Origin of the sequence: Nocardia colli, from assembly GCF_008704205.1 — a bacterium.
GTDB lineage: Bacteria > Actinomycetota > Actinomycetes > Mycobacteriales > Mycobacteriaceae > Nocardia > Nocardia colli.
In genome coordinates this window covers 337,752-1,260,497 of the sequence record NZ_VXLC01000001.1, presented here as the reverse complement: position 1 = coordinate 1,260,497, position 922,746 = coordinate 337,752, and the positions used below count along the sequence as shown (strand labels likewise).

842 protein-coding genes, 9 tRNA genes, 3 pseudogenes and 2 riboswitches (2 of these 856 running past the window's edge) are annotated in these 922,746 nt (G+C 67.6%); of the genes and pseudogenes, 433 read left to right on the top strand and 421 right to left on the bottom strand.

Annotated features, from left to right (window positions below):
- From F3087_RS05960 to F3087_RS05945, 3 genes are all read right to left on the bottom strand, one after another.
- Nucleotides 1-1,018 carry the 5' portion of a cytochrome P450 gene (locus F3087_RS05960; RefSeq protein ID WP_223884844.1) on the bottom strand. The gene continues 251 nt to the left of window position 1, outside the view, so the window shows 1,018 of its 1,269 coding nt (coding positions 1-1,018); it begins with the start codon at nt 1,016-1,018; the stop codon falls past the left edge of the window.
- A gap of 373 nt (nt 1,019-1,391) precedes the next feature.
- Nucleotides 1,392-3,839 carry a protein kinase domain-containing protein gene (locus F3087_RS46445; RefSeq protein ID WP_223884843.1) on the bottom strand — a complete coding sequence of 816 codons (2,448 nt, stop codon included), beginning with the start codon at nt 3,837-3,839 and terminating at the stop codon, nt 1,392-1,394.
- A 93-nt stretch (nt 3,840-3,932) separates the two neighbouring features.
- A complete protein-coding gene (locus F3087_RS05945) occupies nt 3,933-4,355 on the bottom strand; it encodes a hypothetical protein (protein ID WP_150400682.1) in 423 nt (140 codons plus the stop codon).
- Between the two features lie 208 nt (nt 4,356-4,563).
- On the opposite strand from F3087_RS05945, the gene F3087_RS05940 reads away from it, so the two are divergent.
- Complete coding sequence (locus F3087_RS05940; protein ID WP_150400681.1) at nt 4,564-5,049, top strand: GNAT family N-acetyltransferase; 486 nt, start codon at nt 4,564-4,566, stop codon at nt 5,047-5,049.
- Nucleotides 5,050-5,112: 63 nt separating this feature from the next.
- Nucleotides 5,113-5,754, top strand: a complete 642-nt coding sequence (locus tag F3087_RS05935) for a class I SAM-dependent methyltransferase (RefSeq protein WP_150400680.1) — start codon at nt 5,113-5,115, stop codon at nt 5,752-5,754.
- Between the two features lie 31 nt (nt 5,755-5,785).
- Here F3087_RS05935 and F3087_RS05930 read toward each other — a convergent pair whose 3' ends face one another.
- Nucleotides 5,786-7,153, bottom strand: coding sequence for a WS/DGAT domain-containing protein (locus F3087_RS05930; protein WP_223884879.1), 1,368 nt, complete (start codon nt 7,151-7,153; stop codon nt 5,786-5,788).
- Between the two features lie 328 nt (nt 7,154-7,481).
- Between F3087_RS05930 and qcrB the strand changes: the two genes are divergently transcribed.
- Nucleotides 7,482-9,137: a cytochrome bc1 complex cytochrome b subunit gene (gene qcrB, locus F3087_RS05925; protein WP_150400678.1), complete on the top strand. Its 1,656-nt coding sequence runs from the start codon at nt 7,482-7,484 to the stop codon at nt 9,135-9,137.
- A gap of 142 nt (nt 9,138-9,279) precedes the next feature.
- Here qcrB and F3087_RS05920 read toward each other — a convergent pair whose 3' ends face one another.
- Nucleotides 9,280-9,465 (bottom strand): DUF397 domain-containing protein, encoded by a 186-nt coding sequence (locus F3087_RS05920; protein ID WP_375908449.1) that lies wholly within the window; start codon nt 9,463-9,465, stop codon nt 9,280-9,282.
- Between the two features lie 444 nt (nt 9,466-9,909).
- On the opposite strand from F3087_RS05920, the gene F3087_RS05915 reads away from it, so the two are divergent.
- From F3087_RS05915 to F3087_RS05905, 3 genes are read left to right on the top strand one after another with little or no spacing between them, the layout of a single operon-like run.
- Complete coding sequence (locus tag F3087_RS05915; RefSeq protein ID WP_150400676.1) at nt 9,910-10,395, top strand: DUF309 domain-containing protein; 486 nt, start codon at nt 9,910-9,912, stop codon at nt 10,393-10,395.
- A gap of 48 nt (nt 10,396-10,443) precedes the next feature.
- On the top strand, nt 10,444-11,361 hold the full coding sequence (gene gluQRS, locus F3087_RS05910) for a tRNA glutamyl-Q(34) synthetase GluQRS (RefSeq protein WP_150400675.1): 918 nt from the start codon (nt 10,444-10,446) through the stop codon (nt 11,359-11,361).
- A gap of 44 nt (nt 11,362-11,405) precedes the next feature.
- The gene (locus tag F3087_RS05905; RefSeq protein ID WP_150400674.1) at nt 11,406-12,116 is read left to right on the top strand and encodes an RDD family protein; all 711 of its coding nucleotides are present in this window, start codon (nt 11,406-11,408) and stop codon (nt 12,114-12,116) included.
- Between the two features lie 75 nt (nt 12,117-12,191).
- Here F3087_RS05905 and F3087_RS05900 read toward each other — a convergent pair whose 3' ends face one another.
- The gene (locus F3087_RS05900) at nt 12,192-12,728 is read right to left on the bottom strand and encodes a DUF4190 domain-containing protein (RefSeq protein ID WP_150400673.1); all 537 of its coding nucleotides are present in this window, start codon (nt 12,726-12,728) and stop codon (nt 12,192-12,194) included.
- A 32-nt stretch (nt 12,729-12,760) separates the two neighbouring features.
- On the opposite strand from F3087_RS05900, the gene F3087_RS05895 reads away from it, so the two are divergent.
- Nucleotides 12,761-13,537, top strand: coding sequence for a queuosine precursor transporter (locus F3087_RS05895; RefSeq protein ID WP_396897533.1), 777 nt, complete (start codon nt 12,761-12,763; stop codon nt 13,535-13,537).
- A gap of 52 nt (nt 13,538-13,589) precedes the next feature.
- On the opposite strand, the gene tgt is transcribed toward F3087_RS05895, so the two are convergent.
- The 5 genes from tgt to F3087_RS05870 form a co-directional block, all read right to left on the bottom strand.
- Nucleotides 13,590-14,834, bottom strand: a complete 1,245-nt coding sequence (tgt, locus tag F3087_RS05890) for a tRNA guanosine(34) transglycosylase Tgt (RefSeq protein WP_150400671.1) — start codon at nt 14,832-14,834, stop codon at nt 13,590-13,592.
- A gap of 107 nt (nt 14,835-14,941) precedes the next feature.
- Entirely contained in the window at nt 14,942-16,861 is a 1,920-nt protein-coding gene (locus tag F3087_RS05885) for an ABC transporter ATP-binding protein (RefSeq protein WP_150400670.1), read from the bottom strand.
- Nucleotides 16,858-18,591: an ABC transporter ATP-binding protein gene (locus F3087_RS05880; protein WP_150400669.1), complete on the bottom strand. Its 1,734-nt coding sequence runs from the start codon at nt 18,589-18,591 to the stop codon at nt 16,858-16,860. The genes F3087_RS05885 and F3087_RS05880 overlap by 4 nt, the downstream gene beginning before the upstream one ends.
- A 154-nt stretch (nt 18,592-18,745) precedes the next feature.
- The gene (locus F3087_RS05875; RefSeq protein WP_150400668.1) at nt 18,746-19,255 is read right to left on the bottom strand and encodes an RrF2 family transcriptional regulator; all 510 of its coding nucleotides are present in this window, start codon (nt 19,253-19,255) and stop codon (nt 18,746-18,748) included.
- Between the two features lie 46 nt (nt 19,256-19,301).
- Nucleotides 19,302-19,895, bottom strand: a complete 594-nt coding sequence (locus tag F3087_RS05870; RefSeq protein ID WP_150400667.1) for a TetR/AcrR family transcriptional regulator — start codon at nt 19,893-19,895, stop codon at nt 19,302-19,304.
- Between the two features lie 202 nt (nt 19,896-20,097).
- Here F3087_RS05870 and F3087_RS05865 point away from each other — a divergent pair, with 202 nt between their 5' ends.
- Nucleotides 20,098-22,392, top strand: a complete 2,295-nt coding sequence (locus F3087_RS05865) for an MMPL family transporter (RefSeq protein ID WP_150400666.1) — start codon at nt 20,098-20,100, stop codon at nt 22,390-22,392.
- 202 nt (nt 22,393-22,594) lie between these two features.
- Complete coding sequence (locus F3087_RS05860) at nt 22,595-24,895, top strand: MMPL family transporter (RefSeq protein ID WP_150400665.1); 2,301 nt, start codon at nt 22,595-22,597, stop codon at nt 24,893-24,895.
- Nucleotides 24,896-24,939: 44 nt separating this feature from the next.
- Here F3087_RS05860 and F3087_RS05855 read toward each other — a convergent pair whose 3' ends face one another.
- The 3 genes from F3087_RS05855 to F3087_RS05845 all read right to left on the bottom strand — a co-directional run bounded on the left by F3087_RS05855 (nt 24,940) and on the right by F3087_RS05845 (nt 25,841).
- Nucleotides 24,940-25,134 carry a hypothetical protein gene (locus F3087_RS05855; RefSeq protein WP_150400664.1) on the bottom strand — a complete coding sequence of 65 codons (195 nt, stop codon included), beginning with the start codon at nt 25,132-25,134 and terminating at the stop codon, nt 24,940-24,942.
- A 127-nt stretch (nt 25,135-25,261) separates the two neighbouring features.
- Nucleotides 25,262-25,462 carry a hypothetical protein gene (locus F3087_RS05850; protein ID WP_150400663.1) on the bottom strand — a complete coding sequence of 67 codons (201 nt, stop codon included), beginning with the start codon at nt 25,460-25,462 and terminating at the stop codon, nt 25,262-25,264.
- A 178-nt stretch (nt 25,463-25,640) separates the two neighbouring features.
- Nucleotides 25,641-25,841 carry a hypothetical protein gene (locus tag F3087_RS05845; RefSeq protein WP_150400662.1) on the bottom strand — a complete coding sequence of 67 codons (201 nt, stop codon included), beginning with the start codon at nt 25,839-25,841 and terminating at the stop codon, nt 25,641-25,643.
- A gap of 198 nt (nt 25,842-26,039) precedes the next feature.
- Here F3087_RS05845 and F3087_RS05840 point away from each other — a divergent pair, with 198 nt between their 5' ends.
- The 3 genes from F3087_RS05840 (at nt 26,040) to F3087_RS05830 (ending at nt 28,304) form a co-directional block, all read left to right on the top strand.
- Entirely contained in the window at nt 26,040-27,302 is a 1,263-nt protein-coding gene (locus tag F3087_RS05840) for an acyltransferase family protein (RefSeq protein WP_150400661.1), read from the top strand.
- A 62-nt stretch (nt 27,303-27,364) separates the two neighbouring features.
- Nucleotides 27,365-27,685 carry a hypothetical protein gene (locus F3087_RS05835; protein ID WP_150400660.1) on the top strand — a complete coding sequence of 107 codons (321 nt, stop codon included), beginning with the start codon at nt 27,365-27,367 and terminating at the stop codon, nt 27,683-27,685.
- A 1-nt stretch (nt 27,686) separates the two neighbouring features.
- Complete coding sequence (locus F3087_RS05830) at nt 27,687-28,304, top strand: carboxymuconolactone decarboxylase family protein (RefSeq protein WP_150400659.1); 618 nt, start codon at nt 27,687-27,689, stop codon at nt 28,302-28,304.
- A 1-nt stretch (nt 28,305) separates the two neighbouring features.
- Here F3087_RS05830 and F3087_RS05825 read toward each other — a convergent pair whose 3' ends face one another.
- On the bottom strand, nt 28,306-29,160 hold the full coding sequence (locus F3087_RS05825) for an SDR family oxidoreductase (protein WP_150400658.1): 855 nt from the start codon (nt 29,158-29,160) through the stop codon (nt 28,306-28,308).
- 62 nt (nt 29,161-29,222) lie between these two features.
- On the opposite strand from F3087_RS05825, the gene F3087_RS05820 reads away from it, so the two are divergent.
- The gene (locus tag F3087_RS05820; protein ID WP_150400657.1) at nt 29,223-29,615 is read left to right on the top strand and encodes a winged helix-turn-helix transcriptional regulator; all 393 of its coding nucleotides are present in this window, start codon (nt 29,223-29,225) and stop codon (nt 29,613-29,615) included.
- Nucleotides 29,612-30,049 (top strand): hypothetical protein, encoded by a 438-nt coding sequence (locus F3087_RS05815; protein ID WP_150400656.1) that lies wholly within the window; start codon nt 29,612-29,614, stop codon nt 30,047-30,049. The genes F3087_RS05820 and F3087_RS05815 overlap by 4 nt, the downstream gene beginning before the upstream one ends.
- 792 nt (nt 30,050-30,841) lie before the next feature.
- Here F3087_RS05815 and F3087_RS05805 read toward each other — a convergent pair.
- Together F3087_RS05805 and F3087_RS05800 are read right to left on the bottom strand one after the other, a co-directional pair.
- Nucleotides 30,842-31,093, bottom strand: a complete 252-nt coding sequence (locus tag F3087_RS05805) for a hypothetical protein (RefSeq protein WP_223884842.1) — start codon at nt 31,091-31,093, stop codon at nt 30,842-30,844.
- Entirely contained in the window at nt 31,090-31,833 is a 744-nt protein-coding gene (locus F3087_RS05800; protein ID WP_150400654.1) for a TauD/TfdA family dioxygenase, read from the bottom strand. Before F3087_RS05800 ends, F3087_RS05805 begins: the two co-directional genes overlap by 4 nt.
- 96 nt (nt 31,834-31,929) lie before the next feature.
- Between F3087_RS05800 and F3087_RS05795 the strand changes: the two genes are divergently transcribed.
- The 4 genes from F3087_RS05795 to F3087_RS46435 all read left to right on the top strand — a co-directional run bounded on the left by F3087_RS05795 (nt 31,930) and on the right by F3087_RS46435 (nt 34,974).
- A complete protein-coding gene (locus tag F3087_RS05795) occupies nt 31,930-32,358 on the top strand; it encodes an NUDIX hydrolase (protein ID WP_150400653.1) in 429 nt (142 codons plus the stop codon).
- 8 nt (nt 32,359-32,366) lie between these two features.
- A complete protein-coding gene (locus tag F3087_RS05790; RefSeq protein WP_317983908.1) occupies nt 32,367-33,629 on the top strand; it encodes a helix-turn-helix domain-containing protein in 1,263 nt (420 codons plus the stop codon).
- A gap of 1 nt (nt 33,630) precedes the next feature.
- A complete protein-coding gene (locus F3087_RS05785; RefSeq protein WP_191093778.1) occupies nt 33,631-34,050 on the top strand; it encodes a helix-turn-helix domain-containing protein in 420 nt (139 codons plus the stop codon).
- 609 nt (nt 34,051-34,659) lie between these two features.
- On the top strand, nt 34,660-34,974 hold the full coding sequence (locus tag F3087_RS46435) for a hypothetical protein (protein ID WP_396897530.1): 315 nt from the start codon (nt 34,660-34,662) through the stop codon (nt 34,972-34,974).
- 96 nt (nt 34,975-35,070) lie between these two features.
- Here F3087_RS46435 and F3087_RS05775 read toward each other — a convergent pair.
- The 3 genes from F3087_RS05775 to F3087_RS05765 form a co-directional block, all read right to left on the bottom strand.
- A tRNA-Ser gene (locus tag F3087_RS05775) sits at nt 35,071-35,161 on the bottom strand.
- A gap of 106 nt (nt 35,162-35,267) precedes the next feature.
- The gene (locus F3087_RS05770) at nt 35,268-35,702 is read right to left on the bottom strand and encodes a nucleoside deaminase (RefSeq protein WP_150400651.1); all 435 of its coding nucleotides are present in this window, start codon (nt 35,700-35,702) and stop codon (nt 35,268-35,270) included.
- Nucleotides 35,703-35,736: 34 nt separating this feature from the next.
- Nucleotides 35,737-36,276, bottom strand: coding sequence for a tRNA adenosine deaminase-associated protein (locus tag F3087_RS05765; RefSeq protein ID WP_150400650.1), 540 nt, complete (start codon nt 36,274-36,276; stop codon nt 35,737-35,739).
- Between F3087_RS05765 and F3087_RS05760 the strand changes: the two genes are divergently transcribed.
- Nucleotides 36,275-37,285, top strand: a complete 1,011-nt coding sequence (locus F3087_RS05760; protein ID WP_150400649.1) for a prephenate dehydrogenase — start codon at nt 36,275-36,277, stop codon at nt 37,283-37,285. The two genes, F3087_RS05765 and F3087_RS05760, sit on opposite strands and share 2 nt — an antisense overlap.
- A gap of 12 nt (nt 37,286-37,297) precedes the next feature.
- On the opposite strand, the gene F3087_RS05755 is transcribed toward F3087_RS05760, so the two are convergent.
- The 5 genes from F3087_RS05755 to F3087_RS05735 form a co-directional block, all read right to left on the bottom strand.
- A complete protein-coding gene (locus F3087_RS05755; RefSeq protein WP_150400648.1) occupies nt 37,298-37,915 on the bottom strand; it encodes a putative glycolipid-binding domain-containing protein in 618 nt (205 codons plus the stop codon).
- A gap of 51 nt (nt 37,916-37,966) precedes the next feature.
- The gene (locus tag F3087_RS05750; RefSeq protein ID WP_150400647.1) at nt 37,967-39,841 is read right to left on the bottom strand and encodes an ABC transporter ATP-binding protein; all 1,875 of its coding nucleotides are present in this window, start codon (nt 39,839-39,841) and stop codon (nt 37,967-37,969) included.
- The gene (locus F3087_RS05745) at nt 39,838-41,661 is read right to left on the bottom strand and encodes an ABC transporter ATP-binding protein (RefSeq protein WP_150400646.1); all 1,824 of its coding nucleotides are present in this window, start codon (nt 41,659-41,661) and stop codon (nt 39,838-39,840) included. Before F3087_RS05745 ends, F3087_RS05750 begins: the two co-directional genes overlap by 4 nt.
- A 316-nt stretch (nt 41,662-41,977) precedes the next feature.
- The gene (gene fadD32 / locus F3087_RS05740) at nt 41,978-43,900 is read right to left on the bottom strand and encodes a long-chain-fatty-acid--AMP ligase FadD32 (protein WP_396897529.1); all 1,923 of its coding nucleotides are present in this window, start codon (nt 43,898-43,900) and stop codon (nt 41,978-41,980) included.
- A 106-nt stretch (nt 43,901-44,006) separates the two neighbouring features.
- On the bottom strand, nt 44,007-45,254 hold the full coding sequence (locus F3087_RS05735) for a KasA/KasB family beta-ketoacyl-ACP synthase (RefSeq protein WP_150400645.1): 1,248 nt from the start codon (nt 45,252-45,254) through the stop codon (nt 44,007-44,009).
- Between the two features lie 392 nt (nt 45,255-45,646).
- Between F3087_RS05735 and F3087_RS05730 the strand changes: the two genes are divergently transcribed.
- The 3 genes from F3087_RS05730 (at nt 45,647) to F3087_RS05720 (ending at nt 48,249) form a co-directional block, all read left to right on the top strand.
- Nucleotides 45,647-46,780: a DNA cytosine methyltransferase gene (locus tag F3087_RS05730; RefSeq protein WP_191093815.1), complete on the top strand. Its 1,134-nt coding sequence runs from the start codon at nt 45,647-45,649 to the stop codon at nt 46,778-46,780.
- A complete protein-coding gene (locus F3087_RS05725) occupies nt 46,777-47,271 on the top strand; it encodes a very short patch repair endonuclease (protein ID WP_223884841.1) in 495 nt (164 codons plus the stop codon). The genes F3087_RS05730 and F3087_RS05725 overlap by 4 nt, the downstream gene beginning before the upstream one ends.
- A gap of 276 nt (nt 47,272-47,547) precedes the next feature.
- On the top strand, nt 47,548-48,249 hold the full coding sequence (locus tag F3087_RS05720) for a DUF998 domain-containing protein (RefSeq protein WP_150400643.1): 702 nt from the start codon (nt 47,548-47,550) through the stop codon (nt 48,247-48,249).
- On the opposite strand, the gene F3087_RS05715 is transcribed toward F3087_RS05720, so the two are convergent.
- Nucleotides 48,250-49,821 carry an esterase-like activity of phytase family protein gene (locus F3087_RS05715; protein ID WP_223884840.1) on the bottom strand — a complete coding sequence of 524 codons (1,572 nt, stop codon included), beginning with the start codon at nt 49,819-49,821 and terminating at the stop codon, nt 48,250-48,252.
- An 87-nt stretch (nt 49,822-49,908) separates the two neighbouring features.
- Here F3087_RS05715 and F3087_RS05710 point away from each other — a divergent pair, with 87 nt between their 5' ends.
- Complete coding sequence (locus tag F3087_RS05710; protein WP_150400642.1) at nt 49,909-50,301, top strand: RidA family protein; 393 nt, start codon at nt 49,909-49,911, stop codon at nt 50,299-50,301.
- 50 nt (nt 50,302-50,351) lie between these two features.
- Entirely contained in the window at nt 50,352-51,083 is a 732-nt protein-coding gene (locus tag F3087_RS05705) for a maleylpyruvate isomerase family mycothiol-dependent enzyme (protein WP_223884839.1), read from the top strand.
- Nucleotides 51,084-51,149: 66 nt separating this feature from the next.
- Here the strand turns inward: F3087_RS05705 and F3087_RS05700 are convergent, their stop codons facing one another.
- The 3 genes from F3087_RS05700 to F3087_RS05690 form a co-directional block, all read right to left on the bottom strand.
- Nucleotides 51,150-51,623 (bottom strand): hypothetical protein, encoded by a 474-nt coding sequence (locus F3087_RS05700; RefSeq protein ID WP_150400641.1) that lies wholly within the window; start codon nt 51,621-51,623, stop codon nt 51,150-51,152.
- 26 nt (nt 51,624-51,649) lie between these two features.
- A complete protein-coding gene (locus tag F3087_RS05695; RefSeq protein ID WP_150400640.1) occupies nt 51,650-52,027 on the bottom strand; it encodes a hypothetical protein in 378 nt (125 codons plus the stop codon).
- A 95-nt stretch (nt 52,028-52,122) separates the two neighbouring features.
- Complete coding sequence (locus F3087_RS05690; RefSeq protein ID WP_375907901.1) at nt 52,123-52,455, bottom strand: cupin domain-containing protein; 333 nt, start codon at nt 52,453-52,455, stop codon at nt 52,123-52,125.
- A 70-nt stretch (nt 52,456-52,525) separates the two neighbouring features.
- Here F3087_RS05690 and F3087_RS05685 point away from each other — a divergent pair, with 70 nt between their 5' ends.
- From F3087_RS05685 to F3087_RS46430, 3 genes are all read left to right on the top strand, one after another.
- The gene (locus tag F3087_RS05685) at nt 52,526-53,476 is read left to right on the top strand and encodes a helix-turn-helix domain-containing protein (RefSeq protein ID WP_150400638.1); all 951 of its coding nucleotides are present in this window, start codon (nt 52,526-52,528) and stop codon (nt 53,474-53,476) included.
- 82 nt (nt 53,477-53,558) lie between these two features.
- Nucleotides 53,559-53,699 carry a hypothetical protein gene (locus F3087_RS45835; RefSeq protein ID WP_191093777.1) on the top strand — a complete coding sequence of 47 codons (141 nt, stop codon included), beginning with the start codon at nt 53,559-53,561 and terminating at the stop codon, nt 53,697-53,699.
- 3 nt (nt 53,700-53,702) lie between these two features.
- A complete protein-coding gene (locus F3087_RS46430) occupies nt 53,703-54,716 on the top strand; it encodes a hypothetical protein (RefSeq protein WP_223884838.1) in 1,014 nt (337 codons plus the stop codon).
- A gap of 50 nt (nt 54,717-54,766) precedes the next feature.
- On the opposite strand, the gene F3087_RS05675 is transcribed toward F3087_RS46430, so the two are convergent.
- The 3 genes from F3087_RS05675 to F3087_RS05665 all read right to left on the bottom strand — a co-directional run bounded on the left by F3087_RS05675 (nt 54,767) and on the right by F3087_RS05665 (nt 55,782).
- Nucleotides 54,767-54,839: transfer RNA gene (locus F3087_RS05675), tRNA-Arg, on the bottom strand.
- Nucleotides 54,840-54,875: 36 nt separating this feature from the next.
- Nucleotides 54,876-54,965 (bottom strand) — tRNA-Ser (locus F3087_RS05670).
- A 91-nt stretch (nt 54,966-55,056) separates the two neighbouring features.
- Nucleotides 55,057-55,782: a dienelactone hydrolase family protein gene (locus tag F3087_RS05665; RefSeq protein ID WP_150400637.1), complete on the bottom strand. Its 726-nt coding sequence runs from the start codon at nt 55,780-55,782 to the stop codon at nt 55,057-55,059.
- A 117-nt stretch (nt 55,783-55,899) separates the two neighbouring features.
- Here F3087_RS05665 and hisC point away from each other — a divergent pair, with 117 nt between their 5' ends.
- On the top strand, nt 55,900-56,979 hold the full coding sequence (gene hisC / locus F3087_RS05660; protein ID WP_150400636.1) for a histidinol-phosphate transaminase: 1,080 nt from the start codon (nt 55,900-55,902) through the stop codon (nt 56,977-56,979).
- Nucleotides 56,980-56,985: 6 nt separating this feature from the next.
- Here hisC and F3087_RS05655 read toward each other — a convergent pair whose 3' ends face one another.
- On the bottom strand, nt 56,986-58,056 hold the full coding sequence (locus F3087_RS05655; protein ID WP_150400635.1) for an alpha/beta hydrolase: 1,071 nt from the start codon (nt 58,054-58,056) through the stop codon (nt 56,986-56,988).
- A gap of 727 nt (nt 58,057-58,783) precedes the next feature.
- Here F3087_RS05655 and F3087_RS05650 point away from each other — a divergent pair.
- The gene (locus F3087_RS05650; RefSeq protein ID WP_150400946.1) at nt 58,784-59,869 is read left to right on the top strand and encodes a nitric oxide synthase oxygenase; all 1,086 of its coding nucleotides are present in this window, start codon (nt 58,784-58,786) and stop codon (nt 59,867-59,869) included.
- A 36-nt stretch (nt 59,870-59,905) separates the two neighbouring features.
- Here the strand turns inward: F3087_RS05650 and F3087_RS05645 are convergent, their stop codons facing one another.
- The 6 genes from F3087_RS05645 to F3087_RS05620 form a co-directional block, all read right to left on the bottom strand.
- Nucleotides 59,906-60,841, bottom strand: a complete 936-nt coding sequence (locus F3087_RS05645) for a hypothetical protein (protein ID WP_150400634.1) — start codon at nt 60,839-60,841, stop codon at nt 59,906-59,908.
- A 165-nt stretch (nt 60,842-61,006) separates the two neighbouring features.
- Nucleotides 61,007-61,228, bottom strand: coding sequence for a hypothetical protein (locus tag F3087_RS05640; protein ID WP_150400633.1), 222 nt, complete (start codon nt 61,226-61,228; stop codon nt 61,007-61,009).
- A gap of 40 nt (nt 61,229-61,268) precedes the next feature.
- The gene (locus tag F3087_RS05635; RefSeq protein ID WP_150400632.1) at nt 61,269-61,484 is read right to left on the bottom strand and encodes a hypothetical protein; all 216 of its coding nucleotides are present in this window, start codon (nt 61,482-61,484) and stop codon (nt 61,269-61,271) included.
- A gap of 176 nt (nt 61,485-61,660) precedes the next feature.
- Entirely contained in the window at nt 61,661-62,089 is a 429-nt protein-coding gene (locus F3087_RS05630; protein WP_150400631.1) for a hypothetical protein, read from the bottom strand.
- A 118-nt stretch (nt 62,090-62,207) separates the two neighbouring features.
- A tRNA-Ser gene (locus F3087_RS05625) sits at nt 62,208-62,292 on the bottom strand.
- Nucleotides 62,293-62,316: 24 nt separating this feature from the next.
- Nucleotides 62,317-62,817, bottom strand: a complete 501-nt coding sequence (locus tag F3087_RS05620; RefSeq protein ID WP_150400630.1) for a MarR family winged helix-turn-helix transcriptional regulator — start codon at nt 62,815-62,817, stop codon at nt 62,317-62,319.
- 139 nt (nt 62,818-62,956) lie between these two features.
- Between F3087_RS05620 and F3087_RS05615 the strand changes: the two genes are divergently transcribed.
- A complete protein-coding gene (locus tag F3087_RS05615) occupies nt 62,957-63,946 on the top strand; it encodes an NAD(P)H-quinone oxidoreductase (protein ID WP_150400945.1) in 990 nt (329 codons plus the stop codon).
- Between the two features lie 316 nt (nt 63,947-64,262).
- Here F3087_RS05615 and F3087_RS05610 read toward each other — a convergent pair whose 3' ends face one another.
- Complete coding sequence (locus tag F3087_RS05610; protein ID WP_150400629.1) at nt 64,263-65,465, bottom strand: cysteine desulfurase-like protein; 1,203 nt, start codon at nt 65,463-65,465, stop codon at nt 64,263-64,265.
- Between the two features lie 250 nt (nt 65,466-65,715).
- Here F3087_RS05610 and F3087_RS05605 point away from each other — a divergent pair, with 250 nt between their 5' ends.
- The 6 genes from F3087_RS05605 to F3087_RS05580 all read left to right on the top strand — a co-directional run bounded on the left by F3087_RS05605 (nt 65,716) and on the right by F3087_RS05580 (nt 71,639).
- Entirely contained in the window at nt 65,716-66,321 is a 606-nt protein-coding gene (locus tag F3087_RS05605; protein ID WP_150400628.1) for a bacterial proteasome activator family protein, read from the top strand.
- Between the two features lie 152 nt (nt 66,322-66,473).
- Complete coding sequence (wzm, locus tag F3087_RS05600) at nt 66,474-67,433, top strand: galactan export ABC transporter permease subunit Wzm/RfbD (RefSeq protein WP_223884837.1); 960 nt, start codon at nt 66,474-66,476, stop codon at nt 67,431-67,433.
- A 10-nt stretch (nt 67,434-67,443) separates the two neighbouring features.
- Nucleotides 67,444-68,301 carry a galactan export ABC transporter ATP-binding subunit Wzt/RfbE gene (gene wzt / locus F3087_RS05595; protein ID WP_150400627.1) on the top strand — a complete coding sequence of 286 codons (858 nt, stop codon included), beginning with the start codon at nt 67,444-67,446 and terminating at the stop codon, nt 68,299-68,301.
- Complete coding sequence (glfT1, locus tag F3087_RS05590; protein WP_223884836.1) at nt 68,298-69,311, top strand: galactofuranosyltransferase GlfT1; 1,014 nt, start codon at nt 68,298-68,300, stop codon at nt 69,309-69,311. The genes wzt and glfT1 overlap by 4 nt, the downstream gene beginning before the upstream one ends.
- A gap of 231 nt (nt 69,312-69,542) precedes the next feature.
- On the top strand, nt 69,543-70,589 hold the full coding sequence (gene rsgA / locus F3087_RS05585) for a ribosome small subunit-dependent GTPase A (protein ID WP_150400626.1): 1,047 nt from the start codon (nt 69,543-69,545) through the stop codon (nt 70,587-70,589).
- Nucleotides 70,590-70,766: 177 nt separating this feature from the next.
- Nucleotides 70,767-71,639, top strand: a complete 873-nt coding sequence (locus tag F3087_RS05580) for an SDR family oxidoreductase (protein WP_150400625.1) — start codon at nt 70,767-70,769, stop codon at nt 71,637-71,639.
- A gap of 57 nt (nt 71,640-71,696) precedes the next feature.
- Here the strand turns inward: F3087_RS05580 and F3087_RS05575 are convergent, their stop codons facing one another.
- Both F3087_RS05575 and F3087_RS05570 read right to left on the bottom strand, forming a co-directional pair.
- Entirely contained in the window at nt 71,697-73,610 is a 1,914-nt protein-coding gene (locus tag F3087_RS05575) for a glycosyltransferase (protein ID WP_150400624.1), read from the bottom strand.
- Nucleotides 73,611-73,734: 124 nt separating this feature from the next.
- A complete protein-coding gene (locus tag F3087_RS05570) occupies nt 73,735-74,280 on the bottom strand; it encodes a GtrA family protein (RefSeq protein WP_223884835.1) in 546 nt (181 codons plus the stop codon).
- Between the two features lie 147 nt (nt 74,281-74,427).
- On the opposite strand from F3087_RS05570, the gene F3087_RS05565 reads away from it, so the two are divergent.
- Together F3087_RS05565 and F3087_RS05560 are read left to right on the top strand one after the other, a co-directional pair.
- On the top strand, nt 74,428-75,420 hold the full coding sequence (locus tag F3087_RS05565; RefSeq protein WP_150400623.1) for a glycosyltransferase: 993 nt from the start codon (nt 74,428-74,430) through the stop codon (nt 75,418-75,420).
- Complete coding sequence (locus F3087_RS05560) at nt 75,417-76,997, top strand: DUF2142 domain-containing protein (protein WP_150400622.1); 1,581 nt, start codon at nt 75,417-75,419, stop codon at nt 76,995-76,997. The genes F3087_RS05565 and F3087_RS05560 overlap by 4 nt, the downstream gene beginning before the upstream one ends.
- Nucleotide 76,998: 1 nt before the next feature.
- Here the strand turns inward: F3087_RS05560 and rfbB are convergent, their stop codons facing one another.
- Nucleotides 76,999-78,000 carry a dTDP-glucose 4,6-dehydratase gene (gene rfbB, locus F3087_RS05555; RefSeq protein WP_150400621.1) on the bottom strand — a complete coding sequence of 334 codons (1,002 nt, stop codon included), beginning with the start codon at nt 77,998-78,000 and terminating at the stop codon, nt 76,999-77,001.
- A 309-nt stretch (nt 78,001-78,309) separates the two neighbouring features.
- Here rfbB and F3087_RS05550 point away from each other — a divergent pair, with 309 nt between their 5' ends.
- A complete protein-coding gene (locus F3087_RS05550; RefSeq protein WP_150400620.1) occupies nt 78,310-79,014 on the top strand; it encodes a hypothetical protein in 705 nt (234 codons plus the stop codon).
- A gap of 145 nt (nt 79,015-79,159) precedes the next feature.
- A complete protein-coding gene (locus tag F3087_RS05545; protein WP_150400619.1) occupies nt 79,160-79,981 on the top strand; it encodes a hypothetical protein in 822 nt (273 codons plus the stop codon).
- Nucleotides 79,982-80,123: 142 nt separating this feature from the next.
- Here the strand turns inward: F3087_RS05545 and F3087_RS05540 are convergent, their stop codons facing one another.
- On the bottom strand, nt 80,124-81,116 hold the full coding sequence (locus tag F3087_RS05540) for an alpha/beta hydrolase (RefSeq protein ID WP_150400618.1): 993 nt from the start codon (nt 81,114-81,116) through the stop codon (nt 80,124-80,126).
- A gap of 236 nt (nt 81,117-81,352) precedes the next feature.
- Between F3087_RS05540 and rfbA the strand changes: the two genes are divergently transcribed.
- On the top strand, nt 81,353-82,225 hold the full coding sequence (rfbA, locus tag F3087_RS05535; protein WP_150400617.1) for a glucose-1-phosphate thymidylyltransferase RfbA: 873 nt from the start codon (nt 81,353-81,355) through the stop codon (nt 82,223-82,225).
- Nucleotides 82,226-82,227: 2 nt separating this feature from the next.
- A complete protein-coding gene (locus F3087_RS05530) occupies nt 82,228-82,776 on the top strand; it encodes a dTDP-4-dehydrorhamnose 3,5-epimerase family protein (RefSeq protein ID WP_150400616.1) in 549 nt (182 codons plus the stop codon).
- 70 nt (nt 82,777-82,846) lie between these two features.
- On the opposite strand, the gene F3087_RS05525 is transcribed toward F3087_RS05530, so the two are convergent.
- Complete coding sequence (locus F3087_RS05525; protein ID WP_223884834.1) at nt 82,847-84,316, bottom strand: MFS transporter; 1,470 nt, start codon at nt 84,314-84,316, stop codon at nt 82,847-82,849.
- 85 nt (nt 84,317-84,401) lie between these two features.
- On the opposite strand from F3087_RS05525, the gene F3087_RS05520 reads away from it, so the two are divergent.
- Nucleotides 84,402-84,827, top strand: coding sequence for a MarR family winged helix-turn-helix transcriptional regulator (locus tag F3087_RS05520; RefSeq protein ID WP_150400615.1), 426 nt, complete (start codon nt 84,402-84,404; stop codon nt 84,825-84,827).
- A 25-nt stretch (nt 84,828-84,852) separates the two neighbouring features.
- Here the strand turns inward: F3087_RS05520 and F3087_RS05515 are convergent, their stop codons facing one another.
- Nucleotides 84,853-85,701, bottom strand: a complete 849-nt coding sequence (locus tag F3087_RS05515) for a helix-turn-helix domain-containing protein (protein ID WP_223884833.1) — start codon at nt 85,699-85,701, stop codon at nt 84,853-84,855.
- A gap of 244 nt (nt 85,702-85,945) precedes the next feature.
- A complete protein-coding gene (locus tag F3087_RS05510; RefSeq protein ID WP_150400613.1) occupies nt 85,946-86,521 on the bottom strand; it encodes a DUF4282 domain-containing protein in 576 nt (191 codons plus the stop codon).
- 315 nt (nt 86,522-86,836) lie between these two features.
- Here F3087_RS05510 and F3087_RS05505 point away from each other — a divergent pair, with 315 nt between their 5' ends.
- The 3 genes from F3087_RS05505 (at nt 86,837) to F3087_RS05495 (ending at nt 90,517) form a co-directional block, all read left to right on the top strand.
- On the top strand, nt 86,837-87,319 hold the full coding sequence (locus F3087_RS05505) for a hypothetical protein (RefSeq protein WP_150400612.1): 483 nt from the start codon (nt 86,837-86,839) through the stop codon (nt 87,317-87,319).
- 145 nt (nt 87,320-87,464) lie between these two features.
- Complete coding sequence (locus F3087_RS05500) at nt 87,465-89,651, top strand: molybdopterin-dependent oxidoreductase (RefSeq protein WP_150400611.1); 2,187 nt, start codon at nt 87,465-87,467, stop codon at nt 89,649-89,651.
- A 236-nt stretch (nt 89,652-89,887) separates the two neighbouring features.
- Nucleotides 89,888-90,517 carry a pyridoxamine 5'-phosphate oxidase family protein gene (locus F3087_RS05495; protein WP_150400610.1) on the top strand — a complete coding sequence of 210 codons (630 nt, stop codon included), beginning with the start codon at nt 89,888-89,890 and terminating at the stop codon, nt 90,515-90,517.
- 15 nt (nt 90,518-90,532) lie between these two features.
- Here F3087_RS05495 and F3087_RS05490 read toward each other — a convergent pair whose 3' ends face one another.
- Nucleotides 90,533-90,988, bottom strand: a complete 456-nt coding sequence (locus F3087_RS05490) for a GtrA family protein (RefSeq protein ID WP_150400609.1) — start codon at nt 90,986-90,988, stop codon at nt 90,533-90,535.
- A gap of 92 nt (nt 90,989-91,080) precedes the next feature.
- Between F3087_RS05490 and F3087_RS05485 the strand changes: the two genes are divergently transcribed.
- The 6 genes from F3087_RS05485 to F3087_RS45830 all read left to right on the top strand — a co-directional run bounded on the left by F3087_RS05485 (nt 91,081) and on the right by F3087_RS45830 (nt 101,272).
- Nucleotides 91,081-92,568 (top strand): FAD-binding oxidoreductase, encoded by a 1,488-nt coding sequence (locus F3087_RS05485; RefSeq protein ID WP_223884832.1) that lies wholly within the window; start codon nt 91,081-91,083, stop codon nt 92,566-92,568.
- Nucleotides 92,565-93,326, top strand: coding sequence for a decaprenylphospho-beta-D-erythro-pentofuranosid-2-ulose 2-reductase (locus tag F3087_RS05480; RefSeq protein ID WP_150400608.1), 762 nt, complete (start codon nt 92,565-92,567; stop codon nt 93,324-93,326). The genes F3087_RS05485 and F3087_RS05480 overlap by 4 nt, the downstream gene beginning before the upstream one ends.
- Nucleotides 93,327-93,562: 236 nt before the next feature.
- On the top strand, nt 93,563-95,578 hold the full coding sequence (locus F3087_RS05475; protein WP_150400607.1) for a galactan 5-O-arabinofuranosyltransferase: 2,016 nt from the start codon (nt 93,563-93,565) through the stop codon (nt 95,576-95,578).
- 151 nt (nt 95,579-95,729) lie between these two features.
- A complete protein-coding gene (locus F3087_RS05470) occupies nt 95,730-97,598 on the top strand; it encodes a glycosyl transferase (protein ID WP_150400606.1) in 1,869 nt (622 codons plus the stop codon).
- Between the two features lie 15 nt (nt 97,599-97,613).
- On the top strand, nt 97,614-100,970 hold the full coding sequence (locus tag F3087_RS05465; protein ID WP_150400605.1) for an arabinosyltransferase domain-containing protein: 3,357 nt from the start codon (nt 97,614-97,616) through the stop codon (nt 100,968-100,970).
- 140 nt (nt 100,971-101,110) lie between these two features.
- Entirely contained in the window at nt 101,111-101,272 is a 162-nt protein-coding gene (locus tag F3087_RS45830; RefSeq protein ID WP_191093775.1) for a hypothetical protein, read from the top strand.
- Between the two features lie 98 nt (nt 101,273-101,370).
- Here the strand turns inward: F3087_RS45830 and F3087_RS05460 are convergent, their stop codons facing one another.
- Nucleotides 101,371-102,294: an NADP-dependent oxidoreductase gene (locus tag F3087_RS05460; protein ID WP_150400604.1), complete on the bottom strand. Its 924-nt coding sequence runs from the start codon at nt 102,292-102,294 to the stop codon at nt 101,371-101,373.
- 98 nt (nt 102,295-102,392) lie between these two features.
- Between F3087_RS05460 and F3087_RS05455 the strand changes: the two genes are divergently transcribed.
- Genes F3087_RS05455 through F3087_RS05445 form a run of 3 tightly spaced genes read left to right on the top strand, consistent with a single transcriptional unit; the run spans nt 102,393 to nt 103,498 of the window.
- Nucleotides 102,393-102,794 (top strand): winged helix-turn-helix transcriptional regulator, encoded by a 402-nt coding sequence (locus F3087_RS05455; RefSeq protein WP_150400603.1) that lies wholly within the window; start codon nt 102,393-102,395, stop codon nt 102,792-102,794.
- Between the two features lie 27 nt (nt 102,795-102,821).
- Entirely contained in the window at nt 102,822-103,061 is a 240-nt protein-coding gene (locus tag F3087_RS05450) for a hypothetical protein (RefSeq protein ID WP_150400602.1), read from the top strand.
- Nucleotides 103,058-103,498: a type II toxin-antitoxin system VapC family toxin gene (locus F3087_RS05445; RefSeq protein ID WP_150400601.1), complete on the top strand. Its 441-nt coding sequence runs from the start codon at nt 103,058-103,060 to the stop codon at nt 103,496-103,498. The genes F3087_RS05450 and F3087_RS05445 overlap by 4 nt, the downstream gene beginning before the upstream one ends.
- Nucleotides 103,499-103,594: 96 nt before the next feature.
- Here the strand turns inward: F3087_RS05445 and F3087_RS05440 are convergent, their stop codons facing one another.
- A complete protein-coding gene (locus tag F3087_RS05440) occupies nt 103,595-106,960 on the bottom strand; it encodes an arabinosyltransferase domain-containing protein (RefSeq protein ID WP_150400600.1) in 3,366 nt (1,121 codons plus the stop codon).
- A gap of 331 nt (nt 106,961-107,291) precedes the next feature.
- Here F3087_RS05440 and F3087_RS05435 point away from each other — a divergent pair, with 331 nt between their 5' ends.
- On the top strand, nt 107,292-107,789 hold the full coding sequence (locus tag F3087_RS05435; protein ID WP_150400599.1) for a peptidylprolyl isomerase: 498 nt from the start codon (nt 107,292-107,294) through the stop codon (nt 107,787-107,789).
- 59 nt (nt 107,790-107,848) lie between these two features.
- Here the strand turns inward: F3087_RS05435 and F3087_RS05430 are convergent, their stop codons facing one another.
- The 17 genes from F3087_RS05430 to F3087_RS05350 form a co-directional block, all read right to left on the bottom strand.
- The gene (locus tag F3087_RS05430; RefSeq protein ID WP_150400598.1) at nt 107,849-109,393 is read right to left on the bottom strand and encodes an acyl-CoA carboxylase subunit beta; all 1,545 of its coding nucleotides are present in this window, start codon (nt 109,391-109,393) and stop codon (nt 107,849-107,851) included.
- 17 nt (nt 109,394-109,410) lie between these two features.
- Nucleotides 109,411-114,921 carry a polyketide synthase Pks13 gene (gene pks13 / locus F3087_RS05425; RefSeq protein WP_150400597.1) on the bottom strand — a complete coding sequence of 1,837 codons (5,511 nt, stop codon included), beginning with the start codon at nt 114,919-114,921 and terminating at the stop codon, nt 109,411-109,413.
- Between the two features lie 61 nt (nt 114,922-114,982).
- Complete coding sequence (gene fadD32 / locus F3087_RS05420; RefSeq protein WP_150400596.1) at nt 114,983-116,896, bottom strand: long-chain-fatty-acid--AMP ligase FadD32; 1,914 nt, start codon at nt 116,894-116,896, stop codon at nt 114,983-114,985.
- 191 nt (nt 116,897-117,087) lie between these two features.
- Nucleotides 117,088-118,107: an LLM class F420-dependent oxidoreductase gene (locus F3087_RS05415; protein WP_150400595.1), complete on the bottom strand. Its 1,020-nt coding sequence runs from the start codon at nt 118,105-118,107 to the stop codon at nt 117,088-117,090.
- Nucleotides 118,108-118,298: 191 nt separating this feature from the next.
- Nucleotides 118,299-119,291 carry a cutinase family protein gene (locus F3087_RS05410; RefSeq protein ID WP_375908430.1) on the bottom strand — a complete coding sequence of 331 codons (993 nt, stop codon included), beginning with the start codon at nt 119,289-119,291 and terminating at the stop codon, nt 118,299-118,301.
- Nucleotides 119,282-119,818: a DUF732 domain-containing protein gene (locus tag F3087_RS05405; RefSeq protein WP_191093774.1), complete on the bottom strand. Its 537-nt coding sequence runs from the start codon at nt 119,816-119,818 to the stop codon at nt 119,282-119,284. Before F3087_RS05405 ends, F3087_RS05410 begins: the two co-directional genes overlap by 10 nt.
- 265 nt (nt 119,819-120,083) lie before the next feature.
- Nucleotides 120,084-121,889 carry an alpha/beta hydrolase-fold protein gene (locus tag F3087_RS05400; protein WP_150400593.1) on the bottom strand — a complete coding sequence of 602 codons (1,806 nt, stop codon included), beginning with the start codon at nt 121,887-121,889 and terminating at the stop codon, nt 120,084-120,086.
- Between the two features lie 249 nt (nt 121,890-122,138).
- Complete coding sequence (locus tag F3087_RS05395; protein ID WP_375907805.1) at nt 122,139-123,173, bottom strand: alpha/beta hydrolase; 1,035 nt, start codon at nt 123,171-123,173, stop codon at nt 122,139-122,141.
- Nucleotides 123,174-123,501: 328 nt separating this feature from the next.
- Nucleotides 123,502-124,509, bottom strand: a complete 1,008-nt coding sequence (locus F3087_RS05390; RefSeq protein ID WP_396897528.1) for an alpha/beta hydrolase — start codon at nt 124,507-124,509, stop codon at nt 123,502-123,504.
- A gap of 350 nt (nt 124,510-124,859) precedes the next feature.
- Nucleotides 124,860-125,921: an alpha/beta hydrolase gene (locus F3087_RS05385; protein ID WP_150400591.1), complete on the bottom strand. Its 1,062-nt coding sequence runs from the start codon at nt 125,919-125,921 to the stop codon at nt 124,860-124,862.
- Nucleotides 125,922-126,221: 300 nt separating this feature from the next.
- Complete coding sequence (locus F3087_RS05380; RefSeq protein ID WP_150400590.1) at nt 126,222-127,304, bottom strand: alpha/beta hydrolase; 1,083 nt, start codon at nt 127,302-127,304, stop codon at nt 126,222-126,224.
- 214 nt (nt 127,305-127,518) lie between these two features.
- Nucleotides 127,519-129,483: a flagellar motor control protein ZomB gene (gene zomB, locus F3087_RS05375; protein WP_223884830.1), complete on the bottom strand. Its 1,965-nt coding sequence runs from the start codon at nt 129,481-129,483 to the stop codon at nt 127,519-127,521.
- A gap of 4 nt (nt 129,484-129,487) precedes the next feature.
- Nucleotides 129,488-130,414, bottom strand: a complete 927-nt coding sequence (locus F3087_RS05370) for a decaprenyl-phosphate phosphoribosyltransferase (protein WP_150400589.1) — start codon at nt 130,412-130,414, stop codon at nt 129,488-129,490.
- A gap of 1 nt (nt 130,415) precedes the next feature.
- On the bottom strand, nt 130,416-130,967 hold the full coding sequence (locus F3087_RS05365) for a phosphatase PAP2 family protein (protein ID WP_191093812.1): 552 nt from the start codon (nt 130,965-130,967) through the stop codon (nt 130,416-130,418).
- A gap of 62 nt (nt 130,968-131,029) precedes the next feature.
- Complete coding sequence (locus tag F3087_RS05360; protein WP_150400588.1) at nt 131,030-132,970, bottom strand: glycosyltransferase; 1,941 nt, start codon at nt 132,968-132,970, stop codon at nt 131,030-131,032.
- Nucleotides 132,967-134,196 carry a UDP-galactopyranose mutase gene (gene glf / locus F3087_RS05355; protein WP_150400587.1) on the bottom strand — a complete coding sequence of 410 codons (1,230 nt, stop codon included), beginning with the start codon at nt 134,194-134,196 and terminating at the stop codon, nt 132,967-132,969. The genes F3087_RS05360 and glf overlap by 4 nt, the downstream gene beginning before the upstream one ends.
- A 269-nt stretch (nt 134,197-134,465) precedes the next feature.
- Nucleotides 134,466-135,170 (bottom strand): TetR/AcrR family transcriptional regulator, encoded by a 705-nt coding sequence (locus F3087_RS05350; protein ID WP_223884829.1) that lies wholly within the window; start codon nt 135,168-135,170, stop codon nt 134,466-134,468.
- A gap of 102 nt (nt 135,171-135,272) precedes the next feature.
- On the opposite strand from F3087_RS05350, the gene F3087_RS05345 reads away from it, so the two are divergent.
- The gene (locus F3087_RS05345; protein WP_150400585.1) at nt 135,273-135,569 is read left to right on the top strand and encodes a DUF1330 domain-containing protein; all 297 of its coding nucleotides are present in this window, start codon (nt 135,273-135,275) and stop codon (nt 135,567-135,569) included.
- A gap of 44 nt (nt 135,570-135,613) precedes the next feature.
- On the opposite strand, the gene F3087_RS05340 is transcribed toward F3087_RS05345, so the two are convergent.
- Nucleotides 135,614-136,336, bottom strand: coding sequence for an SDR family NAD(P)-dependent oxidoreductase (locus tag F3087_RS05340; protein ID WP_150400584.1), 723 nt, complete (start codon nt 136,334-136,336; stop codon nt 135,614-135,616).
- A 107-nt stretch (nt 136,337-136,443) separates the two neighbouring features.
- Here F3087_RS05340 and F3087_RS05335 point away from each other — a divergent pair, with 107 nt between their 5' ends.
- A complete protein-coding gene (locus tag F3087_RS05335) occupies nt 136,444-137,088 on the top strand; it encodes a TetR/AcrR family transcriptional regulator (RefSeq protein WP_150400583.1) in 645 nt (214 codons plus the stop codon).
- A gap of 43 nt (nt 137,089-137,131) precedes the next feature.
- Here the strand turns inward: F3087_RS05335 and F3087_RS05330 are convergent, their stop codons facing one another.
- From F3087_RS05330 to F3087_RS05315, 4 genes are all read right to left on the bottom strand, one after another.
- Nucleotides 137,132-137,686 (bottom strand): hypothetical protein, encoded by a 555-nt coding sequence (locus F3087_RS05330; RefSeq protein WP_150400582.1) that lies wholly within the window; start codon nt 137,684-137,686, stop codon nt 137,132-137,134.
- Nucleotides 137,687-137,778: 92 nt separating this feature from the next.
- Nucleotides 137,779-138,360, bottom strand: coding sequence for a hypothetical protein (locus F3087_RS05325; RefSeq protein ID WP_150400581.1), 582 nt, complete (start codon nt 138,358-138,360; stop codon nt 137,779-137,781).
- Between the two features lie 73 nt (nt 138,361-138,433).
- The gene (locus F3087_RS05320) at nt 138,434-139,189 is read right to left on the bottom strand and encodes a MerR family transcriptional regulator (RefSeq protein WP_150400580.1); all 756 of its coding nucleotides are present in this window, start codon (nt 139,187-139,189) and stop codon (nt 138,434-138,436) included.
- An 83-nt stretch (nt 139,190-139,272) separates the two neighbouring features.
- Complete coding sequence (locus tag F3087_RS05315) at nt 139,273-140,211, bottom strand: DMT family transporter (protein WP_150400579.1); 939 nt, start codon at nt 140,209-140,211, stop codon at nt 139,273-139,275.
- Between the two features lie 107 nt (nt 140,212-140,318).
- On the opposite strand from F3087_RS05315, the gene F3087_RS05310 reads away from it, so the two are divergent.
- Entirely contained in the window at nt 140,319-140,819 is a 501-nt protein-coding gene (locus tag F3087_RS05310) for a MarR family winged helix-turn-helix transcriptional regulator (RefSeq protein WP_150400578.1), read from the top strand.
- Between the two features lie 74 nt (nt 140,820-140,893).
- Here F3087_RS05310 and F3087_RS05305 read toward each other — a convergent pair whose 3' ends face one another.
- Complete coding sequence (locus tag F3087_RS05305; protein WP_223884828.1) at nt 140,894-142,684, bottom strand: SpoIID/LytB domain-containing protein; 1,791 nt, start codon at nt 142,682-142,684, stop codon at nt 140,894-140,896.
- A gap of 376 nt (nt 142,685-143,060) precedes the next feature.
- Here F3087_RS05305 and F3087_RS05300 point away from each other — a divergent pair, with 376 nt between their 5' ends.
- On the top strand, nt 143,061-145,763 hold the full coding sequence (locus F3087_RS05300) for an N-acetylmuramoyl-L-alanine amidase (RefSeq protein WP_317983907.1): 2,703 nt from the start codon (nt 143,061-143,063) through the stop codon (nt 145,761-145,763).
- Between the two features lie 298 nt (nt 145,764-146,061).
- On the opposite strand, the gene F3087_RS05295 is transcribed toward F3087_RS05300, so the two are convergent.
- Nucleotides 146,062-146,862, bottom strand: coding sequence for an HAD family hydrolase (locus F3087_RS05295; protein ID WP_150400935.1), 801 nt, complete (start codon nt 146,860-146,862; stop codon nt 146,062-146,064).
- A 112-nt stretch (nt 146,863-146,974) separates the two neighbouring features.
- The gene (locus tag F3087_RS05290; RefSeq protein ID WP_150400576.1) at nt 146,975-148,105 is read right to left on the bottom strand and encodes a hypothetical protein; all 1,131 of its coding nucleotides are present in this window, start codon (nt 148,103-148,105) and stop codon (nt 146,975-146,977) included.
- A 160-nt stretch (nt 148,106-148,265) separates the two neighbouring features.
- Here F3087_RS05290 and F3087_RS05285 point away from each other — a divergent pair, with 160 nt between their 5' ends.
- The 9 genes from F3087_RS05285 to F3087_RS05245 are packed head-to-tail and all read left to right on the top strand — an operon-like array spanning nt 148,266 to nt 160,797.
- On the top strand, nt 148,266-149,243 hold the full coding sequence (locus F3087_RS05285; RefSeq protein WP_150400575.1) for an ABC transporter permease: 978 nt from the start codon (nt 148,266-148,268) through the stop codon (nt 149,241-149,243).
- Nucleotides 149,240-150,160 (top strand): ABC transporter permease, encoded by a 921-nt coding sequence (locus tag F3087_RS05280; protein WP_150400574.1) that lies wholly within the window; start codon nt 149,240-149,242, stop codon nt 150,158-150,160. Before F3087_RS05285 ends, F3087_RS05280 begins: the two co-directional genes overlap by 4 nt.
- Nucleotides 150,157-152,037 (top strand): ABC transporter ATP-binding protein, encoded by a 1,881-nt coding sequence (locus F3087_RS05275; RefSeq protein WP_150400573.1) that lies wholly within the window; start codon nt 150,157-150,159, stop codon nt 152,035-152,037. Before F3087_RS05280 ends, F3087_RS05275 begins: the two co-directional genes overlap by 4 nt.
- Nucleotides 152,038-152,050: 13 nt before the next feature.
- Nucleotides 152,051-153,739, top strand: a complete 1,689-nt coding sequence (locus F3087_RS05270) for an ABC transporter family substrate-binding protein (protein ID WP_150400572.1) — start codon at nt 152,051-152,053, stop codon at nt 153,737-153,739.
- Between the two features lie 23 nt (nt 153,740-153,762).
- Nucleotides 153,763-155,457, top strand: a complete 1,695-nt coding sequence (locus F3087_RS05265) for an ABC transporter family substrate-binding protein (protein ID WP_150400934.1) — start codon at nt 153,763-153,765, stop codon at nt 155,455-155,457.
- A 32-nt stretch (nt 155,458-155,489) separates the two neighbouring features.
- Nucleotides 155,490-157,172, top strand: coding sequence for an ABC transporter family substrate-binding protein (locus F3087_RS05260; protein WP_150400571.1), 1,683 nt, complete (start codon nt 155,490-155,492; stop codon nt 157,170-157,172).
- A 37-nt stretch (nt 157,173-157,209) separates the two neighbouring features.
- Entirely contained in the window at nt 157,210-158,880 is a 1,671-nt protein-coding gene (locus tag F3087_RS05255) for an ABC transporter family substrate-binding protein (RefSeq protein WP_150400570.1), read from the top strand.
- Complete coding sequence (locus F3087_RS05250; protein ID WP_191093772.1) at nt 158,877-159,539, top strand: hypothetical protein; 663 nt, start codon at nt 158,877-158,879, stop codon at nt 159,537-159,539. Before F3087_RS05255 ends, F3087_RS05250 begins: the two co-directional genes overlap by 4 nt.
- Before the next feature lie 4 nt (nt 159,540-159,543).
- Complete coding sequence (locus tag F3087_RS05245; protein WP_150400569.1) at nt 159,544-160,797, top strand: MFS transporter; 1,254 nt, start codon at nt 159,544-159,546, stop codon at nt 160,795-160,797.
- Here the strand turns inward: F3087_RS05245 and F3087_RS05240 are convergent.
- Nucleotides 160,786-161,496: a VOC family protein gene (locus F3087_RS05240; RefSeq protein ID WP_150400568.1), complete on the bottom strand. Its 711-nt coding sequence runs from the start codon at nt 161,494-161,496 to the stop codon at nt 160,786-160,788. The genes F3087_RS05245 and F3087_RS05240 overlap by 12 nt on opposite strands.
- Before the next feature lie 177 nt (nt 161,497-161,673).
- Between F3087_RS05240 and F3087_RS05235 the strand changes: the two genes are divergently transcribed.
- The 4 genes from F3087_RS05235 (at nt 161,674) to F3087_RS05220 (ending at nt 166,763) form a co-directional block, all read left to right on the top strand.
- The gene (locus F3087_RS05235; protein WP_150400567.1) at nt 161,674-162,396 is read left to right on the top strand and encodes a FadR/GntR family transcriptional regulator; all 723 of its coding nucleotides are present in this window, start codon (nt 161,674-161,676) and stop codon (nt 162,394-162,396) included.
- 23 nt (nt 162,397-162,419) lie between these two features.
- On the top strand, nt 162,420-163,136 hold the full coding sequence (locus F3087_RS05230; RefSeq protein ID WP_223884826.1) for a sterol desaturase family protein: 717 nt from the start codon (nt 162,420-162,422) through the stop codon (nt 163,134-163,136).
- A 352-nt stretch (nt 163,137-163,488) separates the two neighbouring features.
- On the top strand, nt 163,489-164,451 hold the full coding sequence (locus tag F3087_RS05225) for a hypothetical protein (RefSeq protein ID WP_150400566.1): 963 nt from the start codon (nt 163,489-163,491) through the stop codon (nt 164,449-164,451).
- A gap of 65 nt (nt 164,452-164,516) precedes the next feature.
- A complete protein-coding gene (locus tag F3087_RS05220; RefSeq protein WP_150400565.1) occupies nt 164,517-166,763 on the top strand; it encodes a heavy metal translocating P-type ATPase in 2,247 nt (748 codons plus the stop codon).
- 291 nt (nt 166,764-167,054) lie between these two features.
- On the opposite strand, the gene F3087_RS05215 is transcribed toward F3087_RS05220, so the two are convergent.
- Nucleotides 167,055-167,936 carry an NAD(P)H-binding protein gene (locus F3087_RS05215; RefSeq protein ID WP_150400564.1) on the bottom strand — a complete coding sequence of 294 codons (882 nt, stop codon included), beginning with the start codon at nt 167,934-167,936 and terminating at the stop codon, nt 167,055-167,057.
- Between the two features lie 103 nt (nt 167,937-168,039).
- On the opposite strand from F3087_RS05215, the gene F3087_RS05210 reads away from it, so the two are divergent.
- Entirely contained in the window at nt 168,040-168,900 is an 861-nt protein-coding gene (locus tag F3087_RS05210) for an AraC family transcriptional regulator (RefSeq protein ID WP_150400931.1), read from the top strand.
- Between the two features lie 10 nt (nt 168,901-168,910).
- Here the strand turns inward: F3087_RS05210 and F3087_RS05205 are convergent, their stop codons facing one another.
- Together F3087_RS05205 and F3087_RS05200 are read right to left on the bottom strand one after the other, a co-directional pair.
- Nucleotides 168,911-169,663: a lysophospholipid acyltransferase family protein gene (locus F3087_RS05205; RefSeq protein ID WP_150400563.1), complete on the bottom strand. Its 753-nt coding sequence runs from the start codon at nt 169,661-169,663 to the stop codon at nt 168,911-168,913.
- 14 nt (nt 169,664-169,677) lie between these two features.
- The gene (locus F3087_RS05200) at nt 169,678-170,424 is read right to left on the bottom strand and encodes a lysophospholipid acyltransferase family protein (protein ID WP_150400562.1); all 747 of its coding nucleotides are present in this window, start codon (nt 170,422-170,424) and stop codon (nt 169,678-169,680) included.
- 172 nt (nt 170,425-170,596) lie between these two features.
- Here F3087_RS05200 and F3087_RS05195 point away from each other — a divergent pair, with 172 nt between their 5' ends.
- Together F3087_RS05195 and F3087_RS05190 are read left to right on the top strand one after the other, a co-directional pair.
- Entirely contained in the window at nt 170,597-171,418 is an 822-nt protein-coding gene (locus F3087_RS05195; RefSeq protein ID WP_223884825.1) for a hypothetical protein, read from the top strand.
- 71 nt (nt 171,419-171,489) lie between these two features.
- Nucleotides 171,490-173,025, top strand: coding sequence for a Rieske 2Fe-2S domain-containing protein (locus F3087_RS05190; protein WP_150400560.1), 1,536 nt, complete (start codon nt 171,490-171,492; stop codon nt 173,023-173,025).
- A 59-nt stretch (nt 173,026-173,084) separates the two neighbouring features.
- Here the strand turns inward: F3087_RS05190 and F3087_RS05185 are convergent, their stop codons facing one another.
- The 4 genes from F3087_RS05185 to F3087_RS05170 form a co-directional block, all read right to left on the bottom strand.
- Nucleotides 173,085-173,423 (bottom strand): BP74-related protein, encoded by a 339-nt coding sequence (locus tag F3087_RS05185; RefSeq protein WP_150400559.1) that lies wholly within the window; start codon nt 173,421-173,423, stop codon nt 173,085-173,087.
- Between the two features lie 191 nt (nt 173,424-173,614).
- The gene (locus tag F3087_RS45825) at nt 173,615-174,604 is read right to left on the bottom strand and encodes a peroxiredoxin family protein (protein ID WP_191093770.1); all 990 of its coding nucleotides are present in this window, start codon (nt 174,602-174,604) and stop codon (nt 173,615-173,617) included.
- Between the two features lie 433 nt (nt 174,605-175,037).
- Nucleotides 175,038-175,994: a DMT family transporter gene (locus F3087_RS05175; RefSeq protein WP_150400558.1), complete on the bottom strand. Its 957-nt coding sequence runs from the start codon at nt 175,992-175,994 to the stop codon at nt 175,038-175,040.
- Between the two features lie 409 nt (nt 175,995-176,403).
- The gene (locus F3087_RS05170) at nt 176,404-177,654 is read right to left on the bottom strand and encodes an oxygenase MpaB family protein (protein ID WP_150400557.1); all 1,251 of its coding nucleotides are present in this window, start codon (nt 177,652-177,654) and stop codon (nt 176,404-176,406) included.
- Between the two features lie 100 nt (nt 177,655-177,754).
- On the opposite strand from F3087_RS05170, the gene F3087_RS05165 reads away from it, so the two are divergent.
- Nucleotides 177,755-178,399 carry a TetR/AcrR family transcriptional regulator gene (locus F3087_RS05165; RefSeq protein WP_150400556.1) on the top strand — a complete coding sequence of 215 codons (645 nt, stop codon included), beginning with the start codon at nt 177,755-177,757 and terminating at the stop codon, nt 178,397-178,399.
- 273 nt (nt 178,400-178,672) lie between these two features.
- Here F3087_RS05165 and F3087_RS05160 read toward each other — a convergent pair whose 3' ends face one another.
- The 3 genes from F3087_RS05160 to serS form a co-directional block, all read right to left on the bottom strand.
- Nucleotides 178,673-179,998 (bottom strand): MFS transporter, encoded by a 1,326-nt coding sequence (locus F3087_RS05160; protein WP_449583511.1) that lies wholly within the window; start codon nt 179,996-179,998, stop codon nt 178,673-178,675.
- 139 nt (nt 179,999-180,137) lie between these two features.
- Nucleotides 180,138-182,003 carry a putative bifunctional diguanylate cyclase/phosphodiesterase gene (locus F3087_RS05155; protein WP_223884824.1) on the bottom strand — a complete coding sequence of 622 codons (1,866 nt, stop codon included), beginning with the start codon at nt 182,001-182,003 and terminating at the stop codon, nt 180,138-180,140.
- A gap of 235 nt (nt 182,004-182,238) precedes the next feature.
- Nucleotides 182,239-183,501: a serine--tRNA ligase gene (gene serS, locus F3087_RS05150; RefSeq protein ID WP_150400555.1), complete on the bottom strand. Its 1,263-nt coding sequence runs from the start codon at nt 183,499-183,501 to the stop codon at nt 182,239-182,241.
- A 92-nt stretch (nt 183,502-183,593) separates the two neighbouring features.
- Here serS and F3087_RS05145 point away from each other — a divergent pair, with 92 nt between their 5' ends.
- The 7 genes from F3087_RS05145 to F3087_RS05115 all read left to right on the top strand — a co-directional run bounded on the left by F3087_RS05145 (nt 183,594) and on the right by F3087_RS05115 (nt 189,844).
- On the top strand, nt 183,594-185,294 hold the full coding sequence (locus F3087_RS05145) for an aldehyde dehydrogenase family protein (protein WP_150400554.1): 1,701 nt from the start codon (nt 183,594-183,596) through the stop codon (nt 185,292-185,294).
- 68 nt (nt 185,295-185,362) lie between these two features.
- On the top strand, nt 185,363-186,493 hold the full coding sequence (locus F3087_RS05140) for a septum formation family protein (protein WP_223884823.1): 1,131 nt from the start codon (nt 185,363-185,365) through the stop codon (nt 186,491-186,493).
- A 9-nt stretch (nt 186,494-186,502) separates the two neighbouring features.
- On the top strand, nt 186,503-186,853 hold the full coding sequence (locus F3087_RS05135) for a metallopeptidase family protein (protein WP_150400553.1): 351 nt from the start codon (nt 186,503-186,505) through the stop codon (nt 186,851-186,853).
- Between the two features lie 159 nt (nt 186,854-187,012).
- Nucleotides 187,013-187,333 (top strand): PE domain-containing protein, encoded by a 321-nt coding sequence (locus F3087_RS05130; RefSeq protein ID WP_150400552.1) that lies wholly within the window; start codon nt 187,013-187,015, stop codon nt 187,331-187,333.
- Between the two features lie 43 nt (nt 187,334-187,376).
- Complete coding sequence (locus F3087_RS05125) at nt 187,377-188,546, top strand: PPE domain-containing protein (RefSeq protein WP_150400551.1); 1,170 nt, start codon at nt 187,377-187,379, stop codon at nt 188,544-188,546.
- On the top strand, nt 188,543-189,373 hold the full coding sequence (locus F3087_RS05120; RefSeq protein ID WP_150400550.1) for an ESX secretion-associated protein EspG: 831 nt from the start codon (nt 188,543-188,545) through the stop codon (nt 189,371-189,373). The genes F3087_RS05125 and F3087_RS05120 overlap by 4 nt, the downstream gene beginning before the upstream one ends.
- 69 nt (nt 189,374-189,442) lie before the next feature.
- On the top strand, nt 189,443-189,844 hold the full coding sequence (locus F3087_RS05115; protein ID WP_223884822.1) for a YunG family protein: 402 nt from the start codon (nt 189,443-189,445) through the stop codon (nt 189,842-189,844).
- A 4-nt stretch (nt 189,845-189,848) separates the two neighbouring features.
- Here F3087_RS05115 and F3087_RS05110 read toward each other — a convergent pair whose 3' ends face one another.
- The 3 genes from F3087_RS05110 to F3087_RS05100 form a co-directional block, all read right to left on the bottom strand.
- Entirely contained in the window at nt 189,849-190,529 is a 681-nt protein-coding gene (locus F3087_RS05110; RefSeq protein ID WP_150400548.1) for a histidine phosphatase family protein, read from the bottom strand.
- The gene (gene pheA, locus F3087_RS05105) at nt 190,526-191,440 is read right to left on the bottom strand and encodes a prephenate dehydratase (RefSeq protein ID WP_150400547.1); all 915 of its coding nucleotides are present in this window, start codon (nt 191,438-191,440) and stop codon (nt 190,526-190,528) included. The genes F3087_RS05110 and pheA overlap by 4 nt, the downstream gene beginning before the upstream one ends.
- Before the next feature lie 297 nt (nt 191,441-191,737).
- The gene (locus tag F3087_RS05100; RefSeq protein WP_150400546.1) at nt 191,738-192,154 is read right to left on the bottom strand and encodes a hypothetical protein; all 417 of its coding nucleotides are present in this window, start codon (nt 192,152-192,154) and stop codon (nt 191,738-191,740) included.
- 171 nt (nt 192,155-192,325) lie between these two features.
- On the opposite strand from F3087_RS05100, the gene F3087_RS05095 reads away from it, so the two are divergent.
- Nucleotides 192,326-193,093, top strand: coding sequence for a DUF2470 domain-containing protein (locus F3087_RS05095; protein ID WP_150400545.1), 768 nt, complete (start codon nt 192,326-192,328; stop codon nt 193,091-193,093).
- Between the two features lie 213 nt (nt 193,094-193,306).
- Here the strand turns inward: F3087_RS05095 and F3087_RS05090 are convergent, their stop codons facing one another.
- Nucleotides 193,307-194,095 carry a CPBP family intramembrane glutamic endopeptidase gene (locus F3087_RS05090; RefSeq protein ID WP_150400544.1) on the bottom strand — a complete coding sequence of 263 codons (789 nt, stop codon included), beginning with the start codon at nt 194,093-194,095 and terminating at the stop codon, nt 193,307-193,309.
- Nucleotides 194,096-194,753: 658 nt separating this feature from the next.
- Here F3087_RS05090 and F3087_RS05085 point away from each other — a divergent pair.
- From F3087_RS05085 to F3087_RS05075, 3 genes are all read left to right on the top strand, one after another.
- Nucleotides 194,754-196,079 carry an LCP family protein gene (locus F3087_RS05085; protein WP_223884821.1) on the top strand — a complete coding sequence of 442 codons (1,326 nt, stop codon included), beginning with the start codon at nt 194,754-194,756 and terminating at the stop codon, nt 196,077-196,079.
- 10 nt (nt 196,080-196,089) lie between these two features.
- Nucleotides 196,090-196,638 (top strand): ferritin, encoded by a 549-nt coding sequence (locus tag F3087_RS05080; RefSeq protein WP_150400543.1) that lies wholly within the window; start codon nt 196,090-196,092, stop codon nt 196,636-196,638.
- A 72-nt stretch (nt 196,639-196,710) separates the two neighbouring features.
- A complete protein-coding gene (locus F3087_RS05075) occupies nt 196,711-197,259 on the top strand; it encodes a ferritin (RefSeq protein WP_150400542.1) in 549 nt (182 codons plus the stop codon).
- A 229-nt stretch (nt 197,260-197,488) separates the two neighbouring features.
- Here the strand turns inward: F3087_RS05075 and F3087_RS05070 are convergent, their stop codons facing one another.
- The 4 genes from F3087_RS05070 to F3087_RS05055 all read right to left on the bottom strand — a co-directional run bounded on the left by F3087_RS05070 (nt 197,489) and on the right by F3087_RS05055 (nt 200,825).
- Nucleotides 197,489-198,409 (bottom strand): DUF5926 family protein, encoded by a 921-nt coding sequence (locus F3087_RS05070; protein ID WP_150400541.1) that lies wholly within the window; start codon nt 198,407-198,409, stop codon nt 197,489-197,491.
- Nucleotides 198,410-198,600: 191 nt separating this feature from the next.
- Complete coding sequence (locus F3087_RS05065) at nt 198,601-199,368, bottom strand: glycerophosphodiester phosphodiesterase (RefSeq protein ID WP_150400540.1); 768 nt, start codon at nt 199,366-199,368, stop codon at nt 198,601-198,603.
- The gene (locus tag F3087_RS05060; protein WP_191093769.1) at nt 199,365-200,426 is read right to left on the bottom strand and encodes a DUF4328 domain-containing protein; all 1,062 of its coding nucleotides are present in this window, start codon (nt 200,424-200,426) and stop codon (nt 199,365-199,367) included. Before F3087_RS05060 ends, F3087_RS05065 begins: the two co-directional genes overlap by 4 nt.
- 27 nt (nt 200,427-200,453) lie before the next feature.
- On the bottom strand, nt 200,454-200,825 hold the full coding sequence (locus F3087_RS05055) for a rhodanese-like domain-containing protein (RefSeq protein ID WP_191093768.1): 372 nt from the start codon (nt 200,823-200,825) through the stop codon (nt 200,454-200,456).
- 530 nt (nt 200,826-201,355) lie between these two features.
- Between F3087_RS05055 and F3087_RS05050 the strand changes: the two genes are divergently transcribed.
- The 4 genes from F3087_RS05050 (at nt 201,356) to F3087_RS05035 (ending at nt 204,813) form a co-directional block, all read left to right on the top strand.
- On the top strand, nt 201,356-201,967 hold the full coding sequence (locus F3087_RS05050; protein ID WP_223884820.1) for a hypothetical protein: 612 nt from the start codon (nt 201,356-201,358) through the stop codon (nt 201,965-201,967).
- A 384-nt stretch (nt 201,968-202,351) separates the two neighbouring features.
- Nucleotides 202,352-202,975, top strand: coding sequence for a superoxide dismutase (locus F3087_RS05045; protein ID WP_150400539.1), 624 nt, complete (start codon nt 202,352-202,354; stop codon nt 202,973-202,975).
- Nucleotides 202,976-203,262: 287 nt separating this feature from the next.
- Nucleotides 203,263-203,790 (top strand): peptidase, encoded by a 528-nt coding sequence (locus tag F3087_RS05040; protein WP_150400538.1) that lies wholly within the window; start codon nt 203,263-203,265, stop codon nt 203,788-203,790.
- A gap of 294 nt (nt 203,791-204,084) precedes the next feature.
- Complete coding sequence (locus F3087_RS05035) at nt 204,085-204,813, top strand: TMEM165/GDT1 family protein (protein WP_150400537.1); 729 nt, start codon at nt 204,085-204,087, stop codon at nt 204,811-204,813.
- A gap of 47 nt (nt 204,814-204,860) precedes the next feature.
- Here the strand turns inward: F3087_RS05035 and F3087_RS05030 are convergent, their stop codons facing one another.
- Together F3087_RS05030 and F3087_RS05025 are read right to left on the bottom strand one after the other, a co-directional pair.
- Nucleotides 204,861-205,535, bottom strand: a complete 675-nt coding sequence (locus tag F3087_RS05030) for a TetR/AcrR family transcriptional regulator (protein WP_150400536.1) — start codon at nt 205,533-205,535, stop codon at nt 204,861-204,863.
- A 24-nt stretch (nt 205,536-205,559) separates the two neighbouring features.
- Nucleotides 205,560-206,438: an SDR family NAD(P)-dependent oxidoreductase gene (locus F3087_RS05025; RefSeq protein WP_150400535.1), complete on the bottom strand. Its 879-nt coding sequence runs from the start codon at nt 206,436-206,438 to the stop codon at nt 205,560-205,562.
- 360 nt (nt 206,439-206,798) lie between these two features.
- On the opposite strand from F3087_RS05025, the gene F3087_RS05020 reads away from it, so the two are divergent.
- Together F3087_RS05020 and F3087_RS05015 are read left to right on the top strand one after the other, a co-directional pair.
- The gene (locus F3087_RS05020; RefSeq protein WP_223884819.1) at nt 206,799-207,389 is read left to right on the top strand and encodes a DUF4352 domain-containing protein; all 591 of its coding nucleotides are present in this window, start codon (nt 206,799-206,801) and stop codon (nt 207,387-207,389) included.
- A 127-nt stretch (nt 207,390-207,516) separates the two neighbouring features.
- Nucleotides 207,517-208,284: an SDR family NAD(P)-dependent oxidoreductase gene (locus tag F3087_RS05015; RefSeq protein ID WP_150400533.1), complete on the top strand. Its 768-nt coding sequence runs from the start codon at nt 207,517-207,519 to the stop codon at nt 208,282-208,284.
- A 51-nt stretch (nt 208,285-208,335) separates the two neighbouring features.
- Here the strand turns inward: F3087_RS05015 and F3087_RS05010 are convergent, their stop codons facing one another.
- The 4 genes from F3087_RS05010 to F3087_RS04995 form a co-directional block, all read right to left on the bottom strand.
- Nucleotides 208,336-209,145 (bottom strand): class I SAM-dependent methyltransferase, encoded by an 810-nt coding sequence (locus F3087_RS05010; RefSeq protein ID WP_150400532.1) that lies wholly within the window; start codon nt 209,143-209,145, stop codon nt 208,336-208,338.
- Nucleotides 209,146-209,308: 163 nt separating this feature from the next.
- Nucleotides 209,309-209,767 (bottom strand): GNAT family N-acetyltransferase, encoded by a 459-nt coding sequence (locus tag F3087_RS05005; protein WP_223884818.1) that lies wholly within the window; start codon nt 209,765-209,767, stop codon nt 209,309-209,311.
- A 63-nt stretch (nt 209,768-209,830) separates the two neighbouring features.
- Entirely contained in the window at nt 209,831-211,801 is a 1,971-nt protein-coding gene (gene htpG / locus F3087_RS05000; protein ID WP_150400530.1) for a molecular chaperone HtpG, read from the bottom strand.
- Nucleotides 211,798-213,396: a TM0106 family RecB-like putative nuclease gene (locus tag F3087_RS04995; RefSeq protein WP_150400923.1), complete on the bottom strand. Its 1,599-nt coding sequence runs from the start codon at nt 213,394-213,396 to the stop codon at nt 211,798-211,800. Before F3087_RS04995 ends, htpG begins: the two co-directional genes overlap by 4 nt.
- A gap of 324 nt (nt 213,397-213,720) precedes the next feature.
- Between F3087_RS04995 and F3087_RS04990 the strand changes: the two genes are divergently transcribed.
- From F3087_RS04990 to rraA, 9 genes are all read left to right on the top strand, one after another.
- A complete protein-coding gene (locus F3087_RS04990) occupies nt 213,721-214,365 on the top strand; it encodes a DUF6474 family protein (RefSeq protein ID WP_150400529.1) in 645 nt (214 codons plus the stop codon).
- 11 nt (nt 214,366-214,376) lie between these two features.
- The gene (locus F3087_RS04985) at nt 214,377-214,895 is read left to right on the top strand and encodes a hypothetical protein (RefSeq protein WP_150400528.1); all 519 of its coding nucleotides are present in this window, start codon (nt 214,377-214,379) and stop codon (nt 214,893-214,895) included.
- A gap of 41 nt (nt 214,896-214,936) precedes the next feature.
- On the top strand, nt 214,937-215,590 hold the full coding sequence (locus F3087_RS04980) for a YcnI family copper-binding membrane protein (RefSeq protein WP_150400527.1): 654 nt from the start codon (nt 214,937-214,939) through the stop codon (nt 215,588-215,590).
- Nucleotides 215,587-216,132 carry a copper resistance CopC family protein gene (locus F3087_RS04975; protein WP_150400526.1) on the top strand — a complete coding sequence of 182 codons (546 nt, stop codon included), beginning with the start codon at nt 215,587-215,589 and terminating at the stop codon, nt 216,130-216,132. The genes F3087_RS04980 and F3087_RS04975 overlap by 4 nt, the downstream gene beginning before the upstream one ends.
- A complete protein-coding gene (locus F3087_RS04970) occupies nt 216,129-217,088 on the top strand; it encodes a copper resistance D family protein (RefSeq protein ID WP_150400525.1) in 960 nt (319 codons plus the stop codon). Before F3087_RS04975 ends, F3087_RS04970 begins: the two co-directional genes overlap by 4 nt.
- A gap of 51 nt (nt 217,089-217,139) precedes the next feature.
- Nucleotides 217,140-217,619 (top strand): SRPBCC family protein, encoded by a 480-nt coding sequence (locus F3087_RS04965; RefSeq protein ID WP_150400524.1) that lies wholly within the window; start codon nt 217,140-217,142, stop codon nt 217,617-217,619.
- Between the two features lie 80 nt (nt 217,620-217,699).
- A complete protein-coding gene (locus F3087_RS04960; protein ID WP_150400523.1) occupies nt 217,700-218,074 on the top strand; it encodes a DUF5313 family protein in 375 nt (124 codons plus the stop codon).
- 50 nt (nt 218,075-218,124) lie between these two features.
- Nucleotides 218,125-218,490 (top strand): DUF5313 family protein, encoded by a 366-nt coding sequence (locus F3087_RS04955; protein WP_150400522.1) that lies wholly within the window; start codon nt 218,125-218,127, stop codon nt 218,488-218,490.
- An 86-nt stretch (nt 218,491-218,576) separates the two neighbouring features.
- Nucleotides 218,577-219,068, top strand: a complete 492-nt coding sequence (gene rraA, locus F3087_RS04950; RefSeq protein ID WP_150400521.1) for a ribonuclease E activity regulator RraA — start codon at nt 218,577-218,579, stop codon at nt 219,066-219,068.
- A gap of 10 nt (nt 219,069-219,078) precedes the next feature.
- Here the strand turns inward: rraA and F3087_RS04945 are convergent, their stop codons facing one another.
- Complete coding sequence (locus F3087_RS04945; protein ID WP_040729260.1) at nt 219,079-219,297, bottom strand: RNA-binding S4 domain-containing protein; 219 nt, start codon at nt 219,295-219,297, stop codon at nt 219,079-219,081.
- A 143-nt stretch (nt 219,298-219,440) separates the two neighbouring features.
- Here F3087_RS04945 and lysX point away from each other — a divergent pair, with 143 nt between their 5' ends.
- The 4 genes from lysX to F3087_RS04925 all read left to right on the top strand — a co-directional run bounded on the left by lysX (nt 219,441) and on the right by F3087_RS04925 (nt 224,176).
- A complete protein-coding gene (gene lysX, locus F3087_RS04940) occupies nt 219,441-222,761 on the top strand; it encodes a bifunctional lysylphosphatidylglycerol synthetase/lysine--tRNA ligase LysX (RefSeq protein WP_150400520.1) in 3,321 nt (1,106 codons plus the stop codon).
- A gap of 124 nt (nt 222,762-222,885) precedes the next feature.
- The gene (locus F3087_RS04935; protein ID WP_150400519.1) at nt 222,886-223,095 is read left to right on the top strand and encodes a hypothetical protein; all 210 of its coding nucleotides are present in this window, start codon (nt 222,886-222,888) and stop codon (nt 223,093-223,095) included.
- A 48-nt stretch (nt 223,096-223,143) separates the two neighbouring features.
- Nucleotides 223,144-223,755, top strand: a complete 612-nt coding sequence (locus F3087_RS04930; protein ID WP_150400518.1) for a histidine phosphatase family protein — start codon at nt 223,144-223,146, stop codon at nt 223,753-223,755.
- 145 nt (nt 223,756-223,900) lie between these two features.
- Entirely contained in the window at nt 223,901-224,176 is a 276-nt protein-coding gene (locus F3087_RS04925; RefSeq protein WP_150400517.1) for a hypothetical protein, read from the top strand.
- Between the two features lie 72 nt (nt 224,177-224,248).
- Here F3087_RS04925 and F3087_RS04920 read toward each other — a convergent pair whose 3' ends face one another.
- From F3087_RS04920 to F3087_RS04905, 4 genes are all read right to left on the bottom strand, one after another.
- On the bottom strand, nt 224,249-225,148 hold the full coding sequence (locus F3087_RS04920; protein ID WP_150400516.1) for a cutinase family protein: 900 nt from the start codon (nt 225,146-225,148) through the stop codon (nt 224,249-224,251).
- 619 nt (nt 225,149-225,767) lie between these two features.
- Complete coding sequence (locus tag F3087_RS04915; RefSeq protein WP_150400515.1) at nt 225,768-227,237, bottom strand: glutamate synthase subunit beta; 1,470 nt, start codon at nt 227,235-227,237, stop codon at nt 225,768-225,770.
- A gap of 59 nt (nt 227,238-227,296) precedes the next feature.
- Nucleotides 227,297-231,946: a glutamate synthase large subunit gene (gene gltB / locus F3087_RS04910; RefSeq protein WP_150400514.1), complete on the bottom strand. Its 4,650-nt coding sequence runs from the start codon at nt 231,944-231,946 to the stop codon at nt 227,297-227,299.
- An 874-nt stretch (nt 231,947-232,820) separates the two neighbouring features.
- Nucleotides 232,821-233,405, bottom strand: coding sequence for a chorismate mutase (locus tag F3087_RS04905; protein ID WP_150400513.1), 585 nt, complete (start codon nt 233,403-233,405; stop codon nt 232,821-232,823).
- Nucleotides 233,406-233,598: 193 nt separating this feature from the next.
- Between F3087_RS04905 and F3087_RS04900 the strand changes: the two genes are divergently transcribed.
- Nucleotides 233,599-235,314 (top strand): DUF4407 domain-containing protein, encoded by a 1,716-nt coding sequence (locus F3087_RS04900; protein ID WP_150400512.1) that lies wholly within the window; start codon nt 233,599-233,601, stop codon nt 235,312-235,314.
- Between the two features lie 273 nt (nt 235,315-235,587).
- Nucleotides 235,588-237,198 (top strand): adenylate/guanylate cyclase domain-containing protein, encoded by a 1,611-nt coding sequence (locus tag F3087_RS04895; RefSeq protein ID WP_150400922.1) that lies wholly within the window; start codon nt 235,588-235,590, stop codon nt 237,196-237,198.
- Nucleotides 237,199-237,250: 52 nt separating this feature from the next.
- Here the strand turns inward: F3087_RS04895 and F3087_RS04890 are convergent, their stop codons facing one another.
- Nucleotides 237,251-238,798, bottom strand: coding sequence for an MFS transporter (locus F3087_RS04890; protein ID WP_150400511.1), 1,548 nt, complete (start codon nt 238,796-238,798; stop codon nt 237,251-237,253).
- Between the two features lie 89 nt (nt 238,799-238,887).
- Between F3087_RS04890 and F3087_RS04885 the strand changes: the two genes are divergently transcribed.
- The 6 genes from F3087_RS04885 (at nt 238,888) to add (ending at nt 244,742) form a co-directional block, all read left to right on the top strand.
- On the top strand, nt 238,888-239,430 hold the full coding sequence (locus tag F3087_RS04885) for a TetR/AcrR family transcriptional regulator (protein ID WP_150400510.1): 543 nt from the start codon (nt 238,888-238,890) through the stop codon (nt 239,428-239,430).
- An 84-nt stretch (nt 239,431-239,514) separates the two neighbouring features.
- Nucleotides 239,515-240,312, top strand: coding sequence for a hypothetical protein (locus F3087_RS04880; protein WP_223884817.1), 798 nt, complete (start codon nt 239,515-239,517; stop codon nt 240,310-240,312).
- A complete protein-coding gene (locus F3087_RS04875; protein WP_150400509.1) occupies nt 240,309-241,358 on the top strand; it encodes a DUF4129 domain-containing protein in 1,050 nt (349 codons plus the stop codon). Before F3087_RS04880 ends, F3087_RS04875 begins: the two co-directional genes overlap by 4 nt.
- A 58-nt stretch (nt 241,359-241,416) precedes the next feature.
- A complete protein-coding gene (locus F3087_RS04870) occupies nt 241,417-242,406 on the top strand; it encodes an AAA family ATPase (RefSeq protein ID WP_150400508.1) in 990 nt (329 codons plus the stop codon).
- Nucleotides 242,407-242,409: 3 nt separating this feature from the next.
- A complete protein-coding gene (locus tag F3087_RS04865) occupies nt 242,410-243,705 on the top strand; it encodes a DUF58 domain-containing protein (protein WP_150400507.1) in 1,296 nt (431 codons plus the stop codon).
- A gap of 20 nt (nt 243,706-243,725) precedes the next feature.
- On the top strand, nt 243,726-244,742 hold the full coding sequence (gene add / locus F3087_RS04860) for an adenosine deaminase (RefSeq protein WP_150400506.1): 1,017 nt from the start codon (nt 243,726-243,728) through the stop codon (nt 244,740-244,742).
- On the opposite strand, the gene F3087_RS04855 is transcribed toward add, so the two are convergent.
- Complete coding sequence (locus tag F3087_RS04855) at nt 244,743-245,537, bottom strand: RDD family protein (RefSeq protein ID WP_150400505.1); 795 nt, start codon at nt 245,535-245,537, stop codon at nt 244,743-244,745. It abuts the gene before it with no gap.
- A gap of 43 nt (nt 245,538-245,580) precedes the next feature.
- Between F3087_RS04855 and F3087_RS04850 the strand changes: the two genes are divergently transcribed.
- Nucleotides 245,581-246,564, top strand: a complete 984-nt coding sequence (locus tag F3087_RS04850; protein ID WP_150400504.1) for a stage II sporulation protein M — start codon at nt 245,581-245,583, stop codon at nt 246,562-246,564.
- Nucleotides 246,565-247,857: 1,293 nt separating this feature from the next.
- On the opposite strand, the gene F3087_RS04845 is transcribed toward F3087_RS04850, so the two are convergent.
- A complete protein-coding gene (locus F3087_RS04845; protein ID WP_150400920.1) occupies nt 247,858-249,270 on the bottom strand; it encodes a hypothetical protein in 1,413 nt (470 codons plus the stop codon).
- A 179-nt stretch (nt 249,271-249,449) separates the two neighbouring features.
- The gene (locus F3087_RS04840; protein WP_150400503.1) at nt 249,450-250,217 is read right to left on the bottom strand and encodes an SDR family NAD(P)-dependent oxidoreductase; all 768 of its coding nucleotides are present in this window, start codon (nt 250,215-250,217) and stop codon (nt 249,450-249,452) included.
- A 94-nt stretch (nt 250,218-250,311) separates the two neighbouring features.
- Here F3087_RS04840 and F3087_RS04835 point away from each other — a divergent pair, with 94 nt between their 5' ends.
- Nucleotides 250,312-251,481, top strand: a complete 1,170-nt coding sequence (locus tag F3087_RS04835) for an NADH:flavin oxidoreductase (protein ID WP_150400502.1) — start codon at nt 250,312-250,314, stop codon at nt 251,479-251,481.
- 63 nt (nt 251,482-251,544) lie between these two features.
- On the opposite strand, the gene F3087_RS04830 is transcribed toward F3087_RS04835, so the two are convergent.
- A complete protein-coding gene (locus F3087_RS04830) occupies nt 251,545-252,954 on the bottom strand; it encodes a lipase family protein (RefSeq protein ID WP_223884816.1) in 1,410 nt (469 codons plus the stop codon).
- A 355-nt stretch (nt 252,955-253,309) separates the two neighbouring features.
- Nucleotides 253,310-255,376, bottom strand: coding sequence for an MMPL family transporter (locus F3087_RS04825; protein WP_191093767.1), 2,067 nt, complete (start codon nt 255,374-255,376; stop codon nt 253,310-253,312).
- A gap of 775 nt (nt 255,377-256,151) precedes the next feature.
- On the opposite strand from F3087_RS04825, the gene F3087_RS04820 reads away from it, so the two are divergent.
- Nucleotides 256,152-256,439, top strand: a complete 288-nt coding sequence (locus tag F3087_RS04820) for an ArsR family transcriptional regulator (protein WP_150400500.1) — start codon at nt 256,152-256,154, stop codon at nt 256,437-256,439.
- Nucleotides 256,436-257,071, top strand: coding sequence for a hypothetical protein (locus tag F3087_RS04815; protein WP_150400499.1), 636 nt, complete (start codon nt 256,436-256,438; stop codon nt 257,069-257,071). The genes F3087_RS04820 and F3087_RS04815 overlap by 4 nt, the downstream gene beginning before the upstream one ends.
- On the opposite strand, the gene F3087_RS04810 is transcribed toward F3087_RS04815, so the two are convergent.
- Both F3087_RS04810 and F3087_RS04805 read right to left on the bottom strand, forming a co-directional pair.
- Nucleotides 257,046-258,263 (bottom strand): hypothetical protein, encoded by a 1,218-nt coding sequence (locus F3087_RS04810; protein ID WP_150400498.1) that lies wholly within the window; start codon nt 258,261-258,263, stop codon nt 257,046-257,048. The genes F3087_RS04815 and F3087_RS04810 overlap by 26 nt on opposite strands.
- Nucleotides 258,260-259,432, bottom strand: coding sequence for an ImmA/IrrE family metallo-endopeptidase (locus F3087_RS04805; protein WP_150400497.1), 1,173 nt, complete (start codon nt 259,430-259,432; stop codon nt 258,260-258,262). Before F3087_RS04805 ends, F3087_RS04810 begins: the two co-directional genes overlap by 4 nt.
- A 260-nt stretch (nt 259,433-259,692) precedes the next feature.
- On the opposite strand from F3087_RS04805, the gene F3087_RS04800 reads away from it, so the two are divergent.
- Together F3087_RS04800 and F3087_RS04795 are read left to right on the top strand one after the other, a co-directional pair.
- The gene (locus F3087_RS04800) at nt 259,693-260,220 is read left to right on the top strand and encodes a helix-turn-helix domain-containing protein (protein WP_150400496.1); all 528 of its coding nucleotides are present in this window, start codon (nt 259,693-259,695) and stop codon (nt 260,218-260,220) included.
- 12 nt (nt 260,221-260,232) lie between these two features.
- The gene (locus F3087_RS04795) at nt 260,233-260,805 is read left to right on the top strand and encodes a PIN domain-containing protein (RefSeq protein WP_150400495.1); all 573 of its coding nucleotides are present in this window, start codon (nt 260,233-260,235) and stop codon (nt 260,803-260,805) included.
- Between the two features lie 174 nt (nt 260,806-260,979).
- Here the strand turns inward: F3087_RS04795 and F3087_RS04790 are convergent, their stop codons facing one another.
- Nucleotides 260,980-261,732, bottom strand: coding sequence for a site-specific integrase (locus F3087_RS04790; RefSeq protein WP_150400494.1), 753 nt, complete (start codon nt 261,730-261,732; stop codon nt 260,980-260,982).
- 371 nt (nt 261,733-262,103) lie between these two features.
- Here F3087_RS04790 and F3087_RS04785 point away from each other — a divergent pair, with 371 nt between their 5' ends.
- Nucleotides 262,104-262,499, top strand: coding sequence for a hypothetical protein (locus F3087_RS04785; RefSeq protein WP_150400493.1), 396 nt, complete (start codon nt 262,104-262,106; stop codon nt 262,497-262,499).
- 24 nt (nt 262,500-262,523) lie between these two features.
- On the opposite strand, the gene F3087_RS04780 is transcribed toward F3087_RS04785, so the two are convergent.
- Together F3087_RS04780 and F3087_RS04775 are read right to left on the bottom strand one after the other, a co-directional pair.
- On the bottom strand, nt 262,524-263,633 hold the full coding sequence (locus F3087_RS04780; protein ID WP_150400492.1) for a restriction endonuclease: 1,110 nt from the start codon (nt 263,631-263,633) through the stop codon (nt 262,524-262,526).
- Between the two features lie 118 nt (nt 263,634-263,751).
- The gene (locus F3087_RS04775; RefSeq protein WP_150400491.1) at nt 263,752-264,885 is read right to left on the bottom strand and encodes a hypothetical protein; all 1,134 of its coding nucleotides are present in this window, start codon (nt 264,883-264,885) and stop codon (nt 263,752-263,754) included.
- 177 nt (nt 264,886-265,062) lie between these two features.
- Between F3087_RS04775 and F3087_RS04765 the strand changes: the two genes are divergently transcribed.
- A complete protein-coding gene (locus F3087_RS04765; protein ID WP_150400490.1) occupies nt 265,063-265,845 on the top strand; it encodes a hypothetical protein in 783 nt (260 codons plus the stop codon).
- Nucleotides 265,846-265,883: 38 nt separating this feature from the next.
- Here the strand turns inward: F3087_RS04765 and F3087_RS45820 are convergent, their stop codons facing one another.
- The 3 genes from F3087_RS45820 to F3087_RS04755 all read right to left on the bottom strand — a co-directional run bounded on the left by F3087_RS45820 (nt 265,884) and on the right by F3087_RS04755 (nt 266,470).
- Nucleotides 265,884-266,048, bottom strand: a complete 165-nt coding sequence (locus tag F3087_RS45820) for a hypothetical protein (RefSeq protein WP_191093766.1) — start codon at nt 266,046-266,048, stop codon at nt 265,884-265,886.
- Between the two features lie 21 nt (nt 266,049-266,069).
- On the bottom strand, nt 266,070-266,273 hold the full coding sequence (locus F3087_RS04760) for a hypothetical protein (protein WP_150400489.1): 204 nt from the start codon (nt 266,271-266,273) through the stop codon (nt 266,070-266,072).
- A gap of 111 nt (nt 266,274-266,384) precedes the next feature.
- A tRNA-Leu gene (locus tag F3087_RS04755) sits at nt 266,385-266,470 on the bottom strand.
- Between the two features lie 227 nt (nt 266,471-266,697).
- Between F3087_RS04755 and F3087_RS04750 the strand changes: the two genes are divergently transcribed.
- The 8 genes from F3087_RS04750 (at nt 266,698) to F3087_RS04715 (ending at nt 277,298) form a co-directional block, all read left to right on the top strand.
- The gene (locus tag F3087_RS04750; RefSeq protein WP_150400488.1) at nt 266,698-268,110 is read left to right on the top strand and encodes a DUF3662 and FHA domain-containing protein; all 1,413 of its coding nucleotides are present in this window, start codon (nt 266,698-266,700) and stop codon (nt 268,108-268,110) included.
- Nucleotides 268,111-268,314: 204 nt separating this feature from the next.
- Nucleotides 268,315-268,782, top strand: a complete 468-nt coding sequence (locus tag F3087_RS04745; RefSeq protein WP_014980860.1) for an FHA domain-containing protein FhaB/FipA — start codon at nt 268,315-268,317, stop codon at nt 268,780-268,782.
- Nucleotides 268,779-270,290: a PP2C family protein-serine/threonine phosphatase gene (locus F3087_RS04740; protein ID WP_150400487.1), complete on the top strand. Its 1,512-nt coding sequence runs from the start codon at nt 268,779-268,781 to the stop codon at nt 270,288-270,290. The genes F3087_RS04745 and F3087_RS04740 overlap by 4 nt, the downstream gene beginning before the upstream one ends.
- Complete coding sequence (locus F3087_RS04735; RefSeq protein WP_150400486.1) at nt 270,290-271,780, top strand: FtsW/RodA/SpoVE family cell cycle protein; 1,491 nt, start codon at nt 270,290-270,292, stop codon at nt 271,778-271,780. Before F3087_RS04740 ends, F3087_RS04735 begins: the two co-directional genes overlap by 1 nt.
- On the top strand, nt 271,777-273,246 hold the full coding sequence (locus tag F3087_RS04730) for a peptidoglycan D,D-transpeptidase FtsI family protein (protein ID WP_150400485.1): 1,470 nt from the start codon (nt 271,777-271,779) through the stop codon (nt 273,244-273,246). Before F3087_RS04735 ends, F3087_RS04730 begins: the two co-directional genes overlap by 4 nt.
- Before the next feature lie 31 nt (nt 273,247-273,277).
- Complete coding sequence (locus F3087_RS04725) at nt 273,278-274,804, top strand: serine/threonine-protein kinase (RefSeq protein ID WP_150400484.1); 1,527 nt, start codon at nt 273,278-273,280, stop codon at nt 274,802-274,804.
- The gene (gene pknB / locus F3087_RS04720; protein ID WP_150400483.1) at nt 274,801-276,705 is read left to right on the top strand and encodes a Stk1 family PASTA domain-containing Ser/Thr kinase; all 1,905 of its coding nucleotides are present in this window, start codon (nt 274,801-274,803) and stop codon (nt 276,703-276,705) included. The genes F3087_RS04725 and pknB overlap by 4 nt, the downstream gene beginning before the upstream one ends.
- Before the next feature lie 173 nt (nt 276,706-276,878).
- The gene (locus F3087_RS04715) at nt 276,879-277,298 is read left to right on the top strand and encodes a CBS domain-containing protein (RefSeq protein WP_150400482.1); all 420 of its coding nucleotides are present in this window, start codon (nt 276,879-276,881) and stop codon (nt 277,296-277,298) included.
- A gap of 2 nt (nt 277,299-277,300) precedes the next feature.
- Here F3087_RS04715 and F3087_RS04710 read toward each other — a convergent pair whose 3' ends face one another.
- Complete coding sequence (locus F3087_RS04710) at nt 277,301-278,434, bottom strand: dihydrofolate reductase family protein (RefSeq protein ID WP_223884815.1); 1,134 nt, start codon at nt 278,432-278,434, stop codon at nt 277,301-277,303.
- 70 nt (nt 278,435-278,504) lie between these two features.
- A complete protein-coding gene (locus F3087_RS04705; protein ID WP_150400481.1) occupies nt 278,505-279,149 on the bottom strand; it encodes an aminodeoxychorismate/anthranilate synthase component II in 645 nt (214 codons plus the stop codon).
- A gap of 173 nt (nt 279,150-279,322) precedes the next feature.
- Between F3087_RS04705 and crgA the strand changes: the two genes are divergently transcribed.
- Both crgA and F3087_RS04695 read left to right on the top strand, forming a co-directional pair.
- Nucleotides 279,323-279,586 (top strand): cell division protein CrgA, encoded by a 264-nt coding sequence (crgA, locus tag F3087_RS04700; RefSeq protein WP_150400480.1) that lies wholly within the window; start codon nt 279,323-279,325, stop codon nt 279,584-279,586.
- Nucleotides 279,587-279,706: 120 nt separating this feature from the next.
- Entirely contained in the window at nt 279,707-280,204 is a 498-nt protein-coding gene (locus tag F3087_RS04695) for a PH domain-containing protein (protein ID WP_150400479.1), read from the top strand.
- An 86-nt stretch (nt 280,205-280,290) separates the two neighbouring features.
- Here the strand turns inward: F3087_RS04695 and F3087_RS04690 are convergent, their stop codons facing one another.
- Both F3087_RS04690 and F3087_RS04685 read right to left on the bottom strand, forming a co-directional pair.
- Nucleotides 280,291-281,157: a rhomboid family intramembrane serine protease gene (locus F3087_RS04690; RefSeq protein ID WP_150400478.1), complete on the bottom strand. Its 867-nt coding sequence runs from the start codon at nt 281,155-281,157 to the stop codon at nt 280,291-280,293.
- A 4-nt stretch (nt 281,158-281,161) separates the two neighbouring features.
- Nucleotides 281,162-281,689, bottom strand: a complete 528-nt coding sequence (locus tag F3087_RS04685; protein WP_150400477.1) for a peptidylprolyl isomerase — start codon at nt 281,687-281,689, stop codon at nt 281,162-281,164.
- A gap of 153 nt (nt 281,690-281,842) precedes the next feature.
- Here F3087_RS04685 and F3087_RS04680 point away from each other — a divergent pair, with 153 nt between their 5' ends.
- On the top strand, nt 281,843-282,055 hold the full coding sequence (locus tag F3087_RS04680; RefSeq protein ID WP_150400476.1) for a hypothetical protein: 213 nt from the start codon (nt 281,843-281,845) through the stop codon (nt 282,053-282,055).
- Nucleotides 282,056-282,058: 3 nt separating this feature from the next.
- Here the strand turns inward: F3087_RS04680 and F3087_RS04675 are convergent, their stop codons facing one another.
- The 4 genes from F3087_RS04675 to F3087_RS04660 all read right to left on the bottom strand — a co-directional run bounded on the left by F3087_RS04675 (nt 282,059) and on the right by F3087_RS04660 (nt 286,335).
- A complete protein-coding gene (locus F3087_RS04675; protein WP_150400475.1) occupies nt 282,059-282,907 on the bottom strand; it encodes an ABC transporter permease in 849 nt (282 codons plus the stop codon).
- Nucleotides 282,904-283,911, bottom strand: a complete 1,008-nt coding sequence (locus F3087_RS04670) for an ATP-binding cassette domain-containing protein (RefSeq protein WP_150400474.1) — start codon at nt 283,909-283,911, stop codon at nt 282,904-282,906. The genes F3087_RS04675 and F3087_RS04670 overlap by 4 nt, the downstream gene beginning before the upstream one ends.
- 953 nt (nt 283,912-284,864) lie before the next feature.
- A complete protein-coding gene (locus F3087_RS04665; protein WP_150400473.1) occupies nt 284,865-285,794 on the bottom strand; it encodes an acyl-CoA dehydrogenase family protein in 930 nt (309 codons plus the stop codon).
- 40 nt (nt 285,795-285,834) lie between these two features.
- Nucleotides 285,835-286,335 (bottom strand): pyridoxamine 5'-phosphate oxidase family protein, encoded by a 501-nt coding sequence (locus tag F3087_RS04660; protein WP_150400472.1) that lies wholly within the window; start codon nt 286,333-286,335, stop codon nt 285,835-285,837.
- A gap of 327 nt (nt 286,336-286,662) precedes the next feature.
- Between F3087_RS04660 and F3087_RS04655 the strand changes: the two genes are divergently transcribed.
- Entirely contained in the window at nt 286,663-287,373 is a 711-nt protein-coding gene (locus F3087_RS04655; protein WP_150400471.1) for a YoaK family protein, read from the top strand.
- Nucleotides 287,374-287,413: 40 nt separating this feature from the next.
- The gene (locus F3087_RS04650) at nt 287,414-288,604 is read left to right on the top strand and encodes a hypothetical protein (protein WP_150400470.1); all 1,191 of its coding nucleotides are present in this window, start codon (nt 287,414-287,416) and stop codon (nt 288,602-288,604) included.
- A 383-nt stretch (nt 288,605-288,987) separates the two neighbouring features.
- Here the strand turns inward: F3087_RS04650 and F3087_RS04645 are convergent.
- The 10 genes from F3087_RS04645 to dnaA all read right to left on the bottom strand — a co-directional run bounded on the left by F3087_RS04645 (nt 288,988) and on the right by dnaA (nt 301,931).
- Nucleotides 288,988-289,060, bottom strand: a tRNA-Ala gene (locus F3087_RS04645).
- Nucleotides 289,061-289,063: 3 nt separating this feature from the next.
- Nucleotides 289,064-289,171 carry a DLW-39 family protein gene (locus F3087_RS46425; protein WP_223884814.1) on the bottom strand — a complete coding sequence of 36 codons (108 nt, stop codon included), beginning with the start codon at nt 289,169-289,171 and terminating at the stop codon, nt 289,064-289,066.
- A gap of 29 nt (nt 289,172-289,200) precedes the next feature.
- Nucleotides 289,201-289,274 (bottom strand) — tRNA-Ile (locus tag F3087_RS04640).
- A gap of 159 nt (nt 289,275-289,433) precedes the next feature.
- Nucleotides 289,434-290,612 carry a DUF3566 domain-containing protein gene (locus F3087_RS04635; protein WP_191093765.1) on the bottom strand — a complete coding sequence of 393 codons (1,179 nt, stop codon included), beginning with the start codon at nt 290,610-290,612 and terminating at the stop codon, nt 289,434-289,436.
- A gap of 40 nt (nt 290,613-290,652) precedes the next feature.
- Nucleotides 290,653-293,175, bottom strand: a complete 2,523-nt coding sequence (gene gyrA, locus F3087_RS04630; protein ID WP_150400469.1) for a DNA gyrase subunit A — start codon at nt 293,173-293,175, stop codon at nt 290,653-290,655.
- A gap of 55 nt (nt 293,176-293,230) precedes the next feature.
- Nucleotides 293,231-295,285, bottom strand: a complete 2,055-nt coding sequence (gyrB, locus tag F3087_RS04625) for a DNA topoisomerase (ATP-hydrolyzing) subunit B (RefSeq protein WP_150400468.1) — start codon at nt 295,283-295,285, stop codon at nt 293,231-293,233.
- Between the two features lie 412 nt (nt 295,286-295,697).
- Complete coding sequence (locus tag F3087_RS04620; RefSeq protein WP_375908412.1) at nt 295,698-296,258, bottom strand: DUF721 family protein; 561 nt, start codon at nt 296,256-296,258, stop codon at nt 295,698-295,700.
- A 146-nt stretch (nt 296,259-296,404) separates the two neighbouring features.
- On the bottom strand, nt 296,405-297,586 hold the full coding sequence (gene recF, locus F3087_RS04615) for a DNA replication/repair protein RecF (protein ID WP_150400466.1): 1,182 nt from the start codon (nt 297,584-297,586) through the stop codon (nt 296,405-296,407).
- 222 nt (nt 297,587-297,808) lie between these two features.
- Nucleotides 297,809-298,984 carry a DNA polymerase III subunit beta gene (dnaN, locus tag F3087_RS04610; protein WP_150400465.1) on the bottom strand — a complete coding sequence of 392 codons (1,176 nt, stop codon included), beginning with the start codon at nt 298,982-298,984 and terminating at the stop codon, nt 297,809-297,811.
- Nucleotides 298,985-299,864: 880 nt separating this feature from the next.
- The gene (gene dnaA, locus F3087_RS04605; protein WP_150400464.1) at nt 299,865-301,931 is read right to left on the bottom strand and encodes a chromosomal replication initiator protein DnaA; all 2,067 of its coding nucleotides are present in this window, start codon (nt 301,929-301,931) and stop codon (nt 299,865-299,867) included.
- Nucleotides 301,932-302,596: 665 nt separating this feature from the next.
- Here dnaA and rpmH point away from each other — a divergent pair.
- From rpmH to F3087_RS04560, 9 genes are all read left to right on the top strand, one after another.
- Nucleotides 302,597-302,740, top strand: a complete 144-nt coding sequence (gene rpmH, locus F3087_RS04600; RefSeq protein WP_005516618.1) for a 50S ribosomal protein L34 — start codon at nt 302,597-302,599, stop codon at nt 302,738-302,740.
- 18 nt (nt 302,741-302,758) lie between these two features.
- Entirely contained in the window at nt 302,759-303,193 is a 435-nt protein-coding gene (gene rnpA, locus F3087_RS04595) for a ribonuclease P protein component (RefSeq protein ID WP_150400463.1), read from the top strand.
- A complete protein-coding gene (yidD, locus tag F3087_RS04590) occupies nt 303,190-303,588 on the top strand; it encodes a membrane protein insertion efficiency factor YidD (RefSeq protein WP_150400462.1) in 399 nt (132 codons plus the stop codon). Before rnpA ends, yidD begins: the two co-directional genes overlap by 4 nt.
- 4 nt (nt 303,589-303,592) lie before the next feature.
- Nucleotides 303,593-304,687 carry a membrane protein insertase YidC gene (yidC, locus tag F3087_RS04585; RefSeq protein ID WP_150400461.1) on the top strand — a complete coding sequence of 365 codons (1,095 nt, stop codon included), beginning with the start codon at nt 303,593-303,595 and terminating at the stop codon, nt 304,685-304,687.
- A 105-nt stretch (nt 304,688-304,792) separates the two neighbouring features.
- Nucleotides 304,793-305,344, top strand: coding sequence for a Jag family protein (locus F3087_RS04580; RefSeq protein WP_150400460.1), 552 nt, complete (start codon nt 304,793-304,795; stop codon nt 305,342-305,344).
- A 155-nt stretch (nt 305,345-305,499) separates the two neighbouring features.
- Nucleotides 305,500-306,288, top strand: coding sequence for a 16S rRNA (guanine(527)-N(7))-methyltransferase RsmG (gene rsmG / locus F3087_RS04575; RefSeq protein WP_150400459.1), 789 nt, complete (start codon nt 305,500-305,502; stop codon nt 306,286-306,288).
- Between the two features lie 4,638 nt (nt 306,289-310,926).
- Nucleotides 310,927-311,883, top strand: a complete 957-nt coding sequence (locus F3087_RS04570) for a ParA family protein (protein ID WP_223884870.1) — start codon at nt 310,927-310,929, stop codon at nt 311,881-311,883.
- Between the two features lie 70 nt (nt 311,884-311,953).
- Nucleotides 311,954-312,976 (top strand): ParB/RepB/Spo0J family partition protein, encoded by a 1,023-nt coding sequence (locus tag F3087_RS04565; RefSeq protein ID WP_150400457.1) that lies wholly within the window; start codon nt 311,954-311,956, stop codon nt 312,974-312,976.
- A 324-nt stretch (nt 312,977-313,300) separates the two neighbouring features.
- Nucleotides 313,301-314,035, top strand: a complete 735-nt coding sequence (locus tag F3087_RS04560; protein WP_150400915.1) for a GNAT family N-acetyltransferase — start codon at nt 313,301-313,303, stop codon at nt 314,033-314,035.
- Nucleotides 314,036-314,089: 54 nt separating this feature from the next.
- Here the strand turns inward: F3087_RS04560 and F3087_RS04555 are convergent, their stop codons facing one another.
- The 8 genes from F3087_RS04555 to F3087_RS04520 all read right to left on the bottom strand — a co-directional run bounded on the left by F3087_RS04555 (nt 314,090) and on the right by F3087_RS04520 (nt 327,005).
- A complete protein-coding gene (locus F3087_RS04555) occupies nt 314,090-315,283 on the bottom strand; it encodes an N-acetylmuramoyl-L-alanine amidase (RefSeq protein WP_150400456.1) in 1,194 nt (397 codons plus the stop codon).
- 189 nt (nt 315,284-315,472) lie between these two features.
- Nucleotides 315,473-315,811, bottom strand: coding sequence for a thioredoxin (trxA, locus tag F3087_RS04550; RefSeq protein ID WP_150400455.1), 339 nt, complete (start codon nt 315,809-315,811; stop codon nt 315,473-315,475).
- 74 nt (nt 315,812-315,885) lie between these two features.
- Nucleotides 315,886-316,872, bottom strand: coding sequence for a thioredoxin-disulfide reductase (trxB, locus tag F3087_RS04545; RefSeq protein WP_150400454.1), 987 nt, complete (start codon nt 316,870-316,872; stop codon nt 315,886-315,888).
- 153 nt (nt 316,873-317,025) lie between these two features.
- Complete coding sequence (locus tag F3087_RS04540; RefSeq protein ID WP_150400453.1) at nt 317,026-318,132, bottom strand: hypothetical protein; 1,107 nt, start codon at nt 318,130-318,132, stop codon at nt 317,026-317,028.
- 102 nt (nt 318,133-318,234) lie between these two features.
- The gene (gene sigM, locus F3087_RS04535; protein WP_223884813.1) at nt 318,235-318,795 is read right to left on the bottom strand and encodes an RNA polymerase sigma factor SigM; all 561 of its coding nucleotides are present in this window, start codon (nt 318,793-318,795) and stop codon (nt 318,235-318,237) included.
- A gap of 333 nt (nt 318,796-319,128) precedes the next feature.
- Nucleotides 319,129-322,980 (bottom strand): lipid II flippase MurJ, encoded by a 3,852-nt coding sequence (locus tag F3087_RS04530; RefSeq protein WP_150400913.1) that lies wholly within the window; start codon nt 322,978-322,980, stop codon nt 319,129-319,131.
- Between the two features lie 852 nt (nt 322,981-323,832).
- Nucleotides 323,833-326,472 carry a DUF6049 family protein gene (locus F3087_RS04525; protein WP_317983906.1) on the bottom strand — a complete coding sequence of 880 codons (2,640 nt, stop codon included), beginning with the start codon at nt 326,470-326,472 and terminating at the stop codon, nt 323,833-323,835.
- Entirely contained in the window at nt 326,469-327,005 is a 537-nt protein-coding gene (locus F3087_RS04520) for an NUDIX hydrolase (protein ID WP_150400452.1), read from the bottom strand. The genes F3087_RS04525 and F3087_RS04520 overlap by 4 nt, the downstream gene beginning before the upstream one ends.
- Nucleotides 327,006-327,104: 99 nt before the next feature.
- Between F3087_RS04520 and F3087_RS04515 the strand changes: the two genes are divergently transcribed.
- Nucleotides 327,105-328,565, top strand: a complete 1,461-nt coding sequence (locus F3087_RS04515) for a CCA tRNA nucleotidyltransferase (RefSeq protein ID WP_150400451.1) — start codon at nt 327,105-327,107, stop codon at nt 328,563-328,565.
- Here the strand turns inward: F3087_RS04515 and F3087_RS04510 are convergent.
- A complete protein-coding gene (locus F3087_RS04510) occupies nt 328,562-329,377 on the bottom strand; it encodes a hypothetical protein (protein ID WP_150400450.1) in 816 nt (271 codons plus the stop codon). The two genes, F3087_RS04515 and F3087_RS04510, sit on opposite strands and share 4 nt — an antisense overlap.
- A 166-nt stretch (nt 329,378-329,543) precedes the next feature.
- On the opposite strand from F3087_RS04510, the gene F3087_RS04505 reads away from it, so the two are divergent.
- Nucleotides 329,544-330,299, top strand: coding sequence for a LamB/YcsF family protein (locus F3087_RS04505; protein ID WP_150400449.1), 756 nt, complete (start codon nt 329,544-329,546; stop codon nt 330,297-330,299).
- 2 nt (nt 330,300-330,301) lie between these two features.
- Nucleotides 330,302-330,991: a 5-oxoprolinase subunit B family protein gene (locus tag F3087_RS04500; protein WP_150400448.1), complete on the top strand. Its 690-nt coding sequence runs from the start codon at nt 330,302-330,304 to the stop codon at nt 330,989-330,991.
- Nucleotide 330,992: 1 nt separating this feature from the next.
- On the opposite strand, the gene F3087_RS04495 is transcribed toward F3087_RS04500, so the two are convergent.
- Nucleotides 330,993-332,567, bottom strand: a complete 1,575-nt coding sequence (locus F3087_RS04495; RefSeq protein WP_150400447.1) for a DUF4185 domain-containing protein — start codon at nt 332,565-332,567, stop codon at nt 330,993-330,995.
- Between the two features lie 136 nt (nt 332,568-332,703).
- Here F3087_RS04495 and F3087_RS04490 point away from each other — a divergent pair, with 136 nt between their 5' ends.
- Nucleotides 332,704-333,240 carry a hypothetical protein gene (locus tag F3087_RS04490; protein ID WP_150400446.1) on the top strand — a complete coding sequence of 179 codons (537 nt, stop codon included), beginning with the start codon at nt 332,704-332,706 and terminating at the stop codon, nt 333,238-333,240.
- A gap of 22 nt (nt 333,241-333,262) precedes the next feature.
- Here F3087_RS04490 and F3087_RS04485 read toward each other — a convergent pair whose 3' ends face one another.
- Nucleotides 333,263-334,612, bottom strand: a complete 1,350-nt coding sequence (locus F3087_RS04485) for an MFS transporter (RefSeq protein ID WP_375907490.1) — start codon at nt 334,610-334,612, stop codon at nt 333,263-333,265.
- A 37-nt stretch (nt 334,613-334,649) separates the two neighbouring features.
- Complete coding sequence (locus tag F3087_RS04480) at nt 334,650-335,114, bottom strand: NUDIX domain-containing protein (RefSeq protein WP_150400445.1); 465 nt, start codon at nt 335,112-335,114, stop codon at nt 334,650-334,652.
- A gap of 236 nt (nt 335,115-335,350) precedes the next feature.
- Between F3087_RS04480 and F3087_RS04475 the strand changes: the two genes are divergently transcribed.
- Both F3087_RS04475 and F3087_RS04470 read left to right on the top strand, forming a co-directional pair.
- A complete protein-coding gene (locus F3087_RS04475; RefSeq protein WP_150400444.1) occupies nt 335,351-336,124 on the top strand; it encodes a pirin family protein in 774 nt (257 codons plus the stop codon).
- 186 nt (nt 336,125-336,310) lie between these two features.
- Nucleotides 336,311-336,808, top strand: a complete 498-nt coding sequence (locus tag F3087_RS04470; RefSeq protein WP_150400443.1) for a DUF4190 domain-containing protein — start codon at nt 336,311-336,313, stop codon at nt 336,806-336,808.
- Here the strand turns inward: F3087_RS04470 and F3087_RS04465 are convergent.
- A complete protein-coding gene (locus F3087_RS04465) occupies nt 336,777-337,304 on the bottom strand; it encodes a hypothetical protein (protein ID WP_150400442.1) in 528 nt (175 codons plus the stop codon). The genes F3087_RS04470 and F3087_RS04465 overlap by 32 nt on opposite strands.
- Nucleotides 337,305-337,441: 137 nt before the next feature.
- Here F3087_RS04465 and F3087_RS04460 point away from each other — a divergent pair, with 137 nt between their 5' ends.
- The 3 genes from F3087_RS04460 (at nt 337,442) to F3087_RS04450 (ending at nt 340,790) form a co-directional block, all read left to right on the top strand.
- Nucleotides 337,442-338,293 carry a Scr1 family TA system antitoxin-like transcriptional regulator gene (locus F3087_RS04460; protein WP_150400441.1) on the top strand — a complete coding sequence of 284 codons (852 nt, stop codon included), beginning with the start codon at nt 337,442-337,444 and terminating at the stop codon, nt 338,291-338,293.
- 10 nt (nt 338,294-338,303) lie between these two features.
- Nucleotides 338,304-338,684: a DUF397 domain-containing protein gene (locus F3087_RS04455; protein WP_150400440.1), complete on the top strand. Its 381-nt coding sequence runs from the start codon at nt 338,304-338,306 to the stop codon at nt 338,682-338,684.
- 87 nt (nt 338,685-338,771) lie between these two features.
- Nucleotides 338,772-340,790 carry a M13 family metallopeptidase gene (locus F3087_RS04450; RefSeq protein WP_150400439.1) on the top strand — a complete coding sequence of 673 codons (2,019 nt, stop codon included), beginning with the start codon at nt 338,772-338,774 and terminating at the stop codon, nt 340,788-340,790.
- Between the two features lie 21 nt (nt 340,791-340,811).
- On the opposite strand, the gene F3087_RS04445 is transcribed toward F3087_RS04450, so the two are convergent.
- From F3087_RS04445 to F3087_RS04410, 8 genes are all read right to left on the bottom strand, one after another.
- Nucleotides 340,812-341,966, bottom strand: coding sequence for an ABC transporter ATP-binding protein (locus F3087_RS04445; RefSeq protein WP_150400438.1), 1,155 nt, complete (start codon nt 341,964-341,966; stop codon nt 340,812-340,814).
- A 69-nt stretch (nt 341,967-342,035) separates the two neighbouring features.
- Complete coding sequence (locus F3087_RS04440; protein WP_150400437.1) at nt 342,036-343,364, bottom strand: ABC transporter substrate-binding protein; 1,329 nt, start codon at nt 343,362-343,364, stop codon at nt 342,036-342,038.
- A gap of 16 nt (nt 343,365-343,380) precedes the next feature.
- Nucleotides 343,381-344,172 carry a carbohydrate ABC transporter permease gene (locus F3087_RS04435; RefSeq protein WP_223884868.1) on the bottom strand — a complete coding sequence of 264 codons (792 nt, stop codon included), beginning with the start codon at nt 344,170-344,172 and terminating at the stop codon, nt 343,381-343,383.
- Between the two features lie 71 nt (nt 344,173-344,243).
- A complete protein-coding gene (locus F3087_RS04430; RefSeq protein ID WP_150400435.1) occupies nt 344,244-345,173 on the bottom strand; it encodes a carbohydrate ABC transporter permease in 930 nt (309 codons plus the stop codon).
- Nucleotides 345,174-345,343: 170 nt separating this feature from the next.
- The gene (locus F3087_RS04425) at nt 345,344-346,249 is read right to left on the bottom strand and encodes a L,D-transpeptidase (RefSeq protein ID WP_150400434.1); all 906 of its coding nucleotides are present in this window, start codon (nt 346,247-346,249) and stop codon (nt 345,344-345,346) included.
- Between the two features lie 303 nt (nt 346,250-346,552).
- Nucleotides 346,553-347,944: a cytochrome P450 gene (locus F3087_RS04420; RefSeq protein ID WP_150400433.1), complete on the bottom strand. Its 1,392-nt coding sequence runs from the start codon at nt 347,942-347,944 to the stop codon at nt 346,553-346,555.
- A gap of 42 nt (nt 347,945-347,986) precedes the next feature.
- Complete coding sequence (locus F3087_RS04415) at nt 347,987-349,261, bottom strand: serine hydrolase domain-containing protein (RefSeq protein ID WP_150400910.1); 1,275 nt, start codon at nt 349,259-349,261, stop codon at nt 347,987-347,989.
- Nucleotides 349,262-349,310: 49 nt separating this feature from the next.
- Nucleotides 349,311-349,850, bottom strand: coding sequence for a DUF6764 family protein (locus F3087_RS04410; RefSeq protein WP_150400432.1), 540 nt, complete (start codon nt 349,848-349,850; stop codon nt 349,311-349,313).
- A 232-nt stretch (nt 349,851-350,082) separates the two neighbouring features.
- Between F3087_RS04410 and lppU the strand changes: the two genes are divergently transcribed.
- Nucleotides 350,083-350,703, top strand: a complete 621-nt coding sequence (gene lppU / locus F3087_RS04405) for an LppU family putative lipoprotein (RefSeq protein ID WP_150400431.1) — start codon at nt 350,083-350,085, stop codon at nt 350,701-350,703.
- Between the two features lie 83 nt (nt 350,704-350,786).
- Complete coding sequence (locus F3087_RS04400; protein WP_150400430.1) at nt 350,787-352,247, top strand: MFS transporter; 1,461 nt, start codon at nt 350,787-350,789, stop codon at nt 352,245-352,247.
- Between the two features lie 71 nt (nt 352,248-352,318).
- On the opposite strand, the gene F3087_RS04395 is transcribed toward F3087_RS04400, so the two are convergent.
- The gene (locus F3087_RS04395; RefSeq protein ID WP_150400429.1) at nt 352,319-352,993 is read right to left on the bottom strand and encodes a S1 family peptidase; all 675 of its coding nucleotides are present in this window, start codon (nt 352,991-352,993) and stop codon (nt 352,319-352,321) included.
- Nucleotides 352,994-353,554: 561 nt separating this feature from the next.
- Here F3087_RS04395 and F3087_RS04390 point away from each other — a divergent pair.
- The 9 genes from F3087_RS04390 (at nt 353,555) to F3087_RS45815 (ending at nt 363,104) form a co-directional block, all read left to right on the top strand.
- A complete protein-coding gene (locus F3087_RS04390) occupies nt 353,555-354,373 on the top strand; it encodes an MlaE family ABC transporter permease (RefSeq protein WP_191093763.1) in 819 nt (272 codons plus the stop codon).
- Nucleotides 354,374-355,237, top strand: coding sequence for an ABC transporter permease (locus F3087_RS04385; RefSeq protein WP_150400427.1), 864 nt, complete (start codon nt 354,374-354,376; stop codon nt 355,235-355,237). It begins immediately after the preceding gene.
- Nucleotides 355,238-355,243: 6 nt separating this feature from the next.
- Entirely contained in the window at nt 355,244-356,734 is a 1,491-nt protein-coding gene (locus F3087_RS04380) for an MlaD family protein (RefSeq protein WP_191093762.1), read from the top strand.
- Nucleotides 356,731-357,774: an MCE family protein gene (locus F3087_RS04375; RefSeq protein ID WP_150400426.1), complete on the top strand. Its 1,044-nt coding sequence runs from the start codon at nt 356,731-356,733 to the stop codon at nt 357,772-357,774. The genes F3087_RS04380 and F3087_RS04375 overlap by 4 nt, the downstream gene beginning before the upstream one ends.
- Nucleotides 357,774-358,772 carry an MCE family protein gene (locus F3087_RS04370; RefSeq protein ID WP_150400908.1) on the top strand — a complete coding sequence of 333 codons (999 nt, stop codon included), beginning with the start codon at nt 357,774-357,776 and terminating at the stop codon, nt 358,770-358,772. Before F3087_RS04375 ends, F3087_RS04370 begins: the two co-directional genes overlap by 1 nt.
- Nucleotides 358,769-359,878, top strand: a complete 1,110-nt coding sequence (locus tag F3087_RS04365) for an MCE family protein (RefSeq protein WP_150400425.1) — start codon at nt 358,769-358,771, stop codon at nt 359,876-359,878. The genes F3087_RS04370 and F3087_RS04365 overlap by 4 nt, the downstream gene beginning before the upstream one ends.
- 8 nt (nt 359,879-359,886) lie before the next feature.
- Nucleotides 359,887-360,978 (top strand): MCE family protein, encoded by a 1,092-nt coding sequence (locus F3087_RS04360; protein ID WP_150400424.1) that lies wholly within the window; start codon nt 359,887-359,889, stop codon nt 360,976-360,978.
- Nucleotides 360,975-362,147 carry an MlaD family protein gene (locus tag F3087_RS04355; RefSeq protein ID WP_150400423.1) on the top strand — a complete coding sequence of 391 codons (1,173 nt, stop codon included), beginning with the start codon at nt 360,975-360,977 and terminating at the stop codon, nt 362,145-362,147. The genes F3087_RS04360 and F3087_RS04355 overlap by 4 nt, the downstream gene beginning before the upstream one ends.
- Nucleotides 362,148-362,279: 132 nt before the next feature.
- On the top strand, nt 362,280-363,104 hold the full coding sequence (locus F3087_RS45815; protein WP_191093761.1) for a hypothetical protein: 825 nt from the start codon (nt 362,280-362,282) through the stop codon (nt 363,102-363,104).
- A 78-nt stretch (nt 363,105-363,182) separates the two neighbouring features.
- Here the strand turns inward: F3087_RS45815 and F3087_RS04345 are convergent, their stop codons facing one another.
- From F3087_RS04345 to F3087_RS04310, 8 genes are all read right to left on the bottom strand, one after another.
- Nucleotides 363,183-363,755: a ribonuclease H family protein gene (locus F3087_RS04345; protein ID WP_150400422.1), complete on the bottom strand. Its 573-nt coding sequence runs from the start codon at nt 363,753-363,755 to the stop codon at nt 363,183-363,185.
- Nucleotides 363,756-363,765: 10 nt separating this feature from the next.
- Complete coding sequence (locus F3087_RS04340) at nt 363,766-364,236, bottom strand: SRPBCC family protein (protein ID WP_150400421.1); 471 nt, start codon at nt 364,234-364,236, stop codon at nt 363,766-363,768.
- A gap of 170 nt (nt 364,237-364,406) precedes the next feature.
- The gene (gene lhgO / locus F3087_RS04335) at nt 364,407-365,597 is read right to left on the bottom strand and encodes an L-2-hydroxyglutarate oxidase (RefSeq protein ID WP_150400420.1); all 1,191 of its coding nucleotides are present in this window, start codon (nt 365,595-365,597) and stop codon (nt 364,407-364,409) included.
- 21 nt (nt 365,598-365,618) lie between these two features.
- Nucleotides 365,619-366,317: a hypothetical protein gene (locus F3087_RS04330; protein ID WP_150400419.1), complete on the bottom strand. Its 699-nt coding sequence runs from the start codon at nt 366,315-366,317 to the stop codon at nt 365,619-365,621.
- Nucleotides 366,318-366,691: 374 nt separating this feature from the next.
- Nucleotides 366,692-367,483, bottom strand: coding sequence for a TIGR03084 family metal-binding protein (locus F3087_RS04325; protein ID WP_150400418.1), 792 nt, complete (start codon nt 367,481-367,483; stop codon nt 366,692-366,694).
- 124 nt (nt 367,484-367,607) lie between these two features.
- Nucleotides 367,608-368,963: a hypothetical protein gene (locus tag F3087_RS04320; protein WP_150400417.1), complete on the bottom strand. Its 1,356-nt coding sequence runs from the start codon at nt 368,961-368,963 to the stop codon at nt 367,608-367,610.
- 64 nt (nt 368,964-369,027) lie between these two features.
- A complete protein-coding gene (locus F3087_RS04315; protein WP_150400416.1) occupies nt 369,028-370,071 on the bottom strand; it encodes a PrsW family intramembrane metalloprotease in 1,044 nt (347 codons plus the stop codon).
- Nucleotides 370,068-370,607, bottom strand: coding sequence for a hypothetical protein (locus F3087_RS04310; protein WP_150400415.1), 540 nt, complete (start codon nt 370,605-370,607; stop codon nt 370,068-370,070). The genes F3087_RS04315 and F3087_RS04310 overlap by 4 nt, the downstream gene beginning before the upstream one ends.
- A 238-nt stretch (nt 370,608-370,845) precedes the next feature.
- Here F3087_RS04310 and F3087_RS04305 point away from each other — a divergent pair, with 238 nt between their 5' ends.
- Nucleotides 370,846-371,409 (top strand): dihydrofolate reductase family protein, encoded by a 564-nt coding sequence (locus tag F3087_RS04305; RefSeq protein WP_150400414.1) that lies wholly within the window; start codon nt 370,846-370,848, stop codon nt 371,407-371,409.
- Between the two features lie 41 nt (nt 371,410-371,450).
- Here F3087_RS04305 and F3087_RS04300 read toward each other — a convergent pair whose 3' ends face one another.
- Nucleotides 371,451-371,726: a hypothetical protein gene (locus tag F3087_RS04300; protein ID WP_150400413.1), complete on the bottom strand. Its 276-nt coding sequence runs from the start codon at nt 371,724-371,726 to the stop codon at nt 371,451-371,453.
- The gene (locus F3087_RS45810; RefSeq protein WP_191093760.1) at nt 371,723-371,863 is read right to left on the bottom strand and encodes a hypothetical protein; all 141 of its coding nucleotides are present in this window, start codon (nt 371,861-371,863) and stop codon (nt 371,723-371,725) included. Before F3087_RS45810 ends, F3087_RS04300 begins: the two co-directional genes overlap by 4 nt.
- Nucleotides 371,864-372,069: 206 nt before the next feature.
- Between F3087_RS45810 and lon the strand changes: the two genes are divergently transcribed.
- Nucleotides 372,070-374,430: an endopeptidase La gene (gene lon, locus F3087_RS04295; RefSeq protein ID WP_263407197.1), complete on the top strand. Its 2,361-nt coding sequence runs from the start codon at nt 372,070-372,072 to the stop codon at nt 374,428-374,430.
- 96 nt (nt 374,431-374,526) lie between these two features.
- Nucleotides 374,527-376,158, top strand: coding sequence for an FAD-dependent monooxygenase (locus F3087_RS04290; RefSeq protein WP_150400412.1), 1,632 nt, complete (start codon nt 374,527-374,529; stop codon nt 376,156-376,158).
- Nucleotides 376,159-376,218: 60 nt separating this feature from the next.
- Here F3087_RS04290 and F3087_RS04285 read toward each other — a convergent pair whose 3' ends face one another.
- A complete protein-coding gene (locus F3087_RS04285) occupies nt 376,219-376,650 on the bottom strand; it encodes a PaaI family thioesterase (RefSeq protein WP_150400411.1) in 432 nt (143 codons plus the stop codon).
- A complete protein-coding gene (locus F3087_RS04280; RefSeq protein WP_150400410.1) occupies nt 376,650-377,204 on the bottom strand; it encodes a TetR/AcrR family transcriptional regulator in 555 nt (184 codons plus the stop codon). The genes F3087_RS04285 and F3087_RS04280 overlap by 1 nt, the downstream gene beginning before the upstream one ends.
- A 111-nt stretch (nt 377,205-377,315) precedes the next feature.
- On the opposite strand from F3087_RS04280, the gene F3087_RS04275 reads away from it, so the two are divergent.
- Entirely contained in the window at nt 377,316-378,386 is a 1,071-nt protein-coding gene (locus F3087_RS04275; protein ID WP_150400409.1) for a DNA polymerase IV, read from the top strand.
- Nucleotides 378,387-378,437: 51 nt separating this feature from the next.
- On the top strand, nt 378,438-379,433 hold the full coding sequence (locus F3087_RS04270) for an oxidoreductase (RefSeq protein WP_150400408.1): 996 nt from the start codon (nt 378,438-378,440) through the stop codon (nt 379,431-379,433).
- A 76-nt stretch (nt 379,434-379,509) separates the two neighbouring features.
- Here the strand turns inward: F3087_RS04270 and F3087_RS04265 are convergent, their stop codons facing one another.
- Nucleotides 379,510-381,015, bottom strand: a complete 1,506-nt coding sequence (locus F3087_RS04265) for an MFS transporter (RefSeq protein ID WP_150400407.1) — start codon at nt 381,013-381,015, stop codon at nt 379,510-379,512.
- 127 nt (nt 381,016-381,142) lie between these two features.
- Here F3087_RS04265 and F3087_RS04260 point away from each other — a divergent pair, with 127 nt between their 5' ends.
- The gene (locus tag F3087_RS04260; protein ID WP_223884810.1) at nt 381,143-381,859 is read left to right on the top strand and encodes a TetR/AcrR family transcriptional regulator; all 717 of its coding nucleotides are present in this window, start codon (nt 381,143-381,145) and stop codon (nt 381,857-381,859) included.
- A 4-nt stretch (nt 381,860-381,863) separates the two neighbouring features.
- On the opposite strand, the gene F3087_RS04255 is transcribed toward F3087_RS04260, so the two are convergent.
- On the bottom strand, nt 381,864-382,811 hold the full coding sequence (locus F3087_RS04255; protein WP_150400405.1) for a DNA-3-methyladenine glycosylase family protein: 948 nt from the start codon (nt 382,809-382,811) through the stop codon (nt 381,864-381,866).
- 361 nt (nt 382,812-383,172) lie between these two features.
- Nucleotides 383,173-386,007, bottom strand: coding sequence for an FAD-binding and (Fe-S)-binding domain-containing protein (locus F3087_RS04250; RefSeq protein ID WP_150400404.1), 2,835 nt, complete (start codon nt 386,005-386,007; stop codon nt 383,173-383,175).
- Between the two features lie 220 nt (nt 386,008-386,227).
- Here F3087_RS04250 and F3087_RS04245 point away from each other — a divergent pair, with 220 nt between their 5' ends.
- Nucleotides 386,228-388,108: an ABC transporter ATP-binding protein gene (locus F3087_RS04245; RefSeq protein ID WP_191093759.1), complete on the top strand. Its 1,881-nt coding sequence runs from the start codon at nt 386,228-386,230 to the stop codon at nt 388,106-388,108.
- A gap of 106 nt (nt 388,109-388,214) precedes the next feature.
- Here the strand turns inward: F3087_RS04245 and F3087_RS46420 are convergent, their stop codons facing one another.
- Nucleotides 388,215-388,502: a hypothetical protein gene (locus F3087_RS46420; RefSeq protein ID WP_223884881.1), complete on the bottom strand. Its 288-nt coding sequence runs from the start codon at nt 388,500-388,502 to the stop codon at nt 388,215-388,217.
- Here F3087_RS46420 and F3087_RS04240 point away from each other — a divergent pair.
- The gene (locus F3087_RS04240; protein ID WP_223884867.1) at nt 388,383-389,537 is read left to right on the top strand and encodes an NAD(P)/FAD-dependent oxidoreductase; all 1,155 of its coding nucleotides are present in this window, start codon (nt 388,383-388,385) and stop codon (nt 389,535-389,537) included. The genes F3087_RS46420 and F3087_RS04240 overlap by 120 nt on opposite strands.
- A gap of 25 nt (nt 389,538-389,562) precedes the next feature.
- Here the strand turns inward: F3087_RS04240 and F3087_RS04235 are convergent, their stop codons facing one another.
- The 3 genes from F3087_RS04235 to F3087_RS04225 form a co-directional block, all read right to left on the bottom strand.
- On the bottom strand, nt 389,563-391,080 hold the full coding sequence (locus tag F3087_RS04235; RefSeq protein ID WP_223884866.1) for an alpha/beta fold hydrolase: 1,518 nt from the start codon (nt 391,078-391,080) through the stop codon (nt 389,563-389,565).
- 102 nt (nt 391,081-391,182) lie between these two features.
- The gene (locus F3087_RS04230; protein ID WP_150400402.1) at nt 391,183-391,389 is read right to left on the bottom strand and encodes a hypothetical protein; all 207 of its coding nucleotides are present in this window, start codon (nt 391,387-391,389) and stop codon (nt 391,183-391,185) included.
- Nucleotides 391,389-391,706, bottom strand: a complete 318-nt coding sequence (locus F3087_RS04225) for a hypothetical protein (RefSeq protein WP_150400401.1) — start codon at nt 391,704-391,706, stop codon at nt 391,389-391,391. The genes F3087_RS04230 and F3087_RS04225 overlap by 1 nt, the downstream gene beginning before the upstream one ends.
- A 305-nt stretch (nt 391,707-392,011) precedes the next feature.
- On the opposite strand from F3087_RS04225, the gene F3087_RS04220 reads away from it, so the two are divergent.
- The 3 genes from F3087_RS04220 (at nt 392,012) to F3087_RS04210 (ending at nt 393,514) form a co-directional block, all read left to right on the top strand.
- Nucleotides 392,012-392,965: a helix-turn-helix domain-containing protein gene (locus F3087_RS04220; protein ID WP_396897527.1), complete on the top strand. Its 954-nt coding sequence runs from the start codon at nt 392,012-392,014 to the stop codon at nt 392,963-392,965.
- A gap of 91 nt (nt 392,966-393,056) precedes the next feature.
- Complete coding sequence (locus F3087_RS04215; RefSeq protein WP_223884809.1) at nt 393,057-393,281, top strand: DUF397 domain-containing protein; 225 nt, start codon at nt 393,057-393,059, stop codon at nt 393,279-393,281.
- Nucleotides 393,282-393,358: 77 nt separating this feature from the next.
- A complete protein-coding gene (locus F3087_RS04210) occupies nt 393,359-393,514 on the top strand; it encodes a hypothetical protein (protein WP_223884808.1) in 156 nt (51 codons plus the stop codon).
- Nucleotides 393,515-393,570: 56 nt separating this feature from the next.
- Here F3087_RS04210 and F3087_RS04205 read toward each other — a convergent pair whose 3' ends face one another.
- The 3 genes from F3087_RS04205 to F3087_RS04195 are packed head-to-tail and all read right to left on the bottom strand — an operon-like array spanning nt 393,571 to nt 397,121.
- On the bottom strand, nt 393,571-394,317 hold the full coding sequence (locus F3087_RS04205; RefSeq protein WP_150400398.1) for a succinate dehydrogenase/fumarate reductase iron-sulfur subunit: 747 nt from the start codon (nt 394,315-394,317) through the stop codon (nt 393,571-393,573).
- A gap of 2 nt (nt 394,318-394,319) precedes the next feature.
- Entirely contained in the window at nt 394,320-396,260 is a 1,941-nt protein-coding gene (locus F3087_RS04200) for a fumarate reductase/succinate dehydrogenase flavoprotein subunit (RefSeq protein WP_150400397.1), read from the bottom strand.
- Nucleotides 396,261-396,290: 30 nt separating this feature from the next.
- Nucleotides 396,291-397,121 (bottom strand): hypothetical protein, encoded by an 831-nt coding sequence (locus F3087_RS04195; RefSeq protein ID WP_150400396.1) that lies wholly within the window; start codon nt 397,119-397,121, stop codon nt 396,291-396,293.
- A 391-nt stretch (nt 397,122-397,512) separates the two neighbouring features.
- On the opposite strand from F3087_RS04195, the gene F3087_RS04190 reads away from it, so the two are divergent.
- Nucleotides 397,513-398,736 (top strand): acetyl-CoA C-acyltransferase, encoded by a 1,224-nt coding sequence (locus F3087_RS04190; RefSeq protein ID WP_150400395.1) that lies wholly within the window; start codon nt 397,513-397,515, stop codon nt 398,734-398,736.
- 62 nt (nt 398,737-398,798) lie between these two features.
- Here F3087_RS04190 and F3087_RS04185 read toward each other — a convergent pair whose 3' ends face one another.
- From F3087_RS04185 to F3087_RS04170, 4 genes are all read right to left on the bottom strand, one after another.
- Nucleotides 398,799-399,086, bottom strand: coding sequence for a hypothetical protein (locus F3087_RS04185; RefSeq protein ID WP_150400394.1), 288 nt, complete (start codon nt 399,084-399,086; stop codon nt 398,799-398,801).
- 257 nt (nt 399,087-399,343) lie between these two features.
- Nucleotides 399,344-400,309, bottom strand: a complete 966-nt coding sequence (locus F3087_RS04180; protein ID WP_150400393.1) for an alpha/beta fold hydrolase — start codon at nt 400,307-400,309, stop codon at nt 399,344-399,346.
- A 428-nt stretch (nt 400,310-400,737) separates the two neighbouring features.
- A complete protein-coding gene (locus F3087_RS04175) occupies nt 400,738-402,693 on the bottom strand; it encodes an acyl-CoA dehydrogenase family protein (RefSeq protein ID WP_150400392.1) in 1,956 nt (651 codons plus the stop codon).
- A gap of 163 nt (nt 402,694-402,856) precedes the next feature.
- Nucleotides 402,857-404,038, bottom strand: a complete 1,182-nt coding sequence (locus F3087_RS04170; RefSeq protein ID WP_150400391.1) for an ATP-binding protein — start codon at nt 404,036-404,038, stop codon at nt 402,857-402,859.
- 159 nt (nt 404,039-404,197) lie between these two features.
- Here F3087_RS04170 and F3087_RS04165 point away from each other — a divergent pair, with 159 nt between their 5' ends.
- The 3 genes from F3087_RS04165 (at nt 404,198) to F3087_RS04155 (ending at nt 405,938) form a co-directional block, all read left to right on the top strand.
- Nucleotides 404,198-404,476: a hypothetical protein gene (locus F3087_RS04165; protein ID WP_150400390.1), complete on the top strand. Its 279-nt coding sequence runs from the start codon at nt 404,198-404,200 to the stop codon at nt 404,474-404,476.
- Between the two features lie 406 nt (nt 404,477-404,882).
- Nucleotides 404,883-405,518 carry a C40 family peptidase gene (locus F3087_RS04160; protein ID WP_317983905.1) on the top strand — a complete coding sequence of 212 codons (636 nt, stop codon included), beginning with the start codon at nt 404,883-404,885 and terminating at the stop codon, nt 405,516-405,518.
- 3 nt (nt 405,519-405,521) lie between these two features.
- The gene (locus F3087_RS04155) at nt 405,522-405,938 is read left to right on the top strand and encodes an RNA-binding S4 domain-containing protein (protein ID WP_223884807.1); all 417 of its coding nucleotides are present in this window, start codon (nt 405,522-405,524) and stop codon (nt 405,936-405,938) included.
- Here F3087_RS04155 and F3087_RS04150 read toward each other — a convergent pair whose 3' ends face one another.
- The 5 genes from F3087_RS04150 to F3087_RS04130 all read right to left on the bottom strand — a co-directional run bounded on the left by F3087_RS04150 (nt 405,939) and on the right by F3087_RS04130 (nt 414,238).
- On the bottom strand, nt 405,939-407,084 hold the full coding sequence (locus F3087_RS04150; RefSeq protein WP_150400389.1) for a cation:proton antiporter: 1,146 nt from the start codon (nt 407,082-407,084) through the stop codon (nt 405,939-405,941).
- Nucleotides 407,081-407,470 (bottom strand): hypothetical protein, encoded by a 390-nt coding sequence (locus tag F3087_RS04145; RefSeq protein WP_150400388.1) that lies wholly within the window; start codon nt 407,468-407,470, stop codon nt 407,081-407,083. Before F3087_RS04145 ends, F3087_RS04150 begins: the two co-directional genes overlap by 4 nt.
- Before the next feature lie 62 nt (nt 407,471-407,532).
- On the bottom strand, nt 407,533-409,239 hold the full coding sequence (locus F3087_RS04140; RefSeq protein ID WP_191093819.1) for a fatty acyl-AMP ligase: 1,707 nt from the start codon (nt 409,237-409,239) through the stop codon (nt 407,533-407,535).
- Nucleotides 409,236-414,002, bottom strand: coding sequence for a type I polyketide synthase (locus tag F3087_RS04135; RefSeq protein WP_150400386.1), 4,767 nt, complete (start codon nt 414,000-414,002; stop codon nt 409,236-409,238). The genes F3087_RS04140 and F3087_RS04135 overlap by 4 nt, the downstream gene beginning before the upstream one ends.
- A complete protein-coding gene (locus F3087_RS04130) occupies nt 413,999-414,238 on the bottom strand; it encodes an acyl carrier protein (protein ID WP_150400385.1) in 240 nt (79 codons plus the stop codon). The genes F3087_RS04135 and F3087_RS04130 overlap by 4 nt, the downstream gene beginning before the upstream one ends.
- Before the next feature lie 155 nt (nt 414,239-414,393).
- Here F3087_RS04130 and F3087_RS04125 point away from each other — a divergent pair, with 155 nt between their 5' ends.
- Nucleotides 414,394-415,365: an MBL fold metallo-hydrolase gene (locus F3087_RS04125; RefSeq protein ID WP_223884806.1), complete on the top strand. Its 972-nt coding sequence runs from the start codon at nt 414,394-414,396 to the stop codon at nt 415,363-415,365.
- Between the two features lie 2 nt (nt 415,366-415,367).
- Here the strand turns inward: F3087_RS04125 and F3087_RS04120 are convergent, their stop codons facing one another.
- The 3 genes from F3087_RS04120 to fadD5 form a co-directional block, all read right to left on the bottom strand.
- Entirely contained in the window at nt 415,368-415,823 is a 456-nt protein-coding gene (locus tag F3087_RS04120) for a hypothetical protein (protein ID WP_150400384.1), read from the bottom strand.
- A gap of 120 nt (nt 415,824-415,943) precedes the next feature.
- Nucleotides 415,944-416,549 carry a cysteine hydrolase gene (locus F3087_RS04115; RefSeq protein ID WP_150400383.1) on the bottom strand — a complete coding sequence of 202 codons (606 nt, stop codon included), beginning with the start codon at nt 416,547-416,549 and terminating at the stop codon, nt 415,944-415,946.
- A gap of 28 nt (nt 416,550-416,577) precedes the next feature.
- The gene (fadD5, locus tag F3087_RS04110) at nt 416,578-418,149 is read right to left on the bottom strand and encodes a fatty-acid--CoA ligase FadD5 (protein ID WP_150400382.1); all 1,572 of its coding nucleotides are present in this window, start codon (nt 418,147-418,149) and stop codon (nt 416,578-416,580) included.
- A gap of 340 nt (nt 418,150-418,489) precedes the next feature.
- Between fadD5 and F3087_RS04105 the strand changes: the two genes are divergently transcribed.
- Nucleotides 418,490-419,464: an NAD(P)H-dependent flavin oxidoreductase gene (locus F3087_RS04105; protein WP_150400381.1), complete on the top strand. Its 975-nt coding sequence runs from the start codon at nt 418,490-418,492 to the stop codon at nt 419,462-419,464.
- A 6-nt stretch (nt 419,465-419,470) separates the two neighbouring features.
- On the opposite strand, the gene F3087_RS04100 is transcribed toward F3087_RS04105, so the two are convergent.
- On the bottom strand, nt 419,471-420,895 hold the full coding sequence (locus F3087_RS04100) for an aminotransferase-like domain-containing protein (protein WP_150400380.1): 1,425 nt from the start codon (nt 420,893-420,895) through the stop codon (nt 419,471-419,473).
- Nucleotides 420,896-420,959: 64 nt separating this feature from the next.
- Between F3087_RS04100 and F3087_RS04095 the strand changes: the two genes are divergently transcribed.
- On the top strand, nt 420,960-421,298 hold the full coding sequence (locus F3087_RS04095; RefSeq protein ID WP_150400379.1) for a cupin domain-containing protein: 339 nt from the start codon (nt 420,960-420,962) through the stop codon (nt 421,296-421,298).
- A gap of 1 nt (nt 421,299) precedes the next feature.
- Here the strand turns inward: F3087_RS04095 and F3087_RS04090 are convergent, their stop codons facing one another.
- Nucleotides 421,300-421,881 (bottom strand): TetR/AcrR family transcriptional regulator, encoded by a 582-nt coding sequence (locus F3087_RS04090; protein ID WP_223884805.1) that lies wholly within the window; start codon nt 421,879-421,881, stop codon nt 421,300-421,302.
- On the opposite strand from F3087_RS04090, the gene F3087_RS04085 reads away from it, so the two are divergent.
- On the top strand, nt 421,822-422,709 hold the full coding sequence (locus tag F3087_RS04085; RefSeq protein WP_317983904.1) for a class I SAM-dependent methyltransferase: 888 nt from the start codon (nt 421,822-421,824) through the stop codon (nt 422,707-422,709). The two genes, F3087_RS04090 and F3087_RS04085, sit on opposite strands and share 60 nt — an antisense overlap.
- On the opposite strand, the gene F3087_RS04080 is transcribed toward F3087_RS04085, so the two are convergent.
- A complete protein-coding gene (locus F3087_RS04080; RefSeq protein ID WP_150400377.1) occupies nt 422,706-425,078 on the bottom strand; it encodes a lysylphosphatidylglycerol synthase transmembrane domain-containing protein in 2,373 nt (790 codons plus the stop codon). The genes F3087_RS04085 and F3087_RS04080 overlap by 4 nt on opposite strands.
- A 205-nt stretch (nt 425,079-425,283) precedes the next feature.
- Here F3087_RS04080 and F3087_RS04075 point away from each other — a divergent pair, with 205 nt between their 5' ends.
- Nucleotides 425,284-426,144: a polysaccharide deacetylase family protein gene (locus tag F3087_RS04075; protein ID WP_150400899.1), complete on the top strand. Its 861-nt coding sequence runs from the start codon at nt 425,284-425,286 to the stop codon at nt 426,142-426,144.
- A gap of 83 nt (nt 426,145-426,227) precedes the next feature.
- Nucleotides 426,228-427,064, top strand: coding sequence for an SDR family NAD(P)-dependent oxidoreductase (locus tag F3087_RS04070; RefSeq protein ID WP_223884804.1), 837 nt, complete (start codon nt 426,228-426,230; stop codon nt 427,062-427,064).
- Here F3087_RS04070 and F3087_RS04065 read toward each other — a convergent pair whose 3' ends face one another.
- The 5 genes from F3087_RS04065 to F3087_RS04045 all read right to left on the bottom strand — a co-directional run bounded on the left by F3087_RS04065 (nt 427,065) and on the right by F3087_RS04045 (nt 432,423).
- Nucleotides 427,065-427,838, bottom strand: a complete 774-nt coding sequence (locus F3087_RS04065; protein WP_223884803.1) for an SDR family NAD(P)-dependent oxidoreductase — start codon at nt 427,836-427,838, stop codon at nt 427,065-427,067.
- Nucleotides 427,825-428,616, bottom strand: a complete 792-nt coding sequence (locus F3087_RS04060) for a 2OG-Fe(II) oxygenase family protein (RefSeq protein WP_150400376.1) — start codon at nt 428,614-428,616, stop codon at nt 427,825-427,827. Before F3087_RS04060 ends, F3087_RS04065 begins: the two co-directional genes overlap by 14 nt.
- Before the next feature lie 132 nt (nt 428,617-428,748).
- Nucleotides 428,749-429,138 (bottom strand): hypothetical protein, encoded by a 390-nt coding sequence (locus F3087_RS04055; protein ID WP_150400375.1) that lies wholly within the window; start codon nt 429,136-429,138, stop codon nt 428,749-428,751.
- Nucleotides 429,139-429,157: 19 nt separating this feature from the next.
- Nucleotides 429,158-430,807 (bottom strand): flavin-containing monooxygenase, encoded by a 1,650-nt coding sequence (locus F3087_RS04050; RefSeq protein WP_375907312.1) that lies wholly within the window; start codon nt 430,805-430,807, stop codon nt 429,158-429,160.
- A 125-nt stretch (nt 430,808-430,932) separates the two neighbouring features.
- A complete protein-coding gene (locus F3087_RS04045) occupies nt 430,933-432,423 on the bottom strand; it encodes an ABC1 kinase family protein (protein ID WP_223884802.1) in 1,491 nt (496 codons plus the stop codon).
- 106 nt (nt 432,424-432,529) lie between these two features.
- Between F3087_RS04045 and F3087_RS04040 the strand changes: the two genes are divergently transcribed.
- On the top strand, nt 432,530-433,306 hold the full coding sequence (locus F3087_RS04040) for a winged helix-turn-helix domain-containing protein (protein ID WP_150400374.1): 777 nt from the start codon (nt 432,530-432,532) through the stop codon (nt 433,304-433,306).
- Between the two features lie 137 nt (nt 433,307-433,443).
- A complete protein-coding gene (locus F3087_RS04035) occupies nt 433,444-434,781 on the top strand; it encodes an ABC1 kinase family protein (protein ID WP_150400373.1) in 1,338 nt (445 codons plus the stop codon).
- Nucleotides 434,782-435,033: 252 nt separating this feature from the next.
- On the opposite strand, the gene F3087_RS04030 is transcribed toward F3087_RS04035, so the two are convergent.
- Genes F3087_RS04030 through F3087_RS04020 form a run of 3 tightly spaced genes read right to left on the bottom strand, consistent with a single transcriptional unit; the run spans nt 435,034 to nt 439,208 of the window.
- A complete protein-coding gene (locus F3087_RS04030) occupies nt 435,034-435,630 on the bottom strand; it encodes an SRPBCC family protein (protein WP_150400372.1) in 597 nt (198 codons plus the stop codon).
- Nucleotides 435,627-438,221: an SDR family NAD(P)-dependent oxidoreductase gene (locus F3087_RS04025; RefSeq protein WP_150400371.1), complete on the bottom strand. Its 2,595-nt coding sequence runs from the start codon at nt 438,219-438,221 to the stop codon at nt 435,627-435,629. The genes F3087_RS04030 and F3087_RS04025 overlap by 4 nt, the downstream gene beginning before the upstream one ends.
- A 3-nt stretch (nt 438,222-438,224) precedes the next feature.
- Nucleotides 438,225-439,208 (bottom strand): SDR family NAD(P)-dependent oxidoreductase, encoded by a 984-nt coding sequence (locus F3087_RS04020; RefSeq protein WP_150400370.1) that lies wholly within the window; start codon nt 439,206-439,208, stop codon nt 438,225-438,227.
- Nucleotides 439,209-439,327: 119 nt separating this feature from the next.
- On the opposite strand from F3087_RS04020, the gene F3087_RS04015 reads away from it, so the two are divergent.
- Complete coding sequence (locus F3087_RS04015; protein ID WP_150400369.1) at nt 439,328-440,239, top strand: SDR family NAD(P)-dependent oxidoreductase; 912 nt, start codon at nt 439,328-439,330, stop codon at nt 440,237-440,239.
- Nucleotides 440,240-440,270: 31 nt separating this feature from the next.
- Nucleotides 440,271-441,239 (top strand): DUF5996 family protein, encoded by a 969-nt coding sequence (locus tag F3087_RS04010; RefSeq protein WP_150400368.1) that lies wholly within the window; start codon nt 440,271-440,273, stop codon nt 441,237-441,239.
- Here F3087_RS04010 and F3087_RS04005 read toward each other — a convergent pair whose 3' ends face one another.
- The 6 genes from F3087_RS04005 to F3087_RS03980 form a co-directional block, all read right to left on the bottom strand.
- Nucleotides 441,240-442,364, bottom strand: coding sequence for an NAD(P)H-dependent flavin oxidoreductase (locus tag F3087_RS04005; RefSeq protein WP_150400367.1), 1,125 nt, complete (start codon nt 442,362-442,364; stop codon nt 441,240-441,242).
- Between the two features lie 229 nt (nt 442,365-442,593).
- The gene (locus tag F3087_RS04000) at nt 442,594-443,949 is read right to left on the bottom strand and encodes a WS/DGAT/MGAT family O-acyltransferase (protein ID WP_150400366.1); all 1,356 of its coding nucleotides are present in this window, start codon (nt 443,947-443,949) and stop codon (nt 442,594-442,596) included.
- Between the two features lie 133 nt (nt 443,950-444,082).
- Entirely contained in the window at nt 444,083-444,736 is a 654-nt protein-coding gene (locus tag F3087_RS03995; RefSeq protein WP_223884801.1) for a class I SAM-dependent DNA methyltransferase, read from the bottom strand.
- Nucleotides 444,737-444,813: 77 nt separating this feature from the next.
- The gene (locus F3087_RS03990; RefSeq protein WP_223884800.1) at nt 444,814-445,806 is read right to left on the bottom strand and encodes a DMT family transporter; all 993 of its coding nucleotides are present in this window, start codon (nt 445,804-445,806) and stop codon (nt 444,814-444,816) included.
- 179 nt (nt 445,807-445,985) lie between these two features.
- Entirely contained in the window at nt 445,986-446,720 is a 735-nt protein-coding gene (locus F3087_RS03985; protein ID WP_150400365.1) for an arginase family protein, read from the bottom strand.
- A 169-nt stretch (nt 446,721-446,889) separates the two neighbouring features.
- Nucleotides 446,890-448,536, bottom strand: a complete 1,647-nt coding sequence (locus F3087_RS03980) for a cutinase family protein (protein ID WP_150400364.1) — start codon at nt 448,534-448,536, stop codon at nt 446,890-446,892.
- Between the two features lie 310 nt (nt 448,537-448,846).
- On the opposite strand from F3087_RS03980, the gene F3087_RS03975 reads away from it, so the two are divergent.
- From F3087_RS03975 to F3087_RS03955, 5 genes are all read left to right on the top strand, one after another.
- Entirely contained in the window at nt 448,847-449,053 is a 207-nt protein-coding gene (locus F3087_RS03975; RefSeq protein ID WP_150400363.1) for a hypothetical protein, read from the top strand.
- 192 nt (nt 449,054-449,245) lie between these two features.
- Nucleotides 449,246-451,123, top strand: coding sequence for an SCO2524 family protein (locus F3087_RS03970; protein WP_150400362.1), 1,878 nt, complete (start codon nt 449,246-449,248; stop codon nt 451,121-451,123).
- A 1-nt stretch (nt 451,124) separates the two neighbouring features.
- Nucleotides 451,125-452,054, top strand: coding sequence for an SCO2523 family variant P-loop protein (locus F3087_RS03965; protein WP_150400361.1), 930 nt, complete (start codon nt 451,125-451,127; stop codon nt 452,052-452,054).
- A 2-nt stretch (nt 452,055-452,056) separates the two neighbouring features.
- Entirely contained in the window at nt 452,057-453,088 is a 1,032-nt protein-coding gene (locus tag F3087_RS03960) for an SCO2522 family protein (protein WP_150400360.1), read from the top strand.
- Between the two features lies 1 nt (nt 453,089).
- The gene (locus tag F3087_RS03955; protein ID WP_150400359.1) at nt 453,090-454,076 is read left to right on the top strand and encodes an SCO2521 family protein; all 987 of its coding nucleotides are present in this window, start codon (nt 453,090-453,092) and stop codon (nt 454,074-454,076) included.
- A gap of 4 nt (nt 454,077-454,080) precedes the next feature.
- Here F3087_RS03955 and F3087_RS03950 read toward each other — a convergent pair whose 3' ends face one another.
- Nucleotides 454,081-454,929 (bottom strand): hypothetical protein, encoded by an 849-nt coding sequence (locus F3087_RS03950; RefSeq protein WP_150400358.1) that lies wholly within the window; start codon nt 454,927-454,929, stop codon nt 454,081-454,083.
- 181 nt (nt 454,930-455,110) lie between these two features.
- Between F3087_RS03950 and F3087_RS03945 the strand changes: the two genes are divergently transcribed.
- Nucleotides 455,111-455,479: a hypothetical protein gene (locus F3087_RS03945; protein ID WP_150400357.1), complete on the top strand. Its 369-nt coding sequence runs from the start codon at nt 455,111-455,113 to the stop codon at nt 455,477-455,479.
- Nucleotides 455,472-459,821 (top strand): type VII secretion protein EccCb, encoded by a 4,350-nt coding sequence (gene eccCb / locus F3087_RS03940; protein WP_191093756.1) that lies wholly within the window; start codon nt 455,472-455,474, stop codon nt 459,819-459,821. Before F3087_RS03945 ends, eccCb begins: the two co-directional genes overlap by 8 nt.
- Nucleotides 459,822-459,875: 54 nt before the next feature.
- Here eccCb and F3087_RS03935 read toward each other — a convergent pair whose 3' ends face one another.
- The 4 genes from F3087_RS03935 to F3087_RS03920 form a co-directional block, all read right to left on the bottom strand.
- A complete protein-coding gene (locus F3087_RS03935) occupies nt 459,876-460,475 on the bottom strand; it encodes a class I SAM-dependent methyltransferase (protein WP_150400355.1) in 600 nt (199 codons plus the stop codon).
- A 6-nt stretch (nt 460,476-460,481) separates the two neighbouring features.
- Nucleotides 460,482-461,666 carry an NAD(P)/FAD-dependent oxidoreductase gene (locus tag F3087_RS03930; protein WP_150400354.1) on the bottom strand — a complete coding sequence of 395 codons (1,185 nt, stop codon included), beginning with the start codon at nt 461,664-461,666 and terminating at the stop codon, nt 460,482-460,484.
- A gap of 80 nt (nt 461,667-461,746) precedes the next feature.
- Nucleotides 461,747-462,691, bottom strand: coding sequence for an RNA polymerase sigma factor SigJ (gene sigJ, locus F3087_RS03925; RefSeq protein WP_223884799.1), 945 nt, complete (start codon nt 462,689-462,691; stop codon nt 461,747-461,749).
- A 55-nt stretch (nt 462,692-462,746) separates the two neighbouring features.
- Nucleotides 462,747-464,093 (bottom strand): family 1 glycosylhydrolase, encoded by a 1,347-nt coding sequence (locus F3087_RS03920; RefSeq protein WP_150400352.1) that lies wholly within the window; start codon nt 464,091-464,093, stop codon nt 462,747-462,749.
- A 191-nt stretch (nt 464,094-464,284) separates the two neighbouring features.
- Between F3087_RS03920 and F3087_RS03915 the strand changes: the two genes are divergently transcribed.
- The 3 genes from F3087_RS03915 to F3087_RS03905 all read left to right on the top strand — a co-directional run bounded on the left by F3087_RS03915 (nt 464,285) and on the right by F3087_RS03905 (nt 466,416).
- A complete protein-coding gene (locus tag F3087_RS03915) occupies nt 464,285-464,620 on the top strand; it encodes a YciI family protein (RefSeq protein ID WP_150400351.1) in 336 nt (111 codons plus the stop codon).
- Nucleotides 464,617-465,834 carry an RNA polymerase sigma factor gene (locus tag F3087_RS03910; protein WP_150400350.1) on the top strand — a complete coding sequence of 406 codons (1,218 nt, stop codon included), beginning with the start codon at nt 464,617-464,619 and terminating at the stop codon, nt 465,832-465,834. Before F3087_RS03915 ends, F3087_RS03910 begins: the two co-directional genes overlap by 4 nt.
- A 90-nt stretch (nt 465,835-465,924) precedes the next feature.
- Nucleotides 465,925-466,416, top strand: a complete 492-nt coding sequence (locus tag F3087_RS03905; RefSeq protein ID WP_150400349.1) for an SRPBCC family protein — start codon at nt 465,925-465,927, stop codon at nt 466,414-466,416.
- A 26-nt stretch (nt 466,417-466,442) separates the two neighbouring features.
- On the opposite strand, the gene F3087_RS03900 is transcribed toward F3087_RS03905, so the two are convergent.
- The 3 genes and pseudogenes from F3087_RS03900 to F3087_RS47080 form a co-directional block, all read right to left on the bottom strand.
- On the bottom strand, nt 466,443-466,943 hold the full coding sequence (locus tag F3087_RS03900) for a hypothetical protein (RefSeq protein ID WP_223884798.1): 501 nt from the start codon (nt 466,941-466,943) through the stop codon (nt 466,443-466,445).
- Nucleotides 466,944-467,059: 116 nt separating this feature from the next.
- Nucleotides 467,060-467,491, bottom strand: coding sequence for a TetR family transcriptional regulator C-terminal domain-containing protein (locus tag F3087_RS03895; protein ID WP_263407196.1), 432 nt, complete (start codon nt 467,489-467,491; stop codon nt 467,060-467,062).
- Nucleotides 467,492-467,524: 33 nt separating this feature from the next.
- Nucleotides 467,525-467,632, bottom strand: a pseudogene (locus tag F3087_RS47080) (TetR/AcrR family transcriptional regulator); the annotation flags it as partial.
- 75 nt (nt 467,633-467,707) lie between these two features.
- Between F3087_RS47080 and F3087_RS03890 the strand changes: the two are divergent.
- Both F3087_RS03890 and F3087_RS03885 read left to right on the top strand, forming a co-directional pair.
- Entirely contained in the window at nt 467,708-468,691 is a 984-nt protein-coding gene (locus F3087_RS03890; RefSeq protein ID WP_150400346.1) for a substrate-binding domain-containing protein, read from the top strand.
- A 90-nt stretch (nt 468,692-468,781) separates the two neighbouring features.
- A complete protein-coding gene (locus F3087_RS03885; protein WP_191093755.1) occupies nt 468,782-468,991 on the top strand; it encodes a hypothetical protein in 210 nt (69 codons plus the stop codon).
- Nucleotides 468,992-469,371: 380 nt separating this feature from the next.
- On the opposite strand, the gene F3087_RS03880 is transcribed toward F3087_RS03885, so the two are convergent.
- The 3 genes from F3087_RS03880 to F3087_RS03870 all read right to left on the bottom strand — a co-directional run bounded on the left by F3087_RS03880 (nt 469,372) and on the right by F3087_RS03870 (nt 472,391).
- Nucleotides 469,372-470,625 carry an SGNH/GDSL hydrolase family protein gene (locus tag F3087_RS03880; RefSeq protein WP_150400345.1) on the bottom strand — a complete coding sequence of 418 codons (1,254 nt, stop codon included), beginning with the start codon at nt 470,623-470,625 and terminating at the stop codon, nt 469,372-469,374.
- A 114-nt stretch (nt 470,626-470,739) separates the two neighbouring features.
- Nucleotides 470,740-471,162 (bottom strand): PPOX class F420-dependent oxidoreductase, encoded by a 423-nt coding sequence (locus F3087_RS03875; protein WP_223884797.1) that lies wholly within the window; start codon nt 471,160-471,162, stop codon nt 470,740-470,742.
- Nucleotides 471,159-472,391 carry an MFS transporter gene (locus F3087_RS03870; protein ID WP_150400344.1) on the bottom strand — a complete coding sequence of 411 codons (1,233 nt, stop codon included), beginning with the start codon at nt 472,389-472,391 and terminating at the stop codon, nt 471,159-471,161. Before F3087_RS03870 ends, F3087_RS03875 begins: the two co-directional genes overlap by 4 nt.
- 82 nt (nt 472,392-472,473) lie before the next feature.
- Between F3087_RS03870 and F3087_RS03865 the strand changes: the two genes are divergently transcribed.
- Nucleotides 472,474-473,412, top strand: coding sequence for a LysR family transcriptional regulator (locus F3087_RS03865; protein ID WP_150400343.1), 939 nt, complete (start codon nt 472,474-472,476; stop codon nt 473,410-473,412).
- A 54-nt stretch (nt 473,413-473,466) separates the two neighbouring features.
- Here F3087_RS03865 and F3087_RS03860 read toward each other — a convergent pair whose 3' ends face one another.
- Both F3087_RS03860 and F3087_RS03855 read right to left on the bottom strand, forming a co-directional pair.
- On the bottom strand, nt 473,467-474,066 hold the full coding sequence (locus F3087_RS03860; protein WP_150400342.1) for a hypothetical protein: 600 nt from the start codon (nt 474,064-474,066) through the stop codon (nt 473,467-473,469).
- A 94-nt stretch (nt 474,067-474,160) separates the two neighbouring features.
- Complete coding sequence (locus F3087_RS03855) at nt 474,161-474,571, bottom strand: winged helix-turn-helix transcriptional regulator (RefSeq protein ID WP_150400341.1); 411 nt, start codon at nt 474,569-474,571, stop codon at nt 474,161-474,163.
- A gap of 78 nt (nt 474,572-474,649) precedes the next feature.
- Between F3087_RS03855 and F3087_RS03850 the strand changes: the two genes are divergently transcribed.
- On the top strand, nt 474,650-475,060 hold the full coding sequence (locus tag F3087_RS03850; RefSeq protein WP_150400340.1) for a RidA family protein: 411 nt from the start codon (nt 474,650-474,652) through the stop codon (nt 475,058-475,060).
- Between the two features lie 120 nt (nt 475,061-475,180).
- On the opposite strand, the gene F3087_RS03845 is transcribed toward F3087_RS03850, so the two are convergent.
- From F3087_RS03845 to F3087_RS03835, 3 genes are read right to left on the bottom strand one after another with little or no spacing between them, the layout of a single operon-like run.
- The gene (locus F3087_RS03845) at nt 475,181-476,239 is read right to left on the bottom strand and encodes a flavin-containing monooxygenase (RefSeq protein ID WP_150400339.1); all 1,059 of its coding nucleotides are present in this window, start codon (nt 476,237-476,239) and stop codon (nt 475,181-475,183) included.
- Nucleotides 476,240-476,257: 18 nt separating this feature from the next.
- Nucleotides 476,258-477,475, bottom strand: coding sequence for an MFS transporter (locus tag F3087_RS03840; protein ID WP_150400338.1), 1,218 nt, complete (start codon nt 477,473-477,475; stop codon nt 476,258-476,260).
- Between the two features lie 6 nt (nt 477,476-477,481).
- Nucleotides 477,482-478,813, bottom strand: coding sequence for an NAD(P)-binding domain-containing protein (locus F3087_RS03835; RefSeq protein ID WP_150400337.1), 1,332 nt, complete (start codon nt 478,811-478,813; stop codon nt 477,482-477,484).
- 102 nt (nt 478,814-478,915) lie between these two features.
- Between F3087_RS03835 and F3087_RS03830 the strand changes: the two genes are divergently transcribed.
- Nucleotides 478,916-479,773: a helix-turn-helix domain-containing GNAT family N-acetyltransferase gene (locus F3087_RS03830; protein ID WP_223884796.1), complete on the top strand. Its 858-nt coding sequence runs from the start codon at nt 478,916-478,918 to the stop codon at nt 479,771-479,773.
- A 101-nt stretch (nt 479,774-479,874) separates the two neighbouring features.
- On the opposite strand, the gene F3087_RS03825 is transcribed toward F3087_RS03830, so the two are convergent.
- The gene (locus F3087_RS03825) at nt 479,875-480,804 is read right to left on the bottom strand and encodes a hypothetical protein (RefSeq protein WP_150400335.1); all 930 of its coding nucleotides are present in this window, start codon (nt 480,802-480,804) and stop codon (nt 479,875-479,877) included.
- 449 nt (nt 480,805-481,253) lie between these two features.
- Between F3087_RS03825 and F3087_RS03820 the strand changes: the two genes are divergently transcribed.
- From F3087_RS03820 to F3087_RS03805, 4 genes are read left to right on the top strand one after another with little or no spacing between them, the layout of a single operon-like run.
- On the top strand, nt 481,254-481,625 hold the full coding sequence (locus tag F3087_RS03820) for an ArsR/SmtB family transcription factor (RefSeq protein WP_150400334.1): 372 nt from the start codon (nt 481,254-481,256) through the stop codon (nt 481,623-481,625).
- Nucleotides 481,622-482,737, top strand: coding sequence for an ACR3 family arsenite efflux transporter (arsB, locus tag F3087_RS03815; RefSeq protein ID WP_150400333.1), 1,116 nt, complete (start codon nt 481,622-481,624; stop codon nt 482,735-482,737). The genes F3087_RS03820 and arsB overlap by 4 nt, the downstream gene beginning before the upstream one ends.
- Nucleotides 482,734-483,150: an arsenate-mycothiol transferase ArsC gene (locus tag F3087_RS03810; RefSeq protein ID WP_150400332.1), complete on the top strand. Its 417-nt coding sequence runs from the start codon at nt 482,734-482,736 to the stop codon at nt 483,148-483,150. The genes arsB and F3087_RS03810 overlap by 4 nt, the downstream gene beginning before the upstream one ends.
- A gap of 33 nt (nt 483,151-483,183) precedes the next feature.
- Nucleotides 483,184-483,846, top strand: a complete 663-nt coding sequence (locus F3087_RS03805) for an arsenate reductase ArsC (RefSeq protein ID WP_150400331.1) — start codon at nt 483,184-483,186, stop codon at nt 483,844-483,846.
- Nucleotides 483,847-484,109: 263 nt separating this feature from the next.
- On the opposite strand, the gene dnaB is transcribed toward F3087_RS03805, so the two are convergent.
- From dnaB to rpsF, 5 genes are all read right to left on the bottom strand, one after another.
- Nucleotides 484,110-486,731, bottom strand: coding sequence for a replicative DNA helicase (gene dnaB / locus F3087_RS03800; RefSeq protein WP_150400330.1), 2,622 nt, complete (start codon nt 486,729-486,731; stop codon nt 484,110-484,112).
- Between the two features lie 657 nt (nt 486,732-487,388).
- Entirely contained in the window at nt 487,389-487,841 is a 453-nt protein-coding gene (gene rplI / locus F3087_RS03795; RefSeq protein WP_150400329.1) for a 50S ribosomal protein L9, read from the bottom strand.
- 17 nt (nt 487,842-487,858) lie between these two features.
- The gene (gene rpsR / locus F3087_RS03790; protein ID WP_014989074.1) at nt 487,859-488,110 is read right to left on the bottom strand and encodes a 30S ribosomal protein S18; all 252 of its coding nucleotides are present in this window, start codon (nt 488,108-488,110) and stop codon (nt 487,859-487,861) included.
- Nucleotides 488,111-488,169: 59 nt separating this feature from the next.
- On the bottom strand, nt 488,170-488,721 hold the full coding sequence (locus tag F3087_RS03785; RefSeq protein ID WP_150400328.1) for a single-stranded DNA-binding protein: 552 nt from the start codon (nt 488,719-488,721) through the stop codon (nt 488,170-488,172).
- A gap of 88 nt (nt 488,722-488,809) precedes the next feature.
- A complete protein-coding gene (gene rpsF, locus F3087_RS03780) occupies nt 488,810-489,097 on the bottom strand; it encodes a 30S ribosomal protein S6 (RefSeq protein ID WP_150400327.1) in 288 nt (95 codons plus the stop codon).
- A gap of 170 nt (nt 489,098-489,267) precedes the next feature.
- Between rpsF and F3087_RS03770 the strand changes: the two genes are divergently transcribed.
- The 5 genes from F3087_RS03770 (at nt 489,268) to F3087_RS03750 (ending at nt 496,931) form a co-directional block, all read left to right on the top strand.
- Entirely contained in the window at nt 489,268-490,650 is a 1,383-nt protein-coding gene (locus F3087_RS03770) for a glycosyltransferase family 87 protein (RefSeq protein WP_150400326.1), read from the top strand.
- 71 nt (nt 490,651-490,721) lie between these two features.
- Nucleotides 490,722-491,219: a DUF1453 family protein gene (locus tag F3087_RS03765; RefSeq protein WP_191093754.1), complete on the top strand. Its 498-nt coding sequence runs from the start codon at nt 490,722-490,724 to the stop codon at nt 491,217-491,219.
- A 4-nt stretch (nt 491,220-491,223) separates the two neighbouring features.
- A complete protein-coding gene (locus F3087_RS03760) occupies nt 491,224-492,354 on the top strand; it encodes a sensor histidine kinase (protein ID WP_150400324.1) in 1,131 nt (376 codons plus the stop codon).
- The gene (locus F3087_RS03755; protein WP_317983903.1) at nt 492,321-492,998 is read left to right on the top strand and encodes a response regulator transcription factor; all 678 of its coding nucleotides are present in this window, start codon (nt 492,321-492,323) and stop codon (nt 492,996-492,998) included. The genes F3087_RS03760 and F3087_RS03755 overlap by 34 nt, the downstream gene beginning before the upstream one ends.
- Before the next feature lie 300 nt (nt 492,999-493,298).
- Entirely contained in the window at nt 493,299-496,931 is a 3,633-nt protein-coding gene (locus tag F3087_RS03750; protein ID WP_150400323.1) for a BTAD domain-containing putative transcriptional regulator, read from the top strand.
- Between the two features lie 11 nt (nt 496,932-496,942).
- Here F3087_RS03750 and F3087_RS03745 read toward each other — a convergent pair whose 3' ends face one another.
- Both F3087_RS03745 and F3087_RS03740 read right to left on the bottom strand, forming a co-directional pair.
- A complete protein-coding gene (locus F3087_RS03745) occupies nt 496,943-497,659 on the bottom strand; it encodes an alpha/beta fold hydrolase (RefSeq protein ID WP_150400322.1) in 717 nt (238 codons plus the stop codon).
- Nucleotides 497,660-497,771: 112 nt separating this feature from the next.
- Entirely contained in the window at nt 497,772-498,302 is a 531-nt protein-coding gene (locus tag F3087_RS03740; RefSeq protein ID WP_150400321.1) for a CGNR zinc finger domain-containing protein, read from the bottom strand.
- Between the two features lie 83 nt (nt 498,303-498,385).
- Here F3087_RS03740 and F3087_RS03735 point away from each other — a divergent pair, with 83 nt between their 5' ends.
- Nucleotides 498,386-499,285 (top strand): DMT family transporter, encoded by a 900-nt coding sequence (locus F3087_RS03735; RefSeq protein WP_223884795.1) that lies wholly within the window; start codon nt 498,386-498,388, stop codon nt 499,283-499,285.
- A 1-nt stretch (nt 499,286) separates the two neighbouring features.
- Here F3087_RS03735 and F3087_RS03730 read toward each other — a convergent pair whose 3' ends face one another.
- The 3 genes from F3087_RS03730 to F3087_RS03720 form a co-directional block, all read right to left on the bottom strand.
- Nucleotides 499,287-499,910, bottom strand: coding sequence for a TerD family protein (locus tag F3087_RS03730; protein ID WP_150400320.1), 624 nt, complete (start codon nt 499,908-499,910; stop codon nt 499,287-499,289).
- 108 nt (nt 499,911-500,018) lie between these two features.
- On the bottom strand, nt 500,019-501,119 hold the full coding sequence (locus tag F3087_RS03725) for a DUF475 domain-containing protein (protein ID WP_150400319.1): 1,101 nt from the start codon (nt 501,117-501,119) through the stop codon (nt 500,019-500,021).
- Between the two features lie 219 nt (nt 501,120-501,338).
- Nucleotides 501,339-501,914: a TerD family protein gene (locus F3087_RS03720; protein WP_029900856.1), complete on the bottom strand. Its 576-nt coding sequence runs from the start codon at nt 501,912-501,914 to the stop codon at nt 501,339-501,341.
- 145 nt (nt 501,915-502,059) lie between these two features.
- Here F3087_RS03720 and F3087_RS03715 point away from each other — a divergent pair, with 145 nt between their 5' ends.
- Genes F3087_RS03715 through F3087_RS03700 form a run of 4 tightly spaced genes read left to right on the top strand, consistent with a single transcriptional unit; the run spans nt 502,060 to nt 507,836 of the window.
- A complete protein-coding gene (locus F3087_RS03715) occupies nt 502,060-503,277 on the top strand; it encodes a hypothetical protein (RefSeq protein WP_223884794.1) in 1,218 nt (405 codons plus the stop codon).
- 13 nt (nt 503,278-503,290) lie between these two features.
- Nucleotides 503,291-504,505, top strand: a complete 1,215-nt coding sequence (locus F3087_RS03710; RefSeq protein WP_191093753.1) for an HpcH/HpaI aldolase/citrate lyase family protein — start codon at nt 503,291-503,293, stop codon at nt 504,503-504,505.
- Nucleotides 504,502-506,991, top strand: coding sequence for a phosphoribosyltransferase (locus F3087_RS03705; protein ID WP_150400318.1), 2,490 nt, complete (start codon nt 504,502-504,504; stop codon nt 506,989-506,991). The genes F3087_RS03710 and F3087_RS03705 overlap by 4 nt, the downstream gene beginning before the upstream one ends.
- On the top strand, nt 506,988-507,836 hold the full coding sequence (locus F3087_RS03700) for an HAD family hydrolase (RefSeq protein ID WP_150400317.1): 849 nt from the start codon (nt 506,988-506,990) through the stop codon (nt 507,834-507,836). The genes F3087_RS03705 and F3087_RS03700 overlap by 4 nt, the downstream gene beginning before the upstream one ends.
- Before the next feature lie 8 nt (nt 507,837-507,844).
- On the opposite strand, the gene F3087_RS03695 is transcribed toward F3087_RS03700, so the two are convergent.
- A complete protein-coding gene (locus F3087_RS03695) occupies nt 507,845-508,255 on the bottom strand; it encodes a MerR family transcriptional regulator (protein ID WP_150400316.1) in 411 nt (136 codons plus the stop codon).
- 46 nt (nt 508,256-508,301) lie between these two features.
- Between F3087_RS03695 and F3087_RS03690 the strand changes: the two genes are divergently transcribed.
- Nucleotides 508,302-509,099, top strand: coding sequence for an MBL fold metallo-hydrolase (locus F3087_RS03690; protein WP_150400315.1), 798 nt, complete (start codon nt 508,302-508,304; stop codon nt 509,097-509,099).
- Nucleotides 509,096-510,025: an NAD-dependent epimerase/dehydratase family protein gene (locus F3087_RS03685; RefSeq protein WP_191093752.1), complete on the top strand. Its 930-nt coding sequence runs from the start codon at nt 509,096-509,098 to the stop codon at nt 510,023-510,025. The genes F3087_RS03690 and F3087_RS03685 overlap by 4 nt, the downstream gene beginning before the upstream one ends.
- Nucleotides 510,026-510,034: 9 nt before the next feature.
- On the opposite strand, the gene F3087_RS03680 is transcribed toward F3087_RS03685, so the two are convergent.
- The 4 genes from F3087_RS03680 to F3087_RS03665 form a co-directional block, all read right to left on the bottom strand.
- A complete protein-coding gene (locus tag F3087_RS03680) occupies nt 510,035-510,760 on the bottom strand; it encodes a DUF1453 family protein (protein ID WP_150400313.1) in 726 nt (241 codons plus the stop codon).
- A 97-nt stretch (nt 510,761-510,857) separates the two neighbouring features.
- Nucleotides 510,858-511,622: an AIM24 family protein gene (locus F3087_RS03675; protein WP_150400888.1), complete on the bottom strand. Its 765-nt coding sequence runs from the start codon at nt 511,620-511,622 to the stop codon at nt 510,858-510,860.
- A gap of 2 nt (nt 511,623-511,624) precedes the next feature.
- The gene (locus tag F3087_RS03670; protein WP_150400312.1) at nt 511,625-512,326 is read right to left on the bottom strand and encodes an AIM24 family protein; all 702 of its coding nucleotides are present in this window, start codon (nt 512,324-512,326) and stop codon (nt 511,625-511,627) included.
- A gap of 10 nt (nt 512,327-512,336) precedes the next feature.
- The gene (locus F3087_RS03665) at nt 512,337-512,960 is read right to left on the bottom strand and encodes an AIM24 family protein (protein WP_150400887.1); all 624 of its coding nucleotides are present in this window, start codon (nt 512,958-512,960) and stop codon (nt 512,337-512,339) included.
- A gap of 182 nt (nt 512,961-513,142) precedes the next feature.
- Between F3087_RS03665 and F3087_RS03660 the strand changes: the two genes are divergently transcribed.
- On the top strand, nt 513,143-514,534 hold the full coding sequence (locus tag F3087_RS03660) for a TerD family protein (RefSeq protein WP_150400311.1): 1,392 nt from the start codon (nt 513,143-513,145) through the stop codon (nt 514,532-514,534).
- A 31-nt stretch (nt 514,535-514,565) separates the two neighbouring features.
- On the top strand, nt 514,566-516,194 hold the full coding sequence (locus tag F3087_RS03655) for a TerD family protein (RefSeq protein ID WP_150400310.1): 1,629 nt from the start codon (nt 514,566-514,568) through the stop codon (nt 516,192-516,194).
- On the opposite strand, the gene F3087_RS03650 is transcribed toward F3087_RS03655, so the two are convergent.
- The 3 genes from F3087_RS03650 to F3087_RS03635 all read right to left on the bottom strand — a co-directional run bounded on the left by F3087_RS03650 (nt 516,176) and on the right by F3087_RS03635 (nt 521,247).
- The gene (locus F3087_RS03650; RefSeq protein WP_396897526.1) at nt 516,176-517,921 is read right to left on the bottom strand and encodes a glycosyltransferase family 87 protein; all 1,746 of its coding nucleotides are present in this window, start codon (nt 517,919-517,921) and stop codon (nt 516,176-516,178) included. The two genes, F3087_RS03655 and F3087_RS03650, sit on opposite strands and share 19 nt — an antisense overlap.
- A gap of 82 nt (nt 517,922-518,003) precedes the next feature.
- Nucleotides 518,004-520,154 carry a transglycosylase domain-containing protein gene (locus F3087_RS03645; protein WP_150400885.1) on the bottom strand — a complete coding sequence of 717 codons (2,151 nt, stop codon included), beginning with the start codon at nt 520,152-520,154 and terminating at the stop codon, nt 518,004-518,006.
- Nucleotides 520,155-520,836: 682 nt separating this feature from the next.
- The gene (locus F3087_RS03635; protein ID WP_191093751.1) at nt 520,837-521,247 is read right to left on the bottom strand and encodes a DUF5318 domain-containing protein; all 411 of its coding nucleotides are present in this window, start codon (nt 521,245-521,247) and stop codon (nt 520,837-520,839) included.
- Nucleotides 521,248-521,417: 170 nt separating this feature from the next.
- On the opposite strand from F3087_RS03635, the gene F3087_RS03630 reads away from it, so the two are divergent.
- Together F3087_RS03630 and F3087_RS03625 are read left to right on the top strand one after the other, a co-directional pair.
- Nucleotides 521,418-521,975, top strand: a complete 558-nt coding sequence (locus F3087_RS03630) for a PadR family transcriptional regulator (protein WP_150400309.1) — start codon at nt 521,418-521,420, stop codon at nt 521,973-521,975.
- Nucleotides 521,968-523,068, top strand: a complete 1,101-nt coding sequence (locus F3087_RS03625; RefSeq protein WP_150400308.1) for an inositol-3-phosphate synthase — start codon at nt 521,968-521,970, stop codon at nt 523,066-523,068. The genes F3087_RS03630 and F3087_RS03625 overlap by 8 nt, the downstream gene beginning before the upstream one ends.
- Nucleotides 523,069-523,157: 89 nt before the next feature.
- Here F3087_RS03625 and F3087_RS03620 read toward each other — a convergent pair whose 3' ends face one another.
- The 6 genes from F3087_RS03620 to F3087_RS03595 all read right to left on the bottom strand — a co-directional run bounded on the left by F3087_RS03620 (nt 523,158) and on the right by F3087_RS03595 (nt 529,933).
- Nucleotides 523,158-523,583 carry a GyrI-like domain-containing protein gene (locus tag F3087_RS03620; RefSeq protein WP_150400307.1) on the bottom strand — a complete coding sequence of 142 codons (426 nt, stop codon included), beginning with the start codon at nt 523,581-523,583 and terminating at the stop codon, nt 523,158-523,160.
- Between the two features lie 10 nt (nt 523,584-523,593).
- Complete coding sequence (locus tag F3087_RS03615; RefSeq protein ID WP_150400306.1) at nt 523,594-524,052, bottom strand: GyrI-like domain-containing protein; 459 nt, start codon at nt 524,050-524,052, stop codon at nt 523,594-523,596.
- 188 nt (nt 524,053-524,240) lie between these two features.
- Entirely contained in the window at nt 524,241-526,496 is a 2,256-nt protein-coding gene (locus F3087_RS03610; protein ID WP_223884793.1) for a transglycosylase domain-containing protein, read from the bottom strand.
- A gap of 188 nt (nt 526,497-526,684) precedes the next feature.
- Nucleotides 526,685-527,563, bottom strand: a complete 879-nt coding sequence (locus F3087_RS03605; protein WP_150400305.1) for a carbohydrate ABC transporter permease — start codon at nt 527,561-527,563, stop codon at nt 526,685-526,687.
- The gene (locus F3087_RS03600; protein ID WP_191093750.1) at nt 527,563-528,585 is read right to left on the bottom strand and encodes a carbohydrate ABC transporter permease; all 1,023 of its coding nucleotides are present in this window, start codon (nt 528,583-528,585) and stop codon (nt 527,563-527,565) included. Before F3087_RS03600 ends, F3087_RS03605 begins: the two co-directional genes overlap by 1 nt.
- Nucleotides 528,586-528,631: 46 nt before the next feature.
- Entirely contained in the window at nt 528,632-529,933 is a 1,302-nt protein-coding gene (locus F3087_RS03595) for an ABC transporter substrate-binding protein (protein ID WP_150400304.1), read from the bottom strand.
- 121 nt (nt 529,934-530,054) lie between these two features.
- On the opposite strand from F3087_RS03595, the gene F3087_RS03590 reads away from it, so the two are divergent.
- Nucleotides 530,055-530,921 carry a DUF2786 domain-containing protein gene (locus F3087_RS03590; protein ID WP_150400303.1) on the top strand — a complete coding sequence of 289 codons (867 nt, stop codon included), beginning with the start codon at nt 530,055-530,057 and terminating at the stop codon, nt 530,919-530,921.
- Nucleotides 530,918-531,430: a TIGR04338 family metallohydrolase gene (locus tag F3087_RS03585; RefSeq protein ID WP_396897525.1), complete on the top strand. Its 513-nt coding sequence runs from the start codon at nt 530,918-530,920 to the stop codon at nt 531,428-531,430. Before F3087_RS03590 ends, F3087_RS03585 begins: the two co-directional genes overlap by 4 nt.
- Nucleotides 531,431-531,502: 72 nt before the next feature.
- On the opposite strand, the gene F3087_RS03580 is transcribed toward F3087_RS03585, so the two are convergent.
- A complete protein-coding gene (locus F3087_RS03580) occupies nt 531,503-532,486 on the bottom strand; it encodes an o-succinylbenzoate synthase (RefSeq protein ID WP_150400301.1) in 984 nt (327 codons plus the stop codon).
- 121 nt (nt 532,487-532,607) lie between these two features.
- On the opposite strand from F3087_RS03580, the gene F3087_RS03575 reads away from it, so the two are divergent.
- Together F3087_RS03575 and F3087_RS03570 are read left to right on the top strand one after the other, a co-directional pair.
- The gene (locus F3087_RS03575) at nt 532,608-533,006 is read left to right on the top strand and encodes a hypothetical protein (RefSeq protein ID WP_150400300.1); all 399 of its coding nucleotides are present in this window, start codon (nt 532,608-532,610) and stop codon (nt 533,004-533,006) included.
- Nucleotides 533,007-533,072: 66 nt separating this feature from the next.
- On the top strand, nt 533,073-533,411 hold the full coding sequence (locus tag F3087_RS03570) for a hypothetical protein (protein ID WP_150400299.1): 339 nt from the start codon (nt 533,073-533,075) through the stop codon (nt 533,409-533,411).
- Between the two features lie 39 nt (nt 533,412-533,450).
- On the opposite strand, the gene F3087_RS03565 is transcribed toward F3087_RS03570, so the two are convergent.
- Nucleotides 533,451-534,620: a thiolase family protein gene (locus F3087_RS03565; RefSeq protein ID WP_150400298.1), complete on the bottom strand. Its 1,170-nt coding sequence runs from the start codon at nt 534,618-534,620 to the stop codon at nt 533,451-533,453.
- A gap of 99 nt (nt 534,621-534,719) precedes the next feature.
- Here F3087_RS03565 and F3087_RS03560 point away from each other — a divergent pair, with 99 nt between their 5' ends.
- The 3 genes from F3087_RS03560 to F3087_RS03550 all read left to right on the top strand — a co-directional run bounded on the left by F3087_RS03560 (nt 534,720) and on the right by F3087_RS03550 (nt 536,208).
- Nucleotides 534,720-535,247, top strand: a complete 528-nt coding sequence (locus F3087_RS03560; protein ID WP_191093749.1) for a winged helix-turn-helix transcriptional regulator — start codon at nt 534,720-534,722, stop codon at nt 535,245-535,247.
- Between the two features lie 231 nt (nt 535,248-535,478).
- Nucleotides 535,479-535,823, top strand: a complete 345-nt coding sequence (locus F3087_RS03555; RefSeq protein WP_150400296.1) for a hypothetical protein — start codon at nt 535,479-535,481, stop codon at nt 535,821-535,823.
- A 19-nt stretch (nt 535,824-535,842) separates the two neighbouring features.
- The gene (locus F3087_RS03550; protein ID WP_150400295.1) at nt 535,843-536,208 is read left to right on the top strand and encodes a hypothetical protein; all 366 of its coding nucleotides are present in this window, start codon (nt 535,843-535,845) and stop codon (nt 536,206-536,208) included.
- Between the two features lie 92 nt (nt 536,209-536,300).
- Here the strand turns inward: F3087_RS03550 and F3087_RS03545 are convergent, their stop codons facing one another.
- A complete protein-coding gene (locus F3087_RS03545) occupies nt 536,301-536,648 on the bottom strand; it encodes a winged helix-turn-helix transcriptional regulator (RefSeq protein ID WP_150400294.1) in 348 nt (115 codons plus the stop codon).
- 118 nt (nt 536,649-536,766) lie between these two features.
- Between F3087_RS03545 and F3087_RS03540 the strand changes: the two genes are divergently transcribed.
- Nucleotides 536,767-537,369, top strand: coding sequence for a hypothetical protein (locus F3087_RS03540; RefSeq protein ID WP_150400293.1), 603 nt, complete (start codon nt 536,767-536,769; stop codon nt 537,367-537,369).
- A gap of 107 nt (nt 537,370-537,476) precedes the next feature.
- A complete protein-coding gene (locus tag F3087_RS03535; protein WP_150400292.1) occupies nt 537,477-537,761 on the top strand; it encodes a hypothetical protein in 285 nt (94 codons plus the stop codon).
- A 66-nt stretch (nt 537,762-537,827) separates the two neighbouring features.
- Here F3087_RS03535 and F3087_RS03530 read toward each other — a convergent pair whose 3' ends face one another.
- The 4 genes from F3087_RS03530 to F3087_RS03515 all read right to left on the bottom strand — a co-directional run bounded on the left by F3087_RS03530 (nt 537,828) and on the right by F3087_RS03515 (nt 543,205).
- On the bottom strand, nt 537,828-538,901 hold the full coding sequence (locus tag F3087_RS03530; RefSeq protein WP_150400291.1) for an ABC transporter ATP-binding protein: 1,074 nt from the start codon (nt 538,899-538,901) through the stop codon (nt 537,828-537,830).
- A 120-nt stretch (nt 538,902-539,021) separates the two neighbouring features.
- Nucleotides 539,022-540,458: a serine/threonine-protein kinase gene (locus F3087_RS03525; protein WP_223884792.1), complete on the bottom strand. Its 1,437-nt coding sequence runs from the start codon at nt 540,456-540,458 to the stop codon at nt 539,022-539,024.
- Between the two features lie 19 nt (nt 540,459-540,477).
- A complete protein-coding gene (locus tag F3087_RS03520) occupies nt 540,478-541,731 on the bottom strand; it encodes a DUF7373 family lipoprotein (protein WP_150400290.1) in 1,254 nt (417 codons plus the stop codon).
- On the bottom strand, nt 541,718-543,205 hold the full coding sequence (locus F3087_RS03515; protein WP_150400289.1) for a serine/threonine-protein kinase: 1,488 nt from the start codon (nt 543,203-543,205) through the stop codon (nt 541,718-541,720). Before F3087_RS03515 ends, F3087_RS03520 begins: the two co-directional genes overlap by 14 nt.
- A gap of 237 nt (nt 543,206-543,442) precedes the next feature.
- On the opposite strand from F3087_RS03515, the gene F3087_RS03510 reads away from it, so the two are divergent.
- The 7 genes from F3087_RS03510 (at nt 543,443) to F3087_RS03480 (ending at nt 549,006) form a co-directional block, all read left to right on the top strand.
- Nucleotides 543,443-544,237 carry an LLM class F420-dependent oxidoreductase gene (locus F3087_RS03510; protein WP_150400288.1) on the top strand — a complete coding sequence of 265 codons (795 nt, stop codon included), beginning with the start codon at nt 543,443-543,445 and terminating at the stop codon, nt 544,235-544,237.
- A 182-nt stretch (nt 544,238-544,419) separates the two neighbouring features.
- Nucleotides 544,420-546,216 (top strand): ABC transporter substrate-binding protein/permease, encoded by a 1,797-nt coding sequence (locus F3087_RS03505; RefSeq protein ID WP_150400287.1) that lies wholly within the window; start codon nt 544,420-544,422, stop codon nt 546,214-546,216.
- Nucleotides 546,217-546,942 (top strand): amino acid ABC transporter ATP-binding protein, encoded by a 726-nt coding sequence (locus F3087_RS03500; RefSeq protein ID WP_150400286.1) that lies wholly within the window; start codon nt 546,217-546,219, stop codon nt 546,940-546,942. It abuts the gene before it with no gap.
- Nucleotides 546,943-547,032: 90 nt separating this feature from the next.
- A complete protein-coding gene (locus F3087_RS03495; protein WP_150400285.1) occupies nt 547,033-547,329 on the top strand; it encodes a hypothetical protein in 297 nt (98 codons plus the stop codon).
- Between the two features lie 29 nt (nt 547,330-547,358).
- Nucleotides 547,359-548,198, top strand: a complete 840-nt coding sequence (locus F3087_RS03490) for an alpha/beta fold hydrolase (RefSeq protein WP_191093748.1) — start codon at nt 547,359-547,361, stop codon at nt 548,196-548,198.
- 75 nt (nt 548,199-548,273) lie between these two features.
- Nucleotides 548,274-548,678, top strand: a complete 405-nt coding sequence (locus F3087_RS03485; protein ID WP_150400284.1) for a nitroreductase family deazaflavin-dependent oxidoreductase — start codon at nt 548,274-548,276, stop codon at nt 548,676-548,678.
- A 40-nt stretch (nt 548,679-548,718) separates the two neighbouring features.
- On the top strand, nt 548,719-549,006 hold the full coding sequence (locus tag F3087_RS03480) for a type II toxin-antitoxin system Phd/YefM family antitoxin (RefSeq protein WP_150400283.1): 288 nt from the start codon (nt 548,719-548,721) through the stop codon (nt 549,004-549,006).
- A 1-nt stretch (nt 549,007) separates the two neighbouring features.
- Here the strand turns inward: F3087_RS03480 and F3087_RS03475 are convergent, their stop codons facing one another.
- The 4 genes from F3087_RS03475 to F3087_RS03460 are packed head-to-tail and all read right to left on the bottom strand — an operon-like array spanning nt 549,008 to nt 554,139.
- Nucleotides 549,008-550,270, bottom strand: a complete 1,263-nt coding sequence (locus F3087_RS03475; protein ID WP_150400282.1) for a CHAT domain-containing protein — start codon at nt 550,268-550,270, stop codon at nt 549,008-549,010.
- Complete coding sequence (locus tag F3087_RS03470; RefSeq protein WP_150400281.1) at nt 550,267-551,775, bottom strand: tetratricopeptide repeat protein; 1,509 nt, start codon at nt 551,773-551,775, stop codon at nt 550,267-550,269. Before F3087_RS03470 ends, F3087_RS03475 begins: the two co-directional genes overlap by 4 nt.
- 1 nt (nt 551,776) lies before the next feature.
- A complete protein-coding gene (locus F3087_RS03465; protein ID WP_223884791.1) occupies nt 551,777-552,790 on the bottom strand; it encodes a hypothetical protein in 1,014 nt (337 codons plus the stop codon).
- A complete protein-coding gene (locus tag F3087_RS03460) occupies nt 552,790-554,139 on the bottom strand; it encodes a hypothetical protein (RefSeq protein ID WP_150400878.1) in 1,350 nt (449 codons plus the stop codon). The genes F3087_RS03465 and F3087_RS03460 overlap by 1 nt, the downstream gene beginning before the upstream one ends.
- A 144-nt stretch (nt 554,140-554,283) precedes the next feature.
- Between F3087_RS03460 and F3087_RS03455 the strand changes: the two genes are divergently transcribed.
- The 3 genes from F3087_RS03455 to F3087_RS03445 all read left to right on the top strand — a co-directional run bounded on the left by F3087_RS03455 (nt 554,284) and on the right by F3087_RS03445 (nt 557,914).
- Complete coding sequence (locus F3087_RS03455; RefSeq protein WP_150400280.1) at nt 554,284-554,817, top strand: lipoprotein LpqH; 534 nt, start codon at nt 554,284-554,286, stop codon at nt 554,815-554,817.
- Between the two features lie 74 nt (nt 554,818-554,891).
- Nucleotides 554,892-555,695, top strand: coding sequence for a hypothetical protein (locus F3087_RS03450; protein ID WP_396897532.1), 804 nt, complete (start codon nt 554,892-554,894; stop codon nt 555,693-555,695).
- A gap of 152 nt (nt 555,696-555,847) precedes the next feature.
- Entirely contained in the window at nt 555,848-557,914 is a 2,067-nt protein-coding gene (locus tag F3087_RS03445) for a PhoX family protein (RefSeq protein WP_150400278.1), read from the top strand.
- A gap of 21 nt (nt 557,915-557,935) precedes the next feature.
- On the opposite strand, the gene F3087_RS03440 is transcribed toward F3087_RS03445, so the two are convergent.
- Nucleotides 557,936-558,670, bottom strand: coding sequence for a glycoside hydrolase family 25 protein (locus tag F3087_RS03440; RefSeq protein WP_150400277.1), 735 nt, complete (start codon nt 558,668-558,670; stop codon nt 557,936-557,938).
- A gap of 92 nt (nt 558,671-558,762) precedes the next feature.
- Nucleotides 558,763-560,100 (bottom strand): glucosylglycerate hydrolase, encoded by a 1,338-nt coding sequence (gene ggh, locus F3087_RS03435; RefSeq protein WP_150400276.1) that lies wholly within the window; start codon nt 560,098-560,100, stop codon nt 558,763-558,765.
- Nucleotides 560,101-560,296: 196 nt separating this feature from the next.
- On the opposite strand from ggh, the gene F3087_RS03430 reads away from it, so the two are divergent.
- Both F3087_RS03430 and F3087_RS03425 read left to right on the top strand, forming a co-directional pair.
- Entirely contained in the window at nt 560,297-560,998 is a 702-nt protein-coding gene (locus F3087_RS03430; RefSeq protein ID WP_150400275.1) for an SDR family oxidoreductase, read from the top strand.
- 130 nt (nt 560,999-561,128) lie between these two features.
- Nucleotides 561,129-561,902 carry a polysaccharide deacetylase family protein gene (locus F3087_RS03425; protein WP_150400274.1) on the top strand — a complete coding sequence of 258 codons (774 nt, stop codon included), beginning with the start codon at nt 561,129-561,131 and terminating at the stop codon, nt 561,900-561,902.
- Between the two features lie 69 nt (nt 561,903-561,971).
- Here the strand turns inward: F3087_RS03425 and leuS are convergent, their stop codons facing one another.
- Nucleotides 561,972-564,818 carry a leucine--tRNA ligase gene (gene leuS / locus F3087_RS03420; RefSeq protein ID WP_150400273.1) on the bottom strand — a complete coding sequence of 949 codons (2,847 nt, stop codon included), beginning with the start codon at nt 564,816-564,818 and terminating at the stop codon, nt 561,972-561,974.
- A 351-nt stretch (nt 564,819-565,169) separates the two neighbouring features.
- Here leuS and F3087_RS03415 point away from each other — a divergent pair, with 351 nt between their 5' ends.
- Complete coding sequence (locus F3087_RS03415) at nt 565,170-565,577, top strand: SdpI family protein (protein ID WP_150400272.1); 408 nt, start codon at nt 565,170-565,172, stop codon at nt 565,575-565,577.
- A gap of 4 nt (nt 565,578-565,581) precedes the next feature.
- On the opposite strand, the gene F3087_RS03410 is transcribed toward F3087_RS03415, so the two are convergent.
- Nucleotides 565,582-565,959: a cupin domain-containing protein gene (locus F3087_RS03410; RefSeq protein ID WP_223884790.1), complete on the bottom strand. Its 378-nt coding sequence runs from the start codon at nt 565,957-565,959 to the stop codon at nt 565,582-565,584.
- Between the two features lie 183 nt (nt 565,960-566,142).
- Here F3087_RS03410 and F3087_RS03405 point away from each other — a divergent pair, with 183 nt between their 5' ends.
- The 4 genes from F3087_RS03405 to F3087_RS03390 all read left to right on the top strand — a co-directional run bounded on the left by F3087_RS03405 (nt 566,143) and on the right by F3087_RS03390 (nt 569,414).
- Nucleotides 566,143-567,039 (top strand): TIGR04222 domain-containing membrane protein, encoded by an 897-nt coding sequence (locus F3087_RS03405; protein ID WP_150400271.1) that lies wholly within the window; start codon nt 566,143-566,145, stop codon nt 567,037-567,039.
- Between the two features lie 13 nt (nt 567,040-567,052).
- Nucleotides 567,053-567,925: a DUF692 domain-containing protein gene (locus tag F3087_RS03400; RefSeq protein WP_191093802.1), complete on the top strand. Its 873-nt coding sequence runs from the start codon at nt 567,053-567,055 to the stop codon at nt 567,923-567,925.
- Complete coding sequence (locus F3087_RS03395; RefSeq protein WP_150400270.1) at nt 567,922-568,266, top strand: hypothetical protein; 345 nt, start codon at nt 567,922-567,924, stop codon at nt 568,264-568,266. Before F3087_RS03400 ends, F3087_RS03395 begins: the two co-directional genes overlap by 4 nt.
- Nucleotides 568,267-568,409: 143 nt before the next feature.
- Entirely contained in the window at nt 568,410-569,414 is a 1,005-nt protein-coding gene (locus tag F3087_RS03390) for a bile acid:sodium symporter family protein (protein WP_150400269.1), read from the top strand.
- A 12-nt stretch (nt 569,415-569,426) separates the two neighbouring features.
- On the opposite strand, the gene F3087_RS03385 is transcribed toward F3087_RS03390, so the two are convergent.
- From F3087_RS03385 to F3087_RS03370, 4 genes are read right to left on the bottom strand one after another with little or no spacing between them, the layout of a single operon-like run.
- Nucleotides 569,427-570,461, bottom strand: coding sequence for an aminotransferase class I/II-fold pyridoxal phosphate-dependent enzyme (locus tag F3087_RS03385; RefSeq protein WP_150400268.1), 1,035 nt, complete (start codon nt 570,459-570,461; stop codon nt 569,427-569,429).
- Nucleotides 570,458-571,501, bottom strand: coding sequence for a 3-oxoacyl-ACP synthase III family protein (locus tag F3087_RS03380; protein WP_150400267.1), 1,044 nt, complete (start codon nt 571,499-571,501; stop codon nt 570,458-570,460). The genes F3087_RS03385 and F3087_RS03380 overlap by 4 nt, the downstream gene beginning before the upstream one ends.
- 7 nt (nt 571,502-571,508) lie before the next feature.
- Nucleotides 571,509-572,171: an SRPBCC family protein gene (locus tag F3087_RS03375; protein WP_150400266.1), complete on the bottom strand. Its 663-nt coding sequence runs from the start codon at nt 572,169-572,171 to the stop codon at nt 571,509-571,511.
- On the bottom strand, nt 572,168-573,850 hold the full coding sequence (locus tag F3087_RS03370; RefSeq protein ID WP_150400265.1) for a thiamine pyrophosphate-binding protein: 1,683 nt from the start codon (nt 573,848-573,850) through the stop codon (nt 572,168-572,170). Before F3087_RS03370 ends, F3087_RS03375 begins: the two co-directional genes overlap by 4 nt.
- 210 nt (nt 573,851-574,060) lie before the next feature.
- On the opposite strand from F3087_RS03370, the gene F3087_RS03365 reads away from it, so the two are divergent.
- The 3 genes from F3087_RS03365 (at nt 574,061) to F3087_RS03355 (ending at nt 576,447) form a co-directional block, all read left to right on the top strand.
- Entirely contained in the window at nt 574,061-574,576 is a 516-nt protein-coding gene (locus tag F3087_RS03365) for an EXLDI protein (RefSeq protein WP_150400264.1), read from the top strand.
- A gap of 123 nt (nt 574,577-574,699) precedes the next feature.
- Nucleotides 574,700-575,677 carry an ATP-binding cassette domain-containing protein gene (locus F3087_RS03360; protein ID WP_150400875.1) on the top strand — a complete coding sequence of 326 codons (978 nt, stop codon included), beginning with the start codon at nt 574,700-574,702 and terminating at the stop codon, nt 575,675-575,677.
- The gene (locus F3087_RS03355; RefSeq protein WP_150400263.1) at nt 575,677-576,447 is read left to right on the top strand and encodes an ABC transporter permease; all 771 of its coding nucleotides are present in this window, start codon (nt 575,677-575,679) and stop codon (nt 576,445-576,447) included. The genes F3087_RS03360 and F3087_RS03355 overlap by 1 nt, the downstream gene beginning before the upstream one ends.
- A 67-nt stretch (nt 576,448-576,514) precedes the next feature.
- Here F3087_RS03355 and F3087_RS03350 read toward each other — a convergent pair whose 3' ends face one another.
- The 3 genes from F3087_RS03350 to F3087_RS03340 form a co-directional block, all read right to left on the bottom strand.
- Complete coding sequence (locus F3087_RS03350) at nt 576,515-577,246, bottom strand: anti-sigma factor family protein (protein ID WP_150400262.1); 732 nt, start codon at nt 577,244-577,246, stop codon at nt 576,515-576,517.
- On the bottom strand, nt 577,243-577,752 hold the full coding sequence (locus F3087_RS03345) for a sigma-70 family RNA polymerase sigma factor (protein WP_107653329.1): 510 nt from the start codon (nt 577,750-577,752) through the stop codon (nt 577,243-577,245). Before F3087_RS03345 ends, F3087_RS03350 begins: the two co-directional genes overlap by 4 nt.
- Before the next feature lie 62 nt (nt 577,753-577,814).
- On the bottom strand, nt 577,815-578,459 hold the full coding sequence (locus F3087_RS03340; RefSeq protein ID WP_150400261.1) for a YqgE/AlgH family protein: 645 nt from the start codon (nt 578,457-578,459) through the stop codon (nt 577,815-577,817).
- 114 nt (nt 578,460-578,573) lie between these two features.
- On the opposite strand from F3087_RS03340, the gene F3087_RS03335 reads away from it, so the two are divergent.
- Entirely contained in the window at nt 578,574-579,335 is a 762-nt protein-coding gene (locus F3087_RS03335) for a lysophospholipid acyltransferase family protein (RefSeq protein WP_150400260.1), read from the top strand.
- Here F3087_RS03335 and F3087_RS03330 read toward each other — a convergent pair.
- Nucleotides 579,329-579,640 carry a GNAT family N-acetyltransferase gene (locus F3087_RS03330; RefSeq protein WP_150400259.1) on the bottom strand — a complete coding sequence of 104 codons (312 nt, stop codon included), beginning with the start codon at nt 579,638-579,640 and terminating at the stop codon, nt 579,329-579,331. The two genes, F3087_RS03335 and F3087_RS03330, sit on opposite strands and share 7 nt — an antisense overlap.
- Nucleotides 579,641-579,846: 206 nt before the next feature.
- Between F3087_RS03330 and F3087_RS03325 the strand changes: the two genes are divergently transcribed.
- From F3087_RS03325 to F3087_RS03315, 3 genes are all read left to right on the top strand, one after another.
- Nucleotides 579,847-581,415, top strand: a complete 1,569-nt coding sequence (locus F3087_RS03325) for an alpha/beta hydrolase (protein ID WP_150400258.1) — start codon at nt 579,847-579,849, stop codon at nt 581,413-581,415.
- Nucleotides 581,416-581,557: 142 nt separating this feature from the next.
- A complete protein-coding gene (locus F3087_RS03320) occupies nt 581,558-582,247 on the top strand; it encodes a nitroreductase family protein (protein ID WP_150400257.1) in 690 nt (229 codons plus the stop codon).
- Between the two features lie 109 nt (nt 582,248-582,356).
- Entirely contained in the window at nt 582,357-582,719 is a 363-nt protein-coding gene (locus tag F3087_RS03315; protein WP_191093747.1) for a hypothetical protein, read from the top strand.
- A 57-nt stretch (nt 582,720-582,776) separates the two neighbouring features.
- On the opposite strand, the gene F3087_RS03310 is transcribed toward F3087_RS03315, so the two are convergent.
- From F3087_RS03310 to F3087_RS03300, 3 genes are all read right to left on the bottom strand, one after another.
- Nucleotides 582,777-583,121: an MmcQ/YjbR family DNA-binding protein gene (locus F3087_RS03310; protein WP_150400256.1), complete on the bottom strand. Its 345-nt coding sequence runs from the start codon at nt 583,119-583,121 to the stop codon at nt 582,777-582,779.
- Nucleotides 583,122-583,185: 64 nt separating this feature from the next.
- Nucleotides 583,186-583,668: a peptidylprolyl isomerase gene (locus tag F3087_RS03305; protein ID WP_150400255.1), complete on the bottom strand. Its 483-nt coding sequence runs from the start codon at nt 583,666-583,668 to the stop codon at nt 583,186-583,188.
- A gap of 100 nt (nt 583,669-583,768) precedes the next feature.
- Nucleotides 583,769-584,566, bottom strand: a complete 798-nt coding sequence (locus F3087_RS03300; RefSeq protein WP_150400254.1) for an ArsR/SmtB family transcription factor — start codon at nt 584,564-584,566, stop codon at nt 583,769-583,771.
- Nucleotides 584,567-584,725: 159 nt separating this feature from the next.
- Between F3087_RS03300 and F3087_RS47390 the strand changes: the two are divergent.
- From F3087_RS47390 to F3087_RS03280, 4 genes and pseudogenes are all read left to right on the top strand, one after another.
- Nucleotides 584,726-585,178: pseudogene (locus tag F3087_RS47390) on the top strand (ATP-binding cassette domain-containing protein); the annotation flags it as partial.
- 362 nt (nt 585,179-585,540) lie between these two features.
- Nucleotides 585,541-585,618: transfer RNA gene (locus tag F3087_RS03290), tRNA-OTHER, on the top strand.
- Nucleotides 585,619-585,651: 33 nt separating this feature from the next.
- Nucleotides 585,652-586,503, top strand: coding sequence for an ABC transporter permease (locus F3087_RS03285; protein WP_150400253.1), 852 nt, complete (start codon nt 585,652-585,654; stop codon nt 586,501-586,503).
- Nucleotides 586,493-586,735, top strand: a complete 243-nt coding sequence (locus F3087_RS03280) for a helix-turn-helix transcriptional regulator (RefSeq protein ID WP_150400252.1) — start codon at nt 586,493-586,495, stop codon at nt 586,733-586,735. Before F3087_RS03285 ends, F3087_RS03280 begins: the two co-directional genes overlap by 11 nt.
- Here F3087_RS03280 and F3087_RS03275 read toward each other — a convergent pair whose 3' ends face one another.
- Nucleotides 586,736-587,617: an NAD(P)-dependent oxidoreductase gene (locus tag F3087_RS03275; RefSeq protein ID WP_150400251.1), complete on the bottom strand. Its 882-nt coding sequence runs from the start codon at nt 587,615-587,617 to the stop codon at nt 586,736-586,738.
- 143 nt (nt 587,618-587,760) lie between these two features.
- Here F3087_RS03275 and F3087_RS03270 point away from each other — a divergent pair, with 143 nt between their 5' ends.
- Nucleotides 587,761-588,111, top strand: a complete 351-nt coding sequence (locus tag F3087_RS03270) for a winged helix-turn-helix transcriptional regulator (protein ID WP_375907002.1) — start codon at nt 587,761-587,763, stop codon at nt 588,109-588,111.
- A 28-nt stretch (nt 588,112-588,139) separates the two neighbouring features.
- Here F3087_RS03270 and F3087_RS03265 read toward each other — a convergent pair whose 3' ends face one another.
- The gene (locus tag F3087_RS03265) at nt 588,140-589,267 is read right to left on the bottom strand and encodes a glycerate kinase (RefSeq protein WP_150400249.1); all 1,128 of its coding nucleotides are present in this window, start codon (nt 589,265-589,267) and stop codon (nt 588,140-588,142) included.
- A gap of 151 nt (nt 589,268-589,418) precedes the next feature.
- Between F3087_RS03265 and F3087_RS03260 the strand changes: the two genes are divergently transcribed.
- Nucleotides 589,419-589,865, top strand: a complete 447-nt coding sequence (locus F3087_RS03260; protein ID WP_150400248.1) for a nitroreductase family deazaflavin-dependent oxidoreductase — start codon at nt 589,419-589,421, stop codon at nt 589,863-589,865.
- A gap of 18 nt (nt 589,866-589,883) precedes the next feature.
- Here the strand turns inward: F3087_RS03260 and aroQ are convergent, their stop codons facing one another.
- Both aroQ and F3087_RS03250 read right to left on the bottom strand, forming a co-directional pair.
- A complete protein-coding gene (aroQ, locus tag F3087_RS03255) occupies nt 589,884-590,324 on the bottom strand; it encodes a type II 3-dehydroquinate dehydratase (protein ID WP_150400247.1) in 441 nt (146 codons plus the stop codon).
- 16 nt (nt 590,325-590,340) lie between these two features.
- Nucleotides 590,341-590,952, bottom strand: coding sequence for a hypothetical protein (locus F3087_RS03250; protein ID WP_150400246.1), 612 nt, complete (start codon nt 590,950-590,952; stop codon nt 590,341-590,343).
- A 397-nt stretch (nt 590,953-591,349) separates the two neighbouring features.
- On the opposite strand from F3087_RS03250, the gene F3087_RS03245 reads away from it, so the two are divergent.
- Nucleotides 591,350-593,029, top strand: coding sequence for an NTF2-like N-terminal transpeptidase domain-containing protein (locus F3087_RS03245; RefSeq protein WP_223884789.1), 1,680 nt, complete (start codon nt 591,350-591,352; stop codon nt 593,027-593,029).
- A gap of 10 nt (nt 593,030-593,039) precedes the next feature.
- Here F3087_RS03245 and F3087_RS03240 read toward each other — a convergent pair whose 3' ends face one another.
- The 3 genes from F3087_RS03240 to F3087_RS03230 all read right to left on the bottom strand — a co-directional run bounded on the left by F3087_RS03240 (nt 593,040) and on the right by F3087_RS03230 (nt 596,132).
- Nucleotides 593,040-593,420 (bottom strand): DUF3054 domain-containing protein, encoded by a 381-nt coding sequence (locus F3087_RS03240; protein ID WP_150400245.1) that lies wholly within the window; start codon nt 593,418-593,420, stop codon nt 593,040-593,042.
- 107 nt (nt 593,421-593,527) lie between these two features.
- Nucleotides 593,528-594,607 carry a lysylphosphatidylglycerol synthase transmembrane domain-containing protein gene (locus F3087_RS03235; protein ID WP_150400244.1) on the bottom strand — a complete coding sequence of 360 codons (1,080 nt, stop codon included), beginning with the start codon at nt 594,605-594,607 and terminating at the stop codon, nt 593,528-593,530.
- Between the two features lie 4 nt (nt 594,608-594,611).
- Complete coding sequence (locus F3087_RS03230; RefSeq protein ID WP_191093800.1) at nt 594,612-596,132, bottom strand: adenylate/guanylate cyclase domain-containing protein; 1,521 nt, start codon at nt 596,130-596,132, stop codon at nt 594,612-594,614.
- Nucleotides 596,133-596,291: 159 nt separating this feature from the next.
- Here F3087_RS03230 and F3087_RS03225 point away from each other — a divergent pair, with 159 nt between their 5' ends.
- The 5 genes from F3087_RS03225 (at nt 596,292) to F3087_RS03205 (ending at nt 600,722) form a co-directional block, all read left to right on the top strand.
- The gene (locus F3087_RS03225) at nt 596,292-597,533 is read left to right on the top strand and encodes an AI-2E family transporter (protein WP_223884788.1); all 1,242 of its coding nucleotides are present in this window, start codon (nt 596,292-596,294) and stop codon (nt 597,531-597,533) included.
- Between the two features lie 20 nt (nt 597,534-597,553).
- Nucleotides 597,554-598,726 (top strand): MacS family sensor histidine kinase, encoded by a 1,173-nt coding sequence (gene macS / locus F3087_RS03220; RefSeq protein WP_150400243.1) that lies wholly within the window; start codon nt 597,554-597,556, stop codon nt 598,724-598,726.
- A gap of 63 nt (nt 598,727-598,789) precedes the next feature.
- Nucleotides 598,790-599,425 carry a response regulator gene (locus tag F3087_RS03215; protein WP_150400871.1) on the top strand — a complete coding sequence of 212 codons (636 nt, stop codon included), beginning with the start codon at nt 598,790-598,792 and terminating at the stop codon, nt 599,423-599,425.
- Between the two features lie 125 nt (nt 599,426-599,550).
- On the top strand, nt 599,551-600,207 hold the full coding sequence (locus F3087_RS03210) for a DUF1707 SHOCT-like domain-containing protein (protein ID WP_150400870.1): 657 nt from the start codon (nt 599,551-599,553) through the stop codon (nt 600,205-600,207).
- Nucleotides 600,208-600,347: 140 nt separating this feature from the next.
- Complete coding sequence (locus F3087_RS03205) at nt 600,348-600,722, top strand: MerR family transcriptional regulator (RefSeq protein ID WP_150400242.1); 375 nt, start codon at nt 600,348-600,350, stop codon at nt 600,720-600,722.
- 13 nt (nt 600,723-600,735) lie between these two features.
- On the opposite strand, the gene F3087_RS03200 is transcribed toward F3087_RS03205, so the two are convergent.
- Nucleotides 600,736-601,926: a helix-turn-helix domain-containing protein gene (locus F3087_RS03200; protein WP_150400241.1), complete on the bottom strand. Its 1,191-nt coding sequence runs from the start codon at nt 601,924-601,926 to the stop codon at nt 600,736-600,738.
- A 283-nt stretch (nt 601,927-602,209) separates the two neighbouring features.
- On the opposite strand from F3087_RS03200, the gene F3087_RS03195 reads away from it, so the two are divergent.
- Nucleotides 602,210-602,668, top strand: a complete 459-nt coding sequence (locus F3087_RS03195; protein ID WP_150400240.1) for a hypothetical protein — start codon at nt 602,210-602,212, stop codon at nt 602,666-602,668.
- A gap of 252 nt (nt 602,669-602,920) precedes the next feature.
- On the opposite strand, the gene F3087_RS03190 is transcribed toward F3087_RS03195, so the two are convergent.
- Complete coding sequence (locus tag F3087_RS03190; RefSeq protein WP_150400239.1) at nt 602,921-603,340, bottom strand: PIN domain nuclease; 420 nt, start codon at nt 603,338-603,340, stop codon at nt 602,921-602,923.
- A complete protein-coding gene (locus tag F3087_RS03185) occupies nt 603,330-603,524 on the bottom strand; it encodes a type II toxin-antitoxin system VapB family antitoxin (protein ID WP_150400238.1) in 195 nt (64 codons plus the stop codon). Before F3087_RS03185 ends, F3087_RS03190 begins: the two co-directional genes overlap by 11 nt.
- A gap of 257 nt (nt 603,525-603,781) precedes the next feature.
- Here F3087_RS03185 and F3087_RS03180 point away from each other — a divergent pair, with 257 nt between their 5' ends.
- Nucleotides 603,782-605,830 carry a DUF2339 domain-containing protein gene (locus F3087_RS03180; RefSeq protein ID WP_263407192.1) on the top strand — a complete coding sequence of 683 codons (2,049 nt, stop codon included), beginning with the start codon at nt 603,782-603,784 and terminating at the stop codon, nt 605,828-605,830.
- 12 nt (nt 605,831-605,842) lie between these two features.
- Here the strand turns inward: F3087_RS03180 and F3087_RS03175 are convergent, their stop codons facing one another.
- Genes F3087_RS03175 through F3087_RS03160 form a run of 4 tightly spaced genes read right to left on the bottom strand, consistent with a single transcriptional unit; the run spans nt 605,843 to nt 611,806 of the window.
- A complete protein-coding gene (locus tag F3087_RS03175) occupies nt 605,843-608,866 on the bottom strand; it encodes an MMPL family transporter (protein ID WP_150400237.1) in 3,024 nt (1,007 codons plus the stop codon).
- The gene (locus tag F3087_RS03170) at nt 608,867-609,595 is read right to left on the bottom strand and encodes an NYN domain-containing protein (protein ID WP_191093746.1); all 729 of its coding nucleotides are present in this window, start codon (nt 609,593-609,595) and stop codon (nt 608,867-608,869) included. It lies immediately after the preceding gene.
- Complete coding sequence (trmB, locus tag F3087_RS03165) at nt 609,592-610,404, bottom strand: tRNA (guanosine(46)-N7)-methyltransferase TrmB (protein WP_150400235.1); 813 nt, start codon at nt 610,402-610,404, stop codon at nt 609,592-609,594. The genes F3087_RS03170 and trmB overlap by 4 nt, the downstream gene beginning before the upstream one ends.
- Before the next feature lie 58 nt (nt 610,405-610,462).
- A complete protein-coding gene (locus F3087_RS03160) occupies nt 610,463-611,806 on the bottom strand; it encodes a lipase family protein (RefSeq protein WP_150400234.1) in 1,344 nt (447 codons plus the stop codon).
- Nucleotides 611,807-611,958: 152 nt separating this feature from the next.
- On the opposite strand from F3087_RS03160, the gene F3087_RS03155 reads away from it, so the two are divergent.
- The 6 genes from F3087_RS03155 (at nt 611,959) to F3087_RS03130 (ending at nt 618,759) form a co-directional block, all read left to right on the top strand.
- Nucleotides 611,959-612,741, top strand: a complete 783-nt coding sequence (locus F3087_RS03155) for an SDR family oxidoreductase (RefSeq protein ID WP_150400233.1) — start codon at nt 611,959-611,961, stop codon at nt 612,739-612,741.
- Nucleotides 612,742-612,803: 62 nt separating this feature from the next.
- Nucleotides 612,804-613,937 (top strand): hypothetical protein, encoded by a 1,134-nt coding sequence (locus tag F3087_RS03150; protein WP_150400232.1) that lies wholly within the window; start codon nt 612,804-612,806, stop codon nt 613,935-613,937.
- Nucleotides 613,924-615,510: a hypothetical protein gene (locus tag F3087_RS03145; protein WP_150400231.1), complete on the top strand. Its 1,587-nt coding sequence runs from the start codon at nt 613,924-613,926 to the stop codon at nt 615,508-615,510. The genes F3087_RS03150 and F3087_RS03145 overlap by 14 nt, the downstream gene beginning before the upstream one ends.
- A gap of 249 nt (nt 615,511-615,759) precedes the next feature.
- Entirely contained in the window at nt 615,760-617,592 is a 1,833-nt protein-coding gene (locus F3087_RS03140; protein ID WP_150400230.1) for a phosphoenolpyruvate carboxykinase (GTP), read from the top strand.
- A gap of 328 nt (nt 617,593-617,920) precedes the next feature.
- On the top strand, nt 617,921-618,337 hold the full coding sequence (locus F3087_RS03135; protein WP_150400229.1) for a prevent-host-death protein: 417 nt from the start codon (nt 617,921-617,923) through the stop codon (nt 618,335-618,337).
- The gene (locus F3087_RS03130; RefSeq protein WP_150400228.1) at nt 618,334-618,759 is read left to right on the top strand and encodes a cytotoxic translational repressor of toxin-antitoxin stability system; all 426 of its coding nucleotides are present in this window, start codon (nt 618,334-618,336) and stop codon (nt 618,757-618,759) included. The genes F3087_RS03135 and F3087_RS03130 overlap by 4 nt, the downstream gene beginning before the upstream one ends.
- A gap of 108 nt (nt 618,760-618,867) precedes the next feature.
- Here the strand turns inward: F3087_RS03130 and F3087_RS03125 are convergent, their stop codons facing one another.
- On the bottom strand, nt 618,868-619,620 hold the full coding sequence (locus tag F3087_RS03125; protein ID WP_191093745.1) for an HD domain-containing protein: 753 nt from the start codon (nt 619,618-619,620) through the stop codon (nt 618,868-618,870).
- Nucleotides 619,621-619,730: 110 nt separating this feature from the next.
- On the opposite strand from F3087_RS03125, the gene F3087_RS03120 reads away from it, so the two are divergent.
- Both F3087_RS03120 and F3087_RS03115 read left to right on the top strand, forming a co-directional pair.
- Nucleotides 619,731-620,681, top strand: a complete 951-nt coding sequence (locus F3087_RS03120) for a GlxA family transcriptional regulator (RefSeq protein WP_150400226.1) — start codon at nt 619,731-619,733, stop codon at nt 620,679-620,681.
- Nucleotides 620,682-621,121: 440 nt separating this feature from the next.
- Nucleotides 621,122-621,325 (top strand): hypothetical protein, encoded by a 204-nt coding sequence (locus F3087_RS03115; RefSeq protein ID WP_150400225.1) that lies wholly within the window; start codon nt 621,122-621,124, stop codon nt 621,323-621,325.
- Here F3087_RS03115 and F3087_RS03110 read toward each other — a convergent pair whose 3' ends face one another.
- Complete coding sequence (locus F3087_RS03110) at nt 621,326-622,768, bottom strand: aldehyde dehydrogenase (RefSeq protein ID WP_150400224.1); 1,443 nt, start codon at nt 622,766-622,768, stop codon at nt 621,326-621,328.
- A 209-nt stretch (nt 622,769-622,977) separates the two neighbouring features.
- Here F3087_RS03110 and F3087_RS03105 point away from each other — a divergent pair, with 209 nt between their 5' ends.
- Complete coding sequence (locus tag F3087_RS03105) at nt 622,978-623,280, top strand: hypothetical protein (protein ID WP_150400223.1); 303 nt, start codon at nt 622,978-622,980, stop codon at nt 623,278-623,280.
- A gap of 2 nt (nt 623,281-623,282) precedes the next feature.
- On the opposite strand, the gene F3087_RS03100 is transcribed toward F3087_RS03105, so the two are convergent.
- A complete protein-coding gene (locus tag F3087_RS03100) occupies nt 623,283-624,071 on the bottom strand; it encodes a class I SAM-dependent methyltransferase (protein ID WP_150400222.1) in 789 nt (262 codons plus the stop codon).
- 139 nt (nt 624,072-624,210) lie between these two features.
- On the opposite strand from F3087_RS03100, the gene F3087_RS03095 reads away from it, so the two are divergent.
- Entirely contained in the window at nt 624,211-625,383 is a 1,173-nt protein-coding gene (locus tag F3087_RS03095; protein WP_150400221.1) for a glycosyltransferase family 4 protein, read from the top strand.
- Nucleotides 625,384-625,416: 33 nt separating this feature from the next.
- On the opposite strand, the gene F3087_RS03090 is transcribed toward F3087_RS03095, so the two are convergent.
- Entirely contained in the window at nt 625,417-627,192 is a 1,776-nt protein-coding gene (locus F3087_RS03090) for a hypothetical protein (protein WP_223884863.1), read from the bottom strand.
- A gap of 191 nt (nt 627,193-627,383) precedes the next feature.
- Between F3087_RS03090 and F3087_RS03085 the strand changes: the two genes are divergently transcribed.
- The 3 genes from F3087_RS03085 to F3087_RS03075 all read left to right on the top strand — a co-directional run bounded on the left by F3087_RS03085 (nt 627,384) and on the right by F3087_RS03075 (nt 629,634).
- The gene (locus F3087_RS03085) at nt 627,384-627,695 is read left to right on the top strand and encodes a hypothetical protein (RefSeq protein WP_150400220.1); all 312 of its coding nucleotides are present in this window, start codon (nt 627,384-627,386) and stop codon (nt 627,693-627,695) included.
- Between the two features lie 110 nt (nt 627,696-627,805).
- Complete coding sequence (locus F3087_RS03080; protein WP_150400219.1) at nt 627,806-629,056, top strand: polysaccharide biosynthesis protein; 1,251 nt, start codon at nt 627,806-627,808, stop codon at nt 629,054-629,056.
- 221 nt (nt 629,057-629,277) lie between these two features.
- The gene (locus F3087_RS03075) at nt 629,278-629,634 is read left to right on the top strand and encodes a VOC family protein (protein WP_150400218.1); all 357 of its coding nucleotides are present in this window, start codon (nt 629,278-629,280) and stop codon (nt 629,632-629,634) included.
- 59 nt (nt 629,635-629,693) lie between these two features.
- Here F3087_RS03075 and F3087_RS03070 read toward each other — a convergent pair whose 3' ends face one another.
- Entirely contained in the window at nt 629,694-630,821 is a 1,128-nt protein-coding gene (locus F3087_RS03070) for a DUF3068 domain-containing protein (RefSeq protein WP_150400217.1), read from the bottom strand.
- Between the two features lie 202 nt (nt 630,822-631,023).
- Between F3087_RS03070 and F3087_RS03065 the strand changes: the two genes are divergently transcribed.
- The gene (locus F3087_RS03065) at nt 631,024-632,223 is read left to right on the top strand and encodes an acyltransferase family protein (protein WP_150400216.1); all 1,200 of its coding nucleotides are present in this window, start codon (nt 631,024-631,026) and stop codon (nt 632,221-632,223) included.
- A gap of 3 nt (nt 632,224-632,226) precedes the next feature.
- Here F3087_RS03065 and F3087_RS03060 read toward each other — a convergent pair whose 3' ends face one another.
- The 5 genes from F3087_RS03060 to F3087_RS03040 form a co-directional block, all read right to left on the bottom strand.
- Nucleotides 632,227-632,727, bottom strand: a complete 501-nt coding sequence (locus F3087_RS03060) for a DinB family protein (protein ID WP_396897524.1) — start codon at nt 632,725-632,727, stop codon at nt 632,227-632,229.
- Nucleotides 632,728-632,741: 14 nt separating this feature from the next.
- A complete protein-coding gene (locus F3087_RS03055) occupies nt 632,742-637,010 on the bottom strand; it encodes an alpha-(1->3)-arabinofuranosyltransferase (protein ID WP_150400215.1) in 4,269 nt (1,422 codons plus the stop codon).
- A 91-nt stretch (nt 637,011-637,101) separates the two neighbouring features.
- Nucleotides 637,102-637,272, bottom strand: a complete 171-nt coding sequence (locus F3087_RS03050) for a DUF2613 domain-containing protein (RefSeq protein WP_083894819.1) — start codon at nt 637,270-637,272, stop codon at nt 637,102-637,104.
- Between the two features lie 152 nt (nt 637,273-637,424).
- Nucleotides 637,425-638,519: an isochorismate synthase gene (locus F3087_RS03045; protein WP_150400214.1), complete on the bottom strand. Its 1,095-nt coding sequence runs from the start codon at nt 638,517-638,519 to the stop codon at nt 637,425-637,427.
- Nucleotides 638,520-638,591: 72 nt separating this feature from the next.
- Nucleotides 638,592-639,080, bottom strand: coding sequence for a universal stress protein (locus tag F3087_RS03040; protein ID WP_150400213.1), 489 nt, complete (start codon nt 639,078-639,080; stop codon nt 638,592-638,594).
- Nucleotides 639,081-639,249: 169 nt separating this feature from the next.
- On the opposite strand from F3087_RS03040, the gene F3087_RS03035 reads away from it, so the two are divergent.
- From F3087_RS03035 to F3087_RS03025, 3 genes are all read left to right on the top strand, one after another.
- A complete protein-coding gene (locus F3087_RS03035; protein WP_150400212.1) occupies nt 639,250-640,413 on the top strand; it encodes a glycoside hydrolase family 3 N-terminal domain-containing protein in 1,164 nt (387 codons plus the stop codon).
- An 89-nt stretch (nt 640,414-640,502) separates the two neighbouring features.
- Entirely contained in the window at nt 640,503-641,102 is a 600-nt protein-coding gene (locus F3087_RS03030; RefSeq protein ID WP_150400211.1) for a TetR/AcrR family transcriptional regulator, read from the top strand.
- 225 nt (nt 641,103-641,327) lie between these two features.
- The gene (locus F3087_RS03025) at nt 641,328-642,395 is read left to right on the top strand and encodes a DUF5685 family protein (RefSeq protein WP_396897523.1); all 1,068 of its coding nucleotides are present in this window, start codon (nt 641,328-641,330) and stop codon (nt 642,393-642,395) included.
- An 81-nt stretch (nt 642,396-642,476) separates the two neighbouring features.
- On the opposite strand, the gene F3087_RS03020 is transcribed toward F3087_RS03025, so the two are convergent.
- A complete protein-coding gene (locus F3087_RS03020) occupies nt 642,477-643,346 on the bottom strand; it encodes a MaoC family dehydratase (protein ID WP_150400209.1) in 870 nt (289 codons plus the stop codon).
- Nucleotides 643,343-644,701, bottom strand: coding sequence for a 3-oxoacyl-ACP reductase (locus tag F3087_RS03015; protein WP_150400208.1), 1,359 nt, complete (start codon nt 644,699-644,701; stop codon nt 643,343-643,345). Before F3087_RS03015 ends, F3087_RS03020 begins: the two co-directional genes overlap by 4 nt.
- Before the next feature lie 286 nt (nt 644,702-644,987).
- On the opposite strand from F3087_RS03015, the gene F3087_RS03010 reads away from it, so the two are divergent.
- On the top strand, nt 644,988-646,310 hold the full coding sequence (locus tag F3087_RS03010) for an acetyl-CoA C-acetyltransferase (protein ID WP_150400207.1): 1,323 nt from the start codon (nt 644,988-644,990) through the stop codon (nt 646,308-646,310).
- Between the two features lie 48 nt (nt 646,311-646,358).
- On the opposite strand, the gene F3087_RS03005 is transcribed toward F3087_RS03010, so the two are convergent.
- Nucleotides 646,359-648,113 carry an SDR family oxidoreductase gene (locus F3087_RS03005; RefSeq protein WP_150400206.1) on the bottom strand — a complete coding sequence of 585 codons (1,755 nt, stop codon included), beginning with the start codon at nt 648,111-648,113 and terminating at the stop codon, nt 646,359-646,361.
- 435 nt (nt 648,114-648,548) lie between these two features.
- Here F3087_RS03005 and F3087_RS03000 point away from each other — a divergent pair, with 435 nt between their 5' ends.
- On the top strand, nt 648,549-649,820 hold the full coding sequence (locus F3087_RS03000) for a hypothetical protein (protein WP_150400205.1): 1,272 nt from the start codon (nt 648,549-648,551) through the stop codon (nt 649,818-649,820).
- Nucleotides 649,821-651,143 (top strand): lipase family protein, encoded by a 1,323-nt coding sequence (locus F3087_RS02995; protein WP_150400204.1) that lies wholly within the window; start codon nt 649,821-649,823, stop codon nt 651,141-651,143.
- Nucleotides 651,144-651,298: 155 nt separating this feature from the next.
- Here the strand turns inward: F3087_RS02995 and gnd are convergent, their stop codons facing one another.
- On the bottom strand, nt 651,299-652,327 hold the full coding sequence (gene gnd, locus F3087_RS02990; RefSeq protein ID WP_150400203.1) for a phosphogluconate dehydrogenase (NAD(+)-dependent, decarboxylating): 1,029 nt from the start codon (nt 652,325-652,327) through the stop codon (nt 651,299-651,301).
- A gap of 309 nt (nt 652,328-652,636) precedes the next feature.
- Here gnd and F3087_RS02985 point away from each other — a divergent pair, with 309 nt between their 5' ends.
- Together F3087_RS02985 and F3087_RS02980 are read left to right on the top strand one after the other, a co-directional pair.
- On the top strand, nt 652,637-654,589 hold the full coding sequence (locus tag F3087_RS02985) for a VanW family protein (RefSeq protein ID WP_150400202.1): 1,953 nt from the start codon (nt 652,637-652,639) through the stop codon (nt 654,587-654,589).
- Nucleotides 654,590-654,802: 213 nt separating this feature from the next.
- Nucleotides 654,803-655,060, top strand: a complete 258-nt coding sequence (locus F3087_RS02980; RefSeq protein WP_150400201.1) for a hypothetical protein — start codon at nt 654,803-654,805, stop codon at nt 655,058-655,060.
- 207 nt (nt 655,061-655,267) lie between these two features.
- Here the strand turns inward: F3087_RS02980 and F3087_RS02975 are convergent, their stop codons facing one another.
- Nucleotides 655,268-655,525: a helix-turn-helix domain-containing protein gene (locus F3087_RS02975; protein WP_191093744.1), complete on the bottom strand. Its 258-nt coding sequence runs from the start codon at nt 655,523-655,525 to the stop codon at nt 655,268-655,270.
- 188 nt (nt 655,526-655,713) lie between these two features.
- On the opposite strand from F3087_RS02975, the gene F3087_RS02970 reads away from it, so the two are divergent.
- The 30 genes from F3087_RS02970 to F3087_RS02825 all read left to right on the top strand — a co-directional run bounded on the left by F3087_RS02970 (nt 655,714) and on the right by F3087_RS02825 (nt 683,868).
- Nucleotides 655,714-655,893: a helix-turn-helix domain-containing protein gene (locus F3087_RS02970; protein WP_150400199.1), complete on the top strand. Its 180-nt coding sequence runs from the start codon at nt 655,714-655,716 to the stop codon at nt 655,891-655,893.
- 109 nt (nt 655,894-656,002) lie between these two features.
- Entirely contained in the window at nt 656,003-656,347 is a 345-nt protein-coding gene (locus F3087_RS02965; RefSeq protein ID WP_150400198.1) for a hypothetical protein, read from the top strand.
- A gap of 92 nt (nt 656,348-656,439) precedes the next feature.
- Nucleotides 656,440-657,249, top strand: a complete 810-nt coding sequence (locus F3087_RS02960; RefSeq protein WP_150400197.1) for an alpha/beta hydrolase family protein — start codon at nt 656,440-656,442, stop codon at nt 657,247-657,249.
- A gap of 79 nt (nt 657,250-657,328) precedes the next feature.
- On the top strand, nt 657,329-658,054 hold the full coding sequence (locus F3087_RS02955) for a hypothetical protein (RefSeq protein ID WP_150400196.1): 726 nt from the start codon (nt 657,329-657,331) through the stop codon (nt 658,052-658,054).
- On the top strand, nt 658,051-658,749 hold the full coding sequence (locus tag F3087_RS02950; protein WP_150400195.1) for a hypothetical protein: 699 nt from the start codon (nt 658,051-658,053) through the stop codon (nt 658,747-658,749). Before F3087_RS02955 ends, F3087_RS02950 begins: the two co-directional genes overlap by 4 nt.
- A gap of 458 nt (nt 658,750-659,207) precedes the next feature.
- Nucleotides 659,208-659,456, top strand: a complete 249-nt coding sequence (locus F3087_RS02945; protein ID WP_150400194.1) for a hypothetical protein — start codon at nt 659,208-659,210, stop codon at nt 659,454-659,456.
- 576 nt (nt 659,457-660,032) lie between these two features.
- Nucleotides 660,033-660,230, top strand: coding sequence for a hypothetical protein (locus F3087_RS02940; protein WP_150400193.1), 198 nt, complete (start codon nt 660,033-660,035; stop codon nt 660,228-660,230).
- A 183-nt stretch (nt 660,231-660,413) separates the two neighbouring features.
- The gene (locus tag F3087_RS02935) at nt 660,414-661,178 is read left to right on the top strand and encodes an NHL repeat-containing protein (protein ID WP_150400192.1); all 765 of its coding nucleotides are present in this window, start codon (nt 660,414-660,416) and stop codon (nt 661,176-661,178) included.
- A gap of 90 nt (nt 661,179-661,268) precedes the next feature.
- Entirely contained in the window at nt 661,269-661,877 is a 609-nt protein-coding gene (locus tag F3087_RS02930) for a hypothetical protein (protein WP_150400191.1), read from the top strand.
- A 21-nt stretch (nt 661,878-661,898) separates the two neighbouring features.
- Nucleotides 661,899-662,333, top strand: coding sequence for a hypothetical protein (locus tag F3087_RS02925; RefSeq protein WP_150400190.1), 435 nt, complete (start codon nt 661,899-661,901; stop codon nt 662,331-662,333).
- A 49-nt stretch (nt 662,334-662,382) separates the two neighbouring features.
- The gene (locus tag F3087_RS02920; RefSeq protein ID WP_150400189.1) at nt 662,383-662,769 is read left to right on the top strand and encodes a hypothetical protein; all 387 of its coding nucleotides are present in this window, start codon (nt 662,383-662,385) and stop codon (nt 662,767-662,769) included.
- 122 nt (nt 662,770-662,891) lie between these two features.
- Nucleotides 662,892-663,482, top strand: coding sequence for a phage tail tube protein (locus F3087_RS02915; RefSeq protein ID WP_150400188.1), 591 nt, complete (start codon nt 662,892-662,894; stop codon nt 663,480-663,482).
- A 139-nt stretch (nt 663,483-663,621) separates the two neighbouring features.
- The gene (locus F3087_RS02910; RefSeq protein WP_150400187.1) at nt 663,622-663,912 is read left to right on the top strand and encodes a hypothetical protein; all 291 of its coding nucleotides are present in this window, start codon (nt 663,622-663,624) and stop codon (nt 663,910-663,912) included.
- 62 nt (nt 663,913-663,974) lie between these two features.
- On the top strand, nt 663,975-664,289 hold the full coding sequence (locus tag F3087_RS02905; RefSeq protein ID WP_150400186.1) for a DUF5361 domain-containing protein: 315 nt from the start codon (nt 663,975-663,977) through the stop codon (nt 664,287-664,289).
- A gap of 157 nt (nt 664,290-664,446) precedes the next feature.
- The gene (locus tag F3087_RS02900) at nt 664,447-666,867 is read left to right on the top strand and encodes a hypothetical protein (RefSeq protein WP_150400185.1); all 2,421 of its coding nucleotides are present in this window, start codon (nt 664,447-664,449) and stop codon (nt 666,865-666,867) included.
- Nucleotides 666,864-667,757, top strand: a complete 894-nt coding sequence (locus F3087_RS02895) for a phage tail protein (RefSeq protein ID WP_223884787.1) — start codon at nt 666,864-666,866, stop codon at nt 667,755-667,757. The genes F3087_RS02900 and F3087_RS02895 overlap by 4 nt, the downstream gene beginning before the upstream one ends.
- The gene (locus F3087_RS02890) at nt 667,757-669,376 is read left to right on the top strand and encodes a Gp37-like protein (protein ID WP_223884786.1); all 1,620 of its coding nucleotides are present in this window, start codon (nt 667,757-667,759) and stop codon (nt 669,374-669,376) included. Before F3087_RS02895 ends, F3087_RS02890 begins: the two co-directional genes overlap by 1 nt.
- 21 nt (nt 669,377-669,397) lie before the next feature.
- Nucleotides 669,398-670,432 (top strand): hypothetical protein, encoded by a 1,035-nt coding sequence (locus tag F3087_RS02885; protein WP_150400184.1) that lies wholly within the window; start codon nt 669,398-669,400, stop codon nt 670,430-670,432.
- 6 nt (nt 670,433-670,438) lie between these two features.
- A complete protein-coding gene (locus F3087_RS02880; RefSeq protein WP_150400183.1) occupies nt 670,439-671,515 on the top strand; it encodes a hypothetical protein in 1,077 nt (358 codons plus the stop codon).
- Nucleotides 671,516-671,529: 14 nt separating this feature from the next.
- Nucleotides 671,530-672,567 carry a hypothetical protein gene (locus F3087_RS02875; RefSeq protein WP_150400182.1) on the top strand — a complete coding sequence of 346 codons (1,038 nt, stop codon included), beginning with the start codon at nt 671,530-671,532 and terminating at the stop codon, nt 672,565-672,567.
- A gap of 99 nt (nt 672,568-672,666) precedes the next feature.
- Complete coding sequence (locus F3087_RS02870; protein WP_150400181.1) at nt 672,667-673,956, top strand: hypothetical protein; 1,290 nt, start codon at nt 672,667-672,669, stop codon at nt 673,954-673,956.
- Nucleotides 673,957-674,122: 166 nt separating this feature from the next.
- Nucleotides 674,123-674,563, top strand: coding sequence for a hypothetical protein (locus tag F3087_RS02865; RefSeq protein ID WP_150400180.1), 441 nt, complete (start codon nt 674,123-674,125; stop codon nt 674,561-674,563).
- 29 nt (nt 674,564-674,592) lie between these two features.
- Nucleotides 674,593-675,051 carry a hypothetical protein gene (locus F3087_RS02860; RefSeq protein WP_150400179.1) on the top strand — a complete coding sequence of 153 codons (459 nt, stop codon included), beginning with the start codon at nt 674,593-674,595 and terminating at the stop codon, nt 675,049-675,051.
- Nucleotides 675,052-675,101: 50 nt separating this feature from the next.
- Nucleotides 675,102-675,875, top strand: a complete 774-nt coding sequence (locus F3087_RS02855; RefSeq protein ID WP_191093743.1) for an N-acetylmuramoyl-L-alanine amidase — start codon at nt 675,102-675,104, stop codon at nt 675,873-675,875.
- Nucleotides 675,875-676,084, top strand: coding sequence for a hypothetical protein (locus F3087_RS02850; RefSeq protein WP_150400178.1), 210 nt, complete (start codon nt 675,875-675,877; stop codon nt 676,082-676,084). The genes F3087_RS02855 and F3087_RS02850 overlap by 1 nt, the downstream gene beginning before the upstream one ends.
- A gap of 15 nt (nt 676,085-676,099) precedes the next feature.
- Nucleotides 676,100-676,384, top strand: a complete 285-nt coding sequence (locus tag F3087_RS02845; protein WP_150400177.1) for a hypothetical protein — start codon at nt 676,100-676,102, stop codon at nt 676,382-676,384.
- A gap of 62 nt (nt 676,385-676,446) precedes the next feature.
- Nucleotides 676,447-676,740 (top strand): hypothetical protein, encoded by a 294-nt coding sequence (locus F3087_RS02840; RefSeq protein WP_150400176.1) that lies wholly within the window; start codon nt 676,447-676,449, stop codon nt 676,738-676,740.
- A gap of 298 nt (nt 676,741-677,038) precedes the next feature.
- Nucleotides 677,039-679,825 carry a hypothetical protein gene (locus F3087_RS02835; RefSeq protein ID WP_150400175.1) on the top strand — a complete coding sequence of 929 codons (2,787 nt, stop codon included), beginning with the start codon at nt 677,039-677,041 and terminating at the stop codon, nt 679,823-679,825.
- Entirely contained in the window at nt 679,822-680,373 is a 552-nt protein-coding gene (locus F3087_RS02830; RefSeq protein ID WP_150400174.1) for an SMI1/KNR4 family protein, read from the top strand. The genes F3087_RS02835 and F3087_RS02830 overlap by 4 nt, the downstream gene beginning before the upstream one ends.
- A gap of 246 nt (nt 680,374-680,619) precedes the next feature.
- Complete coding sequence (locus F3087_RS02825) at nt 680,620-683,868, top strand: hypothetical protein (RefSeq protein WP_150400173.1); 3,249 nt, start codon at nt 680,620-680,622, stop codon at nt 683,866-683,868.
- A 651-nt stretch (nt 683,869-684,519) separates the two neighbouring features.
- Here F3087_RS02825 and F3087_RS02820 read toward each other — a convergent pair.
- Nucleotides 684,520-684,702 (bottom strand): hypothetical protein, encoded by a 183-nt coding sequence (locus F3087_RS02820; RefSeq protein WP_150400172.1) that lies wholly within the window; start codon nt 684,700-684,702, stop codon nt 684,520-684,522.
- 67 nt (nt 684,703-684,769) lie between these two features.
- Here F3087_RS02820 and F3087_RS02815 point away from each other — a divergent pair, with 67 nt between their 5' ends.
- The 5 genes from F3087_RS02815 (at nt 684,770) to F3087_RS02795 (ending at nt 688,676) form a co-directional block, all read left to right on the top strand.
- Nucleotides 684,770-684,949 (top strand): hypothetical protein, encoded by a 180-nt coding sequence (locus tag F3087_RS02815; protein ID WP_150400171.1) that lies wholly within the window; start codon nt 684,770-684,772, stop codon nt 684,947-684,949.
- Nucleotides 684,950-685,298: 349 nt separating this feature from the next.
- On the top strand, nt 685,299-685,571 hold the full coding sequence (locus tag F3087_RS02810) for a hypothetical protein (protein ID WP_150400170.1): 273 nt from the start codon (nt 685,299-685,301) through the stop codon (nt 685,569-685,571).
- A gap of 93 nt (nt 685,572-685,664) precedes the next feature.
- Entirely contained in the window at nt 685,665-686,411 is a 747-nt protein-coding gene (locus F3087_RS02805; protein WP_150400169.1) for an NHL repeat-containing protein, read from the top strand.
- Nucleotides 686,412-686,897: 486 nt separating this feature from the next.
- Complete coding sequence (locus tag F3087_RS02800; protein ID WP_150400168.1) at nt 686,898-687,128, top strand: hypothetical protein; 231 nt, start codon at nt 686,898-686,900, stop codon at nt 687,126-687,128.
- A 453-nt stretch (nt 687,129-687,581) separates the two neighbouring features.
- A complete protein-coding gene (locus tag F3087_RS02795) occupies nt 687,582-688,676 on the top strand; it encodes a GGDEF domain-containing protein (protein ID WP_150400167.1) in 1,095 nt (364 codons plus the stop codon).
- Nucleotides 688,677-688,728: 52 nt separating this feature from the next.
- On the opposite strand, the gene F3087_RS02790 is transcribed toward F3087_RS02795, so the two are convergent.
- Nucleotides 688,729-690,564: an acyl-CoA dehydrogenase gene (locus F3087_RS02790; RefSeq protein ID WP_150400863.1), complete on the bottom strand. Its 1,836-nt coding sequence runs from the start codon at nt 690,562-690,564 to the stop codon at nt 688,729-688,731.
- A gap of 226 nt (nt 690,565-690,790) precedes the next feature.
- On the opposite strand from F3087_RS02790, the gene F3087_RS02785 reads away from it, so the two are divergent.
- Nucleotides 690,791-691,387, top strand: a complete 597-nt coding sequence (locus F3087_RS02785) for an alpha/beta hydrolase family protein (RefSeq protein WP_150400166.1) — start codon at nt 690,791-690,793, stop codon at nt 691,385-691,387.
- A gap of 4 nt (nt 691,388-691,391) precedes the next feature.
- On the opposite strand, the gene F3087_RS02780 is transcribed toward F3087_RS02785, so the two are convergent.
- Complete coding sequence (locus F3087_RS02780; protein WP_150400165.1) at nt 691,392-691,619, bottom strand: hypothetical protein; 228 nt, start codon at nt 691,617-691,619, stop codon at nt 691,392-691,394.
- Nucleotides 691,620-691,830: 211 nt separating this feature from the next.
- Between F3087_RS02780 and F3087_RS02775 the strand changes: the two genes are divergently transcribed.
- A complete protein-coding gene (locus tag F3087_RS02775) occupies nt 691,831-693,306 on the top strand; it encodes an alpha/beta hydrolase family protein (RefSeq protein WP_223884785.1) in 1,476 nt (491 codons plus the stop codon).
- Nucleotides 693,307-693,308: 2 nt separating this feature from the next.
- Here F3087_RS02775 and F3087_RS02770 read toward each other — a convergent pair whose 3' ends face one another.
- The 4 genes from F3087_RS02770 to F3087_RS02755 form a co-directional block, all read right to left on the bottom strand.
- A complete protein-coding gene (locus F3087_RS02770; protein WP_150400164.1) occupies nt 693,309-694,010 on the bottom strand; it encodes a class I SAM-dependent methyltransferase in 702 nt (233 codons plus the stop codon).
- A gap of 10 nt (nt 694,011-694,020) precedes the next feature.
- The gene (locus F3087_RS02765) at nt 694,021-695,241 is read right to left on the bottom strand and encodes an erythromycin esterase family protein (RefSeq protein ID WP_150400163.1); all 1,221 of its coding nucleotides are present in this window, start codon (nt 695,239-695,241) and stop codon (nt 694,021-694,023) included.
- A 105-nt stretch (nt 695,242-695,346) separates the two neighbouring features.
- Nucleotides 695,347-696,453 (bottom strand): DUF4185 domain-containing protein, encoded by a 1,107-nt coding sequence (locus tag F3087_RS02760; RefSeq protein WP_150400162.1) that lies wholly within the window; start codon nt 696,451-696,453, stop codon nt 695,347-695,349.
- A 177-nt stretch (nt 696,454-696,630) separates the two neighbouring features.
- A complete protein-coding gene (locus F3087_RS02755) occupies nt 696,631-697,380 on the bottom strand; it encodes a crotonase/enoyl-CoA hydratase family protein (RefSeq protein ID WP_317983912.1) in 750 nt (249 codons plus the stop codon).
- Between the two features lie 189 nt (nt 697,381-697,569).
- Between F3087_RS02755 and F3087_RS02750 the strand changes: the two genes are divergently transcribed.
- From F3087_RS02750 to F3087_RS02740, 3 genes are read left to right on the top strand one after another with little or no spacing between them, the layout of a single operon-like run.
- Nucleotides 697,570-699,084, top strand: coding sequence for a thiolase C-terminal domain-containing protein (locus F3087_RS02750; RefSeq protein ID WP_223884784.1), 1,515 nt, complete (start codon nt 697,570-697,572; stop codon nt 699,082-699,084).
- Nucleotides 699,081-699,845 (top strand): crotonase/enoyl-CoA hydratase family protein, encoded by a 765-nt coding sequence (locus F3087_RS02745; RefSeq protein ID WP_150400159.1) that lies wholly within the window; start codon nt 699,081-699,083, stop codon nt 699,843-699,845. Before F3087_RS02750 ends, F3087_RS02745 begins: the two co-directional genes overlap by 4 nt.
- A complete protein-coding gene (locus tag F3087_RS02740; protein ID WP_150400158.1) occupies nt 699,830-700,495 on the top strand; it encodes a TetR/AcrR family transcriptional regulator in 666 nt (221 codons plus the stop codon). The genes F3087_RS02745 and F3087_RS02740 overlap by 16 nt, the downstream gene beginning before the upstream one ends.
- Here F3087_RS02740 and F3087_RS02735 read toward each other — a convergent pair whose 3' ends face one another.
- The gene (locus F3087_RS02735; protein ID WP_150400157.1) at nt 700,496-701,278 is read right to left on the bottom strand and encodes an alpha/beta fold hydrolase; all 783 of its coding nucleotides are present in this window, start codon (nt 701,276-701,278) and stop codon (nt 700,496-700,498) included. It lies immediately after the preceding gene.
- Between the two features lie 124 nt (nt 701,279-701,402).
- On the opposite strand from F3087_RS02735, the gene F3087_RS02730 reads away from it, so the two are divergent.
- The 4 genes from F3087_RS02730 to F3087_RS02715 all read left to right on the top strand — a co-directional run bounded on the left by F3087_RS02730 (nt 701,403) and on the right by F3087_RS02715 (nt 703,070).
- The gene (locus F3087_RS02730) at nt 701,403-701,627 is read left to right on the top strand and encodes a hypothetical protein (protein ID WP_150400156.1); all 225 of its coding nucleotides are present in this window, start codon (nt 701,403-701,405) and stop codon (nt 701,625-701,627) included.
- On the top strand, nt 701,614-701,910 hold the full coding sequence (locus F3087_RS02725; protein ID WP_150400155.1) for a hypothetical protein: 297 nt from the start codon (nt 701,614-701,616) through the stop codon (nt 701,908-701,910). Before F3087_RS02730 ends, F3087_RS02725 begins: the two co-directional genes overlap by 14 nt.
- A gap of 105 nt (nt 701,911-702,015) precedes the next feature.
- The gene (locus tag F3087_RS02720) at nt 702,016-702,351 is read left to right on the top strand and encodes a hypothetical protein (protein WP_150400154.1); all 336 of its coding nucleotides are present in this window, start codon (nt 702,016-702,018) and stop codon (nt 702,349-702,351) included.
- A gap of 92 nt (nt 702,352-702,443) precedes the next feature.
- A complete protein-coding gene (locus F3087_RS02715; protein ID WP_150400153.1) occupies nt 702,444-703,070 on the top strand; it encodes a hypothetical protein in 627 nt (208 codons plus the stop codon).
- 5 nt (nt 703,071-703,075) lie between these two features.
- Here F3087_RS02715 and F3087_RS02710 read toward each other — a convergent pair whose 3' ends face one another.
- Nucleotides 703,076-703,378 (bottom strand): DUF1905 domain-containing protein, encoded by a 303-nt coding sequence (locus tag F3087_RS02710; protein WP_150400152.1) that lies wholly within the window; start codon nt 703,376-703,378, stop codon nt 703,076-703,078.
- A gap of 104 nt (nt 703,379-703,482) precedes the next feature.
- On the opposite strand from F3087_RS02710, the gene F3087_RS02705 reads away from it, so the two are divergent.
- Nucleotides 703,483-704,703, top strand: coding sequence for an acyl-CoA dehydrogenase family protein (locus tag F3087_RS02705; protein ID WP_150400151.1), 1,221 nt, complete (start codon nt 703,483-703,485; stop codon nt 704,701-704,703).
- A complete protein-coding gene (locus F3087_RS02700; protein WP_150400150.1) occupies nt 704,700-706,136 on the top strand; it encodes an LLM class flavin-dependent oxidoreductase in 1,437 nt (478 codons plus the stop codon). Before F3087_RS02705 ends, F3087_RS02700 begins: the two co-directional genes overlap by 4 nt.
- Nucleotides 706,137-706,172: 36 nt before the next feature.
- Here F3087_RS02700 and F3087_RS02695 read toward each other — a convergent pair whose 3' ends face one another.
- Nucleotides 706,173-706,661: a GAF domain-containing protein gene (locus F3087_RS02695; protein WP_150400149.1), complete on the bottom strand. Its 489-nt coding sequence runs from the start codon at nt 706,659-706,661 to the stop codon at nt 706,173-706,175.
- Nucleotides 706,662-706,759: 98 nt separating this feature from the next.
- Between F3087_RS02695 and F3087_RS02690 the strand changes: the two genes are divergently transcribed.
- The 6 genes from F3087_RS02690 to F3087_RS02665 all read left to right on the top strand — a co-directional run bounded on the left by F3087_RS02690 (nt 706,760) and on the right by F3087_RS02665 (nt 713,055).
- The gene (locus F3087_RS02690) at nt 706,760-708,145 is read left to right on the top strand and encodes a styrene monooxygenase/indole monooxygenase family protein (RefSeq protein ID WP_150400148.1); all 1,386 of its coding nucleotides are present in this window, start codon (nt 706,760-706,762) and stop codon (nt 708,143-708,145) included.
- 119 nt (nt 708,146-708,264) lie between these two features.
- A complete protein-coding gene (gene sfnG, locus F3087_RS02685; protein ID WP_150400147.1) occupies nt 708,265-709,380 on the top strand; it encodes a dimethylsulfone monooxygenase SfnG in 1,116 nt (371 codons plus the stop codon).
- Nucleotides 709,380-710,657 (top strand): acyl-CoA dehydrogenase family protein, encoded by a 1,278-nt coding sequence (locus F3087_RS02680; protein WP_150400146.1) that lies wholly within the window; start codon nt 709,380-709,382, stop codon nt 710,655-710,657. Before sfnG ends, F3087_RS02680 begins: the two co-directional genes overlap by 1 nt.
- Nucleotides 710,658-710,703: 46 nt before the next feature.
- Nucleotides 710,704-711,219, top strand: coding sequence for an NADPH-dependent FMN reductase (locus tag F3087_RS02675; protein WP_150400145.1), 516 nt, complete (start codon nt 710,704-710,706; stop codon nt 711,217-711,219).
- Complete coding sequence (locus tag F3087_RS02670) at nt 711,212-711,727, top strand: flavin reductase family protein (RefSeq protein WP_150400144.1); 516 nt, start codon at nt 711,212-711,214, stop codon at nt 711,725-711,727. Before F3087_RS02675 ends, F3087_RS02670 begins: the two co-directional genes overlap by 8 nt.
- A 209-nt stretch (nt 711,728-711,936) precedes the next feature.
- Nucleotides 711,937-713,055 (top strand): methyltransferase, encoded by a 1,119-nt coding sequence (locus F3087_RS02665; RefSeq protein WP_150400143.1) that lies wholly within the window; start codon nt 711,937-711,939, stop codon nt 713,053-713,055.
- 56 nt (nt 713,056-713,111) lie between these two features.
- Here F3087_RS02665 and F3087_RS02660 read toward each other — a convergent pair whose 3' ends face one another.
- The 3 genes from F3087_RS02660 to F3087_RS02650 form a co-directional block, all read right to left on the bottom strand.
- The gene (locus F3087_RS02660) at nt 713,112-714,548 is read right to left on the bottom strand and encodes an alpha/beta hydrolase (protein WP_223884783.1); all 1,437 of its coding nucleotides are present in this window, start codon (nt 714,546-714,548) and stop codon (nt 713,112-713,114) included.
- A 138-nt stretch (nt 714,549-714,686) separates the two neighbouring features.
- Nucleotides 714,687-716,051 carry a hypothetical protein gene (locus tag F3087_RS02655; protein ID WP_150400141.1) on the bottom strand — a complete coding sequence of 455 codons (1,365 nt, stop codon included), beginning with the start codon at nt 716,049-716,051 and terminating at the stop codon, nt 714,687-714,689.
- Nucleotides 716,052-716,304: 253 nt separating this feature from the next.
- Nucleotides 716,305-716,375 (bottom strand) — tRNA-Gly (locus F3087_RS02650).
- Between the two features lie 307 nt (nt 716,376-716,682).
- Here F3087_RS02650 and F3087_RS02645 point away from each other — a divergent pair.
- The 3 genes from F3087_RS02645 to F3087_RS02635 are packed head-to-tail and all read left to right on the top strand — an operon-like array spanning nt 716,683 to nt 718,925.
- Nucleotides 716,683-717,951, top strand: a complete 1,269-nt coding sequence (locus F3087_RS02645; RefSeq protein ID WP_150400140.1) for a hypothetical protein — start codon at nt 716,683-716,685, stop codon at nt 717,949-717,951.
- 3 nt (nt 717,952-717,954) lie between these two features.
- Entirely contained in the window at nt 717,955-718,383 is a 429-nt protein-coding gene (locus F3087_RS02640; RefSeq protein ID WP_150400139.1) for a hypothetical protein, read from the top strand.
- A gap of 2 nt (nt 718,384-718,385) precedes the next feature.
- Nucleotides 718,386-718,925: a hypothetical protein gene (locus F3087_RS02635; RefSeq protein ID WP_150400138.1), complete on the top strand. Its 540-nt coding sequence runs from the start codon at nt 718,386-718,388 to the stop codon at nt 718,923-718,925.
- Between the two features lie 12 nt (nt 718,926-718,937).
- Here F3087_RS02635 and F3087_RS02630 read toward each other — a convergent pair whose 3' ends face one another.
- The 3 genes from F3087_RS02630 to F3087_RS02620 form a co-directional block, all read right to left on the bottom strand.
- Nucleotides 718,938-720,122, bottom strand: a complete 1,185-nt coding sequence (locus tag F3087_RS02630) for a serine hydrolase domain-containing protein (protein ID WP_223884782.1) — start codon at nt 720,120-720,122, stop codon at nt 718,938-718,940.
- Nucleotides 720,123-720,245: 123 nt separating this feature from the next.
- Nucleotides 720,246-720,956, bottom strand: a complete 711-nt coding sequence (locus F3087_RS02625) for a phosphatase PAP2 family protein (protein ID WP_150400137.1) — start codon at nt 720,954-720,956, stop codon at nt 720,246-720,248.
- A gap of 56 nt (nt 720,957-721,012) precedes the next feature.
- A complete protein-coding gene (locus F3087_RS02620) occupies nt 721,013-721,786 on the bottom strand; it encodes an SDR family NAD(P)-dependent oxidoreductase (protein ID WP_150400136.1) in 774 nt (257 codons plus the stop codon).
- Nucleotides 721,787-721,926: 140 nt separating this feature from the next.
- Between F3087_RS02620 and dcd the strand changes: the two genes are divergently transcribed.
- Nucleotides 721,927-722,526 (top strand): dCTP deaminase, encoded by a 600-nt coding sequence (gene dcd / locus F3087_RS02615; protein ID WP_150400135.1) that lies wholly within the window; start codon nt 721,927-721,929, stop codon nt 722,524-722,526.
- Nucleotide 722,527: 1 nt separating this feature from the next.
- Here the strand turns inward: dcd and F3087_RS02610 are convergent, their stop codons facing one another.
- From F3087_RS02610 to F3087_RS02600, 3 genes are all read right to left on the bottom strand, one after another.
- Entirely contained in the window at nt 722,528-722,878 is a 351-nt protein-coding gene (locus F3087_RS02610; protein ID WP_150400134.1) for a hypothetical protein, read from the bottom strand.
- A gap of 80 nt (nt 722,879-722,958) precedes the next feature.
- Nucleotides 722,959-723,762 carry an AraC family transcriptional regulator gene (locus F3087_RS02605; protein ID WP_150400133.1) on the bottom strand — a complete coding sequence of 268 codons (804 nt, stop codon included), beginning with the start codon at nt 723,760-723,762 and terminating at the stop codon, nt 722,959-722,961.
- A gap of 169 nt (nt 723,763-723,931) precedes the next feature.
- Complete coding sequence (locus tag F3087_RS02600) at nt 723,932-724,381, bottom strand: hypothetical protein (RefSeq protein WP_150400132.1); 450 nt, start codon at nt 724,379-724,381, stop codon at nt 723,932-723,934.
- Nucleotides 724,382-724,971: 590 nt separating this feature from the next.
- Here F3087_RS02600 and F3087_RS02595 point away from each other — a divergent pair.
- The 3 genes from F3087_RS02595 to F3087_RS02585 all read left to right on the top strand — a co-directional run bounded on the left by F3087_RS02595 (nt 724,972) and on the right by F3087_RS02585 (nt 729,015).
- Nucleotides 724,972-725,982: an XRE family transcriptional regulator gene (locus F3087_RS02595; protein WP_223884781.1), complete on the top strand. Its 1,011-nt coding sequence runs from the start codon at nt 724,972-724,974 to the stop codon at nt 725,980-725,982.
- Between the two features lie 109 nt (nt 725,983-726,091).
- Nucleotides 726,092-727,348, top strand: a complete 1,257-nt coding sequence (locus tag F3087_RS02590) for a pyridoxal phosphate-dependent aminotransferase (RefSeq protein WP_150400130.1) — start codon at nt 726,092-726,094, stop codon at nt 727,346-727,348.
- A gap of 395 nt (nt 727,349-727,743) precedes the next feature.
- Nucleotides 727,744-729,015 (top strand): YibE/F family protein, encoded by a 1,272-nt coding sequence (locus F3087_RS02585; protein ID WP_150400129.1) that lies wholly within the window; start codon nt 727,744-727,746, stop codon nt 729,013-729,015.
- Between the two features lie 86 nt (nt 729,016-729,101).
- Here the strand turns inward: F3087_RS02585 and F3087_RS02580 are convergent, their stop codons facing one another.
- Together F3087_RS02580 and F3087_RS02575 are read right to left on the bottom strand one after the other, a co-directional pair.
- The gene (locus F3087_RS02580; protein WP_223884780.1) at nt 729,102-730,400 is read right to left on the bottom strand and encodes an Hsp70 family protein; all 1,299 of its coding nucleotides are present in this window, start codon (nt 730,398-730,400) and stop codon (nt 729,102-729,104) included.
- A gap of 138 nt (nt 730,401-730,538) precedes the next feature.
- Entirely contained in the window at nt 730,539-731,861 is a 1,323-nt protein-coding gene (locus F3087_RS02575) for a UDP-glucose dehydrogenase family protein (RefSeq protein WP_150400128.1), read from the bottom strand.
- Between the two features lie 134 nt (nt 731,862-731,995).
- Here F3087_RS02575 and F3087_RS02570 point away from each other — a divergent pair, with 134 nt between their 5' ends.
- The gene (locus tag F3087_RS02570; RefSeq protein ID WP_150400127.1) at nt 731,996-732,532 is read left to right on the top strand and encodes a YdcF family protein; all 537 of its coding nucleotides are present in this window, start codon (nt 731,996-731,998) and stop codon (nt 732,530-732,532) included.
- Nucleotides 732,533-732,536: 4 nt separating this feature from the next.
- Here the strand turns inward: F3087_RS02570 and F3087_RS02565 are convergent, their stop codons facing one another.
- From F3087_RS02565 to F3087_RS02545, 5 genes are all read right to left on the bottom strand, one after another.
- Nucleotides 732,537-733,469, bottom strand: a complete 933-nt coding sequence (locus F3087_RS02565; RefSeq protein ID WP_150400126.1) for a hypothetical protein — start codon at nt 733,467-733,469, stop codon at nt 732,537-732,539.
- Nucleotides 733,470-733,651: 182 nt separating this feature from the next.
- On the bottom strand, nt 733,652-734,800 hold the full coding sequence (locus F3087_RS02560; protein ID WP_150400125.1) for an acyl-CoA dehydrogenase family protein: 1,149 nt from the start codon (nt 734,798-734,800) through the stop codon (nt 733,652-733,654).
- Complete coding sequence (locus F3087_RS02555; protein WP_150400124.1) at nt 734,800-736,029, bottom strand: acyl-CoA dehydrogenase family protein; 1,230 nt, start codon at nt 736,027-736,029, stop codon at nt 734,800-734,802. Before F3087_RS02555 ends, F3087_RS02560 begins: the two co-directional genes overlap by 1 nt.
- 193 nt (nt 736,030-736,222) lie before the next feature.
- Entirely contained in the window at nt 736,223-736,981 is a 759-nt protein-coding gene (locus tag F3087_RS02550) for a lytic polysaccharide monooxygenase (protein WP_150400123.1), read from the bottom strand.
- A gap of 425 nt (nt 736,982-737,406) precedes the next feature.
- A complete protein-coding gene (locus F3087_RS02545) occupies nt 737,407-740,910 on the bottom strand; it encodes a (Fe-S)-binding protein (protein ID WP_150400122.1) in 3,504 nt (1,167 codons plus the stop codon).
- 452 nt (nt 740,911-741,362) lie between these two features.
- Between F3087_RS02545 and F3087_RS02540 the strand changes: the two genes are divergently transcribed.
- Entirely contained in the window at nt 741,363-742,067 is a 705-nt protein-coding gene (locus F3087_RS02540) for a hypothetical protein (RefSeq protein ID WP_150400121.1), read from the top strand.
- A gap of 57 nt (nt 742,068-742,124) precedes the next feature.
- Here the strand turns inward: F3087_RS02540 and F3087_RS02535 are convergent, their stop codons facing one another.
- The 6 genes from F3087_RS02535 to F3087_RS02510 all read right to left on the bottom strand — a co-directional run bounded on the left by F3087_RS02535 (nt 742,125) and on the right by F3087_RS02510 (nt 751,523).
- Nucleotides 742,125-743,012: an NRDE family protein gene (locus F3087_RS02535; protein WP_150400120.1), complete on the bottom strand. Its 888-nt coding sequence runs from the start codon at nt 743,010-743,012 to the stop codon at nt 742,125-742,127.
- Between the two features lie 137 nt (nt 743,013-743,149).
- The gene (locus tag F3087_RS02530) at nt 743,150-744,475 is read right to left on the bottom strand and encodes a S1 family peptidase (protein ID WP_150400119.1); all 1,326 of its coding nucleotides are present in this window, start codon (nt 744,473-744,475) and stop codon (nt 743,150-743,152) included.
- Between the two features lie 76 nt (nt 744,476-744,551).
- Nucleotides 744,552-745,910: a S1 family peptidase gene (locus tag F3087_RS02525; protein ID WP_150400118.1), complete on the bottom strand. Its 1,359-nt coding sequence runs from the start codon at nt 745,908-745,910 to the stop codon at nt 744,552-744,554.
- Between the two features lie 166 nt (nt 745,911-746,076).
- Nucleotides 746,077-747,174 carry a hypothetical protein gene (locus F3087_RS02520; RefSeq protein ID WP_191093741.1) on the bottom strand — a complete coding sequence of 366 codons (1,098 nt, stop codon included), beginning with the start codon at nt 747,172-747,174 and terminating at the stop codon, nt 746,077-746,079.
- A gap of 46 nt (nt 747,175-747,220) precedes the next feature.
- Nucleotides 747,221-749,821 (bottom strand): LuxR C-terminal-related transcriptional regulator, encoded by a 2,601-nt coding sequence (locus F3087_RS02515; RefSeq protein ID WP_150400117.1) that lies wholly within the window; start codon nt 749,819-749,821, stop codon nt 747,221-747,223.
- Nucleotides 749,814-751,523: an Hsp70 family protein gene (locus F3087_RS02510; protein WP_150400116.1), complete on the bottom strand. Its 1,710-nt coding sequence runs from the start codon at nt 751,521-751,523 to the stop codon at nt 749,814-749,816. Before F3087_RS02510 ends, F3087_RS02515 begins: the two co-directional genes overlap by 8 nt.
- Nucleotides 751,524-751,816: 293 nt before the next feature.
- Between F3087_RS02510 and F3087_RS02505 the strand changes: the two genes are divergently transcribed.
- The 3 genes from F3087_RS02505 to F3087_RS02495 are packed head-to-tail and all read left to right on the top strand — an operon-like array spanning nt 751,817 to nt 757,480.
- Nucleotides 751,817-754,024, top strand: coding sequence for an IniB N-terminal domain-containing protein (locus F3087_RS02505; RefSeq protein WP_150400115.1), 2,208 nt, complete (start codon nt 751,817-751,819; stop codon nt 754,022-754,024).
- Nucleotides 754,025-754,079: 55 nt separating this feature from the next.
- Nucleotides 754,080-755,945: a dynamin family protein gene (locus F3087_RS02500; protein WP_150400858.1), complete on the top strand. Its 1,866-nt coding sequence runs from the start codon at nt 754,080-754,082 to the stop codon at nt 755,943-755,945.
- The gene (locus tag F3087_RS02495; RefSeq protein WP_150400114.1) at nt 755,942-757,480 is read left to right on the top strand and encodes a dynamin family protein; all 1,539 of its coding nucleotides are present in this window, start codon (nt 755,942-755,944) and stop codon (nt 757,478-757,480) included. Before F3087_RS02500 ends, F3087_RS02495 begins: the two co-directional genes overlap by 4 nt.
- A gap of 6 nt (nt 757,481-757,486) precedes the next feature.
- Here F3087_RS02495 and F3087_RS02490 read toward each other — a convergent pair whose 3' ends face one another.
- Entirely contained in the window at nt 757,487-758,053 is a 567-nt protein-coding gene (locus F3087_RS02490) for a TetR/AcrR family transcriptional regulator (protein WP_150400113.1), read from the bottom strand.
- Nucleotides 758,054-758,126: 73 nt separating this feature from the next.
- On the opposite strand from F3087_RS02490, the gene F3087_RS02485 reads away from it, so the two are divergent.
- On the top strand, nt 758,127-759,353 hold the full coding sequence (locus F3087_RS02485) for an FAD-dependent monooxygenase (protein WP_150400112.1): 1,227 nt from the start codon (nt 758,127-758,129) through the stop codon (nt 759,351-759,353).
- Here the strand turns inward: F3087_RS02485 and F3087_RS02480 are convergent.
- Nucleotides 759,350-760,510, bottom strand: a complete 1,161-nt coding sequence (locus tag F3087_RS02480) for a zinc-binding dehydrogenase (RefSeq protein WP_150400111.1) — start codon at nt 760,508-760,510, stop codon at nt 759,350-759,352. The genes F3087_RS02485 and F3087_RS02480 overlap by 4 nt on opposite strands.
- 61 nt (nt 760,511-760,571) lie before the next feature.
- Nucleotides 760,572-761,012, bottom strand: a complete 441-nt coding sequence (locus tag F3087_RS02475; protein WP_150400110.1) for a winged helix-turn-helix transcriptional regulator — start codon at nt 761,010-761,012, stop codon at nt 760,572-760,574.
- Nucleotides 761,013-761,099: 87 nt separating this feature from the next.
- On the opposite strand from F3087_RS02475, the gene F3087_RS02470 reads away from it, so the two are divergent.
- Nucleotides 761,100-762,536: an MFS transporter gene (locus F3087_RS02470; protein WP_223884779.1), complete on the top strand. Its 1,437-nt coding sequence runs from the start codon at nt 761,100-761,102 to the stop codon at nt 762,534-762,536.
- A gap of 51 nt (nt 762,537-762,587) precedes the next feature.
- On the opposite strand, the gene F3087_RS02465 is transcribed toward F3087_RS02470, so the two are convergent.
- Nucleotides 762,588-762,887 carry a hypothetical protein gene (locus F3087_RS02465; RefSeq protein WP_150400109.1) on the bottom strand — a complete coding sequence of 100 codons (300 nt, stop codon included), beginning with the start codon at nt 762,885-762,887 and terminating at the stop codon, nt 762,588-762,590.
- A 5-nt stretch (nt 762,888-762,892) separates the two neighbouring features.
- The gene (locus F3087_RS02460) at nt 762,893-764,599 is read right to left on the bottom strand and encodes an MFS transporter (protein ID WP_223884778.1); all 1,707 of its coding nucleotides are present in this window, start codon (nt 764,597-764,599) and stop codon (nt 762,893-762,895) included.
- Between the two features lie 110 nt (nt 764,600-764,709).
- Here F3087_RS02460 and F3087_RS02455 point away from each other — a divergent pair, with 110 nt between their 5' ends.
- A complete protein-coding gene (locus F3087_RS02455; protein WP_150400108.1) occupies nt 764,710-765,204 on the top strand; it encodes a MarR family winged helix-turn-helix transcriptional regulator in 495 nt (164 codons plus the stop codon).
- 6 nt (nt 765,205-765,210) lie between these two features.
- On the opposite strand, the gene F3087_RS02450 is transcribed toward F3087_RS02455, so the two are convergent.
- Entirely contained in the window at nt 765,211-766,812 is a 1,602-nt protein-coding gene (locus F3087_RS02450) for an FAD-binding oxidoreductase (RefSeq protein ID WP_150400107.1), read from the bottom strand.
- Between the two features lie 354 nt (nt 766,813-767,166).
- Between F3087_RS02450 and dnaK the strand changes: the two genes are divergently transcribed.
- From dnaK to F3087_RS02425, 5 genes are all read left to right on the top strand, one after another.
- Complete coding sequence (gene dnaK, locus F3087_RS02445) at nt 767,167-769,014, top strand: molecular chaperone DnaK (protein ID WP_150400106.1); 1,848 nt, start codon at nt 767,167-767,169, stop codon at nt 769,012-769,014.
- Complete coding sequence (grpE, locus tag F3087_RS02440; RefSeq protein ID WP_150400105.1) at nt 769,011-769,721, top strand: nucleotide exchange factor GrpE; 711 nt, start codon at nt 769,011-769,013, stop codon at nt 769,719-769,721. Before dnaK ends, grpE begins: the two co-directional genes overlap by 4 nt.
- Nucleotides 769,722-769,747: 26 nt before the next feature.
- Nucleotides 769,748-770,905: a molecular chaperone DnaJ gene (gene dnaJ, locus F3087_RS02435; protein ID WP_150400104.1), complete on the top strand. Its 1,158-nt coding sequence runs from the start codon at nt 769,748-769,750 to the stop codon at nt 770,903-770,905.
- Nucleotides 770,905-771,309 (top strand): heat shock protein transcriptional repressor HspR, encoded by a 405-nt coding sequence (locus tag F3087_RS02430; RefSeq protein WP_150400103.1) that lies wholly within the window; start codon nt 770,905-770,907, stop codon nt 771,307-771,309. The genes dnaJ and F3087_RS02430 overlap by 1 nt, the downstream gene beginning before the upstream one ends.
- A gap of 568 nt (nt 771,310-771,877) precedes the next feature.
- Nucleotides 771,878-773,047: an FAD-binding oxidoreductase gene (locus F3087_RS02425; RefSeq protein ID WP_150400102.1), complete on the top strand. Its 1,170-nt coding sequence runs from the start codon at nt 771,878-771,880 to the stop codon at nt 773,045-773,047.
- Nucleotides 773,048-773,139: 92 nt separating this feature from the next.
- Here the strand turns inward: F3087_RS02425 and F3087_RS02420 are convergent, their stop codons facing one another.
- From F3087_RS02420 to F3087_RS02410, 3 genes are all read right to left on the bottom strand, one after another.
- Nucleotides 773,140-773,931, bottom strand: coding sequence for an FAD-binding oxidoreductase (locus F3087_RS02420; protein ID WP_150400101.1), 792 nt, complete (start codon nt 773,929-773,931; stop codon nt 773,140-773,142).
- Between the two features lie 44 nt (nt 773,932-773,975).
- Nucleotides 773,976-775,136: an FAD-binding oxidoreductase gene (locus F3087_RS02415; RefSeq protein ID WP_150400100.1), complete on the bottom strand. Its 1,161-nt coding sequence runs from the start codon at nt 775,134-775,136 to the stop codon at nt 773,976-773,978.
- Between the two features lie 281 nt (nt 775,137-775,417).
- Nucleotides 775,418-776,353 carry an NADP-dependent oxidoreductase gene (locus tag F3087_RS02410; RefSeq protein ID WP_150400099.1) on the bottom strand — a complete coding sequence of 312 codons (936 nt, stop codon included), beginning with the start codon at nt 776,351-776,353 and terminating at the stop codon, nt 775,418-775,420.
- 300 nt (nt 776,354-776,653) lie between these two features.
- Here F3087_RS02410 and clpB point away from each other — a divergent pair, with 300 nt between their 5' ends.
- The 6 genes from clpB (at nt 776,654) to F3087_RS02380 (ending at nt 783,893) form a co-directional block, all read left to right on the top strand.
- Nucleotides 776,654-779,209, top strand: a complete 2,556-nt coding sequence (clpB, locus tag F3087_RS02405) for an ATP-dependent chaperone ClpB (RefSeq protein WP_150400098.1) — start codon at nt 776,654-776,656, stop codon at nt 779,207-779,209.
- Nucleotides 779,210-779,280: 71 nt separating this feature from the next.
- On the top strand, nt 779,281-780,066 hold the full coding sequence (locus F3087_RS02400; RefSeq protein WP_150400097.1) for a DUF5666 domain-containing protein: 786 nt from the start codon (nt 779,281-779,283) through the stop codon (nt 780,064-780,066).
- A 68-nt stretch (nt 780,067-780,134) separates the two neighbouring features.
- The gene (locus F3087_RS02395; protein ID WP_223884777.1) at nt 780,135-781,271 is read left to right on the top strand and encodes a type III secretion system chaperone family protein; all 1,137 of its coding nucleotides are present in this window, start codon (nt 780,135-780,137) and stop codon (nt 781,269-781,271) included.
- Nucleotides 781,272-781,497: 226 nt separating this feature from the next.
- Nucleotides 781,498-782,079 (top strand): orotate phosphoribosyltransferase, encoded by a 582-nt coding sequence (pyrE, locus tag F3087_RS02390; protein ID WP_150400096.1) that lies wholly within the window; start codon nt 781,498-781,500, stop codon nt 782,077-782,079.
- 44 nt (nt 782,080-782,123) lie between these two features.
- Entirely contained in the window at nt 782,124-783,182 is a 1,059-nt protein-coding gene (locus F3087_RS02385; protein ID WP_150400095.1) for a beta-ketoacyl-ACP synthase 3, read from the top strand.
- A 3-nt stretch (nt 783,183-783,185) separates the two neighbouring features.
- Nucleotides 783,186-783,893 carry a lysoplasmalogenase gene (locus tag F3087_RS02380; protein ID WP_150400094.1) on the top strand — a complete coding sequence of 236 codons (708 nt, stop codon included), beginning with the start codon at nt 783,186-783,188 and terminating at the stop codon, nt 783,891-783,893.
- A gap of 67 nt (nt 783,894-783,960) precedes the next feature.
- Here the strand turns inward: F3087_RS02380 and F3087_RS02375 are convergent, their stop codons facing one another.
- A complete protein-coding gene (locus tag F3087_RS02375; RefSeq protein ID WP_150400093.1) occupies nt 783,961-784,920 on the bottom strand; it encodes an alpha/beta fold hydrolase in 960 nt (319 codons plus the stop codon).
- 82 nt (nt 784,921-785,002) lie between these two features.
- On the opposite strand from F3087_RS02375, the gene F3087_RS02370 reads away from it, so the two are divergent.
- The gene (locus F3087_RS02370) at nt 785,003-786,004 is read left to right on the top strand and encodes a helix-turn-helix transcriptional regulator (RefSeq protein ID WP_150400092.1); all 1,002 of its coding nucleotides are present in this window, start codon (nt 785,003-785,005) and stop codon (nt 786,002-786,004) included.
- On the opposite strand, the gene F3087_RS02365 is transcribed toward F3087_RS02370, so the two are convergent.
- The 3 genes from F3087_RS02365 to F3087_RS02355 form a co-directional block, all read right to left on the bottom strand.
- Nucleotides 785,988-786,434, bottom strand: coding sequence for a hypothetical protein (locus F3087_RS02365; RefSeq protein ID WP_150400091.1), 447 nt, complete (start codon nt 786,432-786,434; stop codon nt 785,988-785,990). The two genes, F3087_RS02370 and F3087_RS02365, sit on opposite strands and share 17 nt — an antisense overlap.
- 68 nt (nt 786,435-786,502) lie before the next feature.
- Nucleotides 786,503-787,189: a TrmH family RNA methyltransferase gene (locus tag F3087_RS02360; protein WP_150400090.1), complete on the bottom strand. Its 687-nt coding sequence runs from the start codon at nt 787,187-787,189 to the stop codon at nt 786,503-786,505.
- Between the two features lie 57 nt (nt 787,190-787,246).
- Nucleotides 787,247-787,573, bottom strand: a complete 327-nt coding sequence (locus F3087_RS02355) for a DUF4190 domain-containing protein (RefSeq protein WP_150400089.1) — start codon at nt 787,571-787,573, stop codon at nt 787,247-787,249.
- A 92-nt stretch (nt 787,574-787,665) separates the two neighbouring features.
- Between F3087_RS02355 and F3087_RS02350 the strand changes: the two genes are divergently transcribed.
- From F3087_RS02350 to F3087_RS02335, 3 genes are all read left to right on the top strand, one after another.
- The gene (locus F3087_RS02350) at nt 787,666-789,039 is read left to right on the top strand and encodes a sensor histidine kinase (RefSeq protein ID WP_223884776.1); all 1,374 of its coding nucleotides are present in this window, start codon (nt 787,666-787,668) and stop codon (nt 789,037-789,039) included.
- Nucleotides 789,036-789,689, top strand: coding sequence for a response regulator transcription factor (locus F3087_RS02345; protein ID WP_191093740.1), 654 nt, complete (start codon nt 789,036-789,038; stop codon nt 789,687-789,689). The genes F3087_RS02350 and F3087_RS02345 overlap by 4 nt, the downstream gene beginning before the upstream one ends.
- Nucleotides 789,690-790,458: 769 nt before the next feature.
- Nucleotides 790,459-791,544 (top strand): glycoside hydrolase family 76 protein, encoded by a 1,086-nt coding sequence (locus tag F3087_RS02335; protein ID WP_223884859.1) that lies wholly within the window; start codon nt 790,459-790,461, stop codon nt 791,542-791,544.
- Nucleotides 791,545-791,569: 25 nt separating this feature from the next.
- Here the strand turns inward: F3087_RS02335 and F3087_RS02330 are convergent, their stop codons facing one another.
- Nucleotides 791,570-792,220: a DedA family protein gene (locus F3087_RS02330; protein ID WP_150400086.1), complete on the bottom strand. Its 651-nt coding sequence runs from the start codon at nt 792,218-792,220 to the stop codon at nt 791,570-791,572.
- A 52-nt stretch (nt 792,221-792,272) separates the two neighbouring features.
- Nucleotides 792,273-792,929, bottom strand: coding sequence for a DedA family protein (locus tag F3087_RS02325; RefSeq protein WP_223884858.1), 657 nt, complete (start codon nt 792,927-792,929; stop codon nt 792,273-792,275).
- Between the two features lie 343 nt (nt 792,930-793,272).
- On the opposite strand from F3087_RS02325, the gene fbaA reads away from it, so the two are divergent.
- Both fbaA and F3087_RS02315 read left to right on the top strand, forming a co-directional pair.
- Nucleotides 793,273-794,307: a class II fructose-bisphosphate aldolase gene (fbaA, locus tag F3087_RS02320; RefSeq protein ID WP_150400084.1), complete on the top strand. Its 1,035-nt coding sequence runs from the start codon at nt 793,273-793,275 to the stop codon at nt 794,305-794,307.
- A 34-nt stretch (nt 794,308-794,341) separates the two neighbouring features.
- Nucleotides 794,342-795,460, top strand: a complete 1,119-nt coding sequence (locus F3087_RS02315) for a BTAD domain-containing putative transcriptional regulator (protein ID WP_150400083.1) — start codon at nt 794,342-794,344, stop codon at nt 795,458-795,460.
- 18 nt (nt 795,461-795,478) lie between these two features.
- Here the strand turns inward: F3087_RS02315 and F3087_RS02310 are convergent, their stop codons facing one another.
- The 3 genes from F3087_RS02310 to F3087_RS46410 all read right to left on the bottom strand — a co-directional run bounded on the left by F3087_RS02310 (nt 795,479) and on the right by F3087_RS46410 (nt 799,457).
- Entirely contained in the window at nt 795,479-795,790 is a 312-nt protein-coding gene (locus F3087_RS02310) for an excalibur calcium-binding domain-containing protein (protein ID WP_191093739.1), read from the bottom strand.
- Nucleotides 795,791-795,853: 63 nt separating this feature from the next.
- Nucleotides 795,854-796,909: a fused (3R)-hydroxyacyl-ACP dehydratase subunits HadA/HadB gene (locus tag F3087_RS02305; protein WP_223884775.1), complete on the bottom strand. Its 1,056-nt coding sequence runs from the start codon at nt 796,907-796,909 to the stop codon at nt 795,854-795,856.
- A gap of 232 nt (nt 796,910-797,141) precedes the next feature.
- Nucleotides 797,142-799,457 (bottom strand): Rv0361 family membrane protein, encoded by a 2,316-nt coding sequence (locus F3087_RS46410; protein ID WP_223884774.1) that lies wholly within the window; start codon nt 799,455-799,457, stop codon nt 797,142-797,144.
- A 152-nt stretch (nt 799,458-799,609) separates the two neighbouring features.
- Between F3087_RS46410 and F3087_RS02295 the strand changes: the two genes are divergently transcribed.
- Together F3087_RS02295 and F3087_RS02290 are read left to right on the top strand one after the other, a co-directional pair.
- Nucleotides 799,610-800,062 (top strand): DUF3151 domain-containing protein, encoded by a 453-nt coding sequence (locus F3087_RS02295; protein WP_191093738.1) that lies wholly within the window; start codon nt 799,610-799,612, stop codon nt 800,060-800,062.
- Between the two features lie 58 nt (nt 800,063-800,120).
- Nucleotides 800,121-801,224, top strand: a complete 1,104-nt coding sequence (locus F3087_RS02290) for an FUSC family protein (protein ID WP_150400079.1) — start codon at nt 800,121-800,123, stop codon at nt 801,222-801,224.
- Between the two features lie 167 nt (nt 801,225-801,391).
- Here F3087_RS02290 and F3087_RS02285 read toward each other — a convergent pair whose 3' ends face one another.
- The 4 genes from F3087_RS02285 to F3087_RS02270 all read right to left on the bottom strand — a co-directional run bounded on the left by F3087_RS02285 (nt 801,392) and on the right by F3087_RS02270 (nt 804,909).
- Nucleotides 801,392-802,258, bottom strand: coding sequence for a glycosyltransferase (locus F3087_RS02285; protein WP_150400078.1), 867 nt, complete (start codon nt 802,256-802,258; stop codon nt 801,392-801,394).
- Nucleotides 802,259-802,484: 226 nt separating this feature from the next.
- Nucleotides 802,485-803,348: a glycosyltransferase gene (locus tag F3087_RS02280; RefSeq protein WP_150400077.1), complete on the bottom strand. Its 864-nt coding sequence runs from the start codon at nt 803,346-803,348 to the stop codon at nt 802,485-802,487.
- A gap of 122 nt (nt 803,349-803,470) precedes the next feature.
- Nucleotides 803,471-804,253 carry a site-2 protease family protein gene (locus F3087_RS02275; protein WP_150400076.1) on the bottom strand — a complete coding sequence of 261 codons (783 nt, stop codon included), beginning with the start codon at nt 804,251-804,253 and terminating at the stop codon, nt 803,471-803,473.
- Nucleotides 804,250-804,909, bottom strand: a complete 660-nt coding sequence (locus F3087_RS02270; RefSeq protein ID WP_223884773.1) for a hypothetical protein — start codon at nt 804,907-804,909, stop codon at nt 804,250-804,252. The genes F3087_RS02275 and F3087_RS02270 overlap by 4 nt, the downstream gene beginning before the upstream one ends.
- Before the next feature lie 298 nt (nt 804,910-805,207).
- On the opposite strand from F3087_RS02270, the gene F3087_RS02265 reads away from it, so the two are divergent.
- Nucleotides 805,208-806,497: an adenylosuccinate synthase gene (locus F3087_RS02265; protein ID WP_150400075.1), complete on the top strand. Its 1,290-nt coding sequence runs from the start codon at nt 805,208-805,210 to the stop codon at nt 806,495-806,497.
- Nucleotides 806,498-806,587: 90 nt separating this feature from the next.
- Complete coding sequence (locus tag F3087_RS02260; RefSeq protein WP_150400074.1) at nt 806,588-809,188, top strand: helix-turn-helix transcriptional regulator; 2,601 nt, start codon at nt 806,588-806,590, stop codon at nt 809,186-809,188.
- A gap of 9 nt (nt 809,189-809,197) precedes the next feature.
- On the opposite strand, the gene F3087_RS02255 is transcribed toward F3087_RS02260, so the two are convergent.
- Entirely contained in the window at nt 809,198-810,709 is a 1,512-nt protein-coding gene (locus tag F3087_RS02255) for a glycosyltransferase family 39 protein (RefSeq protein WP_150400073.1), read from the bottom strand.
- A 474-nt stretch (nt 810,710-811,183) separates the two neighbouring features.
- Between F3087_RS02255 and F3087_RS02250 the strand changes: the two genes are divergently transcribed.
- Nucleotides 811,184-812,137, top strand: coding sequence for a hypothetical protein (locus F3087_RS02250; RefSeq protein WP_150400072.1), 954 nt, complete (start codon nt 811,184-811,186; stop codon nt 812,135-812,137).
- Nucleotides 812,138-812,259: 122 nt separating this feature from the next.
- Here F3087_RS02250 and F3087_RS02245 read toward each other — a convergent pair whose 3' ends face one another.
- From F3087_RS02245 to F3087_RS02235, 3 genes are all read right to left on the bottom strand, one after another.
- Nucleotides 812,260-813,081, bottom strand: a complete 822-nt coding sequence (locus tag F3087_RS02245; protein ID WP_150400071.1) for an alpha/beta fold hydrolase — start codon at nt 813,079-813,081, stop codon at nt 812,260-812,262.
- A 276-nt stretch (nt 813,082-813,357) separates the two neighbouring features.
- Nucleotides 813,358-813,927 (bottom strand): methylated-DNA--[protein]-cysteine S-methyltransferase, encoded by a 570-nt coding sequence (locus F3087_RS02240; protein ID WP_150400070.1) that lies wholly within the window; start codon nt 813,925-813,927, stop codon nt 813,358-813,360.
- A gap of 55 nt (nt 813,928-813,982) precedes the next feature.
- A complete protein-coding gene (locus tag F3087_RS02235) occupies nt 813,983-814,408 on the bottom strand; it encodes a hypothetical protein (RefSeq protein ID WP_150400069.1) in 426 nt (141 codons plus the stop codon).
- 62 nt (nt 814,409-814,470) lie between these two features.
- Here F3087_RS02235 and yczR point away from each other — a divergent pair, with 62 nt between their 5' ends.
- Complete coding sequence (gene yczR, locus F3087_RS02230) at nt 814,471-815,976, top strand: MocR-like transcription factor YczR (RefSeq protein ID WP_150400068.1); 1,506 nt, start codon at nt 814,471-814,473, stop codon at nt 815,974-815,976.
- 12 nt (nt 815,977-815,988) lie between these two features.
- On the opposite strand, the gene F3087_RS02225 is transcribed toward yczR, so the two are convergent.
- Entirely contained in the window at nt 815,989-816,573 is a 585-nt protein-coding gene (locus F3087_RS02225; RefSeq protein ID WP_150400067.1) for a TetR/AcrR family transcriptional regulator, read from the bottom strand.
- Between the two features lie 132 nt (nt 816,574-816,705).
- Here F3087_RS02225 and F3087_RS02220 point away from each other — a divergent pair, with 132 nt between their 5' ends.
- Nucleotides 816,706-817,524, top strand: a complete 819-nt coding sequence (locus tag F3087_RS02220) for an SDR family NAD(P)-dependent oxidoreductase (protein ID WP_150400066.1) — start codon at nt 816,706-816,708, stop codon at nt 817,522-817,524.
- A gap of 66 nt (nt 817,525-817,590) precedes the next feature.
- Here the strand turns inward: F3087_RS02220 and F3087_RS02215 are convergent, their stop codons facing one another.
- Complete coding sequence (locus tag F3087_RS02215; protein ID WP_150400065.1) at nt 817,591-818,688, bottom strand: CaiB/BaiF CoA transferase family protein; 1,098 nt, start codon at nt 818,686-818,688, stop codon at nt 817,591-817,593.
- 335 nt (nt 818,689-819,023) lie between these two features.
- Between F3087_RS02215 and F3087_RS02210 the strand changes: the two genes are divergently transcribed.
- Nucleotides 819,024-819,506 (top strand): DUF456 domain-containing protein, encoded by a 483-nt coding sequence (locus tag F3087_RS02210; protein WP_150400064.1) that lies wholly within the window; start codon nt 819,024-819,026, stop codon nt 819,504-819,506.
- Here the strand turns inward: F3087_RS02210 and F3087_RS02205 are convergent, their stop codons facing one another.
- Nucleotides 819,507-820,379 carry an amidohydrolase family protein gene (locus tag F3087_RS02205; protein WP_150400063.1) on the bottom strand — a complete coding sequence of 291 codons (873 nt, stop codon included), beginning with the start codon at nt 820,377-820,379 and terminating at the stop codon, nt 819,507-819,509. It lies immediately after the preceding gene.
- A gap of 61 nt (nt 820,380-820,440) precedes the next feature.
- A complete protein-coding gene (locus F3087_RS02200) occupies nt 820,441-821,847 on the bottom strand; it encodes an FAD-dependent oxidoreductase (protein ID WP_150400062.1) in 1,407 nt (468 codons plus the stop codon).
- A gap of 350 nt (nt 821,848-822,197) precedes the next feature.
- Here F3087_RS02200 and F3087_RS02195 point away from each other — a divergent pair, with 350 nt between their 5' ends.
- The 3 genes from F3087_RS02195 to F3087_RS02185 all read left to right on the top strand — a co-directional run bounded on the left by F3087_RS02195 (nt 822,198) and on the right by F3087_RS02185 (nt 824,522).
- Nucleotides 822,198-822,644: an Rv0361 family membrane protein gene (locus F3087_RS02195; RefSeq protein ID WP_150400061.1), complete on the top strand. Its 447-nt coding sequence runs from the start codon at nt 822,198-822,200 to the stop codon at nt 822,642-822,644.
- Between the two features lie 63 nt (nt 822,645-822,707).
- A riboswitch (SAM riboswitch) is annotated at nt 822,708-822,824 on the top strand.
- Nucleotides 822,825-822,838: 14 nt separating this feature from the next.
- Entirely contained in the window at nt 822,839-823,255 is a 417-nt protein-coding gene (locus F3087_RS02190; RefSeq protein ID WP_150400060.1) for a rhodanese-like domain-containing protein, read from the top strand.
- 52 nt (nt 823,256-823,307) lie between these two features.
- Nucleotides 823,308-824,522, top strand: a complete 1,215-nt coding sequence (locus F3087_RS02185; RefSeq protein ID WP_150400059.1) for an O-succinylhomoserine sulfhydrylase — start codon at nt 823,308-823,310, stop codon at nt 824,520-824,522.
- A 57-nt stretch (nt 824,523-824,579) separates the two neighbouring features.
- Here F3087_RS02185 and fgd read toward each other — a convergent pair whose 3' ends face one another.
- A complete protein-coding gene (gene fgd, locus F3087_RS02180; RefSeq protein ID WP_150400058.1) occupies nt 824,580-825,590 on the bottom strand; it encodes a glucose-6-phosphate dehydrogenase (coenzyme-F420) in 1,011 nt (336 codons plus the stop codon).
- 311 nt (nt 825,591-825,901) lie between these two features.
- On the opposite strand from fgd, the gene F3087_RS02175 reads away from it, so the two are divergent.
- A complete protein-coding gene (locus F3087_RS02175) occupies nt 825,902-826,660 on the top strand; it encodes an HAD-IIA family hydrolase (protein WP_150400851.1) in 759 nt (252 codons plus the stop codon).
- Nucleotides 826,661-826,667: 7 nt separating this feature from the next.
- On the opposite strand, the gene F3087_RS02170 is transcribed toward F3087_RS02175, so the two are convergent.
- Nucleotides 826,668-827,117 (bottom strand): MarR family winged helix-turn-helix transcriptional regulator, encoded by a 450-nt coding sequence (locus F3087_RS02170; RefSeq protein WP_150400057.1) that lies wholly within the window; start codon nt 827,115-827,117, stop codon nt 826,668-826,670.
- 49 nt (nt 827,118-827,166) lie between these two features.
- Nucleotides 827,167-827,811, bottom strand: coding sequence for a type 1 glutamine amidotransferase family protein (locus F3087_RS02165; RefSeq protein WP_150400056.1), 645 nt, complete (start codon nt 827,809-827,811; stop codon nt 827,167-827,169).
- A gap of 67 nt (nt 827,812-827,878) precedes the next feature.
- On the opposite strand from F3087_RS02165, the gene F3087_RS02160 reads away from it, so the two are divergent.
- Entirely contained in the window at nt 827,879-828,331 is a 453-nt protein-coding gene (locus F3087_RS02160) for an RpiB/LacA/LacB family sugar-phosphate isomerase (RefSeq protein WP_150400055.1), read from the top strand.
- 1 nt (nt 828,332) lies between these two features.
- On the opposite strand, the gene F3087_RS02155 is transcribed toward F3087_RS02160, so the two are convergent.
- A complete protein-coding gene (locus tag F3087_RS02155; protein WP_150400054.1) occupies nt 828,333-828,839 on the bottom strand; it encodes a nitroreductase family deazaflavin-dependent oxidoreductase in 507 nt (168 codons plus the stop codon).
- A 94-nt stretch (nt 828,840-828,933) separates the two neighbouring features.
- On the opposite strand from F3087_RS02155, the gene pta reads away from it, so the two are divergent.
- Together pta and F3087_RS02145 are read left to right on the top strand one after the other, a co-directional pair.
- On the top strand, nt 828,934-831,006 hold the full coding sequence (gene pta, locus F3087_RS02150) for a phosphate acetyltransferase (RefSeq protein ID WP_150400053.1): 2,073 nt from the start codon (nt 828,934-828,936) through the stop codon (nt 831,004-831,006).
- Nucleotides 831,007-831,107: 101 nt separating this feature from the next.
- Nucleotides 831,108-832,316: an acetate kinase gene (locus tag F3087_RS02145; RefSeq protein ID WP_150400052.1), complete on the top strand. Its 1,209-nt coding sequence runs from the start codon at nt 831,108-831,110 to the stop codon at nt 832,314-832,316.
- A gap of 291 nt (nt 832,317-832,607) precedes the next feature.
- Here the strand turns inward: F3087_RS02145 and F3087_RS02140 are convergent, their stop codons facing one another.
- From F3087_RS02140 to F3087_RS02130, 3 genes are read right to left on the bottom strand one after another with little or no spacing between them, the layout of a single operon-like run.
- Nucleotides 832,608-835,079: a serine/threonine-protein kinase PknG gene (locus tag F3087_RS02140; protein ID WP_150400051.1), complete on the bottom strand. Its 2,472-nt coding sequence runs from the start codon at nt 835,077-835,079 to the stop codon at nt 832,608-832,610.
- A 6-nt stretch (nt 835,080-835,085) separates the two neighbouring features.
- Nucleotides 835,086-836,054, bottom strand: a complete 969-nt coding sequence (locus tag F3087_RS02135; RefSeq protein WP_150400050.1) for a glutamate ABC transporter substrate-binding protein — start codon at nt 836,052-836,054, stop codon at nt 835,086-835,088.
- Nucleotides 836,051-837,439: a hypothetical protein gene (locus F3087_RS02130; RefSeq protein ID WP_150400049.1), complete on the bottom strand. Its 1,389-nt coding sequence runs from the start codon at nt 837,437-837,439 to the stop codon at nt 836,051-836,053. The genes F3087_RS02135 and F3087_RS02130 overlap by 4 nt, the downstream gene beginning before the upstream one ends.
- A gap of 180 nt (nt 837,440-837,619) precedes the next feature.
- Between F3087_RS02130 and F3087_RS02125 the strand changes: the two genes are divergently transcribed.
- Complete coding sequence (locus F3087_RS02125) at nt 837,620-838,306, top strand: NUDIX domain-containing protein (RefSeq protein ID WP_150400048.1); 687 nt, start codon at nt 837,620-837,622, stop codon at nt 838,304-838,306.
- Between the two features lie 36 nt (nt 838,307-838,342).
- On the opposite strand, the gene thiE is transcribed toward F3087_RS02125, so the two are convergent.
- On the bottom strand, nt 838,343-839,041 hold the full coding sequence (thiE, locus tag F3087_RS02120) for a thiamine phosphate synthase (protein WP_150400047.1): 699 nt from the start codon (nt 839,039-839,041) through the stop codon (nt 838,343-838,345).
- Nucleotides 839,042-839,130: 89 nt separating this feature from the next.
- Between thiE and thiO the strand changes: the two genes are divergently transcribed.
- The 6 genes from thiO to F3087_RS02090 all read left to right on the top strand — a co-directional run bounded on the left by thiO (nt 839,131) and on the right by F3087_RS02090 (nt 844,369).
- Nucleotides 839,131-840,228: a glycine oxidase ThiO gene (thiO, locus tag F3087_RS02115; protein WP_150400046.1), complete on the top strand. Its 1,098-nt coding sequence runs from the start codon at nt 839,131-839,133 to the stop codon at nt 840,226-840,228.
- Nucleotides 840,225-840,443 (top strand): sulfur carrier protein ThiS, encoded by a 219-nt coding sequence (thiS, locus tag F3087_RS02110; protein ID WP_150400045.1) that lies wholly within the window; start codon nt 840,225-840,227, stop codon nt 840,441-840,443. The genes thiO and thiS overlap by 4 nt, the downstream gene beginning before the upstream one ends.
- Complete coding sequence (gene thiG, locus F3087_RS02105) at nt 840,436-841,200, top strand: thiazole synthase (protein WP_150400044.1); 765 nt, start codon at nt 840,436-840,438, stop codon at nt 841,198-841,200. Before thiS ends, thiG begins: the two co-directional genes overlap by 8 nt.
- 145 nt (nt 841,201-841,345) lie before the next feature.
- Nucleotides 841,346-842,290 (top strand): ABC transporter ATP-binding protein, encoded by a 945-nt coding sequence (locus tag F3087_RS02100; protein ID WP_150400043.1) that lies wholly within the window; start codon nt 841,346-841,348, stop codon nt 842,288-842,290.
- Entirely contained in the window at nt 842,290-843,051 is a 762-nt protein-coding gene (locus F3087_RS02095; RefSeq protein ID WP_150400042.1) for an ABC transporter permease, read from the top strand. The genes F3087_RS02100 and F3087_RS02095 overlap by 1 nt, the downstream gene beginning before the upstream one ends.
- A gap of 394 nt (nt 843,052-843,445) precedes the next feature.
- Nucleotides 843,446-844,369 carry an adenylate/guanylate cyclase domain-containing protein gene (locus tag F3087_RS02090; protein WP_191093737.1) on the top strand — a complete coding sequence of 308 codons (924 nt, stop codon included), beginning with the start codon at nt 843,446-843,448 and terminating at the stop codon, nt 844,367-844,369.
- A gap of 1 nt (nt 844,370) precedes the next feature.
- Here F3087_RS02090 and F3087_RS02085 read toward each other — a convergent pair whose 3' ends face one another.
- Nucleotides 844,371-844,532 (bottom strand): hypothetical protein, encoded by a 162-nt coding sequence (locus F3087_RS02085; RefSeq protein ID WP_223884772.1) that lies wholly within the window; start codon nt 844,530-844,532, stop codon nt 844,371-844,373.
- A gap of 198 nt (nt 844,533-844,730) precedes the next feature.
- Between F3087_RS02085 and F3087_RS02080 the strand changes: the two genes are divergently transcribed.
- The 9 genes from F3087_RS02080 (at nt 844,731) to F3087_RS02040 (ending at nt 855,821) form a co-directional block, all read left to right on the top strand.
- Complete coding sequence (locus tag F3087_RS02080; protein ID WP_150400040.1) at nt 844,731-846,446, top strand: acyclic terpene utilization AtuA family protein; 1,716 nt, start codon at nt 844,731-844,733, stop codon at nt 846,444-846,446.
- Nucleotides 846,443-847,597 carry an acyl-CoA dehydrogenase family protein gene (locus F3087_RS02075; RefSeq protein ID WP_150400039.1) on the top strand — a complete coding sequence of 385 codons (1,155 nt, stop codon included), beginning with the start codon at nt 846,443-846,445 and terminating at the stop codon, nt 847,595-847,597. Before F3087_RS02080 ends, F3087_RS02075 begins: the two co-directional genes overlap by 4 nt.
- On the top strand, nt 847,594-849,192 hold the full coding sequence (locus tag F3087_RS02070) for an acyl-CoA carboxylase subunit beta (RefSeq protein ID WP_150400038.1): 1,599 nt from the start codon (nt 847,594-847,596) through the stop codon (nt 849,190-849,192). The genes F3087_RS02075 and F3087_RS02070 overlap by 4 nt, the downstream gene beginning before the upstream one ends.
- Nucleotides 849,193-849,200: 8 nt before the next feature.
- On the top strand, nt 849,201-851,207 hold the full coding sequence (locus F3087_RS02065) for an acetyl/propionyl/methylcrotonyl-CoA carboxylase subunit alpha (RefSeq protein ID WP_150400037.1): 2,007 nt from the start codon (nt 849,201-849,203) through the stop codon (nt 851,205-851,207).
- On the top strand, nt 851,204-852,364 hold the full coding sequence (locus F3087_RS02060) for an acyl-CoA dehydrogenase family protein (RefSeq protein WP_150400036.1): 1,161 nt from the start codon (nt 851,204-851,206) through the stop codon (nt 852,362-852,364). Before F3087_RS02065 ends, F3087_RS02060 begins: the two co-directional genes overlap by 4 nt.
- A gap of 10 nt (nt 852,365-852,374) precedes the next feature.
- Nucleotides 852,375-853,157 carry an enoyl-CoA hydratase family protein gene (locus F3087_RS02055; RefSeq protein ID WP_150400035.1) on the top strand — a complete coding sequence of 261 codons (783 nt, stop codon included), beginning with the start codon at nt 852,375-852,377 and terminating at the stop codon, nt 853,155-853,157.
- 4 nt (nt 853,158-853,161) lie between these two features.
- Nucleotides 853,162-853,785, top strand: a complete 624-nt coding sequence (locus F3087_RS02050; RefSeq protein WP_150400034.1) for a TetR/AcrR family transcriptional regulator — start codon at nt 853,162-853,164, stop codon at nt 853,783-853,785.
- Between the two features lie 182 nt (nt 853,786-853,967).
- On the top strand, nt 853,968-854,846 hold the full coding sequence (locus F3087_RS02045) for a phosphotransferase family protein (RefSeq protein ID WP_191093736.1): 879 nt from the start codon (nt 853,968-853,970) through the stop codon (nt 854,844-854,846).
- 192 nt (nt 854,847-855,038) lie between these two features.
- A complete protein-coding gene (locus tag F3087_RS02040; RefSeq protein WP_150400032.1) occupies nt 855,039-855,821 on the top strand; it encodes an SDR family oxidoreductase in 783 nt (260 codons plus the stop codon).
- A gap of 59 nt (nt 855,822-855,880) precedes the next feature.
- Here the strand turns inward: F3087_RS02040 and F3087_RS02035 are convergent, their stop codons facing one another.
- From F3087_RS02035 to F3087_RS02025, 3 genes are all read right to left on the bottom strand, one after another.
- Complete coding sequence (locus F3087_RS02035) at nt 855,881-857,926, bottom strand: glycosyltransferase family 39 protein (RefSeq protein ID WP_150400031.1); 2,046 nt, start codon at nt 857,924-857,926, stop codon at nt 855,881-855,883.
- Entirely contained in the window at nt 857,923-859,227 is a 1,305-nt protein-coding gene (locus F3087_RS02030) for a glycosyltransferase (RefSeq protein ID WP_150400030.1), read from the bottom strand. The genes F3087_RS02035 and F3087_RS02030 overlap by 4 nt, the downstream gene beginning before the upstream one ends.
- Nucleotides 859,228-859,431: 204 nt before the next feature.
- Entirely contained in the window at nt 859,432-860,949 is a 1,518-nt protein-coding gene (locus tag F3087_RS02025; protein WP_150400029.1) for an MFS transporter, read from the bottom strand.
- Nucleotides 860,950-861,088: 139 nt separating this feature from the next.
- On the opposite strand from F3087_RS02025, the gene F3087_RS02020 reads away from it, so the two are divergent.
- The gene (locus tag F3087_RS02020) at nt 861,089-862,093 is read left to right on the top strand and encodes an Lrp/AsnC family transcriptional regulator (RefSeq protein WP_191093735.1); all 1,005 of its coding nucleotides are present in this window, start codon (nt 861,089-861,091) and stop codon (nt 862,091-862,093) included.
- A gap of 2 nt (nt 862,094-862,095) precedes the next feature.
- Here the strand turns inward: F3087_RS02020 and F3087_RS02015 are convergent, their stop codons facing one another.
- Together F3087_RS02015 and F3087_RS02010 are read right to left on the bottom strand one after the other, a co-directional pair.
- Entirely contained in the window at nt 862,096-862,944 is an 849-nt protein-coding gene (locus tag F3087_RS02015; protein WP_150400027.1) for an SDR family NAD(P)-dependent oxidoreductase, read from the bottom strand.
- The gene (locus F3087_RS02010) at nt 862,941-864,530 is read right to left on the bottom strand and encodes a flavin-containing monooxygenase (RefSeq protein ID WP_150400026.1); all 1,590 of its coding nucleotides are present in this window, start codon (nt 864,528-864,530) and stop codon (nt 862,941-862,943) included. The genes F3087_RS02015 and F3087_RS02010 overlap by 4 nt, the downstream gene beginning before the upstream one ends.
- A gap of 141 nt (nt 864,531-864,671) precedes the next feature.
- On the opposite strand from F3087_RS02010, the gene F3087_RS02005 reads away from it, so the two are divergent.
- Nucleotides 864,672-865,394, top strand: a complete 723-nt coding sequence (locus F3087_RS02005) for a TetR/AcrR family transcriptional regulator (protein ID WP_150400849.1) — start codon at nt 864,672-864,674, stop codon at nt 865,392-865,394.
- Nucleotides 865,395-865,590: 196 nt separating this feature from the next.
- Here F3087_RS02005 and thiD read toward each other — a convergent pair whose 3' ends face one another.
- The gene (gene thiD, locus F3087_RS02000) at nt 865,591-866,436 is read right to left on the bottom strand and encodes a bifunctional hydroxymethylpyrimidine kinase/phosphomethylpyrimidine kinase (protein ID WP_150400025.1); all 846 of its coding nucleotides are present in this window, start codon (nt 866,434-866,436) and stop codon (nt 865,591-865,593) included.
- 91 nt (nt 866,437-866,527) lie between these two features.
- Here thiD and F3087_RS01995 point away from each other — a divergent pair, with 91 nt between their 5' ends.
- Entirely contained in the window at nt 866,528-867,667 is a 1,140-nt protein-coding gene (locus F3087_RS01995) for a GTP-binding protein (protein ID WP_150400024.1), read from the top strand.
- Between the two features lie 70 nt (nt 867,668-867,737).
- On the opposite strand, the gene F3087_RS01990 is transcribed toward F3087_RS01995, so the two are convergent.
- The 3 genes from F3087_RS01990 to F3087_RS01980 all read right to left on the bottom strand — a co-directional run bounded on the left by F3087_RS01990 (nt 867,738) and on the right by F3087_RS01980 (nt 870,782).
- Nucleotides 867,738-868,361, bottom strand: coding sequence for an NAD(P)-dependent oxidoreductase (locus F3087_RS01990; RefSeq protein ID WP_150400023.1), 624 nt, complete (start codon nt 868,359-868,361; stop codon nt 867,738-867,740).
- A gap of 110 nt (nt 868,362-868,471) precedes the next feature.
- On the bottom strand, nt 868,472-869,608 hold the full coding sequence (locus F3087_RS01985; protein ID WP_150400022.1) for an epoxide hydrolase family protein: 1,137 nt from the start codon (nt 869,606-869,608) through the stop codon (nt 868,472-868,474).
- An 88-nt stretch (nt 869,609-869,696) separates the two neighbouring features.
- Complete coding sequence (locus tag F3087_RS01980) at nt 869,697-870,782, bottom strand: epoxide hydrolase family protein (RefSeq protein ID WP_150400021.1); 1,086 nt, start codon at nt 870,780-870,782, stop codon at nt 869,697-869,699.
- 86 nt (nt 870,783-870,868) lie between these two features.
- Here F3087_RS01980 and F3087_RS01975 point away from each other — a divergent pair, with 86 nt between their 5' ends.
- Nucleotides 870,869-871,516 carry a TetR/AcrR family transcriptional regulator gene (locus F3087_RS01975; protein WP_150400020.1) on the top strand — a complete coding sequence of 216 codons (648 nt, stop codon included), beginning with the start codon at nt 870,869-870,871 and terminating at the stop codon, nt 871,514-871,516.
- Between the two features lie 81 nt (nt 871,517-871,597).
- On the top strand, nt 871,598-872,005 hold the full coding sequence (locus F3087_RS01970; protein ID WP_150400019.1) for a VOC family protein: 408 nt from the start codon (nt 871,598-871,600) through the stop codon (nt 872,003-872,005).
- A 3-nt stretch (nt 872,006-872,008) separates the two neighbouring features.
- Here the strand turns inward: F3087_RS01970 and F3087_RS01965 are convergent, their stop codons facing one another.
- Both F3087_RS01965 and F3087_RS01960 read right to left on the bottom strand, forming a co-directional pair.
- Nucleotides 872,009-872,806: a thioesterase family protein gene (locus F3087_RS01965; protein WP_150400018.1), complete on the bottom strand. Its 798-nt coding sequence runs from the start codon at nt 872,804-872,806 to the stop codon at nt 872,009-872,011.
- A 103-nt stretch (nt 872,807-872,909) separates the two neighbouring features.
- Complete coding sequence (locus F3087_RS01960; RefSeq protein WP_150400017.1) at nt 872,910-874,154, bottom strand: KasA/KasB family beta-ketoacyl-ACP synthase; 1,245 nt, start codon at nt 874,152-874,154, stop codon at nt 872,910-872,912.
- Nucleotides 874,155-874,193: 39 nt separating this feature from the next.
- Between F3087_RS01960 and F3087_RS01955 the strand changes: the two genes are divergently transcribed.
- Together F3087_RS01955 and F3087_RS01950 are read left to right on the top strand one after the other, a co-directional pair.
- Nucleotides 874,194-874,751, top strand: a complete 558-nt coding sequence (locus F3087_RS01955) for a TetR/AcrR family transcriptional regulator (protein WP_150400016.1) — start codon at nt 874,194-874,196, stop codon at nt 874,749-874,751.
- Between the two features lie 112 nt (nt 874,752-874,863).
- Nucleotides 874,864-876,402 carry an MFS transporter gene (locus tag F3087_RS01950; RefSeq protein ID WP_223884771.1) on the top strand — a complete coding sequence of 513 codons (1,539 nt, stop codon included), beginning with the start codon at nt 874,864-874,866 and terminating at the stop codon, nt 876,400-876,402.
- Nucleotides 876,403-876,417: 15 nt separating this feature from the next.
- On the opposite strand, the gene F3087_RS01945 is transcribed toward F3087_RS01950, so the two are convergent.
- Nucleotides 876,418-876,879, bottom strand: a complete 462-nt coding sequence (locus F3087_RS01945; protein WP_150400015.1) for a MarR family winged helix-turn-helix transcriptional regulator — start codon at nt 876,877-876,879, stop codon at nt 876,418-876,420.
- Between the two features lie 56 nt (nt 876,880-876,935).
- Here F3087_RS01945 and F3087_RS01940 point away from each other — a divergent pair, with 56 nt between their 5' ends.
- Nucleotides 876,936-877,343, top strand: a complete 408-nt coding sequence (locus F3087_RS01940) for a VOC family protein (RefSeq protein ID WP_150400014.1) — start codon at nt 876,936-876,938, stop codon at nt 877,341-877,343.
- Between the two features lie 65 nt (nt 877,344-877,408).
- Here F3087_RS01940 and F3087_RS47385 read toward each other — a convergent pair whose 3' ends face one another.
- The 3 genes from F3087_RS47385 to F3087_RS01925 form a co-directional block, all read right to left on the bottom strand.
- On the bottom strand, nt 877,409-877,555 hold the full coding sequence (locus F3087_RS47385) for a DUF2510 domain-containing protein (RefSeq protein WP_223884857.1): 147 nt from the start codon (nt 877,553-877,555) through the stop codon (nt 877,409-877,411).
- A gap of 204 nt (nt 877,556-877,759) precedes the next feature.
- Complete coding sequence (locus tag F3087_RS01930) at nt 877,760-878,158, bottom strand: hypothetical protein (RefSeq protein ID WP_150400013.1); 399 nt, start codon at nt 878,156-878,158, stop codon at nt 877,760-877,762.
- Between the two features lie 132 nt (nt 878,159-878,290).
- Nucleotides 878,291-878,953, bottom strand: a complete 663-nt coding sequence (locus tag F3087_RS01925; protein WP_150400012.1) for a dioxygenase family protein — start codon at nt 878,951-878,953, stop codon at nt 878,291-878,293.
- A 506-nt stretch (nt 878,954-879,459) separates the two neighbouring features.
- On the opposite strand from F3087_RS01925, the gene F3087_RS01920 reads away from it, so the two are divergent.
- Nucleotides 879,460-879,897 (top strand): VOC family protein, encoded by a 438-nt coding sequence (locus F3087_RS01920; protein WP_150400011.1) that lies wholly within the window; start codon nt 879,460-879,462, stop codon nt 879,895-879,897.
- Nucleotides 879,898-879,925: 28 nt separating this feature from the next.
- Here F3087_RS01920 and F3087_RS01915 read toward each other — a convergent pair whose 3' ends face one another.
- The gene (locus F3087_RS01915) at nt 879,926-880,105 is read right to left on the bottom strand and encodes a hypothetical protein (protein WP_150400010.1); all 180 of its coding nucleotides are present in this window, start codon (nt 880,103-880,105) and stop codon (nt 879,926-879,928) included.
- A gap of 120 nt (nt 880,106-880,225) precedes the next feature.
- Nucleotides 880,226-880,531, bottom strand: a complete 306-nt coding sequence (locus F3087_RS01910) for a hypothetical protein (RefSeq protein ID WP_150400009.1) — start codon at nt 880,529-880,531, stop codon at nt 880,226-880,228.
- A 411-nt stretch (nt 880,532-880,942) separates the two neighbouring features.
- Between F3087_RS01910 and F3087_RS01905 the strand changes: the two genes are divergently transcribed.
- Together F3087_RS01905 and F3087_RS01900 are read left to right on the top strand one after the other, a co-directional pair.
- Nucleotides 880,943-881,353: a hypothetical protein gene (locus F3087_RS01905; RefSeq protein WP_150400008.1), complete on the top strand. Its 411-nt coding sequence runs from the start codon at nt 880,943-880,945 to the stop codon at nt 881,351-881,353.
- A gap of 1,212 nt (nt 881,354-882,565) precedes the next feature.
- Entirely contained in the window at nt 882,566-882,880 is a 315-nt protein-coding gene (locus F3087_RS01900) for a hypothetical protein (RefSeq protein ID WP_150400007.1), read from the top strand.
- Between the two features lie 85 nt (nt 882,881-882,965).
- Here F3087_RS01900 and F3087_RS01895 read toward each other — a convergent pair whose 3' ends face one another.
- The gene (locus F3087_RS01895) at nt 882,966-883,811 is read right to left on the bottom strand and encodes a helix-turn-helix domain-containing protein (RefSeq protein ID WP_150400006.1); all 846 of its coding nucleotides are present in this window, start codon (nt 883,809-883,811) and stop codon (nt 882,966-882,968) included.
- 49 nt (nt 883,812-883,860) lie between these two features.
- Between F3087_RS01895 and F3087_RS01890 the strand changes: the two genes are divergently transcribed.
- Nucleotides 883,861-884,295, top strand: a complete 435-nt coding sequence (locus F3087_RS01890) for a hypothetical protein (RefSeq protein WP_223884770.1) — start codon at nt 883,861-883,863, stop codon at nt 884,293-884,295.
- Nucleotides 884,296-884,624: 329 nt separating this feature from the next.
- Nucleotides 884,625-885,491 carry a hypothetical protein gene (locus F3087_RS01880; RefSeq protein WP_150400005.1) on the top strand — a complete coding sequence of 289 codons (867 nt, stop codon included), beginning with the start codon at nt 884,625-884,627 and terminating at the stop codon, nt 885,489-885,491.
- A 66-nt stretch (nt 885,492-885,557) separates the two neighbouring features.
- Here F3087_RS01880 and thiC read toward each other — a convergent pair whose 3' ends face one another.
- The 3 genes from thiC to F3087_RS01865 all read right to left on the bottom strand — a co-directional run bounded on the left by thiC (nt 885,558) and on the right by F3087_RS01865 (nt 889,382).
- Nucleotides 885,558-887,207: a phosphomethylpyrimidine synthase ThiC gene (gene thiC / locus F3087_RS01875; RefSeq protein WP_150400004.1), complete on the bottom strand. Its 1,650-nt coding sequence runs from the start codon at nt 887,205-887,207 to the stop codon at nt 885,558-885,560.
- A riboswitch (TPP riboswitch) is annotated at nt 887,199-887,308 on the bottom strand. (Overlaps the previous gene by 9 nt.)
- 66 nt (nt 887,309-887,374) lie before the next feature.
- A complete protein-coding gene (locus tag F3087_RS01870) occupies nt 887,375-887,851 on the bottom strand; it encodes a VOC family protein (RefSeq protein WP_150400003.1) in 477 nt (158 codons plus the stop codon).
- A 127-nt stretch (nt 887,852-887,978) separates the two neighbouring features.
- Nucleotides 887,979-889,382, bottom strand: a complete 1,404-nt coding sequence (locus F3087_RS01865; protein ID WP_150400002.1) for a lipase family protein — start codon at nt 889,380-889,382, stop codon at nt 887,979-887,981.
- Between the two features lie 98 nt (nt 889,383-889,480).
- Between F3087_RS01865 and F3087_RS01860 the strand changes: the two genes are divergently transcribed.
- Nucleotides 889,481-890,170 (top strand): TetR/AcrR family transcriptional regulator, encoded by a 690-nt coding sequence (locus F3087_RS01860; protein WP_150400001.1) that lies wholly within the window; start codon nt 889,481-889,483, stop codon nt 890,168-890,170.
- 66 nt (nt 890,171-890,236) lie between these two features.
- Here the strand turns inward: F3087_RS01860 and fahA are convergent, their stop codons facing one another.
- The 3 genes from fahA to F3087_RS01845 form a co-directional block, all read right to left on the bottom strand.
- Complete coding sequence (gene fahA / locus F3087_RS01855; protein ID WP_223884769.1) at nt 890,237-891,418, bottom strand: fumarylacetoacetase; 1,182 nt, start codon at nt 891,416-891,418, stop codon at nt 890,237-890,239.
- Nucleotides 891,415-892,611, bottom strand: a complete 1,197-nt coding sequence (locus tag F3087_RS01850; RefSeq protein WP_150399999.1) for a homogentisate 1,2-dioxygenase — start codon at nt 892,609-892,611, stop codon at nt 891,415-891,417. Before F3087_RS01850 ends, fahA begins: the two co-directional genes overlap by 4 nt.
- 178 nt (nt 892,612-892,789) lie before the next feature.
- Nucleotides 892,790-893,416, bottom strand: a complete 627-nt coding sequence (locus F3087_RS01845) for a TetR/AcrR family transcriptional regulator (RefSeq protein WP_150399998.1) — start codon at nt 893,414-893,416, stop codon at nt 892,790-892,792.
- Nucleotides 893,417-893,599: 183 nt separating this feature from the next.
- Here F3087_RS01845 and F3087_RS01840 point away from each other — a divergent pair, with 183 nt between their 5' ends.
- Together F3087_RS01840 and F3087_RS01835 are read left to right on the top strand one after the other, a co-directional pair.
- Nucleotides 893,600-895,522, top strand: a complete 1,923-nt coding sequence (locus F3087_RS01840; RefSeq protein ID WP_150399997.1) for an acyl-CoA dehydrogenase family protein — start codon at nt 893,600-893,602, stop codon at nt 895,520-895,522.
- Nucleotides 895,523-895,688: 166 nt separating this feature from the next.
- Nucleotides 895,689-896,267, top strand: coding sequence for a Uma2 family endonuclease (locus F3087_RS01835; RefSeq protein WP_150399996.1), 579 nt, complete (start codon nt 895,689-895,691; stop codon nt 896,265-896,267).
- 13 nt (nt 896,268-896,280) lie between these two features.
- On the opposite strand, the pseudogene F3087_RS47380 reads toward F3087_RS01835, so the two are convergent.
- The 6 genes and pseudogenes from F3087_RS47380 to F3087_RS01805 form a co-directional block, all read right to left on the bottom strand.
- Nucleotides 896,281-896,470, bottom strand: a pseudogene (locus tag F3087_RS47380) (exodeoxyribonuclease III); the annotation flags it as partial.
- Nucleotides 896,469-897,740: an Abi family protein gene (locus F3087_RS01825; protein ID WP_150399995.1), complete on the bottom strand. Its 1,272-nt coding sequence runs from the start codon at nt 897,738-897,740 to the stop codon at nt 896,469-896,471. The pseudogene F3087_RS47380 and the gene F3087_RS01825, both read right to left, overlap by 2 nt.
- Nucleotides 897,741-897,899: 159 nt before the next feature.
- Complete coding sequence (locus tag F3087_RS01820; RefSeq protein ID WP_150399994.1) at nt 897,900-898,319, bottom strand: restriction system modified-DNA reader domain-containing protein; 420 nt, start codon at nt 898,317-898,319, stop codon at nt 897,900-897,902.
- Between the two features lie 128 nt (nt 898,320-898,447).
- The gene (locus F3087_RS01815; protein WP_150399993.1) at nt 898,448-899,263 is read right to left on the bottom strand and encodes an exodeoxyribonuclease III; all 816 of its coding nucleotides are present in this window, start codon (nt 899,261-899,263) and stop codon (nt 898,448-898,450) included.
- A gap of 33 nt (nt 899,264-899,296) precedes the next feature.
- Entirely contained in the window at nt 899,297-900,307 is a 1,011-nt protein-coding gene (locus tag F3087_RS01810) for an N-acetylglutamate synthase, CG3035 family (protein WP_150399992.1), read from the bottom strand.
- Nucleotides 900,297-900,887 carry a peptide deformylase gene (locus F3087_RS01805; RefSeq protein ID WP_150399991.1) on the bottom strand — a complete coding sequence of 197 codons (591 nt, stop codon included), beginning with the start codon at nt 900,885-900,887 and terminating at the stop codon, nt 900,297-900,299. Before F3087_RS01805 ends, F3087_RS01810 begins: the two co-directional genes overlap by 11 nt.
- A gap of 188 nt (nt 900,888-901,075) precedes the next feature.
- On the opposite strand from F3087_RS01805, the gene F3087_RS01800 reads away from it, so the two are divergent.
- The 5 genes from F3087_RS01800 to F3087_RS01780 all read left to right on the top strand — a co-directional run bounded on the left by F3087_RS01800 (nt 901,076) and on the right by F3087_RS01780 (nt 905,492).
- The gene (locus F3087_RS01800; protein WP_150399990.1) at nt 901,076-901,420 is read left to right on the top strand and encodes a DUF3263 domain-containing protein; all 345 of its coding nucleotides are present in this window, start codon (nt 901,076-901,078) and stop codon (nt 901,418-901,420) included.
- 19 nt (nt 901,421-901,439) lie between these two features.
- Entirely contained in the window at nt 901,440-902,009 is a 570-nt protein-coding gene (locus F3087_RS01795) for a LytR C-terminal domain-containing protein (protein WP_150399989.1), read from the top strand.
- Nucleotides 902,010-902,169: 160 nt separating this feature from the next.
- Entirely contained in the window at nt 902,170-902,856 is a 687-nt protein-coding gene (gene sodC / locus F3087_RS01790; RefSeq protein ID WP_150399988.1) for a superoxide dismutase[Cu-Zn], read from the top strand.
- A 13-nt stretch (nt 902,857-902,869) separates the two neighbouring features.
- Nucleotides 902,870-904,015, top strand: coding sequence for a glutamate--cysteine ligase (locus F3087_RS01785; RefSeq protein WP_150399987.1), 1,146 nt, complete (start codon nt 902,870-902,872; stop codon nt 904,013-904,015).
- Nucleotides 904,016-904,187: 172 nt separating this feature from the next.
- Entirely contained in the window at nt 904,188-905,492 is a 1,305-nt protein-coding gene (locus F3087_RS01780) for a phosphatase PAP2 family protein (protein WP_223884856.1), read from the top strand.
- A 3-nt stretch (nt 905,493-905,495) separates the two neighbouring features.
- On the opposite strand, the gene mnhG is transcribed toward F3087_RS01780, so the two are convergent.
- The 13 genes from mnhG to F3087_RS45805 form a co-directional block, all read right to left on the bottom strand.
- The gene (gene mnhG / locus F3087_RS01775; protein ID WP_150399985.1) at nt 905,496-905,828 is read right to left on the bottom strand and encodes a monovalent cation/H(+) antiporter subunit G; all 333 of its coding nucleotides are present in this window, start codon (nt 905,826-905,828) and stop codon (nt 905,496-905,498) included.
- A 46-nt stretch (nt 905,829-905,874) separates the two neighbouring features.
- Nucleotides 905,875-906,138: a monovalent cation/H+ antiporter complex subunit F gene (locus tag F3087_RS01770; protein ID WP_150399984.1), complete on the bottom strand. Its 264-nt coding sequence runs from the start codon at nt 906,136-906,138 to the stop codon at nt 905,875-905,877.
- Nucleotides 906,135-906,680, bottom strand: coding sequence for a Na+/H+ antiporter subunit E (locus F3087_RS01765; RefSeq protein ID WP_150400845.1), 546 nt, complete (start codon nt 906,678-906,680; stop codon nt 906,135-906,137). Before F3087_RS01765 ends, F3087_RS01770 begins: the two co-directional genes overlap by 4 nt.
- Nucleotides 906,681-906,685: 5 nt before the next feature.
- Nucleotides 906,686-908,299: a Na+/H+ antiporter subunit D gene (locus F3087_RS01760; protein WP_150399983.1), complete on the bottom strand. Its 1,614-nt coding sequence runs from the start codon at nt 908,297-908,299 to the stop codon at nt 906,686-906,688.
- The gene (locus tag F3087_RS01755; protein WP_150399982.1) at nt 908,296-908,679 is read right to left on the bottom strand and encodes a Na(+)/H(+) antiporter subunit C; all 384 of its coding nucleotides are present in this window, start codon (nt 908,677-908,679) and stop codon (nt 908,296-908,298) included. The genes F3087_RS01760 and F3087_RS01755 overlap by 4 nt, the downstream gene beginning before the upstream one ends.
- A complete protein-coding gene (locus F3087_RS01750) occupies nt 908,676-911,600 on the bottom strand; it encodes a Na+/H+ antiporter subunit A (protein WP_150399981.1) in 2,925 nt (974 codons plus the stop codon). The genes F3087_RS01755 and F3087_RS01750 overlap by 4 nt, the downstream gene beginning before the upstream one ends.
- Nucleotides 911,601-911,712: 112 nt before the next feature.
- Nucleotides 911,713-913,065: a hypothetical protein gene (locus F3087_RS01745; RefSeq protein ID WP_150399980.1), complete on the bottom strand. Its 1,353-nt coding sequence runs from the start codon at nt 913,063-913,065 to the stop codon at nt 911,713-911,715.
- Nucleotides 913,066-913,142: 77 nt separating this feature from the next.
- Nucleotides 913,143-915,443, bottom strand: a complete 2,301-nt coding sequence (locus tag F3087_RS01740; RefSeq protein WP_150399979.1) for an AAA family ATPase — start codon at nt 915,441-915,443, stop codon at nt 913,143-913,145.
- A 50-nt stretch (nt 915,444-915,493) separates the two neighbouring features.
- A complete protein-coding gene (locus F3087_RS01735; RefSeq protein ID WP_150399978.1) occupies nt 915,494-915,937 on the bottom strand; it encodes a hypothetical protein in 444 nt (147 codons plus the stop codon).
- 84 nt (nt 915,938-916,021) lie between these two features.
- The gene (locus tag F3087_RS01730) at nt 916,022-916,375 is read right to left on the bottom strand and encodes a UBP-type zinc finger domain-containing protein (RefSeq protein WP_150399977.1); all 354 of its coding nucleotides are present in this window, start codon (nt 916,373-916,375) and stop codon (nt 916,022-916,024) included.
- Nucleotides 916,372-917,883 carry an ATP-binding protein gene (locus F3087_RS01725; RefSeq protein ID WP_150399976.1) on the bottom strand — a complete coding sequence of 504 codons (1,512 nt, stop codon included), beginning with the start codon at nt 917,881-917,883 and terminating at the stop codon, nt 916,372-916,374. The genes F3087_RS01730 and F3087_RS01725 overlap by 4 nt, the downstream gene beginning before the upstream one ends.
- A gap of 15 nt (nt 917,884-917,898) precedes the next feature.
- Nucleotides 917,899-919,566: an FAD-dependent oxidoreductase gene (locus tag F3087_RS01720; protein ID WP_150399975.1), complete on the bottom strand. Its 1,668-nt coding sequence runs from the start codon at nt 919,564-919,566 to the stop codon at nt 917,899-917,901.
- Nucleotides 919,567-919,633: 67 nt separating this feature from the next.
- The gene (locus F3087_RS45805) at nt 919,634-919,798 is read right to left on the bottom strand and encodes a hypothetical protein (protein ID WP_191093734.1); all 165 of its coding nucleotides are present in this window, start codon (nt 919,796-919,798) and stop codon (nt 919,634-919,636) included.
- A gap of 202 nt (nt 919,799-920,000) precedes the next feature.
- Here F3087_RS45805 and F3087_RS01715 point away from each other — a divergent pair, with 202 nt between their 5' ends.
- Together F3087_RS01715 and F3087_RS01710 are read left to right on the top strand one after the other, a co-directional pair.
- Complete coding sequence (locus F3087_RS01715; RefSeq protein ID WP_150399974.1) at nt 920,001-920,456, top strand: SRPBCC family protein; 456 nt, start codon at nt 920,001-920,003, stop codon at nt 920,454-920,456.
- 33 nt (nt 920,457-920,489) lie between these two features.
- Entirely contained in the window at nt 920,490-921,221 is a 732-nt protein-coding gene (locus F3087_RS01710) for an SIMPL domain-containing protein (RefSeq protein ID WP_375922273.1), read from the top strand.
- Here the strand turns inward: F3087_RS01710 and F3087_RS01705 are convergent.
- Entirely contained in the window at nt 921,218-922,255 is a 1,038-nt protein-coding gene (locus tag F3087_RS01705; RefSeq protein ID WP_150399972.1) for a beta-ketoacyl-ACP synthase III, read from the bottom strand. The two genes, F3087_RS01710 and F3087_RS01705, sit on opposite strands and share 4 nt — an antisense overlap.
- A gap of 262 nt (nt 922,256-922,517) precedes the next feature.
- Here F3087_RS01705 and F3087_RS01700 point away from each other — a divergent pair, with 262 nt between their 5' ends.
- Nucleotides 922,518-922,746: the 5' portion of a GlsB/YeaQ/YmgE family stress response membrane protein gene (locus F3087_RS01700; protein WP_150399971.1), read on the top strand. Its footprint extends 44 nt past the window's final position; the window shows 229 of its 273 coding nt (coding positions 1-229); it begins with the start codon at nt 922,518-922,520; its stop codon lies off the right edge, out of view.

Here is a 922,746-nt window from a genome sequence, read left to right as displayed (position 1 = left end):
CGGGATCGTTGTTGCAGCCGGCCAGGCTGATCAGGACCGGCTGATGCGCGGGCAACCAGTTGTTGTCGATCAGGATCGGCTGCCGCGGGTAGGAGGTGCAGAAGTTCGCCATCGGCGGGTCGTTGAACAGGACCTCGTCGAGTGCGTCCCGGGTCGACATGCTGCCGCCGAGGACGTGGCCGCCGAAGCGATCGTCGGTGACCATCAGGAGCAGGGTGTTGATGATCAGGTTCTGCTGCGGTTCGATGCCCGCGCCGTAGAAACTGATGAGCTGGCACAGCATTTCGGTGTCGTCTAGTTCGGCCGGGTGATGCGCTAGTCGGGAGGTGACGTCGTCGCCGGGCTCCGCGCGGCGCAGGCTGATCAGCTCCAGCAGGGCCTCGCTGAGCATCTGCATGCCCTGCGCGGCATTCACGGTGTCGAAGAGCTGAGCCATGCCGGTCGCGACCCGCTGACCCAATTCCGCTGAGCAGCCCACCATTTGATTGAGCACGTCGAAGACCAGCGGGAACGCGTACTGGGTCACCAGATCGGCCGAGCCGGTCGTGCAGAAGGTGTTGATCAGCGGGATGGCGATCCGCTCGACGGTGGAATGCAGGGCGTGCAGGTCGATTCCGTCGATGGCGGCGGTGTAGGCCTGCCGGTAGCGCGCGTGCGCGGCGCCGCTGTTGCGCAGCGCGTTCGGGTACCACTCCATCATCGGCTTGATGGGTGAGTCGTCGGGGATGTTCTGCTGCCAGGTCCGCGGATCGGCCGGAAAGTGCTCGGGGTCGTTGAGGATTCGCAGCGCGGCGTCGTAGCCGACGACCAGGGTGGCAGGCACGTCCGGGGCCAGCTCGATCGGCACCAGCGAGCCGTATTGACGGCGCATCTCGGCGTAGGCGCGATGGGGATCGGCCGCGAACTCCGGGGTGTGCAGCCGCACGCGGGGCCCATCGGTATCGATGGGCGACCCGTGCTGAACCGGGCAGACCCCGGGTGCGGCGTTGTCGGACACGGTGAATGGTGACGTGGTCAAGGACGTGACTCCAGACGGTGGGTGCGCGGGCACGCGGCTCGGGCACGTGCCTGGTGGAAAGGTCGGAGGTATATCGAGTTTCACCCGACCATAGGTGACCACTGCTAACGAGTGCACGTCGAGGATCGGAACGCTGTGCGGTAACCGTGGTTTCACCGCGTCCCCCTCACAGTCCCTGCAGGGCACGCGGTTTCGCCGGTCGAACACCGGATTCCCACGGTCGGCCCTGGTAGCCGCCCAGAACCTGACGGCCCACCCACGGTAGCAGCATTGCGAGAAAGTCTCTCTCGATGCGGCAATCGGGCACGGCGGGCTATCGGGTCGCAAATATGTTGCGCTACCAGGGAATAGAGCGAGAACTGCGAGGTGGCGGTCAGTTGACCTTGTACAGCCAGGTTTGGGGAGTGGCGAGTTCGCCGGTGGTGGACCAGCGGTAGGTGCGGGCCAGGCCGGTGCCCTCGTAACCACGGAGGTACTCGGCGAGGTCGGCGCGCGAGGTGCGGCCGGAGGTGATGCCCTTCAGGACGATCGTGGTGAGGTCGTACGCTTCGACGGAGCTCGGGCCGGGGGCTCGGCCGTTCAGCGCCTGGTATTCGCCGGCGAATTGGTTTACGACGGGGCCGCAGGAACAGGACACGATCGCGCCCTGTGCCGAATTGCCCGCTCGGGCAACGAAGTCCGGGGTGACGGTGCTTTCCGCAGAGACGAAGGGGACCGTGATGCCCGCTCGGCGCAGTTCCTGGAGCAGGGCTGCGGCCTCTTCGGCGTAGCCGGAGTAGAAGATCGCGTCGGGCTTGGCCGTCGCGATCGTGGTGGTCAGCGTGGCGAAGTCGCGGTCACCTTTGCCGATGTCGGCGGCGCAGTTCGGATCGGCGGCCGAGCCGAGGCTGGAGACGGCGCTGCCGGCCAGGCTTCTGCCGTAACCGGTTTTGTCCTGGATGACGCAGATCTTGCGGTAGTGCGCCGTATTGACCAGGTACTTGGCCAGGGCGGTGCCTTGGACGTCGTCGGCGGCCAGGCCGCGGAAGAAGGAGTGCCACCCGTTGGTGGACAGGGCGGGATCGGTCGCCGATGGAGTCAGGAACGGCAGGCCGGCGTCGTTGAAAATCTTTCCGGTGGACTGGATTTCCGTGGAGAACACCGGGCCGATCAATGCGGCGATCGATGGATCGTTCACGATCTGCGCGGCTACATCACTTGCCTGTGCACCTGTGGTGTCGAATTCTCGTAACGCGACAGAACATCCGGGGTTCGCCTTCGTGAACTGATCGATGGCCAGCCGCACCCCGCCGTCCGCGCTGCCGCCGCCGGAAACGGCTGTCGTGGCGATCGTTACGGGCGTGCACGTTGCCTTGCCGTCGCCTGCCGGAGTGATCGCGGCAGCAGGTTTCGCGACCTCCTTGCCCTGTGCATCGATCTGCGTCAGTGGCTCGATCGCTCGCGGCGCACCGGCGGTCCCTGGAGCAACGGCGCCGGACCAGTCGATTGTGCGCAGGGCACCAGGGCCGGACGGTGTGGGCGCGGCCGGGCTATCCGAAGAAGTTCCCGAGTTGGCCCAGATGATCCCGGCGACGATCACGGCCACAACCAGAACAGCCCCGGCGACAACAGCATTGCGCGTGGCCCGTCCGCCAGCACTCCGGATTTCCGGCTGGCTATCGCCCGGCTCGGCGGTCAACGTCGGCTGACTCGGCTCCGCCCACAACGTCGCCCCGCGCGAACCAGACTCCACCGCAGGATGATTCGGCGGCGATGGCCGTGCGCCCCGCCCCGAGCCGATCTCATCCGACCCGGACCCTTGCGTCGGCCCAATCGAATCCTCTTGTCGTGCACGCTCATCCGGCGTCGGTGCGGGCGCGGACTCGCCCGGGGGCCGCCTGTGCGTGGACTCGCTCGGTGGCCGCTGCCCATAAGACCACTCGCCCTGCCCTGCCCGTTCTGCGCGTGGATCCACCCAGGACTGCGGGATGGTCGGTGGGGCGTGGGCGGGCGATTTCAGAGCTTCGCGGGCGGCCGTGGCGAATTCCGTGCAGGAGTCGTAGCGGTTGCCGGGGCGCTTGGCCAGTGCCTTGGACAGCACTGCGTCGAGGGTCGGGGGTAGATCAGATCGGCGGGTGGTGAGCGGGGGCGGAGGTTGTTGGAGATGTGCGGCGATCATCGCGGCGGGGTTGTCCGCCGTGAAGGGGGCGGTGTTGGAGAGCAGCCAGAACAGGGTGCAGGCCAGGGCGTACTGGTCGGAGCGGTGGTCGACGGTACCGGCCGAGAGTTGTTCCGGGGAAGCGTAAGCCAAGGTCGCGGCGAACATTCCGGTTCGCGTGAGTTGGTGAACGTCGTCGCGTAACCGGGCGATGCCGAAGTCGGTCAGCAGGACGCGTTCGTCCTGTCCGGCGGTCGCGCGGGCCAGCAGGATGTTGGCCGGCTTCACGTCGCGATGCAGGACGCCGACGGCGTGCGCGTAGTCGAGCGCCTTGGCGGTTTCGGTGATGATCTCGACCGCCCGGGTGGGGTCCAGCGAGCGCGGATCGAGCGCGCCGGCGTCGGTGCCGTCGACGAACTGCATGGAAATCCACCGGATGCCCTCATCGACCCCACGGTCGTACACCGCGACGATATTCGGGTGATCCAGCTGCGCGACCAGTTCCGCCTCGCGCTCGAACCGAGCACGCATCTCGTCGTTGGCATGCAGATCAGGGCTGAGCAGTTTCAGCGCGATCCGCCGCGGCAACCGCGGATGCCGCGCCAGATACACCGACCCCATGCCGCCACGACCCAGCTGCCGCTCGATCACATATCCGGCGAAAACCTCACCAGCGCGCAGCATCCGCCCTCTCAGACGTCAAGTCACCCGACCGCATCAGCGCATCCGGTCGCTCACCCGGTCATCGTAGCCTGCGCGTTTACCAGGCAGGACGGGCTAGTTCGACCCGCCGGAGCCGGACGGAGCCGGCTTGTCACCGGGCACGGTGACCTCCTGCTCGGCGGCCATCACCTGATCAGGCGAGGTCGCCGACGAGCCGCAGAAGCCACCGACGCGGTAGCGGCCGGCGGGAAGGTTGTGGCGGGTCACCCGGATGGTCTGGCCCGCGGGCGCGTAGCCGGAGCCGTCGTGTTCGGCGAACTCGTGGACCGAGGTGTCGATGCCGATGATGGCGTAGCAGATCCCGGCCGTGTTGGGGTTGCGGATCGTCGCGGTGATCTCATGGGGGCCGGTGGCGGCGAAGGTGAGATCCGGAGGCTGATAGCCGGCCGGGGCCGCTGTGGCTCCGGCGGTCGAGAGCAGACCCGCTGTCGCGATGAGGCCGAGCGCCAGAGCCGTGGGTCGGATCGAGATGTGCATGTCTAGTCCCCTCGCTTGTCGGTCCGCGCGGTGACGGCGTCCGGACCCGTGACCACTCCCCCGCGGGAGCCCGCGTCGCACAGTCTGCCAGAGCGGAACCGGCGCGTTCGGCCGAATCATTAAGTGGCACATTCAATTTGAGTCTTGCACGGGGTGTGCGGCGGAAACTCCGTTGACCCGGGCAAACCGTTGCACCAGGCTCGATGCGGTGGACAGTAATCCGGAGCCGGTACGGCTCGAGCCGTTGACGGAGGAGAACCTCGCGCTGTTGCTCGAGGCGGCGGTGGCCGATGCGGATCCGTTGGAGGTGATGCCGCCGGTGGCTGGGGAGCCGGGGTGGAATGCGGAGCGGCGGCAGGCGTTTCTCGAGTTTCATCGGGGGCGGGCGTTGGTGGTGGACGCACCGGTCGAGTACACGTATTTGATCGTGGTGGGTGGCCGGGTTGTGGGGGCCGCGCGGTTGCAGCCTGGAGACGAGGGGTTCGAGGCGGGGGTTTGGATCGGTCGTTCGGATCGGGGGCGCGGGGTGGGTAAGGCGGTGGCCGAGCTGCTGCGGGTGGTTGCCGCGGAGATCGGGGCGCGGCGGGTGGTCGCGGTGACCACGGTTGATAATTCGGCGGCGCGGAAGTTGCTCGGGGCGGCCACGTCGACGGTCAGTGGCGACACGGTGACGGCGACGCTCGCGCTCGAATAGCGCCGGCATCGTGCTGTCGGCGGCGGCGGTGATGCGCGGAAATCCTGTGGCAGAGTGGGATTGATGGCTGGCTTCAGATGGGATCACAACAGCTTCTACCACCGGTTTCTGCTGCGGCATCTGCCTGATCCGTGCGCGCGAGTACTGGACGTCGGATGTGGAGCCGGAGCGTTCGCGGTGGAGTTGGCCCGGCATGCCGAGCAGGTCGATGCGATCGATCGGTCGCCGGTGATGATCGACGCGGCGAAGCAGGCGGTGCCCGGCAATGTCGCCTGCGTTCTCGGGGACGTGCTGGAGCAGCCGTTGCCTGCGGGAAACTATGACGCGATCGTTTCGATCAGCACGCTGCACCATATGCGCCTGGACGAGGTGTTGCCGGTGCTGGCCGAAGCGCTGCGTCCGGGTGGCGTGCTGGCTGTCATCGCATTGCCGCGTGCGGACCTGGTTCGGGAACTGCCCGTCGAACTCGTGGCCGCGATCGGTCAGCGGGTTCTGGCGGGCACGTTCGCCGTTCTGCGCACGTTCGGTCGCGGGGATTGGTATGCATTGGAGCCGAGTCACGAGAACATGCCGGTCGTTCTCGATCCGCCGTTGACGACTCGTCAGGTACGGGAGCAGGCGGTCGCGCTGCTTCCTGGAGCGCGGGTTCGGCGGCGCGTTTTCTGGCGGTACTCGCTGGTGTGGCACAAACCCGCCGAAGGTTAGTCTTTTCGCTCCGAATTCGGCTGTACCGCAATCATTTCAACCCATGCGCTGCTTCTTTCAGGGCGGCCCGTAACAACTCGGCGTAGGCATCGAGATCCGGGATCGTCGCGGTATCGGCGTGCAGCGAGATCGTGACGGTGTCGCCGAGTCCGTGGACGCCGTGGGTCAGGCGCATGACGGAGCCGATCGCCGGGAAGCCGCCGGTGAAACGGACCGGGCCGCCGCCGAAGGTGAGGTTCGCCGGGCCGCGGTAGACGCTGGAGACGACGGTGTGACCTGCGACGGAGTCGGGGACCGTGTCGAGCGGATAGCGGGCGATGTCGCGGCGGAGCATCGGTGCGGGGACGACGTCGGTGACTCGATCCTGAGCCGTCAGCAGGGGATGCTGGGCGCGCAGGCGCCGGTCGGCCATGGTCGCGGCGATCTTGTCGGCGCGCAGGCGGAGATCGGGTTCGTCGATGGACAGGTCGACGCTGAGGCTTCGATAGTTGTTGTGGGCGTTACTTTTCGCGGTATCGGATAACGCCATCGGAACCTGTGCGCCGAGTTTATCCACAGGGGCACCACGCATTTCGAGGTAGCGCGCGAGTGCGAGCGACACGGCGGTCAGCACGACAACGGTCACAGTGCGTCCAGGAGCACGCAATGATTCGGCGTCACACACGATCATCCGCACCTGGTGGGCCGAATCAGCTTCTGTCACAGCGTTGTTGACCAGACTGGGCGGAAAGTCCGGCCCAGGCGGCGGCAACTCCCCTGCCGCAGTGAGTTCCGCAAGTCTCTGCTGGGCTCGAAAAGCTCGATAACCACGAATCGCGGTCCGCGCGATCCGAATCGGCATCCGCGGCAACGCCAGCACCGCGCCCACCGGCGCAGGGATCGCCCTCGCACGAAAGGTGCGGAGCGCGCCCGCTACCGAATTCGAACCGGCATCGCCCTCATCCTCGGCGAACAATGCCCGCGCGATCTCGGCCGCACGCCGGCCGTCGGCAAGTGAGTGCGACATCTGTAGCACCGCGACGAGTGCCGGTCCGGAGCCGCCCGGCGCGTCGACGATGCCGCGGAACAGGTGAAATCGCCACGGTCGCACCGCCGCGTCCACGCCGGTGTCGACCACCTCGCCGAGCGCGGTGAGCAGGTGCGACCAATCCGGCTGCGGCAGCGCATGCTCGACGAACTGATCGGAGGTGAACTCGCACGGCACCCACGACGGGTAGTCCAGATCGCCCGGCACATCGCGGGCCCGGACGCGCAGATCGGCGATCCGCGCGCTGCGTTCGGCGACGAATGCGCGCAGTTCCGCAGACGGGCGCCCGGCATCAGTGAGGCAGTACAGCAGGAACAGATCATTGCGAGTACGGGCCGACAGCCAGTACATCGTCGCGTCCTGCGGCGCCATCGAACCCACCGTCCGACAGTATCGAACCCGCCGACCCCGCCGCCCCATCGAATGGGACATGGCTGCGGCGAACATCGAGAACGGCCGCCGCCATGTCCCATTCGGCGCTCGCTTCAGGACCGGGCGGGACATGGCTGTGGGAGATGGCGGGAAAGTCCACCGTGATGTCCCGTTCGGCGGCGATTGTGAACGGCGTTTCGGTAGTACCGGATCGGCGAATGATCTTGGTTCGCAAGTGGATCCGGGCAAACCTATCGATTCCGGACGGGTTGCCTGCTACCGTCTGTAGTAGAACGCATACCACTCTCCCAGGGGCGGGGTGTCGACCATGGCAACTCAACTCGGTCGCAAGGTCAGCGCGCAGGCGGATTCCGCCGACGAGCGATATCAGGCCGCCAATTTTCTGAAGCGGTCGATCAACAAGGTGTTTCCGACGCACTGGTCGTTTCTGCTCGGTGAGATCGCCTTGTACAGCTTCATCATTCTGCTGCTCTCCGGCGTGTATCTGACCCTGTACTTCGACCCGTCCATGACCGAGGTGGTCTACGACGGCTCCTACCAGCCGTTACGCGGCGTGACCATGTCGCGGGCGTACGAGACGGCGCTGAACATCTCGTTCGAGGTGCGCGGCGGACTGTTCGTGCGGCAGGTACATCATTGGGCCGCTTTGCTTTTCGCGGCGTCCATCATCGTGCACCTGTTCCGCGTGTTCTTCACCGGCGCGTTCCGCAAACCGCGCGAGGCGAACTGGGTGATCGGTGCGCTGCTGCTGATCCTGGCGATGTTCGAGGGCTACTTCGGTTACTCGCTGCCGGACGATCTGCTCTCCGGCACCGGGCTGCGGGCGGCGTTCTCATCCATCACGCTGGGCATGCCGATCATCGGCACCTGGCTGCACTGGTTGATGTTCGGCGGCGACTATCCCGGCACCATCATCATTCCGCGCCTGTTCATCGCGCACGTGCTGCTGTTCCCCGGCATCATGCTGGCCTTGATCGCGGCGCACGTGGCGCTGGTCTGGTACCAGAAACACACGCAGTTTCCGGGGCCGGGTCGCACCGAGAACAACGTGGTCGGCGCGCGGATCGTGCCGGTGTTCTCGCTGGATCAGGGCTCGTTCTTCGCGTTCACCCTGGGCATCGTCGCCCTCATGGGCGGGCTGTTGCAGATCAACCCGATCTGGAACATGGGTCCGTACAACCCTTCGCAGATCTCCGCGGGTTCGCAGCCGGACTTCTACATGATGTGGACCGACGGCATGATGCGCCTGATCCCGCCGTGGGAGATCTATCTGGGGCGCTACACGGTGCCCGCGCCGGTGTGGGGCGCGTTGATCATGGGCCTGGTGTTCACGGTGCTGATCACCTATCCATGGATCGAGAAACGGCTGACCGGGGACAAGCACGCGAACCACAATCTGCTGCAACGCCCGCGCGACGTGCCGGTGCGCACCGCGATCGGTGCGATGTCGATCGCGTTCTATGTGGTGCTCACGCTGTCCTGCGTGAACGACATCGTCGCCTACAAGTTCAACGTCTCGCTGAACGCGACGACTTGGACCGGCCGGATCGGCATCCTGCTGATCCCGCCGCTGGCCTACTTCGTGGCCTATCGGGTCTGCCTCGGCTTACAGCGCGGCGACCGCGAGGTGCTGGAGCACGGCGTCGAGACCGGCGTGGTCCGGCGGCTGCCGAACGGCGAGTACATCGAGCTCCACCAGCCGCTTGGCCCGGTGGACGAGCACGGCCATCCGATCCCACTGGCATACCAGGGCGCGCCGGTGCCGAAGAAGATGAGCAAGCTGGGTGCGGCGGGCAAGCCGGGCACCGGCAGCTTCTTCCGCGCCGATCCGTGGCAGGAGTCCGAGCGCAATCACGAGGCCGACCACGAGGAAGAGCGGCGGCAGCTGGCGGTACTGCGGAATTACCAGGAACGCGATAGCCGGAACGGGAACGGTTCGGGCAGTAACGGTTCGGCGCGATAGCCGGCGACGAATAGCTGGCCGGCGCGCGTTATCCCGACACGCAAGTATTCGGACGCCGGAATCCCGGTGCCCGAATATTGCGAAGGCCCCGAGTCCGTGCCGACCCGGGGCCCGTAGTGCCTGTTCAGGCTGCCTGTCGTTATCAGGCGCGCCCGAACTCCCCCTGCGCTACTCCGGTTAGGAATGCGTCCCACTGCCCCGGGGCAAACGCCAGCACCGGGCCACATCCGTTGTCCTTGGTGTCACGGACCGCGATTTTGCCGTCGACTAGAAAGGCGACTTCCACACAGTTCCCATCAGGGCCGCTGTATGTGCTCTTGCGCCACACAGCATCCGTCAAATCAACCTCCACGGCACTAGCTCCTTTGCTGCGTCGAGAACGAGATTTCTTCTGACATCGTTCTAACTAGCACCGGCACCCGGCCAAGCAACGCCGAATCCCCTGTGCGCCTGACGAAAGCGCGCAACTCAACGGTGCGTCGTTATCGCACTGTACGTCGGGGTGAATACACCCCCGCGAGGTTGACCCCGCGACAGAGACTTTAGCAGGTCGATCGAAAGTTTGCCCGTCTCTTGCTTATTGAATCATCGCAACTGCCATGTTTGCGAAGATTAAATGTTGCGGAAACATTGCCAGCGGGTTGCAACCATTCCTCTGATCGTACTGCCGCAAACTTTTCCGCCGATGTGATTGCCCTGTGATCCGCCATAGTTTCTTTCTGCGGACACTGTCTCATCGACGCCACCACCGTGGGCGGGCATGATGGAAGGCATGGTTGACCGCGATCGCGACGACGCAGGTCGCGCCCTTAACTCTCGTCCGCGTGACCGATTGGGCCGTCCGCTGCCGCCCGGCAGTGCCGGAGTTGCCCGAATTCCCGATGATCTGGAACTACCGCCGCAGCAAACCCTCACCTTCGCTCAGCAACTGCTGGACGACGGTTTGGCATTCAACGCGCACGAGGTATTAGAGGCAGCGTGGAAGAACGGACCGTTCGCCGAACGGATGCTGTGGCAGGCACTTGCCCAACTTGCTGTCGGTGTCACACACATCCAACGGGGTAATCCCAAGGGTGCGCGCACCCTGCTGACCCGGGCGATCACCCGGCTGACCGAGTTCGAGCCGGCGGACGGCGCGGAGGCGCCCTACGGCATCGACCGCGCCGGGCTGATCGCGCACTCGCAGGCCCTGCTCGACGCACTCGACGCGCAGACACCGATCTCGCCCGAGGAGCTGACGCCGCACCTGCGCGGCTGATATCTACGATGGGCACCGTGTTCACGTCATCCCGAACCAGCCGGGCCCGTGCCTGAGCCGGGTGCCGGCCGGTACGCGCCGAGCCCGTCCGGGGATCTGCACATGGGGAACCTGCGCACGGCCCTGCTCGCCTGGGCGTTCGCCCGCTCGACCGGCCGGCGCTTCCTGATGCGGATCGAGGATCTCGATCGGGTGCGGCCGGGCGCCGAGCAGCGGCAGCTGGACGACCTGGCCGCGATCGGACTCGACTGGGACGGCCCGGTGGTCCGGCAGTCCGAGCGGCTGCCGCTCTACCAGGCGGCCATCGATCGGCTCACCGCCGCCGATCTCACCTACGAATGTTTCTGCACGCGAAAAGAAATACAGCAGGCGGCCACCGCGCCACACGGTCCGCTGGGCGCCTACCCAGGCACCTGCCGCACGCTGACCGACCAGGCGCGCAGCGACTTCCGCGCCCAGGGACGCCCGGCCGCACTGCGCTTACGCGCCGCGGCAACCGAATTCGAGATCGTCGACGACCTGCACGGGCGCTACCGCGCACCGGTGGACGACGTGGTGCTGCGCCGCGGCGACGGCATCCCGGCCTACAACCTCGCGGTGGTGGTCGACGACGCGGCGCAGGGCATCGATCAGGTGGTGCGCGGCGACGACCTGCTACCGTCCACCCCGCGGCAGGCCTACCTCGCGACGCTGCTGGATCTTCCGGTGCCGCACTACGCCCATGTTCCGCTGGTACTCAACGCCGAAGGACAACGTCTGGCTAAGCGCGACGGCGCGGTCACGCTGGCCGACCAACGCGCGCTCGGCAACACGCCCGACCAGGTAGTGGCCGTGCTCGCCGACTCGCTCGGCCACCCGGCGACCTCGGCGGCCGAACTGCTCGACAGCTTCGACCCGGCACATCTGCCCCGCGAACCGTGGATACTCGACGGGAATGGGTTGTTGCAACGCAGTCGATGTCCGTAACGTACGCATTCGTCCAACTACTGATCACTCGACGAGGACAAACTATGACAAGCGGTGGGTACGACCCCAACCAATATCCGCAGGGCGGGCAGCCGTATGGGCAGCAGCCGTACCCGCAAGGCGGCCAACAGCAACCGCAAGGCGGTCAGCAGTTCCCGCAGGGCGGCCAACAGTTCCCCCAGGGCGGGCAGCCCTACGGCCAGCAGCCCCAGTACGGTCAGCAGCCGCCGCAGTACGGCCAGCAGCCGCAATACGGTCAGGCGCCGCAGTACGGCCAGCAGGATCAGTACGGCCAGTACCCGCAGCAGCCGGGCGGTTTCAACCAGTACGGCGGCCAGCCGGGTGACCTCGGCACCCGCATCGGTGCGCGCGTCATCGACGCGCTCATCCTGGCGATCCCGTACGCCATCCTCTACGTCTTGTTCAGCGGCTCCACCGGAGCAACCATCGGCCTGTCCGTGGTCTGGACGCTGGTGGAACTCGCCTACTTCGTCGGCATGGAGACCACCCAGGGGACCACACTCGGCAAGAAGATCCTGGGGCTGAAGGTGCTCGCCCCCGGTGGCGCGGCCAAGATCGACCCGGCCACCTCGCTGAAGCGCAACCTGTGGCTCGCGGCGAACGTCATCCCGTGCATCGGCGGTCTGGTCTCGCTCGGCCTCGCGATCTACATCATGGTCACCATCTCGCAGGACCCGAACAAGCAGGGCTGGCACGACAAGTTCGCCGGCGGCACGCAGGTCGTCAAGTCCTGACGCCGATCGGCTGAAGACACGCGCAGGGGCGCACCCGAATTTCGGGTGCGCCCCTGACGTTTTCGCGGGGTGGGGCTAGGTGGTGCCGGCTACCAGGACGACGACGAACCAGAGGACGGCGAGGACGATGGCGCCGACGCCGATCCAGATGCCGGCCAGGGCCATGCCCTTGCCTTCCTGGCCGGACTGCTTGATCTGGTTCAACGAGATGACGCCCAGGATGATCCCGACGATCGATCCGAGGCCACAGGTGACGAATCCGGCCAGCGAGGCGATGAGGGCGCCGATGGCCAGGCCGTTGGTGCCCTGCGGCTGCGCCATCCCGTACGGCTGGTAGGCGGGCTGGTAGCCGTAGTTCGGCTGGCCGTACGGCTGCTGCTGGGGCTGGGCCGCATACGGTTGCTGCGGCTGCTGGTAGCCCGGGTACTGCTGTTGCGGCGGCGGGGTCATCGGCTGGGCGGGTTGCTGCGGGTATTGCGGCGCCGACGGGTACCCCGATGGCTGTTCAGCGTTCGGGTATTGCGGAACCGAGCTCGGTGCACCGGATTCCGGCGATACGCCTTGGCCGCCGTACTGCTTCCACCATTCGTCGGAATCGCCGGGATTCGTCATTGCTACAGGGTATTCCACAACCTGGTTGGATGATGCGGGTGAGTGAGCCGAATAAAACCGAAGTCCCCGAATCTGGACGCCCCGCGCCCGACCATGCGGCATTCGCCCAGGTGGCGCGGGGGTACTACACACCGATCGTGGCGTTGTTCACGGCAACGCTGATCATCTCCAATATCTGCGCGACCAAGGGCGTGCAGTTCTTCACCGATCACTCGGTGCACCTGGGCCCCCTGGAGGTGCTGCCGATCAGCACCGACGGCGCCTGGTTCCTGTTCCCGCTGGCCTACATCATCGGCGACGTGCTCAGCGAGATCTACGGCTTCAAATCCGCCCGCCGCGCCATCTACTTCGGCTTCGCCGTCCTGCTGCTGACGGTGGTGTGTTTCAAGATCGCGATCGAGTTGCCCGCCGCGACGTTCTACGAGAACCAGGACGCGTTCCGCACCGTCATCGGGACCACGCCGCAGCTGGTCGCCGCCGGACTGGCCGGCTATTTCGTCGGCGAGATGCTGAATTCCGCGACGCTGGTGCTGATCAAGGAACGGACCAAGGAAAAGCACCTGTGGGCCCGGCTGATCGGCTCCACCGTGGTCGGCGAGTTCGGGGACACGCTGATCTTCTGCTCGATCGCGGCCACCGCCATCGGCATCGACTCGTGGAGTCAGTTCGTGAACTACGTGATCGTCGGCTTCCTGTGGAAGACGCTCGCGGAGGTCATCGTGCTGCCGATCACCTATCGGGTGATCGCCTGGCTCAAGAAGCACGAGCCGACCTACGCACCGCGCGAAGCACCCGCACTACAGAGCTGAAAGACGTTGGCGGCCACCGGACTTCACACCGTGGAGTCCGGGGCCACCAGGACTACGGGGTCGGGATCCGGCCCTTCCAGCGACCGAGCGTCTCGGCCTTGTGCTCGTCGAAATAGCCACCCTCGATGCTCGCGCGAATACGGTCGACCAGCCGAATCGTGTAGCGCTCGTTGTGAATTGTGCACAGGGTTGCCGCGAGGATTTCCTTGGCCTTGAACAGATGATGCAGGTAGGCGCGGGTGTAATTGGCGCAGGTGTAGCAGTCGCAGGTGTCGTCGATCGGGGTGAAGTCACGCCGGAACCGGCTGGTGTTGATATTGAATCGGCCCTCGGCGACGTAGATCGCGGCATTGCGGGCGACCCGAGACGGGTTCACACAATCGAACGTGTCGGCGCCGTGCTCGACCGCGGTGAAGATGTCCTCCGGCTCGCTGATGCCGAGCATGTGCCTGGGCTTTTCCTCGGGCAGTTCGTCGCAGCACCAGCCGACGATGGTGCCGAGGTTGTGCTTCTCCAGCGCGCCGCCGATGCCGTAACCGTCGAAACCCGTTCCCGCGCTGCCGCGCAACGATTCGAGGCCGCGACAGGCCTGGCGGCGCAGGTCTTCGTACTGCGCACCCTGGATGACGCCGAACAGCGCCTGGTACGGGCGGTGCGTGCGGGCCGCGGTCAGCCGCTCGTGCTCGTCGAGACACCGCTGCGCCCACTCGTGCGTGCGCTGCAACGACTTCTCCTGGTAGCCGCGGGTATTCATCAGCGTGGTGAGCTCGTCGAAGGCGAACATGATGTCGGCGCCGAGCTGATGCTGGATGCCCATGGACACCTCGGGGGTGAACCGGTGCTTCGAGCCGTCCAGGTGCGAGCGGAAAGTGACGCCGTCGTCGTCGACGGTGGCCAGCCGCTCCTTGCCCTTCGCGATCACCTGATCGCTGCGTACACCCACGGCTTCCATCGCGAGCACCTTCTTGAAACCGACGCCCAGCGACATCACCTGGAAGCCGCCGCTGTCGGTGAAGGTCGGCCCCGGCCAGTTCATGAACTTGCCGAGCCCGCCCGCCTCGTCCACGATGTCCGAGCCCGGTTGCAGATAGAGGTGGTAGGCGTTGGCCAGCAGCGCCTGCGCGCCGATCTCTTTCATCGTCTCCGGCAGCACCGCCTTCACCGTCGCCTTGGTGCCCACCGGAATGAACGCGGGCGTGGCGATCTCACCGTGCGGCGTGCTGATCACGCCGGACCGGCCGTGCCGCCCGTCGAGGCGGGTACCGACAGTGAACGAGAAGGAACCGGGGTCTGACACCCGAACATCCTCCCAGCAAGGAATCGGCGGCACCGTCTGCCCCTGCCGCACGCACGACAAAGGCCGCCCCACCGTCGGGAAACGGCGAAGCGGCCTTCGATCGAGCGCTACACCTCCGCGGACGCCGCCGCGAACTGCGCGTTGTACAGCCGGTAATAAGCGCCGCGCTCCTCGAGCAGGCGTTCGTGCGTGCCGTGCTCGACGATCCGGCCCGCCTCCATCACGACGATCAGGTCGGCGTCGCGGATGGTGGACAGGCGGTGCGCGATGACGAAGCTGGTGCGGTCGCGGCGCAGGGCCGCGGTCGCGTGCTGCACCAGCAGTTCGGTGCGGGTGTCCACGGAGCTGGTCGCCTCGTCCAGGATCAGGATGGACGGCTTCGCCAGGAACGCCCTGGCGATGGTGATCAACTGCTTCTCGCCGGCGCTGACGCCGGAACCCTCCTCATCGATCACCGTGTCGTAGCCGTCGGGCAGCGCGTGCACGAAACGGTCCACATACGCGGCGCGCGCGGCGTCGAGGATTTCTTCCTCGCTCGCGTTCGGGTTGCCGTAGGCGATGTTCTCCCGGATGGTGCCCTTGAACAACCAGGTGTCCTGCAGCACCATGCCGATGCGAGAACGCAGGTTGTCCCTGGTGATCCGGGTGATGTCGACACCGTCGATGGTGATCGCGCCGGAGTCCAGCTCGTAGAACCGCATCAGCAGATTCACCAGCGTGGTCTTGCCCGCGCCGGTGGGACCGACGATGGCGACCACGTGACCGGGCTCGGCGATGAGCGAGAGCCGCTCGATCACCGGCTTGTCCTCCTCGTAGCGGAAGGAGATGCCCTCGAACTCGACCTCGCCGCGATCGACCGGACGGGTGTCGGCCGCGATCGGATCCGGGCTCTGCTCCTCGGCGTCGAGGATCTCGAAGATCCGCTCGGCCGAGGCGACGCCGGACTGCAGCAGGTTGGCCATCGCGCCGATCTGGGTGAGCGGCTGGCTGAACTGACGCGAGTACTGGATGAACGCCTGCACCTCGCCGAGCGAGAGCTGACCGGTCGCCACCCGCAGGCCGCCGACCAGCGCCACCAGCACGAAGTTCACGTTCCCGAGGAACATGATGGCCGGCATGATCAGCCCGGAGATGAACTGCGCCTTGAAGCTCGACTGGTAGAGCTCCTCGTTGCGCTTGTCGAACTCGGCGCCGACCTCGCGGTTGCGGCCGAACGCGGTGACGATCTCGTGGCCGGTGTAGGCCTCCTCGACCTGTGCGTTCACCATGCCGGTGTGCTTCCACTGGTCGACGAAGTGCGGCTTGGAGCGCTTCGCGATCAGCGCGGTGACGGTGATCGCGGCGGGCACCGTGAGCAGGGCGATCAGCGCCAGCAGCGGCGAGATCCAGAACATCATCACCAGGATGCCGAGCACGGTGAACACCGAGACGATCAGCTGACTCATCGTCTGCTGCAGGCTCTGCGACACGTTGTCCACGTCGTTGGTGACCCGGCTGAGCACGTCGCCGCGCGGCTGGGAATCGAAGTAGCGCAACGGAAGCCGATGGATCTTGTCCTCGATGTCGCTGCGCAGCCGCTTGACCGTCCGGTTGATCACCATGTTCAGCAGGAAGGCCTGCAACCAGCCGAACACCGATGCGCCGATGTAGAGCGCGAGCACCAGCATGAGCACCCGGCCGACCGCGGTGAAGTCGATGCCGGTGCCCGGCACCACGTTCATCGCGCTGAGCATGTCGGCAAAGGTGTTGTCGCCCTTGGACCGCAGGTATTCGATCGCCTGCTGCTTGGTGGTCCCCGGCGGGAACTTCAGCTGCCTGCCGACCACGCCGTCGAAGACCAGGTTGGTCGCCTTGCCCAGCATGTACGGGCCGAGCGTGTTCAGCACGACCGAGGTGATGGCGAGCAGCACGACCAGCCAGACGAGCTTCTTCTCCGGAGCGAGCCTGCGCAGCAGTCGCTTCAGCGACGGGCCGAACGACTTCGCCTTGGCATCCGGCGCACCGGGAGCCGGCATTCCTGGCCTCATCGCACCTCCTCCGCGCTCAGCTGGGACGAAACGATCTCTTGGTATTCCTTGCAGTCGCGCATCAACTGTTCATGACTGCCGATGCCGACCATCTCGCCGTCCTCCAGCACCACGATCTGGTCCGCGTCGCGGATCGTCATGATCCGTTGCGCCACAATGATTACCGCGCAGTCCCTGGTCACCGGTCGCAGCGCGTCCCGCAGCCGGGCATCGGTGGCCACGTCGAGCGCGGAGAACGAGTCGTCGAACAGGTAGACCCGCGGCTGCTTCACCAGTGCCCGCGCGATGGCGAGCCGCTGGCGCTGACCGCCGGAGACCGTGGTGCCGCCCTGGGCGACCGGTGTCTCCAAGCCCTGCGCCATCTCCCGGACGAAGTCGTCGGCCTGCGCGATCTCCAGCGCCCGCCACAGCTCGTCGTCGGTGGCGTCCGGATTGCCGTAGCGCAGGTTGCTGGCCACGGTGCCGGAGAACAGGTACGCCTTCTGCGGGATCAGGCCGATCTGTTCGCGCAGCAGCTCCAGGTCGATGTGCCGGACGTCGGTGCCGCCGAGGTAGACCGCGCCGTCGGTGACGTCCATCAAGCGCGGGATCAGGTTGAGCAGCGTGGTCTTGCCGGAACCGGTGGAACCGACGATCGCGGTGGTCGTGCCCGGCTTCACCTGGAAGCGAATGGCTTTGAGCACCGGCTTCTCCGCGCCGGGGTAGGCGAACTCGGCGAACTGGAAGTCGACGTCGGCCGGGTCGCCCTGGAACGGTTGCGGCAGCTTCGGCGGCACGACCGAGGACTCGGTCTCGAGCACCTCGCCGATCCGGTCGGCCGAGACCGCGGCGCGCGGCGCCATCATGGCCAGGAACGAGGCCATCATGACGGCCATCAGGATCTGCATGATGTAGGACAGCATCGCGGTGAGCGAGCCGATCTGCATGGTGCCCTGGTCGACCGCGTGCCCGCCGAACCAGATCACCGCCACCGCGGTGAGATTGCTGATCAGCATGACCAGCGGGAACATCAGCGCCATCAGCCGGCCGACGCGCAACGCGGTGTCGGTGAGTTCGGTGTTGGCGACACCGAAGCGCCAGGTCTCCTGGCGTTCCCGGACGAACGCGCGGACCACCCGGATGCCGGTGATCTGCTCGCGCAGAACGCGGTTCACCTCGTCGATCCTGGTCTGCATGTCCCGGAAGCCGGGCACCATCCGGCTGATGATCCAGCCCATCGACAGCCCGAGCACCGGCACCGCGATGAGCAGCAGCCAGGACAGGCCGAGGTCCTCGCGCAGCGCCATGATGATGCCGCCGATGCACATGATCGGGGCCATCACCAGGATGGTCGCCGACATCGCGATGAGCAGCTGTACCTGCTGAATGTCGTTGGTATTGCGGGTGATCAGCGACGGCGCGCCGAACATGCCGACCTCACGGGCGGAGAAGGTGCCGACCCGGTGCAGCAGCGCGCCGCGCAGGTCGCGGCCCGCGCTCATCGCCGCCTGCGCGCCGAGGTAGACCGAGCAGCCGGAGGCGAGGATCTGCACGCCGGTGACGGCGAGCATCCGTAGCCCGGTGCTCCAGATGTATCCGATATCGCCCTTGGTGACGCCGTTGTCGATCAGATCGGCGTTGAGACTCGGCAGATACAGCATCGCGATCACCGAGATCAACTGCAGCACAACGACCCCCGCCAGCTGGGCGCGGTAGGGGTGCAGATAGGTGCGCAGAAGTCGAATCAGCATGATGAATCGCAGAATACCGGCGAACAGTGACGTGCGTCGCAAAGATTTCTGACCAGCATAAATAGCCTCCCGTCACGGCGCTTATCCGCGCCTGGCGTTCAATTCAGTGGCCCTGGCGTCTGATTCAGCGGGTGCTTTGTCTGATTCAGCGGACCTAATTCAGCGGGCGCTCTCTACGCGCCCATGCGCCCGGATCATTGGTGAGCGCGTCGACGAACTCGGGTAGCCGATTGCCGGCGACGTCGTCGATCGACACATTCTCCAGTACCGCACGGATATTCACGCGCAAGGCGATCCAGACACGCTGCAGCGATTCGGCCGCGCCGGAATAGGTCACGTCCTCCGGTCGCTCGCCGCGTACCGAAGCGAGCGGCCCCTCGATCGCCCGGATCACGTCGGCGACGGAGATCTCGCCGGCCGGGCGGGCCAGCCAGTAGCCGCCGTCCGGGCCGCGCCTGCTGATCACCAGATCGGCGCGGCGCAGGTCGCCGAGCACCGTCTCCAGGACCTTCGGTGGAATGCGCTGCGCCGTGGCGATCGCGTCGGCCTTCACCACAGGCGCGGCCTGCACGACGGGGCCGAGCGCGGCGGGGTTCAGCTGCGGTGCGCGGGCGATTTCGAGCAACGTCCGCACCGCGTAGTCGACCTTCGCGGTGATATGCACAGCTTCTCCTGGCGTTTTCCGGTTGGTCCGTCTGAGTAGCTGCAATCTACGCGCAGTCGCGCGGGTTGAGCACGCAGGTCGCCGCATCGAGCAGCGTGGTTTCCACCAGGGCGTCGTCAGCGCCCGGCGCGAACTCGCGCGACATCAGCGCGACGCCGAGCATGGCGAGCGCCGCACTGGCCCGGAGCTTGGCCTCGTCGGTGGCGTCCGGCCCGGCCAGCCACTCGCGCAGGGTCCGATCGTCGTCGACCAGATCGGGGTGCCGGTCGGCCATCGCGTTGACGATCGTCACGGTGTCGCGCAGCACCAGCGCGCCCGCGGCGCGGTAGTGGACCATGCCGCGCAGGTAATTGCGCAGCACGTCGCGAATGCCGTCCACGTCCCGCGTCGCCTGATCCAGATCGACCACCACCGAACGCATGTGATCGATGATCGGATCGATGATCGCGTGCAGCAGATCGAGCTTCGAGGCGTAGTGATAGTAGAGCGATGCCTTTGTGATTCCTACCGCATCCGCGACCTCGCGCAGGCTCGTCTGCTCGAATCCTTTGTCGCCGAATAGCTTCACCGCGGCGTCGCGAATCGCGGATTTCGTCCCCCGACCAGCGGCAACGGTGGCAGGGGTGGAACGGGCGGCCATCGGATGATCCTCTCACCAATCGTGCGCCGAGCTAACGGTGCCAGCGAAATTGAGGTTGCCCCTCCGCTTAGAGCCCGGATAGTCTACCTACCGCACGGTAGGCAGAAAGCGTCACGTGGAGGCGGGGGACAGGCAGGGCACCCCCGCGAGTGCTGTCACCGGCTTGAATCAGCACACCCCCAGCATCGCTAGGAGATCCTTCGTGTCCGTATATCTCTATAGATGGGGAAAGTTCGCTTTCCGAAGAAAGTGGATCGTTCTCCCGGTCTGGCTGGTCCTGTTCGTCCTGCTGGGCGGGCTCGGATCGCAGCTCAGCAAGCCGATGACCAACGACTTCACCATGCCGGACCTGCCGTCCGCGCGGGCCAACGACATTCTGGACAAGCACTTCCCCGGCGCGTCCGCCGCGTTCAAGTTCGACGCGGTCACCGGCACCTATGTGATCGCCGCACCGGCCGGGCAGAAGCTCACCGACCCGGCGAACCGCACGGCGGTCGACGCGTTGATCGCCAAGCTCGGTGAACTCGACATCGTCGACCACAGCAAGCCGCTGATGAACCCGATCGAGGCCGCCGACAAGATGGGCTGCCTGGCCGATCCGGATCCCGGCAAGTGCAGTGGCGCACCGCTGAACGTGCTCAGCAAGACCGTGCCGGACTCGGTCGCGGTGCTGAACGTGCCGTTCACCATCAAGAGCTTCACCGACGTCACCGACAAGGAACGCGACGCGGCCTACGCGGTGGCCGCCGACGCGCGCAACGCCGGACTGACCGTCGAGATGAGCGGCTCGATCGCGTCCAAGCAGGAGGCGCCGAGCGGCAAGTCCGAGATGATCGGCATGGGCGTCGCGCTGATCGTGATGATCGTGGCGTTCGGCGCGATCGTGGCCGCCTTCGTGCCGATCGTCACCGCGATCGTCGGCCTCGGCGCGGCCACCTCGCTGATCATGCTGGGTACCTCGGTGATCGAGGTGCCGAGCTTCACCACGTTCCTGGCGTCGATGATCGGGATCGCGTTGTCCATCGACTACGCGCTGTTCATCGTCTCGCGCTACAAACATGAACTGGCGGTACAGGATTCGCCGGAGGAGGCGGCCGGCACCGCGCTCGGCACCGCCGGGTCCGCGGTGGTGTTCGCCGGCCTGACCGTGATCATCGCGCTCGGCGGGCTCAGCATCGTCGGCGTGCAGTTCATGACCTTCATGGGTCTGGGCGGCGCGATCGCCGCCGGGTTCGCGGTGCTCACCGCGATCACGCTGATGCCGGCCCTGCTCGGCGCGTTCGGCAAGGCCCTGTTCAAGCCGAAACTGCCGCTCGTCGCCCAGCACGATCCGGAGGACGACCAGTCGGTCACCAACGGCATGCGTTTCGGCCGGCTGATCGGCAAGGCGCCGTGGCTCGCCCTCGGGCTCAGCGTGCTGGTGCTGGGTGCGCTCGCCGCGCCCGCGGCCGGACTGAACCTCGGCCTGCCCGGCGACGACAGCCAGCCCAAGACCTCCACCATCCGCAAGGCCTACGAGCTGCGCACCGAGGGGTTCGGTGAGGGCAGCAACGGCGTGCTGAACGTGGCGGCCGACCTGTCCAAGGTGCCGGTGGAGAACCGGGACAACGCGGTGAAGGCGCTGCGCGACAAGCTCTCCGCCTACCCCGGCATGGACTACGTGACCGAGCCGAAGTGGAGCGAGGACAAGCAGGGCGTGCTGCTCGACGGCGTGCCCAAGTCCGGGCCGAACAACCAGGCCACCAAGGACCTGGTCAAGGACGCCCGCGACGCCGAAGGCCAGCTGCAGGCCGAGTTCGGCATGGAGTACGGCATCACCGGCACCACGGCCATCTTCGCCGATGTGGACAACGTGCTGCTCGGCAAGATCGTGCCGTATCTGGCGATCGTCGCCGGCGCCGCGTTCGTGCTGCTCATCCTGGTGTTCCGCTCGATCCTGGTGCCGTTGACCGCGGCGCTCGGCTTCCTCTTGTCCATGGGTGCGACGTTCGGCGCGACCGTGCTGATCTTCCAGGAGGGCAAGTTCGGGCTGATCGAGGATCCGCATCCGCTGATCAGCTTCCTGCCGATCATGCTGATCGGCCTGGTGTTCGGTCTCGCGATGGATTACCAGGTGTTCCTGGTGACCCGGATGCGCGAGGAGTTCGTCAACGGCAAGTCGCCGAAGGAAGCGGTCGTCGCCGGTTATCACCACGGTGCCCGCGTGGTGACCTCGGCCGCGATCATCATGATCTCGGTGTTCGGCTCGTTCCTGCTGGAGACCGACGTGACCGCGAAGTCGTTCGGCTTCGCGCTGGCGGCCGGCGTGCTGTTCGACGCGTTCATCGTCCGGATGGTGCTCATCCCGTCGCTGCTGGTGCTGATGGGCAAGTGGGCCTGGTGGATGCCGAAGTGGCTGGACAAGATCGTGCCCGATATCGACGTCGAAGGCGCCAAGCTGCGGGAATTGCAGCAGCGCTCGGCGGACACGGTGCAAGTGCCGGTCGGCGTCAGCTGATCGCCTAGCTCGTGCTCGGCCCCGCACCCGTTCGACGGGCGCGGGGCCGAGTCGTATCCGGGGTTCTTGATCTTGTGGGCCGACCGCAGCAGACTCAGAGAAGTTCGATCTCTCCAGCTCGGTAGTTCCCGGCGGGTGCAGTCGGCCCGCGCGCGTTATGTCGTTCGATCCGGCACGACTCGATCACCGCGAGGAGAACCCTGTGTCCGTGTATCTATACCGGTGGGGAAAGTTCGCCTTCCGCCACAAGTGGATTGTGCTACCCATCTGGATCGTCGGTTTCCTGGTCCTCGCCGGCCTGGGCGCCCAGCTGAAAGAGCCGATGAGCGATGACTTCAGCATGCCCAACCTGCCGTCGGAACGCGCCACGCAGATCCTCGACCAGCACTTCCCCGGCATGTCCGAGGGGTTCAAATTCGACGCCGTCACCGGCACCTATGTGATCGGCGCGCCCGCGGGGCAGAAGCTGACCGACCCGGTCAACCGGCAGGCGATCGACGCGCTGATCGACCAGCTGAACCAGCTCGGCATCGTCGACCACAGCAAGCCGATCGCGAATCCGATCACCGCCACCGAGGAGATGGGCTGTCTGGTCGCCGAGCCGGACGCCTCGAAGTGCAGCGGTGCGCCGCTGAACGTGCTCAACAAGACCGATCGGGACACGGTGGCGTTCTTCAGCGTGCCGTTCGGCATCAAGAACTTCACCGACGTCACCGCGGACAGTCGCAAGGCCGCCTACGACGTAGCCGATCAGGCGCGCGCCGCGGGTTTGACGGTGGAGATGAGCGGCACCATCGCGATGGAGCAGCAGGCGCCGAGCGGTAAATCCGAGATGATCGGTATGGCGGTCGCGCTGATCGTGATGATCGTGGCGTTCGGCGCGATCGTGGCCGCGTTCGTGCCGATCATTACGGCGGTGGTCGGGCTCAGTGCGGCGACCTCGTTGATCTTCCTCGGGACGTCGTTCCTGTCGATACCGAGTTTCACGACGTTCCTGGCGTCGATGATCGGGATCGCGTTGTCCATCGACTACGCGCTGTTCATCGTCTCCCGCTATAAACATGAACTGGCAGTACAGGATTCACCAGACGAGGCCGCCGGTACCGCGCTGGGGACAGCAGGCTCCGCGGTGGTGTTCGCCGGGCTGACCGTCATCATCGCGCTGGTCGGGCTCAGCATCGTCGGGGTTCGATTCCTGACCTTCATGGGTCTCGGTGGCGCGGTGGCCGCGGCGTTCGCCGTGCTGACCGCGATCACGCTGATGCCCGCGCTGCTCGGCGCGTTCGGCGGGGCGTTGTTCAAGCCGAAGCTGCCGATCATCGCCCAGCACGATCCGGAGGACGACGACTCGGTCACCAACGGCATGCGCTTCGGGCAGGCCATCGGCAAGGCGCCCGCGGTCGCGCTGGTGCTCAGCATCGTCGTGCTCGGGTTGCTCGCGCTGCCCGCGACCAATATGAACCTGGGGCTGCCCGGCGAGGACAGCATGCCCAAGACCTCCACCGTCCGGAAGGCCTACGAGCTGCGCACGGCCGGGTTCGGCGAGGGCAGCAACGGTGTCCTCCAGGTCGCGGTCGATCTGGCCGGCGTCCCGGCGGACAAACGCGCGGCGGCGCTGGCCTCGCTGCACGACGAACTCGCGAGCTCGCCGGACATGGACTACGTGACCGAGGCGCGGATGAGTCAGGACGGGCTGGGCGCGCTGATCAACGGCGTACCCAAGTCCGGCCCGAACGATCAGTCGACCAAGGACCTGGTCCGCGACGCGCGCGCCGCCGAGGGGCGGCTCGAATCGCAGTACGGGATGAAATACGGCATCACCGGCACCACCGCCATCTACGCCGACATCGACCACGTGCTGCTCGGCAAGATCGTGCCGTACATGGCCATCGTGGCGGGCGCGGCGTTCATCCTGCTGATCCTGGTGTTCCGCTCCATCCTGGTGCCGCTGACCGCCGCGCTCGGCTTCCTGCTGTCGATGGCGGCCACCTTCGGCGCGACGGTGCTGATCTTCCAGGAGGGCAAGCTCGGGCTGATCCAGGATCCGCGGGCGATCGTGAGCTTCCTGCCGATCATGTTGGTGGGCTTGGTCTTCGGTCTCGCGATGGACTACCAGGTGTTCCTGGTGACCCGGATGCGCGAGGAATACGTGCACGGCAAACCGCCGAAGGAGGCGATGATCAGCGGTTATCACCACGGGGCGCGCGTGGTCACCTCGGCAGCGGTCATCATGATCTCGGTGTTCGGCTCGTTCCTGCTGGAGACCGACGTGACCGCGAAGATGATGGGTTTCGCGCTGGCCGCCGGTGTGCTGTTCGACGCGTTCATCGTCCGGATGGTGCTGATCCCCTCGCTGCTCGCGCTGATGGGCAAGTGGGCGTGGTGGATGCCGAAGTGGCTGGACAAGATCGTGCCCGACATCGATGTGGAAGGCGCCAAGCTGTTCGCCTTGCGCGGGCAGCCGACGCCGGGCGAGGCGAAGCTGCCCGCCGACGTCGGCTGATAGATACGACTCGCCCCCACTCGGCTACCGGGTGGGGGCGTTTTTCATTGGCTCGGCTGCGGCAATGTGCAGTCGTCGACCTTCGGGTTCACACCCATGTAGTTGAGCGGACCGGCGAGCGCCGTGACGGCGATCGTGCCCCAGCCCGCGCAGTTCGTCGGGCCGCTCTCGAAATAGTGGCGCTGCCCCGCGGCGAGCAAGCCGATGGCCAGCCAGATGAGCAGCAGTGTGCTGAACATCCGGGGACCGGTACGGCGCACTGCTCGTCCGCGAACACCGCGGTCACGAATCTCTCGGTCGCGCATGTCATCGCTCCCTTTCCGTGCTCCCCACCTGAGAATACCCGCCTGAACAGCGATTATCCGTTTACTGGCTGGGTTGGGGCACGTTGCAGTCGGCGACCTTCGGGTTCACCCCGACATAGTTGAGCGGACCGGCGAGGACGGTGAGCGCGGTACTGCCGAATCCGGCGCAGTTGACCGGGCCGCTGTCGAAGTAATGGCGCTGGCCCGCGGCGATCACCCCGATCACCAGCCAGAGCACGACAATCACACTGCCAAGTCGCATGCTGCCTCGTTCGTCGGTGTCCGCTGAGCAACATCATTATGTGATGCCGGACGCGACGCGCCGAACGCGCCGAGATCACCTGCGTGCCGTACGACAGCGAACCTCGCGCCCGTTACCGGGCGCGAGGTCGCCGAATAGGTTGGGCCGGTGCGCAGTACGCGCTCACCGGTTCCGTGGATTACGGACTTGGTTGCGGCACATTGCAATCGTCGACCTTGGGATTCACGCCCATGTAGTTGAGCGGTCCCGCGATCACGGTGACGGCGATGGTGCCGAAGCCGGCACAGTTCACCGGCCCGCTGTCGAAGTAGTCCCGCTGAGCTGCGGCGACGACGCCGACCAGCAACCAGACCAAGACAATAATGCTTCCGATTCTCATGTTTCTCTCGCTCATCGGTCTCGAGCGGACTGCACGACGGCGCATGGGCCACCACGTCCTTCCCGCATTTAGCTATCCGGCGTATACCCCCGTTCGCCCGAAATATCCGTTCCGCCGAAACTATTGCTCGCCGGCTCGAAACCGCAGGCGGCCGCTGCATTTCATCCGCTGTTCAGCCGGGGGCGGTACGCCACAGGGGTGAGCAGACAGCGCAGCTGGACGATCGATCTCGTGCGGGTCTTCGCCATCGGCGTCGTCGTGGTCATCCACTGGATTTCGGTGCGGGTCACCGTGACCGACGGTGTGGTGCGCGGCGATTCCGCGCTGCACGGGCGGCCGCTCTGGGCGTTGTCCTGGCTGATTCAGGTGATGCCGCTGTTCTTCCTGGCCGGCGGGTTCGCGAACACGCTGATCGTGGATCGTTGGCGGGCAACGGGGTTGAGCTACGGAGAGTATCTCGGGCCGCGGGCACGGCGGCTGGTCACGCCGGTGCTCGCGCTGATCGCGGTGCTGGCGCCGGTGATCGGCGTGCTCGGTGGCTATTCCGAGCGGACGGCGGTGACCGCGGCGCATGTGGTGGCGAGTCCGCTGTGGTTTCTCGCGGTGTATTTGATCGCGGTGGCGGCGGCTCCCGGTGCGGTGTTCGTCCACGATCGGGTGCCGTTGCTGCTGCCCGCGGTGCTGCTGGGGTGCTCGTTCGGGGTGGATGCCTTGCGATTCGGTGGGGACGGTCGATTCGCCGAATGGAATCTGTTGTTCGTGTGGATGTCCTGTCATCAGCTCGGTGTCGTGCACGCGCGCGGGCTGCTGCGCCGGGTCGCCGAGGCCGGCGCGCTGCTGATCGCCGTGCTCGGCTGCTGCCTGCTGGTGGTGATGGTCGGGCCGGGGCCGTACTTTCCGACCACGCTCGGCATGGCCGATGCGCCGGTGTCCAATCTCGCGCCGCCTACGTCGGCGATCTCGATCCTCGCCGTCGTCCAGCTGGCGCTGCTGACGCTGGTGGATCGGCGGATGGCCGGGTGGGAACCGCGCAGCTCGGTGCGCCGGATGATCACGGCGGTCGTGCCTTTGTTGATGACCATCTATCTCTGGCACGTGCCTGTCAACGCGATGCTGACCGGAGTGGCGGTCCTCGCGCCGTCCCGATTGCTGCCTGCCGATCCACAACTCTGGTGGGAGACAAGGCCGTTGTGGATCGCGGTCAGCGCGGTGATGTTGTTCCTCGTGGTCCGGATCAGCATGCGCTGGGATGCGTTCTGTGCGCGGTACGCCGCACGCGACGCCACGCTGCCCGCACTGGCCGGCACGCTGCTCGCCGCCGGTGGCGTCTATGGGATCTGGCGATACCAACTGTTCCCGGTGGGTCCGGGCGCGGCCGTGCTCGCCGTGCTGCTCGGCGCGGTCGTGCTCACCACGACGCGGCGCAATGCCGACGCGGTCAAGAGCGCGACACCCGCCTGATTACTGCCGCCGGGAATCCGAATAAGCCCGGGCGGCAAAGCAATCGGGGGGACAATATGTCGATGGCGCGGTCGATGGAGGAGCAGTGGCAGCGGTTCGGTGAGCAGCTCGGGTCCGGGCGCGGACGACTACCGGCGGAGGTTCGCCGGGAGATCCGCAGGCGGGCCACCGATTCGGCGGGTGGTGACGGCATTCCCCCGGAGCTAGCCGCGTTCGCCGACCTGGTCGCGGAGCGTTCGTACCGGGTCACCGAAGCGACCGTCACCGGGCTGACGGCGGCGGGACACAGCGACGACGAGATCTTCGAGACGGCGGCCGTCGCCGCTTACGGGGCCGCCGATCGGCGGCTACGGGCCGCTCGCCGCGCGTGGGGAGGTCGCTGAAATGTGGCTCGAGGCAGTGGAATCCGGACATGACCGGCCGACCCGGTGGATGTTCGGCATGATGCGGCGGTTCAGCAAGATCGACCTGCCCGCGGTGTTGAAGGTGACGTTCTATCGGAATCATTTCTTCGGGACGCCGCTATCGGACCTCATCCAGCAGGCCATGCGCGGGCCCTCGTTCTGGACGGTAGCCGAACGCGAGATCTTCGCGACCGGGACGTCGCAGGCGAACGAGTGTCCGTTCTGCACCTCGGCGCATCACGCGATCGCCGGTGCCTACGTGGATATTCAGGTCGTGGACCGCGCGTTGCAGGACGGAGCGGACTCGCCGCTACGGCCCGAGGCGCGGGCCATGCTCGAATTCCTCCGGAAGCTGGCCCGCGACCCCGACGGACTCACCCCGGACGACGCGGACAAGGTCCGGCAGGCGGGGGTTTCCGCCGAGGCCTTCGACGAGGCGGTGTGGGTGGGCGCCACGTTCGGGGTCATCAATCGGATGCTGAACGCGTTCGGCGCGCAGGCGCTGGCGCCCGAAGAAGCCAGGGGCGGTGCGAAATTCATCAAGGCGGCGGGTTATCGGGTGCCGTCGCCGATCCGGATTTTCTCCCGCGGTACCTGAGCTAGGAGAAGTCGGCGGCGTGGTCGGCGGCCCACTGTGCGTAACTGCGGGCGGGTACGCCGGTGACTTCCTGGATCGTGGTGGTCGGCTGGCCTGGGGTGTCGACCATCTCGGCCAGGCCGTTGAGGATGAAGTCGGCGAATTCCTCTGGTACCCATTGCATCTGCGCTTTGGCCTGCTCCGGGGTGATCTCCTCCCAGGTGAGTGGGCGGCCGAGAGCCGCGCCGATGGTCGCCACCTGCTCGGCCCGGCTCAGTGACGTCGGACCGCTGAGTTCATAGCGTGCCCCGAGGTGCTTGTCGGTGGTCAGGGCGAGCACCGCGACCGCGGCGATGTCAGCTTCGTGCAGCAAGGTGCTCGACGCTGCGCCGTACGCGCCGCGTACCACGTTGCCGGCCCGGATCTGCGGTGCCCATTCCAAGGTGTTGGTGGCAAAACCGTAGGGCCGCAAGAAGGTCCATTCCAGTGCCGAGTCCAGGATCGGTTGTTCGATGAGCGCGTGCACCCGGCCGATCGGGTTGTCCTGCTCGGCCACGTCGTCGCGGACCGCGGCGGAGGACAGCAGGACGATGCGATTCGCGTGCTCGGCGATCACCTCGATCACCGAGTTCGCGGCCTCACCAGGCAGATTCGGCCAAGTCAGATAGACCGCATCCACTCCGTCCAGCGCGGGGACCAACGTTTCCGGCGCGGTCAGATCGCCGGGTACGACCTCGACACTCGCCGGAAACGAGGCCGCCGCGGGCGTGCGCGCCAACGCGCGTACCTCGACCTCGGTGTCCGCGAGCTTCGAAACAACTTGTCCGCCAACGTGACCGGTCGCCCCGATCACCAGAACCTGCTTTGTCTGAGCCATGAGCTCACCTTACGAAAGCGGCTTTCTTTTGGTAAGGCCATACCTCGAAGTAAGCTCTGGTCATGAAGGTAGGTTCCCTGGCCAGCAGCTCGCCCGGCACCACACGAAGTGCGATATTCGACAGCGACTGCCCGGGCCGCACCGTCCTCGACAAGCTGACCAGTCGTTGGGGCGTGCTGATCCTGGTCGCCCTGCGCGACGGACCGATGCGCTTTCATGTGCTGCGCGACAACGTCGGTGGCATCAGCGAGAAGATGCTGTCGCAGAACCTGCGCACCTTCACCGATTACGGACTCACCGATCGCGCGGTGGAACCGACCACTCCCCCGCAAGTCACCTACTCACTGACCCCGATGGGTATGGAAGTAGCGGAACGATTGCATGCTCTGCTGGACTGGGTCAGCATCAACGGCGAGGCAATCGTGAAATTCCAGTCAGGGAGGTCAGCACGATGAGCAGGTCCCATTCTCGAGCCGCAGCGAGCGCGGCGGCCTTAGCGGCCGTAACCGTCACCGCCGCACTGACCGGTCCACCGGCCAACGCCGAGATGACCAGCGTCAGCGTCACCGCCGGTTCCGAGGGAATCGTCACCGGCTGCCGCTACACCATCATCGCCACGGTCACCGACCTATCCGACGACCCCGCCTCGGTCTTCTTCTGGCTCTCCGGCGGCGTCATCCCCGGCAACGGCGAACGCCTCCCCGGCGACCCCATCCACCACCCCGCCAACAACACCGTCACCACCACCTGGACCCCCACCCGCCCCGGCCCGCAAAACATCACCGCCATCCAAAGCGACCCAGGCAAATACACCTCGACCAAATTCACCACCGTCAACGTCGCCGGCACCGGCCTGGACACCGGCAGCTCCTGCATCAAAACGGGCTAGGTACGAAGCATGAAAAGCCCCGCATCCGTTTGCACGGATGCGGGGCTTTTGGCGGTGGCGGAGGGATTTGAACCATAAGCTTGATCTTGGCCAGTGGCTCGAACCCCTCCCCACCTGCCGAAATGCATCACTGCGAGTGACCCCGAATGACCCCGCTATCGGCCTGGTTATGCCCAAATTATGCCCACCTACGCACCTTCCGAAGTGATCCGGACGGCTGCGGCCCGCCAAGCTATGCCGCCCCGGACCGGGCACATCGATATCTACAGGCCCCGCGTATCCTGCGTCGCCATGACAGCACACCGCGCAGCGCAGTCCCCCACCCGCCAAGCGCTGGCGACGCCAGAGGACCTGGCCGAATACTTGCGAACCACCACCCAGCGGCTTGCCAACGACCGCTATCACGGAACAGGGCCGAAGTTCATCAAATACGGCCGTACCATTCGCTATCGGTGGGCAGACGTGCACTCTTGGGAAGAGGCCAACTCTCACACCCGCACCTCGCGTTAGCCCAGTCCGTTAGCCGTACCCGTCGTCCGGCTCTGGCCCCTGCTGGTATGCATCGCTCCCGCCCTCTCTTCGACGTTCCGGATGGCTCGCCCAGTATCCGGGCCACCACACCATCGATTTCGTCTTGGAGACGTGGCTTACTGTCCTGATCTCGCAGCTCGGCAGCAATCCGCGTCAGCGTCTCCAGATCAGCCCGGCAGGCCTCCCGCAGGATCGCCTCAACTTCCTCATGCTGGTATGCGTTTAACCGCCCGCGCCACCGGAGTCGCCACATCGCCTCGCTCATGACCGCACCCCGGAACGTGTGGAGCGATGTAGCAGCCCTGCCGCCCCCAGCGTGCTCAGCGCCGCCTTCCGCTGCCTGCACTGGACAGACTCGTTGTGCAAGTGGATCTGCAACAGCCGGTGCGCCTGCTCGTTTGTGAGTGGGCCAGGATCGAACCCACAGTGGTCGTAGTACGGGTAGTCGTTGGGATCGTCCGAGCCGTTCTCGAATCGAATAACCACACGAACGGTGTCGAAATCAACGTTCATGGCGTCACTCCCACGGTGTTGGGTGCCTCGAAACCGGAAGGAATTGCGAACTCAGGGTGGGGGTCAAGACTCAGCCGGTACATGACTCGATCACCGGTGAATGCAGTGCGGCCGTGCATCCACCGATGGTTGTGCAGCACGTAGCCCTGTCCAGGCTCGAGTGCGAATCGGATGGTGTGCCGCTCGATGGCAGCACCAAGCACGGGTAGCCATCGCGTGATTTCAGGCGAGTACTTAACGAGACCGTCCATCCGAAAGCGGACCCGTATCCGATTCCCTTGTGAATGCTCGAACACCGAGCCGAGATAACCAGCGGCACCGCCGAATAGCGCTGTCCGCGGTTGCGACAATGCGCGCGCTGCCTCAGGGTCGTTGATCGCCAGATCGGTGTAGACACTGCGGCTGTCGATTGCGATGCATTCACCGCCTGAAGAGCTCTTGCGTCCGCACACCACGAGAAGTAGCGCGGGCGGTTCCAGCACCCCAGATCGGTCGGTGTGCGGTGAAAGTGCACCAGTACCGAATCCCTCGAATCCAATTCTCCTTGCCAGTCCACCCCGATTCTGAAGTGTCGTCACGCCGTCGTCGTCACTGTCCCTGTGCGGGACGATACGACCGAGGGACGCCCCGAGCGTGACCAGCTGAGCCCGGGTGCGAACCTTGTCGAACCTGGCGAACCCATCAGCAGCGAGCCCAACTGCCACCCCTGCTGCCCAATCCTGCTGTAAGTCAACGAACATGTACTAGACCGTGCGCTCTGCGGCTTCAGTGTCCACTGACAGACTGTCAACCTCAACCCTCTGCCGGGCCGCCTTGGCCGGTGCTAGCGTCGCGGCATGACTGCATCCGGTTACGTGCCGCACATGTACTCGATCTCGGTAAAAGGCGTTGTAGTTCGCGATGGGCAAGTTCTTCTGCTGAAGAACGAGCGCGATGAATGGGAATTGCCCGGTGGCAGAATCGAACCCACCGAGACACCCGAGGAATGCGTGGCCCGCGAAATCACCGAAGAGACGCAGTGGCCTGTTACTACTGGACCGATTCTCGACTCTTGGATCTACTACATCAATGAAGCCGAACGACACGTCTTCATCGTGACTTACGGGTGCTACCCGGATACCGATGCCGAGCCTGTTCTTTCTCACGAGCACAAAGAAGTTGGACTGTTTCGCGAAGACGAGATAGCGGGCTTGAAGATGCCGGATGGATATAAGCGGTCCATCATGACCTGGTTCGCACAACTTCGGGCAGCGGAGAACGTCTAGGAGAAGCTGTGGGCGGCAGTAGATGTCAGGCGTGCGGAGTATCGATCGGTCGCTACGCGACTGAAGCTGTGTGCCCAACCTGCGCCGCCAACACCTCCACCAGCGGTAGCGCGGTAGTTCGAGCCGCACCGATCGCTTCGGCAATCTGGTTGTGGGCCGCTCCCGAAGCAGCGACCGCAATAGCGACACGCGATCTTCCCACTATCCTTCGGACCTATCGACGACTGACCGGGCTGAGCCAAATCGGATTGGCGGAACTACTCGGCTACGACAAGTCGTATGTGTCGATGCTCGAGACGGGTCGACGCGCGATCAGCGACATAGCCACGCGCCGCCACATCGCCGCCCAACTCGCCATCCCCGCACACGTGCTTGGAGTGACTGGTACCGACGACGCTGAATTCCGAGCCATGCTCCAATTCGGTGATTCCACAGTGCGTCTCGCCGAGATTGCGCGTCAGGCCGGACATGCCGTCGAGGCAGTCAACGAACTCTGGCCGCTGGTAGCCCGATTGGAGGCCAGAGCAGCCGAGGGACACATGGAGCGAGACAGCCTCATTCTGCTGGCACAGGCACGGGTTGCTCTCGGGGTGTCGCTGGGCACTGTCCTACCTGAAGAGCGCCTGCCGTCCGCTGCTCGATGGACTGGACAGGCCGTCACCGTGGCTGCACTCCTAGATGACCCGGCATTTTATGCCCACGCACTTCGGATGCACGGCAACGAGTTACGCAAGGCTGGGCACGTCGGCGCGGCCGTTGTGCGGCTAGAGCGGTCCCTAGAGCTGTCGCGCGACCCGGCGGACCAAGGTGCAACGCTGGCATTCTTGTGTCGAGCTGCTGGCGAGCTCGGAGACGCAGAGCGGTTCGACTCTGCCCTCTGCTCCTACCGCGACTTACTCGATCAGAACCCTGGCAGCGGGCTGTTATTCCAGCCATTCACGTTGCGCGAGATACAGCTACGCGGATTGATGGGCACTGGACGAGCGGTTGAAGCTGGTCAGCTTGTGCACAACCAAGTCGGCTCACCTGCGGCCCCGCAATGGCGGATCATCGAACGCGTCACCACTGGCGAAGTCTTTACTTCGATCCATGAAACAGACGCGGCACAGGACGCGTTCGCAGACGCAATCAGAGCGGCCGAGACCCACAGGCTTCCCCACCAAATACAGCGAACCGTCAGAGCTACGGTCAAGGCCGGATTGCATGAATTAACCATCGAGGGAACGGATGTGCTCCATCGCCTTCGGTCTCTCCTTTCGAAGACGACTTAGCATGTCGGCTCAACTACTCGCCGACGAAATCCGCCGCCGGCACGCCGAAGAACTACTCATCGCCGAACACCTCAGCATCGAACAAATCGCCCACCGCCTCGGCTACAACGCCACACCCGCGTTCACCGCATCAATCACCCGCTGGACAGGCATGCCCCCGCGCGCCTACCACCGCAGCAAACTCAGACCCGCCGACACCCGACCGGCCACCGGCGGCACCAAAACCCTTGCAACATCCAACATCCGACAAGTAACCACCGACCGCTCCGTCAAGACAATGAGATCGCGTGTTCCACAACATAATCCGCCCAATGTCTACGCCGGATACTACTCGACACCTCTGATACCTCCGGCGCACCGCTGCTTCTCGCAGCATGCACGAGCGCGAGGCGGCGCATCGACAACTTCAGTTCCAGAGTGACCTCGATCGGTCAAATCGGTAGGCGGTACGAACAGCCCGGGACGGGCGCCTGGCAGCGGCGCACTCGGCCGGATGCGGAGAAATCACCAGCTCGAAGCTGCCGCGGCACGCCTGGATTTACCGCGATAGAGATCGGTCCCTCGATGGCACTCCGGATGAGGGAGGGAGCTGTACCCGGCGCGACAAGACGGCCCGGGAAGTGGTTTCGGCGCTGAAGGTCGCGTTCCTACTCGGCCGGACTTGACACCCGACGCGTTCACCGAGTGTGCCCATGTGGGGCAGTTGGACGACCACACCCACCGCATGGGATTGCTGATCGCAAGGCGAGACCCGAAGGACCAACTCGAAGGCGGATACAGCAGCAATGAAACATGAGTACGAGGCGAAATTCCTGGCCGTAGACGTCGAAGGTCTGCGCGCCAAGCTCACCGAGCTCGGCGCGATCCAGTCGTTCTCGCGAACGCTGTTGACCCGCAAGATATTCGAGAACGATTCACTGACTCGTGGTGCATGGGTCCGCCTGCGTGACGAGGGGTCTCGCTCCACGCTGACACTCAAGCAGGTCACCGACGCCACCACCATCGATGGCACCACCGAATCGAAACGACGGTGGGAGACCAGCACGCCATGGCGGAAATCCTGGTCAAACTCGGTCTGCGTCAGGTCCGATACCAGGAGAGCTACCGCGAGGAGTGGCAACTCGACGACGTCGTGTTCGACCTGGACACCTGGCCCGTTCTACCGACTTTCCTGGAAATTGAGGGTCCGAGTGAGTCTGCCGTGCGCCTCGCAGCCGCACGCTTGGATCTGGACTACACCGACGCCAGGTTCGGCAGCGTGGACGAGATCTACAAGAGCGAAACAGGCCGGAACATCCTCACTGAGCCGACTCTGTTGTTCGAGGAGCCGACGAAGGAAGTCTGAGGCGGATCGGGCCTGCCGTGACAAGCGCTGGTAGCCAAACAAGCCGTTGCCTGAACTGAAAAGCCCCTCACCTGTGTGAACAGGTGAGGGGCTTTTTGGCGGTGGCGGAGGGATTTGAACCCTCGGAGGGGGGTTACCCCTCACACGCTTTCGAGGCGTGCTCCTTAGGCCGCTCGGACACGCCACCGCCGACAACCATACCGGACTGGGGGCGGATCGTTAAATCGCCTGGGTAGCTCTTGGACTGGTGTGATGTGACGCACGGAAGGTGCGGGTGGGGCGGCGAGGCGGGGTCAGCGCTGGGTGCGGAAGAAGGTGTCGAGGAGGGCGGCGCAGTCGGGTTCGAGGATGCCGCCGCGGACCTGGGGGCGGTGGTTGAGGCGGCGGTCGCGGACTACGTCCCAGAGGGAGCCGACGGCGCCGGTTTTGGGTTCCCAGGCGCCGAAGACGAGGCGGGAGACGCGGGCGAGGACGAGGGCACCTGCGCACATGGTGCAGGGTTCGAGAGTGACGGCGAGGGTGACGCCTTCGAGGCGCCAGCCGTCGCCGTGGACCTCGGCGGCGCGCCGCAGAGCCAGGACCTCGGCGTGTGCGGTGGGGTCGCCGAGGGCTTCGCGGGCATTCGCCGCGCGGGCGAGTTCCCTTCCGGCGGAGTCGAATACGACTGCGCCGACGGGAACGTCGCGGGGGTCGGCTTCGGCGGCCGCGGCGATCGCGGCACGCACCATGTCGGTGTCCGAAGGTACGGCGAGGCCCGGCACGTCAGCGGGGCAGCTTGTCCAGCACCGCCGAGAGTTCGTCGGCGAAGCCGAGGCGTTGGGCGATCATGCCGAGCTGCTCGTCGGGGTAGAGGTCGGTGTCGGCGAGGATGACGCTCAGCACCGGCTCGGGCAGGCCCAGATCGGCGAGCACGCCGAGGTCGCCCTCTTCCCACGGCTCGATGTCGTCGAGCTCGTCGGGGTCGATGTCCGGGATTTCCACATTCAGGGCGTCGAGGACGTCCGCGGCGATGTCGTAATCAATGGCGGCGGTCGCGTCCGAAACCAGCATCCGGGTACCGCTGGGCGCGGGCCGGACCACGATGAAGAACTCGTCGTCGATGTCGAGCAGGCCGAAAACGGCACCCGAGCTGCGCAAGGCCTTCAGTTCGTTTTCCGCTGCGGACAAATCCGTAAGCGCATCGTGGCTCAGCGGGCTGCACCGCCATTTGCCTTCTTCGCGGACAACCGCCACTGCGAACCCTTCTACGTCGTCGTAATCATCCGACGCCGCCCTATTCGTGCCCGAGCGCTGTGCTGCCATGGCCGCAACGGTAGTCTGCCCGAGCCGAAATGTTGAAGTCGTATGCGAATCTGTTCAGGTGACTTCTGCTGGGAAAGCGTCCGTGTGTGTCCTCGGAACCGGCTTGATCGGCGGTTCCCTGCTGCGCGCCGCCGTCGGCGCCGGGTACGACGCCTGGGGGTTCAACCGATCGCCGGCCGGCGCGGAGGCCGCGCGCAGGGACGGCTTCGACGTGACCGAGGAGCTGTCCGCCGCGCTGACCCGGGCCGCCGATGCGGACGCGCTGATCGTCATCGCGGTGCCGATGCCCGCGGTCGGGCACCTGCTCTCCGCCATCGCCACCTACGCGCCGCGCTGCGTGCTGACCGATGTGGTCAGCGTGAAGGCGCCGGTCGCCGAGGCGGTCCGCAAGGAGGGGCTCTCGGCCCGCTATGTCGGCGGGCATCCGATGACCGGCACCGCCGAATCCGGGTGGGCCGCCACCGATTCCGGCCTGTTTCGCGACGCCGTGTGGGCGGTGGGCGTGGACGAGGGCACCCATGCCGAAGCGTGGACGAGGGTGGCGCGGCTGGCGCTGGACTGCGGCTCGGTGGTCGTGCCGGTGGTCGCGGACGAGCACGATCGCGCGGTCGCCCGGATCTCGCATCTGCCGCACGTGCTGGCCGAGGCGCTGGCCTCGGCCGGTGCGGCCGGCGGTGCGCTCGCCCTCGGCCTGGCGGCGGGTTCGTTCCGCGACGGCACCCGGGTCGCGGCCACCGCCCCGGATCTCGTGCGCGCCATTTGTGAACCGAATTCCGCGGCACTACTGGCGGTGCTGGAGGAAACGCTCACGGTGCTCGGCGCCGCCCGCGACAGCCTGCGCGCAGACAATTCCCTGGCCGATCTCGTCGAGGCCGGACACGATGCCAGGGAACGCTACGAAACCGCGCAACGATGGGAAATCACCGATATCCACCCCGGTGACCACAATTGGCTGGCGAACTTACGCGACGCCGGGCAGCGCGGCGGGGTTATCACCCGGTTGAACTGAGCCCGGGAATTGTCAGATGCGCTCGGCCAGGCCCGGGTAGTCGAGCAGGAAGCCGTCCGCGTCGACGGTGACCGTCGCGCTGGAGACCGGGGACAGCACGCTGATGCCGTCGGCGGCCGCGCTGTAGGTCAGGCTCGCTTCCTGGACCAGCAGGTCGGGCAGGCGCACATAGACGACCGGGACCTGGACGTCGTGCACCGCGTGCTGCAGGTCGAAGCGGCGGATCGGCAGCGTGTTGAAGAACGGGCTGAGCACCACGTCGACATCGAGCGCGCCGGCGAAGGTCGAGCGGACGTGGCTGCCGCCCGCGTCGACCAGCCAGTAGTTCTCCTCGTCCCTGGCGATGGACGCGTGCCGTTCGCCGGCCGCGGTCGTGGTGCGCAACGAGAGGCGCTTGGTCGCGCCGCTCTCGTCGGTGACCAGGTCGTAGGACGCGCTGAACGCCGGATGGTCGTCACACGCGCCGCCGATCATGCGACCGGCGGCGCGGATGCGATTGCCGTTCAACGTCACGCGGACCGACTCCATCCGGGACGCGTTGTGCGCGCGCCAGGTGAGAATCGCCGGCCAACGGGAGGCCGGTGGCGTATCGGGGCCAGAGGCTTGGCTCTCGGAGGCTGGGATCGTCACGTATCTACCGTAAGCGACACCGAGCCCTAGTCCGCACCACACCAGCCCGCATCACACCAGCGATTCCCGCCACGCCGCGTGCAAACTGGCGAACCGGCCGGTGCCCGCGATGAGCTCGGCCGGGGTGCCGTCCTCCACTACGCGCCCGGATTCCAGCACCAGCACCCGGTCGGCGATCGCCACGGTGGACAGCCGATGGGCGATGATCACCGCCGTCCGATCGCGCAGCACCGTCTCCAGGGCCTGCTGCACCAGCCGCTCACCCGGGATGTCCAGGCTGGACGTGGCTTCGTCCAGCACGATCACCGCGGGGTCGGCCAGGAACACCCGGGCGAACGCGACCAGCTGCCGCTGCCCGGCGGACAACCGGCCGCCGCGCTTGCGCACGTCGGTGCCGAAGCCCTCGGGCAGCGCCTGCACGAAGTCGTACAGCCCGACCGCGCGGGCCGCCGCGAACACCTCCGCATCGGTGGCGTCCGGCCGGCCGAGCCGGATGTTGTCGGCCACCGAGCCGGAGAACAGGTAGGACTCCTGGGTGACCATCACGACATTGCGGCGCAGGTCGGCGTCGGAGATCCGGCGCAGGTCGATCCCGTCCAGGGTGACCGTGCCCGCGGACGGGTCGTAGAACCGGGTCAGCAGCTTGGCCAGCGTGGACTTGCCGGCGCCGGTGGCGCCGACCAGCGCGACGACCTGTCCGGCCGGGATGTCCAGGGAGAACTCCGGCAGCACCTGACGCTCGCCGCCGTAGCCGAACGACACCCGATCCATCAGCACCGCGCCGCTCGCCTTCGCCACCGGCGTCGGGTCGGCCGGCTCAGCCACCGAGGGCTCTTCCTCGAGCACGCCGGAGATCTTCTCCAGCGCCGCGGCCGCGGACTGATACGAGTTGAACACCTGCGCGAGTTCGTCGAGCGGACCGTAGAACTCGTTGAGGTACAACAGGTATGCCGCGAGCACGCCGACCGCGATGTGGCCCTCGATCACCTGCCACGCGCCGACCACGATGATGATCACCGTGGTCAGGTTGCCGAGCAGCCTGCTCAGTCCGGCGTAGTCGCCCATGCCGCGCATGGCCTTGGTGGTCGCCTGCTGGTAGTCGCCGTCCTCGTGCGCGAGCACCGACTCGTTGCGCTGCTCGCGGCGGAAGGTCTGCACCGCGCGCATGCCACCCATCGACTCGACGAACTGCACGACCACCTTCGCGATGGCGCCGCGGGTGTGCCGGTAGCTCGCCCGCTGCCTGCGCTGCGCCCACCGGGTGACGAACACCAGCGGCACGAAGCCGATCAGCACGATCGCGGCCAGCGTCAGATCCAGGTAGATCAGCAGCACCGCGATGGTCAGCACCGACAGGATCGCGCTCAGCGCCTGATTCAGCGCACCCTCCAGCAGTTCCTGGAGGGTCTCGATGTCGCCGGTCAGGCGCGCGACGACCTTGCCCGAGGTGTACTTCTCGTGGAAGGCGACGCTGAGCCGCTGCATGTGCGCGAACGAACGCACCCGCAGGTCGAACAGCACGCTCTGGCTGAGCTTGCCGGACACCCGCAGGAACAGGAACGTGGTCAGTCCGCCGATCAGCACCGCGCCGAAGTACCCGCCGACCGCCCAGGTCAGCGGGGTCCAATTCCCTTTGCGCCCTTCGCCGATGCCGTTGTCGAGCCCGTGCGCGATGAACAGCGGCGCGGACACCATCGCGGCGTTGTCCACCACGATGAGCACCAGCGCGAGCGCCGCCAGCTTGCGATACGGGCGGACCAGGTCGAGCAGCAGTCGCCGGGATCGCCCGGCCAGCACCAGGTTTCCGGCCTGGGTGACCTCCTTGTCCTCGCTGGCGATGCCGCGCCAATCGGCGGCCTCGTCCCGCTGAATGACCGAATCCGCTTCCGTCACCGCGTCTTTCGACACGACCGTCTCCGTGCTCACTGCTCCTCACCTCCCATCAGTTCTCGATATCGGCTGCTGCTGCGCAGCAGTTGATCGTGGGTGCCCTCGGCGACGATCCGGCCGTCGGCCAGCACCGCGACCCGGTCGGCCAGCGCGGCCGTCGAGGGGCGATGCGCGACGAGCAGGGTGGTCGCGCCGGCCAGCACGGTGCGCAGCCGTTCCTGCACCCGCTCTTCGGTTTCCACATCCAGCGCGGACAGCGGATCGTCGAGCACCATGATCCGGGTGCGATTGCCCTCCCCCGCCCCGCTCAACACGGCGCGGGCCAGCGCGAGTCGCTGCCGCTGACCGCCGGACAGGCTCAGTCCCTGCTCGCCGATCCTGGTGTCCAGTCCCCACGGCAGGTGGTCCACGAACTCGGTGGCCTGCGCGACGTCCAGCGCGCGCCGCACGTCGGCGTCGGTGGCGGACGGGTCGCCGAGCGCGACGTTCTCCCGCACGCTCGCCGAGAACAGCACCGGCTCCTCGAAAGCGACCGACACCAGCGAGCGCAGATCGGCCAGCCGCATGGTCGCGATGTCGATGCCGTCGATGGTGATCACGCCGCCGGACACGTCGTAGAGCCGCGGAATCAGGTTGAGCAGCGCGGTCTTTCCGCTACCGGTCGCGCCGACCAGCGCGACCGTCTCACCGGGGCGGATCTTGAGCGAAACATCGTGCAGCACCTCCCCTTTCGCGTCCGGGAAGGCGAACTTCACGCCCTCCAGCCGCAATTCGCCGACCACCGTCTCCGGCAGTTCCACCGGATCGGCCGGGTCGGCGATGTCGACCGGGGTGTCGATGATCTCCCAGTACCGATCGCCCGCGGTGCGCGCGTCGTTCAGCTCGGCCAGCAGGAAGCCGGTCCAGATGATCGGCCACTGCAGGAAGTTGGCGAGGGTGATCGCCGCGACCAGGGTGCCGAGCGTCATCGAGCCCTGCACCACGGCGTAGCCGCCGTAGCCGAGCGCGAACGCGATGGCCAGCTGCGGCAGGCCGGTCATGGCCGACCACAGCCGCGCGTCCAGGCGCACCTTGAACATCTCGGTCTTCTGCAACTCGCGTGACTGCGCGAGGAACCGGCCGCCGAAGAACACGCCGCGGCCGAACGCCTTCAGCACGCGCACGCCCTGCGCCGATTCCTCGGCGGTGGTGGCCAGGTCGCCGGACTGGTCCTGCGACCGTCGCGACGCGATCGAGTACTCGCGCTCGAACCGAACGCAGATGTAGGTCAACGGGATCGCGATGATCACGAAGATCAGCCCGATCTGCCAGTTCAGGAACAGCAGCACCACCAGGCCGACCGGGATCAGCACGAAGTGGATGATCAGGAACGGCCCGGCGAACGCGACGAAGCGGCGCAGGGTGGCCATGTCGTCGACCGCGCGCGAGAGCAGCTGACCCGACTCCCAGGCGTCGTGGCGTCCGATCGCCAGCGACTGCAACTTGCGGAAGATCTTGGCGCGCATGGTGATCTCGACCATGGTGGCCGGCTTGGACACCAGCCAGCGGCGGCCCCACACGCCGAAGGCCTCCAGCAAGCCGAGCGCGAGCACCAGCGCGACCGGCGCGAGTACACCGGCGAAATCGCGGTGCGCGATCGGTCCGTCGATGATCTTGGCGATGATCAACGGGATGACGATGGCGGTCAGCGACGAGAGGACCGCGAGCGTGGTCGCGCCGAGCAGCGCACGCCGGTACGGGCGCACGTACGGCCAGAAACGGCGCAGCGATTGCAGGCGGCCCGGCGCGGACGCGGCGGGCCGCTCCGGTCTGTCGGCCTCCGGATCGGCGGTCGCGACATCCAGTGCAACTGACATAGTGCCCCCTAGAGGTCTGTGGATGGTGGTGGCGAGAACCGGCGCACTCGGTGATGTTCGCACCCAGGTCCGACATTTCAGGGTGGCAGCATCGCCCCGATCAGCCAACCGATTTTCCGGCCCCGCCGATTCCCCCGCGGCCGCGTTCGTGCTGGATATCACCGCTTGTCCGCAGGTCGCGCTGTCCGTCATGGAGCAAGCAAACAACCTCGAGTAATCTTCAGGTCAAGGGGTGACGCGCGTAACGAAACGACCTCGGCGCCCAGATCCTGGGCGCCGAGGTCGGTGAATTCGAATATTCGAACGAGGTCCGGCTCTAGCGGACGCCCGCGCTTTCCCGCTCGGCCGGCGCGTCCGGGAAGGCCTGCTGCTGGTAGCCACCGCGCAGCGTGCCGTCCAGATACGCGGCCCGGCAGGCCCGGCGGGCGATCTTGCCGCTGGAGGTCCGCGGAATCGAACCCGCGGGCACCAGCAGCACGTCCCGCACGGTGACGCCGTGCCGCTGGGAGACGGCCGCGCGCACGGTGTCGGCGACCGGTTCGGTCTCCAGCTTGCCCGCGCCGGTGTTGCGTTCGGCGACGATGACCAACTGCTCGGAGTTGTCGTCGGCGTCGAACTTCAGGCCGGAGTGGCTGCCCTTCTCGAAGACCAGCGCCGGAAGTTCGTTGGCGGGCACCGAGAATGCCGCGACGAAACCGGGTCGCAGCGCGGTGCTGGATTCCTGCGCCGAGAACTCCAGGTCCTGCGGGTAGTGATTGCGCCCGTCGACGATGACCAGGTCCTTCACCCGGCCGGTGATGTAGAGCTCGCCGTCGAGGTACGCGCCGTAGTCGCCGGTGCGCATCCAGTGCGCGTCCTCGGGCGTGCCCGCCGCGTGACTGCCGTCCGGCTGCCGGGCGGCCAGCTTGGCCTGGAAGGTGGCCGCGGTCTCGTCGGGCTTACCCCAGTAGCCGATGCCCATGTTCTCGCCGTGCAGCCAGATCTCGCCGACCTCGCCGTCCGCGCGCTCGACGCCGGTGTCCGGATCGACGATGGTGGCCCACTGCGACAACGCCACATATCCACAGGACACCTGGGCGATCGCATTGTCGGCGTCCGGCTCGACCTCGACCATCCGGCCCGAATTCAGTTGGGCGCGGTCGACATACACCACCCTGGCCTCGTCCTCGGCCTTGGTCGCCGACACGAACAGCGTCGCCTCGGCCATGCCGTAGCAGGGCTTGATCGTCGTCTTCGGCAGGCCGTACGGCGCGAACGCCTCGTTGAACTTCTTCATCGAGGACACCGACACCGGCTCGCTGCCGTTGATCAACCCGATCACATTCGACAGGTCGAGTTCTTCGCCCGGCTTCGGCTTACCTCGCGCCGCCGCGTGCTCGAACGCGAAATTCGGTGCCGCGGCGAAAGTTCCGGCGCCGTCGGAGGCGGCGGCCAGTTCCTTGATCCAGCGATAGGGGCGGCGGACGAACGCGCTCGGCGACATAATGGTGATGAATCCGCCGCCGACGGTCGGCAGAATCACGCACAGCAGCCCCATGTCGTGGAACAGCGGCAGCCAGGTGACGCCGCGCGAATTCTCTTTCACGCCAATGGCATCGATCATCTGCAACAGATTGGTGCCGACCGCCCGGTGCGTGATCTCCACGCCCGCAGGCGTTCTGGTGGAGCCGGAGGTGTATTGCAGGTAGGCCACACTGTCGATATTGATATCGGGCCGCACCCACATCGCGCCGACGCTGTCCGGAATCGCTTCCACCGCAATAATCCGCGGCCGTTGCGCCGCGGGCAGATGCCGGAAGAAGTTCCGCACACCGCCCGCCGCGGAGCCGACCGTGAGGATCGCCGCCGGCGTGCAGTCGCTGAGCACCGCGGTGAGCCGGTCGGTGTGCCCCTGCTCCTCCGGGTCGAACAGCGGCACCGCGATATTGCCCGCGTAGACGGCCGCGAAAATGGAGACGACATAGTCGAGTCCCTGCGGCGCCAGAATCGCCACCCGGTCACCGGGCTGGGTCACCTGTTGCAGTCGAGCCGCGACGGCTCGTAGCCGGACACCGAACTGCCGCCAGGTCAGCTCGTGGTACTCGCCGTCGCGTTCCCGCGAATAGTCGATATAGCGGTAGGCGAGGTCGTCGCCGTTCTCCGCGCTGTGCTTGTCGACGAAGTCGATCAGGGTCTTGTCACCGCGGATTTTGATATTGCCCTGGTCGTCCAAATAGTCGTCGAAGGTCTCGTCGATCATCGCCTTATCCTTTTGCCAAAGCACGCACACAGGCCGTGCAGTTACACCGAACACAGGTCGATAACGAAGCGTCGGGAAGGCTAGCAGGTGCGCAGCCTTCCGACGCTCAGTACCGCCCGAAGGCGATCGCTACGTTGTGTCCGCCGAAACCGAACGAGTTGTTCACGGCGTAATCGATCCGACCCGGCCGGCTCTGGCCCTTGACCACGTCGAGATCGATTTGCGGGTCCTGATTGTCCAGATTCAGGGTGGGCGGGACGATGCCGTCGCGAATGGACAGCACGGTGATCACGGACTCGAGCGCGCCGACCGCGCCGATCGAGTGCCCGAGTGCGGATTTCGGCGCGTAGACCGAGGCGTGGTTGCCCACCGCCGACGAAATGGCTTGCGCCTCAGCGGTATCCCCGATCGGCGTCGCGGTGGCGTGCGCGTTGACGTGCGTCACATCTTTTTTCGTCAGCCCGGCCTTCTCGATCGCCCTGGTCATCGCGCGCGCCGCACCCTTGCCCTCCAGATCGGGCGCGACCAGGTGGAAGGCGTCGGAAGTGATGCCCGCCCCCATGATTCGCGCGTGGATGGTCGCGCCGCGCGCCTTGGCGTGTTCCTCGGTCTCGATGATCATCATCGCGCCCGCCTCGCCGAACACGAAGCCGTCGCGGTCGGTGTCGAACGGGCGCGAGGCGCTCTTCGGATCGTGGTTGCGGGTGCTCATCGCGCGCATCATGGTGAACGCCGCGATCGGCACCGCCTGGATGGAACCCTCGACGCCGCCGGTGACCACCATGTCGGCGTCGCCCATCACGATCATCTGCCACGCGTTGGCGATCGCCTCCGAGCCGGACGAGCAGGCCGATACCGGCGTCACCACGCCCGCTCCCGCGCCGAGCTCGATGCCGACGCACGCGGCCGAGCCGTTGGGCATGATCCGCTGCACGGTCAGCGGCGAAATCTTGCGGTAGCCACCGTTTTTGATCCGGTCGCGGGCGTCGATGATGTACTCGCCGCCGCCGAGTCCGGTGCCGATGGCGACGCCGAGCCGGGTCTTGTCCACCTCCGGGCTGCCCGCGTTGCGCCACACCTCACGGCTCAGCACGGTGGCCATCTGCTCCACGTAGGACAGGGTGCGCGCCTCGACCCGGGTGAGACTGTCGGCCGGGGAGACCTTCAGGTGACCGCCGATGCGGACCGGCAGCTCGAACTGCTCGATGAAGCTGTCCTCCAGGACGTCGATGCCGCTCTCGCCGTTGAGCAGGCCTTTCCAGGTCGAGTCGACGTCGCCCGCGATCGAGGTCGTCGCGGCCAGGCTGGTCACGACGACGTTGGGAAAGCTCCTGTTTTTCGAAGGTATCTGCATGTTCGCTCACTTTCCCTAGCGTGACGACTAAGAAATTTGTCGAGCTCAAAACCTTGTGGAGCAGTTGCATTTCGCATGCGGACGCGCCGCCTAGCACGTGGGGCGGCATCCGCGCGTATAGCGCTGGAGCGCAGGCAGATCAGCCTGCCGAGCCTGTCATCAGGGCCGCATAGTCGATCGGCCGATAAGCATTATCGAGCAGCAGCAGACCGATCGAGTTGCTGACACGCGGACGGTACCAGGCGACCTTCGCGGTCGCTCGGTCACGCCGTCATGGCGCTGTTCGCGACCGGCACCCGGCAACTCGAGTAACCTCTCCCCGGGCACGGGGCGACGTCGGCGGCGTCTCGACCGAAGACGCGAGGAAGGGACGGTCGGTGACGGGCGCGCGGATGGTCGGGCTGTCCGCCGGGATCGGCGGGCTCGAGCTCGGCCTCGGCCATAACGGCTGGCAGACCGAGCTGCTGTGCGAGATCGACGCGGGCGCACAGGGGGTGCTGGCCGCCCGGTTCCCTGATGTGCCACTGCATTCCGACATCACCGGCCTGCGCGCGCTACCCGCAGGCACCGAGCTGGTCGCGGCCGGTTTCCCCTGCCAGGACCTGTCCCAGGCCGGACGCACCGCGGGCATCACCGGCAAGCGGTCGGGCCTGGTCGACGAGGTGTTCCGGCTGGTGCGGCGCAAGCGCGGGCCGCGCTGGCTGCTGATCGAGAACGTCCCGTTCATGTTGCAGCTCGGTCGCGGCGCGGCGATGCGGCACATCACCACGGCCCTGGAGGAGCTCGGCTACACCTGGGCTTATCGGGTGGTGGACGCGCGGGCGTTCGGCCTGCCACAGCGCCGTCAGCGGGTCTTGATGCTGGCCTCCAGGACCGAGGACCCGCGCGGGGTGCTGTTCGGCGACGACGCGGGGCCGCGGATCGTCGGCGACCCCGATCGCGACCCGTGCGGGTTCTACTGGACCGAGGGCGTGCGCGGGCTCGGCTGGGCGGTGAACGCGGTGCCGACGGTGAAGGGCGGATCCGCGCTCGGCATCGCCAGTCCGCCCGCGGTGCGGCTGCCGTCCGGCGAGATCGTCACGCCCGGTCTGGTCGATGTGGAACGGCTGCAAGGCTTCGACGCCGATTGGACCGCGCCCGCCGGTGAGGTGCTCGGCGTCCGGCAGGGGCATCGATGGAAGCTGGTCGGCAATGCGGTGAGCGTGCGGATGGCCGACTGGGTCGGCTCCCGGCTGGCGGCACCGCTGCATCCGATTCCCGGTGACCAGCCGCTACCGCCGGGAACGCCGTGGCCGGTGGCGGCCTGGGGGCACAACGGGGTGGCCTATCGGGTGCCGGTCTCGACCTGGCCGGTGCACGAACCGTACGAGGATCTGCGCAACTTCCTCACCGACTCGCGGCTGCTCTCGGCCCGGGCGACCGCCGGGTTCCTGCGCCGGACCAGCATGGGCAGCCTGCGGTTTCCGCCGGGCTTCCTCGACGACGTGGAGAGCCATCTCGATCGGATGGGTGGCTGGGCGGCATGAGCCGGCGATCGGATGCGGCGCCGGGTTCGTCCGGCGACGCGCCCGAGGACGCGCAACGATTTCCGAAACCCGCGCAGCGCCCCACCACCGACGCGGCGACCAGTGCCCGCATGTCCAAGCAGCGACGCACCGGAACCAAGCCTGAGCTGGCCTTACGTCGCGAACTGCACCGGCGCGGGCTGCGGTATTTCGTCGATCGGGCACCGATCCGGGGGCAGCGGCGGCGCGCCGATCTGGTGTTCCCGCGACTTCAGGTCGCGGTCTACGTAGACGGCTGCTTCTGGCATCGCTGTCCGCAACACGCCACCGATCCGCGCAACAACGCGGAATGGTGGGCCGCCAAGCTGGCCGGCAACGTGGCCCGGGACCGGGCGACCGACGCGGCGCTGATCGAGGCGGGCTGGCAGGTGATCCGGGTGTGGGAGCACGAGGAATCCGGCGCCGCGGCCGATCGGGTGCAGGCCGCGCTGGGCCGGACTAGCGGGACTTGACCCGGACCAATGTGCGCGGGGCATGGGCGGCGAGGTAGCTCGACGCCACCATCACCGTCATCACGATGACTCCGGCGGCAGCGGTTGCGTAGCCGATCATGGGGACCTCCTAGTGAACGCTTCACTGACAGCCTGTCCGCCGAACCTGACAGGAGCCTGTGTAGTGCGTGGCAAAGGCGTGTGTTTGATCCCATCGCGGTGGTGATCCCATGACTCGGCCGCCGCACTGACCTACGGTTTGAACATCGGTCCAGTGGCAGGTAGGAGAATGGGTCCGTGACAGATAGCCAAAAGATCGCCGAACGGCGCGTGCGGGTGGCGTCCTTGGTGATCGCGGCGGCAATCCTGATCGCGGGAGTCTGCTACTCGTCCTGGGTGCTGGAGTTCGTGCTGAAGATCGACGTCGACCCGGTCAACTCGTTCCTCAGCGAGCTGGACGCCGAGGGAAAGCCATACCGTGCGGTGTTCGCGACCGCCGACAAGATCGTCGGCGCGGTGCTGATCCCCGCCGCGATCGGCGGACTGCTGATTTTCCCGCGCCGCCGGTTCACCACGATCGGCTGGGTCGCGCTGTTCTGCTTCGGCGCGGCCACGATCGCCGATGTGTTGCTACCCCTGAAGGACTGCACCGCGAGCGACAGTGGGTGCGGCGGCGGCAGCGAGCTTTTCCCGCAATTACACCAGCCGCACGCACTGTCGAGCACCATCGCGGTCACCTCGATCGCCGTCGCCACCTTCGCGTTCAGCCTGGCCGCTTTCCGCTATCACCGCTGGCGGATCCTGCGCGAGGCCGGGCTGGTCGTGCTGGTGGTCGGGTCGGCGGCGACCGTGTGGATGCTGGTCGCCGACAACCTGCCCGGCAATTACGCGCTCGGCATCGCCCAGCGGATCCAGGTCGGGTCGATGTCGCTGTGGCTGATCACGCTGGCCGCGGCGGTCATCCTCGAAGGCCGGGAGTGGATCGACCCGAACGACTAGCTATTTCACCGTCAGCTTGACGGTGTGCTCGGCGGTCTTGGCCGGCAGCTTGGTGGTGTCGACGAAGAGGATCTCGCCGCTGTCCTGCACGCCGTTGGGCAGCGTCTTGGGCTTCAGCCCGAACGGCGGCTGGTCGCCCTTGCTACCGGCCAGACCGAAATCGCTGTCGTTGGAGATGTAGAGCGTCTTGCCGCCGTCCAAGGTGGCCACGCCCTCGATCTTGTCGTGGCCGAAGAACTTTCCGTCGGCGTCGAGATCCTTGACCAAGCCGTTCAGGTCGAGGTTCTTGGGCTTGGCCGCCGGGGTGACGCCCGCCTTGGTCAGTCCGGCGACACCGTCGGTGGTGGAGACGGTGCCGACCAGGGTCTCCAGTGGCTTGCCGTCGATCAGCAGGCCGCCGTGTTCCGGATCGTAGTGCGCGCCGGGCACTTTCGAGTCGGGGCCGACGTCGGTGGCGTTGGCGATGTCGACGGTCCACAGCTTCTTGTCCGCCTTGGGCGCCAGATTGCCGTCACGCTCGTCGACCAGGAAGGTGGTCGCGCTCAACGCGGTGACCTCCGAGTCGGCGACCTTGGTGCTCTTCGGGTTCTCCAGCGGAACCACGAATTCCTTCTGCGCCTTCGTCTTCAGATCGACGGTGACGAGCCGGGTCAGCGGCACCTCCTTCGCGGATCCGCTGAGACCGGGCGTGTTCAGCGCGCTCTGCACCAGGCCGACGAGGGTGCTGCCGTCGGGCGTGATGGTCAGGCCCTCCATGCCCTGGTTCGGGGTGCGCAGCGAAAGCTCCTTGGGCAGGCCGGATCCCGGCGCGAGGCGCTCGAGCTCGCCGCCCTTGGCATCGAAATGCACCAGGAACGGGCCGTATTCGTCGGAGACCCAGAAGGTGCCGTCGGGCAGTGCGACCAGGCCCTCCGGATCGAGGCCGTGATCGGTGGGCGGCAACACGTTTCCGGCCAGGTCCTTGATCGTCTCGCCGGTGTTCGCGGCGACATCGACCTGCCCGTTGAACGGGACGCCCGCCTTGGTGTGCAGGTCCAGGCTCGATTGCAGCACCGCGCGGGTGCCGACCAGCTTGAACCTGCCGATCTTGGGCACGAAACTCGCGGTCGGGGAAAGCTTCTCGTTCTTGCCCGGGCCGTCCACGTTCGGGCCGCGGTCGGTCAGGCCGTAGAACTCGTCCTTGCTGCCGGGCACCGGAGTCCAGGCCGAGCCGAAGCCGCTGCCCTGCACCGTCGTTCCGCCGAACTCGCCGAGCGGCGGAATGTCGGTGGTGTACAGGCGAACCGCGTCGGTGGTGGTCACCTTCAAGGTGTCGGATCCGGTGTACCCGGCCTTCGGCGTGTAGACGACCGCGCCGTCCACCCGGCGGCTCAGCGTGCCGTGCTCCGGATCGGCGATGCGGACGGCGGCGCTGCCACCCGTCTTGGCGAGCAGGTCGTCCAGGGAGATCACCAGCGGCTGATCCTTGGTGGCGGTGAAGTCGGCCGAGTCCGCGGACGAGCAGCCTGCGGCCAGCACGCCGGCACAGAGGACGGCGACGGCGGTGATGCGAGGACGAGAATGAGCTTTCACTGGGACTGCCTACCGCGTCGATCCGACTTCTGGCCGACGCGGAGGTGACAATTCGGTGCCGATCGGCGCGCATGCGATGCTGTCGCCATGACCGCACGCGTGAACATCTCCTCCGGCTCCGAATTCGAAGACATCGTCGGCTACAGCCGCGCCGTCCGGATCGGCAATCACATCGCGGTCAGCGGCAGCACCGCCTCGGTCACCGGCGGCACCGCGGTCGGCGGCGACGATATCGGCGAGCAGACCCGGGAAACCCTGCGCCGCATCGCGGCCGCCCTCACCGAGGCCGGCGCGAGCCTCGCCGACGTCGTGCGCACCCGCATCTTCGTCACCGACATCGCCCGCTGGCCCGAGGTCGCCAAGGCGCACGCCGAGGTCTTCGGCGAGATCCGCCCGGCCACCTCCATGTACGAGATCAGCGCCCTGATCACGCCCGCCCTGCTGGTGGAGATCGAGGCCGACGCCATCGTCGGCGAGTAGCTCCCGGTGAAGTGCGACGGGGTCCGATCCGGATCGCTAGGGTCGCTGTTGTGACCAGTGCCCTGCCGGAAGATCCCGTCTCACTCGACACCCTCGCCGAGGCGACCGACCGTCTCCTCGACGCCATGCGCAAGCTCGGCAACGACGACGTGGCCGAGGCCTCGCTGCTGCCCGGCTGGAGTCGCGGGCACGTGCTCGCGCACCTCGCCCGCAATGCCGACAGCCTGCTGAATCTGTTGCTGTGGGCGCATACCGGGGTGGAAATCCTGCAATACGCGAGCATGTATCTGCGCGACTTCGACATCGATGCCGGCGCTCCGCGACCCGCCGCCGAACAACTCGTCGACAACGAGGCCGCCACGAAACGGTGGCTCGCGCTGGCGAATTCACTGACCGAGGACACCTGGCACGCGGAAGTCCGCACCCGCCAAGGGCGTCCGATCCCCGCTAGCGAGGTGCGCTGGATGCGGTTGCAGGAGGTGGAGATTCACCACGTCGACCTGAATGTCGGGTACACGCCCACCGATTGGCCCGCCCCGTTCACCGCCCGCATCCTGCAGCAGGCGACCGTCGACATGAACCGAATCACCACCGCCGCAACCGAACCGGTGCCGGCCTTCGAATTGCGCGCCACCGACACCGATTTCACCGGCCTCGTCGGCACCGCCGCCCCTGCCACCACCGTCACCGGTACCGCTGCCGCGCTCGCCGCCTGGCTGCTGGGCCGATCGAACGGCGCCGACCTCACCGGCGACCTTCCCGCGCTGCCCGCCTGGAAATAGCTCCTCGACCGGAACAGCCCCGCCCCTCGATGGATTCGAGGGGCGGGGCTGTTCGTTCGGCTCAGGTCAGCGAACGGTGAATTCGAAGGCGGGCAAGGCCTGATGCGGGCGGTCCGTCGTGGTCGTGATGCTGATGCGGCCACGGCCGGTGGGCAGATCGGCGCGCCCGACCGCGCCCGGATTCATCGGCAGCGCGAATCCCCAACCGCCGCTGACCAAGACCGGCACGGAGCCGGAGTCGCCGGTGGTGAGATTGCGCCAGTTCGCGAAGACGGTCACGGTGCACGGCGGGTACACGAACAGGTAGTGCTGGATGCCGTACCAAACGCTGGCGGCGCCCGGTCCGCCGACATCGGGACGGTTCCCGGCATTGCCGGTGATCGTCGCGAAGGTGAGCGGGTCGTAGCAGAGGGTGTTGGTGTACCCCAGCTGGGTGCCGAGGGCATCGTCGGCCGTGGCGGTCGCATTGGTGGCGAGCAGCGCGCCGACGAGCAGCGCCCCGACGACCGGGATCCGAACGAGCCAGTTGCGGTGTCGCATGGTCTCTCCGTAGGTGTGGGCTGAGGTCAGCGGAAGGTTTCGTACAGCCGGGCATCGGTGGCGATGCCGAAGTGCCCGGTGATGAATTCGTTGCACTCGGCGCGCGGGTGGGTCTGGGTCGCGTCCATCTCCGGATGCGGGCCCGCGTAGGCGTTGCGCTGGCTCGATTGCCGGTAGGGACCGACGCCGATGCCGCCCCGGGTGACGAAGACGCCGATGCAGTCGGCTTCCACGGTGAAGTACCCGTCGCCGCCGGGGCAGAAGCCGGTCGCGCCGGTCACCGATCGATCGAGGACACAGTCCCGCGGTTCGGCGGCGGCCGAACCGGCGGTGGCGACGACCGCGGCCGCCGCAATTCCTAGTAGGGCCGAACTACTGATGATGCGGCGCCAGCTTGCTGTCATTCCGATCTCCGTTCGTTGGACCATCACCGCAATGTATCGGCCGATTCCACGTGGAAGTGACAGGTTCCGCCGACCCCAATTCCATTGGCAGGCGCTCAGCCCTCGGGATAGAAAACGAACAGCGTGCACCCGGTCGTCGTCTGCGGAATGTGCGAGGAACCGGCCGGTGCGTGGATGAACGAACCCGCGGGATAGTCCCGGACCCCGTCGTTGAATACACCGGACACCACGAACACCTCCTCGGGTCCCGGTTCGTGCACGTCGATTCCCGACCAGCAGGAATTCGGATCCAGCTCGAGGAAATACGCCTTCGCGCCGTTGTCCCCGGCCCACAGCGACCGCGCGCGGATGCCGGGGAAGAGCTCGCGCACCGCGGCGTCCTGCGCGTTGGACCATTCGTAGCCGGACATGTTCAGCTCTGTCGTCATGCAGCCAGCCTCGCGGCAACGAGGACCGCTGCCGAGTGTCAGAAATGACATCTCGAGGTACTTTTCTGCCATGCACAAAGTCGTCGCGCTGGTTCACGCTCCGCAGTCGACCTTCGAACTCAGTTGCGCGGCCGAGGTGTTCGGGCTCGAGCGCGGCGGACTGCCGACGCGCTACGAGTTCAGCGTGTGCGCGGAGCAGCCCGGACCGGTCCCGACCTACGCCGGGTACGCCATGCTCGTGACCGACGGCCTCGACGCGCTCGACCGGGCGGACACGGTGCTCATCCCCGGCTGGTTGCCCACCGAAGAGACACCCTCACCAGTCCTGATCGAATCATTGCAACGCGCCCACGCCCGCGGCGCGAGGCTGGTCAGCATCTGCTCCGGCGCCTTCGTCCTGGCCCACACCGGCCTGCTCGACGGACGACGCGCGACCACCCATTGGGCCCGGACAGACGAACTGGCGACCCGCTTCCCAGCCATCCACATCGACCGCGATGTCCTCTACGTCGACCACGGCGACATCGCCACCAGCGCGGGCGCCGGAGCCGGCATCGACCTATGCCTGCACCTGGTCCGCGCCGATCAAGGCGCCCGCTACGCCGCCCAACTCGCCCGCAGCATGGTCATGCCGCCTCACCGCGAGGGCGGCCAGCTGCAATACGCCGCACCCCCGCACCCCATCCAGATCGACGGCTCCCTGGCACCACTACTGGAATGGATAACCGCACGACTCGACGAACCACTCACCGTCGAGGACTTGGCCACTCAGGCCGCCGTCTCCCCGCGCACCCTCGCCCGCCGCTTCACCGACCAACTAGGCGTCGGCCCCGGTCAATGGCTACTCGCCCAACGAATCACCGTCGCCCGGGAACTCCTGGAGACCACCGACCTCCCCCTGGACGCCGTAGCCCGCCGAGTGGGACTGTCCTCCCCCACCAATCTCCGCAGACGCTTCCTCCGCGCTCTGGGCACGACCCCGGGCGCATACCGCAGAGCTTTCCGAACCGATCACCCATAGCAGCCTGGAAACCCCTAGCGCACCGACGATTTCGCCACCGACTTCGGGAACCGTGTCAGTGGGCTTCTCTACGCTGCCGGGCATGATCTGTTCTCGAACCAGACCGCGCCATATTCCGGTCGCCCCCAACGCCCTCGAGCTGGCCGGCACCGACCTTGGCGAGATGACCTCTGGGGCCTTGTTGCCGGCCGATGGTGGGCTCTCGACGGTGGGGATGGTGTGAGAAGTGTTCAGACTCGATGGCGAAGTGGGCGTCTCCTACAGCCAGATCTACGTCGTCAGTGACCCGGGCGACGCCAGCCCGCGCATGCACGAGGCGTTCGCCGGACAGAACTCCGGACTGTGCGGCGCCGCGGTGCCCGGCGCACTTTTCCTGCTCACCGGTTTGCACACCGGCACCGTCGGCTTCACCGTCGAAGTGCGTAGTCAAGCTCCCGCACTGGATCCGGCGTGGGAGGACGTCGTGGAGGTCTCCTTCTACCCGCTCTCGGAGGAGAGCTTCCTGATGGAGTGGGCCGGCGAGGATTCCTGGGAACTGGACTTGATGGAAGGGCTCGACTACCGGGTGCGGTACTGCGCGCGAGGCATGGATCAGGCGCGAGCGAAGGACGTCCGACTCGACGATGAGCCACTACAGGACCGTTACCTCCTGCAGTTCTGGCCCGCCCCGCCCGAACCGGACCGGATAGTGCGCCAGACCTCGCAGAGCGCGGCCCACTCCCATGATTGGGTCCGCCGGCAACCCGATGCCGAGTCCCGCGTGCGGGCGATCACAGCGCAGCGACGGGCACACCTCACCCCGGAAGGGGTCGAATCTTTTCGCTACGCCGAATCTCCACAAGGGACGGCGGATATCGCGGTCATCTCCCGCGACGCCGATCTCCAGTCGGTCCGCGCGCAGTTGACCTCACTGAGCTCCTATCCCACAGCGCTGCCCTGGGATTGGGCCGACCCCTTCGTCCTGCCGGCCGGCACTCGCGTCGGTCATGTCGAAGCGTTCCTCGAACAGGTCGGTGAGCACGCCTTCGCCCTCGGCACCGTCCTGGCGTCGCTGGAATCCGGCCAGAACCACTACTTGGCCTTCGTGACACCGGTCGAGTTCGAACACCTCTCGCGGCTCCTGACCGCACACCGGATGAGCGCCGAGATCGTGCGATACGGCCACTGGACGCGAGACGATGACATCGCCACTCGATGGAACCTCGCCGACCTAGCGCAAGGCCGGATGCTCGAGCCATAGCGAGAAATGATGAAAGCCTTGGCAATTGGATTGCCAAGGCTTTCATCTTGTGCGGCTGAAGGGATTCGAACCCCTAACCTTCTGATCCGTAGTCAGATGCTCTATCCGTTGAGCTACAGCCGCGTGGTTATTCAGTTGTGGTACCGGTTACCCGGGTTGTGGCGGAGGCGAGAGGATTTGAACCTCCGGTCCCCGTGAAGGGACAACTCATTAGCAGTGAGTCCCATTCGGCCGCTCTGGCACGCCTCCTGGAGCCTTCTCTTCGAGGGCACCGGTCCTTTCGAACCGCCGAGCATGAAGATTACAGTAGCTGTTGTCCAGATCGCAAAACGGCTGGTTATCAGCGTAAGTTGCTGTCGAACCAGTCGAAAATCCGGGTTTGTGAGTCGACCAGACCGTAGTCGTCTTCGGTGGCCGGATGGTCGGCGCGATGCCGGAGTCCGGGGTAGCTGACGACCAGGCTGGCGACGGCGGCGCGGCCGGTGGCGTCGCGGAGTCGCTCGACCTCGACGGGCGGGGTGGCGGGGTCGTCGGTGCCGAACAGTCCGAGCCACGGCGCTTGCAGGTGCGGGGCGACCCGGACCAAGGCGTCGGCCTGGTCGGTGAGCGGCTCGACGATGCCGGGCGCCGCGACGCTGACCGCCGCGCCGACCGGGCGGTTGGTGGCGACCAGGAACGCGGCGGTGCCGGCCGAGTCGAAGCCGAGCACCCCGATGGTGTCGGGGAACACACCGTGCCGGGTCAGCCAGTCGAAGCAGGCGTCGAAGTCGTCGAAGAGCTCGTCGCCGAACACCTCGGCGACGGACTCGCGACTGGTCCGATGGAACAGGTTGGGCGCGACCACCGTCCAGCCCTCCGAGGCCAGCGCGCTCATCAGGGCCAGCAGCGCCCCGGTGAACTCGCGGGATTCGTGCAGCATCACGATGCCGCCGCGAGCATTGCCCTCGGGTTCGACCACGATGATGGGCACCTGGATATCGGCGGCCCGGCGTATCGAGTCGGTCGCGGGTTCGGGCGACGGTTCGTCGCGGCGCAGGGGGGCTAGGTCGTTGTAGGTGCCCGACATGAAACCAGCGTAGGGCGACTTCGTGATCTTCGGTAGAAATTGCTGCTGAGGGGCCATCGGCCACAGAATTTCCGGTACGCGGGCCATGCTTTGCGCGCGGCCACCTATGGTTGGTGTGTGACAGCGTCAACCCGGCCGGACCTCGACTCGATTCCGGCGTATGTCCCCGGCCGCAACCATCCCGGCGCGGTGAAGCTCGCCAGCAACGAGACCACCTTCGGTCCGCTGCCGACCGCGGCCAAGGCGATCGCCGAGGCGGCCGAGCAGGCCAACCGGTATCCGGACAACCAGGCGCTCGAATTGCGGGCCGCGCTGGCCGATTTCCTCGGGGTCACGCAGGAGAACGTGGCGGTCGGCTGCGGCAGTGTCGCGCTGTGCCAGGAACTGGTGCAGATCACCTGTGACGCGTCGACCGACGAGGTGCTGTTCGCCTGGCGCTCGTTCGAGGCCTATCCGATCGTCACCAAGGTCGGCAACGCGACCGCCGTGCAGGTGCCGCTGACCGCGGCGCACGTGCACGACCTGGACGCGATGGCCGCGGCGGTCACCGAGCGCACCAAGCTGATCTTCGTCTGCAATCCGAACAACCCGAGCGGCACCGCGGTCGGCAAGGCCGAGCTGATCCGCTTCCTGGACGCGGTCCCCGAGCGGGTGCTGATCGTGCTGGACGAGGCGTATTTCGAATACATGCGGCTGGCCGAGGAGAACTACCCGGACGGCGTCGAATTGGGCCGCACCCGCCCCAATGTCGTTGTGCTGCGTACCTTCTCGAAGGCCTACGGGCTGGCCGGGCTGCGCGTCGGATACGCGGTGGGCGATCCGGCGGTGATCACGGCGCTGATGAAGGTGCACATCCCGTTCAGCGTCAACCGGGTCGCGCAGGCCGCGGCGATCGCGTCGCTGGAGTCGCGGCACGAATTGCTGGACCGCACACACACTCTCGTGCTCGAACGCGACCGGGTGCGGGACGCGCTGCTCGCCGCGGGCTACGCGGTGCCGCCGAGCGAGACGAACTTCATCTGGCTGCCGCTGGGCGAGCGCAGCGCCGAATTCGGCGAGGCGAGCGCCGAGGCGGGCGTGCTGGTGCGTCCGTACGGCGCCGACGGGGTGCGCGTCACCACCGGCGATCCGCACGAGAACGATCTGTTCCTGAGTTTCGCCACCGATCCCGCGGTGCGCGAGCGCTTTTCGATCTAGCGCGGGTCAGACGCCGAGGGCGCCGGCGATCACCGGCCAGGACCGGACCAGCTCGTCGGCCCAGTACGGCCACGAGTGGGTTCCGGTCGCGCGGAAGTGCGCGGTCACCGGGATCCCCAGGACGCGCAGCCGATCGGTGAGACGGCGCGTGCAGGCGTTGGTGGCCGCCTCCAGCGGCCCGCCGAAGCTGATCGCGGTGGCCACGTCGACGTCCGGCTCGCCCGGCACGTCGTGGATGCCGGGCACCCCGCTGCCGACGGACATGTAGATCGTCTTGCCGCGCAACGCTTCCGCGTGCAACGTGACGTCGTGGTCCAGCCACGCGGGATCGTCCTGCGCGCCGAACATGTTGTCCGGCTCGCCCTGGTAGGTGGCGATCACCGCTCTGGCCTGTGCCTGGCCGAGGTCGGTGCCCATGGAGAAGCAGCCGCTGTGCGCGGCGATCGCGGTGTAGAGCTGCGGATGCCGCACGGACAGCATCATCGCGGCCTCGGCGCCCATCGAGACGCCCATGACGGCGTTGCGCCCGTTGCCGTCGAACTTCGCGTCGATCAGCGGCGGCAGCTCGCGGGTCAGGAACGTCTCCCACATGTTGGTGCCGAGCACCGGATCCGGCTTCTGCCAATCGGTGTAGAAGCTGGCCGGGCCGCCGACGGTGAGCACGACGTTGACGTCTTTGTCCTCGAAGAAGCGGTCCGCGTGGCCCATATCGGTCCAGTTGTTGCTGTCCGGGTTCGCGCTGCGGCCGTCGAGCATGTAGACGGTCGGCCGCGGCTTCGAGGTGTCGCGCGGCAGCAGCACCTGCACCTCGACGGGGCGGCTCATGGCCGGCGACTCCACGAAGACCCGCAGCCACCGATCGTTGATCGGTTCGATGCGGTCGATCGCCGGTTTCGCCGGACGGTCCGTGGTCGGCTCGGCCGGGGCCGGACCATCCGAGGAACCGGAATTCGGTTTTTGCGGGTCTGAAGGGGCTGCCGACAACTGGGGAGCGCCGAACGCCACAGCACCGGAAACCAGTGCCGCGCTGACCAAGACGCCGGATACCCAGCGCCGCACCCCACGCCGAGACAGCATGCGACCCATCCTGCCAGAAATGCGCAGATCAATCGGGTGGCCATAGCGGGTCGCCATAAGATGTGACCAGGGCCACGTTTGAGGTGCAATTCGGCTCTGCCTGCGACGTTCGGCTCCGGGCGCGCGCAGATGACCGTTCATATGCGCGCTGAGCGCCGGGCGTCCATGTCGCCTAGATCACCCGATTTCGCCGATCCGTCGCCTCGATAACGGCTGCGAACCGCGCGCAGCAAACCGCCGAAACCCGAACTCCGAACGACGTCAACGGGACTCGACACCGAGCCGATTTTCGGCGCGACTTGGGCCAACCCAGCAAATCCAGCAAATCTGGGCACACCGCCAGCACACCCGCCGTACGCTACTCTCCGGGCCTCTTCCGGGCATGAACAAGGACGAGCATGATCGTGGATCCGCACCATCGGCACCGAGGTCAACTCGCTGCGCTTACGCGCAGCAAGCGGACCGGCCGCTCGGTACGTAGTCGGGACAGACCGAGCAGGATCGCGCTCCCCTTCGGGCCGAAGCTATTTCGCGGCATCCCGGGGCCGGCACACTCGCGCGGACCACCGACGCGGGACGCTGTCGGCTGCGCGCCCGCGCGAATTCTCCCGCTCGAACTCGTCTGTTTCACCGCAGTACCTATGCCCGACCGGAGAAAACCGTGAATCCTGTGTTACCCGTCCCGCCGCTCGAAAACTCCCCCGACACAAAGCCTTTCAGTACCGACCTGAAACGCCGGCTACGCGAGTGCGATGAATTCTTCCGCTTACCGGAATTGGCGCACCTGTCGTCACAGCGCCGCCGCACCGCGCTGGAGCAGCTCGAACAAACCGGTGGCTACCTGCAGACCGCCGAAGAGATCCTGATCGGAGCCAAGCTCGCGTGGCGTAACCACGCCCGCTGCGTCGGCCGAAAACATTGGCGCTCATTGAAATTGCTCGACGCGCGGCGAGTGCGGTCCGCGCGCGATCTGGCCGAGGTCTGCTGGCAGCATTTGCAGATGGCGACCAATGGCGGCGCCATTCAATCGATGATCACCGTCGGCCCGCCGCGGCAGCCCGACGGGCGGGAATTCCGCATCGTCAGCCCGCAGCTCATCCGGTACGCGGGATATCGCAACGGAGACGGTTCGGTGACCGGCGACGCCGCGAATGTAGCGCTCACCGAATTCGCCATGAAGCTCGGATGGCGCGGTGCCAGAACACCTTTCGACATTCTGCCGCTACTGATCAGCACACCGGACGAGCCGATCCGCTGGTTCGACATTCCGCCCGAGCTGGCCCGCGAGGTGGCGCTCGAGCATCCGGAATTCGAGTGGTTCGCCGCGCTCGGCCTGCGCTGGCACGCGCTGCCCGCGGTATCCAACATGAACCTCGAGGTCGGCGGCGTCACGTACCCGTTCGCGCCGTTCAACGGCTGGTACATGGGCGCGGAGATCGGCGCACGCAATCTCAGCGACACCAACCGCTACAACATGCTGCCGCTGATCGCCGAAATGATGTGCCTGGACACCAGATCCGAGCGCAACCTGTGGCGGGACCTGGCGCTGGTCGAGCTCAATCGTGCGGTGCTGCACAGCTTCCGGAAGGCGGGGGTGTACATCGTCGATCACCACACGGTGGCCAAGCAGTTCTGCGATCACGTCAAACGGGAAGAGACGGCCGGGCGGAAATGCCCGACCGACTGGAGCTGGATCAATCCGCCGATCTCCTCGGGTCTGACGCCGACGTTCCATCGGTACTACGACCCGCCGGATCTCGATATCCGGCCAAACTTCGTGCGGCGGGATTTCAGCGGGGACGCGGAGGACTGAGCCGGTCGGCGGTTTGCACGGCCGCCGACCGCGGCTTCACGATCGCTTGCGGCGCAGGACCCGCCACACGACCAGGGCCGCGAGTGCTGCGGCTCCGGCGATCACGGCAGGTGGTTTCCGGGCCAGGTCCGCGGCCTGCGTGCCGCGTTCGATGATCGGTTCCGAGGTCTCGGCATCGACCTTGTCGACCAGTTCGCGGGTCTGCGCCTTGGCCTGCTGAGTCTTTTCCTCGACGAGTTGCTCGGCCTTGGCTGCGGTCCGGGTCGCGGATTCCTTTGCCTGCGCGGCATGTTCGCGCAAGGCGGCCGCTGCCTCGTCCGCGTCGCGAGCGGTTGCGGCCTTCGCTTCGGCAGCCTTGCGGTTCGCGGATTCCTTTGCTGCCGTGGCGATTTGGCTGGCGGACTCGGTTGCCTCCGTGGCCTTCTCGCCGACGGATTCCTTGGCTTCCGTGGCCTTCTCGCCGACGGACTTCTTGGCTTCCGTGGCCTTCTCACCGACGGATTCCTTGGCTTCCGTGGCCTTCTCACCGACGGATTCCTTGACTTCCGCGGCCTTCTCACCGACGGATTCCTTGGCCTCCGCAGCCTTCTCGTTTACGGATTCCTTGGCCGACGCTGCCTTCTGGCTTGCGGCCTGCTTGGTCGCGGCGGTCTTCTTGCTCGCCGCCGCTTTCGGCTCGGCGGTCGTGCGATTGGCGGCGGCCTTTGCCTGCGCCAGTTGCTCGGCGGCGGCCTCGACTGTCTCCGTGGCCTTTTCCTGCACAGCGTCCCCCTTCTCTCGCGCAGCGTCGCTCGGCTCATCGGCGGCCGGCACGGCAGCGTCTGCCTTGCCGGACGGTTCCGAAACCGGTTGCCCGAGTTGCTCTCTGGTCTCGTCGCGCTCCCCGCGCAACGCTTCCTCGGCGATCGGACCACTTACGATCGGCTTGCCTGTCTCGGTGTCGCCGTCGGCGTGGCGTTTCTCGTCGCTCATCGGCGTCTCCCGTCCTCGCTGGCTTCGATGTCGCGTTGACACCCGCGTCGACGGGCGGTTACCCGGCGATGTGGGAGACAAACACGCCAGGACACAGCCCATAGCGGAGCGGAAGGCAGGGGCGACACATCATCGCCCCTGCCTGTCATACCGAACGAGGTGTCGTTATGTGAGCTGCCAGTGCCAGCCACGGTCGTTGTCGTAGGTGCAGACATATTGCCGGCCGGTGGTTCCGGGACCGTCCCATGCCGTCCAGTTCATGAAATCCCTGGAACAGACGATGTCGGTGGGCTCCGCAGTGGCGTTCGGCGCAGCCAGCGCCAACGATCCCGCGATCGCCGCTGCGGTGGCGATGACGAACGGCAGCTTCTTGCCGAAGGTGTTCATGTTTCTCCCCAAATGAACGAGCTGACCCGAATGCGTCGTCCTAGATGGGCTGCCAGTGCCAGCCTTGTGCTTCGCTGTAACCGCAGTAGTACTCCTGGCCCGCGTATCCGGGACCGTCCCAGGCGTGCCAGGCCTCGGTCGCCTCCGTGCACGGCTGGCTCGGGTATGCGCTGGCGTTCGGCGCCGCGAGCGCCAGCGAGCCTGCGATGGTCGCGGCGGCCGCGAAGGCGAGTGGCAGCTTTTTGCGCAAGTTCATGAATTCTCCCCAATTCGAACCAGTTGCATCGACGCACATCTGGCGTCCATCACAACGTATCCACGGGGAAATCGAAATTGCCAGCAGGACTGCCATTTTCGGCAGTCGACAGCGTGCCGGCGAGAGGCGCAGGGTTGGCAGTGAAACCGCGCGACCTGCGCCCTCGTCGTGGCGAACTAGCTACCGAAGCTGCCAGTGGCCGGCTTGTTGGCAGGCACGGCGACGGTGACCGTCTCGCTCAGCTCGTAGCCGCCCGCGGGGCTGGTGTCCGCGCAACCGCCGCGCGCGGTGATCTTGGTGCCCGGCTCGAGGCCGGTCAGCGTGGTCTTGATGGTCTGGCCGGGCTGGGCCAGCGACTCCAGCTTGCCCTCGCCGAAGAAGACGTGATTGTTCTCCGGTCCGACGCCGGCCTCCGCCCAGCACTGCCCCCGCTCGTTCGGGTTGGTCAGGGTGGCCGTCACCGTCCCCGGCCCGGTCCCTTCGAAGGTGACCACAGGGGCCTTGAACGGGGCCGCCGCAACGGCGGGAGCGGCGGTAAGCGGGGCGAACGTCACGGCCGCAGCAGACGCGGCAAGCAGGATGGCTCCAGTAATTCGTTTGTTCATCACACGACCGGATCCTGCCCGCAAACAGGTTCGAACACAACGTGTTCCGCACCCAGATCACCGCCCACAAGCCGGGACGCGATCCCCGAAACCAGCCCCGACCTGCAACCTACCGAAGCGGAGACGGAGGGATTTGAACCCCCGGTCGATCTCTCGACGCTCGCTTTCAAGGCGAGTGCATTCGGCCGCTCTGCCACGTCTCCAGGAACACGATGGTAGCGGACGGGTCAGAGGGGGCGCGCTCCGATTTCCTGATCGATGCGGGCGAAGACTTCGGCGATGACCTCTAGCTGGTGGGGGGTGAGGAGGTCGACGAAGTCGCGGCGGACTGCTTCTACGTGGCCGGGGGCGGCGGCTTCGAGGCGGCGCATGCCCTCGTCGGTGAGCTCGGCGAGGACGCCGCGGCCGTCTTCCAGGCAGGTGTTGCGGCGGACCATGCGCTCGCCTTCGAGGCGGCGGATCTGGTGGGTGAGGCGGCTGCGGGAGGAGAGCACGCCGTCGGCGAGTTCGCTCATCCGCAGGGCGTGGCCGGGGGCCTCGGACAGCAGGACCAGGATGCGGTATTCGGCGACGCTGAGGTCGTTGTCGCGTTGTAGCTGCCGGTTCAACGTGGCCATCAGCCGCTGGTGCCCGTCCATATAGGCCCGCCAGGCCCGTTGCTGAGCCGGAGTGAGCCACCTCGGCTCGGCCGCCACGGGACTGCTCGGTTCGGAATGCACGCTGCTCATTCTATGTCGGCCCCAACTGCGGAAAGTTGCTGTGGGGAAAGCGTATCGGTCGATGGGCGGCCCCGGCCCCGGATCGCGCCCAGGTGACCGGGCGGGGGCCCCGTTTCGCGGCGCGGCGGGCCGGAGCACTATGGAGCCTGTGCATGCGATCAAGCTGAACGGTTCCGGCGGGCCCGAGGTGATGGCGTGGGCGGACGCGCCGGATCCGGTGCCCGGACACGGCGAGGTACTGATCGAAGTGGCGGCCGCGGGGGTGAACCGGGCCGACCTGATGCAGCGGCAGGGGTTTTATCCGCCGCCGCCGGGCGCCAGCGAGGTGATCGGCCTCGAATGCTCCGGCATCGTCGCCGCGCTCGGTGACGGTGTGCGCGACTGGCAGGTCGGCGATCGGGTGTGCGCGCTGCTGTCCGGCGGTGGCTATGCCGAGAAGGTGGTCGCACCGGCCACACAGTTGCTGCCGGTGCCGGACGGCCTGGATCTCGGCGCGGCCGCGGCGCTGCCCGAGGTGGCGGCGACGGTGTGGTCGAACCTGGTGATGACGGCGGGACTCCAGTCGGGTCAACTGCTGCTGATCCACGGCGGCGGCAGCGGGATCGGCACGCATACCATCCAGGTGGCACGCAGCCTCGGCGCACGGGTCGCGGTGACCGCCGGCTCGGCGGAGAAGTTGCAGCGCTGCAAGGAACTCGGCGCGAGCGTGCTGATCAACTACAAAGAGGACGACTTCGTCGCCGCGGTGCGCGCCGAAAGTTCCGGCGCGGACGTCATTTTCGACAACATGGGCGCGGTCTACCTGTCCCGCAACGTCGATGCGCTGGCCGACTTCGGGCATCTGGTGATCATCGGTATGCAGGGCGGCGTCACCGGTGAGCTGAATGTCGCTGCGCTGCTGCGGAAGTGGGGCACGGTGCACGCGACCAACGTGCGCAACCGGCCGGCCACGGGACACGGCAGCAAGGCCGAGATCATCGCCGAGGTGAACCGCCACCTGTGGCCGTTGGTCGCGGACGGCACAGTCGCGCCGGTGATCCACGCCGAACTGCCGATCACCGAAGCCGGCGAAGCCCACCGCCTGCTGGAATCCGGCGAAGCCTTCGGCAAAGTCGTTCTGCGCGTACAGGACCTCTGACAACGCACGCGCCGCGCACGAATTTACCTGGCGCGCACAAGATTGCCCGCCGCTTCGTGCGCAGCACGAGAATCAGCGCGCAGCAGACAGACACAGCCGTAGCGCGGCGGCGCGGATGCCCAGCGCCGCGCACGAATTCACCTGGCGCGCACAAGATTGCCCGCCGCTTCGTGCGCAGCACGAGAATCGGTGCGCGGCACACAGACACAGCCCGGGCTCGGCAGGGGCGATCGCCGGTGCCGCGCACGAATTTGCTTGGCGCGCATAGGATTGCCCGCTGGTTTCAGCGCGGGAGGAGAATTGGTGCGCGGGAGGTCTACTCCAAGGCGGCGAGGGCGCGGCCGAGCTGGTCGATCTCGAACTTGGTGGTGTAGGGTGCGAGGCCGATCGTCACCGCACCACCCTCGTCGTTGACCCCGAGCGCGTCCAGCAGCCGACTGCCGCCGTGCACGCCACTGAGCGTGCCGATTCGATTGTCGGCGAGCTTGGCTGCGACCTTCTCCGCCTGCATGCCCGCGAGAGTGAAACTGACGGTGGGGATTCGGGTGGAGGCGCGGCCGATCACGGTGAGGTTCGGGATCTTGTCCAGCACGTCCATCAGGTGCTCGAAGAGCTGATCGTGGTAGTCCTGCAACGAGGTGATCGACATTTCCAGGCGCTGGCGGCGGCTGCCGCGCGCGCGTTCGTCGAGTCCGGCGAGGAAGTCGATGGAGGTGGTCAGCCCGGCGAGCAGGGCGTATTGATGTCCGCCGACCTCGAGCCGCTCGGCGCCCTTGGCGTAGGGGTTCAACGACATCGAGGGAATTCGATCGAGGAAGGCCGGATCGCGGAACACCAGCGCGCCGATCTGCGGACCGCCCCAGGCGGGCGCGCTGAGCGCGACCACGTCGGCATTGAGTTCGTCGATGTCGATGAGCGCGTAGGGCGCCGCGCCGAACGCGTCCGCGACGAGTAGCCCGCCCACCTCGTGCACCCGGTCCGCGGCGACCCGGACCGCGGGCGCGGAGCCGACGATCGGCGAGGCGGCGGTGAGCGCGACCAGGCGCGCGGTCGGCCCGATCAACTCCTCGAACTGCCAGGACGGCATCTCGCAGGTCTCGATCTCCACCTCGGCCCAACGCACGTGCGCGCCGTACCGATTGGCAATACGCAGCCACGGCGCGACATTCGCCTCGTCGTCCAGCCGGGACAACACGATGCCGGTGCCGAGCCCAAGCCGCGAGCTCAGCGATTCGGCCAGCCAGGCGAGCAGCACAGCCCGATCGGGGCCGAGCACAACGCCCGCCGGATCGCCGCCGACCAGATCCGCCACCGCCTCGCGGGCCGCGTCCAGGATGGCGGCGCTGCGCACCGCCGCACCATGACGACCGATATGCGAAAAAGAGGAAGTTCGGAATCCTGTTGAGACGGCGCGAGATACCGCGTCCGGCACCAGCATGCCCGCTTGCGGGTCGAGATGAATCCAGCCGTCGCCGAGGGACGGTATCAGGCCCCGAACCCTCGCGACGTCGTAAGTCATGTTGGCCACTCTAAGGGCAGCGGGCGAGCCTGTGTAACTGCGTTCCCCTCCGCTTCACAGCGGGGGCACAGCGACCTGGGACTCAGCATGGCAACCGACTTTCAGCAAATCCGAACCACACGACCCGAACAGAATAGAACGCCACCGGGTCACCACGCCGGGTACCGGGCAACCTGGTCGCAGCCGGTTATCCCCAGCCCGCTGAACACCGACTTAGCGCGTTCGGGAACGACGCGACATGATAGGGACCATGACGCAATCGGATGAGGCCCCGGACCACATCGTCGTTGTCGGACCGGACGGCCACCCGTTGGTCATCCCAGCGGAGGCCGCGGCGGACGCGCCCTTCACCGCGCAGGTGGTGACCGACGAGGACAAGAAGGACGAGTCGGACGATCGGGACGATACCGGCGAATCGCTCGCCGACATGGTCGAGCAGCCGGCGAAGGTCATGCGCATCGGCACCATGATCAAGCAGCTGCTCGAAGAGGTGCGCGCGGCACCGCTGGACGACGCGAGCCGCAGCCGGCTCAAGGAGATCCACAAGTCGTCGGTGCGCGAACTGGAACAGGGCCTGGCCCCGGAACTGCGCGCCGAGCTCGAGCGGCTCACGCTGCCGTTCACCGACGACGCCATCCCGTCCGACGCCGAGCTGCGGATCGCGCAGGCGCAGCTGGTCGGCTGGCTGGAGGGCCTGTTCCACGGCATCCAGACCGCGCTGTTCGCGCAGCAGATGGCCGCGCGAGCGCAACTCGAGCAGATGCGCCAGGGCGCGCTACCGCCCGGCATCCACGCGGGCGACCCCCGCGGCGGCCCGGCCAACCACGTGACCGGCGGGTCCGGGCAGTATTTGTGAGGTGACCGACCCGCGTCCACGCGGGTCGGCGGGAATGTCCAAGGGTAGTGTCGTGCACCGTGCCCGCCGCTGCCGCCCGCCCCGACTCGGACATGGGTTCGGGGCGTCCTGAAGAGAGCTCAGTGCGTTCAGATGACAGCTCAGATGAATCCGTGCGCTCGGAGGACGATCCCTCCGACGACAGTGCGGTGCGCTCCGACGACGGCGCAGCGGAAGAGGACCAGGTGACCCCCAGCGAAACCTCGACGGCGACCGCGGTCGCCGAGCCCGTGGACACCGACCCGTTCCCGTCGGATTCACAGACCTACCGGCGCGCATTCAAGGACTTTCGCGTCGGTTTCGGTCAGCGGGAACTGTGGCTGTCGCTCGGCTGGCAGGACATCAAGCAGCGGTACCGGCGCTCGGTGCTCGGTCCGTTCTGGATCACCATCGCGACCGGTGTGCAGGCCGCGGCGATGGGTCTGCTGTACGCCGCGCTGCTCGGCCAGCCGATCAAGGACTACCTGCCCTATGTGGCGGTCGGCATCATCATCTGGAATGTGATCAGCGCCAGCATCCTCGAGGGCTCCGATGTTTTCGTGGCCAACGAGGGACTGATCAAGCAGTTGCCGTCGGCGTTGAGCGTGCACGTCTATCGCCTGGTCTGGCGGCAGTTGCTGTTCTTCGCGCACAACATGCTGATCTATGTCGTGGTGCTCGTCGCGTTCGGTGTGTGGGAAAAGCTGCACTGGACCGCGATATTCGCCATCCCCGCGCTCGGGCTGCTGTTCCTCAACGCGATGTGGGTGTCGATCGTGTTCGGCATCTTCAGCACGCGCTATCGCGATATCGCGCCGATCCTCGGCAGCCTGACCCTGATGTTGTTCGTGCTGACCCCGGTGATGTGGAGCACGAAAAGCCTGACCTCGCAGGGCGGCGCGGTCGGTGACCGCGCGAGGCTGATCGAGATCGTCCCGACGTTCCACTATCTGGAGATCGTTCGCGCACCGTTGCTCGGCGAAGACCAGCATCTGTATCACTGGGTGATCGTCGGCTCGATCACCGTGGTCGGCTGGCTGGTCGCGATCTTCGCGATGAAGCAGTTCCGCTCGCGCGTGCCGTACTGGGTTTAGGAGGGTATCGATGACCGACCATGTGAGTATCGAAACCCGCAATGCCTGGGTCGAATTCCCGATCTTCGACGCCAAATCGCGTTCGTTGAAAAAGGCGTTCCTCGGTAAGGCCGGCGGCGCGATCGGGCGCAACCAGTCCGATGTTGTCGTCGTCGAGGCACTCAACGACATCACGCTCTCGCTGAAGGAAGGCGACCGGGTCGGCCTGGTCGGGCACAACGGCGCGGGCAAATCGACCCTGCTCCGGCTGCTGGCCGGAATTTACGAGCCCTCGCGGGGCGGTGCCCGCATCCGCGGCCGGGTCGCGCCGGTATTCGATCTCGGTGTCGGCATGGACCCGGAGATCTCCGGGTACGAGAACATCATCATCCGCGGCCTTTTCCTCGGGCAGACGCGCAAGTCCATGCTGGCCAAGGTCGACGAGATCGCCGATTTCACCGACCTCGGCGATTACCTGTACATGCCGCTGCGTACCTACTCCTCTGGCATGCGGGTCCGGCTCGCCATGGGCGTGGTGACCTCGATCGACCCCGAGATCCTGCTGCTCGACGAGGGCATCGGCGCGATCGACGCCGAATTCATGAAGAAGGCCCGGCTGCGTCTGCAGAAATTGGTGGCCCGATCGGGCATTCTGGTATTCGCCAGTCATTCCAACGAATTTCTCGCGCAACTCTGCGATTCCGCGCTGTGGATCGATCACGGCCGGATCCGGCAGCGCGGCGGCATCGAAGAAGTGGTGCGCGCGTATGAGGGGCCGGACGCGGGCAACCACGTCGCGACCGTCCTGCGTGAGCTGGAAGCCGAGCGCGAACTGGAAGCCGAAAAGACCATGGGAACCGACCGAGAACTGGAGCGGAACAAGGCATGAGTGAGCCGACCGGGCAGGACACCCCGATCGAGACCGGGGCGGATGCCCTGGTCGACTCCGCGCCGCAGAGCTCCAGTGCAGCCGAGGCGTACATTCCGACGGGGACCGGGCCGGAGGCTCGCATCGTGGCCGTCGTGGTCACCCACAAGCGCCGCGAGCTGCTCGCCGAATCGCTGAAAGTCATTGCCTCCCAGGCTCGTCCGGTGGATCACCTGATCGTGGTCGACAATGCCAACGAGCCCGAGGTGGCCGACCTGGTGCGCGATCAGCCGATCGAGGCGACCTACCTCGGTTCGGCGCACAACCTCGGCGGCGCGGGCGGTTTCGCGCTCGGCATGCTGCACGCGCTGAGCGTCGGCGCGGACTGGGTCTGGCTGGCCGATGACGACGGCCGCCCCGAGGGACCGGATGTCCTTGCCACCCTGCTGGATTGCGCGAAACGGCACGGGCTGGTCGAGGTGTCGCCGGTGGTCTGCGACATCAACGAACCCGACCGGCTGGCCTTCCCGCTGCGCCGCGGCGTGGTCTGGCGGCGGCTGCGGTCCGAACTCGGCGACGAGGACTTCCTGCCCGGCATCGCCTCGCTGTTCAACGGCGCCTTGATCTCCGCCAAGGTGGTCGACGTGATCGGCGTGCCCGACCTGCGCCTGTTCGTGCGCGGCGACGAGGTCGAGGTGCACCGCAGGCTGGTCCGCTCCGGCCTGCCCTTCGGCACCTGTTTGCAGACCGCGTACCTGCACCCCAACGGCGCCGACGAATTCAAGCCGATCCTCGGCGGCCGCATGCACACCCAGTACCCGGACGACCCGATCAAGCGGTACTTCACCTACCGCAACCGCGGCTACCTCATGTCCCAGCCCGGCATGCGAAAGCTGCTCCCCCAGGAGTGGATTCGCTTCTCCTGGTTCTTCCTGGTCACCCGCCGCGACCCGGCCGGCCTGCGCGAATGGTTCCACCTGCGCTCCCTCGGCCGGCACGAGCAGTTCGGCAAGCCGGACCAGCGCCCGTAGCCATCCCGCGGTCGCGGCCGGTCGAATAAATCGGTTGCGCGGGAAAACTGGCTCATGTCACAGTGGGGCAACTGCGAGAGAGGCGAGGAGGTGTTGACCGTGGCTAGGAACCTGCGGATTGTCGTGTCCGGACGAGCTGTGCTTGTGCACGCCGCCACACGGAACGCCACCTCATTCTTCCGTCGCTGAGTCCGGGTTGGGCTCGGTGCCCAACGAAAGACTTCTTCCATCATGGTCGAGAACGACCTTCTTGTTCCTTACGGCTGGACCGAAGCCGTAGCTGACGAGTATGCCTCGATGATCGAGGACGGCTGTGTGCCCGCCCGGGTCATCCGGATGGATCGCAGCGAATGTGATGTCGCCACCCCGACGGGGCCGGTCCGGGCCCGGTGCCCGCGGGCCGATGCCGAGGTCAGCGGGCTGTGCACCGGTGACTGGGTGACGATCGACGCCGAATCGGCGGTGCGGCAACTACTTCCGCGCCGGTCGGCGATCATGCGGTCGTCGGTGTCGGGCCGGTCGCAGGGCCAGGTGCTCGCCGCCAATGTCGACACGGTGCTGCTCTGCACGGCGGCCGACGCGGATGTCGACCTGGGCCGGATCGAGCGGATGCTCGCGCTGGCCTGGGAAAGCAATGCGCAACCGATCGTCGTGCTGACCAAAGCCGATGCGGCAGAAGATATTCCGATCGAGGACGTGCGCGCGGTCGCGCCCGGCGCGAGCGTGCTCACGGTGAGCGCGAACAGCGGCGCCGGGCTGGACGTACTCGCCGCCATGCTCGACGGAACGGTCGCGTTGATCGGCCCGTCCGGCGCCGGCAAGTCCACCCTCGCCAACGCCCTGCTCGGGCAGGACGTGTTCGCCACCAACGCCGTTCGCGCGGCGGACAAGAAGGGGCGGCACACCACGGTGCATCGCGAGCTGCGGCCGTTGCCGAACGGCGGCACGCTCATCGACACCCCGGGGTTGCGCGGGATCGGGCTCTGGGATGCCGCCGAAGGGATCGAGAAGACCTTCAGCGACATCGAATCCCTCGCCGCCCGTTGCCGATTCGGCGACTGCGCGCACAACGGCGAACCCGGCTGTGCCGTGCTGACCGCCATCGACAACGGCGAACTCCCGCAGCGGCGCTTCGACAGCTACCGCAAGCTGGCCAAGGAGAACGCCTGGATGGCCGCCCGGACCGACAAGCGCCTGGAGGCCGAGCGCAAACGCGACTGGCGCGCCATCGCCAAACAGCAGCGGCAGGGCTACCGGGAACGTGGCTCCCGTCGCTGAGTGATCACCCCGGAGCGCGGGCGGGCGGCACGCGGATCAGCGACCGCCCGCCCGGCGCGACGGCCCCACCCGACCTCCCTATGCAACCCGTTGCATATGACGAGGGTTTACGCTTATTGTGCAATCGGTGGAAGGCTGCGGGGTCTTGCCTGCGGCGCTGACGACAGGAGCAGGTCAATGACGGAACCGGGATCCAAGCCGCTCGCGGGTAGAACGCTCATCATGTCCGGCGGCAGCCGCGGCATCGGGCTGGAGATCGCCAAGCGGGCCGCGGCGGACGGCGCGAACATCACGCTGATCGCCAAGACCGACCTGCCGCATCCCAAGCTCCCCGGCACCATCCACACCGCCGCGGCCGAGCTGGAGGCGGCCGGCGCCCAGGTGCTGCCGTTCGTCGGCGATGTGCGGATCGACGACTCGGTGGCCGAGGCCGTGCGCCAGACGGTGGAACTGTTCGGCGGCATCGACATCGTGGTGAACAACGCCTCGGCGATCGATCTGTCCCCGACCGACGCGCTGGCGATGAAGAAATACGACCTGATGCAGGACATCAACACCCGCGGCAGCTTCCTGCTGTCCAAGCTGAGCATCCCGGCGCTGCGCGAATCGGCCGCGGCCGACCGCAATCCGCACATCCTCACCCTGTCCCCGCCGCTCAACCTCAACCCGAGGTGGGCAGGCATGGCGCTGGGTTACACCATCGCCAAGTACGGAATGTCGCTCACCACACTGGGTTTGGCGGAGGAACTGAAGGGCGACGGCATCGGCGTCAACTCGCTGTGGCCGCGCACCACCATCGCCACCGCCGCGGTGAAGAACCTGCTCGGCGGCGAGGAGATGATCGCCACCTCGCGCACCCCCGACATCTACGCCGACGCCGCCTACCTGGTGCTCACCTCACCGGCCAAGTCGACCTCCGGCAACTTCTTCATCGATGACGATGTCCTTGCCGCGCACGGCATCACGGATCTGGAGAAGTACCGCGTCGTGCCCGGCGACGGCAAGCTCACCACCGACCTGTTCCTGGACGACTCGCCGCTCGGCCGGTAGCGCACACAGCTGAGGGGACGGGCAAGACTTCGCCCGTCCCCTCGGCCATGCGTGAGATCAGTTGTCGCGCTTGGTCTTCTCGATGCCGTAGAGCCGCTCCCAGTTGGCCCGGCTGGTCAGCTCCGGCACCGCCGCGCGGTACTGCTGTTGCAGTGCGGGCAATTCGCGGCGCAGCTCGCGCAGCACCCGGATGGTGCGGCGGAGCAGCTGCCGGGCCCGGGCCTTGTCCCGCTGCCGGACCCGGACGCCGGACTGTGAGGCGTCGGTGACCACCACGTGGTCGAACAGCGAAACATGCCACCAGTACGCGTCTTCGCGGGTGACGCCGATGACGCCGTGCTGGGTGCGGCCGAACCACTGGTTGATCGCCCGCTTGATCAGCACCAGCACCGGACGGCTGGGTTCGCCGGTGGCGCGGCGCAATTGGATGTCGCCGGACCGCACCGGCGGCGTCGAGGCCGGATGCTTGATCGTCTCGGCGTAGTCGGCGCGGGTGCCGCGCGCGGCGGCCAGCGCGGCGATACCGCCGTCCTGCAACACCTTCGGACCCTTCAGGAAGTCCTCGATGCCCTGCAGGGTGGTGTGCACCAGGCCGTACTGCATGGCGACCAGCTGCTCGGAGAGTTCACGGAACAGCTTGCGGGTGATCGCCTTCGCATCGAGATCGGTGTGCAGCGAGCCGACGATCAACGAGTTGCGCGTGCTGAAGTAGCGCGCCCAGTCGTCGTAGTCCTTCCAGTAGAAGTCCGCGTGCCACACCGCCGCGTTCGGCAGGGTGACCGTGACGAAGCCGTTCTCCCTGGCCCGGATGCCGTATTCGACGTCGTCCCACTGGAAGAAGATCGGCACCGGCAGCCCGATCTTGGCCACCACCTCAGCCGGGATCAGACAGGTCCACCACGCGTTGTAGCCCGCGTCGACCCGGCGCTCCTGGTTCTTCTTGAGCATGCTGGTGTTGCGCAACGCCTTCGGCACCTTCTGGCCGTGCCGCAACTGCTGCAGGTGCACCTCTTCGGCGCCGACATTGAGGTAGTCGGGGTTGAGCAGGAACAGCATCTGCGCGCCGACCAGGGTCGGCTCCACCGTCATGTTGGCAAAGGCGTTGAGCCGCAACACCGTTTCCGGCTCGCACAGGATGTCGTCGTCCATCAGGATGACGTCGGCGTGCTCGTTGGCCGCGGACACCTCGTACAGGCCGCGGGTGAAGCCGCCCGCCCCACCGAGATTGGGCTGGCGGAGGTAGCGCAGCTTGTCGCCGAAGACCGGCACCACCTCTTGGTAGCGCGGCCGGTTCTGCACCAGGTCGGTGCCCTGGTCCACCACGTACACCGCGTCGATCGCGTCCAGCACGACCTCGTCGGAGGCCAGCGCCGCGACCGTGTGCGCGCAGTCCTCGGCCCGGTTGAACGTGCAGATGGCGATGGCGACCGGACGGATGTGGTCCGGCGCGGCCGTGGTCCAGCTGACCTCGGTGATGCCGAGATCGCCGCCGATGGCGTCGAATTCGAGCCAGATCGCGCCGCCGTCGACGTACTGATCCAGCGGCGCGTTGAGCGTCAGCGGGCCGCTCTCGGTGACCTGCGCGGTGTCGATGATCCGGCGATGCCCCGCGATGTCGGAGGCGACCAGGCGGATCCTGGCCTTCTTGGTCACGTCGAGCACCATGGTCACCCGTACCTCGGTGACGGTGGTCCAGCGCTGCCAGTAACTCGCGGCGAAGCGGCCGAAGTAGGTGTTGGTGTGTGCGGCGGTTCCCTTGTCCAGCCGCAGCACCTGGCGTTCCCGATGCGCGCGACCCTTGACGACGGCGTACAGCTCGTCGCTCACCTTGGCCGACGGACCGGTGAAGATGCCGCGCTGCAACACCAGCCGATCCGGGGCTCGGTGGTCGGAGCGCAGCGAGGCCGGGGCGTCAACGGCCGGGGCTCGATCGTTCGTTTCGGTCACGGCCTGGGTAGCCGACTGATCCATGAAGTCCTCGAAATCGTTATCGTGCCGGACGGGACAGACTGCCCCTGGATGCCGTTCGCGGCGGGGGTGAGGATATCAACCAGCGTAGCTAGCTGCCTGCTCAGTGGTGGTGCCGACGTGTCTATTACGGTTGCTGAACGTTCGCTGAAGTATCGTTCCCGGGCGCGTCGGCCGGTTCGCGCGCGCCGGTGAAGACGAACTTGTCGTAGGCCCAGTAGCGGAAGATCACCGCCACGATCTGGCCGATGAGGGTGCCGGAGATGTTGTCCGACAGGGGTGAGGACAGGTCGAGCACGTACCGGGAGAAGCCGAGGCAACCCAGTTGCAGGCCGATCGCGACGACATTGAACACGGCGTAGAGAAGGTATTCGCGCCCCGGGTTGTCCGTCTTCTTGTGCGCGAAGGTCCACCACTTGTTGCCGAAATAGGTGACCACCGTGGCCACCGCGATCGCGATGATCTTGGCCGGCAGCGGAGCGTGATAGAGCACCCCCTCGCCACCCCAGAACACCAGGAGGTTGTAGGTGCCCGCGTCGACCAGGAAGCCGATCGCCCCGACCACCAGGAACGCGCTGCCCTGCCGCAGCGCGGTCAGCACCTTCCGGACGATCGATCCCTCGACGGGCGGCACGGTCTCGCCCGCCTGCGCGGTCGACTCACTGGTTGGCACGGCCCGACGGTACCGCAGCCCGCGCGCGGTGTGCCCCGACCGAAAATTCCGCCCCCGACGCGGTGAGGTCGGCCACGCGTCGACGGTGGGTTCCCTGTACCCTCCCGGTGTTCCCACATTCACCACCGATCGCGAGGATTGACCCGGGTGGACTCCACCGAGCTTCGTATTGCCGCCGTGGTGCCGTGCCACAACGAAGAAGCGTCCGTCGCCAAGGTCGTCGCCGACCTGCAGGCCGCCGTGCCGGGAATCGTCGTGTACGTCTACGACAACCTGAGCACCGACCAGACCGCCGAGCGCGCCCGCGCCGCCGGGGCGATCGTGCGCCACGAGTACACCAAGGGCAAAGGCAATGTGGTCCGCCGCGCCTTCGCCGACATCGAGGCCGATGTCTATCTGATGATCGACGGCGACGACACCTATGAGGCGTCGGCCGCGCCGCTGATGATCAAGACCCTGCTCGACGGCCCGTACGATCACGTGCTCGGCGTGCGCAGGCAGGACGAGAGCGGCTCGGCGTACCGGGCCGGCCACGAGACCGGCAACAAGGTGCTCAACGGCGTGGTCGGCAAGGTGTTCGGCGAGAACGTCGAAGACATGCTGAGCGGGTTCCGGGTGTTCTCCCGCCGGTTCGTGAAGAGCTTCCCCGCGGTGTCCCGCGAATTCGAGATCGAGACCGAGCTGACCGTGCACTCGCTGCACCTGCGGGTGCCGCGGACCGCGGTGCCGGTCGATTTCCGCGACCGCCCGGCGGGCAGCGAGAGCAAGCTGCGCACCTATCACGACGGGCTCAAGATCCTGGCGCTGATCATCGGCCTGGCCAGGCACGAGCGGCCGGTCATGTTCTACGGCCTGTTCGGCACGCTGAGCTGGCTGGTCTCGATCGTGCTCAGCATCCCGATCGTGGTCGAGTTCTACAACACCGGCACGGTGCCCCGGTTCCCGACGCTGTTCCTCGCCTTCACCCTGCTGCTGCTCGGCAGCCTGGCCTGGACCGCGGGCCTGATCCTGGACGGCATCCGGCGCTCGCGGCACGAGGCCGCGCGGCTGGTGTACCTGCGCTACTCCGCGGTGAGCGCGGACGACTTCCATCCGAACGGCAACGGCGGTGACGCCAGCACCGGCGGAGACCGGCGGTGACCACCTCGGCGGAACGCGCCACAGCCGAAGACAGCGAATCCACCCCGGCCCCGGACGACACTGCTCCGGCAGCGACCAACGGCACCGCGAAAGCCGTGTCGGTCAAGACTTCCGAATCCGGATCGGCCCGTGATTTCGCGAGCCGGCTGGTGACGCGCCTCGGTGGCGCGACGATCGCCTTCACCGTGCTCGTCGCCATCTTCGGCGGACTGTTCACGGTGCTCACGCCGGCCTTCTGGGGTCATGACGAGATCACCCAGTTCGGCCGTGCCTACCAGGTCGCGCACGGCGGGCTGCTGCCGCAGAAGATCCACGACGATCGCGGTGTCGCCTACGGCGGCGACGTCCCGACCAGCATCACCGCCCTGATGGGCTACGCGCTGCGGGACTACACGACCAACCCCGAAGAGCCCGGCTCGATGGTCGAGGACCCGAGCGCGTACGACCGGCTCGGCGGCGCGGCGGTGTCCGACCGCAGCGAACCGGTCTGGTTCACCAACACCGCGGCCTACTCGCCGGTGCCGTATATCCCGGCCGCCATCGGCATCCGGCTCGCGGAGCTGTTCGGCCTGGACGTCGGCGGGATGATCGCGCTGACCAGGCTCGCCGGACTGCTCGCCTACGTTTCCGTGGTCGGCTTCGGCCTGTACGCGCTGCGCAAGCACCGGGTGCAGTGGCTGGCGTTCACCGTCGCGGTGCTGCCGATCGCGGTGTTCCAGGCGGGCACCGTCACCGCGGACACCATGACCAACGCGCTGGCCATCATGGTGTCGGCGCTGCTGGTGAAGGCGCTGTTCCTGGGCGACCGGCTCGGCCGCGTGGAAACCGGCGCGCTGCTGGCCGCGACGATCCTGCTGCCGATCAGCAAGCCGACCTACGTGCTGCTGGCGATGCTCGTCGTGCTGGTGCCCGCGGACCGGCTCGGCTTCACCGGCTGGAAGCGCGGAATCCCGTGGGGCTTCGCGGCACTCGGCGGCCTGGTCTTCGCGGTCTGGATGAAGATCGCGGCGCCGACCGGCGACGGCATGGGCCTGATGCGCCCGGAGCACCAGTGGCATTCGGTGAAGCCGGGCGAGCAGTTGCGCGGAATCCTCACCGACCCGGGGCATTTCATCAACGTGTTCGGTGAGAGCATCGCGCTGCGCGACGAGCGGTGGTTCAGCCAGTTCTTCGGCGAGCTCGGCTTCGCCTACATCGACGTGCCCGCGCTGACCATGCTGGCCTGCCTGTTCGCCTTCGCGGTGAGCATCGGCGTGGCGGATCGGATGACCGCGGCGACGTTCCGGCGGACGTTGCTCGTCGCGCTGACCGTGGCGGCCAGCGTGGCGATGATCTACGTGACGCTGTACATGTCGTTCACGCCGGTCGGCTACTACATCATCGACGGGGTGCAGGGACGCTACTTCGTGCCGCTGGCGATCGTCGCGTTCGCGGTGCTGCTGCGCTGGATGCCGTTGCGGCTCACCAACGTCGCGGGCCGGACCCCGACGCTCGGCCCCGCCGTGACGGTCATCGTGGCCACCGTGATCGCGCTGATCGGCGCGGTCTGGAAGTACTACGACATCGTCTGGGGCTGAGCTAGAGGGTCTGCTCGCCCGCGGCCACGTAGGCCCGCTCGGTGACGGCTTTGTCAGGGCGCCACCAGGATTCGTTGTCGCGGTACCACTGGACGGTGGCGGCCAGGCCGGCCCGGAAGTCGGCGTAGCGCGGAGCCCAGCCGAGTTCGGTGCGCAGCAGCGTCGCGTCGATCGCGTAACGCTGGTCGTGGCCGGGACGGTCGGTAACGTGGTCGAAGTCGTCCGGGTCGCGGTCGAACGCCTCCAGAATCATCCGCACCACGGACTTGTTGTCCAGCTCGCCGTTGGCGCCGATCAGGTAGGTCTGCCCGATCCGCCCGCGCTCCAGGATGTCCCAGACCGCGCGGTTGTGGTCCTCGACGTGGATCCAGTCGCGCACCTGATGACCCGCGCCGTAGAGCCGGGGGCGGACGCCGTCGATCAGGTTGGTGATCTGGCGCGGGATGAACTTCTCCACGTGCTGGCACGGCCCGTAGTTGTTACTGCAATTGGACAGCGTGGCGCGGACGCCGAACGAGCGGGTCCAAGCGCGCACCAGCAGATCACTCGACGCCTTGGTGGCCGAGTACGGGCTCGACGGGTTGTACGGCGTCTGTTCGGTGAAGGCGGGCGCGTCCGGGGTGAGATCGCCGTAGACCTCGTCGGTGGACACGTGGTGATAGCGCACGTCATAACGGCGCACGGCCTGCAGCAGTGAATAGGTGCCGACAATATTGGTCTGCACGAACGGCCACGGTTCGGCCAGCGAGTTATCGTTGTGTGATTCGGCGGCGAAGTGCACGACCGCGTCCACTCCGCTGACCAGTTCGTCGACCAGATCGAGATCGGCGATGTCGCCGTGGATGAAATCGATCCGATCAGCCACCGAGTCCAGGGATGCCCGATTTCCGGCATAGGTCAACGCGTCCAGAACCGTTACGGTGGTGTCGGGACGGTCGACAATGGTCTGCTTGACGAAGTTGGCTCCGATGAATCCGGCTCCGCCGGTGACAAGCAATCGCACCCCATGAACCTTACGTCCACGGGCGCGGTGCGGCAGGATCCAGTCCAGGTCAGTCGAACTCGGCGGTTCCGCCACAGTTGCGCTCTGTGACCTTGGTCTCTTACTGTGCAGTAGAACTAGGACGCCCAGTCCGATTCGGCGGTGAAACCCGCACCTAGAGTGCATATTTCCGCGACCCCACCATGCCATGGGTCTCTTTGGTGAACAAAATTTGAATAAAAGGTCACAACCGGTTCACCACTCGTTAGCTGGTCTAGATTTCGATCGTCTAGTCCCCTCCGAACGCTTCACATCGAGGTTCTCAACAAAATGCTGATGAGGAAATTCGCCGCTACGTCGGCCCTGCTGATCGCCGCGCTCGGCGTCACGGCAGGCACCGTCAACGCGGCGCCGGCCGTCGAGGACGCGCCGATCAACTTCACTTCCCAAGCCACCGACACCCAGTCCATCATCTCGATCGACTCCGGCTCGATCGTCGTCGAGGACGAGGCGCTGAAGATCAAGGCTGCCAACGGCACCACCGTCGCGGGCACCCCACTCAAGTTCCGCCTGGACGATTTCGAGTTCCCGCTGGCCGCCGACATCTCCGGCCGCACCGCGACGCTGACCCCGCAGCTCGAAATGGACAAGGCCACCTATAAGCCGGTCGCCCTGCCCTTCGAAGACAAGGCGCCGTGGAAGACCGAGTACGACCGTGAGCAGGCGGCGTTCAACCGCATGAAGGACACCATCGCCATGGGCGCCACCATCGGCACCCTCACCGGTGGCCTCGGCGGCGCGGCGGTCGGTTGCGTCCTGGGTGGCGCGCTCGGCGGCGTGATCGTCGGCGGCACCATCGTCGGCCTGTTCGGCCCGTTCGTCGGCGGCATCATCGCCGGCTGCCTCGCCGGTGCGGCCGCTGTCGGCGCGCTCGGCACCATCGCCGGCCAGATCTTCGTGACCGCGCCGGTCGCGATCGGTGCGGTTATCCAGTACTTCACCACCATCAACCAGCCGTTCGTCGCCCCGAAGTAATTCGGCGAACGACGCTGCGACACAACTGAACTCGCACAACCATCAGCGAGCCAGGAGCCCCGCCGGCGACTGCCTAGGCGGGGCTCCTTCCCGATCCAAAGCCGGTCCCCCGCCTGCTGAACGCAACTGACAGAGGACTAAATCAATGCTTATCAAGAAGTTTGCCGCCACCTCGGCGCTGCTAATCGCGGTGCTCGGCGTCACGGCGGGCACCGTCAACGCGGCGCCGGCCGAGTCTGCCGAAGCGCCGATCAACTTCACCTCCCAGGCCACCGACACCCAGTCCATCATCTCCATCGACTCCGGCTCGATCGTGGTCGAAGACGATGCGCTGAAGATCAAGGCGGCCAACGGCACCACCGTGGCCGGCACCCCGCTCAAGTTCCGCCTCGACGAGTTCGAGTTCCCGCTGGCCGCCGACATCTCCGGCCGCACCGCGACGCTGACCCCGCAGCTCGACATGAGCAAGGCCACCTACAAGCCGGTCGCCCTGCCGTTCGAGGACAAGGCGCCGTGGAAGAACGAGTACGACCGTGAGCAGGCCGCCTGGTCGCGCATGACCTCCACCATCTCCATGGGCGCCACCATCGGCACCCTGGTCGGCGGCCTCGGCGGCGCGGCCGTCGGTTGTGTTCTCGGTGGCGCGCTCGGCGGCACCATCGTCGGCGGCACCATCGTCGGCGGCACCATCGTCGGCGGCACCATCGTCGGCGGCACCATCGTCGGCGGCACCATCGTCGGCGGCACCATCGTCGGCGGCACCATCGTCGGCGGCACCATCGTCGGCCTGGGCGGCCCGTTCGTCGGCGGCATCATCGCCGGCTGCCTCGCGGGCGCCGCCGCGATGGGCGCGCTCGGCGTGATCGCCGGTCAGATCTTCGTCACCGCCCCGGTCGCGATCGGTGCGGCGATCCAGTACTTCACCACGATCAACCAGCCGTTCGTGGCGCCGCCGGCCGCCAAGTAGCCGAAAGCAGTACTGGCACAACCGAATATCACCGCGAAACCCCGCTCGGCCGTCGGCCGGGCGGGGTTCGTCGTGTCCGGGCATGCGCGAGCCCCGTCCCGGCCACAAGCGGAACGGGGCTCGCCTGGACAGGCCGGGCCGCTTACGCGGTCCGCGCCTGTTGGCCCTCCTCGATCCGTGCCCGGACGAAGCGCGACACCCGGGCCAGCGCCGCCCGGCTCTCCGGCAGGTTCGGCGCGATGCTCATGAACGCGTGTACCTGGCCGCGCCAGAGCTCCACCGCGTTCGGCACGCCCGCCGCAGTGAGCCGCTGCGCCATCAGCTCGCAGTCGTAGCGCAGCACCTCGTCCTCGGCGGCGATCAGCAGCACCGGCGGCAGGCCGGCCAGGATCCCGTTCACCGGCGACAGCAGCGGATCGAGCTTGCCGTCGATCTCCGCGCCGATGCGCACCACCGCCTCCAGCGCGAGCAGCGGGATGTACGGGTCGCGCCGGACGTTGACATGAGTTCGCTTGGCCGCGTAGTCCAGATCGAGCAGCGGGCTCAATCCGACCAGTCCGGCCGGCGCGGGCAGACCCACCTCGATCGCGCGCAACGCGGTGGCGAAAGCCAGGTAGCCACCGGCGGAGTCGCCGGCGAAGACGATCCGGCTCGGGTCCGCGCCGTGCCGCAACAGCCAGCGGTAGGCGGTGAGGCAGTCGTCCACCGAATTGGTGATCCGCTTGCTCGGCAGCTGCCGATAGTCGACGTTCACCACCGGCAGCCCGGTACGCCGCGCCAGGCTCGCCGCGACCGGCCGATGGGTACGGAGCCCACAGACCGCGAATCCGCCGCCGTGCATGTACAGCAGGGCACCGTGCCGCAGTGCCCTGGCCGCGCCTGCGGGGCGCAGGATCTCCATCCGGAAACCGTTGAGCGACACCTGCTCCCGATCGATGCCCGGCGGCTCCGGGCGCAACCTGGCCAAGGTGTCGATGGCGAGCGCGCCGATCGGGATGGTCGCGCGGGTGATCGGCGCCGCGCGCAAGGCCGGCCGGACGACGCCCAGGCAGGCCGCCAGCACCAGGCGCGCGGGAGCACTCAGATTTTCCGGGTTCATCACATTGCCGGGCTCGCCGACGCTGGTCGCTGCCATCGCGCACCTACCTCACCAACTGGCGCGCCGAGCCACGACCGAGGGTCCCAGGCGAGCTGTCGGCGCTGACATCTCACACAGTGTCGTTTCAGAACACCATGCGCTGTGTGACCTAAGCAACAGAATCACCGAATCGGCGGCTCCCGAAACCGCGAACGCCGATTCCGTAATCAATTCGACGAGCACTCGGAACCTCGCCGACGCCGAGCACCGCCCCGAATGGCAGACTCCTGGTCATGCGGGGAATCATCCTGGCGGGTGGCACCGGATCCCGGTTGCATCCGATCACACGCGGGGTCAGCAAACAGCTGGTCCCGGTCTACGACAAGCCCATGGTCTACTACCCGCTGTCCACCCTGATGCTGGCCGGCATCCGCGACATCCTGGTGATCACCACGCCCGAGGACGCGGACGCGTTCGGCAGGCTGCTCGGCGACGGCGCGCAGTTCGGCCTCGCGATCAGCTACGTGGTGCAACCCGAGCCGGACGGACTGGCCAGGGCCTTCGTGCTCGGCGCCGACCACATCGGCACCGACGACGCGGCACTGGTGCTGGGCGACAACATCTTTCACGGCCCCGGCCTCGGCACCACCCTGAACCGCTTCGCCGGGATCGACGGCGGCGCGGTGTTCGCCTACCGGGTGTCGGATCCGACCGCCTACGGCGTGGTCGAGTTCGCCGACGGCCGCGCGGTGTCGATCGAGGAGAAACCGAAGACCCCGCGCTCGAACTACGCCATCCCCGGGCTGTACTTCTACGACAACGACGTGCTCGAGATCGCCCGCACGCTGCGCCCGTCCGCGCGCGGCGAATACGAGATCACCGACATCAACCGGGCCTACCTGGAACAGGATCGGCTGCGCGTCGACGTGCTCGCCCGCGGCACCGCGTGGCTGGACACCGGCACCTTCGACTCGCTGCTGGACGCCGCCAACTACGTGCGCACCATCGAGGAACGGCAGGGCCTCAAGATCGGCGTGCCCGAGGAGGTGGCCTGGCGGATGGGCTTCATCGACGACGAACAGCTGTGCAAGCTGGCTGAACCGCTCGCCCGCTCCGGCTACGGCAGCTACCTGCTCGACATCCTCGAACGCGGCCGGGACTGGTGAGCATGGAGTTCAGGGAACTCGCGGTGCCCGGCGCCTGGGTGATCACCCCGCGGCAGCTCGGCGACGGGCGCGGCATGTTTCTGGAGGGGTTCAAGGCCTCGGAGTTCGAGAAGGCCACCGGCCGCGCGTTCGATCTGCGGCAGGTGAACTGTTCGGTCTCGGCGGCGGGCGTGCTGCGCGGCATCCACTACACCGAGGATCCGCCGGGGCAGGCGAAGTACGTAACCTGTGTGCGCGGAGCGTTTCTCGACGTGGTGGTCGATCTGCGGCCGGGCTCGCCGACCTACGGCCGCTGGGACAGTGTGCTGCTCGACGACGTGGATCGGCGCTCGATGTTCCTGTCCGAGGGTCTGGGGCACGCGATCCTCTCGCTGGAGGACGACTCCACCGTCACCTACCTGTGCTCGCTCGAGTACACGCCCGAATTCGACCGGGACATCGACGCTTTCGATCCGCGGCTGGGTATCGACTGGCCGACGGTCGGACGCGACGGCAGCCCGCTGACCTTCATCCGCTCGGCGAAAGACACTGCGGCGCCGCCCTTTTCCTGAACACGGCAAAAGGCGATGGGCACCACCGTTCGGTGGTGCCCATCGCCTTTCTTGCGTCAGCTGTGCGGGGTCAGCCGACGAGTTCCAGCTCCGGCTCCGGCTTCGCGGCCACCTCGGCCTGCTTGCCGCGCTTGCCGAAGAAGGCCGAAAGCGCAACCAGCGCACCGACGATCGAGACCGCCGCGGCGAACATCAGACCCGGCCGGTAGGTGTCGAGCATCGCGGTGGGCGAGGTGTCGCCGTGCGTGCCCGACGCGATGATCGCGGTGGTCACCGCGAGCACGATGGCCGCACCGACCTGCATGGAGGTCTGCAGCACGCCGGCCGCGAGCCCCTGCTCGTCGTCGTCGATCCCGTTGGTCGCCTGAATGTTGATGGCGGGGAAGCCGACCCAGCCGATGCCGATCAGCATGATCGCCGGCAGCAGCATGGTCCAGTACGACGGATCGGTGTCCAGCCGCAGGAACAGCAGGTAGCCGACGGCCATCACGGCCATGGTGACGCCGATGATCGGGCCGGTGCCGAACCGGTCGACCAGCTTGTCCGAGAAGACCGCCGACAGCGCGACCATCAGGCCGACCGGCAGCAGCGCCATCGACAGCTTCAACGGCGACCAGCCCAGGGTGTCCTGCATGTACAGGGTCACGATGAACTGCCAGCTGAAGTAGGAACCCGCGACCGCGACGATGGCCAGGCTGGCGCGCACCAGCGACACCTTGCGCAGGATGCCGAGCCGGACCAGCGGGTGCTTGACCCGCTTCTCCACCGCGATGAATCCGGCGAACAGCACCAGCACCGCGGCGAACGAGCCGAGCGTGCGGGCCGAGGCCCAACCGGCCTCCGGCGCGGTGACCACGGTGTAGACCAGCAGCAGCATGGCGGAGGTGGACAGCAGCGCGCCGAACAGGTCGTGACCGCCACCCTCGGCGGGCTTGTCCTTGGGCACCAGCACCCACGCGGCGGCCAGCGCGGCCAGCGCGATCGGGACCGGCAGCAGGAAGGTCCAGCGCCAGCCGACGCCGGTCATCAGGCCGCCGAAGAGCAGGCCGGACGAGTAGCCACCGGCACCGAACACGGTGTAGATGGACAGCGCCTTGTTGCGGGCCGGGCCCTCGGCGAAGTTGGTGGTGATGATCGACAGACCGGTCGGCGCGGTGAACGCGGCGGCCAGGCCCTTGATGAACCGGGTGAGGATCAGCAGCGGTCCGGAGCTCACCAGACCACCGGCGAGCGAGGCGATGGCGAAGACCGCCAGCGCGATGAGGAAGACCTTGCGGCGCCCGAACAGGTCGGCCGTGCGGCCACCGAGCAGCAGCAGGCCGCCGTAGCCGAGGATGTAGCCGCTCACCAGCCACTGCAGGGTTGAGGTCGAGAGATCGAGTTCGTTGCCGATGGACGGCAGCGCCACCCCGATCATCGACACGTCGAGGCCGTCGAGGAACAGCACGATGCACAGCGTGATCAGCATGCCCCAAAGGCGGGTAGTCCATCTGGTCGGATCGGTCGCGGAAGCGGCCGCCAGGGTTGCTGGTGAAGTCATGCGGGATACGTTACATGCGTGCGCATTAAATGCCAACACATTTAATGCAGTTGCATAGACGTCCCTCGATCACTAGGATGGGGCCATGTCGAACCCGTCGACAATCGAGACAGCCCGCCGCACCGTCGCGCAGACCGGGCTGATTGGCGAGTGGCGCGAGCTGCTCGACCGGCACGCGACGGTGAGTTGCGCACTGGAAAAAGCGCTACAGGGACAGCATCAGATCGGACTCAGCGAGTTCGAGACCCTGGACCGGCTGATCGACGCCAACTGTGGCGACTATCGAATGAGCGATCTGGCCAACGACATCTACCTGAGCCAGAGCGCGCTCTCGCGCGCGGTGGCCCGGCTCGAACGCGACGGCCTGGTGTCGCGCACCATGTGCACCGACGATCGCCGCGCCGTGTTCGTCTGCCTCACCGAGAAGGGGCGCGAGGTCTACGACCGCGCGCTGCCCACCCACCGCGCGGTACTGACCGAGACCTGGGGCTCGCCCGGCCAAAAGTGCTGACCCGCAACGCCGTCCGGCGTCGCGATCACACGCTGCAGCTGCCGCGGGCCTCTTCGATGCCCGCGCGCGCGTCCACCGCGACCGCGCCCAGGCTCGCGAAAGCCTTGCGGTACCGGTCGATTTCGTTTTCCTTGTCCAGGTAGACCGGACCGGTGAAGGCCTCGACGTAGACCACCGGCGGTTCGGGCTGCTCGCCGACCCGCAGCTCGGGGAACTCGAGCATGACGAACCGGCCCGAGTCCATGCCCTCGTGGTAGCCGGAATCCGGTGGCACCAGGCGGATTCGGACGTTCGGCAGGTCGCACATGCGGCGCAGGTGCTCCAGCTGTCCGGCGGCCACCTCGGCGCCGCCGATCCGCCGCCACAGCACCGATTCGCTGATCACCGCGTCCAGGTGCATCGGCGAATCGGGGCGGGTGACCAACGTCTGCCGCGCCATCCGCAGCTGCACCCGGCGGTCGACCTCGTTGGCCGGCATCTCCGGTCGCGCGGCGCGCAGCAGCGCGCGGGTGTAGGCCTCGGTCTGCAACAGGCCGGGCACCAGTTCGTTCTCGTAGGTGGACAGCCGCGAGGCCGCCTCCTCCAGGCCGATGTAGACCTCGTAGCCCTCGGCGATCACGTCGCCGTAGGCGGTCCACCACCCGCGCGCCTTGGTCTCCCTGGCCAAGGCCGTGAGCGGTGCGATCAGGTCGGTCGGCGCGCCGTAGACCTTGCACATCGCCTCGACGTCGAGGCTGCGCAGTGAGGTCTGGCCGGTCTCGATCCGCCAGATCTTGGCCTCCGACCATTCCAGCTGCTGCGCGGCCGTCCTGGTGGTCATCCGCGCCCGATTACGCAGATCCCGCAGGTGCCGCCCCAGCTGCCGTCTCGGCATCGTCGACCCAGTGGTCCCCGCCGGTAAAGCCATGGTTGTTCCCCCCTCGTTGCCGTGCGCCGGTCGCACCGAACCCGTCACGAGTTCGTCATGGCGACCATCCCTACCAGATGCCGCTCGTCGATACCCCGGCATCCAAACAGCATTGTTTCACAGCGAATCGGACAAAGGTCACGATCGGTGGCGCAGCTAGGCCGTTGGCCTCGCAACGTCAAAAGGGTTTGGCGGGACGCGTTTCGGTTCGCTACCTGCGCGAGCCGCCCTTGCGGAAGCGCCAGAACTGCACCGCGCGAACGTCTTCGGAGAGCTGGTTGACCGGCTCCGCGACATCGGACAACGCCTGGAACAGATCGTCGGCCAGCTCGCTGATGTGCTCCATCCGGGTCGCCAGGCGCGAGGCGTTGGCCAGGAATTCCAGGATCAGCCGCACCGCGGCCGCGATGGTCAGCCCGAGCGGCACCCCGATCAGCGCCGCGAGCACCCCCAGCACCGCCGAGACCCGCCACATGGACACGGTCAGCGCGATCGGCACCGCGAAGGCGAACACCAGCCCGAGGATGTAGACCAGCGGCAGCAGCGTGCGGGTCGCGGTGCGGCGGAACTGCACATCGAGCAGACCGCGCGCCGCCTCGACGCTCCACTGACCGAACGCGCGCGGGCTCTCGAACGGCTCCGGCGGCGGTTCCTCGGCGACGGCGGCGGTCCGGGAGAATCGGCGCGCGGCCGATTCCTTCCAAGTGATCCACCGCGATTCGGCTTCGTACTCCTCCGGGTTCGGCAGCTCACTTCCCCTGCCGGTGCCGTTGGACTCATCACTCATGGTCGAAATCCTCCCCGTAATCGCACATCCGAGCCAGCCGAGAAACTCGCCGCGACCACACGAGTCCCATCATCCACAGCCGTCTCACCGGAACGGCACAGCGAAAGAACAGGTCAGCGGCCGAAAGTAGCGGCGGGACAACAAGTCCTGGACAGTTCGAGCAACGTCATAGCAATTTGCTTTCAAGCACGGCTGAAAGAGACGTAGCCAACAGTCCTGAAGAAGTTTTGAAGATCGCGTAACACTGCGGACAGCCCGCACCGATACGCCCCATGAAGATGCAGGACCCAGATCTACCGGGGAATGGAGAGAACAGTGCGCACCACGTTTCCGACTTCCGTCTCGGCGGCCGCAATGACCGCCGCTGCGCAGGACTACACCCAGCGCGGATGGACGGTCGCAGAAACGGCCAACGGTCTCTGCCTGATCACCGATGACGACCTTTCCGCCATCGAGGTCAGCGGCGAGCTGGCCGGCGAAGTTCGCCGCTTCCTGCGGGCGAACAACCTGTCCGGGCCGGTCATCGAGCTGCCCGGCGCCGAGCGTCGCGAGATCCACTTGGTCACCGGCGTCCGCAAGGCCGCCATGGCACTCGAGGCGCTCACCGCCGCCGGTGCCGTTGTCTACACCGACGGCGCGGGCGTCCCGCTGCCGCCCACCCAGCTCTCGGCCGGTTCGGCCTGCTGGAGCGTCGCCCCCGCCGAGGCCCGCTGGGTCCCGCCGGTCGTCGCGATCAGCGCCGCCGTCCGCGCCGCGACCGCCCGCAAGGGCTCGCAGCTGACCAGCGTCGCCTGCTGAGTAGTTGACGACGGCCGGGCCCTCCGCCCGGCCACCACGACCGATATCCGGCTGACGCCGACGGTATCGGTCGTTTTATTTTGAGCGGTCCACCGCAAATCGCCCGTTCTCTTTTCAGCACAGCGCCGACGCGGGAGGATGGGGCATGGCTCCCATCACGGATTCCCGCAACCTGTTGCGCACCTGCCCGCTGTGCGAGGCCGTGTGTGGACTCGAAATCACCCTCGATGCCGACGACCACGTGACCTCGGTCCGCGGCGACAAGGCGGATCCGTTCAGCAAGGGCTTCCTCTGCCCCAAGGGGGCGAGTTTCGGCACCCTCGACGAAGATCCGGATCGGGTGACCGAGCCGATGATTCGCGATCGCGCGACCGATACCTGGCGGACCGCGTCCTGGAACGACGCCTTCGATCTCATCGCGGAACGTTTCCCGGCGGTCATCGCCGAACATGGAAAACAGGCCGCGGCAGCCTATTTGGGCAATCCGAACGCACACACCGTGGCGGGCGCGCTGTACGTGCCCGTATTACTGCGTGCACTGAGCACCAAGAACCTTTTCTCCGCCAGCACCGCCGATCAGATGCCCAAGCAGGTGGCCAGCGGGCTGATGTTCGGCGATCCGCTGACCGTGCCGGTGCCGGACCTGGACCGAACCGACTTTCTGCTGATGCTCGGCGCGAACCCGCTGGAATCGAACGGATCGCTGTGCACCGCACCGGATTTCCCCGGGCGACTGAAGGCATTGCAGCGCCGGGGCGGCCGGTTCGTGGTGGTCGACCCGCGGGTCACCCGGACCGCGAAGCTGGCCGACGAGCACCTGTTCATCCGGCCGGGCAGCGACGCGTATCTGCTGTTCGGCATCGTGCACACGCTGTTCGCCGAGCAGCTCACCGACGTCCGGGTCGAGGTCGACGGGCTCGACGAACTGCGCACGGCCGCAGCGGCATTCAGCCCGGACTCGGTGGCCCTGCGCACGGGGATACCCGCGGCGACGGTGATTCGGCTGGCCCGCGAACTCGCCGCCGCGCCGACCGCGGCGGTCTACGCCAGAATCGGCACCTGCACAGCGGAATTCGGCACCATCACCCAGTGGCTCGTCGACGCGATCAACGCGTTGACCGGCAATCTGGACCGTCCCGGCGGCGCCATGTTCGCCAGCGCGGCGGCGGGCGGGATCACCCGCAGCCGGCCGTTCCGGCTCGGGCGCTGGACCAGCCGGGTCCGTGAACTACCCGAGGCGATGGGCGAACTGCCGGTCGCCACCCTGGCCGACGAGATCCTCACCCCCGGCGAGGGGCAGATCCGCGCGCTGGTGACGGTCGCCGGGAACCCGGTGCTGTCCGCGCCGAGCGGCGCCCGCCTCGACGCCGCGTTCGCCCAGCTCGACTTCATGGTGAGCGTCGATCGCTACCTCAACGAGACCACCAGGCATGCCGACGTCATCCTGCCGCCGCCGCGGCCGGTGCAGTCGCCGCACTACGACTTCGCCCTGTTGCAGTTCGCGGTGCACAACTACGCGCGGTACTCCCGCCCGCTGGTCCCGCTCGGCGATCGGCCCTCGGAATCGGGGGTGCTGGCCCGGCTCGCCGCGGCGGTCTCCGGCATGCCGCACGAGAGCGCGGACGGGGTGGACCCGCTCACCGGCGTGGACGAGCTGATCATCGCGGGCACGTTGCAGAAGGCCGGAATGCCCGAGCGGCGCGCCGAATTGGTGGGCCTGGACACCACCGAACAGCGCCTCGACCTGATGCTGCGCCTCGGCCCCTACGGCGAGTGGAACGGCGGAACACTGAATCTGCAAGTGCTGCTGGACAACCCGCACGGCATCGACCTCGGCCCGTTGCAGCCGCGGCTACCCGAGGCGCTGCGGACCGCGTCGAAGCGGGTGGACCTCGCGCCGCAGCCGCTGCTCGACGACGTGTCCAGGATGCGGGCCCGGCTGGCCGACCTCGCGCCGGACGTGGTGCTGATCGGGCGCCGCCAGCTCCGGTCGAACAACAGCTGGATGCACAACATCGGCCAGCTGGTGAGCGGCTCGAATCGCTGTACGCTGCACATCAATCCGGCCGATGTGGCCCGGCTCGGCCTCGGCGAGCACGCGGTGGTGAAGTCCGCCGCGGGCACGCTGACCGTGCCGCTGGAGCCGACCGACACGATCATGCCCGGGGTGGTGAGCCTGCCGCACGGCTGGGGCCACGCGGACAGCACGCAGACCGTCGCCCGGCAGCACGCCGGCGTCAATGCCAATGTGCTGACCGATGATTCGGTGGTCGACGTGCCCTCCGGCAACGCCATCTTCAACGGCGTCCCGGTGACACTGAACCCGGCGTGAGGCACGCGCCGACCGCGCGCGGATCGAGCCGGCCGTCCGGGTAATCATCCCGGCCGGTCGGCTTGTTGTCGAAACCCGGAATCCCTTGCGCTAACTACGCATTCGGTGCATTCTCAACGTTGGTTTCACAGTTTTTGCCAGGCCGAACGGACTAAAATGGACAGGATTTCGGTTTAGTCGCGAGCTCAGCGTCGACCCGCGCGGATCCGGATTCCGGCGACCAGAGGGTGGCGAAGATGCCCGGTACACAGTGCGGCAGCGACGGCGAGCACGAGCTACAGGAGCGGTACGGCACGCAGGAAAGAGCTGCTCGCTTCTATAACGACCAGGTGCTGGAGCAGCTGAATCCGACGATGATCGAATTCATCGGCCGGATGGAGATGGCCTTCATCGCCACCTCGGACAAGCACGGCGAATGCGATTCCAGCTTCCGCGCGGGCGAGCCCGGATTTCTGCACGTCATCGATGAACGCACGATTGCGTACCCCGAATACCGCGGCAACGGCGTGCTGGCCAGCCTGGGCAACATCCTGGAGAACCCGCACGTCGGGATCCTGCTCATCGATTTCGTCCGCGATCTGATCGGCCTGCACATCAACGGCTCGGCCCGGATCATCCCGGACGCCACCCTGCGCAAGTCGACCCCCGGCCTCCCGGAGAACCTCAAGGGCCGCACCGCCGAACGCTGGGTGGTGGTCGACATCGAAGAGGCCTACATCCACTGCCGCAAGCACATCCCGCACCTGGTGCCCGCCGAGCGCGAGCGCCGCGACTGGGGCACCGACAACGTCCGCGCCAAGGGCGGCGACTACTTCGGCGCCAAGGCCGAGAGCGGCGACCGATCCGGAGCACTGGTCCCCCACTGACCCGGCCCGCGGCGGCTAGTGGATCTTGAAGATCACCAGGCGCTGGACCACGAAGTTGATCACCGTGGCGGTGCCCTGCGCGATCACGAAGGCCAGCAGCTGACGCCAGACGGCGTCGGGCAGCGCCTCGTAGAGCACCGCGTTGATACCCACCTGGACGGCGAAGGTGACCGCGTAGAGGATCACCACGGCGATGAACCGGGCCCGGCTCGGCGGGGCCTGGAAGGTCCAGCGCCGGTTGATCAGGTACGCCGTCGTGGTGCCGACGATGAAGCTGAGCGACTTGGCCACCTCACGGGGCAGCCCGAGCAGGTTGAACAGCAGGCTGTACAGCCCGAAGTCGACGATCGCCGACAGGCCGCCGGTCAGGGTGAACCGGACGATCTGGGTCTTCAGGTCGACGTCGGTACCGCCCGGCTCGTCGACCAGGGGGAGCTCGGCCGGGAGCGGCAGGTGGGGTTCGGCATGCACGCGACGAGCGTAGCGGGCGCTAAACCGATACGTAGATCACTACTCCGGAGTAAGCGACATCGACCGGATGTCCGGTCATACCTGTAGCCTCTATGCCGATGTCCACGAAAGCTCCGACCGCCACCACGACGACCGGTAACGAGAACGGCACCACCGTCACAAACGCTGGGGCCGACGCCGGGAACGCGTTCGCATTGCCGACGCAGACCCGCACGTTGACCGGGTGGGGTCGCACCGCACCAACCTCATCCGAAGTGCTCTCGACCGGTGATCCCGAACTGATCGCCAAGGCTGTGGCCATGGTCGCCGAGGACAATGACTCGAAGCCCCCGCAGCTGCGCCGTGGCGTGATCGCGCGCGGCCTCGGCCGCTCCTACGGCGACCACGCGCAGAACGCCGGCGGCCTGGTCATCGACATGACGGCGCTGAACAACATCCACCGGATCGACCGCGATACGCGGATCGTGGACGTGGACGGCGGCGTCAGCCTGGACCAGCTCATGAAGGCGGCGCTGCCGTTCGGGCTGTGGGTCCCGGTGCTGCCGGGCACCCGGCAGGTGACCATCGGCGGCGCCATCGCCTCCGACATCCACGGTAAGAACCATCACAGCGAGGGCAGCTTCGGCAACCACGTGCGCTCGATCGATCTGCTGACCGCCGACGGGCAGGTGCAGCACATCACCCCGAAGCGCAACGCCAAGCTGTTCTGGGCGACCGTCGGCGGCAACGGGCTCACCGGCATCATCCTGCGCGCGACCATCGAGATGACGCCGACCGAGTCGGCCTACTTCCTCAACGACGGCGTGAAGACCACCACGCTGGACGAGACGATCGCGGCGCACAGCGACGGCAGCGAGGCGAACTACACCTACTCCAGCGCGTGGTTCGACGTGATCAGCCCGCTGCCCAAGCTCGGCCGGGCCACCATCACCCGCGGCCGACTGGCCAAGGTCGACGAACTGCCCAAGCGCCTGCGCAGCAAGCCGCTGAAATTCGATGCGCCGCAACTGATGACGGTGCCGGACATCTTCCCGAACTGGACCATGAACAAGCTCACGCTGCGGTCCATCGGCGAGGCGTACTACGCCATGGGCGGCAACTACACCGGCAAGGTGCAGAACCTGACCCAGTTCTATCACCCGCTCGACATGATCGCGGAGTGGAACCGGGGCTACGGTTCCAACGGCTTCCTGCAGTACCAGTTCGTGGTGCCGACCGAGGCGGTCGAGGAGTTCAAGCGGATCATCATCGACATCCAGGGGTCGGGGCACTACTCGGCGCTCAACGTGTTCAAGCTGTTCGGCGCGAGCAACCCGGCGCCGCTGAGCTTCCCGATGCCGGGCTGGAACATCTGCGTCGACTTCCCGATCAAGCCGGGGCTCAACGAGCTGGTCAGCGAGCTGGACCGGCGGGTGCTGGAATTCGGCGGGCGGCTCTACACCGCGAAGGACTCGCGGACCACCGCGGAGACCTTCCACAAGATGTACCCGCGGATCGACGAGTGGATCAAGATCCGCCGAAGTGTCGATCCCACAGGCGTTTTCATGTCCGATATGGCGAGAAGGCTGGAGCTGCAGTGATCAATGCCGTAGGTAACCCGCAGGCCATCCTGCTGCTCGGCGGGACCTCCGAGATCGGCCTGGCGATCTGCGCGGAATACCTGAAGAAGGGGCCCGCGCGCATCGTCCTGGCCGCACTGCCGAACGACCCGCTGCGCGAAGCGGCCGTCGCCCAGATGACGGCGGCCGGCGCGAGCCAGGTCGACCTGATCGACTTCGACGCGCTCGACACCGACGGCCACCCGAAGGTGATCGACGCGGCCTGGGACGGCGGCGACATCGATATCGCCATCGTCGCGTTCGCCCTCGACGGCGATCCGGAAGAGCTGTGGCAGAACCAGCGCAAGGCCGTGCAGGTCGCCGGAATCAACTACACCGCATCGGTTTCCGTCGGCGTGCTGGTCGGCGAGAAGATGAAGGCGCAGGGCTTCGGGCGGATCATCGCCATGTCCTCGGTCGCCGGTGAGCGGGTCCGCCGCTCCAACTTCGTCTACGGCTCGACCAAGGCCGGCTTGGACGGGTTCTTCCTCGGACTCGGCGAGGCGCTGCGCCCGCACGGGCCGCGGGTGCTGGTGATCCGGCCGGGCATGGTGCGCACCAAGTTCTCCGCGCACGTCAAAGAGGCGCCGCTCACGGTCGACAAGGAAGACATTGCGGTGCTGGCGGTTTCGGCCGCGCAGAAGGGCAAGGAGCTCATCTGGGCACCGGGTACGTTCCGCTACGTGATGATGATCCTGCGCCACATTCCGCGCCCGATCTTCCGCAAGCTCCCCATCTGAGTTTCTCCCCCGGAGCCGCACCTCGAGCCGACCCCGCACCTGTCGCGTGGGTCGGGAGGTGCGGCTTTTTCGTTTCGCCACGACGACATGCGTTGCCACATCCGCCGCCGGACCTGGCAGCATGATCGCCGATCGTCCGTGCGAATGCCCAGCCCGAGTGAACCCGGAGATGCCATGCGAGTAAGCCGAGAATGCCGCAGCACGGCGTGCCCCTCGCACGTCGCCGGAGCCGGTCGATGACGGCCGTGATCGAGGAGCAAGGCGCGACGCCCGCTCCGGTGCGCGGACGCGGGTCTCGGCTGGCCGCGCACATCGGGTCCGGTGTCGGTGAGGCCGTGCTCGCTGCGCTCGTCGCCATCGTGGTGACCGCCGTGGGGCTCGTCGCGTTTTCGCTGGTGCACTGGCCGGCGTTCAACTCCTCCAACGTGACTCGGGCGCTGACCACGGTCGGGCAGGTTGTCGCCGCGGTGTTCGTGGTCGCGGCGATCGCGCTGACGCGGATGCGGCCGGGAAAGTGGTTCGCTCGGCCGTGGGTGGCGAAACTGCTGTCCTGGGTGGGCATTTCGACGTTCGTCACGTTCACCCTCGGCATGCCGTTGGCCGCGACCAAGCTGTACCTGTTCGGGGTGTCGGTGGACCAGGAGTTCCGTACCGAATACCTGACCCGGCTCACCGATTCCGCGGCGCTGCACGACATGACGTACGCGGATCTGCCGCCGTTCTATCCGGCCGGATGGTTCTGGATCGGCGGACGGGTCGCCAACGTGCTCGGGATGGACGGGTGGGAGGCGTTCAAGCCGTACGCGATCGGCTCGATCGCGGTCGCCGCGGTGGTCTCGCTTGTGCTGTGGTCCAAGCTGATTCGCGCGGACTGGGCGATCGCGGTCGCCGCGTCGACCACCGCTCTCACGGTCGCGTATGCCGCGCCGGAGGCGTACAGCTCGGTGATCGTGATCCTGCTGCCGCCGGTGCTGGTATTGGCGTGGGGTGCGCTGCATCGGCCGGAGGAATCCTCGGCCACCGCCGGCGGTTGGGGCGCGGTGATCGGCACCGGACTGTTCCTCGGCCTGGCCGCGACGTTCTACACGCTGTACGCCGCCTTCGCCGCCTTCGCCGTCGCGCTGCTCGGGCTGGTGGCGGCCGGGCTCGCGGTGCGGGAGCGGTCCGCGGCCGGTCATCCTCGGCGGGCGCGCACGGCCGACGGCCCGGCTGGTCCGGCGTGGCGGGCGGCGTTCGCGCCGTTGGCGCGGCTGGTGGTGATCGCCGCGATCGCCGCGTTGGTCGCGCTGATCGTGTGGTTGCCGATTCTGCTGAAGGCGCTCCACGGTGTTCCGTCGCGGTCCGGTTCCGCGTTCCACTATCTGCCGGAGTCCGGGTCCGAGTTGCCGCTGCCGATGGCGGAGTTCTCGCTGCGCGGGGCGTTGTGCCTGGTCGGCGTCATCTGGCTGGTGGTGCGCGCGGCCTCGTCGCGACGGGCGCAGGCGCTGGGCATCGGCGTGGTGGCCATCTATCTGTGGACGCTGCTGTCGATGCTGGCGACCGCCGCCGGGACCACGCTGCTGTCGTTCCGGCTGGAACCCGTCCTGCTGGTGCTGCTGGCCGCGGCGGGCGCGTTCGGCTTCGTCGAGGGTGCCTGGGCCGTCTATCAGGCCTTGGGCGAGCCGGCCAACTTCCGCGTCGCGGCCGTGGCGGTCGCCGTCGTCGGCGCGCTGGCGTTCACCCAGAACATCCCGCACATCCTGGCGCCGGAGATCACCACCGCCTACACCGACACCGACGGCAACGGCATCCGTGCGGACCAGCGCCCGGCCTCCGCGGTCGCGCAGTACGGCGAGGTGGACAAGGCCATCACCGCGCAGACCGGACGGCCGCGCTCGGACACCGTGGTGCTGACCGCCGACACCAGCTTCCTGTCCTTCTATCCCTACTACGGCTTCCAGGCGCTCACCTCGCACTACGCGAACCCGCTCGCCGACTTCGCCGGCCGGGCCGCGACCATCGAGGGCTGGAGCAAGCTGAAGACCTCGGGCGCGCTGCTCGACGCGCTGGCCGCCAGCCCGTGGCGCGCTCCGGACGCCTTCCTGTTCCGCAACGGCGGCGACACCTACACGCTGCGCCTGGCCAAGGACGTCTACCCGAACGATCCCAACGTGCAGCGCTACACCGTCGCCTTCCCCAAGGATCTGTTCACCGATCCGCACTTCACCACCACCGATATCGGCCCGTTCACCCTGGTGGCCGTCCGCCGATAGCAAGCTCGAATAAAACAGGGCAGAAGCGCTTCTCGACCTGCGCTTCTGCCCTGTTTTCGTGCTACCGCCAGACCTCGTTGCCAGGCATAACACAGCCTATTTGGGTAGCGTAGGCGGCTGAGTTGAAGCTAGTTACAGGAGCTGTTTGCAGGTGGTACAGGCACGACAGGTCGATCTGGGCACGCAGGACGGGTCGGCGGTAGGAATCGCGGACAGAGCCCCGGCCGCGACCGACGTGCACACCACCGAGACGCCGGCCCCCGTTCGCCGGCGCCGACTCCCCCGCCTCCGGATCAATCGGTCCGACTTCGTCGTGACCGTGGGTTATCTCGCGCTGGCGATCGTGGTCCTGTCCGGGCAGTGGCGCAACACACAGAGCGGATACCTGATCAAGAGCGGTCAGGACCAGACCATGTGGGAATGGTTCTTCGCGGTCACCGCGCATTCGGTGGCGCATCTGGAGAACCCGCTCGGCACCACGCTGCAGAACTTCCCGGCCGGGGTGAACATGATGGCCAACACGGCCATGTTCGGGGTCGGGGTGCCGCTCACGCCGATCACCCTGCTGTTCGGGCCGACCGTCACGTTCGTGCTGGTGCTGACGCTCGGCCTGGCCACCACCGCGCTGGCCTGGTACTGGCTGTTCTCCCGCGAGCTGGTCGAGTCGAGGAGCGCGGCCGCGATCGGCGGGCTGTTCTGCGGTTTCGCGCCCGCGATGATCTCCCATGCCAACGCGCATCCGAATTTCGTTGTGCTGCTTCTGCTTCCGATCATGGCCGGGCTGTTGATCCGGATGGCCAGGCGCGCCGTCGCCGGTGCGCCGCGCTGGCGCGTGCGCGATGCCGTGCTGCTGGGATTTCTGGTGGCGCTGCAGATCGCGCTCGGCGAGGAGCCGCTGCTGATCTTCGCGCTGTCCTTCGGACTGTTCACCGTTGTGTACTACTTGCACACACCCCGCCAGGGCCTGCGCGTGCTGCGCGGAATCACCCCGGCGATCGTCCTGGCCGGATCGATCGCCTTGGTGCTCACCGTGATTCCGCTGTGGTGGCAGTTCTTCGGGCCGCAGAGTTACCGCTCGATCGATCACGGCCCGATGGGCAACGACCTGAAGGCGATCACCCAGTTCCCGTCCGAATCGCTCGGCGGGATGTTCCTGCCCGGGCAGTACGTCGCGATCAACGAGACCGAGCAGAACGCCTACTTCGGCTGGCCGCTGCTGCTGGTGCTGGCCGCCACCGCCGCGCTGCTCTGGCGCGAACGGGTGGTGCGGGCCGCGGTCGTGGTGATCGCGGTGTTCGGCGTGCTCTCGCTCGGCGCGGTCGCCATGTTCGGCAAGCGCGACACCGGCATCGCCTTGCCCTGGCGCTGGGCCGAACACGTCCCGCTGCTGAGCACGGTGCTGGAGACCCGGCTCACCATGGCGGCGATCCCGGCCATCGCGGCGGTGCTGGCCCTGGCCAGCCAGCGGGCGATCGGCTGGTGGCGCGAGTCGCCGATCGACTGGCGGCCGCTGGCCTGGTTCGGCGCGCTGCTGTTCGCCCTGGTTCCGTTGGTCCCGACGGCGCTGCCGGTGGTCCAGCGCCCGCCGACGCCCGCGTTCTTCGCCGACGGCACGGTCAGCCACTACGTGAGCGGCGGGTCGGTGGTGATGGTGCCGCCGTCGCGGCCGATGGACGCGGGCGCGCTGCGCTGGCAGACCGACGCCGGCTTCGACTTCCCGCTCGCGGGCGGCTATTTCGTCGGCCCGGCCAGCACGCAGAAGAAGGGCATCTACGGCCCCGAGTTCCGGCCGACCACCGCGCTGCTCGTGCAGGCGCAGGACACCGGCGCGGTGCCGCCGATCACCGACGAGGTCCGCGTCGAGTTCCGGGACGACCTGGAGTTCTGGCACGCCGACGCGCTGGTGCTGCCGCCGACCAGGAACGCCGACACGCTGCGCGGCACCGTGACCCAGCTGCTCGGCTTCGGCCCGACACGGATCGATGGCGTGTGGGTCTGGGATGTTCGCGCGGTGGGGTAGCTAGCATCAACCCCCGTGCGACCGGACCGATCAACTCGAGCGTTCACCCGTTACCGCCTGATCGCCCTCGTCTCCGGGCTCCTCGGATTCGTGCTGGCGCTACTGACACCGCTGTTGCCGGTGCGGCAGGACCAGGCCACGCTGGACTGGCCGCAGGCCGGGCTCAGCAGTGTCGAGGCGCCGCTGGTGTCGTATCAGCCGTTGCGGCTGAGCGCGACGCTGCCGTGCTCGCTGATCCAGGCGGTGGGCTCGGGCACGGTGCTGTCCACCGTGCCGGTCTCGTCCGGACAGGCCACCGCCACCGGGCTGGTGGTCTCGGTCGCCGACGGCACGCTGTCGGTGGTGCTGCGCGATGTGCCGCTGCTGTCCGCGCCGGTCGCCGAGATCACCGCGGCCGGGTGCGCCGCACTCACCGTCGACTCGACGGCCGCCGCGACGGCCACCGAGATCACCGGCGCGAGCCGGCAGGACGGGACGCCGTTCCGCAACACCGTGACTCGGGACATCCGGCCGCAGATGGTCGGTGTGTTCACCGATCTCGAAGCGGGTCGGCTGGACGGCGCGCGGGTGCACGCCGACATCGACTCGCGCTTCTCCTCCTCGCCGTCGGTGCTGAAGCTGATCGCGATCATCGCCGCGGTGGTGTTCACCATCGTCGCGCTGCTCGCCCTGCACCTGCTCGACACCAGCGATCGGCGCCGGGCGCGCCGGTTCCTGCCCGCGCACTGGTGGCGGTTCACCGTGACCGACGCGGTCGTGCTCGGCACGCTCGGGCTGTGGCACTTCATCGGCGCCAACACCTCTGACGACGGCTACATCCTGAACATGGCGCGCGCCTCCGGGCACGCGGGGTACATGGCGAACTACTACCGCTGGTTCGGGGTGCCGGAGGCGCCGTTCGGCTGGTCCTACGAGGTGCTCGCCTGGATGACCCGGCTCTCCGACGCCAGCCCGTGGATGCGCCTGCCCGCCCTGCTCGCCGGAGTCACCTGCTGGCTGGTGATCAGCCGGGAAGTGTTGCCGCGCTTGGGTGCCCGGGTACGGCGGAACAAGGTCGCGCTGTGGACGGCCGGGCTGGTGTTCCTCGCGTTCTGGCTGCCTTACGACAACGGGCTGCGGCCCGAGCCGCTGATCGCGGCGGGCGCGCTGCTCACCTGGTGCTCGATCGAACGCGCCATCGCCACCGGGCGACTGCTGCCCGCGGCGATCGCGGTGCTGATCGCGGGGTTCTCGCTGGCCGCCGGGCCGACCGGGCTCATCTGTATCGGTGCGTTGATCGCGGGATCGCGGCCGGTGCTCCAGATCATCATCAAGCGGGCGCGCGGGGTGGTACCCGCGGTCGGTGGTGGGGTGGCCGAAAGCCCCTCGGGTGCAATGGGACTCGACGACGCGGACGAAAAGAGTGTTCCGGCGGCGAAGTCCGGCACTCGACCGTCCTGGGCGACAACGCTGTTCCGCTACCTGGCCCTGCTCGCGCCCGGCCTGTCCGCCGGAACCCTGGTGCTGGTAGTGGTTTTCGCCGATCAGACGCTGTCCACCGTGCTCGAAGCCACCCGGGTGCGCACCATCGTCGGGCCGAACGTGGCCTGGTTCGACGAACGCACCCGATGGGATTCGCTGCTGATGCTCTCGCCGGACGGCTCGCTCGCGCGCCGGTTCGGTGTGCTGGTCATGCTGCTGTGCCTGCTGGTCTGCGTGTTGCAGGTGCTGCGCAAGGGACGCATCCCGGGCACCTCGCGCGGGCCGTCGGTGCGGATCCTCGGCATCGTGTTCGCCTCGCTGGTGCTGATGATGTTCACGCCGACCAAGTGGACGCACCACTTCGGCGTGTACGCGGGACTGGCCGGATCGCTGGCCGCGCTGGCGGCGGTCGCGGTGGGCAGCGAGGGAATTCGCTCGCCGCGCAACCGGGCGCTGTTCGCGGCGGCGGTGCTGTTCCTGCTCGCGGTGACATTCACCGGGTCGAACGGCTGGTGGTACGTGTCCAGCTACGGCGTGCCGTGGTGGGACAAGGCGCCGCTGTTCGCGGGCAAGGGTTTCTCCACGCTGTTCCTCGGGCTCAGCGGGGTCGCGCTGATCGTCGCGGTGTGGCTGCACTATCGGGAGCCGTATCGCCGGCCGCGCACGACGCCGCGCCGGTTCGATCGGTTCGCGAGCGCGCCGCTGACCATCGCCGCGGCGCTGCTCGTGCTGTTCGAGGTGGCGTCGCTGGCCAAGGCGGCGGTCGCGCAGTACCCCGCGTACTCGGTGGCCAAGTCGAATCTTCAGTCGTTGACCGGAGATTCGTGCGCGCTGGCGAACGAGGTGCTGGTGGAGACGGACACCGCCGACTCGGTGCTGCTCCCCTTCACCGGCGCACCCGCCGACGGATTGGCCGCGGAGTCGAAGGGATTCACGCCCAACGGGGTCGCCGACGACCTCACCGCCGACGCGGATGAAACCGTGTCCGGCGGGGCCAACTCGGTCAACTCCGACTCGAAGAACAAGACCACCAAGACCACCGGTGCGGGCACCGGCGGCGGTACCACCACGCAGACCGGCATCAACGGCAGCACCGTCGCGCTGCCGTTCGGGCTGGACCCGGCGACCACGCCGATCATGGGCAGCTACCAGGAGGACGAGCAGACCCAGGCCTCGCTGACCTCTCAGTGGTATCACCTCGACCTGGCCGACAGCATGCGCCACGACCCCGCCTACCAGGTGCTGGCCATCACCGCGGCGGGCCGGATCCGGCACGTGGACGCCGACGGCGTGGTCACCTACGGCCAGGAGCTGCACCTGGAATACGGCGTGCGGGCGGCGGACGGCTCGGTGCGCAAGCTCGGCTCGGTCGACCCGATCGACATCGGACCCGCGCCGTCCTGGCGCAACCTGCGGGTGCCGCTCGACCGGCTGCCGGTCGAGGCGAACGCGGTGCGGCTGGTCGCGGTGGACAACGACATCACGCAGAAGCAGTGGCTCGCGGTCACGCCGCCCCGGCTGCCCAAGCTGGCCACGCTGAATTCCGTTGTCGGCTCGGACAATCCGGTGTTGCTCGACTGGCACGTCGGGCTCGCCTTCCCGTGCCAGCGCCCGTTCGATCACCACGACGGCGTCGCCCAGGTGCCGAACTGGCGGATCCTGCCCGACCGGGTCGGGTCCGATGCGTCCAATGCCTGGCAGGACGACATCGGCGGCGGGCCGCTCGGCTGGACCGGGCTGCTGCTGAAGTCCGAAACCATCCCCAGCTACCTCGATCACGACTGGTCGCGCGACTGGGGATCGCTGGAGAAGTTCACCCCTTATGACAAGGGCGCGAAACCGGCTGAGATCGGCGTCACGGTGCAAACGCGGTCCGGGCTGGCCGAGGACGATCCGATCCGGGTTCGGTAGCCGCCGTTGCCGTTCCGCGACACCGGACCAGCCGGTTCGGTGTTGCGGGGCCGCAAAGATGTTGTAAACAGACCGGTTGGACGGCAAAAACACCGCAGGATCGCAGGACGAAAACCACAGAAATCCGTAACCTGTGCACTATGACGTCGGCTTTCGACCACATGGATCTGCGTGACCTCGTCGGTCTGCTCACCGCAGATGAGCAACGCGAACTGCGCCCCGCGGTGCTGCGCGTCCTCGACCGCCTCCCCTCCCAGGAGGTCCTGCGCCGCGAACTCGGTCTGCGTATGACCAAGGTCTGAGCAACCCACCAGCGACTACCGGCCGCGCCCGCCGAGGGCCGCCCCGCCGGTAGTCCACCGCACGCACCCCATCTGACGGGCGAACCACGCCCGGCGCCTCACGGCACCAGCACCACCCGCCCCCGCAACCCGCCTTCCGCCAACCGCCGCTGCGCCGTCCCCACGGCGTCCAGCGGCAACGTCTCAGCGACCCGCAGCGTCAGCTTGCCCGCATCGACCCGGGCCACGAGTTCCTCCAGCTGACGGCGATCCGAACGCACCAGCACGGTCGTTACTGTGGTGCCGCGCAACGGAATCGGCGTCGCGGCCACACTCACCGAAACGAACCTTCCGCCGCCTCGCACCGCGGCCAACGTCGCAGGACCCAGCGCCGCAGCATCCAATGCCGCGTCCACACCGCCCGCCACCACCTCGCGAACCGCATCCGGCAAACTCCGTGTGCGCGGCACGAAATCTGTCGCACCGAGGGCCCGCACAGCCGGCTCATCCGCAGCAGCCGCTGTCGCGATCACCCGAATACCCTGCGCCGCAGCCAGTTCTACCGCGAATCCCCCGACCGCACCGGCGGCGCCGGTAACAAGCAGCGTCTCACCGTGCCGCAGTTCGAGCGCGGCCAGCGCCTGCATCGCGGTCAGCCCGTTGAGCGGAATCGTCGCGGCCGCGACCGGGTCCACCGAAGTCGGTGCGGGAGCGACATTTCCGGCATCGAGCACGACGTAGTCCGCCTGGGCCGCCAGCGACACATCGAGCCGATCACTGATCCCGATCACCGCCTGCCCCGGCTCGAACCCCGCTACGTCTTCGCCGACCGCGTCGACGGTGCCCGCGACATCCCAGCCAACACCCCACTGCTCCCGGTCGGCGGCAAACAGGGTGCCGCCCACACCATCCCGCACCATCAGATCCACCGGATTGACCGCCGCCGCTGCGACTTCGATCCGCACCGCACCGCGCCCCGGTTCCGGCGTCGGCACCTCGGCAAGCTCGACGACACCCGGCTGCCGGACGACCACTGCACGCATGTTCTTCCTTACTGCTCGACTGCGACAAACCTAAGCTCGGCTACTATCCAACAGGTAGTAGTTACCTGAGAGTGCGTAGCGGACAGCGAGGTGAGCACATGCCGACAACCACTGCGGCTCAACGCCGTGAACAGGCAAAAGACCAATACGACGCCTACCTGGCGGACTGCCCCGCTCGGCTGCTGCTCGACCGCATCAGCGACAAATGGGTCAGCCTCATCCTCGGCGCCCTGGCCGACGGCCCCCTCCGCTACGCCGAACTCAACCGCAAGATCGCCGGCGTAAGCCCCAAGATGCTCACCCAAACCCTGCGCACCCTGGAACGCGACGGCCTCCTCGACCGCCGCGTAACCGCAGCAGTCCCAGTCCGCGTCGACTACGAACTGACCGAACTAGGCCAAAGTCTCAAACCAGTCATGCAAGCCATCAAGTCCTGGGCCGACCAACACATACCCGACGTCCACCAAGCCCAAGCCCGCTATGACAATGACCGGGCGTAGCAGGTTCGCGAACGATAGTCTTGACCCATGACCGCGGCATTCGACGACATGGACCTGCCCGCGCTAGTTCGGCTACTAACCGAAGACGAGCAGCGGGACCTGCGACCCGTTGTGCTGCGTTTGGTCGCCAGCCACGGTCGGCCTACCGAACAACATCCGACCACCCCGGCACGCCGTCTGTCTTTCACCGGAACAGTCGAGGCCGCACCGGACTTTGCCACCACATCCCAGGAGGTACTCCGGCGCGAACTCGGCGGTGGTGCGTGATCATTTGCGATACCGGCCCGCTCCTGGCCATTGCGAACAGCAAGGACAGCGAGCACATAGCCTGTACAGCCGCGCTCGCCGACGCGCCTGGCCCGCTGATTGTGCCCAGCACAATCGTGACCGAGGTCTGCTACATGCTCGCCAGGCTTGGGCCACAGGCCGAGGCACAGTTCTTACGCGCCCTGGCCGCGGAGGAACTACAGGTCGAACCGCTGACCTCGTCCGACTTCGGACGCATGGCCGAATTGGTCATTCAGTATGGCGGCTTTCCGCTCGGAGCAGCTGACGCATCGGTGGTCGCGGTTGCCGAACGTCTCGGGGTAACCACCGTGGCTACGCTCGACCACCGCCATTTCCGCCAGATCGTGCCCAAGCACTGTGCCGCGTTCACTCTGCTGCCAGGCGAAGAGCAGTTGGCTCGGCACCAACGACGCTAGACCTGTTCATCACAACTCCTATTCGAAACCCAACAACCGCAGGCCCGTCGGGGAGGCTGGTGCCTTCGCGACGGGCCTGCGGTTGTTCGGTGGTGTCTAGAACACTCGGAGTTGGCCGGGGGACCAGAAGCCGGAGCGGGTGGTGGTGCCGGTTTCGAGCTTTGCGGGGGTGGCGGAGCGGTCGTATTGGTCGTAGCGCTCCAAGGAGCCCCAGTCGCGGGCCCAGTTGTCCTTGAGGTAGGTCGGGACCGTCACGGACTTTGCCAGCATTTGGGCGAAGCCGAGGAGGCCGCCGAATTCTTCGGCCTGCCAGGTGTTGGTGGAGCTGATGGCGAGCGGGCGGTCGGGCAGGATGCGGTAGCCGGGGACCTCGGCGACGCCGTTCTTGTGATAGAGCGGGCGCTGGCAGGGGAATTGCAGGCCGACGGCCCAGTCCTCCAGGACCGGCTGCTCGGAACCGATGAAGGTGTTGAGCGACTGCAACTTCGGCATCCGCGGCGGGGTGAACGCCAGCCACTGGTCGCCGATCAGGATCGGGTCGTTGGCGACGATGCGCACCGCGTCGGCGTCCGGCGCGATCTCGGCGAGCGGGACGCGCAGGTTACGCCAGGACGGGAACGGGCCGATGTCGCGCGGCAGATAGGTGCCGAGCTTCTCGACGCTGCCGTCCGGCAGGTGCTTGCCGTAGTCGACGGTGAGCGACTGGCCGTACTTGGTGTCGCCGGTGTCGTCCACGGACAGGATGCGGCCGGCCGCGGAGATCACCACGAGCGGCTTGTCCTCCGACCGCGGCGCGAGCCCGTACCAGCTGGAGGTGAGGTGCGCGGGCTGCTGCACCCCGCTCTGGTAGCTGCCGAGGATCGGCGTGGTCGCCGGGTCCAGGCCGAAGGGCAGGGCCACGGTGCTGCCGTTGACGCCGCGCGCACCCTGGCCACCGCCGGTGCCCGCGCTCTGTCCCTCGGCGAACGCGGCGCCGACCGACTGGGTGGAGGTGTTGCCGGTGCCCGGCTTCACCTCGACGCTGTCGGCGGACAGGTCGTTCGGCACGCCGTTCGGATCGAAGCCGACCGGGTCGACGCCGGCCAGCGGGTCGTTCGGGTCGGTCAGCGGGTGGGCCGGATCGGCGATCGGCTGCAACGCGCCGCCGTTCGGATTCTGTTCGACCAGAACGTCATTGGCGAGACCGCAACTGCTGCCGCCGATCGCGTCCAGATTCGACCGGGCGATCGAATAGGCCGGGTACTGCGAGACCGCGCCCTTGACCAGCGAGAGCACCTCGAGCAGCACCATCAGCGCGGCGACGACGGTCAGCGGGATGGCGGCGAACTTGCGAATCCGCTTGCCCCGCGCCGACTTCGGCGAGGCCTCCGGTTTCGCGTAGCCCTCGCGCAACGAGTGCCAGGCGACCAAAGCCAGTGCCAGACCGAACAACCCGAGCATCAGGGTGTTGGACTGGTAGCCGTGCAGCGAGATCCGCTTGTCGAACCACGGCACGCCGAAGCTGGACACGTACCAGTAGCCGTTGATGCCGGAGAACGACAGCGCGAGCACGAACAACAGCCCGGCCAGGAAGATCGCGCGATTCTTCCGCGCGCGCAGCGCCGACGCCGAGACCGCGACCGCGGTGACCGCGGTGACCGCGGCCAGCGAACCGGCGATGCCCGCGTACGCGCCGAAGTGGTGCGTCCACTTGGTCGGGTTGAACATCATGAAGAAAATGGTGCCGAAGACGACGCCCATCAACCGCCAGGTCGGCCCGCTCGCGATGCCCGGAACCTGCCTGCGCCGCAACAACACCAGCATCGTGGTGAACAGGCACAGCAGCATCACCAGGAAGGCGAACCGGCGGGCCAGCGAGCCGTCGACGGTCTCCACGAACAGGTAGTAGTAGCGCAGGTAGTCCTCGTACCAGGCCAGGTTCGGCCCGGTCACCTGACGCACCCGGTTGGCCTCCTGGATGCCGGCGAAGGTCTGGTCGGTGTACACCGCGATCAGCACCAGCAGCCCGGCCGCGGCGATCGGCGCGAGCAGCGGCAGCGTGGACCACCACTTCGCCCCGTCGGAGCCGAACTGCCGTCGTTTGCGCACCACGATCCGCACCAGCGGACGGATACCGGCGAGCAACGCCGCCACACACATCAAGCCGGTCGGCGCGGCCGCCAGGGTGAACGCCGCGACCAGGACCGCGACGCCCGCGGGCAGCAGCCGCCCGGTCGCGATGGCCCGCTCGATCGACACCCAGGTGAGCAGCGCGCCGAGCGCGACGATCGGCTCCGAGCGCAGGCCGTTGTCGAACGGCAGCCAGAACGCGAGGAACACCAGGCCGCCGGTCCACAGCGCAACCTTGCTGTTGCGCACGCCGCGGCCGAGCCGGGGCACCACCTCGCGGCTGATCACCATCCAGCAGAGGATGGCGCAGAGCAACGCGGGCACCCGCACCCACGCGCTCGCGGTGGAGAACTCCGCGAACAGCTGGATCACGTAGTAGTACCAGCCGAACGGCGCCTCCGGCACGCCGTACCAGCGGAAGTAGTTGGCCATGTAGCCCGCGTGCGGCGCGACCCGCACCATGCTCAGGATGTAGCCGTCGTCGGAGGTGTTGGCGCCGACGAAGTGCCAGACCAGCAGCGTGCCGATGATCGCGCCGTCGGCCCAGGTCGGCTTCAGCCAGTTGGACGGCAGGAAGCGGCGGTGCCCGCGCCCGTCACTGCCGTCGAGCCGGGCCAGCGCCGCGAGCGCGACCAGGGTGCACAGCACCGCCGCGATCATCGCGATCAGCTTGATCGCGGTCGGGCTGCTGGAGAAGCGGGTATCCACGGTCATCTTGAACGACAGCCCGTCCGGCACCGCGCCCTTGAGTTCGGAGAAGACGCCGACCACCTGCGGACGCAGGTCGCTGTTCATGGTGCCCTCGACCGGGACCTCGATCTGCTGCCCGCTACCGGCCGGCGCCTTCGGGTCGTCGATCATCCGGGTGAGGCCGGTGAACTCCGCGTGCGTGCTCTGGTTGTCGGAGGTCAGCACCAGCGCCGAGCAGCGGTCCATGTCCGACCGCGGCGCCGACACCACCACCGCGTTGCGGTCGACCACGTCCACCGAGGTGTCGGACACCCGGATGAACAACGCCTCCAACGCGGCTCGGTCGCCCTGCGGCGGCGCGGTGGCCAGCAGCATGCCGCCGCGCTCCGGCAGCTGCGCGACCGCGCTGCACGGAATGCTGGCGCTCAGGTCGATCGGGACCTGAGACATCAAGGGGGCCTGCACATTGCCGAGCTTGCCGTCCTGCGGCCAGTTCAGTTGCGCGGTGGTCTGGGTCACCGGCAGGAACGGGGTGGCCAAGGCGAACAGCGCGCCGAGCAATCCGGCGACCAGCGCGATTATTCGCGCGGTGCGGAAATCGGCCGAAGAGGCCGCTGGCACGGCGGGCGGTTTCGTCAGGACAGCAGTAGCGGCGTCGGGCACGATTGGCAATGCTAGCTGTAGCGCCCCGCCACGTCTCGAGGCCAGGCTAGTCCGCGTCAACGAGTCTTTAGGTCGAGCTCCCCGCCGCCGCGCGTCTTTAGGCCGACTTAGGTGCGCAGTAAGTTTCGCGGCCGCCGGCGGATAAGTTCCGAATCGCGTCGGCGGCGTACCCGCCGAGTTACCCGGCTTCTCCCGAGATCAGTTGCCGTTTCTAGATCAATTGAAATACGAAATGAACTTTGCGCGCCCCGACCTGGACAAACATCACAGGGCCCGGCCGTATCTCGAGACCGGCAAAAGGCGGGCGGTGGCGGGCTGGCAAGGTGTGGGTATGACCAAGGTGAATCTCACGACGAATTACGGACCGATCGTCCTGGAACTTGACGACCAGAAGGCGCCGAACACGGTGCAGAACTTCGTGGATTATGTGAACGCGGGTCACTACAACGGCACCATCTTCCACCGCGTCATTCCCGGCTTCATGATTCAGGGCGGCGGCTTCGAGCGCGGCCTGCGGCAGAAGGGCGTGCAGGCGCCGATCCAGAACGAGGCCAACAACGGCCTGAAGAACGACAAGTACACCGTGGCGATGGCGCGCACCAACGACCCGCACTCGGCGACCGCGCAGTTCTTCGTCAACGTCTCCGACAACGCCTTCCTGAACCACTCCGCGCCGACCCCGTCCGGCTGGGGCTACACGGTGTTCGGCAAGGTCGTCGAGGGCACCGAGGTGGTCGACAAGATCGCCGCCGTGTCCACCGGCAGCGCGGGCGGGCACCAGGACGTGCCGACCGACGACGTCGTGATCGAATCCGCCAGCCTCGGCTGAGGTAGCCCGACTCGGGTGAATCGGGCCGCGCCCCAACGGGATGCGGCCCGATTCCGGTATTACAGCGGCAGCAGGTGGTGCTTGCGCGGATTGCGCGCCAGCGACTTGTCCCGCAGCAACTGCAAGGCCTTGCGCAGCTCCAACCGGGTGTTGGCGGGCTCGATCACCGCGTCGATGTAGCCGCGCTCGGCGGCCACCCACGGCGTCGCCATGGTGGCGTTGTAGAAGTCGATCATCTGCTGGCGCATGGCCGCCCGCTGGTCCTCCGGCGCGGCCGCGATCTGCTTGCCGCCGATCAGGCTCACCGCGCTCTCCGCGCCCATCACCGCGATGCGCGCGGTCGGCCAGGCCAGGTTGACGTCGGCGCCGAGCTGCTTGGAGCCCATCACCGCGTAGCCGCCGCCGTACGACTTGCGAATCACGACAGTCACTTTCGGCACGGTCGCCTCCACGTAGGAGAACAGGAACCGGCCGCCGCGCTTGATCACGCCGATCTTCTCCTGCTCCACGCCCGGCAGGAAGCCGGGGGTGTCGACGACGAAGACCAGCGGGATCTCGAACGCGTCGCACAGCCGCACGAAATGCGCCGCCTTGTCCGAGGCCCTGGCGTCCAGCGCGCCCGCGTAGACCATCGGCTGGTTCGCCACCACGCCGACCGGACGACCGTCGACCCGGGCGAAGCCGGTGATGACGTTGCGGCCCGCGGTCGCGCCGACCTCGTGGAAACCGCCGTCGTCGAAGATCCGCAGCAGGATGTCGTGCATGTCGTAGGCGGCGTTGTCCGAGTCCGGCACCAGGGAATTCAGTTCCCGGTCGCTGTCGGTGAGCTCCGGCTCCAGGCCGGGGTTCACGATCGGCGCCAGTTCCTGACAGCTGGTCGGCAGGAAGCTCAGGTAGTCGCGCACCCACTGGAACGCCGACTTCTCGTCCGGCGCGACGTGATGGATGTTGCCGTACTCCGCCTGGCTCTGCGCGCCGCCGAGCTCCTCGAGGCTCACGTCCTCGCCGGTGACCTCGCGGATCACCTTGGGGCCGGTGACGAACATGTACGCCTCTTCGGTCGCCACCACCACGTCGGTGTTGATCGGGGCGTACACCGCGCCGCCGGCGCACTTGCCGAGGATCATCGAAATCTGCGGCACCAGACCGGACAACGGCTCCTGCCGCCGGCCCAGCTCGGCATACCAGGCCAGCGAGGTCACCGCCTCCTGCACGCGCGCGCCGCCGGAATCGTTGATGCCGACCACCGGACAGCCGACCTTGGCCGCGTACTCCATGATCCCGGCGACCTTGCGGCCGAACATCTCGCCGACCGAACCGCCGTAGACGGTCTGGTCGTGCGAGAACACCGCCACCGGCCGGCCCTCGACCAGGCCGTGCCCGGTGACCACGCCGTCGCCGTACAGCGCGGTCGGGTCACCCGGCTTACGCACCAGCGCACCGATTTCCACGAAGGTGCCCGGATCGAGCAGCATGTTGATCCGGTCACGGGCACTGGGGATGCCCTTCTTCGCCCGCTTCGCCACTCCCGCTTCGCCCGCCGGTTCCTGCGCGAGATCCAATCTTTTACGCAGGTCGGCGAGCTTCTCAGCAGTCGTGCTCACGTGGCCCCTTTCGTCAGTCACCCCTGAGGGGTTATCACCGCAAGCTTCGCGGTGAGGTCGGCTCCGATCTTTCCGATCCGCGGTTCGTCGACGATCTGCAGGTGGTCGCCCGCGATGTGGATGACCTCGAGCTTTGGAATGTATTCGTCCCAACCACCATTCGGGCGCCGATCGGCGAAACGGGGTTCCAGCTCGATCATGCCGTCCTGATAACGATCGGCGAGGTAGAGCACGACATCGCCGTCGTAACGGGTCGGCGTGGTCTTGGCCAGGTGCCGGCTCTCGATCCACGAGGTGCGCTGATGTTCGAGCACGCCGCCGGGAATCTTGGTACCGCTCATCTTGACCAGGTCGCTGATCATCTTGAACTGCTCTTCGTCGGAAGCCGCGGCCAGCGTCTCCAGCTGTTCACGGTCGAGCTCGCCCTCGACGCCGTAGGTCTTCTTCGCGAAGACCTGATAGCGCTCGATGCGGCGCACCCGCTCCTCGGGGCTGTTGTCCTCGTCCGCAACCGGCAGCGCCAGGTCGATCAGGCCGACATTGCGCACATCGGCGCCGTCGGCCCGCAGCAGCTGGGCGACCTGCAGCGCGAACACCGCGCCGAGCGACCAGCCGTAGAGGACGTACGGGCCGTCACCCTGGATCTTGCGCAGCTCGGCCACATACTGCTGCGACCGCTCCAGGATGTCGCCCTCGACGCGTTCGAAGCCGTACATCGGGGTGCCCGCCGGGAGCCGCTTCAACAGCGGTTCGTAGACCAGCGTGTTGCCGCCGGACGGGTGGAACACGAAGACCGGCACGGCATTCGAGCCCGCTTCGCGCGCCCGCAGCGGCCGGATGAACCCGTCCACGTCGGCCCCGCTGTCCTGCAGATTGCGCACCACGTCGGCGAGCTGCTCGATGGTCTCGCAGTCGAGCACGTCGTCGACTGTGACCTCGGCCTTGACCCGCTCGGTGAGCCGCTCCGCCAGCTTCTCGGCGACCTCCTCCTCGAGGATCGGCAGGGTGTTGAAGATGCCGCCCGCCGACTTGCCGGTGACGATCGCCCAGGTGGCGAAGGTCAGGCGCTCGGCGGCGTCGCGGGGTGGCACGTCGTCCTCGTCGGCCGCGGACGGCGCACCGAAGACCGGCGTTGCCGGGGCGGGGGCCGCTTGCGCCGTGAGTTCCTCGGCCGCGCCGATCACGGTGGTGTCCACCTTGTCGAGCGACTGCTCGATGGCCGACTCCTTCGCCTCCGCCGCGGCGGCCTGCTCGGCCGACACCGGAGCGGGGGGCGCCGTCGCGGGCCCGGCATCGGTGATGCCCGCGGCCGCTTCGGCCTCGGCGACGATCTCCGCGGCCTCCGCCTGCACCGACGTGGTCTCGATGTCCAGCGAAACACCTTCCGTGGCAGCCGCTTTCGCGACCGCCTCGGCGGGGTCCGCACCGGCCTCGACCGCCGCGCGCGCGGCGGCGATGAATCCGCCGTCGACCACGATCTCTTCACCCGCGGCCTGCCGCGCGGCGACCGCCTGCATCTCTTCGCGATGCTCGACGGCGTAGCGCAGCACCTTGCCGACCTCGTTGAGGTTGGCGTCGCGCACGGCCTGGATCTGCAACTGCGGGATGTCGAACTCGTACTCGACGCGGTTCTTGATCCGCATGGCCATCAGCGAATCCAGGCCCAGCTCCATCAGCGGGATCTCCATCGGGAGGTCCTCGACCGCGTAACCCATGGACTCGGCGACGATCAGCGCGAGCCGGTCGTCCAGCGACTGGCTGCCGTCGGGATCCCACCGGTCACCGAAGGTCTCCACGACCTCCAGGTCCGCGTCGCCCGCGGGCTCGAGCGCGGCGGCGGCCGGAACAGCCTCGGCCGCAACGGATTCGGGCAGCGGCGCACCGGAGGTGACCACCGCGTCGAACAGCAGCCGGAAGGTCGCGCCGTCCTTGGCGTGCACCTGCACCGACGCACCACCGGGGTGCGGGGTGAGCGTGGTGGTCAGCGTGCCCGCGGACGGAACGGCGCCGTGGGCGATCGAAGCACCCAGCGTGACATCGCTGAGCACCTGTGCCGCAGCGGCATTCACCAGCGCGACGAGGTCGCCCGCCGACGCGGCCTGCACCTCCCACGCGTGCCTGCCGTCCGGCAGCGCCACGTGCGCGCCCGGCGCCCCGGTGTTCCCGGTGGCGGCCAGCGAGACCTTCGGCCAGAACTCCTTGCGCACGAACTTGGTTCGCGGAACGTCGGCGTAGTCGCCCGGAGTCAGCAGCGAGGACAGGTCGACCTTGTGCCCGTGCACGTACAGCTGGGCCAGCGCGCCGATCACACCGGCGGCCTCGTCTTCCTTGCGCTTGAGCGTCGGGATGAGCTGTGCGTCGTGCAGGCCCGCGGCGAAGGTGGTGCCGAGAACCTGCATCAGCGCAACGGAATTCGGCGCGAGTTCGAGGAAGGTGGTGTGCCCGGCATCGACCGCCATCTTCACCGCGTTGGTGAAGTAGACGCTGCCGCGCATGTTCTTGACCCAGTAGTCCTCGTTGTGCACCGGATCGCTGCCGGGGCGGTAGAACTCGCCCTTGTGCACGGTCGAGTAGAGGCCGGTCTTCAGCTTGGTCGGCTCGATGCCGGCCAGTTCGGCGGCCAGTTCGCCGAGCAGCGGATCCATCTGTGAGGTGTGGCCCGCGCCGCGGGTCTGCAGTATCCGGGCGAACTTGCCCTCCGCCTCGACCCGCGCCACGATCGCCTCGACCTGCGCCTGCGGGCCGCCGATCACCGTGTTGGTCGGCGCCGCGTACACGCCCACCTCGACGTCCGGGTAGTCGGCGAGCAGCGCCTCGATGTCCTCGGCGCTCTTCTCGACGAGCGCCATGTTGCGCACGTCGTCGTCGGTGATCATCTGCTCGCCCTCGTACATCAGGCGCGAGCGCGCGCAGATCACCCGCACCGCGTCCTCGAGCGGCAGGCCACCGGCGATGTAGGCCTCGGCGACCTCACCCATCGAGTGGCCGACCACCGCGTCGGGCTGCGCGCCGTGCGCCCGCAGCACCGCGGCCAGGCCGATCTGGATGGTGAAGATGCCGACCTGCGAGGTGCCGACGTTGTAGTCCTGGCTGTCATCGAGGAACAGCTCGCGGATCGAGTAGCCGGCCTCGTCCTCCACCAGCACGTCGACCTCGTCGACGGCCGTTGCGAAGATCGAATTCTCCAGGTAGAGCCGCTTGGCCATCTTGCGATGCTGCGCACCGAAACCGGAGAGCACCCAGACCGGTCCCATGACCGCGGGCGCGTCGGCGGTGAACACCCCGGCGCCCGGCTTGCCCGCCGCGATGGCGCGCAGGCCGGTGACGGCCTCGTCGTGGGTCGCGGCGAGCACCACGCCGCGCGAACGCCAGTGGCTGCGCTTGGCCAGCGATCGGGCCACGTCCTCGAGCGAAACGTCGCGTCCCGCTTCGGATTCCAGCCAGTCGGCCAGTTCGGCGGCGGCCCTGCGGCGGCGCGAGGGCAGATAACCGGAGACCGGCAGGATCACCGGCAGCGGCTCGGTCCGCTCTTCGGTCCATTCCGCCACGGGCGCAACGACTTCCGCGACCGGGACCACGGCTTCCGCCTCCGCGACTGCAGGTCCCAGGTCTGCAACCCCGGCCCGCCGCACGTCTGCACCGATTTCGTCGTCTGCCTCGGCCGCTTCGACGACCGCGTCCGCTTCCGCGATCACGTCGGTGGTCTCGTCCTCGAGTTCGGCGTCGAGCGCGGCGGCGGAATCGACCGCCGCGGCCTCGACCACGGGTTCAGCGATTGCCGCGACCTGGGCCGAAGCCGGAACGTATTCCTGCACAACGACATGCGCGTTGGTGCCGCCGAAGCCGAAGCCGGAGATGCCGACGGTGGCGGTGCCGCTGTAGCGCGGGAACTCCGTGGGCTCGACGACGACCTTCAGCCGCGACTGATCCCACGGGATGTACGGGTTGGGGCCCGCGTAGTTGATGTTCGGCGGAATGACGTTGTGCTGCAAGCCCATCAGCACCTTGGCCAGGCTCGCCACACCCGCGCCGGACTCCAGGTGGCCGAAGTTGGTCTTGGCCGAACCGAGCAGCGCGGGCTTGTCCTCGTCGCGACCGCGACCGACCACCTTGGCCAGCGCGTCGGCCTCGATCGGATCGCCGAGCGGGGTGCCGGTGCCGTGCGCCTCGATGTAGTCGACGGTGGACGGCACGATGCCCGCGTCCCGGTACGCCCGGCGCAGCACGTCGGCCTGGGCGTCGGGGTTCGGCGCGAGCAGACCGTTGGAGCGGCCGTCGTTGTTGACCGCGGAACCCTTGATCACGGCCATGATTCGATCGCCGTCACGTTCGGCGTCGGCGAGGCGCTTGAGCACGAACACGCCCGCGCCCTCCGAGCGGACCATGCCGTCGGCATCGGCGGAGAAGGCCTTGATCCGGCCGTTCTTGGCGACGCCGCCGCCCATGTCGAAGCCGAGGGTGGCCATCGGCGCCAGGATCATGTTCACGCCGCCGGCCAGTGCCACATCGGCATCGCCGTCACGCAGCGCGCGCACCGCCTGGTGCACCGCGACGATGGTCGACGAGCACGCGGTGTCGACGGTGACCGACGGGCCGCGGAAGTCGAAGAAGTAGGAGATCCGGTTCGCGATGATGCCGTTCGAGCTGCCCATGATGCCGTACGCCTGCGCGGACGCGGGTACGTTCGGGCCCTGCTCGGCGCCGAGCCCCAGCGCGGAGATCAGCATGAAGTCGCTGGTGGACGAGCCGACGAACATGCCGACCGGCTGCCCCTTGAGCTCGCTCGCCGGAATTCGGGCGTGCTCCAACGCTTCCCAGGTCAGCTCCATCATCAGGCGCTGCTGCGGATCGACCCGCTCGACCTCCAGGGGCGACATCGCGAAGAACTCCGCGTCGAAGCCCTTGACCACGTCCTGGTCGAGGTAGCCGCCGAGCGTGTTGCCCTCCGCGATGGCCTTCGCCGCCGCGGGGTTGCTGGCGAACTCCTCCCAGCGGCCTTCGGGCAGCTCACGGATCGCGTCGCCGCGGCCGATGAGGAATTCCCAGGTCGATTCCGGGGTGTCGCCCGCGCCGGGCAGCCGGGTGGACAGGCCGACGATGGCGATGTCGTGCGCCTCGCCCGGCTGGTAGCCCTCGGTATAGAAGGCGTCGCCGGACGCGTCCTCGACCGGCTCCGGCTCACCGTTGATGACCATCTCGGCCAGCGAGGCGATCGTCGGATGCTGGAAGTAGGCGGTCGCGGTGAGCACGACGCCGGTCAGCTCCTCGATGTCACCGACCAGCGCGATGGCGTCGCGCGAGGCGAGCCCGAACTCCTCCATCGGCCGGTCGACGGTGATCTGCTCGACCGGTTGATTGATCGCCTCGGCGACCCAGTTGCGCAGCCAATCCCGCAGCTCGGAGACCGTCATGTCGGTCTGTGCGCCGCCGGGGGTGGAGGCGGCGACCACCTGCGCGGAAGCCTGTTCGGCGTCCGCGTCGGCGGGCAGGGATTCGGTCGTGGTGGACGTGCCCTCGTTGTCAGCCATCAATTCCTCAAGCTACCTGTCTGCGTACCGGGTGTCGGCGTCCGAGGCCACCCCTGGGCAATTACTCTTCCGGTGCATCGGGGAACGCCTGCTGGGTGTAACCACCCCGCAGCGTTCCCTCGAGGTAGGCGGCCTTGCAGGCCCGCCGGGCGATCTTGCCGCTGGAGGTACGCGGGATGGAACCCGCGGGGACCAGCAGTACATCTCGAACGGTGACACCGTGCCGCGAGGCCACCGCGGCCCGTACCTCGTCGGCGATCGGCAGCGGATCCGCCTTGCCCGCGCCGGGGCCGCGCTCGGCCACGATCACGAGCTGCTCGGAGGCGTCGTCGGCGTCGAACTTCAGGCCGGAATGGCTGCCCTGGTCGAAGACGAGCGCGGGCAGCTGGTTCGCCGGCACCGAGAACGCGGCGATGAAGCCGGGGCGCAGCGCCTTCGAGGACTCCTGCGCGGAGAACTCGAGATCCTGCGGGTAGTGGTTGCGGCCGTCGACGATCACCAGGTCCTTCACCCGCCCGGTGATGTACAGCTCGCCGTCCAGGTACACGCCGTAGTCACCGGTGCGCATCCAGTTGGCGTCGCGGTCGGTGCCCTCGGCGTGGCTGCCCTCGGTCAACCGATGCGGCACCTTGTTCTGGAAGGTGGCCGACGTTTCGTCCGGGCGACCCCAGTAACCGATGCCCATGTTGTTGCCGTGCAGCCAGATCTCGCCGACCCGGCCGTCGGGCTGCTCGTGCCCGCCGTCGTCCTCGACGGTCTCCGGATCGACGATCACGGCCCACTGCGACAGCGCGACGTAACCGCAGGAGACCTGCGCGATGGCGTTCTCCGTGCCCTGCTCGACCTTGACCATCCGGCCGGCGTTGAGCTCGTTGCGATCGACGTAGACGACCTTGGCTTCGTCCTCGGCCTTGGTCGCCGAGACGAACAGCGTCGCCTCTGCCATGCCGTAGCACGGCTTGATCGCGGTCTTGGGCAGGCCGTACGGCGCGAACGCCTCGTTGAACTTCTTCATCGAGGTGGTCGTCACCGGCTCGCTGCCGTTGATCAGGCCGATCACATTGGATAGGTCCAGCGACTCGCCATTCTTCGGCAAGCCACGCGCGGCGGCGTGCTCGAACGCGAAATTCGGTGCGGCGGCGAAGGTTCCGGCGCCGTCGGACTGCGCGGCGAGTTCCTTGATCCAGCGGTACGGGCGGCGCACGAACGCGCTCGGCGACATGATGGTGATGTACTTGCCGCCGACCGCGGGCAGGATCACCGTCAGCAGGCCCATGTCGTGGAACAGCGGCAGCCAGGTGACGCCGCGCGAGTTCCAGTCCAGGTTGATCGCGTCGACCATCTGCAGCAGGTTGGTGCCGACCGCGCGGTGGGTGATCTCCACACCGGCCGGGGTCCGGGTCGAGCCCGAGGTGTACTGCAGGTAGGCGATGTCGTCGATGGCGATATCCGGGCGCACCCAGCCCTCGCCGACGCTGTCCGGGATCGCGTCCACCGCGATGATCCGCGGACGCTGTGCCGCGGGCAGCGACCGGAAGAACTGCCGCACACCGGCCGCCGACGAACTGGCGGTCAGGATGGCGGCGGGCTCGCAGTCGGCCAGCACGGCATGCAGGCGGTCGGTGTGACCTGGCTCGTCCGGGTCGAACAGCGGCACCGAGATGGTGCCGGCGTAGATCGCGGCGAAGAAGGAGATCACATAATCCAGGCCCTGCGGCGCGAGGATCGCGACCCGGTCACCCGGGTTGGTCACCTGCTGCAGTCGAGCGGCCACCGCGCGCAGCCGAATGCCGAACTCACGCCACGTCAGTTCCTGCGCCTCGCCATCACGCTCACGCGAGTAATCGATGTAGCGGTACGCCAGGGTGTTCGCGTCGTTCCGGGTGTGCTTCTCGACGTGATCGACCAGGGTGTGATCCTCGGGAATTCGGATGTTCCCGGTCTCGTCCAGGTAGTCGTCGAAAGTCTCTTCCATTCCTTCTTCTCCTCCGAGGCACACGCAGCAAGACGGCGACAACGCCGTAGTTACCTGTGAGGCCCCGACTCGCTTTCGCCCGCGGGTGGCTCCAAGTGCCCGAGTCAGCCTGCAGTTATTGGGCGGTCTGCGCGGTGACCGCTATCGGCTAGATGTACTCAAACCAGAGTCATGTTACAGAGAAGCCCGGCTCACTCGTCTCGCAGCAGGGGAATAACGGGGGCGAATGCGTCCATCTGGGTGGGAAACACCCCGACATAGGACATCGAGGTGAGTTGGCGCACACGACGGATCTGCTCGGCGATTTCCTCGAAGCTGCCGATGGCCACGTACGGCGAGTTCAGGATGTCCTCGACCGAAAGCTTCACGTCCACTTCGAGATCCGGGTGCAGACCTCGCTCGATCGCGGAAAGCGCCATCTCCGCGGTCTTCTCGCGATCGTCGGTGATGACGATGGCGGTGATCGCCCAGTTGAGCTCGATGTCGGCGAACCGGTCGCCCGCGGCCTCGCGGATCAGGTTCACCTTCTCGATCGTCTTCTCCAGGGTGATCCCCGACAAGAGGCCTTTACCGTTCTTGGTGGTCACCGGCACGATCGAGATGATGTCGGCGTGCTTGGCGGCCAGTCGCAGCATCTTCGGGCCGCCGCCGCCGGTGCAGATCGGCGGGCGCGGACCCTGCCGCGGCCGTGGCGTGCCCTTGATCCCGTGCACCTGGTAGTACTTGCCCTCGAAGGTGCACTCCTGGCCGCGCAGCAGCACGTCCAGGATGGTCAGCGTCTCGTCCAGCTTCTCCAGCCGGATGCCGGGGGTCTCGTACGGCAGGCCGGCGGCGAGGAACTCGTCCTGCTTCCAGCCCGCGCCGACGCCCACCTCGAGCCGGCCCTTGGACAGCACGTCGATGGTGGCCAGGTCCTTGGCCAGCACCACGGGGTGCCGGAAACCGTTGGCCAGCACCGACGTTCCGAGCCGGATCTTCTCGGTGGCCTGGGTCAGCGCGCCGAGGGCCGCGATCGGGCCGATCTGATCACCGAGGTGATCCGGCACGAAGAAGGTGTCGAAGCCGTATTCCTCGGCCTGCTGCGCCGTCTGGATGAACTTACGGGCGCCACCCTCTTGCTTGTTTCCCTCGCCTGCTGCCCCGAAGCGGAAGCTGCGCGGCGGCGTACCGAGCGCGGTCAACTCACCGGCTGGTGCGGCGGCTTCTGTCATGAACTCATGCTCCTGGCTGTAAGGAAATTCGGGCGCGACGGTGCAGGGCGGTCCTACCCCGAACGCGGAGTGAGTGTTACCTGCGTCGCGATCACCAGCGGCACTTTACAGCGTCCTGCCCAATGGGAGTCGCGCTTGTCGGAGCAGTACTAGGTGTACTGCGTGCCGACCGGAACATTGTCTGTGAGATCTCACGAATGTGCCGGATGCGGCGCCGATTCGATCAGCCCGTTCGCCCAGTTGACGGTCCACTGAGTGGAGGTCGCGCCGCTGTCCTGGACGACGAAACCGTTGTAGAGCGCGTGCACCGGGTTGCCCGCCGCGCGCACCAGGGCGCCGACGCTGCCCATGATGTTGAACGGGCTCAAGGCCTGCCGTGGTGCGTCACAGATCAGATCGCCCTGGGCACAGATGGTGAAGGTGCGCGGGGCCAGCTCGCCGAAACCGCCGGGCCGCGGGCCGGTCATCGTGATGCCCGGAACGTTGAGGCCCTTGAGCGCGACCTCCGCGCCGACGCCCGCGGGCACCGCGCCGACCTGGACGGCCTCGCCCGGACCGGTGTCGCCGGTGCGCCTGCCGTCGGAAATCAGCGTCACGCCGAGCACCTTGTTCGCCGGCACCGGGCCCTTGCCCTGGCCGATGTCGGAGGCCACGTCGCCCGCGATCACCGCGCCCTGGGAGAACCCGGCGATCACATAGGTGGTCAGCGGACACTCGCGGTAGCGCGCGGCCATCGCGTCGACCATCCGCTGGGTGCCCTCGGTCCGGCTGGCGTTGTAGGACGCCTGACCGTCCGGCGGGATCGCCACCGGATTGGAGAACTGCGCGACGTACGGGACGGTGTACACGTCCAGCCGTTCCTTCGGGAACTGCTGGCCGACCGGGTTGGAGACGTTGAGCATCAACGACACCGGATTCGCCGTCGGGTTGTGCGGATCGTCGTTGCTGTTCGACTCCCAGGTGCCCGGCACCGAAATCATCTGCACGTCCGGGCAATCCGCCGACTGCGAGGTCGGCTCCTCCGGCGGCTTGGGACCCGGCTTCGGCTGCTTCAGCAGACCCGCGAGCAGGTACCACAGCAACAGCGCCACGATGATGATCAGAACCGGGATCCCGATCAGCAAGAGACAACCCGCCGGCCTGGACCGGCGAGCTCCCGAACCGCCGCGTGCGTTCACTTGCAGTACGTCTGCTTAGCGGCGCTGATGTAAACCTGCCCGGCCTTCTCCACCGGCATCTTGGCCGGATCGAAGGACGGATCGGAACCGGCCATCGCGGTCACGAAGGTCATCAGATCCTGATCGGAAGCACCGGACGCGGTGCCCTGGCACACATAGTTCGCCACGCTCAGCGCGATATCCGGGGTGGACGGGGTGACCCCCTGCTGCTTGAGCGAATCGAGGTACTTCTTGTCCTTGTCGGTGAGCTTCGAGGTATCCGCCGGCGGCGGGGTATCGATCGGCTGCGGCCGCTCGGGCGCCACCGTCTCGGCCGGCGGCTGATCGGACGCCGGGGCCGGAGCGGGCGCCGGAGCCTGCTGGCCCGGATCCACGCTGCTGCTGGACGCCGCGGGCGGCTGCGTGGCCGCGGTGGTGCGGGTCAGCGTCGGCGTGCTCGACGCGGTCGAGTCGTTACCGCCACAGGCGGCGAGCAGGCCGGTCGCGGCGATCGCCACAACAACGCCGAATACCTTGCCACGGGTCCTCTGCATGAATTCTGTCCTCGATCTGTTCGCAAACGGGGGAGGTCGCCCCCCAACATAGCTGTGTTATTGGCCGCGTGGCCGCGGCGGGTTCGTGGCCCCGGGGTGTCTCGCGTCCGAGCTGTCGAGACTCGCGCCTGCGGCGCATGCGCTTCGACAGCTCGGCCGCGAGACGGGCCACGAACGGGTCGCTCGTAAGACTCGCTCCGTTGGGGTTGAGTCGGGTGGGTAAGTCTCGGACTGGTGTTAGCCCGGGGTGGGAGTGATCAAACTATTAGAGGCCGTGGACTTCTGGTTTTCCGTCTTTGATGACGATGAAGCCGGTCTGGAAGTTTTGCTGCACGCCGCCGGGGACGGGGAACTCGTCGCTGATGGGGTAGCCGAGTTTGCCGTTTTCGTAGCCGAGGACCTGCCAGGCGTCCATGATGGGGCCGTTCTTTACCGACCAGGTGCCGGAGAGGGGGCTCCAGTAGATGTTGCCGCCTTCGAAGCGGCTGTAGCGGCCTAGGTCTTTGGCGGGTTGTTCCTCGGTGAGGGGGAAGCCGAGGAAGCTGTTCTCGTAACCCATTTGGGCGTACTTGCCGAGGACCATGCCCTGGACTCGATGTACGCCGGTCTTGGCGCTGTAGTAGAACGGGCCGTTTTCGAAGGACTGGACGGCGCCGTCGCGGTTGGGGGTCTTGACCTCGGGGGCGACGGGGTAGCCGGCGGGGCCGCCTTCGTAGCCCTGCTTGCCCCACTCGTCGAGGATGGCGCCGCGGACGACCTGGGCGCCGGTCTGCGGAGTCCAGTAGAGCGAGCCGTTCTGGAAGGTTTGCATGCGGCCCTTGCCGTCGGGCAGTCCGCGTTCGTCGCCGGTGGGCAGGCCGAGCGGTCCGGCGGCGCCCTGGGCGGCCTGGTAGCCGCCGCCGATCATGCCGCCGACGGGGTGCGCGCCGCCGGCGGGGGTGAAGTAGACCCGGCCGGAGCGGAAGTCCTGGGCGACGCCGCCGGCGACGGGGTATTCGCTGGACAGGCAGTCGCCGAGCCAGTTGTTCGCGGCGGCCACGGTGGCGATCTGGCCGCCGACGGTACAGGCGGTCTTGCCGGGGTCGACGCCGAGCGCGGCCGCGGCCTGGGTCCAGGACTGGCGCATCTCGAAGTCCCAGTAGGGCCACGAATGCGTCCCGGACGGGCGGTAATTCACCTGGGCGGGGATGGCCAGCCGGCCGAGCTTGGTGACGAAGTTCTGCGAGGTGAGCCGGGACAGGATCTCCAGGCCCATGCCGGCGTAGTTGGTACTCACGCCGGGAATGCCGGACGCCTGATCGAACGGGCCGGTGGCGCCGCTGCCGCTGGAGACGTAGAGGGTGATCCCCTTCAGCTTCTCGGCCAGCGTGTACGGGTCGTGCGCGGCCCATTCCGGGCTGGTCGGCGGGCCCCACATGGCGCCGGTGTCGAAGCCGCCCGCGTCGCGCATGGCGAACTGGATGGCCTGCGGCATGCCGATCGTGGTGGTGGTGAGGAAGCCGGAGTAGGACGCGGCGAACTTGGCGAAGCCGGGGTTGCGCGCGGCCAGGAACATGGCCGCGGTGCCGCCCATCGAAAGACCTTCCAGGGCACGGACATCCGTGGCCCGCCAGTCGCCCTCGAGCAGCGGCGGCAGTTCCTGGGTCAGGAAGGTTTCCCACTTGTAGTTCTTGCCGTTGTTCGGCTGGATCCAGTCGGAGTAGAAGCTGGACTGGCCGCCGATCGGCAGCACCACGGTGACGTTCTTGTCGGCGAAGAAGTCGACAGCGCCGGCGTCTTTGGTCCAGCCGCTCTCGTCGTCTTGGGCGCGCAGGCCGTCGAGCAGGTACAGCACCGGGAAGCGCGCGTCGGGACGGGTGGCCCAGTCCCGGGCGAGCAGCAGCTGCACCTGGACCGGGGTCGCCATGGACGGCGAATTGATCCACAGGGCGACCCGGCGGTCGGTCAGCCAGATCACCTTCTGGATGGTCGCCGGGGCAACGGCGCCCTCCGGCGCTGCGGGGGCAGGCGCCGGTGCGGGGGCAGGTTGCGCGGACGCCGGCGCGATACCGGCCGCCAACGGGATCACCATGGCGGTAGCGAGCAGCACTAACCGCCCGCGAGCCGGACGAGCGCCACGACGCTCGCGTCTCCCCCATCTGCCGCGCCGAATCCCTGCCACAAGAGCTTTCTACCCCCGTGCGGGCCGTGTTCCGGGGAGGACACGCACTATTAGAAAACCGCCGTGTTCGTTTTGCGAGCTCGCACAACGCATCCGGCGCCGAACGCAACTCAGGCCGTACCCCGCGAGGGGTACGGCCTGAGTGGGGTCAAGCAGCGATCACCAGGCGCCGGTGGCGTCCAGGATGCCGTTGCGGGACTTGAACAGCTCGCCCTCCCAGTACTTCCAGGAGTGCGTGCCCTGGGCCGGGAAGTCGAACGTGGCCGGGATGCCGAGCGAGGCCAGGCGAGCCTGGAACGCGCGGGTGTTCACCAGCGAGAGCGCCTCGAGCGCCATCGCGTTGCCGGTGTTGAACACACCGACGGCCGAGTTCGGGTTGTCATACTGACCCGGCAGGCCGCTGGCCGCCGATATGTACATCGGCAGGCCCTTGAGCTGCGGCGCGAACACGAACGGGTCCATGCGCAGCCACGCGGGGCTCCACGGGGCGGCCATCGAGTCGACGTTGTAGCGGCCGGCGTCCAGCATCGCGACGCGGATCGCCTCACGCATGCCCGGCGCGGAGATGTTCAGGTAGCCCGAGTAGGAGGCGGCGTACTTGAACTGGTCGCGGTGGTAGGCGGCCAGCGCCAGCGCGCCACTGCCACCCATCGAGAGACCGGCGACCGCGTTGTTGGTGCGGGAGACGCCGTAGCCCTCGAGGAAGGCCGGAAGTTCCTTGGTCAGGAAGGTTTCCCACTTGTAGGTGACCTTCTGGCCGTTCAGGTTGCTCGGCTGGTACCAGTCCGTGTAGAAGCTGGACTGACCACCGACCGGCATGACCAGGGTGATGTTGTCGCCGCCGAACTGCTGCAGCGCGTTCGTCTCGAACGACCAGGCGTTGCGATCGTCGCGCGCCCGGAGTCCGTCGAGCAGGTAGAGCGCCGCGTTGCCGCCGCGCGATGCCCACTGCACCTGAACCTTGATCGGTCCCATGCTGGACGGGACCATCAGATCTTCGAATCCACCTGCGGGGGTACGCAATACCGGAGCGTGCACCGGCGCCGCAGTGGCGATTGGGGCCGCCACACCGGCGGCGATCGGTAGCGCCAACGCAGCGGCACCGACAGCCAGAATTCGATTACGCCAACCACGAGGTGCGCCTCGCCGTCCCGATTTCGTTCTCATCGGCGCGGCCGCCCTGCCGAAACGCATGAATCCTGCTCTCTTTCTGCTTTTCTGCCTGTTGTGGTGCGGTCGGCGACCCGCGAGGGGCGCAACCACACCAGTGCTGCCAACGAGTCGCACACCGCCGCGCACCGGACCCCGACATTCCGGCGCAGGCGACTGCGAAACAACGATCTGGTCACACTTGCGCTCGCTGGACGATATTCGACACCCGTGGCCTTAGCAAGACCGAGGCAACCTGGTGGCCGAAATCCGCCCGTACGCAATCTGTGATGGTGCGGTGACCCTATCGCGTTCCCCTGGTGATTGTCGTGCCGGAACCCCAAATTTTCACCTGATGGCGGGAAGTGTCAGCTCAACCTAAATTCGCGCTGAGGTCGGGCAGCATCTGGAACACCTGGTCCTGCCAGTAGTTCCAGCTGTGCACGCCTACCGGTGGGTAGACGAACACCGAGTTGCTCGGTCCGAGACTGTTAATCCGAGCTTCAAAGCTGCGGGTGTTGGCGAGCGCGATCGTTTCCAGCGCCATCGCGTTGCCGAGGTGATAGACGTCGACCGGGCCGTTGATCACGTCACGCGGACCGTTGAGCCCGTTGCCGGAGGAGATCCACAGCCGAGTTCCGTTGTCGCGCAACAGTGGCGCGAACATGAACGGATCGTTACGCAGCCAGCGCGGATCCCATGGCGGTCCCCACATCGCGTCGATGTTGAACCCGCCCGCGTCCAGCATGGCCAGCCGCAGCCCCTCCTTCATGGCGGGCGCGGAAATGTTCAGGTAGCCGGAATACGAACCGGCATAACGGAACTGGTCGGGATGGTAGGCGGCCAGCGCGAGCGCGGCGCTGCCGCCCATGGACAGGCCGAACACGCCGTTGCCGCGCGGATTGAAGCCGAGCCGGTCGCGCAACGCCCAGCGCAGATTCTCGGTGAGAAAGCTCTCCCAGGCATAAGGCTGCTGTTGGCCGTTGGTATTGCTCGGCGCAATCCAATCCGAATAGAAGCTGGACTGCCCGCCGACCGGCATCACCACATTGATGTTCCAGCGCGGCAGCACCCTGGAGATGTCGGTGTCGACTTCCCAGCCGCTCAGGTCGTTGCGGGCGCGCAGGCCGTCCAGCGCGTAGACCACGCGGCGGGTGTTGCCGTCCAGGGCACGGAAGATCCTGGTCTTGATCGGGCCCATGCTGGAGTCGACCCAGAAGTCGTGGCCGCTCGGGTCGAAGCCGGCCTGAGCGGGTGCGGCGAGGCCGCCGAGCGGCAGCACGAGCGCCAGCGCCAACCCCGCGACCGAACGCCGGAACCAACGGCGATCCATCGATTCACGAACACCGGCAACCGTTCCGCTTACTCCGCCAGACCGCATCGATTCGACCCTTCGCCCGTGCGATCGCCGTTGACCGCAACTGTGGTGCATGTAGATCGACACTCGGCATCGAAGGCTTTCCTGGTGAAGCCGCCGGGCCTATCGCTCTTCTATAAGCACTTATTCGAGCAATAGCTGTCGGAAAACGCGGCGCGATGCCGGATCGTGACGAACAACCAGCGATTAGCCGATGCCGAGTTCCAGCCGAACGGCAGCGCCGCGACAAGATCGCGATTTGTTCGCCAGCGATCAACCAGACAATCATCGCGCGGATATCGGCGGACCGGGGTGAAAAACAACAGACCGCCCGGCGCTTGGCAGCGCCGGGCGGTCGAAGTACGACGAATTCGTCAGCCGATATTGGCGGACATGTCCGGAATCATCCGGTACGCCTCGTCGGTCCAGTTGTTCCACGCGTGAATGCCGTAGGCCGGGTAGGAGTAGACGGTGTTGCCGCCGCCCAGCGTCGCCATCCGCACGTTGAACGCGCGAGTGTTGGCCAACGCCAAGGCCTCCAGGCCCATTCCGTTCAGCGTGTTGAAGCTGGGGCCGTCGTTGGCCGTCGGCAGGCCACTGGCCGCGGCGATCCACAGGCGGGTGCCGTTGCGCACCAGGTTCGGCGCGAAGACGAACGGATCCATGCGCAGCCACTGCGGGCCCCACGGCGGCGCCATCGAGTCGACGTTGTAGCCGCCCGCGTCCAGCATGGCGATGCGGATCGCCTCGCGCATGCCCGGCGCGGAGATGTTCAGGTAGCCGGAGTACGAACCGGCGAAGCTGAACTGGTCCGGGTGGTACGCGGCCAGGGTGAGCGCCGCGCTGCCGCCCATGGACAGGCCGAACACGCCGTTGCGGTTCGGGTTGAAGCCCAGCCGCTCCTGCAGCGCGTTGCGCAGGTCGCGGGTCAGGAAGGTCTCCCACTGGTAGCGGTAGCTCTTGCCCGGGCCCGCGGCCAGGATGTTCAGCGCGCCGGAACCGGAGGACGAGCCGGTGCCCGCCGGGATGCCGGCCAGCTCGCTCGGCGCGTTCCAGTCGGCGTAGAAGCTGGACATGCCGCCGACCGGCATGACCACGTTGATGTTCGCGTCGGCCAGGACCGCGGGAACGTTGGTCTCGATCTCCCAGCCGTTCAGCGTCTCCGGCGCACGCATGCCGTCGAGCACGTAGGCGACCCGGTTGGTGTTGCCGTCGCGGGCGCGCAGCACGCGGGTCTTGATCGGGCCCATGCCGGAATCGACCCAGAAGTCGAACGCGCCGGGGTCCATGCCCGCCGATGCGATGGCGCCACTACCTGCTGCCGCGACACCGAAGGGCAGCAAAAGCGCAACGGCGACCCCGAGTGCGGATCGCTTCACCCACGAACCAGTCGCTCCGGACGTACCGGATCTACCTTTCCAGCGGGCAATTCGCATCTAACTCGACCTTTCGTTCGGGCGGCCGGGGGGCAAACAGCTGGCGATCTCTACCGGCCCCCTCTGCGGACACTGAGTGCCGCCGTCCACCGAAACCGGACGAATCGACCTCCGTGCATGTTCTTCGTGTATCAATCGGCATCGGAAGCTTATATGTTGCTGGAAAGTGACTCATGCCACAACTCGCCCGCCGCTACCCCTTCTCATTCGTTACCAAACGCGGTTTGGACGCCTGGCAAACGAAAAGACCGCCCGGTGCACTCGGCACCGGGCGGTCTTCCGAACAGACTTACCCGTGAATCACCCGATATTGGCGGACATGTCCGGGATCATCCGGTAGACCTCATCGGCCCAGTAGGTCCAGTTGTGCACACCGACGGCCGGGAAGTCATAGGTGGCGTTCCCGGCGCCCAGCGTGGCCATCCGGACCTGGAACGCGCGGGTGTTGGCCAGCGCGAGCGCTTCGAGTCCCATCGCGTTGACGGTGTTGAAGCTCAGGCCGTCGGCCCCGCTCGGTAGACCACTGCCCGCCGAAACCCACAGCCGGGTGTTGTTGGCCTTCAACTGCGGCGCGAAGACGAACGGATCCATCCGGAGCCACTGCGGTCCCCACGGCGGCGCCATCGCGTCGATATTGAAGCCGCCCGCGTCCAGCATGGCCACCCGCAGCGCCTCGCGCATACCCGGCGCGGAGATGTTCAGGTAGCCGGAATACGAACCGGCGTAACGGAACTGGTCCGGATGGTAGGCCGCGAGGGTGAGCGCGGCACTGCCGCCCATGGACAGGCCGAACACGGCGTTTCCGTTCGGATTGAAGCCGAGCCGGTCCCGCAGCGCGAAACGCAGGTTCTTGGTGAGGAAGGTTTCCCACTTGTAGGTATTCGTCTTACCCATGCCCGCGGAGCCCGAGAGCAGTCCGGAGCCGGAGTTGGCGGAACCGGTGGACGAGGAACCCCCGCTGCCGGCGCCGAAGAAGTTGCTCGGCCCGGTCCAGTCGGCGTAGAAGCTCGACGGACCACCCACCGGCATGACGACGTTCATGTTCCACTTGGTCAGCTCGCGCACGACCTCGGTGTCGACTTCCCAGCCGTTCAGGTCGGGCCGGGCCCGCATACCGTCCAGCGCGTAGACCACGCGACTGGTATTGCCGTCAGCGGCACGGAACACCCGGTTCTTGATCGGACCCATTTCCGAGTCGACCCAGAAATCGAAGCCGTCCGGATTGAAGGCCGCCGACGCCGGTCCGGCCGGGCCTGCCACCGACACCCCGAGCGGCAGCAGAATCGCCATCGATACCAGCGCCGAACGCTTCAGCCACGATCCGGCTCTTCGAGTATTCAGACGCCCGAACACGCCTCGCATCAGTTTCGACCTCTCGTTCATGCAACGGCACCGGCCGTTGTCTAACGATGACCCGCCGATGCCTAACTAGTTGACGTCATGACGGGCGTACTTTCGCAGCCTAGCGCGTCATCGTGACAGTGGCGTTATCGAACCGAGACAGAGGGGTGTACACGAATTTTGTGAAACCTGCCCAATGCACCACCGGGTCCCCCTGTGAAGGGGGACCCGGTGTGGCTGTTGATCTTCGACGCGTCTAGCGCGGCGCCGGTGCGGGCTTAGGGAACGGGTCGACCAGGCCGCAGCGCTCGATCTCGTACTTGGGCACCCGATCGATCCGGTACTTGGCGAAGGTCAGCGCGTGCTTCAGGTTGTGCCGGAAGCGCTCGAAGGTGAGCGGGTCGCGGTAGGAGATCTGCAGCGCCTCGGTGGCCGGGCAGGACATCGCGGTACGCGCCTGGGTCACCCACTTCTCGTCCAGGTACCAGGGCATCCACGGCTTGCGGTCCACCATGCCGGTGTCCACGATGACCCAGTCCGGGTAGAGCGCCTTGTCGTGCCCGATCCGGCCGTCGGTGAGCCGCTCGGTGTGCGCGGCGAGCGGATAGGCCAGGCCCATCTGATCGATGACGCGCACGTTCAGCGGGACGTTCATGCTGGTCATGCCGAGGTTGAGGAAGTAGACCGTGTGCCCGGCGCCGCCGGCCGGAATCGGCTGCGGCGGCGGGGCGATGTACCAGAACATGAACGACGGCGAGTTCAGCAGCAGGCCGCCGTTCGGCGTCTCGGCGATGTTGTCGACCATCGGCCGGATGCGCGGGTAGTCCAGGTAGTCCTCGGCCAGGATCGGATGATCGTGGCCGGTGTTGAGCACGTAGTAGACCCGCTCGTCGACGATGCCGGTCGAGGTGATCTTGGTGCCGGACTTGATCGCGGTCGTGTTCGCGGCGAACAGCGCCCAGCCCGCGGTGCCGAGCAACGCGAACAGCACCACCGCGAACGACCAGTCGGCCGCGGTCGCGGAACGGAACCCGCCGGCCGGCAGCCGGATCGGCACCACGGCGACCGGCAGCAGCAGCAGGAACAACTGGGCCAGCAGCATGCGGCCGTGCATGAAGTCGCCGCCGACGCGCAGCGCGTAGACGGTGAGGATGAATCCGCTCAGCAGCACCAGCGTGACCACCGCGGCGGGCGAGCGCAGCCACTCCCGGATCCGGTGCGCCTTCCAGCGGGACTGCTCCGCCGAGGCGGCGTGCCGCCCGGCCGGGTCGGCCGGTTCGGCGGTCTTACCGCGCGCCGCAACGACTCCCGCGACCAGCAGCACGAGCAGCGGCACCCACAGGTAGTACGGCCCGACCAGATCCCAGAGGTAGACGAAGCCCTGATGCCACTTGGCCCCGCCCGCGTCCTTGGCGACCGCGGTGTTCGGGTAGGGCAGGCCGTAGTAGCCCATCCGCCAGATCTGGTAGCCCATCGGCACCAGGCCGGCGGCGGCGATGATCAAGCCGCGCAACACGATCGGGCGCAGCTTCGATTCGGGCATCGGCGCGATCACGATCATCAGCAGCGCCAGGCCGCCGACCAGCGTCATCTCCGGCCGGATCAGCGGGGCCAGCCCCGCCAGGAACACCAGGCCGAACAGCCCGGGCAGCTTGACCCGCTCCGCCTGGCTCCAGCGGATCAACTGCCACCACAGCAGGCCGAGCCAGCAGATCACCAGGCAGCTCTCCAGCCCCGAGGTGACATAGTCGCGGGCCGGCGGAATGGCTATGTAGACCAGCATTCCGGCGGGCAGCAGCAGCGCCGACTTCGGGCCGCCCCACAGTCGGCTCGCGCCGAGCATGGCGAACACGACCGCGGCCAGCGACAACGTGAACGCGATGCCGAGCACCACGTACTCCAGCCGGGCCTGGGTCAGCCAGCTGAAGAACCAGACGATGTAGGTCCAGGCGGTGCTGGTGTTGGTCTCGACCCGCTCGCCCTCGTTGAACACGGGCCCGTTGCCTGCCAGCAGGTTGCGCACCGTGCGCAGCACGATCAGTCCGTCGTCGGCGATCCAGCGGCGCTGCCAGCCGCCGACGGCGAAAAGGACCACGGTGAGCGCGATCCCACCGACGAAGGTGGCGCGGGATAGCACGGCGTACCGCGACGCCGAGCGGGCCGGCTGCACAGCCGGCCCCTCGTTCGCGTACTCCGCTTGATCCACTCCCGCTACCAACATCTCGTCAGGTGAGATAGACAGCGACACCTACCGCTCCGATCCAGGCGATTGCGAGGAACTGAAGGACTCGGTCCCCCAGTGCGATCTCTTCGGGTTCACCGGCCTCGCCGCCATCGACGTCGACCGCGTAACGCAGGATTGCGATGGTAAACGGAATCATCGAGATTGCGAACCAGTTGGTGTCTTTCAGGTTGTCCTGCTGGAACGCCCACAGACCGTAGAACACCACGACGGCGGTGGCCGCGAGGGTCCAGATGAACCGCAGGTAGGTCGGCGTGTAGTACTCGAGCGACTTGCGGATCTTCGCGCCCGTGCTCACCGCGATCTGCAGTTCGGCGTAGCGCTTGCCCGCCGCCATGAACAGCGAGCCGAACGCCATGATCAACAGGAACCACTGCGACAGAACGATGTTCGCGGCCGCGCCGCCGGCCACCGCGCGCAGCAGGAAGCCCGAGGACACGATGCAGATGTCCAGCACCGCCTGGTGCTTGAGCCCGAAGCAGTAGGCCAGCTGGATGCCGATGTAGATCGCCATCACCACGGCCAGGTGCCAGGACGCGAGGAACGAGCCGGCGATCGAGGCGACCAGCAGCACGATCGACAACGTGTACGCCAGGTTGACCGGCACCACGCCGGCCGCGATCGGCCGGAACCGCTTGGTCGGGTGCGCCCGGTCCGCCTCCACGTCGAGGGCGTCGTTGACCAGGTAGATGCCGGAGGCCGCCAGGCAGAACACCACGAAGGCGATCCCGACGTGACCGAGCACGTCGAGCTCGTTGGCCGTGCCCGCGGCCAGCGGGGCCGCGAGCACCAGGACGTTCTTGACCCACTGCCGCGGGCGGACGGCCTTGATCAGCCCGCCCGCCAACGTCTTCGGCGGACCCTTGACGACCGCTTCGGCTAGGTCGGCACCAGTCGGCTCTTCGCTCATGTCAACCAAGGCTCTTTCTGTGGCGGTCATCGAGTCTCTTTTCGGTGGCAAGCACAACGGCGGCGGACGCGGCACCGAGCGCCGAACCAGCGAGCACGTCGGAGGGATAGTGCACCCCGAGCACGACCCGGGAAAGCAGCATCGGTGGGACGAGCACCGCAGGCAAGGGTAGCCCGGTCAATCTGCCGAGCAACACCGCCGCCGCGGTGGTCGAGGTCGCGTGCGAGGACGGGAAGCTCAGCTTGCTCGGCGTCGACACGTTGACCTGCACCGACGGATCGTTGGGGCGGGGCCGCCGGACAATCCGCTTGATCACGATGGAGGCCGCGTGCGCGCCGACCGCGCCGACCGCGACGCCGGCCCACTGCCTGCGCCGCGGCTTGTCCACCAGCCAGCCCGCCGCGGCGATGCCGACCCAGCCGAGCGCGTGCTCGCCGAAGTGCGACATGCCGCGCGCCGCCCGGATCACCTCCGGGGTGGCGATCCGGGTCTGCACCGCGTTGATGATCTTCACTTCGGGCGGCGCGGGCTCGGTCGACGGCACCGCGGACACCGGTCCGCCGTGGCCGTTCGTGCTTTGCAGCGGCTTGTTCACCGCGGTGTTGTCCGCGAGGCTCACGACTGATCACCCTTCGTCTCGGCGCCGATGCCGAAAGCTTTTTCCCAGGCCGCGGTGCTGGTCAGCTGCGGGTGGGCGGCGCGGTAGCGCTGCTGCATCTCGGGGAAGCGCGCGGCCAGTTCCTTGCGCAGGCGCAGGGCCTCCTTGAACAGGCCGAGCGCCTGGCGCGGGTCGCGCTTGCGGTAGACGACGCCCCGGCCGTCGGCGGTGGTGACGGTGACGCCGTCGACCTGCGAGAGCAGGAACCAGCGCGCGTCCAGCGTGGGGACGTTGAGCTGCGGGACCTCGTGGTGCTGAGTGTGCGCCGGGCGGAAGTTGTGCACGACGCCCTTGGCCAGCCGGACCACCTTGGCGATCGGGTTGGCCGGCTCGCCGACCGCGCCGACCTCGATGTGGCTGGCCAGCGGCAGCTCGGTGGACGACGGCAGGATGACCGCGTCCGGGTACTGCTTGCGCAGGGCGTGCACCGCGCCGAGCGCACTCGGCAGCAGCTGGAACAGGCGCTCCGGGCCGGCCAGGAAGTCGCGGATGGCCAGGTTCTGGATGGCGACCGTCGAATACTCCAGGCAGAGCAGGTGTTTCAGGGTCGCCTTGACCGTGTTGACCACCATGCCGCGCCCATTGCCCGGCATGTGCAGGGAGGCGACGACCAAGCGGTTGCGCAGGTGGAAGTACGCCTGCCAGTCGATGGCGTCGTCCTTGTCGCTCCACGCCATGTGCCACACCGCGGCGCCCGGCAGGGTGACCGTGGAGTAGCCGTGATCGCGGGCGCGCAAGCCGTATTCGACGTCGTCCCACTTCAGGAACAGCGGCAGCGGCTGACCGATCTCCTCGGCCACCCGGCGCGGGATCACGCAGGTCCACCAGCCGTTGAAGTCGACGTCGATGCGCCGGTGCAGCAGCTTGGAGTTGTCCCGGTCCTTGAGCGGGTACTTGGAGAAGTCGTGGTCGTACTCGACGTTCGGCGCGGACGTCCACATGAAGATGCCGCGGTCGACGACCTCGCCCATGCTGTGCAGGTGCGAGCGCTCCTGCAGGTTCAGCATCTGCCCGCCGACCAGCATCGGCGACTTGGCGAACCGGGCGAAGGCCAGCGCGCGCAGGATCGAGTCCGGCTCGATCTCGATGTCGTCGTCCATGTAGACGATGTACTGGGCGTCGGTGGTCTTCAGCGCCTCGTACATCACCCGGCTGTAGCCGCCGGAGCCGCCGAGGTTGGGCTGGTTGTGGATGGCCAGCCGGTCGCCGAGCGGCGCGGCGGCCTCGTCGAAGCCCGGCTCGTCGACCACCTTGCGGTTGCCCTGATCGGCCACGATGACCGCGGCGATCTTGTCCAGCACCAGCGGGTCCGAGCCGAGCGCGGCCAGGGTCTTCACCAGGTCGGTCGGCCGGTTGAAGGTCGGCATGCCGACCGCGATGGTGCCCTCGTCGGGGGCCTCGATCGGCGCGTACCAGCCGCCGGACAGCAGCGTGACCGCCGTGTCGGTGGTGATGTCGAACCAGATCCAGCCGCCGTCCTCGAACGGGCCGAGGTCGGTCTCGAACTCGACGTGCACCGACTCGGTACCCGGCGCGACCGCGAATTCCTTGCCCTGCACGTGGATTCGCGAACCGTCCGCCTTCGAGCGGTACACGTCCACCCGGCCGTGTCCGGCCAGCTCCAGGCGCAGCACCACCGACGGCAGGATGCTCCAGCGCCGCCAGTAGCTGGCCGGCAGCGCGTTGAAGTAGGTGCAGAACGACACCTCGGACTCCGCGCCGATGGACAGCGAGGTGCGGGTGGCGGCGTGCGCGCGCTTGGCGTTGGTCTTGGATTCCTCGACGTAGAGCGTGCGCACGTCGAGCGGCTCACCCGGCCGGGGCAGGATGATCCGTTGCAGCAGCGAGGTCGCGCGGGTCTCGGTGGTCATGTCTTCCAACAGGGATTGGGAGGTCATTCTGCACTTTCGTCAGCGAGCGGCGCACCGGACTCCAAGTGCGGGCGCAGCACATTGTCGAACATGCTGAGCGCACTGCCGATGGCCATGTGCATATCCAGGTACTGGTAGGTGCCGAGGCGGCCACCGAAAAGGACCTTGTCCGTTGCGGTTTCCTTCTTGGCGAGCGCGCGGTACGCGGCCAGCTTGGCGCGATCCTCCGGCGTGTTGATCGGGTAGTACGGCTCGTCGCCGGTCTGCGCGAAGCGGGAGAACTCGCGCATGATGACCGTCTTGTCCTTCGGGTAGTCGCGCTCCGGGTGGAAGTGGCGCGGCTCGATGATGCGGGTGAAGGGCACGTCCGCGTCGTTGTAGTTCATCACCGAGGTGCCCTGGTAGTCACCGGTGTCGAGCACCTCGGTCTCGAAATCGATGGTGCGCCAGCCGAGTTCGCCCTCTTGGTAGTCGAAGTAGCGATCCAGCGGGCCGGTGTAGACGACCGGGGCGTCCGGGTTCGCGGCGCGCAGTTCCTCGCGTACCTCGAACCAGTCGGTGTTCACCCGGACCTCGATGAGCTCGGAGGCGGCCATGTTCTCCAGCCACTTCGTGTAGCCCTCTTTGGGCAGGCCCTCGTAGGTGTCGTTGAAGTAGCGGTTGTCGAAGGTGTAGCGCACCGGCAGGCGGGTGATGTTGCCCGCGGGCAGTTCCTTCGGGTCGGTCTGCCACTGCTTGGCGGTGTAGTCACGGATGAACGCCTCGTACAGCGGGCGGCCGATCAGCGAGATCGCCTTTTCCTCGAGGTTCTGCGCGTCCTTGGTGTCGATCTCCGCGGACTGCTCGGCGATGAGCGCGCGCGCCTCGTCCGGGGTGAAGTAGCGGCCGAAGAACTGAGAGATCAGGCCGAGGCCCATCGGGAACTGGAAGGCCTGGCCCTTGTGCTTGGCGAAGACCCGGTGCTGGTATCCGGTGAACTCGGTGAACTTGGTGACGTAATCCCAGACCCGCTTGTTCGAGGTGTGGAACAGGTGCGCGCCGTACTTGTGGATCTCGATCCCGGTATCCGGATCCGGCTCCGAGTAGGCGTTGCCGCCGAGGTGGTATCGACGATCGATCACCAGCACGCGTTTACCGAGCTCGGTAGCGGCGCGTTCGGCGACGGTCAGCCCGAAGAAACCGGAGCCGACGACGATCAGATCGAACTGAGAGGAGGAGTTGGCGGAGTTACCCGGGGACGATGCGACGGTCACGGGAGCCCAGAGTATCGGAAGTCCGCGCGGGGTCTGGGTGGAGTCGTGCGGGGCACCGCACGGGACCAGGTTCGCGCACGTTTTCGTGCCCGAGCCGTCCGGATTTCGCCGGAAGTTTGCCGAATAGCGGGCTTGACGGTAATGCGGGCGCTATTGAATGGATAGTTCGCCGTCGCCGCGTTCGTTTTCGCATTCGGTGGACGGATCGGCCGGCATTTTTGTGCGCGACGGCGAATGTCTATGCGGCGATACCGCGAGTCTCGGCGATTTCATCTATGCGTGGCACCGAGGGACGCGACCAACTCCAGCAGGTCCGCGTGGAACAGCGCGGCGGGGTCTGCGTAGACGGGGCGCAGGTGGCCGTGGATTTCGAGGGAGACCTGGCCGTGGACTCGGCCCCACACGCGCAAGGCGAGTTCGGCGGTTTCCGGGGTGAGGGTGTCGGCACGGATCTTCGTGAGGTAGTCCGGGGGAAAGTTGGGCCAGGCCGAATCATCCACGGGCACACCGGGTTCGGGCGCGCGGAGGGCTGCGACCAGTTCGTTCAGTCCGCTGCATATCCGCTGCGCCGCCAGTTCTACCGGGGCGCCGTCGGGCGCGGAGTAGCCGGGGACCGGGTCGCCGTAGATGAGGCGGAAGCCCTCCGGATTGGTCAGCGCCCATTCGCGTAGTGCCGTGCACCAGGCCAGTAGCCGAGCGCCCGGATCGTCGGCGGGGACGGCGTCGCGGGCGGTCTCCAGCGCGTCGGCGAGTGCGGTGCTCAGGTCGCCGATCAGCGCGGTGATCAGGTCATCGCGGTCGGCGAAGTAGCTGTAGATGGCGCGGGCGGTCATGCCCATCTCGCGGGCGATGCCGCGCAGGGAGATCGCGCCGGGGCCGTCGGCGGCCATCTGACGCAGGGCGATCGTGGTGATCTCCGTGGTCGTCATGGTGCGCAGCCGTTCTCGTCTGGTGGGCTGCTCGGTCGTCGGCATCTTGACACGGTACATCGTTGCGATAGTCTTCGCCGTGTTGTTAGGATACACCGTTTCCTTTTGCTACGGCGGATAGGAACGGCTGCTGTGAGTGGAGGATTCATGACCGCGTATGTGATCGTCGAGGCCGAGATTCTGGATGCGGAGCGGGCCGGGGAGTACACGGCGGTGGCGGTGCCGTCGGTGCTGCGATACGGCGGCCGATACCTGGTCGCGGGGGCGACGCCGGAGGCAGCGGCGGGTTCCTGGCCCGCGGACGCGGTCACCACGGTGATCGAGTTTCCGGATATGGAACGGCTGCGCGAGTGGCATTCCTCGGCGGAGTACGCGGTCGCGAAGGAGTTGCGTGAAGGCGCGTTCACGTTGCGGCTGCTGTTCGCCGAAGGGGTTGCCGCGTAACCGATTTCCCGCACGCCGGGTTCGGCGTGCGGGCGGCTGGTACGTCAGTCCGGGAAACCCACCTCGACCTCGACCCGGTCGCGGTCGGTGTACATCCGCCAATAGTGTTCGCCCAGTTCGGCATTGCCCATGCGGGTGATCTCGAGGTCGGCCGGGAACAGCTCCGGGTGTTCGTCGACGAGCTGTTCGGCCTTGCTGTTGCCGATGAGCACGCCGATGTTCAGCAGGCCCGCGTAGACACCGGTGCCCTGCAATTCGATCGCGAGCTGGTGGATGTAGCCGCGCTGGGCGGCGAGGGCGACGCCGAAGTTGGACAGGAACGGCATCGGGTGCCGATCCGACGCACCCGAGGAGAACAGCAGGGTGCCCTCGCCGCGTTCGATCATCGCGGGCGCCAGCGCGCGGGTCATCAGGATCGGCGAGTAGAGCTTCAGCGCGAGCGGGGTGCGCAAGGCGGGCACGTCCACCTCGAGCGTGGACGGAATGCGGTCCACCGGGTCGCCGGCCGCACCGTGCATCGCCACGTCGATCCGGCCGAAGGCCGCGCCGATCTGCTCGATCACGGCGTCGATCTGGGCCGCATCGGTGACATCGGCCGGAAAGGCGGCCGCCTCGATGCCCTCGGCCACGAGTTCGTCCACATGCCGCCGCGCCTTGTCCGGGTTTCGCCCGATCACCGCCACCCGGAACCCCTCGCGCCCGAAGCGCCGCGCGGTGCCCACACCGAGCCCGGGCCCGAACCCGAATATCGCGATGGTCTTCGACATGCCTACCTCACTAAGTTGAGCAGTGGTTCAAGTTAGATGTCCGACGGTAGCACTAACTTGAACCCATGCTCAACATAATTCGCGGGCCGGATTTGTAGGATCGGCGAATGCCCGTGGACAAGCCGTTACGCAGCGATGCCCGCCGCAACCGCGACGCGCTGGTGACCGCCGCCCGCGACGTGTTCGAAGAACGCGGCCTCGACGCGCCGCTCAAGGAGATCGCCGCCCGGGCCGGCGTGGCCATCGGCACCCTCTACAACCGCTTCCCCACCCGCGACGACCTCATCGCCGCCGCCGTCGAGGACCGCATCGAGGCGGGCGGGCGCATCGCCGAGGAGGCCCTCGCCATCGACGACCCGTGGGACTCGTTCGTCTACCTCGTCGAAAAGGTCTGTGAACTCCAGGCTTCCGATCGGCTGCTCAGCGAGCTGGCCGTCCGCGCCGCCCCCAGCACCGCCATCGCGAACGCGCAGGAACACGGCCACGGCATCATGCGCCGGATCATCACCCGCGCCCAGCAGTCCGGCGCCCTGCGCCCCGACTGGGTGCTCGAGGACATCGCCTTCATCACCTGGTCGCACACCAGAATCCTCGAGGCCACCGCCGCCATCGCCCCCGAAGCCTGGCGGCGTCACCTCGCGCTGACCCTGGATGGCTTGCGCGCCACCGCGGCACATCCGCTACCGATCCCGCCGATCACGGAAGACCAACTGATGCAATCGCTTCGAGGTCAACCCGAAGGCGGGGCATAACTGTCGAAGCCGGCGACCTGCGCCGACCCGAACCGACTGCCGGTCAGGGGCGCGGAGGTTGGTAGTGCATCTGGACGGGTGGCTGCTGGATATACGCCGTCGGGGCTCGCGAAACGCTGGGACGGGTCAGTGCGACTACCAGCGAGATCAATCCCAGGGCGGCGCCGCCGATGATCAAGTAGGCGGGGAAGGACGCTCCGACGGCCAGACCATGGTCGCCACCGTAGGTCACGCTGAACAGGCCACCGAGGAAAACCCAAGCGCCGCCGATGATTTCCAGTTGGCGGCCGACCGGCTTGCCGATGATGGACAACAGACTGCCGACGGCAAGGGCGACGGCCATCAGTGCCGAGACGATCAACAGGACTTCCAGCACCGCATGGAACTCCGACGCGATCTTCCAGGCGTCGTAGGTGTCGTCGGTGACCTTCGGCTTACCGATCCGGTCCGCTACCCGGAAGTGGTTGACGGCGAAGAACGAGCCGGCGCAGGCCAGGGCGGCGCCGAGCCACGCCGACACGATCGTGATCACCTCGGCCAGTCCGCTGTGCGTAGTAGCCGGAGCTGGATTGCCTGGTCCGCCATATGGATTAGTCATCGAACCCCCCTCTAGGTATCGGGCGAACCTTACCGCGCGGACGGCGGTGGATCGAGTCGATGCGGGTGCCGGCTGATGGGCGCACGGCCGGGCTACGCGTCGACAGGGCCGAAAGTTGCTCGGTTGTCCGGGATTTCGGTGCGCGGGGGCGAGTAGGTGACCCAGCGGCTGGTGCGGCCGGACGACGCCAGCAGGAAGATGACCAATGGCAGGACCGCGGACACCAGCGAGGCAATCCACTCGCGGTGCAGCAGGGCGGTCAGGGTGCCGATCAAGCCGTCGAAGTTGGCATTGACGATTTCGAGTGACCGCCGCTGCTCGGGCAGCCAATCGATGCCGTAGTCGGGCTGGTAGTTGAAGACCGAGCAGTAGAGAGCGACAAGCGAGGCGACCGTCAGCAGGCCCGAGGTGAGGATGAGGATGTAGCGGCCGGTTTCGTCGCGACGGAGCAGTTGGACAGCGCCGTAGATGAGCGCGATCGCGGCGAGTAACGCGCCGAGGGTCGAGAAGATGGCGAAAGATTTGTCGACGTGCGGACCGTCACGCAGGGCGCTCAGCACAGTTCGCTCGCCCCACAGGTTGAACAGCCCGGCGACCAGGGCCAGCACCCCCGTCGTGGTCGCGACCACTCCGCTCGGCCCGGCGACGCGCGAACTCTCCCTGGCGTATGTCATTGCTCGGATGCCCTCTCTCCGCCGACGGCCGGCACGCATTCAGTATGCGTACCGGCCGTCGGTTGGGCGTGATCTAGAGCTGTGTCTCGGCGTAGACCTTCATCGCGTCCCGGACGAACTCCGCGGTGCCCGCGCCGTGCACGTCGTAGTTCGCGCCGAAACGCGGATCCGCGACGTACATTTCGCCGAGGCCGATGAAGGCCTCCCCGAGGACGGCCCTGCCCTGCCAGCCGTCGCCGATCCAGGCACGGTGCCGGGCCACGATGGCCTGGACCTCGTCGCTGTCCGGCGCCAGCCCGGCGGCGTGTGCCCGGCCGTAGTCGGCGGCGATGTCCAGATGGGTCTGGAAGTGCGCCTTTTGCTGGGCCGCGCTCATCGAGCGCCACCACTTGTCGCCGCTGTCGTAGGCGTCCTTGCCCCAGCGTTCGATCACCTCATCCTTGTACTGAGTGTGGTCGAAGCCGTCGAAAACCTCTGCAGCCATGAGTTGTTCACCTCTTTCCGTCTTCTGCAGCGTGGTTTGCACCGAGGAGATCTGACGCCGGATCCGATCCTGTTCCTGCCGCAGCAGTTCCAGGTGCGTGCGCAGTGCGGTACCGGTGTCCTGTTCTCCGGCAAGCACTTCGGCGATGACCGGAAGGCCGAGGCCGAGTTCCCGGAGCAGCAGGATGCGTTGCAACCGCAGCAGGGAGTCCTGGTCGTAGTAGCGATATCCGTTGGCGCCGATCCGGCTCGGCGGCAGCAGCCCGAGCTGGCCGTAGTGGCGCAGCGTGCGGCTGGTGGTACCGGCCGCCTTGGCCAGATCCTGGATGGACCATTCGGTGCTCACGACCTGTTCTCCCTTCTCATCTCGTCGGTGTAACCAGCATGCAAGTTGACGTTACGTCAAGGTCAACCCTCTTTATCCGCAGTTCAGCGGGCAGGCACCAGAACCGGCTCGACCGGCGCGGCGACCACCGGAACTGCCTTCGGCCGTCCGGCGAGCTGGCCGTACAGGGTGCCGCCGAGCGCGATGACCAGCCCGGCCATTTGCAGCGGTCCGAGTGCCTGACCCAGTGCGATCCAGCCGATCACCGCGGCGGACACCGGGCTCAGCAGCCCGAGGAACGCCACCGAGGTCGCGGGCACCTTGGAGATGCCGCGGACCCAGAGCCAGTACGCCACGGCGGTGCCGACGACCGCGAGGTAGAGGTAACCACCGATCGCGCGGCCGTCCAGCGCCGGCGGCGCACCCTCGATGAGCGCGGCGAGCGGCAGGATGAACAGTCCGCCGGCGGTGAGCTGCCAGCCGGTGAGCGCCAGCGGGCCGACGCCCTCGGGCCGGCCCCACCGCTGGGTGAGCACGGTGCCCGCGGCCATGAACGCGGCGCCGGCCAGTCCGGCGATGACGCCGAGGGTGTCCAGCTGTGCGTTGGCCTTCAAGACGACGAGCGCGACACCGAAGACGCCGATCAGGCCGGCCAGCACCTTGCGCCCGTTGGGCTTCTCGGCGAGGAACACGGTCGCGAAGCCGAGCGCGAACATCGGCGCGACCGCGCCGAGTACGCCGGCGACGCCGCCCGGCAGCCGGTACGCGGCGAGGAAGAGCAGCGGGAAGAACGCGCCGATATTGAGGATGCCGAGCGCGGCGGCGCGCCCGATCCAGATGCCGCGCGGCAGCACCCTGGTGATCGCGAGCAGCGCGAGACCGGCGGGCAGCGCGCGCATCAGCGCGGTGAACAGCGGGCGGTCCGGCGGCAGGAACTCGGTGGTGATGGCGTAGGTGGAGCCCCAGACGATGGGGGTGAGGGCGGTGAGCGCCAGAGTGCCCGCGTACGAGTTTCCGGTGCGCGGGGTGGTGCTAGTTGTCATGTCGTTCGCTCCTCATTGATAATCTCAACGTTGAAATATCTACTCCTAGAAGTGCCTTAGCGTCAAGTAGATCAATGTTAAGATTCTTAGAGTCGAGAGGAGCGGCCATGGCGGACGCGGTGGACGTGTTCACCCAGCACTGGAACCGGGAGCGACCGGAGGTCGACGTCTCGCCGATGGCCGTGGTCGGCCGCATCCAGCGGCTGTCCCGCCTGTTCGAGCACGAGCTCAAGCAGTTCTTCGGCCAGTTCGGGATGGAGTTCTGGGAGTTCGACGTGCTCGCCACCCTGCGCCGCTCCGGCGGCGACGAAGGACTCACCGCGGGCGCGCTGATCAAGGTGGCCATGGTGACTTCGGGCGCGATCACCAACCGGATCGACCGGCTGGTCGCGAAGGACTGGGTCGAGCGCATGCCGTGCGCGACGGACCGCCGGGTGATCCGGGTGCGGCTCACCCCGGCGGGTCGTCAGATGATCGACGATGTGCTGCCGAAGCACATGGAGAACGAGCAGCGGCTGCTGGCGGCACTGAATCTAGAGTCGCGGGAGCAGCTCGCCGGGTTGTTGCGGACGCTCGCAGAATCGCTCGGGGACGGTGTGCCGGATTGAGCCGGTATCCCGGAAACCCGTTCTGGACAAACAATTTCGGCCTAGGCCGCCGCTCACCGACTAGCCGCCAATCGTCACCGCCGTGCTGACGATCCTGGTGACAGCGGACTACTCGTCGCACCACCCGACGGGATCGGAATCCCTGGCGTCGGACGCGGTGTTGGGGTAGCCGCGGTCGTCGGCGCGACCGTGCTGCCGGGTGATACCGAACTCGCGGGCGGCACGAAGCCGATCGGCGGTGCGGACTCGAACACCGGCGGCACACTCACCCCGGACGGAACCGACTCCGGCACAGGCACTGTGCTGACACCCGAAGGCGCAGGCTCCGGTACCGACGGCACACCGGCATCAGACGGCGCGGACTCGAAATCCGTAGGCACATCCCCATCGATTGGCCCCGGCTCGAACACCGGTACTGCGCTGGCACCAGCCGGAACCGACTCGACCGGCGACGAGATGCTCGCGCCGGCCGGAACCCGCTCGGCGACAGGCGCTCCGGCGGCATCGGATGGCACGCTCCCGGGCTCGGGCGCAGCAGGGGTGCCCGCGGACGGTGGCTCGGGCACTGGCATCGCGTTGGCAATAGGCGGTCCTGACTCAGGTACCGGCGGCGTGGTTGCTCCGGACAGAGCTGGCGCGGGCGCGCTCGGAGCGTTGCCTACCGGTGGAACCTGTACGGGCGCAACGGGACCAGGCGCTGACGGCACGCTCGCGTTCGACGGACCACTCTTCGGTGCCGGCGGATCGGGCACCAACTGCAACAATGTCGTGAAGTCGACGACCTGTGCGCCGAGGGTGGCCGTGTAGATGATGACCCCGTTGGTGAACATGCGATACGTCCCGGCATGTTCCGGCAATGCCATCTCCGGTCCGAGCGGCTGGCCGACTTTGCTTGCCGCACCGCCGATTCGACGGTATTCGACGTCGATCGGCGATTCACCGACCGCGACCTTCGTCCGCGGATCCACCGGAGTGGTCGGTGCGTTGGGCGCGACCTCGCTCAGTGCCGGTCCGACCTCGAAGGTGTAGATGTCGGCGGGTTCGCCACCGCCGGGCGCGGAAGAGTACTCGGACCGCAGGATTCGCCCGTCGCGCAACAGCACGGTCCCCGCGGTGGACACCACGGCGGCGGCCGCGCGCGGATCCTCCTTCGCGGTACCGGGATACACCTGACAGTCGGTGGTGTCGCAGCTCTGCGCATACGGAAAACGGTGCTCGGCAAGGACATACGAGCGCGCGGCGATCGCTTGCGCGCGCAAGGCCTCGGCCCCGCCCTTGTCCGCCCAGTTCGCCTGCACCTCGGCCGGGATGACACCGAGCAGGTAGTCCTCCGCGTCGACGCGGTTGACGGTGCGCGCCGACCCGTTCTCCGTCGCCACACCGAGCGCGCCGCGATACGCCGAACCACCGCAGAGCGTCAGGTGCTCCGCCGCCGGACGATTCGGTTCACGGTTGACCGGATAGACCCACGGATCATCGGTCGCCGCCTGCCACAGCACCTCGCCGTCACACCCGACGGTCACCACCACGTTCGCGCCGCCGGTGGGCAGCGGAGTCAGATGCGCGGCCTGCCCGGCCTCGACGAACTGGCCGGCGACCCACAGACCGGTGCCCGCATAGGTGTCGAGAGTCGAGTCGTCCTGAGCGGTCAGCCGGATCCCGACGGTGTTTGCCGAAACGGTGCCGAGCGTGGCGCCTGGGTAGTAGTGCCCGAGGATATTTTCGGCGGTCCACCCCTCCTGCGCGTTCGCGAACGCGCCGAGCTGGCTCATGCCGCGCCCGTGCCCGGGTCCCGCGACGGTCCGATACGGCGTGTCCCCCGGCCACGCCCACAGCACGAGCACGGCACCTACAGTCAGCGTCACACCGCCGGTGACCAGCACCGACCGCGTGGATAGCGCAGGTTGTCCGGGCCCGCGCGTGCGCTGTCCCCGGCGTGCCGCTCGTTTTGCTCTGCGCGCAGATTTCACCCGCATTTGTGCTCCCCCCGTGCTCTTTCGTTCCGGTGCTGTGGTGCGTCGCATCCGTTCACTCCCACGGTATTCCGGGGCCGGGCGGATTGGATACCTGTCGGCATGTCGTTCCATCCGGCCGCATTCCGAGAGCTACATTCGAGCAATCACATAATCCTCAACCAGAGGTTTAGATATGTGACAGTAGTGACTATTGTGATCGTTGATACATCAGGAAGCAACCCTGGTTTTGCACACGATCACTGGTTCGACCTGAATGGAGACGCTCGTGCCCTACCGCAAACCGAAACGTTCCTACGTCCTCCCGGTTGTCACCACGCTTGCGGTAGCGGCCCCGCTCGCGGCGCTCACAATGAGCGACTCGCCCGACTATCGCGCGACCACCGGCACCGAACTCGCGGCCGTACCGGCCCAGCTGGCCGAGGTCGTGCTGAACTTGGCCCCCGACATCGTGCTTCCGCTGCGCGAACTCACCGGCTTGGATCTGCCGGATCTGCACCTGTCGGATCTGCGCATGCTGCCGCTACCGGCGTCGATTCCCATTCCCGACGGACTACCGCTGCCACCTGGTGTGCAGCTACCGAAAGAAATTCCGCTACCGAAGCTGAATGGTCCACATCCGGCCACCCCCGGCCAGCAGAGCGCGCCAGGTCTGAACACCGCACCTGGATCGAACGCCACTCCCGGGCAGGGCCTCGCACCAGGGCAGACACCATTCCCCGGGCAGGCCACCGCGCCAACTCAGAACAGTTTTCCGGGCCAGGCGGTTACGCCGAATCAAAACAACATTCCGGGCCGCACCGCGCCGAACAATTCGCCTGGCCAAGCCGCCGCCCCGACCCAGAATTCCATTCCCGGGCAGGCCATCGCACCAGGCCAGAACACCAATCCAGGCCAGGCCGCCGGGCCGGCGCAGAACTCCATCCCGGGCCAAGCCGCCGCGCCAGCGCCGAACACCAATCCGGGCCAAGCCGCCGTGCCAGGTCAGAACACCAATCCGGGCCAGGCCTCCACTCCGGTGCAGAACCCCGTCCCGGGGCAGGTCGCCGCACCCGGCCAGATGCCCAATTCCGGGCAGACCGCACCGACCCCCGCTCAATCTGCTCCAGGCGGTGCGCGTTTCATCGCCGACCCGAGCCGTCTCGAACCGGGCACCACGCCCGACACGCCCGCGCTGGCTCCCGGCGCGGTCCCGCCCGAACTGACCGATCAGGTCGGCGCGCAGGTCAAGGAACTCTCCCGGGAAACTCCGTTCAGCGTCGTCGCCCTCACCGCCGCCGACCTGACCAACACCAAGGCCATGCTGCGCGCCCGGCAATCCGACGGCAGCTGGGGCCCCTGGTTCAACGCCGAACCGGTGGACACCCGCCGCACCGATCGCGCCGCGGCCGGCGGCAAGACCGGCACCGAGCCGCTCTACGTCGGCACCACCAACGCGGTGCAGATGCTGGTCACCCGCAAGAACGCCGCGGCGACCGCGCCGGACCCGGCGGACCGGCCCGCACCGCGCTCGGACGATCCGGCCCAGATGTCCGGCGTCGACCTCACCGCCGTTCTCATCGATCCGGGCCGCGGCGCCATCGACGGCGCACTGCACAAGGTCGCCGCGCCCGCACCCGGCGGCGGACCCAAGGTCATCTCCCGCGAGGGGTGGGGCGCCGACGAGAGCATCCGCTGCGAAGAACCCACCTACGACGACGGACCCGGCAAAGACGGCCTCGGCGGCATCACCGTGCACCACACCGCGGGCCGCAACGACTACACCGAGGAAGAGTCCGCGGGCATCGTCCGCGCCATCTACACCTATCACGCGAAAACGCTGGGCTGGTGCGACATCGGCTACAACGCCCTGGTCGACAAGTACGGCCAGATCTTCGAGGGCCGCGCGGGCGGACTCGATCGCGCGGTACAGGGCGCGCACGCCGGCGGGTTCAACGAGAACACCGCGGGCGTCGCGCTGATGGGCAACTACACGCAGGACCCGCCGACCGAGGAGTCGATCGAGGCGATCGGCAACTTCATCGGCTGGCGCGCCAAGATCGCCCATCTCAACCCGCAGGGCAAGACGACCATGTACTCCGAGGGCACGGAGTACACCTCCTACGCCATGGGTCAGGCGGTCAATCTGCCGATCGTGTTCGCCCACCGCGACGTCGGCAACACCACCTGCCCCGGCGACGCCGCCTATGAGCAAATGGATCGAATTCGCGAAATCGCCGCGAGTGTCGCGGGCGGCTCGGGCGTCACCAGCAGCGGAACCGGCAACGGCACCGACAGCAACGCGAACAACGGGACCGGCACCGACGGCGCCGCCAACAGCCCGGCCCCGCAGGCCGCGCCGCGCAACAAGCCCGACCTGTCCGCGCTGGCCGCGCTCACCAAGAAGCTGCTCGGCATGGTGAACGAGAACCCGATCGCCAAGCACTGGGCGGATAACGGCGGCCCCCGCGGACCGCTCGGCGCCGCCCAGACCGAGCCGCTGCCCGCTGCCCAGGGCCAGCAGTACGCCAAGTTCGCCAACGGCTACGTCTACACCGCGCCCGACGGCAAGGTCATCGAGGTGCTCGGCAAGATCCTCGACCGCTTCCTGCAACTAGGCGGCGACGCGGGCGTGCTCGGCCTCCCGACCAGCGACGCCTACAACGTCCCGAACGGCCAGCGCGCGGACTTCCAGTACGGCTCCCTGATCCTCAACCAGGTAACCGGCATCGTCACCACGGTATGGAAGACCTACAACGACACCTACCAGCAGGATGGGGGCCGCCCCGCACCCGCCGCCGCACCCGGGCCGGCTCCGGCACCCGCCGCTGCACCGGGACCGGCTCCCGCTCCGGCTCCGGCTGAATCCTCTACTCCCGCTGAGGTTCCAGCACCCGCCGAGCCCCCGGCCCCGGCACCGCAACCCGACGCCCTCCAATTCCCCGCTCCGGAAGACTTCCTCCCAACCCCCGCCCCGGAACCAGCGGGCTGAATCTGAACCACCCCACTCGGAGCTCGCCGCCGTGATCCACTCAACGGCCGCGGGCTCCGATTGCGTTCACGGCACCCCACCTGCCGCCCCACAAGCGGTCGATAACTGTTGCACACCAGATAATTTCGACGCAGGCCCTCAACTCTGACCTGCATCGTTATGACTCTGCGCGAGGCAAGCCTCCGCCACGGGCACGCGTAAGCCCGCGCACCAGCACACCGCGCACCGTTTAACGTGCTGCGCACGAACCAGCGGGCAAATCATTGCGCAGCAAGCAAACTCGTGCGCAACGACCAATTCAGATCCACCAGCGTTCGAGGATGCGGGCGACGCCGTCGTCGGAGTTGGACTCGGCGACCTCGTCGGCGGCGGCTTTGGCCTCGGGGTGGGCGTTGGCCATGGCGACGCCGTGGCCGGCCATGGTGAGCATCGGGACGTCGTTGGGCATGTCGCCGAACGCGACGATGTTCGCGGATTCGACGCCGAGACGCTGGGCGACGATCGCCAGGCCGGAGGCCTTGGTGACGCCGGGTGCGGACAACTCGATCAAGCCGTGTTCGGTGGAGTAGGTGATGTCGGCGCGCTCACCGATCAGCGGGGCGAGCACGGTGCGCATGTCGGAGCTGCGCGCGCCGGGTAGTCGGATCAGCATCTTGATCGCCGGTGCGTCGATCACCTCGTGCCGGGCGACCGTGGTGTCGTCCGGGTTCAGCCAGGCGTGCTCGTAGAGCGGGGAGCTGACGAACTGCGGGGTGACCGCGTCGTGCGCGCTCTCGCCGACCCGTTCGGCCGCGAGCCCGCACCCGGGCAGCGCCTCCTCGGCCTGGTCGGCGATCCAGGACAGGGTGGCCACGTCCAAGGTCATGCTGGCCAGCACCCGATCGGTGGCGCTGTCGTAGATGACCGCCCCGTTGCCGCACACGCACAGCGGCGCGTAGCCGAGCCCGTCGACCACCGGGTCGATCCAGCGCGGCGGGCGTCCGGTGGCAAGCACGAACGGCACACCGTCGCCGATCAGCGCGTCCACCGCCGCCTTGGTGCGCGCGGTGACCCGCTCGTCGTGATCGATGAGGGTGCCGTCGACGTCGGTCGCCACCATCTTCGGCTTGGGCAGGTGCAGGAGGGTCACCTATTCCATCCTGCCGGACAACCGTCTGGGAGTGGCGGGGGTATCACCAGGAAGGTGGTGATCGGTCGACACTCGCCGCGGTCTACGCGGACGGTGGGCGCCACACGGTGTCGTCCGCGGGTTGCGCCGGTGGCACCGAAGTGGGTGGGCGCAGCACAGTCTCGTCGTTGCGGCCGATCGAAGCGGGCGCGTCACTCGCCGCTGCCTCGGCCGACGGCCACGCGGCTTGGTCTTTCGAGGCCGCATCATCTGACTGCGCAGGCACACCCGCACCTACCGGAGGTACGGACTGTCCCCCGCCCGGTACCGAAGAACCCGGCTGCGCGGGCGCACTCCAGGCCGCCTGCTGCCCGGCCGACACGGGCTGCCCCCACCCGGCCTGCGGCACGGACGACTGCCCGTCAGATACCGAGTGCGCGGATGCACCCCAGGCGGCCTGCGCTGCCCCGGGCGTCTGGGGCCAGGACGCTTGGCCGGACCCGGCCTGGTCCGATTGCTGCCCGTCGACGGGTGCTGGCTGCGCAGGCGTGCCCCATGCCGCCTGCGGCGGTGGCTGCTGCCAGGGCGTTTGTCCGGCCTGCGGCATGGGTTGTCCCCAGCCACCTTGCGGCTGCTGGTCGACGGGCGGTTGCGGCCACGCCTGCCCCTGCGGTCCCGGGTAGGGGTATCCATACGGCTGCGGCATCATCGCGACCGGCGTGTGCGCCAACCAGCGGCTCGTCATGGGCAGCAGGGCGAGCACCGCGGTGACGGTGGGGAAGATCAGACCGAACAGACCACTGGCGCCGCCGCTGAGCGTGCCACTCAAACTGTCGGTCCCGTCGAACGACCGGACGATCGCGAACCCCACGATCTCCGCGACGATCACCGCCGCGCAACCCACCACAACGAGCAACCGCCCGAACGACTTCCGGCTGAACATCCCGATCGCGCCGACCCCGAGCACGATCGCGACCACCAGCGAGATGGCCCCCGACGCGATGGCCCAGGTCTGGAACCAGTCCTCGGAAAACAGCCCGGTCGTGTCGTATTCGTCGAGCTGCCAGCCGATCAGCCCGAACGCCAGGCTGATTCCGCCGCCGAGCAATTGGCCGACCGCGCCGACGCACGCGAGCACGCCCGCGGTGATCGCGGTGCCCCCGCTCGGCGCCGGCATTCCGGCCGAATATCCCGGATACGGGTTGTACCCACCGGGATATTGCGGATAGTTCATGGCTCCCCCTTCGTCGCGTCGAACCGACCGCGTCCGCGTGTGCCGCAAGAATAATGGACATGCCCGGCCCCGCGTGACACGCGCGTCCGGGTCATCGTCCTTATGATCAGGGGCTAATACTCGACGCTGGTCCCGTCCAGCCGAAAGACCACGAGGACTGATGACCGGCTTCCTGCTACGACGCGCGCTTCACTATGTCGTGCTGTTGCTGCTCGCGTCGTTCCTGACCTTCAGCTTGGCGTCGCTGACGTTCCGCCCGCTGGACAGCCTGGAACAGCGCAATCCGCGCCCACCGCAGGCGGTGATCGATGCCAAGGCCGAGGAATTACACCTCAACGACCCGATCCCGCAGCGCTATATCACCTGGCTGAAGGGGATACCGCAAGGCGATTTCGGCAAAACCCTGGCCGGGCAGCCGGTGAGCCAGGAACTGCCGCGCCGGGTGGCGGTGAGTTTGCGCCTGCTGATCATCGGATCATTGGTCGGCACCGTGCTGGGCGTCCTGATCGGTGCCGCCGGAGCGATCCGGCAGTACAAATTCAGCGACTACTTCACCACCATCATCTCGCTACTCGTGCTGAGTACGCCAGTGTTCCTTCTTGCGACACTCTTGAAATACGGTGCGCTGGAAATCAATTCGCTCACCGGCTCGCAGATATTCCTCTACACCGGGGAGACTTCGGCGAACCGGATCGACGGATTCTTCCCGCAGCTGCTCGACCGGCTCCAGCACCTGGTGCTGCCGACGGCCGGTCTCGCCCTCGGCGGCATGGCGGGCTACAGCCGCTATCAGCGCAACGCCATGCTCGACGTGTTGCAGAGCGATTTCATTCGCACCGCCCGCGCCAAGGGTCTGACCCGCAGCAAGGCGTTGTACAAGCACGGCCTGCGCACCGCGCTGATCCCGATGGCGACCCTGTTCGCCTACAGCCTGCTCGGCTTGATTACCGGCGCGACGTTCACCGAGAAGATCTTCGGCTGGCACGGCGTCGGTGAGTGGCTGGTCGACTCGATCAACGCCCAGGACCTGTACGTGGTGGTCACGGTGACCGCGTTCGCCGGGCTGGTGGTGCTGGTGTCGGGGCTGCTCTCCGATGTGGTGCTGGCGATTCTCGATCCTCGGGTGCGTGTGCGATGACTGAAGCGGAAATCATCGTCCAGGGTGCGCCCGAGCCCGCCGCGGCCGGGCGCAGCAAGCTGGTCCTGCGCCGTTTCCTGCGCAACAAGCCCGCGGTGATCGGCGCGGTCATCCTGATCCTGCTGTTCGTCCTCAGCTTCGCGCTGCCGCCGCTGCTGAAATACGACTATCAGCAGCTGGATTACACGTCCTTGCTGAAGCCGCCCAGCGGCAAGCACCCGTTCGGCACCACCCAGATCGGGCAGGACGTGCTGGCGCAAACCCTGCGCGGCATGCAGAAGTCGCTGCTGATCGGCCTGTGCGTCGCGCTCATCTCGACCACCATCGCCGCGACCGCGGGCGCGACCGCCGGGCTGCTCGGCGGCTGGACCGACCGCGCGATCATGTGGCTGGTCGACCTGCTGCTGGTGGTGCCGAGCTTCATCATCGTCGCGCTGTTCGCGCCGCGGACCAAGGGCAGCGGGTCGATTCTGCTGCTGATCCTGCTGCTCAGCGTGTTCGGCTGGATGATCAGCGCGCGCATCGTGCGCGGTCTGACGCTCAGCCTGCGCGATCGCGAATTCGTCCGGGCCGCACGGTATATGGGCGCACCGACGCGCACCGTGATCGTCAGCCACATCCTGCCGAACATCGCGTCGATCCTGATCATCGACACCACGCTGGCGGTCGGCGCGGCGATCATGGCCGAAACCGGGCTCAGCTTCCTCGGTTTCGGTGTGCAGCCGCCGGACGTCTCGCTCGGCTCGCTGATCGCGTCCGGCACCAAGTCGGCGCTGACCTATCCATGGCTGTTCCTGTTCGCCGGTGGCCTGCTGATCACCATCGTGTTGTGCGCCAACCTGGTCGGTGACGGACTGCGCGACGCGTTCGACCCCGGCGCCAAGCGGGCGCGCTCGAAGAAGAAGGCAAAGGTATGACGGGCGCTGACCCCACCGAGAAGGTCGTGGTCGAGAAGAACTTCACCGCACCGCTGCTGGAGGTCACCGACCTTCGCGTGTCCTTTCCCAGCGAGGAGGGGCGCATCGAGGCGGTGCGCGGGGTCAATTACACCGTCTCCGACGGCGAAGTGCTGGCCATCGTCGGCGAATCCGGCTCCGGCAAGTCGGTGTCCTCGCTCGCGGTGATCGGCCTGCTGCCCGAGCAGGCCCGCATCGGCGGCTCGATCCGGTTGCGCGGGCGCGAGCTGCTCGGCCTCGGCGATCGCGAATTGTCCAGGCTGCGTGGCAGTTCCATCAGCATGGTGTTCCAGGACCCGCTCTCTGCGCTGACCCCGGTGTACCGGGTCGGCGAGCAGATCGCCGAAGCCCTGCTCGCGCACGGCAAGATGAGCAAGTCCGAGGCGGCGGCGCGCGCGATCGAGCTGCTCGACCTGGTCGGCATCCCGGAACCCGCGGTGCGCGCCAAGGCTTTTCCGCACGAGTTCTCCGGCGGCATGCGCCAGCGCGTGGTCATCGCCATGGCGATCGCCAACGATCCCGCGCTGATCATCTGCGACGAGCCGACCACCGCGCTCGACGTCACCGTGCAGAAGCAGATCCTGAATCTGCTGCGCAAGGCGCGCGATATCACCGGTGCGGGCGTCATCATGATCACCCACGACATGGGCATCGCGGCCACGCTGGCCGACCGGGTCGCGGTGATGTACGCCGGGAAGATCGTCGAAACCGCCACCACCGCTGAGCTTTTCGCCGCGCCGCGGATGCCGTACACGGTGGGCCTGCTCGGCTCCATCCCGCGGATGGACCGCCCCGCCCGCCAGCCGCTGATCCCGATCGTGGGCGCACCGCCGGCCATGCACGCGCTGCCGCCGGGCTGCTCGTTCGCGCCGCGCTGCCCGATCGCGATCGACGAATGCCGGGTCGCCGAGCCACCGTTGGAGAAGACCAACCCCGGCCACTCCGCCGCCTGCATCCGCACCGCGGAGGTCGGCGTCGACGACCTGTTCGAGGCCTATCGGCAGGAGATCACCGAGCCCCGGGTCGAGGCCGAGGTCAGCGACCAAGTGGTGCTTCGGGTTTCGGAGCTGGTGAAGACCTTCCCGATCACCGCGGGCATCCTGTTCAAGCGCCGCAAGGGCGAGATCCGCGCGGTCGACGGCATCAGCTTCGAGGTGCGCGCGGGCCGCACGCTGGCCCTGGTCGGCGAGTCCGGTTCCGGGAAATCGACCACGCTCAGCCAGATTCTCGACCTGGTCCGGCCGGAATCGGGCACCATCGAGATCATGGGCAGCGACGTCGCGACCCTGACCAAGGCGCAGAAGCGGGAGATCCGCCGGAAGATGCAGATCGTCTTCCAGGATCCGACCGCCTCGCTCGATCCGCGCCTGCCGATCTTCGACGCGCTGGCCGAGCCGATGCGCATCGACGGCCGCTCGCGCGAGGAGATCGGGCGCCGGGTGCCCGAACTGCTCGAACAGGTCGGCCTGCGCCGTGATCACGCCGAACGCTATCCGGCCGACTTCTCCGGCGGGCAGAAGCAGCGCATCAGCATCGCCCGCGCGCTGGCGCTGGATCCGGAGATCCTGGTGCTCGACGAGCCGGTGTCCTCGCTGGACGTCTCCATCCAGGCCGGCGTGCTGAACCTGTTGCGCGACTTGCAGATCGAGCGCGGACTGTCCTATCTGTTCGTCTCGCACGACCTGTCCGTGGTGCGCAATCTGGCGCACGACATCGCGGTGATGTTGCGCGGCAAGATCGTCGAATCCGGTCCGGCGGAACAGATTTTCGCCGATCCGCGGCACGAGTACACGCGCGATCTGATCGACGCGGTGCCGGTGCCTGCCGTCAGCCGATAGTGAGGAGAGTGCGATGCCGATCCGAGCAAGCCGAACCACGGCCCTGCGCTGGGCGATACCGGTGGTCGCGCTAGGCCTGGTCGCGACCGGCTGCGGTTCGAGCGACGACGGCTCGGCGGCCGGCGTGTCCAGCGCGATCGGCACCAGCAGCGACATCAACCCCAAGGGCGTCGACGAGCTGCGCGACGGCGGCAACCTGCGGCTGGCCACCACCGCGTACCCGGCGAACTGGAACACGCTCTCGGTCGACGGCAACGACGCCGAGATCGCCGACATCGAACGCCCGCTGATGCCGCGCGCGTTCAATACCAACGCGGCCGGCGAGCTCACGGTCAACCACGACTACTTCACCGACGTCGCGCTGACCAGCACCAGCCCGCAACAGGTCACCTACACGATCAACCCGAAAGCCGTGTGGTCCGACGGCAAGCCGATCACCTGGGCGGACATCCAATCCCAGGCCAAGGCGCTGGACGGCACCGACAAGCGTTTCCTGATCGCCATCACCGTCGGCTTCGACCGGGTGGAGAAGGTCGAGCGCGGCATCGACGACCATCAGGCCGTCATCACGTTCAAGCAGCCGTTCGCCGAATGGCGCGGGCAGTTCGCCGGCAACCTGTCGCTGTTCCCCAAGTCGGTGACCAGCGATCCGGAGGCGTTCAACAAGAGCCTGGTCGACGAGATGAGCCCGACCGCGGGCCCGTTCCTCGTCCAGTCCGCTGATCGCGGCAAGGGCCGAATCGTGCTGGGCCGCAACCCGAACTGGTGGGGCGACAAGCCGAAGCTCGACACCATCACCTGGACCGTGCTCGACCGCAACTCGTGGGTCGGCGGACTACAGAACAACGAACTCGACGCGGTGCTGCTCACCAACCTCGACGACGCGACCACCGTGCGCAAGTCCTCCGGCGTGGTCGTGCGGCGCGCGCCCGGAAATCGCTGGCGGCACATCACCTTCAACGGCGCACCCGGTTCCATCCTCGAGGATTCCAGTGTGCGCGTGGCGATCTCGAAGGCGATCGACCGCCAAGGCATCGCCACCGCGGTGCAGAACGGACTGGTGGAGAACCCGAAACCGCTGAACAGTCACGTCTTCCTGGAAGGCCAGGCCGGCTACCAGAACAACAGCCTCGGCTTCGACCCCGACGCCGCCGCAGAGGAACTCGACGCCCTCGGCTGGAAACTCAACGGCGACACCAGGGAAAAGGACGGCCGCAAACTGGTCATCCGCGACGTCATGTACAAGGACGACACCTGGGTGCAGATCGCCCAGATCATCCAGCAGAACCTCGCCCGGATCGGCGTCAGACTCATCGTCGACACCAAGCCCGGCGCGAACTTCTTCACCGACGTGATCAACCCCGGCGACTTCGACGCCGCCCAATTCGTCTACGTCGGCGACGCTTTCCCGCTCAGCAGCATCCCCCAGACCTACGGCTTCCACCCCGGCGACTGGCAGAACAACTTCGGCCACATCGGCTCCCCCGAACTCAACACCCTGATCGATCAAACCCTCTCCGAACTCGACCCGAAGAAGGCGATCGACCTGGCCAACGAGGTAGACCGAAAGGTCTTCGAGGAAGGCCACTCCCTGCCATTGACCCAGTCCGAAGGGAACTGGGGCGTCCGCTCCGACATCGCCAACTTCGGGTCACCGGGACTCGCGTCGTACGACTACACCAAGATCGGATTCGTGAAGTGAGCCAAGCCGTGCAACGCCGCGAGATGTCTCGCCGGAGGCGTTCAGCGACAACAAGATTCGCCATTCCCATGCTCACGCTCGGCTTGCTCGTGGGCGGCTGCTCGAGTTCCGACGACGACAGTCATGCCCGGGGTGAGACCGGCGCCCTGAGCACGACCAACGATGTCAATCCGAAAGAACGCGACGAGTTGCGCGACGGCGGCAACCTGCGGCTGGCCACCTCGGCGATTCCGGAGAACTGGAACACGCTGACCATCGACGGAAACGATGCCTCGATCAACAGCATCCTCCGGCCCGTGATGCCACGCGCCTATCGGACCGACGCCGCGGGCAAGCTGTCGATCGACACCGACTACTTCACCGATATCCAGCTGACCAGCACCAGTCCGCAGGTCGTCACCTACACGATCAATCCGAAGGCGGTCTGGTCCGACGGATCTCCGATCACCTGGGAAGACATGCGTTCCCAGGGCATCGCGCTGAGCGGGGCCGACAAGCAGTTCCTGATCGCGCAGTCGTTCGGCTTCGACCGCGTGGCGAAGATCGAACGCGGCGCCGACGACCGGCAGGCGGTCATCACGTTCAAACAGCCGTACGCCGAGTGGCAGGGTCAATTCGCCGGTGAAGGGTCGCTGTACCCCAAATCGGTGACCGCGAATCCGGAGGCGTTCAACAAGGGCCTGATCGACGGGGTCACCCTGACCGCCGGTCCGTTCAGCGTGCAGAACGTGGATCGCACCCAGCGCCGCGTCGTTCTCGGCCACAACCCGAAATGGTGGGGTAACACCCCGAAGCTCGACACCATCACGTTCAGCGTGCTCGATCCCGCCGCGATGCTTCCCGCGTTGCAGAACAACGAGATCGACGCGGTCGGGCTCGGCACCCTCGACGACGTGAAGACGGCGCGCAACACCCCCGGCATCGCGATCCGCCGAGCGACCAGCAACTTCTGGGGCCACCTGCGCTTCAACGGCGCGCCGGGTTCCATCCTCGCCGATCCCCAACTGCGCGTGGCCGTTTCGAAGGCGATCGACCGGCAGGGCATCGTCACCGCCATCCACAACGGCATGGTCGAGAATCCGAAACCGCTGAACAGTCACGTCTTCCTGGCGGGTCAGGTCGGCTACCAGGACAATTCGGCGCCCATCGCGTACGACCCCGCCGCGGCCGCGCGGATGCTCGACGACCTCGGCTGGAAACTCAACGGCGAGTTCCGGGAGAAGGACGGTCGCAAACTCGAGATCCGCGACGTCATGCTCAACAGCCAGGGCTGGATCCAGATGGCGCAGATCATGCAGCAGAACCTGGCCCAGGTCGGGGTCAAGCTGATCATCGACACCAAGCCCGCGCAGGGTCTGTTCACCGATGTCATCCGGCCGGGCAACTTCGACGTCGCCCAGTTCTCCCTCGTCGGCGACGCGTTCCCGATCGGCGATCTCGCCCAGGTGTTCGCCTACAACCCCGACGATCTGCAGGGCAACTACGGCCGAATCGGTTCGCCGGAATTGAACGCGCTGATCGAACGCACCGTCTCCGAACTCGATCCGCAGAAGGTGATCGAACTGGCCAACGAGGTGGATCGGAAGATCTTCGAGGAAGGGCATTCGCTGCCGCTGTACCAAACGCCGGGCAATGTCGGCGTGCGCGCCGAGCTCGCCAATTACGGGGCGGCCGGGCTGGCCTCCTATGACTACACCAAAATCGGGTTCGTCAAGTAACTACGCAGTATCTCTGCAAGAAGGAGCGCAACATGCGGGTTCGTTCATGGACAACGCGATTGGCGATTCCGCTGGTTGCCATCGGGTTGATCGCGGCCGGATGCAGCTCCGACGACACCAGTGCGCCGGCGGGTTCTACCGATGCGCTCGGGACTACGAACGACATCAATCCGAAGGATGTCGGCGAGATCCGGGACGGGGGAAACCTGCGCCTGGCGCTCGGCGCGCTCCCGCAGAACTGGAACGGGCTCACCAACGACGGAAATGACGCCGACACGGCCGCTCTCTTGCGTCCGACTATGCCGCGCGCATTCAAAACCGATGCGGCCGCCAACCTTTCGGTCAACACCGACTACTTCACCGATATCCAGCTGACCAGCACCGAACCGAAACAGGTGGTCACCTACACCATCAACCCCAAGGCGGTCTGGTCCGACGGCACGCCGATCACCTGGGAAGACATCCAGTCGCAAGCACACGCGATGAGCGGCGTGGACAAGTCGTTCCTGATCGCCGCCACCGCGGGCTTCGACCGGGTGGAGAAGGTCGAACGCGGGGTAGACGACAAACAAGCGGTTATCACCTTCGCGAAGCATTACGCCGACTGGCGTGGACAATTCGCGGGCACCACGTTCTTCTTCCCCAAATCGATCACCTCGACACCGGAGGCCTTCAACAAGGGCGCTCTCCAAGACCCCGGACCGAGTGCGGGTCCATTTATCGTGCAATCCGTCGACCGGGCACAGGGCCGAGTGGTACTCGGCCACAACCCGAAGTGGTGGGGCGACAAGCCGAAGCTCGACACGATCACCTTCAGCGTCCTCGACAACTCGGCGCAGCTGCCTGCCCTGCAGAACAACGAGATCGACGCCGTCGGCATCGCCAGCCGGGATGAGCTGAAGACCGCGCAGAGCACCGCCGGCATCGTGCTGCGCCGGGCGCCGGGTAACCAGTGGTCGCACCTGACCTTCAACGGTGCGACGGGCTCCATTCTCGCCGACGCCAAACTGCGCGTAGCGATTTCGAAGGCCATCGACCGGCAGGCCATCGCGACCGCTACGCAGAACGGCCTGGTCGAGAACCCGAAGCCGCTGAACAATCACATCTACATGCGAGGCCAGGAGGGCTACCAGGACAACAACCTGCCCTTCGATCCGACCGCGGCCGCCAAGGAATTGGACGATCTCGGGTGGAAGCTCAACGGGAACGTCCGCGAAAAGGACGGCCGCAAGCTGGAAATCCGCGATGTCATGTACAACCAGGACGTCTGGGTCCAGATCGCCCAGATCATCCAGCAGAACCTCGCGCAGGTCGGCGTCAAGCTGAACATCGAGACCAAGCCGGGCACGGGATTCTTCAGCGACGGGATCATTCCGGGCAACTTCGATGTCGGGCAGTGGAGTTGGGTGGGCGACCCGTTCCCGCTCAGCAGCCTCTCGCAGATCTGGGGCTACAACCCCGAGGACATCCAGGGCAACTACGGCCGGATCGGCTCGCCCGAGCTCAACGACCTGATCGAGCAGGCGGTGTCCGAGCTGGATCCGAAGAAGGCCATCGAGCTGGCCAATCAGGTCGACCGGAAGGTCTTCGAGGAAGGGCACTCGCTGCCGCTCACCCAGTCCCCGGGCAATATCGCGGTCCGCGACAACCTGGCGAACTTCGGTGCGGCCGGCCTGGCGACCTACGACTACACCAAAATCGGCTTCCTGAAGTAGACGTCGCCGATCGCTCCATGAACAGGAAGGTCCCCGAATGAGGATTCGCTCTCTGGGCGCACGGGTCGCGATTCCGTGCGTCGCCATCGGGCTCATCGTGTCCGGCTGTGCCGATAACGGCAGCGTGACGCCGGGCACCAGCACCATCGGCACGACGAATGACATCAACCCGAAGGATCCGAGCGAGCTGCGTGATGGCGGCAATCTGCGGCTGTCGCTGTCCGCATTTCCGGAGACGTTCAACTACCTGCACGTCGACGGCGGCACCGACGACGGATCGGCGATCGCCGCCCCGACGATGCCGTCGCCGTTCGTCAGTGACGCCGCGGGCGATCTGACCGTGGATCACAACTTCTTCACCGACGTGCAGCTGACCGGCACCAGCCCGCAGCAGGTCACCTACACGATCAATCCGAAGGCGGTGTGGTCGGACGGTTCGCCGATCACCTGGGCGGATCTGCGCTCGCAGGCGGCTGCGCTCAGTGGGCGGGACAACCGGTTCCTGGTGTCGTCCACCAGCGGTTTCGAGCGGGTCGAGAAGGTCGAACGCGGGGTCGACGATCGGCAGGCGGTCGTCACGTTCAACAAGCCCTACGCGGAATGGAAGGGGCAGTTCGGCTACCTCTATCCGAAGGAAACCACCGGCACCCCGGAGGCTTTCAACGATCGCGACCGCAACGGCCCGGTGGTCAGTGCGGGCCCGTTCGTGGTCACCGAGATCGACCGCAGCCAGAACCGGATCACCCTCGGACGCAATCCGAAGTGGTGGGGGCCGACGCCGAAGCTGGACCGGATCACCTTCAGCGTGCTCGACAGCACGGCGACGCTGCCCGCTGTGCAGAACAACGAGCTCGACTACGCGTATATGTCCGGCATCGAGAACGTCACTGCCGCACGCAATGCCAAGAACGTCGTCATCCGGCGCACACCTGAGCCGAGTTGGTCGCATCTGACCTTCAACGGTGCGCCCGGCGCGTTGCTCGAAGACCCCAAGCTGCGCATCGCCATCTCGAAGGCCATCGACCGGCAAGGGCTGGTCACCGCCGCGCAGAACGGTGTGGTCGACAACCCGAAACCGCTCAACAATCACATCTACATGGCGGGCCAGAAGGGTTATCAGGACAACGCGGCGCCGATCGCCTACGACCCGGACGCGGCCGCACGGATGCTGGACGAGCTCGGCTGGAAGCTCAACGGCGATGTGCGTGAAAAGGACGGGCGCAAGCTCGAGCTCCGGGATGTGATGTACCAGCAGGACCTTTGGGTGCAGACCGCGCAGATCGTGCAGCAGAATCTGGCGAAGGTCGGCGTGAAGCTGACCATCCAGACGGTGCCCGGCTCCGGTTTGTTCAAGAACGTCATCGATCCGGGCAACTTCGACATCGCCCAGTTCAGCTGGGTCGGTAGCGTTCTCCCGCTGGGCGCTCTTCCGCAGATCTATGCCTACGACCCGAACAACTTGCAGAGCAACAAGGCTCGGATCGGTTCCCCGGAGCTGAACGCGCTGATCGAGCAGACCGTCGCGGAACTCGATCCGGAGAAGGCCATCGAGCTCGCCAACAAATGCGACCAGATGATCTGGGCCGAGGGATACTCCGTGCCATTGCAGCAGGCGTCGGGCACCTATGCCGTCCGCGACAACCTCGCCAATTACGGCGCGTTCGGCCTCGCCTCTGCCGACTACACGAAAGTTGGCTTCCTGAAGTGAGTTTCGGATCGGGCCACCCCCTGGCCTATCCGATCAGTGTGACGATCGGCGCCCTGGCGGTATGTCTCGCCTGGGCGCCGTTCGGCGATCTGGACCAGGTGGCGGCGTTGGCCACGGTGGCGCTGGGGATCATCGGATATACGGGCTTTCGAATCGCCGTTGCGCGTGGACTTCTCGCCTTCTGGCCCTCGGGAACCACACGCACCGTGGGTGTTTCCCGCATCCGCCAACAGCATCGATTGGTCAGCCGCTCCTGGCTGGAGATCAGCGAAACCGGCCGACCCCGCTGGCTCCCGGTCTATTTCGACCCGGCCCTGATGACCCTGACCGAATCCCGAGCCGACCTGACCGACCGAACCATCCACATCGCCGGCCACCGCCTCTACCCCGCCGGCCGCATCCGCACCACCGAACCCCCCGGCCGGCTCATCGACAACCCCTCCCTCCCCGACCCGCACGCCCCCACCCTCACCACCACCGCAACCCGCCTGCGCCGCCGCCTCCTCCTCGACGCCCAACCCACCGTCGCCGCCCCCTTCGCCGCCCTCATGTGGATCTACGTCGACGGCGGCACCTTCACCACCTTCCTCGCCGCCACCTCAACAGCCGCCGCCACCGCCCTCTGGCTCTCCGCCATCCGCGGCTCCGACCCGAGCTGACCCCTTGATCGCACAGTCCGCGCTCGCCTCGGAAACGAAGCTGTCCACGGATTTTCACCGGCTGTGGGGCGCGTTGACCATCAGCCAGCTCGGAAGTTCGCTCAGCGCAGGCGCTTTGCCGTTGATCGCGATCATCGTGCTCGGGGCATCCGACTTTCGCGTGTCGCTGCTCGCGGCACTCTCGGCCGTGGTCAGCGCGGCTATTGCGCTGCCGCTCGGGCCTTTTGTCGAGTTCCGCCGCAAACGTCCGGTGATGATCGGTGCGGATCTGCTGTCCTTCGCGGCTCTTGCGACCGTTCCGGTGGCGATGGCGTTCGGGGTGCTCAGTTACGGGCAGCTGTGTGTGGTGGCGACGGCCCAGGTGCTGTGCACGATGGTGTTCAGTGCGGCCAGCGGGGCACACCTCAAAGCGCTGGTGCCCGCACCGATGCTGACCACCGCGAACAGCCGGTTCGAGACGACGTTCTGGACGGTCTCCGGGCTCGGTGCGCCGATCGGCGGAATCCTGATCGGCATCTTCGGCGCAGGCACGACGGTGCTGATCGATGCGATCAGTTTCCTGCTGTCCGCGTTGGGGATTCGTTCGCTGGAGCGGCCCGAGCCGCCGCCACCGGTCGCGCAGGCCGAGCGCCGCTGGGTCGCCGACATCCGGGCCGGCTGGGCCTACATTTTCCGGCATCCCACACTGCATGCGCTGTTCTGGAACGCGATGGTGTTCGGCGGCGCGATCCGACTCACCGGCCCGCTGCTGGCGATCCTCATGCTGCGCGATCTGCGACTCGCGCCGTGGCAGTACGGGGTGGCGCTCGGCATTCCCAGCTTCGGCGGCATCATCGGGTCGTTGCTGACGAGCCGGCTGATCACGCGCTTCGGTGAACGCACGGTGCTGCTCGGGTTCGGCGTGCTGCGCACGTGTTGGATGGGTTTCCTTGTGCTCGCCGGGCCTGGAGTCGCCGGGCTGGCGATCATCGTCGCGGCGGAGACCGCGCTGCTGTTCAGCGCGGGTGTGTTCAATCCCGTCTTCACCACGTTCCGGATGCGTGTGACCGACGATGCCTACATGTCGCGGGTAGGCATCGCCTGGTCCATCAGCTCTCGCTCCTGCCAACCGGCGTTCATTGCCCTCGGTGGCGTCTTGGCTACCGTCACCAGCGTTCGTTTCGCTATCGGCTGCGCGGCCGTCGCGTTGCTGAGCAGTGCGTTCCTACTGCCGTGGCGGGCTTGGCCGGTTCGGGACGCGTCTGGTTCAGGAATGTAGCCAGTGTTGTAGGTCGGTGACTGTTTGTAGTTCCGTGGCGATCTCGGCGCGGTCGGCTGGGGTGAGGTTCAGGGTGTTGATTTCGGTTATCAGTTCGGTTGCTCGGTTGGAATTTCCTGCGGCGGCGGCTATTTCGGCGAGGATGGCCAGGGCGCGGGCTTGGTCGGCGGGGGTTGCGGTGGGGGCGTGGCGGCGTAGGGCGGTTTCGAGGATGCGGGTGGCGGTGGGGTCGTCGTTTTTGAATTCGCGGTAGTTGCGGGCGTTGTCGAGGGCTCGGGGGAGGCCGGAAAGGTCTTGGGCGCCGCCGTATTTCAGTTTGGGGATGGTGTGCTGGAGGTAGATGACGGAGTTGCCGACCGGGTCTACGACGGTGAAACGGGTTTGGCCCGGGCGGAATCGGGTGATTCGGGGGAGGCCGCGGGCGGGTACCCGGCCGTAGCGGGCGCGTAGGGCGGTGCTGAATTCGGCGTGCCAGGCGGCTAGTTCGTCCACCTTGACCAGGCAGCTGATGTACGCCTGTTCGGCGCTGAGGTCCTTCGGGGTCGGACCGAAGTGCAGTTCGAATCCGTCACGTTGCACCTCGCCGTAGGTGTACGGGCGGGTCATTTCCCGGGTGACCGTGTAGCCGAGTGTGCGGTAGAAATCCAATGTGGCCGGTAGGTCGCCGCCCCAGAGCTGCGGTATCGAAATGTTCGCCATCTGTGCCTCCCCTTGGTGATCGAGTCCGAAATCGACCGTACGGACCTGTGCTCGCTTCGCGCCTATGCCAATTTCGGTGATCTGGGTCACGTCTCCCTGAATGACTGCTCGGCACCGCACATTTCGAATTGGTCTGACCACTTGACCTCCTGACCTATCTAGGCGCAGAGTAGGAGCATGGCGTTGCAACCAGTGATCAAGCGGTCGGTGTCGGGGGATGTTTTCGAGCAGATCGCGGCGGATGTGTTGAGCGGGGAGCTGGCGCCGGGGACGGCGTTGCCCAGTGAGCGGCAGTTGGCCGAGGCATTAGGGGTGTCGCGGCCCGCCGTGCGGGAGGCGTTGCAGCGGCTGGCAGCGGCGGGGCTGGTCGCGGTGCGGCAAGGGGACGCGACGACCGTTCTGGATTACCGGCGCGGGGCGGGGCTGGAGGTTTTGCCGCGACTGCTGGTTCAGGCCGGCGAGTTGGATCCGGCGGTGGCGCGCAGCATTTTGGAGGCGCGGCTGCACAACGCGCCGAAAGTGGCCGAACTGGCCGCCGTCCGGTTGGGCACGACGGATTCTGCGGCAGTCGGCGCGGCACTGACCGGCAGCGTGGATGCGCTTGCCGCGGAACAGGATCCGGTGGCGCAGCAGCGACATGCGATGGCGTTCTGGGATCACGTGGTCGACGCGGCCGACTCGATCGTGTTCCGGCTGATGTTCAACATGCTGCGCGCCGCGTACGAACCGGCGCTCGTGGCGCTGGCCCCGATCATGTCCGCCGAGGTGGGCAATGTCGAGGCCTACCGCGAACTGGCCGCCGCCATCGTGGCGGGCCGGCCACAAGAGGCCGCCGATATCGCCCGAGCGCTGCTCGAGCCGGCGACCACCGCACTGATCGGCGTCCTCGGCGGACACTGATCACGTTTCACCTAGGAATCACGATGACGAAACCCCATTCCCCCGAACAGGATTCGGTCGAGCAGACCGCCCGCGCCCGGGTGCGCAACGACGAACGGGCGCTGCGCCGCGGGCTCACGCTCGGTGCGGCCTTCCGCGAATTCCTCCGCCATCCGTCGCCGTGGCTGATCGGCCTCACGCTGATCGCGGCACTGGTCGGCCGCATCCTGGTGGGCGACTGGCAGTTGACCGACGCGCTGGTGCCCGCGGCGATGCTCGCGGTGTTCCCGGTCTTCGAATGGATCGTGCACGTCACCGTATTGCACTGGCGGCCAAGACAACTCGGTCCGATCGCGATCGACAGCGAGCTGGCCCGCAAACACCGTGAGCACCATGTCGATCCGCGCGACATCCCGCTGATCTTCATCCCGACCAAGACCCTGTCGGTGCTGGTGGTCGTCCTGATCGCGCTGGGCGTCTTCGCCTTCCCGCGACTCGGCCTCGGCCTGACCTTCCTGCTCACCATCACGATCCTCGGCCTCGGCTACGAGTGGACCCACTACCTCATCCACACCGACTACAAGCCGAAACGCTCGCTCTACCGCGCGGTCTGGCGCAACCACCGCCACCACCACTACAAGAACGAGCACTACTGGTTCACCGTCACCACCTCCGGCACCGCCGACCGCCTCTTCGGCACCCACCCCGATCCCGCCGCGACCGAATCCTCCCCCACCGCCCGCCACTTACACGCCAGCTGAGTTCCAGCGGGACATGGCTGCGGCGTCGACGGCGCGTCGCCGCAGCCATGTCCCGCTGGAACTGGATGAGGCGCTCGAGCGCGACTGCCAGGCCATCGCCCTATTTCTAGGGCGGTGGCCTTTTTCGTGCTGTCGGCCAACCCCTGTGACCGGGGGAACTCCGATCACTCGGGAAGAAGTTCTTGACTGAGTACCCTAGGGGGGTATGGTAACTACAGGAAGGGCGGCAGATGCCGTCACAGAAGGAGAGACACCATGAGCACCGCGATCACCGTGACGACTACCGGAATGACCTGCGGGTGCGGCGTCGACTCCGCCGCCGGCTGACGTCAGACCCGAAACGGAGCATCCGATGAACGCAACCACCAAGTTCGCCGGCTTCGCCCTCGGCCTGGCCGCCGTCTTCGGCATCGCACTTGCCACCGGCGCGGTGATCGGTCCCGATCCCGCCGCCCCCGAATCACACGCTCACGAGGACGGGCCTGCTGTCCCGCCCGACCACGCACCTGGAGGAACGATGGCCACCGAGAACGGATACACCCTGCGGCTCGATACCGCGCTCACCACCGCGGCCCCGAATGTTCCGCTGCGGTTCCGCATACTGAATCAGGACGGCGCGCCGGTCACCCGCTACCAGCGCAATCACGACAAGGACCTGCACCTGATCGTGGTCCGCCGCGATATGGCCGCCTTCCAGCACGTGCACCCGATCCTCGGCGGCGACGGAACCTGGAGCGTCCCACTGGATCTCACCCGCGCCGGGGACTACCGGGTGTTCGCCGACTTCATCCCGGAGGACGGCGAGAACCTCACCCTCGGCGCGGATCTGCGAGTCGCGGGCAACTACGACCCGCAGCCGCTGCCGCGCGCGGCGACCACCACCAAGGTCGGCGGCTACACCGTCACCCTGGACGGCACCGTCACCGCCGGGCAGGCCTCGAAGGTGACGCTGTCGGTGAGCCGCGACGGCAAGCCGGTCACCGATCTGCAGCCTTACCTGGCGGCATACGGTCACCTGGTCGCGCTGCGCACCACCGACCTCGCCTACCTGCATGTTCACCCGGACGGCCACCCAGGCGACGGCGTCACCCCGGCCGGCCCCGGCATCACCTTCTATGTCACCGCGCCGAGCACCGGCGACTACCGATTGTTCCTGGACTTCCAGCACGAAGGCGTGGTCCGCACCGCGGAGTTCACGCTGACCGTCGGCCAGGGCACGGCAGCGGCCGAGCCGGTGCGCCACGACGAACACGGCGGCACACCCGCTCCCGAGCCGAACCCGGCCGGACACGGCGCCCCGGCGCACACCCACTGAAGCGCGCCGGTCGCCCCCACGCCGGCTGAATCTCCACTACCGTGCCGCACAGAACGGAGCACACGATGACCACCGCGACACAACCACCCGGCATCGGGCAGGTCGAACTGGTGATCGGCGGCATGACCTGCGCGTCCTGCGCCAATCGCATCGAGAAGAAGCTGAACCGGCTCGACGGTGTCACGGCGACGGTGAACTACGCGACCGAGAAGGCGCGGGTCGACGTCACCGGCGATGTCTCGCCGGCGGACCTGATCGCCACGGTCGAGCAGGCCGGCTACAGCGCGACGCTGCCCGCCCCGAAGACCGCGGAAACCGTTGCGGCCGAGGTCGATCCGACCGCGGCGTTACGTACCCGGCTGCTGGTCTCGCTGGTGCTGACCGTGCCGGTGATCGCGATGGCGATGATCCCCGCGTTGCAGTTCACCAACTGGCAGTGGCTGTCGCTGACCCTGGCCGCGCCGGTCGTGGTGTGGGGTGCGCTCCCGTTCCACCGCGCCGCGCTGACCAATCTGCGCCACGGCACCGCCACCATGGACACGCTGGTGTCCATGGGCACCCTCGCCGCGCTCGGCTGGTCGCTGTACGCGCTGTTCTGGGGCACCGCGGGCATGCCGGGGATGAAGCACCCGTTCGAGTTCACCATCTCCCGGATGGACGGCACCGGCAGCATCTACCTGGAGGCCGCGGCGGGCGTCACCACCTTCATCCTCGCCGGGCGCTTCTTCGAGGCGCGGTCCAAGCGGCGGGCCGGTGCGGCCCTGCGGGCCTTGCTCGAGCTCGGCGCGAAAGAGGTCTCGGTGCTGCGTGACGGGACCGAACAGCGAATTCCGGTGGAGCAGTTGGCCGTCGGCGACCGGTTCGTGGTTCGTCCCGGGGAGAAGATCGCCACCGACGGCGTGGTGGTCGAGGGTTCGTCGGCCGTCGACGCGTCGATGCTGACCGGTGAGTCCGTGCCGGTGGAGGTCGGCACCGACGACGCGGTGGTCGGCGCCACGGTGAACGTCGGCGGCCGGATCGTGGTGCGCGCCGGTCGGATCGGCTCGGACACCCAGCTCGCGCAGATGGCGAAGCTGGTCGAGGACGCGCAGACCGGAAAGGCGCAGGCGCAGCGGCTGGCCGATCAGATCTCCGGCTATTTCGTGCCGATCGTGATCGCGCTGTCGGTGGCCACGCTCGGATTCTGGCTCGGCACCGGCGGTTCCGTCGCGGCGGCGTTCACCGCCGCGGTCGCGGTGCTGATCATCGCCTGCCCGTGCGCCCTCGGGCTGGCCACCCCGACCGCGCTGATGGTCGGCACCGGTCGCGGCGCGCAGCTCGGCATCCTGATCAAGGGGCCGGAGGTGCTGGAATCGACCAGGCGGGTGGATACCGTGGTGCTGGACAAGACCGGCACCGTCACCACCGGCCGGATGACGCTGCTGGATGTCGTTGCGGCCGAAGGCGAAGACGCCGACCAGGTGCTCGCTCTCGCTGGGGCGCTGGAGGATTCCTCGGAGCACCCGATCGCGCAGGCGATCGCCAAGGGCGCCGGGGAGAAAGCCGGTGCGCTGCCACCGGTCGAGGGCTTCGCGAATATCGAGGGCCTCGGGGTGCAGGGCGTGGTGGACGGGCACGCGGTGGTCGTCGGCCGGGCACGGCTGCTCGCCGACTGGTCACAGCAGCTGGACGCCGACCTCGAACGGGCCATGCGGGCCGCGGAGGCCGACGGCAAGACCGCGGTGGCGGTGGGCTGGGACGGCAAGGCGCGCGGTGTGCTCGTGGTCGCCGACGCGGTGAAACCGACTTCGGCGCAGGCGATTTCGCAGCTGCGGGCGCTCGGCCTGACCCCGATCATGCTGACCGGCGACAACGCGGCGGCCGCCGCGGCGATCGCCGCTCAGGTCGGCATCGACGAGGTGATCGCGGAGGTGCTGCCGCAGGACAAGGTGGACACGATCAAGCGGCTGCAAGCCGAGGGCAAGGTCGTCGCGATGGTCGGCGACGGCGTCAACGATGCGGCGGCGCTGGCCCAGGCCGATCTCGGCCTGGCCATGGGCACCGGCACCGACGTGGCCATGGAGGCCAGTGATCTCACGCTGGTCCGCGGCGATCTGCGGGCGGCGGTCGACGCGATCCGCCTGGCCCGCCGGACCCTCGGCACGATCAAGGGCAACCTGTTCTGGGCCTTCGCCTACAACGTCGCCGCGATCCCGCTGGCCATGGCCGGGCTGCTGAATCCGATGCTCGCGGGCGCCGCCATGGCGTTCTCCTCGGTCTTCGTGGTCAGCAACAGCCTGCGGCTGCGCACCTTCCGCTCCACCGCGCGGTAACCGCCGGAAACCCGACGGGACGGCACCCACCGGTGCCGTCCCGTTCGGCGTTGCGGGCTACTGCAAGACGCCGCTGTTCCCGAGTGCCATGGCGGCACTTCCCGTGCCCCACGCCGCGGCGGCGCTACCGGTCACACCCAATAGGGCAAGCAGAGCAAGCATGAATTCGACCTTCCATAGAACCGTTGATCAGCAAGCGAAAGTTACTGCCGCCCAACAGCACTCCACAATGGTCTAGGCCGGACTCTCGGCAACCTCCCGCGCAATTGCCAGCCGATTCACAGCCGGCGATTACGCGATGGTTACCCGGCCGCGGGCGGCACCGGCCGGCGCTTCGCGGAACAACGCGGCGTGATCGGCGGCCCACTCGGCGTAGGTGCGGGGTGCGCGGCCGAGGGCCTGGCGGAGATCGTCGGTGACGATGGCGTTGCCGCCGGTGCGGACGTATTCCTGCCCGGCGAGGGCACCGGCGATGAACGCCTCGGACAACCCGGCGTCTCGCATGTGTTCGCGGGCCGCCTCGTTCGGTACGTCGACGACCTCCAGCGGTCGGCCGAGCACCTCGGCGAGCACGGCCACCTGGTCCGCGCTGGTCAGCAGCTCCGGGCCGGTGAGGGTGTAGATGCGGCCCGCGTGGTCGGACGACACCAGGGCTTGCACCGCGACCGCGGAGACGTCGCGCGGATCGATGACGCCCTGCTGACCACTGCCGGTCATGCTGGGCACGGACCGGCCGTTGCGGATCGCGTCGGCCCAGCTCAGGGTGTTCGAGGCGAAGGAGCTCGGGCGCAGGATGGTCCACTCGGCGCCGCTGTCCCGGGCCGCCTGTTCGCCGGGCAGATGCCAGGTGCCGATCCGGCCGACCTTGTCCTCGCCGGTGCCGATCGCGGAGAGCTTCACGATGCGGCCGACGCCGGCCTCGCGCGCGGTGGTGATCAGGGTGTGCTCGGTGTCGACGTATTCCGGGCCGAGGATGCCGACGATGAACGCGGCGTCGACGCCGGTCGCGGCCGCCACGATGGAGGCCGGGTCGTGGTAGTCGCCGCGCACCACCTCGACGCCAGCGGGCAGTTGCGCCTGGGCCGGGTCGCGGGTGAGCGCCCGGACCTGCTCGCCGCGCGCCACCAACTGCCGGACGATTTCGCTGCCGATGGTGCCCGTGGCACCGGTGATCAGATCATGAGACCCACGCTGCCGCCCGGACCACCGGGTTCTCTAGGAGATTTCGGCACAGCCGCCGGGCCGCCGAATGCCTACAGTGGATTCGGTGACCAGCATGCTGCGCACGGCGCCCGTCGTGACCGCCGACCTCGTCGAAGCGACGGTCCCCGCACCCGAATCGCTGCGGCCGTGGTTCACCGAACTCGGGCGCATCCCGACCGTGCGGGACCTGGCCGAATCGTTCGCACACGTCCCGCAGGCCGCGACCACGATCGTGCTGCGCTCACAGCAGGGCGGGCCGCGCGAGGCACTCGTCATCGGCCCGCAGACCAAGGCGCTCTACTCCCATCCGAGCAAACCCGCGTCCTGCCTGCGGCTGCGGTTGGCGCACGGCGCGGCCCGGCCGCTGCTCGGCGTGCCCGCTGCGGTGCTCACCGATCGGGTCATCCGGCTCGCCGACCTGCCCGGCGTCGCCGCCGATCTAGCCGACGAGCTGATCGAGCTGGACGCCGACGAGATCTTTCAGTTCCTGGAAGATATTCTGCCGCAACGCATTTCCGAGAACGAGACCCGACGCGCACAACGCGAGGTACTCCGCTCGGCCGTAGCGTCGCTATCCGCGGATCCGAACGGCCGCTCCATGCGCGCGTTGGCCGCCGACGTCGCCGTCAGCGAACGCCAACTCCGCAACCTGTTCACCGCCGGAATCGGCGTCTCCCCCAAGCATTTCGCGCGCATCGATCGAGTACGCCGCATCCTGACCCAGGTGCGCAGCACACCGATCGCGCAATCACCTTTCAGCACAAGCGATTACGAGTCCAAGACGTCCCTCGCGCAGCTCGCCGCAGACAACGGATACTTCGACCAATCCCACATGACCGCAGACTTCCGCACCCTAATGGGCGTCCCTCCGCGCTCATTCCTCCGCGGCGCTGTTCCCACTCCGTCTCCCTGCCGCCCACTAGACCGCATCTGACTGCGCGGACTCAGGGTTTCGGGGGTTGGGACTTGGCTCGGCGGCGGGCCAGTTCTTCCTGTTCCAGGACGGCGGCTTCGGCGAGGGTGGGGGCGGTGCCGCCTAGGCGGGCGGGGACCCAGCGGGCGCCCGGTTCCATGGGGTAGTCCTGTTGGGCTTGGGTGAGGAGGTCGCTCATGGAGGTGCGGAGGGTGGCGGTGAGTTCTTCCGGAGGTTCGGCCGGGGGGATGGGGTCGCCGATGCGGATGTTGATCGGGAAGTTGTGGCGGCCCAGCTGTTTCGGGATGTCTTTGGTCCAGACGCGATGGGCGCCCCAGATGGCCAGGGGGATGATCGGGACGCCGGCTTCGATGGCCATGCGGGCGGCGCCGGACTTGAAGTCCTTCAGTTCGAAGCTGCGGCTGATGGTCGCCTCGGGATAGACCACCACGAGTTCGCCGTCGCGCAGCGCGTCGACCGCCCGGCTGTAGGACTCGGCGCCCGCGGTCCGGTCGACGCCGATTGCCTTGCAGTGCTTCATCAGGAAACCGACGATGCCGTGCTCGAGCTCGGCCTTCATCATGTACCGGACGTTGCGGCCTGACTTGCGCCCGACCAGTCCGACCTCCATGAAGTCCAGGTACGCGGTGTGATTCACGGCCAGCACCGCGCCGCCCGAACTCGGGATCCGGTGCTGATCGGCGATGTCGATCCGCAGCCCCTGCACCGCGAAGATGGTGCGCACCAAGCCGGTGAGGACGTCGTAAACCGGTTCCCGAGCCATCCGAATCTCCGCTGTTACGAGGCCGTCTTCTTCCGCGCGGCCTTTTCCGCGGCCTCGGCGGCATCGAGCGCGTCGGCCTCCTCCAGGGTAGGAGCGCTGCCGCCGAGGCGAGCCGGTACCCAGTACGCGCCCGCCTCGTGGGTGTAGTCCTTTTGCAGGTCGAGCAGCATCTCCTGCATGGTCGTGCGGAGTTTCGCGGTCAGCTCGGACGCGGGCTCGAACGGGGCGATCGGCGCGCCGACGGCGATGGAGATCGGAGTGTTGGTGCGGCCCAGACGCTTCGGGAAACCCTTGGTCCACACCCGCTGCGCGCCCCAGATGACGATCGGGATGATCGGCACGCCGGACTCGATGGCCATCCGCGCGGCGCCGGACTTGAAGTCCTTGATCTCGAAGCTGCGGCTGATCGTCGCCTCGGGGTACACGCCGACGAGCTCGCCGCGCTGCAGGTATTCGACGGCGGCCTTATACGAGTCCGCGCCGGCGCCCCGGTCGACCGGAATGTGCTTGAGCGCGCGCATGATCGGGCCGGAGATCTTGTCGTCGAAGACCTCTTTCTTGGCCATGAACCGGATGTAGCGCTTGGGGGTGCGCACCGGCAGCCCCGCATAGGTGAAGTCCATGTATCCGGTGTGGTTGACCGCGAGCACGGCACCACCCCGCGCGGGGATATGTTCAGCGCCCTTGACGGTGAACTTCAGGCCTTCGACGAAGAAGACGGTACGGGCAAGGCCGATGATCGTCCGGTAGACGGGTTCCACAATTCCGCTAGCGTAGTCGCTGACTGTCCCATCCGGCAGTGGGCCGCTGCTTTATGGGTCACACCGGGTCCGGGACGGCCCGTCGCACGCAGTAGAGAAGAGGATCGTCGAAGTGGAATGCGCCCGTCCGAATTCATCTGGACGCGACCGGTCCGCGTCGCACCTTCGACGAGTGGTGATCGGCGGCTTGGCCGTCACCGGGGCGTTCGTGCTGAGCGGCTGCGATTCCGTGGTCGGCATCCCGACCGATGAGCCGGCGGCGGTCGCGACCACGAGCACGACGCCGCCCGCCGCGGTCCCGTCCACTCAGCTGGTTCCGCCGACCTCCGCCACCGTGGCCGCCGCGCCCACCACCGGCACGGTCGCCGAAGTGCCCGCCGCCGTGCAGCGTTGGGCCGCGGACCTGAAGACCGGCACCGTCGCGCAGTTGCAGGCCAAGTGCTGGACCATCGCGCCGCGCAACGTGGCCGAGATGTACGCCGACGACCAGCCCATCCTGGCCGCCCTGGCCCAGCCCGGCACCGCCACCAAGGACGCCATCACCTGGAAGAACCGCAGCACCACCGTCGCCGTCGACCGGGCCGCGCTCGACACCGGTTACGCCTGCCCCCGGGTCGCCACGGCGGGCGCGGACATCGACTACAACGAGGCCGACGCTCGGCACACGGTGCGGCGCTACCTGGCCAGATTCGTCGGCACGCCGCTCGACGCCGCCGACAAAGAGGGCGCCTACCCGCTGGTCTGCAAGGCGTCCCCGGCGAGCTGGGATCCCACCGGCACCGGCAAGGCGATCGCCGCGCCGCTGGCCGACAACCCGGGGAAGCTGACCGGCGCGACCAAGTTCGCCGACCAGGAGATCAGCTCCGAGCGACTACGCGGGGACTACCTGACCGTCGAGGTTCCGGTGACCAACTCCGCGGGAGTCACCAAGACCCGCACCTTCACCCTGACCGCCGGTCCGCAGGGCTACTGCATCGGCGACGTTTCGCCGTGAGCACCGCGAGCGGCGGCAGTTGCACCCGAGCGATTACCCTGGGTGGCTGGTAACGGTAGGAGGAGCAGCTCGTGCAGATCACCAGCGTCGGACACGCCGGATTCCACATCCGCACCGCGGCGGGGTCGATCCTTTGCGACCCCTGGGTCAACCCCGCGTACTTCGCGTCGTGGTTCCCGTTTCCCGACAACACCCAGCTGGACTGGGACGAGCTGGGCAATTGCGACTTCCTCTACGTCTCGCATCTGCACCGCGACCACTTCGACGCGGAGAACCTGGCCAAGCACGTCAACAAGGACGCGACCGTGCTGCTGCCGGACTACCCGGTGCCGGATCTGAAGCGCGAGCTCGAGCAGCTCGGCTTCCACAAGTTCTTCGAGACCGAGGACTCGGTCAAGCACACGATCAGCGGTAACGGCGCCGAGCTGGACATCATGATCATCGCGTTGCGCGCGCCGGCCGACGGGCCGATCGGCGACTCCGGGCTGGTCGTCTCCGACGGCGAGACCACCTGTTTCAACATGAACGACGCGCGCCCGGTCGACATGGACGTGCTGCACGACTCGTTCGGGCACATCGACATCCACCTGCTGCAGTACTCGGGCGCGATCTGGTACCCGATGGTCTACGACATCCCGAGCCGGACCAAGTCGAACTTCGGCAAGCAGAAGCGTCAGCGCGGGATGGACCGCTGCCGCAGCTACATCGAGCAGGTCGGGGCCACCTGGGTGGTGCCGTCGGCCGGGCCGCCGGTGTTCCTGGACGACGAGCTGCGCTACCTGAACGACGATCGCGGCGACGAGGGCAACATCTTCCCGGATCAGATGGTGTTCCTGGATCAGATGAAGATCCACGGCAACGAGGGCGGGATCCTGATGATCCCCGGTTCGGTCGCCGACGTGCGCGGCGCCGAGCTGGAGTTGACCCATCCGTTCGAGCCCGGCCTGATCTACGACAACAAGGCCGAGTACATCGAGTTGATGGCGCAGCGGCTCGCGCCGGTGCTGGCGGCCGAAAAGGCTTCCTGGGCAACGGGTGACGAGCCGTTGCTGGAACCGCTGAAGGCGCTGTTCGAGCCGATCATGGCGCAGAGCGATCTGATCTGCGACGGCATCGGCTATCCCGTCGGGCTGGTGATCGGCGACGAGACCGTGGTTCTGGACTTCCCCAAGCGGGTGGTGCGCGGGGCTATCGAGGGAGAAGGCAAGTACCGCTACGGTTTCCGCATCGCCCCCGAGCTGGTGCGTACCGTGCTGCGGGATAACGAACCCGACTGGGTGAACACCATTTTCCTGTCCACCCGCTTCCAGGCGTGGCGGATCGGCGGCTACAACGAATTCCTCTACACCTTCTTCAAATGCCTCACCGATGAGCGGATCGCCTACGCCGACGGCTGGTTCTCCGAGGCGCACGACGATTCCGCCTCGACCGAATTGGCCGGGTGGGAAGTGCAGCGCCGGTGTCCGCATCTCAAGGCGGATCTGTCGAAATTCGGTGTGGTCGAGGGAAATACGCTCACGTGCAATCTGCACGGCTGGCAATGGGATCTGGAATCGGGACGGTGCAAGACGTCCAAGGGGCATGAATTGCGGTCGCGGAAACTCTGAGCGCATCGGACCGGCCGGCCCTTTCGGCGCCGACCCGGAATTCGCTCGTTCCGCAGTGATCAGGCTTTGACCTCCCTGGTGAGCCGCGAGGACCAGGGGCACCAGAAACAGCCCGGCAGGAACGCGCCACAGGCCTCGTCGAGATGGTCGTCGACGTAGGTGATGCTCGCGTCGCAGACCTCGATCGCCATGGTGAAGAAGGTGATGGTGTCCGGGTCGAGGTGGAAACTCCACCCTGGGTTGTACTCGGCCGACTGCTTACGAATGCGACCCATGACATGGATCGACATCTGTTCCTCGCCGGAGAGGATCCGTCGTGCTTCCGCGATACGCGCTTCGTTGGTCAATCTGACCACGAATTCTTTGCCGGAGTAATCCGTGAATGCGAAGTCTGCCATGATATTTCACCTCGAAGGGTCGACCGATGGAGCCTTGCCATTCGATGGTAGCCAGCGGCTATGTCTTATTTCCGGCGAAATCGATTGTGCGGCAACATAATTAAAGAACCGTTCTGTATGCGGCCGGGAAACGGCCGGTTTTGCTGTAACGGACGCGGCGTTGCGTACCAGAATCCTGGTTCAGTGGGTGATCAGCGCCGGGCCACCGTTTTCGCCTGCACGATCAGTTCTCGCGCGGCGATCGCGCCCCTGGCGACGGGTGCGGCGACCCGGCCGTCGGCGTCGACGAGGACCGCCGACGGGGTGCCGCGGACGCGGTAGCGCAGGGCCGCCTCGTTGCCCAGTTGCACCAGTACCGGGATATCGGCGAGGCCCTGCGCGCGGCCCCATTCGGCGTGTTCGGCGGCGTCGCCGTTGCCGACCACGACAATGGTCAAGGCGTGTGCGGTGCGTTCCTGCCAGCGCGGCAGTTCACGCGCGAGGCCCGCGCACAATTCGCATCCTGGATGGACGAAGACCAGCAGCACCTGGCGTCCTCGCGCCAGCAGCGACGCCAAACTCGTTCGGCCACCGGCGACATCGAGCAGCTCGAATTCCGGTGCGACCGCGCCGACCGGCAGACCCTCCGCGCCGAGCGTCGACAACGTTTGCTCATCGACCCGCTTACGCAGCGTGCGCACCTCACCCCACAGCCACGTCAGTACCGCGACCAAGACCGCTGCCACTGCGAGCCAGACCGCATCGTCGGTGGGCAGCGCGCCCGGCACCTGCGGATAAGCGACCGCACCCCACGCGACCACCAGCGCAAGGACCAGCAAGACCCCGTTGCGCACCAGCGTCCGCGCCCCGATGGGCTCCGCACTCACCGCACCGAAACACGAACAAGCCGGACGCTCCCCACGTTTCAACAGCCGCGCGACCGCCAGCGTGAACACCACCAGCAACAGCACGGCCAGCACCGCCCCCGGCAAAACCGCCCACGGCACCAGCACCGCGACCGCGACCAACCCCTCCAACACCGGTAGCCCCCACCCCACCGCCGGCACCCACCGAATCGGAACCCCGAACTCCCCCACCGCTTTCCGCGCACCAACCGGATCCGCCAGCTTCCCCACCGCCGACAACCCGAACAGCACACCAACCACCAGCCGCGAAATCCACACCCCGTATTCGATAGGCATGAGCGCAGGTTCCCACACCCGCAAACCTTCGAAATACGAATCGGCAGAACTACTTCCAGCCTAGAATCGATGGTGTGCCGAGCCCGCGAGCGGTCGCCTACTACCCCACCGCGGTGCCACTCCACGACGCCTGAAACCGCCGGCAATGCCTCGATCAATGAGCACACGGCGGACGAGTAGGACACCACGACAGCCACTCCGCCGCCACGTACCACTCGCCTTGCCCGCCGTCGGTTGGCAGGGCCGGAACTTGCCGCACCACTCCTGATTTCTCGCACCGAGAATTGCATGCGATTTTCGGTGCGGGAAATCAAGAGTGGTGCGGCTGGCGGGCGGAGTCTCGGGGCGATGCTGACGCAGGCTGCGTTGACTCGTTCGCCTTGTAGCTCGGCGTGCACTCGTTGAGTGGCGCGCCTCGTCGGGTGCTGCGGTGTCAGCTGTGGGAGCGGGTGGCGATGCCGACGGCGAGCAAGGTCAGGGCGCTGCCGATCACGGTGGTGGTGGAGAGGCCTGCGGTGGTGGGGGTGGTGATGTCGAGGGCGATCGAGGTCAGGAGTTGGCCGGCTACGGAGGTCAGGGCTAAGAGGAGGACGCCGGTCCAGCGGACGGTGATGGCGGCCAGGGCGATGAAGGCTATGCCGATCAGGCCGCCTAGGTAGAGCCAGGGCTGGGTGGGGAATTCGGTCGGGAGGCCGGAGCCGAGTAGGACGATCGCCTCGAGCGCGACCAGTCCGGCGAGGCCGACGCAGAAATTGACCAAGGTGGCGGGTAGGGGGCCGCCGATTTCGCCGACGCGGCCGTTGACGGCTTGTTGCCAGGCCAAGCCGATGCCGGCCAGTGCGGGCAGGATGATCAGGAGCGCGGTCGGTGCGCTGCGCAATGAGTCGGGTACGGAGAGAGCTCCGGCCGGTGCGCCGGATCTGCCTGCGCCGGCGATCAACACAGCTAGTACGGCGAGGGCAGCACCGCCGAATCGGAGTGCGGTGATCGGAGTGCGCCCGCTCGGAGAGACGCCGAGACGGTCGACCACCAGGCTGCTCAGGAGTTGGCCTGCGACAACGGCAACGGTGAAAGAGGTGACGCCGATCGCCGCGACGGTGAGCCCCTGGCAGGCAACGAAGAAAGCACCGCAGAGCCCACCGAGCAGGTGCCAAGGGCGCAAAGTGCCCGCCGACAACGCCTTCCGAACCTGCGCCGCACCATCCCGCAGCCGACCACTGAACACGAACGCGATCACCAGAATCAACAACCCGGACCCGAAACTGATGGTGGCCGCAGCAATCCCGTCATGCAACCGCCCACCGAGCGCACCATTGATCCGCCCCTGCACCGCCACCCCCGCCCCGATGCAGAACCCGAACCCAAGCCCCAACCTCGCCCGCGCGGTCACCCCGAAACGCTACCGCCGCCCGCCCCGACTCCAACGCTCACGCACCCCGACCGAGCGCGCCCCGCGGATCAAGCCGACTCGATACGCAAGCGACCGAACACGTCCTGCAGAACCGCCCAGACCAGCGAGACTGCGTAAATGCCGAGCGTGCCCCGCAGGTCTGCCTGCGAATAGGAGCCACGTGACCTGTATCTGCCGGAGAGCCCACACACGATGTGCAGGCGCCGCAGGTCGCCGGCGCTTCTTGTTCGCCGACCCGATGAAGAGAGCAGCAGTCGGTCGGTGCAGAGTGCGTCTTGCGGATCAGCTCGCACGAAGGGCACTGGCGACCACGGATGACGGGCGCGCTGTGCCGGTCGGCCCATATGACGCGAGTGGGCAGCCATCCGGTCGCGGCGCGCTCTGTCGGTCAGCCGGCGCGGAGGGGGCGGGTGGCGTAGGTGTCGTGGCGGGCGTAGGTGCGGTCGCCGCCGTTGCGGGCGATGGAGCCGCGGACCAGGCGGGTGCGGATGCGGGCGCCTAGGGTTTCGTGGAAGCGGGTGGCGCCGGGGAGGATTCGGCGGGGGAACTCGAGGGCGCCGTTGACTACCGCGGTGGCCATGACGGCGCTTTGGTAGAAGCGGCTGTCGGGGAGGCCGAGGAAGTCGGCGTTGCTGGGGCCGAGGATGATTCGGCTGTAGGCGACCATGTAGCTGGTGATTATGCGGCGCACGGCGCGCTGGGCCACGGTGTCGTTGCCGACGAACAGGCCGCCCGCGGCGGGGATCAGGGCCTGGGCCAGGCGCTGGGAGTCGGCGTCGGGGATGAATTCGGTGTCGGCGAGGATCCAGAACGCGCGCCAGGTGTCGGTTTCGCAGGTGGGCAGGATCTCCGCGTCGACACCGAGCAGGAAGCCGACGTAGCGCCAGAGCTGGAAGACGGCGTCCTTCTCCTTGGCCGAGAATTGCAGGCCGAGCGCTTGGGCGCCAACGAGATTCGCCATGGAGAACAGGCCGAGGGTGCCGACGGTGAGCACCTGGTTGACCGGGTGATCCCACGCTTCGTAATCCCAGTCGGGGCGTCGGTTCATGCCCGCCCGCACCAGCGCGTGCATCAACCGCACCCGCAGCACACTCTTGTAGCCGACCGCATTGCGTTGCAGCGCACCGGGAGTCGTCACATCGAGCCACCACTGGGTGGTCTCGGCGAGCCGGCGCGGCGCCATCGCGTCGAGGTCGCCGGTGCCGACGAGGGTCTTGTCGGCGCGCGAGGCCAGGTATCCGCCCATCAGGGCGAACATCCCCATCGCGATGCCACCCCAGACGCTGGTCCGGCCGACGACGCGCGCGCCGCGATCGATCTTCTCCCGGTCCAGCCAATACGGATCGGCCTCGACCTGCTCGAAGAACGCGGTCAGTTCCGGCGGCGCGTCCGGCACCGCGTCCAGTCCGCTTTCGACGGCGAGCTCGAACATCCGGCGGCCCTCGCCGACGGGCAGCCGCTTGAACATCGCGACCATGGCGTCGGCGAGCGGATCGCCGACGGAGGTGAATCGGCGGAACGAGTCGCGCTGGGCGGCGGTGCAGCTCAGATCGCCCGGCGCCATGACCGGCACGGCGTACTTGAACGGGAACTCCGTGAACAGCTGCGGAGTGGGCAGTTTCTGGTTGTCATGCGCCATTGCACTTCACCCGTCGGATCGAGGTTCGCGGTCGAGCATTCTGACAAGACCGTCCCACACAATCAGATATCTGGCAAGGATGTATGCCAGAATGACTCCGATGGCTACCACCTCGCGGTCCTACGGCGGCGTGCCGATCGAACAGCGCAAAGCGCGGCGACGTGCCGCGCTGCTCGACGCCGCCCAGGAAATCATCGGGACCTCGGGTTTCGCCAAGCTGACGGTGTCCGGGTTGTGCACCCAGGCGCGGCTGTCGGAGCGGTACTACTACGAGAGCTTCGGCGATCTCGACGCGGTGTTCAGCGAGTTGTTCGACCGGATCGTGGACGAGATCGGGCAGGCGGTGGTCACCGCGTTCGTCACCACGCCGACCGATATCCGCGCCAAGACCAGGGCCGCCATCGCCGCAGCCATCGACCTGATCGCCGACGATCCGCGCAAGGCGCGCATCGTTACCGTCGAGGCGCAGCTGAATCCGGCGCTGCTGATGCGCCGGGCCGAGGTGATGCGCTCGTTCGCGGGCATCATGATGGCGGTGTGCGCGGGCGAGGTCGGGGCCGAGGTGGTCGAAAAGGCCGGTGACCAAGCCGAATTCGCTGCCACTCACCTGCTCGGTGGACTCTGGGAGACCACCAACAGCTGGCTGGCGGGCACGCTCCCGGTCACCCGCGCCGTTCTGATCGATCGCTCCACCGACCAATTCCTGCTCACCGCAAGCCATCTCATCGGCGCCCCGCTCGACTAGTCATCGAAGGGGCCTGGTTGAGGCATTGGCCGACTCGCGGCACCTCGATGTCCCGCTCGACTAGACATCGAACGGGACCTGGTTGAGGCATTGGCCGACTCGCGGCACCTCGATGTCCCGCTCGACTAGACATCGAACGGGACCTGGTTGAGGCATTGGCCGACTCGCGGCACCTCGATGTCCCGCTCGACTAGACATCGAACGGGACCTGGTTGAGGCATTGGCCGACTCGCGGCCCGCTCGACGAAAGCACACGACCGCGGACGAGGTGGCTCATTCGGCTGTCCCTGAGCCGGGAGGCCTCGACGGTAGCCAAGACGGGGTCAGCAAGGCGATGGGGAGCATCGTCGCGCCGAGTAAGGCGAGCATGGTCGACATGGACCAGAAAGTGGTGGTGAGCGCGGCGAAGGCGAAGACGGCCAAGGCGACGACCTCACCGAGCAGGCCGGATACCGAGGTGACGGTGGCGCGAGCCGGGCCTTCGATCGCGTCTTGCAGGCGGGCGCCGGCGACGACACCGGCGTTGTACACAATGCCGTAGGACAGGCCGATCGCGGTGAAGCCAAGACCAGTAAGGACATACACGGCGCTCGGCCGGTGTTCGGCGAGTCCGGCGAACAACGCGCCGCCGAGGAACAGCACGCCGCCGAGTCCGACGGCAATCGCCATGGTGCGGCCGGACATGCCTTCGGTGCGCCCGGCGAGCACCGAGCCGCCCAGCGAACCGAGGACGGTGAGGCCGACGAGCAACGGCACCACCGCGGTCGGCACGCCGACCGACTCGGCGAGCAGGGCGAAATACTCGTCGAAGGCGGTGATACCGAAGAGCAAAGCGCCGAGCAGCACGCCGTTGCGCACCGCGCGTACTCGAATCGCTTCTCCGACACCGGTCTTCAACATGGCGAGGTAGCGGGCGAACGGTCCCGCCGCAGTCCGATGCTTCGCGTCAGCGTCGTCGGATCCGACTCGATCGCCGGTTACCGGCACCGTTTCGTCTTCCAGTTCATCGATGTCGGCGGCGGATACCGCCTTCGGCGCGCTGGGGAACGACATCGCGATTACCGTGTGCAGCGCGGCGAATCCGACACTGGACCAACCGATCAGGGCGTAACCACCCCAGAAATACAGCGGGGTGGCGGCGACGATACCGACGACGATGGCAGTCTCGGATGCCGCGCGGGTATAGCCGAGGATGCCCGCGTACGCGGACTGCTCGCCACGCGCGGCCAAGTCGTCGTACAGCAGCGCTTCGAAGGTGCCGGACACCAAAGCGCCTGCGGCGCCCCACAGTACGAATCCGAGGGCGAAGCCCGGATACGTCGGGACCAGGGTCCACAGCGCGAACCCGGCCGTCAGCAGGACACCGCTCAGGACGAGAAGAGCACGGCGCGACACCGTATCCGCCCATGCACCGGACGGCACCTCGAGCAGAAACGCCGTGGTCGACCAGATCGCGAACAACGAGGAAATCTGCCCGGTGCTCAGCCCGTGGTCGGCGAACAGCAGGGAGTACAGCGCGTACAGCGGGATCAGGTCGCCGATGCCCTTGAACAGCACGGCGCGGATCGTCAGCGAGCGCAGCGACGGAACCGCCGGCACCCGGACCGAACGTGGAGGAAGACTGTGGGTGGCGGCGCTACCCGTCAGCCGGGCGAGCACCCCTCGGACAGATCAACAGACGTAGACGAGCAAACGCATGGGGTTGAGCATGCGAGCTCGGACAGACCGCGTCAAGCAGTTATCCGAGCGGCAGCCAGCCGTTGGCGGCGTGCATCGAATCGCCGTCGTCCAGCTCCCGGCCCGCCACGCCAGGACCGACCCGGCCGTGGTTCTCGTTGAGGTCGCTGATCAGGTCCGCGACCGGGTGCGAGTCGCTGTAGTGGTAGCCCTGGGCGAGGGCGAAGCCGAGTTCGGTGAGCACCGCCGCCTGGTATTCGGTCTCCACGCCCTCGGCGATCACCTGGAGGTCGAGCGCGCTGCTCAACGCGGCGATCACGCCGAGCAGCGGCGGCGCCGGGGAGTCGGAGCGGATCGCGGCGACGAAGGACTGGTCGACCTTGAGGATGTCGCTCGGCAGCGTGGCCAGCCGGCTGAGCGAGGAGTATCCGGTGCCGAAGTCGTCGATGGCGATCCGCACGCCGCGGTCGCGCAGGGTGTGCAGATTCGCGATGGCCGTGTGCGATTCGGCCGCCAGCTCGCTCTCGGTCACCTCGAGCACCAGTTGCTCGGCGGGCCAGCCGGTGTTGGCGAGGATGCCCGCGACGCGGTCGGCGTAGCCCGCCTCGGCCAGTTCCAAGCCGCTGACGTTGACGTTCAGGGTCAGATCGAGTTGCGCGAAGGTATCTTGCAGTCGCGCCGCGTCGGCACAGGCCCGGCGCAACACCAGCTCGTCCAGATCGGAGATGAGGTCGTATTCCTCGGCGACCCGGATGAGTCCCTCGGTGGTGACGTCCGGCTGCGCGCTCGACGACCAGCGCAGCAGCGCCTCGACCCCGACCGCCTTGCCGCCGCCCTCGCTGAGGCTGACGATCGGCTGGTAATGCACGTCGAGCAGGCCGCGGTCGATGGCCTCGCGCAACTCCACCGCGAGCGGTAGCTGCCGCGACGACTCGAGCACCGTCCGGTTGCGGCCCGCCTGCTTCGCCCGATACAGGCCGACATCCGCGCGGCTCACCAGCAGCGAACCGGATTCGCCTGGCTGCCATGAGGTCACACCCGCGGAACACCCGGTGGTCACCGCCGCGCGCAACTGCTCGGTGAGCAGGATGGCCGCCTGCTCGGTGGTGTTCGGCAACAGCAGCGCGAACGCATCGCCGCCGTAGCGGGCCAGACGCTGGTCCGGCGCAAGCAGTTTCGACCAGGTGTCGGCGACGCGTTGCAGCACGGCGTCGCCGGCCCGGTGGCCGAGGTGGTCGTTGATCTTCTGGAAGCGGTCGAGGTCGACCAGGACCAGCGCGAGTCCCTGGCCGGTGCGGGTGGCCTGCTCGATCGCGGAGTTGAGCGAGCGGTCGAAGCCGCGCCGGTTCAAAAGGCCGGTCAGCACGTCGATGTCGGCTTCCGACGCCATCCGGGTCAGGATGCCGACGACCACGCCGACACCGAAGGTCACCCCGGCCGGGATCAGTCCGGACCACCACGGCAACCCGGGCACCACCGGCCGCGCGGGCAACACCCACAGGCACAGCACCATGGCGAAGGCGATGTGCGCGGCGGCCTGCGACCACGCGAAGAACAGCGCGGCGTCACAGGCGACGAAGACATAGAAGGCGGCGAGGCTGATCGCGCCGACGGTGTTCGGGAAGGCGTAGACCGCGACCGTGACCAGCACCGTCGCGATGGCGACGTAGACGTGATGCACCGAGTGCGGCAGCCGCGGACCCCAGGCGAGCAGGGTGAGTCCGAGCGTCAGCGCAATCGCCGCAGCCGCACCAACCAGCGGCCGACTACCCTCGTCGCCCGGGGCGATCGCAGTAATCAGCAGACCCAGCACACCACCCATGACGTAGAACGCCCCGGTGGTCCGAGCCATGACCATAGCTGTCGCCAGCGCCGATGCCGCCCGCACCCGGGTTCGGGTATCGCCGCGCGCCCCGATTCCTCGCACGGACAATAGCCTAGACACAACGAATCCCGGCGGTTGCCACATCCCGTGAATCCGGCATGGCGAACCGGTGGCTATTCATCTTCGCGAAACATTCGGGTAGCCAACACGACTTGGCCACGGCGGCCCACATCCGACATTCGCCGACCGGGGCACGCCAAGGCTAGAGGCGAACCGCGGGCAGTTCGGACGAGCGAGTGTCCGCGGTTCGCCGGATGACGTGCGGGCGGGAGTTCGCCTACTTCGGCGGCGTCAGCACCTCGGTGCCGACGAACGGAACCAGCGCCGCTGGCACCCGCACCGAGCCGTCGGCCTGCTGGTTGTTCTCCAGGATGGCCACGATCCAGCGGGTGGTCGCGAGCGTGCCGTTCAAAGTCGCTGCGATCTGCGGCTTTCCGTTCTCGTCGCGGTAACGCACGGACAGGCGACGGGCCTGGAAGGTGGTGCAGTTCGAGGTCGAGGTGAGTTCCCGGTAGGTCTGCTGGGTCGGCACCCAGGCCTCGCAGTCGAATTTGCGCGCGGCCGAGCTGCCGAGATCGCCCGCGGCAACGTCGATGACCCGGTAAGGGACCTCGACAGCCGCGAGCATGTCCCGCTCCCAGCCGAGCAGCCGCTGGTGTTCGGCGTCGGCCTGTTCGGGCGTGGTGAAGACGAACATCTCCACCTTGTCGAACTGGTGCACCCGGATGATGCCCCTGGTGTCCTTGCCGTAGCTACCGGCCTCGCGGCGGAAGCACGACGACCAGCCGGCGTAGCGCTTCGGGCCGTCGCTCAGGTCGAGGATCTCGTCGGAGTGGTAGCCGGCCAGCGGCACCTCCGAGGTGCCGACCAGGTAGAGGTCCTCCTCGGCGAGCCGGTAGACCTCCGAGGCGTGCTGCCCGAGGAAACCGGTGCCCGCCATGATCTCCGGGCGGACCAGCACCGGCGGGATCATCATGGTGAAGCCGTTGGCCACGGCCTTCTGCGCCGCGAGCTGCAGCAAACCGAGCTGCAGCAGGGCACCGTAGCCGGTCATGAAGTAGAAGCGGGCGCCGGAGACCTTCGCGCCGCGTTCCATGTCGATCAGGCCGAGCGACTCGCTGAGGTCCAGGTGGTCTTTCGGCTCGAAATCGAATTCCGTTGGTTTCCCTACGGTTTCGAGCACGACGAAGTCGGCCTCGCCGCCGGCCGGCGCGCCGTCCTGCACCACGTTCGAGATGGCGCGGTGCGCGGCGTCCATATCGGCGTCGGCGGCGTGTTGCGCGACCTCGGCCTCCTTGACCTTGACCGACATCTCCTGCGCCTGCGCGAGCAGCGCGGATCGCTCGTCCTTGCTCGCCTTGCCGATCAGCTTGCCCATCGCCTTGTGCTCGGCGCGCAGGTTGTCGGCGGTGGCGACGGCCGCGCGGCGGGCCACGTCCGCCTCGAGCAGGGCATCGACGAGGGCGGGGTCTTCGCCACGGGCGCGCTGCGAGGCACGGACCGCGTCGGGGTTGTCCCGCAGGAATCGGAGGTCGATCATGGGGCCTCAGCCTAGTGGTCCGGCTATTACCGTTTCACCCCGATATCCCTGGATGCGGAGCACTCGGCCGACGGCGCGCGCATAGTTGGCTTGTGGGCACAACTTTCGACGAATCAGCGATCGATGAAGCACTGGCCGAGCTGACCGCGGGCGAGAAGGTGTGGGCACAGACCCCGCTGCGCCGCCGCCGGGAGCTCCTCGACGACCTGCACGCGCGGACCGGCCGCTTCGCCGACGACTGGGTGCGGGCCGCCCGGACGATCAAGCGGCTGGACGCGGACTCGCCGCTGGTCGGCGAGGAATGGATGTCCGGGCCGCTGACCATGTTGCAGGCCACCGCCGCGCTGTCGGCGACGCTGGCCGCGCTGGAGGACGGGCGCAGTCCGCTCGACGGGGTGTCGATCAAGGATGCGCCCGGCAATCGGGTCGCGGTGCCGATCCTGCCGCTGAGCACCTACGACCGGCTGCTGCTCAACGGTTTTCACGGCGAGGTGTGGCTGCGGCCCGGCGTCGACGCCGCGACCGCGCGGCGGCGGGCCGGGCTCGCGCAGCTCGATCCGACCGCGACCGGCGGCATCGGGGTGGTGCTCGGCGCGGGCAACATCACCTCTATTCCGCCGCTGGACGCGTTGTACGAGCTGTACGCGCACAACCGGGTGGTGGTGCTGAAGCTGAACCCGATCACCGATCCGCTCTACACGGTGTTCGAGATGGTGTTCGCGCCGCTGTGCGAGCTGGGCGTGCTGCGGGTGGTGACCGGCGGCGCGGAAACCGGCAGTTACCTGGTGCATCACCCGGACGTCGCGCATGTGCACATGACCGGCAGCGCGCAGACGCACGACGCGATCGTGTGGGGACCTGGCCCGGAGGGGCTGGAACGCAAGCAGGACAAGCGGCCGGTGCTGGACAAGCCGATCACCAGCGAGCTCGGCGGGGTGTCGCCGACCATCGTGGTCCCCGGCGACTGGTCCGACGCCGATCTGCGGTATCAGGCCGAGCACGTGGCCACCCAGCGGCTGCACAACGGCGGCTACAACTGTGTCGCCGCACAGGCGATCGTGATCAGCAAGGACTGGGAACTCAAGGACAAGTTCCTGGCCGAGCTGCGCACCGCGCTCGCGCAGGCGCCGCAGCGACCCGCCTATTACCCGGGGAGCGACGCGCGGGTCGCCGACGCGGTGGCCGCCTATCCGGACGCCGATCAGCTCGGCTCGGGGCGGGTACTGGTGGAGCAGTTACCGCTCACCGATACGCCGCTGTTGCGCACCGAATATTTCTCGCCCGTGCTCGGCGTGGTCGAACTGCCTTATGCGGGCGGTGAATTCCTGCAACAGGCGGTCGATTTCGCGAACAATGAACTGACCGGGACGCTCGGCGCCAACGTGCTCGCCCATCCGGCGACCATTCGCAAGCTCGGCATCGGGTTCGATCGCGCTATCGAGCGGCTACGTTATGGCGCGATCGCGGTGAATGCGTGGACCGGGCTCGCCTTTCTCGCCCCGCGCGCATCCTGGGGCGCTTTCCCCGGGCACACACTCGACGATGTGCAAAGCGGAATCGGCGTGGTGCACAACGCTTTTCTGCTCGACGATGTGGAACGCACGGTGGTGCGCGGTCCGTTCCGCCCCGCACCGCGCTCGGTGTTGCGCGGTGAGCCGGCGTTGTCGCCGAAACCGCCGTGGTTCGTCGGCAATGCCGCGGCGGCGGTGACCGGGCGCAAGCTGACCGAGTTCTACGCCAGCGGCAACCCGGCCCGGATCCCCGGCATCTTCGTCTCCGCGTTCCGCGGTTAGCCCGGCGAAAAGAGCTGATCAGAGCAGGTCGTGGCACCGCGGCGCGGAGACTGCCATGATGGATCGCGATGTCCTCCTCCGATCATGCACCCAAGCCAGAGCCCGCGAGCCGGCTGACCAAGCGCGGCCTGCCGACGCGCACCGGCGCGGTGCGGCGGCCACTCGACACGGTTCGCGGCTGGTTCAGCGGCGATGTCCCGCTGCCCGCGCCGACCCTGCGCTGGGGTCTGCTGCTGGTGGCGGCGGGCGCCGTGATCGCCGCGCTGGTGACGTTGTTCGTGACCGGATTCGACAACAACAAGGTCGCGGCGCACACGCCGGGCTCGCCCGGTGAGCCGATCGTGGACAAGGAATTCGGCACCGCGGTCAAGGGCGACTGCCTGAGCTGGGCCAAGCCGGACCACTCCGATCTGGCCAAGGTGCGCTGCGACAGCAAGCACATGTTCGAGGTCGCGGCGGATGTCGACATGAGCAAATACCCGGGCAAGGAATTCGGGCCGGGGTCGCGGTTTCCGGACTCGCTGCGCCTGACCGAGCTGAAGGAAGAGCACTGCGTGCCCGCGGTGCAGCAGTACCTGGGCGGGAAGTTCGATCCGCGCGGCCGCTACATCGTCGGGCTGATGTATCCGAGCCCGGACGGCTGGCAGCACGGTGATCGCACGTTGCGCTGCGGGTTGCAGTACGCGGCCAGCGCGGGCACGCCGGCCTCGGTGGGCAGCGCCGCCGACCACGATCAGTCCAAGGTGTACGGGCCGGGCGTGTGCCTGGGCATCAATCAGAACCTGCCCACCGATCCGGTGGATTGCGGGCAGGCGCACTCGGTGGAGGTCGTCTCCACCATCGACCTCGGCCAGCGATTCCAGGGCGGCCCGCCGGCCAAGGAGGAGCAGGACAAGTTCGTCGAGGACGAATGCGCGCGGACCTCGTCGGACTATCTCGGCGGGCCCGACGTGATCAAGAACAAGACGCTGACCCTGTTCTTCGACTACCTGGACGCGCGCAGCTGGCTGGCGGGCAGCCGCAAGCTGGACTGCATGGTCGGCAAGGGGGCGGACCGGGAGGGGTTCGCGCCGATCACCGGTTCCGCTAAGGGCGACATCCTGATCAACGGCCAGGCCCCGCAGCCGCCGCCGAACACCGGGCGCTCCACCCCGACGCCGCTGCCCGGCGCCGCGCCGCTGCCGCCGCAGCCGAGGTAGTTCGCGACGATGTCGGTCTCCATGTCCGAGGAGCGGTTCGAGGAACTGGTCGGCGACGCGCTCGACCGCATTCCACCGGAGTTGGCCCGAGCCATCGATAACGTGGTCGTGCTGATCGAACCTCGCAATCCGGAGGATCCACATTTACTCGGGCTGTATCACGGCGTCGCGCTGACCGAGCGGGACAGCCACTACGGCGGCACATTGCCGGACACGGTGACGATCTATCGCGAATCCATCCTGGCCATCTGCGCGGACGAGGCCGAAGTGGTGGAAGAGGTGGCAATCACCGTGATCCATGAGATCGCACACTATTTCGGCATTGACGAAGACCGCCTGCATCAGCTGGGATGGGGCTAGTCTTTACCCCAGCTGTATGAGTGCGGTTGCAGTTGGGGTGAGACAGGAAGAAACTTTAGGGGATTCGATGGAACCGATCGCTTTGCTGTCGCGTCCTATCACTCGAAGGGGGAATTCTCATGGTTCCGCCCCATCGCCGCCACTAGAAGGAGTCGAGTCATGGTTGGCCACGTACTAGTACAACCCGAAGTCGTCCTCGCTGCTGCCGCCGAGCTGGATCTACTCGCCGAGCGGCTGGCTGCCGCCGCCGCGTTGACCGCGCCCGCGACGCATGTCGTCCCCTCCGGGGTCGACGAGGTGTCACTGCATGCCGCGAACCACCTCAACCGGGGCGCGATGACGCATGACCAGGCAGTCGCGCAGGGGATCCTGGAACTGCACCACGCCGCCGCGACGCTGCGCAGCCAGCTCGTCACCCACATCGGCGAGGACGTCGCGCGGGCGACCGTCGTCAACGCCATCAGCGGAACAATCGCTTAAACGCCTGCGGGCACAGCAACAAGCACGAGCAAGGGGAGAAAGCATGACCGCAGGAATCACCGGGGTGTTCTGGCTGCCCCGCATGGCAGAAGGAAACTCGATCGCGCTCAACGCGGGCGCACACGCCGTGCCGATCTCGGCCGCGGCGACCGCGTGGGGCGGACTCACCGCCGCCTGGGTGGACGCCACCGCGACCGTCGCCCGGGTGATGGCCGAGCTCGGGGTCGGCATGCAGGGCATCAACGGCATCTCGGCGCTGTCCAAGCTCACCGGCTTCATCGGCTGGGCCGAGCAGCAGGGCGTCATGGCGGCCACCATGGGCTCGAAGGCGGCGGGCAACGCGATCGCCTACACCGTGGCCTCGATCGCCATGCCCAGCCTCCCGGAGATCGCGGCCGTCGACGCGGCGCGCGTCGCCGCCCACTCGACCGGCGGCGTGCTGAACGGCACCTCCGAAGCGGCCGAGGCGGCCAAGGCCGCGCTCGACCTGCGGGCCGCGCTGACCATGGAGACCTACGAGGCGGCGACCACCGCGATGGTGCTGACGCCGGGTGAGTTCGTCAACCCGCCGGCCATCGCGCACGGCGCCGGCTCCGCGGACCAGGCCGGTCAGGCCGACCAAGCGTTCCAGGCCACCAACGCCGATCCGGTGCAGACCGCGATCTCCACGGCGGCCGCGTTCGTGAACAACCCCGCCGTGATCAGTGCGGCGACGCAGGCGGCGAACGTCGCGGGCTCGGTGGCGACGACCGGCGTGTCCGGTGTCGGCACCATCGGCTCGCACGCGATCGCGGCCGTCACCTCCGCGGCCTCGGTGCCCAGCGTCACCAGCGCGGCGCCGGCGGCCATGGTCGGTGGCGCGGGCCTGGCCTCGGCCGCGGTGTCGGCGGGCACGCGGTCCGCGTCGTTCGGCTCGGGCGCCTCGGTCTCGGTCGGCAACGGTTCGCTCAAGCTGCCCGAAGGCTGGGGGTCGAGCACGATCGGTGGCGCACCCACCGCGGCTCCGGTCGCCGAGAACGTATCGGTCAGCCAGCCCACCGCGGCGCCGGTGCAGCGCAGCAACACGCCCGGCAGCCCGCTGCTCGGCAACCAGGTTCGCGACGAGGACGACGAGTCCGAGCACAAGAACCAGATCGACCTGCGCGCAGAGCACTTCACCGACGGCCGCTACGCCGCCGACGGAGTGATCGGCGCCGAGACGGCCGCTAAGTGACGGTGCTCGGCGCGGGCCGCGGCCCGTCGATGCTCGCCTCGGTGGTGTTGTCGCTCGACGAGATGCAGTTTCTCCTGGAGAAGCTGGAGATCGACGAGGTGCCCGTTGTGCTGGACGCACGCGGGCAATACGACAACGTCACCGATCACGATGCCGCGATGGCCGTGGCCGCCCAGTCGCTCACCGATCGGGAACTGCTGATCGGTGACGTGGTCCACCAGGAACTCGAAGACCGGCTGCTGGCGCTGTACCGACCGCACTGGGTGGTCGCGCTACGGCTGTTCGTCGACGGTCAAGCGAGTCGGATGTGTCTCGCGAAGGGCGACGATGTTGTCACCGTCGCCCTGCGCGGGCCGCAGTCCTACGTGATCGACGAGGCCCAGGACGACCTGCCCGGCCCGGTGATCGCGGCGCTCGGCCCGGCCGATCCGCTCGACCTGACCGGCATGCGGGCCCCGACCGAGCAGCTGGTCCCGATCTTCGACGACACCGGTGACGCGGCCGCGACCGCCAACCGGCTCGCCAAGGTCGGCACCCCGGCCGCCGACGCACAGGCCCTCGCCTCGGCGATGGTGCAGATCCACTCGCACGCCGAGATCGTCGGCGTGGTGTACGGCGACGGCACCCGCGACGTCACCGACAACCACATCGCCGTGTTCAACACGCGCGGCGGGCGGTTCATCGCGACCGCGAGCAAGTCCGACGACGAGGTCAAGTGGACGTCGCTCAGCTCGGGCACGCCCGCTCGGTTGCGAACGGCGTTGCAGGACTTGATCAGTGGGCTGCCCGAGCGGGCAGAGTTTCCCCGCAAGCCCGAGCAGGTCTAGCTCGATCCGCTGAAATCAGCTTGCTGCAAAACGTCGAAATGCCCTGCGCTGAGATGGCACGCTGGTTACGTGGTTTCGCCGACGTTCGCCGCGATCGAGCAGGCTCTCCGGGACAGCTGGGCGGCCGACACGTGTTCGCCGGACGATGTGGCGAGGGCGGCATGGGATTTCGGCAATCCGGCCTGGGGGCACTGCGATATCACCGCGCTGGTCCTGCACGACGTGTTCGGCGGGGAACTGGTGCTCGGCGAGGTGTTCCTGGACGGCGAGCGGCGCGGATACCACTGGTGGAATCAACTCCCCGACGGGACCGAGATCGACCTGACCCGCGAGCAGTTCCGGCTCGGGGAAACCGTCACCAACCGCCGGATCGTGCATCGACCGGCGGGACCACTGCGCCGCCGCGGCGACGAGTACGCGCTGCTGCGGCGGCGGGTCGCCGAACGCATCGGCAGCGCACTGCCGGGCTGAGCGGTCAGCCCATCGGGTCGTCGGCGGTGGGGGCGACGTCGTAGCCGAACGGCGGCGTGAACCGGCCCCAGCGGATGCAGTCCCAGGTGCCGTCGGGCAGCGGGACCAACTCGATGGTCTCGGTGTTGTCCAGGTGGTTGTTCGTGGTGAACGGCGGCAGCACGTCGGCCAGATAGCGGGAGACCAAACGCATTGATGCGCCATGGTTTACCAGGATGACGTCGCCGGTATCGGAGTCCGACGTCAGGTAGGTCTCGCGGAGTTCCTCGATGACCGGCAGGAAGCGGGCCAGGACGTCACGACCGGATTCGCCGCCGGGGACGCGCTCGTCCAGATCGCCGTTGTGCCAGGCGCGGTAGATCCGCTGGAAGAACAGGTGGGCTTCCTCGCTGTGCTTGCCCTCCAGGTCGCCCGCCTGTACCTCCTGCACGTTGTCCAGGACGGTGGCGGGCACGCCGGTCGCGGCCTCGATGTAACCGGCGGTCTGGCGGGCGCGCAGCGCGGCGCTGCAGAACAGGACGCGCGGCGGGTTCACCAGGTTCTCGCCGAACAGCTTCGCCTGTGCCGCACCGCGTTCGGTGAGCGGCAGGCCGGGCACCTTCGTATCGAGGAGTTTCGCGACATTGCCCTCGGTCTCGCCATGTCGCACCAGAACCAACTTGCCCGCGGCGATCTTCTCGGTCATAGATCCGCCACCCCCTTTCTCAACTGCGTCAGCCATTCCGCGGCCGCCTCATCCGACGGCGGCGGCGTGCCGGTCGCTGACGTCGCAGGCCAGGAACCGAGGAACCGGATCCGCGCCGTGCGATGCAAAGCCTTGAGCGCCTCGGCCACCGCCGTGTCATCGATGTGGCCGACGCAATCCAGATAAAAGCGATAGGTGCCCATGCCGGTGCGGGTCGGCCGGGACTCGATCCTGGTCAAATCGATGCCGCGGGTAGCGAATTCGGCGAACGCGCGCATCAGCGAACCCGGCTCGTTGGTCAGTTCCAGCACTATCGACGTCCGATCCGCGCCGGTGGCCGGCGGAGCCACGCACGGACGGGTGACCAGCACGAACCGGGTGATCGCCTGCTCATGGTCGGCCACGCCGGCGGCCAGCACGGCCAGCCCGCGGCGAGCGCCGGCCAGCGCGGTGGACACGGCGGCGTCGGCGTGGCCCGCGACCACGTCGTCGGCCGCGGCGGCGTTCGACGCCGACACGTACGGCTGCGCCTGCGGCAGCTCCCGGGCCACCCACTCGCGCACCTGCGCGGCGGCCACCGGATACGCGGCCAGCGTGCGCACCTCGGAAAGGCTGGTGCCGGGGTGACCGAGGATCGTGAAGGTCACCTCGAGCTCGGTCTCGGCCACGATCTGCAGCCGCGGACCGATGGCCAGCGAGTCGAGCGTCGCGGAGATCGAGCCCTCGACCGAACTCTCGATCGGCACCACGGCGCCGGCCACGTCGCCGGAGCGGATCAGCTCCAGCGCGGCCCCTTGGCTGGGCGCGGCAACCCGCTCGACGGCCCCTTCGAAGGCCCCCGATGATTCGAGTTCGGCAAGGGCCATCTCGGTGAAAGTTCCGGAGGGCCCGAAGTACGCGATGCGCGGCACGGTTACGACCTTACTTGCGTCCGCGACCGGCGCTCCCGCGATTAACCCCCTACCCGGTCCCACCACGCCTTTCTCCGGTTGCCGCGCGGCCGCGCCGGCGCTCAGCGAGTCGACTGCCGACATCCCGAGCTATCTCGCCGCGTCGTGGTCCTGATCGACAACGGCGAACGAATCGAGTTCCGGCACTCGACGGCCCGCCGCGCAGATCCCGCCACGACCGCTGGCAAACGTTGTCCCCACCGAGCCGGCTCCGATCAACCGTGAGTGACGCATCGGCAATGGTGTGCCGCTGAGGGGTCAGTTGGGGGCAAGCGGTTGCAGGGCTTGGGTGATTTCGTCGACGGCGTCGGTCTCGATGGCAAGGAGAACGGTTCGGAATGCTTCTACCGCAGGGGGTTTCAGGGCGATGAGGAAGTTCGTGTCCGGGGTGGCGAGGGCCGTGCGGATGTCTTCGCCACAGAGCGCGGCGACGGTGGCGGCCACGATCGCCAGGGCGCGTTCGCCGGAGGAGGTGCGGGCGATGAAGCCGGTGTCGGTGTGCACGATGGTGGCCAGGAAGTCGGCGATGGCCGCGTCGGGGGCGTCCGCGTCGAGGGTGGGGACGGTATTGCCCGGCCGGGGTGCACGCACCAGGCCTTCGACGAGGCTGCGCCGGGCGGGAGTGGTCAGTGTTATGAGTACCGGTTCTCCGGTCGATTCCGCTCCGTGCGCCACCGATTCACCGTAACAACCCGCGGCGGTGCGGAGTTCAGGGAGGCAACCAGCGGCGAATTCTCCGGATCAGCCTGGAGCTAACGCTTGCGGATGTTTCGCTCGTCACTTAGCTTAGGGTAACCTAATTGAGCGCCCGAGCGAGGCGAACAACGCCCGACCACGGAGGTTTGCATGCCGCGTCCGACACCGACTGTCTCACCGTCCACCGCCGAGCGGGTGCGCAGCGCGTGTGCGCATGCGGAGCAGGCGGTGCTGGCCATGCCCGGCATCGACCCGACGCCGGTGTCCGTGCATCACGTGCGCGAGTGCGGCGACGCGGTGATCGCGGTGCCGACCACCTCGGTGGCGGCGATCGTGGCCGGGAACTCGCCGGACGCGGGCGCCCCCGCGGTCCTGGAACTCACCGATCACGCGCCGCTGCCGCTGCGCGAACCCGTGCGCGCCCTGGTGTGGCTGCGCGGGTGGGTGCGGGCCGTGCCCGCTCAGGCGCAGCGCGCGCTGGCCGGTGAGGTCGCCAAGGAGAACCCGGATCCGGGCCTGCTCGATGTCGGGCACACCGCGACGCTGCTCCGGCTGGTGATCAACTCCGCGGTGGTCGCCGACTCGACCGGCGCCGAATCGGTGAGCATCGACGAACTCCGCCGCGCACAGCCGGATCCGTTCTGCACCTTGGAATCCGCGTGGTTGCAGCACATGGATGCCGACCACGCGGACGTCGTCGCGCAACTCGCACGCCACCTGCCGCCCCGACTACAGCACGGCATCGTGCACCCCCTCGCCATCGACCGCTACGGCCTCACCCTGCGCATCGAAGGCCGCGACGGCGACCACGACTTCCGCCTCCCGTTCAGCACCCCCGCCGACGACATCGAATCGCTCAGCCGCGCGGTCCGCACGCTGGCCGGCTGCCCCTTCCTCAACGGACTGCGCCGCATCTGACGCGGACTGTTGCCACGCCGGTTCGCGGATCTGCGCTCGGGCCGACGTTGCGCAGGCCCCGCCCGCGCAGATCCGAGTCGGCTCGCGCGGGTCCGTTGCGTCGCCTTGCCAGCGGTTGTGGATGCGCGCGAGTTCGCCTGCTGCGCAATGATTTGCCCGCTGGTTCCTGCGCGGCACGCTGATCGGTGCGCGGCGTGCTGGTGCGGGTTCGCGCTACGGCAGCCAGGACACGTGGCCGCGGAGCACGGTGTATCCGACGTAGGCGACCGTATCGATGGTGGCGTGGGCGAGGATCAGCGGCCACAGCTTGTTCGTGCGCTGCCAGTAGCGGCCGAAGATCAAGCCCATCACCAGGTTTCCGAGGCCGCCGCCGAGGCCCTGGTACAGGTGGTAGCTGCCGCGCAGCAGGGCCGAGGCGAGCAGGGACGAGTTCTCCGACCAGCCGAGTTTGCGCAGGCGGGTGATCAGGTAGGCGACCACGATGATCTCCTCGGCCAGCGCGTTCGCGCAGGCGGACAGGATCAGCGCGGGCAGCCGCCACCAATGGTCGCCGAGCGACGCGGGCACGATCGTCACGCTCATCCCCAGCGCGTGCGCGGTCAGATACAGGCCGAGACCGGGCAATCCGATGATCGCCGCAAGCACCAGCCCCGGCAGGACGTCCGCGCGCCAGCGCATCCGCGTCGCGAGACCGATCAGCCGCGGCCCGATTCCGCTGCGCCACAACAGATACAGCCCGAGCGCCGCCCACCCGGCCAGCCGCGCCACACTCAACAACTGGAACAGCAGATCGATCGTCGACTGGGTGGACCGCGACGGATTCAGCGCGACCGTCCGCCCACCCACCCCGCCCGGCGCGAGCGCGCTCTCCACCAGCGACAGCGCCGCGTTGAGCCCGCTCAACCCGAACGTGACCACCAGCACGACCGCGAGCTCGAGCTTGATCCCGAGCCGCTCCCGCTCCGTCACCTCGGACTCGCCGGCCCCGGACTCACTACGCATGGACTCGAATCTATTGCCCGGCGATGCGCACGCTCCACGCGCCGCACCTCGAGTCGTGTCCGCCAACCCGTGAAGCCTGGCCATGGCGCAGACGATCCGCCCAGTGCAGGTTCGGTCGAGTGAGCTGCCGCGCCGAAAACCACCCGGGAGACGGCACATGCGCGGCTAGCCCTACCCACCGAACAATCACAAGCTCCGCCGACCAACACCTCTTCGTCCGACGACCACCGGACACACCGAACGTGCAGTGCCACGGCCAACACCCAGTTCGATGTTCGAGCGGCCGCCGCGATCCGTCTCGCCCAGCTGCGCTCGCCAGACGACAGCAGGCAAACACCTTTCACGATGAGCAGATATTGCCGGTCCACTCAGCGGTCCACCCGCTCCGGTGTCGACAAACACATCGATCCGCGGACATAGCCGATGACCTGCATCGATAGCCACACCGGACAGCCGGCCATATCCCGTGACCCAACTGTTCTCCGCATCTCGATAACACCGAAGGACCGCAGGCGAATTCATAGTGAGTGCGCGAACCGACGGGCACCGGGACCGGCGCGGACCACGCAGGGCACAGACGAGGTCAGCGCCGGGATCGGACGGAGATCATCCGTCGCACGACCTCCCCGAACGACTACGGATAAGTAGAGTCTCAGTGATGAATGGCGACGACCCCAGGTACCGCGCGCCGATGCGCCGGGTACCGCCGTCCGGCCCGCCGCCGCGGCAGCGTCCCGGGCCGCACCGCGCTGGCCCGCCGGGTGATCCGCAGTCGCCGTACATCGAGCCGACCCAGGTGCTGCGCCGCGGCGGCCCGCAGCCGCCGCTCGCGTATTCGCAGGTCCCGCCGGAAAACGCCGGAACCCGCCGGCCACCGCCGCCGCTGAACAAGCCGCCAAGGCCGCAGACCCACGCGCCGACGCAGCAGCCGGTGCCCTATCGCGAGGGACCGCCGCAGCGTCCGCATCGGCCGAGCCCGCCGCCGCCACCGCCGTCCGGTCCCCCGCGCGGCGAACGCCAGCCCCGCGCGCCACGGCCGCGGCGCAAGCGCCACTACTTCCGCTGGTTCCTGGTGCTGCTGGTGGTGCTGGTCATCGCCGCGGTCGGCGCCGTGGTGAAACTCGACGGCTCGCTGACCCGCATCCCGGCGCTGGCCAACTACGCCGACCGCATCGGCGATACGCCGGGCACTAACTGGCTGCTCGTCGGTTCGGACGGCCGCGCCGGCTTGACTCCCGAACAGGAACAGGAGCTGGCCACCGGCGGCGAGGTCGGCCCGGAACGCACCGACACGATCATGCTGGTGCACATCCCGAAGTCAGGCAAGACCACGCTGGTCAGCCTGCCGCGCGACTCGTACGTCAGCATCCCCGGCAACGGCAAGGACAAGCTGAACGCGGCCTTCGCGATCGGCGGACCGCAGCTGCTGGTGCAGACCGTCGAGATCGCGACCGGCGTGCACATCGACCATTACGCGCAGATCGGCTTCGGCGGTTTCGCCGACGTGGTGGACACGCTCGGCGGCATCGACGTCTGCGTGCCGAAGGCCATCGACGACCCGCTGGCCGGGATCAACCTGCCGGCGGGCTGCCAGAAACTGAACGGGCCGGAGGCGCTCGGTTTCGTGCGCAGCCGTGCGACCGCGCTGGCCGACCTGGACCGGATCAACAATCAGCGCATTTTCATGGCGGCGCTGGTGAAGAAGGCGACCAGCGGCGCGACGCTGGCGAATCCGTTCAAGCTGTGGCCGCTGGCGACCGGCATGGCGAAATCGCTGAAGGTCGACGACGGCGACCATATCTGGAATCTGGCGCAGCTCGGCTGGGCGATGCGCGGGGACACGATTCCGACCACCGTTCCGGTCGGCGGTTTCGCGGACACCGACAGCGGCAATGTGCTGCTCTGGGACAAGAACAAAGCCGGGCAGTTCTTCGATGCGATCGCTTCGGACCGACCGATTCCGGACGACCTGCTGACGAGGTAGCGTCGATTGCATGACGGACACCGAGCTCGATCAGCCGTTCCCCGCTCTGCTCAGCGCACAGATCCAGCGCGGTTTCACGGCCGCCCAGCAGTACCTCGCGGCGGCCGTGTACCTGGACTCGAATCGCTTGCCGCAGTTGGCGAGACACTGCTACGGCAAGTCCGAGGAGCAGCGCGCACACGCATTACGGATGGTCCAATATCTGCTCGACCGCGATCTGGAGGTCCGCGTCGGCGGGCTGAACGAGATCCGGTCCAGCTTCGAATCTCCCCGTGCCGCAATAGCTTTCCTGCTGGAGACGGAGCAGACCCGGAGCGGGCAGATTACCGGCCTGGCCCGCGCGGCCCGCGAATCGGGCGACTACCTGGGCGAACGCTTCATCCAGTGGTTCCTCAAAGAACAGGTCGAAGACGTCGCCAAAATGAACACGCTGCTGACCGTGATCGACCGTTCGACGGGCGATCTATTCGACGCGGAGAACTTCATCGCACGTGAACTCCGCGCCCCGCAACGGGCCGACAACGCGACCCCGAGAATGGCTGGGGCAGCGAAGAATTAATTAGGCAATACTAGCCTCAATAAGGTTGCACTTGGATGACAGACGCCTTGACCAGCGCTAATGTCCCCTACTATGTCCAGCCATCCGGAGTCCCCACGCAGCAAATTCCACGGCCTGCTCCATGATCAGATCAGGCACGAATTCAACGCCGAGCATCAATACATCGCAATCGCGGTATGGTTCGACAATGCTGACCTGCCGCAGCTGGCCAAGCGTTTCTATGCGCAGGCGGTCGAAGAGCGCAACCACGCGATGATGATCGTGCAGTACTTCCTCGATCGGGATATCAGCGTCGACCTGTCCGGTATCGATGCGGCAAAGTCCAAGTTCGAGAATGTGCACGAGCCGATCGCGCTGGCCCTGGCCCAGGAGAAGACGGTCACCGACCAGATCATCCAGCTGGCCAGCACCGCCCGCGAAGAGGGCGATTACCTGGGCGAGCAGTTCATGCAGTGGTTCCTGAAGGAGCAGGTCGAGGAGGTCGCGAACATGACCACCCTGCTCACCATCGCCGAGCGCGCCGGGTCCAACCTGTTCGATCTGGAAGAGTTCATCGCCAGGGAAATGGGTGGTCCGAGTGATGCTTCCGGCGCCCCGTCGGCCGCGGGCGGATCCATCTGATCGGTCAACGCAAACAGGCCCAGCTCTTCGCGAGCTGGGCCTGTTGCCGTTTTAGGAGGCGTCCTACTGAGCGCTCATGGTGCTGAGGATTGCCTTGAGTGCCGCGATAAGTTCAGTCATGAAACTTGTTTCCTCTTTCTTCATCAGGTCGGTGAGGCCACCCTCTACCAGCGTCCGATACTAGCCGAGAAACTGACTCCCGAGTAGCGAGGAAAATATTCGCTGTGGTTCAGCGCAGGGTGACTTGGCGCGAACGCAGACCGTCGCGCGAGCGCCGCTCACCGGCGGTCAACGGCGCATCCGTGGCGAGCGCCTCGGCCAGCCGCGCATCGAATTCCTGTGCGGGCTTTGCCCATTCATCCGGGTGCTGTTCGGGATCCAGGTCGAAGACCGGGACCAGCACGCCGTGCGTGCGGAACGAACCGGCGAACCGGGAGCCCTCGCCCAGCTGCAGACCACCCGCGGCGTGCAGGCGAGCCAGCGCCAGCATCAGGTCGTCCTCGGCCTCCGGCCGGACCCAGCGGATGTGCGCCTTGTCGCCGGCGTCCACCCACCACGCCGCACCGGTCGCGTCCGGGCCGAGCGCGATCCGCGCCGACGGCTTGATCGCCAGCTTGGCCTGCTCGATGGTCGCGGCGACCTGCGGGTCGGGCTGCACGCCCTCGGGCACCCACCAGTCGAAGTCCTGGTGCACCGTGAGGTCCAGGTCCGCACCGGCATCGATGACATCGGCCAGGCGCGGGCCACCGGCCACGCTCTCCACCGACGCCAGCGAGTCGCCGGGCTCGGCGGACTGCGTCCACAGGATCGCGGCGGCGAGATCGGCGCCGAGGTCGGCGCCCTGGAACTGCACCTGCGCACCGACGTAGCCGCTCGGCTGATCGCCGGCCCGCACCAGCGCGGCCACCGCGCCGGGCAGCACGGTGGCGAGCACGACCGAACGCTCGGCCGCGACGCCGGACGCCAGCTTCAGCTCGGCGGTCGCCGACGGCACGAACTCGCAGAGCGCGACCAGATCGCACTCCGCGGCCAGCCCCTCGAAGGGACGCGAGACGGTCTGGGCCGCCTGCTCCAGCGCCACCTTCCGCTCGGCGAGACGCAGTGCCCGGTTCCCTCCGGGCTTAGGACTATTCCGCTTGCTCTTACCCACGGGGGGTCAACCTACAGGGTGTGCGCGGCGCCACCCCGCGCGCCACGGCACCGGACGCGGCCCGAGACGGCGGGTGGCCGGACCGTCGACGGCCGATCGGCGAACGACGCAGGCGCACAACCTGGTTCGCGCACACCGCGATCCGCGGCGACCTGGTCACCGGACCGACTCTGTCAAGGCACCTTTCGGACTCAGGCGGCGTCGAGTAGCGCCTTGGTGCGGCCGGGGTGGTTGGTGGCGACCCAGCTGACGCCGAGGTCGGCGCACAGGCGGACGTCGTCGGGGTCGTCCACGGTCCAGCAGTAGGTGGCCCGGCCCGCGGCGGCGGCCTTGTCCACCAACTCGGGATGATCGCGCAGCGTCTTCACCGACGGACCGACGGCGGTCGCGCCGACCGTGGTCGCGGCGCCGCCGCCGAGGTAGCGCGACGACTCACCGAGCAGCACTGTCGGCAGCAGCGGCGCGGCGCGGCGGATCCGCCAGACCGCGGTGGCCGCGAACGACATCACCACCGCGCGTGAGTGATCCGCGGACGCGGGCGTGGCGATGCCGAACCGCTGCAACTCGGCGAGCAGCTTGTTCTCCACCAGCGCGCCGTAGCGCACCGGGTGCTTGGTCTCGATGAACAGCTTGGTCGGCCGGCTGCGCCAGTCCAGCACCAGCGTGATCAGCTCGCTGAGGGTGAGCACCTCGGCCGCTTCGCCGTCCGCGCCGAAGTCGAGTTCCTTCAGTTCGTCCAGGGTCATCTCGCTGACCAGCCCGGTGCCGGAGGAGGTCCGGTCGACGGTGCGATCGTGCACGCACACCAGATGCCCGTCCCGGGTCAGCCGGACGTCGCATTCGACCCCGTCGGCGCCTTCCTCCAGCGCCAATTCGTATGCGGCGAGCGTGTGTTCGGGGCGCGCCGCCGAGGCACCGCGGTGCGCCACGACGAACGGTGCGCGACTGACCTGGCTCACTTGGCCATAACCTCCTCGTGCTCACGGTCCACTGCACCGTTGTCGATATCTGTGTCCGGTGGCGCGTCGGCCGCGTCCTTCGGCTGCTCCGCCGCGCGCGCCCCGCCGCCGGGTTGCACCGGCTCGATCACCGGCACGGCCGGATCGACGGCGATCAGCCAGCGGCGCGCGGTCCGGCTGCGGCCCAGCGCGTCTCGATCCTCGACCGCGCGCAGCATGGCCAGGGTGAGCAGCGCGACCGCGGCGGCGACCAGGTCGGTGAACCCGGTGAACAGCACGCCGTCCGCCTTGACCTGCAACGAGTCCGCCGTCCGCCAGGCCAGCGCGGCCGCCGTGACCAGGCCGCCGAAAATCCAGGCGGCCCACCAGATCCGGATCGCCCGCAGCGCGCGCGGATCGGACCGGCGCGCGACGATCTCGGTCAGGAAGACGCCGGGCCACAGCAGGTTGACCACCGGAATGACGCAGCCCAGCACCAGCGTCCGGACCGAGCGCGGGTCGGTGCGTCCGGCCTCCTGGAAGGCGAGCCTGCGCGCGTCGACCAGCCAGCCGACCACGGCCACCGCGGACAGCAGCGCGAGCAGCAGTGCGATCAGCGCGGCCGCGACGACGAACACGTCGGAGCAGATCAGCACCGCGGGATGGATCAGCCGCGTCCGATTGCGCAGCAGCAGTAGGTAACGCAGCAGTTCGGCGACGGCCGCGACGGCGAACATCGACGCGGTGGCGATCAGCAGCGTGGACGCCCACCTGGTCAGCCTGGTCAGCGGGGGCGGCGCCGCGGCGGCGGGCCGGGGCGCCGGATCGAGCAGGCCCCAGCGCGGAACCTGGGTGTAGCGCGGGGTTTCGCGGCGCGCGGCGCGCCCGGCGGCCGGGGCGCGGCGGGTGCGCTGGTCGGGCTTGCGCGCCACCCAGCGATAGTTGCGCCGCTCGGCGGGCGCGTCGATGGGCGCGGGCGAGAGCAGCACGCCGCGGCAGCGCGGGCACCAGTGCATCGGGGTCGACTGCACGGCCCAGCGCGCGCCACACCGCGCACAAGGTTGTACGACCGTGCTCACCGTGCCTCCTGTGTCTCGCGGCGTTCGCTAGTAGATCTTCGCCTGCCGGTCACCGTCGGCCACCAGCGGGCGTCCGGCCTGCTGCCAGGCCACCATGCCACCGTTGACCTGGATCGCGTCGAAGCCGATGTGCGTGAGGTATTCGACCACCTGCAGGGAACGGCCGCCTTGCCTGCAGATGACATAGAGATCGACGTCGTAGTCCAGCTCGTCCACCCGGGCGGGCACGTCCACCATCGGGATGTGCACGGCGCCCGGCGCGTGTCCGAGCTGCCATTCGTCGTCTTCGCGCACATCGAGCAGGATCGCGCGCGGGCCGTCGGCCGGACTCGGCGCGCCGCTGTCGAATTCGCTCGGCACCGCGTCCACCGGGACCGAAGGAACATGGGGACTCGTCACGGTTTCGATCCTGCCATGGGTGGACGGGTGCCGCGTGGTTCCGGCCCGCGCCCGGGCGGCCGGCGGCTCGACATCGAGCCGGTACTTCAGGTATGTTTTCCGTCCCGGAACCCTGATCGATGCCCCGCTCAGTGGCCGCATGTGCATACCTCCGACAGAGTTATCCACATAATCCACAACTTCATCCACAGGCTGCAGCTATCAGACAGCGCACCAGTTTCAGGGTTTGGCTATCGAAGCTACCCATCGGCTAACTCATCTTCCAGCCCACGCACCCCGATCCGGGGCCCTTCGCGGGCCGTCAGCAGATTCGCGGCGTGTTCGTGCGGCGCGAACGACCGATCCGGGACTCCCCTCCAACATCCGATCCCGGAGCGGTCATTCGCCGCCGACCTCGAAACTCGCGGGCGTGGCGGGTTCCGATATCTACTTGGACGGCGGCGGGTCCGATTCGGTTCCATAAAAAACGAGAACACTAGCGAAAAACTGAAATACTGGGCTCCACCGGTAGCTGTCGGTAGCCTGTGGCCATGAACGTGAGCAGGGGGCTACTCGACGGAATGGACACGGCTGGGCTCAACGTCGCGCTGTCCGAGGCGACCTGCCTCGGCCTCGAGGTCGACGCCGCGGCCAAGCAACTACGACTCGACTTAGAGGTGCTGACGCTTCCGGAAAACGGAACGCCCACCGAGGATTACCGCGTTCAGGTGACCTTCACCGGGGTCGGCCGCGTCGCGGCATCGCTGCGCATGCAGAACTGGGACGACCTGGAACCGCAGGTCCTGCCCTTGCAACTGGACGGACTCGACACGGCCATCCGCAGCTTCGGCGGCGGCAGGCTGCACGGCTGGGAGTTCATCGACCTCGACGACAGCGGCTGGGCCCTGTGGAGCGAGCTGCTCAGCTTCGACACCGCGATCGACGAGCACGTCTCCGCGCATGTGCTGGAGTTCTCCCAGGAAGAAGGCATCGACCCGCGCGAACTGGACGTGCGCGTGTGGTTCGACAACGTGCTCATCGCCGACACCGCCGGCCGGGAGATCCCGCTGGCCGAGTTCATCGCCGGCGCTACTCGCTGGTGGGAGGCGCACGACGCGGGCGACCCGCGGGCAACCCGTCCCGGCGTCGCGCCGCCGCTCTGACCCGACCGACCGACACCGCACATCCGGGGCCTCCGGGTGTGCGGTTTTCGTCTGCGCGGAGCCGGGCCGCAGGCTTGGGTGACCGTTGACGTAGTGGGTATCCGGCACCAGGATCGGTACTGCCCGGCTGGGCGGTTTGCCCGATCCGGCGCAAGGATGACGGACCAGGTGCGGCAACGTCGCCCCACTAGTTCGTCGCAATACGACGTGGTTCGATGCTACGCGTGAGGTTCGACCCGGTGCCGCGGTGACTTCCACGGTGCACAGCCCATGCCCACTACGGAATGCGGGGGCATCAGGCCCGGTTGGAACCGAGCGGGTGTACGAATGATGGTTGGGTGTGCTCGAGATGGGCGCACGCAGCCCGACATAGGAAGGGACATCGTGGCTGAGTACACGCTGCCAGATCTGGATTACGACTACAGCGCCCTGGAGCCCCACATCTCCGGGCAGATCAACGAGCTGCATCATTCCAAGCACCACGCCGCATACGTCGCCGGCGCGAACACCGCACTCGAGAAGCTCGAGGCCGCCCGCGACAGCGGCGATCACGGCGCCATTTTCCTGTACGAGAAGAACCTGGCCTTCCACCTGGGCGGGCACGTCAACCACTCCATCTGGTGGAAGAACCTGTCCCCCAACGGTGGCGACAAGCCGACCGGCGAGCTCGCCGCGGCGATCGACGACCAGTTCGGCTCGTTCGACAAGTTCCGTGGCCAGTTCACCGCCGCGGCCAACGGCCTGCAGGGCTCCGGCTGGGCGGTGCTCGGCTACGACACCCTCGGCCAGAAGCTGCTGACCTTCCAGCTCTACGACCAGCAGGCCAACGTCCCGCTGGGCATCATCCCGCTGCTGCAGGTCGACATGTGGGAGCACGCCTTCTACCTGCAGTACAAGAACGTCAAGGCGGACTACGTCACCGCGTTCTGGAACGTGGTCAACTGGGAAGACGTGCAGGATCGCTTCGCGCGCGCCGTCGGCCAGGGCAAGGGCCTGATCTTCGGCTGACCGTCGCCTCGGTGCCTGCCGGGCCCGCGCTCCCTCCGCGATCAGCGGTCGGGGCGCGGGCCCGTCTCATGTCCGGGACTCGACGCGATCCGGACACGCCCGGGCCGCAAACCGGTATCGGGCCGCCGCCCGCGGGGCTGTGGGCTGCGGCAATCGCTGGTCAGCCGGTTTTCGCTGGTCGGCTGGCACTCTTTGGTACTTGTGTGCCAGGTGTTTCATCGGTCATTCTCGGAATCCACAGTTCGAGGACGGGCAAGGCCGCCCCCGGTTCGATGACGGGAGGCACGATGCGTACGAATGAACCGATCGGCATCACACCATTCCAGGCCCGCGGCGCGCTGCGGGGGTTCGTCATTTCCGGGCGCTGGCCCGACACCACCAAGGAGTGGGCGCAGGTGCTGGTGCTCGCGGTCCGGGTGGCCTCGATGCCCGGGTTGCTGGCCACGTCGACGGTGTTCGGCGTGCGCGAGGACCTGCCCGACGACCCGGCGCCCGGCACCGTCGGCCTGGTGATGGCCGAGGGGACGGTGCTCGGCGCGGAGGCGTTGGCGCCCGGACGGTTTGCCGGTCATATGCCGGCGGCCCTGCTGATGCTGCATCCGCCCTCGGAAACCCGGCCGTCGCTGCCGGAGTGCGCGGGGGCCGCGTCGGGTTGCGTGCTGCTGCCCGGCGTGCCGCATCTGGGGCTGGAGCATCGGGCGGCGTGGGCCGAGGCGGAAGTGGACGGCACGGTGACCTCCCTGGTCAGCCGAGTCGGACTGGACCCGATCAGCGACCCCGACACCGCGGTTCTGGCCATGCTGCTGGCCGCGTAAGGGTACCCGAAACTCTCTGCGTGGATCGCCAAACTTATTGCGCGCATTGCGATTTGGGCAACAACAGGTTGGCACACTCGGACGCGTGCGGGTAGAGTCGGAGTCAGCGAAGGGGAGTAGCCCCCAATTGCACAGTCGACATACTGACCCGCAACCCCACGAGGGTTCGGGTCCGGCTGTGTGAACCGGAACAATCCGGTGGGCGAGACCTTCGGCCGAGACAACTAATCGTTGTCGGCCGGAGGCATACCCAGACTCCGACCGGCAGGCCGGAGACCCGGGAGCCGCACAATCATGATCGCCACTGTTTTGCTGAGTATCGGCATCGTCTTCCTTGCCGAGCTGGGCGACAAATCCCAGCTGATGGCGTTGACGTTCGCCCTGCGCTATCGCTGGTGGGTGGTGCTCGGCGGCATCGCCACCGCGTCGGCCGCGGTCCACCTGATCTCCGTCGGCGTCGGCTATTTCCTCGGATCCGCGCTGCCGACCCGGGCCATCTCGCTGGTCGCCGCGCTCACCTTCCTCGCCGTCGGCCTGTGGACGCTGCGCGAGCACTTCCGCGCGGACGACGAAGACCCCGCACCGAAGTCCCTGCGCGCGAGCACCGCGCCGTTCTTCGTGGTGCTGTCCGCGTTCCTGCTCGCCGAGCTCGGCGACCGGACCATGTTCGCGACGGCCGCGCTGGCCACCGATTACGACTGGGTCGGCGTGTGGATCGGCTCGACGATCGGCATGGTCGCCGCCGACGCGCTGGCCATCGGCATCGGCATCCTGGTCGGCAAGCATCTGCCGGAGCGGGCCATCGGGATCGGGTCGGGTCTGCTGTTCCTGTACTTCGGTGCGGCGACGCTGATCTCGACGGCCGCGCCTTCGCTGAGTGGGCTGGTCGTCGCCGCGCTGGCCGTGATCGCACCCGCGCTGGGTGCGGCGGTCATGCTGATCGTCCGCGCGCTGCGGCCCGCGCCGGTGGCGCCCGACGTGCCGTCGGCTGCTCCGGCGACGGATCCCGAACTGCATCGGTAGTCGGTGCTCGGGGACGAATCGGAGCAGTTACGAGTTCGCGCGCCTGATCAAGGATGTGACTCGGCCAGCGCGTCCCCGAACAACTCGCCGCCGCGGCGGACCAGATTCAGCAGCGGAACCCGCAGTGCGAGCAGACCGGCCGAGTCGTCGGCCGCGATCCGGCCGGTGACCATCGCGCTGATCGCGGCGGCCAGGGTCTGGCAGGCGAAGCGCTGCTCATCGGTCCGGGCGCCGAGCACGTCGGCGATCAGCCCGACGAACAGCTCCTGCAGTTTCGCCCGGCGCGCCAGGGCCGCCGTGCCGACCGCGTAGACCTCCACCAGGAACAGCCGCGCGCTGGCCGGGTCGTCGACCAAGTGCTGCAGGTAGGCGGCGAAGATCCGGTCCATCTTGACCATGCGGTCCGGCTCGGGTTCCGCGGCGGCCGGATCGTCGGCGTCCTCGGCGGCATCCGCGATGCGGCCGAGCAGGTTCTGCACGGCCCGCTCGTAGGCGGCCTCGAAACAGGCCTCCTTGGAACGGAACTGCTCGTAGAACGTCTCCCGGGACACCCCGGCGCGTTTCAGGATCGCCGCGACCGACGTGCCGACATAACCGTTCTCCACCATCGCCTCGGCCATCGCGATCAGGATGCGCTCACGCTGCGAGGCCACCACCTGCTCACGCGGCAGGCCGTGCCTGCCGCGCGGGAGTTGGCGTGCGCTGGTTGCCGATTCGGTCATTCGATGGCTCCGGGGTCGGGTCGGCTAAGCTTTCCGCTCCATTTTGCGGGGTCTGTCCGGTTGGTCCGTAGTGAAGGGTGCTTCTTCGTTCCGCGCGATCTCCAGCGCCCGCCGTACGCCTCGGCGCAGCGCGATCGCGATCACGCGCTGGGCGATCGGCCGGAACGGCAGCACCACCGCCACCCACCAGGGCGAGACCACCTGCCGACGCCGCCGCGCGATCGCCTTCTCCACCGAATCGATGGCCGGCCCGAGCGGCGCGACGCCGGACACGGTAGACCGGCCGATGATCGCGCGCGCCGCGGCGGTGCCGAATCCGCGCGAGGTCATGTCGGTGTCGAGTTCGGCGAAGTACGCGACGCCGACCTTCGCTCCGGTGTGTTTGAGCTCGATCCGCAGCGTATTGCCGAGCGCCTCCACCGCGGCCTTCGACGCGCTGTACGCCCCGACCAGCGGCAGATGCACCGCCGCCGCGAGCGAGGAGACGACCAGCGCATAGCCGTTCGGATGACTGATGTGCGGCCCCGCCGCCCGCAACGTGTAATAGACGCCGAGCACATTGACCGCCAGCGTCTCCTCCATCACCGCCGGATCGCCCCCGATCAACGGCAACTGCCGCGCCACCCCCGCGTTCGCCACCACCACATCGAGCCCGCCGAGCTCCCCCACCAGCGTCGTCACCACCCGATCCACCTGCTCACGATCCCCCACATCGCAATACCGCCACGGCGCGTCCCCACACTCCCGAGCCACCTCCCCCAGCAACTCCCCCTCCAACCCCAGCAACGCCACCTGCGCCCCACCCGCATGCAACTGCCGAGCCAGCGCGGCCCCGATCCCCCGCGCCGCCCCCGTGATCAAAACCTTGCGCCCAGCAACAGACGCCCCCGCGAACAGCTTCATGCAGCGACGGTACCACCAATGAACACGTTTGTTCGCAAATAAATCTGCGGACCCCCGAATGGCCGCGCGGACCGGCCGAAATAGCCGCCTGCCTGCGGGTATTTCAGTTATGCCGTTAGCACATGAAACGTAACGCAGGTCACAACGGGTCGATAGAGGCGTCATCAGTTCCATCACTTCTCGCAGAAGGCAAGACAGATGACGTCACCGCAAGGCGAATTCCCACCGCAGCAACCGCCGAATCCCCAGTGGGGCAACCCGCCTCTGCCCAGCGGGCAGCAACCACCGCAACCCGGACAGTTCGCACCGCCGCCCGGATACGGTCAACCGCCGAAGAAGAAATCCAGTGGCGGCAAGATCGTGCTCATCGTGGTCGCGGTCATTATCGGGTTGTGCGGGTTCAGCGCGGTGATCGCTGCCGTCAACAGCGGAGACGACAAGAAGACCGACACCACTGCCAGCAGTCCGGCATCCGCGCCGGCCGTCGGGGCGGCAGGCGAATCCGCTGCCCCGCCGGCCGCGAAGCCATCGGCGGAAAAGCCATCGACGGCCGCGCCCGGCCTCAACACCCCGGTACGGGACGGCAAATTCGAGTTCGTCGTCACCGGCGTCCAGGTCGGCCTCGGTGAAGTGGGCGACAACCCGTACCTGCAGCGAAAAGCCCAGGGCGCGTACACGATCGTCTCGATGACCGTGAAGAACACGTCCAACAAGCCGCAGGGCTTCAGCCCGAGCGCCCAATATCTGTTCGACAGCAAGAACCGCAAGTTCGAGAACGACAGCATGGCCGCGATCAACCTGCAGGCCGACACGAGCATGTATGCCAGCGTGAACCCGGGCAACACCGTGACCGCTCAGGTCGTGTTCGACCTGCCTGCCGATGCGGTGCCGAGCCACATCATGCTGCACGACTCGATGTTCTCCGGCGGCGCCAAAGTGACCCTCCAGTAGCCCCCGCCCGAAGCTCGGCGATGGTCCTTTCCGGAGTGAGAGGGAGTCCTCATGGGGGTTGGGTGGGGGAACCGTTAGGGTGCAATTGACGAAGGGCCAACTGGCTGTCACGAACGAGAGGACCATCGTGGAGATTTCGGGTTCCGCCGCCATTGTCACCGGAGGCGCATCCGGCCTCGGCGCCGCCACTGCCAAGCGTTTCGCCGAGCTGGGGGCCACTGTTTTCGGCCTTGATGTGCCGCAGTCGATCGAGCGGGCCGGGGACAACGTGCCAGCCGGGGTCACCCTCATTCCGGCCGATGTGACCAGCAATGACGAGGTCGCCGCGGCGGTCGCGAAGGTCGTCGAGTCGGGCGCGCCGCTGCGCATCGTGGTCAACTGCGCCGGCGTCGGCTGGGCCGGGCGCATCCTGTCCAAGAACGGCCCGCACGATCTGGAGCTGTTCCGCACCGTCATCACGGTGAACCTGCTTGGCACGTTCAACGTCATGCGGCTGGCCGCCGACGCGATCAGCAAGACGGACACGGTCGACGAGTACGGCCAGCGCGGCGTCATCATCAACACCGCCTCGGTCGCCGCGTTCGAGGGCCAGATCGGCCAGATCGCGTACTCGGCGTCCAAGGGCGGCGTGCACGGCATGACCGTGCCGGCCGCGCGCGACCTGGCCCAGTTCGGCATCCGGGTGAACACCATCGCCCCCGGCATCATCGACACCCCGATGCTGGCCGGCGTCACCGAGGAGTACCGCAAGGGCCTCGAGGCCGGCGTCCCGTTCCCGTCCCGCCTGGGCCGCCCGGACGAGTACGCGCAGCTGTCGCAGTACATCGTCGAGCACGACTACCTCAACGGCGAGACCATCCGCATGGACGGCGCGCTGCGCATGGCCCCGCGCTAAAGCACCGAGCAGAACCCGAAAGCCGCTGCCGACCGAGGTCGGCGGCGGCTTTTATTTGTGCCCGATGCCGAGGAACGCGGTGGTGGACAGCGGCTGCTGCGGCCGATAGTGCTCGGCCAGATAGGACTTCATCAGCGCGACCCGTTCGGCCCAGACCTGTTCGCCGACCGTGCGGCGCATGAGTCCCAGCGGCGCGCTGCTGCGCACCATGGTGTCCCACATCTGCTCGGCGCTGTCGAAGGCGAGCGAGGTCGAATGCCGTTGGATGGACACGGCTTCGAAGCCGGCCCGGCGCATCTCGGTCTGGAAGACCTCGGGATTCTCCAGGCTGAGGTAGTTGGGTTGCGGCTCCTGGATGCTCGGATCGGCGGCGTGGAAGGCGCCGAACATCATCCGCATCAGCGGCGATTCGACGACCGGCGCCCAGCTGGACACCACGGCCGTGCCGCCGGGCCGCAGCACCCGGAACAATTCGGCGAAACCCTTGCCGCGCTCGGGAAAGAACATCAGCCCGAACATGGAAAACCCGGCGTCGAAACGGTCGTCGTCGAAGGGCAGGGACTGCCCGTCACCCACGCGCGCCTCGATATTGGTCAATCCGGCCGCCCCCGCCGCGGCGGTGAGCCGGTCGATCATCGGGGCGGAGAAGTCGATGGCCTGCACCTGCGCGACCTGCGGCGCGGCCAGCAGACTCAATAGCCCCGTCCCCGCGGCGACGTCGATGACCTGGGAAGACGGTGTCAGCGAGGCGAATTCGAGCGCCCGGTCGGAGAAGGGCTGCATGATCGCGGACGCGAATTCGGCGTAGCCGTCGGCGACGAGATCCCACGGCTCGGCAACGGCGAGAGGGTTTCCGGACATATGCTGACGATCCTTTCGATCGCCCAAATTTAACCGCTTCGCCCCGTGAGAGACCACAAAACCCGGCGAATATCGCTGTGCGCGAAGGATTTCGAATCGAGTGCCAGAAGGTAGCGAAACATATCGTTTCACTCTAAGAGCAGCTCAATAGGGCAAAACGGACTCAGATCGCGCGGCGGAAAGTCATCAGGTCACGCCCCGGCCCGTTGTAGTCCGGCACCGGACCGCCGACGGTGAACCCCATCCGGGAGTGGAACGCGATGGACGTCTCGTTCGCCGGCGCGGTCACCGCCGTGACGACCCGCCGGTCATGCGCCCGCGCGGTGGCGAAGAACCGCTCGTAGAGCTCCCGCGCCAGCCCGCTCTTGCGCGAATCCGGATGCACCCCGACGAAATGGATATACGCCGCATCGGATTCCGACGGCGAGGGAAACCCGATCAGGAACCCCGACAGCCGCTCGCCGGTCTCCGCGACCAGGCTCGTCCGATGGAAGTGATCGAGAAACAGCCGTGGCAGCACCGGCAGGATCGCGCGCCCCCACCACTCGTCCACCACGCCCGCGATGGCGTCGTAGTCCGCGGCCCGCGCCGCCCGGATCACCGGCTCAGTCGAATTCGACACGGCACCCATTCTGCCGAGCAGCCGGCGAGGACCACCGCGGGGTGGTCCTCGCCGGTGACCGGATCAGAGCGTGCGGGTGAGCCGGTCGGTGAGGATGTGCGCGAACCGCGCCGGATCCTTCAGCTCGCCGCCCTCGGCCAATACCGCGGTGCCGTAGAGCAATTCGGCGGTCTCGGTGAGCTCGGGAACCTTGCCCGCGTCGGCATCGTCCTTGCGCGTGTCGTAGGCGTCGCGCAGGCCGGTGACCAGCGGGTGGGTCGGGTTGAGCTCGAGGATTCGCTTGGTTTCCGGCATCGCCTGACCGGACGCGCGATACATCCGCTCCAGCATCGGGGTGAAGTCGAAGACGTCACCGACGAGGCAGGCGGGTGAGGTGGTGAGCCGGTTGGTCAGGCGCACCTCCTTGACGCTCTCGTCCAGCGCCTTGCCGAGCCAGCCGAGCACCTCGGCGAAGTCCTTGTCCTGCTGTTCGCGCAGCGCCTCGGAGGCCTTCTTCTCCTCCTCGGACTCCAGGTCGACCTCGCCCTTGGCGATCGAGACGAACGCCTTGCCGTCGAACTCCGGCACCGAGCCGACCCACATCTCGTCGACCGGGTCGGTCAGGATCAGCACCTCGCGGCCCTTGGCCTGGAACGCCTCCATGTGCGGCGAGCTCTCGATCTGCTGCCGGGATTCGCCGGTCATGTAGTAGATCGAGTCCTGGCCCTCGGCCATCCGCTCGACGTACTGGGCGAGCGTGGTCACCTCGGACTCGGAGTTCGTCGAGGCGAACGACGAGACCTGCAGGATGGTCTCCCGGTTGTCGGTGTCGCCGAGCAGGCCCTCCTTGAGGACGCGGCCGAATTCCTTCCAGAACGTCTGGTACTTGGTCTGGTCCTCGGCGCCCTGCAGGTCCTTGACCGTGGACAGCACCTTCTTGACCAGCCGCTTGCGGATCATCCGGATCTGTCGGTCCTGCTGCAGGATCTCGCGGGAGACGTTGAGCGACAGGTCCTGCGCGTCCACCACACCCTTGACGAAGCGCAGGTACTCCGGCATCAGCTCTTCGCAGTTGTCCATGATGAACACCCGCTTGACGTAGAGCTGCACGCCGCGCTTGTGCTCGCGGGTGAACAGGTCGAACGGCGCCTGCGAGGGCAGGAACAGCAGCGCCTGGTATTCGAAGGTGCCCTCGGCCTTCATCGGGATGATCTCCAGCGGATCGTCCCAGGCGTGGCTGACGTGCTTGTAGAACTCCTTGTACTCCTCGTCGCTGACCTCGCTCTTCGGGCGGGTCCACAGCGCCTTCATGGAGTTGAGCGTCTGGTCCTCGACGACCGTCTGCTCGGTCTTCTCCTCGCCCTCACCCTCGGTGACGGTGCGCTCCACCTGCATGCGGATCGGCCAGGCGATGAAGTCGGAGTACTTCTTGACGATCTCCCGGAGCTTCCACTCCTGGGTGTAGTCGAAGAGGTGGTCGTCCTCGTCGGCGGGCTTGAGCTGCAACGAGACCGAGGTGCCCTGCGGCGCCTCGGCCAGGGTTTCGATGGTGTAGGTCGAGCTGCCCGCGGCCGACTCCCAGCGGGTGCCCTCGGTCTCCCCGGCGCGCCGGGTGGTCAGCGTGACCTTGTCGGCGACTATGAAGGTCGAGTAGAAGCCGATGCCGAACTGGCCGATCAGTTCCGCGGTGTCGATGTTGCCCGCGGCGGCGCTCTTGGCTTCGTTGAGCTTCTTGCGCAGTTCGGCGGTGCCGGACTTGGCCAGCGTGCCGATCAGGTCCACTACCTCGGCCCGGGACATGCCGATGCCGTTGTCCCGCACGGTCAGGGTCCGGTTGTCCCGGTCGACCACGAGGTCGATGTGCAGGTCGCCGGTGTCGACCTGTAGATCCTTGTCCTGGTAGGACTCCAGTCGCAGTTTGTCCAGTGCGTCCGAGGAATTCGAGATCAACTCCCGCAGGAAGGTGTCCTTGTTGGAGTAGACCGAATGGATCATCAGCTCGAGCAGCTGATGGGTCTCTGCCTGGAACTCGAGTTGTTCGACGTGCTCAGTCACGACGCGATAGTACGACGCCCGAAATCCTCGAGGCCAGGAACCTCGAGGTCTGCCCGGTCCGACATCCAGTCGCGCAGCACCTGGGTGGCCCGCACGTCGTCCTCGTTGTACTCGAACAACCGGGTGCGCTGGGACATGTCCGGCTCGCCCTCGTAGCCGACGGCCAGCCGGTACCAGCTCATCGATGCCTCGCCGCCCGCCTCGGCGTCGCGCCAGGCGAAGCCCGCGACCGGGGCGATCTTCTTCAGGCCCTTGCCGTTCGGGCAGATGAACTGGTCGGAGACGGCCTGGAACATGTCCACCCACTCCGGGCCGTCGACGAACGCGCGCACCTGGTCGACCGTCGGCACCCCGGGCCGTCCGGCGAAGCGGCGGGCCGACTCGTAGAGCCACTTGTCCTCGGCGGTGCGCGAATAGCAGTAGGCGGCAAAGGTTTTGCCGTTCAGCGCGGCGTCCGCGCGGATGGTCATCAACCAGGTCCAGAACTCGCCGAACGAGCGGCCCTCGTCCTCGGTGGGCAGCGGATCCCAGGTGACGAACGGGCGGTAGACGCCGTCGAGCAGGGTGCCCCACAGGTAGGCGCCGTATTCCTGGAAGCTCTCCAGGTCGACATCCACCTCGACGTCGGCCCGCTGCACCCGGACCTGCTCGACCCGGCGGACCAGCGGCGCGCCCGCGATCCAGGCCCGGGCGGTGACCACGGCCTCGTCGAACGGGCCGTGCTGCCAGTCGTCGGGGTCGTCGCCCGCCCACTCGGCCAGGTCGTCGATGGTCTGCACGCCGTGCCTGCGCAGCACCTCGGCGCGGGAACCGGGCGCGACCAGGCTGACATCGCGATGCTCGACCAGCCAGCCTTCGCAGCTGGGTCCCTCGATGCCGCGGGTCCACCACGGGCACTGCCGGCACTCGGGCACCTTCGACGGCACGGTCGGCAATTCGCCGCGCACCACCGCGACCCGGTCGGCATAGCGCTGGTCGTAGTCGGCCAGCACCGGGCCGAGGTCGTGCACCAGGATGCAGTCGAAGTGGTAGCCGATCACGCCGCCGACCAGGGCGGGGCTGGCCATGCCGTGGCGTTGCAGCATGCGGTACAGGTGCGCGAGCCGCTGCTGGTCACGCGGCTGCTGACGCAGCTTGCGATGCCGGTCCGGGCGCGGATTCCAGTGATACGGGTCGGTGGTGGTCGGGTGGAAGTCGGCGGGTTCGGGATGGCGCGGGTCGGTCACCTTGTGGTTCACCACGATCACCGGGATGTACCCGCCGCGATCGAGATCGCGCAGCAGGATCTCCGAGCCGCCGCGCCGGCCGGTCTCCGGCTCCTGCGGCAGCAGCCCGCCCCAGATGTGCCGCACGCCTTCCGCGCACGCCGCCATCGTGGCCGCGGCCCGCTCGGACGCGCGCAGCGTGGGGTCGATCACCACCCAGCCGGCCGGGTCCGCCTCGATCAGCGCGTCGCGCACACGCAGCCGGTGCGCCGTCGCCGCCTCCCGGCGCTGCCGCACCCCCGGATCCTCGGTAACCCCTTGCAGCGCCCCGGGATGTACCGCGTCCAGATGCAGCCGATGCCGGCAACCGATCAGCGCCCTGGCATCGATGAACGGGGTCGGCGCGCCCGCACCGCCGGCCGGCCGTTCGACGGCCGTGCCGTTGTGCTTGCGACCTTCTCGGTCACCGATGCCCGATTCCACGCTATGCAGTATGGTCCCTACCCCCGACAAACCCACGAACCCCGTGGGCACAGCCGTGGTTCGAACCGGACGGCGCCCGCTCTCGTGACCACCACAGTGCGACTTCGGCGAGCAGCCACGCGATCGGCGACGCCTACCCGTTAGGGTAAAAGGCAAACCGTGTGACATGGGCGGACGGGCTTTCCCCGGCGTCGTACTGCCATGGCAAACCAGCATGACGGAGGGCCTTCGATGGGGTTGTTCACGAAGCGCAAGCGGCGCCCGAGCCGCAGGGCCGAGGCGAAAGCTCTCAAGCACAAGGCCGGTTTGGAAGCCAAGCTGGTCGCGAAGAACGACCGCAAGGCCCGCCGCGCGGAGGCCCGTACCCAGCGCAAGGTGGCCAAGGCGCAGATCTCGGCGCTGCAGGCGGAGGAGAAGGCCTCGCTGAAGCTGGCCGCCAAGGCCGAGCGTGAGCTGTTCAGCGCGAGTCAGATGAAGAAGTACCTTGGCGTGGCCCGGGTGCTGATTCCGGTGCTCGCGCCGCTGGCCTATCGCGCCGCGACGTTCCTGCGCGCGCAGCTGGACACGCGCAAGGCCCAGCAGCTCGGCATCGGCATCGAGCAGCTCGGCGACTTCGGCGGGCACGGCGCGAAGTTGCAGGCCCGGATCGTGAACACCGAAGCGGCGCTGAACAAGGTCGCCGCGCAGGGCGGCAAGGACAAGGGCGACACGCAGAAGTTCGTCGCGGCCACCCAGTCCCGGCTGGACAGCCTGGCCGCCGCGGTGCAGACCGCCGAGCAGATGCCCGCGCCGCGCCGCCGGGCCGTGCACGCCTCGATCGGCGAGGAACTGTCCGGAGTCGAAGCGGACGTGCTCGCCCAGCTCGGCGTGCGCTGACCTTCCCCGCGATGCCCCCGTCACCGCATACCGGCTACCTGCGTGGTGGTCTGGTCGGCGTGCTGGTGGGGGCGCTCGCCGTCGCCGCGCACGGCGGCGCGGGCGGTGGTTTCCCCGGTTCGGCGGAGCTGACGCTGGTGCTGCTCGTCGCCGCGCTGGCCGGCTGCGCCGCGAATGTGCTTGCCGGCGGCCGTGGTTCGATGCTCGGGCTGCTGCTGCTCGGACAGGTGGCGAGCCATGTCGTGCTCTCCGGCCTGCTCGGGCACGAACATCCCGCTGCCACAACGAATCCGCTGCCAACCGGATGGATGCTGGTCACGCACGCGGGGGCCGCGCTCGGCTGCGCCGCGATCGTCTCGATCGCCGAACGGCTCTACGCGGTGGCCTCCGGCGCGGTCCGCGCGGTGCTGGCCAAGCCGCCTCCGCCGCGGATCGCCGGACCGGCGCACTGGTCCGATCCCGGTCTCCCGCACTACCTCTGCCCGCCGAAGGGCGCGAGCGGCCCGCGCGCGCCGCCGGTACCGGCCTGACCCGCCGCACCACTCCCCTTCGGACAGAGAGCCTTTCCCTCATGCACCGTTCCATTTCGCGCGCCACCGGCACGGCCGTGGCCGCCGCCACCCTCGCGTTCCTCGCCGCAGGCACCGCCTCGGCACACGTCACCGTCGACGCGCCGGGCGCCCAGCAGGGCAAGTACGGCGTGATCACCCTGCGGGTGCCCACCGAATCCGACACGGCGAGCACCACCGCGCTCACCGTCGCCCTGCCCAACCTGAAAAGCGCACGCACCGAACCGATCCCGGGCTGGTCGGCGAAGATCGAGAAGAACGACAAGGCGGAGATCACCGCGATCACCTGGACCGCCGAGCCGGGCAACGCCGGCGTCGGCCCCGGCCAGTTCCAGCGCTTCGCCATCGCGCTCGGCCCGCTGCCCAGCCAGGAGACGGTCAGCTTCCCGGCCAAGCAGACCTACAGCGACGGCAAGGTGGTCGACTGGAATCAGCCCGCGGGCGCCGACGGCGCCGAGCCCGAACATCCGGCCCCGTCGCTGACCCTGGCCAAGGGCAAGGCCGGCCTCGACCACGGGTCCGCCGCCCCGGCCGCGAGCTCGTCGGCCGACGACACCGACAACACCGCCCGCTGGCTCGGCGGCATCGGCCTGGCCCTCGGCCTGCTCGGCGTCGCGCTCGGGCTCGGCAACGTGATCCGGGCGCGGCAGTCGTGATCCGGCGACTACTCACCGCGCTCGTCGCGGGGGTGTTCCTGCTCGGATTCGGGGTTGCCGCAACGGGAACCGCCGCCGCGCATTCCGCGCCGACGGCCAGCGTGCCGGACGACGGCGCGACCGTCGACGCGGGACCGGCCCGGGCCAGCATCACCTTCAACGAGGCGTTGCAGCCCAGCTTCCCGGCGCTCACCGTGGTCGGGCCGGACGGCAGCCTGTGGTCGAAGGGCGCGCCGACGGTGGACGGCAACACGGTCAGCGTCGAGGTGGGCGAGCTCGGCCCGGTCGGCGAGTACACGGTGGCCTACCGGGTGACCTCGGCCGACGGCCATCCGGTCAGCGGCAAGCGGCATTTCACGCTCAGCAAGGCGGGCAACGGCGTGCCCGGCGAGAAGCCCAACGCCAACGGCGGCAGCTCGGACAGCGACGGCTCCGGCGGAATTCCGCTGTGGGTCTTCATCGTCGGCGCCGTGGTGCTCTTCGGCGGCGGCCTGGCGTTCGCGCTGTTCGGCGGCAGGAGCCGGAAACCGAAGCAGCAGTGACGGGCAGGACGATCGGCGGCCGGGGCGGCGCGCGGCGGGGTACCGCTCGCGCGCCGTGGCCGGTGCTGCTGGTCGTCCCGGCCGGGCTGCTCGGCGTCGTCATCGCCTGGGCGTTGACCCTGCCCGCGGGGTTCGCCGCCGCGGCGACCGTCCGGGTGCTCGCCGACGGTGCCGGCGCGACGGTGCTCGGGCTGGCCGCGCTGCCCCGGCTGCACGCGCGCCTGACGCCGCCGTGGCGGTTGCTCGCGGTGCTGGCCGGATTCTGGTGCGGCACCGAGTTCGCGGTGCTGGTGTTCGAGGCGGCCGAGGTGGTCGGCGTGCCGGTGGGCAGGCTCGAGGCCGGGGAGTTCGGCACGTTCCTGGTGAATCTCAGCGGCGGGCAGATCGGCATCGCCATTCTGGTGGGCGTCGGCGCGGTCGCGGTGTATTCGGCGGTGGCCTTCCGGCGGGCAGATATCGCGTCCGCCGATCTGGTGCTGGTGTTCGCGGCGGTGGCGCTGGCGCTGCGGCCGATCACCGGGCACATGTCCCAGCAGACGTTCGGGTCGGTGCTCGCCGCGGTGCACGCGCTGGCGGCGGCGGCCTGGTTCGGGCTGCTGGTCGCGCTCGCGCTGGTGGTGCGGACCCGCGGCGAGTGGGCGGTGGTGCTGCCGCGGTATTCGGCGATGGCGTTGCCGCTGGTCGCGGCGGTGGGGGTGACCGGGCTGCTGAACGGGCTGGTGCGGGTCGGCGGGATCACGCCGTTCGTCACGACCGGGTACGGGCGCATCCTGCTCGCGAAAACCGTTGTGCTGGTTGGTCTACTGGCGCTGGGCTGGTGGTGGCGGCGCAGCTGGGTGCATCGGGCCGCCGATCACCGGATGACCGCCGAGGCCTCGCTGCGCCGCGCGACCCTCGAGGTCGTGGTGATGGCGCTGGCCTTCGGCCTGGCCGCGACCCTCGCGGTCACCGCCTGACCCCCGCGCACGGGCCCGGCGACCTAGATCGAAACCAGTTACTGTTTTCCCATGACCGAAGTGAAGATCGTCGAGGACTGTGCCGCGTCGGCGGAGTCCGCGTTCGCCTACGTGAACGACTACCAGAACCTGCCGCGCTTCCTCTACGGCATCCAGTCCTTCACCCCGGTCGGCGCGCAGACGGTCGGCGTCGGCGCCACCTTCGACGGGCACATCAAGCTGGGGCCCGCCTCGCTCAAGTCCCGCATCGAGGTCGTGCGCTGGGCGGAGAACGCCCTCATCGCGGTGAAGTCGATCAAGGGCTTCGAGGTCGAGTCGACCTTCCTGTTCCATCCAAAGGGCGCGGGGCAGTGCACCGTCGACGCGATCGTCGACTTCCGGGTCGGCGGCGGGCTGGCCGGGCGCGCGCTCGGCAAGACCATCGAGCCGTTCGTGAAGATCGCGGTGCAGCACACCACGCACAATCTGATCACGCAGATCACGGCGTTCCATCAGGACCGGGCCGCCGAATCGGATGAGTCCGTTCACTGATTCGGGCCATGCGGGATGCTGGATCCCATGAGTGAGTGCGAGCGAGCCGGGCCACCGCGCCCGGCGAAGCGGATGCGGGCATGAGCGCTACGCCGTCGTTCTTCCAACGCATCGGTTACATCCTCGGGCGCCCGCTGCCCGCGTCGATGACCGACTGGGTGCGCGAAGATCTGGTGGGTCCCGGCGCGACGCGGCGTTATCTGCTGCGCATCCTGGTGCCGCTGATCCCGGTGCTGATGCTGTTCCTGCTGCTGCCGGGCCCGTTGTGGATGGGCCTGGCGATGATGGCGCTGCTGTATCTGCCGCTGATCTATTTCACCGTGGCGTTGATGTATGTGTACCGGCGGCACCGGCTGATCAAGCACGGTCTCGACCCCGCGCTGGCGGACGCGGACGCGCGCCGCCGGGCCGAGCCGGAACGCCTGGCCTACGAGCGCAGGCACGGCCGAGGTTGATCCGCCCAGCAACCTAGCGGTGACCGACGCTACAGGCATAGCCTCGAGGTATGAACAATCCCACATTTCGGCAGCGGATCGCTTACGATCTGGGCCGCGAGCTCCCCGAGGAGCTGCACGAGTGGGTCATCCGCGACCTCGTCGGACACGGGGCCATGGAACGCTATCTCGTCCGGTTTCTCGGGCCCGTCATTCCGTTCTTCGCGCTGGTCCTGCTCTTTCCGGGGCCGATGCCGCTCAAGCTCGGTTTGATCGTGATGATGATCGTCCCGATGGTCATCTTCACCGTGGCGCTCAGCTATGTCTGGCGCCGCTACCGTCTCGTCCAGCACGGGCTGAACCCCGATCTGGTCGACCGCGCCAAGTTCTCCGAGCACGATCGGGAGATGTACGAACTGCACTACGGGCACCGTTAGCGGCGCTCGGCATACCTATAGCGATCGATGTCACAGCAAGAGCGGCCCTTCCGGAAGTCCCGCTCGGCCACCCCTAAGCTGAGCTGGTGACCGAATCGCAGAATGACGTTGTGGCTACTGCCGACCTGGCCGACGAGATCGGCCCCGAGATCCGCAGCTGCGACACGCAGTTCATCCAGTTCGGTGGCCGCGCGGCCTTCTCCGGCCGGATCACCACCATCCGCTGCTTCCAGGACAACCTGCTGGTCAAGCAGACGCTCGGCGAACCGGGCCGGGGCAAGGTGCTGGTCGTGGACGGCGACGCGAGCGTGCACACCGCGCTGGTCGGCGACATCATCGCCGGGCGCGGCGTGGACAACGGCTGGGCCGGCGTGATCATCAACGGCGCGGTGCGCGACTCGGCGATCCTGCGCACCCTCGACATCGGCATCAAGGCGCTGGGCACCAACCCGCGCAAGAGCACCCAGACCGGCAGCGGCGACCGCGACGTCCCGGTCGAATTCGGCGGCGTCACCTTCGTGCCCGGCGACGTGCTCTACAGCGACCACGACGGCGTCGTGGTCCGCGCCGAAGACTGAAACAACCAGGTCAGACGGACACCCTCGCCTGATGTCCGGCGAGGGTGACGACGTCGCCGATCTGCAACTGCCGCCCGCGCCGCAGTTCCACCTCGTCGTTCACCCGCACCAGGCCGGAGGCGATCACCGTCTTCGCCTCCGAGCCGGATTCGATCAGATTGGCCAATTTCAGGAACTGACCGAGCCGAATGCCTTCGTCATCGATCGGTACGTCGACTGGTTCTGCCATGAGCTACATCCTTACCTGGCCTCGGGAATCGGTAAACGCCAGCCCCCGGGCGGGTCGCTGACACGCGTGTGCGACGCGCCGATAACCGACATGCCCGGGAGGTCTTCGAGCACCGCGACGGCGGCACCGTACACACTGGTTCAGTGACCACCACGCAAGCCCGGCAACACCTGATCGAACCGCCCGCGGACAGACCGACCCCACCGGTCCCCCATCGGGGGCATGGACGGCTGGCAGAGGTCCCGCATATCGCGGGTCTGGTGCTCGGGGTTTTCGCGGTGGCGTGTTTCCTCTGGAGCCTCTCGCCCGGCTTACGTTTCCTGACCCAGGTACCGCGCCGCTACATCGACAACTACTACTTCGACGCGCCCGACACCAACCTGATGTGGGCGCTGATCATCGGCCTGCTCGCGGGCGCGCTGGCCAGCCGCAAGCGGATCGCCTGGTGGCTGCTGCTGGGTTACGTGTCGCTGTACGCGCTGGCCGACGGCCTGGATTTCGCCGACACCGGCAATATCGACGCGCTGGTGGCGATGATCGTGCACCTCGCGGTGATGGGCGTGCTGATCGCGGCCTGGCGCGAGTTCTACACGAAGGTGCGCCGCGGCGCGGGCTGGAAGGCGCTCGGCGTGCTGATCGGCGGCCTGACGGTCGGCTGCATGCTCGGCTGGGGTCTGGTCGAGTTGTTCCCCGGATCGCTGCCGCGCGGCGCGCAGCGACCCGGCTGGGCCATCTATCGGGTCACCGCAGCGGTGCTGGTGGACAACGAGCACTTCGACGGTCACCCGCGCCCGTTCGTCAACTTCCTGCTCGGCCTGTTCGGCGCCATCGCACTGCTCGCCGCGGTGATCATCCTGCTGCGCTCGCAGCGCGCGGCGAACGCGATGACCGGCACCGACGAATCCGCGATCCGCGGCCTGCTGGAACGCTCCGACGTGGAGGACTCGCTCGGCTACTTCGCCACCCGCCGGGACAAGGCGGTGGTGTTCGCGCCGAGCGGTAAGGCGGCGGTGACCTATCGGGTGGAACTCGGCGTCTGCCTGGCCAGCGGTGACCCGATCGGCATCCGCGAGGCGTGGCCGCAAGCGATCGACGCGTGGTTGCGGCTGGCCGACCAATTCGGCTGGGCCCCAGCCGTCATGGGGGCCAGCGAGATCGGCGCCACGTCCTACCGGCGGGCCGGCCTGTCCGCCATCCGGCTCGGCGACGAGGCGATCCTGGACACCAGGGCGTTCTCCCTGGCCGGCCCCGAGATGAAGCCGGTCCGCCAGGCCGCGAACCGGTTGCGCAAGCACGGCATCACTGTCCGGATCCGCAGGCACCGCGACATTCCGGCGGACGAGTTCAAGCAGGTGATCGCCCGCGCGGACGCCTGGCGCGACACCGAGACCGAGCGCGGCTTCTCGATGGCGCTCGGCCGGCTCGGCGATCCGCTGGACGCGGATTGCCTGCTGGTCGAGGCGGTCAACGGACAGGACCGGGTACTCGGCATGCTGTCGCTGGTCCCGTGGGGCCGCACCGGCGTCTCGCTGGAGCTGATGCGCCGCGACCCGCACGGCCCGAACGGTGTGATGGAGCTGATGATCTCGCAGCTCGCGCTCAACTCCGAGCAGCAGGGCATCACCAAGGTCTCGCTGAACTTCGCGGTGTTCCGCTCGGTGTTCGAGGAGGGCGGGCGGATCGGCGCCGGTCCGGTGCTGCGGCTGTGGCGCGGTGTGCTGCTGTTCTTTTCGCGCTGGTGGCAGCTGGAAGCGCTGTACCGCTCCAACGTGAAGTACCAACCGCATTGGGTGCCAAGGTTTTTCCTGTTCGAGGAGCGCAGGCAGCTGCCCCGGGTCGCGGTGGCCAGCGCGCTCGCCGAGGGCTTCCTGCCGCGCTTCGGCAAGGAACCCGACACCATCACCCACACCGGCATGCACAGCGCGGTGCCTGCCACCATGACCGGGCTGCACGCCGACGGCAGCCCGCCCGAGCCCGGCCCGGTCGAGGGCACCGAACAGCTGCCGCGCCGCCCCGAGCAGGTGCGGGTGCGGATGGACAAGCTGGACCGGCTCACCGCGTCCGGTGTCGAGGCCTACCCGGTCGCCTACCCGCCGACGCACACCGTCGCCGGGGCCAGGCAGTCGCCGCGCGGCACCACGGTCCGGGTCTGCGGCCGGCTGCTGCGCATCCGCGACTACGGCGGCGTGATCTTCGCGGTGGTGCGGGACTGGACCGACGACATCCAGCTGGTGATCGACCGGGATCGGGTCGGCGCCGAGCGCAGCGCCGAGTTCACCGACTTCTTCGACCTGGGCGACCTGATCGAGGTCAGCGGACAGATCGGCAGCAGCCGCCGCGGCGAGCTCTCGCTGCTCGCGGCGGACTGGCGGATGCTGGGCAAGTGCCTGCATCCGTTGCCGGACAAGTGGAAAGGCCTCTCCGATCCCGAGGCGAAGGTGCGCCAGCGCTACGTCGACATGGCGATCAATCAGGAGACCAGGGAGGTGCTGGCCAAGCGCAGCGCGGTGGTGCGCTCGCTGCGGGACTCGTTGAACGCCTGGGGTTATCTGGAGGTGGAGACGCCGATCCTGCAGCAGGTGCACGGCGGCGCGAACGCCACCCCGTTCCTCACCCACATCAACGCCTACGACCTGGATCTGTATCTGCGGATCGCGCCCGAGCTGTACCTCAAGCGGCTCTGCGTCGGCGGCATGGAGAAGGTGTTCGAGATCGGCCGCACCTTCCGCAACGAGGGCGTCGACTTCAGCCACAACCCCGAGTTCACCATTCTCGAGGCGTACGAGGCGCACAGCGACTACGAGCGGATGATGCACGTCTGCCGCCAGCTCATCCAGGACGCCGCGCTCGCCGCCAACGGCGCGATGGTCGCGTTGCGGCCGCAGAGCGACGGCTCCTACGAACCGGTGGACATCTCCGGCGAGTGGGCGGTGAAGACGGTGCACGGCGCGGTGTCCGAGGCGATCGGCGCGGAGGTCACCCCGCAGACCGGCCTGGAGCAGCTGCGCGAACTGTGCGACAAGGCCGAGGTGCCCTATCAGCACGGCTGGGACGCCGGGCAGGTGGTGCTGGAGATGTATGAGCACCTGGTCGAATCCCGCACGGAGGAACCGACTTTCTACATCGACTTCCCCACCTCGGTGTCCCCGCTGACCCGCGCCCATCGCAGCATCGAGGGCGTCACCGAACGCTGGGACCTGGTCGCCTGGGGTGTCGAACTCGGCACCGCCTACAGCGAACTCACCGATCCGGTGGAGCAGCGCCGCCGGCTCACCGAGCAGTCGCTGCTCGCGGCCAACGGCGACCCGGAGGCGATGGAACTCGACGAGGACTTCCTCCAGGCACTCGAGCACGCGATGCCGCCCACCGGCGGGCTCGGCATGGGCGTGGACCGGGTGGTCATGCTGATCACCGGGCGCAGCATCCGGGAGACATTGCCCTTCCCGTTGGTGAAACCTCGCTGAACATTCCGTTGCCGCGAAGGGCGCACAGGCGACGAATCGGACAGCTACCCTTGGGAATCGGGCCGGGGCGGCCGGGAAATCTTCGGCCCCGGGAGGAGACCGATCACCGAGATGGGGTTCGACAATGTACCTTGACCTGCTGACCAATCTGAGCCTGGTCGACCACAGCGTCTGGGCGAGCCCGGACACCTGGAACTCGGCGATGGAACTCGCGGCCAAGAAGAAGAGGCGCAGCAGCGGCGGCCTGATCATCGGCGGACTCTGCTGCCTGCTCGTGGTCGCGGCCATCGTCGGCGGCATCTACCTGCTGATGCGGCGGCGCAAGCAGCAGTAGGTCGCGCCCGGATCGAGGGTTCGCCCTCGATGCGGCAGAGTGGGGCGTGTGCAGTTGATCCTCGTTCGCCATGCCCAACCGCTCCGGATCATGAACTCGGCCGGTCCCGCCGATCCCGAGCTCGCGCCCGTCGGCGTCGAGCAGGCCGAACGGGTGCCTGCCGCGTTGAGCCAGCATCGAATCACCCGGATCGTGAGCAGCCCGCAGCGGCGCGCGCGGGAGACCGCCGCGCCGACCGCGGCGAAGCTCGGGCTGGGCGTCGACCTCATCGATGATCTCGCCGAATACGATCGCGACCTGCCCGCCTACATTCCCATCGAGGACGCCAAGGTGGAGTTCCGCGAGATCTACGAGCGGATCAAGGCGGGCTACATCCCGGATCAGATCGACGGCAAGGCGTTCAAGTCCCGGGTGCTCGACGCGGTCACCGAGATCGCCGCGGGCACCGATCCGGCCGACACGGTGATCGCGTTCACCCACGGCGGCGTGATCAACGTGCTGCTCCAGGAGATCCTCGGACTGGAACGGCCGCTGACCTTCCCGATCGACTACTGCTCGATCACTCGAATCCTGTTCTCCCGCACCGGGCGCCGGACCGCGGCGACGGTGAACGAGAACGGGCACGTCTGGGACCTGTTGCCGCGCAATATCAAATCCTGAGCATTCATTCACAGACGATTGGCAGGGACGTCGCACCGGCGTCCCAGGCGCGGAACCTTCTATGGACCCGGTGAGCCACTACCCCGAAGTGGCCCACAGTTCGAGAGAAAGGAATTCCGTGTTGCTCTCCAGAACATCGACGTCCATGCGACGCCTCGTCGGCATCGCCGCGGCGGGAGCGCTCATCGCCGTCCCGGTCGGCGCGCTCGCGGCGACCGCCTCGGCCGAGGCCCCGGCGCCGGACGCCACCATCCAGGTCCAGGCGGCCGGTGACGTGGACCAGCAGGGCGCCGACATCGACCGGCCGCATCACAAGCACCGCCCGGACGGACCGCGCCGGCACCACCGCCCGGATCCGGGCGCCGCGCCACAACAGTTCCAGCAGTTCCAGCAGCTGCTCCCGCCGACCGGCTCCGGATAAACCTGCTCGAACCAAAAGCGAAGGCCCACCGCCTGTGGTCGGAGGTGGGCCTTCGCTGTGTGCTGTATCGGATCAGGCCATGCCGGCGATCCAGTTGTGCATCCAGGAGACGGCGGTCTGGCCGCCGCCGACCGGGTAGCTGCCGTACAGGGTGTGCGCCTGCGACTTGTAGAACCGCTCCAGGTCCTTGGCCCGCTGCTCGTTGGCCGAGTCGGTCAGCTGCGCCTGCAGGGTCGGCACGCCACCATGCGCGAACAGGTCGTTCATGATGTTGCCTGCTTCGATCTGGTAGCGCCACATGTTGGCCGGGTTCGCGTCCGAGGCCTGCGCCATGAAGCCGGCGAACCGGGTGACGAAGTCGTCCGGCGCGGTCGCGCAGTACAGGTCCTCGACGGCGCAGATGCTGCGGGTGCGGTCGCTGACCCAGCCGAAGCCACCCACCCGGGGGCCGCCCGCGCCCGCGCCGGGGGCCGGTGCGCCGACCTGCACGTCGGTCGGCGAGCGGCGCGGATCGGAGATCAGGCCGACGCCGGAGATCCGCTCCGGCGCAACCACACTGAGCCCGGTGCCGATCTCGGCCGCGAGGTCACCCGCGGCATCGGCGCCCTGGCTGTAGCCGACGAGCGCGATCTTGGTCGCGCCGCACGAGTGCGCCATGTCCGAGATCAGGCCGCGCGCCCGGTCGACGGCTTCCTTCTTCGAGTTGCCGTAGACCTCGCCCTCCCACGGGAAGGCGGTCGCGGCGTAGGTCACGTAGTCGACCTCGGTCGAGCGAGGCAGATTGTTGGTGACGCCGGCCAGCATGCCGGGCTGCGGCTTCTTGTCCTTGCCGGTCTCCCAGGTACCCGGGATCGCCACCACGTAGAGGTTAGGGCAGCCAGGATCCGCGGTCGCGGAACCGGCGCCGAACACCATGCCGGACAACACCGTCGCGGATGCACCAAGAGCCGCGACAACCTTCTTCAACTGCATACCGCTCCAGTCCAAACCAATGCCCCTCGTGGACATATCCCCGACAAGTTGCGCACCAACTCTGAACCCGACGAGTGACCGTCCAGTGCACGCTGGGTTAACTCCAGCCACCCACCGATATGACGGCTACGATCCCCAACCCACATCCCAAGATCAGCAGCGCGACGGGATCACAATAAAGGTCCGCAGCCGCCGACGCCATCCGAAACCCCGGTCCACGTCCGTTTTCCGTCGAATGCCCAAACCTCAACGTTCCCACCACAACCCGGCACCCAACCCGCCCCGGACCGGGGCCGTTCCACCGCTCGCCGACGAGCAATCGGAGAGCAATCATGAATTCCCGGTGCAATTCACTCCATAAGACCAGCTAAACAGCTTTTAAGGCACCAAGGTCCGGCGCGAACTCCCGGACAGCGGCAAACATCGAGAGCGCTGCGGCAATATCAGGAACCCGCAAAAATGCCCGCGGCCGGAATCCGTTGACGGCCAAAAACTTCGCCGGGAGTGTCGCGCGCCACTCGCCTATGGCAAATACGGAGAAACCACCCACAGAACAAAGGCGCCCGTGGACATCGGTGTCCACAGGCGCCTTTCCGCTCCGGTAAGAGAGGGGTTCAGCTCATCGCTGCGCGACCATGGTGGGGGTGATCGGGGCCGGGAGGGCCGTCTCACCTTCCAGGAAGCGGTCCACCGCGGCGGCCGCGGCGCGACCCTCGGCGATGGCCCAGACGATGAGGGACTGGCCGCGGCCCATGTCGCCGGCGACGAAGACGCCGGGGATGTTGGTCGCCCAGTTCTTGTCCCGCTGGACGTTGCCGCGCTGGTCGTAGCCGACGCCGAGATCCTCGAGCAGGCCGGGCTTCTCCGGACCGGTGAAGCCCATGGCGAGCAGGACCAGGTCGGCCTCGAGGGTGAAGTCGGTGCCGTCCACCTTCTCGAAACGGCCGTTGGCCATCTTCACCTCGTGCGCCTGCAGGCCGGTGACCTTGCCGTCCGCGCCGAGGAACCGCTCGGTGTTGACCGAGAACACGCGCTCGCCGCCCTCTTCGTGCGCCGAGGACACCCGGAACATGAGCGGGTAGGTCGGCCACGGCGTGGACGCGGCGCGCTCCTCCGGCGGACGCGGCATGATCTCGAACTGGTGGATGCTCTCCGCACCCTGCCGGTGCGAGGTGCCCAGGCAGTCCGCGCCGGTGTCGCCGCCGCCGATGATGATGACCTTCTTGCCCCGCGCGTGGATCGGCGGCAGGCCGTCGGCATCGGTGACGTCGTCGCCGAGCTGCACCTTGTTGGCCCACGGCAGGAACTCCATGGCCTGGTGGATGCCGTCGAGTTCACGTCCGGGGATCGGCAGGTCACGCGCGATGGTCGCGCCGCCGGACAGCACGATCGAGTCGTACTGCTCGCGCAGCTGCTCGGCGGTGATGTCCACGCCGACGTTCACGCCGGTCTTGAAGATGGTGCCCTCGGCCTCCATCTGCGCCATCCGGCGGTCGATGAAGCGCTTCTCCATCTTGAATTCCGGGATGCCGTAGCGCAGCAGCCCGCCGATGCGGTCGGCCCGCTCGAACACGGTCACGGTGTGACCGGCCCGGGTGAGCTGTTGCGCGGCGGCGAGACCGGCCGGGCCGGAGCCGACGACGGCGATCTTCTTGCCGGTCAACCGGGTCGGGTAGACCGGGGTCACCCAGCCCTCGTCGAAGGCGTTCTCGATCAGGTCGATCTCGACCTGCTTGATCGTCACCGGGTCCTGGTTGATGCCGAGCACGCAGGACGCCTCGCACGGCGCCGGGCACAACCGCCCGGTGAACTCCGGGAAGTTGTTGGTCGCGTGCAGCCGGTCGATGCCCTCGCGCCACTGGCCCTTGTAGACGAGGTCGTTCCACTCGGGAATCAGGTTCCCGAGCGGGCAGCCGTTGTGGCAGAACGGAATACCGCAGTCCATGCAGCGGCTGGCCTGCCGTTGCAGGGTCGCCTTGGGGTAGCCCTGCTCGTAGACCTCTTTCCAGTCCATCAACCGCAGTTCGACCGGACGGCGGGTGGGTAGCTCCCGCGAGGTGTGCTTCAAAAATCCCTGTGCGTCAGCCACGTTCGGCCTCCGTAATCTTGCCTGTGGACATCGGACTCAGCTGTTGGATACGGCGTGCGCTAGCCACGGGCCGCCTCCATGATCGCCTCGTCGACGTCCTTGCCTGCCTTCTCCGCCTCGGAGATGGCCAGCAGGACCTTCTTGTATTCGCGCGGCATGAGCTTGACGAAGTGGTTCACCTGCTGCGACCAGTCGCCCAGAATGCGTTCGGCGACCGCCGAACCCGTCTGGTCGCGGTGCTGGGTGATGATGTCGCGCAGCCAGGTGAAGTCGTCACCGGAGAGCTGCTCGACCGCGTCGGCCTGCTCGGGGTTGAGCCGGGACTCGAAGGTGCCGTTCGGGTTGTAGACGAACGCGACACCGCCGGACATGCCCGCACCGAAGTTGCGTCCGGTCTCGCCGAGGATGACCACCCGGCCACCGGTCATGTACTCCAGACCGTGGTCGCCGACGCCCTCGACCACCGCGAGGGCGCCCGAGTTGCGCACGGCGAACCGCTCGCCGACCACGCCGCGGATGAACGCCTTGCCGTTGGTCGCGCCGAACAGGATCACGTTGCCCGCGATGATGTTCTCTTCGGCCACGAACTCGGCCGGCGCGTTCAGCGACGGGCGCACCACCAGGTGCCCACCCGAAAGTCCCTTGCCGACATAGTCGTTGGCGTCGCCCTGCACGCGCAGCGTGATGCCGGCCGGCACGAAGGCGCCGAAGCTGTTGCCCGCGGAACCGGTGAAGGTGATGTCGATGGTGTCGTCGGGCAGGCCCGCGCCACCGTAGAGCTTGGTCACCTCGTGGCCGAGCATGGTGCCGACGGTGCGGTTCACGTTGGTGATCTTGGTTTCGAACTTCACCGCCTGGCCGCGCTCGAGCGCGTCGCGGCTCTGCGAGATCAGCTGCTGATCCAGCGCCTTGTCCAGGCCGTGGTCCTGCGTCTTGGTGCAACGCCGGTCCTGGTACATGAACGCGGTCTCGACGTTGTCGAGGATCGGCGACAGGTCCAGCTTGCTGGCCTTCCAGTGCTGCTTGGCCTTGGCGGTGTCGAGCAGGTCGACCCGGCCGATGGCCTCGTCCAGCGTGCGGAAGCCCAAGAGCGCCAGGTGTTCCCGGACTTCCTCGGCGATGAACAGCATGAAGTTCTCGACGAACTCCGGCTTACCGGTGAAGCGCTCGCGCAGCACCGGGTTCTGCGTCGCCACACCCACGGGGCAGGTGTCGAGGTGGCAGACCCGCATCATGATGCAGCCGGAGACCACCAAAGGCGCAGTGGCGAAACCGAATTCCTCGGCGCCGAGCAGCGCGGCGACCATCACGTCGCGGCCGGTCTTCATCTGACCGTCCACCTGCACGACGATCCGATCGCGAAGTCCGTTGAGCAGCAACGTCTGCTGGGTCTCGGCCAGGCCGAGCTCCCACGGGCCGCCCGCGTGCTTGAGCGAGGTGAGCGGCGAGGCGCCGGTGCCGCCGTCGTGGCCGGAGATCAGCACCACGTCCGCGTGCGCCTTGGACACACCGGCCGCGACGGTGCCGACGCCGGGCTCCGCAACAAGTTTCACGTGAATCCGCGCCTGCGGGTTCGCGTTCTTCAGGTCGTGGATCAGTTGCGCCAGATCCTCGATCGAGTAGATGTCGTGGTGCGGCGGCGGCGAGATCAGGCCGACGCCCGGCGTCGAGTGCCGCACCTCGGCGACCCACGGGTACACCTTGTGCGCAGGCAGCTGGCCGCCCTCGCCGGGCTTCGCGCCCTGCGCCATCTTGATCTGGATGTCGGTGCAGTTGGTCAGGTAGTGCGCGGTCACGCCGAAGCGGCCGGAGGCCACCTGCTTGATCGCGCTGCGCCGCCAGTCTCCGTTCTCCTCCGGCTCGAAGCGAGCCGGGGATTCGCCGCCCTCACCCGAGTTCGACCGGCCGCCGAGCCGGTTCATCGCGATCGCGAGGGTCTCGTGCGCCTCCGCCGAGATGGAGCCGTAGCTCATCGCGCCGGTGGAGAACCGCTTCACGATCTCCGACGCGGGCTCGACCTCGTCGATCGAGATCGACGCGCGCTCCTTCTTGAACTTGAACAGGCCGCGCAACGAGGCCAGCCGCTCGGTCTGGTCGTCGACCAGCTTGGTGTACTCCTTGAAGATCGAGTACTGACCCGAGCGGGTCGCGTGCTGCAGCTTGAACACGGTGTCCGGGTTGAACAGGTGGTACTCACCCTCGCGCCGCCACTGGTATTCGCCGCCCACCTCGAGCTCGCGGTGCGCGCGCTCGTTGCGGTTCTCCAGGAACGCGATCCGATGCCGCTCGGCGACGTCGGCGGCGATGTCCTCGAGGCCGATGCCGTCCAGGTGCGAGCGCAGACCGGTGAAGTACTCGTCGGCCAGGTCCTGGGACAGGCCGATCACCTGGAACAGCTGCGCGCCGGTGTAGGACGCCAGCGTGGAGATGCCCATCTTGGACATCACCTTGAGCACGCCCTTGCTCGCGGCCTTGTTGTAGTTGTAGACCGCCGTGCGGAAGTCCTCGGCGTGATCGCCGGTGCTGCCCGGCATGTCGAGCGCGCCGCGCTCGAGCATGTCCTCGATGGTCTCGAAGGCCATGTACGGGTTGATCGCGGCCGCGCCGAAGCCGACCAGCATGGCCATGTGATGCACCTCGCGGGCGTCACCGGCCTCCACGACCAGGCCGACCATGGTGCGGGTGCGCTCGCGCACCAGGTGGTGGTGCACCGACGAGGTCAGCAGCAGCGACGGGATCGGCGCCAGCTTCTCGTTGGACTCGCGGTCGGACAGCACGATGATCCGCGCGCCGCCGTCGATGGCGGCCGACACCTGGGTGTTGATCGCCTTGAGCGCCTTGCGCAGGCCCTTGCCACCCTTGGCCACCGGGTACAGGCCGCGCACGATCACCGAACGCAGCTCGGGCTGGGAGCCGTCGTCGTTGATGTGCACCAGCTTGGCCAGCTGATCGTTGTCCAGGATCGGCTGTTCGATGGCGATCTGCTTGCACGACTCCGGGCCGGGGTGCATCAGGTCGGCCTCCGGGCCGAGCGCCCGGCGCAGGCTGGTGACGACCTCTTCCCGGATCGCGTCCAGCGGCGGGTTGGTGACCTGCGCGAACAACTGGGAGAAGTAGTCGAACAGCAGCCGGGGCCGCGACGACAGCACCGCGATCGGGGTGTCGGTGCCCATCGAGCCGAGCGCCTCACCGCCGGTCTTGGCCATCGGCGAGATCAGCAGGTTCAGTTCTTCGTTGGTGTATCCGAAGATCTGCTGCCGGATCAGCACCCGGTCGTGCGACATGTGCACGTGCGGGCGGTCGGGCAGGTCCTCGAGCTTGGTCACACCCGAATCCAGCCATTCCTGGTACGGGTGCTCGGCCGCAAGATCGGTCTTCAGTTCCTCGTCGCCGACGATGCGGCCCAGCGAGGTGTCGACCAGGAACATGCGGCCGGGTTGTAGTCGGACCTTGCGGACCACCTTGGACGGGTCGATGTCGAGCACGCCGACCTCGGAGGCCATCACGACGAGGCCGTCGTCGGTGATCCAGATGCGGCTGGGGCGCAGGCCGTTGCGGTCGAGCACGGCGCCGACCACGGTGCCGTCGGAGAAGCACACCGACGCGGGGCCGTCCCACGGCTCCATCAGCATCGAGTGGTACTCGTAGAACGCGCGCCGCTGCTGATCCATCGTCGCGTTGCGTTCCCACGCCTCGGGGATCATCATCAGCACCGCGTGGGGCAAGCTGCGGCCGCCGAGGTGCAGCAGTTCCAGCACCTCGTCGAAGCGCGCGGTATCGCTCGCCCCCGGGGTACAGACCGGGAAGATCTTCTCCAGCCGGTTGTTGCCTGCCGAGTCGATGCCGAAGATGTCCGAACGCAGCAGCGCCTCGCGCGCCCGCATCCAGTTCTCGTTGCCGGTGACGGTGTTGATCTCGCCGTTGTGCGCGACCCGGCGGAACGGGTGCGCCAGCGGCCAGGACGGGAAGGTGTTGGTGGAGAAGCGCGAGTGCACGATGCCGAGGGCGGACTCCACCCGGCTGTCCTGCAGATCGAGGTAGAAGGCGCGCAGCTGCGGCGTGGTGAACATGCCCTTGTAGACGAAGGTCTGGCCGGACAGGCTCGGGAAGTACACCGACTCCTTGCCCACCGTGCCCTCGCCCGGGCCCGCCTTGCCGAGCTCGTGCTCGACCCGCTTGCGGATCACGTACGCGCGGCGCTCGAGGTCCATGCCGGACAGCTGCTCGGCCGCACCCCGCGGGGAGCCGAGGAAGACCTGCCGGAACGTCGGCATCGCGTCCCGGGCCAGCGCGCCGAGCGACGACTCGTCGATCGGCACCTCGCGCCAGCCGAGCACGGCCAAGCCCTCTTCCTGCACGATCCGCTCCACGCCGTAAGCGGCACGGGCGGCCTCGCGACGGGCCTGCGGCAGGAAGGCGATACCGGAGGCGTAGGAGCCCTCCGGCGGCAACTCGAAGTCCACGATGGCGCGGAAGAACCGGTCCGGAATCTGGATCAGGATGCCGGCGCCGTCACCACTGTTGGGTTCCGCGCCTGCGGCACCACGGTGCTCCAGGTTCAACAGAGCCGTAATAGCCTTGTCGACGATGTCGCGGCTGCGGCGGCCGTGCATGTCGACGACGAACGCGACACCGCAGGAGTCGTGTTCGTTCGCCGGGTCGTAGAGCCCGACGGGTCCAGGTGACCTGTGGCCAGGAAGTTGCATCATGCCTCTGCCTTCAAGAAGGGCGTTCGACGAAAAAGAAATAGGCAATTTCGTCTGAATGCCTCCGTACAAGACTGCGCCCGTACGTTCCGAAACCAGCCGCGCTGATGGTCTTCGGCGTGCAGTCACGTCTCCAGTTGTTCACCCGCTTCAGTGACGTAGTGGGTGCTCGTCGGTAACAGATCCCTAACGAGATCCTTACCTCCGTGCGGGTTCCGGCCCGCTACGCTGAGCACCGGTTAGGAGCTGCCCGAGCGGGCGAGGGTGCCGAGCATTCTGTGTTCGGCGTAAGAGCAAACGATAAGTCAGGTCCGGGGCCCAACCAACTTAGGTTGCACTAATAACCGGGTCTAGCTGGGCTTCTTCATTCGGTCCTCCACGTGTGCGCGTCGTCCAGTGTAAAGCAGCGAGTACCCCATGATCGATCCTGCGGCACTCGTGGCCAGCCGCCTGCCGCCGGCGCGCGAGAGCGGCCCCAAACCTCGCAAATAGGTCAGGAAACCGCTCTCACCTGCATCGAAGATGATTTCCCTCGCTTCGCACCCGGCAAACCACTCCGCGGCGGCTAACTCGAAAGCGGGGTGGATGAGAGATTTCCGACAGGGTCCTGACGAGCCCGCGACGGGATCCGACCGTCCGGATTCTTTTGCCCGCTGTGGCTTTCAGCACACATGCAGCTAACACGGCGGAGTGGTATTCGACACATTTTGGTAACCGAAACCTATACGCCGTCAGGCGGTAATAGACGCGACTTATTGCGGGCCGGTGGCCTTTTCGCCGAATATTCGCCGACCGGCCGAACTCATGGCCCTGAAGTCGGCGCTTAAAAAGGGGTTCAGGGCGTCCTAAGAACCGTTCTGCGCGGGCCGCGCAGCGTTCAACGCGGCGCACACAGTGCCGCTGCGGCACGCACCAGCGCGGCCTGATGCAGCGCGTCGGTATTGCCCGCGCCGAATACCTCGAAGACGCTGTAAGCCAATCTTTCCGCGCAATCCGGCGCGCTCAGTTCGGCGCGCCGCGCGGCGAGTTGGTCGACGATCCCGACGTTCACCCGGTCGATCACCGGGCGCACCGAGGCCAGATCCGGGGCCGAACCGGGCGCGGCGGCCGGGTCGAACCGCCAGCGGGTGATCAGGCCGCGCTGCACGATCTTGTTGGACTCGATCTGCGCGGCGAACACCTGCCGCACCCAGCCTTCCGGCAGGTCGAGCTCCGCGCCCAGCCGGGCCATCGAGTCGTAGACCACGGCCTCCCTGGCCGGGTCGTCGATGGTGGGCTCGGCGCCGGTCGGCGCGGCGCTCGCCCACTTCGCCGCGGCCACCGCGTCGCCGGTGTCCAGGCGCTCGAGCACCAGCGCGACCAGGCGGTCCAGCGATCCGCGGTCGCCGCCCGGATCCGCGTTCGCGCTAACCGGCGACACGATCAGTGCCGCCGACATGATCATCAGCGTGACGAACCGCATGGGCTGACCTCCCGAGATGGTGCGCGCGGAAACGGATCATCGAGTCAGAGTAGGCGAACCCGGGCAAAGTGAGCCTGGCCACATACGTCCGATGCCACTCGGTGTGTCGGGGACAGTCCTGTCACGCTGTGACCACGAAACCGTGACGGTTGAGCCCGCGAAATCCCCTGGGACCAAGAGGATGTGAGTTCCCATGACCCTCACCGGCTTGTTCACCTGGCTCGGCGGGGGTCAGCACAGCGAAGTCGCCTACCGCCACGAACACACCAGCTATGCCGTCACCGGCGCGGCGGTGCTGCTGTTCGCGGTCGTGTCCGGCCTGATCACCGTGTTCGCGCTGGCCTCGACCGGCACCTGGGCGGTGCTCGCGATCATCCTGGTGGCGCTGCTCGTCGCGGTGCTCGCGGGCGCGATCGCGCGGGCGCTGGCGACCGCGCGACCCGGCGGCGGACCCGACCGGCTCGGCCTGCTGGGCCGCCTCGCCCTCGCGGTGCTGGCCGGCGGCCTGATCGCCGAGCTGGCCGCGATCGTCGTCTTCGGCGGCAGCGTCGACCGGACCCTGGACGAAAGAGCCCAGCGCTCAGTCGCTTCGGCACCCCAGGTGGTCACCGCGCGCGCCGCGCTGGACCAGGCGCGGGCCGACCGGAGCACGCTGGATCAGACGATTGCCAAGGCGCAGGCCGAGGTCGACCGTTCACTGCTGATCGCCCGCTGCGAGCTCAGCCCGAACCCGGAGTGCGCGCAGTTGCCGATCACCCGGGTGCCCGGGCGCGGACCGGAAGCCCAGATCGCCACGGACATGCTCGACGACGCGCGCAAGCAGCTGGCCACGGCGCAGGGCCGGGTCGAGCCGCTGGATCAGCGCATCGCCGACGACGAAAAGGCCGTCACCGCAGCCGAATCGGCCGCCTTCGGCACCGCCGACCGCGGCCTCGGCGCGCGCTGGCAGGCGATGAACGACTACACCACCCGGCACGGCGGGGCCATGCCGCTGCGCATCCTGACCATCGTCGCGTTGATCGCCCTCGCCCTGCTGCCGCTGCTGCTGCGCTGGTGGCGCGGGCAGACCTCGTTCGACCGGCGCACCGCGTTCCTGGATGTGCAGGACCGGGCCGAGCACGCGGCAGACGCCGCGATCGCGATCAAACGGGCCGAGACGCGGGCCGAGGCCGAGGCGCTGCGCGCCGAGCAGGAACTCACCGCGGCCCGCCTCGCGATCGAGGCGGACGCCGCCATCGACCGGGAACGGCAGCGCACCCGCATCGTCGCGGCCATCGGCGGGCTGGAGATCGGCATCAGCGAACCGCCGCGCCGCCCCGAACTACCAGCCGCACCGGCTGACGACCGAAAGGACAGCTCCGTGTCTGCCGAAGGATTCCCGAACCTACCCGCGCCGGTCTCCGCGCGCGCCCTCGCGCCGAGCACCGGCGTGCCCGCCCGGCTGCCCAAGACCGGTGGCGGGCTGGAACTCCCGCTGATCGGCACGGTGCCGTTCACCGACACCGCGGCGCGGCTGATCCGCCCGCTGGTCCCGTCGTTCGTGGCCAACGCGATCGACAACGCCACCCACCCGCTGCGCACGGCCAGGCAGGCGTTCGAAGAGGTCGAGGAGATCACCTTCACGCTCAAGCGCACCCGCAAGGTCACCATCGACACCCAGGACTCGCACGCGCCGGCCGGGTATCAGCTGGCACCGGGCTCGCCGGAGGCCCTGCGCGCCCAGCACCTCGCGGCCACCGTGGTCGACGCGGACTACGGGCAGCAGGACCCGCGCTACTCGGCGCTCCCGGACGGCTCCGGCGACGACCAGTCCTACGGCCTGCCCGCCGCCCGGCAGGACGAGCTCAGCGGCCGTCGGCAGTCCGGGCTTTCCGGCCGCGACCAGCGGGAACTGCCGCGCGGGCGCTGAGTGCCTACCGTGGGGGCCATGCGACGCGTTCGAGCGAACCGGGCCCGCACGATGTCGGCGACGCACGGCGGTGCCGTCGCCCTACCGCGCTGCCCGATCCGCCACGAACTCGCCCAGCGCCGCCGGCCCGTCGATCGGGCGCGACCGGCCGGGCCGGCGGAGCGGTTCTGCGCCCGGGCCGACCTGCGCACCCGGCCGATCGTCGAGGCGCTCGGCCGATCCTGGACGTCTGGTCCGGCTCTTCGCGGGTGGTCCGGCCTAGGCTTTCCTCCCATGGCCCACAGTGACGTTTCGACAGCCGCCTTCGGGTCACGGCTGCTCGGACCGGTGGACGAATCGTCGGGGATGCGCCGGCTGCGGGTGCAGCTGCTGCTCACCGTGCCGCTGGTGGCCGCGAACCTGGCCGGGATGGCGGTCACCTTCGCGCTGATCGGGTTCGTGCTGCCCGGGCCCTCGGTGTTCACCAGGGAACTGCTGCTGCTCAACGTGATCGCGACGCCGGCGTACTCGGCGCTGGCGCTGCTGATCGGCATGTGGTGGGGCACGGTCAGCGGGCTGCGCGCGTTGCGCTGGGCGACCGATCCGAATCAGGTGCCGAACGAGGCCGAGCAGATCGCCGCCGCCGCGGTGCCGCGCCGACTGGTCCTGCGGCAGGCGGTGCTGTGGCTGGCCGGTGCGGCGGTGCTGACCCCGCTCTACGGCGTGGTCGAGCCCGCGCTCATTCCGAAGATCCTGCTCGGCATCGGGTTCAGCGCCGTCGTGGTGTGCGCCAACAGCTATCTGATCGCCGAATTCGCGCTGCGGGCGGTGACCGCGCGGGTGCTCGACGCCGCGCCGTCGCGGCGCAGGCGCGGGATGGGCGTGTTCATCCGTTCGCTGATCGCCTGGATGCTCGGCGCGGGCGTGCCGGTGGCGCTGTCGATGATCGTCGCGGTGTGGGCGCTGGTCGACTCGTCGGTGAGCACGGCCCGGCTCGCGGTGTGCGTGCTGTCGCTGGGCGGCGCCACGCTGGTGTTCGGCCTGCTGCTGATGATGCAGACGGTGGCCGCGACCATCGCGCCGATCCGCGGCGTGCGCCGCGCGCTGCGCCAGGTGGAGGACGGCGACCTGCGGGTGAACATCACCGTGTACGACGGCACCGAACTCGGTGAGCTGCAAAGCGGTTTCAACCACATGGTGGAGGGGCTGCGCGAGCGCGAACAGATCCGCGATCTGTTCGGCAAGCACGTCGGCCGCGATGTCGCCGACGCGGCGCTGGCCGGCAACCCGTCGCTCGGCGGCGTGGAGACCGAGGCGGCGGCGCTGTTCGTCGACATCGTCGGCTCGACCACGATGGCCGCGACGGTGCCCGCCGCCGAGATGGTGGCCATCCTGAACCGGTTCTTCGACATCGTGGTCGACGAGGTCGAGGCGCACGGCGGGCTGCTCAACAAGTTCGAGGGCGATGCCGCGCTGGCCGTATTCGGCACGCCCGCCGCCCTGTCCGACGCCCCCGGCGCGGCGCTGGCCTGCGCCCGCGCGATCCGGCGGCGGCTCGACACCACCGCCAACGACTTCATCGCCGCGATCGGCGTCGCCGCGGGCCGGGTGGTCGCGGGCAATGTCGGCGCCCGGCAGCGCTACGAGTTCACCGTCATCGGCGACGCGGTCAACGAGGCCGCCCGGCTGTGCGAACTCGCCAAGCAGGACGACCTGCTGCTCGCCTCCGCGAACACCATCGCCGCCGCGGCTGCCACCGAAACCGAGCACTGGCAGCTCGGCGAATCCGTTACCCTGCGCGGCCGCCTCACCCCCACCCAGCTCGCCCGCCCGCGCCGCACCGGACCGCGCGCCGATCGCGACCGCCGCCCGGGCGGCCAGCACAGCGACGGGCTTTCCACCTGAAGCAGACGTACCCCGCTCCGACGATGCGGAGCGGGGTACGAATCAACCGGTATTACGGACGCGCCGTGCGCAACCGGAACGCCACCACCGCGGCGATCAGCAGGATCGAGGCCGTGCCGATCGCGGCGAAGTGGATGCCGGAGACGAACGCCGTGTGCACCGAGGTGAGGAACTCACCCGATACCGCCTCCGGCAGCTGCCGCGCGAATCCGGTTGCCGCGCCGAGGGATTCCGACGCGACGCCCACCTGGTCGCCGGGCACGTGGGTCAGGTCGAGCCCGTTGCGGAAGATCGCCATGACCACGCTGCCGAGGATGGCCACGCCCAGCGCGATGCCGGTCTCGTAGGCGGTCTCCGACACCGCCGCGGCCGCGCCGGCCCGCTCGACCGGCGCCGAGCTGACCACCAGATCCGACGAAACCGTCAGCGCCACACCGACACCCGCGCCGATGAAGAGGAACCCGAGGATGAACGGCGTGGTGCTGCCCGCGGCATCCGGCCCGAGCCAGAAGAACAGCGCGGAACCGAACGCGGCGACGGTCAGCGCGCTGCCGAGCACGGCGCCCGGCCGGATCCGCTGCACCAGCCACGCCGCGGCGAGCGACGCGAGCACGCTGGCCGCCAGACCCGGCAGCAACAGCAGTCCGGCTTCCATCGGCGAGTGACCGAGCACCAGCTGCAGGTACTGCGAGCCGAAGAACAGTACACCGGCCAGCGCGAACACCGCGAGCAGGTTGGTGATCACCGCGGTGCGGAACCTGGGCAGCGCGAACAACTTCAGGTCCAGCATCGGGTCGTCCAGGATGCGCTGCCTGCGCACGAACACCACGCCGGCCACCACACCGACCGCGCCGATCCCGGCCAGCGGCAGGCTGAGCCCGTGCGCCGCCGACTCCTTGATCGCGTACACGATCGGCACCAGCGCGAGCATCGACAGTCCGGCGCTCGGCAGATCGAAGCGACCCGGGTTCGGGTCCCGCGATTCCGGCACCAGGAACGGGCCCAGGGCGATCAGCACCAGCATGACCGGCAGGTTCACCAGGAACACCGAGCCCCACCAGTAGTGCTCGAGCAGCCAGCCGCCGAGCAGCGGTCCGGCCGCCGCGCCGCCGCCGGCCATCGCGCTCCACACCGCGATGGCGACGGTGCGCTGGCGTGGATCGAGGAACATCGACCGGATCAGGCCGAGCGTCGCGGGCATCAGCGTCGCACCGGCGACACCCTGCAGCACGCGCGCGCCGATCAGCATCTCCGGCGAGACGGCCCAGGCCGCGATCACCGACGCGATGCCGAATCCGGCCGCGCCGATCAGCAGCAGCCTGCGCCGGCCGATCCGGTCGCCGAGGTTGCCCATCATCACCAGCAGGCCGGCCAGCACGAACGAGTAGACGTCGATGATCCACAGCAGCTGCGGCGTGGTCGGCGCCAGATCCGCGCTGATCGCGGGCACGGCCAGGTCGAGCACGGTGGCGTCCACGGCCAGCAGCAGCAGCGCGAGCGCGAGCACGGCGAGGCCAGCCCAGTCGCGCGCGGTGGCGCGGGGTGGGGTCTCGACGTTCGGCCCGGTCAGCCGGGGGTTCTTCGCGGTGTGTGTGGTCATTGGCTTTCTCGACTTCCGTCGCATATCTCTTCTTACCGTCCGGACGGTACAGTATCAGACATTACCGTCCAGCCGGTATAGTTCCGCTGGTGACGGCCAACACCCGCGACCGAATCCTGGACGCCCTCGAATCCCTGCTCCTGGAAAAGGGCATGTCGCACGTGACGCTGGAGAGCGTCGCGGCGCAGGCCGGCGTCTCCAAGGGCGGGCTGCTCTATCACTTCAAGAGCAAGGACGCGTTGCTCGCCGGGCTGGTCCGCCGGCTCACCGACCGCGCGGGCCAGCAACTGGACGAACACCTCGAACGCGGCCAGTCCGTCGCGAGCTGGTATCTGCAGACGCCGAACACGGACAACGCCGCCGACGCGGTGGAACTCGAGATCTACCGCTCGATGCTGGCGACCATGCGCACCATCGACGCCGCGGCCGACACCGAGGTCGACGAGGTGCAGCAGGCGCTGATGGAGATGATGGACTCCTGGTCGGACGGGCTGGACAAGGAGGTCGAGGACCCCGTGCGGGCCGACCTCATCCGGCTGGTCGGCGACGGCGTGTACCTGCGCGCCCTGCTCGGTCTGCCGCAGATCGACCCGGCGCGCTACCGCCAGGTCGTGGCACGACTGCTGGACTAGACTCGGCCCGTGCTACCAGCCGCCGACCCGGCCGGTGCCGTCGGGGCGGGGAACGATCCGGTACCAGGGTCCCCTGGAACGACGGTGCCGATCCGTCCGATGACCTTCCGCGAACTGCTGGACGTGCCGTTCGCGCTGATCCAGGCGAACCTGCGCGCGCTGGCCTGGTCGAGCGGGTCCGCGCTGGTCGCCGCGGAGCTGCTGGTCGTCGCGATCACCGCGGGGATCTCCGAGCTGACCGACGGTGCCGACTCCGCCACCGGGTGGGCGGCGATCCTGTCGACGATGGTCTGCGTGTGGCTGCTGCGGTTCGTACTGCGCGGCACGACCGTCGCGATCGGGCTGGCCAGCGTGTCGGGTGCGCCGATCGGCGCGCGCACCGCCGTGCGCCGGGCGGGCAGTGCCGCCGGGCCGATGCTGATCTTCCAGCTCCTGTACACCCTGGTCGGGTTCGGCGTGCTCGCGTTGTCCAGTCCGCTGATCATCAGCCTCCCGTTCGGCGTGGCCTGGCTCGGCTGGCTGCGGGCCAAGCGGTTCGTCGCGGTCCCGGCCATGCTCGTCGAGCGAGCCCCGCATCGGGCGGCCGTCGCCCGGTCGAAACTGCTTGCGGTCGGCGCGGAATGGCAGACGGCCGGACTGTGGTTCGTGCAGCGCTGCCTGCTCGTGCTGCTGGCCGTGCCGCTGCTCGGGATTCCCTGGTATCTCTCGGATTTCTCCGGCACCCATCGGTGGCCGGTGATCGTGCTGCTCACCAGCGGCGTGCTGCTGGTGGTGGCGTTCGGCGAGGTCGTCGAGGCCTCGACCCGGGTGGTGTCCTACGTCGACCGCCGCTGCCGCCGTGAAGGATTGGATATTCACGTCCCCGGGCAGGCGGTGCGATGAGCGAGTACGACCAAGCGCCCCAGGACAATCCGGTCCCGCCGCCGAGCCCACCGCGCCTCGGTGCGGCCGCCGACCACCGTGCGGCCGCCGAGAATGCCGCGCAGCACCGCGATTTCGACAGCGCGCTACGCGAACGTTTCCGCGCCGTGCTGCGCGGACTGGAACAGCGCGGCGTGCTCGAGGTGCGCCGGTCCCGCACCGCCCGCGAAACCGCCGACGACGTGACGACCGCCCTCCCGCCGGAGACCGTCACCGAATTCCAGCCCGCGGCAAACAGTTTCGACGAGGTCGTCTACGGCGGCCGCCGCGCCACCGAGGACGAGTACCGCAGACTCGAATACGCCGACCGGTTCTCCGCGGCAGCGCCGCCGCCGGTCCTCGAACCGACCGAAGTCACCGCCACCGAGAAGACACCGCGCACCCGCCGGAAACTGCCGCCACTGCCGGATCTGTTGCGCAACCCCAAGTTCTGGGCCGCCGTGGCGGGCGCGGCCGTGCTGCTGCTCCTGCTCTACGCCTCCCTCCAGTCCTGCGGCGCGCCGAACGCGCCGACCCCGCAGCAGCCACCGGATATCCCGCGCACCAGACCACCGCGCGACTCCGGCGGTTCCGGCTTCGGCACCGGTGACGACGCCATCTGGGACCGGTTGCCCGCCCCCGTCTTCTTCGGTGGCCTGCAATTCCTGATCGCCGCCGCCCTGGTGGTGTGGTGGCGGGCGCGCCGTCGCGGCGCACTGGTGCGCGAACCACGCCCGGTCGAGGTGGCGGCGAACGAGCTGCTCGCCGGGCAGGCCGCGCTGTACCGGCGCTCGAAGGACCACGAGCACGTCGCGAACAAGCTGCGCGCGGCGACCCTGCGCCGGATCCGCCCGCCGCTCGGGATGACCGCGGACACTCCGCCGGACCGGCTGATCGCCGCCGTGGCGGCGCGCACCGGCCAGGATCCGAACCAGCTCGGACTCGCCCTGTTCGGGCCGGTGCCGGACGCCGAAACGCTGGAACTCGTGGCCACCCAGCTCGACTGGATCGAAGCGGAGGTCGGATGAGACACGCACGCTGCCCATCGACGGGGCGCGGGAACCCCCGCATGACACTGGAGGTCGGATGACCATCCCCACCAAGGACACCAACCACACCCCCACCGCCGAGGAGGCGGCGGCGGCGTTCGCGGCGTTGCGCGCCGAGATCGGCAAGGCGGTGGTCGGCAACGACGCCGCGATCATGTACCTGGTGCTCGCGCTGCTGTGCCGTGGGCACGTGCTGCTCGAAGGCGTACCCGGCGTGGCGAAGACGCTGCTGGTGCGGGCCTTGGCGACGGCGCTGGAACTGGACCACGCCCGGGTGCAGTTCACCCCGGACCTGATGCCCGGCGACGTCACCGGCTCGCAGATCTACGATCCGCACTCGGCCGAGTTCACCTTCCGGCACGGCCCGGTCTTCACCAACCTGCTGCTCGCCGACGAAATCAACCGCACGCCCCCGAAAACCCAGTCGGCGCTGCTGGAATCCATGGAGGAGCGCCAGGTTTCGGTGGACGGCCGGCCGCGGCCGCTGCCCGATCCGTTCGTGGTGATCGCCACCCAGAACCCGATCGAGCAGGAGGGCACCTATCCGCTGCCGGAGGCGCAGCTGGACCGGTTCCTGTTCAAGGTCGACGTCCAATTGCCCGGCCGCGACGACGAATTCCGCATCCTGCAACGGCACGCCGCCGGCTTCGATCCGCGCGACCTGGCCGCGGCCGGGCTGCGGCCGGTGGCCGGGCCCGCGCACATCCTGGCCGGCCGGGCCGCGATCGCCAAGGTGACGATCAGTCCCGAGGTGCTGGCCTACATGGTCGACGTGTGCCGCGCTACTCGCATGTCCCCCGCCGTGCAGCACGGCGCGTCCACCCGCGGCGCCACCGCGCTGATGGCCGCTTCGCGCGCGTTCGCCTGGCTGAACGGGCGCGCGTTCGTCACCCCCGACGACGTCAAAGCCCTTGCCGTGACGGTGCTGCGGCATCGGCTGCAACTGCGGCCGGAGGCGGAGCTGGACGGCGTGACCACCGAGGGTGTCATGTCGTCGCTGCTGCTCTCGGTCCCGGTTCCGGTGTAGTCCGTGGTCGTCACCGGTCGGCTGGCCGCCGCGGCGGGCGTGCTCGCGCTGCTGGTCACCTTCGTCGTTCCGTCGCTGCTCGGCGTGCTGCTCGCGACCAGCGCGCTGGCCGCCGCGCTGCTCGTCGACCTCGTCTCGGTCGGCCGGGCCCGCGACCTCGCGCTGTCCAGGGCGCCGCTGACCACGGTCCGGCTCGGCCGCTCCACCGAGGTGGAACTGGTCGCGGTGAACAACGGCGCCCGCCCGCTGCGCGGCACCGTGTGGGACGACTGGCCGGACAGCGCCCGCACCGGGAACCGCACGCACACACTGGATCTGGCCCCGGCCACGCTGGTCCGCTTCCACACCACGCTGGCCCCGACCTACCGCGGCGACCGGGTGGCCGGCCAGGTGACCGTGCGGCTGATCGGCCCGCTCGGCCTGGCGGGCAGGCAGACCCGCCGCAGCGTGCCGGCCCGGGTGCGCGCGCTGCCCGCGTTCCGCAGCGAGCGCCTGCTGCGCTCGAAAGTCAAACGGCTGCAACAACTCGAGGGCCGCAACGTGGCCAACCTGCGCGGGCAGGGCGACGAATTCGACTCGTTCCGCGAGTACGTCGCGGGCGACGACGTGCGCGGCATCGACTGGCGCGCCACCGCCCGCGCCACCGACGTGCTGGTGCGCACCTGGCGCCCGGAACGGCACCGGCACATGCTGATGCTGCTGGACACCGGCCGGATCAGCGCGGGCCGGGTCGGCGACGGCACCCGCCTGGACGCGAGCATCGAGGCCGCGCTGCTGCTCGGCGGGCTGGCCGCCGCCGCGGGTGACTCGGTCGACCTGCTCGCCTACGACCGGGAGCCGCGCGCCGAGGTGCGCGGGATCAGCGGAAAAGGCTTGCAGCTCAAGCTGATGCACGCGCTGGCGGGGATCACCCCGGCTCTGGTCGACACCGACAGCGCGGGCCTGGTGCGCGCCGCCATCCAGCGCACCCGCCGCCGCAGCCTGGTCGTCTGGTTCACCAGCCTGGACGGCGCCGCGGTGCAGGAGAACCTGCTCCCGGTGCTGCCGACCCTCGCCCAGCGCCATCGCGTGCTCATCGTCTCGGTCACCGACCCCGACGTCGCCGCGGCCGCCGCCACCCGCGCGACCCGCGCCGACCTCTACCCCGCGGCCGCCGCCGAATCCATCCTCGCCGAGCGCGCGCTGGTGCAGGAGTCGCTGCGGCGCAGGGGAATCGCGGTGGTCGCCGCTTCTCCTGACCATCTGCCCGAAGCCCTCGCCGACGAATACCTGGAACTCAAACAGTCCGGAACGATGTAGCGCGGAGCATCATGGAGTCCATGTCTGATCTCGCCGCGTTTGTCCGTGGGCTGCCCAAGGCCGAGTTGCATCTGCACCTGGAAGGGACGCTGGAGCCGGAGCTGAAGTTCAAGCTGGCCCAGCGCAACGGGATAGAACTGCCGGAGAAGACGGTCGACGAGGTCAAGCAGACCTACCAGTTCCACGACCTGACCTCGTTCCTCCAGGTCTACTACCCCGCCATGCGGGTGCTGCTGGAACCCGCGGACTTCCACGACCTGGCCTTCGACTACCTGACCAAGGCGCACGCCCAGGGCGTCCGGCACGTCGAGATGTTCTTCGATCCGCAGGCGCACACCGGCCGCGGCGTCCCGTTCGCCACCGTGATCGACGGATACCGCTCGGCGATCGTGCGGGCCCGGCGCGAGTTCGGCATCTCCGCCGAGCTGATCCTGTGCTTCCTGCGCGACTACTCCGCCGAGTACGCGATGGCGACCCTGCTCGAGGCGCTGCCCTACCGCGACTGGATCGTCGGCGTCGGGCTCGACTCGGACGAGCGCGGCAATCCGCCGAGCAAGTTCGCCGCGGTGTTCGCCCGGGCCCGCCGCGAGGGCTTCCTGCTGACCATGCACTGCGACATCGATCAGCAGGACTCGATCGAGCACATCCGGCAGGCCCTGGAGGACATCGCCGTCGACCGGCTCGACCACGGCACCAACATCGTCGAGGACGACCGGCTGGTCGAGCTGGCCAAGGGCCGGGGCATCGGGCTCACCTGCTGTCCGGTCTCGAACTCGTTCGTCACCACCCTGATGAAGTCCGACGAGATCGTCGCGCTGCTGGACCGCGGGCTCACCGTGACGATCAACAGCGACGACCCCGCCTACTTCGGCGCGTACGCGGCGGACAACTACGTCGCGCTCGCCGAGCACGCCGGCCTCGACCTCGATCAGCTGGTGGCCCTGGCGAAGAACTCGTTCCGCGCGTCGTGGATCACCCCGGGCCGGCTGGACGCGTTCCTGCGCGAGATCGACGACTACGTCGCGGCCAACCGGTAACTACCGCCCGACCGGCAGCGGCACCGGTCCGAACACCGGGAACATCGGCGGCGGCAGCGCCCGGCGCTGCCGCTCGGCGATCACCGCGCCGAGCACCTGCAACGGCGGATACCCGCTGGGCGGCGGCACCTGCAGCCGCGCGCACACCGCGCCGACCAGGGCGCTGCCCAGCTCGTGCTGCACCACCGGCGTGAGGGTCCGGAACCGGCTCAGATACTGCCGCACCGCGAGCGCCAGATCGTCCGGCAGCATGGCCAGCGGCAGCGGCGCGGCCCAGCCCGCGAGCCACGGCGGCGCGACCGCGAGCAGCGGCGCGGGCAGCGACCGCTGCGCGTGCACCACCACCGTGCCGGCCAGCACGTCCCCGACCCGGCGCGCGTTCGGCGAGCACATCGAGGTGAGCACCGCGACCGCGCCGAACGCGCCGAGCATCCAGAAGTCGACGATCGCGCCGGCCAGCCCGCGGGTGAGCGCGTGCCGGAAGTCGATCGGGCCGCCGTCCGCGCGCACCACCCGCAGCCCGAGCAGCAACTTGCCCAACGTGCGTCCGCGCGAAGCGGTTTCGCAGATCACCGGGTAGCCGACCAGCACCCCGACGATGGTGACCAGCACGGCCACGTTCAGCCAGGCGGTGTCCGCCCCGCTGGGCAGCAGCACGCTGACGGTCAGCACGAACAGCGCCGTGGCCAGCATGAGCTGCACCACCACGTCGACGAGGAACGCGGTGGCCCTGGTGGGGATCCGGGCGATCGGCAGCTCTAGCGCGACCGCTTCGCCAGTGGTGAATTCAGCCATGTCGATAGCATTCTTCCGACCGGCGGTAGTGGGAGGCAAGCCTGTGGATGTCGACGCGTACAGCTACGCACATCGGAGGGCCTGGGAGCGGCTGGATTATCTGGCCAGGCGGAGCAGGCTCACCGGGGCCGAGGCGGACGAACTCGTCACGCTGTACCGGCGCACGTCCCAGCAGCTGGCCCGGCTGCAGTCGCACAGCCCGGACCCGGAGCTGATCGCCGGGTTGAGCGCGCTGCTGGCCAGGGCGCGCGGGCGGGTGCTCGGCGGCCGCGGCGACACCTGGTCGGAGATCGGCCGGTTCTTCACCCACCGTTTCCCGGCCGCGCTGTACCGGAGCTGGCCGTGGTGGGCCGGCGTGGCCGCGGCCTTCCTGCTGGTGTCCGCCGGGCTGGCCGTCTGGGTGGCCCGATTCGATTCCGCGCGTACGGTTCTCGGCATTCCACGGGACACCGGCGGGCTGACCGAGCGGGGCGGGGCGTTCGAGTCCTATTACTCCGAGCATCCGCAGGGCGCGTTCGCCGCGCAGGTGTGGACGAACAATGCCTGGGTGACGGCGATCGCGCTGTTCACCGGGGTGCTGATCCTGCCCGCGGTGTATCTGCTGTTCATGAACGCGCTCAATCTCGGCGTCTCGGCCGGGTTGATGGCCGACGCGGGGCGGCTGGATTCGTTCTTCGGCTTCATCCTGCCGCACGGGACGCTGGAGCTGACCGCGATCTTCGTGGCGGGCGGGGCCGGGCTGAAACTCGGCTGGACTCTAATCGATCCGGGCCGGCTGAGTCGCCTCGAAGCGGTGGCGCGACAGGGCCGGGCGACCGCGACCATCGCGCTCGGGTTGGTCGGGGTGCTGCTGGTGTGTGGCTGCATCGAGGGTTTCGTGACGCCGAGCGCTCTGCCCGCTCCGGTGCGCATCGCGATCGGGTTCACCGCAGAGGCGTTGTTCCTGCTCTATGTGTTCGGCGTGGGCCGCCGGGTGGTGCTGGCGAAGGCGGCGGACGCGCTCGCCGGGTCGGACGACGGTCGGTAGACAACGTCGAGCACACACTGAGCGAAGTGGGTTCGGGTACTGGACAGCAACGCCGTGTCACGGATCGGTTGCGATGTCCCCCATTTGAGTTCCGCTGGCCGCAGCGAGTCATGCTCAGCTGCGGCCAGCGTTACCGTCGACTCTACACAATCGTTATCCCTATGCAACCCTCCTCGCTGGTGTCAAGCGTATAAAGCAGCACGCCAGCAAACCCTTGTGAGAGCATGGTTTTTCAGACTTCCAGCTAACTTGCAGCTGTCTGTTTTTGCGCCATTCGAACAGCCGAGAAGTACTCGATCGTACGAATCCGCAGGTCCGTCTGTGTCCACTTAGTGGCGGTACAAACATTGTTCGAACGATTAGCTGCGCCCTCGGCATAGACATCTCCATGGCAGGCACGCAGGGGCAACGACCTGCTGATTCAGCCCAGAAAACCGAGTTAGCTGGACACTGGATGAACAGAAAGCGACCACAGGTTTGTTTACAGCGTAATTAACACGACACATACCTGGTTGAACCGCCCGTGGACATGCATGCGTCTGGTCAAGATCAGGAATAACCAGACGCGAAAAGGCGCCTGATCGAGCGCCTCGACGGCGCCGGTTCAGCACCACGGCCGCAGCCTCGAGCAGGGGTGTGATCTTCGCCTCACCACCCCCGCGGAACCGGCGAATGCGGCGAAATCGGCACTGCGGCAAGCTTTCCCCAAACGGGACACACCGGTACAACACGCCGAAAGGCGCACAACTGGGGCGCTTGTCGTGCCGCGGCCCACGACCGCACCCGTCCACAGCCTGGGGGTCGGCAACGCTCCACCGCTGTGGACAGGACCCGGACTGTGCACAGGCACCCGTGCAGGCAACGACCGATCCGATCGATGTCCACACCTCGGTATCGCGGCACCATCCCCAAAGGCAGCACTCACCCAACAGCTTTCGCGCACCGTTCTCCCCACCCATGGGGACGGTCATGCACAGGCAGCAGCCAGGCGGTTCGGGGTCGATTGCGGCGCAACGCTCGAGCTCAGGCAGGCAACGCGAAGGTGAACGGCATTCGGCCATCCCGAAACAACACACAGGATCATCCACAGCCACCAGCCGTCGTCACCAAACCCCGTGCGGCGCAATATCGCGCCCAGAAAGCACGGAAACACAGGTGGGTGCCGATCGATGCTCCTCGAGCAGCACACAGATTTATCCACAGGCACCGGGGATGTGCACAAACCGTGAACTCGGCTGTGCAGCACGGGTATCCACCGGCGGTGGCTCGAACGGGCGGCGACGCCGCCCGCACTCAACCGACGCGCAGAATCCCGGTGACCGTGCCCTGCAACACCTGTCGCCGATGCGTGATCAACGGCGACGTCTGCAACGGATCGTCGACGATGGTGCCGGGCAACGGACTACTCGCGGTCACCGCACCGGTATCCGGATCGACCGTGGTGAACGCGTAACCGTCCAACGGTGTGGTGACCTCGGCACCGAGCCGGGTCACTGTGTACAACGCGGCATCGGCTGTGGATAGATGGGGAACCGCCGCGCTGCGCACCGTGTTCTCCCAGACCGTGTGACATCCGTTGTCGTCCACATCAACCCGGGTCATCCCACCGGTGAACGGCGCGGCCGGCGGCACCGCCGGACCCGCGCCCTCCGGCACCGCGGGATACGGATAGCCGTAGGTACTCGCGACGAACAGCGAGCGCCCGATGCCGACCGGCGAATTCTCGCTCCCCGCACCGCCCTTCGTCAGCACCGGCTGCGAGCACACCAATTGTCCGGTTCCGGAACGGAATACCAGCGCGTTGACCTGACCGTCGGCGTTGTCGACGATGGTCAGGTAGTCCGCGCCGGTCTTCGGGCCGAAGTAGGTGGGTGTGGATCCGGTACCCCAGCTGAGCTGTCCCGGTTTACGCGCCGAGCCGCGCGCATACGGTGCGCGCCACAGCACTTCGGGACGACCGGACGAGCCGGCCCGCAGTTCGTACAGCGCATGCGTGGTCGCGACCGCGATCCGTCCGCTCGGCGCCGCCGAAATGCTGTTCGCCACTTGCTCATCGGCGGGCAACGTCACTGTGACCGCAGCACCGGACGGCGCGACCAGGCCGACGACGCCCTTCCCGGTGGCGAACCAGATATTGCCCGCCCAGTCCGGCACCAACCCGGTCACGTTGTCCCCCACCGGAATCACCGCCGACAGGTCCGCCAGCTGCTCGCTGTCCAGCCGCCACTTCCCCGCCGCGTCCCTGGCGTGGCCGACGCGGAGCAGTCGATTGCCGCCGTCCACGACGACGAGCTTGTCGTTGTTGTCCAGATACGCGTAGACGCCGCCGAGCAGGCTGCCCTTGGTCAGCGGCAACGCGGCCAGCGCTGACCCGACCGGTCCGGGCGACGCCGGATCGATCAGCTGCACGACCGGTGCCTGTCCGACGATCGCCGTGCACAACGCGACCACCAGGTTGTCCGACCCCTCCAGCAGCGTCGGGCAGGCCGACGCCAGCGGATAGGCCGAGACGGGCGCACCCGGACCGGGCCCCGCCAACGGAGTGGCATCCGACGAACCGGCGTCCCCGTGCATCGTCGAGGTGCCGAGCGGCCCGAGGTACGGGTTCGGCGGTGCCAGCGGCCCCCACGCGCCGGTCGCCGAGGCGGGCCCCGCGGTCAGCAACGCGGTCGAACAGGCGGCGAGCAGGATCAGCGGAACGCGCATCACGGTCTTTCGGGTCGGCACGGCATCCGATCGAACCGGAACGAACGCCTTCGGGACAGTATTCGAAACGCCAATGATCCAAATTTAACCGGTGCCCGCGGCGAACCGTCCGGCCGCGGAACCGCTGCTGGATCCGCCGATCCCGCATCATCTGCTGATCGCCACCCGCGCGTAGCCGCTTACATCAACGCGCCGCCGTCGATCCGGATCTCCGTGCCGGTCATGTAGCGTCCGTCGTCGGAGGCGACCATCGCGACCACACCCGCGATGTCCTCCGGACTGCCGAGCGCGCCGCCGTTGAGCCAGCCGGTCATCCGGGCGAACAGCTTCGGATCGAAGCCTTCCGGCTGATCCCGGATCGATTTCGTGGTGATCCCGCTGGTGATGCCCGCGGGCACGATGTTCACCGCGCGCAGCCCCTGCTTGGCGTACTCCAGCGCGATCGCGTGGGTGAACGCGTTGACCCCGCCCTTCGATGCCGCGTAGGCCGCGAGGTAGGGCGCGGCGCTGAACGCCGCGGTCGAGGAGATGTTCACGACCACGCCGTGCCCCGATTCCACCAGCGCGGGCAGCGCCGCCTGGGTCACCAGGAAGGTGCCGGTCAGGTTCACCCCGATCACCTGGTTCCAGGCGTCCAGGGGCATCTCGTGGGTGCGGGCCGGGCGCAGGATGCCCGCTCCGTTCACCAGCACGTCGAGCCCGCCGAGGAAGCCGAGCGCGGTCTCGGTCGCCGCGCGCACCGACTCCGGATCGGCGACGTTCACCGCGACCGTCCGCAGTCGCTCGGCGGCGTCGCCTGCCTTCTCGGCCGTGGCCGCCAGCCCCGGCTCATCGATGTCGGCGGCGACCAGCTGGGCCCCCTCGTCCAGCAGGCGGAGGGCGATGCCCTGTCCGATGCCGGAGCCTGCTCCCGTCACCACCACCCGGCGGCCGTCATATCTGCGCATGCCTTGAATTAGAACAGGTTCTCATTGTGAGTCAAGACACTTCCGCCATCTCGATTCCCGACCATCGAACTGGAACACGTTCTAGTCTGGGCAGATGCCGCACGACGCGTTCCAACCGGCCAGGCTCGGGCCGGTTCAGCTGCGCAACCGGATCATCAAGGCCGCGACGTTCGAGGGCCGCACGCCGGACGCCCTGGTCACCGACGAGCTGATCGAATTCCATCGCGCCGTCGCCGCGGGCGGGGCCGGGCTGACCACCGTCGCCTACTGCGCGGTCGCGCCCGAGGGCCGGACCGACCGGCACCAGATCTGGATGCGGCCCGAGGCGGTGCCCGGGTTGCGCAGGCTCACCGACGCGGTGCACGCCGAGGGCGGCGCGGTGTCGGCGCAGCTGGGTCATGCCGGCCCGGTGGCGAACGCGGCCTCAAATCGCGCGCCCGCACTCGCGCCGAGCAGGCAGTTCAGTCCGATCAGTCTGCGGCTCACCCAGGCGGCGACGGCGGACGACATCCAGCGCATCATCACCGCGCACGCCCGCGCCGCCCGGCTGGCGGTGGCGGCCGGATTCGACGCCGTCGAACTGCATTTCGGGCACAACTATCTGATCAGCTCGTTCCTCAGTCCGGCGCTGAACAAACGCTCGGACGAGTACGGGGGCACCCTGAAGCAGCGCGCCGAATTGGCCCGGCGGACCGCGGACGCGGTGCGCCAAGAGGTCGGCGGCGAGCTCGCGGTGCTGGCGAAATTCAACATGGACGACGGGGTGCGCGGCGGGTTCGGCGGCGCCGAAAGCCTTACCGTCGCACGGTGGCTGGCCCAGGACGGCCACCTCGACGCGCTCGAGCTCACCGTCGGCAGCTCGCTGCGCAATCCGATGTATCTGTTCCGCGGCGACGTGCCGCTGCGCGAGTTCGCCGATTCGTTCCCGCAGCCGCAGCGCGCGGGTATTCGCCTGGCGGGCAGGCGATTCCTGCGCAGCTACCCGTACCACGAGACCTATCTGCTCGACGAGGCGTTGCGCTTCCGCGCCGAACTCGCGCTCCCGCTGGTGCTGCTCGGCGGCATCGCCTCGCGCGCGGCCGTCGACACGGCGATGGCGCACGGGTTCGAGTTCGTCGCGATGGGCCGTGCGCTGCTGCACGATCCGGATCTGGTCAACCGGATGCGCGCCGACGCCGCCAGCGAATCGCTGTGTACCCATTGCAATCGCTGTATGCCGACGATTTATCGGGGCACGCGTTGTGTATTGACTTCCCCCGGTTAGCGAGAAGGCCCGATCCTGGTGGACCGGGCCTTCTTTCGGTGACTACGACGCCTGGCCGGGCAATTAGGCGGGTTTGGCTGCGGCCGCGGTCAGCTCCGGACCGACGATCGACACCCACTCGTTCATCTCCGGCGAATCATCCTTCGAGATGGCCATGAGGTCCTGCCTATTGCAGCCGCCGCCGGCCGGGACGCCGTCGAACCGCTCTTGCAGCCACTGATATGTCCCCGGGACCGACAGGAACGCCTGCGAATAGGATTCGCCGATCTGGATGCGCCGGTAAGTGATCTGGCCACCATTCTGACAGTAGGTGTCCACCAGTCGGTCGGTCGCGTACGCGGGCATAACCCAGTCACCCATCGACTGGAAGATATATGTCGGCCGGTCGGGCGTCGTATTTCCCATCTTGACCATGTCCAGGTACCTGCTCGGCACCGGCTCACGCGTCATGTCCGGTGTATCGAACAATCCCTTGATGTTCAGATTGGGGAAGCTCATTACCGACCAGCCCTGACATACATTGCTGTGCACGGAACGCAGTCCCTGACCCAGCGGGTTGATGTGCTGGTCGACATACTGCTGCAATTCCGGGTATTCCCGGGTCAGCCCGATGATGCCCGCGAACACGGTGCCGGCCGCCGGTCCGTTGTTCTGATAGTCGACCAGGTCGCGCAGATCCGACGCGGTGGAACCGGAGACGGTGCCGACCAGGTTCACGTCCGGCGCGTAGGAAGCGCGCTGTTCGGCGGCATGCATGGTCGGGATCGAGCCGCCCGAGTCGCCCCACAGACCGACCTTCGTGTCGCGTCCCTGACGCAGTTCCATCGGCTTGAAGTTCTCCGCCGCCCGGACGCCGTCGAGGGTGATCCGGCCGGCCAGCGGGCCGGCGGCGAAGGCGGAGAGCAGGCCTTCATGGTCCGGGATGGAGACGGCCCAGCCCTTGGTGACCGCGTAAAGCGCCATGGGCAGCATGAAGTTCGGGCCCATCGTGCCCGCGTAGTTCGGCGGCAGCGCCAGCACCTGGCTGGTGTAGGACGGTGCGCAATGTGCCGCGACCGCGTCCTCCGGGATCTGCACCGACACCAGGTTCGTCGGGGCCTTGCCGCGCGGCTTCATCACCGTGGTCACCGCGGCGATCGGCTCGTCCCGGCTGTTGTTCGATCGGTACGACAGCTGCCAGGCATCGACATCGGGCTGCACGATCGACTGGAACGCGGGACGCACTTCGCGCGCGGCGATGATCTCGCCCGGCTGCTTCGCCGCGACCACTTCGCGCGGCGGATTGAGAAACACCTGATCGTCGGCGGGCATCGCCGGCGGAGTCAAGGCGGGCTGAATCGGGACATAATCGTCGGAGGCGCACGGGCACGCCGCGGCGAAACCGACGGCGGCCACCTGAATCACGGCCGCGGCACCCGCGGCCAACATCGTTGCCCGCCCATATCGGCGGTGCCGTGTTTTGAACATGTTCATACCTGATCCTTCAGCTGAGGGAGAGGTGCATGACAAGCCGTAACCGGGAGCAGCGGCACCAAATCCCCGACGAATGCAGGTATTAGCGAAGTGACCACTCCGGTGTGAGCCGCCGCAAGCGTAGATGAACATTTGAATAATCCAGCGCGAAACGCGAGGAAGATCCTATTTAAATCCCGTGACCACCAACAACGCTCATCAGAACCGTTCTCAATTAACTTCCGCCCGAGACCTTTCCAACTCGAGTCCGGCCCGAAATGTCCGATGTGAATGCGCGGCGCAGTTCGCTGCGCGACCACGTTTCGACAATTGAGAACAACCGTGTACACGAATACGAAATAGCCGAAAATAACGCCTATTGGGCGGATTTCACGGTTGTGCACACCTTGTGGATATCGGTAGTTATACACACCTTGGGGATATTTCCGCCGCCGGGAAACCACCAGTTCCACCGGCCCAGGATCTGCATCAGCGCGGGCACCAGCACGAGCCGGATCAGTGTCGCGTCGATGAGCAGGCCCACCGCCACGGCAAAGCCGAGCTGCCGCAAGCCGTTCAGGCTCGACACGAGCAGACTGCCGTATCCCACCGCGAGAATGATCGCGGCCAGCGAGATCGGCCGCGCCGTGCTCTGCAACCCCACCACCACGGATCGGCGGTTGTCCCCGGTGCGCAGATACTCCTCCTGGATCCGCCGCACCAGAAACAACTCGTAATCCGTGGAGAGCCCGAACAACAGGGCGAAGGCGACCAACGGCACCTGCGCCCAGATCGGGTGGCCGTCGCGCTGGAAAACCAGGACCGTGAGCCCGTACGCGGCGCCCGCCGACAGCAGCGCCATAGCGATCGCCTTCAGCGGCAGCACCAGACTGCGGAGCACCGCGATCAGCAGCACGAACAACAGCATCAGCACGCACCCGATCACCCACGGCAACTTCGCCGAGGTCTCCGCGACGATGTCCGCGATATGGCCGCCCGGGCCGCCGACCAGCACCGAGACGCCGGGCGGTGCCGCGGCCGGAATTATCCGGGTTCGGATGCGCCCCACCAGATCCGGGAGTTCCGGCGAATCGATGGGGTACTTCGTCAAGACCAGAAGCGCTGTGACACTGTCGCCGTCATCGATCGTGGCGATCGCGTCGACGCCCGGATCCGCGCGCAGGGCGGCGACCAAGCCCTGCGGGTCGGGCAGCGGCGCCGTCGCGGGCTGGCGCAGCGCGAGCGCGAGCGCCCCGGTCGCACTCGGCACGTCCCGCTCGCTGAGCTGCAGACCGGTCAGGTAGGCGGTGCCGTCCAGCGCGCCGCGTTCCAGGTCGATCCCCGTCCGCATCGTGCCGGCCGGTATCGCCGCACAGATCAGCACCGCGATCACCGCCGACGCATACGGCCACGGATGCCGCATCAGATGCTCTGCCCAGCGCGAAAGCCGCTCGCCCGCGCCGGTTTCGGCGCGGCGCGGCCATTGCCGGTCGAGCACCGGCGTGACCGTGACGAGCACCGCGGGCAGCAACGTGAGCACCGCGACCGACACGACGACCACCACCGCGATCATCCCGATCGCCATCTGCAGGAAGACATGCCAGCGCACCAGGAACAACGCCATACACGCCGAGGACAGGATCAGCGCCGAATACAGGACGGTGCGCCCCGTGGTCGTGATCGCCGTCGCGATCGCCTGCGTCGGCTGCCCACCGGCGGCCAGCTCTTCCCGATATCGATTCTGTACGAACAGCGCATAGTCGATACCGATGCCCAGACCGAGGGCGCTCACCCCGACCAACAGCATGCCGTCGACGGTGAAGACTCCGGTCAGTAAGGCGAAGACGCCGAGGGTGGTGACGACCGACGCGCCCGCGACGACGATCGGCACCAGCGCGGCCACCGGCCTGCGCAGCCCCCACCACAGCACCACGATCGCCAATGGCAGCGCCACCAACTCGATGTGCATCAGGTCGGTGATCTCGACGCCCTGAATGATCTGCCCGAACCCCGAGACGCCCAGCAAATACGCCTGCACCTCGCCGTTCGACGCGCCGTGCACCGCGTCCGTCACCAGGTCCTGCAACACAGGCGCCCGCTGCTGCCGCCGGCGGTCGTCGCCGGCCAGACCCACATAGACGTAGGCCGTGTGCTCATCGTGAAAACTCGCCCGCCAGGCCTCGAACGTCTCCGGCAGCGCAATCTCCCGCGTGGGATCTCCCGCGACCGGAAGCAGCAGCACCCCCGACACATCCGCCTCGTGCGCAAGCGATCGCATACCCGCCGTGATCGCCCGGCGAAACGGCGGATCCGACGCCCGCAGCCCCTCCGAATGCAGCACCGCGATCACCGACTCGTCCCCGAGCGTAGGCAGCGCATCGGCCAGAATCCGGCTCGCCCGTTGCGATTCCGACCCCGCAACCTCGGTAGGCGGTGCCAGCAACGACCCGAGCAAACACGGAAGCCCGATCAACCCCATCCCCACCGCAACCCCCCACCCCGCGAACACCCACCGCCGCTGCCGCGCCATCGTGACAGCCACCCGAGCCAAAACCCCCCGCCGACCTCCCTGAGACATCCTCCAGACCCCCACATCGACAAAGGCGCCCAGCACCAGCATTCGATCCGGTGCCGACAACCGAGACAGCGGCATGCCCCGCAGCCAAAGACAACGAACAAAGACTCACTGCACGTTCGTCACCGACCACCGAACGGATGGGTCCCCCAGCCCCCTTCCCCCACGAACCACCCCACCCGACACGCCTAACCCGTCCCACTGTGCTGCGACACACACCCACAGACCCACCACACTGCACACCGCCCATGAGCGCCAGCGAAATGTATGCGACTCAGGAATGGGGGGTTCGGGGGGCAAAGCCCCTCCGAGGCGGGGCGTGGGGCCCCGCCCCACAAGATCGACGAAACGAGAAAGGCCCACGCTCTGTGTGAGCATGGGCCTTCCACGAGTGAAGTGGGCGAAGGGGACCAGAACTACCAGTTCCCCCTGATCACGGGTGCATTTCGGTGCTAAATCCTGCTGTTCACGTGACTTCGGCACGCTGACGATCGCTACGGTAACGCCGAGGTGTTGACGCGGTCAACATTCCCGATGGGGGATCACCTTCGGCGTGTCGCCTTGAAAACGATCGCTTGATTCATGATTCACTAATCATTAATCTAGGTCCATGGTTCTAGCCGGGTGCCCACCGGAGCGACAGATGTCGGCCGCCTTGTTCGGCAATCGCTACCGGCTCGAACTCCTGACGGCACTGGCCGAGAGCGGCGATCAGGGAGTTAACCTGTCCCAGCTCGCTGAAGACCGAACCGTCGCCGCGAGCGTGTACTACGGTCCGATCCGCGACCTGCTGAACGCAGGTCTGGTTGAACGATTGGGTCAGATCACTGGTGATCGCCGTTGCTGGTACCGACGGCGGGAGTATGGATTTTGGAACACCGTTTCGTCCCTTGCGCAACGGTTAGCGGAAATCGAGGTGGAGGCGTCGTGAGTCGTGCTGGCATGGCCGAAGCGGCACGGGCCGTCGCTACGGCCCGGCACGCGAACGACACACTGGAGCAATCCTCGTCCGCGGTTGTGCGGGTGTTCAACACCACAGTGGGGGTTGCTTATCTCCCTAACGCTGCGGAGATCACACGGCGCCAGGCGAGTGGCTTGGCAGCGGTCACTCAGATGGATCTGTTGGATGTGTTGATGGGTCTACCGATCGGACTGCCCATTGCTGTGAAGGATCTCACAGGCCGCGAGCGCCGACTTCTGCGGCGAGCACCAGCTGGGATTGTCGACATCGTTGAGGGCCAGTGCACCCGGCAAGCGGTGCCGCCGCTGTCGCCGCAGTTTGCCGTCGTCTCCAGTCTCACGTGGAAGGACGGCTTACGCTCGGCGGGTCAGTTCGCGCCGTTCTGTAGCCGGGTCATGCTGCTGCGCTCGGTCCCCGATGATCTGGACGACGCGCGGGTGCAGGCGTCGTTTTTCGGGATCGGGATCTGCGTCTTCTCGAGCAGTGGGTTGCGAATGCTGGTAGATCCGCAGCCGTATGTGCGCCACCGTCATTCGTGCGGTCAGTGGTGGTTCGCCGAGGAGCTTTATAGGCAGGTCATCGCGTCTGGGCTTGGCGGGTAGTCCCCGACACCGACCACCACGGCGCCAACTCAGCCCATGCTTTCAAAGTCTTCGGAGCCTCGAACCCGTCGGGCTGATTGATCTGGGCGTTGACGACTTCAGCGTAACCAGCGGCCGTGTGGCATCGGTTCTTCCACCAGACCGCCCTGTGGGCGACCGTGGGTTGCGCATGCATGTCATTCACCCACGAAGCCCAGGTGTACATACCGTGACGGTGCGCGGCAATGGAGTCGTCCCTGCTGAGAAACGTATCCAGTTTGCGTCCGCCGCATGATGTGCACGTGCATACCGGTGGCCGAGCGTTTGCGAACCGGCGAGCGAGTGTGGATCCCTTGTGGAAGGACATGAGCTCCTCGAACAACACGCTCGGAGACTGGTCCTGCTGCATCGAGAACGAGCGCTGCCCGAAAGGGACGATGTGGCGCTGGCTGCCGCCGGTGCCGATCGAGGTCGCAAAAGCGCCATGGCTCATGGCGTCGAAGCCCGTCAAGTCGGTCCTCAGCACTGCAATGTGGCCTGCGTCGGCTACCAGTCGGCGGAGATTCTCGACTGCGTCCTTGTAGCGTTCCATCGGATCGTACTGGCTACCCAGGAACACTGCCTTGGGTTTGTCGAGCGTGGCGAGAACCGCAATGACATGGCCGATAAGGTCATTGTTCAGCCATGCGATGTCCAGGGGGACGCTTACCAGCACATCGTCTCGCTCGATCCGAGCTGCTTCTCGAACCACTGCCCGCAGCGCGTCGCTGTCGCCGGCGTTAAGGTACCCGGTGGGGGTCAGCGCCAGGTTTGCTCCGCAATCCCGCTGCGCCTGCAGGCATTCGTCGAGTGTCAGGGGAAACAGGCGCTCCTGCTGCTCGTCCTCGTCATCATCGAGGAAGAACGGCTCGTCTTCGGTTGCCAGTATCCGGCTGTAGCCTTCGGGATCCCGCAGCAGCAGAAGGTCTGGATGGCTTTGCCGGATCGTCTTGATGCCGACGGCGGCCTTCTTTCCAGTCAGCACCAGTCCCGCGATGCTCGGTGGCAGTGGAATGATCTTGCGTGCTGTGAGCTGGTTGGTATGCAGCAGGACTTGGTCGTAGAGCACACCTACTGGGCCCGCCACCGGACTCGGTCCCGCTCGGTGCGCAATCTCGGGCAGCACACCATCCATGTCGCTCGAGCGACCGTTCGATCTAGCCGACTTCGTCATCGAACACCCTCCCCTACTCGTTTGGCTGTTGTTGCGGTACAACGAACTCCAGGATGTTGCCCGTCGCGGTGCTGTCTGGCTCCGTACAGATCGATGAACTCGTCGGCAGTCAGGAACGCGGAACGAGCCAGCTCTGTGACGTCAGTTCCTTGGTCGAGATGGCGTGCGACGATCGAAGCGACGGCGGACGGGGTTTCCGGTTTCAGGGCACCAGGCTCGCGAGTTCGGTAGCCGAGGCTCGACATCTCCACCGCCAACGTGCGGTACTGCCAATCACTGATGACACCGAGGGTGTACGCGCGGCGAAGCAGCGCCCACATCGAGACATTCCACTCGTTTTTGAGGTCGAGTAGTCGCTGCACCGTCACCAGCCGGGCTTGCAGATCACCGCGGATCTCGCGGACCGGCATCAGGAACTCGGCGGCGAAGTCGTTGGCCTGCTTTTCCTGAGCCGGATGCGGAATCCGATGCATCACCATGTGGCCCAGCTCGTGGGCAAGGGTGAACCGCTGACGCTCCGCCGGGGTACCCACGTTCAGCAACACGAGCGGATCCTCACCATCCGGGCTGCAACTGACCGCATCGACCGGCACCGCCTCGGCACCCGAATCCAACGCCACCGGTGCGACCAGCTCGCGGCAGACAACCAGCGCCCCCGCACCCTCGACCAACTCGACAATCGAATCCAACCGGCCACGACGAACTCCCCACTGCTCACGCACCGAACGCGCTGCATCAGCAGCAGTGTTCAGATCATCGACCTCGATACGCGGGACCAGATTGCCCACTCGATGAGGCGCGAGGGCCCTCAGTCCGTTCAGCTGGATGCGAGTCAAGTTGAGCAGAGCATGAATCCGCTTCAGATCACCTGCCGCCGCGGCCTGTTTCTTGCGGTGGTGCACCAAACCCGCTCCCGCCCCCACCTCCCGCTCGGTGAGGCACAGCAGCGACACCGGATACCCCACGGCATGCGCATAGAGCTCGAGCCGGTCACCAGCCACCCTCAGCCGCCCGGATTCGGCCCGGCTCACATATCCCTGGCTGACCCGTCCCGTCGAGCCCGCCAACTTCTGCATCACCTCGGCCAACTGTGCTTGAGTCATCGACCGCGACTCCCGAGCCAGCACCAACATCCGCGGATGCGCGGCCGCAGCGTGCACAACGTCCATCCCACCTCCAGTCATCCCGCAAAAATGTACCAGAAAATATTCCTCACACAATGCGTTCGGCTTGCCGCGAGGAACGCGTCACTGGAGCGCCCCGAAGCAGACTTGTCTCGCGTTGATACGTCTCCACAGCCAGTCCTCCAGCACTGCGCAACTGTGACTCGACTAAATCGACTCAACGTGAGAAGCTAAACGAACGTTTCGAAACATAGTTCGTAACTTTCGCTTGAGTATCGTCCGAGATTCGGCGAGGGAGGCATGCCATGAGCGCGCAACCGTTGGAGGAACAGACCTTTGTCGCGGAGCATCCACAGCAGTTGGCACCCGTGCTGAGCTTTCTCGAAGCTCATGCGCAGCGGCGCGGAAATACGGTCGGGTCCAGCTATGCACTTGTTGGTGTAGACGAGCATGACCGGATCGAACTTCCGCAGGAAGTGCATCAGGCGTTGACACAGGTCGTTGCGGCAATGTTGGCAGGCAAAGCCGTGACAGTTGCTCCCCGAAGCATGACATTGACCTCACAGCAGGCCGCGGACCTGCTCGGCGTCAGTCGGCCAACGGTCAAGCGGCTCATCGACAAAGGCGACCTAGCTGCAGAACGCATCGGGACTCGGCATCGGCTGCTGCTCGATGATGTCCTCACCTATCGAGAGAACCGTCGACAGCGACAGTACGACGCTCTGGCGTCAACAGCGGTCGACATAGACGCCGACGACGACCCCGCGGTGATCCGCGAGCAGCTGCGAGCAGCGCGTCGTGCTGTTGCTGAACGCCGGAGGGCGGAAGGCTGAAAGAATCGGCAGATGTTCGCAGTAGTGCTGGATACCTGTGTCCTTTGGCCGAGCCTCCAGCGTGACTTCCTGCTATCGCTCGCCATCGAAGGTCTGTACCGGCCGCTGTGGTCGGAGACGATTCTGGAAGAGCTGGAGTACCACGAAGCTAGAAAACTTGTTGAACGCGGTGCGGATTCGACGCTAGCGGCGGCTCAAGCGAGCCGTTTGATCGAAGCGATGCAATCGGCGTTCGATGATGCCCTCGTGGAGAATTGGGAACCTCACGAGGGCAGCTTCGGCCTTCCTGATCCCGATGACGAGCATGTCCTCGCTGCAGCGGTCGTCGGTAACGCCGGCGCAATCGTGACTCACAACATGCGCGACTTCCCAATGGTTTCGGTACCGAGCCAGATTCAGATCCTCGGACCGGCCGCGTTCGCGGCCGATGCTGTATCAGTCTCTCCAGATACAGCCCTACACGCTGTCGAGGCGATCGCATCCCGGCACAGCCGTCCACCCGAGACCGTCGAGCAGATACTGGATCGTCTGGTGAAGCTGTATGGCATGGGCGAGGCAGTCGACCTCATTCGCAGCATCACATAGCAGCTGCTGCCGGATCGATGCCCAGCCTGCGCACTCCCCCTCGCCCACAGGCAGTTTCGAACCCACCCAACAGCCACCTCACGCGACCCGGTTGACCGAGGGTCCGATCGGCCAACCGGGCCTCGGAGCCCTACACCGCCGGATCGGGGGCCAGGTCTTTCAGTCGCGGTATCTTCACGGCAACGACTTGCGCCGCAGCAGCACTGGCGGCGCGGTCGAGATGCCCATACCGTTGGTAGGTCGTGTCGTAGGAGTCGTGCCCGGCATCGCGGGACACCACGAACATCGGCACACCACCCAACAACCGCCAACTGATCCCGTTATGCCGCAACGTGTACGGACTCGGCCGCTTACCACCAACCGATCCACGACGATGTGGCCCTGGTCGTCGATCTCGACCAGCTCCCGCAACGCCGACAGGAACGCCTCCTGATAGAAATACGCCGGACGAATCGGCGTGCCACGACGGGTCTGGAACAACAACGCGTCATGCGGACGGTCCAGATCCAACAGATCCAACGTCTCAAATGGAACGTTGACCGTGCGCACACCACGCTTGGTCTTCGGCGGACCCAACCTCCGCCGGGTCCCGGCGTACTTGAACGCCTTGTTGATCCGCACCGCGCCAGTGCCACGATTGACATCCCCGAGCGTCAGGGCACCGACCTCGCTAGGACGAGCCATCGACGCCAACGAGAACTCGGTCTGGGCATGCCAACGCTGCGGCATCGCCGACAGGAACAGTTCGTACTCAGCCAGCTCGAAGAACACCATCTCCGCGCTGTCGTGACGCGGCAACCGCATCCCTTCACACGGGTTGTAGGCGATCAACGGCTTCGGGCGCATCCGCGCCGCCGCGGCCATCGCCGAAGCGAAGAACCCGTGCTTGTTCGCGATCGTCTTACCGCTGTTCCCCTTGTCCTGCAACGACAACACCCATGCGGCATCGGTGAACTGTGTGACCTCTGGCCATGCGGTAACACCAATGAAGCTCGGCGCGGTGGGATCTGGTCGGTTCCCACCGTTGAAGCCGGGGTGTGATGCCGCGCCGTGCCGACTGCTGTTCCGGTTGCCGTGAAACGATCTGTTTGGCGGCGTCGGCAGAAGTAGAGTCCGATAGTTGTGTCTCGCGCGTCCAGGAGAGTTCCGCAGGGTTGGGTGCAGTACACGGTGTCCCGGCGCTACCGGGTTACGACGCCGCGCTGTCGTTCCAAGTGACCGCGGCCGCGGTTCCCCGGGTAGGTGAACTCCTCGAGTTCGATGGGCCCGGCAACGGGCTCGCACTCACTGTGAACACGGTGGAGCACTATTTCTCGATCAGCGAGGACACTCCCCATCCGCACTCCAGCATCGTGGTCAGCATCGAGATCGCCTCTCCGATCTCGGTACACATCGCACAGACGCTGTTCGAGGACAGCGCGGAGATGCGGCGATGGATCGACCAGTTCCCCACGATGGAACCGGCCCCGCCGCCTCGACCGGGTATCCCGTGCGCCGAATGCGGCGGCGGCGCTTCTGTCTCGTGCAGCAGAAAGCCTTGTGGCGCACGGCATCCCGTACCTACTGTCGAATACATGCAGGAACATCGATGTCCGGGCGAGCTTCCCCGCTTACGCAGCGCGCTGGGCCGTTCACGCTCGGCAGGTCAATGGAATGAATTGATGGACAACCGATATGCGGTGAAAGCAGGCTGACATGTAGTCGAATCCGCGCAAATCCTAGCATCGCCCCTTGCCATAGAGCTGCAGCGCTCGAGCCACATCGTGCCGTTTGGCCCGCAATGGGCCTAGAGGGCAAAGCGCAACGGCACCAACGGACGGCACATAGTGCGCGCCCATCCCGGCCTCACCAGCCGTGGGATACACCGTCGCGTACATACTCCACGCGACAACGGCAAGATTGCCGTCCACCCGGACGACCTCCGCGCGGTCGACCCGATCCCACGGCATCCAGGCACAGTTCCTCGGAAAGAAAGCCTGGATGCCGGCTGCGCCGATCTCCAGTCGGACCGGCCGCATCGCCATGCGCCAGAACCCCCCGACCAGGCACAGCGCCACTATGCCTAGAACACCGGAGACCACTCGCCAAAGGCCGGGCCCCCCAATCACACCCAACGCTGCGACGACGCTGGCCAGAAGCAGGATCGCGACGAGGACCCAGTAAATCCCTTGGCGCCCTTCGAATGTCACATACAGTCCCGAGGGATTTGCCCGTAGAGACTGTTGCGGATCCCAGGACGGCAGCGCGGGACCGGCCCCTTCCAAGGCTTCCTCGATGTGCACCACGGTTTTAGAGACAGGTCGACCAGTAACATTGACTGCTCTGCTGCGAACAACTGACATCGGCGTGTAGGGCCTCCCCGTGAACGCCGCCGCATCGCGCAACTCTGACAACAGTGTCTGAGGACTGATCTCCCCGCCGAGCATGGCTTCGATGTGTTCACTGTCGAGCAAAATCAGTTCGAGCCGATCGCCGTGCACCAGGTCACTGAGCGCCTCACCGGTGTAGCCAGCCATCGAGACGAAGACACCGTAGGTACCGCTGAGTCGCTGCCTCACCCGCTTGTGCAGCTTGGCTAGTTGTCCGGTGTCGGCTTTGGATTTCGACCACTTGGCTTCGAGGATGTAGCGCGTATCGCCGATCGCGAAAACGACATCGATCTCGCCAACGGACCGCTGATTCTCTCTGGCATCGATTCCGTAGTCCCGAAGCAGGTCTGCGAGCCAACCGTTGAACCGCCGCCCGCGGTCTTGCGGCGTCTGGCCAGCAAGTTGCTGCATGGCCTTGTAAACCGCCTGTAGGCTCTCTAGCGAGCTGGCCGCCGACATGCGGCCGATGCTACCTATTCATCCCGGTGCCCGCAGTCGACCAGTGGTTGCTGGTCTACGTCGATTCGCGAGTGAACGTAGGGTAGCCGGCCGTCCAACCTCCGCGCTTTCGCGCGCTCTACTCGCGCCCGCCGCGTATAAATCCAATTCCGTCACCGATGCACCAACCCAGGACCTCTGGATCCATACGGTCCGGACCGTCCAGCAATCCGGCGCTCAATTCCTCGGCCGGAATCGGCAGTACTCGCGGCGTACGCGCTCGTTCGACCAGTCTCGGGGACCTTTCGATCTCGCTTTCGTCGTACTCCTCCAATGGTCGCAGTCCTGAAAACCCTTTCCCGACAAACGCATCCACGACTCGCGGCCAGTCCGGCATGCCGAACCAGTTCCCTTGCACACTGCCGAAGCAGGACTTCACCGCGATGAACCATTCCATGTCGTGGTCGTCGCACTCGGTCAGCTCGGCGTAGTACATCACCGCGCTTGCTGCGTCTCTCGCCCACTCTTCGTAGTACTCGCCTAGCAGGTCCGCGACGGTCCTTGAGCCTGCCGCGATCCGATCCGGACGGATTACCTCGCGAGACAGTCGATGCCATGCGGCATATGTCCGATCAGCTGCCCCCAGAAAATCACACATCATACGGAAGATGGCAACGTTCGCGGCGAACATCTCGCCATCGCTGATGCGACCGAGCCCGCTGCTCGCGTGCGCATCCTCGACAATCGTGTTTCGCCATACTCCGAGCACCATCGAATATGCCGCGACCGCCAGTTGATCGGCACCGATGCGGCGGGCATGCCGCTCGGCGTAGTACTCCCGCCCCTGATCCAATGTCCAGGTCGCCATATCGAGCTGACTGTTCACCGGGCGGTAGATGTTTCCGTACTCGGCGGTCCGTTCAATCGTGACGAAACCTTTCGACTCGAGTCTCGCCAGCTTGGCACGGACGGCTTTGACATATTGGGAATCAATGTCGTACTTATCGATTTCCCACGAACGTGGGTGTGTCATCTTCGCGATCAGTCTCGCTTGGATGCCACGCGGAAACAGATCGACCGTATCCACGATTCTTCGATAATCGGGTTTCAGTGCCTCGTACACAGCGATCTCCGATTCGCTTCTCATACCGCCCCCTTCCTGATGAACATGAATGTGTCTGCATCCGAGGTTCGCCGCGACGACGCCCATGCCCGAGCTGGGCGGATGACCATTCGCCGCAGGCGCTGCGGCGAAAGCACCGTTGTCGACCATCCGGAGTAAGTATTGTCACGGTTTGCCCATGAGCACGTAGCCGTTTGAACGCATCGGTGTCTCGCGACCAGGTGTACGGACCACCCGCTCGACAGTGCCTTCTAGGTGCGGGCGGTCATCTCCATAGCCTCCGCTCTACGCACCGTGAATGTCGGTGCCCGATGGCACTATTCGGTCATGACAACAGGGCGGGCGCGGCAGGGCACCATCTGGTGTGCCGAGGACTATCAGCTACTCATCGACGCACTCCGCCAGGATCTGCCCGATGAAGAGGTCGCCGAACACACCGAACGCACTCTCTCAGCAGTGCGCAAGCGCGCGAGCGTCATCCTTGACGACGCTTACCAGCCGACCGAAGCACTGCGCGCACTGCGGCGCATAGTCTCCGATCCTGACTACGACTGGGAGACAACGGTCCGCGGCGCGCACGCACGCATGAATCTCCCGTACTGGGACGCTTGCGCCGACGAACGGCTGATCCTGGGATGGGCCGCCGAACATCCACCGGCTATGGCCGACCTCATCCGCGAACTCGACGCCACCGAGGACGCCATCGCCCGGCGCTGCCTGTGGCTCGAACTCACCGACAACCGCGCCGAGGTCGTCAACCGCTTCGGCGCCGCACCCGGAGGCGCACTCGCCGCGCACGCACGCCTGGCCCGCGACAAAACCTCCGTCGAACTCGGCGTGCTGGTCGTGACCGCGGCAACCGGCAGGGTTGTGCACCTCTCCCTACACCCCACCCCAGAAGCAGCCGTCACCCACGGCCGCGGACTAGCCGCCGCCCAACTGGATGACGAGCCCGCCACCTGGACAATCGGCAACCGCATCGTCGGTGAAGGCCCAGCACGGACCACCATGACCGGGGTTTGGGGCGACTGGCCCGCCGCAGCCAACACGACACCCTCACCAGCGGCGCAGACCACACCTGCCTGGCGACGACTTCTCCGGCGGCACTGACCCCCTCCGCGAGACGGCGGGGCGCGCTCATCACCGCACTACCAGCCGGTTAGCGAGGGCGCCTCACCGTCGCCTGTCGCGGTCGATGAATCGCCGGTATTGCGCCCGGTTTCGGCCTCGATCCCGATCAGGCCGTCGACGTAGCTGTGCAGATAGTCACGCAACAGGACGAAGTGAATGCCTGCGGCCTCGGCGGCGAGCATGGCCTCGAGGATCGCCTCGGCCTATACCGCGCCAGGGTTGACCAGCAGGATTGCGAACCACGCCGCGCGCGGCAGGTTCTCGAAAGTTCGTGAGGTCTCGACGGTCCGGCCGGCGCGCGGAATGCGATAGCGCACTTTCCATGTGGTGATGCCCGCGGCGCTGGTGTGCGGGGTGGGTGTCGGTCCCTGTGGGAGCGGGGCGATTCGGGTGCGGCGTAGTGCCATGGTCGCGTCCTAGCGGTTCGCGACGCCGAATCCCCTCAGATCCGTTGTGTACCGGAGTGTGTACGCAAACAGGGCCGAGATCGTTGATCTCAGCCCTGACCTGCGCTTATGTGGTGGGCGAAGGGGGACTTGAACCCCCACGTCCCGAAGGACACTGGCACCTGAAGCCAGCGCGTCTGCCATTCCGCCACTCGCCCGAGCGACTCGGAGACAGTATCACGCACCCTGCGTCAGGACGAAATCGCGTGTGGGGGGCCGTGACGCGGGGGCTGGACAAGCGCGGGAACCTGCTGATCTTTCCAAGAGTTACAGGTGTGGACGATCGTGGATATCATGCAATGAACGTGCTCGATACGCGACACGCCATACACGTGTGTCGTTGTTACGAATCAGCAGAAGAGACGCTCACCGAAGGGAGGCCGAGATGGGCATCGTTTCACGGTTCGAGCGTCGTCTGCAGGGCGCCGTCGGTGATGTGTTCGCCAGGGTGTTCGGCGGCAACGTCGTGCCCCAGGAGGTGGAGGCGGCGCTGCAGCGCGAGGCTGCCGATCATGTCCAAGAGCTCGACGGCGGACATCTGTTGGCGCCCAACAGTTATGTGATCACTATCAATTCTTCCGATCATCAGCAGTTGGACGCCGATCACGACCTCACCACCCGCGCGTTCGCCAAACACCTGCAGGATTACATCCGCGAGCAAGGCTGGCAGACCTACGGCGAAGTACACGTGGCGTTCGAGGCATCCCCTACGCTGCACACCGGACAGTTCAGGGCTAGCGGCCGGGTCGACCCGGACGTCGGTCGCGGAGCTACAGCAGCTCGGGGCCCTGAACCCACGCCACAACGACCTGCAAACCCGCAACCAGGAGCTGGCCCCATGACGCAGAACTCAGGCTATGACCCGAGCCGTGAGCCCGCGGAGTCCGATCCACGCAACCGCGGGTACGCCCCACCGCCTGCCGGTCGCGGTGGTGCACAGAACGGCGCGTACCGCGAGGACTATGCGCGTGGCGCGGCACCCGAGGGCCAGCAGGGTTACGGCGATTACCAGAACGGCTACGACTACCAGCAGGGTGGCCAGGCGTACGGCCAGCCGGGCTATCAGGAGCCGGGCTACGGCCAGCAGCAGGGCTATGCCGATCGTGGCTACGGCCAGCAGGGCTACCAGGAGCCCGCGTACGGCCAGCCCGGTTACCAGGAGCCCGCGTACGGCCAGCCGGGCTACCAAGAGCCTGCCGCGTACGGTCAGCCGGGCTATCAGGAGCCGGGTTACGGCCAGCAGCAGGGCTACGGCCAGCAAGGTTATGGCGATCAGGCCTACGCGGATCCGGCCTACGGCCAGCAAGGCCAGGGCTACGCCCAGCCGGGCTACGGCCAGCAGGGCTACCAGGAGCCCGGTTACGGCGATCAGACCTACTCCGAGCCGGGCGCCTACGGCCAGGACGACCAGGGCGGTTACGGCCAGGCCTACTCGCAGCAGCCCGGTTACGGCGCGCAGCCCGGCTACGGCGCCGCGCCCGCGTATCCGGCTGCCCCGCAGGCGGGATCGGGCTACTCGGCGACTCTTCAGCTCGACGATGGCAGCGGCCGCACGTACCAGTTGCGCGAGGGCAGCAACATCATCGGCCGCGGCCAGGACGCGCACTTCCGGCTGCCCGATACCGGCGTCTCGCGCAGGCACATCGAGGTCCGCTGGGACGGGCAGACCGCGATGCTCTCGGATCTGGGTTCCACCAACGGCACGCTGGTCAACGGTTCTCCCGTGCAAGACTGGCAGCTCGCCGACGGGGATGTGATCCGCGCCGGGCACTCCGAGATCCTGATCCGTATCGTCTGATCCCGTAAGCTCGCGATGCAGGTCACGACTTGGCCATCCAGGATTCGTCGGTCGTATCGTGATCGAATTCGACCTACGGCCCTATGATGCTGCCAACACACGCACGTCTCCGGTACCGGGGTCGGCAAGACCAGCATGCTGGTGGGGGTGGTCGAACCGCACCTACGGCACCGACATACACGGTCGAACAGGAGGTGGAACGCCGTGCAGGGACTGATCCTGCAACTGACCCGTGCGGGGTTCCTGCTGCTGTTGTGGTTGTTCGTGTGGGCGGTGCTGCGCACCTTGCGCAGCGACATCTACGCGGCATCCGGCATACGGATACAGCCCAGGGCCGCACGCGGTTCCGCGGTGCTGCCCTCCTTCAGCCGGGGCCAGAAGGGCGCCAAATTTCTTGTGGTGACTCAAGGTTCACTCGCCGGCACCCGCATCTCGCTAGGCACCCAACCGGTGCTGATCGGGCGTGCGGACGACTCCACGCTGGTGCTCACCGATGATTACGCCTCGACCAGACATGCGCGACTGTCCCCGCGTGGCGATGATTGGTACGTCGAAGACCTCGGCTCGACGAACGGCACCTACCTCGATCGCGCGAAAGTCACCACTGCCGTACGGGTTCCGCTCGGCACTCCTGTCCGTGTCGGCAAAACAGTGATCGAGCTGCGATCGTGACACTCGTTCTCCGCTACGCAGCGCGTAGCGACCGCGGACTCGTCCGGGGCAACAACGAAGATTCCGTGTACGCCGGAGCGCGCTTGCTCGCGCTCGCCGACGGCATGGGTGGCCATGCCGCGGGCGAGGTGGCGTCGCAGTTGATGATCGCCGCCCTGGCCCACCTCGACGACGACGAGCCGGGCGACGATCTGCTCGGCAAGCTCGATTCGGCGACCAGGGAGGGCAATGCCGCCATCGCCGATCAGGTCGAGGAGGAGCCCGAACTCGACGGGATGGGCACCACGCTCACCGCGATCCTGTTCGCCGGCAAGAAGCTCGGCCTGGTGCACATCGGCGACTCCCGCGCGTACATGCTGCGCGGCGGCGAGCTGGCCCAGATCACCCGCGACGACACGTTCGTCCAGTCGCTGGTGGACGAGGGCCGGATCACCCCGGAGCAGGCGCACACGCACCCGCAGCGCTCGCTGATCATGCGCGCGCTCACCGGCAACGAGATCGAGCCGACGCTGATCATGCGCGAGGCGCGCGCCGGGGACCGCTATCTGCTGTGCTCGGACGGCCTCTCGGATGTGGTGAGCGATGAGACCATCGCGAACACCATGCGCGAGGGCAGCACCGACGAATGCGCGGACCGGCTCATCGAGCTGGCGCTGCGCAGCGGCGGACCGGACAACGTCACGGTCGTCGTCGCCGATGTGATCGATCTCGATTACGGCCAGAGTCATCCGATCGTGGCCGGCGCCGCGTCCGGGGTGGACGAGGACACGCCGCCGCCGAACACCGCGGCCGGACGCGCGGCAGCCATGCGGCCGCCGCGGGCCGCGCCGCGCCGGGCCGCCGCGACACCCGAGCCGGAGCCGAAGGGCAAGGCGCGCAAGCTGCGCTGGATCGTCCTGGCGTTCGCGCTGGTGGTCGCGGTCGGCGTCGGATTGCTGGTCGGCTACAAGATGATTCGCAGCAACTACTACGTCGGCGCCGACAACGGCTCGGTGGTGATCCTGCGCGGCCTACCCGGTTCGGTGCTCGGTTACTCGATCCACGACGTGAATCAGGTCGGCTGCGTCACCAAGACCGGGGAGCTGTCCCTGGTCGATCCCGGCGCCGATCTGCCGTCCTCGTGCAAGCAGCTGAAGGTCACCGACCTGAAGCAGACCGGTCGCGAACAGGTCGGCAAGGGCTTGCCGCCGGGTTCGCTGGATCGGGCCAAGGAACAGATGCGGTCCATCTCGCAGGGCGAGCTGCTCCCGGCCTGCCCGGCGAAGACCTCGGTGCCGCAGCCCGGTGTGCTGCCGACGCCGGAGTCCTCGCCGCCGGCCGCCCCGCCCGCGCCGACACCCGGCGCGCCGAGCACCGCCGCCGCCCCGACCGCCGATCCCGCACCGCCCGCGGTGCCCGGCAACGGTGAGGCGAAGGGCCCCGAGATCAAGACGCCGACCCCGGTTCCGTCGGCGTCCGCGTCGCCGAACCCCCAGATCGCGGGGGAGAACTGCCGGGTGACGGACTGATGTCCGCGCCGGCACCGCCGTCCGCTGGGGCTTTTCCCAGTCCTCCCGGCGGCTTCGCTCCCGCGCCGCCGCCGAGCACGAGACGCAACATCGAACTGTTGCTGCTCGCGGGCGCGACGGTGATCACGACGGTCTCGCTGTTCCTGGTCGAGGCCAGTCAGGAGCAATCGGTCACCTGGGACATCGCCAAGTACGGCCTGGCTTTTCTGGGTTTGTTCGGGGTAGCCCATCTCGCGGTGCGCCGGTTCGCGCCGTTCGCCGATCCGCTGTTGCTGCCGATCGTCGCGCTGCTCAACGGACTCGGTTTGGTGCTGATCCACCGCCTCGACCTGGCCGATCAGCAGGAGGCGGCCTACAACTCGTGGTCGATGCCCTCCCCCGACGCCAATCAGCAGATCCTGTGGACCGCGCTCGGCATGGTGGTGTTCGTCGTGCTGCTGATCGTGCTGCGCGACTACCGCACGCTGGCCCGCTACGGCTACACGCTCGGCCTGGTCGGGCTGATCGCGCTGGCCCTGCCCGCGGTGCTGCCCGCCCGGTTCTCCGAGATCAACGGCTCGAAGAACTGGATCAAGATCACCGGATTCAGCATCCAGCCGGCCGAATTCGCGAAGATCCTGCTGATCATCTTCTTCGCCTCGGTGCTGGTGGCCAAGCGCGACCTGTTCACCGCCGCCGGGCGGCACCTGCTCGGCATGGAGTTCCCGCGCGGACGCGACCTCGGCCCGATCGTGGTGGTCTGGATCGTCTGCGTCGGCGTGCTCGTCTTCGAAAAAGACCTGGGCACTTCGCTGCTGATCTTCAGCACGGTGCTGGTGATGCTCTACATCGCCACCGAGCGGGTCGGCTGGTTGATCATCGGCGGCGCGCTGCTCACCCTCGGCTTCTTCTTCGCCTACCAGACGTTCAGCCACGTCAAGGTGCGCACCCAGACCTGGCTGCACCCGTTCGACGACTACAACAACACCGGCTATCAGATCTCCCAGTCGCTGTTCGGGCTGGCCACCGGCGGTCTGGCCGGCACCGGCCTGGGCAGCGGACGCCCCAATCAGGTGCCCTTCGCCAAGACCGACTTCATCATCACCACCATCGGCGAGGAGCTCGGCCTGATCGGGCTCACCGCGGTGCTCGTCCTGTTCCTGGTGCTCATCGTGCGCGGCCTGCGCACCGCGCTCGCCGTGCGGGACAGCTTCGGCAAGCTGCTCGCGGCGGGCCTGGCGTTCACCGTCGCGATCCAGCTGTTCGTCGTGGTCGGCGGTGTCACCAAGCTGATTCCGCTGACCGGTCTGACCACACCGTTCATGTCCTACGGCGGCTCCTCGCTGCTGGCCAACTACGCGCTGCTGGCGTTGCTCATCAAGGTCTCGGACGCGGCGCGCGCACCGGCGCCGGCCCGCAAGGCCGTGCCTGCGGCCCCGATCGCGGAGATGACCACCGAACTGTTGCGCAAGCCCGATGCGGGCCGACCGGAAGCGGGGCCAGCGACGTGAACACTCCCCTACGCCGGGTCGCCATGGCGGTGATGCTGATGATCGTCGCGCTGCTGCTCAACGCCACCTATGTGCAGGTGATCAAGGCCGACGACTATCGCGCCGATCCGCGCAACTCCCGGGTGCTGCTCGACGAGTACTCCCGCCAGCGCGGGCAGATCTCCGCGGGCGGCACCGTGCTCGCCAACTCGGTCGCCACCGAGGACCGCTACAAGTACCTGCGCACCTACCCGAGCTCCCCCGAGGCGTACGCGCCGGTCACCGGCTTCTACTCGATGCAGTACCGCACCACCGGGCTGGAGCGGGCCGAGGATTCGGTGCTCAACGGCTCCGACAGCCACCTGTTCGGACAGCGGCTGGTCGACATGGTCTCCGGCCGGGATCCGCGCGGCGGCAACGTGCTCACCACCCTGGACCCGGCCATGCAGCAGGTCGCCTACGACCAGCTGACCAGCAAGAACTTCACCGGATCGGTGGTGGCGATCGAGCCGAGCACCGGCCGGATCCTGACCATGGTGTCCACCCCGAGCTACGACCCGAACCAGCTGTCCAGCCACGACGGCGCGCGCGGCACCCAGTCCTGGGAGCAGCTGAGCGCGGACGAGCGCCAGCCGATGCTGAATCGGGCTGTCTCGCAGACCTATCCGCCCGGCTCCACGTTCAAGGTGGTGACCACCGCGGCCGCGCTGGCCAACAACATCGCGACACCGGAGGATCAATTCACCGCGGCGCCGAACATCACCCTGCCGGGCACCAGCACCACGCTGGAGAACTACGGCGGCTCCACCTGTGGCTCGGGCCAGACCGCCTCGCTGTACGACGCGTTCCGGTTCTCCTGCAACACCGCGTTCGCCGAGCTCGGCGTCAAGGTCGGTGCGGCGAAGCTCAAGGACCAGGCCGCGGCCTTCGGCATCGGCGAGAACCGGGGCATCCCGATTCCGGTGGCGGAGAGCACGGTCGGCACCATCGCCGACAATGCCGCGCTGGCGCAGAGCAGCATCGGTCAGCGCGACGTGGCGCTGACCCCGCTGGACAACGCGGTGATCGCGGCTACCGTGGCCAACGGCGGCGTCCGGATGGAGCCGCACCTGGTCGACCAGCTGCAAGGGCCCGACCTCAGTGAATTGTCCAAGACCAAGCCGGTCTCGCTCGGCCAGGCGTTCAACGCCCAGGTAGCGTCACAGCTGACGAATCTGATGATCGCGTCGGAGACCAACACCACCGGTGGCCAGTCCTCCGCCCGCTATCAGATCGCGTCCAAGACCGGCACCGCCGAACACGGCAGCGATCCCCGCAATACCCCACCGCACGCCTGGTACATCGCCTTCGCACCCGCGCAGAACCCGAAGATCGCCATCGCGGTCATCGTGGAGAACGGCGGGGATCGGGCGCTCGGCGCGACCGGCGGCAAGGTGGCCGCGCCGATCGCGCGTGCGGTCTTGGACGCCGGTCTGCGGGGGAGCTGAACGATATGGATGTGCGAGTGAAGGTACGGGGATGCTGAACAACGGTGCGATGATCGCCGACCGCTACCGCCTGCAACGCCTGATCGCGACCGGCGGCATGGGCCAGGTCTGGGAGGCGCTGGACACCCGGCTGGACCGCCGGGTGGCCGTCAAGGTGCTCAAATCCGAGTTCTCCGCCGACCCCACGTTCCGGCACCGGTTCCGCACCGAGGCCAGGACCACCGCCCAGCTGAACCACCCTGGGATCGCCGGGATCTACGACTACGGCGAGACCACCGACCCGCAGGGCAGCGAAACCGCCTACCTGGTCATGGAACTGGTGCAGGGCGAGCCGCTGAACACGGTGCTGAACCGGCTCGGCCGGCTCTCCGTCGGTCAGGGCCTGGACATGCTGGAGCAGACCGGCCGGGCACTCGACGTCGCGCACCGCGCGGGCGTGGTGCACCGCGACGTGAAGCCGGGCAACATCCTGGTGACGCCGACCGGTCAGGTGAAGATCACCGACTTCGGCATCGCCAAGGCCGTGGACGCCTCCCCGGTGACCAAGACCGGCATGGTGATGGGCACCGCCCAGTACATCGCGCCGGAGCAGGCGGTCGGCGAGGACGCCACCGCGGCCAGCGACGTGTACTCGCTCGGCGTGGTCGGTTACGAGGCGCTGGCCGGCACCCGTCCGTTCAGCGGCGACGGCGCGATCACCGTCGCGATGAAGCACGTGCGCGAGACGCCGCCGCCGATGCCGGGCGATCTGCCCGCCAATGTGCGCGAGCTGATCGAGATCACCATGAGCAAGGACCCGAAGAGCCGCTATTCGCGCGGCGGCGAATTCGCCGACGCGGTGGCCGCGGTCCGCGCGGGCCGCAGGCCGCCGACCCCGACCGGAGCCAATCCGTCGCTGTCGATGACCGGCGCCACCCGGGTGCTGCCGCCCGGGCCGACCGTCGCGATTCCGTCCACGCCAACCGATTTCGACGGTGCGACGGTGCACTACTCCGCGCCCGCCGGTGCGGCCCTCGGCAACGCGGGCTACGGCAACGGCACCGGTGCGCCCGCGACGATGCTCAACACGGGCACCGGCGGTAATCAGGTCGCACCGGGTAACGGTCAGCGCTTCACCACCACGCAGAAGTGGATGGCCGCGCTCGGCGGCGGCGCGGTGCTGTTGCTCGCGGTCGTGCTGTACCTGATGTTCGGCGGCGACACGAACCCCGATTCGAAGGTGCCGCCGGCCACCACGTCCACCACGGCGCCCAAACCGCCACCGCCGCCGGTGACCAGCACGACGACGCCGAAACCCGTTCCGCCGCCGCCGGTTACCACCACCGAGGCGCCGACCACCACCACCGAACCACCGACGACGACGCCCGAGCCGACGACGACCACCCCGCCGCCGAGCACGACCACGCCGCCGAAGACCACGAAGCCGTCGACGACGACTCCGGCCACCACCCTGCCCCGAATTCCCACGATCGACATACCATTTCCGGGGAACAACAACGGCCGGAGCCCCGCGGCCACCCCGAGCGCGCCCAATAACTCTTCGCAAGGACAACAATGACGACCCCGAAGAATCTCTCCTCCCGCTATGAGCTGGGCGAGATCATCGGGTTCGGCGGCATGTCCGAGGTGCACAAGGCCCGGGACCTGCGGCTCAGCCGGGACGTGGCGATCAAGGTGCTGCGCGCCGACCTGGCCCGCGACCCCACCTTCTACCTGCGGTTCAAGCGGGAGGCGCAGAACGCCGCCGCGCTGAATCATCCGGCCATCGTCGCGGTGTACGACACCGGCGAGGCCAAGGTCGACGACGGCCCGCTGCCGTACATCGTGATGGAGTACGTCGAGGGCGACACGCTGCGCGATATCGTGCGCGGCCAGGGTCCGCTGCCGCCGCGCCGGGCCATGGAGGTCGTCGCGGACGTCTGTGCCGCACTGGATTTCAGCCACAAGGCCGGCATCGTGCACCGCGACATGAAGCCGGCCAACATCATGATCAACCGGGCCGGCGCGGTGAAGGTGATGGACTTCGGCATCGCGCGCGCGATCGCCGACAGCGCCAACCCGATGACCCAGACCGCCGCGGTGATCGGTACCGCGCAATACCTTTCGCCCGAACAGGCGCGCGGCGAGACCGTCGACGCCCGCTCCGACGTGTACTCGGTCGGCTGTGTGCTGTTCGAAATCCTCACCGGGGAGCCGCCTTTCACCGGTGACTCGCCGGTCGCGGTGGCCTACCAGCATGTCCGGGAGGACCCGCGGCTGCCGTCGCACGTGCATCCCGGCGTGCCGCGCGAGCTCGACTCGGTGATCCTCAAGGCGATGAGCAAGAACCCGGCCAACCGCTATCAGAGCGCGGCCGAGATGCGCGCCGACCTGATCCGGGTGCTCGGCGGGCAGAAGCCGATCGCCCCGATGGTGATGACCGACGAGGATCGCACCACCGTCTTCGGCTCGGACGAGCCGGCGCCGCGCAGCTACCGCACGGTCGAGCGCAACGACGACACCGCCGAGCAGGGACCACCGGAGCAGGGCGGCCCGCGCCGCACGCTCTACATCGGGATCGCCGCGGCCGCCGGTGTCGCGGTGCTGCTCGCGCTGTTCTGGGTGCTGGTCGGCCCCGGCAGCAAGCCGGATCAGATTGCGGTGCCGGACCTTTCGGGCAAGACCTCGCAGCAGGCGACCGACGTGTTGCAGCAGGCGGGCTTCAAGGTCGCCATCCAGCAGAAGCCGGACAGCAAGGTCGCGACCGGCAATGTCATCGCCACCGCGCCGCTCGGCGGATCCCGGCAGGACAAGGGCAGCACCGTCACCGTGCAGGTCTCCACCGGCCCGGCCCAGGTGCAGGTGCCCAAGCTCGACGGGATGAGCCAGGCCGAGGCCGAGGTGGCGCTGCGCAACGGCAACCTGAAGATGGACCCGCAGGTCCAGAAGAAGCCGTCCAGCGCGCAGGACGTCGACAAGGTCATCGGGCAGGATCCGTCCGCCGGTTCCCGGGTCGACGTCGACAAGGCCATCGTCATCACCATCGGCGGCGGCCCGGAATCGGTCCGGGTGCCGAACGTGGTCGGCCAGGACATCGACGTCGCCAAGCCGAACCTGGTGGACAGCGCCGGATTCAAGATCACCATCCAGGAAGTGCCGTCCTCCCGGCCCAAGGGCGAGGTGCTCTCGACCAGCCCGGCAGGCGGCGCGAGCGCGGAGAAGGGCTCAACGGTCACCGTTCAGGTGTCCAGCGATCAGATCAAGATGCCTTCGCTGGTCGGGCTGACCGTCGCGCAGGCGGTGGACAAGCTGCGGGCGGAGGGCTGGACCGGCACGCAGAGCCAGATCAGCCAGTCGCCGCAGGGGACGTTCGACACGAGCAGCGTCGGCCGGATTCTGAGTCAGCAGCCGTCCGCGAGTGGGTCGATCCCGAAGAACGGAACAGTGGTTGTCGGCGTAGGCGTCCTCGGACCACCCTGACCGGTCCCCCGCGTAGTCAGACCGAAGCCAGGTGCCACAACAGTGAATGTCGTGGCACCTGGCTTTTTATCGGGATCAGTTAGCTCAAAGCACCGACCGGTCGGTGTTATCAGCGGCAGAATCGGTCTTGCTCCATCCGGATCAGCAGTGCTGACTAGCGAGGAGGAAGCCCCATGACGACCGCCAGGGACATCATGAAACCCGGTGCGCAGTGGATCTCGAAGGACGAGACCGTCGGGAAGGCCGCCAGGGTGATGGCCGAACTCGGCGTGGGATCGCTCGTCATCGCCGACGACAACGACCGGATGTGCGGGATCATCACCGACCGCGACATCGTGGTGAAATGCATTGCGCAGGGCCGTTCCCCGGCCACCACGCGCGCCGCGGAACTCTGCGAATCGACGCCGCGCTGGGTGGACGCCGAGGCCGACGTCGAGGACGTGCTGGACGCGATGGAGATTCACCGGGTCAAGCGGATGCCGGTGATCGACCACAAGCGCCTGGTCGGCATGATCAGCGAGGCCGACCTGGCCAGGCACCTCGACGACAATCAGCTCGGCGAGTTCGTGACGGCGATCTACGGCCGGCCCTAGGTTCAGGACAGATCGAGGTGACGGTTCATCGACATCGCCTCGTCGGCCAGTTCCTGGAGCTCGATCACCTCGACGCCTTGCTGTCGTAGCTTCTCCACGCCGACGCAATTGGCCACGAAGGTCGCGGGTTCGCGCCAGGCCAGCACCACCCGGGGAATCCCCGCGCGCAGGATCCGGTCGGTGCACGGCAGGCGGGTCGCGGTGCTGCGCTGCGAGCACGGTTCGAGGGTGGTGTAGATCGTCGCGCGGGACAGCCGGGGATCGTCCGCGTCGAGCTTGTCCAGCGCGGACTCCTCGGCGTGCACCTTCGCGTCGGTCTCGCGGGAGTATCCGGTGGCGATCTCGACGTCGTCGGCCACGATCACCGCGCCGACGGAGAACGCCGTGTCGCTCGGCGGGCACAGGCGCGCGAGTTCGATCGCCCGCCGCAGGTATCGAATGTCGCGGTCTGCCTGGTTTTCCGGCTTCGGCAGGTAGCGCAGCACGGCGACGTCACCGGCCTGGGTGACATCGGCCAGCCGCATCCGGCGGTGCGGGGCGCCGGGATAGCTTGCGGCGTCGAGGAATCGGGGTGCTCCGGGGTCGCCGACCAGCAGCGGCGCGACGGCCAGGTGCAACTCGTCGGCGAGGTCGGCGGCGAGGAAGGCGGTGTGGATGCGGGTGCCGCCCTCGACCATGAGCCGGGCGATGCCGCGGCGACCGAGGTCGTCCAGCAGTGCGCCGAAGTCGAGTTCGGTACCGAGAGAAACGACTTCAGTGAGGCAGGACAACCGGTCGCCGAGCCGCGTCGCACCCGCATCGGTGGTGTACACAAGCTTGTCGCCGCCGTGGTGCCAGAACCTGAGGCCCGGATCCAGGTCTCCGCTTGCCGTGACGGTGATCTTCAGCGGGAACTCCGGCTTGCCCGCGGCGATCCGCGTCGCCCGCCGGTCGGCACTGTCCACCAGCAACCGGGGATTGTCGCGCCGCAACGTCTCCGCGCCGATCAGGATCGCGTCGGAGTCCGCGCGCACCTGATCGACCCGATCGAAATCGGCCGTGCCCGACAGCCGCAGCCGCTCGGCGCTCGCGTCATCGATGTATCCATCGACACTCATCGCGACCGACAGGAGCACGTGCGGACGAGTCACCGTCATGCCGCGCTGCGCGAATCCGGCGACTGCGCTGCCTGCGTCTCCGCGCCACCGACCAGCCCGGTTCCGGCGCTCATTGCAGCACCAGGGCGGCGACCTCCGCCTCCAGCATTTCCACCAGGCTCTCCGCCGGGCGCTCGCCGCAGACGCCGAGCCAGTTGGCCAGCATCCGGTGCCCGCCCTGGGTCAGCACCGATTCGGGGTGGAACTGCACGCCGTGGATCGGCAGGGTGCGGTGCCGCATGGCCATCACGATGCCGGACTCGGTGCGGCCGAGCACCTCGATCTCCGCGGGCAGGGTGTCTTCGAGCACGGTGAGCGAGTGGTAGCGGGTCGCGGTGAACGGGTCGGGCAGGCCGGCCAGCACGCCCGCGCCGACGTGGAACACCGAGCTGGTCTTCCCGTGCAGCAGTTCGGGCGCGCGGGTCACCGTGGCGCCGAACGCCTCGCCGATGGCCTGATGGCCCAGGCACACGCCGAGCAGCGGGACATTGTGCGCGGCGCAGGCCCGCACCAGGTCGATGCTGGCGCCCGCGCGATCGGGGGTGCCGGGCCCGGGGCTGATCAGGATGCCGTCGAATTCGGTGACGACGGCGTCCACCTCGGCCAGGTTCGGGTCGTCGTTGCGCCAGACCACGGCCTCGACACCCAACTGCCCGAGGTACTGGACCAGGTTGAACACGAAGCTGTCGTAATTGTCGACGACCAGAACACGCATGGTCCGAGATTACGTCCCCGCACGCCGCCGCGTCGCATCCATTACCAGTTGGGATAGCCTAGACACACACCGGAGGGTGCCAGAGCCTCGTCCACTGCGGCGAGCGAGCTCCGCACGACCCACCCGCGCCTGCCCCGCCGGTACCGACCTGCACGCCGAAATACGAGGACGTCATGCCCAAGTCGAAGGTCCGGAAGAAGACCGACTACACGATCAACCCTGCCAGCCGGACTCCGGTGAAGGTGAAGGTCGGGCCGTCGCCGGTCTGGTACGTCACCATCATGCTCGGGTTCATGCTCGCCGGCCTGGCCTGGCTGCTCGTGTACTACCTCGCGGCCGACCACATCGGCTGGATGAACGATCTGAACGCGTGGAACTTCCTGATCGGCTTCGGCCTCATGGTGGTCGGTCTGATCATGACCATGCGGTGGCGCTGACACCACATCTGGGTTGTTTCCGGTGAACCGGACACCACATCTGGGTTACAGACGTGTCATTCATACACACCTGTGGATGAACCTGTGGACAACTCGAGGACCGATTGGGGAAAGTGACGCGTGACACCGGATTCTCCTGATCCCCAGTCGGCAGATTCCGCGCCGCGCGACGCCACGCCGCGACTCGCGTGGACCACGCCGACCCCCGCGCTCGTCGCGGTCACCGGTGGCGGCATCGTGCTGGCGGTCGCCGCGATCCTCGCCAACGAGGCCGCCAGCCGACTGCTCGTCGGGTTGGCCGCCGCCGGACTGCTGGTGCTGGCCGGACTGGGATTCCGGCAGCGACCTCGGCTTTCCGTGATTCCCGGGGCCGACCCGCGCATGGTTGTGCGCAATTTGCTGGGCGCCGACGAATACGTACGCGACCAGATCATCCGGGCGCGGGTGGTGGACTATCGCCGCCTCGGTCGCAAGATGCCGATGCTGGAGATCGACGTCGATCACGACGGCACCGAACGGCTGCTGATCTTCGGCCGCTGGGATCTCGGCACCCGGCCCGATGACGTCTACGACACCCTGGTCCACACCCTCCGACTGTCGGCTGAGGGCACCCGCTGAGCCGTTTCGGCCGGAGTTATACACAGGCTGGGCAGAACTTCGGCGCGGCTTCGCGTGTTTCACGTGAAGCCGCGCCGAACGTCGAATCAGGTCAGGGACATCGCCGTCGCGCCGGTCACGCCGACCGCCACCAAGGCGACGACCGCGACCGCGACCCAGCCGATGAGCCGCGCCGTGTCCTGGGATTTCGCGCGCAGCCAGGTCGGCAGGAACAGGATGCCCAGCGTCGCGAGCGTGCCCGCGGCCAGGCCGCCGAGGTGACCCCACAGCGAGATGCCCGGCAGCGAGAAGCTGATGAACACGTTGATGCCGATCAGGATCAGCATCTGATTGGGGTTCTGCCGCAGCCGGATCAGGATCACGGTGATCGCGCCGAACAGGCCGTACACCGCGCCCGAGGCGCCGGCGGTCGCACTGTCCTGGGAAAACACCATGACCGCGGCCGAGCCGCCGAGCAGGGACACCAGATAGACCGCGAGATAGCGCAGCCTACCGAGCACCAGCTCGGCGTCGCGGCCGATCACATACAGCGCGAACATGTTGAGCAGCAGGTGGATCGGACCGTAGTGCAGGAAGCCCGAACCGATCACCCGGAACCACTGACCGTCGGCGACCAACGGCGGGAACAGCACCCAGTCCGTGAACAACGCCGAGGCCCGGTTGTTCACCAGGCTCTTCGCCTGGGCGGCGGTGACGGCGAAGACCGCGACGTTGATCGCGATCAGCGCGTAGGTCACGTAGGGCAGCGACGCCCTGGCCACCGGCGCACCGGCGACGGTGCGGACCGGTGGCACGTCACGCCGCTCTTGCCGCAGGCAATCGACGCAGTGCTGGCCGACCGCCGCGGGGCGCAGGCATTCGGGACAGGCGGGCCGTCCGCAGCGCGTGCACGCCAGGCCGGTCGGACGTTGGGGATGGCGAACGCACGTCGGCGCAGGCGGCTGGTCGGTCATGAGCTCATTCGATCGTGATCTTGGTGATTTCGATGGATTCCAGCGGGCGGTCGTTGCGGTCGGTGGCGGTGGTGGCGATCGCGTCGACCACCTTGCGCGACTCGGGATCGACGACCTCGCCGAAGATGCTGTGCTTGCGGTTGAGGTGCGGCTGGGCGCCGACGGTGATGAAGAACTGCGACCCGTTGGTCGCGGGTCCCGCGTTGGCCATGGCCAGCAGGTAGCCGCGGTCGAAGCGCAGTTCCGGGTGGAATTCGTCGCCGAACTCGTAGCCCGGTCCGCCGCGCCCGGTACCGGTGGGATCCCCGCCCTGAATCATGAACCCGGCCATCACCCGGTGGAACACCGCGCCGTCGTAGAACGGGCCGGTGCTGCCGCCGCTCGCGTTCGCGGTGGTGTACGGCGCGGAACCGTCGGCCAGGCCGATGAAGTTGCGGACCGTCTTGGGCGCGTGGTTACCGAAGAGCGAGATCTTGATGTCGCCGCGATTCGTGTGCAGCGTCGCCACAGCGGTCTGATTCGGTGAGGTCACGCCGCAATGCTACGGTCCCGCCGCCCAGGAACCTCGGCGCACCGTCCGGTGCCGCCCGTGTCGGGTCGTGCGGGTGGCCGAGTTCGGCAACCGATTACGCGACGCTGAGCTGGCGCTACTGCATGAACGGCCCGGTTGTGCCAGCATGGGCCAATGACCTTGGGGCCCCTACATGTATCCGCACGTACTCGTAACCGGCTCATCGTCGCGGCCGCCGTCGCGCTGGCGGGTAGCGTCGCGTGGCTGATACGCAGTAAGCGGCCGCAACCGCCCGCGCCCGCCCCGGCGCCGCCACGGATCGGTTACTCGCGCAACGGCTCCGCGCCGGCCCCGGTCGCCGGGGCCGGCCTGGAGAACGGGCGCTGAGCGTCAGCGACTGACGGTGTTCTTGTACTGACGCACCGCCAGCGGCACGAACACCACCATGATCACGACCACCCAGATCAGCGTGGTCACCTCGGGATGGCGCAGTGACCACGCGGTGGGTTCGGGCGACAACGGACTGGTGTTGCCGAACAGGTCACGGGTCGCCTGGGTCAGCGCCGAGACCGGGTTCCATTCGGCGATCACCCGCAGTGCCGTCGGCAGCTTCTCACTCGGCACGAAGGTGTTGCCGATGAATGTCAGCGGGAAAACCACGATGAAGCTGGCGTTGTTGAACACCTCCGGCGCGCGGACCAGCAGACCGACGTAGGCCATGATCCAGGACACCGCGTAGGCGAACAGCAACAGCAGCACGTAGGCCAGCACCGCGTCCAGGAACGAGCCGCGGATCCGCCAGCCGACCACCAGGCCGGTCAGCGACATCACGGTCAGGCTGACCACGTTGATCACCACGTCGCTGAGCGTCCGGCCGATCAGCACGGCCGAGGGCGCCATCGGCAACGAGCGGAACCGGTCGATGATGCCCTTCTGCATGTCCTCGGCCAGCGCGGCACCGGTGAACGACGCACCGAACACCACGGTCTGCGCGAAGATGCCGGCGATCAAGAACTCGCGGTACCCGCCGGAGACGCCGGGCACGTCGATCGCCGCTCCGAAGATGTAGGCGAACAGCAGCACGAACATGATCGGCGAGAGCGTCGAGAAGATCAGCACGTCCGGTACGCGCCGGATCTTGATCACGCCGCGCTTCGCGATGGTCAGGCTGTCGCTGACCACCATCGACAGCCGGTCGACGAGCGAGGGCCGGTCATTGACCGAAACCACGGTGGTCATCGGGTCTTTCCTTCCGCTGCTTCGAGCTTTGCGGCCGCATCGCGACCGTTGTCGTTGACCAGTTCCTCCGCCTCGTGCCCGGTGAGGGTGAGGAAGACATCGTCGAGCGAGGGCCGCCGCAGCCCGACGTCGTGGATCTTGACGTCGTGCTCGGCCAGCTTGCCGATCGCCGCGACCAGCGCCTGCGAGCCGTCCGAGACCGGCACGGTGATCCGGCGCAGCCCGGGTTCGACGTGAATCTCGCCGTCCGCCAGGCCTTTCAGCGCCTGCATCGCGGTGCCGAGGTTGTCCGCGTGATCCACGGTCAACTCGATCCGGTCGCCGCCGACCAGCGTCTTGAGCTCATCGGCGGTGCCGCGGGCGATCACCTTGCCGTGGTCGATCACCGCGATCGCGTCGGCCAGCCGGTCGGCCTCGTCCATGTACTGCGTGGTGAGCAACAGGGTGGTGCCGCCCGCCACCAGCTCCTCGATGACGTCCCACAGATCGAGCCTGGCCCGGGGATCCAGGCCGGTGGTCGGCTCGTCCAGGAACAGCACCGGCGGGTTCGCGACCAGTGCGCCGGCCAGGTCGAGTCGCCTGCGCATACCGCCGGAATACGTTTTCACCGGACGGTCGGCGGCGTCGCTGAGCCGGAAACGATCGAGTAGTTCGCGGGCGCGCGCTTTACTGGGTTGCACGCCCATGTGATAGAGACGCCCGACCATTTCCAAATTCTCGAAACCGGTCAGATATTCGTCCACCGCGGCGTACTGGCCGGACGCGCCGATCCGGGAGCGCAGCGTCCGCGGGTCACGCAGCACGTCGATGCCCGCGACCGTCGCCCGGCCTTCGTCCGGCACCAGCAGCGTGCTGAGCACCCGGACCGTGGTGGTCTTACCTGCGCCGTTGGGTCCGAGCAGCGCGGTGACGGTCCCCTCCGGGACCGAGAGGTCGAGTCCGTCGAGGGCGACCAGATCGCCGTATCGTTTGACCAGACCCTCGGCGACTATTGCGTCGGGCATGATTCTCCTGAGTTCGTGAGTTTCGTAGGATGTATTTGCTCGACGCCAGTGCTCTGCCGCCTGCCGAATTCGCCGGATCGGGACCGATTTCCGATACTCGAGTCAGTATTGCGCCACCCACCGACAATTTCATCCGATTTGTTCGGTTTCTCGATCATGAAAAAGGAACCTCCCGGCACGGGGCAGTCGGCCGCGTGGCGAGTAGATCTCTCTACAATGTACAGAGTTTGCGAGCCGCTGCCCACCCTCAAATTTGCCGCGGCACCCGTGCGCTGACAGACAAAGGTCGCACCTCGATCCAGGCGGTGCTCGGGGGTGCCGGATCGAAGTGCGACGGGTTCGATACTCCCGTGCCGCACCGACTCCGGTCGCGGGTAGCTGACTACTCGATTCGCCGCCGCGCAGTACTCACGTTCGGGCGCGCCGACGCGAAACCGCCCGAGCGCCTTGCCCGCTCGGCCGATGTGACTGGTCGCGACCCTGGTGAGCACGAACACATGTTCACACCGGGGTACGACAGATTTGCGGGCCGTGAATCCGCCTGCCGAAACGACACGCGGCGCCGCCCGCGGCCGATGAGCGCGAATCACCCATATCCGACAGCGATCCTCGCCACACAGCGACCGGTCGGCATGTTTTCTGCCGTTGTCGGCACTCTGGGTTCGACCCCGGACAAACTAGGTATCGACCTGTGCAACAGTCGTTTTGGCAAACACCAGGCCACCCTCGAAGAGTGCCCCCGCGGGGTGCCCCGAGTACCCCAAACGCCCTCGAACAAGCAGAAAGTAAGCCCACCCAAAAAATCTTGGAAAAGTGGCCCTCCCCACGCGCACACAATCGGGGATCATCGCGTAGGATCATTCAGGTCGGCCCCTCCCCCCCGGGCCGACCTTACGCGGGCCTCGGCTAACTCCCCCCCTTCGCCGAGGCCCGCTCCCCATTTTCGGACCAGGTCAGACGGCCTGATCCGGTCCGGGTCGCACTGATCGCCAGGCCGTTGCCAGCCGCTGATCGCGCACCCGTCCGGCGATCGCGAGCAGCGGACGATCCCGCTCCCACCGTTGCCTCGTCGCCGAATCCACCGACGCCCACAGGGAATCCAGCTCCGTCAGCATCGTGCCGACACATTCGAACGCGCCACCCAGCGCGACGTGCACGCCCGGCGAACTCGGCGCATCGATGTCCAGCCCGCGCACCGCCGACACCGCGGTGAGCAGTCGTTGCAGCGCGGACTGCGGCCAGTCCGCCGCCCGCGCCACCCGGACCAGCCAGCCCAGCGCCGCCGCGAGCACGTGCACGTCCTCGATCGTGCGGAACGGCTTGAGGTAATCCAGGTAGCCGTCGCCCGGCAACACCACTGCCGCAACATCGGTCAGCGTGACCATCGCGTGCGGGATCTCCGGGGCGAACGCGGTCGCGGGCAGATTCGTCACGTGCACCCCGGCGGTCTGCACGTCGACCATGGTGGCGCGCAACCGATTCCGGCCCGACTCGTCCGCGCCCACACTCGCGATCACCACCAGCCGGTGTGCCATCCGGCCAAGCGTGGCAAAGGTTTTCGTCCCGTTGAGCCGGACGGCGCCCTGGTCTTCGGTCAGCGTCGTCAGGATCGCCGACGGATGCCCGCCACCCGCCTCGGTCGCGCACAACGCGACCAGCTCGTCTGCGGGCAGATCCGGAATCAGCGTGCGCAACGCCTCCTGATAACCGGACAGGAACGCGTAACCCAGCCGGTCCGCGCCGAAGCCGCCGGCCAGGGCGACGTCGACCGGTTTACCGAATCGGTTCGCGGCCACCCGATGTCGGGTCCAGGCCGCGGCGACATCGTCGAGCGGGGCCGCGGCGAGCGGTTCGGTCAGCAGGAAATCGAGCACGGAGTCCACTCGTGCACGGTAACCGGCGACCGCCCGCCGCGGCCCGTCGTCAGACCGCGACGCGTTCGGCGCCGACCGGTGCCCGCCAGATCCGGCTGCGCAGATCCAGCCCGCGAATCACCTGGATCCGCCACGGATCCAGCCGCAGGATCTGCAGTTTCGGGTCCTGCGGCGAGCGCCAGAACTGGCCGAGGTCGTACCCGGCGCCGGGCGGGCTGGTCTGCCGGTACAGCTGCCAAACCCGCTGCCTGACCTCGGGCGAGTCGACCCACTCCGCGGTCGCGTCCACCGCCACCGAATTGTTGCCCGGCGCCCAATAGGAGAAGTTCACGTGTGGATTGGCGGCGATGTGCGCCTCCTTGACCGGCGTCCGGTAGGTGGCCAGCCAGCCGAGCGGGTGACCGTCGATCTTCTCCCAGATGGGGATCAGCACCCGGGTCCGCGGCCGATGCTGCCGATCCACGGTCACCATGGTGGCGTAGCCGATCTGCCCGACGTATCTGTCGAACTCCGGCTCGAGGTCCGTGAACGACGCGACCTTGCTCGTCATGCCCCTGCTCCTTCCGTGCGACCGGTCACAACGGATCGCCTGGCGGTCGGCGTGCGTACGATCGCGCGCCCCGTTCGGCAACCGCTTCGGTCGGTTACTAATTGTTACTGACAGCATCATGCGTCACCGATGCTGACCACGGAAGACGGCACTTTCGAGTCCCTCGGTTACCGCACGGATACCGACGAACCGATCGCACCGCCAGCCGAACGGTCGGTCGATGTCGCATTGGTGACCGTCCGGCAAACTACGGCGCTGCGCATGCGCGTTCCGCCGGCGAGCGGTAACACTGAAGAGTCACATTCGCCTGCGAAAGGAGCCTGACCTGTGCCGAAACCGGACGAAGCACGCAAACGGGCACTTTTCGACAACGAAGCCAGATTGTCCTGGGTACTGGCCGCATTGGCCGGATTGATCGGTGCCGCGGCGTTCATGCATACCGCCGGCTACTTCGTCACCTTCATGACCGGCAACACCGAGCGCGCCATCCTCGGCCACTTCCATCAGCAGAACGACACCGCCCTCGCGGCCGCCGGGCTGCTCGCCTCGTTCGTGGGTGGCGTCGTCGTCGCCTCCTGGTGCCGCAGGCGCTACTGGTCCGGCCATCCGCACGGCCCGACCCTGCTGACCACGTTCAGCCTGGCCACCGCCTCGATCATCGACATCGTGCGCTTCCAGAACCCGGATACCGCCTCCATCGACTTCGTGCCGATCCTGTTCGTCGCCTTCGGCGTCGGCGCGCTGAACACCTCGTTCGTCAAGGACGGCGAGGTGTCCGTGCCGCTGAGCTACGTCACCGGAACCTTGGTGAAGCTGGCCCAGGGCATCGAACGCCACATGAGCGGCGGGGATTACGCCGACTGGCTCGGCTACTTCCTGCTCTACCTGAGTTTCGCCCTGGGCGCCCTGCTCGGTGGTCTGCTGAGCATGCTCGTCGCCGGTTGGGCAATGCTGATCACCGCCACCGTCGTCTGCCTGATCGTCACCGGCTACACCTATCTGCACCTCGATCGGCACGGACCGCTCTCCGAGCAGTGACTCCTGTGCAGTCGTCGGTCCTGCCGGTTACGGTGGCCGCGTGGAGGAGAACATCGGGACCGACGCAGACCAGTTCGCAGCGCTCGTCCTGCACCAACTGACCGCCGCCGGCCAGCACGACGCGGAGTACGACCCCGGCGATTTCAAGATCACCGTCGGCAGTCTCCAGCTGTACCTCGGCAACATCTATCGCGAGACCGCCGGGCTCGGCGCGGAAGACCGGGACCGCCGAATCGCGAACTTCGTCGCCGGCCTGACCGACGACGACACTCCGGACAGCTGGGCCGAGGTCCGCCCGCTGCTGCGACCGATCCTGCGCCCAAGCACCTTCGGCATCAGCTCCCCCGCCGACGGCATGCGGCCGATCTCCCGCCCCGCCTTCCCGTTCATCGACGAACTCGTCGCCATCGACCGCCCGCACTCCCGCTCCATCGTCTCCACGGCGACCCTGCGGGACTTGAACGTCAGCGCCGACGAGGTCTTCGCCGCCGCCCGCGAAAACCTCACCGCCCTGGTCGGTTCCGGCGGCTTCCAGGGTGACGGCCTGATCCACTTCGCCGACAACGGCGACGGCTACTGCACCTCCTGGCCCCTGGTCCCCGGCTGGCTCGCCGGCTCCGGCGACGGCACCCACCGCCCCATCGCCTTCCTCCCCGACGTGGACACCCTCATCATCGCCCCCGACCTGGACGACCTCGCGCCCCTCTTCGAACACGTCGAACAGCGCTACCGAGAAGCCGTCCGCCCCATCTCCCCCCAGGCCTACACGGTCGACGACCACGGCACCGTGATACCGCTCGACCAATCCCCCGACCACCGCCACCGCGCCCTGGCCCTGCGCGCCCGATGTGGTTTGGCCGTAACCGAATACGGCGCCCAGTCCACCGCCCTGGAGCAAGCCGTAGACGACCACCTCGCCTACCCCGACCACGAAGACCTGGCCCCCGCCTTCGCCGGCTCGGTCATGTACGTAGCCGACGACACCGGCCCCTACACCGCCACCATCTGGGGCAAAGACGTCGAATACCTACTCCCCGAAGCCGATCGAGTCATCTTCTGCACCGAAGAGAACGGCCAGATGCACACCCTCTTCGAAGTCCCCTTCCCCGCCGTAGCCGAGGTAGTCGGCCTGACCCCCATCCCGAACATGTCCCCCCGCCGCTACGAAATCCGCCACTGGCCGACCCCCGAAACCCTCGCCCGCCTGGAAGCGGCCGCAATCCCCCGCTGAAAAGCGAAAAGCACCCCAGCCCTCTCGCATCCGAGAAGTACTGGGGTGCTGAATATCCCACGTCACCCACCGATGGCCTCAGCCGTTCCACGTGGAACAAGCTGAGGCGCGCCAGATTTCACCCGTCCGGCCAGTGAGTCCGCCAGCGTCGGCAGGATTCACACCTGCCCGACAACACAATCCAGGGCAACACAATCCAGGCTGAGGCGATAAGCAAAAGTTGGGTGGCAGTCAACAGAACCACTCCACAACCCAGGACTGCCGACCAGAGAGGGGGGTCCGGGGGGCAAAGCCCCTCCGGGCGGGGCGTGGGGGCTGCGCCCCCACAAAACACGCGGAACGAGCCCGGCTCATGCCTTCCATGAGCATGAGCAACCTACGAGTGGAGCCTAGGGGAATCGAACCCCTAACCCCTGCCTTGCAAAGGCAGTGCTCTGCCAATTGAGCTAAGGCCCCGAGTCAGCGGGTGGTGACCTCGTGCCACATGTCCGCGTCGTTGCGCTGGCGCAGCTTGGAGATGCCGATGAGAACCGCTACCACGGCACCTACCGTGACAAGAAACTTCATGGTTCCCACCCTACTGTGATGTTCGGGAGTGGGCCTAGGAGGACTTGAACCTCCGACCTCTTCGTTATCAGCGAAGCGCTCTAACCGCCTGAGCTATAGGCCCGTATGGCTCTTGTGTTCTTCCACCTGAGCCGAGGCTAGAGATTACCCGACTTGCACATGAACGACCAAAACGGCTGGTAGAAGGGCCGATATCGATCGAAAAACGGCCGGTGCCGGCCCCTGGATGGGGACGGCACCGGCCGGTGGTTTTCGAGGTTTTCTAGTCGGGGTCGGCCAGGGTGACCTGGATGCCGCCGACCAGATCGCAGCACTGGTTGTAGATGAACGTGCCGACGGTGCCGAGGGCGGTGAACAGCACCACGTTGATCAGCCCGATGACGCCCGCGTAGCCGAAGACGGTGCCCGCGTCGATGAGCCCGACCGATCCGCTGTCCTGCGAGACCATGTCGGTGAAGGTGTTGTTCAACCGCTCCCACACGCCCATGCCCTCGAGCACGATGTAGAGCAGGCCGACGGCGAGCATCCAGACGAAGAACATGGCGACGCTGATCACCAGCGAGATCTTCAGGGTCGACCAGGGGTCGATCCGGCGGATCTGCACGGTGGCGCGCAGCGGCTCGCCGGTGGCGACGGCCGCGGCGACCGCGACCGGCACGGCGGGCGAGATCGGCGTCTGCGGGCCGGTGTGCTCGGCCGACGGCGGCAGCGGGTGCCGGATCTCGGAGAGGTCCGGCATGTCCTTGATCAGTTCGGGCCGGGCGATGCTGCGGGTCGGTCCGTCGATGCCGACGGACTTCACCATGGCGGCTTCCTTGCGTGCCGCCTTGGCCGCGAGGTCGGCGGTGGTGCGCGCGTTGGATACGCCACCGCCGAGACCACCGCCGCTCAGACCGCCGCCACCCGGGCCGCCGGAGCCGCTCGGGCGTCCGGTGACCGGCGCCTGGCCGGGCCGGTACAGGTTGGACTGTGGTTCCCGCTGCGGCAGTTGTGCCCAGCCGTCCTGGAACGGCGATTGGCCACCACCGTTGCCACCGGACTGATCCCCCGACTCGGGTGCGCCGGGCTCTGAGTTGTTCATGCGGACAGTCTGATCGAACGGATCTTGGCCGCTTTGACCGGGAGCCTGCTCCGGCCCCTTCGGCTTGCCCGCGAAATCGCCTTGCTGGTCTTGCATTTCGCGCTGCTGTCCGCCTTGCTGGCCGGACGGGCCGCCGCCGGGTTGATTACCGTGCTGCTGCCCGCCCGGCTGGCCTGCGGCGGATTGCCCACCACCACCGTTCGGCTGGCCGCCACCTGGCTGCCCGCCGCCCGGCTGGCCGTGATCGGCCGACGAATTCGGCCGGGGGATCGGCCGCGGCGGAATCGGGGACGGTGCGATCCGCTCGGTCACACCGTTCGTCTGGTGCCGCTCGTCATTCGGCTGATTCGGAGTGGTCAATGGGAATCCTTAGATCCGTTCGTTGCCGCCGCTGGTGGGTTTACTCGGAAGAACCGGTGTCGCTGTCGTCGCCGGCGAGCAGGTCGGGATCGGGCTCGTCGGCGTTGCGCGCGATAGCAAGCAACGTATCGCCCTCGCCGAGGTTCATCAATCGCACGCCCTTGGTCTGTCGTCCAGCCTTACGCACCTGCTTGGCCACGGTCCGGATGACACCACCACCGGACGTGATCGCGTACAACTCATCCTCGTCCTCGACGATGAGCGCACCGACAAGGGTGCCACGCTTGGGGTCGTATTGGACGGTCAATACACCTTTACCGCCCCGGCCCTGCGCCGTGTACTCCTCGATCGCAGTCCGCTTAGCGTAACCGCCGGCGGTCGCCACCAGCAGGTATGTATCCGGCCGCACAACATTGAGCGACAAGAGTTCATCCGAGGCGTTGAACCGCATGCCCTGCACGCCGGAGGTGGCCCGGCCCATCGGACGCAGCGCCTCGTCGGTCGCGGAGAACCGGATCGACTGGCCCAGCGCCGAGACCAGCAGCAGGTCGTCGTCGGCCGAGCACAGCACGGCGCCGACCAGTTCGTCCTCGTCGCGCAGGTTCACCGCGACGATGCCGCCGGTGCGGTTGGAGTCGAAATCGGTGAGCTTCGACTTCTTCACGAGGCCATTCTTGGTGGCGAGCACCAGATATGGGGAGTCTTCGTAGGATTTCAGCTGGATGATCTGGGCGATCTTCTCGTCCGGCTGGAAGGCGAGCAGGTTGGCCACGTGCTGACCGCGCGCGGTCCGGCTGGCCTCGGGCAGCTCGTAGGCCTTGGCCCGGTACACCCGGCCCTTGTTCGTGAAGAACAGCAGCCAGTCGTGCGTTGACGAGATGAAGAAGTGCTTGACCAGGTCGTCCTGCTTGAGCCCGGCGCCCTGCACGCCCTTGCCGCCGCGCTTCTGGCTGCGGTAGAGGTCGGTCTTGGTGCGCTTGGCGTAGCCGGTCTCGGTGATGGTGACGACCACGTCCTCGCGGGCGATCAGGTCCTCGTCGGCCACGTCGCCGTCGGCCGCGATGATCCGGGTGCGCCGGTCGTCGCCGTACTTCTCGACGATCTCGGCCAGCTCGTCGCGCACGATGGCGCGCTGACGCTCCGGCTTTTCGAGAATGTCCTTCAAGTCGGCGATTTCGAGCTCGATCTTGGCCAACTCGTCGACGATCTTCTGCCGCTCCAACGCCGAGAGGCGGCGCAGCTGCATGTCGAGGATGGCGGTGGCCTGGATCTCGTCGATGTCAAGCATCTGCATCAGGCCGGTGCGCGCGGTGTCGGTGTTGGCCGAACGCCGGATCAACGCGATCACCTCGTCGAGCGCGTCCAGCGCCTTGACCAGGCCGCGCAGGATGTGGGCCCGCTCCTCGGCCTTGCGCAGCAAGTACTTGGTACGCCGGACGATGACGTCCAACTGGTGCTTGACGTAGTGCCGGATCATCTGGTCGAGCCGCAGCGTGCGCGGCACGCCGTCGACGATCGAGAGCATGTTGCAGCCGAAGCTGGTCTGCAACTGGGTGTGCTTGTAGAGGTTGTTCAGCACGACCTTGGCGACGGCGTCGCGCTTGACCGTGACCACGATCCGCATGCCCGCGCGGTCGGAGGACTCGTCGTGGATGTCGGAGATGCCGGCGATCTTGCCGTCGCGCACCTGCTCGGCGATCGCGTTGATGAAGTTGTCCGTGTTGACCTGGTACGGCAGCTCGGTGATGACCAGGGTCGTGCGGCCCTTGTTGTCTTCCTCGATCTCGACCACGCCGCGCATCCGGACCGAGCCGCGGCCGGTGGAGTAGGCATCGTGGATGCCCTGCCCGCCGACGATCAGGCCGTAGGTCGGGAAGTCCGGACCCTTGACCCGCTCGATACAGGCGGCCAGCGTGGACTCTTCGTCGGCGTCGAAGTTGTCCAGCGCCCAGTAGATCGCGTCGGCCAGTTCGCGCAGGTTGTGCGGCGGGATGTTGGTCGCCATGCCGACCGCGATGCCGTTGCTGCCGTTCATCAGCAGTGCGGGCACCCGGCTGGGCAGCACGGTCGGCTCCTGCGAGCGACCGTCGTAGTTCGGCACGAAATCGACCGTCTCGTGGTCGATCTCGCGCAGCATCTCCATCGCGAGCGGGGTCAACCGGCACTCGGTGTATCGCATGGCGGCCGCGCCGTCGTTGCCGCGCGAGCCGAAGTTGCCCTGGCCGTCGACCAGCGGGTAGCGCAGCGACCACGGCTGCGCCATGCGCACGAGGGTGTCGTAGATCGAGCTGTCGCCGTGCGGGTGGTAGTTACCCATGGTCTCGGCGACCGGACGCGCGGACTTCACATAGCCGCGGTCGGGCCGATACCCGTTGTCGTACATGGCGTACAGCACACGCCGGTGCACCGGCTTGAGGCCGTCGCGCACCTCGGGCAGCGCGCGGCCGACGATCACGCTCATCGCGTAATCGATGTAGCTGTTCTGCATTTCCTGCTGGATGTCGACCGGGTCGATCCGGTCGCCGCCGGCGCCTCCGTACGGAGGCAGCGTCGTGTCGGTCATGAAGTCTCCTTAGCGGGCCTGGTGCGGTTGCGGTGACGTGGCAACGCGCACCGGCTTATACGTCGAGGAAGCGAACGTCCTTGGCATTACGGGTGATAAAGCTGCGGCGGGCCTCTACGTCCTCGCCCATCAGCACGCTGAACAGCTCGTCGGCCGCGGCCGCGTCGTCCAGGGTGACCAGCTTGAGCACGCGCACCGAGGGGTCCATCGTGGTCTCCCACAGTTCCTTGGCGTTCATCTCGCCGAGACCCTTGTAGCGCTGGACGCCGTCTTCCTTGTTGATCTTCTTGCCCGACGCGAGACCCGCCTCGAGCAGGCCGTCGCGCTCGCGGTCGGAGTAGGCGAACTCCGGATCGCTGCGCTGCCACTTGAGCTTGTACAGCGGCGGCTGCGCGAGATACACGTGGCCCTGTTCGACCAGCGGGCGCATGAACCGGAACAGCAGCGTGAGCAGCAGGGTCGCGATGTGCTGGCCGTCCACGTCGGCGTCGGCCATCAGCACGATCTTGTGATAGCGCAGCTTGGCGATGTCGAACTCGTCGTGGATGCCGGTGCCGAACGCGGTGATGATCGACTGGACTTCGTTGTTCTTCAGCACCCGGTCGATGCGGGCCTTCTCGACGTTGATGATCTTTCCGCGCAGCGGCAGGATCGCCTGGTACATCGAGTCGCGCCCGGACTTCGCCGAGCCACCGGCGGAATCGCCCTCCACGATGTAAATTTCGGACTTGCTCGGGTCCTTGGACCGGCAGTCGGCCAGCTTGCCCGGCAGGCCGCCGAGATCGGTCGCGCTCTTGCGGCGCACCAGCTCCCGGGCCTTACGGGCCGCGACGCGCGCCTGCGCCGAGGAGACCGCCTTGTTCACGATGGTCTTCGCGTCGGCCGGGTTGGCCTCGAACCAGTGCGAGAGGTGCTCGTTGCATGCCTTCTGCACGAACGACTTGACCTCGGTGTTGCCGAGCTTGGTCTTGGTCTGACCCTCGAACTGCGGCTCGGAGACCTTCACGCTGACGATCGCGGCCAGGCCCTCGCGGATGTCGTCACCGGTGAGGTTGCCGTCTTTTTCCTTGAGCAGCTTCTTGTCTTTGGCGTACTTGTTCACCACCGTGGTCAGCGCCGCGCGGAAGCCCTCTTCGTGGGTGCCGCCCTCGTGCGTGTTGATGGTGTTGGCGAAGGTGTGCACGCTCTCGGAGTAGCCCGAGTTCCACTGCATGGCGACCTCGAGCTCGTGGCCGGTGCCCTTGCCGGTGAACCCGACGACCGAGTTGTGGATCGGCTGCTTGGTCCGGTTGATGTGGCGGACGAAGTCCTCCAGGCCACCCGGGTAGTGGTAGGTGCGCTTCTTCACCTTGTGCTCGACCGGCGCGGCGACGTCTTCGGCCTCGGCGTGCTTCGGCGCGTCGGCAGTCTCGCTGACCACGTCGTCGGTGATCTCGGCGTCGGTGACCCGCTCGTCGGTCAGGGTGATGGTGAGTCCCTTGTTCAGGAACGCCATCTCCTGGAGCCGGCGGGCGACCGTCTCGAAGTTGTAGGTGGTGGTTTCGAAGATGTTCGGGTCGGCCCAGAACCGAATCGTGGTGCCGGTCTTCTTGGACGGATCGCCTTGCAGGAGCTTGCCGGGGACCGAGTCCTTGTAGGTCTGGGTCCAGTGGAAGCCGTCGCGGTCGATCTCCGCCTCCAGCTGGGAGGACAGCGCGTTCACCACGGAGATACCGACACCGTGCAGACCACCGGACACCGCGTAGGAGTCGGAGTCGAACTTGCCGCCGGCGTGCAGCTGGGTCATGACCACCTCGATGGTCGGGACGCCCTGCGCGTGCATCGCCACCGGGATGCCACGGCCGTCGTCCACCACCTCGACGCCGCCGTCGGCGAGCAGGGTGACCTCGACCTTGGACGCGTACCCGGCCATCGCCTCGTCGACGGAGTTGTCGACGACCTCCCAGATCAGGTGGTGCAGACCACGCTCACCGGTGGAACCGATGTACATGCCTGGACGCTTGCGGACCGCCTCGAGTCCTTCGAGGACCGTGATGGACGAGGCGCCGTAATCCGCCTTGCCCGAGGAAGCGTTGGTCGAGCCCGATGCGTTGGAGTCGTTGGCAGCCACTGGTCGGTAGCTCTCCTTACTTGCTGATCCTCCTGGCGAGGCACTGCACAGCACGCGTTGATCCCTGGCCATGACTGCTCGAGAAATACAGGGCCACGCGGGCTGTACGGGACGCACCGAAGGTGATCGCCGCTAGTTACGTCACCATCCTACTGGTACACCCAACCTACAGTGCACCTACGACACCCCTGACGGCTCCGTGAATGCGAGAAATCGGATTGTCGCGAGTCTGTTCCGCCTTTCGGGGCTTTAGCTCGCCTCTGGGAGGATTCGGGCGGTGCGCATCGCGGGACCATCCGGGCGGCACAAGGTCACCGGGCGGTATGCCCGGATTTCCGGCCGCGCGGGCGTTAACCGGCGGTTCGCGAACCGAGCGATACCGGCCCTCGGTTTCACGTGGAACGCGGCCGTTTTACCCGTAGGTATCGCGTGGTCCGCGACCGCGCACGTGCCGTTCGCCCTTGCGCCAGCTGGGCGCCGCGGGCCCGCTGATCTTCAGCGAGGTCACGATGCCCGGACCGACCGCGGCGCTGATCTTCGCCAGGATCTGGCTCTGCAACATGCGCAATTGGGTTGCCCAGGCGGTGGATTCGGCCGCGATGCTCAGCACGTTGTCCTTCAGCGTCAACGGGGTGGCATGGGCGGCGATGTCCTCGCCGACGACGCCGGCCCAGCGGCCGAACACCGTGCCCTCGGCGACCTTGGCGGACCAGCCGCGGTTCTTCGCCAAGGAGCCGGTCAACGCGCCGAACAGCTGGGGATCACGCGGATCCGGGCCCGCGCCCGACCAGCCGCTGCGCCGCCGCGCCCCGGTCCGCAGCTTGCGCTGCGGCGAGGAACGCCCCTGCCCAACGGACTTCCCACTCGCCTTTGCCGCGGCCCGCGCCTCTTCGAGTGCCCGCCTGGCCAGATCCACACCGCGCAATTCCGGCTCTTTACCTGCCGGTTCGGCGCCATTTTGATCGGTCACCAGGCTCCTCTCGTCTCGCGCGGCCAGAGGGTCACTCTACGACAGCGCACCGACAGAACAGACGCCTCAGATGCGGCAATACCCGCACTAGTTGTCCACAGGACCTGTTGATAACCATGCTTTTCTGTGCATACGTCACAGTGCGTTCGTCATGATGCCGGGGTAACCGGCTCGGCGATCCGGGAGGTGCGGCCGTCGCCGCCACCGCTGGTTTCCACCCGCAGCGGCACGGCGGCGAGTTCGGCCGGGACGTCCTCCGGCACCGCGGCGGTGATCAACACCTGTTCCGCGCCCGCGGCGACGGCGGCCAGGGCGGTGCGCCGACGGCGGTCGAGTTCGGCGAACACGTCGTCGAGCAGCAGCACCGGTTCGGATCCGTTGGCGCGCAACAGCTCGAACGCGGCCAGGCGCAGGGCGAGGGCGAACGACCAGGATTCGCCGTGACTGGCGAAACCCTTGGCCGGCGCCTCACCGAGGTTCAGTTCCAATTCGTCACGGTGCGGACCGACGAGACAGACGCCGCGTTCGAGTTCCTTCGTCCGGGCGGTGGCCAGCTCGCGCAGCATGATCGCTTCGAGCGCCTCGGTGTCGTCCGGTGCGGGTTCCCTTGCCGGATCCAGGAATTCGGGCGGCAAGGTGGCGCTGCGGTAAGCGATTGCGGCAGGCCGGGATTCGGGCGCGAGCGAGGCGTAGGCCTGGGCGAGGTATGGGTACAGGTCGTGCACCAGGCGCAGCCGGTAGGTCAGCAGCACCGAGGCGTGGGTGGCCAGGTGACCGTCCCACACGTCGAGGGTGCTCAGATCCGACTTCGATCGGGCTTGCCGCCCAGCGGATTTCAACAATGCCGAGCGCTGGCGCAGCACCCGGTCGTAGTCGCTGCGCACGGCGGCGAGCCTGGGCAGCCGAGCTGTGCACAACTCGTCCATGAACCGCCGGCGCTCGCCCGGATCGCCGCGCACCAGCGCGAGATCCTCGGGCGCGAACAGCACCGTCTGCAGGATGCCGAGGATCTCCCGCGGTCGCCGGGCGGGCGAGCGATTGATCTGCGCGCGATTGGCGGCGCCCTGGTTCAGCTCGATGTCGATGCGCAGTTCGCGGCCGGTGTTGACCACGGACGCGCCGATCCTGGCCTTGTCCGCGCCCAGCCGGATCAGCGGGGCATCGGCGGAGACCCGATGCGAGCCGAGGGTGGCCAGGTAGCCGATCGCCTCGAGCAGGTTGGTCTTGCCGTTGCCGTTCGAGCCGAGGAAAACCGTTCGGCCTGGGGATAATTCGAGTTCCGCGTGGTCCCAGGAGCGGAAGTCACGCAGCGACAGTGTTCTGATGAACATCCGCTACCTGGCCCCTACCTGCGCGAGTTCCGTCACTTGAAGTTGTGCACAACGCATCCACGCGGGCGCCGAAACCGTCGCCGCCCATGCACAGTCTGTGTGCGACCTGTGCATGAATCTCGCCGAACTCGGCCGCCCGATCGCCGAATCCCGCAGCGTGGCTATCGGTTTCGCGGCGACCGAGGCAACGACCGAACTCGGATCGCGGTCGTGCACAGGTGCTCAGCCCGGCAGCCGGACCGGCATCAGCAGGTAGGTGTACGGGCTGTCCAGGGCGGCGAACGCGCCCGACTCGAGCACCTTCGGCTCGTCCTCGACGGCGGGCAGCAGCACCGCGGGCCGGCTCGGCGTGGTGAACCCGAAGGTGACCCGCTCGGCGTGCAGCGCGGACAGGCCGTCGATCAGGTAGCCCGGGTTGAACGCGATGGTCAGCGATTCGCCGCGGAAGTCGGCCTCCAGCCATTCCTCGGCGCGACCGGCATCGTCGCCACCGGCGGACAGTTGCAGGCCCTCGGTGGAGAACTCCAGCCGCACCTGGGCGCCGCGCTCGGCGACCAGGGCGACGCGCTTGATCGCCTCGGTCAGCACGGACACCTGGAGGGTGGCGATCGAGGTGTGTTCCTTCGGCAGCAGCTGACGGAACTTGGGGAATTCGGCGTCGAGCAGCCTGGTGGTGGTCCGGCGGCCCGCGTTCACGATGCCGAGCAGGCCGTCCGACCCGGCACCGGTGCCGAGCGAAAGCTGCACGGGCGCATCGGAAGAGCCGAGCGTCTTGGCGGCCTCGGACAGCGTCCTGGCCGGGATGAGCACCGCGGTCTCGATCGCGGCATCGGCAGGCGACCACTCGATGTGGCGAACCGCGAGACGGAACCGGTCGGTGGCCGCGAGCACCACCTTCGAACCCTCGATCTCGACGCGGATGCCGGTGAGCATCGGGAGCGTGTCGTCGCGGCCAGCCGCGACGGCGACCTGGCCGACCGCGTTGGCGAACACGTCGACGCTCAGCTCGCCGGTCTGCTGCGGCACCTCGGGCAGCTGGGGATAGTCCTCGACCGGCATGGTCGGCAGGGAGAACTTCGCACTGCCACAGGCGATCAGCACCCGGGTGCCGTCCACCGACACGTCGACCGGCTTGTTCGACAGCGACTTGGTGATGTCGGCGAGCAACCGGCCGGAGACGAGAACCTCGCCCGGACCGGCGACCTCGGCGGCGACCCGCATCTGCGCGGAGACCTCGTAGTCGAAGCCGGAGACGGTGAGCCCGCCTTCGTCGGCGACCAGCAGCACGCCACCGAGTACCGGGACGGGAGGCCGGGACGGGAGGCTACGTGCCACCCAGGCAACCGATTCGGCGAAGTCCTCTCGGGCGACCCGAAACTTCATGCTTGCAAGCTCCATCGCCCGATCTGTCCTCTCCCAGTTCCGTGAGCTGTTATGCGGTGGCCGGACATTCGTCCTCCAAGCCTGTCGGCTCGTTCAACATTGATTCGCGCAGGATGTGGATCAGCCGCCATGGAAAGTGTGGCACAGGCGACCGACACCAAACCGTACCCGCGACTGGAGCTGTGGCCTAGCCCGACCCTCCGGCGGTTCTTGTCGGCCTGACGTTCGGTCATCCCGGTGAGTGCGTGGCAGGTGTGTGGATCCTGTCGAGGACCGAACTGTCGCTCGTAGGTCTGCTCCCCTCTTCTCCTTGCCTGGGGACGGGAGTGGTTCGAGTCGTGACTCTCCTCAACCCGACTTTCCACACACCTGTTTTAAAGAAGGTTCTTCTAGGAGAAGAACTGAAGTAGTAGTAGGCACTGTGGAATCTGTGCACTGACGCCGAATTCGCAGGTCAGCGGGCGTGGTGCCGTGGGGATGACCGCGGGGTGTCTCGAGGATGAACGAGGGGCGTCTGTGGAGTTCCGAAGTTGTCCCACATTCATCCTCGAGTGCTCCTCGAGTTGTTCCACCGAATTCACCCGGTTGTTCACACGTGTGTACCGATGCGTGGACAACTCGAGGAATCCTCGAGGACTCCACATGGACTCCTCGAGGATTCCCCAACCCCGTGACCGACTGCCGTGCTGGTCACTGCCTGTGCGCAAGATCGCCTGGGGAAGCTGGGGATAAGTCCCTGTTAGCGAACGGCCGACGGTCCATCCCCACACCTGTTAGCCAACCGGTGCACAACTAGGAGTTTCCTCGAGGACTCCACAAGGATTCCTCGAGGAATCCACAGGCCACAAAAAAGCACCGCCCCAGGTCAGGGGCGGTGCGGGGGTGTTAGTGAAACTCAGCGCGAGCGTTGCTTGATTCGGGCTGTTAGTTCTTGCACCTGGTCGTAGACGCGGCGCCGCTCGGTCATCTCCTTGCGGATCTTCTTCTCCGCGTACATCACCGTGGTGTGGTCGCGGCCGAACGCCTGGCCGATCTTCGGCAGCGACAGATCGGTCAGCTCCCGGCACAGGTACATGGCGATCTGCCGCGCCTGGGCCAGCGGCCGCGCCTTGCCCGGCCCGGTCAGCTCCTCGAGCGTGGTGTTGAAGTACTCCGCGGTGACGGCCATGATGGTCGCCGCGTTGATCTCCAGCGCCGCGGTGTCCGGCATCAGGTCACGCAGCACCACCTCGGCCAGCGGCAGATCCAGCGGCTGCCCGTTCAGCGACGCGAACGCGGTCACCCGGATCAGCGCGCCCTCCAGCTCGCGGATATTGCGTTCCACCCTGGTGGCGATCAGTTCCATCACGTCGTGCGGCACATCGAGCCGGTCCATCCGCGCCTTCTTGCGCAGGATGGCGATGCGGGTCTCCAGTTCGGGCGGCTGCACATCGGTGATCAGGCCCCACTCGAACCGGGTGCGCAGCCGTTCCTCCAGCGTGGCGAGCTGTTTGGGCGGGCGATCGGAGGAGACGACGATCTGCTTGTTGGCGTTGTGCAGGGTGTTGAAGGTGTGGAAGAACTCCTCCTGGATGCCTTCCTTGCCCTCGATGAACTGGATGTCGTCGACCAGCAGGATGTCGGTCTCCCGGTAGCGGCGCTTGAACGCCACCTTCCGGTCGTCGCGCAGGCTGTTGATGAAGTCGTTGGTGAACTCTTCGGTCGAGACGTACTTCACCCGCATCCCCGGGAACAGCCGCTGGGCGTAGTGGCCGGCCGCGTGTAGTAGGTGCGTCTTGCCCAAACCCGAAGCGCCCCAGACGAATAGGGGGTTGTAGGCGCGGGCCGGCGCCTCCGCGATGGCGACCGCCGCGGCGTGCGCGAAGCGGTTGGACGCGCCGATGACGAACGTCTCGAAGGTGTACTTCGCGTTCAGGCTGGCCGAGGAGCTCGACGGCGCGGAGCTCTCCTGCGACTTGGTGAAGTAGGTCGGCCAGGAATTACGGGCGTTGACCACGGGCTCGTCGTCCCGGTCGGTGCGCGGGCTCTCGGATTCGCGGACCGACTCGTGCGCGGCCGCCATGCCCTGATCGTCGGATTCAGCGGCCTCGCGCACGGGAGCGCGGACCGGGCCGCGCATGGCGGCGGGGCCGGGCTCTGGGGTGAACAAGGACTCCTGGCCGGGCGGGATGGACTCGCGGCGCGGCGGTAAGCCCTGGTCACGGCGCTGCGCGGGCGATTGGTCGTGCCGGGGTGCGGACTGCATCTCGGCCGGGGCCTGGTATTCGCCACGGTCCTGGTAGTCGTCGCGGGCGTAGTCCTGGCGGTCGTACTCGCCGGTGGCGGGGTATTCCGGGGCGTACTCGTTGTCGGAGTAGTCGGATCCGCCGTTGTAGCTGGGGGCCGGGGCGTAGTCGTTGGACTGGGCGTAGCGCGGTTGCTGGTAGTCGTCGCGGCCTTGGTACTCGCCGCCCGGGTAACCGGCCTGGCCGCGGCCGTTGTCTCGAGGGCCGTGGTCGCGGTGACCATTGTCTCCGGGGCCGTCGTCCCGGGGTCCGTTGTCCCGCGGTCCGTTATCTCGAGGTCCATTGTCGCGGGGACCGTTATCTCGAGGTCCGTTGTCCCGCGGGCGCGAGGGCATGCTCGTCATCCGGGCGTGCCTTGGGTTGTTGCTGTTCCGGTCGCCGGCCGGGGCGGTCGGCGCGGCGATGCGCACGCCGAGTCCCTCCACCTGTGGGCCGAGCCGCCGGGCCAGTGACCGCAGGATCGGCTCGCGCAGATCGCGTTCTATGGCTTCCTGAGCCAGCGAGGAGGGCACCGAGAGCAGGGCGAATCCCTGCGCCACCGTCAGCGGCTTGACCAGTTTCAGCCACGCCTGCTGTGCTCGGGTCACCGGCGGAATGGCACCGTCGGTCGAGCCGGTGGTCAGCTCGGCAACTACCTCGGGCCACACCGTGGCCAACACGTTCTGCTCGTCGTCCATGCAGTTTCCTCCCCGGAAGTAGGTCGATAGGAGCAGACGGCCGGGGCACGCGGGGAGGCAGTGGTGCCGACCGTGCTCGGGTCGGTACCGTGATCCTGCGTACGTCCGTAACCGGTTCGAGCGCTGCCCGGATCCCCATTCCGAGCGGCGACGTGGCACCGTCGGCCCTACGAATATGCCACTCCACGGGTCTTTCCACACAATTATCCACAGATGTGGAGAACCCTGGGGAGTTGTGAAATACGGCTTTTCGGCCCGGCGGCAAGGCTCTGACCTGGGGTTCTGTAGCAACCACCTGGCTACGCAGGTTGGCGAGGCGCTCGGGCGTGGCTAGGGGTGTGGACGAACTCACGGTGATACTCACAGGGTCTGACCGTGATATGCACAGCTTTGGGATCGATCGGCCGGGGTTCGCGCTGGTCGGCTGTCCGGGGCCGCTCGGGTGGGGCGAGTTTGACCCGCTCCGAGGCGATCAGTACCCTCGTACAGTCACCCTTTGGTGCGGTGGCGGTCTTGTGCTGACCGCGTGTAGGTCGTGATCGACCGACTGTGCGCCAAGACCGACGCGCCGATGATGACCAGAACCGTGATTCATCGCGAATACCTGTTTCACCGAAATAGCTTCGGGCGCCAACTGGTGCCCACTGACTCGAGGAGTGTTGACCGTGGCCAAGGGCAAGCGGACGTTCCAGCCGAACAACCGTCGTCGGGCTCGCGTCCACGGCTTCCGTCTCCGGATGCGCACCCGTGCGGGTCGCGCCATCGTTTCGGCGCGCCGCCGCAAGGGCCGCGCCGAACTCACTGCCTGATCCTCCGCGGACGCTCGGGTGTTGCCTGAGTCGTATCGGTTGCATCATCGTGCCGACTTCTCCCGGACGGTGCGCCGCGGCCAGCGAGTCGGGAGACGAGATCTGGTCGTACACGTGCTCACGCACGGGTATGACGGAGTCGTGGACGTGAATGGACGACATGGTGATCCAGCCACAGCGCTGGTCCGCGTAGGCGGGCCGCGCTTCGGGCTGATCGTCAGCAAGGCGGTGGGCAACGCGGTGATTCGACACCGTGTGGCCCGCCGCCTGCGTCATATGTGCCTCCAGATAGTTCCGGAGCTGCCTGCCGACGCCGACATCGTGATCCGTGCCCTGCCGGGTGCGGCAGCCGCCTCCTCGGAGGAGCTGCTGCGCCAATTGCGCGGGGCGATACGCAAACTCGGTGCCGGATCGACCGGCGCGGCAGCCGTCGGATCGGCCGGCCCGGCATGAGCCGCACCGCGAAGATCGGCCGGCTACCGGCGAACGCACTGATCTTTCTGATCGAGTTGTATCGGACCTACGTCTCCCCCACCCGCATGCCGGTGTGCCGATTCACCCCGACCTGCAGCGAGTACGCGGTCACCGCATTGCGGACGCGCGGGCTGTTCGTCGGCCTCGGATTGGCAGCCGTGCGACTGGCCAAATGTGCGCCCTGGCACCCTGGTGGGTGGGACCCCGTTCCGGAGCGGAAGCGAAGCACCGTTCGCACCGTGCCCGGGACCGTGGCAGCCACCGATCCGGCGCCGCAGGAAGCCAACCTGCAGGCCGACCCGGTGTCGGAGCCGAACGCTTGGAAAGGATCACCGCGCGCGGTGATCGGCGATACGAACGACGGGAGTGCATAGAGCCGTGCTCGACTTCATTTATTATCCGGTGTCCTGGATCTTGTGGTTCTGGCACCGGGCGTTCTCGTTGGTGCCCGGTCTCGGTAAAGACAGCGGCATCGCCTGGGCACTCGCCGTCGTCTTCCTGGTCTTCACGTTGCGTGTGCTGCTCTACAAGCCGTTCGTGAAGCAGGTGCGCACCACCAAGCAGATGCAGGAACTGCAGCCCCAGATCAAGGAGCTGCAGAAGAAGTACAAGAACGACCGCCAGAAGATGGCGACCGAGATGCAGAAGTTGCAGAAGGATCACGGCTTCAACCCGCTGATGGGCTGCCTGCCGATCCTCGCGCAGGTTCCGGTGTTCCTCGGTCTGTTCCATGTGCTGCGCTCGTTCAACCGGACCGGCCACGGCTTCGGCCAGCTCGGCATGTCCATCGAGCAGAACGCGAACACGCCGAACTACGTGTTCAACGCGGCCGACGTGCAGTCCTTCCTGAGCGCCCGGCTCTTCGGCGCGCCGATCTCGTCCTTCATCACCATCCCCGACACCGAGCTGCGCGCCTTCGCCATCGACGGCCTCGGGCTGCCGAACAAGGTCAGCATCGCCGCCGTCGCGATCCCGTTGATGATCATCGCCGGCCTGGCGACCCACTTCAACGCCCGCGCCTCGGTGGCCAGGCAGACGCCGGAGGCGGCCGCGAACCCGCAGGCCGCGATGATGAACAAGCTCGCGCTGTGGGTCTTCCCGCTCGGCGTGCTCGTCGGTGGTCCGTTCCTGCCGATCGCCATCCTCCTGTACTGGGTCTCCAATAACATCTGGACCTACGGGCAGCAGCATCTCGTCTTCGGTCGTATGGAGCGCGAAGCGGAAGAGAAGAAACAGGCCAAGCTGGAACAGCGCGCGCAGAACGCGCCGAAACCCGGGGCCAAGCCGGTCAATACGCGGAAGAAGTCGCCGGTCGACGCGGTCGAGGACGCCGTCGATGCGGTGGACGCTCCCGCCTCGACCAACGGAACCGCCAAGACCACCACCAAGGCCGCGGGGCAGCAGCGCAGGCCGGGTGGCCAGAAGCGACCGGGCGGCAACCGGGGCCGGGCGAACCAGAAGCGCCGTCGCTGATCGCAATTCGGTGGTCGGCCGGCCACCACGCTGAGCAACCCCTTGATCGCGCACCGTCCGGCGGCGAGCGCACGGCGAGCGCGATGAGCAGATGAAGGAAATCAAATGACAGTTGAGACCGACGGAGGGGACGCCACAGTGGCGACGACGATGGTGAACGCCGGAACGGACGCCGACGATGTCGTGAACGATGCCGAGGAAGCCCTGATCGAAGAGGGCGAAATCGCGGGCGACTACCTGGAGCAGTTGCTCGACGTGCTCGACTTCGACGGTGACATCGATCTCGACGTCGAGGGTGACCGCGCCATCGTCAGCATCGACGGTGGCCGGGATCTGTCAAAGCTGGTGGGCCGCAACGGCGAAACGCTCGACGCGCTACAGGAGCTGACCCGGCTGGCCGTGCAGCAGGCGACCGGCGTGCGCAGCCGGCTGATGCTGGACGTGGCCGGCTGGCGGGCCAAGCGCCGGGAAGACCTGAGCGCGCTCGGCACCGCCGCCGCACAGCGGGTGCTGGAATCCGGTGCGCCGGAGTCGCTGTCCCCCATGACGCCGTTCGAGCGCAAGATCGTGCACGACGCGGTGTCGGTGATCGACGGCGTCGCCAGCGAGAGCGAAGGCGTCGAGCCGAACCGGCATGTTGTGGTTGTTCCGGCCTGAGCGAAAGCGAGACATGTTAGGGCCCGGCGTATTTCGTCACCCTGACGGGTAATGGTTGGATGGGGCCTCTGGTCTTCGGATCGGGGGCCTTGTTCATGTCCGGCACCTGATTGTCCGCGCGTCGCCGGTCCCCTGATCGACTCGAGTTCGGAAGGATGTTTCACGTGGAACGAGATCTCGGTGAAGCCACCGCATTGCCCGCCGAGCTGGAACCCCCAGCCTCGGCTGCGGCGGTGTTCGGCGACCGACTCGATCTCGCCCGGCGGTACTGCGCGGCACTCGCCACCGCCGGCGTCGAGCGCGGGCTGATCGGTCCGCGTGAGGTCCCGCGGCTCTGGGACCGCCACATCCTCAACTGCGCGGTGATCGGCGAACTGATCGCCGAAGGTTGCTCGGTCGTCGACATCGGCAGCGGCGCCGGACTCCCCGGCATCCCGCTCGCCATCGCCCGACCGGACCTGCGCATCACCCTGGTCGAGCCGCTCCTGCGCCGCACTATCTTCCTGAGCGAGTTCATCGAGGCGGCCGGACTCGACGTCACCGTGGTCCGCGGCCGAGCCGAGCAGTCCGGTGTGCTGAAGGAAGCCGGCGGCGCCGACGTCGTCACCTCCCGCGCGGTAGCTCCCCTCGGCAAGCTCGCCCAGTGGTCCCTCCCCCTGCTGCGCGACCACGGCCGGATGCTCGCGCTCAAAGGCGTGAGCGCGGTAGAGGAACTCGCCCGCGACGGCGAGGCGCTCGAACGAGCCGGCGCCGGCAACGCAATGGTCGTCGAATGCGGCGCCGGTCTCGTCTCCACCCCCACCTTGATCATCAGCGCCGAACGCCTCCCCCGCGCCGAGCGTACGCCGAGGCGGCGGAGCGAGAATGCGACTGCGCGTCGGGAAGCGAAGGCGGCGAAGCGGGCTGGAGAGCCCGGGGTTGGCCGGGAGCGGAAGACGAAGTAGCGCACCGATCCGGTGCAGTGTTTCCCGTGAAACCGTCGGTCGAGTTCTCCGGGTTGCTGGGCCGCCCAGGGACACGAGATCCTCCGATCGCTGGGGCGCAGGCAGACATGCTGGCCGAGCCGCGGGATCGCCGAGTCATTGGATCGTCGGGGGCGAGTCGCCAAGTGGCAGGCCGCCGCGAGGACATCAGGCGCCGGGCTATCAGAGCTCACAGGATCGTCGGGCAGCTGGGGCGCGGGCAAGCCGATCCGAGCCGCGGTATTGCCGAGTCGCGGAGATCGCGGGGCCGTCCGGTTCGTAGGTTGCCGAAGCTTCGGGCGGTCCGCTGGATCGGCAAGCACACGGGATCGCGCCGCTGCCGGATCACGAGATCTCCGGTAATCGGACACCGAATCGACGATTCGTTGGGGAGTGTCTGACGGCGGACTAACCGGTCGTCGGGCCGCCCGGGCCACTGGCCGCCCGGGCCACTGGCCGCCCGGACCACTGGCCGTCAGGTCGCGTTGGGCTCTTCGGTCGTTAGGTCACCGAATCGCGGGTCACCAGGTGGCCGAGTCGTCGGGCACCAGCTCGCGGTCGCCCGGTCCCGAGTCACCGGGCACTGGGTCACCCGGGCCGTCGAGTCGTCCTGTTGCTGGGGCGGTTTGAATTGCCGAGACGTCCAGTCCCGGGGCCGCCAAGTCCCAGCCGACGGTCATCCAAGTTGCCGGATCGCCGGGCTGTGAACAACCGGGCAGGCGGAGCGGCGGGATGACCAGACATCGGGGTCCTTCGCTGCGACCCGCCATCACAGATCCCGCGCCGATCAGGACGCAGACACCGACGGCCGCACTCTATTGCTGAGTCGGTTTGTACCGCCGAGTCGAACTGGTCGTCCAATCTCTGCCGCCAAAGTCCCGGTCGGCAAGGTCGCCCAGTCGCCTGCCGTCGGGTCGCCGAGCTCTGAAGGGAGACAGGCGCGGTGCCGTCGGGACGTCTGGACAGCGGGTCGCTGGCCGCGAGCCGCCGCCACTGATCGCGCGTCCGGTCAGGACGCGCGCACCGGCGGGCTCGTCTTAGTGCTGGGTCGGTTTGTATCGCAGAGCCGTCCAGTCCCTGGCTACCGAAGTCCCCGTCGGCGGGTTCGCCATGTCGCCCGTGTCGTCGGATCAACGGGTCGCGGAGTCGGGGGTTGACCGGGGCACATGAGCGCCGAGTCGTAAGGTCGCGAGCCGCGGGTCGCGTGCCGCGGGCGGAGGGCCAAGGGCCAAGGGGCGGCCGGAGCGAGTCGCGGAATCGCGAAGTCGTCCGAGTCGGTGGGCGGTCCGCTGAATCGTCGCGATCGCGGGATCGCGCCGCCTGCTGGGTTCCAGGATCGCCGAGTCTCAAGGGCGTTGAGGCGTTGACGAATGTCTGGCGGCGCAGGACGGAACAGTCAATTAGGCGTTCCGCTGGAGAAGCCAGAAGCTGCGCGGACTCCCGGATTCGATCCCGAGCGATCGGTGACGCGGGTGCCGAAGTTCGGTCGACTGGACGCCGTCTGGCGACTTTGGTGATCTGCCCTCCGACGATCCAGTGATCCCGACGATCCCGCGGGTTGATCTCGCGACCCAGGTTGCCGGGCGATCCGGCCGACTCGACGATAAGACGTTGCGCGATCCCCCCCGCATGCGCCCGGCGACCCGGTGATTCTGTGGCCCGGAGGGCCGCTGGCTCCGCACAGCGGTCAGTCTTGCGTATCCCGACCCGGCGGCCGGACGCGTTCCGTTGCCCGGTACCGATGATCCGGCGATCCCGTGACCGAGGTGGCCCAGCGACTGGATGATAAGGAGGTCGCGCGATCGCGTGTGCCCGGCGGCTCTCCGGCCCGGCCCGGCCCGGCCGGGCTCCATGCCCGACGGGCTGGCGACTTTGGTGGTCCGTCCCCCCCGACGATCCCGCGGGTCGGCGGACTGACGATCCCGTGACCCAGGTTGCCGGGCGACCCGGCTGACTCGACGATGAGGACGTCGCGATCTTGTCCGTCGGCGGCTCGGCCGGCCATTCTCTGGCCGGGCCCCGCAGACTCCGTGCAGCGGCGGCTTGGGCGAATCTCTGACCCGGCGGCCGAACGCGTCTCGCTCTCCCTGCGCCGATGGTCCGGTGATCCTGTGACCCAGGTAGTCCGGCGGCTCGACGATACGGAGGTCGCGCGATCTTATGCGTCGGCGGCTCGGCGGCCCGGCGGCTCTGTGGCTCTGTGGCCCGGGCCCCGCCGACTCTGTGCGTCGGCGGCCTGGCGAACCACTGCGTCGGCGGCCGGATGCTTCCCGCTACCTCGGCGCGCCGATCATCTGGCGATCCCGCGACTCGACGACGGAAGGCAGGGGGCGTCGATCTATCAGGTGCCAGTGCCGAATCGCTTTGCTCCGCTGGCGGATGGAGCTATCCGTTCATTGGCGGATGCGGCCTTGCGCAGTGTCCGTTATTCGTCACTCCGCCAGCTCGCTGCTGCCCACTCAATGCGTCACGTGACTCTTCTGTCGGAGGGTGGTGGGTCGGTCTGCTCAGCGCGCGGAGGTTCGATGTTTCATGTGAAACCGGGTGGGCGACTTCATTCTCTGATCTGACGGAAGTGGTCGGGGCGATGCGCGGTGGTTCGCTGCGCTGGGGGCAGCGGTGCCACGTCGCCTCGTATGGTTCGAGTCGTGCCTGTCGGTCGGTGGGTTGACCGTGCTGGCCCGGCTGTCATAAAGCCGGGCTTTGTGCCGCGTGGTCTACCTGGTCTGTGGGCGTGCTGATTGATCCGTGTCCAACCGGCATCGCCTCCGTCGCCGATGTGGGACGACTTTGGGTACTGCCGCCACGATTCCTCTGGCGCTCGTCCTGCCCCCACCCGGGGTGCATCATTCATGGGAGAACGATCGGGCGATGTTTCACGGGAAACCGTCGCGATGGCGGACCGGTCTCTGCGTCGATTTCGACCAATCGATCCCGTCGCTCGATCCCGGGTCTTCCGACAGGCCGCGGCTCTGGGCGCCGACGCACGTCGCCTCGTCGCCTCTCCGCCTCGTCTCTTCACCCCGCGCCGGCACTCCACGTTGCAGCCTCATTGCGATGCCGCCTGGCCTCTCGCCGTCCGGTCGTCTTAGCAACCGTAACCGCGATCCCGCCACCTCATCGCCCCGCTGCTTGTCACCCCACTTCGCCTCGCCGCCGCGCTGTCGCGCGGTTCCGTCGTCTCGCTGTCCGGCCTATCTCCGCCGTTCCGCCCGTCCCCCGTTATCGCCTCGCTGCCTCGCCCGTTCCGCCGTCCGCCGCTCTCTTCGCCTCGCCATTCCGCCATCTCGTCGTCTCGTCGTCTCGTCGTCTCGTCGTCTCGTCGTCTCGTCGTCTCGTCGTCTCGTCGTCTCGTCGTCTCGTCGTCTCGCTGTCTCGCTGTCTCGCTGTCCGGTCTGTCCCCGCTGTCCGTCGTTCCGCCGTCCCCGTCATCACGTCGCTGCCCCGCCCGTTCTGCCGTCCGTTGCTTCTTTCGCGTCGCCATTCCGCCGTTCCGATACCTCGCCACGTCGTCCGCCTCGCCACTTCGTTTGCCCGTCACTTCGTTCGCTCTGTCACCTCGCGACCCGTGACCCATCACCTCATCGATTCGTCACTCGACCACTCCACGCGCCCGGCCCATTGGCCCTTCGCTTAGTCGGTCTTGTCTATATGGCCCATTGATCTCCTCGTCGGCCGATCGCCCCCGCCGACTCTCAGTCGTCATAGTCGGGTCGCCGTGCCGCGAACGGTTCATCCGTCGGAGGGGCAGGGGGCGCTCATCGATGGTTTAGCGGAGGAGAGGACGGCGGGATGGGTGTGGTGGCCAGGGCGACGGAGTTGGGTGCGGCGGCGAGTTCGTGGGCGAGCTGGGTGGCGATGCGATGTGATGCGGGTGACGGAGCGATGAGGGTGGCGAGGTCGGTGGTTTGGCGAATTTATGGAAACCGGGCGAGCTGGAGGCATAGCTCGAGGAAGGTGCCAGCGTCGGCCGGATGGCGCTCCCCCGTGGTGCTGGTGAATGTGTATGGCGGTCGGCCGGTCGCTTGACGGGAGGGGCTCGTTTGGATGTTTCACGGGAAACGTCTACTCGATCGGATGGCACCAAACGGGCAGACGTGCGACTTCTCTGCACTGGTTGAGCACGACCGGATCGGTCATGCTTCGCGGCTGAAGCGGCGTCGGCACCGGACGCCGCACCTGCGCCGCTCGCCCGGTTTCACATGAAACATCGCGAGTCGAATCGCGACCCGCGCACGCCAACCACCTCGCAACCCCCTTGGCGGACCCCGTGTTTCATGTGAAACATTCGGGATCGATCGCTGAATGCGGACAACTTGGCGTGTCCTCTGCACATTGCCGCGATTCAGCTTTCTTATCGCGCTCGGTGCTGGCAAGCTAGTGAGCGTCGGGCGTGAGCGTAGGTGCCACGGAGGAATTGGTGTCGCGACGAGAGCTCCGCTCGGTCGATCGGGCGCCGCGAACCCGGTTGCGCATCATGTTCGTACCGACACCAGCTGTTTGATGACACGGCGCCGACGCTCGTCGGAAGCACGTGATCTGAAGTTCTCGGGTTAGGAGCTGTCTATGTCGAGCGGTCCGGCGAATGTTTCACGGGAAACTACGTCGCGCGTGCCGGGAATGCTGGACTCCAGCAATTTCGACACGGAGACATTCGGAAGCACACCGTTTGGGAACATCTCCCCCAGCGAGACCCCGATCGCGGCCGAAGCACAACGCGCCAGCCAGATTCTCCATCCAGGAAAGGTGACAGTGCAGAAACCGCACGAGCAACGCATCATCACCATCGCCAATCAGAAGGGCGGCGTCGGGAAGACGACCACCGCGGTCAATCTCGCGGCCGCTTTGGCGCATCAGGGGATGACGGTCCTCGTGATCGATCTGGACCCGCAGGGCAACGCGAGCACCGCCCTCGGGATCGAGCACCACTCGGGCGTTCCGTCCAGCTACGAGCTGCTCATCGGCGAGGTGTCGGTCCGGGACGCGATCCAGGTGAGCCCGCACAACGAGCGTCTGCTGTGCATCCCGGCAACCATCGATCTGGCCGGTGCGGAGATCGAGCTGGTGTCGATGGTGGCGCGGGAGGGCCGGCTCAAGGCGGCCATCCAGGAGGCCAACATCGCGGGCTACGACATCGACTACGTGATGATCGACTGCCCGCCGTCGCTCGGCCTGCTGACCGTCAACGCGATGGTCGCGGCCAAGGAGGTGCTGATCCCGATCCAGTGCGAGTACTACGCGCTGGAGGGTGTCGGGCAGCTGCTCCGCAATATCGGCCTGGTGCAGGCGCACCTGAATCCGGACCTGCACGTGTCGACGGTGATCCTCACGATGTACGACGGCCGGACCAAGCTGGCCGACCAGGTCGCCGAGGAGGTTCGCGGGCACTTCGGCGACGCGGTGCTGCGCTCGGTGATTCCGCGCAGTGTGAAGGTGTCCGAGGCGCCGGGCTACGGGATGACGGTCCTCGATTATGATCCAGGCTCCCGAGGCGCGATGAGCTACCTCGATGCCGGACGTGAAATGGCGGCCAAGGCAACGGCGCTGGCACATGCCGCGGCCGAAGCCGCGGAGTGATCTGGCTGGATGACGACCGGGTCGGCGAGACCCGGTGTGGTGGCGGAACGAGGAAGGGGTCTGTAGACCGATGAGTCAGGCGAAGAAGGGTGGGCTAGGACGCGGTCTCGCCGCGTTGATCCCGACGGGACCGGCGACCGCGCCGGGGCTCAGCAGTCAAGCGGCCAGCGTCATCGGTCTGGATCCGATCGGGCCGCAGCCCGCTTCGGCCTATCTGCATCGGGTCCCGGACCCGGCCGAGGACGACCTCTCCGCCACCGGCGGCGCGGTCTACCGCGAGATCCCGCCGGAGCAGATCGAGCCGAACCCGAAGCAGCCGCGTCAGGTGTTCGAGGCCGAGGCGCTCGACGAGCTGGTGCACTCGATCAAGGAATTCGGTCTGATGCAGCCGATCGTGGTGCGTCGGGTCGAGCCGGGAGTGGACAAGTTTCAGCTCGTCATGGGCGAACGCCGGTGGCGCGCTTCGCAGGTCGCCGGTCTCGCTGCGATCCCCGCGATCGTCCGGGAGACCGCCGACGAGTCGATGCTGCGCGACGCGCTGCTGGAAAACATCCACCGGGTGCAACTCAACCCGTTGGAAGAGGCGGCGGCGTATCAGCAGCTGCTCGAAGAGTTCGGCGTCACCCACGAGGTGCTCGCCGATCGCATCGGCCGGTCCCGCTCCGCCGTGACCAATATGATCCGGCTGCTGAAGCTGCCGATCTCGGTGCAGCGCCGGGTGGCGGCGGGCGTGCTGTCGGCCGGCCACGCGCGGGCACTGCTCGGATTGACCGCCGGCGCGGACGCGCAGGAGGAACTAGCCAAGCGCGTTGTCGCCGAGGGCCTATCCGTGCGCAGCACCGAGGAGGCGGTGATCCTGGCTAACCAGGAGACCGCTCCGGCTCCGGACCCGGCGGCCCCGCCTACCCCGCAGCGTAAGCCGATTCACATGCCGGGTTTGCAGGATGTGGCCGATCGGTTGTCCGGGTCGTTCGACACCCGGGTGATCGTCAGCATGGGCAAGCGAAAAGGTCGGATCGTCGTCGAGTTCGGCTCGGTCGACGACCTCGAGCGGATCGTCGGCCTGATGGAACAGGCCAAGCACGATTTGTGACAGAAGTGACAGAAATAGACTTGTGCATGCGATAGGTAAGTCCTCGGAGCCGAAACGTCACTGTGACGGACACGCGAATTCCGCTAATTAGCGGAGCGCATCATCTCCCCGGACGAACCAACACAAGTTCTTAACCAACAGCACAGCGACGTGGAATGAGGCGGGTTCTGTTGATCGCTTATTCTTGCTGGCAAGAACATAGTGATGCGGTGTGACTAAAACGCGAACCATGGGCCAGGGTGCCGCACGCGGGCCGGCGTCGAGCACAGGCGAGGCGCGGACATGAGTGTGGACGAATCGGACAGCTGGAGGCTGAGCAGAGCAGTGCAGACCAGCGTCACAGCACTTACCCTCGGCGGGCTCGACAAGCTCCCCGCGCACTCCCGGCGCTGCGTGTTCTGGGAGATGGATCCGGCCGTCGCGGAGGACTCGCGCGGCTTCAGCGATCCGGTCTTCGAGAAGGAGGCCTGGCTGTCCACCGTGCTGCTCGAATGGGGTTCCTGCGGGCAGGTGGCGAACGTCGACGGCAATGTCGCGGGCTGCGCCCTGTATTCGCCGCCGAGCGCGGTGCCGCGGGCGTCGCTGTTCCCCACCTCACCGGTGAGCCCGGACGCGGTCCTGCTGACCACGCTGCAGGCCGAATTCCCGTACCAGGACAACGAGGTTGCCCACCAGCTCATGCAGGCCGTGGTGGCCGATCTGGTGCGTCGCGGCGTGCGTGCGCTGGAGTCGTTCGGCATCCGGTCCGATCCGCCGTCGCAGGCGCTCTCCGAGCGGTTCGGCTCGATGACGCTGATGGAACGGATCGTCTCGCCGATCAAGAGTTCCGGCTCGAGCTCCCCCGGTTCGATGGCCGAGTGTTCGCCGGAGACCTGCATGATCGAGGCCGACTTCCTGGAGGAGGTCGGGTTCAAGGTGATCGCGCCGCATCACCGATTCCCGCGGCTGCGCCTGGAGCTCGATTCCGATCACGGGTGGAAGGAAGACGTGGAGCGCGCGCTCGATCAGCTGCTCGCCGCCGCGGCGATGACTCCCCCGGCACGAGTCGGAGTTCGCTGAAACACTCGGACATAGAGAACGCCCCTGCCGACGGGATCGGCAGGGGCGTTGTGACTACATGCGATCGGCGGCGGCCAGTTCCTCGGCCAGCAGTTCCGCGAAAGTGTAAGTGCCCGTTGGCTGATCATCCTGACCGAGCAGGTACAGCCGCTTCACCGAGATCAGGATCGCCTCGGCGATCACGTCCCGCATGCGCGGATTGGTGAGCACGGTGGCGTCGTAATCGTTTGTCAGATAACCGATATCGATCTGCACCGTCGGCATCTTGGTGAGCCGCAACAGATCCCAGGTCCTGGCGTGCGTGCGGCAGTCCTGCAGTGAGGTACGCGCGACGACCTCACGCTGGATGAACCCGGCCAGCACCTGGCCGATCATCGACGCGGAGCCGTGCGAGTTGCCGAAGTAGAAGCCGGCGACACCGTTGGCCAGCGGGCTCGGGTTGGTCGCGCAGCGCAGCGAGATCATCAGGTCGGCGTCGAAGGCGTTCGAGGTGTCGGCGCGTTCGGCATCGGTCGGGTTGGCGCCCCACGGCCGGGACAGGAAGGTCTCCATGCCGGTGGCGGCCATCCGGCCTTCGAGCCGACTTGCCAAGTCCCACAGGATTTCCGACTCGTACACGTCGCCGTATTCGGTCGGTACCGGGTGGCCCTTGTCGGGTCCGCCGAGACCGGGATCGATGACGATGCGCTTGCCGGTCAGCTGCGGTCCGGCCCGGTGCACCACCTCTTCCTCGGCGATCCGGTGCGGATTGCCGCCGGTGACGCGGGCGCCGAGCAGGTCGAGCGAGCGCAGGGTGTCCGGCCCGCAGATGCCGTCGGCGGCCAGGCCGATCTCGCGCTGGAACGAGGTGAGTCCCTCGTGCGTGTGCGGGCCGAAGTAGCCGTCCACCCGGTGCACGTAGAAGCCGAGGTCCTGCAGCTTGCGCTGCAGGGTCGCGACGTCGTCGCCGTACAGCGGTGCGGAGAGCTGATAGATCAGCGTGCGGGCGCCGAGGCGGTAGGACGCCTCTTTCAGCGCCCGGTAGGTGGCCGGGCCGACCACGCCGTCGACGAGCAGTCCGCGATGCTGCTGGAAGGCGCGGACTGCGGAATCGAGGCGGTGGTCGAAGGAGGCCTCGGTGTCTTTCCAGTACTCGCGGGAGTCGGCGTGATCGGTGTCGACGTGTGCGTGTAAGAACCCGAGACTTGCCAGGGTGCTCCGAACCTCTGCTACGGCTGGACCGCTATCGCCGTGACGAAGTCGGTGCATGCGTGAGAGCCCTTTCCTTCCGTCAATCCGGGTACCCACTCATGCGATGGGATACACCCTGCGCACGACCGGCGTCGGTCGATTGTCTCAGACCCGGACGGGAATTCGGCATTCCCGGGTCCAGGCATCCTACGGCGCGTCGATGGATCTCGACGGCCTTTGGCGCCTATGGCATTTGCGCGACGGGTGTCAGATCTCGCCGTCGAGTTCGCGCAACAGGGCGGCTTTGCCCTTCGCACCGACGATCTGCTTCACCGGCTTACCGCCGCGGAACAGCATCATAGTGGGCAGCGAGAGGATCTTGTAATCGCGGGCGGTGCCGGGATTCGCGTCGACGTCCACTTTCGCGACGGTCAGCTTGTCCGCGTGGGTGCCGGCGATCTCCTCCAGCACCGGGGCGACCATCTTGCACGGGCCGCACCAGGTGGCCCAGAAGTCGACCAGCACGGGCTTCTCGCTGAGCAGCACGGCGTCGGCGAAAGTCGCGTCGGTGACGGTGATCGTGTTCTTGGTGGCACTGTCGGACATGGGTTCTCCTTGCTGAATTACCGACCGCCCCGGCCCCGCCGCCCGGGATGCGGGCGACGGGATCGGAGACGATGTCAGTTGGCGGGTACGGCGACCGTGTGGCCCGCGTGGTCCAGGGTGTTCGAGCTGATATCGCCCTGCTCGGAAAGCCAGCGCTCGGCGTCGATGGCCGCGCGGCAGCCGGTGCCCGCGGCGGTGATCGCCTGCCGGTAGGTGTGGTCGACCAGGTCGCCCGCGGCGAACACGCCGGCCACCTCGGTGGCGGTCGACGGGTGCACCACCTGCACGTAGCCCTCGTCGTCCAGCTCGACCTGATCGCGGACCAGCTCGCTGCGCGGGTCGTGGCCGATCGCGACGAACAGGCCGGTCGCGGCCAGCTCCGAGGTCTCCCCGGTGCGGGTGTCGCGCAGCACCAGGCTGGTCACGCTGCCGTCGCCCTTGACCTCGGCGACCTCGGCGTTGAGCCGGAACTTGATCTTCTCGTTGGCCTTGGCCCGCTCCAGCATGATGCGCGAGGCACGGAACTCCTCGCGGCGGTGCACGATGGTGACGCTGGCCGCGAACTTGGTCAGGAAGGTGGCCTCCTCCATCGCGGAGTCGCCGCCGCCGACCACGACGATGTCCTGGTTCTTGAAGAAGAAGCCGTCGCAGGTGGCACAGGCGCTCACGCCGCGCCCGAGCAGCTCCTGCTCACCGGGCACGTTGAGGTAGCGGGCGGCCGAACCCATGGCCAGGATCACCGCGTAGGCCTGGTAGGTCTCGTCGCCGACGGTGACGGTCTTGATCGGCCCGCTGAGGTCGAGGGCGTCCACGTCTTCGGTGCGGATATCGGCGCCGAACCGCTTGGCCTGCTCGCGCATCTCTTCCATCAGGTCCGGGCCCATGATGCCGTCACGGAAGCCGGGGAAGTTCTCCACCTCGGTGGTGGTCATCAGGGCGCCGCCGAACTGGGTGCCTTCGAACACCAGCGGCTGGAGCTCGGCCCTGGCCGCGTACACGGCGGCCGTGTAGCCGGCAGGTCCGGAGCCGACGATGATCAGGTCGCGAACTGGCGCACTCATGAGGCCCTTCCGGGGAGAAAACGATTGGACGTCTCGGTCAACAACAGGGTAATGGCTATTGTTCCTGGGCAGGTCGGGTCCCACGTGAGGTTCGGCTCAGTGCTGCGACGGTGGCGTTCAGGTATCCGCGCGGGCGATTGTCGGGTGCGTCACTCAACCGATGTCCTGCACCGTGAGGTGCTGCGGATCGTCTGTGGTGCAACCGGTTCCGACGACCAGCGCGGTGATCTTCGGCGTGCGCGGGCCGGTGAGCAGGATCAGCACCGCGTCCTTGCCCTGGTAGCGGATGTTGTTGGAGCCGAGGACGGTGCGTTCGAGTCCGTTGGCGCGCATGCAGCGTTCCCGGGCGGCCGGGTTGCCGAGCAGGCCGGTGGCATCGTTGCGGCCGAGCGCGCTGAGCATCGCGGGTGCGCTGAGATCCGCGCCGAGCTGGGTGCCGTCGGAGGTCGGCTGGGCCGTCGGGGTGGTGTCGTTGCCGCGCACCACGGTCAGCGCGATGGAGGCGCAGGCGACGACCGCCACCGCGGCGGCTGCGGCGGTGAACCAGCGCAGGCGGCTGCGCCGGTGGTCGTCGAGTGAGATCGGTGCGGCGGGCCGGGTGCCACGCACGGTGTCCACGTCGGCTTCCGGGTCTGGCGTGACCGGAGTCCGGAGGATACGCACGGTCTCGTCGTCGGGTTCGGATGCGATCGGACTGCGGACGACACGGACGGTTTCATCGTCGGTATCGGGTGCGGCGACGGGAGTCCCGGTGACCCGGACCGTCTCGTCGTCGGGAGCGGGCTTTGCCGGGACCGCAGTCCCGATGACGCGCACGGTCTCGTCTTCGGCAGCGGGCGCCGGTGTGACGGAAGCACGGACCGCGCGCACGGTCTCATCATCGGTAACCGACTGTCCGGCAACCGGAGTCCGCACGACGCGCGTTGTTTCGTCGTCGGTATCGGGCGTAGCCGCAACGGGTAACCGATAAATGGTCGCGCCCGTCTCGGTGGGCTCCTCGTCCAGGTCGAATCCGTCGACGAACTCGGCCAGCCGGGCGGCGATGTCGTCGGGCATCGGATGGATGATCTGGTCGCTGCGGCCCAGCGCGCGTAATTCGGCGCTGACGTCGTCCAGCGCGTGCACGAAACGCAGTGCGTCGCCGTCTTGCCGGACCACGGGCCACAGGTGCTCGCGCAGTTCGGGCGTCACATTGTCGGCGTGCAGGTCGGCGAGCAGTTCCGTCGAGAACGGAGGCTGCGGCATGGATCTGGTTGCCATGGCACCTCCTGTGTTCTCGTCTGACATCGCGGGGATCCCCTCGGGCCGGGGAACTATATGGACATCGTCTACGGGTTCGTCACTATTAATGACGCATCTCAACTACCTCCGGTTCCCCGGATCGCGCAGAAATTCCAATCGTTCTTGGAGACGCTGCCTCCCGCGGGCGCAGCGGCTCTTGATCGTCCCCTCCGGAACACCGAGCATAGCGGCGGCTTCGGCCACGCTGTACCCCTCGAGATCGATGGCAACGAGGGCGGTGCGCTGATCCGGCGGCAGCGCGAACAGCGCCTGATCCACCACCAGCGACATCTCGAATTCGGCGACCTTGTCCCGGTCGTCGTGGGGTTCCGGCATGTTCTCCGGCGTGAGTGAGACAGCCTTGCGGATCTTGTTGCGCCGGATCCGGTCCAGGCAGGCGTTCACCACGATCGCGTGCAGCCAGCTGCGCACCTCGGCCTCGGCCCGGAACGAGTGGGCCGTGCGGTGCGCGGACAGCAGCGCGTCCTGGAGGGAGTCCGCGGCGTCCTCGCGGGTGTAGGAGGTGCGCAGCGCGGTCTGCCACAGATGATCGTTGTGCCGGCGCAGCAACTCGGCGAAGGCGTGCCGCTGGCCGGCCACGTGCGCCTGGAGTAGCTCGACATCGGTGTAGTCAGCGCCCACGAACGAGCGTTCGCGGTACGCGGCAGCAGGCCGCGATGTCCCCCCGCGGAAATTCTCGTTCAGTTCCGACGACAATGCCAACCCCTTGGACAGCGCTCACGGTGGTGACGGACAAGGTCGACCATCACCGAAATTTCGCAGCATCCAGGATCGAAAAAACCAGAACCCGGGAAGCTCCCCTGTGCTGAGAGCGCGAGGAGATCATATCGTTACTCGCGATTGCACAGCAACCAAACCGGGGCGATCGTGATTCACGGGGTGACGCGACAGAAGGGCGTCGAAGAATGGCCTGCACGGTTCACTTCACGTGCGGCGAGCAGTCGAGCGGCGGTGCTAGGGAGCGGCGTCGAAGCGGATATCTGCGATCGAAGTCTGGAACTGACCACCCGAGTTGCCCAGTCCGGTGATCCAGACGAGCACGTAGCGGGCGGCTTGATCGGTGCGGACCTGGATGTCGGTGACCCCGTCGTTGAGCTTTGCCGAGCCGATCAGCTGCGTCTGATCCAGGGTCGGTGACGTGGTCGGCGAGGTGCGGATCTCCACCGCGGTGCCCGGGCTCGGCGAGTTGATCGAGATGTTCGTCAGCTTGGCCGGGCTGGGTAGCGTCGCCAGCAGCCCGACGCCCTTCTTGAGCGCGGGGAACTGCTGGTAGTACTGATCCGTCCGCCACACCGTGCCCGGATTCTGATCGAGCACGGCGTTGACGTTGCCGACCCCGTCCGGGGTGCCCTCCGGGGAGAACACCGTCACGCTGGCCACCGGGACCGGCACGCCGCCGGACGGGGCGACCGGCCCCGCGGCGGCCGGGGTGGCCGGCGCGCTGTTGTTCGTGGTGAGGCCGATATTGCGCTGTTCGTTGAGCGGCGCGTCCGAGGCGCCGGGCGCGAACACGCTGACCATCCACCAGATCACGATGCCGACCACCAGCGCGGCCAGGATGCCGAGGCCGACCATGATCCACATCATCCGCTGGGATCTCTCCCGTTCCGCGGCAAGCAGTTCCGGGTCGGCGAGCGACTCGTCGGGAGCCGACGGCGGACGTTGGCCGAGCCGCAGCACCGGGATGAAATCGGTCTTCTGATCCACCACCGACGCCTGCTCGAGCACGTGCTGCACGGTCGCGGCGGTACGCACGCCCTTGTTCGACTCGAGCGAGCGCACCGCGACCGCCGAGATCTCGAAGGGCACCTCGGGTCTTATGGTGCGCGGTTCCACCGGGGTGCCGTCCGGGCCGAAATCGGCGAGCCGCAACCCTCCGACGGTCGCGGCGGTGCCGGTGACGCCGCCGGAGCGGATCGGCCAGCGGGCGGTGATCAACGCGTAGAGCATGGCGCCGAGGCCGCGGACGTCGGACTGCGCGTCCGAATCGCCCAGGGTTCCGGGGAAGGCCAGCACGGCGTCGCCGGTGGCGCTGATCCGCACCCGGTCCGGGTGATCGATGGACAGCGAGCCGCCGCCGCGATGGGCCAGCTCGGCGGCCGAGGCCAAGGCCCGGATGGCCCGCGCGGCGCCGATCGGTGAGGGCACGGTCTCGGCCATCTCGCGCAGCGAGCGACCGGGGGTCCACTCGGCCACCACGATGCCGCCGGAGCTGCCGCGGACCACGTCGAGCACCCGGGCCAGGCCGGGTGAGTTGATCCGGCCGAGGCGCAGCGTGCGGGACAGAATGGCCTGCGGACCGTCGTGCCCGGAGTTCTCGCCGGCCGTCTGATCGGCGTCGACGAAGGTCAGCGCGACCTCGCGGTCGAGCTTGATGTCGAGCGCCTGCCAGAACTTCAGGCCGCGCGCACCGCCGTGCCCGGCGAGCAGCCGGTACCGGCCACCGGCCACCGACGCGCCGGGAATCAGCTTCGGGCCGCGCGGCGTGCGCCGCGAACCCAGGTTCTCGCCGCCGAGCGGCGGCATCTCCGGTGATCCGATCGGGATCATCCCGGTGTCGTACATCGGATCGCGTGCCGGTACCGGACTCTGGCGCTCGTGCGGACCCTGCGGGGCCTGCTCGTGATCCGGCGCATCCGCGTCGTGATCCGGCGGACCGGTGCCGGTCTCGCGGTTCGCGTACGCGGGATCCGACGGCTCTCCCCCGGGAGGCGGAGCGTCCGTAGACAACCCGCCTGCCGCGGTCGCAGAAGAATCAGCGGCTGGGACGCCGCCCACCGCGTCGTCGCTCACCCTCGGTCCTCCTTCGCCCTGGTAATTCGAGGTTCCGGCGATTTCGCCACTTGTGCTTCTCTGCCGAACAGGGTACGGGAACTCGCCCATGCCGGTGATGTCAACGGCATCGGCTCGGATCACGGGCAAAACCATGGTCTGAGCATCCATGTGCGGGTCGTACCCAGCGTATGCCAGATACGGATCCGGCCTGCGCAGTACTTGGGTCGCGTACTGATCGTCGACCGGACCGTCGAGATCGAGATCGGGCGCCGGCGGCGTCCAGCCGAGCCGGCGGGAGATGGCCACGGTGATCGCGACGACCTCCGGGACCCCGGCCAGGCGCATCAGGCCGAAGGCGACCGAGAACATGACGATCGCCGTGATCGCCACCCGGATGAGCGAGCCGGGACCGCCGAACGACGCGGTCAGGCGCTCGAGTCCGAGCACGCGGTCCACGATCCACATGACCGCGCCGCCGGCCACCGACGCGAACAGCACCCGGGTGATGGTCCGGCTGACGTTCGACATGCGCAGATCGCCGAGACTGCGGTGCAGCAGGAACCCGCCGACCACCGCGCCGACCGCGAAGCCGAGACCGTTGGCGACGCCCAGCGCGATCACCACGTGCTCGGCGTCGGTGACCATCGGCGCGATGGCCGAGAAGGTGATCTTGGCGGCGGTGATGCCGAGGATGATCCAGGTCGGGATCCACGCCTGTTCCCTGGCGTAGAACACGCGCAGGTGAATCAGCACCAGCGCGTAGGGAATCAGCGAGAACGCCGACCAGCTGACCGCGAGGCCGAGGCGCGCGGCGTCGCCGCTGCCGAAGTTGCCGTATCCGTACAGCGCCTGCCCGACTTGCGGGCCTGCCAGGGTCAGGAAGGTGACCACGGGCAGCAGCGCGATCATGGTCAGCCGGGTGGCGGCGGACAGGTCGTCGACCACCGCGGGGGTGTCATCGGCGGCGGCGTTGCGGCTGAGCCGCGGCATGATCGCGGTCAGCACCGTGACGCCAAGGACGCCGTACGGCAACTGCAACAGCAGCCACGCGTTGTTGTAGATCGCCGGACCAGCGGCGTCGGCATGCGAGGAGATACGGGTCGCGAAGACGAACCCGGCCTGACTGATCAGGACGTACAGGATGATGGCCGCGCCCATCCCGCCGAACTGCTTGAGCCGCGCGTCGACCCCCCACAGCGGCCGCAGATCGATGTGCTCGCGCCGGATCGCGGGCACCAGGCTCACCGCCTGCACCACCACGCCGAGCGTCACGCCGACGCCGAGCACCAGCAGTTTCGGCTCGCCCATCCGCACCGGATTCAGGCTGATCTCGCCCGGCATCAGCACATAGAGGCCGAGCACGGACAGCACGACGAGGTTGTTCAGCACCGGCGCCCAGACACCGGGCTTGAACTGCTGCCGGGTATTGAGGATGGCGGTCAGCAGGGCGGACATGCCGTAGAAGAGGATCGCGGGCAACAGCAGGAAGGCCAGGGCCGTGGTCAGCCCGGTATTGACCTTGCCGTCGTCGGACAGGAACACGTAGGTGGTCAGCAGCGGCGCGGCGGCCGTGGCCAGCAGAGCGGCGGTGGCCAGCACGACGAACGCCGCCGTGACGAGTCGCCGGACGAAGGCGACCCCGTGGTCGGGGTCCTCCTGTTCGGCACGCACCAGGGTCGGCACCACGATCGCGGTGAGCACCGCGCCGAGCACCAGTTCGGCGATCATGTTCGGGATCTGGCTGGCCACGGTGAACGCGGAGGCGATCGCCGGGCCGAGCACGGTCAGCAGCAGCAGCTGTTTACCGAAGCCGGTGATCCGGCTGATCAGGGTGACGAACGCCATCGAGCCGGAGTCGCTCAGCAGCCTGGAGCTCGAATTCGGCTTCTGCTCGGCCGGTTTCGCGGCGGCGGGCCACTCCTGGGTGCGCGGCCGGTTGCCCGCCTCGGCGACCGCGGCGGGTGCGCGGCGGTGCGGCGGCGGCGCGGGCTCCGGGCGAGCCTGTGGCGGGGCGTAGCGCGGCGGCGGCATCCGGTTGGACGGCGGCGTCGCGGGGATCGGGCCGGATTGGCCGGGTCCGGGCCGGGGTGCGCCGGGCGGGACCGGCGCGGGTCGCGCGGGTGCCGGACGCGCGGCACCGGGCGGCGTCTGGCCGGGTTGACCGGGCGCGGGCCGCGGCGGACTGACCGGGATAGCGCCGGATTGGCCGGGCGCGGGACGCTGCGGGCTGACGGGAATCGCGCCGGATTGGCCGGGCGCCGGGCGCGGCTGGCCGGTCGGGATCGCGCCGGACTGACCCGGCGGCGGTCCCGGCCGCTGGCCTGGCGGAATCGGGCGAGGCTGCGCGGGCGGTGGTGCGGGATATTGCCGCTGCCCGGGGTGCGGTGCGGGTGCGGGGCGTTGCGGCGGGCCCGGTGGCCGTTGGGACGGTCCGGGGGGCATGCGCTGACCGGGCCACGGCTGCGGCGGCGCCGAGGGCCGGCTGACGTGCGGCACTCGGGGCGGGGGCGGTTCGTGCGGGCCGGCGTTCATGTCCGGGTCCTCGGCCTCCGCCTGCGGCGGTAACCGTTCCCACGGCGCAACCGGCGCCCGACGGGCCGGTGGCCCGTCTCGCCGATCGGATCGAGGCCGATGCGCCGATGAGTCATCGTCGCTCATCATGCCTCCTGCGCCCGGCGCGACAGTGCAACCCGGTCGGCTCGGCGAGCGGCGTCCACGCTGAATCGCTCACCGTTCCTCCTGGTACTGCCCATTACTCACACCGCCCCTGCGCCGATGCGAGCCTTCCGCGATTGTCCTCCACTCTGCCACTGTGGTTTGTCGGACGTCCAAATCCGGCTGACGCGGCCGGTGACACAACAGAGGGCGCTAGCTCACCGTCCCTCACTGTGCCTCCTGGTGCTCCTGCTGTATGGCGCGGTTCTTGGCCCGCCGGTATCGATTCACCCGGCGCCGGGTGCTCGGATCGAAACCTTCGTCGGCCGGGTCCGGCTGGCCGCGGAACCGGCGCCACAAGCGGCGCCCGGCCAACAGAAACAGCAGTACTCCGGCACATGCGGTAATTATGGCCAGGGTTTGACCATAGGCGTTGGAGCGCACCGAGACCGAGGTGGCATTCCCCAGCGGAATCCCGTCCGGTGTGGTAAGGGAGATCGGAATCACCAGGTTACGGCTGTCGTTCACCTCGGTCGGGATTTGGAACGAGCGTGTCCCCTTCGGCGGTAGTTGCTGTTCGCCCAGGTCGGTGATCTTTGCCTCGCGGGGCGCCTCGATGCGGAACTTGATCCGGATGGACACCGGCAGGTTGTTCCGCGCGACCAGCAGCAACGGGCTCTGCTCGGACGCCAGGGTGTACACGCCGCCGGGCGGCAGCACGGTCACCGAGTGATAGATGTTGTCCATCGCCCGGGTGTTCTGGTCGATCCGGCGCTGGGCGAAAGTGTCGGCCTGGGCGGCGTCGCCGGTCCGCCGATCGGACAGGCTGAGCACCCGGAGCAGGTCGTCGCGCAGCGGGTCGAGGAACTCGCGCGGCGTCGGATCCGCCTCCGGCACCTCGACCAGCGCGCGCATCAGCTCGCTGATCCGGCGGCCCTGCTCGCGCACCGGCGCGACGAACCGGTCCGGCACCGCGTCCGCGGCGGCCTGGGTCAGATAGTCCAGCTCATAGGGCTGCGGGTCCGGCGGCTGGGCGACCAGGTCCTGGAACGGCCGCGGCGTCGCGAGATTGCTCCGCACCAGCAGTTCGATCTGCCGCAGCAGCGCCGTGCCCTCGTCCTTGCTCGCGCTCCACTGCTGCGGCGGGACGAGTAATAAGGAGCGCGGCTGATTCGGCTGCGGGTTCAGCGCGGACCAGGAGATCGCGCCGAGCGCGTCCTGCAACCGGGCCACCCTGGAGTCGTTGCTGACCTCGTAGCGGACCTTGGTGGGGGTGAACGAGGGGGTCGGCGGGTTGGAGCCGAGCGCGGCGAGCGCGGTGGCCGACCAGATGTCGAAGGTCGCGACGTGCAGCGCCGGATCGGCCGGGGTGGCCGCCGGATTCCCGTTCGCGCCGGGCGGATTGGCGGCCGGTGGCGTGGCCGGCGGCGGCACCGGCGCGCTGACGGAGGGCAGCCGGACGACATCCGGGTTCGCGCCGTCCGCGGGCACCGCGGTCTGCGTCGGCGGTTTCTTGCTCTCCCCGCGACCGGTGGACGTCTGCGTCGCCTCGGACGTCCCCGCCGTGCCTTCCGGCGCGATGCCCGAATCGGCGAGCACGGCGGTGCCGAAACCGTGACTGCGCAACAGGATTCCCGCGCCGTTGTCGATGCTGCCGGAGTCCGGCAGGCTCACCCCGCGCACCGACTTGGTGGCCAGAATCGAGTCGACGAGTTCGGCGGGCGCGTTCATCGCCCGGGCGGAGAGGTCCGGATCGTTCACCGCGGCCAGCGCGTCCAGGTCCACCTGCGCGAACGGCAACGCCACCGAGCACATCGTCCCGGCGAGCGCGCGCAGCCGATCCAGCCAGGTCTGGGCTTGGGCCGCACCGGTTCCCGCGCGGGTCGCGCCGTCCGGATCGGACGGACTGGCCAGCACCCGATAGCCCTTGGTCATCTCCTGCACTGTGACCAGCAGGTCCGGATCGATCGCCAGGCACACCGAGGCGGCCAGCGCGCGATCGCGGGTCGGCGTGGTGTCGAACACCGTCTCCAGCGCGCCGAGCAGCTGATCGAGCCGGCCGCCCTTGGCGAGGGACGCGGCCAGCTCGTCGTCGGTGAGTTCGACCTGCCCGTCCGCCGTCCCCGGCCGGCCCGCGACCAGGCGCGGACGGTCGGCCAGCGGCCACAGCAGGGTGGTAGCCACCGGCGCGTCGGTCGGCGCGGTCACCGCCTGACTCGCGTCCGGGGCGTCGGTGCTCTTCGCCGTGGGCGGCGGCACGCCGAGCACGGGCAGCAGGAACCTGGCGTCGTCGAGCCGGGCTTGGCTGCCGTAGTCCGGCTTGCCGTTCACGTTCAACAGCAGCGGATACACACCCGGTTCGGTGATATTCAGCGTGCTCTTGCCGGTGCTGCCGCCCGGGCGCAGCGGAATGGTCACGGTGAACTTGGTGCGCTCGCCCTTGTCGAGCTGCGCCACCACGTCTTCGAAGTCGCCGTTGACCTCGTAATTGACCTGGTCCTGCTGCAAGGTCGCGCGCAGATCGCGCGGCACCGCGACCGCGGCCGCCCGCTGCACCCGGATGGTCAGGTCTTTGACCTTGCGATCCCCGATGTTCATGATCGAGCCGGACACCGTCAGCGTCGAATCGCTGGTCGTGGTCACCGCGGTCGGCGTCACCGAATCCAGGGACAGCTTCAGGAATTTCGGCCCCGAATCCGATCCGGTGCCGGTGGGTTGCGCCTGCGCGGACGACACCAGCATCGGCAGGATCGTCACCGAACCCAGGATGGTCAGGACCGCCACGATGATCCGGAACAGGCCCACCCGCCACCCGGCCGCCACCCCCCATGGAATCGCTGCGCGATGCAGCGCAATCCATCGCCTCATCGCTTGCCGGTCTCCATCCGGTCGATCAGCTTGTTCGCCACTTCGGCCAGGCGCCGTTCGTCCGCGTACGCCAGTCGAGAATTCAACTCGCTCAACGGCACCCACGCCACTTGGGTGACCTCCACGTCGGCATCGGACAGTTCGCCGCCGGTGGAACGCAGTAGATAATGATGCACGGTCTTGTGTACCCGCCGGCCATCGGTGACGAACCAGTAATCGATGCTGCCGAGTTCGGCGACCACCACCCCGTTGATCCCGGTCTCCTCGGCCACCTCGCGGATCGCGGTCTGCTCGGAGGTCTCGCCCTCCTCGATATGCCCTTTGGGCAGCGACCACAGCAGCCGTCCGCGCCGATCCGTGCGCCCGATCAGGGCCGCGCTGCGCTTGTCCCGCGGGCCGTCCAAACCGTCGACGACCAGGCCACCGGCGGAAGTTTCGCGGACCGTGCGCATGCGCGGTTTCGCCGCGTTGGCGGCCGAACCGCGGCGCCGAGGCTGGCGGCGTCGACTGTTCGCGCGATCGGCCGGAGACACCAAGCAATCCTACTGTGTTGGATTTGCGCGGACGCACGCCCCGCGCAACCGGCACTGCGCCGGAATCTCGCTCGGTAGGGCTCGGTAAGCTGCTGTTTCGTGGTTTCGACCGAGTCCGAGGACGCAGAGCTGGATAGACGTACCCGATTGCTGGCTGCCGCGGCGGTGACGCTGGGCAGGCTGTCGGAGGTACTGGAACCGCTCGGCGAGATGTTCGCGGCGAGCGGTCATGAGCTGTATCTGGTCGGCGGCAGCGTGCGCGACGCGGTGCTGGGCCGGCTCGGCACCGATCTGGACTTCACCACCGACGCCCGCCCCGAGGTGGTGCAGCAGCTGCTGCGCGGCTGGGCCGATCATCTGTGGGACACCGGCGGTTTGGCGTTCGGCACGGTCAGCGGGTCGAAGAGCGGTCAGCAGCTGGAGATCACCACCTTCCGCAGCGACAACTACGACCGGGTCTCGCGCAATCCCGAGGTCACCTTCGGCGACAATCTCGAGGAAGATCTGGTCCGGCGCGACTTCACGGTCAACGCGATGGCGGTGCGGATCGGCGCGGACGGCTCGCTGGAGTTCGTCGACCCGCTCGGCGGGATGGACGCGCTGCTGGCCGGCCTGCTGGATACGCCTGCCGCGCCGGAGGATTCGTTCAACGACGACCCGTTGCGCATGCTGCGCGCCGCCCGGTTCGTCTCCCAGCTCGGCTTCGAGCTGCATCCGCGGGTGCACGCGGCGATCACCGCGATGGCCGAGCAGATCGAGCGGATCACCGCCGAGCGGGTCCGGGTGGAGCTGGACAAGCTGATCGGCGGCGCGCACCCGATCGACGGCATCAACATCATGTGCGAGACCGGACTGGCCCAGCGGGTGCTGCCCGAGGTGCCCGCGATGAAGCTGGAGATCGACGAGCACCACCAGCACAAGGACGTCTACTGGCACTCGCTCACCGTGCTCCAGCAGGCCATCGACCTGGAGGAGGGCGATCCGGACCTGGTGCTGCGCTGGGCCGCGCTGCTGCACGACATCGGCAAGCCGGACACCAAGCGCAACGAGCCGGGCGGCGGCGTCAGCTTCCATCACCACGAGGTGGTCGGCGCGAAGATGGTGCGCAAGCGGATGCGGGCGCTGAAGTACCCGAAGCAGTTCACCGAGGACGTGGCCCGGCTGGTGTTCCTGCACTTGCGTTTTCACGGGTACGGCAAGGGGCAGTGGACCGATTCCGCGGTGCGCCGCTACGTCACCGACGCCGACGAACTGCTCCCCCGCCTGCACAAACTGGTCCGCGCCGACTGCACCACCCGGAACAAGCGCCGGGCCGCCGCGCTGCGCGGCACCTATGACGACCTGGAGACGCGCATCGCGAAACTGCAGGAGCAGGAGGATCTGGCCAAGGTCCGCCCCGACCTGGACGGCAACGCGATCATGGAATTGCTCGGCCTGCCACCGGGTCCCGCGGTCGGCAAGGCGTGGCGGTTCCTCAAGGAGCTGCGCCTGGATCGCGGGCCGATGACCCGTGACGAGGCGGAGTCGGCCTTGCAGGAGTGGTGGAAAGCCCAGGCCTAGAAGACGATCAGCGTCGTTCCGGTGACGATGGCGGAGCGGATCTGGGCCAGATCGAACGACCCGGTGATCTCCGGCAGTTCGATCCGGAACCGGACCAGGTCGCCGTCGCGGGTGGCGTGCACGATGCGCGCCTGATTCGGTAGCTGTTCGAGCAGCAGCGCGGGCGTGCCGATCATCCGGCGCGGCATCCGCACGCCCAGCCAGGCGGCGCGACGCAGATCGACGGTCACCCGGTTGTCCGTCACGGACGCGTCCACCAGCGCGGTCAGCCGCCGGCGCCGATGTTTGGCCCGGATCAGTCCGCTGTCATCTATATCCAGCACCCAATCCAGCGGCTGGCTGTTGATCCAGCCGACCAGCGCCGCGGTGGTGACCGTGCCCTCGAGGTCGAGTTGCGACGCACGTACCTTCGTCGGCACGCCCGGAATCAGGCGGACGCCGTGCGCGATCACGGTCACGGCCTCGATCGGATGGTTGTCCCAGCGCAGCCGGGACAACACCGTCTTGGTCTGGAAATGCGCGCCCCGGCGGCGGACCTTCAGCACCTGCAGGGTGGCGTGCAGGTCGTGGCCGAGCAGCGTGGCGCTGACCTCCTGCCCGCCGAAGCGGCTCAGGATGCCTTCGCTGAGCACGGTCATCAGGGCGTCCGGCAGCAGCGCCGTGACGGTGCCCGCACCGAGGTCGGCGCCTGCGTCCACCCAGGAGGTGGTGACGGTGATCCACTGTTCCAGCCAGGACTGCTCGAACAGGCGCTTGCCGAGATCGACGGCCCGTAGCGGCGACCAGGACTTCGGATCGAAATACGTGGCCATGATTGGTCCGAGCGTACTTGCCGCCGCTGAACTGGACCATCGACCTGTGACCCAGGTCGCGTTCGGGCGGTTACCACCCCGCACTGACCGGGCATTCTTGCTTGTAGACCACCGTCACAACCACAATCGGGTGCTGTCTCGACACACCGCCACGGAAAGGGTGCATATGCCGCTGGATCTGAACAGTGATCTCGGCGAGGGCTTCGGTCCGTGGAAGATGGGCGACGACGCGGCCATGCTCGACATCGTGACCAGCGCCAACATCGCCTGCGGGTTCCACGCGGGCGACCCCTCGATCATGCGCCGGACCTGCGGGCTCGCCGTGGAGAAGGGCGTCCGGATCGGCGCGCACGTCGGCTATCGCGATCTGGCCGGGTTCGGCCGGCGCGAGGTCACCATGGTGCCCGCCGAGTTGTGTGACGAGGTGCTGTATCAGATCGGCAGTCTCGACGCGTTCGCCAAGGCGGCCGGCGATCGGGTGCGGTACGTGAAACCGCATGGTGCGCTCTACCATTCGGCGTCCCGGGACCGGCAGCTCGCGGACGCGGTGCTGGGCGCGCTGGTCGATTACGACCCGGAGCTGGCCTTGCTCGGTCCGGCCGGCTCGCAGCTGGAGCAGGCGGCGGAGGCGGCGAAGGTGCGTTTCGTCGGTGAGGGATTCGCCGATCGCGCGTACACGCCGGCCGGCACGCTCGCCGCGCGCGGACTGCCCGGCGCCGTTCTCGGCACCAACGAGGCGGTCACGCAGGCGGTTTCGATCGCCATGTCGGGCACGGCGCGCACGGTGGACGGGTCCGGCGAGGTCGCGGTGCGCGCGGCCAGCATCTGCGTGCACGGCGACACCCCCGCCGCGGTCGAGATGGCGCGGCTCATTCGCACCGCCCTGGACGAGGTCGGGGTGCCGGTCGAATCGTTCGGCTGAGGATGACGGACCGCGAACCGGCGGACCCGGATCGGCAGATCCGGGCGGCCGGCGATTGCGCGCTGCTCGTACTGCCGGCGCACCATGACGACATAGCGAAACTGGTTGCTGCTCTGCGTCTTTGCCCGCCGGAGGGTACGCAAGACGTCCTACCAGCTGCGGAAACCGTTCTCGTGACGCTGCTTTCGCCGGAGCACGCGGAATCCGTCCGGCAGGAGTTGGCGGCCCTGCTGCGCGAGCTGCAACAGCCGACGGCAGAACAGGATTCGGGCATTGTTTCCCGTGGAACACTGCCGGACCACGATTCTCCGGACGATCCCCTGGTCGTGCCGGTGCGCTACAACGGTGCCGATCTCGCCGAGGTCGCGCGACTGCTCGGACTGACCGAAGCCGAGGTGATCGCCGAACACACCGGCACGATCTGGCGATGCGCGTTCGTCGGATTCGCCCCGGGCTTCGGCTATCTCGAGTCATCCGATGGCCGATTGACCGTGCCGCGCCGACCGCAGGCCCGCACCACCATCCCGGCGGGCGCGGTCGCACTGGCGGGCGGCTACTCGGCCGTCTATCCGCGCAGCACCCCCGGCGGCTGGCACCTCATCGGTACCACCGACCTGCGGATGTGGGACGTGGGCCGCGATCCGCCCGCACTGATCCGCGCGGGCGGTTCCGTCCAGTTCGTCGCGGACTGACTCAGTTCGCCGAATCCAGTTGAGCGTGCATGAGATACACGTTGTAGCTGTCCCAGGACGAAATGGTGAAGTACAGATCCTTGCCGGTCGACCACGGATGGATGAAGCCGCCGTAGGACTTCGGATAGTCGGCGGTGGACAGCAGCTGCGCCGCCTCGGTCCAACTACCTTGCGGTTCCGCGGCATTGCGCGCCACGATCGCGCCGCGACCGGAGTCCAGGTACACCATCTGCCACTGCGCGTTGTCCCGGTCGTAGCGCACGGACACCTCGCTGGCCAGGCCGGGAACCAGTGGGGTGGCCTGGTTTTCGGCGGCCGGCGCCCAGCTGCCGTTCACCCAGTACTGGTAGGCGGAGGTGTTCAGCACCTCGTCCTTCGGCACTCGCGCGAGTCCGATCACGCCGACGCGTCCGTTGGGCGTGCCGAACATATAGACGTAGTCCCCCTGCGGCACCATCGCCGCGACCTGGAACCGGCCGACGCCGAACAGGTTGTCCCACTTGGCATGCTGATCCTTGGTCCAGGTGCGCCCGTTGTCGTCGGAGTAGGCGAGGCCGCCGTAGTTGTTCGACCAGAGTCCCGGAATGCGGCTCCACCGATTCACCGACATGTAGCTCAGATACTGCCGATCGCCCAGCGCGAAGCCGGAGGTCGGAATGGTGGTCGTTTCCCAGTTCTTGAGCTTGCGGCTGTCCAGGATCTCGGCGGCGTGGCAGCGGCTGTCCTGCACCATGGTGTCCAGCGACATGCCGTCGGACAGTTCGTGATCGGTGCTGTAGCCCAGCACATTGCTGCGCCAGTCCTGGTCGTCGTGCCCGGCGCCGCCGGCCTGCCAGCCCTTGCCGAAGGTATCGCCGAACACGACGGCGACCTCGCCCGGCTTGGTCTCCCACATGACGCCGAGGTCGGTGCCGTCCACCTGCCAGCGCAGGTCGGTGCGATTCTGCGAGCCGTGTCCGGTGATCTGGCCCGCCAGTTCCACCGACGTGACGCGCGGTTCGGCCACGGGCGCGGCGAGTGGTCCCGGTTCCGCGGGGTGGGTCACCAACGGGGGTGCGGGCTGCGGCGCGACGCCGGGTCCGCCGGGGACCGGCACCGGGATCGGTTCGATCTCGGGCTTGAATTCGATGCGCGGCACCTTGATCGGCTCGGCCGAACCCGGACCCGGCGGGGTTCCGGTGTCCGGGAACGGGCTCGGATCAGGGTTCGGCTCAGGCGGTTTCGCGATATCGCGGACTTCGGGGCACGGTGTGTGGCACGGATCGGTGGCCGGTGGACCCGGGTCGATCCTGGTCCTGTCCGGCTCCGGGCCGGGCACCGTGATCGGCGTGAGCTGCGGAATCGGCACCGGGATGTCGATCCGCTCGGGTAATACCACCGAGGGTAGCGGCGGCAGTGCGGGATCGCGCTCGCGATTCAGCGGATCGAAACCGACCTCGCCGCAACTGTTCACCGGCGCGGGCGCCCACGGGAACGGCGCGGCCTGCCCGGCCGGGACGGGCAGGACGAACAGCCCGCCGAGCACCGCACCGAACAATGCCGGAACACCGGCGGATCGACTTCCGAAGCGGCGCATCAGGTATCACGGTTCCGCGCCGGAAAACCCATGGGTCGCTGACTCCTGTCGAATCGGGCCGAAGTGAAAAGGAACCTACCGGAATAGGCCGGGCGAAATAGGGAACCGAATGTCGGTCGCGCGCGTCCAAAGAGATATGAACGAGATCGAGTACGTGTTCGGCACGGGCGACGGCACGGTGCACGTCTGGCACAGCCAAGCCGATCTGGAACTGGCCGGCCCGGCCTCGGCCTCGGCCGACGCGGTCCAGCTCGACTTCGACGGTGACGGTCTCGCCGACGACGCCATGTGGGACACCTGTGGTTCCGGCATCGCCGACGTGGCCGCCCTGGACTTGGACAACGACGGGGTCCTCGACCACTTCTATACCGACCCGACCGGGTTCGGCACCTGGAATCACCAGATCACCGGCACCGCGTCCGACGCGGTCAGCGAGCCGCTGGACTGGATCGTGCGCACCGACCATATGGAGGCCCAGCAGCACACGGCCGCCGATGTCGCACCGCAGGATTCGCTCCCCGGCTTGTCTCAGGTCGAGGATCAGCCGCCGCCGCATCCGGTGCTCAAAGACGCGCCACCGTCGCACCGGCCGCCGGACGACCTACCCGACTATCTGGCGCAGCGGATGAATCCGACCGGACGGCACCTGGACGACGATCCGGTCATCACCTGAATTCGACCGCGCCGCATATTCTTCAGCCGATCTTCCGCCGCCGCATATTGAGCGCGATGGCGGCAATTCCCGCGCAATAGATTCCGGCACCCACCACAATCACCGGCAACGACCGCCCGTCGTCCGGGATAACCAGCGCCGCGGCGGCGATCGCCAGGATGAACGCGATATTGAACACCGTGTCCTGCAACGCGAATACCTGCCCGCGCCGCGCGTCATCGATATCCATCTGCATCGTCGCGTCACCGGTCAGCTTGATCGTCTGCCCGGCCAGCCCGAGCAGGAACGCGCCCACCAGCAAGAGTTTGTGCGCGTGCGGCACCGCCGCGCCCTCGTCCACGATGGCGATCGGGGTGACCAGCGTCAACTGGACCACCGTCGCGGTCAGCAGGCCGGCCACCACCGTCTTCGATCGGCCGAGGCGCGGAATCAGCAGCGGCGCGACCACGGCCGCCACCAGCATGCCCGCGGCGATAGCGGCAATGGCGACCCCGAAACCGAGCAGCCCGCTGCTCAACGCGGAACCGTGGGCCGGTCCCTGCCGCAGCACGAGCACCATGATCAAGGTATTGATGCCGAACACGATTCGGTGCGTACCGATGCCCAGCATCGCGGTGGTCACCTGCACCGACTCCCACACCGCCGTCGCACCCGTGCGCAGGCCGGTGGCGATCGCGCGCACCGTGCTCTCGCCGGACGTCACGCCCGCGTCCGGGCCGAGCACCCGCGGCGCGAAGCCTGCCGCCAGCATGGCGCTGACCACCGGCCCGAGACCGCTGATCGCCACCGCCACCGCCGAGGCGAAGTCGCCCGCCCCGATCGACCCGATCACCGCCACTGAGGTGGCCGCGCCGAGCCCCGCGCACCCCGAGGCCACCGTGGCCAGCACCGAGTTCATCGGCACCAGCCAGTGCTTGGCCAGCACCTTCGGCAACGCCGCCGACACGCCCGACAACACGAACCGGCTGATCCCCACCACGGCCAGCGCGAGCAACAGCAGCGGCGTCTCGCCGAGCCCGGCCAGCAGTCCCGCGCAGACCAGCGCGATCAGCACCGCCCGCGCCACATTCGCCACCAGCAGCACCGTGCGCCGATCCCACCGATCCAGCAGCGCCCCCGCATACGGCCCGATCAGCGAATACGGCAGCAGCAGCACCGCGAATCCGGCGGCGATCGCCAGCGGATCGGTCTGCCGCTCGGGATTGAACAGAATCGCCCCGGACAGCGCCGCCTGGAACATCCCGTCGCCGAACTGACCGGTGAACCGCACGATGGCCAGGCGCAGCACGCCCGGGCTTTGGCGTAGCGCGGTCCACAGCGGCTCCGGCCGCTCGTCCGAGGGAATGGAGCTCTCCGAGCGACCAGTGGACACGCCGCGAGGTTACTGGCTGCGGCCGGATCGCGCCGAATCAGTGCGCGTCGGTGACCAGGGCGCTGACCGCCGCGCGCATGTCCGGCGCCATCGGCAGCTGGTCGAGGGCGCCGGCATCGATCCAGGCGAACGCGTCGTGCTCGCCGGGCTCCAGCGCCACCTCGCCCGGCTCGACGTCCACCAGGAAGCTGTATTTACGCACTCGGGACTTGGTTCTGGTGGCGTAGTCGATGCCGCCGAGGAAGTCGGTGATCCGGCGCACGCGCAGGCCGGTCTCCTCGAACAGCTCGCGTTCCACGCATTGAGCGAAGGTCTCGCCGGATTCGACTCCGCCGCCGGGGAGTTCGTACATGCCGCCGTGGAAGTCGTCCGGCACCCGGCGCACGACCAGGAGTTTGCGGTCGCGGAACACCGCGACGCCGACCACGAAGTGGGCGATGCCGTCGCGGCGCGCCTCGCTGCGGAGTTGTCGCTCGATGCGCGCGAGGGTCTCGGGTCGCATCTGTTCGTCACCTCCGGTTGCATTGCGGCGCATCATTTTACGAACCCGGCCCGGGCGCGGGAAGCGTTCGCCCACCGGGTCGCCGGATCGGCCGGTGCTGCTCGCCTGACGTTCACCCGCTGGTCGCTCGCGTAAAATGCCGAGTGCAGGACAATTTACTAGGAATGTGGAGTACCGCGACGTCTGTGCTCCTACCCTGAAAGGTGATCGGTGCACGGTCCCGAGAGGAGGACCTGATGTCCACACTCACGACACCACACATCGACGTCCATCGAGCAGGCGACCGCATGAAGACGCGGGTCTCCTGGCTGGATTCGAAGCATTCGTTCTCGTTCGGCGAGCACTACGATCCGGACAACACCCACCACGGCCTGCTGCTGGTCAACAACGACGATGTGGTCTCCCCCGGTCAGGGCTTCGACACGCATCCGCACCGGGATATGGAGATCGTCACCTGGGTGCTCGGCGGCAGCCTGGTCCATCAGGACTCGCTCGGCCACAGCGGCATCATCTATCCGGGGCTGGCCCAGCGGATGAGCGCCGGCACCGGCATCCTGCACTCGGAGAAGAACGACGCGTGGCGCATCGACGGCGCCCGGCACGACGAGCCGGTGCATTTCGTGCAGATGTGGGTGGTCCCCGATGAGCCGGGCCTCACACCCGGCTATCAGCAGCTCGAGATCGACGACGAGCTGGCCGCCGGCGGTTTGGTGACCGTGGCCGCGGGCCTGCCGCGCTACCGCGATCGCACCGCCATCGCCATCAACAGCAGCCACGCGGCGTTCCACGTGGCCCGGATGTCCGGCGACCCCGAGCACGTCATAGACCTGCCCGACGCCCCCTACCTGCATGTTTTCGTCGCGAGCGGCGAGGTGGAGATGGAAGGCGTCGGCACCCTGGACGAGGGCGACGCGGTCCGGCTGACCCGCACCGGCGGCCAGCGGGTCATCGCCCGCAGGCCGTCGGAAATCCTGGTCTGGGAGATGCACGCGCGCCTCGGCGCACAGTAGCCGGACGGCCTGAATCGATCCCGCCGTGCGCGTCCAGGCACCGGACGCCGCCGGCTTGCGACAAAATGGGCATACCTCGCATTAACATCCGCCCGTAGCGCATGCGATCAGTAGGCGATCCCCGCGTACCCGCCGGCCCACCTGGTCCGGATCGAGCGGCGCGAGGCACCGACGGAGAGGAAGTCCATGTCGCAATACCCGCCTCCCGGCCAATACCCACCGCCTCCCGGGTACGGCCAGCCGCCCGGCGGCCAGCAGCCTGGTCAGCCCGCGTACTGGCAGGAGTCGCCGAAGGGCAAGGGCCTGGCGATCACCGCGCTGGTGCTGGGCATCATCGCGCTGCTGAGCTTCTGGACGCTGGTCGGCGGCTACCTGTTCGGCGCGTTCGCCGTCATCTTCGGCATCGTCGCGCTGGTGAAGACCCGGTCCGGCCGGGCGGGCGGCGCGGGGATGGCGATCACCGGCCTGATCCTCGGCGCGCTGGGCCTGATCGGCGCCATCGTGGTCACCGTCGTGGGCTACAGCTTCTTCGTCAACAGCGGCGGCAAGGACTTCGTCGACTGCGTGAACAAGGCGGGCGGCGACCAGTCCAAGGTCGACCAGTGCGAGCGCGAATGGAATCAGCGGCTGGAGGACAAGTTCAGCGTCACCCTCACTCCGCCGCCGGCGCCGACTCCCCGCTGACCGCCGCGCAGGCCCGGGTAGCGGCCAGCACGTCGCTCATTTCCGGGCGAAAGTCGCGCTCGGGCTCGGCAATCCACTTGCGGTAGCCGCTGCCCTCGTCGGCCGGCGAGGGCAGCACGATGTGGCTGCCGGGCAGCGCGACCGAGGCGCAGACCCGGAACAGGTCGGCGAACAGTTCGGTGTCCAGATACGAGTTGTCGGTGGGACCGGTGAGGAACGTCCACCGGTCCGAACGCGGGTGCGCGATGATCGGTCCCGCCCGGTCGTCGGGCGCCGCCGCGGTCAGCCGCGCCCGCACCCGGCGGCCGAGCGCGGCGGGCATCACGACCGCCCCGACCGCACCCACCTCCAGCATGATCCGGCCGAGCGCCGGGTCAACGACGCCATAGAGCCCGTGGTCCTTGCGATATCGGCGGCAGCGGGCGATGGCGTCCTGCATCGTCGTGTAATCGGAGGATGCGGGATAACTGCCTGATTCAGTGCGGGACAAACTCATGACGTTCCTCGCCTCGATGCGGGTGGATCGCGTGAAGGGGGGAGAGAATCGACCGCTGAAACCCGACCCTAATGCCGCACAACTGGGTTGACAATAGTCACACGCCGGTGAGTCCACCCCGCGTACGATCGCCTGTCATGGCACCCGTCTCGCCTACCGTTGCGCGCTGGGAACTGGTGTTGCGGCTGCGTGAGCTGCGCGAACAGCGCGGGTTCGATTCGGCGGGCTTCGCCAAGCGGGTCGGCTTCACCCCGGCCAACTGGTCGCATGTGGAGAAGGGCCGGCGCGTGCTCACCGGCAACACCATCGGCCCGGTGCTCGAGTTGCTGGAGGTGGAGGCCGAGGAACGCGCGGAGCTGCTCGCGCTGCTGGAGGCCAGCAAGCAGCGCGGCTGGTGGACCAAGTCCTCCGCGCTGATCGGCCCGGAACTGCAGCGTCTCTACGGCATGGAATCCGGCGCGCAGAGCATCCGCAGCTACGACAGCCTCGTGGTGCCCGGCCTGTTGCAGACCGAGGACTATGCCCGCGCGCTGATCAGTTCCGACGTGATGATCCGTCCGGTACAGGTCGATCAGCTGGTCGCGATCCGCATGCGCAGGCAGGAACGATTGCGCGGCAAGGAACCGGTCGAGCTGACCGCGGTGATCGGCGAGGGCACGCTGCTCCAGCAGACCGGGGGGCCGGAGGTGCTGCGCGCGCAGTTGACACATTTGGCCGAGCTGATCGACGAGCTGGACACGGTCGAGGTGCGGGTCATCCCGTTCGCCGCCACCGCGGGCGCGGTGCTCGGCGGGTCGAGTTTTCACCTGATCGATTTCGCCGGCCAGCAGCTCCCGACCTTCGGCTGGGCGGAGAGCGCGGTGTTCGGCGGGGCGGTCGACGACCCGGAACTGGTCCGCGATCTGAGCTTCGCCTACGTGCGCGCGCAGGAGCAGTCGCTGGACCGTGTCGCATCATCGACCCTGATCAGGACGTATGCCCGAGTGTAAAATCCGGCCCATGGCCACCACCGCTACTTCCCGGTCGGTTTGCACCGACTGGTTCCGGTCGACTCGATCGAACAACGGCAACCAATGTGTCGAGGTCCGCTTCGATGGTGACGCGGTGCTCGTACGCGACAGCAAGTACCGCCGCAATCCAGCCAACCACCCCGCCGACGAACCCATCATCACCGTCACCGCCCGGGAGTGGACCACGTTCCTCGACAGCGTGCGCGTGCCCGGACGACCGTCCGGCGCGCTCATCGCGCACACCCGCGCCGACGGGCACACCACGCTCGAGCACGGCGGCACCGTGCTCGGCTACACCCCGCAGGAGTGGGACGCTTTCCTGCTCGGCGCCCGCGACGGCGAGTTCGACCGCGTCGCGCTCACCGTCTGACCGACGCACTGCCAAATCCATGACCCGTTGCCCCCGGCTGTCCGCAGTCGGGGGCCGATTTCTGCGCGCGTCGGCATACTGGACAGCGTGACTTCCGAGCTGAACAGTCCCTCCGGTATTGATCTGTCCTACCTTGACCAGGCCGTACGGGTGCAGGACGACCTGTTCGCGCATGTCAACGGCAAATGGCTGGACGACTACGACATACCGGCCGACCGCGCGGTGGACGGCGCCTTCCGCGCGCTCTACGACCAGGCCGAACGCGACGTCCAGGTGATCATCGAGCAGGCCTCCGCGCAGGCCGCCGAGCCCGGCAGCGATGCCCGCAAGATCGGCGACCTGTTCACCAGCTTCATGGACACCGAGACCGTCACGGCGGCCGGCCTGGCCCCCATCTCGGCGGAGCTCGCCGCGATCCAACAGATCGCCGATCGCAGCGCGTTCGCGGCGCTGCTCGGCACGTTGCAGCGCACCGGCGTCGGCGGCGCGGTGAACTTCTACGTGGACACCGACGACAAGGACTCCACCCGCTACCTGGTGCACGCCACCCAGTCCGGCCTCGGCCTGCCCGACGAGTCGTACTACCGGCAGGACGAATCCGCCGAGATCCGCGCCGAATACATCGCGCACATCGGCCGCATGTTCGCCCTCGCCGCGGCGGATCCGCGGATCGCCGACCTGCTGCCGCAGGACCTGGACACGGTCGGGCAGCGGGTGTTCGAGCTGGAACGCAAGCTCGCCGCCGGTCACTGGGACGTGGTGCGCCGCCGCGACGCCGAACTCAGCTACAACTTGACCACTTTCGCCGAACTGGTCGCCGCGCACCCCGAGTTCGACTGGGCCGCATGGGCTTCCGCCCTGGCCGAGCACGTCTCCGCGTCCGGTCCCGAGGTGCTCGCCGAAGTCGTTGTCCGGCAGCCGGATTACCTGGACACCTTCGGACGGGTGTGGACCGAGGAAGCACTGGCCGACTGGCAGGCCTGGGCGGCCTGGCGGGTGCTGCGTGCGCGCGCACCGTATCTCACCGACGAGCTGATCGCGGAGAACTTCGCCTTCTACGGGCACACGCTGACCGGTGCCGAGGAGATCCGCGAGCGCTGGAAGCGCGGCGTCTCGCTGGTGCAGGACCTGCTCGGCGAGGCCGTCGGCAAACTGTATGTGGCCGAACACTTCCCGCCGGACGCCAAGGCCAGGATGGTGGAGCTGGTGGAAAACCTCCAGGAGGCCTACCGCCGCAACATCGCCGAGCTGGACTGGATGGGGCCGGACACCAGGGCGGCCGCGCTGGCCAAGCTGGAGAAGTTCACCCCGAAGATCGGCTACCCGGACAAGTGGCGCGACTACTCCGACGTCCGGATCGACCCGGCCGACCTGGTCGGCAACTACCGCAACGGTTACGCCGCCGACCACGATCGCGACCTGAACAAGCTCGGCGGCCCGGTGGACCGCGACGAATGGTTCATGACGCCGCAGACGGTCAACGCCTACTACAACCCCGGCATGAACGAGATCGTCTTCCCCGCCGCGATTCTGCAGCCGCCGTTCTTCGACATGAACGCCGACGACGCCGCCAACTACGGCGGCATCGGCGCGGTGATCGGCCACGAGATCGGCCACGGCTTCGACGACCAGGGCGCCAAGTACGACGGCGACGGCAACATGGTCGACTGGTGGACCGACGACGACCGCACCGAATTCGGCAAGCGCACAAAGGCATTGATCGACCAGTACAACGTGCTCTCGCCGAAGGAACTCCCGGACGAGCACACGGTCAACGGCGAATTCACCATCGGCGAGAACATCGGCGACCTGGGCGGGCTGTCCATCGCGCTGCAGGCCTACAAGATCTCCCTGGACGGCAAGGAGCCCGCGGAGATCGACGGCCTCACCGGCCTGCAACGCGTCTTCTACGGCTGGGCCCAGGTCTGGCGGACCAAGGCGCGCACCGAGGAGGCCATCCGCCGGCTCACCGTCGACCCGCACTCGCCGCCCGAATTCCGTTGCAACGCAGTCGTTCGCAACATCGACAGCTTCCACGAGGCGTTCCAGGTGAACCCGGGCGACGCGCTGTATCTGGACCCGGCCGAGCGGGTCAAGATCTGGTAGACCCGCGGACCGAGGGACGCCTCAGCGCAGGCGTTCCTCGGTCGTCGCGTCGAAGAAGAACACGTCGTCGAGCTTGGGCCGCAGGCGCAGCTGATCGCCGAGCGCGACCTGGAACCGGCGGTCCACCCGCGCAACCACCTTGCCGGAGCGGCTGTTCCAGGCAGCATCGGGATTGCGGCGATCCCGGGGCCCTGCGTGGTTACGCAAGCTACCTCCTCCGGGCCCATCGCTCTCGCCGCGGGCCACACCGTGGCTGTACACGAACGACTCCGAGCCCAGCTCCTCGAGCAGCTCGGCGGCGACGGTGAGCGCACCGTCCTCGGTGGTCACCTCCCACGATTCCGGCCGGATCCCGACGATCACCCGATCGCCGGTCTTCGCCGTGTGCGGCACCGGGATACGCAGCTCGTCGAGCACCGCGGCCCCGTCGCGCACCGGCGCCTCCAGCAGGTTCATCCCCGGCGAGCCGATGAAGCCGGCGACGAAGGTGTTCACCGGATTGTCGTAAAGCTCACGGGGCGCGGCGATCTGCTGCAACTTGCCGTCGAGCAGCACGGCCACCCGGTCGCCCATGGTCATCGCCTCCACCTGATCGTGGGTGACGTAGACCGTGGTGGTGCCGAGCCGCTTCTGCAGCGCCGCGATCTGCGACCGGGTGCTGACCCGCAACTTCGCGTCCAGGTTGGACAGCGGCTCGTCCATGCAGAACACCTGCGGCCTGCGCACGATCGCCCGGCCCATCGCGACCCGTTGCCGTTGCCCGCCGGACAGTTTCGCCGGTTTGCGGTCGAGCAACTGCTCGAGCTCCAGCATCTTCGCCGCCTCCTGCACCCGGACCAGGGTGTCGGCCTTGCTCATGCCGGCGTTGCGCAGCGCGAAGCCCATGTTCTCCGCGACGGTCATGTTCGGGTACAGCGCGTAGCTCTGGAACACCATCGCCACGTCGCGCGCCCGCGGCGGCAGGGCGGTGACGTCCTTGCCGCCGATCAGGATTCGGCCCGCCTCCACCGATTCCAGCCCGGCCAGCATGCGCAGGCTGGTCGACTTGCCGCAGCCGGACGGGCCGACGAGCACGATGAACTCCCCGTCGGCGATGTCGATGTCCAGGCGGTCGACGGCGGGTGTCGGCGCCCCGGGATACAGGTGCGTCACACCGTCGAACTGCACTGTGGCCATGGGCGTCGATCTCCTCGTGTGAAACTCACGGTGGCGGCCACGCGCGGCGGCCGCCACCGGATGCGGGTATTACTTGGGCAGCTTCGGGGTGATCTGCCGGTCGATGATCGCCTGCAGCTGACTGGTGACATTGGCGTAAACCGTTGCCGGGTCGGCGTTCTGCAGCCCGATCTGCTCCAGTCCGGTGCCGATGATCTGGTCGCCGCCGGGCACGAACACCCGGGCGTAGTCCTGCGACTTGGTCAGCGGCAGCTGGTCGATGGCGACCTTCGCGTTCGGGTTCTTCGCCAGGAAGTCCTGCTCGCTCGGATCGGTGACCGCCGACTTGCGCACCGGCATGTACCCGGTGGCCTGGGAGAAGTACGCCGTGTTGGTGGCGTTGGTGATGAACTCGATGAACTTGAGCGCGTTCACCTTTCGCTGATCGGAGATCTTCGCCGGGATCGCCAGGCCGGCGCCGCCGGTGGTGACGCCGGGGCCGTTCGGGTGCGGCAGGTTCGCGGTGCCGAACTGCAGCTTGCCTTCCGCGTTCTGCTTGATGCCCTTGAGGTCGCCGGTGGAGGCGATGGTCGAGGCGATCACGCCGGTGCCGAAGTCGACGGCGATCTGCGGCTTGATGCCCGCGTACTTCTTGGTGTGGATCATGTCCCGGAAGAACTGCGCCGCCGCGATCGAGCCGGGTTCGGTGAACTTCAGCTTCCACTGGTCGGAGTACGCGCCGCCGAAGGTCCAGTTCGGGCCCTGGAAGGTCCAGGCCAGGTAGTTCTTCGCGTCGCCCCAGCCGTGCGCGAGCTTGCCGTCGCCGACCACGGCCTGGATCTTCGGGCCCCACTCGTCGAACTCGGGCCAGCTGTTCGGGCCGCGGTCCGGCAGGCCGGCCTTCGCCCAGACGTCCTTGTTGTAGTAGAACAGCGGCGTCGAGCGGGAGTACGGCAGCGCGTAGTGCTTGCCGTTGAACAGGTAGTCCGCGGCCAGCGAGTCGACGTAGTCGTCCAGCTTCACCCCGGCGTCGCCGAAGTGCCCGTCCAGCGGTTCGATGGAGCCGTTGAGGGCGTAGTTGAACCACCAGACATCGGAGAGCACAACGACATCGGGCACTTCGCCGCCGGACAGCGCCGCATTGAACTTCTGCGACACTTCCTCGTAGTTCTTGCCCGCGTCGATCAGGTTGACCTTGAGCTCGGGGAACTTCTCCTGGAAGCGCTTGATCAGCTCGGCTTCCTGATCCTTCGAGCTGCCGGGGTGGTTGGACCAGAAGTTGATGGTGTTGGCGTCGCCGGACTGCTTGGCGCCACCGCCGCTGCCCGCGCACGCGGTCAGCGCCGCGCCCGCGGCGACGGCGCCGGCCAGCCCGATGAATCCGCGCCGGGACAGCGCGGGGAATCGATTAGTGGACACGTGGTTTCTCCTGTATCTAACCCTTGACCGCACCAGAGGTGAGGCCTTTGATCATGTGGCGTTGCAGCAGCAGGAACACCACGAGAATCGGCAGCATGGTCAGCAGCGTGCCCGCCATCACCGGCCCCCAGTTGGTGACGCTCGGATTCTCGGTGTTCTGCAAGAGGGTCAGGCCGACCGGCAGCGTGGCCACCTCGGGACCGTCGGCCATCAGGAACGGCCAGAGGTATTCGTTCCACTCGTTGACCAGCGTGACCACCGCGAACGCGACCATGGTCGGCCCCGACATCGGCAGCACCACCTTGACCAGCAGCCGCCACCAGTTCGCGCCGTCCATCCGGGCGGCCTCGATCACCTCCGAGGGCAGCGACAGGAAGTGGTTGCGCATCAGGAAGGTGCCGAAGGCGACGCCGCAGAGCGGAACGATGATGCCCACCAGCGTATTTCGCCAGCCGAGCTGGGCGACCAGCGCGTAGTTGGAGATCACGGTGATCTGGTTGGGCACCATCAGCGCCGCGATGATCACCAGGAACACCACCGACTTGCCGGGGAACCGCAGGAACACCAGCCCGTACGCGCTGAGCACGCCGAGCACGAACTTCACCGCGGAGATGGTCGCCGTGACGATCACCGAATTACGGAAGAAGGTCCAGAACGGCAGCTTGGTGGTGGCGTCCTGGTAGTTCTCCGGATGGAAGCTGTGCGGCCAGTACACCGCGGGCTGCACGTAGATGTCCGGGCGGTCCTTCACCGAGGTGATGAGGATCCAGAACAGCGGGACGCCCACGATGATCAGCACGCACACCATCGCGGCGTAGCCGAGCAGCTGCACCCCGAGCTGGCGCCGCTGGTAGGAATTGGTCTCAGCGCCTGCGCTTTTCACTGCTCATTCCGATCCATGACGCGAACCTGCACCAGCGTGACCACCAGCAGCACGACGAACATGATGGTGGCCACGGTCGCGCCGTACCCGGCGCGGAAGTTACGGAAGGTCTCCTCGTACACCTGGTAGACCATCGTGGTGGTGCCGGTGCCCAGCGGCCCGCCGCGGGTCATCACGTTGATGATGTCGAAGACCTGCAACGAATTCAGCAGCACCGTGATGGACAGGAAGAACGTGGTCGGGCGCAGCTGCGGCAGCAACACCTTGGTGAAGGTGGTCCAGCGGCTCGCGCCGTCCATCTCGGCCGCCTCCATCAGCTCGGCCCGAACCCCTTGCAGCGCGGCCAGATAGATGACGAAGCTGTAGCCGAGGTTCTTCCAGATGTAGGTCACCGTCACCATGAACAGCGCCCAGTGCGGGTTCTGGTAGAAGTCCGGCACGTTGTCCACACCGAGCCGCCCGAGCACGTCCTGGACCAGGCCGAAGCTCGGATCGAAGATGAACTGGAAGGCCACGCCGATGGCGGCGCCGGAGATCACGAACGGCGCGAAGATGGCCGAGCGGACCACGTTGCGGCCGAACAGCTTCCGGTCCAGCAGCATGGCCAGCGCGAGGCCGAGCACCATGCTGCCGACCACCGCGGCCAGCGTGAAAACGACTGTGTTGGTGACGATGTCCCAGGAATCGGACCGGCCCCACCACTCGGTGTAGTTGTCCACCCCGATGAAGGTGGCCACCGGATCGGAGATGTTCCAGTCGAAGAAGGAGAGCCGGATGTTGTCGATCAACGGCCGGTAGACGAACAGTGTCAGCAGCGCGAGATTGGGTACCACCAAGATCAGGAACAGGACGTAGTCCTGCCAGGGCCGGTTCCGCAAACCGCGTCCGCGCGGTTGGGGTAGTACTCGTTCCGGCTTAGCTCGCACGTCGCGCACTCTACGGACAGGAGCAAACAGTCGGTTAACGCTGTCCGGACGAACGCTGAACTTCTCGAGCACGCGCCCAGTGAATCAAGAAGCCGAACATCACGATCAGCATTTCAGCTAATTGATCGTAATGTTCGGCTCGATGACGTGTCTTGGGTTGTGCGGGAAGGTCAGTCGTTCCAGTCGCCGGCCAGGCCGTCGCTGGTGCCGATCGAGCCGCCCTTGGTGTTCACGATGACCACCGGGTCGCCCTTGCGCGAGTTCTCCATGAACCACTTGGCGTTCTCGGTGCTCACGTTGAGGCAGCCGTGGCTGGAGTTGGAGACGCCCTGCTGGCCGACCGACCACGGCGCGGCGTGCACGAAGATGCCGCTGTTGGAGATGCGGGTCGCGTACTCGACCTCGAGCTTGTAGCCCTCGGGGTCGGTGGTCGGCACCCCGTAGGTGGACGAATCCATGATCATCTTGCGCAGCTGCTCGCCGACCACGTAGGTGCCGTTCGGCGTCTCGTGCTTGGTCTTGCCCATCGAGGTCGGCATCGTCTTCACCTCTTCACCGTTGCGGGTGATGGTGATCGTGTGCGTGTTGTCGTCGGCGGTGCTGACGAACGCGTCGCCGATCCGGAACGCGCTGCGGGTGCCGCCCGCCTCGACCGTCACGTCGGTGTTGTCCGGCCAGAACTCGTTCGGCCGCCAGCGCACCTGCTTGTCGCCGCGCCAGTAGAAGTGGCCCGGCGCGGCCTTCGACGAGGTGACCTTGATGAACTTCTCCGCGGCGCCGTGATCGGGCACCGGGTCCTTGAAGTTGATGATGATCGGCTGCGCGACGCCGACCTCCTCGCCGTCGGCGATGTTGATCGACGGCGGCGCGAAATTCGGCTGCTGCTGTGGCGCCGGGTCCTGTGCGGAACCGGCCGAACCGGAGCCGAACGGGAACGGCTCGGCGTCGGCGGGGGCGACCAGGAGGACGCCCGCCGCGATCGTCGCGGACAACAGGGCGCCAGCCCGCAGCCTGCGGGTTAGCTGAGCTCCCCTGCGATGGGCAGGTAGCGACCCGGTGTGCGAAGCGACATGCATAGGTTTCTCGTCCATTCCATCTCTCGGCGCACCCGCGCGGACGCACGTGTGCCACGAGATCTCTCATCGGCGTGGAGCAGGCAGAGCTCACCCCACGGGTATTGACGGCCCGACCCTCATCCTTCCTACCGTCCCGGTGCGGCTCGAAGCCAGTTGCGTTTCATAGTGATTCGTTCAGACCGCTCGGTGTGGTAGCCGTCACATAACCGGTCGGTGGTTGGTCGGCTTCCGGAAAGGTACCGGTCACGTCGGCGAGTCCGGTGCGTAGATCGATGCCGCTGGTCGCTCGGTATGCGGCTGCCGTCAAACGCCTTCGTGATGTAAATCACCCTCGACGACGAACGGAATCGAGCGATGCGGACCGGTTGCTATGTTGTGCGGCACCGACATTGGCGCACGGCCGTTCGCATACCGCGCGGGCAGCCGCAACCGCACCCGGTTCACGATGGTAGCCAACGCGATTCGCAGTTCGTAGTCGGCCAGCGCGGCCCCGACACAGCGCCGATGCCCGCCGCCGAACGGCGCGAACTCGAACGGCCCGTACTTGCGCTCGACGAACCGCTCCGGCCGGAACCGGCGCGGGTCGGGCCATACCTGCGGATCCGAGTGCAGCAACGGCACCGCGACGCCCATCGTGTCCCCGGCGGCGAGGGGCACCCCGCGCAGGGTGAACGGCGCGGTCAGCCTGCGCACCACGATGGGCACCGCGGGGTGCAGGCGCAGCGTCTCCTGGCACACCGCGTCCAGGTAGGGCAGCCGGGCCAGCTCGACCGGGCTGACCTCGGGTCCGGCGGCGCGCAACTCCGCGCGCAGCTGGTCCAGCGTGGACGGTTCCCGGTGCAGGTGGAACAGCGCCCAGACCAGGGTGGTCGCGGTGGTCTCGTGCCCGGCGACCAGCAGGGTGCGCAGTTGCTCGCACAGCTCGGCGTCGGTGAGCGCGGTGCCGTCGTCGTAGCGCGTGCTCAGCAACATGCCGAGGATGTCGGTGGCCAGTTCCCCGGTGCCGGTGCGCCGGTGCGCGATGTCGTCGAGGATCAGCCGGTCCAGCCGCGCCCGGGCCGCGACGAACCGATCCCACGGCGCCTGCCCGAACAGTCCGTGCCGCAGCACCGGCACCAGCATCAGCGGCCCGGAGAACGCGGTGAGGAATTCGGCGACCGCCGTGGTGTATTCGGCCCGGCGCTCGTGGCTGTCCACGCCGAACACCGCCTCCAGGATCACCCGCAGCGTGATCGCCCTGGCCGCGGCGCGCGAATCGATCCGGACGCCCGGCTGCCACGCCTGACCGCTCCCGCCGGCCAGCTCCTGCACCACCGAGTCCCGGATGATCTCCCCGTACACCCGGATCCGCGCACCGTGGAAGGCCGGGGCGAGCAGCGCGCGGTCGCGGCGATGCCGCTCGCCCGCGGCCAGGATCAGCGAGGCCGGGCCGACCAGCGGTTCGATCGGGTTGGGCCGCGGCGGTTCGAGCGCGTCGATCGGCGCGCGGAACACCTCGCGCGCGCCCGCGGCCGTGCCGGTGAACAGCGCCGAGCCGAAGCCGGGGAAGCGGACGAAGAACGGATCGCCCTCGCGCGCTCGACGCCAGCGGAAGTACCGATCGAAGTCGATGCCCGCGGCCAGCGCGTGCAGCACGATCAGCCGCGGTGCGCGCGGTGCGGTGCCTGCGCGCGGCTCGGCTGTGCCCACGTCCATATCTATAGCTACGAACTCACCGGCCGGTAGGTTCGACGCGCGTCAGGAATCCGTCTCGTCGACGATCACCGTGGGCTTGGCCCGGCGCACCGTGTTCCGCGCGGTCGCCGCCAACCGGGCCAGCCGGGCGTCGCCGAGCGCGGTCACCGCGTTGCCGAGCCGGTTGGTGACGAAGGCGATCGACATGCCGAGCTCCGGATCGGCGTAGGCGCCCGACCCGCCGACGCCGTAGTGGCCGAACGCCTTTCGCGGCTGCTGCTTGGACATCAGCACCGGGCGGTGATACCCGAGGGTGAAGCGCAGCGGCAGCCCGAGCACGTAGTCGCGGCTCTCGGCGGGTTGCACCTGGTTGATCGTCTCGATCGTCTCCGGCCGCAGGAACTGCACGGTCTCGGCGCCGCCCGGGCGCGGTACGAAGACCCGTCCCCTGTTGGCCAGCGCGCCGTACATCCTGGCGAGCGCGCGCGCCGAGAAGACGCCGTTCCAGCCGGGCATCACCGCGTCGTGCACCCGCGGGTCGCGGACCAGCTCGTCGAAGCTCTCCGGCATGCCCGCCTCGGCCAGCCCGCGGATCGGGCGCACCCAGGACAGCACCGAGGAGGCGGTGTTCCAGCGAATGCCCGGCGGGCTCAGGTGCGGGAAGATCTTGGCGATCCGATAGCGCTCCGATTCCGGCACCCGGAACCAGAATTCGTCCAGGCCGAGCGGCTCGGCGATCTCCCGGCGCACCACGTCGACGAACGGATCGCGGGTGACCCGCTGCACGATCTCGGCGACCAGCCAGCCGAAGGTGATGGCGTGATATCCCGAGGTGCGGATGCGGCGCGGGTCCGGCGGGCTGTCGGCCAGCGCCTTGATCACCGCGTCGTAGTCGAGGATGCCCTCGCGGCCGGGCACCAGGCCGCGCACCCGATGCAGCCCCGCGCGGTGGGAGAGCACATCGCGCACGGTGATGTCGTCCTTGCCGTGCGCGGCGAATTCGGGCCAGTACCGGGCGACCGGTGCGTCGTAGTCGATCAGGCCGCGTTCGGCCAGCCGGTGCACCACGGTCGAGGCGACGCCCTTGCCGGTGGAGAAGGTCAGCGCGACGGTGTCGCCGTTCCAGCGCCGATCCTTGCCCGCCCAGCCGCCCCAGATGTCCACCACGGGCTTGCCGTCGAGATAGACGGCCAAGGCGCCGCCGCCGCGATTCGGCTGGGTGAACATGCCGAAGAATTGATCGGCCAGGCGAATGAATCGCGGGTCGACCAGCATTTCCTTGGGCGCGGCGAGCTTGCCGCCGGCCGGGTCGGCGGCATCGAAGCCGCCCGCTGCCATTGCCGAAACCATGGGGTCACCTCCTGACCGCTGATCACGGGTGCGTCCCTCAGGGTAGCTGGTGTACCGGGGTCTGCCAGCGGCCGAAAGGCGTGCTGAGGCAGGTGTCGCCGGTGCGTGAATTCCAGGCGAAAGCGCCGCCACCCAGGCAGACCACGGAGCGTTCGGCGGTCTGCGCGCTCGCCCGCGAGCCGTCGAGCGCGACCGACACCGCGATGATCGGCACCCCGGGGCTCTGCGAAACCTCGGTGCTGTCAATGGAACTCAGGGCGATCGCGTCCTGCCCCACGCCCAGCGCGATCGGTATCCCGCCCGCGCCGTTGCTGGCGCCGACCCCGCCGCGCACGCCGACGCCGATCGCGGTGGCGCCCGCGGTGGCGTTCGCGTACCCGACACCGTCGATGCCGAACGATTTCGCCTGGCCGAGCAGGTCGGTGGCGGCCCGGCAGGCGGTGCGGCCGTCGATGACTGTGATGTCGGTCCCGTTTTCCGAAGTGCAATGCACATCGGTAGCTGAGGCGACGCCGGGCAACGCCAGAGAGGCAAGTACCGCGGCGGCCGAGCAGACGATCACGCTGATCAGCTTCACGGGCAACTCCTCTCGAACTCTGAAACCCCACTGTACTCAGATCGGTTGCTGGAACCTCGATTCCAAAGAGCGCTTGCGAGTCGCGAATGCGCGAGGCCGCGCGGTCGAGTCGACGTGTGCGCGTTGGATGGTGTATGCATGGCGTGTATTTGCAAGCGCAGCTTTATCTTGTTTACTTCGGATTCTTACGGGGGCGTGAGTTCGGAGCGTGACAGCTCGGGAGGACTGTTTCGTGTCTGGTCAACTGACCTGGGGTCGTGTCGCGTTTGCGTCATTCGTCGCGGCGGCCGCGCTCGCGCTGGTCGGCTGTAGTTCCACGGTCAGCGGTCACGCGCAGCCCGCGGTGGACAACGGCACCATCAACGCCGTCTCGATCACCAGCACGCCGAAGCCGTCCTCGGGCCGGCCGACCACCAGCAAGCCCACGCCGACCAGCAAGGGCGGCAACACCGACTTCCAGGCCAACGAGGGCGATTGCGTCACGCTCGGCGGCACCACGTCCAACGCCACCATCACCAAGGCGTCCTGCGGCAGCCGCGCGGCCAACTACAAGGTGATCGGCAAGGCGCCGAAGAGCACCCAGTGCGTCGGCGACGCCGACAACTACTACGCCGAGACGCTCAACGGCATCGAGCAGGGCGCGTACTGCCTGGACATCGACTGGGTCGTCGGCGGCTGCATGGATGTCGGCGGCGACGACCCCAAGCGGATCGACTGCACCGGCGCCGCGCCGGTCAAGGGCGTCAAGGTGGTCAAGCGGGTGGACGGCGCGGACGACGTGAACGTCTGCGGCAGCGGCACCGGATACGTCTACGAGCAGCGCCATTTCGTCGTCTGCGTGCAGGAGATCTGACTGCCCGCCCGGTCGGTGAACTGACACCTTCGCCCAGCGCTGAACTCCCGGGCAATCGGGTGCCGGAGGGCTAAGTTGAGCCGGTGAGCACGACTGATCTTCCCCGGCTGAAATCGGCCACCGGCCGCTGGATTCTGCTGGCCACCATCCTCGGTTCGTCCGTGGCCTCGCTCGACGCGACCGTGGTGAACATCGCGCTGCCGCGGATCGGCGAGTCCCTGAACACCGACGTGGCCGGGCTGCAATGGACGTTGAACGGGTACACGCTGACCCTGGCCTCGTTCATCCTGCTCGGCGGCTCGCTCGGCGACCGCCTCGGCCGGCGCAAGGTGTTCGTCTGGGGCACCATCGGTTTCGCCCTGGCCTCGGTGCTGTGCGGCGCCGCGATGAACATCGAGATGCTGGTGTTCGCGCGCATCCTGCAGGGCGTCGCCGGCGCCATGCTGACGCCGGGCAGCCTCGCGCTGATCTCCTCGTCCATCGATCGCCGCGATCAGGGCGCGGCGATCGGCCTGTGGTCCGGCTTCGGCGGGGTGGCGGGCGCGTTCGGGCCGTTCCTGGGCGGCTGGCTGATCGAGCTGGCCGGCTGGCGCTCCATCTTCTTCATCAATGTGCCGCTCGCCCTGGTCGTGGTGCTGGTCGCGCTGAAACACGTGCCGGAGAGCCATGATCCGAACGCCGAGGCCCGGCTGGACGTGCCGGGTGCGGTGGTGGTCGCGCTCGCGCTCGGCGCGCTGACCTTCGGCCTGATCGAGACCATGCCGGTGTTGCTGGTGGCGGGCGTGCTGCTGCTCACCGCGTTCGTGGTGATCGAGCTGCGCAGCGACCATCCGCTGGTGCCGCCGGTGCTGTTCGCCTCCCGGGTGTTCACCGCGGCCAACCTGGTCACGCTCGCGGTCTACGCGGCGCTCGGCGGCGTCTTCTTCCTGCTCGTGCTGGAATTGCAGTTGGTGGCGGGGTATTCGCCGCTGATGTCGGGAGTGGCGACGGTGCCGATCACCCTGATCATGCTGGTGCTCTCGGCGCCGGCCGGGCGCTGGGCGCAAATGCACGGCCCGCGTATTCCGATGACCGTCGGCCCCTTGCTCGCTGCGGGCGGCTTGGTTCTGCTGCTCCGAATCGGCCCGGACACCGTCTATTTCACCGACGTACTGCCCGGCGTGCTCGTCTTCGGCTTCGGTCTCGCCGCCCTGGTCGCCCCGCTGACCGGGGCCGTGCTCGGCGCGGTGCCGTCCAGCGAGGCGGGCATCGCGTCCGGGGTGAACAACGCGGTCGCGCGGACCGCGCAGCTGCTCGCCGTCGCGGCGCTGCCAGGTCTGGCCGGAATCTCCGGCGCCCTGGGCGATCCGGTCGCCTTCAACGCTGGGTTCGGCAAGGCCGTCTGGATCTGCGTCGGCCTACTGGTCGCCGGCTCGCTGCTCGCGGCCGCACTGCTGCGTCCGCCGCGTCGGCCCGCCACCCTGGACAGCGTCGACTGCCTGCCGCAGTGCGGCGTCGCCGGTCCCGCGCTCGCACCGGCGCACACCGAGAAACCGGCGCCATAACGAGAAATGAGCGGGCGCAACCGGTTCGGATCCGGTTGCGCCCGCTCACTTCGGGTGTCTGGTGAGACGGGTTAGATAGGCAGGTAGCCCGCACCGACGCCGCCGCGGGCGTTGATGTCGTCCATGATCGTGCTCATGTTGGTGCCGACCTCGGGGCCGAAGCAGGCCATGGCGAGATAGGCGTTCACCATGCCGACCAGGGTGGTGCCGATGACGACCGGCGCGCCGGAATCGCCCTCGACGACGCACATCTGGCTCCAGGTCTCCATGTTCGACCCGAAGACGTCGCCCCAGCTGATGCCGCAGGTGTTGCCGGTGGTCCGGCCTTCCTTGCAGACGATGTTCGGGAACGCGGCGGGAGCGCCGAGCCCGGTGATCGTGACGTTGCCGACCCGGTTCACCGGGATGATCTTGCCCGGCTCGAACTGGATGACCGCGTAGTCCAGATCGTGGTTGGAGTAGACAAACCGGCCGATCACGCCGGCGCCGCGGTTGGACTCAGCGAAAACCTCGGCGCCGGGATCGCCGCAGTGGCCTGCGGTCAGGCCGACGAGCCGGCCCGCGTTGTCGTGGCCGACCGTGGTGACGGTGCACTCGAATTGGTTGTCGATGATGATGCCGGAACCGCCGCCCAGAACCGGCGGGCCGGGATCGGCCTGAGCGGCCCCCGCGCCCGTCCCGAGTAGCGCCGCACCGAGGGCTACGGCGAAGGCGGCGGTGGCCACCTTGGCGAGTTTGCTGAACATGTCCCTCCAGACGTCGGAAGCCCGCACGATATCAATCTGTCGCACCCATCGTGTCAGTATTCGGGCCCGGGCGCGTCATCTACTGCGGGGTGTCCACGGCGGGCGAGCCTTAACCCCATTTTAGACATAAGGACGAATTCGTCTCTTATTTGTAATAATAGCAACAGGCTATGAAAACCGCAGTCGCCCGTTTCTAGTTTGTCCTCGAACAGTAGTACAGCCCGTTCTGTTCGGTTCCGGAAACAAATGCGATTTTGAATGAACTCTTTCCGAATAAATTAGTGTGATGATCATGTCTGGGCGGCCGATTCATCGTGCTGACCTGTAACTTGTTCCAGAGAAACCGCCCTCCGTTTTGGGCGCGGACCCAATGCCAGTGGCCGCCGCCATAGCGTTTAGGACACAGTGACCGTCGTCTATGACTGCAATCACAGGAGGGTGGTGTGTTCTGGCTTACTACGTAGTAAGGTGCGTCAAGCAAACAAGTCGTCGGGGCAGCCAACCGGCGTCGAGAGGGGTTAGCCAGTGCAGTCGACCAAGAGTCCTCCAACAGGATCACGGATGAGTGATGCGGTCGATTGGACCAAGGGTTACTGGGCCGACCATCCGAAGGCTTCGCTGGAGACCTTCGGCCGACAGATCACCATGGGGATCGCCGCGGTCGCCGAGTTGTTCATCGCGATCTTCCGCCGCCGCTTCCCGTTCAACGAGTTCGTCCGCCAGTGCGCGTTCATGGCCAGCGTCTCCGCCGCGCCCACGCTGCTGGTCGCCGTCCCGATCGGCGTCATCGTCTCCATCCAGGTCGGCTCGATCGCAGGCCAGGTCGGCGCGACCTCGTTCATCGGCGCGGCCAACGGCCTCGGCATCATCCAGCAGGGCGCTCCCCTCGTCACCTCGCTGATGATCGCCGGCGCGGTCGGCTCCGCGGTGTGCGCCGACCTCGGCTCGCGCACCATCCGGGAAGAGATCGACGCCATGAAGGTGATGGGCGTCGACCCGATGCGCCGGCTGGTCGCCCCCCGGCTCGGCGCGGCGATGCTGGTCAGTGTGCTGCTCTGCGGCTTCGTCGTTTTTGTCGGCTTCTTGACTGGTTACATCTTCAACATTTTCGCGCAGAACGGTACGCCGGGTTCCTACATCGGCACGTTCTCGTCGTTCGCGGTAACTACCGATCTCTTTGTCGCACTGGTCAAATCGCTGATTTTCGGGCTGCTCGCCGCAATCATCGCCTGCGACAACGGATTGAACGCGCGCGGTGGTCCCGGCGGCGTGGCCAACGCGGTGAATTCCGCGGTGGTGAGTTCCGCCATCATGTTGTTCGGCGTGAATCTCGTCATCACCCAGGTGTACAACGCACTGTTCCCGTCACAGGTGGTCTGAGTGTCGTCGACATATGTTCCCCCGCTGCTGCGGCCGTTCCAGCAGCTTCGCAAAACCGCGAACGCGCCGATCGATCTGCTCGCCCGGCTGGGCCATCAGGTCTTCTTCCTGCTGCGCTCGATCGGCTCGATTCCGCTGGCGCTCAAGCACTATCCCAAGGAAGTGTGGCGGCTGCTCTCCGACGTGAGTTGGGGCAACGGGAACCTGGTCGTCGGCGGCGGCACCATCGGCGTGGTGGTCATCCTCAGCGCGTTCGGCGGCATGACCGTCGGCATCCAGGGCTACAACTCGCTGAACCTGCTCGGGCTCAGCCCGATCACCGGCGCCATCTCCGCCTTCGCCACCACGCGTGAGCTCGGCCCGCTGCTCGCCACGATCGCGTTCGCCGCGCAGGCGGGCTGCCGGTTCACCGCGCAACTGGGCGCCATGCGCATCTCCGAGGAGATCGACGCGCTGGAGTCCATCGCGATCCGGCCGCTGCCCTACCTGATCAGCACCCGGATGTTCGCGGCGATGGTCGCCATCATCCCGCTGTACTGCCTCGGCCTGGCCATGGCCTACATCTCCTGCTCGCTGACCGTGCAGCTGATCGGCGGCACCGCGAGCGGCACCTACCAGCACTACTTCTACCAATTCCTGGTGCCGACGGACGTGATCTACTCGCTGCTCAAGGCGATCCTGTTCGTCGCGATCACCACGTTCATCCAGTGCTACTACGGCTTCTTCGCCTCCGGTGGACCCGAGGGCGTCGGCGTCGCGGCCGGCCGCGCGATCAAGGTGTGCATCATCGCAGTTGTTTTCGCGAACCTGTTCATGACATTGGCGATCTGGGGCATCAACCCCGGCATCCGGATCTCGGGGTAGCACCAGATGATCATCGATCCCAGTGGGCGCGGGCCCACGATGCGTCAGTTGATCGTGGCCGGTCTGGCCGGCCTGATCGTGCTCGCGCTCGTGCTCGGCTTCCTGACCCTGCGCTACAAGGGCTACTTCGTCGAGAAGGTGAACGTCACTGCCAACTTGACCACCACCGGTGACGGGCTGCCCTCGCAGGCCGACGTCAAGTTCCGCGGCGTGCTGGTCGGCGCGGTCAAGGAGGTCGAGGTCGCGGCCAAGGGCGAGCTGCAGAAGGTGCAGATCGAGGTGAAGCCGGAGTTCGCCAAGGGCGTGCCGGCCAACGTCACCGCCCGGGTGGTGCCGAGCAACCTGTTCGCCGTCACCTCGGTCGAGCTGGTCTTCAACGGCCCCGCGGACCAGTACCTGCACGAGGGCTCGATCATCGAGGAAGACCGCAGCAAGGGCACGCTCGCGCTGCAGGACACGCTCACCACGGTGCGCAACATCCTGGACCGGATCGATCCGATGCAGTTCGGCCGGGTGCTCGGCACGCTGTCCCAGGCGCTCGACGGCAGCGGCCGGATGCCCGGCTCGACCATCGAGCGGCTCGACCGCTGGTTGCAGTCGGTCGACGACTCGATCCCGAATCTCGGTGTGATGCTGGGTGATTTCTCCACCTCGTTCCACGCGTTGAACGAGTCCTCGCCGGAGCTGCTCGACGTGCTCGGCACCTCGGTGCAGACCGCGCGCACCATCGCCGACCGGCGCAGCGAGCTGGTCGCGCTGATCACCGGGGCGGGCAGCACGGTCGACACGGTGAACGATCTGTTCGCCCGCAACGGTGATGTGGGCAAGCAGGTCACCACGGGCACCAGCGACATGTTCGGCGCTGTGGCCGCGGATCCGAGCGCGATCACCCGGACGATCCTGAACCTCAGCGAGATGACCCGGAAGATGGACTCCACCTTCACCTGGGGCCCGCAGCAACAGCAGCGCTGGGACGCGGGCATCACGCTCACCCCGTACAAGCCGTACACGGTGGCCGACTGCCCGCGCTACGACGACCTGGCCGGACCCAGCTGTGCCACCGCCCCCGCGGTGAACGAGCTGCCGCCGCTGCCGGACAACCTGAAGCCGCGCGCGCTCGAGTCGGCGGCCGGTCTGCCGCCGGTGGTGCCGATGCCCGGCCTGCCGCTGATCCCCGGCGTCACCACCCCGGACTCGCGGCCCGCCGACGCCCTCGTGCCCAGCGCGCCCCGCCCGTTCGCGGGCACCCCGCTCGAGGGTCTGTTCCCGATGCTGCCCGGCCTCGGTCAACCGCCGGCCCCGGCGCCCGCTCCGGCACCGGCGGCTCCGGCCGCCGCACCGGCGGGCACTCCCGCCGCGGGCGAGATCTCCTACAAGGGTGACGCGGCGATCGCGAAGCTGCTCGGCCGCCAGCCGACCACAGCCGAATATCTGCTGCTGAGCTCGATTTTGAAGGGCGGGACCATGCACGTGGCCGAAAACCGGGTCAGCCGATGAGCATTCGTAAACCGCTGATCGGGTTCGGTATCTTCGCGATCGTTTCGATCCTGGTGACCGTCGTCGTGTGGAACACGCTGGCGCGCATCGTGAACGGCGATACCAACACCTACTCGGCGACCTTCTCCGACGTGCTCGGCCTGCACGAGGGCGACGACGTGCGGATGGCGGGCGTACGGGTCGGCAAGATCGAGAAGATCGAGCTGGACCGCGACGCCAAGTCGAAAAAGCAAGTGGCCAAGGTGACGTTCGTCGTGCAGCGGGATCAAACCCTGTTCGACGACACCAAAGCCCTTGTCCGCTACCAGAACCTGATCGGCCAGCGTTATATCGCGCTGGCTCCGGGCAAGTCCTCCGGCCCGGTGCAGCTGAAGAACAACGCGTCGATCCCGCTGGACCGGACCGAACCGTCGTTCGACGTCTCGGGCCTGCTCAACGGTTTTCAGCCGCTGTTCCAGGCGTTGCAGCCCGAACAGGTGAACCGCCTGTCCGAGACCTTCATCCAGGCGTTGCAGGGTGACGGAGTCTCGTTGAGCGCGTTCATCGTTCAGGCCGCGCAACTGGCGACCGACTTCCAGCGCCGGGATGCGATCCTGTCCGATGTGATCTCCAACCTCTCCGGTGTGATGGCGGGGTTGGCCAGACGAGGTGATGAATTGGAGACCCTGGTGACCCAGACCCGGGCCTTGATCGGCGGGTTGTACGAACAGGGGCAGTCGCTGCAGACCTCGACGGTGCAGATCGCCAACGCCACCAGCTCGCTGGTGGACATGGTCGGTCAGATCCAGCCGAAGCTGCAGGCCGCCCAGAACTCCACCAGCGCCGCGCTGACCCTGCTGCTCGCCAACGGCGCGAAGCTGGATCAGGCCGCGATCGACCTGCCGAACATCATCTCGGCGGCGGGCAGGCACACCGAGGAGGGCGGTTACGCCAACGCCTACCTCTGCGGCTTGGACGTCTCGCTCTACGGCGTGCTGTTCCCCCGCGGTCTGTTCTCCCAGATCGGTGGCACTTCGCACTCGGCGGTGTGCCGCCCATGATGACGAAGCTGAAGGCGAGATTCGCCGCCAACCGCTACTTCTGGCTCGGCATCCTCGGCGGTGCGCTCATCGTGGTGCTGCTGCTCGCGTCCGGCCTGGTCAAACTGATCGGCGTCGGCGAGCAGAGCATCAAGGCCGAGTTCGTGCAGGCCGCCGGGATCAAGGTCGGCGACCGGGTGAACGTGGCCGGCGTGACCAGCGGCCGGGTGGACGGCGCGAAGCTCGAGGGCGACCACGTGCTGCTGACGCTGAGCATCAACAACGGAGTGAAGCTCGGCCCGGACGCGCACGCGTCGATCAAGATGGCCACGCTGCTCGGCGCCCGCTACGTCGATCTGGACCCCGGCGACGGCTCCGGCCTCAAGGGCGGCCGGATCCCGGTGTCCAACACCGCGGTTCCGTACAACCTGGCCGACGTGGTGCAGGAGGGCACGCCGAAGTTCGAGGCGCTCGACACCAAGAAGCTGTCCGAGTCGCTGAACCTGATCAACCAGCAGATGGGCGACTCCCCGCAGCTGATGGCGCAGGCGCTGGACAGCGTCGGCGCGCTGGCCAAGGTGATGGACACCCGCAAGGCCGAGGTGGACAGCCTGCTCAAGGACCTGAACCGGGTCACCCAGATCCTCGGCGACAACCGCAACAGCGTGCTGCTGGTGATCACCCAGGGCGAGGCCATCGCCAACCGGGTGATGGAACGCCAGGGCCTGCTGCGCCAGCTGCTCGACAACGTCGCGTCGCTGACCAGGCAGCTGCAGGAGATCGGCGCGCAGAACGACAACCAGCTCGGCCCGACCATCGAGCAGCTCAACATCATGTCCGAGGGCCTGCAGAAGAACAAGGACAACCTCGATCGGCTGCTGTCGCTGATGCCGCCGACCGTGCGCTACCTGGCCAACTCCTGGGGCGGCAACGGACCGTACGGCAGCGTCGGACTGCCGTGGATCTTCCCGGACAACTGGCTGTGCTTCGCCCAAGTCATAGAGGGGTGCCAGGGATGACCTTCCCGAAGGCCGTCAAGGTACGGACCATCGCCAAAATGCTCGTGGTCAGCGCCGCGGCACTCGCCGTGGGCAGCTGCTCGCTGGTGCCGAGCTCGGTGAACAACGCGCTCGGCCGGACGATGCAGATCACCGCCGACTTCGAGAACATCGCCGGCATCTACGAGGGCAACCCGATCACCGTGCTCGGGCTCGACGTGGGCAAGGTCGACAAGATCGTGCCGAAGAGCACCTACATCGAGGTGCACATGTCGATCAACAACGACGTGAAGATCCCGAAAGACGCGATGGCCGCGATCATCTCGCCGTCCATCGTGACCGACCGGCACGTCGAGCTCACCCCCGTCTACACCAGGGGCGACACCCTGGCCGACGGCGCGCACCTGCCGCTGGCCAAGACCAAGACGCCGGTCGAACTCGACACGATGATCAAGACCATCGATCAGTTCGCCGCCGCGCTCAAGCCGGAACCGGGCAGCGAGGGCATCGGCCCGCTGTCCGGCCGGGTGCTGTACCCGATGGTGAACGGCAACGGCGAGAAGATGCGCGACACGCTCAACGCGCTGTCCGGCGCGCTGAAGGTCGGCGTGGACAACAAGGACGCGGTCTCCAACATCATCGTCAAGCTCAACGAGCTGACCACGATGCTGGCCGACAACGACCAGTCGGTGCGTGACTTCAGCAACCGGATGACCCAGATGACCGGCCTGCTCGCCGATCAGTCGCCCGGCCTGGAGGCGACGCTGAATCAGATCAACGACTTCCTGAACAACACCAGCACCACCCTCGCCCAGCATCAGGATCAGCTGGCGGGCAGCCTGGCCGGGCTGACCAACGTCACCCAGCAGCTGCGCGACAACGCCTACGGCATCACCGAAATCGTCGACGTCGCACCGATGGTCTTCCAGAACGTCGACAAGATCATGAACCGGGAGCACGGCTACGTCCGGCTGAGCGCGCTGATCGGCACCGCGCTGAGCGGTGAACTGATCGGCCTGTTCTGCGAGCGGATCCAGATGAAGGCGGACGGCTGCCGAACCGGAAACATGCAGGACTTCGGGCCCGACTACGGTCTGACCGCGGCGCTGCTCGGACTGACGAAATGACGTACCGAATGACGATCAAGGCACGCCGCGCGCTGATCGCCGTCGCGGCGGTGGCCGGTGTCGGCATCACCTCGGGCTGCGGTCTCACGGTGGAGAAACTGCCGCTGCCCAAGCCCGGCGTTTCCGGCGAAACCTACACGATCCACGCGGTTTTCGAGAACGCGCTGAACCTGCCGGATCAGGCCAAGGTGAAGATCGGCGGCTCGGATGTCGGCGTGGTCTCCAACATCAAGACCAAGAACTTCCAGGCGGTCGTCGACCTGACCATCAGCAAGGACATCGAGCTGCCCAAGGACAGCACCGCCGAGCTGCGCCAGGCCACCCCGCTCGGTGACGTGTTCGTCGCGGTGTCCAAGCCGAAGACCGAGCCGGGCGCGGCGACGCTGCACGACGGCGACACTCTCGGCCTGGACAAGACCTCGGCCGGTGCGACCGTCGAGCAGCTGCTGATCTCGATCTCCATGCTGTTCAACGGCGGTGGCGTCGCCGCGCTCAGCAAGCTGACCTCGGAGCTGGACTCGATCGTCGGCGGCCGCGGCCCCCAGCTGTCCCACCTGATCACCGAAATGACCGGCGTGGTCGGCAGTTTGAACGACAACAGCGCCAAGGTCGACGGCGTGCTGAACGAGTTCAGCGCGCTGGCCAACACCATCGAGGCCCGGCGCGGCGAGCTCGGCCAGGTCGCCGACACGCTGCCGCAGATGATCGGCGCGATCGCCGAGAACAACCGGGCCATCGGCGATCTGCTGACCAAGGTGTCGACCACCAGCGCCGCGCTCGGCGACTACGCCGACACCTCCGGCCAGCAGCTGGGCAGCCTGCTCGACAACACCCATCAGCTGATGGACGCGCTGGCCAACACCGGGGACAACCTCGGCATCCTGCTCGATCGGCTGAAGGTGATCCGGCCCAAGGTCGACGCCACCTTCCGCGGCAAGAGCTTCGCGGTCTACGCCACCGCGACCAACCTCGACCTCAGCGCGCTGACCGATCCGCAACACGGCGGGTTGCAGGATCTGCGCGACATCCAAGACCTCGCGGGCAGCCTGATCCAGGTCCTGCAGATCGTGCAGGGTCGAGTGCAGGGGGGTCACCGATGATGGCGAAACTGATGCAGCACAAGCTGGTGCTGTCGAGCATCGGCCTGGTGCTGGTGTTCCTGATCGGCGCGACCTACCTGATGATCAGCATCATGCGGGTCAATCCGCTGAAGTCCAGTTACACCGTCACGGTGAACCTGGACCGCTCGGGCGGGCTGCAGCCGGGCAACGATGTGACGCTGCGCGGCTACCGGGTCGGCAAGGTGACCTCGATCAAGCTGACCGATCGCGGGCAGGCCATCGCCGCGGCGGCGGAGATCGAGAGCAAGTACAAGATCCCGGTCGACACCGCGATCTCGGTGCAGGCGCTCTCCGGCGCGGGCGAGCAGTACATCGACTTCCGCCCGGCCAGCGAGCAGGCGCCGTTCCTCGGCGACGGCGCGGTGATCAAGTACGACGCGGCGAAGATCAAGACCCCGACCCCGATCTGGTCGGTCCTGGACAACTCCAGCGCGCTCATCGCGCAGGTCGATCCGGACAAGTTCGGCGTCATCCTGCGCGAACTGGACACCGCGCTCAGCGGCGGCCCGGATCAGTTGCGCGGCATGGTGAACGGCATCAGCCTGGCCATGGCCGGCTTCGACAGTCTGCTGCCGCAGACCACGAACCTGATCGCCAACCTGCGCACCATCGCCAACACCACGTCCAACGCCCAGCCCGATCTCGGCACGTTGACCCGTAACTCCGGCGCGCTGTTCAACCAGTTCAACAACGCCAACGCCGAACTGCAGGGCATCCTGGAGAAGGCGCCCGGCCAGTTGAGCAGCCTCGGCGCGGTGCTGGACAAGACCAGCGATCCGATCACCAGCCTGGCCACCAACTTCGCCGCGATGACCAAGGCCGCGCAGCTGCGCCTGCCCGCGTTGCGCGCGCTGTTCCCGTCGCTCGCGCTCGGCGCCGACGCGCTGGGCGTGCCCGCGCACGACGGCGAGTTCCACGCGATCATCGACATCTGGCCCCGCCCGTACTGCACGTACAACGTCACGCAGCTACGCAACGAAGTCGTCCAGGACGGCACGATTCGCAAGTGGAACTACTGCGAGAACCCGCCGCCTGGCTCGGAAATCCGTGGTGCGGCCAACGCGCCGCGCCCCGATGTGCCGAACAACGGCGCGCACATGCCGCCGGGTGTGGATCCGAACGAGCGGACCCTGCCCCCGGTGCGGTGAGTTGTACCCGGTCCCGCGGCGAAACCGTGGGTCCGGGCATACTCGCCGAGAGAACGCGTACGGTTCGCCCGAGATGCGGGCCCGTCAGTCGATCGGTGCGCCCGCGCGCCGGGAAAGTGCAGGTTTGTATCGATGTCCACCGACGACGCCGAGACCAGCAAAGAGGCCGAGAACGCTGAGGACACCAAGGTGACCGACAGCGCGCCGGCCGAGGACGCCGCGACGGCGAAACCGGAGCTGTCGAAGGCAGATCCCGAGCCGTCGAAGGCCGACAAGGTAGCGACCGACAAGGTCGACAAGGCGCCGAAGACCGAACCGGCGAAGGGCGCGGGCAGTTCCGCCGCTTCGGGCCGGTCCACCTCGGTGCCGATCATCGCCGCGTTCGTGGCGGGCGTGCTCGCGGTGGCCGCGATCACCGCGGTGGTGGTGTTCTTCCTGCAGGGCAAGGACCGCGGCGAAAAGCTCGACGCGATCCGGGATTCGACGGCGGCCGGCTGCAACTTCGGCAAGGACGTCTCGATCTACGACTACACCAAGAACCTCGACGACTACTTCACCAAGGTGAAGTCCGGCGCGAGCGGCGAATTCCTCAAGGAGTTCGACGACGCGACCAAGGCGCTCAAGGACGCCATGGTGCAGGCGCAGGTGAAGTCCTGGGTCGACGACGTGCAGTGTGGTTACCAGTCCGGGGACAAGACCGAGGCCAAGGTGCTGGTCACGCTCACCCAGTACCGGACCAACTTCACCCAGACGACGCCCGAGCGGCAGTTCGTCGTGGTGATCGCGCAGCTGACCAAGTCCGGCGACAAGTGGCTGGTCGAGAAGCTCGATTCGCCGATGCTCAAGGGCGCGGGCACCGGATTGCCCGGTGCGCCGGGCGCTCCCGCTCCCGGTGCTCCCGCGCCGGGCGCGCCTGCGCCGGGGACACCCGCGCCTGCCCCGCAGCCGGGCAACTAGCCGGACGAGTGCCTCCGGCGGTGGGCCGAGCCACCACCGCCGGAGGTCATTCAGGCAGTCGGTCTTTCTCCGGATGGATCAGAACAGCGTTAGTGTCTGCGGCGCCGACGGCGCGGCCGCCTTCCCCGCGGCCTGGTCGATCGGCGCTTCCGGCGCCGCCGGCGTTTCTTCCACAGTCACCGCGGGAATTTCCGCGGTGTTCGCCTCGGCGACGGCCGCTGTCGCGGCAGCCTTCCGAGCCGCCTCACCGGCAAGCGCGTCGGCCTGCTCGTTGAAGTAGTTGCCGACATGTCCACGGACCCAACGGAACCGGACGGGGCCGGGTCGGCTGGCGATCGACTTGTCGATCTGCCGGATGAGCTCGACGTTCTTCACGGCGCCACCGGTCGAGGTGCGCCAGCCGTTGAGCCGCCAGCTGGAGATCCACTCCGACGCGCACTTGATCGCGTAGAGCGAATCGCTTTCGATCAGTAGGGGTTCGGAGCCGGGATGGCCGAGAATCGCCTCCAGTACCGCGCGTAGCTCCGCCACCTGATTGGTGCCGGACGCCGCTCCGCCGCTCAGCGAGGAGCCCTGATGATTGACCCAAGCCCAGCCGATGGCGCCGCCGGGGTTGCGGAGGCAGGATCCGTCGGTGCTCACGATGATCATGGCTGGCACCCTACGCAATCCGACCGACAAGATCGGTACCGTGGAATTCTTCTATCTCCCTTCGCAATTGGGACTCGGTGCGGCGGAGCGCCGATTTCACGGCGGAATCCACCAAACCGACGCAGAGCCGCCCGGCCAAGCCACGCGGGGGGCTGTACTCCGCCTCGGACGTCAGCACCGACCGCCCGTATCCGAGCGGATCGAAGCGCAGCGTCAGGGTCCCGGACAAACGCCCACGCAGCGTATACCCGATCACCACGTTGCGACGATATTCGGTGACCTCGCATGTCACCGTCGGCCGCCAGACCACCAGCCGGGCGGTGGTCGTGAAGGTCGCGCCGAGGCCGGAGTCCAGTTCGCCGGTCGGCTCGAAGTCGGCGACCGCGAACATCCAGTCCGGTACGAACAGATGGTTGTCCGTGTAGGTGAAGGCGACCTCGACCGGCGCCCCGACGTCACTCGCGTACTTGATGTGGCCCATCAGGCCCTCCCTGTTCCACGACTGGCGTTAAAAGTACTACAGCTCTCCTCTTTATTGGAGGGGTTGCGCGGTATTTGGTGTGCCGGTTTTCCACATGGCTACCGGGCGGTTGCTTGGTTGCTCAGCGCCGATCAGCGGCTTATTAAGACCATTCGGTCTGTTATCGCGACTCAGAGTTGATCGACGATGTACTCCGCGATCGGCATCGCGGAGGTGGCCGCGGGGGACGGCGCGTTGAGCACGTGCACCGAGCGCGGCGTGCGTTCGATCATGAAGTCGTGCACCAGGGTCCCGTCGCGCAGCACCGCTTGCGCGCGGATGCCCGCCTCCCGCGGCTGGAGGTCGGCCAGGGTCAGTTCGGGGCAGTAGCGCCGGCACTCGGCCAGATATCCGCGCTTGAACAGGGAGTTGCGCAGTTCGCGCAGACCGGTCCGCACGTTCGCCGCGGCCACCCGGTGCACGCCGGGAAAACCGAGGATCGCCCGCGCGTCCTTGGCATCGAAACTGCCTTTGCGATAACCCTCCCTGGCCAGCCCGAGGACCGCGTTCGGTCCGACGGTCAGCGTGCCGTCGATGGTCGGGCTCAGGTGCACGCCGAGGAACGGCAGCGTGGGATCGGGGATCGGATAGATCAGCGTGCGCACCAGCCCGGCCCGTTCCGGCGGCAGCTGGTAGTACTCGCCGCGGAACGGGACGATCCGGAAGTCGTTGCGCAGTCCGGCCATTCGGGCCAGCCGATCGGCCTGCAAGCCCGCGCACGCGACCAGCGTGCGGGCCGTCCACGACCCGGACGGTCCGGTAGCGGTGACCGCCGCTTCGGTCTCGGCGAGCGCGGTGATCTCGGCGCCGAAGACCAATTGCCCACCCGCCGAACGCACCTCGCCGGCCAGCGCGGTGGTGATCGCGGTGTAGTCGACGATGCCGGTGTCCGGCACGAACAACGCGCCGACGCCGGTCACCTTCGGTTCGCGCCGACGCAGTTCGGCGGCGTCGAGCAACTCCACCGCGACGCCGTTGCTGACCGATCGCTCGTGCAACGCCAGCATCCTGGTGTGCTCGGCCGCGTCGGTGGCGACGAGCAGCTTGCCGCACACCTCGTAGGGAATCCCCTGCGCCGCAGCGAATTTCTTGGTCCAGCTCGCGCCGCGACGGCACAGCCGCGCCTTCAGGCTGTCCGGCGGGTAGTAGATGCCCGAATGGATGACGCCGCTGTTGTGCCCGGTCTGGTGGGTGGCCAGCGCGTTCGCCTTCTCCAGCAGCACGAGGGTCGCGCCGGGATGGCGGTGCAGGATTCGATGGGCCGTCGCCACGCCGACGATGCCACCGCCGATCACGCAGAAGTCGTACGTACTGTTCGGCATAGGAGAACAGTAGGCCGAGAGTTACACCGCCACCGTGGGTTTCGGGGCGCTGTGCGGGCTCGCGGCCTCCGGGTCGGTCACGGTCGGCGCGGGTGCGGCGACCGACACGCTGGTCTCCGGCGCGGGTTTCGGGTTCGGCGCGGGGTGCCGGTTGAGTCGCAGGTCGTGCTCGCCGAGCGACGGATCGGTCAGCATCAGCACCACTTCCCCGGTGCGCGTGTCGAATTCGGTGCGCAGCTGGGTCACGTTCGCGTGCTCGTCCGCCGCGCCGGACGGCTGATGTCCGATCAGTGCGGTCAAGGCGTTGGTGCCGACGGTGATCGCGATCGTGCCGGTGCGCACGGTGCCCACCTGCGCGTCGACGTAGGCGTCGCCGAGATGGAGTTTCCCGCCGACGGTGCTCGGCTGCGCCACGACCATCGAATCAAAGTGCGGAGCAACCGCTTTCGCGGGCGCGGCGACCGGCTCTTGCGGATGCCGGGTGAATACCGCGGGCAGTTCGAAGCTGCCGCCGGTCAGCACCGTCTCCGTCCAGCCGTGCTCGCTCGTCGATTCCTCGACCGACTGCGCGGGCGGCGCGGCGGCCTCGACCGGCCGGTTGAGCTCGGCCATCTGATGCACAACATAGGCGCCCGCGACCACGGTGAGGCTGAGACTGGTGGCGCCCGCGAGGACGATCGCGGCGTGCTTGGCGATCTGGACGTGCTTGTTTCTGCTCACGATGCGTTCCTTCCCGTGCCCCTGCTCCCCTGGCAAGCGCGGCCCGCATCGTCGAAAGCCGTACAGTTGTCCAGGTTACGGCGTGGCCGTAGCGGGTATCGCGTCGGGGAGATCAGAATCACAGTCCACGCGGATCCGGCCGACGAACGGCTATCGAATCCGCGGGGTCGTTTATGTTTCCAGCACCTCATGGGCGGGTAAATATTCTTCTAGCTGGCGAGCGTCATCCTCGATTGCCACATCGAGACACCCGGCCAACGGCGTCCGGCCGACACGAACGGCGCACCCAAGTGTGGCGCTCGCCCGCTCCCGAATCTTTGGATCGGGTCGGGTGGGCGACGGCCGGATGAACGCATCCGGCCGTCGCTGCCTGTTCAGGCGAACTGTCCAGCCGTCCGGCCGGATCCCGTCGGTCCCGCGAAAGCCTGTGCCAGCGTGAGCCATTGCGCCGCGTCCGGGCCGGCCGACTCGATCGCGAGATCGTCCGGGTGGCGACGCTGGGTCACCAGCAGGCAGAAATCCACGGCGGGCCCGGTCACGCGCTGCTCGGCGTCCTCGGGTCCCCAGGACCAGATCGTGCCGTCGGGCGCGGTGAGTTCGACCCGGAATTCGGCCGCGGGCGGCGTCAACCCGTGCACGGTGTAGGCGAAGTTCCTGGTCCGCACGCCGATGTGGGCCACGGTGCGCAGCCGCGCGGTGGGGGTGCGGGTGATGCCGAGGGTGTCGGCCACGTCTTGGCCGTGCGCCCAGGTTTCCATGATCCGGGCGGTGATCATCGAGGCCGCGCTCATCGGCGGGCCGAACCAGGGCAGCTTGGCGCCCGCGGGCACCGCGCGCAGCGCGTCGACGAGGGACTTGCGACCCCGGTGCCACCGGTCGAGCAGCTCGGCGGGCGGCGCGGTCGCGGCCTCCTCGGCGGCGTCGTCGACGAAGGTGAAGGCCTTGGGCCCGGCCTCGGTCACCAGCTTCTGGAAGCCCTCGGCATCGGCGGAGGCGACCGTCGCGATCTCGTCGGTCCAGGCCAGATGGCCGATCTGATGGGCGATGGTCCAGCCGGCCGCGGGGGTCGGCAGCGACCAGTCGGCCGCGTCGAGCGGGGCGACGATGCGTTCCAGATCCGCGCACTCCTCGGCGAAATCGTCGAGCAGCGCTTCGAGGTCAGCCATAGTTCCCCTGCCGATCAGTCGAACGCACACCACCGCGTGTGCCGTCGCGGTTCAGCATCGCAGCGGCCGGAGAAAAATGCAAGCACGCGTGCTTGTATTTGCGCCGACCGCCCAGCCGGGCCGATTACCAGCCGAAAATGATCAGGTGCGAGGCGCCGACCGCCAGCCCGAGCACCGCGCCGTGCAGGTAGAGCAGCCACGCGTCCTGCTCGACCGAGGCATAGAACATCTCCATGAACTCCCCCGGCGTCAGCTGCCGCAGCTTGCGCGCCGCGAACACATCGATGGTCTTGGCCTGCTCCAGGATGAATTCCTCGTCCTCGGCCAGGCTCGGCGCGAGCCCGACCGCGGCCCCGGCCGCACCGGCCTTGAGGTTGTCGAACTGGCGACGGCCCAGCGCCGCGCGGACGAACGAGGTGGTCGGGCCGAGCTGCCGGTGGATCTCGTCGGAGACCAGCCGTTCCAGCAACTGCCGGGTCTTGTCGCCATTGGGCCCGTCGAGCAGTTCCCTGGACAGGTTCGGCAGCGTGAGCACCTGGTAGGCCAGGATGTTCGCGAGATCGGTGGCCGCCTGCGGCTGCCGTTTGGCCAGCAGCGCCTGCTTCCACAGGTACTTGTACCGTGGCTGCGGATCGCCCGGCTCGAACACCATCTTCACCGCGATCACATTGACGATCACGCCGATCGCCGCCGAGGCGAGCAGCACGATCACCCAGCCCGGCACCCAGCCGAACACCGGAATGTGCTGGTGCACATGCATATACAGCGCGAGCAGCAGACCGAACGGCGCGCCCAGCAGGCCGATCCGGACCATGAAGCGCAGCTCCGGCGCGGCGATCGTGGTGGTCAGGTCCTTGAGAATCCCCGGGTTGTCCTGCAGATACCGGATGACGAAGCTCTTGATGTCGATGAGCTGATCGACATTGTCGCCGAGCGACTCGAACGCCCGCCGCGACAGCGCCGGCATTTCGCGATCCACCCGCTGATAGATGATCTGCTTGGCCGCGCGCGGCACCGTGCGCCACAGGTCCGGGTTCTCCCGGTTCATCAGCTCGTCCACCAGCGGCTGCACCTGTTTGCGCGCCAGCACCGCGACGTAATCCGCGATCCCGTCCAGGTCGAGTTCGTGGATGAAGTCGCGCGGACTGCCGATCCGCATCAGCGCTTTGTCCACGCAGATGCTGGCCATCTTCTCGGCTCGCGCCGGGATGAACCCCTGGAAGCCCAGCTGCTGGCCGTCCCCGGAGAACGTCGGCAGCACCTGCACCCGTCGCGGGAAATACGGATACAGCAGATACAGCCCTGGGATCCGGAATCCGCGAAATCGCTCCGGCCAGAACAACATCAGCACGCCGGTCCAGTTGGTCAGCCACCCGGCCAGCGCGCTGAAGATCGGAAACGTGATCAGGTCCACCACGAACTTGGACTGACCGGTGAGATCTTCCCAATCGATGAACACGCCGCCGGCGAGCGAACTCATCGATGGATCTCCCTAGGACGAACCGGCGGAACCGCCGGTATGAGGTATCAAGGCCCCAACATTGTCATTGCGTTGGAGCGAGTGTCAACGCGCCGGTGTCCTGGACCCAGTCGAGCAGAACGCGCTGCCGCTGGATCTGCTGTCGGCGGTTGTGCTGACCGCTCATCCGGTCGGCCTGCCGGGCGCGGCGCCGGCTGCGCTGCGAGATCAGCGTGCTCAGCTCTCCGGCCGGCGCGATCCCGCGCGTGACCGCCCAGCTGACCACCGCGCGGAACCATTGCCGTTCGGTGTGCACCACCCAGGTGTAGACGACGGCGAAGATCAGGAGGTACAGAACCGTCCTGGCGACGATCGATCCGATCGGAATGTTCGCCGGGCTCGGCGCGTCCCAGCCGAAATGCAGTGCGGCACCGAGCAAATAGAACAGCACGAAGACCTGCGCGCGCCGCCCGGCCGACCAGTCCGAGCGCGCCACCGCCAGCACGATGCCGATGCCGGCCAGCGCCGTGAGCATCCAGTGCGAGGTGATGCCGGTGAGCAGTCGCACGATGCCGACGACGATCGCGGTCGCCGGATTGTCCTGCGCGGACAGCAATCCGGCGTTGGCCGAGTAGGTGATGTTCTCCACCACCTGGAATCCGAGCCCGGTGCAACCGCCGAGCAGCAGTCCGTGCATCGGCCGGTTGACCATCGGACGCGCGAGCCACGCGACCGCGAACACCCCGACCCCCTTGACCGCCTCCTCGACGATCGCCGCGGAAATCGGCGCCTGCCAGTCGATGGCGAACGCGTCACCGGCCAGGTTCTGGATGATGCGCATGTTGTGGTCGTTGGCGAACATCGCGATGCCCGGCCCGGCCAGCGCACCCCAGAGGAATCCCATGAGCAGCGGCGTCCGGATCCGCTTTCGCGCCCGCAGCCGATCCAAATGCATTACCAGCCAACCGAATACGAGCAGCGTCGCGAGGGTGAACGGCAGGCCGGCCAGGATGTCGCGCCAGGTCAGCGCGGCGACCGGGGCCAGCTGGAGGATCAGCGCGGCTAGGCCGAGGAACGCGATCAGGCAGTACGTCCAGAACAGCGCCGACTTCGGCTGGAACCAGCTCATCGGCGCACCGTCAGCGTCTCCAGCACCGGCGTCAGCTCGGGCAATGTGGCGTCGTCACCGATCAGCGCCAGGGTGACCGCGAGTTTCTCGTTGCCCACGATCGCGCACACGCCGGCCCGGTCGGTGCCGCGGCAGGTCCGTCCGCTGAACCCGTTCGGCGTCTTGATCTCCCCGTCGAAGTCCGCGTCGAAACCCTGCACGCCGAGTACTTTCAGCCGCCACGCGGCCGCGTCGTCGAAGTTCGTGACGCCGTCGATCACGCTGACCGCGAGCCGCGACCCGTCCGGGGCGACCAGCACGGCGGTCGTCTGATCCCCCGTCGGTCTGCGCTGCCAGCCATCGACCCCGCCGAAGCTCACCGTATCGGGCTCCTCCCCCGGCGCGGTCACCTCGATCCGCGTGTCCGGCGCGACCGCCGTCTCTCGGGTCGGCACCAGCGCGGCAAGCACCGACGGGACCGCGATCAGCGCCGCGATCACCGCGAGCACCAGCCCGGCCGGTTTCCAGTCGGGGCCGGTGCGGGTCGGCCGACTCATTCGGATGCTCCCCTCGGCGATCTACCTGCGAGCTACCGAGAAACTGCCACCGACCAGCGGTGCAGCCCGCTCAACGATATGCCGATCGCCCTCGTTTACCCGGGAACACGCCCGTCGCCCCGGCCCTGTCGCCCCGCACGCGGCGGACCGTAAACAATCCGTAAACCGGTTCCCGCACAGTAAGGACACACCAGAACGGCGGGCCCGGAACCGGATTCGCCCCGCGAAAGGAACCCCCATGCGCAAGCTCAAGCTCCAGGTCCAAACCACCGTCGACGGCTACATGGCCGGCCCGAACGGCGAAATGGACTGGATGACCTTCCCCTGGACCGACGACGTCGGCGCCTACATCGCCACCGTGATGGAATCCGTCGACACCATCCTGCTCGGCCGCAACCTCGCCGAAGGCTTCATCCCCACCTGGGCCGCCCGCACCGAGGCCGACGGCGAAGACCAGGCCACCATCGACTGGATGAACAACACCCCCAAGGTCGTCGTCTCCTCCACCCTCACCACCTCCCCCTGGCCCAACACCACCATCGCGAACGGCGACCTCACCACCTTCATCACCGACCTGAAGTCCCAGCCCGGCGGCGACCTCATCGTCTACGGCGGCGCCACCCTCGTCTCCTCTCTCATCGCCGCCCAACTCATCGACGAACTCCACCTCTTCATCAACCCCACCGCCATAGGCACCGGCCTCCCCGTCTTCCCCACCACCTACCAACCCCTCCACACAGTCGCCGCAACCCCCTTCACCTGCGGCATAACCGCCCTCCACTACGCCCCCAAGACCTCCTGACCTCGGGTCGAGCGGATGTCCGGCCGGCGGCGCACTGCCGCTCAGTGACCTATTGCAGCCATGATTTGTGGGTTGGGTACGAGTCGAAATCGTCGGGCCAGTTGTTCGATGTCGGACCAACGGCATTCGCCATTGGCGACGCGCGCGGCGTAGGCCTGGAGTTCGGGTGAGGCGATCGGCGTTGCGGCGAGGTTCGACATGAATTCTTCGTCGACGACCGCCGGTTCGTTGAGTAATGCCTCGATGTCGGTGTGCTCGAGCCGGATCCGGGCGGTATCCAGGTCGGGTTCGCGATTGCTGGACCAGTTCGGATTCACGCGTTGTCCCAGGGCTGGGTGCCCGAACCGACCTCGTAGTCGGTCTTCGGCCGGTCGAGGGTGTGATTGAGCTGCGCGATCTCCGCCACATCCTTGGCGATAACCGCTTTCTTGGTCGCGTCGTCGATCGCACACAATGTCCGACCCTGCCCTTGGCATAGGTCTGGCAGCCCGGTTACGGTCGCGCTTCTTCGCCCACAGCGAACGCGGGGAGGTATCCGGAACAAAGGGGATGGGGGTGGGGTTGAGTTGGTATCGCTCAACTTTTGGAAGGGTCGAACACGTGACTACACCACAGAACCTGCCGGTGCTGTTCCTGACCGATCCGATCGTGCTGCCGGGCATGGTCGTGCCCATCGAACTGGACGAATCGGCGCAGGCTGCCATCGATGCCGCGCGCGCGGCCAAGACCGACGCGGTGCTGCTGGCGCCGCGGCTGACCGAGGGCTACGCCTCCTACGGCGTGGTCGCCACCATCGAACAGGTCGGCCGGATGCGCGGCGGCGCGCCGGCGGCCGTGCTGAAGGCCGAGCGGCGCGCCAAGATCGGGCACGGGGTGACCGGGCCCGGGGCCGCGCTGTGGGTCGAGGCCGAGCCGGTCGAGATCCCGACGCCGGACGGCCGGACGAAAGAGCTGGCCGCCGAATACAAGAAGCTGGTCGTCTCGGTGTTGCAGCGCCGCGAGGCCTGGCAGATCATCGACGCGGTCAATCAGCTGACCGATCCGTCGGCGATCGCCGACACCGCGGGTTACGCGCCGTACCTGACCGACGAGCAGAAGCGCGAACTGCTGGAAACCCCCGACGTCACCCAGCGGCTGAACACGCTGATCGAGTGGACCAAGGACCACATCGCCGAGGCCGAGGTCACCGAGAAGATCAGTGACGACGTGCGCGAGGGCCTGGAGAAGAGCCAGCGCGAGTTCCTGCTGCGCCAGCAGCTCAACGCCATCCGCAAGGAGCTCGGCGAGGACGAACCGGACGGCGCCGACGATTATCGCACCCGGGTCGAACAGGCCGACCTGCCCGACAATGTGCGCGCCGAGGCGCTGCGCGAGGTCGGCAGGCTGGAGCGGGCCAGCGATCAGAGCCCGGAAACCGGGTGGATCCGGACCTGGCTCGACACCGTGCTCGAGCTGCCGTGGACGGTGAAAACCACGGACAGCACCGATGTTTCGGCCGCCCGCGCGGTACTGGACGCCGATCACCACGGCCTGGACGAGGTCAAGGACCGCATGGTCGAGTACTTGGCCGTGCGTTCCCGGCGGGCCTCGCGCGGACTCGAGGTCGTCGGCGGCCGCGGCTCCGGCGCGGTGCTCGCGCTGGTCGGCCCGCCCGGTGTCGGCAAGACCTCGCTCGGTGAATCCGTGGCTCGGGCCATGGGCCGCAAGTTCGTTCGCGTCGCCCTCGGCGGCGTGCGCGACGAGGCGGAGATCCGCGGGCACCGGCGCACCTACGTCGGCGCGCTGCCCGGCCGCATCGTCCGCGCGATCAAGGAGGCGGGTTCGCTGAATCCCGTTGTCCTGCTGGACGAGATCGACAAGGTCGGCTCGGACTTCCGGGGTGACCCGGCGGCCGCGCTGCTCGAGGTGCTGGATCCGGCGCAGAACCACACGTTCCGCGATCACTACCTGGACCTGGATCTGGACCTGTCCGACGTGCTGTTCATCGCGACCGCCAATGTCATGGACACCATCCCCGGCCCGCTGCTGGACCGGATGGAACTGATCACCGTGGACGGCTACACCGAGGACGACAAGGTCGGCATCGCCCGCGACTTCCTGGTGCCCCGGCAGCTGGAACGCAACGCGCTGACCACCGACGAGGTGACCATCACCGACGCGGCCCTGCGCGAGATCGCCGCCAACTACACCCGGGAAGCCGGCGTGCGGCAGATGGAGCGCTTGATCGCGAAGGCGTTGCGCAAGGCCGCGACTCGACTGTCCGAGGATGGACTCAGTACTGCTCCAACCGATCTCGGCTACGAGGCCGAGCTGGGTTACGACGGACTGGTGAAATCCGCAGGCGGCGAGCAGAAGTCGCTGATCATCGACCTGGGTGAGCTGAAGGACTACCTGGGCCGTCCCCGCTTCACCCCCGACTCGGTGGAACGCACCGCGGTCCCGGGTGTGGCGACCGGACTGGCGGTCACCGGCCTCGGCGGCGACGTCCTCTACATCGAGGCCAACGTCGCGGAGGGCGAGCGTTCGCTGACCCTGACCGGTCAGCTCGGCGACGTGATGAAGGAGTCCGCGCAGATCGCGCTGACCTACGTGCGCTCGCACCTGGAGGAGATCGGCATCGAACCGTCGGTGCTGGATCGCAACATCCACGTGCACTTCCCGGCGGGCGCGGTCCCGAAGGACGGACCGTCGGCGGGCGTCACCATGGTCACCGCCCTGGTGTCGCTGGCCCTGGGCCGGCAGGTGCGCGCGGACGTGGGCATGACCGGCGAGGTCACGCTGAACGGACGGGTGCTGCCGATCGGCGGCGTCAAGCAGAAGCTGCTCGCCGCTCAGCGGGCCGGCCTGAAGACGGTGTTCATCCCGGCCCGCAACGAGCCGGACCTGGACGACGTCCCCGCCGAAGTGCTTGCCGCACTGGATGTCCGCCCCGTCGGCGACGTGGCCGACATCCTGGCCTACGCCATCGAGCCGGTCGCCGAACCGGCCCTGGACGGACGGACCTTCGCGGCCACCGCCTGACGTGGGTGAACGGGCCGGGCACCGGATGGTGCCCGGCCCGTTCTCGTGTAATCGGCACGCAAGGGTGGTGCAAGCGGGTGGGCGGAGCATCGGGGCATGACTTCGACGCAGCAAGTGCCCGTGCTCATCGTCGGCGGCGGCCTGGTCGGTCTGTCCGCCGCGCTCTTCCTCGAGTATCACGGGGTGCCGTTCGTGCTCGTGGAGAAGCGGACGGGTGCGTCGGTGCTGCCGCGGTCGCGCGGCGTGCATATCCGGACGGTCGAGCTGTTCCGGCAGATCGGCATCGACAAGCGGGTACAGCAGGTGGCGGCGAGCGCGTTGAAGGCGGGGCAGTTCGGTGGCGCCCGCCGCGGCGCCACGCTGATGACGTCCGAGCCGCTCGACCTCACCCATTTGCGGCAGAGCTTGGCCGATCGCGAGCCGAGCCCGTCCAGCTTCTGTTTCCTGCCGCAGGTGCAGCTCGAGCCGCTGCTGGCCGGCCTGGCCCGCGAACGCGGAGGTGACCTGCGCTTCGGGGTCGAGCTGGCCGAATTCGCGGCGGACCGTGGCGGGGTCACCGCGACCGTGCGCGATCAGGCGGGTGACGTCTCGTTCATTCGGGCCGATTATCTGATCGCCGCCGACGGCGCGGGCAGCCCGATCCGGCGGGAGCTCGGGATCACCGGCTGGGAACTGCCGCCGACCCACCACTGCATCAACGTCTTTGTGCGGACGGACCTCACCGAGGTGCTGGACGGCAGAACCTTCAGCCAGTGCGAAATCGCCAACAACTCGGTGCGTGGCTTGGTGCTGACCAAGAACAACACCGACGAATGGTCGTTCCATCTCGAATACGATGCCGAGCGGGAAAGTCCCGCCGACTACCCCGTGGCTCGCTGCGTCGAGCTGGTCCGGGCGGCCATCGGCGTGCCGGACATCGACGTCGAGGTATTGGCGAAGTCCGCCTGGGACACCGGTGTGTTCGTCGCGGACGAATACCGCCGCGGCCGGATCTTCCTGGCCGGCGATGCCGCGCACCGCCACGCACCGTGGGGCGGTTTCGGCGCCAACACCGGAATCGCGGACGCGCACAACCTGATTTGGAAACTGGCGTCGGTGCTGTCCGGCACGGCTGGACCCGAACTGCTCGACACCTACCTGCCGGAGCGCAGGCCGCGCGCGATCGTCGCCGCCGAACAGGCCCGCCTCGGCACCGATTTCAACACTCGCTACGGCGTCGAGACCCCGGATAACGCCGCCGATCGCGCCCGGCAACTGCCCCATGACACGGTGATGACCCGATACCGATACTCCTCCACCGCAATCCTCGGCGGCGGCAGCCCGGGTTCGCCGCACGTCGACGAACTGACCGGCCAGCTCGGCACCCGGGTCCCGCACGTGTGGATCGATCAGTCGCAGCAGATCTCGACCCTCGACCTGAACGGTCCCGGCTTCGCCCTGCTGGTCACCGGCACCTCGGCCGCCTGGCGCGACGCGGTCGCCGAAGCGCAGTGGGAGACCGGAATCGACATCATCGTGCACGCCCTGCCGATGGCCGAATGGGCAACGCGCACCGGGCTGCCCGAGGGCGGCGCCCTGCTGGTCCGCCCGGACGGAATCGTCGCGGGCCGCTCCGACGAGGACCTCTACCCGAGCACCCTCACCGCGGCGCTGCGCCACCTCGTCGGCGACTCTTCCAGCGGCACAAACATTCTCGACGAGACCACGACCGCGGCGGCCACCTGGTAACCGAACCCGGGCCGGACAACCCCGCTGTGCCCGGCCCGAAACGGTAACGCGGACAACCGATCACGCGTGCCCGGCCAGCTCCCGCTCGACGCTGCGCGCCGTCCCCTGCGCGACCGCGCACAGCACACTCTCGCCATCGGCATCCTCGGTATAGATCTCGCACTGCACCACGGCCTGCCGGCGGGTGGCGCCGGTGACGGTGGCCACGGCCCGCAACCGAATTCCCTTGGCGGGGCGCAGATATGTGATGGTGAAGCCGCCGGTCAGCACGTTCGCGCCGAGCGCGGTGCCCGCGGCGAAGGTGAGCGCGTTGTCGGCCGCGTAGGACAGCACACCGCCGTGCACGAAGCCGAACTGCTGGCCCAGTTCGGGACGGATCGGAATCACCAGGGTGACTGTGCCGTCCCCGAATTCGGCGATCTCGGTGCCGACCAGCTCGGCGAACGGTTGTGCGGCCAGGACCTGCTTGGCGAGGTCGATATCGATGATCATCAGCTTGTTCCCAGGGTCAGCCACGCCGCGTCGGCGAGTTCGTCGGCGATGTCGGTCGGCGCGGCAACCATGTTGCCGCCCAGCCAATGTCGGGCGTATTCCTGCGCCGGGCCGAGCCACAGCGCGTAGACGAGATCGAGCGAAAGATCGCGCACCGCACCGTATCCGGCGTGGGTGCGCCACCAGCGGGCGACGTTGCGCAGGAACTCGCGATTGCTGTCGCTCTCGCGTACCCCCGGCGGCCGCGCGGACAGCAGAACCTTTGCCCGGTACTGATTGTCGGCGACCCAGCGCAGGTGTTCGCGCACCCCCGCCGTGACCCCTTCCCTGGCATCGGAACTGTCGCCGACCGCCGACCAGAAATGCTGCTGATAGTCGGCCAGCGCGTTCGCCCACACCTGCCGGTACAGATCCGCCTTGTCCGGAAAGTGGTGATAGAGCGCGCCGACGCTGGCCCCGGCGGCCTCGCGGATCTGCGCCAGCGTCGCGTCCAGCGCCCCCCGCTCCGCGAACTGCCGCTCGGCCGCCAGCAGCAACCGATCTCGAATCTTCACAGACAGAATTTAATTCTGTTTTACGGACAACGCAATAGCCGACGCCGCCGTCCTCGGCCGATCGGGGCGGAGTTCCCGCTTCCTGTCACACCGGTGCGGTAAGACGGTGATATGGCCAGATGGCTGTTGCATGTCGATCTCGATCAGTTCCAGGCGGCGGTGGAGTTCCGCCGCCACCCGGAGCTGCGCGGCCTGCCGGTCATCGTCGGCGGCAACGGTGATCCGGCCGAGCCGCGCAAGGTGGTCACCTGCGCGTCCTATCCGGCGCGCGCGTTCGGCGTGCGGGCCGGGATGGCGCTGCGCAGCGCCCAGCGCAAATGCCCCGAGGGCGTGTTCCTGCCCCTGGACATGGTCAGTTACGAGGAGGCCTCGGACGAGGTCATGTCGCTGCTGCGCACCTTCCCCGGCCGGGTCGAGGTGTGGGGCTGGGACGAGGCGTTCCTCGCCACCGACACCGACGATCCGGAAGCGCTGGCCGGCGAAATCCGCGCCGCGATAGCACAATTGGAACTGTCCTGTTCGATCGGCATCGGCGACAACAAGCTCACCGCCAAACTCGCCACCGGCATCGCCAAATCGACCGGCAAGTCCGATGCCGGACCGGCTGACGACGCGGGCGCGGCCACCGGCGTCTTCCGGCTGACCGCCGCGAACTGGACCGAGGTGATGGCGCACCGTCCGACAAATGCGTTGTGGGGCATCGGAAGCCGGATCGCCACCCGCCTGGCCGACCTCGGCATCAGCACCGTCGCCGACCTGATGGCCGCGGACCGGCAGCGGCTCGCCGCCGAATTCGGCCCGAACACCGGCCCCTACCTCTGGGTCCTCGGCCACGGCAAGGGCGACACCGACGTCACCACCGAACCGCGAGTCCCGTTGGGCCGCAGCAAATCCGAGACCTTCCCGCACGACCTCACCGACCCCGCCGAGATCCGCGCCCAGGTGGCCCGCCTGGCCACCGAGGTGACCGAGGAAATGGCCGAGGTGGGCCGGGTCGGCACCCGGGTCTCGGTGACCGTGCGGACCAATACCTTCTACACCCGCAGCAAGCAGGAAAAACTGCCCGCGCCGACCATCGACCCCGCCGAGATCACCGAGGCCGCGCTGCGCATCATCGACCGCTTCACCCTGGACCGCCCGATCCGCCTGCTCGGCGTCCGCCTCGAACTGGTCCCGGAGTAGCCCGGCCGCGCGTGCTGCGCGGTCTGGGACAGACGCTCGTATGCTCGTCGCATGGAGTTCTGGGCGATGGTGGCGCATGAATCGGACAGCGGGATCGTTCTGACCAAGCAGGAGGTCGGGGACGATTTCCTCGGGCCTGGTGAGGTGACCATCAAGGTGCACTTCTCCAGCGCGAACTACAAGGACGGGCTGGCGATCACCCCCGGCGGCGGGGTGGTGCGGAAGTATCCGATCGTGCCCGGCATCGACATCACCGGCGAGGTGGTCTCCTCCGAGGACGACGACTTCACCCCCGGCGACCTGGTGGTCGCGCACGGCTACGACATCGGCGTCTCGCACAACGGCGGGTTCGCCGAATACGCCAGGGTGCCCGCCGACTGGGTGGTGAAGCTGGACGGCCTGAGCCCCAGGGACGCCGCCGCGCTCGGCACCGCGGGCTTCACCGCCGGCTTGAGCGTGCAGTCGCTGCTCGACCGCGGCATCACCCCGGAGACGGGCGCGGTGCTGGTCACCGGCGCGACCGGCGGCGTCGGCAGCGTGAGCATCGACATCCTGTCCGGCCTCGGCTTCGAGATCATCGCCTCCACCGGCAAGACCGACGCGAGCGATCTGCTCGGCGAACTCGGCGCCAACGAGATCATCGGCCGGCTGCCCGAGGACCCCGACGCCAAGCCGCGGCCGTTGAACAAGGCCCGCTGGGCCGCCGCGATCGACAGCGTCGGCGGCAAGTCGCTCGCCTACATCCTCAGCGCCATCGGATACGGCGGTGCGGTCGCGGTCAGCGGCCTGACCGGCGGTTCCGGCCTGCCGACCACCGTGTTGCCGTTCATCCTGCGCGGGGTGGACCTGCTCGGCATCGATTCGGTGTTCGTGCCGATCGAGAAGCGCCGCGAGCTGTGGACCCGGCTGGCCAACGAGCTGCGCCCGCAGCATCTTTCGGCACTGACCCAGTTCGCCTCGATCACTGATGCGGAGAAGGTGCTGCATTCCATCCAGGGCGGCACGCACACCGGGCGTACGGTCTTCAACGTCCTCGGCGAATTCTGAACGGGCAGAACTAATTCCATAGACCGAAGGACCGGTCCGATCAGCGATCGGGCCGGTCCTTCGGTATTCGGTTGTCCTAGTCGACGAGGGCCGCCGCTTCGACTGCCGGCGCGGTCTTGGCGTTGCGCATGACGAACAGGGCGACGATCGCCCCGGCCAGGATTCCGGCGCCACCCGCGAGGAAGCTGACCGACATGGCGTTGGTGAACGCCTCCCGCGCGGTGCCGAGCAGCGCGGTGTCCCCGGTCTGTGCCGCCAGCGCCAGCGCGTCGCCGATCGAATGCCGCGCCGCCGCGGGAGCCGAGTCCGGCATGCCGCTGGTGAAGGTGCTGGACAGGATGCTGCCGAGCACCGCGATGCCCAGCGCGGCGCCGGCCTGCTGGATGGTGTCGTTCAGCGCGGACCCGACGCCCGCCTGCTCCGGCGGCACCGCCCCCATCAGCGCGGCGATGGCGGCCGGCTGCGCGAGCCCGGCCCCGGCGCCGAGCACCACCAGCGCGCCGGCCAGCACCCCGAATCCGCTGTCCGCGGACAGACCGGCCAGCAGCCCGAGCCCGGCGGTCGAGACGAGCATGCCGGTCACCGCCAGCGTGCGGTTGCCGACCTTGTTGCCCAGACCCGCCCCGAGCCCGTTGAACACGATGGACGCGGCCATCATCGGGATGAACGCCAGCCCCGCCTCGGTCGGCGAGTAGCCGAGCACGAATTGCAGATACTGGGTAAGCACCAGCAGCAGACCACCGTTGGCCACCTGGACCAGCGTCAGCGACAGGCTGCCGCCGGCGAAGTCACGGTTGCGGAACAGCTCCAGCGGCACCATCGGATGCTCGACGCGCTTCTCCCACACCAGGAATGCCACCAGACTGGCAACCGCGACCACCAGCGTGCCCACCGTCGACGCGTGATCGAAACCGCCCTCGGGGAATTCGATGATGGTCCATACCAGCGCGGTCATCCCGATCATGGACAGCACCGCGCCGGGCACATCCGGCTCGGTCCACGGCCCCTTCGATTCCGGCATCAACACCAGCGCCGCGATGATCGCGACCGCGGCGACCGGGATATTGATCAAAAACGCGGCACCCCACCAGAAGTGCGCGATCAGCACCCCGCCGAGCACCGGTCCGCCGACCAGGCCGAGCACCGACGCGGCGCTCCAGAAGCTCATCGCCTTGCGCCGCTCCTCGGCGTCGAACACGGTGATCAGGATCGACAGCGTGCTCGGCAGTACCAGCGCGCCGCCGATGCCCATCACGGTGCGGGCCACGATCAGCTCGACCGGGCTCGACGCCAGAGTGGCCCCGAGTGACGCGACCCCGAACAGGGCGAGCCCGATGAGCATCACCCGGCGCCGGCCGAACCGGTCGGCCAGGCTGCCCGAGGTGAGCAGCAGACCCGCGAAAACGAGGATGTAGGAGTCCAGGATCCACTGGATGTCCTGGGCGCTCGCGTGCAGATCCGCGGCCAGCGCCGGCACCGCGACGGCCAGCACGAAATTGTCGATGACCAGGACCAGCGTGCTGAGGCACAGCACGATCAGAATCCACCAGCGCTTCGGGTTGCGGGTGTCCATCGCGTCCATCGGTAACTCTCTTCTCACGGTGTTGCGTACGTCGTTCTGCTATTGCGAACAATGTACGCATCATTTCTATGTGTTCGCAAGTGCGAACATCGTGCGCTACTGTGGGTGGCAACCGAAGGGAGTCGACGTGGCCGTCGAAAAGCAGGTCGGATCGGTGTGGACGCGTCCGCGCAAAGGCCGGGAGCAGCCCGCGCTGACCAGGGAGCAGATCGTCGCCGAGGCGGTCGCGCTGCTGGACGCGGAGGGTATGGAGGCGCTCACCATGCGCCAGCTGGGCGCCCGGCTCAATGCCGGCGCGACCTCCCTCTACCGGCACGTGGCCAACCGCGACGAGCTCATCGAGCTGGTCGTCGACGAGGTCTACGGCGAGATCCGGGTGCCCGAGATCGCCGACCCGGCGGCCTGGCGCACGGCCACCGCGGACTGCGCGGAAAGCCTGCGCGCGATGATCACGCGGCATCCATGGATGGCCTCGACCCTCGGCCAGGTCGGGCTGTCCTACCTGGGCCCGAACGTCATGCGGCTCAACGACGGCCTGGTGGGACTGTTCGAGGCCGGCGGCTTTCCGGCGGCGGAGACGAGCGACGCGATCAGTGCCGTGATGAGTTACGTCGTCGGGATGGGCATCGCCGAGGCGGCCTGGCTGGCGCTGCTCGCCCGGTCAGGGCAGACCGAGCAGGAGTTCGTCGCGCAACTGCGGCCTGCCGCCGAGGAGGCCGCCAAGGACTATCCCCGGTTCCAGCAGGACGAGGACTGGGATACCGACCCGGTCGAGCGGCGCGACCGGAAGTTCCGCTACGGCCTGGACCGCGTGCTGGACGGGCTCGGCGCGCGCCTGGGCTGAGGCTTCAGTGCCAGGTGTGATCGGTGATCGGGGTGCGCGGGCCGAACTTCGGCTTGAACGCCTGCCCGCTGACCTCCAGCAGGCGCACCGCCCGATAGCGGTGCGGCCGAAGGGGTTCCAGGTATTCGACCATCGTGTCGTCGTCGATCGCGTGGCCGAGCAGGGTCCAGCCGATCATCGGCGCGAGGTTGTAGTCGCCGACCGAGAGCGCGTCCGCGTCGCCGAACGCGCGCTGCGCGGTCTCGGCGGCGGTCCACACGCTGATCCCCGGGATCGATCGGAGCCTGCGGGCGGCCTCGGCGGGGTCGACGCCCGCCGCGCGTTCCAGCGAACTCGCCACCCTGGCGGCCCGCACGATCGTCTGCGCCCGCTGCGGAGTGACATTCGCGCGATGGAACGCCCAGGACGGCACCCGCCGCCAGGTGTCGGCCTCGGGCGGCAGCCGCAGGCTCTCCGGCCCCGGTCCCGGCGCGGGATCGCCGAACTGCCGCACCAGCTTTCGCCAGGAATCGCGGGCCGAGATGTTGTGCACCTTCTGCTCCATGATCGCCGGGACCAGCGCCTCGAAGACCAGGCCGGTGCGCAGCATGCGCAATCCGGGGAAGCGCCGATGCGCCTCGATGAGCTTCGGGTGGTCCGGGACGAAGCCGTGCACGTCCTCGTCCAGGCACAGCATGTGGTCGAGCCCGTCCAGGAATTCCTCGGCGCCCGGACCCCAGGCCTTGCCTTGCACCGCGGCCGGTCCGGACTGGGTGAGCCGATAGGTGACCGGGCCCGAGGTCATGCGGGAGGCGTGCCAGTGCGCGCCGTCGCGGGTCATGTGGTGGCACGGATCGCCGGCGCCGCGGCGCAGCGGGGCGATGGTGGCGGCCAGGTCGATCGGGCGGTCGGACGTCACGGTCCTGGCCAGACCGGTGGGGTCTCCTACCGGTTCGACCGTCGCGTTACGCATCGGTCCATTCTGCCCGATCGCGTATCCCTGAATGTGCGTCAGGCCACGGTCGATCGAGAAACTACTCGCGCGCAACGCAATTCGGCGCTATTCGATACCGGATATGCATGACCGCAGGTCTCCGATATTTTGTAACGCGAAGAATGGATGTGGCGATATTCGTTCCGATCGGCAAACAGCTGGCAGTCGCCACATGGAGGTATCGAATGATCACCAACTTGCTCAACTGGTTGCTCACCGCCTGGGGCGGTGTTTCCGCAGGCAGTTCGGGTTATCAGATTCCGCCCGGCACCCTGCCGTTCGGCAGCTGACCCGTATCGCGCACTCGCCGCGATAATCGTCCGGCGAGCGCGCGAAAGTCTCACTGCTCCAGCAGAAACTGGGCCAGATGGCGGCCTTGGCGTCCGGTCAGTTGCGCGGCCTGGGTCCGGCAGGAGAAGCCGTCCGCGAGCAAGATCGTTTCTTGGTCGGCGGTACGCAGCGCGGGGAGCAGGCCGTTCTCGGCCACCGCGACCGAAATGTCGTAATGGTCACGCTGCATTCCGAAGTTTCCCGCGAGGCCGCAGCATCCGGTGATTTCTGTCACATTGATTCCCATTGTGGCTAATAACTGGCGATCTGCGTCGAATCCCATAATCGCGTGCTGGTGACAATGCGGTTGCACCACAACTGTCCGGCCCTGCGATTGTGGCGGCCGCCAGTTCACCTGTCCGGCCAAGAACTCGGCGAGCGTGCGCACGGCCTGGGCCGTCGCCGTCGCGCGCGGGTCCTCCGGTAGCAATTCGGGCAGGTCCGAGCGCAACACCGCGGTGCACGACGGTTCCAGCCCGAGCACGATGCCGCCGCCGCGTACATGCTCATCGAGTGCGTCCAGCGTGGCGCGCAGACGGGCGCGTGCGCCGTCCAGCTGACCGGTGCTGATCCAGGTGAGCCCGCAGCACACGCGCCGAGCCGGAATGCGCACCCGGTAGCCGAGCGACTGCACCAATCGCGCTGCCGCCAGGGCGATCTCGGGATCGAAGGCGTCGGTGAAGGTGTCGACCCACAGCATCACCTCGGGGCGGTCCGCGCCGGCTTCGACCGCGGCGGTCGGGGTATCCACCGAATCGAGTCCTGGTACCGCGGGCGGGACGACTCCGCCGAGGTCACGCCACATCCGGCGGAAACTCCGGTCGGCCAGTCGCGGTACTTCGCGGCGCGGATCAATGCCCGCCGCGCGCAACCCGATTCGGCGCAGCACCGCGTTGTCCGCCAGCCGGTTGGCCGCGCGCGGCACGCGGGTCGCCAAGGCCAGCCAGCGCGGCAGCCAGCCGAGGGAGTAGTGGTCGACCGGTCGCGGCCGGTGCCGGTATCGGCGGTACAGCGCCTCGGCCCTGTAGGCCGCCACGTCGACGCCCGCCGGGCAGTCCGAGCGACAGGCCTTGCAGGACAGGCACAGATCCAGCGACTCGGCGACCGCGTCGGACGACCACGGCAGCGCGCCGCGCACCACCTCCTGCAACACCCTGGCCCGGCCGCGGGTGCTGTCCTTCTCGTCCTTGGTGGCCAGATAGGACGGGCACATGAACCCACCGGCGGCGCGGGTATCGGCCCGGCACTTGCCGACGCCGACGCAGCGATGCACCGCGGTACTCAGATCGCCGTGGTCGTGCGGGAACGCGAAGCCGCCCGAGGCGGGCAGCAGCGGCAGCCCGACCAGTCGCAGGTCGGCGTCGATCGGTCGCGGGTCGACGAGCACTCCCGGGTTGAGTACGTCGCCGGGATCGAAAAGCGCCTTGTACCCGGCGAATATGTCGAGCACCCGGCGGGAGTACATGAGCGAGAGCAACTCCGAGCGGGCCCGCCCGTCACCGTGTTCGCCGGACAGCGAACCGCCGTGCCGGACAACCAGTCCGGCCGCGTCGAACAGAAATCGCCGGAAGCGTCGCGGCGCGTCGGCGATCGGGAGATCCAGCCGCACATGAATGCACCCGTCGCCGATATGGCCGTACAGCAGGCCGTCCACACCGTGCTCCGCCGTCAGGTCCGCGAAATCACGCAGGTAGGCGCCGAGCCGTTCCGGCGGCACCGCCGCGTCCTCCCAGCCGGGCCAGGCCGGCTGCCCGTCCGGAGTGCGGCCGGCCAGGCCCGCACCGTCCGCGCGGATGTGCCAGAGTGCCGCCGCCGCAGCGGGATCCGTGACGATCCGGGAGTCGAGCGCGTCGACGGACCGGCGTAACTGCTCGGCGATGGCCACCGCCTCCGCGGGTGTGTCACCCGACGTTTCCACGAACAACCACCCGCCCCCGCGCGGCAGTTCCGCAACGGTGCCGCGATGGGCCCGGACCGCGTCGACCAACCGCGCATCGATCCCCTCGACCGCGGTCGGCCGGCACGCCATCACCGCGGCGACATTGTCTGCGGCGGTGGCGATATCGGGGTAACCGAGCACGGTCAACACCGCGGCCTTCGGCAGCGCGACCAGCTCGACCGTCGCGTCGAGCAGCAACCCGCAGGTCCCCTCGGACCCGACGAAGGCCTTGGCCACCGCCGAACCGCGTTCGGGCAGTAGATGTTCGAGCCCATAACCGGAGGCTTGGCGTTCGAAGCGCCCCAAATCCGTGCGCAGCACCGCAAGATTCGCCGCGGTGAACTCGGCGAGCCCCGGCAGCACCGTCAGATCGTTCGCCAGCGTCCGCTCGACCCCGTTCCCGTCGAGAATCCGCAGTTCGCGCACCGTATCCGAGGTACGTCCCCAGGCCACCGCGCGGGGCCCGCAGGCATTGTTGCCGATCATCCCGCCCAGCGTGCACCGGTTCTGGGTGGACGGATCCGGCCCGAACCGCAGCCCGTGCGGCCGCGCGGCGCGCTGCAATTCCGACAGCACGACACCGGGCTGCACCTTCGCCACCCGCGCCTGTGGGTCAACCTCCACGATCCGATTCATATGCCTGCTGAAATCCAGCACCAGGCCCGGCCCGATCGCATTGCCCGCCACCGAGGTCCCGCCGCCGCGCGCGGTCACCGAGAGCCCGTTGTCCTTGGCGACCTCCAGCGTGACGGCTACATCCTCGTCCGACCGGGGAAACACCACAGCCCGCGGCAGCACCCGATAATTGGAGGCGTCCGACGAATACTCCGCCCGCCGCCGTTCGGACGCGTCGACCACACCGTCGAGCCTGCCGCCCAGCGCCTCCACCACCCGGTCCTTGGTCACCCGGCCAGCCTAGGCGCGGGCATCGAATTTTCGCTGAGCGCGGAATCCGGCTGCGGCGGATGGACTTGCTCTCAACCTTTGTTGAGGTCTTAGTGTCGGTGCCGAGGGCTTTGATGGTGGGGAGCGAGAGGGAGAAGAACGTGAGCGAGCGACAGCGAGCGAACCAAAGACACAGCGTGCTGATGCTCGCGACGGAGCCGAGCGTTAGCGAGGCGCAGTCGTGAGTATCGAATCGGTGGCCTGGAGCCAGATGTACCGGCGGGCCAACGCGCCACAGGAGCAGCGGCAGTTCAGCCTGGCCACCGCGCGGCGCATTCTCCGATTCGCCGCGCCACACCGGCGCCGGATCGGCGTGTTCCTCCTGTTCAGCGTCCTGTCGGCGCTGCTGGCCGTCGCCACGCCGGTGCTGGCCGGCCGGGTGGTCAACAACATCGTCGGCGGGGCCGCGCCGCGGGTCGTGGTCGACCTGGCCCTGCTCATCGCCGTTCTGGCGATCTTCGATGCCGCCTTCGGTTTGGTCATCCGCTGGCTGTCCTCGCGCATCGGCGAGGGCCTGATCCTCGATCTGCGCACCGCGGTCTTCGATCACGTGCAGAAGATGCCGATCGCCTTCTTCACCCGCACCCGGACCGGCGCGCTGGTCAGCCGGTTGAACAACGACGTGATCGGCGCGCAGCGCGCGTTCAGCGACACTCTGTCCGGCGTGGTCGCCAACCTGGTCACCCTCGCGCTCACGCTCGGCGTGATGCTCAGCATCTCCTGGCAGATCACCCTGATCGCCCTGGTCCTGCTGCCGGTGTTCGTGCTGCCCGCCCGGCGGATGGGCAACCGGCTGGCCGACATGCAGCGCGAGGCGGCCAAGTTGAACGCCGCCATGAGCACCCAGATGACCGAGCGGTTCTCCGCGCCGGGCGCGACGCTGGTCAAACTGTTCGGCCGTCCGCAGCAGGAATCCAGCGAATTCGAGCTGCGCGCCCGCCGAGTGCGCGACATCGGCGTGCGGACCTCGATGCTGCAGACCATCTTCGTCACCTCGCTCACCCTGGTCTCGGCGCTGGCGGTCGCCCTGGTCTACGGCCTCGGCGGCTGGTACGCGCTGCGCGGTCAGCTGGACGCGGGCGCCGTGGTCGCCCTCTCGTTGCTGCTGACCAGGCTCTACACCCCGCTGACCGCGCTGGCCAGCGCCCGGATGGAGATCATGGCCGCGCTGGTGAGCTTCGAGCGGGTCTTCGAGGTGCTCGACGTCAAGCCGCTGATCGAGGACGCGCCCGGCGCGGCGGCCGTGCCGGACGGACCGGTCGCGGTCGAACTGGACGGCGTGACCTTCGGCTACCCGTCCGCGGACAAGGTGTCGCTGGCCTCGCTGGAGGACGTCGCGACCCTGGACACCCGCGGCGGCGTCGACGTGCTGCACGACGTGTCGCTGCGCGCCGAGCCCGGACAGCTCATCGCGCTGGTCGGTTCCTCGGGCGCCGGCAAATCCACCGTCGCCCAGCTGGTTTCCCGGCTCTACGACGTGGACGGCGGCACGGTGCGGCTGAACGGCACCGACGTGCGCGACCTGACCAGCCAGTCGATCCGGGACACCGTCGGCCTGGTCACCCAGGACGGGCACCTGTTCCACGACACCATCCGCGCGAACCTGCTGCTCGCCCGCCCCGAGGCGCAGGAGGCGGATCTGTGGGACGCGTTGCAGCGCGCCCGGTTACGCGGCCTGGTCGAATCGCTGTCGGACGGCCTGGACACCGTGGTCGGCGAACGCGGCTACCGCCTCTCCGGCGGCGAACGCCAGCGCCTCACCATCGCCCGCCTGCTGCTCAAGCAGCCGCGCGTGGTCATCCTCGACGAGGCCACCGCCTCGCTCGACTCGACCTCGGAAGCCGCGGTCCAGGAGGCACTTTCGGAGGCGCTGGAAGGCCGGACCGCCCTGGTGATCGCGCACCGGCTGTCCACCATCCGCGCGGCCGATCAGATCCTGGTCATGGAGGACGGCCGAATCATCGAGCGCGGCACGCACACTCAGCTGCTGGCCGAAGAGGGGCGCTACGCGGAGCTGTACCGCACCCAGTTCGCCGACGAACCGGCGACGGCAGCCGCCTGAGCTGGGTCTCGTCTTGTTCGCCCGCGCCCGGCCAGATTCTGGTCGGGCGCGGACGGGTGTATGCGGACAGCAGGGGCGCTTCCGCGAATTCGAAAATCGCATGGTGTCACCGATCCCGACACACCAAATAGCAATACATTGAGCTGCGGCCCCAGCTGATCCGCCCCGCGTATGTTCTTTCTGCGGTCGACGACCACGCATGCGGAACGAAAGGACGGAAATGGCGGTCCACCAGCCGAAAACGGCCGACGTCGTGATTATCGGCGGCGGCATTATCGGCATATCGACCGCGTTTCAACTGGCCAGACGAGGCCTCCGCGATGTGGTCGTAGTCGAGCGGCAACACCTCGGCGCCGGCGCCACCGGAAAATCGGGCGCACTGGTTCGCTGCCACTATACGAATGTGCCCGAGGCCCGGCTCGCTCTGGAAAGCCTGCGCATCTTCCGCGAATGGGACGACGAGGTCGGCGCGGGCTCGCCCGGCTTCGATCCGGTCGGCTTCCTGCGCCTCGTCGCGCCCCGCGACGAGGCCCGCCTGCGCGCGAATGTCGCTGCGCTACAGGCGATCGGCGTCGAGACGAGCGTCGTCACCGCGGACGAGGCGCACGCGATCGAACCGCTGATCCGCACCGACGATCTCACCGTCGCCGCCTTCGAACCGGGTTCGGGCACCGCCGACCCCAACGGCGCGCTCTACGGATTCGCCACGGCGGCAACGGCGCTCGGCGTGCTCATCCTGACCGAGACGACCGCGACGGAGATCGTGACCCGAGGCGACCGCGTCGTAGGTGTGCACACCGAAGCGGGCCGCATCGCCACGGAGACAGTCGTGCTCGCCGCGGGCGCGCGCTCCGACCAGCTCCTGCACCCGCTCGGCCTCGACCTCGGCCTGACGCCGACGCGCACCCAGGTGGTGATCTTCCGCTGGCCGCCGACCGTCGATCTCGGCCGCAGGCATCGCGTCGTCATCGATTCGATCCGCGGCTCCTGGTTCCGGCCCGAGGGCGATGCCGGGACCCTGGTCGGCCTCGGCGTGGCGGCCCGCCCGGCCAGCCCGGACGACGCCGACGAAACCATCGATGCGGCTGCGGTCGGCCGTGCCAGATCGGCTATGGCACACCGCTTCCCGGGCTTCGCCGCGGCGACTATGCGCGGCGGCTGGGCGGGCGCCTACATGTACAGCGCGGACGGCCACCCCATCATCGATCAGATACCTGCCGTCCCTGGTCTCTGGGTGATGACCGGCGACAGCGGCACCTCGTTCAAAACCGCCCCCGCGATCGGCATCTGCCTGGCCGAATGGATCACCGAGGGAACGCCGAAGCTGGTCGACCTCACAGCCTTCCGGTCGACCCGATTCGCCGAGGGCCGACCTTGGGTCGATGACGCCCCATACGCCAGACCCGATAAACTAACTGTTCAGCGCTGACAATTGATTCGCCGCGAAATGTCGCTCAAGCGCTTGGCTGATCCGCGTAACAGGTCGTGTCCTCCGCGGGCAGCGCACCCGAACCGAAGTACGTATTGATCGCGTCATTCACACACGAACTGAGCCCCGGCCGAAATGTCATGTGAATACGCACATCCTGCAACGTGACCAGCCGCGACCCGGACATATCCGCATGCAACCGAACCGCATGCGCGAGCGGAGTCCGCGGATCACCGCTCGAATTCAGGATGAGCGCGGGCACCGCGTTACGCACCACGGTCGCCGGTTCCACCGGCCCCGCCCAGAACGCGCACGGCTGAATATTGCCCGCCATCGCCCCGAACACCGGTTGACTTACTCGGGTCTCCTCGATGTTGCGCCAGTACCACCCCGGATCCCGCGGCACCCCGACATCGCCGCAGGCGATCTGCGCCAACGTCGAATCCTCGCCATCGCGCAACGCCGTGATCGTCGCGCTGAGCCACGGCGTCCGCGCCGACGTCGCCGGCCCGCCCGCGGCATCGGCGATCTCGCGCACCGTATCGGCCAGCTTCTCGTTCAGCCGGAAGTTCATCAGCATCCCGTGCAGGATGAACGGCAGCCAATGATCGTCGATGGCGAAGCCGTCCATGACGATCGGCTGCCGCGCCACCGTATGCAGCAGGTCCTCCACCGTGCCGCGCACCAGCTGCGGCGTCGCACCGAAGTGGTACGTGTCGTCCTTCGTCGCGGCCCAGGTGGCCCAGTCGTCCAGGGCGCGTCCGTCGGCCGGCCCCCAATCCTGCACCAGCCCTTCCCAATACCGGTCCGGATCGATCGCGCTGTCCAGCACGATCCGCCCGCTGCGGTCCGGGAACATCTGGGTGAACACCGCACCGAGGTAGGTGCCGTAGGACAGCCCGAAGTAGTCGATCTTCTGCTCGCCCAGCACCCCGCGCACGATGTCCATGTCCCGCGCGGTATTCCGAGTGGTGAACTGCCGCATCATCTCCGGGTCGTGCACCAGGCAGCCCGCGGCCATGCCCACCGACTGCACCGTGTCGTGCACGAAGCCGAGCGGATCCAGCCCCGCCGAACGGATCATCTCGCCGACCGGCCACCCGCAGCGCGGACTGCGCCCCGACTCCCCGACCCCGCGCGGATCCATCCCGATCAGGTCGTGCGTCGCCAGGACCTCCGGCGTCAGCACATCGCCGAGCAGATCGATACTGTCGAGTCCCTCGCCGCCGGGCCCGCCCGGATTGGCCAGCAGAATCCCTTGGCGCCGAGCCGGATCGGTGGCCTCGACCCGCGAGATCCGCACGGTCATCGTCCGCCCGTCCAGGTGTCCATAGTCGAGCGGCACCAGCACATCGGCGCATGCTCCGCCGGCCTTGTCCAGGTTCGCGATCTCGCAGGGCTGCCAGTACAGCTGCTGGCCGTAGAACCGGTCGAGGCCGGCGGGTCGCGCATCGTCGCCGGGCGCGGCATTGCTGTAGACCGGCACGGCGGCGAGCACCGACACCGCGATAACCGCCACCGACCGCCGCAACACCCGCACCACCAACAGACTCGCCTCTCACATACCGTCTCGCGCAGAGAACGGTAGCGGATCGGGCCGGTGTCGGTCGGCGGTATCTATTCCGCCGTCAGCTGTACCTGTTCCTCACAACGGCAGCGCGCGGTCGTCGAGCACGCACTTGCCCGCCTCCACCAGCGTCGCCCGCGCCCGCCGCCGCACCCGGCACCGGTCCACGGTGCAGTCCAGGTGCAATTGCATTGCCGCATGGGCTTGTTCGACGTTCAGCACGCCGGGATCGGCGCCGCAGGCCAGCATTGCGGCCACGTGCATGTTCAGGTTCGTGAGTTGCATCAGGCGACTCCCGCCGGCTGCGGGCCGACGGACCATCGATGTCGGGTCGGCGTCGGTTCCTCGGGCCAGGCGGACTGCCGCACCGCCATCCCCACCGCCTCCAGCGCGGTCAGCCCGACCTCGTCGGCCAGCTCACCGACCAGATCGAGCAGCGACGGCACCACCTCGGCAACCCGCAGTGCGGCAACGGCTTGCGCGCAGGTCAGGGTGCGGCCGGGGAGGTATGACACCACCCAGCTTCCGTGCCCTACGCTGCGCGCGCGATGCGCGGTGAGATCGCTGGTCATCAAGGACGACGCAATGACATGTACAGCCATGACTCCTCGTTCCTGCGGGCGACTCTTGCTGAGTGCCCGGAAGTTTCGAGGCGGCGACGCCGGGGAGGGCGTTCGATCCGTCCGGGCATACTTCCAGCACACCATTGCCGGGTGCGCGAAACAACGCCCGCGATGGATATCCAAAGATTTCGCGCGAATTCCCAGCACGAAAACCAGCCGGGAGGGGAGGATTCTCCATAGTGGACGAAAGAGCCCGCTGCCCAAGCGAAGTGACGGGGAACCGAGCTTGCTGGTTGCCCCCGCACAATCGCTGGTGAGCAGCAGAACACAGAACGGAGCGTGCTGTGTCAGCGAGTTCGGCAAGAACGTCAGCGAGTTCGGAGCGAGCGTCCGGGGGATTCGACAAACCGACCGGTACCGAGAGCGCCTCCTCTACTCTACCGCGCCGGCAACTGGGCCGATACCTGCGCGATTGGCGGACCCAGGCGGGGCTCACCATCGCCGAGGCCTCACGGCTGATGGAGTGGGGCGCAAGCACTTTGCAGCGGCTGGAGAAGGGGCAGGCCGATCGCATCCGCACCATCGACATCCAGGAACTGTGCCGCATCTACGGCATCCACGAGCAGCTGGCCGACGGGCTCAAGGGCCTGGCCCAGCAGGCCGCGGTGAAGAGCTGGTGGCATGCCTACGGCGATCTGATCCCCGAAAACTTCGATGTCTACGTGGGTTTGGAGGCATCGGCCCAGCAACTGAGTTCTTACCAATCGGAACTGGTGCTCGGTCTGCTGCAGACCGCGGACTACGCCCGGGCTCTGCATCGTCTCGGCTACCCGGACGATTCGGAGGCGGAATTGGAGCGCCGCGTCCAGCTGCGGTTGCAACGACAGGCGTTGATCACCCGCAAGTGCTCCCCCGCGACGGTTGCCGTGGTGTTGCACGAGTCGGTGCTGCGCCGGGTGGTCGGTGGCGCGAAGGTGATGGCGGCCCAGCTACGCCACCTCGCGGACCTGAGCACCAGCGACAACGTCTCGGTGCGCATCCTGCCGTTCGCGGCGGGCATACCGCTGGGCGATTCCACCGGGCCGTTCACCGTGCTGGAGTTCGGCACCGACAGCAAGGGACAGCCGGTGGAGCCGCCGGTGGTGTACGTGGAGGGCTTCACCGGCGATCTGTATCTCGAACGCCCGGTCGATGTGCAGCGGTACCATCGGGCGCACGAAAGCCTGCAGCGAGCCGCGCTGGATATCCAGACCAGCAGGCAACTGCTACGGCAAGTGGCTAAAGAGTTTGCGGCATGAGTATCTAACTTATTGGGGCGCAATAATTTACGTTCACAGCCGGGGTATGGCGACTATTGGCCGACCCCTGGCTCCAACAAAGGAGTTTGTCGTGAGCATCAACAATGGCGCGAATGTTGATCTTTCCGGAGCGACCTGGCGCAAGGCGGGCAACGGCGAGGGCAAGGACAGCGTCGAGGTAGCTCTGCTGGCAGACGGCCACATCGGCCTGCGCGACGGCAAGAATCCCGACGGCCCGGCCCTGGTCTTCACGCCGTCGGAGTGGGCCGCGTTCACCGCGGGCGTGCACGATGGCGAGTTCGACCGCCCCGAATAGTTTCGCTTCGATAACAATGGGGTAGCCCACTCTTTGTGGACCGTGGGCTCAAAGGTTCCCACTCCCGGTACAAGAAATTGCGACCTGGGGATTGGGTCGAATGGCTGATCGTCGCGTTGCTGTTCGCCGTGACGGCGATCGGCCTGTTCATCCTCACCGGATCGCTGCTGTCGTCGCTGGTCATAGCCCTGCTCGTCGGCGTTGTCGCCGTCGCGGTGGTGGCCATGCTGTAAATGGGTGTGCCCTCCGGCATTGCCGGAGGGCACATCGTCAGCGCTGAATCCGTCCCTCAGCGCCGAAACAGCTTGTTACCCAACCACACCAGCGGATCGTATTTGTGGTCCGCGACGCGCTCCTTCATCGGGATGAGCGCATTGTCGGTGATCTTGATGTGCTCGGGGCAGACCTCGGTGCAGCACTTGGTGATATTGCAGAGGCCGAGCCCCTGCTCGTCCTGCGCCAGGTCGCGCCGGTCGGCGACGTCGAGCGGATGCATTTCCAGCTCCGCGATCCGCATCAGGAACCGCGGCCCGGCGAACGAGGTCTTGTTCTCCTCATGATCCCGCACCACGTGACAGGTGTCCTGGCAGAGGAAACATTCGATGCACTTGCGGAACTCCTGCGAGCGCTCCACATCGATCTGCTTCATCCGGTAGTCGCCCGGCTTGAGATCCGCGGGCGGGGTGAACGACGGAATCTCGCGTGCCTTCTGATAGTTGAAGGACACGTCGGTGACCAGATCCTTGATCACCGGGAAGGTGCGCATCGGGGTGACCGTGATGACGTCGGCCTCGGTGAAGGTGGACATCCGGGTCATGCACAGCAGGCGCGGACGCCCGTTCACCTCGGCCGAGCAGGAACCGCACTTGCCCGCCTTGCAGTTCCAGCGCACCGCCAGATCGGGCGCCTGGGTGGCCTGCAACCGGTGGATGATGTCGAGCACCACCTCACCCTCGTTCACCGCGACGGTGAAATCGTGCAGTTCACCGCCGTCGAGGTCGCCGCGCCACACGCGGAATTTGGCGTCGTAACCCATCGCTACGCCTCTCGCTCAGTCGATTTCCCGGCCTGCGCCGGATGCCCGGCGATTTCCTCCGGGGTGTAGTACTTCTCCAGCTCGCCGAGGTCGAAGAGGGCGAGCAGTTCCGGCCGCATCGGGAGCTGATCCTTGGGCGTCACCGTGACGTCCGGGATGGTCTCCCCCGCCGTGCTCGGATCCACCGCGCAGACCAGCAGCTTGTGCCGCCAGCCGGGATCCATCGACGGATGATCGTCGCGGGTGTGCCCGCCGCGACTCTCGGTGCGCAGCAACGCCGCCTTCGCGACGCACTCGCTGACCAGCAGCATGTTCTCCATGTCCAGCGCGAGGTGCCAGCCCGGGTTGAACTGGCGGTGCCCCTCGACGGTGACCTGCTTGAACCGGGCGCGCAGCTCGGCCAGCTTGGTCAGCGCCTCCTGCACCTCGTGCTCCTTGCGGATGATGCCGACCAGGTCGTTCATCGTCTGCTGCAGGTCGGTGTGCAAGGTGTAGGGGTTCTCGCCCGCGCCCTCGGTGGGCGGATCGAACGGCGCCAGTGCGATTTTCGCGGCCGCGGTGATGTCGGCGTCGGTGATCGTCGGTCGCTCCGCGAGCTGCTCGACGTACGCGGCGGCGCCGAGGCCCGCCCGGCGGCCGAACACCAGCAGGTCCGACAGCGAGTTGCCGCCGAGCCGGTTGGAGCCGTGCATGCCACCGGAACACTCGCCCGCGGCGAACAAACCGGGCACCGTCGCCGCCCCGGTGTCGGGATCGACCTCGACGCCACCCATCACGTAGTGACAGGTCGGGCCGACCTCCATCGGCTCCGCCGTGATGTCCACGTCCGCCAGCTCTTTGAACTGGTGATGCATGGACGGCAGGCGGCGCTTGATCTCGTCGGCGGGCATGCGCGAGGCGATATCGAGGAAGACGCCGCCGTGCGGGGTACCGCGGCCGGCCTTGACCTCCTCGTTGATCGCGCGCGCGACCTCGTCGCGGGGCAGCAGGTCAGGGGTTCGGCGCGCGGAGTCGTTGTCGCGCAACCACTGATCGGCCTCCTCCTCGGTCTCGGCGTACTGCCCCTTGAACACCGGCGGGATGTAGTCGAACATGAACCGCTTGCCGTCGGTGTTCTTGAGCACGCCGCCGTCGCCGCGCACCCCCTCGGTGACCAGGATGCCCTTGACGCTGGGCGGCCAGACCATGCCGGTCGGGTGGAACTGCAGGAATTCCATGTTGATCAGCGTGGCCCCGGCGCGCAGCGCGAGCGCGTGGCCGTCGCCGGTGTACTCCCAGGAGTTCGAGGTCACCTTGTACGACTTGCCGATGCCGCCGGTCGCCAAAACCACTGCGGGCGTTTCGAACAGGATGAAACGGCCGGATTCGCGCCAGTAGCCGAACGCGCCGGAGATCCGGTCGCCGTCCTTGAGCAGCTCGGTGATGGTGCACTCGGAGAAGACCTTGATCCGCGACTCGTAGTCGCCGGTCGCGGCGAAATCCTCCTGCTGCAGCGAGACGATCTTCTGCTGCATGGTGCGGATGATCTCCAGGCCGGTGCGGTCACCGACGTGCGCCAGCCGCGGGTAGGTGTGGCCGCCGAAGTTGCGCTGGCTGATCCGGCCGTCGGCGGTCCGATCGAACAGTGCCCCATAGGTTTCCAGTTCCCACACCCGGTCGGGCGCCTCCTGGGCATGCAGTTCGGCCATGCGCCAGTTGTTCAGGAACTTGCCGCCACGCATCGTGTCCTTGAAATGCGTTTGCCAGTTGTCCTTTTCGTTGGCATTGCCCATCGAGGCGGCGCAACCGCCCTCGGCCATCACGGTGTGCGCCTTGCCGAACAAGGATTTGCACACCACCGCGACGGAGTGACCGTGTTCTCTGGCCTCGATCACCGCGCGCAATCCTGCGCCACCGGCCCCGATGACGACGACGTCGTACTTGTGCCGTTCCACTTCTGGCATGGCCGCGAATACTCCTGGGGTTGGGGCGGATCAGTTGATGAACCGCAAGTCCGAAATCGTCTTGCTGGCAACCAACATGACGTAGAAGTCGGTCAGCACGAGCGTGCCGAGGGTGGTCCAGGCCAGGGCCATGTGCCGGGTGTTCAGTTTGGAGACCTGGGTCCAGAACCAGTAGCGCACCGGGTGGGCGGAGAAGTGCTTGAGCCGTCCGCCCGCGATGTGCCGGCAGGAATGGCAGGACAACGTGTACGCCCACAGCAGGATCACGTTGAGCCACAGCACGAAGTTGCCGAGGCCGAGACCGAAGCCGCCGTCCTTGCCGTGGAACGCGACGGCCGCGTCGTAGGTGTTGATCACCGAAACCACAATGGCCACATAGAAGAAGTAGCGGTGCGCGTTCTGGATGATCAGCGGCAGCCGGGTCTCGCCGGTGTACTTGGCGTGCGGCTCGGCGACCGCGCAGGCCGGCGGGGAGAACCACACGGCCCGGTAGTAGGCCTTGCGGTAGTAGTAGCAGGTCAGCCGGAAGCCGAGCAGGAACGGCAGCACCACGAAGCCGAGCGGAATGATCGTGGGCAGATCGCCGAACGGCGTGCCGAAGTGGCTGGCGCCCTCGACGCACGAGGTGCTCAGGCACGGTGAGTAGAACGGCGTCAGGTAGTGGTAGTCCGGAACCCAATATGCCGTTCGCACATAGGATCTGATCGTCGCGTAGATGACGAACGCACCCAGGCCGAGCACCGTGACCAGCGGTGGAACCCACCATCGGTCGGTGCGTAGCGTGCGTTCGGAGATTCGGGCCCTGGTCTTGCTGAAGACACCGGTCCCCGTTTCCGGGGTGGTGGTCGGTGCGGCACTCACAGGTGGATGCCTCGCTGATCTGCTGTGCGGTTGGTCATCGATACCTCCGCAAATTGAATGTGATGCCCAGCACCATACGACACCCCCGCTATCGCTCGAGCGGGGTCCCGGCATACCGGGTTGGGGTGAATGCCCGTGATTTGCGCCACATTGGCTGTCGTTTCAACCGTCTCCGTCGAGCGGTGAACCGACCGCAAACTCTTCGAACTCGACTAAACCAGAACAGCATTCGAGCGCCGTCCGGCTAAACGAAACCTGAAGTCGAAATTGCGACGCGCCGGTTGTCACACGGAGGCAACATATTTGTGGTGATCTTCTCCCGAGATGTACCCGCTGACGTGCGCTGATACCCACGTCTGCGCCGGGCTTGGCCGGGGGAAGGAGCACCAAGATGAGAAGAGCCGCGATCGTTGCGCCGGTGCGTACGCCGAGTGGGATCGAAGGGGGTGCGCTGTCCGGAATGCCGCCGGAATGGATGGCTTCGACGGTGCTGTCGGCGGTGATCGAACGCTCCGGAATCGATCCGATGCGCATCGAGGACGTCGCGATGGCATGCATCGACGGCGGTCTGGCTACCGGTCCGGAGTTGAGCAGGCTGGCCGCGCGCGGTGCGGGTCTGCCGTTCGCCGTGCCCGGATTTCTGACCGATCGGCGCTGTGGCAGCGGGCTGCAGGCGGTGATCACCGCGGCCATGATGGTGCAGACCGGCGCGGCCGATGTCGTGGTGGCCGGCGGCGTGGAGTGCGCCGCGGATGCCGTTGCCTGCCACGGGGAATCGGCCAGCCGCTCCGATGTACTGAATGCCGAGGACGTTGCCCGCTATTACGGCATCAGCCGGACCGAAGCCGACGAGTTCGCCGTGGCCAGTCATCGCAAGGCCGCGCGCGCCTGGCGGCAGGGAACCTTCGCCGCCGAGGTGATTCCGGTCGGTGTGGTGGACGAGCCGGGTTGGGCCGACCCGGGTCTGGAAGGCACTGGCGGACACCGGATTCTGCGGGACGAAGGGCTGCGCGACGACGTCTCCACCTACACGTTGGCCGCGTTGCGACCGCTGCTGGTGAACGGTGTGGTCACCGCGGGCAATATGAGTGCGCATCGGCACGGCGCGTCGGCCTGCCTGGTCGTCGCGGAGGACCGGCTCGTCGATCTCGGCCTGACCCCGATGGCGTATCTGGTCGGCTGGGCCGCGGCCGGATGTGATTCGCCGACCGCGTCGCTCGGTGCGGCGCCGGCGGTGGCGAAGCTGCTCGGCCGGACCGGGATCGACCTGGACGATATCGATCTGGTCGAGATCAACGAGGGTTTCGCGGTGGAAGTGCTTGCGCTGGCCAAGGAGTGGGATTTCGATCCGAGCGACCGGCTCAATGTGAACGGCTCGGCCATCGCCCTCGGTCATCCGGTGGGCGCCACCGGCCTGCGGATCATGACCACGATGCTGCACGAGCTCGCACGGACCGGCGGCAACTACGGCCTGGAGGCGATCGCGCTCGGCCATGACCACGGCATCGCGGCGTTGTTCGAATCGGCCGGGTCGGCCCCGATCGTCGAGACTCCGCGCGGGGCGCGGTTCCACGGCGCTCGGCCGAACCGTCGGTTCGGCAAGCACCGCGCCTGACCCTCGGACAGAACTTCGCGGACCCACCGGCACGGCGCGGGCCCGCGAAGTCGGGTTTCGGGCTATTCGGTCCGCGGGCGCGAGTGGAAGCCCAGGCCCTCGTCCTGCGCACCCATCCAGGCCGCCTCGTCGGACTTGCTGTCCGGGACGTAGATGGTGTCTTGCGGACGGCGCCGGATTTCCGGCGGCGGCGACTGCTCGAGCTCGTCGGCGTCGATGACGAGCCGCTCGAGGTCGTTCTCCAGCCGCCGCACCATATTGGCGTCGCCGTAGTGGCTGCGCAGTGCGCCGATGGATTGCCGGAGCTGGCCGACCGTGTAGCGGAGTTCCGCGATTTCGCTGCGTGTCATCGATACCTCCTGTGTTCCTGGCAGACATGCGAACTCGGTGGGTAACGGGTACTTCCATGGTCTGCCTGGAAGCGCGCTGCACCAAGCCGTGTGACTCACCACACAACGTGATCTTTAACACAGTACAGAAAGAATTCAGATCTGGCTCGTCAGCTGCGAATCTTCGGCAGTTCGCCCAAGTGTTGCTCGTAGTCGGCCGGCGCGCTTGGTGTGAACCACCGATCGGTCAACTTCGGTGATCGCGCGCCGCCCAGCATTCATCCGGCGACGGCGTACTCCGGCCCTTGCCCGCGCAGTCCGGTGACGACCTGATCGACCCATCCGACGATGGACAGCGCGACCTCTTCGGCCCGTTCGAAGATCACGCTGTGCCCCGCGCCCTCGAGCGGAACCAGCCGCGAGCCGGCCAGCTGCGAGGCCAGCACCACCGAGTGCGTGAACGGCACCACGATGTCCGCGGTGCCCGCGAGCACCAGCGCCGGGATGCCGCCGAGCCGGTGCAGCGTCGCCGTCTCGTCGAAGGTGATCAGCGAGGCGAGGAAGCTCGACATGGTCAGCAGCGGGGTGTCGTTCAGCATGGCCGTGGCGACCGCGACCATGCGCGGATTCACCCGCCGGGTCCCGGAATTCGCCGCGCGCATGATCGGTTCGAAGATCCGGCGCGACATCCGCTTCGAGCCCTGCATGACCCGCGGCGCGCGAACCACCGCCACCTGCAGCGAGTTCACCGCTCGCCGCTTGAGGAACCGGCCGAGCCCCACCTCGGTGAGCCCGTTCGCGGCGCCCGCGATCAGGCCGACGCCGACCACCCGGGTGCCGATGTTCTCCGGGAACAGCCGGGAGTAGGCCAGCACCACCATCGCGCCCATCGAATGCCCGACCAGGATCACCGGCCCGGTCGGCGCGACCGTCCGCAGCACGGTGTCGAGATCGCGCCCGAGCTGGTCGATGGTGTACGTCGACGGGTCGGCCTGTCCGGATTCGCCGTGCCCGCGATGGTCGTAGAACACCATCCGGGTCTCGGCCCCCCACTGCCGCAGCAGTTGATCACGCAGGAACGACCAGGATTCGGTGCGCAGGCAATGACCGTGCACGAAAACCACGGTCAGGGACGCGGCTTCGATCCCGAACGTGCGAACCGCGATGGGGATCCCGTCCTCGGCCGACACCGTGACACGGTGACCGTCGTAATCGGCGGCGCAGCGGGCGATCGTCGTGGACATGACGTCCTCCTAGGAGGGTGCATCCTTGCGGAGCGTTCTTGCCCGGTTGTCGATATACATTTCCCCCGCGTTACCACCCCATACCTGGCGTTATGCACAAGTTGCCCAACCGATGCACGCGATGTACCCACACCCCCGCCAACCACCCTCCACCGCAGAATCTACGAATCACTAAGGCACACCCTAGATTCCGATAGAAGCCCATGATCGGTCGTCGCTTGCCGAGTATCGGGCTGTCGATCGGGTTTTCTAGAGTTCCCTAGATTTGGCTACCGAGTGGCCACTCCGCCCCGTCATGAAAATCTACGACTATCTAGTGATTCACCGATACTGTCAGATATTCACCTGACAAAGGCACCCGCCGGACGTCACGTCGGTGGTGGAGCTGTTCGGGACGTGACGTCCGGTGGGTGGCCGACTGTGTCCGGTCAGGGGGTGGAGGGGCTGCGGGTGGAGGGGAGGAAGGGGCGGAGGAGGTTTTGTTCGGTGGACGGGCCTAGTTGCCATTCGGCGATCCAGGGGCCGGTGCCTTCGCTCGGGTCGAAGACGCCTTCTTCCAGCCAGGTGTAGCGGCCGGTGAGGACGCCGCGGGAGAGGGTGCGGTCGTCGTCGTCGGTGTTGTCCCAGAGTGCGTCGAACAGTCTGCGGATCCGGACTCGGGACTGTTTGCAGAAGGCGTCCGCGAGTTCGGTCGCGGCGGTGGCCTCCGGCGCGCCCGCGGTGCGCAGGGCCTGGGCCCGCATGCAGGACGCGGACATGGCGAACAGCTCGGCGCCGATGTCGACGATCCGGCCGAGGAAGTTCTGCTTGTACTCCAAACCGGCCTGCCAGCGGCCCATCGCGTACATCAGGGACCTGGCCTGCTTGCGCGAGCTGCGTTCGACGAACCGCAGATGCTTTGCCAGCGTGCCGAATTCGGTATAGGCCGCGGGCACGGTGCCCGAGCCGACCGCGAGCTGCGGGAACCACTTGGCGTAGAAGCCGGTCGCGCCGACCGCGGCCTTCGCCTTGTCCTTGAACTCGGCATTGCGGTCGACCAGCGCGCCCGCTGCGGACATGTGCGCGTCGGCCATCTCCCTGGCGATCAGCAGCCGCATGATCTCGCTGGAACCCTCGAAGATGCGGTTGATCCGCAGATCGCGAACCAGCTGTTCGGCGCCGACCGCGCGCTCGCCACGCGCCGCGAGCGAGGCGGCCGTCTCGTAGCCGCGACCGCCGCGGATCTGCACCAGCTCGTCGGCGATGGTGCAGCTCATCTCGCTGGCCCAGAGTTTGGCCAGCGCCGCCTCGATCCGGATGTCGTTGCGCGCCTCGTCGCACATGGCGGCGGACAGGTCGAGCGCCGCCTCGAGCGCGTAAGTGGTTGCGGCGATGAAGGAGATCTTCTGGCCGACCGCCTCGTGCTCGCCGACCGGCTTGCCCCACTGCACCCGCTCGGTGCTCCACTCCCTGGCGATCTTCAGCGACCACTTCGCCGACGCCGTGCACAGCGCCGGGATGGCCAGCCGCCCCGCGTTGAGCGTGGTGAGCGCGATCTTCAGGCCGTCACCCTCGCGGCCGATGAGATTGGCCCGCGGCACCCGCACGTTGTGCATCCTGGTGACGCCGTTCTCGATGCCGCGCAGGCCCATGAACGCGTTGCGCCGCTCCACCGTGATGCCCGGCGAGTCGGCCTCGACCACGAACGCGGAGATGCCGCCGCGATGCCCCTCGCTCTTCGGCACCCTGGCCATCACCACCAGCAGCTCGGCGACCACACCGTTGGTGGTCCAGAGCTTGACGCCGTTGAGCTCGTAGGCCGTTCCGTCCTCGATCGGGGTCGCGGTGCTCGCCATCCGGGCCGGGTCGGAGCCGACGTCGGGCTCGGTGAGCAGGAACGCGCTGACCGCGCCGGCGGCACAGCGCGGCAGGAACTCCGCCTTCTGCTCGTCGGTGCCGGCCAGCTTCAGCGGTTCCGGCACGCCGATCGACTGATGCGCCGAGAGCAGCACGCCGAGACTCGGGTGGGCCGAGCCGACCAGCATCAGCGCGCGGTTGTAGCCGAACTGGGAAAGCCCCTGCCCGCCATAGGATTCCGGAATCTTCAGCCCGAAGCAGCCGAGTTCGGCCAGCCCCTTGACGTACTCGTCCGGGATCCGGCCCTCCGCCTCGATCACCCGGCCGTCGATGGATTCGCAGAACGGCCGCAGCCTGGCCAGGTAGGCCTCGGTGCGGGCGGCGTCCGCGGCCCCCGGCTGGGGGTACGGGTGGATCAGATCGAGCCGGAACCTGCCGAGAAACATCTCCTTCGCGAACGATGGTTTGGCCCAAGTGGTTTCGCGAGATTCCTCGACCAGTGCTCGGGCCTGTTCTTCGGTGGCGTCGACTTTCGCGGCTGTCGCCATGATGTCCTCCTCGGACGTGATCAGGATCACATTCGAGTGTAGGAACTTTAGTTACCCGCCGGTAGGGCCGCAGGTCGATTGATTTCTATCGATCTCTAATGATCTTGGTAGACAAGCTAATACGGGGCTACCCATCGATGTTCGTATTGCCCGGTTTTCGAGCTCAAACGCTGCGTAGGTAGCGACCGAAGTGCGGCACGGTGAATCCGATCGTGCCGCGCTCGGCCGAATAGATCAGCCCCTTCTTGATCAGCCCGTCCCGGGCCGGCGACAGCGAGGCGGGTTTGCGCCCGAGTTCGCTGGCCACCGCCGAGGTCGCCACCGGGCCATCGTCGCCGGCCAGATCGGCCATGGCGCGCATGTACTCTCGCTCGGCCGGCGTTGCCCGTTCGTAGCGGGAGCCGAAGAAGCCGACCGCCAGCTCCTCCTCCGCGGTCGGCGAGGCGACCTCGACATCCTCCGCGGAGATCGGGCTCTCCGGCGCTTGATCCCAGGCTGCTTTGCCGTAGGCCTGCACAAAGTATGGATAACCATCGGCCTTGTGGTACAGCGCATCCAGCGCTTCGTCGGTGAATTTCACCTCTTCGCGCTCGGCGGGCGCGATCAGCGCGAGGTCGGCGGATTCGCGGTCGAGCCGATCGATGCGGTGATAACTGAACAATCGCTCCGAGTAACTCTTCGACGCGGACAGCACCGCGGGCAGATGCGGCAGTCCGGCGCCGACCACGATCAGCGGCGCGGTGTCCTGGCTCAATTCGTGGCAGGCCCCGCAGATCGCGGAGACGTCGGCCGGGCTCAGATCCTGCATCTCGTCGATGAAAATCGCGATGCCGACGCCGATTTCGCTGGCCAGCGCCGCCGCCTCGACCAGAAGCTCGACCAGGTCGATCTCGATGTCGCCGGAATCCGCGCGTCCGGTGACCGCGGGCACGTCGATGCCCGGCTGCCAGCGTTCGCGCATCCCCTTGTCCGCGGTGGCGCGCAACGCGAAGGCCTTGAGGATGCCGAGGAAGTCGTCGACCCGCTCCGGGTTCCGGTGCGCCATGGCGATCGCGCGGACCGCCATGTGCAGCGCGGAGGACAGCGGACGGCGCAGTTCCTGATCCGGCCGCGCCTCGATCTTGCCGGTGCCCCAGCCGCGCGAGATGGCGGCCGAGCGAAGTTGATTGAGCAGCACCGTTTTTCCGACGCCGCGCAGGCCGGTGAGCATGACGCTGCGTTCCGGCCGGCCGCGCGCGATGCGTTCCAGCACGATGTCGAAAGCGGTGAGTTGCTTGTCGCGCCCGGCTAATTCGGGTGGGCGCTGTCCGGCTCCGGGAGCATACGGATTCCGCACGGGGTCCATGCTCTGACACCGTAGCCCGTTATGTCCGGGAAATCTGGCCGAATCTACGGCGTGTCCTAGATATTGCTAGCGGCCGGTATTGCACGATGGCTCTCGCACGGTTGAGATGGGCACGGAAGTCATTACGCTGCTGGCGTTTCCAGCGAGTATCGGAGGGTCATGTCCGACGAACCCACCCCGACCACCGCCGAGGTGGTCCAATCCTGGAACGTGCCGACGGGGGCGACGGTGGCGCACCGCATCCGCGCCAACATCCTGGCGGCGATAGGGCAGGGCTATGACGATCCGCAGCTCGTCGCGGACCTCGCGGTCGGGCCGTTGGTGATGGCGCTCGGCAAGTTGGAAGTCGGCCTCGCCGAGGCGCAGCGCCGGATCGCCGAACTCGAGCAGACGCTCGCCGAACGTGACGGCGAGGCGGCCAACGGCCGCGAATCCTGAATTCCCGAAGGACGATTCGGACATTTGCGGCCGATCGGTAACAGACACTTATTCGCCGATATCGTGTCGTGACCCAGTGGGCGTGTCGCGATTCCGGGCGATCGTCCAGGGAGTTTGCCGGGACGGGAAAACTACCAGGTCTGTGCGCTGGACAACACCGCGTCGGCATCGTAATCTCTTCGTGACTTAGTGGAGTCCTGTCGTTTCGAAAGAGAAGCGGCGCCACACAGTTACCGCCTTAGCGGCCGTCGGGGCCATCTTCCCGCCTGCCGTGCCGGGAACACCCGCAGTGTTCGACTGGGTGATTCCTTGCGGCCATTTACTGGTCGCTCACCGGTCGGCGGGAGAGTACGAAGATCGGAGACGTAGCTCGGTGGGTAAACACAGCATGCAGCGGGATTCGCGCTTGCCGAATTCCGTCAAGGGTGCCCTCGTCATGGGCGCGGTGGCCGCGACAACCGGCGCGATGCCCGCGATCCCCGCGATGGCGGCAACCATCAACCTCCCCGGACTGGGCAACTTCGATGTTCCTGTGCCACAGGAATACGAGGCGCCGGTCCAGCAACTCAACCAGCAGATCCAGCAGGCCGTGTCGGCCATGCCGAACGCGCAGGTTCCCGGCGCACCGCAGCAGCAGGCGGCGCCAGGCATCCCGAACTTCGCGCCGAACATGCCCGGCCTGTTCAACCCCGCCCCCAGTGCCAGCGATATCGCGCTCGACGCCGCCAAGACCAAGGTGGGTGCGATGTACTCCTGGGGTGCCGCAGGGCCCTCCAACTTCGACTGCTCGGGTCTGGTCCAGTGGGCCTACCGGCAGGCCGGCGTCGAACTCCCCCGCACCAGCTTCGAGCAGTCGCACGTCGGCGCTCCGGTGGCCTTCCAGAACCTGCAGCCCGGCGACATCGTCGTGACCAACGGTGGCGGCCACGTCGGCATCTACGCGGGTGACGGCAAGCTGCTCAACGCCGTTCAGTCCGGCTCGCCCGTCTCCTACACCCCGCTCCGCGCCGGCGATGTGGTCACCGCACGCCGTATCGTCTAACGAGTGACCCCCGCCGAAAACGGCATCCGTGCGAACGGAAAGAGCACCGCGACGCAGGCCCGAGTCGATTCATGGACTTGGGCCGTGCGCCTGTTCAAAACCAGATCCGCTGCCGCCGAGGCCTGCCGGGGCGGACACGTCCGCGTCAACGGCGCCGCGGCCAAGCCCGCCCAGCCGGTCAAACCCGGCGACGAGGTGCGCATCCGCCTGAGCGGCGTCGAACGCATCGTGATCGTCGAGCAGATCATCACCAAGCGGGTCAGCGCCCCGGTCGCCGCGCAATGCCTGATCGACCGCAGCCCACCGCCGCCCTCGCGCGAGATCCTCGCCGCCCTGCCGCGCCGCGACCGCGGGTCCGGTCGGCCCACCAAACGCGAACGGCGCGAGACGGATCGACTCCTCGGCCGCACCGAAGACTGATCAGGTCGAGGCCGGCTTAGCCGGTGCCTTGGCGGCCAGCCGATTCGCCGCCACCGCCGCTGCGGCGATCGTGCACAGCGCGCCGAGCATCAACGCCGCCGCCTCCCCCGGGATCAGCACGTGCAGTTCAGTGCCGACCGTGACCGCCGCGACCGGAACCCCGATCTGCGCCGCCGCCAGCGCCCCGTAGCCGACCGGCTGACCGATCACCCGCGGAATCAGGTGAACCAGCACCGCGCCCACGCCGAGCGCCAGCCCGAGGGCGATGAGCCGCGGGTGTTCGCCGAAGTCGCGCAGGTTGAGCCGAGCGCCGAGCCAGACGAAGAACAGCGGCCCGAGAAAACCGTCGTTGATCGCGAACAACTGCCGCGCCACCCGGCGCGGCTCGCCGATCGCCGCCACCGCGAGCCCAGCGGCGAAGCCTGCCAACATGATCGACACCCGAGTCTGGGTGGCCACCGCGCACAATGCGAACAGGACCGCGAGGCTCACCCGCAATTCGAGCGCGAGCTTGCGATCCTCGGACAACCGATGCGCCCGGCGCCGCGCACCCGACTGTTCCAGCCAGCGCAACACCACGAAGAGCACGACGCCGCAGGCGGCGACGGCCAGCGCACCGAGCGCCGCGCGTCCCGCATGCTCCGGATCGATCGCCAACGGCAGCGCCACCACACACGCGGTATCGGCGATCGCCACCTGCGCGGTCAACGCGAGTACCGGCTTGCCGTCGAGTCCGAGCGAGTCGATGATCGGCAGCACCAGCGCCGCCGACGAGGAGGCGAGCAGCACCGCGTACATGGCGCCGTGCCCGGTATCGAACCAGTGCGCGATGCCGAATCCCGCTGCGGCAGCCAGCAATCCGACCATGATCGCGCGGACGACGCCGACGCTCAGGGCGGACCGCACCGCCGGATCCCGCACCGGCACATGGGTTCCCGCGACGAACATGACCACCGCGAACCCCATGTCCGCGAGGAACGCGAAGATCGGATCGGCGCTGTGCAGCACGCCGAATCCGGTGGCGCCGAACACGATTCCGGCGATCACCTCGCCGAGAATCACCGGCACGTGCCACGAGCTGCGCAGCGCGAGCAGCGGCCCGAACAGGCCGAGCGCGAGGACGAGTGCGAGGGTGGAGAAGGTCACGGCATGGCGGCGATCTTCGCCGGAATGGCGATGTCCTCGTCGGCCCAGTGGATCGCGCAGACCCGGTGGTAACCGTCGGCGATCACCATCGGCGTCCCGGTGCGGAAATCGCCGCGCACCAGCAGAATCGGGGACAGCGACTTACCATTGTTGATCTTGATCAGGTCCCGCCGGACATGCGCGTTCTCCGGCGGCAGCAGCTCGAGCCCCGCCGCGCGCAGAATGTCCTTGGCCTTCTTGTGCACGATGGGACCGGCCCGCAGATCGTCCACCACGGCGCTGACCACCTTCGGCGCGGCCAGCAGCTCCAGGTAGTCGGCGGCTGCCGGATAGTCGTGCTCCTCGGGCTCGTCTTTCCACTGCACGGAGATGTTGTCGGTCGCCATGCGCCTCATCATCGCGGCCCGCGGCCCGGATCAGCGGGAACTCGACGGTGTTTCGGACCGGCTCAGATCATCGCCACCGGGTCGAGCTGCCCGGCGATATAGCGGGCCCGGCATTCCCCGCGGCGCAGCTTGCCGCTGGTGGTCTTGGGGATGCGACCTGGCTCGACCAGCATCACCGAACCGGGCATCACCTCGTGCGCGGCCGCGACCGCGGTGCGGATCCGGCGGGCGAGCACCGAGAGTTCGGCGGGCTCGGTGGCGTCGACCACACGCAGCTCGGCCACGATCACCAGATCTTCCCGGCGTCCGTCGTCGTGCCCGAACGCCGTCACGTGCCCGGGCCGGATCTCCGCGGCGCAGGCCTCGACTGTCGCCTCGATGTCGGCGGGGAAGTGGTTGCGTCCGTCGACAACGATCACGTCCTTGCGCCTGCCCGCGATGTAGAGCTGACCGTCGAACCAGAAGCCGAGGTCGCCGGTGCGCAGCCAGCCGGCCTCGCTGCCGCGCAGCGTGGCGTGGAAGGTCTCTGCGGTGGCGTCCGGCCTGCCGTAGTAGCCGTCGCACACATTCGCCCCGGCCACCCAGATCTCGCCGACCCGGCCGGTGGGCAGCTCGGCGCAGGACACCGGGTGCACGATGCGCACGTCCTGTCCGATCGGCGCGCCACAGCCGACCAGCGGTGTGCCGCCCAGTGATTGCGCGAGCTGGACCGCCCGGCCCTCGGCGAGCGCGCTGCGCTCGAAGTACTGGGCCACCGGGTCGGCGCGCCAATCGCCGATGGTCACGGTCAGCGTGGCCTCGGCCAGGCCGAAACCGGGTGTGTGCGCACGGTGGCGGAAACCGTATTCGGCGAAGGTGCGGGTGAATTCGGCGAGCGTATCGGCCCGGACCGGCTCGGAGCCGTTGAGCAGCATGTCGAGGCAGGACAGGTCCAGCCCGGCGCGTTCCTCCGGTGTGGTCGACGAAACCATCAGGCACAGACCGAAATTGGGGCCGCCGGTGATGCCCGCGCGATAATCGCTCACGGCGCGCAGCCACCGGATCGGCCGCTTCGCGAATTCCGCCGGCGACATGGTCAGGCCGGGGACGCCGCAATAGAGCGGCAGCGACAGGCCGAGGATGAGGCCCATGTCGTGGAAGAACGGCAGCCAGGTCAGGATGGGTTTGCCCGGCGTCGGTTGCAGGGCCTGGCGCAGTTGTTCCAGCGCCGTGGTCATGTTCGCGTGGGTGACCCGGACGCCTGCAGGAGACTGGGTCGAGCCCGAGGTGTACTGGAGATAGGCGAGTTCGGCGCGGATGGGATCGATGACCGGCGCGGGCGAATCTGCCAGGGGCGCAGTGATATCCGGGGCGAGTTCGACGACCGCGCCGAGGACGGGGCCGAGTATCGATGCGCGGTTCGAGTCACCGTGGGACAGCAGGGCGAGGGTCGGCCGGGCATCGGCCAGCACCGCGAGCAGTCGCTCTTTGTTGCGCGGGCCGGCGGCTGGAAACAGCGGCACCGCAATGCGATTGCTGTACAGGCAGGCGAGAAAGGCGACGGCGTAGTCGAGTCCGTGCGCGCAGAGGATGGCGACCCGGTCGCCCGGTGCGCTGCCGGCCCGGAGCCGCTCGGCGAGTTCGCCCGCGGCGGAATGCAAGCCGGCGTAGGTCATCGAGACGGGTAGCCGCTCGTGCATGCGATAGCGCAGCTCGGTGTAGGCGACCTCGTCCGGTCGGGTCTCCGCCAGCTCGGCGATCCGCGCGGCGAGGCTGTTGCAGGCTGTCACAAGACCTCGCTGGGGTGTGCGGCGAGCCGATCGACCAGGGCGGCGCCGAGGATAGTCGAAAGGCGCACCGCCACGGGGGAGGTGTCGGCGGTCGGTGCGTAATCCACTGCCGAGAGATAGGTCCCGGTGTATCGCAACAGCCCAGACAGCAGCGCGGCATCGTGGCGGGTGTCGAACGCGGCGATGCCCGCCTGCCGGACCGCCGCGTTCGAGCCGGTCGCCCATCGACCCCAGCCGACACTGAGCACACCGCGTCCCGGGTAGGTCAGCGCGAGGGAATCCATCGCGGCCTCGGCAGCGGCGTCGGCGGATCGGCCGGGTGCGCCGAATGCGCCGGTGGCGCTGGAGAACAGCAGGATGAAGTCGGTCGGGTCGGCGGCGGTGAGATCGATCAGGTTACCCGCCGCGGTCAGTTTGGCGGCGAATGCGGTGGTCAGCTGGCCGGGTGTGGTGGTGTCGAAGGTGGCCGTCGTGGTCGTGCCTGCCGCGTGCACGAGGCCGCGAATGGTCGAGCCGCATTCGCGGATGTCGTTGAGCGCGTTGGCCAGATCGCGCCGGTCGGCGGTGTCACAGCGGACCACGACGATCCGGTCCTCCAGGCCGTCGAGCAGCGGCGGCACGGGGCGGGGCGCGCGGGTGAGGATCACTACGTCGCGGGCGCCGGAATCGAGCAGCCAGCGCACCGCGACGGCGCCGATCGTGCCCAGTCCGCCGGTGACCACGTAGGTTCCGGCGGCGTCAATGGCGATCGAGGTCGATCGGAGGCGTGCGGGAGTGAAGCGGCGGATGGCGAGATCGCCTGCGGAGATGCGCAATTCGTCGGCGAATGCGGTGCCGGGCAGTTCCGCCACGGACCGGGCGAGCAGTGCCGAGTTCCGCGGGTCGGCATCGGTCCAGATCAGGCGCACCGGACGGCCGGACTCGAGTTGCAGGGAGCGGACCAGGCCGGCGATCGCCCGCGGTGCGGCCAGGACATCCGGATCGGCACGGTGCGGTTCGGCGGCCGTGAGTTCCGGCAGGACGACCGTCAAGGACGCGGTGCCGGCATCGGCGTGCACCCGTTGGAGCAGATCGAGGACGCGGCCGGTCGTGGCGACGGCACTCCGGCCGGGGCCGATGGGGTCGGAATGCGTTGCCGACGGGTCTGTTTCGGTCGGCCACACCAGGACAACCGCGGTGCGGGCAGTGCCGGAAGCACCCAGCGGCAAGTCGGTGATGAGCGGCCGCGGCGCGTCCGGCTCGCGGGGCACCCGGTCGGTAGGAAGGGTGTCCGCCAACGCATCGGCCAGCCGGATCGCGAGCTCCGAATCGCCGATCACCAAGGCGCGCTCGGCAATCCGACTATCCGGGCCGTGAAGGGCGAAGAAGTCGGGATCGACCGCCTGCCAGGTCTCCGTGCGGAAAGGCATGGCGCGATCGGTCTTTCGCGGGGTCACGGCAGAACGTGCCGGAGAATCCGCTCCCACGAACCGGATTCGCACGCCGGACAACGCGAGACACGGCACCCCGTGCTGGTCGGTCGCGATGACGTCGCCGGTGAGGCCGGTGGCCGTGCGCTCGCGAACGAACGCATGCGCCTCGAGGACCGTCCGATTCGGTTCACCGGACAACCACGCGGCGGCGACACCGACCGGCAACGGAAGCGCGTCGGCGGGCACCTCGTCGTAGACGGTCGCGGTGAGCAGTTGCAGGCAGCCGCTCAGCGTTGCGGTGCTGTGCAATTCGGCGACGTCGAACAGGCCGATCGCGCTGTCCGGTCCGGTCGCGATGCCGCGCAGCACCCGGAACCGCGGCCCGTACTCCAGCCGCAACCGGTGCAGTTCGGCATAGAACGCGGCGGGCGCGACGAGCCGCATCCGGTGCCGCCCGGCCCGGTTGGCATCCACCACCCGCATCCATGCGACGATATCCGCGGGTGTGGGGTCACCGGCGGGCCGGGCCGATGCCAGCGCTGTGGCCTGCGTGACCTCCGCCCGTACGCTTCCGTCGCCGTCCCCGCGATAGGTGACTTCCGGCAAGGCCGAGAGCGCGGTCCGTTCGTGCACCAGGACATCGGTGAGCACCGTGGCGTGCGCCAGATGCAACAGCCGGCGCAGCCAGAACGCGGTGGGCACGATCGGTTCGCCGTTGATCACGTGATCGGTGAGATCGTCAGGGGGAAAGACGGTTTCGTCGGTATCCGGCGCTGCCTGAGGCGTGATCAGCGGGAACGTGCGCTTGCGCCACGTGCGCCGTGGTGGGGTGCTGAACGGTCCCTGTGCGGACCAATCGACCGGTCGGCCCTCGAGATGGAGCTGGGCCAGGCAGGTGAGAAACGCGCCCGCCTCGTCGTCGCGCGTCGCCACCGGATGCGTCGCGTCGCGGAACTCGGGATACTCACCGACCACCGGGATCAGCACTGGATGCGGCGAAATCTCCAGCACGGTCGTGTGTCCGTCCGCGGCCGCGCGCTCCAGTGCGTCCGCGAGTTCGACTGTCCCCGAAGCATTCTCGGTCCAATAAGTGCCGTCCATCGCTGCCGTGGTGATCAGTTCGGCGCGGCGTGCGGTGGAGTACAGCGGAGTGTGCGGTGCCATCGGGGTCAGATCCGCCAGTGCTTCGCCGAATTCGGGCGGCACCGTGCTGACCGGCGGACTGTAGGCGGCCGAGTCGTCCGTGATCCGCAGCGCGGGCATATCGCGACGCTTGGCCCGCCGGACGAGCGTATCGACGTAGCGCGGGATACCGGAAACCACTACCGACCGTGGACCATTGACCGCCGCGATGCCGACCTGCGCCCGCATCGGCTCCACCAGCTTTGCCGCCTCCGAGGGCGCCGCGGCGAGCAATGCCATCGCCGTTCGATCGGCCGGTGCGGCCACGATCCGGCTGCGCCGCACCACGATCAGCGCCGCGTCGGCCAGCGACAGCGCGCCACCGACCGCGGCCGCGGCGATCTCACCGAGCCCGTGTCCCACCACCGCGTCCGGCCGAATACCCCACACCGCCAGCAATTCCGCCAGCGCCACCTGGAACGCGAAGATCGCCGGTGGCACGAGTGCGAGCGCGCGCGAACCATTTCCGTTGCCCGCTGGGGTCAGCGCGAAGCCGTGTCGCGGCGTCCAGACCCGCGGGCCGTCCGCCGCGACAATGGCGTCGGCGACCTTGGCCAGCGCAGCGGCGAACACGCTGTGCCGCGCCGCGAGCGCGCGTCCCATCGCGAGATGTTGTCCACCCTGCCCGGCGAACAGGAACAGCACCCCACCCCGACGCCGGGTCGCCGACGGGCCGATCACCGCCGCGCTCGAATCGCCTTGTGCGACAGCACGGAGCTGCTTCATCGCGTCGCCGCGGTCGCGCACCAGCACGCAGGCGCGAGTCCGCTGCGGCAGTAATCTCGCGGCGGCGGAGGCGAATTCGCGCAGCGATCCGGCACCGACCTCGATTCGGTCGGCGAACCGGCCTGCCTCGGCACTCAGCTCCGCAATATCGCGGCCGGTGACCGGGATCAGCACCGGCGGTCCGTCCCCGCGGACTGCCCGCGGCAGTTCGACTCCGCGCAGCACCGCGTGCGCGTTGGTCCCGCCGAAGCCGAAAGAGCTGACCCCCGCGCGACGTTCACCGAGCGGGACGGTGCTCCAGTCGACCGCCGCGGTCGGCACTCGCAGTCCACGCTCGGCCAGCTTCAACAGCGGGTTCTCCGTGCCGAATCCGTTCATCGGCGCGATGACGCCGTGGTGGACGGACAACGCCGCCTTGATCAACCCGATGACACCCGCGGCTGCTTCCGGGTGCCCGATGGCGGACTTGACCGAGCCGATCCAGATCGGCTCCGTGCGCGCCGAAGTGTCCGGTGCGACAACGGCGGCCAGCGCCGCGACCTCCACCGCGTCACCCAATGCCGTTCCGGTGCCGTGACATTCGAAGTACCCGGCGCTGCGCGGATCGAGCCCGGCGCGGGACCAGGCGGCGCGCACCGTCTCCTGCTGCGCCCGGCCGTTCGGCGCACGCAGCCCGTTGGAGCGCCCGTCCGAACCGACCGACGTCCCGGCGATCTCCGCGTACACCCGATTGCCCTCGCGCACCGCGTCTTCGGTGCGTTGCAGGATCACCACCGCACAGCCGTCCGCCCGCGGGTACCCGTCAGCGGTCGCGTCGAACGGTTTCGCGCGTCCGTCGGCGGCCAGGAAACCGCCGTCCGCCAAATAGTTCGAGGTGTGCGGCAGCAGCAGGAGATTGACCCCGCCGGCGATCGCGAACGGCGCCGTACCGTCGGCGACCAGCCGTACCGCCAGGTCGACGGCAGCCAGCGAGGACGAGCACGCGCTGTCCAGCACCAGGCTCGGCCCGCGCAGATCCAGCACGTAGGACAGGCGATTCGCGATGATGCCGAGCGCGGAGCCGGTGACGGCGTGGGGCGCGTCGAATCCGTCCCGGCCGAGCACGGTGACGCCGTGGTCGTAGCCGCACGCGCCGAACACCACCGCCGCACCGGAACCCCTGGTGCGGTAACCGATCCCGGCGTCGTCGAGCGCCTCGACCGCGACCTCCATGGCCAGCCGCTGCTGCGGATCCATCAGCGCGGTCTCCCGCTCGGCGAGGGCGAACCACTCGTTGTCGAACGCGTCGATGCCATCCAGATATCCGCCGCGCCGGGTGCCGGGTCGCCCGGCCGGCGGCGGCCGGGTGGCGTCGCGTCCGGCGAGCAGCATCCGCCAGAATTCGTCGCCGCCGTCGGCTCCCGGCACCCGGCAGCCGATCCCGACGATGGATACCCCGGTCATCGCATCGCGAGATACTCGACCAATTGGTCTATGTCGGGGTAGTCGTACATCGCGGTCAGCGAGACCTCGAACCCCATGGCATCCTCGAGCCGCGCGGTCAGCCGGGCCAGCTGGGTGGAGCTCAGGCCCAGATCGGCGAACGGCGCGTCGGTGCAGACGGCGGCCGCGTCGACCCCGAGCAGCTCGGCCACGGCCGTCACCGCCGTGGTCGTGAGCGCCGCACGACTGCGCACCATCGAGCTCCGATCCATCCCGAGACGCGACTACCCCCGAATCGGCGGCTCGTCTCTACCGCCCAGGTACCACCCGCGATTATGCCGAGATATCGCACTATGGAGAAGAGTCTTTTGCGTGGCCTGCACCGACGTGGCCGATCGCTTACCGTGGCGAGGTGAGCGATAACTCCGCACGCCTTGCCGATGGACGCCCCGGAACCCTCGGCACGCTGGTGCGGTGTTGCGCCGCACTGGCCGCCACCCCGGGCCGGCTACTCCGGCCGCGCCGACCCGACCAGGCGTTTCTCGCCGGTCTGGTGTCCGCGCCCGCGCCGAAGGCCACCGCGACGGTCCGGCTGATCGCGCTGCCGCAGGCCACGATGGCCGCGCCGGCCATCATCGTCGCCGAGGGTGTGCGCAGCTTGCGCGAGTTGCCGATGTCGATGGGCGCGTTTCTGGTCGAGCATCCGCAGGCGCGGTTCCTCATCGATCCAGCCATCTGCGCCGACGTGCACACGCGGGTATTGCCGGGGCATCCCTTCCCGGTCGGCAAGCTGGTGTCGCCGGACAAGCCGGTGCTCGGGTTGAGCAACGCGCTCGCGGCCCGCGACCTCGCGGCCTCCGATATCGATTTCACCCTCGCCACCCACCTGCACTGGGACCACGTCGCCGGCCTGCTCGAGCTGCCGGATTCGATCGAACTCCGCGTCCCTGCGGTCGAATATGCCTGGGCCATGCACGGCGATACCGCGCCGATCGGCGTCATCCGGGAACCGTTGCGCGGCCAGTCCATCGCGCCGGTCGAGCTCGACGGCCCACCCGTGCTGACCTTCCCGCGCAGCCACGACGTGTTCGGCGACGGCGCCGTCGTGCTGGTCGATCTGGCGGGCCACACCCCCGGCAGCATCGGCGTGCTCCTCGCGGTGGACGACGGCACCCGGGTGCTGCTGGCCGGCGACGCCGTCTGGAACACCTTGCAGGTCGAGCTGATCCGCGAGAAGGCTCCGATGCCCGGCAATCTCTTCGACGCCGACCGCGACGCCGCGTTCCGCACCATCCAGCGCCTGCACGCCCTTCCGGCCGATATCGAGGTCATCGCCAGCCACGATTACGACGCGGTCCTGGCCCGCGCGGTTCGGGCGAGCTGAGGTCAGCTGGCCCGCAGTCCGATGATCAAGCCGTCCTTGGTGCACTTGGACGGGGTGGCGGGGTCGGGCTGGGCGTTGCACTGCCAGCCTTCGATGGTCTGGGCGTCGGTATTGCTCACCGTGGTCGCGTATTTCGTGGCGACGTTGATCGCTTCCGTGCAGCCGACCCGGCCTGCCGGGGTGCCGACGGCGATGACGGTGCGGGTGCCGCCGCCCGCGTCGGTGACCGGGCCGCAGTCGACGTCGGCGACGGCGGCCGGTGAGGTGGCGATCGCCGGGGACGTGGCGCGGCCGGGAGAGGTGGCCGACGTGGGGTTGACGGCGGCGGTGGGGGCCTGCTGGACGGTCGACATGGCGTGGGCCGAGTGGTCCGTCTCGTTGTCGCCGCCGCAGCCGGCCGTGCCGGCCACTACCGCGAGGGCGGTCGCGGCGGCTGCCGTCAGGTGGAGGAATTTCACCGAGTTGGCTCCTGATCTCTAGGCGAAGCGGCCGAATCGGTGCACGTGCAGCACGATTCGGCCGTAGCTGTCATGTTGCCGATACCCATTCAAGCACGCCGCCACGCGCCCGGATCAAGATCAGCGGCGGACCAGCAGCTCGAGCGCCTGCGCGGCGGTCAGCGAACCGGCGCTGACGAGTTCGAGATTCGCCAGTGCCGCCGCGTGCGCCTCGGTGCTCGCCGCGGCGACGCAGTCGGCCACCGGATGCACGGTGAAACCCAGATCGGTCGCGTGTCTTGCGGTCTGCTCGACGGTCAGGTTGGTCGCCACGCCCGTGACGAACAGTGTGTCGATGTTCTGCTCGGTGAACCACTGTGCCAGTGCGTTACCCGCCAGCCCGGACAGCTTCTGGTTGTCGAACACCTCGCTCGCCAGTCCGTCCATCTCCGGAATGAGCTGGGCGCCTGCCGAATCCGGCCGGAACTCGGTCTGCGCCGCGCCCACCGACCGCATGAAACCGGTGTTGCGCACCAGCTCGCCCTCGCCGACCGGGATGGTGAATCGGGTGAAGACCACCGGAAATCCTTGCGCAGCGGCGGCTTTGTGGAAATCGACCGCACGCGCGACGACGCCACTGGCCGCGACCGGCTCGGCGAGCATGGGCCCGAAAAAGCCTTCGGGCTTGATCACGTTCACCTGCCAGTGCAGTGCGAGTACGGCCGCGCGGATACGGGGGATCGCCATCCCCCGACCCTACGTCAGCCCGCCGCGCTCAGGATGAATAATCTTTGCGCAGTTGAACTTTGACCACCTTGCCGCTGGCATTGCGCGGCAGCTCCGCGACCAGCACCAGATCCTTCGGATGCTTGTAGCGGGCCAGGTTCGCGTCGAGGAACGCGGTCAGCTCCTCCAGCGTCAGCTCGTCCTCGGCGGTGTTGAGCGCGACCACGGCCACCGGCACCTCGCCCCACTTCTCGTGCGCGCGCCCGATCACCGCGGCCTCGCGGATCTTCGGGTGCGCGAACAGCACGTTCTCCACCTCGGCGCAGTAGATGTTCTCCCCGCCGGAGATGATCATGTCCTTCTTCCGGTCCACCACCCAGATGAAGCCCTCCTCGTCCTGGCTGACCAGGTCGCCGGAGTGGAACCAGCCGCCGGCGAACGCCTCCGCCGTCGCCTCGGGCTTGTTCCAGTAGCCCTGCATGAGCGTCGGTCCGCGGTAGACGATCTCGCCGACCTCGCCGGGCGCGACGTCGTTCATCTCGTCGTCGACGATCCTGGCCTGGATGGTCGGGATGGGCTTGCCGACCGAGCCGAGCTTGCGCAGCGCGTCCTTGCCCTCCAGCACGCAGGTGATCGGCGACATCTCGGTCTGCCCGAACACCGCGACATTGAACGCGTTCGGGAAGCAGTCGGCCATCGCCTGCAACACCGTGTCGGAGGCGGGCGCGGCGCCCCAGCTGAGCGCGGTCAGCGCCAGTTTGCGCTCCTTCACCCGCGGTTCGGCGCAGATGGCCTGCCACTGCGCGGGCACGCAGAACGCGCTGGTGGCCTGCTCCCGCTCGACCGCGTCGAGGAACTCGGTGGGATCGAACGCGCCGAGCGGATGCAGCACGGTCTTCGCGCCGAGCAGGAAACACGGTGCGAGACTGCCGAGTCCGGCGATGTGGAACAGCGGCGAGGTGCAGAAGCCGATCGAGCTCTGTTCGGTCGCCAGGGCCCGGATCACGGTCAGCGCTTGGGAATTCATGTTCGCGTAGGACAGGATCGCGCCCTTCGGGCTGCCCGTGGTGCCCGAGGTGTACATGATCAGCGCGGGGGTGTCTTCGGGAATGTCGAGCGGGGTGTGCGGCTCGCCGCCCTCGGCGAGCACGTCGTCGAAGCCGAACACGCCGTCCGCGCTCGGGCCGCCGATCACGAAACATGCTTCTAGCGTGGCGGATTGCGCCTGCACGGCGGTGGCCAGCGGCAGCAGCACGGTGTCGGTGACGATCGCCTTCGCGCCGCTGTCGCTGACGATGTAGGCCACCTCCGGCGGGGTGAGCCGGAAGTTGACCGGTACCGCGATGGCGCCCAGCGCGTTGATGCCGAAGACGGCCTCGACGTATTCGGGGTAGTTCAGCGCGAGGATCAGCACCCGGTCGCCGAAGCCGACACCGCGGCGGGCGAGTGCGTCGGCGAACTTCAGCGAGCGTTCGTGCAGTTGCAACCAGGTGGTGTCCGCGTCCCGGAACCGCAGCGCCACCGCGTCCGGGCGCATCTGCGCGTGCACGGCGATCTGGTTGTTCCAGTGATTACGCCGAGACCTGAGCGGCTCGTCTAGCGCCTGCACACGGTTGGTCATGCCACGAACTCCTCTCGGACCGGCACGTGCGTCCGCCGGGCTGGCCGACCGCTGTGACGGGCTGAACTGAGCGCAGAATATCAACTAACTTATGCGGACGGCAAGGGGTCGTGAGATGAACCGCCGTTAATCGGACCGGATTGCCGCCGAGATCAACAAACCCGTTCTCAACTGATGTTTTGCGGATACTTCCGGTTGCTCAGGCGCAGCAACAAGACCTGCCGTGCAGCGAACAGATGCGAATGTCGGCTTACTTATGGGTTGAATACCGGTGGATCCTCGTGTCACTATTCAGGTCTTCGGGCGAACTGGCACGCCCGCGCGAGGCAGAGGAGACGCAATGCTGCGGACCAGGTTCACCGAGACCTTCGGTGTGCGACACCCGATCGTGCAGGGCGGCATGATGTGGGTCGGCCGGGCCGAGCTCGTCGCGGCCGTCGCCAACGCGGGCGGGCTCGGCTTCATCACCGCGCTCACCCAGCCGACGCCGGACGACCTGCGTCGCGAGATCGCGCGCACCAGGGAGCTGACCGACCAGCCGTTCGGCGTGAACGTCACCATCCTGCCGTCGATCAACCCGCCGCCGTACGCCGAGTACGTGCAGGCGATCATCGACAGCGGCATCAAGATCGTCGAAACGGCCGGCAGCAACCCGGAGCCGTTCTTGCCGTACTACAAGGACGCGGGCATCAAGGTGCTGCACAAGTGCACCAGCGTGCGGCATGCGCTGAAGGCCCAGCGGATCGGCGTCGACGGGGTCAGCATCGACGGCTTCGAATGCGCGGGCCACCCCGGCGAGGACGACGTGCCGGGCCTGATCCTGATCCCCGCGGCCGCCCGGGTGCTGGACATTCCGATGATCGCGTCCGGCGGATTCGCCGACGCCAGCGGCCTGGTCGCCGCGCTCGCCCTCGGCGCGGACGGCGTCAACATGGGGACCCGCTTCCTGTGCACCCAGGAGTCCGCGGTGCACCAGAAGGTCAAGGAGCAGATCGTCGCGCACACCGAGCGCGACACCCAGCTGATCTTCCGCACCATGCACAACACCGCCCGCGTGGCGGACAACGAGATCAGCCGCAAGGTCGTCGAAATAGAAAAGGCGGGCGGCACTTTCGAGGACGTGCGCGACTTGGTCGCCGGTGCGCGCGGCCGCCGCGTATTCGAGGAGGGCGATCTCGACGCGGGCATCTGGAGCGCGGGTCAGGTCCAGGGCCTCATCCACGACATCCCGACCTGCGCGGAGCTCATCACCCGCATGGTCGACGAGGCCGAAGCGCTCATCACCGCGCGGCTCGCGGAAACCGTTGTGGCTTAACTCGTTCTAGATGGCGAGGGCCGGCGGCGACGGAACTACCTGCGCCGGCGGACGATAGGTGCGCCATGCCTCGGTGAGGCGGCGGGCGGCTTCGGTGAGCGTCTCGGCCGGATGCAGGAAGTGCACGCGGATGTGGTCCGCGCTGCCGCCGGTCGAATCCAGCCCGCTGCCGGGCAGAATCGCGACACCGTGGCGCAGTGCGGCCTGGGCGAACGAGGTGCCGTCGCCGTAAGGCAAACGCACCCAAAGGGTCTGGCCGCCCGCGACCTCCGGCACGGTCCAATCGGGCAGTAGCCGAGCCAGTTCCGCGCGCAGGTGGTCGTGCCTGGCCTTCCGTTCCGGCGCGAGCCGCGCGCAGACGGCGGCCAGGCGCGGCACCAGTTCGGCCGCCGCCAACTGCGCGGGCACATCGCCGCCGAGATCGTGCACCGCGCGGATCCGGGCGAGCCGGGCGATGATCGGCGCCGCGGCCCGCACCCAGCCGATGCGCAGTCCACCCCACACCGTCTTGCTCAGTGAGCCGACGGTGAGCACGGCGTCCGAATGCGCCGCCAGCGGTGGCGGTGTGCTGAATCCGGGAAAGCCGAGCTCGGCGAGTACCTCGTCCTCGATGAGCGGAACACCCTGCGTCGCCGCGTTTTCCGCCAATCGCCTGCGGGCCAGCGGCGGGAGCACCGAGCCGGTGGGGTTCTGGAAGGTGGGAATCACATAGGCGAGCGCGGGACGATGTTCCCGCGCGGCTGCGGCGAATCCGGCCAGTCCAGGCGAAAGACCCTCGACCACAGCCGCTTCCGCGCGGAAGGCTTCGAGCGCGGGTGGGGAACTGGGCGATTCCATCAGCACCCGATCGCCGGGCTGGAGAAAGCACCGGGCCAGCAGTGAAAGCGCCTGTTGCCCACCGGTGGTGACCAGTATCTGTTCGAAAGTGGTTGGCACGCAACGATTCCGGTAGTACTCGGCGATGGCATGTCGTAAGCGAGGATGTCCGGTCGGGTAGTACCCGATATCGCTGGTGGTCGCGGCGAGCTCGGGCAGGATCCGGGCGTAGCACTCGGTCAGCTCCGCCGGCGGGGTGTCCGGCGCGGCACAGGCCAGCGGAATCACGTCGGGACGCGGCTCGAGCAGGTCGAGAAAGACCGGCGCGCTGGTGGTCTCGGCGGGGCGCGCGAGCGGATTCCCGGCCACCCGGGTCCCGCTGCCCTGGCGTCGGACGATCCTGCCCTCCGATTGCAACAGGTCATAGGCGGCGACCACGGTGCTGCGTCCCACCGCGAGCGTGTTCGCCAGCACCCGGTCCGGCGGCAGCGGTGTGCCCGCGGGCAATTCGCCGTCATCGATCAGTTGACGCAGTCGCGCCGCCAGCAGCGCGTACAGCGCGCCCCGGCCCGCGGACCAGCGGCCGAGGCGTTCGGCGACATTGATTGGCTCCATAGCCAAACCAATTCTGCCCGATTGGCCATGGTTCGGCGACCTGGACCGTTCGACGATTACTGCCATGACAGCAGCAAGAATTGCCGCCCCGGTGTCGATCCAGGACGTGGTAGCCGGGCTGCCCGGCCCCTTTCAGCAGCGCGAACTGGCCGTCGTCAACGACACCGTCGTGCGCGTCGCCCAGCTGGCCGGCGAATTCCCGTGGCACCACCACGACGAGGACGAACTGTTCCTGTGCTGGGACGGCGAGTTCCGGATCGAGCTGGACGGGCAGGATCCGGTCGTCCTGCGCCCGGGTGAACTCTTCGTGGTGCCCAAGGGCGTTCGGCACCGTCCGGTGGCCGAGCAGCCCGCGCACACCCTGTTGATCGAGCGCCCGGAGACCGCGCAATACGGAAACTGAGTCAGCTCGCGCGGACCCGGCCGGACAGGCCGGGTCCGATCAGCTGTTCCAGTCGCTGATACGCCTCGGTCGGCGGCAGCGGCGGGTCCGCGTCGGCGATCGCGCCGAGCACGCCGACCACACCCCAGGACAGGAACGTCACGGTCGAATCGAATTCGGCCTGGTCCATGTCGAGCAGCTCGGTCAGCCGTTCGGCGAGGATCTCGGCGACCATCTCCCGCGTGGTCCGCAGCAGCAGCGCGCCGCTCTTGCGACCCAGCAACGCCTGGTACACCTCGGGATTCGCGGCGGCCAGCTGGAACAGCGTGTGCACCGGGGCGAGCGGCGTTGCGTCGGCCCCGGCCTCACCGCCCGGCGCGGTCACCGCGGCGCGCAGATAGTCGGTGCTGCTCACCAGCAGCAGGTCGTCCTTGTCGCGGAAATGCGCGTAGAACGTGGACCGTCCGACATCGGCCCGGTGCAGTATGTCCCGCACCGAGATTCGGTCGTAGCCGCGCTCCAGCATGAGTTCGATCAACGCCCGATGCAGCAGGCTTTTCGTCCGCCGTACCCGGCGATCCGTGCTGCCCGTCAGTCTTTTCACTTCCGACGACAATGTGCCTCCCGTACAAATGTCGCGAATCCGTCCCGAATGGAACGGTTTCCGTGGTTTTGCCTCTGGTCGAAGTGGCGGCCCCCTCCCGACCATGAACACATGACCAAAAACGCACCCCAGTCTTCCATTCGACAGGGCCACAATGACACCGAAACCGGTGTTCTGCTTACCAAGCCTCGGAGTTACCGCGCTTTCAAGGCCCTATTTCTGCTCGGCCGCGGCGCTCGGCTCAACCTTCGCCTGGTCGCACTCAGTGGTGCGGCACCAGGCCATCGCATCGCCGACATCGGTTGCGGACCAGGCGATCTCGCCCGAAAACTGGCGGCCCGAGTAGGTCCCGACGGCAGTGTCATCGGCATCGATCCGGCCATGGAAATGATCGACTACGCGACCGAACATTCCAATACTGTGACGAATTGTCGATTCGAACTGGGCGCCGCCCAGACGCTGCCACTGCCCGATGCAACCTTCGATGTGGTTGCCTCCACCTTTGCCATGCACCATATCCCGGAGGCGCAACGGCACGCGGCCATCGCGCAGATGTTCCGGATACTGCGCCCCGGCGGCACGTTGCTGCTCGCCGATACGCATCCGACGGGTCGGATATTGCCCGCCGTGGTCCGGATCATGGCCCGCGTCGCCGCGCGCCGGGCACCCGATGAGACGGGGCCGGGCCATGCCGCGGATCCGTTGGCGGCGGTCGACATTCGCCGTTATCGGGACATGTTGCACGCGGCCGGATTCGGTGCGGTGACATTCAGCGCGGTGCGGCCTTCGACCGGAGTTCTGCTCGCCACCAAGGAAATCCGTGGCTAGATCATGTCCTTCGCGGCCATCCAGCGCATGGTGAACCAGCCGCACAGGACCGGCAGCCAGCAGGTGAGCACGCGGTAGAGCAGCACCGACGGGACCGCGATATCCAGCGGCACGTTGAACGCGCCGAGGCCGCCGATCAGCGCGGCCTCGACGGCGCCGACGCCGCCGGGGGTGGGCGCCGCCGAGGCCAGCGTGCCGCCGATCATGGTGACGATGGTGACGGTGACGAACGTGGTGCCGCCGCCGAAGGCCTCCACGCTGGCCCACAGTGCCCCGGCCATGCCGAGGGTGATCGCGGCGCAGCCGAGAATGATCACCGAGAAACGCTTCGGATCGCGCGCCAGATCGGCCAGCTCGCCGAGCACCTCCTGCAATTGCGGGCGCACCGAATTGTTCAGCCAGTGCCGCAGTTTCGGCACGAACATGAAGGTACCGATGATGCCGACGCCGACCCCGGCGATCAGATACAGCACCGTGGCATCCGGGACGAAGTGCGACAGGTCCGCGGAGGTGCCCGCCGCGACACTGAACACGGCGAGCAGGCACAGGTGGGTGATCACCTGCACCGCCTGTTGCAGCGCCACCGCCGCGGTGGCGCGCACCGTGCCGACGCCGCCCTTCTGCAGGAAGCGCACGCTGAGCGCGAGCCCGCCGACCCTGGCCGGCGTGGTGGTCGCGGCGAAGGTGTTGGCGATCTGCATGATCACCAGGTTCTTGAAACTCACCGCGCCGGACGCGCAGGCCCACAGCGCCGCGGCCGCGCCGACATAGGTCAGGCAGGAGACCGCGAGCCCGAGCAGCGCCCACCACCAGTTGGCGGTCTTGAGCTGGGTGAAGAAGGTCGGCACCGCGCTGATGAACGGGTACGCGACGTAGACCAGCGCGATCAGCAGCACCAGCTGGATGATCTGGTTACGGGTGAAGCGGGTGATCTGCTCGGCCTGGATCCGGTCCTGCCCGGTCTGCTTGCGCACCTCGTCGCGCGCCGCGGACATGGCGCCCTTCCAGTCCGGCACCGTCTTGCGCAGCCCGGCGGGCATGGCGGACTTGGTCAATCGGCTCGCGGCGGCGAGCACCGGCTGTTCGCCGAGGGTCTTGATGGCCGCGCTGACCGCGGGTTCCTTGCCGAAGATCGCGGTCGTCGACACCAGCAGCTGCGCGATGTCGGACTGCTGCTGCTTGACCGAGGCGCCGTATTCGGCGCTGGCGAAGCCGCCGAACCGGGTGGTGCCGTTGTCGATCCGGATCTCGGTCGGGCGCAGGTCCCCGTGCGAGATCTGGCCCTGGTGCAGCTCGTCGAGCGATTTCCACACCCCGGCCAGCTGCTCGACCGGCGCCTCGCTGAGCCGGGTGCCCTTGGGCATGGTGTGCGCGTGCAGCATCCAGCCGCGGTCCAGCGCGGCGACGGCCACCGGCGTGCTGCTGGCCAGGCCGAGGTCGCCGATCGCGAGGGCCATCAGCGCGCGGTGCTCGACCGCGCGATGCATGGAGCCGTGGATGGCCGCGGTTTCACTGGCGCGGAAGGTGAGCCAGCGCCACAGCTGGCGCAGCGCGCCGAAGCTGCGCTGGTTCTTGCCGTACATCTCGATGACCAGCCCGCGTTCGGGTCCGTCGATGGCGGCGGCCAGCACCAGCGGGCCGCGCCCGGCCGGATGCACCACGGTGAATCGAGTGACCGTGTGCCCGCGTTTGGCCAGCACCCGCACCGCGGCGTCGAGCGGCACCTCCAGCGCGGGCGTGCCGACCACGAGCACGATGACCGCGCCGACCAGCCAGCCGACGGCCAGTCCGAACATCGCCCGGGCCGGCACCACCGTGCTGACCACCAGGTGGATCGGCGCGAAGGCCAGCAGCAGGAACCACAGGTACCGCCGCGGGCGGTTGGGCAGCCACGGGCTGGACACCGTCAGCACGGCCGCCAGCATCGCGATCCAGCGCGGGTCGTCCAGGAATTGGGAGAGGAAGGTATCGAGTCGATCCGGCACCTGCAGATGCCATTTCGGGGCCGAGAGGCCGGTGCCGGTGATGGAGAGCAGCAGTCCCGCGGTCAGGCCGGCCGCCGCGTAGCCCGCGAGCAGTTTCCACTGTCTGCCGATGATCAGCTCGAGCAGAATGGCGAACGGCAATGCCAGGATCGCCATGCCGTAGACGAGATAGACCAGGTTCGATTGGTCGGGATTCAGGAACCCGACGATATTGGACACCGAACGTTCCAGCGCAAGCCATTCCGGCCGGGTGATCACCGACGCCGCGACGACAATCGCCACCCATACCGCGGCCAGCACGACGCGGATGATGTCACTCGTCCGCCGGAATAGCGGCTGTAGCAGGTTCCCTGTTACCGGGATATCCCGCCCGTCGACTCGCATGTTCGGCACTTTCGGATCGAGTTGGAGCTGCGTCGGCCACCCTCGCTCACCCTTTCGGTGAGTATGCAGGAGACCGGCGTGGACGATACACACCAACACGCCGCGTCCGCCTCGGCCAAATGTCGGCGGGGCCGCGGCCCTGTGCGCTATCTCACCCGCGCGCGGGTTGAATCTGACATTGGTGTCAAGTTCGAGAATCGACGGCATGGACAACGAGCTCTACGACTACAGCCCGATCACCGAACGCGCGCCGATTCAGTGGCCCGGCGGCGCGCGGGTCGCCTTCTATGTCGGCCTCAACGTCGAGCACTATCAGGTGGATCAGCCGTCGACCAGCATCTTCCCCGGCACCGCCGGCCTCGCGCCGGATCCGTTGAATTACGGCTGGCGCGATTACGGCCCGCGCGTCGGCATCTGGCGGCTGACCGAAATCCTGGACCGGCACGGCATCCGGGCCAGCGCGCTGCTCAATTCCGATGTGGTCGAGCACAATCCGCAGATCATCGCGGCGGGCCTGAAGCGGGACTGGGCCTGGCTGGCGCACGGCAAGAACAACTCGATCTTCCAGGCCGACATGTCGATCGAGCAGGAACGTGCGTACCTCACCGAAGTGGTCGAGACCATCGAGCGGGCCACCGGTCGGCGGCCGCACGGCTGGATGGGGCCGGCGCTCACCGAAACGTTCAACACCCCGGCGCTGCTGGCTGAACTCGGTCTGAGCTACGTGCTCGACTGGACCAACGACGACCAGCCGTATCCGTTGAATGTGCCGGGGATGCTGAGCGTGCCGTACACGGTCGAGCTGAACGACAACACGCTGTTCCTCGGCAAGGGCACCAACGGTCCCGACTTCGTCCAGATCGTCAAGGACCAGCTCGATCAGCTGTATGCGGAGTCGGCCGACAGCGGCCGGGTGCTCGCGCTCGCGCTGCACCCGTTCGTCATCGGGCAGGCGTTCCGGGCCAAGTATCTGGATCAGGCCCTGGAGTATGTCGTGAACCATCCCGGCGTGTGGCTGACCACCACCGACGAGATCGCCACGCACTTCGCGGCCGCCGCTGCTTGAGCACCAATATGCGCGGCCGCCTTGCCGAATCCGCCCGCGCCGAACACGATCAGGTCAGCTAGACCGACGTTTCAGGAGGCAGGATGGCTGTGCAGGCCCAGGATCTGACCGGGAAAACCGTGGTGGTGACCGGCGCGAGCTCCGGCATCGGCGCCGAGGCGGCCGCGACGTTGGTCGCGCGCGGGGCCACCGTCGCGGTGGTCGGCCGATCGCCGGAACGGACGGCGGCGGTGGCGGCCGAGGCGGGCGCCGAGCCGTTCGTCGCCGACTTCGCCCGCTTCGACGAGGTGCGCAAGCTCGCCGCTCAACTGCTCGACCGCTATCCGCGCATCGACGTGCTCGCCAACAACGCGGGTGGCTCCTGGCCCAAGCGCACCGCGACCGACGACGGCAACGAGCTGACCTTCCAGGTCAACCACCTCGCGCCGTTCCTGCTGACCACCCTGCTGCTCGACCGGCTCGTGCAGTCGCGGGCCAGGGTGATCAACACGGCGAGCACGACCTACCGGATGGCCAAGCTGAACCTGGACACCGCCAACGCGACCACGGGTTCGTTCAACCAGATGGGTGCCTACGCGGCGTCGAAGCTGGCGAACATCGTGTTCACCAGGGAACTCGCGCGCCGCACCGAGGGCACCGGATTGGTCACCGCCGCCTTCCATCCGGGTGCGGTCGCCACCCACGTGTACGACCACGCTCCGCTCGGCCTCGGCGGGCTCATCCGGTCGCCGCTGGCCAAGCCGTTCTTCCTCCGACCGGACCAGGGTTCGGAACCGTTGGTGCACTTGGCGACCACGCCGGAGGAGATCAACGGACTGTACTTCCACCGGTTCAAGCTGGAGCCGCCGAGCAACAAGCAGGCGGTGGATCCCGCTCTCGCGCAACAATTGTGGGAGCTGTCCGAGCGGGTCACCGGGTAGCTAGCGGTCGGCCTCGGCGAACCGATCGTGGTGGGCGTTGTCCGCCGCGCTCGGCTCCGGCCCGACGCCGAACACGCCGCCGGTGAAGTCGTTGCCGTCGAGCTCGACGATCGCCTGCGCCACCTGTTCGGTGGACACCAGCGCCGGAAAGCTGGTCGGCGCAATGGCATTCGCGCGCACCCCGAACTCGGCGAACTCGTCGGCGGTATTGCGGGTCAGCTGGTTGAGCGCGGCCTTCGACGCGGAGTACAGCGTCTGTCCCGGGTACACCTCCGAGCCGGAGATGCTGGAGACGTTGACGATGTTGCGGTTCGCCGCGCGATTCTGCACGCCGTTGTGCACCCAGAACCGCTGCGCCAGTCGCGCCGAAAACCGCAGCGGCACGGCGACATTCAGCGTGAAATGCGGATCGAACTGCTCCAGCGCACCGTCACCGTCGACGATGCCGCGCGGTTGCAGCTGAACGTGCGCGGCATTGTTGACCAGCAGATCGACCTTTCCGAACCGGGCCAGCGCGAGGTCGACCACCCGCTCCACCTCGCCCGGTGCGGTGAGATCGGCGCGGATCACGAAGACCCGCGAATTGTTTTCCGGCACCGGCTTTTCCGGGTCGAGCGGATCGACGAACCACTCCAGCTGCGACGGCACCGCGGGCGTGCGGGTGCGGCAGACCGCGACGATGTCGTAGTCGGTGTAGTAGGAGCGGCAGAACACGTTGCCGAGCGTTCCGCCCGCGCCCGTGATCAGGCAGACCCGGCGTTCACCAGTAGACAATGCGATCCCCTCCCCAACGCTCGAGCGCCTCGTCCTTGGTCCGGTGCGCCCACATGACCACGCTGTTGCGGTCCTTGGTGTTGCCGCCGGCGAAGGTGTGCCAGGTGCGCGGCGTCACCTCGAACATGATGAGCGAATTGTCCAGCGGCGGAACCAAGGTGAGGTCCGGCAGCTTCTCGCCCTCCGCGATGTTGTCGTAGAGCGCCGTCTCGCCGCCGTCGCCCGGCTGCCAGCCGGGGTTGCCGAAATAGAACAGCACCGCCACCGCGCGGATCGACTCGCGGGCGACCACGCCGTCGGCGCGCGCCCCGGTTTTGGTGTCCACCGTGCCGTCCGGCAGCCGGACCTCGCCGGGTCCGGGCGGGTCGCCGGGGAACCACGCGGGATTGAGATCGTTGTGCGGCCACCCGTACGGGGCGCCCGGCGCGTGATGATGCACCGAGCCCTCGATGTCGCCGGTCCCGGTGACGCCCGCGACCCCGGTGATCAGGTCGTGCCATTCGCGGGAGGTGAAGACGGAGAGCGCGGTGTCCGCCACGTCGGCGAGCCGGACGCCGACGGCGCTGTAGTTCGTCGCCACCTGCCCGAACAATTCCGGCCGGTCGCGCTGCACCCGCGCCAGGTCGTCGGTCATCCGCTGGTAGTACTCGGGCACGAACACATCCCGGGCATACACGTGCGGGAACGGCTGACTGCGGCGGATCCACCGCCGGTGGGCGAACAGGTCGGCGAACCGCTCCGGCCGCGCCTGCGCCTCCAGTACCGACTCGGTTGTCACACCACTCACTCCCTCCCGGTCGCACCTCTGGCGATCATATTGCCCGGTTACCACCCCGCACAGGTGGTGTTCGTTTTGTGCGCGGAGTGCCGGGCGGAGGTGCGAACGGTCAGGTCGGGAGGTTCGGTGTGACTACCAGCCGCTCGCTCCGGATTCTTCGGCCGGCCGGGCACCGGAGAAGCGCGCCGCGAGGAACGCGAGGTAGGCGATGAAACCGACCGAGCCGATCGGCCGGCTGCGCCGGAAGGTGATCGCCAGTCCCAGCACCATCTCGGTGAATCCGTTGCGGTAGGTCCAGCGCCGGGTGGCGCGGGGGAAGGCCCGGGCGGTCAGCGGGTCGAAGGCGCGCGGCGCGGTGAAATGGGCCGCCCCGGTTCCGGCCAGCCCGAGCCCGAATGCCCGCGCGCGCAGGCTGTCCGGGGTCCGCGCGGTGATCACTACGGGGTGCTCCGGCGGCGGGCCCGCCGCGAGCGCCCGAGTTGCCTTGCGCCGCTTGCGACGGCCGATGATTCTGCTGCGCATGGTGTCTCCTCGGTAGGCGCTAGGTGCGGACGCTCAGCCTGCGGCTGCGGAAGAACTCGGCCAGGTCCTCGTTGGTGAACGAGTCCGGCCGGACGTCCTCGATGTCGCCGGTGTAAGTGGCGGACGTGTCGCCGGCCACCTTGGTGAACGCGTAGTGGTCGAACGGGAAGTGTTTGTTGCCCCACCACATTTCGAGGTGCGTGCTCGGCCGGATGGCGGCCGGGTCGCCCTGATAGTTGACGTAGTAGGTATTGGAGCCGGCGCACGCGTCGGACAGCCACATCGTCTGCGAGCCGCGCCGCACGCACTGCCGGTAGTAGGCCTCGTGCGGCTCCTGCTTGATCTCCACCGCGGTGGCGCCGCGCTTGCGCGCCTCCTTGATCGCCCGGGCCGCGTGCCGGGTGGTGCATTCGATCATCGCGAGGTAGGAGCCCGCCGCGAATCCGTACGGACCGGTGATCAGGAACAGATTCGGGAACTTCGGCACCGTCACGCCCTGATAAGCCTGGTAGCGGTTGCGATCCCAGAACTCGCCGAGCTCGAGGCCGTCCCGGCCGTGTAACGGATACGGCGGCGTGTAGCCCTTGTCCATCACCCGGAATCCGGTGGCGCACACCAGCACATCGGCCTTGCGCAGCACGCCGTCCGCGGTGACCACGCCGGTCTTGGTCACCTTCTTGATCGGGTCGGTGACCAGCTCGACGTGCTCCCTGGTGAACGTGCGCAGGTACCGATTCGACACCGAGGGCCGCTTGCAGCCCGGCGCGTAGTCCGGCGTCAACCGTTGGGCCAGTTCGGCATTCCCCGGCAGCTGCGCCCGATACAGCGCCCCGCCGCCCCGCTGGGCGAGCTTCACCGCGCCTGGTATCTGGCTGTGGAAAACCCCGACACCGGAGATGCCGAAGTCGATGCCGAGCGTCACCGCCGCGCGCAATACCCGGCGCAGCGGACCCACATTCACCATGATGTTCTTCGCGAACGCCGGAATCCGGAAGTCCGGTTTCGGCGCGACCCAGATCGGCCGCCGCTGGAACACCGTGAGGTTCGACGCGATATCGGCCATCTCCGGAATCAGTTGCAGCGCAGTCGCACCCGTGCCGATCACCGCGATCCGCTTGCCCGCGTAGTCGTAGTCGTGGTCCCACTTCGCGGTGTGCACGATCTTGCCGCCGAACTTGTCGATGCCCTCGATATCGGGCATCTTCGGCACCTCCAGGCCGCCGACGGCGCCGACGACGAACCGCGACGTGACCTCCTGGCCGGTGTCTAGCTTGCCGCGCCAGAAGTGGTTGCGCTCGTCCCACTCGCCGCCGACCACCTTGGTGTTCAGCAGGATTCGCGGCCGCAGCCCGTACTTGTCGACCACCTGATCGGCGTACGCCTTCACCTCGGCGCCCGGCGCGAACATCCGCGACCACACCTTGGGCGGCTCGTAGGAGAAGCTGTAGTAGACCGACGGAATGTCCACCGCCACACCGGGATAGGTATTGGCCTGCCAGGTGCCGCCGATGTCGCTGTTCTTGTCGACGATCAGAAAATTGTGAATTCCGGCCTTGCGGAGTTCGACTCCCATCCCGATGCCGCCGAAGCCGGCGCCGATGACGACGACTTCGAAATCGGGCTGCTCGACCGAACGCGAGTGCGCCGCCTGCGCGGGTGCTATCGACACGGTTTACCTCCGTTGGTAGTGCTCCCAGCGACGATAGCACTGTCTGGGACAGTCTGGCCAGGGCTGTCACGCGCGGAGAAACCCGCAGGTGCGGATGGGTTCGTCGAATCAGTGGAGCCGGCGGGTCAGCCGACCGACATCTGGCGGTCCTGCTCGTCGGCCCGCCGCTTGCGCACCGCGGCCAGGTCCACCGGGCGGTTCGGATCCGGATCCTCCATGGCGCCGATCGCCTCGGCGAGCACCGGCAGCCAGCGCAGGATCTCGTCCCGGTAGGCCCCCTCGGTCTCGAGCTGGCTCAGCACGCCGACCAGCGTGAGCACGGCCCTGGCGAACGGGGTGAAGTAGGCGGGCATGGTCATCTCGCGGATCACGTTCGACAGCCGCGGGTTCGTGGTGCGCAGCACCTGCCTGCGCAGCCACGGCGTCGTCATGCGATAGGTCGAATGCTTGAACGGCTCGCTGCACGGCTCGACCGCCGCGTAGAGCGCTTCCATGTCGAAGGCGCGCCCGGAGGCCACGAAGCCGTGCCGCCGGGTCGCCGCGGCCAGCTCCGACGGGCCGCCCGCGCTGAAGAAGACCTTGCAATAGTCCAGCGCCAGTTCGTCGAAGCCCTCCGGCGGCCACGGGGAGCAGGCGCCGAAGTCGACCACGCCGAGCCGCCCATCCGGCAGCACGCGGAAGTTGCCGGGATGCGGGTCGGTGTAGAGCAGCCCGTGCAGGCCCCAGCCCGAGGTGATGAACCGGAGCATGAGCATGCCGACCCGGTCCCGCTCGGCCTGCGCGCCGGAGGCCACGATGCGGGTCAGCGGGGTGCCCTCGACCCACTCGGTGATCAGCACGTCGCCGCGCTGCGCGATCACCTGCGGAATGTAGAAGTCGGGGTCGTCGGCGTAGGCCGCGGCGAAGGTGCGCTGGTATTCGGCCTCGGCGGCGTAGTCGAGTTCCTCGCGGACGCTGTCGCAGATCGCCTCGGTGACCGCCTTGACGTCGGCGCCGGGCAGGAAGACCGTGGCCAGCAGCGAGATCCGGCGCAGCTGCTCCAGGTCGGCCTCGACCGCCTGCCGGCCACCGGGGTACATCACCTTGACCGCGACCGGCCTGCCGTCGTGCCACACCGCGCGGTGCACCTGGCCGAGCGAGGCCGCCGCGGCCCGTCGATCGTCGAATTCCTGGAAATTCGCCCGCCAGTCCTCGCCCATGCTGGCCGCGATCGCCTCGTGCACGGTGGCGGGCAGCATGATCGGCGCCGAATCCTGCAGCTGACTCAGCGCGATCCGGTAGGGCTCGGCGATCTCCGGCGGCAGCGCCAACTCGTAAATGGCAAGCAGCTGGCCGAGTTTCGCGGCGCAGCCCTTCAGCTCGCCGAGCACCTCGAACATGTGCTGCGCGGTGCGCAACTGGATCTCCCGATTGACTTCTTCGGACGATCTGCCGAGTGCCCGCTTGCCGACGCCCGCGGCCTGCCGTCCGGCGAAGGCCAGCGGCAGCGCGGCCAGCTTGGCATTGCGAACAGAGGCGCGAACTGGGGGTTTGCCGTCGGACCTCGACGCGAACAGGCGAGATCGCCTGCCCGTTGAACCCTCGTCAGAACTGTCGCCGCTGCGCCGGATAGCCATGACTCACCTCACACTGTGCGCGGACCAGTGTTGCACACGTGCAGTCTGGCACAGTAGGGCTTAGACTGTCTGGGACGTAAACTAACGTAGTCGAAAGGTGACTTCGATGGGATCCCAGACGGTAGTCGCCGACGTTGCCGATGAACTGGCACGCCGGGTTGCCGCGGGGGAGTATCAGCCGGGGGATCTCATGCCGTCCGTGCGCCAGGTAGCCGAAGAGTTCGATATGAACCGGGCGACCGCGCAGCTGACGCTGGGAAGGCTGGAAACGAACGGATTCGTCGAGGCGCGCCGCGGTAAGGGCTTCACCATCCGCGACGTCCGCGAGGCCGGTGGCGTCGACGTGTATCGGCAGCTGTTCCGCTTCTCGATTCCGATGCCGGACATCGCGATCGAGATGTTCCGCGACATCGTCGATGTCGAGCGCGGCATCGTGATGGAGACGCTGCTCGCCTACACGGGCAGCGATCAGGCGATCGATCAGGCGGTACTCAAGGCCGAGATCGACAAGCTCGAAGCCATTGCCCGCCAGGATGATCCGGACCTGCGCCAGATCCTGGCGATCGAGGTCGGTCTGGTGCGCACCTTGCTGACCGCGCTCGGCCTCACCATGCAGCGGGCGATCATGAACTCGGTCGGCGAGATGGTGCTCGAGGTGCCGGAGGCGGTCGAGGCCTTCTTCGCCGGCGCGCCGGACCTGCACGTGCTGGTCTGGCGGGCGCTGGCGGCGGTGTGGGACTCCGGTTCCGGGCCGTCCGACGCCCAGGTGGCGCTGTTCGAGGATCTGTTCGGGATGTACCACGAGCGGGTCGTGTTGCGCTTCGACGAGCTGGTCGGCGCATCCCCCGAGCAAACCGACGCCGAGCACGCCGCCACTGCCTGACGGCGCACTGCGCGTTTCCCTGTTCGACATTCGGCGCTGTCGCGCGCGCCGAATTCGGCGCGGACTGACATATCGCCCCATTGCCTCGCTGTCTCAGACAGAATAGGGTGGTTGGTACGCAGCGAAGCGAGGAAACCATGGCAGGCAGTAGGCGTAAAGGGTTGGCGCGGTCGGCGAAACTGGCCGGACTGCCGATGGGCATCATGGCCCGCCGGGTCACCGCGACCGGTCGCGCGATCATGACCGGCGCGCCGCGCGGCGAACTCGACGACGAGCTCATCGACAAGGCCGCGGATCAGATGTTCGCGGTGCTCGGCGAGCTCAAGGGCGGCGCGATGAAGCTCGGTCAGGCGCTGAGCGTGGCCGAGGCCAGTATTCCGCCGCGCTTCGCGGACCGCTATCGGGACGCGCTCACCCGGTTGCAGTCGCAGGCGCCGCCGATGCCGACCAGCTCGGTGCACCGCATGCTCGCCGAACAGCTCGGCAGCCGGTGGCGCGAGCGCTTCACCGAGTTCGACGACCAGCCGGTGGCCGCGGCGAGCATCGGGCAGGTGCACCGCGCCGTGTGGCGGGACGGTCGCACCGTCGCGGTGAAGGTGCAGTATCCCGGCGCCGATACGGCGCTCATGTCGGACCTGAAGATGCTCCAGATGTTCTCCGGCGCTTTCGGTCTCATGCTGCCGGGCGCGGACACCAAGTCGTTGATCGCCGAGTTCATCGACCGCACCGCCGACGAGCTCGACTACCGGATCGAGGCGGATCACCAGCGGCGGTTCGCCAAGGTGTTCGCCGGTGACCCCGCCTTCCACGTGCCCAAGGTGATCGCGAGCGCGCCGAAAGTTCTTGTCTCCGAATGGATGCAGGCCACCCCGCTGGCCAGGATCATCGCCGACGGCCCCAAGGCGCAGCGCGATCGGGCGGGCCGGCTGCTCGTCGAGTTCTCGCTCTCCTCGCCGGTTCGAGTCGGCTACCTGCACTGCGACCCGCATCCCGGGAACTTCCAGCTGCTCGCGGACGGGCGGCTCGGGATCATCGACTTCGGTGCGTCGATCGCGCTGCCGGGCGGGATTCCGGCGGTGATCGGCGAACTGGCTCGCTGCGCGGTGCAGGAGGATTACCAGCAGCTGGCAATCGTGCTGCGGGACAACGGGTTCGTCCGTCCCGGCCATGCGCTGGAGCTCGGGCCCATCGAACGACTGGTCGCGCCGATCGTGGCGCAGATCAACGGCGACAGTGTGCACATCAGCCGAGAACTGTTGCAGGGGCACACCGCTCGCGCGCTCGACATGAAGAACGTGTCGCTGACCAACACCAGGGCGGTGAAGGCGCCGACCGAGATTCCGGAGCTCGCCATGCTCGGCCGGGTCTTCGCCGGCGTCGTCGGGGTGTGCGCTCAGCTCGACGCCGAAGGTCCGTTCGTCGAGCTGGTCTCCCGCTGGCTACCGGGCTTCGGCGAAGACGGCGCCGCCGCCTGATCGATCAGCGGGAGGGACGAGATCGTCCCTCCCGCAACCGGATCGGCGCGCTCGGCCCGGCGTCAATGATGAACGGCGGCGGACGCGGCGATGATGAGCCCGGCCACGATCAGCACGGCAAGTACCGCGAGGACCACCAGGTCGCGGCGCGCGGGCGCGTCCGAGCGCACCAGGTTCGGGCACTCGGGGGACTCGTGTGCCGAGTCCGCACACCGACGATTCGCGCACGGGTACATGCCACCTCCGGATGAATCAGATGCGAGTGCTGAGCCCGCGCAGGCTCCATCGTGCCACCGGCCGTGCCAGTGGGGCGAACATCTGCACCGGCAGCAGCCCGCCGAGGCGCGGATGCACGGCCAGCGTCCAGGTGAGCGTGGTAGCGCCGGAATCCGTTGGGCGGACGACGTATTCCTCCGCGATCGACTTCATGACGAACGGCACCGACGATTTGGTCGCGGTCAGCGCGAGCCGATGCCCCTCCTCCCTGGCTATCACCTGTTCCTCGCCCGCGACGAGCAGACCGTCGAAAACCCGCGTCGATCCGACGCCCCGCGCCCCGTCGCGATAGCGCATGCCGTTGATCAGCGGCAGCCAGGAGAACAGCCCGTTCGTGTCGAGCGCGGCCCAGACCCGACCAGGCTCCGCATCGAACGTCTGCTCGGCAGTGACCACGAAAGCCGCCTTGTCATCGACGAATGTGCGCAACGTCCCCGCGTGGATCGGCGTCAGCGGACTCCCGCCCCCCGCGAGCAGCGCCTTGGTCCAACGACGCGTCACGATCAGCGCCACCAGCCCGGCGACACCGCCGACCACGATCACCACACCGACGATAATGAGAAAGGTTGTCATCCGGTCACTTCCATTGATTTCGCGGCGGCGCTCTCGGCTAATTGCTTGCGGCGCAGCTTGCCGGTGGTGGTTCGGGGTAGTTCGGCGACGAACACGATGTCGCGGGGGACCTTGTAGCCTGCGAGGTTTGCCTTGACGAAGGCTTGTAGCTCGCTCGCCGTAGGTTCGGCGTCCGTGGCGCGAACCACGAAAGCGACCAGACGCTGGCCGAATTCGTCGTCCGGCACGCCGATCACGCCGACGTCGGCGAGCGCGGGATGGGCGAGTAGCAGGTCCTCGACCTCGGCGGGGAAGACGTTCTCGCCGCCGGACACGATCATGTCGTCGTCGCGTCCGTCGATGAAAAGCCGTCCCGCCGAATCGAAGTGACCGACGTCGCCGGTGCTCATGAACCCGTCGACGAGCTCTTTGCCGCTGCCGTCGCTGTAGCCGAGGAAGGTGAGCGGGTTCCGGTTGAAGATCCGGCCGGTCGTTCCGCGCGGCACCTCCTGTCCCGCGTCATCCAGAATGCGCAGCTCGACCAGCCCGCGCGGCGGATACCCGACGGTGCCCGGCGCCGCGCGCAGATCGGCGGGCGTGGCCAGCGTGCACGGACCGATTTCGCTGGCGCCGTACGCGTTGTAGAGGATGTCGCCGAACTCGTCCATGAACGCGGTGGCGATCAACGGCGGCAACGGCGCCGCGCCGCACGGCACCGCCCGGAGCGTGCGGTGCCCGTAGGAAGCGCGAACTTCGCTGGGCAGGTCCATGATCCGCTTGAGCATCGTCGGCACCAGGCAGGCGACACCGACCCGGTACTGCTCGATGTCGGCCAGCGTCCGCTCCGGTTCGAAGCGCTTGTGCAGCACCACCGGCGAGGTGAGCGCGAAACCGCTGACCAGCCCGAGCAATCCGAACAGGTGATGCAGCGGCGGCGCGACCACCATCGGGCTGCCCGCCCGCGGCACCGCGCCGAAGCGCGCAACTTCACCGATGGCCAGTGCCATGCTCGGTCGCGTCCGCCGCACCACTGCCAACGCGTCGCGCAGCCCGAGCCGGCGCGGCGCACCCTTGGGCACCCCGGTAGTGCCCGCCGTGAGCAGGACCACCGACGCGTTGTAGGCGGGCCGGCGCACCCGCTTCCCGCCGACCACGATGAGCTGCTCCGAGGTCGGCGTCTCGGCATCGGAGATCAGATCCGCGCCCGGCGGACTGACCACCATCCGGGCTCCCGGATACCCCGAGTCGGCCAGACTCGACTCGAATTCCGCGTCGTAGCAGAGCAATCCGATGTTCTCCCGGGCGAGCAACTGCCCGAGCTGCGGCCCGGCGAACCCGTAGTTCAGCGGGATCACATCGGCGGAGAGCCGGGCGGCGGCGAACAGCGCCTCGACGAACCCGCGATGGTTGCGGCACAACACCCCGACCCGGCTGCCCGCACCGATCTCGAACCGATCGCGCAGCGCCGCCGCCAAAGCCTCGACCCTGCTGTGCAATTCGCCCGCGGTGATCAGGCCGTAGTCGTCGATGATCGCCGGACGCTGCGGGAATCGAGCCGCGAACAGCGCGAGCACGGTGGACAGCGCGGCGCCTCCCTGCAGCGCCGCGACGACCTGGGGCAGCCGGGTCAGCGGAAGCGTGCGATGCACGCCGCTCGCGCCGAGCTTGCCGAGCGCGGTGACCGAATCGTCGAGGAAATGCGCGATCTGCTCGGCCTGCTCTATTGCCGCGCCCATGCGTCCGTTCGGGCGGCTGGCCGGATTGGCGGCCTGCACGTACAGCGCCTTGGCGCGTTCACCTATGCCGATGTTCTCCATCGCATACATGAGCGGCACCCCGGCGCGCTCCCACCACGGCCGGATGGCGGCCGGCCGGTCCACGATCGCCCGGCAGACCATGCTCGCGGCCTCCGCCGAACTCATCGCCGGGATATAGCGGAACATCCGCGACGGCCCGAGCATCGGCGAGCGCACCAGTTGTAGATGGATGCTGGTCGAGGTGATCCCGTCGGCCCGCAGCTCCGGGCCCGCGCCGCGCAGCCAGGACAGGAACGCGGCCTTGGAGGCGACGTAGGCGGTCCACTCGATCGGCGGCAGGTGCACCGCGACCGTGCTGACATTGACGAGATGCCCGGCGCCCCTTGCCCGCATCGCCGGCAGCAGCGTCATGATCAGCCGGACCGGGCCGAGATAGTTCACCATCGTGGTGTCTTCGTAGTTGTCGAAGCGGTCGGTCGAATCCGACAGCCAGCGCCGAATCGACTTGGCCGCGTTGTGCACCAGCACGTCGACGTGTCCGTGCCGGTCGAGCACGGTGTGGCCGAGGCGTTCGCAATCGGCCAGGTCGCTCAGGTCGGCCGGATAGACGTGCGCCACGCCACCGGCATTCGTGATCTCGGTGCGCAATTCCTCGAGCAGGTCGGCCCGGCGGGCGACGACGAGCACGGTGGCGCCCGCGGCGGCCAGCCGGCGGGCGCTGGCCCGGCCGACGCCGGACGAAGCGCCCGTCACCAGGATCACCTTGTCCCGCACCGCATTCGCGAGCCGGCGGTCGCCGATGCCGGGGCTGGTCGCGCCGAGCGCGAGCCGGATGGGCCGGGGTAGTTCGGGCATGACTCAGCTCTCGACGATTTTCATGGGCTGCGGTGCGACGCCGGATTCCGGTGGCACCCAATAGGTTTGCAAGCCGCGACGGCGCGGCATGCGGTCCACCGCGCGTCTGGCGAAGTCGATGGCGGCGGGATGATCGATCACCACCCGGGCGACGCGTTCCAGCTCTGGACCGGAGACGATGCGCAGCGCGGTACGGGTCGTGCGCGGGAGCGCCCGTGCGATCCGATACCCGAGCCAGGCCTCCGGACGCAGCGTCGTGACGGCCTCGTTCGCCGCGATCGCGGCGACGATCTTGTGCCCGGCTTTGTCCGGATGCATCCCGAGCATCGACATGCCTTTGGCGACGCCTTGTTTGCCGATGTCGATCTGGTCGTCGGTCACCGACGAAACCGACGCGGTCGCCGCGAGATTCGTCGCGATCAAGCCGGGGCACACCACGGTCACGCCGATGTGCCTGCTCGCGAGCTCGGCCCGCAATGTCTCGCTGAAGTGTTTCACCGCGGCCTTGCTGATGCTGTACGGCGTGACGAACCGGACGGGCGCGAAGGCCGCCATCGACGAGACGTTCACCAGGTGCCCGCCGGTGCCGCGGGCCACCATCTGCGCGCCGAAGATCCGGCAGCCGTGGATCATCGCCATCAGATTGATGTCGATGATGCGCCGCAGGTCGTCGAGCGGAACGTCGAGAAATGCTCCGCCGACCACGATTCCGGCGTTGTTGACCACCACATCCGGTACGCCGTGGTTGTCCCTGACGTACGCGCCGAACGTCTCCAGCGCATCGGTGTCGGCGACATCGAGCGCATAGGGATACGCCACCCCGCCCGCCGAACGAATCAGCGCCACAGTCTCTTTCGCCGTCGCGAAGTTGATGTCGGCGACCATCACCTCCGCGCCCAGCTCGGCGAGCGCCTTGGCGGTGCCCCGCCCGATGCCGCTGCCCGCCCCGGTGACGACGGCGAGGCCGGGATAGAAGGCGTTGGTCATATGCGGGTCCTCCAGGCGCGATCCCTGCACGCTTCGGCAATGAGCGCGCCCATCGAAGTGTACACTGTCTCAGACAGTAGGAGCAGTCCTGCTGGCGGGCCGCGAACAAGGGAAGTCACATGGCAGGCTTCGACAACGAGATTGTCGTCATCACCGGCGCGGGCAGCGGCATCGGCCGGGCGACCGCGCAACGCTTCGCCCGCCGGGGTGCCACCGTCATCGCCGCCGACATCGACAAGGAACGCGCACTCGGCACGGTCGAATCCATCCTGGCCGAGGGCGATCGCGCGGTGCCCTATCAGGTGGACGTGTCCGACGCGGAGGCGATGGCGGACTTCGCCGATGACGTGTATGCCGTGCACGGGGTGGCGCGGGTCCTGGTCAACAACGCCGGATTCACCACGGCCGGACCGTTTCTCGAGCACACCGTCGAGGACTGGACCCGGTTGATGGGCGTGAACCTGTGGGGCCTGGTCTACGGATCGACGTTCTTCGGTAGGCAGATGATCGAGGCGGGCGTCGGCGGCCGGATCATCAACGTCACCTCGGTCGCCGCCTTCACCCCGATCCCGCTGAGCACGCCCTACTGCACGAGCAAGGCGGCGGCCCAAATGCTCACCGAGGGTTTGCGATTGGAGTTCGCGGGCACCGGCGTCGGGGTGACCGCGATCTGCCCGGCGTTCGTCGACACCGGCTTCTACGACGCCGCGCGGCCGGTCGGCCCGGACGACGTCACGGCCCGGCGCACCCGCGACATCGCGAAGTACGCTGCCAAGCTGGTCGCGCACAGTCCCGAGACGATCGCGAAAACCATTGTGCGCGTTGCGGCCCGGAACCCGGCGGTGGTGCCGACCCCGATCGAGGCGCGTGCGCTCTACCTCGCCACCAGGGTGTCACCGGGCGGCGCCCGGCTGGCCGCGCGGCTGCTGAAGGTGGACGACCTGTCGGATCTGATGAACCGGCTGGTCCCCGCGGCCGTGCTCGGCCGGATGGACCGCTTCCTGGACAAACGCCTCGGGTCGAAGCGCTAGCCGGTCGATCGGGCGGCGTACCGTTTCGGCCATGACCGTCTCATTCGAGCCGTTGCCCGCGATCCCGCTGGAAACCTGGCGACCGACCAAGGAGACACTGCACCGGTTCGCCCAGATCGTCGGCAAAGTGGCGCTGACCAAGGGCGTGCGGCGCAACCACTGGTGGCACATGACCTACCGGCTCACCGCGCGCGGCTGGACCACCGTCCCGCTCGGCTCCGCCCGCAACGGACCGGTGTTCACCTGTGCGTTCGACTTCTTCGATCACGTGCTGCGGATCGCGACGGATCAGGGCACCCAGGCCGAGATCGACCTGGTCGACCAGTCGGTGGCGACCTTCTACGGCGATGTCATGAATGGGCTGCGCGACCTCGACATCGAGGTCGTGCTCGCCCATCCGCACCCGTTCGACCTTCCCGACGCCCAGCGTCCGTTCGAGGACGACGACGAACACCGGGACTACGACCCGGATAAGGCGCGCCACGCCTTCCAGGTGCAGAGCCAGGTCGGACGGATACTCGAGGAGTTCAGCGCGACCTATTCCGGCAAGATCAGCCCGGTCCAATTGTTCTGGCACACCTTCGATATCGCGGTGCAGCGGTTCTCGCCGCGGCACATCGAAATGCCCGACACGGTGGATTCGGTGACCCGCGAGGCGTACTCCCGCGAGGTGATCAGCTCCGGATTCTGGTTCGGCGACGACAAGCTGCCCGAGCCGACCTTCTACTCCTACACCGCGCCCGAACCGGCCGGCCTGGCCGAACGCGCGCTGACCCCGGCGGCCGCGCACTGGGTCGCGTCCGGCTCGGGCCACTCGGCGTACTACGCGTACGACGCCGCCCGGCAGAGCGCCGACCCGGTGGGCGCCGCGCTCGAGTTCTTCCAGTCCGTCTACGCGAACGGCGCCGAGCTGGCCGGGTGGGACACCGACCAGCTCACCTGCTGGGGCGGCATCACCGACCCGGTGCTCAAGCGCGGGGACGCGCCGTGGCCGGGCTAGTCACAGCCCGCCGTTGAGCTTGTTGAGCCGATCGCAGGCCTCGACGTACTCCTGGATCAGCCGGTTCACCACGTCCGCGGACCGCTCGACCTTGGTCATCATGCCGACCACCTGACCGACCGGATTGAAGTTCACGTCCTTGGCCGCCTCGGGATAGCGGTGCCCGCGCTTGACGCCGTCCAGCGCGACCATCATCTGCAGCGGCATGGGCAGCGGGTCGGGGGTGTCGGCCTGCTCCCAGGCGTCGGTCCAGTCGTTGCGCAGCATCCGGCACGGCTTGCCGGTCCACGAGCGCGAGCGCACGGTGTCGTGGCTGGACGCGTCGATGTAGGTCTGCATCTGCGCGGGCGGCACATTGGCCTCCTCGACGGTCAGCCACAGCGAGCCGGTCCACGCGCCTGCCGCGCCCATCGCCATCGCGGCGGCGACCTGGCGGCCGTTGCCGACCCCGCCGGCCGCGAGCACCGGCAGGTCGCCGACCGCGTCGATCACCTGCGGCCACAGCACCAGCGACGAGATCTCGCCGCAGTGCCCGCCGCCCTCGGTGCCCTGGCAGACGACGAAGTCCAGGCCGGCGTTCTTGTGGTTGAGCGCGTGCTTCACCGAGCCGCACAGCGCGCCGATCAGCCGGCCGGAGTCCTGCACCTGCTTGATCACGTCGTCGGGCGGGGTGCCCAGGGCGTTGGCGACCAGTTTGGCCTTCGGGTGCCGCAGGATCACCTCGACCTGCGGGGCCGCGGTGGTCGCGGTCCAGCCGAGCAGCTGGTTGTGCCGCTCACCGTCGGGCAGCGCGGGCACGCCGTGGTCGGCCAGGATCTTCTCCGCGAAATCGCGGTGGCCGTGCGGAACCAGTTCCGCCAGTTTGCTTTCCAGCTCGTCCGGGGTGAGGCCGTCGATGCCCTTGCCCTCGTACTTGCTGGGGATCACCAGGTCGACGCCGTACACGCCGTGCACGTGTTCGTCGAGCCAGGTCAGCTCGACCTCGAGCTCCTCGGCGGTGAAGCCGACCGCACCGAGCACGCCGAGACCGCCGGCATTGCTGACCGCGGCCGCCACGTCGCGGCAGTGGGTGAACGCGAAGATGGGGAATTCGATCCCGAGCCGTTCGCAGATTTCGGTACGCATGGCGTGCTGGTCTCCCTCGCTGCCGCGCCGCCGCGAACGACGATCAGCAGCTTGTCCTAGAACGAGTTACATAGTTGTCCGCGGTGCGCGCCGGAGCAGGCTCGGCCCCCGACCCGTCGAATTCGCCGCGGGCCGCAGAGATCGCCATGACACGGCCGCGGCGTCCTCGACGGGTCGGTGCACCATTACTTGACAGTAACACGTTCTAGTTTTGCCCGGCAGGGGTCTTTCAGACGGCGGCTTCCTCCAGCTCGCTCAGCGCGGTTTCCAGGTGGTCGAGCAGGCGGGGAAGTTCCGGAACGCTGCGCCGGCAGCCGACCAGGCCGAAGTCGAGATTGCCCGCGTTGGTGGTCAGCGTGATGTTCACCGCCTGGCCGTCGAACGGGATGGACATCGGGTAGGTGGCGTCGAGGCGGGCGCCGTTCCAGTACATCGATTCGCGCGGGCCGGGCACGTTCGAGATGACGATGTTGAACGCCGGATTGGTCAGCGGGACCAGGCCGGGCAGCAGGCTCAGCGCGATCGGGCTGACCATCAGCGCGGACAGCGCCATAGTCTGCAGGCTGGACAGCGAGCTGTAGACGTCCTTGCTCTTGCGCATCGATTCGCTGACCACGCGTAGCCGGTCCAGCGGGTCGGCGATGTCGGTGCCGAGGTTGCACAGCACCGCGCCGACCTTCACGCCGTTGGTCTCCACGTCGTCGGCCGCGCGCAGCGACATCGGCACCATGGCGATCATCGGCTTGTCCGGCAACGCGTCTCGCTCCATGAGGTAGGAGCGCAGCGCGCCGGCCGACATGGTGAGCACCACGTCGTTGATGGTCGAGCCGGTGGCCTTCTTCACCTGCTTGATCCGTTCCAGCGGCCAGGACCGGACCACGGTGCGGCGGGCGCCGCCGATCGGCACGTTGAACATGGTGCGCGGCGCCTCGAACGGCATGGTCAGCTGCTGCTGGAGCAGCACCTGCCGGGCGGTGCGCAGCAGGGTCGGCCCGGATGCGGCCGCGGACAACAGATTTCGTGCCGCACCGCGGAGCCCGGACGGGGACTCGGGCGCGGGTTTGCGCGGCGTCCGCGGCAGGTTCCACGGGACCTTCGCCTCGGCCGCGTTCGGTTCGCTGGTCAGCGTCCGCTGCATCACGCGTTGCGCGGAGACGCCATCGATCAAGGCGTGGTGCATCTTCGAGTACACGGCGAAGCGGCCGTCAGCGAGGCCCTCGATGAGGTAGACCTCCCACAGCGGGCGGTGCCGGTCGAGCAGGTTGCTGTGCAGCCGGGACGCGAGTTCGACCAACTGGTCCATCCGGCCCGGGCGCGGTAGCGCGAGCCGGCGGACGTGGTACTCGAGTTCGACGTCGTCTTCTCTGGTCCACGCCATCTGCGGCGCACCGAACAGGGTGGCCGGGCGTTTCCGGAAGGTCGAGTCGATGTCCTTGCAGGCCAACAACTTCTCGAAGGTCTGCCCGGCGAAGTCGGGTCCGGCGTCGTCGGGCGCTTCGAACAGTTGCAGCGAGCCGACGTGCATGGGGTGTTCGCGGGATTCGGCGAGCAGGAAAACAGCATCAATGGGTGCAATGAGATCCATGGTGTGGTCGCCCCCTGACGACAGGTGGTGGTTTGTAATCGAATCGACCACGTTGTCGGGCGGGCCCGCGCGCAGCCATGAATCCTGCGCGACACCACTAAGTTACCTGGTCCGGACGGTCGCTGCGCTGTCTTTAGCGAAGCTTTGATACCAGTAAGTAGGCCTGCTGGAATCGTTCGCCCGGATCCGGCTCCCGGATCATCCGCGTGTGCACCGTGAACCCGGCGTCCCGCAACAGTGCGGCAAGCCGCTCGGGTGGCCAGCGGTAGGCACGAGTCACCTTGTGGTCGAACGCTTCTACCGTGTCGGGTGCGTCAGTCGCGAAGAAGGCCAGTAGCGCGTGCCCTTTCACATCGAGTACCCGATAGAACTCGGCCAACACATCCGGCATCCGTTCCGGGGGCAGATGGATGAACGAATACCAGGCGAGGAGCCCGCGCAGGCTGGCGTCCTCGAGCGCCAGCTGCTCCATCGAGCCCTCCGCGAAGGACAGCTCGGGATACTGCTGCCGGGCGATGGCGAGCATCGCCGGGGACAGATCGATACCGAAGGCGGGCAGGCCGAGAGTGTTCAGGTATGCGGTGAGTCTTCCTTCGCCACAACCGATATCGGCCACCCCGCCGGAGCTGCCGGCCGGCAGGAGTTCGGCGAACAGGGACAGCATGGCGCGATCCTGCGGCTGCCTGGCCAGATGGTCCTTGGCGAATTCCGCGTAGACCTCGGCGATGTCGTCGTAGGCGGTGCGGGTGATGTCCACGTCGGCGGGGGCGTTCCGATTTCCAACCACCCCAACATCATCCACAGCGCGCGGGGGCGTCGGTGGCCGGCCTCGGCACCGGCCTGCCGCAACAATTCAGCACCGCGTTACGTGTGGTCGCGGACATCGTCGACCAGGTCGAGTCCGGTCGGCGCGGCGCGATCATCTTTGTGGCCGCGGTCGATCACCTCGCGGGTGATGGTGGCCGCCTCGGGCGCCGCGGGCGTCGTGCACAGATCCTCCTCCGGCGTCTCGCGGCTGCGGGCGGTGCCGAGGATCGAGCCGAGGATGACGAGCGGGAAGCCGATCGCCATGCCCGCGGTGAGCGGTTCATCGAGGGCCGCGACGCCGAGCACGATGGCGACGGCCGGGTTGATGTAGGTGATCACGGTCGCGCGGGCCGGGCCGACCTCGGAGATGAGCGCGAAGAACAGCAGGAACGCGGCGGCCGTGCAGATCAGCGCGAGACCGAGGACCGACAGCGTGGCGTCGGCGGGATAGCTGGCCGGCCTGCGCAAGGCCGCGAACGGCGCGTAGACCACCGCGGCGATGATCAGCGACGCGGTCACCACGCCGAGCGGCGGCAGGTCGGCCAGCGCTCGGTTGATCACGATCGGGCCGACCGCGTAACCGATGGTGGTCAACGCGATGGCGCCCAGCGCCGCGGGGTTGGACAGGTCGATATCGAGGCCGACCAGCGCGGCCACCCCGGCGAACCCGACCAGCAGGCCGGTGACGCGCCTGCGGTCGAAGCGGTCCTGGCCGAGCTTGGTCACGATGACCACCGCGATCAACGGCACGGCCGCGATCAGCAACCCGACGGTCGAACTGTTCAGCGTGGTCTCGGCGAATCCGATGAACAACCACGGCCCGACGATCTCCACCACCGTGTACAACAGCAGCGGCCGCCAGCGGCGGAACACCGGCCCTAATGCCTTGGTGTACAACGCGATCGGCAACAGCACCAGCGCGCCGATCAACGTCCGGCCGAACGCGACCACCACCGGATCGAAGTCCACCACCGCGATCCGGATCATCGCGTAGGGGACGCCCCAGATCACGCCCATCGCGAGGAACAGCAACCAGCCGCGCCGCGTCATCGCACGACCGCCCGTCGGGACAGAACATTGGGGGAGGTGTGACTAACTGGCATGCTCCACTCGCTTTCGATCAAACGGGAGCTTAGACCCAAGATCCGATCATCCGACAGATCCACTTTCAGGGGCTTGGACCAGGCCACTTTCCCTCGCCCGCACGGGGACGTCGGCGATTTTCGGCCTCAGACCGAGTCGACCAGTGGGCGCATGCGGTCGGCGGCGCCCTGATGGTCGCGCCAGGTGCAGGCGAGACCGAAGGCGGCGACCCGGCCGGTGTCGACGATGCCGCGGATCGCGGCCGAGACCGAGGGCAGGCTCGGGCCGCCGGGAGCGGGGAAGAGCAGGCCCGGCAGGTCGCCCGGGTCGACGACATCGCAGTCGAGGTGCAGGTAGAGCGGACCTTCGGGCAGGTCGCCGAGGTCGTCGACCGGGCGGTGCCGGATGCGCGCCGTGCGCAGGAATTCCGCTTCCGGTGGGTCGAGATCGCGGCCGTCGACCAGGATGGCGTGCTCTTCGGGGATGTCGCGCAAGCCGATTCGATCGGCGATCAGGGGCCTGCCGTAACCGGTGAGCATGCGCAGTGGCATTCCGCCGAGGTAGCCGGAGGCGGAGGTTTCCAGGGTTTGGACGTCGCCGTGCGCGTCGAACCAGACGATCGACGGGTCGAGTCCCGCTCGTTGCAGTCCGGCGACGACACCGAGCGAGGTCGTGCAGTCGCCGGACGCGACCACCGCCGGGTGGTCGGCGCGGCGGATGGACGCCGCCACGCGCTCGGCGACCGCGTCGTACAGCACCGCCATGCGTGCCCAGGGATCATCGATATCGGGGAGTTCGGCGGTGATCACCTCGTCCGGGGTGAGCGGCGCGTCCAGTTCGGGACGGTGCTCGTCGAGGTGATAGGGCACGAGAAAACGCATGGGCCTGAGACTAATTCGGCGGCCGGCGGCGAGCACTCGATTATTCGGCAGGAACCCGTGGCCCGATTCGGTGCCCGCGCGGCGCGTTCATCCCTGGGATTTTCGAGGTCTGGATAACGAAAAGCCCTGCCGGGCAAGTAATGCCGGGCAGGGCTTTCGGGTTTTTCGGTCAGCCGACTGTGGCGGTGGTGGTGGGTGCGGCGGTCGTGGTGGTGGGTGCCGCGGATTCCGTTGTGGTCGGGGTGGTTGTGGTCGGCTTGGCGGTCTCGGTCGGTGCGACCGTGGTCGTGGCCGGTGTGGTTGTTGTCGTGCCGGTGGTGGTCGGCGACGTTGTCGTCGGCGACGGGGTGGTCGTGGTGCTGCTCGTGGTGGGGGCAGCACTGGTGGTGGTCGGGGTGGTGGTCTTGGCGGGTGACGTGGTGGTGGGGGCCGCGGCCTTGTAGACGGCGGCGAGGTCGGCCTCGGTGGGCTTGGCGGTGGTGTCGACCTTCTTGCCCTGCTGCGCCTGCTGAGCCAGGTGGGTGATCCACGCGGCGGCGTATTCGGCGGAGGTCATCGGCTTGCCGTTGGCCGGGTCGGCGTCGTGCCAGTAGTCGAAGTGGTGACCGGTGTGGTCGGGGCCGAGGGTGAGCTTGTACGGGTCGCTCATGACCACCGGGATGGTGTTCTGGTTGGTCACGATCAGGCCGATGATCTCGTTCAGGATCTTCTGCGGCAGGTAGGCCAGCGGCGACATGGTGTCGGCCGCGATCGCGTCCGCCTTCGCCACCGGCTCCTTCGGCGCCTGGCCCGGCTTGTACGCCGGATCGGACACCTTCAGCAGCACCTGGAGGAAGGTCTCGTCACTCTTGAGCCAGTTCGGGTTCGACGAGATGTCGGCGAACGCGGCGAGCGCGATCCGGCCGAGCACGACGGCGACGTCCTGTCCGGTGGCCGGGTTGAGCCCGTCGCGTTCGAGCGCGTCGACATTGATCTGCCGACCCACGTTCACCACCAGTTGCAGCAGTGAAATGTTCTGCGGCGCAGAGCAAGTCAGGTCACCGTCGGAGCAGAACGAGGCGATCTTGCCGTTCAGCTTGCCGAAATCACCGCTGGTGCCGGGCAATGCGCCCTGGCCTGGAGTCGGGTTCTTGCCGTTCTGGTAGTTCTGATCGAAGCCGTCGGGATGGCTCGGATCCTTCGCGCCGGGGAACGGTCCATCGCCCGCGGATCGACCGGCGTCGGCGAGGATGACCACGCCGACGACCTTGTCCGGATCGACGATCCCGTACCGGCCGTCCGCACCGGCTTCCTGATGTCCGACCTTCATCGCGACGCGGCGCACCACATCGGCGCCCTCGCTGTAGCCGACGATCGAGAACTTGGTGTCCGGGCACGCCTGCGCGATCTCGCGCATGACCTGCTCGGTGTTCGCCGCACCGGCGTTGACCGCGTCCTCGTAGGTGGCCATGTTCGCCGGGTAGGCGATGTAGACGGCGGCGTAGGAGCCGGGTTCGACGGCGCCGGCGGCCGGGTTGACCACCGGGTCGACCCATTCGCTGCTGTGGTCACCGGACAGCGCGGCGGGCAATTCGTTGCCGTTGGCGTCTACCAGCAGCTTTGTCGTGCCCTGCTTGGGTGTGTCGTTGCGTCCGGCGACCGAGATGCTGACCATGTCGTGGCACTCGGTCACCGAGGAGGTGAGCTGCGTATCCCTGGTCTGCGGCGACGATGTCAGCGCGAACGTGGTGGCGACGATCGCCGCGACGCCGAGCGCCGCGGGCGCGGCGACAGCGGAGGCAATACGGTGTCGGGCAAAGAACCCGCGAAAATCCATGTCCTGATCCCCATTCCAATTACCGGCATGTTGGACGGGCCTGGCCCCCCGAGGCCATGCGTCAACTGAGACGTCGGAAAAGGGGAGGTGAGCGTTACGCCGCCGAGTCCGGATGCGTCGTCCGGCGCAACCGAGTCACGCCGCGGGAGCGGCATTTGCCCCTATTAACAGGGGCATCGACCATTCCTGATCTAGATCGGGTTGAGACCGGCTTCACCAGGTGAATTACGCCGTAAAGGCAATGGCGCTTTAATATCTCGCGGAAAATCCGTTGACCTTGCCGCTGGGGCAATCACTATCGTGGTCGACCGTGACGATCACCGTGCTGGACAGCTACACCGAGATGCGCGCCACACTGAACTCGCCACTCGCCGAGCGACCCGAGCTGCTCCGCCGGATGCTCGAGCCGACGGCGGGCATGTTCCGGTACTTTCCCGGCAAGCCGGATCGCAACTCTTTAGCAAAGTTTCCGAACGGTTCCGCCGCTCCGTCGCCGCTTGCCGGAACGCCGGGTTAATCGTACGTGTCACCCGGTACCGCGATACGCTTCTGTTGCAGGCAATAGGTGTTGCACTGGTCATCTCGTGACCGCGAACGATGTTGTCCGCGTACAGGCTAACCAGATAAGCGAACTGGGCGGTCGGCTTTATTGCCGGGCGCTCTGTTCTCATGCGAGTCCTCGCCAAAGACGACAGAAAGGCTGCGATCAATGAGAATCCAGCCACGGCGCCAGATTCTGAATGTCTGGAGTTCATTGCTGGCTGCCTGCTATCAAGACGACACCTGGATCTGGGGTGGGCGGGACGGCTCGAACTCCATCAGCGACGCCGAACAACTGTTGTGCCTGCTGTACCCGGCCACCCAGATCAGCAGCTTCGCGCTGCACAACCCGGACCGGATCGCCGACGATGTCCGGACCACGCTGAAACCCCTTGGCCGCGAACGCCGCATCGGCCTGAAGATCGTCGAGGTGATGGACGAGTATCTGCGGCGCTACGAACGCGACGATCAACCGATTTTCTCCGGCGGCAGTTACCTGCGAGCCACCGGAGAGCTCGAGGCGACCGATCGGCAGCGCGCGGTCGACGTGGTCGATTCGTATTCGATGTCGCTGACGGTATGCCTGGCCGGTCTGCAATACCTTCGCGCACTGCAGGATTCGACCGGCGCCGGCGATCAGCAACGGCTGGAACGGTTGATCAAGCCGGTGCAGGCGCGGCTCAACAAGCGGCTCACCGCGGCCATGGTCGGATTGGTGCGCAGCTTCGTCGTGCAGTCGGTGGATCCCGAAACCGACACGGGCCTGGCGATGCTCAGCATGTTCAATCAGACCGGGGTGGAAAACGACGCGATCGTCGGCGGCGTGGCCAAGCGGCTCGAACGCGTCCGCAGCCGGCTGCTCCGCGATGTCACGCTGAACAAGACGCCGCAGGCCGATCTGGAGAGCCCGGCCCTGATGTTCGAGTGTGGCTGGAGCTGGGGCGTGGTCGAAGGCGCCGAGGTCATCGACTTCATCGATGTGCCGATCGCTAAGTCGGAGGGCTTCGCGGTCGCCCGGCCGTACCTGTACTTCACCATCACCGCGCTCGACGGCATCAACGACTTGACCCAGCCCCGCACCCGTGAGCTCGACCTGCTCGACGCGGACCAGCGACGGCTGGCCGACGCGCTGCAACTGCGCTGGGATCTGGCGCAACGCTACTGGTCGGCGATGGCCCGCTTCGGCGAGGGGGATTGGCCGCTGGAGGACATCCCCTGGCGGACGTCCGATGGCGAGGAATCCGACTACTTCAGCCTCTGCGTGTCCGGCCTGCTGATCCAGGACCTCATCGCCCGGGAAGCCGATGACGACGACTTGACCAGGGCCACCAGAATTTTCGACGAGCTGGCCCGCCGAGGCCGGATCACCCGCAGGCTGACCGAGCACGATTCCGCACGCGCCCTGCACATTCCAGGGGTGCTGCTGCGGCTGAACGGCACCGACGCCATCGACGACGGCCCGCTGCTGTACTGGGCGGTGTCGGACTACGCGCCGATGCTGCTGAAGCGGATATTGCAGGCGGCGCAGCTGTCGCGCACGCTGTCCACCCGCAGGCAGCTGCTGGAACTGGCGCAATCGACCATGGATCATCTGGAACAGCGTGCCTTCCAGCGCGCTCCGGGTAAGGGGCTGTGGGACGACGCGGCAAGGGTTTTCGTGGAGCCGACCGCGACCGGACAACCCGCGCAGCCGCCAGCGGACGGACCTCAAGAAGCGTCCTGGTATTTCACCGAGCGCATCATCGAATGTCTGGTCGTCGCCGAATCGACCTACCAGAATCCACCGTTCCGGTCGCCGACCTCGCTGACCCGTGCACTGGAACTGCTCGACGAGGCGGATCATCTGCTCAATCAGAAATTCCTGGAGCTCAGCGAGCGGGACAACACACCGAATCGCCGGGCCCTGGAGAACATAGAAAAGAATCTGGTGCGCGCCAGCAAATTGATCGACGAACGTCCGGCCACGGCATTCAGTCTCTGTGTCGACGCGCTGCGTGAATTGGACGGGCTCGAAGTCGCCGGCCTCGACGCCATGAGAGGTGAGTAGGTTGAGCGAGCGGATACTTGTTTTCTCCACCTCGGACAAGGGTGGCACCGGTCGTTCGGTGACCAGTTGCAATATCGCCTATCGGCTGAGCGTGGACGGCAAGAGCGTCGCCTATCTCGACTTCGATTTCGGCTCGCCGACCTCCGGCGCCTTGTTCGAGATCGAGAAGATGGATCGCGGCGTCTCCGGCAAGCAGGGTCTGCACGAATACCTGAACAACCGGATCACCATTCCGGCCCGGTGCGATATCCGGTCGGAGACCAATCGCAAAGACCTGCACGCACTTCGGCATCCCTATCAGCTCACCCTGTTTCCCGGCGACCGCGGCGGCGGGGAGTTCCCCGCGTCCGCGCAGGTGGTGAAGCAATGCGTCGAGCTGTTGATGATCTGCCAGCAGGAATTCGATGTCACGTTCGTCGATCTCAGCGCGGGCCGATCGGCGGCGCTGGAGATCGTGCTGCGCGCCACGGCCGCCGAATCGCTGCGTGAGGTCCCGGCCCGCTGGCTGGTTTTCCACCGATGGACCCGCCAGCATATTCTCGCGGCGAACGGCCTGGTGCACGGTCCGAACGGCCTGCTGGAGGCGGGGCAGAAATGCGGCCACGACGTCGGTGATCTGCTCGAGTCGGTGCGCTATATTCGCACCGCGGTGCCGCCGACGAACGAGGGATCCGGCGACAAAGACCGTGGGCCGCAATGGGCTTGGCTGCGCAAACAGAACGAGGCCTTGGAGCAGCTCGCCCTGGCCAATCAATTGGGTTCCAGTGTCAAGCTCGGTACGACGCCGATGGAGCCGGTGCTCCAGTGGCGGGAACAGTTGATCCTCGATGCCGACGTCGACGCGAAGATCGCCAACGAGGAGACGGTCACCGCCTTCAAAGAGCTGGCAGTTGAACTCATGGACGACGCGACGTGGGAGAGGCTCTTCTGACGATGAACGGTGCCAGTGTGTACAGCGAGGCGGCCGAGCAGGTCCAGGTCGCCGGGGTGAGTTTCGCGCACCTGTCCATCGAGACCGGGCATTTCTACATGAAAAGCCTGCTCGACGGCGAAGAAAAGATTCGCGCGCATTTCGAGCGGGTGGCCCGGCTGGTCGACCTGCATACCGCGGAGGCCAAAGCCGAATACGGCCCGTCCGCGCGGGTGAGCACGTGCTTCCTGATCGATGACTACTTCGGGTCGAACACCAACCCCACCGAGGTGCTGGACAAGGTGCTCGGCATCGCCGAGAAATGCGGGCTGCGCATCGACTATCTCGCGCGCGAGGCCGGCTGCTGGGAGACGCCGCTGTATGTCGACGGGCGCCTGACCGGGCAGCAGATTCCGCTGGCCGAAATGGTCGCGTCCTGGGTCGTCGCCGAGCCGTTGAAGCAGACCACCGGACGGCGTCCACCCGATGTCGAGTCCGGCTGGCTGTGCAACGGGCGGCGCTCGTCCGAACACGACTCGGAGCAGGCGATGCAGGTGACGGAGGCCTATCGCCGTCCGGAGGAGTTCGCGCGCCGGGAACACACGATCTTCCTCGACATCGAGCTGTGGAACACCCTGATCAACAAGGACGGCGAGGAGCACACCCGCTGGTCCTGCCCGTTCCTGGCCTCGATCTGGCAGCTGCTGCGGCTGGGCATGGTGCGATACGAGGGCCGGGCGGTGGTCGAGCCGCAACCCCCCGGCGAGCGCTGGCCGGCGAGCTGGTGGGAGATGCCGTCGGTGATCAAGCTGAACCCGCAGGCCGCGCCGTTCGAGGCGTATCGCGCGCTGTCCATCCTGCCGCGCGAATATCTGAAGATCGAACACGCGGTGCAGACCATCCTCGACCACATCGTGATCGATCAGGAAGTCTTGGCGAAGGCGATCAAACGCGCCGAGGGCGAAGGGATCTCGATTCCGCGGGAGGTCACCGGCCGGCTGTCGCACATGTTCGTCGACGAGGTCGCCAAGCGTCCGCGCGCCGATGGGGCATGACATGGCCGACACCGCTGCGCATTCGGACGACCCGCCGCTGGTCGTGCTCGGTGAGATACACACCTGTCTGCTGCCGTCGCAGCACGTGCTGGACGCCGCGGCGAGCATCGAGCTGCTGAGCGCCGTGCAGCGCGGTCTCACGGTGACGTCGCGGGAGCGGCCGATGCCGCTGGTGATCTCGCCGAACCGGTACGAGGGTGTCGACTGTGACCTGATTCCCTTGTCGGGCAAGCACATTCACGTGATCGGCACCGTCGCGTCGCGTACCGTGGTGATCGGCGGCCGGGTGCTGCAGGGCTCGTCCCAGACCCGGGTGATGCGGTCGCCGGAACGGCAGGCCTGGTCGTACTATCTGAGCAGGCCGGGCACCGTGGACGCGGTGAGCAGGCTCGGCAACGAGCCGGCCGGCCGGATGGCGGACGGACATCTGCGCGCGCACGGCGACGACAAGCTCGATCTGACCTCGATCAGCCAGCGGATGTCGACGTTCGCCCGGGTGGATCCCCGGCTGGATCAGAAAATGCCGTTCCGCGCGGGCACCACCCGGCTGCGCTGGGCGGTCGAGGTCGGCGCGGAGCCGACTCGGTTGCCCCGCTTCGCTTTTCATCTGGCCGGTAACACGCTGCGGACCGTGCGGCTCACCCTGGGGACCGAGGATGTCGCTGCGGCGCAGCGGTTCTGCGAGGATCTCGCGATCCACGATTGGCTGCTGACCACCATCGGCCAGGTGGCCGATCGGGCCGGGCGGAACGATCACGAGACCGACACGCTGCTGGATCAGCTGGTGCCATTGCTGGATCAGCTTGTCCCGCTGTGGATGCCGGGCGCGCACACCGCTCCGGGGCTGCGGCAGCTGTGGACAGATCTGGAAACGGACCCGGGCTTCACCCGGCAATGGACCGCGCGGGTCGGGCAACTGCGCGACCGGATGACCACCGCGACCCTCAAGGCGCTGCGCCATTCGAAGATCATCAGCCACGACTGGTGAGTCCTCAGAGCCGAAACCAGCGCCGCACCAGCAGCGCGAAGAACACCGACGTCGACAGCACCCCCGCGTACGCCTCCACCACGAACACCAGCTGATCGGTCCCCTCGAGCCCCGCGGTATCCGCCGGGCCGAGGGGGTTCAGGTAGTTCATGGCGCAGTCGTAGACGATCGACAGGGTCGAGGCGGTGGACAGCGAACGCACCACCACGATCGACAGCGCGACCTGGAGAAAGATCCACAGCAGCATCCGATACGGCCGATATCCGTAGCCGCACACCAGGTCCGAGAAGTAGCCGACGCACCGCCGCCAGCGAATCGGCTGCCCCCAGCGCCGGGCCCGCGCCAGGCTCAGGCCGCAGCGGTCCTCCGCATCGGTGTCCCCGTCCTGGCGGTACAGGCTCCACGCCCGCCGAAACGCCAGCGCCGCATGGCCGGGCAGGTCCTGTGCCAGCGTGCCGCCGATCTGCTCGTAGACCTCGGCGAGCCGCCGGCTCTGCGTGCGGCTCAACTTCAGCGGGCCCCGATACTCGACCTCGGCGGCGAACAGGGCCAGCAGAACCTCGGGGACTACCTGCGCGTCCGAGTCGGACGTCTTGCCCAGATCCGCGTAGGCGCGGGCGAACAGCAGGCTGTCGCTGCGTCGTCGAATGCCGGGTGGGTCGTATCCGGCGATGACGGCTTCGACGTGCCGGTTGAACGAATCCAGTAGATCCTGTTCCCCCTCCCGCCTGCGCTCAGGCCAGTTCTTCGCCAAGAACGGATACAGGTCGGCATCGGCGTAGGCCTTGGCGTGGCGGTCGACCCGGGTGAACATCGAGCGGGCGAAATGCGAATCCTGTTGTTGCTCATCCACTACAGCCCCACCATCGACGTCGTTCTCTCGGCGCACCGTCACGATAACGCGATACGACAATTGAGCCGACGTTCTTCCGCAGGTGCAAGACCGCCCATCGTTTGCCGTGTTCAGCGGCGCGTGCCTAGCTAGAATGTGGGGGTGCCGCACCATGCGGCGGGGTGAGACGGGGAGGCAAGCCATGGCCGACGTGTTGTTCATCGTCACGGCCGGTTCGCAGGACGCGCAAAGGCTCGACAGTTTGGCCGGAGAACTGGCCGACGAGCTAGGGGAAATCTCCGGGGTCACCGTCGGGGCGGCGACCACGGCGGCCGCGCCCGGGACCAAATCCGGTACCGCGCTGGAGATCGGGCAGTTGCTGGTGTCCGGGGGTGCGCTCAGCACCGCTGCCTGGGCAATTCGCGATATCGTCCTCCGGTTCCTGGCCCGCGGCCGGGCGGAATCCGTCACGGTGCGTCACGGTGACCGCGACATCACCATCGTCCGGCCGACCGATGGACAGGTCGACGGCGTCGTCGATCAGTTGCGGAGCCTATTCGCCGATGACTAGCCCCCGGGGACGCCGGATCGCGCTGTTCGTCGCCAACGACACCTTCTACTCGACGTCGATCTCGCAGCTCTACGCGCCGGTCTCGGATGCCAGGGAGCTGCGAAACCTGTTGCACGATCCCAGCATCGGCGCGTTCCAGCCGGCCGAGATCCTGGTCAACGAGTCGAAGACGGAGATCGAGCGCAGCATCGAGCGGCTGTTCCGCAACGCGGGGCCGGAGGACCTCGTGCTGTTCTACTACTCCGGCCACGGGTTCCGGACCAGCCGCAATCTGTATCTGGCCGCCTGCAATACCGACCCGAATCTGCCGAGCAGTTCCGCGGTGTCGTCCGCGTTCATCAAGGAGTTGATCCGCGAGTCCAGCGCCGCGGCGAAGATCATTCTGCTCGATTGCTGTTACAGCGGAGCGTTTCTCGGCAGCGACGTGATCAAGGCGGTCGGCGGCATAGACGACGGCGTCGGCGAGCACCTGGTCACCGGGGACGGGATCTGCGTGATGACGGCGTGCACCGGCGTGCAGATCGCCGAGGACGGGATCCGTTCCGCCGCCGATGATTCCGTGCCGCTGTCGATGTTCACCTCGGCGATCGTCAACGGCATCACCACCACCGGGCTGGCCGGCAACGGGACCGGGGAGATCAGTACCCACGATCTGTGGACCTACGTCAGTGATGAGGTGCGTCGCCGCACCGATCGCCAAACACCGAGCCACTACGGCTTTTTGAACGACGAGGTGTTCATCGCGCGCACGCGGCGACGGCCCGTGGGCGCCAGTGACGGCGGCGATCGCGTGCTGCTCGGCAGCCTGCTCGGTCGTCTGGAGCAGGTGGAAGACGCCGGGCTGCGGGCGGAGAGCTGGTGGGGCACCGGCAAATTGGCCGTGCCGATCGGCAGGCAACGGCGGCCGGACGGCACCATCGGCGATATCGCGCAACTCCAGTTCGCCGGGCCGGACAACGGACTGCTCGTCGTCGGACGCGCCGGTTCCGGCAAGAGCACCCTGCTGCGCACGCTGGTGGCGTCCCTGGCGCTGACCCATTCCGCGGACGAAGCGCGCGTCCATGTGCTGGAATCCAGCAATCGCCTCGGCTCGATGCGTGAGCTGCCGCACGTCGGCGACGTGGTCTGCGACGACGAGCCCGAGCAGGTCGCCGCCCTGTTGCAGCGCATGCTGGACGAGATCGGCAGCCGGAAGCGGTTGTACCGCAAGCACAATATCGACTCACCGGCCAGCCTGCGCGCGGCGCGGGGCGCGCTGCCCGAGGGGCCGGTGCCGGACCTGTTCCTGGTCCTGGACCGCTGGGACGATTTCGCCGACCTGCTGCCCAAGGCCGCGGACACGGTGCGCCGCATCGCCGGTGCCGGGCCGGAGTACGCGATCCACGTGGTGGCCACCGTGCGGGACTGGAACGAGGTGCCGGACTGGATGGCCCGGCTGCTGGCCGTGCAGATCGAGCTGCGCATGCATCAGCCGCGCGATTCGCGCATCGATCCGGAGCTCGCGGTGCGGCTGCCGGAAGGTCCGGGGTGGGGGTTGCATCAGAAGCAGCCGTTCCGGATCGCCGTGCCCGATATTCGTGAGCCACCCGTGGACCCCGCGATGGTGGACGACATGACCGACGGCGCAGCGGATTTGGTCGCCCGGCTGCGCACGCGGCACGCGGCAGCCGGGAGCGGGTCGGCCGGGCCCGATGTCGAGGCCGACTTCGCCGCGCTGCACGGCCTCGACGATGTCTCGGTGTTCGAGATCGAGCAGTGGTGGCGGCAACGGCCCGTTCGGGAGTTGCTGCGCATCCCGATCGGCGCGACGCGTCCCGGCGATCCGGTGCTGCTCGACCTCAAGCAGGGCGCGGACGGCGGGATGGGTCCGCACGGCCTGGTGGTCGGTGCGATCGGCGCCGGAAAGTCGGAGCTGCTGCGGACCATCGTGCTCGGGCTGGCCTTGCATCACGGCCCGGATCGGGTGAACTTCCTGCTCGTCGACTTCAAGAACGGCGCGACGTTCCAGCCGCTGACCAGTCTGCGGCACGTGGCCGGTCACGTCCGCGACGTGGAACAGGATCTCTACCTGCGCGAACGGCTGCAAGAGGTGCTCGACGGGGAGATCGACCGGCGGCGTCGGCAGCTCGAGGAGAGCGGGCCGTACACCACCATCGGCGAATACGAGCAGGCCCGCGCGGCCGGGGCGATGCTGCCGCCGCTGCCCGTGCTGGTGATCGTGATCGAGGAATTCGTGGAATTGCTCTCCGGGACTTCGACGTTCGTCGACGTGCTGGTCCGGATCGGGCGGCTCGGCCGCTCGCTCGGCATGCATCTGCTGCTCGGTACGCAGCGGCCGGACGAATGGCGGTTGCGCGCGCTGGACAGTTACCTCTCGTATCGCATTGCGCTGCGGACTTTTTCGCCTGCGGAGTCGCGATTGGTGCTGGGCACCACCGACGCCTATCACCTGCCGCGCATTCCCGGTTACGGGTATCTGCGGATCGGTACGGGCACCGCGACGCGGTTCCGGGCGGCGTACGCGTCGGGTCCGGGGCCGTCGGTTCCCGGGAACGGGGGTGCCGGGCCCGTCGATCGTCCGGTGTCGGAGTCGCTGGCCGTCGCCCTCGGCAGGCACGGATCTGCCGCGCACCAAGTGTGGACCGATCCCCTGAGCGACTCGCCTACGGTGGGAATGCTGCTGCGGCAGTGGAATTCATCGCCGTCGGCGGATGGGCCCGGACTGCTGCGGTTGCCGATCGGCGTCGTCGATGTGCCGCGTAAGCACTATCGCGAGGTGCTGTGCGCCGATCTGTCGGACAGTTCCGGGCATATGGCGATCGTCGGTGGGCCGCGGTCGGGGAAGTCGACCGCGCTACGCACGCTGATCGTGTCCGCCGCGGCCACCCACACGCCCGAGCAGGTGCAGTTCTATTGCCTGGATCTGGGCGGTGCGCTCGCCGGCTTGACCGAGTTCCCGCATGTGGGATCGGTTGCCGGGCGGCGTGATTCGGATCGGGTGCGGCGCACCGTCGCCGAGCTGGGCGCGCTCGTCGGCCGCCGGGAACAGCGGTTCGGCGAACTCGGCCTCACCTCGATGCACGAATTCCGGTCCCGCAAGGCGCGAGTGGACCGGCTGTCGACGGAAAAGCAAGCGGCCGATCCGATCTCGGCGGATCGGTACGGTGACGTCTTCCTGATCGTGGACGGGCTCGATGTCGTCCAGCAGGACTATCCGGCGCTGGAACAGACGATCGTCACCATCGCGACGCAGGGACCGCGCTACGGCATCCACGTCGTGGTCACGCTGCCGCCGTGGACCAGGACTCGCCTCGCCCTGCCCGACATGGTCGGCACCCTCATCGAACTGCGACTCGGCGACCCCGCGGATTCCCAGCTCGACCGCGCGGCCGCCGGAACCGTGCCGCCCGACCGCCCCGGACGTGGTCTTTCTCCGGACAAACTGCACCTGCTCATCGCGCTTCCGCGACTGGACTCCGAGACCGATCCGAAGCAGCTGCCGAGCGGTATCGCGGCGGCCGCCAAGCAGCTGCGCACGATCTACGGATCACGGCAGGCGCCCGAGGTTCGCCTGCTGCCCACCGAGATTCCCCGCGCGCACGTATTGCGATCGGCTCTGCACGCCGGCGTCACTCAGGACGCGACGCACCTGGCCGTCGGGCTCGGCGAGAACGAATTGTCGCCCCTGATACTGGATTTCGACGCCCAGCCGCATCTGATGGCGTTCGCCGATCAGGGTTGCGGCAAAACCACACTCCTGCACAACATCCTGCTCGGCATCACCGAGAACGCCGCCCCCGAACAAGCCGGAATCCTCCTCATCGACTACCGCCGCACCCTGCTGCACGCCGTCGACCCGGCCCACCTGATCGCCTACTGCGCGTCCGCGGCGACCGTGCCCGAGGCCGTCGACCACCTGTGCCGCACCCTCACCGCCCGAATCCCAGGCCCCGAAGTCGGTCCCCACCAACTACGCGACCGCACCTGGTGGACCGGCCCCGAACTCTACGTCGTAGTAGACGACCACGACCTCATCGTCACCGACGGCGACGACCCCCTCGAACCCCTCCTCGAATTCCTCCCCACCGCCCACGACATCGGCCTGCACCTCATCATCGCCCGCCGAGCCACCAACCTCACCCGAGCCCTCAACGGCACCCTCCTCGGCCGCCTCCACGAAATCTCCGCCACCACCCTCCTCATGAGCGCCCCCACCGAAGAAGGAAAACCCTTCACCCCCACCCTCCGAGCCACCCCCCTCCCCCCAGGCCGAGGCACCCTCCTAACCCGCACCCAACCCCCTCAACTGATCCAAATCGCCCACCTCCCCCCACCCCAATAGACCTCAGCCGATATCCGCCTGTGCCGGCAGTCGCACGAGTGTGGCAGTGGCCGTTCAGGCAGTGCCGCGACGGAAGCCGAGAACGGGATAGCGAGGGTCGGGCCGGTTCGGTGAACCTTGTCCGTGGCCGATGAAGGATGTCGCCGTTGTTAATTCGAGGTTGTGTTGCGCGCCGAGGGCAGTGAGGCGCGCGCAATTGTCGGCGCGAGGTTGATCTTCGAACGGCACACCCGCGGCGGTGCGGGACGCGGCGACTTTGTCTGCGGTGGTGAGGAAGTGGCCGCCCGGGCGGAGGACTCGGGCAACCTCGGCGAGAACGGGCTCGGCGTCGTCGATCAAGTGCAGCAACCACACCGCGGTTACCGCGTCGACACTGTTGGCTGCCAACGGGATTGCGGTGGCGTCCGCGCGGGCGACCCTGCCGGGTAGCCGGCGAACAGCGTGCTGCAGCATGCCGGCGGAGAGGTCGATGCCGATGACTCGGTGGCCGCGGTCGGTCAGCCGGGCGGCCACGATCGCGGTGCCGACGGCCAGGTCCAAGACCACGCCGGGCGCGGGGAGCAGCCGGTCGAGTGCGTCGGCGGCGGCCTCGGCTCGTGGCGATCCGCCCCGCGTCCGGTCGTAGTCGTCGGCTTCGGTGTCGTAGTCGAGCATCTCGCCCTATCTCGCGGTGGTGCTCACATCATGGCTGGTCGGGGTGAGGTGGCGGTGGCGGGTGGGGATGAGGAGGGTGGGGTGGGTGACGCTCCAGGCGGCGGAGGCGCAGATGAATTCTTTGATGCGGGCGCCGATTCGGCCGGTGATGACGGTGGTGGTGGGTTGGTCTGCGGGGGTCACCTTCTGGATGATGGCGTCGCGGCGGCCGAGGCTGATGCATTGGGCGGCGTAGCCGATGGGTGTTTCGGGAACCTTGCGGCCGGTCAGGCGCGCGGCGAGGGCGTCGGCGCCCTGCCAGGCCATCGGAGATGCGGTGGCGCAACCCATTCGGAGTTCCTTGCCGCCTACGCCGGTGACGAACGCGGCGTCGCCGATGGCGTATACGTCGGGGTGGGAGACCGAGCGCAGGGTGCCGTCGACGACGATTCGCCCGGTGCCGGAGACCTCGAGGGTGCTGGCGGCGGCGATCGGGTGGACCTCGAAACCTGCTGTCCAGACGGTTATTTGGGCGGCGATCGGGCCGGATGAGGTGACCACGCCGTGCGGTTCGACGCGGGTGATCTCGGCGCCTTCGCGGACGGTGATGCCGAGCCGGTCGAAGGCGGTGCGCAGGTGGCGCTGGGCCTTGTCGTCGAGCCAGTCGCCGACGCCACCGCGGGCGGCGATCGTCACCGTCAGATCCGGGCGGGCCTCGGCGATTTCGGTGGCCGCTTCGATGCCGGTCAGGCCGCCGCCGACGACCAGCACGGACGCGCCGGAGGTCAACTCGCTCAGCCGTGTTCGCAACTTCAGTGCGGCTTGCTTACCTGCGACGTTGCAGGCGTGGTCGGCGACACCGGGGACGCCGAAGTCGGCGACCGTGCTGCCCAGGGCGTAGACGAGGGTGTCGTAGCGGAGAGTCTCGGTGTCGTGCTCGCCGAGCAGATCGACGAGTTTGCGGTCGACGTCGATACCGATGACCCGCGCCACCCGGACCTGCACGCCGGTACCCGCGTAGATGTCGCGCAGCGCACGCTGCGGCAACTCCTGCCCGCTCGCGAGCTGGTGCATGCGGACCCGTTCGACGAACTCGGGCTCGGCGTTGACCACGGTGATCTCGACGTCGTCGCGATGCAGCCGCTTGGCCAGGCGCCCGGCGGCGATGCCGCCGGCGTATCCGGCTCCGAGGACGACGATGCGATGCTTCATGGTGAGCTCCTATCTGGTTGCACTCACCTCCTGAACCGGGCAGCCGCGCGATCCCTGACACCACACCTATGTGATGTGGGTCACCACGCCAGTTCGAGCGGTCGATGCGGTCCGGCGGCCGCCCACTGCCGTGTGATGCGTTGCAATTTCTCCGGATTGACCTGGATGTGGATCGCCGCGACACCGTCGGGCGTCGGGTCGAGGGCGAAGATGCCGTAGACCCGCGCACCGGTCACCACCAGCACGGCGGGCGCACCGTTGACGACGTCGGCGTAGAAGACCACCTCGTCGCCGACGAACGCGCGCCGGGCATCGGTCGGCCGGAACAGGTTCCGCACATACCGCGCGATATCGAGCGCGCCCACGACCGGGATCTTGCGCGCCGGAATCCGCCCGCCGCCGTCCGCGACGCTGACCGCGCCGTCGGTGAGCAGCCGGATCAGCGGCTCGGTCTCGCCGCTGAGCGCCGCGGCGAGGAACTGCTCGACGATCTTGCGCGCGGTGGCCGCATCGACCTCTGCACGCGCCTCCCCGGTGCTGACGTGCTGCTTGGCCCGCCGGTAGATCTGCTGGCAGTTGGACTCGGTGAGGTCGAGGATTTCCGCGATCTCCCGGTGCGCGTACCCGAACGCCTCGCGCAGCACGTACACCGCGCGCTCGTTCGGTGACAACCGCTCCATCAGCGTCAGCATCGCGAAGGAGACGGACTCGCGCTGCTCGGCGGTGTCGGCCGGGCCGAGCATCGGGTCGCCGGCCAGCACCGGCTCCGGGAGCCACTGCCCGACATAGGTCTCGCGCCGGGCCCGGGCCGAGGTGAGTTGGTTGAGGTAGAGGTTGGTGAGCACCTTGGTCAGCCACGCCACCGGCGTTTCGATCAGCGTCCGGTCGGCCGCGTGCCAGCGCAGGAACGTCTCCTGCACCGCGTCCTCGGCGTCGCCGGCCGACCCGAGCAGCCGGTAGGCGATCGCCTCCAGGCGGCCCCGATAGCTCTCGAAGAGGTCGGCTTCTTGCGTGCTGAGCGACATCACACCATGGTCGGGCATGCGCGCGAACCGCGGCCAACCGCCCTGGCCAGGGCGTCTAGGGAACGCCGACGGGACTGAGGCAGCTGGCGGGCGGGTCGACCAGGACGCAGAAGGAGGGGGCGCGGGTGGGCCGGTAGTCGTCGGGGACGCCGCCCGCGTTCACCAGCTGGGTGTACGTGCCGACCGCGTCGGTGGGTCGGCGGGTGAGGCCGGGGTCGGTGCGCACGTCGACGGTGTAGAGCCCGAATCGCGGTGTGTAACTGCCCCATTCGTAGTTGTCGGTGAGGCTCCAGTAGTTGTAGCCGATGACGTTCATGCCGTCGGCCTTGGCGCGCTGGATCCAGTAGACGGTGTCGCGCAGGTGATCGCTGCGGGAGTAGCCGTCGGCGCGGGGGCGGCCGTTGTCGGTGGGCATGCCGTTCTCCACGATGTAGAGCGGTTTACCCGGCAGGCGGCGCGAATAGTATTGCAGCGCATAGTAGATGCCCTCGGTGCGCAAGGGCAGGTCCCAGATGTTCATGCCGGGCATCGGCACCGCGGAGCCGGTGGCCCTGGTGATGGCGCTGAGCAGCGACTGCGCCGGGTCGTACCCGAAGTAGTAGTCGATGCCGACGTAGTCGAGCCGGGCCGCGACCCGGTCGATGAAGCCGCCGTTGACCTCGGCTTCGACGCCCGCGACGTAGCCGACATTGCTGGTAACCATTGCGCCGGGCTGGACTTGGTGGATGTAGTCGTGGATCTCGTTATGCGCCTGCGCGACTCGGTCCAGCATCTGGCCCGGATCGGCGCCGCCCCGGCCGACCTCCTGCGAGATATAGGCGACCGGTTCGTTCACCGTGACCCACAACGGATTACGGGACGCATAGCGATCGACTACCGCCCGCATGTTAGCCAGCCAGTCGCCGACCATGCCGGGGTTGCGCCAGCCGCCGCGGTCGACGGCCCAGCCGGGGTACACCCAGTGGTCCAGGGTGATCATCGGCCGCATCCCGGCTCGTTCGATATCTCCGATGACGGCGTCGTAGAACCGGAACGCGCCCTCGTCCCACACGCCCGGCGCGGGTTGCAGCCGGGCCCATTCGATGCCGATCCGGAACACCCGCACGCCGAGCGAAGCGGCCAGATCGATGTCGGCGGCATAGCGGCCGTAGAAGTCGACCGAATCCTGTAATCCGTCGTAGTCGGGCCGCGCGGCGATATATCGGGTCCAATTGCTGTCGGGCGCATGGCCTTCGGACTGGAATCCGGAAGCCGCGACGCCCCAGAGGAATCCCGGATCCAGCGGCGCCGCGGCGGCGACCGGCCGGATCATCGGGGCCGCGGACGACTGCGTGCATAGCAACATCGTCGACGCGGCGGCGGCGAGAACGGTCGAGGCATAACGACGAAACCGGAATCGCATCACCTCAGGGTAACTGGACGCGCGCCACAGTTGGGCGGATCGTGCGATAGCGGTCCGCGCCACCGCGTGTCCCGCGCGCGGCGGCAAATCTGACAGGGACGCAAATAGATTCGTGATCAGGCTTGCGTGGGAGCGCGCGAAGCGACACCGAGGTCGTTGATCGGAGTCGGCGGCTCGGGCATATTGGGCGCATGAAGTACGTCCTGCTGATCTGCGACGACGAGACCAATTCCCCGACCAATGCGGAGATCGCGGCGGATCCGGAATTCCAAGCGTGGGGGGTGGAGCTGAATCGGCGGGGAGCCAAACTCGGCGGGGCGCGGCTGCGGCCCGTGGCGGACGCGACGACGGTCAGGGTCCGGGGCGGTGAGACGTTGATCTCCGATGGGCCGTTCGCGGAGACAAAGGACTTCATCGGCGGGATCGACATCATCGAATGTGCCGATCTGGATGCGGCGCTCGAGATCGCGGCGAGTCATCCGTACGCGCGCCGGGGTTGCGTCGAGGTCCGTCCCGTGTGGGAATGACCGCTGCCGAACCGGTTCGGGCGGCGGTCGAGGCGGCGTATCGGGACGAGTGGGGTCAGGTGGTCGCGACCCTGATCGGGCAGACCGGGGATTGGGACCTGGCCGAGGACTGCGCGCAGGACGCGTTCGCCGCGGCGTTGGCGACCTGGTCGCGCGATGGGGTGCCGAGTCGTCCGGGGGCCTGGCTCACGACGGCGGCGCGCAACCGGGCCACCGACCGGCTGCGTCGCGATACCACCGGGGCGGCGAAGCTGCGCCAGCTCGCGGTGCTGTCCCGGACGGTGGAAGATGCTGCGCCGGAAGAGATTCCGGACGACAGATTGCGATTGATCTTCACCTGCTGTCATCCGGCGCTGCCGTTCCCGGCGCGAGTCGCCCTCACGTTGCGCACCCTGGCGGGGTTGAGTACCGCGGAGATCGCCAAAGCGTTCCTGACCGCCGAGTCCACGATGGCGCAACGGCTGGTGCGGGCCAAGCGCAAGATCGTCGAGGCGGGCATCCCGTATCGGGTGCCGCCGGCGGAGCAGTTGCCGAACCGGTTGTCGGCGGTCCTCGCGGTGCTCTATCTGATCTGCAACGAGGGCTATGACGAGGCGGACGGGCGCCGGGCGCTGACGGCCGAGGGAATTCGGCTGGCGCGGGTGCTGGTTCGGCTGCTGCCGGCCGAACCGGAACCGCGTGGGCTGCTGGCGTTGATGCTGCTGCTCGAGGCGCGGCGGGCGAGCCGGATCGAGGACGGTGTGCTGGTCACGTTGGAGGACCAGGACCGTTCGCGATGGGATGGTGCGTTGATCGCCGAAGGGGTGGCGACGCTGGAGGAAGCGCTGGCCAAGCGGCAGGTCGGGCCTTACCAGGTGCAAGCCGCGATCGCCGCTTGTCACGCCACCGCGGTTGACGCGGCATCGACAGATTGGCCGCAGATCGCGATCCTGTACGGGGAGCTCGCACGGTTGGCGCCGTCGCCGGTGGTGGACCTCAACCGTGCGGTGGCGATCGCCATGGCCGACGGCATTCCGGCCGGTTTGGCTCGGGTCGATGAGCTGGCCGAGTCCGGGAAGCTGGCGGGCTATTACCTACTGCCCGCGACTCGGGCCGACTTGCTTCGCCGGGATGGCCGGTCGATCGAAGCCGCCGCGGCTTACGAAGAAGCGCTGGTACTGGCGCCGACCGACGCCGAACGTCGCTATCTGAGCGGTCGGCTTCGCGGGCTCTGAACAATTTCGCGAAAAAGATCCGGAGCGTTGTCGATGTCGCGCGGCCTCGTTCGTCGGTGGGGCAACACCACCGAGAGAGAGGCAAGACAGATGTCGAACGACGATCACTTGACCGCCACCACCACGGTCGACCACACCCCCGACGAGGTCTTCGCGGCCATCACCAATGTGCGGGACTGGTGGAGCGAGAACCTCATCGGCGCCACCGCCGCCCTGCACGACGAGTTCGTCTTCACCGACGACTGCAAATACGCGGGGGAGACAGTCCAGGAGAAGGAAGGTATTCGCTTCGCCCGGTTCCGGCTCACCGAGGTCGTGCCGGGTCAGCGAATGGTCTGGCATGTCGTCGATTCGTTCATGACCTTCATCGATGACCAGCACGAATGGACCGGCACCGACGTCGTCTTCGACCTCGCCGCCACGCCGGAAGGGACGACGGTTCGCTTCACCCACCAGGGCCTGACCGCCGCGAAATCCGAATGCTTCGAGGCGTGTTCGCGCGGCTGGACGTTCTACATCGAGACGAGCCTGCCGCAACTGATCACCACCGGCACCGGACAGCCGATCCCGAAATACGTGTAGGGCAAGGTAACTCCCGGCCCGACGGGTCACCAGATATCGATCCAGATGGGCCGTTTGGGAATGTCGAACAACGCCGAATTCTTGCGCACCACAATGGGAACCGAGGAACCGGCACTCAGTCGCTCGGCTAATGCCCGCGCCTTGACTTCGCGGTACTTCGGATAGAGGAACTGTTTCCGCACACGGGCTTCCGTGCCTGTATCCGGGTGCGGGAACTGCGCTTCGACCTGCACTCGCCACAGGTCGAAGCTCAGCGTGCCCGACCGATGTTTGATCCCCAGATCCGACTCGACCACCACCGCGGTCAGTGCGGTTCCCTTGCGCCGCAGGTAATTCCGGCGCACCCGCCACGCGGCGGCAAGCACGAGCATCCACCCGCCCATGCCCGCCAGCAGACCTATCGGCAGAAACAGCGCCATGGCTGCTTGCGACCCGGTCCACCGAGTCGCCACCATAACGAGTTTCAGCATGCCCAACATGAAAAATACCGCCGCCACCGCGACCCCCAACGCCCACACCAGCGACATCGGGCCGATCAACTTCTGGGAGCGCCCCATACCAACCCCTCGAGTAACCGACACTGGGCCACGACTCTAACGGCACCTCGGAAAGCGAAGTCTCGACGCGCAATCCAGGACGCGGTTCAGGGGCGATCGCGGAGTAGACCGGCGTCGTTGAGGACCACGCGGACATCGTGGGCGAAACCGGCGGTGTCGTCGAGGCCGAAGGCAGCGTGTTGCAGGACGAAGCCGTGGAGCAGGGCCATTACTACGCGCGCTCCGCGGTCGGGGTTCAGTTCGGTCGGAACGGTGCCTGCGCGTTGGCCGTTGCGGAGGGCGTCGGCGATGCGTTGGCGGACTTGCTCGAAGCCCGCGTTGGCTTGTTGCCGCAGACCTTCGTGGCGTAGTAGCTCGCCCCAGGCTTGGATGGCGCAGCGCAGGAGTTCGTCGACGGGGATGGTCCGGCCGGCCGCGTCGACGGCGAGGTCGCCGCTCACCGGATCGATTGCGGCGGCGACCAGGTCGGCGACCGTCACGTTGTCGGTAGCGGTGAGTTGCTCGACGGGGGCGAACATTACGCGGAAGGCGTCGCCGGCGATCTCGACGATGATCTCCTCTTTACCGGCGAAGTAGCGGTAGGGGGCGCCGACCGAGACGCCTGCCTCGGCGGCGATGTCGGGCATCGAGGTCTGGTGGAAGCCGTCACGGGAGAAGCAGCGACGGGCGCGCTTGTCATCCTAAAGGTGAAAGGTCGTTCACGTAAGCGGCCTCCGAGGAGAGAAGTCCCTGGTATGACTGATCTGAAGCTCGACTTGGGCGTCTACCGGTACGAGCACACCGAGCCACTGTTCGACGGGCGGGTCGCGATCGCCGGCGCCGACATCACCCTGCACACCTCGCCGCTGATCTCCGATTTGTTCGAACGAATGGCCAAGGGGGAGTTGGACATCGCGGAGTACGGGCTGACCTACTTCCTGCGCTCGTTCGACCTGGACGATTCGCCGTTCCTGGCGCTGCCGATCTTCCCGAACCGCGACTTCCGGCATGCCGCGTTGTTCGTGAATGTCGACAGTGGGATCGAGGAGCCGGCGGATCTCGCGGGCAAGACAGTCGGCGAGTTCGCGCTGTGGGGCAGTGATCCGGGTGTGTGGATGAAAGGGGTGCTGGCCGACGAGTACGGGGTGACGCCGGATCAGCTGCGCTGGGTGATCGGCGGTACCGACCATCCGATCCCGGCGTTCGACTGGATTCCGCTGCCCGTTCCGGACGGTATCGAGGTCAGCCACACCGCGGGGGACCAGACCCTGGCCGCGATGCTCGAAGCGGGAGAGATCGATGCGCTGCTGTCCGTCGACGTTCCGCAGGCGCTCATCGACGGCTCGACGAAGAAGATCCGGCGGCTGTTCGTCGACTACGAGTCGGTCGAGTGTGACTACTACCGGCGCACCGGCATCTTCCCGATGATGCACGTCGTCGCGATCCGTCGTGAACTGGCCGAAGTGCCCGGGCTGCCGCAGTCCGTGTATCGAGCCTTCGACGCGGCCAAATCCATTGTGCAGGAACGCTATCGAGCGGGCGCGGCCAAACAGCACATGTCCGTGATCACCCCCTGGTTCAGCAACCTGTTCGCCGAGAACCGAGCACTGCTCGGCGAGGACTGGTGGCCTTACGGTCTGGACGCCAACCGCAAGGCCATCGACACCTTTCTGCGCTATCACCACGAGCAGGGCCTGTCCAAGCGACTGCTCACGTCCGCGGACATCTTCGCCCCCTAGGCGGGGCTGGGCGACCGTATGTTTCGGGGCCTGCCGCCAACCCGGGGAAGCGTCACAATGAGCTTGTGCGCGAGCAGGATCCGACACCCGATGAAGAGCGGCGTCGACTACGACGGGATCTCGCTCCGCGGCGGGTGGAGTCCGGCCTGCCTCAACTGGGACGACGGCGTCCGGGCCGGCGATGCGGGCATCGACACTTCGCCGCCGCAGGGCCTGCACCACGACAACATCGCCCCACTCAGGGCCGCGCAGGTCGCGGCGGAATGGTTCATCACGCACCGAGACAGGCGACGCCGGTAGCCGACTCGGATGTGCGGCGATCGAGGGACGCACCGTGCCGGGCGCAGCAAGAAGTGGGGGCTGTGGAGATCGGGCGGGCGTCGGTACCGTGATCCGGTCCCTAGACAAGGAGATTGGTGTGAGTATCAGAAACAGTGTGGCTGTGGCGATCTCGGCTGCCGCTTTTGTCCTGACGGCGTTGGTGGCTGCCCCGGCGGCGAGCGCGGATCCGGCGCCCGCTCCGAGCTCGGGCAGTTCGAACCTGCAGTGCTTGATTCAAGTTCTCATCCACGGCGAAGTGCCGGGGATCTGCTAGCGCGCCTTCGGGTTCGGTAAAGCGCTAGGCCAGAGATGCTCGACAGCGGCACCCGGATTCGGGTGCCGCTGTCGGTGTTTTCAGGTCAGAGGGTTGCCAGGTCGATCGCGTCGGCCATCGCCCGGTAGCCCGCCGCATTGGGGTGCTTGTGGTCGCCGGAATCGAAGGCCGGGTCGAGGTTTTCGGGGTCGGCCGGGTCGCGGACGGCCGCGTTGAAATCGACCACGGCGTCGTATTCGCCGCTGGTGCGCATCCACTGGTTGAACTCGCGGATCTTCGCCGCCGAGGTATCGGTGTAGTACTCGGCGCCCTTCATCGGCAGCAGGGTGGCGCCGGTGATCCGCACGCCCGCTCGATGCGCGGCGGCGATGAGCTGACGATGGCCGTCGATCAGCTGGGCCACCGAGATATTCGGATTCGGCTTGTAGGTGGGCAGGTCTACCTCGGAGAAGCCGAAGTCGTTGAGACCGCCGAGGACCAGCACGCTGGTGACGTCCGGCTTGGCGAGTACGTCACGTTCGAAACGCCGGATCGTCGCGGCGCCGAACCACGGCGAATCGTTGAGGATCAGGTTGCCGCCGATGCCGGCGTTGAGCACCGGGCGCGGGGTGCCCGCCTCGACCAGCCGCTGCGCGAGCCGGTCCGGGTAGCGGGTGTTGGTGTCGTAGGTGGATCCGTAGCCGTCGGTGATCGAGTCGCCGACCGTGACGACGGTGCCCCCCTCGTCCGCGTCGTCACCGGACACCTGGACGTCGGTCAGGTAGTACCAGGAGTGGGTGGTCTCGGTGAAGGCATCGGCTGCCGGGTCCGTCGCGTGGTTGCCCGCGGCGCGGTAGCTGCTGGCGTAGGCCTGCGAGTGGAATGTGGCCGGACCGGTCCGGCCGGCGAGGTACATGGTGACGCTGGCCGAATCCATCGACGCGAGACTCAGGTCGGCGGCATCGCTGGTCAGCGTATGGCCGGCCGGTATCTCCGCCGCGGCCTTGCCGTCGAAGGTCAACTCTCGCAACGACTTCGAGTCGATGGCGGCACCGGCGGCGGCGCGGGCGATGGTGACGTGGTCCACCCGCAGCGGAGCGGTGCCGAATAGGTTGGACAGGGTGATCCTGGCCGCGCTGCCGCCATCGGTCACCTTGACCACCTGCCGCACCGTCTGGTCGCCGAAGCCGTCCTGTGCCCAGTTCGGTTCGAAGCCGACGCTGGGTAACTGCGGGGCGGCCATCCATCCGGTGTCCCATGCCGGGTCGGGTTCGGCGGCGGTGCCGATGGCGATTCCGCCGAGCACGGCAACGGCGGCGACGGCGGTCGCGGCAAGCCGGACCCGCAAGGTGTTCTGCATCGTTCTGTCCTCTCCACTGCCCGTGCTAACGGTTCTGTGTTCCCGTTAGCGTTAGGACGACAGTACTGCACAACCGTCACTAATGAAACTGTATTCCCGTTTAAGATTCGGAGGTCAGCCGAGCCCGGATCGGGCGATGACGTTGGTGATGCTGATGTGAACTGCGGTGAAGCCTTCTCGCACAAAGGATTCGGCGATGTCCGCTGGAGATTGCATGGGGTAGTAGCGGGCGGCGATGCGGGTGGCGACTTGTTCGATCCGCGCCTGCTCGGCCGAGATGCGCGCATGTCCTTCGATGGTCACGAAGCCGTAGGGCTGCTGTTCATCGCTGACGCACACCGCGATACGCGGGTCACGCGCCAGGCGCTTGCCTTTGACGCTCCCCGGCGAGAGGGCGAAGGCGAGTTCGTCGCCGTCGAGGACGAAGCAGATCGGGGTGACGTGAGGCCGCCCGTCGGCGCGGGTGAGGGCTACGTGGGCGAGTCTTGTTCCGGCGGTGACGAAGGAGCGCCATTCGGTGTCGGTCATGGTGGTCATGCGAGTGTTCCTTTCGTGGGAAGGCTTGTTGCCGCCTGCCGTTCGCGAAGAGCGCCGGCGACGGCCTTCAACGCAGCGAAGAGCAGGAGTCCGGTGACGAGAGCGCCTGCCCCCAGCCAGATTCGATCGGTGTGCTGCAGCAGCGCCGTGCCGACCAGCGGGCCGAGGATGGTGCCGAGGCTCCAGGTGCTCGACGCGACGCCCAGGTATCCGCTGCGCAGTTCGGTCGGCGCCAGATCGGCGAACGTGGCGCTGAACTGGACCGCCATCCCGATCTGCCCGAGACCGAGCACGAGGACCGCGGTGGCATAGCCGCCTGGGCTCTGCGCCACGGCGGCCAGAACTCCGCCGATGCCGGCCAGCAGCATCGAGACGCCGAGGACCGTTCCGCGGTCGCGATGCGCCAGCACGGTGACGGCCAGCGGTTGCAGGATGACGATGGCGAGTCCGTCGACGGCGATCACCGCGCCGTACGTGCTCGGGCCGTAACCCTGCGCGGTCATCAGCAGCGGCAGCGTGGCGAACGCCTGCATATTCAGCGTGAAGTAGACGACGTGGAGCAGGGCCATGGTGATCATCAGGCGGTCGCTGAGCAGCGTCGGCAGCAGCGCGCGTCGAGAGCGGCTGGTGGTCGAATGCGTCTCCGGCACCGCGAGCACCACGATCGACGCCGCGGCCAGCATGGCGAGGGCGTTCAACCAGAACAGCAGGCCGTAGCCGTGACTGGCCAGCACCCCGGAACCTGTTGCGGCGACGGCATATCCGAGGTTCGCCGCCCAGTACAGCAGGCTGTAGGCCCGCACCCGCTGTTCGGGCGGAAGGTCCGCCACGGCCGCCGAGCCGGCCGGACGGAAGAGCCCGGCGGTGAGGCCGTAGCCGATGGCCGCGGCCCAGATGACCGGCGCCGTTTCGGCGGATCCCAAGGCGGCCAGCGCGATTGCCGTTCCGAGGAACCCCAGCAGCATCGTCTGCCGACGCCCGAACCGGTCCCCGAGCCAGCCGCCCAGCAGTTGCGATCCGAAGTCGCCGATGCCGATGGCCGCCACCACCGCGCCCGCGGCCATCGGGGTCATCCGCTGTTCCTGGGTCAGATACAGCACCAGCATCGGTTGCACGAAACCGCCGGCTCGGGTGATGAGGTGGCACGCCCCCAAACTCCACGCCAGGGCCGGTAACCCGAGTGGCTGCCGGGTGTAGTTCTTGGTGCCGGTGTCGACGATTGTTGTCATGACGTCGACGCTATGAGCTGGGAGTCATCAAGAAAAGCGATCATTTACGATCATATTCATCGTGATCTGTTATACATAGCGTATGGCCGAGTTCGACCTACGGCAACTGACCACGATGATCGCGATCGCCGAAGAGGGGACGTTCTCCCGGGCGGCGAACCGCTTGGGTTACACCCAGTCGAGCGTGAGCCAGCACATCGCAGCGCTGGAGAAGGCCGTCGGTGGCGCAGTCTTCGATCGGCCGGGCGGGCCGCGGCCGGTGCGGATAACCCCGCTCGGCGTCGTGGTGCTCGAGCAAGGCCGCGAACTGCTGTCGAAAGCCGAAGCGCTGGGACACGCGGTCGATCGATTCAAGGCCGGCGACGGCCGCATCGACATCGGCACCCTGCAGAGCGTCTCCAACGCGATCCTGCCCACCGTGCTGCGCCGCCTCCGAGACGAACAGCCCAACTGCGAGATCCGGCTCTCCGAAGCGGAACCGGACGCCGCGCAGATCGGCGAACTCGACCTGCTGTTCTACGACGGATTACTCAGCGACGCAACGGAATCCGTCCTGCTGATGAAAGACCCCTATCTGGTGGTGGCGCTTCCGGACGACCTGCCCGCCGGCCCGGTGCCCGCGCGGCTACTGGACGGAAAACCAATGGTGGCCTGGCCCGCGACCTGCGACCAGCCCAGACTCGAACAGTCCCTCGCGGACGCAGGCGCCCAGCCGCACATAGTGTTTCGCTCAGCCGGCAACGAAACGATCCTCTCCATGGTCCGCGCCGGCATGGGCCTCGCCGTCCTCCCCTGGCTGACCATCCACCACGTCATCTGCCGCTCCTGCGGCGCAATCCACGGCCCAGAAGGATGGCCGGACCTCCAGATCCACCACCTGGACCCCACCCCCACCCGCACCATCTACCTACACTCCCCACCCGGCCGCAGCACCCAATCCCCCCTCCTCGCCCGCACCCTCGAAATCGCCGTAGAAGTCGCCCACGACCTCGCCCAACAGGCACCCCGGACTCGAACCTGACTGAGCACCAGTCGTTTTCAGCGTCGACAAGTCCGCAACCGGTGCGGTGGTAATTCAGTGAACCCGAACTCGGCCTGCGGTGAAGTACGCCGCCGCCTGATCGGTGGCCGATATCGGTTGGGTGAGGACCCGCACAGCTGTCCGGAGCCCGATGGTGCCGTGGGTCTGTTTCCGCAGCGCTGCTTGTGCGTCAGGGTGGTCGAGACCGTGAACGCCGGCCGTCGAAACATCAACTCCGGGAAACAGATCGACCACCAGCAACTGCTGGCCGCGCCACCGATGTACCCGTAACCCTTGCACGGTCTCCCAGGGCAGAAAGATCGAGTCCGGCGCGCCGTCGAGACTGAGGCGAAGTCCGCTGGGGGACAACCGCATTGCGTGGGGGCAAATACCCTCGGCGGCCCACTTGTCCCGCAGGCGGCGCCGGCTTCGTATAGTCCGCTGCGCACCGAAAATGAAGGCGGCCACCACCGCGAACTGCAGGAGGCCGATCGGCCCGGCGAGCCACACCATCAACCCGGCCAGGGCCGAGATCACCACGGCTGTTATCAGTTCCACAACCACCGACGTCGTCAACAACCGAAGCGTCCGACGACGGGCCTTCTGAACCGCCACGATATCGACACCGACAACGAACTCCCCCACAGTCTCCATGCGGGCACGGTAACAGCGGCCGACGCGTTTTCGCGCGGACCACCCTGGTACCCGTCGGCCTCTCAGAGTTGTTGGCAGACAACCCTCGCCATCATCACCGGGCTCGACGAGAGGGCATTTCCTCGGCTCCAGCCTGGTCGTCGAAGCGTCTGCGGGCGCGTTCGACGTCGGGCAGGGTGGTGGTGGTCCAGCGTAGGAGTGCGTCGATGAGGTCTTGGAGGGAGTGGCCGAGGTGGGTGAGGCGGTACTCGACGGCTACTGGGCGGGTGCTGGTGACGACGCGTTCGATCATGCCGTTGCGTTCCAGGCGACGCAGGGCGGCTGTGAGCGACTTCTGGGTCACGGCGGGGATGGTTCGGCGGAGTTCGTTGAAGCGCAGAGTTCCGTGCTCGCACAGGGCGTCGAGGATCTGGAGTGACCACTTGTCGAGCACGTGGTCGAGCAGCTCGCGATGCTTATCGGTGAGCTGAGGGCTGTCCAGATGTGGGGGCGCGGTTTCCTGCATGACACCTAGTCTCGTTGAAGTGCCCTCGGGGTACCAGGTAGACATCGGATACCTACTCCGACACTGAAAGAGGCACCCATGGCAGTGCAGTTGCTGACCCCCGAGGGCATGTTCGGTCCTGTTCCGTACCACCACGTTTCGATCGGCACGGGCACCCGGCACGTGCACGTGGCCGGCCAGATCGCCCGCGACGCCGACGGCAACCCGGTCGCGACCGGCGACCTCGCCGGCCAGGTCGCCCACGCACTGCGCAACACCGCGCGCGGCCTCGCCGGAGCCGGCGCAAGCTTCGCCGACGTGGTCCGTCTCCGCTTCTTCGTCACGCACTGGACCCCGGACAAGTACCCCGAATTCGTCGAGGGCATCGAGCGCGTCGTAGCCGAGCTGGGGATACCCCAGCCGATGCCACCCGTGTCGGCAATCGGCGTCGACTACCTGTTCGAGCCGGACGTACTGGTCGAGGTCGAGGCGTACGCCGTGCTCGACTGATGTAGGGTCTCAAAACCCGTAGCCATGACGACTTCGATGACCAGTGGCTTTCCAGTTGTCTCATAATGTTTGGCATCGATGTTTGTCTCAGATCGGTGGCCATTCTTCACCGCCGGGTCTTTAAGGCGTGATTGCCAAGGTGTCGAGCTGTCGTGCCAGTTGTTGTGCGTCGCGGCCGACTCCGCGGAGTGACGCGGACGAAAGGCTTCGTTGCCACTCGAGGCCGAGGTATCCGAGTCTGCGGTGTGTGATGGACAGCCCCTTTCTGTGTTGAGGCTTTCCAGTGGCGGTTAGTGCGCCGATGTCGTTGAGGTAGGCCAGGTTTGGGGTGTATCCGGTGGCGAGGATGAGTGTGTCGACACGTTCGCGATTGCCGTTTTCCCAGATGGCGGATTGTTCATCGAGATGGGTGAACATCGGGCGCGCTTCGGGGTGGCGGTTCTCGAGAGCGCGTTTGTAGTGTCCCGTGTCGAAGACGGGTGCTGTGGGTGGTTGCTTGATGAGGTGGCCGATGGGGAGGGCATCGAGGCCGGTGATGGTGAACCAGAAGTGCATGTCCCGGCCGAGCGGGCGTTGTGGGATGAACTTGACGGGGTTGCGGCTGGCGAGGGTGACGGTGGTGTGTTCGGCGAGTTCGGCTGCGATCTGTACTGCGGAGTTTCCCGCGCCGATCACGATGACGTGTTGTCCGGCGTGCTCCTCCGGGGCCCGGTATTGGCTGGCGTGCAGGATCTTTCCAGTGAAGACGTCTTGGCCGGGCAGGTTAGGTAGGTTCGGTGTGCCGAAGCCGCCAGTGGCTGCGATCAATCGGGGCGCGGTATAGGCGTCGCCGGTGGAGCTGTGGGCGGTGAACCGTGCGCCTTCGTGGGTGACGGTGTGCACGCATGTGCCGGTGTGGATGTCGGCGTCGAGTGTCTTGGCGTAGTGCCTGAGGTAGTCGACGACTTCGTCGCGGCGGGGATAGTGGTCAGGATCGCCTGGAAACGGAAGTCCGGGTAGCGAGCTGTATTTGGCGGGCGAGAACAGGGTCAGGCTGTCGTAGTAGTGCGGCCAGGAGCCGACCGGTTCGACACCGGCTTCGAGGAGGGCAACGGAGAGTCCGCGTTTGCGGAGGTGGTGAGTGGCGGCGAGACCTGATTGTCCGCCACCGATGACGAGAGCGTCGTAGTCGGTGTGCACGGTTGTTTTCCTTGTGGGTCAGACGGTTTCGGTGTGCCGAGGTTCGGAGACGAGCGCGACTATCGCGGCGAGGGCTGCGATGGCGGCGAGGATGAGATAGGCGTGGGCGTAGCTGCCGGTCCAAGACGAGAGTGCGGTTCCGGCCCACGGTGCTAATGCTGTGACGATGACAACCGGTGCGGACATGAGTCCGCTGAGGCGGCCGTAGTGGGTTGCGCCCCACCGTTCGGTGATCGCGGTGGCCTTGATCAGTGTCATGACGCCACGGACCAGCCCGGCCCCGACCGAGACTGCGATCAGCACCGTGACGGTATCGGCGAGGCCGAGTAGCGCGGTGGAGATGGCGGTTGCTACGAAGGCTCCGACGATGCGTGTGCGGGCGGTGGTGCTGGCGGCCAGGGGCAGGTAGCCGATCCGCCCGAGAACTTGTCCAGCACCGCCTAATCCGAGGGTGAGCGCGGCCAGTGATGGTGAGAATCCTCGTTCGATCAGCAGGGGTACCAGGTTGAATACCGCTGCGAAGGCAGTGAACGTGCCCAGCGTCAGCGCAACTGTCAATGCCAGGAACGCGGGACTGCGCGACACCGCGCCGTGATCGGCGTGAAAGCTGTTGGCCGGCGCGGGTGCGTGCGGCCACGGACCGCGTAGCCCGAAAAGATGAGCCGGGACGGTGATCACCGTCAGTACGGCGTTGAGGACCAGATAGGTTGCGCGCCAATCGGTTCGCTCCACAAGCGAGGCTGTCAAGGGTGCGAACACGGTGCTGGCCAGCCCACCAGCCAGGCTCAGGATCATCAACGCTTTGACGTAGCCGATGCCGTACCAGCGGGTCAACGCGGCGAAGGCCGGCGGGTAGAGCACCGCACCCATCGCGATGCCCGCGGCGAGCCATCCACCGAAGAACACAGGCAGGTTCGGTGCGGTCGCCACCGCGATCAACGCGGGCACGGCCAGCACTGATCCCGCTGTCATGACAATGCGGGGGCCAATACGGTCGATAATTCGTCCGACCGGGATACCGGTCAGGGCGGCGGCGAACTGACTAAGGGAGAACGCGGCGGTGATAGTTGGTGCTGACCAGCCGGTGTCGTGGGTGATCGAGACCGACAGCACGGGAAAGGCGTAGTAGAGGATGCCCCAGCTGGTGATCTCGGTCAGGCACAGCACCGCCAGAACCCGCCGCAGACCGGTCGCGGAAAGGGTTCCAGTCTGCGGCTGGGTTGTTGTGTCGCTCATCGAGAGTTAGGCGTGAGCCGATGCGGCTCCGAGGGTGATCAGTTGCGGTTCCGGCGCGGCGCAGCAACCACCAGAGCTGGCGCCTTCGGCATCGTCGAAGACACCGGCACCGCCACAGACGCCGGTCTCGGGCAGGGTCAGCTCGACCCGGGCGGCGGACTCGTGATCACCGGCCAGTGATGCCGCGATGCTGCGGACCTGTTCATAGCCGGTCATCGCCAGGAATGTCGGTGCGCGCCCGTAGCTCTTCATCCCGGCCAAGAACACACCAGGCTCCGGGTGGGAAAGTTCCTTCACACCATGGGGATACACGGTGCCGCACGAGTGCACGTTCGGGTCGATCAACGGTGCCAGCTCGACCGGGGATTGCAACACGGGGTCGAGATTCAGGCGGATTTCCGACAGCCAGGACAAGTCCGGGCGGAACCCGGTCAGAACCACGACCTGGTCAACATCGTCGATGCGCTGCCCAGCGTCGGAAACAAGCATGTAGCTTGACCCGCTGGGTTCGATTGCGGCGGTGCGGAATCCGGTCACGACATTCAACAGTCCGTCGTCGAGGGCTTGTTTGGCGCGCAATCCGAGTGCGCCGCGTGCGGGCAGTTCGTCGGCGTCACCGCCACCGAAGGTGGACCCGACCTCGCCGCGGCGTAGCACCCAACTGATCCGGGTGCCCGGCGCGGTCTTGGCCAGATCGGTCAGGGCAATGATGGCGGTGAGCGCGGAGTGACCACTTCCAGCGATCACGGTGTGATTGCCGGTGTAGCGGGCACGCGCCGATTCGTCATCGAGGTCAGGGACGCGGTATTCGATCACTGTGGAAGTGGTCTCGCCGAGTGCGGGCAGACCCTCTCCGCCGAGAGGGTTCGGGGTGCCCCACGTGCCGGAGGCGTCGATGACTGCCTGAGCGAGGAGGCGGTCCTCGGTTCCGTCCGCGCGTCGGATGTGGATCGACAGGGGTTCGCTGTCGCGTCCGGCGTCGACCACTCGGTCGCGGCCACGGCGCGCGACGCCGATAACTTCGGTGTTCAACTGCACGCTTTCGCCGAGGGCGTTCGCCAGCGGGATCAGGTAGTCGCCTGCCCATTCCCGGCCGGTCGGGTAGGTGTCGTCATTCGGTGCGGTCCATCCGGTGGGCTCGAGGAGGCGGCGGGCGGCGGGATCGATCAGTTCGGCCCATCGGGAGAACACTCGCACGTGATTCCATCGCGAGACCGCTGCGCCCGCGGTGGCGCCGCGTTCGAAAACCAACGGATCGAGGCCACGTTCACGTAGCTCAGCAGCGGCGGCCAGGCCGATCGGTCCGGCTCCCACGACGACTACGGGCAACTCGCTCATAATCAACAGTCCTTTCATCGACATTCATCGATCAACTAGCCCGAACTGTATCGACAGGCGTCGATGAATGCAACCATCGATGTATGTCGATATAGTGTGAGTGTGACTGACCTGGACATGCCGGTACTGCGCAGCGAGCGAACCGACGCGTTGTCGGTCGGCGACGCGACCACCTATTCGGCGTGGTTCGCCTGCCTGGCCGATCCGACGCGGGTGCGGCTGCTGCATCAGGTCGCCTCGCATCCCGCGGGCATCACGGTCGGAGAACTTGTCGACGCACTCGATATCGGGCAGCCCACGGTGTCGCATCACGTTCGCAAGCTCGTCGACGTGGGCTTCGTCGGTGTCCACAAGAACGGAACCTCGACAGTGGTGATGGTCAACCCGGCATGCTGCACCGGCCTGCCGCACGCCGCCGATGCCGTCATGGGCGTACTCACCCCACGCCCTTGCTGCCCGGAGGATCTGCCCGCCGATGTGTCGGTGCGGGCGATGACCGACGATGACTGGGCGGCCGTGCTGCGCATCTACGGCGAAGGCATCGCCACCGGAAACGCCACCTTCGCCACCGACGTACCGGACCGGGAATCCCTTGACGGGCAATGGCTTTCCGGCCACCGATGGGTCGCCGAAATCGACGGCGCGGTCGTCGGCTGGGCCACGCTGAGCCTCGTATCGAGCCGCGACTGCTACCAGGGCGTGGCCGAGAACTCCGTTTACGTCGCCAACGGTACGCGTGGTCGTGGAGTCGGTAAATCCTTGTTGCACAAGCAGGTCATCGCCGCCGACGAAGCGGGACTCTGGACGCTGCAAACCTCGATCTTTCCTGAGAACCGCGCCAGTATCGCCCTGCATCATTCCGCGGGTTACCGCACAATAGGTGTGCGCGAACGGATCGCCCAACGCGACGGAATCTGGCGCGACACGGTTTTTCTCGAACGCCGCAGCCCGGTTCGATAGCAGGGCGCATCGCGCCAACGCGAGCCAAGGAAGGAACACGATGGGCTCTTCCCGCGAGAGCCCATCGTGGCGCAGAAAATGGTTGACTGCGTCGAGTCCGGCTACGCGGCCGGGTTATTCAGCTCCTCTTGTGCGCGACGGAATCGTCTGTTGCAGAGATCTGTACTGGCGCTGCGCCAGAACCCGAAGCCTCCGTTGGTGCCATCCGTGTACCGGAATCCGAGCGCTTCGAGAAGACCTGTCTCCAGGTCGAACCCGGTAGTGAGCATCGCTTCGAAGTCGGCGGCGCTCATCGCCTCGCGCGCCGAAGGGAGTTCCGCGTAGGCCGCGGCGCGCTGGTTCCAGTGGCCGGCAAGATAGTCGTTCCAGTTCGCTCGGGCGAAGCGGGATGCTTGCCGCAGTTGCGGACCGGCGGGATAGTAGGCAAACAGGTACGCCAAGTATTTCGACAGCCAGTCTTGTGTCCGGGCCACTGACTCCGAGAGAATTCCTGGATCCGAACTCTGTGGGTCGCGCAGAGCCTTCATGATTTCGTAGTTCAGCGTCAGCATCGACTCGTTCAGGGTCGCGACCGAGCATGCCTCGGACTCGCCGTATCCCAGCTGTGCCAGCGCCCGCTCGACTCGCAGCTCCTCGATTGCGAAGGCGCCCGTATAGAGCATCAGCTGTCGCCAATCGGTATCACCGGCGAATGCTCGGATGCCTCGGGCATCCTCGCCTCGATTGCCCAGAAGGACATGGCCGGCCTCATGGGCAAATAGACGTTCGATTGCGTCGTTGCCGCGGTTACCGATCTCCGGGGCGTTGATGACGATGACCGGGCCGTCGGTGAGTTGTATCAACTTCGCCGCGACGACACCCGCACCTCGTTCGACGCGATAGGTGCTGTCTCCGGTGAGATCGCGGACCTCGTCCACGAAATTGTCGGTGATGAAGATGGTGACCTCTGGGGCTCCCATCGCGGTCAGGCCAGTCTCGGCGGCCTCGATCTGGGCGGCGTTGAGCCCAGTACCCTCAGTGCGCACATTCATGTGCAGCTCCTCGGTTCAGGCCTCAGCCCTGGTGAAACACAAACTCTCGCGTGCACCACTTAGACACCGACCGCACCGGCCGGCACGAAGTGACCTAACATCGGAGAGGTCTCGCCAAAGACAAGTCCGAGGTCCTGCCAGAGTTCACGCTCCGGCAGGGCCTCGGCGTTTACTGCGGGGTTTCTGTCCCCGGCCACCTTGGGTTTGGTGGTCGTTGAAGTCTACATCTGGTGGGTGACAAGTCCGTGCAGCACAACACCTAGTGTCGCAGCGCTTCAGGTCGGTGTTTGCCGAACGGTCGCTATGGTCTCTAAACGAGACCAGTTATCAGGTCGGCTTTGCTGTCGGTCGGTTCTGCTCGCCTGTGTATTTCATCGGCGAAGGCTCAGTGGAGGGATGTCGACGAATGTTCATTTGCGCCTGATTTCGATATCGATCAATATAGACGAATGTCGAAGCCAGAGCTGACGATAACACCGGTCCAGGCGTGCTCGGCCGTCCCCTTGGCCAAGCAACCCCTCTCCATTGCGGACGCCGCGCAGTTGGCGAACGTGTTCAAGGCGCTGGCCGATCCCGTGCGATTGCGGCTGCTGAGTTCGATCGCGTCTCGGGCAAGCCAGGAGGCCTGTGTCTGCGATGTGTCGGACGGATTCGACATTAGCCAACCGACGATCTCCCATCACCTCAAAGTGCTGCGCGAAGCCGGGTTGCTGACCAGCGAACGGCGCGCGTCCTGGGTCTACTACAAGGTGGTTCCCGAAGCGCTGCAACGACTCTCGGAGGTCTTGCTGACCGAAAGCGGCGCGGGAGTGAACGCGTGAGCGTGGAAACCACTGCCGCCGAGCAGGGCGTCGTCGGCAAACTGTCCACTCTGGATCGGTTCCTGCCGGTGTGGATCGGCGTCGCCATGGCCGCCGGACTCTTGCTCGGCCGCCTGATTCCCGGTCTCGGTGACGCGGTCAGCGCGGTCGAGATCGACGGAATCTCGCTGCCGATCGCGATCGGGCTGCTGATCATGATGTACCCGGTGCTGGCCAAGGTCCGCTACGACCGCCTCGACACCGTCACCGGCGACCGCAAGCTGCTGATCGGTTCGCTGGTATTGAACTGGGTCCTCGGTCCCGCGCTGATGTTCGCCCTGGCGTGGCTGCTGCTACCGGATCTACCCGAGTATCGCACCGGACTGATCATCGTCGGGCTGGCGCGCTGCATCGCGATGGTGATCATCTGGAACGACCTGGCTTGCGGTGACCGCGAAGCCGCCGCAGTGCTGGTCGCGCTGAACTCGATGTTCCAGGTGATCATGTTCGCCGTGCTCGGCTGGTTCTACCTCTCGGTGCTGCCCGGCTGGCTCGGCCTGGAACAAACCACCATCGACACCTCGCCCTGGCAGATCGCGAAATCGGTGCTGATCTTCCTCGGCATACCGCTGCTCGCCGGGTATCTCACTCGCCGCTTCGGCGAACGCGCCAAAGGCCGTGACTGGTACGAAGCGACGTTCCTGCCCCGCATCGGGCCGTGGGCGCTCTACGGGCTGTTGTTCACGATCGTGATTCTGTTTGCGCTGCAAGGCAAGCAGATCACCTCCCAGCCGGTGGATGTCGTGCGCATCGCGATCCCGCTGCTGGCCTACTTCGCCATCATGTGGGGCGGCGGCTACCTGTTCGGCGCGGTCATGGGCCTGGGCTACGAACGCACCACCACGCTCGCGTTCACCGCTGCGGGCAACAACTTCGAACTCGCCATTGCCGTCGCGATCGCCACCTATGGCGCCACCTCCGGGCAAGCCCTCGCCGGTGTCGTCGGACCCCTGATCGAAGTCCCGGTTCTGGTCGGCCTGGTCTACGTGTCCCTGGCGCTACGCAAGCGGTTCCAGGCGTCCATTGCCACACCCACGGCTGCTGCCGAGGAGGACGGGGCGTCGCAATCGTGAGCGCCACTCCAGCCGTGCTGTTCGTCTGCGTCAAGAACGGTGGCAAATCCCAGATGGCCGCCGGGCTGATGCGCCACGCCGCGCACGGGCGCGTCGAAGTCAACTCCGCAGGCACGAACCCATCCGGAACGCTCAACGATCTGTCGGTGCAATCGCTGCTGGAACTCGGCATCGACATCGGCGACGAGTCACCCAAGCCCATCGATCCCGCACTGCTGCGCACGGTCGACCTGGTTGTCACCCTCGGCCGCGAAGCACACGTCGAACCTGTCGACGGTGTGCGAATCATCAACTGGGACACCGACGAACCCTCCGAACGCGGTATCGACGGCATCGAACGGATGCGCCTGGTCCGCGACGACATCGCTGGCCGCGTCGAGCAGTTGCTCACCGAACTCACCTCACCCGCTTAATCCCTACCGCCCTGCGAACAACGGAACACCCTTATGAGTGACAGCCCCCTCGCCCACGCCATCGAAGTACTCACCATCGACCAGCAACTCGCGCTCAAGACCGCGGCCACCCGCCTGCAACGCGAGTTCGACGGCACATTCGGAATCGAAACCATCGAACGATTCCTGCACTCCTCCTACGACCAATTCGCTGGCCGGGCAACGGTGGTCAACTTCCTACCGCTGCTGGCCGAACGCTTCGCCCGCCAACGCCTCAACGCCCTGGCCAAGGTCGAAGGCAAAGCCCACACCGGCAAGCCGACCGTGCTGTTCCTGTGTACCCACAACGCGGGTCGCTCGCAGATGGCGCTCGGGTTCTTCACCCACCTCGCCGCGGACAAAGCCGTCGCCTGGTCCGGCGGTTCGGAGCCCGGCGACGAAATCAACCCCGCCGCAGTCGAAGCCATGCGCGAAGTCGGCATCGACATCACCTGCGAGTTCCCCAAACCCTGGACCGAAGAGATTCTGCAAGCCGCCGACGTCATCATCACCATGGGCTGCGGTGACGCCTGCCCGCTCTACCCAGGCCGCCGCTACGAAAAGTGGGCCTTGGACGACCCCGCCGGCCAGGACGTCGCCGCGATCCGCCCGATCCGAGAAGAAATCGAAACCCGCGTCCGGCACCTGCTCGCCGAACTCGACATCCCCACCACCTGACCTTCCGTCCGATATCGAAAGGAGTGTACGGTCTCACCGCGGACTGCACTCGCCGAGCGTTTGACCTGCGGCATTCCCGTTGTCTCACAACGACTTCACCGTCCAGTCGTCCTTGCGTCCCGCTTCGTTGCCCTGCCTGGTGGCCAAGGTTCCGCCGTCGCAAGTGCTCTGACCTGCTGCGTCTCGCGAACTCTGCACAAGTGCAACGCAGTGCAATCCTCGCTGAGACAAGTGCAACGCGAGCTGAAACCCTACACTGAGATCTAGCCGCGGGCCATGTCCACGAACCGGCTGAGGTGCAGCTGGTGGGCGACGGTGATGGTGGCGGTGGGGCCGTTACGGTGTTTACCGACAATCAGGTCGGCTTCGCCGCCGCGCGGGTCGTCGCGTTCGATGGCGTCCGGGCGGTGCAGCAGGATGACCATGTCGGCGTCCTGCTCGAGCGATCCGGATTCACGAAGGTCGGACACCATGGGGCGCTTGTCGGTTCGCTGTTCGGGACCACGGTTCAGCTGACTGATCGCGATCACCGGAACCTCGAGTTCCTTGGCGAGCAGCTTCAGGCTTCGGGAGAAGTCCGAGACTTCCTGCTGCCGGGATTCGACCTTCTTACCCGAGGACATCAGCTGAAGGTAGTCCACCACAACAAGTTTCAGATCATGACGCTGTTTGAGCCGCCGCGCCTTCGCCCGAATCTCCATCATGGTCAAGTTCGGTGAGTCGTCGACGAACAGCGGCGCCTCACTGATCTCACTCATCCGCCGCGCCAGCTTGGTCCAGTCGTCATCACTCATCCGCCCCGACCGCATATCCCCGAGCTTGATCTTCGCCTCGGCCGACAACAGACGCATGACAATTTCCGTACGACTCATCTCCAGCGAGAAAATAACGCTGGGCAACCCATGCTTGATCGAGCAACTGCGCATGAAATCCATGCCGAGCGTGGAGTTGTGCGTCGGCACCATCGATCGCCCGGCCAGGTAGAGATGGTCGGCGTTGTCGACTTCCACACAGCGGACGGGCACGCTGTCGATGCGCCGGACGTCCACGATGTACCGGGAACCGGATCGTGCGGTGCTGTGGCCGGCTCGGCGTTCTTTGTGCAGCAACGCCTTCCGGTACAGACCGAATACTTCGTCGTCGGTGGCGAAGGTCATGGTGAAGGCGGTCGAAGAACTCTCGGACCGGCCACGAACCCGCTTGGTCGAGACATGGCAGCGGTATCCGAGGCTGACCACCAGCTCTTGAACGTCCCGGAACAACCGCTCGTTGGTGACCGCGAACTGGACCGAACCGCCATGCGTCAAAGTGCCATCCGTATCCAGCAGACCCGCGAGCAGCGCACGTCGCTGTGCCTCACTGGATCGCAGATACTGCGTCGGAATGTGCTTGTCGCCGAGCACACCGATCGTCCGCAGTCGAGCCTGCACACTTCCCACCGTGTTTCGGCAGGACTGGCACAGTCGCAGCCCGATAGACGGGCCACCGCAGTGCGTGCAAGTGGGTGCGGCGACCGGCGCGGAGTAGAACCGTGCCTTGCCGCCACACGAGCGGCCGCAGGTACGAACCTCGCTGGTGAACGGAACGAACTCCACACCGCACACCACGCATTCGCGCGCCGAGATCGGTTCGTCGGCAGGCAGTTGCAGCTGATATCGCAGGTGCGCGGACCGCGACGGGACGGCCACCAGCCCTTCGGCTTCGATGCGGGCGACGATCTCCGGGTCCGCCGAGGTGAGCTGCGCGGCCGCGGACGTACCGTCCCCGAGCCAGGCACCGAGGGTGTACGGCGGCACCAGCAGGTCGCGGGCCGGCAACTGTAGCGGCTGCGCGTTGGCGACGGAGTGGTTGAGCCTGCGATCGGCGGTGGTGCAGCGCAGCGTGCTCGCGATGTCGCCGGTGGTGCGGACTGCGGCGAAGATGCGCTGGCGGTAACCGGTCGCCGCCTGCCGCGCGGACCGCCGGGAGGCCCGGGTATCGGTGAGCCACTGGTGTTCCTCGTCCGCGACGAGCACTGTGCCGTCGGAGAATTCGACCTCGTAGCACGGGCGGTCGGTGAGGATGTCGGTGGCGGCTACGACGCGGGTGGGGTGGCCGTTGGCATCGAGGAGTTCGTCGCCGACACGTACCTCGCCCATGGTGGTCCAGCCGCTAGGGGTCGGCAGCGGGGTGTCGAGGGCCAGGGCTTTACCGACGCCGGGGCGGGCCGCGACGATGATCATCTGGCCGGGGTGGAGGCCGTTGGTGAGTTCGTCGAGTTCGGTGAAGCCGGTGGGGACGCCGAGGGAGATGCCGCCGCGGCTGGCGATGGAGTCGATTTCGTCCATCGTGGGCTGGAGGAGTTCCTCGAGCGGGAGGAAGTCTTCGGTGGTGCGTTTGTCGGTGACCTCGTAGATCTCGGCCTGGGCGCGGTCGACGACCTCGGCGACGTCCTGGCCGTCGGCGCCGGCGTAGCCGTACTGGACGATCCGGGTGCCTGCCTCGACGAGGCGGCGCAGGATGGCCTTCTCGGCGACGATCTCGGCGTAGAAGCTGGCGTTGGCCGCGGTGGGGACGGTCTGGGTGAGGGTGACCAGGTAGGGGGGTCCGCCGATGCGCTTGAGTTCGCCGCGGCGGTCCAGGCCGGCCGAGACGGTCACCGGGTCGGCGGGTTCGCCGCGACCGTAGAGGTCGAGGATGGTGTCGTAGATGAGCTGGTGGGCGGGGCGGTAGAAGTCGCCGGGGCGCATCACCTCGATGACGTCGGCGATCGCGTCCTTGCTCAGCAGCATGCCGCCGAGCACGGACTGCTCGGCCGCCATGTCGTGCGGTGGCTGACGCCCGAAGTCTTCACCGGGCGGCTCGGGCGGGAAGTTCGCATGCCCGCGGTCATCGACGACTGCCATGAGACTCGACCGTCCTCTCTCCACCTACCGGGCTCACCCTATTGATGATTGGTCCTACTCTCCGGCTCCGACACGTATGGCGCAGCGGCAGTGTCCGCCGCTCGCACGCCGGCCGAGGCCACCTGCGAGTTCCAGCTACCGTTGCGAGATCCATGAATTCCGGACGTTCGGGCCGCGCCTACCACGACGTAGGGACGAACCTAGGCGACCCGAGGGCGGTCAACAAACCGTACTGTGCACACAGCTGTGGATAAGTTGGGGACTGTTCACCTAACGGTGTGCACCCCCTGTGGACAACTTGGGGAAAACCCAGGTCATCCAGCCAGAACCCGCTGATAGATATCGATTTCCGCGGCTATCCACGTGTGGATGAATAAAGTCGCGGCGTGTCGACCAAGTTGAACAGCCGGGCGTGTTGGGTTAACAGCATGGGTGACGGGTATGAGCTGAATCACATTGCCACCGGTCGGTTTCCCGAGTAATCCACAGGCCCGGCACCGGGGACCCCGATGACCAGCACGGATTTGCCGAGAATGTTCCGAATGGCAGAGCTGCCCAGCGGGCAAACTATGAGTTATTCAGAGAAGTGGGCTGCAGCGCACAGCCGAAGACCACCCCCGTGCCGAACACGGGAGTGGCCTTCGAAGTGGTGCTATATCAGCTGGCAGCGACCGTCAGGTCGAACTTGGCCACCACGTCCGGGTGCAGGTGCACCACGACGCCGTGCTTGCCGGTCGACTTGATGTGCGACTTCGGCAGCTCGATGCTGCGCTTGTCGACCACGGGCCCGCCGGCGGTCTTGATGGCCGAGGCGACGTCCGCCTGGGTCACCGAGCCGAACAGCTTGCCGGTGCCCGCCGTCTTCACCGAGAGCGAGACCGCATCGAGGTTCTCGATGGCCTGCTTCAGTTCGTTGGCGTGATCCAGATCGCGCACCTTGCGGGCGTCCTGCGCCCGGCGGATGCCCGCGACCTGCTTCTCGGCGCCACGGCTGGCCACGATCGCCAGTCCGCGCGGCAGCAGGAAATTACGGCCGTAGCCGTCCTTGACCTCGACGGTGTCGCCGGGCGCACCGAGGTTGTCCACGTCAGCAGTCAGAATCAACTTCATTTGCGTGTCTCCCTTACTCAGCGAGCCGTCGACACGTAAGGAAGCAGGGCCACCTCACGCGAGTTCTTGACGGCAACCGCGATGTCACGCTGGTGCTGCACGCAGTTGCCGGTGACGCGGCGGGCGCGGATCTTGCCGCGATCGCTGACGTACTTACGCAGCAGTGCCGTGTCCTTGTAATCGATGTTGACGATTCCGGACTTGGCTTCCTTGCAGAATGCGCAGGCCTTCTTCTTGAGCACCTTTTCGCGCGCTGGCGCTTTAGGCATGGTCTTTTACTCCGTAATCAGTGATGGTCCACGCAAGGCAGACCTATGAGTTGCCGTTATCAGAACGGCGGTTCGTCATCTACGCGGCCGCCGCCCCCGAAGGAGCCGGCCGCGGGCGCACTGCCCCAAGGATCGTCCTCGGCACCGCCGGAACGACCGCCACCACCGGAGCCGGCCGGGGCGTTGCCGCCGCCGGAGCCACCGCTGCCGCCGGATCCGAAGCCGCCACCGCCGCCACCGCCGCCGCGACTGGTCTTGTTGACCTTCGCGGTGGCGTACTTCAACGAGGGGCCGACTTCGTCGACCTCGAGTTCGACGACGGTGCGCTTCTCACCCTGAGCGGTTTCGTAGGAGCGCTGCTTCAGCCGCCCGCTCACGATGACTCGGGAACCCCGGGTCAGGCTTTCGGCGACATTTTCCGCAGCCTCGCGCCAGATATTGCAGCGCAGGAACAGCGCTTCGCCGTCTTTCCATTCGTTCGAATTACGGTCGAACATCCGGGGTGTCGATGCGACGGTGAAATTAGCCACCGCCGCTCCCGCGGGCGTGAATCGAAGCTCGGGGTCGGCCGTCAAGTTTCCGATGACGGTGATGACCGTGTCGCCTGCCATGTGGTTCCTCCTGCTCGGGGTGCAGTCCGCATCTCGCTGTTGCGCTAGAGCCTAGAGTCAGGCACCGACGCAATCGAGGGTTGCTGGACTACTTGTCGTGGCGCAGAACCTTGGTGCGCAACACCGACTCGTTCAGGCCGAGCTGGCGGTCGAGTTCGCTCACGGTCGCGGGCTCCGCGGTCAGATCGACCACCGCGTAGATGCCCTCGGCCTGCTTGGCGATCTCGTAGGCCAGCCGGCGGCGGCCCCAGATATCGACCTTGTCGACCTTGCCGCCTTCGGTACGAACCACGGTGAGCATCGTCTCGAGAGACGGGGCTACGGTGCGCTCGTCCAGACTGGGATCGAGGATAACCATCACTTCGTAATGACGCACGGACCAATCACCTCCTGTGGACTAGGAAACGGCCACGGGCTCTCCGTGGCAGGAGGGTCGTTGCGTCAGCAACCCGACAAGGCTACATGAACCGCCCCTGACCACTGAAATCGATCCCATCGGCGAGGGAACGCGGGCGTGGGCGTAGCTCGCCGCTTAGGGTGGTCCACATGCCATCCGGACTCGCCGTCAGCGACCTGATCGCGCGCCGCGTGCCTCGTCGCGCGGCGCTGGCGGCGGTGGTGCTGGTGCTGTGCGGGCTCACGCTCGCGCTCGGGTATGCGAACAAAGCCCGCTGTGCGGGTGGGCCGTTCACCGCGGACGGGCGCAGCACGGTATTCGACACCAGCAAGGATTCGGATGTCTGTTATTCCGACATCCAGTTCCTCTGGCTCGGCCGCGACATCAACGAGCACGTCTTTCCGTATGTGCGGGGCGGCATCACCGAGGACGGCGCACTGGTCGGCGGCGCGGTCGAATACCCGGTGCTCAGTGGCACTTTGATGTGGCTCGGTGCGCTCGGCGCGCACAACGACGCCGACTTCTTGCGGCACTCCGCGCTGCTGCTCGCGCCGTTCGCGTTGCTGACCGCCTGGATGCTGGCCCGGCTCGCGGGACGCGCGGCGTTGCTGTGGGCGGTGGGTCCGCCGCTGGTGCTCTATGCCTTCCACAACTGGGAACTTCCGGTGGTGTGCACGGCGGTGGCCGCGGTGTATGTGGTCGCCACGCTGACCCGATATTCGTTGCGTACGAGGGGAATTCTGGCCGCTATCCTGCTCGGCCTCGGCTTCTGCCTCAAGCTTTATCCGGGGATTTTCGTGCTGCCGCTGCTGGCGTACGTGCTCACCGGCGGCGTCGAACGCGATCGGGACGAACCGGGTCTGGACGTTCGTGGCGCGCTCATGACGGCAGGCGCGGCCATCGCCACCGTGGTCGCGGTGAACCTGCCGTTCGCGCTGGCCGGCTACGAGGGCTGGCGCGCGTCGATCACCTTCCAGCAGTTGCGGCAGGCCGACATCACCACGAATTCCATTTGGTACTGGGGACTTCGGCAGCTGTTCGGGACCGACACGCAGAGCGAAGCGCTGTTCCAGCAGGTGGTGTCGATCGCCTCGCCGACGCTGATCCTGGCGGCGTTCGCGCTGGCCATGTGGCTCGGCTGGAAGCGGTATCTCGCCTCGGGCGTGTTCCCCTGGGTCGGGGTGAGCGCCGCGATGCTGTGTGGATTCCTGTTGTTCCACAAGGTGCATTCGCCGCAGTACACGTTGTGGCTGGTGCCGTTCCTGGTGCTGCTGAACGTGCCGTGGGCGGCGATCGTGGCGTACTTCGTCGCCGACGCGGCCCTCGGGATCGGCGTGTTCCGGTACTTCTACGCGCTGGGCACCGGCCGCCCGGCGGAGCAGATGGAGAAGCTCGTCCAGTTCGGCGTGTGGGGGCGGGCGGTGCTGTTGGTCGCGCTGTTCTTCCTGTTCCTGCGGGCCATGCCGCGTGGGTTTCGGCCCGTGCCGCCCGCGGTGCCGCGGTTCGCGCCGGGTGAGTTGATCCCGGTCTAGTCCCGGATTCCACCCGCGGTTCCACCCCCGGGTGGTGCCGGATAACCGGCGATTCCCCGAGGGTTATGGGCATGACCTCGAACAACTTGCTCACCGCGGTGCTGGCGATCGCGATACTCGGCTGGATCATCTATCGGCAGAACCAATGGCGGCCGTTCGATCCGGCCCGGATGTGGCGCGGGCCGCTGGTGCTCGGCATCGTCGGCGTGCTGCTCTTCACCTCCGCGGACAACGCCCCCGCGCTGCACACCGTGGATATCGCGCTGCTGGTCTTCGAGGGCGTGCTCGGGCTGGCGGTCGGCGCGCTGATGGGCGTGCTGTCGAAATTCGCCCGGACCGACGGGCAACTGATGGTGCGCACCGGCGCGTTCGCCTCGGCGCTGTGGGTGGTGTTGATCGCGGTGCGCATCGGCATCGACGTGGTCGCGGTGAACATCGGGGCACAAGCCGCGGTCTCGGCGGGCGCGATCATCGTGCTGCTCGCGGTCAACCGGCTCGGCCGGATGCTGGTCATCTCGGCGCGCGCCGAACGGCTGACCGGTTCGCGGCCGATGGTTCGGGCACACTGAGCTGATGCCGGCCGGCGCGTACATCGCCCCGACGACCCCGAACAGGCTGTTGCGCCTGGCCGGGGTCGTCGCCATGGTCGTGCTGCTCCGCGACGACCAGCTCGCGCGGCGGGGGATACCGGTCCTGGTCATGGTCGGTATCGCCGGGCTCGCGCTGCTGGTCTGGGCGGTGGGGCCGATGGGGCGGCCGTGGGTGAGCGGATCGGTGCTCGGGGTGATGGCGGTCTTCAGCGGTCTGACCGTCGCGCAGGTGGGCGGGTCGCTGGTCCCGCTGCTCGCCGCCGCGTTCGCCAGTGTCGCCGTGGTGCAGCATTCGATCGCGTTCGGGGCGTTGATCATCGGCGTCGAGGTGATCGCCGTCGGGGTGTCGTCGGTGGCGGCGCACCACACGCCCAGCGCCTACCTGGGGCTGCTTGCCGGTGTGGTGCTGGTCGCGCTGATGGGGTTGAGCCGCAGGCAGTTTCGGGTGACCGCCGAACAGAATCGGTTGCTGGTGGAGCAGAGCCGGGAGATCCGGGCGGAGCGCGATCGGGCGGCCACGCTGGCCGAACGCGGGCGGATCGCCCGCGAGGTGCACGACGTGCTCGCACACACCCTGGGCGGATTGGTGTTGCAGCTCGACGCCGCGGACGCGCTGCTGGAGGCGGGCGAGACGGAACGGGCGGCCGACAAGGTCCGGGCGTCACGGGAACTGGCCGCGTCCGGGCTCGATGACGCGCGGCAGGTCGTCGGTGCGCTGCGGGCCGAAAGGATAGACCTACCAGTCGAATTCGAACGATTGGCGACCGAGCATCGCAACGCGGGCGGTCGCGTGACCATGCATCTGTCGGGCGATGCCGAGCAACTCGGCGAGCAGGTGCGCGTCGCGCTGCTCCGCGGCGCGCAGGAGTCGCTGACCAATGCCCGCAAGCACGCGCCGGGCACGGAGGTCGAACTGCGGTTGTCGATCGATGCGGAACAGGTGGAACTGGTCGCCTCGAATCCGCTGTCCGACCGGCTCGGATTACTGTCGGCCTCGGGGATGGGCGCCGGGCTGCTCGGGATGCGCGAGCGGATCGGCGCGCTGGGTGGCACGGCCGAGGCGGGAAAGGCAGGTGACCGGTGGACAGTGCGAATGACGGTGCCGCAGCGATGATCACGGTGGTGGTGGCCGACGATCAGACCATCGTGCGGGAGGGGCTGACCACCGTGCTGTCCCTGCTGCCGGATATCCAGGTGGTCGGCGAGGCCCGTGACGGGGCGGAGGCCGTCGAGCTGGTGCACCGTTTCGCGCCGGACGTCGTGCTGATGGATCTGCGGATGCCGGTCCTCGACGGCGTCGCCGCCACGGCCGCGATCACGGCGGAGCATTCCGGGACCGCCGTTCTGGTGCTGACCACCTACGCCGACGACGAATCGATCGCGGGCGCGTTGCGGGCCGGTGCGCGTGGGTATCTGACCAAGGACGCGGGGCGCCGGGAGATCGCCACGGCCATTCGATCGGTCGCGGGTGGTCAGGCGACGTTCGCCGCCGAGGTCGGTCAGCGGCTGGTCGCCTCGTTGTCGGCCCCCGCCGCCGAACCGACGGCTCCGTCCGCGGTGTCCGAATTGGGCCTCAGTGCAAGGGAAATCGACGTACTCACACTGATTGCCAAGGGACGCAACAACTCCGAGATCGCCAAGGAATTGTTCATCGGGGTCAGCACCGTCAAGAGCCATATCAACTCGCTGTTCGCGAAACTCCACGTCCGCGATCGACCGCAAGCGATCGCCGAGGCCCACCGGCTCGGCTTGAGCTGACTCACGTCGCCGCCGCGTATTGCCGAGCAGTGGTTGATCGCGGCCTGGACCACGGTGATCCGTCGCCGCATTTTGCGCTGCGAGGTGCGTCACTACCTGCATGGACGCACTGGGTGGCGGTCACCGCCGACCGGTTGCTCGACGATTGCCATCGGCCCAGCTCGGACGCGGATGCGGTCACTGCCGCCCGTAGTGATCAGCGTCGACGGCGCACCTGCGCGGAGCATCCGTCCGCGCTGACGGGACGCCGGTCCGTTTACGCTGGTCGGGCTAGCGACGCGACGAGGCAGTGGAGAACGGATGGATCAGGCGGACGCGGGCACCCTCTCGCCCGCCGTGCTGCGATTGACGCTGCTCAACGGGGTGGAAGCGCACCTGGCCGACGCGGTCCTGCCGCTCGGTCCGCCCCAGCGGCGCGCGGTGCTGTGCGTGCTGGCGTTCCGGCGGCGGCAGTGGGTGTCGGCGGCGAGCCTGCTGGCCGCGCTGTACGACGGTGTGCCGCCGGCCAGCGGCGTCGGCGTGATCCAGACCTACGTGTCGGCCCTGCGCCGGGTGCTCGAGCCGGACCGTAAGCCGCGAACACCGCCGGCGGTGCTGCTGTCCGGGCACGGTGGATATCAGCTGCGGATCGAGGACGAGCAGACCGACCTCGGCGTGTTCGACCGGCTGGTCGGCGAGGCAGGCCGGGCGCGCGAAGCGGGTGAGTGGACACTGGCCGAGGCCCGATACGCGCAGGCCCTCGCCTTGTATTCGGGCGAACCGCTGGCCGGACTGCCCGGCCCGTTCGCGCAACGGCAACGGATGGCGCTGGCCGAACGACGGCTGGCGGTGGTCGAGGACAGCCTCGATGTCGCTGTCGCACTGGGCCGTTCCGACGAGGTGATCGATCGCCTGCGCGTGCTCACCGCGGAACATCCACTGCGCGAACGCCCCCGCGCCGTGCTGATGCGCGCGCTGTACTCCCGCGGCCGCCAGTCCGAAGCGCTGGACGTCTACCGCGAGACCCGGAATCTGCTGGTGGATCAGCTGGGTGTGGAACCGGGTGCGGAACTCCGCTCGCTGCACAAGCAGATCCTGGCCGGGGAAAGCCTGGTGCAACCGGCTCCGTCCCGAACCGGATCCGAAGGGCACCAAAGTATTTCGAGCACAAAGTCCCAGCTCGCGTCGGCATCGATGGCCGTTGCCGCGGTCGCGGGCGTGCTGCCGGACGGCGCTGCGAATCAGGAGAGCCGAACTCTTGGCGCCGAAGTGCCCGACGTGACCGAGGGAGCGTTTCACGGGACCGCCTCCGACTCGGTAGGCGAGGTGGCACACGGCCTGGTCCGGCAGTCGTCGGCCGAATCACGCTCAGCGACGGCATCGGAAGATGCTGCTGTATCCGAACTTTCGACGCCAGCGGCGGACGAGGCAGTCGGCGGTCGGCTCGGCATGGTGGCTGCGCTGTGGCCGCAGCCCGATTCGGCCGCGCCGCTGGTCTTCGAGCGTGACCACGAGCTGACCAGGATCGCGGCGTGGACGGCGAGCGCGGCCGCGGGCAACGGTGGGCTGGTGGTGATCTCGGCGCGCCCCGGTTACGGCAAGACCCAGCTGCTCGACGAGGTGGCGAGACGGGTGCCCGGTGCGCGGCGGATCGACCTGCTGCCACCATTCGACGGCGCACAGCAGACCGGCTTGATCGGGGAGCTGATGGGCTCCGCGATCTCGACTCGGGACACTGACGCTCAGGTGGCAGAAGCGTTGTGCGCCCTGCTGATCGAAGCATCGGCCACAGAACCGCTCGTCGTACTGGTGGACGGCGCGGAACAGCTGGACGAGCGCTCCGTCCGGGTACTGACTGCCGTGGCGCCGCGACTACGCAGAATGCCTGTGCTTTTCGTCCTGGCATTGGATGAAAGCTCTTGGGAGCCTTCCATTCTCGATCTACATGCCCGGCTCGAACCACTCGCAGTCGCGATACTGCGCCCCGGCGGGCTCAGCGTCGCCGCCATCGAGGCACTCTACGAACGCCGCACCGGCACGATGTGCCCGCCGGGACTGGCCGCCGACATCCAGCAGGCCACGGCCGATATCCCGCTGCTGGCCGGCGCATTGATCACCGACCTCGCCGCACTCCGCGACCATGGCCGCATTCCGGAATACCTACCCGACGGCTGCTATTCACGGTCGATCAGCCGACTGCTCGACCGGTACTCGCCGAGCGGCGCCGCAATGCTGCGCGCACTCGCCGTGCTGCAAGACCTCGCCCCGACCATCGAGGTGCTCGCGGCCGCCTGCGCCGAGCCGGTGGGCGTGGTGCGCGATCGCTGCGAATTGCTCGCCGCCAGCGGTATTCTGGCCTCGGCGGCACCGCCGGTTCTGCGTCATCCTTTGATCAGCAACACGATTCGCCGGCTCGGCGGCCGCGCCGACACCGATCGCATCCGGATCGCCGCCGCCGAACAGGCGCGCAGTGCCGGGTATTCGGCCCGGCAGGTCGCGGCCTACTTGGGTGACCTGGTGGGCGTCCAATACTCCGGCTGGACGGTCGTGCTGCTGGACGCGGCCGAGGAAGGCCTGCGCCAGGGCTTGATCGCCGAGGCCGTGCGGCAACTGGCGGCGGCCTTGCGGATCACCGCGCCGCAGGGTCGCGACGATATCCTCGTTCGCCTCGGCCAGCTCGAACTGTGGACCAACCCGGCGGCGGCCCGCGCGCATTTGGAAGAGGCGCTGCACAGCCAGCGTGAGCGCCGCGTCGCGCCGACCGCCCTCATCCCGCTGGCTTGGACGATGTCGACGCGCTGGCAGGCCACTGCGGCGATGGCACTGGTCGGCGAGGTGCTGGCCGAAACCGAGGAACGAAACCCACAGGCGGCCAGAAATATTCGATCCGCATCGTGGGCGGTGGCCGGACTCACCTCGGCGACCTGGCGCGACTTCATCGCCGGTCTGCGCGCCTCGGGATCGACCGACCAGATCACCACGGCGGTCCTCACCTGGGATGACGCCTTCGGCGTGCAACGCACCGCGCGCGAGACGATCGCCCGCTTCCCCGCCGAGCCGGATCCGGCCCGCGGCTGGGATGTGTTGCCGCGGCAGCTGATCGGCCTGCTCGCGCACCTTTCGATGTGGGCAGGCGATCTCGCGCTGGCCCGGCAGCTCAGCGAACAGCGCAACGATCATCACTTCGGCACCATCGACGTCTACCGTCTCATCCTGCGCTCGGAGGTGCTGCTGCGCTGCGGCGACTACCGCCGGGCGTTGCGCGAGGTCGCGCCGATGGTCGGCACGCTGGGCGACGAGTCCATCCGGCCGCCGCTCGCGCTGGTCGCCCAGTACGCGCACGCCCTGCTCGGTCTCGGCCGGCTGGCCGAGGCCGAGCGGTGGCTCGACAGCGTGACCGACCACGCCAACCCGGAGACCTGGGAGTGGACCGTGGTCATCCACGTCAAAGGCCTGGTCTGCGCCGCTCGCGGCGACTCCCGCCCAGCGATCGCGCACTTCATGGACTGCGGCCGTCGCGTCGCCGCGGTGGGCATCCGCAACCCGGCCCACATCCCGTGGCGCAGCTCCGCGGCCATGGAACTCGTGCGCCTCGGCGAGCGCGAACAGGCCCACGCACTCGCCGCGACGGAACTCGAACTGGCCCGCCGGTGGGATACCCCCGGAACCATCGGAAGAGCCTTGCGCGCAACGGCTTTGGCCGCACCGGGCGGTGTCGACGCCGACCAGCTCGACCAGGCCGTCGCGCTGCTGCGCCGCTACGACTCGCCGGTCGAACTGATCCCGGCCTTGCTGGAACTGGCTGCGGTCTGCCACGACAACGACGAGCTCGAGCGCGCCGCTGAACTGCGTTGCGAGGCCCGCTCGCACGCCGAAACAATCGGTGCCACAAGGTATCTCGAACTCATCGACGAACTGCTCGGCGCACCCGCCGACGGCGTGCCCAGCAGCTGACCTCCCGCGGTCTACCGCCCGGCCGCCCGCGCGATGAGATCGGCGATCGCGTCCGGCTCGGTGACCATCGACGCGTGCCCGGTGGCCAGCGACACGATGTGGTCCTCGGTCGCCACCCGATACGCCATCTTGGTCTCCAGGTCCGGCGGGATCATCGCGTCCAGCTCGGAGATCTGGTACCAGGTGTTGTCGCGCAGTTGTTCCCATGCGGGCGTCGCGGTGCCCGAACCGGTCAGGGAGAGAACGGAAGTCGGCTTCTGCGTGGCGGCGAGCAGCGCGGCCTCGCGCGGATCGGCGTCGGCGGCGAAGTCGGCGTGGTAGCGATCGCGGGCGATGATCAGATCCGGGGCGTCGTCCGCGCCGATGTTCACCAGATCCGCGCCGCTCGGCAGCCCCGGCCCGAATTCCTGGTTGATCTGGAACGCGGACTGCCCCGCGGCGGGCGCGTACGCGGCGACGTACACCAGCCCGGTGACGTCGGCCCGGCCCGAACCCGCCTGGCTGATCACCGCGCCGCCGTAGGAGTGGCCGACCAGGATGGTCGGCCCGGTCAGCGCGTCCAGGTCGCGGGTGACGACGGCGACGTCCTCGGCGAAGCCGCGCAGCGGCAGCTGACTGGCCACCACGGTGCCGAAGCCGCGGTCGAACAGCCGCTCGATCACCTTGTTCCAGCCGGACCCGTCGGCCCAGGCGCCGTGCACGAGCAGCACATTCGGGGTGGTGGTCATCGTTCCTCCAGTTCGGGTCGGATCGCCGGAACCGGTGGGCGATCGATCCCCCACAGCATCCGGAGCCGACTGAACGTGGCCTGAATGTCCACCGAACGCGCAGTTCAGCGACTTATTCGGCGTGCCTCGCGCGGAACGCGGCGCTCTTGACCCGGTTGCCGCAGATGGTCATGTCGCACCAGCGCCGGGTGCCGCCGCGCGAGGCGTCGACGTAGAGCCGAGTGCATTCGGGGCGGCCGCATTCCTTGATCGTGGCCGCGCTGCCGAGCAACTCGATGGCGGACCGGGCGATCGCGGTGAGCGCGGCGTCGGGGGTACCCGAGCGAGCGATGGTGCCGTTGAGCCGCAGACTGATTGCCGGGAGTTCGCCCTTGGCGCAGTCGTTGACCAATCGGCGATCGACCTCGGCGACCGGTTTGCCCTGGGACACCGCGATGGCCATCCGGTACGCGGCCTCACGCAAGCGGACGGCGCGGTCGAAGAGCGTCGCGTCGCAATCGGGTGCGCGGTCGAGCAATTCGGCGGCGACCAGCCAGTCCGCGAGCGCGGCCGGTGCGTCGAGCGCGTCGTCGAACGTCGTGGCACGGGCCTTGACCGTGCCCGCGAAATCCAAGGCGAGGTTGCCGCTGACGAAGGTGAACACCCTCTCATAGTAACCACCTTGACAGGTTACGCAGTCGACTGCGACGGTAGTAACCACCCAAGGCGGTTATTTCAGGAGGGTCCGTGAAGACTCAGTTCATGTCGGTGGCCGCGCAGCCGCTGTTCGTCGTGCTGTGGAGCAGCGCGTTCATCGCCGGGATCATCGGGGTCGGGGCCGCGCCTCCGATGATGGTGTTGTTCGCGCGCTACGCGATCGCCGGGGTGCTGCTCGTCGGATATGCCTTCGCGGTGCGCGCGACCTGGCCGCGCGGGCGGCAGTGGCGGCACGTCGCGGTGGCCGGATTGCTGATGCAGGCGGTGCAGTTCGGCGCGTTCTACACGGCGATGGGCGAGCACGTGTCCGGCGCGGTGATCGCGCTGGTGCAGGGTTTGAATCCGGTGGTCATCGCGTTGTTCGCCGGGGTGCTCGGCGAGACCGTCACGGCGCGGCAGTGGTTCGGCTTCGGCATCGGCGGGGTGGGTGTCGCGATGGCGGTCATGGATCAGTCGAACTTTTCCCGGATCGGCTTGCTGCTGTGCGTGATCGGGCTGCTCGGCCTGAGCATCGGCACGGTGTATCAGAAGCGCTTCGTGCCGGACGTCGATTCGCGGGCGTCCACCGCGGTGCACGTGGTGGTGAGCGCACCGGTGGCCGGCCTGCTCGCCTGGCTGACCGGTCAGATCCACGTGACCGACGTGACCAGGTTCGCCGGCTCACTCACCTGGATGGTGCTGGTGAACTCGATGGTCGCGTTCCTGCTGCTGAACTCGATGCTGCGCCGCTGGGACGCGACCAGGGTCGGCCGGCTGTTCTTCGCCACGCCCGCGGTGACCGCGCTGCTGGCCTGGGTGCTGATCGATCAGCCGTTGCGGCCGTTGACCGTTGCCGGACTCGCCGTCGGGTTGGTCGGCCTGGTCTTCGCCTCGCGTAAACCGTCGGCGGCGCCCATCGTCGCGCCACGTCCAGTGGCCGCGGTGCGGTGAGCTACTTACGGGCGCTGTGCCAGTTCATGCCCCAGCGGTACGCCTCGTCGATCTCCTTCTGCGCACCGTTGATGTAGTGCACTTCCCGGTGCACGGTGATGCCCGCGCCCTGGTTCTGCAACAGCGCGATCGCACAGGACCGGGCGCCGTCCACCGGGGAGTCGAGCCGGACCTCGATCTGCGGCCCCGCGGTCGGGAACAGCGTGACCACACCGTCGGCGGCGGCCCAGTTCGGCACGCCCTCGTAGATGAAGGCGAAGATCAGCACGCGCCGGAACAGCTCGGGCCGCGCGAGATTGATGTGCATGTTCTCGCCGCCGGCCGCGGTGCCGCTGCGGTCGTCGCCGTCGAGCTGGATGAACGGCGCGGCATCGAGCGCGCCGAAGTTGTTGCCCACCGCCTGCACCACGCCCTTGGTGCCGTCGGCCAGTTCGTAGAGGCAGCCGAGGTCGAGATCGACCGGCTTGGACCGGCGGAAGAAACCCTTCGAACCGGTGGACCAGTTCAGGTTGACCCGCATGGTCCCCTGCTGCTCACCGGGTTTGGTGAGGTTGATGCTCGGGGTCGCCTTCGACAGGGTCACCTTCGACAGGTTGACCCCACCGGCGTTGGTGTCGTTCGCCATCGGCGTGATCCCCCTCGGGCAGTGTGCGTGACACAGATATGGAAACGGCAGCGGGCTCCGCAAGGGAGTGGCCGCTGCCGCACGAGTATTCGGCTTGCTTGCCGAAAATCAGCCTACCGGGGTCGGCTCTCGTTCGCTGTCCACTTTTTCGTCGTCTTCGCGCCGGTTGCGCAGCACGCTGGTGATGAACGCCGCGCCGATGAACGCGACACCGACCAGGCCGGTGATCAGCTCGCTGATGTGCACGCCGATCGAGACGAACAGGATGACCGCCAGCGCGCCGATCGCCCAGTGCGCGCCGTGCTCGAGGTAGACGTACTCCGAGAGCGTGCCCTTGCGCACCAGGTAGACGGTGATCGAGCGGACGAACATGGCGCCGATCAGGCCGAGGCCGAGGGCGATGATGATCGGGTCGGAGGTGACCGCGAACGCGCCGATCACGCCGTCGAAGGAGAACGACGCGTCGAGCACCTCGAGGTAGAGGAACAGGAAGAACCCGGCCTTACCCGTCGCCTTGACCAGCTCCGAGGGACCGTCGCCGGAGTGCTCCTCGGTGTGGAACATCGAGCCGAGACCGTCCACCACGATGTAGGTGATCATGCCGAGCAGGCCGGCGATCAGGACGGTGGCGCGCTTGTCGTCGGCGGCGATCAGCTCCGCGGTGAGCACCAGCCCGACCGCCGCGACGACCACCGAGAGCATGTCGAGCTTGCCCAGCTTGCCCAGCGGGCGCTCCAGCCAGGACAGCCAGGTGATGTCGCGCTCTTCGAAGATGAAGTTCAAGAACAGCAGCAGCAGGAACATGCCGCCGAACGCGGCGATCTGCGGGTGCGCGTCGGTGAGCAGGGTCTCGTAGCTCGGGTCACCGTTGGGGAAGTTCGCGGCGCCGTCGGCGGGCGGGTTGAGCGCCAGATCGAAGGCCTTCACCGGGTTCAGCCCGGCGGTGACCCAGACGATCGCCAGCGGGAACACCAGGCGCATGCCGAACACGGCGATCAGCACGCCGATGGTGAGGAAGATGCGCTGCCAGAACGCGCTCATCCGCTCCAGCACCGTCGCGTTGATGACGGCATTGTCGAAGGACAACGACACTTCGAGGATGCCGAGGATCGCGGCCAGCGCCAGCGCGGTCGGTCCTCCGTAGAGCAGCGCGGCGGCGAGCGACAGCACCGTCACGATGATTGACATGCCGAAAATACGCAGGACCACGCGGGGACCTTTCGTTTGCGTCGGCCGGACGTAGACCCGTCCGAGCGCTAGTTTGATGAAACTGTTCTGACGCCGCTGTTACCAGCGTGGCCGCTGGACCGCCGGATGTCCAACGGTGTCGCCCGCCGCGGCGGCGGGCGATCTGGAGTCTTCCCGGGCTGCCCGGGCGCATGACGAGGGGGCCCGTTGCCGGGCCCCCTCCGAACCTCGAAGTGTTCCTTAGACGTTCACGCCGTAGTCGCGGGCGATACCGGCGAGCCCGGAGGCGTAGCCCTGGCCGATCGCGCGGAACTTCCACTCGGCCCCGTTGCGGTACAGCTCGCCGAACACCATGGCGGTTTCGGTCGAGGCGTCCTCGGTGAGGTCGTAGCGGGCGAGCTCGTTGTTGTTGCTGCGGTCGACCACGCGGATGTAGGCGTTGCGCACCTGGCCGAACGACTGCTGCCGGGTCTCGGCGTCGTAGATCGAGACCGGGAAGAAGATGCTCTCGATGGTCGGCGGGGTGTTGGCCAGGTCGACGTTGATGACCTCGTCGTCGCCCTCGCCCTCGCCGGTGGTGTTGTCACCCGCGTGCTCGATCGCGCCTTCCGGCGACTTCAGGTTGTTGAAGAACACGAAGTGCTGGTCCGACAGCACCTTCTTGTCCGCGCCGGTCGCGATCGCGCTGGCATCCAGGTCGAAGTCGGTACCGGTGGTGGTCCGCACATCCCACCCTAGGCCGACTGCGACGTTGGTGAGGTTAGGCGCCGCCTTGGTCAGCGAGACATTGCCGCCCTTGGACAAACTGACACCCATGCGGGATTCCCTTTCAATAGTCCGTCATTGGTTCCCAGCATGTCCGAATCGCCGGGTACGCCTTACGACAGTAGTAGGTTTCCGCGAACTTGCGTAGGAACCCGCAGAACCCCCGGTGAACACGGGAGATCTCTAAGATCGGGGCGTGGTAGGTCGTAGGCGTGGATGGTTCCGGTCCGCCGGGAACAACGAATGGATCGTCGCGGCGCGACAGTCGCTGGCCTCGGCGTTCCTCGATATGGACCAGCGCCAGAGCGCGGCCGAGGCGGCGGTGCACGCGGCCGAGCAGGTGTTCCCGGACCGCCGGATGGCGGCCGCGTGGGAGCCGGTGCGGAGTCGTTGCTACGACGCCGCGGGGGCGTATGTGGCGCTGACCGAGCAGCTCGAGCAGGTCGAACGCGACGCGACCCCGATGCCGCAGGGACCGCAGCAGGCCGAGGCGGTGACCAGACAGTTGACCGACGCGGCCCGCGCGGTCGACGAGTTCTATCGCGGCAACCAGGGGCAACTGGAGAACGCGGTCGCGGTCCTCGGTACCGTGCCGCAACTGGCCCAGCAGGTGAAGGTCGCGGCCGCGGGGGTGCGCGGGCAGGCGGCCGAGTCCGCGTACGCGAACTACCCCTCGGTGCGCGAACACGCCGCGGCCGTGGATGAGGCTCTCATCACACTGGAGGCCGCGGGTCCGGGCGCGTCGGCGGCGGTGGTCCGGGAGGGCGCGAACCGGCTGGAGGCGGCGACCAAGCGGCTGGCGGATGCGTTGGCGCAGGCCCCATCTCGGGCCGACGCGGCGAAGACCGCGATCTCCTCGGTGAGCACCCGGCTGGCCGCGGTGCGCACCAGGGCCGAGGGGCTCGCCCCGGCCTACTCGGGGTTGCTGCGCGAATTCAACGCTGCGAGTTCCGCGGATTTAGCTGACAATGAGCGGGAAAGTCAGCGAGCCATCGACGCCGCGGATGCGGCCCTTGGCCGCGCGCGTGCGGCAGCGGCGGAGAACAACCCGGAGATTGCACTTGATCTGACCACATCCGCCCGCGGGTATCTCACGGAGGCCGAGCACCAGGTCGACGCCGTCACCAAACGGCTCGCCACGTTGCGCGAGGTCAGGTCCGACCCGCAAGAGAAAGCCAAGGCCGTACGATTTCGGCTGCGGGACGCCCAAATGCTCGCGGTGAGTCGCGGGCTCGTCACCGAATGGGGCTCTGTGCTGGACGCGCAGGCCGCACGGATCGATCGAATCAGCGAAACACTGACGGGGCGGCACCCCGACTACTGGGCCTACGTGGCCGAGCTGGATACCATCACCGACTTCATCGCCGGGGTGGTGGATCGCATGAGAAAACAAGCAGGACCACGACGAGAATGAGGGTGGGATAACGATGACCGCAGGCATCGCCGTCCAGCGGGAAGTTTCCCTGCGGAAGCGAATGCCGCTGCGCCACTTCCGGCAGCTGCACGGCCCCGAGGCACGGAATTTGTTTCATCGGGCGCCGGAGCCGTTCGGCGACGACTACACCGATCGAGAGTTACTGGCTGTCGGGCTGGGCGCGACGCTGTACGCGCCGGCCACCCGGCCGGACCTGGCGCTGACCATCAGCAAACGCGCCGAGCGCGGGGTGTGCTCGATGGTGATCGATCTGGAGGACGCGGTCGCCGATCACGAGGTCGAATTCGCCAAGCGGCAGACCGTGGAAACACTGAATCTGCTTGCCGCCAATGGTGATTCGAACCCGCTGCTGTTCGTCCGGGTGCGCGACGCGGACACGATCACCGAGATCGTGGAGCAATTGGGCGCGGGCGCCTCGGTGCTGACCGGGTTCGTCTTCCCGAAGTTCGACAGCACGACCGGACCGAAGTACCTGAACGCGCTGAACGCGGCGGTGCGGCGGCTGGACCGGCCGATCTACGGGATGCCGGTGCTCGAATCGGCGGGGCTGGTGCACCGGCAGACCCGGGATCAGGAGCTGACCCAGATCGCGGAGTTGCTGTCCGAGCATCGGGAGCGGGTGCTCGCGGTGCGGGTCGGCGCGACCGACATGTGCTCGACCTTCGGCATCCGGCGCGACCGCGACCTGACCATTTACGACGTGCGGGTGGTCGCCGATGTCATCGCCGACATCGTGAACTACCTCGGGCGTGCGGACGGCACCGGTTTCGTGATCACCGGGCCGGTCTGGGAGTACTTCGCCGATCACGAGCGGATGTTCCGGCCGTTACTGCGCACCGCGCCGTTCGAGGAGTCCGACGCCGTGCCGTTCCGGCAGTACCTGGTGAGCCGGGACCTGGACGGGCTGTTGCGCGAGATCACCCTCGATCGGGCGAACGGGATCCAGGGCAAGACGGTGATCCATCCGTCGCATGTGGCGGCGGTGCACGCGCTGTCGGTGGTGACGCACGAGGAGTACTCGGATGCGCTGGACATCCTGCAGGTGGATGTCGGCGGGGTCGCGGCGTCGGGCTATCGGAACAAGATGAACGAGATGCGGCCGCACCGTAGTTGGGCGCGGCAGACGCTACTGCGGGCGCGGGTGTTCGGGGTGGCCAACAAGGGAGTTTCGTTCGTGGATCTGCTGACGGCGTTGGTGACGGTATGAGCGGCGCCGCGCTCGATGTTGTCGGAATTCCTTGGGCAACAAAAAATCTCGGTCTTCGGCTACAGCATGAAGAGTCCTACGGCGTGGCTCAACCGGGCAGTGTGCTGCCCGCGGAGCTGGCCATCGCGGAGCTGATTCAGCCCGGGCTGCGGCGTAATCCGAAGCGGGTGCATCTGCTGGTGTCCACCGTGCTCGGTAAACACCTGCCGACCGATCCCCGAGTCGTGCTAGACGGCGGCAATCGGCTCGGCGATCTGGTGCGTGAGGTGCTCGGTGGCCGTGAGGCGCTGGTGCTCGGGTTCGCCGAAACCGCCACGGGTCTCGGGCATTGCGTCGCGGCGCGGATCGACGCGGTCGGCTATCTGCATTCGACGCGGCGCGATGTCGACGCGGCGGAAACGCTGACCGGATTCGAGGAGGGGCACTCGCACGCCACCTCGCATCAGCTGCAACCCATGCCCGCCGACATCTTCGTCAACGAGCTGCCGCTGGTGCTGGTCGACGACGAGATCTCCACCGGCGCAACCGCGCTCGACGCTATTCGGGCGTTGCACGCGTTCTCGCCGCGCTCGCATTACGTGCTGGCCTCGCTGGTGGACATGCGGCTGGAGGCGGATCGGATCGCCTTCGAGCAGGCGGCGGCGGAGTTGGGGGCGAGCATCGACACCGTCTGCTTGGCCTCGGGGCACACTGTGCTGCCGGACGGACTGGTGGACGCCGTTGCGGGGCTTCCCGAACCTGCCTTGAATCCGGTTGCCGCACAGCGTGGTTCGTTCACGCGGATCGATCTGCCGTGGCCGGCCGCGGTGCCGGAAGGCGGCAGGCACGGAGTGCTGCGTTCGGATTTCACCGCGTTCGACGCGGCCGTCGGTGCGGCGAACGACGCGCTGCGGAAGCGCCTCGAAACGGAGTTCGCGGGTCGGCCCGTGATCGTGCTCGCGCACGAGGAACTGATGTATCTGCCGCTGCGGCTGGCGGCGGAGCTGGCCGATTCCGGTACGCCTACCCGGTACCAGACCACCACGCGGTCGCCGGCCTATGTGCTCGATGAACCCGGGTATCCGCTGCGTCGTGGATTCCGGTTCACCGCACCGGAATCCGGGCAGGAAGCGCCGCGCTACCTGTACAACGCGCACTGGTCGGCGGAGTTCTCCGGTCAGCCGGACGAGGCGGTTCAGCCCGCCGCGGTCGATCCGGTCCTGGTCGTCGTCATCGATCCGCCGGCCGACACCGACGAACTCGTCGCGGACGGTGGGCTCGTGGACGTGCTGACCGCCTCCGGCGCGGATGTGCTGGTCGCGGTGCTTCCCGGCGCCGATCCGCGCAAGCTGCACGCCGAGCGCAGCGCGACCACGCTGCCCGAACCGCTGCACGGTCCCGAGTTCGGATCGTATGCGGCCGAAGAGGTTTCCTGGCTGCTCAAAGACCTGTCCGACGTCGACCTGGAGGCCGACGTGGCCGTCCGGGAACGGCGCATCCAGTCCGGTGTCGCGCATTACGCGGAGTCGCTGCCGATCGAGTACCAGCCCGACGCCGCGTATCGCTCGCTGTTCGACGAGGTGCTCGCCGACAGCGCCGAGCGGTTGGCGCTGGCGGTGGCTACGGTCGCGGAACTCGTTGTCGCCGAACGCGGCGACGACATCGTGCTGGTGTCGCTGGCGCGGGCGGGCACGCCGATCGGCGTGCTCATGCGGCGGTGGCTGCAGTCCGGGCGCGGTCCCGGACAGCCGAGCCTCGACGTGCCGCACTACGCGGTGTCGATCGTGCGGGACCGCGGCATCGATGCCGTCGCTCTCGATTACCTTGCGCGGCATCATGATCCGAGCTCGATCGTGTTCGTGGACGGCTGGACCGGCAAGGGCGCCATCACGCACGAGCTCACCGACGCCCTCGACGCCTATCACGCGGCCGGCGGCGCCCGGTTCAACGGTGAGCTCGCCGTGCTCGCCGATCCCGGCCACTGCGTGCGCACCTATGGCACGCGCGACGACTTCCTCATCGCCTCGGCCTGCCTGAATTCCACCGTGTCCGGCCTGGTTTCGCGCACCGTGCTGAACGACACGTTGATCGGGCCCGGCGAGTTCCACGGGGCCAAGTTCTATCGCGAACTCGCCGACGACGATGTCTCGCTCCGGCTGCTCGACACCGTGAGTGCCGCGTTCGCGGCGGTGCGCGATCGGGTGCCCGCGGAGGTGGCGGCCGTTCGGGACAGCGACCGCACGCCGACCTGGACCGGTTGGGCGTCGGTCGAGCAGGTGCGTGCCGAATACGGCATCGCCAGCGTGAATTTCGTGAAGCCCGGGGTCGGCGAGACCACCCGGGTGCTGCTGCGGCGGATGCCGTGGCTGGTGCTGGTCCGGGAGGCCGAGGCGCCCGAACACGCGCATATCCGGCTGCTCGCCGCGGCCCGCGGCGTGCCGGTCGAGGTCGTGCCCGACCTGGCCTACTCGTGTATGGGACTGATCAAGGACGTGCAGCAGACATGATGGACCTACGCAGGCTACGAAGACACACGCTGGTCGCCACCGACCTGGATCGAACAATGATCTACTCGCGCAACGCGTTCAGCGCCAACACCGACGTGCCGACGGTCTGCGTGGAACACCTCGAAGGCGCGCCGCTGTCGTTCATGACCACGGCCGCGGCGCTGCGCATGCAGACCCTCACCCAGCCCGCCGCGGTCATCCCGACCACCACGCGGACCATCAAACAGTTCAACCGCATCCAATTGCCCGGCGCCCCATGGCGTTACGCCATCACCAGCAACGGCGGCAACATCCTGGTGGACGGCGTGCCGGATCTGCGCTGGCGCATCGACATCGACGCCAAGGTCCGCGCGGGCGGGGCGACCCTCTCCGAGGTCACCGCCGAACTCCGCTCCCGCGTCGACGATTCGTGGGTGACCAAGTTCCGCGAGGCCGACGACCTGTTCTGCTATCTCGTCGTCCGTCCCAAAGAGGTCCCGGACGGCTTCCTGGCCGAATGGGACGCCTGGTGCCGGGTCCGCGGCTGGTCCGCCTCCCAGCAGGGCCGCAAGATCTACTCGATGCCCGACGTCGTCTGCAAGAGCCACGCGGTCGCCGAGGTCCGCCGCCGCCTGCTCGACTCCGGCGAACTCGCCACCGAGGCACAAACTTTCGCGGCCGGCGACGGCGCCCTGGACGCCGAGATGCTGCGCAGCGCCGACTACGCCATCCGCCCCCGCCACGGCGAACTCGAACACCTCAACTGGACCCACCCCAACCTCACCATCACCCGCGCCACCGGCATCCTGGCCGGCGAGGAAATCATCAACTGGTTCATCAAGGGCTCACCCGAGGCCGCCGACTAGTTCGGCCTTCACGTCCGGATCGGCTGAGGTGCAGGGCCTTTGAACGTCGCCTTGAAGTCCGGGCATTCGACCAGGGGCTCATGGGTGCAGGTCGAGGCGTGCCGGAGGCTGTCGCGCATGCGGGTGAGGCGGGCGATGTCTTCGTCGAGTTCCGTAGCCTTGCGGGCCATTCCGGCACGGAGTTCGGTATCGCTGGGGGTGGCGCGGAGGAATCCGGCGATTTCGGCGATGGTGAAACCGGCGCCGCGGGCGCAGGCGACCAAGGCCAAGCGCCCGAGCACATCGGGACGGAAGGTGCGGCGCAGGCCGTTGCGACCCGCCGGGGTGATCAGACCGCGCTTTTCGTAGAACCGCAGGGCCGATGGCGCGAGCCCGGACTCCTCGGCCACCTCGGCGATGTCCAGCAGGGTATCGGTCATTGTTCTCCTTGACTTGAAGCGCGCTTCAAGTTGAAGACTACTCGGCATGAACATTCACCACCTCAATTGCGGGTCCGTGCGGCAGATCGAAGCCACCTACCCGGGGCCTGCGCCGGCGTCGGCGGTCAACCACTGCCTGCTGGTCGAAACCGATTCGGCCGGACTGGTTCTCGTCGAAACCGGGATGGGGCTCGGCGATGTCCGCGACCCGGACGGCACGCTCGGCGCGGACTGGGTCGCCATGGCGCAGCCGCTGCTCGACGAGGACGAGACGGCCATCCGCCAGGTAGCGCGCCTCGGCTATGCACCGGCGGACGTCCGCCACATCATCCTCACCCACTTGGACGTAGATCACTGTGGTGGTCTGCCCGACTTCCCACAGGCCGCGGTGCATGTCCTCGCCGCAGAGCTCGAGGCGGCGGTCGCCGAGGCGCCGAGTTTCCGCTACCGCGAAGCACATTGGGCGCACAACCCGCACTGGGTCACCTACACGCCCGAGGCCGGCGAGGACTGGTTCGGATTCACCTCGACTCCGCTGCAGGGCCTGCCGGAGGACTTCAAGCTGATCCCGCTCGGTGGCCACACCGCGGGGCACACCGGAGTGGCGGTGCGCGACGGTGATCGCTGGCTGCTGCACAGCGGTGACGCCTACTACTACCACCGGGAACTGGAACACCATCATCATCCACACCCGATCATGGACATCGTGCAGACCACCTCGGAGGTCCACCACGACTTGCGCCTCGGCACCCAGGCGCGCCTGCGCGAACTGGTTCGCGACCACGGCGACCAGGTCGCGGTGTTCAGTGCGCATGATCCGTGGGAGTTCGACCGCTACCGGTGACCGACAATGCTCGGATGCGGGTACTGGTGACGGGGGCGAACGGGTATCTCGGCGGTGTTGTCGTCGAGGCGCTCCGAGCCGGGGGTCATGAGGTGGTCGGGCTGGTGCATCGCGGGCGGACGCGGGTGCCGGATGGGGTGCCGGTTCGGGTCGCTGACCTGCTCGACGCCGAGGCGGTGAGCGTGGCGCTCTACGGGGTCGATGCGGTGTGCCATTTGGCGGGGCGCACGCGGGTTCGGGAATCGTTCGGTGATCCGCTGCGGTTCTTCGAGGTCAATGTGGGTGGGACGGTTTCGCTGCTGCGGGCGATGGCCGCGGCGGAGGTGGGCAAGCTGGTCTTCGCGTCCACGGCGTCGATCTATGGCACGCCGGAGCGGCAGCCGATGCCGGAGGAGTTGCCGGATCGTCCGCCGCATCCGTATGCGGTGAGCAAGCAGGCCGCCGAATCGGTGATCGCCGCGCAGGCGGCGACCGGGCGGTTGGCCGCGGTTGTCTTGCGGCTGTTCAATATCGCGGGTGGCGCCGATCCGGACCCGACCAGGATTGTGCCGCGGATTCTCGCGGTGGCGGCTGGGGACAGTCCGTGTTTGGCGATCAATGGTGACGGCAGCGCGGTTCGCGATTACTTGCATATCGATGATGCGGCAGCAGCTTTCGTGGCAGCGCTCGCACACCTACCACGTCCGGGGGAATGTGCCCGGTACAACATCGGCAGCGGAACTGGCACCAGCGTCATTGAACTCGTTGCCGAGGCCGTTCGAATGACCGGCCGTGCGATCCCCGTCGAGCACCTGCCCGCAGTGGCGGAGCCGCCGCGTTCGGTCAGCGACAGCGGCTTGGCGCGCCGTGAATTGCATTGGGAAGCAAAAAGTTCCGATATCGCGACGATTCTGCGCGATGGATGGTCGGCGCGATCGATTCCTTGATCAGCTGGTTCACGGCCTGCGGTCGCGGAGTTGATTGAGCCAGTCGATGCCGTCGCGCAGGCTCGGCGATCGATCGATCCTCGGCTGCTCGGCGGGCTTGCGCAGGTACTGGTCTCGATCGGGCCGGTCGCGCGGGGCCGGGTCGGTATGTCCATAGCCGTCGCGCGGCTGCGCGGTCCCCGGATGCCCTAGGTTGTTGAGAAACCGATCGAGATACGAATTATCCTCTCCGCGTTGGCCATACGCTTTGGCCCGCGCCGCGGCCGCCTTCTTGTCCGGCGCGAACGGGACACCGGTCGAGATCGCCCGCAGCCCCAGGGTGAGCATCTCACCGAGCATGCCGATGCCGATCGACAACGTGATCGGCTTGGCATCGTGATGCATCCCCATGGTGTGGCCGAGCAGACTGATCCCGAACCCCACCACGATCGAAGTTGCCCAGACGACAAGGGTTTTCACCGTATAGCGCTGCCACAGATGCCCGTCGCGATCGAACAGCACCGTGGTCGTCCCGCGCACCGCACCGAACGCGATGCCGACCACGCCGCCGATGACCAGCCAGACGATATCGATCGCACTGAGATCATCGACCTTGGTCACGCTGTACACGCCGATCCCCACCAGGATCAACGGCGTCAGAAATGTATCCCGCGCATCAACCGGTTCCCCCATGAACCGCTTCACGATCAACACGATCGCCCCGACGATGATCGCGAACATCAATCCGACACTCATGATGCCTCCCAGCAAGAAGTCCTGCCGGGAAAGCTAACGCCGCCGCTACCGCCCCTGAGTCCGTCGAACGAAGGACCCGAAGGATGATTCGAGGTCCTCAGTACCCCTGCTGCCCGCCCAGTTGCTGGGTGATGATGGCTTGCAGGCGTTGCAGCCCGCCCGGGGTGATGCCGCTCTGGATCTGGCCCTCGATGGTGCGCACCAGCATGGCGTCGCTGAGCACCTTCTCGCTGGACTGGATCAGCACGGTGCCCGCGCCGGTGAAGTCGAATTGGCGTTCCTCGCCGGAGTTCACGCCGAACCGCGCCGCGCCGGCGGCCAGGAAGCTGGAGACCCAGCGCTGGTCGTAATGGTGACTGGGGGAGGGGCAGTCGGCCCAGCCGACCAGGGCCTCCGGGTCCACCCGCAGCGGCGGCTCGGCGAACATGACCGGGCCGTTGGAGGAGGCGAGGAACTTGCCGGTGCCGATCAGGGTGAGGAAGCCGGGCACGATCGACTGGTTCAGCGACAGGCCGGGCTCGAAGGCCAGCAGGTTGGCCGCACGGATGGTGAGGTTGCCGTTGTCCTCGAGGTCATAGGAATTGATGTCGTAGCCGCGGTCGCCGATGATCAGCTTGCCGTGCCCCTCGGCCACCACGTAGTCGCCGGTGAACAGCGGGGCGGAGAACTGTTGCGACACCATGTGCAACAGCCCGCCCTGCAGGCCGTGGGTGAGCATCTGGAATCGCATGTCGCCGTAGTAGGCGATCATCGCGCCCTTGCGCATGAACCACGGCTTGTTCAGGTCGATGCAGTAGGCGTAGCTGTTTCCCGGAAGATTGTCGCTCTCGCCGAGATTCATCGGGTTCAGGATTTCCGGCATGGTCACAACTTCTCTTCCGAGGCCTGCACGTACACGACTCCCTGTCCGACACAATGCAATTGCATGGCCTCGCCGGAGCCGCGCCCTACCGCGTCGCGCCAACTGAGCGCGGTTTTGAGTTCGGTCTGCACATTGCCGTACGCGGCGACGAACGCCTGCGGGTCGACCACGATCGGATTCGGGCCGCCCACTTGCAGTTCCAGGAATCCGCCGTGCGCGAGCAGCACCGCCGCGCCCTGCCCGGACAGCTGCGTGGTGAACATGCCCTGGCCGGTCAGCGCGCCGGTCGCGGCCCCGCGCAACGCGCCCATGATGCCGCCGCCACCGCCACCCCCGCCGCCCGAACTCATCACCGAGACAATGGAACTCTGCAAGCCTGCGGTATTGGCCAGCAGCCGCGACGCCTCGACCCGCAGCACCGCGCCGGGCTGCATCTGGACCACGTGGACCTCCAGTCCCGCGTATCCGTAATGCACTTCGCCGTTGCCCTGGGCGAGCATGGTGCGCTCGTGCTCGCCCGCCATCATGCGCCCGGCCATCCGCATCAGCCCGCCACCGCCGCCCATCCCCTGGCCGCCCGGAATCTGGTGCGGCGCAAAGGAAACGTCGCCGGTATAGAACAGCATCGCGCCGGTGCGGGCGGCCACGCCACCCGCCATGCCGACATTGACCTTGACGACCTTGCCGTTGACTTTCTCGAACATCCGCTCGCCCTTACCGTTCCGCCGGCTGGATCAGTACCACGCCCTGGCCGTCCCAGCGCAGCGAGAACGCCTCGCCCGCGTCCTGACCGACGAACGTGCGCCAGGACACGTCGGTGACGAAGGACTGATTGAGGTTGCCGCGGGCCGCGACGAACGCGTCCGGGTCGACCACCAGCGGGTACTGCGGCGACACCTCGAGGTGGATCAGCGGCCCGCCCGCCGACAGCAGCGCGACCTGGCCCTGCCCGGTCACCGTGGTGGTGAACAGGCCGGCGCCGGTCGACGCGCCGCGCAGACCGGCGAACCGCACATCGGTGCGCAGGTTCCCGGCGAACGCGAGCAACTGCTGCGATTCGACCTGCAACGTTTCGTTGTTCAGGTTGACCACGGTGACGTGCTGCCCGTTCACCGCGAAGAAGACCCGGCCGTTGCCGGAGCATTCCATCAGCGCGAGTTTCTCGCCGGTGGCGCGGCGTTTGAGCCCGGCGAGCACACCGTCCCCGCCGCCGAAACCGGCCGCCTTGAACTGGACGTTGCCTTCGTAGGCGATCATCGAGCCGGAAATCGCGCGAAGGCTGGTCCCGGCGAGATGCGCCTCGATCACCTTCTTGGATTGTTCGAACAGTTGCGCCATGAGGGTGTTCTGCCTGCTGTCTCGATCGGGAACATGGAAAATCGCCACATTCCAACTGCGTGCCGACACATTAACCGATCGCCCCGGCAACTGTCGGGATCATCGGCTCGTTTACCGGAACCGTCACCCGAGCGTTTCTCGTAGAGTGGCATTCGAACGCACCGACAAGCGAAGGGTCTAACTTGTCCGCAACACTCGCCAAGGGCCAAAACGGTCCGCTGGCCACGAACGACGTGGTGGTCTCCATCCAGCTCACGGCGCCCGCGGATCTGTCCGCACTATTGGTCACCGAGCAGGGCAAGGTCCGTACCGACGCGGACTTCGTCTTCTTCAACCAGCCGAGCGGACCAGGGGTCAACCTACAGCCCGCACCCGCCGGGCAACCCGCCTCGCTTGCGGTGTCGTTGAACGCGGTGCCCGCCGATATCGCGCAGATCCGCGCGGTGATCACGCTGGACGACGCGAGCAGCAACTTCGGCCGGTTCCCCGCGCCCACCGCGATCGTGTCCGACGCGACCGGAAACCGGTTGTACGAGTACCAGATCGAGGGCTTGAGCACCGAGTCGATCGTCATCGCGCTGGAGCTCTACCGCCGCCAGGGCAGCTGGAAGGTGCGCGCCGTCGGGCAGGGCTACGCGGGCGGTTTCGCCGCTCTGGTCACCGACCACGGCGTGACCGTCGACGACTCGCCCGCCCAGGCCGCGCCCGCACCGCAGGCCGCGCCGCCGCCTCCGCCGCCCCAGCAGGCCCCGGCCTACCCGACGCAGCCCGCGCCGAACTACCCGCCGCCGACCACGCCCGCGTACCCGGCGCAGCAGGCCGCGCCGACCGGTGGCTACCCGCCGCCCGGACCCGGCTACCCGCCGCCCGGCCCGGGTTACCCGCCGCCGCCCGGACCCGGCGGCTACCCGCCGCCCCCGCAGGGCGGTTACCCGCCGGCCGGACAGCCGCCCCCGCCGCAGCAGCCGCCCGCCGAGGTCAGCCTCAGCAAGGACCGCCCGGTCAGCCTGGTCAAGGGCCAGCGGGTCACCCTGCGCAAGGAGGGCGGCGCCGCGCTGACCTTCGTCAAGATGGGTCTCGGCTGGGATCCGGTGAAGAACCGCGGCATGTTCGGCAACCGCACCGTCGACGTGGATCTCGACGCGTCGGTGGTCATGTTCGCCGACAACAACCCGGTGGACGTCGCCTATTACGGCCAGCTGACCTCGAAGGACGGCTCGATCCGGCACCAGGGCGACAACCTCACCGGCGAGGGCGAGGGCGACGACGAGGTGATCCTGGTCGATCTGACCCGCATCCCCGCGCACGTGAGCACGCTGGTGTTCATCGTGACCTCGTACAAGGGACACACCTTCGAGCAGATCCAGAATGCGTTCTGCCGCTTGGTCGACGGCACCAACAATGCCGAACTGGCCCGGTACACGCTGGCCGGTGGCATGCCGTTCACCGCGATGGCGATGGCCAAGGTGTTCCGGGTCGGCGGCGACTGGAAGCTGCAGGCGATCGGCGAGGGCTTCGCGGCCAAGCACCCCGGCGAGGCGGTGCCCCACCTCGGCCGGTTCTTGCAGCACTGATCGAGGTGGCGCGAACAGCAAGGCAGACAACGTGATTCAACTCAAGCCCGGCCAGAACACGCCACTGGCCGGTGGAGTCGTCCGATTCGGGGCGAAAGCCGAGGCGGCGCTGGATGTTTCGGCGCTCGTCGTGGCGGAGAACCTCAAGGTGTTCAGCCCGGACGATTTCGTCTTCTACAACCAGCCGAGCGCGCAGGGCGTGCGGCTGGACGGGGACCAGGTGACCATCACGCTGGCCGAGGTGCGTGGCGACGCGAAATCGGTGCTGCTGGTGGTCAGTGCCGATCCGGCGGTGCCGGGCCGGCCCGGTGGGCTCGGCACGGTCACCGCGACCCTGTCCGAAAACGACGAGGCGGCAGCGGAATTCGTGATCACGCCGTCCTCGGGCGAGGCGGCGCTGATCTGCCTGGAGGTGTACCGCCGCGGCGGTGACTGGCGGCTACGCGCCGTCGGGCAGGGCTACTCCGGCGGACTCGGCGTGCTGCTCACCGCGCACGGCGTCGAGGTCGAGGACGATCCGGCGGACCCCGCGGCGCAGACCGGTTCGGCCGCGCAGACCGGCGACGTGGCCCAGCCGATCGGTACCCAACCGCCGGGCCCCGGCGTGCACACCATGTCCGGGCCGATGGCCGGCGAGGCCCGCTCGGCCGGCGCGGCGCCGATCGAGGTCGGGCACGGGCTGGAACGCCTATGGATGATTTTCGAGGACGCCGCGCGGTCGGCGGCCGCGCTGGTCTCGGCCCGGGACTACGCGGCCAAGCGGCTCGATCACGAATTGTCCGCTGCGGTTTCCGATCCCGCGACCCGCAACACCCCGGCCGCCGACGCCGCGCGCCGGGCCGCGCAGCAACGCAACGACGAGCTGATCGCCACCGCGGAGCGCAACCACGAGCGCGACAGCGCGCAGCTCGTGCGCGAGCTCGCCGATGCCGACCTGATGTTGCCGCCCGCGCTGGCGTCCTGGGACTCGCCGGTCTGGGACAAGCCGATCACCCCGAGCGACGGCATCCGGCTGGGCGAGCTGTACGCCCGCGAACGCGGGACGTTGCGCGTGCCGTATTGCGTTCCGGTGCCGTTGAATCGGCCGCTGTGGATAGATACCGAATCCACGCGCGCGGTGGCTCCGGTGGTGGGGGCGCTGCTCGCGCGGCTGCTCACCTCGACGCCTGGTCGGCGGACGTTGGTCGACATCATCGATCTGACCGGCGCGTTCAGCGGTTTCACCGGGCTGCTCGCACCGGTGTTGAACGGTCCGCCGATCACCGATCACGGCGAGATCTCCGAGCGGTTGCAGGCGTTGGTCCAGGCCGCCGAGCTGGCGGAGCTGGCCTTCACCAGCGGCATGGGCAGCCCGCCCAAGGAGCACCGGATCCTGGTCGCGGCGGATTTCCCGCACGGCTACCAGAGTTCGGACGCGCAGCGGATCGGCTCGCTGATCATGCGGGGCGATCTGATCGGGCTGTCGACGGTGATCATCGGCAGCGACGAATCCGACTCCACCGACACCACGGTGGCCATGCTGTCCCAGTCGTGCAGGCACCTGCCGACGGTCGACGGGACACCGCTGTTCGATCCGTGGACCGGCAGCCCGTGGCAGCTGGACCTGGACCTGCTGCCCCAGGAGCCCGCGCTGCTCGCGCGTTACCTGCGCACCCACTGAGCGGCCGGCGCCACCCGGGGCCGCAAGAACTCGGGCAGCCACGCCAGCAACGGATCCGGCGCCCGATCGACGATGCCGCCGATCGGATCGTCGACGTAGTCGCGCCGCACCAGGTCCTCGCCGGGCCGGTAGATCTGCCGGACGATCAAGGCGCACAACGCGATCACCGCGAGGTCGCGCAGCACCACGGCGCCGGTGAACCATTGCTCGGGCAGGCCCTTCTTGTCCAGGCCGAGGTAGTAGAACATCCGTGGCGCCCAGACCAGTGCGTCGATCGTCATCCAGGCCAACAGGATTCGCCGGTGCGGCAGCGCGAGCACGGCGATCGGCACCAGCCACAGCGAATACTGCGGGCTCCACACCTTGTTGGTCAGCAGGAACGCGGCGATCACCAGGAAGCACAGCTGCGCGAGCCGGGGACGTTGCGGCGCGGTGAGCGCGATGTAGCCGATCACCGCGCACGCGAGCACGAACGCCAGCAGCGACACCGCGTTCAGGATGACCGGCGGCTGCTCGTGGGTGAGCACTCCGTCGAAGCCGGGCCAGCCGGTGAACGAGGTGATCACGTTGTACAGCGAGTCCGGGTCGGCGTGCCGGGAGGTGTTGAGCCGGAAGAATTCCCGCCACCCGTCCGGATAGAGCGCGGCGATCGGCAGATTCACCGCGATCCAGGTGCCGAGCGCGGCCGAGACGGTGACCGCCGCCGCGCCGAGCGGCCGGGTGCTGAGCAGGTGCACGCGGTAAGGGGTTTCGCGTATCCAGTCCAGCGCGGTGGGCCAGCTGTTGATATCGCGCAGCCGCAGCCCGAGCTGAGTGCTCGGCATCCGCTGCATCGGATCCGCGCGCAGGCACAGCACCACGATCGGGCCGAGCAGCAGCAGCGGATACAGCTTGGCGGCGCCGCCGAGACCGAGCAGCAGACCGGCCAGCACGGGTCGTCGGCGCGCCCAGGCGAGCAGGCCGGTCGCGGCCAAAGCCGTGGCCAGGGCGTCGAAATTGGTGAAGATGTGCACGATCACCAGCGGCGAGCAGGCGACCAGCGCCGCGTCCCACACCCGGCGACCGGCCAGCTGCGCGCTCGCCCAAACGGTGACCAGCCAGGCCAGCGCGAGTCCGAACGCGACGACGTTGAAATAGATCACCACCTGCAGCGCGCCGGGCAGCGGCGCGGCATCCCAGGCCTTGGCGATGCGCATCGAAAGGTATTGGTACAGACCGGATAACACCGGGTATTCCATGTACCGGGTTTCCCGGCCGCCGTCCGCGGTCTGCTCGGTCCAGTCCTTCTTGTACGGAAACGCGCCCTCGTTCAACCGCTCCGCGCCGTAGAGCGGGACCGTGTCCGAATAACACATCGCCACGTACTGGCGGCCGTTGTTCCAGTCCAGCGTGAGCGAGCCGTCCGCGGTGGTGGTCTGCTGAATGCAGCCCGCCTTGCCGAACCAGCCGAACGCGAGGAAAACCACGGTGAACGCGAGCAGCACCCGCATCGGCGTCCAGAACCGCACCCGGCCGATCAGCGCGTGCTCACCGACCGGCCCGCCGATCACCGTGGACAGCTGCGCGGTCAGTGAATCGTTGCGGCTGGGCCGATCTCGCGCGTCGGCCGACCGCAGATCCGGCGCGAGCGGGCCGGGGGCGACGTAGTACGCGCCACCGGAAGACGCCCCACCCGCTTGCGGCACGCTCCCGTTCGTTCGCTGGTCCACCAGTTCCTGATCGGTCACGGCACCCGACGCTACCTTGAGTTCGGCTATGGGCTCGGATCGCGTCGTCCCCACTCGGCTGGGCAGGGACGCCGCGCTCGGACTATCTGCTGCGCGTGGTCGGTGGGGCGCCGGTGCTCTCCGCCTGGCCGGGCCGTGGCGTGCCGGAGGTCGGCGACTCGGTCGCCATCGGCTGGCCGGGCAGCGGCGTCGGGCCCTCTTCGCGCGGTTGCTGCTGTTGCGGTTGCTGCTGTGCCTGCGGCCGCGGCTGCCCGCCCGGGATCTGGATCGGGCCGAACGGGGTGTCGATCTGCGGCGGGAGCATGATCGGCGGGATCAGCGGCGCCGGTGCGTCGGTGGTCGACGGCGGGGTGAACGGAGCCGACCACGCGGGCACGCCCGCCTGGCCCTTGATCGGTGCGGGCTTCGGGAACGTCTCGTTCTTCGTCCCCTCCAGCGCACCGTCCATGGTGGCCTTCCAGATATCCGACGGCAGGCCGGAACCGTAGATCATGCCGCCCTGGTAGTTGCGCAGCGCGGTGCTGTCGACCGCGCCCACCCACACCGCGGTGGACAGCGACGGCGTGTAGCCGACCATCCAGGCGTCCTTGTTCTCCCCGGTTTCGCCGAGCTGGGCGGTGCCGGTCTTGGTGGCCGAGTCGCGGCCGCCCGCCAGATTGTGGTTGCGCGACCACGCCGCGATCGGCTTCATCGCGTCGGTGACGTTATCGGCCACCGCGGCGTCGACCCGCTTCTCGCCGGCGACCTCACCACGATCCAGCAGCACCGAGCCGTCTGCGGCGACGACCTTTTGCACGAAGTGCGGTTTGTGATAGATGCCTGAGGACGCCAAAGTGGCATAGGCAGAGGCCATGTCGAGCGGACGGGACTGGTACTGGCCGAGCACGATGCCGTTGTTCGGGCCACTGCCGTCTTCCTCGGTCAGCGACGGGCCGACGCCGGGAATGTTGTCCGGGATGCCGAGCTTGTGTGCCATGTCCGCGATCTTCTTGGGGCCGTTGCCCATATCGATCTGCATCCGGTAGAAGCTGGTGTTCAGCGACCGCTTCAGCGCCTCGGCGATGGTGCACATGCCGCAGCCTTCACCTTCGACGTTGGTGATCTTGATGCCGTTGACCGTGAGCGGCGAGCTGTCGTAGAGCTGCGAAAGCGGAACGCCCTGTTCGAGATTCGCCGCGAGGCCGAACACCTTGAACGAGGAGCCCGGCTGCAATCCGGCGTTCGCGTAGTCCCAGCCCTGGCCGTCGTCACCGCCGTAGTAGGCGACCACGCCACCGGTCTTCGGATTGACCGAGACGACCGCGGCGCGCAGCTTCTCCGGCTCGCCCTGCATTTTCTTCTGCGCGGCGTCCACGGCGGCCTTCTGCGCCTTCGGATCGATGGTCGTGGTGATCGACAGGCCCGCGGTGTTCATCTGCTGCTCGCTGATGCCCTCGGCGGAGAGCTCCTTGAGCACCTGGGTCTTGATCAGGCCCTCCGGACCGGAGTCCAGGGTCTTGTCCTTGGAGGCCGTCGACACCGGAACCACCTGCGGGTACTGCATGCCCTGCCGCTCGGCCGCGGGCAGATTGCCGCCGGCGACCATGCCGTCGAGCACGTAGTTCCAGCGGGTCTTCGCACCCTCGGGGTTCTTTTCCGGGTCCAGGCCGGACGGCTGCTGGATGGTCGCGGCGAGCACCGCGCCCTCGGCGGCGGTCAGTTCGGTCACCGGCTTGCCGAAGTAGGCCTTGGCGGCGGCGTCGATGCCATAGGCGCCACGACCGAAGTAGATGGTGTTCAGGTACGCGGTGAGGATCTCGTCCTTGCTCCACTGGCGCGCCATCTTGGCCGAGATGACCAGCTCGCGCATCTTTCGGGTGAGCGAGCGTTCGTCACCGACCAGCGCGTTCTTCACGTACTGCTGGGTGATCGTGGAACCACCGCCGGCGCTTTCCTTGCCGAGCACGTTGTCGCGGGCGGCGCGGGCGAAGCCGGAGATGGAGAAGCCGGGGTTGGAGTAGAAGTCCCGGTCCTCGGCCGCGATCACCGCGTTGCGCACGTGCGCCGGGATCTGCTCGATCGTGACGTCGGTCCGGTTGCCTTCCGGCGGAACGACTTTGCTGACCACGGTCTCGCCGTCGGCGGCCAGGATGGTGGCCACCTGATTGGTTTTGAGGTCACCGGGCTTGGGTACCGAAACAGTCGTGTACGCGATCAGGAAGACGCCGCTGGGAATCAGGATGGCCATGGCCATCAGCACGTAGATGACCCGGCGCACGATCCGCCACGGCGATTTCTTCTTCGCGCCGGGCTTGCGCTTGCCCGGGCCGGAACCGTCGCCGCCGCTGCCGCCGTTGCGCCGCGGGGGCGGGCCGGACGGCGGGCCACCCGCGGTCTGCCTGCGTTCGCCGGTGCCGTTGCCGGGATCGCCGACGCGGCGGGCGCGTTCGGCGCTCGGGCGCGGCCCGGTGGGCGGACCGCCGCGCCGGCCGCGGTCGGCGACCACGTCGCTCAGCGAGTTGCGTTCGATCTTCTGGGTCGCCTGCGCGCCGGGCGGCGGTGCGGGGTTGGGCCGGCCCTGCGGCGGCCGCTGGTGCGGCGGCGGGGGCGGTCCGGGACGACGTTGCGGCTGCGGGCCGCGCAGCTCGCCCGGGTAAGGAGCGGGGCGCTGGGCCGGCGGCGGGCCGGGCGGCCGGGCGCCAGGCGGTGGCGGCGGCCCGGGACGGGGATTCTGATACGGATTGGGACCAGGCTGTGAACTCCGTGGAGGACGGCCGCCATGCGGTTCATCGCCGTAGGGGGAAGTCTCGTAGGGCGAATTCACTGACAAGATCTCCATAACTCGTAACGTTGCGGATGGCTCGGGGCGGTCATCTCGACCGCAGCGGACACGTGTTGGCTCCGCGAGTCATCCGACGGGCAGATGACCAGGCACTTCATTCGGCTGCGGTGCGCCGGGTCCCGGTGCGGCGCCGTGTTGGCGCCGGCGTGGTACCGAGGACGTAGGACTGCACCAGATGATTCCAGCTGCAGCTGCGGCATACCTCGACGACATGGACCGAGAACTCCTCACGAGTCTCGGCGAGGCGGGTCAGCTCCTCCGGAGTGCGGGCCGAACCCGCCACCGGCCCGAGACCGTCGCCGTAGACCCAAGATACAAGCGTGAGCTGTTCTTTCCGGCAGATCGGGCATGTGACCTCGCTCCCCCGACCGTGGAACTTCGCCGCACGCAGCAGGTAGGGATTCGCATCACATACCGAGGCGACATCGACGCGGCCCGCATACACGTCAGCCAGCAACGACCGACGCCGAAGGGCGTAGTCGACCACCTGCCGCTGGATTCGCACGAGAACCAGAGTAGCGGTGTTGCCGAAGGGCCGCCCTGGCTCAGGGGTATCAGGCACCCGGTAGATCGGTCTTTATATCGACCAGGACTGTGCACGGTTATATCGGTCCGATATAGTTTGGAGTCGCATCCATCGGTAAGGTCTGTACATCGTCAGGGAGGTGAAGCCCGGTGCTCGAGCTGGCAATCCTCGGGCTGCTCCTCGAATCGCCCATGCACGGCTACGAGCTGCGCAAGCGGCTGACCGGCCTGCTCGGCGCGTTTCGGGCCTTCTCCTACGGATCGCTCTATCCGACGCTGCGCCGCATGCAGTCGGACGGGCTGATCGCCGAGGAGATCCCGGCGGGCGTGGTCACGCGCCGAGCCCGCCGCGTCTACCAACTGACTCCGGCAGGACGCGAACGGTTCAGCGAACTGCTCGCCGACACCGGACCGCAGAACTACACCGACGACGGCTTCGGCGTTCACCTCGCCTTCTTCAGCCGCACCCCCGCCGCCGCGCGGATGCGGATTCTGGAGGGCAGGCGACGCCAGGTCGAGGAGCGCCGAGAAGGACTCCGGGAGGCGATCAAGAAGGCCAGCGGGTCGCTCGATCGCTACACCCGGCAGCTCCACCAGCTCGGACTCGAATCAAGCGAGCGCGAAGTGCGCTGGCTCAACGAGTTGATTGCGGCGGAGCAATCGACGAAGGCGGCACCACAGAAAGAGGGAAATATCGGCCATGAGTGATGACAAGAAGGCTGACAACGCCACAGAAGTTCGCGTCGCCATCGTAGGTGTGGGCAACTGCGCTTCCTCGCTGGTCCAGGGTGTGCAGTACTACAAGGACGCGGACGAGACCGCGACCGTGCCCGGGCTCATGCACGTCAAGTTCGGCAAGTACCACGTCCGGGACGTGAAGTTCGTCGCCGCGTTCGACGTCGACGCGAAGAAGGTCGGCTTCGACCTCGCCGAGGCCATCTTCGCCAGCGAGAACAACACCATCAAGATCTCCGACGTGCCGCCGAGCGACGTTGTCGTGCAGCGTGGTCCGACGCTCGACGGCATCGGCAAGTACTACGCCGAGACGATCGACCTGTCCGAGGCCGAGCCGGTCGACGTGGTCAAGGTGCTGAAGGACAACGACGTCGACGTCCTCGTCTCCTACCTGCCGGTGGGCTCGGAGGAGGCGGACAAGTTCTACGCCCAGTGCGCCATCGACGCGAACGTCGCCTTCGTCAACGCGCTGCCGGTGTTCATCGCCTCCGACCCGGTGTGGGCGGAGAAGTTCACCAAGGCAGGCGTGCCGATCGTCGGTGACGACATCAAGAGCCAGGTCGGCGCGACCATCACGCACCGCGTCATGGCCAAGCTGTTCGAGGACCGCGGCGTGCAGCTCGACCGCACCATGCAGCTCAACGTCGGCGGCAACATGGACTTCAAGAACATGCTCGAGCGCGAGCGGCTGGAGTCCAAGAAGATCTCCAAGACCCAGGCTGTCACCAGCAACCTGAAGAAGGAGCTCACCGCCAACGACGTGCACATCGGCCCGTCCGATCACGTCGGCTGGCTCGATGACCGCAAGTGGGCCTACGTCCGGCTCGAGGGCCGCGCCTTCGGCGACGTGCCGCTGAACCTGGAGTACAAGCTCGAGGTGTGGGACTCGCCGAACTCGGCGGGCATCATCATCGACGCGGTGCGCGCCGCGAAGATCGCCAAGGACCGCGGCATCGGCGGCCCGGTCATCCCGGCCTCGGCCTACCTGATGAAGTCCCCGCCCCAGCAGCTGGCCGACGACGTCGCCCGCACCCAGCTGGAAGCGTTCATCATCGGCGCCGAGTAACGCGGTAGCGCTGAAGTAGTTCTGCCAGCGAAATGAGCCGGGCCCCACGAAAATTCGTGGGGCCCGGCTCATTTGCGCCGAGGCACGGTTCAGTCCAGCGAGACGTAGACCTCGACCGAGGTCGGTCCCGTGTAGCGCTCGATCTCCGCGGTGTGTGAGCGGGTGATGGTGCCGGCGCTCTCCGCCTTGCGCACCTGTGCCCACGCGGTGCGCAGCAGGTCGTAGGGCTTGTCGGAGACGACGAACTTGGCGTAGCGGCCGTGCGGGACGCGGGTGAGCACGTCGCCGGCGTCCATGTCGTCCATCGACGCCACCTCGTAGCCGAGCACGGCGACGGCGTGGTCGTTCTGGCCGATGTAGGCGGCCACCCGGGGCACGCTCTTCTCCCGCGCCAGGTAGCGGTCCCAGGTGAAGTTCACCAGGTCGAGGTCGCGCGCGGTCACCTCGCGTCCGGCGAGCGGGACGGTCAGTCCGGCGACCAGGCTTTCGTCCAACGTGACAATCTCGAAGTCCACAGTGTTGTTCCTACCCGTCGACTTGATCGTCTGCCAGCGCTACGAAGACTTCGGCCGTGCGCGCGTCGGGATAGTGCTCCCAATCGCCGGTGTAGGCGCGCACGAACCGGCCCGCGGCCTCGGCGTCCCACACCGAGCGCCAGATGTGCACGATGGTGTCGCCCAGGTTGTCGCCGCTGGCGATGAACCGGGCGAACTTGCCCGCGGGCACCCTGGCGAGCACATCACCGGGCAATAAGTCGTCCACGCTGCGGCAGCGGTAGCCGACGATATGAGTTAAATACGAATTGATTTCCGGCGCGTGGTCGACGTACGCGGTCGTCGGCGGCCCGGGCAGCTGGCGGGCCAGGTTGCGCTTCCACGCCTCTTCGACTTTCGCGCGGCGCGGTCCTTCGACCGCGAGCGCCGGGCTGCGAAGTACTGTTCCCGCCACCAGCGTCTCGGGTTGGTCAACGACATTGAAATCCACCGGCGTAGCCCCTATGTCTCGTCTGTCTCCAATTGGCGGCGTCGTCGCTCGAGCGCATATCCTTCCGCATCGATCCCGCGGCATCGGCGTCGGCCTTGTCCGACACACTCGCTGTTCGCTCTCACTCTGGCAAACGATGCTGCCATGTCATCCGTTCCCCTGGGTGCAGGAAGGTCACAGCATCATCGCTATCCAGGCACCGGGATGGTCAGTCCGGGAAAAATTTCCACTTCCTTAGGTGTTTGCGGCGCCGGCGGGATGATGACGATCGGTTCGCGTGGCGGCCCCGGCGGTGGATTCAAGATGTCGTAGGGACCGCCGGACGGCTTGTTCGCCGCCGGCGGCGCGGCCGCGATATCCGCCGCCGCGGGCGCGGCCGGGAACTGCTCGTTCGGCGTGCCGGCCAGCGCGCCGTCCATCACCTGCTTCCAGATGTCGGCGGGCAGACCGGACCCGTAGATGTCGGTGCCGCGGGCGGTGTGGATCGGCTGCGACTGTTCGGTGCCGATCCAGACCGCGGTGGACAGCGACGGGGTGTAGCCGATCATCCAGGCGTCCTTGTTCAGCTTGGATTCGCCGAGCTGGGTGGTGCCGGTCTTGGCCGCGGACGGGCGGCCGCCGGCCAGGGCGTGGCCGTTGGAGTACGCGGCGATCGGGGTCATCGCCTGGGTGGTGTTGTCGGCGATGGCGCGCGGGATGCGCTGCTGTCCCTCCGGCAGTTGCTTGCCGGTCTGCTGCTCGGGCGCGCCGCGGTCCAGCAGCACGCGTCCGTCGCCGGTCACCACGCGCTGCACGAAATACGGCTGGTGATAGACGCCGGACGCGCCGATCGTCCCGTACGCCGAGGCCATGTCGATCGGGCGAACGAGGTACTGCCCCAGCACGATTCCGTTCAGCGGCCGCCCGCCGTCCTCGGTCAGGGTCTTGCCCGCGACGCCGGGGATCTCGTCCGGAATGCCCGCCGCGTGCGCCGCGTCGGCGATCGCCTTCGGCCCGTCGAACATGGACATGGTCAGCCGGTAGAAGCTCGTGTTGAGCGAGCGCTTGAGCGCCTCGGCCATGCTGCACCGGCCGCACGTCTCGCCGTCCACGTTGGTGATCTTGGTGCCGCGGTCGGTGACCGGGGAACTGTCCAGCATGCGATTCAACGGAATGCTCTGCTGCTGCGCGGCGATCACCGCGAACGGCTTGAACGCCGACCCGGTCTGCAGCGGCGCCTGCGCGTAGTCGTAGCCGATGCCGTCGGTGCCGCCGAAGTAGGCACGCACCGCGCCGGAGCGCGGGTCGATCGACACGATCGCGGCGCGCAGCTCGGGCGGCTGCCCGCTGAGCCGGTCGCGCACGGTGTCCAGCACCGACTGCTGCGCCTTCGCGTCGATCGTGGTGGTGATCTGCAGGGCGCCGGTGTCGAGTTCGTGGTCGCTGATGCCGGAGGAGCGCAGTTCGCGGACCACCTGGGCGCGGATCAGGCCCTCCGGGCCGCGCGCCACGTTGTCGTCCGGGATCTCGTTGAGCGGGATGATCGGCGGGAAGACCGTGGCGTCGCGGTTGCCCGGGGAGAGCACGCCCATCTCGACCATGCCGTCGAGCACGTACTTCCAGCGCGCGGTCAGGTCGGGCAGGTGCGTTTCCGGGTCCAGGATCGACGGCGTGCGCACCAGCGCGGCCAGCACCGCGCCCTCGGCCAGCGTCAGCTGGTTCACCGGCTTGTTGAAGTAGACCTTGGCCGCCGCGGCGATGCCGTAGGAGCCGCGCCCGTAGTAGATGGTGTTGAGGTACGCGGCGAGGATGTCGTCCTTGCTCCACTGCCGGGCCATCTTGGCCGAGATGATCAGCTCGCGCATCTTCCGGGTGAGCGTGCGCTCGGAGCCGAGGAAGGCGTTCTTCACGTACTGCTGGGTGATGGTGGAGCCGCCGCCCGCGTTGTCCCGGCCGAGCAGGTTGTCCCGGGCGGCACGCAGGAAGCCGGAGGTCGAGTAGCCGGGGTTGGTGTAGAAATTGCGGTCTTCGGCGGAGAGCATCGCGTCGCGGGTCGACTGCGGCACCTCGGCGAGCGAGATCGGCGTCCGATTGCCGTTGGGTGGTACGACTTTGGCGATCACCGTGCTGCCGTCCGAGGCCAGCACGGTGGCGATCTGATTGGTCTGCACCGAATCCGGACCGGGGATTTCCGCGCTCCAGTAGACGAGCACGAACAGCAGAGCGGGGACCGCGCCGAAGATGATGAACAGGGCCAGCACCAAGCGCCGGAAGCGTTCGCCGCGGGTGCGCGGCGGACGATTCGGATCGGGTGCCTGCCGGGGTGTCTTCGGCTCCCGTGTCGCGCGCGCATGCCGCTTGCGGGCGGGGACGGTCTCCAACTCGTTGAAGCCGGCGATCGAGGCGTACGGCGCGGTCTCCGGTTTGTCTCCCGAGCCGCCGCGCCGCCGCCGAGACGAGCTCACGACCGCGCCTCCCTGACGCTCGGCACCCGCGTGCGCCCAGGCGCATCGCGTCCCTGGTGGCGCTCGTTCACGATCATCTCCTCCCGGAGCGTCGGCCGAAACTCACCTGCACGAACAACGATCGGAAAAAGACCTACCCCGCGCGCCCGACTTTACTCGCGCCGTGGGTGACCCGCGATGCGGTGTTTCTAGCTCTTGACGCCACCCGCGGTGAGACCGGAGATGATCCGGCGCTGGAACAGCAGAACCATGATGACCAGCGGAATCGACACCATGACACCCGCGGCCATGATCGCGGCGTACGGCTCGACCAGCGGATTGTTGCCGGAGAACCGGGCCACCGCGACGGTCACCGGTTCAGTGCCGCCGCTGGAAAGCAGTCGGGCCAGCAGGTATTCGTTCACCGCCGCGATGAACGCGAGGATCGCCGTGGTGAACACCGCCGGCGCCGCCAGCGGCAGCATCACCAGCCGGAACGCCTGCAACTTGGTGGCGCCATCGATCCGCGCGGCTTCTTCGAGCTCCCAGGGGAGTTCGGCGAAGAACGACGCGAGGATGTAGACGGTCATCGGCAGCACGAACGAGATGTTCGGAATGATCATCGCCTGGTACTTGCCGATCCAGCCGATATTGGTGAACAGCTGGAACAGCGGGGTGACCAGCACGACCACCGGGAACATCGACGCGCTCAGGATCAGCCCGGACACGATGTACTTGCCCCGGAAGGTGAGCCGGGCCAGCGCGTACGCGGCGAGCACGCCGAGCACCAGCGCGATCACCGTGGTCACCGACCCGATGATCACGCTGTTGGCCAGCGCCTTGCCGAAGTTGTTGCCGCGGCTGGTGTCGAACGCGTTGCGGAAGTTCTCGAGGGTGAGGTGCGTCGGCCAGGGCGTGCTGTCGAAGGTGTAGTCCGGATCGCGGAACGCGGTCACGGTCATCCAGTAGAACGGCCCGAGGCCCCAGACCAGCACGATCGCCACACCGGCGTAGAGCCGCACCGACCGGAATCGTTGCAGCCACGCGACCTTCTGCGCGGCAGGCTTTTCCGCAGTCCGAACCGACATCAGTGCGCCTCCCGCTGTTCTTCCTGAGTGCGGACTGCGTTGGCGCCCAACACCTTCACCAGTACGAAGGCCACCGCGAAGATCATCAGGAAGGTGATCGTCGACAGTGCGGCGGCGCTGTTCGGACCCTGCCGGACCTGATCGACCACCAGGATCGACACCACCCGGGTGGACGGGTTGCTCAGCGTCATGATCGCGGGCAGGTCGTACATGCGCAGCGCGTCCATGGTGCGGAACAGCACCGCGACCAGCAGCGCGGGCTTCAGCAGCGGCAGCGTGATCTGAGTGAACCGCTGCCAGGCCGACGCGCCGTCGACCCGGGCCGCCTCGTACACGTCGGCCGGGATCACCTGCAGACCGGCCAGCAGCAGCAGCGCCATGAACGGCGTCGTCTTCCACACGTCGGCCGCGATCACCGCGAACCGTGCGGGCCACGCGTCCGACGTCCACAGGATGTGCGTGCCGAGAACCCGGTTCACCACCCCGTCGTACTGGAACATGAACTCCCACAACCGCGCGGTGACCGCGGTCGGGATCGCCCACGGGATCAGCACGGCGGCCCGCAGCAGCGCGCGGCCCTTGAACGTCTTGCCCATCACCATGGCGAAGCCGAGGCCGAGCGTGGCCTCCAGCGTCACCGTGATCACGGTGAAGAACAGCGTGACGCCGATCGCCACCCAGAACTGCGAACCGAGGTTGCCGGTCGGGCAGCTGACCGTCTCGCCGCCCGCCTGGCACTGCTGCAGCAGCCAGTGCGTGTAGTTGGAGATACCCGCGCTGCCGCCCTCGACGAACATGCCCGTCGCCGGGTCCAGACCCGAATCCTTCTGGAACGACATCCACAGCGCCCGGATCACCGGGTAGCCGATGACCACCGCCAGCGCCAGCAGCACTGGCGTGACGAACAGCCAGGCCTTGCCGGAGCGCCGCATTTCCAAAGCCAGGGTCTCGCCGAGGCCACGCTTGCGTGGCAGGAACTCGTCACTCGGCACAGTGCTGGCCGCTCCCGAAGGATCCGACACCGTTTCTCTCTCCTACGGGTCTCGTCGGGTCCGCTGCGCTATCCGCCTACGATCCCGCGGTCTCGATGCCCTTCTGCATCCCGATGATCGCGTCGTCGACGGACTTGTTCTGCTTGAGCGCAGCATAAGCGTTGTCCTGGATGGCTTTCGACACCGCGGGGTAGAACGGCGTGACCGGACGCGGCACCGCGCTGGCGATGGAATCCTTGAGCGCGGGCAGGTACGGCATCTTCGCGATCAGCGCCGGGTCGTCGTACATCGAGGCGCGCACCGAGGGCAGCGCGCCCGAGGCGACGATGTGCTGGGCGTCCTCGCTGATCAGGAACCGCAGGAAGTCCAGCGCGGTGGCCTTGTTCTTGGAGTACGAGCTGATCGCCGCGTTGTAGCCGCCGAGCGTGGACGCGCCGACGCCGTTCTCGCCGGGCAGCGGCGCGACGCCGAACTTGTCCTTCACCGAGGAGGCGTCGCCGCCGACGTCACCGTAGGTGGACGGCCACGACCGCAGGAACATGAGCTTGCCCTGCGCGAACGCGTTGCTGCTCTCCGGCTCCTTGAAGGTGATCGCTTCCTGCGGGATGTTGCCGTCCTTGTAGGCGTCGACCAGGACCTTGAGTCCGGCGCGCGCCTGCGGGCTGTTCACCGTCGGGGTCTTGCCGTCGGCGCCGACGAAGCTGCCGCCGTAGGCGTTGATCACCTCGGCCGCGTTCACCGTCAGGCCCTCGTACGGCGCGAACTGCCCGGCGTAGCAGCCGATGTTCTGCGCCTTGGCGACCGGGCACTGCGAGATCAGTTCGCTCCAGGTCTTGGGCGGGTTGGGCACCAGGTCCTTGCGGTAGAACAGCAAGCCGCCGTTGGTGTTGCGCGGCGCCGCGTAGAGCGTGTTGTTGTAGGTGGCGCTGGCGACCGGCGGGGAGAGCAGCGCGGAGGTGTCGATGGCGAAGGAATCCTTGAGCGGCTGGATCCAGCCCTTCGCGGCGAACTCGGCGGTCCACGGCACGTCCATGGCGATCACGTCGTAGTTGGACTGCTTGGAGCGCATGTGCTCGACCAGGTCGTCGTACTGCTGCGAGGCGTCGTTCGACTGTTCCTTGAACGTCACCTGCTCGTCCGGGTGCGACGCGTTCCAGCGCTCGATGAGCTGCTTGACCGCACCGGTCTCGGTGGTGTCCTTGCCCTCGACGTAGGTGATCGGCCCGCGCCCGCTGAGGTTCTGGCTCGTCGGACTCCCGCCGCTGTCGCTGGAGCAGGAGCTGGTGAACGTCGCCGTCAGCAGCGCGACCGAGACGGCCGCGAACACAGCCTTCGGTACGAGCGACGTACGTAGGGACGACACCTTTTTCACAGCCATCGCGGACACTCCAAGTCGATCGTGAGCATTAGCACACCCTGCCGGTTGCACAACGCAAGATACATGGTGGGGGAGTGACTCGGGGGATTGTGGCGGGAAGTCCTCGCTACTCTGGCGTGTGATGACATCGCCGAACCCGGTTCCCGAGCGGATGCTGACCCGCATCGGCGGGCTGCTGCGCCAGGCCGAATCCACCGACAACGAGCACGAGGCCGAGGCGTTCCTCGCCGCCGCCCAGCGGCTGGCGACCCGCTCGTCCATCGACCTGACGGTGGCCCGTGCGCACGTCGCGGGCCGTGAACGCAGGCCGACGCCGATCCAGCGGATCATCCCGATCGGCGAACCGGGCAAGCGCGGACTGCGCACCTACGTCCAGCTGTTCGTCGCGATCGCGCACGCCAACGATGTGCGCTGCGATGTCGCTCGCACCTCCACCCAGGTGTACGCCTACGGTTTCGATTCCGATATCGACACGTGCGAGGCGTTGTACGCGAGCCTGCTCGTGCAGATGGTGCGGGCGTCGGATCAATACATCAAGTCCGGGCAGTACCGCACCGCGACGGTGGAGAAGCTGGTCACCGAAAAGCGCTGGGGGCGCAAGGTGCAACGCAAGGTGCAGGCGCCGGTCGCCGGGGTGACGGCGCGGTTGAACTTCCAGATGGCGTTCGCGGCGCGGATCGGGCAGCGGCTGGCCGCGGTGAAGGCGGAGGTCGAGGCCGAGGTGGTGCCCGGTGACAGCTCGGCGGCCGGCACCGCGCTCGCGTTGCGCAACAAGGAGATCGAACTCACCGACTTCTACGCCAGCACCTCCGAGGCGCGCGGGACCTGGCGCGGGCCGCAGGCCTCGGCCGGGCATTCGGCGGCGGCGCGGCGGGCGGGGGATCGCGCGGGCAAGGCGGCCCGGCTGGGTAACTCGCCCGAACTCGGTGCGCCCCGTGGGCAATTGACCACGCGGAAGTCGCGCGGTTCGGGCAACGGTTCATCGTGAGCGTTCGGGATACCCAGCGCGCCAGGGTGTATGACGCCGAGCAGTTGGTGCGCGGGATGTTCGACCGGGCCGATGAGCACGGGAGCCGGACGGTCGAGCTGTACGGTTCGCACCTCACGTTGCCGATCGAGCGGCGGTTCGCCTCGGTCGAGTCGGTGCAGAACTATGCGAACAAGGTGCTCGCGCTCAATTGGGTTCGGGGACAATGGGATCGCGCCGGAACCGCGGTCCGGGTGCGTTCGCGCGCGGGGACGGCGGCCGCGCACTATGAGGCCGAGGACGCGGTCCTCGCCGTACCGTTGCATACCGGCAGCCGGGCATGGGCGTTGCGTGAGCTCGTGATCCTGCACGAATTGGCGCATCATCTGGAGTCGAACGTCGGCTCGGTCGCGCCGCACGGGCCCGAATTCTGTACGCGCTACCTGGAATTGGTCGACGGGATCATCGGGCCGGAGGCGGCGTTGGTGTTGCGGGCGACGATGCTGGGTTGCGGTGTGCGGCTGGGGTGACGCCCCGGTTCTACGCGGACAAAATCGAAGCCGTAGCGGCTATTTCGCGTGATTGCTGTGGAATTTGTCCGCTCAGACCGGCTTCTGTGACTCGACCAGTTGCAGCACGCGCGCCAATCGTTCTTCCCACCACGCGGTCCGATCGGGATCACGCTGCCGGTACTGCTCGGCGAGGGCCGGATCAGGCTGAGGTGGAGTTCGGGGCACCGGAAGGTATCCGTCGACAGGACGCAGGGAATCGACCACAACATCGCCGGTGAGCAGCGACAATGTGCCCAGCCCGCAGGCGAAGTCGAGTTCGGGAAGCGCGCCGGCGAGCGCGAGTTGCGCGGCCAGGCCGACGCTGGTTTCCAAGGCCGAGGAGACCACGCAGGGGAGACCGGCGGCCTCGGCCACCTGCAATGCGCGCCGAACTCCGCCCAGCGGAGTACATTTCAGCACCGCGATGTCGGCGGCCCCGGCGACCGCGACCCGCATCGGGTCCTCGGCACGCCGGATGGATTCGTCGGCGGCGATGCGCACATCGACGCGCCGGCGCACCGCGGCCAATTCCTCGATCGTCCGGCACGGCTGCTCGACGTACTCCAAACCGCCTGCGGCCTCATCGATTCGGTTGATGTGCGCGACGGCGGTCTCCACATCCCAGACCGCGTTGGCGTCCACCCGAACGGCCCCGCTCGGTCCGAGCGCGTCGCGCACCGCCGCCACCCTGGCGAGATCTTCGGCGAGCGAATCGGGATGATCGGCGATCTTCACCTTCGCGGTCCCGCACCCCGACCCCGCGACAATCGCGTGCGCGCGCTCCGGATCGACCGCGGGCACCGTGCAGTTGATCGGAATCCGCTCCCGCACCGGCTCCGGCCAGCCCACCGTCACCTGCTCCAGCGCGGTGGCCAGCCAGCCGGCCGCCTCCCGGTCGTCGTACTCGGTGAACGGGCAGAAGTCCCCCCACCCCAGCGGACCCCGGATCAGCATCCCCTCGCGCACGGTGATGCCACGGAATCGGGTGCGCATCGGGATCGCGTAGACGATGCTCTCAACAACGTGATCGGTCATCGCCGCCCAGCTTAACCGGCGCTACCCGGTACCGCCTGACCAGGCGTTTGCCGAATTCTCCCCATACCGGCTGAGTAGTTTTGCGGTCCTGCGCCCGCCGCTCGGCCGCGATGCTGAGTGCATGACCTACTACCCGACAGCGCAGCAGCAGTGGCAGCAGCCGCAATGGCCGCGGCCGACGCCGCAGCCACCGCAGCGGACCTGGGACCTGGTCCTCACCATCGTGCTGTACTCCTGCGCGGCGCTGCTCGGCATGCTCGCCGCCTACGCCACGATCTTCTTCGCCTTCGCCGCCGACGCCTGCGGTCCGAAGAACTGCAACGACAGCTACCTCGGCGCCGCCTTCATCGTCTCCTGGGGCGGCACCGCCGTGGCGTTGGTCGGCTCGCTCGTGATGATCGTCATCGCCGGCTTGAAGCGCTGGTACATGTGGTACTGGCCCGTCCTGGCCGCACTCCTCATCGTCGCCTCGTTCGCCGGCGGCGTGGCGCTCGCCTCCCAGGTCTACGCCACCCCCTGAAGCCTGCGGCGAAAGATAGTGCGCGCGTCGGGATGCGCCGCGTTTCCTGGCGGGTAATCCTGAGGTATGGCGTGGGAGCAACCAGATCGGTTCCCGAACCTCGTTCGCGCGGTGATCGGTTCGCTGATCACGGTCGCGTTCGCCTGGTTCATCGCGTCTTTCGTGCCGCTGTACGAGGTGGTCGCGCGCGCGGACGTGGATGGTGGGGCGTGGCGCTACCTGTCGATCGCGCAGGTGGCCGGCTGGGGCGGGATTGCGGGGTCGGTGATCTGGGCGGTCACGGTGATGGTGCGCAAGGCGCGGGCGCGCCGGCCGATCGCCTGGACGCCGCTGATCGCGGTGCCGTTGATCATCGAATCGTGGGTGGTCGGATTCCTGATCGCGCTGGTGCTGGCCGCGATCTGACGCGGTGCCCGCCGGAGCCGGGCACCGCGTCGGCGCGGATCAGAGGCGTTCGAGGATCATCGCGTTCGACAGACCGCCTGCCTCACACATGGTTTGCAGTCCGTAGCGGGCGCCGCGGTCCTGCATCGCGTGCACCAGCGTGGTGGCCAGGCGGGAGCCGGAGGCGCCGAGCGGGTGACCGATGGCGATCGCGCCGCCGTTGACGTTCACCTTGCCGAGGTCGGCCCCGGTCTCCTGGGCCCAGGCGAGCACGACCGGCGAGAACGCCTCGTTCACCTCGAACAGATCGATGTCGGAGATTTGGAGTCCCGCGCGCTGCAACACCTTTCGGGTCGCCGGAATCACGGCGGTGAGCATCAGCAGCGGGTCGTCGCCGACCACCGCGAAGCTGTGCAGCCGGGCCAGCGGCTTCAGCCCGAGTTCCTTCGCGCGCTCGCCGGTCATGATCAGCACCGCGGCGCTGCCATCGCTGACCTGGCTCGCGCTGGCCGCGGTGATCTCCCAGCCGATCTGCGGGAAGCGGGCGGCCATCGCCTCGTCGTAGTAGGCGGGGCGCAGCTTGGCCAGGGTGTCGAGGGTGCTGCCGACGCGGATGCCCTCGTCGGTGCTCAGCCCGTTGATCGGCGCGAGTTCGCCGGCGAACAGGCCGTTCTTCGTTGCCAGCGCGGCCTTTTCGTGGCTGCCGAGCGCGAACTCGTCGAGTTGCGTGCGGGTCAGCCCCCACTTGGCGGCGATCAGTTCGGCGCTGATCCCTTGCGGCACCAGGCCTTCCGGATAGCGTGCGGCGAAACCGACGCCGGAGACATCCTCGGAGCCGATCAGGTTGGCGCCCATGGGGATCCGCCCCATCGATTCGACACCGGCAGCCACGACGATGTCGTAGGCCCCGGAGATCACGCCCTGGGCGGCGAAATGGATGGCCTGCTGGCTGCTGCCGCACTGCCGGTCCACCGTGGTCGCGGGGACGGATTCGGGATACCCGGCGGCCAGGGCTGCGCGCCGGGTCATGTTCGCGCCCTGCTCGCCCACCTGGGTGACGATGCCCGCGATCACATCGTCGATGAGCACCGGATCGATGCCGCTGCGATCGACTACCTCGCGCAGGCTGTGCGCGAGCAGATCCACCGCGTTCACGTCGTGCAATGCGCCGTTCGGCTTGCCCTTGCCGATCGGGGTGCGTACCGCTTCGACAATTACCGCGTCTCTCATCGTGCTTCCTCTCGGACCGAGAACCGGGCGGCCTTGCCTGGCTCTATCAACACATAGTCAGGTTACACCTGGCAATAGTCGAGACAAGTCAGCAAGGCTATGATGTTGGTCATGGCAGCAGTGATGGAAGGACCGTTGGCCGATCTGAGCTCGTGGCAGCCCACGGATTGCTCGATCGCCAAGGCGATCGAACTCGTCGGCACCCGCTCCGCCGTGCTCATCCTGCGCGAGGCCTACTACGGCACCACCCGCTTCGACGGCTTCGCCCAGCGCGTCGGCATCACCGACGCCGCGGCCGCCACCCAGCTCCGCAAACTCACCGAAGCCGGCCTGCTCACCAAGCAGCCCTACCAGGAGCAGGGCAAACGCACCCGCAACGAATACATCCTCACCCCCATGGGCCGCGACCTACTCCCCGTAATCCTGGCCCTCATGCAATGGGGCGACACCTACCTCCAACCCGGCCCACCCCCCCTCCTCCTGACCGACCACACCACCGGCTCCCCCGTCCGAGTCCAAGTCCGCAGCGAAGCCGGCCACGAAGTCCCCCTCGACCAACTATCCATCCGCGTCAATAACGACTACCTGGCCACCCGCCGCACCCGCGAGCGCAGCACCGAACGCTGACCAGCGCTGGGCGGCGTCTGTGATCTAGATCGCGCCGCGAGTCTGTCGTTCGATGGAACCGTATCCGCTGACGCGCCGTCCAACACTATTGACGGACAACAGCTTCGGATCATCCTCGCGGAGGTGGTCGCATTCGAAGGCCGTCGAGACAGTGGGAGGACTTGTCGCCGGCAAGGGGAAAGCCTCGCCGGAGGCCGAAATAGGGGGATGACAATGACGAACACTCGACGTGTGTCGATGATTGCTGGCTTGCTTGCTGCGCCGATTATCGCAGGTATCGCAGGCGGGTCTGTGGCAACTGCCGCACCGGCACATTCGATGCAGACAGGGGCCACTGCGCTGAGTCAGCCTGTGCTGTTGGGGGTTTCGCCGGCACAGGCGGCGCCGAAGAAGATCACGGTTACCCGGCAGTGCGACAAGGTCAAGAACGGGACGCCTGCCAATGGGCACTCGGAAGAGAAGATCCGGGCGTCGGGCTCGGCCTACAACCGGAAGGACGCCGAGAAGGCGGCCGACCAGGAAGTGGACCGAATCATGCCGGACGGTTACCACAAGCGGCACTGCCGCACCCTGTAGCGAGAGGATGTTGCGAACGATGAGTAGCCATCTGGTTTTTCAGTTGTACTGCACGCCGGTGGAGGCGGAGGCGGTGTGCTCGGCGTTGACGCGGGGGATTGCCAGGTTTGCGGAGTTCGGGGATGCTCGGATCGAGATCGAGCGGCAGGCCGAGACCGACTATGAGATGCACCTGAATTGGGCTGCGCAGCATCCGGGGCAGGATCCTGGTGATCGGGCGTACTTCCTGTTGCAGGCGCAATCTGCGACCGATATTCCGGAATCGGTGCTGCGGGAGGCGGAGTCGGCTCTGTGGGAGTGGATTGATTCGACCTATCACGGCGATTCGGATGAGATCGTCGAGGTGCATGCGGCTAGTCATGCCGGTACGAAGCTCGCCGACTGAGTGAGTTGTCCGGAGGCCGCACAGGTGACTGTGCGGCCTCACTCGGGTAGGGCGCTCTGCCGAGGCGCGGTATGCGCCGTGCGGCGGGGGTTTCAGTCGTCTTCGGGGAACCAGCGGTTTGCCCAGCGGCTCAGGGCGGCGACGGCTTCTTGGAGGTCGCGGCCCATTTCGGTGAGCTGGTATTCGACGCAGACGGGGGTTTGGTCGTAGACGGTTCGGGAGATGATGCCGGCGGCCTCGAGTTCGCGCAGGCGCGCCGAGAGCATGCTGTCGGTGAGGTCGGGGATGGCTCGGCGGATTTGGACGAAATGCTTTGCGCCGAGCAGTAATTCGCGCAGGATGACGCCGTTCCAGCGTTTGCCGATCAGCTCTACGCCGCGGTGGTAGCTCGTGCAGAAGCCCGGTCGCAGGTCGGGGTGCGTCACCGTCGCTTCGTCCATTTTTCGACGGTAACACGGATCGGGTATTGACTCATGAGTTGGTAGTCACTATAAATTTCATAGTGTCTCCTCGGGTCGGGATGGATCGGAGCCGGCACAACAGAAGTCGGAGATGGACATGGATACCGTCGACCACAAGAAGAGCTTTCGCGCGGCGTGGGAGGACCCGGCGAACACGACCTACGAGCTGCCGCCGCTCGATGTCAACCAGGTGCTCGTCGATCGGTACGAACTGGCGAGCCCGCTGGTCTTCACCCGAACCATGCTGTGGGACATGGAGACTCGCAAGGCCCGCCGTCCGGACATCTACATCCCGTACGTCGTCACGGGCGGCGCGGAGTCCTGGGGCGAGGGAGATGTCTTCGTGCGGAAATCCCGCCAGCGACTGTGGCTGCGACCGGAAACGGACGGCCTGGTCCTCGAACAGACCCACCTCGACCACGCGAACCAGCTCGTCACGTTCATCGGCGCCGCCGAATTGCCCGGCCCCACCGGCGAACTCCTGCACGCGGGCACCGGACAACCGATCTTCCACGTCGAGCACGGAGCCGCGGGCACCGAGGAACGACCCCTGAACACCTGGCGGATCGTGCACCTCACCGAAACCCCCGACTCGCGCTTCGCGGCGGTCTTCGACCGGATCGCCGCGGACCCGCACCTGCCGGCCTTCTTGGAGATCTACATCCGCGACGTGCTCGGCATCGAACTCACCCGCCGCTGACCACGGCCGGATCACCACCGATGTCACAGCCACGGCGGCTGCATCGTCTTCTCTGTGACGGCGGATCACCGCGGCGCAGAAGTTGGGAGCGGAAAGTGACTATTACCATGGAAATTGCAGTCGATGATGCGGCAACCGCGCTGAGTGGGCCGACGGATCACGCCGCAGCGACAACGGCCGCCGCGCATCCGGCGAAGTGGAAGTTCTGGCTGCTGACCATGGCCGGCCTCTACCCGCTGCTGACCGCGCTGGTGACGGTGACCGGCCCACTGCTGGAATCCCTCCCGGCCCCGTTGCGCCTGGCCTGCATCCTGCCCGTGGCGGTAGCCGCCATGGTGTGGGTGATCATGCCGTTCCTCACCCGCCGCTTCGCCGGATGGCTTGCCCGCTGAAACGGAATGGCGGCCTGAAAAAGAACGAGCCCGGTCCATAGCGGACCGGGCTCGTCGATATCGGACTCAGTGCAGCCGACGCCCATCCTCGGCGGAGAAGAAGTAGGTGTGCTGCGGATCGGTGGACAGCCGGACCCGGGTGCCCTTGGCGGGCGGGTTACGCCAATCCGCCCGGGCCACAACGGTTTGCCCCTCGGCGGTGGTGCGACCGTAGATGTAGGCGTCGGAGCCGAGCTCCTCGACCACGTCCACCTCCATCTCGATGCCCGCGCCGTTACCGTTGCCGAGCTCGAAGTGCTCGGGGCGGATGCCGACCGACACCGAACCCTCGGCCGAGTCGATGACCGAGCGCGGCAGCGGCAGCACGTGCCCGCCGAGCGAGACCGAACCGTCCTCCACCGGCAGGGTGAACAGGTTCATCGCGGGCGAGCCCATGAACCCGGCCACGAACACGTTGACCGGATCCTGGTAAAGGTCGCGCGGGGTCGCACACTGTTGCAGCAGACCGTCTTTGAGCACCGCGACGCGATCGCCCATGGTCATCGCCTCGACCTGGTCGTGCGTGACGTACACGGTGGTGGTGCCGAGCCGGCGCTGCAACTGCGCGATCTGGGTGCGGGTCTGCACGCGCAGCTTGGCGTCCAGGTTGGACAGCGGCTCGTCCATGAGGAACACCTGCGGCTGGCGCACGATCGCCCGGCCCATCGCGACGCGCTGACGCTGACCGCCGGACAGCGCCTTCGGCTTGCGATCCAGGTACGGCTCCAGGTCGAGCAGTTTCGCCGCCTCGAGCACCCGCTTCTGCGTCTCCGCCTTGGCCACCTTGGCCAGCTTCAGCGCGAAGCCCATGTTCTCGGCGACGGTCATGTGCGGGTAGAGCGCGTAGTTCTGGAACACCATCGCGATGTCGCGTTCTTTGGGCTCGGCATGCGTCACGTCGTTCGAGCCGATCAGGATGCGCCCGTCGCTGACGTCTTCCAGGCCGGCCAGCATGCGCAGCGAGGTCGATTTACCGCAGCCCGAGGGGCCGACGAGAACGAGGAATTCGCCGTCTTCGATCTCCAGATTCAACTGGTCGACAGCAGGTTTGGTGGATCCCGGGTAGAGCCGGGTAGCGCGGTCGAAGGTCACCGTGGCCATGGCAAAATCACATCCCATCCCGGCAGGAACGTGCCGGACGATCCGAGTAAGGGTTGACCGGCGACATTACTATGTCTGCTCGATTCGCGCTCGAAATGCTCGAGTTCGCGCGCAAACCGGCTAGATCGGGGCGGTCGGCCACCATCGATCGTGCAGCTCCTGGCCGGTCGATGCGCCGAGCAGGCGCAGCGTGCAGAAGCTTCTGGCGGGGTTGTCGAACCGGACCTCCAGCTGACCGGCCGTGGTTCCGCTCTGCTTCGTGGTGGATCCCCAGGTCGTCCGCCCGGTCCCGGACGGCCGGGTCCAGGTCTCGTCACCGTCGTCGCCGTTGCGGCGTTCGAGGCGGGCGAACGGCGACCGGTCGGCGTTGCAGTGCACCACCATCGTGGTTACCGGGTTGTTGTCGCCCATGCACAGCAGTTCGGGCACCAGAGCCACGGTGTCGGTCGAGACGGCTTTTCCGCTGTCCGTCGGACTACAGCGCAGTCCTCGGTCACCACTCGTAGAAGGAGTGGCGGGCAACAAGCCGGGGAACGCATCAACGATGAAACCGAAAGTGCCCCAGGGTGGAACGGGCGCGGGAGTGCTCGACGGCGGCAGCGCGGTCGGAGTGACCGAAGTCCCGGATTCACCACCGAGCCTTGTGAGGATAAACGCCACGAGCGCCAAAACCGTTGCCCCGGCGGCTATCGCGATCTTGGCACGACCACGCCCCCGAGGCGTCGCCGTTAGGGCCGCTACGGCGGCCTGCGCCAGCTCACCACAGCTCTGATACCGCTCGTCCGGATTCTTGGCCATCGCCCGCGCGACAACGGCATCCAGCGCGCGCGGCACCGCGGGCTCGGCGGCGCTGGGGCGCGGTGGCGTCGCGGTCAGCTGGGCCTGCATCACCGCCGCAGGCGACTCGCGCGGGAACGGCACGGTGCCGGTGAGCAATTGGTACAGCGTGCAGCCCAGCGCGTAGACGTCGACGCGATGATCCAGTGCGACGCCGCGGATCTGCTCGGGCGCCGCGTAGGCCAGCGTGGCGAGCACCGAACCCGCCGTGGTCAGGCTCGTGGAATCGTCTGCCGCACGGGCGATCCCGAAGTCGGTGACCAGGATCCGGTCCGTGCCGTCGGCGGCCGGCTCGATCAAGATGTTGGCTGGCTTCACATCTCGATGCAGCAGCCCGGCCCGATGCGCCTCGTCCAGCCCGCTCGCCGCGCCGCTGACGATGTCGACCGCGCGTTGCGGCGACAACGCCTCCCGGCCGCGCGCGATCAGCTCCGCCGCGTCGTAGCCCGCGACGAACTGCATGGCGATCCACAGCCGGTCGTCGTCGGCGCCGCAGTCGTAGACCGCGACGATGTTCGGATGATCGAGCCGCGCGGCGATCTCGGCCTCGCGCCGGAACCGCGCCCGGAACGCCTCGCTCGCGCCATGGGTGTCGGACAGGATCTTCAACGCGTCCCGCCGGGGCAGCCGGGGATGCCGCGCCAGATAGACGCTGCCCATCCCGCCGGTGCCGAGCTTGCGCTCGATTCGATAGCCCGCGACGACGGTTCCGGGCGCCAAAGTCCGCACTAAACAGCTCTTATCGGGTCTTCACCAGCAGCGCGTACTGTGCGGCGGCCATCTGCCGAACGGTCTTCTCGTCGGGCGCATAGACGTTGGCCAGGTACCGGCCGTCCAGCACCTGGCAGTAGAAGAACTGCATCCGATTGTCCCGGCTACGAAAGCAGGTAGCGTCCGGAACCGCCTGCACCGCAGGCAAAGCCTCGTCGGCCTGCGCGAATTCCGCTGCACGAGTATCGAAATACTTCCGGGCTCGAACCGGGTCCTGCAGGCGCAGCAGCCACCGGTCGTCGACCACGGCCATCCGGTCGACCACCGGATGATCCGGCTTGGCCCCTTCAGCCGAGACCTCCCGCGTCCACTGATCGGCCCCGCTGGCCCCGTACACCACTCCGCTGGCGCCATGCACGCCGCCGTAGCCCGCGATCGTCCCCCGGTCGAGCGCGGTGATGGACGGATACGGCCAGTGCCCGGGCTGGCTCGGCAGTGCCCGCCGCAGCATGCCGTCGGTGTCGAACGGCAGCGCCGCCAGCTTGTCCGCGGGCGTGGGCACGAACCGGTCCAGCCGCGGCAGCTCGGCGTCGAGGGTGGCGGTGGCGATGGCCGTCATCGCGGGCAGGTCGGTGGTCGGATGCGTGACGAAGAGGGTGACCACGTACGGCCCGTGCGCGACGGTGACCCCGAGCGTGGGCAGCTGGGGCCGCCAATGACTCAGCGCCTTCCCGTATTTGGGGATCGGCACGCCGATATTGTCCAGACTGACGGCGAAGTCGGCGGCCTCGATCTCCATCGCCGCGGTGCGGGCCGCGGTCTCGTCGGGCAGGCGGACCACCGTGATCCGCAGCGACTTGGACTGGCCGATGATCGGCTGAAAGGACGCGTCGACGCGGTCCGCGCCGCCCACGGTGTAGCCGCTGATCATGCCGCGCGCGGTCAATACCGGACGCGCGACCTCGGCCAGGATGCCGGTGGTGTCGCCGGGCGTCGGCAGCAGCGACGGATGCCCGAACGCGAACGCCGGATCGATGTCGTACGGATTGAGCACTCCCTCGGCCATCCGCACCGATTCGACGATCCGGCCGTAGGATTCGGTGCCGTCGTGCGGCTCGGTGATCGGTTCGCCGCCGAACGCGCCGACGTCGAGCCCGGACAGATCGGGTGCCGTCGATTCCGCGGTCCCGGACACCGAATCACAGCCGGACAGCACGCCGACAAGTAGTGCGGCACTGGCGAATACCGCCGCGCCGACCGTTGTTCGCTTAGACCGGCGCATCCGGCCACCACCTCTCGTAGAGCGTCTGTCCCGACCCGGTGTAGCTGTAGGCCACCAGGTTGCAGAAGGTCCGGGCCGGGCTGTCGAAGACGAGTTGGAGCACGCCTTGGGTCCGGCCGTCCGCGTCGCGGCCGTCGCCCCAGCTCGCGCGACCGGTACCGGAGTTCCGATTCCACTGCTGCTCACCGGCTTTCGTGACGCCGGTGAGCGATACAACCGGGAACGGCAGGTGGCTGGCATTGCAGGTGAGGGTCAGCGCGGAGAGCGGGTTGCCGTCACCGTTGCAGCTCAGCGCGTCGAAGTCCGGCGCCACCGTCGCCGGCAGGTTCGTCGCGTTCACCTGGCTCTTGATGCATCGAAGGCCCCGATATCCGCTGCTGAACGGGGCATTCGGCAGCAGGTCCGGAAAGGCCGCGATGATGTAGCCGAATTCGCCCCACGGTCCCGAGTTGTCCGCGACGGGGGTGCGGGTCGCCGATGTGGTCGGCGCGACGGTGGTAGCAATCGGCTTGGTGCTCTTCGAATACGCCGTCCACGTCGCGGCTCCGACGGCGAGCGCGAGCACGAAACCCATTGCGGCGATGGCGATCAAGCGCCGGTTGCCGCGCCGCGGCACCGCGTCGGTGATCGTTTCACCGCGCAGCGCGGCGAACGCGTCCGCGGCGAGCGCACCACAGCTCGGGTATCGGTCATCCGGATCCTTCGCCATGGCCCGGGCGATCACCGTGTCGAGTTGCGGCGGCAGTGCGGGATTGGCGGCGCTCGGCCGCGGCGGCGGCTCGGCGAGGTGCGCGTACATCACCGCGGCCTGGGTGGCCCGTGGAAACGGCACCGAACCGGTGAGCAGGAAATACAGGGTGCCGCCCAGCGCGTACACGTCGCAGCGGTGATCCAGCGCGGCACCGTTGAGCTGCTCCGGCGGCGCGTAGGCCAGCGTGGCCAGCACCTCGCCCGCGGCGGTGATCGTCGCCGATTCGCCTGCCGCGCGGGCGATGCCGAAGTCGGTCACCAGCACCCGGTCGGGCGCACCGGGTTTCGGCGAGACGAGGATGTTCGCGGGCTTCACGTCCCGGTGCAGCAGGCCGGCGGCGTGTGCGGCGTCCAGCCCGCTCGCGGCCGCGCCGACGATGTGCAGTGCCCGCTCGACCGGCAGCGCTTGCGGGCCCTGCTGGGCCAATTCCGCAGCGTCGCAACCCTCCACGTACTGCATCGCGATCCAGAGACTGTCCTCGAACATGCCCCGGTCGTAGATCGCGACCACGTTGGGATGCGCCAGCCGGGAAGCCAATTCGGCCTCGCGCAGGAACCGCGCCCGGAATTCACCGTCGGCACTCGGTCCTTCGGCGAGCACCTTCAACGCGTCCCGGCGGGGCAGTCGCGGATGCTGAGCCAGGTACACCGCGCCCATGCCGCCCGCGCCGAGCTTGCGAAGCAAGCGGTAACCCGCGAACACTTCGCCCACCCGTAACGCCATGCCGAACCTCCCCGCGCCCCTGCCGATGGTGGCCCGAGGCCGCGCACGCGGGTCAGTATGCGAGCTGGGCCCGGGATTGCCAATACCCCAATTCATGCCCTGGGGCGCCGGAGCGTGGCTTTGGGATGTGTCCCAGCGAGGCGGTGCCGCCATCGTGTCGATGCTTGATCGCTGGGCTCGACGTCCGCCGCGCCGGTAGCCTCGATCAGGGGCAATCCGAACGACGAGGAGCATTTCATGACCCGAGCAGTTCGTATCGGAGTTCAGATCCAGCCGGAGCACGCGCCCGAGTACCGGCTCATCCGGGACGCCGTTCTGCGCGCCGAGGACGCGGGCGTCGACGTCGTCTTCAACTGGGACCACTTCTTCCCGCTCAACGGCGACCCCGACGGCGCCCACTTCGAATGCTGGACCATGCTCGGCGCGTTCGCCGAGCAGACCGAGCGGGTGGAGATCGGCGCGCTGGTCACCGGCGGCGGCTACCGCAATCCGGACCTGCTCGCCGACATGGCCCGCACGGTGGACCACATCAGCGGCGGCCGGCTCATCCTCGGCATCGGCGCGGGCTGGTTCGAGAAGGACTACGTCGAGTACGGCTACGAGTTCGGCACCGCGGGCTCCCGGCTGGCCCTGCTGAAGGACAACATGGCCCGGCTCACCGCCCGCCTGAAGAAACTGAACCCGCAGCCGACCCGGGAGATCCCGATCCTGATCGGCGGCGGTGGCGAGAAGAAGACGCTGCGCCTGGTCGCCGAGTACGCCGACGTGTGGCATACCTTCGCCGACCTGGACGTGCTCGCGCACAAGAACAAGGTGCTCGCCGAGCACTGTGCCGCCGTCGGCAGCGACCAGTCGCGCATCGAACGTTCGGTGCACTGGCCCGGCCTGGACCAGGCCCCGGCCTTCGTCGAGGCCGGCGTATCGCTGTTCACCATCGGCGTCAGTGGCCCGGACTACGACCTCAGCGAGGTCGAGCGGGCCATCCGCTGGCGGGACGAGGTGAATCCGGAGCCGGTCAGCGGGCTCGCCTGAACCACGGGCCGCCGGGCCGGCCCCGGATTGCGGCGCCGGTCGCGGCGGCCGGGGTCGAATTCGGATCACGCTGATCCGAACTCTGTCGGTCCTGGTCCGCATCGGCACGGGCCAGGTGACGGGGCGCACGCGGGCGGGGTAGCTGCGGGTTAACACTTGCGGCGCGGCTAGGCTTCTTCATCATGGCTGGTCTGCCCGCTGTGCGGTCTCGTGCGTTGATCGCCGTGATATTGCTTGCTGTCGGTCTCGCGGCCACGGCGTGTGGTTCCGGCTCCGATGATGCGTCCTCGGAACGCAACCTGTGTTCCCCGCCGGGGGTGAGCGCGGCCTCGGCCGCGCCGACGAACCTGGCGTCCGCGCAGTCCGCGGGGACGGACAAGTACACGACGGCGAGCACCGCGCCGGTGTCCTCGATCGACACCTCGAAGCTCGGGCTGATCACGCCGGGCAAGCTCAGCGTCGGCACCCTGTCGGACGCCCCGCCGAGCATCTGCGTGAACGGCGCGGGCAGCTTCACCGGCTTCGACAACGAGCTGTTGAAGGCGATCGCCACCAAACTCGGTCTGCAGGTGGAGTTCTCGGGCACCGAGTTCGCCGGCCTGCTCGCCCAGGTGGCGGGTAACCGCTTCGACGTCGGTTCGTCCAGCATCACCACCACCGACGCGCGCAGGCAGCTGGTCGGCTTCACCAACGGCTACGACTTCGGCTACTTCTCCCTCGTCGCGCCGAATTCCGGTGGCATCAAGGGCTTTTCCGACCTGAACAAGGGCACCCGGATCGCGGTCGTGCAGGGCACGGTGCAGGACGAGTACGTGGTCAACACGCTGCACCTGGATCCGGTGAAGTTCCCCGACTACAACACCGCCTACGCCAACCTGAAGTCCGGCCAGGTCGACGCCTGGGTCGCCCCGTCGGCGCAGGCCGAGGGCGCGATCAAGCCGGGCGACGGAACCGCGGTGGTACAGAACACCTTCAGCCTGGACAACTTCGTCGGCTGGGCGGTGTCGAAGAACAACCAGCCGCTGACCGAGGCGCTCAACAGCGGCCTGGACGCGGTCATCGCGGACGGCACCTACGCCAAGCTCTACAGCGACTGGGTGCCCCGGCAGTTGCCGCCGGGCTGGAAGCCGGGCTCCAAGGCGGCGCCGCTGCCCGAGCTGCCGGACTTCGCCGCCCTTGCCGCGGAACGCAAACCGGCCGACACCGCGGCGGTCGCGCCGAAATCCACGCTGCAACAGCTGAAGGACACGTTCTTCGACTGGTCGTTGTACCGCAAGGCCTTTCCCGACCTGTTCAAGACCGGCTTGCCGAATACCCTGATCCTGGCGGTGGTTTCGGGCGTGCTCGGCACCGTGCTGGGCATGCTGCTCGCGGTGGCCGGCATCGCCAGGACCCGCTGGCTGCGCTGGCCCGCCCGGGTCTACACCGACATCTTCCGCGGCCTTCCCGCCGTGGTGATCATCCTGCTGATCGGTCTCGGCATCGGCCCGGTGGTGCGCAACGTGACCGGCAGCAACCCGTACTGGCTCGGCGCGGTAGCGCTGGCATTGCTGGCCTCGGCCTACATCGGCGAGATCTTCCGTTCCGGCATCCAGTCCGTGGAGGCCGGTCAGCTGGAGGCGGCGCGCGCCATCGGCTTCGGCTACCGGCAGGCAATGACGCTGGTGGTGATCCCGCAGGGGGTCCGGCGGGTGCTGCCCGCGCTGATGAACCAGTTCATCGCGTTGATCAAGGACTCGTCGCTGATCTACTTCCTCGGCCTGCTCGCCACCCAGCGCGAGCTGTTCGCGGTCGGCCGCGACCTGAACGCGCAGACCGGCAACCTGTCCCCGCTGGTGGCGGCCGGCCTGGTCTACCTGCTGCTGACCATCCCGCTCACCCACCTGGTGAACTACATCGACCGGCGCATGCGCACCGGACGGCCGGACCGCCCGATCGACCCGGTCGAGGCCGCCACGATCACGGAAGGGCGCGGATAGATGAGTGCCTCCCTCACCGGTACCGGACTGCATTTGAAGCTCGGGCACAACCACGTGCTGCGCGGCATCGACATCCACGTCGACGCGGGCAAGACCACCACGGTGATCGGCCCGTCCGGCTCGGGCAAGTCGACGCTGCTGCGTGTGCTGAACCGGCTGCACGAGCCGGACCAGGGCGATGTGCTGCTCGACGGCAAATCGGTGCTCACCGAGGACCCGGACAAGCTGCGTCAGCGCATCGGCATGGTGTTCCAGCACTTCAACCTGTTCCCGCACAAGACGGTCGCGGACAACGTCTCGCTCGGCCCGCGCAAGCTGCGCGGACTGTCCAAGGACGAGGCGCGCGCAGTGGCGGCGGAACAGTTGGAGATCGTCGGGCTGTCCGACAAGCTCGACACCCGCCCCGCGAACCTGTCCGGCGGCCAGCAGCAGCGCGTCGCGATCGCCCGCGCCCTGGCGATGAAGCCGGAGGTCATGTTCTTCGACGAGGCGACCTCGGCGCTGGACCCGGAGCTGGTCAAGGGCGTGCTCGCGCTGATGGCCGACCTGGCCTCCGGCGGCATGTCGATGATCGTGGTGACCCACGAGATGGGCTTCGCCCGCACGGTGTCCGACAGCGTGGTCTTCATGGACGAGGGCCAGGTCGTGGAGACCGGCACGCCGGACGCACTGTTCGACAACGCCGAGACGCCGCGCCTGCAGCGCTTCCTTTCCCAGGTGCTGTAGCGCACCCCTGGCTAACTGCATTGATGCGCATCTGCTAATGTGTCTGCGCTCACATATCCATCTGTCCACGCTTGGAAAGAGGGAGATCTGATGACAACGGCACATATGCAGCACACCGAGCACGACCACGCGCACGGCCCGGACTGCGGGCATGCGGTGATCGAGCACGGCGATCACGTCGACTACGCACACGACGGCCACCTGCACCGCGAGCACGACGGCCACTACGACGAGTGCGAGCCGACCGGCCACACCGAGCACAGCGACCACACGCACGAGCACGGTCCGGGCTGCGGCCACGACACCGTCCAGCACGGCGATCACGTCGACTATGTGCACGACGGCCACCGCCACGCCGCACACGACGGGCACTACGACGAGCACTGAGGTCGGTGTGAGGTTCTAGAGTCGACCCCGTGATCGAGGCCATCAAGATTCCTACCGCTGCCGGTACGTTCGACGCACTGTCCAGCGGGGACGCCGGGGGACGGGAAGTCATGCTGCTGCACGGCTTTCCGGAGGCGGCCATCGAGTGGGAGTTCCAGCTGCACGCGCTCGGTGGCGGTGGGTGCCATGCGGTAGCGCCTGATCAGCGGGGTTACTCGCCCGGTGTGCGACCGGATCAGGTCGCCGATTATCGGCTCGCCGACCTGGTCGGCGATGTCGCCGCGCTGGCCGACGAATTGGGTTGGCAGCGCTTCGATCTGGTCGGACACGACTGGGGGGCCTATGTCGGGTGGGCGGCAGCGGCGGAGATGCCCGAGCGGATCCGCAGTTTGACCGCGGTGTCGCTGCCGCATCCCGCCGCGTTCCTGCGGGCGATGACCGAGGACGAGGATCAGGCCCAACGGTCGCAATACTTTTCGCTGCTGCGCAAGCCGCGGGTGGCCGAGCGCGCGTTGCTCATGGACGACGGCGCCGGGCTGCGGAAGATCTTCGAATGGAAGATCCCGGAGGAGCGCATCGACGACTACGTGCACCGGCTCTCCCAGCCGGAGGCGCTGACCGCGGCCCTGAACTGGTATCGGGCGATGCACCTGTCCGGGCCGACCGGACCGGTGACGGTGCCGACGCTGTACGTGTGGAGCACCGAGGACAGTACCGTCGGCTCCACCGCGGCCATGGCCACCGCGAAGCACGTGACCGGACCCTATCGATTCGAAATGCTCGAGGAAGTGTCGCATTGGATCCCCGAGCAGGCGCCCGAGGAATTGACCCGGCTGATCATGCAGCACCTGCTCGCGCACCGCACATAACGTCGCCGTTCCGCTGACACAGCGCCCGCCGGGGTGAATTGTGGACGACAAGGTCTACGCACCGGAGGCGAGTTCATGGACGTCAAGGAAATCAACCGCAAAACCATCGACCAATTCCGCGCGGGCGGCGAGATCGAGGGCATGCACCGGGAAAAGCTGCTGCTGCTCACCACTACCGGCCGGCATAGCGGCAAACCACATACGACGCCGATGATGTTCCACCTCGACGGCGACCGGCTGCTGGTCATCGCGTCGAACATCGGTGCACCCACGCATCCGGACTGGTATCAGAACCTGGTCAGCAATCCGGCAGTGATCGTCGAGGTGGGTGACGAGACCTTCGAGGCCCGCGCCACTCCGATCCCGGGCGCCGAACGCGACCACATGTGGACCATGTTGAAGCTGGCGTATCCGTTTTTCGCCGACCACGAAACCAAAACCGACCGGGTAATTCCGGTCGTCTCGCTAACAAGACGGTGACGGCCCGATCCGAATAGGCATACGGCTCCGAATGCGGAGCATGCCCAACACGAACACGCGCAATCTGCACGAGCTGTCGGCGGACATCACCGCCGTCGTCCGCGACGTCATAGCGACCGGCGAAGACGCCGTCATCACCGACGACGGCACCGAGGTGGCGGTCATCATGTCGATGGCCGACTACGACCGCCTGCACCTCTACGCCGAACTGGCCGACGCCGCCCGCCCGGGCTATGCGGGCGCGACCGAGTTCCGCGCCATGTCCATCTCGGAGATGCTCGACGTCCTCGGCGTGCACCCGACGGTGGACCGCGGGCTGCGCGGCTGATTCAGGTGCGCACGGTGGCGAACGCCGACCACAGCAGCGGCGAATGCTCGATGGTGCGTTCGGTGCGCCAGGCGTGCAGCCGCTCGCGCTGCCATGCGGAGAGCGCCGCGACCGGGTCCGGCTGCTCGTGCGCCGCGTCGATGGCGCAGATGGCCTGCTGTAGCGGGTGCGCCGTGGCCGGCGCGCCCGCGATGCGGTGGAAGGCGAGGTCGGTGGGCAGCGGCCAGCGGCTGGCGGTCACCAGTTCGGCGCCGCCGTTGATCATCGCCGCGGTCAGGCCGAGCGCCTCGGTGAAGCGCAGGTCGCCGCCGCTCTCGCAGGCGATCAGGGCGACCCGGCTGGGGATGGGCCAAAGGTCCTGGCCGTCAGCGGGTTCCGGGGCCAGGGTGTGCGTGCCGAGCAGGAAGTCCTTGGCGGACAACGGGCGATGGGTGCGGTGCGGGACGGCGAAGCCGAGCGCGTCCGCGGTGCAGGCGAGGTGGAGTTCGGCGGCCTCGCTCTGGCCGGATTCGGGCGGGGCGGCGGTGACGTGGCCGACGTAGATCAGGCGGCTCGCGCCGTCGCGCAATGCCTTGCTCAACCAGGTGCGGTCGATATCGGTCCGGCGGAAGGCCTCCGCCGGGTCGAGCACCGCGGGAAGCAGGCGGTGCTGCGTCGCGTAGCCGGCGATCCGCCGGGCGAGGGGCGCATCCGCGGGCATCCGGCCGAGCACCGAGCCGAGGTGTGAGTCGGCGCGGAAGCCGGGGATGCGCGGATCCAGCACGGCGACAACGGGTCCGCCGTGCGTCTCGGCCCAGGTGCGGGCGACGCGGTCCGGCGCGTGCACGATACTGGCCGGAGCCAGCAGGCTGACGTCGGCGATGTCGATCAGCCGGACTTCCGGTCCGGGAGCGAGAATCTCCCACGGCACCTGCGCGACTCGCGGCGACGGCTGGAGCCGGATGTGCGGGCGGATGCCGCGTTGATACAGCTCGTAGAGCTGGGCGGCCAAGGCTTGCGGCAGCAGCGCGCGGGAAAGCGCCTGGGCGACCAGGTACTCGGCGTGGGGTTCGGCGAACGCCCCGGTGGTCATGGCGCGTTCGAGGCCACCCGGTTCGGCGGGATGCGGCAGCGCGTCCGACAGCCGCTGCACGGCCGCCAGCACCGGTTCGCCCGGCAGCATGGCGGCGCCGCGCGGCGCGGTCTCGCCGATCCAGCGCCAGGACATGTACACATCGCCCGCGTCCGCCATGCGCACCACGACGGTCGGTTGTTCCTGCGTCATACCGTCAGCACCCGGTCGTCTCGGATCGCCCGGCCGTAGCGTTGCTCGGCGGCGGCGATGTAGGGGGCCAAGGCGATTCGGCCTTCGGCGGCCAGTTCGAGGCGGGGCGGCGGCGAAACCGGAAGTCCCGCACCGGCGGCGACCTCGGCCAGTGCCGCGCCGAGCTGGAGCGCGGTGGCGCCCGGGCGTTCGGCGAGATCGGCTGGGGGATCGAGGAGTTCGAGCGGTAACCGGACGGCGCGGCCGTCCGCCGATCTATCGATGTTCAAGGTGGTACCTGCGCACTGTGTTTCGATCAGGTCGGCGAGCAGCAGCCCGTCCCCGGCCAGGTAGGCGAAGCGGAACGCCAATCGCATGGCGGGGTCGGCGATCTGGCGGTTCCATTGATCGCGCTGGTTGCCGTTGGGGAGGGTGTAGCGCACGGCGTCGATGGCGAGCGCGGCAGGCACGGCGATGCCGACCGCCTGGGGGAGCAGCTCGGGGGAATCGGCCACGGCGCCTTCGAGCAGCGACGCGTGCCAGTAATCGAGCTGGGCACAGTGCAGGCCGAGGCCGCGTTCGGCGTACGCGCCGAACGCCTCGGCGAGCAACGTCTCGCACTCCTCGTACCGGCCGCTCTTGAACGCCACGGTGGACAGGCGCATGCGCAGGTCGGCGGCGTCCAGCACCGCTCCGGATTCGACAAAGTAGGCCAGGCTGCGACCGTAGAGATCCTGCGCCTGTACGAGATCTTCGCGGCCCTCGGCGAGGAAAGCCATTGTCTTGAGCCCGATTCCGGCGCGGTAGCCGAGCCCGGCCTGCTCGAAGTACTGCTGACTGGCGTGCAGTGGCGCTTCGGCCTCGTCGAGGCGGTCGGTGCGGACCAGCATGGTGGCGAGGTTCTGCTGGGTCTCGGCGACGGCGTTGCGGTCGCCCGCCGACTCGAACGCGGCCAGGGCCTGCTGAGCGAAGTCGACGGCGAGATCGCGGCGCCCGGTCTCGAAATACGTTGCGGCCAGGTTCATCAGCGGGTGCCCGGCCAGTTGCGGAGCGAAACGCCAAGCCGCGTCCAGGGATTCGGTGGCGAGTTCGGCGGCGTAGGCCCAGTTCTGGCGGTGCAGGGCGACGGCGGTCAAGGACAGCAGGCAGGCCACCCGCAGGACGCCCTGGTCGGTGACGTCGGCGAGCAACTCCCGGGCCTGCTCCAAAGCGGCTTGGGCTTCGTCCAATTCGCCGAGATGCTGCAAGGCCTGGGACATGTTGACCAGCGCGTTCGGCCGCAGCTTCGGCGCGTCCTCGGGCATGGCGGCGAGCGCTTCGCGGTACAGGCTCAGCGATCTGGCGTGGTCGCCGAGTTCGTCGGCCATGCTGGCCGCGTTGACGATCGCGCCGATGCGGACATCGCCGGTGGAGGTGCGGGCGGCGTCCTCGAAGATGCGCAGGGCGCCTGCGGTGTCGCCGCGGGTGTAGGCGTCGGCGCCCGCGGCGAGCAGGGCGCGGCCTTCATCAGGTGTTTCGTCGGTCATGTCAGAAATCCGAATCCGAAGCGGCGGCGGCGATTTCGGCGAGCAAGGGTGCCTCGTCGGTGGGGTCGGCGGCTTGGCGCAGGCGGGCGGCGGCCAGGTCGCGAAGCTGTTGGCGAACTGCCGGGTCGCTGCGCTCGGCGTCGCCGACACCGGGCACGTAGACCTCAACGGACACAGTGGATTCCGCGCCCTCCGGCGCGGGCACCTCGGCGGTCCATACGTCACCGTGCAGCGCCAGCGCCGCCTTGGCGGATCCCGCGGCCGTGCGCACCAGTACCTGTGGATGCAGATGGGATGGCACGCTGCGCTGTGGCATGGCGACCACCCGCACCACGACCGTTGTAATTCCCGCCCGGCGCAACACTTCCCACGACACTGATCGTTCCGATGCATCGAGCAAGCCAGGCGGGCAGCGCCGCCAATCCCAGCCGCCGGTGCCCCTGGCCAGCACCAGCGCACCCTGCGGTACCGCCGCCGCCGGTCCTGCCGCGAGCGCGTAATCCTCCGCGCGGCCACGGCTGTCCGGCAGGCCGACGGTGTACGGCGCGGCCACGTCGACGGCCTCGTCCGCGCCGTCGACGATCATCTCGCACGCCTCGGCCAGCGTGGCGATCTCATCCAGCAGCAGCCGATCATCCAGCGGCGCAATGTCATCGATGGTCGACGCGGGCCACCACCGCGCCGCCCAGTGCGCATAACCGAGTCGCCACGCACTCGCGACCAGCTCCGGCAGCCCGGGCGCGGCGACCAGCTCGCCGGTCTCGCCGCCGTCGAGCGCCAGCGCGATTTCCTCGCCGTAGACCGCCCACAGCCACTCCTGCGCGAGCTTCACGTCATCGATCACCGCGGCCGGAATCGACTGTTCGTCCAGCAGACTCCAGGTCAGATGCCCGCCCGCCGCCTCGAGCACCAGCACATCGAGCGCCGGCGCAGCATCGAGAACGGTCGGCGCGCCGTCGGGCGCGACGATCCACAGTCCGTCGGCCGCCTGCCGAATCCGCACCGTCCCGCTCATCAGCTCGCCCTCGATTCCGTCGAATCCGATTCGGCCGCACTCGCACTCAGCGCCTGTTTGACCCGCGTCCGGTGATCGAGGATGACCGAGCGCGCCACACCGTCGAGCAGGTCCCACAGTTCGTCCGGGTCGTACACCGCGAACTCCCGGACATCGCGCCCGTGCAGCCGGACCCACAGCCGCCGCAGGTACGGCCGCCAGGGTGTGCACAACTCGGCGGCGATCGCGGCCAGCGGCCCGGCCGGGGCAGACTCGGCGCCGACCTGCACCGCCAGTCGCCGGGCTTGCAGCACGTAGGCCTCACGCTGCCAGCGGCCGTTGATGACCCGGTGCGCGGTGGTCGCCGGTGTCCCCGGTAAAACTGCCACACCGAGGCCGGATCCCGGACGCCGAACCGCCGTGCCGATCGGGGAAAGTCCGTTCGCGAGCGCGACGCCCGCCGTCGCCGCCACCCGCAGCGTCTCGTCCAAAAGCGCCCACGGCGAACAACTCCGGGCGATCTCGGTGGACACCAGCTCCGGAATCGGCGGCAGCTCAGCGCGCTCGCTGGAGGCTTGCAGCGCCGTGAACACCCGCTCGTACACGGTCCGGTCGAACGGCAGGCCCAGTGTGGAGGTCGAGGCCGACGCACCGACCGCGGGTGGCTGCGGCACCGGATGCACCGTGAGGCCCAGTTCAGCTGCGGAATAACCGGTTTCGGCCCGCCACAGCCGGATGCCCGCGTGTGTCCCGGCATGTGCGCCGACCAGCTGGTCCCACGCAGCCTGTCCGTTGTCCCGCCCTTGCTCCAATCGTGCAGCGGCACAATCGTCGAGCAGTTCGGCGAACGCACCGGTGTGGTCACCGCCCACCGGCCCGGTCAACGGCCGTCGCCGCCACGCGACGTCGACCAGCGCGGCCAGCTCCGGAGTCCGTTCCGCGACATACTCCTTCAACGCCTGCGTGGTGCGCCCTGCTGCATACTCGTGCACGTCCCGCAGCGTGGCCTCCGCTACAGCTCTGTCCCGCAACGGATCCGGCATGCCCGACGTCGTCGCGAGCTCGAAGCAACGCTGGAAGTACAGATCCTGCGGATGCCCCTCGGTGATCCGCAGCGCCCGCCGCACCTGCTTGAGCACGGTGAACCAGGCCGCCGTCGCGCGCAGCACGTCCGCCGCGGCATGCACCCGGGCAGCCAGCAGCACCGCGCCGTCGGCGGTCACGATCGGCCCGGCGCACGCCGGGTGCTGGACCGGCCGGATCACCAGCGGATCCAGGATCAGCTTCACCGTGCGGCGCAACGGCCCGCCGTGCGGACCGCTGAGCGGTTCCACGCCGTCGAGCTTGCGCCACACCTCGTCGAGCACCATGGCGCGCGGTCGTCGCATTCGACCAGGTTAACGGACTTTTGTCCGATTCGACCCGGCCAAAACCTGGGATCGGTAGGACGCGAAGCGTTCCTAGGTTTCTCGTATCGGCCCAGACACCCCGGGCCAGCGAACACAGGAGAAACCATGAACACCAAGTCCGTCACCGCCGCCCTCGTCGCTTCCGCCGCCGCGGCCGCCTTCTTCGTCACCGGTTGCAGCGACAACGCGAGCAGCACCCCGCCCAAGACCTCGGCCGCCACCGCCGCCCCGCAGACCGGCTCCGCGCCGTCGGGCAAGTCCACCGCATCGGTCGACGGCAAGGCGTTCGACGCCAAGTTCACCACCACCTGCGCCAAGCAGGGCGGCACGCTGGCGCTCGCGCTGACCGACGCCGCCAACGCCGCCTACGGCAACCTCTCGGTGAGCGCGACCATCACCGGCACCGACACCGTGCAGGCCGTCGGCATCGCGGGCACCAAGGGCGGCGACGCCGGCCAGCCGTACGCGATCGGCTTCGGCAACGGGATGCCCGGCGGCTCCGCCACGCTGACCAAGGACGGCAACACCTACAAGGTCACCGGCGAGGGCGTCAGCGCGGATCTGACCAACCCGCTGGCCGGCCCGAAGTCGTCCAAGTTCGACGTCACCTTCGCCTGCTCGACCGTCGTCGGCGGCTGAACCGTCCGCGGCCCGCTCGAGTTCGCTCGAGCGGGCCGACAACGCAGGCACCACCTTTCGAAGCATCGAGGAACATCATGAAATCCGTCCGCTGGATCACCGCCGCGCTCGCCGCACTGGCCATCGGCTACTACCTCTTCCACGGCCTCACCTACGTCAGCACCAGTGAATTCGAGCCCGCCGCGATGGCCTGGGTCGGTTGGCAGATGGCGCTGCCGATCACCGCGCTCACCCTGGTGCCGATCGTCTTCGCGTTCACCGGCGAGGGCATCCTCGCGGCCTTCACCGGCCGCAACAGCGCCGAATTCCGGGACGGCCTGGTCGGTCTCGGCACCATCCGGTCCTTCACCCAGACCGGCCTGTCGGTCAACGACCAGCCGCAGGTCCGCATCGAATTCAGCGTCGAGGGGGTGGACGGGAAGAACTTCACCGCCGCCGCGAAAATGATTGTGCCGCTGACCGAACTGGCGCTGCTGCAACCCGGCGTGGTGCTGCCGGTGCGCTATCTGCCCGGCCGGACCGACAAGGTCGAGGTCGACATGTCCGGCGACCCGGCCACCGCGCAGCGGGCGCTGAACGAGTCGATGATCCGCAAGGGCATCACCACCCGGCACAAGCTCGACATCGCCGAGCGCGGAATCGCGACACAGGCTGTGGTGCAATCGCTTTCGGTGCCCGGCGAGATCCGCGACGGGTACTCCAAGATCGAGCTCGGCCTGGTCGTCACCCGCCCCGACGGGTCCACCTTCGGCACCAGGGTGGAGAAGTTCCTCACCCCGAGCAGCGTCGGGCAGGTGCAGGTCGGCCGCATCCTGCGGGTGCACTATCTGCCGGAGAACGAGCACGAGGTCGTCATCGCCCTTGCGGTGAATGCCTAGCCCCCACCGAATGCCGCGTTGATCCGAGCTTCTCGGACAGCGCGGCATTCCTGTGTGCGGAGCAGTAACTAGATCAACTGAGGGTTCCCTAATTGGTCAGCTGTTCACCTCTAAGTCGTTTCCGTATTGTCCGAATCATCTACGGTTCGGCCGTGAGCCCGAAGCCCCTCGCCCTTTTCGTGCAGCACGACGGCCGATCGGCCCGTGCCTCGGTGACCTGCGAATACAAATGCGCCAACGCCTGTTTCCACGAGGTGCCGAACACCTCGAACGGTGAATACTTCGGCGATATCGTCAGTGCCTTGAATCGGCGTGGCGTGCTCAAGGGCGGCGCGGCGGCGGTGCTCGCGGTCGGTGCCGGCAGTGTGCTGGCCGCCTGCGGCGACGACGTCGAGAACGCCGGCTCGGTCCGTCCGTCGCCCAGCGGCCCGCCCGGCACCGGCACCGAGTTCGGCGCGGTCGCGCCGAACAAAGAGGACGCCATCGTGATCCCGGACGGCTACGAGCAGTCCGTCGTGATCCGCTGGGGCGACCCGCTGTTCGCCGACGCCCCGGCCTTCGACTTCGACAAGCAGTCCGCCGCCGCGCAGGCCAAGCAGTTCGGCTTCAACAACGACTTCGCCGCGCTGCTGCCGATCGAGGGCCAGGCCAACGCGTTCCTGCTGGTGGTCAACCACGAGTACACCACGGGCCCGCACATGTTCCGCGGCTACAACAAGGCCGCGCCGACCGACGAGCAGAACGCGATCACCCAGGCCGCGCACGGTCTTTCGGTCGTCGAGGTGCACGGCGAATCCGGCACCGGCAAGCTGGTCCCCGCCTTCGGCAAGTACAACCGCCGGATCACCGCGACCACCGAGTTCAAGCTCACCGGCCCGGCCGCGGGCAGCGACTTCGTGAAGACCGCCGCGGACCCGACCGGCACCAAGGTGCTCGGCACCTTCGCCAACTGCGCGGGCGGCGTGACCCCTTGGGGCACCGTGCTTTCCGGCGAGGAGAACTTCAACGGCTACTTCGCCAACGGCGACAAGGTGACCGAATCCGTTGCCGCGGCGCGGATCAAGCGTTACGGCTTCACCGCGGGCAAGACGCCGAACCAGTGGGAGCGCACCGACAAGCGCTTCGACCTGGCCCAGGAACCCAACGAGGCCAACCGATTCGGCTACGTCGTCGAGGTCGACCCGTGGGATCCCAGCTCGACGCCGATCAAGCACACCGCGATGGGCCGGCTCAAGCACGAGGGCGCCACCATCTACGTGACCAAGGCCGGCGACGTCGTCTCCTACACCGGCGACGACGAAAAGTTCGACTACATGTACAAATTCGTGTCCGCGCGCAAGGTGCAGCCGGGCAGCGGCGCGTCGAGCATGCGGCACAACCTGACCATCCTGGACGCGGGCACGCTGTACGTGGCGAAGCTGGCCGGCGACCACGGCGACAAGATCGACGGCACCGGCGTGAAGCCGTCGGACAAGGGTTTCACCGGTACCGGGCAATGGATTCCGCTGCTGGAGACCGGCCTGGACGGCAAGGGCAAGTCGCTGGTCGACGGCATGAGCGCGGAAGAGGTCGCGGTGTTCACCCGGCTGGCCGCGGACAAGGTCGGCGCCACCAAGATGGACCGCCCGGAGGACTTCGAGGCGAACCCGTACACCGGCAAGGTGTATGTCGCGCTGACCAACAACGACAACCGCGGCGCGAGCGGCAAACAGGCCGCGGACGAGGCGAATCCGCGCAACCTGAACAAGAACGGGCAGATCCTCGAGCTCGACGACGAGCACGCGGGTACCAAGTTCACCTGGTCGCTGCTGCTGGTCTGCGGCGATCCGACCGCGGCCGACACCTACTTCGCCGGCTTCGACAAGACGAAGGTCAGCCCGATCTCCTGCCCGGACAACCTGGCCTTCGACCCCTACGGCAACCTGTGGATCTCCACCGACGGCAACGCGCTCAAGTCCAACGACGGCCTGTTCTCCGTGGTGCTGGACGGCGCGAATCGCGGTGCCACCAAACAGTTCCTGACCGTGCCGCGCGGCGCGGAGACCTGCGGCCCGGTCGTCACCGAGTCGCGCGTGCTGGTCTGTGTGCAGCATCCCGGCGAGGCCGACGACGCCACCCCGGAGAACCCGCTCTCGCACTGGCCGGACGGCGGCAGCGCGCAGCCGCGGCCGTCGGTCGCGGTGGTGTGGAAGAAGAACGGCGGCCGGATCGGCACGTAGCCGCACCGGCCGCCGAGGGCGTCACATATTGGCGAAGCGCGCGAAATCGCCTTGGGCGCCGCTGTATACGTTCAAATCCGTGTTGCCCGCGATGCCGTCGATGCCGCCGCTGTCGGTGGTCTGCCAGAACGTCCAGGTGGACCACCCGCCGGGCACCTCGGGTGCGTCGTTGCCGCGGTAGTCGGCGATCCACAGCGGGTAGCGGGTGAACTCGTTGGTGTCGGCCATCGCCGTCTTCCAGAAGTTCGGATAGGTGTAGACGATCGGGGTCCGTCCGGTGAGCGCCTGCACCGTGTTCAGGTAGCGGTGCGTCCAGTCGATCAGCGCGGCGGGCGGCAATCCGCCGGTGGTCTCCAGGTCGAGCACCGGCGGCAGATCCAGCGCGCCGTTCTGGCCGAGCACCACCGCGGCGTACATGGCTGCCTGCGGTTCCGGCAGCAGGTTCGGCCGGGCGTAGTGATAGGTGCCGCGGGCGACGCCGGCCGCACGCATCAGCAGGCTGTCCGCGACGAAGTACGGATTGATGTAGCTCACGCCCTCGGTGGCCTTGACCATGGCGAAGGCATGACCGGACCGTTTCACCGCGAACCAGTCGATCAGCCGTCCGTCGATGTGCTGCCAGGACGAGACGTCCGGCCCCGTCGGGGTGGCCTCCGCTCGCGCGGCGAGGTTAACCGCGAGGATGCCGGAAAGCGCGATCAGCGAGAGCGCCGTGCCGCGGCGACGGATGGTCGAGCTCCATCGAGAGGTGTCCATGGTGTTCGACGATAGCTATTTGATCTTCCTGTGACCAATGTTGCACAAGGTGCAGTTGCGCAATATTTACCCGAACCCCGCGCTGACCGACCTCAGCCGAGCCAATCGAGCACCGAGGCCGCCGTCCACGACTGCTGCATGCTGCCCAGCGGCTCCCCGGTGAACGGCTCGTAGTACTCGGCGAAGCTGCCGTCGCTGGCCTGGCGCAGGCCCTCCGCGCGCAGCATGAACGAGCGCTCGGCCCAGCCGCGCCGGGCGAACACCCAGGAGAACAGCCAGCTCATCACCGGCCACACCGGCCCACGCCAGTACTCCCGGGAGCGGAAGTCGCGCGACACCGGCGAGGTGGACGGCGGCAGCGCGTAGCGCAGGTCCGGATGCCCGCAGAACCGTGGCCCCTCGAACGTGCGCAGCAGGCTCCGTTCGGTATCGCGGGGCAGCCCGCCGCACAGCAGCGGCGCGAACATGGACAGCGTCTCGGTGCCGATCCAGCGCTGCAACCGCACGTCGAAGTCCCTGGCCGCACCGGTCCGGGCATCGGCCGTCGCGACCACGCCCGCCCGGAACCGATCGGCCCACGCGTACAGGTCGCGGACGTCGGCGTGCGGCTGCTTGTACTCCTCGCCGATGTTCGCGAGCACCTCGCAGGCCAGCGCGAAGATCCCGGTGACGAATACGTCCTCGACCGCGAAACTCATGGTCGAGGCCAGCTGATAGTCGTCGTAGCCGGCCCGGCGCATCTGCTCGACCAGCCACAGGTAGCGGTCGTACTCGCGGTCGCTCGGGCGCTGCGTCGGATCGGCGACCACCCGCACGTCCTCGCGGTCGTACGGCGGCAGATCGCCCGGGATCACGTTCTCGTAGGCACGGTCCCAGCGCGGCGAGTTGTCCATGCCGGATTCCCAGCCGTGATACAGCGTGATCCGCCCGGTCTCCTTGGGATCGCGGGCGTGCGCCAGCCAGCGGTGCCAGCGCACCAGGTCCGGCCAGCGGCGGTTGAGGAATTCCTCGGCGACCGCGCGGGTGCTGCGGCCGTGCCGGCGGGAGTGATCGAGGATGCGCTGCACCGCGATGGCGTGCACCGGCGGCTGGGTGATGCCCGAGGTGTCCGGGCCGTCCGGCGCGTTGGCGGCCAGCTTGCGGCATTCCCAGCGGGCCGGGCCGGGGAAGTAGCCGTCCACGCCGTTGGCGAAGACGATGTGCGGGATCATGCCGTTCTTCCACTGCGCGGACAGCAGCGTGTCCAGCTCGATCACCGCCCGTTCCACGCTCAGCGGGGCGAGCCCGACCGCGACGAACGCGGCGTCCCAGCTCCACATGTGCGGATACAGGCGCGGCGCGGCACTGGTCATCGTGCCCAGGTCGTTGCCACGCAGCAGGTAGGCGGCGCGGGCCGCGAGCTGTGTCGGAGTGAAACCCGGGTGTGCCATCCCCCTATTCTGCGATGTCACCGGCAAGTACGCCCGCTCAGCGCTGTCCGACTCGGCCGCGTCCCACCTGCCGGTGGGTGGCTCGTGCTCGGCGATTCTCACTCTCGAATGCCCCGTCCGTAATTCGCTGCCCGAGATCTTCGCATAGATGTACGCGTGCATCGCGCTGGTTGCGCAGGCTATTACGGTGGGGCGCATGACCAATGCCGTGACCAGCTCCCCGAAGCCGACCGCGCTGATCACCGGAGCCAGCCGCGGCCTCGGCGCCGCCATCGCCCGGGAGCTCGCGCCGACCCACGACCTGCTGCTCGGCGCCCGATCCGCCGACGCGCTGCGCGATATCGGCCAGGAGCTGCCCGAGGCGACCGGCTGGCCGGTCGAGCTGACCGACTACGCCGCGGTGGCCGCCGCGACCGAGCCGATCCGCCGGTTGGACGTGCTGGTGCACAACGCGGGCATCCAGGACCTGGCCTCGATCGCCGAGTCGACTGTCGATCAGTGGCGAAACACGTTGGAGGCCAACCTGATCGCGGTGGTCGAGCTGACCAGGCTGCTGCTGCCCGCGCTGCGCGCGGCCGGCGGGCATGTGGTGCTGATCAATTCGGGCGCGGGGCTGCGCGCGAACGCGGGCTGGGCGTCCTACGCGGCCAGCAAGTTCGGGCTGCGCGCGTTCGCCGACGCGCTGCGGCTGGAGGAGCCGGCGCTGCGGGTGACCTCGATCCATCCGGGCCGCATCGACACCGACATGCAGCGCGAGATCATCGCGCAGGAGGGCCGCGAATACCGGCCGGAGCAGTTCCTGCGCGCGGAGACGGTGGCCGGTGTGGTGCGCCACGCGGTCGAGACGCCGCGGGACGGGCATCCGACAGAGATCGTGCTGCGGCCCACGTCGAGCTAGCCGTCGTCGGCGGTTCAGGTTGTGGACAGATTCGATCGGTAGCCTGGCGCTGTTTGTGCACCGTCTCGCCGGGTGCGGGGACGGTTCGTTCGACCAGAGTTAAGGGTTCAGAGCAGTGGATAGACGCCGGATGTTGATGCTTGCCGCGGGCACCGCGGTCGCGCTGGCCGGATGCGCGGTCGCGGAGGGAGATCCGATCACCAGCGGATCGGCCGGTAGCGGACCGCTCGCCCCGCCGCGCCCGCCCCTGTTACCGCCGCCGCCCGGCGGGCCGAAGACGCCGATTCCGGCCGCGACCATCACCGCGCTGCCCGGGCCAGGCACCAGCATGGCGCTGACCGTGGACGACGGGGCAAGCCCCGAGGTGGTCGGCGCGTACATCAAATTCGCCAAGGACACCGGGGCCCGGTTCACCTTCTTCGTGACCGCCTACTACGACTCGTGGGCGATTCACCGGGATGCGTTGCGGCCCTTGGTCGACGCGGGACAGATCCAGCTGGCCAACCACACCTGGGATCATCCCGACCTGACCAAGCTGTCCGCCGGCGCGGTCGCCGATCAGCTGCAACGCGCGAAGGCGTACCTGCACAACAACTTCGGCGTCGACGGCGCGCCGTACTACCGGCCGCCGTTCGGCCGGCACAACGCCACCGTCGACAAGGTCGCCGCCGACCTCGGCTACACCGTGCCGGCCATGTGGTACGGCTCGCTCTCGGACTCCGGGGTGATCACCGAGGAGTACCTGATCGAGTGCGCGCACAAGTACTTCCACCCGCAGACCATCATCATCGGGCACGCCAACGCCCCCGCCGTGACGCACTGCTACGGGCAGCTGGTGGACATCATCCGAGAGCGCAACCTGTCCATGGTGACGCTCAACGACGTCCTGCTACCCCCGCGCTAGTTCGCTGAGGCGAGTCATATGGTCGCTGAAAGCCGTTGCACAGCAACCATATGACTCCGCTCGATGCGCTCAGGCGACGATGTTGATCAGCCGGCCGGGCACGACGATCAGCTTGCGCGGCGCCGCGCCGTTCAGCAGCGCGGCGATCTTCTCGTCGGCCAGCGCGGCCGCCTCGATCGCCGCGGTGTCGGCATCCGCCGGAACCTGAATTCGACTGCGCACCTTGCCGTTGACCTGAATCGGGTACTCGACCGACTCGTCCACCAGCAGCGCCGGATCGGCCACCGGGAACGGGCCGTGCGCCAGCGAAGCGGTGTGCCCCAGCCGTTCCCACAGTTCCTCTGCGATGTGCGGGGACAGCGGCGCCAGCATCAGCACCAGCGGCTCCACCACCGTGCGCGGTGCGCCGTCGGGGTAGGTCTTGGTGAGGTGGTTGGTCAGCTCGATGAGCTTCGCGCCGGCCGTGTTGTCGCGCAGCGCGGCCAGATCCTCGTCGACGCCCGCGATCGTCTTGTGCAGCAGGCGCAGCGTCTCGTCGGCCGGCGCGGCGTCGGTGACCCGCACCCCGCCGGTCTCCTCGTCCACCACCAGCCGCCAAATCCGTTGCAGGAAGCGGTGTGCGCCGACGACGTCCTTGGTCGCCCACGGCCGCGAGGTGTCCAGCGGACCCATCGACATCTCGTAGAACCGGAAGGTGTCCGCGCCGTACAGATCGCACATCTCGTCCGGCGAGATGGCGTTCTTCAGCGACTTGCCGATCTTGCCGTACTCCTGGTTCACCGGGATCTCGGTGCCGGTCGGATCGGTCCAGAAGAACTTGCCGTCGCGCTCGACCACCTCGGCCGCCGGAATGTAGGCGCCGCGCTCGTCGGTGTAGGCGTAGGCCTGGATGTAGCCCTGGTTGAACAGCCGCCGGTACGGCTCGTACCCGGACACGTCGCCCAGGTCGAAGAGCACCTTCTGCCAGAACCGCGCGTACAGCAGGTGCAGCACCGCGTGCTCGACGCCGCCGACGTACAGATCCACGCCGCCGGGATCGTTCGCGCCGTGCTCGGCCGTGCGCGGGCCGAGCCAGTACTGCTCGTTCTCCTTGGCGCAGAACGCTTCCGCGTTGGTCGGGTCGGCGTAGCGCAGCTGATACCAGGAGCTGCCCGCCCAGTTGGGCATGACGTTGGTGTCGCGCCGGTAGCGCTTCGGGCCGTCGCCGAGATCCAGTTCGACGTTCACCCAGTCGGTCGCCTTCGCCAGCGGCGGCGACGGCTCGGAGTTCGCGTCGTTCGGGTCGAAGGTCACCGGGGCGAAGTCGTCCATGTCCGGAAGCCGTACCGGCAGCATGGATTCCGGCAGCGCGTGCGGCGCGCCGTCCTCGTCGTAGACGATCGGGAACGGCTCGCCCCAGTAGCGCTGCCGGGCGAACAGCCAGTCGCGCAGCTTGTACTGGATGGTGCCCTTGCCGTGGCCGTCGGCCGCCAGCCGGGCGACGATCGTCGCCTTCGCCTCGTCGATCGAAAGCCCGTCCAGGAAACCGGAATTCACGATCGCGCCGTCGCCGGTGTAGGCCGCGGCGCTCAGGTCGCCGCCCGCCACGACCTCCTTGATCGGCAGGCCGAGCGCGGTGGCGAAGTCCCAGTCGCGCTGGTCGTGGCCGGGCACCGCCATGATCGCGCCGGTGCCGTAGCCGCTCAGCACGTAGTCGGCGATGAAGATCGGCATCGGCTCGCCGTTCGCCGGGTTGGTCGCGTAGCTGCCGAGGAAGACGCCGGACTTCTCCTTGTTCTCCTGGCGCTCCAGATCGGACTTGGCCGCGATCGACTTGCGGTAGGCCGCAACGGCATCCGCGGGGCTGGCGCCGCCCTCGTTGGTCCAGCGGGCATCCGTGCCCTCCGGCCAGGCCGCCGCGGTCAGCCGGTCGACCAGCTCGTGCTCCGGCGCGAGCACGACATACGTCGCGCCGAACAGCGTGTCCGGACGGGTCGTGAAGACCTCGATCTGCTCGCCGTTCGCATCGAACTTGACCTGCGCACCACGCGAACGACCGATCCAGTTGCGCTGCATGGCCTTCACGTTCTCCGGCCAGTCCAGGTGATCGAGATCGTCGACCAGCCGGTCGGAGTAGGCGGTGATGCGCATCATCCACTGCCACAACCGCTTCCGGAACACCGGGAAGTTGCCGCGCTCGCTGCGGCCCTCGGCGGTGACCTCCTCGTTGGACAGCACCGTGCCCAGGCCGGGGCACCAGTTGACCATCGAATCGGTCTGGTACACCAGGCGATACGAGTCGAGCACGGCCGCGCGCTCGGCGGCGGACAGCGCCGCCCAGTCCTTGCCGTCGGGGGCGGGACGCGCGCCGGTGGCGAACTGGTCCTCCAGCTCGGCGATCGGGCGGGCCCGGTTCAGCTCCTGGTCGTACCAGGCGTTGTAGATGCGCAGGAAGATCCACTGGGTCCAGCGGTAGTACTCGGGATCGGTGGTCGCGAACGAACGCCGCCGGTCGTGCCCGAGGCCGAGCCGGTCGAGCTGGCGCTGCATGGTGGCCATGTTCGACTCGGTGGTGTCGCGCGGGTGCGCGCCGGTCTGCACCGCGTACTGCTCGGCGGGCAGGCCGAACGCGTCGTAGCCCAGCGCGTGCAGCACGTTGCGGCCGTGCATCCGGTGGTAGCGGGCGAACACATCGGTGGCGATGTAGCCGAGCGGATGCCCGACGTGCAGACCGGCGCCGGACGGGTACGGGAACATGTCCTGCACGAACAGCTTGTCCGCGGGGGTGGCGCCGGCGAGCGGACCGACCGGATTCGGCGCATGGAAGGTCCCGCGCTCGCTCCACGTCTGCTGCCACCGACGTTCGATGCGGCCCGCGAGCTCCGCGGTATACCGGTGCTCGGGTACATCGCTATCGGTTGCACGAGTGTCCTGCACGGTCCTGCCTTCTTGTGATCGCCGATCCCCGACAAACTTCGTCTATCAGGGTAGAACGTGCGGACCGCAGTACCGAAAATCGGGCTGTGCTCACCTGCTCGGCGCGTCCGCGTCCGCGCCCCGGACGAAGTTACCCGCCCGTCGGGATGCGACTGCGCCGCACCGGCTTCGCGCTACTCGCGGGTTGTCGTTCCCATCTGAGCGGTCCCAACAGTGCGTTTGGTTGCTACGCCGGTCACCGGGTGCCGCGCTGTGTGGAACGCGCCTGTCCGGAGCGGTGGCGCACCGGGTGCTGAGCAGTTGCGGGTAGCTCCCGGCGGGCGGCAGACCCCGATGCGATAACCTGCATTGGTGCTCGTCGTCGCTCTCGTCCTGTTCGTGCTGGCCCTGGTGGCCATCGCAACCGGCGCTCTCGGACTGATCGGCAAGTTGCCGCGCAACCGCTTCGTCGGGGTGCACACCGAGGCCGCCCTGTCCGATGACGAGACCTTCCGCATCGCGAATCGCGTCGCCGCCCCCACCTCGCTGGCCGCCGGGGCGCTGCTGTTCGCCGGTGGTCTCGTCGCCCTCGCCGCGAGCGGCATCGTCGCCCTGATCGTCGGCGCGGGCGCGGCCATTGTCGCCCTCTTCACCCTCGGCGCGGGCGCCAACGCGGCCGCCTCGACCGCCGCCGCCATCGCCCCGCCCGCCGAGGTCGGCGGCTGCGGCAGTGCCTGCGGCGCCTGCTCGCTGCGCGACGCTTGCCAGCCCGCCACCTGATCCGCTACTCGGCGCAGTCCGGCGGGGGCACACTGCGCGACAGTGGACTCCCCACCGGATTGAGGTAGAGCACGCAGAGCTGGACCGGCACCGAGCCGGGGTTCCGTGCGACATGTGGATAACTCGGACCGCTCGGTTCCCGGAAGACGCGTCCGCGACGGTAAGTCACCGGTGCGCAGTCCGCGCCGGGATGATCGAGCGTGCCGTGCGTGACGACGACCAGCAGCGTCCCGTCGTGATAATGCCAACCGCTGCTGCCGCCGGGCTCGATGATCGTCTGCCGCAGCACGAATTCGCGACGACCGAGGGCGAACCGGAACAGCACGCGGCTCGCCGTGCCCCGTGCGGGCGCCGCATTTACCCGATACTCGCGTCGCGTCACCAGTGCATCGAACCATTCCCGTGCGCGCCGCGTAGCAATTGACGACCAGGCCTTTCCGTGTGGTGCCACGGTGTCCGGGGGGTTGAATCGGGCGAGTTACGTTTCGGGTCGAACCCTGTCGGCGGCGGTGACGGCAGTCCATACTTGGGGCGTTGCAGTACCAGCTTGATTTTCGGGGTGGAAATGAAAACGTTCGACTTTGTCGCCGCCGGTGATACGTGGGGTATATCCGGTCCCGACTTCATGGCCTGGTATTGGCCGTTCATCGGGCTCGCGCTGCTGATCGGCTTGATCATGCGGTTGCGGGTCACCCGGGGCGCCGCCGATACCCGGGGCATCGAGCGTCCGGGCCTGGATCTGTCGCTGCCCGAGATCGCCATGCTGTTCGACGACCGCCGGGCGGTGCTGACCGCGCTGGCCCGGCTGCGCAGCCACGATCTGATCGACTCGGCGGCCGCGCCTGCCCGCCCGCTGACCGACGCGGACAAGCACCGGCTCGACCCGTTCACCCGATCCATCTACGACCGGATCGCGGGCGGCGCGAAGCCGACGGTCGCCGCGCTGACCGCCAATTCGGCGGCCGCCCTCGGTCCGCTGCGCGACTCGATGATCAAGCGTGGGTACTTCCCCGACGCGGCATCCCGGCGCAAGCTGTGGGACGCGGGGATGCCGTTGCTGATCGTCGGGCTGGTCGGCGTGGTGCGCTTCGTCGCCGGGACGCTGAACCACAACCCGGTCGCGTTCCTGGTGATCGCGCTTGTGGTGCAGGCGTTCTGCTATTGGCTGGTGGTGGCCAAACCCCGGCTGACGCCGCTGGGCCGGCTGGCCCGGAAGAACGCGACGAGCAGCAATGCGCATCTGCGGCCGTCCAATTCGCCCGCCTACGCCACCTACGGCGTCGAGAGCGCGGCGCTCGCCGCCGCGATCTTCGGCGGCGCCGCGCTGATGACGCTCGACCCCGGACTCGCCAGTGCCGTTGAGCCACCGAGCTCTTCGGGTAGCGACGGCGGCAGCAGCGGTGACAGTGGCGGCGGCGGATGTGGCGGTGGTGGCGGCTGCGGCGGTGGCTGTGGCGGCTGAATCGGCGTTGCCGATGGGCGGGCCGTTGACCGACGGGTCGCTCGGGATCGGGTGGCGGCCGGAGATCTGCGGCGTGATCGCGGAGCTGGACGGCCTCGGGTTCTGCGAGGTGATCGCGGAGTCGCTGCCGGTGCGACGGCGACTGCTCGGCAGGTCGGAGGTAGTGCTGCCCGCCGAGCTGACGGCGTTGGCCGAACGTGGCGTAGCCGTTGTGCCGCACGGTATCTCGTTGTCACTCGGCGGTGCCGAACCGGTGGACGAAGGCCGGATCGAACATCTCGCCACGTGCGCCGCGGCACTGGGCGCGCCGTTGGTGAGCGAGCACGTGGCGTTCGTCCGCGCCGGTGGAGTCGAAGCGGGACATCTGCTTCCGGTGCCGCGCTCCAAGGCGTCCTTGGATGTCTTGGCCCGCAATATCTCCCGCACCCAGGCGGGACTCGACGTTCCGCTGGCGGTGGAAAACATTGCGGCACTGTTCGACTGGCCTGAGGATGAATACACCGAGGCGGAATTCCTCGCCGAACTCGTCGACCGGACCGGGGTTTACCTGCTGCTCGATATCGCCAACGTTTACGCGAACGCCCGCAACCGTTCTCGTGACCCGCTCGACGAACTCCTGCGCCTGCCCACCGAACGCGTCGCCTATTGCCACGTCGCGGGCGGCCACGAATCCGGCGGCCGCTATCACGACACGCACACCGACCCCATTCCGGCCGAAGTCCTCACCCTCGTCCGCGAATTCACCGAACGCCACCCGGTGCCGCTGATGCTGGAACGCGACGGCAACTACCCGCCCGCGGCCGAACTCCTCGATGAACTCGACGCGATTGCCGCCGCCGCGCACCGCCCGAGCCTCACCGGACGCGCACGACCGGCGCGCGCATGACGCAGCCGGAAACCGACGCGCTCGCCGAGCGGCAGGCGGCGCTGATTCGTGCCCTGGTCGCCGGGAGTCCGGTGCCGGCCGGTTTCGATACCGACTCCGTCGCCGCGGCCGCCCGCGCATTGCTGCACAAGCGCGCGGGTGCGGTCGCGCGCCGTTTCCCGCTGCTCGCGCACGCCTGCGGCGACGACTTCATCGCGCGGTTCATCGCCTGGGCCGCCGACAAGCCGAAGACGTCCACCGCCGCGGACGCAACAGCTTTCGCCGAACATGCGGGCATCGCGCTGCCCGCGAGCGGTGCGCCGGCGCGTGGCCGCCGGTCGTTTCTGCGCCGATCGCGATAGCGGACCTACCCGGCCTGCACTACCTCCTACGAAGTCTACGAACGATCGTTCGCGTTTATCTAATATGCGAAGAGGTCCTATGGTGTGACGAATTACGTACGTTCTGGTTCCATCTGGGCACACGCTCGGCGTTAGCGTGTGGTGTGCGATTCCTCAGCAAGTTCTATATCGACGGTTTCATCCTGTCGATCCTCGCTACGGTTGCCTTGGCCAGCGTGTTTCCCGCCCGGGGTAACGCGGCCGACGTAGTAAGCGTGCTGACGAAGATTGCCATCGCATTGCTATTCCTGCTGTACGGCACCCGGCTCTCGCCGAAGGAGGCCCTGGCCGGGCTCACCCACTGGCGGTTGCACACCGTGGTGCTGGCGAGCACATTCCTGCTGTTCCCGCTGCTCGGGCTGGCGGCCCATCTGCTGGTACCCAGCGTGCTGACCGACGATCTCTACACCGGTTTGCTGTTCCTGTGCCTGGTGCCGTCCACCGTGCAGTCCTCGATCGCGTTCACCTCGATCGCCAAGGGCAACGTGCCCGGCGCGATCGTCAGCGCGACCGCGTCGAACCTGATCGGCGTCTTCGTGACGCCGCTGCTGGTCATCCTGTTGATGAACACCACCGGCCAGGCCAGCGTCGACTTCTCCGCGATCGGCGACATCGTGCTGCAGCTGCTGGTGCCGTTCGCCGTAGGCCAGCTGATCCGGCCGAAGGTGCACGGCTGGCTCAGCCGCTACGCCGAGCCGACGAAGCTGGTGGACCGCGGCTCGATCCTGCTGGTCGTCTACAGCGCGTTCAGCGCGGGCATGGTCGAGGGCATCTGGCACATGCTCTCGCCGTGGCGGATCCTGGCGCTGGCGGGCGTGTGCGGTGTGCTGCTCGGGCTGGTCATCGCCGCGACCATGCTGATGGGCCGGATCTTCGGCTTCGCCGTGCCGGACCGGATCGTGATCGTGTTCTGCGGCTCCAAGAAGAGCCTGGCCACCGGGCTGCCCATGGCGACCGTGCTGTTCGCCAGCCAGCCGGTCGGGCTGATCGTGTTGCCGCTGATGATGTTCCATCAGATCCAGCTGATCACCTGCGCCGCCTTGGCCCAGCGGTGGGCCAAGCAGGCGGAGGAGCCGGGTGCGTCCGGCGAACTGCGGCCCGCCGCTTAGCGACGCCGTCGGCTAACGGAGCGTCGCCAAGGCCTCCAGGACCGCATGGTCGGCCGCCGGATCGCCGACCGAAATGCGCGCGCTCCCATCGGGATACGCCTTGGCGGCGATGCCCGCCCGCCGCAGCGCGGTCGCCACGCCGGGGCCGGGCAGGTACAGGAAGTTCGCGTGGCTGCGCGGCACCGCGATCCCGCAGCGTCGCAACGCGTCCCGCAGCGCCTCCCGCTCGGTGGTGATCCGCATGGTCCGCACGGCCAGTTCGGGTTCGGCGGCGTAGGACGCGGACACCGCGGCCACCGCCGCCGAACTCACCCCGAACGGCAATTGCAGCCTGCGCACCCTGGACATCATCTCCGGTCGGCCGAACGCGTAACCGATGCGCAGCCCGGCCAGTCCGTAGGCCTTCGAAAAGGTGCGCAGCACAATAAGATTCGGATGCCGGCTCAGCAGCGTGAGCGGGTCGAGATACTCCGCGGCCCCGAGGAACTCGACGTAGGCCTCGTCCAGAATCACCGGCACCCGGGTGGGCACGCTGTTCAGGAAGGTCTTCAGCGCGCCGGCCGAGGCCACCGTGCCGGTCGGGTTGTGCGGGCGGCACACCACCACCAGCCCGGTCCATTTGTCGACGGCCTTGGCCATCGCGGCCAGGTCCTGGTTGCCGTCGGCGTCCAACGGCACCGGGACCACCTCGACGCCGGCCATCTCGGCCATGATCGGATAACCGTCGAAAGTCGGCGTCCCGAACACCATTCCGGCGCCGGCCGTGGTCAGCGACTGGATGATCTGCATCGCCACCCCCGTCGCGCCGGAACCGACCACCACCTGATCCGGCTGCACGCCCAGGTGCCGCGCGATCAGCCTGGGCAGCCGCCGCGGCAGGAACTCCGGATAGCGATTGGCCTGGGCCAGCACGCTGTTCACCGCCCGCAACACCGAAGGCAAAGGCGGGAAGGGGTTCTCGCTGAGCGTCAGATCGAACCGCGGCGGCGTCGACGAGCTGCCCCGCCGCCGCGACGGCGTGGTCTCGTCGATGACGTGGATGCTCATCGCGCCGCGCCCCACCGGATGGCCGCGGCCCCGGCGAAGTCACCCGCGTGCGCGAACGCCGACAGCAGCACCACCGAGCCGTTGCGCAGCCTGCCCGCCCGGTTCTCCGCATCCAGGGTCACCGGAATGCCCGCGGCGAACAGGTTTCCGCACGTGTCGAAGGTGTCCGGGTGCCGCTCGGCGGGCAGTTCGAGCGCGTCGTGCCAGTTGCGCAGGAACAACCGGTTCGGCTGATTGGTGACGAAGGTATCGATGTCGCGCCCCTTCACCCCGATCCGATCACACACGGCCAGCGCCACTTCCGGCACCAGCCGGTTGCCGCGAGCGAACACCTTGGTGATCTTCGACTCGGTGAAGCTGACGCAGCCCTGGCCCTCGCCCGGCTCCCAGTACTTGCGCTCGCCGTTGGTGGAAAACTCCATGTCCCCGGCGAATTCGGGATAGGTGCGGCATTCGATGTCCAGGATCGGCGCGCTGTCGTCCTTGACCAGCAGCCCGACCCCGCACCCGTCGCCGGGCACCGGCGCCTGCGCCAGCTTGCGGATGTCGGGCTGGGTGAACACCGGGCCCGCGCAGTTCTGCGTCGCCGCGATCAGCGCGGTGCGCGCGCTGGTGGTCTGCAACACCATTCGGGCGATCGACATCATGTGCACGAAGGCCGCGCAGCCGCCGTTGTGCACGTCGTAGACGAAGGCCGGGCGCGCGCCGAGCCGCTTGGCCACCTCCGGTCCGGCGCCCAGCACCGGATTGTCCGGCAGCTGCGTGTGCGTGATCAGCACGTCGATGTCCGAAATGAACTGCGCGCCATGGCGTTCGATCAACGGCGCGACGGCGCGCTCGACCATGTCCACCGCCGTCTCGTCCCGGTCCACATGGTGGCGGCCCTTGGGCGAGCGGAACATCACGTTCTTCGCCATCCGGTCCGAGCGGGAGAACTGGGTGAAATATTCGGTGCCGACCGGCTCGCCGGGCAGGTAGCTGGCCACGTCGACCAGGCTCACCGCGGGGAGGGCGGTCGCGTCGGGGTTGGTGGGGATCATCCGGGTCTCACTTCATCCAGTCGGGCTTGATGGGCAGGCCGTTGGCCGCCCGGTACTCGCAGATCGCCTTGAGGTTGTCCATCTCCAGCTGGTGCCCCGCGGAGAACATCTCCCAGAAGTCACCGACCCACACCGGGCGCTTGGCCGGCGCGGTCTCGGGATAGGGGTTCTCGTCGTAGAACGGATGCTTGCAATTGACCCACAGCACAACCGATCCCGGTTTGTTGAACACCACCTGCGCGTCGACGACGCGGAGCAGGTAGATCATCCACAGGTGCTGCGACTGGTCCCAGGCGCAGTGATAGTCGACGGTCATCCCCTCCGGATGCGCGACGGTGCGGGTGTAGATCTCGGTCGCGTCGCCGAGCCGGTCGTAGGCCAGCCACAGGCCCGGCTCCGCGGTCGGCACGAAGCCGCGCAGGCTGTAGGTCCACTCCTCCAGCGAGCGGGTGTCGGCGAGGTACTCGTAGACCTCCCGCGGCGGCGCGGCGATATACGCCTGCACCGGGCAGTATTCGCCGAAGACCTGGTCGTGCGGATAGACCGACCGCAGCATGTCCATGATGATCGGCGTGGTCGCGTCTTTGTCGGAATTCTCGATCCGCAGCACGCCGGGCGGCAGCGCGTCCTCCGGGATATCGCTGAGTGCGGGCAGGGCGCTGGTAGTCACGATGTACTCCTGGATTGCTCGATGGTCGTCAGGAACGGAAGAAACGGCGGCACCTCGTCGGGGTCCACGTCGATCGAAATGAACGAGGGCCCTTCGGTTTCCATGCAGTGCCGCAGGGTTTCGGCCAGCTCGGCCGGTGCGCGCACGGAGAAGGCGGGCAGCTCGGGGAACATGGCGCCGATGCCGTCGCCGAGGTGCGCGGGCCGGAATCGGTTGAAGCTGTAGCGATCCCGGTAGTAGAGCTGTTCTCTGGTCACGCACATGGCGTGCGCGTTGTTGTTGAGCACGATGAAGGTGATCGGCAGCGCGTGCTCGATCGCGGTGTGTATCTCCATGCCGTGCATGAAGAACGCGCCGTCGCCGGCCACCACCACCGTGCGCCGCTCGCCGCCGGGTCCGTGCCTGCGGGCGAACGCCGAACCGATGCCCGCGCCGAACGCGTAGCCCATGCCGCCCATCCCGAGCGCCACGACGAACCGGCCACCGCGCGGCACCCGCAGGTGATGCACCACGGCCGCACCGGTATTGCCCGCGTCGGCGAAGACGTCGGTGCCGTCGGGCAGTGCCGCGTCGATGGTCTCCACCAGCTGCCGATAGCGCAGTCCAGGGCCGGACGACGGCGGAACACGTAGCGGGGTAAGCGGAGTGCCGGTGCGCCGCTCGGGCGTGACTGTGGCAGCGGCGAATTCGTCGGCCAGCTCGCCCAGGGTGCGGGCGAGGTCGGTGCTGGCGGCGTGGATGCTCGGCAGATACGGCGGCGTCACTCCGATGCTTGCCACCGTGCTGCCCGCGAGCACTTCGTCCAGGCCGGTGCGCGTGGTAACCGGCATCGGCGTGCCGACGAGCAGGCACAATGCGGCCGATCGGAGCGCCGCACCGAGTTCCGGATGGCCCATCGTGCCCGCGACCCCGCAGAAGCCCGGGTCGGTGTTGTCGTAGGTGTCCTTCGCGTCCGGCGCGACGCCGACCGCCGCATCCAGGACGGCCGCCAACCGGGCCAGTTCATCGCGTGCATCGTCCCTGGCGACCTGGTCGCCGGCGATGATCACGATCTTCCCGGTCCGCCGGGCCGTCGTGAGCGCGCTGCGCAGGCGCAGCAGTCCCGCCTCGTCCCGGCGATACACCTTGGCAGGCAACCGAATCGGCGGCGCCGCGATGCTCGACTGTTGCACGTCCTTGGGCAGCAGCAGCACCGCGGGCCCGCCACGCCGGGCGGCGCCCACCGCTCTGGCCAGTTGGTCGGGCAGCTCGGCCGCGTGCTCGACGCGCGCGCAATAGCGGGTGATCTCGTCGAACATGCGGACCGCGTCGATGGTGCCCGCGTGTCCGCTGGTGTCCTGGAAGGCGCCGTTGCCCTCCTGCGCGGTCGGCGGTTGACCGACCAGCGCGAGCACCGGAACCCGCGACGCATACGATTCGGCAAGTCCGGCAACGAGATTCATCGCGCCGCCGCCGGACGTCGCGGCCACGACGCCGAGTCCGCCGGTCGATCGGGCATACCCGTCGGCCATGGTCGCGGCGGCGAATTCGTGCTTGGCGATCACCCCGGTGACGTCGTCCGCCGCGTCGAACACGGCGTCGTAGAGGTCCTCGATGTTCGCCCCGTCGACGCCGAAGATGTGCCGGACCCCTATGGCCGAAACCGCCTGCACCAAATAATCCACGACCCGGCTCTGCATCCGGCGCTCCTTCCCGCGGTGTCCACCTGTGCGCTGGGCACACGCGAGATCACTTCCTGCGTACAGAAGTGATACGGGTCAGCGAGGAAGACGGTTCAACGGTGAACTAGTCGGCCGCCGCTCGGGGCGACTCGATCCCGAAATGCCGCATTTCGGCGGGCGTTGCCGGCCAGGCTTGCGTGTACGTATACATCTACGTATAGTCGTGTCATGCCCAACAAGACGATCTATGTTGCCGATGACGATCTGCCGCTGTTCCAGCGGGCCCAGGAACTGGTTGGCGGCAATCTGTCCGGGGCGGTGACCACGGCGCTGCGCCGGTTCATCGAATTGGAAGAGGGTCGGCAAGAAGGGTACGACGAGGTCATCGTCCGGGTCGGGCACAACGGTGTCCGGCAGGTCCGGTTCTCCGGTGCGCTGCTGTTCGAGACGAACGACGTCAACGACCACCGGATGGAACACGTCCGGGTGTTCCGCAGCCGCAAAGGCAAGTTCGTGCTGCACGCGCACTACGCCAGCTGGGACGACTATCCCCAATCCGCCAACTGGATCAAGGATTTGAAGAACTGGCGGCGCATGCTCGGCGTCGGCGAGCAGGACTGGGGCGATTTCATCCTGGAGATCGTCGACTCGATCGAGGAGTTGAAAGGCAAGCTCCCGGACAAGGTGTACGAGCGAGTGGTCGATATCGCCAAGCGTCCACAGATCGAGGACCTCGACATCTAGTCGAATCTCGTTTCCGCACAACTGAATAGCAACTGTTCGACCGGAAAGCCGCTCCCTGGGAGCGGTGTCGATCAAACATGCGCGCATGCGCATTCTTCTATGGAATTCATCGAAAGGACCGTCATGGTCAACGGCCATCGCGCACCCGCCATTTCGGCACTGGGCCTGCGCAAATCGTACGGCGAGCAGGTGGTGCTCGACGGCATCGACATCGTCGTCCCCGAGGGCACCATCTACTCGCTGCTCGGCCCGAACGGCGCGGGCAAGACCACCACGGTGCAGATCCTGAGCACACTCATCCACGCCGACGGCGGGGAGAATCGGGTCGGCGGTCACGATGTCGAGGCCGAACGCGACGCGGTGCGCGACGCGATCGGGGTCACCGGTCAGTTCTCCGCCGTCGACGAGCTGCTCACCGGCCGGGAGAACCTGATCCTGATGGGCGACCTGCATCATCTGCCCCGGCGCGAAAGCAAAAGGCTGGCAACGGATCTGCTGGCCCGCTTCGATCTGGTCGAGGCCGCCGACAAGCCCGCCTCCACCTATTCCGGCGGCATGACCCGGCGCCTGGACCTGGCCATGACCCTGGTCGGCGATCCGCGGATCATCTTCCTGGACGAGCCGACCACCGGCCTGGATCCGCGCAGCCGGCGGGCCATCTGGGAGCTCATCCGCGGTCTGGTCGACGACTACAACGTGACGGTCTTCCTCACCACCCAGTACCTGGAGGAGGCCGACCACCTGGCCGACCGCATCGCGGTGCTGGACCAGGGCCGGATCGTCGCGGAAGGCACTGCGGCGGAACTGAAGCGGCTGGTGCCCGGCGGGCACATCCGGTTGCAGTTCGCCGATCGCGGCGCCCTGTTCGCCGCCTCCGCCGCGCTCGGCGTGCCCGCGCGGACGGTCGACGAGGCCGACGACGACGCGGACCTGACCCTCGCCGTGCCGAGCGACGGCAGCGTGAAATCGCTTCGGGCCCTGCTGGATCGGCTCGACTACGAACAGATCGAGGTCGACGGGCTGGCCGTGCACACGCCCAACCTCGACGATGTCTTCCTCACCCTCACCGGCCAGCCGACCCTCGAAACGGAAACCGTCTGATGAGTACCATGTCCTACGCCCTGGCCGACTCGGCAACCATGTTGCGGCGCAACCTGACCCACGCCAAGCGATACCCGAGCATGAGCGTCGGCATCATCGTGATGCCGACGGTGCTGCTGCTGATCTTCAAGTTCGTCTTCGGCGGCGCGCTGGAGAAGTCGTCGGGCGGAAACTACATCGACTATCTCGCGCCCGGCATGCTGCTGATGGTGCCGGCCTACATCACCGCGTCGGTGGCGGTGTCCATCGCGACCGACGCGTCCAAGGGCATCGTGAATCGGTTCCGCACCATGGGGATAACCCAATCGTCGATGCTGACCGGACATGTGGTCGGCGCGCTGCTGCAAGCACTCGGCGGCATCGTGCTGATGGCGGCGGTCTCGCTGCTCATCGGCTGGCGGCCGGACGCGAACGTGGTCGAATGGCTCGCCGCGTTCGGCCTGCTCGCCTTCACCGTCTTCGGCTTGAACTGGCTCGCAGTCGCTTTGGGCCTGCTGTCATCGAACCCGGAGGGCGCGAGCAACATCGTGTTCCCGATCATCATGCTGCCCTTCCTCGGCAGCGGCCTGGTCAGCACCGACACCATGCCGGTCGGGCTGCGTCAGTTCGCCGAGTACCAGCCGTTCACGCCGATCACCGAGACCGTGCGCGGGCTGCTGATGGGCACCGAGATCGGCAACAACGGCATCCTCGCGCTGGCCTGGTGCACCGGACTCACGCTCGTCGGATTCCTGTGGGCGAACTCGATTTTCCGTCGCCAGACCAGCTGAGCACGACCACACGATGAGGGGTACCGATCCCCCCGCCGGAGAGTCCGGCGGGGGGATCGGTCTGTGCTCAGACGGTGCCGGAGAGCAGGGTCTCGCCGGTCGACGCCAACCGGATCTCGACGGCCCGGATCTGGTCCGGCGTCTTGTCGATGGTCCGATCGATGGTCAGCTCGGTGCCCGGCCCGGCCGGCCACTGATCGAGCTCGGTCTGGCTGCCGTCGGTGCCGAGCACGAACAACTTCAGATTCCAGTTGTACTGCTGGTTGCTCGGCCCATAACTGCAACTCATCACGATCCGCGTCTTGTCGTTGTCCCGCACGACCTTGAAGCTGGCCGTCACCGGGTTCGGCTTGAGCGGTTGCATACTGCGTTCCGCGACAACCTGTTCGGTGCCGGTGTTGCCCGACGAGGTCACGGTGGCGACCACCGGAACCGCGATGGCCACCGCGGCCGCAGCAGCGGCAACCGCAGCGCCGACGGACACCCACCGGCTCCGCCGCCTGCGCTTCGCCGCCGCATCGGCGAGCCTGGGCAGCAACTGCGGCACCGGCGGTCCGGCCTCGGGCGCCGCCGAGCCCGGGTGCGGCGCAACGGCTTCGGGCAGGTCGATCATCGCGAGCGCGGTCGCGGGTTCGACCATCGCGAGCATGCCGGGCATCCCGGCCAGTTCGGCCACCGCAGCCTGGCAGGCGGGGCAGCCGGCCAAATGCTCTTCGTATTCCCGGCGCTCGGTTCGCGTCAGGGAGCCGAGCACGTAGGGCGCATCCCACGTGGTGTAGTCGTCAGCGATATCGGTCATTGGTTCGTCACCCCCATCTCCTGTAGTGCCAACCGTAGGGCCCGCATGCCGTAGTGCATCCGGGATTTCACCGTGCCCGGCGGAATATCGAGTTCCGCCGCGATCTGATGCGTGGAAAGGCCCCGATAGTAGGCCCGCACGATCACCTCGCGGTGATCGGGACTGAGCCTGCCCAGCGCGTCCGCTACCACCCAGCCGTCCAAGGCGCGATCGGCCTGGTCCGGCGTCGCCTGCTCCGGCGGGGCGTCGGTGCGGAACTCGCGCCGGTTGCGGGCGCTGCGATGCTCATCCACGGCAAGATTGCGGGCCACCGTGAACAGCCACGCGCGCGCCGAAGTATCGGACTGATCCAATACGTTCGGGCGTTGCCACGCTCGCAGCAACGTTTCCTGCACGATGTCCTCGGCCCGTCCGGGGTCGCGGACCAGGCCGAGCGTGTACCGCCAGAGCGCGGCCGCGTGTTCGTCGTACAGGACCCGCAACAACTCGGTTCGGTTGTCGGGCATTGCTCACCTCCCGCTCATCCCACGATTCAGCAGGGGCAAACGGTTCAATGAGAGCGCACATCTCAATTTCGTTCGAGTTCGATCGGATGGGTGGCCAGCAGTGATAGGGGTAGCGGCTGGCGGCGCAGCACGTGCGCCCAGAGGTCGGCGCGGCCGGTGCTGATCGGGTCGGAAGGCAACGCGGACAGCACGATCCAGTCGTCGTTCTCCAGCTCGCCCTCCAGCTGCCCGAAGGTCCAGCCCGCGTAACCGGCGAAAATGCGGATGCCCTCGACCAACTGCCCGATCTCCTCGGGGTCGGCGTCCAGGTCGACCAGCACCACGCGGCCATCGATGCGGCGCAGGCCGGGGACGCCGTCGATGCTCGCGCCGACCCGGACGGTGCCCAGGCACAGCGCGGCGTCCCGCTTTACCGGGCCGCCGATGAACAGGGTGCGCGGCGCGGCCGCCACCTCGGTCCAGCGGGGGAGCACGTCGTGCACGGCCGTGTCGCTCGGCCGGTTCAGCACCACGCCGAGGCTGCCCGCCTCGTTGTGCTCGATGATGTAGACCACGGTGCGCCGGAAGGTGGGTTCGGCCAGTTCGGTCGCCGACACCAGCAGGGTGCCGGCGCGCACCACCTGCTCGCCGTGCCGGAAATCGCGCCGCTTGCGGTCGCCGTGCCCGCCGCGAGTTTTCCGATCATCCGGGTCGTCTGCGCGTGCCACTCGGACATCATCGCAGTTGTTCGGGCGATGTGCGCTTCTGCTGACCAGTTCGGTGTGCTGAATTTGTCTCGGGGGCCGATGCTGGGCGCTTGCGGGCGTCGTAGAGTCCGTGTCATGGAACCTCCCGAGGTACGCCTCGAGAACAGCGACACCGTGTACGACTTCTATCTCGATCATCGGCAGAATCGGCTGAAAGCCTGGGGTGCTTACGCCATTCTGGGACGTCGCTACTATCCCCGCATCGCCTACGCCGAGGGTGCGCGGGCCGGTATGCGGGCGGCGATCCGGCAGGGCAGGCCGCTGTTGATCTCGATCAATCATCTTTCCGAGAACGATCCGTACACGGTCGCCGCGGCGGCGTGGCGCAGCGCGTTGCGCCCGGTGATCGGCCGGGTGCGGGTGCTGGCCAAGGACGAATTGTTCGAGGAGCCCGAGCAGCGCCGCAAGATCGACATGATGGGCGGGATCCCGGTGTTCCGCGGCAAGGACCACGGGATCCGGGCCGTCAATGCGGCTGGTCAACGGATGATGGACATCTGCGCGCAGCGGATCGCGCGCGGCGACGGGGTCGCGGTGTTCCCGGAGGGCACCTGCAACGAGGTCGACCCGACCCAGGTGCAGCCGGTCGGTAGCGGCATCGGGCACATCGCGTTTCGCGCGATGAAGCTCGGCGTCGAGCCGGTGCTGGTGTCGATGGGCCTGAGCTACGGGCCGCGGGCCGACCCGACGGTGCAGCCGAACAAGGAGGAGGCCAAGTCGGCCAGCTTCTATTTCGGCGTGCCGATCACCGAATTACCGGCCAAGCCCGGCGATATCGCGCGGCTGGTGCGCACCGATCTGCAACTGGCGCTGGACGGGGCGGTCGCCGCCTACTGAGGCAGGTTCAGGCTGTCGCGCGCCCAGTGCGGCACCATCACCAGGTATTCGGGGCGGGTCTCGATGAAGTGGTGCACCATCCGGCACATCGGCAGCGCGCCGAGCTTGTCCTCGGCGGTGCTGTTCAACGCCGCCTCGACCAGCACGCGGCCGTAGCCCTGGCCCTCGTAGCGAGGGTAGATCTCGGTGTGCACGAACGCGCGTTCCGACTGGGTGTCCTGGTATTCGACGTACCCGGCGTTGTCACCGTCGACATAGAGCTCGAAGCGTTCCAGAGCGGTGTTGATACGGACCTCCGTCGACATGGCTCGACGCTACTCCCGTGCGACGTCATCCGCGCATTCCACGACACATATCGCCGAGCGCCGCCCGGGACTGGGGACGACCGCGCCGCGGTGCGCTGACCGGCGGAATCGGGCGCTCGACTTGTTTGTCGCTCGCGGCCTGCGCAGAATGCTCTTGATCGGGGTCGCACACGCACGCGTGGCGGCGGCCCGTGGAGGTACGAAACATGATGAAGGTACGGCTGTTTTCGCGGGCCGCGGCTGCCATGGCGGTGTGCCTGCTCGGCGGATCGATCGGGTCCGGCCTGGCCGATGCCGCGCCGGCCTTCGGGGCCTGCCCGGCGGGTTCGGTGGTCGCGGGGCACGGCGTGCAGTGCGCGGTCGTCGAGGTGCCGATGAATTACGCCGATCCGGACGGGCCGAAGATTCAGCTGACCGTCAGCCGGATCGCGGCGGCCGGCGAGCGGCGCGGCGCGATCTTCGCCAATCCCGGCGGGCCCGGCGCCGACGGTCTGGACTTCTGGGGACTGCGGACCGAGGTGCTGCCCGCCGAGCTGAACGCGCATTACGACCGGCTCGCGGTGCAGCCGCGCGGATTGCGCTGGGCCACCCCGCTGGATTGCGCGGCCGAGGACGGCGGACGGGTCGCGCTCGGCGGCGGCGATCGCACTGCCATCAAGAAGGCCTGCGATATCGCGCATCCCGGTTATCTGGACACCATCACCACCGAGAACACCGCCCGCGATATGGATGCGGTGCGTGCCGCGCTCGGGCTGGACCGGATCAGCTACCTCGGCACGTCTTATGGGACCTACCTCGGTGCGGTGTACGCCTCGCTGTTCCCGGACCGGGTCGAGCGAATGGTGCTGGACTCCAACGTCAATCCCGACTGGGTGTGGACCGAGGAATTCGCGCAGCAGCAGATCGCGGGCAAGCAGCGGCTCGACGATCTGTTCGCCTGGATCGCCGAGCACAGCGGCGAATACCACCTCGGCGACACCGCTTTGCAGGTCTATCAGAACTGGGTGCGCATGGCGGTCGACCAGGGCGGCGGCTGGTACGCCAACCTGACGCCGCCGCCGGCCAGTCTCGCCGACCTGCCGGGCGCGTTGCCCGAGCCGCTGGCCGAGATCGCGCGCGACGGGTACACCGGCAGCCTCGAGCAGACCGGAAAGCTGCAGAATCTGTTGCGCACGTTGATCTCTCGCGGTGCCACCACGCAAGGTCCGTTGCTCGGCGCGACCTCGGTCGCCAGCTACACCCGCACCTACTGGCCTACCTTTGCCCGGGCGATGGCCGACGCGATGGCCAATCCGTCGAACGTGCAGCGGTTGCGCACCATCGAGGGCGCGACCTCGACCGACTCCACCGGGCAGTTCGTGTTCGCGGCGATCACCTGCAACGAGAACGCGATTCCCGGGCGGCTCGAGGTGATCGGCTCGGCGATCGCGACCATCGCGTCCGGCGGCAACGCCATGGATGCGCGGGCCGATCTGGTCCGGTCCGGAATGGCCTGTGGGGCATGGAAACCCGTCACCACGCCGGTCCGGATCACCGGGGCGGGCTTGAACACTCGACCGCTGATTCTGCAGAGTCGTCACGACGCGCTCACCAAATACGAAGGGGGACCGGCGATGTCACAGGCATTGAACGGTTCCCTGATCACCGTCGAAGGTGGGGATCACGGAAACTTCGGCCGGGGGAACCAGGTCGTCGACGATGCGGTGATGACCTATCTCGACACCGGCCGGGTCACCATCACCGAGGCCGCGGAGGCTCCGCTGCCGGTGCGCTGAAACCGTTCTCGCACCGCGTGATTCAAGTCGATTTCTTCTTTTTCGGCTCGCCCGGTCTGTTTCGCGGCGGATGTCTGGTCGGGTGGACGGTAAGTTCGTCTCGGTATTGCCTGCCCAGTTGACGCGGATCACACTGCAAACCATGACCACCTGGATGCCGCTGCACGGCCACCCGTATACGCCAATTCCCTACCACCCGAACCGGATTCCGGTCGAGGAGGCGCTGGCCAAGTCGGCCGCGTTCCGCGCGCGGATGGACGAGCGCCGCACCGTGCGGATGTTCTCCACCGACCCGGTGCCGGAGCAGTTGGTGCTCGACGCGATCGCGGTGGCGAACACCGCGCCGTCCGGCGCGCACCAACAGCCGTGGACGTTCGTGCTCGTCGAGGATCCCGAGGTGCGGGCCAAGATCCGGGCGGCCGCCGAGGCGGAGGAGCAGATCTCCTACAACGGCCGGCTCGGCGAGGAGTGGCTGTCCGCGCTGCGCCCGCTCGGCACCGACGAACACAAGCCGCATCTCACCGACGCCCCCTACCTGCTGGTCGTCTTCCAGCAGCGCTTCGGCCTGCGCCCCGACGGCACCACCTACAAGCACTACTACGGTGACGAATCCGTCGGCATCGCGGTGGGCATGCTGCTGTCCGCCCTGCACATCTCCGGCCTGGCCGCGCTTACCCACACCCCGAGCCCGATGAAGTTCCTCGGCGAGGTCCTGAATCGGCCGCGCAACGAAAAGGCTTTCGCCGTGGTCCCGATCGGCTATCCCGCCGACGATTCCGTGGTCCCTGACCTCGTTCGAAAGACGATGGACCAGGTCCTCATCCGAATCTGATCGACCCTCGGCACTCGATGCCCCCGAATTTGGGGGCAGCGAATTCAGTGGGCTCCCGTAACATTCCAGCGCGCCGTACCGACAGCACACTGGAATAGGAGGAGTTCATATGAAGAAGACAATTACCGCCGCCGCCCGGGTCGCGGCCGCCGGTGTTTCGGGCCTCGCCTTCGTCGCGATTATCGGTTCCGGTAGCGCCCAGGCAGCACCCCAGGACTGCGCTGTTCAGCGCGACCTTTTCGGTGCATCCGCCGTCTGCCAGCCCGACGGTGGCAGCAATTATGTCCTGCACGTCGACTGCTTCGGTCTCTACGCCAGCGGCCCGTTCCCGATTTACGGCGTCGGCGCCTACAAAATTCTCAGCTACCCCTTCACCCCCGACGGCCAGCGCATTTCCACCGCATGCACGGGTGTCGGCCCCGGCGTAGTCGCCCTTGCCACAAACGCCTATGTAGAGATCTACCGCGGCTGATACTTCGGTGAAATCCGGTCGCGCACTCGATTCATTTCGTGAAATAGCGCGACTCGATCATGAAGGCGGCGAGTGCATTTCGGCGAGGTCTTCGGGGGCGGACAGGCGCCAGGCCTCGAAGACCAGTTCGGACAGTTCGTCGAGGTCGAGGCCGGCCAGGTGGACGACCACCCAGCCGAAACCGCCTGCGGTGAACTGTTCCTCGAAGACGTCGGGGCGTTCGGAGACCAGGGCCTTCTGTTCGGAGAGTGTTTGTTTCAGGCCTACGGTCTGGGTGCGCGGCCAGTAGTAGCCGAACAGCTTGCCGCGCACTTTGTAGGACGTGTACCGCTCACCCTTGGTGCTCTGCACATCGACGAGCCGGCCCACTATTCGAAAGAACTCGTCACTCTGTACTGCCACCGCGGACCCCTCGAAAGTTGGAGTCCGCAATATACCTGGGTCGCCGGATCGGTAACGGCCCTGGTCAGCGGGTCACAGTGGCCGAGGTGAGCACCACCGGCTGGACCGGCACGTCCTGGCCGCCGGTCTTGACCTTGCCGATCTGGTCGACGACGTCGTTGCCGCGCGAGACCTTGCCGAAAACCGCGTAGCCCCAACCGTCTTGCCCGGGGTAGTCGAGGAACGCGTTGTCGCTGGTGTTGATGAAGAACTGGGCCGAGGCCGAGTGCGGGTCGGAGGTGCGGGCCATGGCGACGCTGTAGATGACGTTCTTCAGCCCGTTCTTGGCCTCGTTCTCGACCCGGTTCGGCGCCGGCTTCTCCCGCATCGTCTGGTCCAGCCCGCCGCCCTGGATCATGAAGCCGTCGATCACGCGGTGGAAGATGGTGCCGTCGTAGTGACCACTGTTGACGTAGGTCAGGAAGTTCCGCACGGTCTTGGGCGCCTTCGTTTCATCGAGTTCGAGTTCGATGTCACCCATAGAGGTCTGGAGCAGGACCTTGATCATGATTTCCCCACTTTGTGCGACGGGCTCAGTCCCGCAGTCGCCCTGACGGACGCGTGCTCCAACCGAGCTGGACACGGACCTGTGCAGCTTACCGGGACGACTACATGGCCAGGTCGGGCAGCACCTCGCCGGTCTCCAGCAGGGACTTGAGGTTGGACAGGATGCTCGGCCAGCCACCGCTGATCCCTTCCAGGACAGCGCTGTTCGGCGGGAAGCCATCGTGCACGACGGTCAGCTTGACCACCGTGTCGCCGGCCTGCTCGAGTTCGAAGGAGACCTGGGAGCGCGGCTCGCGGGCCCAGGCGGCGACGTCGTCCGGGTTCATCTCGAACGCCGCGGCGAACGCGGGATCGAAGGTGTGCCAGGTGTAGGACAGCTTGGTGTACGGGTCCGCCTCCAGCACCACCTGCTCCGGATCCTTGCTGCTCCAATCCTGTTGGTGCCAGACCATTTCGGCGCCCGGCCGCCAGTCGGTGTCGAAGCCGGCGCCCCAGTAGCGCTTGGTGAAGGCCGAGTCGGTGAGGGCCTGCCACAGCTTCTCCGGGGTGGTCTTGATGAAGGTGGTGTAGACGAATGCGTTGTCGCTCATGGGTTCTGCCTCCAGGGCTTTCTTGAGGTCGGCGAGCACGTGCACGCGCGCCCGGTCGTAGCGGGTGATCCAGCGTTCGGTGATGGCGTTGATCGGGTCGGCGTTGAGGTAGTGCAGTTTTTCCCGGCCGCTGCGGCGAGTGGTGATCAGGTTGGCGGCCTCCAGCACGGCGAGGTGTTTGCTGACCGACTGCCGCGCCATCTCCAGCCCTGCGCACAGTTCGCGCAGGGTCTGCCCGTTGCGGGCATTGAGACTGTCCAGCAGCCGCCGCCGGTTGGGGTCGGCCAGCGCTTTGAATACCTCGTCCATGTCACCTTCTCGATTTATGCAGCCAATTGGCTGCATTTCTAGAGATTAGGCAGCCTTATGGCTGCCTGTCAATGATTAAGCCTCCCGATAAAGCATTGTCGTTGCGAAATGTAGTAGGTATGCTACGAATCGACGGGAGCACGCAACGGGGAGATCAGCATGACAGTGGGGCAGGGCGTCGCACTCGACGTCGAGAAATTGCGCATGCGCTACGGAACCACCGACGTTTTGCACGACGTGACGTTCCAGGCGCGACACGGCGAAGTGCTGGTGCTGCTCGGGCCGAACGGCGCGGGCAAGACCACCACCATCGAGATCCTGGAGGGCTTCCGCATGCGGTCGGCCGGCCGCGTCGAGGTGCTCGGCGTCGATCCGGCACACGGCGGCGAGGCATGGCGAGCGCGCATCGGCGTCGTCCTGCAATCGTGGCGTGATCACGGGAAGTGGCGGGTCCGGGAACTACTGGATTACCTGGGCGCCTTCTATGCGCCGTACAGCACCGATCGCATCCAACGGCCTTGGGACACCGACGAACTCATCAAGGCGGTGGGCCTCACCGAGCAATCGTCCAGCAAGATCAACGACCTGTCCGGCGGCCAGCGCCGCCGCATCGACGTCGCCATCGGCATCGTCGGCCGCCCGGAGGTGCTGTTCCTGGACGAGCCGACCGCGGGCTTCGACCCGGAAGCCCGGCGGGAATTCCACGACCTGGTGCACCGGCTGGCCGACGACCAGCAGACCACCATCCTGCTCACCACGCACGACCTCGACGAGGCGGAGAAGCTCGCCGACCGGATCCTGGTGCTGGCCGGCGGGCGGATCATCGCCGACGGCTCGGCCGACGAGCTCTCCCGCCGGATCGCCGGCGCGGCCGAGGTGAGCTGGACCAACGACGGGCAACGGTTCGTGCACTCGACCACCGAATCGACCGAGTTCGTCTACGACCTGTTCAAGCAGCACGGCGACGCGATCGGCGACCTGGAGGTCCGCCGCGCCTCGCTGGAGGACACGTACATGACGCTGGTGCGCCGGTTCGAATCCGGTCAGGTCGACGCCGAGGTGCACACGATCGAGGAGGTAGGGCGATGAATCCGATCGTGGTGGCGGTCCGGCAGGGCTGGGTCCGCGGCCGAATCGAGCTGCGGCAGATGGTCACCAATGGTCAAGATCTGTTCGGGCTGCTGTTCTGGCCCGTGCTCGTGCTGATCGTGCTGTTCTTCATGCGGCACGCGTCGTTCCAGTCGAGCGGATTGCTGCTCGGCTCCCTCGCCTTGCCCAGCGTGATCGGCATGCTCGTCGCGATCAACGGGATGGTCGGCATGGGCCAGCAGCTCACCATCGATCGCGAGGACGGAACGTTGTTGCGGGCCAAGGCGACCCCGAACGGCATGGTCGGCTACCTGGTCGGCAAGATCATCCAGGTGTCCGGCATGGTGCTGATCCCCGGAGCCGTCATTCTGGTGGCCGGCTCGTTCATCGTCGACGGGCTCGCGCTCGATCATGCCGGGGCGTGGCTGACCTTGATCTGGGTGATGGTGCTCGGGCTGCTCGCCACCCTGCCCGCCGGTGCGGTGTTCGGGTCGATGTTCGCCAACCCGCGCGACTTCGCGCTGATGACGTTTCCGATCATGGGGCTGGTCGCGGTGTCCGGCATCTTCTATCCGATCACCTCGATGCCCGGCTGGGTGCAGGGCGCGGCCCAGGTGTTTCCGGTGTACTGGCTCGGGCTCGGCATGCGCTCGGCGATGCTGCCGGACCAAGCGGTGGCCGCCGAACTCGGGCAGTCCTGGCGGACGCTGGAAACCGTTGGGGTGCTGAGCATCTGGGCGGTGGTCGGACTGCTCGCCGCGCCGGTGATGTTGCGCCGGATGGCGCGGCGGGAATCCGGTTCCAGCGTCGCCCTGCGCCGGGAGAAAGCGATGCAGCGTGCCTACTGAGGTCATCTACAACCGCATCGCGATGCTGCGCGCCGAGCGCGGCATCTCCCGGCGCGAGCTGGCGGAGGCGCTCGGCGTGCACTATCAGACGATCGGCTACCTCGAGCGCGGCGAGTACAGCCCGAGTTTGCATCTCGCACTGCGGATTTCGGCGTACTTCGAAGTGGCGGTGGAGGTCATCTTCGCCACCGACCCGTTCCCGCGGCTCGGCTCCGCCACCGAAACCGCCTGACTACGCCTGCGCGCCGTGCAGCAGCGCGTAGGTCGAGACCGCCGCGCCCTTCTCCTCGCTGGCGGCAACCGCCTTGCGCCACAACGACTGTGCGGTGTGCGAGAACGTCGCGTCCACGCCGACCTCCTCGCTGGCGTCGATGATGTGCTGCGCGCCCGCGTCCATCATCTTCAGACTGGCCAGCGTGGCCCAGCCGCCGTTCTGGTTGGCCACCGAGAACTCCTCCATGAAGTAGGGGAACGCGGCGGCCGAGCGCACGGCGAACGGAACGAACTGGGCGATGCTGTGCCCGGAACGGTCGATCATCGCGGTCGCCTGGTCGAACGCGAGCAGCCACGGATGGAAAATGGTCAGCAACGCCTGGTAGAAGACCTGGGCGAGCCCGTCGTCCGCGCCGAGGTACTCCTGCGGGCTCAGCGGTCGCAGCAGTTCGGCGTGCGCGTCGAAGACCTCGCGCGGTCCGCTGTAGAAGATGTATGACGCGGGATGGGTGATGTTGTCACCGGCCGACATCACGCCGCCCGAAATGAACTGCGCGCCATGGGAACGCACCCACTCCGCGCCCTTGCGCGCCTTTTCCGGGGAATCGGAGGACAGGTTGGCGATCACCTTGCCGGCCAGTTGATCGGTCGCCTGGCCGAGCACGTCGTACATGGCGGCGTAGTGGGTGAGGCTCAGCACCGTCACCTCGTTCGCGGCCAGCGCCTCCGCGACCGTCGCGGCCCGCTGGGCGCCGAGCTCGACCATCGCGTCGACCTTGTCGGTGCTGCGGTTCCACACGGTCACCTCGACGCCGGCGTCCAGGAAGGCCCGGACCATCGACTGACCCATCGGCCCGAGGCCGACGACGGAGACGGAGCGGGGGGTGGTCTGATCGGACATTGTGTGTCCCTTCGCTTCTCGATGTGTTGGTGTCGGCGCCGGGTTCAATACTCGTTGCCGCAGGTAGAGTCGGGAAGACCGAACGTCCAGGTGGGGTTGCTTACCTAGAGGTTCGAAATACGGTCAGAAGGAGTGCGGTGGACATGAGCAGTGACGCGGATCACGACGTGTGCGGCATGTCCGTGGCGATCGATGTCGTCGGCGGCAAATGGAAGCTGCACCTGATGTGGGCGCTGAGCGCCGACCCGATCCGGTTCGGCGAGCTGCGGCGATTGCTGACCGGGGTCAGCGAGAAGGTGCTCGCGGAGAACCTGCGTCAGCTCGAGGCGAGCGGCGTGGTGCACCGCGAGGTCTATCCCGAGGTTCCGCCCCGGGTCGAGTACTCCCTCACGCCGCTCGGCGCGGAGCTGGCCGTCGCGCTGCGTCCGCTCGAGGAGTGGGGCGACAAGCATCGCGGCGAACTCCTCGGCAACCTGCTCGCGTCAGCGAGCTGACGCCGTAATCGGTTGCGTCACAGTGACTTTATGGAGTCAGGTGCTGGTCTGCTAGTTGGGCGCCGACTTGCCGCAGCAGTTGGCTCGCGTTGGCGATCGAGCGGGCGGGGTCCGGCTCCAGCTCGGTGAGGGCGTAGCAGGCGGTGAAGCCCGCGGCTCGAATCTCCTGGGCGGCAAGGAGTGTGCGGCCGACGACGGCGATCACCGGGACGCCGGCCTTGCGCGCGGTCTCGCACACGCCGATGGGCGCCTTGCCGTGCAGGCTCTGGTTGTCCAGGGAGCCTTCGCCGGTGACGACGAGGCCGGCGCCGTCGAGTAGGGCGGGGAAGTCGAGGAGTTCGAGGATCACCTCGATGCCGCTGCGCACCTGTGCCCCGAGCAAGGCGAGGGCGCCGAAACCGGTTCCGCCCGCGGCACCGGCGCCGGGCTCGTTCGCGAAGCCGGGTCCGGCCAGGCGTGCCCAGCGGGTGAGGGCGGACTCCAAGGCTTCGAGATCTGCTGTGTCAGCCCCTTTCTGCGGAGCATAGACCGCGACGGCACCGGCCGGCCCGAGCAGCGGGTTGTCGACATCGCAGGCCAATGTGACAGTGGCGGAGGCGATTCCGGAGTGCAGGCCGGCCAGGTCCAGTCGGTCGGCGCGCGCCAAAATCGCACCGCCGTGCGGCAATTCGTGGCCATCGACGTCCAGAATACGTGCGCCGAGCGCCTGCGCCATGCCCGCGCCACCATCGGTGGACGCGCTGCCGCCGAGCCCGATGACGATGTCGGTGACGCCGTGGTCGAGGGCGTGCGCGATGACCACGCCCAGGCCGAAGGTGCTCGCGCCGAGTGGATCCGGTTGGCCCCCAGGGAGTTTCTCCAGTCCGACGACCGCGGCCAATTCGAGCACGGCCGTCGCTTCGTGCCGCGCGTACGACGTGTTGCCGGGCACCCCCGTCGGTCCGGGCGCGGTCAACGTGACCCGGGTCCACCCGGCCGCCACGAACGCGTCGACGGTCCCGTCACCACCATCGGCCACCGGAACCTGGCGGATCTCCACCTCCGGCACGACCCCCGCGATGCCCTCGGCAAGGGCCGCGGCCACCTGCGGTGCGGTCAGCGACCCCTTGAACTTGTCCGGGGCAAGCACAACCCGGCGAACAGCCTCGCGCGTCATCCCAACATTGTCGGGTGCGCCGCGCCCAACCGCGCGGCAGCCCTGCTGAGCTGCGTAAACATAAAAAGAGAGCAGTGCTCTTGACTTTGCGTTCGCGAAAATGGAACACTTATCACAACAGAGAGCAGTGCTCACTATGAGGAGTCAGAACATGGACCACAGCACCCGCTACATCGGCCCGGCCGGCCTGGACCCGATCATGAACCGGATCTTCAACTGGCTGCCCCGGCTCGGGATCAGCGTCATGGGTTCGCGGCTGCTCGCGGTCCGCGGGCGCAAGAGCGGGGAGTGGCGGACCACGATGGTCAACCTGATGGTCCGCGACGACGGCGCCCGTTTCCTGGTCGCCCCGCGCGGACACACTCAGTGGGTGCGCAACCTGCGCGTCGCCGGCGGCGGTGAGCTGCGCCTCGGCCGCAAGGTCGAGGAATTCACCGCCACCGAGATCGCCGACGCGGACAAGGTCCCGCTGCTGCGGCTGTACCTGCAGAAGTGGGGCTGGGAGGTCGGCAAGTTCTTCGAAGGCGTCACCAAGGATGCGACCGACGCCGAATTGGCCGCCATCGCACCGGGATTCCCGGTTTTCCAGATCGACTGACGAACCGGGCCGCCGCGATCAGGCCGAGCGAACCAGGAATTCGATCGCGGCCGCGTACCCCTGAATCCCCATCCCGGCGACCACCGCGGTCGCGATCGGGGAGATGTAGGAGTGATGCCGGAACTCCTCCCGCGCGTGCACATTGCTGATGTGCACCTCCACGATGGGGAGTTCCGGGATCACCAGCGCGTCCCGCAGGGCCACCGAGGTGTGGGTGAGCCCGCCCGGGTTGATCACGATGCCCGATTCGACGCCGCGCGCCGCGTGGATCCGGTCGATCAGCGCGCCTTCGGAATTGGACTGGAAGGCGGCGACCTCGCGGCCGTAGCGCTGCGCGGTCTGCCGGCACAGTTCGACCACGTCGTCGAGCGTCGCAGACCCGTAGACCTCCGGCTGACGGGTGCCGAGCATGTTCAGGTTCGGGCCGTTGAGAACCAGGATCGGACCGGGTGCGGACATGCCCGCAACCTTAGTACTAGAGCCCCTGCGGCCCTTCGGAGCGCAGGTCGTCGACTTTGCGCATGGCGCCGCGCAGTTCCTCCAACCAGGATTCCGCGTGCTTGCCCGCCAGTTTCACCGTCCAGGCCAGCGCGTCCGCCCGCGAGCGCGCCACGCCCGAGTCGACGAGCGTGTCCAGAACTTTTCGTTCGGGCTGCCGCAGCCGGGTCATCACCGGAACGGCCAGGTGGGTGAACAGCACTCGCTCGCCGCCCACCGACACGCCCCACGCGACGCTGCGTCCATATCGGCGCTGCGCCTCGTCCGCGATCTGCATGCGGGCCGACCGGGTCGACTCGCGGAAGCGCGAGATCGCGCCTTCCTTCGTCGCCTGCGGAACTTCCTCGGTCGGCGCGTCCGCGTCGCCTTCCGCAGGGACGTCGACCGGCGTCTTCTCCGGCTGGCCGATCGGCAGTTCGCCGACGACCACGATCTCGTCCCGATCGATCTCGATGACAGGTGGACCGGCGAACCAGTCGGCGGGCAACCTGCCCGCGAACCAGTCCGGCGCGTCCGCGGGATCCGGTAGGTCGGCCTGCTGCCAGCCGCCCGGTCGTCCGAAACCCCGTCCCCGGTGTTCGTGTCTCATGAGGGGATCACCTACTTACTTTTCAGCGTTGCTTACATTGATTACAAGATTACGACGCAATCGATGCCAATGGTTCCGCTCTGTGCGAACAGAGTTCGCCACTGGTTAACGGGGGTGATTCGCGGTTCGTAGACGCTCGCTCTGGGTACTCATTGATCCGAAACGCCGAGTAAGGCAGTAAGTGCACAACTTTGCGCGGGGCCCCGGTACGGTAGCGGCGCCGGTTGTCGCCGTAGCACTGGACAACGATCATGACGGGTCCCCCGGGACGGGAGATTTCGGGCACAATTGAGATGCTGAGCATGGGTAACGTCCTTGCGGCGTAGGCACCGCAGACAGGTCTTTTTCAGGTACGGTGGTCTTGTTACTGGAGTGACAAGAGTGAAGAGTGGGCGACATGGATGTCTGGGGATCCCGCCGCTTTCGCGTCCGGGGCGCTATGGCACTCGCGGGGGTGGCGGCGCTCGCGATCGCGATGGGATCGTGCGGCGTAACCGAGGGAAAGAATGAGGCCGAAGCCGTAGTCGAGCGCTTCACCGAGCTGTTGGACAAGCAGGACTACGTCCATGCTTCGGAGCTCACGTCCTACCCTTCGGCGGCTTCGGCAACGCTGAAGCAAATGTTTGCCGGCCTGCAACCCGGCAAGGCGGACTACAAGAAGACGCAATACATCGGCCTCGACTCCGAGGCGGCGATCTTCAGCATGGACGCCGACTGGAACTTCGGCGACGGCAAAAACTGGACCTACAGCCTGCAGGGCAACGTGCGCAAGCTGGCCATCGGCTGGCGCATCTCCTGGGATCCGGCGATCGTCATGCCGCAGCTCGACCACAACCGCACCGTGCGCCTGGTGCGCACCGAACCGGCGCCGGCCCCGCGGGTGAACGACATTGCCGGCCAGCCCTTGATGACCGAGCAGACCATCAACGTGATCAAGCTCGACCCGGCGAAGATGCCCGACCCGGTCGGCTCGGCCAACGCGCTGGCCAAGGCAATCGAACCGGTCGCCCCGCTGATCACCGGGCCGTCGCTGATGCAGCAGGTGGCCACCTCGCAGGGCAAGCCGGTGGTCGCGGTGAATCTGCGCGAGCCCGACTTCGCCATCTTGGAAAAGGACATGGCGCCGATCCCCGGCGTGGTCATGGAGAAGCAGCCCCGGCTGATCTCCGCCGACCGCCGGGTCTGGTCGCCCATGCTCGACGCGCTGAGCAAGGTGCAGCAGGAAAGCCAGCAGCAGCACTCCGGCTGGGGCGTGCAGGTTTTCGAGCAGGACGGCCGCTTCGTCGGCCAGCTGGCCGGCGTGCAGGGCCCGCCCGGCCCGGACATCGCGGGCACCATGGATCAGCGGCTGCAACGCGCGGCCGAGGACGCGGTGGTCAGCGCGGCGACCCCGGCCTCGATCGTGGCCATCCAGCCGTCCAGCGGCGCGGTGGTCGCGGTCGCGCAGAACACCCAGGCCAGTGAGCACGGACCGGTCGCCTTCACCGGCCTCTATCCGGTCGGCGGCAATATCGAGCTGTTCCGCAATATCGCGGCGGTCAGCAAAGGCAAGGCCCCGCACGAGATTTCGGCACAGGAGGCGGCCGAGGCCGCGACCACGCTCGGCGTCGGCGTCGACTTCAAGGTGCCCGGGCTCGACGAGGTGACCGGACGGCTGGCCGTGGCCGGCCGCAGCGCCGAGCAGGTCAAGCAGGGCGGCGGCTCGGATGCGGTGCTGGCCAGCCCGTTCGGCATGGCGATCGCCGCCGCCGCGATCGCGCGCGGCGAGGTGCCGCCGCCGATGATCGAGGTCGCGCGGCCGAGCACCACCGACGCCCAGCTCGGTCCGTTGTCCCCGGAGATCGCCGACCGGTTGCACGGCATGCTGCGCGATTCCACCAACGCGCCGGAGCTGGCCAGCCTGCGCGGCTACCGCGACGTCAACGGATTCAGCGCGACCGCCGGACGCGACGGCTGGCTGATCGCGATCATGGGCGACCTGGCCTTCGCCATCCACATCAACGACGTGGACAGCGGCGACGCCACCGCGCGGATGGCCGTGCGGATGCTCCAGTCGCTGGCCGCGCCGGAAACTTAAGCCGGCCTGCTCAATTCAACGCTTTGATGGCCGCGCGCCAGCCGAGCAGGAACAGCGCGAGCACCACGGTCGCGACCACGATGAAGCTGAACGCGGTGCCCTGACCGCTGACCGCACGCAGCAGCATGCCGCCGCACAGGGTGCCGAGCCAGACCAGAATCCCGGTGGGCCACAGGGCAGTTCCGTCGAACCGGGCGTCGCGCCCCGCGTCGCCGAACATCCGGCTCGCCGCGGCCACCGCGACGGTCCAGCCGATCGCCAGGCCGATCGCGAACGGCCACAGCGTGCGAAGTAGTCCGGTGAGCACCGCCTCGTCGTGACTGCGCCTGCCGATCGCACAGAACAGAATCACCAGCAGCGCATCTACCACCAACGGCACCAGTTTCTTCACCCGCGCCAGCGTAGTGGGGTGGGTGTGGGCGAATGTGAAGCGCCTGCGGCGCTGCGTGTTCGCGGTCGGGACCGGTGTGTTCGCGGTCGGGACCGGTATGTTCGCGGTCAGAACCGGCGCTGCGAGAATTCCTTCTCGAACTCGGCGTCGTCGTCCTGCGGGGTGCGGAACAGGAACAGGAACACGATCCAGCCGACGACGGCGACCAGGATGAAGCTCACCAGCCGGTAGACGAACGCGGCGGCGACCGCCTGCGCGGCGGGCAGCCCGGCGGCCGCGGTGAGGCCGTAGATGAGCGTCGCGTCGACGTAGACGATCCCGCCGGGGGCGAACGGAATCGAGCCGACCGCCTTGCCGATGGCGAACGCCAGCAGCAGCCCGGCCAGCCGCGGGTCCGCGCCGACCGCGTAGCAGGCGGCACCGAGGCAGGCCACGTCGGCGAACCGGTGCAGCACCGCCCACAGCGCGACCAGCGCGCCGTCGCGCTTGCCCAGATCCACCGACTCCAATTGCCCGAGTACGTCGGCGATCTTGGCCGCGCCCTGCTCGGCCGGACGCTTGCGTAGCCGGTTGACCAGGCCGAGTGCCTTGCGCAGCAGCGCTTCCAGCGACCCCGGATTGCGCGAGACGTAGTTGCCGCCCCACACCACCGCGACGACCGCGGCCAGCGACAGGATCAACTTGAACGGCCCGATGGTCCCGCCGGACAGCAGCGTGCCGCCCACCCCCAGCAGCGCCAGCCCGGCCGCGGCGACCACGCCGGAGAACACCAGCTGCCAGGACGCGACGATCGGGCTCGCGCCGAAGCGCCGGGTCTGCCGATAGGTGAAGGCGGTGGAAAACACCTGGCCCGCGGGCAGGGTGACGGACATGGCGGTCGCGCCGTAGACCACGGCGACGGATTTCCGCTGACTTACCTCGACACCCCCGGCGTTGAGCAGTTGTTTCTGCACCCGCCCGAATCCGCTCATCGACAAAGCCTGGAGCCAAATACAGGCGGTGACCCACCCCCAGTGAATGTCGCTGAGTTTTCGCCACGATTCGTGCAGTCGCGGCCACAGATAGATACCTTCGGCGATCAGTAATGCCAGCAAAGCGACGCCGAGCAGCCATTTGACCCACCAGAATTTGCTTCGGCTGGTGGGTGGCGCCGCAGGTTCTCCTGCCAGTTCCCCATCGGCGGTCACCAGGTCAGCCTAACGAACGGACCGTTTCGCTGTCTGCAGCATCGGGCCGGTCGGCGCTGTCTTTCGGATAGGCGAGCAGCGTTTTTCGGCGCCGTCCGCGCAGCTGTACCTCGTCGCCGGTTTCCCACTTGTCCTGCTCGCTTTCATCGGCGAAATACAGCGCGCTGCCCGAAGCCAAGGTGCGTCCGGGCTGGTCTTTGGCCAGCTCGGTCAGCCGGGAGGCCTCATTGACCGGATCGCCGATCACCGTATATTCGAAACGATTTGCCGCACCGATATTTCCGGCGACGGCCAGCCCCGCCGAGACGCCGATACCGATATCCAGTCCGGGTACTTCGCGCAGCACCTCGCGCAACTCGCGGGCCGCGGCCAGCGCGGCGGTCGGCGCGTCCGGCCGGTCCAGCGGCGCGCCGAAGATGGCCAGCGCCGCGTCGCCGACGAACTTGTTGACGAAGCCGTTGTGCCGGTCGATCACGTCGACCACGATCCGGAAGAACTCGTTGAGCAGGCTCACCACCTCGGTCGGCGGGCGCTCGGCGGCGGTCGCGGTGGACCCGACCATGTCGACGAACAGCACCGCGACGAACCGGGTTTCACCGCCGAGCTCGGTGCCGTAGTCGAGTGCGCGCTGGGCGACCTCCTCGCCGACGTGCTGACCGAACAGCTCCTGCAGCTGGCGGCGCTTGGCCGCCTCCTCCATCATCCGGTTGAATCCGACCTGCAGCAGCCCGATCTCGCTGCCGTCGAACACCTCGACCTGGACGTCGCGCGCGCCCTCCTGCACCCGGTCGATGGCCTGGCTGAGCTGGCGCACCGGGTCGGAGATGCTGGAGCCGGTGAGCATGGACAGGGCCAGCGCCTGCAGGATCACCACGCCGCAGAGCAGCAGGATGGAGATGGCCAGCGACTGGGCGGAGAACTTCACGTCCGAGGAGATCTGCGTGATACACAGCAGCACGATGGCGATGGTGGGGGCGAAAGTGCCCATGCCCCAGGTCATTGCCATCCGGGTGCCGACGCCGGGGGTCAGGGTGTGATCGAAGGTGCCCGCGGTCAACGCGGCCGCGGCGACCGGGCGCAGGATGCGTTCGCCGAGCATGTAGGTGAAGCCGAACACGATGGTGGCGGCCATGCACAGGGTGACGATGACCGCGCCCGCCAGCTTGGGTTCGTCGGTGATGATCAGCAACGCGAGGATGGCGCCGCCGATCAGCCACAGCGCCAGATGCAGAATGGCTTGACGCAGCGGGGCGTGCAGCGCGGCCATCTGCTCTTGCCTGCTCGGTGGCCCGCCGCGCATCTGCCAGCGCATCACCGGGCGCAGCATCAGCGCGGACGCGGCCATGCTGAGCAGTCCGCCGGTCAGGAAGACCAGGGCCGGGATGAGCAGGCCGGTGCTGCGGGCGCCGTCGTGTGCGCCCTCGGGCACCGGCAGGCCGTACTGGATGAAGGCCCACACCAGCACCGCTCCGAACGCGTTGGCCAGCAGCATCGAGGTCAGGTACAGCGGCCAGCGCGTTCGCATGGTCTGTTTGACCGCTTCCAAGGGCGCTGACACAACCAACAATCTAGCGTTTCGATCATGTGCGCCTCCCCGCGGCGCTGTTCAGTCCCCTGGCATTCGCCCCGCCCGGCGCAGGCCGGGGACGGACAAGACAGCCGTACGCTCGTTATGCTCGGCCAGGTGACGGACCCCAAGCCAAGCCCGAAGCGGAAAGCCTCGCTGACCCGGCCCGCCGCTGACTCGGTACATCCGATCGTGCGGGTGTCGGCCGAGTGGGGCTGGCGGCTGCTGATCCTGTTCGCGGCGACCATCGCGCTCGCCGCGATCGTGCAGAAGCTGGCGACGGTGGTCATTCCGCTGGCCATCGCGCTGCTCGCGGCCGCGCTGCTGGCGCCGCTGGTCGACTGGCTACAACGACTAGGCGTGCCCAGATCGGTCGGCGTGTTCGTCGCGTTGGTCGGGTCGCTCGGGTTGGTCGCGGGGGTGATGACGTTCGTCGTCGAGCAGTTCATCGCCGGCGTGCCGCAGCTGTCCGACGAATTCACCAACAGCATTCACAAGATCCAGGATTGGCTGATCACCGGCCCGCCGCATCTGAGCAACGATCAGATCCGCAATGTCGGCGACCAGATCATCAAGACCATCCAGTCCAATCAGGACCGGCTGACCAGCGGGGCGCTGACCACCGCGACGGTGATCGCCGAGCTGCTCACCGGCACCTTCCTGACCCTGTTCATCCTCATCTTCTTCCTCTACGGCGGGGATCAGATCTGGCGCTTCGTCACCCGGATCATCCCGACCGAGCAGCGCGAGAAGGTCCGCACCGCCGGGCAGCTCGGGTTCGGCACGCTGGTCGGGTTCGTCCGCGCCACCGTCGCCGTCGCGGCGGTGGACGCTATCGGTATCGGCACCGGGCTCGGCATTCTCGGTGTGCCGCTGGCGCTTCCGCTGGCCTCGCTGGTGTTCATCGGCGCGTTCATCCCGATCATCGGCGCGTTCGTCGCGGGGTTCGTCGCGGTGTTCATCGCGCTGGTGACCAAGGGGCTGATCACCTCGCTGATCGTGCTCGGCATCATCATCGCGGTGATGCAGCTGGAAGGGCATGTGCTGCAACCGCTGCTGCTCGGGCGCGCGGTGAGCATCCATCCGCTGGCGGTGGTGCTGGCGATCACCGCGGGCGTGGTGCTCGGCGGGATCGCCGGCGGTCTGCTCGCGGTGCCGTTCGTCGCGGTGATGAACACCGCCATCCGATCGTTGCTCGCGGACAGCCCGGAAGAGATATTCGAGGAGCTACAGACCGGCGAGGTCGAACCGGACGATCCGGAACCGGGCCGGTTCGATGTGGCGACGCTGGCCGAGAAAGAGGCCGGCGAAACCCGGATCGCCGAGCCGGAATCCGATGACGGCCCGCCGAAGGGCTGAGCCGCGGGGGAGGGGGCTCGATGGCGCGCGGGGCTGAGCAGAGTTCGGCCGATGTGGCGACCACGCCGCTGTGGCGGGCCGCGCAGGCGCTGCGGCTGGTGACGCTGCTGTACGCGGTGCTGCAACAGTTCGCGTCCGCGCCCTATTACCAGAATCAGCGGCTGAGCTGGGTGCTCATCGCGTTGATGGCGGTCTGGTCCGGTGCGTCGGCGATCATGTTGTCGCAGTGGCGGTTTCCCGATGTGCGGCGGGTGCGCGTCTGGGTGGTGCTCGGCGACCATGTCGTGGTGATCGCGCTGATGGCCGCGACCCGGCTGGTCGCCGACTACGACTGGTATCACGGGCATCAGACGTTGCCGACGACGCTGTGGGCCGCCAACGCGGTGATCGGGGCGGGGGTGCTGCGCGGGCCGGTGGCCGGGGTGCTGTCCGGTGTGCTGATCGCGTCGGTCGCGCTGACCGTGCGCGATCAGTGGGGGCAGGACGTGTGGACCGATGCCACTGTGCCGGTGCTGGTTTCGGTCGGTCTGGCCCTGGGGCTGGCCGCGAATACCGCGCGGCGCGCGCAGGATCAGCTCGAACGCGCGGTCCGGCTGACCGCGGCCACCGAAGAGCGGGAACGGCTTTCGCGCGAGGTGCACGACGGGGTCCTGCAAGTGCTCAGCTACATCAAGCGACGCGGCACCGAGATCGGCGGGCCCACCGAGGAATTGGCGCAGCGCGCCGGGGAACAGGAAGTGGCGCTGCGGGTGCTGATCACCGAGACCGCCGATCGCGGGGATTCCGGTGGGGCCGAGGTGGATCTGCGTCCGCTGCTCACGGTGCACGCGACGCCGTCGGTGTTCGTGTCCACGCCGGGTAATCCGATATTGATCGGCCGCTGGGCGGGCACGGAGATCGCCGCGGCCGTGGCGACGGCGTTGTCCAATGTCGCGTTGCACGCCGGACCCGATGCGAAAGCCTATGTGCTGCTGGAGGACACCGGCGAAGAATTGGTGATCAGCGTCCGCGACGACGGGGTCGGCATCCCGCCAGGGCGGCTGGCCGAGGCGGAAGCCGAAGGGCGGCTCGGGGTTTCCCGATCCATCATCGGACGGATCGAGGCCCTCGGCGGCACCGCCGCGGTGCTCGCCGAGGCCGACGGCGGCGTCGGCTTCGGCACCGAGTGGGAATTCCGGGTGCCGCGAACATGAAACCGATCCAGGACAGGGAGGTGCGTCGTGACCGATAGTGCTGCGACCCAGGGTGTTTCGGTGATGGTGGTGGACGACCATCCGATGTGGCGCGACGGCGTCTCGCGCGACCTCACCGAGGCCGGCTTCCACGTCGCCGCCACCGCGGACGGGGTCGGCGCGGCGACCAGGCGGGCGGCGGCGGTGCGGCCCGCGGTGGTGTTGATGGATATGCAACTGCCCGACGGGAACGGCGCACAGGCGACCGCCGAGGTGCTGCGCGTCTCGCCGGAGAGCCGGGTGCTGGTGCTCTCGGCGTCTGCGGAACGCGACGATGTGCTCGACGCGATCAAGGCGGGGGCCTCGGGGTACCTGGTGAAAAGTGCGTCGGTCGCGGAGCTGATCGAGGCGGTGCACGCGACCGCGGCCGGGCAACCGGTGTTCACCCCCGGCCTGGCCGGCCTGGTCCTCGGCGAATACCGGCGGATGGCCACGACACCGGCCGAACCCGACGAACCACACCGCCCCGCGCTGACCGATCGTGAAACCGAGGTGCTGCGGATGGTCGCAAAAGGCCTGTCCGCCAAACAGATCGCGTCGCGCCTCGGCCTGAGCCACCGGACCGTGGAAAACCACGTCCAGGCGACGCTGCGCAAACTGCAGCTGGCCAACCGGGTCGAACTCACCCGCTACGCGATCGAGCAGGGCCTCGACGAATGATCACCAGCTGAAAGTCGTACGCCGTTATCCGGGATTGCCCTGATACGCATCGGCCCTCGGGTCGGTAATCTCGAATCATGGGCGGACCCGAATCGGAATCCAATGGCGTCGGCTCCGGGGACGCGATCGGCGACCGGGATCTACGCGTGTCCGACGTCGAGCGCGAGCACGTCGGCCAGCTGCTGCAGCGCGCGGTCGGACTCGGCATGCTCTCGCTCGGCGAGTTCACCGAGCGGATGGACACGGCACTGGCCGCGAAGACGCGCGGCGAGCTGAACGCCGTGCTCATCGATCTGCCCGGTGTGCGTCTGGTGGGCCAGCCCGCCGCGCCGCCGTCGACCTTCGTGAACACCGCGCCCTCGTTCGTGAAGCAGCACCGTCCGGCGCCGTCCCCGCTCGGCGCGCCGACCGCGCCCGGCGGCGTGATCCGCTCCCGCCTGTCCGGGGTGAACCGGCGCGGGCCCTGGCACGTCGCGCCGTCGCTGCAGCTCAACAGCCTGCTCTCGGGCGTGACCCTGGATTTCACCGAGGCGATCATGTCGACCCAGGTGGTCGAGCTGACCGTCGACGACTACTGCAGCTCGCTCACCCTGATCGTCCCCGCCGAGGCGACCGTCGACCTCAACGATGTCGAGCTGATCGGCTCCAGCGTCAACAACAAGGTGCGCACCGGACCGCCGTTCGGCCCGCTGCACCTGGTGGTGCGCGGCCGCGTCCGGTTCGGCTCGATCACCGCCAAGCACACCTTCATGGCGCACTGGCGCCGGATGATGGGCCACTGATCCGCGTCACGCGGCGGTGCGCGCGCCGAGTGCGGTGGGTGCGAAGAGGTCTGCGATTGCCGTCGTGTTCGTCATGTGAGTACGGTAAAACTTCACATTGATGTCAGATTCAAGGCGAGCGGTGAAATGCGAGGTGGCGGATGCGCATCGGGGAGCTGGCCAAGCGCACCGGGGTGAGTGAGCGGTCGCTGCGGTACTACGAGGAGCAGCTGCTGCTGGCGTCGGAGCGGACACCGGGCGGGCATCGGGACTACTCGGAGCGGGCGGTGGATCGGGTCATTCACATCCAGGAACTGTTCGCCGCGGGACTGAACAGCAAGACCATCGGTCAGATCTTGCCATGCATGCGCGACGCGGACGGCGGGCCGAACGAGTCCGCGACGCCGGAACTGGTGGCCCAGTTGGCGATCGAACGCCGGCGGATCGACCGCACCATCGACGACCTCGTCCGCTCGCGTCAGGTCCTCGACGACGTGATCGACCGCGCCGCGGCGCCTTTCGCGGAGACCGGATAGTTCCGCAGACCGGTCAGGTGTTGACGCCGATGCGACGGGCGAAGGCGCGCAACGGGACTCGGCGGTCGTGGTCGAGCAACTCGGAGACGATGTGGCGGGGCAGCGACTGGTATTTGAGCCAGTCCTGGCCGCCCACTCGTTCGGCGGTGAGCAGGGTGTCGAGCGCGCGCTGATGCTGGCCGGTGCGGGTCAGCGCGACGGCGGTGTCGGTGAGGTGGCGGGCGCGCGAGGATTGCGGGAGGCCGCCGTTGACCGGCATGGCCTTGGCCGCCGCCAGTGCCTCGGGATACCGCTCGGAGGACACGTTCACATCGACCGTCTGCATGACGACTTGGGAAGGGCCGAAATAGGTTTCGTAGTCGCGCCGATCGCTGCCGATCCGCAACGCGACCTCGCCCGCGGCCTCGACCAGCGACAACGCCTCCGGCACGTTCTGCGCCCGGCCCGCCGCGGTCGCGCCGAGCAGCATCAGCGAACCGTACGAGGACAGGTGCGCCGGGGTGACCTCGCCGGCGGGCTCCAAGCTCGCCGCCGCGCGCAACGCCACGCGCCGCGATTCGTCGTAGCGGCCCTGCACGAGCAGCTGCCAGGCGACCGAGCCGCGAATGGTGCCGAGCAGCAGCGGGTCGTTGCCGTCCTCCGCCGCGGCCAGCGCCTGCCGGATGGCCAGGAACGCCGGATCGGTCTGGCCGAGATGCACCAGCGTGCAGCCGGTCACCCAGTACATCCGCGCCAGCAGCTCGTTCGCCACCGCGACCGAGCCGTTGCGCGCGGCATGCACCGTGGACCGCAGCTGCGTGAGCCCCGACGGCAGGATCGCGGTGAGCAATTCGTAGCGGCCGACCCAGTACGCGCCCCACGCGTAATCGACCGCGCGCCGGCCGTCCTCGAGGCTGATCGCCGCCTCTTCGTTCGTCTCGCCGAGCAGATCGTCGACCGGGGTCAGCGCGCGGCGGATGGCGACGATGCCCGAATCCGGATCGCTGGACGGCACGCCCGCGCGTTTACCGATCAGGTCGGCGATGTCCACATCCAGCGCGCGGGCCAGTTTCTGCAAGCTGGCGATCGAGGCCGTCTGCCGGCCGCCCTGCTCGAGCTTGCGCACCAGGTCGACGCTGACTCCGGCCTGATCCGCGAGCTGACGCTGGGTGAGCGCCTTGCCCCGGAACATTCGGATCCGAACGCCGATCGACGAATCGTCCATGTACCCAATTCCTTTTGTTACATCTGGGTTTCAGGGTACGACGCTAAGTCACCGCACTAGGCCGAAGTGGGACATTACGTACGACTCGTTTACTGCTGGATGGAATACCGTTGCCTTTCTGCAACTTTCATAGCAAAGGGCGGCGGCAAATGAACATCATGCCGAACATCTACCGCGGCGTCACCGCACGCCACCTGCAGCGCGTACACGAGCAGCACGGCCCGCTCCGTCGAACGAGAACCTCCGCGATCCGATCCGCTGTTCTCGCCGAAGGGTAAAAACCATGTTCGAGCGCTGTCACTCTCCCCTCGATATCGCCCACCTGCTCCGCGACCTGTACGGCCTGCCGGTCCAACTGCTGGCCGGTCGTCCGATGGTCACCACCGGCTCCATCCTCGGGGCCATCGTCATGCCGCCCGACCTGGGCCGCAAGGTCCTGGCCACGCTGGACCGCACGCACACCGCCCCGGTGATCGCCGACCCCGGCGAGCGCAACTGGACCTTCCTCGTCACCCCGCCGACCCCGGCCCGCCCGGTCGAGGTCCCGGTCCGCCGCTGCCTCGCCGCGCATCAGGTCACCATCGTCCCCGGCGGCCACCACATCCTGCTGCCCACCACCGACTCCACTCTCGGCTGGCACTGGGCCGGCGAACCCGCCCCCGGCGTTCTGGCCATGCCGCCGCGGCAAGCCGTGATCACCGCCGTCCACAAAGTGACCACTCTCCAAACCACCACCCCCTGACCACCCGCCGAGACCGACCCCCACCCGCCTCACCGGGGCGGGGGTCGGTCGGCGGGTCGACGAATTCACTTGGCCTATCGGGTTTTCCCGTCGACAATTGGCCGATGCAATCCCGAGGCCCTCGTCGCTTTGTCGACCGGGCGGCTTTCGCTGCCGCATCCAGCAGTGCACCTGACATCGACTTGACGATCTTTCGCACCGATCAGGACGCTGCCGTAGACACTGGCTCGGATTCGCGTGGAGTCTGGTGGCTCAGTCAGCGAGCCCGGCCTGCACCACCCACTGACTCGGTTGGCCGGTGACTGCGGCGACGATGTCGTAGTCACCGTCGTAGTGAAGGACGGTGTAGCCGTGACGTTCGGCGGTGGCGGCAATCACTAAGTCCGCCAAGGACAGCGCGCGGTGTCGACCCGCTCGAATCAGCTCGATTTGGATGTCATTGACTCGATCCCACACTTCGTCCGGTGTAGTCAGCCAGCTGAAGCCACGTAGCATTTGCCGGACCAACTCGAGTTCGGCCGATTTACGCACGCTGTAGAGAACCTCGTATTCGACGGCACCGCAGATGGCCAACGTACCGCGGGCAGACAACTCGTCCAGGACGGGCGCTACGGCCGGCTTACCCCATCGGGCCAGGGCGGATTTGTCGACGAGGTATCGCTCAGTGCTCACTGGTCTTTTGCGGCTCGTCGACGAGGCCGCCGGCCTTCACCCATGAAGCGAACTGCTCCCGCTTGCGGCGGCGCACGACGTCAGCCAAGGCTGCGTTGACAGTCGCGACCTTCTTCGATGTTCCGAGGATCTCCGCGGCCGCTGCCAACAGCTCATCATCGATATCGAGCACGGTGCGGGTCATCGGCACCTCCAAGTTTGATATCGTTTTCCACCCCATTGTATATCCTCCCCGTCGATTTCAGGCAGACAGCACGCTCTGTGTAGGCCATCTGCTGGTGTATTCGTCGCCGTCGCAGGGGTGGATCGGCTGATCGATGGTCTTGCTTGGATCCGGCCGGCTGTCAGCGTGGCGTGCGTGTCTGAAGTCGGGTAGATATCGGGTGGCCACCGGGGGTTACTACTCATGCTGTGGCGGGGTGGGGCGGACAGCATCGAATTATGACCACATCTATCGATCCGGCGCTGATTTCGCGCATCTCGGGGGAGTTCTCTGCGCTGGGAGCGCAGATGGGCGCGCTCGGGCGGGATTTGGCGTTGTTGCGGAATCAGGTGGCGGAGGATTCAGCTGGGGCGCAAGCGGTTCCGGCTGAAGGAGCCACGGCTCCGGTGGCGGGTCCGCCGGCGCAGGCGCCGTGGACGGGGGCGCAGGCTCCGGTGTACGTACCGCAGTTCGCTCCGGCTCCGCCGATGTCCGGCTGGGGTGCGCCGCCACCGGGCGCACCGATGCCGCCGAATGTCGCGGCGCAAGGCGGACAACTGCCGCCGCGTGGGCCGGTGCCGCCGATGGGAATGCCGATGCCGCAGCCAGGGGCTCCGCGGCCAGGGATGCCGCAGCCGGGGATGCGGCCGCCGGTTCCGCCGCGGCGGAAGCCGCCGGTTCCGCACACGCCGTGGTGGCAGCGGGACGGGGTGATCAGCAGGCTGCTCGCGGTGGCCGGGGTGGCGGTCACCTTGATCGGTGTGGTGATGCTGCTGGTGCTTGCCGCGCAGGCGGGGTTCTTCGGTCCGGTGCCGAGGGTGGTTGCGGGCGCGGCGTTCTCGGCAGCGCTGGTCGCGGCCGGAATGCGGGTGTTCGATCGGGTCGGCGGCCGGGTCGGCGGGATCGCGTTGGCGGCCACCGGTATTGCGGGCGCGTATCTGGATGTCGTTGCGGTGACCTCGATTTACCACTGGTTGCATCCGGTGATCGGGTTCGCGGTGGCGTTCGGCGTCGCGGCCATCGGTGTCGCGTTGGCGATGCGGTGGCAGTCGCAGCCGCTGGCGGTGCTGGTGGTGATCGGGGCGGCGGTGTTGTCGCCGGTTTTGACCACGGAGCCGGCGCTGCTGGCCTTCCTGATCGTGTTGCAGTTGGCCTGTGTGCCGGTGCAATTGATGCGGGACTGGCCGTTCCTGCATGTGGTGCGCACGTTGCCCGCGGTGCTGGCCACGTTCCTGTTCGTCGCGGGTGCGATCGTCGGCGGCTGGTCGCAGCGGCCGCTGCTGTTGCTCGCCGCCGTGGCGGTCGCGGTGGTGGGGCTGGCCGGGACGGTGCTGGTGGTTCGCCGCAGGCCGGCCGACATCACCGCCTCGCTGATGTTCGCCCTGGCGACCGTGCCGCTGCTGGCCGCGCCGGGGATGTACCAGGTCGACCGGCCCGTCGCTTCGACGATCGCGGGCCTCTTCGCGCTCGTGCTGCTCGCCGTGGCCGCGACCGTGTTGATTCCGAAACTGGCTGCGCTCGTGAAGATTCCGGCGCACACCGCGGTGGTCGCCGCGGTCGCCGGCTCGATCGCGCTGCTCGAAGTCTGTGTCGCGGTGACCGATCCGCGGACCTTGCCGATCGCGTGGTTCCTGGTGGCCCTGGGCTATCTCGGCGTGGCCGGGCAACGACGCTCCGGCGTCGCGGCCGGTATCGGCGCGGTCTTCGCGACCCTCGGCGCGTTCGCCTTCCTGAACGTGGCCGGGCCGGATGTCCTTGCTTCCCAGCACCGTTCGGCGAACAACCTGAGCGTCTCGACGGTGCTCGGCGCGGTCCTCGCGCTCGCCGTGGTCGCCACGGCGGTGTGGAGCGCGCGCAGGCTGCCGGGCATGCAGAGCACCGCCGAACTGCAGTGGATCGTCGCCAGCATCGCCGGTCTGTATTCGGTGACCGCCGCGACCGTCTCGATCGGCATCGCGACCGGCGCGCCCGACGGCTTCGTCATCGGCCACAGCGCCGCGACCATCCTGTGGATGGCCGGCGCCACCGCCGCCCTGTTCTACGGACTGCGCAATATCGGCAAGGCCACCGGGGTCGCCAAACTCGCCCTCGGCTCCGGATTGCTGGTCACCGCAGCGGCTTTGGCCAAACTGTTCCTGTTCGACCTCGCCACCCTCGACGGCCTGGTCCGGGTCGCCGCCTTCCTTGCCGTCGGCGTCCTGCTCCTCGTCGTCGGCACCCGGTACGCCCGGGCGTTCGCCGAGGCGGGCGCGAACAAACGGGAACCCGGCGAAGCACCGGCTCCGTGACCCGCCGCCGGACTACTCCCGGTCGCGCCGCCGGAGCAGTTCGTTGACGCTGACGGTGCGGCCGTCTCCACTCGAGTGCCTGCCCTCGTCCGGCTTGCCGGGACGACGGGACGAGCGGAGTCCGGCCATCCAGTCTTCGATGCTGTTGCGGTTCGGGTCGCCGGGATCGGTGTCGGCCGGTTCCGCGGGAGCCGGTTCCGGGGCGGCGGCGTGGTGCGTGGGTCGTTCCGCCGGGGGCGGAACATCTTGTCGCGGCGCGATGAATTCGGTGTACGCGGGCGGGTCCAACGGGGCCAGCGCCGGGGTCGGCTGGGTCGGCTCGAACTTGGCCTCGGGTCGCCGGGTGCCTGCGGACGGAGCCGGTCGAGGTGCCGGAGCCGCGGGCGGTTCGAAGGCCGGCGGCGCGGGCGGCTCGAAAGAGCTTGCCGCGGGGGACTCGAACGCCGAGAACGACGATCCCGGTTCGGGCCGCGCGGTACCGATGTCGAACGGCAGCGAGGGCGGGGTAGGCCGCGGCCCGGTGGGATCATGTGGGGTCGCCGGGAAGACCACGGGCGGTTGCGCATTCGGAATCCCGGTGCCCGAGGGCCCGTTCGGTCGCGGCAGGTTGAGCTCCGATCCGAAACCCGACGGCGGCGTCGGCCGCTGCCGTGTCGGATCGAGCGGCGCGGGCGCCTGCGTCCCGGGCGGCTTGGGCGCGGCGGGCGGCACCTTGTTGAGATGCTTGGTCGGCGCCTCGGCCTCGATCTCCTCCACCGTGCGCGGGCGGCGCGGCTTGCGCGGCCGATTGCCGTTGTCGATGGCGGGGATCTGCATGGTGACCGGGTCGGTGATCGGCGTGGTCTTGACCAGGTCGACCACCTCGCCGCCGCCGGGGCGTTCGTCGTCCAGGATCGGCTCGCCGAGCCCGATCTTCTGCTGGATCTTCTTCATCCAGGCGGGCGCCCACCAGCAGTCGTCGCCGAGCAGCTTCATCGTCGCCGGCACCAGCAGCATGCGCAGGATGGTGGCGTCGATGAACAGCGCGGCGATCATGCCGTACGCCAGGTACTGCATCATCACCAGATCCGAGAACGCGAACGCGCCGGTGACCACGAGCAGGATGAGCGCGGCCGCGGTGATGATCCGGCCGGTCTGCGCGGTGCCGATGCGGACCGCCTCGGTGGTCGAGGCGCCCTGGGTGCGCGCCTCCACCATGCGGGACAGCAGGAAGACCTCGTAGTCGGTGGACAGGCCGTAGATCACCGCGATGATCAGCACCAGCACCGGCGACATGATCGGCTGCGGGGTGAAGTTCAGCAGCCCGGCCCCGTGCCCGTCGACGAAGATCCAGGTCAAAATGCCGAGCGTGGAACCCAATCCGAGCGCGCTCATCAGCGCGGCCTTGATCGGCAGCACCAGCGAGCCGAAGGTCAGGAACATCAGCAGCGTGGTGACCAGCAGGACGAGCCCGATCATCAACGGCATCCGGTGCAGCAGCGCGTCGATGCTGTCCTTCTGGATCACCGGCTGCCCGCCGACGTACATGGTCACGCCGTCGGGCACGTCGATCGAGCGCAGATACTCGATGGTCGGATCGGCGTCCTCGGAGTCGGCGAGGGTCGCGCTGGTGCGATAGACCTGGTTGTTCGTGTTGGAGCGGGACGGCACGTCGAAGGTGCCGTTGAGACCGGGCGCCTGCTTGGCCTCGGCCCACGCCTTGCCGACGTCGGTGCTGCTGTCCGAGACGAACACCAGCTGGATCGGATCGGATTTGCGCAGCGGGAAGATCGAGTCGAACTTCGCCTGCGCGAGCCGGGTCGAGTTGTCCGGCGGCAGATAGCGCTCGTTGATGCCGCCGAACGCCAGGTTCTTCACCGGAATGATCAACAGCAGCAACAGGATGCAGATCGGGATCGCGATCTTGAGCGGATGCTGCATCACCCAGCGGGTGGACTTGCCCCAGAACCCGTTCTCCACCTCGTCGGCGGTCTTGGTCTTGCGGAATCGCTTGAACCCGAACATGTCCACGCGCGGACCGAGCACGCCGAGCATCGCGGGCAGGATGGTGATCGAGGTGAGCGCCGCCAGCGAGACGGTGGCGATGGACCCGTAGGCGATCGATTTCAGGAAGCCCTGCGGGAACAGCAGCATGCCGCCGAGGCTGGCGATGATCATGGTCGCGGAGAACACGACGGTGCGGCCCGCGGTCATCACCGATCGGCGCACCGCGGCGGGGGTGCTGTACCCCTCGGCGAGCTCCTCCCGGAATCTGCTCACGATGAACAGGCCGTAGTCGATCGCCAGACCGAGGCCGATCATCGAGACCACCGGCGCGACGAACGAATTCACCTCGGTGAATCGGGTGATGAACAGCACGATGCCCTGGGCGCCGATCACCGTGAGACCGCCGACGATCAGCGGCAGCCCGGCCGCGACCAGGCCGCCGAAGATGAAGAACAGCAACACCGCGACCGCGGGGATGGCCAGGATCTCCATCCGGTGCTGATCCTCGGCCATGGTGTCGTTCAGCGTGCCCGCCACCGCTTGCAGGCCGGCGACCTGCACGTCCACTCCCGGAATGGTGAAGACGTCCTTCACTTTCCGGAAGTTGTTCAGCATCTCGGTGTCGTTGTTGCCCTTGATGGCAATCGAGGCGAACGTGTACTTCTTGTCCTTGGAGCCGAACGTCTGCGGCACCGCCTGGCCGGTTTCGGTCTTCCAGTAGGCGCCGTTGACCTGGGAGATCTCCGGGTACTCGCGCGGCAGCCGGTTCAGGCTGCCGACGACCTTGTCCCGGAAATCCGGATCATCGATCGTCTTACCGTCCGGCGCGGTGTACAGCACGATGACGTCGCTGTTGTGGTCGCGCCCGAAGGCGCCGTCGGCGATCTGCGCGCCCCGCGAGGACTCCGACGTCGGATCGTCCCACCCGCTGGAGCTGAGGTGGTCTCCCAAACCGAGGCCGTACCCGCCCAGCGCTAAGAGCGCGGCCGCCACGATGCCGATGACGCCGAAGCGCAGCTTGTAGACCAGATCGCCCCAGCGTGTGAACACTTAAGCGACTCCTTGCGCTGGGCGAGAGGTGAGCAGCGCCGTGAGCGGCCGGAACGGCTGCAGCCAGGCGCCCTCGTCGGGCAGCGAGTCGAGGCTGACCCTGGGCAGCGGTTCACGGAATACGCCCGGGATGTCCTCGAGATCGATGAACTCGAGGGTATCGGATGTGACGGCCCAACTCGCGTGCTCGCGGAAGCCGAGTACCTGACAAGGGATTCCGCTGGCGGCAAGTTCCTCCAGCGGCTCACGGAACGCCTGGCCGTCGGCCGAGGCGACCATGATGCCGGCCAGTCCGGCGCCGCGGCTGCGCAGTTCGATGTGCGCGAGCATGTCCGCGTCGACGTCGGAATCCTCGTCGATCTTCGGCTTCGCGAACACCGCGTAGCCGACGTTGCGCAGCGCCTCGACCCATGGCCGCACCACGTCGGCCGTGCCGGGCGCGATGTTGGTGAACACGGTCGCTTCCGGTTCGACCCGGTGCACGCTGCCGACCGACAGCTCGGCCGTGCGGGCCAGCAGCCAGCGGCCGAGCGCGTCGAACCGGGGCCGGTAGGCCGCCGTCGGCCGACCGCCGAGAATGGCCCCGAGGCCCATGTCGAGGTTCGGGGCGTCCCACACCAGCAGGACCCGGCGCACGTCCGGCGTCGCGCCACCCAGACCTTCGGCTCCGGTTCCCTGCACCTCCCCGGCAACATCGACCACCTCGTGGGCCATCTCACTGACACTCATAATTCGATCTTCCCCCATATGAGCTCAGTAATGGCGCTACCGGCACGATGTGCCTTACCTTCGAATTTCGTGACGGGCCTTTCGAAACCGATCGGAGCGCTGTCCCGATGGTCCGCACTGACCCCGCCCGCGGCCTCATTCAGGCCTTTGAGCAGCGGTTCTTCCGCGCCTACCGCGGCAATGTGTTCCGCGTAGTCCGCGTGGTCCGTCGCGACATGCAACACACCGCCCGGTTTTAGTCGATTGGCGATCAACGCAAAAGTCGCGGGCTGCAACAGGCGTCGTTTGTGATGTCGCGCCTTCGGCCACGGATCCGGAAAGAAGACGCGGACACCGGTCAGCGATTCGGCAGCAACCATATTTTCCAGCACGTCGACGGCGTCGCCGCGCAGCAGCCGAATGTTGTCGATCTGCTCGCGCTCGATGCGCTGCACCAGCTGGGCGAGGCCGGGCCGGTACACCTCGATGCCGATCAGGTTCAGGTGCGGTTCGGCCTGTGCCATCGCGGCGGTGGCTGTGCCGGTGCCACAGCCGATTTCGACGACCAGGGGAGCTTCCCGGCCGAACCAGGCGGCGGCGTCCAGCGGTTCGTCGGCGACCTCGCGGCCGATCACCGGCCACATCCGGGCCCACGATTGCTGCTGGGTCGCGGTCAGCGCTCCCCGGCGCGACCGGAAGCTGGTTACACGTGGGTAGAGGCGAGAGCCGGTTTTGTTCCGGGGCTCACGCTCGGTCCGGGCCGAACCTGTGGACGGCGGGCCCGGAACTGACTCGGCAGTATTGTTCGCGGCGTCGTTCACGGCGTCCATTGTCCAGCATCGGCGCAGTGGTGCGGCAATCGACTGTTGCTTGCCGTCCAACGGGAGGTCAGGCGGCGCGTGCGCGGTCGATCCTGGCCACCGGCGCGCTCTCCTGCCGGAGCGGGCGGCCGAGCGCCACCTTGGCCGCGGTCACCATCATCTCGTAGAGGCCGCGGGCGCCGGTCAGCGACGCGGCGACGGACCACACGGTGCGGTCGCCCGCATCGCTCACCGGTTGCCCGGCCAGCCGGTCCGCCAGCCACTCCAGGCTGATCGGGGTGGCCAGCGGCAGCAGCGAGAAATGCTCGCTCAGCCGGTCGCGCACATAGGTCACGTGCGCGCCGCCGCGGCGGTAGCGCTCGACCTGTCCGTCGATGCCGTCCAGGTGGATGACCTGGTCGTGAATCGGCTGCACCACCAGCAGCGGGCAGGCCGGCGTCGAATTGCCGAGGCGCAGATCGTCGAACATGGCCTGGAATTCCGGCGTCGCGATCACCTCGTCGAGCGGGCGGCTCAGGAAGTCGTCCATCCGCTTGCCGGCCAGGCCGAAGATGGCGCCGAACGGCGTCGCGGTCTCCGCCCTGGCGACGAATCGGCGGCCGTCCAGGGTGAGTTCGTTCTGCAGCATCGCGCCGAGCACCGGGTAGAGCCGGCGCAGCGCCGCGATCACGATGGCGGGCAGGCCCGCGTAGCTGGTGCCGTTCAATCGGGCGAAGACCTGGCCGGGATCACCGACCGGGGCGCCGAGCACCGCGCCCACGATGTCGAGTTCCGGCGCGTAGGCCGGCGCCATCTCGACCATCCAGGCGCTGGCCATGCCGCCGCCGGAGTAACCCCACACCGCCACCCGGGTGTGCGGGCCGAGGCCGAGCGGGGTGAACCGCTGCGCCGCCCGCACGCCGTCGAGCGCGCGATAGCCGGGTTCGCGTGGCGCACCGAAGTTTCCGCGCGGGCCCTCGTGATCGGCGATGCTCACCGCCCAGCCGCGGCGCAGCGCGTTCGCGACGAGCAGCCACTCGAACTGGGTGACCGAGCCGAGCGCGCGGGCGCCGTAGCGCAAAGCATAAGAAGGAGAGCATTTCTCGGTGACCGCGTCCATCGCGGTCTGAAAGGCCAACAGCGGCCGGTCTTCTCGCGGGTCGGCGTCCGCCGGCAGCAGCACCGTGGTGATCGCCGCCTCCGGCGTCCCGTGCATGTCGCAGCTGCGGTAGAGCAGCTGCCAGGCCGAGACCTGCTGCGGCACAACGCCGAACAATGCGAGCTCGATCTTGCGGCTGCGCAGGATGGTGCCGGGCGGCTTGGCCGCGAACCCCTTGGGCGGGCGATGGAACGGGTCGTTACTCGGCAGCAGCGGTTTCCCGTCGGCTAGGACGGGCTCCGTATCGGCAGTGCCGATGACATCAGCAGTCATCGCGACCTCCTCATCAATGAGGTCGGTTGCCGTATTCGAAAAGCAAAGTTGCGCACCAACTATGGCGCCGACCACTTGAATGCAGGGTAAATGACCGGTAGCGGGTCTGGGAAGCCCGCTCGATCCGCCTCCGCCGCACTAGACTGCGCGGTATGGGCAGACCGTCAGTGTTCATCACCGGTGCCGCGGCCGGAATCGGCCAGGCGACGGCCCTGCTTTTCGCTGCGCAGGGCTACCACGTCGGCGCCTTCGACATCGACGAAGTCGGGCTGACCAGGCTCGCGGCCGAGATCACCGGCGCGGGTGGCAGCGTGCACACCGCTGTCCTCGATGTGACCAACGCCACCCAGTGGGCGGAGCGGCTCGCCGAGTTCCACGCCGCGGCCGGGCGGCTGGACATCCTGATCAACAACGCGGGCATCCTGCGTGCCGGCCCGTTCGAAGCCATCACGCTGCCCGCGCATCAGGCGATCATCGACGTCAACCTGGGCGGCGTGCTCACCGGCACGCACGCCGCGTTCAGCTATCTGCGCGACACCCCCGGCGCCCAGGTGGTGAACCTGTGCTCGGCCTCGGCGATCTACGGCCAGCCCGAGCTCGCCAGCTACGGCGCGAGCAAGGCCGCGGTCAAAAGCCTCACGGAGGCACTGGATCTCGAATGGGAACAGCACGACATCCGGGTGATCGCCATCTGGCCGCTGTTCGTCGACACCGCGATGGTCGACGGCGTGCAGACCGGGACGACCAAGTCGCTCGGCGTGCGGCTCACCGCCGAGGACGTCGCCGCGGGCATCTGGGACGCGACGCGCAAGCGTGGCCGGCTGCCGCGGGTGCACTACGAGATCGGCGCCCAGGCGAAGGCGCTGGCGGCCGCCGCCAAGTACGCGCCGAACTGGGCCGTGCGCACGGTCAACAAATACTTCAGCGGTACCTGACCGGTCGCCACCTCCCGCGGCGCGTCTTCTGCAAGAATTGCGCACCGTAAAGGGGGTGCAACATGCCGACAGCCACCGAGTCCGACGGGCCGCTGCGCGAACGCGGGGTCCCCGCGCGCGAACACGACCAGCTCGACCGGCTGCTCGCCGACCTGCGGTTCGGGACGGGGCGGGACAAGCAGATCGGCTATGCCGCGGGTAATGCCGTCAGCGCTTGGCGCACGCCGCCACGGATCCAGGTGATGGGCCGCGCGCACGCGGGGCGCACGACGGTGTCGCAGGCGCTCGCGCTGATGTCGGCGGTGGAGACCGGTCCGGTCGACGAGCCGGACATGCCCGATCCGGAGTTCGACGCGGACATCGTCATCTACGTGCTGTCCGCCGCGCCCTCGCCCGCCGATCGCCGGGTGCTCGCCACGCTGCCGCCGGAGCGCACCATCGTGGTGTTGAACAAGGCCGACGCGATCGGCGCGCGCTGGGCCGACGCGGTCGCCGCCGCCGACCAGTACGGCCGGGAGGTCGGCACCGCCGTGCTTCCGGTGGTCGCCTCGCTGGCCATGCGCACCCGTGCGGGCGCGCTGACCGACGCGGATCTCGCCTCGTTGCGCAGGCTGGCCGCGAATACCGATGCCGCGCTGATGCTTTCGCCGGATCTGTTCGTCGGCCCCGGCCCGGACCTGGCCGGTCGTGAACAGCTGTTGCAGCGCTGGGACCTGTACGGCGTGACCTGCGCGCTGGCCGCGCTCGCCCACGACCCGGAGCTCGCCCCGCAGACGTTGCTGCAAATCCTGCACGCCGCCAGCGGAATCGACGCGTTGCATCAGCTGCTGCATCGCCGCTACGAGCAGGTCTCCGCGTTGCGCGGCGGCGAACTCCTCGACGAGCTCACCCGGCTCGCGGCGCGCGCGGTTCCGGAGGAGGGTAGTACGGCCCGAGATAACTTGGAGGCCTATCTATTCGGCGACGACGCTCGCTGGCTCGGGTTGTGCGCGGGGCTGGCGCATCCCGCCGTCGCGCATCTCGCGGCCGGCTACCCGGCCCCCGCGCCGGCCGACGCCGACGACGCGATGGCCCGCGCCGCCCGCTGGCGCGCCGTGGTCTCCAGCGACATGCCACCCACCGCCCGCCGGGCCGCGCTGCGCGTGCACAACGGCTACATCCGACTATGGGAACGGATGAGCAGTGCCGGGCTCTGACTCCCCGCCCGGCCCGCCGGTCGGGGCGGACCGACCGCTCGAGCTGCCCGCCGACGCGGTCCCGCCCGGCACCGCCGATCGCTCCGCCGGTCCGCCGCCGGAGGTGGAAGCCGTTGTCGCACGGTGGAATCCGCAAGGAATCGCGCTGCTGCGCGCGGTGCAGGGCGCGGGTGCGGCCGGTGCGGTGACGTTGATCGGGCCCGCCGATGCCAACACCACCCTGCTGCGCACCGAGCTGGCCAGGTTCGAGCCGCGGATCGGCCTCGCGGACCCGGTGGCCGACGCGAACGCCGCGGTGGAGACCACCTCACCGTCGGGTAACGCGCCGTCACCGGTCGCGCTGATCCTGGTGGACGCCGGGACCACCATCGGCGCCGACACCCTGCGCATCGTGCACCGGCTGCGCTCGGACGGCACCCGGATCCTGCTCGCCATGAACGGCATTCACGCCTATCAGGATTGGCGCTCGGTGCGGGCGCGCAACCTGGAACTGCTCGCCGCACAGGGCGCGGTCGAGCTGGACGTCATGCCGGTGTCCGCGCGGCTCGCGGCGGCGGCGCGCACCGCGGGCGACGCGGGTCTGCTGGACCGGTCCGGGCTCGGTGCGCTGCACGCGGCCCTGACCGCCGCCGCGGTGGGCGCGGAAGCCGAGGGCGGCGGCCGGCTCGCGGCGGTCACCGCACGCGTGCTCGCCGATACCCGGCAGCGGGTCACCGAACAGGTGACCGCGCTGCACTCCGGCACCGAAACGGCCAGGCTGCGCGAGGAGCGCGCCGTGCTGCTGGCCGGCCGCGACGGCGGCCGGGCCACCGCCATGTCCACCCTGCGCGGCCAGCTGCACCTGGCCCGGGTCGACCTGATGACCGAGGTGGGTGCCCGGATCCGGGCGCTGCACACCGCGACCCGCGCCGACCTCGACCGCATGCGCCGCAGCGAGCTCGGCACCTACCCGGAGCGGTTGCAGCACGCCGCCACCGAGCTGACCGGCGCCGTCGATCTCGCCATCGACCAGCGCCTCGCCGAACTCACCGCGCACATCGACGGCGTCACCGCGCCCGGAAACAGCCAGCCGCTGCGCCGCCGCGACCCCGCGCCCCGGGTCGGGCCCGACCCCGATCCGCGCCACCGTGGTGTCGAAGATCACCTCATGATCGCGCTCGGCGCGTCGGCGGGTGTCGGCCTCGGCCGGCTGTTGGTTTCGCCACTTTCGCTGGTGCCCGCGCTGGATTTCGCGAGCGTGCCGGTAACCCTGCTGCTCGGCGCGGGCGCGGCCGGCTGGGTGGTCCGGGCGCGCGGGCAACTGGCCGATCGCGCGCACGTGCGCCAGTGGGTGTCCGACGCGCTGATCAATGTAAAAGCCCAGCTCGAGCAGCGGGTGGCGACCGCGCTCGTGGAAACTGAGACGGTGCTGGCCGATCGGGTCGTGCAGGTGAGTACGACCCGAATGGTCGAAACCGATCGCCGAGTAGCCGAACTCGAAGCCCGTTTACGGCGGATGGTCGCCGAACAACCGGGGCAGCTGGCGGCATGCGAACGGGATATCGCGATCCTCGATCGTTGGATCACGGGTTGATTAACTCATAAGAATGGGTACATAGTGACGAACCCGATTCAGTACCGGTCGTCACACCGCGTTAACCTCTAATCAGGAACTTGGGCGTCCGCTAAGTCCTCGTCCGCCGTCCAGCCGGGGCGCGCTTTCGACTGGTCGTAGCGGGTGCCTTCCCGCCAATGGTGGCGCTCGGTGTGTTCGCGCTGGTCAACGGGCCTTGGGGCCAGGCGGCGACGCATCGTAGGGACCGCCCATCTCAGGAGAGTTTTCATGACTTCAGCGACCATTCCTGGTCTTCGTGGATCCGACGGTAAACAGCCGACCGAACACAGCGAACTACTCGCCTGGGTACAGGAAGTCGCCGAACTCACTCAGCCGGAGCGAGTGGTCTGGGCCGACGGGTCCGACGAAGAATGGGACCGCCTGACCGCTCAGCTGGTCGATGCGGGCACCTTCAAGCAGCTCGATCCGAAGAAGAAGCCCAATTCCTTCCTCGCGCTCTCCGATCCGTCCGATGTGGCCCGGGTGGAGTCGCGCACCTACATCTGTTCCAAGAGCGAGGCCGACGCAGGCCCGACCAACAACTGGGTCGACCCCGCCGAGATGCGCGCCACCATGACCGAGCTGTACCGCGGTTCGATGAAGGGCCGCACCCTGTACGTGGTGCCGTTCTGCATGGGCCCGCTCGGCGCCGAGGACCCCAAGCTCGGCGTCGAGCTCACCGACTCCGAATACGTCGTCGTGTCGATGCGCGTGATGACCCGGATGGGCAAGGCCGCGCTGGAGAAGCTCGGCACCGATCGCCCGTTCGTGAAGGCGCTGCACTCCGTCGGCGCGCCGCTGGCCGAGGGCGAAGCCGATGTGCCGTGGCCGTGCAACGACACCAAGTACATCACCCACTTCCCGGAGGATCGCGAGATCTGGAGCTACGGCTCCGGCTACGGCGGCAACGCGCTGCTCGGCAAGAAGTGCTACTCGCTGCGCATCGCCTCGGCCATGGCGCACGACGAGGGCTGGCTGGCCGAGCACATGCTGATCCTCAAGCTGATCTCCCCGGAGAACAAGGCCTACTACATCGCCGCCGCGTTCCCCAGCGCCTGCGGCAAGACCAACCTCGCGATGATCCAGCCGACCGTCCCCGGCTGGCGCGCCGAGACCCTCGGCGACGACATCGCCTGGATGCGGTTCGGCAAGGACGGCCAGCTCTACGCGGTGAACCCGGAGTACGGTTTCTTCGGCGTCGCGCCCGGCACCAACCACAGCTCCAACCCGAATGCCATGGCCACCATGGAGGCGGGCAACACCGTCTACACCAACGTCGCGCAGACCGACAACAACGACGTGTGGTGGGAGGGCCTGGAAGGCGAGCCCGATCACCTGATCGACTGGAAGGGCAACGACTGGTTCCTGCGGGAGACCGAAACCCTTGCCGCGCACCCGAACTCGCGCTACTGCACGCCGATGTCGCAGTGCCCGACGCTGGCGCCGGAGTGGGACGACCCGCAGGGCGTGCCGATCTCGGCCATCCTGTTCGGCGGCCGCCGCAAGACCACCATCCCGCTGGTCACCGAGTCCTTCGACTGGCAGCACGGCGTGTTCATGGGCGCCACCTTGTCCTCGGAGCAGACCGCCGCGGCCGAGGGCAAGGTCGGCACCGTGCGCCGCGACCCGATGGCCATGATCCCGTTCATGGGCTACCACGTCGGTGACTACCTGAACCACTGGATCAACCTCGGCAAGAACGCCGACGCGACCAAGCTGCCGAAGATCTTCTACGTCAACTGGTTCCGGCGCGGCGCCGACGGCCGCTTCCTGTGGCCCGGATTCGGCGAGAACTCCCGCGTGCTGGAGTGGATCGTCGGCCGTGTCGAGGGTTCGGCCGAGGCCACCGCCACCGCGGTCGGCAACGTCCCCGTCGCCGCCAACCTCGTCCTCGACGGCTTGAAGGTCGACCCCGACGACGTCGACGAGGCGCTCAAGGTCGACGCCGCCGAGTGGCGCAAGGAGATCCCGCTCATCGAGGAATGGTTCGAATTCGTCGGCGACAAACTCCCCTCGGGCGTCCGCGACGAATTCGAGGCCCTGAAAGAACGCCTCGGCTGACCCCCTGAACCATCGACCGCCCGCACCGTCCCCCGACGATGCGGGCGGTTTCTTTTGCCCACCAACAACTTCCGCCGATCGCCGCACGCCCGCCGTTTGAATCGTGCCCCACCGGATATACGAACCCTGTGCCTACGGCCAACTTTGGGCACCGACGAGTGGCACATGGCGGAGTGGGCTCCTGTGACTTTGTTGCATCCATGTGCCACTCGTCCCGCCGCGGCCAGCGCGGCGCGCCGGTTCCGGCCGTGAGTACGTGAAGTACATCAAGTACTTGACGTACTCGTCTTGGCGGGTGACGATAGTGGTACCGATGGGAAGGTGCCCGATGACCGCTATCCACTACGACAGCTACACCGAAGCCCGCGCGCATCTGAAGGATCTGCTGGATGCCGCCGGTCAGGGCCGGGTGGCGACGGTACGCCGGGATGCCGGGTACGCGGCAGTCGTGGATGCGGAGCGGCTGCGTTACGCCCTCGCCAAGCTGTGCCCCGCGGGGGCCGAGGTAGTGGCCGAAGACGGTGCGTGGTCGGTGTTTCTACCGGGCCTACCGATTGCTGCTGACGGCGAGACATTCGACGAGGCCGTCGAGGAGATGATCGTCGCGCTCCGCGAATACGCCGAGGACTGGCAGAGTCGGCTGCGGAATGCCCCGAACCATCGCGAAAACTGGGGCTTGGTGCAGCTGATCGCGCTCAGTGATGATGTCCAGCTTCGTGATTGGCTGGTCGGGGCGGTCAAGTGAGCTGGCCGCAGCCGACTCGCGAGCGGCATGAACAGTTCTGCAAGGTCGAGGGTTGGGCGCGGGTTCGGGATGCGCGCGGCCGGACCGGAACCCACCATGTCACTTATGAATTCGGGCTGCCCGACGGGCGAACTCTGCGAACGAGGGTCTCGCATCCGGTAAACCGCACCACTTACGGCTCCGCCATATGGGCGCACATCCTGCGCGATCAGTTGGCGGTAGTCGAAGAATCCTTCTGGCAATGTGTGCTGGACGGCCGTCTTCCTGATCGCGGAATTCCTGAGGTACGCGGGGAATCACTACCTGCCGACCTCGTTCATTTGCTTATCAGCCGTGCAGGTCTTGCGGAGAACGAGATTGCGGCGATGACCCGAGCCGAGGCAATCGCCCGCCTCCAACAGTTCTGGACCGAAGGCTCCTGATCGAAATAGGTTGCCGGGCTAAATAATTGAGTATCTCGACTGTTGTGTCGGAATGCGCAATGGACTGGGGGTCCCAGCCTAGAAGGTGTAAGTCCCGAAGGGGAAGCCCTATTCAGCGAATGGTGCGAAGCGGATTAGTTGGAGTAGGCCGGTGTGGGTGTTCAGCCAGCGGGTTCGGCCTTGGGGCATTGCTTTGGCTTCGTTGGTCATGGCGGTGATCATGTGCTTGGTGAAGTTGTGGCGGGGGTGGAGTTCCAGCAACTCGTTTACCCAGGTGGGGTCGAGTTCGCTTATGCGGGCGCCGATTACGTCGGCGGAGGCGCCGGCGTAGATGAAGCGGCCGGGGATGCTGAGGTCGTCGTTGCCGTTGCCGGGGGTTATGTGGGTGGTGATGGCGGTGGCGATGGCCTGGGTTCGGTCGGGGGTGGCGCCGGCGGCGGAGACGAAGCGGGCGGCTCGTTCGGCGCCGGTGACGGCGAAACAGCTTCCGGGAGTGGGGTGTTCGAGATTGAGGTCGTGCAGTAGGCAGGAGACGTAGACCAGTTCGTCGTCGTAGCAGGCGCCGTCGAGGTCGGCGAGGACTCGGCCGAAGAAGTAGGTGCGGTAGGAGTGGGCGAGCACGTGGATCGACAGTGATTCGTGCGCTTCGGTTTCCGCGGCTCGGGCGAGGGTGGAATCGGGGAGGCGGAGGCCGGCGAGGTCCAGGCGGCCCGCGCCGCGGCGACCGGCGGCGAGGCGGGCGCGGTCGGCGAGCAGGGCGGGGAGGGAGCGGGTGACGGTGGCCATGAGTTGCCTGCGCTGTTTGCTCGAGAGCGCGCCGCTTGTTCTGGTTGCCCAGTCCAGATCGATGCCGGTGGTCATCCGGAGTCCTCTCGCTCGCTCATGAATCGAGTCCAGTCAAGCGCGAGTGGGCGGCGAATGGTGAGTGGCAGGGATGACAGCCACCCTCGGATTTATGCCAAACTGGTCCGATGAAGCAGGTCGTCGCGCTCGCCTTGGATGGCGTCATGACCTATGACCTCGCCTGCGCTGTGCAGGTGTTCCGGCATGGCCCAGGGAAGTTCGGCGAGCCGGTGGGATTCCAGATGGAGACCTGTGGGGTGCGTCCCGGCCCGGTGTGGACGCCGAACGGATTCGGGCTCGAGGTCGAACACGGGCTCGAGGCGTTGGCGACCGCCGACATCGTGGTGGTGCCCGGCATCGGATTGCCGACGCTGCCGCCGCCGGACGAGGCACTCGCGGCACTGCGTGCCGCGGCGGCTCGGGGCGCGACCATGGTGAGCATTTGCGTCGGCGCGTTCGTGCTCGCGCGCGCGGGGCTGTTGGACGGCCGGCCCGCCACGACACACTGGGCCTATTGCGACGAATTCGCCGATCTGTTTCCCGCCGTCGAGCTGGATCCGACCGCTCTTTATGTGGACGACGGCGACGTCCTCACCTCCGCCGGCCTGTCGGCCGGACTGGATCTGTGCCTGCACATCGCACGCCGGGAACTGGGCGCGAGCCCGGCCGCGGAATTGGCGCGATGGAACGTGACCCCACCGCATCGAGCCGGTGGCCAGGCACAATACATTCCGGATGCGTTGGCTGGCAGCGGCTTCCACGGCGCGCTGGCGGCGACCATGGCCTGGGCGACCCAGAACCCCGCTGCGGCACCGGATGTTTCAGCGCTGGCCGCACACGCGCTGATGAGCGAGCGCACCTTCATCCGCCGATTCAAAGCGGAGGTCGGCAGCACCCCGCGCCGCTGGCTCGACGCACAGCACACGGTGCGCGCCCGCGAGCTGCTCGAAACCACCGACCTGCCAATCGAAGTGGTCGCGACCCGGTCGGGCTTCGGCAGCGTGACCGCGTTGCGCACGCATCTCCGGGCGGCGACCGGTTCGACTCCGGCGGACTATCGCCGAGCATTGCGACACTGATCGGCAGGTGCATCGAACGCAGTACTCGAGCCGGCGAGAATGCCGCGGCGCACGAACTTTCACGACAACGGCCGCCAATCATGGCGTATACCAACCAGTCGCGACCACGACGCCAACCCGCCTTGCATTTCATGACGGATCATCATTCGCGGTTATGGCGTGTTTCCCGCCGCGCGAACCCGTTGTTGTGGTGCTATTGGTAATGGTCGGTGTGCACAGGTCGCGAGCACCATAGGTTTGCCGAAGCTCGATATGGGGTAGTTGCCCGGTGTGCGAGATTTGCGCACAAGTGGCTTATGCTTGCCGTGTTCTTGGTCTCATGACCTACCAGTCCGATTGCTAACTGTTTACTGATCGACTGAACTACTTCCCTATCGACATCGGGTTTCCGCGATGCTCGCGGCGAACGATGAGATCGACGCGCGAGAGGTGGTTGGAGCATGACCGATCTGGAGACCGGGGCGTCCATCACGCCCCTGGTTGCCGGCTTCGAACTGGCGACCGCTAGCACCCCGCTACGCCGCGCTGCCGGGCGTTTGCAGGCCGTCCTGCCCCCGGGCTGGCGCGTCGAGATCGTCGACGCGCCGAGCCTCACGGGCCGCGACAGCGAGCCCGTCCTGCGGGTGGTTATGCCGACCGACTGATCAGCCCGCCCAGCCCATGGGCATGAGCAGCGACTTCTGCTCGCAGAAGGAGTCGAGGCCCTCCGGGCCGTTTTCGCGGCCGAGGCCGGAATTCTTGTAGCCGCCGAACGGGGAGCTGGGATCGAACGCGTACCAGTTGATCGCGTAGGTCCCGGTCCGCACGCGCGCGGCGATCTCCGCTCCGTGCTCGACATCCGCGGTCCACACCGAGCCGGCCAGGCCGTAGACCGAATCGTTGGCGATCGCCACGGCCTCGTCCTCGGTCTCGTATGGGATCACCGACAGCACCGGGCCGAAGATCTCTTCCTGCGCGATGGTCGACTTGTTGTCCACATCGGCGAAGATCGTCGGCTCGACGTACCAGCCGCGATCGAGCCCCTCGGGACGGCCGCCGCCCAGCGCGACCCGCGCGCCTTCCGCCTTGCCCTTGGCGATGTACCCCTCGACCCGATCGCGCTGGCGCTCCGAAATCAGCGGGCCCAGTTGCACGGTCGGATCGTTGGGATCGCCGACCTTCATCGTCCGCACGTGTTCGACCAGCGCGTCGAGGATTTCGTCGTACCGGCTGCGCGGCGCGAGGATCCGGGTCTGCGCGACGCAACCCTGCCCGCTGTTCATCAAACCGGAGAACGCGAGCACCGGGATGCCCGCGATGTCCATGTCCGGCAACAGGATTGCCGCGGACTTGCCGCCGAGCTCGAGCGAGACGCTCTTGAGCTGTCCGGTGGCGATCGCGCCGATCTTCTTGCCGACCGCGGTGCTGCCGGTGAAGGTGACCTTGTCCACGCCGGGATGCGAGACCAGGTATTCGGCGGCCTCGGCCTCGGCGGGCAGCACCGAGAGCACGCCCTCGGGCAGACCGGCCTCGGTGAAGATGTCGGCGAGCATATTGGCCGTAATCGGCGTCAGCGGAGCGGGTTTCAGCACGACGGTGCAGCCGGCCAGCAACGACGGGGCGAGTTTGTTGGCCGCGAGGAACAGTGGCACGTTCCACGCGGTGACCGCCGCGACGACGCCGCGCGGTTCCCGGGTGACCCGCGAGGTGCCGAACAGTCCGGTGCGAGTTTCGTTCCACGGGAACGACTTCGCCAGTCCGGCGCACGCGTCGAGCGCGGCCACGGCGGGAATCTGGTTGAGCGTCATCGCGATCATCTGCGGAGCGCCCATTTCCGCGGTGAGCGCGGCGACCAGATCGGCCGAGCGTTCCTCGATCAGCCGGGCGGCCCGGGTGAGCACCTGGGCGCGCTCCTCCGGCGGGGTGGACGGCCATGGGCCGTGGTCGAAGGCGTGGCGGGCCGCGGCGACCGCGGCGTCGACGTCGGCGCGGGACACCGCGGGGACGCTGCCCACCGGCTCGACCGTGGCCGGCGAGATGACCTGAACGCGCTCGGCGGTGGCGGGCGCGGTCCAGCGGCCGCCGATGAACAAGCTGTCGTAATGCATGAGAACACGTTACAGTTTTGCCACCGGGTTGTCTGTAACATGTTTCAGTTTTGCCTCCCGGGCGTCCCGCTGAGCAGGACGAATCCCAACCTGTCGGTTCGCTTTTCGTAGAACGCACTATTGCGTTCTGTTGCTGGAAAGAGGATGCTGTAGCTACTGATCAGCTCGCTCGATTCCTGAACCGATACCACCATTGGGGAGCCCGAGTCATGGCGGTGCAAGTGGTCGACCGATCGTTGATGACCAGCGATCAAACCGAGCATCAAGCGAAGAGCGTTGGTGCAGGCGGATGGGTGGTCTCCTTCCTACCCGGCCGCACCCTGACCATCGAGCAAGCCACCGCGGCCATGCAGGCAGCCGAGGCCGTCGCCGTCGTCGGGGTGCTGGCCGACCAAGTCGGGTTGACCACGCTGGAAACCGTCGGACTGGCCATTCAGGAATCGCCGTGGGCCCGCCCGCTGCACGAACCGTGCGGCCGGCGCACCTGGCGCAGAGGCTGGCTGGAGCGTTAGCGCTACTTCTTGGTAGCCACCACGACGAGATTGCTCACCAGTAGCTCTCGCACGAGCGGGATGCGGACCAGCCACCAGGCCCAGCGCGGGTGATAACGCGGGAAGACCGTCCGCACGTCGGCGGAAGTGCCCGCCGCCCAGCGCAACCCGTCCGCGGCGCGCACCGCGAACAGCGACGTGCCGAACCGATTCTTCGGTTCCTTCCCCAGCTTGCGCCGGTACCGGCGCGCGGCGTACTCGCCGCCGAGGTAATGCCACGGCCCGGTCTCGTGCCCGCCGAACGGCCCGTGCCACACCGTGTAGGACAGCACGATCAGCCCGCCCGGCCTGGTCACCCGCACCATCTCGTCCGCCATCCGCCACGGCTCGGCCACGTGCTCGGCCACATTCGACGAGAAACAGACATCCACCGCGTCGTCGCGGAACGGCAACGCCATCCCCGAGCCGCGCACCGCACCCGACACCGACAACCCCGCCGCGTGCATCTCCGACGGATCGGGCTCGACCGGGATGTACCGCGCGCCGGTCTTCACGAATTCGTCCGCGAAATACCCCGGACCGCCCCCGACGTCCAGGATCGTCGCGCCGGCCAGGCCCGCGCCCGTCACGTCGGTGTAGAAATCGCCGATCATCGCCGCGCTGTCCTCGGCCAGGCCGCCGTAGAACACCGCCGGATCGGTCTGCTCGAACCGAAAACTACCGAGCAACCGCAGCGACCGGCGCAGCGTCGCCCGGCGCGCGAACCGGGGCGCGCGCGAACCATCGGCGGGCGTCTTTTCGGCTTTCAACACGGCGCCGAGTCTCGCATAACGGCGGTGGGCCGCGGTGCGCACCGGTCGGTGATCGGCTCGCGCGCGACTACTCGGGTTAGGGTGTAGCGCGATATCCGACGATCCCGACCGGGACCACCTGACCGAGAGAAGCTCGACCGTGCGCGAAGTCCTCCTGCTGTGCTGGCGAGACACCGGGCACCCGCAGGGCGGCGGCAGCGAACGATACCTCGAACAGGTCGGCGCGCAGCTCGCCGCACGCGGGGTCAAAGTCACCCTGCGCACCGCCCGCTACCCCGGGGCGCCGAAACGCGAACACCTCGACGGCATCGACATCAGCCGGGCGGGCGGGCGGTTCTCCGTCTACCCGCGGGCGCTGGGCGCGATGGCGCTCGGCCGGCTCGGCCTCGGACCGCTGCGCGGCCTGCGCCCCGACGCGGTGATCGACACCCAGAACGGCATCCCGTTCTTCGCCACGGCCGCCACCAAGGCGCCCGCCGTCGTGCTGGTGCACCACGGGCACCGGGAACAGTGGCCGGTCGCCGGCCGGTTGGTCGGCCGGATCGGCTGGTGGATCGAGTCGCGACTGTCGCCGCGGGTGCATCGGCGCAACCAATACCTGACGGTCTCGCTGCCCTCGGCCGAAGAACTCGCCACGCTCGGCGTCGACGGGTCCCGGATCGCGGTCGTCCGCAACGGCGCCGAACCGGTTCCTGCCGACGCGCCGACCGGAGCCGCCGAAACCCGCACCGAGAACCCGCGCATCGTGGTGCTGTCGCGGCTGGTGCCGCACAAGCAGATCGAGGACGCGCTGGCCGCGGTCGCGCGACTACGGACCCGCATTCCCGGCCTGCATCTCGACGTGATCGGCGACGGCTGGTGGGCCGACAACCTGAAGGCCGACGCGCACAGCCTCGACATCGCCGACGCGGTCACCTTCCACGGGCACGTCGACGAACGGCGTAAGCACGAACTGCTTTCCCGCGCTTGGGTGCACGTGCTGCCCTCGCGCAAGGAAGGCTGGGGTCTCGCGGTCATCGAAGCCGCGCAGCACGGCGTGCCGACGATCGGCTATCGCAGTTCGCGCGGACTCACCGACTCCATCGTCGACGGTGTCACCGGGCTGCTGGTCGATGACGTCGCCCAATTGTCCGACGCGGTGGGCGAATTGCTCGACGACCGTGCGGCGCGCACCGTGATGGGGGAGAAGGCGCGCTCGCGGGCGCGTGAATTCTCCTGGGAGCAAACGGGAAACGGTGTGTACGAGGTACTGGCCGCGGTTGCCCGAGGTGAGCACTCCTCCGGCTTGATCGCCCCACGTTCCGCGCACTGAGCGCGGCGTCCTGCCGACTCGAATCGCTTCGCGTCAGCGCTTGCGGCGAGTAATCGTTGCGATGAGCAGTCCGCCGACGAGCAGGACTACCCAAAGTACGTGGGCTGCAATGGCAAAGGCACGATCCGCCGACGATGCATGGTGCCGCTGGATCGTTCCGGGCACTCGGTACAGGGTCAGGTCGGCATCGCTAAATATCGGCTCGAGTTGGGCCAGTGTTGTTTTCGATTCGCCGAGGGGGCCGGGAGTGCCGCGTTCGAGCAGGACCCAGGCCACGCCGTGGCCGGCCAGTTCCTGAGCTGAACCACCGTGCAGCAGTAGCGTTTCCACCGCGCGGGCACGGGTGCCTTCGCCGGATACGGTGCGCCCGCGTACCGGAAGTTCGCCGGTTTGGAGGACATCCTGGGGCAGAAGGCGGGGAGCCGGATCCAGGACAGGCGCTTTCCCGCTGTATCGAAACTTCCGGAACATCCCGCCGGGCAGCACCGCGACGTCGCCGGAATCGTCCATCCGGTCGGCGACCTGCTGCCATCCGGCGGGGTAGTGCACAGGTCGCATCGCACCGCCGACGCCCCACGCGAGATCGAGTAGCGGCAGCACCAGCAGGGCGATGAGAATCGTTGCGACAGTGCCCGTCACAGTTGTGGATAACTTCGGCACCCGGTCAAAACCTGCGCTCGGCAAGGTCGCATCGTCGGCGACGACGGTCGTCGACGAACCGATCTCTTGTTGCGCCGGAGATTGCGGGGGCTGTGTATCAATGGTCCGCTGTGCATTGTCGGTTGCCGCGGCCATCGAGAATTGTTGGGCGAGAACCCCGCAACCCGCCGCCGCGCACAACACATAGGCGGGCATCGCCAGCGCCACATACTTCTGGGTATCCCGCAGCAAGCCCGCGCCGGGCACATGCGCGACGAGCCACTCCAGCACCTGCATGCCCCACGGCGTCGCGCCGAGAGCTGGCAGCAGAACGGCGAGCGCCGCGAGGACGACGAGTGCACGGCGAACGTATCGATCGTCGTCGTCGGAGATCACCGAGCGCACGCCCGTCGCCACGATGACGAGCAGCAGAACGGTGCCGATCAACGCGAGCAGCGTTGTGCGCGAATCGGGTACCGCGTCGCCGTTCCAGATGCCGCCGAGCCCCGCCAGACTGCCCAGCGTGCCCAGACCGGGCTCGGCGCGGGCGGCGAATGCGGCGATGCCCGCCGGATCCGACGGTTCGCCGGCCGCCCCGGACAACGCGGTGGCGGTCAACCACGGCACCGAAGCGGCGACCAGCAAGGCCAGCACACCGGCGAAATGCCGCCGCCCGGCCAGCGACAACGCGGTGACGCCGGCGAGCAGTGCGCCGGTCGGCGTGAGTCCCGCCGCGGCAAGACATCCCGCCAAACCCGCCCACGTGCCCGCAGTGCCGTCGGTCCGAATCCGGTACGCGGCCAACGCAACCCACGGCAACGCCGCGTACCCGGCGAGCAAACTCCAGTGACCCTGCAAAAGGCGCTCGGCCACATACGGATTCCACAGCGCCACCGTCGCGGCGACGAGTTGTGCACCGATCGACGCACCCAGCAGTTCGCGCGCCAGCACCGCGGCTCCGTAGCCTGCGGCCCACAGCGCAACCAGCAGAATCGCCTTGACGATCAGACCGCCATCGATGACCGGCGACAGCACCGCCAGCAACGTGTCCTGCGGCACCGCCCGCGGCGCGGCATCACCGAGCCCGAGCGCCGAATCGGTCAGATACGACCGCGGCGTACTCACCGCATCGCGCAGCAGCAGATACCCGGACCCGAGCAGCGGGCCCATGATGAGCAGCGCGAGCACCGCGCTGTACCCGGCCGGGATCCACCTCACCCACCGGTCGCGTCGTCGCTGCTCGCTCTCCGTCACGCTTGTGCACCCTACGGTCCGCCCGTCCGCGCTACCCATCCGCACACCGTGCCGCGACGGCCGGAAAATAACTCGGCATCGAGGCCACACAGCCATATCCTGGCTCGATGGCCCGGAGATCCCCGCAGGAGAAGAAGCAGCTGAGCTACGCCAAGGACTGCCGCAACACCTACGGCGAGAACGACAAGGCGTCGCGCAAGAACCTGCCGCGCAAACGAGCGCGGGTACACCGCGCCAACCGACACCGGGCGCACGCGGATCTGCACAGCGCGACCGGGCCGCTCGATGTCGAGGCGTCCGATGCCGCCGAAATCCGGCTGCGCGGCCGTCGCCCCAAGCTGTTCGACAAGCGGCCGGACCTCCCGCTCGGCGAGTACGTCCGCTGGCAGCTCAGTCGACGACCAGCTGATCGGGCCTGAACACACAGACCTTCCACAGGTAGTACGGGCACGGTGAGCCCTGGGAAGATCTGCGGGTCCGGGCCGATCGCGGCGGGGCGGACCGTAGCTGCCGACTCGCGGGTGGGACGATGGCGAGCGTGTCTGCTGTCCGTCGGTTTCCTGTGGTGGCGGATCTGACGTTGGTCACAGCGGGTGCGATGACCGCCAATGTCGCGGGTTACCTGCTGCAATTGCTGGCCGGACGATGGCTGGGGGTCTCCGGATACAGCGAGTTCGCGAGCCTGCTGGCGGTGCAATTGTTGTGCGCCGTGCCCGCGCTGGCGTTGCAGAACGTGGTGGCCCGGGAGCTGGTCCGGGGAGCGAGCGTCGTGGCGCTGCGCGGATTGCAATGGCGGTGCGCCGTGATCGTCGCGGTCGTCGTGGCGGTGCTGGTGCCGGTGGTGACCACTGCGTTGAACGTCGGTGTCGCGGCGTGCGCGGCGGCGCTCGGCGCGGCCCCCGCATTGGTGCTCCTGTCCGGAGAGCAGGGAGTTCTCCAGGGCGGCAGGCGTTTTCGGGCGCTGGGTGTCGTGCTCGGCGCGGCCGGAATCCTCCGAGTGGCACCGGCGCTCGTGGTGCTCGCCGCCGGTGGCGGCGCGGCGCCGGCGCTCTGCGCGGCCGCACTGGGCATCGCGGTCGCCGCGGTCTTCGCGCGATTCGTCGCCGGCTCGCCGCCCTCGCGGCCGCGCACCGGAACCGACGAAGACGAGGTAGTCCACGCCATCGGCGTCCTGCCGGTGCTGCGGGCGGCGCAGGTGCAGGCGGCGCTGATGGCGTTGTCGTCCACCGATTTGATCGTCGTCCGCATGGTCCTCGACGACGCGGACGCCAGCCGCTACGCGCTCGGCACCATCGCCGCGAAGATCGCGTTCTGGCTGCCGCAGGCGGTCGGCGTCGTGCTGTATCCACGGATGGCTCAGCCCACGCATTCGGCCCGCGCGATCAGGTCCGCGCTCGCGGTGTTGTCGGGCATCGGCATAGTCGCGGTCATCTGTGCCGCGATCGCCGCGCCGCTCGCTCCGCTGCTGGCCGGCCAGGATTACGCACCCATTCAAGGCTTGCTGTGGCTGTTCGCTCTGCACGGCGCGATCCTCGCGGTGCTGCAAGGCGCGATGCTCTCCGCGATCGCCGTGGACCGCACCGCGCTCGCCGCGCTGACCTGGCTCGGCCTGGCCGTCGAAGTGACACTGATGGTTTCGTTCGCCCGCTCGATCCCGGCCCTGATCACCACCGTCGCCTCCGTCGCGGCCGCCACCACTCTCGTCGTGGCGGTAATCGTCCTGCGCACGGCCGATCACGGCAGCGACCTCCACAGTCGCCAGCCCGAGCGACTGCCGTAGTTACCTGCTCGATCAGCGCCCGATCCAGGCCTGCGCGGCGTGCTGGTACGCAGTCCCGGGGCAGCGTCGTGACCACACCAGCGCAGCACTGGTACGGAGCCGCGCATACGTTTGCCCGGCGCGAACGATATCGCTGGAGAATTCCTGCGCAGCGGTCGAATTCGTACGCGCGATGCGACTGTTGCCCTTGGCGGGAGGCTGACGAGCCTACGATCGGACGCATGATCACTGCTGTACACACGCTGGTCTACGCAGAGGATTCAGACGCGGCCCGGGCGTTCTTCCGGGACGTCCTGCGCTGGCCGAATGTCGACGCGCACGAGGGCTGGCTCATCTTCGGCACCGGCCCGAGCGAACTCGGCGTGCATCCGGCCGACGGCACTGTGCGCCACGAGATCTCGCTGATGTGCGACGACCTCGAGCAGACCGTCGCCGAATTGCGCGAGCGCGGAGCGCAATTCGCCGGCGAGATCGCCGACCGCGCCTTCGGCCGCTGCATCGACCTGCGCATCCCCGGGGCGGGCACGATGCTGCTCTATCAACCCCGGCACCCGGTCGCCTATTCGCTCGGAACATAAGGGCCGAAAACGAATTCGGCCCCCGGGTCGATGACCGGGGGCCGAACTCTTCAGCTAACTCAAGGCTGCTTGGTGATCTTGATCTGCTCGGTCGGCGGATCGTTGTCCACCCGGCGCGCGCCACGACCCTGGCTCAGCGGCCCGCCGCCACCGGCCGCGGCAGGCGTCGAACCGCCACCGCGAATACCGAGGACCGCACCGACGATCAGCGCGATGACACCGAGCACGCCGAGGATGATCGGCATGATCCGGCCGTACAGCGACAGCTTGTCGATGTTCTCCTTGGCCACCGAGATCTGCGACTCGATGGTGTTCTCGTCGAACACGATGTGCGACTTCAGCGCGGTGACCTCGGGCTTGGAATCGCGGCCGTAGTACAGGTGGATCTGCTCGCCACCCTTGATCACGGTGCCGGTCTTCGGCTCGACCCACAGGTCACGGGTGTTGGTGTACCAGCGCGCCATGGTGACGTCGCCGTCGCCGGGCACGCCCCACTTCGCGGCGGGGAAGGTCAGCTTGTTGGTCGGCGCCTTCACCACGTCGTACAGATTGGTCGCCGGGATCGACTGCTGGAAGTGGTAGACCTTCATGTTGTTGATCTCGGTCTCCTCGACGAAGTTGACGTCGAAGGTCTTGCGCGCGTTGAGATCGAAGTACGGGTAGGCCTTCTTCTCGGTCCCGATCGGGAAGCGGTACTGCAGGCCGGTGTGCTGCACCGGATCCGCGACCGACTTCATTTCCTTGTCCACGGTGACCGCGATGGAGCCGTTCGGATCCTTCGAGACCGGTTCGCCGGTCTTACGGTCGATGGTGACCCGGTCGATGGTCGCGGTGAGCAGGCCGGTGTCGCCCTGCTTGTCGATGCGCCGCAACGTCTGACCCGCCTGCACCGTCATCTCGGTGGCGTCGGAGGGCTCCTCGACGGTGAGGAAGCGCTGCGAGACCAGCGGCACGTTCGAGTCGATCTTCGCGGCACCCTCCGGCGCGGTGAGCGACTTGGAGTCCAGCACCAGGCTGTCCTCGCCCGGCGCATTGGTCGCGATGGTGGTGATCTCGAGATCGAGGGGAGTCTTCGCCAGTTTGCCGACGGTGTAGGTCGGGATCAGCAGCGCGGCGACAATCAGCAACGCGCCGAGACCCACGAGCAGGCAGGCCACCGTCCTTCTGGTTCCGGCACTCAGTGCCATGCAAACTCTCCTCGTCGTAGAACAGGGTCGTTCCGGCGAGTACGGCGGGCCTCCCGCGGCACTCGTGAGCCCCGACACTAACAGTCCGGTGTCGTACCATGCGGTGCCGAGGCCGGAAACGGCCGAGAAATCGCCCGAGTTTAGCGTGGAATGTGAAACGCCGAGTTATCACCTGAGAATTGGCAAGGCAGACTGGAGCCCGATGACCGCGACAGTGTCTACTTCTGCCACCCCGGTGCCCGAATCGGTGCGGACCCGCGCCTTCCTGCCCGCGCTCGAGGGTATGCGCGGAATGGCCGCGCTCGGAGTGTTGTTGACGCACGTCGCGTTTCAGACCGGGGCCGCGGGCACGCCGGTGATCGGGCGGGTGCTCGGCCGGTTCGACATGGCGGTCGCGGTGTTCTTCGCGCTCTCCGGGTTTCTGCTCTGGCGCCCGCACGCCGCCGCGGCACGGGGTCTCGGCCGTGCGCCGTCGCTCGGTTACTACCTGCGTCATCGCGCCGCGCGCATCTTGCCCGCGTATTGGGCGGTGGTGTGCGCGGTGCTGATCCTGCTGCCCAGCGCGGCGGGCACCGCCGGGTTGCGCGTGTGGGTGTCGAATCTGGCGCTGCTGCAAGTGTTCGTGCCGTTGACGCTGACCGACGGACTGACACAGATGTGGAGTCTTTCGGTCGAGGTGGCCTTCTATCTGGTGCTGCCGCTGCTGGCGTTCGCGGTGATGTGGTTGCGCGGCAATGCCGCTCGCCTGCGGGTGCCGGTGCTGCTCGGCCTGGCGGCGGTGTCGCTGAGTTGGAACTTCATTCCGGTGCCGACGCCCGACGCGATCCATTCCGACAATTGGCTGCCCGGATATCTGCCGTGGTTCGCAATGGGAATGGTGCTCGCCGAACTGTCTTTCGATAGCGAACAGCTATCGCGCTGGCGTCGGTGGGCCGGGAATCAATGGTTGATGTGGACCATCGCACTGACCGCGTTCCTGGTCTCGTCCACCGATATCGGCGGGCCCGGCGGGCTGACGCACGCCGAGCCGTGGCAGTACGCGGCGAAGATGGCACTCGGCGCGATCATCGGTTTCGCGTTGCTCGCGCCGCTGGTGCTCGGCGACACCGGCCGGCCGCATCGCTGGCTGACATCGCGGGTGGCCGCGACCATCGGACGCTGGTCCTACGGCATCTTCCTCTGGCATCTCGCGGTGCTGTGGGTGGTGTTCCCGGTGTTCGGGATCGTGCCGTTCAGCGGAGACTTCCTCTACGTCCTGGTGCTCACGGTCGCGCTGAGCCTGCCGGTCGCGGCGGCCGGCTACGCGCTGATCGAGGAACCGATGCGGCAGTGGGCGCGCGGCCGGGACCGGGCGAAGCCGAAGCCGGAAGTCGAAGAAGAGGACCGGCTCGCGGCTCCGTGACGTTCAGGTATCCAGCTGCCGGTGCATGTCGAGCAGGTGATGCCGGAGCTCGTGCAAGGTGTGCAGCGCGAGCCAGCGCAGCGACCGCTTCTCCGGTTCCGGATAACTGAAGATCAGCGTCCGCTCCCAGTCGCCGGCGTCCAGCCGGTCGAGCACATTGGCGAACAGCAGTGCGGCGTCGCGGAGTTGGCGTCCGACATCGGAGGGCTTCTGGTCCGCGTAGCCGTCGTGCTCGACCCGCTCGTCGCGACCCATCGGTGTGGTCTCGGGGGTATCCGAGCGCCGGGCGGCCAGCACGCGCTCGCGCTGCATGAGCAGCACATCGCGCACATGGCAGGCGTATTCGAGCGGGGACCAGGTGTCGGGGCCGGGTCGCTGCCGTAATTTCGGCGAGTCCGTGAGGAGCAGATCCGCGTATTCCACCGCGTGCTCATTCGCCAGCGGCGCGACCTCGGTCGCGCGGGTCAGGTCGTAGACGAAACCGCATTCCGCACAGGTACTCACGCAGGGTCACATTATCAACGAGGTTCGTTGTGGCGCAGCCCGAATGGCCGACGAGTCGGCAGCGCGGCGACGCCGACCGCGATCACCGCGAGTACCGCGGGGAGTTGGGCCCACAGCGAACCGCCCATGTAGCCGCCGGCGGCGCGCCATGGACCGGTCGACAGGGCTGCTGCCGAGAGTGCTGTGCCGAGGCCGGCGACGATGACCAGCGCGCGTGGGGGGAACCTGGGGATGAATCGGACGGCGGCGAGTGCGGCTGCGGCGGCGACGGTTCCGACCGGGCCGGCGATGAGGGTCGCCGCGGCGATCAGGCCGATCGCGCCGAGCCAGCGGGGCGCCCAGGTTCGTAGTGTGGAATCCGGTACGGCGTCAAGGGGATTCGTCTCGGTGGTGTCGGTATCTTCCTGATCAGGCTCGGTATTCGCCTTGGCGTCAAGCTCTTTCGCGGTACGTGCGCGTCTCGGAATGGCCAGCGCGATCAATGGAAGGAGTAGCAGGAGGCCGCCGAAGATCCCGAGGCGATACCAGCGATCGGTGGGGAAGGAGACGGTGACGGGTCCTTCGGTACCGGGCGGAAGCAGCCAGGCTTGTTGCCAGCCGTCGATGACTACGGGCTCGAGCGTGCGCCCGTCGGAAGCTGTTGCGCGCCAGCCGATATTCGTGCTCAGCGGGAGCACGAGCAGGCGGGTGCCGGAAGCCGACGAGGTCGGTGCGGTGAATCCGGTGCGGTCGAGGCGGAGCCGGTCGACGAAGAACAGGTCGGTCGGCCCGACGGTGACATCGGCTCGGCCTTGCGCCAGCGCGAGGTCGCCGGAATCGGCCTGGAGCGCGTCGTCCGCGCAGAGCTGTGCGGGAACCGGTGCGCTGGAACGCAGTTGGTCGGCAGTGGCGGTGACGGACGTGCGCCGGAGTTGTCCATCGATATTGACGGTGGGCCCGATCTCGCACGGGACCGTGATTTCCCGATCCAGCGCCGCGGGCGCGGGATAGTCCGGACCGAGCACTTTGACCTCGGCCAGGCCCGGTGGTTGCGACTGCACGAAGCCGAGCGCCGTCATGTCCAGGACCGGCTTCCAGGTCCGGATGCTGAGCTCGATGCGATCGGTCACGGTGGGGTGCAGGGAAATTCGGCTCGGCTTGCCGGGCTCGCTCTCGTGCAGCTCGCGCACCTGCGGACCGTCCCCGAGATTGACCACGACCGAGGTGGGTGCGGCGGGCAGGCCGCCGAGCGACGGGGTCAGGTCCAGGCCGGTCACCAGCGCGGGCTCGGGCAGCTCGATCGTGAGGGTCGGCCTGGCCCCGGTCGGCGATCGCACCGAGTCCTCCGGTGCGGTCCAGCTGGTGCGCGGATCCCCGTCGGTGGCGGCGAACGCGGCGCCGCGCACATCGCCGACGTCGGCCTTGCCCCGGGCGATCGGCTGGTCGCGGTCGGTGAGTAAGGCCTCCAGCGCCGGGCCCTGCCTGGTCCGAACGGTCAGCCGGGGTGTCACCGACATGGGTTCGGGCACCGTCAGCGTGCGCTGGAAATTGCCGGGCTCCTCCGGCGCGAGGGCGAGGCCTTTGCTGCACCGCACCCGATTCGGCGATTCGAAACACGCACTGCGTCCGGGGAATTCCTGTCCGAGGTCCCAGCCTTCGAGCTGCGCGCCGGTCTGCGTCGGCGGCAGGACGGTCCGGTGCCGGATGTCGACGTGGACCGGCCGATCGCGGACCGAATAGTCGTCCAGGCCGAGTTCGCTGATGCCGAATTGCCCGCCGCGCTTGCCGGTTTCGGTGCGGATCGCGGTGATGGTGACCCACTGCGTCTTTCCCGCGGGCAGCGAAACCGACACGGGCGTGCCCGGTTCGGGGATGCGCGTGGTCACGGTGCCGTTGGCGGTGCGGACCTCGACCCACTTCACCGGATCGCCGATGGCGGCCGCGCTGGTGCTGAAGGTCAGCTGCCCGACCCGGATCGGCTGCTCCAGGTCGAGTCGAAGCCATTGGCCGAGGGCGTATTCGGAGCCGTTGCTGATCCAGGACGTCGCCGGATCGCCGTCGACCACGGCCGCGGTGGAGCTGCCCGGCGCGGCGCCGCCCAGCTGGGTGGCGTCGGCGGCCGAGCTGGACGCGGTGATGGTCGCGCCGGACCATTCGCCGTGCACCAGATCGGCGCCGTCCACCGGATAGTCGGGCACCAGGTTGTGCGTGCGGCGGGCGTCGTCGGGGGCGCGGACGGCGGAATTATGGTTGTCCACCCGGCCGAAGTCGGACTCCCGATCCATCGGGGTATCGGTGACGGTCAACGGTCCGCGTGGCAACCCGGCACGGGCCGCGTCGGCGGCGAGCAGGGCGGGCGTGCCGGTGGTTCCCGGATCGCGATGCAGTCGTTCGAGCACCTCGGGCCCGCCCTGCACCACGGGGACCGAGTCGAGCGGAACCGTGTACGCGCCCGGGAACGATTGCGGCGCACCGGTTCCGCTGCGCACCTCGGCCGGTGTGCCCGGCGTCGGCGTCTGCACTCGATAGATCTCGACCGCCGGGTACGCCGGCCGCAGATCACCGTCCGCGACCAGATCCTCGGCGATGACCTTGGCTTCGATCGGATCGCCGAACTCGGCCACCTTCGTCAGGCCGGGTGAACCGTCGATCGCGCTGTGCGCCAGCATCGGCCGGGTCGAGCGGGACGTCTCCGGGTCGAGATCGTTGCGCAACACCAGAATTCCGATGCCCTGCGCGGCCAGCGTCGCCGCGAGTCCGGCCGACGGCCTGCCGTCGGCGATCAGCCGCTGCACCGAGTCCATCGCGCGGATGGTGCCCGGCGGGTTCAGCGGCACCGAGTCGCGGATCGCCCACGGCGTGCTCGCCAGCGCCTGCAACGGCTCGTCGCGGGTCAGCCCCCACACCTGACTGCCGAACGGCGCACCGGGCACGACCAGCGCGCGGGTATCGGAGGCATTGTGCCGCAACCAGTCCGCGGTCTGCTGCCAGTACGCGGGTACCGCGTCGTAGGCGCCGCGCGGGGCGAGCTTGCCGGTCCACGCCAGCGAGGTGGACAGGGTGAGCGCGGTAAGGATCAGCGCGGCCACCGCGACGCGGCGATCCCGCTCCGGATGCGCGAACACGCTGCGCCACACCGGCATCGGCACCGAGGCGGGCAGCGGCACCTTGGTCAGCAGCTGAGCCAGCCCGAGCACCAACGGGATTCGGATCAGCGGCTCCAGCTTGTGCACATTGCGCAGCGGCGCGCCGCCGGAATCGAGGAACACCCGCACCGACTCCGCGAACGGTCCGCCCAGCTCACCGACGTAGCCGGCGCAGATGCCGACCAGCCCGACGCACAGGATCAGCGTCAGCCGCCCGCGATACGGCATGGACCGCATCGCCAGCCCGGCCATCCCCGCCGCCGCGAGCAACCCGGTGGCTAGCACCGCCGCGGGCTGGGTGACCAGCACCGCGCCGGCGATGCGCTCCGGCGAGACGAACGGCGTCCAGCTGTCCGTGCCGCGCAGCACCTCGGCGAGCGAGGCCCACTGCGTGGTCACCCCGGACGATTCGATGTAGTCCAGGAACGGCGGGCTCACCTTGCCGAGCAGCAGTAGCGGCACCGCCCACCAGAACGTGGCCAGCACCAGCAACGGAACCCAGGCCCTGGTGAATCGCCACCACTCCCGGTTCGGCCGATACGAGGCCCACCACAGCAGCGCGGGCAGGAATGCGGCGACCGTGGCCACCGCGTTGACCGATCCCATGAGCGCGAGTGCCAACGCGCTGCCTGCCGCGGATTCGGCGCCACCGCGCCGCGGTCGGTCGGTCCGATCTGTGTCTGTTGCCTGTCGTCTACGCCGTCGATAACGGATGCCGAGCGCCGCCGGCGCCAGCAACACCCACGGGGCCAGCATCATCGGCAGCGTCTCCGAGGAGATCGAGCCGAGCGTGGTGAGCACCCGCGGCGACAGCGCGAACGTCACCGCCGCGATGATGCGCGAACCTCGGGTGCCTATGCCGAGGGTCTCGCACAGCCGGATGATGCCCCAGAATCCGGCGAGCAGCAGCAGCGCCCACCAGATCCGCTGGGTGGCCCAGGCGGGCAGGCCGAGGATGTGGCCGAGGGAGAAGAACGCGCCGTGCGGGAAGAAGTAGCCGTAGGCCTGGTTCTGCACCTGCCCCATCGGGGCCTGGCTGCTCCACAGGTGGCTGGCGCGTTCGAGGAAACCCAGCGGGTTCTGCGCCAGGTCGTATTTGGTGTCGGCGACCGTGCGCCCTGGCGTCTGCAGGAAGGTCAGCAGGAACGCCGCGAGCACCGTCCCGATGAACCAGCGTCTACCCAGCGGCGCAGTCGAGTGCCGCCGCGCCGCCGGTTCGAGCGAGTCGGCAGGTGAAGCGGGGGTCAGCTCAGCGACTGCCGTACTCGACGTTGTTCAGCAACGAGGAGTCCTTGTCGCCACTACGGTCGATGTCCGGCCGCGAGTTCTGCTGCACCGCCACCGTGACGAGGAGCACCGCGATCACGCCGAGCACGGCGCCGCCGACAGCACTCGCAACACCAGGAACAGCAAACTTCATTGCGGCACTCCAATACATCGATGCAGGCACATTCCCGGTCAACCTAGCAGCCCGCTCCGGTATCCGGTGCGTTCAGCCCGCCGATTCCCGGCAGGTAATGCGGCTGGGGCGGCGATCACAGCGGGTCGACGCCGCTATCAGCCGGTGCTCGCTCAGTGTGCCGGGATGGCGCAGTGCAGGCTGCCGAGCAGGGTGCGGAGCTTGGTGGTGGTCTCGTCGAGCTCGGCCTTGGGATCCGAGGCGGCGACGATGCCGCCGCCCGCGTAGGCGTGCACGGTGTGCCCGTCGGCGGATAGTTCCGCGCAGCGGATGGCGACCACCCACGCGCCGTCGCCGTCGGCGTCGCACCAGCCGACCGCGCCGCCGTAGAAGCCGCGGTCCTCTTCCAGATCGGCGATGGTGTCGAGCGCGAGATCGGTTGGCGTGCCGCAGACGGCCGGCGTGGGGTGCAGCAGCAACGCGAGGTCGAGGGCGGTGGTCGAAGCGTCCCGCAGTCGCCCGGTGATGGGCGTGGCGAGATGCCAGACCTCGTGCGTGTTGATCAGTTCCGGACCGTCGGGGATGGACAGTTCGGCGCAGACCGGGGCGAGCCGGTCCCGGATCCATTCGATGACGAACGCGTGCTCGTCGCGATTCTTGGTGCTGGCCAACAGCTCTCGCGCCTGCGCCGCGTCGGCGTCCGGATCGGTGCGCCGCGGTGCGGTGCCGGCCAGCGGGCGCAGCGTGACCGTGTCGCCGTGCCGGGCGATGAGCACCTCCGGGGTGGCGCCGACCAGCGTGGCGCCGGTGCGCCCGGCCGGGGTCAGGTCGACCGCGAACACATTCGCGTGCGGATGCCGGGTGAGCAGCTGGGCCGCGACGAGTTCGGGCGCGAGCGCGTCGGCCGCCTCGGCCACCACCGACCGGGCCGCGACCACCTTGCGCAGCGGCTGCGCCGGATCGTTCAGCTGCTCGACGAGTTTCGTCACCCGCGCGATATGTTCTGCGGCACTGGGGATCTCGGTGACGAACCGGACGGCGGGCAACTCGGGCAACGCGGCGGGCCGCCACGGTCCCGCGGTGTGCTCGACCCGCTCGGGCACGCTCAACGCGGCCGGCTTGCGCGGATCGAACGGCAGCGCACCGACGACCAGCTCCGCCGTGCCGTCGCGCAGCGCGGCCACCGCCCGATCGGCCTTGTCGAAGGCGACCCGGCTGCCGAACGCCCGGACCACCCCGTCCGGCTGAGCAAGCAGGAATCCATCCATAGTCCCTCGACCCTAACCCCGCGCCCGCCGAACCAGACCCACCCGTGAGCGCGCTCACGACCGAGCTTCCGGCTAGCCGGTTCTGGCCGCGGGCTCCTTGCCGGGCGGGACCATGAGGACCGGGCGATGACAGTGCTTGAGCACCGCGTCGGCGACGCTGCTGTGCATGAGCGCGCGGATGCCGGTGGCGCCGCGGGTGCCCGCGACGATGATGTCGACGTCCAGGTCGTCGGCGCATTCGACGATGGCGTTCCAGATGGTGGTGGTGCACTCGGCGGTGCGCGCCTCGGCATTGAGCCCGGCGAGTTTGGCCAGCCGGACGCCTTCGGTGTTGATCGTGCGCGCGTCGACGTAGGCGACGTCCTCGATCTCTTCGTCGGGGACCCACTCCGGCTGCATCACCCCGGACAACCCGGACAGGCGGGCCGCCTGGCGCACCATCGGCTCCCACGCGGTCAGCACGATCGCTCGGTCCGCGCTGAGGAACCGCCCGGCGTATTCGATGGCCCGCTTGGCGTTCTCGGACCCGTCGTAGGCAATGAGCATCAGATCGCAGGGCACGATGACCTCCTGGTGGGAGACTCACGGCTGTTGATTAAGGCTACCTTGACCGAGCCCGGCCCACCTGCTGGCGCGCGGAATCCGCCGCGCCTCGGAACATCCAGACCGGGTAACCACGCGGCCGACCCCCTGGTATTGCTATACCGCGCGATCAGTACGGTTGACGTCCATGCGGAAGACGCCCCTGCTCATGCTCGCCGTGCTGGCCGCCGTCGCGACCGCCTGCTCGAGCGGCGGTGGCGGCGACTCCGCCCCGTCGTCGGTGGCCGGTCCCGCGTCGACGGCCGGATCATCCACGCGGACAACAACTTCCGTTAAACCGGATTGCACGGCCGGCTATCTCGCGCAGTTCACCCTGCGGCAGAAGCTGGCCCAGCTGCTGACCGTCGGCATCACCGGCGACGCGGACGCCGCGAATGTAGTGGGCACCGAACAGGTCGGCGGCATCTTCGTCGGCAGCTGGACCGACCTCACGCTGCTCACCTCCGGCCGGCTCGACCAGGTCAAGCAGTCGGCCAAGGTGCCGCTCATGGTGACCATCGACGAGGAGGGCGGCCGCGTCTCCCGGGTGGGGAACCTGATCGGCAAGGCGCCGTCGGCCAGGGCGACGGCCGAGACCATGACCCCCGAACAGTTCCACGACGCCACGCTGACCAGGGCCCGCGCGCTGAAGGACCTCGGGGTGACGGTGGACTTCGCGCCGGACAGCGACGTGAGCAGCCAGCCCGACGACTCGGTGATCGGCGACCGTTCCTTCTCCGACGACCCCGCGGTGGTCACCAAGTACGCCGACGCCTATATCCGGGCCATGCGTGAGGTCGGTGTCGGCACCGTGCTCAAGCACTTCCCCGGCCACGGCTCCGGCTCGGGCGATTCGCACCGCGGCGCGGTCCGCACGCCGCCGCTCGCGGACCTGCAGAACGTCGACCTCGTCCCGTTCCGCAACCTGATCAAGTCCGGCGCGGGCGTGATGGTCGGCCACCTCGACGTGCCCGGCCTCACCACCCCGGACGTGCCGGCCAGCATCAGCCCGCAGGTCATGGCGCTGCTGCGCGGCGGCAGCGGGTACGGCGCCGCGCCGTTCGACGGGCCGATCTTCACCGACGATCTCAGCGGCATGGCCGCGATCACCAGCCGGTTGTCCATCGCGGACGCGGTGGAGGCCGCGCTGGTCGCCGGCGCCGACAACGCGCTGTGGATCAGCACCGATGCCGTGTCCAGCGTGCTCGACCAACTGGAGCAGGCGGTGGCGGCCGGCCGCCTGCCCGCCGCCCAGGTGGACGCGTCCGTGCTGCGCATGGCGACCTTCAAGGGCGCGCTTCCGCGCTGCTGAGGCACTGTTTCCGCGACTGGTGAGCAAATGCGACCCACGGAACTTACCTTGGAGTAATATATGAACTTCACCATGCGGTAGGAGAGTGGATGGCGGGCGGAACGAAGCGACTTCCTCGGGCGGTTCGTGAGCAGCAGATGCTCGATGCCGCCGTCGAGGTGTTCTCGCGCAAGGGCTTCCACGATACATCGATGGATGCCATTGCCGCCGAGGCGAAGATATCCAAGCCGATGCTGTATCTGTACTACGGCTCCAAGGACGAACTGTTCCGCGCCTGCATCCAGCGCGAGGGCCTGCGCTTCATCGAATCGGTGGTGCCCGCCGGCAATCCACAGCTCTCCCCGCACGAACAGGTGCGGGTCGCGCTGGAGGGCTTCCTCGGGTTCGTCGACCGCAACCGGCGCTCCTGGCAGGTGCTCTATCGCCAGGCCATCGGCCAGCAGGCGTTCGCCTCGGAGATCGAGAACGCCCGCGAGCGGGTCATCGAACTGACCGCCAAGCTGCTGGAATCCAGCGCCAAGCACCCCGAGCCCGGCACCAACTTCGACATCGTCGCGGCCGCCGTGATCGGCGCGGGCGAGGCCATCGCGGATCGGGTGGCCAGCGGCCGCATCGAGGTCGCCGAGGCGGTCGACCTGCTCGACGATCTGGCCTGGCGCGGCCTGGCCGGACGCAAGAAAGCGGAGTAGCCGACGGCTCGGCGGGGGCGGGCTTCGGCGCGCCGTTACGGGGTGATCCGCGCGTATCGGTTGCCGCGCGGTTGACGGCCTGCCAGAGTGCGGAGATCACCAAGCACAGACCGGCTCCGACCAGGACGAGCCGGGGAGAACGGGGCGGAATTGTTCGGGTTGCTCAGGCCGTGTTCGCACGGCGCGGCGAAGTATGGAATCGATGCGGCCGAGTGGCGCACGCACATGTGCGGGCTGTGTCTGGGGTTACGCGACGGGCATGGTCAATTGGCCCGGGCGACAACGAATGTCGACGCGATCGTGCTGAGCGTGCTCACCGAGGCGCAGTCCGCGAACGCGGTCGAACGCACGCAGGCGGGGCGGTGCGCGCTGCGGGGGATGCAGCGCGCGTCGGTCGCCTCGGCGAATTCGCCCGGGGTGCGGCTGGCCGCGACGGCGTCACTGTTGCTGGCGTCGGCCAAGGTTCGCGACCATGTGGCGGACGGCGACGCCGCCGTCCTGGCCCGCACGCCGATGGCGAAGGCCGCGAGTCGATGGGCCGGACAGGCGCAGGTGAGCGCGCAGCGGATCGGCCTGGATGTGGAACCGCTCGTCGCCGCGTTGAACACGCAGACGCAGTTGGAGCAGGCCGCCGGCAACGGCCCGGACGCGCTCGCGCGACTGACCGCACCGACCCAGCTCTGCGCCGCCGAATTCTTCGCGCACACAGCGGTTTTGGCCGAGCGTCCGGACAACGTCGACGCAATGCGCACGGCGGGCCGGCAATTCGGCCGGATCGCACACCTCGCCGACGCGGTACAGGACTACGAGACGGACCTGGAGCGCGGCAGATTCAATCCGCTCGCCGCCACCGGCACCACCATGCCGCAGGCGTACGACCTGCTGCGGGAATCGGATTCGCGCCTGCGCGAAGCGGTCGCGCAAGCCGAGCTGGACACGGTGCCCACCGTCCGCTGGATGCTGCTCGACCCGTTGACGTCCGTGCTGCGCAAACTAGGCCACGGCATCGGCGCGGTGGCCGGTCACACCTGCGGGATGTCCCACGACCACGCCGACGTCCGCATGGACTCGCGGCGTACGGGTCAGCGCCCCGGTCTGGGCGAGTCCCTCACGCTCATCCTCGGCTCCTACTGCACCGGGTACGCCTGCTGCGCCGAACACACTCAGCCGTGCACCGGCGAACGCAAGCAGCCGTGGATCAACCATTGCGATTGCGGCGGCTGCGATTGCGGCTGCGACGATTGTGATTGCGGTTGCGGCGACTGCTGTGGTTGCTGCGACTGCAGCTGCTGAATTGCTTGCCGCGTAACGATTCTCGGCGAAACAACAGGAGCCGCACCCGACTCGGGGTGCGGCTCCTGTTCGTTCGATACGTCAGCGCAGCGACGCGGTGAGGTGCGGGAACCCCTTCTTCGGGTTCAGCACGGCCAGATCCCAGCCGCCCGCCACCTGATCCGCGTACACGTTCACCGTCGACGGCAGGAAGATCGGCTTGCCGAACTTCACCGAGTAGGTGGTCTTGGCCGGCACCCGGCCCTCGATCGTGCCGAGGATGTGCGCGGCCGACCACATGCCGTGCGCGATCGGCTTCGGGAAGCCCAAAGCCTTTGCGCCCAACGAGGAGATGTGGATCGGGTTGTGATCGCCCGACGCGGCGGCGTACTGGTTGATCGTCTTCTGATCGATCCGCCAGGTGCGCAGCGGCGGCGGCGCGGCCTCCTCCGGCTTGGGTTCCGGCTTCGGCCCGCCGGACAGCGAGGTGCGCTGCTGGTGCAGGAAGGTGGTGACCTGACGCCAGACCAGCTCGCGGCCGACGCTGATCTCGCTGATCGCGTCGACCAGCAGCCCCTTCGGGTGCTCGCGCAGATTCTCGATGTGCGACTTGATGTCCAGCGGCTCGCTCACCGAGATCTCGCGGGTCCGCTCGATCACGTTCTCCGCGTGCACCGCGCCGACCGCGACGAACGGAAAGTCGCGCTGCACAACGAGTTGCATCACGATCGGGAAGGTGAGGATGAACGGGTAGGTCAGCGGCAGCGCATCGCCGAACCGCAGCCCGGTCGCCCGGCAGTACGCGGCCAGATGATCCGGATCCACCCGCAGGCCGTCGAGCTGGCTCGACCGATCCGGCAGCGTCGACTTGCGCCCCGAGACCAGCGGCAGCGGGATCGCGCCCAGTGCCGCCTTCAGGTACAGCGGGCCGTTCTTCGGTGTCTCTTTGAGTGAGATCACTTGCGACATCATGCTCCGATCAGGCTCTGCCCGCAGACGCGAACGACGTTGCCGGTCACCGCGTTCGACGCCGGGCTGGCGAAGAAGGCGATGGTCTCGGCCACGTCGACGGTCTGCCCGCCCTGCAGCAGCGAGCTCATCAGCCGGCCGGCCTCGCGGGTGGTCAGCGGGATGGCGGCGGTCATCGCGGTCTCGATGAAGCCGGGCGCCACCGCGTTGATGGTGATGCCCTTCTCCGCCAGCTTCGGCGCCTCGGCGTTGACCATGCCGATGACCCCGGCCTTGGACGCGCCGTAGTTGGTCTGGCCGCGGTTGCCCGCGATGCCGGCGATGGAGGACACGTCGATCACGCGGCCGCCCTCCTTCAGCGCGCCCCGGGACACCAGGCCCTCGGTGATCCGGTGCGGCGCCGCGAGATTCACGTTGAGCACCGAGTTCCAGCGGCCCTCGTCCATGTTGGCGAGCAGCTTGTCCCGGGTGATGCCGGCGTTGTGCACGATGATGTCGATGCCGCCGAAGCGCTCGGTGGCGAACTCGGCCAGCTTCTCCGCGGCGTCGGGCGCGGTCACGTCCAGCGCGAGCGCGGTGCCGCCGACCTTGTTCGCGGTCTGCGAGAGCGCCTCACCGGCGGCCGGGATGTCGGCGACGATCACGGTCGCGCCGTCGCGGGCGAACACCTCGGCGATGGTCGCGCCGATGCCGCGCGCGGCGCCGGTGACCACGGCGATCTTGCCGTCCAGCGGGCGGTCCCAGCTGGCCGGCGCGGTGGCGTCGTCCTTGCCGACCCGGAACACCTGGCCGTCGACGAACGCCGACTTGGCCGAGAGCAGGAAGCGCAGCGTCGACTCCAGGCCGGTCGCGCCGGTCGAGGCCGCCGGGTGCAGGTAGACCAGCTGGGCGGTGGCGCCGCGCAGCAGCTCCTTGGCCACCGAGCGGGTGAAGCCCTCGAGCGCGCGCTGGGCGATCTGCTCGTCCACCGTCGAGGCGAGCTCGGGGGTCGTGCCGATCACCACGATGCGGCCGGACGCGGCGATGCTGCGCATGGCGGGCTGGAAGAACTCGTAGAGCTGCGACAGATCCTCGATCGAACCGATGCCGGTCGCGTCGAACACCAGCGCGCCGAACTTGGTTCCGGCGCCGGCCGAATCGGCGAAGGTGTAGTCGGTCAGCAGCGTGCGCAGCGGCTCGGCCACCCGGCCCTTGCCGCCGAGCAGCACCGGCCCGGGCAGCGGCGCTTCGCCCGCTTTGTAGCGACGCAGGTTCTCCGGCTGCGGCAGCCCGAGCTTGCTCGCCAGGAACTGACCCGGGGAGGAGTGTACGAACGATCCGTAGAGGTTGGGCGCACCCTTGCTCTTGCTGGCTGCCACTGTTCCTACCTTTTCTGTGTGGTCGGCGGCGTGTGCACGGTCCCTGCCGTGTGGTTACGCAAGCTACCGCCTCCGGGACTGTCGCTCACGCCGCGATGCTGTTCTCGGGTCTGCTGGTTCCCCCGGCATTTGGTCTGCTCACGCACATTTGCGGGGTACGGTGTCGACAACAAACTTACTCCAGAGTAAGTTTAATGTAAACCAACCGCGACGGGGCGCCGATCAGTGGAGACTTCCACGCGGACTCCGGAGCGCCGAACATCCCCAACGAGACCTGGAGACTCGAGTGACAACCAAATCCCGTTCGGCGAAGAGCACCGCCAAGACCGGTAAGACCACCCGCCCGGTCGCGATCGTGGGCGGCAACCGGATTCCGTTCGCTCGCTCCGACAAGGCGTACGCGCACGCCTCGAACCAGGACATGTTCACCGCCGCGCTGGACGGCCTGGTCAGCCGCTTCGGCCTGCAGGGCGAGCGGCTCGGCATGGTGGTCGGCGGCGCCGTGCTCAAGCGGGTCGGCGAGCACGGCATGATCCGCGAGAGCGTGCTCGGCAGCAAGCTCAGCCCGTACACCCCGGCCCACGATCTGCAGCTGGCCTGCGGCACCGGCCTCCAGGCCATCGTCACCGTCGGCGACGGAATTGCCCAGGGCCGCTTCGACGCCGGCATCGGCGGCGGCACCGACACCACCTCCGACGCCCCGATCGGCGTCAGCGAGGGCATGCGCGAGTGGATGCTGGACGCGAACCGGGCCAAGTCCAACAAGGACCGGCTCAAGCTGGTCGGCCAGCTGCGCCCGAGCATGCTCGGCATCGAGATCCCGCGCAACGCCGAGCCGCGCACCGGGCTGTCCATGGGTGAGCACGCCGCGATCACCGCCAAGGAATTCGGCGTGCCGCGCGAGGCGCAGGACGAGCTGGCCTACCTGTCGCACAAGAACATGGCCGCCGCCTACGATCGCGGCTTCTTCGACGACCTGATCACCCCGTTCCTCGGGCTGACCCGCGACGACAACCTGCGTCCCGGCTCCACCATCGAGAAGCTGGCCACGCTCAAGCCGGTGTTCGGGGTCAAGGCGGGCGACGCCACCATGACCGCGGGCAACTCCACCCCGCTGACCGACGGCGCCTCCGCGGTGCTGCTGTCCAGCGAGGAATGGGCCACCGAGCGCAACCTGCCGGTGCTGGCCAACCTGGTCGACAGCGAGGTCGCGTCGGTCGATTACATCCACGGCCCGGACGGCCTGCTGATGGCCCCGACCTACGCGGTGCCGCGCCTGCTCGCTCGAAACGGCTTGACCCTGCAGGACTTCGACTACTACGAGATCCACGAGGCGTTCGCCTCCGTGGTGCTCGCCACGCTGTCCGCGTGGGAGTCCGACGCGTACTGCAAGGAGCGGCTCGGCCTGGACGGCGCGCTCGGCTCGATCGACCGCAGCAAGCTCAACGTCAACGGCTCCTCGCTGGCGGCGGGTCACCCGTTCGCCGCGACCGGCGGCCGCATCGTCGCCTCGACCGCGAAGCTGCTGGCGGAGAAGGGATCCGGCCGCGCGCTGATCTCCATCTGTGCCGCGGGCGGCCAAGGCGTCGTCGCGATCGTCGAGCGTTAAGCACTGAATGAAAGGTGGCATCCGGTCGTGGATGCCACCTTTCGTCGGTCAGCGCACCAAACTGCCTCGGGCAGCGGCGAATCGGACCACGCTCGGTGCGAACCGGCCGAAGACGTACTGGAGCCTGGCTTCCGGCGTCACCGGTACGACGTCCCGGTTCTTCTGCACCGCGCGCACGATCTGCTTCGCGACCTTTTCCGGCCCGTAGCCGCGCAGACGGTACAGCCGGTCATAGAGCTGTTGCCTGCGCCGCTCCTCCTCGGCGGAGACGCCGGACATCCGCGTGTTCGCGACGATATCGGTGTGCACGATGCCGGGGCAGATGGTGCTGACACCTATTCCGCTACCGGCCAATTCGGCCCGCAGGCAGTCGGAGAACATGAACACCGCGGCCTTGCTGGTGGAGTACGCGGAGAACGCCTGCTGCGGCGTATAGGCGGCCATGCTGGACAGGTTGACGATGTGCCCGCCGAGCCCGCGCTCGGCCATGGCGCCGGCGAACGCGCGGCAGCCGTTGACCACGCCGTGCAGGTTGACCGTGAGCACCCGATCGAAATCCTCGGCCGAGGTGTCCAGGAATCGCCCGGCCTGGCCGATGCCCGCGTTGTTGATCAGCACGTCGGGCACGCCGTGCTCACGGATCACCCCGTCGGCGTGCTTGCGCATCGCGGACTCGTCGGACACGTCCAGCTCGTAGGCGTGCGCGATGCCGCCGGCCTGGGCGATCAACGCCGCGGTGGCCTCGGCCGCGATGCCGTTGACGTCGGACACCACCACCTCCGACCCCGCCCGAGCGAACGCCAGCGCGGTCTCCCGGCCGATACCGTTACCGCCGCCGGTGATCACGACGAGCTGATCCTCGAACGGCTTGCGCGGCACACCCATTCGCGCGCGGCGCAGCGCCCGCGCCGGTGGCGTGCCGGTCACCGAGTCGATCAATTCGATGGTGGCCGCGGCGAGCAGCTGCGGATGCGAGAACGGCAGCCAGTGCCCGCCTTTCACCACGCGCAGCCAGACCTGGTCGGCCCACTGATCCTCGTCGGCGTAACTCGACTGCCGCACTGCGGGATCGCGGGTGCCGATGATGATCTGGGTTGGCACCGTGGTGTATTCGTCGCGTGCGCGCAGCGGATTCGCGGCCCAGGTCGACCGGTAGATGCGTAGCCCGTTCGCCATGTCCTGCTTGAACGTCGGCGCCAGGTGAATGTCCTCCGGCGGCGCACCCTCGGCCGCGGAAAGCGCGGAGCGCCAGAGTTGTTCGCTCATCCCCACTTTGATCGCCGCCTTCGGTAATCCGGGCAGCGCGAGAAACGTCGAGTAGGCGAACGAACCGAGCTGGGCCAGCGGCAGCGCGATATTGCGCGGCGTCGGTCGCGCCAGTCGCGAGCGCGCCCACTTGCCCACGTGCGCGATGCTCGGCCCGGAGACCGAGGTGAACGACGCGATCAGGCGGGCCGAGTCAGGGCGGCAGACAACCTCCCAGGTGGCGACGCTGCCCCAATCGTGTGCGAGTACATGCACGGGCGCGCCGCCGCCGAGCGCCTCGATCACCGCGACGTAGTCGGCGGCCAGCGTCGTGGTCGAAATGGCCGCGGTGCCAGGCGGGTTGGACGACTCGCCGTGCCCGCGGTTGTCCACGCTCAACACCCGGAACCGGTCGGTCAGCTCCGGTACGACGTTGTCCCACAGGTGATGTGAGTCCGGCCAGCCGTGCAGCAGCAGGACCGTCGGCCCGTCCGGATTGCCTTGCTCATAGACGGCGAGGTCGACTTCGCCGTTGCGGACCACATGCTTCTCGGCCATGGATTCACCCCACTATCCGGGCCGCGGCGGTCGCGGTCCGTGGACGTAGCTGCCCGCCCCCATTCTGTCTGAGACGGTGGGATTCGGGTAGTCCCCGCCGCGGTGATGACCCGCCCTTGGCTGCTGTGAGCTTTCTCATGAATATCTGCTCACCTCCGCGACGCATTTCGCGACGTCTGCGGGACTATTTAGCAGCAACTAGCAGGCAACTTATGTGTTACAGGATTTCTTCGGCTGCTGAATGTCCGTCACATCGTTTCTTGCAGCGGGGCTGATCTGTGTGTTTACCTGCACGTCACCTACTGTGCTACCGGTAATCGGCAATCGTAGAGGCGTTATATCGCTGCCCTATCGACTTGCAGCTACCGACAGGACATCTCTTCGGCTTAACGAATTAATCGAATCGAGCTAGCAGAGAGGAAGGCTGAACAGCTGATGCGAATCGGTATAGCGCTGCGCGCCACCGCCCTGGCCCTCGCGGCCGCGGTCGGTCTCGGACTCGCGGCCGCGGCCCCCGCCGGAGCGGCCGGCGAGTTGGACCGCTACCTGGATCTGCCGCTGGTGAACCGGGACGCCGCGAGCGGCCCCGGCGGCGTCAACCCGGAACTGCCCTATGACGCGGCCGAGCTGCGCGGGCTGCTGGACGAGGCGCGCGCCCAAGCGGTCGCGCCGACCCGCTACGCCGCCCTGCTCTACCAGTACTGGCTGGTCGACGCGACGAACAAGGCCGGCATCGACCTGCGCGCCTGGGATCCGCGCGCGGGCGTCGAGGCCAACCGCACCAATCTGACCAGGTCCTACCGCTACTACGAGGACCTGCAACTGAACCACCGTGAGCTGCAATGGGCGGGCATGGGCGGTCAGGTCGGCGCCGACTTCGGCGGCGGGCTCATCGATTTCGAGCTGATGGGCAACATCTACGGCCTGCCCGGACTCTCCGAATCCGCGCGCGGCGTCATCGCCGCGGTCGAGCAGGCCGCCGGACCGCAGGCGGTGGCCCAGCTGCCGCGCGGCCTGCTGGCGCTGGCCGAGGCGGGCTCGCAGATTTCACCGGAGGACCTGCGCTACATCATCGGGATGATCCTGGTGATGCAGAAGAACATCTTCTCCGACCTGATGCCGATGCACGACGCCTACGTCACCGAAGGCCTTCCGGCACTGCAGGAATTCCAGGCGGCCGGGTTGTTCGGCGCGGACATCATGGATGCCTGGCGCGGGGTCGCCTCCGGCGACTACGACCGGATCGCCGCGGGCAACGGCACGCTGCTGCGCCGGGAACAAGAATGGGTGATTCGCGACCAGTGGGATTCGGTGCGTAGTTACAAGGGCAGCGTCGGCGAGGCGATCACCTACGTCAGCGGGGCCGCGGGCTCACCGTCGGTGGCCGGTGTCGCGCCGCCCCGGGAATTCAATCCGGTGCGCATGCAGGTGACCATGGCGGACGGACGTCCTGCGCTGGTGACTTTGCCACTGCCGGAATGGAATTGGTCGGAGTTCGACGCGCGCTGGGACTACATCACCACCGAGCTGCTGCCGAAATACAAGTTCCAGGTCGAAAACAACTGGCCCGCACTGGAAGCCGTGATGCGCACACCGTACGAGGTCCAGATGGAATCGCATCGCCCGCTGTTCAACATTCCGCAGCTGCTGGATTCGGCCGCCCGGCAGATCCAGGTCACTCCGATCGACACGATGGCGGTGCGCTAGATGAAACTGTTCACCGCGGCCGTCGCGACGGCCACCGCGCTGATGGTGTGCGCGGGAACCGCCGCGGCGCAAGGCGAGATGCCGACGCCCGGACTGGACCGGGTGTTCAACGGCTTCGTCGTCGGCCAGATCCAAGGCGCGCAACCGGTTCCGCCGGATCAGGCGTTCCAGGCGCTGCTCGCCGATGACCCGTTCTATCAGGAGCCGCCGCTGACCGGCGCCGAAGCGCCGGGCACGCTGTTGAAGGCCAAGCAGGTCGACGTGATGTTCCTCGGCATCACGCCGCCGGACGTAGAGGCCTACAAGCTGATGTACGTCACCACCGGCATCGACGGCGTCACCCCGGTGATCAGCACCGGCATCCTGATGATCCCGAATCACGGTGCGCCCGTGGGGGAAAAGAAGGTGATCTCCTACCAGGAGGCCAACGACAGCGTCGGCTGGTCCTGTCACCCGAGCACGCAGTGGACCGGCGGCGATCCGCTGGACGGTTCGTCGTGGTCGGCGCTCGGCCCGCTGGCACTGATGTTCGACAAGGGCTACGCGGTGATGATCTCCGACGTCGGCAACGACGGAGATCGCAAGCCGCACGGCGTATTCGCGGGCAAGTTCGCCGCGCACGCCCAGCTCGACGGTGTCCGTGCGGCATTGGCGCATCGCGAGGCCGGACTCGATCCGAAGGCGCAGATCGGCCTGTTCGGCATTGCAGGCGGCGGGGTCGGCGCGGCCTTCTCCGCCGAGCTCCAGCCCACCTACGCACCGGAGCTCGACGTGAAATCCGCGGTGCTGGAAGGGATGGTGGTGAACCCGCGCAACTTCATGCGGGTCGCCGACGGCTCGGTCGGCTCCGGTTTCGCCCTGGCCACGCTGCTCGGCCTGGAGCCCGCGTACCCGGAGATGGCGGTAAACGCGAAGCTGAACCCGGCGGGCGTCGGATTGGCCAACGCCTTCCGCACCCAGTGCCAGACGCCGGCCTACTTCGGGCTGCCGTTCCTGCCGCTCAACACCCTGTTCAACTCGGGCCTGAGCCCGGCCGACGAGCCCGCGTTCCAGCGCGCGTTCGAGGACAACATCCTCGGCCGCTCCGGCACGCCGAAGGCCAAGGTGGCCATCACCTCCTGCGTCGCCGACGACTCGCCGATGTCGCTGGTGCCCGCCAGGGACTCGCGCGAACTCGCCGACACCTATCGGGCCGGCGGTACCGACGTGACCTACCAGCCCACCGACTGCGGCATGGTCCGCATGCTCACCGATATCTACGGCTGGGGCACCGACCTGTTCGGCATGCAGACGATCGACTGGATCGACCGCAATTTCGAGTGAAAAGGATTACCCGCCATGGCATTTCTCTACGGCATCAATTATCTGTTCTGGTACGGCCCGCTGGCGGTCGCGAAGTTGATGGCACAGGCGGCCGGCTTCTGACCGGTCGCTGACCACCGCGGCTCCCGCATCATGCGGGAGCCGCGGTTTTCGTTTCACGAACCAGGAAGCTCGTTGTGCCCGCCGAACGCCTTGCGCATCGCCGACAGCATCTTGTCCGCGTAGAGCGCCTCGCCGCGCGAGGAAAACCGTTGGAACAGCGCGGAAGCCAGCACCGGGGCCGGGACTCCGGTGTCGATCGCGGCGTCGAGCGTCCACCGGCCCTCGCCGGAATCGGACACCCGGCCGCTGTAGGAATCCAGGTTCGGATCGGCGTACAGCGCGCTCGCGGTGAGGTCCAGCAACCAGGAGGCGACCACCGAGCCGCGCCGCCACACCTCGGTCACCTCGGGCACGTCGATCTCGTACCGGTAGTACTCGGGATGCTCGAGCGGCGTCTCCTCGGCGGAGAACTCGCCGTCGTGTTCGGCACCGTAGTTGGCCTTGTGCAGGATGTTCAGGCCCTCCGCGTAGGCGGCCATCGCGCCGTACTCGATGCCGTTGTGCACCATCTTGACGAAGTGCCCCGCGCCGGCCGGCCCGCAGTGCAGGTAACCCTGCTCGGCCGCCGACGGCTCGCCGGTGCGGCCCGGCGTCCGCTCGGCCGCCTCGACGCCGGGCGCGATGGACTTCAGCAGCGGATCCAGATACTTCACCTGCTCGGCCTCGCCGCCGATCATCAGGCAGAAGCCGCGCTCCAGGCCGAAGACGCCGCCCGAGGTGCCGATGTCCACGTAGTGAATGCCCCTGGGGCGCAACTGCGCGGCGCGCTTGATGTCCTCGTGGTAGCGACTGTTGCCGCCGTCGATGATGATGTCGCCGGGCTCGAGCAGCTCGGCGACCTGGTCGATGACGGCGCCGGTCGCGCCCGCCGGAATCATCACCCAGACCACCCGCGGCGCCGCCAGCGTCTGCACGAATTCGGCGAGGTCGGTGCTGCCCTGGAAGTCGTCGCCCAGCTCGTCGCGCAGGATGTCGATCTGGTGCGGGCGACGTTCGTAGCCGACGGCGGTGTGCCCGTCCTTGACGATGCGGCGCACGATGTTGGCGCCCATCCGCCCGAGGCCGATCATTCCCAGCTGCATGCCATCCATCTCCCTCGTGTGTGCGGTGGCCGGACACTCGTTCGTCCACGATTGTCCCGCCTCGGTCCGATACTGGTCTGTTCGGCGGTGTAACGCACGGTGCGCCGCACCGATAATCAGATCGGCTCCGCGTAGTTGCCAGACCCCCGACCCGGCAACTGCGCGGGGCCCTTTGCGTGTACGACCGGGTCCTTTGCACGGAATTTGCTGTAGATCGGTGCTCACCGGAGGTTGTCGGCGTCGCGCACTATCGTTGGCGGAGGCTCGCGTCGTGTGAGCCCCAACTCAACCGAACGGGGAGGACGGTTCGTGACGAGCCAGCCGAGCACCGGACGTCGTGGCCAGCAACCGGCAGGCGAGGTCGGTTTACGCCAGCTGCTCGAATCGGCCCAGGCACAAGGGGCGAACCCGGCCCAGGCATCCGCGGCGAACCCGGCCCAACCGCCCGGCCCGGCGCCCGCGCCGAAGTGGGGCGACGACTCGGCGCCCACCGTTCCCATCCAGGTCACTCAGCCCCGGCGGGCGAACCATCGGGCCCAGCCCGGCGAGCGCCCGGTGCGGCGGCCGATCTCCGGCCCCCCGCCGCAGCGGCTGAATCGCACCATGCTGAAGCGGGCGGGCCTCACCGTCGGTGCGGTGCTCGCGGTGGCCGGCGTCGGCTACGCGGTCGACTGGGTGCTGTCCGCGGGTGAGGTCCCGCGCGGCACGGTCGTCTCCGGCATCGAGGTCGGCGGGCTGGACAAGGCCGCCGCGGACGCGCGATTGCGCGCGGAACTCGCGCCGCGTGCCGACCGTGAGCTGCCGCTGCGCATCGGTGACGTGCAGACCAGGGTCGTGCCGGCCGCCGCGGGGCTGACCGTGGACTGGGACGGCACCTGGGACCGCATCGGCACCCAGCCGCTCAATCCGCTCACCCGCTTCACCTCGTTCTTCAGCGCCCGCGACGTCAAGGTGGCCAGCGTCGTCGACGACGTCGCGCTGGAGCGTCAGCTGACCGCGCTGCGCGTGCACGATCGCCCGTCGGTCGAGGGCACCATCGCCTTCGACAAGGCCAGACCGGTCGCGGTCGCCCCGGTTCCGGGCCGGGTGCTCGATATCTCCGCCGCGCGCGCCGAGCTGATCGACAACTGGATCACCGGCATCACGCTCGACCTCCCGGTGCACCCCGCGCCGCTCAACGTCCGGCCGGAGGCGGTCGACCAGGCCCTGCGCACGGTGGCCGAACCCGCGGTGCGCGCGCCGATCAGCTTCGCGGGCAAGGGCGCCTCGGCCAAGCTGGATCCCGAGCAGATCGCCACCGTGCTCTCGTTCGCGCCCGACGGCCAGGGCGGCCTCGGACTGTCCATCGATCAGAACGTCGCGGTCGGTTTGCTGGGACCCCAGCTGGTCGCTACCGAGATCGAGCCGAAGGACGCGACGTTCGCGCTGACCGGCGGTAAGCCGGCGGTGGTGCCCGCGGTGGTCGGCGACAAGATCAACTGGCCGAAGACCTTCGAGCAGCTCACCGCGCTGCTCGCCGCGCCGCAGGAGCGCACCGGCCAGGCGATCTACGAGAAGGTCGAGCCGAAGCTGACCACCGAGGCGGCGCAGGGGCTCGGCGTCGTCGAGACCATGGGCTCGTTCACCACCAACGGCTTCAGCGGTCCGTCGGGGGTGAACATCAAGGTGGTCGCCAGGAAGGTGAACGGCGCGGTGATCAAGCCGGGAGATACCTTCTCGCTCAACGACTTCACCGGTCCGCGCGGCGCCGCCGAGGGCTATGTCGAGTCCGGCATCATCGACCACGGCCGGCCCGGTACCGCCGTCGGCGGCGGTATCAGCCAGTTCGCCACCACCCTCTACAACGCCGCGTACTTCGCCGGCATGGTGGACGAGGGCCACACCGAGCACAGCTACTACATCTCCCGCTACCCGGCCGCGCGCGAGGCGACGGTCTTCGACGGCGCGATCGATCTGCGCTTCCGCAACAACGCGCCCACCGGTGTCTACATCGAGGCCGTCACCACGGATTCCGAAGTGACCGTTCGGCTTTGGGGCACCAAGACGGTCGAGGTGGAATCGGTGACCGGCGACCGGAGCAAGCCGACCGAGCCGACCACCATCAAACTGCCGAAGGGCAAGGACTGCATCGCCTCCGAGGGCGCGCCGGGCTTCACCACCTCCGACACCCGCATCATCACCGACAAGCGCACCGGCCGCGAGGTCTCCCGGCACACCCGGACGGTCAAGTACGACCCCATCCCCGTCGTGAAATGTGAGTGAGCGCAACGACTCCGGAGATCGGAGCCAACTTCTGGCTAACCCGCAGCGCGGCCCTGGTTAGCTCGGGGCGCGGCGAATCATTCTGCGGCAGGGCGACTTTGGTGAGCGACCTCCCGGCGAATGGGATATAACTACGCCAGATTCCGGGACGCCAGTCCGGTTCTGTCTCGGAGTGGGGCTCAAGGTAGAGCGAAGTGTGAAGGGGATACCGTCGTGGACCAGATCGACTCAGTCAGACCGTATGCGGCGGGGCGGGGAAACAACGCCGCAGTCACACTGGGTACGGCAATCGGAGACGAAGTCGCCCTGCGCGTTGTGCAGGGCAATGGCACGTTGTGCGACGTCGTGGTCGCCGCGTGGGCGATGGGTGTCGATCCGATCGAGGCGGTGCTGCAGTACGCCGAGGCGGCCACCGGAGTGATCGTCGACGACCTGGTGGTGGTGGACGGCGCAGATCCGCGCTGCGCGTAGGCGTTTCCGTGCGGCCTCGCGCATTCGCGGCTCGCAAGCGCTCCCTGCCGGCAGTAGGGTGCCGCACGGCTCTTTTCACGGCGCGTAGCGCCGATTTCGGGCGTGAAGTGTTGCGCCGCAACAGTTCGCCGATAGTCGTTTCGACTCGCTGTCCCGCGCAATAGCTTTCGCACCGCCACTACTACGGCGGTGTTCGGCTGTGCCGAGCTATTCCTCGGGGCGTTCGACGTCGCGCAGTGCGGCGGCGACGAACTCGCGCATCGGGATGTCGAGCGCGGTGCACAGTGCGTGCAGCTGCTGCATGTCCGGCGATCGATCGCCGTTCTCGAAGCGCTGGATCGTGCTGACCCCGAGTCCGGTCAGCGCGGCGAGTTGCGGGCGGGTCAGCGCCCGTCGTGCTCGGGCCGCTCTGAGCTCTGCCCCGACCGCGCGATTGATGTCCGAAGGTACCTTTTCCACACCCATACGGACCATTCTGAGGTCCGAATGGCTACCTGGCAAACGACATGCCGAAAAAACGCCGACGATCACCGCAGCTACCGGGCATTTCGCCCATAAAGGTCTGTCGCGAGTTGCAACAGGTCCGAACGGACCTTAATGTGCTCCGTATGGAACACCTAGGCCATATGGTTGCCGGGAAGGTGCGGCGCGCCATGTCCGATGCGGGACTCTGTCCCGAGGACTTGGCCGCGCGTTCCGGGCTGCCGGTATCCGACCTGCGCAGCCTGCTCGCCGCGCACGGCTCGTTCACCGTGGACGAGCTCGCTCGGATCGCCGCGGCGGTGGATTGCCGCGTCGTCGACCTCCTGCCCGACGACGGGGATCCGCGGTGACCGTCACCGGCGTGGGCCGGTCGCCCGGCGCGTCCTATTTCGCGAACTCGGCGTGTCGCATCAAACATTTTGTGACGCGAATCACTCTGCGGCGCAGGGTGGGTCGGCCGTGTTGAGCGATCGATCAGCTACCGCGGCGCGGAAGCCCGCACGCACCCGTCGCGCGAACCCCGCCCTCGAAATCTTCCGGCATCACATCGGCGAGCGCGTCATCTTCACCGGAACCACCATCGAACGCGGCGGCGTCGAACACGGCGTCATCGTCGACGTAGACCACCGGATGGTGTACGTCGATTACGGCTACCCCAATCCGATCAATGCCGAACTCGGCAATGCCATCGCCACCCATCCGGCGAATCTTCGACTGGAAACCACTGTCGCAGCACCGAACTCCTGCGATCACTGTGGCACCGCGGCAGAGCGCCCCGGCCCGGTCTTTCTCGCGCCGCGCTGAACCGGCGCTCCTCGATTCTCATTTCCGACCCGATCGGGTGTGGCTCCGGCCTGGGCTCATCCGGTCTCGTCGTCGACGAAAGGAAACGGCCCGTGGCCATTTTCGGCCGCCGTTTATTCGGCAAGTTGCTCGCTCCGGGCGAGGTCATCGATGTGCTGATGGTCGGAGGAACCTGGAATCCGAATGGTGATCGGGTCACCGCCGCGTTCGCCGAAGCGCTCGATCCGCAGCGTTTCGTCGTGCGAATGGTGCCCTACCCGGCGGATTACGGGCGGCACGTGGCCTTCGCCGACAGTGTCGCCGCCGGCCGGCGAGCGCTGCTCGAGGCGATCGGGGCAACGCCCAATCGTGTTCTGCTGGCGGGCTATTCGCAGGGTGCGGGCATCGCGGGTGACCTTGCCGCCGATATCGGGCGGGGCTTGTTTCCGCAGCTCGAGGTGGTTGCCTGCGCGTTGATCGCGGATCCGCTGCGTCCGGCCGGCCGGTGCCTCGGCAAGGATCCCGGCGGTTACGGCGTGGTCGGGCAGCGGAACATCACCAGGATTCCGACGTATTGGGTTGCCGCAGAAGGTGATCCGATTACCGCACTGCCCGCCGGCAATCCGCTGCGGTTGATCGCCGACCTGAGCGCGTACTTCAGCCTGTCCAGTCCCGAAGCCATGGTGCGCTGGGGACAAAGCATCATCGAGACAGCGACCGGCCGTCAGCTGCAACGCTGGTGGTCGCCGCAGAACTGGCGTTCCTGGGGCGGCGCCGTCGCCTATGCCCGCGGCTACCTGTTCGACGGGCGGCACACCGAGGACTACATCCGGCACGGCCACGCCCGGTTGCTCGCCGAGGCGATCAACCGTGAGGTGATCGTGAGGGCGGCCGCGCGCAACCGCGGCTCGCGCCCGAGCTGAGCCCGCGGCGATGCCCTGGTTCCAGGTCGACGACCAGCTCGGATTCCATCCCAAGGCGGTCGCGGCGGGCAATGCCGCGATGGGACTGTGGGTGCGCGCGGGCTCGTGGTCGATGCAGCAGCTCACCGAGGGTTTCGTCCCGGCCGCGATCGTACGCGGCCTCGGCTCGGCGGCACAGGCGAAAAAGCTTGTAGAAGTGGGCCTTTGGACTACGGCCGACGGCGGATACCGGTTTCACGACTGGGGCGAGCGGCAGATGTCCAAAGCCGAGATCGAGGACCGGCGCCGCAAACGGGCCGACGCCGGCCGCAAAGGCGGCCAGGTCTCGGGGCAGGCCCGACAGCTGCGCGCGCAAGCAAATGCTGCACCGAATGCTCGAACATCCACTGCGCCAACAGCTTCAGCAGATGCTCGGCGCGCCGTCGAACAATTGCCTGAGCACAACGCAACCCCTGTCCCTGCCCATGGCCTTGGAAATGCTTCCAGGGGAGCCCGATCCACACCACCCGATCGGCAATGCGCCATCCACCGCACGCACCCGGCGCCGCCACCCTGCGGCGCCTGCGGCGATGCCCGGCGCGCCAGGCAGCGCTGGGAAGTCGCGCACGGCAACGACCTGCGCGCCGACGCCGTGCAACGCCGCGAAGCCGCCCGGCACTGCGTGATGTGCGACGACGCCGGCTGGCGGCACCCGCCCGCCGAACTGCTCGCCGTCAATCCCGATCCGCCCGTGCTCCGCTGCGACCACCACACGGTGACCTCGCTCGACCACTGGCACACCACCGAAGAGGAAGCGACCCCATGACCGCCGAGCATCCGAATCACCTCTACCTCGACCGCGTAGAACTCCGGGCGCTCGCCGAACTGCTGCGCGAGATCCCCGACCTCGCCGAGGATCTCGCCGTCTCGCTGACCCGGCAGTCCCGGCTCAGCACCCGCGGCGACTACCGGATGAACCGCCGTCCGAGCGAGCAACCGCTGCCCTACAACCCCGCCGCCTCCCGCGCCGCCGACGAGCTGCACGCGGTGCTCGGGTCCTGGGTGCGGCTGGTCTGCGAGCAGCGTGGCCTCGACTACGCCGGGTCCCCGTCCACGCCGGGCCTGGCCCGCTGGCTCGACCGGAACCTGATCGCGCTGGCCATGACCGAGGGCGCGGACGGCGCGCCCGAGGACATCCGCACAGTCGTGCAGGCGGCGCTGTGGGTCGTCTGCCCGCCCGCCGCACCGGTGGTGCTGGACGACGGCCTGGTGGAGCAGGCGCGGCGGCATCGGCTCAATGCGTCCGGGATCGCCTCGCTGGCAAAGGAACTCGGCGAGCAGTATCGGGGACTTACCGTGCGGCGGATCCAGACACTGAGAAACGCCGGGAAAATCGCGCCACAGCCCGGGCCGTGGGCGCCGGGTTGGCCGGAGTTGTACACAGTGGGCGCGGTATTGGACGAACATCTGGCCTATCCGGCGCGACGGCGCACGCGGGCCGACGTGACAGATTCGAATTGACGTGTCTCGAAACAAGTTCCGGAGAACAATCGGAGATATCCGCCGAAAGTTACAGATGTTTCATATGAAATGAATCACAGCATAACCTCTGAATTGCTGAGTGCTCGCGTTCGAGTCGGCCGTCCGAGGATTCATGCTCCGGAGTTGCTGGACCGAGGGTCGCAGGGCTGAATCGCTTGATCGGCCGAGCATTACTGGCAGGGCGTCAACGTGCCCGTATGTCGATATAGACCCCGCTCCGGCCACCTGACCGTAGAAGTCTCGGCAAGACCGTGGATATGCGGACATTGTTACGAAACCCTCGCCGTGCATGCCCCGTTATCGATGAGCAATACGCACCGCTCGGCGGGTGTGGCTAAAAGGTCGCTGGCCGACGAACCACTGTGATAGAAAAATTCTGCTCGGCGACCAGCAGGTCGCCGATGGAGGGACCAATTCTTCAAGGGGAAGATTCCTAAATGAGCAAGATTCGCGTGTTCGGCGTTGTGTTCGCGGCTACCGCCGGCATCGTTCTGGCCGGTTCGGGCCTGGCCTCGGCGGGCGCCGGTGACGGCTCGGGCACCGGCTCGGCCAAGCCCAGCGCCACCGCGGGCGAGGGTTCGGGCACCGGCTCCGCCAAGACCGGCACCTCGGGCGAGGCGGACAGCGGTTCGGCCACCGTGCTCGTCGACCTGCTCAAGCTGCTGGCCACGGGCTCGGCCGAGTAAACCGAAAAGCGTCGATATGTCCTGACCCTCACCAGGTGACATATCCGCTCGGAGGACAGACATGATTGCCCCACCTCGTTCGGAGGTGGGGCAATCGTCGTTTCCGGGCCTCGTCAGGTCTGCCCAAAAGTAGCCATCTGCCTGCGATTTCGACCCGAATCCGTATTCAGGGGTTGACATCCGATCCGCTTTAGGTGAAGCTTTGTGCAGCGCCAGAGCTGCGCCCTCTTCCGGGAATCACCGGGAAACTTCCTTAGTACCAATCACTTTCATACTTGGCGTCGTCGCGGCCCCGTCCACTCCCGTGGGCGGGGCCGCGAACGATAAAGCCGCAGAGCGCATCCCGCCCTGCCCCGCACGTGTGGCATGCCCCCGAAACCTCTTCGAGATCGACGACAAGCGGGCACGAGCCTGCCACATACCCGCCCCGGTTTCCGCTCCCGTCTCCCGCCGACCCTCTCGCTCGCGGTCGTAGACGGAAGAAGCGACCGGGGCGTTTCGCCCCACCCCCGATACACCCCCTGATCGGGGGTGGGGCTCAACTTCCCCCCGCGGCACCGCAACCCGAGGTCTGACATGGACAACACCGTCCTGGAACTGCTCGACATGGCCGACCACGCCACCCCCGCAGCCCCCCTCACCATCGCCAAGGCCCACGAGTCGATGCGCGTGCACCGCGCCTGCTCCACCGACCACTGCCGCCGAAAAGCCCTGGCCTTCAACACCTTGATCGCCGCAGGCCGCATCGTGCCGGACTCATCCCGGCGTTATTGACCGACCGAGAGGAGGTGAACCCATGCTCACCATCGCCCTCGATCTCATCAAGCTGGCCTGCCACCTGGCCCCCCTTGTCCTCCCGGTGATTCTGCCGCTCCTCGGCCTGTGATCCCGGTCGGTTGCCGACCGTGCGTCGGTGTGTCCCTCGTCGATATCAAATCCTGATCGGAGCGCGAACTCGTGACCTACACACAGGTGAAAGTGCCATTTACCGGCCTCGATGGCACGCGTGGTGTCGACGTCGATACCGCCAGGAACACCTACGTCGCAGACCACAACCGCATCCTCAGGTTGAGTGTGGCAGGCGTCCAAACCACCCTGCCGTTCGACGGGCTCGGTGCGGTGTACGCGGTGAAGGTCGACGTGGCAGGCAATGTGCTCGCCGTCGACTACGGGAACCACCGCGTCGTCAGACTCGGTAACGACGGGGTGCAGACCACGGTGCCGTTCACCGGGCTGCGATTCCCCACCGGCGTCGACATCGATGCAGCCGGGAACATTTACGTCGTCGACGGCGGAAACAGCAGGGTGGTCCGCCTCGGTCCCGACGGCACCGAAACCACGTTGCCTTTCCAAGATTTGGATCGGCCCTTCGGTATCGCGGTGGACGGTACCGGCAACGTCACCGTGTCGAACCAGATCGAATGGCGCGGCATCGTCCGGCTGAGCCCGCAGGGCGTGCAGACCAAACTGCCCTTCACCGGTCTCGATGCCCTCGCCGGCGTCGACATCGACTCGGCGGGCAACACCTATGTGGCCAACTCGGGCCAAACCTCCAACGGCGCTCGCGTTTTGAAGCTGACCCCGGCAGGCGGGCAATCCGTCCTGCCCTTCCGGTTCCTGAGCATCCTGCGCCCGGTCGGTGTCGTAGTCGAAGCCTCGGGCAGCGTCACCGTCGCCGATTGGCAGGGTTCGGTGCAGCGCCTGGAGTACACCGCGAGCTGATTCACGCGCGTCAGCTGAGCCCGATCCTCCTGCAGGAGTGGGCTTTTCCTACCCACACTCGAAGGCAATCCATGATCGCGAGAGCGCACCGTGTCTGACAAAGAAGTCGTCGAATCCATCCAATTCGCCAATCATCAGCCTCCGCCGGAGTACCTGAAGACCGATACCGGGCAACTGGTCACGCCGGAGTTTCTCGCATTCATCCAGCAGGCGCTGAGCGGGAAGCTTGCCGAATCCGCGGACACCGCGGAGCTGGATCCGCAGGTGAAGGCGCTCGCTGAGGAGTTGTCGGTGATCCATCTGCCGCAGTGGCAGAGCAAGCAGTCACCGAAGGTGGCGGAACCGACCGTGACCGGGATCAAACAGGCGACCAGGGTCGCCGAGTATCTGGTGAAACGCGGGGTGCGAGTGCATCCCGAGTTGGAGGAGATCCGTTGGGCCGCAACGCCCGGCGGCGCTCCCGGCGCATTCGATACCGGCCTCCACGTCACCAAGGACGAGAACGGCCAGTGGCCCGTACCGGATCCCGAGTCCTTCTACGACCTCGACGACATCCAGGTCAGCCAGACCGACGACGGTCGTTGGTACGCCGTCCATCCCCGTGGCCTGTCTTTCGAGGCCGCGACCAAGACCGAAGCCTATGCGGGAGTCGTCGATCAACTGCGCCAGCGGATCGAGCAAGCCCGGCAAGAGCCATAGCCACGAAAGGGTGGTAGCGCGATGACCGAACGGATCGTGTACCCCGACATCGAAAAGACTCTGGTCGAATACCTGACCGCGCAACTCGCCGCCGCGTCCGACACCGCGAAGGTGGTGACCCGAATTCCGGACCCGCGCCCGCCGCGCATGGTCCGAGTCCTACGTAACGACCGAATACTGCGCCAGGACGTCGAAGACCGGGAGGGGCGCCGCGGCCCGGATCTGATCCTGGATCGACCGCGCGTCGTTGTCGAATGCACCGACGATTCCGGGGTGGCGGCCGATTTGGCCGCGCTGATCCGCGGCATCCTTTCGGCCGCGGCGCCGGGTTACCTGGGCACCGTGTGGTGCGAATACATCGAGGATGTCGGCCTCCAGAACGACACCGACCCGGCGACGGCCGCCCCACGGCACGCCATCATCGCCGACCTGATCGTTCGCGGCAAAGTCACCTGAAATGCCCTGCGGGGCAAGACAAATTATCGCCTGAACAAGGAGAGTTGCAGTGACTCAGCGAGAAATCGGCCTGATGAAGGACGAGACCCTGCTCGTGCGGTGGATTGCGGAGCCGTTCCGGTACGCGAGGCTGGTTCGCGTCCCGGCCAATTCGGGCCCCGCCACCTTCGTTTTCGATATCCACCCGGTCAAGCAATCGGGTAGCGACCAGTTCACGCAGGTCGAGGCCAGATTCTACTTTCCCAACTGTGTGGTCAGTTACAACACCGGCGACAACGTGCGAGGTAGCCAGGTCTTCTATCGAGACACCTGGGGCCAGAAGACCGTGAAACAGCTACTGGTCTCGATGCTCGCCGACTACGACGGCGGCTACGAGATCGTCGATTGGGGCGGCTTCGCCGTCTCCGACGATCGGCCGGCTACCCAGATCTACTGACCCGCAACGTCACAACCCGAAAGCGTGCGAGGCGTAGGCCTCGCCTGACTCCCCCTCATGGGAGCCACAACTGAATAACCACATCCCATGGGCCTGCGCAACAATCCCAAGGGAGAATCACCATGGCTTTGCCCTCTAGCAAGTACATCGGCGCCGGTACCCCGGTCTCCGTCTCCGGCGGTGTGCTGGTCGCCAACCTCGGCACCAAGCTGCCGGCCTCGGCGTCGGAGGCCCTCGACCCCGCGATCTTCAAGCCTCTCGGCTACGTCTCCGAGGACGGCATCGAGTCCAAGGGCGAGCGCAAGATCGAGCAGATCAAGGACTGGAGCGCCGACATCATCGCCAACCTGCAGACCGAGCACTCGGTCCGCTTCGGCCTCACCCTGTACGCGGTGTGGGACGAGGACGTCCTCAACGAGGTGTTCGGTAAGGCCAATGTCACCGTGACCGCGGCCACGGCCACCAGCGGCAAGCTGTACACGGTCAAGGAGACCGGCTCGGTGCTGGAGCGTCGTCTCTTCGTGTTCGACATGCTGAGCGAGAAGAAGAAGATGCGCATCGTGCTGCCGAACGCGTCGATCTCGCAGGTCCAGGAGCGCAAGTTCGTGTCGAAGGAGCTCGCGGGCTTCAACATCACCATCGAAGCCTTCAAGGACGACGCCGCCAACAAGGCGTACCGCTACCTCGACGACGGCATCATCAAGGCCGCCTGATAAAGCCCCCAGCGGTGGCGGGTTTCACACCTATGCGCAGGCCCGCCCGCCACCGCTGGGCCCTTATTTCACCAAACCCTTTTCACCAATTCTCTCCTCTGCCTGCGCACACATATGTCATGAAAGGGTCTGCGAACCAATGACTTCCCTGAAAGCACCGATCACCCTGAACCGTCCGCTCCAGGTCAAGGACGACTTCGTCTACAAGGTGGGCGATGTCGAACTACACCTGCCGTCCCTGTCCTACCTCAAGCCGGGCCTGATCCGCCGGATCCGCCGCCTCGGTGATGTCGACGCGATGTACACGCTGCTGGAGCTGACCTTGTCCGCCGAGTCGCTCGCCGTGCTGGACGAGATGGATCCGGACGCCTACCACGAGTTGCTGGATGCCTGGCGCACCCACTCGGGAGTCAACCTGGGGGAATCCTAAGCCTCGATGCTCTTCTCGAAGAGCATTGCGAGGCTATCGAATACGACCTGATCACGCTCGGCTTGCGACTGCGTCAGCTCGGCACGGAGGTGCTCGGCTGGCGCGAGCTGAAGGCGATCATCCGATGGCTGCCCGCCGAATCCGCGCTGTTCCGCGCGATGAACCCAGACTCCTACCGCTGGCAACTCGACCAATTCCTGCTCGCCGACATCACCGATTCCCTGCGCTGGCTCGTCTGGGCGAAAACCGACGACGCCAGAAACGGGCGCAACCGTCCGGAACTCGTGCCGAGGCCCGGCGTGAAGTCGAGCCGCGAACGAATCGGCACGGCGACCGGGATCGGCGAGATGAACGAGTTCCTCAATTGGGAGGAATAGTTCGCGGGCGTTGATCTGCGCAGTGGCCGAGAAAGTAGATGCGAATGTGGAGAAACAAATGAGCTCCGATGTGCGGACTCCGCCGGACTCGAGGCGCCCTTCGGCGCGCGATACCAACACTTCTCGGTCCGAACAGACACGTCCGCCGGTGATGGGGATGCCGGATATCCTGGCCATGGCCAACAGCGGTCAGCCCGCCCCGGGGCAGAAGGTTTCGTTGCCGAGCGGGGCGGTCTGGCAGGGCGGGAAAGTCACCGGCACCTCGGTCATCACCCTGCCCGGTGACGATCCGATCCTGATGGCCGGCGATACGTTGGCCTCGGCGAACGGGATCACCGGTGACTCCGGCCAGATCGGTTCGCTGGCACAGGCTTTCCAAGACGTCCTGGGCGCGGTGCCGAGGTTCTTCGCGAACTGGATCGCCACGGGTGCGCTGCACCGCTACGACCCGGACGGCGGCGCGACCAAGACCCGGACCCGGATCGTTCGGGTCAGCTCGAAGGCGACACTGTCCGGCCCGGCTCGGGACCGCAACGGCGACAACGATTCCCGCGACGAGTTCGTCGATGAATCGGGTGTGCCCGCCTCGGGAGTCGAGGGACGCACGCCGCAGCGGCTCGCGAACGGCGGCATGGTCTACGGGCCGGGTGGGCCACGGCAAGACCGGGTGCTCGCTCGGCTGTCCCCCGGTGAGTTCGTCGTCAACGCGGCGGCAACGGCGAACGCATTGCCGCTGCTGGCCGCGATCAACAACGGATGGGTACCATCGCCGACGTATCTGGGCGGCATGCTCCCTGGCTTCGCCGACGGCGGCCTGGTCGGCGGCGGGGGAGCGGCACAGTCGTGGCGCGACCTGCTGCGCAATCCCGTCGCTCCGGCGAGCCAGGACGCCGCCTTCCGTCCGCAGGATTTCGGCCTGTTCGGCATGGTGGCGGATGTGCTGGGCGGCATCGGTAATGCCGCAATCAACGCGGGCGGTGCCGCCGGTGCCGCGCTCGGCTCGATCGTCGCTCCCGCCTTCGGGCCGGGTGGCGTGCTCAGCTCGGTGCTCGGCTCCGGTGGTACGGCGAGCGCTCCTACGCAGGAGTCGGTGACCCGCTCGGACCCGCCCGATATCGGCGAACCCAATCCGCTGGGCGCCGCCATGCGGGTGCGGACGGAGGGCACGCCGGGAGCACTGGGCTTCGGTCGTGCCTACCGTGCTCCGATCGGGACGGTGCCGACCGGGAACGACGCCCCTCAGTCCGGGTCGGTACAGACCGGAACCATCAATCCCCTCGGCTCGTTGTCCGCCGCCTTGGCGAGCGGCATCGTGGGTGCGGCAACCCAGGCGGGCAGTCAGGTCGGCGCCGCGCTGGGCTCGGTGCTCGGGCCCGCCCTCGGACCCGACGGTGAACTGGCGCCGGTGATCGGTGCCCAGCTGGGCAGCCTGATCGGCGCCAAGTTCGGTGGCAGCCTGACCGCGTCGATGACCCTGTCCGGCGAAACCGGTGGCTCCGGCCTCGGCGGCGCGGCCAGCGTCGGTACCGGGGAGAACGGCGGCGGTGACGGCGGGAATTCGGTCGTGCCGCGGCAGACCGACGGGAGTGCAACCGGGGCGTCAGGTGGCGGCTCCTACTACTCCGGCGGCGGGTCGTACTCCTACGGTGGCGGCCTCTCCGCCCAGCAATCGCCGACGGGTTCGTATCTGATCCGCAACCGCCCCAGCAAAAATGGTCTGCCTGCCGGGCCGGGCGCCGAGCCGGCCACCCCCGGTACCGGGGAATCTCCGATCGACGGGACGCCCGCGGTCGGCGCGGCCGGATTCGGCGCGCAGTCGCTCGCGCTGAGCGACGAGATCTACGACCCGACGACGAGCAGCTTCAAGGACTTGCTCAATGTCGCGGGCGGCAAGCTCGGCGGGGACGCGGCCTCCGCACTCGCGCCGCTACTCGGCACCAACGGCAATCAGATTATCGAAGCCGGAGCTCAATTCGGTGCCGCGCAGGGCGACGCCCTAGGTGACCTTTACAAAAGCGTCGACCCCGAGGGCAAGTGGTCATCGAGCATCGCCGCCGTCGTCAAGGAGTACACCGGCATCGACTGGAGCCCGACGGGCACCCAGAGCCCGACTCCGCAGATGACCCGTGACCAGCAGGCCGGGCTCGCCGCCCTGCAAGGTGGCCTGAGCGGTCTACAACAGCACGGCCTGGTCGGTGGAGTCACCGGTGCGATCAAAGGTGCGGCGTCGACGATCGGCAGCACGCTAGGTACCGCTGCCGGGACTCTGGTCGCCCCGTTCCTCGGCCCGTTGGGTGCGCTGGCCCCTGCGGTCGGATCGATGATCGGTTCGATGGTCACCGGCACCGCTGCCGAGTTCGTCACCAAGCCGATCGAGCTCGTGGCCAGTGGCGTGAAAGAGGAGTTCGGATCCGGCTTCGGCCTGACCGATCTCGCCAAAGGTCCGGGCGGTCGCACCGCTCGGGGAGACATCTACAACTTCAACGGCATGGACCCCAAGAGCGCCGCCATCGCGGTGGAGCGGGTTCGCCGGCGCCGCACGGTGGCGCAACAACGCGGAGGAGGGCTCGGTCGATGACCCACCAGCTATTGAACAGCCAGCACACGAAGGTCGTCCTGTGGGACGTCAACGGCAGGGTGTGGCATCTGTCCGGGTTGAATGCCGGTCGGGAAGGCGTCCGGTTGTCCAATCAGACCGGCTACATGTTCGCTCCGGTGCAACTGCTCGTCAACGAGGGGGCCCGCCAGGACGGCGCGACCTTCCAGCGTTCGATCCGGGCGAAGAAGGAATGGGACTTCATCGCCGTGATCTCCCAGTCCGCGAAACGATCTGGTACGGACCCGGTCCGAGATTTCTACGCGGTGCACGACGCCTGGTTCCGCGGCTGGTCCACCGACAAGCCTTCTACTATCGGGTTTTTCACTCGGCATCAGGGCTGGCGGTTTCAGCAGGTGCAACTGGATGCCGCCCCGGAAGCCGTCGGCGAGATCGATCCGGCACGTAATGCGCTTGCGCTGTACAAGATGTCGGCGACGGCGATGGATCCGCTGGAGCGACACTTCGACGAAACCGCTGTGTGGACGAACACTTCGGCGCTCAACGAGGGCAAGGTTCGGGCACGGAACGCTGCCGACCAGCCGGCCTGGCCGCGGTACACGATGAATGGTCCCGGACGCTGGGCGATCCTGGATCCGACCGGTAGTGAGATCCCTCGGATGGTGCAGACGCCCAGGCTCACCGCGGGACAGACGCTACGGATCGATACGCATCCGCGGCACCGGACGGCTCGCCTGTACTCGGGGAACTCCGCGATCGCCCAGAATGTCTGGGGACAGCTTGCCGGTCGGCGTTGGCTCGCCGCGCTGCCTCCATGGAGCGCCACCGACATCGTCGTGCAGGTCGACGGCGGCAACCTGCAATCGAGCCTGGTCGTCTCGGTCACGCCGCGATCGTCGAGGCCGTTCTGATGAGCATGCCTGCCTGGGACCCGCAGAGCGAAGCCCTGCGCATGGACAAGGCGTACAAGGACGAACAGGATCAGCTACGCGATCCCGAAGTCCTGGTGCGCTATTGGGACAAATGGATGCAGGAGGTCGGCGAAGAGCACAATTACCTCTCGCTGGAGTTCACCTATCCGCGTAACGCGCCGGGTGGCCTCAAGATGATCTGCCCGCGCGACATGGTCCATTTCGACCATCTCTTCAACAATGACGATCACGAAGACGCCACCATCCCGATTACGGTGAACACCAAGGGGTTCCGCTGGGACGGCTATATCACCAAGGCGTCGATCGTCCGAGACGAGTTCGGCGTCGAAACCGTCGACATCGAGGCCATCCACTGCTGGAACCACATCGCGACGATCTGTTGCTGGGCAAGCCCTTTCGCGCCGATTCTCGCGCAGTTCCCGCGGCATATGATCCAGTTCGGCCCGGTTCGCACTATCATCACCAACTACCTGACGGCGAACCTGATGCGCTTGCAGGCACCGGGCTGGGTGCCGAAGCAGGATGCGGATAAGCCGGAGTGGGGCGGCACCGGCAACATCCTCTTCCCGATCGCCGTCGTCCCAGTGGATCCGTTGCACGACACCAGCAAATGGAGCGCGGCATCAGCGCGCTTCGACATGGCCGACAAGCTGTTCGCCCCCATGCTCGAAGACTCCGGCGTGATGCTGACCGCGCGATTCTATCTGCCTGGCGAGGACGAACAGCCCGCGCCGGAATGGTTCTACCTGGATCGGCCGACGGTCGTCCTGGAGACGGTGGACAAGTCCGGCGTGACCGGCGCGACCGGCACGCTGCTCGACGGAATCCGTTCCTGGATCGAGGAATTCAACGGCGACGGCACCACGCCCATGCGTTACCCGAACCTGGACTCCACCACCGAATACGAGGCGGTGTACGGCGAGCGCCTCAGCGCGGGCACATTCCGGAACTTCCCCTGGGTGTGGTACTTCGAAGGCGAGTACTCCGGGATCGGAAAGTCCGAGATCGCCCTGCACAAGCCCACCGCCACCGACATCATCGTCGGCGGCCGGTCGCCCGGCTGGGTGAACGCGGGCATCGAGTTCGTGATCAAGGGTTTGCTGTCGCTGATCGGGCTCGGCTGGTTGTATCGCGGTCAGCTCAACGACGTATTCCTCGCCTGGAACGTCTACCGCAACATGGAGCGGGTGCACCGGGCCGGGCCCTACGCCTTCCGCGAGCTGTATATCTCGGGCAGCGACAAGGCATTCAACCTGGACGGCCTGGTTGCCGCGCGCCAGGGCATGCATCTGACCCGCGGTTACACCAGCAAGCGGGTGACGGTCGAGGACAACGCCCCTTACATCCTGGGCAAGGACTATGGGCTCGGCGACCAGATCGGCTTCGCCCTCGACGGTCAGATCTTCACCGACTACGTGACCGAGCTGACCTTCACCGACGACCGCGAGACCGCCGCGAAGTGGCACATCGTGGTCGGCGACGGATCCGATGAAGAGGACTCGATCGTCAAGGCCTGGCAGCGGCTCGGCCGCGTGGCCGCCGCGATCAAGGATCTGGCTACCGACGTCGGCGCCGATCTCGACCTGCTCATCTTCTGAGCCTTTCGAAGAGGAGAAACCATGGCGGACATATCTTTTCCCGCCCACATCACCATCACGCGGGCGCCCGACGTGGATGGGTTACCCATCCTGACCGCGCAGGCGACCGTCTCCGACGGCTTCGCGATGCTGGACCTGCCGCCCGGCCCGCGCGGTGCGCCCGGCGGCCGGGGCCGGCCCCGCACCACGTTCCGGAAGATGGGCGAGATCGCTGACGCGGCGGCGCGGCCGACCGGGCTCGGGCCGGACGATCGCGGTTGCTGGTGGCATCGGATCGATGACAACGGCATGGACGTCTGGACCGGCACCGAGTGGCGGCATTCACCGGATGCGGTCGGACCGCGGGGGGCGGTCGCGGAACCGACCACGATCACCGTCACGGACACGGTGAGCCTGGAGAACCTGACCGAGCCCGCCGTCGAGTTCGCCGGCCCAGGGGCGAATCAGAAATTGAAGGTGACCGTCCCCTCGGGGCTGCGTGGTCCGAAGGGGCCGCCGGGTGCCTCCGGGCAGATCACCGAGTCGCCGGACTACGACAAGGTGCGGGCCCCCGGTGCCGGCAGCATCCTGGCCTACGACCGGTCCACCCGGAAGTTTCGCTCGGTTGCCACGCCGCTCGGACTCGGCCCATGGTCGTGGTTCCAAGAGGACTTCGCGGCCGAACGACAGGAGGACACCGGCCGGATCGAGGGCGCCACGTTCGCCATCCCGCCGCTGCCCTTCCGCTGGCGGCCCATCGTCTATGGGCACATCTATACCCGCGCGGACGCCGGCACCTCCGCGGAGGCGACTGTGCGGCTGCATCATTCGCAAGGCGAGATCGTCGCGACGTCGATCGCCGCCAGCGGCGATTGGATGTACCTGCCGGTCACACCGTGCTATCGCGACGGCACCACTTCGAAGGTGCTGTCGCCGACTTCGGACTTCGCCACGGTTCCCGCCGGGCAGCCCGCGAATCTGGTGGTCGCGGCCGAGAAGGTCGGTTCCGCCGGCGGCAAGATCGGGCTCTCGCCCGACCGCGCGTCGATCGTCGTCTTCGCAGAACCTATCGAGTGAGGTGAGATGTCTACTGTAAGAGAGTATTTCGAATCCACACAGATCCGTGGCATCGACGAGGGGATCGGTGTGCCCGGTGTGGTGCAGTCTATGCACGGCACACCCCGGAACGGTTCGCTCGAGCTGATGACCGGTACCCCGGGAGTGCGCGGATTGCCCGGTGAGCCCGCACGTCCGTTCCGATGGGAAGGCGACATTGCCGACCAGGCCGCCCTCGCGGCGCTGACCCCCAAGTTGACGCTGGCCCATGCGGGCAAGGCTTGGCGAATCATGTCGACCGGCACGCTCGTCTACTGGAACGGCACTGGATTCGATGAGTTCGCTGCCGCATTCGGTGCCGCAGGCCCCGACGGGCAACCGTGCACGCTCACCATCGGTACGGTGGACACCGGCCCCGTCGGGTCCGAGCTCCAGGCGACGGTGACCGGCACCGCGCCGAACCTCGTGCTGAACCTGACGGTGCCGCGCGGCAAAAAGGGGCGCAAGGGCGAGGCCGGTGGCCCTGGGCCGATCCGCAACGCGTCCGATTACGCCGACGGTCCGCATATCGATCGAACCGTGCCGGCGTGGGATCCGGCCACCGGGAAATGGAAGCCGCGGCCGTACCCGGGCCTGCGTGGCCCGTGGACCATCCTCGAGGGCCGTTCCTGGGATGGCGGTCCGGGCTTTGCCGGCTCGGAGGCCGGCATCACCGCTGTCACCAAAAACATTGCCCAGCTGAATATCCCGGCACAGGACACCGATTGGCGTCCGATGATCACCGGTGGCGTCGTCGTGCGTCCCGACGAGAATTGGAACCAATTCACCACCCGCATCGAGGCGGAGGTACGGATCGGCTCGGCGACCGGCCAGATCGTCGCACTGGGCACCGGCCTGGTGACCGGTGTCAGTACCCGGGCCCGATTCCAACCCTTCTACGGCGTGCGCGGGATGACCCCGGCCAGCACCGTGGGTGTGGTACCTGCCGGACAGCCGGTGACGCTGTATGTGCTGCTACGCCGCGCGATCGGCACCGCCAGCTACGAATACTCCATGGCCGACGCGCAGATCGTGTGCATGGCCCGACCCGTGGGGGCGCTGTGACCGACGATAACGCTGTGACCAGCGAATCGGCCGTCGTCTACGACGACGACATCATGATCACCATGCGTGGCGTTGCCGACTCGATCGGACTGCCGTACACGGTGAACCCGTTCGAGGTGGTCGATCGGGAAGCGCTGATCGAGCTCCGGGAAGGTAGCCAGGGTGCGGTCGGTCCGGAAGGCGACGCGGCATGGCCGTGGTCGTGGCAGGGCGACATCGCCGATGCGGCCGCGCTGGGCCGGCTCCCGCTCACCACCGCCGACGCACGCAAAGCATGGCGGGTTGTTTCGGACAACAGCATCTACTACTGGACCGGGATGGGGTTTGTCGCGTTCAGCGATGCGTTCCGCGCGAGCGGTCGTCGAGGCGCGCCGAACCAGCTGACCGGTGCGGCCGTCACAGGTGCCACCGGCTCGGCCGCGGCGGCCCGGATCACCGGGACCTCGCCGGCCCAGCAGTTGGAGATCACCTTCCCCCGCGGCGTGACCGGCGACGCCGGCGATCCGGGGGCGAGCGGCCGGATCCAGGAAGCCTCCGATGTCCTGATCAATGACGAGCGCCCGCTCGGTCAGGATCATGTGCTCGCCTGGGATGCCACAGCGCAGAAGTTCCGTCCGGCCCCCAGCCCGCGGCCGAACGGGCCGTGGGTGATCGGGGAGAAACAGATCTCTGCCGCACAGAACGTCACCGAAGAAACGAAAACATTTGCCGCTATCACGATTCCGGCGCAGCCCACGGCATGGCGGCCGATCGTCGAGGGTGGTGTCCAGGTGCAGACGGAACAGCCGACCCGCTGCAATATCGAGGTTCGCATCGGCAGCCCCAAGGGTGATCTCGTCGGACTCGGCTGGAGCCATCGAGTTTCGCGCATCGCGTATGTGCTCATCTCGCCTGGCTTCCAGTATCCGATGAAGCCCGACGCGACATTCGGTGTGGTACCTGCCAACCAGACGGTCACCCTGTACGTCCTCGCGCATCGAGTCGAGGGCACCGGAAGCTACAACATCTACTCCAGCTATTCGCATGTCAACGTGCGCGCGCTTCCTGTGTAGCCGGGACCGCGATTCTTACGGCTGATCAAACGGCCGCTCTCATTTTCCGCAAAACGGTATGCCGTTTCCGGCTGCCTGCTGTCCGAAAGGCATTGATCCATGGCCGATCTGCCCCCGTTGAAGTACGGCAAAGTCGTCGGGCGCTTCCTCGCGAACGTCATCGACGACGGCGACGTCGGGGACACCCCTGAGTTCCCGCCGCTGACCGGCTCGATCACTTTCGCCGCAGACGCGCCGAAGGTGCTTGTCCCAGGTGCGCAGTTGGGGCCGGCGACATACGTCCAGCTGCCGAGTCATTACGAATGCCAGTTGGACGAGTGGGGTTTCATCACCTGGCGAGGCCGGCGCGGTGTGCGGCTCGTCGCGCCGAGCGGCGCCACGAATCCATCCCAGTGGACCTGGCGGGTATCGTTCGACCTGTCCTATGACGGTGAACGTGTGCCGATGGAATCGTTCAGTTTCTCTGTGCCCGAGTATGTTCCGGGTGCGGATCCGCAGAATCCGGATGTCGGCTCGACCGGCCTGGTCGACCTGACGCTGGTTTCGCCGGTCCCCGCCTCCGCGGGCAACGCGGTCGTCATGGGACCGCGTGGGGAAGGCATCAAGATCGATGGGCAGGTCGGCACCTACGCGCAGCTGCCCGCGGCGCCCGCCGAGGGCGCCCAGTATGTGGTCAAGGCAGATGGGTTGTTGTACGTCTATCACGCGGCGACCGGCGGCTGGTTGCCGAACGGCCAGGGCGTGGTCATCCGTGGTCAGGCAGGCACCACCGATTGGGCAGGCATCACCGGTAAACCCGCGACGTTCCCGCCGGTCATCGGCAGTACTGCGACCACGGCCGTCGCCGGAGACGACCCGCGCCTGACCAATCCTCGCGCGCCGATCGCGCATACCCATCCGGCGAACCAGATCACCGATTCGACCGCGTTGGGCCGGACATTGCTCACCGCAACCGGCGCGGTGGACGTCCGTACCGCCATCGACACGATCGTCAGCACGGATGCCCGGCTGTCAGATGCCCGCACACCCACCCCGGCCGGGCAGATCTACGACATCGCGTTCAAGTCGCACAGCGGAACCCGGGCCGCCGGTGTCGGCAATGTGATGCCCGAGGGGCTGCGGATCGAGCGCAAGGTCACCGTCAGTTCGGTGACCTATAGGGGCGAGACCGCCGGCACTGGCAACCTGGTCGTCGAACTGAAGGTCAACGGCGCCGCGACCGTCACCGGCTCGTCGGCAACCATCACGCCCGCGAATCAGGCTGGCGACACGACTATTCCGCTGACATACACCTTGAATCCGGGTGACCGGTTGACCGTCTCGATCACCACGCTGGATGCCGGTGCCGGCAAGGGGCTGCAGGCCAGCATCAAGGGGGTGACCGTCTGATGTATCTCGGTTGGCCGTTATCCGCCACAAAGCAGGAAGTCAACGAGTTGCCGGTCGGCACCGGATCCGGCACGGTGCCCAAGCCGCCGGACCCGCCCATGCCCGACCCGGCGCCGACCGAGCCTGGAAGTGGCGCGGACACTTCATCTTCGGCGGGTGCGCAGTAATGGCATTCATCGTTGCGGCCGGGACGGCCGCGGCCGCGGCGCCGATGGGTATGAACAAGAACGGCGTGCAATCCGTCCCCGGTGGCACCTCGAACGTCAAACTGACCGGGTGGACCATCCGCAATGGATACGCGGACACCGTCATCAGTGCGAACCACGAACTGATCTCCAGCGGAGCGGCGACGGCGACGGTGCGGTGCCGGCTGGAGGTATCCGGCAATCTGACCGCCACTGAGCAACGCAGTTTCGACGTGATGCTCAACGACAGCCCGATCCAGACCTTTGCCAGTACGGCCGGGTCGGTAAACATTCCGGCCAAGGCGGTGACCCTGGCCCGCGGCGACCGGGTGTGGGTGCGCATGACCGGTTCGTCGTTCGGCTCGTTCGCCACCACGGTCGCGGCCGGTGTGAACAGTTACCTCTACTTCGACCTCAACTAGCGAATCACTCATCTCTTTCGGAGGATCTGATGTCGTTCGTCATCGTTGCCGGCGTCGCGGTGGTATTTCTGCCATCCGGCATGAAAAAGAGCGGTACCCAGTCGATGCCGACGGGTGACTGGGGGCAAATCACCGGCTGGGTCGCCGATACCGCCGGATATCCGGGTTCCGTAGTCGTCGGCACCACCAAGAACGGCCTGAAGGCGTTGGCCGACAAGACATCTGCCAAGGTGCTCGCGGCCATTCCGTTCACCGACGCGAACACTGGCTTCGGTGGCGCCACCCAGTTGCAGGCCCGGTTGCGGGTCAACTCGAAGATCGTCGCGACCATCGACACGCCCGTCGAGGGCCCGTCCGGAACATTGTCGGTCAGCGCGACCTTCGATATCGCTGCTGGTGACGTTGTCACCGTAGAGGCGCTCGCCTCCGTGTCGCCGGGCGGTTCGGAAGGAACCATCTCGGCCGGCGGCTACGTGCGGATCACCTGACGCACACGGACGCCGTCGCGGCCGAATCTCATTCGGAAAGTAGGACAACTATGTCGTGGACCGGTGATCCGGTATGGCTCGCGGACGTGCTTCGCGACGAGGGGCTGCGGGTGGTCGAATTCCCGGGATGGCGTGAGCGTGGCCACGGGGATTTCGGTGAGATCTGGGGCATCGTGGCCCATCACACCGGCAGCTCGCAGGCGCCGCCAACCGAAATCGCCTACGGCATAACGGCATTGGCCGGTCCGCTGTCGCAGATCCATCTCGCGCAGGACGGCACAGTCACCGTGGTCGCGGTCGGTGTGGCCTGGCATGCCGGCGCCGGTTCGTGGCCGGGGCTGCCGGAGGACAACGCCAACTTCCACACCATCGGTATCGAAGCCGCCAACAACGGCACCGAAGGGTGGTCGGACGCACAATACGACGCCTACGTCGGCTGCTGTGCGGCGATCTTGCGCAAGCTCGGCCACGGGGCCGATCGGGTGATCGGCCACAAGGAATGGGCCGGACCCAAACAGGGCAAGTGGGATCCCGGCTGCATGGACATGGACCAATTCCGCGCTGACATCGCGGAGCGATTGAAAGGCAGTGCACTGATGGCACTTTCGGATTCCGAGCAGCGCGAGCTGCTCGACAAGCTGCGCCGGGTGCACTTCGAGCTCACCTACGGCTTCCAGTCCCGGGTCGCGGACTCGGAATATCGGGACACGGTGGCGGGCTACGTGCTCAACTCCGACGCCGCCGACTACCGCACCGAGCAGCGGCTCAAGGCGCTCGAACTCAAGCTCGACCGGTTGCTTGCCGCTGCGGAGAGGCGAATCTGATGTCACCGCAGCGGATTCCCGAGCCCGCGTTGATCCGTTCGGTGCTCGTCGCCGTCACCGGAGTCATCGCCTACATCGTGGGACATCAGATCGATACCGCGTGGATCGAGGCGGTTCTCGCCGTGTACGGCCTGCTCACCCCCGTGCTCGCCGGCCTGCTCATTCGACCGGCGGTGACCCCGGTCGACCGGCAGGAAGGCAGGCTATGAATGACTCAGCACTGGATGAATCCCGAACTGGTGCAGGCCTTCGGGATCGCGGTCGCCACCGTCATCGGGGCGATCACCGCCTGGCAGGCGCGTGAGGTAGGCAAACTCCGCACCCGCGTCGACATGCTGGAAACCCAAGCGGCAGACGACAAGAAGCGCTTCCGCGAAGCGATCCGCCTGATTCGTGCGCTGCAGCAGCACATCGACGAGTTGCGTGGGTTTCTGCGCTTGCATGTTCCCGGTCAAGAGCCGCCGAAGGCCCGCTACAAAATCCCGTCCTCTCTGCAAGAGGAAATCTGAAGCAGGACAACCCGTTCACCGCGGGCAGCACAGAGAGTGAAGTAGTTATGTATGAGAGTTTTATGGTCGTCGAGGTACAGCCGACGCTGAACGGCGACACCATCCACATTCCCGGGTTCAAACGAATCCAGGCGGTCGAATGCGATGAACGGTCCAACACGGCCCGGCTGATCATTCGATATGAAATGGACAGCGTCGAGGTCCACCGGCTGCGGATCGGCGCGGGTGGGGAACAGTTCAACGGCTACTGGGAGCTGGGTGTGCAGAAGATGCGCGACGGTAGGCAGCTCATGTACTACGAGCACCACGTCTTCCGCAACGGTGCCTGGATTGCGGTAGACGCGCCGGTCACATAGCCGGTGCGAAGCCGAACGAGCTGTCGGCGAACACATCTGAACATCCCGAAACGACAAGCGGCCCGGAGTTATCCGGGTCGCTTTGTCGTCCCGCGGTCCGGTGTGGCCGTCTCAGTTGTCCAAATTCTGTCTGCGATCGAGGTCTGTTGTGGCGATTGATTCGGCATGGCCAGGACAAAGCGATGTGGCGCCGTGGGCGTCGGCGCGTACTGCTCATTTGTCCTCGTTGTCGACCGACGGCGGGACGGCTGACGGTGCCGCGAGGGCCGGTGGGGGGCGTGTTTACAACTTCCACGGCATGACCGCGGTTTCGTCCGGGCAGAAGTTGGCGCGGATATTTGCAGGGCGGGACATGGTCGAGGCTGCTCGTCCGGTGGTGAATTCGGCTTCGGCAGTGGCGGATTCGGCTCCAGGGGCGGGTGCGCCGTTTGCGTCGCCGTCGGTAGTCAAGCCAGTGAGTTTTCAGACCGGTCCGGGGGATCGGTCGATGACGCCGGAGGAGCAGGCGGCAGCCAATCAGGCGCGGCGCGACGAGCAGACGCAATTCTCGCCGGTGCCTGGAGGCAACCAGCCGGCGCAGGGAGGCAACCAGCCGGCGCAGGGAGGCAACCAGCCGGCGCAGGGTGTGCCGGCCCCACCGGCGAACAATACGGTGCCGCAACAGAATGTGCCGCAAGTACAGCCGGTTCAGAATCCGCAACCCGCACCCGGCAACCCGGCGCCGGGCACCGACAAGCCGGCTCCGGCTCCGGCTCCTGCCTTGTCGGCGGAGGGCGTGCCGTGGGAAACCAAGGCGGACAACGGCGCTGTCGCCACTAGCGTGATCGTGCCCGGGACTGGTGGGCAGACGATCGATACCACGATCCGCAATGCAGACGGCACGACCACGCAGATGCGGTCTGTCTCCAATGGACAGGGGGGCGTGACGACGTGGACGGCGAATGCCGACGGCTCATATTCGGTTCGCTATCCCGATGGCACCGAAGGTGCCGAAGGTGGACGGGCAAAGATCTATACCGTTCCGGCAGGGATGAATCCATCCGGGCCGGCACCTATGCAAGCCGATATCAGCGCGGACGGCACACGTGTCGAAACTCCGTCCTTCGATGCCGACGGTAATCGGATCGGCACCGATGTTGGGATATTGAACGAGCAAGGCCTTTACAACAACTATCACCATGACAATTACGGAAACGTGCTGATAACCCAAGCTGTATCGAATGGAAAGGGTGGGGTTGACAGTACGATTATCGGCGGAATTGATAGTGATGGAAGTAAGTGGCATCTCGACAAGGCTGGAAACCGGTGGTCCGTATCGGACGATGGCCAAGGTAACACCTATCTCAGCCGTACCGTGCAGGCGGAGGATGGCGTGCACTGGTTGCATACAAATAAGGCCGGCCTCGTTGTCGACGAATATCGCGGAAGGGGGACCGATTGGTATGCGGACACTTATAACGCCGATGGCACACGAACGAGGCGATACGCGGATAAATCTGAGACTGTATTCGACGCGGCCGGTAAAACAATCGGACACAACAAAGCGCCGGACGACCGAATGTGGTGGGAGAAAATCGGCGGGGGCGCCATCCGAGGTGGCACCGCTTTCGGTAGCGCAATAGTCGATGTTCTGGCCTACCCGTTCCGCAAGGTCGCGGACGGTATGGCAGGCATGTCGGCTATGCAGGTTACTCAAAGCGGCGTAATGGTGACTTACCAGCCGCCTGATCGGGAGGCGCGCCTGGCGGAGATCGGCGGAGCATTTGTCCGCCCCGTTGTCGGTAGTGTCGAGTACTTAGCCGGAAATTTAACCGACTTCATGGCGACGGGAAGTTCGATCCGAGTCGGGACTAACGGGATCGGCTCTACCTACCAGAGGCCAGATCGCGAAAACACGCTCGTGGGTGACCTGATCGGGGTCACGCCAAAAGAGATGAAAGAGAATCCATGGGAATCGGCTGGCCTGCTCGGTTTCAACGTGGCGATGAATGCCGGGGGCTTTAGATTCGGGCGGGGTGCTCGTGTGCCGAAGGTGGAAGAACCGATCGTTATCGATCAATGGATCGACTACCGGTGGGGTGAGTCGTGGGATGTAGAACCAGGGCCGCGCGCCGGTGCCTGGCTTTATGGAATCGATGAAGCCACCGAGTTCGGTGGCTTCAGGCCGCTCGTAGAAATGCCGCGCCTCGGCGATTTCCCAAAGTTCGGTGCAGCTCCTGGATTCGTTGGATTTGCCGACGGAGCAAGCTATTTCGGCCACCCTGTGATCGAAATCCAGCCCTTGCGGGCGGGTGAATTCTCTGGCCCGCATCGCACACGAGATTTCAACGACCTGATTGAAGACAGTGTCTTCCTGCGGGCCGAAGGGGTTGAAGATGCACGCGGTCTGCCACCGCTGCCGAAGAAGGAGCGGCGTCCGGAAGAGCGAGCCCTTACGACAGGTCGTTGGCGAAGTGACGAGTATCCTGACGCACCACGCGACCTATACAACTTCAGTGGTTGGCAGCACGACTGGTCGCCTGCGAAGGAAGCCCCTCAGCGTCCGCCAGCGGGCGAGCGCGTCTACGAAACATCCCGAGCGAGTTCGTATGATCCTGAGACCGGAACTTGGCGCGCGAGCCAGGGCAGCGATCGCAGACACGACTCGGAACCGAAGTTATTCGAGGAGTTGATCCGTGCTCAGCTGGCCCAACGGAGCGGTCTGCAGCTGTCCGAGGTGAATTCGATCATCCACGAGTCAGCTGAGCTGGTCGAGCTATTTGCTACCCATGACCCGAACCTGTCCAGCCCTGGACTGATGGGTGTGCGGGAACGTACGGCGGCTCGAATCGAGATGGCGATCTATGAGGCGAATAGCCGGGCAGCCGCCAAGTATGGTTCATCTTATAAGCCGTTTACCAGCGCAGACATCGCCGGAGACCTTCGCTTGGTCATCGACCTGCCAGCAGCGCGACAGATCAACATGCCCCCGGCATACCAAGTCTGTAGGTCTTGTGAGCAACTTATGGACGTGTATCAGGCGGTATTCCGTAATGTGCGGATCGAGGCCGTCAATCTCAAGGGCGAAAGGGTGTATCCACTATGACCAACCAGCTGAGCGGGGCAAGTGGACAAGTACGAGCAATCTTTGACGGGGTCGTCAGTGCTGGGTTGCGTCGTGGGTCGGTTGTCGGCGCCTCAGATGAGGAGATCGATCGTTTCGCTGCGGAGCAGGGCGTGGTCCGGGTTCCGGCAGCGGTACGGGAGGTCCTGCGGATCATCGGCGGCCAACCGGGATTATGGTTCGCTGGTACACATTTCGGTGTGCATGCCATTGACGCCGGCACGAAGAGCGCCGCGACCGCGACCGTCGACAATGTACCGCACGACATCCGCGATGTTCCTGGGATGCTGGTGCTCAGTGCTCATCAGGGATACGCGTACCAGATGATCGACGGGGCAGTGCTCGATCAGGATGATCCGCCGGTGTGGGATGTCAGCGAGGGCGAGGAGGCCCGTCAGGCATGGAGCAGTGTTTCGGCATGGTTTGCCGCCTCTGCACCGAACATTCCGGAGTTGTACGAGATGCTGCAGTTGAAGCGGGAAATCGGTAGGCCTGTTCCGAGTTGGGCAGCGGATATCGAAGATCCGTAAATGTTGCCCGATCAACAGGCCCTCTATCGAATGGCTGGTCTGATCAAGTATCTCTCCAAGGGAGCTGTCATATCGACCCGCATCGTATGAGTCGGATTCAGGCATAAATCAAATTTAGCTGCCAACTGAAAATGACAAGCGGTCCGGAACCTCCGGGCCGCTTTGTCGTATAGCCGTCTGCTACTTCGAGTTGAAACCGCGGCTCCTTCTCGATTTCTCGGATTCTGATTGCGATTGAGGTCTGTTATGGCGAGTGATTCGGCTTGGCCGGCACAAACCGAGGTGGCGCCGTGGGCGTCGGCGCGCACCGCGCACCTGGCCTCGTTGTCGGCCGGTGGGGCGTCGGATGATTCGACCCGAGCAGGGTCCGGCGACGGCCGTGTCCATGACTTCCATGGAATGACCGCGACCTCTTCTGGGCAGAAGCTCGCCCGGATCTTTGCGGGCAAGGATCTGGTCGAGGCTGCGCGGCCGATCGCGAATTCGCAGTCGGTAGCGGCGGATTCGGCTCCGGCCGGAGACGTGCCCGCGGTGTCGCAGTCAGTGATCAAGCCGGTAAGTTTCCAGACCGGTCCTGGTGATCGGTCGATGACGCCGGAAGAGCAGGCGGCGGCCAATCGGGCGAGATGGGAAGAGCAGCAGCAGTTTTCGCCGGTGCCCGGTGGTAATCGGCCGTCGCCGGGTGCGAATGCCCAGCCTGCCCAACCGAATCAGAATCCACAGCCGGTCCAGAACCAGCAGCCACAACAGGTTCCCGCAACCACCACCCCGGGCGCCGCTAAACCGGTCGACGCCCCGGCACCGGCGCAGCCCAACCCTGCCGACTCGACGGTGCCGGCTCCCACGCTGCCAGCTGAGGGCGTGCCGTGGGAGACCAGGTCGGACAACGGAGCTGTCGCGACGAGTGTGATCGTTCCCGGTACCGGCGGGCAAACGATCGACACCACGATCCGCAATGCTGACGGCACGACGACCCAGGTGCGTTCGGTCTCCGACGGAAACGGCGGAGTGACGACCTGGACGGCCAATGCCGACGGTTCGTTGTCGGTGCGGTACCCCGATGGAACCAACGGAGCACCACCTAACCAGGCGAAGATCTACACGGTCCCGGCCGGCCAGGACTCATCCGGCCCGGCTCCGATCTCGACCGATATCAGTGCCGATGGAAAGAACACGCATACCGAATCGGTCAATCCCGACGGAACAGTCTCGCAGGCCGATTCCAAGGTGCGTGACGACGGCACGATCCGGACCGATCACCTCAACCCGAATGGCTCGACGAGCAGCACGGTCGCTACGCCGGGCGCGAATGGTGCAATCACCACCACACTCATCAGTGATATCGACCCCAATGGTTATGGATATGACACCGATGACGCCGGCATCCGGTGGGATGTGACGCCAACCTCCAGGGAAGGCTTCGATCACAAAGCTCTTGAATTGCATGTTCAGCGGAAGGAGGGGGACAACTTCCGGGAAGAAATCTTCGACAAGTATGGACACCTGGTCAGTAGCGAGCTATATGGTCCGACTGGATCGTTAATCTACGGCAGAACTGTCAAGGACGATGTGGAAATAGTCGTCGGTCTGGCAAGTGATGTTCGAAAGAAAGCAAGCGATCAACTTGCTCGAGAATTAATGGCAGCGTACGCGAGTAGCAGGGATAAAAACAACCCGGATACCTCGAGCCCGAGCTACTTGGCGGCGCAACAACTTTCCGACATGCTCGGCAACCTACCCGGTGATGACAATGCCTTGATCAAGGCCGTATACAAGGACGGCAAGATTGTCCAGGTCAGCATAGCTGGTAAGGACGGAATCGATCATGTTGTGTCGATCGGTGAAAAACCGGGAAGAATGTCGGATCCAAATAGGTTCCTGCAGTTCGATCTCCATCCGGACGGATCCATGATCGATGGCCGCGGAAATCACTTGGTTCAGGTCGAAGGGTCGATTATTCGTTATGGGCCTGATGGTAAGCCGGTAATTCCGAACAGTAGCGAGGCTCGACAGCCCAAGATTGTCAAATACAGCATCAACGCGACTGGAAAATATGAATTCGAAGTAGAGCCGAAGCTGTTCGAATACACCGGAAACCGTCGATTCGTGCACCGCCCTGACACCGAAGTAAATGCCGAAATAACGGAAATCGTCCCCAAGCCGCCGGGTGTGGGCGCCGACAAAGTCTACAAGGTGGCCGGTGGTGGTGTGCTGATCGAAGATGCCAGTGGTATTCATTGGGCAACCGACCCCGGACATGGTCCTAGTGTCGCAGAGCAGCTCGAGGCTTTGGCATTCGAATTGGCGACCTTGGCGGTTCTCGATGGCGCGGGTCGCATCGCCTTCCGTGCCGGTGCCAAAGTTATTGCTGCCTTCAAAGCGCGCGAAGCCGCAGCCCTGGCTCGTGAAGCCGCAGCCGCTGCCGCCGCACAGAAGGCTGCACCGAGTATCGCGGCGAACACCGGCCGCGCCGGAATCCCAGATTCCACCGCCCCATTCTCCTGGGGAGGTTCGGCAGCCGCGAATCCGGTCCCGCGGGCCGGTCTGCCCACCGAGCAACCGCCGGTCTCATGGCGTGGCTCAGCAGTCTCACCTGCGTCGCCGAGAGCAGCCTTGCCCACCGAACAGCCGCCTGCTTCCTGGGGTGGTTCAGCCGCCTCGCCGTCAGTGCCGAAGGTCAGCCAGGCACCCGCACCGGCCTCGGCTCGAGTCGGACCGGCCCGGATCGAAGCCCCGGCGGCCAACCCACACACGACATTCCCCAATCATGGAGCGTCTGTCCCGAGGCAGGGCGCTGAGCCCTGGTCGGACCTGCCGCCGCGCGCAAGTTCGACTGTGCCACGAGCCGGGGTGCCGGCCCCGCGGATCGCTGAACTCGAGGTCGAGACCGAACTCGGCGTGAGCACCAGTCGCTCTCGTCCGCCGGCAGGACCGACCTCCACCGTCGGCCGCGGTGCCGAACTGACGCGCGCAGGTCACGTTGCGGCTGAACCTGTAGCCGCGGGACCGACGAGATTGATGCGGAAGGGTGGGAAGCCGCAGAAGTTTCCGAAACTGCCTCCGCTGAAGGGGGATCTGATGTTCAGTGAGGAAACGACTATCGCGATTGCGCAGAAGTATGGCATTGATATCAGCGATATTCGATTCGTGCACTATCGCGGGAGCATACGCGGACTGGGTTATGGTGAGACCACCTCACCGCATGACGTGACGCTATATCCCGAAGCATTCAGGAAGGGTGCAGAGTTCATCAAGGTTATTGCCAACGGTCACATGGATGTGATTCCGGAAACCATATATCTTACCGGCGAGGCCAGATTGGCGCGTACCTTGTATCATGAGAAGTTCCACGCTGACGAGCTCAAGCAGCTGGGTATGAAAAGGCCTCCCCGAAACGCGGAGGAGGTGCTTCAGTTCGAGATCAGGGCTTGGGCCGCCGAGAACGAATGGTGGGAGTCTGTGGGCAAGTACATACATGATGCGACAGGAAAATGATGATCGAGAATACTCCCGCTGGCGGCCGGCGGAATCGTGCTGATCGGGCTATGTGGTTGGAGGCCTTTGCCGGAATTATCAATAATCCGGAGAGTCTGCCGCAGACGCCTTGTCCGAACTGTGCGGCTGTGCCCGTCCGGGTCGCCTTCATCGGCCCTCCCGGAATGAGTGCCGGAAGCGGTCTGCTGTGGTGTGACACGTGCCTGTTCGGTATCTCGCTATCTCGAATGAACGTGCCGAGTGAATTCGACGTTATGCCCATCTCGACTCCTGTCAGCGATATATTGGCTACGGCTTCAATTCCTGATTTCGAGGTAATTTGGGAGTGAGTCACTCGGTGTCGGACGGCAGAATGGCTGCCCTTCAAGGCTGAGGATCTCTCTGGCGACCTTCGGCTGGTTGTACATCTACCATCGGCTAGGACTTCGGGTGCTCCGCCCTACTATCAGGTGTGCACCTCGGGTCAGAAGGTTATGCTTGCCTTCGAAACCGCATTTCCACGCATGCGGATGGAGGTGCTTAACTTGCCGGGGGAAAGGATATATGGCGTTGAACCAACTTCATGACGAAACAAGTGGTCCGATAAGGTCGGTTTTCGAGCAAGTGGTTCGAGAGGGGCTCGATCCCGGCTCTGTAACAGGTGCGGCGGATTCAGATATCGACCGTTTCGCTGCTGCGCAGGGTGTCGTCCATGTGCCGGAAGCGGTTCGGGAGGTGCTTCGGCTCGTCGGTGGTCGGCCAGGAATTTGGTTCGCGGGTACAGCGTTTGGTGTGGATTCCGTCGGTGCCGGGACGAAGCGTCAAGTAGTGGCGCTTTTGTCTGATGTGGGTCATGAGCTTCGTGACCCAGCGGGAATGCTGGTGCTGGCAGCGCATCAAGGCTATTCGTATCACGTAATAGATGGAGCTGACCTGGCACTGGAGGACCCCCCCGGTTTGGGAGGTGGAAGAACCGGACGAGGTCTACCAAGGCTGGAACAGCGTGTCGGCCTGGTTCGACGGAACCAAGCCTAGTGTATCTGAATACCGCGCCCACCTTGCCGCGCGAAAGATGCTCGGCCTGCGCATCCCGCCTGAGTGACAGCGTTCCGATTATCTCATTACTGCGATAACACGATATCCGGCGTCGGTGTGCAAAGGTACTGCTTCGTCGGGGATCCGATTTTCAGGCTTCCGACTCGGGTAGACGACCGCAGTCGATAGTTCAGCCCATTCCGCGGGCGTTCACAACGGTACCGGTCGTGAACCGATAGAACCGTTAATCGCGAATATAAAATTCCGAGCGAATACGCAGCCGATCGCCTTCTGATCCGCTGCGGCGCCTCGTTATATATCGCGTCGGATGCCTCGGCATTGCTGGGCAATTTCATGCGACAGCTTAGTGATGATTCTTTTGCTGCGCGAATCCAGAATAAATTGAGGAAGTGGCTATGGCCCTGCAATACAATGCTGTCTGGGCGACGGCTGGCACGCCGAATACTTTTGAGGCGCATGGCCCGGGAATTCTGCTGTACAACTCCGATAGTTCCGGTCGTACGGCCTACGTCTCGCTTTCGCCGATCGGTACCGTCGGTGGGTTTCCGATCGAGGCGGGTGAGAAGTTGAACATTCCGTTGAAGCAAGCGACGACGCTCTACTTCTGGACCAATGGTCCGGAAGGCGAAATGGTACATCTCCGGCTTTTCACCGACGATGGCAATTGAGCCGGCACTGGCGGCGCAATGCTGTAACTCGGTGAAGTTGACCTGGGCTGTTTCGCCGCGCTTGGAACAGATATATCGATCGAGGAGTGAATGATGGCCGTATATGGCCCGTCCGGCGTTGCAGTCGACGCCGCCGGTAATACCTACATCGCGAATAGTTCGGTCAGTAACTATGTCCTCAAGCAGGATCCGGACGGGCGGGAGTCCAGGCTTTCGTTCCGGTATCTCCAGGTTCCGTACGGGGTAACCGTCGATACGGCGGGGACTGTTTACGTTACCGACTACAAGTATGACAGTAAATATCAGCGTGGCTTTGTCTATCGACTGACTGTCGGTGGGGTAGAGACGCGCATCGAGATTCCTGAACTGCGGAACCCCACGGACGTTCATGTCGACGCCGCCGGCAACCTATATGTCGTCGACAGTTGGAACGATAGAATTGTTCGGGTCGCGCCGAACGGAACCCAGGAAACCATCCCGCCCGGAAATCTGGCTTTCCCGTTCGGCATCGTCGTCGATGGCGCAGGGACTATCACTGTCTCGAACAGTGAGGACCGGATCGGTATCATCAGGCTCGATGCTGCGGGGAACCGGACCACTGTGCCCTTCACCGGCCTAGATCGGTCGATGGGTCTGGATATTGATTCGGCCGGAAATATTTATGTCGTGCAGGCCGGATTTCAGAGCTCGGCCCCGCGTGTTTTGAAGATGACGCCTGATGGTGTGCAATCGGTGCTGCCCTTCGGTCCGGGAGTGCTGCACAACCCGCGGGGCGTCGCGGTGACCGATAATACCATCCTGGTGGCCGACGAGTATGGCCTGAAGAAGCTGGCGCTCTGAAATAGAACCGACGTGACGGTTCAGTCGTCGGTCCGGCGGTAATCGGTGACTCGACTAGTAATGTTACGCACATTCTGTATGTGATGAATCACAACTTAGCCGTTGGGTTGCTGGCTGAATGCGTTTCATTCGGTTGGTGAATATAGACATAAGTGATTGCATGCTAAATATTTGCTGCTGCCGTCATGGCGATGCATGCACTGTTCGATATCGAATATCTGCCACGCTGAATTACCGGCGACTACCTGCGAGTATGGTGCGTGCCCCCAACTGGTTTGTCGGTAGAAATTGGGTCATGGCCTGGCTATACGCTAGCTCACGTTTTGAAAGTCACACGAATCCCGGCATGCAATCAGCGAGCTATCAATGGCGATTGCCCGCGATGGCTGAACGGTCGCTGGATGCTGAATCTGCGTGATAGAACTGGCCTCGGTCGATACCAATGGGGTTTTCGATCAGGGAAGATTCGGTAAAGGAAACAGCTGGATGAGTAAAATGCGTGTGTTCGGGGTTGTGCTGGCGGCGGCGGCCGGTGTGGTTATCGCCGGGTCGGGGCTGGCTACGGCCGGTGCGGCGCCGAGTGTCACTGTGCAGCCGGGGATTTCGGTGCAGCCGGTGATCGGGGTCGGTGAGCCGGATCCGAATGGGACCGGGTCGAGCTCGGCGCTGGTCGATCTGATCAAGGCGCTGACGACCGGGTCGGCGGGCGCCAAGTAGCTCGCTGAAGAGATGCCGCCCGCGTACTGCGGGGGATGGACGGCGGGGTGTCCTGAATTTCGCGAAGCGGCCCGGAGCGATCCGGGCCGCTTTGTCGTTTCGCGACTCGGTCACAGCTGGGCATGAGAGACGCCTCACGATGTTTGCTGAAGGTTCACGATGCCGGTTATGTGAGGAATGTTCGAAGTAGTGGGCCTGCGGGCGGTGGCAGCGGATGCGTTCCGGGTACCGCCTTGGTCGAAAGCACAAAACATGCCTTGAGCAGGTATGACAGATGACAGTCAGTACAGCGAACCGCACCTCGTCCGCCGCTCGGATACGTGCATCCGCGCGATCCCGGTCATACACTCGACCAAGTAGCTGGTGGGATTCCGATGACGTGATCCCGCGCCTGTCGTCAGCAAGGTGAGGATTCCTCTGCACTAGGTGGTGACCGTGGCCAAAGGCGGCGCGATGTTCAGAGCTTGGTGGCGGGATCCGGCCGACTACGCGTGGCTTGCCCGGGCGCTCGACTCCTATACGGCGGTGCGCTGGCTGAAGATGGTCGTCGGGATGGGCGGCGTCTTCCTGGCGGGAATCGCCATGCTGGCCGCGTCGTCGGACGGCGGCCCGCCGCGTGGGTTCGGCTTGGCGATCGACTGGGCCACCGCCGGGTTCGCGGTGTATTGGGCGTTGCGCTGGTGGCTGCTGCCGTGGCCGTCCCGGGTCGAATCGCTGATGCTGTTCGGGGCCGCGGATGTGGCGATCACGGTGGCGAATCTGCAGGAATCGAACCGGCTGTACGGGGCGCTCGGACTGACGCTGCTGGTGATCACGGGGGGCTACCTGGCGGTGATGCACAACGCCAAAGTGCTTGCGCTGCATGCGGCGTGGACGGTGTTCTCGGTGGTGCTGCTGACCGGGCGGATGGTGGCCGGCGGCGGTGATCCGATGATCGGCGCCGTGATCGTGCTGATGACCGCGGCCTGCGGGGTGGTCATGATGCCGGCGATGCAGTTCTGCTTTTGGGTGCTGCGGCAGGACGCGGTCCGCGATCCGTTGACCACGTTGCTGAATCGGCGCGGCATGGAGCTGCACTTGGCGACGATGGCGGGCTCGGGCTGCCGCGGGCCGATGTGCGCGATCGCGGTCGATCTCGATCGGTTCAAGGCGATCAACGATCGCTTCGGTCACCGGGCGGGTGACGAGGTGCTGGCGCGCACGGCGCAGCGGCTGCTCGCGGTGCGCGGCCCGCGCATGGTGGTCGCGCGGACGGGCGGTGAAGAGTTCGTGATTTTCGGGCCGGTCAAGGACCGGACGGCTCGGGCGGCGGCCGAGCAGGTGCGGCTGGCGGTGTCCGAGCCGCAGGTGGTGCGGCGGGACGAGGACGCGCTCGCGGAGACGATCTCGGTGACCGCGAGCATCGGGGTGGTCGTGTTCGACGGGCCGTGTGAGCTGCCGCGGCCCTACTCGATGCTGGGGCGGGCCGATGAGGCGATGTACGAGGCCAAACAACTCGGCGGGAATCTGGTGGTCGTCGACGAACCGGTCGCGTCCCCGGTGACCTAGAAACGCGAAAACGGCCCGGAGCGATCCGGGCCGTTTTCGCGTATTCAGTGGATCAGAACGCCGCTTCGTCCAGCTCCATGATGTCGTTGTCCAGGTTCGACAGGATGGTGCGGACCGCGGTCAGCTCCGGCAGCATGTTGCGCGCGAAGAACTGCGCGACCGCGACCTTGCCCTGGTAGAACGACTCGTCGGCGCCGGTGGCGCCGTTGTCGAGCGCCTTGATGGCGATCTCGGCCTGACGCAGCAGCTGCCAGCCGATGAGCAGGTCGCCGACGGCGAGCAGGAACCGCACCGAACCGAGGCCGACCTTGTACAGCTCGGTCGGGTTCTCCTGGGCGCCCATCAGGTGGCCGGTGAGGGTGGCGGCCATGCCCTGCACGTCCTCGAGTGCGGTGGCGAGCAGCTTGCGCTCGCCCTTGAGCCGGCCGTTGCCCGCCTCGGTGTCGATGAACTTCTGCACCTGGCCGGCCACGTGGGCCAGCGCGACGCCGCGGTCACGGGCGATCTTGCGGAAGAAGAAGTCCTGCGCCTGGATGGCGGTGGTGCCCTCGTAGAGCGAGTCGATCTTCGCGTCGCGGATGTACTGCTCGATCGGGTAGTCCTGGAGGAAGCCGGAGCCGCCCAGGGTCTGCAGCGATTCGGTCAGGTACTGGTAGGCCCGCTCGGAACCGACACCCTTGACGATCGGCAGCAGCAGGTCGTTGACCCGGTCCGCGAGATCGGCGTCGGCGCCCGAAACCTGAAGGGCGACATCGGGATCCTGGTGCGCGGCGGTGTAGAGGTAGATCGCGCGCAGGCCCTCGGCGTAGGCCTTCTGGCTGGCCAGCGAACGACGCACGTCGGGGTGGTGGGTGATGGTGACGCGGGGCGCGGCCTTGTCGGTCATCTTGGTCAGGTCGGCACCCTGGACGCGCTCCTTGGCGTAGTCCAGTGCGTTCAGGTAACCGGTCGACAGGGTGGCGATGGCCTTGGTGCCGACCATCATGCGCGCGTTCTCGATGACGTCGAACATCTGCGCGATGCCGTTGTGCACCTCGCCGACGAGCCAGCCCTTGGCCGGAATGCCGTTGCCGCCGAAGGTGACCTCACAGGTGGCGGAGACCTTCAGGCCCATCTTGTGCTCGACGCCGGTGACGAAGACGCCGTTGCGGTCGCCGAGTTCGCCGGTCTCGTGGTCGAAGTGGAACTTCGGCACGAAGAACAGCGACAGACCCTTGGTGCCGGGGCCTGCGCCCTCGGGGCGGGCCAGCACCAGGTGGACGGTGTTCTCGAACATGTCGTCGGCATCGGCGGAGGTGATGAAGCGCTTCACGCCCTCGATGTGCCAGGTGCCGTCTTCCTGCTTGACCGCCTTGGTGCGGCCGGCGCCGACGTCGGAGCCCGCGTCGGGCTCGGTGAGCACCATGGTGGCGCCCCAATCGCGGTCGATCGCGATCTGGGCCCACTTCTTCTGCTCGTCGGTGCCGTTGTTGTAGAAGATGGTGTTGAAGCCGGGGCCTGCGGCGTACATGTAGGCGGCGGGCTGGGCGCCGAGGATCAGCTCGCTGATCGCCCAGTGCACGGTGCGCGGGACGCCGAGACCACCGAGCGCCTCCGGGATGCCGAGCTTCTCCCAGCCGCCTTCCTGCAGCGCGCGGAAGGACTTCTTGAACGATTCGGGGATCGCGACGGTGTGCGTCTCCGGATCGAAGACCGGCGGGTTGCGGTCGGCGTCGGCGAACGACTCGGCGAGGGGGCCCTCGGCGAGGCGACGTACCTCGGCGAGCATCTCCTTCACGGTGTCCGTGTCGAGGTCGCCGTAGGCGTCGCCGTCGATGATGGACCCGAGACCGAGGACCTCGAAGAGGTTGAACTCCAGGTCGCGGACGTTGCTCTTGTAGTGACCCATGTCAGTACTCACTCTCCGTTGAGTTGGTGCGGTCGGTTGGTTGACCGTTCCCGCCCGTTTCTCGTCTACCGGTTAGCCGGTTTTCCGCATGCTACTCGCGGGTAACTTACGACCTATATTACCGGTCGGTAATGGACTGGCAAAGGCTCGAGCGGGAATGTGACGCGAAAAACAGCGCCGCGCGCGGTGTCACCGGTTGACACGCCGACCCGGGTTACCGTGAAGCGTGCGAATCGAGACGAGCGCCGGACCGGCCGAAATCGAGCTCGACCGGCCGCGCAAACCCGCGTTCCTGCTGGTACTGACCCACGGCTCGGGCGGCGGGGTCGACGCGAAGGACATCCTGACCGTGCGCGATGCCGCGCTGGACCTGGGCGGTGCGGTCGCCAGGGTGATCCAGCCGTATCGGGTCGCCGGGCGACGCGCGCCGGGCTCGGCGGTGAAGCAGGACGAGGCGTGGCTGGAGATTGTGGCCGACCTGCGCAAGCGGATCAAGAAGGTGCCGCTGATCCAGGGCGGGCGCAGCAACGGGGCGCGGGTGGCCTGCCGCACGGCGATCGCGGTGCAGGCGCGCGGAGTGATCGCGCTGTCGTTCCCGCTGCACCCGCCGGGGAAGCCGGAGAAGACGCGGCGCGAGGAACTGCTCGACGCGGGCGATATCGAAGTGGTCGTTATCAACGGCGGCAGCGATCCGTTCGGCATCCCGGATGCCGCCGACGCCGCGGAGGTGCGGGTGATCCCGGGTCAGCCGCACTCGTTCCGCACCGGGTTCGACGTCATCGCCGACACGGTCACGCCCTGGTTGGAGCGTTGGAGTAGCTAGCCGATCACAGGCAGTACTTGGCGCCGTAAGAGATCGACTGCACGAGGCAGGCCAAGGACGCGGCGCTGCTGGACCCGGGCGATACGCCGATGGGGCTCGCCTCCGCGCCGACCGGATCCGCCTGGCTGCTCGGCTCCAACGGGATTCCGCTGGGCGCCGCGTTCGCCACGCCCGCTCCCGCCGTCAGGGTGATCGCCACGGCGACAACGATTTTCAGCACGGTACGGCTCATCGGACAGCTCCTCGGTTGCGGATGGATCGCCCGCAACGCTAGCCACGCCGCTTGCTGTGGACACGCCCCCAATGTCGTTGGCCGTAGCTCCAGGCCGTGCTGCTCGGTAACCGCATCCCTCGGCGGTGGTAGATCGAAAGTGCTTGTAGGACTGTGGGTCTAGGACCGCAGCCCGATGTAGGACGACGTTTCCGTCGCTAGCGTCCGAGACATGCGAATTCCTCTGATCGGCTGGTTGAACCGCAGGCCGGCGGTCCATCGGACATTTTTCCGCGGTCCGTTGCTCGTCGCGATCGCCATGGTCGCGTGCTTCGGCGCGAGCATCGGCCCGGCCGGTGCCGCTCCCGGCGACGATGCTCCGATCCAGGAAGCGGTCTCCTTCCAGAGCCACGGGTTGACGTTGCACGGCACCGTGTTCGTCCCGCGCGCCGCCGGCGGAAAGCGTCCCGGCGTCGTCCTGGTTCATGGTTCGGGGCCGGGTCCGCGGGCCAAGTACGTCCCGGAGGCGGAGGCCTTCGCGCGGGCGGGCATCGTCGCCCTGGCCTTCGACAAGCGCGCCGACGGCTACTCCCTGATGGAACGGGACTTCGACCTGTTGGCCGATGACGCGCTCGCCGGTCTGGCCGCCCTGCGGGATCGACCGGACGTGGACCCGGCGAACGTAGGACTGTGGGGATTGAGCGAGGGCGGCTGGGTCGCGCCGCTGGCCGCCGCGAAGTCGCCGGATGTCGCGTTCCTGATCACGATCGGCGCGTCCGGCTTCGACCCGCTGCGCACGCAGACCTGGAACCTGGGCAATCAGCTGCGCCACCGCGGAGTTTCCGGAGCGTTCCGGGATGCGGTCGCGCGTCCGGGGGCGCTGCTGATCTCTGAGACCGGGCTGTTCCCGGAGGCCGGTTACGACCCGGTGCCGGTGCTCGAACGGCTGCACCTGCCGGTTCTGGCGCTGTGGGGTGAGCACGACACGCTCTGCCCGCCGGCGGAGAGCGCCGCGGTGTTCCAGCGGGCGCTGGATCGAGCGGGTAACCAGCACGCCACCATCCGGTTCGTGCCGGGAGCGGGCCATGCCGGGCACGCCACCACCGATGGCTTCGACAAGGTCGGTGGTCTGGTCGTCGACGGCAAGGCGCTCGGTGCGCTCGGACCCGAATACGCCGACGTGATGACCTCGTGGGTGCAGTCGGTCGTGGCCGGTCGGGCTCCGCTGTCCAGCGTCGAACCTGTTCCCGCACAAGCGGATACCAGCGTGCCGCCGTCGAGCGGAGCTTGGTACGAGGCGGCCGCGGTGCGGTATGCCGCCTTGGCGGTGCTGCTGATCGGATTCGCCGGATACCCGTTCACCGCCTGGTTCGGGCGGCGCGAACAGTCAGGCCCGGTGCGCTGGCCCGCCCGATTGTTGTCCGCAACCGGGTTCGTGGCCGTCGTCGCAACGGTGATCTACCTGCTGTCGATCTTCGCCACCGGCGGCCAGGGGGCGACCGCCTTCGTCGCCGGCCGCACCTTGCCCTGGCTACTGCTACAGCTCTGTACCTGCGCGGTGCTGCTCGCGACCGCCGCGACCGCGCTGACCTGGTGGCGGAACCGGGCTCGAGTCGGCGGGGCGATGCGGGTCAGGCTCACGCTGCTGATCCTCGCGGGAGTCGTGTTCGTGCCCTGGGCGTTGTACTGGCAGTTACTCGGGCCGTGATCTCACGAAACCGGTTCGATCTCAGCCGATCCCGGTTCGGGACGGGTCGCGATGACCAAGGCGTCGATCGCGTCGCGGCCCTCGGTCGGACGGTGAACGCGTTCGGCCAGACGGATGCGAATGCGGTTGTCGGCAACGGACTCTTGCAGGTCGGCGACGATGTCGTCGGGGGTGAAGAGGACGGAGGCGTCTTTGGGGCCGCCGTAACCGTCGATGAGGTTGGTCGTGTCGTGGCCGAGGACGAGCAGGGTGCCGTCGGGGACGAGCAGTTCGGCGGCGCGGCGGACCACCTTGCTGCGCTGGTCGGCCGGCAGATGCAGGAAGACCATCAGGACCAGCTCGAACGGGCCGGTGATCTCGGCGGCGTCGAGGTCGGTGACGTCGGCGCACTGCCAGGTGATGCGGCTGCGCACCGAACGGGACAGGCGGGTGGCGATGGTGCGGCCCTTGTCGACGCCGACCTGCGAGTAGTCGACGGCGTGCACCTGCCAGCCGTGGGTGGCCAGCCACAGCGCGTTGCGGCCTTCGCCGCAGGCCAGGTCCAGCGCGCGCGGCAGTTCGGGCGCTTCGCCGTCGGGCGTGTCCGGCCGCAGCGGCGTGCTCCGGTCCAGCCCGAAGACGTGTTCCACCATGGTGTTGTTCGGCGGTGCGCCCCAGACCAACTCGGTTTGCGCGTAGCGCTCGTCCCATTCGGTCGCATCCATGTCCGTGAGTCTATTGATCCTCGGCGGGCAGCCAGTGGACCGGCGAGGTTTCCCGGATGTGCACCAGCACGTCGAAGGCGCCGGCCAGCGACGCGACGCTGATGTTGGCGTCGGCGTCCTTCGCCGGGTCGTAGATGCCGCTGATGACGCGGGCCTTGGCCGGGCCGTTGCGCCATTCCCGCACTTCGCCGGGTGCGTCGTCGCGCAGGTCTACGTAGTAGGCGGGCAGGTCGACCGTGCCGAGGATCGCGTCCACCAGATCGGGCAGTGGCTCGGGTGCGGTGGTCCGGCCGAGGTCGCCGTGGTGGAAGCCGAGGGCGACGGAGACGTAGCCGGCGTCGAACTCCTCGTGCAGGTAGGCGCCGATGCCGCGGAATTCCGCCGCGCCCATGGCCAATCGGAGGCTCGTGGTGTGGGCGATGCCGTCCCAGTAGACGATCTTGGCGCCCGTCGCGCGCTGCCGATCGATGACCCGCTCTCCGGAGAGCCGCTCGTCGCGGGCGAATCCGCCCTGTCCGGCGACGCTGTTCTCGTGGAAGTCGAGAATGAGCTTCGCATGGGTGCGGACCCGAGCGTATTCCGTTGTGGTCGGCAGGCTTTCGAGCACAGCGAAGGCATCGCGGGCGTCCTCGGCGAACGGACGTCCCGGATGAACTCCCTGATGCCGCTGCACGTGTTCGTCCAACTGATGCGCGGTGCGGATCGGCGTCAGGTGAGTTTCGATGGCGGCCAGCCGATCCGGCGCGACCCGGCGCACATAGTCGAGCACCACGTCGTAGTCCGCGGGCTCCGCGCTGGGCGGCTGCACCCCGAACACCTGGACCTGGTCATCGGGATGCGCCACGTTGAACGCGCGGATCCACTTCAGTGCCGCAACGGTTTCCGTCGTCCGCCACGGCAGCCACGAGCCGGCGAGCACCGACCGGGGATCGCCGACTCCGGTCCGCACGTACCGATCCCACCGCTCGCCGGAACTGGCACTGTCCTGAATTGCCAACCCACGGAACCCATGTCGCTCGACGAGTGCGCGGAAGATCCGCTCCTGCACCCCGTAGATCTGCCGGGAGAACCGCGTCGACTCGCCGAGCCCGACCACCGTGGCCGACCCGAGCCGATCGATCAGCAGATCCAGATCAGGCCCGGCGTAACCGGGATCGGTATCGATGACCGGACGCGCGTTGGCGCTGAGCCACGCACGCACGGTGGCGATCTCGGGTGCGACGGTTCCCATGGTTCCTCCTGAACGACGACGATCCAACCCGGCCAAGCCTCATACATCAAGCATTGTTGAGGTCAAGGCCGTGTCGGATCGTCGTCGTTCAGGAGCTGGAACCCTTTACAGCGGCGTGCGCATGAGCAGCACGTTGTACTGGCTGTGCACGGTCGTGAGGTAGTACAGATCACGCCCGGTCTGATACGGGAAGATCGACGGCGCGTACGCGCTCGGCAGCTCCCTGGTGTCGATCAGCACCTCGGGATCGCTCCACGGACCGGTCGGCGCCGAGGCGCGCCGCATGACCACCGAGTTGAACGGGTCGGTGGTGAGCGAGATGTATTGGCCCAGATACGCGTTGTACATCACCGACAGTTCGCCGACGCCCCACATGATCGGCGCCGCGGCGTTGACGTCACCGCGCTTCCACGCCCCGCCGTCCCAGTACTCGTACGCGCCGAGGTCGGCGATCTGAGCCTCCGGAACCCGTGCGACGAACGCCTCCTGATTGCGTCCGGCCGGGGTGCCGTACTCGTAGACGAAACCGCCGTCCTTGAGGAAGGCGTTCATCTGGAAGTTGCTGTTGCCGCCGTCGTCCGGGCGCCGGGTCGCGGGCAATTCGCCCCAGGTCTCGCCGTTGTCCCCGGACGCGGCGAGCCCGGAGTAGTTGGTGGTCCACTGCCCGACCTCGTCCCAGCTGCGCACGGACATGAGGCTCATGAATTGGACGCCACCCACCGAGATGCCCGCCGTCGGAATGCGGCTAATCTCCAGAAACGGGATTTTCGGGCTCGGAATCAGATCCCGCGCCTGACCGAAGACATCCCGGACCACGCTGTCGAAATAGATGCCGCCGGACGGGTTGTGCGTGTGGCTCCGAGTCAGGATATTGGAGCGCCACGACCACATGCTTCCGGCCAGAAGGTTCGGGAATCCGACCCCCGCGGTGTCGCCGAATGCGGTCAGCAGCTCACCGTTCCCGTTGTCCCACATGATGCCCAGATCGGTGCCGAGCACGTTGTAGGCCTGAGTGTTGTTCGGGCTGGCCATGCCGGTCATCTGGAACACGGCCTTGGTGCGCCCGACCAGGTTGGGCAGGCCGTTGCTCCCGTTGAGTACCGGAATCGGATTGATGGTGTTTGGGTCGGCGATGGCGGGGGTACTCGCGGTGATAAACAATGCCGAAGCGCCCGTCAACGCCGAAAGCAAGATGGCTGCCGTCTTGGTCAAGGTTCGTGAGCCCTCCGTGTCCTCGCCGAGAAGCAATGCGAAACACTGATTCCCGCGATACACAGACCATTCGCGGTGTGTACGCACCACAATTCGACTGGCTGGCAAATCTCTAGGAAATGCTAGCAGCGCAGTCGTCGAAAATGTGGTGCGTAGCGCAAAAGGGCTCGTTGACGGCTAGCTCCCGGTGGGCTTGCCCCGCGTCGTGGCCAGCCGAATGATCAGCGGCAACTGCGTCGCACGTTCGATGGCGAAGGTGCGGCGTGTCGAAGCCTCCCACGCCTTGTCGAACAGTCGCTTGACCCCCGCGACGGCGTGCGGCGAGCGGGTCGCGATGCGCTCGGCGAGCTTCTCCGCGGCGGCCAGCGGATCCGCGGTGACCTCGGTGACCAGGCCGATCCGTTCGGCGTAGGCGGCGTCGACCGTGTCCGCGGTCATCGCCAGCAGCAGCGCCTTGTCCACGCCGATCAGCCGGGACAGGGTGGCCGCGCCGGTCATGTCGGGCACCAGGCCGTGCTTGGCCTCCATCACCGAGAACTCCGATTCCGGCGTGGCGAAGCGGAAGTCGGCGGCCAGCGCGAGTTGCAGTCCGCCGCCGAAGCAGCGGCCGTGCACCGCGGCGATCACCGGAACCCGCAGCCTGCGCCAGGCCCAGCAGGCCTCCTGAAAGGTATTGGTGCCGCGCCACGGCAGCGGAACGAAGCTGCGCACGATGGACAGCGGGTCGCCGGTCGCCTTCGCGATATCCAGGCCGCTGCTGAAGCTCGGGCCGTTGCCGGACAGGATGACCGCGCGCACGTCGTCGCGGCCGGCGATGGTGTGCGCGGTGTCGATCAGGTCGCCGAGCATGTCGATGGTGAGGCCGTTGTGCTTGTCCGGCCGGTCGAGGGAGACGTAGGCGCGGTCGCCGTCGAAGCGCAGCGCGATGTTGGTGCCCATTCCCGGATCTTACCCGCGAGTCAGTTCAATGGCAGTGGGCCATTGCCCGGTCGTCTGGACTCTGTTCTAATCGAACTCAGGTTACCGTCAATGCTGACGGTAACTGCGTCGATGGTCGCGAGAAATCCGCGTCGACGGCCCGCGCGATCATTCGGAGGAACAATGCTGCCAGCGGGAATGGATCCCCGAACGCCGGTGCTGGTCGGTGCCGGACAGACCGTGCACCGCAGCGGCGAACCGGGTCTGCCGGGTCCGGTCGAACTCGCCGCCGAAGCGCTCCGCCGCGCGGGCGCCGACAGCGGCACCGGCGATCGGCTGCTGCGCTCCGCCGATCTGATCGCCGCCGCGGCGCCGGTCAGCAGGCCGTACCCGGACCTCGGCGCGCTGGTGGCCGGCCAACTGGGTGCGACGCCGAAGCGAACATTCCAGTCCGTGCGGTTCGGCGGCGACGCACCGCAGCGCCTGCTCAACACGGTCGCCCAGGAGATCGCCGACGGCCGCTCCGACATCGCGCTGATCACCGGCGCCGAGGCGGTCGCCGCCTGGAACACCGCCACCCGCACCGGCGCCGCGCTGGACTGGCCGGAGCAGCCGGAGGACGTGCAGCCGACCGAACTCGTCGGCTCGGACCGGGCGCCCAACTCCGACATGGAAACCGCGGCCGGCCTGTGGGGCCCGGTCTACTTCTACGCCCTGATGGAAACCGCCCTGCGCGGCCGGCTCGGCTTGACCGAGGACCAGCATCGGGCGCGCATCGGCGGCCTGTGGTCGCGGCTGTCCGAGGTGGCGGCGAACAATCCCTATGCGTGGCAGCCCACGCCGCAGCCGGCCGCCGATCTGGTGACGCCGACGCCCTCGAATCGGCTGGTGTCTACGCCGTATCCCAAGCTGCTCATCGCGAATCTTTCGGTGAATCAGGGCGCCGGGCTGATCCTGTGCAGCGCGTCCGCGGCGGCCGCGGCCGGGGTGCCGCGGGACCGCTGGGTGTTCCCGCACGGCGGCGCCACCGCGACCGACGAGTGGTTCGTCTCCGAACGCGCGGACCTGGCCGCCTCGCCGGCCATCGCCGCCGCCGGGCAGGCCGCCCTCGGCGCGGCCGGCCTCGGCATCGACGACGTCGCGCACATCGACCTGTACTCCTGTTTCCCGGTCGCCGTGCAGGTCGCGGCCGAGGCGCTCGGTCTGCCGATCGACGATCCGGCGCGGCCGCTGTCGGTCACCGGCGGGCTCACCTTCGGCGGTGGGCCCGGCAACAACTACACGACTCATTCGATCGCGACCCTGGTCGGCTTGCTGCGCGAGGATCCGGACGCCTACGGCCTGGCGACCGCGCTCGGCTGGTACATCACCAAACACGGCGTCGGCGTGTACTCGGCGAAACCGCCTGCGCAACTGTTCCATTCGATCGAAGCGGAGGTGCCCACCGCCAGGCGGGATGCCGCTCCCGGCTACACCGGCCCGGCCACCGTCGAGTCGTACACCGTCGCCTATCGCAAGGGCCCCGCGCCCGATCACGCCGACGAGCCCGAGGCCGTCGTGGTCAGCGCTCTGACTCCGGACGGTGCCCGCATACTTGTCCGGGCGTCCGATGCCGAGACGGTCGCGGCCTTCGATGACGGTGACCCGCTCGGCGCCACCGCCGACATCGCCGCTGCTGACAAGCTCACCCTGCTCGAAAGGACTGTCAAATGAATGACCTGATCTTGGTCGAACGGCGTGACGCCATCACCGTGCTGACCGTCAACCGCCCCGAGGCGCGCAACGCCATCAACCTCGCGACCGCGCAGGCCATCGAGACCGCCATCGACGAGTTCGAGGCCAATGCCACCGCCAGGGTGCTGGTGCTGACCGGCGCGGGCGGAACCTTCAGCGCGGGAATGGATCTCGTTGCCGCCTCGAAGGGCGAGATGCCGATGACCCAGCGCCGCGGACCGCTGGGGATCGCCGCGAAACCCCCGGTGAAGCCGATGATTTCGGCCGTCGAGGGTTTCGCGCTGGCCGGCGGCTTCGAGCTGGCGCTGTCCGGTGACCTCATCGTCGCCGCCGACAACGCGCAGTTCGGCATCCCCGAGGTGCGGCGCGGCCTGGTCGCCGCCGGCGGTGGCGTGCTGCGCCTGACCCAGCGCCTGCCGCGCAGCATCGCGGCCGAACTCGCGCTCACCGGCGGGCGGATCGGTGCCGACCGGCTCTACCAACTGGGCCTGGTCAACCGGATCACCGAGCCCGGCGCCGCATTGGACGTAGCCCTGGAGCTGGCCGCCGAAATCGCCGCCGCCGCACCGCTGGCGGTCGCCGCGAGCAAGCGGATCATCGACGAGTCACCGGACTGGACGGTGACCGAGGCGTTCGCCAAGCAGGGCGAAATCGCCTTGCCCGCACTGTTTTCCAAGGATGCCGCAGAGGGCGCGCTCGCCTTCGCGCAGAAGCGCGAACCCCAGTGGCAGGGTCGCTGACCGCCGCGGGCGAACGCGCCAGGGAGACCCAGGCGCAACGCCGGGCGCGGATGCGCGCCCGGCTGCTCGACGCGGCGGTGGAGAGCCTGATCGAGGTCGGTTACGCGGGCACCACCACGCTCGAGGTGCAGAAGCGGGCGGGCGTGCCGCGCGGCACGTTGCAGCATCACTTCCCGACCAAGGCCGACCTGCTCGCCGGTGCGGTCGAACATCTCGCCGCGCGCCGATTCGACCAATTGACCAGGGAATTCGCGGAGCTGCCGGAGGCGGCGGATCGGCTGGAGGCCGCCGTCGAGCTGACCATGCGGATGCTCAGCGGGCCGTCGTTCTGGGCCGCGCTGGAGATGTGGGTCGGCGCGCGCACCGACCCGGAGCTGCTGGCCGCGTTCCTGCCGCTGGAGCATCGGCTGTTCGAGTTGATGCACAACAGCATTCGGGACGTCTTCCGCGCGGAGTTCCCGGATGACCCGCGGGTGCCGACGATCACCGAGTTCACCATCGAGATCATGACCGGCCTCGCCATGCGGGTGCTGCTGACCGGCGAGGTGGATCGGAACCGAATCATCCAGCACCGCTGGCGCAATGCGGTGCGCATCCTGCTGGGGACGGCGCATCCGGACACGCTGACCGAGCCGCGTCCGCCGCGGTAACTACCGGCCGGCGGTGTCCAGCACTGCTCGCGCGCACGCGGCGGGATCGTCGTAGAACGGCGTGTGGCCGCTGCCGTGCAGGGTGACGTGTTCGGCGTGCGGCAGTTCCGCACGGGCTCGGCGGCTTTGCGTGCGATAGGTCAGCAGGATGTCGCGATTGCCCCAGGCGATGGTGACGGGAATGTCTGCCAGAGCGCCGATTTCGTGCAGTTTCGCGTCGTCGAACGAGGCGAGGGCCGGCTCGAACCCCGGTGCGTCGGCCGCGCCGTTCGCGGTGTCCACCGCGATCTGGGTGCTGACCGCCCACGGTTTGCCGAAGACCAAGCCGAGGAACACCGTTCGGCCCGCCGCGGTGCCGAGAATGGTCGGGAGGGCACGTTTCATCGGACCAACGAGCATCCGTGACTTGCCGAGCGACTGCTGACACCACACGCGACCGGCGTTGTCCCAGAACGCAATCGGCGAGAACGCGGTGACCGAGCGGGCCAGCCCGCGTGCGCCCAGGTTCAACGTGATCAGCCCGCCCATCGAGTTCCCCGCCAGGTGCGGCCGCTCGATCCCCTGTGCGGCAAGGAATTCCGCGAGCGCATCGGTGAGCGTGTCGACGGTCGTGGTGGCCAGGGGCGCGGATCCCGCGAAGCCGGGCAGATCGACGGCGATCACGTCATAGGACTCGGCGAGCGTGTCGATGATCGGCTCCCACACCTGCCACCGGCTCCCGATGCCGTGCACCAGAACCAAGGGTTCGCCGCTACCGACCCGATGATGGTTCAACATGGTCATCCCAACTCTCGCCCGGCCGTGCGCCCACAGTAACAGCAGTCACCAGCCATCAGTTGGCGATCTCCTGTGCGGAACCGGACAATTTCCGCTGGCAGCGGCCCGAAAAGTCGGTACGATAAATGGTATGGCAACGCGTAAGGTCACCCTTTCGCTGGACGAGGCCGCCTGGTCCTTCGCCGAGCAGGCCGCGGCCCGCGCGGGCATGTCGCCCTCGGCGTGGATATCGAAGGCCGCGCGGCGCGAAGCCGTGCGCACCGGCTGTGGTCCGGCACTCGATGTGACGGCTCAGGCCGCCGCCGACGCGGCCGAGATGGCCGCCGCCGAGGAGGCGATGCGTGCGGCGGGGTGAACTGTGGATCTACAACCCGCATGGTTCGCCGCGACGGCGCACAGTCGTGCTCATCAGCAGTGACGGCATCAACGAGTCGCCGAGGCCCTGGCTGATCGCCGCCGAGGTGGTCGAGGACGACCCCCAGGACATTCTCGCCGTGCCGGTAGAGCGGTACGGCTGGGTGCACGCGGGCAACATCGGCCGCATCTTCCGTGGCTGGCTCGCCGAACGCGTCGACGAGATGGAAACCGAGACGCTCGAACGCCTGGATACCGCGCTGCGCGCCGCCATGGATTTGTGAAAATCTGCTTCGTACGAAGGTTTCCGCACTGATCGGTACCATCGTGGCCGACGTCCCACAGCGTCCATTCGACGACAGTGTCCATTTCGACAGATAGGGATTCAGGTGCGGATTTCCCTGATCGCCGCGGCGCTCATCGCGCTGCCGGTGCTCGCGGCATGCGGCAACGACAAAGCGGCGGCAGCGCCCACGGTGACGCAGGCGGACCTCGCCAAGTCCCTGCAGGACAAGGGCCTCAAGAGTCAGCAGCTCGCCGACTGCGCCGCGAAACTCTTCATCGACCAGGGCATCTCGCAGGACGGTCTGCGGGTCATGGTGAGCAACGAGTACGACACCAAGGCCGCCGACCAGGAGACCCTCGGCATGAGCAAGGACGACGCGGAAAAGGCGCGCACCGCGAGCACCCGCATCGCCACCGAATGCATGACCGCTCCGCGCTGACCCACGCCCCTTCGTTCATCGGCGCGACCGCGGTATTCGTTTTATGCTGAGGTCGCGTCGATGCGTGTGTCGGCGGGGGAGATGAGGCCGGCATGCAACCGCAGTATCAGAATTCGCCGTATCCGCCCGCGCCGCAACGAATCACGCCGTCCGGCTGGTGGTTCGCGTTCGGCGGCTTGCTCATCGCGATCGGTGTGCTCGGCGGCCTCGGGCTCGGGATTTTCGGCATCACGCAGACCTCCGGCAAGATCGACGATTTTCAGCGGATCCCGGTGCCCGGCTCCGGTGATGTGCGGCTGACCGAAACCGGCGGCTACACAGTCTATTTCGAAGGTCTCGCGGGCCGGGTGAATATCGTGATCACCGATCCGGCCGGTTCGGCTGTGCCGCTGAACAAGTACGACGCGACGGTCACCTACTCGTTCGGCAAACACAGTGGCGAAGCCGCCTTTTCGTTCGAGGCGAAGCAGCCGGGCACCTATCACGTGACCACGAAGGGTGATTCCGGCGGAACCGCCGCCGTCGGCCGCGGCCTCGGTGATTCGTTCGTCTTCCAGCTGTTCGCGGCGTTCGGCATCGGCGGTGGTGGGCTGATCCTCGGCCTCGTGGTGATCATTGTCGTCGCGGTCAAGCGCAGCGGCAGCAAGCGCAGAGCGGCGCTCGCCGGTGGGGGCGGGTATCCGCCCGGCTCGCTGCAATACGGTCCGCGCGAGTACTGACCGTCTCACATGGCGACGACCAGCTCGATCCGCGCCTGCGATCCGGCGCCGAGGTCTTCGGCGGTGCGGACCGCCTTCTTCACCGGCAACACGTAGGTGGCGCGTGACTTGTCTGGAAACAGCGAGGTCGACCAGCGGCTGGTCCCGATCGTGACGTGCACCCGGACCGACCCGAACCCACCCGCGAGCTGGGCGTACCGCTCCTCGATCTCGTCGGCGATCTCCTCGGGCAACGAGATGAAATGCCACGACCCCATACCGGCGTGTTCCCACACTTCCGCCGTGAACGAGTACTGCGATCCAGCCACGTCGCGACTGTAGCGGGACCCACCGACAACTCCGGCGGACCATCATTTCGATCGCGGTGCGCGCAACCCGTGAGCCGAGCAGGGTGCTGCGCGATCGTGGGGTGATGACATCCCTCGAGGCCAAATCCGCCACAGACGCCGAACTGGATGCGGTCTTCGGACCGATCTTCGACCGCATCGCGCAGGGGGCGGTGGCGCGCGAAGTCGACCGACGCTTGCCGTTCGAGGAGGTGGGCTGGCTGCGCGAGGCGAAGTTCGGCGCACTGCGGGTGCCGGTCGAGTTCGGCGGGTACGGGGTCACCGTGCGCCAGCTGTTCCGGCTGCTGATCGAGCTGGCGGCGGCCGAATCGAACCTGCCGCAGGCGCTGCGCGTGCACTTCTCCTTCGTCGAGGATCAGCTGCTGGCCGAGCCGGGGCCGAGCCGCGAGCAGTGGCTGCGGACGGTGACCAGCACGCTGGTCGGCAATGCGATCACCGAGCCGGGGGTGGGCGCGGTCGACCGCTATCGCACCAGGCTGACCAAGGACGGCGACCGCTGGCTGCTCAACGGGGTGAAGTACTACAGCACCGGCTCGCTGTACGCCGACTACATCCTGGCGGCCGCGGACCGCGACGGCGAGCGGGTGGGCGTGCTCGTCGACGCGAACGCCGAGGGCGTGCGTCAGCACGACGACTGGGATGGCTTCGGCCAGCGCCTGACCGCCAGCGGCACAACGGAATTCACCGATGTCGTGGTCTCCGAGGAGCGCATCCTCGGTCCCGGCTATGGTGCGCCCGGCCCGACCTACGCGACCTCGTATCTCCAATTGGTCCAGCTCGCCGTGCTGGCAGGCATCGCGCAGCGCGCTGAGCTGGACGCACGGGAATGGGTGGCGGGGCGGACGCGCAGCTACTCGCACTCCGCCGCCGGTGTGCCGCGCGAGGATCCGCTGGTACAGCAGGTGATCGGCCGCCTCTCGGCCGCGGCCTTCGCCGCCAAGTCGAGCGTGCTCGCCGTCGCCGATGTCCTCGACGGCGTGCTCGCCGGCGGCGCGAAGGACGAAAAGTCCTTGGTAGCAGCAGAACTCGCCGCCGCACAGGCCCAGCTCGCGGTGATCGACCTGGTGCTGCCCGCCACCACGCTGCTTTTCGAGGTCGGCGGCGCCTCGGTCGTCTCCGAACGCCAGCGGCTGGACCGGCATTGGCGCAACGCGCGCACCATCTCGGTGCACAATCCAGCCATCCAAAAGGCCAGGGCCATCGGCGATCACCTGCTGAACGGCGCCGAACTGCCGTTCGCCTGGAGCGCGGGCGAACGCAAGCCGGCGGCGGAGGCGCAGCAGTGACCCGCCGAATCCGGTTCAACGCCTTCGACATGAACTGCGTCGCCCATCAATCACCGGGACTGTGGCGGCATCCGGACGACCAGTCGCACCGGTACAAGGAGCTGGGCTACTGGACCGAACTGGCGAAACTGTTGGAGCAGGGCCGGTTCGACGGCATCTTCATCGCCGACGTGCTCGGCACCTACGACGTCTACGGCGGCACCGACATCGCCGCGCTGCGGCAGGGCGCGCAGATCCCGGTGGCCGATCCGCTGCTGCTCGTCTCGGCCATGGCCGCGGTCACCGAACACCTCGGGTTCGGCATCACCACCGGCACCGGTTTCGAGCATCCGTTCCCGTTCGCCCGCCGGCTCTCCACCCTCGACCACCTCACCAACGGCCGCATCGGCTGGAACGTGGTCACCGGCTACTTGCCCTCGGCGGCAAGGAATTTCGGCGCGGACGACCAGCTCGACCACGACGAGCGCTACAACCAGGCCGACGAATACCTGGAGGTCCTGTACAAGCTGTGGGAAGGCTCCTGGGAGGACGACGCGGTGGTCCGCGACGCCACCGCCGGCGTCTATGTCGACCCGGCGAAGGTGCACCACATCGGCCATCAGGGCAAGCACTTCACCGTGCCCGGCATCCACCTCTCGGAGCCGTCGCCGCAGCGCACGCCGGTGATCTATCAGGCGGGCGCCTCGACCCGCGGCGTCCGGTTCGCCGCGGAGAACGCCGAGGCCATCTTCATCGCCGCGCCGTCGAAACGACTTCTCGCCCAGACGGTTTCCCGAATTCGCGGGTCGCTACGGGAGGCCGGTCGGGACCCGTACTCCGCCCGGATCTACGCCCTGGCCACCATCATCACCGACGCCACCGACGAGGCGGCACAGCGCAAGCACGAGGAGTACCTGTCCTACGCCAGCATCGAGGGCGGCCTGGTGTTCATGTCCGGCTGGATGGGGATCGACCTGTCCGGCTACGACCTGGACGACCCGATCGGGCAGGTGGAGAGCAACGCCATTCAGTCCGCGGTCGCCGCCTTCCAGGAGTTCGACGACGACGGCCGCGAGTGGACGGTGCGCGATATCGGCCGGTGGGCGGGTATCGGCGGGATGGGCCCGGTGTTCGTCGGATCGGGCGCCACCGTCGCGGACCGGCTCCAGGAGTGGGTCGAGGACACCGACTTGGACGGCTTCAACCTGGCCTACGCCATCACGCCCGGCTCGTTCGAAGATGTTGTGCGGCACGTTGTTCCGGTGCTGACCGAACGTGGCGCCTATGCCACCGACTACGTCCCCGGCACGCTGCGCAACGCACTGTTCGAAGCGGGCGATCGGCTACCCGACGAGCATCGCGGTGCCCGCTACCGCATCGGCGCACCCGGATCCACCGCACTTCCCGACGAGGTCTCGCGCCCAGGGGCGCAGGTCGCTACACCGAGTGCCTAGCTGTTTCCGGCGAGCACTTCGGTGCTCGCCGGAACATCACGAAGGGAGCGCCGCGAGGAAAGCCCGCGCGACGGATTCCAGTCCCGCCCGGTCGATGTCATCGAACCGATCCGGCTTCGGACTGTCGAGATCGAAGACGCCGACGAGTTCGCCATTGTGCACCAGCGGAATAACCACTTCCGAACGCGTCTGCGCGTCACACGCGATATGCCCGGGAAACGCGTGCACATCGGGCACCAGTTGGGTTTCCCTGGTCTGTGCCGCGGTCCCGCAGACGCCTTTCCCGATGGCGATACGAACGCACGCCGGCTGACCCTGGAACGGCCCGACGACGAGCTCGTTTCCGTCATAGAAATAGAACCCGACCCAATTCAGTTCGGGCAGCGCGTGGAATACCAGCGACGACAGGTTGGCGGCGTTGGCGACGCGGTCGTGCTCGCCCGTGACCAGCGCCTCCGCCTGCGCGACGAGCTGCTGGTATTGCTCGGTCCGGTCTCCGGTCAGATCGGCAACGGTGAACGACATGGCCCGAATGGTACGCCAGGGAAAACTTCTGTCTGCTCATTGATTCTCGCTGATCGCAACACTCACGAGGGCCACGTCACAGCCCGGATGATCCGAACATGACAACGCAGAATTCCGTTCCCCGTTCCACCCGTTCGGCCGCGGTAATCGGGGCCGGCCAAACCGGCGTCACTGCGGCACTAGGCTTGCTCGACGCCGGATTCGACGTCACCCTCTACAGCGATCGCGATCAACGCGCACTGCGCGACGACGTGCCCGCCACCGGCACCGCGCTCGAATTCGGCATCACCCAGCAGGCCGAATCCGCGCTCGGACTGGACACCTACACCGCGCGGGCGCCACGGCACTCCGGACTCAGCGTCCGCATCGCCGGACCGGATCGCGCCGAATTGATCCAATTCGACGGCAATTTCGACGGCTACGTCGGTATCGCCGTCGACACCCGCTTGAAGGCCGATGAACGGCTCACCGCTTTCCTGGAACGCGGTGGCCGGTTCGTGGTCGAGCCGGTGACCCCGGAATCCCTCGACCCGATCGCCGCCGCCAACGACCTCACGCTGGTCGCCACCGGCCGCGGCGGACTTTCGGACCTGTTCCCGATCGACGAGACGCGCACCCCGTACGACGCGCCGCAGCGTTCGCTGCTCACCGTCACGGTGACCGGAATCGGTTACGACAAGGACTTTTTCGCGCATCGCAGCCCGGCGGGCGGCGGGCACAGCGGCTTCTCCATCTTCGCCGAGCAGGGCGAGGCGTGGTGGGGTCCGTACCTGCACAAGGACGCGGGCCCGAGCTGGGCGTTCCTCGGCTGGGCCCGGCCGGGCAGCGAATGGGAAACCCGTTTCGCCGCAGCGGATTCCGCCGAATCCGCGCACCGGATCGTGCAGGACCTCTACCGCGACTTCATCGACTGGGATCTGCCCGAGGTGCTGGCCACCCAGGTGATCGCCGACGACCCGCACTCCTGGTTGAAGGGCGCGGTGCGGCCGGTGGTCCGGGCCGGTGTCGGTCGGACCGCGGGCGGTCACGTGGTGGCCTCGCTCGGCGACACCTCGGCCGCCTACGACCCGATCGCGGGTCAGGGCGCGCAGAGCGGGTTGATCCAGGCGCAGCGGCTCGTCGCGGCCGCGGCCGTGCACGACGGCCGGTTCGACGAGGCGTGGCTCAGCGAGCAGTACGCGGGCTTCCTCGCGGTGCGCGGCGATGCCGCCAACAAGGTGACCCGGCTGTTCCTCGGCGACCCCGAGCTGGCCGACATCGGCAACACGCTGTTCGCGGCCGCGGCCGTCGAGCCGAAGTTCGCCGCCGCCCTGGTCGGCCTGCTGCACCACCCGCAGCCGTTCCTCGCGGTCGACTCGGTGGCGGCGGCCAACGCCTTCATCACCAGCGTCACCGGCGAAGACGCGGAGGCACTGCTCGGCCGCTTCGCACCCGCAGGCAAGTTCGACCGATCCACCTTCGCGAACACCCTCACCCACGCCTGAGACCCGAACATTCCCGGTACCGCGATCCGATCGCACAGATTCAAACCCTCGTGCCGGTCGGGTCGCGGTGCTGGAGTGGGAGGAGATCGACGGCTACCCCCGACCCCATGGAGCACACAATGACCACGGAGCAGATTGCCGAAGAGATCAAATTCGCCTACTGGGTGCCCAATGTCAGCGGGGGACTGGTCACCAGCGATATCGAACAGCGCACCGGCTGGGATTTCGAGTACAACAAGAAACTGGCGCAGACCGCGGAGAACAACGGCTTCGACTACGCGTTGTCCCAGGTACGCTACACCGCCTCCTACGGCGCCGAGTTCCAGCACGAGTCGACCTCGTTCAGCCTCGCGCTGCTCGGCGCGACCGAGCGGCTGAAGGTGATCGCGGCCATCCACCCTGGTCTCTGGCATCCGGCGGTGCTGGCGAAGTTCGGCGCCACCGCCGATCACCTCTCCAACGGGCGCTTCGCCATCAACGTTGTATCCGGTTGGTTCGCGGGCGAATTCACCGCGCTCGGCGAGCCGTGGCTCGAGCACGACGAACGGTACCGGCGCAGCGCCGAATTCCTCGAGGTGATCCGCAAGATCTGGACCGAGGACGACGTCAACTACGGCGGCGACTTCTACCGGATCCGCGACTTCACCCTGAAGCCCAAGCCGCTCAACACCCCCGAGCGCCCGAATCCCGAACTGTTCCAAGGCGGTAACTCGACCGCGGCCCGGCGCAACGGCGGCCGCTACGCCGACTGGTACTTCTCCAACGGCAAGGACTTCGACGGCGTCACCGAGCAGCTCGACGACCTGCGCGAGATTGCCAGGGCCAACCAGCGCGAGGTGAAGTTCGGACTGAACGGCTTCATCATCGCCCGCGACACCGAGAAGGAAGCCAAGGACACCCTGCGCGAGATCGTCGACAAGGCGAACAAGCCTGCGGTGGAAGGGTTCCGGGACGCGGTGCAGCAGGCCGGGGCGTCCACCAAGGACCGCAAGGGCATGTGGGCGGACTCCTCGTTCGAGGATCTCGTGCAGTACAACGACGGGTTCCGCACCAAGCTGATCGGCACGCCGGAGCAGGTCGCCGAGCGGATCGTCGCCTACCGGCAGCTCGGCGTCGACCTGATTCTCGGTGGCTTCCTGCACTTTCAGGAGGAGGTCGAGTACTTCGGTGCGAAAGTGCTTCCGCTGGTTCGGGAACTGGAGGCCGCGCGGCGGCCGGTCGCGGCGGTCGGCTGATGACCGCGGTCGCGGCCGATCGGATTACCTCGGCCGCACAAGCGTTTTCGGTCGCGGAACATCTCGCGGCCGAGTTCGCATCGGGTGCGGCCGCCCGCGACCGTGACCGGATATTGCCGCACGCGGAGGTGGAGCGGCTCGCGGCCAGCGGGCTGCTCGCCATCACCGTGCCCGCCGAGTACGGCGGCGCGGACCTGCCGCCGAGCGCGGTGGCGGAGGTGGTGCGCATCCTCGCCGGCGCCGACCCGAATATCGCGCAGATTCCGCACAGTCACTTCGTTTACGTGAATCTGGTGCGGCTGGCCGGCACCGCCGAGCAGCGCAAGCGTTACTTCGCGCAGGTGCTCGACGGCGGGCGCATCGCCAACGCGCAGTCCGAGCGCGGCGGCGCGACGATCGCCGACATCGCCACCACGGTCCGGCCCGCAGGGAGTCAATTCCGGGTCGATGGCCGCAAGTTCTATTGCACCGGTTCGCTGTTCGCGAATCTGCTTGCCGTGCTGACCAGACTGGACGATCTCGACGGGAACAGCGGGCTGGAGCCGGGGGAGTACATCGCCTATCTGCCGGCGGATTCCGCAGGCGTGCAGATCATCGACGACTGGAACGGCGTCGGCCAGCGAACCACGGGCAGTGGCACCGTCGTGTTCGAGGAGGTGCTGGTCGAGCGGGATCAGTTGATCCGTCGTTCGGCTGCCGTGCAAGCGCCCACCGGCTACGGCGCGTTCGCGCAATTGCTGCACGCGGCCATCGATGCGGGGATCGCCCGGGGCGCGCTCGGCGCGGCAACGGAGTTCGTGCGCACGTCGAGTCGCCCGTGGTTCGAAGCCGGTGTCACCGACGCCGCCGACGACCCCCTGGTGATTCAGCGATTCGGCGAGCTGTCCGTCGCGGTGACGGCCGCCGAGGCGGCGCTCACCGCCGCCGGTGTCGCGGTGGACGCGGCCACCGTGGGTGTTTCGCAACCCCCCGAACAGGGGCTTGCCGGATTCGAATCGCGTGGCACAGTGGAAGACAGCGAACAGGAGAATGCCGCCGGTCGGGCATCGCTGGCGGTTGCCGCGGCGAAGGTGCTTGCCGACCGAGCGGCCATCGAGGTGTCAAGTGCGCTGTTCGAAGTGGGCGGAACACGCAGTGCCGCAGCGGAGCTCAATCTGCATCACTTCTGGCGCAACGCGAGGACACATACCCTGCACGATCCGATCCGATGGAAATACCAGCATCTCGGCCGTGCGCTGTTGCACGGTACCGCGCCACCGTTGCACGGCGTGATCTGACCGGGTTGCCGGTCGAAACAGCAAGTGATCGAAAAGGATACGAACAGTGACAGTGACGGTCGTAGTAGGCAATCCGAAGCCCGCCTCCCGCACCTTGACGGCGGCCACGCTGGTCGCGAAGGGGCTGCGTCCCGAGGTGGAGCCCACCGTGATCGACCTGGTCGAGTTCGGCGCCGCCCTGCTCGGCTGGGGTGATCCGGCGGTTGCCGCGGCGGTGCGCACCGTATCCGATTCGGAGCTCGTCGTTTTCGCGAGCCCGACCTTCAAGGCCACCTACACCGGGCTGTTGAAACTGTTCCTCGAGCAGTTCGACGGGGGCACCGGACTGGCCGGTGTGCTCGGTGTTCCGGTGATGCTCGGCGCGGGACCGGTGCACGCGCTGGCGCCGGACCTGCTGCTCAAGCCGGTCCTGGTCGAGCTGGGCGCCACTGCGGCGCTGCCCGGTCTGTACCTGTCGGATCGCTCCTTCCAGGAGGACGGCGTGATCGATCGCTACAGCGACCGCTGGCGTTCCGTCGCGCAGGCGCTGGCCGTCACCGCGGAGGTGCCGAATCATGCATGAGCTCTTCGAGTTTCCCGCGGACGGCAGCGGATTGCGCAGCGCCTTCGCCAATTTCCCCAGTGGCGTGGTCGCGGTGTGCGCCGAAATAGACGGCACGCCACACGGTCTCGCGGTGAGCACGTTCGTGCCGGTCTCGCTGGATCCGCCGCTGGTGTCGTTCTGCGTGCAGAATTCGTCCTCGACCTGGCCCAAGCTGGCCGCCGCCGGCCATCTCGGGCTGAGCCTGCTCGGCACCGATCAGCAGGAGGCCGCGCGGGCGCTCGGTGCGCGCAACGGTGACCGCTTCCGCGGCACCGAACTGCACCGGGGGACCGGTGAGGCGGTGTTCATCGAGGGTGCGTCCGCCTGGATCGAAGGCGTGCCGGAGGCGGAGGTGCCCGCGGGTGACCACGCGGTCGTCATCCTGCGGATCCATCGCATCGCCACCCGCACCGATGTCGATCCACTCGTGTTCCACGGCAGTCGATTCCGCCGGCTGGATGTGGAGGTCAGGGGGCTCGCCGGGTGATTCGGGGGTAATCGGCCCTGGTCGTGGCGGTTCTCGGTGGGTGTGCGAAACTTGGAACGCATCTATTCGGAAGGGTCGGTCATGACATTGGGCATGGTTCTCGGTGACGTTTCCTCGCGCACTTCGACGCGGTAGGAACACCCAGCCTTTACAACTCCTCGTCGCGGTGCACCCCGTGCCCCTGCATGCTCGATCACGAGGAGTCGCCGATGTCCATGATGACCTGGACCGAAGCCGATACTGTCCGAACCGTTCCCTGGCATTCCGAAAGCGCGACGCCGGCGCCGACCCGGATCATGGTCGCCGACGACCGGATGAATGCCGAGACCGCGTATCGCCTGGCCTGTGAAGGGACGGCGCTGCTGTGGCGCGGTGACTATCACAATGCTCGTCAGCTGCTTCAGGCGATGAGTCGCCGGGTCGATCGGAAAGCGCCTGGACCAGGGGATAGTCCGGCCGAGTCGTTCCGGTTGCAGCGCCGGGCGCGTAATCATCGTGCGCGGGTGCTCGGGAAGCTGCTGGTTCAGCTCGAGGGTGATCACGCGCTCGCGCTGCGTCGCGCGCCCGATGTCCGCCAAGCGTGTGACGACGTGTACGGACAGTCTGGCGAGCCCATGCTCATCGCGCTCACCGAGTTGCTCGGTGTGCTCGGCGCGGCCCAGTGGCGGGAAAAGGGCGTGCAGATACCTGCGCTGGACGCGACTATCTACCCGCACTACGGGGTGTTCTCGCCGATTCGCGGCGAATATGTCGATCTGGTCGCCGCCACGCCGCTTCCGGCTCTGCATCGCACCGCGTTCGACCTCGGGACCGGGACCGGAGTGCTGGCCGCGGTGCTGGCTCGGCGCGGTGTCGGTCAGGTCGTCGGTACCGATGACAGTCCGCGTGCGCTGGTCTGTGCGCGCGAGAACATCGACCAGTTGGGTCTCGCCGGAACCGTCGACATCGTCGGCCCCGCTCTCTTCCCGGAAGGTCGCGCCGACCTCGTCGTCTGTAATCCGCCGTGGTTGCCAGCCCGGCCGACGTCCGCGATCGAGCACGGCGTGTATGACCAGGACAGCGGCATGCTTCGCGGTTTCCTCGCCGGGCTCGCCGATCACCTCGAGCCGGATGGTGAAGGGTGGCTTGTGCTGTCCGATCTGGCCGAGCATCTCGGGTTGCGGACCCGGGACGACCTGCTCGCCATGATCGATTCAGCCGGGCTGCACGTCATCGATAAGACCGATACGACGCCGCGGCATCCCCGTGCGCAGGACGCCTCCGACCCGCTGCATGCCGCTCGTGCCGCGGAAGTCACCTCGCTCTGGCGGCTGGTCGTCTCGCTGTAACGACGAGTGGTGGCGGACCGCTCGCGCGTTCCGCCACCGTCCCGTGCCGACTTCGATCAGGCTGCGGGGCAGCGGGTTTGAGGGATCGTGAGGTTGATGAGGTATTGATCGGCGGCGGTCGTCGTGCACGGCGAGCGGTCGTAGATGCCGTGGCCCCAGCCTTCGTAGGTCAGCAGGGTCGAGTTCGGCGTGTTCTTCGCGACGCCTTCCGCCCACTCGTGCGGTGTCGCCGGGTCGTGCAGCGAGTTGATGATGAGCACCGGTGGGCCGTCCACGATCTGCGGGCGATGTGCCGGGTTCGCCGGCGGGATCGGCCATCCGGAGCACAAAGAGCCTGCGCCCCAGGCGAAGTGGGCGCGCAGCGGCGCGGAGTTGTCGTTCTGTTCGCGCCACAGCCGGGTCCACTGGTCCTGGTTCGCGATGTCGAACGTCCAGTCCGAGCAGACGGTGATCTCCGGCATCGGCGCGGGTTTACCTTGCAGCTGCGCCGGGGCGGGTGGCAGCGGGCTTCCGGCGGGCTGGTCGGTCAGCGCGCGCAGATCCGTTGCCAGCCGGGACCATTCGGGCCGATAGAGCCGCTGGATGAGCTGAGCGTTCAGATCGAACGCGCCGAGTGACTTGGCCGCATCGGTGGGATCGCGCAGCTCACCGCGCGCGGCCTTGGCGTACAAATCGCTGAAAACCTGATCGGCCGGTGTCCCATGCAGCGCGCATTGCGTATCCCGCGCGCACCACGCCGCGAACTCGCCGAAAGTGTCCTTGCCCGCTCGTGCTTCGCTGGCCAGGAAGGCCCGGCCGTCCAGACTGTGATCGTCCACGCTGTCCAACAGCATGGCGCGCAAGTGTTTCGGGAACAGCTCGGCGTACGCCTGCGCTGGCATCGTCCCGTAAGACCGGCTGTACGTACTGATTTGGTTCACCCCGAGCGCCAACCGCACCGCCTCGACATCACGCGCGATACTCACCGCATCGAGGTGATCCATCAGCGTCCCCGTGTACTGCCGGCAGCTGGCCGCGAGATCCCTTGCATACGAGTGCACTTCATCGATCCGCCCACCCAACTCCGGAACCAGAACGGGCCGATACTTGACCAGCCCCGCATCACACTGCACCGGATGACTCCGCTTCACCCCACGCGGATCGATGCTGACAATATCGAACCGCCCCCGCAGCTCCGCGGAAAACTTTCCACCCTTCAGGATTTCATCCACTCCCGACCCACCAGGCCCACCTGGCAACGAAACCAACGTCCCCACCTTCTCCGCTGGCCCGTCAGCCCGATCCCGCACCACAGCGACATCGATTCGCTCCCCCTCCGGCCGCGCCCAGTCGATCGGAACACTGACTGTCCCGCAATCGAATTCAGCATTCTCCGAACAGGGCTGCCACCTCAGCGAAGCACTCGGCTCGGCCTCCGACGTGCAGGCGGCCAACACTCCCGAACCAAGTACGGCGGCCAACCCCGCAACCAATACAGCGCGACCAATCAACATGCCCAGATCGTCGACCCACCGATTCCCCATCCACATCACCCCACCGAGCCACCCCAGCTCCCCCTCCGGTACTGCGCCCGCAACAGAGTTACGGCGTCGCACCTCGGAAGTGCCGCTGTTCATGCGGCGAGCGAGCACTCACGACGTGGCAGGCAGGTCGGCATCGGGGCCGGGCTGGACCAATCGGAAGGGGGAATCCGCTCGTTGCATGATCCGTCGCCGGTACCGACCTTCGATGTCGTGGTTGCCGACGGTGCCGGAGAGGAGCAGCGTGTGATCGCCGTCCAACTGGAATCGGATAGTGGTTGGCTGATCCGAAAGTCGCCGGCGGATCAGCAGCGATCCTTCTTGCAGATCCAATGCCCAGACCGTGGTGGCCCCGGCGGGGGTTTGGCTGACGAAACTCGTGTAGTCGGCGCGGTCGGTGACGGCCACGTTCGCCCACGGACCCGGCTCCAGTCCCGTCATCGTCGCGGGTACGCCGTCGACGGTGAACGACAGCGCCGTCCATTCGCCGTCGAGGGCCGAGCGCGGGGAATGCATGTTGTGAATGGCGAGGAGCGCCACGACGGCGATCAGCGTCGAATGTGCTGCCACGGTAACGAATCCGAGGGAGGTCGCACCGACTCGAACGGATTTGGACCCCGGCGCCGGCCACAGTTTCCGCGGCGCGAGCGGCACGCTGTTGGTGAGGACTCGCGCCACATTCGGCCAGTACGGGGCAGTGATGGCGATCGCGGTGGCCACCAGTGTCCCCGACAGGATCTTGACCGGCACGTCGTAACAGAGGTTGAGCAGAAAGACCTGTGCCATCGCCACAATGGCTAGCAGGCCGCCGGCCAGCCACGTTCGTTTCGACAGCAGCAGCACTCCGGCCGTGATCTCGGCCAGGCCGGTGGCGATCGAGTACATATCCGATGCGCCCATGAAGGTCCACAACGTATCTTTCAGCCCGAGGTCGCCAACCAGTGGAAGCTGGTGCGCCGGCTGCGTCATATATCCCATCTGAATGGGAATCGCTTTCGCCAATCCATACGCAATAAGATCGACCACCAGGCCTACTCGAGCAACCTCGAATAATGACCTCCCCAGACTCCGATAATTATCCCGCCGTCGATCGAGAGCAGTCCACGCGACCGTTGCCACTATCGCGACGAAGAAGCACCCCGCCAGGGCATACCAGTCTCCGAGCGTATCGCCGCTGTTCGTAGCATCCATAGCGACCTCGCGCCCGCGCAACAACACACTGCCCACCTGCGCCAAACCAGTCTTGAGCGGCATGATCAATGCATTCAGCACGACAAAACCGCCATACACGAATACAACAAGCACAGACCCGCCGACCGTAAACAAAAACCGGAACCCCAATTTCCGCAGCGGCGTCCACGAGCCTCCGGTCGAAACACTCGATAGTGCAATAGAATTCGAGCCCGGCATCGAAAAGCGCATAGTCAGGACGCTAGCAGCACCCGATACGCCACCGATATCGCCCGCATTGCCCATTCGGCATCATCCCTCCGGTGTATTGCCCGATTACCGCCGGTGATGAGCAGGCCAGCGAACCCAGCGGCAGGGCGCAACTCCGCGATGCGCCGCGACTGCCCGTCACGCGGGCGAAGCAACAGGTTCGAACCAATCGCTTTGGCATCGAGGCGCTTCGACACCCCCGAACCCGAGTGCCGCGCTCCGCGCAGCAGGTCAAGGCAACAAAAAAAGCCCTGCACCAGGGCATCTGGCCGGGGCTTCCACTACTGAGAGCCGATGACGGGAATCGAACCCGCGCTGTCTGCTTGGGAAGCAGAAGTTCTACCATTGAACTACATCGGCAGACCGGTAAAGGTACTTCCGAGACTTTAGCAGAACTGTCCCCCCACCGGGAAAAGTCCTGGCAGACACCCCTGACCTGCGCCGACTGTCGGACGTTGGGGACGGCGCCGTCTCTAGTCCGGGATCCCGCTCACCCACGGGGCGAAGGATGCATGGGTGCAGGGTAACGGTGACCCGAGGTCCGCTTGCGCCTCATCACGGCCAGTCGTAAGCTCCCCGGCGGGAGGGAGTTAGTCGCATCGCCTCACGCCCGGACTTGCACCATCCCTAGGTTTGTAGACATGCAGCATTATCGGGGAGGGATATCATGACATTTTCGGCTCGGCCGGGCGATATTTATGGGATGGGTGACCTTTCCGCAAATTTGGCGCAGACGGTACGTAATGCCACTATTCTCGCCAAGGCGCCGGTTGATTTTTCCTACAAAGGAGACGGCGCCTTCGATAACGCCGGTTTGATTGATACCGTCGGGATAGATGACGCGGTGGCAATATTCGGCTCCATGATGGCATCTCGCCTCACCAGCCGGTCGGTCGATCTGGACGCGGTGGGGTACGAGCTGAAACGAGCGTCCTGGCGCTACAGCTCCACGGATAGAACTTCGGCTGACAAGCTCGCTGATTCGCATTCGAAGATCGAAAATTATGGCGGCTATACCGGATACAACGTAGATCCAGTTAACGATGCGACCACGTTCCCGGCGGGTGATAGCCCGGACGTCGAGCTTCCGGCGCATCGGGAAAGTGATATCAGGTCGATCATCGATTCAAGTAAAGGGATCTTGACCGATATCGACAAGAACATCAAAGAGGTCACCGCTTGGCTGCATGACAACGTTGGCCTCGGTCCAGCTGGTGGATGGAGTCCGCTGGAGCAGCTCATCGGTCCATTGGCCGGCAACTGGGCCGAGTTGGAGCGAGCGGGTGAATGCTTCAGCAAGGCAGGTACCGCTGCCGAGGCCCTCGCCTCTACGTTGAAAGCCGGTAACAGCCAGCTTGCTTCGAGCTGGACCGGCAAAGCGGCGGATGCCTATCAGGATCATGGGTTGCGATTGGCCAACGCCATGGCATGGGAGGGGTCGATCGGCAGGATCGCAAAAGCCGTTCTCGACGCAACTTCTCAAGAAATCAAGGACGCCACCAAGACGCTCCTCGATTATGTCAATAAAAAAGTCAAAGAAGAGCTGATCGACAAAGGCCTGAAGGATGTCTTCGCGAAGGTGTCCACCTCGCTAATCCCTGGCGTGGGCTGGTTGTTCCGCGCCAAGGACCTGTACGACCTCGGTAAAGCGATCTGGGAAATCTATCAGCACGCGACGGAAACCCTCGATAAGATGAAGCAGGTCATCGCCGATGCGAAAGCGGTCATCGAGGCGCTGCAGAATCCGCAAGATGCGGCGGCCAAAGAACTTCAGGGCAGAATTGATAAGCTAAAGGATAGGTATAAGGTAGACGAGCGGAAGCAGCAACTCGAGCTCGGCATCGATATTATCAACGCCGCTGACGTTAGTAAGGTCACGAACGCGCCGAAGGATAAATATACCGCGCCGACCGGAACGCAAGCTTGGGAGGACTGAATCATGTGGATCGACAAGAGTGACATACCACCCGGCGCGGAAGCCGCAGTTCGGCGGTTTCAGAACTCTCTAGCGGATCTGGAGACTCAACGAAATCGGTTGCAGCGACTCGCCGAGGAAGATATGGAGCCTTTCGCCGGCATTACCGAAACCCAGCTCAACTCCATGGCCAGGGAACCTGGCGCGTCGCCGCAATTGGCCGCTTGCGAGGCCGCAATCGCTCGTGGTGAGTACACCTGGCGCGAGGTAGTGGAGGGAGGCAGGCCTCGGCCGCCGGAAGTCGCCCGCCTGATCGAACAAGGCATTCCGTTCAGCTTCGCAACCGCCGGTAGTCCGAGCAGTGGTGCGGTGATTCAAGATGATCGAACGGGCTATGACGACCCGTACGACGACGAAGAAGAACTCGGCCCACCGAAGAGTTGGTTGGTGTAGGTATGAAGCGGATTGTCTCAGGTGTGGGCATCTTGATGGTCGGTCTGGCACTGCCGGGTTGCGGTAAAGATGTTGTGGCGGAGCGCGGTTGGCGGGATGTCGATCCGTGTTCGCTGGTTGATGTGGCGCAGGTGGAGGCGATGTCTTACAACTCGAGTGGTGATGTGACTGCTCCGCAGCGTGTGGATCGGACCAAGACGGCGGCGGCGGATGTGGACAGCATCGGTTGCCGCTGGGGTGATTACGTGACGGTGAGTCTGATCGATCGCAACTATGGGTCGGGTTCGCCGGTGTCGCGGATGGAGCCTGGCATGTTGCCGTCTGTGCGCACGATGGATGTTGGTGGGAAGTCGGCAGTGGTTACTGAGGAAAAGGGAGGGATTTGCAATGTCTCCGTTTTCTACAGCGACGCCCGTTTGAGCGTGACCATTGCTCCGGCCACGTCCAAGCGGGCGGTTGAGCTGGACGACACTTCGACTGCCAGTTGTGATGCTCAGCAGACCTTGATCAAGTCGATTCTCGATCGAGTGAAACTGTCCTGATCAGGGGTGGCGTCAGGCGATTGCCTCCTGAAGAGCTGCCATCCAGGGCAACCAGCGGGGGTCGGGGCCGGCTACGTCTTCCCAGATCATGTTGGTGCAGGTGTAGCCGAGGGCGACGCTGGACTCGGGGTGGGCGAAGGTGAGGCGGCCGCCGGTGCCGATGTGGCCGAAGGAGCCGTCGCCGAGCATGGCGTGGGCGGGGCCGTTGATTTCGTAGCCGTTGGCGAAGCGGTGGGTGATCGGCAGGATGTCGAGGGGTGCGGGGCCGCGCAGGCCGTCGGTTTGGGGTTGGCGGGCTCGGTTCACGGTCTGCGGGGAGAGCAGGCGGACGCCGTCGACCTCGCCGATCGTTGCCGCGTACAGCCGGGCGAGGGAGCGGGCGTTGCCGATCGCGTTGCCTGCCGGAACCTCGGCCGCGTGTCCCTCGCGGGTGTTGAGCAGGGCAATCCCGTCTTCCCGGGTCTCGACGGTCGCGAGAAGCGTGCGAATCAAGGGTGCTTCGACATCGATCCCGATGTTGGCCAGTACCGACGCCACCTGCGCGGCGGTCGGCTGCTCCTTGCGGCTGAACTGCGGAACGACGCGGTGCTCCTCGGTTTCCGGCAGCCCGATCCACAGGCTCAATCCGAGCGGCCCGGCGATCTCGGCGGCGAGGAAATCGCCGACGCTCTTGCCGGTGACCCGGCGGATCAACTCGCCGGCCAAATAACCCCAAGTGATGGAGTGATAGTAGAACGCGGAGCCGGGCTGCCACAGCGGAGTCATCGCCGCGAGGGCGTCGGTGCACATCGACCAGTCGGTCAGCTTCTGGGCGCCGATCGCCGCCGCCGGGTCGAAACCGGGCAGCCCGGCGCGGTGCGCGAGCAGTTCGGCGACGGTGATGTCGGCCTTACCGCCGGCCGCGAACTCCGGCCAGTACTCGCGGACCGGGGCGGACAGCTCGAGCTGTCCCCGCTCGACCAGCATGTGCACGCAGGTCGCGGTCACCCCCTTGGACACCGACATCAGCACCGACGCCGATTCCCCGTCCCAGGCTTTCCCGGAAATCGGGTCCTGTCCGGCCCACAGATCGACGACAGCCCGGCCATGGCGATAGATACACAGCTGAGCGGCACCCTCGTCCTCGGCCTGCGCCTGCGCAAACGCGTCGCGAACCGCCTCGAACCCGCGCTCGACCGTCCCGTCCACCAACACCACAGCGCCTCCTCGGCGAATTCCGGCAGGGGCACGTCGACCGGCGAAACCCCCTCGCCGCCAGAACAATATGCGACGGTCCGGCATTCGACACGTCGAGCTGTCCGGCCTGGACCAAGGGCGCGGCTAGCGGATGTCTTGCGCGCGAGCAGGATCGCGGAACTCGGCTGCCGTTCGAGCTTGCCGTTGGCCGAAGTACAGGTAGCCGAGGAAGCAGACGATGACCCAGAGCGCACCGAGCGACCAGCCGCCGAGCACATCCGTCGACCAGTGGACCCCTAGGTAGATGCGGGAAAGCCCCACTGCGGCAACGAAGATGGCGGCAACGACGGCCGCGGCCCAACGAGTCGCCGGACGACGCAGCCGCGGGATCAGCAGGACGGCGAGGACGCTGATCACGACGATCGAACCGAGGCTGTGCCCGGACGGGTAGGCGAAATTCGTCTTGACCACGACGTGATCGACAATCGGCGGTCGCGGCCGGGCGATCAGGTTCTTACCGCCGTCCACCAGTACCCACGCGCCGAGGCCGGTCGCGGCGATCAGTGCGGCCTCTCGCCGATACCCGCGTAAGGCGAAGGCGAGGACGGCCACCGTCGCCAGGATGCTCATCGCGACGGTGCCACCGAGGTTGCTGACTATTTTCGCGAGCGGAGTCAGCGTGCCGTTGCGATGTGCGACGGCCCAGTCCGCGACCGGGGTGTCGATCGCGGTGAGCCCGTTCTTCCCGATGACGTTGCTGGTCAATCCGACGGCGAAAACGGCCAGCAGCGCGGCCGACACGGCGAGTGTGTGGACCAGATCCCAGCTCCGGCCCGGTGGCGAATTCGTGGTCACCCATCCCACGATCCCATCCCGACGCTGAGGATTGGCTGAGGACCGCGCCGCGCGCGTCAGAACATGCTGTAGCCGCCATCGATGAGCAGGGTGTCGCCGGTGTGGTACGAACTGGCCGGGCTGGCCAGGTACACCGCGACCGACTCGAAGTCGGTCGGCCGTCCCCAGCGCTTGGCGGGGATGCGCGGCTGCACCCGATCACGGAACCGGTCCCACCCGAAAATGCCGTCGGTCATGGGGGTTTCGACCCATCCGGGCAGCACCGAGTTGGCCCGGATGCCGTGCTTGCCGAGTTCGACGGCGATCGAGTTCATGATGGCGATCAGCCCGGCCTTGCTCGCCGCATAACCCTGCCCGCGCGGAACACCTTGGCGGGCAGCGAGACTGGCGGTGCCGACCAGGCTGCCACCGTCGCCCTGGGTCACCATCACCTTCGCGGCCTCGCGCAGCGTGACGAAGGCGGCGTCGAGGTTGATCGACGTGATCCGGCGGAACTCGGCGAGGTCCATCTCCAGGAACGGCGTGACACCTTGCGGCACTCCGGCATTGACGAAACACGAATCGATGCGGCCGAGTTCGCCGGCGGCCCTGGCGATGGTATCGATCACCTGCTGCTCGTCGCCGACGTCGCAGGACAGCGCGAGCACCCGCCCGCCGTAGGCGCGCAGGATGTCGGCGGCATCGGCATTGCGTTCGGGGTTGCGGCCGACGATGCACACGTCGGCGCCGGCCCGCGCGAGCCCGCGGGCGAAGCCGAGGCCGATGCCGGAATTGCCGCCGGTGACGACGGACACGTGGCCGGTCAGATCGAACAGTGAAGCCTCGGTCATGGGCTGATCCCTTCGGTCGCGGGCCCCAGCGCCCGAACGAATGCGAGAGTATCGGCCTCGCTGACTCGCCGCGCGCCGAAAACGCGCGCACCCGCGTAGCGCCTGCCGAGCGCGCACGAGCAGGCGCTACGCTGCTCGGCGTGCTGCTTTCCGATCGTGACATCCGTGCGGAGATCGCCGCTGGGCGTCTCGGCGTCGAGCCGCTCCTGGAGAGCCTGATCCAGCCGTCGAGCATCGACGTGCGGTTGGACGGGATGTTCCGGGTGTTCGACAACTCCCGCTACACCCACATCGATCCCGCGCAACGCCAGGACGAGCTGACCAGCCTGGTCGAGCCCGCCCCCGGCGAGCCGTTCGTGCTGCACCCCGGCGAGTTCGTGCTCGGCTCCACGCTCGAGGTGTGCTCGCTGCCGGACGATCTGGCCGGTCGGCTGGAGGGCAAGTCGAGTCTCGGCCGGCTCGGCCTGCTGACCCACTCGACCGCCGGTTTCATCGATCCCGGCTTCAGCGGTCACATCACGCTCGAGCTGTCGAACGTGGCCAATCTGCCGATCACCCTGTGGCCCGGCATGAAGATCGGCCAGCTGTGCCTGCTCCGGCTGACCAGCCCGGCCGAGCACCCGTACGGCAGCGCCATCGCGGGCTCGAAGTACCAGGGGCAACGCGGTCCGACGCCGTCGAAGTCGTACCTGAACTTCCCGCTGCCCGCCGAAGTGGTGGACGCCGCGGAGTCTCGGTAGCTCAAAAGTATCGCCGACTCGAACCGGGCGCCCACAGCAAGGTGAGCACCACGATCGAGAGCGCCCACCCGCCGAGCAGGGCCAGATGCGCACCGGCACTGGGAAACATCACCCACACCACGAACCGGCCGAGGAACTGGCCGCCGAGGAAGAACGTGATGAGAATCCGCGCCCAGTTCCTGCCGAGCAGGACCGGCCACACGAGCGCGGCATAGAGCGGCGCGTGGATGAGATGGAAGACGGTGCCGACGTTCCAGCTGAACGGCGAGAACACCAGGACGAGAACATGGTTGATCGCGTGAATGGCAATGCCGAGGGCGGCCACCCGCACGGTGATCGGTGCAGCGGACATCGTGGAGGTTCCTTCGCGGTCGAGGTGCGAGGAACGCTACGACGCACCGATCGCCGCGGTATTGGACGAATAGGACATGCTCAGCCGAGCAGCCGGCCCGGTGGCGCCCCGGCGAAGCGCTGGAAATCCCGGATCAGATGGGATTGGTCGTAGTAGCCGAAATCGCCCGCGAGACGGCACAGGTCGCGCTGCGGGTGCTGGGTCAACGCGGTGAGCGCGGCGGAGAAGCGCAGCAGTGAACCGTAGTCCTTCGGCGGCAGCCCGACCTGTTCGGCGAACCGTCGCCGGAAATGTCTTGCACTCCAGCCGCTTTCGGCCGCCAAGGTGGCAATCGGCAGTATTCCTCTCGACCGCCGCAATTCCCGGACCGCGTGCGTGATCGCCCGGTCCGCGTCGTCGTCGACAGATCGCGCCCGGAAATAGTCGGCCACCAGCGTGAATCGTTCACTCCAGGTGGGTGTCTCGGCGAGCCGTTCGGCCAAGCGCCGCACCGCCTGTCCGTGCAACTCCGCGAGTTCCACGGCCCCATTGCGCAATTCATCCATCGGTATCCCGAGCAACCGCCGCGCGGCCAGCGGATCGAGTTGCACCTGCACGCTGCGGATCCGCCCGGCGTGCCCGGCCGTCCCCGCCCGATCGTGCAACCCGATGACCAGCGCGGTGGGATCCAGACTGCGCCCCTCGAACGTGCCCTCCAACGCGAACACGATCTTCACCGTCCCGCCCGGAATCTTCCTGCGCCGCACCGGTTCCGGCTCCAGCACGTCGAACCCGAAGCAGCGCACCACATCCAGACCGGCGAAGGCGGCGGCCGACGCGGGAACGACCTGGTGCGCACGCACCTGGTACGTCCCACGCAGGTCGCTCAGCCGATCGCTCCCCATGGCACAACACTAAAGCGACTTCCTCGCCTTGGCTCGCTTCAGCGTGCGCCCGGGAATCGGGTCGGCACAGTGACACCGGCCCGAGTCCGCCCCGTCGACTGCCGAAAATAGGGGCGGACTCGGCCCGGTCCGGCACCGGGCGGCAACGGGAACCGATCGCGGCGCGTGATCAGTCCCCGCCACCCGCTCCCACCGCCAGCGCCGTCGTGATGATGACGGATAGCGGTGGCAGCGTGTCGCCGCGTCTCGGCGGGGATACCCAGAAGCACCCTTCCCGGGTCCACCGTCCGAGGCCGGTCGGCAACATCACGGCACTGCCGATGGCAGGAATGCCGATATCGAGACGATTGAGCACCTCCAATACCTGCGTTCCCGGCCGACTGTCCGGTTCGGCGAGAAAGCTCCACCGGATCTGCCTGGCCAGCATGGGCCCCCTGGTCCCTTGCTGATCCAGTGCGTCCCGCACCTTTTCGGCACGGGCGGTTGGCAAGTGGACGACGCAGACGCGGCTGGTGATCGGCAGCATGACGAACCCGCCACGCTCTGCCACCGGTAGCCCGAACTCATGCCGGTAGAACGCCACCCAATCGTCGACAGTCCTGAGTTTCTCCACATTCACGGCGAACTCCTTGCCTCCCGCCCTCAAGGGTCCAGGGCTCGGGCCCGATGCGGTATTGCCCGCACGCCCGCCTTCTGCTGCCCTTCCGCTGCCTCTGGGAAGCAGTGTCGTTTCGGATGACTCTGATACCAGCTCTATTTCGTATGTGGCCGTGCTCACAAACCCCTCGTACCCTGGGAAAGAGTTCGTTCGGAAGGGATGACATCGTGGTCCGGCAATGGTCAGGTAAAGAGGCCCGTGCCCTTCGCGATGCCAAGCGCATGAGCATCCGGCAGTTCGCGGCCCACCTCGGGGTACACGAACGCCTGGTGTCGAAGTGGGAGGCCGGCGGCGTCCGGGTCCATCCACGTCCGATCAATCAAGCCGCTCTCGATACCTCCCTGGCCAGGTCGGACGACGTTGTGCGGGCACGGTTTGCGGCAATGATCGATCAAACGACGGCCGACGGACCGACCCCGCCTGGAATCGATGCGCCCGCCGATGCGTCGGCGCGCGTCCAATATTCGAGCGACGCGGACCTTTTGGCTCTCATAGACGCCGGTGCGATGAGAGGCGATGCGTTAGCAGCGATTTCGGAGAGGGATCTGATCATGGCGGCTGCCCATGAGGCCAGCGAGCACGCCGGCCAGGCGGAGAGCACGAATGTGGGTGCGACAACGCTGGAACAGCTCGACGCCGATGTCACCCGCATCGCGAACGACTATGTGCACGTCCCCCCGGTGCCGATGATGGTCGAGATGCTGCGGGTGCGGCGACGGGTGTACCGACTGCTGGAGGGTCATCAGCGACCCGTCGACACCAGCCACCTGTACCTGCTGGCCGGCACCCTGTCGGGGCTATTGGCCAATGCGAGTACCGATCTCGGCTATTTCGACGCCGCCGGTGAACAGGCCAGAGCGGCGTGGGCATACGCCGAACTGTGCGGGCACAACGGATTACGGGCCTGGACCCGGGGCATGCACGCGCTGATCGAGTACAAGGCGGAGCGGCCGCGGCGCGGGGTGTTGCTCGCGCAGAGCGGTCATCAGTACGCGGAGTCGGCGACGGCGAAGGTGCGGCTGTTCAATATCGAGGCGCGGATCTGGTCGCGGCTGGGCAGCCCGTCCGACACCGACCGCTGCATCCGGGCCGCCGACGACGCGCGGGAGGTCTCGGCGACCGACACGCTGCACGACGAGGTCGGCGGGGTGTTCGGATTCAACGACGCGAAGGCGCAGTACTACGCGGGCGCGACCTATATCCATCTCGGTCAGGCCGAGCCCGCGCTGGCCGCGACCCGGCGCGCCATCGAGTTGTACGCGAGCGGGCCGTCGGAGCAGCGTTCCTACGGCGCGGAGTCGCTGGCCCGGGTCGACTGCGCGGCCGCGCACCTGATCAACGGCAGCCTCGACGGCGCCGCCGAGGCGTTGCGACCGGTGCTCGGGCTCGCGGAGGACAAGCGCATCGCGCAATTGGAGGAGCGACTGACCGGAGTGCGCCGGCGGATCGCCGGCCCGGACTTCCGGGACGCGGTCGAGGCGCGCTTCCTGGACGAGCGCATCGAGGAATTCTGCGGCGCGACCGCGGCGAAAGGGATACCGCCTGGCAACCCCGCTTCCTGAGGTCCTCATCACATCGGCCGATAAGACCGCCGACACGCTTGCGGCGTGCCAGTGAAATGCGGGCAATTGGTACCTGGCGGGGCTATATCCGGTTGCGACGGGTGGCACCATAGGACGGGTGAGCCCAAGTCATCTACCGCATCGCCCGCCGCGCGTTCTGGAGCAGTCCACGAAGCTGCAGAATGTCGTCTACGAGATTCGTGGACCGGTACACGCGCAGGCGGCACGGCTGGAGGCAGAGGGTCACCGGATCCTCAAGCTCAACATCGGCAACCCGGCCCCGTTCGGGTTCGAGGCCCCCGACGTGATCATGCGCGACATCATCGCGGCGCTCCCGTATGCCCAGGGTTACTCCGAATCCAAGGGCATCCTGTCCGCCCGGCGCGCGATCGTCACCCGCTACGAGCTGGTGCCCGGCTTCCCGGAACTCGACGTGGACAGCGTCTACCTGGGCAACGGCGTCTCCGAGCTGATCACCATCACCATGCAGGCGTTGCTCGACAATGGTGACGAGGTACTGATCCCCGCGCCGGACTATCCGCTGTGGACCGCCATGACGAGTTTGGCCGGCGGCACGCCGGTGCACTATCTGTGCGACGAGTCGAGCAACTGGCAGCCCGACATCGCCGATATCGAATCGAAGATCACCGACAAGACCAAGGCTCTTTTGGTGATCAATCCGAATAATCCGACCGGTGCCGTATATTCTGCGGAAATTCTCCAGCAACTCGCCGATATAGCGCGCAAGCATCAGCTGCTGCTGCTCGCCGACGAGATCTACGACAAGATCCTCTACGACGACGCCAAGCACATTTCGCTGGCCTCGGTGGCGCCAGATCTGTTGTGCCTCACGTTCAACGGGCTGTCCAAGGCGTACCGGGTGGCGGGGTATCGCGCGGGCTGGCTGGCCATCACCGGTCCGAAGGATCACGCGTCCGGCCTGCTGGAGGGCATCGATCTGCTCGCCTCGTCCAGGTTGTGCCCGAATGTGCCTGCGCAGCATGCGATTCAGGTCGCGCTCGGCGGGCATCAGAGCATCGAGGATCTGATCCTGCCCGGCGGTCGGCTGCTGGAGCAGCGCGACGTCGCGTGGGAGCGGCTGAACATGATTCCCGGTGTGTCGTGCGTGAAGCCGAAGGGCGCGCTCTACGCGTTCCCCAGGCTGGATCCGAATGTTCATGAGATCCATGACGATTCGAAGCTGATCCTGGATCTGCTGCTGCAGGAGAAGATCCTGATGGTGCAGGGGACCGGCTTCAACTGGCCCGATCATGATCATCTGCGGATCGTCACGCTGCCCTGGGCCAGGGACCTCGCGGTGGCCATCGAACGTTTCGGCAACTTCCTGTCGAGCTATCGGCAATAGTCCGCAGAACGGTCCTACCGTCTGAGTCGCCCCGCTTATAGCTCTTAAACCGACCGAATGTATGGATATATGCGAAGTTTGGAGACTAGCTAGCGCATTAGAAGTACTTTTGTGTACAGTAGGACTCGGCACTTTCGAGTGCCCGGCCGGGTTGCCTACCCCCCTGGGTTAACCTGGTCTCGGGTTCGGCCGCCTACCCCCCTGGGCCGCCGGCCTGTGGGCGGCGGAGACATCCCCCTGCTCTCCGCCGCCCCCTCCGAACCCTTTTCCGGCCTCCGCGCCGACTCCGGCCCGGCTTTCCGGCCGCCACCCCGCTTTTGAAAATGAAATCCTTTAAGCTCTGCTGCGGGCAGCCGACTCGGGCTGAACGGACAGGGTAGGAGCCCCGCGCAGCCATGACCGAGCATCACCATCACCACGACCACTCCGGTCCGATCGCGATCGGTGACAACGCCGCCCGCGTCGTCGTCGGGTTGCTCACCGTCATCGGCGTCATTGTGCTGGTCGCCGCGGTCCTGCTGTGGCCGAGCAAACAGCACATCGACATCCCGCTGCCGATGCAGAACGCCGGCGGCGGCGCGGTGCAGACCGAGGCGGGCACAGTGGTCCTGCAAGACATCGGCCCGTGCGGCAGCCCCTCGATCGGCAAGGTGTTCGCGGACAAGCCGACCGCGCCGCCGGTCAATGCCTACACCTGCCAGCGCAGCGTGATCGACATCGAGTCCGGGCCGCACAAGGGCAACCGGACCTTGCTCGAAATCCCGCCTGGCCCAGGACAACCCGATCTGCACGCGGGGGACAAGCTCCGGCTGGTGCGGCAGGCCGATCCGAGCGGCACCCCGATGTACTCGTTCGAAGATTATTCGCGCGGCCTGCCGTTGCTGCTGATCGTGGCGGTCTTCGTCGTGGTGATCGTGGTGGTAGCGCGCTGGCGCGGGCTGCGCGCGCTGCTCGGGCTGGTGTTCGCCTTCGCGGTGCTGGTGATGTTCCTGCTGCCGGCGTTGCTGGACGGCAAACCGGCGATTCCGGTCGCGCTGGTCTCGGGTGCGCTGATTCTCTATGCCGTGCTGTATCTGGCGCACGGGGTGAATCTGCGCACGAGTTCGGCCTTGCTCGGGACGTTGACCTCGATGATCGTCGCGGCCGGGTTGTCCTGGGTCGCGATCAAGATGACGCATCTGACCGGGTTGTCCGAAGAGCAGAACACCAACGTCGCCACCTACATCGAACACGTCAGCATCACCGGGCTGTTGCTGGCGGGGTTCATCATCGGCTCGCTCGGTGTGCTCAACGATGTCACCATCACGCAGGCGTCGGCCGCGTTCGAGCTGGCGGCGATCGACGAGTCGGCCACTCGGCGTGAGGTTTTCACCGCGGCCATGCGCGTCGGGCGGGACCACATCGCCAGCACCGTGTACACCCTGGTGCTCGCCTACGCCGGTGGTGCGCTGCCGCTGCTGATGTTGTTCAGCGTCGCGGGGCGGTCCATTCGCGATGTGCTGACGGGGGATGCGGTGGCGATCGAGATCGCTCGTTCGTCCGTGGGTGGTATCGCGCTCGCCCTGTCGGTTCCGCTGACCACGGCCATCGCGGTCGTCCTCGCGAAGCCGTTCGGCAAGCGGGAGCATGTCGAGCCCCAGCGTCGAGCCCGGCACGCGCGCAACTGATTCGGGGCGTGCGGGAACGCGCAGCTTATTGCGACGGACTCATGTGGCGGAGGGCACAGCGGGGATCGCGACTGTTCAACTGGCGTTCAGCGCGGCGGTGGGAAGGGGAACACCTCGGGCGGGATGGTCGGCACCACGATCGGCGGGAGGCCGGGCACGACAATGGTGTTCGGGCCGGGCGGGGGTGGCGGCGGCTCGGTGGTGGTCTGGCGGCGCGGCGGGGGCGCGGCGACCGATTCCGCGGCCGACTCGGTCGGTGTCGCGGGTGCGACGGCGATCTGCGGGGCGAGGCTGGTGGTGCGCGGCGCGGTGGTGGTCGGCGCCGACGGAGAGCCCTCGCTGTGCGAATCCCGTTGCAGCACCTGCGGGCCGTAGCCGAGGCCGAGCCCGATCGCGGCGACCACCGCGAGCGCGCTGACGGTCAGCACCGCACCGCTGATCTCGCGCTTGCGGCGCTTCGGCGGGGCGGACAACCAGGCGGGCGACAGTTCGGGGTCGAGCGACGTGGGCGCGGCCACGGGCTCCGGCAGCACCGGCCGGGCCAGCAGCGCGGCGCCGCGGGCGACGACCGTCTCCGGGCTCTCCGGCACGATCACCGGAACGCCCATCCACCGTTCGAGAACCCTGGCCACCAGCGGAATCCGGGCGCAGCCGCCGATCGCGAGCACCCCGTGCACCGGCCGATCGGAGCGGGTGATCACATCGCGCGCCATCCGCGCCGACGACTCGATCGCCAGCATGATCAGCGACTCGAAGTTCTCCTGCGCCAGCAACACCAGGCCCTGCTCGCTGGGCAGCGCGACCGCGGTGTTCGAGGAGAGTTGCTCCTTGGCCTCGCGGCACAGCCCGTCCAGCACGGCCAGGCCGGCCGCGTCCGGCGGATGCGCGATCCGGCCGGAGGCGATCTGCTGTTCGCGGATCAGCGAGTCCAGGTAGTCGCCGCTGATATCGCTGGTGCGCTCGCTGTGGCGCACCTCGCGGGTCTGGGTGTCGACCACGCTCACGGTGAGCCCGGAGCTGCCGAGGTCGTACACGACGAGCGAGGAGATGCCCCGGATATCGCCGGTGGACTGGGCGAATTCGAGCGCGGCGACGACCTCGGGGACGAGCTCGTAATTGGTCAGCTGCTGGCGCGCCATGGCCGCGCGGACCGCGCGCGCGTGCTGCTCGCTGCGGTAGGCGATGGCGGTCGCGGTGATGCCCGGGGTGGTCTCCAGCGTGACGCCGATCGCCTCGGCGGCCAGTTCCTCCACGGTCTGCTCGCCCACCGGAATGGTCTGCAGATCGAACGAATGCGCCTCGACGTGCCCGTGGGGGTTCGCGGTGTGTGGTCGCGCCATACGGACAGCGCCGGCCCCCACCGAAACTCCCAGTACCGAACTCATCAGCTGCCCATCTCGTTCACACTTCACGACATGCGAGCCAGCGCGAAGGCCCGCTCCCCGGACCATACCGTCGACGAGCGTCTGTGCATACGGCAGGACTATTCGTCCGGACGTAGACCCCGCCTTCGCGACGCAACTCTACGGCGTACCGAGTCCCGCGTACACCCATCCCGCCGCTCGCCAGTTGGCACGATTGAGACAATTCCGTCCGTCGATGATCGACTTTGCCCGAACTACCCGATTCAAATCCTCCGGCCGCAGTGCGGTGAACTCGTCCCATTCGGTGAGTACCAACACAACGTCGGCTCGCTCACACGCCTCCGCGACCGAGGTCGCGTAGTTCAGCGTCGGGAACACCCGGCGTGAATTCTCCAGCGCCTTAGGGTCATACACCGTCACTACCGCGCCGTGCAACTGGATCATGCCGGCCACATTCAGTGCGGGCGAATCGCGAACATCGTCGGATTCCGGTTTGAACGCCGCGCCGAGCACCGCGACATTCGCGCCAAGCAGTGAACCGCCGCAGGCGCGCGCGGCCATGTCCACCACCTTGGTGCGGCGGCGCATGTTGATGTTGTCGACCTCGCGCAGGAATGCCACCGCGTGATCGGCGCCGAGTTCACCGGAGCGGGCCATGAACGCCCGAATATCCTTCGGCAGGCAACCGCCGCCGAAACCCAGTCCGGCATTGAGGAATCGGCGGCCGATGCGGGCGTCATAGCCGAGTGCGTCGGCGAGCATCGTCACGTCGGCGCCGGTTGCCTCGCAGACTTCCGATACCGCGTTGATAAATGAAATCTTGGTTGCCAGAAAGGCATTCGCCGAGACTTTCACCAATTCGGCTGTGGCCAAATCAGTTAGGAGGAACGGCACCTCGTCCGCGATCAGGTCCGCGTAGACCTCGCGCACCATCTCCTCGACCCAGCCCGCGGCGGCGCGTTCCCGATCCACGCCCAGCACAAGACGATCCGGGCGCAGGGTGTCCTTCACCGCGAAACCCTCGCGCAGGAACTCGGGGTTCCAGGCGACCTCGACGTCCGTCGACGTCAGCTGCCGGGCGCGGACGCCGAGGGCGGCGGCCGTGCCCACCGGCACCGTCGATTTGCCGATGATCACCGACGGCCGCTCCAGCATCGGCGCGAGCGTGTCCACCACGGCGTGCACGTATTTCAGGTCTGCGGCGTACTCGCCCTTCTTCTGCGGCGTGCCTACCCCGAGGAAATGCACGTCGGCGTGGGCCGCTGCCTCGGCATAGGAGGTGGTGAATCGCAGCCTGCCGGTGTCGAGATTGCGCCGCAGCACATCCTCGAGCCCGGGTTCGTAGAACGGCACCACGCCATCGGACAGCTTCGCGACCTTGCCCGGGTCGACATCCACCCCGATGACGTCATGCCCGAGCTCGGCCATGCACGCCGCGTGCGTGGCCCCGAGGTACCCGGTTCCGAAGACTGTGCATCGCATGATCGATTGATAAGCCCTGCCGGTGGCCACCCCGCGTCACCGAGGCAAGGGTCACGGCAACGGTAGGTGTACATGTGGCGACATATATCGGGCCGGATGCCCTGACCTGCGCTGATCCCGCTAGCATCGATCGGATGCGACGTCGCCGATGGGGTTGGGCCGGGTTCGTCCTGGCCCTTGTGGTGTCCGTCGCGGTGACCGCGTTGTGGCCCGTTTACGTCCGTCCGCGCACCGACACTCCGGTCGCCGCCGACGCCATACTCGTGCTCGGTGGGGCGCACGACGGGCGCGAGCGGTTGGCCCTTCGGCTGGCCCACGATGGCCTCGCCCCGCGCGTCCTGGTCTCCAACCCCTACGAGCACAGCGCGCTGATCAATCGAATCTGCCACGGTGGCTACAGCTTCGAGGTGGTGTGTTTCGATCCGTCGCCGCGCACCACCCGAGGTGAGGGGCGCGAACTCGCCCGCATGGCGGAGGCCGGCGGCTGGCACCGGGTCATCGTCGTCACCTTCACCCCGCACATCTCCCGGGCGCGCTACATCCTCGGAAAGTGTTGGGATGGAGAGCTTCTCTTCGTCGATCCGAAGCCGCGACTGTCCGTTGCGCGCTGGGCCTACGACTACTTCTATCAATCCACCGGTTACATCAAGGCCGCGTTCGAGAGTTGTTAGCGGCTCACATCAGGGGTGTGCCGTTCTGTTTGAGGATGCGGATACCGCCGGGCTCGATCGCCAGCAGGGTCGGGACCAGATCCTCTTCGAGGTGATCGGCCGCGAACACCATCCGCTCGAGATCGCCCAGCCAGCTCGAGTCCGCGCGCACCACATGCAACTTGTCATGGCAGGAGATTCCGGCCACGAAGCGATCCCCGCCCAGAAGGTCGACCAGCTGTTCGTGGAAGTCCGGCGCGGCGATCGCGGCAGCGGGCATGAAGGTCGGGGTCTGCCCTTCGAAGGAGAGCAGCAGCCGCTCGGTCCCGTCCTCGGACTCGGCGACCCCGATCCGCATGCCGTCGAACAGGTTCGAGAACGCCTCCGTCAGCACCTCGTCGAAATCGACCTCGCCGCTGTCGACCTGATGGCGCATCACCCAGCTCATGCCCAATGTCCCGCGCGGGGTCGGCGCGACCCGCGCCGCCAGCAGGTACAACTGGTTCGGGATCAGCTCCCGCGACGCAGACAGCGGCGGCGGCAACTGGACCATCCGCAGCAGTGGAAGCAGCACCGGCGCATCGGTTTCCGGGTCACTGTGCGCCGAAGCGAAGGTCGCGTGCAGATCCTGCGCGGCCACATCGCGCTGCGCCACCACCGCCGCGGCCCGCTCGAACGCCGCCGGCCACCCGTCGGGCTCCGGCCGCTCGAACGTGAACGTCACCGAGGCGAGGTTCGGGAAATTTCGCGTCATGAACTCCCGATCCGCCGCCGCCGGCTCCCACTCCGCATGGATCGCCAGCACGTGCTCCGCAGGCACCCGCCGCCGCCGAAACACCTGCCCCCAAGCTTGCCGCACCCCATCCTCGAGCGTCGCCGGAACCTCGGCGACCGCCGCCTCCGCCACCCCCTCCAGCACGAACCCCACCACACTCATCTCGACGCCGTCGGCACCCATCGTTTCCCTCTCAGTCCAGAACCGACCCAATCTAGACCCCTCGAACCCCCACCGCCACAGCGAAATTCGACAGCCGACCGGCGCGTCGTACCAGGTTTCAGGTGGTGTGCAGAATAGGTCTCTTATGCGACCATTTGTGTAAATCGTCGCAGCTAGACGGGTCTGCAGGTCAGCGATATGGGCTAGGGGCGGGTCAGGGTTGCGTAGCGGGTGAGGTGGTGGTCGGCGGAGCCGAATTCGTGTTCGATGGCGGTTAGGCGCTTGAAGTAGTGGCCGATGGATAGTTCTTCGGTCATGCCCATGGCGCCGTGTAGTTGGACGGCGTTCTGGCCGAGGAAGCGGGCGGCTCGGGTGATGGTGACCTTTGCGGCGGAGACGGCGCGGGTGCGGGTCGGGGGGTCGGCTTCGAGGGAGTGGATCGCCAGGTAGACGGCGGCGATGGCCTGTTCCAGTTCCATGTACATGTCGACCATGCGGTGTTGCAGGACTTGGAAGCTGCCGATGGGCTGGCCGAATTGCTTGCGCTGCTTGACGTATTCGAGGGTGTCGGCGAGAACCTTGCGCATGCAGCCGACGGCTTCGGCGGCGATGGCCGCGATGGCTTCGTCGATGGTCGGTTCGATGGCGACCCAACCGGTGCCCTCGACGCCGAGCAATGTGTTCGCGGGCAGGTGGAAGCCGGTGAAGACGAGGTCGGCGGCGACGCGGTCGTCGATGGTCCGGTAGGCGTGCACCTCGACGCCGGCAGGTGGGTTGTCCGCGTCGAAGTCGGTGCAGAACAACGAGATACCGTGCTCGTCGCGCCGACTGCCGGAGGTGCGGGCGGTGATCAGCAGGTGAGTCGCCAGCGGCGCACTGGTCACGACGGTCTTCGTGCCGTCGATGATCCACGAATCACCTTCGCGCCGTGCCGTTGTCGATACGTCGTGCAGAGTCTGGCCCGAAGTCGGTTCCAGCGCGGCGAAAGCGGTGCGCACCTCACCGGACACGATCTGGCGCAGCAGCGCGTCGGCGCGCTCACCACCGGACCGGTTGAGCAATCCGGCGCCGACGACGACCGTGTCCACGAACGGCTCGACCACGAGTGCTCGCCCGAGTTCCTCGGCGATCACCATCAATTCGACCGGGCCACCGCCCATCCCGTCCACCCGTTCGGGCAGGATCGCGCCCAGAATGCCGAGCTCGTCGGCGAATCCGCGCCATACGGCGGGCTGCCAACCGGCGCCGATCTTGGCCGCGGTGCGACTCTTCGCCAATTCGTAGCGGGCGCCGAGGAATCCGGCGATCGCGGTGCGGAGCAGTTCCTGCTCGTCGGTAAGGGTGAAGTCCATCAGAGCCCCAATGCTGCTTTGGCGAGGATGTTTCGCTGAATCTCGTTGCTGCCCGCGTAGATCGAGCCCGCCCGGTCGTTGAAGTAGCGCAGCGGCGCGACGGCCTGCCACGGCGCACCACTGCGGTAGTCGTCGGCCGGCGGGGTGAACTCCGCGATCGGCCCACCCGGTTTCGTGGCATGCGGTTGATACACGCGTCCGCGCGGACCGGCAGCGGCCAAAGCGAGTTCGGTCAGTTTCTGGCTGAGTTCGGTCGCCAGGATCTTCAACATCGAGGAAGCGGGTCCCGGGTTGTGTCCCCGCGACATCGCCGAAATCGTGCGGTACTCCAGGATTTCGAGCACCTCGGTGCGAATCCGCGCCTCCGCCAGCCGTGCCGCGAACGCCGGATCGTCGATCAGCGAATTACCGTCCGGTCCAGGCTGTTTCGCCGCCTCGACGGCGATCTCCTGCGCCATCGCCTGGAGGAACGGCGCCATCGCGCCGCCGCGCTCGTGCACGAGCAGGTACTTCGCGACCGTCCACCCCTCGTCGATCTGCCCGAGCACGTTACTCTTCGGCACCCGGACGTTGTCGAAGAAGACCTGGTTCTGCACCTGCTCGCCCGAGGTCATCACCAGCGGCCGAATCTCGATGCCCGGCGTGTTCATGTCGATCAGCAGGAACGTGATGCCCTGCTGCTTCTTTCCCGTCCGCGACGTGCGCACCAGGCAGAAGATCCAATTCGCTTCCGTGGCATGGGTTGTCCAGATCTTGCTGCCGGTGCACACGAGGTCGTCGCCGTCCTCGACGGCGGCCATCGTCAGCGACGCCAGATCCGACCCGGCCTCCGGCTCCGAATATCCCTGGCAGAAAAAGACTTCCCCGGTCAGGATCCGCGGCAGATAGAAGGCCTTCTGCTCCGCCGTCCCGTACGCGATGATCGCGTGCGCCACCATCTTGATCCCCATCGGTGACAGCGCGGGCGCTCCCGCCAACGTCGACTCCCGATTGAAGATGTAGTGCTGGGTCAAACTCCAATCGCACCCGCCGAACTCCACCGGCCAGGCCGGCGCCGCCCACCCCCGTTCGTGCAGAATCCCCTGCCACGCCATGCTCGCCTCGTGGTCCGGATACACACTCGTGGCCAGCCGTCCCGCCTGCCGCAACTCCGGCGTCAGCTTGGCCTCGAGAAACTCCCGCACCTCATCCCGGAACGCCGAATCCAGCGCTGACCAGTCGTAATCCATCTGCCCTCCCGGAGGGTGCGCACCATTGCATCGCGTCCGGCAGGCGGCCGAAGCGAGACAGAACCAAGTCGTGTCTCTCGCACTGTATCAAAACTGATGTCAGGTGCCAGCACTTGTCGGTGACATGGACGTCGATGGCCTAGGCACGCACGCGTCCCGGGCCTCGACTGGGTCGGGGTCCGGGACGGGTGGGTCAGAGCTTTTGCCAGAGGGCCGGGGTGTTCGGGGGTTCCCAGCCGGTGCTGGCGGTGTGTGCTTGGCGGCAGAGGTAGCGGAGGCCGTCGTAGGAGACCTCGTTGCCGGCGGCGTAGGCGGTGCCTGCGGTCCAGGGGCGCGAGGTGGGTGGGGTGGTGGTCGGCGGGTTGGTGGTCGGGGGCACCGTTGTGGTGGGCGGCACCGTTGTTGTGGGGGTCGGGGTGGAGGTGGGGGGCGTGCCGCCGATGTTGAGATCTACGCAGGCGTAGAAGGCGTTGGAGGTGTCGGCGATGTTCCAGATGGCCAGGAGTTTCTGGCGACCGGTGAAGCTGCCGAAATTCACGGTGTGCGTGACGGTTTGACCGGGCTGCTGGTTATTGCCCGGAACGACGCCGACGCGGGTGTTACCGATGTAGTACTCCCAGTTGGAAGTGCTGTGCCGCGCGGTGTTGGTCCACGTGAAGGACGCGGAATTGCCGACGGTGTGCACTTTCCACGGCTTGCTGTCGTCGCTGAGTTCGGCGAATTGGGAAAGGTTGCCGTGGCAGTTGCGCAAACCTTTCGGCCCCTCGACGCTCTGCGGCTCGTACTTGATCGGTCCGCAGGACACGGTGCCTGCCGCGCATTGGGCCTGCCTGCTCGCCGGTGACGAGATGTATCCGTGCGCGCTTGCCGTACCTGCCGGGACCAGAACCGCGAGGATGGGTGCGATTCCCAGTGCGGCCCCGAGAACTGTCAGCTTTCGTTTGTTGATCATTGCGCTCCTAATAGCCTGAGCAGCAGTGGCCGGCTTACTGATCAGTATCAAACTTTTTGGCAGAGAGAACATTTCGAGCTCTAATGTGCCAAAAACGATAGGGCGCTGACCGGAATCGGGGCAAGGCGCCGAGATGCCGACGCGGTGGGCGTGTCGCAGTTTGCAGCTATTCGTGGCCGGGATCGACAGTGGCGTAAGGGAACTGGCGGCTATTGCGCTATATGCAAGGCATTCCCCAGTGCCTCCCCACACGTGTCTCGTTAAATGTAGAAGCGCGGAGCCACACAGATTCACCTGATCAGAACGCCGGTCGGCGGAATCCCCATACTCGTGGAATACGCACCCCAGTTGATCTACGGAAACAGATCGACCCGGATCCATCATGCGGATCCGGGTCGATCTGGATAACTGTGTAGTTGTGCCGATCAGCTCTTGCGGCCGGGCGCCTTCGCGCCGGACTTGAATCCGAGGCCACCCGGCTTGGCTGCCGGGGGAGCGGGCTCGGCGGCACCGTTACCGTTCGCGGGCTGATCCGAAACCGTCTCTGCCGCAGTCGAGTCCGCGGTGGATTCCGCGGTGGATTCCGCGGCCGGAGCGGGCTCCGCCGGAGTGGGATCCTCGGCGGGTTCCGCCGCGGGCTCGGCCGGAGCCGCAGGTGCGGAGCTGCCCGGCGCCTTCGCACCGGGACGCTTGAACCCGGACTTCATCGCCAGACCCTTGGCCGGAACGGTCGGCTTGGTTTCGGTGGGTTCCGAAACCGGTTCGGCGCTCGCGGTTTCCGCTTCGGTGCTGCTCTCGGCGGGAGCCGCCGGGCCGGCCGGAGCCTTCGCGCCCGGCGCTTTGGCACCGGGAGCTTTGGCCGCGCCCTTCATTCCCAATCCCTTGACGGGCTTGGGTGCCGGTGCCTCCGCGGCTTCTGCCGCAGGCGCGGATTCGGCCTCCGGAGCAGGTGTCGCCTTGGCCCCGGGTGCCTTGGCCGCACCCTTCATGCCGAGCCCGCCGCCGGGCTTCTTGCCCGGACCCTTCATGGCGAGGCCCTTGACCGGCGGTGCCTCCGGAGCCGATTCGGCTTCTGCCGCAGGCGTTTCGGCCTTGGCCCCGGGTGCCTTGGCCGCACCCTTCATGCCGAGCCCGCCGCCGGGCTTCTTGCCCGGACCCTTCATGGCGAGGCCCTTGACCGGCGGTGCCTCCGGAGCCGATTCGGCTTCTGCCGCAGGCGTTTCGGCCTTGGCCCCGGGTGCCTTGGCCGCACCCTTCATGCCGAGCCCGCCGCCGGGCTTCTTGCCCGGACCCTTCATGGCGAGGCCCTTGACCGGCGGTGCCTCCGGAGCCGATTCGGCTTCTGCCGCAGGCGTTTCGGCCTTGGCCCCGGGTGCCTTGGCCGCACCCTTCATGCCGAGCCCGCCGCCGGGCTTCTTGCCCGGACCCTTCATGGCCAGACCCTTGACCGGTGCGGCCGGCGCCTCGGCAGCCGACTCGGCTTCGGCCGCAGGCGCTTCCGCGGCCTGCGCCCCGGGCGCCTTCGCGGCCCCCTTCATGCCGAGCCCGCCGCCCGGCTTCTTGCCGGGACCCTTCATCGCGAGCCCGCCACCGGCCGGCGCCGCCTTCGCCGCGGGCGCGGCGGTCTCCGGCTCCGGTTCCGGCTCGGAAACCTCTTCGACCGCAGGAGCTTTCGGCTCCTGGATCACGGTGAGGTTCTCGGTGAGCTGCGCCGCGTCCACCCGATCGATGGCATCGAGCATCAGCTGCGCGACGTCGACGACCTCGACTCCTTCACCCTCACCCTTTTCCTGGCGAGCGGTGACACCGTCGTTGAGCATGACCCGGCAGAACGGGCAGCCGGTCGCGATCTTGCCGGGCGTGGCGCCCGGGTTCGCCGCGAGCGTGTTCAATCCCTCGTCGACCCGGTCGACGTTGATCCGCTTACCGAGCTGCTCCTCCATCCACATGCGCGCACCACCGGCGCCACAGCACATGGAACGCTCACCGTGGCGCGGCATTTCGATCAACGTGGACCCGGAGGCTTCCATCAGCTCACGCGGCGCGTTGTAGACCTTGTTGTGTCGGCCCAGGTAGCAGGGATCGTGATAGGTGACGTTCTGCGACACCGAGGCGACCGGAATCAACTGCTTCTGCCGCACCAGGCGGTTGAGCAGCTGGGTGTGGTGCACCACCTCGTAGTTGCCGCCGACCTGCGGGTACTCGTTGTTGAGCGCGTTGAAGCAGTGCGCACAGGTGACGACGATCTTCTTTTTCTTCTCCTCGACCCCGTCGAACACCGAGTTCAGCGTCTCGATGTTCTGCGCGGCGAGCTGCTGGAACAGGAACTCGTTGCCCGCGCGCCGGGCCGAGTCACCGGTGCAGGTCTCGTCCTGGCCGAGCACCATGAACTTCACGCCCGCGGTGGCGAGCAGCTCGGCGACCGCCTTGGTGGTCTTCTTCGCCCGGTCCTCGTAGGCGCCGGCGCAACCCACCCAGAACAGGTAGTCGTAGCCGTCGAAGCTGTCCGCGTCCTGCCCGAAGACCGGAACGGTGAACTCGACCTCGTTGATCCAGTTGAGCCGGTCCTTGGCGTTCTGCCCCCACGGGTTGCCCTTGTTCTCCAGGTTCTTGAACAGACCCGCGAGCTCGGACGGGAACTCCGATTCGATGAGCACCTGGTAGCGGCGCATGTCGATGATGTGGTCGACGTGTTCGATATCGACCGGGCACTGCTCCACACACGCGCCACAGGTCGTGCACGACCACAGCACCTCGGGATCGATGATGCCGCCGACGTCGGCGCCGCCGACCAGCGGACGCTCGGCCTCGGCCTTGGCCGCGTCGGAGATCTTCGCCAGCGCGGCCTCGTCCGGCTTGCCCTCGGCGTCGACCAGGCCGACCTCGTCGCCGCCCATGTCCTTGCGGCCGCCGGCCAGCAGGTAGGGCGCCTTCGCGTTGCCGTGGTCGCGCAGCGACATGATCAGCAGCTTGGGCGACAACGGCTTTCCGGTGTTCCAGGCCGGGCACTGCGACTGGCACCGGCCGCACTCGGTGCAGGTGGTGAAGTCCAGCCAGCCCTTCCAGGAGAAGTCCTCGATCCGCCCGGCGCCGAACGTGTCGGTGTCCGGATCGGCGGTCTCCATGTCGACCGGCTGACCCTTGGACATCATCGGCTTGGCCGCGCCGAGCGCGACGCCGCCGTCGTCTTCACGCTTGAAGTAGATGTTGAAGAACGCGGAGAACCGGTGCCAGGCCACGCCCCAGGTGACGTTGCGGCCGACCAGGTAGAGGAAGGCCATGCCGGACATCAGCTTCACGAACGCGAACAACGCGACCATGGTGGTGCTCGCGGGCAGCAGCTTGGCCACCTGCATGGTGAAGAAGTCGGTGTACGGGTCGGAATGTCCGTAGGCGGCGATCTTGCCCGCCTTCACGAAGATCATGCCGAGGCCCTCGATCAGCACGATGCCCTCGATCACGTACGCGGGGGCGAACTTCGAGCCGCTGAACCGGGACAGCCGCTCGGGCAGGCGCGGGTGGTTGAGCTGGCGGATGACGATCAGCGTGCCGATGCCGAGCACGGTGCCGATGCCGAGGATCTCGTCCCACAGGTGGTAGATCGGCCAGTTGCCGATGATCGGCCAGTGGAACGACGGGTCGAAGGTCTGACCGTAGGCCTCGAACCACAGGATGGCGCCGCCCATGAAGCCGATCATCACCAGCCAGTGCGCCCAGCCGACGGTGCGGAACTTGGCCATCCTGGTGTGCGCCAGGAACTCGATGACCATCTGCTTGAAGCGCGGGAAGAACGGTCGCCAGCGATCCGGTGCGGGCTGTCCGACCATGATGGCGCGGACGATGTTGCGGACGCCGCCGAAGAACGACGCCCAACACAGGAGGCTGAGCGTCGCCCCAATCGTGCCCAGCGTCACTGTCAGGGCATTCATGTCGCGACCTTTCTCTAGAGGCAACACGAGCGGGGGCGGTTCGGCCGCCCCGATTGGCTCGTATCCTAACCGGCAGTAAGTTACCCACCGGTAACATATGCTATCTGTCGTACCATTTGCAGCTGAGCTATGCCCCCTCTTGCTGGGGCTTGACGCAAAATTCGCCTGTGATGAACCTCACACCTGGTTTGCCCATCCAAGCGCGTGTTCAGGTCAATACACCGTAAACGCCGAGGCTTCCGGCCTAATCGGTAAGGACAGGCTTAGTCCTCAAGGCGCGTAATGCTTCTCGCTTATGGCTCGCCGGTGGATTACGCTCACGACGTTCTGTCTGCTGTGCCTGTCTTCACACTGCTCGGGGAGGATCCGGGGCGACCGCCCGGATTTGATGAAGAGCGCTCTCGCGTGCGGGGATCGGCGGGCAGGCAACCTGATGATGGATTGGAAACTGAATGAACCTCCGCAGAACCACCGCGGGTGCCGCGTTGGTCATCGGCGCGATGACCATCGGCCTCGGGACCGCGCATGCCGAGCCTGTCGCGGCCCCGGCTGATCTCAACTACTCCGTCAAGCTGGTCGACAAGACGGTTGTCGCGTCGCTCAAGGGGGGAACCTTCTCGATCACCGAGAAGGACGGCGCCACCGCCACCGACCCGAAGCTCTCCATCGCCAACGTGAAGGACGGCCAGGGCAACACCCTCGTCTCCTTCCCGCTCGATGTCGATGTCGACGGTCGCCTGGTGCCGGTCAAGACCGAGGTGAAGAAGGACGGGACCGTCCTCGAGGTCACCCCGCAGAAGCCCGCGGATCTGGTCGTCACCGACAAGCCGGTCGTCGCCAAGCCGTCCGTCGCGCAGGACATCGCCTCGCCGATGGAGAACCAGCGCGCGCAGAACGAGTTCGCGAGCAACTTCGGCATCGCGACCGCGATCGGTGGCTTCGTCGGCACCGCGATCGGCGCGACCATCGGTTGCATCATCACGATCCCGGCGTTCTGCCTCCCCGGCCTGGTGGCCGGCGCTGGCATCGGCGGCATCCTCGGCACCATCGCGGTCGGTGGCCCGGCCCTGATCGCCGCGGGCCTCGAGCTGATGAACACCTTCCAGGCAGCGGACGGCACCACCAAGTGGGCCGACAAGCCGCTTCCGGCGAAGTAAGCACCACGCACCGACCACTGGCCCGCTCTCCTCGGAGAGTCGGGCCAGTCGTCGTTTTCAGGCCGGCAAATCCATGGTTCCGTCGAACGACACCGTGTCCTTGCGCCGCCCGAACCGCCCGAACGACCGCTCCGCCATCTCGAACGAGCCGTCCTCGCGCACCAGCAGCACCGTGCTCACCCGGGTGCCGTGCGCGGCGTCCGCGATGAACCGGGACGACAGCCTGCGCTCCATCAGTTTCGGCACGCCGGTGCTCGGCAATTCCGCGTCCGGGGCCTTGGTGCGATCGGCCAGTAGCGCGAAATAACGCTCGACGGCACCGGGATCGGACTCGACCACGGCCCGCAGCTCGGTCAGACCGGTCCGTACTTTGGGCCAGATGGGCTGTGGGGCGGTTAAATCCGGGTTACCCGGGTTCACCCCTGCCGAACCGACGAACGTGCCGTTGGAGAGGCCGTGGAAGCCGGGCGCCAGCTCGCGCGGCGGGGTGGCGCTGCGATTGGAGTGCCACCACAGCGATTCCAGATCGGACACCACCAGGTTGTAGCCGTTGTAGTCGTCCGGCGCGGCCGCGACGTCGAGCACGTACTTTTCCGGGCCGGGGAAATCGATCCCCGGATTCCGGTCCGAGGCCCCGCGCAGGAAATCCATCAGCAGCGCGCCGCGGGAACGGGCGTCGCCGCGTTCGTCCTTCGGCGCACGCACATTGGTCACCGTCGCGAATCGATTGCGTCCCTTGTCCTCTCGGCGCAGCCCGAGCCAGGTGCCCGGTGGATCGCCGGCCGCCTTGTTCTTCGCCCCGAGATCCCGTCCGGCCAGCAGGCCCGGCACCTCGGGCCACCAGCGCATGGATTCGGTCGGCCGGGCGTAGAACTCGTCGCGGTTGGCCGCGAGGATCAACCGATAGTCCGGATGCGCCCGCCAGCCGATCAACACCAAACACATCAGTTCAGAATGCCCGAACAGGGCCCGGCGCCGCACCGCATCGGCCGGGTGCCGGGCCGCGCAAGGCCAGTGGAAACGTCCCCGGGACAGCGAAAAGGCCGACCGCGTAACGCGGCCGGCCTGTTCGACTGGTGGAACTAGTTGGTGCGAATCTTCAGCCCCGGGTTGTCCGAGAGCACCACGCTCACCGGCTGCGCGAACAGCTGCGGCGCGTTGCCGGTCAGGGCACCGATCAGGTTGGGGATCTCGCAGATCGGGTAGTCGGCCACCGACGAGGCACTGGAGATGCCCAGGGCGAGCCGGCCGGTCACGATCGGGCCGCCGCTGTCGCCGGGCAGCGCGCAGATGTTGGCCGAGAAGGCCTGGGTGAGCTCACGCTCGCCGACCTGCACGGTCTGGTCGACCGCGTTCACCACGCCACAGCTGAAGCCGGTCCGCGAACCGGACTTGCAGACCGGCGCGCCGACGACCGGAGTCGCGACGCCCTCGATGCGCACCGACGCGGCGCCGGGGACCCGGACCTCGTTGTTGCTGAACCGATCCCGCGCCTGGTCGGCGATCCGGACGACCGAGTAGTCCTGCGCACCGAGCACCGACTTCTCGAACCGGCCGAGCTCGTTGCCGAGCCGGTCGCCGTTGAGCTCGTGGATCCGCGCGGCGTTGTCGTTGCCCGCGGACGGGATGTCCGGGTTGCAGTGGCCCGCAGTGACATTGACGATGTTGCCGTTGCGGTCGGTGCCGTTGAAGCCGAGCGAGCAGCGCAGCGACATGCGGCCGGCGACCGAGGCGTAACCGTCGCCGCCGGCGAGCACGCCGTTGGCGGCGCCGGCGATCTCGGTGGCCTGCAACGTGCCCTGCTCACCGGCGACCGGCGGGGCCATCACGATGACCCGGGCCGGGTCGATGAAGTTCGGCATCGGCAGGCCGGCCTTGTCCACCCGGACCGCGATGCTGTTGTTGACCGTATCGATCACCACGCCACGCACGAGGGCCGACACCGCCTCGGGCTGCCCGTCGAGCCAGCGCTGGAACGCGGTCTTCTCCCCGCGCAGCGCGGACTCGCTCTTGGCCACGTTGCGGACCTCGAAACCCGCCGACTCCGCGGCCTTGCGGGCCTCGTCGGCGCCGGGGCCCTGGGACAGCGCGACGACCGCCTTGCCGTTGTCGTCGAGCCACGAGCCGCCGAACACCGCGGGGAACTGCCGCTGCGCGTTGGTGGCGAACGCGGCGACCTGCTGGGCCACGTCGGCGCGGTGCAGGTACTCCTCCGGGGAGATCTTCAGATCGCGGGCGAGCGCGGTCACCAGTTCGGCGGGCAGGCTCGGGGCCGGATCGGGTTGCGCTGTCGCTACTGCCGCTGTAGGTCCGAACAGCAGTATCGCCGCCGAGGCGGCGATCACTGATTTTCGGACCAGGGTCTGTCGCGCAGCTGATCGGAGAGGACCTATACGTGGCAGGAGCATGCCCAGACTATATGGGCTAGAACGCGGGATGCCTACTTATAACGAGCGCTAATTTGCCCGCGCTGTTCAGCGCGCCTTACCCGGCGTTAGGCCGGGTGCGCACCGCGATGCCGCTACCGACTCCGCCGCCGGCGGAGGCGTCGATATCGGCCAGGATCGGCCGGATCGGAATGCCCAGGCTCGCCGTGCCGCCGTACTGCGCCAACGCGATGTTCGCCTCGTTGCAATCCGGCGCCTCGGCCGCGTTCGAACCGCTGGTGATGCCGAGCGCGAGGGTGCCGGACACGATCGCGCCGCCGCTGTCGCCGCCGAGGGTGCAGGCGGAGCTGGCGAAGCCGCGCACGGTCTTGCTGACACCCTCCGCGGTGTAGAGCTGGGTCTCGACCCGGTCGGCCACCACGAAGCCACACGTGAAGGTGGACGACTGCCCCGACTTGCACACCGGCGCACCGGTGATCGGGTCGGCGGTGCCGGTGATAGCGATCGTGGTGCCGTTGGCCCCGCGCACGGTCGGCTGGTCCATGCCCGCGCGCACCGCGCGGTCGTTCAGCTTGATCACCGAGTAGTCCAGCGCGCTCTGGCCGCCGAGCTTCGCCTGGACGAACGAGCCGAGTTCCGGGCTGTTCGGGATGTCCTTGACGTTGGGGAAGTAGACGGTGGCGTCCTGGTTGCTCTTGTCGATGTTCGGATCGCAGTGGCCCGCACTGATATTCAGCGCGTTGCCCGCCGCGTCGACGCTGTTGAAGCCGAACGAGCAGACGTCGACGCCCTTGAGCGCGGCGTCGTGCAGCGGGATCGGGGCGCTGATGTAGGTGTCGCCGCCCATCGGCCTGCGCTCGATCGCGCCGCCGCTGCCGGGGGACAGGATGACCTTGATGTTGGCGATCAGGGTCGGCAGGTTCAGCAGGTGTCCCGCGGGGGTGTTGGCGACGCTGAGCACCAGCTGGCTGTTGAGGAAGTCGATGGCGACGGAGTTGATCGCGGTGGAGATCTCCTTGGGCAGGCTGGTGATCCACTGATTCAGTTGCATCAGTGAGCCTTCCAGGCCGTCCGCGGACACCGGGGCGAGCCGGGTCTGGTAGCCGTCGGACGCGGCGATCTTGGCGGCGTCGAGCGAGGTGACCGCGACGACGGGCTTGCCGTCGGTGCCGATCCACGCGCCGGCGAAGGCCTCCGGGCGTTCCGAGCGGAAGTCGCGGGCGTAGTCGCGCAGTTGCTGCGCGCGGGCCGCCCGGTCCAGGTACTCCGTCGGGGTCATCTTCAGGTCACGCGCGATCGCCTGCACCAGTTCCTGGGGCAGGGCATCGGCATTCAGCTGGGTGGGTGTCGCCGGTGCCGCCGCGGCGGTGGTCGTGCAGAGCAAGGGTGCGAGGAAAACGGTCGAAGCGAGGGCGACAGCTTTGACCGTGGCGCTACGCGCCACCAACTTGCGCATGAAATCCCTTCGTTGGCACGCACGTGCCAGCTCAATCCGCGGCAACGGGCCTGGAATCCGTTGGCTCACAGTCGTCCTCCAGCAACAGACCGGGCGCCTGCAATTCATCCGACAACACCGGTCAGCGCATCACTTTAGGGCACAAACCGGGGAAGGTCTCTACTAATCACCGACTGCCCGGTATCTGCAGGCCAGGGATCGTCGGAATCTGCGGCAGGGGGTTGTACGGCGTCGTGGTGGTGGGCCGCGGGCGCGTGGTGCTCGGCGGCGTCGTCGGCGGCTCGGTGGTCGGCGGCGGTGGGGGCGGCGGCTCCGTGGTCGGCGGCGGAGGCGGCGTTGTCGTGGTTTCCGGCGCCTCGGTGGTGGTCGGCGTCAGCGGAACCGTCGGGAAGTTGATCGGCGGGGCGGGCGGCGTCGGGCTCACCGTGACCTGATCGGACTTGGCGTCGCGCATCGGCGGCACCGGGGTCTGGCCGTCGTCGCGGAACAGCACGGCCACCGCGAAGCCGCCGAGCACGAGCCCGATCAGGGCTGCGGCGCCGATCAGCAGCGGGAGTTGCTTGCGGTCCTTGGCCGGTTCGGCTTTGCGCGCGGGTGCGTCCGGCGCCTCGGTCGCTTCTGTCGGCACCGGCTCGGCCATCGGGATGGCCGCCGAATACGCCTGCGGTGTCGGTTCGGACGCGGGCACGGCCGGGATGATGACGGTGTCCACCGTCGAGTTCTCGGCATGGGTCGGGTCCGGCGGGGTGCTGCCCGCGGGGGTGGAGAGCACCGCAGCCAGGGCCGCGCGGGCGGCGTCGTAGGCGAACGTGCTGCCCGGTTCGCCGGTCTCGGCGCTCGGCAGGTCGGCCTCGCTGACCAGCAGCACCGACCGCAGCCCCAGGTAGTCCAGCGCGTCGCGCAGGGCCTGGATGTATTCGCGCGGCCAGTCACCGGGGTGGGTCGCGTAGAACTCGGCCGGGCCGTTGAGGTGGTCCGCGGTGAGGTTGATCAGGCAGAACAGCGCCGTCGCGACCAGGTCTTCGGCCCGGTAGGCCTCGCCGTCGTCGACGGAGATGCCCGCCGGATCGCCGACCGCCAGCGCGAAGCCGGTGATGGCATGGGCGTTCTCGTCCGGCGGTGGTCCGCCGAGCGTGGCGTCACCGTCGTCGGACATGTAGAGCAGCGACTCGCGGACGATGAACAACGGTTCTTCGTCGCCGTCGGTGACGATCGCCGCCGTGCACTCGTCCTCGGCGATGCGTAGGCCCACCCCTGTGGCCATCCTCAGTACCTCGCTTCGGCTTCCCGGCGTACGAATCCGCACTCTGTCACACCAGCAGAGAGCCGTGTCCCATGGCGCGGAGCATCGACAATAACTCCGATCGGGACCGTGCACCGATCCGCCGCCTGATCCGGGCGACATGATGCTCCACCGTCTTGGCGGAAATGTACAGGCGAGCGCCGATCTCCCGATACGTCAGCCCGAGTAGCACCAGTTCGGCCACCTCGCGTTCGCGTTCGCTGAGGATCGCCGTCGGCTCGCCGACCGCCGGATCCGGGGCCGGGCGGGTGCCCGGCTGCGGCGATGTCGCGGCCGGCGGCAGGATCGGGTCCTGCGGTTTGGCGTCGGCGCGGACCGTGCGAGCCAGCTTGAGCAGCGCGGTCGCGGTCGCCGAGTCGGCCGCGGCGAGGGCGGCCTCGCTGGCCAGCCGGGCGGCGTCCCAGGTCATGCCGATCTCGCTCAGGCCGGCGACGGCCGCTTCGACCGGCGCGGCGGATACCTCGCCGCGCAGCACGAGCACCCAGGTGCGGCCCGCGTCGGCGAGCACCGCGGCGTGCCGATCGCCCGCCTCGGCCGCGGCCTTGAGCGGGCGGGCGTGCGGGAGCAGTTCCTGCGGGCTCTCGTGCAGGATCGCGGCCTGCACGCCGTACCAGTGGAAGGCGTTCGCCCAGGCGGGCGGTTCGTTCAGCCGGCGCAGCAGCGCCTGGGCCGCGTCGACGAGCGGCGCGATCCGGCCCTCGTCCCGCAATCGGATTCCGGCCAGCCACAATTCGCCGATCGGGAGCAGCGCGAGCAGGTCGGCTTCGACGTCGTCGAACATCAGGTAGGCCGCCTGCCAGGCCCGCGACAGCGCCGCGTGATCGCCGGTGCGCCTGGCCAGGCCGACCGCGACGCCGTGGGCGAGCAGGCGGTCGCGGACGTCGAGCGAATCGTGGTCGAGCGCGGCGACCGTCGCGGCGGCGGCGCGTTCGTCGCCGCCGAGCATGGCCGACCAGGCCGCGAGCACCTGGAGCTGGTGGCAGCGCAGGCCGCTGGCGGTGGCCCGGCGCAGTGCGTCGCCGGCCCGGCGGGGTTCGCCGGTGCCGAGGCAGAGCAGGGTCGCGATGGATACCGCGGTGCAGGGGAGGAAGCGGTCGACGCCGGAGTCGGCGTGCGCGGCCTGCACGAGTGCGGAGACCGACGCGGCCGTGCCGTTCGTGGATAGCGTTGGCGTGCTGTGGTTTCCGTTGGCGTGGTCACGACCGTTGAGGGAACCGGTCAGTGCCGTGGCGATCAGCCGGGCATGGGCGTTGGCCTCGGTCGGTGGCCATTGCGTCGCGGACTCGGACATCTCGGCCGCGCCGGATATGTCGCCGGCCAGCGAGAGGACCGTCGCGCCGATCGCCCAATCCGCGCCGACGCGTTGCGTGCCCAGCCACGAATACAGTTGGGCCGCACGGGCAACCAGGCCGCGCCGGGTCAGTGCCGCGGCGCAGATCCGGACCGCGTCGGCCAGGTCCGCGCTCGACACACCCGAGCGGGCCAGCACCGGCTCGGCCAGGCGCATGGCGGTTTCGCCGTCGCCGTTGCGCCCGGCCGCCTCGGCCCAGCGCAGCGCGATGAGATCGGGGTCGGCGCCGGTCGCGGCGGCGGCCGCGTAGTAGCGCACCGCCTCGCGGCCCGCCTTTTCCGCTGCGGCGGAGAGGAATTCGGCCAGCCGCGGGTCGCGGACGCCGGATTCGGCGAGCAGCAGCGCGGTGTGGTCGCGCAGCAGGCCCGCGTCCAGTCGCGCGCCGAGCAGTTTGCGCTGGACCGCGACGAACCGGCGGTCGCCGAGCAGCGTGCGCAGCGGTCCGACGGCCGGGGTGAGCAGCAGGTCGGCGTCGGTGACCAGGGCGCTGGCCCGGGCCCGATCGATGAGGTGCTGTGCGGCAACGGGTTCCACGCCGAGCACCTCGGTGAGCTCGCTGGAGTCCAGGCCCGCGCCGGTGGTGGCGACGACCAGGGTCTCCAGCAGGTCCGGTGCGAGGTCGTCCAGCAGCGAACGGGCCCAGGCGGCGACCGCCGCGTCGACCGTGCCGATGCCCGCGTCCAGCCGGGCCGAGCAGGCGGCGGTCAGCGCGGCGACCACGCCACCGCGGATGCCGTCGGTCTGCCGGTGGATGTGCTGGGACACCTGGCGCGGCACCATCATGCCGAGTTCCCGGGCGAACGGGGCGATGTCGGCCACGCCGAGCGCGCGCAACTCGACCACCCGGCCGCGCCGGGCGACCAGGTCGGCCAGGGCGCGCAGCCGGTGGTCGTGCGGGCGCGGCTGCGCCGCGATCACGACCGTGCGCTGACCGGATTCGACGGTGGCGCAGAGGTATTCGAGCTCGGCCTGGTTCAGCGTGTGGGCGTTGTCCACGATCAGCGCGGGGAGTTCGGTGACCGGCGCGACGCGGGTGCCGAATCCGTTGGTGCCGGCGTGCGCGGTTTCCCCGGCCAGGGCGTCCTGGAGCGGGATGCCGCGCGTGCGCAGGCGGTTGCGAATCTCGTTGAGCAGGGTGGATTTACCGGTCTGCGAGCGGCCACGGATGAGATAGACGACCGGCTCCTGGTCGGCGGACTCCAGTTCCCGGAGGATCTCGCGCGCCGAGGGCAGGGTGTCGAACGCGATGTCAGCCACCGTTTCCTCCGAGGATCTGGCCGGGCGCGCGCAGCACGGTGCCGACGGTGTTGCCGACGGAGTCGATCGGGTCCTTCAGGACGCCGGTCGGCAGGCTCGGGGCCTGCGGCGGAGTCGGTGGTGCGGGGTAGTTACCCGGCCCCGGTGCGGGTGCGGGCCCTGGTGCGGGGGAGGGCTGCGGGGCCGGTTGCGTCGCACCGGGTGCCGCGGGCGGCGCGGCGGGCTGGTCGCCGACGGGCTGACTGTTCACTACGGCCACCGTCGTCGCGGCGGGGGAACCGGGCTGGCCCGCTTCGGTTTTCGGCCGACCAGCGGCCGACGTGGTCGGGTCCGTCGCCGCGGCAGGCAGATTGGGATCGCCGGTTTGCCCGCCGGTGGTCGCGGCGATCTCCGCCGCGCGCGCCGGGGACGAGTGTTCGGTCGCGGCCGGGTTCGGGCCGGGCTGGGCGCCCGTGCCGATCGCCACGGTGCCGGTGGCCAGCAATCCGATGACCACCGCGGCCCCAGCGACGATGGCGGCGCGCTGCCTGCCGCTGAACCGCGGCTTGCGTGCGGTGTCGCCGCTCGGCAAGGCCGAGATCGCTACCGAGGGAAGCTCTTTGGTGGCCGGTTCGATCGGCGTCGGCGGCGCGATCGGGGTCCGGACCGACGCCAGATCCGCGGCCAGCACGGCGGCGCCGCGGGCGCTGGTGTTGGCCGGGTCGGGGGCCGCGACCACCGGCAGACCGAATTCGGTCGAGATCAGCTCGGCGACCAACGGGATCGCGCCGCCGCCACCGGTGAGCAGCACCCGGCCGATATCGCCGATGTCGAGCCCGGCCCGGTGCACGGCGTCGCGGATCAGCTCGATCGAGGTCAGCAGCGGCCCGCGCAGCAGGTCTTCCAGTTCGCCGCGGACCAGCCGGACGTTGCCGCTGTGCGTGTCCGCCGGATTCAATCGCACCGGGACGACCGTGGCGGTATTTATCGAGAGCTCTTCTTTAGCGGTGCGGCACTGCTCGCGCAATGTCGACAATTTCCGCTCGACAACCGGATCGAACGGATCGAAATCATTTGCCAGCACAGCGTTTGCCAGCACGTAGCGCATGGTCAGCAGATCGAATTCGGCACCGGCGATGTCCGTGGTCCGCAGCGGTGTGCCGAGCACGCCCGCGTGATCGCCGGTGCGCACCACCGAGACGGTGAGGCCGGTGGCGCCGAGGTCGTAGACGATCACCGCGCCGTCGCCGAGCGGGCCGTGCGCGGATTCGAGCCAGCGCACCGCGGCGGTCGGCTCGGGCACCAGGGTCACCTCGCGCAGGCCTTCGCGATCGAGCGCCGCGCGCTGGAGGTCCACGGTGTGCCGGGACCACCACGCCGGATGGCAGGCGACCGTCGAACCGGATTCCCTGGCCTGCGTGCTGATCTCGTCCATCAGGCAGGCGATGGCGGCGGAAACGAGGTCGGCGGCGGAATGTGCGCTGCCGTCCTCGGCGAGCATGTGCACCGGATCGCCGACCCTGGCCAGGAAGCCCTCCAGCAATACGTCGCTGGAATGCCGTCCGCCGGCCTGGGCGGTGGCGCCGAGGGCGGGCGGTGCGCCGGCCGCGAGGCGCAGCACGCTGGGATGCGTGACCACGTCGTCGCCGCCGTTCCCCGCTGCCGCCACGGCGACCGAATTCGACGACCCGACAGTGATGCCGAGCGCCAGACGCTCTGTCATTCGTGAACCCCGTTCGAAAACTCTGTGGTCCGATGTCGCTGCTGTGTAGTCCGAGTGCGGAAGGCGGTAGGAGCACGCCGACGCACTCGTTGTTTCGGTTGCTGGCCGTCCGCCGTTACCGCCCCCGGGGAACTTCCGGGGAAATTCCCCTAATGCGCCGGATGCCCCTAAGGGCGGGATCGGGTGAGTTGTGGGGGTCGGCCCCGTTACGCGTAACGAGTGACGCCCCTAGCGTGAAATGCATTCCAACGATGCGGATCGCGGAGGTCCGCCGGCTCTCAGGAGATTTTCTGATGACACCCAACGCGATTCTCGAGTTCATCCTCAACCTGCTGCGCGATCACGAAGCGGCGGTCGGCTACTGCGCGAATCCGACGCAGGCGCTGGTGGCGGCGGGTTTGCCCGCGGTCACGCCGGAGGACATCGCGGCCGTCGCCCCGATGGTCGCGGAGTCCGCGCTGGTCGCCGGCGGCTCGCAGCTGTCGGCGATCGTCGCCGCCGGGGCGCAGACCGGTGCGGCCGCCGTCATCGGTGCGGCGGGGACCGTCGGCGCCGCCGCGGCCGCGGATGCCGGACTCAATATCGGTGCTGACCTCGGCATCGACCTCGGTGGTCAGGTCGGGACCGGCCTCGACCTCAACGCGGGGTTGAACACCGCGATCGACACCGGGCTTCAGGTCGGTGCGGATCTCGGTGCGGGGCTGTCCGCCGGGCTCGGAACGGTCGCCGACATCGGTGCGAACCTGTCCGCCGCGGTCGGCGGCGCACTCGGTGTGGCGGGGCAGGCGGTCACCGGCATCGGCGCCGGTGTGCAGGGCGCGGTGGATGCCGGAGCGCATATCGGGACGGGGCTCGAAACGAGTATCGGCGGTGCCCTCGGCTCGATCGGTCAGGCCACGGCCGGAATTTCTACCGGCCTCGATGCGGCACTGGGCGCGGGCACGCAGGTCGGGGCTGATCTCGCCACCGGGTTGCAGGGTGGGTTGCACGCGGTGACCGGGGTGACGACCGGCGTCGATGCCGCGGTCGGTGCGGGTGCTGATCTCGGTGCCGGATTGACTGCGGGTCTGAACGCTACCGGGGCTCAGCTGGCGGGTGGCCTGTCCTCCGGGCTCAATGGCATCGCACAGGGTGCGGCCGATCTGAACGCGGACCTCTCCGCCGGACTCGGCGGTGGTTTGTCCACAACCATTGGCGGCGTGGGTAATTCGGCAGCGCAGGCCTCAGCGGGGCTGGAGGCCGGACTCGGTGCGGCGGTTGGTGCAGGCACCGGTATCGGCGGCGGGTTGTCCTCGGCGGTGAACGGCGCGGTGAATACGGGCGTGCAGGTCGGGTCGGGTCTGGAGACCGGGCTGTCGGGTACTACGGGTGCGGTTCTCGGTGCGGGCGCGCAGGTGGGTGCCGATCTCGGCACCGGGCTCGCTTCGAGTGTGGACGGCTCGATCAACGCTGGGGCGCAAGTGGGTTCGGGCTTGGAGACCGGGTTGTCCACGGGTCTCGGCGGTGCCCTCGATGCCGGTGCGCACCTCGGCGGTGCCGTAGATGCGGGTACGCATGCGGTGACCGGGCTGGAATCGGGATTGTCCACGGGGATCGGGGCTGCGGCGAACGCCGGCGCCGGTCTCGGTGGTGGACTTTCTGCCGGGCTCGACGGAGCGGCTGGTGTCGGCGCGCAGGTCGGGACGGGTCTGGAGACCGGCCTCGAGGTGGGCGGTCACGCGGCCACCGGCCTGGAGACCGGGTTGTCGACCGGGATCGGTCCGGCTGCGGGTCTCGGCGGCGATCTGTCCACCGGAATCGGTGGCGCGGTGGATGCCGGTGCGGGCCTGGGTGGTTCGCTCGGCGGCATCACTCACGGTGCGGTCGATACCGGTGCCGGGCTCGGCGGTTCGCTCAGCGGGACCACTCACGGTGCGGTCGATACCGGTGCCGGGCTCGGCGGTTCGCTCAGCGGGACCACTCACGGTGCGGTCGATACCGGTGCCGGGCTCGGCGGTTCGCTCAGCGGGACCACTCACGGTGCGGTCGATACCGGTGCCGGGCTCGGCGGTTCGCTCAGCGGGACCACTCACGGTGCGGTCGATACCGGTGCGGGTCTCGGTGGTTCGCTTGGCGGCATCACTCATGGTGCGGTCGATACCGGTGCGGGGCTGGGTGGTTCGCTTGGTGGGACCACGCATGGTGCCGTGGACACCGGTGCGACGGTCGGTGGATCGCTCGGTGGCACGACTCACGGGGCGGTGGATACTGCTGCGGGGCTTGGTGGTTCGGTGGGTAGCACGACGCACGGCGCGGTGGACACCGGTGCCGGGTTGAGTGGCGATGTCGGATCGACCGCGAATGCCTGGTCGTCGCTGGATGTTTCGAGCGCGTTCGGGTCGGGGCTGGACAGCACCGCCGGTGCGCACGGCGACGCGGGCTTGTTCGGCGACACCCATGCGGGCACGGATCTGGCCGGCAGCGCCGGCGCGGACCTGACCGGCGACGCGATGCTGCACTGATCGCGCCGCCGCCGCACTGACAATGCCCGCTCCACTGGAAGAGGTCGACACCGCGATGGGGACGCCCGCACCGAACGCCACACCACCGGCGGTACCGCTGCTGTCGGTACTCGGCGAAACCATCGCGGCGGCGCGCGCCGCGGGCCGCAATGATCTGGTCGGGCGGCTCGAGGTGGCCGCCGACCGGGTGCGGGATCCGCGGCGGCGCATTGTCATTGCGGGGCAACTAGATCAGGGCAAGAGCCGGTTCATCAACGCGCTGCTGAACCTCGAGCTCTGCCCGGTGGGCGACGACGTGACCACCACGGTCACCACGCTGCTCGCGTACGGCCCCGAGCCGAAGGCGGAACTGGTACTGACCGCGCCCGGCGGTGACCAGGGTGGTCCGGAGGCGCGAGTTCCGGTGCCGATCGACGAGATCGGCTCGATCACCGCGCGTTCCCCGCTGGCGCAGGGCCGGCGGATCCTGCGGCTGGAAATCCAGGTGCCCAACGCCTTACTGGCCGACGGCATCGTGCTGGTCGACACCCCGGGCGTCGGCGGGCACGGAAGTTCTTACGCGGCAAGCGTGCTGAATATGGTGCCGGCGGCCGACGCGGTGCTGGTGCTCTCCGATGCGTCCACCGAGCTCACCGAGCCGGAACTCGCGTTCCTGCGCCAGGTGCGCGAATTGTGCCCCACCGTAGCGCTGCTCATCACCAAGACCGACCTGTACCCGCACTGGCGGCAGGTATTCGAGGCCGATCAACGCCACCTGGACAAGGCGGGCATGGACGTGCCGATGATCGCGGTCTCCGCGTTGCTGCGCAGCCACGCCTTGCGCCTGCAAGACCAGCAACTCGGCCTCGAGTCGGGCTTCGGCGTGCTCTACCAATTCCTGCGCGATCAGGTGGTCGCCCGCGATCAGCTCGCCACTCGCGGTGCGGTGGCACGGGACATCCGTTCCGTCGCCGAGCATTTGGCGCTCGCACTGGGCAGCGAACTGGTCGCGGTGCGCGATCCGGCCCGTGGCGCGGCCGCGGTTCGCGAACTCCAGACCGCGCGCACCTCGGCCGAAGAACTGCATCGGCGCACCGCCGCCTGGCAGCAGACCCTCGCCGACGGCATCACCGACCTGGCCGGCGACGTGGACCACGATCTGCGAGATCGGTTGCGCGGCATCGCCAGAACCACCGAGGAGTGGATCGACGAGCACGACCCGGGCCGCCACTGGGACAGCATCGCCGAATACCTCACCGGCACCATCGATACCGCGATCGGCGACAACCTGCTGTGGACCCATTCGCGCGCACTGCAACTCGCGCAGCGGGTCGCCGAGCACTTCACCGAGGTCGGGGCGGCCGATCTGCCGGACGTGCGGTCGGACGCGGCGGTCGCGGGCAGTCACGTCGGCGCGGGCACCCTCGCCGATCTGGAGCCCGACATCGGCTTCGGCAGCAAGCTGCTCGTCGGCATGCGCGGCTCCTACGGCGGCGTACTGATGGTCGGCCTGGCCAGCACCTTCGCCGGGCTCGCGCTGCTCAATCCGATCTCGCTCGGCGCCGGACTCGTGGTGGGCGGCAAGGCTTTCCGGGACGACAAGCAGGCCAGGCTGGCCCGCCGGCGCAATGAGGCGAAGGTCGCCGTCCGCCGGTTCGTCGACGATGTGGCGTTCCAGACCGGCAAGGAATCCAAGGACCGGCTGCACCGCATCCATCGGGCGTTGCGCGATCACTACGCCGGGGTAGCCGAGCGGAGCCTGCGCTCGATCGACGATTCGCTGCGCGCCGCGCAGGAGGCCGCGACGATGGCCAACGCGCGCCGGGCCGAGCGGGGCACGGTGCTGGAGCGGCAGCTGCACGTGGTCGCTGAGCTGGGGCGATATGCCGAAGCCATGCAGGCCGCGCTGCCGAGCGGGCCCGCCGGTACGGTTGCCCCGTGAATCGAGAGGTCGGCGCGGCGCCGGGAATCGTGGCGGAGGCGCATCGGCTGGTGGGTGCGGCGCGGGCGGCGCTGGCGAGCGAGCCGCGGCCACGGGTGTTGCTCGCCGATTGCGCGAGGCGTTTGGATCATCCGTTGCGCATCGCGCTCGCCGGATCGTTGAAGGCCGGTAAGTCCACGCTGCTCAATTCCCTTGTCGGGCAGGACATCGCGCCGACCGATGCGACCGAGTGCACCAGGGTCGTCACCTGGTACCGCTACGGGTCCACCCCGAGCGTGACCGCGCACGCGGGCGACGGCGCCCGCGCGAACGTGGTGGTGCGCCGCGGCGGCGGCACGCACGGATTGACCTTCGATCTGGACCGACTGAACTGGAACGCGCCCGCGCCGCGCGAGGTCGATCACCTCGAGGTCGAATGGCCCGCCGCGGCGCTGGCCCACACCACGATCATCGATACGCCGGGCACGTCGTCGCTGTCGCGCGAGGTGTCGCGGCGCACAGCCCGGTTGCTGACGCCGGGCGCGGAGCAGGCCGAGCAGAACATCGCGGTCCCGGGCGCCGACGCGGTCGTGTACCTGCTGCGCAGGCTCGATGCCGCCGACGTCCGGTTCCTCGAGCAGGTCGGCGCCGGAACCGGTGCCGCGCAGGGTATTTCCGGTCCGCTCGGCGTGGTCGGCGTGGTCTCCAGGGCCGACGAGATCGGTGCCGGCCGGATCGACGCCCTGCATTCCGCGCGTGATGTCGCGACCCGCTTCGCCGGCGAACTGGAACGAACGGGCCTGTGCCAGGCGGTGATTCCGGTCGCCGGCCTGCTCGCCTTCGCCGCGGCCACGCTGCGGCAACAGGAGTACGCGGCGTTCGAGGCGCTGGCCGGAGTTCCGGTCGATGACCTGAGCACGGCACTGCTGTCCGCGGATCGTTTCGCCCGCCCCGATGTCGCGCTGCCGGTGGCGCCGGAGCTCCGGGCGCAGCTCGCGGAACGGTTCGGGCTCTTCGGCATTCGGATGGCCGTCACCCTGATCCGGCTCGGCGTGCGCGACTCCGCCACGCTGGCCGCCGAATTGACCAACCGCAGCGGCGTGGACGAACTGCGCTCGGTGCTCGACGTCCAATTCGGCCAGCGTGCCGACCAGCTCAAGGCGCACTCCGCCCTCACCGCCCTGGCCCGCGTGCTCACCGCCTACCCGGGCAGCGAGGCCGATGCCCTGCTCCCGCGCGTGCGCACCCTGCTCGCCGACGTGCACGGCTTCGCCGAACTCCGCCTGCTCGGGCGCCTGCGCACCGACGAATTGGCCTTGCCGCCAAACGATCTCGCCGAGCTGCACCGGCTCATCGGCGGCTCCGGCATCGCCCCGCACCTGCGTCTCGGTCTGCCGGTCGACGCCGCGCCCTCGGTTCAGCGGGACCAGGCCGTCGCGGCGGTGCGTAAATGGCGATCCCGCGCCCGCCACCCGCTCGCCGACCAATTCACCACCACCGCTTGCCTCACCGCCGCCCGCAGCGCGGAAGGCACCCTCGGCCTGCTTCCGGAGTAGGCCGGGCTAAGCCGTGATCCGGCGCACCGCCTCGGCCAGATCCGCGCCGGACGGCGCGTGCTCGGGGTCGACCAGATACTGCGCGGCCAGCCCGGTCAGCAGGGCCTGGTAGAAAGTGCCGATCATCCGGCCCTGCTCCGTGTCGGTCTCATCGACGTTCTCGAAGAGCCGGGCCAGGCCGGAGCGCGCCTCGGCCAGGCCGGCCGCGAGCCCATCCCTGGTCGCGGGATCGTGGCCGCCCTGCGCGATGGTGTCGAAGGTGGCCGCCCACAGCCCGCGATGACGGCGCAGCGACTCGATCACCGCCGTCCACTGCGCTGCGAAACGCTCCAGCGGCGTCGAATCCGGTTGCGCGGCATCGCTCAGCGCGCGCTCGAGTTCCATGCCCCATTCCCGATTCGCCTCGGCGAGCGCCTCGCTCAGCAGCGCCTCCTTCGAACCGAAGTGGTAGCCGATCGCGGCCATGCTGACCCCGCCCGCGGCGGTAGCGATGTCGCGCACGGTGGTGCGGGCGTAGCCCTTCTCGAACAGGCACTGCCGTGCGCCCGCGAGCAGATCCTCTCGGTTTCCCATGGTCGACATGGTAGCGCGATCGCCTGAATCATTTGTCTTGCGCAGTTGCCTAAGACAAATGTACAGTTTTTTCATGAGCAATCGACCGATGACCGTCCTCATCTCCGGCGCCAGCATCGCCGGACCCACGCTGGCCTTCTGGCTGAACCGCTACGGTTTCGCGGTGACCATCGTCGAGCGCGCCGCCGCGCTACGCGACGGCGGTCAGGCGATCGACGTGCTCGGCGCCGGAACCGAGGTGATCCGCAAGATGGGTCTGCTCGGGCAGGTGCACGAGTTCAGCACCGGCAAGCGCGGTACCTCCTATGTCGACGCCACCGGCAAGGCGCAGGCGAGCATGAGCAGCGAGGTGTTCAACGGCGTCGGCGCGAGCGGGGACTGTGAGATCCAGCGCGGCGACCTGGCCAGGGTGCTGTACGAGGCGACCCGTGACGACGTCGGATATCTCTTCGGCGACAGCATCACCACCCTCACCGAAGACGAAAAGGGCGTGCACGTCACGTTTTCCCACGCCGAGCCGCGCACCTTCGACCTGGTCATCGGTGCCGACGGCGTGCATTCCAACACGCGCAGGCTGGTTTTCGGCCCGGAGGCCGATTTCCTCCGGCACATGGGCTACTACATCAGCATCTACACCACCCCCAACCTGCTCGCGCTCGATCACTGGGAGCAGGACTACAACGTCCCCGGCAAGATCGCCGGCAGCTACAGCGCCCGCGAAAATACCCAAGCCAAGGCCGTTTTCGCGTTCGAATCGGCGCCGATCGACTACGACTACCGAAACGTCGAGCAGCAGAAGCGAATCGTCGCCGACACCTTCGCCGACGCAGGCTGGCAGGTGCCCCGCCTGCTCGAACACCTCACCGCCGCCGACGATTTCTACTTCGACGCCATGGCGCAGATCCACATGGACGACTGGTCGAAGGGCCGCGTCGCCCTGGTCGGCGACGCAGGCTACTGCGCCGCCCCGCTATCCGGCCAGGGCACCAACCTCTCCCTCGTCGGCGCCTACATCCTGGCCGGCGAACTGGCCGCCGCCCACGGCGACCACACCGTGGCCTTCCCCCGCTACCGCCAGGAACTGCTCCCATTGGTCAAGGCCGGTCAGGCCTTCGCCGAGGGCGTCGGCAAATGGTATGCGCCCCCGACCAATTGGATGATCCGCCTGCGCAACCTCAACGTCCGCCTCCTGCCCTACCTCCCGTGGCGCGGCCTCATCGGCGGCGCACCCCAAAAGGTCGCCCGCACAATCGAAATCAAGGACTATCGCCCTTACGAAACGTCCGCCCGCAAGTACTAAGGGGCGGTGACGGAACTCGTCGGGTCGATGAGGATCTTGGCGTGGTGGTCGGGGTTGGCGAGGGTGGTGAAGGCGGATTCGATGCCTTCGAGGCCTACGGTGCCGGTGATCAAGGGGGTGGGGTCTACCTTGCCGTCGGCGAGCAGGTGCAGGGTGTCGCGGAATTCGCCGGGGTCGTAGCCGAAGGCGAAGTGGAGTTCGAGTTCCTTGTTGATGGCCATGGCGGGTTGGATGCGGTCGGATTCCATGCAGACGCCGACGACGACCACCCGGGACAGCGGGGGCGCGGCGGTGATGATCTGGTCGAGAATGCCTGGGACGCCGACGCATTCGAAGATGACCGGGCCGGACGGGCCGGCGTTCAGGGTGTGCGCGAGGCGGAAGACGTACCACCAGGGGAGTTTCGGGACGCGGCGCAGGCGGTCCATGGTGTCGAAGCCGAGGCTCAGAATGTCGGTGACGCCGTTGATCCGGCCGCGCTTGGGGGCGGCGGTCCAGGGGGAGTCGGCGGCGGGGTCGACCACGATGTCCGCGCCGCACGCGGTCGCGAGTTCCCTACGGCGCGGGGAGAAGTCGCTGGCCACCACGGTGCGCACGCCCGCGGCCTTCAGCATGCTGATCACCGCGAGGCCGATGGGCCCGCAGCCGATCACGAAAGCGTTCTGTCCCTTGCCGACTCGTCCCTTGCGCACCGCGTGCCAGGCCACCGCCATGGGTTCGGTGAGCGCCGCGTGCTCGGCGGACAAGCCGTTCGGCACCGGCATGGTCATCGATTCCTGGACCACCACCTGCTCGGCGTACGCGCCGGGCGCCTCGACCGAAAGCCCGGTGAGCTGCGGCTTCGAGCCGTGCCGCACGATCGGCAGCGCCACCACCGGCGTGCCGGTCGCCCACCGCTTGCGACACCCCGGCCCGTAATCGACCACCGCGCCGCTGAATTCGTGGCCGAGCACCACGCTCTGGTCCGCCCGCATGAACGAGTCGTAGCCGGTGGTCACGGCCAGATCGGCCATCTCGTCGGCGTGGCTGCGGGCATGCAGGTCGGAACCGCAGATGCCGCAGCGGGTTACGTCGATCAGCAGTTGCCCGCGCCCGGGTACCGGGGTCGGCAGGTCGATGACCTCGAACTTCGAGTTGGTGACGACGGCGGCCCGCATAGTGAACTCCTCGAATCGGCAGTGCGTCCACGCTACTGCGCAGCGCCGCCGGCCACCGCGATCAGGCGGTGACGAGCGCTTCCGCGGCGGCGCGGCGGTCGTAGTCGTCGCGGGCCGCGGCGATTTCGTTCTGATGGCCTTCGGTCCAGGTGACGAGGGCCTTGATCGTGGTGTGCAGGCTCGCGCCGAGCGGGGTGAGCGCGTAGTCGACCCGCGGCGGGACGGTCGGGTAGACGGTGCGCGAGACCAGCCCGTCGCGTTCGAGCTGGCGCAGCGTGCGGGTGAGCATCCGCTGGCTCACGCCGTCGATCTTGCGCTTCAACTCGGTGAATCGCATGCTCTGCTGATCGAGCAGCGCGATCGCCAGCAGCGACCATTTGTCCGCGACGCGGTCGAGGATCTGGCGGACCTCGCAGTCGACTCGGGTGTCCCACTGGAGAACGTCGTAGTCGGCGGCGGTATCCCCGCAGTGCCCCGGTGACTTCAATGTGCCGTCTTCCATAGTGGTCGATTCTGCCCGAGACTTTCCCTCGGTATCAAGAGGTAACCGACCCCACTGTGGGGAACCGAGTCTGTTTGGGGAGTCGTGATGGTGAAAGTCAGAGCCGCCGAGGTATTCACGGAGATGTCCGGCCGTGCCTGGGGCGTGCTCGCGGTGTTGTGCGGCGCGATCTTCCTGGAGGGCATCGACGTGGCGATGCTCAATGTGGCGCTGCCCTCGATCCGGGCCGAGCTCGGCCTGTCCACCGGGATGCTCAGCGGCGTGGTGTCGGCGTATGTGCTCGGCTACGGCGGATTCGTGCTGCTCGGCGGGCGGGCCGCGGACCTGCTCGGCCGCCGGCGGATGTTCCTGTTCTGGCTGACCGTGTTCCTGGTCTTCTCCGGCCTCGGCGGCTTCGCCACGACCGGCTGGATGCTGCTGACCGCCCGCTTCGTGACCGGGGTGGCGGCGGCGTTCCTCGCGCCGGCCGGGCTGTCGTTGATCACCACGAACTTCGCCGAGGGGCAGGTGCGGGACAAGGCGCTGCTGTTCTACGCGGGCGTCGCGGCGGGCGGGTTCTCGCTCGGCATGGTGGTCGGCGGGTTGCTGACCGCGTTCGGCTGGCGCTGGGTGTTCTTCGTGCCGGTGCTCGTCTCGGCGGTGCTGCTGCTGGCCGCGATCGCGCTGGTCCGGGATTCCGGTGTGCCGGAACGGGTTCGGGGCGGCTTCGATCTGCTCGGCGCGTTGAGTGTGACCGGCGCGATGTTGCTGCTCGTCTACGGCGTGGTCCGGCTGGAGCATCCGGGCGACGGCCCGGCGCTGACCGCCGCGGCCTTCGCCGCGGGTGTGGCGCTGCTCGGGTTGTTCGTCGCGAACGAACGTCGCACCGCCACACCGCTGGTCCGGCTCGGCATCCTGCGCTCGGCGCCGCTGGTCCGCACCAACCTGGTCGCGGTGCTGTTCATCGGCTCGTTCATGGGCTTCCAGTTCCTCGCCACGCTGTACTTCCAGGAACTGCGCGGCTGGAGCACGGTGCAGACCGGCCTCGCGATGGCGGTGATGGGGCTGGACGCGCTGCTCGCGCCGCTGCTGACCCCGTGGCTGGTGCGCAAGTTCGGCAATGTCCGGGTGGTCTTCGGGGGCGTGGTGCTCGCGGCGCTCGCCTACGCGCTGTTCCTGCCGACCGATCTCGATCGGGCCTACATCGCGATGCTGCCGACGATGCTGCTGCTCGCCGTCGCCTTCGCGCTGGTCTATGGGCCGCTGACCATCGCGGGCACCGACGATATCGCGACCGAGGAGCACGGCCTGGCCGGTGGATTGCTCTACACCGCAATTCAATTCGGTGCGGCGCTGGGGATCTCGGTGGTGACCGCGGTGAACGTCGCGGCGGTCGACGCGGGCAAGTTCGGCATGGACGGGCTGCGGACCGCGCTGGTGGTTCCGGTGGTGGCCGCGGTGCTGGCGGGCGTGATCGCGGCCACCGGGTTGCGGCGCGGCGCGATCGCCGAGACCGGCGAACTGCCTGAGCTGGCACGCGCCTGAGCAAAGGCCGAACGGGCCGGAGTGGTGAATCCACTCCGGCCCGTTCGTATTTCACCGCCGTTCGCGCAGCGCCGGAAACACCTCCTCCTGGAGGTAGGTGTCGAGATCGCGTCCATTGCGCCGCGCCTCGATCACCGCGACTCCGTGCTGCTCCGCCTTCTGGATCAGCAGGTCCCGCGAAACCCGTTCCACCCCACCGCCGATGAGCAGTATGCCGACGGGGTCGCGGTCGAGCACCGCGAGCGCGTCCGCGTCGGCGATCACCCCGTGCGCGGTGAACCCCTGCGCCTGGATCTGCGGAATCGCCGAGTCCACGACGTTCTGACCGCGGCCGATGACCAAGATGTCCATTGTCCTCATACTCCTATCGGGGCCGGATCAACTGTGACGGTAACGTTTTCGCGCGGTTCCAGCGTGGCGTCCTTCGGCAGTGCGAAGAACCCGAGGCACATCAGTACCAGCATGCCGATGCCGTACCAGAGCGTGTAATCGAAGGTGTTGGCGAAGTTCACCGCATTGGCGTCCGCCCCGGCCGCGGTCAGCACCCGGCCGACCTCCGCGCTGCCGGTAGGCGCGGCGCAACTGTCCGGCACCACGGTCGGGTCGATCTGCGCGGATCGATCCCGCACGCAGGCCCGGAAATTGGCGAGAATCTCCTCCTGTGCGGGCGCCGGTAGTCCGGCCACGGCGAGCTCGGCTCGGATCCGCGGGGTCATCGCGTCCACCCCGCGGCCCGAATCATGGTCCAGCTGCGTGAAGAACACGACGCCGACCAGTGCCACGCCGAGCGCGGTGCCGAGTTGCTGCCCGGTATTGAGCAGTCCGGACGCCGCCCCCGCCGCGCTCGCGGGCACCTGACCGAGCAGCAGATCGATGGTCGGCGCGACCACCATGCCGAACCCGATACCGGTCACCAGCAGCGGGAAAACCATCTGCCACGAGGCGATCCCGGCCCCGTAGTGCGCGGCGAGCCAACCGTAGGAGCCGAACCCGATCGCGTTCACGACCCCGCCGGCGATCAGCACCCGCCTGCCGAACCTCGGTGCCAGCGCGCCGACCGAAATGCCCGCCCCCACACCGGCTCCCACGGCGAAGAACACCGCCGTCAGCCCGGCCCGCATCGGCGACCAGCCGAGCCCCGACTGCATGAACAGCGTCCACACCAGGAAGAACCCGCCGAGCCCGATCCAGAACAGCAGCCAGCTGCCGAGTCCGATCGCGAACGGCCGGGACCGGAACAGGCCGAGGTCGATCAGCGGCGAACCGACGGTCCGCGCCCGCCGCCGTTCGTAGGCGACGAACAACCCGAAGGTCAGTAATGCGACGATGATCAGCACGAAAGTCCAAGCGGGCCAACCTAGTCGGCGGCCCTCGGTGATCGGATAGACCAGCAGCAGCACCGCGCCGACGGCCAGCACCATGCCGGTCACATCCAGCCGCGGCGGCGCGGGCGAGCGGGAATCCCGCATCACGACCGACGCGGCGAACAGCGCGGCGATGCCCACCGGAATGTTGACCAGGAAGATCGGCCGCCAGGCGAGGTCGAACAGATCCCACTGCACGAGCAGCCCGCCGAGCGAAAGCCCGACTGCGGACGCGGACCCGCCGACACCGCTGTACAGCGCAATCGCTTTGGCGCGTTCGTGTTCCGGGAAGGTGACCCGGATGATGGCCAGAATTTGCGGCACCATCAGTCCCGCCATCGCACCCTGGACGAAGCGCGACGCGATGAGCATCGCCGGGTCGGTGCTGAGCCCGCAGGCGGCGGACGCGAGGGTGAATCCGGCCATGCCGATGAGGAATACGCGTTTGCGCCCGTAGAGGTCGCCGAGCCGGCCACCGGTGATCAGCACCGCGGCGAACGCGAGCACATAGGCCGCGACGATCCATTCGATCTGGGCGTACTGGGCTTTCAGGTCGGACTGGATGCTCGGGACGGCGACATTGACGATCGTGACGTCGAGCAGATCCATGAAGCCCGCGGCGAGTACGACCGCGAAGGCGATCCAGCGGCGCGGGTCGAGGTCTGGTGGGGTGTCGATGGGGCGGAGGTCGTGGTCCACGGCGGCTCTCTTCGATTCGTGGGGCGTGGCGACCTCTCAAACTATGCACTTCAAGTGATTATCACGCAATAGGGTAATCATCGCGGGTGCATTACCGCTATGCTGGCTGGGTGACCGACGCAGATCCGAGGTTCCCGCCGCTCTCCGACCAGCCCGGCTTCCTCCTCGGCCAGCTCGGCTCCTACACCGGCGGCCGCTTCGGCGAGCTGCTCGCGCCGCTCGGCATCAGCCCCCGGCATTTCGGCATGCTGCGATTGCTGCGCGAACACGACGGGCAAACGCAGCAGCAGTTGGGCGAGACGCTCGGCATCCATCGCAACGTGATGGTCGGGCTGGTCGACGAACTGGAGAAGCGGCAGCTCGTCGAACGCCGCAGGCATCCGACGGACCGCCGCGCCCACGCCGTCTACCTGCTGCCCGCCGCGCACGACGTGCTCACCGGCGCGCAGGAGGCGGTGGCCCGGCTCGACGGCGAGCTGTTCGCCGACATCGGTGCCGAGGATCGGGCCACGCTGCTGCGCCTGCTGCAGCGGATGGCCGCGAGCAACGGGCTACGTCCGGGGATTCATCCCGGGCTCACCCACGAGCGAATGCGTCCGTGCTGACGTAATTCACAGGAGCACACCGGGATTCAGGATGCCCGCCGGATCGAGGGCGGACTTGGCCGCGCGCAACGCGAGGGCGAACGGTTCCGGGCGTTGCTTGTCGTACCAGGGCCGGTGATCCCGGCCGACCGCGTGGTGATGGGTGATGGTGCCGCCCGCGGCCGAGAGCGCCTCGGAGACAGCGGCTTTGATCTCGTCCCACTGCGCGACCGTGCTGCCCCAGCGCCCGGCCGCGTAGATGCCGAAGTACGGTGCGGGCCCGTCCGGGTAGACGTGGGTGAAGCGGCAGGTGACCACGCCGGTCGCGCCCACCGCGCGGATCGCGTCGTTCGCCGCGGTGGTCACGGCGGCCTTCAGTTCGTCGAATCTGTCCCAGGTGCAGGCGGTTTCGAAGGTCTCGGTGATCATCGACTGTGCCGCGAGCGCGTCGCGCTGGTAGGGCATGCGCAGGAACGACGAGCGCCAGGTGTCGGCGGTGCCGCCGCCGTGGGTGTTCGTGTCCGAATCCGAATAGCGGACGGGCTCGGGCAGTTTGCCGCCGTGGTCCACGGCGATCTCGACGGCGCGTTCCATCCACGGTCGCGTCGGGTGGTCCGCGGATTCGAAGCCGAGCACCAGCACCCCGCCCGCGGTCGCCGCACCGGCATTGAGGAAGGCCTCGGCGGGATCGAGCAGGCGGCAGTTGGTCGGATACAGACCGGATTGCGCGACCGCGCGGGTGGCGGCGACGGCCTGCCCGTAGTCGTCGAAGTGCACGGAAGCCGTTGCCCGCCACCGCGGCCGGTCCTGCAGGCGCATCCAGGCCTCGGTGATCACGCCGAGCGTGCCCTCGGAGCCGAGGAACATCCGATCGGGCGCGGGCCCCGCGCCGGAACCGGGCAGCCGACGGGATTCGCTGACGCCCGCGGGCGTCACCACGCGCATCGACTCCACCAGGTCATCTATGTGGGTGTACAGCGTCGCGAAGTGCCCGCCCGCCCGGGTGGCCAGCCACCCGCCGAGCGTGGAGAACTCGAACGACTGCGGGAAATGCCGCAGCGTCAGATTCGCTTCGCGCAGTTGGTCTTCCAGCGCGGGCCCGAACACGCCGGCCTGAATCCGCGCGGCCCGGCTGGTGGGATCGATCTCGAGCACCCGGTCGAGCGCCCCGAGGTCCAGGCTCACCGCACCGGCGAAGTCGCCGTCGAGCCGCGGCTCCACGCCGCCGGCCACGGAAGTTCCACCGCCGAACGGGATTACAGCGATATTCGCCCGGCTGGCCCAGTCCAGTACATCGATGATGTCGGCCTCGGTGCGCGGCCGGATCACCAGATCGGGCGGAGTTCCCGTCTCGCCCAGCAGATTTCGCACCACATCGCGGAACGCCTGACCGTGCGCGTGCGCCGCGCGATCGGCGGGATCGACGGAGGCCAGCTCGGCCAGCGCGTCCGGCGCGGCGACCCGCGGCTCGGGCAGCGCGAGCGACTCGATGGCCGGCGGCTCGTGCGCAGTCAGATCGGCGCCCGGCAGGATCGCCGCGACCCGCTCGGTCAGCGCCGCCCGCTCCGCGCCGCCGACCGCGTCCTCGACGTTGCCCCAACCCCACCAAGACCGCGTCTTCGCCGCCACCGTGACTCCTTTCCGCCGGGCTCACGCCCGCCGCGCAGGCTATTGCACCACGGGTAGCCACGCCGGGTCCGGGGGACGAGAATCGGGAACAGCCGAAATCGATGCCGAGGTTCGGGAATGATCCTCGGCGGTTGTCCGTTGAGCTATTCGACAACGTTGAGTGTGTCGGGCTCAAGTTTGAGTTGACTCCCGGTGATAATTGGGGGCAGGATTGAGCCGACCACGCTCAGCGTTGCTGGGACCGTGCTCCGTCAGGTGCTTGGGGCGAGGTCTCGCGGCACAGGGTGACCTGGCCGTAGGGCGATCCTCGCCCGGCACCGACACCAGTAAGTACGTCAAATAGGAGGAACAACAATGGCTCGTGCGGTCGGAATCGACCTCGGGACCACGAACTCGGTCGTCGCCGTACTCGAAGGCGGAGAACCGGTCGTCGTGGCCAACTCGGAAGGATCGCGCACCACCCCGTCGATCGTCGCCTTCGCGAAGAACGGCGAGGTGCTGGTCGGCCAGCCGGCCAAGAACCAGGCCGTCACCAACGTCGACCGCACCATTCGCTCGGTCAAGCGCCACATCGGCACCGACTGGACCGTCGAGATCGATGGCAAGAAGTACACGCCGCAGGAGATCAGCGCGCGCACGCTCATGAAGCTGAAGCGCGACGCGGAGGCCTACCTCGGTGAGGAGATCACCGACGCGGTCATCACCGTGCCGGCGTACTTCGAGGACGCACAGCGCCAGGCCACCAAGGAAGCCGGCCAGATCGCCGGCCTGAACGTGCTGCGCATCGTCAACGAGCCCACCGCGGCCGCGCTGGCGTACGGCCTGGACAAGGGCGACAAGGAACAGACCATCCTGGTCTTCGACCTCGGTGGCGGCACCTTCGACGTCTCGCTGCTGGAAATCGGCGAGGGTGTCGTCGAGGTCCGCGCCACCTCCGGCGACAACCACCTCGGTGGTGACGACTGGGACGAGCGCGTGGTCACCTGGCTGGTGGACAAGTTCAAGGCCAGCGCGGGCATCGACCTGACCAAGGACAAGATGGCGCTGCAGCGGCTGCGTGAGGCCGCCGAGAAGGCGAAGATCGAGCTCAGCTCCTCGCAGAGCACCTCGATCAACCTGCCCTACATCACCGTCGACGCGGACAAGAACCCGCTGTTCCTCGACGAGCAGCTGACCCGCGCCGAGTTCCAGAAGATCACCTCGGACCTGCTCGACCGCACCCGTGCGCCGTTCCAGTCCGTGATCAAGGACGCGGGCATCAACGTCGCCGACATCGACCACGTCGTGCTCGTCGGTGGCTCCACCCGCATGCCCGCCGTCTCCGAGCTGGTCAAGGAACTGACCGGCGGCCGCGAGCCGAACAAGGGCGTGAACCCGGACGAGGTCGTCGCCGTCGGCGCCGCGCTGCAGGCCGGTGTGCTCAAGGGTGAGGTCAAGGACGTCCTGCTGCTCGATGTGACCCCGCTGTCGCTGGGCATCGAGACCAAGGGCGGGGTGATGACCAAGCTCATCGAGCGCAACACCACCATTCCGACCAAGCGCTCGGAGACCTTCACCACGGCCGACGACAACCAGCCCTCGGTGCAGATCCAGGTGTTCCAGGGTGAGCGCGAGATCGCCTCGCACAACAAGCTGCTCGGCTCGTTCGAGCTGACCGGCATCCCGCCGGCCCCGCGCGGCGTGCCGCAGATCGAGGTCACCTTCGACATCGACGCCAACGGCATCGTGCACGTGACCGCGAAGGACAAGGGCACCGGCAAGGAGAACACGATCAAGATCCAGGACGGCTCCGGCCTGTCCAAGGAGGAGATCGACCGGATGGTGAAGGACGCCGAGCAGCACGCGTCCGAGGACAAGGCCCGCCGCGAGGAGGCCGAGACCCGCAACCAGGCCGAGTCGCTGGTGCACCAGACCGAGAAGTTCATCAAGGAGAACGAGGACAAGGTCCCCGCGGAGATCAAGTCCAAGGTGGAGGCGGCCATCGCCGAGGCGAACGAGGCGCTCAAGGGCACCGACATCGCCGCGGTCAAGGCGGCCGTGGAGAAGCTGGCGACCGAGTCGCAGGCGCTCGGCCAGGCGATCTACGAGTCCTCGGCCAACGAGTCGGCCGCGTCCAGCAACGGATCCTCGGCGACCGACGCCGATGACGAGGTCGTCGACGCCGAGGTCGTGGACGAGCCGGTGGACACGGAGAAGAAGTGACCAACGGCAAGGATTCGGAGCAGCGCAACTCCGAGCAAGAGCCGGTCACCTTCGTCGACAATCGCAAGATCGACCCGGAGGAGCGGAGCCTGCGTAGCGACCAGACAGCGCAGACCGGTGACGTACGGGAGCCGGCGGCGGACTCCGCCGCCGGGTCCGGCCCGGACGCAGGCAACGGCGCCGAGTCGATCATCGGTACCGCGCAGGGCGCCGAGCTGCTGGCCGACGCCATCAGCAAGGAACTCGCCGAGCGCACCACCGACCTGCAGCGGCTGACCGCGGAGTACGCCAACTACCGGCGTCGCGTCGAGCGCGATCGCAAGACCGCGATCGATACCGCCAAGGCGGCCGTGGTCACCGAATTGCTCGGCGTGCTCGACGATCTCGATCGGGCCCGGGCGCACGGCGACCTGGACAACGGACCGCTCAAGTCGGTGGCCGACAAGCTGGCCACCGCGCTGCACAAGCAGGGCCTGGAGGAATTCGGTTCGGAGGGTGAGCCTTTCGACCCGACCCTGCACGAGGCCGTGCAGCACGAGGGTTCCGGGCACAACCCGGTGATCGGGCTGGTCATGCGCAAGGGCTATCGGTTCGGCGAACGGGTGCTTCGGCACGCGCTGGTCGGGGTTACCGATGGGGTGGCCGCAGCGGCCACAACCGATTCGACCGAGGCATCGGACGCTGATGCCGGCGCGAACAAACAGTAATAAGACGCGAGAGGAGGAGATATCCGGTGAGTCAACGGGAGTGGATCGAAAAGGACTTCTATAAGGAACTGGGTGTCTCCTCCGGCGCCTCGCAGGACGAGATCAAGAAGGCGTACCGCAAGCTCGCACGTGACCTGCATCCGGACGCCAATCCCGGTGACACCAAGGCCGAGGAGCGGTTCAAGACCGTCAGCGAAGCACACGCGGTGCTGTCGGATCCGGCCAAGCGCAAGGAGTACGACGAGACCCGCAAGCTGTTCGCGGGTGGCGGCTATCCACGCGGCGGGTTCACTCCCGGTGCGGGCGGCGGCTTTTCGCAGGACTTCAACATCGGCGACATCTTCGGCACCGCGAACGCGGGCGACGGTGGCCTCGGTGACCTGCTGGGCGGCCTGTTCAACCGGGGCGGCACCCGCACCACGAGCCGGCCGCGCCGCGGCGCCGACGTGGAGACCGAGACCACCCTCGGGTTCCGGGAGGCCGCGCAAGGCGTCACGGTTCCGCTGCGGATGACCAGTCCGTCGCCGTGTACCACCTGTCACGGCAGCGGCGCCAAGCCGGGCACCAGCCCGCGAGTCTGCCCGCACTGCAATGGGACCGGCGTCATCAGCCGCAACCAGGGTGCGTTCGGCTTCAGCGAGCCGTGCGACGACTGCCGGGGCACCGGCTCGATCATCGACGACCCGTGCGTCGACTGCCACGGCAGCGGCATCCAGAACCGCACGCGCACCATCACGGTGCGGATTCCCCCGGGAGTCAGTGACGGGCAACGGATTCGGCTGGCCGGACAGGGCGAGGCGGGCCTGCGTGGCGCGCCGTCGGGCGATTTGTTCGTCAGCGTGCACGTCAGCCAGGACAAGGTCTTCGGCCGCAACGGCGACGACCTGACCCTGGTGCTGCCGGTCAGCTACAGCGAATTGGTGCTCGGGACCACGGTTTCGGTGCCGACGCTGGAAGGGCGCGTGGGGGTCAAGGTGCCGCCCGGCACCGCGGACGGCCGCATCCTGCGGGTGCGTGGTCGTGGCGTGCCCAAGCGCGGCGGCGGCGCCGGTGACCTGCTGGTCACCGTCAAGGTCGCGGTGCCACAGAAGTTGGACGACAACGCAGCCGAAGCGCTCCGGCGCTATGCGGAGGCGGAGAAGGCAAGCGGATTCGATCCACGGGCTGGATGGGCAGGTGCTTGATGTCCCATGATCCGAAGCAGGCGTCCGGCGGGTCGCGTGCCGAGTTCTTCATGATCTCGGTGGCTGCCCAGCTGGCGGGCATGCACGCGCAGACCCTGCGCACCTATGACCGTCTGGGACTGGTTACGCCACAACGCACTTCGGGCGGCGGGCGACGCTACTCGGCCAGGGACGTCGAGCTGTTGCGCGAGGTGCAGCGGCTGTCTCAGGACGAGGGCGTCAACCTGGCGGGCATCAAACGCATCATCGAACTCACCAACCAGGTCGAGGAATTGCAGCAGCGGGTCGCCGAACTGGCGGCCGAGCTGGATCGGCTGCGGGCGGGCTATCGGCCCGATCTTTCGCCGCCGCAACGCAGTACCGCACTCGTCGTCTGGCAACCGCGAAATCGCCGGGGTATTTGAGCGAACGGAAGTCCCGCAACAATACTGAATACGGCTGGCTAACTATCGGGCCGCCGGCCTCGGAGAATTGATCGTGCTCCGAGGCCGGCGGCCCGAAGTCATGCCGCGCCGGGTTTCTGCGGGGTAGCCAACGATAAGCCGAGACTTGGTGTGCGACAGCGCATCGGGTCGGCGGTTTCCGGCCGATAGCCGACTGGTCAGTTTCATCGCGGGCCCCGGTGGCGTGGCGTGTGGCGTGAACCGACTCAGTCGGTCGATCGCCCAGTGATGTTGCCGCGCGGTCGCTCTGAGATCGCTACCGGTACGAGGGTTGCAGAACGAGTCGTGCAAATTCAGTGTATCCGTGACTGATTTCACTCGGGTTTTGCGGTCTATCAGTCGGTTTCGTGACTGTTTTGCGCTGCGCCTCCTCGTTTCCGAGGAATTACATGCTTGTTGTTTAAACGGAGGATTCCGCTGCTGGCAAACCTCGCCTACACTCCTTGGCAACGGCTGCTGACGAGTGTCCCGCAGCACCTCACTCGCCGGCACAGTTTGTGTTCGAGTGCGAAATGGGGTTGTGACACAAATGGATTCGCGGACTGTCGCTTTGATCAGAACGACGTTCAAGGCGGTTGCTGCGGAGGAAGGGGGGCCGGAGAAATTAGCGAGATCGTTCTACGCGATCCTATTCACCGACTACCCCCAAGTCCGCGATTTCTTTCCAGCAGCCATGGACGCACAGCGTGATCGCCTTGTCAAGGCGATCGCCTATGTCCTGGATCGGTTGGAGGAGCCGAACAAGCTCCTGCCGTTCCTCGCCCAGCTCGGGCGCGACCATCGCAAGTACGGTGCGCAGCCGGCGCATTACACCGCGGTCGCCGTCTCGCTGAAGACCGCGATGCGGGTGTACGCGGGCACCGAGATGTGGACCGACGAGGTCGACCAGGCCTGGGACGAAGGCCTGAAGATCATCGGCGAGACCATGATCGGCGCGGCGGAGAAGGAAACCACGCCGCCGGTCTGGACCGGCACCGTGGTGGAACGCCGAAACGTGCTGCGCAACCTGACCGTGCTGCGGTTGCAACTGGACCAGCCGATGCAATACGCCGCCGGCCAATACCTCAGCGTGCAGGTCCCGTCCCGGCCGCGGATGTGGCGCTACATGTCGCCCGCCGTGCCCGCGAATGCCAACGGGGAGATCGAATTCCACGTTCGCGGCGTGCTCGGCGGCTGGGTCAGCTCGTCCATCGTCGGCCAGACCTCGATCGGTGACCAGTGGCTGCTCGGCTCGCCGCTCGGCGGCCTCGGCATCCCGCGCAACACCAAGCGCAAGATGCTGATGGTCGGCTGCGGCACCGGGATCGCGCCGCTGCGCGCCCAGCTGATGGCGATGGCGCAGCGGCGGACCAACCCGAAGGTGCACCTGTTCGTCGGCGGTCACCATCCGTGCGACCTCTACGACCTGGACACGCTGAACAGCCTGGCCGTGGCCAACCGCTGGCTGACCGTCACCCCGGTCACCGAACACGAGGAAAACCCTTGGTGGTACACCGATTCCGGTGAACTGGCGCCCGCGTACGCGGGGCTGGAGCCGCGGCTGACCGGTCAGATCGGCAAGGTGGTCGCCAGCTTCGGCGCCTGGGCCGACCGGGACGTGCAGATCGTCGGCTCGCCGTCGATGGTGCAGACCACCAAGTTCCGCATGATGGCCGCGGGGACGCTCACCAAGAACATCCGCCACGACCCCCTGTTCTGACCGGCCGTCCGGGATTTCGACCCCTCCCGTAATCCCGGACTCAGTCGGAATCCGGTCGCGCCCAGTACCGCGGCCGGATTCCGGCTATCGGGTTATAGCCCTTCGAATTGGATGCGCTCCGCCGGAGTTCCGGTGGCGAGCAACCGATCCACCGTCGCATTGACCATGGCGGGCGAGCCGCAGACCAGCACCTGGTGGTTGTCGAACGCGCCGTGCGAACCGACCACCTCGGCGAGCGTGCCGAAGAGCATCTCGTCCGGCGGGAAGCCGATGTTCACCCGGCTGCGCTCGTACCACTCGTCCACCCAGCTGGGATCGTCCGGACTCTCGACCACGGGAATCACGGTGAGCCAAGGCAATTCGCCGGCCAGCAGGAACAGCATGTCCGAGGCGTACAGGTCGCGCGGGGTGTGGCCGCCGAAGAACAGATAGGTGTGCGGCGGTTCCGGCTCGCGGGCCAGATCCAGGATCTGCGCGCGCAGCGGAGCCAATCCGGTGCCGCCCGCGATCATCACGACTTCCTCGCCCGCCGGGTCGACCGCGAAACTGCCGAACGGGGCACGGATCTGCCACTCGTCGCCGGGGCGGGTGTCGGCCACGATGGAGCCGCTGCACCAGCCGCCGGGGACCGTGCGCACATGGAACTCGAGCTTGCCGTCCAGCGACGGCGGCAGCGCCGGGGAGAGCCGGCGCCGCATGCTCGGTTGCTGCGGCACGGTGACCTCGACCGACTGCCCCGCGAGGAACGGGACGAACTCGCCGATCAAGCGAATCACCGCCAGGTCGTGGCGGATTCGATGGTGTCCGACGACCGTGGCTGTCCACTCCGTCGGATGGTGTGCGCCATTACCGAGCGCACCGGGGTCCCCCGATGTCCTACCCACCCCGCGGACTCCGTCCGCTGCCGTCCCCCATGGGGCCTCCTTCGTCAAACCGGATCGGAGCTGATGATGTGCTCCGGAGTACCGACCGCGATCAACGCGCGCCGAGTGTCCGCGATCATCTTCGCCGACCCGGCGATCTGGATCTGCCGGTCCGCCCACGCGCCGAAGCTCGCGACCACCGCGCCCAGGTTACCGATCAGCCGCCGGTGCATGCCGTACGGCTCTTCCTGCGGCGGATGGGGGTACCACCACGGGTTGGTCTTCTGTTCGCAGACCGGGACGATGGTGAGCCACGGATTGCTCTGCGAGAGCTGCCACATGTTCTCCACGTCGTAGAGATCGCAGGGGTAGCGGCCGCCGATGAAGAAGTGCACCCGCGGGTTGATGCCGCGCTGGCCCATCTCGATCAGCTGGGCGCGCAGCGGGGCGATCCCGGTGCCCGCGCCGATCAGCAGCACATCGCGGCCGCTGTCCCGGTCGACATGCAGGCCGCCGAGCGGTCCGGCGATCTGCCAGCGGTCACCGACCCTGGTCTCGTTCACGATGGCCGGGCTGACCCAGCCGCCGCGGATCTTGCGGACGTGGAACTCGATCTCGCCGTACGGGTTCGCCGGGATGGCGGGGGAGAAGTAGCGCCACATCTTCGGCCGCTGCGGCACGGTGAGCGGCACGTACTGGCCGGCCTGATAAGGGATCGGGCTCTCGGATTGCAGCCGCACGATGGCCAGGTCCTCGAGCACCCGGCGGTGACCGACCACGGTCGCCTCCCAGTACGGCTGGGACTTGTCCGAGTTCGCGCCGATGGCCATGGACGCGGAGATCAGGATGGTGATGTCGCGCCAGCCCTCCTCCAGCCCGCGGTGCCAGGTCCCGATGCCGTTGTACGCGCGGAACGCCGAGAGCAGGGCCCGGCCCGCGGCGTCGTAATGCGCCGCGTCGACCCCGTATTTGCGATGATCGCGGGCCAATTGCTCCAGGAACTTCTGCGCCCGGCCCCAGTCCTCGAGGTGATCGAGCACGTACTGGATGGCGGTGACGATCCGCTTCGCCTGCATTTCCATCGCAGGCGGGAAGAGTTCACGCAGTTGCGGGTTCTCGGCGAACAAATGACCGTAGAACGCACTGACCAACCGCTCGGGTCCGTGCGGTGACTCGATCACCGCACGGAAGTTGGCGCGGACCAGCGCAGCCGAACGCGCATCCACGACGCGAAGCTTCCTTTCCCTCAGTCTGCCCGGGGACGTATCCGTAACCGGCGGTCCTCCGCTGATCAGTATCCCCGAAAGTGCCGAAGTCGTGTTGGTATGCACAACCTGCTCGCGACTACGTCGAGCTGACGCTCGGCTAGGCCGCGAGCCGCTGGTGTCCAATGGGCATGCTCGCCGGCGCTTCGGCCTCGTAGACAGGTTATCTGCCGGATTGCCCGTGCGGCATCGGCAGGGTGTTCGCTGAGGGCGATGCTGATTCAGCTACCACGCAGCTGCGGCTAGATGGTGAGCACCGTTTTGCCGCGGGCGCCGGTGGCGCCGAGGGCGGTGACGCCGTCGGCGAGCGGGAGGGTGGCGTCGATCGGGACGACCACGTCGCCCTCGGCGACCCGGTCCAGTAGTCGGGCCAATTCCGGTGCGCGGCCGCTGGATTCGATGTTGCCGCCGCGGATGCCGCGCGCTCGCAGGGCGTCCTCGTCGGCGGACCAGATGGTGGAGTAGACGGTGCCGCCGTCGTGCACCAGGGTGGTCAGGTCGGCGAGCACCTCGGGCGGGCTGACCAGGTCGTAGAGGACGTCGATGCCGTCGGGGTGGGCGGCGGCGATCTGGTCGCGGATCGGGCCTGCGGTGTAGTCGACGGTTTCGGCCGCGCCGAGCCGGGTCATCTGGTCGGCGACCGCGGCGCGGGCGGTGGCGATCACGTTCGCGCCCGCCATGTTGGCCAATTGCACGAGGAACGAGCCGACGCCGCCGGTGGCGCCGACGATCAGCACGGTCTGGCCGGGCTCGATCTTGGTGGCGTCCACCATGTCCTGCGCGGTGACGCCCGCGGTGGGCAGGGCCGCGGCGGCCGCGGTCGGCACGCCCTCGGGGATGTGCACCAGGGTGGCGGCTTCCGGGAGGACCGCGTATTCGGCGAAGCTGCCGTGGCCGGCCGGCGGGGTGAGGAACTTGCCGACCACTCGATCGCCGACGGCGAAGTGGGTGACGCCGGGGCCGACCGAGGCGATCACGCCCGCGCCGTCCACCCCGAGGATCATCGGAAAGTCGTGTGGCAGTTTGCCGTCCAGGATTCCGTCGGCCATCTTCGCGTCGAACGGGTTGACCCCCGCCGCCTCCAGCTGCACCCGCACCGCACCCGGCCCGGGTTCAGGGACCGGCATGTCGGTCAACTCCGGCGTGGCTCCGAACTTCCGTACGACAATCGCGCGCATCCATTCGCTCCTTGAATCGGGCTGAAGAGTGCGGCCTCGCACCCGCGTGCCGGCAAGCGCTCTTTGATGCATCAACTAACGGCAAACGTCATCGTATGCATCCATACCTCATCGACGCTGTGATTCACGGCATTGGCGCGGTGTCGCGGCGTACCGTTCAAGCGCGGTGAAAATAACTAAACTTGAGCGGAACAGACTCAACCTTTCCCACGTTGGATGTAGAAGACGGCGCCCAGCCGCGCGAGATTCGGGCGGATCAGGCTGCGGTGCCAGGACAATCGACCAGTAGGAAGGTGACTTGTGGACTCGTTCAATCCCACCACCAAGACCCAGGCGGCCCTGACCGCCGCGTTGCAGGCGGCCTCGGCCGCGGGCAATCCGGAGATTCGTCCGGCCCACTTGCTGGTGGCGTTGCTGGATCAAACCGACGGCATCGCTGCCCCGCTGCTCAAGGCGGTCGGCGTCGACCCGGCGACGGTGCGGCGCGAGGCCCAGGACATCGTGGACCGGCTGCCCAGCGCGACCGGCGCCACGACCACCCCGCAACTCGGCCGCGAGGCGCTGGCCGCGATCACCGCGGCCCAGCGCCTGGCCACCGAGCTGGGCGACGAGTATGTCTCCACCGAGCACGTCATGGTCGGCCTGGCCGCCGGCGACTCGGACGTGACCATGCTGCTGAAGAAATACGGCGCGAGCGCCGACGCGCTGCGCGAGGCGTTCACGGCCGTGCGCGGCAGCGCCAGGGTGACCAGCCCCGATCCCGAGGGCAGCTACCAGGCGCTGGAGAAGTACTCCACCAACCTCACCGAGGCCGCCCGCGCGGGCAAGCTCGATCCGGTGATCGGGCGCGACACCGAGATCCGGCGCGTGGTCCAGGTATTGAGCCGGCGTACCAAGAACAACCCGGTGCTGATCGGCGAGCCCGGCGTCGGCAAGACCGCCATCGTCGAGGGCCTGGCCCAGCGCATCGTGGCCGGCGACGTGCCGGAGTCGTTGCGCGGCAAGTCCGTGGTCTCGCTCGACCTCGGCGCGATGGTCGCGGGCGCGAAGTACCGCGGCGAGTTCGAGGAACGGCTCAAGGCCGTGCTGGAAGACATCAAAAACAGTGCGGGACAGATCATCACGTTCATCGATGAGCTGCACACCATCGTCGGCGCAGGCGCGACCGGCGAATCCGCGATGGACGCGGGCAACATGATCAAGCCCATGCTGGCCCGCGGCGAGCTGCGCCTGGTCGGCGCGACCACGCTGGAGGAGTACCGCAAGCACATCGAGAAGGACGCCGCCCTGGAGCGCCGGTTCCAGCAGGTGCTGGTCGGCGAGCCGTCGGTGGAGGACACCATCGGCATCCTGCGCGGCATCAAGGAGCGCTACGAGGTGCACCACGGCGTGCGCATCACCGACTCCGCGCTGGTCGCCGCCGCCACGCTCAGCGACCGCTACATCACCTCCCGGTTCCTGCCGGACAAGGCGATCGACCTGGTGGACGAGTCGGCCTCCCGGCTGCGGATGGAAATCGACTCGCGCCCGGTGGAAATCGACGCGGTCGAGCGCGCGGTGCGGCGACTGGAGATCGAAGAGGTCGCGCTGAGCAAGGAGACCGACGAGGCCTCCAAGCAACGCCTGGAGAAGCTGCGCTCCGAGCTCGCGGACGACCGGGAGAAGCTGAACCAGCTGATGACCCGCTGGCAGAACGAGAAGAGCGCCATCGATCAGGTCCGGGTGCTCAAGGAGGAACTGGAGTCGCTGCGCGGGGAGTCCGAACGGGCCGAGCGCGACGGCGATCTGGGCAAGGCCGCCGAGCTGCGCTACGGCAAGATCCCGGCGCTGGAGAAGCAACTCGTCGAGGCCGAAAAGGTCTCCGGCACAGCGGCGGACGGCGAGGTGATGCTCAAGGAGGAGGTCGGCCCCGACGACATCGCCGAGGTGGTCTCGGCGTGGACCGGCATCCAGGTCGGCAGGCTGCTCGAGGGCGAAAGCCAGAAGCTGCTGCGGATGGAGCAGGAACTCGGCCGCCGCGTGGTCGGCCAGACCGAGGCGGTGCAGGCGGTGTCGGACGCGGTGCGCCGGGCGCGCGCCGGAGTCGCCGACCCGAACCGGCCGACCGGCTCGTTCATGTTCGTCGGCCCGACCGGCGTCGGTAAGACGGAGCTGGCAAAGGCATTGGCGGACTTCCTGTTCGACGACGAACGCGCCATGGTCCGGATCGATATGAGCGAGTACAGCGAGAAGCACTCGGTGGCCCGCCTGGTCGGCGCCCCGCCCGGGTACGTCGGCTACGACCAGGGCGGTCAGCTGACCGAGGCGGTGCGGCGCAGGCCCTACACCGTGGTGCTGTTCGACGAGATCGAGAAGGCGCATCCGGATGTGTTCGACATCCTGCTCGCCGTGCTCGACGAGGGACGGCTCACCGACGGCCAGGGCCGCACGGTGGACTTCCGCAACACCATCCTCATCCTGACCTCCAATCTCGGTGCGGGTGGCGATCGCGAGTTCGTGCTGAACGCGGTGCGCTCGGCGTTCAAGCCGGAGTTCCTCAACCGCCTCGACGACGTGGTGATGTTCCACGCGCTGGACGAGGAGCAGCTCGAGCACATCGTCGACATCCAGCTCGACCAGCTGCAGAAGCGGCTGTCCCAGCGCAGGCTGAAGCTGGACGTGAGCGACTCGGCCCGGTTCTGGCTGGCCGTGCGCGGCTACGACCCGGTCTACGGTGCGCGTCCGCTGCGCAGGCTGATCCAGCAGTCGATCGGGGACACCCTCGCCAAAGAGCTACTGGGCGGCGAGATTACCGATGGAGACACGGTGAAGGTGACGGTCTCGCCGGACGGCGACGGGCTCATCGTCGGCCGTTAGGTACTGGCGAGTCGGCGGTCGATGCCTCGGGTATCGACCGCCGACCGACCGGAACGCTTAACCTGGAAGCCATGACCAACCCGAACGATCCGTGGGGGCAGCGGCCGGAGGATGCTCCGACCGAGCACCTGGCGGGCAAGTCCGGGTTCGAGCAGCCACTGCACACCACGGAGTATTCCGAGGCGTACGGGTCCGGCGCGCCCTCGGCGTATCCGGCGACCGAGCAGTTCGAGCCGTGGTCACCGCCCCCGCCGAACGCCACCCGCGAGTTCCCGCCGCACGACAACCAGTGGGGTGCTTACGAAAGCACCTACGGCAATCAGTGGCAGGGCGCGCCGCCGGTCGACGGCGTCCCGCCCGGGCCGGGCATGCCGCCGCCGGAACCGCCGCGGCGGCGCAACACGGGTTTGTGGATCGCGCTCGGCCTCGGGGTGGTCGCGCTGATCGCCGTGGTCGGCGTCGTCGCGGGCGTGCTGCTCGCCAACAAGGATTCGTCGTCCACCACCGCCGCGAGTACCTCGGCCTTCCCGACCGCGACCCGGCCGCTGCCGGGTTCGCCGCGGCCCACGCCGAGCGGGATTCCGAGCGTGCCCGGCCTCGGCGGCATCGACAATCTCGGTGCGACCATGGGCACCATCAACGCCAACGATGGCGGCACGCTCACCATCAGCACCCTGCTCGGCGCCACGGTCACCGTGCGCACCGACGCGAACACCCAGGTGATCTCGATGTCCGGCACCAAGGTGTCGGATCTGCCCACCGGCGACATCGTGTTGATCCAGGGTGACAAGGGCGCCGACGGATCGATTCAGGCCAAGGTGATCATCAGTACCGCGCTGCCCGGCGGCGGACGATGAACGACCCGCAGCACCGCCGCCGGGTGGCGACGGGCATTCGCCCCCCGAGCTGGATAGGCTAGACACCGATGACGGCAATGTGGTTCGGCTTGGCGGCGATCGCACTCGTGGGTGCGATCGTGCTGCTGTATTTCGATCGGATCCAGCGACAGCGGACCGGTCACGCGCGGCAGGTCTGGGCGAAATCCCAGGGCTACACGTATGTGTCGGTGGAGCCTGCGCTGCCATCGACGTGGCGTCGCGGCGCGCTGGCCAAGCTCGGCTACCTCTCCGCGGTCGATGTGGTGTCCGGTATTCGCAAGGGCGAGAAGTTCGTGCTCTTCGATCTGGAGGACTCCGCGACCCTGATCGCGGTGCGCCGGCAGATCGGCTCGGACATCGATGTCGACATGCGGCTCAAGACCGCGTCGCCGCCGAAGGACGCCGACCTGGAACTGCTCGGCGCGATCGGCGACCGGGTGGTCTTCGCGACCAACCCGGAGATCGCCAGGCACGCCGTCGATCAGCGGATGGTGGCGTTCATCGAGACGCTGCCCGACACCGTGCAGATGCTCTGGAGTGAGGGCAACTGGACGCTGGGCATGCTGTCCGTCGGCACCTCCTCGCGCGAGTGGGAGACCTCGATCGACGCGGTGCTGCGCCTGTCCGGGCTGCTGCACGTGCTGCCGCCGGTCAGCGAGCCGCGCTTCGACAACGGCGGGCACGACCCCGGCCGCCCGCGCCCGCGTGGCCGGCAGCGACCGGACGAGGCCGAGGGCGACGAGCTGGACGAACCGCTCGGCGGCGCCCGGGTGCAGCCGCCGCGGCTGCGCAAGGACGAGGAATTCGACGAGGCCCCGTTCGCCGAGCAGAGCTACGACGAGGGCCGCGCCCCGCTGTCCGCGCCGGAGGAACCCGAACCGCCGCGCCGCCCGTCGCTGGCCGTGGTGCCGGACGCCCGGACCCGGGTCCGCGAGGACCGCAGGACCGCCGACGAGTGGACGCCGGAACCGCGCGAAGAATGGTCGCCCGAGCCGCGCGAACAGACCCCCGAACCGCGCGACAAATGGGTGCCCGCCCAGCGCGACGAGCTCCCCGCCGACGACGACTGGGCCGAAGAGCCCGACCGTCGCCCGGCCGCCCGCGCGGACGACGCGGCGGCCGAACCGCCCGGCGGCCCGTTCCATCCCGGTTTCCGTCCATACCAGGGACCTGTGCCGCAGTGATCGGCTCGGCCCGCGTCCGTCTATGATCGCCGCGGCCACCGGATCGGTCGTCAACCTCGTCAGCGCGGTCGGGGTGATCCGAGGACGCGGTTCGACGTGTCCGGCGTCCACGGGCTGCCGAAAGCCCGCAGTGCACAAGGCTTGGAACCGTCGCCGGGACGATCCCGCGAACCCTGGCGGCCCGATTGAATCGCGGCTTGTTCGACACACGCGGAAGGACTTAGGAATGATCGACGAGGCAACCACTAACGAGTCGGCGCTGGGTACCGCGGCCGGTTCGGACCGAGACAGATTGGCGGGGCTCGTGCGCGAGCTCGCCGTCGTGCACGGCAGAGTCACCCTGTCCTCGGGCAAAGAGGCCGACTACTACGTCGACCTGCGGCGCGCGACGCTGCACCACAGTGCGGGACCGCTGATCGGCAAGCTGCTGCGCGAGCTGGTCGCGGACTGGGATTTCGACGCGGTCGGCGGGCTGACCATGGGCGCCGACCCGGTCGCGTTCGCGGTCATGCACGCGCCGGGCCGCCCGATCGACGCCTTCGTGGTGCGCAAGGCCGCGAAGGCGCACGGCATGCAGCGCCAGATCGAGGGCCCGGACATCGTCGGCAAGCGGGTGCTGGTCGTCGAGGACACCACGACCACCGGAAACTCCCCGCTCACCGCCGTGCGCGCGCTGCGCGACGCGGGCGCGACCGTGGTCGGCGTGGCCACCGTGGTGGACCGGGAAACCGGGGCCGACCAGGTGATCGCGGCCGAGGGCCTGGAGTATCGATCCATCCTCGGACTGAAGGATTTGGCCCTCAGCTAGCCTGGACAGCGGTCAAGTTCTTCAAAGGTGAAGGGTCATCTCCAGTGGTGAGCATTGCAATCAACAAAAATCGCGACAACGTTGCGATGCTCGGTATCGGTGCCTATCGACCGCAGCGAATCGTCAGCAACGAAGAAGTGTGCGAAGTCCTCGACTCCACCCCGCAGTGGATCTTCGAGCGCACCGGTATCCAGACCCGGCGCTGGATCAGCGGCGACGAGACCCTGCAGTCGATCGCGGCCGCGGCCGGCGAGCGGGCGATCGTCAACAGCGGCATCGATCGGTCGAAGATCGGCGCGCTGATCCTGGCCACGTCGAGCTGGCTGATGCTGACCCCGCACGGCGCCCCGTCGGTCGCGCACGACCTCGGCATCAACGGGATCCCGGCGTTCGACCTGACCTCCGGCTGCGGCGGTTTCGGGTACGGCCTCGGCGTGGCCGCGGACCTGATCCGGGCCGGCTCCGCGGAGTACGTGCTGTTGATCGGCGCGGAGACGATGACCGTCGGCCTGGACCCGACCGACCGCGGCACCGCGATGATCTTCGGTGACGGCGCGGGCGCGGTGGTGGTCGGTCCGGCCGAGGAGAACGGCATCTCCCCGACGGTGTGGGGCAGCGACGGCGAGAACGCCTCCGCGATCGCCCAGGACGTCAACTTCCTCGACTACATGGAGAAGGCGCAGGCCATGCAGGGCACCGACCCGGCGATCGAGCCGATCGGGCGGATGTCGCTGCGGATGGAGGGCCCGCGCGTCTTCCGTTGGGCTGCGGTCACTTTGCCGCGCGCGCTGTCCACCGCGCTGGAGGTGTCGGGGGTGGCGAAGGAAGACATCGAGGTCTTCATCCCGCACCAGGCCAACGCCAGGATCAACGAGCTGATGAAGAAGAACCTCGGTCTGGCCGACGACATCCCGATGGCCAACGACATCGTGCAGACCGGCAACACCTCCGCCGCGTCGATTCCGCTGGCGATGGAGGAGATGCTGGTGACCGGCAAGGCCAAGGGCGGTCAGCTGGCGCTGCTGCTCGGTTTCGGCGCCGGGCTCAGTTACGCCGGTCAGGTCGTCACGTTGCCGCCCAAGCCGGTCGAGCCGAGCTTCTGAGCGATGCGGTTGTTCCGGGCCGGGTTTCTCGCCGCGGCCGCTGCCACCGTCTTCGCCGGCGTCACCGGCCGGGAGAAGGTGCAGTGGGTCGCGAAACCCCTGATGATGCCGCTGCTGGCGGCCGATGTAGTGACCGAGGGGACCGCTGTCGCGCGCACGGATCGTGCGGTGTTGCTCGGTTCGCTCGGCGCCGCGACGCTCGGTGACATCCTGCTCATCGACCCGGACAACGATCGCCGATTGATCGCCGGGGCGTCGTCGTTCGCGGTGATGCAGGCCGGGTACTCGGCGTTGTGGTTGCGCAAGGGTGCGCGGCCGCACGCCGAGGTGGCGGTGCCGCGGCTGGGCGCTTGGCTCGGCGCGGCCGCTCTGCTCCGCGCGAAAGCGCCTACGGTGGCCGTGCCATTGACCGCTTACGGTGCGACACTGGGTACCGCGGGCGTGCTGGCCTCGGATCCTGCGCTTGCCCCCGGAGCGAAATCCATTGCGGGCGTTAACATCCCCAACGCCGACCCGCGCAGCCGGCTCGGCCTCGGCGCACTGCTGTTCACCATCTCCGACGGCCTGATCGTCTTACGCCGCCTGTTCGCGCGCACCGACCGCACCCGCCGCATAACCGAGGGCATCATCCTCGCCACCTACGCCGCCGCCCAGTTCCTGCTCGCAGACCCCGCCGCCCACGCGAAACCCACTCAGCCGCACCACTCTTGATTCCCCGCACCGAAATTCGCATGCGATTCTCGGTGCGGCACATCAAAACTGGTGCGTCCTCACCGAACTAGTGCTCGGCTGTGGCGTGGATGGCGGTTGTGTGGAGGAACAGTTCGAGCGCGGCCAGGACCGCGTCCGGCGTGTCCTCCGGTGGAAAGTGGCCCGCGTTCGGCAGTTCGATTACCGGGGCATCCGGGAAGGCCGCGCGAAACGCCGGAATGATGTAGCGCGGCAGGAGCGCGGTGTCCTGCATGCCTTCCAGCAGTATCGCCGGTTTGGCCCGTACTGCTGCCGACGCTGCCGGATCGGGTTCGGGCAGTGACGGTTTCGGACCTGGAGCGACGACCTGCTGGGGGAAGCGGATCGCGCCGAGGCATTCGGCGCGATCGGTGAAATGGCTCGCATAGGCCCGGATCCACGTCGGTGTCACGATCTCCGGCCGGGTGACGGTCTGCAACGCCAGCATTGCGTGAGTCACCGTATTACCCGCGTTACCAAGGACTTCCGTCAGCGTGCCGTCCGCCTCGGCCGCGGCCGCCCAGCGGAACCAGGCGCTGTCGGCGTGATTGCCTGCCATCAGCTCGCGGTACCCGAGCTGCCCGAGCGGCAGCACGGTGTTGATCGCGACGATGCGATCGATCCGGTCGGGGTGGCGCAGGGCGAAGGCGGCGCCGATCGGCCCGCCCCAATCGTGCAGCACGAGCGTGATCCGGTGCAGGTCGAGCACCTTGATCAGGATGGCTTCCAGATTGTCGACGTGGTCGCACGCGAGGTAGTCGGAATCGGCTGGGGTAGCGCTCTTTCCGAAGCCCATGTGGTCCGGCACAACGACGCGCCGGGTTCGGCCCAGTGGGTCGATCAGGTGACGCCACAGGTATCCCCAGGTCGGCTGACCGTGCAGCAGGACAAGGGTTTCGTCGGCATCGGCCGGGCCCTCGTCGATGTAGTGCTGCCGGAAACCGGCGGCTTCGGTGTAGCGGGCCTGGAAAGGCCAGGTGCCGTCGAAGGTTTCATCGCTCGGGATCATGGTTGCCTCTCTCGTTCGAATCGGGCTCGGCGAGGCTAACCGGGGTTCACTGCCATCTTCTGTCAGTGGAAAACTGGTTCGTGTGCGGGCGAGCAGACTGTTGTCGATCATGCTGTTGCTACAGGCGAGGGGGCGGATGACGGCGGAGCAACTGGCGCGGGAACTGGAGGTCTCGGTGCGCACGGTCTATCGAGACGTCGAATCGCTGAGCCTGGCCGGCGTCCCGCTGTACGGCGAGGCGGGTCACGACGGCGGTTACCGGCTCGTCGATGGTTATCGCACCCGGTTGACCGGCCTGACCGCCGATGAAGCCGAAGCGCTGTTCCTGGCGGGCCTGCCGGGTCCGGCAGCGGACCTGGGGCTCGGTGCCGTGCTGGCCACCGCGCAGCTCAAGCTGAAGGCGGCGCTACCGGACGAATTGAGCGAGGGCGTCGGCCGGGTCCAGCAGCGGTTCCATCTGGACACCTCGGAGTGGTACGCGGATCCGGACAGCACCGCGCAGCTGGCGGCGGTGGTCGACGCGACCTGGACGCAGCGCCGCATTCGGATCCGCTACCGGCGGTGGGCGCAGCCACGGGAGGTGGATCGTGAGGTCGCGCCCTACGGGCTCGTGCTCAAATCCGGTCGGTGGTATCTGGTCGCCGAGTCGGACAGTATCCGCACCTATCGGGTAGCGCAGATTCTTCGAATCCAACTGCTGGACAGCACGTTCGAGCGCCCTACCGGATTCGATCTGGCGACGTGCTGGGCCGACTACCTCGACGATTTCGATGCCCGCCGCTATCGGGGCACCGCCAGGATCCGGCTGACGAAGCGTGCGCTCGAGCGTCTGCCGCACCTGCTCGAGCCCGCGCTGGTCCGTGCCGCGCGGGACAGCGCCGAGCCGGCCGACAGCACCGGACGAGTCATCGTGATGATGCCGATGGAAACGATCGAGCACACCGCCGGTCTGTTGCTCCGATTCGGCGTGGACGCGGAGGTGCTCGCGCCCGCTGAGCTGCGGGACCGGATGGCCGTTATCGCCGTCGGGCTGGCCGACATCTACCGCGCGGGGTCGAAAGCCGCTGTCACAGCACCACGATGATCCGATCGCGGTTCGCCGGATCGACCCGGATCGAGATGGTCTCGCCGACCGCGAGCCGCGGTTTGTCCGCGGGCGTGACATCGAAAACGATTGTCCCCCGGTAGCTTTCCGCCCCCGGAATGGTCAACTCCAGGTCCAGCTCGGTCAGCTCGGTGTGATGATCCGTGCGCCGCAGCGGATGCACCCCGTGCACCGTCGCCCACCCCTCCAGCCCGTCGCGCCACAGCCGCCGGTCCGCCTTGGACGGCCGCCCCGCCAGCATCATTCCGATCCCCACACACGTGCCGAACACCCCGACCAACGCCACGATCTGATACGGCAACGTCCCCGGCGGCGTGTGCTGAACCACCCACCCCAGCCACACCCCGAGCACAACCAGGTACCCGGCGGTCACCGCGAGCACCGTACGCAAAATACGCCCGTGATCCATCCCAGCCTCCACCCCGACTGTCAGACCTCCAGGATAGGCCCGCAACGACCCTGACGTGGGGATATCCGTTACCAAGCGTCGGCGAGGTCCGCGTGCTGGCGGACCCAGGCGTGCATGGCGATTCCGGCCGCGACGCCCGCGTTGATGCTGCGGGTCGAGCCGAATTGCGCGATCGAAACCGTCATGGCGGCAGCGTCTTTCGCGTGATCGGTGACGCCGGGGCCCTCCTGGCCGAAGAGCAGCAGGCAGTTTCGCGGGAGGTCGGCGGTTTCGAGCGGGACCGAGCCGGGCACGTTGTCCACCGCGACCACGGTGAGTCCCGCACCGGCGGCGAATTCCAGCAGCTCGGCGATGCTCGCGTGGTGCTCGATGTGCTGGTAGCGGTCGGTGACCATGGCGCCGCGGCGGTTCCAGCGCTTGCGGCCGACGATGTGCACGGCCGCCGCGGCGAAGGCGTTGGCGGTGCGGACCACCGTGCCGATGTTGGCGTCGTGGCCGAAGTTCTCGATGGCGACGTGGAACGGGTGCCTGCGCCGGTCGATGTCGGCGACGATCGATTCACGCGTCCAATACCGGTAGGCGTCGACCACGTTGCGGCGGTCACCGGCGTCGAGCAGTTCGGCGTCGAGCCGGGGATCGTCCGGCGGCGGCTCGGCGTGCTCGGCGGCCCACGGTCCGACGCCGTGCGGGTGCTCGCCCCACTCGGTGGGCCCGGCCGGGTCCTGCTCCGCCGCGTCCGGCACTGGGTGATTCACTCCGACGATGCTAATTCCGCCCGCGGCCGAGCCGTCATGCGGCCGGACCCGCGACGGTCAGTAGCTGCTGGAGCTGCTCCAGACACCGACCAGACCGAGCACGACGAACAGCACGATGAAGATGATGCTGATGATGATCAGGGCCGAGGCGATGATCCCGCAGACGTAGCCGACCATCACGTTCGAGCGCCCGCCGAGCGCGCCGCCGGAGGCATCGATCTCGTTGAGCGCCCGCTTGCCCATGACCCAGGCGACCGGACCGATGACCTGGCAGAACACCAGGCTGAGGATGCCGAGGATCAGGATCATGGTGGCCTGCGGGTGTTCCTGCGGCGGTCCGTAGGCTGGATAACCGTACGGTGGCTGCTGCGGCGGGTAGCTCATCAGCAGGATGGTAGTTGGTGTAGCTGGCTACACCGCGTATTCGGCGGACAGCTCCATCGACCACCATCCCCGAGCCGACAACCATGGAAGCCATGACCGAGACACACGTCGAACCCACCCTGGTGCTCGACCCGACGCCCGCCAACGCCGGGCGCTCCGCCGAGCGGGTGGCCCGTGCCGTGCTCCGCGCCCCGTTCCAGGCCCGGGCCTGGAAAGAACTCGTCTATGTCTTCACCGTGTTCGTCCTCGGCTGCATCGCCCTCGCGTACATGTACGTCGGCTGGGGCGGCGGCCTGGCGATCTCCCTCACCATCATCGGGCTGCCGATCCTGGCGGTGATCCTGCTCGGTGGCCGGACCTGGGCCCGGATCTACCGGGCGCTGGCCAAGGACCTGCTCGGCGCGCAGCTGACCCCGCCGCCGCCGTTCCGGCCGGAGCCGGGCCTGATCGGCTTCGTCAAGAGCGCGTTCACCGATCGGGCCAGCTGGCGGGCCGCGCTGTACCTGCTCGCGCAGGCCGTGCTCGGCGTCGCGGTCGGCTGGTTCGTGCTGCTCGGCATCGCGATGACGGCGTTCGTCGCGCTTTCGCCGCTGGTCTGGTGGCTGTTCGATCCGATCAACGTCGATGCCCAAGGCGTGGAACATCATTCGATGGCCCAGTTCGGCGACTTCTATATCGACACCTGGCCGCGGGTGCTCGGCTTCGGCGCACTCGGCGTCCTCGGCTGCTTCCTGCTGCCCTGGCTGCTGCGCGCGGTCTGCTGGATCCACCGGCTGCTGGCGATCGTGCTGCTGACCGCGACCGCGGGCGATCGGCGGATCATCGAATTGCAGCAGGGCAGGCAGGCCGCGGTCGACGACTCGACGGCCACGCTGCGCCGGCTGGAGCGCGATCTGCACGACGGCACCCAGGCCCGGCTGGTCACCATCGCGATGGCGCTGGGCCGGGCCGAGGATCGGCTGTCCGCGGGCGGCGACCCGCGCGACCTGATCGCGGACGCGCACGCCAGCTCCAAGGAGGCGCTGACCGAACTGCGCGAGCTGGTCCGCGGAATCCATCCGCCCGCACTGGAACTCGGGCTCGGCCCGGCGCTGGAAACGCTGTCCGCGCGCAGTTCGGTTCCGGTGGAACTGCGCGTGCACCTGCCCGAACGGCCGAGTCCGGCGGTCGAGGCGATCGCCTACTTCTCGGTCGCCGAGCTGCTCACCAATGTGGTCAAGCACGCCAACGCCACCCGGGCGTGGATCTCGGTGGTGCCGACGGACTCCAAGACCATCGCGGTCACCGTGCGGGACAACGGAATCGGCGGCGTGCTCGAACCCGCCCCCGGCGAACTGGCCGCGGGCAGCGGACTTTCGGGTCTGTCCGCCCGCGCGCGCACCGTCGACGGCAGCCTCACCGTGCAGAGCCCGACCGGCGGACCCACCGTGGTGACCATCCTGCTGCCGAAGGACGGCTCGCGGTGAGCGAGTCGCTGCGCATCGTGATCGCCGAGGACAGCGCGATCCTGCGGGACGGTCTCGCGGGTCTGCTGACCGAACGCGGTCACGAGGTGGTCGCCATGATCGGCGACGCGACCACGCTGAGCGACGTGGTCGGCCTGCACAATCCCGACGTCGCCGTGGTGGACGTGCGGATGCCGCCGAGCTTCACCGACGAGGGCCTGCTGGCCGCCATCGAACTGCGCCGCAAATATCCGATGACCGGCGTGCTCGTCTTCTCCCAGTGGGTCGAAACCCGGTATGCCACCGAGCTTCTGGCCGGCGGCGCGAGCGGCGTCGGCTACCTGCTCAAGGACCGGGTGGCCGACGTCCGCGATTTCGTCGACGCCCTCCATCGGGTCGCCACCGGCGGCACCGCCCTAGACCCGGAGGTGGTGAGCCAATTGATGGGCGCATCCCGCCAGCAGGATTCCCTGACCCGCCTCACCCCGCGCGAACGCGAGGTGCTGGAACTGATGGCGCAGGGCCTGTCCAACAACGCGATCGCCACCTCGCTGACGGTCACCGAACGCGCCGTGGAAAAGCACATCGGCAACATCTTCACCAAACTCGACCTACCTCCATCGGACACCCACCACCGCCGCGTCCTCGCGGTGCTGCGGCTGAAGGGGTAGGAAGCTCCCGCTGTGCGACACTGTCAGCGGGCGACACCTTGTGGGAGGGGGAAGCGGTGACTGTCGAAATGCACTGGCCTGATCATCTGCTGACCTTGGAGGACTGGATCGCGTTGCCGGAGGACAACAGCCGTAGCTACGAGCTTGTCGAGGGGGTTCTGGTTGTGTCACCGAGGCCGTTGATCTCGACGAGCCGACGAGCCTGACCGCCTACCACTTGATCAACGGCGATTACGAGCTAGTGGGTGAGCACTCAGGTCGAGCAACAGTCGATATCGCGGGGATGCCGGTCGAGATTGATCTACCTGCGCTGACCAGTGGCCGGGTCGGCTGACGATGCCGAGGGTCCGATCCGCCTGCGTGTCCGCATCGCGGCCAAATGTATGGCATCGCGGATGATCTCCGCCGCGCTAACCCGGTGCGAGCGGCGGCTTCCTCGATTATCGCAAGATCGTTGGCGTCTGCGTAGATCGCGATCCGTTGTAGGGGCATTCGCGCAAGATAGCGCGTGTCGCGCCGCAAGCAATCTGCCGGACGGCGGCGGCTTCCGAAGCCATGCGTCACTTGCGCGTGTCCGAGGCCGCTAGCGCGAGTACAAATACACATCGCTTCTGTAACAAATCGGGCGCGGAAATCCGGGCTCGGCTGGCACCATTGACGCATGACCACGCGGAGGGCACAGGATCCGCGGCGCTCGACGCCGCGGTCGCTGGGTGAGCGCTCGGACAGCGCCGTCGCGACACCCGCACTGTGGTCCGAACGTGCCGACATGGCGGAATCGGCGATCGTGTCCCGGCATCTGCGCGCGTTGTGGGCGCTGCCGGGGACCGAGCTGGGGGTGGTCGGCTGGCCGGCCACCAAGCGGGAGCGGGCGTTCGGGTCCTGGCATTACTGGTGGCAGGCGCACCTGATCGACTGCGCGGTCGACGCGGCCAACCGGATGCCGACTCCGGTGCGGCGCAAGCGGATCGCCGCGATCGCCCGCTCGCATCGCCTGCGCAACCTCACCGGCTGGACGAACCGGTACTACGACGACATGGCCTGGCTGGCCATCGCGCTGGAACGGGCCGAGCGGACCGCGGGCGTCACCGAGGCGCGCAGCGGCCTGATCGCGCTGGAGCGGCCGCTCTACGAAGGCTTCAATCCGGTGGTCGGCGCCCTGCCCTGGCGGATCGGCTCGGACTACTACAACGCGCCCGCCAACGGCCCGGCCGCCATCGCGCTGCTGCGGCTCGGGCGGCACGGGCGCGCCCAGGAGATGGCCGACTGGCTGGACGCGACGCTGCGCGATCCGGAGACCGGGCTGATCCTCGACGGCATCCACCTGCCCGCCGGCGAGATCGAGCGCCCGGTGTTCAGTTACTGCCAGGGCGTGGTGCTCGGCGTGGAAACCGAATTGGCGATGCACACCGGCGAGCCGCGGCACGGCGAACGCGTGCACCGATTACTCGCGGCCGTCGAGGAACACCTGACCACCAAGGGCATCGTCAGCGGTGGCGGCGGTGGCGACGGCGGACTGTTCAACGGCATCCTGGCCCGCTACCTCGCGGTGGTCGCGCTGATGCTGCCCGGCGAGGACAAGGAACAGGAGAACGACCGACGCGTCGCGGCCGAGATCGTCCGCGCCTCCGCGACCGCCGCCTGGGCCAACCGGCTCGAGGTCGAGGGCGAGCCGCTGTTCGGGCACGACTGGAGCAAGCCGGCGACGCTGCCCGGCGGCATCGCCGGAGCCGGCCGGTTCACCGCGGGCGGCTCGGTGACCTCGTCCCGGGTGCCCGAACGGGACCTGTCCGTGCAGCTGTCGGGCTGGATGCTGATGGAAGCCGCGTACCTGGTCAGCGCGGCCGGCCTGTAAGCGCAAGGCCGGCTTCGCGTTCCGCTCAGTTCTCGGCGTCGCCGAGCCCGCTCGGCGAGGTCTCCAGCTCGAATTCCTCGGCGGGCTTGGCCATTTCCTGCCGGTAATGCCGGATGCCCAGCACCGTGCCGATGATCAGGCCGAGCACCAGCGTGCCGATCACGATGGGCATCAGCCACGGCACCCGATCGAGGAACCCGCCCGCGTAGTAGCCGATGAGCAACAACACCGGCGCCCAGATGATCGCGCCGATCGTGCTGGCGATGGTGAACTTGCGATGGTCCATGCCGGCCGCGCCCGCGACCGTCGGGCACAGCGTGCGCACCCACGGAATCCAGCGGGCGACCAGCACCGCGACGAACCCGTGCCGCTCCAGCAGTTCGGTGACCCGTTGCAGATTCCTGGTGTTGATATAGCGGCCGTTCTTGCGCGCCACCAGGCGATGCCCGGTCCGCGCCCCGATCACATAGCCCACCTGATTACCTGCGATGGCGGCGAGCATCGTGCCCACCGACAACGCCCACACCTGCGCTTCGCCGGAGGCGTTGGACGCCATCACGATGCCCGCGGTGATCAGCATGGAGTCGCCCGGTAGGAAGAGCCCGAGAATGACCGCGCACTCGATGAAGACAAAGGCAAGTACCACTGTCCAGACGAGTGCGGGCCCCGCTGACATCAGCGGATCGAAATTGCCCACTGCTAGGGGCGAGGACGCCGCGATCACGAGTTCAGCGGGTCGGCTCGTTCGTCGAGACGGTCAGCTCGGCATCTTGCCGGGCCGCCGGCTCCGCGCCTCGATTGAGCAGCTTCTTCGCCACCGCGAAGATGCCGGGCAGGATCGAGATCAGCACGATGAGCAGGAAGATCGCCTCGACGTGGTCGCGGATGAAGGCGACGTTGCCGAGGAAGTAGCCCAGGACGGTCACGCCGCCGCCCCACAGGATCGCGCCGACGATGTCGAACGCGACGAACTTGCGGTAGTCCATCTTGGACACCCCGGCCAGCACCGGCATGAACGTGCGCACGATCGGCACGAACCGGGCCAGGATGATGGTCTTGGGCCCGTGCTTCTCGAAGAACTCGTGCGTCTCGGTCACGTAGTGCTTCTTGAAGAACCGGGTGTCTTCCTTGTGGAACAACGCGGGCCCGATCGCCCGGCCTATCCAATAACCGCTCTGATCACCGGCGAAGGCGATCGCGATCACGGCGGGCAGCAACAGCCAGATCGACACCGGCGGATTCGCCTGCGCGGCGAGCAGGCCACCGGTGAACAGCAGCGAATCGCCGGGCAGGATCGGGAACAGCAGGCCGGTCTCGATGAAGACGATCACCAGGATGGCCGGGAGCACCGCGTTCTTGAGCCACGTTTCCGTGAGCAGGTGCATCGGGTCGAGCAACTCTTTGAGAGCGAGATTGCTCGTCACCGATTCTGTCGCTGCCAGCAGAATCACGCGGTCTCCTGTTCTGGATACGGCTGGCCTGATCGCTTGCCATCGCATCGGGAAGCTGCCAGCGTAATTACCGGGCCCACAGTACCGGGTTCAGCTGAGAAACCCCGCGCTGTGCGCGAAACTACCGAACGGTCACCCGATGGTTCCGTGCGGACAACCGGCTGGTCACTCCGGCCGACCCGGCGCTGCCCTCCCTGGATACCAGGCGAAACACCGCTGTCCTAATGTGGTGGCTGACAAAATAGGTCTTTGCCGCAACAATCACGGAGGTCTTACTGTGCCCATCGCGACTCCGGAGGTCTACGCCGAGATGCTCGGTCGGGCCAAAGCGCACTCCTTTGCTTTCCCCGCGATCAACTGCACGTCATCGGAGACGATCAACGCGGCCATCAAGGGCTTCGCCGACGCGGGCAGCGACGGCATCATCCAGTTCTCCACCGGCGGTGCGGAATTCGGCTCCGGCCTGGGCGTGAAGGACATGGTGACCGGTTCGGTCGCGCTGGCCGAGTTCGCGCATGTGATCGCCGCGAAATACGACATCACCATCGCGCTGCACACCGACCACTGCCCGAAGGACAAGCTGGACGGATTCGTCCGGCCGCTGATCGCGATTTCGCAGGAGCGGGTGACGAAGGGGCAGGCCCCGTTGTTCCAGTCGCACATGTGGGACGGTTCCGCGATTCCGATCGACGAGAACCTGGAAATCGCCAAGGAACTGCTGAAGGCGTGCGCCCAGGCGAACATCATTCTCGAGGTCGAGATCGGTGTCGTCGGCGGTGAAGAGGACGGCGTCGAGGCCGAGATCAACGACAAGCTCTACACCTCGCCCGAGGACTTCCAGAAGACCATCGACGCGCTCGGCGCGGGCGAGAACGGCAAGTACCTGCTCGCCGCGACCTTCGGCAACGTGCACGGCGTCTACAAGCCGGGCAACGTGAAGCTCAAGCCCGAGGTGCTGGCCGAGGGCCAGCGGGTGGCCGCGGCCAAGCTCGGCCTGAGCCAGGACGCGCAGCCGTTCGACTTCGTCTTCCACGGCGGTTCCGGCTCGCTGAAGTCGGAGATCGAGGATTCGCTGCGCTACGGCGTGGTGAAGATGAACGTCGACACCGACACCCAGTACGCGTTCACCCGGCCGATCACCGGGCACATGTTCACTAACTACGACGGTGTGCTGAAGATCGACGGCGAGGTCGGCAACAAGAAGGTCTACGACCCGCGCAGCTACCTGAAGAAGGCCGAAACCTCGATGGCGGCACGTGTCACCGAGGCATGCAATGATCTGAAGTCCGCGGGAAGGTCGATCAGCGCCTGACCCACTCATCAACCCACCGGGGGCTCGACAGCTCATGTGTCTGGATGTGCGCGTGCTCGGGCCCGTCCGGTTGCTCGTCGGCGGTGAGCCGGTGGCGGTCGGCGGGCCCAAGCCGCGGGCTCTGTTGGCCGCGCTCACCGTGAATCGGCGGCGCGCCGTGTCGTCGGCCGCGCTGGCCGACATGGTGTGGAACGAGGATCCGCCCGACTCCTACGCCGCCAGCCTGCAGGTATTCGTCTCGAATATCCGTAAGGCGCTGCGTAATTCGGGTGTGGATCCGGCGACGGTGTTGCGCACCGAATCTTCCGGCTATCGCCTCGAAGTGGCCGAGACCGCCTGCGATCTCGGCCGGTTCGAGGCGACCAGGGAGGCCGGTAGCCGGGCCGCCGCGATCGGCGACCACGCCGGTGCCGCACAGCTTTTCGGTGCCGCGCTGCGCGAATGGAGCGGCCGCGCGCTGGCCGATCTGAGCGGCCTGCAATTCGCCGACGGTTTCGCCACCGCGATGGACGAGGAGCGGCTCGCCGTCGCTTCCGCCCGGATCGACGCCGAAATCGCCCTGGGCCGAGCCGCATCGGTGATCGGCGAGCTGGTCGCGATGACCGGCGAGCATCCGCTGCGCGAGCCGCTGTGGGGCCAATTGATCACCGCGCTCTACCTTTCCGGCCGGCAGGCCGACGCACTGGACGCCTGCCGGCGGGTGCGGGCCGTGCTCGCCGACGAACTGGGCATCGATCCGGGCCCGGCGCTGATCGAGCTCGAACATCGGGTGCTGCGCCAGGAACCGCTCGGCGCGGCCGAACACCGGCAGGTGGAACGGATGGCCGCGGCGATGACCGAGACGGTCACCGAGGCGCCCAGCACGGTGCGCAGCGGCAAGCTGCGCATGCCGGACGGCCGGGTGGTCCCGATCGCCCAGGGCGGCTTGCGGATCGGCCGGATGACGGACAACGATCTGGTGCTCGACGACCCGAAGGCCAGCCGGTACCACGCGCACATCATGCCGAGCCGGGCCGGTCTGCTGATCAAGGACCTGCACTCGGCCAACGGCGTCTACGTCAACGACGACCCGATCGAGAACGGCGCGCTGCTCGCCGACGGCGACCAGATCCGTATCGGGGCAACGATGTTGATCTTCCTGGCCGTGCAGTAGCGCTCAGGCGTTCGACGATCAGCCGTTGCAGGCGATGCCGTCGCCGTCCTGGTCGAGGAACGAGTTGAAGCGCGGGTCGCTGCGGTAGATCGTCCCGGCGCCCTCGGCGCGGACCTGATCACAGTCGGTGTAAATCTTGGTCGATCGCTTCTTCTGATCGTCGTCGCCCTTGCCGCTGCGGTCCGGCGTCGGCCACGAATCGTTGGGGCTGCTGATGAAGGCCGCCGGGGCATCGGCGGTGGCGGTCGGCGGCACCAGGGCGAGGACGCCGACCACGAGACACGCGGCGCCGATCGCGGGGGCCACGCGGCGCATTACTGAGTTGCTCACGGTATCCATCCTGCGCCGAAATCGCGGCGCCGTGGGGTGTGGATTACCTGTGAAACCGCGAACTCAGGACAGCCGGACCTCGGCGATGGCCCGGCCGAACAACTTTCGGCCCTCCGAGGTGCCGCCGAGCACGACGGTCGCGGTGCGGGTGCCCGGGTTCAGCGACTTGATCCGGCCGGCGAAGTCCACCGTGCTCGCCGCGTTCGACGCCACCGGCACGAAGCCGGAGAACCGCACGCTGAACTTCTCGATCGCGGTCGGATCGCCGAGCCAGTCGGTGAGGTAGCCACCGGCCAGGCCCATGGTCAGCATGCCGTGCGCGACCACCGTCGGCAGGCCGACCAGCTGGGCGGCGTGGTCGCTGAAGTGGATCGGGTTGGCGTCGCCGGACACCCCGGCGTAATTGGCCAGGTCGCCGCGGGCCAGCCGGAACGAACCGGCAGGCAGCTGGTCGCCGACCGACAGCTCGTCGAAGCCGGGCAGCGTGTGCACCGGCGCGATCTCCCGATCCGCGGCCGGGGCGGGCAGGTCGCCTAGGCCGAGCGGGATCAGCGCCGAGCTGTCGTCCAAACCCTGGTCGGCCGTGGGGAATTCGACCACCTGGCCGTGCATCATGATGTTGTCGACCACGTCGGTGAGCCCCGGGTCCACCTCGGCGCCGCGGCGCGCCACGATGGTGGTGGAGCCGATCAGCGCGAGCTCGCCGTGCTGGTTGACCAGGGCGGAGCGGACCACGACGAAATCGTTGTCGCCGAACTGGCGGATCGACTCGATCAGGATCTCGCTGGTCAGCCGGTCACCGGCGAGGATCGGCCGGTAGGCCTGGAAGACCTGATCGGTCTGCAGGATCTGCGACAGGTCGTATTCGGTGAGCACCGATTCGAGCAGCGAGCGGGTGCCGGACGAGCCGATGACCGAGGCGAAGGTCGGCGGCGCGAGTACGCCGGCGTGGCCGAGCCGGTGCGCATCGGATTCCTGATGGTGCGCGCCGTGGTGGTTCTGCACCGCGCGCGCGAATTCCCGGATCTTTTCCCGGCCGACCTCGTAGTGGTCCCGGACGCGGAACCGCTGCCCGGCCAGCGTCGCCGTTTGTTGCACGTCATCAATTTGGAGCGCCATCGTCTGTTCCCTGCCCATGATGCGGCCACGCTACTAATGAACCGGACCGTTGACCAGCTGAGTGTGACCACCGCTACCGTCGATCGATATGGAATTGCTATCGAGTTTGCCTGCTTGTCATGTGCGGGCCCGAAATGCACTTTTACCGCCGAATATCGGTGATGCACATCAGCTATGAAACAGAAATAGGCTGCCCGGTGCGCGGGCAGCCTATTTCACGTTCGACGGTGTATTACTGGGCGCTGGTCGGCGGGTCGCATACCTTCCAGCCGTTGTCGGTCTGCTGGAGATCGAAGGTGCGCGCCGAGCGCTTGTTCGGATCGGCCTCGGTGTAGACGGTGGCCTGCGCGATCGCGGTCTTGTCGGTGATCCGGACCGCGTCGACCTCGTCCACCACCGGGATGGTGCGCCGGTCCATCGACAGCTGGTGCACGCCGGCGAACTGGTCCGCCGGAATGCCCTGATAGAAGTCGTGCAGTGGGCCGCAGGTGGTGCTGCGCAGGGTGTTCAGGTCACCGGTCTCGAGCGCCTGCGTGTAATCGGTGATGGCGGCGCGGACCTTGGTCTCCGGCGAATTGTCCGTCGAGTTGACCATGACCGCGACGGTGACGCCGATCAGGATGACCACGACTACGGCGGCCCCGGCCACAGCGAGCAGCCACCGCTTGGACCGGCCCGGTGCGGCCGCCGGTTCGACCCCGTCGACCGGGGCCTGCGCGGCGGGGGTGATCCGCTGCGGCGGGGCGATCGGGCGCGGCTGCGGCGGGCGCGGACCGCCGAGTTGCTGCGCGGGCATCGTCAGCTGAGTGTCCGCGGGGGAGGGCGCGGTTCCCGGCCGGGGCATGCCCGGGTGCGGCGGGGCGGACCGATCCTCGACCGGTCCGCTCGGGGGCGGCGACGAAGGTCCTTGCGCGCCCGGCTGTTTCGGACCGGCCGCGGGCCGCGGCGTGGCCGGCGGCTTGGTGATCGGCACCCGGCCCGCGCCCGGCGTCACCCGGTCGGTGCCGGCCGGCTTCGGCGCGTCGGCGGGGCGCTGGACCGGCAGCGCGACGGTCTGCGCGTCGTCCGGCTTGATCACCGGCATGGCCATGGTCACGTCTTCGGACCCGGGCGGAGCCTGTTTGGCCTGGGCCGGGTTCTGCATCTTGACGGTGTCGGCCTCGGGGGCCGCGTCCTCGACCGGCGGGGTGGGGCGCTGCTGCACCCGCATCACCGTGGTCGGTGCGTCGCCGTCGGGGATGTCGTCCTTCGGTGCGGGCTCGGCCTTCTCGTCGGTGGCGGCGGGCTGATCGGGCGCGCTGTCCTGGGCCGCATCTGGTTTCTTTCCGCCGAACCAGGCGGACTTCGCCGCCGCAGTGCCGGGTGCGCCGGTGGCGCTGTCCTCGGCGGTGCTGTCCTTCTGCGGCGCAGCCGGTTCCGTGCCTGCTGTCGCGGCCGGCGTCGTCTTCGCCGGCGCGGTCTGGCCGGAGGCCTTGGCAGCCTGGTGATCTCGCAGGCCGCGTTTGATCGCCTCGGTCCGGGCGTCGGCCGCGGCCGTGCTGCTCGGAGTTCCGCCGGCACCGGCTGCCGGAGTCGCACCAGCTGCGGGTTTGCCGGTCGCGGTGCCTGGGCGCGCGAGATCTGGCTCGGTCTTCGCGGCGTTTCCCGGGGCAGGGGTCTTCGGTTGTGCCGGAGCTTCTTTCGACTGCTCCGCGGGCGCGCTCGGGGTTTGCGGCTTCGCACTCGCCGCGGCCGCGGCGGGCTGGTCCTTGGCATCGCGTTTGATCGCCACGGTTTCCGCGGTCGCCGCGCCGCCCTTGGCGATGTCGGCCACCACGTTGACGGGCTTATCTTGTTGCTGCGCCGAGGTTTTCGGCTCGGCCGCGGCAGGCTTGTCCGATGCTGCCTCGGTGCCGGGCTTCTTCTGCTCGCCGCGCTTGATCACTTCGGTCTCGGCGTCGGCCGCAGGGCTGTCCTTGTGGGCCGCACCCGATTTCGCGCCTGGAGAAGCTTGCTTCGCCGTCACGTCGGCCGACCCGGGCCGTGCGCCGGACGGGTTCGCCGGCTGTGCGGGTGCGCTGACCTTGGGAATGGCATTGGGATCTGCCGAGCTTTGCGGTTGCCCCGCGGCCTGCCCGGAAGGTGACCCGACCGGCTTGGCGGTACCCGGCGCGGACGAGGTTGCGGCCGGGTTATTCGCGGACGCTGCACCAGCATTCGGGCTCTGAGCCGCGGCTGTGCCCGCCGCCGGTGCGGTACCCACGGTGTTCCCGGCGGCCTGGACCGAGTTCGGGGCCTTCGAGGCGGCCGAGTCCGTGCTTCCCGCCGTACCGGCGCTGCCGGACTTCTCCCCATCAGCTGCGGCCGAGTCCCGGTCCGCCGAACCCTTGGCGGCCGCGGTGCCGCTCCCCGCCGGGATGGGGCGCGTGGGTGCGGCGGGCGCGGCCCCGTCCGCATCGGCGACCGGGTTACGTTCCGTGGTGGCGTCGGGGCGTGCGTCGGCCACGGCCGGGGTCGCCGGGTCGGCGCTCTCCCGCGCCGGGTTCTTGTCGTCGTTCGGGTCGGACACGCACTACCCCTCGCTCAGGCGGAACAGTTGAACTCGACGGCCAGCTTAACGGGCACACCCGGACGAAGCCCGACATCAGAGCGCGCACGGCCGCGACGATTGTCTGCCCGTTGTCCGGAGTGAATGCGGAGGTAATCGGACATCGGTGCACAATGAAGCCCATGACCTCGTTCGGTGATCTGCTCGGCCCGCAACCGGTACTCCTCCCCGAAATCTCCGACGCGGAAGAAGCGTTGCTCGACAAGACCGATCCGGTGCGCGTCGCGGCCGACCATCCGTCGGCGTCGATCGCCTGGGCCTACCTGGCCGAGGCGGCGCTGACCAGGGGCGAAGCCCAGGATGAGCCGGTCAATCACGACATTGTCGCGGCGTACGCGTTCGCCCGCACCGGCTACCACCGCGGCCTCGACCTGTTGCGGCGCAACGGGTGGAAGGGCTTCGGCCCGGTGCCGTGGAGCCATGAACCCAATCAGGGCTTCCTGCGCAGCGTCGGCGCGCTGGCCCGTGCGGCCAAGGTGATCGGGGAGACCGAGGAGTACGCGCGTTGCCTCGATCTGTTGGAAGACTGCGACCCGCGTGCCGCGGCTGAGCTCGGGCTCGACTGAGTCGTAGTTGATCGACCTCAATATTCGGCCGCGGGTAGGAGTCGCTCGGGCGAGCAGCATGGATCGGCTGCGCGCCTCCTGGGCGCGTCTGCGGCTGTCTGCGTTACCGATCCTGCAATGCGCGGTCGGCGCGGCGCTCGCCTGGTTCATCGCGCGGGAACTGGTCGGCCACCCGCAGCCGTTCTTCGCGCCCACCGCGGCCGTGGTGTCCATCGGCATCTCGTTCGGCGCGCGGCTGCGGCGTTCGGTGGAGCTGGTGGTCGGGGTCGCGGTCGGCATCGGCATCGGCGACCTGTTCATCACCAGGGCAGGCACCGGCGTGTGGCAGATCGCGCTGGTGGTCGCGGTCGCCATGGCGGCGGCGGTGTTCCTGGACGGCGGATCGATCATCACCATGCAGGCGGCCGGTTCGGCCGTGCTGGTCGCGACGCTGCTGCCGCCCTCGGCGGGCGGTGGTTTCTCCCGGATGATCGACGCGCTGGTCGGCGGTCTGGTGGGCGTCGTTGTGGTGGCGTCGATTCCGCTGCACCCGGTGCGGCGAGCCCGCGAACAGGCGGCGGAAATCCTTGCGGTGATGAGCAAGTCGCTCACCGAGTGCGGCGACGGCCTGCTCGAACAGGATCCGGACAAGCTGCGGGCCGCGCTCGCGGCGGTCCGCGCGACGCAGCCGCAGCTGGATTCGCTGCGCGCCACGCTGGAGGGCGGCAAGGAGATCAGCCGAATCTCCCCGCTGTACTGGAACTCTCGGGCCCGGCTGGAACGGATCAAGGCTACCGCGGACCCGCTGGACAACGCGGTGCGCAACACCAGGGTGCTGCTGCGCCGCTCGCTCACCCTGGTCCAGGACGACGAGATCCTCGACCCGCGCCTGATCGACGAGGTCGAACGGCTCGGCCAGGCGAGCGAAGTGGTGCGCCGGATGATGCTCGCCGATCCGGGCGAACAGCCCGACCAGGCCGAGGCGGCCCGGGTGCTGCGCACCGTCGCCAAGGAGGCGCGACCGGAACTGGTTGAGGGCGCGGGACTTTCGGCGCACGTCGTGTTCGCCCAGACGCGCTCGATCGTGGTCGACCTGATGCAGGTCTGCGGGGTGAAGCGGATCTCCGCGATCGCGCTGCTGCCGCCGACCGTGCCCAAGCCGTTCGTCACGCCCGAGGACTGACTACTCACGTCCTTACCCGGCCGATCTTGTTGATCTTTGGGTAGTCCGCTACTCGTGTTCCGGCGGCCGCGCGCCCATAACTTGAACAGGTGACCGCGATCGAACGAGGGGTGTCGCGGGGGAGTGGAGCCGCCTGATCCGGGTTCGGTCGGGCGGCTCTACGTTCGTCAGTCGCCGGTTTCTTCCTTGCTCAGCGGGAACATCCTGGCCTGGCCCGGGCGCAGCGTGAATCGCCGCCGGTCGAAGTCCCAGAATCGGTAGATCGGCCACTGCACGGTGTGTGCCAGCCAAGCGCCGACGATCACCACCCGATGGAATGGCAGCACCAGATAACCCTGGTTGGTGATGGTGCGCAGGCCGCTCAGCTGGAACTGCCACCAGCGCCGCGGACTGGTCCGGCGGCGCCGGGCCGAGGTCTGCACCCGCATATCGATGAGCTGATCGATCGGCAGGCCGCGCTTGGTCAGGCACAGCGCCAGATCGAGGTCGTCGATCACGTCCGGCCGGGTGACCGTATCGTCGCGCACGTCCAGCCAGGCGGTGCGGCGGATGGCCATGTTCGGTCCGTGCATGTTGCCGACCCGGCCGCCGAGCTTGCCGCGCCGATCCTGCAGGTAGTAGCCGAATTTCAGCAGGAAGCCGACCGGTGAGTCGTAGTAGGTGGTGATGCCGGTGACCGCGGCGACATCGGGTTGCTCGGTCAGATGCTGCCGGATGGTCGCGCCCCAGTCGGCGGCGACCAGGCAGTCGGCGTCGGTGCGGCCGATGAAATCGCCACGCGCCTTGTCGAATCCGGTGTTGCGGGCCCGGGCGACGCCGCGCTGCGGTTCGTCGACGAGTTCTACTTTCGGGTGGTCGAGGGCGTAATCGCTGACGATTTCGCGGGTGCCGTCGTCGCTGCCGTTGTCGACCACGATCACCTCGTCGATCGAGTCCTGCGCGACGAGCCGGTCGAGGGTCTGCGTGATGCAGGCAGCCTCGTTCAACACGGGGATGACGATCGATAACACCGTCGCCCCATCGGGGGTGTGCATGAGTGGTGCCGCTCCAAATCTGGGTTCGGGCATGACTGTGTACCGCCGGGAGGGTCTGTTTCCTGCCCTGAACAGACGCGCGGCTGACAAGAGGGATGTCTGGACTCAGCCCTGAGTCCAGGAATCGGTGCTCGGCACGCGCGGGCCCGGCCCGTACCGATCGATGCTTCGACCCTAGTTGTCTTGGTACACAGACAGAATCCCCAATGCTTGGGGGCACCAACTGTCAGGTGGCGGCGATATCTCCGACCGCGGAGACCCGGGCGGGCGCCGGCCGCAGCGTGAAGCGGCGGCGGTCGAAGTCCCAGAATCGGTAGATCGGCCACTGCACGGTGTGGGTCAGCCAGGCGCCGACGATGACCGCGCGATGGAACGGCTGCACCTGATAGCCCTGATCGGTGATGGTGCGCAGGCCGGTCAGCTGGAAGTGCCACCAATCGCGCGGACCGGTCCGGCGGCGCCGGGACGAGGTCTCGGCGCGCATGTTCTTCAGCTGGTCGATCCGCAACCCGCGCTTGGTCAGGCACAACGCCAGATCCAGATCCTCGGCGACATCCGAGCGGGTGGTGGTCTCCTCCCGCACCGCGCACCAGGCGGAGCGGCGGATGGCCATGTTGGGTCCGTGCATGTTGCCGACCGGTCCGCCCAGCTTGCCGCGCCGATCCTGCAGGTACAGGCCGAATTTCAGGAAGAAGCCGATCGGCGAGTCGTGATAGGTGGTGATGCCGGTGACGGCCGCGGTGTCCGGCTGCTCGGTCAGGGTGTGCCGGATGACCGCGCCCCAGTCCGGCCCGACCAGGGTGTCCGCGTCGGTGCGGGCGAGGAAATCGCCACGCGCCCGGTCGAATCCGGCGTTGCGCGCCGCGGGGATGCCGGGTTCGGGTTCCTCGATGAGGGTGACTTCCGGGTGGTCGAGCGCGTAGTCCTGGACGACCTGCCGGGTCCCGTCCGCGCTGCCGTTGTCCACGACGATGATCTCGTCGATCGCGTCCTGGACGACGAGGCGGTCCAGGGTACGCACAATGCATTTCGCTTCGTTCAGTGCGGGAATCACGACGGACAGAACTGTCGACGGTGCGGTGTTGGTCATAGAAATCCTGCTCCAACGTCTGCTATACGACGATCGTGGTCACTACCGATCTCGTACGGCTGAATACCCCATTCCGCCCGAAACGATCATCGAGTTACCGACTCGATCGACGGAGCCGCGCGCTACGTCCAGAACCGGGTCAGGAAACTGCCGTAACGTGACCAATTGGACGGCACCCCAGATACTTCGAACAACGCGTACACCGCGTCGAAGAAGACCTGGTTGATCGCCGGGGTGAACAGCAGCGCGAACAGGATCAACATGCCGAACGGCTTGAACTGATCGAGCGCGCGGCGCGTCTGATAGCTCAGCGACGGCTCGAGAATTCCGTATCCGTCGAGTCCCGGCAGCGGAATCAGGTTCAGCAGCGCCGCGGTGATCTGCAAGAACCCCAGGAAGCTGAGCCCGAACCACAGCGCGGGATGCGAACTCGCACTGCCGAATACCCGCACGATCACCAGCAGCAGCACCGCGCACAGCGCGTTCACCGCCGGGCCCGCGCCGCTGATGATCCGCTGCGTGCGCGGCGAAAAGTTGTGCGTATGAACGTAAACCGCGCCGCCGGGCAACCCGATGCCGCCCAGCGCGATGAACACCATCGGCAGCACGATGGACAGCAGCGGATGGCTGTACTTCAACGGATTCAGCGTGAGGTACCCACGCAATTCCACCTCACGATCACCGGCCCGCCAGGCCGTGAACGCGTGCGCGAACTCGTGCAGGCACAGCGTGATGATCCAGCCGAACACCACGAGCACGAACACGCCGACCTTGGCCCGGGTGGAGTCCACCTCGGCGTCCCAGGCGAGCACGCCGCCGGCCACGGTGATGACGACCACCAGCAGGAAGATCGGGCTCGGCCGGATCGCGCGGGAGCGGCGTTCGGCGGAGAAGCGGTCGGTCATCGGACCAGCAGCCAGGGCTCGTGGTGCCGGTAGAAACTCGACCGGGGCACCGTCCGCTCGGTGCGGATGCCGTCCCTGGTCACCACCGCGCCGGGGGTGCCGAGCTGAGCGGCCCGCCCCTCGACCCAGCGGCGCTTGCGCATGCCCTTCGGCGCGGCGGCGCGCACGCCGGGCTGGTGCAGCGTCGGCGAGATCAGCATCGCGGTGACCTTGCCGGAGAACAGTTGCACGTCGTCCACGTAGGCCTCACCCTCCAGCTTCTCGTCGCCGACCCCGGTGATCCTGGCCCGGCCGACCAGTACCTGGCCGGTGTCGTCCCGGATCAGCGGCACCGGGGTGGCCTTGCCATCGATGGCCCGCTTGGCCGCGGCATTGCCGGTGCCCGTCTGATAGGCGCGGGAACCATAGGTCTTCTCGACCGGCACGTAGCCGATCTCCACGTGCAGCCGTTCGGTGCGCATCAGGTGGGTCAGCACGGTGGCGAGCGCCGCGTCGTCGCCGAGCACGATGAGCCGCGGCAGGCTGTCGGCGGCCAGCACGGGAAGCAATTCGTCGATCTCGGTGGTATCGGGGATGGCGGCCGTCGAACTGGTCGGCAGCGCCGCGAGGGCGATAGGTACCGGTGCGCCGTCGCAACGGAGAACGTGGGTACTCAAACTGCCGTACACCCTCCTCGGTTCGAGCCGACACTCCGTCGGGCCCTTCGCCAGTTCCGCCGAACCCTGCCCGGTCTCGACGGCTGCAACCATAGCCCTGCACGGCCTCGGCCACAGGGTGTCGAGCCTACGCAGAGATGCGGTCCGACGCCGCCGGCGACGCGTCTACTAGACTGTGCTCCCGGCCACCGCCTCGACACGGCAGTAGCTGCAACACGGGTGCTCATCGCGCCCCGCCGGTATGTTTCCGGCTGCCATCGCTCAGGGTGTTGCACGTCGAACCGTAGGAGATACAACCATGCCGGCAATCGTCCTGATCGGCGCCCAGTGGGGCGACGAGGGTAAGGGCAAAGCTACCGATCTGCTCGGTGGCCGGGTGCAATGGGTGGTCCGATACCAGGGTGGCAACAATGCGGGCCACACCGTGGTGCTGCCCAACGGCGACAACTTCGCGCTGCACCTCATCCCGTCCGGCATTCTCACCCCCGGCGTGACGAACGTCATCGGCAACGGCGTCGTGATCGATCCCGGCGTGCTGCTCGAAGAGCTGGCCGGGCTGGAGGATCGCGGCGTGGACACCTCGGGTCTGCTGCTGTCCGCGGACGCGCACCTGATCATGCCGTACCACGTGGCCATCGATAAGGTCACCGAACGCTTCCTCGGCAACAACAAGATCGGCACCACCGGTCGCGGCATCGGCCCCTGTTACCAGGACAAGGTCGCCCGGGTCGGCGTGCGGGTGGCCGACGTGCTGGACGAGAAGATCCTCACCCAGAAGGTCGAGGCCGCCCTGGAGTTCAAGAACCAGGTGCTGGTGAAGATCTACAACCGGCGCGCGCTCGACCCGCAGCAGGTGGTCGACGAGGTGCTGGCGCAGGCGGAGGGCTTCAAGCACCGCATCGCCGACACCAGGCTGAAGCTGAACGTCGCCCTGGAGAACGGCGAGACCGTGCTGCTGGAGGGTTCGCAGGGCACCCTGCTGGACGTCGACCACGGCACCTACCCGTACGTGACCTCGTCCAACCCGACCTCGGGCGGCGCGGCGGTCGGCGCGGGCGTCGGGCCGAACAAGATCAACGCGGTGCTCGGCATCCTCAAGTGCTACACCACCCGGGTCGGCTCGGGCCCGTTCCCGACCGAGCTGTTCGACGAGTTCGGCACCTACCTGGCCAAGACCGGCGGCGAGGTCGGCGTCACCACCGGCCGGGCCCGGCGCTGCGGCTGGTTCGACGCGGTCATCGCCCGCTACGCGACCCGGGTCAACGGCATCACCGACTACTTCCTCACCAAGCTGGACGTGCTCTCCAGCCTGGAGACGGTGCCGATCTGCGTCGCCTACGACGTAGACGGCGAGCGGGTCGAGCAGATGCCGACCACGCAGACCGGGTTCCATCACGCCAAGCCGATCTACGAGGAGATGCCGGGCTGGTGGGAGGACATCTCCGGGGCCCGCACCTTCGAGGAGCTGCCCGCCAACGCGCAGGCGTACGTGCTGCGGCTGGAGGAGCTCTCCGGCGCCCGGATCTCCTGCATCGGCGTCGGTCCGGGTCGCGATCAGACCATCGTGCGCCACGACGTGCTCGGCTGAGACCGGAAAGTTATAGCCCCGCTGAATGATTGTGGCCGTGCGTCGTTCGATGACTGGGTTCCATGATCGGTTACAACTAGAGTAAGAGCCATGGCTCGGAACTGGCCGATGGTCGAGCGCGTGACCGAGTTCGAGGCGATCCGCGCGGCCCTCACCGGCAGGGAACACGTCGGCGCGGTCCTCACCGGTGACGCCGGTGTCGGCAAGACAACGCTGGCCAGGCAGGCGACGGCCGCGGTCGGCGGCAACATTCGCTGGGTGGCGGGCACCGAATCGGCGCGCAGTATTCCGCTGGGGGTGTTCGCCCACATGGTCGGCGTCTATACGGCGCACGATCCGGTGACGTTCATGTCCGCGGCCAGGGAGGCGCTGCTCGCGGACGGGCACACCATCATCGGGGTGGACGACGCGCATCTGCTCGATCAGCTGTCCGCGACGCTGCTCTTGCAGCTGGCCATCGACAAGGCGGCGCACATCGTGGCCACCGTGCGCAGCGGGGTGCCGGTGCCCGACGCGGTGACCTCGCTGTGGAAAGACGGCCACCTGCTGCGCATCGACCTGAATCCGTTCACCCAGCGGCAGAGCGTCGACCTGGTCGAGTCGATGCTCGGCGGGCAGCTCGAGGGGTTCACCGCGAACCTGATGTGGGAGTCCTCCGGCGGAAACGCCCTGTTCCTGAGACATTTGGTGGAGGGCGCGCTGGAGGCGGGCTCGCTGCGCCAGGTGAACGGCGTCTGGCAGCTGCGCGGGCGCGCCGCGGTGACCTCGGAACTGGCTGCGCTGCTGGAAGATCGGGTCGAGCAGCTACCCGACGACGTGCTGCACGTGCTGGAACTGCTCACCTTCTGTGAACCGATCGACCTCGACGTGCTGGCCGAACTGGCCGGCGAGGAGGCGGTGGAATCCGCCGAAACCCGTGGCGTCATCCGGGTTGTCGAGAACGGGCATCAGCTGTCCGTGCGCTACAACCATCCGCTGTTCGGCGAGGTGATCCGGCGCAGGCTGGGGATCGCGTCGGCCCGCCGATTACGCGGCCGGCTGTACTCCTCGCTCAAGGAGCGGCCGATCAATTCCGCCGCCGACCGGATCCGGTTGGCCGAATTGGCTTTGGACAGTGACAAATCCGCCGATCTCGAGCTGTTCGAGGCGGCCGCCGAAGATGCCATCGGTCTGGCGAATCTGCCGCTGGGCGAACGCTTCGCGCGGGCGGCGGTGGAACGCCGCGGCGGGGTGGAATCGGCCGATCTGCTCGCCCGGGCGCTGCTGTGGCAGGGCCATCGCATCGAGGCCGAACGCACGCTGGCCAGCTTCGACCCGGATCAGCTCAACGAGGTGCAGCTGGCCCGCTGGGGCAGCACCAGGGTGGCGAATCTGCTGTGGGCCATGGGCGATGCCGACCAGGCCGACCAGGTGCTGAAACTGGTCCGCAGCAAGGTCGAGCACCCGAAGATCGCGGCCATTCTCGACGGGCTCGCCTCCGCCTGCGCGGTCAACGAGAACCAGATCGACATCGCGATCACCGAGGCGGAAAAGGTGATGGCGCTGAAAGGCGCACCGGCCTGGGCGATCTGGTGGGCCTCCTTCGGCGGCGGGCTCGCGCTGACCCTGATGGGCAAGGGCACGGCCGCGCTGGAGTACGCGGCGCGCGGGCACGAGGTGGAGAGCGAGATCGACGGGCTCAACCGGTTCATGTCGACGCATGCCGAGGTGCTCGCGCTGTTCCTGACCGGCGACCTCGAGGCCGCCCGGCGTTGTGCCACAGACTATTTCGGCTACTCGGCGCCCGGTCAGTACCTGGCGTGGGGCATGTCGAAGATCTTGCAGGGCACCGTCGATGTGGCGCAGGGGCACTTCCTGGACGCCATCGAGAATCTGGAGCAGGCGTTGGCCGCGCTCGCCGCCGAGGGGGCGGCCGCGTGGATGTTCCCCGCGAGAATCCGGTTGGCCGAGGCGTATTCGGCGCTCGGCCGGTCCACCGAGGCGGCCGAGGCCATCGCGGAGGCGACCGCGCGCGGCGGCCGGCACAGCGCGGTCTATGAGCCGCAGCTCGAGATCGCGCGGGCCTGGCATGCCGCCGCGGAGGGCACCGTCACCCCGGCCATCCGGCTGGCGATGAGTGCGGCCGATGCGGCTGCCCGGTCGAACCAGCACGCGATCGAAGCGATGGCGCTGCACGCCGCCGCTCGTTTCGGTGATCAGTCCGCGGCAGGCAGGCTCGCCGATCTCGCGGCCAGGGTGGACGGCAAGCTGGTGCAGGCGCAGGCCAAGCACGCGGTCGCGCTGGCCGCGCACGACGGGCCCGGACTCGACGCCGCCGCAGTCGAATTCGAGCGGATCGGGGCTTTGTTGTCCGCGGCCGACGCGGCCGCTCAGGCGGCGTCCGCGCACGAGCGCGCGGGTGATCGCCGCCGGCTGCTGGAGTCCGCCGCCTCGGCTAATCGCCTGGCCGCGGCCTGCGGCGGTGCCAGCACGCCCGCGCTGCGGCAAGCCGCCCAGCCGTTGCCGCTGACCGCCCGGGAGCGCGAGATCGCCAATCTCGTTGCGGCAGGGCTGTCCAATCGGCAGATCGCGGACCGGCTCACGGTCTCGGTTCGTACCGTGGAAGGCCACCTCTACCGGGCCTGCATCAAGATGGACGTCACCGATCGCGAGTCCCTCGGCGCGCTGATGCGCGGCGAGTCCTCCAGCTGAATCGTGCGGCTATTGGGCGCGCAGCTGGGGCCAGAGGGTGTCCCAGGGGACGGTTCGGTCGACCAGAAGTGTTGCCAGGTCGGGGATTACCGGCTGTGAGCTGGTGAAGGCGGCGGTCAGGAGCGGAGTCGGGGTGCCGATATACAGGATCGACGTGGCGGATTCGGGTGGAGCGCCGAAGTAGTAGTAAGCCCGGTGCGCGCTGTAGGCGCGGGGCAGGCCGGTCGAATCGCGGTGCAGGTCGACGGCGGCGGCGAACGGATAGCTCTCGGCGACGATGGCCGTGTGCGGTCGAATCTCGGCGGGGAGTTCGTGGTAGGCCGCGGCGACGGTGTCCGAGAGATCGCCGATCATGGTGTCGGACTGGGCGAATGCCTTCGCGGTCAGCATCAGGGTGGTGTCCGGGATGCGTTCCGCCCAGGAGCGCGGATACACCGGAACCGCCGCCGCCCCCATCGCGATGCCGATCACCAGCGCGACCGCGACCAGGACACGGATGACGACGTGCCTGGCCAGCGCCGCCACGACCACCGCGCCCGCGGCGATCGGCAGCGCGTACAGACCGCACGCGTAGTAGGAGCGACCCGAACTCACCAGGTACGCAAGGAAAACCAGGACCAGTGCGGCGCCGGCGAACCGGTACGTTCGAAACCGCTTGCTGATCAACAACATAGGCAGGCCGATCAGCAACAGCGGCAACCCGATCGCCAGACCGGCTCCGGCAGCGCTGTCCCACAGAAACCGGCCCACCCCCGGGAACTCCGCCGCCACGACCTCGGACATATGCGTGTACGGCCACTGATTCCGGTTCTGCCACACCAGATTCGGAATCGTCGCCACTGCGGCGACGGCCCCGCCCAGCCACAGCGCGGGCCGACCGGGCAATCGCCGCGGCCCGAACACCAACGCGCACAGCACGAGTGCCACCCACAGCGCGGGCACCAGGAACTTCGTCTGCAATGAGAACACCGTCACCAGACCCGCGTAGAGCAACAACCGATCGTCGGGCCGTTCCGCCGCGTTCAACCGGGCCCACCGGACGACGAGCCAGACGATCGCGGTCCAGAACATCGGATCCAGCGAATATGTTGCGAGCCAATGACACAGGACCACCGCCGAGGACAGCGCGTACCCGATCGCCGCCAGCACCTGCGCGCCGCGAGCACCGCCCAGCTCCCGCGCGATCAATGCGGTGAGCACCGTCCCGGCGACCGCGGCGAGGGTGGCGGGCAGCCGCAGCATGATCAGCGAGTCCGGCGCGAGGTGACTCATCGCCGAGGCCAGTGCGGGCACCAGGGCAGGTTGGTCGAAATATCCCCACGCCAGGTGATCTCGGCCCGCGACCACGAAATACGCCTCGTCGAAGAAGTATCCGTAGTTCCGGCTGGCGATCAGCAAGGCCAGCCCGACCACGCCCGCCACCGTCAGCACCGGACCCCAGGCGATCCTGGGTAGCGCCGGTTCGGGCTCGGCGAGCACCGGTTCCGCGAAACCCGACGAACCAGCCGTTGCAGTGGTCATGTCCACCCTCCGTCAGAGCTTGCCGATGTCGACCGCGAGTGCGGGCAGACCGATTCTGCAACCGGCCCCCATCGCGCCGAATCCGCCGCAGGTAGCGCTCGGACTCCCGCGAAAGGACTACGGACACTCGCCGCAGGGACGACATCCCGCGTACGTGGTGCACTGCGGCGGCGCTCCCGGCGTTGCCGTTGGCGGGCGAAACGGTGGCCGAATCTCGTTCTGGCCGAGGTGGTTAGCGGCGATGCCGTGCTCATGCCGATGTGAATAGTGATCTTTCAGCTAATCGAACTTCTGTCGCCGATAGCAGACAGTATTTGCTGCAATTCGGACAATTATCAGACATAAATCGATGGACTAAGGGAGTGTGAAGTCGATTTCTCGACTTGACAGCATCCGATCAGCAAAAGATAGGGTGCGAGCGCGCAGTACGCGGGGACGTGCTGGCTGACCCAAACCTGATGGTGGTGCTTCGACGTGGCTCGTCGGTCTCTAGAACTGAACAATCCGACGACCCGGCGCGGCCTGCGCCCGCTCGTCGGCGCGCTCCCGCTGGCCGTCGCGGTCGCCTGCGCGGGCGTGGCGGTCGCCGACCCCGGCACCCCGACCCAGCCCGGCGTCACCACCCCGAGTGCGCCGAGCGCCCCCGTCGCGCCCGAGCGTTCGCCGAGCCAGCCCGGCGTCACCAGCCCGAACCAGCAGGGCGTTACCGGCCCGAAGCCCGCGCCGGCCGACCCTGCGGACACCCAGAGCCTCAACTACGCCCGCCCGGTGCCGACGCCGGAACCGGCCCCGCCGATCCAGCCGCAGCAACTGCACGCCCCGGAGCCGGTCGAGCCCGTCGCCCCGATCGCCCCGCCGCCGCGCACCCTCCGCATCGGTGACTTCAGCGCACCGGCCCCGAACGAGGTGCCCAACGAACTGCTCGACGGCGTCAACGACACCGCCGCGGGCGTCGAGGCGGCCATCGCCACCGGCGGCCGTTCGATCGGCATCAACCCGACCCGCTCGGACAAGATCGCCGCCGCGACCGCGGCCGGCGCGGTCGGCGGAGCAGTGGCCGGCGCGGCGATCGCGGGCATCCCGGCCGCTGTCATCGGCGGAGTCGGTGGTGCGGCCATCGGCGCCGGTGTCGGCGCGGGCATCGGCTTCGCGGTCGGCGTCGCGGGTACCGCCGCAGGTGGCGCGATCGCGGCCGCTGCCGCAGGAATTCCGACGGCCGGAGCCGGCGCGCTCCCTGCCGTCGGCGCAGCCTTTGTTGCAGCCTGGCCGATCGCCGCGGCGACAACGGGTGCGGGCGCCGCTATCGGTGCGGGCGTCGGCGCCGTGGCCGGAGCGGCCATCATCGGAATCCCCGCCGCGGTAGCGGGCGGTGTCGCCGGTGGCCTGCTCGGCGCCAGCGCGGGCGCAGGCCTCGGCGCCACCGCCTGACAGCAGCCACCTCCCGCGCACGTTTCGTCCTCCCGCGCGCGAGATGGCCGGCAATTTCGCACGCGGGGCTGTGAGTTGAGCGCGGGGCTGTGAGTTGTACCGGCTGCGCGCTGACTTGCGTTTTACGCTGTGCCGGTGAGGAATTCACCGGCCGGCGGGGCGAGCAGGCCGACGTTCGGGTTGTGGCTGAGTTTGGCGATTTCCTGGAGCTCGGCATCGGGCAGGACGGCGGCGATCGCCTTCGCACCCTTGCGGAGCAGCGCATCGCTCTTGGCGCCCGCGATGACCAGGGTCTGCGCCTTGACGGCGGTCCAGTCCGCGGGGCGCAGCGGTTCGCCGCGCATGAACTCGCGCATGACGGCCCAGTCGTGCGGGGTCGAGTTCGCGGTGGCGAGCAGGTTCTTCCAGAACGGGGTGAAGCGCATGACGGAGACGAACGCGCGCGGGACGCCCATCGCCTTGGTCATGTAGAAGCGGACGGTCTCGGCGCGGCGGTCGGCGGCGACCAGGTCGTGCAGCGTCTGCTCCAGGTCGGCGGCCGGGACGAAGCCCTCGTGGTCGACCACGAACGGCGGCTCGAACGCGACCACCTTGGTGATGCCGAGCAGGCGCCCGGATCCGGCGGCGCGCAGCGCGAGCGCCGCGCCGGACGACCAGCCGAACAGCATGGCCGACCCGCCCGCGGCCTCGATCAGGGCGGCGAGGTCGTCGATCTCGCGTTCGACGTCGTAGCCGCCGGTGGCCTCGGTGCTGTCGCCGCGGCCGCGCCGGTCGTAGTTGAGAACGGTGAGGCCGTAGTGCTCGTTGAGCGCGGTGGCCAGCTCGACCATCTTGGGGAACTTGCGGTAGCCGAACGCGCCGCCGATCAGGATCACCGTTCCGGCATGGCCCTCGTGGCGGTCGTACGCGATCACCGTTCCGTCGGCGGAGGTCACGGTCTCCACAACAGTCTCACTTTCGAAGCGGGGTGTCGGCCAACGGTCGTTGGTGCCTATGCCTGTTCAGACGGTGCCGGGTGCGTGGATTCATCGGCGGCCGCGGCGGCCGGATCAGTACCCGGAAGTCTGTGATGCTGCTCACTATGCCGTTCGCGTGCGTGGTACGGCCCGGTACGTCGGTGAACGTTATTTACAGACAACCGTCCAGGAGTGGCGATCGATTCCCGTGCCGGCGGTGTGGTGTTCGGCACGCGCTGCGGGCCGCTCGCGAGAACCGTTCACTCAGAACAGGGTTGGTTCGCCGAACCCCGGTGTGCGTTCGATTTCCAGCAGGTTCTGCTTGGTGGTGACGCCGCCCGGCGCGGAGAAGCCGGTCAGCGCGTTGTCCGCGGCGAGCACCCGGTGGCACGGGATGATGAGCGGAATCGGATTGCGGCCCAAGGCTTGTCCGACCGCCTGGGCGGCGCCGGGCTGGCCGATGCGATCGGCCACCTGTCCGTAGGTGAGCGTGTGCCCGGGGTCGATGGCGCGGGTGACCTCGTAGACCGCGCGGTGGAATTCCGGAATCCCGCTGGTGTCCAAGGGGATCCAGCGCAGGTCGTCGAGTTCGCCGGCCAGGTGGGCGCGGATGCCGGTGATGGCCTCGGCGATCGCGCCGGTGGGGGTCTCTTCGCGGACCTCGTCGTCCGGCAGGCCGGTGCGGCGGCGGGTGATGCGCGCGCGGGTCGCGGCCGGGCTTGCCTCGGGGAGCTGGAACCGGATCACGGTCGCTCCGCTCCACGCGATCGCGCAGATGCCGATCGCGGTGTCGAAGAGTGTTGCCTCGGCGGACAGGCAACGGGGGTCGCTCATGCTCTCAGTGTGCACGGCGGGACCGACAAGTTTCGATATTCCAGTCCAGTTTTACTCAACTGGCCTTGATATCGAGCGTGCTCGGGTCCGTGACGAGCCGCCGGACTCCCTTGGCGGGCCGCCGCGGCGCGGTGGTACCGGGCGCGACGGTTCGCCGGGACCGCCAGGCGTACTGGTCGGACTGGGTTCCGGCGACCGGCCGGGGCGGTGCGGCGGGTGCCGGCGCGGCCGGAACCGCCTTCGGCTGCACGGTTTCCGGCTCTTCGACGGCGACCGGTTCCGGCACATCGCTGCGCCCGTAGACCGCGGCCAGATCCGAATAACGCCGCTGCTCGTCGTAGTACGAAGAGGTCCAGTCGGACATCGGGGTGCGTGGATGGAACCGCTCCAGCCGGAACGCTCGCTCGGTGCCGCGCGGTATGTAGCGATAGACCAGGTAGCCGAAGGCGGCGACGATGATCAGGGTGGCAAGTGTGGTCATGAAACAAGCCTGCGCCTCGACTGGCCTTGCTTTAAATATCCACTCCCTCAATACTGGACCTTATGGCGACGAGAGTTATCGGAGCGGGCACCTTGGCTCGTGACCTGGGCCGGTGGCGGAATGTGGACTCCGACGGCGAGATCGAGTCGACCCGGCGGTCCGCGCGCCCGGCGTATCTTGCCCTCGCCGAGGGCATTCGGTTGCTGATCCACGACGGCCGCGCCCCGCTCGGCGTCGCCCTGCCCAGCGAGCGCGACCTGGCCGGCACCCTCGGGGTCAGCCGCACGACGATCACCTCGACCTACTCCCTGCTGCGCGAGAACGGCTACCTGATCAGCCGGCAAGGATCGCGCAGCACCGTCGCCCTGCCTCGTGACGTGCAGCACGACGGCAGCAAGCCGGCCAGGAGCATCCTCGCGATGATGGCGGCCTCGGAGCTGCCGACCATCGACATGACCTATGCCGCGATGGCCGCGCCGCTGGAAATGCAGGAGGCGTATTCGGTTGCGCTGGAGGGTCTTCCGGCCTATCTCGGCACGCACGGCATGGACCCGGTCGGCGTGCTCGCGCTGCGCGAGGCGATCGCGCGCCGGTTCACCGAGCGCGGCCTGCCCACCGAGCCGGACCAGATCCTGGTCACCCTCGGCGCCCAGCACGGCCTGCGCCTGCTGCTGAACGTGCTCACCGCGCCCGCGGCCCGGGTGCTGATCGACCACCCGACCTACCCGAACGCCATCGAGGCGATCCGCGACGTCGGCGCCCGCCCGGTGCCGGTGCCGCTGCGCCCCGAATCCCCGGACAAGGGCTGGGACCTCGACGGAATCCGCAGTGCCGCACGGCAAACCGCGGCGACCCTGGCCTACCTGGTGCCCGACTTCAACAACCCGACCGGCCTGCTGCTCGACGCGGACGGCCGCGCGGAACTGGCCGCCATCGCCAGGGAAACCCGGATGACCGTGGTGATCGACGAGTCGATGGCCGATCTGCACCTGACCGGCGAGCCGCAGCAGCCGCCGGTCGCCGCGTTCGCCAAGGGCAACGAGATCGTCACCATCGGCTCGGCCTCGAAGTCGTTCTGGGGCGGCCTGCGGGTCGGCTGGATCCGGACGAACCAGCCGCTGATCACCAAGCTGCTCGGCATCCGCTCCACGGTCGACCTCGGCACCCCGGTGATGGACCAGCTGGCCACCGTCCACCTGCTGGCCAACGCGGGCACCATCCTCGACCGCCGCCGCGACCAGCTGCGGGCCCAGCGGGCCGCGTTGGTCGAGACCGTGGCCGAGGAATTGCCGGATTGGCGGCTCAGCTACGGCGCGGGTGGCATGTCCGTGTGGGCGCAGCTACCCGCCCCCGTCTCCACCGCACTGGCCGCGACCGCGCCCAACCACGGCGTATTGCTCGCTGCCGGACCGAGATTCGGCGTCCAGGGCGCGTTCGAGCGGTTCATCCGGTTGCCGTTCACCCATCAGGAACCGGAGCTCCGCCTGGCGGTCAAGGCAATCGCCGCCGCGTATGAGGCGTTGACTCCGCGTGCGGCGGATCCGCTGCAGCCGCTCACCTGCTACTGACGTAGTCGATGGCTACGGGCGGGTACCGACACCCCGGAGCAGCGTGTCGATGACGCGCCCCGCGAGGGTGTCCGGGTCGGCGGTGCCGTCCAATTCGGTGCTGCCGTGCACGGTTTCGGTGATCAGCGCGAGATAGACCCGCCGGACCCAGGTCAGGTCGGCGTCGGCCGGGATGAGCCCGTCGGTGCGCGCGCGGCCCAGCGCCGCATCGCATTTCGCGTAGACGTCCGCCTGTAGCTCGGCGACCTCGGGATCGGTGCTGTCCACCCGTTCGAGCGCGTACGCGGCCCCGTACTTGACCTCGATCACGTTGGCGGTGGCCTGATGCAGCGCGACCAGCGGCGGGGCGGTCAGCGGGCGGGCCGCGTCGACCGCGGCCGCGATCCGGCGCCAGGCGGCGACCGCCATGGTGCGCACCAGATCGTCTCGATTGGCGAAGCGCCGGTGCACGGTCGTGCGCGCGACCCCGGCGGCCTCGGCGATCTGCTCGAGCGTCGCGTTGGGGTTCTCGCTCAGCACCCGTTCCGCCGCGTCCAGGATGGCGCGGACGGTGCGCTCGGCATCGGCGCGCAGGGGGCGGGCGGACGTGGACGACATGGGTGCTCCGTTCTGTGGATCTCTCTACACACTACATATGAGCTGCGGTTTATCGACAAGTTGCTACATGAGAGTTGCATTTAATTGAGATAACGCTACTCTTATGTTGCATCAACTCGAAGGAGCTACGACATGACCCGCACTGGAAAAACCGCACTCATCACCGGCGCCTCGTCCGGGATCGGCGCCGAATTCGCGGCCGCGCTGGCCGCCCGCGGCGACGACCTCGTCCTGGTGGCCCGATCGCTATCGCGGCTGGAATCGCTTGCCGCGCAACTGAATCAGCAGCACGGTGTGCGCGTCGAGGTCATCGGCCAGGATCTCACCGCGCCCGACGCCGCAGCGCGGGTGACGGAAGAGCTTGCGGCACGCCAGCTTTCGGTCGACATCCTGATCAACAACGCGGGCTTCGGCAGCGCGGGCCGGTTCGAGGACCTCGACGCGGATCGGGAACAGGATCAGCTGATGGTCAATGTCGTTGCGCTGGCCGGGCTTACCCGCCGGCTGATCCCGGCCATGGTCGAGCGCGGCAGCGGGGAAATCGTGAATGTCGCCTCGACCGCGGCCTTCCAGCCGTCGCCGTACTTCGCGACGTACTCCTCCGGCAAGGCGTTCGTGCTGAACTTCAGCCTGTCGCTGTGGAGCGAATACCGCGGCCGCGGCATCAAGGTGCTGGCCGTGTGCCCCGGGCCGACCGAGACGGCGTTCTTCGACACCGTGGGCACCCGGGATGCCGCGCTGGGCCAAATGGGCAGTGCCGCACAGGTTGTGCGGTCTACGCTGCGTGCGCTGGAACGCAACAAGGGCTATGTCGTGCCCGGCATGCAGAACTTCGCCAGCGCGCATCTGCTGCCCCGCCGCCCGCGCACCGTGGTGGCCCGCATCGCCAAGCTCGTCACCCGTGGACTGGCCGACGGCGGCCGTCCGATCGAGGCACCGGTCGCTGCCTGACCCGGCCGGTCCTGGACACGCGAAAGGCCCCGAGGCGTGCGCCCCGGGGCCTTCGGTATCGAGAAGTCAGTCGGCCCAGACGGATTCGATCGGCGTCGCCGCGTTGGGCGGCGGCGTCGGAATGCCGTTCGGGGTACGGGAGAACCGCGGCGCGGGCGCGTGCTGGGTGATGTTGTCCACTTCGATCAACGACCCGCGGGCCGCGATGTGCTCGTTCTTCGTGGCCTCCTCGAAGGTGAGCACGGGGGAGACGCAGGCGTCGGTGCCGACGAAGATCTCCGCCCATTCGTCGCGGGTCTTGGTCAGGAAGCGTTCGGTGAACAGCTTTTTCAGCGTTTCCTGGCCGGCCGGATCGAGCTGGAAGGGCAGGCCCTCCGGGTCGATGCCGAGGCCGGCGAGCAGCTGCGCGTAGAACTGCGGCTCGATCGAGCCGACCGCCATGTACTTGCCGTCGGCGGTTTCGTAGGTGTCGTAGAACGACATTCCGGTGTCGAGCAGGTTCACACCGCGCTCGTCGGACCACGCGCCGTACCCGCGCATGCCCCAGATCATGTGCGAAAGAGCAAGCGCGCCATCGACCATCGCCGCGTCGACCACCTGGCCCTTGCCCGAGGTCTGCCGCTCGACCAGCGCGGCCAGCAGGCCGAACACCAGGAACATCGAGCCGCCGCCGAAGTCGCCGACCATGTTCAGCGGCGGTACCGGGCGCTCGCCCTTGCGGCCGATGGCGTGCAGCACGCCGGTGATGGAGATGTAGTTGATGTCGTGCCCGGCGCGATCGGCGAGCGGGCCCTCCTGGCCCCAGCCGGTCATCCGCCCGTAGATCAGGCGCGGGTTGCGCGCGAGCGCGTCGTCCGGGCCGAGCCCCATCCGTTCGGTCACGCCCGGCCGGAAGCCCTCGATGAGCACGTCCGCCTTCTCGACCAGCCCGAGCACCTTCGCGATGTCGGCCGGGTCCTTGAGGTTCGCCTCGACGATGGTCCGCCCGCGCTGCTGCGGCCGGTCGAACCCGCCGGGGATCTGCCCCGCGCGCTGGATCCGCACCACGTCGGCGCCCAGATCGGCGAGCAGCAGTGCGGCGTGCGGCCCCGGGCCGATACCGGCCAGCTCGATGACCTTGATGCCCGCCAGCGGGCCTTTAGCGGCGGTGGATGGAGTGCTCACGCCCTACCTCGGTTCGTCGTTGATCCAGCACACCGGCACTGCGGCGGCGCTTCGGAAAGCGGACCGGCCGGTGTATTGACAGTATGACAATAACGCTGCCTCATCCATCGCCGCGGTCGCCGGGGCACCCATGCTCCGGGGTCGTGCGCGGACGCACGCGGTAGGACACAATCTCAGCAGCGCACCATTCGCGGGAACGTCCGGCGAGCCCGCGCGGTGAGGTGGAGTCATGCGAGAGACCGGCGAGGCGGAGTCGTGAGCGAGCGTCAGCGAGCGAACCGAAGCCACAGCGCGCCCTCGCGAACGGCGGAGCCGAGCGCCGGCGAGGCGGAGTCGTGAGCGCCGCTGGCGAGGTCGTCGTCGGCCTGGTGATTCTGGTCGGCCTGCTCGGCATCATCGTCCCGATCCTGCCGGGCGTCATCCTGATCTTCGGCGCGATCGCGGTGTGGGCCTTCATGACCGGCGGCGCGACCGCCTGGATCGTCTTCGGCATCAGTACCGCGCTTCTGGTGCTGTCCGGCGTCATCAAATACACCTGGCCCGGCCGGAAGATGAAGGACGCGGGCGTGGCCAACCGCTCGCTGGTGCTCGGCGCGGTCCTCGGCATCGTCGGTTTCTTCGTCATCCCCGTGGTCGGCCTGTTCGTCGGCTTCGTCCTCGGCGTCTACCTCTCCGAACTCCACCGCCTGCGCATCGGCCGACAAGCTTGGCAGTCAACAGTTCACGCGCTCAAGGGCGTCGGCCTGTCCATGCTCATCGAACTCCTCGGCGCCCTGCTCGCCACCGGCGTCTGGGTGATCGGCGCGATCGCCGCCTAGCTACTCGATGACGGGGAACGGAATCGTATCCGCCACTTCGGGTTTGGGCAGGCTGTCGCGGCGGATGGGGAGCGTCGGCTGGTCGGCGTGCAGCAACGGCAGGGTGGGGGCCGGGTCGGCCGGTAGGGGGCGGAGCTTGGCGGGGAGGCGGTAGAACGCGCGGGCGTTGTCTTCCAGGACGGCGAACATGTCGGTGCCGACCACGTCGCAGATGAGGTCGACGTCGGAGTCCTGGAAGGGGCGGCCGGCCCGGGTGCCGGGCAGGTCGGTGCCGAACATCAGGGCTTCCGGGTTGACCGCGTGAATACGGCGCAGGGTGTCGGGGACGCTCATCGCGACCCGGCCGAAACCGGTCGCCTTCACCCGCGCGCCGCGATCCACCAGATCCAGCAGGTAGGGCAGGCCCTCGTCGGACATGCCGAGATGGTCGATGCAGAACACCGGCAGTTTTGAGATCACCGGCTGCAACGACGCGAGCATCTGCCCGTCGATGTAGACCTCGACATGCCAGCCGACCAGCTCGTGCGCCCGCAGCGCCTGCAAGGTCATCCCGGTGATGTCGGCGGCGGCGCGCTTGAGGTTGAACCGCAGCCCGCGCACGCCGATCCGGTCCAGTTCGATGATCTCGTCGTCGGTGGCGTCCAGGTCGAGCCGGGTGACCCCGACCCAGCCCTCGCCGAGCTCGGCGAGGGCCGCCCTCAGGTACGTCTGATCGGTGCCCTGGAAGGACCCGCTGACCACGGCTCCGCCGCCGACCTCGAAGCGGGACATGCGCTTTCGATAGTCGGCGATGGTGAACGGGCCGGGCAGGTAGCCCTCGTTCTCGAACCGCGGGAACCGCGGATCGAAGATGTGGAGATGGGCATCGAACACCTGTACAGAATGCCTCAGTGCGAGTTTTTCTGCTGTCGTGGAGGTAACAAACCGGGTCGGGCTAGACCTTGTGCGGCTCGCTGGCGCGCAGCATGTCCTCGCGCTCGACGACCTTGACCCGCTCGCGGCCCTCGGGCTCGCCGAGCGAGCGCTCGTGCGCGTCCAGGCGATACCAGCCCTGCCAGGTGGTGAACGGAATGCCCTTGCTCTCCAGGAACTCGGTGACCGCGTCCAGCTCCGGCCGCTCGGCCGGGGTGAAGTTCGCGCTGTCGTCGAGCAGGCAGGCCACGGTCTCGTTGGCGTCGCCCTTGGTGTGGCCGATGAGGCCGACCGGGCCGCGCTTGATCCAGCCGGTGACGTAGGTGGCCGGGACGTAACGGTCGGCGCCGTCGGCGTTCTCGTCGCCGATCACCCGGCCCGCCTCGTTCGGCACGGTGCCGGCCTGGTCGTCGAACGGCAGGTTGGTCAGGTTCTGCGACAGGTAGCCGACGGCGCGGTAGACCGCCTGCACGTCCCATTCCTTGAACGTGCCGGTGCCCTTGACGTTGCCGGTGCCCTTGACGTTGCCGGTGCCGTCGAGCTGGGTGCGCTCGGTGCGCAGGCCGACGACCCGGCCGTCCTCGCCGAGGATCTCCGCGGGCGACTCGAAGAAGTGCAGGAACAGCTTGTGCGGGCGGTTGCCGACGTCGCGAATCGCCCACTGCTCGAGCGTGTTCGCGATCATGTCGACCTGCTTGGAGTGCCTGCGCGCGGCCTCGGAGCCCTCGTCGTAGTCGATGTCCTCGGGATCGACGATGACCTCGATGGTCGGCGAATGATCCAGCTCGCGCAGTTCCAGCGGGGTGAACTTGGCCTGCGCCGGGCCGCGGCGGCCGAACACGTGCACCTCGAGCGCCTTGTTCGCCTTGAGGCCGGCGTAGACGTTCGGCGGGATCTCGGTCGGCAGCAGCTCGTCGCCGGTCTTGGCCAGCACGCGGGCCACGTCGAGCGCGACGTTGCCGACGCCGAGCACAGCGACCTTCTCCGCGTCCAGCGGCCAGGTGCGCGGCACGTCCGGGTGGCCGTCGTACCAGGAGACGAAGTCGGCCGCGCCGTAGGAACCGTCCAGGCCGATGCCCGGGATGCCCAGCGCGCGGTCGGCATTGGCGCCGGTGGAGAAGATGACCGCGTCGTAGAAGGTGCGCAGGTCGTCGAGGGTGATGTCGGTGCCGTAGTCGATGTTGCCGAGCAGGCGGACCTGCGGCTTGTCCAGCACCTTGTGCAGGGCGGTGATGATGCCCTTGATCCGCGGGTGGTCCGGCGCGACGCCGTAGCGGATCAGCCCGAACGGCGCGGGCATGCGCTCGAACAGGTCGATGCTCACCTCGGCGTCCGACTTCATCAGGGCGTCGGCGGCATAGATTCCCGCGGGCCCGGCGCCAACGATGGCGATGCGGAGCGGGCGGTCAGCTGCACTCTGTTCGGTCATCTTTTACGCGCACCCTTATGGTCGAGAACAAATTTAACGGCGTCTTCCTTAGCCTAGGCTAAGTTACGCGCTGGCTGGTTGCACCTGACGGCGCGGACACTGCGGTTGTCGGCTCGTGGCCACCTCAGTCGCGGCTATGACAGCAGGCCGCAGTCTCGCGATTCTATCGGTGGCGGCCGAGGCCGCCCTCGGCGGTGCGAGAACTGAACGGATGCCACCCTAGGCGTTCTGTCCGGGTTACCCGATCTCGCGGCGTCGATCCCCGCGTGGCGCACCGGCCTTCGCCGCTCGCCGTCGCACGCGCTGGGGGCGAGCGCCGGATATCCCCGCCGACCAGGGATCATCGTGGCATGAGCGATCAGGAGTCACCCGCCGAGGACGAAGTCATCACGGTCGATCAGACCGACAAGCGTTCCGTGGCACCGTTCGTCGCCGCGGCCGTCATCGCGGTCCTCGTGCTCGGCGCGATCATCATCGGCGGGGTCATGTCGCCCGCTGAGAAAAATGTCACAGATTCCGACCGGATCGCGGCCGCGGTGCGCAACTTCGTCGAGGGGTCCAACAGCACCGACCTGGTGCCCCCACCTGGTGCGGGCTGCGCGGGCTTCGACCCGAAACGCTCCCCACTCGCCGGGCGTTCCGGCGGCGGAAAGACCGTGGAAATCACGAAACTCGTCGATCCGCAGCGCGACGGCGATCGGGCGAAGGCCACGGTCACCACCAAGGTCGACGGCAATGAGCAGACTTCCACCTGGAATCTGACCCGCTCCGGCGACAAATGGTTGGTCTGTAATTGAGCATTCTCATACCGTGAGCAGCCATTTGACAGGGTGACCCTCGTCCAGGCAATCTCAGCAGAAGGTCATGAGAACCAGTGTCAAGCCCCGGCAATACTGGTCGGCAACCCTCCTCCGCGGTGGGGTGCTCCGGGTGACGACCTGGCCGCGCGTCAAACCTGAGCGTGGCAAGTGCGGATTCTAGGAGGGTCCAGATGAGTTATGCCGGTGACATCACCCCGCAGCAGGCTTGGGATCTGTTGCGCGAGAACCCGGAAGCCGTCTTGGTCGACGTGCGCACCGAGGCCGAATGGAAGTTCGTCGGCGTGCCCGACACCAGTTCGATCGAGCGCCCGACGGTACTGATCGAGTGGGTCGATTCGACCGGGACGCGCAACGGCGAGTTCACCGAACAGCTGGTCTCGGCGCTCGACGGGCACAATCCGGAGGCTCCGGTGATCTTCCTGTGTCGCTCCGGCCAGCGCTCGATCGGCGCGGCGATCGCCTCGACCCAGGCCGGGTTCGGCACCTCGTACAACGTGCTCGAGGGCTTCGAGGGCCCGGTCGACGCGGACGGACATCGCGGCGGCGCCGGCTGGCGTGCCCTCGGCCTGCCCTGGCGGCAGTCATGAGTAGCTGCTGTTCGGTGGACGCGTTGTCGCGGAGCTCTGTCGGGAGGCAGTCGTGATCACAGGTGGTGCGTTCGACAAGCCGCTGCCCGAGGGCGTCGGCCCGGCCACCCTCGGCGTGCGAGGCGGGTTGCGCCGCTCCGGTTTCGAGGAAACCTCCGAGGCGCTGTACCTGACCTCCGGCTTCGTCTACGAGAGCGCGGAGGCCGCCGAGGCCGCGTTCACCGGGGACGTGGAGCATTTCGTCTACTCCCGCTACGGCAACCCGACGGTGGCCATGTTCGAGGAGCGGATGCGGCTGCTCGACGGCGCCGAGGCGTGCTTCGCGACCGCGAGCGGAATGTCCGCGGTATTCACCGCTTTGGGCGCGCTGCTCGGCGCGGGTGATCGACTTGTGGCCGCGCGCAGCCTGTTCGGGTCCTGCTTCGTGGTGTGCAACGAGATCCTGCCGCGCTGGGGCGTGCAGACGGTCTTCGTCGACGGCGAGGATCTGGAGCAGTGGGAGCAGGCGCTGTCGGTGCCCACCCAGGCGGTGTTCTTCGAGACGCCGGCCAACCCCATGCAGACCCTCGTCGACGTGCGCCGGGTCACCGAGCTCGCGCATGCCGCGGGCGCGAAGGTGGTGCTGGACAACGTCTTTGCCACCCCATTGCTGCAACGCGGGTTCGAACTCGGTGCCGACGTGGTCGTCTACTCGGGCACCAAGCACATCGACGGCCAGGGCAGGGTGCTCGGCGGCGCGATCCTCGGCGAAAAGGACTACATCGACGGACCGGTGAAAACGCTGATGCGCCATACCGGTCCGGCGCTGAGCCCGTTCAACGCGTGGACGCTGCTCAAGGGCTTGGAGACGATGCCGCTGCGGGTGCGGCATTCGACCGAGTCCGCGTTGCGCATCGCCCGCTTCCTGGAGACCAACAACTCGGTCAGCTGGGTGAAATACCCGTTCCTGGAATCACATCCGCAGCACGACCTGGCCACCAGCCAGATGAGTGCCGGCGGCACCGTGGTCACCTTCGAGCTGAACGCGCCCGCGCACGAGGCGAAGAAGCGGGCCTTCGAGGTGCTCAACCGCCTGCGCATCATCGACATCTCGAACAATCTCGGTGACGCGAAGTCGTTGATCACCCACCCCGCCACCACGACTCATCGCGCGATGGGCCCGGAGGGGCGGGCCACCATCGGCCTCTCCGACGGCGTGGTCCGCATCTCCGTCGGCCTGGAAGATGTCGAGGATCTGCTCGCCGATCTCGACCACGCACTGAGCTGACAACGAGAAAGGCTCCGCCCGTTCGCATTCGGAACGGGCGGAGCCTTTGTCGTCGGATCAGCCGAGTGCGCGCAGGCGCGGCGCCAGGTCGCGCTGGAACAGGTCGAGGAAGCGGCGCTGGTCGTGGCCGGGGGCGTGGAAGACCAGGTGGTTGAGGCCGGCGTCGAGGTAGGGCTTGATCAGGTCGACGGCCTGGTCGGGGTCGCTGGCGACGATCCAGCGCTTGGCGATCTGCTCGATCGGGAGGGCGTCGGCGGCGGCCTCCATCTCGATCGGGTCGGTGATGCTGTGCTTCTGCTCCGGGGTCAGGCTCAGCGGGGCCCAGAAGCGGGTGTTCTCCAGTGCCAGTTCGGGATCGGTGTCGTAGGAGATCTTGATCTCGATCATCCGGTCGATGTCGTCGACGGTGCGGCCTGCCTTGGCGGCGCCCTCGGCGACGGCGGGCATCAGCTTGTCGGTGTAGAGCTCCATGCCCTTGCCGGAGGTGCAGATGAAGCCGTCACCCGCGCGGCCCGCGTAGCGCGCGACCAGCGGTCCGCCGGCCGCGACGTAGACCGGGATGCCACCCTTGGGCACGTCGTAGATGGACGCGCCGACGGTGTTGTAGTACTCGCCGGCGAAGTCGACGCGGTCGCCGGTCCACAGCGCGCGCATCAGCTCGACCGACTCGCGCAGCCGGGCGAAGCGCTCCTTGAATTCCGGCCACTCGCCCTTGTATCCGGTGGCGATCTCGTTCAGCGCCTCGCCGGAGCCGACCCCGAGCATGATCCGGTCGGGGTAGAGACAACCCATGGTGGCGAAGGCTTGCGCGATCACCGCCGGGTTGTAGCGGAACGTGGGGGTGAGCACCGAGGTGCCGAGCTGGATCCGCTTCGTCCGCTCGCCGACCGCGGCCATCCAGGCCAGCGAGAACGGCGCGTGCCCGCCCTTGTGCCGCCACGGCTGGAAGTGATCGCTGACCGACGCGCTGTCCAGACCGTGTTCCTCGGCCAGTACCGCGATCTCCACCAGTTCGCGCGGACCGAACTGTTCCGCCGACGCCTTGTATCCGAGCTTGAGCTCACCCATGTGCGCCACTCCTGTCGCTTCGCTGCACACCTGTGCGGGCATTCCCGCACACCGTTGGTCGGCCGCAGACGCGCTGCGGTCATGCTTGGCTTCAACCGGCGCGGGATCGTGAACGTTCCCGCGCCCCGGTGATCATTTGAGCACTGTCCGGCGCTTTTCGCACATACGTCATACGGCCGTCTTCGACCATAGTCAGCGGTCGTCGAGGGTGTGCGAAGGGTCGCACCCCGACGGACTTACCCCCGGAACCGTGTCTGATAGCGGACAATTGTCTGGTGACTGATGAACCGATCCTGTCCTATCTGACCGACATGGACGGTGTCCTGGTGCACGAGGACCAACTGGTGCCCGGCGCCGACGAGTTCCTCGCCGAGCTGCGCGCCAACGAGACCCCGTTCCTGGTGCTGACCAACAACTCCATCCGCACCCCGCGCGACCTGCAAGCCCGGCTGCGCCACACCGGACTCGACATTCCGGAGGAGGCGATCTGGACCTCCGCCCTGGCCACCGCCACCTTCCTGGACGAGCAGCGCCCGAACGGAACCGCCTACGTGGTCGGCGAATCCGGCCTCACCACCGCGTTGCACGAGATCGGCTATGTGCTCACCGACAGCAACCCCGACTACGTGGTGCTCGGCGAGACGCGCAACTACTCGTTCGAGGCGATCACCACCGCGATCCGCCTGATCGAGCGCGGCGCGAGCTTCATCGCGACCAACCCCGACCCGACCGGCCCGTCCCGCGACGGCTCGCTGCCCGCGACCGGCTCGGTGGCCGCGCTGATCACCCGCGCCACCGGCCGCGACCCGTACTACATCGGCAAGCCGAACCCGCTGATGATGCGTTCGGCGCTGCGCCGGATCGGCGCGCACTCGCAGTCGACGGTGATGATCGGCGACCGGATGGACACCGACGTCATCTCCGGGCTGGAGGCAGGCATGCGCACCATCCTGGTGACCACCGGCATCTCCACCCGCGCCTCGGTCGAGGCGTACCCCTACCGGCCGACGCTGGTGCTGGACTCCGTCGCCGATCTGGTCGGGCGGACGAAGGAGCCGTTCGCCGGCTGATCGTTTCTCACCGTTCCGCGGCGATCGCGTCCAACGCGGTGGACAGCATGGTGAGCATCTTCACCGTCGCCGCGAGCTGTTCGTAGCCGAGCTCGTCGACCAGGCGCTTGGCCATGATCGCGTGCTGCGGATTGATCCGCCGCACGGCCGCGAGCCCCGCCTCGGTGGCCGCGACCAGCTTCGCGCGCCGGTGCGCGGGGTTCGGCCGGTACTCGGCAAGACCCTTGTCCACCAGCAAGTCTGCGATGCGCTGCACGCTCTGCCTGGTGATGCCCATTTCCCTGGCGATGCCCGCCACCGGTAGCGGTTCGGACGTCACCGCGCCGAGCACCTGCCACCACGCCGCGGTGAGCCCGGCTGGGCCGGCCAGGTCCTCGGCGATCGCGAGGAATTGGCCGTTCAGGCGGAATGATGTGATGGCGGCCGTCGCGAACAGCTCCTGTTCGTTCCTCGTCACGTGCACCTCCTGGCGATCCGGCCGTTCGACCGGATCGCCGCATTGTTCCTCATCCGGCGTGCACCACGGACCGTTGTTCCTCGTACTCGGCGAGCACCATCCAGCCCGCCGGGTCCGAGTGGCCGTACAGCCGGTACCACCCGTCGAGCACGTGCGGCTCGTACACGCCGAGCCGGCCGAGTGCCGCGCGGGCGAATTCGAACGGCGACGTCCCGCCCGCCGTGATCAGATCGCCGTCGGTCACCGCGGCCTCCTCCACATAGTTCTCCGCGCCCGCGTATCCGCTGTACAGCAAGAACTCCCGCACATTGCTCGTGTGCGCGCGTGAATCGAGCAGACCTTCCTTCGCCAGCCCGAGCGTCGCGCCGCAGATCGCCGCGACCGGAACGCCCGCGGCCAGGAACTCGCGCGCCTTGGCCGCGAACGGCGTCAGCTCCGCGCCGTCCCACGTGTCCGCCCCGGCCAGGATCAGCATCGCGCTGTCGGCCGGCGTCAGCTCGGCGAGCGTCATGTCCGGCACGATCCGCATCCCGCCGAGCGTGGTGATCGGATCCTTGGTCAGCCCAACCGTTTTCGTCTGCCACGTGCCCGGCTCCCGCTGCCAGGTCGTCCGGTTGATGTGCGCCGTGGTGGCGCCGATCTCCCAGTCGGCGAAGGTGTCGTAGACGGCAACGTGAACTGTTTTCTTGGTCATGACAGTATCCTGTCATATTTGACAGCATGCTGTCAATGGTCCGGATATGCGCGATTAAGCTGGGCGTATGCGGATCTCGGTGGCTGCGGACGAACGCGTCGGCGTGGCACAGGAACTGATCGAGGAGCTGGCCCGGCGCGGACACGAGACGCTCCGGCACGGCGCGCTCGCGGACGGCGAACGCGACGACTGGGCCTGGGCGAGCGCGGCGGCGGCCCGCGACGTCGCGCAGGGCCGCGCCGAACAGGCGATCGTCTGCTGCTGGACCGGAACCGGCGCGTCGATCGCGGCCAACAAGGTGGCCGGCATCCGCGCGGCGCTCTGCGTCGATGCCGCGACGGCCGCGGGCGCGCGTCAGTGGAACGACGCGAATGTCCTTGCGCTGAGCCTACGTTCGACCTCCAGCGCGGAACTCCGGGAAATCCTGGACGCCTGGTTCGCCGGTCGGCCGAGCGCCGAGGCCGACGACCGGGCCAACATCGCGCACCTGTCGGCGATCGAACGCGCCGACGAGTCGTGAATTACGCCCGGTGCAGGGCGAAGATGCGCAGGTCGCGGGTGGTGCGATTCTTGTAAGCGGCGTAGGCGCCGGTGAGCTCCACGAAGCGGGCGAAGATCGTGTCCTTGGCGTCGGCGTCGACCAGACTGGCCCGTACCGGGAGCCGATGGCCCGCGATGGCGACCGTCGCGGCCGGGGTGGCGAGCAGGTTGGCGGTCCAAGCCGGGTGGCGCTCCTGGCCGAAGTTGCTGCCGATCACATACAGGACATCGCCGTCGTGCACGCAGAGCAGCGGCTGGGTGCGCGGCTGACCGGACTTGCGGCCGATGGTGGTCAGCAGGATCACCGGGGCGCCGATCGGACCGAGCACCGTGTACTTGGCATCGGTGCGTTCGAGCACGGCGCGATCCAGCGGGGTGATCTTGCGGATGAACCAGGAACCGGGCTTGGTCGCCGCGAACTTGTTTGCCAGTCGGGACAGTGCGTTGGTGCGCGAACCCCACTGCCGGTTCGGAAACTGCTCAGCCATGCCCGGACTATAGCGGCCGGACGTTTCCGAACAGCTGGTGACGACCGTCTCGCGGAGCAGCCCGGTTAGCCGCTTATTCACTAAGCTTTCGGACATGGCCGATCACGCTCCGTCCACCGTCTACATCGCCTCGCCCGAAGGCGACACCGGGAAGTCGACGGTGGCCCTCGGGGTGTTGCAGATGCTGTGCGCGACCACCGCGCGGGTCGGCGTGTTCCGGCCGATCACCCGGTCGACCACCGAACCCGACTACATCCTCGAGCTGCTGCTCGAGCACAGCACCGCCGACATCGACTACGCGCAGGCCACCGGCGTCACCTACGAGCAGGTGCACGCCGACCCGGACGCCGCGATCAGCGAGATCGTGATGCGCTTCCACGAGGTGGCGAAGGTGTGCGACGCGGTGGTGGTGGTCGGCAGCGATTACACCGATGTCGCCAGCCCCAGTGAGCTGCGTTTCAACGCCCGGATCGCGGTGAATCTCGGCGCCCCCGTGCTGCTCGTGGTGCGCGGCTCTGGCCGCACGCCCGCCGAGGTGAAGCACCTGGCCGAGCTGTGTGAGAGCGAGCTGGTCCTCGAACACGCGCAACTGGTCGCGATCATCGCCAACCGCTGCGACCCGGACCACATCGACGACGTCTCCGCCACGTTGCGGGCCTTCCAGGTGCCGACCTGGACGCTGCCGGAGGTGCCGCTGCTTATCTCGCCGACCATGGCCGAACTCTGTAGCGCCATCGACGGCGAAATGTACAGCGGCGACCAGGAATTGCTGCAACGCGAGGCGCTGAAGATCATGGTCGGCGGCATGACCGCCGAGCACATTCTGGAGCGGCTGGTCGACGGCGTCGTGGTGATCGCGCCCGGCGACCGCTCCGACGTGCTGCTCAGCGTGGTGAACGCGCATGAGGCAGAAGGCTTTCCGTCGCTGTCCGGGATCATCATGAACGGCGGCATGCTGCCCCATCCCGCGGTGGCGCGGCTGATGAGCGGGTTGAAGCCGAAGCTGCCGATCCTCACCACCGAGCTCGGCACCTACGACACCGCGAGCGCCGCCTACCGCACCCGCGGCCGCATGTCGGCCGGCAGCCCGCGCAAGGTCGACACCGCCCTCGCGCTGATGGAGGAGCACGTCGACGCGGCAGAGTTGTTGCGCCGCATCGAGGTTCCGCTGACCAGCGTGGTCACCCCGCAGATGTTCGAGTACCAGCTCATCGAACGCGCCAGGGGCGACCGCAAGCGCATCGTGCTGCCCGAGGGCGACGACGACCGCATCCTGCGCGCGGCCGGGCGGGTGCTGCAACGCAAGATCGCCGACCTGGTCATCCTCGGCGACGAGCAGTCGATCCGAGCCCGCGCCGCCGAACTCGGCGTCGACATCTCCGCCGCGCAGGTGCTCGATCCCCAAACCTCCGGCCACCTCGACGATTTCGCCAAGGAATACACCGAGATGCGCAAGCACAAGGGGATGACCGTCGAGCGTGCCCGCGAAACCATGGCCGACATCTCGTATTTCGGCACGATGATGGTCTACAAGGGGATCGCCGACGGCATGGTGTCGGGCGCCGCGCACACCACGGCGCACACCATCCGGCCGTCGTTCGAGATCATCAAGACGGTGCCCGGCGTCTCCACCGTGTCCAGCGTGTTCCTGATGTGCCTGGCCGACCGGGTGCTGGCCTATGGCGACTGCGCGGTGGTGCCCGATCCGACATCGGAGCAGCTGGCCGACATCGCCATCTCCTCGGCGGCCACCGCGGCCCGGTTCGGCATCGAGCCGCGGATCGCCATGCTGTCCTACTCGACCGGCGAGTCCGGCAGCGGCGCGGACGTGGACAAGGTGCGGGTGGCGACCAAGCTGGTCCGCGAGCGGGCGCCGCAGCTGCCGGTGGAGGGCCCGATCCAGTACGACGCGGCGATCGAGCCGACCGTCGCCACCACCAAGCTGCCCGATTCCGAAGTGGCCGGTAAGGCAACGGTATTCGTGTTCCCCGATCTCAATACCGGCAACAACACCTACAAGGCGGTGCAGCGCAGCGCCGGCGCGATCGCCATCGGCCCGGTGTTGCAGGGTCTGCGCAAGCCGGTCAACGATCTGTCCCGCGGCGCGCTGGTCGCCGACATCGTCAACACCGTGGCGATCACCGCGATCCAGGCGCAGGGCGAGTGATGGTGTCTATCGCGACACAGCCGGTTCGCGCCGCGGAACAGGTGGTCCGCGCGCGTGGTTGCTGAGGGAGTGCGGGAACACCGCCGAACACGGGAGGCGCGATGACCGAGGCTGCCGACGACCTGGTGCTGGTGATCAATTCCGGCTCGTCGTCGATCAAATACCAGCTGCTGGACCCGGAGTCGGGCGCGGTGACCGCGTCCGGCATGGTCGACCGGATCGGCGAGCACAACGCCGGGATCGAGCATCAGGCCGACGGCGCGACCACCGAGCGGCGCGGCGCCGTCGCCGATCACACCGCCGGGCTGCGGCTGATCTTCGACATGTTCGCCGAGACCGGGCACGACTTGGCCGAAGCTGGGGTTCGTGCGGTCGGGCATCGGGTGGTGCACGGCGGTGAGGTGTTCTATCGGCCTACGTTGATCGATGACGCGGTCGTCGCGGCCATCAGCGAACTGTCTTCGCTTGCCCCGCTGCATAATCCGGCGAACGTCGCAGGTATCGAGAGCGCGCGCGAGCTGCTGCCGGACGTGCCGCAGGTCGCGGTGTTCGACACCGCGTTCTTCCACGGGCTGCCCGATGCCGCCAAGACCTACGCCATCGATGCGAAAGTCGCTGCCGCACATGGAATTCGGAAGTACGGGTTCCATGGCACGTCGCATGAGTACGTGTCCGGTCAGGTCGCCGAGTTCCTCGGCCGCGATCCGGCCGACCTGAATCAGATTGTCTTCCACCTGGGTAACGGCGCCTCGGCCTCCGCGATCCGCGGCGGGTCTCCGACCGACACCACCATGGGCCTGACCCCCTTGGAGGGCTTGGTGATGGGCACCCGGTCCGGCGACCTCGACCCCGGCATCATCGCGCATCTCGTGCGTTCGGCCCATCTCGACATCGACCAGATCGACAAGCTGCTGAACCGCGACTCCGGCATCAAGGGTCTGTCCGGCGTCAACGACTTCCGCGAGCTCCAGGGCCTCATCGAAAAGGGCGACGCCGCAGCGAAACTCGCCTACGACGTTTACATCCACCGCCTGCGCCGCTACCTCGGCGCCTACCTGATCGACCTGGGCGGCGTCGACGCCATCACCTTCACCGCGGGCGTCGGCGAGAACAGCCCGCAGGTCCGCGCCGATGCGCTGGCCGGCCTGTCCCGCTTCGGCATCGAGGTGGATCCCGCCGCCAACACCGCGAAATCCCGTGTTGCCCGCCGCATTTCGCCGCCGGACGCGGAGGTGGCGGTGCTGGTCGTCCCCACGAACGAAGAACTGGCGATCGCCCGCGCCGCCCACCGAGTAGCCGAAACCGTCTAGTCGGCAACAGATCTCGTCGAACCTGGAACTGGCCTGACTTCGCGGAGAGGCGGGAGAAGCCCGGTCGGGAGGGAAAGCCGACCGGGCCGGATCCGCCGCTATAGCAGGCGCACCGGATGGTCCCGCTCGCCGCATGGCTTCCGGAGGGCAGTCCGGTGACCTACCTCGGGACCGGCGAGGGCATCGCTGTCCCGGGGCCTGCGGTGGTCCGGTGCGGGGTCTCGGTGTGACTGCGCGAACCTGATCCGAGAGAGATTCTGCCGAACCCATCGTGAGGATTTCGTGAGCGGTCTACACCCAGGTCTTGGCGCGGATCGAATTGGCCAGGTCCACCAGGGCATAGCGGTGATTGCGGCCGGGAGCACTGCGCGCGAGGGCCCGCAGGCCAGCCTCGGTCCCCTCCCGCAGACAGCGTTCGGTGAACGGCGCGCCGAACAGCGTCGCGTCGGAACGCTTCGGTGTATTGCCGGCCTGCAACCAGGCCAGCGCTGCCCCGAGCACGAGGACCCGCATCTGCACGGTCCGGCCTTCCCCGGTCGGCAGGCTCTGCACCCGGGACGCGGAGACATGCAGGGTGGACTCGTCGAGTTCGGCCACCGGGGCGGCGGTGAGCAACAGCAGCACCGCGGTCATCCGGGCGGTGGTGAAATGCCTTGACGCGGCCGGTACTTCGTCGAGCGCGTGCACCGCGTCCACCACCCGATCGACCGAGGCCAGCTGGCGGGCCAGCCCGAAGGCGGCGCTCACCACCGCGCGATCGGTACGCCAGACGGTGGCGTAGAACTTCTCCGCGTACGCCCGCCACTGTTCCGGATCGGGCGAATCCCAGTGTTGCAGCACGAGTTCCGCGGTGGCGGCCAGCGCGAGCTTGGGCCCGATCTCGCCGGGCAGCACCCGCAGCACGTCGTCGAAGCTGGCGAAGGCCTGCTCGTATTCCACGTCGAGCAGCAGGGCCAGGCCGCGATACCAGCCGACGCGCCAGTCGTTTTCGGGTAATCGCGTGAGCAGATGCAGCACCGAGGACGACTCGCCGAGGTCGAGGCGGACCTTGGCCTCGGCCAGCCGCAGCTCCAGGTCCAGGGTCTCCGGCGCGTTGCCGGGGTCGGTCTCGGCCCGTTCCATCGCGGCGCGCAGCGCCTCCAGCGACTCGGCCGGATCGGCATGCACCGTCGTGGCCAGCAGCGGCGCCGACGGGTCCGCCGAGTCGAGCAGCGGAATGGGCAGCGCCGCAACCACATCCCGCGCCTCGAGTTGCTTGCTGCGGGCCCGGCCGTCGGCGTACGCGTCGGTCTGCCGGATCAGCTCCTCGGTGCCGAAACTGCCCCGCGGCGGGCTGAACACCGTCGACAACTGCGGATGTTCGGTCGAGGTCTCCAGCGCGAGGATTTCCCGCAGCACCCCGGACAGCTGCGCGGACATGGCCCGGGCGGACGGGAATCGGCGCTCCGGGTCCGGATCGGTCGCGCACAGCAGCAGCCGGTGGAAGAACTCGTAACGCGCCAGCACGGGATGATCCGCGGGGTCCGGGATGCCGTCGAGATAGCGGCCCTGCTCCATCGGCATCTCGAGCGTGAGCACGGCCAGCGTGCGCCCGACGGTGTAGATGTCCGACGCGACGGTAGGCCCCGTCTTCGCGATCTCGGGTGCCTGAAATCCCCTGGTGCCGTAGAGATTTCCGTACGACTCGATGGTGGCGACCGCCCCGAGATCGATCAGCTTCACCTGATCCTCGGTGACCATGATGTTGTCCGGCTTGAGATCGTTGTAGGTCAGCCCGATCGAGTGTAGATACTCCAGCGCGGGCAGGATCTCCAGCAGGTAGGCGATCGCCTCGGCGACCGGCATCCGGTACGGGCGCTGATAGGAGTTGAGGATCTCGCGCAGCGAGCGCCCGCCCACGTACTCCATGACGATGTAGCCGATCGGCGCACCGTCGCGATCGGTGTGCTCGACGAAGTTGTGGATCTTGACGATGCTGGCGTGTGCCACCTCGGCGAGGAACTGGCGCTCGGCGACGGCGACCGCCTGCGCTTCCGCGTCACCGGTGTGCAGCAGGCCCTTGAGCACCACCCAGCGATCGCTGACGTTGCGGTCGATCGCCAGATAGATCCAGCCGAGCCCGCCGTGCGCGATGCAGCCCTGCACCTCGTACTGGCCGGACACGACGTCGCCCTCGTGCAGCGACGGCCGGAAATCGTAAGGGGCGCCGCAGGTATCGCAGGTGCCGGTGGTCACCGCGGGGCGGATGGCGCTGGCCCGGCCGACCGGGTTGCCACACCGCCAGCAGAACCGTTTGCCTTCGGACACAACGGGATCGATCAGCACGGCGGCCCGCGGATCGGCCGGTTCGACCGTCTGGATCGGCACCAGCCCGCCGCCGAGCCTGCGCACCGTCGGCCGGGACCGGGCCGTGCGCACGCTGCGGCCCGAGGTCCGCATCGTCGCCGCCGAGTCCGGCTCGGAGTCGGTTCGCCAAGCGCCGATGATGGTTTCGGCCGAGGCCGCCTGGCTGGGCGTCGGCCGGGTACCGCGCGCCAGCTCCGTGTGCGCCGGCTCGTCGGCCCCGTCGCTCGCCTTGCCCGACGCACGTTGACGACCTGGCGTCAGCTCGGTGCGCATCGGTTCCACGGCTCCGTCGCCTGCCTCGCTCGGCGCAGGCCGACGACCCCGGGACAGTTCGGTAGGGACCGGCTCGTCCCCGGCCACGGGCGGTGCGGCGGTGGCTTCGTCCGCGTCGGGGGTGGCGTCGTCCGCTGTGTTCATCGGCCGTCAGTCCGTATAACTCGGGGCGGGCGGACCGGGGGACGGGCCGAGCACGGACAGCCACTGGCGATAGATGCGATCCCAGGTGCCGTCGTTGCGCACGCGCTCCAGGGTGCTGTTCACGAAGCGCACCAGATCGTCGTCGCCCTTGGGGATGCCGATGCCGTACGGCTCGACGCTGATGCTGTCGCCGACCACCTGCGTGTACGGGTCCTGCGCGGCCAGCCCGGCCAGGATGGAGTCGTCGGTGCTGGCCGCGTCGACCTGGCGCTGCTGCAACACGACCAGGCAGTCGGCCCAGGTCGGCACCGTGAGAATGGTGGCGGCGGGCTGGTCGTGGCGCATGTGGTCCAGCGAGGTGGTGCCGCGCACGATGCACACCCGCTTGCCCGCGAGATCGGCGATGCCGTTGATCCCGGAGTTCTTCATCGCCAGCACCCGCTGGTTCGAGCGCAGGTAGACGGTGGAGAACGTAACCTTCTGGCGCCGTTCGCAATTGATCGTCATGGTCTTCACCACGATGTCCACTTCGCGGTTCTGCAGCGCGCGTTCCCGGTCGGCCGAGCCGAGGGTGCGATATTCGATCAGGTCCGGGCTGCCGAGCAGGTCGCGGGCGACCTCCCTGGCGATGTCCGGGTCGAAGCCGACGATGGCGCCGGAGGTCGGATCGCGGAAGCTGAACAGGTTGCTGCCCGCGTCCAGCCCGACCACCAGCCGGCCGCGGGCCCGGATCGCGTCGATGGTCGGCCCGCCGGCGGTGCTCGGGCGCAGGCTCGCCGTCGGATCGCCGCACTGCGCGGGCGCGGCCGTGGGCGTCGGCGAATCCGTCAGCACCGGAATGACTTTCGCGGGCAGCGGCGGTTCGGTGTACTTGGCCGTGCTGCTCGGCAGGGACGTCGGCGCGCCGCTGGTACAGCCGCCCACCAGCGCGACGGTGGCGAGCGCGACGGCGACCAGGCCGTGCCCGGCCCTCATCGGTACTCCCGCAGCCGGGGCCACAGGCCCAGCCCGACGCAGGCCGCGGCGACGATGCCGAGCACCAGTGCGCCAGGGCCCATGAAGGCGAGCACCTGAGCCGCCTGGGAAATCTTGTCGCGCAATGTATTCCGTGTCTTGTCGATGCCCTGCTCCAGTGCCTTGTCCAGTGCCTCCACCTGCGCCGCGACATCGGCCGCACCCGGTCCGGTGGCCACCGCCGCCGCGCCGTTGAAGTCACCGCGGGCCAGCGTGTCGTTCATCCGCTGGTGCGCGACCCGCCAACGGCTCAGTGCCGGAATGGCATTGCGCACGTCGTCGGCGGCGGGCGCGGAACTCGGGTAGCCGCCGAGCAGGTCGGCGAGGCGGGCGATGTTCGCGTCGTAGGTCCGGTCGAAGTCGCCGGTCGCGTCCCGGCTGACCAGCTTCAGCGTTTCCGCCGAACGGGCCTGCTGGGCCAGGATCCGGCTCTCGGTGAGCCGGGAGGCGGGCACCGCGCCGTCGTCGCGGCCATGGATCATCGAGGTGGCCGACACCGCACCCGCGATCACCGTCCAGGTCAACAGGATCACCACCGCCGCCGACGCGAGCAGCAGCCCGGGATTGAGCACCCGGCGCCACCGTTTGGCCAGATCGAACTGCGCCCACACCAGCGCGACCAGCGCGAGCACCACCAGCACGATGGCGGTCCACGGCGGCCGGACGTGATTGCGCTGCGCCTCGGTCACCGCCGCCTGCCGCCGGTTCTGTAGTTCCTCGGCCATCGGCAGCACGGCGGTCTGCATCTGGTTGGACGCTTCGCTGAGATAGGCGGCGCCGACCGGATATCCGCTGCGATTGTTCGCCCGGGCCGTCTCCACCACCCCGGTGTACACCGGCAGGCTGGTGGCGATCCCGGTGCGCAACTGGGTATCGGTGTTGTCGGTCCGGGTGGGCGCGGTGCCCGAGGCCCGGCCCGTCTCCGCGACCAGTTCCGCGGCGGCCTCGCCGATCGCCTGGCTGTAGCGATCGCGCACCGTCTGCGGCTCCAGGCCGCCGGAGATGAACGCGGTGCTCGCCGCGGCGTCCGCGATGGACAGCGAGGTGTAGAGGCGATGTGCGGAGTACGCGTCCGGCTCGGTGTCGTCGAGCAGCACGTTCAGGGTCTGCTGCCGGTCGCCGACGGTCGCGCCGGTCACCCAGCCTGCGGCCACACAGACCGTGATGAGCAGCAGTCCGATCGCGATCAGCCGGCCGGGTGAGGAGCTGGCGAACAGGCGCATCCGGGCCGGGTCGAACTGCTCGCGCACGAAGGCGGCTCGCAGCGCGCCTGGACTGTCCCGCGCGGCGAGCTCGGCGGTGGGCGAGGGCCGCAGTACCGCCGTCGCCTGCTCGATCCGAGCCATGTCCACCTCCCCAGTCTGGGCCGCATTCGCGGATTTCTCGACGGACCGACCGGATAAACGGTCACCCCGTGTCTGTCGTTGCGGAGTTTATTGTGGTCGTAGCGGTGCCGTGGCGTGTGAAATACCCCTGCTTGGCAGCGGGAGGCGGCCCGGCGGCGGCAGATCGAGGATGGGTAGCAGATGCGTGGTGACGGTGACGGGTGGTCGCGCGACCCCGGTGGGTTGCGGCGTTGGGGCCGGTTCGGCGCCGCCGGACTGCTGCTGCGCGCGCCGCTCGCCGACGGCGGCTCGGCCGTCCTGATGCAGCATCGCGCGCCGTGGAGTCATCAGGGCGGCACCTGGGCGCTGCCCGGCGGAGCCCGCGACAGCCACGAGACCCCGGTGCACGCCGCGGTGCGCGAGGCGTGGGAGGAGGCGGGGATCGATCCCGCCGACGTCCGGGTGCGCGGTGAGCGGGTGACCGCGTCCGCGCCGAGCGGCTGGACCTACACCACCGTGATCGCCGATGCCGTGCTGACCTTGCCGACCGTCCGGAACCGGGAGAGCTCCGAGGTCGCGTGGATTCCGGAGGCCGAGGTCGACGCCAGGCTGCTGCATCCGGGCTTCGCCGCCGCCTGGCCCGCGTTGCGCGCCGCGCCCGCCCGGGTCTGTCTCGACGAACTCGCGGAGGATCGGGACGTCGCCGCCGCGCTGCCGCGAACCGTCGACCTCGCCGATCAAGGCTTCTTCTGGCTGCATACCGATCCCGACGGACCGGGCGGCTACGCCCGCATCGTCGGCCCGGAGGCGATCGCCCCGCAGACCGAACCGGCGGCGGACAACGGCACGGCCGTCGTCTCGCTCACCCGCGGCCAAGTCCTGTCCTGACCTCGGTGTCCGCCTGATCGGATGCCCGGCCATCGGTTACCCGTTGGCGAGTAGCGCCGTCTTGAGTTGCCGCGCCGCGGCTTCTGGATCCCGCGCCTCGGTGATCGCCCGCACCACGACGATGCGGTTGGCGCCGGCCGCGAGCACGTCCGGCAGGTTGTCCGCGTCGATCCCGCCGATCGCGAACCACGGCCGGGTCGGATGCGCGTCGGAGGTGGAACGCACCAGCTCGAGCCCGGCCGCCTGCCGGCCCGGCTTGGTCGGGGTCGCGTAGACCGGCCCGGTGCAGAAGTAATCGATGTGTTCGTCGATCGCGGCCAGCCCCGCCTGCGCGCGATTGTGCGTGGATCGCCCGATCACCACGTCCTGGCCGAGGATGCGCCGCGCGTACCAGGGCGGCAGATCACCCTGCCCGAGGTGCAGCACGTCGGCGCCCGCGGCGAGTGCGATATCCGCGCGGTCGTTCACCGCGACCAGTGCGCCGTGCCTGCGGGCGGCGGCCTTCAGCTCGGCCAGCGCGCCGAGCTCGGCGCGCGCCTCGAGCGGGCCGAACTTCGCCTCGCCGGGCGAACCCTTGTCCCTGAGCTGGATGATGTCGACCCCACCCGCGAAGGCCGCTTCGGCGAACTTGGCCAGATCGCCCTTGTCCCGTCTGGCGTCGGTACAGAGATAGAGGCGAGCGGCGGCCAAGCGCTCCCGGGGCGATGCGGGTCGGGCAGGGTGGGAGGGTTGCACGTCTTCGACCGTAGCCGCGCTACCGTGGGGAAGCGAACGGCGGCGCCACGCGAACGCCGCGCATCGGAGACAGAGGCAGGTGGAAGAGGATGCGGACGCTGGCCGTCGTGGGTGGCGGCGTCATCGGGCTCGGGGTGGCCTGGCGGGCCGCCGAGGCGGGCTGGTCGGTCACGCTGTTCGACCCCGCCGTCGGCTCCGGCGCCTCGTGGGTGGCCGGTGGCATGCTCGCTCCGCTGTCCGAAGGCTGGCCGGGCGAGGACCGGGTGCTCGCGTTCGGCGCGGCCGCGCTGGCCCGCTGGCCGGAGTTCGCCGCCCGGGTCGAGACCGCCACCGGCCAATCGGTGTTCGTGGCGGACGCGACCCTGACGGTCGCGCTGGACGCCGCCGACGCCGCGGATCTGCGCACGGTCGCCGAGTGGGTCGGTGGCCGCGGCCACGAACTCCAGATCCTCGATCGCGCGGGCGTGCGCGCGCTGGAACCGAACCTCGCGCGCACGGTCCGCGCCGGACTGCACGCGCCCGCCGAACCCGCGATCGACAATCGACGCTTGGTCGCCGCGCTCCGCAAGGCCGCGACCGCCGCCGGGGTGCAGATCCGCGCCGAATCCGTCGACGCGCTGGACACGCTCACCCACGATCAGATCATCCTGTCCGCCGGCGCGGCGTCGGCCCGGTTGTGGCCCGACCTGCCGGTCCGGCCGATCAAGGGCGAGATCCTGCGCCTGCGTCACCGCCCCGGCGTCACCCCCGCGCCCCGGCGTGTGGTGCGGGCCAGGGTGCACGGCCGGGCCATGTACCTGGTCCCGCGCGCCGACGGAATCGTGGTCGGCGCAACCCAATACGAGGCAGGTTTCGACACCGCGGTGACCGTCGCGGGCGTCCGGGACCTGATCGCCGACGCCGAGGCCGTCTTCCCCGGCATCGGCGAATACGAGCTGGCCGAGGCGAGCGCGGGTTCGCGCCCGGGCACCCCGGACAACCTGCCGTTGCTCGGCAGGCTCAGCGACCGGGTCGTCGCGGCCACCGGCAACGGCCGCAACGGCATGCTGACCCTGCCGCTCACCGTGGACGCGGTCCTCGCTCAGCTCGCCGGAACACCGTTGCCCGAGGCGGAACCCGCCGACCCGCAACGCTTCACGACGGCTCACCAGCCGTCCCCTTCGTCATCCGCAGGAGGAGTTCGATGACTTCGACATCCGTCCCCATCGGCGTCAGCGTGAACGGCACAGATCACGAATTCGCCGAAACCCTCACCGTCCGAGAGCTGCTCGGCCGCCTGGAGCTGCCGACGCAGGGCATCGCGCTCGCGGTGGACGGCGCGGTGTTCCCCAAGTCCCGCTGGGACGAGCCGGTCGGTCGCGGCTGGCAGATCGAGGTGCTGACGGCGGTCCAGGGTGGCTGAGCCGTATGCGCCGCTGCGGATCGCGGACCGCGAGTTCGGTTCCCGGCTGATCATGGGCACCGGCGGCGCGGACAACCTGGCCGTGCTGGAGGAGGCGCTGGTCGCCTCGGGTACCGAACTCACCACCGTCGCCATGCGCCGGGTGGATGCCGCGGGCGGCACCGGCGTGCTGGATCTGTTGAAGCGCTTGAACATTGCCCCGCTGCCCAACACGGCCGGCTGTCGCACGGCGGCCGAGGCGGTGCTCACCGCGCAGCTGGCCCGCGAGGCGCTCGACACCAACTGGGTCAAGCTCGAGGTGGTCGCCGACGAGCGCACCCTGCTGCCCGACCCGATCGAATTGATCACCGCCGCAGAGCAACTCGTCGACGACGGCTTCATCGTGCTGCCCTACACCACCGACGACCCGATCCTCGCGCGCCGGCTGGAGGACGCGGGCTGCGTCGCGGTGATGCCGCTCGGCTCGCCGATCGGCACCGGCCTCGGCATCGGCAATCCGCACAACATCGAGATGATCGTCGCCGAGGCCAAGGTTCCGGTGATCCTGGACGCGGGCATCGGCACCGCGAGCGACGCGGCCCTGGCCATGGAACTCGGCTGCTCGGCGGTCCTGCTGGCCACCGCGGTGACCAGGGCCCGGCAACCGGAGTTGATGGCGGAGGCCATGGCTGCCGCGGTGCGCGCGGGCTATCTGGCGCGCCAGGCGGGACGCATTCCGAAACGATTCTGGGCACAGGCTTCCTCACCCGCGCTCTGAGCCGGTCGTTCCCGAAAAGTCCCGCTCAGGACGTCTATCAGGGTGGCGTCACGGGGTAGTAGGGGTAGCCGTCATCCCTGAGGATGATCGAACACGACACTTTGTAGTGACGCGCGTCGCGGCATTTTCGGGAATGCTGGTCACCATGATCGAGCTGAGAGGGCTGACCAAGCACTACGGGCAGACCGTCGCCGTTCAGGATCTATCCTTCACCGTTCGACCCGGACAGGTGACGGGGTTCCTGGGCCCGAACGGAGCCGGTAAGTCGACGACGATGCGGATGATCCTGGGGCTGGACAAGCCAACCGCAGGCACCGCACTCATCCAGGGCAAGCCATACCGCGAATTGGACCATCCGCTGCGCACCGTCGGTGCGTTGCTCGACGCCAAGTGGGTGCATCCGAATCGTTCGGCGCGCGCCCATCTCGAGTGGATGGCCGCCTCCAACGACATCGCCAAGTCCCGGGTGGAGGAGGTGCTGCGGCTGGTCGGCCTGTCCGAGGTGGCGGGCAAGACCGCGGGCGGCTTCTCCCTCGGCATGTCCCAGCGGCTGGGCCTGGCCGGCGCGCTGCTCGGCGACCCGCAGGTGCTGCTGTTCGACGAGCCGGTCAACGGCCTGGACCCGGAGGGCATCCTGTGGATCCGCCGGTTCATGCAGCGACTGGCGACCGAGGGGCGCACCGTGCTGGTCTCCAGCCACCTGCTCTCCGAAATGGCGCAGACCGCCGAACATCTCGTGGTGATCGGTCGCGGCCAGCTCATCTCCGATACCACCACACAGGAATTCATCGAGCGCGCCTCCGAACAGTCGGTGCGCGTGCGCAGCCCGCAGCTCGACCAGTTGCGCAGCGTGCTCACCTCGAACGGCATGACCGTCCGTGAGGACGGCACCGGCACCGACGGCCCCGCGCTCGTGGTGGCCGGCGTGCCCAGCGACGCGGTCGGCAAGCTGGCCGGCGCGAACGAGATCACCCTGTTCGAGCTTGCGCCGCAACGTGCTTCGCTGGAAGAGGCGTTCATGCGGATGACCGGCGGCGCCGTGCAGTACCACGGCGAAGGCATCGATCAGGCGATGGGAGGTGCGCTCTGATGGGCGTGCTGGCAGCAGAACGAATCAAGCTCACCTCGACCAGGTCGCCCTGGTGGTGCTCGGCCATCGTGGTCGCGCTCGCCCTCGGGCTGGCCGCGTTGTTCGCCCTGGTCACCAAGTCCGCGGGGGACAACCCCGCGGAGGGGACACCGACGCTGGACGTGAGCACCGCGACCGCGGGCGTCGTCGGCTTCGGCGTGATGGTCCTGATGATCATGGCCGCGTTGACCGTGACGAGTGAATACCGCTTCGGCGTCATCCGCACGACGTTCCAGGCGGTGCCCAATCGCAGCAAGGTGCTGATCACCAAGACCCTGCTGGTCGGTGTCTTCAGCGCGGTGCTCACCACGATCCTCGCCTTCCTCGCCATCGGGGTGGCCAAGGCAATCGGCGGGTCCGCCCCCGCGGCGAACCTGACCCTGGACGGGCAGTGGCGTGCGGTCTACGGCATCCCGATCTACGCGTTCCTGATGATCGCCGTGGCGATCGGTGTCGGCGTCCTGGTCCGCCAGTCCGCGGCCGCGATCTCGCTGATCGTGTTGTGGTCCTTGCTGATCGAGCCGCTGCTCGGCGCGTTCGGCAGCTTCGGCCGCAACGTGGGACCGTTCCTGCCCTTCCAGAACGCGAGCCACTTCCTGGCCGTCTCGGAGTCCGGCGCCAACTGGCACTGGGGTCCGTGGGGCAGCCTGCTCTACTTCCTCGGCTTCACCGCGATCGTCTACGGTGCCGCGCTGATCATGATCAACCAGCGCGACGCGTAGCGACCCCAGTACGACCCGAGTTGCCTTCCCTCGCCACTCGGGTTCGGGGCGCCGACCTTGTCGGGAGGTCCGCGCGCCCCGTCACCGCCCCGCCACTGCCCGGCGGACGGTGTCACCATCGGCCCGGTGCGATCCCCTTCGCGCCGGGCCGATGGGCGTTTCCGGGGCCTGCGCGCGGCCGCATTATTACCGGTCAATGGGCTATGTGAACATCCAGGAAACTGTGAAACAGGTCGCTTCATCAGTGCTGGATCCGCGAGTACAGTTCGACTCAGCAACCAGCTCGTTATCCATCGGCGGCCCCAATGTTGTGCCCGCTCCGTCCGTCGGGAGGTAGCAGGTGGCGATGATCAGTGATCCGCCGACGACAGGTCGGCTGAGATACCCTCTGGGCGTGAGCGAAACACCTTCCGGCGGTGCTGCGCCCGGGTCGGAGCCGGAAGACCGAAACGGCCTCCCACCCGAGGTGGTGATCCCGCTGGTACCCGCGGACGGGGACGGACCGATCCGTCGTCCCGGGGCAGGCCTGCGCAAGGGCCAGCTGTCCGCGTTGATGAACGCGGCGAACAACCGGACGGACTTCATCGGCGTGCTCCGCAAGGCGCGCGAGCAGCTGCCCGGTGATCCCTCGTTCGGCGACCCGCTCTCGGTCACCGGGCCGGGCGGTGCGCGCGCGGTGGCCCGCGCCGCGGACAAGCTCGTCGGCGACACCCCGAGCGCGGCCAGGGAGATCGGCTTCGGCGCACTCCAGGTCTGGCAGGCGATGCTGGAACGAGTCGGCCGCGGCAAAGGTAGCGCGGAAGTAACTGTGATGTTCACCGACCTGGTGGCCTTCTCCAGCTGGTCGCTCTCCGCGGGCGACGAGGCCACGCTGGAGCTGCTGCGCCGGGTGGCCAAGGCCATCGAGCCGCCGATCGCCGAGCGGGGCGGTCAGGTGGTCAAGCGGATGGGCGACGGCGTGATGGCCGTGTTCCCGTCGGCCGAGCGGGCGGTGCGCGCCGCGATCAACGCCAAGCGCAACCTGGCCGAGGTCAAGGTGCGCGACTACCGCCCGCAGATGCGGATCGGGCTGCACACCGGTTCACCGCGCGAGATCGGCGGCGACTGGCTCGGCGTCGACGTCACGATCGCGGCCAGGGTGATGGAGGCGGGCGGCAACGGCAACACCATGCTGTCCGAGGCGACGTTGCAGTCGCTGAAGCCCGAAACCCTCGCCGAACTGGGCCACGCGGTGAAGCCCTACCGGCGCAGCTTCTTCGCCGCGCCGCTGAGCGGGGTCCCCGAGGACCTGCGCATCTTCAAGCTCTCCGAGCTCTGAGTCAGGCGCCGACCCACCAGAACACCGCCCCCGCGATGGCGAGCGCGGCCAGCACCGCCAGCACGATCGCGAACTTGCGCGCGGTTTTCCAGGTCGAATAGACGCCGCCGAGCAAGAAGCCGGCCAGCGCGAGCAGGATGATCACAGTGACGTCGGTGGACACTGTGGCTATTCTGCTCTGCCGCATTTGCCTGGCTCGACCGGTGCCGCCAGCGGTGATCTGAGTCACTCGCGATTAACAAGCACGCGTGCTTGCTTTTTTCTGAACCGGGTGTGATGCTGGTCCTCGGAACGCGGACTTCACGGGTGCGGCACGCGGCTGTGCCCTGACGGTTCGCCGTTACAGGAGGCATTCCCGCTGATGAGTGTGCTGGCCGCCAACCCGGACGTGCTCCGGATCGGCAACTGTTCCGGTTTCTACGGTGATCGACTGAGCGCGATGCGCGAGATGCTCGAGGGCGGGCAGCTCGACGTGCTCACCGGCGACTATCTCGCCGAGCTCACCATGCTGATCCTCGGCCGCGACCGGATGAAAGATCCGAGCCTCGGCTACGCCAAGACCTTCGTGAAGCAGATCGAGGACTGCCTCGGCCTCGCGCTGGAACGCAACGTGCAGATCGTCACGAACGCGGGCGGTCTGAACCCGGCCGGGCTGGCCGAGCGCCTGCGCAAGGTGGCCGCCGACCTCGGCCTGGACGCGAAGATCGCGCACGTCGAGGGCGACGACTTGGTCGCGCGCGCAAGCGAACTCGGCCTCGGCGCACCGCTCACCGCGAACGCCTACCTCGGCGCGTGGGGCATCGTCGAATGCCTGAACGCGGGCGCGGACATCGTGGTCACCGGCCGGGTCACCGACGCGTCGGTGGTCGTCGCCCCCGCGGCGGCCCACTTCGGTTGGGGCCGCACCGATTACGACGCGCTGGCCGGCGCGGTGGTCGCGGGCCATGTGATCGAATGCAGCACCCAGGCCACCGGCGGCAACTACGCGTTCTTCACCGAGCTGCCCGATCTGGGCCGGCCGGGCTTCCCGATCGCCGAAATCCGCAGGGACGGCAGCAGTGTCATCACCAAGCACGCCGGCACCGGCGGCACGGTCACGGTCGACACCGTCGAAGCGCAGCTCATGTACGAGATCCAGGGGACCAGGTACGCCGGACCTGACGTCACCTCGCGCCTGGACTCGATCGCGCTCAGCGCGGACGGCCCGGACCGGGTGCTGATCAGCGGCGTCGTCGGCGAGGCGCCGCCGGACCGGCTGAAGGTGTCGCTGAACACCCTCGGCGGCTTCCGCAACGAGATGGAGTTCATCCTCACCGGACTCGACATCGAGGCGAAAGCCGCACTGGCGCAACGACAGCTGGAGTCCTGGCTGGCGGTGAAGCCGGCCGAACTCGACTGGACGCTCGCGCGGCTGGACCGGCCGGACGCCGACACCGAGGAGCAGGCCAGCGCGCTGCTGCGCTGCGTGGTGCGCGACCCGGACCCGAACAAGGTCGGCCGCGCGTTCTCCAGCGTGGCCGTCGAACTGGCCCTGGCCAGCTACCCGGGGTGCAGCTTTACCACGATGCCCGGCAACGGTTCTCCCTATGGCGTGTACTCGCCGGGGTATGTCGACGCCACCGAGGTGCCGCACGTCGCGGTGTTGCCGGACGGCTCCCGCGTCGACGTCGCGCCCGCCACGGAAACGCTGTCGCTGGCCGAGGTCGCCGAGCCCGAGCTGCCGGAACCGTTGTCTGCCGGCGAAACCCGCCGCGCTCCGCTCGGCGCCATCGCGTTGGCTCGCAGCGGGGACAAGGGCGGCAACGCCAATATCGGCGTTTGGGTGCGCACCGACGAGCAATGGCGTTGGCTGGCCCACACACTCACCGTGGAACGGGTCAAAGAACTACTGCCCGAGACCGCCTCGCTGACGGTCACCAGGCACGTGCTGCCCAACCTGCGGGCGGTGAACTTCATCATCGAAGGCCTACTCGGTCAGGGCGTCGCCTATCAGGCGCGCTTCGACCCGCAGGCCAAGGGGCTCGGCGAATGGCTGCGGTCCCGTCATCTCGACATCCCATTGGAGCTGTTGCCATGACCGTGAGTCCCTGGAATTCCTCTGAACGACGCGAATTGCGCGCCACCGTAAGGGGTTTCGCAGAGCGGGATGTTCTGCCCTACATGGACGAGTGGGAGCGCGACGGGGAGATCCCGCGCGAGCTACACAAGAAGGCCGGCGCGCTCGGCCTGCTCGGCATCCAATTCCCCGAAGCCGCAGGCGGTTCCGGCGGCGACGGCATCGACGCGATGATCGTCTGCGAGGAACTGCATCAGGCGGGCGCCTCCGGCGGCCTGTTCGCGTCGCTGTTCACCTGCGGCATCGCGGTGCCGCACATGATCGCCTCGGGCAACCCGGACCACATCGAGCGTTGGGTGCGTCCGACTTTGGCGGGCGAGAAGATCGGCTCGCTGGCCATCACCGAACCCGGCGGCGGCTCCGACGTCGGCCACCTCACCACCACCGCGCGCCGCGACGGCGACCACTACATCGTCAACGGCGCCAAGACCTACATCACCTCCGCCTGCCGGGCCGACTACGTGGTCACCGCGGTGCGCACGGGCGGCCCCGGCTCCGGCGGGATCTCGCTGCTCGTGGTCGAGAAGGGCACGCCCGGCTTCACGGTCAGCCGCAAGCTGGACAAGATGGGCTGGCGCGCCTCCGACACCGCCGAACTGTCCTACGTCGACGTGCGGGTGCCCGCGGAAAACCTGGTCGGCCCGGAGAATTCCGGCTTCTTCCAGATCGCGGGCGCGTTCGTCAGCGAGCGCGTCGGCCTTGCCGTGCAGGCGTATTCGAGCGCGCAGCGCTGCCTCGACCTCACCCTCGACTGGGTGCGCAGCCGGGAAACCTTCGGCCGCCCGCTGATCAGCAGGCAGGCCGTGCAGAACACGGTCACCGAGATGGCCCGCCGCATCGACGTCGCCCGCGTCTACACCCGAGATGTGGCGCAGCGCAGCGCGAATGGCGAGACCGACCTGATCGCGGAGGTCTGCTTCGCCAAGAACACCGCCGTCGAAGCCGGTGAGTGGGTGGCCAACCAGGCCGTGCAGCTGTTCGGCGGGCTCGGCTACATGCGCGAATCCGAGATCGAGCGCCAGTACCGCGACATGCGCATCCTCGGCATCGGCGGGGGCACCACCGAGATCCTCACCGGCCTGGCCGCCAAACGATTGGGGTACCAGTCATGACGACACTGCGCAGCACGCTCGACACCGCGTCGCCGGAGTACGCCGCGTCGGCCGAGGCCATGACGGCCAAGCTCACCGAGGTCGAGGGCGAGTTCGCCAAGGCGATCGCCGGCGGCGGACCGGACAAGCTGGCCCGGCATCGCAAGCGCGGCAAGCTGACCGCGCGGGAGCGGGTCGAGCTGCTGATCGACGAGGACTCGCCGTTCCTGGAGCTGTGCCCGCTGGCCGGCTGGGGCAGCGAATTCCACGTCGGCGCAAGCACTATCGCGGGCATCGGCGTCGTGGAGGGCGTCGAATGCATGATCGTCGCGCCGGATCCCACCGTGCGCGGCGGCACCTCGAACCCGTGGACGCTGCGGAAGACGTTGCGCATCAACGACATCGTCCGGGAGAACCGGCTGCCGGTGATCTCCCTGGTGGAGTCCGGCGGCGCGGATCTGCCGACGCAGAAGGAAGTCTTCGTCCCCGGCGGCCGGATGTTCCGCGACCTCACCCAGGCCTCGGCCGCGGGCATCCCGACCATCGCGCTGGTCTTCGGCAACTCGACCGCGGGCGGCGCGTACATCCCGGGCATGTCCGATCACGTGGTGATGATCAAGGAACGCTCCAAGGTGTTCCTCGGCGGCCCGCCGCTGGTCAAGATGGCCACCGGCGAGGAGTCCGACGACGAATCGCTCGGCGGCGCGGACATGCACGCCCGCGTCTCCGGCCTGGCCGACTACTACGCGCTCGACGAGCAGGACGCGATCCGCATCGGCCGCTCCATCGTGCGCCGGCTCAACTGGCGCAAGCAGGGCCCCGCGCCGCGCGCCGAGGTGATCGAGCCGCTCTACGATCCCGAGGACCTGCTCGGCATCGTCCCGAACGACCTGAAGATCCCGTTCGACCCGCGCGAGGTGATCGCGCGCATCGTCGACGGCTCCGACTTCGACGAGTTCAAGCCGCTCTACGGCGGCAGCCTGGTCACCGGATGGGCCGAGCTGCACGGGTATCCGATCGGCATCCTGGCCAACGCGCGCGGCGTGCTGTTCTCCGAGGAATCGCAGAAGGCCACCCAGTTCATCCAGCTGGCGAACAAGTCGAACACGCCATTGCTGTTCCTGCACAACACCACCGGCTACATGGTCGGCAAGGAGTACGAGCAGCGCGGCATCATCAAGCACGGCGCGATGATGATCAACGCGGTGTCCAACTCGAAGGTGCCGCACATCTCGGTGCTGATGGGCGCGTCCTACGGCGCCGGGCACTACGGCATGTGCGGCCGCGCTTTCGACCCGCGCTTCGTCTACGCCTGGCCCAGTGCGAAATCCGCCGTCATGGGCGGCGCGCAGCTGGCCGGCGTCATCTCGATCGTCGGTCGCGCGGCGGCCGAGGCCAAGGGCATGCCGTTCAACGAGGAGGCCGACGCCGGGATGCGCGCCATGATCGAGGCGCAGATCGAGGCCGAGTCGCTGGCCATGTTCATGTCCGGTCGCCTGTTCGACGACGGCGTCATCGATCCGCGCGATACCCGCACCGTGTTGGGAATGTCCTTGTCGGCCATTCACAATGCCCCGATCAAGGGCGCCGATGGCTTCGGCGTCTTCCGAATGTGAGGCCGGGGATGACTATTACGAATGTCCTAGTTGCCAATCGCGGCGAGATCGCCCGCCGGGTGTTCGCCACCTGTCGGCGAATGGGTATCGGCACCGTCGCGGTCTACTCCGATGCGGACGCCGCCGCCCCGCACGTCGCGGAAGCCGATGCGGCAGTGCTGCTTCCGGGCAATACGCCCGGTGAGACCTACCTGCGCGGTGAACTGATCATCGAGGCCGCGCTGGCCGCCGGCGCGGACGCGATCCACCCGGGCTACGGATTCCTTTCCGAGAACGCCGATTTCGCCAAGGCGGTGCTGGCCGCCGGACTGGTGTGGATCGGCCCGCCGGTCGCGGCCATCGAGCAGATGGGCTCGAAGGTCGCCTCGAAGAAGATGATGGACGCCGCCGGTGTCCCCGTGCTCGCCGAGCTCGATCCGGCCGAGGTCACCGAGGCGCACCTGCCCGTGCTGATCAAGGCCTCCGCCGGCGGTGGCGGCCGCGGCATGCGCGTGGTGCGCGAGCTGGGCGAACTCGAGCCGCAGATCGAGGCGGCGCGCCGGGAGGCCGCGTCCGCGTTCGGCGATCCCACGGTCTTCTGCGAGCGATACCTGGAAACCGGTCGCCACATCGAGGTTCAGGTGATGGCCGATACGCACGGCACCATCTGGGCGGTCGGCGAGCGCGAATGCTCCATTCAGCGCAGGCACCAGAAGGTGATCGAGGAAGCTCCCTCGCCACTGGTCGAGCGCACCGAGGGCATGCGCGAGCGCCTGTTCGAGGCGGCCCGGCTCGCCACCGGCGCGATCGGCTACACCGGCGCGGGCACGGTGGAGTTCCTGGCCGACGAGCGCGGCGAGTTCTTCTTCCTGGAGATGAATACCCGCCTCCAGGTGGAACATCCGGTCACCGAGTGCACCACCGGCCTGGATCTGGTTCGCCTGCAACTCGAGGTGGCCGCGGAGGCGAAGCTGCCTGCCGAATCCCCAGGGATGTACGGACATTCGATCGAGGTCCGGCTCTACGCCGAGGACCCGGCGCACGACTGGCAGCCGCAGAGCGGCACCGTCTACCGCCTCGACATCCCGTCGGTGGTCACCGAATTCGATCTGCTGGATCGGCCGGGGGTGCGGCTGGACACCGGTGTGGTGGACGGCTCGGCGGTCGGCGTGCACTACGACCCGATGCTGGCCAAGGTCATCTCCTACGCCGAAACCCGGAGCGAGGCAGCGCGATTGCTCGCCAACGCGCTGCACCGGGCGAAGATCCACGGCCTGGTGACCAACCGCGACCTGCTGGTCCGGGTGCTGCGGCACCCCGCCTTCCTGGCCGGCGACACCGACACCGCGTTCTTCGCCACCCACGGATTGGACACGCTGGCAGCGCCTTTGGTCTCCGAGACCGACGAGACGTTGTCCATCGTGGCCGCCGCACTGGCCGACGCGGCCGCCAATCGGGGCGCCGCGCAGGTGGGCGGCGGCCTGCCGAGCGGATGGCGCAACCTGCCGTCCCAGTCGACGCACAAGCTGTTCGAGAGCCGCACCAGCGGGACGCACGACATCGGCTACCGCTTCACCCGCGGCGTGGTCGCGGTGGACGGTCACGACGGACTCGAACTCATCGAAGCGACCCCCGACCGCGTGGTGCTCGCAGTCCCCGGCGAACGCGGCTCGGTCCGCAGGCATTTCGCCGTCGCCCGCTACCACGATCTGGTCTGCGTCGACTCGCCGCTCGGCCCGGTCAGCGTGCGCAAACTGCCCCGCTTCAGCGATCCGGCCGACCAGGTGGCCACCGGCTCGCTGCTCGCGCCCATGCCCGGCAGCGTGATCCGGCTCGGCGCCGAGGTCGGCAGCCGGGTCGAACAGGGCCAGCCCATTCTGTGGCTGGAGGCGATGAAGATGGAGCACACCATCGCCGCGCCCGCCGCCGGTGTGCTCAGCGCCGTCAATGTCACCGTCGGCCAGCAGGTCGAAGTCGGTGCCGTCCTCGCCGTAGTCGACCCTGCCGAAGGCACGGAAATCCAGGAGAGCAAATGAGTTTCATCGAAACCGAAGAGCAGACCGCGCTCCGGTCCGCGGTCGCCGCGCTGGCGGCGAAGTACAACTACCGCGACTACGTGCTGCCGAAGGCCAGGGCCAACGAGCCGCTCACCGAATTGTGGGACGAGGCAGGCAAACTCGGCTTCCTCGGGGTGAACCTGCCGGAGGAGTACGGCGGCGGCGGTGCGGGCCTGTACGAGCTGGCGCTGGTCATGGAGGAGCTCTCCGCGCAGGGCGCGGGCCTGCTGCTGATGGTCGTCTCCCCGGCCATCTGCGGCACCATCATCACCAAGTACGGCACCGACGAGCAGAAGCAGCAGTGGCTGCCCAAGCTCGGCGACGGCTCGGCCAAGATGGTCTTCGGCATCACCGAGCCGGACGCGGGCTCCAACTCCCACCAGATCACCACCACCGCGCGCCGCGACGGCGACGACTGGATCCTCAACGGGCGCAAGATCTACATCTCCGGCGTGGATCAGGCCGAAGCGGTGCTCATCGTCTCGCGCACCGAGGACCACAAGACCGGCAAGCTCAAGCCCGCCTTGTTCATCGTGCCGACCGATGCCGAGGGCTTCCACAAGACGCCTCAGGAAATGGACATCATCGAGCCGGACCACCAGTTCACGCTGTTCCTGGACGACGTGCGCCTGCCGTCGACCGCTCTGGTCGGCAAGGAGGACGCGGCGCTGATGCAGCTGTTCGCCGGCCTCAACCCGGAGCGGGTGATGGGCGCCGCGATGGCCATCGGCCTCGGCCGCTACGCCATCGACCGCGCCGTCGAATACGCCAAGGAACGCACCGTGTGGAAGACGCCGATCGGTGCGCACCAAGGCATTTCGCATCCGCTGGCCCAGGTGAAGATCGAGCTGGAGCTGGCCAAGCTGATGATGCGCAAGGCCGCGACGCTCTACGACACGGGCGACGAGATGGGCGCCGCCGAGGCCGCCAACATGGCGAAATACGCTGCGGCGGAGGCGAGTATCAAGGCGCTCGATCAGGCCATCCAGACGCACGGCGGCGCGGGCCTGACCAAGGAGTACGGCCTGGCCGCGATGCTGGCCGCCGCGCGCATCGGCCGGATCGCGCCGGTCAGCCGCGAAATGGTGCTGAACTTCGTCGCCCAGTACTCGCTGGGCCTGCCGAAGTCCTACTGAGAGGCTGTCGATGACCGAAACAGTGACCGGTCCGTTCGTCCGCTACGAGGTGGCGGACGGCTTCGCGACGCTCACGCTCGACTCGCCGCACAACCGGAACGCGTTGTCGTCCAAGCTCGTTGCCGAACTCCTCCAGGGACTCGACGACGCGGCCGCCGACGACGCGGTGCGCGGCATCGTGCTCGCGCACACCGGCAACACCTTCTGCGCGGGCGCGGACCTGTCCGAGGCGAGCAATGCCGATCCCGCGGTGGCCGCCGACGACCGCACCCGGGTGATGATCGGCGTCCTGCGCCGGCTCATCGCCACCCCGAAGCCGGTGATCGCGCAGATCGACGGCAACGTGCGCGCGGGCGGCATGGGCATCGTCGCCGCCTGCGACCTCGCGGTGGCCGGGCCGACCAGCAGCTTCGCCCTCACCGAGGTGCGAATCGGGTTGGCCCCGTTCATGATTTCGCTGACCCTGCTGCCGCGGCTCACCTCGCGCGCGGCGAGCCGGTATTTCCTGACCGGCGAGAAGTTCGGCGCCGACGTCGCCGAGCAGATCGGGCTGATCACCACCGGCGCCGCCGACCCGGTGGCCGAGGTGGCGCGGGTGCGCGCCGAGCTGCGCAAGGGCGCCCCGCAGGGGCTGGCCGAGAGCAAGCGGCTGGTCAACGCGGCCATGCTCGCGGAGTTCGACGCCTCGGCCGAAGAACTCGCGACCCGCTCGGCGAGCTTCTTCGGCACCGACGAGGTGCGCGAGGGCATGACGGCCTTCCTGCAGCGTCGTCCGGCGAGCTGGGCAGAATAACCCCATGGCCACACCCCACGAACCCAAGCAGGACCGCAGCCGAGCCACCCGGCAGCGCCTGTTGGAGGCGACCATCGACTGCCTGGCCGAAACCGGCTGGGCGGCAGCGACGGTCGCGGTCGTCGCCGAACGGGCCGGGGTGTCCAGGGGCGCGGCGCAGCATCACTTCCCGACCAGGGAGGAGCTGATCACCGCCGCGCTGGAGTACATGTTCGACAGCCGGACCCAGCAGGCCAAGGACGAGGCGATCGCGGTCGCCGCCTTGGCCGACGGGGTCGGCCGCACCGAGGCCGTGGTGGCCGGCCTGGTCGAGTCCTACACCAGCCCGCTGTTCAAGGCGGCGCTGCAGGTGTGGACGCACGCGGCCGCCGATCCGGCGCTGCGCGAACGAATTGTCCCGCTGGAAGCCAAGTTCGGCCGGATCTCGCACCGGCGCGCGGTGGAGGCGCTCGGCGTCGACGACGCCGACCCGGTCACCCACCACCTCGTGCAGGCCACCCTGGACATGGCGCGCGGTCTCGGCCTGGCCGACGTGCTCACCGACGACTCGGCGCGCCGCAAGCAGATCGTCCAGCAGTGGGCGGCCACCCTGCACGCCGCGCTGAGCGCGCCACGCAACGCCGAGTGATTTTCATCGCGGTGCACCGGTGAGTTTCCCGGTACCGGAAGTGGATCGTGCCGGTTCGATATCCCTGATCAGGCCGCCGACCGGGGCGGATGAGCGCGCCCGAAGTGTGCCCCTACGTCCACACTCGGGGCAGCACCGCCGATCGGCGCGCAACAGTCCGTACGTGCCTTAGGGTCTGCCGTATGGACCATGCGGAGTACGGCGGGCTCGAGCAGACTCTCGGCCAGCCGATTGCCGGGAGCGCGCCGGCCGAATGGGGCTTCCAGAACCGCACCGACCTGCTCACCCTCGCCGACGGCGATCGGATGGTCCTGCAGCGCTACCGCAATCCGGACGACGCCGAACGCCGTCTGCGGGTGATGCACACCCTGCTGGAACCCGCCGCCAAGCGCGGCATCGCCATTCCGCGCATCCGCCGCTTCGACCTCGACGCCGACCCGGCCTGGATCGTCTTCGACGCCCTGCCCGGCGTCCCGATTCCGGCCAGCGCCGAAATCGGCTTGGCCAGCCCGCAATTCCCGATCATCGCCCGCGAGATGGGCACGCTGCTCGCCGCGTTCCGCCGCCTGCCCACCGCCGGCCTGCAACTCGACGACCTCTGGGCCAGCCCCACCCGCCTGGTGGAGAGCGCCACCGCCTGGGCCGGCCGGCTGGACCTCGCCGCCGCGCACCGCGCCACCCTGGACCGGACCCTGAAGTCGCTGCCCACCCTCTTCGCCGACCGGCCGACGGTCCTCGCGCACGGCGATTTCGCCCCGGTCAACATCCTCACCGACGGCGAAATCATCACCGGCCTGCTCGATTTCGAATCCGTCCGGCTCGCCGACCCGCTGTTCGACCCGGCGTGGTGGGCCTGGTCGGTCAGCTTCATCGATCCGGCCACCCCGGCCTGGTCCGACTTCCTGGAGGGCGCGGGCTTCGACCCGGCCGATCCGGACCTTCCGCAGCGCGTCGAAGCCTTGCAGATCCTGCGCATGCTCGAACTGCTCACCGAAAAGCCCGACCTGACTCCCACCATCCGCGACGTCGTACACGAGCGTCTGCTCGCCACGCTCAGCTGATCCATCCCGCGCACTCATCGTTGCGCCGCGCACGATTTCGCTGGCGATTTCGCCCGCGGCAGGACAATTGGTGCGCGGCTCAGTGCGCCAGCTCGTTCCAGCTGCGGATTCGTGGTGATGTCACACTCGCCGGTGCCGCGTCGTCCTCTCTGTGAACGCGGAACACCGCACCGACGCAGAGGAGCAGGAATCATGACGACGACCAAGAAGATCGCAGTGGCCGGCGCGACCGGACGGCTGGGCAAGCACGTGGTCGATGTGCTGACCGAGCAGGGCCACGAGGTGGTGGCGTTCTCCCGGAAGAACGGCGTGGACATCGAGACCGGCGCGGGTCTGGTCGAGGCCCTGGACGGCGTGCAGGTCGTGATCGACGCCTCCAGCACGCCCTCCGCGGACCAGGACATTGCGACGGAGTTCTTCACCGCCGCCGCCCGCAACCTGCACGAGGCGGGCCAGAAGGCCGGCGTCGAGCGCCTGGTCGTGGTCTCCATCATCGGCATCGACAACGCCACCGCCGGCTACAACGCGGCCAAGCTGGCGCACGAGCAGCGGCTGCTCGACGGCCCGCTGCCGGTCCAGATCCTGCGCGCCGCCCAGTTCCACGAACTGGTCGAGGTGATGACCCAGTGGGGCACCCAGGGCGATGTCGCCTACGTCGCGAACATGCGCACCCAGCTGGTCGCCGCTCGCACCGTCGCCGAGGCCCTGGTCGACCTCGCCGTCAACCCGGCCCCCGAATCCACCGACGGTCCGTTGCCCGAAATCGCCGGCCCGCGGCCGGAGACCATGGCCGGTGCCGCGACCCTGCTGGCCGCCCACCGGGGCAGCCCCGTCCGGATCATCGAATCCAGCGACCCCGCCAACCCGGACCGCGAAGCCTTCGAGGACGGCACCCTGCTCGCCGGCCCGCACGCCACCCTCGCCGGCCCCAGCTTCGCCGAATGGGTCGAGTCCACCTACCCGGCGGCGAAGTAGCCCGGCACGCCAAAGATCCGCACCGCCTGCGTATTCGGAGGCGGTGCGGATCTTTCGGGTCAGTGGGTGGTGAGGTCGTAGAGGGTGACGCCGTCTACTTCGGTGGCGGTGAAGTTCTCCTGGACCCATTGGGCGATCTGCGAACTGTAGGAGGGTGCGGAGTCTCGGTCGCCGCCCCGGCCGCCGCGTTCGCCGCCGATGAAATAGTGGATCTTTCCTTGGGCCACATAGTCTTTGAACTGGGCGAGGGTGGGGGAGGGGTCGCTGCCGTTGAAGCCGCCGACCGGCATCACCGGGAGTTCGGTGGCCAGCTGGAAGCCCGCCGCGCTGTTGGAGCCGGTGGCCGCGGCGACCCAGGTGTAGTCGGTGCCGTTCTGCTCCAGCAGGGTGACCACCCGGTCGCTCGGCTTGCTCGCGCCGAGCAGACCGCCTGCGCCGCCCATCATTTCGCCGCCATGGCCGGTCGGCGCGCCGGGCATCGCGCCTTGCGGCGGCATCCCGGGTGGCACTGGCTGGCCGTTTCCGCCGGGCCCGCGCCCGCCGCGACCATCCGGCTGCGGAGCGCCCGGGCCGCCGGGCATGCCGTTCATTCCTTCGGCCCACGGCGGCCGCTGGCCGAACATGCCGAACCGTCCGACATTCGGTCCCGCCGACGGGATCGCGCCCGCGTGCGAGGTCGCGAGGGTGTCGACGGCATACGCGGTCGGACCGGCCAGGCCGGTGAACGCGATGGCCAGCGCGGAGACGATCGCCAGCTTCCGCGGCGCCGGAACGAGGGCCGCGATCGTGGCGAGGATGCCGACGACCAGAATCGTCCAGCGCAACCATGGCACCCAATGCACGCTGCGGGACAACAACATCCAGGCCGTCGCCGTGGTCAGGCCGACGGCGAGCGCGAGCAGCAGCCGGACCCACAGGCGATGCCGTTCCCGCCACATCTGCACCGCGCCGATCCCGACCAGCGCGGCGACCGCCGGAGCCAGCGCCACGGTGTAGTACTGGTGGAAGATTCCGGCCATGAAGCTGAACGTCAATCCGGTCACCAACAGCCAACCGCCCCAGACGATCAGCGACGCCCGCTGCCGATCGGTGCGGGCAGCTTTGCCGCGCAAGAGAATTCCGGCAACCAGGGCGACCAGCGCGGCCGGGATCAGCCAGGCGATCTGACCGCCCTGCGCCGCTTCGAACATCCGGGTGATGCCGGTGCTGCCCCACATGCCGTTGCCGCCGGCCGGCAGATCACCACCACCTGGACCGACACTGCCGCTCTCGTCACCGGTGAGCCGGCCGAGCCCGTTGTAGCCGAGGGTCAGTTCGAGGATCGAATTGTTCTGCGACCCACCGATCCACGGCCGCGACGAGGCGGGCCACAGCTCCACCGCCAGCAACCACCAGCCCGCGGCCACCACCATCGCGGCACCGGCGGCGAGCAGTTGCAGGAGCCGTTTGCCGAGCTTCGGCGGCCCCGCGATCAAGTAGGCCAGGGCCAGCGGCGGAACGACCAGCAACACCTGCAATTGCTTGGTGAGAAAGCCGAATCCGACGAACGCGCCAGTGAGCACCAGCCACCGCCAGCGGCCGTCCTCGATCGCCCGGGTCATCGCCCACGCCGCGGCGACCATCAGGAACACCAGCAGCGCGTCCGGGTTGTTGAACCGGAACATCAGCACGGCAACCGGAGTCACCGCGAGCACCAGCCCGGCGAGCAATCCGGCGGCCGGGCCGAACGGCCTGCGCACCGTCGCCCACAGCAGGGCCACGCTCGCCACGCCGAGCAGCACCTCCGGCACCAGGATGCTCCAGCTGTTCAGCCCGAACGCCCGCACCGAGAGTTCCATCAGCCACAGCGACGCGGGCGGCTTGTCCACGGTGATCGAGTTCGCCGCGTCCGACGAGCCGAAGAAGAACGCCTTCCAAGACACCGAACCCGCTTGCACCGCAGCGGAATAGAACGAATTTGCCCAGCCGTTCGAGCTGAGATTGCACAGGTAAGCGATACCGGTCCCGAGCATCAATACCGCCAATGCTGGGTATTCCCAACGGTTTTTGCGTTCGGGCGCGGGGGTCGCCGGTGCCGCGGTGGGCGGCGCCATGGTCGCGGTCATCGAGCGGCTCCTTCGGCATCGAGCGCCGCCGACTCCGACGTTTCCGTCGAATCGGACTGCACGGAGATCGCTGTCCGCCGAGCCGGATTCGGGGTATTGCGGAACACCCAGCGCAACCCGACGAACCGCAGAATCGTGGCCAGCAGATTGGCCAGCACCAGCACCAGCAACTCCAGATGCACCGACGCGTCCGGCGCCCAGTGGTGCAACGTGAACAGCGACCCACTGGTCAACGCCAGCCCGATGCCGAAAATGACCAGTCCCTGGAACTGATGCGACACCGCGCCGGTCGTCCCGCGCACGCCGAACGTGAACGCCCGGTTCGCCGCCGTATTCGCCACCGCGGTGACCAGCAGTGCCAGGAAGTTGGCCACCTGCGCATCCGTAAACGATTGCAGCACAACATAAAGCAGCAGATAGGCCAGCGTGCTCAGCACGCCGACGATGGCGAACCGGACCAGCTGCCCGACCATGCCGAGCGGCACCCCGGGCACCAGCGGCTCGCGCCCGACCGCCCTGCGCAACTCCTCCAGCGGCAGCGCCCCGGTGGCCAGCGCCCGGGTCAGCCGCCCGATGCCGAGCAGGTCCTTGCGCGCGGTGTCGACGATGTCGACCCGGCTGTCCGGATCGTCGATCCAGTCCACCGGCACCTCGTGGATGCGCAGCCCGGCCCGCTCGGCGAGCACCAGGAGCTCGGTGTCGAAGAACCATTCGCCGTCGCGTACCAGCGGCAGCAGCTGCCGCGCCACCTCGCTGCGCATCGCCTTGAACCCGCACTGCGCATCCGAAAAGCGCGCTTGCAGTGAGGCTTTCAGCAACAGGTTGTAGCAGCGGGAGATGATCTCGCGCTTCGGCCCGCGCACCACCCGCGACGACGCGCTGAGCCGGGTGCCGATCGCCAGATCGGAATGCCCGGTGATCAGCGGCGCCACCAGCGGCAGCAGCGCGTTCAGGTCGGTGGACAGGTCCACGTCCATGTAGGCGACCACCTGTGCGTCGGAGCGCTCCCACGCCGCCCGCAGCGCCCGCCCGCGGCCCTTGGCGTCCAGGTGCACCACCCGCACGCCGTCCAGCTCCTCCGCGAGCAGCTCGGCCACTTGCAGAGTGGCGTCGGTGCTGGCATTGTCGGCTACCGTGATCCGCGCCGGAAACGGGAACCCCTGGCGCAGATAGGCGTGCAACCTGCGCACGCACACGCCGAGGTCGGTCTCTTCGTTGTAGACGGGTATCACCACGTCCAGCACGGGCGTACCCGGTGTCTCGGCTAATTCCGCCGCCGCGACGGTCACAGTCTCGGTCATGAAGACCACCCTCGACGGTCCGGTTGTCACGGAGCTGGGCCTCAGCTGTGAGGTTCCTGGGGGCACGCGACCAGGGCCGATCGGTCCCGGCGTTTGCCGCCGTAGCGTCGTTTGGCGCTGACCCACCGCTGAGCGAGGCGCGTGGTCTCCTCGCTCAGCGGATTTGTTCCGCGGCCGGTTCGGCCGCACCGGAATTCGGGCAAATCAGGCGCTGACCTGAGCCTCCGCTTCGGCCGCTGTCGCCACGGGTTTGCTTCGCCGCATCAGCACCAGCACGACCGCGCTGCCGAGCAGGCCGACAACGCCGCTGACCGCGAGCGTGCCCTGGACACCCGCCGCGGCCGCCGCCCGCACTGCCTCCGCCAGCGCGGACCGTGCCTCGGCCGGAACCTGCTGCACCAGCATCGCGGACTGACCGCCCCCGACCGCCCGCGCCGTCGCCTCCGCGTCCACCACCGCACGCGCATCGAGCACCGCCGCGGCCCGTGCGGTGAAAACCGAACCCAGCGTGGCAATTCCGAGCGCGAAGCTCAGCTGCTGCGCGGTATTGACCGCGCCCGTTGCCATTCCGGCCCGCTGCCACGGAACCGCCGCCATCGCCGCCGAACTCAGCGTCGCGGTCGCCAGCCCGACGCCGAGCCCGACGGCCAGGAATCCGGGAATCAGTGCCACCCAACCGGCTTCGCCGTGCACGAGCAGCGCGCCGACCACGCCGCCGACGCCGGTCGCGAAGAGCCCGCCCGCGATGATCGGCCCGCGGTTCTCTCCGTGCAGGAACCGCCCGATGCTGCCCGACACCAGAAAAGCCATGACGGACAACGGAAGTCCCACCGCCCCGGCTTGGATCGCGGTGAGCCCGAGCACCGACTGCATCCAGATCTGGGTGTACATCAGCGCGCCGAACGCGGCGAAGAACAACGCACCCGCCGCGACGAGCACGCCGGCGAACGAGCGGTCGTGCAGCAGCGCCAGATCGAGCATCGGCTGCGCCGACGTCCGTTCGATCACCAGGAACGCCACCAGCGACACCGCGGCGACCAGCAGCAACCACCAGGTCAGCGCGTTCGACCAGCCGTGTTCGCTGGCCCGGATCAGCGCATAGGTCGCGGCCGCGGCGCTCACGGTGAACGCCGCCATGCCCGCCACATCGATCCGTCCCCGGTGCGGCCGTTCTCCCTCGGCGAGCACCCAGACGCACAGTGCGATCGCCACCGCACTGACCGGCAGGTTGACGAAGAAGATCCAGCGCCACGACGCGAGATCGGTGAGCACGCCGCCGATGATCGGCCCGATCGCACTGGACGCGCCCGCGACCGCACCCCAGACGCCGTACGCCGTGCCCTGATCGCGCCCGCGGTAGGAGTTGTTCAGCAGGGCGAAGGTGGTGCACGCCATGGTCGTCGCGCCGATGCCCTGCACCACCCTGGCCACGATGAGCACCGCCGGATTCGGCGCGATCCCGCAGACCAGCGAGGACACCGCGAACAGGACCAACCCGGCCAGATAGGTCCGCCGATGCCCGGCCAGGTCGGCGATCGAGCCGGCCCCGAGCATGAGCGCGGCCATGGCCAGGGCGTATCCGTCGACCACCCATTGCAGCGAGCTGAACGACGCGTTCAAGTCGTTGCGCATATCGGGTAGTGCGACGTTCACGATGGTGACGTCGATCAGCAGCATGAAGGTGCCGAGACACACCGTCAGCAGCGGCAGCCATTTACGCAAAGCCGTTGTCCTCTCTGGAAATTCGTGGACGGGAGACGGCGTCGAGTATCCGGAGCGGCATCGGGAACAGTCGCACAGCTTCGAACCAGGCGTAGATTTCCTCCTTGTGAGCGCCTCTGGAATAGGCAAAAACTCCATCTTGGATGGCGTCGATACGCAGATCGTGCAAGCCCTGCAGCTGGACCCCCGGGTTTCGTTCAACCGGGTCGCGGCCGAACTGGGTGTCGCGGAACAGACCGTTGCCCGCCGCTACCGGCGGTTACGCCGCGACGGTGTGGTCCGGGTGATCGGCGCGGTCGACTCCCGTGCGATCGGCGAGAACGACTGGATCATCCGGGTGCACTGCCGCCCGGACGGCGCGCGGCAGGTGGCCGAGGCGCTGGCGCGCCGCGACGACGCCGCGTGGGTCAGCATCGCGGCGGCCGGCGCCGAGGTGAACTTCTCGCTGCATCCGCGCACCCCGCAGGACCGCGACGATCTGCTGGTGCAGCGGCTGCAACGCACCGCGCCGGTGCACGACATCGCGGCGGCGATGATCCTGCATCGCTTCGTCGGGCCCACCGCGGTGGACTGGCGTGGCCGGCAGGTGGCCCGCAGGAATGCCGAGAGTGGCACGGCGGCAGCGGATTACGTCGAGTCGGATCTGGAGCTGCGCGACGAGGACGGTCTGCTGCTCGAACTGCTGGCCCGCGACGGACGTGCGAGCTTCTCGGTTCTGGCCCGCGCCACCGGTATGAGCATCGGCCGGATAGCGCGCCGGGTCGCCGCATTGCAAGCGGCGGGCATCCTCTACTTCGACCTCGACATCGCCCCTGCCGCACTGGGACCCAGCCTCGCCGCCTTCCTCTGGCTGCGGGTCGCCCCGGCGCAGCTGGACGCGGTCGGCCGCGCCATCGCCGAGCACGCCGAAACCGCCTATGCCGCAGCGGTTACCGGACCGTTCAACATCTTCGCCGTGCTGACCGCGGACACCGCCGACGACCTCTACCACTACGTGACGATCAAGATGGCCACCCTGGACGGCGTGCACAGCTTCGAGCTGACTCCCGTGCTCGAACGACTCAAGCAGGCCGGCTCGCGCACCACCGCGGGCCGGTTGAACCCACCGCCGCCGGTGCCGCCGCGCGCGGCCCGGCGACGATAGGCCTACAGCGCGATACCGAACCGCGCCGCGGCCTGCCGGCCGGCTCGATAGAGCGGGACGCCGAGGTCCTCGTAAGCCGGGCCGAGCAGGCGCGGGATCAGGTCGAAGACCCGGGCGTCGGGCCCGATCAGCACCCGCGCCTTGTTCTTCTCCACGCCGTGCAGGATGATCTTCGCCGCCGCACCCGGACTGGTCAGGGTGAGCGCGTCCCAGCCGCGGCGCAGACTCTCCAGGTCCACGTCGTCGGGCAGGCCGCGGGCGCTCACCGCGATATTCGTGGTCACCCCGCCCGGGTGCACGCAGGTGACGCCGACCGGGTGCCGGGCGATCCGCATCTCCTGCCGCAGCGCCTCGGTGAATCCGCGCACCGCGAACTTGGCTGCGTTGTAAGCACTTTGGGAGGGCACGCCGACGAGGCCGAACACCGAGGAGATGTTGACGATGTGCCCGTCGCCGGAGGCGATGAGGTCGGGCAGGAACGCCTTGGTGCCGTGTGCGACGCCCCAGAAGTTGATGTTCATCAGCCAGTCGAAGTCGTCCCACTCCATGTCTTCGACGTCGGCCCCGAGCGCGACGCCCGCGTTGTTGAAGACCAGGTTCACCCGCCCGAATTCGCCCCGCACATCGGCCGCGTGGGCGTAGACCGCCGCCCGGTGCGCGACGTCCAGCTCGTACGGAATGGCTGTCGCGCCGAGCTTTTCGCAGCGGCCCGCGGTGTCGGCGACCGCTTCGGTGTTGATGTCGGACAGCGCCAGCTGGGCGCCGCGTCTGGCCAGTTCCAGCGCCAGTCCCCGGCCGATGCCGGAGCCCGCCCCGGTGATCACGGCGACTTTGTCTTTGAAGTTCTTCACTGAACGTCCTCGGGGTTTCGGGCTGGGGCCGGTCGGCCGTTGGTCAGGGCCGTGGGAAACGTCTGGGCCGGAAGGTCTTCCAGCACCGCGGTGCGCCGGGTCGGGGAACTCGGTGCGGGACCGAAGAATTCGTACTCCGCGGGATCGAGCCGCCGGGTCTGCATCCAGTACTGCCAGGTGAATCCGGACCACAGCGTGCGGTTGTGCCCGTGCTCGTCCAGATACCAGCTCTGGCAGCCGCCGGTGTTCCACACCGAGTGCGCGAGTCCGCGTTGCAGCCGGGCGTTGAAATGATCCTGCGCGGCTCGCCGCGGCGCCAGCGCGAGCGCGCCCTGCTCACGCACCTGCCGAATCGCTTGCAGCACATAGTGGATCTGCGCCTCGATCATGAAGATCATCGAGTTGTGCCCGAGACCGGTGTTCGGGCCGACCAGGAAGAACGCGTTGGGCATGTCGGCGACGGTGATCCCGCGGTGCGCCTGCACTCCTTCGCGGTCCCAGCGCTCGGTCAGGTCGATCCCGTGCAGGCCGACCATCGGCAGATTCTTGAACGAGTCGATGACGTGAAAACCGGTGCCGTAGATGATCACATCGATCTTGCGCCCGACGCCGTCGGCGGTGACGATGCCGTCCGTGGTGAACCGGTCGATGCGCTCGGTGACCAGCTCGGTCTTCGGGTCGGCGAGCGCCGGATAGTAGGTGTCGGAGCCGAGCAGTCGTTTGCAGCCCGCCCGGTAATCCGGCGTAACCTGCGCGCGCAGAACCGGATCGGCGATCTGTCGCTCGATGTGCCGCCGGCCGACCCGCTCCAGCACCTTCAGTAGCGCGGGGCGCCAGTTCATCGCATACCCGCCGACTTCGGCGCCCCAGTAGATGCCATTGCGCAACGCGAGGCGCAGGCCGGGTATGCGGCGCAGCGCATTCCGGAAGCGCGTGGAGAACTCCACATCCGCGCGCGGCATCACCCACGGCGCGGTGCGCTGGAACACGGTGAGCGCGCCCACCTCGCCGACGATCTCCGGCACGAATTGGATTGCGCTGGCTCCGGTTCCGATCACCGCCACCCGCTTGCCCGCGAGGTCGACTCCGTGATCCCACTGCGCCGAGTGGAATGCCGCCCCGGTGAAATCCGCGCTGCCGCGGAACTCCGGAACGCTCGGAATATGCAGCGCCCCCACCGCGGACACGAGGAACTGCGCGACATACTCCTGGCCGTCCGCGCTGAACGCATGCCAGCGCCGTTCGCCTTCGTCCCAGTAGCCGTGATCCATGTGCTGGTGGAAGCGGATGTGCGGACGCAGCCGGTACTTCTCGGTGACTTCCTTCAGGTACTCGAAGATCTCCGGCTGCCCGGAGAACAACCGTCGCCAATTCGAGCGTGGCTCAAAGGAATACGAATACAGGTGGCTCGGGATATCGCAGGCGCAGCCGGGATAGGTGTTGTCCCGCCAGGTGCCGCCGATCTCGCCGGCCTTCTCCACGATGAGGTAGTCATCGAGTCCGGCCTGGTCGAGCGCGATGCCCATGCCGAGGCCGGAGAAGCCGCTCCCGACGATCAGGACTCGGGTGTGGATCGCGGACGCCATCGTCCCCACCGGCCTTCTGTGCTAAATATCCAATACCACCGGTTCCGTGTACTTTTCCGAGTGTGTCCCACGCCTCATCCGATGTCAACGCCCCGACCCGGTCATCGGTACCGCTGGTAGCAGGTAGCATCCGGAATTGTGATGCGCAGCGGGCGGAAAACAGACGAGGTGCCGCGCAAGCGCGTCGACGCACGCACGGAGCGCTGGCGTGAGCACCGGCTGAAGGTACGGGAAGAGTTCGTCGACGCAGCGTTCCGCGCGCTGGACAAGTTCGGGCCCGAGGTCAGCATGGGCGATATCGCCAAGGAGGCCGGCGCGGCGAAACCCAAGCTGTACCGGCATTTCGAGGACAAGACCGACCTCTACAACGCGATCGTCGACCGGGTCCGGGACATGCTGTGGGAGCAGTTGATCTCCGGCGTGGACCTGACCAACGACTCGGCCCGCGAACTCGTCCGCCGCGGTGCCGCGGAGTACGCGCTCGTGGTGTCGGAGCACCCCAACGTCTTCCGCTTCATGCTGCACAGTCATTTCGCGCAGCAGTCCGACGATTCCGAACGCGCGCTGCAATCGGCCCGGCAGTCGGCGAAGCGGGCCGCCGATCTGTTCGCCGAACTGGCGGCCGACACGGCGGTCGACGTGGACAGCGTGGAGCTGGTGATTTATTCGATCTTCGGCGCGGTCGGCTCGGCCACCGATTGGTGGCTCGGCGCGAACCGATTGAAGACGCAGCCGATGCCGATCGAGAAGTTCGTCGCCTATCTCGCGGAAACCATCGCCGCGCTCACCGCGGCCAACGCCCGGCTCAACGGCATCGTCATCGACACTGATCTGCCACTGCACCTAGCCTTTTCCGGCGAGTAGCGCCTTGCTCTGCCGGCCGCGGCGTAGTCGAGGCCGACGCTGAAACGGTTGTCGCATCCGCTCGAACGACGGTGTTCTGGCTCGGCCGCTTCGTCGAGGCCTACCGCGTTTGCGACACCTCTATTGTCGCAGCACCCACCGACAAGAATCGGCCCCCTAAGGGGCTTTTGAACTGGGGAATCAGCAGATTCCGGGTTCAGTCGCTGTGCAGACGCCAGAGCGGGGAAACCGGACCGTGGCCCGCGCCCAGATCGTAGGCGGCGGCCAGGCAGCGATAGGTCCAGTCCTTGGCGAACTCCACCGCCTCGGGCACCGAGTACCCGTTGGCCAGCGCGCACGCGATCGCCGCGGCGAGGGTGTCGCCGCCGCCGTGGTCGTTGGTGGTGCCGATCCGCGGCGCGGTGAACTCGAGGAACTTGTCGCCGTCGAACAGCAGGTCGGTGCTGTGCTCCGAGGAGCGCAGATGCCCGCCCTTCACGATCGCCCACTGCGGGCCGAGCTTGTGCAGCGCCTCCGCGGCCAGCCGGGCCGACGCGTCGTCGGTGACGTCGATGCCGGTGATCAGCCGGACCTCGTCCAGGTTCGGCGTCACCACCGTGGCCAGCGGGATCAGCGTGTGCCGGACCGCGTCCAGGGCCTCCTCGTGCAGCAGCGGGTCGCCGTGCATGGAGGCGGCGACCGGGTCGACGACCAGCGGAATCTGCCCGTCGCGGCCGATGCCCACCTCGCCGCACACGTCCGCGACGGCCTCGATGATGGCGGTGGAGGCCAGCATGCCGGTCTTGACCGCGCCGACGCCGATATCGGTCGCCACCACCCGCACCTGACCGGCCACGATGGCCGGCGGGATCTCGTGGAAGTCGCTGACGCCCATCGAGTTCTGCACCGTCACCGCCGCGACCGCCACGCAGGCGTGCACCCCGCACAGCGCCATGGTGCGGGTGTCGGCCTGGATTCCGGCGCCGCCGCCCGAGTCGGTTCCGGCAATGGTGAGCACCCGGACGGGGGTCTGCCCGTCGGGGGTCAATGGCAACAGCTTCACGAGACAAACCCTACGACCGTCCGCCCGCATTGCCACGCGCAACCGGCGACCCCGGGTGCTGAACACAAATGAAAACCATTATCATTAAGGAATGACCACCTCCGACCTGCTTCCCGTCACCGTGCTGTCCGGCTTTCTCGGGGCGGGCAAGACGACGCTGCTCAATCACATCCTCGCCAACCGGGAGGGCCGCCGGGTGGCGGTCATCGTCAACGACATGAGCGAGGTGAACATCGATGCGGCGCTCGTCGCGGGTCAGGGTCATCTCGATCGGACCGAGGAGAAACTGGTCGAGCTGACCAACGGCTGCATCTGCTGCACGCTGCGCGAGGACCTCATCGAGGCGGTGGGCCGGCTCGCCCGCGCGGGGCGCTTCGATCAGCTGGTCATCGAGTCGACCGGCATCTCCGAGCCGATGCCGGTGGCCGCGACCTTCGACTGGGAGTTCGAGGACGGGTTCAAGCTCGGCGACATCGCCCGGCTGGACACCATGGTGACGGTGGTCGACGCGTCCACCTTCCTGGCCGAGGTGGCCAAGGGGCAGGCGCTGGCCGAGCGGAATCTGCAAGCGGGCGAGGGTGATTCGCGCACCATCGCCGACTTGCTGGTGGATCAGGTGGAATTCGCCGACGTGCTGCTGGTGAACAAGACCGATCTGGTCGGCGCGGCGGCGGCCGGGGCGGTGGAAGCGACTGTGCGCAAACTCAATCCGCGCGCCCGGGTGTTGCGTACCACCAACGGCGTCGTCGACCTGGCCGACGTGCTCGGCACCGGTCTGTACAACCCGGTGGTCGCCGCCGAGGCGGAGGGGTGGGACGAGGAACTGGCGGGCGGGCATACGCCGGAGACCGAGGAGTACGGCATCCGCAGCCTCACCTACACCGCGGATCGGCCGTTTCATCCACAACGACTCTCCGCGGCCCTCGGTGAACTACGAGGGTTGTTGCGCAGCAAGGGTTTCTGCTGGATCGCCAGCCGGGCCTCGCTGGCGGCCATCTGGTCGCAAGCCGGGCCCAACCTCGTCTTCGAACCCGCCGCGTGGTGGTCGGCGCTGGAAGTGCCTGCGGGACAGGAGATTGTCTTCATCGGGATCAAGCTCGATCGGGACAAGGTCCGTGCGCTGCTCGATGACGCGCTGCTCACCGACGCCGAGTTCGCCGCGGGGCCGGTCGAATGGGCGGGCTATCCGGATCCGTTCCCGGCCTGGGGTGACCTGCACGAGCATGCGTGAACGACCGCGACCCACGCTGGGTGCGTGGGTCGCGGTTGGTCCGGCTCGAACGCGAGGCACGGTGCGGGCCTCAGTTGGAGATGCCCGGCGCCCGGTGCAGGTAGGTCTGGTCGTTCAGCTGCTCGAGCATGAAATCGGCGATGTCGGCGCGGGAGATCTTCAGCGACAGCCCGCGCTCGTCGGCCGGGAAGCCGCGGCGGAAACCGCGGGTGCGCGGGCCGTCGGTGAACGCGCTCGGCCGCACGATCGTCCAATCCAGCTGGCTGGCCTGGACATACAGCTCCTGCTGCACGTGGTCGGCGTAGGCCTGGCGCAGCAGCATCCCGAACATCAGGTACTTCCAGACGAAGTTCAGGTTGCCCCGGCTGTCGCCGACCCCCAGGGTGGTCTGCACGATCAACCGCTTCACCCCGGTCCGTTCCATCGCCGCGAGCACCGCGCGGGTGCCCTCGGCCCGGACCACGCCCTTGCGTCCCGCGCCGAGCGAGATCAGCACCGCGTCCTGGCCGACGACCGCCCGCTCGACCGAATTCGTATCCAGCACATCACCTTCCACGATGTGCAGCCGCTCGTGCCGCTGCTCGAGGCCGGCCGCGCTGCGGGTGAACGCGGTAACCTCGTGGCCCTCCTCGATCGCCTGCGCGACAACCAGGCGACCGACCGTGCTGGTGGCCCCGAAGACTGCGATTTTCATGGTGTTTCTCCTCTGACGAATGCTGTTGTGCTGTTGATGAATCCAGTACAACAGCGCGAAGTGAGACGAACCATGGCCGTGAGTCTCGATGCCATAAGCGACTGTCTCGATCAACCGAGCTGCGCGACGAACTCGCGGATGTCGCCGACCAGAATCTCCGGCGCCTCATGCGCGGCGTAGTGCCCGGCCGCGTCGTTCGGCCCGCCCTGAGCGGTGCCGGCCGCGTAGGAGTTCCAGCGGACGATGTTCTTGTGGTCGCGCTCGGCGAAGCGGCGGATCGACTGGAAGTCACCCTTGAACATGGCCAGCGCGGTGGGCACGGTGGTCGGTCCGGCCGGCTGCTCGGTGGCGTGCGCGTCTTCGTAGTAGAACCGGGTGGACGAGCTCGCGGTGCCGGTCAGCCAGTAGATCGCCACATTGCCGACGACGAAGTCGTGGTCCAGGCCCTCGCCCATCAGCTGCGTGTTCCAGCCGAGCAGGCCGATCGGCGAGTCGGTCAGCGCGTAGGCCAGGGTCTGCGGCTGCTGGCTGAGGAAGGTGTTGAACGCCATCTTGTTGTCATGGAACCACTGCAGGTGGCCCAGTGCCGCCATGTCCTCCCCGGACATGCCCTCGAACTCGGCCGGATCGCCGGACGGGAACGAGAACAGTTGTGTCACATGGACTCCGATCAGCTTGTTCGGCGCGAGCTTGGCCATCTCCGGCGCGATCATCGAGCCCGCGTCGTTGCCGATGCTGAGATAGCGCTGGTAGCCGAGCTGGTCCATCAGCTCCACCCACGCCTTCGCGGTGCGCACCCGGTTCCAGCCCGTGCTGCGGGTCGGGCCGGAGAAGCCGAAGCCCGGCAGCGACGGGATGACCAAGTGGAATGCGGGTGCGTCGGCCGACTCCGGTTCGGTCAGCGGCGCGATGACGTCGAGGTATTCCAGGATCGAGCCCGGCCAGCCGTGGGTCAGGATGGCCGGCACGGCGTCCGGCCGCGATGAGGTGATGTGCAGGAAGTGGATTTCCTCGCCGTCGATCTCCGCGGTGAACTGCGGGTACGAGTTCAGCTTCGCCTCCAGCGCCCGCCAGTCGAAGCTCTCCAGCCAGTACTGCGCGAGGGTCCGGACCCGATCGCCGGGCACGCCGTACGAGTCGCCGACACCCGGCAGCTCGCTCGGCCACAGTGCGCGGCGCAGCCGGTCGGCCAGATCATCGAGCTGGGCCTGAGGGACGTTGATCTGGAAGGGCTTGATGGTGCTCATGGTGTTCTCCTTGGAAACGGAATGCTTGTGCGGTTGACCCCGCAGCCCACACCGGCTGGGGTGTGGGCTGCGGAACGAAGGCGAAGGCTCAGCGGTACTGGGCGAAGAACTCGGTGATCTCGCCGGACATCAGCTCGGGCGCGACGTGGTGCAGGTAGTGGGTGTACACGTCGTGGGTCCGCCACGAGACGATGTTGCTGTGATCCCGCTCGGCGAAGCGGCGGATGCCGTGGAAGTCGCCGTTCGATCCGGACAGCGACAGCGGCACCGCGATCGGCCCGGCCGGCTGCTCGGCCTTGGCCTTCTCGAAGTAGTGCCGGATCGCGGAACCCGCTGTGCCGGTGAGCCAATGGATCGCGATATTGGTCAGTACGAAGTCGTCGTCGAGATCCGGCCCGAGCAGCTGGCCGTTCCAGCCGACCAGCCCGGCCGGCGAATCCATCAGCGCGTGCGCCAAGGTCTGCGGCTGCTGTGACTGCAAGATGTTGAAGCCCATCTTGTTCTTGACGAACCAATCGAGCGTCGCCAAGGACGACGCCTCGTCCTCGGTGAGGTCCGCCATTTCGGCCGGGTCGCCGGTCGGGAACGAGTAGATCTGCGAAACCTGCACCGCGACAACGTGGTCCGGATCGACCCGGCCGAGCTCGGGGGAGATCTGCGCGCCGCCGTCATTGCCGACCGCGCCGTACTTGTCATACCCGAGCCGGCGCATCAGTTCGGCCCAGGCCTTGGCGATCCGGGTGTCGTTCCATCCGGAGTCCGTTGTCGGACCGGAGAATCCGTAACCCGGCACCGAGGGGATCACCAGGTCGTACCCGGCCGCGGTGAGCGGCTCGATCACGCCGAGGAACTCGACGAAGGTGCCCGGCCAGCCGTGGGTCAGGATCAGCGGAAAGGCGTTGTCCTGCGCCGACCGCAGGTGCAGGAAGTGGATCCGCTGCCCGTCGATGTCGGTGGTGAACTGCGGGTAGGCGTTCAGCGTCTGCTCGACCTTGCGCCAGTCGAAACCGTCGCGCCAGTAATCCACCAGGTGCCGGACCCGATCGACGCTCACCCCGTAGGTGTCGCCCGAGCCGGGGATCTGATCGGCCCAGCGGGTGCGGGCCAGCCGCGCCTGCAGATCGTCGAGGTCGGCCTGGGGGACGTCGATGCGGAAGGGGGTGATGGTGGTCATCTGAACTCCTTGTGAAACGGAATGCTTCGTTCTGTTTGAAACCGTAGCAGAACGGATCATTCCGTTTCAAGTGTTATTCTGAAGTCATGCCGAAAACACCCGATACGCCAGCTCGGAAGGCCTTGCCCGGCCGGAAGGCGCAGGCGGCCCGCAACGACGGGCTCATCCTGGACGCCGCGCGCGCCGTGTTCCTGGCCGACGCCAACGCGCCGATCGCCGCGGTCGCCGAACGGGCGGGAGTGGGGATCAGCGCGCTGTATCGCCGCTACCCGAGCAAGGAGGTCCTGCTACGCACGCTCTGCTACGAAGGGTTGCGACGCTACAACGTGGAAGCCGATGCGGCACTGGAAGATTCGGATGGCTGGCAGGGACTCGTCGGCTTCCTGAAGCGGGTCGTCGACGCCGATGTGCACTCGCTGACCGTGCACCTGGCCGGCACCTTCACCCCCGATGAATCGATCCTGCCCGACGTCATGCACTCGGCCGAGGTGAACGACGAGCTGGTGCGCCGCGCGCAGGCCAGCGGGCGGCTGCGTCCCGGCGTCACCTCGGAGGACCTCGGCCTCATCCTGGAATCCTGCGCGGCCATCGCGATGCCCGACCCCGACCGCACCGCACAGCTGCGCCGCCGCGTGCTGGCGATGCTGGTGGACGGCCTGTCCGTGGACGGTGATCTGCCCGGCCCCCCGCCCAAGGCGGGCGAGTTCGCCTGGCGCTGGGAGCGGCGGCAGTGAGCCGTCGCCGGCGACCGGTGAGTTCCCCCGCCGCCCGCGGTCTGCACTGGTAGAAATGCTGCTGTCGCGAAAGGACCCGCCATGAACTGGACACTCGAGGTCGTGATCGTTCCGGTGTCGGACATCGACCGAGCCAAGGACTTCTATTCGCAGAAGCTGGGATTCAACGTCGATCACGACATCGTGGTCGGCGAGGGGATGCGCATCGTGCAACTCACCCCGCCCGGCTCCGGGTGCTCCATCGTGATCGGCGAGGGCGCGGTCCCGAAGATGACGCCGGGTTCGGTGCAGGGCCTGCAACTGGTGGTGCCGGACATTCGGCAAGCGCACGCCGAGCTGGTATCTCGCGGGGTGGACGTGACCGATGTGCAGATCCTCGGCGAGAACCCGAGCCCGATGCCCGACCCGCTCGACAACGTCGGCTTCGTCTTCTTCACCGACCCCGATGGCAACGGCTGGGGCGTCCAGCAGATCTCCACCCGCGCCTGAGCGCTACTGCCGGGTGGTGAGGAACAGGGTTTGCGTGCTGCGGCCCAGCGGACCCTTCTCGTCGAACAGCGCGGATTCGGCCAGGCCGATGCCGTGCGGCTGCGGGTAGGTGGCGGCATCCAAGCAGACCCATTCGCCGGCCGGCTGACGGTGCAGGGTGACCGTGAGGTCGGTATTGATGAACAGGTAACCGGCCCAGTCGAGGACGGAGCTGACGCCGTTACCGGAGTCCGCGGCGGCCAGGGTGCGTTCCAGCGGGCTCGGGTCGGTGTCCGCGACGATCGGGTACTTCAGCCGGATCCAGCAGATCGCCGGGCCCGCGTCGACGAAAGAGCCGGTGACGAAGCGGTATTCGATGCCGGTGTGGAAACCGACGGGCTGATCCGACGGGAACGGGGTCGCGCCGGGCGCGTGCTCCGGGCCGGGGCGGGCACCGGTCGGCAGGATGTGTTCGGGGAGTTGCAGTTCCGGGTCGGCGCGCTTGAAACGCCAGGCGTTGGCCTGCATTACCGGGCCGCGGTCGGTGGACAGCGTGGCCTCGATCAGTTCCACGCTGCGCCCCGCTCGCGCGACGCGGGTCCGCACGGTCAGCGGCTCCAATGGAATCGGGCCGAGGATTTCCACGGCGACGCGTCCGACCTGAAATCCTGCCCGCGGTTCGCAGCGCTCGATCGCGTGGCCGAGCAGCGCGGAGGGCGGACCGGCGTGTTGCGCGTCCGGTGACCACGGGCCCCGCGTCAGTTCGGTGGAGATGAACCGCTGCGGGTCGTTGTCGTCGGGTAGGTAGAAGGCGTCGCTCACGTCGTTGTCCGTCCGTCGGACCAGCAGCGTTGCCGGTCTGCGAAATGTTCGGTCTACGAATTCTGCAACGACGGTCGCGCAGGCCGGATTCCGGCCGGTGATCTCAGACCCGGCCGAAGGCCAGGGCCACGTTGTGGCCGCCGAAGCCGAACGAGTTGTTCAGCGCGTAGTCGATGCGCTGCTCGCGGGCCGCGCCGCTGACGATGTCCAGATCGATCTCCGGGTCGCGATTGTCGAGATTCAGTGTGGGCGGGACGATTTGGTCGCGCAGGGTCAGCATGGTGATCAGCGATTCGAGCGCGCCCACCGCGCCGATCGAGTGTCCCAGTGCGGATTTGGGCGCGTAGATGGAGGCGTCCGGCGTCACGGCGGCGATCGCGTTGGCCTCCGACGCATCGCCGATCGAGGTGGAGGTCGCGTGCGCGTTGACGTGCTGGATATCCGAAACCTGAAGCCCCGCAGTCTGTATCGCCTTGCGCATGGCCCGTGCCGCGCCGATGCCCGCCGGTTCCGAGGCGACGATGTGATAGGCGTCGGAGGTGATCCCCGCGCCGAGCACCCGGCCGTGGATCTCGGCGCCGCGGGCTCGTGCGTGCCGCTCCGATTCCAGCACCATCAGCGCGCCCGCCTCGCCGAAGACGAATCCGTCCCGATCCCGGTCGAACGGCCGCGACGCCCGCTCCGGTTCGTCGTTGCGGGTGCTCATCGCCCGCATCATGGCGAAACTCGCGATGGGCACCGCGTCGATGTGGCCCTCGACGCCGCCGGTCACCACCACGTCGGCCTCGCCGGTGCTGATCAGCCGCCAGGCCTGCGCGATCGCCTCGGAGCCGGACGAGCACGCCGACACCGGGGTGTAAATCCCGGCCCTGGCGCCGATTTCGAGGCCGACGGTGGCGGCGGGACCGTTCGGCATCACCATCGGCACCGACAGCGGCGACACCTTCCGATAGCCGCCGGCCCGCATCGCGTCGACCGCGTCGATCAGCGCGTCCCCACCGCCGAGCCCGGTGCCGATCGCGACCGCGAGCCGGTCGCCGTCCAGCTCCGGGGCACCCGCGTTGCGCCAGACCGCGCGGCCGAGCACCAGCGCCAGCTGTTCCACATAGGACAGCCGGCGCTGTTCGATCCTGGTCAGCTGCTCGGCCGGACGTGACTTCAACTTCCCGCCGATTCGAACCGGCAGGTCGTACTCGGCGACGAAGTCCTCGGTCAGCACGCCGATGCCGGTGTGCCCGGCCAGCAGCTCCGACCAGGTCGTATCCATGTCCCCGGCGAGCGAGGTGGTGGCCGCGTAGCCGGTGACGACCACCGAAGCCCGAGTTTCTGAAGCGATTGTTACAGTCACGAAGTCATGGATACCTGTAGCAATCGCTACAGTCAACTCATGGCCCGCCCCCTCGACCACGCCAAACGCGCCGAACTGCTGGCCGCCGTCGTGCGCTATATCGCCGACCACGGCCTCGCCGAGCTGTCCCTGCGGCCACTCGCGGCCGAGCTCGGCACCAGTTCGCGGATGCTGATCTACTACTTCACCACCAAGGAAGAGTTGCTGGTCCAGGCGTTGGCCACCCAGCGTCCGGATCTTGCGGCGCTGTTCTCGGAGGTCTCCGACGCCGCCGAGTTGCGTGCGCGGCTGTGGGGGTTCTGGAACGCGAACGCGGCCGGCGACGGCCGCACCAGCGTCCGGGTCATGTTGCAGGTGCTCGGCGCCGCGTGCGCCGCGGACAGTCCGTACGCCGATTACGCCAAGGCGGCCATCGCGACGTTCGTCGAATCGCTGGCCGACGGACTGCGCGGATTGCCGTCCGTCGATGATCCGGAACTCGTAGCGACACTGCTTGTTTCGGGGTTGCGCGGGATTCTGCAGGATCGCCTGATCACCGGCGACGTCCAGCGCACCGACCGTGCTGCCCGGCTGCTGATCGACCAAGCCCTCCGGTAGGCGTTCCGCTCGGTGCGCTGGGCGGATGTACGGAGAAGTCGTCCGGCGGCGCGGTTACTTGGTGTTTGCTGGAGTGCGGTGGATGCTGAGCTGGGGCGAGCGAGGAGGCGGCATGGCGGCGAGCGGGCCGGAGGCGAGCGGCGACGTATCGACGGTGGGCAGCGTGCGCTGGGTGATGCTCGCGGTGCTGTGCGCCAGCCTGCTCCTGGTGGCGATGGATGCCACGATCCTGAATGTCGCGCTGCCGTCGCTGATCGCCGATCTGCGGGTGGGGCAGCTCGAACAGCTGTGGATCATCGACGTGTACGGGCTGGTGCTCGGCGGTTTGCTGATCACCACGGGCGCGGTCGGTGACCGGGTCGGTCGGAAGTTGTTGTTCCTTACCGGTTTCGTGCTCTTCGGCCTGGCCTCGGTGGTGGCGGCGACGTCGCAGAGCGCCTGGCAGTTGATCGCGGGCCGGGTGCTGCTCGCCATCGGCGGCGCGATGGTGATGCCGTCGACGTTGTCGCTGATCCGGAACATTTTCACCGATGCGCGGGAGCGCACGTTGGCGATCGGCATCTGGGCCGCGGTGGCGGGCGCCGGCGCGACCATCGGCCCGATCGTCGGCGGTGTGATGGTGGAACACTTCGGCTGGGCGTCGGCCTTCTGGTTGAACGTGCCGGTGGTGCTGCTGACGGTGGCGGTCGGAGCCTGGTTGCTGCCGGAATACCGTGCGCCGCAATCTGGTTCGCTCGATTGGCTGGCCGCCGGGTTGTCGATTGTCGGCATCGTCGGACTGGCTTGGGGCATCAAGCATGTCGCCAAGGGGACGCCGGCCCCGGTGGACTGGGCCATCCTGATTCTCGGTGTGCTGCTGCTCGTCTGGTTCGCGCGTCGCCAGCTCGCCGCCGACGATCCGCTGCTCGACGTGCGGTTGTTCCGCAACGGCGCGTTCTCGGCCGCCGCGCTCGCCACGCTGCTCGCCATGCTCGCGATCGGCGCCGCGCTGTTCTTGATTTCGCTGTGGTTGCAGTACGTGCACGGTTACTCGCCGTCCGAGGCCGGCCTGCGCACGTTGCCGTCGGCGTTGACGCTGCTGGTGGCGTCGCTGACCACCCCGTGGTTGATGCAGCACATCGGCGTGCGGGCCGTGCTCGCCATCGGGCTCGGTGCGCTGGCCGTCGGTTTCCTCGGGCTGGCGCTGAGTCCCGAGCCGACCACGTATCCCGTTGTGGCACTGGTGCTTGCGTCGTTCGGGCTCGGCGACGGACTGGCGATCACCGCGGCCGCCGCCGTCTTGGTCTCGGCGGTGCCGCCCGAACGGGCCGGGCAGGCCGGGGCGGTGTCGGAAACCAACTACGAACTCGGCATGGGGCTCGGTGTCGCGCTGCTCGGCAGCATTCACGGGCGGATCTTCACCGAGAACATGACCGGGCTGCCGTTGCGAGGTGGAAACCTCGATGAGGCAAGGGAATCCATCGGTGGTGCGGTGGAAGTGGCGAGTCGCCTGGACAATGCGTCGCGTGAGCAGGTGCTCGAAACCGCCCGGCACGCGTTCGATGTGGCACTGACTACTACCGCCTATGTCTCGGCGGCCATCGTCGCGGTGGTGGCGGTCGTCGCGGTCTGGTTGGTGCCCAAGGGTTTTCGAGTCACCGGCGCGCACTGAGACGATTCTCGAACCTCACTGCGGGTCGGCCGATGGGTAGGCGTGGTCGAATACGCGGCGCATCAACTCGGACAGCTGGGCACGCTCCTGTGCGTTCAGCGGTGCGAGGATATCGTCGCCGACTTGACCTGCCTCTTTGCCGAGGGCGGTCAGCGCGGCCCGCCCGGTTCGGGTGATCCGCACGGTCATCCGACGCCGATCGGCCTCGTCCCGCGTCCGCTCGACCTGCCCGGCCGCCGCCAGTTCATCGACCACCTTCGCCACATCGCTCGGGTGAATGGCGAGCCGCTCGGCGAGATCACGCTGCACATGCGCCCCGAAGTCGGCCAGCGCCGCGAGTATCGCCATGTGCCACAGCCGAAGCCCCCGCTCGGCCAGCCGATCCGCGAACCGCCCCCGCGCCACCTTCCCTACCCGCGACAACAGATAGATATCCAGCCCGAGCAAGCTCGGCGGCAGCGCGCGTCCAGAGTCCATCGACCTATTATAGGTCGAGACCTATAATAGGTCTAACCCTACTAATTGGAGACCCCGTGGACGCCCTGCACCCGAGACTGCTCGTCACCCGCTTCGCCGAATGCTTCACCTTCTACGCCGCCGTCCTCCCCGACCTCATCGGCGCAGACCTGATCAAGGGCACCCCCAGCGGCCCCTACGCCAACTGGGACGTAGACGACCAAGCGGCCCTGATCCTCTTCGACCGCACCGCCATGGCTCAGGTAGTCGGAACCACCGCCCTGCCAACCCAATCCGCCCCCACCCAAGACTCAGTCATGTTCGTCTGCCGAGTCGAAGACGTAGACAAAGCCCACACCCTCTGCCTCCGCAACGGCGCAACCCCCGTCACCGCCCCCATCAACCGCCCCGACTGGGGCCCCAACCTCCGCACCGCCCACGTCCGCGACCCCGACGGCACCCTGATCGAACTCCAGTCCTACTGAACGGTTTTCGACTGGCAACTGCTCGTCAGCGCACCTAGGCCGGACATGCTGCAGAAGGCCGAGATCTATTGGCGCGGTTGGGTTTGCGCAGTCCACTGATGCCCATCGAACCAACGCAGAAGCGCCGGATTCGCGTTATCCGGGTACCACCCCGGCGCGATCTGGCCGCTCGATTGCTGCTGCCCCGCCCGCGGCCGCGATCCGGACCGCACGGCGAGAAACACAACGCCGGCGATCCCTCCCACGATCGCAAGGAGAACGAGCAGGATGAGAATGTGCCAAATGCTGAGTGCTCCCACCCGATCAGTATTCACCGGCGTTCGCTACAAAACATCGGTGCGGCGAAAGCGGGCGTCGAACTCCCACTGAGGAACTCGACGCCCGCTCCGGCGATCTGAACTGCTCGGGGCGCGCAGTCAGTCGGCGGTGCCGTCGGCCGGGACTACAGCGAAGGATTCGCCGATGGCAGGTTCCGACCCTTCGGCCTTGATACTGATGTCGCTGGTGACTTTGTCGCCGTGTTCGCCGGGGCCCAGATCGGTCTTGATGGTGACGAACGTCGGCTTCCCTGTGCATTCGAGGTTTTCGGCGGATCCGCTGCCTTTGGCGCCCGAGGTTTTATAGGTCACCTTGACGGTGATCGTCGCGCTGTCGCCTTTGGTGCAGTCATATGCGGCGATGACCGAACCGTCCTTGTGCAGGACCTTGAACACCGCGACGTTGGCGTCGCCGTCGGCGGCCTCGGCGTAGGCGACGGGCGCGACGAACACCGTGATGGCGCTCGAAAGGGCAAGCGCGCCAGCAAATCTCCGCATGGATGTCATCCTTCTCGTCGGGTTTGGTGCGTCACTGTGTCCGGTCCAGCGGACCGCGACGCCGTTCCTCTCCGCATTCGTTGCCGACGAGATTCCAGATGGGCATGGACCCTCCAGCGGTGCGGACACCGATCAGCGGAAGTTCAGGATGAAGTCGTAGGTCCCTTCCTTGCCTGCGGGCACGGTGCGGACCGTCATGAGCAGGCGGCGGTCGAAGATGGAATCGGTGTTGTTGCGTGGTTCGCCGGGGAAATACAGCTGAGTGGTGAGGATTCGCTGGTTGGGGGCCTGCACCTTGACGTGGATGTGCCGGGTGCGGCCCGGGTAGAGGCCGGGCACGATGGTCGACAGGTTGAATCGGCCGTTGGCGTCGGTGAACTGATGTCCGCGCCACTTGTAGCCGGTGTTGTCGTAGGCGCCGTCGTTATCTGCCTGCCAGAAGTCCAGCAAGGCCTGGGCCACCGGGCGGCAGGAGCGGGTGAACACGTAGCCGCTGACCGTCAGCCGGGTGCCCGGCGCGCCGGGGATCACCAGATCGCTCTTCAGGGGTGAATTCGGCTTGAAGTAGGGGCCTTCGGTCTGGGCGATGGTGGGAGCGTCTCCGTCGTGGCAGGCCGGGGTCGGCTCGAGATCTTCCGGCACGGCCTGCTGGGTCTCGCCGGGGCTGCCGGTGCTGGTCGCGGCGCCGGCGGTCAGTGCCGCGGCGGCGGGTACGGCCAGCAGGCCCAGTTGCAGGAGGCGTTTGCGGGTGATCGCCTGGGGGATCTCGTCGTCCAGAGAGTCGTTCGTAGTCATGGTTTTGATCTCCTCGTGGGAAAGGACGGGCTGGAGTTTCACATCCGGCATTCGCGGCCGACCAATAGGTGCCGCGCCACGTCGCCTGAACAGCCGGGCATGCATGCTGCTCAGAGATCAAACACCTTGTCGGCGAATGCATTTCAAGTTCGAATGTGAACAACACGATATGTCGCGCACTGAGGCCGGGCAACGGTCAGCGCCCTCGGCGCCGCATGCATGATCACTCCCGCAGCTGAAATACCCAGTGCCATAAGGTAATTCGTAACCATCGTGCGACTCGCGGTGCGAGGTCCCCAATGGCTCCCCAGTGATGACGGTCGGAAAATCACCGATGTCGCCGACGTATCCGAAATTGTTCTGCAACGGATTCATGACCGCGGCGAACGGGCCGGGAAAGAAATCTGGAAATTCATGCGCCGCGGATGTCGAGAACGTCCGAACGGCTCCGTCCCTGGGATACAAGCAGTCACAGCAGTGACCGAACCGAACCTGAGGAGTACATCATGACGATCCGCCGGATGGACCACGTCGGCATCGTGGTCGAGGATCTCGCGGCCGCTGTCGCGTTCTTCATCGAACTGGGCCTGGAACTGGAGGGTGAGGCAACCGTCGGCGGCCAATGGGCCGACGACCTCCTCGCGCTGGACGGCGTCCTGGCGGACATGGCCGTAGTGCGGACTCCGGACGGCCACGGCCGCATCGAACTCTCGACCTTCCGCTCGCCGACAACCACCGAAACCGCGCCGAAGGCCGCAGTGAACGTCCCCGGCATCCCGCGCCTGACCTTCGCCGTCGACGACGTCGACGACGCGGTCGGCCGCCTGCACACCCACGGCGGCGAACTCGTAGGCAAGGTCGCCCGCTACGACGACTACTGCCGCTACGCCTACGTCCGCGGCCCCGAGGGCATCATCATCGGCCTGGTCGAGGAACTCCACTGAGCGATGGGATGGGACTTCGGCACGGGCGCTAGGGCGCCGAGCAGACGGCAGTGTCCAAGATCCGAGAGCCTTCGTTGTAGCGGTCGTCCATCAGGTCCTGGTTGAGGGCGATGGTGACGGCGCGGCCCGTAGCGGGGGCCACGCCGTCGAAGGTCAATGCGCCGGAGGCGACCATCGCGCCGGCATCGCCGTACTGGCGGGCGCTCACAGCGGAATCCGCGCTCGCAGCACAGCAGATCGCCACCGCCGGCTGGCCGCGCAAACAGATCGCTCATGTGTGATGATTCGAATCTGTTTGTCGGCAAATCTCACGCGGACTGTTCGGTTGTCAGTTGTCAGTTGTTTCGGTGAGCCGGTTCTTGATGAATCCTCCCGTATTGCCGGTGTCTCGAAGTGGTTCCGGGTTGAGCATCATCGGTTTCGCGGCTTGCAAAGCGCCATAGAATGATTCGAAGAAATGGTCGTGTGGCATGAACTCTGCACCGTCGGGTATATCTACCGACAGGCCCCATTCGTTGCCCTTTCCTTGAATTACTGCGAAATGTCCCCTCCAGCGAAGCTCGAGATCTAGAACTCCCGACGGTAACTTAGCATATTTGAACACGATGCCTGGCCCGAATTCTTTCCGAATCATCTGATCTAATTCCTGATCGACATCGCTAATTGTCCACCGCCTGGTTTCAATAGTTTTACTTCGCCAGTGGTTTTTGCTGACGATCCCGATAGAACCGTCACGGCCAATGTTAATGTACCCGGATTGGGGTTTCTAGGCACACCGCTGGAGTCGCTGATGGAGAACATCGAGCCGTTGGTTGACGGTCAGCCTCGGGGTGAAGATCCCGGCTTGAGCCACAACCGCGGCTGGGCACATACAACTGATCCGGATCGGACCGGGGCCTAGGTTCGGGGACTCGGTCATGCCGCGCGCAATCGGTGGCCCCGGGCTGCTCTGGGACCGGTCGTCGGTAGTGGTCGGGTCATTCGTTCAGATGAACTCTGTTCGGAACGTGTGACGATTCGGTCGACCGAAGCTACGGTGACCCCATTGGCTTCATCACTTTTCAACGATTGGGATCGATTCATGAAAAAGCTAGTCCGTGCTGGTGCAGTGTTGGGGTTTACCCTGCTGGCGATGATCTCGGTGGATGCCACTGCATCTGCGGGGACGGTCACCTACGTGCACAATGGAGCATTCCGATACATGGATCCCGACGTGACTACGACGATAAATTTTTCTCCCGGACATCCTTTCTATCGCGTCCTCATCTGGTCTGAGAATGTCAATCCCGGATACCTCAACAACACAGTCAGGATGTATCAGGGAGCAACACAGGTGTGGTCCGCATCCGGGCAAAAGAACCGGGTATACGACGTTGGAAGCAATGTCTCGCGGATCGTCGTTTCACGTGACTGCGGCTGCACCGGTAGAAACGGAGTCATGCCGGGCAACGGATGATCGGCGCCGACAGTGACGGGTCAGGGGCCCCGGATCAGGGCGTGACCCGCTCCGGGGCGCCCCCTTTCACTCACGTCGAGTCCTTCTTTCCGGTCTCGACCGTTCGTTCGCGAGCTGGTTGTGCACGGAATCCGATTCCGCACACTGGCATGGACCTGTTCCGCTCTGCGATGACACGGCGTACCCGACTCGTCAGCTTCTCCGAACACGTGAGAGCGGCCGTCAGACGGAGACGTCGCCCCAACGAACGTCCGCTATTGCCTGCGGCGCGCGTTGGTCGGCCGTCCAAATCTGTTGGCCGACAGGGCTTCGCAACGTCCGCGCCTGCCGAATTGCGCGTGCTCGTCAGCAGCCAGACCCTAGGTCGGAGTCCCTCGGGAGTCGGGTGATTCTGAGACTCGGCGATGACCGAAGCTCGCCCACATCGTTGGTTCACCAGCATGTCCAATCTGGATTGCCCACGGTTTCGAATACATTGGCCGCCGGGCCGGGTGCACCTCGACGGATGGGAGACGGTATGCAGTTCGATCGTGCTGGAGTCGCTGCCCTTACTGGTGTTGCAAAGCAGTGACAGGCTGCAACTCGAGACCTCGACAGCGACAAGAAGGGGCAACAGTGGAAGGCCGAGAAACTCAGTGACGGCCGATTCAAACTCCACAACGGTGCCAGGGGCTGTCTGCAATGGGTAGTGGCGACCCAAAGCTACGAAACCACGAGTTATCGGGTTCGTGATTGTGCCAAGGCGGCGCATTTCAAGGTCGAGTCCGCACCTGAGGACACGGTGTGGTTCAAAGAGACAGACAAGGAAGACTCGACCACGTACTTGATGGTGCGGGGAAGTTCGTCGAGTCTCGACCGGGACTCCCTGTCCAACACGGACTTGAAATACAGCCGGTGGGAGATCGGCGCTCTCTGAACGTCCGCTGATCGCTCAGTCGGCGGCGGCTGCGAGACCTGGCCGAAGATCAACGGCTCCGGGACATCTCGGGGCCGTCGTCATATCCGCTCATGCCGACGTGCGTACGTTCGCTTCAGCGGATGCTGACGGCCCGATAGTCCGGTCATACGGACGGTCGGCGACCGGCGATGACTCGCTCATCCCATCCGCAGCTACCGGGTGGAACGAATACCTCGTCGTACGGTGAGGTCGCCCCGACCTTCCTTCGAGCGAACGGGTCAGCAATGCATTCGAACCTTCGTATGCCAGTCCGCGTGTTCGCCGCTGTGGCGGTCGCGGCGTGCGTGTCCGCACTTCCGATCAACCTCGCCACCGCGCAGGAGTTTGCGGCTCCTGCCCCAGATAAGAAGCTGTGTCAAGAAGCGGCAGCCGACCAGGAGACCGAGTTGGAGAAAGCCGTGCTGGAGCGGCCCGGCGGTCCGCAGGTGACGTGCATCTTCACCAATGGTTCCGAAGAGACACTTCCCCGCAAGGACGGGAGTGCCTGTTTGCTCCTCGACGACAAAAAGGGGCGGGTCGATGACGGCAACTGCAAGCCCATCGCCGCCTCGAACAGCAAATCTCGGTAGTGGCTACGAGTGCCGCCCAGCAGGGGCGGCACTCGGACGTCCGATATTGCCGCGTGGCGCGCTGTCTGGAGCAGTCACGCAGTGGCTACTGTCGGCGTAGGCGCCGGAGATAGACGGTGGGTGTGACTCCGACGACGTGCTTGAAGTCGTTCAGCAGGTGCGTCTGGCTGCTGTAGCCGGTATCAGCGGCTAGGTCGGCCCAATCCGGGCGTGCTGTTCCGGCGGTCGCGCCGATCGCCTTCAGCAGACGTTGGCGTTTCAGCAGCCATTTGGGGCCGACGCCGACATGCTCGGCGAAGGTCGCCTGGAGACTGCGTTCGCTGCGGAAGAGCTCCGCGGCAAGGGCGCTCACGGTGGTGGGGCCGTCCTCTCGCATGATGGCATCGACGGCGTCCGCGATGAGCTGTAGGTGCTGGAGGGAAGGCTGGACCGGCCTGGAGCGCAGGAGTCCGTCCAGGGCATCCGCAATCTGCTCCTCGGGCTCATGCAGGAGCTCGCTGTGCAGACGCGTGCCGGCGTCCGGGAACACAGTGCTCAGGTCGATGTGACCGCCGCGCAGTTGACTCATGGGTTTGCCCCAGTACGGCGCGAAACCGCCGGGCTTGAACGCGATCCCGGCCATGGCGCCGACACCGGCCGTGTCATAGCTGAGGGCGCCGTCGGTGATCCCATGCACGAAAGCGCCCTGTGCGGTGACGAAGGCGTGCACCGTCGGCGTGGGGAGCACCTCGACCGGTCGATAGGTCACGTTGTAGGGCAGCCGCCACCGCATGACCCAGTAGTGCGACACGCACGCTGCCAGGTCGGCGGCGGGCTCGAACGCTCGAACGGAGAAGTAGCGGTCGAACATCTCCGGCTCCAGCAGCCCGCCCTGCAGTAAGACCCGGTTGCGGTCGGGCGAGCCTGCGGATTTCTGAGATATCTCACCCACTCGTCTTTTCTACCGTAGGAGCCATCATCCGAGACGAGAGGAAACCACGATGAACGACACCAGTTCGGCTCCGGCACCCAGCCCGGTCATGCAGTCGCTGGGCCGTCTGATCGGCACCTGGCAGCTCTCCGGCGACAGCACCGGCACCGTCAAGTACGAGTGGATGGAAGGCGGCTTCTTCCTCCTCCAACATGTCGACATGCACTTGTTCGGCAGCGATGTGAAGGCACTCGAGGTCATCGGCCACCTCCAGCCCTTCGGTGAGCCGCCGAGCCCCGAGGTCCGCTCGCGCGCCTACGACACCCGGGGCAACACACTCGATTACGTATACGAAATGGACGAAGACGTCCTGACCATCTGGGGCGGCGAGCCCGGTTCTTCGTCTTACTACAAGGGCACCTTCGTCGACGAGAACACCGCGGTCGGCCAGTGGACCTTTCCCGGCGGCGGCTACACCTCGACGATGCACAGGATCGCCCGCTGAGGTGCTTTCGCTGGCCCGCTGTTCCTGACAACCGTCCTGCTCCAGGAGGCGAACCGAGTCGGGTTCGACCCGTCTCGCCAGCCGCTCAGTGCCCTTAGTCTCGGCGACTTCGGCTGGATCCACACCGCACGTCCGGTCATGCCGCCGAGCGGGACAACCGGAGTCGACGGCGATCTACCAGCAAAAGCGTGGTGACAGATTGCGTGGTCAGGTGACAGACGAGGTGGCCGGCCACAACCTGCCGGATGGGTTCGAAACTGGCCCTCCAATCTCGAACGTATGTTCGATAGAATGGAGTCCGGTAGGTACCCGACCGGGAGCGAGGGGTCATGCGGGAGTCGTCCTCGGGGTTATTGAAGTTGCTGGTCAACGAGGTTGCGGTGCGGCACGGGTATGGGTGTGAGGAGTCGGGGGGTGAGTTCGTGTTCGCCGGGCGCGGGGGTGGGCGGGTGGTGTTGCCGTGTACGCGCTTGGAGCGGCGGGTTGCGCGGGCGCCGCGGCAGCTGTGGTCGACGATCGTCGGGGATCGGCTGGATATGCAGATCACGGATCTGGCGGCCGGGCATCTCGACGTGTCGCGGCTGGAGTCGGTGCGGTCGATGCTGCGGACCCGGTTGTGTTCGGCGCGCACCAAGGGGTTGATCAATGATGTGCGGCGGTTGGTGGCGCCGGGACTGTTGCAGCGGGTGCTGATCGACTTCGGCGACATCATGGCACCGGTGACCTACGCCAACGCACAGCGTTGGGGCGCAAGGGAATCGGACCTGTTCGCGATCGCCGAGCGCAACACCCAGGCCGAGGGCGGGCTCGACCTGATGGCCGCCGATATCGATGGCATGGACGATGTCGACATCCAAATGCTCTACGGGGCATCGGATTTCGTCACCGCGCACGTGCGGTGGCTCGACGACTATCCGGTCGTCGGCCCGTGGGGCGCGCTGCTCGTCATCCCGGGTCACACCCACCTGCTGGTCCATCCGATCACCGGACCGACGGTCTTCGCGGGAACCAGCCTGCTCGCCGAACTCCTGGTCGCGGGGGAGGTCCGGTCCCGGCCGGTCAGCCGCTCGATCTACTGGTGGCGCAACCGAATCGCCATCGATATCGCCGCCACCATTCAGGGCAGCGGCGAGTCGATGGAAATCGTCCCGGCCGACCACCTCGAGTCACTGCTCGAGATCATGCGCCGGGACTGAGACGACCGGTTCCCGCACGCGGGCGTGCGGGAACCGGATGCGTTGTCGGACAGTTGAATCCGGAAACTACGTGACGATCGGCAGGTACACCGCGTTGCCACTGCCGGCGAACTCGGCGGACTTCTCCGCCATCCCGGCCTCGATCGCCTCGACATCGGTCAGCTGGTTGCGCTCCGCGTACTCACGCACGTCCGCGGAAATGCGCATCGAGCAGAACTTCGGCCCGCACATCGAGCAGAAGTGTGCGGTCTTGGCCGGCTCGGCGGGCATGGTCTCGTCGTGGTACTCCCGCGCCGTGTCCGGATCCAGCGACAGCGCGAACTGGTCGCGCCAGCGGAATTCGAAACGCGCCTTGGACAATTCGTTGTCCCGGTCCTGCGCGTGCGGGTGCCCCTTGGCCAGGTCGGCGGCGTGCGCGGCGATCTTGTAGGTGATCACGCCGACCTTGACGTCGTCCCGGTTGGGCAGCCCGAGGTGTTCCTTCGGGGTGACGTAGCAGAGCATCGCCGTGCCCGCCTGGGCGATGATCGCGGCGCCGATGGCCGAGGTGATGTGGTCGTAGGCGGGCGCGATATCGGTGGCGAGCGGGCCGAGGGTGTAGAACGGCGCCTCCTCGCACAGCTCCTCCTCGAGCCGCACGTTCTCCACGATCTTGTGCATCGGCACGTGCCCGGGACCTTCGATCATCACCTGCACGCCAAAGGATTTCGCGACCTTCGTCAGCTCGCCCAGCGTGCGCAGCTCGGCGAACTGCGCCTCGTCGTTGGCGTCGGCGATGGATCCGGGCCGTAGCCCGTCACCGAGTGAGAACGTCACGTCGTATTTCGCCAGGATCTCGCACAGGTCCGCGAAGTGCGTGTACAGGAACGACTCCTGGTGATGCGCCAAACACCAAGCGGCCATGATGGATCCGCCGCGCGAGACGATGCCGGTGACCCGCTTGGCGGTCAGCGGCACGTAGCGCAGCAGCACGCCCGCGTGCACGGTCATGTAGTCCACGCCCTGCTCGCACTGCTCGATCACGGTGTCGCGGTAGATCTCCCAGGTGAGCTTGGTCGGATCGCCGTTCACCTTCTCCAGCGCCTGATAGATCGGCACGGTGCCGACCGGGACGGGGGAGTTGCGCAGGATCCACTCGCGGGTCTCGTGGATGTTCTTGCCAGTGGACAGGTCCATGATGGTGTCGGCGCCCCAGCGGGTGGCCCAGACCATCTTCTCCACCTCCTCGGCGATCGAGGAGGAGACGGCCGAGTTGCCGATGTTCGCGTTGATCTTCACCAGGAACTTCTTGCCGATGATGGTCGGCTCGAGTTCCGGATGCTTGTGATTGGCGGGAATCACCGCGCGGCCGAGCGCGACCTCGTCGCGCACCAGCTCGGGCGTCACGCCTTCGCGGGCGGCGATGAACCGCATCTCGGGCGTGATGATGCCCTGCCGCGCCCAGGCCAGCTGGGTCGGCGGTCCTTCTACCTCGGGCTTTGCCCAGGTATCGCGCAATTTCGGCAGGCCCGACTCCAGATCGATCTGGGCTGTGTCGTCGGTGTACGGGCCGGAGGTGTCGTAGACGTCGAAATGCTCGCCGTTCGTCAGATTGACCCGGCGGACCGGAATGCGCAGCCCGTCGACCTCGGTGTAGTGCTTGACACTGCCTTCGATGGGTCCGGTGGTGACGGTGTCGATGATCTCGGATCCGTCTTTGGACGTAGCAGTAGCCATGATCGTTCCTCCCTACGCCGGCATTACCCGGTCAGGTTCATACGGTCGACGGCCCTAGCCGTCCTCTCAGCCCGCTGGTGCGAGCCCCCGTTGGCGTGTGAAATTTTCCAGCCCGAGACTACCTGCCTTCCCTGGGAGTTCGCCTCATGATCGGATGAAGAGCCAGCTCACTTGCCGTTGTAGGCGTCGCGCATCTGTTGCAGCACGATCTTCTTCATCCCGAACATCGCCTGCATCGCGCGGTTGACCGCTTCCCGGTCGCTGCTGGTGACCAGCTCGGTCGCCTCGGCCGGCCAGATCTGCCACGGCACGCCGTATTTGTCGTTCAGCCAACCGCATTCGATCTCCTGCCCGCCATCGGCCAGCAACGCCGTCCACAGCCGGTCGACCTCGTCCTGACCTTCACAGTTGACCAATAGCGACATGGCATGGGTGTAGTGGTATTCGCCGCCGCCGTTGATCGCGGTGAACTTCTGGCCGTTGAGTTCGAAGTCGACGGTGATGGCCAGATCCGTCGGCCGGTTGGTTGCCTCGGTGTGGTACTGCACGTCGGTGATCTTGGCGTCGGCGAACAGCGAACAGTAGAACTCGGCGGCTTCCTCCGCCTGGGTGTCGAACCACAGGTTGGTGACGATCTTTTGCATGACGATCCTCCTGGCCGGTGTCGGTATACCTGTGCAGACGAGGCAGGCGCCGGGAAGTCATCGCTGTGCGAACGAAAAGCCTGGCCCCCGACCGAGTTCCGGTCGAGGGCCAGGCAATACCGAGAAACTAGCGCTCGCGCGGGCCGATCGGGAACCCGAGTGCACCGAAGGTGGCGTTCAGGTTGATCTCGATCTGCGTCAGCAAGGCGTTGAAATCGGCGAGCATGGACACCACGTTGTCGGTGCGGCACCCGGCCTGATCGGGCGCGTTCGGCGCCAGCCTGCCCTTCATCCAGTTGAGCGTGCCCGCCATGCCGAGCGACGGCAGGCTCAGATGCTCGCTGAGATGATCACGCGTGTAGATGACCGACGCGCCGCCGGCGCACCACTGCTGGTTCAGCCGATCATTGGTCCACACCGGCACCGCCTCGTCGAAGACGCCCTGGTACAGGAAGATCGGCGCGGTGGGGATATTGCGGCCGAGCACCGTCTGCTCGAAGGTCTCTTTGATCTCGGGAACCTGGAGGAAGTCGGGAATCGGGATGGTCAGCAGTCGTCCGTAGTCGACGAACATCTGGGTGAGCGCGTTGCGCGGCAGGCACTGCCGCTCGGTCCGGTCCATCAGCGCCTGACCCTCGGGCGTCAGATACCGATCGGCCGCCTCCTTGAACTTCGGATAGGCCTTGCGCAGCGAGGAGATGCCGATGCCGATCAGCGAGGAGAACATCGACCCGTTGACGTGCAGCAGCGACACCACGTCCGAGGTCGGCGAGCCCATGGCGATGCCCTTGACGTTGAGTTCCGGCGCGTAGGTCGGCTGCATCTCCGCCGCCCAGCCCGAACCCATGCCGCCGCCGGAGAAGCCCCACATGGCGACCGGGGTGTTCGCGCCGTCCAGGCCGAGCGGCTGGAAACCTTCGGCGGCGCGGATGCCGTCGAGGGTCATGTAACCGGGCTCCTTCGGCACCGTGAGGTGGCCGTCGAGGCCCTCGTAGTCCGGCACCGAGATCGCCCAGCCCTGGCTGATCAGTGCGGCGATCGCGATCAGTTCGCTTTGCGAGTGGATGCCCTCGAGCCCGGCCAGTCCCGAACCCTGTTGCAGCACATACGACGGCGAGCAGTCGTTGCTAGCGCTGTCGTAATAGAACTGCAGCGAAACCAGCGGACGGGAACGGTTCGGGTCGGCGCCCGCGGGCAGGATGACCGTGGTGACGGCGACGGTGGGCTGGTCGTTGAGATCGGTGGTGCGGTAGAGCAGCTGCCAGGACCGCACATTCAGCGGCAGCAAGGTCAGGACCGCCAGGTGCACCTCCCGCGATCGGAGAATCGCGCCGGGCGCCTGATCGGCGAATCCCACGGGAGGTTGATAGAACGAATCGTCTTGCGGGAGTGGCACTGCCGCGGCCGGCGCGGGGGCGACCGCGCCGGTCAGCAGCACGGTGGCCATGGCGAACGCCATGGTCACCAACACGGCCACCGAACGAATGCCGGTGCGCGGGCGGCCGGCCGGATCACCATTGATCACTGACACGTATGCGTCCTTCCTCCTCGAGGTGACAGCGATTACAGCACGGGAACGTGTTACTAACAAGAACTCTTTCTAAACGGCATCGAGCTATGGTCGAGGGTATGACCCGCAGCAAATCCGCCGCGCGGCCTGCCGAGGGGCCGGCCCGTCGCCGGATCCGTGGACTCGACGCCGAACAGCGCAGCGCACAGCGGCGCAATCAACTTCTCGACGCGGCCACCGAACTGTTTGCCGAGCACAGCTATTCGGGAACATCGATCGAGCAGATCTGCCAGCGCGCGTATGTCGGAACCAAGGGGTTCTACGACCATTTCGACAGCAAGGAAGCGTGCTACATCGCGCTGCTCGAGCAGCTCACCGCGCAGATCCAGCAACGGGTGATCACCGGTGCCGTCGCGGCCGCCGAACTCGCCTGGCCCGAGCGGGCCGAGCCGGTGCTCGCGGCGTTCGTGCACGCCATCGCCGACGACCCGCGCCTGGCGAAGGTGACTTTCGGTGAGGCGGGCGGTATTTCGCCGACCGTCGAGCGGATCCGGCGCAGCAACCGGCGCTGGTCGGCGGCGTTCCTGGATCGGGAGTGGTCCGGCGAGCCGGACGGCGATCCGCGCGTGCAGCGAGCCCGGCTGGCCTTGGCGCTGGCCACCGTCGGCGGCATGTTCGAACTGGTCGCGGACTGGCTGCACCATCACGACGACGGTGGCACGCCGGACGGCGTGGACACGCTCATCGAGGATCTGACCGGGTTCATCGCGGTGGTGTACGCCGGCCGGGGAGCCGTTGCGGGACAATAGATTCAGCGCGAACGACGCGAGCCGGGCCGATCGATTCGGCCCGGCTCGCGGCGTAGTGTGGTCCGGCTATCCGCGCGGGTGTGCGGGGCGGATCCGGCCCCGGACTTCACCGAGACCGATGCGCCGCTCGTCCGGGCCGGGCGCGGACGCGGTGATGACCACCTCGTCGCCGTCCTCCAGGAACGTGCGCTTCTGACCGTTCACCAGGATGGGTTCGCTTCCGCCCCAGGACAGTTCGATGAACGAGCCGCGCTGATCGGGGTCCGGTCCGGAGATGGTGCCGGAGGCGTACAAGTCGCCGGTGCGGGTGCTGGCGCCGTTCGCGGTGAGATGGGCCAGCATCTGCGCGGGCGACCAATACATCCGGGAGAACGGCGGGTGCGAGACCGCCTCGCCGTTCCAGGACACCGTCAGGTCGATATCGAGCCCCCACTGGTCCGTTTCGCGCAGGTAGGGCAGGGGTTCGGGGTTCTGCTCCGGGGTGGGCACCCGCGCGGATTCCAGCGCGGCCAGCGGCGTGACCCACGGCGAGAGCGACGTCGCGAAGGACTTGCCGAGGAACGGGCCGAGCGGCTGGTACTCCCAGGCCTGGATGTCGCGGGCGGACCAGTCGTTGACCAGCGCCACCCCGAACACCCGCTCGGCGAAGTCGCCGGTCTGCACCGGATCGCCGAGTTCGGAGCCGACGCCGACCAGGAAACCGAGCTCGGCCTCGATGTCGAGTCGTCGCGAAGGTCCGAAATCCGGTGTGCCCGAGTCGGTTCGGCGTTGACCGTTGGGGCGGATCACCTCGGTGCCGGACACCACCACGGTGCCCGCCCGGCCGTGGTAGCCGACCGGCAGGTGCCGCCAGTTCGGCAGCAGCGGCTCGCTGTCCGGGCGGAACAGGCGGCCGAGGTTCGTCGCGTGGTCGAGGCTGGCGTAGAAGTCGACGTAGTCGCCGATCGGCACCGGCAGGCCGAGCCGCACATCGTTCAGCTTATGTATTGCGGCACTGTCGATTTCGTTGTCGACCAGCTCGCGGACGCGTTCGCGCACCTCGCGCCAGCGCCGCGGGCCCTGCGCCATGAGCGCGGCCAGGCTCGCTTCACCGAATTCCGGATCGCCCAGTGCGGTCGCGAGATCGATGACGGAATCACCCAATCGGGTTCCGACCCGGTAGTTCTGGCCCTCGGGGGCGAACACGCCGTAGGGCAGGTTGTCCGTACCGAACAGCGAATCGCCGGGTACTTCGACGCGAGTCCTCACGCGGGCCCCCGGCCGGACCAGGTCCACGCGTAGGCCGGATCCTCGCAGGCGAGGGCGCCTTCACCGAGTTCCAGCGGACGGAAGGTGTCGACCATGACGGCCAGTTCGTCGAAGTAGTCGAGCCCGATGCTGCGCTCGTAGGCGCCGGGCTGCGGGCCGTGCGCGTAGCCGCCCGGGTGCACCGACACCGAGCCCTGCGCGATGCCGGATCCCTTGCGCGCCTCGTAGTTTCCGCCGCAGTAGAACATGATCTCGTCGGAGTCGACGTTGGAGTGGTAGTACGGCACCGGGATCGACAGCGGGTGATAGTCGACCTTGCGCGGCACGAAATTGCAGACCACGAAGTTGGTCCCCTCGAAGGCTTGGTGAGCCGGCGGCGGCTGATGGATACGGCCGGTGATCGGTTCGAAGTCGCTGATGTTGAAGGTGATCGGGTACAGGCACCCGTCCCAGCCGACCACGTCGAACGGGTGCGTGGCGTACAGCAGCCGGGTGCCGACCACCTTGCCGCCGGGCCGGTGCTTTACCAGCACCTCCACGTCGGTGCCGGTCGCGGTCAGCGTCTCGGCCGGGCCGTGCAGATCGCGCTCGCAGTACGGTGCGTGCTCGAGCAGCTGGCCGAACTTCGACAGGTACCGCTTCGGCGGGGTGATGTGGCTGGACGCCTCGATCACGTACGCGCGCAACGGTTCCTGACCGGTGGGCAGCCAGCGGTGGGTGGTCGCGCGCGGAATGAGCACCTGGTCGCCCTGGCGCGCGGGCACCGGGCCGAAGACCGTTTCGAGCACGGCCGCACCGGATTCCACGTAGACCAGCTCGTCGCCGATCGCGTTGCGGTACAGCGGGGACACGCCCTTGGCCACGACGTAGGAGATGCGCACATCGGCATTGCCGAGGATCAGGCGTCGTCCGGTCACCGCGTCGGTGCGGGCGGGGGTGTCGTCCGGGAACAACTCGGGCAACCGCAGATGCCGGTGCCGCAGTGGATGATTCGGGGTGGTCGTCTGGTCGGGCAGCTCCCACACCGTCGAGTCGACGATCGCGGGCGGCAGCCCACGGTGGTAGAGCAGCGAGGAATCGCCGGAAAAACCCTCCTCGCCCATCAGCTCCTCGTAGTAGAGCTGTCCCTGCTCATCCCGATGTTGTGTATGCCGTTTCGGCGGCACCGCTCCTACCTGTCGATAGAACGCCATGACCGCACCTCCTGCCTGGCTTGTGGCCTGGTTCAACTGGTCACCATCGTAGTGATGGCCGGTCGGGCGCAGTGGCGGAATCCACCCCCGACGGGGCGAATTCTGCCGGAACATCGCGGCATCGGGAGGCATTTCGACTAGCTGTTCGGCAAGTAGCCGACTATTTGTCAGGACAGCGTCAGGCGTGCCGCAGCGCGCGGTAGACCGCCGCGCCGACGAAGGCGCCGAGATCCGGCGCGGTCCACTCGCCGTCGTCGGCCAGCAGGGTGCGCACCGCGCCTTCACCTGCGGAAACCCACAGCTCGACCAGCACCGGCAGCTTGCGGTCGGCGTCCTCGGTGCCCCAGGCACGCAGGGTCGGCCGCAGCAGCGCGCTGCACCGTTCGATGGCCAGGGCGCGGCCGCGGCCGAACGAATCCGCAACAGCCGGATCGGGATTGCCGTAGAGCAGCCGCCACGCGTCGGGGCGCGCGGTCGCTTTTTCCAGCAGGGCCCGGAAGCCCTCGATGAACACGGTCTCGCCCGCGTCGACGTCGCGGCGGCGCATCACCCCGAGCAGGTCGTCGACCAGGTAGCTCTCCTCGCGCTGGATGAGCGCCTCGATCAGCTCGACCCGATCGGCGAAGCAGGCGTAGACGACCGGCCTGGTCACGTTCATCCGCTCGGCGATGGCGGCCATGGTGATCGCCGCGATGCCGTGCTCGACCGCGATGGCCAGCGCGGTGTCCAGGACCTGCGGGCGGCGGCGCTCCGGGCCGAGGTGCGGCGCCCGTTGCCGCGGCTGTACGGCCGAATCGCTACCCATGGGCACCAACATAGCAGCGTGAGTTGCCGGGTTCTCGCTGGTCCGACGCCTGTAGATCAACTTCCTACATTCATGAATGTTAATGCTACAGTCGTGCATGAAGTCGGCCGGAGACGGCCGGCTGCCCTTGTCGAGCGACCTGTCCGCAGGCGCGAGCGCGATGTCACGGCCGAGGAGTCAGCGATGACCGAAACCCTGTTCAACCCGAAGACCTGCGAATTTGCCGAGTTCGACAGCGAGACCCGGCGGTTGCTGCGCGCGACCGTCGACTGGTTCGAGGCCCGCGGCAAGGCGGTGCTGAAGCAGGAGGACCGGGATCGGGTCTGGTACACCGAGTTCCTCGATTTCGTGAAGCGCGAGGGTGTCTTCGCGACCTTCCTCACCCCGGCCGCCGAGGCCGGCGGTGATCCGGACAAGCGCTGGGACACCGGGCGGATCGCGATGATGAGCAAGATCCTCGGCTTCTACTCCATGCAGTACTGGTACGTCTGGCAGGTCAGCATTCTCGGCCTCGGGCCGATCTGGCAGAGCGACAACGCGGCGGCCAAGCAGCGTGCGGCGGCGCTGCTGGATTCCGGCGAGATCTTCGCCTTCGGCCTGTCCGAGAAGGATCACGGCGCCGACGTCTACTCGACCGACATGATGGTCGAGCCGCAGCCGGGCGGCGGCTATCGGGCCACCGGCGGCAAGCACTACATCGGCAACGGCAACCAGGCCGCGCTGGTCTCGGTGTTCGGGCGGCGCTCGGACAAGCCGATCATCGACAGCTCCAAGGCGCTGGACAGCAAACCGACGCAACAGGATTACGAGGGGTACCTGTTCTTCCTCGCGGACAGCAAGCACGAGAACTACCACCTGCGCGGCAATGTGGTCGACGGCCAGATGTATGTGGCCGCTTTCGATCTCGACGGTTATCCGGTGGCCGAGGAAGACATCCTGCATCGCGGCGAGGCGGCGTTCCACGCGGCGATGAACACCGTCAACGTCGGCAAGTTCAATCTCGGCTTCGGTGCCGTCGGCGCGTGTGAACACGCCTACTACGAGGCGATTACGCACGCGGAGAACCGAATCCTGTTCGGGCACAGGGTGACCGAGTTCCCGCAGGTGCAGGCGCTGATGACCGACTCGTACGCGCGGTTGATGGCGATGAAGCTCTACAGCGAGCGGGCCATCGACTACATGCGTTCGGCCTCCCCGGAAGACCGCCGTTACCTGCTGTTCAACGCGATCGAGAAGATGACCGTCACCCGGCAGGGGCAGCGGATCATCGAGGATCTCGCGGACGTGATCGCGGCCCGCGGTTTCGAGAAGGACATGTACTTCCCGATGGCGATGCTCGGGCTGTTCGGGCTGCCCCGGCTCGAGGGCACGGTGCACGTGAACATGGCGCTGTCGCTGAAGTTCATGGCCAACTTCATGTTCCATCCCGCCGATGCCGGCCTCGCCGCGCTGCAATTCCTGCCCGGTGCGGGTTCCGCGCCGAAGGGCACGGTACGCGCGGTCTCCGGCGCGCTGAGCTGGTCGAGTCGCCGGCTCGCGCCCCGGGCCGGGGCGGCCGTGCCGAAGCTGCGTGCCGAATTCGCCGGTGCCGCATACGCTCCGGTGCCTACCCGCCGGGATGCCGCCGACGACGAGTTCCTGTTCCGGCAGGGTCCGAGCAGCGGCCTCGGCCGCATCCGGTTCACCGACTGGCGTGCGGTCTTCGAAAAGTTCACCCACGTACCGAATGTCGCGGTGTTCCTGGAGCAGGCCCTCGCCTTCCAAACCCTGCTCGCCGCAGCGGCTCCCACCGCCGCACAGCAGCGCGACGTCGACTTCCTCTTCGCCCTCGGCGAGCTGTTCACCGCCCTGCCCTACGCGCAACTCATCCTCGAACAAGCCGAGATCGAAGGCACCAGCCCAGCCCTGCTCGACCAGATCTTCGACAACTTCGTCCGCGAGTTCGCCAAGAACGCGCTGACCCTGCACACCAAGCCCGCCGCGACCAAGGCCCAGCAGACCCGCGCCCTCGACCTGATCCGCCGCCCGGTCGCCGACCGCGCCCGCTTCGAGCAGGTCTTCGCCCAGGCCAGGGCACTCGCGGGCACCTACGAGATGAACCCGTAAAAGTACCGCGTACCTGCGGTTACAGCCCCGCAGAACCCGGTGACCGTAGCTCCGCAGGAAGCGCGTCAGCACAACGGCCGCGGAAGCGGCCGACAACCCGGCGTCGCCTAAGCCATCGGACGATAAAGCCTGCTCAGTTGTCGGTCGGTGTCGTTACCGTTGCGCCATGGGAGTCCAGGCACCGCAGATGAGCACTGGCGAGTTCGAAGAACTCGCGGGAGCTGCCGATCGCATCGCTGAGGGCTTGCGATTGGAATTCATCGAGGGGAAATTGAGTGCCAAGCCGCTGCCTGATGGCAACCACGGCTGCATCATCGCGTGGTTGATACGCCTCTGCCTGCGGCACCGGCCGGAGTTGTGGTTATCGGCCAGCCAGGGACTCGTCGTCGGTGACGATCGAACCGGACGGGTGCGGCCAGATGGCGTACTGGCCGACGCTGAAGCTTTTGTAGGTCAAGGTGAATGGGCGAATGCGGATTCAGTGCTCATGGTCGTCGAAGTCACTTCACCTGAAGAGGACAACGACCGGACGCACCGAACAGGCAAAGTGCGTATCTATGCGACGACGGGTATTTCCGTTTACTTGTTCATCGATAGAGAATCCCGCGAGGTTACTGTCTACAGCGGCCTCCGTGCGGGGCACTATCAGCAGGTCGCGACAACGTCGTTCGGTGCTGAGGTGGCGCTTCCTTCGCCGGTCGAACTCGCTCTCGACACTGGGTCGCTCGAGCAGTGGGTCCGGTGACGAATCTGCTCGCCTAGACGGTGAATTCGGCGATTACCGGTGCGTGGTCGCTGGCGCCCTTGCCTTTCGTTCTTCGCGGTCGACTACGGCGTCGGTGGCGGAGAGGGCGGGGAGGCGAGGATGAAGTCGACGCGTATACCCTCTTTGCGGGGGAAGCGGAGTTGGGTGTAGTCCCAGTAGGTGTAGATGCCAGGGCCGGGACTAGCGCGCGGAGTCCTCGCGGAAGAGTGCAGTGTCGATCAGCGCCTGCGTCAGGATTCCGGCCTGCAGCGAATCCATCGGTGTGGTGTTGTCCATGTTGATGTTCGGTGTACTCCACCATGTTGCAGCATCCCAAGGGCTGGTCTTGGCCTCGATTGCCATGTTGGCGTAGGCCACGAGAGGGTTTATGCACGCATTGGTAGTGTCGAATTGAAATACCGGGAACCGGTAGGTGTTTCCGACCGGCAAACCAAGCAGTTCACTGCGTGCACGGTGATACCGCACTGCGCTGGCACGGCGTTTGGCGTTCGAACTCGCATCAATAATCAAGCCGGCGTCAGCTGTGCCGATGCACTCGAACTGTCGCAGAATTTCGCGGTGCTCGACGGTGAGCGGATCTGCTGGTGGCTGGTAGTCCGGGGACCATATGGGTTCGCGGTTCCACAGCGGCGGGCAACCGATCCGATCGGGTGACTCACCGACAGCAGCTAGGCCGGACTCGACCAATGTGGCGGTGTCGGTACGCCACGTCGACTTGGGGTCGAGTTGGCTGGTGAGGTAGGCGAGTACAGCGAGCGACGCATAGATCCGTGAGCGTTGATGCACTCCGCTCGCATGGGCGAGATCAGGAGTTCCCTCGAGCCTGCCGAGCTGATCGACGACGTTGTGATTCCACAGGCGGCCATGGTGGGCGCATGTATTGCGCAGGTAGACGAGATTGGCGATCCACTTGGTCAGTGCTGCGCCGTCACCTTCGCAATGCTCGTCGAAGATCCCGAACTCGGCCGCGATCATGTTCTTCTGTCGTTGTTTCAAGCCGGCGAGCAACGTTGCTGCGCTGCCGAAGGTCAGAAGTTCCGTGACAACCCAGACAGGCAGCGGCATTCCGTATTTGGATTTGAAGTGCCTGACGAAGTCGTGTTTCGATCGTTCCTCGTCCCGGCGGACATTCGTCAACCATTTGGCATGCTCGCTGGACAACCAAGGTGACTGGCTTGCAATGGGATTCCGGCCATCGTACTGGGTGAACGTTTCGTCCAGTGCCGCACGGTCGAGATGGGCGAACGCGTCGCCTGCGCCGAGTGTGTAGCCGAGCCGCACTCGCAAGGCTACCTCGACGCTGTCGATTGCATCCAAGATATGCAATCGGAGGCGTCGGTCGAATTCATAGAGATCCAGGACCCGATCGAAACTGGCGATGTGCATGCCGCGCTCACGGAGCAGGTCCAACTGCTGTGCGTGTGTCTTGAACGGCTTGTCGTAGGAGGTCATCGGTGTCCCCGGTGAGATCGAGGACACGCGCGTTGCGGGTTACTCATCGAAGCACCTTTGATAAGATAGGCGGACATGGCCGATCGTCCGCTCCCGCACCAGGGAGGGGCGGTCGGTTCTCTTTATCTTTGACTGATCAAATCGGCAAAGATTGCAAGATTAGAGCGAGGCCCGCAGCTCGCGTAGCGTCTTGCCTGAGCGAGTGTGAATCCAGTAGTGCCAACCGTTGATATCGGATCCGACCAACGCTTTGAGCGCTGGCGACGGCGAGCCGTAAACGCCTTCGGCTGTCTGGATCAATCCACCGTCGAGGACCGTGGCCGTGAAGACTTGACCTTTTCGGATGCGGTGGTGCTGAAGCTCGTCGCCGCTTCGGATCAAGCCACGCTCCAGCAGGATCGCTAACTGCCCGACGCGCGGCTGACCGGCCGTATCGAGGGTGCTGGGGCTGGGGGGTGGCGAACTATCGTCACCCGCGAGAAGGAGACGCCGGAGAACATCGTTCTCGCTCTCGAAATCGACCCGCGCTGCGACGAGTGCCTTGAATACCTCGTCGTCGACAACGATTTTGCGGGCCATGTGCACCTCCTCGCCAACTCCACTCTGCATCCCTCGGACTCTCAAAGATTACCAAGTGAACAGGTAGGGGTCAATGCTTGTCGCCGGCGTTCGCTCCGGCGCGAAGTCGGCGTGCTATCGGCGGTGGTCTAGACGGTGAAGTCGGCGATTACCGGGGCGTGGTCGCTGGCGCCCTTGCCTTTTCGTTCTTCGCGGTCGACTACGGCGTCGGTGGCGGTGGAGGCCAAGGCGGGGGAGGCGAGGATGAAATCGATGCGCATGCCCTCTTTGCGGGGGAAGCGGAGTTGGGTGTAGTCCCAGTAGGTGTAGATGCCGGGGCCGGGGGCGAAGGGGCGCATGACGTCGGCGAAGCCGGTGTCGAGGAAGGACTGGAAGGCGTCGCGCTCGGGTTGGGAAGTGTGGGTTTTGTTTTCGAAGAAGTCGACGGACCAGACGTCGTCGTCGGTGGGGGCGATGTTCCAGTCACCGACGAGGGCGATCTTCGCCTCGGGATCTTCGGCGAGCCAGCGGGCGCCGTTGTCGCGCAGGGCGGCAAGCCATTCCAGCTTGTAGGTGTAGTGCGGGTCGTCCAGGGCGCGGCCGTTGGGCACGTACAGGCTCCAGACCCGGACCCCGCCGCAGGTCGCGCCGAGCGCGCGGGACTCGACGACCGGCGCGCTGATCAGCGACTCACCGGCCTCCTTGTCGAAGCCGGGCTGATTCGGGAAGGCGAACTCCACATCCTTCAGTCCGACCCGGGACGCGATGGCGACCCCGTTCCACTGGTTGATGCCGAGATGGGCGACCTCGTAACCGAGTTCGTCGAACCGCTCGAACGGGAACTGGTCGTCGCGGCACTTCGTCTCCTGGATGGCCAGCACGTCGATATCCTGGCGATCCAGAAATTCCGCGACCCGGTCGAGCCGGGAGCGAATCGAATTGACGTTCCAGGTGGCGAGGCGCACAGGTGCCTTCCTTCGTTGGGCTATGACTCCGTTTTACCGGAGGTCGGCGGACCCGTGGGGGTGGTTGGTCGGAGACGCGTACCGATACATGTGATGCTCGACGAAACCCAGCTCGCGATACAGCGCCAGCGCGCCGCTGTTTCCGGCCTCGACCTGAAGGTACGCGTGCGTCGCACCGCGCCCGTGCCCCCACCGGATCAACTCGGCGCACACCAGCGAACCGAGCCCCTTGCGGCGATGCTCCGCGCCGACCGCCACACAGGTGAGGCCGACCCAGCGCCGCCCGTCCGGCGCGGTGGTGACCGCGCCGCGCCCGATCGCGATCGGCGTCGGCACGCCGAGCGAGGCGAAGCCCAGTTCGCCGTCGCGCACGGCGGTCAGCACCTCGACATCCGGTTCCCGCGACGAAGGTCGTTGCGGCGTAGGCGGTTCCCCTTCGTAGCGATTCAACTCCAGCCAGGCGTGATCCGGCGCGGTGGCGACGCGCACCATCGAAGGTCCTTGCGGGAGCACGAAATTCTCGATGTCGATGGCCAGCACGACGGTCTCCCGCCAGCTGTCCCAGCCCGGCGGGATGGGCGCGAGCCGATCGGGCAGCGCGAGCAGCAGCGGCAGCCCGTGCGCGGTGTACCACTCGCCGATGCGCTGGATCGCGTCCGGCGTCACCACCGCGGGTCCGTCGGAATCGCCCAGCGGCACAGCGGAATTGGCGCGACCGGTGTACCCGTGCCCGGCGCGCACCAGCCACCCGTCGATCCAGGTGCGCTCGATACCCGGCCAGGCGTCCGCCGCCGCCGATTCCAGCGACCGGATCTCCCTGGTCTGAATCGGCCTGGGCCCCAATGCTTTCAGTGCGACCACCCGATCCGGCGTCACCGAGACGACCTGCCCGTCGGCTCCGCGCACGGTCGGCGGATCCAGCGAAAGGAGTTCGCCGATCACGTCGGTGAGCGGTTGTGGATAACCCGCGGGCAGTCGATAACGCAGGACTACCCGGCGGCCGAGCGGAATGGACGCGCCGGTGCCGGCACCGTCAGTCGTCATGGCCGAACGGATCCGCGACCGTACCGGGGATCCAGCTGAGTCCCGGTGTGCCCCAGCCGTTGCGCTTGATCGCCTTCTTCGCCGCGCGGGCATTGCGCCCGATCAGCACGTCGACGTAGAGGAACCCGTCCAGGTGCCCGACCTCGTGCTGCAACATCCGGGCGAAGAAGTCCTTGCCCTCGATCTCGACCGGCTTGCCGTGCTCGTCGGTGCCGGTGACCTTGGCCCACTCGGCCCGGCCGGTCGGATACTGCTCGCCGGGCACCGACAGGCAACCCTCTTCGTCGTCGTCCGGATCCGGCATGGTTTCGGGGATGGCCGAGGTCTCCAGCACGGGGTTGATCACCGCGCCGCGGCGTCGGGTGGCGGTGCCGTCGGGGGCGACGTCCGGGCAGTCGTAGACGAACAACCGCAGCGGCACCCCCACCTGGTTGGCCGCGAGGCCGACGCCGTGCGCGGCGTCGAGCGTGTCGTACATGTCCGCGATGAGCTCGGCCAATTCCTCCGGCGACTGGGTGACCCGTTCGGTCGGGTTGTGCAGAACCGGGTCGCCGACGATCACGATCGGGAGGATAGCCATGGGACCAATTATTGCCGCGCCGTCCCGCCGCCGGCCGTGCGGGGGCGGCAACCTTCCCGCGACACGCCTACCGGCAGGTAGGGAACACGCCGCGCCGTAGACCCGGCGATCCCACGGTCTCGTGGTTGAATGATCCGCGACGTACAAGCACCATTTTTCGTCTGGTGGTAACTCGGCGAGGGAGCAAGATGGACGGCGCAGCGGCACGGAATCTTTCCGCGATCCAGGGCGACCCTTCCGCGAGCGACGATGTCACGGCAGCGGAATCGACCGGCGACGGCGACGGGCTGAGCCGTCGCGAACACGACATCCTGGCCTTCGAGCGCCAGTGGTGGAAGTACGCGGGGGCCAAGGAAGAAGCCATCCGGGAGCTGTTCGGCATGTCGCCCACCCGGTACTACCAGGTGCTCAATGCCGTGGTGGACCGGCAGGAAGCGCTGGCCGCCGACCCGATGCTGGTCAAGCGGCTGCGCCGGCTGCGGGCGAGCAGGCAAAAAGCCAGGGCCGCGCGACGGCTCGGTTTCCAGGTATGACCGGGCTAGGCTCGACTAGGTGAGCTACCCGAATCCCACCTCCGGTGGGCCGCCATTGCGAGCGTTGGCGATGGTGTTGATCGCACTGGCCATCGTATTCGGTGGCCTGGGAGCGATGTCGCTGTCGAAGTCCGACGCCGACCCGTCGAGTTCCGGCCCGTCGGAATCGGCCACCTCGACCACCGCCACCGCCGCGCCGCAGGTGCCCGCGAGCACCACCGTCGCGAAGACGTCGGACGCCGCGCCGTCCAGCTCCGCCGCGCCGCCCACGACGACCACCACGACGCCGCCCACCACCTCGGCGGCCGCCGCGAAGGCGGTTCCGGTGCGCGTGCTGAACAACAGCATGATCGCCGGGCTGGCCGGCAAGACCGCGAATCAGCTCACCGCCGACGGCTGGAATGTCGTCGAGACGGGCAACTACCCCGGCGTCAATATCCCGAAAACGACGGTGTACTACGGCAATTCGCCGGGCGATAAAGAGGCCGGGCAGGCCATCGCGCAGGAGCTCGGCATCACCGCGGAATCGAAGTCGAGTGGATTGGGCGAGTCCTCGCCCGGTGTAACCGTCATCGTGACGGGTAACTGACAACTGGCGACCGCGGTCGGGTCAACTGGCGACCTGCCGCTGAACGGGCCTGTCACGGCGCGACACGGCGGACGTGGCATCATCTTGTCCGGTAACGAACGTGTCCACCCAGCTTTACTCGTAAACTTCGTAAACTCGGTACTCATAAAGGAGTTCCCCGATGGCCCCGTCCACAACTCGTCGCCCGTCCTGGCGGACTGTGACCCCGGTGCTCGCGGTCGCGGTCCTCGGCCTCGCAGGCTGCACCAACAGCCAGGAGTCGAGTGACGTCAAGGGAACGACCCCGCCCGTGTGGAGCGGCGCGGCCGCCCCGCCGGCCAGTGAATCCGGCAAGCAAACCGGCAGCGCGGACTCGAACGCCGGCGTGAAGGTCGACCTGAAGGACGCCGCCGGCGCCTCGGTCGCCACCGCCAACATCGTCAAGGACGGCAACCACCTGCAGTTCACCGTCGAGGCGCACGGCCTGCGCCCCGGTTTCCACGGCCTGCACATCCACTCGATCGGTAAGTGCGAGGCCAACTCGGTCGCGCCGACCGGCGGCCCGTCCGGCGACTTCCTTTCCGCCGGTGGCCATCTGCAGGTCGGCAGCGCCAACACGCACCCGGCCAGCGGCGACCTCACTTCGCTCGAGGTCCGCTCGGACGGCAGCGCGAAGCTGGTCACCACCACCGACGCGGTGACCCTGGACGATCTGAAGAACAAGGCGTTGATGATCCACGCCGATGCCGACAACTTCGGCAACATCCCGAACCGGTACCTCCGAGCCGACGGCGTTGCCGGCCCGGACGATACGACGCTAGCGACAGGCGACGCGGGCGGCCGCGTTGCCTGCGGTGTGATCCAGTAGCGCAGGAGCCGATATGGCCGGGGCAGGCAGAGAACACGTTCCCTTCCATGGATCGCCCCGGCCCACCATAGGCATCGAGTGGGAAATCGCACTCGTCGACAAGGTGAGCCGCGATCTATCGAATACCGCTGCGGCGGTGTTCGATTCACTGGGCGATCTACACGCGCACGACGGCACCCCACAGGTGACCAAGGAGTTGTTGCGCAACACCGTCGAGCTGGTCACGGGGGTGCACGAGACCGTCGGCGACGCGGTCGAGGACCTGCACGGCACCATGACCGCGGTCCGGCGCGCCGCCGACCCGCTCGGCGTCGATCTGTTCTGCGCGGGCACGCATCCGTTCGCGCAGTGGTCGGCGCAGCAGCTGACCCGCTCGGAGCACTACGATGAGCTGATCGAGCGCACCCAGTGGTGGGGCCGCCAGATGATGATCTGGGGCGTGCACGTGCACGTCGGAGTCTCGCACCGGGACAAGGTCTTTCCGATCCTGAACGCGCTGCTGATCCACTATCCGCACCTGCTGTCGCTATCCGCGTCCTCGCCGATGTGGGCGGGCTCGGACACCGGTTACGCCAGCAACCGGACGCTGATGTTCCAGCAGCTACCCACGGCCGGCCTGCCATTCCAGTTCGAAAACTGGCGTGGCTTCGAGCATTTCGTGCACGACCAGTTCAAGACGGGGGTGTTCGAGCAGCTCGGCGGGATGCACTGGGACATCCGCCCGGCGCCGAAGTGGGGGACGATCGAAGTCCGGGTGTGTGACGGGGTGTCCACCCGCGCCGAGCTGGCCGCGATGGCCGCGCTGATCCACTGCCTGATCGTCGACCTGGACCGCAGGCTCGAGGAGGGCGAGACGCTGCCCTCGCTGCCGCCGTGGCACGTGCAGGAGAACAAGTGGCGGGCCGCCCGCTACGGCCTGGACGCGATCGTCATCGTGGACGACAAGAGCAACGAGCGGTTGGTCACCGACGACGTGACCGACCTGCTGAACCGGTTGGAGCCGACCGCGAAACGGCTCGGCTGCGCGGACGAATTGGCCTTCGTCGCGGAGATCCCGGAGCGAGGTGCGTCATACCAGCGGCAGCGCAAAGTCGCCGCCGCTGCCCAGGGCGACCTGGTCGCGGTGGTAGACGCGCTGGTCAAGGAGCTCGAGCAGTAACTGTCGCGGTGGGTACGGTTGCGCATTATTCACCCACCCCGCCGGCTTCGCCGACTGCCGTCCCCAAATGTTCAGTCGGCCAGTGGGATGGCGTTCACCCCCCGTTTACTATGGTCGAGTGCTTGTCGAAGACCCGGGACCCAGAGTAGGAAGTGCCGCTCCTCGGTTGCGTGTGCCGCCGGCCCGGGTCTGGGTCGCGGCGGGCGTCGCCGCGGTGCCGGTACTGCTGATCGCGCTGCAGATCGTGGCGATGAACGAAGGGTTCCAGGGTCCGCTGGGCAGCCTGTGGCAGGACTACGTCGGCACCCCCAAGTCGATGTCGGTGCCGTGGGCCGGTCTGGTCCTTGCGCTGGTTGGCATTTCGACCCGGCGGCGGATCATCGCGCTGAGTGCGGCCGTGACCATCGACGTGGTGTGGGCGGGGATCCGGCTGCTGGCCGGTGAGTCGTTCGCGATCGGCAACGGTCCGGTGATCGTGCTCACCGGACTCGCGGCATACGCGTGGTTGCGCTGGGACGGCACCGAACGCCGCAACGCGCTGCATGCCGCCGCGCTGGGTGCGCTACTTATTCTTGCCACCAAGGTCGGTGATGTGTGGCTGCACGTCACCATCATGAGCAGGCCGACGGTGCTCGACGAATACGTGCTGCTCGCCGATCACGCGCTGGGCGATCCGTCCTGGGTGATGGGCCGGGTGCTCGATGTGCTCGGGCCGGTCGTCTACGGGGTGCTGCACTGGGTCTACATCGAATTGCCGGTCGCGGCGATCGTGGTTGCGGTGTGGCAGCTGCGCCGGGTGGTATCGAGCGGCCGCTGGCCCACCCACTATCTGGTGCGCACGTTTCTGGTGCTCGGGCTGGTCGGCCCGATCGTCTATGTGATCTTCCCGGTGGTCGGGCCGATGTTCGCGTTCGGCGCGGACGGGCACGGACTACAGCTGGGCAACTACTGGCCGAGCGTGGTGCCGCCGCTGGACCGCAACCCGATGCCGATGCCGTTCGACTCCGCCACTCCGCGTAACTGCATGCCGTCCATGCACACCGCGTGGGCGTTGTCGGTGTTCCTGCACACCCGCCGCGATACCGACGGCGGTCCGGCGCCGAGCGTGGTGCGCTGGGGCGGCGCGTTCTGGCTGCTCGCCACGGTGACCGCGACCCTGGGCTTCGGCTACCACTACGGCGTCGACCTGGTCGCGGGCGCGGTGCTGTGCCTGACCGTCGAGTCCGCGCTGCGCGATCCGGAACGCGGCTGGGGCTGGTTCCGCGTCCGGCTGGTCGCGGGCGGCGTGCTGGTGCTCGCCGTGCTGCTGCTGTCCTACCGCTTCCTGCCGGTGCAGATGGCCGAATACCCGGTCCTGGCCGGCACGGTCGTGCTCGCGCTGCTCGCCGGACTGGCCGCGGGCTTCCACGCCACCTGGTTCGCCGGGCAGCGGCAGACCGCGGCGTCGCAGCGCGAGGTCGAAACCGCTTCGCACTGAGCGTCAGTCGATGGTGTTGCCGAGCTCGTTCACGGTGAGCAGGCCGTCGCGGTGGCTCTGTTCGCGGTAGGCGGTGCGGCTGATCAGGTGGGCGACCACCGGGGCGGTCAGCAGGGTGAACAGGCCGACCAGGACGAGGGCCCAGACGTTGCCGTGGCCGAGTAGTTCGATGCCGGCCCCGTCCAAGACCAGGATCAGGCCGATCACTTGGGGTTTGGTGGCGGCGTGCATGCGGGTGAGGGTGTCCGGAAAACGCACGATCGCGATGGACGCGGTAAGCGCGAGGGTGGCGCCGAACAGGATGAGCGCGCCGGAGATCCACTGCCACACGGTCATCGGTCGCCTCCGTCCTGGAATGCCGGTCGGCCCAGCAGCTTTGAGGTCACTGTTGTTCGTCCTTCACACGGAAGCGGGTGACGGCGGCCGAACCGAGGAAGCCGACCAAGGCCAGCGCGATGATCGCCGGGATGATCGTGGTGTCCTCGCTGTAGGCCGCCCAGACCGCCAGCCCGGAGGCGGCGATCGCCATCAGCGAGTCGATGCCGACGATCCGGTCCAGGGTGCTCGGCCCGGCCAGGATGCGATAGCTGGTGATCACGGCGGCGGCGGTCAGCAGCACGCCGGCGATGATGGCGACGACAGTCACAGCTCCCCCTCTGGCGGCCTGGATGGGGTCGAGCGCCATTCGGAGTGGCGCTCGAACGAGGAGATGAGCAGCTTCTCCAGGCGGCGGGTCGTCCGATAGAACTTGTCCACCGCCGCGTCGCTGCTCACGTCCAGCACGTGCACGTAGACGACGCAGCGCCGCCGATCGATCTCCAGCACCATGGTGCCCGGGATCAGGTTCAACAGGTCGGTGCACAGCACGAGCACCATGTCGGATTTGGTGCTCAAGTAGACGCGCAGCACCCCGGAGACCGGCGGTTTCGCGGGCCGGATGGCGAACCAGGCCACCTGCAGGCTGGACTCGATCGCGTAATACGAGGCCACCACGATCAATTCGAGCATCGACAGCGGATGCAGCCGCCCGTTGACCGGCACCCGGGGCAGCGGCAGTGCCACCATGATCAGCGCGCCCACCGCGAGCCCGGCCAGCAGATTGGCGATGCTGAGGTCGCCCCACAGCGCGATCCAGACGAGGGTGAGCCAGCCCAGCACGCCGACCCGCACGACCGTCTCGCGACTCACCCCGCTCATCGGGGGGCTCCCGTTTCGGCGGGCGAATTACCCAGCACCGCAGTGATATACACGCCCGGATCGCGCAGGTCGTCGGCCGCTCGGTCGGCAATCCGCAGGATCGGTCCGGCGAGCACGGTAAGGCTGAGTCCGACCGCGACCAATGCCGCCGTCGAACCCACCATCAGCAACGGCATCCGGCCGGGGTGGGCGCGCTCGTCGTAGAGCATGTCGGTCGAATCCTCGATCAACGAAGGCGTTCTGGCGGCGGCGAGATGTCCCTCCGGTGCCTCGACCCGCGGCCGCCAGAAAGCCTTGCTCCACACCCGCGCGATGGCATACAGGGTGAGCAGACTGGTGAGCACCGAACCCGCCACCAGCGTCCAAGCCAGCACGCTGCCGTCCTCCGCGCCCGCCTGCAACAGCGCGACCTTCCCGATGAACCCCGAAAACGGCGGAATACCACCGAGATTCAGCGCGGGAATCAGGAACAGCACGGCGAGTATCGGACTCGCGGTAGCCAGTCCGCCGAGCCGGCGCAGCGAGGTCGAACCCGCCTGCCGCTCGATCAGACCGACCACCAGGAACAGCGCGGTCTGCACCAGAATGTGGTGCGCCACATAGAAAACCGCGCCGGCCAGCCCGGCCGTGCTGGCCAGCCCGACGCCGAAGATCATGTACCCGATGTGGCTGACCAGGGTGAAAGACAGCAGCCGCCGGATGTCGCTCTGCGCGATCGCGCCGAAGATGCCGACCAGCATGGTGAGCAACCCGCAGACCAGCAGGATCGAATCGAACTCGCCGCCGGGGAACAGCAGCGAGTGCGTCCGGATGATCGCGTACACACCGACTTTCGTGAGCAGGCCGGCGAACACCGCGGTCACCGGGGCGGGCGCGGTGGGGTAGGAGTCGGGCAGCCAGTTCGACAGCGGGAACACCGCGGCCTTGATGCCGAACGCCACCAGCAGCACCGCGTAGATGGCGGTGCGGGTGCCCTCCGGCACCGCGCCGATCCGCTGGGCCAGCTGCGCCAGGTTCAGCGTGCCGGTGGCCGCGTAGGTCATGCCGATGCCGGTCAGGAAGATCAGCGACGACAGCATCGAGACCATCACATACGACACCCCCGCGCGGATGCGTTCCTCCGTGCCGCCGACGGTCAGCAGCACGAACGAGGCGGCGAGCAGGATCTCGAAGCCGACGAACAGGTTGAACAGGTCACCGGCCAGGAACGCGGCCGCGACCCCGCCGGTCAGCACCAGATACGTCGGCCGGTAGATCGAGGTCGGCTGCCGTTCGTCACCGTCGCGAATGTTCTGCCCGGAACCGTAGAGCGCCACGGCGAGCAGCACGATCGACGAGACCAGCAGCATCCCCGCGGACAGCCGATCCACCACCAGCGTGATGCCGATCGGGGTCTCCCAGTTGCCGACCTGCAACGCGGTGGTGCCGTCGCGGTCGGCCAGGAACAGCAGCAGCCCGCAGATGACGACGACCGCGGTGAGCGCGCCGAGCATGAGCGTGCGCTGGGTCCGTGGCCTGCGCCCGAAGATCAGGGTGCCCGCGGCCGCGAGCAGCGGCACCAGCACGGGCAGCGGCATGAGGATCGGCAGCAGGCCGGGGGAGAGGTTCAATCTTCCGGATCCTCTCGCTCGCGCCTGCGGGCGACATCGACGTCTTCCTGGTCGTTCTCGACATCGTCGGTGGTGGTGATGGTGAAGGAACGGTAGGCCAGCGCGAGCACGAAGGCCGCCAGGCCCATGGTGATCACGATCGCGGTGAGCACCATGGCCTGGGCGAGCGGGTCGGCGGTGTCACGATGCGTGGTGTCGGTCTGGCCCTGGATGGGTGCGCGGCCGTCCGGGCCGGCCAGGGTGATGATCAGCAGATTCACCGCGTTGCCGAACAGGATCAGGCCGAGCAGCATCTTCGACACCGCGCGTTCCAGGATCAGGTAGACCCCGCAGGCGACCAGAATGCCGATGACGACCAGTAGTGTCAGGTTGGCGGTCATTGTGCGGAACCTCCGGTCGCCGAGGTGGTTTCGCTGGTGGCCAGCTCGCTGTCCAGACGCGCGCCGAGGCTGCGCAGGACATCGAGCACCAGGCCGACCACGATCAGATAGACGCCGAGATCGAAGAACAGCGCGGTCACCAGCTTGATATGGCCGAGCAGCGGCAGCGTCACCTCGAAGATCGCCGAGGACAGCGGCGGAACGCCGAAAAACAGTGAGCCGACGGCGGTTCCGGCGGCCAGGGCCAGTCCGGCCCCGAGCAGATGGCCCGCGTCGACCGGCAGCGCCTCGCCGAGTTCGTACCGGCCACCGGCGAGATAGCGCAGCGTCAGCGCGAGCCCGGCGGTGAGTCCGCCGGCGAAACCGCCGCCCGGCGCGTTGTGGCCGGAGAAGAAGAAGTACACCGACAGCACCATGATGGTCGGGAACACCAGCCGGGTGGTGATCTGCATGACCATCGAGCGGTCCGCGCGATCGACCAGCCGTCCGGCGGGCAGCCAGCTCACCAGATCCGGGTCGTAGTTGGGCGAATCGGCCGCGCGCGGCGCGCTGCCGAAGCGGCGGCTGCGGAACACCAGCGAGGCGACGCCGGTCGCGGCGACCACCAGCACCGAGATCTCGCCGAGCGTGTCCCAGGCGCGGACGTCGACCAGCAGCACGTTGACCGCGTTCTTACCGCCGCCGAATTGGTAAGCGGCATCGGGGATCCGGTGCCAGATCGGTTCGGCGGTGCGCGCGGCCACGGCGAACGCGCCGAGCACCGTGACAGCCGCGCCGACCAGCGCGGCCAGCACCGCCCGGCGGGACTTGAACGGGGTCGCCCGGCCCGCCTCGATCTCCGCCGGGAAGGCGCGCAGCACCAGCACGAAGATGACCAAAGTCAGTGTCTCGACCAGGAATTGGGTCAGCGCCAGATCGGGCGCGCCGTGCAGCGCGAAGATCACGCCGCAGCCGTACCCGGTGACGCCGACGACGAGCACGCTGGCCAGCCGGTTGCGCAGCACCGTCGCGCCCAGCGCCATCGCGACCATGATCGCGCCGATCACCGCCTGCAACGGCGAATCCCACAGGCGCAGCTGGACTCCGGTGCGGGTGCCGAGGGCGAGCAGCACGGTCGGCAGGATGATCAGCGTGCCGAGGATGGTCGCCTGGCTCAGCGGCAGCGATCCGCGCTGCACCGCGCCGGTCATCCGCAGCGAGAGCCGGTCCATGCCGCGCAGGGTCGCGTCGTAGGCCCGGTCGGCGTTGCCGAGCCGCGGGCGAGCCGGATCGCGGAGGCGGTCGCGCAGCTGGAACAGCGCGATGCCGCCCGCGATGATCAGGACCGTCAGTCCCAGCGGGACCGTAAAGCCGTGCCACAGCGACAGATAGGCGAGCAGGTCTTCGGAAAACGTTTCGGCGTAAGGGCTCAGCAGGCGGTCGGTCCCCGGCGCCGCCAGACCCGCGGCCAGGCTGGCCACCGCGAGCACCGCGGGCGCGGCCAGGAACAACGTCCCCGGCGCATGCCAGCTGCGGTCGTCGGGTGCGTGCTCGTCGCCGAATTCCACGACCGGACCGGGGCTTTCGGCGTAGTCGGAGACCCGGCGCACCCGATGCGCGCCGTGCGCGGTCGGCCGCGCGACCCCCTGCTTGTCCGCGAAAGCGCCCCAGACGAAGCGAATGCTGTAGCCGACGGTCAGCATCGAGCCGAACACCACACCGACCGCGAGCGCCACCCGCGCGGGCCCGTTGAGGGTGTCCGCGTCCAGGATCGCGCCGAGCGCGCTCTCCTTGCCGACGAACCCGACCAGCGGCGGAATCCCGGCCATGCTCAACGCGCCCAGGATCGCGATGCCGCACAGTACCGGCGCCCGGCGGCCGAGCCCGGATAGTCGCCGCAGATCCCGGGTGCCCGCGCCGTGATCGATGATCCCGACGACCATGAACAGGCACGCCTTGAACAGCGCGTGCGCCACGATCATCGCCACCCCGGCCAGCGCCGCGTCCGGCGTGCCGATACCGACCAGCACGACCAGGAAGCCCAGCTGGCTCACCGTGCCGAAGGCGAGCACCAGCTTCAGGTCGACCACCTCGAGCGCGCGCAACCCGGCCAGCAGCATCGAGGCCACGCCGAGGGTGAGCACGAGCGGATGCCAGACCGGGTTCTCCGCGAACACCGGGGCCAGCCGCGCGATCAGGTACACACCGGCCTTGACCATGGCCGCGGCGTGCAGATACGCGCTGACCGGCGTCGGCGCGGCCATCGCGCCGGGCAGCCAGAAGTGCAGCGGCACCACGGCGGACTTGCTCAGCGCGCCGATCAGGATCAGCACCACCGCGACGTTCACCGCGAGCCCGCTCGGCGGTTGTGCCGCGGCCAGCAGGTCGGAGAGCAGGTAGCTGTGGTTGGTCTCGCCGAGGATGATCAGGCCGACCAGCATCGCCAGCCCGCCCGCGGCGGTCACCAGCAGCGCCTGGATGGCCGCGCGCCGGCTGTTCGCCTGCTCGGCATTGTGGCCGACGAGCAGGAACGACAGCACCGTCGTCACTTCCCAGAAAACGAAGAGCAACAGCATGTTGTCGCTGGTCACCAGGCCGAACATGGCCGCGGCGAAGCCGACCATCTCGGCCGCGAACAGGCCGAGGCGCGGCTCGTCGTCCTCGAAGTATCTGGCGCAGTAGCAGAGCACCAGCGCGCCGATGGCGAGCACCAGCGCGGACATGATCGCGGCGAGCGAGTCGAAGCGCAGATCGATGTTCATCTCGATGCTCGGCGCCCACTCCAGCCGAACCTGCTGTGTGCTACCCCAATTCGCGACGACCCAGCCGAGGCCGCCGAGCGGCACCAGGGCAAGCAGGTAGAAAGCGTTGCGTCCCAGCGCCCTTACCCACAGCGGTGCGACGAGCGCGGCGGCGGCGAGGGCGAGCAGGATAGCGAGCAAACTACACTCCGTCGGGTAGGGGCGGCGGGGTGGTGCGGGACAATCCTACGTGGAGCCTGGGGATTTCCGCGTCCTCCTCGGCTATGGCGTCGGGTACACGACGGCGATGGGGCTATATATCCGCTAACGCTTCGTCCGTCGCGGGGTCGGTGGACTGTGGCCGGCCGCGGGGCCGGAAGTGGTGCAGGACGGCAAGGCCGACCGCGCTGCCGAGCACGATCGCCAGCGCGGTGCGCCCCGGTGTGGTGTCGTGCGCCGCGCTGTCCGGCAGATGCCAGCTCTTGCTGTCGTCGGGCAGCACGGAGATGGCGGTCGGCAGGTAGAGGGCGGCGATGGCCAGCACGCCGCTCGGCGCGAACCGCGGCCGCGCGGACGAGCAGCAGTAGCCGGCGGTGAGGGCGAGCACCGCGCTGCCGATCGAGAAGAGGATCCAGTTCGCCTCGGGCGGCGTGAGGATGGCGAACAGCGCGATCGCCGCGAGCAACACGACAGCCAACAGCACCGAGGGCCGCCGGGCCCCGGCGATCAGGCCGATGGCGGTCAGCACGAGCAACACCCAGACGCTCCAGCCGGGCCGGCTGGCATAGCCGAAGGCGTCGGCGACCGCGGTCAGGCTGACCGCGAGATAGACGCCGTACCCGTCCCGGCCGGGCAGCAGCATGGCCGCCGCGGTCGCGGCGAACACGGTGGCCGCGGCGGTGAGCCCGATGTCGACGGCGTGATTGATCGCGGGGGCGTTGGTGTACTGCCGTTGCAGCCATTCGGTAATGGCCAGGATGACCAGGGCGAGCACCATCGCCGCCAGGATCGGCGCCACCGGCAGCTCGATCGACGAGCGCGCGGGCTCCGGCCGGTCGGCTTTGGTCCGATTGCGCAGGGCGCTCAGCACCAGCAGCACCATCGTCAGCGCGATCAGCCAGCTCGGCGGCGTCTCCAGCACGTCGAGCGGGTCGTCGTCGATGTCCAGGAAGTCCGCGAGGTCGCTGAACACGAAGAATCCGGCGCCGCCGAGCGCGAAGCCCGCGGCGAGCACCGGCTTGCGCAGCGCCGCGACGCCGAGCCCGCCGAGCAGGATCCCGGCGCACACCGCGTCCACGTAGTTCTGCGTGGTGAGCATGTCGGCGGACGAGACATGGCGTCCGGCACTGTGATTGATCAGCTGCGCGACGACGCCGAGCACCGCGACCAGCCACGCGGTCGCCGGGCGGAAGGCGGTGCCGACCAGCACCGCGACCGCGACCGCGACGATCACGCCGATGGCCGCGCCGCGCGGCACGCTGTCCCACAGGTTGGTGATCTGATACGGCGTGCTCTGCCGGATGGAGGAGAAGGTGACCGGCAGGAACAGCGTCACACCCGCGACCGCGGCGCCGAAGAAGGCCGTGACCGCGTCGAACGCATCGCCCATCCGCCGCACGTGCCGAACATACCTGCGCTCGACCGGGGAATCTGTGATTGCCCTCACTTGGCGACGGCATGTCGAAATGGGCGAAATGCCAGAATATGGCGGTTACGGTGAGTTTGCCGTCCGGACGGCGACGGTCAGAGGTAACGGCCCTCGCTGCCCGTGGACTGGCCGCGGGTCTCCGCGTAGCGGCGCAGCGACTCGACCTGCAACGCGTCCAGCGACGGGCGGACCGTGGCGCGGGCCGCCGCCACATCCGCGGCGGTGACGTCCGCGGCGTCGAGGTCGCGGCGCATGGCGGTCAGCGCGGCCTCGCGCAGCAGCGCCGCGCAGTCCGCGGCGGAGTAGCCGTCGAGCTTGCGGGCCAGCGCGGCGAGGTCGACGTCGGCGGCCAGCGGGACCGAGCGTCCGGCCGTGCGCAGGATCTCCAGCCGGGCCGCGCCGTCCGGCGGCGGCACGAAGACCAGTCGCTCCAATCGGCCCGGCCGCAGCAGCGCCGGGTCGATCAGTTCCGGGCGGTTCGTCGCGCCGAGCACCACCACGTCGCGCAGCGGCTCCACACCGTCGAGTTCGGTGAGCAGCGCGGCGACCACCCGGTCGCCGACGCCGGAGTCACCGGTCTGGCCGCGCCGCGGGGCGAGCGCGTCCACCTCGTCGAGGAAGATCAGCGAGGGCGCGGAATCGCGTGCGCGCTGGAACAATTCGCGCACCGCGCGTTCGGACGAGCCGACCCACTTGTCCATCAGCTCGGCGCCCTTGACCGTGTGCACGCTGAGCTGGCCGGTGCTGGCCAGCGCCCGCACCAGGAAGGTCTTGCCGCAGCCGGGCGGGCCGTAGAGCAGCACGCCGCGCGGCGGGTCGACGCCGAGCCGGGCGAACGAATCCGGGTGCCGCAGTGGCCATAACACCGTTTCGGTCAGCGCCTGCTTGGTCTCCACCATGTCGCCGACCTCGTCCAGGGTGAGGCTGCCGATGGCCAGCTCGTCCATGCCCGAACGTGACAGCGGCCGAATAACTTTCAGCGCGCCGAGCAGGTCCGGTTGGGTCAGTTGCGGATCCGAGTGATCCCTGCTGGCCCGCGACGCGGCGCGCAGGGCCGCCTCGCGGCAGAGTGAGGCCAGGTCGGAGACCACGAATCCCGGTGTGCGCGCGGCGATCTCGTCGAGTTTCAGTTCGCCCGTCGGTACTCGGCGCAGCAGCTGTTCCAGCAGTGACTTGCGCACCGGCGCGGTGGGCAGTGCGAGGGCGAGTTCGCGGTCGCACAAGTCGGGCGCGCGCAGCCGGGGGTCGATGCCGGCCGGGTGCGCGGTCGTCGCGAGGAAGGCGACGCACGGCTCGGCGACCGCGGCGCGCAACTGGTCCAGGATGAGCGTGGCGACCGGTTCGGCCCGCGCGGGCAGCAGCGCGTCGATATCGGTGATCAGCAGGATGCCGCCCTGCCCGGAACAGACGTCGGCCACCGCCTCGGCCACCTCGCGCAGCCGGGTGCCGCTCTCCGCGGCGCCGATGGTCGGGCCGTCCAGCTCGACCATGCGCCGCGGCGCGGTGACCGCGCGGGCCAGCGTGGCCTTGCCGACGCCGGCCGGGCCGGTGATCAGGACGCCGAGACGTGGTGTCGCGCCGAGGGTTTTGAGCAGTTCGGGCTCGTCCAGGGCGAGGCTGAGCCACTCGGTGAGCTTCGTTGCCTGACTGTGCACGCCCGCCAGATCCTTGACGGTGATCAGCGGATCGGCGTCGCGCACGGCCGCGCTCCGGCCGTTCGACGCGCCCGGCGAGCCCGCCGCACCGTCGAACGCGGCGGCCTCGATCGCGCCGCGAGCGGCCTCGCCCGGCGGGATCGGCGTCCCCGCCAGCGCCCGGTCGGCGGCGTCCCTGGCCGCGACCACCCCGGCGCCCCAGACGACCGCGGTGTTCGGCTGCACGCTGACCGGGCCGCGCAGATCGGTGGCGGTGACGGTGAGCAACTCGGTGGTCCAGGCGATGCCGAAGGTGCGCGAAAGCGCTTGGGAGGCAGCGGCGGAGCTGATCTCCGGGCCGAGATCGCGGGGCAGCAGCGAGACCGTGTCGCCGACCGTCACCACCTTGCCGAGCAGCGCCTGGCGCAGCGTCGCCGCCGGGATGGTGCGGGTGGCGTGCACCGAGCCGCTCACCGAGATCTGCTTGGCGCCGTACACGGTGACCGGCGCGACGACCACCGTCGCGTCCTCGCGCAGGCCCGCGTTGGACAGGGTCACGTCGTCGAGCAGCGCGACCCCGGCCGGGGTGTCCGCCGGGGCGACGCCGACCACGGCCGCGGTGCGGCGCGCGCCGACCAGCGCGATGCCGTCCCACTCGCGCAGCCCGAGCGCGGTCAGCGCCTCCGGATGCAGCCGCACCACCCCCCGCCGGGCATCGGCCGCGGAGGGATTCAGTCGAGCGGTGAGCGCGAGTTCTGCCACCGTGCCATTCTGCCGCGCCGGAGCGTGCTCGGGGCCGGGGATGGGCGGGACTACTTGTTCTTCGGGACGATCCCGGCGGCGACCGCGACCGGGGTTTCGGCCACGCTGCCGGACAGGCAGACCAGCTTGGCGGTGCCGAGCGCGACATTCGGGCTGCCGGTGAACGTGCTGTCCGGGTTGGCCGCGAGGATCTGCTCGATCACCGCCTTCTCCGCGTCGGTGTCCAGCTTCTTGAACTCGCCGCAGGTGGTCTTCGTCGGATCGCCGGACGCGGGCGTGCCCGGCTGCTCGGCGGTCGGCGACGCGGCCGGTGCGCCGGGACTCGGCGCGGCGGGCGGGGCCGACGGCTTCGCGGCCGGCGCGGTCGCGCTGGTGGTCGTATCGCCCTTGCGCAGCCCGTTCGCGTCGGCGGAATCGTTCGAGGACTGGCCGCAGCCTGCCAGCAGCAAAGCCACCGCCCCGGTGACCAGGACGATGGCGGAAGTTCGCTTCATACCGTGCTTTCCCCGGTGGATATGTCGTCGATCAGCACCGGCATACCCGGCACGTCCGGTGCAGCGTACCGGGTGCGCGGGGTTTCAGTGGATGTGTGCCTGCCAGTCCGCGGGCACCCGGTTGCGCGGACCCGGTGCGCTCTGGTCGGCCGGGTGGCTGTTCGGCGGGGTGAGTTCCGGTCCGTCGCCGTACATTTCCTCGGTCTGGAAGTTGTAGTACCAGTCCTCGCCCGGTTCGAAGCTCTGAATGAACGGGTGGCCGGTGTCTTTCGCGTGCAGGCTGGCGTGCTGGGCCGGCGAGGTGTCGCAACAGCCGATGTGCCCGCACTGCGCGCACCGCCGCAGATGCACCCACCAGCCTTGCGCCGCTTCGCATTCCACACAGCCGGTACCGCTGGGCGGCACCGCGGTGTCGATGCCCTCGAGCTCCTGCGTCATCGTTGACCTCCTGAAGTGGTTTCCGGTTCGCCCTGATTCTGCTCCGCCGGATCGTCGGGCACGCGGTTCAGCGGCAGCCACACGGTGAATCGCGTGTTGCCCGGCTCGGAATCGACCTGGATGTCGCCGTCGTGTTTGTTCACCACGATCCGGAACGAGATGTCCAGGCCCAGCCCGGTGCCCTCGCCCATCGGCTTGGTGGTGAAGAACGGCTCGAAGATGCGGCTGCGCACGTCCTCCGGGATGCCGGGGCCGGTGTCGCCGATTTCGATGACGGCACAGTCATTTTCGTGCCTGGTGCGCACGCTCAGCGTGCCCTGCCCGCCCATCGCGTAGACCGCGTTGTCGATCAGGTTGGTCCACACCTGGTTCAATTCCGCTGCGTAACAAGGCACCTGGGGCAGCGAGCGGTCGTACTCCTTGACCACCTCGACGCCGTCGCCGATCTTGCGGCTGAGCATCACCAGCGTGCTGTCCAGCAGATCGTGGATGTCCACCACCTGGAACGGTGCGCGGTCCATCTGCGAATACTGTTTGGCCGCATTGACCAGTGAGGAGATGCGCGTGGTCGAGTCGGCGATCTCGTTCATCATCAGCTCGGTCTCGATGGTGTAGTTCAGCCAGCGGATCGCGCCCTCGAAAACCTTTTCCGTGGCGCCCTCGAGCGTGGCGGACACCCGCTCCAGCCAGTCGACGTCGAATCCTGCCTGGACGAAGTTCGGTGCGAGACTCCAGCCGTCGATGATGTCGTGGTCCTCGAGCCACTCGCCGAGCACGTCCTCGCGATCGGCGGCCTCCATCGGGCTCAATTCGGGCGCTTTGGCCACCTGCGCCGCGGCCTCTTCTTGCAGGCGCACCAGTGCGCCGAGCGACGCGGTGTCGAACTTGCCGTCGGCCATCATGGCCAGCTTGTGCCGCATGCCCGCGACCCGTTCGCGCAGGCCGGAGGTGGCCCGCACCGCGGCGGCGGCCGGGTTGTTCAGCTCGTGGGTCAGGCCCGCCGACAGCGAGCCGAGGGCGAGCAGCCGCTCGCGCTGGCCGACCCGCGCGTTGGCGTTGCGGTTGCCGAAGAACACGCCCTCCAGCAGGTGCACCGCCATCGGGAACCATTCCTGCACCATCTGGGCGAAGATCGCGGCGTCGAGCACGAAGAACCGCGACGGCACCGTCACCTTCAGCGACCCGTTGTAGGTCTGGTCGACCTTGTCGCCGATGTAGGCCATCCACGCGCCGGAGTAGGCGCCGTGGTGCGAGGTGCGGACCAGTTCGATCTCGGTGCCGCCGGACAGCTTGGTCAGCACGACCTCGCCCTCGATCAGCACGTAGAAGCAGGTGGCCGGTTCGCCCTCGCGGAAAACCAGGCCCGGCTCGATGGTTTCGATCCGCCCGTCCCGGCACAGCCAGTCCAATTGTTCGTCATCGAGCTTCTCGAACAGGAACAGGGTGCGCAATTCCGCTGGGTCACAGACCATTCGGCTGCTGCGGTCCGCGTTTTCCGTTGAATTCATTTGCCCGCCTCCTGTTTAGGCTAGGTACCGGTGTACGAGCATGACCGCCATCGCACCCTCACCGACCGCCGACGCGACGCGCTTGGCCGAATCGGCGTGCACATCGCCCGCCACGAAAACGCCGGGCACGTTTGTTTCCAAATGATGTGGCGGCCGGGGCAATTCCCAGCCCGCGGGGCGCGCGCCGTCGACCATCAGGTCGGGCCCGGCCAGCACGTAACCGGCCTCGTCGCGCTTGACCAGGCCGTCGAGCCAGTCGGTTTGCGGTGCGGCGCCGATGAACAGGAACAGGCGCTCGGCCTCTGCCTTTTCCTCGTTGCCGGTCTCGTTGTTGCGCAACACGATCTGCTGCAGGTGCTCGTCGCCGTCGGCGGCGATCACCTCGGTATTGGTGTGCACCTTGATATTCGGCAGCTGGGCGATCTGCTGGACCAGGTAGTGCGACATCGAGTTGTCCAGCGAGCCGGAGCGCACGACCAGATGGACCGTCTTCGCGTTGCGGGACAAGAACACCGCCGCCTGGCCCGCGGAATTCGCGCCGCCGACGATGTAGACGTCGCGGTCGGCGCATTCGGAGGCTTCGGTCATCGCCGAGCCGTAATACACACCGCGCCCGGTGAAGTCGTCGACGCCACGGGCGGGATGCCTGCGGTAGTCGACGCCGGTCGCGATGATCACCGTGTGCGCGCAGAGCTTGCCGCCGTCGGCGAAGCGCACCGTGCGCGCGGAGCCGTTCACCTCCAGCGCGGTGACCTCGCGGGTGGTGATCACCTCGGCGCCGAACTTCGCCGCCTGCCGCCGCGCGCGATCGGCCAGCTGGCCGCCGGACACGCCGTCCGGAAAGCCGAGGTAGTTCTCGATGCGCGAGCTCTGCCCGGCCTGCCCGCCCGTCGCGGTGCGCTCGACCAGCACGGTGCGCAGGCCCTCCGAGGCGCCGTACACTGCGGCGCCGAGCCCGGCCGGCCCGCCGCCGACCACGATCAGGTCGTAGAAGTCGCCCGTCGCGTTGACGGTGAGCCCGACGTTCTGCGCGAGCTCGTTGTCCGACGGCTGCACCAGGGTGTCGCCGGCCGCGGTGATGATCACCGGACATCGCTCGGGATCGGCGCCGGCCGCTTCGAGCAGCCGCGCGCCCTCCGGCTCGTCGGCCAGGTACCAGCGGTAGGGCAGCTGGTTGCGGGCGAGGAACTCGCGCACCTCCGAGGACCGCGGCGACCAGCGGTTGCCGACCACCTTGGTCTCGGTGACCGGGCGGTGCTCGCTGCTGCGCCAGGCGTCGAGCAGGCCGTCCAGCACCGGGTACAGCTTCTCCTCCGGCGGGTCCCACGGCTTGAGCAGGTAGTGGTCCAGGTCGACCACGTTGATCGCGTTGATCGCGGCGCTGGTGTCGGCGTAGGCGGTCAGCAGCACGCGGCGCGCGAACGGGTGCAGGTCCATCGCCTGCTCGAGGAATTCGATGCCGTCCATGCCCGGCATCCGGTAGTCGGCGATCAAGACCGCGACCGGCTGGCCGCGCAATTTCATCTCACGCAGCGCCTCGAGCGCCTGGGCGCCCGATTCCGCGCGCAGAATCCGGTATTCGGCGCCATAGCGGCGCCGCAGGTCGCGCACGACCGCCCGGGAAACCCCGGGGTCGTCGTCGACACTCAGGATGGCCGGTTTCGTGGCAGCGGGTGAAGTCACCTAACGAGTATGAATCGTCGGTGCAAACCGTGTCGTCGGTGTTTCACTCGTGGCGGACACGACCGCGTCACAGCATGTGGTGCCGGATCAGGTCGAGCTCGTCGGTGGTGAGCAGCCGCTCGAGTTTTTCCGGGGACGGGCCGCGCCCGGGCGGGCTGCCGTCGGAGTCGTCGGCGGGCAGCAGCGGAACATGGTCCGCCTGGCGTCTGTGTAAGAAAGAGCGCAGGTTCACGGCCGATCACCTCACGTTGGCGGGAAAGCTGGAGGCAGTGTCTTTGCTTCTTCTATCCGGCATTGTGCGCTGGCCATTACGAAGATTGATGGACAACATGCGGAATGTGACCCAACTGTCTTCCCGATTAAAATGTGCCCTGACTATCAAACGTGAGCGACCGGACAACGGACTGCCGCTCGCATGAATACCGGAGGCAGCGTTGCCGAAGAATCTCGAAGCCACCATTGATATCGCCGCGCCGCCGGACAAAGTGTGGGCGGTGGTCTCGAATCTCAAGCGCATGCCCGAGTTCAGCCCGCAGTGCGTGCGGATGGTTCCGCTCGGCGCCCCGAAGACGGGCACCTGGGTGCTCAACCTGAATACCGACGGCAAGAAGTACTGGCCCACCACCGCGCGGATCGTACGGTTCGAGCCGAACCAGGCGTTCGCGTTCAAGATCAACGAGAACCGGTCGATCTGGAGCTACACGCTGGAGGCGACCGAGACCGGCACCCGGCTGGTCGAGCGCCGCGATGTGCCCAACGGCACCAGCTGGTTCTCCCGCAAGTCCATCGATGCCGCGCTCGGCGGTGAGGCGCCGTTCGAGGAGGCGCTGATCCGCGGCATGCACGAGACGCTCGGCAAGATCAAGACCGTGGTCGAGGCACACAACTAGTTCGGCGTGTTCGCGCTCGGCGGTTCGCATTCGGTGCGTAAGTTGCCGAGTATGCGAATGACGCGCTGGTCGGCGGCGGCTGCCGCACTCGCGGCGACCGCCGCACTGGCGACGGGCTGCGGCTCGTCGGATGCGGGACCCGAGCGCGAAGTCACCGTGGTCGGCAGCGGTCAGGTGCGCGGCGCCCCGGACATCCTGAACGCCGATATCGGCGTCGAGGTGACCGCGGACAACGTCTCGGCCGCGATCAGCCGGGCCAACGACCGGGCCAAGGCGATGACCGACGCGATCGTCGGCGCGGGCGCCACCCGGGAGGACGTGCGGACCACCGACGTCTCGATCCAGCCGCAATACGCGGGCGGTCCGGATGGCGGCAACACCGTCGTCGGCTACCGCGCCGACAACTCGGTCCGGGTCGTCGTGCGGGATCTGAGCAAGGCCTCCGGCGTGCTGGACAGCGCGATCAAGGCCGGCGGCAACGAAACCCGGCTGCGCTCGGTGTCTTTCGCGATCGACGACAACTCACAGCTGCTCGCCGACGCCCGGGCGCGCGCGTTCGCCGACGCCAAGGCCAGGGCGGAGCAGTACGCGGTGCTCGCCGGGGTGAAGCTGACGAAGGTCATCACCATCACCGAGGCGAACAGCCGCGACGACGACAGCGCCAAGCTGTCCGGGCGGGACGCGGCCGCGCAGTCGTCGGTTCCGCTGGAACCGGGCACCCAGACGGTGACCTTCACCGTGAAGGTCACCTGGGGCCTGGGTTAGACGGTGAGCGCGAACTTCGGCAGCGTCACGACCTGCGCCGCGTAGGACAGTCCCGCGCCGAACGCGATGAGCAGCGCGGTATCGCCCGGCTTCGACTCACCCTTGCGCAGCAGCGATTCCATCGCCAGCGGGATCGACGCGGCCGAGGTGTTGCCGGTCTCCTCGATGTCGTTGGCCAGCGCGCAGTGCTCCGGCAGCTTCAGCACCCGGGCCATGATCTCGATGATCCGGCCGTTGGCCTGGTGCGGAATCATCGCGTCCAGGTCCTCGGTGGACAGGCCGGCCCGGTCGATGGCGTCGCGGCACACCTTCTCCAACGAGTGTGCGGCCCAGCGGAATACCGCGGTGCCCTCCATCGTCAGGTAGGGGCGGACCGCGTCGGTGCCCTTCTCCTCGATCTCGCGGAAGAACTCGACCCAGTCCTTGTCCTGCCGGATCGCGTGGTGCTGGGTGCCGTCCGAACCCCACACCGTGGGCCCGATGCCGGGCTCGTCGGACGGGCCGACGATCACCGCGCCCGCGCCGTCGGCGAACAGGAAGGCGGTGGAGCGGTCGGTCGGGTTGATCGTGTCGGTCAGCTTCTCCACGCCGATCACCAGCACGTGCCCCGCGGTGCCGCCGCGGACCAGGTCCGAGGCCAGCGCGAGCGCGTGGCAGAAGCCCGCGCAACCGGCGGAGACGTCGAAGGCGGCCGAGCCGTTCATGCCGAGTTCGGTGGCGATCCGCGGGGCGGCGGCCGGGGTGAGCAGCAGGTGCGTGGACGTCGCGACGATCACGCAATCGACCTGGTCGACCGCGATCCCCGCCGATTCCAGTGCGCCCTGGGCGGCCGCGACGCTCATGCTCTGGACGGTCTCCGACTCGTCGGCGAAGCGCCGGGTCTTGATCCCCGATCGCGTCTGGATCCACTCGTCGCTCGAGTTGATCGGACCCGCCACCTCGTCGTTGGTGACGACTCGAACCGGGCGGTATACGCCGAGTCCGAGGATCGCCGTGTGCTCTGCCCCGGTGGTCTGGGCGATTCGAGCAGCCATGTGCGTCTCCTATGTACCTGCGGCACCGCCGCCGGGTTGTCCCCGAAGCCTCGAAAATGGATCCCTCATCAGCCGCCACCTACGGAGCCGTAGACATGAGGCCCCCTCATATTAGCCCGAAGCCCGGCGTTTCGCCGTGCGTATTCTCACAAACCCCGGGTATACGCCGGTTAGCATGCTGAATGCTTGGTCCAGCGTGCCCCAACTATGTGTCTGCTGTCTTTCCGCTTTGCGGACGGCAGGTGCGGATTGCGAGGACACCATGCTCGGTCTCGGGATTATCGGATGGATCATCATCGGCGGTCTTGCCGGGTGGATTGCCAGCAAGATCATGAAGACGGACGCCCAGCAGGGCATCCTGCTCAACATCGTCGTCGGCATCGTCGGCGGCCTGCTCGGCGGTTTCCTGCTGAAGCTGTTCGGCGTCGACGTCGAAGGCGGCGGCCTCTGGTTCAGCTTCTTCACCTGCATCGCCGGTGCCGTGATTCTGC

Bases quoted from the DNA above. Each gene is read 5' to 3' on its own strand.
- F3087_RS46445 (WP_223884843.1), bottom strand. From the start codon at position 3,839: ATGCTGCGCGCTGGTGAGGTTTTCGCCGGATATGTGATCGAGCGGCAG.
- F3087_RS05945 (WP_150400682.1), bottom strand. From the start codon at position 4,355: ATGCACATCTCGATCCGACCCACGGCTCTGGCGCTCGGCCTCATCGCG.
- F3087_RS05935 (WP_150400680.1), top strand. From the start codon at position 5,113: ATGGCTGGCTTCAGATGGGATCACAACAGCTTCTACCACCGGTTTCTG.
- F3087_RS05930 (WP_223884879.1), bottom strand. From the start codon at position 7,153: ATGGCGCCGCAGGACGCGACGATGTACTGGCTGTCGGCCCGTACTCGC.
- qcrB (WP_150400678.1), top strand. From the start codon at position 7,482: ATGGCAACTCAACTCGGTCGCAAGGTCAGCGCGCAGGCGGATTCCGCC.
- F3087_RS05915 (WP_150400676.1), top strand. From the start codon at position 9,910: ATGGTTGACCGCGATCGCGACGACGCAGGTCGCGCCCTTAACTCTCGT.
- F3087_RS05905 (WP_150400674.1), top strand. From the start codon at position 11,406: ATGACAAGCGGTGGGTACGACCCCAACCAATATCCGCAGGGCGGGCAG.
- F3087_RS05900 (WP_150400673.1), bottom strand. From the start codon at position 12,728: ATGACGAATCCCGGCGATTCCGACGAATGGTGGAAGCAGTACGGCGGC.
- F3087_RS05895 (WP_396897533.1), top strand. From the start codon at position 12,761: ATGCGGGTGAGTGAGCCGAATAAAACCGAAGTCCCCGAATCTGGACGC.
- F3087_RS05885 (WP_150400670.1), bottom strand. From the start codon at position 16,861: ATGAGGCCAGGAATGCCGGCTCCCGGTGCGCCGGATGCCAAGGCGAAG.
- F3087_RS05880 (WP_150400669.1), bottom strand. From the start codon at position 18,591: ATGCTGATTCGACTTCTGCGCACCTATCTGCACCCCTACCGCGCCCAG.
- F3087_RS05870 (WP_150400667.1), bottom strand. From the start codon at position 19,895: ATGGCCGCCCGTTCCACCCCTGCCACCGTTGCCGCTGGTCGGGGGACG.
- F3087_RS05855 (WP_150400664.1), bottom strand. From the start codon at position 25,134: ATGTTCAGCACACTGCTGCTCATCTGGCTGGCCATCGGCTTGCTCGCC.
- F3087_RS05850 (WP_150400663.1), bottom strand. From the start codon at position 25,462: ATGCGACTTGGCAGTGTGATTGTCGTGCTCTGGCTGGTGATCGGGGTG.
- F3087_RS05845 (WP_150400662.1), bottom strand. From the start codon at position 25,841: ATGAGAATCGGAAGCATTATTGTCTTGGTCTGGTTGCTGGTCGGCGTC.
- F3087_RS05835 (WP_150400660.1), top strand. From the start codon at position 27,365: ATGGCGCGGTCGATGGAGGAGCAGTGGCAGCGGTTCGGTGAGCAGCTC.
- F3087_RS05830 (WP_150400659.1), top strand. From the start codon at position 27,687: ATGTGGCTCGAGGCAGTGGAATCCGGACATGACCGGCCGACCCGGTGG.
- F3087_RS05825 (WP_150400658.1), bottom strand. From the start codon at position 29,160: ATGGCTCAGACAAAGCAGGTTCTGGTGATCGGGGCGACCGGTCACGTT.
- F3087_RS05820 (WP_150400657.1), top strand. From the start codon at position 29,223: ATGAAGGTAGGTTCCCTGGCCAGCAGCTCGCCCGGCACCACACGAAGT.
- F3087_RS05815 (WP_150400656.1), top strand. From the start codon at position 29,612: ATGAGCAGGTCCCATTCTCGAGCCGCAGCGAGCGCGGCGGCCTTAGCG.
- F3087_RS05805 (WP_223884842.1), bottom strand. From the start codon at position 31,093: ATGAACGTTGATTTCGACACCGTTCGTGTGGTTATTCGATTCGAGAAC.
- F3087_RS05800 (WP_150400654.1), bottom strand. From the start codon at position 31,833: ATGTTCGTTGACTTACAGCAGGATTGGGCAGCAGGGGTGGCAGTTGGG.
- F3087_RS05795 (WP_150400653.1), top strand. From the start codon at position 31,930: ATGACTGCATCCGGTTACGTGCCGCACATGTACTCGATCTCGGTAAAA.
- F3087_RS05785 (WP_191093778.1), top strand. From the start codon at position 33,631: ATGTCGGCTCAACTACTCGCCGACGAAATCCGCCGCCGGCACGCCGAA.
- F3087_RS05770 (WP_150400651.1), bottom strand. From the start codon at position 35,702: ATGGTGCGTGCCGCGATCGCCGCGGCCGCCGAAGCCGACCCCCGCGAC.
- F3087_RS05760 (WP_150400649.1), top strand. From the start codon at position 36,275: ATGGCCGCAACGGTAGTCTGCCCGAGCCGAAATGTTGAAGTCGTATGC.
- F3087_RS05765 (WP_150400650.1), bottom strand. From the start codon at position 36,276: ATGGCAGCACAGCGCTCGGGCACGAATAGGGCGGCGTCGGATGATTAC.
- F3087_RS05745 (WP_150400646.1), bottom strand. From the start codon at position 41,661: ATGTCAGTTGCACTGGATGTCGCGACCGCCGATCCGGAGGCCGACAGA.
- fadD32 (WP_396897529.1), bottom strand. From the start codon at position 43,900: ATGATCGACGAGACCTTCGACGACTATTTGGACGACCAGGGCAATATC.
- F3087_RS05735 (WP_150400645.1), bottom strand. From the start codon at position 45,254: ATGCAGATACCTTCGAAAAACAGGAGCTTTCCCAACGTCGTCGTGACC.
- F3087_RS05730 (WP_191093815.1), top strand. From the start codon at position 45,647: ATGGTCGGGCTGTCCGCCGGGATCGGCGGGCTCGAGCTCGGCCTCGGC.
- F3087_RS05725 (WP_223884841.1), top strand. From the start codon at position 46,777: ATGAGCCGGCGATCGGATGCGGCGCCGGGTTCGTCCGGCGACGCGCCC.
- F3087_RS05710 (WP_150400642.1), top strand. From the start codon at position 49,909: ATGACCGCACGCGTGAACATCTCCTCCGGCTCCGAATTCGAAGACATC.
- F3087_RS05700 (WP_150400641.1), bottom strand. From the start codon at position 51,623: ATGCGACACCGCAACTGGCTCGTTCGGATCCCGGTCGTCGGGGCGCTG.
- F3087_RS05695 (WP_150400640.1), bottom strand. From the start codon at position 52,027: ATGACAGCAAGCTGGCGCCGCATCATCAGTAGTTCGGCCCTACTAGGA.
- F3087_RS05690 (WP_375907901.1), bottom strand. From the start codon at position 52,455: ATGACGACAGAGCTGAACATGTCCGGCTACGAATGGTCCAACGCGCAG.
- F3087_RS05685 (WP_150400638.1), top strand. From the start codon at position 52,526: ATGCACAAAGTCGTCGCGCTGGTTCACGCTCCGCAGTCGACCTTCGAA.
- F3087_RS45835 (WP_191093777.1), top strand. From the start codon at position 53,559: ATGATCTGTTCTCGAACCAGACCGCGCCATATTCCGGTCGCCCCCAAC.
- F3087_RS05665 (WP_150400637.1), bottom strand. From the start codon at position 55,782: ATGTCGGGCACCTACAACGACCTAGCCCCCCTGCGCCGCGACGAACCG.
- F3087_RS05655 (WP_150400635.1), bottom strand. From the start codon at position 58,056: ATGCTGTCTCGGCGTGGGGTGCGGCGCTGGGTATCCGGCGTCTTGGTC.
- F3087_RS05645 (WP_150400634.1), bottom strand. From the start codon at position 60,841: ATGAGCGACGAGAAACGCCACGCCGACGGCGACACCGAGACAGGCAAG.
- F3087_RS05640 (WP_150400633.1), bottom strand. From the start codon at position 61,228: ATGAACACCTTCGGCAAGAAGCTGCCGTTCGTCATCGCCACCGCAGCG.
- F3087_RS05635 (WP_150400632.1), bottom strand. From the start codon at position 61,484: ATGAACTTGCGCAAAAAGCTGCCACTCGCCTTCGCGGCCGCCGCGACC.
- F3087_RS05630 (WP_150400631.1), bottom strand. From the start codon at position 62,089: ATGAACAAACGAATTACTGGAGCCATCCTGCTTGCCGCGTCTGCTGCG.
- F3087_RS05620 (WP_150400630.1), bottom strand. From the start codon at position 62,817: ATGAGCAGCGTGCATTCCGAACCGAGCAGTCCCGTGGCGGCCGAGCCG.
- F3087_RS05610 (WP_150400629.1), bottom strand. From the start codon at position 65,465: ATGACTTACGACGTCGCGAGGGTTCGGGGCCTGATACCGTCCCTCGGC.
- F3087_RS05605 (WP_150400628.1), top strand. From the start codon at position 65,716: ATGACGCAATCGGATGAGGCCCCGGACCACATCGTCGTTGTCGGACCG.
- wzt (WP_150400627.1), top strand. From the start codon at position 67,444: ATGACCGACCATGTGAGTATCGAAACCCGCAATGCCTGGGTCGAATTC.
- glfT1 (WP_223884836.1), top strand. From the start codon at position 68,298: ATGAGTGAGCCGACCGGGCAGGACACCCCGATCGAGACCGGGGCGGAT.
- rsgA (WP_150400626.1), top strand. From the start codon at position 69,543: ATGGTCGAGAACGACCTTCTTGTTCCTTACGGCTGGACCGAAGCCGTA.
- F3087_RS05580 (WP_150400625.1), top strand. From the start codon at position 70,767: ATGACGGAACCGGGATCCAAGCCGCTCGCGGGTAGAACGCTCATCATG.
- F3087_RS05575 (WP_150400624.1), bottom strand. From the start codon at position 73,610: ATGGATCAGTCGGCTACCCAGGCCGTGACCGAAACGAACGATCGAGCC.
- F3087_RS05550 (WP_150400620.1), top strand. From the start codon at position 78,310: ATGCTGATGAGGAAATTCGCCGCTACGTCGGCCCTGCTGATCGCCGCG.
- F3087_RS05545 (WP_150400619.1), top strand. From the start codon at position 79,160: ATGCTTATCAAGAAGTTTGCCGCCACCTCGGCGCTGCTAATCGCGGTG.
- F3087_RS05540 (WP_150400618.1), bottom strand. From the start codon at position 81,116: ATGGCAGCGACCAGCGTCGGCGAGCCCGGCAATGTGATGAACCCGGAA.
- rfbA (WP_150400617.1), top strand. From the start codon at position 81,353: ATGCGGGGAATCATCCTGGCGGGTGGCACCGGATCCCGGTTGCATCCG.
- F3087_RS05530 (WP_150400616.1), top strand. From the start codon at position 82,228: ATGGAGTTCAGGGAACTCGCGGTGCCCGGCGCCTGGGTGATCACCCCG.
- F3087_RS05525 (WP_223884834.1), bottom strand. From the start codon at position 84,316: ATGACTTCACCAGCAACCCTGGCGGCCGCTTCCGCGACCGATCCGACC.
- F3087_RS05520 (WP_150400615.1), top strand. From the start codon at position 84,402: ATGTCGAACCCGTCGACAATCGAGACAGCCCGCCGCACCGTCGCGCAG.
- F3087_RS05515 (WP_223884833.1), bottom strand. From the start codon at position 85,701: ATGCCGAGACGGCAGCTGGGGCGGCACCTGCGGGATCTGCGTAATCGG.
- F3087_RS05510 (WP_150400613.1), bottom strand. From the start codon at position 86,521: ATGAGTGATGAGTCCAACGGCACCGGCAGGGGAAGTGAGCTGCCGAAC.
- F3087_RS05500 (WP_150400611.1), top strand. From the start codon at position 87,465: ATGGCTCCCATCACGGATTCCCGCAACCTGTTGCGCACCTGCCCGCTG.
- F3087_RS05495 (WP_150400610.1), top strand. From the start codon at position 89,888: ATGCCCGGTACACAGTGCGGCAGCGACGGCGAGCACGAGCTACAGGAG.
- F3087_RS05485 (WP_223884832.1), top strand. From the start codon at position 91,081: ATGCCGATGTCCACGAAAGCTCCGACCGCCACCACGACGACCGGTAAC.
- F3087_RS05475 (WP_150400607.1), top strand. From the start codon at position 93,563: ATGACGGCCGTGATCGAGGAGCAAGGCGCGACGCCCGCTCCGGTGCGC.
- F3087_RS45830 (WP_191093775.1), top strand. From the start codon at position 101,111: ATGACGTCGGCTTTCGACCACATGGATCTGCGTGACCTCGTCGGTCTG.
- F3087_RS05460 (WP_150400604.1), bottom strand. From the start codon at position 102,294: ATGCGTGCAGTGGTCGTCCGGCAGCCGGGTGTCGTCGAGCTTGCCGAG.
- F3087_RS05455 (WP_150400603.1), top strand. From the start codon at position 102,393: ATGCCGACAACCACTGCGGCTCAACGCCGTGAACAGGCAAAAGACCAA.
- F3087_RS05450 (WP_150400602.1), top strand. From the start codon at position 102,822: ATGACCGCGGCATTCGACGACATGGACCTGCCCGCGCTAGTTCGGCTA.
- F3087_RS05435 (WP_150400599.1), top strand. From the start codon at position 107,292: ATGACCAAGGTGAATCTCACGACGAATTACGGACCGATCGTCCTGGAA.
- pks13 (WP_150400597.1), bottom strand. From the start codon at position 114,921: ATGGCTGACAACGAGGGCACGTCCACCACGACCGAATCCCTGCCCGCC.
- fadD32 (WP_150400596.1), bottom strand. From the start codon at position 116,896: ATGGAAGAGACTTTCGACGACTACCTGGACGAGACCGGGAACATCCGA.
- F3087_RS05415 (WP_150400595.1), bottom strand. From the start codon at position 118,107: ATGACAGAAGCCGCCGCACCAGCCGGTGAGTTGACCGCGCTCGGTACG.
- F3087_RS05405 (WP_191093774.1), bottom strand. From the start codon at position 119,818: ATGCAGAGGACCCGTGGCAAGGTATTCGGCGTTGTTGTGGCGATCGCC.
- F3087_RS05400 (WP_150400593.1), bottom strand. From the start codon at position 121,889: ATGGTGATCCCGTTGGCGGCCGGTATCGCGCCGGCGTCCGCGCAACCT.
- F3087_RS05395 (WP_375907805.1), bottom strand. From the start codon at position 123,173: ATGCGTTTCGGCAGGGCGGCCGCGCCGATGAGAACGAAATCGGGACGG.
- F3087_RS05390 (WP_396897528.1), bottom strand. From the start codon at position 124,509: ATGCGGTCTGGCGGAGTAAGCGGAACGGTTGCCGGTGTTCGTGAATCG.
- F3087_RS05385 (WP_150400591.1), bottom strand. From the start codon at position 125,921: ATGCGAATTGCCCGCTGGAAAGGTAGATCCGGTACGTCCGGAGCGACT.
- F3087_RS05380 (WP_150400590.1), bottom strand. From the start codon at position 127,304: ATGAACGAGAGGTCGAAACTGATGCGAGGCGTGTTCGGGCGTCTGAAT.
- zomB (WP_223884830.1), bottom strand. From the start codon at position 129,483: ATGTTGGTAGCGGGAGTGGATCAAGCGGAGTACGCGAACGAGGGGCCG.
- F3087_RS05370 (WP_150400589.1), bottom strand. From the start codon at position 130,414: ATGAGCGAAGAGCCGACTGGTGCCGACCTAGCCGAAGCGGTCGTCAAG.
- F3087_RS05360 (WP_150400588.1), bottom strand. From the start codon at position 132,970: ATGACCTCCCAATCCCTGTTGGAAGACATGACCACCGAGACCCGCGCG.
- F3087_RS05350 (WP_223884829.1), bottom strand. From the start codon at position 135,170: ATGCCGACGACCGAGCAGCCCACCAGACGAGAACGGCTGCGCACCATG.
- F3087_RS05345 (WP_150400585.1), top strand. From the start codon at position 135,273: ATGACCGCGTATGTGATCGTCGAGGCCGAGATTCTGGATGCGGAGCGG.
- F3087_RS05340 (WP_150400584.1), bottom strand. From the start codon at position 136,336: ATGTCGAAGACCATCGCGATATTCGGGTTCGGGCCCGGGCTCGGTGTG.
- F3087_RS05335 (WP_150400583.1), top strand. From the start codon at position 136,444: ATGCCCGTGGACAAGCCGTTACGCAGCGATGCCCGCCGCAACCGCGAC.
- F3087_RS05330 (WP_150400582.1), bottom strand. From the start codon at position 137,686: ATGACTAATCCATATGGCGGACCAGGCAATCCAGCTCCGGCTACTACG.
- F3087_RS05325 (WP_150400581.1), bottom strand. From the start codon at position 138,360: ATGACATACGCCAGGGAGAGTTCGCGCGTCGCCGGGCCGAGCGGAGTG.
- F3087_RS05315 (WP_150400579.1), bottom strand. From the start codon at position 140,211: ATGACAACTAGCACCACCCCGCGCACCGGAAACTCGTACGCGGGCACT.
- F3087_RS05310 (WP_150400578.1), top strand. From the start codon at position 140,319: ATGGCGGACGCGGTGGACGTGTTCACCCAGCACTGGAACCGGGAGCGA.
- F3087_RS05295 (WP_150400935.1), bottom strand. From the start codon at position 146,862: ATGGTGGCGACCGACGTCGACGGCACCCTCATCGATCACGACGAGCGG.
- F3087_RS05290 (WP_150400576.1), bottom strand. From the start codon at position 148,105: ATGAACTATCCGCAATATCCCGGTGGGTACAACCCGTATCCGGGATAT.
- F3087_RS05285 (WP_150400575.1), top strand. From the start codon at position 148,266: ATGACCGGCTTCCTGCTACGACGCGCGCTTCACTATGTCGTGCTGTTG.
- F3087_RS05280 (WP_150400574.1), top strand. From the start codon at position 149,240: ATGACTGAAGCGGAAATCATCGTCCAGGGTGCGCCCGAGCCCGCCGCG.
- F3087_RS05275 (WP_150400573.1), top strand. From the start codon at position 150,157: ATGACGGGCGCTGACCCCACCGAGAAGGTCGTGGTCGAGAAGAACTTC.
- F3087_RS05270 (WP_150400572.1), top strand. From the start codon at position 152,051: ATGCCGATCCGAGCAAGCCGAACCACGGCCCTGCGCTGGGCGATACCG.
- F3087_RS05265 (WP_150400934.1), top strand. From the start codon at position 153,763: ATGTCTCGCCGGAGGCGTTCAGCGACAACAAGATTCGCCATTCCCATG.
- F3087_RS05260 (WP_150400571.1), top strand. From the start codon at position 155,490: ATGCGGGTTCGTTCATGGACAACGCGATTGGCGATTCCGCTGGTTGCC.
- F3087_RS05255 (WP_150400570.1), top strand. From the start codon at position 157,210: ATGAGGATTCGCTCTCTGGGCGCACGGGTCGCGATTCCGTGCGTCGCC.
- F3087_RS05240 (WP_150400568.1), bottom strand. From the start codon at position 161,496: ATGGCGAACATTTCGATACCGCAGCTCTGGGGCGGCGACCTACCGGCC.
- F3087_RS05235 (WP_150400567.1), top strand. From the start codon at position 161,674: ATGGCGTTGCAACCAGTGATCAAGCGGTCGGTGTCGGGGGATGTTTTC.
- F3087_RS05230 (WP_223884826.1), top strand. From the start codon at position 162,420: ATGACGAAACCCCATTCCCCCGAACAGGATTCGGTCGAGCAGACCGCC.
- F3087_RS05225 (WP_150400566.1), top strand. From the start codon at position 163,489: ATGAACGCAACCACCAAGTTCGCCGGCTTCGCCCTCGGCCTGGCCGCC.
- F3087_RS05220 (WP_150400565.1), top strand. From the start codon at position 164,517: ATGACCACCGCGACACAACCACCCGGCATCGGGCAGGTCGAACTGGTG.
- F3087_RS05210 (WP_150400931.1), top strand. From the start codon at position 168,040: ATGCTGCGCACGGCGCCCGTCGTGACCGCCGACCTCGTCGAAGCGACG.
- F3087_RS05205 (WP_150400563.1), bottom strand. From the start codon at position 169,663: ATGGCTCGGGAACCGGTTTACGACGTCCTCACCGGCTTGGTGCGCACC.
- F3087_RS05185 (WP_150400559.1), bottom strand. From the start codon at position 173,423: ATGGCAGACTTCGCATTCACGGATTACTCCGGCAAAGAATTCGTGGTC.
- F3087_RS45825 (WP_191093770.1), bottom strand. From the start codon at position 174,604: ATGCCTATCGAATACGGGGTGTGGATTTCGCGGCTGGTGGTTGGTGTG.
- F3087_RS05170 (WP_150400557.1), bottom strand. From the start codon at position 177,654: ATGGCGCATGACAACCAGAAACTGCCCACTCCGCAGCTGTTCACGGAG.
- F3087_RS05165 (WP_150400556.1), top strand. From the start codon at position 177,755: ATGGCTACCACCTCGCGGTCCTACGGCGGCGTGCCGATCGAACAGCGC.
- serS (WP_150400555.1), bottom strand. From the start codon at position 183,501: ATGATCGACCTCCGATTCCTGCGGGACAACCCCGACGCGGTCCGTGCC.
- F3087_RS05140 (WP_223884823.1), top strand. From the start codon at position 185,363: ATGTCCTCCTCCGATCATGCACCCAAGCCAGAGCCCGCGAGCCGGCTG.
- F3087_RS05135 (WP_150400553.1), top strand. From the start codon at position 186,503: ATGTCGGTCTCCATGTCCGAGGAGCGGTTCGAGGAACTGGTCGGCGAC.
- F3087_RS05130 (WP_150400552.1), top strand. From the start codon at position 187,013: ATGGTTGGCCACGTACTAGTACAACCCGAAGTCGTCCTCGCTGCTGCC.
- F3087_RS05125 (WP_150400551.1), top strand. From the start codon at position 187,377: ATGACCGCAGGAATCACCGGGGTGTTCTGGCTGCCCCGCATGGCAGAA.
- F3087_RS05110 (WP_150400548.1), bottom strand. From the start codon at position 190,529: ATGACCGAGAAGATCGCCGCGGGCAAGTTGGTTCTGGTGCGACATGGC.
- F3087_RS05095 (WP_150400545.1), top strand. From the start codon at position 192,326: ATGCCGCGTCCGACACCGACTGTCTCACCGTCCACCGCCGAGCGGGTG.
- F3087_RS05090 (WP_150400544.1), bottom strand. From the start codon at position 194,095: ATGCGTAGTGAGTCCGGGGCCGGCGAGTCCGAGGTGACGGAGCGGGAG.
- F3087_RS05085 (WP_223884821.1), top strand. From the start codon at position 194,754: ATGAATGGCGACGACCCCAGGTACCGCGCGCCGATGCGCCGGGTACCG.
- F3087_RS05080 (WP_150400543.1), top strand. From the start codon at position 196,090: ATGACGGACACCGAGCTCGATCAGCCGTTCCCCGCTCTGCTCAGCGCA.
- F3087_RS05075 (WP_150400542.1), top strand. From the start codon at position 196,711: ATGTCCAGCCATCCGGAGTCCCCACGCAGCAAATTCCACGGCCTGCTC.
- F3087_RS05050 (WP_223884820.1), top strand. From the start codon at position 201,356: ATGAACGTGAGCAGGGGGCTACTCGACGGAATGGACACGGCTGGGCTC.
- F3087_RS05040 (WP_150400538.1), top strand. From the start codon at position 203,263: ATGCGTACGAATGAACCGATCGGCATCACACCATTCCAGGCCCGCGGC.
- F3087_RS05035 (WP_150400537.1), top strand. From the start codon at position 204,085: ATGATCGCCACTGTTTTGCTGAGTATCGGCATCGTCTTCCTTGCCGAG.
- F3087_RS05030 (WP_150400536.1), bottom strand. From the start codon at position 205,535: ATGACCGAATCGGCAACCAGCGCACGCCAACTCCCGCGCGGCAGGCAC.
- F3087_RS05025 (WP_150400535.1), bottom strand. From the start codon at position 206,438: ATGAAGCTGTTCGCGGGGGCGTCTGTTGCTGGGCGCAAGGTTTTGATC.
- F3087_RS05010 (WP_150400532.1), bottom strand. From the start codon at position 209,145: ATGTCCGGAAACCCTCTCGCCGTTGCCGAGCCGTGGGATCTCGTCGCC.
- F3087_RS04990 (WP_150400529.1), top strand. From the start codon at position 213,721: ATGGGGTTGTTCACGAAGCGCAAGCGGCGCCCGAGCCGCAGGGCCGAG.
- F3087_RS04985 (WP_150400528.1), top strand. From the start codon at position 214,377: ATGCCCCCGTCACCGCATACCGGCTACCTGCGTGGTGGTCTGGTCGGC.
- F3087_RS04980 (WP_150400527.1), top strand. From the start codon at position 214,937: ATGCACCGTTCCATTTCGCGCGCCACCGGCACGGCCGTGGCCGCCGCC.
- F3087_RS04965 (WP_150400524.1), top strand. From the start codon at position 217,140: ATGACCGAAGTGAAGATCGTCGAGGACTGTGCCGCGTCGGCGGAGTCC.
- F3087_RS04960 (WP_150400523.1), top strand. From the start codon at position 217,700: ATGAGCGCTACGCCGTCGTTCTTCCAACGCATCGGTTACATCCTCGGG.
- F3087_RS04955 (WP_150400522.1), top strand. From the start codon at position 218,125: ATGAACAATCCCACATTTCGGCAGCGGATCGCTTACGATCTGGGCCGC.
- F3087_RS04945 (WP_040729260.1), bottom strand. From the start codon at position 219,297: ATGGCAGAACCAGTCGACGTACCGATCGATGACGAAGGCATTCGGCTC.
- F3087_RS04935 (WP_150400519.1), top strand. From the start codon at position 222,886: ATGTACCTTGACCTGCTGACCAATCTGAGCCTGGTCGACCACAGCGTC.
- F3087_RS04925 (WP_150400517.1), top strand. From the start codon at position 223,901: ATGCGACGCCTCGTCGGCATCGCCGCGGCGGGAGCGCTCATCGCCGTC.
- F3087_RS04920 (WP_150400516.1), bottom strand. From the start codon at position 225,148: ATGCAGTTGAAGAAGGTTGTCGCGGCTCTTGGTGCATCCGCGACGGTG.
- gltB (WP_150400514.1), bottom strand. From the start codon at position 231,946: ATGATGCAACTTCCTGGCCACAGGTCACCTGGACCCGTCGGGCTCTAC.
- F3087_RS04905 (WP_150400513.1), bottom strand. From the start codon at position 233,405: ATGCGGTTCGTCACGCTGATGATCATGTCGGCGGCACTGATCGTGTCG.
- F3087_RS04900 (WP_150400512.1), top strand. From the start codon at position 233,599: ATGACCCTCACCGGCTTGTTCACCTGGCTCGGCGGGGGTCAGCACAGC.
- F3087_RS04895 (WP_150400922.1), top strand. From the start codon at position 235,588: ATGGCCCACAGTGACGTTTCGACAGCCGCCTTCGGGTCACGGCTGCTC.
- F3087_RS04890 (WP_150400511.1), bottom strand. From the start codon at position 238,798: ATGACCACACACACCGCGAAGAACCCCCGGCTGACCGGGCCGAACGTC.
- F3087_RS04875 (WP_150400509.1), top strand. From the start codon at position 240,309: ATGAGCGAGTACGACCAAGCGCCCCAGGACAATCCGGTCCCGCCGCCG.
- F3087_RS04870 (WP_150400508.1), top strand. From the start codon at position 241,417: ATGACCATCCCCACCAAGGACACCAACCACACCCCCACCGCCGAGGAG.
- add (WP_150400506.1), top strand. From the start codon at position 243,726: ATGTCTGATCTCGCCGCGTTTGTCCGTGGGCTGCCCAAGGCCGAGTTG.
- F3087_RS04855 (WP_150400505.1), bottom strand. From the start codon at position 245,537: ATGGCTGAATTCACCACTGGCGAAGCGGTCGCGCTAGAGCTGCCGATC.
- F3087_RS04845 (WP_150400920.1), bottom strand. From the start codon at position 249,270: ATGCGCGTTCCGCTGATCCTGCTCGCCGCCTGTTCGACCGCGTTGCTG.
- F3087_RS04840 (WP_150400503.1), bottom strand. From the start codon at position 250,217: ATGCGCAGATATGACGGCCGCCGGGTGGTGGTGACGGGAGCAGGCTCC.
- F3087_RS04835 (WP_150400502.1), top strand. From the start codon at position 250,312: ATGCCGCACGACGCGTTCCAACCGGCCAGGCTCGGGCCGGTTCAGCTG.
- F3087_RS04830 (WP_223884816.1), bottom strand. From the start codon at position 252,954: ATGAACATGTTCAAAACACGGCACCGCCGATATGGGCGGGCAACGATG.
- F3087_RS04820 (WP_150400500.1), top strand. From the start codon at position 256,152: ATGTCGGCCGCCTTGTTCGGCAATCGCTACCGGCTCGAACTCCTGACG.
- F3087_RS04810 (WP_150400498.1), bottom strand. From the start codon at position 258,263: ATGACGAAGTCGGCTAGATCGAACGGTCGCTCGAGCGACATGGATGGT.
- F3087_RS04805 (WP_150400497.1), bottom strand. From the start codon at position 259,432: ATGGACGTTGTGCACGCTGCGGCCGCGCATCCGCGGATGTTGGTGCTG.
- F3087_RS04800 (WP_150400496.1), top strand. From the start codon at position 259,693: ATGAGCGCGCAACCGTTGGAGGAACAGACCTTTGTCGCGGAGCATCCA.
- F3087_RS04795 (WP_150400495.1), top strand. From the start codon at position 260,233: ATGTTCGCAGTAGTGCTGGATACCTGTGTCCTTTGGCCGAGCCTCCAG.
- F3087_RS04780 (WP_150400492.1), bottom strand. From the start codon at position 263,633: ATGTCGGCGGCCAGCTCGCTAGAGAGCCTACAGGCGGTTTACAAGGCC.
- F3087_RS04775 (WP_150400491.1), bottom strand. From the start codon at position 264,885: ATGGTCGACAACGGTGCTTTCGCCGCAGCGCCTGCGGCGAATGGTCAT.
- F3087_RS04765 (WP_150400490.1), top strand. From the start codon at position 265,063: ATGACAACAGGGCGGGCGCGGCAGGGCACCATCTGGTGTGCCGAGGAC.
- F3087_RS45820 (WP_191093766.1), bottom strand. From the start codon at position 266,048: ATGCTCGCCGCCGAGGCCGCAGGCATTCACTTCGTCCTGTTGCGTGAC.
- F3087_RS04760 (WP_150400489.1), bottom strand. From the start codon at position 266,273: ATGGCACTACGCCGCACCCGAATCGCCCCGCTCCCACAGGGACCGACA.
- F3087_RS04750 (WP_150400488.1), top strand. From the start codon at position 266,698: ATGGGCATCGTTTCACGGTTCGAGCGTCGTCTGCAGGGCGCCGTCGGT.
- F3087_RS04735 (WP_150400486.1), top strand. From the start codon at position 270,290: ATGTCCGCGCCGGCACCGCCGTCCGCTGGGGCTTTTCCCAGTCCTCCC.
- F3087_RS04725 (WP_150400484.1), top strand. From the start codon at position 273,278: ATGCTGAACAACGGTGCGATGATCGCCGACCGCTACCGCCTGCAACGC.
- pknB (WP_150400483.1), top strand. From the start codon at position 274,801: ATGACGACCCCGAAGAATCTCTCCTCCCGCTATGAGCTGGGCGAGATC.
- F3087_RS04715 (WP_150400482.1), top strand. From the start codon at position 276,879: ATGACGACCGCCAGGGACATCATGAAACCCGGTGCGCAGTGGATCTCG.
- F3087_RS04710 (WP_223884815.1), bottom strand. From the start codon at position 278,434: ATGACGGTGACTCGTCCGCACGTGCTCCTGTCGGTCGCGATGAGTGTC.
- F3087_RS04705 (WP_150400481.1), bottom strand. From the start codon at position 279,149: ATGCGTGTTCTGGTCGTCGACAATTACGACAGCTTCGTGTTCAACCTG.
- crgA (WP_150400480.1), top strand. From the start codon at position 279,323: ATGCCCAAGTCGAAGGTCCGGAAGAAGACCGACTACACGATCAACCCT.
- F3087_RS04690 (WP_150400478.1), bottom strand. From the start codon at position 281,157: ATGACCGACCAGCCGCCTGCGCCGACGTGCGTTCGCCATCCCCAACGT.
- F3087_RS04680 (WP_150400476.1), top strand. From the start codon at position 281,843: ATGACCTTGGGGCCCCTACATGTATCCGCACGTACTCGTAACCGGCTC.
- F3087_RS04675 (WP_150400475.1), bottom strand. From the start codon at position 282,907: ATGACCACCGTGGTTTCGGTCAATGACCGGCCCTCGCTCGTCGACCGG.
- F3087_RS04670 (WP_150400474.1), bottom strand. From the start codon at position 283,911: ATGCCCGACGCAATAGTCGCCGAGGGTCTGGTCAAACGATACGGCGAT.
- F3087_RS04660 (WP_150400472.1), bottom strand. From the start codon at position 286,335: ATGACGAGCAAGGTCGCGTCGTTCACGGACCTCGAGCCGGAGTTCGAC.
- F3087_RS46425 (WP_223884814.1), bottom strand. From the start codon at position 289,171: ATGAAGTTTCTTGTCACGGTAGGTGCCGTGGTAGCGGTTCTCATCGGC.
- gyrA (WP_150400469.1), bottom strand. From the start codon at position 293,175: ATGACCGACACGACGCTGCCTCCGTACGGAGGCGCCGGCGGCGACCGG.
- recF (WP_150400466.1), bottom strand. From the start codon at position 297,586: ATGTTCATCAGAACACTGTCGCTGCGTGACTTCCGCTCCTGGGACCAC.
- dnaN (WP_150400465.1), bottom strand. From the start codon at position 298,984: ATGGAGCTTGCAAGCATGAAGTTTCGGGTCGCCCGAGAGGACTTCGCC.
- dnaA (WP_150400464.1), bottom strand. From the start codon at position 301,931: ATGGACGACGAGCAGAACGTGTTGGCCACGGTGTGGCCCGAGGTAGTT.
- yidD (WP_150400462.1), top strand. From the start codon at position 303,190: ATGAGCCGCACCGCGAAGATCGGCCGGCTACCGGCGAACGCACTGATC.
- F3087_RS04580 (WP_150400460.1), top strand. From the start codon at position 304,793: ATGACAGTTGAGACCGACGGAGGGGACGCCACAGTGGCGACGACGATG.
- rsmG (WP_150400459.1), top strand. From the start codon at position 305,500: ATGTTTCACGTGGAACGAGATCTCGGTGAAGCCACCGCATTGCCCGCC.
- F3087_RS04570 (WP_223884870.1), top strand. From the start codon at position 310,927: ATGCTGGACTCCAGCAATTTCGACACGGAGACATTCGGAAGCACACCG.
- F3087_RS04565 (WP_150400457.1), top strand. From the start codon at position 311,954: ATGAGTCAGGCGAAGAAGGGTGGGCTAGGACGCGGTCTCGCCGCGTTG.
- F3087_RS04555 (WP_150400456.1), bottom strand. From the start codon at position 315,283: ATGCACCGACTTCGTCACGGCGATAGCGGTCCAGCCGTAGCAGAGGTT.
- trxA (WP_150400455.1), bottom strand. From the start codon at position 315,811: ATGTCCGACAGTGCCACCAAGAACACGATCACCGTCACCGACGCGACT.
- trxB (WP_150400454.1), bottom strand. From the start codon at position 316,872: ATGAGTGCGCCAGTTCGCGACCTGATCATCGTCGGCTCCGGACCTGCC.
- F3087_RS04540 (WP_150400453.1), bottom strand. From the start codon at position 318,132: ATGGCAACCAGATCCATGCCGCAGCCTCCGTTCTCGACGGAACTGCTC.
- F3087_RS04530 (WP_150400913.1), bottom strand. From the start codon at position 322,980: ATGCCGCCGCCGCGCTACGCCCCGCCACAGGCTCGCCCGGAGCCCGCG.
- F3087_RS04525 (WP_317983906.1), bottom strand. From the start codon at position 326,472: ATGAGGCGATGGATTGCGCTGCATCGCGCAGCGATTCCATGGGGGGTG.
- F3087_RS04510 (WP_150400450.1), bottom strand. From the start codon at position 329,377: ATGGCCACGTATTTCGATCCGAAGTCCTGGTCGCCGCTACGGGCCGTC.
- F3087_RS04505 (WP_150400449.1), top strand. From the start codon at position 329,544: ATGCCGCTGGATCTGAACAGTGATCTCGGCGAGGGCTTCGGTCCGTGG.
- F3087_RS04500 (WP_150400448.1), top strand. From the start codon at position 330,302: ATGACGGACCGCGAACCGGCGGACCCGGATCGGCAGATCCGGGCGGCC.
- F3087_RS04495 (WP_150400447.1), bottom strand. From the start codon at position 332,567: ATGCGCCGCTTCGGAAGTCGATCCGCCGGTGTTCCGGCATTGTTCGGT.
- F3087_RS04490 (WP_150400446.1), top strand. From the start codon at position 332,704: ATGAACGAGATCGAGTACGTGTTCGGCACGGGCGACGGCACGGTGCAC.
- F3087_RS04480 (WP_150400445.1), bottom strand. From the start codon at position 335,114: ATGCGACCCGAGACCCTCGCGCGCATCGAGCGACAACTCCGCAGCGAG.
- F3087_RS04475 (WP_150400444.1), top strand. From the start codon at position 335,351: ATGTCCACACTCACGACACCACACATCGACGTCCATCGAGCAGGCGAC.
- F3087_RS04470 (WP_150400443.1), top strand. From the start codon at position 336,311: ATGTCGCAATACCCGCCTCCCGGCCAATACCCACCGCCTCCCGGGTAC.
- F3087_RS04465 (WP_150400442.1), bottom strand. From the start codon at position 337,304: ATGAGTTTGTCCCGCACTGAATCAGGCAGTTATCCCGCATCCTCCGAT.
- F3087_RS04460 (WP_150400441.1), top strand. From the start codon at position 337,442: ATGGCACCCGTCTCGCCTACCGTTGCGCGCTGGGAACTGGTGTTGCGG.
- F3087_RS04455 (WP_150400440.1), top strand. From the start codon at position 338,304: ATGGCCACCACCGCTACTTCCCGGTCGGTTTGCACCGACTGGTTCCGG.
- F3087_RS04445 (WP_150400438.1), bottom strand. From the start codon at position 341,966: ATGGCCACAGTGCAGTTCGACGGTGTGACGCACCTGTATCCCGGGGCG.
- F3087_RS04435 (WP_223884868.1), bottom strand. From the start codon at position 344,172: ATGGTGTGCGTGCTGATCATCGTGGGCGTCCCGCTGTTCTGGATCCTC.
- F3087_RS04425 (WP_150400434.1), bottom strand. From the start codon at position 346,249: ATGCATGTCGCTTCGCACACCGGGTCGCTACCTGCCCATCGCAGGGGA.
- F3087_RS04420 (WP_150400433.1), bottom strand. From the start codon at position 347,944: ATGGACGTGGGCACAGCCGAGCCGCGCGCAGGCACCGCACCGCGCGCA.
- F3087_RS04415 (WP_150400910.1), bottom strand. From the start codon at position 349,261: ATGGCAGCGGGCGGCTTCGATGCCGCCGACCCGGCCGGCGGCAAGCTC.
- F3087_RS04395 (WP_150400429.1), bottom strand. From the start codon at position 352,993: ATGTTCAGCAAACTCGCCAAGGTGGCCACCGCCGCCTTCGCCGTAGCC.
- F3087_RS04390 (WP_191093763.1), top strand. From the start codon at position 353,555: ATGAGTGATGCGGTCGATTGGACCAAGGGTTACTGGGCCGACCATCCG.
- F3087_RS04380 (WP_191093762.1), top strand. From the start codon at position 355,244: ATGATCATCGATCCCAGTGGGCGCGGGCCCACGATGCGTCAGTTGATC.
- F3087_RS04375 (WP_150400426.1), top strand. From the start codon at position 356,731: ATGAGCATTCGTAAACCGCTGATCGGGTTCGGTATCTTCGCGATCGTT.
- F3087_RS04370 (WP_150400908.1), top strand. From the start codon at position 357,774: ATGACGAAGCTGAAGGCGAGATTCGCCGCCAACCGCTACTTCTGGCTC.
- F3087_RS04365 (WP_150400425.1), top strand. From the start codon at position 358,769: ATGACCTTCCCGAAGGCCGTCAAGGTACGGACCATCGCCAAAATGCTC.
- F3087_RS04360 (WP_150400424.1), top strand. From the start codon at position 359,887: ATGACGATCAAGGCACGCCGCGCGCTGATCGCCGTCGCGGCGGTGGCC.
- F3087_RS04355 (WP_150400423.1), top strand. From the start codon at position 360,975: ATGATGGCGAAACTGATGCAGCACAAGCTGGTGCTGTCGAGCATCGGC.
- F3087_RS45815 (WP_191093761.1), top strand. From the start codon at position 362,280: ATGTCCACCGACGACGCCGAGACCAGCAAAGAGGCCGAGAACGCTGAG.
- F3087_RS04345 (WP_150400422.1), bottom strand. From the start codon at position 363,755: ATGATCATCGTGAGCACCGACGGATCCTGCCTCCGCAACCCCGGCGGC.
- F3087_RS04340 (WP_150400421.1), bottom strand. From the start codon at position 364,236: ATGGGCCACATCAAGTACGCGAGTGACGTCGGGGCGCCGGTCGAGGTC.
- lhgO (WP_150400420.1), bottom strand. From the start codon at position 365,597: ATGCCGAACAGTACGTACGACTTCTGCGTGATCGGCGGTGGCATCGTC.
- F3087_RS04325 (WP_150400418.1), bottom strand. From the start codon at position 367,483: ATGGCTGACCTCGAAGCGCTGCTCGACGATTTCGCCGAGGAGTGCGCG.
- F3087_RS04320 (WP_150400417.1), bottom strand. From the start codon at position 368,963: ATGAGTTCGCTCGCCGGCGGCGTGTTCATCGATTGGGAAGATCTCACC.
- F3087_RS04315 (WP_150400416.1), bottom strand. From the start codon at position 370,071: ATGAGCTGGTTCCAGCCGAAGTCGGCGCTGTTCTGGACGTACTGCCTG.
- F3087_RS04310 (WP_150400415.1), bottom strand. From the start codon at position 370,607: ATGAGTCGGCCGACCCGCACCGGCCCCGACTGGAAACCGGCCGGGCTG.
- F3087_RS04305 (WP_150400414.1), top strand. From the start codon at position 370,846: ATGCGCAAGCTCAAGCTCCAGGTCCAAACCACCGTCGACGGCTACATG.
- lon (WP_263407197.1), top strand. From the start codon at position 372,070: ATGGTCGTGCCCATCGAACTGGACGAATCGGCGCAGGCTGCCATCGAT.
- F3087_RS04290 (WP_150400412.1), top strand. From the start codon at position 374,527: ATGACTTCGACGCAGCAAGTGCCCGTGCTCATCGTCGGCGGCGGCCTG.
- F3087_RS04285 (WP_150400411.1), bottom strand. From the start codon at position 376,650: ATGATCATCGATATCGACCTCGCCAAGCAGGTCCTGGCCGCACAACCG.
- F3087_RS04275 (WP_150400409.1), top strand. From the start codon at position 377,316: ATGGCCAGATGGCTGTTGCATGTCGATCTCGATCAGTTCCAGGCGGCG.
- F3087_RS04270 (WP_150400408.1), top strand. From the start codon at position 378,438: ATGGAGTTCTGGGCGATGGTGGCGCATGAATCGGACAGCGGGATCGTT.
- F3087_RS04265 (WP_150400407.1), bottom strand. From the start codon at position 381,015: ATGGACGCGATGGACACCCGCAACCCGAAGCGCTGGTGGATTCTGATC.
- F3087_RS04255 (WP_150400405.1), bottom strand. From the start codon at position 382,811: ATGCGTAACGCGACGGTCGAACCGGTAGGAGACCCCACCGGTCTGGCC.
- F3087_RS04230 (WP_150400402.1), bottom strand. From the start codon at position 391,389: ATGCAACTCACGAACCTGAACATGCACGTGGCCGCAATGCTGGCCTGC.
- F3087_RS04225 (WP_150400401.1), bottom strand. From the start codon at position 391,706: ATGGCTGTACATGTCATTGCGTCGTCCTTGATGACCAGCGATCTCACC.
- F3087_RS04205 (WP_150400398.1), bottom strand. From the start codon at position 394,317: ATGGGTTACGACGCCAAATTCCGCGTGTGGCGCGGCGACCTCGACGGC.
- F3087_RS04200 (WP_150400397.1), bottom strand. From the start codon at position 396,260: ATGCCAGAAGTGGAACGGCACAAGTACGACGTCGTCGTCATCGGGGCC.
- F3087_RS04190 (WP_150400395.1), top strand. From the start codon at position 397,513: ATGAGAAGAGCCGCGATCGTTGCGCCGGTGCGTACGCCGAGTGGGATC.
- F3087_RS04185 (WP_150400394.1), bottom strand. From the start codon at position 399,086: ATGACACGCAGCGAAATCGCGGAACTCCGCTACACGGTCGGCCAGCTC.
- F3087_RS04180 (WP_150400393.1), bottom strand. From the start codon at position 400,309: ATGTCCACGACGATCGCCCGCTGCGCCGCCGATTACGACGGTCACCGT.
- F3087_RS04175 (WP_150400392.1), bottom strand. From the start codon at position 402,693: ATGGCGACAGCCGCGAAAGTCGACGCCACCGAAGAACAGGCCCGAGCA.
- F3087_RS04170 (WP_150400391.1), bottom strand. From the start codon at position 404,038: ATGGACCCCGTGCGGAATCCGTATGCTCCCGGAGCCGGACAGCGCCCA.
- F3087_RS04165 (WP_150400390.1), top strand. From the start codon at position 404,198: ATGTCCGACGAACCCACCCCGACCACCGCCGAGGTGGTCCAATCCTGG.
- F3087_RS04145 (WP_150400388.1), bottom strand. From the start codon at position 407,470: ATGGCGACCGACAACATCTCCGTGCAGTGGAAAGACGAGCCCGAGGAG.
- F3087_RS04135 (WP_150400386.1), bottom strand. From the start codon at position 414,002: ATGACCGGGGTATCCATCGTCGGGATCGGCTGCCGGGTGCCGGGAGCC.
- F3087_RS04130 (WP_150400385.1), bottom strand. From the start codon at position 414,238: ATGGTGCGCAGTCGTGCGGCGCTCACGACCACGGCGGTGACGGCCGTG.
- F3087_RS04115 (WP_150400383.1), bottom strand. From the start codon at position 416,549: ATGGCGATCCCCCGTATCCGCGCGGCCGTACTCGCACTGCACTGGCAG.
- fadD5 (WP_150400382.1), bottom strand. From the start codon at position 418,149: ATGACCAACCGTGTGCAGGCGCTAGACGAGCCGCTCAGGTCTCGGCGT.
- F3087_RS04105 (WP_150400381.1), top strand. From the start codon at position 418,490: ATGCTGCGGACCAGGTTCACCGAGACCTTCGGTGTGCGACACCCGATC.
- F3087_RS04100 (WP_150400380.1), bottom strand. From the start codon at position 420,895: ATGGAGCCAATCAATGTCGCCGAACGCCTCGGCCGCTGGTCCGCGGGC.
- F3087_RS04095 (WP_150400379.1), top strand. From the start codon at position 420,960: ATGACAGCAGCAAGAATTGCCGCCCCGGTGTCGATCCAGGACGTGGTA.
- F3087_RS04085 (WP_317983904.1), top strand. From the start codon at position 421,822: ATGCAGCAGGCTTTTCGTCCGCCGTACCCGGCGATCCGTGCTGCCCGT.
- F3087_RS04080 (WP_150400377.1), bottom strand. From the start codon at position 425,078: ATGCGAGTCGACGGGCGGGATATCCCGGTAACAGGGAACCTGCTACAG.
- F3087_RS04075 (WP_150400899.1), top strand. From the start codon at position 425,284: ATGGACAACGAGCTCTACGACTACAGCCCGATCACCGAACGCGCGCCG.
- F3087_RS04070 (WP_223884804.1), top strand. From the start codon at position 426,228: ATGGCTGTGCAGGCCCAGGATCTGACCGGGAAAACCGTGGTGGTGACC.
- F3087_RS04055 (WP_150400375.1), bottom strand. From the start codon at position 429,138: ATGCGCAGCAGAATCATCGGCCGTCGCAAGCGGCGCAAGGCAACTCGG.
- F3087_RS04045 (WP_223884802.1), bottom strand. From the start codon at position 432,423: ATGGCTATCCGGCGCAGCGGCGACAGTTCTGACGAGGGTTCAACGGGC.
- F3087_RS04040 (WP_150400374.1), top strand. From the start codon at position 432,530: ATGGGATCCCAGACGGTAGTCGCCGACGTTGCCGATGAACTGGCACGC.
- F3087_RS04035 (WP_150400373.1), top strand. From the start codon at position 433,444: ATGGCAGGCAGTAGGCGTAAAGGGTTGGCGCGGTCGGCGAAACTGGCC.
- F3087_RS04030 (WP_150400372.1), bottom strand. From the start codon at position 435,630: ATGACAACCTTTCTCATTATCGTCGGTGTGGTGATCGTGGTCGGCGGT.
- F3087_RS04025 (WP_150400371.1), bottom strand. From the start codon at position 438,221: ATGCCCGAACTACCCCGGCCCATCCGGCTCGCGCTCGGCGCGACCAGC.
- F3087_RS04020 (WP_150400370.1), bottom strand. From the start codon at position 439,208: ATGACCAACGCCTTCTATCCCGGCCTCGCCGTCGTCACCGGGGCGGGC.
- F3087_RS04015 (WP_150400369.1), top strand. From the start codon at position 439,328: ATGGCAGGCTTCGACAACGAGATTGTCGTCATCACCGGCGCGGGCAGC.
- F3087_RS04010 (WP_150400368.1), top strand. From the start codon at position 440,271: ATGACCGTCTCATTCGAGCCGTTGCCCGCGATCCCGCTGGAAACCTGG.
- F3087_RS04005 (WP_150400367.1), bottom strand. From the start codon at position 442,364: ATGCGTACCGAAATCTGCGAACGGCTCGGGATCGAATTCCCCATCTTC.
- F3087_RS04000 (WP_150400366.1), bottom strand. From the start codon at position 443,949: ATGGATCTCATTGCACCCATTGATGCTGTTTTCCTGCTCGCCGAATCC.
- F3087_RS03990 (WP_223884800.1), bottom strand. From the start codon at position 445,806: ATGACGCGGCGCGGCTGGTTGCTGTTCCTCGCGATGGGCGTGATCTGG.
- F3087_RS03985 (WP_150400365.1), bottom strand. From the start codon at position 446,720: ATGCGTTTTCTCGTGCCCTATCACCTCGACGAGCACCGTCCCGAACTG.
- F3087_RS03980 (WP_150400364.1), bottom strand. From the start codon at position 448,536: ATGGATTTTCGCGGGTTCTTTGCCCGACACCGTATTGCCTCCGCTGTC.
- F3087_RS03970 (WP_150400362.1), top strand. From the start codon at position 449,246: ATGAGAATCCAGCCACGGCGCCAGATTCTGAATGTCTGGAGTTCATTG.
- F3087_RS03960 (WP_150400360.1), top strand. From the start codon at position 452,057: ATGAACGGTGCCAGTGTGTACAGCGAGGCGGCCGAGCAGGTCCAGGTC.
- F3087_RS03955 (WP_150400359.1), top strand. From the start codon at position 453,090: ATGGCCGACACCGCTGCGCATTCGGACGACCCGCCGCTGGTCGTGCTC.
- F3087_RS03945 (WP_150400357.1), top strand. From the start codon at position 455,111: ATGGCCGACGTGTTGTTCATCGTCACGGCCGGTTCGCAGGACGCGCAA.
- eccCb (WP_191093756.1), top strand. From the start codon at position 455,472: ATGACTAGCCCCCGGGGACGCCGGATCGCGCTGTTCGTCGCCAACGAC.
- F3087_RS03935 (WP_150400355.1), bottom strand. From the start codon at position 460,475: ATGCTCGACTACGACACCGAAGCCGACGACTACGACCGGACGCGGGGC.
- F3087_RS03930 (WP_150400354.1), bottom strand. From the start codon at position 461,666: ATGAAGCATCGCATCGTCGTCCTCGGAGCCGGATACGCCGGCGGCATC.
- sigJ (WP_223884799.1), bottom strand. From the start codon at position 462,691: ATGTCGCTCAGCACGCAAGAAGCCGACCTCTTCGAGAGCTATCGGGGC.
- F3087_RS03920 (WP_150400352.1), bottom strand. From the start codon at position 464,093: ATGCGATTCCGGTTTCGTCGTTATGCCTCGACCGTTCTCGCCGCCGCC.
- F3087_RS03915 (WP_150400351.1), top strand. From the start codon at position 464,285: ATGAAGTACGTCCTGCTGATCTGCGACGACGAGACCAATTCCCCGACC.
- F3087_RS03910 (WP_150400350.1), top strand. From the start codon at position 464,617: ATGACCGCTGCCGAACCGGTTCGGGCGGCGGTCGAGGCGGCGTATCGG.
- F3087_RS03905 (WP_150400349.1), top strand. From the start codon at position 465,925: ATGTCGAACGACGATCACTTGACCGCCACCACCACGGTCGACCACACC.
- F3087_RS03900 (WP_223884798.1), bottom strand. From the start codon at position 466,943: ATGTCGCTGGTGTGGGCGTTGGGGGTCGCGGTGGCGGCGGTATTTTTC.
- F3087_RS03895 (WP_263407196.1), bottom strand. From the start codon at position 467,491: ATGTTCGCCCCCGTCGAGCAACTCACCGCTACCGACAACGTGACGGTC.
- F3087_RS03890 (WP_150400346.1), top strand. From the start codon at position 467,708: ATGACTGATCTGAAGCTCGACTTGGGCGTCTACCGGTACGAGCACACC.
- F3087_RS03885 (WP_191093755.1), top strand. From the start codon at position 468,782: ATGAAGAGCGGCGTCGACTACGACGGGATCTCGCTCCGCGGCGGGTGG.
- F3087_RS03880 (WP_150400345.1), bottom strand. From the start codon at position 470,625: ATGCAGAACACCTTGCGGGTCCGGCTTGCCGCGACCGCCGTCGCCGCC.
- F3087_RS03875 (WP_223884797.1), bottom strand. From the start codon at position 471,162: ATGACCACCATGACCGACACCGAATGGCGCTCCTTCGTCACCGCCGGA.
- F3087_RS03870 (WP_150400344.1), bottom strand. From the start codon at position 472,391: ATGACAACAATCGTCGACACCGGCACCAAGAACTACACCCGGCAGCCA.
- F3087_RS03865 (WP_150400343.1), top strand. From the start codon at position 472,474: ATGGCCGAGTTCGACCTACGGCAACTGACCACGATGATCGCGATCGCC.
- F3087_RS03860 (WP_150400342.1), bottom strand. From the start codon at position 474,066: ATGGAGACTGTGGGGGAGTTCGTTGTCGGTGTCGATATCGTGGCGGTT.
- F3087_RS03855 (WP_150400341.1), bottom strand. From the start codon at position 474,571: ATGCAGGAAACCGCGCCCCCACATCTGGACAGCCCTCAGCTCACCGAT.
- F3087_RS03850 (WP_150400340.1), top strand. From the start codon at position 474,650: ATGGCAGTGCAGTTGCTGACCCCCGAGGGCATGTTCGGTCCTGTTCCG.
- F3087_RS03840 (WP_150400338.1), bottom strand. From the start codon at position 477,475: ATGAGCGACACAACAACCCAGCCGCAGACTGGAACCCTTTCCGCGACC.
- F3087_RS03835 (WP_150400337.1), bottom strand. From the start codon at position 478,813: ATGAGCGAGTTGCCCGTAGTCGTCGTGGGAGCCGGACCGATCGGCCTG.
- F3087_RS03825 (WP_150400335.1), bottom strand. From the start codon at position 480,804: ATGAATGTGCGCACTGAGGGTACTGGGCTCAACGCCGCCCAGATCGAG.
- F3087_RS03820 (WP_150400334.1), top strand. From the start codon at position 481,254: ATGTCGAAGCCAGAGCTGACGATAACACCGGTCCAGGCGTGCTCGGCC.
- F3087_RS03805 (WP_150400331.1), top strand. From the start codon at position 483,184: ATGAGTGACAGCCCCCTCGCCCACGCCATCGAAGTACTCACCATCGAC.
- dnaB (WP_150400330.1), bottom strand. From the start codon at position 486,731: ATGGCAGTCGTCGATGACCGCGGGCATGCGAACTTCCCGCCCGAGCCG.
- rplI (WP_150400329.1), bottom strand. From the start codon at position 487,841: ATGAAGTTGATTCTGACTGCTGACGTGGACAACCTCGGTGCGCCCGGC.
- rpsR (WP_014989074.1), bottom strand. From the start codon at position 488,110: ATGCCTAAAGCGCCAGCGCGCGAAAAGGTGCTCAAGAAGAAGGCCTGC.
- F3087_RS03785 (WP_150400328.1), bottom strand. From the start codon at position 488,721: ATGGCAGGCGACACGGTCATCACCGTCATCGGAAACTTGACGGCCGAC.
- F3087_RS03770 (WP_150400326.1), top strand. From the start codon at position 489,268: ATGCCATCCGGACTCGCCGTCAGCGACCTGATCGCGCGCCGCGTGCCT.
- F3087_RS03765 (WP_191093754.1), top strand. From the start codon at position 490,722: ATGACCTCGAACAACTTGCTCACCGCGGTGCTGGCGATCGCGATACTC.
- F3087_RS03760 (WP_150400324.1), top strand. From the start codon at position 491,224: ATGCCGGCCGGCGCGTACATCGCCCCGACGACCCCGAACAGGCTGTTG.
- F3087_RS03750 (WP_150400323.1), top strand. From the start codon at position 493,299: ATGGATCAGGCGGACGCGGGCACCCTCTCGCCCGCCGTGCTGCGATTG.
- F3087_RS03745 (WP_150400322.1), bottom strand. From the start codon at position 497,659: ATGACCACCACCCCGAATGTGCTGCTCGTGCACGGCGCCTGGGCCGAC.
- F3087_RS03730 (WP_150400320.1), bottom strand. From the start codon at position 499,910: ATGGCGAACGACACCAACGCCGGTGGGGTCAACCTGTCGAAGGTGACC.
- F3087_RS03720 (WP_029900856.1), bottom strand. From the start codon at position 501,914: ATGGGTGTCAGTTTGTCCAAGGGCGGCAATGTCTCGCTGACCAAGGCG.
- F3087_RS03710 (WP_191093753.1), top strand. From the start codon at position 503,291: ATGACCGCAGGCATCGCCGTCCAGCGGGAAGTTTCCCTGCGGAAGCGA.
- F3087_RS03705 (WP_150400318.1), top strand. From the start codon at position 504,502: ATGAGCGGCGCCGCGCTCGATGTTGTCGGAATTCCTTGGGCAACAAAA.
- F3087_RS03700 (WP_150400317.1), top strand. From the start codon at position 506,988: ATGATGGACCTACGCAGGCTACGAAGACACACGCTGGTCGCCACCGAC.
- F3087_RS03695 (WP_150400316.1), bottom strand. From the start codon at position 508,255: ATGACCGATACCCTGCTGGACATCGCCGAGGTGGCCGAGGAGTCCGGG.
- F3087_RS03690 (WP_150400315.1), top strand. From the start codon at position 508,302: ATGAACATTCACCACCTCAATTGCGGGTCCGTGCGGCAGATCGAAGCC.
- F3087_RS03680 (WP_150400313.1), bottom strand. From the start codon at position 510,760: ATGAGTGTCGGATTGATGTTCGCGATCATCGTCGGGGCGATCGTGTTG.
- F3087_RS03675 (WP_150400888.1), bottom strand. From the start codon at position 511,622: ATGCCGGAAATCCTGAACCCGATGAATCTCGGCGAGAGCGACAATCTT.
- F3087_RS03670 (WP_150400312.1), bottom strand. From the start codon at position 512,326: ATGTTCGAGAAAGTCAACGGCAAGGTCGTCAAGGTCAATGTCGGCATG.
- F3087_RS03665 (WP_150400887.1), bottom strand. From the start codon at position 512,960: ATGGCGCAACTGTTCGAACAATCCAAGAAGGTGATCGAGGCGCATCTC.
- F3087_RS03645 (WP_150400885.1), bottom strand. From the start codon at position 520,154: ATGGCCATGGCCATCCTGATTCCCAGCGGCGTCTTCCTGATCGCGTAC.
- F3087_RS03625 (WP_150400308.1), top strand. From the start codon at position 521,968: ATGAGTGATGACAAGAAGGCTGACAACGCCACAGAAGTTCGCGTCGCC.
- F3087_RS03605 (WP_150400305.1), bottom strand. From the start codon at position 527,563: ATGTCGGTTCGGACTGCGGAAAAGCCTGCCGCGCAGAAGGTCGCGTGG.
- F3087_RS03595 (WP_150400304.1), bottom strand. From the start codon at position 529,933: ATGGCTGTGAAAAAGGTGTCGTCCCTACGTACGTCGCTCGTACCGAAG.
- F3087_RS03590 (WP_150400303.1), top strand. From the start codon at position 530,055: ATGACATCGCCGAACCCGGTTCCCGAGCGGATGCTGACCCGCATCGGC.
- F3087_RS03580 (WP_150400301.1), bottom strand. From the start codon at position 532,486: ATGACCGATCACGTTGTTGAGAGCATCGTCTACGCGATCCCGATGCGC.
- F3087_RS03575 (WP_150400300.1), top strand. From the start codon at position 532,608: ATGACCTACTACCCGACAGCGCAGCAGCAGTGGCAGCAGCCGCAATGG.
- F3087_RS03570 (WP_150400299.1), top strand. From the start codon at position 533,073: ATGGCGTGGGAGCAACCAGATCGGTTCCCGAACCTCGTTCGCGCGGTG.
- F3087_RS03565 (WP_150400298.1), bottom strand. From the start codon at position 534,620: ATGAGAGACGCGGTAATTGTCGAAGCGGTACGCACCCCGATCGGCAAG.
- F3087_RS03560 (WP_191093749.1), top strand. From the start codon at position 534,720: ATGATGTTGGTCATGGCAGCAGTGATGGAAGGACCGTTGGCCGATCTG.
- F3087_RS03550 (WP_150400295.1), top strand. From the start codon at position 535,843: ATGAGTAGCCATCTGGTTTTTCAGTTGTACTGCACGCCGGTGGAGGCG.
- F3087_RS03545 (WP_150400294.1), bottom strand. From the start codon at position 536,648: ATGGACGAAGCGACGGTGACGCACCCCGACCTGCGACCGGGCTTCTGC.
- F3087_RS03540 (WP_150400293.1), top strand. From the start codon at position 536,767: ATGGATACCGTCGACCACAAGAAGAGCTTTCGCGCGGCGTGGGAGGAC.
- F3087_RS03535 (WP_150400292.1), top strand. From the start codon at position 537,477: ATGGAAATTGCAGTCGATGATGCGGCAACCGCGCTGAGTGGGCCGACG.
- F3087_RS03530 (WP_150400291.1), bottom strand. From the start codon at position 538,901: ATGGCCACGGTGACCTTCGACCGCGCTACCCGGCTCTACCCGGGATCC.
- F3087_RS03520 (WP_150400290.1), bottom strand. From the start codon at position 541,731: ATGCGCCGGTCTAAGCGAACAACGGTCGGCGCGGCGGTATTCGCCAGT.
- F3087_RS03515 (WP_150400289.1), bottom strand. From the start codon at position 543,205: ATGGCGTTACGGGTGGGCGAAGTGTTCGCGGGTTACCGCTTGCTTCGC.
- F3087_RS03510 (WP_150400288.1), top strand. From the start codon at position 543,443: ATGACCCGAGCAGTTCGTATCGGAGTTCAGATCCAGCCGGAGCACGCG.
- F3087_RS03505 (WP_150400287.1), top strand. From the start codon at position 544,420: ATGGCTGGTCTGCCCGCTGTGCGGTCTCGTGCGTTGATCGCCGTGATA.
- F3087_RS03500 (WP_150400286.1), top strand. From the start codon at position 546,217: ATGAGTGCCTCCCTCACCGGTACCGGACTGCATTTGAAGCTCGGGCAC.
- F3087_RS03495 (WP_150400285.1), top strand. From the start codon at position 547,033: ATGACAACGGCACATATGCAGCACACCGAGCACGACCACGCGCACGGC.
- F3087_RS03485 (WP_150400284.1), top strand. From the start codon at position 548,274: ATGGACGTCAAGGAAATCAACCGCAAAACCATCGACCAATTCCGCGCG.
- F3087_RS03480 (WP_150400283.1), top strand. From the start codon at position 548,719: ATGCCCAACACGAACACGCGCAATCTGCACGAGCTGTCGGCGGACATC.
- F3087_RS03475 (WP_150400282.1), bottom strand. From the start codon at position 550,270: ATGACGCAGGAACAACCGACCGTCGTGGTGCGCATGGCGGACGCGGGC.
- F3087_RS03470 (WP_150400281.1), bottom strand. From the start codon at position 551,775: ATGACCGACGAAACACCTGATGAAGGCCGCGCCCTGCTCGCCGCGGGC.
- F3087_RS03465 (WP_223884791.1), bottom strand. From the start codon at position 552,790: ATGAGCGGGACGGTGCGGATTCGGCAGGCGGCCGACGGACTGTGGATC.
- F3087_RS03460 (WP_150400878.1), bottom strand. From the start codon at position 554,139: ATGGTGCTCGACGAGGTGTGGCGCAAGCTCGACGGCGTGGAACCGCTC.
- F3087_RS03455 (WP_150400280.1), top strand. From the start codon at position 554,284: ATGAACACCAAGTCCGTCACCGCCGCCCTCGTCGCTTCCGCCGCCGCG.
- F3087_RS03440 (WP_150400277.1), bottom strand. From the start codon at position 558,670: ATGGACACCTCTCGATGGAGCTCGACCATCCGTCGCCGCGGCACGGCG.
- ggh (WP_150400276.1), bottom strand. From the start codon at position 560,100: ATGGCACACCCGGGTTTCACTCCGACACAGCTCGCGGCCCGCGCCGCC.
- F3087_RS03430 (WP_150400275.1), top strand. From the start codon at position 560,297: ATGACCAATGCCGTGACCAGCTCCCCGAAGCCGACCGCGCTGATCACC.
- F3087_RS03425 (WP_150400274.1), top strand. From the start codon at position 561,129: ATGTTGATGCTTGCCGCGGGCACCGCGGTCGCGCTGGCCGGATGCGCG.
- F3087_RS03405 (WP_150400271.1), top strand. From the start codon at position 566,143: ATGAAAACGTTCGACTTTGTCGCCGCCGGTGATACGTGGGGTATATCC.
- F3087_RS03400 (WP_191093802.1), top strand. From the start codon at position 567,053: ATGGGCGGGCCGTTGACCGACGGGTCGCTCGGGATCGGGTGGCGGCCG.
- F3087_RS03395 (WP_150400270.1), top strand. From the start codon at position 567,922: ATGACGCAGCCGGAAACCGACGCGCTCGCCGAGCGGCAGGCGGCGCTG.
- F3087_RS03385 (WP_150400268.1), bottom strand. From the start codon at position 570,461: ATGAGCATCCACGTCATCGACGAGACCACGCCGTCGCGGCGGCGGGGC.
- F3087_RS03380 (WP_150400267.1), bottom strand. From the start codon at position 571,501: ATGATCCCCACCAACCCCGACGCGACCGCCCTCCCCGCGGTGAGCCTG.
- F3087_RS03370 (WP_150400265.1), bottom strand. From the start codon at position 573,850: ATGCAGAGCCGGGTCGTGGATTATTTGGTGCAGGCGGTTTCGGCCATA.
- F3087_RS03365 (WP_150400264.1), top strand. From the start codon at position 574,061: ATGCCCAACAAGACGATCTATGTTGCCGATGACGATCTGCCGCTGTTC.
- F3087_RS03360 (WP_150400875.1), top strand. From the start codon at position 574,700: ATGGTCAACGGCCATCGCGCACCCGCCATTTCGGCACTGGGCCTGCGC.
- F3087_RS03355 (WP_150400263.1), top strand. From the start codon at position 575,677: ATGAGTACCATGTCCTACGCCCTGGCCGACTCGGCAACCATGTTGCGG.
- F3087_RS03350 (WP_150400262.1), bottom strand. From the start codon at position 577,246: ATGACCGATATCGCTGACGACTACACCACGTGGGATGCGCCCTACGTG.
- F3087_RS03345 (WP_107653329.1), bottom strand. From the start codon at position 577,752: ATGCCCGACAACCGAACCGAGTTGTTGCGGGTCCTGTACGACGAACAC.
- F3087_RS03335 (WP_150400260.1), top strand. From the start codon at position 578,574: ATGGAACCTCCCGAGGTACGCCTCGAGAACAGCGACACCGTGTACGAC.
- F3087_RS03330 (WP_150400259.1), bottom strand. From the start codon at position 579,640: ATGTCGACGGAGGTCCGTATCAACACCGCTCTGGAACGCTTCGAGCTC.
- F3087_RS03325 (WP_150400258.1), top strand. From the start codon at position 579,847: ATGATGAAGGTACGGCTGTTTTCGCGGGCCGCGGCTGCCATGGCGGTG.
- F3087_RS03320 (WP_150400257.1), top strand. From the start codon at position 581,558: ATGACCACCTGGATGCCGCTGCACGGCCACCCGTATACGCCAATTCCC.
- F3087_RS03315 (WP_191093747.1), top strand. From the start codon at position 582,357: ATGAAGAAGACAATTACCGCCGCCGCCCGGGTCGCGGCCGCCGGTGTT.
- F3087_RS03305 (WP_150400255.1), bottom strand. From the start codon at position 583,668: ATGATCAAGGTCCTGCTCCAGACCTCTATGGGTGACATCGAACTCGAA.
- F3087_RS03300 (WP_150400254.1), bottom strand. From the start codon at position 584,566: ATGGACGAGGTATTCAAAGCGCTGGCCGACCCCAACCGGCGGCGGCTG.
- F3087_RS03285 (WP_150400253.1), top strand. From the start codon at position 585,652: ATGAATCCGATCGTGGTGGCGGTCCGGCAGGGCTGGGTCCGCGGCCGA.
- F3087_RS03275 (WP_150400251.1), bottom strand. From the start codon at position 587,617: ATGTCCGATCAGACCACCCCCCGCTCCGTCTCCGTCGTCGGCCTCGGG.
- F3087_RS03270 (WP_375907002.1), top strand. From the start codon at position 587,761: ATGAGCAGTGACGCGGATCACGACGTGTGCGGCATGTCCGTGGCGATC.
- F3087_RS03265 (WP_150400249.1), bottom strand. From the start codon at position 589,267: ATGACGCGCGAGGCTGTTCGCCGGGTTGTGCTTGCCCCGGACAAGTTC.
- F3087_RS03260 (WP_150400248.1), top strand. From the start codon at position 589,419: ATGGACCACAGCACCCGCTACATCGGCCCGGCCGGCCTGGACCCGATC.
- aroQ (WP_150400247.1), bottom strand. From the start codon at position 590,324: ATGTCCGCACCCGGTCCGATCCTGGTTCTCAACGGCCCGAACCTGAAC.
- F3087_RS03250 (WP_150400246.1), bottom strand. From the start codon at position 590,952: ATGAGACACGAACACCGGGGACGGGGTTTCGGACGACCGGGCGGCTGG.
- F3087_RS03245 (WP_223884789.1), top strand. From the start codon at position 591,350: ATGGATGTCTGGGGATCCCGCCGCTTTCGCGTCCGGGGCGCTATGGCA.
- F3087_RS03230 (WP_191093800.1), bottom strand. From the start codon at position 596,132: ATGCGAACGCGCTGGCCGCTGTACCTGACCTCGATGCTGCTGGCCAAC.
- macS (WP_150400243.1), top strand. From the start codon at position 597,554: ATGGCGCGCGGGGCTGAGCAGAGTTCGGCCGATGTGGCGACCACGCCG.
- F3087_RS03215 (WP_150400871.1), top strand. From the start codon at position 598,790: ATGGTGGTGGACGACCATCCGATGTGGCGCGACGGCGTCTCGCGCGAC.
- F3087_RS03205 (WP_150400242.1), top strand. From the start codon at position 600,348: ATGCGCATCGGGGAGCTGGCCAAGCGCACCGGGGTGAGTGAGCGGTCG.
- F3087_RS03200 (WP_150400241.1), bottom strand. From the start codon at position 601,926: ATGGACGATTCGTCGATCGGCGTTCGGATCCGAATGTTCCGGGGCAAG.
- F3087_RS03195 (WP_150400240.1), top strand. From the start codon at position 602,210: ATGTTCGAGCGCTGTCACTCTCCCCTCGATATCGCCCACCTGCTCCGC.
- F3087_RS03185 (WP_150400238.1), bottom strand. From the start codon at position 603,524: ATGACCCGCACCGTGCTCGATATCGATGATGAGCTGTTGGCAGCGGCC.
- F3087_RS03180 (WP_263407192.1), top strand. From the start codon at position 603,782: ATGACCACATCTATCGATCCGGCGCTGATTTCGCGCATCTCGGGGGAG.
- F3087_RS03170 (WP_191093746.1), bottom strand. From the start codon at position 609,595: ATGAGTGTCAGTGAGATGGCCCACGAGGTGGTCGATGTTGCCGGGGAG.
- trmB (WP_150400235.1), bottom strand. From the start codon at position 610,404: ATGGACGCCGTGAACGACGCCGCGAACAATACTGCCGAGTCAGTTCCG.
- F3087_RS03160 (WP_150400234.1), bottom strand. From the start codon at position 611,806: ATGACTGCTGATGTCATCGGCACTGCCGATACGGAGCCCGTCCTAGCC.
- F3087_RS03155 (WP_150400233.1), top strand. From the start codon at position 611,959: ATGGGCAGACCGTCAGTGTTCATCACCGGTGCCGCGGCCGGAATCGGC.
- F3087_RS03150 (WP_150400232.1), top strand. From the start codon at position 612,804: ATGCCGACAGCCACCGAGTCCGACGGGCCGCTGCGCGAACGCGGGGTC.
- F3087_RS03140 (WP_150400230.1), top strand. From the start codon at position 615,760: ATGACTTCAGCGACCATTCCTGGTCTTCGTGGATCCGACGGTAAACAG.
- F3087_RS03135 (WP_150400229.1), top strand. From the start codon at position 617,921: ATGACCGCTATCCACTACGACAGCTACACCGAAGCCCGCGCGCATCTG.
- F3087_RS03125 (WP_191093745.1), bottom strand. From the start codon at position 619,620: ATGACCACCGGCATCGATCTGGACTGGGCAACCAGAACAAGCGGCGCG.
- F3087_RS03120 (WP_150400226.1), top strand. From the start codon at position 619,731: ATGAAGCAGGTCGTCGCGCTCGCCTTGGATGGCGTCATGACCTATGAC.
- F3087_RS03115 (WP_150400225.1), top strand. From the start codon at position 621,122: ATGACCGATCTGGAGACCGGGGCGTCCATCACGCCCCTGGTTGCCGGC.
- F3087_RS03110 (WP_150400224.1), bottom strand. From the start codon at position 622,768: ATGCATTACGACAGCTTGTTCATCGGCGGCCGCTGGACCGCGCCCGCC.
- F3087_RS03105 (WP_150400223.1), top strand. From the start codon at position 622,978: ATGGCGGTGCAAGTGGTCGACCGATCGTTGATGACCAGCGATCAAACC.
- F3087_RS03090 (WP_223884863.1), bottom strand. From the start codon at position 627,192: ATGGGCCCGCTGCTCGGGTCCGGGTATCTGCTGCTGCGCGATGCGGTG.
- F3087_RS03085 (WP_150400220.1), top strand. From the start codon at position 627,384: ATGGCCCGGAGATCCCCGCAGGAGAAGAAGCAGCTGAGCTACGCCAAG.
- F3087_RS03080 (WP_150400219.1), top strand. From the start codon at position 627,806: ATGGCGAGCGTGTCTGCTGTCCGTCGGTTTCCTGTGGTGGCGGATCTG.
- F3087_RS03075 (WP_150400218.1), top strand. From the start codon at position 629,278: ATGATCACTGCTGTACACACGCTGGTCTACGCAGAGGATTCAGACGCG.
- F3087_RS03070 (WP_150400217.1), bottom strand. From the start codon at position 630,821: ATGGCACTGAGTGCCGGAACCAGAAGGACGGTGGCCTGCCTGCTCGTG.
- F3087_RS03065 (WP_150400216.1), top strand. From the start codon at position 631,024: ATGACCGCGACAGTGTCTACTTCTGCCACCCCGGTGCCCGAATCGGTG.
- F3087_RS03050 (WP_083894819.1), bottom strand. From the start codon at position 637,272: ATGAAGTTTGCTGTTCCTGGTGTTGCGAGTGCTGTCGGCGGCGCCGTG.
- F3087_RS03045 (WP_150400214.1), bottom strand. From the start codon at position 638,519: ATGGATGGATTCCTGCTTGCTCAGCCGGACGGGGTGGTCCGGGCGTTC.
- F3087_RS03035 (WP_150400212.1), top strand. From the start codon at position 639,250: ATGCGGAAGACGCCCCTGCTCATGCTCGCCGTGCTGGCCGCCGTCGCG.
- F3087_RS03030 (WP_150400211.1), top strand. From the start codon at position 640,503: ATGGCGGGCGGAACGAAGCGACTTCCTCGGGCGGTTCGTGAGCAGCAG.
- F3087_RS03025 (WP_396897523.1), top strand. From the start codon at position 641,328: ATGTGCGGGCTGTGTCTGGGGTTACGCGACGGGCATGGTCAATTGGCC.
- F3087_RS03020 (WP_150400209.1), bottom strand. From the start codon at position 643,346: ATGATGTCGCAAGTGATCTCACTCAAAGAGACACCGAAGAACGGCCCG.
- F3087_RS03005 (WP_150400206.1), bottom strand. From the start codon at position 648,113: ATGGCCGAGAAGCATGTGGTCCGCAACGGCGAAGTCGACCTCGCCGTC.
- F3087_RS03000 (WP_150400205.1), top strand. From the start codon at position 648,549: ATGCGAATCGGTATAGCGCTGCGCGCCACCGCCCTGGCCCTCGCGGCC.
- F3087_RS02995 (WP_150400204.1), top strand. From the start codon at position 649,821: ATGAAACTGTTCACCGCGGCCGTCGCGACGGCCACCGCGCTGATGGTG.
- gnd (WP_150400203.1), bottom strand. From the start codon at position 652,327: ATGCAGCTGGGAATGATCGGCCTCGGGCGGATGGGCGCCAACATCGTG.
- F3087_RS02975 (WP_191093744.1), bottom strand. From the start codon at position 655,525: ATGGGTGTGGAAAAGGTACCTTCGGACATCAATCGCGCGGTCGGGGCA.
- F3087_RS02970 (WP_150400199.1), top strand. From the start codon at position 655,714: ATGTCCGATGCGGGACTCTGTCCCGAGGACTTGGCCGCGCGTTCCGGG.
- F3087_RS02955 (WP_150400196.1), top strand. From the start codon at position 657,329: ATGGGACTGTGGGTGCGCGCGGGCTCGTGGTCGATGCAGCAGCTCACC.
- F3087_RS02950 (WP_150400195.1), top strand. From the start codon at position 658,051: ATGACCGCCGAGCATCCGAATCACCTCTACCTCGACCGCGTAGAACTC.
- F3087_RS02945 (WP_150400194.1), top strand. From the start codon at position 659,208: ATGAGCAAGATTCGCGTGTTCGGCGTTGTGTTCGCGGCTACCGCCGGC.
- F3087_RS02940 (WP_150400193.1), top strand. From the start codon at position 660,033: ATGGACAACACCGTCCTGGAACTGCTCGACATGGCCGACCACGCCACC.
- F3087_RS02925 (WP_150400190.1), top strand. From the start codon at position 661,899: ATGACCGAACGGATCGTGTACCCCGACATCGAAAAGACTCTGGTCGAA.
- F3087_RS02915 (WP_150400188.1), top strand. From the start codon at position 662,892: ATGGCTTTGCCCTCTAGCAAGTACATCGGCGCCGGTACCCCGGTCTCC.
- F3087_RS02910 (WP_150400187.1), top strand. From the start codon at position 663,622: ATGACTTCCCTGAAAGCACCGATCACCCTGAACCGTCCGCTCCAGGTC.
- F3087_RS02900 (WP_150400185.1), top strand. From the start codon at position 664,447: ATGCCGGATATCCTGGCCATGGCCAACAGCGGTCAGCCCGCCCCGGGG.
- F3087_RS02895 (WP_223884787.1), top strand. From the start codon at position 666,864: ATGACCCACCAGCTATTGAACAGCCAGCACACGAAGGTCGTCCTGTGG.
- F3087_RS02890 (WP_223884786.1), top strand. From the start codon at position 667,757: ATGAGCATGCCTGCCTGGGACCCGCAGAGCGAAGCCCTGCGCATGGAC.
- F3087_RS02885 (WP_150400184.1), top strand. From the start codon at position 669,398: ATGGCGGACATATCTTTTCCCGCCCACATCACCATCACGCGGGCGCCC.
- F3087_RS02880 (WP_150400183.1), top strand. From the start codon at position 670,439: ATGTCTACTGTAAGAGAGTATTTCGAATCCACACAGATCCGTGGCATC.
- F3087_RS02870 (WP_150400181.1), top strand. From the start codon at position 672,667: ATGGCCGATCTGCCCCCGTTGAAGTACGGCAAAGTCGTCGGGCGCTTC.
- F3087_RS02865 (WP_150400180.1), top strand. From the start codon at position 674,123: ATGGCATTCATCGTTGCGGCCGGGACGGCCGCGGCCGCGGCGCCGATG.
- F3087_RS02860 (WP_150400179.1), top strand. From the start codon at position 674,593: ATGTCGTTCGTCATCGTTGCCGGCGTCGCGGTGGTATTTCTGCCATCC.
- F3087_RS02855 (WP_191093743.1), top strand. From the start codon at position 675,102: ATGTCGTGGACCGGTGATCCGGTATGGCTCGCGGACGTGCTTCGCGAC.
- F3087_RS02850 (WP_150400178.1), top strand. From the start codon at position 675,875: ATGTCACCGCAGCGGATTCCCGAGCCCGCGTTGATCCGTTCGGTGCTC.
- F3087_RS02845 (WP_150400177.1), top strand. From the start codon at position 676,100: ATGAATCCCGAACTGGTGCAGGCCTTCGGGATCGCGGTCGCCACCGTC.
- F3087_RS02840 (WP_150400176.1), top strand. From the start codon at position 676,447: ATGGTCGTCGAGGTACAGCCGACGCTGAACGGCGACACCATCCACATT.
- F3087_RS02835 (WP_150400175.1), top strand. From the start codon at position 677,039: ATGACCGCGGTTTCGTCCGGGCAGAAGTTGGCGCGGATATTTGCAGGG.
- F3087_RS02830 (WP_150400174.1), top strand. From the start codon at position 679,822: ATGACCAACCAGCTGAGCGGGGCAAGTGGACAAGTACGAGCAATCTTT.
- F3087_RS02825 (WP_150400173.1), top strand. From the start codon at position 680,620: ATGGCGAGTGATTCGGCTTGGCCGGCACAAACCGAGGTGGCGCCGTGG.
- F3087_RS02820 (WP_150400172.1), bottom strand. From the start codon at position 684,702: ATGACCCACATCAGACAAAAGCGCCACTACTTGACGCTTCGTCCCGGC.
- F3087_RS02815 (WP_150400171.1), top strand. From the start codon at position 684,770: ATGGAGCTGACCTGGCACTGGAGGACCCCCCCGGTTTGGGAGGTGGAA.
- F3087_RS02810 (WP_150400170.1), top strand. From the start codon at position 685,299: ATGGCCCTGCAATACAATGCTGTCTGGGCGACGGCTGGCACGCCGAAT.
- F3087_RS02805 (WP_150400169.1), top strand. From the start codon at position 685,665: ATGGCCGTATATGGCCCGTCCGGCGTTGCAGTCGACGCCGCCGGTAAT.
- F3087_RS02800 (WP_150400168.1), top strand. From the start codon at position 686,898: ATGAGTAAAATGCGTGTGTTCGGGGTTGTGCTGGCGGCGGCGGCCGGT.
- F3087_RS02795 (WP_150400167.1), top strand. From the start codon at position 687,582: ATGTTCAGAGCTTGGTGGCGGGATCCGGCCGACTACGCGTGGCTTGCC.
- F3087_RS02790 (WP_150400863.1), bottom strand. From the start codon at position 690,564: ATGGGTCACTACAAGAGCAACGTCCGCGACCTGGAGTTCAACCTCTTC.
- F3087_RS02780 (WP_150400165.1), bottom strand. From the start codon at position 691,619: ATGAGCCGTACCGTGCTGAAAATCGTTGTCGCCGTGGCGATCACCCTG.
- F3087_RS02775 (WP_223884785.1), top strand. From the start codon at position 691,831: ATGCGAATTCCTCTGATCGGCTGGTTGAACCGCAGGCCGGCGGTCCAT.
- F3087_RS02770 (WP_150400164.1), bottom strand. From the start codon at position 694,010: ATGGATGCGACCGAATGGGACGAGCGCTACGCGCAAACCGAGTTGGTC.
- F3087_RS02765 (WP_150400163.1), bottom strand. From the start codon at position 695,241: ATGGGAACCGTCGCACCCGAGATCGCCACCGTGCGTGCGTGGCTCAGC.
- F3087_RS02750 (WP_223884784.1), top strand. From the start codon at position 697,570: ATGGATCCCCGAACGCCGGTGCTGGTCGGTGCCGGACAGACCGTGCAC.
- F3087_RS02745 (WP_150400159.1), top strand. From the start codon at position 699,081: ATGAATGACCTGATCTTGGTCGAACGGCGTGACGCCATCACCGTGCTG.
- F3087_RS02735 (WP_150400157.1), bottom strand. From the start codon at position 701,278: ATGACCATGTTGAACCATCATCGGGTCGGTAGCGGCGAACCCTTGGTT.
- F3087_RS02730 (WP_150400156.1), top strand. From the start codon at position 701,403: ATGGCAACGCGTAAGGTCACCCTTTCGCTGGACGAGGCCGCCTGGTCC.
- F3087_RS02715 (WP_150400153.1), top strand. From the start codon at position 702,444: ATGCAACCGCAGTATCAGAATTCGCCGTATCCGCCCGCGCCGCAACGA.
- F3087_RS02705 (WP_150400151.1), top strand. From the start codon at position 703,483: ATGACATCCCTCGAGGCCAAATCCGCCACAGACGCCGAACTGGATGCG.
- F3087_RS02695 (WP_150400149.1), bottom strand. From the start codon at position 706,661: ATGTCGTTCACCGTTGCCGATCTGACCGGAGACCGGACCGAGCAATAC.
- F3087_RS02690 (WP_150400148.1), top strand. From the start codon at position 706,760: ATGACAACGCAGAATTCCGTTCCCCGTTCCACCCGTTCGGCCGCGGTA.
- sfnG (WP_150400147.1), top strand. From the start codon at position 708,265: ATGACCACGGAGCAGATTGCCGAAGAGATCAAATTCGCCTACTGGGTG.
- F3087_RS02680 (WP_150400146.1), top strand. From the start codon at position 709,380: ATGACCGCGGTCGCGGCCGATCGGATTACCTCGGCCGCACAAGCGTTT.
- F3087_RS02670 (WP_150400144.1), top strand. From the start codon at position 711,212: ATGCATGAGCTCTTCGAGTTTCCCGCGGACGGCAGCGGATTGCGCAGC.
- F3087_RS02665 (WP_150400143.1), top strand. From the start codon at position 711,937: ATGTCCATGATGACCTGGACCGAAGCCGATACTGTCCGAACCGTTCCC.
- F3087_RS02660 (WP_223884783.1), bottom strand. From the start codon at position 714,548: ATGTTGATTGGTCGCGCTGTATTGGTTGCGGGGTTGGCCGCCGTACTT.
- F3087_RS02655 (WP_150400141.1), bottom strand. From the start codon at position 716,051: ATGGGCAATGCGGGCGATATCGGTGGCGTATCGGGTGCTGCTAGCGTC.
- F3087_RS02645 (WP_150400140.1), top strand. From the start codon at position 716,683: ATGACATTTTCGGCTCGGCCGGGCGATATTTATGGGATGGGTGACCTT.
- F3087_RS02640 (WP_150400139.1), top strand. From the start codon at position 717,955: ATGTGGATCGACAAGAGTGACATACCACCCGGCGCGGAAGCCGCAGTT.
- F3087_RS02635 (WP_150400138.1), top strand. From the start codon at position 718,386: ATGAAGCGGATTGTCTCAGGTGTGGGCATCTTGATGGTCGGTCTGGCA.
- F3087_RS02620 (WP_150400136.1), bottom strand. From the start codon at position 721,786: ATGACCGAGGCTTCACTGTTCGATCTGACCGGCCACGTGTCCGTCGTC.
- F3087_RS02610 (WP_150400134.1), bottom strand. From the start codon at position 722,878: ATGTCCGCTGCACCGATCACCGTGCGGGTGGCCGCCCTCGGCATTGCC.
- F3087_RS02605 (WP_150400133.1), bottom strand. From the start codon at position 723,762: ATGGGGAGCGATCGGCTGAGCGACCTGCGTGGGACGTACCAGGTGCGT.
- F3087_RS02595 (WP_223884781.1), top strand. From the start codon at position 724,972: ATGGCGGCTGCCCATGAGGCCAGCGAGCACGCCGGCCAGGCGGAGAGC.
- F3087_RS02585 (WP_150400129.1), top strand. From the start codon at position 727,744: ATGACCGAGCATCACCATCACCACGACCACTCCGGTCCGATCGCGATC.
- F3087_RS02580 (WP_223884780.1), bottom strand. From the start codon at position 730,400: ATGAGTTCGGTACTGGGAGTTTCGGTGGGGGCCGGCGCTGTCCGTATG.
- F3087_RS02575 (WP_150400128.1), bottom strand. From the start codon at position 731,861: ATGCGATGCACAGTCTTCGGAACCGGGTACCTCGGGGCCACGCACGCG.
- F3087_RS02570 (WP_150400127.1), top strand. From the start codon at position 731,996: ATGCGACGTCGCCGATGGGGTTGGGCCGGGTTCGTCCTGGCCCTTGTG.
- F3087_RS02565 (WP_150400126.1), bottom strand. From the start codon at position 733,469: ATGGGTGCCGACGGCGTCGAGATGAGTGTGGTGGGGTTCGTGCTGGAG.
- F3087_RS02560 (WP_150400125.1), bottom strand. From the start codon at position 734,800: ATGGACTTCACCCTTACCGACGAGCAGGAACTGCTCCGCACCGCGATC.
- F3087_RS02555 (WP_150400124.1), bottom strand. From the start codon at position 736,029: ATGGATTACGACTGGTCAGCGCTGGATTCGGCGTTCCGGGATGAGGTG.
- F3087_RS02550 (WP_150400123.1), bottom strand. From the start codon at position 736,981: ATGATCAACAAACGAAAGCTGACAGTTCTCGGGGCCGCACTGGGAATC.
- F3087_RS02545 (WP_150400122.1), bottom strand. From the start codon at position 740,910: ATGAATGCCCTGACAGTGACGCTGGGCACGATTGGGGCGACGCTCAGC.
- F3087_RS02540 (WP_150400121.1), top strand. From the start codon at position 741,363: ATGAACCTCCGCAGAACCACCGCGGGTGCCGCGTTGGTCATCGGCGCG.
- F3087_RS02535 (WP_150400120.1), bottom strand. From the start codon at position 743,012: ATGTGTTTGGTGTTGATCGGCTGGCGGGCGCATCCGGACTATCGGTTG.
- F3087_RS02530 (WP_150400119.1), bottom strand. From the start codon at position 744,475: ATGCTCCTGCCACGTATAGGTCCTCTCCGATCAGCTGCGCGACAGACC.
- F3087_RS02525 (WP_150400118.1), bottom strand. From the start codon at position 745,910: ATGCGCAAGTTGGTGGCGCGTAGCGCCACGGTCAAAGCTGTCGCCCTC.
- F3087_RS02520 (WP_191093741.1), bottom strand. From the start codon at position 747,174: ATGGCCACAGGGGTGGGCCTACGCATCGCCGAGGACGAGTGCACGGCG.
- F3087_RS02510 (WP_150400116.1), bottom strand. From the start codon at position 751,523: ATGACAGAGCGTCTGGCGCTCGGCATCACTGTCGGGTCGTCGAATTCG.
- F3087_RS02505 (WP_150400115.1), top strand. From the start codon at position 751,817: ATGACACCCAACGCGATTCTCGAGTTCATCCTCAACCTGCTGCGCGAT.
- F3087_RS02500 (WP_150400858.1), top strand. From the start codon at position 754,080: ATGGGGACGCCCGCACCGAACGCCACACCACCGGCGGTACCGCTGCTG.
- F3087_RS02490 (WP_150400113.1), bottom strand. From the start codon at position 758,053: ATGGGAAACCGAGAGGATCTGCTCGCGGGCGCACGGCAGTGCCTGTTC.
- F3087_RS02485 (WP_150400112.1), top strand. From the start codon at position 758,127: ATGAGCAATCGACCGATGACCGTCCTCATCTCCGGCGCCAGCATCGCC.
- F3087_RS02480 (WP_150400111.1), bottom strand. From the start codon at position 760,510: ATGCGGGCCGCCGTCGTCACCAACTCGAAGTTCGAGGTCATCGACCTG.
- F3087_RS02475 (WP_150400110.1), bottom strand. From the start codon at position 761,012: ATGGAAGACGGCACATTGAAGTCACCGGGGCACTGCGGGGATACCGCC.
- F3087_RS02470 (WP_223884779.1), top strand. From the start codon at position 761,100: ATGGTGAAAGTCAGAGCCGCCGAGGTATTCACGGAGATGTCCGGCCGT.
- F3087_RS02465 (WP_150400109.1), bottom strand. From the start codon at position 762,887: ATGGACATCTTGGTCATCGGCCGCGGTCAGAACGTCGTGGACTCGGCG.
- dnaK (WP_150400106.1), top strand. From the start codon at position 767,167: ATGGCTCGTGCGGTCGGAATCGACCTCGGGACCACGAACTCGGTCGTC.
- F3087_RS02430 (WP_150400103.1), top strand. From the start codon at position 770,905: ATGTCCCATGATCCGAAGCAGGCGTCCGGCGGGTCGCGTGCCGAGTTC.
- F3087_RS02425 (WP_150400102.1), top strand. From the start codon at position 771,878: ATGGATTCGCGGACTGTCGCTTTGATCAGAACGACGTTCAAGGCGGTT.
- F3087_RS02410 (WP_150400099.1), bottom strand. From the start codon at position 776,353: ATGCGCGCGATTGTCGTACGGAAGTTCGGAGCCACGCCGGAGTTGACC.
- F3087_RS02400 (WP_150400097.1), top strand. From the start codon at position 779,281: ATGACCAACCCGAACGATCCGTGGGGGCAGCGGCCGGAGGATGCTCCG.
- F3087_RS02395 (WP_223884777.1), top strand. From the start codon at position 780,135: ATGACGGCAATGTGGTTCGGCTTGGCGGCGATCGCACTCGTGGGTGCG.
- pyrE (WP_150400096.1), top strand. From the start codon at position 781,498: ATGATCGACGAGGCAACCACTAACGAGTCGGCGCTGGGTACCGCGGCC.
- F3087_RS02380 (WP_150400094.1), top strand. From the start codon at position 783,186: ATGCGGTTGTTCCGGGCCGGGTTTCTCGCCGCGGCCGCTGCCACCGTC.
- F3087_RS02375 (WP_150400093.1), bottom strand. From the start codon at position 784,920: ATGATCCCGAGCGATGAAACCTTCGACGGCACCTGGCCTTTCCAGGCC.
- F3087_RS02365 (WP_150400091.1), bottom strand. From the start codon at position 786,434: ATGGATCACGGGCGTATTTTGCGTACGGTGCTCGCGGTGACCGCCGGG.
- F3087_RS02355 (WP_150400089.1), bottom strand. From the start codon at position 787,573: ATGAGCTACCCGCCGCAGCAGCCACCGTACGGTTATCCAGCCTACGGA.
- F3087_RS02350 (WP_223884776.1), top strand. From the start codon at position 787,666: ATGACCGAGACACACGTCGAACCCACCCTGGTGCTCGACCCGACGCCC.
- F3087_RS02335 (WP_223884859.1), top strand. From the start codon at position 790,459: ATGGCGGAATCGGCGATCGTGTCCCGGCATCTGCGCGCGTTGTGGGCG.
- F3087_RS02330 (WP_150400086.1), bottom strand. From the start codon at position 792,220: ATGTCAGCGGGGCCCGCACTCGTCTGGACAGTGGTACTTGCCTTTGTC.
- F3087_RS02325 (WP_223884858.1), bottom strand. From the start codon at position 792,929: ATGCACCTGCTCACGGAAACGTGGCTCAAGAACGCGGTGCTCCCGGCC.
- F3087_RS02315 (WP_150400083.1), top strand. From the start codon at position 794,342: ATGTGTCTGGATGTGCGCGTGCTCGGGCCCGTCCGGTTGCTCGTCGGC.
- F3087_RS02305 (WP_223884775.1), bottom strand. From the start codon at position 796,909: ATGGCGCTCCAAATTGATGACGTGCAACAAACGGCGACGCTGGCCGGG.
- F3087_RS02295 (WP_191093738.1), top strand. From the start codon at position 799,610: ATGAAGCCCATGACCTCGTTCGGTGATCTGCTCGGCCCGCAACCGGTA.
- F3087_RS02290 (WP_150400079.1), top strand. From the start codon at position 800,121: ATGGATCGGCTGCGCGCCTCCTGGGCGCGTCTGCGGCTGTCTGCGTTA.
- F3087_RS02285 (WP_150400078.1), bottom strand. From the start codon at position 802,258: ATGCACACCCCCGATGGGGCGACGGTGTTATCGATCGTCATCCCCGTG.
- F3087_RS02280 (WP_150400077.1), bottom strand. From the start codon at position 803,348: ATGACCAACACCGCACCGTCGACAGTTCTGTCCGTCGTGATTCCCGCA.
- F3087_RS02275 (WP_150400076.1), bottom strand. From the start codon at position 804,253: ATGACCGACCGCTTCTCCGCCGAACGCCGCTCCCGCGCGATCCGGCCG.
- F3087_RS02265 (WP_150400075.1), top strand. From the start codon at position 805,208: ATGCCGGCAATCGTCCTGATCGGCGCCCAGTGGGGCGACGAGGGTAAG.
- F3087_RS02260 (WP_150400074.1), top strand. From the start codon at position 806,588: ATGGCTCGGAACTGGCCGATGGTCGAGCGCGTGACCGAGTTCGAGGCG.
- F3087_RS02255 (WP_150400073.1), bottom strand. From the start codon at position 810,709: ATGACCACTGCAACGGCTGGTTCGTCGGGTTTCGCGGAACCGGTGCTC.
- F3087_RS02240 (WP_150400070.1), bottom strand. From the start codon at position 813,927: ATGAGCGACCCCCGTTGCCTGTCCGCCGAGGCAACACTCTTCGACACC.
- F3087_RS02235 (WP_150400069.1), bottom strand. From the start codon at position 814,408: ATGACCACACTTGCCACCCTGATCATCGTCGCCGCCTTCGGCTACCTG.
- yczR (WP_150400068.1), top strand. From the start codon at position 814,471: ATGGCGACGAGAGTTATCGGAGCGGGCACCTTGGCTCGTGACCTGGGC.
- F3087_RS02225 (WP_150400067.1), bottom strand. From the start codon at position 816,573: ATGTCGTCCACGTCCGCCCGCCCCCTGCGCGCCGATGCCGAGCGCACC.
- F3087_RS02220 (WP_150400066.1), top strand. From the start codon at position 816,706: ATGACCCGCACTGGAAAAACCGCACTCATCACCGGCGCCTCGTCCGGG.
- F3087_RS02200 (WP_150400062.1), bottom strand. From the start codon at position 821,847: ATGACCGAACAGAGTGCAGCTGACCGCCCGCTCCGCATCGCCATCGTT.
- F3087_RS02195 (WP_150400061.1), top strand. From the start codon at position 822,198: ATGAGCGATCAGGAGTCACCCGCCGAGGACGAAGTCATCACGGTCGAT.
- F3087_RS02190 (WP_150400060.1), top strand. From the start codon at position 822,839: ATGAGTTATGCCGGTGACATCACCCCGCAGCAGGCTTGGGATCTGTTG.
- fgd (WP_150400058.1), bottom strand. From the start codon at position 825,590: ATGGGTGAGCTCAAGCTCGGATACAAGGCGTCGGCGGAACAGTTCGGT.
- F3087_RS02175 (WP_150400851.1), top strand. From the start codon at position 825,902: ATGGACGGTGTCCTGGTGCACGAGGACCAACTGGTGCCCGGCGCCGAC.
- F3087_RS02165 (WP_150400056.1), bottom strand. From the start codon at position 827,811: ATGACCAAGAAAACAGTTCACGTTGCCGTCTACGACACCTTCGCCGAC.
- F3087_RS02160 (WP_150400055.1), top strand. From the start codon at position 827,879: ATGCGGATCTCGGTGGCTGCGGACGAACGCGTCGGCGTGGCACAGGAA.
- F3087_RS02155 (WP_150400054.1), bottom strand. From the start codon at position 828,839: ATGGCTGAGCAGTTTCCGAACCGGCAGTGGGGTTCGCGCACCAACGCA.
- pta (WP_150400053.1), top strand. From the start codon at position 828,934: ATGGCCGATCACGCTCCGTCCACCGTCTACATCGCCTCGCCCGAAGGC.
- F3087_RS02145 (WP_150400052.1), top strand. From the start codon at position 831,108: ATGACCGAGGCTGCCGACGACCTGGTGCTGGTGATCAATTCCGGCTCG.
- F3087_RS02140 (WP_150400051.1), bottom strand. From the start codon at position 835,079: ATGAACACAGCGGACGACGCCACCCCCGACGCGGACGAAGCCACCGCC.
- F3087_RS02135 (WP_150400050.1), bottom strand. From the start codon at position 836,054: ATGAGGGCCGGGCACGGCCTGGTCGCCGTCGCGCTCGCCACCGTCGCG.
- F3087_RS02130 (WP_150400049.1), bottom strand. From the start codon at position 837,439: ATGGCTCGGATCGAGCAGGCGACGGCGGTACTGCGGCCCTCGCCCACC.
- F3087_RS02125 (WP_150400048.1), top strand. From the start codon at position 837,620: ATGCGTGGTGACGGTGACGGGTGGTCGCGCGACCCCGGTGGGTTGCGG.
- thiO (WP_150400046.1), top strand. From the start codon at position 839,131: ATGCGGACGCTGGCCGTCGTGGGTGGCGGCGTCATCGGGCTCGGGGTG.
- thiS (WP_150400045.1), top strand. From the start codon at position 840,225: ATGACTTCGACATCCGTCCCCATCGGCGTCAGCGTGAACGGCACAGAT.
- F3087_RS02100 (WP_150400043.1), top strand. From the start codon at position 841,346: ATGATCGAGCTGAGAGGGCTGACCAAGCACTACGGGCAGACCGTCGCC.
- F3087_RS02095 (WP_150400042.1), top strand. From the start codon at position 842,290: ATGGGCGTGCTGGCAGCAGAACGAATCAAGCTCACCTCGACCAGGTCG.
- F3087_RS02080 (WP_150400040.1), top strand. From the start codon at position 844,731: ATGAGTGTGCTGGCCGCCAACCCGGACGTGCTCCGGATCGGCAACTGT.
- F3087_RS02075 (WP_150400039.1), top strand. From the start codon at position 846,443: ATGACCGTGAGTCCCTGGAATTCCTCTGAACGACGCGAATTGCGCGCC.
- F3087_RS02070 (WP_150400038.1), top strand. From the start codon at position 847,594: ATGACGACACTGCGCAGCACGCTCGACACCGCGTCGCCGGAGTACGCC.
- F3087_RS02065 (WP_150400037.1), top strand. From the start codon at position 849,201: ATGACTATTACGAATGTCCTAGTTGCCAATCGCGGCGAGATCGCCCGC.
- F3087_RS02060 (WP_150400036.1), top strand. From the start codon at position 851,204: ATGAGTTTCATCGAAACCGAAGAGCAGACCGCGCTCCGGTCCGCGGTC.
- F3087_RS02055 (WP_150400035.1), top strand. From the start codon at position 852,375: ATGACCGAAACAGTGACCGGTCCGTTCGTCCGCTACGAGGTGGCGGAC.
- F3087_RS02050 (WP_150400034.1), top strand. From the start codon at position 853,162: ATGGCCACACCCCACGAACCCAAGCAGGACCGCAGCCGAGCCACCCGG.
- F3087_RS02045 (WP_191093736.1), top strand. From the start codon at position 853,968: ATGGACCATGCGGAGTACGGCGGGCTCGAGCAGACTCTCGGCCAGCCG.
- F3087_RS02040 (WP_150400032.1), top strand. From the start codon at position 855,039: ATGACGACGACCAAGAAGATCGCAGTGGCCGGCGCGACCGGACGGCTG.
- F3087_RS02035 (WP_150400031.1), bottom strand. From the start codon at position 857,926: ATGACCGCGACCATGGCGCCGCCCACCGCGGCACCGGCGACCCCCGCG.
- F3087_RS02030 (WP_150400030.1), bottom strand. From the start codon at position 859,227: ATGACCGAGACTGTGACCGTCGCGGCGGCGGAATTAGCCGAGACACCG.
- F3087_RS02010 (WP_150400026.1), bottom strand. From the start codon at position 864,530: ATGGCGTCCGCGATCCACACCCGAGTCCTGATCGTCGGGAGCGGCTTC.
- F3087_RS02005 (WP_150400849.1), top strand. From the start codon at position 864,672: ATGCGCAGCGGGCGGAAAACAGACGAGGTGCCGCGCAAGCGCGTCGAC.
- F3087_RS01995 (WP_150400024.1), top strand. From the start codon at position 866,528: ATGACCACCTCCGACCTGCTTCCCGTCACCGTGCTGTCCGGCTTTCTC.
- F3087_RS01990 (WP_150400023.1), bottom strand. From the start codon at position 868,361: ATGAAAATCGCAGTCTTCGGGGCCACCAGCACGGTCGGTCGCCTGGTT.
- F3087_RS01985 (WP_150400022.1), bottom strand. From the start codon at position 869,608: ATGAGCACCATCAAGCCCTTCCAGATCAACGTCCCTCAGGCCCAGCTC.
- F3087_RS01980 (WP_150400021.1), bottom strand. From the start codon at position 870,782: ATGACCACCATCACCCCCTTCCGCATCGACGTCCCCCAGGCCGACCTC.
- F3087_RS01975 (WP_150400020.1), top strand. From the start codon at position 870,869: ATGCCGAAAACACCCGATACGCCAGCTCGGAAGGCCTTGCCCGGCCGG.
- F3087_RS01970 (WP_150400019.1), top strand. From the start codon at position 871,598: ATGAACTGGACACTCGAGGTCGTGATCGTTCCGGTGTCGGACATCGAC.
- F3087_RS01955 (WP_150400016.1), top strand. From the start codon at position 874,194: ATGGCCCGCCCCCTCGACCACGCCAAACGCGCCGAACTGCTGGCCGCC.
- F3087_RS01950 (WP_223884771.1), top strand. From the start codon at position 874,864: ATGGCGGCGAGCGGGCCGGAGGCGAGCGGCGACGTATCGACGGTGGGC.
- F3087_RS01945 (WP_150400015.1), bottom strand. From the start codon at position 876,879: ATGGACTCTGGACGCGCGCTGCCGCCGAGCTTGCTCGGGCTGGATATC.
- F3087_RS01930 (WP_150400013.1), bottom strand. From the start codon at position 878,158: ATGCGGAGATTTGCTGGCGCGCTTGCCCTTTCGAGCGCCATCACGGTG.
- F3087_RS01925 (WP_150400012.1), bottom strand. From the start codon at position 878,953: ATGACTACGAACGACTCTCTGGACGACGAGATCCCCCAGGCGATCACC.
- F3087_RS01920 (WP_150400011.1), top strand. From the start codon at position 879,460: ATGACGATCCGCCGGATGGACCACGTCGGCATCGTGGTCGAGGATCTC.
- F3087_RS01910 (WP_150400009.1), bottom strand. From the start codon at position 880,531: ATGATTCGGAAAGAATTCGGGCCAGGCATCGTGTTCAAATATGCTAAG.
- F3087_RS01890 (WP_223884770.1), top strand. From the start codon at position 883,861: ATGAACGACACCAGTTCGGCTCCGGCACCCAGCCCGGTCATGCAGTCG.
- F3087_RS01880 (WP_150400005.1), top strand. From the start codon at position 884,625: ATGCGGGAGTCGTCCTCGGGGTTATTGAAGTTGCTGGTCAACGAGGTT.
- thiC (WP_150400004.1), bottom strand. From the start codon at position 887,207: ATGGCTACTGCTACGTCCAAAGACGGATCCGAGATCATCGACACCGTC.
- F3087_RS01870 (WP_150400003.1), bottom strand. From the start codon at position 887,851: ATGCAAAAGATCGTCACCAACCTGTGGTTCGACACCCAGGCGGAGGAA.
- F3087_RS01860 (WP_150400001.1), top strand. From the start codon at position 889,481: ATGACCCGCAGCAAATCCGCCGCGCGGCCTGCCGAGGGGCCGGCCCGT.
- F3087_RS01850 (WP_150399999.1), bottom strand. From the start codon at position 892,611: ATGGCGTTCTATCGACAGGTAGGAGCGGTGCCGCCGAAACGGCATACA.
- F3087_RS01845 (WP_150399998.1), bottom strand. From the start codon at position 893,416: ATGGGTAGCGATTCGGCCGTACAGCCGCGGCAACGGGCGCCGCACCTC.
- F3087_RS01840 (WP_150399997.1), top strand. From the start codon at position 893,600: ATGACCGAAACCCTGTTCAACCCGAAGACCTGCGAATTTGCCGAGTTC.
- F3087_RS01835 (WP_150399996.1), top strand. From the start codon at position 895,689: ATGGGAGTCCAGGCACCGCAGATGAGCACTGGCGAGTTCGAAGAACTC.
- F3087_RS01825 (WP_150399995.1), bottom strand. From the start codon at position 897,740: ATGACCTCCTACGACAAGCCGTTCAAGACACACGCACAGCAGTTGGAC.
- F3087_RS01820 (WP_150399994.1), bottom strand. From the start codon at position 898,319: ATGGCCCGCAAAATCGTTGTCGACGACGAGGTATTCAAGGCACTCGTC.
- F3087_RS01810 (WP_150399992.1), bottom strand. From the start codon at position 900,307: ATGACGACTGACGGTGCCGGCACCGGCGCGTCCATTCCGCTCGGCCGC.
- F3087_RS01805 (WP_150399991.1), bottom strand. From the start codon at position 900,887: ATGGCTATCCTCCCGATCGTGATCGTCGGCGACCCGGTTCTGCACAAC.
- F3087_RS01800 (WP_150399990.1), top strand. From the start codon at position 901,076: ATGGACGGCGCAGCGGCACGGAATCTTTCCGCGATCCAGGGCGACCCT.
- sodC (WP_150399988.1), top strand. From the start codon at position 902,170: ATGGCCCCGTCCACAACTCGTCGCCCGTCCTGGCGGACTGTGACCCCG.
- F3087_RS01785 (WP_150399987.1), top strand. From the start codon at position 902,870: ATGGCCGGGGCAGGCAGAGAACACGTTCCCTTCCATGGATCGCCCCGG.
- mnhG (WP_150399985.1), bottom strand. From the start codon at position 905,828: ATGACCGTGTGGCAGTGGATCTCCGGCGCGCTCATCCTGTTCGGCGCC.
- F3087_RS01755 (WP_150399982.1), bottom strand. From the start codon at position 908,679: ATGACCGCCAACCTGACACTACTGGTCGTCATCGGCATTCTGGTCGCC.
- F3087_RS01735 (WP_150399978.1), bottom strand. From the start codon at position 915,937: ATGAAGCGAACTTCCGCCATCGTCCTGGTCACCGGGGCGGTGGCTTTG.
- F3087_RS01730 (WP_150399977.1), bottom strand. From the start codon at position 916,375: ATGACGCAGGAGCTCGAGGGCATCGACACCGCGGTGCCGCCCAGCGGT.
- F3087_RS01725 (WP_150399976.1), bottom strand. From the start codon at position 917,883: ATGAATTCAACGGAAAACGCGGACCGCAGCAGCCGAATGGTCTGTGAC.
- F3087_RS01705 (WP_150399972.1), bottom strand. From the start codon at position 922,255: ATGGCTGCTCGAATCGCCCAGACCACCGGGGCAGAGCACACGGCGATC.